The sequence below is a fragment of the Priestia sp. YIM B13491 genome (genome assembly GCF_042787605.1).
Taxonomy (GTDB): Bacteria; Bacillota; Bacilli; order Bacillales; family Bacillaceae_H; genus Priestia; species Priestia megaterium_E.
Window position 1 is genome coordinate 1 of record NZ_JBHZOR010000001.1, and the last position, 922,746, is coordinate 922,746.

A 922,746-nucleotide genomic window follows, 5' to 3' on the forward strand; every position below is an offset into this window, starting at 1 on the left:
GTGGCTGAAGAGGCGCCCCTGCTAAGGGTGTAGGTCGTGTAAGCGGCGCGAGGGTTCAAATCCCTCCTTCTCCGCCAGTCGTTTTAAATTTAAATATGGCCCGTTGGTCAAGCGGTTAAGACACCGCCCTTTCACGGCGGTAACACGGGTTCGAATCCCGTACGGGTCATCTCAAAAAGGTTTGCATATATGCAAACCTTTTTTATTTGCGCTTTTTTAAAGATTAAGTAAACAGAAATAATAGTTAGGAATAATTACCATGAATTTTCAGAATAAAAAGTAAGTTTTAAGCAGGATTTTCCCTATATCATATGGAATTATTCATAAAGTAATAAAGTATGAAGAGGATGGGATAAAGAGTAATTTTAAAGAACATTTATTCTATTATATTTGTAGAAAAGGTTTATGTTTTTACTGTAAAAGGGAATGAGTGGTAAGAAGCATATATTATGTGCGTATATTATGTTTGAAGTTAAAGGGGTGGCAAAAGTGAATCTAGCGGTTCAGCCTACTGAATTTGATGTTCATTTGTATCACGAAGGAAACTTATTTCGCAGTTACTCTATTTTCGGTGCGCATCAGGTAACGGTAGAAGGAATTGAAGGCGTACGATTTTGCGTGTGGGCACCTCATGCAAAGAGTGTAAGCGTTGTAGGTGATTTTAATAAATGGAACGGTTTTCAACATTCAATGGTTAAAGTTAATGAAGAAGGTATTTGGATGACATTTATCCCTGAGTTAGAACAAGGGACTATTTATAAATATGAAATCATCACACAAAGCAATCAAAAAAAATTAAAAGCAGATCCATACGCTTTCTTCAGTGAAGTGCGTCCGAACACTGCGTCTATTGTTTACTCATTGGATGGGTACAAATGGAACGATCAATATTGGCGTAGAAAGAAAAAACAGCAAAATATATATGAAAGACCACTGTGTATTTACGAGCTGCATGCAGGGTCTTGGAGGACTCATGAAGATGGCAGCCTTTATACATATAGTGAATTAGCACAGGAGCTTATTCCTTATATTGCTGAACAAGGTTTTACACATATTGAGTTATTACCAGTCATTGAGCATCCGCTCGACCGATCCTGGGGATATCAAGGAATTGGATACTATTCTGCTACCAGTCGATACGGTACACCTAAAGAGTTGATGAACTTTATAGATGAGTGCCATCAAAACAATATAGGGGTTCTTTTAGACTGGGTACCCGGGCATTTTTGTAAGGATGAACATGGTCTGTATATGTTCGATGGAGAACCTACTTATGAATACAAACAAGAACCCGATCGTGAAAACTACGTTTGGGGAACAGCTAATTTCGATTTAGGAAAGCCTGAAGTACAAAGTTTTCTGATTTCGAACGCTTTATTTTGGTTGGAGTACTTCCATATAGATGGATTTCGAGTAGATGCTGTAGCCAATATGCTTTATTGGCAAAATTCTTCTGGAAAAGCAGTGAATGATGGAGCTGTCAGCTTCTTAAAAAAGTTGAATGAAGCTGTTTTTGAATCTGATGAAACGATATTAATGATGGCAGAAGATTCAACGGACTGGCCGCTTGTTACAGCACCTACGTATGAGGGCGGTTTAGGCTTTAATTATAAGTGGAACATGGGATGGATGAATGACGTTTTAACATACATGGAAGCTGGCGTGGAAAGACGTCCTTATCTTCACGATAAAATGACCTTTTCCCTAATGTATGCGTTTAACGAAAATTTTATTTTACCGCTTTCTCATGATGAAGTCGTACATGGGAAAAAATCCTTACTTAATAAAATGCCAGGTGATTACTGGCGCAAGTTTGCGCAGCTTCGACTGCTATATGGATATTTCTTTGCACACCCTGGGAAAAAGCTTTTATTTATGGGCGGAGAGTTTGGCCAATTTGATGAGTGGAAAGATTTAGAGGAGTTGGATTGGATGCTTTATGACTTTGACATGCATCGCAATCTTAACGGATATATGAAGGATCTCATCAAGATTTATAAAAGAAGCAAGCCTTTATACGAATTAGACCATAATCCAGATGGATTTGAATGGATTGATGTTAACAACCATCATCAACAAATTTTCTCTTTTATTCGTAAGTCGAAAGAAAATCAGGAGATTTTTATAGTTGTTAGCAATTTTTCTGAGCATCCATATCATTCTTACAAAGTTGGAGTTCCAGTTGAGACAGAGTACATTGAAGTTATTAACAGTGATGACGAAGTGTACGGCGGTTCAGGCATTGTAAATAAAAAGGCATTAAAATCAGTGGATGAATCGTTTCACGGCCAACCTTTTTGCATTGAAATGAATATTCCGCCGTTTGGCATTAGTATACTACGAGCAAAGAGAAAACGAGGGGAGAGAAAACAACATGTTAAAAAAGAAATGCGTAGCGATGTTATTGGCAGGAGGAAAAGGTAGTCGGCTAAGCTCGCTTACAAAAAATCTAGCAAAGCCAGCTGTACCATTTGGTGGTAAGTATCGAATTATTGATTTTGCTTTAAGTAATTGTACAAATTCAGGTATTGAAACAGTAGGTGTATTAACCCAATATCAACCGCTAGTTCTCAATTCATACATTGGAATTGGAAGCGCTTGGGATTTGGACCGACGGAATGGTGGCGTCACGGTATTGCCTCCATACGCGGAGTCAGATGGAGTAAAGTGGTACAAAGGCACGGCTAGTGCTATTTATGAAAATTTAAACTATTTGACACAATATGATCCTGAGTATGTACTGATTCTATCAGGTGATCACATTTATAAAATGAACTATGAAAATATGCTTGATTATCATATAAACAAAGAAGCAGACGTAACGATTTCTGTTATTGAAGTACCTTGGGAAGAAGCGAGCCGTTTTGGTATTTTAAATACAAATAGTGACCTAGACGTAATGGAGTTCGATGAAAAGCCTCAGCGTCCTAAAAACAATCTAGCTTCCATGGGGATTTATATTTTTAAATGGAGTATTTTAAAAGAATATTTAGAAATGGATGCACGCAATCCATATTCAAGCCATGATTTTGGTAAAGATGTTATTCCGCTTTTACTAGATGAAAAGAAAAAGCTAATTGCATACCCATTCCAAGGTTATTGGAAAGATGTGGGGACTGTAAAAAGCTTGTGGGAAGCGAATATGGATTTGTTATGTGATAAAGACGAGCTTAATTTATTTGACTCTTCATGGAAAGTATATTCTGTTAACCCTAATCAGCCTCCTCAATATATCGCGCCAAACGCCTGCGTGGTGGAGTCATTAGTAAATGAAGGGTGCGTTGTCGAAGGAAACGTAGAGCAGTCCGTGTTATTTCCAGGTGTACAAATCGGCTCAGGTTCTGAGGTCAAGAAAACGGTTGTCATGCCTACTGCAAAGATAGGCTCTAACGTATATATTGAAAACGCAATTGTTCCATCGGATATTGAAGTTCCAGACGGTACTATTATTCGACCGACTAAAGGAAGCGAAGAAGTAATTCTTGTTACTCAAGAATTGATTGAATCAGTTGCTAAATGCATTTAACGAACAGAGAGGATGAACGACATTGAATAATCAAATGCTTGGTATTATTGATGCTTGTACAAACACAACAGCGCTGCAGCCTTTAACTTTTTATAGATCGATTGCTGCCATTCCTTTTGCAGGACGCTATCGATTAATCGATTTTACGCTTTCTAATATGGTGAACTCTGGAATTTCGAGCGTTGCCATTTTTCCTCGTGATCGCTATCGCGCATTGATGGATCATATAGGTTCAGGAAAAGAGTGGGATTTGGATCGGAAGCGAGATGGATTGTTTATCTTCCCTCCTATGACCAGTGATTTACACTTAGAAAGTCCATCACTATTCACGCAGTTCCGTTATCATATTGATTATTTCTTAAGAAGTAAGCAGGAATACGTATTAATTGCGAATAGTTATACGATATGTACAGTTGACTTTGAACACGTGCTGCAACGTCATATTGCTTCAAATGCAGATATTACTGAAATGAAGCAGGGTGATAAATCGCTTAATATGTATATTATTAATAAATCTATTCTAGTTAATATTTTGCAAAATGAATCCCATGATTTTTATACGATTAAAGAAATGGTTCGATATATGGCACAATCTCATCGTGTAGAAAAGTATGAGCACCATGGATATACGGCTGAGATTTCTAGCTTAGATACCTACTATAAAACAAGTATGGAAATTTTATCTCCAGATGTCTGGAAGCAGTTATTTATCAACGAACGTCCTGTTTTCACTAAAGTAAAAGATGAACCGCCTACTCGTTACGCAAAAAAAGCGATTGTGAAAAACTCAATGATCGCAAACGGGTGCGTGATTGAAGGGCATGTGGAAAATAGTATTATCTTCCGAGGCGTTAAAATTGGAAAAGGTACGGTCGTTAAGAATAGCATTGTGATGCAAAAAGGCATTATTTTAGAAAATAGTGTATTAGAAAATGTTGTTTTAGACAAAGATGTGAAAATAGGAAGTAATGAAACGTTGCTAGGTGAGTCAGGTCTACCTAGAGTCATTGCTAAAGGAACAACTCAAGGAGCGTTGATGAAGTCGTGAATGTATTATTTGCTGTATCGGAATGTGTACCTTTTATTAAAACAGGAGGATTAGCAGACGTAGCTGGTGCTCTGCCTAAAGAATTAAAAAAATTAGGAACGAACGTATGTGTAGTTATGCCAAAGTACGGAACGATTCCTCAACATTATCAAGATGAAATGGTGCTTGAAAAAGTTATTCATGTGCAGGTTGGGTGGAGAAGACAGTACTGCGGAATTGAATCGTTAACGATGGATGGCGTTAAATATATTTTCATTGATAATGAATATTATTTTAAAAGAGATAGCTTATATGGGCACTACGATGACGCTGAACGATTTGCTTTTTTCAGCAGAGCTGTGCTTGAAGCTATCCCATTTTTAGAAAATGAGCCTGATATTATTCACTGTCACGACTGGCATACGGCTATGATTCCATTTTTACTTCGTGCTAATTATGATATGTATGATCATATTCAGACGGTCTTTACGATTCATAATTTGCAATTCCAAGGAATTTTCCCTAAGAGCAATTTATATGAGTTATTAAATTTAAATGATTATTATTTTACTACAAGCCAGCTCGAGTTTTATGGGAATATTAATTTTATGAAAGCTGCGCTTGTATCAGCTGATAAAATTACCACGGTAAGTCCTACATATCGAGATGAAATTCAAATGCCATATTACGGAGAAAGTTTAGATGGATTATTGCGTCAGCGAAATCAAGATTTGATTGGGATTGTAAATGGAATCGATGAAGAAGCTTATAGCCCAGACGCAGATCAGCTTATATCTTATCCTTATTCGGTAGAAGAGATTGAAGGAAAATATAAAAATAAAAAAGAGCTCCAGCGCTATCTTGAATTAGAAGAAAATAAGGATGTTCCAATTATTTCGATGGTTACAAGGTTAACTCAGCAGAAGGGATTGGATTTAGTTAAGCACGTTTTCCATGAGACGGTTAACTTAGGGGCCCAAATTGTTATTTTAGGAACTGGAGAGTACGAGTTTGAGCAGTTTTTCCGTGAGATGGAAGATACGTACCCACAACAAGTAAAAGCCATTATTGGTTTTAATGAGGAACTTGCTCATAAAGTTTATGCCGGTACGGATTTATTTTTAATGCCTTCTCGTTTTGAGCCTTGCGGACTCGGACAATTAATAGCCTTAAAATACGGAACCATTCCAGTCGTGCGTGAAACGGGCGGCCTGAATGACACGGTCAAAGCTTATAATGAATATAGCGGAGAGGGAAATGGCTTCTCTTTTAAGAATTATAATGCTCATGACATGCTTCATACGTTAGAAAGAGCTGTTTCATTTTATCACCAGAAAGATGTATGGAAAAAATTAATGATGGATGCTATGAGTCAGGATTATAGCTGGGGGCAATCGGCATTTAAATATAATCAATTGTATTCAAATTTGACATCTACTCCATCGTGAAAGGGTGAGCAGATTGTTCTCTGATAAAAAAAGCTTTCAAGAGGCTTTTTTAAAAAAGCTGGAAATGACATATGGAAAGAGCTTTAAAGAATCTACTGTTCAAGATCACTATCATACATTAGGAAATATGGTGCGAGAGTATATTAGCAGCGATTGGATTTCAACCAATGAAATTCATAGGTCTTCACATACAAAGCAAGTGTATTATCTTTCTATCGAATTTTTATTAGGCAGACTATTGGGTCAAAATCTGTTGAACTTAGGAATTCGGGAAGTTGTAAAAGAAGGATTAAGTGATCTGAATATTTCACTTGAAAATATTGAAGAGATAGAAGTAGACGCGGGATTAGGAAACGGCGGACTAGGCAGGCTGGCTGCTTGTTTTTTAGATTCTCTTGCTTCACTTAATCTTCCTGGCCACGGTTATGGAATTCGCTATAAACACGGTTTGTTTGATCAAAAGATTGTAAACGGCTTTCAAATTGAGCTCCCAGAACAGTGGTTAAGGCATGGGAATTCATGGGAAGTACGCAAATTAGATCAAGCTATCGAAGTGAATTTTTGGGGCGAAGTTGAAATGGTACAGGAAGACGGAAAATTTTCTTTTCGTCATGTAAAAGGAGAACCGGTCTCTGCTGTTCCTTATGACATCCCGGTTATCGGATATAAAACAGATACAGTGAATACACTTCGCCTTTGGAATGCGGAGCCTTCATCATTTCCAGTACATAAAGATGTGATGGAGTATAAGCGTCAAACAGAGGCTGTATCAGAATTTTTATATCCGGATGATACACATGAAGATGGTAAAATATTAAGATTGAAACAGCAATATTTTCTTGTGTCAGCTAGCTTACAAAGTATTATCAGAGCACATCGAAATACCTATCAAACACTTACAAACTTTCACGAAAAAGTAGCCATTCATATTAACGATACGCATCCTGTACTTGCGATTCCTGAGCTAATGAGAATTTTACTGGATGAAGAAAAAATGGAATGGGAAGATGCATGGCATATTACGTCCAATACCATATCATACACAAATCATACGACTCTTTCTGAAGCTCTTGAGAAATGGCCGATTGACTTATTTCAACCCTTGCTTCCACGCGTGTATATGATTATTGAAGAAATTAATGAACGCTTTTGTAAAGAATTATGGGAAGCATATCCAGGAGACTGGCAGCGGATTGAAAATATGGCTATTTTAGCGCACGGGTTAGTAAAGATGGCTCATTTAGCAATTGTGGGAAGTTATAAAGTAAACGGCGTGGCAAAGATTCATACTGATATTTTAAAAGAACGAGAAATGAAAGATTTTTATCAGTTTTATCCTGCTAAATTTAACAATAAAACGAACGGAATTACCCACCGGCGCTGGTTGTTAAAAGCTAATCCGCAGCTTTCCTCCCTTATTACCGAGGTGATAGGAGATAAATGGATTAAACAGCCGCATTCTCTTATAAAGCTCCAAGAGTATGTGGAAGATCCAAGTTTTTTACAAGGACTAAAAACAGTAAAACAACAGCGTAAAAAGCTGCTCGCGGATATTATTCAAGAGCAAACGGGAATTAAAATAGATTCTAATTCTATTTTTGATGTACAGGTTAAAAGGCTTCATGCTTACAAAAGACAGCTTTTAAATGTGCTGCACATTATGTATTTGTACAATCGATTAAAAGAAGACCCTAATTTTCAAATCGTTCCTCGTACATTTATTTTTGGGGCGAAAGCTTCTCCCGGCTATTATTATGCAAAAAAAGTCATCAAGCTAATTAACTCTGTAGCTGATGTTGTCAATAATGATCCACAAACATCACCGTTTTTAAAGGTCGTTTTTTTAGAAAACTATCGGGTGTCACTTGCTGAGTATATCTTTCCTGCAACGGATGTCAGTGAACAGATTTCAACCGCCAGCAAAGAAGCTTCGGGAACGGGAAATATGAAATTTATGATGAACGGAGCTTTAACTCTTGGCACGCTGGACGGAGCGAACGTCGAAATTAGCGAGGCAGTAGGAAAAGATAATGTCTTTATTTTTGGATTAAAAGCCGAAGAAGTGTTGAGCTATCAGCAAAATGGGGGATACCGTGCCTATGATTATTACCATCATGATAAGCGGATTCGACAAGTGCTCGAGCAGCTTACAAACGGCTTCCTACCAGACACATATGACTTATTCGAGCCTATATATGATTCATTATTAATGCAAAATGATGAATACTATGTACTCCGTGACTTTGACTCATACGTTACGGCACAGCAAAAAGTAAACGAAGCTTATAGAAATGAAAATAAATGGCTTCAAATGAGTGCGACGAACATTGCACATTCCGGCTTTTTTTCTAGTGATCGAACGATTGAGGAATATGCATCTGATATTTGGGGAATTCACTCCACTAAAAATTTATTAAATCAATAAATAGAAAAGGTGTAGTCAAAGACTACACCTTTTTTATTTTATCTGTTGTCACCGTTTAAGAAATCACCTAAAGAACCAAGAATACTGCCTTCACCTTTCCCTCCCGTTGGCGAAACTGCACTTGATAAAACGCGATCGGCTAGTCGGCTAAAAGGAAGAGATTGAATCCAAACTGTTCCTGGTCCTGACAGAGTAGCAAAAAACATGCCTTCTCCTCCAAACAGAGCTGTTTTAATTTTCCCTACATATTCGATGTTGTAGTTTACATCACGGGTCATGGCCACTAAACACCCAGTATCCACACGAAGGCGTTCACCCGGCTGCAGCTGTCTTTTATGAATGGTCCCGCCTGCATGCAAAAATGCCAAGCCATTACCTTCTAATTTTTGCATAATAAAACCTTCACCGCCAAAGAAGCCCGTTCCTAGTTTTTTTTGAAAATCAATGCCAACGGATACGCCTTTGGCAGCGCATAAAAAGGAGCTCTTTTGACAAATGATTTTATGATCGAGCTGCTCTAAATCGACAGGAATAATCTTGCCTGGAAAAGGTGAAGCGAAAGATACTTTTCGTTTGTGATATCCGTTATTTGTATATACTGTCATAAATAAGCTTTCGCCAGTTAATACGCGTTTCCCAGCTCCTTTTAGTTTATTAAAAAGCCCGCTGCTGTTGGAGGAAGAACCGTCACCAAAAATGGTTTCCATCTCAATATCATCTTCCATCATCATCATTCCCCCAGCTTCTGCTATAACACTTTCTGAAGGATCTAATTCAATTTCAACAAACTGCATGTCATCTCCATACAGTTTATAATCAATTTCATGTGCATTCATCATTTTCACCTCATTATAATTCTAATCTCCTATTCATTCGATGTCATCTCCTATAGCTCCTACCAAAAATAGAAAAAAGAGTAGTATGAAGAACTACTCCTTTTCAGTGTATGGATCTTTCTCATAGGCCGGTAAATCTCCAAATATGGTCATTTTACCTTCTTCATCCAGTGCATTTTCATATCGCTCATGCTCTTTTGAAGGGTAAATAGGAAGAGGCTGTCCATATAAATCGGTAGCGGCAAAGTTTTCATAATCTTCAACGTACCCAATAGCTTCATCTGCCTCAATATAGGTTTCACTATAGTTAGACGTATCTTCTATAAAATCAGAAGGAGATTCAGACGTCCCGTAACGCGCAACGTCTTGCCAAGAATCTTCTGCGTCATATCCTGTCGTTTCGGTATCGTCATAGTCGTATTGACCAAATGGGTGATGGAGAACATTTTCTTCTACAGGTCTGTGCTTTGGAATATCCTGTGATGGGCTATGTTCTCTACAGTATAAAGTAGTTGGTACAGCCTGAAGTCTTTCAAACGAGATATCTGCTCCACATACTTTGCATGTTCCATACGTGCTGTGAGCGATTGCCTGAAGGGCTTCTTCTATTTCATGTAGCTCTTGTTTTGCATGTTCATTTAGTGCAAGGTCTTTTTCACGCTCGTATGTTTCCGTGGCTGTGTCACCAGGGTGGTTATCGTAGCTTGAAAGTTCTCCTACAGCGTCGTGAGCGTCGCTTCGAGTTAGACCAAAATGATCATTTTGGTCAAAGTGCGATTGAATATCAGCCTGCTGCTGTTGTAAATTTTGTTTTAACTGACTGATTTCTTGTTTTGAAAGTGTCATGAAGCTCCCCCTTAAAAATTTATTGTGCTTTTGTAGTATGTGTTAAAAATTCAAAAAAACACGATTCATATTAGGAGTATTTGGGGTATTCATGAAGCTAAGAGAGAAAAGGAGTGGGAAATTAAAGAAAGTTAAAGGTTATAGAAAAGGGTATGATAAAAATAACGTTTTCGAGGTCTAAGGAGTACTAAATAGATCATAAAGATTTTTGATTCATTTAATGAAAAGGCATAATTTAGACAAGCGAAATTAATTTTTTCTCGTGAATCACGATGCTAGATTTTTTTGAACTGAAAGTTTATAATAAGTTAGTTACAGGCTTAAGAAAAAAGATGAACGGGGGGACGTAGTGTGATTGCAACGACCGAACAGTTAGTACAAGAATACATTAAAGATGCGATTGAGTGTGCAAAAAATGAAAATCAGCCAAAATTGGTCAGTTTAGTGAAAAAAGTAAGACCTATTGACCCCCTTATTTTTTATGCGAACGGACATGACCAGTTTTATAAAGAACGCTTTTTTTGGAAAGATCCCAACAGTTATTATACATTTGTTGGATTAGGATATGCGCATACTATTTGCACCAATGCGGCAAAAGAACGTTATTTCCACATTGAAAACGAATGGAAGCGCTTTATAAAAGAAGACTTTTATAAAAATAACCAAATTTTCCCGGATGGGACAGGTCCTCTTTTATTTGGAGGATTTTCATTTGACCCAAATCAGTATCGAGAAAACTATTGGAGTGATTTCCCGAGTTCAAAATTTATGATTCCAACTGTGTTATATACCCAGGTAGACAAAGAAGGATATCTTACCGTTAATATGATGGTTAAAGGACAAGATTCTGTTAAAAAGCACATCAATTATTTCGAAGAGGTCCAAAAACTTGTTCTTTGTGAAGAGTACGACGGGGAATCTCATATTTCACCTTTGCTGTTGGAAAAAGAGGAAATTGGGGTAGAGAAATTTAAAGGAAATATTGAAAGAGCTACTACTTTAATTAAGCAACAGGCTATAGAGAAAGTGGTTCTTGCTCGTCAATTAAAAGTAAAATTTAATGAAGATATTTCTACTGAATACGTGCTTCAGCGTCTGTTAAAGGAACAGCCAACTAGCTACACATATATTTTAGAGGGAGAGCATCAGCATTTTATCGGCGCTTCCCCAGAAAGGCTAGTGCAAAAACAAGGAGATTATGTGTTTTCCACATGTTTAGCGGGTTCGATTCCAAGAGGAAAGACAAGGCAGGAAGATCACGAACTAGGTGAGGAATTGCTTCAAGATCCCAAGAACTTAATTGAACACGATGTTGTTGTTCATATGATTAAAGAAGCGATGAATTCTTACTGTTATGAAGTAGAAATTCCAAGTAAGCCAAGTTTATATAAAACAAAGCATATTCAACATTTGTATACACCTGTTAAAGGACGTATAAAGGAAGATGTGACGCTATTTTCATTTATTCAAAAGCTCCATCCAACACCAGCGCTAGGAGGATATCCTCAACAGGAGGCCCTGCCTATTATTCGAAAGCTAGAATCCTTTGACCGAGGGTGGTATGCAGCTCCTTTAGGATGGATGGATATCAACGGAAACGGTGAGTTTATAGTAGGAATCCGCTCCGCTGTTATTCAGCAGAAAGAAGCCGTTTTATTTGCGGGCTGTGGAATTGTAGCAGATTCTACGCCTGAAAGTGAATATGAAGAAACAAGAATTAAATTCAACCCGATGCTTTCAGCTTTAGGAGGGATTATGCGTGGAACACATTAAATCATTAACAACGTATATTGCGTCATTCGTGGATGAATTAGTAGAAGCAAATGTTGAAGAAGTAGTGGTCAGTCCAGGGTCACGTTCAACGCCTATTGCGATGCTTATGGCTGAGCACCCTAATATTCATGTGCACTTAAATATTGATGAACGTTCCGCCGGCTTTTTTGCTCTAGGAATAGCAAAAGCAAAGAAAAAACCAGTGGCGCTTGTATGTACATCTGGAACAGCTGCAGCGAATTATTATCCTGCAGTAATTGAAGCTCACTATTCACGCATTCCTTTAGTCGTGATCACAGCGGATCGGCCGCATGAGTTAAGGGATATAGGTGCCCCGCAGGCCATTAATCAGAATCATCTTTTCGGTCAATATGCGAAATGGTTTGTAGATACAGCTTTACCAGAAGAAAGTGGAGATATGAATCGTTATATTCGAACAGTAGCTTCAAGGGCTGTTCATACAGCTCAAGCTATACCGAGCGGTCCTGTACACATTAACGTACCTTTACGTGAACCGATTGTACCAGATTTATCTATTGAAGATTTATGGAGTCAAGGGAAACGCGGTAAATCATATGTGTCTGCTATTCATGGAGAAGCATCTCTATCTGAAAAAGGTTTCGAAGAAATTGCGAAGCGCTTAGAAGGAACAACAAAAGGACTTATTATATGCGGAGATCAAATGTCTTTAAAAGCAGTAGACAGCGTATGCCGTTTAGCTGAATCTTTAAGCTTTCCAGTGCTCGCAGATCCGTTATCACAATTAAGAAGCGGCAAGCATTCAAAAGAAAATGTAATAGAGACATATGATACATTTTTAAAAAGTGATAAGGTTGATGAGCGTTTTTACCCGGAAGTTGTCATTCGTTTTGGCGCGATGCCTGTATCAAAACCGCTATTGCAATTTTTGAAAGCACACGAGCCGACAGAAATGTTTGTAGTGGACCAAGGTAAAGGCTGGAGAGATCCTACTTTGCGTTCAACAGTGATGATTGAAGCCGATGAGACATTATTTTGTGAAGAACTGATCAAACGTCTTTCAGTGAATCAAGAGGAATCTACTTTATGGCTGAGTCTGTGGAAAAAGATTAATGCTCAAACTGTAAAGGCTTTAAGAACATTAACTTCTGGCCAGGAATGGTTCGAAGGACAAGTAGTTCAAGAAATTGTTGATGTAGTACCTGAAGGCACGGCTTTGTTTGCTGGAAATTCAATGCCTGTTCGAGATATTGATTCTTTCTTCTTAAATACGGAAAAAGAGATTCCACTCTTTGTAAATCGGGGTGCAAATGGAATTGATGGTGTAGTTTCGTCTGCTCTAGGCGTAAGCACGGCTTACGATCACACCGTTTTATTTATTGGTGACCTATCGTTTTATCACGATCTAAATGGTCTTTTGGCAGCTAAAATGCATAATTTAAATTTAACCGTTGTGCTAGTTAACAATGACGGCGGAGGAATTTTTTCATTTTTACCGCAGTCAAAACAAGAAAAGCACTTTGAATTTTTATTCGGTACGCCAACTGGATTAAACTTTGAGCATGCGACTCGTCTGTATGATGGCACATTTTCTTCAGCAAGCAGCTGGGAAGAATTTCGACATGCAATGAACCATGCTTTCGCAAAAGGCGGGTTGCATGTTGTAGAGATTCGTACAACTCGTACAGAAAATGTAGAGACTCATCGCAGTTTGTGGAAACTTGTTTCCGAGGAAATAAATTTGTCAAACGGTGAGGAATAAGCAATGATGTATCAATTAAGTGGTGTATCTTACTATGTGCACACCGAGGGGAAAGGAGAGCCGCTGCTTCTGCTTCACGGTTTTACCGGTTCTTCTCAAACCTGGCGTACCCTTATGAAGAAATTCGCTAAAGACTATCAGGTGATTGCTGTTGATATTATTGGTCATGGCCAATCAGCAGCTCCGAAAGAAATCAAACCATATTCAATGGAAGCAGTTGTTGAAGCACTGCATGAGCTGCTTCAACAGCTATCTCTATCACAGGTGAATGTAATCGGATATTCGATGGGAGGAAGACTTGCTCTTTCATTTGCTCAGCTATATCCACACCTTGTGAAAAAGTTGTTATTAGAAAGCGCATCGCCTGGTTTAAAAACACGAGAAGAACAAAAGCTAAGAAAAGAAAAAGATGAACAGCTGGCGAGCCGCATTATGAAAAATGGGATTGAAGAGTTTGTGAACTATTGGGAGGAAATCCCTCTTTTTCGTTCTCAAAAGCAATTGCCTCGTCATGTCCAAGAAGCGGTGCGTAAAGAAAGACTTTCTCATACAGAGATCGGCCTTTCCAACAGTTTGAAAGGAATGGGGACAGGAGTCCAGCCGTCCCTTTGGGAGAAGCTGGACGATCTGGTGATGCCGGTTTTGCTTATTACAGGAGAAGTAGATCAAAAGTTTTGTTTAATTTCCAAAGAAATGCAAACATTAATACCAAATGCTACTTCTAAAATTATTTTAGGGACAGGCCATGCAATTCACGTGGAACAACCCGAGATTTTTGGTAGAATAGTAAGTGAGTTCTTAGCTACTACATAATTAGGAGGAAATAAAGATGACAGTTGAATGGACATCAGTACGTCAGTATGAAGACATTTTATACGAAACATATAACGGAATCGCTAAAATTACGATTAACCGTCCGGAAGTGCACAATGCATTCCGTCCAAAAACAGTAATGGAATTGATCGATGCATTTGCTTATGCTCGTGACGATGCAAGCGTTGGAGTAATTGTATTAGCAGGTGCTGGGGATAAAGCATTTTGCTCAGGCGGAGACCAAAGAGTTCGCGGCCACGGCGGCTATGTAGGAGAAGATGAAATTCCACGTCTAAACGTTCTAGATTTACAGCGTTTAATTCGCGTAATTCCAAAGCCGGTTGTTGCGATGGTATCAGGCTATGCAATTGGCGGAGGCCACGTTCTTCACGTTGTATGTGACTTAACAATTGCAGCGGATAACGCAGTCTTTGGACAAACAGGTCCTAAAGTAGGAAGCTTCGATGCAGGATATGGCTCTGGTTACTTAGCTCGCATCGTAGGTCATAAGAAAGCGCGTGAGATCTGGTTCTTATGCCGTCAGTACAACGCTCAAGAAGCACTAGACATGGGATTAGTAAACACGGTCGTTCCATTAGAACAGCTTGAAGCTGAAACAATTCAATGGTGTGAAGAGATGTTAGAAAAAAGTCCAACCGCTCTTCGTTTCTTAAAAGCAGCATTTAATGCTGATACGGATGGCTTAGCTGGTATCCAGCAATTTGCGGGTGACGCAACGCTTCTTTATTACACAACCGATGAGGCAAAAGAAGGTCGCGATGCATTTAAGGAAAAACGCAATCCAGACTTCCAACAGTTCCCACGTTTCCCTTAAACAGCTGAAACAGCTTGGTGATTATCATCAGGCTGTTTTTTCAATTTAATTTAGTTAATCAGTATAAAAAGGAGAGAAATTCATGAGTAGCCAAACGATTCCTAATGGGCTTATGCAAAGAGCATATTTGACGCCAAATCGAGTGGCGGTAGAAACACCGCAAACGTCTCTTACGTTTCAAGAGCTTCATAAACGTGTTCAAAAAGTAGCACAGCAGCTTTCGTTTAACGGTGTAAAGCAAGGCGATACCATTGCTTTATACATGAAAAATAGAGTGGAGTTTATTGAGATTTTACATGCGGTTTCTTATATTGGCGCCCGGTTGCTGCTCGTCAACACGCGTTTGACAAATGAAGAAATTAATTATCAGCTAACAGATGCAAACGTGTCGTTGCTTATTGCGGATGAAACATTTTTAATGAGAGAATTCCAAAGTTCCATTACTCAGCTTACTTTACCTGCTTTAAAAAGTTCTCCAGAAGCAGAAACAGGTTTTCAAAAAACGTGGAATCTCGAGGACACATTCACCATTATGTATACGTCTGGAACAACAGGTCATCCAAAAGGAGTGCTGCAGACATATGGAAATCACTGGTGGAGTTCCGTTGGCTCAGCGCTTAATTTAGGGTTAAATGAAAAAGACTGCTGGCTTATAGCGGTTCCTTTGTTTCATATTAGCGGCTTATCTATTTTAATGCGGAGCGTCTTTTACGGAATGAAAATCATTTTAGAAGAACGGTTTGAAGCAAGAGCAGTAAATGAAGCGATTGAAAACAAAGGGGTAACGATTATTTCGGTTGTCGCTTCCATGCTGTCCAACATGCTCGATGAGTTAGGGGAACGGAAATATCCGCATACGTTTCGATGCATGCTTTTAGGAGGAGGACCTGCACCGCTTACTATTTTAGAGGCTTGTGTGAGTAAAGAAATTCCTGTTTATCAAACGTATGGAATGACAGAAACATCTTCACAGTTCGTTACGCTTTCACCTGAAGATAGTTTGCGAAAACTGGGATCAGCAGGTAAACCATTATTTCCATGTGCAATGAAAATTGTAGATGAAAAAGGAAATGAGACCAGCGAAGCAGGAGAAATTATTGTTAAAGGTCCAAATGTTACAAAAGGATATTTAAATAAACCTGAAGCTACTGAAAAAGCAATTCAACAAGGCTGGTTCTATACAGGAGACATCGGGAAAGTGGATGAAGAAGGCTTTCTATATGTGTTAGACAGACGTTCAGACCTTATTATTTCAGGTGGAGAAAATGTATATCCAGCTGAAATTGAAAATGTTTTGTTGAAGCATCCCGCTGTTAAAGAGGCCGGTGTAACGGGAGTAGCTGACGAAAAATGGGGACAAGTGCCAGCTGCATGTGTTGTTGTAAACGAAGACGTTTCAGATGAAGAATTATCTTTACACATTCAACAATTTTTAGCAAAGTACAAACTTCCAAAGTATTTCGTTCGAGTAGAGGAGCTGCCGCGAACGGCTTCTAATAAAATCATACGCCGGAAGCTATCATCGTTCATACAGAAAGGGAGCTAATCGATGATTATAAAAAAAGTACATCTTTATAAAATTGACATGAAGCTTCTTTCTCCTTTTTCAACAAGCTATGGTACAGTGCAGGATCGAGAATTGATTTTGCTTGAAGTAGAAGATGAACAAGGATTTACAGGGTGGGGAGAAGTAGTTGCTTTTTCATCTCCTTGGTATACGGAAGAAACGATTCAGACGTGTTTTCATATGTTAGACGATTTTTTAATTCCCTCGCTTCTTCATCAGCAGCTTCAAAAACCAGAGGATGTTCAAAAGTTATTCAAACCTCTAAAGCGAAATAACATGGCTAAAGCAGCTTTAGACTGTGCTGTATGGGATTTGTATGCAAAGCGGCAGAACAAACCGTTATCTGAAGTAATTGGAGGAGTAAGGTCTGCTGTAGAAGCTGGAGTGGTAGTTGGCTTAAATGATATTTCCATAATGAAAGAACAAATAAAGACTTACATGAAAGATGGCTATAAGCGCTTTAAAGTGAAAATTAAGCCGGGTGCTGACTATGAGCTACTGAAACAAATTCGAGATGAATTTCCAAGCATTCCTCTTATGGCTGATGCCAATTCAGCCTATACGTTAAGCGATAGTGATTCATTGAAGAAACTAGATGAATTGAATTTAATGATGATCGAACAGCCGTTAAGTTCTGATGATATCCTTGATCATCGATTGTTACAAAAGCAAATGCAGACGCCAATTTGCTTAGATGAAAGTATTGTGAGCTATGAAGATGCACGTCATGCAATTGAACAAAGAAGCTGTAAGATTATCAATGTGAAAATCGGTCGAGTTGGCGGAATGTCCGTAGCAAAGCAAATTCATGATTTGTGCGCCCAGTATGGTGTAAGACTTTGGGTTGGCGGAATGTTAGAAGCCGGGATTTCAAGAGCTCATAACATCGCCCTTGCGACATTGCCTTCTTTCACGATACCAGGTGATATTTCTGCGTCATCTCGCTATTGGGAAAAAGATATTATTAAGCCCGAAGTAGAGGTAGAAGCTGGAGTAATAAAGGTGAAGGGAAAACCGGGGATAGGATACGATATCGATAAAAACTTTATCAAAACAATCACAGCATTTGAAAAAGAATACCAATAATTAAAAACCGTTTTTTATGTAAAACGGTTTTTTTTATTGAGGTTGTCAATGTTTAGTAGAAAAATAGGACAAATTTTTTAAAAAGAGCACATTGTTCTATCAAGCGTGTCAAAACATGTTATGATGGAATAGTTTGATGAAAAAAGTCGAAGAGTTTTATCGTAAAAAACAAAATTATTTTTGAAAATAGGTTGATAGTTTTCTAAGTTGTCCTATATAATGTGTTTATAACATAACACAATATGTTGTTTTGAAATCGATAATAAAATACTATATTTTGTGTTTTCCAGTGAAAAAGGTGTCTGATAAAAAGACTTAAAAGGGAATTTGGTGAAAATCCAAAGCTGTCCCCGCAACTGTGAATGCTGATGAAATAAGGAGATCCACTGTGAGTAAACATCATGGGAAGGCCTTAAAGTAAAAAGAAGCATAAGTCAGGAGACCTGCCTTTTTTATGTCGTTTTATCTTCTTCGGGAGGTGAGAGGGTAGAGCGAGGATTGAGAAAAGACTTAGTGTCTTCTTCTATCTTCGTTCTATTCGCTCACCGAGGTACGGTGAGCGATTTTTTATTTTGAAGTGAAGAGAGGAGCCATATTTATGGTGAATACATTAAAGCCTACAATTCTACATGAATTAACTGCATATATTGAACGTTTAAAAAATGAATTTACGCAGCTTGATTTTTCTTTGTATGAGGAAAAGGTTATTCAAACTGTTACAGTAAAGGAAAATATGACGGACGAAAAGGTTGCAAACGTCCTAATTTTAGCAGCCTTAGAGCGTATTTCAATGGAAGAACCAGATTGGACGTACGTAGCGGCAGACGTCTACTTAAACGAACTATATCGAAAAGCAGCGGACAACCGAGGTTATGATAAAAAAGAGAAGTACGGTTCGTTTTATCAGCTTATTCAAGAACTAACAAAAATCGGCATTTATAATAAACAGCTATTAAAAACATATACAGAAGAAGAAATTAATGAAATTGCTTCAGTCATTATTCCTGAACGCGATCGTTTATTTACATACATTGGATTGTTGACATTAGCAGATCGCTATTTAGCGACATCACATGATAAGCGCGTATACGAATTACCGCAAGAACGTTTTCTTATCATTGCTATGACGCTGATGTCTCAAGAAAAGAAAGAAAATCGAACAGCATTAGTAAAAGAAGCGTACTGGGCGCTTTCTAGTCTATATATGACGGTTGCCACACCAACGCTTTCAAACGCAGGAAAGAGCTACGGACAGCTATCTAGCTGCTTTATTGATACGATTGATGACAGCTTACGCGGTATTTATGATAGCAATACAGATTTGGCCACGCTTAGTAAAAATGGAGGCGGAATTGGTGTCTACCTCGGTCATATTAGAAGCCGAGGAAGTGATATAAAAGGTTTTAAAGGCGTATCATCAGGAACAATTCCATGGATGAAACAGCTAAATAATACGGCTGTAAGTGTCGATCAGCTAGGTCAACGACAAGGGGCTATTGCCGTATATTTAGACGTATGGCATAAAGACATCTTTTCATTCTTAGACGCGCGGTTGAACAATGGTGACGAACGCCAGCGCACGCATGATTTATTCACTGGCGTATGTTTGCCAGATTTGTTTATGGAAAAAGTAGAAGCACGTGAAGACTGGCACTTATTCGATCCTCACGAAGTTCGTACGCTGATGGGCTACTCGTTAGAAGATTTTTATGATGAAGAAGAAGGCAGCGGTTCGTTCCGCACTCGTTACGCTGAGTGTGTAAATAATGAACAGCTTTCAAGAGAGACAGTACCTGCTATTGAAATCTTCAAGCGCATTATGCTTTCGCAGCTTGAAACGGGGACGCCTTATATGTTCTATCGTGATACGGTTAACCGAGCTAATCAAAACCGCCACGAGGGCATGATCTACTGCAGCAACTTATGTACAGAAATTACGCAAAACCAAAGCACAACGGTCGTAACAGAGGAAATTACGGAAGACGGAAAAATTATTATTACAAAGAATCCGGGCGATTTTGTTGTATGTAATCTTTCTTCTATCAACTTAGCGAGAGCCGTAACTGAAGATGTGCTTGAACGTTTAATTCCAATTCAAGTACGCATGCTTGATAACGTTATTGAGTTAAATGATTTGCCGGTACTTCAAGCAAAACTAACAAACCAAAAGTACCGCGCAGTAGGGCTTGGCACATTTGGTTGGAACCATTTGCTTGCCTTAAAGAAAATAGCATGGGAAACAGATGAAGCGGTAGCATATTGCGATGAATTGTATGAGCAAATCGCTTACTTAACCGTACAGGCAAGCATGAACTTAGCTAAAGAAAAAGGTGCATATCCATTATTTAAAGGCTCAGATTTTGAGTCAGGCGCTTATTTTGAAACACGTAAATACACAAGCGAAGCGTGGAGTGAACTGCGTAACGAAGTTCAAAACAATGGGATAAGAAATGGCTACTTAATGGCTGTAGCACCTAATTCATCAACATCTATTATCGCGGGTTCTACTGCAAGTATTGATCCGATTTTCCGTAAGTTTTATTCAGAGGAAAAGAAAAACTATAAAATCCCGGTGACGGCACCGGATTTATCACCAGCAACAAACTGGTATTATAAGTCCGTTTATTTAATTGATCAGCACTGGAGCATTAAGCAAAACGCCAAGCGCCAGCGCCATATTGATCAATCCATTTCATTCAACTTATATGTGCAAAATGATATCCGAGCAAAAGAGCTGCTGGATCTTCATATGACGGCATGGAAAGAAAAGTTAAAAACGACCTACTACGTACGTTCAACATCAAGTGAAGTCATTGAAGAATGTGAAAGCTGTCATAGTTAAAAGGAGTGAATAATTGATGACAAGCATGTTAAAACGAGAATTAATGAACGAAACAGCTCCGAACCGTTCGACAGGAATCATCAACGGCAAGAGCTCAAATATTCTAAACTGGGATGACGTCCGATTTTCATGGGCGTTCCCTAAATACAAGCGTATGCTAGCTAACTTCTGGACGCCGTTTGAAATTAATATGGGTCAAGATATTAAGCAGTTCCCTCAGTTAACGGCTGACGAACAAGAGAGTTTTTTTAAAATTATTGGCTTGCTGGCGCTACTGGACAGTATTCAATCAGATTATGCTAGCAAAGTAGCTGACTATGTAACCGATTCTTCGATTAATGCTCTAATGATTATTTTAGCGCAGCAAGAAGTGGTTCATAATCATTCGTATTCATATGTTTTATCAAGTCTTGTACCAAAAGGAAAACAAGATGAAGTATTTGAATACTGGCGCACAGACGAAAAGCTTCGCGCTCGAAATGACTTTATTACAAACGGATATAAAGCATTTAGCGAAGAAGCAACGGTTGAAAACTTTTTGAAGTCTATGGTATATGATGTTATTTTAGAAGGCCTTTTCTTCTATAGCGGATTTGCTTTCTTCTATAATCTTGCTAGAAATCAAAAGATGGTGGCGACATCTACGATGATTAACTATATCAATCGTGATGAACAGCTTCACGTTGGGTTATTTGAAAAGATTTTCAAGGAAGTACTAAATGAAAATCCAGCTTATCGTACGGAAGAGCTAGAAACGTTTGTAGTTGAAACGTTCCAAGAGGCAGCTCGTCTTGAAATTGAATGGGCGGAATCTGTTATCGGAGAAAAATTCGACGGCATCACGATGAAAGAACTGCAGCAGTATATTGAATACATGGCTAATAAACGCTGTAATCAATTAGGCTTCGGTCGAGCTGCTTTCCCAGAAGCACCGATTGAAAATCCTCTTCGTTGGATTATTGCTTATCAAGAGGTAGATTTAGGGAAAACGGATTTCTTTGAACAGAAATCAAGACAATATACAAAAGCATCAGATGCGAATGGATTTGATGATCTATAAACACAAAAGCTGACTAATTTCCTTATTGATTAGTCAGCTTTTTTTAAGTGAATAAGTCCAAGTTCTAACGCACGTGTGGTAATTAAGTCATCAATTTCTTCTGGAATGTTTTCAAGTGTTCCCCATTTATATGTCCATAAATGAGTAAACGATTGTACATAGATTGGAAAGGTTTGTTCATTTGCTTTTATGGCTTCTTCTTTAAAAAAATGAATCAGTTGTTCAGTTTTCATATTAGTCTCCTTTTTTATGATCTTGAAGAGAGAAAAAAGACAACCCAGAGGCTGTCCTTTTGCGGGTTACGCTTCAGTTGGCTTGAACGTTTTACAGTCTGTTTCATAGCTGCTTGCTGCATGTTTTCCGCTATGACTTACCACGTAAATTTCTTCTGCGCTGCAGTGATTTCCATTTTTCCAAAAGTGACAGTTATTTACTTCACAAAGAATGTTTTGTTCCAACGTTAACCCTCCTTTGTATGTGATAGCTATAGTATGGTCAAAATTCAACTAACTTATAAGAAAGGTGGTAGACTTTCATTTTAATTGAGAATTTTTATCAATTAAACATTGACAAAGAGAATCATTCTCAATTAAACTGTGTATATAGTAAAGGATACAAGTTGTTGGCAAATCATTAAATGAATAATTAATTGGGAGGGAACAAACATGTCATCAGTTATGGTTGTAGGAGGAGACAGGTTAAAGCATATTACAGATCGTTTAGCGGGAGAAGGGTTTAATGAAGTCATTCATTTAGATGGCCGTAAAAGCAATATGGTGAAGCGAGAAATACCCGAACATATTGGGTTTGTATTAGTTATTACGGATTTTATTAATCACAATATGGCAAAAGTCATTAAAGAGAAAGCAAAAAAACAAAAAAAACCAATTTATTTCGTCAAACATTCATGGAGTGCTATTCGTAAAGTGATTGAGCAGATTTCATGATTTAATTTTTACTTATTATTGAGAATGAATTTCAATTAGGGTGGTGAGACATAGGTGGAACCGATAAAAGTGCATATAAAGACACTCTCTAACGACCACATCGAACAATTTATTCGATGTCCGTACAAATTTTATCAGCAGCAGCTTCTTTTGAAAAAAACATCTATAGATTGGAAACAGCTCGTTCAAGTAACTGTCCATCAAATCATTAAAACGTACTATAGCAAGCCAGTTGAGTATCGCTCAAACCTCTATGTTTTACAGCTTATTGAAAAATATTGGCGCCTAAAGCCAAATATGTTTTCATCACCCGTTCACTATTACGATGTGTTAGCTAAAGTAAGCGATTATTTACTAAGGTTTTTAGGGGAAAAAGCACATGTGGAACTACCGCTTTTTGTGTTTGAGAAATACAGCGTTTATGTAGAAGAAATTCAAAGCAACCTTTCTCTAACCATTGATTTTGCTGCATGGACAGAGAAATCTTATACGCTAACAAAATTCATTCTAGATGACCATGAAGAAGTGAAAAACGCAATGAAAGACTTTATTATCGTTTTTTCGAAACAAGCTTTTAAAAAGGTTCCTGAACAAATTCGTTTTTATTCATTATTAACTGGAGAAACAACAACTTATCATATTGCCCCAGACGATTATCAAAAAGCCATACTTCAACTACATATTGTCAAAAGTGTGTTAATGGAACCAAAACATTTTCAAAAGAATTATGCATCCAGTGAGTGTGAAAACTGTCCTCTTCAACAAGAATGTGCTGAAGAAAGGGATGTGCGGCCAACACTGCTGGTGTAAAGGAGCGTTATTTACATGAAGGAAATCTTACTAGCTTATGCGAGTATGTCAGGTAACACAGAAGCGATAGCCGATTTGATCGAAGAAGAATTAGTCAAGCATGGATTGCATGTGAAACGAGCAGAAGTATATGACATTGATGCTTCTGACCTTGTATCCGCGGAATCTATTATCTTTGGAGCTTATACGTGGGGAGATGGAGAGCTGCCAGATGATTTTTTAGATCTTTATGAGGAAATGGATGATATAGATCTCAGTCAGAAACAGATGGCTGTATTTGGCTCAGGTGATTCATCATATGATGTTTTTTGCGGAGCAGTTGATTTAATTGAAGAAAAAATAAAGGAACGTAACGGAAATATAGCCGTTCCCGGTTTGAAAATCGAGCTCTCTCCCTTTGGAGAAGATGTAGAAAAATGTAAGGTATTTGCTAAAGGTTTTGCTGAAGTAGTAGCAAAATCTGCTGCTTCATAAGAAAACCCGGTCAAGTGCTGACCGGGTTTTTAATATGGCTTCTTTTTGCTGTATTCTTTATTATCTTTCATAAATAGACGCCAGAAATAAAAGAATCCAGGAAATAAAATAGCAAAACCAACAATATACACAATAAATAAAGAATGAAACGCATCGGGATGTGTAAATCCATTCTCAATCGTTACGTTTGGATAGACAACATAAGGTAAATGACTTCGTCCGTATACGTAACTTGCTAGGAAATATTGAAGGATAATGGATACCACGGCTAAACGAGGCATGCCTTTTCCTTTTTGAGAAGGGAGCAGCAGAGCAATACCAGCTACTACAAATAGACCTACAGATCCGTAAAGAAGAGGCTTAAACTGCATCATTTTATCATATAACCAGCTGGCTTCTGATTGCATTGTAATCATAATAAAGATAGCCATTAGCAGTGAAAGAGGTCCTGTAATGAGCGCATCGCGCCGATAGACCGCATAAGCTTCCATTTCGTCAGATGACTTCGAGTAATCTGCTAATAAAAGAGACGAAAGAAACAGGGAAGAGGTAATGGCAAAACCAATAAATGAATAGACGTGCGGACTTGAAAACACTTTTGCTAAATTTAATCGCTGCGTGCCGTCAATTATATCAATAAATCCACCTTGACTTACTGGCAGTACCGCGATTAAAAAAGCAGGAATTAATACGCCAGAGATACCGGATACATAAACCAACGCTCTCCGATATTTGAAGCTGCTAGCATAGTGTGAAAACACTAAAAATCCGCTTCGAATAGATAAGAGAAGTAAAATGATACTCCCCGGTATTAGTAGCACTGTTCCAAGCGTAAATGTAGCTCGAGGAAAAAAGCTAAACAGCGCAACCACAATCGCAACGATAAATACATTGGTTACTTCCCAAGTAGGCGATAGATATCTGTTTGCTACATCTGTAGCATTTGTTTTCGTACGGTTAATATATACCATCGACCAAAAACCAGCTCCAAAATCCATCGTTCCCATTACGGCATAGATAAAAATGAAGCCCCATATTACGGTAATTGCTAGTAATGAATCACCCATATTCTCACATCCTTTTTAATCTGCTTGCGCAGCAAGCTCTTTAGAAAGCGGATTTCTTCTGAAATAAAACACCAGTACAAGGGCGACTGCGGCCACGAGTACGATATAAACAAGCAAAAATAAAAAAAATAAAATATGCAAATTAGCAGAAGTGGTAACTGCTTCTGATGTACGCATGATGCGGTAAATGACCCAGGGCTGTCTTCCGGTACATGCAAAAATCCATCCGAATTCAATGCCCATGATCGCGAGAGGGCCCGTTGCGACAAATGCCCACATGAAAATTTTCGGGAAGCTTTTCTTCTTTAAAAACTTATACCAAACAACGCCCACTAGCGCCACGAAAATTAAAATCGATCCGATAATGACCATACCGTTAAACAAGGTATGCACAAAAAGCGGCGGCCAATAATCCCTAGGGAAGTCATTGAGTCCAGTAATCACTGTATTAAAGCTATTACCCGACAAGAAGCTGAGCATCCATGGAAACTCAATTCCATACTTGACTCGCTGTTCTTTTTCATCTGTAAATCCGCCTAAAGCTAATGGTGCATGATCTTGTGTTTCAAATAGACCTTCAGCTGCTGCAAGTTTTTCGGGTTGATATTCGTATACTTTTTGCATAGATTCATGTCCATTCAAAGCCGTTACAAAAGAGAAAATCCCGCCGATTACTAATCCCATCATCAGCGCTTTATGATGAAACTTATATTCTCTTGGATTATGTTTTCGCGCACGAAGCATTTTAAAGGCAGCGACTGAAGCAATGACGAAGCCTCCAGTTGTATAAGCAGAAACGGCTACGTGACCGGACGTTACAAAGAAGCTCGGATTAAAGAAAGCTGCCCAAGGATCTACGCTTACAATGTCTCCATTTAAAATTCGAAAGCCAGCAGGTGTTCCTTCAAATGCATGCACGTTGGTAATTAAAACGGCAGAGGCAAGTGCTCCTATTGCTACTAAAATCAGACTGATAATCCTCATTTTTCGAGAAATACGGTCCGCTGCGTATACGTAAATAGAGAGAAACAGAGCCTCAATAAAGAAAGCATAAATTTCAATTTGAAAGGGAAGAGCCATTACTTTTCCTACAATTTCCATAAAACCTGGCCAAAGCAACGCTAGTTGTACACCAGCAATTGTTCCCGTAGGAATAGCGACTCCAAGCAGGACGGCAGCTCCTTTTGTCCAGCGCTGTGCCATAAGTTCATAATCTTTATCTTTTGTTTTGTAGTAAAGAATTTCAGCCAATAAAATCATGAGAGGAATGCCGACACCAAGGGTGGCAAAAATGATATGTACTCCCATGTTCAGGCCAAACATTGAACGTGCAGTAACTAAATGATCCATTCATTTTTCAACCTTTCCAGTAAAGTATTGATAAACCTTATTGTCCACTTTTTACCACGCTTTATGCATCGGAATTGGTAAAACATATCACTTGAAAATAGTAATCATTACGATTATAATGAACATATATTGTTTTAAAGGAGAGATATTTTATGAAAACCAATATTCATCCAGACTATCGTAAAGTTGTATTTATGGACACAAATAGCGGAACATCATTTTTATCAGGATCTACAAAACAATCAAATGAGACCGTTCAATGGGAAGATGGCAACACATATCCGCTTTTAAAAGTTGAAATCAGTTCGGATACACATCCATTTTATACAGGAAAACAAAAATTTGCTGATAAAGGCGGCCGTGTAGAACGCTTTAAGCAAAAATATAAATTACAATAAAAAAACTAGCCGGGAGGCTAGTTTTTTTATTAATATAATGCTTTTTTCAAGGTATCAATGTTGTGTTGCATAATGGAGAAATAATCTTCTTTATTTTTAACATCGTTTTTTGTTAATGACTCTAAGTTATGAAGTGTTAAAGCTTGAGCTCCTACTTCATTTTTTACAAGCGTAGACACTTTAGGCTTTAAATTTTGGTCAAAGATAAAGTATTTGATATGGTCTTTTTTTGCTTGTTTTACGATGTTTTCTAATTGTTTTTGAGACGGCTCATTTGTAGGAGATAAACCCGCTACGCTAATTTGCTTTAAGCCGTATCGTTTTTCCCAGTAGCCATAGGCTGCATGTGATACTAAAATTTCTTTATGAGGTGCGTCGCCAATCGTTGTTTTTAACTCTTGGTCCACATCTTCAAGCTGAGTCTTTAACGCTTGGAAGTTCTTTTCAAACTCTGCTTTTTTATCTGGTTTTAATTCAATAAGTTCGTCTTTAATATTTTCTGCTAATTGAATAGCTAAAACAGGGTCAAGCCAAACGTGAGGGTCTGTATCTCCGTGGTTATGCTCTTCTTCATGGGCATGTTCGTCTTCGTGGGCATGCTCATCTTCAGAACTCTTTGCTAATTTAATTCCTTTTGCAGCTTCTACTAAAGCTACATCTTCATTTTTAAGTGTAGACTGTGCTTTATCTGCAAAACCTTCAAGTCCAATTCCTGAGTAAACAAATGCGTCCGCGTTGGCGATTTTGACCATTGTTTTTGTTGTAGGCTCAAATGAGTGCGCATCTACACCGGTTGGTAAAATGCTTTTAGCGTTTACATATTTTCCACCGATTTTTTCAGTAAAGTCCTGTAAAGGGTAGATTGTTGTATAAACTTCTAATTTTTTGTTTTTATTATCAGATGCGTTATTTGCACTGCTTGAACTGCACCCTGCAAGAGCTGTTCCAATTCCTAATGCAAGCACCATTAAAAGTGGTTTGAATTTCATTATGTTGCTCCTTCCGTTCGTATCGTAACCATTTATGACCTATGTTATTATATCGTAATTATTACGATTTGAAAACTAAAAATTTACGCACTTACTGTAAATTTAGGAAGGGGATCTTTGAGAGTAGCCCAATCTTGATTCATTTCCTCATTTGTCAGCAAACAGCGGTCTAAAGTTTCAATTATTTCAGCTGTGTTCATATCAATACCAATGAAAACGAGCTCGTTAATACGATCTCCAAATTGTTCATCCCATTTTGCTCGTAATTCAGGCTCTTCTTTTAAGGTTTGTTCTCTTTCTTCCGGGGCGTAAGTTGCTATCCATTCACCCGCTGCTTGAATCATAATGGACGTACCTGCTTGAGAAAGAAGTCCTGCCATATTATTACGCGAAGCAAGCCAGAAAAATCCTTTTGCACGTACAATATCAACCGGCCAGTTCTCTAACCATTTCATAAAGCGTTCAGGATGAAGGGGACGATTCCTTCTGTATACAAAAGAAGAAATACCGAACTCTTCCGTTTCAGGCGTATGGTGCTCCTCATTTAATTCTTTAATCCATCCGGCTCCTTGACTAGCTTTTTCAAAGTCGAATAACTCGGTATGAAGTATGGCTTCAAGGCTTACTTCACTATTAATTGTTTGGATAACAGTGGCTTCTGGGTTTAATTTGTGAAGAACAGCCTGCAGCTCATCTGCATCATCTTTTGTTAACAAATCAACTTTATTTAACAAAATGACGTTTGCAAATTCAATTTGATCGATTAACAAATCAATCACTTCTCTTGTATCGTTTTCATCTGTTCCTTCTTTGCGGTCCAATAAGCTTTCGCCGGATGAAAAGTCTTCCCAAAAGCGATTGGCATCTACTACAGTGACCATCGTATCTAACGAACATTTCTGAGTTAAATCAATGCCCAGCTCTTCATCAATATAAGTAAATGTTTGAGCAACAGGGATCGGTTCGCTGATTCCGGAAGATTCAATGACAATATAATCAATATCACCATTATCTGCTAGGCGTTCTACTTCTTTCATTAGATCGTCTCGAAGCGTACAGCAAATACAGCCATTTTGCATTTCAACAAGTTTTTCATCTGTTCGAGAGAATCCGCCTTGTTTAACTAAGTCTGCATCAATATTTACTTCGCTCATGTCATTGACAATGACCGCGACTTTTAAACCTTCTTTATTTTTTAAAATATGGTTCAAAAGCGTTGTTTTACCTGAACCAAGGTATCCGCTTAAAACGGTAACGGGAATTTTTTTCACTGGTATAACCTACTTTCTTGTTTGTAAATAATAATTATTACGATTTAACACTTTTCATCTTATAGGAAAAAGTATTATAATACAAGAAAGAATTTTTTTTATGAAGGAGAAGACAGCAGATGAGCTTATTACAAGATGTTTTAGAATTCAACCAAAAATTTGTAGAAGAAAAGAAGTATGAACTTTACGAAACAAGCAAATTCCCTGATAAAAAAATGGTTATTTTATCGTGTATGGACACAAGATTGGTAGAATTACTTCCACACGCTTTGAATTTGCGCAACGGAGACGTGAAAATTGTTAAAAACGCAGGAGCGCTTGTTTCACATCCATTTGGAAGTATTATGCGAAGCATTTTAGTAGCTGTGTACGAGCTTCAAGCAGATGAGGTATGTGTAATTGGTCACCACGACTGTGGAGCAGGTAAACTTCAGGCGGAACCTTTCTTAGAGAAAGTAAGAGCAAAAGGCATCTCAGATGAAGTGATTAATACCATTGAATATTCTATGGACTTGAAACAATGGTTAACGGGTTTTGATTCAGTAGAAGAGACTGTTCAGCATAGTGTAGAGACAATCCGTAATCATCCTTTATTTTCAAAAGATACTCCTGTACATGGACTAGTTATTGATCCGAATACAGGAAAGCTAGATGTTGTTGTAAATGGGTATGAAGCAATCGAAAACAACTAAAGCTTAGTGTGATTTTTTCTCAGGTACTTCATCGATGCCACCCGGATGGAACGGGTGGCATTTTAAAATGCGTTTTACAGTCAAATAAGATCCCTTTACGGCACCAAAGCGTTTAATGGATTCAACTCCGTACTGGGAGCAGGTAGGGTAAAACCGGCACCTTGCCGGAAGAAAAGGTGAAATTCCTTTTTGATATCCTTTTATAAGTAAAAGCAAAAGCTTTGCAATCATTTATTATCACGTTCTTTCTTTCGTGTTTGCTCATACTATAAGGGATAGAAGGAATAAAAAGCAACTAAAAGAAATAAAGGTTATTAAATGGATGAAATATATCGGAATTGCATGTTATGATAGGTGAAAGAAGATAAAAGGAGTGGTATTATGCCATCAGTAGAAAGTTTTGAGCTAGATCATAATGCGGTTAAAGCACCTTACGTAAGACACTGCGGTGTTCACAAAGTGGGAAGCGACGGCGTTGTAAATAAATTTGATATTCGTTTTTGCCAGCCAAACAAACAAGCAATGAAGCCGGACGTTATTCATACGCTAGAGCATTTATTAGCTTTTAATATTCGTACTCATGTAGAAAAATACGATCACTTTGATATTATTGATATTTCGCCTATGGGATGTCAAACAGGGTACTATTTAGTAGTGAGCGGTGAGCCGACTGTACGTGAAATTATTGATTTGTTAGACGATACGTTAAAAGATGCAATTAACATTACTGAAATTCCAGCAGCAAATGAAAAGCAGTGCGGCCAAGCGAAACTTCACGATTTAGAAGGAGCAAAACGCTTGATGAAGTTCTGGCTAGAACAGGACAAAGAAGATTTAGAAAAAGTATTTGGCTAAAAATAAGCAGTCCGCTGGGCTGCTTATTTTATTTGAAAAAAGATGAAGAAGTTTCTCTAAGTCTAAAGAAAGGGAAATGTCTCTTTTTATGAAAAAAATGTTTTAATCAACTAAAAAAGGGTACAACTATATTATACAAAGAGTTCACAAAGGAGCGAAAAACATGGCAGTAAATGTAAATGAAATCGTTAATAAACAAGTAGCGAATTTTAGTGTAATGTACATAAAACTTCATAACTTTCACTGGTACGTAAAAGGTGAACAATTCTTCACTCTTCATGAAAAGTTTGAAGAGCTGTATACGGAAACAGCTACAATTATTGATGACCTTGCAGAACGCCTTTTAGCATTAGAAGGGAAACCTGTGGCAACAATGAAAGAATCGTTAGAACTTTCTTCTATTAAAGAAGCGGATGGAAGCGAAACGGCTAAAGATATGGTTGCTTCTTTAGTAAGCGATTTTGATACGTTAACTGCTGAATTAAAAGAAGGAATGGACGCAGCCGGTGAAGCGGGGGACGAAACAACAGGAGACATGCTGTTAGCCATTCATCAAAGCTTAGAAAAGCATACGTGGATGTTAAAATCATTCCTAGGCAAGTGATTAAAACCTGCGAGTAATCGCAGGTTTTTTTATGATAAGATGGACGAACACTTTTTTTTCACCGGCATATACTGTAGGGATATGACTGCTGAAAGGGTGAAAAAAGTGGATATGCAGAAGCTTTCTGTCTTGATAATCTCAAGTTTAGGTTCACTGGCTTTTTTTTTATTTGGAGAGTGGGACTATTTACTAATGGCTTTAGTAGCATTAGTGACAATGGATTATTTGACAGGCACGATTGCAGCTTTTATAAATAAACGTTTATCTAGCAAAGTAGGTTTTAAAGGAATTGCCAAAAAGATTTTTATTTTTGCCATGATTGCTGTAGCAAACTTTATCGATTCTGTATTTTGGGAAAACGGTCATATTATTCGAGATGGAGCTATTTTATTCTATATTTTAAACGAAATGATTTCAATTACAGAAAACGCAAGAATTGTAGGGGTTCCGATTCCAGAGCCGTTAAAAAAAGCAATAGCGATTTTAAAAGACCGCTTTAAATCTTAGAGTGTATAAAAAAAGAATAAGATACAAATAAGAAAGATAAGTTGGCACTAGAAAGAAGGAGCTGAATATCTTTCATGACAAAAAAATATTATGTATCTCTGAGTTCAGGGGAAATCAATCAGTCAAATACTGCTTCAGACTGGAATTATGCCATTGAAGCAACAGATGAAGAAGTGGAGCAGCTGAGAACCTATTTAGATCAGCGCGCTTCAAGCGATTGGTCAAGCTTTTGGCGATCACATATTCCGTATCTGGAGTATCATCATGATTCTCAAAATGATATGTACGATAAAACAACAGTTGACATATATGCCATGCTTTATAAGCTGGGAGACGATGAAACAAAATCACATATCAAACAGATGAATATTTTATCTTCAGATAGAATGGAATAAAGGGTAAAAAGCAAATAAAAAAAGTACGAGCATACTTTTCTTATCAGGTATGGCCGTAATGTATGATAAAATAAGGGAAAAATCAAATGGAGTTTGAGTCGACCATGTACACATTTAAGGATGCATATCATAATCAAGTATTTTTATCATTTGAAAAAAATCCATTCTCGAAAACTCCACGTCATGTTTGGGTCGTATGCAGGTATGAAAATCAATGGTTGCTAACGAATCACTCAAAACGAGGTTTAGAATTTCCCGGAGGAAAACTAGAAGGCAATGAAGTACCAGAAGAAGCAGCGGTTCGAGAAGTATTTGAAGAAACAGGCGGAGAAGTCTCTTCTTTGACTTATATTGGTCAGTACAAAGTAGTAAGTAAAGGAAAGACCATTATTAAAAATATTTATTTTGCTACTATTGGAAATGTAATTAAAAAAGAAGACTACATGGAAACAGATGGTCCCGTAATGATTGATGAACTACCTTCGGGCATTCAACAAGATGATGCATACAGCTTCATCATGAAAGATAATGTTTTACAATATGTAATGAAATATGTAAAGCGAACATTTTTGTAAAAGCATCGTATTAATAAAAATCCCCCCGTTTGTACGGGGGGATTTTTTATGAGCGTCGGATCAATTTCTTTTCTAAATAAGCAACGCCTTGGTACATAATCGTAGCGAAAATGGCAATTAATAATAAGCTGAGAAGAACAAGAGTAAAGTTGAAGACTTGGAAACCATAAATAATCATATATCCAAGCCCTTTTGAAGAAACTAAAAATTCTCCTACGATGACGCCTACCCAAGATAAGCCGACATTTACTTTAAATGTGGAAATAATGGCAGGCATGGAAGCTGGAAGAATAGCTTCTTTAAAACAACGGGTTTTCGTTGCCCCGAAGCTTTTTAGTAATTTAATATAGTTTGGGTCAACTTCTTTAAAGGCTGTGTAAACGACGATGGATGTAATGATAACGGATATAATTGCTCCCATCGTTAAAATTGAGAAAAATCCTGGCCCGATTGCTACAATTAAAATAGGGCCCAGCGCTACTTTAGGCATGGCGTTTAAAATAACGAGGTAAGGATCTAATATATGTGCAAGCCTAGTTGAATACCAAAGGGCCGTTGCAAGTAAAATACCTAGTAATGTGCCTAGAATGAAGCCGAGAACCGTTTCAAATAATGTAAAACCAATATGTTCTGCCAGCGAGCCGTCGGCAAGTTTAATTAGAAATAAATTCCATACTTTAGTAGGGGAACTGAAAATTAAAGGGTCAATCCACTTTAAACGAGAAGCCAGTTCCCAGAAGCTAAAAAAGGCTAAGAACATGATCAGCTGCACGCTCAGTACTAATCGTTTTTCGCCTCGAACCTTGCGAAGGTAGCTTTCGTGAAGAGTATCTAGGGAGCTAGTGGGTTTCAAGTTGATCAAGCTCCTTCCATATGTCCATAAATAAATCGTTATAGACAGGATGCTGTCGTGCTTCAAACGGAGAAAGGGTTCGTAAAATAGAAGGAACCGTGAATGTTTTTGCAATTTTTCCCGGCTTGGCTGAGAATAAAAAGATTCGGCTGCTCATAGCAATGGCTTCGCCGATATCGTGCGTGACCAAAACAGCCGTTTTTTGATAAGTCATCAGCGTTTTGGAAACAAGTTCTTCAAGCTTGAGTTTTGTTTGAAAATCAAGTGCTGAAAAAGGTTCATCCAAGAGTAAAATAGCGGGGTCAATGGCAAGTGTTCGGACTAAAGCGACGCGTTGTCTCATGCCTCCGGATAACTGGTGTGGATATAGGTCATCTACGCCTTGTAGACCAATTTCTTTTAGGAGTAACAGTGCTTTACTCTCTGTTTTATCTGTTAGCTGTCCGCGAATTTCAAGCCCAAGTAAAATATTTTCTTTAATAGTTTTCCACGGAAACAAATAATCTTGTTGAAGCATATAACCGATGTTTGGGACTGATGTTCCGATATTTTCACCGTCTATTGTGACAGAGCCGGACGTTGGTTCAATCAAGCCTGCAATAATCGATAGAAGCGTCGTTTTTCCACATCCGCTTGGGCCGAGAAAGGAAACAAATTCTCCTTCTTCAATAGACAAATTAATATGTTCAAGTGCAGTGGTAGCAGACTTTGTCGTAAGATACATATGCTGAACATCTTGAATGTGAAGTTTTGTCATATTACTCACTCATTGCATCTTTTGCGAATTTTGTGTTGACTAGCTTGTTGTGGTCGATGTGTCTTGGAAGTTCTCCAGATTCATCCATGATTTTTTGTAAATGATCCCACTCTTTTTGATCTAATAAAGGGTTAGTTGCAAAAGATTTTTGGGATTTATAGCGGTCAATCACGGTTTTTAGCGTGTCTTTAGGTGTATCTTCAAAATACGGTGCAACCACTTCAGCAATTTCATCTGAGCTATGTGTATTCACCCATTTTTGTGCTTTGTAAATAGCTCGAGTAAATTTAGCTGCCGCTTCAGGGTTATTTTTTAAATAGCTTTCTTTGGCCATAAATGTTGTATAAGGAACTGTTCCTGATTCTTTTCCGAAGGAAGCAACGATATGTCCTTTTCCTTGTTGCTCTAAAATACTAGCCGTTGGCTCAAATAATTGAACGTAATCTCCAGTACCAGAAGCAAAAGCATTCGCAACGTTAGCAAAATCAATGTTTTGAACGAGTTTTACATCTTTTTTAGGGTCAATATTATGCTGTTTCAACACATATTCCCCTACCATTTGCGGCATACCGCCTTTACGTTGACCAAGAAACGTTTTGCCTTTAAGCTGACCCCATGAGAAGTGATCGACTTTTTTACGCGCTACTAGAAATGTTCCGTCGGTTTGGGTTAGTTGTGCAAAGTTGATGACGGGATCACTAGACCCCTGTGCATATACGTAGATTGAAGTTTCCGAGCCGACTAAGGCGACGTCGATGCCGTCAGATAAAAGTGACGTCATTGTCTTATCTCCGCCCCACGTTGTTTTTAAATCTACTTTTAGTCCTTCTTCTTCAAAAAAGCCTTTTGAAATAGCAACGTACTGGGGAGCATAAAAGATAGAGCGAGTTACTTCGCCGACACGAACCGTTTGTACAGATGTTGTTTTGCTGCAGCTAATTAGTGGAATGAGTAAAATCATAATAGCAAGCAAAGAAAAAAGCCATTTGATTGGTTTCATAAAGCAAACCTCCTTAAAAGAATAAAATATTTTATGATAATGTATGTAAAGAAGTGGAAGAAGGTGAGTGCCTATATAACTATGTGTAAAATCAAAGAAGTATTAGCCAACAATTGAAAGTACACCTTAGCGGGAGAAAGCAGGCTAGTTATATAAAGAATGGAGGAAAAAAATGAAAGATGGAACAATTCTTCATAAACAGCGTTTCCCATCATCAAACCCTCGTGTGGCGCTGTGGGTGATTACATATGCATGTCAAGGGCTTAAGATTAAAGGAATGCTCGCAGAGCCAAAAGAAAAAGGAATGTATGACGGCTTTTTATACTTAAGAGGAGGTATTAAGAACGTAGGAACGGTTCGTCCTGCTCGACTTATTCAATTTGCTTCTCAAGGTTTTATTGTGATGGCTCCGTTCTATAGGGGAAATCAAGGAGGCGAAGGAAACGAAGATTTTGCAGGAGATGATCGTTACGATGCTTTTGCTGCTTACGATTTACTGAAACAGCTCCCTAGCGTCTACCATGACCGCATTCATATTTTTGGGTTTTCAAGAGGGGGAGTGATGGCTTTACTCACAGCCATTGAAAAAAACGACAGCCGCTCTCTTGTGTTATGGGGAGGCGTCACGGATATGGTGCTGACATATGAAGAAAGAGAAGATTTAAGAAGAATGATGAAGCGGGTGATTGGAGGAACTCCTTCTAAATATCCTGAAAGATACGAATGGAGGACACCTTTGCACCGTGCTCATCTCGTCGAGCCGCCGGTCTTGCTTATTCATGGTTTAGAAGATAAAAACGTATCGATTGATCATTCCTATCAGCTCGAATCTAAACTAAAGAAGTCCAATAAAAAAGTTACCAGCTGGTATTTCGAAAACTTTCCACATGCTTTTCCACCAAAAGAAAACCGAGAAACGGTGAAGAAGTTAACGAAGTGGATGAAAGCGCAATAAAAGATATGCTACGATAGAGAAAACAAGTAGAATAACAGTGAGGAGTGAGAAAAAATGGGGATGCCGCTAGAATTAAATACAATGATTGTGACAAAAGGCAACGAAAAGCGTGTAACGGATAACATTTTTCAAATTGAGAAAAAAGGATATCGCTTGTATCCGTTAGATATTCCATTAAACATTCACAAAACGAAAACTGGAGAATGTATTGGAACTGCTATTGTGCGTAAGGTAGAAATGGAACAGGAAAAAACCATTGTCACATATGAACTGACAAAATTACATTCGACTAATTAAAAAACCGATCGTCTCTAAGACGATCGGTTTTTTATTAGACCCTAGGTCCGCCTAATGTTGAAATGTCAGATGCTACATCATTAAAACGCTTGAAATTAGCTTTGAATTTAGCAGCAAGCTCAGTTGCTTTTTGATTATAAGCTGTTGCATCGTTCCATGCTTTAGAAGGCTGAAGCACTTCATCAGGAACTCCCGGAACATGAGTTGGAATCGATAAACCAAAAATAGCGTCTGTTACTGTTTCGGTATTAGCTAGTTCTCCTTCAAGGGCTGCTTGAACCATAGCTCGAGTGTAACTTAACTTCATTCGTTCTCCCACGCCGTATTCACCGCCGGTCCATCCAGTATTTACAAGGTAGACATTTACATTATGTTCATCGATTTTCTTTCCTAGCATTTCTGCATAAGTTGTTGGAGCAAGAGGTAAGAAAGGCTCACCAAAGCATGTAGAGAAAGTAGCCTGTGGCGATGTTACGCCGCGCTCTGTTCCAGCTAACTTACTAGTGTATCCGCTCAGAAAATGGTACATCGCTTGTTCTTTTGTAAGCTTGCTGATTGGAGGCAAGACGCCGAAAGCATCGGCAGTTAAAAAGACAATAGCTGTAGGGTGCCCAGCAACGCTTGGTAATACTGTATTATCAATAGAGTCAATTGAATAAGCGGCACGAGTATTCTCTGTTAAACTATTATCATTGTAATCTGCTACTTTCGTATTTTGATTTAACACTACATTTTCCAGTACGGCGCCGAAGCGAATTGCATTGAAAATTTGCGGTTCTTTTTCTTCGGAAAGCTGAATGCACTTCGCGTAGCATCCTCCTTCAATATTAAATACACCAGAGCTTGACCAACCGTGCTCGTCATCTCCGATTAAACGACGGTTTGCATCAGCAGAAAGCGTTGTTTTACCCGTTCCAGATAAACCAAAGAATAATGCAACGTCACCTTCTTCTCCTACGTTAGCAGAACAGTGCATGGATAGAATATTGTTTTGAGGAAGCAAGAAGTTCATCACTGAGAAAATAGATTTTTTCATTTCACCAGCGTATTCAGTTCCTCCAATTAGCACAATACGTCGCTCTAACGAAAGAATAATGAAGGTTTCAGAGTTCGTCCCGTCTGTTTCAGGATCAGCTTTGAACGTTGGAGCTGCTACAATTGTAAACGGCTTCACATCATCATTTGTTTTTTGTTCGGCTGAAGGGCGAATGAATAACTGCTGAGCGAATAGGTTGTGCCATGCAAATTCATTAACTACTTGAATTGGTAACTGATACTTTTTATCAGCTCCAGCATATCCATTAAAAACAAAAAGTTCATCCTGCTTCTTTAAGTGAGTTAAGACTTTTTTGTATAGCGCATCGAATCGCTGAGCAGAAATTGGCTGATTGACAGGTCCCCATTCAACCGTTTTTGAAGACACAGCATCGCTTACAATAAATTTATCTAAAGGAGAGCGACCTGTATATTTTCCGGTTTCGACTGACACAGCACCTGTAGAAGTCAGCGTTCCTTCGCGTCGAGCTAGAATTTTTTCAACAAGTTGTGGAACAGATAATTGGTGTTTTGTTGTTTTTAATTGAAGCAAACCATTTAATTCGATAGACATATCAACAGTACTCATGTGCACTACCTTCCTTTTTTAGCTATTATTTATTCATTAATGTTTGAAATTTATAATTAGTATAACACATTTATTTAATTATTCTATACTATTTAACTAAAAATGTTTGCGTATTATAAAAAAATGTACGTTATACCTATTTCAGACACATGTATATGTGCTAGGAGCGAAAAAAGTGAAGCTGTTTTAAGTGAAAGCCTCATTTTGATCTGTCTTATTAACTAAACTTAGTGATGATTCTTAATAAGGTGTACTATTTCGTAATTTGAGTATGTTACATTAAAACAGATTCAAACATAAAGAGATGATTTCCATTTGAATGTTGTTGACAGTGAAGCGCTTTTTCATGTATTATATGTCCTTGAACGGATACTCTCTTATCCCGAGCTGGTGGAGGGACAGGCCCTATGAAACCCAGCAACCATCGTCATTTTTTTGTGTAGACGATAAGGTGCTAACCTGATGCAAGGGCACAACCTTGATCGATAAGAGTGAAAGGCTTATGTAGAATTTGATACCTTTCCTCGATACAAGGAAAGGTTTTTTTATATTTTTTAACGTGTAATGAAAATAAGGGAATGAGTACCGTATCACAATGTATCGTATTTATAAGGAGGAAAACTGATGTCAACACAACGTCGTCTGTTCACGTCAGAATCTGTTACAGAGGGACATCCCGATAAAATTTGTGACCAAATTTCTGACTCAATTCTTGATGCTATCCTAGCAAAGGATCCAAATGCTCGTGTTGCTTGTGAAACAAGCGTAACAACTGGTTTAGTTTTAGTAAGTGGTGAAATTACAACTTCTACTTACGTGGATATTCCTAAAACAGTTCGTGAAACAATTAAAGGAATTGGCTATACTCGTGCAAAATACGGTTTTGATGCTGAAACTTGTGCAGTATTAACATCTATCGACGAGCAGTCAGCTGATATCGCTGCTGGTGTAGACCAAGCGTTAGAAGCACGTGAAGGTCAAATGTCAGATGAAGAAATCGAAGCAATCGGAGCTGGAGACCAAGGGTTAATGTTTGGTTATGCATGTAACGAAACAAAAGAATTAATGCCTCTTCCAATTTCATTAGCTCATAAACTTGCTCGCCGTCTAACAGAAGTACGTAAAGAAGAAATTCTTCCTTACCTTCGCCCGGATGGTAAAACACAAGTAACAGTTGAATATGATGAAAACAACAAACCTGTTCGCATCGATACAATTGTTATTTCAACTCAGCATCACCCAGAAGTAACGTTAGAGCAAATTCAACGTAACTTAAAAGAATATGTTATTAATCCAGTTGTTCCAAACGAGTTAATTGATGAAAATACAAAGTATTTCATTAACCCAACAGGACGTTTCGTAATCGGCGGTCCTCAAGGAGATGCTGGTTTAACTGGTCGTAAAATTATCGTTGATACTTACGGCGGATATGCTCGTCACGGCGGCGGTGCATTCTCTGGTAAGGACGCAACAAAAGTAGACCGTTCAGCAGCTTATGCAGCTCGTTATGTTGCGAAAAACATTGTAGCAGCTGATCTTGCTGATAAATGTGAAGTACAACTAGCATATGCAATTGGTGTTGCACAACCAGTATCTATTTCAATTGATACATTCGGTACAGGAAAAGTTTCTGAAGAAGTACTAGTAGACGTAGTACGCAAAAACTTTGACCTACGTCCAGCAGGCATCATTAAAATGCTTGATTTACGTCGCCCAATTTATAAGCAAACAGCAGCTTACGGCCACTTTGGTCGTACGGATGTGGAGCTTCCTTGGGAGTTCACAGACAAAGCGGAAGCATTAAAAACTCAAGCTTTAGCTAAATAATAAAAAAATCTCCGTGAAAACGGAGATTTTTTTTATGCCCATTGAATACCTGCAGCAGATTTTTCTACGACACCTTCATATTCTGAAAGCAAATGCTGAAAAATGGCGTCCCATGATTGAGTAAGAGCGTATTGCCTCGCTGCATGGCCAAAGTGAAGCCGCTGATGCAAATCATCGAGTAAATCTGTAATAGCCGAACTGAATTCTTCTAAGGAGTGAGGTTTGCAAAGGTAGCCGTTTCGCCCGTGCTGAACCATCTGTTTAACTCCTCCTGCATTTGCTGCCACTACAGGAGTTCCAGAAGCAAGAGACTCCAGTACAACATTTCCGAAGGTTTCTGTTTCTGAAGGAAAAACAAACAAATCAGATGATGAATAGATATGAGCAAGTTGCTTACCTTCAAGGAAGCCTGTAAATGTCATATGCTCAGATGCTTGCTGCTGCATTTGTTCTTTTAAAGGGCCGTCTCCTACAATAACCCAGTGAATTTGATGCCGGATATGATCCGGTAGAGATCGTGCGATTTTTATTAAAAAATCAGCGTTCTTTTCTTTAGCTAATCTTCCTACATACGTTAAAATGTAGGGCTTTTTAATATTATATTTAATACGAATATCAAAGCGGTCATAGTGGGGATGAAATAATTTATGATTTACTCCTCGCGACCAAATAGCTACGTTGTGAAACCCTTGTTCTTCTAGCTGCTGTTTGGTCACTTCAGAGGGAGCGAATATTTTTTGTACAGGTTTATAAAACCATTTCATATATTTTTGCAGTGGTATACGCATTTTTTCAAGTTCATAGTGAGATAAATAATCATCAAAATTGGTATGATAAGAGCCGACAAGAGGAACACCTAATCTTTTCCCGTAATAGGAGCCGCAAAGCCCCATTGTAAAAGGAGTGGCCAAATGAATAATAGAAGGATTGAATTCCTGCAGCTGCTTTTTAATTTTTAGAACGTTTGGCAATGAAAAGCGGCTGTTTGGATAAAGAAAAAACGGCATGCTGGGCGAACGGTGAACATACGTTGAAAATGACTGATCATGAGCAAATTCAGGAGCAAATACCTGGATGGGAATTTGCTTTGATTTGACGTACTGAGTAAATTGATAAAGTGTTTTAGCAGCTCCGTTAACTTCTGGAGCAAATGTATCCGTAAATAAAGCAATTCTCATTAGTACTCCTCCTATCAATTAAGTTAAAAAGATGTTCAGTGAAACAGCACCTGAAAAGATGCCCAGTATCAGGCCTACCATGACATCCGTGGGATAGTGCAGACCGAGATAAATTCTTGAAATCCCTACCGTTACTGCAAGAGGCAAAAGAACAGCAGCGAAGGCTGGATAAACAATCATAAGAGGGGTAACCAACGAAAAAATAGCTGTTGTATGCCCAGATGGAAATGAATGATCTTTTAATGGATTTTCTAATACTTTTGTATGTTTTAATTGAATATAAGGTCGTTTTCTCGGATATAGTTTTTTAGCAATGGTCACAGGAATATGACTAACGGCTAGAGAAAACGCACAAGCGTAAGCGACGGATGAAGGATGCAGAAATAACAGCAAGCACGCTATCACAATGGTAAACGTGGCTCCGCCGGCGTGAGTGAGTAAACGTAAAAATCTATTTAAGTGCTTTCGATCAAAATGTTGGTTTACGCTTTTGAATAATCGGCATTCGGCATCGTATACATACTGAATTAACTTGGCTTTCATAGAGTCGCTCCCTTTTCAATAAATACGTCTTTATTATTCAGTTTAATCTTTAATTGTGGAGGCAGTACTAAAACGATGTAAATTAATATGGAAATTTCTTTACAATTGTGGAGAGAATAGAACATGATTGGAGAGTTTGTGGAGATACTAAAAAAATTCCCTCAGTATGACTTTCTGAGGGAACGTTTCCTTTATAATGAAGAATCAGATTTCTTAATAGACTTATAATACTGCCCTTTTTCTACATATTCTGTACGAATGCGCTGCATATCTTTTAAATCCTCTTCTGTAAGAGTGCGGATTACTTTAGCAGGTCGGCCGAGTGCGAGAGTATTAGGCGGTATTTTTTTACCGGGAGGCACTAAGCTTCCAGCACCTATAAAAGCACCTTCACCAATTTCCGCACCGTCTAAAATAATAGAACCCATGCCAATGAGCGCGCGTTTGCGGATGATGGAGCTATGTAAAATAACTTGATGTCCTACTGTTACATCATCCTCAATAAGCAAAGGAGCATTTGGGCTTTGATGGAGTGTTGATTGATCTTGTATATTTACTCGTTTACCAATAATCGTAGGTGAAACATCTCCCCTAATAACAGTGTTAAACCAAATGCTGCTTTCTTCACCAATGGTGACATCTCCAGTAATCGTGACATAGTCTGCGATGAAGCAGCTGGGTGCAATGGTAGGCATTTTTTCTTTATACGGATAAATCATCAAATCATCTCCCTTTATTAGTTGAAAAAAAGTAGTAAATCTTCTAATGTAAGTGTACAAAGGTTTTTTAAGCAGGTAAACAAAAAAAGGAAGAAGGAGTAACTCAAATGCATAAATGGGAAGCAGTAAATCCAAAAGGCGTTATTGTCATGGTCCATGGAGCAGCGGAGCATCACGGGCGCTATCGCTGGCTGATTGAGATGTGGCGTTCGGTTGGAATGCACGTAATTATGGGAGACCTTCCTGGCCAAGGCTTAACAACAAGAAGAAGAGGACATATCCTATCCTTTGATGAATATGTGTATGAAGTGGAAGAATGGGTACGTGAAGCGCAAAAATATGATTTGCCTATTTTCCTGTTAGGTCACAGTATGGGAGGACTAGCGGTTATTCGTACGCTCCAGACAAAAAACCTCCCTATATGGGGTGCGATTCTTTCCTCTCCTTGTTTAGGATTAAAAGAGCAAGTACCGGCTTATTTAGATATGCTATCTAAAGGGTTAAATAAAGTCATGCCGAACAAACTTTTCGATTTAGGTCTCACTGTTGAAAAAGCAACAAGAAACCAAGAAGTTCGAGATGAAGATGAAAATGACTCACTGTATGTTACAAAAGTTTCTGTAAGATGGTACCGGGAATTGATCCAAGCTGTCAACTTAGCTTTTAAAGATATCGATCGTTTGCCTGATGTCCCGCTTCTTGTGATGCAGGCAGGAGAAGATAAAATTATTGAAAAGCTGATTGTTAGGCAGTGGTTTGATGAAATAGAGCTAAGTGAAAAAATCTACAAAGAATGGTCTCAGCTGTATCACGAAATCTTTAATGAGCCTGAAAGAGAATACGTTTTTACATATGCGAAAAGTTTTGTCGATCTTCACATTTAATAAGTGCGGTAAGAAATTGAGGTGAAAATAAATGAAGATTCCGTCTCATCCTATTTCATTAATGAGGAAAATTTATCGAGAAGTGTTTCCTGTCGTTCATCATGAGCTTAATCATTGGCGTGAACGAGCAAAAGAGATTCCTAATAAAGAATTGCGTACTCAAGCATTGGCAAGTATCGATACAAAAACTTTTCATTGTGAAGGAGGCGGTATCCTATCGATTTTAGCGAAAGAAAACATGATTGAATGCGTGAAATTTATTGTTGCCTACCAAACAATCAGCGATTACTTAGATAACTTATGTGACCGCAGCAATTCGCTAGACCCTAAAGATTTTGCCGCCTTGCATGAATCGATGCCAGATGCGTTGACTCCTCATGCACCTCTTGGAGATTACTATCGTTTTCGAGAGGATAAAGACGACGGAGGATACTTAGCCGGACTTGTCCAGACTTGTCAGCAGTCCTTGCGAAAAGCTTGTAATTACCATATAGTCTCTTCACATTTATTAGAACTAGCTAATTATTATTGTGATTTGCAAATACATAAGCATGTTGAAATCAAGGAAAGAGTTCCACGATTAGAGAATTGGTTCGATGCTCACCGGCACAGTGTTCCTGAAATGGAGTGGTATGAATTTTCAGCGTGCTCTGGTTCAACGTTAGGAATTTTTTGTTTAGTTGCCTATAGCTTTCAAGAAGAGATGACCGAAGAAATGACGCAGAAAATAAAAGCAGGATATTTTCCTTATATTCAAGGCTTACATATTTTACTCGATTATTTAATTGACCAAGAAGAAGATAAAGCAGGAGGAGATTTGAACTTTTGTTTTTATTATCCTCATTATCAGCAAATGATGGATCGCTTTTTGCATTTTGTCGTAAAAGCGGACGAATATGCTAAAAAACTGCCCGATTATCACTTTCACTGCTTTATCTATAAAGGACTCTTGGGCGTTTATTTGTCGGATCAAAAAGTGCGGGCACAAAAACATGTTCATGTGAATGCACGTAGGTTAATAAAAGCGGGGGGAGCCCTCAGCTACTTTTTCTATATCAACGGACGCTTGTACCGAATGTTAAAAAGATAAGCCATATACGGCTTATCTTTTTTCAATAGCAATGATGAAGGGAGGGTTGTTTTGCTGATTCATGAAACGATATTGTAAAACGTGAACGTCTTTTTGATCAAGATTTTGGACATATGTTAGTAAATCGTCTCTTTCTTGTTTCCCTTGTTCGTGTCCATGATAAATAACGAGCACAATCACTCCTTCAGGTGCTAGCAAATCAAGTAACTGCTCAATTGCAGAGATTGTTGTTTCAGAAGTGGTGACAATGTCTTTATCTCCACCTGGTAAATAACCTAAATTAAAGACAGCGCCCGTGACTCGTCCTTTAATAGAACGAGGAAGCATGTTTATATTGCTGTGGCTTTCTTGGATAAGTGTTACTCTGTTTTCTACATGGTGTTCGGTCAATCGCTGCTGAGTTGCTTGAATAGCTTGAGGTTGAATATCAAATCCATATACATGACCTGTATCTCCGACTAAGTTAGCTAAGAACAATGTATCATGTCCATTTCCTGCTGTGGCATCAATCGCGACATCTCCTTCGGCCACAGCATTAGTGAGCAATGTGCGGGCAAAAGGCAGGATACGTTCTATTTTCATCTTTCCATCAACTCTTTTTCGTAATATTTTCCTTGATAGCTTTGGCGACGTTGGAGCTCTTGGTCAATGGCATTTAATACGCTCCACTTATTTACGCTCCACATCGGTCCAACCATGAGGTCTATCGGTCCATCGCCTGTAATACGATGAACAATCATCTCAGGAGGGATTACTTCGAGCTGATCGCATACAAGCTTTACGTATTCTTCAAATGAAAGAAATTCAACAAGGCCCTTTTCATACTGTTTGACCATAGGAGTTCCTTTTAGTAAATGAAGCAGATGAATCTTAATTCCTTGAACGTCTAATTTTGCTACTTCACGTACGGTTTTCATCATCATATCAGGTGTTTCTAAAGGCAAACCATTAATGATGTGAGAACAAACGCGAATACCGTGTTTTCGAAGCTTTGCTACCCCATCTACATAGCATTGATGATCGTGTGCCCGGTTAATAAGCAGTGAAGTTCGTTCATGAACAGTTTGCAGTCCAAGTTCTACCCATAGATAAGTTCGTTCATTTAATTCAGCCAAGTATTCCACCACATCGTCGGGGAGACAGTCAGGGCGCGTGGCGATAGAAAGCCCAACAACTCCGGGAAGCTTTAAGACGGCTTCATATTTTTCACGAAGCTCCTCGACAGGAGCATGAGTATTAGTAAATGCTTGAAAGTAAGCAACGTATTTTCCGTCTTTCCATTTATGATGCATTTTTTTACGGATTTCATTAAATTGTGTCACGAGGTCATCCGCTCTGTTTCCGGCAAAATCCCCTGAGCCGGCAGCACTGCAAAACGTACAGCCGCCGTGAGCTACCGTGCCGTCTCTGTTTGGACAATCAAATCCTCCATCTAAGGCTACTTTAAATACCTTATGGCCAAAGTGGTTACGTAAGTGGTAATTCCAGGTGTGATAACGTTTGTTTTCAGATTTATACGGAAATGGGTTTGTCTGACTCAAATCAGCAACCTCCTTTTTACATGCAATATACATCAACAAATTGTATCAAAAACGTGAAAAAGTGCCAAACAAATTTAAGGATGCTTATATTTAACAGGTTCTTCTTGTCGTAAAGGGAAGTAAAGTTGCGCAAAATAAGACAGAAATGAACGAATAGGAGGAATAGAGAATGACAACTCGTCAAGCAGTGGATCAACTTATGCAACAGTGTGAAGATGCTATTCGCTTTGGACAAGGTCAGTTGCAGGAAGGCATGAAGCAAGAACATTATAACGACACTGAATATACAAAAGCACAGGAAAAATTAGAAAATGCTTATAAAGAAATTGAAGAGTTTTCTCACAGTGCAAATGCACAGCAAAGAGAGCAGCTATATCGCATGCGCCTGCAAGTTCAGCAGCTGCAAAATAAATTGATCACAACTCAGCATTAAGGAGAGGATTTTATGGCAACGCGTTCAAATCAAAATAATCCGGAACAAAAAACAAAAAACGGGATCAACAGCAATGACATTGAGCTAGGAAAAGATTTTGATCCGGTAAAAGAATTAAAAGCACGAAACAGCAAGCGTGCACAGCCGGTTCGTTCGAAGCGAAAATAAGCGATAAAAAGGTGGTTTTGCATGATATTGTCATGTGGAATCACCTTTTTAAATAGTCAGCGAATTTCAAATAAATTGTCTATATGTAAAAGCATTGCGAACCCTTTAAGAAAAGACTAGAATGTACGTTGGCATTCGAATAGATAGGGGGGAGATCAATGCCCAAATCACTTTGGTTTTTGATTATTGGTATGCTTGTAAACGTAACGGGAGCTTCATTTTTATGGCCTCTCAATACAATTTATATAAATGAACATTTAGGAAAGTCGTTATCCGTCGCAGGAGTGGTTCTTATGCTGAATTCTGCGGCAAGCGTAGTAGGAAATTTGCTTGGAGGAACGCTTTTTGACAAAATCGGAGGATATAAATCCATTTTATCAGGAATTATTATTACTCTTATTGCATTAGTGGGACTCGTGTTTTTCCATGGTTGGCCTACATACGTTGTTCTCTTGGTTGTTGTAGGGTTTGGATCTGGTATTGTGTTTCCGTCTATGTATGCAATGGCAGGGTCCGTTTGGCCACAAGGCGGAAGAAAAGCATTTAATGCGATGTACGTTGCTCAAAATGCAGGAGTAGCTATTGGCGCCGCGGTAGGGGGCATTGTAGCGTCTTATTCATTTACGTATATTTTCTTAGCTAATACAATTTTATACGTTATTTTTCTGCTTATTGCTATTTTTTCATATCGTCATATTTCGGTTACCGTTGGACAAACGAATGTCCTTAATGAAGCAGGGAGCATTGGGCATAAAACGAAGCTGACTGCTCTTCTTATTTTATGTACGGGGTATGTCTTATGCTGGGTGGCGTATGTTCAGTGGCAAACAACGATTGCTACGCATACGCGTGAGCTGAATATACCTCTTTCTAGCTACAGTTTGCTTTGGACGATTAACGGGATTTTAATTGTAGTCGGTCAGCCTTTGATTGTACCCATCATTCAAAAAGTAGCAAAAACATTAAAAGTACAGGTCCTAATTGGAACGGTTATTTTTGTGGCTTCTTTTGTTATCGTGGTGAATGCTACAACATTTCCGCAGTTCTTAACAGCAATGATTGTGTTAACAATTGGAGAAATGTTCGTTTGGCCAGCCATTCCGGCTGTTGCAAGTCAGTTGGCTCCATCTGGAAAAGAAGGATTTTATCAAGGTGTAGTTAACAGCATGGCTACTGCAGGTAAAATGATTGGTCCTCTCTTTGGAGGCGTTATTTTCGATGCGTTTAATATGTCTACGCTGTGCTATTTATTAATTGCTCTATTGTTATTCAGCATGTGTACAACATGGATATACGATTATAAATTAAAAGAAAAACGTCAGCGTTCATTAACCATCTCTAAATAAATAGAGATGGTTTTATTTTTGATGGCTTAATAAACGTAGGAATGTCTTCAGTATTCCTTTAATAATATAGTAAGGGTCGTGACAAGCAAAGGAAGGAGTATATACCTGTAAAAATGTAAGCGTTTTCTGATTATATGACTTCATGGGGGGCTAAACATGCTTAGTATGATTGGATTAATTGGAGGATTATTGCTGCTCATTGTATTAACGATGAGAGGCATGAATTTATTTATAGCAGGTCCGCTCAGTGCTTTAGTTGTTGCGTTAACAAGCGGAATGCCTTTATTTCCACAGCTGGTGAAAGAAGGAGAAGCAAATTTTGTTGGAAATTACATGTCTGGTTTCACAGGATTTATTGCTTCTTGGTATTTAATGTTTCTATTGGGCGCCGTTTTTGGAAAAGTGATGGAAGACAGCGGGGCCGCTGATAGTGTTTCTCGCTGGATTGTCAGTAAACTAGGAATGAAAAGAGCAGTGTTGGCAATTGTACTTGCCTGTGCGGTCTTAACATACGGAGGAGTCAGTCTGTTTGTAGTAGCATTTTCTGTCTATCCAATGGCTTTAAGCTTATTCAAACAAGCCGATTTGCCGAGGCGGTTTATTCCTGCTGCTTTAGCATTCGGTTCCGTTACGTTTACGATGACCTCGGCTGGATCGCCTGAAATCCAAAACTGGATTCCAATTGAATATTTGAAGACTAGTCCGTATGCAGGATGGGAAGTTAGTTTAGTTGTAGCAGTAGTGATGGCTGTATTCGGCTACTGGTGGTTAAAGCGCTTGATTTCAAAAGCAGTTAAAAACGGAGAGCGTTTTATATCACGCGAGAAAGATCCAGCAGTAACGGAAAATCAGTCTCTTCCTAATCCGTTATTAAGTTTGCTTCCGCTTGTGGTCGTGCTCATTATTTCTTTTGCACTTCATAAGCCACTTCAGCAATCTGCGCTGATTGTTGCACTTTTAAGCGGGATCATTGTCACTTATATTGTGAACCGAAAGCATTTTAAAGGATTTTGGAATGCAGCTTCAGAAGGAACGCTGGGTGCGTTAATTGCTATTGGGAATACAGCTGCTGTCGTAGGTTTTGGAGGGGTTGCTAAGGCTGTTCCCGCATTTGGAGTGGCTGTAGATGCGATGACGCATATTCCAGGAAGTCCGCTGATTGGGGGAGCTATTGCCGTGAGTGTTATCGCGGGAATGACAGGTTCGGCTTCAGGAGGTCAGGCGATTGCTTTGCCAATTTTAGCCCCTCACTATCTAGATGCTGGTGTAAATCCAGAAGCTCTCCATCGCGTAGTAGCTATTTCTTCTGGAGTATTAGATTCCTTGCCTCATAATGGTTATGTCGTTACAACTATTAATTCTATTTGCGGAGAAACTCATAAAGATGCGTATGGATCAGTTGCAGCAATGACTGTGATTGTTCCGCTTGTTGGTCTTGTACTTGCGATCATCCTGTTTTCTTTTGGATTTGGCATTTAATAATAGCAGCTAAAGAAAGCAGGGACTGGGATAAAAGTATTTTAGTTGAAGGAAGATCCGAACGATGAATCGTTCGGATCTTTTCATGTTTATGGTGAACGTAGATTTCATTTGTTTAGGTGCTTCTAGCTGCGGAGTGGAGGGCAAGACAAAGACTCCTGAAATAGGTGAGACCCCGCACGAGTGTAAGCAACGAGGAGGCTCATCGGCTGCCAGCGGAAAGCGAAGTCTTGCACGGAAATCAACAGTGGTGTAACCAAGAGATTCATACTAGCGCATTTATCCTATTTGTTCGTCTTTAAATTGGCTTGATTTAATTATGTCTCAATCCCTTTTTTGTTTGGCCGTGGATGTATGTTTTTGGGAGAAGTTGTTCATATATAAGAATGAAAGAGAGGATTTAGCAACAAAGCAGTGCTGCATTGCAGAAACTTTTACAAAATCCCTTGAACAACTTGCAGTTTACGAACATATTATTTACAATACAAGGTAGTATGATGTAAAAACTATGATAAGGAATAGTAGTGAACGAAGCGAGCTAAGAGAGCTGACGGGTGGTGCGAGTCAGCAAACGAGCGTTCATGAACTCACCTTGGAGTTGTAAATGTGAAGTAAAGTAACATTTGCCGTCTATCCGCGTTAAGGAAAATGAGTGAGTACATAATTGTGCTAATTTGGGTGGTACCGCGGGAAGTTTATTCAACCTCTCGTCCCTTTGTTTGAGGGATGAGGGGTTTTTTAGTTTAATTAAATACAGCTGGAGCGTACAAGGAGGATTATGTATGGCTTTTAATCATGAAAAGATCGAACAAAAATGGCAAAAAGTTTGGGAAGAAAATAAAACATTTAAAACAACAGAAGATGAAGGAAAGCGTAAATTTTACGCATTAGATATGTTCCCTTATCCATCTGGCGCTGGTTTACACGTTGGGCATCCAGAAGGTTATACAGCAACGGATATTTTATCTCGTATGAAGCGTATGCAAGGATACAATGTACTTCATCCGATGGGATGGGATGCATTCGGATTACCTGCTGAACAGTATGCATTAGATACAGGAAACGACCCGGCTGAATTCACTGAACTTAACATTAATAATTTCCGTCGTCAAATCAAATCGTTAGGTTTCTCTTACGATTGGGAGCGAGAAATTAATACAACTGATCCAAACTACTACAAATGGACGCAGTGGATTTTCTTACAGCTATATAAAAACGGCTTAGCTTATGTGGATGAAGTAGCTGTTAACTGGTGTCCTGCTCTAGGAACAGTACTTGCAAACGAAGAAGTTATTGACGGCAAAAGTGAGCGTGGGGGACATCCGGTTGAGCGTCGTCCAATGAAGCAGTGGATGCTTAAAATCACAGCTTATGCAGATCGTTTACTAGAAGATTTAGATGAGCTTGATTGGCCAGAAAGTATTAAAGAAATGCAGCGCAACTGGATTGGCCGCTCTGAAGGAGCTCACGTGCACTTCACAATCGATGGATACGAGGACACATTTACTGTGTTTACAACGCGTCCTGACACGCTATTTGGGGCAACGTATGCCGTTTTAGCACCTGAACATCCGTTTGTAGAAAAAATTACAACAGCCGAACAAAAAGAAGCGGTAGAAGCGTATTTAGATCAAATTAAAAGCAAAAGCGATTTAGAACGTACAGACTTAGCTAAAGACAAAACTGGCGTATTCACTGGTGCTTATGCAATTAACCCTGTAAACGGCGAGAGAATGCCAATTTGGATTGCTGACTATGTTCTAATGAGCTATGGCACCGGTGCAATTATGGCTGTTCCGGCTCACGATGAGCGTGATTATGAATTTGCGGTTAAATTTGAACTGCCGATTAAAGAAGTGGTAGCCGGCGGAGACGTTTCAAAAGAAGCTTATACAGGCGACGGCGAGCACGTTAATTCAGACTTCTTAAATGGTTTAGATAAAGAAGAAGCAATTTCAAATATGATTCAGTGGCTTCAAGCAAATGAAAAAGGTGAAAAACAAGTAACATACCGTCTGCGTGACTGGTTATTCAGCCGTCAGCGCTACTGGGGTGAACCAATTCCTGTTATTCACTGGGAAGATGGCACAACAACGGCAGTTCCTGAAGATCAGCTTCCGCTTGTGTTACCAAAAACGACTGAAATCAAACCGTCAGGCACAGGTGAATCTCCGTTAGCAAACATTGATGACTGGGTGAACGTTGTAGATCCGGAAACAGGCAAAAAAGGGCGCCGAGAAACAAATACAATGCCTCAATGGGCAGGCAGCTGCTGGTATTACTTACGCTACATTGATCCAACAAACAGTGAAGCGTTAGCAGATGCAGATAAATTAAAAGAATGGTTGCCGGTTGATATTTATATCGGTGGAGCTGAACACGCTGTTCTTCACTTATTATATGCTCGTTTCTGGCATAAGTTTTTATATGATATCGGCGTAGTTCCAACAAAAGAGCCGTTCCAAAAACTGTTTAACCAAGGTATGATTCTTGGAGAAAACAACGAAAAAATGAGTAAGTCAAAAGGTAACGTTGTAAACCCAGACGAAATCGTAGAAAGCCACGGTGCAGATACGCTTCGCCTTTACGAAATGTTTATGGGACCTTTAGATGCATCAATCGCTTGGTCAACAAAAGGGCTTGATGGTGCACGCCGTTTCTTAGATCGTGTATGGCGCTTACTTGTTGACGATAACGGTGAATTAAGCAGCAAGGTTCAAGAAAGCAATGACACTACGCTTGAACGCGTGTATCACCAAACGGTGAAAAAAGTAACGGAAGATTACGAAGGCCTCCGTTTTAATACAGGTATCTCTCAGCTTATGGTATTCATCAATGATGCATACAAAGTTGACGTGCTGCCAAAGCAATACGTAGAAGGATTTGTGAAGCTATTAGCACCAATTTGTCCTCATACGACTGAGGAATTATGGAGCAAACTAGGTCACGAAGATACAATTTCGTATGAGGCTTGGCCTGCGTTTGACGAAGCGAAACTTGTAGATGATGAAGTGGAAATTGTCGTTCAAATTAACGGTAAAGTACGTGCAAAAGTTAATGTACCTGCTGAGGCATCTCGTGAAGAGCTTCAAGATATTGCAATGGCTAATGAAGATGTTCAAGAGTTCATTGAAGGTAAGACAGTGCGCAAAGTGATTGCTGTGCCTGGTAAATTAGTAAACATCGTAGCTAATTAAGTATTGATGTAGAAAAGAACCCCTGACTAAAGAGCAGTCAGGGGTTCTCTTCTAGACCGAAGCGCCTGATGTCCGCCTTTCGGGTTTGACATCAGACGCTTAGTCAAACCTTTAACTACGATTGGAAAAGCTCAGGCAGGCTGCTGCTTAAGCTTTTCTTATTTAGTGGCATAAAGGTATTTGAATTTGCTACAATAGCGATAGCAAGCTGAATGAAAGAATAGAGAGGAATGACGAAGATGGAAGAAGTAAAAGTAATTACGCCTGAGGAACTTCAAAAACGCGTTGAAAATGGAGAAGAACTTCATTTAGTTGATGTGCGTGAAGATGAAGAAGTAGCAGAAGGAATGATTCCAACGGCTAAACACATTCGTATGAATGATATTCCAGCTAGTGTGGATCATTTCGATAAAGACAAAGAATATATTTTCATTTGCCGTTCGGGCCGCCGCAGTGAAAACGTATGTTACTACCTTCAAGAACAAGGATATAAAGTAACAAATATGGTTGGCGGTATGTTAGAGTGGGAAGGAAAAACGGTTAATAAATAAAAAAGAGGCTGGGACAAAAGTATCTTAGCTGAAGTGAAAAATGAACCATTGATCAACATGTTTGATTAGTGGTTCATTTTTTTTGTTATGGTGAACATAGGTTTTATTTGTTTCGTTCCTTCTAGCAGTTGATTTCCTTGCAAGACTCCTACGGAAAGCGAAGTCTTGCAAGGAAATCGACTCCCGTGTTACAAGCGGTTCAGCTCATGTATCCCATTTGTTCGCCTTTAGATTGGATTCATTTCGTTCCTCTTTTTTGAATGAAACTTCTGCCATCCGACTAAAATGATAGCAAGAAAACAAATGATGACTAAATCTATAAAAGCCCTCATAAAAATAGAAGTAGTAAGAGATTGAAAATCCGTACAAAAACCATCATCAAGAGAAACAGTCCATTCTGATTGAAACAAATTTGATAGGACAAGGTGGTAGAAGCTGTGATACAAGTGAAAATGTTTGATAAAGAGCATGAAAAAGATTTAGAATTTGCGGTGAATCGATTTTTACGGAAATTAGAGGATGAAGACGTCGTTGATATTAAATACCAGGTGACAGTGGATGTTGATCGTGATGAGCAGGTGTACTGTTTTTCAGCCATGGTTATGTATAAAGCCTAGCATATTATGCTAGGCTTGTTGCAAATTCTCCTGCATTACTCCCCGCCAAACGGCCTGTTACAAGAGCGGAAGTGATATTGTATCCTCCAGTGTATCCATGGATATCAAGAATTTCCCCGCAGAAGTAAAGGCCTTGCATAAATTTCGAAGACATTTCTTTTGGGTGAATTTCTTTAACAGATACGCCGCCTCCTGTGACGAATGCTTTTTCTAAAGAAAGCGTGCCGTTTACAGCAAATTCAAATCGTTTGCACAGTTTTGCAAATTCTCTCAGTTTCTCATGCTGAAGCTGTCCTGCTAGCGCTTGGCTATCAATGCCTGCCTGCTCGAGTAAAAACAATAGATAGCGTTCAGATACAAAACCTTTTAAGACATTTTTAATTGCTTTTTTCGGCTCTTCTTTTGTTGTTTTGACTAATTGCTGAAAAATATCTTCTTCGTTTTGGCTAGGAAATAAATCAAGAGACATTTGAACAGTGTTGCTTTTTTGTTTCTTTAACTCTTTAACAACATATTGGCTGCAGCGAAGAGCGGCAGGGCCAGAGATGCCAAAGTGAGTGAAAATCATATCCATTTGATGAGTAATGACAGGCTTGCCTTTTTTATTTAGCACGCTTAGTCCTACATTGCGAAGCGATAGACCTTGAAGCGTTTTGGTTTTAACAAAGTGTTCGCTAGATGTAATAGGAACTTCTGTTGGGTAAAGCTCAGTAATTTTATGCCCCGCATCTTTTGCCCATTGATAACCGTCTCCTGTCGAACCTGTATGAGGTACTGATTTTCCACCTACTGCAATCACAACGCTTTTCGTTTGGATTGCTTCCCCGTTTTGAAGCACAACTTCTTTCACGGTGCTGTTCTCATAGTTTACGCGTTTAACGGCTGTGTTTGTGCGAATCGTCACACGAAGACGGTGAAGTTCGCTAATTAATGCGTCAACAACAGATTGCGCTTTATTGCTGACCGGAAACATACGTCCGTGATCTTCTTCTTTTAATTTAATTCCAAGGCCTTCAAAATAAGAGATGATATCTTCGTTATTAAAAACAGAAAACGCACTGTATAAAAAGCGGCCGTTTCCTGGAATGTGTTTAATAAGTTCATCAATGGGAAGACGGTTTGTCACATTACAGCGTCCGCCTCCAGAAATGGCAAGCTTTCGTCCAAGTTTATTGCCTTTATCAATTAATAATACGTTTGCACCTGACTCACCAGCTGCAATCGATGCCATCAAACCAGAAGGTCCTCCTCCGATTACGACTACATCATATATCATACTTTCACCAACCTGTCTATTCTTAAAAAATTTTAGTTTGTTCACTGACAAATCTCTCAACATTGGATAAAATGGGCTATAGTCTTTGTTTTTTAGTTTGTTGACGAGTGCGAGTGAGTATAAGACCTTTCTTAGTGTATACTGTCACTTGCTTCTTTTCAATTCTATCATTATTATCAGTATGTAACATTAAGTATCGGAGGCAAACGTATGTCTGATTCAAAATTGTTAAGAGGGACCTTTGTGCTGACGCTTGGCACCTATGTATCCCGAATCTTGGGAATGATTTATTTATTTCCATTTGCGATCCTTGTTGGAACCGTAGGGGGAGCACTGTTTGGTTACGGATATAACCAATATGCTATTTATTTAAGTATTGCTACAGCCGGTATGCCAATGGCCGTATCGAAATTTGTATCAAAATATAATGCACTCGGTGATTACTATACGAGTAGAAGAATGTACCGGGCCGGCATGAAATTAATGCTTGTCACAGGAATACTTGCATTTTTACTTTTATATTCGTTAGCTCCTGTTATGTCTAGAATTACACTGGGAGGTTCTGATTTAAATAACTCCTTAGAAGATGTAGTAATGGTTATGCGAATGGTTAGTGTTGCGTTAATTGTAGTACCGATGATGAGTTTAATGCGAGGATTTTTCCAAGGTCACCAGTCTATGGGACCAACAGCTGTTTCACAAGTAGTTGAACAGCTTGTGCGGGTTGTCTTTTTATTGGCCTCTACCTATATCGTCATCAAAGTTGTCCATGGAAGTCTTGCATTAGCCGTTGGATTTGCTACGATGGGGGCTTTTGTAGGGGCTCTTGCTGGACTGGCTGTATTAATTTGGTACTGGAAAAAACGAAAGCCTTATCTTGATAAAATGGTGAACGAGCAGACGGTAACGCCTACGCGTATTTCTACCGTATCCATTTTTAAAGAGCTGCTTACGTATTCATTGCCATATGTCTTTGTCAGCTTGGCTATTCCACTTTATCAGTATGTGGACCAATTCACATTTAATCGTGCAATGGTAGCGGCTGGACAAAAAGAAATAGCAGAGTCAATGAACGGAATTGTTCAGTCTTATGTTCCAAAGCTTGTCATGATTCCCGTTTCATTAGCTACGGCGTTCGGTTTGACTCTTGTACCAACGATTACACGTTCCTTTGTGAATAAAGATTATAACGTACTGCAAAAGCAAATTGATCAAACATATCAAACGATTATGTTTCTTGTACTGCCAGCATCTGTAGGATTAATGGCTTTAGCTGGCCCAGCCTATACGTTTTTCTTTGGAACAGATGCATCGGATGCGGGTGGAAATGTCTTACTTTACTATGCACCGGTAGCTTTATTGTTCTCATTTTTTACGGTTAATGGAGCTATTTTACAAGGAATCAACAAACAAAAATATGCTGTTTTAAGTCTATTATTTGGATTGATTGTGAAAATTGTCGTGAACGTTCCATTTATTCTTATGTTCCACGAGATTGGTTCAGTTTTAGCGACAGCACTAGGCTATATCGTATCTCTTGTTTATATGTTTGCGCTTATTCAAAAACACGCAAAATATAACTACAGTGAGTTTATAAAACGATCTGTGCTTATTCTCATTTTTGTTGCGATTATGGGAATCAGCGTAAAAATTGTTGCAGCAGTGATTGGTCTGTTTACAACGCCAGGACGATTCTCTGCCACTGTTATTACGATTATAGGAGCAGCAGTAGGCGGCCTTATTTACTTTATTATTACCTATCGTTCAAGCCTGCTTGAAAAAGTAATGGGAGCGAGGGTAACAGGTGCAATTGAAAGAAAGATACTGCGCCGAAATAAACAGCGCAGTGCCTAAGAAGATGACTCGTTAGAGTCATCTTCTTTTCAAAAAAGAGGAGGATATTACATGCGTTTGGATAAATTGCTTTCTACCATTGGGTACGGAAGCCGAAAAGAAGTTAAAGGTCTTTTAAAGACTGGAGCTGTTAAGGTAGACGGTACAGCAGTTAAAGATGCTAAGGTCCACGTTAATCCAGATGAACAAGAAATAACTGTGCATGGCGAAGCCGTTTCTTACCGAGAATTTGTTTACTTTATGCTTCATAAGCCGCAAGGCGTCATATCAGCAACAGAAGATTCTCTTCATGAAACAGTTTTGGACTTGCTTGAACTTGACGATGCTGTGTATGACCCATTTCCGGTAGGGCGTTTAGATAAAGATACAGAAGGGCTCTTGCTCCTGACGAATGACGGTCAGCTTGCACATCAGCTTCTATCTCCTAAAAAGCACGTTCCTAAAACGTATTTTGCAAAAATTAATGCACCGGTGACTGAAGAAGATGCTGAAGCATTTAGACAAGGTGTCACTCTTGATGATGGATATGTAACAAAATCAGCAGAGTTAAAGATACTAACAAGCGGTGTGGAATCAGAAATTGAATTAACGATCGTTGAAGGGAAATTTCATCAAGTGAAGCGTATGTTTGAAGCAAGAGGAAAAAAAGTAACGTATTTAAAACGTTTATCTATGGGAGCTTTGCTATTAGACGAGTCGTTAGATTTAGGAGAGTATAGGGAGTTAACGGCAGAGGAACTAGCTTTATTGCAAAAATCAAATGCCTAAGAAGAGGCGAAAGAAAAAGGAACCTAAGTCTAAAATGGTTCCTTTTTTTGTCCACTTTGTCAGACAAGTGAAACATTTCACGTTAAAGCACTTAAACGAGTACCAACTCTGCTTGACGTGCAAATGGAGCGGGGGACTATGCACTCGTCCAAGTCTTGACTTTCTACTGCGTAGAATTTTATCTCTATATATAAATCACTTACTACCCTTGAAATAAACTTACTAGGATGACATCTTGACCTTCTTTTGCGTAGTCGTCCATGTACCGCGACTTGGGCTGCGAACTAAATCATTATATGCTAACACATTCAAGTCACGCTGAATGGTTCTTGGTGTAATACCAAATTCGTCTACGAGCTCTTGCGTTGTAACTGTTCCATTTTTACAAATGAACATATAGACCGATTTGATACGAGTTAGCATTCGATTAGTTGAAGGTTTCAAAAAACCACTTCCTTATTCGTTTTTCGTAAGGCACAACTTCTTTATAACTCTGAGATGTCAAGCACTATTTCAGTCCTTATCCTTATTGTACACAAAATCGACAGAAAAATAAAAGAGAAAACGCAAATTAACACAATATTTACAAAAAATGATATAAATATGTAATCCTTTCGTAACATCTCCTTCCTCTATTTGCACATTTTTTATAGTATATGTAAACAATAAACAAATAGAATCCGTTTTTATCGATTGTGCCTACAATTTATTTCCCGGAATTTTGACTCTGTAAACCTTTGATATGAAAGGAAAGAGACAATTATTTCTTTCTATATAAAGGTATGATAAAGTTAAATTTACCAATAGTAATGATAGATACAATCTGTAAAAGCAGGAAAAGGAGACAAACAGATGACGGCAATTAATTGGAAAGAGGAAGTTCAAAAAAGAGAAGCTGAAATTCTAGCTGAGACGCAGCGTTTTCTACAAATTAAAAGTGTTTTGACAAGCACAGAAAAACAAGAAGAGCCATTTGGACCTGGAATTGCTCAAGCGCTTGACTTTCTTTTAAATAAAGGAAAAAATGACGGGTTTTCCGTTAAGAACGTAGACGGATATGCAGGTCATATTGAAGCAGGAGAAGGGAAAGACCTTCTTGGCATTCTTTGTCACGTAGACGTTGTTCCTGAAGGAGACGGGTGGTCGGTTGATCCATACGGCGGTGAAATAAAAGACGGGAAAATTTTTGCTAGAGGAGCAATCGATGACAAAGGCCCGACGATGGCTGCTTATTATGCGATGAAAATTGTGAAAGATTTAGGGCTTCCTCTATCTAAACGGGTTCGAATGATCATTGGAACGGATGAAGAAAGTGACTGGAGATGTGTGGATCACTACTTCAACCATGAAGAGATGCCAACGATGGGATTTGCGCCGGATGCGGATTTTCCTATCATTTTTGCTGAAAAAGGCATTACAGACGTAGAAATTCGCCAGCAGCCAATTGAAGGAACAAAGGGAAGTGTTCAGCTTACATCATTTGTCTCTGGGCGACGCTACAATATGGTTCCTGATCTTGCAACAGCTGTTCTTGAATTCCATAGTGAAACGGATATTAAAAATAAATATGATCAATTTTTAAAAGATCAGTCTGTAAAAGGTTCAATAACAGAAAAGAGCGGTGTATACACACTTACTTTAGAAGGCGTTTCAGCACATGGCAGTGTGCCTGATAAAGGGAAAAATGCTGGACTTACGCTTCTTCGCTTTTTACACACATTAGAACTTGATGAACAAGCTAATCAGTTTGTAGGTTATGCAAATGCGTATTTAGTCCAAGATGCACTAGGAGAAAAAATGGGCTTAAATCGCAAAGATGAGGTCACGGGTGATTTAACAATAAATGTTGGAATCATGTCTTACAATCAAGAAGAAGCGGGGCATTTTGGTTTAAACATTCGCTATCCTGTATCAGCTCATATTGACGACATTATTGATACGATTAAAGAAAAAAGTGAATCTTATCAAATGACCATCAAACATTTTACAGATTCTAAACCACATCACGTTGATCAAAAACATGAGCTTATTCAAACGCTTCAAAAGGTTTACCAAGAACAAACAAATGAAGAACCTACACTTATTTCAATTGGAGGAGGAACGTATGCCAGAGCATTAGAAGCGGGTGTGGCATTTGGACCTCTTTTCCCAGGCCGTGAAGAAGTAGCGCACGAAAAAGACGAGTACATGGTAATTGAAGATTTACTTCGTGCAACAGCTATTTATGCACAGGCTATTTACGAATTAGCTAAATAAAAAAAGCGAACGCCTTTGCGTTCGCTTTTTTATTATTCAAATGAGAATAGGTCGCTTGATAAATAACGTTCACCTGTATCGCAAGCGATACATACGACCACTTGGTCAGGAGATAATTTTTTGGCTACCTCGATAGCAGCATAGCACGCAGCGCCAGATGAAGGACCGACTAAAATTCCTTCTTCAGAGGCCAAGCGTCGCGTAATATCGTAGGCTTGTTCATCTTTAATTTTTAAAATTTCGTCGTAAACATCTACATTAAGCGTATCAGGAATAAATCCAGGGCTTGTTCCTACAAGCTTGTGCTTCCCAGGTCTTCCTCCAGATAAGACAGGAGACCCAGCTGGTTCCACGACATGAACGGTCATATTTGGGTAGTTTTCTCTTAGGACTTCACCAGTTCCTGTAATCGTTCCGCCTGTTCCTGCAGTAGCAACAAAAGCAGATAGGTCTTTGCCTAACTCGTTCATTGCCTCGATAATTTCCTTAGCAGTCGTTTTCCGATGAGCATCAGGGTTTGCGTTATTTTCAAACTGCATGGGCATAAATGCATTTGGAATTTCTTTTGTAAGTTCTTCTGCTTTACGGATTGCTCCAGGCATTTTCTCATCACCCGGTGTTAGAACAACTTCAGCACCATATGCTTTTAACAAGTTAATTCGTTCTTGAGTCATGGTATCTGGCATGACTAAAATAGAACGATAACCTCTTGCCGCTGCATTCATAGCTAAGCCAATACCTGTATTTCCGCTCGTTGGTTCAATAATAGTAGAATTTTCATTGAGCAAGCCTGCTTTTTCAGCTTCCACGATCATATTAAAAGCAGCACGGTCTTTTACACTACGGCTTGGATTAAAAAACTCCAGTTTTAAGTAAACGGATGCTCCATCTGCAGGTTGAAGACGATTCAACTTAACAAGAGGTGTCTCGCCAATCAAATCAGCCATATTGTTAACAACTTTCATTTTTCTCATCCTTTTCTTATAAAAATTCTCTGTATTGTTTCTATGATAACACAAATTCTTATTTTTTAAGCACATGGCAAATTTTCAGAAAAACCTCTCTATTTCATCCGGAAAAACCTTTAAAATAGATCTAGCTCTTTTTGAACATAACCAATTGGGGAAAGATAATGAAAAGAAAAGGAGAGATTTGATGAAAGTTGATAACCACTATTTTATTGGAATCAATGTGCCTGTATCCATTGCACATCAGGCAGAAAATTGGGCAAAGGAATTAATACCTTTTCCTTTCAAACAATGGACATATCCTGACGATTATCATATAACGCTACATTTTTTAGGGTTTTTAGATGACAAAAAGGAAAAGCTGATTACCTGCTTAAAAGAAGTAGCCTTCCGTCATTCAAGTTTTTCACTGCAGACAGGTCAGTACGACGTATTCGGTGCTTATAACAAACCTAGAGTGCTTTATGTAAGCCTTAGGCCAAGTGATAAGCTTATGAATCTGCAAAGGGATATACAGGCCGTATGGGGAGATCTAAGCGGCTTATACGAAAAACGTCCTTATCGTCCTCATATTACGATTGCAAAGAAGTGGGGAGGGGAAGCGGGACTATTGGAAGAACAGTTAAAGCAAACGTCGATTGAAGAAGAGTTTCAAGTAAGTTCTTTTGCCCTTTTTGAAGTTCATCCTGCTAGCAAACCTAAATATAAAAAAATACTATCTTTTTCCTTGCAGTCACAGTAGCATATGAACATACAAGCATGGAGAGAGGTTATTTAAAAATCACTCTTATCAAAGGAAAGAAAACGCCGATGATAATAGAGAAATCATCGGCGAACAAAGTTTTAGAGGAATTTTAATTAGGGGATTGATGTAAACGTGGCGCAGCTACTTAAGGTGCAAGATTATATTTCCCGTTATGAAAAAGACGTTTATCACTACACGTCTCAGTTTAATCACTTAAAAAAGCATAATTGGAAGAAAGCAAAGCAATTATTTGAAGAAGGGCTATTACATGAGCCGCCTGTACAAGAAGAAACGAAAGCTCAACGTTCATTTTTGCAAAAAGCAAAAGAGCGGTTTACAAGAAAAAAAGAAACGTGTGAAGTGGAAGAATCATTCCCTAGCGATAGCGTGGAAAATCAAGAGCTATTGAGGTTTACAACTCTTCCACAAACAGCGGAAGACTTGAAAATATTGTTTTTAGAAAATGTATTTGATCTTCAAATGAAATGGGCCACATCCACTTTATTTGAGTTCTCACAAGCAGATCGTAAATATTACCATGATGAAGCTCTCCGTTATTTTATTCAGCGCTTTCCTGATACGTGTCTCGTGATGTACAAGCCTGTTTTCCTGATTAATAAAGCTCCGGTAGAAGGAGATATCATTATTGTTACTCCAACAGAAACCCTCTGTATTTGTTTAATAGAAACATATAAAAGTGCTGTTTTTCAGTATTCAAAAGAAAATTTTTGGACAGAGTTAAGAGGAAGAGATCAAAAAAAGATATTAAATCCTTTAATTGGGTTAAATCGAACGGAGCAAATTGTCCGAAGCATCTATCGTACTCACGATATTGAACATAACGTAAAGAAAATATTACTGAGCAGAAATGGATACATTGATTACGCTGCGGAGCCTTATCAGGTTGAATTTGTAGATGCTAGAAAGTATGAAGAATGGTTTTATGAACTTAGGAAATCTAAAGCACCTTTAAAGTTTAAGCAGATGAAAGCAGCTCAAGTATTGCTCGAACACAGCCAGAGTATTTATTTTGACCGGGAATTCGAAGCAGGTGAATAATACGAACATTCACGCTATGAAAGTGCTTTCGTTTTTGCGTTTGCTACATATAATGCTACTAAAGAGGTAATTGGCATAAGGAGGAGAAAAGGATGACTGGTGATAATAAGTTTCAGGCTTATTTAGATCAAATAGATCGTATTACTCTTTTAGTTCCAACTTCTTATCATGAAGGTCAAATTGATTTTTTTGTGATTAAAAGTACACAAATACATGAGACCATCTCTATTGAAAACGTACATGAATTAGAAGGTTTTATCAAATATGAAGGCAAGGTTGAAGGTAGCATAGAAATTGGACAGTCGTACATTATCTGTGATAATTACGGGGAGAAAGTTCCGCTGCAGGTAGGGGCTGTTATACGAACCAAAGAGTTTGATGAGAGATTTTATTATAATCAAAATGATTTGGGTGCAGCATTTTATTCAGATCATATTATGATAAAAATTTGGGCCCCGACTGCATCAGCAGTGGTTTTAAAATTAATACATGCAAACAGCGGGAAAGAAGAACTGTACGTTATGGCTCGTCAAAGAAAAGGCGTATGGGAAAAGGAACTCCCCTTAGATAAAGAAGGGTATTATTATCGATTTTTAATAGATGTAAACGGCCGGACAAATGAAGCGGTGGATCCTTATGCCGTTGCAGCTACAGCAAATAGTGAATACGGAGTTCTGATAAATCTTCATACAGCCTATGTTCATCTCCATAAAAAGCCGCCTTTCCTTCAGCCAACGGATGCCGTTATTTACGAAATGCACGTTCGCGACTTTTCTATTCATCCTTCAAGCGGGATAGAAAAAAAAGGTACGTACCTAGCTGTTACTGAATCAAGCGGGCAGCCAGGCAAAACAACAGGTCTTCATTATTTAAAAGAGCTAGGAGTGACCCACCTTGAATTTCTTCCTATTAACGACTTTGGCGGAGTAGATGAATTAAATCCTCATGCTTCTTATAATTGGGGGTATAATCCATTGTTGTTTAATGTACCAGAAGGAAGCTACTCCGCTGACCCTGCAAATCCCGCCACTCGTATTGCTGAAGTGAAACAATTAATATCAACACTTCATCAACAGGGATTCCGTGTTATTATAGATGTAGTTTATAATCACGTATTTGTACGAGAGGAATCACCTTTTGAAAAAATTGTTCCGGGCTATTATTTTCGACATGATGAGTTTGGGATGCCTTCGAACGGGACGGGAGTAGGAAATGATTTTGCTTCTGAACGGAAAATGGCGCAAAAGTTTATTATCGATTCAGTATTATTTTGGATAAAAGAGTACGACGTTGATGGGTTTCGCTTTGACCTCATGGGGATTTTAGATATAGAAACGATGAACATCATTCGGAAAAAAATAAATGAAATCGATTCTACTATTTTGGTGTTTGGCGAAGGCTGGGATTTAAATACTCCTCTCTCCTACAATCAAAAAGCAATTATGGCGAATGCCCGCCAAACGCCTCAAATCGGCTATTTTAATGATCGCTTTCGAGATTCTGTAAAAGGAAGCACGTTTGATGTGTATGAAAAAGGTTTTATTAGCGGAAATATTCATCAAAAAGAGACCGTGCAATCCGTGATAGCGGGGAGCATTCTGGATAAAGAAGACAGCCGGGCTTTATTTATAAATCCAGCACAATCAGTTAATTACGTTGAATCACATGATAATCATACGCTGTGGGATAAGTTAATGAATTCAAACGGAGACGAAGACGAAGACACTCGTAGAAGTCGTCACCGCCTTGCTACTGCTATTGTACTTCTTTCACAAGGCATACCGTTTCTTCATAGTGGTCAAGAGTTTTACCGCACTAAACAAGGCGTAGAGAACAGCTATAATTCACCTGATGATATTAATGCACTTGATTGGAATCGACGGATCAAATTTTCTCCTGATGTGAATTGGGTTCAAGAACTGATTCGTATTCGCAAACAGCACGGTGCATTTCGCTTGGGAGATGCTTCAGCGATTAGGCAGCATGTCTCTTTCCTAAACACGCCGCAGTCCGTTATTGGCTATTGCTTATCAAACGTATTGGCTTACGGTCCGTGGAAGAATATTATCGTGTTTTTTAATCAAGGCCTAATGGAAGAAAAAGTAGTTTTGCCAGAAGGACCATGGAAAATAGCACTTGATCATTGTAAAGTATATAAAAATGGGTATCCTACTATAGAGAATAATGCTATAAACGTTTCAAAGCTTAGCGTTCTTATTTTATTTCAAACGTAATTATTGTCTTCAACCACTTGACGAAAAAAGTGTGATGGAGATAATATTTATAAAGGATGGCTATTGATACATATCCTCAATAGCCGTCTTTTTTATTTACTAAGAAAATAACGTCATGATGTCTTAATAGATTGCTTTATTGAGTGAAATTTTTAAACGAAATGTGTGTGTTGAAATTGAAGGTGAATTGGTTGGAAGATATATTAGGAAGCGAATGGGAAATTACTCCTGCTGGCGGAGCGACAGGAGAAGCTTATTTTGCAAAATTTCAAGACCGAAAGCTTTTTTTAAAGCGTAATTCATCACCTTTTTTAGCAGTATTGTCAGCTGAAGGAATTGTACCGAAGCTCGTGTGGACAAGACGAATGGAAAATGGAGATGTGATCACAGCTCAGCACTGGCTAGATGGTCGAGAATTAAAACCAAAAGATATGAATTCGAGTCGAGTGACAGAATTGCTTAGTAAAATTCATCATTCAAACGAGTTATTAGATATGTTGAAAAGGTTGGGGAAAACACCGCTTCTTCCCGAAGACGTGCTAGCCGATATTGTAGAGAATGTGGACGAGCGACTTCAAAAAGAAAGTATTGTAGAGCAGGGAATCAGTTATTTACAAGCAGAGCTTCCGTCCGTTCAGACAGATAAATATGTTGTGTGTCACTGTGATGTGAACCACAATAACTGGATGCTTGGAGAGAATACGCAGCTATATTTAATCGACTGGGACGGAGCGATGATTGCAGATCCTGCTATTGATTTAGGTTTACTGCTTTATTGGTACATCAATCCATCTCAGTGGGAAGAATGGCTTGAGCATTATGGGGTTGAACTAACCGAGAACTTGAAAAAGAGAATGAAGTGGTATGTGATAAGTCAAACCATTTTATTCATTGAATGGCATCGTTCGAAAAATGAACATTCTGAAATGAATTACTGGCTTGAATATCTTCGGATGTTGCTCGTCAACGACATTCAAGCACAGTAGCAAAGATTATGACAAGGTAGATAGTTCTTGGACCCATTGTGATAAATTTTGTTGATTGGTTTGAATATGTTCGTCTAAATGAGCAGCACTTTTTGCATCTTGCGTGTATTTATACACGTTTTGTAGTGTTGCTTGTACGTCTGTGCTAGCGTATCCTTTTGCTAACATTGATTGAATTAAACGTTCAACCTGTTCACATTCCGCAACCGTTCCGCAGCAATCACTTTGATGATTAGATAAAATATCTTTTAATATATTCATTTGGTGTTCGGCATTTAAAGGCATTAAGCATCATCCTTTCTCGTATGATGCTCTTATTTTTTTCTATCTAAACACAATTATGCATGAGAATGTCGGTTGTTTCGAATAACCGACATTTTCAATGCGTTAAAATACATTAAAGAGGTGCAACATGAGATTACGAAACAAACCTTGGGCAAAAGATAAAATTGCTGAAAATCCCCAATACGTGGTTCCAAACCCAGCAGAGTATAAAGGGAACTGGAAAGAGGTTTTTGGAAACGAAAATCCTCTTCATATTGAAGTAGGAACAGGAAAAGGCCAATTTTTAGTAGGGATGGCTAAACAAAATCCGCATATCAACTATATTGGAATTGAAATGTATGAAAGTGTCATCTTAAGTGCTCTAGAACGATTGATTGAAGAAGAGCTTCCAAATTTAAAGCTGTTGAATGTAGATGCTAACCATCTTAGTGAGTTTTTTGCAAAAAATGACGTGGATCGCGTTTATCTCAATTTCTCTGATCCATGGCCAAAAAAGAGACATGCCAAACGCCGTTTAACATACAAAACGTTCTTAAGCATGTATGAAAACCTGCTGGTTGACGGTGGGGAAATTCACTTTAAAACAGATAATCAAGGGCTATTTGAATATTCATTGACAAGCTTTTCAGAATATGGGCTTCTTCTCAAATACATTAGCTTAGATTTGCATAAAAGCGATTTTGAAGGCAATGTTATGACGGAATATGAAGAGAAATTTTCACAAAAAGGCAGCCGCATTTACCGCTGTGAAGTAAAATACCTGAACGAAAAAGACTGAGTTCCTCAGTCTTTTTTTGTTCAAAAAGAGAAAGAGATAGTGATAAAATAAAAAGGAATATAATGGAGGTGTAAAATGGAAACGTTAACAATAGGCGAATTAAAAGTGACATGGCTTCGTGGAGGGAATAATCATTTAGACGGAGGAGCAATGTTTGGTGTTGTTCCAAAAGAGCTTTGGACAAAAAAGTATCCTATCTCAGAAGGAAATCGAATTCCAATGAGGACTGATCCTTTGCTCGTTCAAACTGAAAAACACCTCATGTTAATCGATGCAGGCATAGGGAATGGTATGTTGGATGAGAAAAAAAAGCGTCATTTTGGTGTAACAGAAGAATCATTTATTGCTGAAGATTTACAAAAGTTAGGGTTCACGTGCGAAGATATTACTCATGTCATTATGACGCATCTTCACTTTGATCATGTGTCAGGCTTAACAAAATGCAGCAACGGACATTTTTCCTCTGCTTTTCCAAATGCAAGAATTTTTGTTAGTGAAATCGAGTGGAATGAAATGAGAAATCCTAATATACGTTCTAAAAATACGTATTGGAAACAAAATTGGGAATTTATTCAGCATCAAGTAATCACATTTAGCGACAAAGATGAAATTGTGCCTGGAGTAACGATTCATCATACCGGCGGTCACAGCGATGGTCATGCTGTAGTTGTATTAAAAGGAAACAATGACATCTTAGTGCATATGGGCGATCTTTTGCCAACACATGCACATCAAAATGTCTTATGGGTAATGGCCTATGATGATTATCCAATGACTTCGATTGAACAAAAGCAGCAGTGGCTAGCTTATGCCTATGAGAATCAAGCTTGGCTAAGTTTTTATCATGATGCTTTTTATCGAGCTGTAAAATGGGATAATAAAGGAGAAATAGTTGACGAAATTAAACGGATGGATTCAGCGTCAATTCAATAATAGAACCGCTTTTTTTATCAATGAAAAACTCGTAATGTTCCTGTTTTGCATCACGTGTTCTGATAATTCCACCCGTATAACCATAAAAAGAGAGACCATGTTTTTGAATGACTTTAGTCGTTGTTTCAATCCATGAGCCGTCAATTGCCCCATTTTGTTTAAAAGCGCTTTTAACAATCGTAAGGGCTTCCGATGAGGAAATTGACGACTTTCTTTTTTGAATAATATAAGCGCTTGCAAATCCGACTGCAGCTCCTGCTATTAGTTGAGTCCATTTCACGTTATTCACCTGCTTTTTAAGGATATGTTTTCATCATTATATCAAATTGTCGAATGCTTTGTTAAGTTGAGTCATAGAAGAGAAGGACTTAACTAGCAACTATTTCCGGTTTTCGATACAATAAAGAAAATGATACATAAAGGAGAGTATATATGAACAATGAAACGCTATCTCTATTTAAAACATTAACGGAGTTACCAGGTGCCGCTGGAAACGAACATCAAGTACGTTCATTTATGCGCTCGCAAATTGAACCCCTTGTAGATGAAGTCATTCAAGATGGGTTAGGAAGTTTATTTGGCGTTCGCTATAATGAAGAAAAAGGTCCTAAAGTAATGGTAGCAGGACATATGGACGAAGTAGGATTTATGGTTACGTCTGTAACAGATAAAGGAATGCTTCGTTTTCAAACTTTAGGAGGATGGTGGAGTCAAGTACTGCTAGCTCAACGCGTCCATGTTGTTACAAAAAAAGGTCCTATCACCGGCGTAATTGCTTCTATTCCTCCCCATTTATTAGACGAATCACAGCGCAACAAGCCAATGGCTATTAAAAATATGATGATTGATGTGGGCGCAGATAGCAAGCAGGAAGTAGCAGAAATGGGCATTCGTCCTGGCGATCAAATTGTACCGATTTGTCCGTTTACGCCAATGGCAAATGAAAAGAAAATACTGGCGAAAGCATGGGATAATCGCTATGGGTGCGGACTTGCGATTGAATTATTAAAAGAAGTAAAAAATGAAAAATTGCCAAATATTTTATATTCTGGAGCTACTGTTCAAGAAGAAGTAGGACTTCGCGGTGCTCAATCAGCTGCGAATATGATTAAACCGGATTTGTTTTATGCACTAGATGCTAGTCCTGCTAACGATACATCAGGCGATAAAAATGCATTTGGACAATTAGGAAAAGGCGTATTACTTCGTATCTTTGACCGTACGATGGTCACACATAGGGGAATGAGAGAATTTATTTTAGATACAGCTGAGACAAACAGCATCCCTTATCAATACTTTGTTTCTCCGGGAGGTACGGATGCAGGGCGCGTTCATACTTCTAATAATGGAGTTCCTTCTGCGGTCATCGGCGTATGTTCACGTTATATTCATACTCATGCGTCTATGATTCATGTAGATGACTATGCAGCCGCAAAAGAATTACTAGTCAAACTTGTACGTTCTACAGACCAAACAACGCTCGATACGATTAAGCAAAACGGATAAAAAAGAACAAAGCAGCTGCTTTTGCGGTTGCTTTGTTTCATAATGACAGGAGAAAAAAATGAAAATTGCGATCGGAACGAAAAATCCAACGAAAGTAAATGCAGTAAAAAAAGTATTTGGAGATACTTTTACATATGTAGAGGTAGCCGTGCAGTCCGGCGTGTCGCCACAGCCTTTTTCTGATGAAGAAACCATTCAAGGAGCGATTAACCGCGCGCGTGCTGCTGTCAAAGAGACAGGTGCTGATATTGGCATTGGGCTTGAAGGAGGGGTGCAGGAAACGCCTCATGGCTTATTCCTTTGCAATTGGGGAAGTCTTGTTACCTCTAAGGACCTTGAACCGATTTTAGGTGGAGGGGCTCGTATTCGGCTTCCTGAAGCGGTAGCCGGTATACTTCGTCATGATAAAAAAGAATTAGCCGAAGCTATGGAAGTGTATACAAACCAAAAGAATATTCGAAAAAAAGAAGGAGCAATCGGTATTTTCACCAACGGAAATTTAGATCGGACCGCTATGTTTTATCAGGTTGTTTTAATGCTAAAAGGACAGCTGGATTTTAGGACAAATCAAGCTGTTCAATAGGAATTTTCTTTGTAACCCTTTATAATAGAAAAGCATCAGTGTATGATAGTTGCAACAACTCATATACTATGTTTTGATGTAGAAGGATTAAATAATGTATAGGGCTTTAGCCGTTTAAATACGAAAGTAAAAGAAAAAGTGGAGGAAAGAAAAATGGAAAAAATGCAAACAATTGAACAATACAAAGAAATCATTAAAGAAGGAAAACATATCATGATGTTTTCAGCAGACTGGTGCCCGGATTGCCGAGTAATCGAGCCAGTGCTCCCAGAAATTGAGGCCAATCATAGCGAGTATACATTTCACTATGTCGACCGCGACGACTTTATCGACCTTTGTGCAGAATTAAGCATCTTTGGAATTCCAAGCTTTGTTGGTTACAGCAACGGAGAAGAAACAGGGCGTTTTGTCAGCAAAGACCGTAAAACAAAAGAAGAAATTGAAGAGTTTATTAACGGCTTAAATGCATAAATCAAGTGAAGACTGATAGCGATCTACAGCTATCAGTCTTCATACATAAAAATGAGAAAAGGAGGCGTAAATATGGCGAAAATGAATAGTCAAAAGATGAGAAAACTACTAGAAGAGCGATTAACGGGTGCGGATTGGTCATTTTTATTTGATCGTGAAAAAGATACGCTGCGCGTTGAACATCAGGAAACGAAAAAAGGTGTAACCATTTCTTTACCTGGGCTAATTGCAAAATGGGAAGAAAAAAAGGAAGCGGCTCTAGATGAAATGGTATATTATATAAAAGAAGCTCTTCGTGTTATGAACGATGAACAGCAGGTAACGGGAAAAGAAAAGCGCATTTATCCAGTTATTCGCTCAACGTCTTTTCCAGATAAATCGAATGAAGACGTGCCGTTGATTTATGATGAACATACAGCTGAAACACGCATTTATTATGCGCTTGATTTAGGCAATACATATCGTCTATTAGATGAGAAACTAATTCGCAAGGAAAATTTAGATCTATCCGCAGTGCGGGAAATGGCTAAATTTAATCTTCGCTCTTTGCCGATTTCACATAAAAAAGATACGGTAGCAGGCAATGACTTTTATTTTGTCAATCAGAACGATGGATACGATGCAAGCCGAATTCTTAACGAGGCATTTTTGCAAGATTTTGCTTCTAGTGTTTCGGGCACAATGGCTGTAGCAGTACCTCATCAAGATGTGCTGATTCTAGCTGATATCCAAAACGAAACGGGTTATGATATTCTTGCGCAAATGACCATGAGCTTTTTTGCAAGTGGACGTGTACCCATCACAGCTCTTTCATTTTTATACGAAAACGGTGAGCTAGAACCTATTTTTATTCTAGGAAAAAATCGCAGTAAAGGACGGGACTAATTATGAATCTTTTTTATAATAAAGAAGGTATCGGCGATACGTTAATCGTCAAGCTAGAAGATATCGCAATTGAAAATCGCACGTTTGAAACAAAAGGTGACGTTGTGCGTATCTTTGATCAAAAATCAAATACAACAGCTGGCTATAACATCTTTCATGCTTCTTCTAAGTTAAAAGTAGAGGGAAATGGTTCTCTTGAATTAACAGAAGAAATGGTAGAAGAAGTAAATCGTGTACTTAGCGAAAGCGGTTTTGAAGGTAAACTCGAAGTGGATTTATCTCCTAAATTTGTAGTGGGATATGTTCAAGAAAAAGAAAAGCATCCAAATGCAGATAAGCTGAACATCTGTAAAGTAGATGTTGGCACAGAAACACTTCAAATTGTGTGTGGAGCACCAAATGTAGACGCAGGCCAAAAAGTCGTGGTAGCAAAAGTAGGAGCGGTTATGCCAAGCGGTATGATCATTAAAGATGCAGAGCTGCGCGGTGTACCTTCTTCAGGTATGATTTGCTCTGCTAAAGAGCTGGCGCTTCCGAACGCTCCTCAAGAAAAAGGGATTTTAGTACTTGAAGACAAATATGAAGTAGGTCAACCTTTTCAAGCATAAAAGCAGAGTGCCATACTGATTTATAGGGCAAAAGCAGGATGTTTTTTTACACGTATATTTCAAAGCGTTACAGTTGCTGAAAAGCAATTGTCAATTCTTAAAAAGGTTTGATAAAATTAAAAGCCACTAGTATATACTAGTGGCTTTTTTCGTGTTTAATTATGAGTGCTAACTAGACGCGAAAAAATATTTTTGTAAAGAGGAATTTTACTGTATAAATAAGGGAAGCAAAATAGTAGATTTTATAGTAAGAGTTCAAGCATACGTGATAGAATGATAAATGAAAAGATAGTATATATATCCATCTCAGAGAATACTTTGAGGCCAAAGGTAAATAAAGGATACATGGATAGCTTTTTGTAGATATCGCAGCACTGCGGTATAAGAGGCTAAACGAAGTAAGATAGTCTGATAGAAAGAGTGATAAAAATGGGTTTTGTACGAAAAGTAATGGATTATTTACTAGGATACGAAGTTAAAGAAATCGTTGTAGACGAACATGGAAATACAACGGAAGAATACCCTTTAAATAGAGAAAAAACAATTCCTAAAAAGAAGGCTCCTAAGCCGAAACAAATACAGTCAGTTCATCAAAAGCCAGTGATGAAAGCAGCGCCAAAACCTTCTGTTCCACACTCAGCCAGAACGCAAAAGCGGAGTTACAGTGAAGAGCAGCAAGATGTTCATACAAAAGTAGCTTATCAATATCCAAAAGGGACATTTCGTTTTCCTTTAATTGATGATACGGGAGAAGCAAAAAAGGCAGCAGCTCCTAAAAATGAACCAAGGCCTGTAGCAAAAAAGGCACCGGCTCCGTTTTATCAAGAGCCTGTTCGCAAGTCGGCGCTAACGCAGCCTAAGTCAGTATCTCAGCCGTTAAAAACGGTATCTGAAAAGAAAGAAGCGGTTCCGCAAGTAAGAAAACGTCCGTTTCGTCCGACTGAAATTCCTTCACCTGTTTATGGGTTTAATAAGCGGCCTTCTAATGTTGTACAAAAAGGAAGTGAGGAAGTAGTAGAATATGAGCTTCCGAGTACACAGTTATCAAAAGCTGCGTTTGAAGATGAAATTTACCGACGAGCGATGAATACAGCTGTTGTAGAGCCGTTAAGAAAACCACTTTCTAAGCCTATAGCCGAAGAAGCACCGATTCAAGAAACAGAAGAAATGATGCAACTATCTTCTCAGCGTTTTGCTCAGTGGAAGCAATATGAGGAAAATCAAAAAGAAAAGCTATCATTTCCTGAAGAAAAGCCAAGTTCTTCAGCAGCTGTAAAAGAACAGGAAGAGGTGCCAGCTTTTGAAGAATCACACACGGTCGAACCGTTAGTGGGACAAGAGAGAACTCTTGACTGGGATTTAGCGAAAGGTATGACAGCGGCTGAAGAAGTTACAATTTCAGAGGAACCGCGCCCGTCTGAATCATCAGTTTCTCTCCAACAAGAGATAGGAAATGAGACTGAAGAAGTAGAAGCAGAAACGTTGATGGACGGAAGCGCAGTGTTTTTACAAGCAGCAGAAGAAGTAGAAGCACTAAAGCCTAGAAAGAAAGAAGAAACTCCAGCTGCTGAGAAAGAAAGTGACGTCATTCTAGAAGAGCCAGCAAACAATGTTCATATGGAAGCAGAACGTGAGCTGAATTCTGAAAGTTTAAATTCATCGCAGCCCGCAGCTGACGAATGGCAACCAGAAGCGGCATCAGCTGTTGTTCACCAAGATCTTGAAAATTCGGTGATAAAAGAGGAAGAGAGCAGTATGCAGGAAAGTCAAGAGTTACAAGAACAAGTACAGCAAGAGTCAGCTGTAGAACCTCTTGTACCTGCAGAACAGCCAGGAAATGCTGAACGAGCTCGCGGTAAGCGATTAGTGCCTTTTAACGTGATGATGCTGAAAAAAGACCGTACAAAGATGAATAACAGCGCTCGAGAAAAAAGTCAGCCGTCTCAAGGTTCATACCAAAGGCAGGAGGCAGAAGCTCTGCAAAAAAAAACGGAAGTAAGTAGGCAAGAAGAAGTTCACGGTGAAAAAACCAAAGAAGCGGTTCCCCAGGCTTCGTTAAAAGCTGAAGAACCTGTAAATGTAAAGGCTTCTTCTCCTTATGCATTTCCTGGAATGAACTTGCTTAACATTCCTCCAGCTGCTATTGAAGAAGATAATCAATGGGCGGATGAGCAGCGTGAGCTTTTGGATATGACATTAAAAAACTTTAACGTTCGAGCTAAGGTCGTAAACGTCACGCAAGGTCCTACCGTGACCAGATTTGAAGTACATCCTGAACCCGGTGTGAAAGTGAACAAAATTACGAATTTAACAGATGATATTAAACTGAGCCTAGCCGCGCGTGATATCCGAATTGAAGCACCAATTCCAGGGAAAAATACGATTGGAATTGAAGTGCCAAATCGTCAAAGTAAGCCGGTGTTAATTCGTGAAATTTTGAGGCATCCTTCTTTTAGAAAAGATAACTCTCCTTTAACGGTGGCGTTAGGGTTAGACATTTCAGGAACGCCGGTTGTGACTGACTTGAATAAAATGCCTCATGGTTTGATTGCCGGAGCGACAGGGTCTGGTAAAAGCGTGTGTATTAATACTATTATCGTCAGCTTGCTTTATAAAGCTGCGCCGCACGAAGTCAAGCTTATGTTAATTGACCCTAAAATGGTTGAGTTAGCTCCTTACAACGGGATTCCGCATTTAGTCAGCCCGGTTATCACGGATGCTAAAGCAGCTACTACAGCTTTAAAATGGGCAGTAGAGGAAATGGAGCGCCGTTATGAATTGTTTGCACATGCAGGCGTACGTGATATTACAAAATACAACGAACGTGTAAAAGAACATAATGAAAAAAGCGGGGAGCTCCCATATCTAGTTATTATTATTGATGAACTTGCCGACTTAATGATGGTATCTCCTGGGGAAGTAGAGGAAGCTATTTGCCGTATTGCACAAAAGGCAAGAGCATGTGGCATTCACTTATTGCTTGCAACGCAGCGTCCTTCCGTAGATGTGATTACAGGCTTAATTAAAGCGAATGTGCCAACGCGTATTGCATTTTCTGTTTCTTCGCAAGTTGATTCACGTACAATTATCGACACAGGGGGAGCAGAGAAGCTACTAGGTAAAGGTGATATGCTGCTTCTTGAAAACGGCTCTTCTAAAAGCGTTCGAATTCAAGGGAACTTTGTTTCAGATGAAGAAATTGACCGCGTTGTAGATCATGTCAAAAAACAAATGAAGCCAACATACCTATTTGATCAAGAAGATTTGTTGAAAAAGCAGCAAAGCTTTGCTTCAAATGAAGAAGATGAGCTTTTCTATGAAGCATGCGAGTTTGTGCTAGACCAAGGCGGCGCTTCTACTTCCAGTCTGCAAAGACGCTTCAGAATGGGGTACAATCGCGCTGCGCGCCTCATTGACATGATGGAGCAGCAAGGCATTATTTCAGAAGCAAGAGGAAGCAAGCCAAGAGATGTGCTCATTACTGAAAATGAGCTTCAGGAAATGGAAAGTCAAACAGCCACTTCTACATTTTAAGCTGTTTTTCTACATGTAGGTTAAAAAAGAGGCTATGCAAAATCAGCAGAATACAGAATGGTGTGAGCTAACGCTCTGTCACTGTATCCGTCGCCTCTTTTTTCCTGCTTTAAGTTCGTTTATACAGAATTTGAGTAGAGATTTTGGGAGAAATCCATCAAGAAAAAAAGGAAAAGGTTTGTCAGAACTAGTAAAATGATTTACTATATGTAAGGATAATGTGTATGTTGCTTTTTTAGCATGTGATAGTTTGCTATCATTTCTCACCGGCAGAAACATATGAGCTGAAGGCGTATAAAGAGGACAAACTAAAATAATTAGAGTACGAGTGAAGAGTAATGACAGAAGAAAATCATGAACTGATTAACTTTAATGAAATTCGTGAACAAAAGCAGCTTCAGTCTGATAATGCTATTTGCGACTTTTACAATCAATATTTCTTTTTTGTGAACCGCTATACGAATATACGAGAAAAAGTGCGGGCTTCACATTTATTTAAAGAGTTAGTAAACTTGCCTCATGAGGCGCCTCTGTCTGATTCCCATGAACAATTATTTTTTCAGTGGTTTGCATTTGAATATGTAACCATTCAGGGGAAAACCCTGCTGCAGCTTTTTTTAGCTGATCAGGCGAAGCAGAAAACAGAGTCGTTTTTGATTCAAGGAGCCTTTTTTTTGACGAGTGTACTAGAGCCAATTATTGTGTCTAAAGTACCTAATTCGTTTTTCTTAAAAGGATATACCCCATTGACAAATGAGCAGGTTATCATCAAAGATGTAAGAGGAAGATTTGCAAATTTAGAGGAACAACAAGTAATTTGGATTCGAAAAATAAAATCAATCGGATATGACGTGTTAATTGACTCTTTCTTTTTAGGACATAAACAACGCATTGAACAGTTAGTAACGCAATATAATGACAAAAAAAATGCAATGACATGGCGCTCGTTTTTAAAACAGCAGGCTATATACTATGTGATGAAGCCAAAATAAAAGGCCGTTTCGCAAGGGAAGAGAGTAGAAATGGAGTCATGGAGTTATGTTATAAGAAGTGATATAATGTACGGATGTTATCGTGAAATCAGCAATCAAACGACATTTATATACGTTTGTAAGAGCAATTCTAGATAACCGTCATATACTGTCTTACAGATAGACGAATGTTGGAGGTTCTTTATATGACAGTTTACCATTTTGTAGGTATTAAAGGAACAGGAATGAGTGCGCTTGCGCAAATCCTAAACGATATGGGCTTTCAAGTTCAAGGATCGGATATTGAAAAAGAAATTTTTACGCAAAAAGCACTAGAGCAGCAGGGAATTCCTGTTTTACCATTTGATAAAAATAATATTAAAGACGGCATGACTGTAATCGCAGGAAATGCTTTTCCTGATACGCATGAAGAAATTGCAGAAGCAGCTTCAAAAGAAGGAGTCAAGCTTGTACGCTATCACCGTTTCTTAGGTGACTTTATGAAACAGTATACGAGTGTAGCCGTAACAGGAGCACACGGGAAAACATCCACAACGGGTATGTTAGCGCATGTGATTCAAGGAGCTGAACCTACTTCATATTTAATTGGAGACGGTACGGGTAAAGGTGTAAAAGACAGCAAGTATTTTGCGTTTGAGGCATGTGAGTATCGCCGCCATTTCTTATCTTATACGCCAGACTATGCAATTATGACGAATATTGATTTTGATCACCCTGATTATTTTGCCAATATCGATGATGTATTCAGCGCGTTCCAAGAGATGGCACTTCAAGTCAAAAAAGGAATTATTGCCTGTGGTGACGATGAACATCTGCAGCAAATTCAAGCGAAGGTACCTGTTCTTTATTACGGATTAGGCGAAGAAAATGATTTCCAAGCACGTAATATCGTAAAAAGCACAACAGGCACAACATTTGATGTGTTCGTTCGTAATACATTCCACGCATCATTTGAAATTCCAGGGTATGGCGACCATAACATCTTAAATGCACTTTCTGTTATTGCACTTTGTCATTATGAAGAAATTGATGTTGCTGTGCTGCAAGAGCGTTTTAAAACATATCAAGGTGTAAAGCGTCGTTTCAGTGAAAAGAACGTTGGCAAACAAGTGCTAATCGATGATTATGCACACCATCCAACGGAAATTAATGCAACGATTTCAGCTGCTCGTCAAAAATATCCAAACCGTGAAGTTGTGGCTGTTTTCCAACCGCATACTTTTACGCGTACACAAACGTTCTTAGAGGACTTTGCAGCAAGCTTACAGCACGCTGATAAAGTATATCTATGTGACATTTTTGGATCAGCTCGTGAGCATCAAGGTAAATTATCAATTGAAGATTTACGAAGCAAAATCAGCGGAGCTGAATTAATTAATGAAGAAACAATTGAATCGTTAAAAGACCATAATGAAGCTGTATTAGTATTTATGGGTGCTGGAGACATTCAAAAGTTTGAAAAACTATATCAGCAAACTGTATCATAAAAAAAGGCACTCAGGAGAGTGCCTTTTTTATTTCAAAGCTCATTTTAAATTTTCAGGATTTAACGCTTTTAATTCCTCAATGACAAATAGCCCGTCTTTACGAATTAACACGTCATCGAAATAAATCTCACCGCCGCCGTATTCTGGACGCTGAATCATCACCATATCCCAGTGAATATTTGACTTGTTTCCATTATACGCATCTTCGTAGCACTCGCCAGGAGTGAAGTGGAAGCTTCCGTCAATTTTTTCATCAAATAAAATGTCTTGCATTGGATGTTGAATATATGGATTTACGCCAATCGCAAATTCGCCAACAAAACGTGCGCCTTCATCCGTATCAAAAATGCCGTTGATGCGTTCTGTATCATTAGCGGTTGCTTCAACAATCTTACCGTTTTTAAATGTTAAAGATACATTTTCAAACGTAAAGCCTTGATAGTTAGAAGGAGTGTTGTAAGAAATTGTTCCGTTTACAGAATCACGTACAGGAGCGGTGTATACTTCACCGTCCGGAATGTTCATTTCCCCCGCACACTTCACTGCAGGAATATCTTTAATAGAGAACGTTAAGTCTGTATTCTCACCTGTTAAACGCACTTTGTCCGTACGGTTCATGAGCTCAACTAAAGCATCCATCGCTTTGCTCATTTTGCCATAGTCTAAGTTACATACATCAAAATAAAAATCTTCAAATGCTTCTGTACTCATTTTAGCAAGCTGCGCCATTGAATCGTTTGGATAGCGAAGAACAACCCATTTTGTTTTTGGAACGCGAATTTCTCTATGTACTTTTTTACCGATCGTATTCCCTTGGATTTTCATTTTATCTGCGGGAACATCTGATTGTTCAAAAATGTTTGAACCGGAACGCAAGCCAATATAAGCATTCATTTCTTTCATCACATTTGCTTCAAAGTCTGCCATCATATTGAACTGCTCTTCTTGTGCACCGTTTAAAAGAGCTCGGTCTACCGAATGATCTTTTAGCAGTACAAATGGATAACCACCCGCCTTGTACGCTTCATCTACAAGTGCTGTCACAAGTTCGCGCTGAAGTCCAAAGTTTTCGATTAATACTTTTTCTCCTTTTTGAAGGCGAACAGAATAATTAATTAAATTTTTAGCTAATGTCGCAATTCTAGGGTCTTTCATAAATAGTGCCTCCTTAAAATAACAATGATTGGTGATTCACTTTCTATTGTACCCCACTGAGCTTATTTTGTTTGTTTTTATGCTTTAAAATCCTTTTTTTCTTTGGGAAGGGAAATAACTCATATATCGCGAAATAATGTAGCAATCTTCCCTTTTTCTGAATAAAAGCAGAGAGAATATGGTAAAGTTAAAGAGTCTATAGGGAATAGAAGGTTTAATTGTTTATAAAATTGGGAAAGTAGTTATAACAAGAGAGAAGAAAATAGGAGGTGCCTTGCACAGATGGTTATTATTCTTTATTTAAGCGCTGCTATTGTTGCCATTGCGATTTTTTACCTGGTGGTTTCCGTGTCCAAAACATTGAAATCCGTTCAGCACACATTAAATTCAGTGGCAGGTACTTTAGACGGTGTAGAAAAGCAAATGACAGGAATCACAGCCGAAACAACTGCACTTTTACATAAGACTAATCTGTTAGCTGAAGATATTCAGCGTAAATCCGAAGCGCTGAACACAGTGGTGGATTCTGTTAAAGGCGTAGGTGACTCAATCCAAGACCTAAATAAGTCTATTAAAAGCGTATCATCAAGCGTTTCAGAGAAAGTAGAAGAAAATAAAGAAACTGTTGCTCAAGTCGTTCAATGGAGCAATGTTGCATTAGACGTATGGGAGCGTATAAAATTAAGAAAACAGAAAAAAGTTGAATCAGAGCCTGTACCTGTTGAAGTAAAAGAAAAAGCGGTTCAACGCTCACGCTCATTTTCATAAGGATGAACTTTAAAGGAGGAGACGCATATGTCAAACAAACCAAATAAACCAAACAACACTTCAAATAAAGGCTTTTTAGTAGGAACAGTGATTGGAGGAGTTGTAGGAGCTGCAACGGCATTACTACTTGCTCCAAAATCAGGTAAAGAGTTCCGTTCTGATTTAAATGAGCAGGCAGCTTACGTTCGTTTAAAAACGGAGCAAGCGAAAAACAGCGCTGTTGAAAAAGGACAAGGGTTTGCTCAAACGGCTAAGGAAAAAACGGCTGGTTTATCACAAACACTGTCTGAGCAATCTTCACAAGTAGTGGACAAGGTGAAAAACTTCCGTAAAGTAGATCCTGAACACGAAGCATTACCGCCAACAAGCTTAGAAGTGCTTGCTGATGAAGTTGAGTCTCAAAGCAACGAAGACGTTCAGCAGAAGCTAACAGAAGCTCAAAAAGCACTAGATGAAGTGGAAAGCACAGTGCCACGACCATAATAAAGAATCAAAAGCGTTTACCCTATAGGGTGAACGCTTTTTTTGTATGTAATGTAGGTGGGATAACAGCAAGTAAATAATTTTTTCATTGCAGAAAAAAACTCCACCTTATAAATGAATTTATGAGTATCATACATAAAGCTGAGCACTCTTTTTGTATGGAAACGGTCAAACCATGTAAACTTAAGAGTAAGTACAGAAAGGGTGAAAAATATGAAAAAAATTTCAACAGTTGAAGAGTTCGAACAAGTTGTAAAGGAAAACAATCGCTTTTTATTTTTAAAACACAGCACAACGTGTCCAATTAGTGCAGCTGGTCATGAGGCATTTTCAGCGTTTGCTTCTAGTCATGAAGACATTCCTTCTTATTATCTTCATGTTCAAGATTCACGTGATGTATCTAACTATATCGCTGAGACGTATGAAGTGAAGCATGAATCACCTCAAGCGCTTCTGTTTGAAGATGGAAAAGTGAAGTGGCATGCTTCTCACTGGAACATTAACGAAGACGAATTAGCGAAAAACGTAGCTCACTAATCAAAAAAGTATTTTAGTGAAAGAAAAATCCGAACATTATCGTTCGGATTTTTTCATTGGCATGGTGAACGTAGGTTTACTGTATGACAAGCAATCCATAATAGATTGTTTATCCCATTTGTTCGCCTTTAGATTGGAGCGATTTAGCTATGACTCAACCTCTTTTTTTTATAAGCTGATTGCGGTTTCATCCGCTTTTTCGTACAATAGATGTAGTTTAGCACATAAAAGCAGAGAAGCCCCTTACATATATCCTCCATCATCTATCATCTTATGTAGTAACCCTGCTAAACGGATTTTTTAAAATCAGTGAAAGGGTGGACGTACATGACGAATTCAGATCTTCAGCGTTTGCGATCTCAAATTGACGAAGTAAATATGAAATTGTTAAAGCTTATTAATGAGCGAGGCGAGCTTGTTCAAGAAATAGGAAAGTTAAAAGGAATGCAGTCAACCAAACGGTTTGATCCCGTTCGTGAACGAGCAATGCTTGATGCGATTTTAAGCAAAAATGAAGGACCGTTTCAAACGTCTACGCTTCAACATATTTTCAAAGAGATTTTCAAAGCTCATTTAGAGCTTCAAGAAGATGATCATCGTAAAGCACTTCTTGTATCCCGTAAAAAGAAGGCGGAAAATACAATTGTTACGGTAAAAGGAGAAACAATTGGTGACGGACTTCAGCGTTTTGTAGCAGGACCTTGTTCCGTTGAAAGCTATGAGCAAGTAGCAGCCGTAGCAAAAGTGGTGAAGCAGCAGGGCGTGCGGATGCTTAGAGGCGGAGCTTACAAGCCAAGAACATCTCCTTATGATTTTCAAGGCCTTGGCTTAGAAGGACTGCAAATTTTAAAAAGAGTAGCTGACGAATACGATTTAGCTGTTATTAGTGAAATTGTCGACCCCGCTGATATTGAAACAGCTGTAGAATACGTAGATGTGATTCAAATTGGTGCTCGTAATATGCAAAATTTTGAGCTGTTAAAAGAAGCGGGTGCGGTGAAGAAGCCTGTCTTATTAAAGCGAGGCTTAGCCGCTACGATTGATGAGTTTATTAATGCTGCTGAATACATTGTTTCAAAAGGAAATGATCAGCTGATTTTGTGTGAACGAGGAATTCGTACGTATGAGCGAGCAACGCGAAATACGTTGGATATTTCAGCTGTTCCCATTTTAAAACAAGAAACTCATTTACCTGTTTTAGTCGACGTCACGCATTCAACGGGAAGACGAGATTTACTTGTTCCAACGGCTAAAGCGGCTCTTGCCATTGGAGCAGATGGAATTATGGCGGAGGTTCATCCAGATCCTGCGGTAGCACTTTCAGACTCAGCTCAGCAAATGGATATCCCGCAATTTACAGAATTTATGAAGCAGCTAAAACCTATATGTAACTTAAATTTATAAAAAAACGTAAAAATGAAAAATTCGTATACTTTTATGACAAGTTTGAAGCACTTAATGGTTTCAAGCTTGTTTGCCTTTCGTTATAATAAAGATAAGCGAAATTATCCCGTATTTTGAAAACAGTCGATAACTTTTGTCAAAATAGGAAAGAATAAGTGCAAATCCAAAAAACAAGAATTTATGAAATTCTCGTGAAACTTGTCGGAAAAAGGCGGTAAATACGTTGCGATGAAGCACATAGTATCGTATAGTAGTTACAGATATTCGCTATCATTCTGTGAGTGCATATGATATAAATTCGCGATTCACTTTTTTTATTTACTTAATATACACCGTCTTTTACATTGTTACATATAAACTGGTAAAATTGTCTTTGCCACGTAATAATAAGGGCATAACAGGAATGATTTAGATGCATACAGGGTATCTAGGCTGTATGTAAGAGTGAAGGAGCTAGAAATAGCCATTCTATAAAGGAAGATGGATTTATATACGTAAATACAAGAAATGAAATAAGGATAAAATAAACGAAATGTTTTTCGATAAGGAGTGTTTGTTGTGAACGTAACAATTTATGATGTAGCAAGGGAAGCAAGCGTGTCGATGGCAACGGTTTCTCGTGTGGTAAACGGAAATCCAAATGTAAAACCATCAACTAGAAAAAAAGTATTAGAAACAATTGAAAGACTAGGCTATCGTCCGAACGCAGTAGCGCGTGGATTAGCAAGTAAAAAAACAACGACAGTAGGAGTTATCATTCCTGATATCTCAAATATTTTCTATGCAGAATTAGCGCGTGGAATCGAAGATATTGCAACGATGTACAAATATAATATCATCTTAAGTAACTCCGACCAAAATCAAGATAAAGAACTTCACCTTTTAAATAACATGCTTGGCAAACAAGTAGACGGAATCATCTTCATGAGTGGGAACGTAACGGAAGAACACGTAGAAGAGCTAAAAAAATCACCGGTTCCAGTTGTACTTGCAGCATCAATCGAATCAACTAATCAAATCCCATCTGTAACTATTGACTATGAACAAGCAGCTTTTGATGCAGTGCAATCACTAATTGACAGCGGTCATAAAAATATTGCATTCGTTTCAGGTACGCTAGAAGAACCAATCAATCATGCGAAAAAAGTAAAAGGGTACAAGCGTGCTCTTACTGAAAGCGGATTGCCTGTACGTGATTCTTATATTGTAGAAGGAGACTACACGTACGATTCAGGTATTGAAGCGGTTGAAAAACTATTAGAAGAAGCTGAAAAGCCAACTGCTATTTTCGTTGGAACGGATGAAATGGCATTAGGCGTTATTCACGGGGCACAAGATCGCGGGTTGAATGTACCAAACGATCTAGAAGTTATCGGTTTTGATAACACAAGACTTTCAACAATGGTTCGTCCTCAGTTAACATCTGTTGTACAGCCAATGTATGATATTGGTGCAGTAGCGATGCGTCTCTTAACGAAATACATGAACAAAGAAACGGTAGACAGCAGCATTGTACAGCTTCCTCACCGCATCGAGTTCAGACAATCAACAAAATAATACCTGTGAATGAATAAGAACGAATCCAAAGTTCAGACACGGGGAGATAGAATATGAAAAAAGTTGATATGCTCACACCTATAGGGATACTAATTGGTATCTCTATGGTTGTGTTTGGGGTTATTTCAAGTGGAGGAATGAGCGGTTTTTTAGCTTTTATTGATGTACCATCGATTTTAATTGTACTGGGAGGCGTTTTTGGTACGCTTTGCGTGAGCTTTCCTTTAAAACAATTAAAAAATATGGGAAGAGTAGGGAAACAAGCGTTTCAATCTAAAGAAATAAACGTAGAAGAAATTGTAGGAACATTTGTACATTTATCGGAAAAAGCGCGTCGAGAAGGACTTCTATCGTTAGAAGCAGAGCTTGAACAAATCGATGATTCATTTGTGAAAAAAGGTATTTTGCTAGCCATTGATGGAGTAGAACCGGAAATGATTCGAGAGCTGCTTGAAGCTGAAGTAGCTGCAGTGGAAGAAAGACATGCGAGAGGTCGAAGTATGTTTGAAAAAGCAGGCGATTATGCCCCCGCTTGGGGAATGATTGGGACGCTCGTTGGGCTAGTGCTAATGCTTAAAAGCCTTAACACTCCTTCATCGCTTGGGCCTAACATGGCAATTGCTCTTTTAACGACTTTCTACGGGGCGCTGCTTTCAAACTTGTTTTTTCAGCCAATCGCAGCTAAATTAGCTGGTAAAACGGAACATGAGCTTTTTGTTAAAGAAGTAATTATTGAAGGTGTCATCGGCTTGCAGGCGGGTCAAAATTCTCGCTTTGTGCAAGCAAAGCTAAAAGTATTTGCCCCTGTTGAAAAACGAAAGCTGGAAGAAAAGAGAGAACACGTTCGTGAAGCGTAGAAGAAAAAGGTATTCGGCACAGTCGCCAAAATGGATGGTAACATTTGCTGATTTGGTGACGTTAATATTAGTTTTTTTTATTTTACTATTTTCAATGTCTAGCGTTGATAATCAAAAGTTTCAGACCGTTGTCAATTCGCTTACAAACGGTGGCTCATTAGCTTCTGTAGAAAAGAGCCAGCAGTCTCAAAAGCTGGATAACATTTTAGCAAAAGTGCAGGATTACCTGAAGGAAAATAAGCTTCAGAATGTCATTACCGCTAAGCGAGATGAACGCGGAGTTGTGCTTATTTTACAAGAACAGGTGCTGTTTGAGACAGGACAAGCGGACATTTTGAAAAAAGGCACCCCTTTTCTGGATGAATTAGGAAGGTTATTCAGTACTATTCCAAATGATATTAAAGTAGAAGGTCATACCGACAATCGACCCATTCACACCTATCGCTATCCATCTAATTGGGAACTATCGGCAGCGCGTGCTAGCGGCGTCATACGTTATTTAACGAACCATTTTTCTCTTTCTGCTAACCGCTTTGAAGCACTTGGATACGGAGATACGAAGCCGCTTGTTCCGAACACGTCTAATGGAAATCTACAAAAAAATAGACGCGTCGAAATTATTATTTCAGATCCCGAAGCACAGTGAAAAAGGCCATACGCTTGTATAGCCTTTTTTTAAGAATGAGATGTATGAGAACGAATAGGATAAAGAGCGCGCTCAAGAGTTTGAGCGTTTTTTTCTGTTATTTCGGGTTTTCTTGGAATTGGCTGATAGATATTAGGTTCATCATCCCACTGCGTGCAAACGGGGTGAGGCGATATTTTTGTCCATTTTTCAAGCCATGACAGAGGAAGCATGCCTTCTGCCTTTCGTTCAATCATTTCAAGCCAAATGAATGACCAAGCCCGAGGAACAACCCGCCAAATATCATAACCTCCTCCGCCAACCGCAATCCATCTTCCCTGACAGTATTCATGGGCAATTTCATGAGCAATTTTAGGAATCTCACGGTATATTTTCGTGGTGCCGCATAAATGAGTGAGCGGATCGTAATAATGAGAATCGGCTCCATTTTGTGTCAAGATAATATCTGGTTTAAAAAAAGCAGCTACTTCTTTTAAAGAGGTCTTATAAACGTCGAGCCAAGACTCATCTTCCGTATAAGCATCAACAGGCACATTAAATGAATAACCATAGCCTTCACTGTGCCCGCGTTCGTTAACGTTTCCCGTGCCTGGAAACAAGTAGCGTCCCGTTTCATGAATGGAAAGAGTACAAACGGAAGGGTCGTCATAAAATGTCCATTGCACACCGTCACCATGGTGAGCATCTGTATCGACATAGAGAACACGCGCGTTGTACTTTTGCTGCATATATTTGATGGCTACCGCGCTATCGTTATAAATACAGAAGCCGGAAGCTTTTCCTCGAAAGCCGTGGTGCAATCCTCCTCCTAAATTTAGAGCATGCTTAGCTTTTCCAGTCATCACATAATCTACAGCAGTAAGCGTACCCCCAACTAAAAAAGCACTGGCTTCATGCATGTTGGGAAACATAGGTGTATCTTCTGTTCCAAGACCAAAATCTGCTGCTTTTTCAATAGAAAGCTCGCCGCTTCCTGCTAATTTTACCGCTTGAATATAGCTAGTATCATGGACAAGCTGAAGTTCTTCATCAGATGCCATCCGCGGTAATACAATATCTTGATTGCCTAAAGCGCCAAATTCCCGTAACAGTTCATATGTTAGTTGAACACGAAGCTGGTTAAACGGATGATTATTGCTGAATTTGTACGAAAGAATATCATCTGAATAAATAAATACAGCATTACTAGTCATTACGTCATCTCCGGTAATTTAGGCCATAACACCTCATAGCCGTTTTCTTTTAATGTATTTATACTAATCAATGGATTAATAGCTTGAATGCGAAGCACAAGGATTTTATATCGTTCATCTACATCAGGGTAGACAAGTACGCTTAAGATGTTTGTTCTCGTTGAACCAAAGAGGGATGTAACTTCAGCGAGAACACCAGCCTTATTTTCTACTTTTATTTCAATTTGTGAACCTGGCTTATTAGTGCCGGTAAGCTGAATAAACGTATGTAATAGATCTCTTTCGGTAACAACGCCTACTAACCGCTTGTTTTTTGTGACGGGAATACAACCGATTTGATGTTCATAAAAAATACTTGCAATTTCTTCAACAAAATCAAGAGGGTGAGCTGTAATGACTTCTGTTTGCATAATCATCCGCACGGGTTCAGATAGAAGAGCAGATGTATAAGTATTATCTAAAATAGATGGACTTGCATCTCTTACGTCTCGATCAGAAATGATGCCAACTACGTGATGAAGGTCATTAACGATAGGAATATGTCTAATCTTATGTGTATCTAAAAGTTTCATAGCTTCAGCAATCGTATGGTCGGGGGTTAAGGTAACGAGATCAGTTTTCATCATCTCTTCAACAATCATCAGACACAGCTCCTTTTCTTAAAGCTCAGCTTAATACATAAAGCGATTTCGAAAGCGCAGGCTATCAAATTCTTGTATGCTTTTTTGAGGTACTCTGCTCCCGATTCTTACCATCAAACAATTAGCAGGGTGGGAGCTAATCTCCGGATCATCTGTGGCAAACCACGTCAGTCCACCTTTATTCATCATTTTTTCCATAATTTTGCGGTAATCCCACACATTTAGCCCTGTTCCTTTTAAATCCCAATGCCAATAGTATTCTGTCGTAATGACAATATAATCTTCCATTGCATCATCCATCATAGATACGATAAGCAGGTTTTTACCAACAGCGCAGCTGCGAAATGGAGCGGCTACCTCTATAGCTCCTAATTCGATTAAATTCTCCATATTTCCTTCCGACCATCGTTCTAGAGGATCGGGATATAAAAAGGTTACATAACCAATGATTGTATGATGATGGCGAGCAATAATGATTCTACCTTCAGGCAAGTTGGCAATCTCGATCAATGCTTCTTTTTGCTGTTCAGGTGGACGAAAGGCCGTTAGTTGCTCATGAAAATCAAGTTGTTGCAAGGTCTTGGAGGAGACAGGTCCTTCAATAACAATTGCTCCAACAGCTGTTTTTAGTTCTTTCATATTGTATGTTTGGGAATGTTTCACATGAATCACCACCTTCAAGCAGTCTTATCTGTATTATAATACAAAAAAAACTCTATATTAAAGCGTTTTCAAAAAATTAAATAAAAGAAAAGGAGTTTTTTAAAAAACATAGAATAGGAAATTAAAAGAGATTCTTGTTAATTCGACACTTCTATAACAAAGGTTGTCATATAACAAGGGAGACTATTATCCCAATTCCGACAAATAATTTTTATAAAATTGTGAAAAGTCTATTTTTGTTATATAATAGGTTTGTAAATTTTATACATAAGGGGGAGTTTGTGATGAAGGTGGAAGCGCTTCCTGTAATTGAAGGGGTATACAACTTACAGGACTATGATAAAACGTATCAAACCTTTGACTGGTCACAAGTGGAGAAGGAATTTTCATGGCATGAAACAGGTAAATTAAATGCAGCTTATGAAGCAATTGATAAGCACGCAAACTCTACGCGTAAAAATAAAGTTGCGCTTTACTATCGAGATGCGCAGCGCAATGAAAAATATACATTCAAAGAAATGAAAGAATGGTCAAACAAAGCCGCGAACGTGCTAAAACAAGCAGACGTAGAGAAGGGAGATCGCGTGTTTATCTTTATGCCTCGCTCTCCGGAACTTTATTTTGCATTGTTAGGCGCGGTGAAGCTTGGCGCTATTGTTGGGCCTTTATTTGAAGCGTTCATGGAAGGTGCAGTAAAAGATCGTTTGCAAGACAGTGATGCAAAAGTGTTAATTACGACGCCTGAATTGCTGAGCCGCGTTCCGGTGAAAGATTTGCCAGCTTTAAAACACATTCTCCTGGTAGGGGAAAATGTAGGAGAAGAAGGCATTCAACTAGATTTTCTGAAGCGATTAGAAGCGGCGAATAAAGAGGTGGAAATTGAGTGGGTAGATAGAACAGATGGTATGCTGCTTCATTATACATCAGGTTCAACTGGCAAACCAAAAGGGGTGCTTCACGTTCATAATGCAATGCTTCAGCATTATCAAACCGCTAAGTGGGTGCTCGACTTAAAAGATGACGATGTGTATTGGTGTACAGCAGATCCCGGTTGGGTAACGGGGACTTCCTATGGGATTTTTGGTCCTTGGCTTGCTGGAGCAACCAATGTGATTGTGGGAGGACGATTTAGTCCAGATGCATGGTATCAAGCACTTGAAGATTTTGGCGTAACGGTTTGGTACAGTGCACCTACAGCTTTTCGTATGCTAATGGGTGCTGGTGATGACTTAGTTAAACGCTATGATTTAAGTAATCTCAGACATATATTAAGTGTGGGAGAACCGTTAAATCCTGAAGTGGTACGCTGGGGAATGAAGGTGTTCCAAAAACGTATTCATGATACGTGGTGGATGACCGAAACTGGAGGTCAGACGATTTGTAATTATCCGTCTATGAAAATTAAGCCAGGGTCTATGGGGAAACCAATTCCAGGTGTACAAGCAGCAATCGTTGACGATCAAGGACAAGAGCTTCCACCTTATCGAATGGGTAACTTAGCAATTAAAAAAGGCTGGCCATCTATGATGCATACGATTTGGAACAACAAAGAAAAGTATGAGTCATATTTTATGCCAGGTGATTGGTACGTATCAGGTGATTCGGCGTATATGGATGAAGACGGTTATTTTTGGTTCCAAGGCCGAATCGATGATGTTATTATGACGGCAGGAGAACGCGTGGGGCCATTTGAAGTAGAAAGTAAGCTTGTTGAACACCCTGCTGTAGCAGAAGCGGGTGTTATTGGTAAGCCTGACCCTGTGCGTGGGGAAATTATTAAAGCATTTATCGCACTTAGAGATGGGTATGAATCTTCAGATGAACTGATTGAAGATATTCGTCAATTTGTGAAAAAAGGGTTAGCTGCTCATGCAGCCCCGCGTGAAATCGAGTTTAAAGATAAGCTACCTAAAACACGAAGCGGTAAAATTATGCGTCGCGTTTTAAAAGCTTGGGAATTAGATTTGCCAACGGGCGATTTGTCAACGATGGAAGACTAAGGAGTAAATGTTTCAATCTTTGTAGGGAAAATAAGTGATTTCTATAAAGTTCAAACAGCCAGCTGTTTGAACTTTTTTTTGGACTTGAATTTTAAAATGAAATCATTCATAATTGTGGGGTGTAAACTTTTAAATAAAATAAACTGCAGTGATAGGAAGAAGTAATACTTGTCTCCCTGTTTAAGAGAGCTGATGGTTGCTGAAAATCAGTACATAGACAAATATGAAATACGTCCTTGAGCATCTTTTGTGAACTTACAGTAGCAAAAGACGGGTAGACCGTTACATCATTTAAGTGGGAAATAATTTATTTCCAAATAGGGTGGTACCGCGATATTTTCGTCCCTTCTTTTTTAAGAAGGGGCGTTTTTTATGTTGTTCAACAACTTGTAACGAGCAATTAGATAAAGGAGAGAATATATAACATGGATATTTTACAAGATCTTGAGTTTCGAGGGCTCATTAACCAACAAACGGATGAAAAAGGTTTAAGTGAACTTTTGAGTAAAGAGTCTGTTCGTTTGTACTGTGGATTCGATCCGACAGCCGACAGCCTTCACATCGGCCACATGCTTCCTGTTTTAATTTTACGTCGCTTTCAACAAGCTGGACATCAACCAATTGCATTAGTTGGTGGAGGTACGGGTCTTATTGGAGATCCAAGCGGTAAAAAAGCAGAGCGTACGTTAAATGAAAAAGAAACGGTTGCCATGTTTAGTGAGCGTATTAAAGGTCAGCTTTCACGCTTCTTAGATTTCGAAGAAGGTGAAAATGCAGCAGTTATTGCAAATAACTATGACTGGATTGGCTCATTAGATGTTATTACATTCCTACGAGATATCGGTAAAAACTTTGGTATTAACTATATGATGGCAAAGGATTCTGTTCAATCTCGTATCGAATCAGGCATTTCATTTACGGAATTTAGCTACATGATTTTACAGTCATACGATTTCTTGAATTTATACCAAACATATAACTGTAAGCTTCAAATTGGCGGCAGCGACCAATGGGGAAATATTACGGCTGGCTTAGAATTAATTCGTAAATCAGAAGAAGATGCAAAAGCATTTGGATTAACAGTTCCGCTTGTAACAAAAGCTGACGGAACGAAGTTCGGTAAAACAGAAGGCGGAGCAATTTGGTTAGACGCTGAAAAAACAAGTCCGTATGAATTCTACCAATTCTGGATTAATACAGATGATCGTGATGTTATAAAATATTTAAAATACTTTACATTCTTATCACACGAAGAAATTAATGAATTAGCAGCTTCTGCAAAAGAAGCTCCTGAAAAACGCGAAGCACAAAAAGCACTAGGGGCAGCGATGACTACGCTTGTACACGGTGAAGAAGCTCTTGAGCAAGCAATTCGTATTTCGCAAGCTTTATTTAGCGGAAGTATTTCAGAGTTAACAGCAGAAGAAATTAAGCAAGGATTCAAGGATGTTCCTTCTTACACGCATACAGGTGAAGATATTGGTTTAATTGATTTACTTGTAGAAAGTAAAATTTCTCCTTCTAAACGTCAAGCACGTGAAGATATTTCAAACGGTGCGATTTACTTAAATGGTGAGCGCGAGCAAGATTTACAAAAAACAGTAGGTGCAGAAGACCGTATTGAAGGTCAATTCACAGTGATTCGTCGAGGCAAGAAAAAATATACGCTTATTCAATACGCATAAAAAAAGGCCGAAAGGCCTTTTTTTATATATATAGACAGTAAAAAAGCCGCTCCATAAGGAACGGCTTTTTACTATTAACGAGAGTAGAACTCTACGATTAGTGCTTCGTTGATTTCAGCAGATAATTCAGAACGCTCTGGTAAGCGAGTGAATGTACCTTCTAATTTCTCAGCGTCTACTGTTAAGTAGTCTGGTACGAAGTTGTTAACTTCAAGCGCTTCTTTCACGATTGAAAGGTTGCGAGATTTTTCGCGAACACCGATCACTTGACCAGGTTGTACACGGTAAGATGGGATGTCAACGCGTTTACCGTCAACTAAAACGTGACCGTGGTTAACTAATTGACGAGCTTGACGACGAGTGCGTGCAAGACCCATACGGTATACTAAGTTATCAAGACGAGCTTCTAAAAGAATCATGAAGTTCTCACCGTGCTTACCAGTTAATTTACCAGCAGCAACGAATAAGTTACGGAATTGACGCTCAGTTACACCATACATGTGGCGTAATTTTTGCTTTTCTTGTAATTGTAAACCGTACTCAGAAATTTTCTTACGTTGACCTGGGCCGTGTGGACCTGGAGCGTAAGGGCGTTTTTCTAATTCTTTACCTGTACCACTTAGAGAAAGACCTAAGCGACGAGAGATTTTCCAACTTGGACCTGTATAACGAGCCATGATGACTCCTCCTTGTTTGTGTTTTTATTTTATGCAAAACAAAAACAGACACATTCTAGCGATATGCTCATTTTGTTTTCATGTACCATCGCTCTAGCAGCAGAGAGTTACACGATACACCATCTTGTTAAAAGAATTGCTACTTCTGTAAAACAATCTTTTAATGAGGAACAAAATGAAAAAACATAAAGAAGATTGTATAAGCTGCAATATTTCACACAACGAGTATTATAGGTGTTTCCTCGTATAAAGTCAAGGAAGATTGAAGATTAAAAGAATGTAAAAGAAAGGATATATTCTTTTGAAGGATGCAAGGAGAAGAAAGAACATAAGAAAACGGTGGTGATGGGCTAATCAAACGTTTGTTTAATAAGCAAAAACCGCTGATATGCAGCGGTTTTTTTGCTTATTCATATTCAAAGAAAAGAAGTGAGTTCTTTGACGAATTCTTCAAGATACTGTTGATCGATTTCATCAAAGCGTTTCTTGATTGGACTGTCAATATCAAGAACACCTAAAAGTTTACCGTCTTTTACCATTGGCACAACGATTTCAGATTGAGAAGCAGCATCACATGCAATGTGGCCAGGGAATGCATGAACATCTTCGATTCGCTCTGTTCTTTGATTTTGAGCTGCTGTACCGCATACGCCTTTTCCAAGTGGAATGCGAACACAAGCCGGCAGCCCCTGGAAAGGACCGAGTACTAACTCGTCGTCTTCCATTAAATAAAAACCTACCCAGTTTACTTCATTTAAAAATTGATTTAGTAAAGCTGAAGCATTTGCTAGATTAGCAATTGTATTGCTTTCTCCTTCTAATAAGGCGCGTAATTGCTTAATTACTAATTCATAATCCTTTTGTTTTGAGCCGCTGTAGTTTTCGACATTAAACAATGTATTCTCCTCCATTCAACATAAGATTTAATGAATTTTTATCAGGAAACGTCAGTTTTAACGCTACTTTGTCGATAAAAGATTACAGGAACTAAAAAGCCTATCACGAATTATGTAGAGAGGCTACTAAAATCCTTTTTAAATACTGTAACGATTTCTACACAATTTTGCAATCATATGTGTTTTGTAAAAATAAATCGAAATGAGGTGTAGATAGATGGCTGTACAGTCAAAAACGAAAGAGAAAATTATTGATGCGGCTGTTTCTCTTTTTAACGTAAAAGGTTTTGATGGTACGTCGGTGCGCGAGATTGCAGGGAAAGCGAAAGTGAACGTAGCGAATATTTCATATTATTTTCATAGCAAAGAAGGATTGCTTGAAAGTTTAGTGATTTCTTATTTTGAAGGTTATATTGGGGTACTGGAGCAAGCATTCCAAGAAATGAAAAAGCTGTCTTCAACAGAAAGTATGATCGTGATGATTCGAGCTATCTTACATTACCAGCACGAAAACAGGCATATTGCCCGGCTTGTATATAGAGAAATCTCTCTTGACACGATTTTAATTCGAGAAGTTATGACTACGTATTTAACTAAGGAAAAATACTACTTAAAAACAATCCTTGAAAGAGGGATGAAAGAAAAGGAGTTTCGAAAGCTGCACGTTTCCTTTACAATCATTGAGCTTAAGGGAATGCTATCTATGCCTTATCTTCATCCTCAGTACCTAAGTGAAGTTCTTCATATATTGCCCCACGAACCGTATTTTGTTCAGCAATATGCGATTGAGCTTGAGCAATGGGTGCACACAACGGTATGTTTGCCATATGAACGGACAAACAAACTGCGCGTTCAATTATCCTAAATGGAGCTCTCCATAGCCTTGGCCTAAATCCTTCGCACAGTGGGCGTCTGACCCATATACGAGAGGGATTTTTTTCTGTTGGGCTGCTTTTACGACAAAGGGAGCTGGATACGCTTCCTTGCACAAAGGCTTAAACAACCCTGCACCATTATAGTCCAAAGCCAGATCTTTCATTTTTATTTCATCGAGTATTGATAAAATAATAGGGGAAAGCGTGTCTTCATATGGAAATTGAGTTTGAAATTTATGTACGAGTGTCATATGCCCAATGCGCTTAGGCTTATAAACGCCTAAATTGGCCTGTACAGAGCGTAATACCGTGTTGTAATACTTATCATATACTTTGCTTACGCTGCCAAATTTCTGTACAATATGTGCAAATACGTCAGAGCTAAAATCTAGGCAGTCATATCCTTCTTCATGTTTTAAGAAGTGGACAGAAAGGATGCTGTCATCGAGATAAGGACCATACTCGTTTAAGAAATCTGTTGTTTCGTGTTCAAATCCTTCAATAAAATCAACTTCCAATCCGATATTAATGCGAATATCGCGCTCAAATTCTTTTTTAACTTGCTGTACGTTTTGAATGTAGCGATCAAGTTTGTCAGGATCCATTCCGCTGTCGCGATCAGGTGTCGGATCACTGAAGCTTTTTGGTAATGGAGCATGCTCTGTAAACGAAATCTCGTCAAAGTTCAGGGAAATCGCCTGTTCAACATATTGGTGCAATGAATCAGGTGAACCGTGTGGGCAAAATGGAGTATGAATATGTTTGTCAACTTTCATAAAAAATGCCTCCTTTTTTCTTCTTTTTCCATTGTAACGACACAAAGTGACTCCATGCCAATATTTTGTATAAAAAAATTTAATTTTTTGCTCAAAAGTTGGACTTTACATGGTATCATAAAAACATTGACGCAAAAAAATTTAAAGGATTAAATTCACCCTTTTTATAAATAAGAAACTTGTCATGTAGAACGCACTGTAAGGGGGCTTAGTATGGAATTCATTATAGCACTAATCATACTTATTATCGGATTAGTTGTGTACGGAATGTTTTCACGTAAAAAGATTTATCAAGAAATTGATCGCCTGGAAACGATCAAAGTCGAATTAGCAAATACGCCAGTTGCAGAGGAAATTTCAAAAGTAAAAGAATTGAACATGACAGGTCAAACTGAAGAGCTATTTGAACGTTGGCGTGAGCAGTGGGATGAAATTATATCAACTAATCTCCCGAAAATTGATAAAGAACTGTTTGAAACGGAAGAAGCAGCAGATAAATACCGATTTAAAAAAGCGAAGCAGTTGTCTATACATATTGATCAAGCCTTAGAACAAACCAAGATAGATATTGAAAACATACTTACTGAACTTCAAAATTTAATTGGTAGCGAACAAGATAATCGATATGATATTGAGGAATTAAATCAGCTTCACCGCCATGTGAAGAAAAAATTGCTCGCACATCGGTATTCCTATGGAAATGCTGAAAAAACGTTAGAATACGCAATTAATACATCTAAAGAGCAGTTTAAAAAATACGAAGAAGAGACGATTAACGGAAACTATCTTCAAGCACGTGAGATTGTTCTTCAATTAAAAACTGATTTAACAGCTATTGATTCGTATTTAGAACAAATTCCTAAAGTGTTAGTTGAGTGTCAGACCACTCTTCCTGTTCAGTTCAATGAACTGCTTGACGGGTTTCGCGAAATGAGTGAGCAGGGATATGTGTTAGATCATCTGCAAGTAGAAGAAACGGTAGAGCTTTTAAAACAAGAAACTGCTGAAATTATTGCAGATATTGAAGAATTATATGTGGAAGAAGCGATTACAAAACTAGATGATGTGAATGAACGCTTAGAGCAATTATATGACTCACTTGAGCATGAGGTTTTCTCCTATCATAAAATGAACCGTGAATCTCATACGGTATCTAACTTCCTTCGTATGCTTCAAGAACGAAACCGTGAACTTCGTGAAGAAACGCTATTTGTACAGCAAAGCTATCATTTTAAAGAGCGCGATTTAGACGTATATTATAAAATGGACCGCGAACTAAAACGATTGACTAACTTGTACTATAATATTTCGGACAAGGTGGCGGAGCACAATTTAGCCTACAGTGTGATCCAAGAAGAACTCGAAGACGTTTCCAAACAGCTTAACCAATTAAAAGAATCTCAGGAATCCTATAGCGATATGCTACAAGCTCTTCGCAAAGATGAGCTCTCAGCTAAGGACAAAATAGAAGAACTGAAATCTCAGTTGATTGAAGCACGACGCCTTATTCAAAAAAGCAACCTTCCTGGTGTTCCTGAAGAATATAAAGTGCAGCTTGAAAAAACGGTTCATATCTTAAATGAAGTAACCGCTAAGCTGAAAGAAAAACCGCTTAATATTCAAGCTGTTCAATCTTTACTTGAAGATGCTGTTGGTTTTGTTCAGGATACATTTGATGAAACAGAGGCAATGTTAGAAGAAGCGCGACTCGTTGAAAGAGTGATTCAATATGGTAACCGTTATAGAAGTACTCATCATTCGATTGCACAGTCTTTAGAAGAAGCAGAAGAAGCATTTCGTCATTACGAATACAAAGAAGCATTAAAACAGGCATCTGCAGCTATTGAGCAAGTAGATCCTGGTGCGCTGGATCGTATACAGCGTATTGTATCTTCACAGAGTTAAAAAGCTCGTGTCCAAAGGACACGAGCTTTTTTATGACGCTTTTCTTTGTATACGATCTGTGTGATGTGTACCTCTTGCAATACTAATAATATAGCCTATGAAGGCGGCAATGACTGTTGGAATGAGCCATCCAAGGCCTTGGTTATAAAGCGGCAAATAGTTTTTGAAAAAGTCGTCTATGCCTGTTAGGATAATTCCTGCTGCTTTTAACCCATCAAAAATGCTAAGAATCGAGCTAATGATTACGGCTGTCACATATACTTCTCGACCAAACGAAATGGCTCTTTCAATTAACGATAAAGCAATTAGCGTAATGGCAATAGGGTATACAAAGGTCAAAATAGGTATGGAAATAGAAATTAATTGAGTAAGCCCTACATTTGAAATAACAGCACTAAACAGCATTAAAATGACAACAAATGTTTTATATGACATGCTCGGCACCAGCTGCGTGAAAAATCGTGCGCAAGCAGAAGTTAATCCGATGGCTGTGGTTAAACAAGCAAATGTAATAGCAAGTCCTAAAATAATGGTTCCAAACGAACCGAATAATGTTGTAGCTACAGCTGTTAAAATAGCTCCTCCATTTTCTTTCATACCAATTGCTTCTACGCTTGAAGCACCGATGTAAGCGAGAGAGAGATAAACGAGAGCTAACCCAGCAGCAGCAATCAATCCGGCTTTTATACATATCGAAGCAAGTGTTCGTTCGTCTGTGACGCCTTTTTCCTTAATACTGTTGATAACAACGATGCCAAATACGAGAGCTGCGATTGTATCCATTGTCAAATATCCATCAATAAAGCCACTCGTAAATGGAGAGGCTATATATTTGGCGTGAGGTTCTTGAAAAGAACCCATAGGGGTCATTAAACTTTTGATAGCTAAAAGAGCTAATACTGCCAGCAGCAAAGGAGTTAGGATTTTTCCTATGCGATCAACAATTTTAGTTGGATTCAATGATAAATAAAGTGTTAGGCCAAAGAAAATAACAGTATAGACAAGTAAAGGAATCTTGCTTGCAGCCGCATTTTCTGATAAAAATGGTGTTACGCCGATTTCAAACGCTACCGTATCTGTTCTTGGTATACCGAAAAAAGGACCGATTGCTAAGTAAAGCAATATAGTAAATGAAATTCCGAAAATAGGGTGAACTTTTTTAGCTACTTCGGTAAAGTTTCCGTTACTTTTAGAAACAGCAATTATACCCATAAGCGGAAGTCCTACACCTGTAATGAGAAAACCAATGATGGAGCTCCAAGTGTGTGTTCCTGCTTGCTGTCCGAGTAAAGGAGGAAAAATCATATTTCCTGCTCCAAAAAAGAGAGCGAACAGCATAAGGCCGATGGAAAATATTTCTTTATTAGTAAGTGCTTTGGTTTTCATAATGCCTCCTAGTGTATCTTATGATGATAATTAAATTTTCTGACTTTTTAAAAACTAAAAGTACGTGATACATACTATCATATTTATGAAATCATATATAGGTTTTTTTGAAAAAATCTAAATAGTTTATCAATAATATAAGTAACGTTCAATTTAAAAAAGTATCAAGGTATGTTATGATAATACGTTGTTCCGAAAAAATGAAGAAGGGAGCGCGCATCCTTGATTTATTTAGATAATAGCGCTACAACAAAACCCTATAATGAAGTCATACAATCTTTTACTAAAGTAGCTACAACTTATTATGGCAATCCATCCTCCCTCCATCAATTTGGCGTACAGGCGGAGAATTTGTTGAGCCGTTCGCGTGAGCAAGTAGCAGAATTGCTGCATGTAACGTCAAATGAAATTATTTTTACATCTGGAGGAACGGAAGGGAATAATTTGGCTATTAAAGGCGTAGCGATGCAATATAAAAGCCGAGGTCAGCATATCATTACGACAAATATTGAACATGATTCTGTTCATGAACCATTCAAGCAGTTAGAAGCCCTAGGATTTAACGTTACGTATGTTCCGGTAGATTCCAGTGGATTTGTATCACCTGCGGCTATTGAATCAGCTATTACGGATGAAACCATTTTAGTATCTGTTATGCATGTAAATAATGAAATTGGCACCATTCAGCCAATTGAAGAAATTGGACAGATGCTGACGAACTATTCGAAGGTGCTTTTTCATGTCGATGATGTGCAGGGGATTGGAAAAGTTCCGCTTTCTTTAGCGGATCATAAAATTGATTTATGCACATTATCAGGACACAAAATTCACGGCTTAAAAGGGACGGGAATTTTATATAAACGAAATGGAGTTCAGCTTCATCCGTTGCTTAGCGGAGGCTCTCAGGAAATGCAGCATCGATCAGGCACGGAAAATGTGCCGGGAATCGTAGCATTTGCTAAAGCACTTCGTTTAACACTTGAACATGCTGCTCAAAATCAGCAAAAAATGCGGAAAATAAAAGCAGAACTGATGGACAAACTTTCTGCTCACGAAAGAATCACGATGAATACGCCGAATGAGCATTCGGCACCTCATATTATAAATTTTACAGCACAAGGTATTAAAGGTGAGGTTTTTGTTCACGCTCTTGAAGAAAAAGGAGTGTTTGTATCCACTACATCTGCTTGCTCATCAAAGCGAAAAAAGCCAAGCAAAACGCTTTTAGCTATCGGTAAAAATTACGAAGAAGCCGATCAGTCCATTCGATTGAGCTTGTCAGGATTAAATGATTATAATGAAGTAACGCCCATTGTAAATGCTATTTTCACAGTAATTGAAGATCTAAAGAAAGTAATGAGGTAAAAGATTATGATATATAACCATATTTTAATTCGGTACGGAGAAATCTCAACCAAAGGACAAAATAGAAAAAAATTTGTTGCTCAGCTAAGAAAAAATATTGTAACGGCTCTTAGTGCATTCCAAAATATTCACGTAAAATACACAAGAGACCGCATGTATATTCACTTAAACGGTGAAAATCACGAGCCTATCATCGAACGTCTTCAGCAAATCTTTGGTATTCAAAGCTTTAGTTTAGCATTAAAAGTTGAAAATGAGCTTGAAGCGATTCAAGAAGCAGCGTTAGAAGCAATGAAAGAATTTGATATAGAAGGAAAAACATTCAAAGTATCTACTCGAAGAGCGTATAAACAATTTCCTCTTGATACAAACGAATTAAATTATGCAGTAGGAAGTCATATTCTACGAAATACAGAGCATCTACAGGTAAACGTAAAAGAACCAAGCGTAAATGTACGAGTAGAAGTGAGAAGTGAAGCAACGTATATTACATGTTTTGATTATCGCGGAGCAGGAGGTCTTCCAGTTGGTACGAGTGGAAAAGCGATGCTGATGCTTTCTGGAGGAATTGACAGCCCGGTTGCAGGATACTTAGCTATGAAGCGCGGTTTAGAAATAGAGGCGGTTCATTTTTACAGTCCGCCTTTTACAAGTGAACGTTCTAAGCAAAAAGTCATCGATTTAACGCAACAATTAACGGCTTATCACGAAAAAGTAAAGCTTCACATTGTACCGTTTACAGCTGTACAGCAAGCGATTCAAAAGCAAATTCCAGAGAATTATACCATGACCTCTACACGTCGTATGATGCTTCGAATTACGGACCTTATTCGTGAAAAAAATGAATCATTAGCTATCGTAACTGGCGACAGCTTAGGACAAGTAGCTAGTCAAACGGTTGAGAGCATGTATGCGATTAATGAAGTGACTAATACGCCAATTTTGCGTCCGCTTGTAACAATGGACAAAACAGAGATTGTTGAAATTGCCCGCAAAATTGATACACATGAAATTTCGAATCGACCGTATGAAGACTGCTGTACAATCTTTACGCCAAGCTCACCAAAAACGAAGCCAAAGCGTGAAAAAATAAATCGATACGAACAATTTTATGATTTTGAAACATTAATTCAAGAAGCGGTAAATAATGTAGAAACGCTTGAGATGACAGCTTCTTCGGCTACAAATACCGCAGACAGCGTAGAAGATTTGTTTTAAAAGTTAAATTTCATAAAATTACCAAAAAAATAATGTATGATGCCATGTGTTTTGACACAATCTATATTCAACAAGGAGGTGAAAACACATGGCAAACACAAACAAATTAGTAGCTCCTGGTTCAGCAGCTGCTATCGACCAAATGAAATACGAAATCGCTTCTGAATTCGGTGTAAATCTTGGACCAGAAGCAACAGCTCGCGCTAACGGATCTGTTGGTGGAGAAATCACTAAACGCTTAGTTCAAATGGCTGAGCAACAACTTGGTGGTAAATAAGTCATATTAATTAAATAATGATGGCTAAAAAGAGTGGGGGAAACCTCACTCTTTTGTCTTGTTTGTTTTGTCACGTATAATAGAGACAAGATCAAGCTTTATAAAGTAAAGGAGATGTTGGCGATGGGGACTTTATTTTACGGCGGCAAAATATATACGATGCTAAAAGAGGGTGAACATGTAGAAAGCGTATATGTAGAAAAAGGATTCATTAAAGATATAGGCGCAGAAAAAGATCTAAGAATCAAATGGGGTGCTGAGATTAACAAAGAAGTACACCTCAAAGGATATCCAATGTATCCGGGCTTTGTAGATAGCCATCTTCATTTAATTGGTCACGGTGAAAAGCTACTTAGGCTTGATTTGTCTCAAGCTACTTCTAGGGAAGACGTGCTGATGCGCGTTCGACAAAAAGTAGAGAGTACACCAAAAGGAGAATGGGTAATTGGAGAAGGGTGGGATGAAAATCAGTGGGAAGATTCCTCTTTGATTCAGTATCAAGATCTTGATCAACTTTCAACTGAACATCCGATTATGTTGAAGCGAGTCTGTCGTCACGGATTAGTAGTAAACGGGACTGCTCTTAAAATAGCCGGGATTACAGCTGAAACACGTGACCCGGAAGGAGGTATTATCCAGAGGGATGCAGCAGGAAATCCTACTGGTTTTTTGGCTGATCAAGCGCAAGAATTAGTAACGGGTCATATTCCTCAAGTATCAGAAGCATACATTCGACAAGCTCTTTCAGTAGCCATTAAAGATTGTGTTCAGCACGGATTGACGGGTGGACATACGGAAGATTTAAATTATTATGGAGGCTTTTTGCGTGCATATCAAGCATTTCAAGACGTTATTCATAAAGAAAAGCAGCTGTTTCGTGCTCATTTACTTGTTCATCATGAAGCGGTAGATGATATGTATACATACCTTGAAAAAAAGAAAGACACATCCGCTTTTATTGAAATAGGGCCAATGAAAATTTTTGCTGATGGTTCTCTCGGCAGTCAATCTGCTCTTTTAAGCTTTCCATACAAAAGCGACCCATCTACAAGAGGTATAGCTATTCAATCACTAGATGAATTAAAACAGCTAGTGAGAAAAGCAAGAGAATTGGGCATGACGGTTGCAATTCATGCGATTGGTGATTTAGCGTTTCAATATGTAGTAGAAAGCATCGAACAATATCCTCCTCAAACAGGGCAAAGAGATCGTATTATTCATGCGCAAATTCTACGAAAAGATTTAGTTGAGCGTGTAAAAAAGCTCCCGGTTGTATTGGATATTCAGCCTCGGTTTTTAGCCAGTGATTTTCCATGGGTCATTGAAAAAATTGGAGAAGAGCATTTGGACTATTGCTATGCGTGGAAAACGTTATTGGACGAGGGCGTTATGTGTGCAGGCGGATCGGATGCGCCTATTGAACCTATCAATCCCATGTTAACAATTCATGCAGCAGTTTCTAGAAAAACTTCTCCAAATAGCTCGGTCGTTTACATACCGTCTGAGCGACTTACAGTATTTGAAGCTGTTCAGCTGTTTACTTTAGGAAGCGCGCAGGCCATTCATCAAGAGGACAAAAAAGGATATGTTCAAAAAGGCTATGTAGCTGATTTTACCGTATTAGAAAGAGATCTGTTTAAGATACATGTAGATGATATCCCATCGGTACAGGTGCAGATGACTGCTATTAATGGAGAAATTGTATATCAAAAATAAAAAGCGCCCTTGGGCGCTTTTTATTATAGAAATGTACGCTTAACTCGTTGCCAGAAAGAGTTATCTTTCAGTTTAACCGTTTTAATTTGACGGTCGCTTAAACGAATTTGAACTTGATCAACTTGGCGTGCATTTAATGCTTCGTTATCTATTCCAATAATTGGACTGTGGTTGTTGTCATTGGATAGCTTTAAAGTGAGCGTATGCTCAGCGCTTAGGATGAATGAAGATCCTAATGTACGATAGTTATTATTATTTAACGATGCCAATTCGCTGACTTGCATACAAGGAATTAACGGATCAACTACGGCTCCACTTACCGATTTAGTATAAGCCGTACTGCCTGTTGGTGTTGAAATAATCATCCCATCCCCACGGAATGTTTCAAAGTGATTTTCATTAATAAAAACATCTAGACTGAGTGTTTTTATCACACCTGATCGAATCGAACATTCATTTAAGCAATAAAAAGAAGTTCCTTGATCAATTTGAGTTTGTAAAACGGGAAATCGACGTACTTCTATATTTTCTGTCGTAATAGCTTCAATCATTTTATCCGTTTCATCGATATGAAAATCGCAGTAAAAACTTAGTTGATCTGAAGTTGTGACACCAGCATATAAGCAGTCATCTCGAAAGCCAGATTGACGGACAGCCTGTAAGAAAGCGCCGTCACCGCCAATACTTACAATGATGTTAGCGCTGTCGAAATGATCTACTACTTGAAAGTCATATTGTTTTGCAAGTTCAATAAGTGGACTTACAAGCGCCTTTGTTTCCTGGTTTTTTGGATGAAAGAAATAAACGTTGCGACGATTTGGCATAGATAGTTCCCCCTTGTTTGTCTGATATGTAAAATATTAGCGATAAAGTAAACTTTTTAAAAAAAGTTTGTTACAATAATTATAGCATTATTGCTTTAAGAATTAAAAGAATAATCTTTTAATTCTGACACCTAAAAAGGAGGATTTTCATGAACAAAAAAAGGTGGATTGCTCTTTTAATTGCGGCCTGCTTATTCATTTTTTCTGCGATTGTTAATATTGGTTTTTCAGTCAAAGAAGAAAAAGATGACGGTCTGGCAGGCATCTTTGGAGGAGACGACAGTGAACTATCAGAAACAGTTATCGAAAAAGGGAATGCAGCTAAGAAAATTGCAGTGCTAGAGGTCAATGGAACGATTCAAGATACAGGAAGCGGTTCCTCTCCGCTTATGTCCCAAAATGGTTATAACCATCAAGCATTTTTAAAGCAGCTAGAGGCTGCAAAAAATGATAAGGCAGTTAAAGGAGTCATTATTAAGGTGAATTCACCGGGCGGCGGCGTCGTTGAAAGTGCTGAAATACATAAAAAAATTGAAGAGCTGAAGAAAGAAACGAAAAAGCCAGTGTATATTTCAATGGGATCAATGGCTGCTTCAGGAGGCTATTACATTTCAACAGCTGCTAATAAAATCTATGCAATCCCGGATACTTTAACAGGTTCACTAGGGGTAATTATGCAAAGCGTTAACTACGGCAAGCTGGCTGATAAACTAGGAGTAGAATCTGTCGTGATTAAAAGTGGGGCTCATAAAGATATTATGTCTCCAACAAGAGAAATGACCGGAGAAGAAAAAGAAATTATGCAAACACTTGTAGACAACTCGTACGATGGTTTCGTCAATGTTATCTCTGAGGGACGTCACTTGTCTAAAGAAAAAGTGCGTTCTATCGCAGATGGACGAGTGTACGATGGACGTCAGGCTAAAGAGCTGAAGCTGGTCGATCAACTAGGGTATTTTGAAGATGCGGTAACAGGAATGGAGAAAGATTATAAGTTAAAAGGTGCACAAGTAATTCAATACAATCAAGGATTCGGACTGCCTTCTTGGCTTTCAATGAGCATGCAAAAAGTAATAGGTGGAGATGAACAAGTCACTGCAATGTTAAAAACATTTGCGCAGCCAAGCTCTCCGCGCCTGATGTATTTATATGCAGAATAGAGGTGGGAACATGGAAAATCAGTCTCATTCAACCGAATCAAACGACAATATAAAACATGAGCCAGCGGTAAGTACTCCAATAGGTAGTGAATTCCATTATGCAGGATTTTGGATGCGCTTTTGGGCATACCTTTTAGATCTAGCCGTGGTAGCTAGCTTGAACTCTCTGCTGATCAAGCCCATTTTCCATTTAGCAGGTATTTCTCGAGGAGATGGATTTTTTTCTCCCTATACGATTGTAACGGTTATTATCTTTTATGGTTATTTTGTTTTAATGACCAAGTATTTTGGCCAAACGCTTGGAAAAATGGTGTTTGGGCTTAAAGTAGTATCGCTGAAAGACTCCACTTTAACTTGGCCTGTTGTGCTGTTTCGTGAAGGAGTTGGACGTTATATTTCTAAAACGGTTTTTTTGCTTGGCTATTTATTAGTTGCGTTTTTACCTAAGAAGCAAGGAGCTCATGATTACTACGCAGATACAACTGTTATACATGAAGGTACAATCAGCAGATAATAAAAAGAGGCTGGAACAAAAGGATTTTAGACGAAGTGAATAACGAACCACTGATCAAGACTTTTGATTAGTGGTTCTTTTTTTTTTGTTATGGTAAACGCAGGTTTCATTTGTTTAGATTCTTCTAGAAGTTGATTGGATTCATTTCGTTATGTCTCAACCTCTTTTTATTGTTTCCATAAGGTTTAATATTCTGTGTTTTGGAGATAATGTGAAGCTAAGAAGGAGTGAAGGATGTGCTATGGCTTTTATGGATATTGCTAGCACTTTTAATTGTTATTGTACTTATTGTATGGACAAAAATCACGCTATTTGTAGATCTTCACCATGTCCGAGATAACGATTATTACAGAGTGAGACTCAGGGCTTGGTTTGGTCTTATTCGCTATACATATGAAATTCCGGTAGTGAAAGTGAAAAAAGATTCTCCTCGTTTGCTTGTTGAAAAGAAGAAAGGAATGGGTGATCAAGGAAAAGAAGACGAGAATTCATGGAGTGATTATTCTGTAGAAGACGGGCTAAGCATGTTAGAAAATGCGAAGCAATTCCTTGAACAGGTAGTCGGTTTTCATAAAATTTTTCGTCGTTTCTTACAGAAAGTGACGGTAAGTGATATTAGATGGCACAGCCGTTTCGGTTTAGGTGATGCTGCGTTAACAGGCGTACTTACCGGCGCTGTATGGTCTGCAAAGGGGGGCATAGTTGGTATAATCAGCCGTTATATGAAATTAAAAGATATGCCTGTCATGAGCGTTACTCCTGTATTTCAACATCTTTGGTCAGAAACGGTATTTGAGTGCATAATTTCTTTTCGAGTTGGTCAAGCTATTCTAGTAGGTTTACGGACCTTGAGATATTGGCGGCATACGTCCAAAAAGCGTCGCAAAAGATGGAAGTCGTCAAATAAGAACAAGACACACTCTGTGAAAACATAAGGAGGTTATCTTAATGGCAGAACATCCAATTAAAAGTTTAATGTCGACAGCTATGGAAAATTTAAAGGAAATGATTGATGTCAATACAATCATTGGTGATCCTGTAGAAACACCTGATGGCAGTGTTATTTTAACTGTCTCAAAAGTCGGTTTTGGTTTTGCAGCGGGCGGAAGCGAGTTTGGAGTAGAAGGACATGCACCATCTTCTCCAGGACAGCACCAGCAAGAATCAGCTCATCCGTTTGGCGGAGGTAGCGGTGGCGGTGTATCGATTACGCCAATCGCCTTTTTAATTGTGAGTGGAAGCGGAATTAAAATGCTTCACCTTAACGAAAGTACACATTTATATGAAAAGATTCTAGATACAGCACCTCAAGCGATTGAACGCGTGCAGCAAATGTTCAAGCGCAACAATCATCAGCAGGATCAGCACAATCAACAAAGTCAGCATCATGACAGTTCAAATGATTTTAATTTGTAGAAATAATATAAAGCTTTGCTTGCTTCTTTAAACGGTAAAAGAAGCAGGCGAAGTCTTTTTTTTTTGCGCTTATTTTTTAGGATACAGCTCCATGTTTTGTATGTCATTTAATTGCAATATAGAGACAGACAAGCTAATATGAACAGTGTACATACTTATTTAAAGGAGGAATTATTCGTGACTAAATTTAAAGGTAACGATGTAACATTATTAGGAAATCAAGTAAAGGTTGGAGACAAGGCGCCAAACTTTACGGTTTTAGCAAATGATTTATCAGAAGTAACGCTTGACAGCACAAAGGGTTCTGTTCGCCTAATTAGTGTAGTTCCTTCTATTGATACTGGAGTTTGTGATGCGCAAACTCGTCGCTTCAACGAAGAAGCAGCTAAATTAGATAACGTAAAAGTATTAACAGTAAGCGTAGATTTACCGTTTGCTCAAAAGCGCTGGTGTGGTGCTAATGGCATTGATAATGTTCAAACTTTATCTGACCACCGCGACTTATCATTCGGAGAAGCATATGGTGTAGCTATTCAAGAATTACGCTTATTAGCTCGTTCAATCTTTGTAGTAGACTCAAATGACAACGTAACGTATGTTGAGTACTTACCAGAAGTAACTGAGCATCCGAACTACGAAGCAGCAATCGAAGCAGCTAAAACAGCTAAGTAAGATTGTCAGTGGCGTTCGGCAGAAGGCGGAAAACAATGTTTTTCGCCTTCTTTGTGTTTTAAGAAGTTTTTATGATAAAATATGATGTTCCAAATAGGACGTTTACTCATTTATATAGATATTATTTCATTACACAGGAGGCAGAATATGAGTCAGTTAGCTAGTATGGAAAAGCTATTTGGTGTAATTGATCAAACAGCTATTATTTTAAGAAAAGAACTAAACTGCGTATATTTAGAAGCAGTAGCTGAAACGGGAGAAAATTTGTTTCAAGGAACTATTTTACAAGAAGAGCTAGATGAGGTAACTAAAAAACGTTTAAAAAAAGAATACGATTCAATCACGCTTGATCATTTTGAAAAAGAAACGATTCGAAAAGCGTATCAGCTGGCTATTTTAAAAGGCATGAAAGAAGCAGTTCAGCCTAACCATCAAATGACGCCTGATGCTGTAGGACTATTTGTCAGCTATCTAGTTGGGAAGTTCATGTCAGGAAAAGATAAATATACGCTTTTAGATCCCGCAGTAGGAGCAGGGAATTTATTAACAACCATTTTAAACACACACGCTGCGTCAATTGAACACGTATACGGTGTAGACGTGGATGATTTATTACTTCAATTAACATATGTAAATGCAAATTTACAGAAGCACGGCGTTCAATTATTCAATCAAGACAGCTTACAGCCGCTTTTTATTGATCCTGTGGATTTAGTTGTCTGTGACCTGCCGGTTGGTTATTATCCAAACGACGAAGGGGCAAAAGAGTATAAGGTAAGAGCTGAAGAAGGTCACACTTATGCTCATCACTTATTTATTGAACAAAGCTTGCGCCATGTAAAAGACGGAGGATACGTAGTGGCTCTTATTCCAAATAACTTGTTTGAATCTGAACAGTCTCATTTATTACAGCCGCTCTTAAAAGAGGAAGCAATCGTGCAAGGGATTATTCAGCTGCCGCTTTCAATGTTCAAACAAGAGCAGGCTGCTAAAAGTATTATGGTTCTTCAAAAACAGGGAGAAGGAGTAACAGCAGCTGAAAACGCGCTGCTTGTGAATTTGCCGAAGTTCAGCAATCGAGAAGCAATGAGTGATATTATGGCTCAAATGGACCAATGGTTCCGAGTGAATAAAAAGTAAGTCTTTTTCGAAAATAATGAATATTTATCGGTAGCGTTTTCATGATGTATAGCTCTTGAAATCTATTGTCGTGAATGATTAAATGAATAAGGATAGAAATCGTGTCGAAATGCATAGAATATTGTAGAGATTACACTTTTATGTTCTGTTCGTTATGTTTATGATGCACGTATAATAAAGAAGGAGCTGTTTTTTTATGTCAAAAATCATGGCAATCAACGCCGGCAGTTCTTCACTTAAGTTTCAATTATTTGAAATGCCAAGTGAGACGGTATTAACAAAAGGTTTAGTAGAACGAATTGGTTTAGATAACGCTGTTTTCACGATCTCGGTAAATGGTGAAAAACAAACGGATATTACAGAAATCCCTGACCATGCTGTTGCAGTTAAAATTTTAGTTGAAAAGTTACTTTCTCAAAACATCATTCAATCATACGATGAAATCACTGGTGTAGGTCACCGTGTAGTACACGGCGGAGAGAAATTTGCTGATTCTGTTTTAATCACAGATGAAACACTAGCGGAAATTGAAGCTTTATCTGATTTAGCACCGCTTCACAACCCAGCAAACATTGTGGGAATTAAAGCGTTCCAAGATATTCTTCCAAATGTTCCAGCTGTAGCAGTCTTCGATACAGCATTCCATCAAACAATGCCAGAAAAATCATTCTTGTACAGCTTACCGTACGAGTACTATGAAAAGTATGGCGTTCGTAAATACGGTTTCCACGGCACATCTCATAAATATGTTTCTGAGCGTGCAGCTGAGCTTCTTGGCCGTCCAATCGAACAATTGCGCTTAATTTCTTGTCACTTAGGTAACGGTGCAAGTATCGCTGCAATTGAAGGCGGCAAGTCAATTGATACATCAATGGGCTTCACACCATTAGCTGGTGTAGCAATGGGAACTCGTTCAGGTAACATTGACCCTGCATTAATTCCATTTATTATGGAGAAAACAGGAAAAACTGCTGACGAAGTATTAAATGTATTAAATAAAGAAAGTGGTCTTTTAGGTGTATCTGGTATTTCTAGTGACCTACGCGATCTAATCAAAGCAAGCGCTGAAGGCAATGAACGCGCTGAAACAGCACTTGAAGTATTTGCTAGCCGTATTCATAAATATATCGGTTCTTATGCTGCTCGTATGTCTGGTGTAGATGCAATCATCTTCACAGCAGGTATTGGAGAAAACAGTGATGTTGTACGTGCTCGCGTTCTTCGCGGTTTAGAGTTCATGGGCGTTTATTGGGATCCAGCTTTAAATAGTGTACAAGGAGAAGAAGCATTTATTAGCTACCCTCATTCTCCAGTTAAAGTTATGGTTATTCCTACGGACGAAGAAGTTATGATTGCACGTGACGTTACTCGTTTAGCGAATATTTAAGTTCATAAAGTGCCTCTTCAATGCATGAATTCTCATAAATTGTCAGGCAAACTAACGAAAAGCTGATTTCCTTGTTAGGAAATCAGCTTTTTTATATAGCGTCAGTAGCTGACGGTTAAAAGAAGGTTTACAACGTATAGAAGAAAGAAATAATATAGGAAGCAAAATGTAACGGATGTATTATTTGTTATAATAAAAATAAAACTACTTATTTCTTGAAAGGGTGACATGATGATACTAACGAATCGCGAAGAACAGCTTTTAGAAGAAATCTATAAATGGGAAGAGAGCTTACAGAGTGTAGAAGCAACTGAGATGGAGTTATTATACGAAGAGTGGTTAGAAAAAGGGCTTAACTTAATTCCAACTTCTGTTCGCGAGACCTATTTACATAAAATTGATGAGGGACTCTTTCAGTTAACTGCATTAATTCAAGGTACGGAAATGCAAACTCAAGCGACAAAACGAATTATTGAAACTGCTCGTGTATTCAAAGAGGATATCACAGATCTGTCAGAAATGAATTCCCTTCAAGTAGATCAGCTTTCTTATATATGCGAACAGCAAATGGCCAAGCTTCGATTGTATGCGCTGAGTCAAGGAGCACTTTCAGGAACCGGACAATCGCTGCTGGTCGGTATTGATATACCTGCTGTTTTATGCATGAATATTCAAGCGGTGCAACAGGCAGCAATGAGCTATGGCTATCATATCCAGACTCCTTCAGAGCTGATGCTAACGCTAAAAGTTTTCCATGCAGCAACGCTACCTAGACACCTTCAGGCAGAGGGGTGGCATCAATTAAAGAGTGAGTTAAGCCAAGAATTTGACCCTTATTTTTATGAAGGTGTTGATCAAATTGTAGATAAAACGTGGCTGCAAAAAATTGTTGTGCAAATCGGGAAAACGCTAGCTATATTGGCTGCAAAAAGAAAAGTTTACAATCGTTTGCCAGTGGTGAGTATGATGGTTGGCGGAGGTATGAATTACCGAATGGCCAAGCAAGTGACAGATTATGCAAAGCGCTTTTATCAATACCGCTATTTGCTGGATAAGAAAAACGAGTCTCATTAATTTTTCATGAGACTCGTTTTTTTGTCTATCCGTGAACTTTTTTTGATATTTCCTCATTTGTTCGATACCAAATCCACAAATCATTAATAATAGAAGCAAGCTCTCCTATCTCGCTATTTAATTCACAGGAGCGGATAAAATTAGTCTCATCTTCTAACGCCGCTTGTTTTTGATTAATACTCGTTTCTAAAGATAGAATTTTGTCTGGAATCTGCCCCCGAATGGATTCCCATGTTAGGAGAATATCCTGCTGAACTTTTTCAGAATAGAATGTCCATTCTCTTTCAAGAGCAGGAATTTTTATACCGAGTCTGTTGTCATAAGTAAAAAAGCGCTCCATTTTTTCACCTCTTCCCTTCCATTTTATACAATGACAAAAGCCAGAGCTACTGTAAGTGAAAAATAAATCATTTATACTTGGTTTATGCATATAAATATACACAGTATGTAAGAAAGGAATATCCATTCATGTTTATTTTTACAGTATTTTAAGAGATTTTACCCTGTTAAATTAAAATAAATGTGAATTTATATACTTTTTTTTGAATAACTATTGAAAATAGATTAAAAAGTTGTTAAAGTAATAGTAGATTAAATGAATAAAAATTAAAACGTTTGTATTAATATATATATAATTTGTAGGAGGAATAGATAATGAGTAATCCAAAAGTTGTTTTAGCATATTCCGGAGGTTTAGATACGTCAGTTGCAATTAAATGGTTACAGGAAAAAGGGTACGATGTGGTAGCTTGCTGTTTAGATGTAGGCGAAGGAAAAGATTTAAAATTCGTTAAAGAAAAGGCCTTAACAGTTGGAGCGGTATCATCATATGTGATTGATGCAAAAGAAGAATATGCCAATACATTTGCGTTAGCAGCACTTCAAGCACACACATTATATGAAGGAAAATATCCATTAGTATCTGCACTATCTAGACCGCTAATCGCTAAAAAGCTTGTAGAAGTAGCGGAACAAGAAAATGCAGTAGCTGTCGCACATGGATGTACGGGAAAAGGAAATGACCAAGTGCGTTTCGAAGTATCAATTAAAGCATTAAATCCACACTTAGAAGTTTTAGCTCCTGTTCGTGACTGGAAATGGTCTCGTGAAGAAGAAATCGAGTATGCAAAAGAAAAGAATATTCCAATTCCAATTAACTTAGACAGCCCATTTTCAATTGACCAAAACTTATGGGGAAGAAGTAATGAGTGTGGCGTTCTTGAAGATCCTTGGGCAGCTCCACCTGAAGAAGCATATGACCTAACGGCTTCTCTTGAAAACACTCCGGACACAGCGGATGTAGTGGAAATTGAATTCGTTGAAGGTGTTCCCGTATCATTAAACGGTCAATCTTACACGCTAGCTCAGTTAATTCTAGAATTGAACGAAATTGCGGGTAAGCACGGAGTCGGACGTATTGACCATGTAGAAAACCGTCTTGTGGGAATTAAATCACGTGAAGTATATGAGTGTCCAGCTGCTATGACATTAATTAAAGCGCACAAAGAGCTTGAAGATTTAACATTAGTGAAAGAAGTAGCGCACTTCAAACCAGTAATTGAGAAAAAATTAACAGAAGTTATCTATGAAGGTTTATGGTTCTCTCCATTAACAAATTCACTGCTTGCATTCTTAAAAGATACGCAGCAATATGTGAACGGAACAGTGAGAGTAAAACTATTTAAAGGGCATGCTATCGTAGAGGGACGTAAATCTCCTAATTCTTTATACAATGAAAAACTTGCAACATATACAAAAGAAGATGAATTTGATCACAATGCAGCAGTTGGTTTCATCTCATTATGGGGACTTCCAACACAAGTGAGTAGCATGGTAAATCAAAAGAAGGTGACAACGGTATGACCAAACTTTGGGGAGGGCGTTTTACGAAACGCCCTGAACAATGGATTGACGAGTTCGGTGCGTCGATTTCATTTGATCAGCATCTTGTAGAAGAAGATATTGAAGGCAGTTTAGCACATGTAACAATGCTTGAGAAATGCAGTATTCTTTCTGGAGATGAAGCGTCACAAATTAAAAAAGGCCTTCAAACACTGCTTGAAAAAGCTAAGAAGAAAGAATTAACATTTTCTGCTCAATATGAAGATATTCATTTGAATTTAGAAAAGTTATTAATTGATGAAATTGGTCCGGTTGGAGGAAAGCTTCATACGGGTCGAAGCCGTAATGATCAAGTTGCTACAGATATGCACTTATATTTAAAAAAGCATGTTCAGCAAATTGTAGGGCTGATTGAAAATCTAGAAGATGTACTGCTTACAAAAGCAGATCAGCATGTTGAAACCATTTTTCCAGGTTACACACATTTACAGCGCGCGCAGCCGGTTTCTTTTGCTCATCATTTAATGGCTTATGTTTCAATGTTCAAGCGCGATGCTGAACGTTATGCGGAATCACTGAAGCGTATTGATTTATCTCCTTTAGGAGCAGGAGCTTTAGCTGGTACGACATTCCCAATTGATCGTCACTATAGCGCGGAGCTTCTAGGCTTTAATGGGATTTATCAGAACAGTATGGATGCTGTGAGCGATCGTGACTTTATTTTAGAGTTTTTAAGCAACAGTTCTATTTTAATGATGCATTTATCTCGTTTTTGTGAAGAGTTAATTTTATGGTCTAGTCAAGAATTTCAATTTATTGAAATGGATGATACGTACGCAACGGGCAGCAGTATTATGCCTCAAAAGAAAAATCCTGATATGGCGGAGTTAATTCGTGGTAAAACAGGACGAGTATATGGTCATTTATTTAGCTTATTGACTGTGTTAAAAGGCACGCCTTTAACATACAACAAAGACTTGCAAGAAGATAAAGAAGGCATGTTCGATACGGTTACAACGATTGAAGGATGTTTGACCATTTTTGCTGGCATGATCGAAACAATGACAGTAAAAACAAATGTTATGGAAAAAGCTACGAAACAAGATTTTTCAAATGCAACGGAATTAGCTGACTATCTTGCTTCAAAAGGTATGCCGTTTCGTGAAGCACATGAAGTGGTTGGGAAACTGGTTCTCGTTTGTATTCAGAAAAATATCTACCTAATGGATTTGCCTCTTGAGCAATATAAGGAAGCGTCAGATTTATTCGAGGAAGACATCTATCATGTATTAAGTCCAAAAACAGCTGTTAATCGCCGCAATAGCGCGGGAGGAACAGGATTTGAACAAGTAAAAAAAGCAATTCAGCTAGCTAAAGATGAATTGCATGAAAAAACATCGATATAAAAAAGTTATCAAAACGTCCGCAGAAAAATCTGCGGGCGTTTTTTGATGTGAGATAAATGGTATAACTAGAGCATTTAAGAAGAAAATAGAAAAGATCATGTAAGGGATTATGAAGTAAAGTTCACACTCGTAAAGAAAATAAAGTGAAAAAGGAGAAGTGACATATGAAAGACAAAAAACATCCGCAGCATGTATATGAATATGATTTCGAAGGAGAAAAAGAGACATCAAGACAGCTAATGGATTCTTATTCAAGCGGCGTCATTGGCGATGCTATGGCTTCTGTAGTCGAAAATCCAGAAGCACAGAGTGATAACGAACTATATGAATAACTAGATGCATATACTGTATATAGACTAAGAAAAGCAGGATTATGCTGAGCTCTATCGAAAGGTAACGTCATAGTAAATCCGGTTTTCTAAAGGATTTGGTGTGGCGTTCTTTTTTCAGTTAATCACTGATATAAGAAAAGAGGGATAAAGGTGAAAATTGGAGTGCCGAAAGAAGTAAAAAACAATGAAAATCGCGTGGCTATTACTCCAGCTGGTGTTACAGCTTTAGTTAACGGTGGGCATGATGTATATATTGAAACACAGGCAGGAGAAGGCTCTGGATTCCATGATGAAGATTACACAAATGCAGGAGCTTCTATTGTAAATACTGCAAAAGAAGCGTGGGATGCTGAAATGGTTATGAAAGTAAAAGAACCGATTTCAGAAGAATACGGATATTTTCGTGAAGGACTTATTTTGTTTACCTATTTACATTTGGCAGCTGAAGAAGCATTAACGAAAGCATTGATTGATAAAAAGGTGGTAGGCATCGCTTATGAAACTGTACAGCTTCCAAACAAAAGCTTACCTCTGTTAACTCCGATGAGTGAAGTTGCAGGAAGAATGTCTTCTCAGATTGGAGCTCAATTTTTGGAGAAAACCAAAGGTGGCAAAGGGATTTTATTAAGTGGAGTTCCAGGCGTGCAAAGAGGAAAAGTAACAATTATTGGAGGAGGAGTAGCAGGAACTAATGCTGCTAAAATTGCGGTCGGATTAGGGGCTGATGTTACAATAATTGATTTAAACGCTGATCGCCTTCGCCAGCTTGATGATTTATTTGGTAAAGAAGTGACGACATTAATGTCAAATCACTACAATATCGCACAATCTGTAAAAGAGTCAGATTTAGTGATAGGAGCGGTTCTCATACCGGGAGCTAAAGCGCCAAAGCTTGTCACAGAGGAAATGGTTCAAACGATGTCAAAAGGGTCCGTTGTAGTTGATATTGCTATTGATCAAGGGGGGATTTTTGAAACAACTGATCGCATTACCACTCACGATAACCCGACTTATTCGAAGCATGAGGTCTTGCATTATGCTGTTGCTAATATGCCAGGAGCTGTTCCACGCACGTCGACCTTGGCACTGACCAACGTAACGGTGCCTTATGCTCTGCAAATAGCAAGTCAGGGATATAAAAAAGCGTGCTTAAAAAACCCTTCCCTTCTTCAAGGCATCAACACCCTAAATGGGTTTGTCACTTACGCGGCTGTAGCAGATGCACACGGTCTCACTTACGCTGATGCAACAACTTTATTAGAGCAAGCATAATAAGGCATGTTTTTGCGCAGTTTGTGATATGATAGCCGCGTATTCACTTGTTTTGTAACTAAAACGGACGGGTAGAATATAGAAAAGGTTAGTGTAAAAGGAGAGAATAACTGATGCACGTTTCTTATCATGGACATTCTGTTGTTAAAATTGAAACAAAAGGAAAAACAATTTTAATTGACCCGTTTATCACTGGAAATGAATTAACAGATTTAAATGCTGAAGATGTAAAAGCAGATGTGATTTTACTGACTCATGGCCATAATGATCATGTAGGCGACACGGTGGAAATTGCTAAGCGCAGCGGTGCACTTGTTGTGGCAGTAGCAGAATTAGCTACATATCTTAGCTGGCAAGGCTTAAACGTACATCCAATGAGCATAGGCGGAGCCTATACATTTGATTTTGGCACGGTGAAATTGACCCAAGCTTTCCACGGTTCAAGTTATACAGAAAATAATGAGAAAATTATTTACACAGGAATGCCGGCTGGTTTGCTTTTAACGATTGAAGGAAAGACAATTTATCATGCTGGAGATACGGCTTTATTTTCTGATTTGAAGTTAATTGGTCGCCATGAGCCTGACGTAGCATTTCTTCCAATTGGAGATAACTTTACAATGGGACCTGAAGATGCAGCTATCGCAGCGGAATGGGTGCAGGCAAAACTTGTTGTGCCAATTCACTACAATACATTTCCTGTAATCAAGCAAGATCCTCATCAATTTGTTGAGTCTTTATCTGATATTGAAGGAAAAGTATTAAAAGTTGGAGAAGGATTGGATCTTTAATCATAAATAGAGGCTGAGACAAAACGATTTCAGTTAAAGTTAAAAAAGAACGAGTAATCGATATTATCGATCACTCGTTCTTTTTTTATTGTTAAGGTGAACGTAGGTTTCATATATGTAGCGGCTTCTAGCTGTTGATTGGAGGGCAAGACGAAGACTCCCGCGGAAAGCGAAGTCTTGCACGCAAATCAACTGCGGTGTCACAAGCGGTTCAGCTCATGTCTCACATTTGTTCGTCTTTAGATTGAATCGATGCAGTTATGTCTTAATCTCTTTTTATTTGCAAAGAAACGTTCTGCTTTTTTTACTTCCCTGCATACGATAGTAATAATAAGGAGGGAGAGCTATGGAAAAAAATCGAGTTATTTTATCGCTTTTACTATGCGGAGTGATGCTTTACTATGCAATGCCGCACTTAGTGTTAACAACTTCGAGTTTGCAAGGGATTTTTAGTATAAGCTGGCTTACCTTTGCTCTTTTTGTAGCCGGAGGCAATTTGTCATCACTGCTTTATGCACCGCGCCGCAAGAAGGCAAGTATTCAAAAAAATAGTGCGAGAAAGCCTTTGCGTCAAAGAGGTTAGATTGAATCCATTTCACTTCCCCCGTATAATAAAAGAAAAGACATATGAAACGTAAAAACGTTTTAGAAGGGTGAAGTACACGTGGCGACAAAACATGAGCAAATTTTACAGTATATCGATTCGCTTCCAATTGGTGAAAAAATTTCAGTGCGCCAAATTGCCAAAGAACTGAATGTCAGTGAAGGCACGGCGTACCGAGCAATAAAAGACGCGGAAAATAAAGGATATGTTTCAACGATTGAACGAGTTGGGACCATTCGAATTGAACGAAAGAAAAAAGAAAACATTGAAAAGCTCACGTTTGCTGAAGTAGTAAACATCGTGGATGGACAAGTGCTGGGCGGACGTGAAGGCTTGCATAAAACGTTAAACAAGTTTGTTATTGGAGCGATGAAGCTTGATGCTATGATGAGATATACCGAGGCCGGAAACCTTCTTATCGTAGGGAATCGAGTAAACGCTCATGAATTAGCTCTTGAAGCAGGAGCAGCCGTGTTAATTACGGGCGGCTTTGATACGGAAGAATGGGTTAAGAAGCTTGCGGATGATCTTAAGCTTCCTATTATTTCAACGAGCTATGACACGTTTACAGTTGCAACGATGATTAACCGTGCTATTTATGATCAGCTGATAAAAAAAGAAATTGTGCTTGTAGAGGATATTTTAACACCTATCTCTGAAGCGGTTAGCTTGCAGTTAACCGATACGATTGAAAAATGGCATGAATGTAACGATAAGACTCACCACAGTCGTTTTCCTGTAGTGGATCAGCATATGAAAGTTCACGGTATGGTCACCTCAAAAGATGTTATTGGATATGACCTTTCTACTTCAATTGAAAAAGTAATGACGAAAAATCCGATGACGGTTCACGGGAAAACATCGGTCGCTTCTTCTGCGCATATGATGGTATGGGAAGGGATTGAAGTGCTGCCTGTAGTGGATGATTACCACCGGCTAGAGGGCATTATCAGTCGTCAAGATGTTTTAAAGGCGCTGCAAATGATTCAGCGTCAACCGCAGGTAGGAGAAACCATTGACGACATTGTAACCAATCAATTTATGGATGTACAAGAGACAAAAGAAGCACCTGTGTATCGCTGTGAAGTAACGCCGCAAATGACGAATTATATGGGGACTATTTCATACGGAGTTTTCACTACTATTGTAACGGAAGCCGCCAATCGTGTTCTTCGCTTATATAAAAAAGGTGATTTGGTTATTGAAAACATCACCGTTTATTTTATTAAGCCAGTTCAAATTGAAAGCGTAATTGAAATTCGTCCTAAGCTATTAGAACTTGGTCGGAAGTTTGCTAAATTAGATGTAGAAGTCTACAATGCCGGGGTTGTAGTAGGGAAAGCGATGATGATGGCTCAGTTATTGGAAAGAGTATAAAAAAAGAAGCTGCTCTGCAGCTTCTTTTACATTTGATCAGCTTCTTTTATTACATAAGGCTGATAGTACTTGTAAGCTTTGATACCTGCTAATATGCTGCCTGAACCGAATAATACAAATAGTATGCCGATGATAAGCGAAAGGCTTGTTTCGTAAATAAACCATTGATTGATTCCAAAAAATAATACAAAAGAGCCAAGACAAATACTCGACTTAGCGGAAATCCACTTTCGTTCCATTGGGCGTTTCGAACGTACGTATTTTACTTTTAAATACATGTAGAAAACAAAGGACACAACGATTAAAATCATAAAAAATGGCACAGACGCCCCTCCAGTCCGGTGTATTTCTATCCGTAATGTTTCTAGATGCTAGTAATCAGTAGTGTTGAAAGTGTTTACAGTAGTATCTATTATTTTACAGGCCGATGACAGAAAATTCTACTATTGATTGATTCTTCTTTTAAAAAAGAGAAGAGATATGATTTAATAAATAATATGGATACAGCGCTGTGGAAATGTAAGTGCACGTGGTGCGTACATAAAACAAGAACAGTATTGACAGGAGAGAGAAAATGAAAGCACAAATATTAGAAGCTATTAAGCAGTTTGACACCATCATTATTCACCGGCATATTCGTCCAGATCCAGATGCATACGGATCTCAGTGCGGATTAGCGGAATTGTTAAAAACATCTTTTCCGGAGAAGAAGGTATACGTAACGGGAGAAGAAGCGGAGTCATTAAAATTTTTATACCGGATGGATGATATCACTGATGAGACCTATGAGGGTGCGCTTGTCATTGTTTGTGATACGGCTAATGAAGCACGAGTATCAGATCAGCGCTACGTAAATGGAAAAATGGTCATTAAAATTGATCACCATCCAAACCAAACTCCTTACGGTGATTTGCTTTGGGTTGAGACGTCTGCTTCTTCAACAAGCGAAATGATTTATGAATTTTACTTAGAAGGAAAAGAAAAGGGTTTATCTCTGAATGATGAAGGAGCAAAGCTGATCTTCAGCGGTATCGTCGGAGATACGGGTCGATTTTTATTTCCAAATACAAAGCCGAAAACGTTTTGCTATGCAAGTGAATTGATTCAATATGGTTTCAATTTTAAAGATGTATATGATCAGTTATACAAAACAAAAGAAAACGTCGCTCACTTACACGGATATGTGCTGCAAAACTTTACGATGTCTCCAGCAGGAGTTGCTCATATGAAAATTCCAAATGAAATTCTTCGAAAATATGATGTGACACCAGCTGATGCTTCTCAGCTAGTCGGTTCGTTAGGGCAAATTGATGGAGTAAAAACGTGGGTGTTTTTTGTGGAGGAAGAAAATCAAATTCGTGTTCGCCTTCGTTCAAAAGAGCTTGTCATTAATACAATTGCTAGAAAATACAACGGAGGAGGCCATCCTCTTGCGTCCGGCGCTTCCATTTATTCATGGGAAGAAGTAGAGCCTTTACTACTTGATTTAGAAGAGCTCTGCAGTCAGCAGTAATCTGTAAAATAAGCCGTTGATTTTAAATCAGCGGCTTTTTATAGTACTTTTTCCATCTTTTTAATTCGAACTTCAATCGAAAGCGTTGTATAAAAATAAATTTGATGAACTTCAACTTCATAAATCGTTTTATCGAATTCGTATTTTTTATTTTCAATTGCTTTTTTTAAGATATCCCTGCTTCGATACGCACTTTCAATATCTTGGGCAATTAAGTGCTGTGCTTCTTTGTCCACACTTTTTTGAATATTGTATTCAACCACAGAGTTTACTTTATAACGATTGCCGTTTACTAATTTTACTTTCACATTCTGAATAATTAAATGCTGCTTCATTTCCTTGTTTAATGCTTTTACATCTTCTTGCCATGCGCTAATTTGCAAATTTGCTTTTTCTAGCTTATCATTAGCAATTCGAACTTCTTCTAGCTCTCTATCTCTTGAAACGCCATAAATCGTTAAAAACACACCCCAGCTAACAATTGCTCCAATGACTATACCGGCAAAAAAACGCTGCCAGTCGGAGCGCTTGAACATTCGCTCGCTGGGTACCCTCATACAAAATGCTCCTGAGTTAACCACTTGATGATAAGAGCCCCGGTCTGAGCTCCTCCCATAGCGGATAGAATTAAAAGGATTTGTTTGAATACATCTTTTGTGGCTCCTTCAAAGAGTCCTCGCTCAAAGCTGTAAAACGTATCAAATGTTCCTCCAATTGCTCCGACAATTGCCCAGATTTTCAAACTATTGCTGAGGGTATGCATGACGTATAAAGGAGATTTTCCAATTAAAAACCCCGCAAATGCTCCAATTAATGAACCGCCTAAAATAATACCTAATGAAGTGAAGTAACTCCAAATGAAAAGAGACATAAAAGGCTCTTTTGTCATGACGTGTCCTCCTTTACTAGTTTATCAATGAATCACGCTTCCTACATATATATGGACAAACGCTCAGAGTTATGTAATTTGTCTACGCCGGCAACAAAATTTATAATAAGAATAAAGAATTAAAGAAAGGTGGGAAGTCCTGTGCCTTTTGTTCACTTGCAGCTTCAAAGTTCTTATAGCTTATTAAGCAGTTCCGTTCGTATTCATGAGCTTGTAGAAACAGCTAAGAAAATGAACTATGAAGCGATTGCTTTGACTGATGAAAACGTGATGTACGGAGTCATTCCTTTTTATAAAGCCTGCATGAAAGCGGGGATCAAGCCAATTATTGGGCTCACATTATCAATCCTAGAACATGAAGAAAGCGAGCGAGCGTACCCTTTAGTTTTGTTAGCGGAAAATGATAAGGGATATGAAAATCTATTAAAACTAAGCAGTTTAGTTCAAACCAAGGAAAAACACGGTGTAAATAAAAAATGGCTCCATCATTACAGCGGCGGGTTGATTGCTATTACACCCGGTGTAACTGGAGAAGTTGAAACTCTGCTAGCAGAAAACAAACTTCAAGATGCTAAGCGAGTGCTTCAATTCTTTAAAAAAGTATATTCGCAGTCTTTGTATATATCGATACAGCGCCACGGACAGGATGAAGCTTTTATAAATCAGCAGTTAACGGAACTTGCTGCTGAAGAAAATATCCCGCTTGTTGCGACGAATCAAGTGAAATATTTAAAAAAAGAAGATCGGGATGCGTATGAGTGTTTAGCAGCTATTCGAGACGGAGAGAAATTACATAGCGATGAAGAGGTAAAAAGTAAGAGCAGCGAGTACTATTTCAAATCACCTGATGAAATGGAAGATCTCTTTCATGACCAGCATTTTTTAATAGAAGAAAGTATAAAAATCGCAAGACGATGCGAGCTCGAAATTTCTCTAGGCGTAATGTCCATTCCAAAATATCCTGTTCCCCCGTCTGTTACATCATCAGCCTACTTGCGCACTCTCTGCGAAAAAGGATTGCAAGAAAGAGTTCAAGTGATCACGGAACAATATGAGGAACGCTTGGATTATGAGCTGAACATTATTGAAAATATGCGCTTTAGTGATTACTTTCTTATCGTATGGGATTTTATGAATTATGCTCATGAACACGGTATTTTAACGGGCCCAGGCCGTGGTTCAGCGGCAGGCTCACTGGTCTCATACGCCTTGCGAATTACAAATGTTGATCCAATTCAGCATCAGCTTTTATTTGAGCGCTTTTTAAACCCTGAACGTATTTCGATGCCTGATATTGATATTGATTTTCCTGATAACAAACGAGATCAAGTCATTCAGTATGTGGCTCAAAAATATGGAGCGCTGCATGTAGCTCAAATCATTACATTTGGAACATTAGCAGCTAAAGCAGCCGTACGTGATGTAGGGAGAGTGATGGGATTTGATCAAGAAGCGCTAAACAAAATGTCCAAAGCGATTCCAACCAAACCAGGTACAACGTTGAAAAGCGCTCTTCGTGATTCAAGAGTTCTTCAAGACTATTTATCTGAAAATGAAGCCAGAAAACAATGGTACAACATTGCCATGAAGATAGAAGGACTGCCAAGGCATACTTCTACGCATGCAGCAGGCGTTGTGATTAGTGAGAAGCCGCTGACGCAATCTGTAGCTGTACAAGAAGGACATGATGATGTATATCTGACGCAATATCCAATGGAAGCTCTGCAAGACGTTGGGCTTTTGAAAATGGACTTTTTAGGTTTGCGCAACTTAACCATTTTAGATCATATTTTAAAGAAAATTGAGCGGGACATGAATCGAAAGCTGGCACTGTCTCATATACCGTTTAACGACCAGAAAACTTTTGAACTGCTGAGTAAAGGGGATACGACCGGTATTTTTCAGTTAGAGTCAGATGGAATGAGAAGAGTGCTTCAGCAATTAAAACCTACAGAGCTAGAAGATATTGTGGCAGTTAACGCGCTGTATAGACCTGGTCCGATGGAAAATATTCCAACCTATATTAAGCGCAAGCATGGAGTGGAAAAGGTAATATATGATCATCCTACGCTTAAAGACATTTTACAATCCACGCACGGCGTTATCGTGTATCAAGAGCAAATTATGCAGATTGCTTCAAAAATGGCCGGTTTTTCTCTTGGAGAAGCAGATTTGTTGAGAAGAGCAGTTAGTAAAAAAGAACGGGCAGTGCTGGATCGTGAACGAGCTCATTTTATCCAAGGAAGCAAGAAGAAAGGATATGACCTATCCGTTGCTAATCGAGTGTATGACCTTATTGTGCGTTTTGCTGATTATGGCTTCAACCGAAGTCATGCCGTTGCTTACAGTATGGTAGCCTATCAGTTAGCTTATTTGAAAGCACATTACCCGCTGCAGTTCTTTTCAGCTTTACTAACGAGCGTTATTGGAAACGAAGGGAAAATTGCTCAATATATTAATGAACTAAAAAGAAAAAAAATACAAGTTCTCCCGCCCTCTATTAACAAGAGCATGTATTCGTTTAACGTAGAAGGTGAAAGTATAAGGTATAGCCTTGCAGCGATTAAACATATTGGTGCATCGGCTATGCAGGAGATAACAGAAGAGCGAAAGAAAAAAAGATTTGAAGACTTATTTGATTTTTGTGCCCGTGTTTCACAAAAAGCCGTGAATAAAAAGGCGCTTGAAGCTTTGATTCTGTCTGGAGGCTTTGATGAGTTCGGAGAAAATCGAGCTACTTTATTAGCAACGATTGATGTAGCATTTGAACATGCAAGCTTGGTACTCCCAGATGATGACTTTGGATTTGGAGCTGAATTTTCGTTAAAGCCTAAATATATGGAGAAAGAGGAACTGAAAATAGAAGATCGGCTTCAGTGTGAAAAAGATATGCTAGGTTTTTATTTATCAAGCCACCCTGCTTCTCAGTATGAAGCACTAAATTCCTTTTATTCTGTTGTTTCTCTTCACGATATGAAAGAATACGCTTCAGGAAAAGCGGTCTCTCTTTTAGTATTTGTGTTGGAAATTCGCGTCATTCGAACGAAAAAAGGAGAGCAAATGGCCTTTTTACGCATCACGGATGAAAGTGGAGAAGGAGAAGTTGTCGCGTTTCCCCGCGTATTCGAGCAGAATCGTTTGCTGTTTGAACAAGGTAAGGTTTTACTGATACAAGGAAAGATAGATGAAAGAAATGGGCAGCAGCAAATTGTTTGTCAACGTGCTGAAGCTGCTAGTGAGGCGGTTCAAAAACTACCTTCAGAAGAATTATACTTACGTATAGAAACAAAGCAAGGTACAGAAAAGCTGCTTCATACTATTTACCAGCATTTTCAGTCTCATAGAGGGGAAATCCCCGTGAAAATTTATTATGAGGCAGAACGTCAATTGGTCAAGCTTCCCGTTCACTATTCTATTGAACGAAGCGATGAGTTAATAAAAACTTTAAAAGCAATGCTAGGAGAGAAGCACGTTGTGTTCAAGAAGATATAGTCTTTACAGATTTCATGTGATGTTATATGGTAAAATAGTTAAAAAAGTGGTCTGACCACCGTTTTTTATGAAATATAAGAATTAGATGCGTTTTTCTTGAAATGAAATGTAATTGGATTTATAACATCATATGAGTAGTGTGGGAAAGAACATGGTTCAGGCGCAGTATTTGTTATCATTTTGTTTATTGGGAGTGAAATTCATTGTCTTTACGTGAAGAAGCATTGCATATGCACCGCATTAACAAAGGTAAACTAGAATCAAAGTCCAAAATTCCTGTTCGAAACGCAGAGGATTTAAGCCTTGCTTATTCCCCTGGTGTAGCAGAACCTTGCAAAGAAATATATGATGATGTAAACAATGTATATGAATATACGATGAAAGGAAATATGGTAGCTGTTGTATCTGATGGCACTGCCGTATTGGGCTTGGGCAATATAGGTCCTGAAGCTGCTCTGCCAGTAATGGAAGGGAAAGCTGTCCTTTTTAAAAGTTTTGCCGGCGTAGATGCATTCCCAATTTGTTTAAACACGACAGATGTGGACAAAATTATAGAAACTGTTAAATTGCTAGAACCTACTTTTGGAGGCGTTAATTTAGAAGATATTGCGGCTCCTAACTGTTTTGAAATTGAAGAGCGGTTGAAAAAGGAAACAAATATCCCGGTTTTTCATGATGATCAGCATGGGACGGCTATTGTTACGGTAGCGGGCCTTCTTAATGCCCTGAAGCTGACAGGAAGAAAAATGTCACAAATCAAAGTGGTAGCAAATGGAGCAGGAGCTGCTGGCATTGCTATTATTAAATTATTATACAGCTATGGAGTGCGCGATATCATTATGTGTGATTCCAAAGGAACGATTTATGACAAGCGTCCTCACGGCATGAACCGTATAAAAGATGAAGTTGCAGCCTATACAAATCGAAGCAAAGTAGAAGGTACGTTAGCTGATGCCTTAGAAGAAGCTGACGTATTTATTGGAGTTTCGGTTGAAGGAGCACTCACACCGGAGATGATTGGAAAGATGAATCCAGACCCAATCATTTTTGCAATGGCAAATCCGGTGCCTGAAATTATGCCAGAAGAAGCTAAAAAAGCTGGCGCGAAAGTAATCGGCACCGGACGTTCTGATTTTCCTAATCAAGTGAACAATGTCTTAGCGTTTCCGGGGATATTCCGAGGTGCACTAGATGTACGTGCTACTCATATTAATGAAAAAATGAAAATGGCTGCAGTTGAGGCTATTGCTAATTTAATTACGGAAGAGGACTTGAATACAGACTATGTGATTCCAGGTCCATTTGATGCACGAGTGGCTCCGGCAGTAGCCGCCGCTGTTGCAAAAGCAGCTATGGAAACAGGCGTTGCCCGAATAAAGGTAAAGCCAGAAGCCGTAGCTGAAAACACACGTCGCTTAGCGATTATTGAATAAGGTTACATCAACTGTTCTTTGACAGGCATGATGCTTCAAGCATGCCTGTTAAAGTAATGTAAAGTGAGTGGTAGTAAACTTGAAGAATGAACGTTCAAAAGTATATGTAGAAATTCTAAAACAAATTCGCCAGCTAATGGAAGACGATCGTTTAACTACGGGGGATAAAATCCCGTCAGAACGAGAGCTTTCTGAACGGTTAGGCGCAGGACGTTCTTCCGTTCGAGAAGCGCTCAGAGCGTTAGAGCTAATTGGGTTGATTGAAACTAGAAGAGGTGAAGGTACGTTTATTAAAGAAGTAGGGGATCATCAATTTATTGATTTATTAGCTACTTTTTTAGTACAAGACGGTAAAACAAAATCAGATTTAATTCAAACGAGATATATTCTTGAAAAGAGCTGTTTGTATTTTGTTTTAGCGGAACAGGACGAAATCAATGTTTCGAAAGCAATTCAAAAGCAGAATGACGATTGTTTGAAGAACTTGTTTGACTATTTGTTTTCTTTGCAGCCTAATCGGCTACTACACCGAATCTGGCTGATTATTTGCCGTTTTTCTCAAACTTTTCAACAAAACTCAGCGCCAAGCGACATTCTGATAAGTGAATTAGTAGAGGCGTTAGCTAAAAAAGATGAAGCAGCTGTATTAAATCTTCACCATCAGTGCTACAAACAAGTGTGAAAGAAGGAATTTGTCGAAAGAGACATGCCATCTTTCTACACAAAATCAAATAGTCATCTAGTAAAGTAAATAGCAACTAATAAAGTGAAGCGAACAATTCGTCCAATTTTTGTCTATCCGTCATTTGATTTGTATTTGAGGCGGATTTTCACAACTTGTAAATAGTAGAAGAAGAGGAAGAATAAAGGTTCTTATGATAAAGAAAAGAACCAAAAGGAGGTTACACCTTGTTACGAGATTTATTTACAAAAAACACAAAAACTCCAAAAAAACGAAAATATGCTACGATTCCTTCTGAGCATATGAGACAAGATGTACCTGAAGGAATTATGACCAAGTGTAAAAAGTGTAAAAAAATAATGTATACGAAAGAGTTAAATAAAAACTTAAAAGTATGCTTAAACTGTGGATATCATCATCAAATGACAGCACCAGAGCGTATCGAAAGCTTAATCGACAGCGGAACGTTTGTTGAATACGACAAAGATATGACGTCAGAAAATCCTCTTGGGTTCCCTGATTATCTTGAAAAGCTCGAAAAAGATCGTGAGAAAACTAATTTAAGTGAAGCGATTGTTACGGGTGAAGGAGATATTGAAGGCATTAAAGTAGTAGTTGCTGTTATGGATTCACACTTCCGTATGGGAAGCATGGGTTCTGTAGTCGGCGAGAAAATTACTCGCGCCATTGAAAAAGCGAAGGAAATGCATGTTCCATTCCTTATTTTTACAGCTTCAGGCGGTGCACGTATGCAAGAAGGTGTTCTGAGCTTGATGCAAATGGCTAAAACTAGCGCAGCTCTTAAAATGTTCAGTGATGAAGGCGGCTTAATCATTTCGATTATGACACATCCTACTACAGGGGGCGTGTCAGCAAGCTTTGCTTCGTTAGGTGATTATAATTTAGCCGAGCCGGGCGCGTTAATTGGCTTTGCTGGAAGACGTATTATTGAACAAACAATTAGAGAAGAGCTTCCAGAAGATTTTCAGACGTCGGAATTTCTGTTGAAGCATGGTCAGCTAGACGGAGTTATTGACCGTCATGATTTAAAAGAAACGTTAACAACTATTTTAGATATACACGTAGCAGGAGGTGACATCGAGTGGTAAGCGAATTAGAATTTGAACGCCCAATTGTCGAGTTGCGAAACAAGATTGCAGAGCTTAAAGAGTTTGCTAAAAACACAGAAGTGGATTTATCTAGCGAAATTGATAAGTTAGAAAATCGCTTAGAAAAAGTAGAAAACGATATTTACAATCATCTAAGCCCATGGAACCGTGTTCAAATTGCTCGTCATCCTGAGCGTCCTACAACACTCGATTATATTTCGCGCTTGTTTACAAACTTTTTAGAGTGTCATGGAGATCGCTTTTATGGAGATGATGAAGCAATCGTAGGAGGAATTGCCAAGTTTAATGGCGTGCCTGTTACCGTGATTGGACATCAGAGAGGTAAAGATACGAAAGAAAATATTCGCCGTAATTTTGGTATGCCTCACCCTGAAGGCTACCGTAAAGCACTGCGTCTAATGAAGCAAGCGGAGAAATTTAACCGCCCAATTATTTGCTTTATTGATACAAAAGGAGCTTATCCAGGAAAAGCGGCAGAAGAGCGCGGACAAAGCGAAGCTATTGCGAAAAACCTTTTCGAAATGGCTGGCTTAACTGTACCTGTTATTTGCATTGTAATTGGAGAAGGAGGAAGCGGGGGAGCCTTGGCATTAGGTTTAGGAAATCACCTTCATATGCTTGAGAACTCCACGTATTCAGTTATTTCTCCAGAAGGAGCGGCAGCCATTCTTTGGAAAGATTCTTCTCTTGCGAAAAAAGCTGCTGAAACGATGAAGATTACAGCACCAGATTTGAAAGAACTGGGTATTGTAGATGAAATGGTTTCAGAGGTAAAAGGTGGAGCTCACCGAGATATCGATGCACAAGCTGGATACATGGAGGGCATTATCAAGAAATCATTAAAAGAGCTGATGAATTTATCAAAAGAAGAGCTAGTGGAAGAGCGTTATTTAAAATACAAAAAAATCGGACAATTTGCAGCTGAAAACGATGCCATTACTATAAAATAAAGAAACGTGCACTCTTGAAAAATAAGGGTGCGCGTTTTTGTGCGGTTTGTATAGCCCTTCTCTATTGTGTTTACAAGTTCTTCGTGGTATTTTATAGACAGCAAAAACCTTTAAGTAAAAGTAGAAAAAGAGTGTTTTTAAAAAATTTCCTATGGTTATTAGCAGCTGTGCGAGCGTTTGTCTTTTCTCCAAAACGTGAGATATATAAGACATATCAGGCAGCAAGTATTGCTGTATGAATTGCAGGGAATAGTAAAACAAGAAGCAAACGATGAAGAAATTCATCGTTAAAGTGCTGTGTATTTGTTTGCTATTTGATTCAGCGCTACGTAGGTATTTCATAAGTTACACGTAAAGCAAGGTGAACAAGTCAGGGCAACAAAGTATTTGTTCACAGCCTGCTAGTACAAGGTTAGTAAAAGAAATAGCTATTTGCCCTATCTAAAGAGTAAATAGTAAATATATAGGAGGAAATTTGAATGCGTAAAACTAAAATTGTATGTACTATTGGACCAGCGAGTGAAAGTGTAGAAAAATTAGTTGAACTAATTAACTCAGGCTTAAACGTTTGTCGTCTAAACTTCTCTCACGGTGACTTTGAAGAGCACGGTGCACGTATTGTTAACATTCGTGAAGCTGCGAAACAAACAGGTAAAACAGTAGGTATCTTACTTGATACAAAAGGACCTGAAATTCGTACAAACACAATGGAAAATGGTGCAATTGAGTTACAAGAAGGCTCTGAAATCATTGTTTCTATGACAGAAGTAGTGGGAACAACTGAAAAATTCTCAATTACATATCCAGGTCTAATTGAAGACGTACACGTAGGATCAAAAATCCTTTTAGATGACGGTTTAATCGGTCTTGAAGTACTAGAAATCAATAAAACTGACGGTGAAATCAAAACAAAAGTACTTAACCCAGGTACATTAAAAAATAAAAAAGGTGTAAACGTGCCAAACGTAAGTGTAAACCTTCCTGGTATCACTGAAAAAGATGCTAACGATATTGTATTTGGTATCGAACAAGGCATTGATTTTATCGCTGCTTCTTTTGTGCGTCGCGCATCTGATGTATTAGAAATTCGTGAACTACTAGAAAAACACAATGCAGCTCACATTCAAATCATCTCAAAAATTGAAAACCAAGAAGGCGTAGATAACATCAAGGAAATTCTTGAAGTTTCAGACGGTTTAATGGTTGCTCGTGGTGACTTAGGAGTAGAAATTCCTGCTGAAGAAGTACCATTAGTACAAAAAGATTTAATCAAACAATGTAATGCGCTTGGCAAACCAGTTATTACAGCTACACAAATGCTTGATTCAATGCAACGCAACCCGCGTCCAACTCGTGCGGAAGCAAGTGACGTTGCCAATGCTATCTTTGATGGTACAGATGCAATTATGTTATCTGGTGAAACAGCTGCAGGTTCTTACCCAGTTGAAGCTGTACAAACAATGCATTCAATCGCTTCTCGTGCTGAGCAAGCTCTAAACTACTCTGAGATTTTACAACAGCGCAGCAAGCAAGTTGGCCCATCTATTACAGATGCAATTGGACAATCTGTTGTACACACAGCGCTTAACTTAAACGCTAGTGCAATCGTAGCGCCAACAGAAAGTGGTTATACAGCGAAAATTGTTTCTAAATATCGTCCGCAATCTCCAATCGTAGCTGTTGCAGCAAACGATTCTGTTGCACGTCGTCTGTCTCTAGTATGGGGTGTTACACCAGTTGTTGGTGAGCGCGTAAATACAATTGACGATATGTTAGATCACGCTGTAAATGACGCAGTAAAAACAGGCGTTGTAGCACATGGCGACTTAGTGGTTATTACAGCTGGTGTTCCAGTTGGAGAATCAGGTGCAACGAACTTAATGAAAGTTCAAGTTGTAGGTGACGTTCTTGCTAAAGGACAAGGAATTGGTCGTAAAGCAGCAGTTGGTAAAGTAGTTATTGCTAAAACTGCTGAAGAAGCAAATGCAAAAATGACTGAAGGTGCTATCCTTGTTACAAACAGCACAGATCGCGATATGATCAGTGCAATTGAAAAAGCAGGGGCTCTTATTACAGAAGAAGGCGGTCTAACAAGCCATGCAGCTGTAGTAGGGTTAAACTTAAGCATTCCTGTCATTGTAGGCGTAGAAAACGCAACAAGCGTATTCTCAGAAGATCAAGATATTACAGTTGATGCTTCACGTGGTGTTGTATACAACGGACACGCAAGCGTACTGTAAGAACACGTAGATGATAGAAAAAAGAGAAGGGGAATCCTTCTCTTTTTGTTTAGGCAATTCAATAAGCGAAGAGGTGATGATGGTGAGGAAGCTCCTTCCGCTCCTTCTTATTGTACCTGCTGTTGAGGTAATGATTTTGATTTATTCAAGTCATCTCATTGGTGTAATGTCAACATTTTTACTGATTATTGCTACCAGTTTTATTGGTGCGTTTCTAGCGAAAAAACAAGGAACATCTCTTTTTCAAAAAGCACAGCGTCAGATGAGCCAGGGACATGTTCCGAGCGGTGAAATCCTTGATGGTATGTGTGTACTATTTGGCGGACTGTTTCTGCTGTTTCCAGGCTTCTTGACAGATGTTGTAGGCTTTATCTTTTTACTGCCGTTTACACGCAGAATCGTTAAGCCTTTCCTTTTAACGTGGCTAAGAAGATTTTTTCAAGGACGTAATCGAATGACGATTATTCGTTAACTAGAAAGTGTGTGAAAGAAGCTTCTTTCACACACTTTTTCATTTTCCTATAATAAACTGCCACGTTTCTTTAAAAACCCCCGTTGTATGAAGAGTTTTTAGAATAACAAGAATAACAGGGCCAACTATTAATCCGAAAAATCCAATCAGTTGATATCCTACAAATAAAGCAATTAATGTAGCGAGAGGATCAAGACCAATGCTTGATGACAAAATTTTTGGTTCCATAATTTGTCGCTGCACAAGTACTACAGCATATAGTACCGAGAGCCCTACAGCAAATGACATGTTATCTGTTGCAAAGGCATAAATCATCCAAGGAACAAAAACCAGTCCTGTTCCGAGGTAAGGAAGAATATCTACTAAGCCAATTAATAAAGCGACTGTAATAGCATAATCAACCCTAAGAACAAGTAAACCAAAAAGAACGATGATTGTGGTAATCGAAATAAGCGTAAGCTGAGCTTTAATAAAACCAAACAGTGCATTTTTAAGCTCCACAACAACTGTCTGTCCATTTTCTCTTACTTTTTTAGGAATAAACACGCTGCTTTTAGCCATCAGCTTGTACCAATCTTTACTAATAAAAAAAGTAGCCAGCAATGAAAAAATAATCACAGTCGCTGCATTAGGCAATACGGATAAAAGTACTGGGATGCTTTGCAATACATTTTGCAAAAAATCGCCCACGGTTTGAGCGATATGGTTGCCTACCCCTTTAATGTTCGATAAAATAGTTGCTTGCTGACCGGTATTTAAGTTATTAAACATAGAAGTAATGCGTTCATAAAACGGAAGTATTTGTTCTGTAGCAATATTTTCAATAAATATGACCACTTCTTTGAAATTTGTGGGAACAACTTTCGCTAAATACGTACTTCCTGCAATGATTTCTGTGATAAGTAACGTAATAAGTCCGGCCAAAAGAGAGAAGATAAGAACCATTGACAGTAAAACAGCTAAGTAGCGGGGTAAGCGCAGCTTCAATTCAAATAGATTAACCATAGGGTTTATAAAAAAAGCGATGCAGCAGGCGATAATAAATGGATATATGAGAGAAGAGACATAATAACTAAGAAATATAGATGCTGCAATAATTGCCAACACACAAGCTAAGCGAAATAGTCGGTGTAAATGAAGCTTGTACACAATAAATAGAGGCCTCCTTGTAAACGATAGTTAACAAAAGAAAAAGCTACTCATAAAATATTTACGTAATACGCTTTAGATTTATCACAATAAAAAAAGAAAGGATGAGTAAAATGTTCTCACAACCCATGCTTTTTTTAGCTGTTTTACTCGTAATTGGATTAGTGGCTAAAAATCAATCATTAATCATTGCAGTTGCATTTTTACTTATTTTAAAATTAATCGGGTTAGACGGTAAGGTTTTTCCGTTTCTACAATCAAAAGGAATTAATATTGGAGTAACGGTTATTACAATTGCCGTTCTTGTGCCGATTGCAACAGGAGACATAGGATTCAAACAATTAGGAGAGGCTGTGAAATCTTCTTATGCCTGGATTGCTCTAGGAGCGGGAATTGCTGTAGCAATTATTGCCAAATATGGACTTACACTCTTGGAAGATGATCCGCATATTACGACCGCTTTAGTTTTTGGCACAATTCTTGCTGTGGCGCTGTTTCAAGGGGTGGCAGTAGGTCCGTTAATCGGTGCTGGAATTGCTTATTTATTTATGAAATTAACCGAACTTTTTTCGTAGAAATTTTTGTATAATAATAATTTTTTTAAAATTTCTTCTCTCTTTTGATTCACAAAAGTCAGATAATTGTTTATAATATATTTTGAGGCCGCATCTTTTTACATACAATTGTATGTTTTACCTATAGGGCTGTAACAAAGCAATGACACATGCAGATGTTTTGATTTTGTGTGTTATTGAAACAAATGGAAATGTAAGCATTTTCTTTACGTGGGGTAAAGGAATGTTCTTCCAAGATATATATTCAAAAGAGGCGCTTCGTATATCATTTAATGTCTAGTTGAGCAGAGGCTCAATTTTGTTTTTCACGTTTTACACAGAAAGGTATGGGGAATTTTTTCTGTAAAGGAGTGGAGATTTATGACAGCAACTCGAGGTCTAGAAGGGGTAGTCGCTACAACGTCAGCAGTAAGTTCAATTATTGATGACACTTTAACATATCAAGGCTACAATATTGATGATTTAGCGAATTATGCAACATTTGAAGAAGTGGTGTATTTACTATGGCACGGAAAATTACCTAACAAAGAAGAATTATCTGTGTTTTCTAGATTACTAGCAGAAAACGCTAAATTACCCCAAGAAGTCTTAGATCATTTCAAAACTTATCCAATTAAAGATGTTCATCCAATGGCAGCTTTAAGAACAGTCGTATCACTATTGGGGTTGTACGATCCTGAAGCTGATTTAATGGATGAAGAAGCAAATTATCGCAAAGCTGTTCGTTTGCAAGCACAATTACCAACGGTGGTAACGGCTTTTTCAAGAGTCCGTAACGGATTAGAGCCAATTGAACCAAACGAAAACTATAGCATTGCCGCTAACTTTTTATATATGTTAACCGGCGAAGAGCCAACTGATATCCAAGTAGAGGCATTTGATAAAGCACTTGTCTTACACGCTGACCATGAGCTAAATGCTTCAACTTTTACAGCTCGTGTCTGTGTGGCAACGTTATCCGATATTTATTCAGGAATTACAGCCGCTATTGGAGCGTTAAAGGGTCCTCTTCACGGGGGAGCGAATGAAGCTGTTATGAAAATGTTGTCTGACATTCAAACAGTTGAAAACGCAGAACCTTACATTCGCGAAAAGCTCGCGAAAAAAGAAAAGATTATGGGATTTGGACATCGTGTGTATCAACAGGGTGATCCTCGTGCCAAGCACTTGAAAGAAATGTCTGAAAAACTTACCAAACAAGCAGGAGATACAACGCTATACGATATGTCAGTAAAAATTGAAGAGATCGTAACAGGCGAGAAAAAGCTTCCGCCAAACGTTGACTTCTATTCAGCTTCTGTATACCACAGCTTAGGGATTGATCACGATCTATTTACTCCGATCTTTGCCGTAAGCCGCGTATCAGGATGGATTGCTCACATTTTAGAGCAGTATTCAAACAATCGTTTGATTCGTCCAAGAGCTGATTATATCGGTCCTGGAAAACAAACGTACATTCCGCTTGAAGAGCGCAGCTAAACAATGTGACGAAGGTGCTCACGTTCGTTGAGCACTTTTCCATAAGTGAAAGTAGACAAATTTTTTAAGGAGGTCATTCTCATGACAAAAGGTGAACAAATTTCTGTAGCAAACGGCGTATTAAACGTACCAAATAACCCAATTATTCCATTTATCGAAGGTGACGGAATTGGTCCGGATATCTGGGCAGCAGCTTCTCGCGTATTAGAAGCAGCGGTTGCAAAAGCATACAATGGTGAAAAAGAAATCGTTTGGAAAGAAGTATTAGCAGGTGAAAAAGCATTTAATCAAACTGGCGAATGGTTACCGGAAGAAACGTTAGATGCAATTCGCGAATACATAATTGCAATCAAAGGACCATTAACAACACCAGTAGGCGGTGGAATTCGTTCTCTAAACGTGGCATTGCGTCAAGAATTAGACTTATTCACATGCTTACGTCCTGTTCGCTACTTTGACGGCGTACCTTCTCCAATTAAGCGCCCTGAAGATACAGATATGGTTATCTTCCGTGAAAATACTGAAGATATTTATGCTGGTATTGAATATGCGAAGGGTTCTGAAGAAGTACAAAAGCTTGTTTCATTCCTACAAACGGAATTAGGCGTAAATAAAATTCGTTTCCCTGAAACTTCTGGATTAGGTATTAAGCCTATTTCTTCTGAAGGAACAGAGCGTCTTGTGCGTGCAGCAATCAACTATGCAATTGAACAAGGACGCAAGTCTGTTACGCTTGTACACAAAGGTAACATTATGAAATATACAGAAGGCGCATTTAAAAATTGGGGCTATGAGCTAGCTGAAAAAGAATTCGGCGATAAAGTATTTACTTGGGCTCAATATGACCGCATCGTTGAAAAAGAAGGTGCACAGGCTGCAAACAAAGCTCAAGCAGAAGCAGAAGCAGCAGGAAAAATTATTGTAAAAGATTCAATTGCTGATATCTTCTTACAACAAATTTTAACTCGTCCACGTGAATTCGATGTAGTAGCAACAATGAATTTAAATGGAGATTACATTTCAGATGCATTAGCAGCGCAAGTTGGTGGTATCGGAATTGCTCCAGGAGCAAACATCAACTATGAAACTGGACATGCTATCTTTGAAGCAACTCACGGTACAGCACCTAAATATGCTGGTTTAGATAAAGTAAATCCATCTTCTGTATTATTATCAGGTGTGTTAATGCTTGAACACCTTGGCTGGAACGAAGCAGCGGATTTAATCATGAAATCAATGGAAAAAACAATTGCTTCAAAAGTAGTAACATATGATTTCGCACGTTTAATGGACGGCGCAACAGAAGTGAAGTGTTCAGAGTTCGCTGATGAATTAATTAGCAATCTAGGAAAACAAGTAACAGTTTAATAGCTATTCATTTAGGGGAGGAATTATAATGGCAAATATGCGTAAAAAAGTATCTGTTATCGGAGCGGGCTTTACAGGAGCTACAACTGCTTTTTTAATTGGTCAAAAAGAGTTAGCTGATGTTGTATTAGTTGATATTCCGCAATTAGAAAATCCAGCTAAAGGTAAAGCGCTGGATATGTTAGAAGCAAGTCCTGTACAAGGATTTGACGCTAACATTACAGGAACAGCCAACTACGAAGACACAGCTGATTCTGACATTGTCATTATTACAGCTGGTATCGCGCGCAAGCCAGGTATGAGTCGCGATGATTTAGTAACAACGAACCAAAAGATCATGAAGTCTGTTACTCAAGAAGTTGTTAAATACTCACCAAACTGTCATATTATCGTGTTAACAAACCCGGTAGATGCTATGACGTACACAGTATTTAAAGAATCTGGTTTTCCTAAAAACCGCGTAATCGGTCAATCAGGCGTATTAGATTCTGCACGTTTCCGTACGTTCGTAGCGCAGGAGTTAAACATTTCGGTAAAAGATATCACAGGTTTTGTACTTGGTGGACATGGCGATGATATGGTACCTCTTGTACGCTACTCGTATGCTGGCGGTATTCCTCTTGAAACGCTTATTCCAAAAGCGCGCCTTGAAGCAATTGTTGAACGAACACGCAAAGGCGGCGGCGAGATCGTTAACTTATTAGGCAACGGAAGTGCGTACTATGCTCCTGCTGCTTCTTTAGTGGAAATGACAGAAGCGATCTTAAAAGATCAGCGTCGTATTTTACCAGCGATTGCTTACCTAGAGGGTGAATATGGTTATAACGGCATCTACTTAGGTGTTCCAACCGTATTAGGAGCTGCAGGAATTGAGCAAGTAATTGAATTAGAACTGACTGATTCTGAAAAAGCTTCTTTAGATCAATCAGCAAAATCAGTTAAAACTGTCATGGGTGTATTAGCTTAATACAATAAAATAGGTTTGAGTATAGATTTTTATCAATATTCAAACAATATTCACAAGGAAAATTCGAGGGAAACCTCGAATTTTTCTTGTATATAAAGAAAAGCTATTACTATATACAAAAGGTGGAATGATGATGGTATTAGGTAAAAAACAAAAAATAGGTCGAAGTATTGAAGATATAAAAGTTGGAGAAAAATTAACGCTAACTGAACGAATTGAAGATAAAGATATCTTATTGTACTTAGGGCTGACAAATGATTCTAACCCTTTATACATTCAGCATGATTACGCATCTCAGACACCTTTTAAGAAACCTATTGTGCCAAGTATTATGATTACTGGTATTATGACAGCAGCCATTTCGAAGTATTTGCCCGGACCTGGAAGCCACGTTGCAGAACATACGGTAGCCTTCCCCAAAAAGATTCATCATTATAGCACGATTGAATTTTTATTTGAAGTGACAGAGGTAGATGTTTCTTCTAGAACTGTTACGATTGAGGTGGAAGCGGTCAATGAGCAAAAAGAGAAAGTAGTAACGGCGCAGTTTCTTGTGTATCCGCCGTTTAGACTTCCATCAGTGGAGACACACGACTTTGAAAATTTTTAAAATGCCGTAAATATTTATAAGTATAGAAGAAACTCTTTGACCCTATTTTCTGAAAATGTTGAAATGTATTGGAGAACGAGGCTAAAACATTGTATGATAAGAGAAGATAAATAGAAAATAATATCATTTGGATGAAGCTGCGGTTTAATTTAACTAGATGGAGGCTTATATCGTTAATATGAGTAAGAAATTATTAGTCGTAGATGATGAACAATCAATTTCAACATTATTACAATATAATTTACAACAAGCTGGCTTTACAGTAGAAACAGCTGAAGACGGGGAAGAAGGATACAACAAGGCACTAGAAGGAAAACCGGATTTAATTGTGTTAGACTTGATGCTTCCTAAGATGGATGGAATTGAAGTTTGTAAAAAGCTTCGTCAGCAAAAAGTGATGACGCCTATTTTAATGTTAACTGCAAAAGACGATGAGTTCGACAAAGTATTAGGGTTAGAGCTTGGCGCAGATGACTACATGACGAAACCATTTAGTCCTCGAGAAGTAGTAGCGCGTGTAAAAGCTATTTTACGCAGAACACAAATTATTGCTCAGGAAAATGAACAAGAGGAAGATGGCGAACGCATCATGATCGGTGATTTAAAAATTCTTCCAGATCATTATGAGGCCTACTTTAATCAAGAGCAGCTTGAGCTTACTCCAAAAGAATTTGAGTTATTATTATATTTGGCAAAATACAAAGGACGGGTATTAACTCGTGATCAGCTGCTAAGTGCAGTGTGGAATTATGATTTTGCTGGAGATACGCGAATTGTAGATGTGCACATCAGCCATTTGCGTGAGAAAATTGAACATAATACGCGAAAACCTGTTTATATAAAAACGATTAGAGGATTAGGATATAAACTGGAGGAACCAAAGGTAGATGAATAAATTTCGTTCAAGGCTACTTTTGGCTCTATTAGTACTTATTATTATTGTATTAGTAGGTCTTGGCCTGCTGCTGGGACAGTTGTTTAAAAACTTTTATTTTCAGACGTTTCAAGAGCGAATGGAAAAAGAGGCAAAGCTTGTAGAAATGTACATTAGCGAAGAAGGTATCACAAGTCCTGCTTTAAAATCTAAAGTTGATCAAATCAGCCATTCGTTAAGTGTACGAACGACTATCGTTCAAAAAGACGGAAAAATATTAGTTGACTCAAATCCAGGTAGCAAGCAGCAAAGAATCGAAAAAAGTATCGTAATCCAACAAGTATTAAAAAAGCAGTTAAACAGTAAAAAAAGCTTTGATCAAATTAAAGAAGATTACGACTTATATTACTATGGTATCCCGCTTATTATAGAAGGTAAGCAAGAGGGATTTGTTGTGCTGAGTACATCGTTTGATTCATTAAAACAAGTAAATCAGCAAATTTGGGGCCTTCTTATTGGAAGCTTAGGTCTAGCTTTGATTGTGATTTTACTCTTAGGTGTAAAGATTATGGGACGCTATACCCGTCCTATTGAATCGGCAACCAAAGTGGCTATGGAACTTGCAAAAGGGAATTATAAAGCTCGTACATATGAAGATTATGTAGATGAAACAGGGATGCTGAGTCAGTCTATTAACGCACTTGCTCGTAATCTGCAAGAGTCTATCACTAATCAAGAAATGCAGCAGGACAGGCTGCGCACGCTAATTGAAAATATGGGAAGCGGTATGCTTCTTATCGATAGTAGAGGCTATATAAACTTAGTAAATCGAGCTTATAAAGAGCAGTTTCATATACATCCGGATGACTTCCTTTATCATTTGTATTACGAGGTATTTGAGCATAAAGAAATCATTAAGCTTGTGGAAAAAATATTTATGACGGAAGTAAAGGTTCGAAAACAAGTGGTTCTGCCTTTAAATATTGAACGAAGATATTTTGATGTTTACGGAGCGCCGATTATTGGCTTAAACGATGAATGGAAAGGGATTGTGCTTGTTTTCCATGATATTACTGAGCTGAAAAAGCTAGAACAAGTTCGCCGTGACTTTGTAGCGAATGTGTCTCATGAACTAAAAACTCCTATTACGTCTATAAAAGGGTTTAGTGAGACATTGTTAGACGGTGCCATGGAAGATCCACAGCTGCGCCAGCAGTTTCTATCTATCATTTTAACGGAAAGTCAGCGCATGGAGAGCTTGATTCAAGATCTTTTAGATTTGTCTAAAGTCGAACAGCAAGGGTTTAAACTAAGTATTCATTCAGTAGATCTGAATACGCTTCTTTACGAAGTGACGACAGTGCTATCAAACCGAGCGACTGAAAAAGAAATCACGCTAACGTTAGATACGCTTCCTGAAGAAGCGTGGATTGATGGTGACAGTCAGCGCCTTATGCAAGTGTTTGTTAACTTAATCGGCAATGCGCTCATGTATACAATGCCTGGAGGAACTGTTCACGTTTCGCTTGAAGAGGAAGAAGAAACGATTACAGTTCATGTTCAAGATACAGGTATCGGTATTGATTCTGATGAAATTTCACGTATTTTTGAGCGCTTTTACCGAGTAGATAAAGCAAGAAGCCGTAATTCTGGAGGAACAGGTCTTGGATTAGCAATTGTTAAACATCTTGTTGAAGCTCATAAAGGGGAAATTGAAGTGAAAAGTGAAGTCAATAAAGGGACAACTTTTTCGGTCAAGCTGCACAAGTATTTGCCGCAGATGTAAAATGTTTACGTTCCTTTTACAATTTATTTAATGTAGCTTAATAATTAATTGATACAATTTTTCATGGAAACCCCTTCATCCAAGGAGCCAATGTGTAAGGCGAAAATAGCTTTAACCGTGCTATTTTCGCCGATTCTTTTTGACAATTTCTATCCATTCACATGTTACACCGCCTAAAATAACTAGGCGGTGTTTTTATTTTATGATGTACAGATCTTATCACCACATGAAAATAAAACGTTGAATTCAAGAGTACTTTTTGTTCTTAAAGCTTATTGTTTGCTAAAATAAAGGTAAGATAAGAAGAGAGCGAAATGGAGGAACATGAATGACACAAAAACTAGTATTAATTGACGGGAATAGTATTGCCTACCGTGCATTTTTTGCTTTGCCGCTTTTAAACAATGATAAAGGAATACATACAAATGCCATATATGGCTTTACTACAATGCTGACACGTATCTTAGAGGAAGAGAAGCCGACGCATTTACTTGTGGCATTTGACGCAGGGAAAACAACGTTTCGTCACAAAACATTTACAGAATACAAAGGAGGCAGACAAAAGACGCCTCCTGAACTTTCAGAGCAGTTTCCCTTTATTCGTGAGTTATTAGATGCATATGGGATTAAGCGCTATGAACTGCCTGATTATGAAGCAGATGATATTATCGGTACACTTTCAAAACAAGCTGAACAAAAAGGAATGGCCGTAAAAGTCATTTCCGGAGATAAAGATTTACTTCAGCTTGTGTCAGAACATGTAACCGTAGATATTACGAGAAAAGGAATTACGGATGTCGATTCCTATACGCCTGCAGCCATTGATGAAAAGTATGGTATTACGGCTGCACAAATTATTGATATGAAAGGCCTTATGGGGGACAGCTCGGATAATATCCCAGGCGTGCCCGGAGTCGGCGAAAAAACAGCCTTAAAGCTATTAAAAGAGTTCGAAACGGTTGAAAATGTATTGAAATCTATCGATCAAGTCAGCGGTAAAAAATTAAAAGAAAAGCTAGAAGATAATCGTGAATCAGCCATCATGAGTAAAAAGCTTGCAACGATTTATTGCGAAGCGCCTCTTGAAGTATCTGTAGAAGATGCAAAGTATGACGGGTTTGAATCTTCAAAGGTCATCTCATTATTTAAAGAGCTTGGGTTTAATTCTCTGCTTGCTAAATTTGGTGAATCAGCAGAAGAGGAAGCAGATTTTGAAGAACTGACGTTTGAAATAGCGCAGGAAGTTCACGATGATATGTTAACAAGCGAAGCAGCTCTGATCGTAGAAGGGTATGAAGAAAACTATCATCACAATCAGCTGCTCGGTTTTGGAATCAGCAACAAAAATGGCCACTATTTTATTGATAAAGATACAGCTCTTTCATCTTCTAAATTTAAAGCGTGGTTAGAAGATGAACGTGTAAAAAAGACGGTGTTTAATGGAAAACGCACGATTGTATCGTTAAAATGGGCGGGGCATGAAATTAAAGGAATTGAACATGATGTAATGATTGCTTCTTACATCTTGAATCCTGCTGAGGCAAATGATGACCTAGCGACAATTGCAAAATTAAAAGGGTATCATCAAGTGCAATCAGATGAAGCTGTGTATGGAAAAGGAGCTAAGCGAAGCATTGCGGAAGCTGCTCAGCTAGCTGAGCATGTTATAAGAAAAGCAGCCGCCGTCGCTTATTTAAAAGAAGTGTTAGAAAAAGAATTGGTTGAAAATGAACAGTTTGAGCTGTTTGAGAAGCTTGAAATGCCTCTTGCCATTGTCCTTGCTGATATGGAATATCAAGGGGTGAAAATTGACCGGGCGCGTTTAGATGAAATGGGCGAAGATCTTCGAGAACAGCTTGAAAAAATTGAAGCGAAAATCTACGAATACGCTGGACAAGAATTTAATATTAATTCGCCAAAGCAGCTAGGAGTTGTTCTTTTTGAAAAAATGCAGCTTCCAGTCATAAAGAAAACAAAAACAGGCTATTCCACATCAGCTGATGTATTAGAGCAATTAGCTAGTACCCATGATATTATCCCAGAGATTTTACAATACCGTCAGCTAGGAAAATTACAGTCTACGTATATTGAAGGATTAAAAAAGGTTATTCATGAAAGCGATGGAAAAGTTCATACCCGCTTTAATCAAACATTAACTCAAACGGGAAGGTTAAGCTCAGTAGATCCTAACTTGCAAAACATCCCGATTCGTCTTGAAGAAGGTAAAAAAATAAGAGGTGCGTTTGTGCCTTCACAGCCCGATTGGTTAATATTTGCGGCGGATTATTCACAAATTGAGCTGCGCGTACTGGCTCATATTGCAGATGATGAAAAGCTAATCGATGCGTTTAAGCATGACTTAGATATCCATACGAAAACAGCGATGGATGTGTTCCACGTCGAAAGAGAAGAAGTAACGTCGAATATGCGCCGTCAGGCTAAAGCAGTTAACTTTGGAATCGTCTATGGCATTAGTGATTACGGTTTATCGCAAAGTTTAGGAATTACAAGAAAAGCAGCGGCTACTTTTATTGAACGCTATTTAAAAAGCTTCCCTGGTGTACAGGAGTATATGGATACGATTGTACGCGATGCAAAAGAAAAGGGATATGTAACAACGCTCTTGCACCGCCGACGTTACTTGCCTGAAATCACGAGCCGAAACTTTAACCTCCGCAGCTTCGCTGAGCGTACGGCGATGAATACGCCTATCCAAGGGACGGCAGCTGATATTATTAAAAAAGCAATGATTGAAATGGATAAGCGCTTAAAAGATGAAAATCTTCAGGCTAAGCTGCTGCTTCAAGTACACGATGAGCTGATTTTTGAAGCCCCAGAAGAAGAAATTAAAATTTTAGAGAAAATCGTACCAGAAGTAATGGAGAACGCTTTAGAGTTAGAAGTTCCGTTGAAAGTAGATTATTCTTACGGAAAGACTTGGTACGAAGCAAAGTAGTGGAAAAAGGATGTGACAAACGTGCCAGAATTACCAGAAGTTGAAACCGTCAGACGTACGTTAATTGAATTAGCCAGTGGAAAGACCATTGAGCGTGTAACAGTTAAATGGCCCAATATTATCAAACGTCCTGAACAAGTTGAACAGTTTTGTGACGCGCTTGTTGGACAAACCATTCGAGATGTTGAACGCAGAGGTAAGTTTTTGAAAATTGTGCTCGATGATTATACGATGGTTTCTCATTTACGTATGGAAGGCAAATATGCTCTCCATGAGAATGCAGAAGAACCAGATAAGCATGTACACGTCTTTTTTCACTTCACCGATGGAACAGAATTGCGATACCGGGATGTAAGGAAGTTTGGTACTATGCACTTATTTAAAAAGGGAGAGGAAAATCTGTTTCCTCCTCTTATTGGCCTTGGACCTGAACCGTTTGACGAAACATTTAATCCAAGTCAATTAAAAATGAGAATCGGCAAAACTTCTCGAAAAATCAAGCCGGTTTTACTCGATCAAAATGTCGTGGTTGGGCTTGGAAATATTTATGTAGATGAAGCACTGTTTCGCGCAGGGATTCATCCTGAACGAGTGGCCAGCCAATTAACAGACGAAGAGTATGAAAAATTGTACAAAGAAATTGTAGCGACTCTTCAAGAAGCTGTGAAACAAGGAGGCAGCACGATTCGCACGTATGTAAATACACAGGGACAAATAGGCATGTTTCAGCAGCAGCTTTATGTGTACGGAAGAAAAGGCGAATCTTGTAAAATGTGCGGTACGCCAATTGAAAAATTTGTTGTAGGCGGTAGAGGAACACATATCTGCCCAAATTGTCAGCCGGCTAAAAAATAACAATGGATGGGCTCCTTTCATATACTACGTATAGACAGAAAGGAAAGGAGTCCTCTCATCATGATAACATTTTCTTTACTTATTCTTGCTTTTGCCGTAAGTCTTGACAGCTTTAGCGTTGGCCTGACGTACGGACTTCGAAAGGTGAAAATCCCGCTGAAATCCATTTTTATTATTTCATGTTGCTCAGCATTTTCTTTAATGTTTTCTATGTTTTTAGGAAAAGTACTTACGCATCTATTTTCAGTGGATGTACTAAATAAAGTAGGCGGAGGTATTCTTGTTCTGCTTGGGATGTGGATTTTATACCAGTTTTTTTGTCCGGCAGATTCATCTCGAGTGAAAGAAGAAAAAACATTAGTGAAAATTGAAATTAAGTCAATTGGCCTAGTCATTAACGTATTGAAAAAGCCAATTGCAGCAGATTTAGATAATTCAGGTTCCATCAATGGAATTGAAGCATTTATACTTGGAATTGCATTATCTCTTGATGCATTTGGAGCAGGGTTTGGAGCGGCTTTATTAGGTTATTCGCCGTATGCTCTAGCAATTGCTGTAGCTCTTATGAGTTCTCTTTTTTTAAGTGCGGGCATACAGTTTGGCAAGGTTTTTTCACGTTTATCATGGATGAAAATGTTCTCGTTTGTACCAGGAGTTCTGCTCATTATTTTAGGTATTTTTAGATTTTAAATAAAGAGATAAAGGAGAGACCAATGTCTATTGTAATTGGATTAACGGGCGGAATTGCAAGCGGAAAAAGCACGGTAACCGGAATGCTACGAGATATCAATATTCCGGTAATTGATGCTGATCACATTGCAAAAGAAGTCGTAGAACCAGGAAAAGAAGCATACAAACAAATTGTCGAGACGTTCGGCCGCTCTATTCTTCACGAGAATGCGGAAATCAATCGAGCGGCTTTAGGGGAAATTGTGTTTTATCAAGAGGAAGAACGTAAAAAGTTGAATGCAATTGTACATCCTGCCGTAAGAAAAGAAATGCTTTCTCAAAAGGAAAGCTATATAGAGGAAGGTTACGAAGCCGTTGTATTAGATATTCCGCTGCTGTTTGAAAGTGATTTGACACACTTAGTCGATAAAGTAGTGGTTGTATATGTCGATGAGTCTGTGCAGCTAGAAAGATTAAAGTCACGTAATAATCTCTCAGCGGAAGATGCTTATGCGCGTATCCATGCACAGCTGCCTTTGATTCAAAAAGTAGCTTTAGCCGATGCGGTGATCAATAACAACGGTCCTGTAGAGGAAACAAAACAACAGCTTTTAAGTATATTAGCCCTATGGCTAGATTAAAGAGTGAATGATTGCATTCACTCTTTTTTTATTGGGAATATTTAAGGACTTCTAAAAAAGAATGTGTTAAATATCTGTTCTCGCTATATACATATAGTAAAACTTAATTAAAATAATTTATTAAAAAAAATTAATATTATTCACTTTTTAAATATTTATGTTATACTATTCAATATAAAAAGTTAAATAGTATAACACATATAGAGAGGGGTATAGCCATGAAAGCACGTATTGCCATTAATGGTTTTGGGAGAATAGGAAGAATGGTGTTTCGCACAGCGATTATAGAGGAAAATTTAGATATTATTGCAATAAATGCATCTTATCCAGCAGAAACGTTAGCACATTTAATCAAATATGACTCTATACACGGACCATTTAATGGAGATGTCAAATGTGATGATGATGCGCTAATTGTTAACGGTAAAAGAATTCAGCTATTAAATTCACGTGATCCGCTGAATTTGCCTTGGAAAGAGCTTGGGATTGATTTAGTTGTTGAAGCAACGGGGAAATTTAATTCAAGAGAAAAAGCGCAGTTACATATTGAAGCAGGTGCGAAAAAAGTTGTGTTAACGGCACCGGGTAAACAAGAAGATATTACCATTGTGATGGGCGTAAACGAACGAGAGTTTGATGTGAATCAGCATAACATTATTTCTAATGCCTCTTGTACGACAAATTGTCTAGCTCCAGTTGTCAAGGTACTAGACGAAGCGTTCACAATTGAAAACGGTTTAATGACGACCGTTCATGCATATACAAATGATCAAAAGAATATCGATAATCCGCATAAAGATTTGCGAAGAGCTCGTGCGTGTGCTCAATCAATTATTCCTACAACAACTGGAGCAGCCAAGGCACTTTCATTAGTTCTTCCACATTTAAAAGGAAAGCTTCATGGGATGGCGCTTCGTGTACCAACGCCGAACGTATCGCTTGTCGATTTAGTTGTGGATGTAAGGAAACCTGTGACGATGGAAGATGTTAATTTAGCGTTTATTAAAGCTGCTGAAGGGCCATTAAAGAATATTTTAAATTTAACAATGGAACCACTCGTATCAATTGACTTTAATACAAATCCTCATTCAGCTATTGTAGATGGACTATCCACGATCGTAATGGAAGATCATAAAATTAAAGTGTTAGCTTGGTACGATAACGAGTGGGGCTACTCTCAGCGCGTAGTCGATTTGGTAAGATATATTGCTGCAGAAATGCGTAATGGATCAAAAATAAGAGTAAGCTAAGAAAGCTATTGATTGCTTTAAAAAAACAGGGAGCTATCGCCCTGTTTTTTTTGTTTTTATTCAAAAGAATAGGGAAAAGCAATAAGATAAGCATGCAAAGGGGTGTTTATTTTCCTCAATTTTAATAAAAAATTAATAGTCGTTTAGAAGCTTTTACACACTGTTTCACGAGAATACAGGGGTAATTTGTATAGGTCTATCTGCAAGAACAATCTTTAATAAAATCAAAACACGTATTGCAAAATAAATGTAAACAAAGTATACTATGTTTCGTGAACTTCTTGTGTACCTTTCGGTGATGTGGCTACTTAAAGGGTTAGGACCTCTTTGGACTAACTTTCCCCCGTGGTAGTTAACATGCTATATGGCGAAAGAACTTCATGTTTAACGATTAAAAATTGTTAAAGGGGGAAATATCATTATGGAAACAATGGGTCGTCATGTCATCTCAGAATTATGGGGATGCGATTTCGATAAGTTAAATGATATTGATTATATTGAAAAAACGTTTGTTGATGCAGCTTTAAAATCTGGTGCGGAAGTTCGCGAAGTAGCGTTCCATAAATTTGCACCTCAAGGTGTAAGTGGCGTTGTTATTATTTCAGAATCACATTTAACGATTCACAGCTTCCCAGAGCATGGTTATGCAAGTATCGATGTTTATACTTGTGGTCATTTAGATCCTACAATCGCAGCAGATTATATTGCAGATGCTCTAAGTGCACAGACACGTGAAACAATTGAATTGCCACGTGGAATGGGTCCTGTTCAGGTAAAACAAACTAAAGCGAATGCACTTTAATAGTGTCGATTGATTACGTAAGTTAAGAGGTGTATTACACACCTCTTTTTAGTATATAAATTTTTAATACGCAAAAACAAAGGGGATAACAACATGGGGGTAGTACAAGCAGTTAAATCTTTATTTTCTAATCATGTAGAAACAAGCGATCACCATTCAGATCCGACTCTAAAAACGCATTATTATAAAACAACGGCTGGGAATGCATTTAAGCAAGTTCATGAAATGTTGAAGCACATGCAAGGGATAGAGATACTTGCTGCATATGAAGAGCGAGGAGAAATTAGCTTAAACGTTGTAAAAGGAAGAAAAGCTTTTGTTGTGATTACCATTATTAACGTACGTCCTCTTGAAACCGCTATCGATTTTTCTGCTACAACAGAATCAAAAGTGGTGCCGGTTGATTTTGGTTTTAGTAAAGAACTCGTACGTACGCTTTATAAGAGCTTTGATCAAAAACTTATTCCTCTTTCTTCGTAAGTTCCTTGTCATTTTTGAATTTCAGGAAATAAAATGGGGAAATTCCTTTTCCTTTACTTGTATTCAAGCCTTGTTTTCTATAAGATGGAATAAAGCAAATCCTTTAATACAGCATCGTGTTTGTTAAAGGAAATGATGATAAAAATCATAATGAATGGCGAATAGCCGGCTAACATAGATGGAAATTAACTTATATAAGAGAAAATAAAAAGAAAAACAAGGTTTATTATTGGAGCTGAGAATATGAAGTGCCCATCCTGTCATTACAATGGAACGAGAGTGCTGGACTCGCGCCCTGTAGAAGAAGGCCGCTCTATTCGTAGAAGACGTGAATGCGAAGAGTGTCACTATCGTTTTACAACTTTTGAGAAAGTAGAAGAACTTCCGTTAATTGTTGTAAAAAAAGATGGAGCGAGAGAAGAGTTCAGCAAAGACAAAATCCTTCGAGGGTTAATTAAGGCGTGTGAAAAACGCCAAGTAAGCTTAAAACAATTAGAAGATACCGTACACGATATTGAAACAGAGCTGCGCAGTCAGGGTACATCAGAGGTGCAGTCAGATGTGGTAGGAGAAATGGTGATGGAGCGATTAGCTGCTATCGATGAAGTCTCTTATGTTCGATTTGCTTCTGTATACCGACAATTTAAAGACATCAATGTATTTATTGATGAATTAAAAGATTTAATTAAGAAGGAACGACTGTAAAAGAGCTATTGAAGTATTCTTTAGGCTCTTTTTTTGTCATTTCTATTACTTTAAAAGTAGGTAGGGAACGACATGAAAGAACAACATTGGAAAGAAATGATACCGGTCGATCGTTATGTTGTTCGTTCGAACGGCATACTGCAGGAATACGACCGAAAGATTTTAACCATGCTCTATCAGCCGTTGGTGGGTACGACCTGCTTTGGTCTGTATATGACGCTATGGAGCGAGCTGGAACAAGACCGTTTATGGGGGAAAGAGTCTACACATCATCATCTAATGTCAATGATGCAAATTAATTTGAAAGCTATTTACCATGAGCGGTTAAAATTAGAAGGCATTGGTTTGTTAAAAACATATATTAAGGAAGAAGATGATGTTCGTGTGTTCATTTATGAGCTCATTCCTCCTCTTACGCCCCATCAGTTTTTTAACGACGGTGTGTTAAATGTATATTTATATAACCGACTTGGAAAATCCATCTTTCAAAAAGTGAAAAATTATTTTTCGGATTCACTCGTCGATGACCAATCGTTTAAAGATGTCACGCATTCATTTAACGATGTATTTAAATCAGTTAAAGCAACAGAGCTGGCTCCAAGTTTTCAGTCTGAAAGCAAGGATGTATTTTCTCCTGATGCTCAAACGGACTTTGTGGATTCCTCCAAACGCGCTTCTATTGAGATGAGCCCGGATTCCTTTGATTTTGATTTATTTTTAGCAGGTCTAACAGATTCAATGATTTCGAAAAGGTCCATTACATCTAAAGTAAAACAAGCGATTGAAAAACTAGCTTTTTTATACGGTATCGATCCTCTTCAAATGAAAAATGTGGTGCTCGATTCGCTAAATGAGAACGATCAAGTTGATATTGAATTGCTTAGAAAAGCAGCACAGTCCTTTTACCAATTTGAAAATGGAGAAGCACTTCCAAATCTAAGCGAACAAATTCAGCCGCCTATGCTTCGTACCATGCAGGAAAAGCAGCCGCAGACAAAGGAAGAGCAGCTTATTCAACAGCTTGAAGTGACTTCTCCTCGACAGCTTTTGATCGAGTTTTCCGGGGGAGCAGAGCCTTCAAAAGCAGATTTGCAAATGATTGAAGAAGTGATGTTTAACCAAAAACTTTCACCAGGGGTAGTAAATGTTCTGATTTACTATGTTATGCTAAGATCCGATATGAAATTGTCTAAGAGCTATGTAGAGAAAATTGCTGGACACTGGGCGCGCAAAAAGGTCCAAACTGTTCAAGATGCCATGAATTTAGCTAAAAATGAACAGAAAGAATATCAGAATTGGACTGAAGCAAAGCAAAATAAAAAAACGGCTGGACGAAAGATTGTGCGTAAAGAAATGGTGCCAGAGTGGCTGAGCGATGAAGAAAAAGAAGAGAAAAAGCAGCCTTCAAAAGAAGTGGACGGATTTGAAGAAGAAAAACGAAAGCTACAAGAAGAGCTCAAGCAGTTAGATCAAGAGCTAAAACAAAAGCATAAAGAATAAAAAGCAGGTATGATAGAGACGAGGTGAAAAAGATGAAGCCTATCAATGATTCACTAAATCAGTTAGTGAACAAAAAGGATTTTAAAGCACGCTTAGAAGCGTTAAGAAACAGTATCCTGTCTAATCCTGAAGTTAAAACATTTTTACAAGAGCATCGCCATGAGTTAGATGAGCAAATGGTCGACCGAGGTCTGATGAAGATGCATGAATTTATCGACCAAAGCAAATGCTGTGACAAGTGTCCTTCTCTGCAAAGCTGTGTCAACATGGTGAAAGGATACCACCCTCAGCTGGTTGTAAAAGGCCGTAATATTGATTTACAGTATGAACGCTGTCCTAGAAAAGTACAAGAAGATGAGCGAAAAGAACAAGAATCTTTTATTCAGTGTATGTACGTGCCGAAAGAAATTTTACAGGCAACAATGTCTGATATCGAAATTGAGCAGGGAAGATTTGAGGCCATTAAACTAGTAAGAGATTTTGTGCGAGAATATGAGCCAAATAAGAAAATGAAAGCTTTGTATTTACACGGTTCGTTTGGTGTGGGGAAAACGTATTTTCTTGGAGCAATTGCCAATGCGTTAGCCGAAAAGAAAGTGAAATCTACCATTCTGTATGTCCCGGAGTTTTTGCGTGAGTTAAAAGGTTCGTTTCAAGATCAAAGTTTCAATGAGAAAATAGAGTATGTCAAAAAAGTACCGGTTCTTATGCTTGATGATCTCGGAGCAGAATCCGTAACGAGCTGGATGCGAGACGATGTGCTCGGAACCATTTTACAATTTCGCATGCTCGAAAATTTGCCGACATTTTTCAGCTCGAATTTAAATTTTAAAGAGCTTCAACATCATTTGACTTATACCCAAAGAGGCGAGCAGGAAGAGCTCAAAGCCGCTCGTGTCATGGAACGAATTAAGTCTCTAGCCGTTCCTGTTGAAATGAATGGAGAGAATAAACGAAATAGATGAGCAGGTCGTTTTACATTTCTTGTAACGACTTGCTCATTTTTTTGCATGTTGCCCCATATACATTAATAAAGCGTGTCCAAAGGGGGGCTATGAGGAATGAAAATATTCTTTAAATATGTAGAAGACGCAGTCGTTGTATATGAGTCTTTATGCGCGAAGCGAAGCGCTTTATCATATGGTTCACAGTGCTTGAAGCTGGTGAATAATCAGCTTTTAGTCATTGATGAGACATACAATAGAGAGGCCATTTTACAAGACATGGTGATACCGGTATTAACACACGTAATTTTAAAAAAGAAAGAAAAAAAGATGATGGTAAACATATTAAAAGAACAATTTTTCTATTCAGAAGAGGAAGAGCAAGATTTGCTGCTTCAAATTATGGGGGGGATTATGGAAGGAGAGAGAGGCGAAATCCCTCAAAAAACATTTTCTTTTCCAAGAGAATTACTTATCCGCCAGGCTCTTCAAGACTTCTTCATTCATAATGTAACATTCACCTTTGAGTCTTTTCTCCAATTCCGTTTAAAAGAATATCAAGAGCGGCTGCGTTATTATGCCGAGCTGGCAATTGATGAATATAAGCTTGAACAAGACTATCAAATTCTTATTCATCAGCTGCGTCAAGCAGCTAATGAAAGAAAGTCATCTACAGGCGATGTGTATGTAATGCACTTGAATAAAAACAAGTTTGTACTGTACGACCACAACAATAGATATGTTCCTGAACGTGAATGTGCAGCTCTAGCAGAGGCCTTTTTATCTGAACAAGAATCATTATACATAGACTCAACTATTATCGCGCCTTTGCTAAGTTTATCTCCAGCTGCTATTCATCTGTATAGCGACCAGCATGATCATGATTTTGTTTATACCATTCAAAATATCTTCCAAGAAAAAGTCATGTTATACGAAAAAAATGAATTTCCGTTTGATCAAAAGCAAAATATAACGTGAAAGGTTGATTTCTATTTTGAAAATGAATATAATAAATGCATATTGAAAAACAGCTATATGTTACAAGTTATGATGAGGACATGAGTGTATATTTACGGTTTGTAGAGAGGGAGATCTAGGCTGAAAATCTCCTAACACGGAATATATTCTTACCACCTCTAAACTTCAGTAGTAAACGAGCAGAGCCTCTAGTAATTACTGACGGAATTTCCGTTATAAAACCTCGAGCCGCTTCGGGTTCTTTGGGTTATCCAAGATACGAAGAGGAAACAAGGGTGGTACCGCGTGTATACACAACTCGTCCCTTTTTATAGGGGACGAGTTTTTTGTTTTTACAAAAAGTTTATTAGTTATGTTAAAGGAGTGGAAAGTTGTGTCAGAAGTAATCAAAATGACATTCCCTGATGGAGCTGTTAAAGAGTATCCAAAAGGATCATCAACAGAAGATATTGCGGCTTCTATTAGCCCGGGATTAAAGAAAAAAGCATTAGCAGGCAAAGTAAACGGCGAGCTGCTGGATTTACGTACGCCAATTGAACAAGATGGCAGTCTTGAAATCATTACGCAAGATGCTCCTGAAGCGCTTGAAATTATGCGTCACAGTACAGCGCATTTAATGGCTCAAGCAATCAAACGTTTATACAAAGATGTAAAAGTACAGCTAGGTGTAGGGCCGGTTATCGAAAACGGTTTTTACTATGACATCGATATGGAAGAATCAATTACTCCTGAAGATTTAGGTAAAATTGAAAAAGAAATGAAAAAAATCGCTAATTCAAATATTGAAATTGAACGAAAAGAAGTTTCTCGTGAAGAAGCCATTCAACTTTTTAAAGAAGTTGGCGATGAACTGAAGCTTGAATTGATCGATGCGATTCCAGCAGGTGAAAAGGTTACGATTTACCAACAAGGCGAATTCTTTGACCTTTGCCGAGGCGTGCACGTGCCGTCAACAGGTAAAATTAAAGAATTTAAACTATTAAGCGTGGCGGGTGCTTATTGGCGCGGAGACAGCGATAACCAAATGCTGCAGCGTATTTATGGTACAGCATTCTTTACAAAAGCAGATTTAGACGAGCATCTTCGTCTTCTTGAAGAAGCAAAAGAACGTGACCACCGTAAACTTGGTAAAGAGCTAAACTTATTTACAAATTCTCAAAAAGTAGGACAAGGTCTGCCTTTATGGCTTCCAAAAGGTGCGACAATCCGCCGTATTATCGAGCGTTATATCGTAGATAAAGAAGTAAGCCTTGGTTATCAGCACGTTTACACTCCAGTGCTCGGAAGTGTAGAACTTTACAAAACGTCTGGTCACTGGGAGCACTACCAAGATGACATGTTCCCTGCAATGGAAATGGATAACGAAGACCTTGTGCTTCGTCCAATGAACTGTCCTCATCACATGATGGTTTACAAACAAGGTATTCACAGCTATCGTGAGCTTCCAATCCGTATTGCTGAGCTTGGAACGATGCACCGCTACGAAATGTCAGGAGCATTATCAGGACTTCAGCGTGTTCGAGGCATGACGCTAAATGATGCGCATATCTTTGTACGTCCGGATCAAATCAAAGAAGAATTTATTCGTGTGGTTCGCTTAGTTGAAGCGGTTTATAAAGATTTTGGGTTTGAAAATTATTCATTCCGTCTATCTTACCGTGACCCTGAAGATACAGAAAAATACTTTGACGATGATGCAATGTGGGAAAAAGCACAAAGCATGTTAAAAGACGCAATGGATGAGCTTGACCTTGATTATTATGAAGCTGAAGGCGAAGCGGCATTCTACGGTCCAAAATTAGACGTTCAAGTTAAAACGGCTCTTGGTAAAGAAGAGACGCTATCTACGGTTCAACTGGATTTCTTACTTCCTGAACGATTTGATTTAACGTATGTAGGGGAAGACGGAAAACAACATCGACCGGTTGTTATTCACCGCGGCGTGGTGTCAACAATGGAACGTTTTGTAGCTTTCTTAATCGAAGAATACAAAGGAGCTTTCCCAACGTGGTTAGCACCTGTACAAGTTCAAGTGATTCCGGTATCACCTACGGTTCACCTTGAGTATGCAAAAGAAGTACAAGAACAGCTTCAGCTTGCCGGTATTCGTGTGGAACTTGATTCTCGCGATGAGAAAATTGGCTATAAAATCCGTGAGGCTCAAATGCAAAAAATTCCTTATATGCTTGTTGTAGGGGATAAAGAAGTAGAGGATAAAGCAGTAAACGTACGTAAATATGGTGAGCAGAATTCAGAAACAGTGGATTTCCAAGCCTTTTTACAAAATGTAAAAGCAGAAGCATCTCGTTAATGAAGAAAGCAGAGAATTGAAATTCTCTGCTTTTTTATCTAACATTTATAAAAAACTGTTGCATAAATGTTTTTCCTTTGATACAATAACTTTTGTTGTGAAAAAAGAACGAAATCATTGACTTTTGTCTTTGTTGATACTATAATAGCTTAAGTAATTGAATACTTGTTTATACAGAAGAAGAAGCACCCGCTTCTCACCTGAGTGACGCATAGAGCAGTTAGCAGGTACATCGTATCTTAATTAAAACGATAGAAGTGTGGGTGCAGTATGTACTCACACTTTTTTGTGTGAGTTAATAATCGGTCTAAGCAAGCGTATTCGCTCATTAAACCTTGGAGGTGGCTACTTATTAGCAAGGACATGATGGTAAACGAGGGCATTCGAGCTCGCGAAGTTCGTCTAATTGATCAAAACGGTGAACAATTAGGAATTAAATCAAAAAATGAAGCATTAGAAATTGCTTCACGAGTAAATCTTGACTTAGTAATGGTTGCTGCAAATGCGAAACCGCCGGTATGTCGTATTATGGACTACGGTAAATTCCGCTATGAGCAACAACGTAAAGAAAGAGAAGCTCGTAAAAACCAAAAAGTTGTAAACTTAAAAGAAGTTCGTTTAAGTCCAACAATTGATGAACATGATTTTAACACTAAACTTCGTAACGCACGCAAGTTCCTTGAAAAAGGTGACAAAGTGAAAGCGTCTATTCGCTTTAAAGGTCGTGCCATTACTCATAAAGGGATTGGCCAAAAAGTACTTGAACGTTTTTCACAAGCTTGCGAAGATGTAAGTTCAGTTGAATCGGCTCCTAAAATGGAAGGCCGCAGCATGTTCTTAGTCTTGGCACCTAAAAACGAAAAGTAATAGAACGAGGAGGAACACCCCATGCCAAAAATGAAAACACATCGTGGCGCTGCAAAGCGTTTCAAAAAGACTGGAAGCGGTAAATTAAAACGTGCTCGTGCTTACACAAGCCATTTATTCGCTAACAAATCTACAAAACAAAAGCGTAAATTACGTAAAGGTTCTTTAGTAAGCAAAGGTGACTTCAAACGTATCCGTCACTTATTAGATAACATTAAGTAATTTGGGTTGAGATAGAAACAATACAGGAGGTAAACAATTATGCCACGCGTAAAAGGCGGTACAGTAACACGCAAACGTCGTAAAAAAGTTTTAAAATTAGCTAAAGGTTTCTTCGGTTCGAAGCATAGATTATATAAAGTTGCTAATCAGCAAGTTATGAAATCTCACATGTATGCTTATCGTGACCGTCGTCAGAAAAAACGTGACTTCCGTAAATTATGGATCACACGTATTAATGCAGCTGCTCGTATGAACGGTCTTTCTTACAGCCGTTTAATGCACGGTTTAAAATTAGCAGGTATTGAAGTTAACCGCAAAATGCTTGCTGACTTAGCTGTAGCTGATGAAAAAGCATTTGCTGAATTAGCAACTGCTGCTAAAAAAGGCTTAGATAAGTAATGAATATAAAGTCTCGTCATCTTTAGATGATGAGGCTTTTTTGCTATTGGAGGACATATCATGAATGAACTGCTGCTTACCTATTTTATTATTATTAATATCGTAGGGGTAGGAATGATGTATAGAGATAAACAAAAAGCGAAAAGACATGAGTGGCGAATTGCCGAAAGCACACTGTGGACGGTAGCTGCTATCGGAGGAGCTCTTGGAGGACTGATTGGTATGTATTGCTATCGTCATAAAACGAAGCACACATCGTTTACAGTAGGTTTTCCTATTCTTGCTGCTCTTGACTTACTTTTCTTTTTTGTTATCAGCTGAGCACAAATGATTTTGTGCTCAGTGTAAAAATTCTCGAACGGGGCTTTTCCAGCGAATAGGAGCATTTGGATACATGTCGTGTACGTGGCTTTCCAGCAGCTTGAAATCTTGTTTTTGCAGTTCGTGTAACCGAGATGGATCTGTTAACACCATTGTAATTGACAAAGATTCTGGTTCATTGGGATTGCTGTATTTTTCTCCTTCAAATAAAATACCTTTATACGTTAGTAGAAAATTTTTGCGGATATTCGTTTTTTCATCAACGACAAAAAATTGCTGATGTTCCTGAGCTGCTACAAGCTTCCGCTTTGGACTGCGAAAATGCTGAACCAGCTTTAATAGTGTGTAAGCAACAAGCGCGAAAATGAACACGCGAACGATAACAATAACAAACATAACGCTCCCTCCTTTACAAGGCACAGTTTTCTTACTTTACGTTCGAGTTTCTAAAAAGTTTCATGATTTTTGATATAATTTCTTTATTGGTTTAAAAAGAAGAAGATATACATAATTACAGGAGTGATTACATTGAATTTACAACAGCTATTTACCATGCAGCGCCAGCTGGATCAGCATATAGAGGATAAGCATGAGCTTCATAAGGAAGATTTGATTCCGAGAAAGCTTTTAGCACTGCTTGTCGAAATCGGAGAGCTGGCAAACGAAACGCGCTGCTTCAAATTTTGGAGCGTCAAACCTCCGGCTGAAGATGCTGTTATTTTAGAAGAATTTGTGGACGGCGTACATTTTATCCTTTCTTTAGGGATTGAAAAAGGATACGATGATTTAACTGAGTTACCAAATGCAAAAGCAAGTGATTCAAAAACAGCACAATTTTTACAGGTATTTGCACAAGTTGCAGCTTTCGAGCAGGATCAGTCGAAAGAAAACTATGTGGACATGTTTGTATCTTACATGACGCTTGGCGATATGTTTGGTTTTTCCGCTGAACATATTGAAGAAGCATACATCTCAAAAAATGAAGTGAATTTTAAACGCCAAGAACAAGGATACTAGAAATAAAGGGATGGGAAATTTTACTTCAACCTCTTTTTAGCTATAATAGAGGTATACATATGAAAGGGGTAATCCATATGACAAAGTTAGATGAAACATTGACAATGCTTAAGGCACTAACAGATGCAAAAGGAATTCCTGGAAATGAGCGTGAACCGCGTGAGGTTATGAAGAAATATATTGCACCTTATGCAGATGAAGTAACGACGGATGGGCTAGGCAGTTTGATTGCAAAAAAAGTAGGCAACGAACAAGGGCCTAAAATTATGGTAGCCGGTCACTTAGATGAAGTAGGCTTTATGGTAACTCAAATTGATGAACGCGGCTTTATTCGTTTTCAAACGGTCGGCGGATGGTGGTCTCAAGTGATGCTTGCTCAACGCGTAACCATCGTTACATCTAAAGGAGAAGTAACGGGGATTATTGGCTCAAAGCCTCCTCATATCCTGCCTCCAGAAGTTCGTAAAAAGCCAGTTGATATTAAAGATATGTTCATCGATATTGGTGCTTCTAGCAGAGAAGAAGTAGCGGAGTGGGGAGTGAAACCTGGTGATCAGGTTGTGCCTTATTTCGAATTTACGGTTATGAACAACGAAAAGATGCTGCTAGCGAAAGCTTGGGATAATCGTATTGGCTGTGCAATCGCTATTGATGTATTAAAAGCTTTAAAAAATGAAAAACATGAAAATGTTGTGTATGGTGTAGGAACGGTGCAAGAAGAAGTTGGACTTCGAGGTGCAAAAACATCCGCTAACTTTATTGAACCGGATATTGCATTTGCTGTTGATGTCGGAATCGCTGGAGATACACCTGGTGTTTCTGATAAAGAAGCATCTTCTAAAATGGGAGATGGTCCGCAAATCATTTTATATGATGCTTCCATGGTTTCGCATAAAGGACTTCGAGATACAGTGGTAGATGTGGCAGATGAATTAAATATTCCATATCAATTTGATGCAATCGCTGGAGGCGGTACGGACTCAGGTTCTATCCATATTTCAGCTAACGGGGTTCCAGCACTTTCAATTACGATCGCAACTCGTTATATCCATTCTCATGCAGCGATGCTTCATCGTGATGATTATGAAAATGCAGTCAAATTAATTGCCGAAGTAATTAAACGCTTAGACCGAAATACGGTTAACGCAATTACGTATAATTAAAAAAAAGCTCATTCTCCTAGGAGAATGAGCTTTTTGCTGTACAGAGGAAAAGGCTATTTATTTTAAACCGTTTTCAAGTGTTGTCAAAATTTCTTCTTTTTCTGATTCTGGAGACTTTTCCCAAAGCACCTCAAATAAAACACCAAGTCCAGGGAGCATTTTTTCTTCGCCGCTTTGAATAGCGTCAGAAATTGTAGCTTCAAGCTCTTCTTTTGAGTTTCCTGAAACGTTTGCAATAACAGCATTTCGTAAATTAAGATCCATCATTTTCACCTCAGCTATCGTAAAGTTACCAATAGTTTTTGTTTTCTTTGCGATTTCTATGTACAATAAAGTGAAACTTATCTAATGATTATTGAGCAAAATGTAATCGAACTATTTATTTTTATATAGATAAAGGAGTTATGTTTGTGAAACAAATTGATTCAGTTAAAAATCCGCAGGTAAAAGCGTGGAAAAAGCTGCATAATAAAAAAGACCGTGATAAACAGGGCCTTTTTATGGTAGAAGGCTTTCATTTAGTCGAAGAAGCTATCAAAAATGAGGGTTGCGTAAAGGAACTAATTATACGCCAATCGATCGAAGTGCCAGCACAGTGGAACATAGAGGGTATCGAAATAACCGTTGTTAACGAAGCAATAATCAAATTATTATCTGACACCGAAACACCTCAAGGAATTATCGCTGTGTGTTTTCAAACGAAGCATGCAGAAATCATTCATACAGCACAGAAAGTATTGCTTTTAGACGCGGTGCAAGATCCAGGTAACCTAGGTACGATTATTCGAACCGCTGATGCTGCCGGAGTGGACGCTATTATCGTTGGAGAGGGCAGCGTGGATGTGTACAACCCAAAAGTCGTTCGTTCAACGCAAGGAGCGATTTTTCATCTTCCAATTGTAAAAGGTGATTTACTCGGAATGATTTCACTGTTAAAAGAAAGAGGAATAGCAGTTTATGGCACGTCGCTACAAAATGGAAAGGTCTATACACACATAAAACCTTCAAACGAATTTGCGCTGATTGTAGGAAATGAAGGAAACGGCGTAAGCGAGAAAGTGCTGGAACAAACGGATCAGAATCTGTACATTCCCATCTATGGAAAGAGCGAGTCGCTAAATGTTGCCATCGCTTCTGGAATCTTACTTTATTATTTACGCGGAATGTAGTTGCATCGAGAACGTGTTTTCACTATAATAATACAATAGTTACATATGTAAAAAACGATGAAAGAGAGCAGTAGCTTATGTCCGTTTATGCAGGGAGAAAATGCCGTGACTGAAAGCATTTTTATAAATGTAATAAGTGAATTCACCTCTTGAGTTGACACTTAGACCATCTTACATAGATGTAAAGGTGTTCCGGAGATTCCGTTAACTTGAATGAAGTGAACTGTATACGTCTGCGTATATAGTTAACAAGGGTGGTAACGCGACTAATCCTCGTCCCTTTTTTGGGAGGAGGTTTTTTTATTTGTCATTTTTTACGTTAAAAGGAGGAATAAGTGATGAAAGAACGTTTACAAGAACTTCAACAAGAAGCAATTGCAAAAGTCGAAGCAGCAAGTGCTTTAAAAGAATTAAACGACGTACGCGTAGCTTATTTAGGAAAGAAAGGCCCTATCACAGAAGTACTTCGCGGTATGGGAAAACTTTCAGCTGAAGAGCGTCCTGTAATGGGAGCACTTGCAAATGAAGTGCGTGAAGCTATTGCATCTAAAATTGAAGAAAAACAAACGGCGTTAGAAGCAGCTGAGGTAGAGCGTAAACTTGCTTCAGAAACAATCGACGTAACGCTGCCAGGACGCCCTGTTAAAGCAGGTACGCATCACCCGCTAACAAGCGTGGTTGAAGAAGTAGAAGATTTATTCTTAGGAATGGGCTATGAAGTAGCAGAAGGACCGGAAGTAGAGCAGGACTACTATAATTTCGAAGCGCTGAACTTGCCAAAAGGTCACCCAGCACGTGATATGCAAGATACGTTCTATATTACGGAAGAAACGCTTCTTCGTACGCATACATCAACTGTTCAAGCTCGTGTTATGAACAAGAATGAAGGCAAAGGACCTGTTAAAATTATTTGCCCGGGTAAAGTGTACCGCCGCGATGACGATGATGCTACGCATTCTCATCAATTCATGCAAATTGAAGGTCTTGTAGTAGACGAAAACATTCGTATGAGCGATTTAAAAGGCACGCTTGAAGTATTTGTGAAAAAGATGTTCGGTGCAGACCGTGAAATTCGTCTTCGTCCAAGTTTCTTCCCGTTCACTGAGCCGTCTGTAGAAGTAGACGTATCGTGTGCAAAATGTGGAGGTAAAGGCTGTAATGTATGTAAACAAACAGGCTGGATTGAAATTTTAGGAGCTGGCATGGTTCATCCAAATGTCCTTGAAATGGCTGGATACGATTCAACTAAATATCGTGGTTTTGCTTTTGGAATCGGTGTAGAGCGTATTGCTATGTTAAAACACGGCGTGGATGATATTCGTCATTTCTATACAAATGATGTTCGTTTCTTAGATCAATTTAAACAAGTATAAAGGAGGGGCTACGATGTTTGTATCTTATCGTTGGTTACAAGAGTATGTTGACTTATCAGGCGTAACGGCAGAAGAGTTAGCAGATAAAATCACAAAAAGTGGAATTGAAGTTGAAGGTGTAGAAAACTTAAATAAAGGCATCAGCGGAGTGGTAATTGGTCACGTTGTAGAACGTGAACAGCATCCAAATGCTGATAAATTAAGCCGCTGTCAAGTAGATCTTGGCGGAGGAGAAATCGTTCAAATCGTGTGCGGAGCACCAAACGTGGCACAAGGTCAAAAAGTAGCGGTTGCAAAAGTGGGAGCTGTACTTCCAGGTAACTTTAAAATCAAGCGTGCTAAGCTTCGCGGTGAAGAATCGAACGGTATGATTTGTTCTCTTCAAGAGCTTGGCATTGAAAGCAAGCTTGTGGCAAAAGATTATCAAGAAGGCATCTTCGTGTTCCCAAGCGATGCTGAAGTAGGAGCGGATGCACTAGATGCATTAAACTTAAACGATGAAGTATTAGAACTAGGGCTAACACCAAACCGTTCAGACTGCTTAAGTATGTTAGGCGTAGCACATGAAGTGGCTGCTATTTTACGTCGTGAAGTGAAGTATCCGTCAGTAAACGTGCAAACGTCTGATGAGCAAGCAGCTGATTATCTTTCCGTTAAAGTAGAGGCAAAAGAAGACAATCCGCTTTACGTAGCGCGCGTTGTGAAAAACGTAAAAATTGCTCCGTCACCATTATGGATGCAAACGCGTTTAATGGCAGCTGGTATTCGACCTCATAACAACGTTGTTGATATTACCAACTATATTTTGCTTGAATACGGCCAGCCGCTGCATGCTTTTGACTATGATCGTCTTGGTTCAAAAGAAATTGTTGTACGTCACGCGTCAGAAGGCGAAAAGTTTGTAACACTTGATGATCAAGAGCGCGTATTAAAAGGCAATCAGCTTGTCATTACAAACGGCAGTGAGCCGGTAGCTCTTGCAGGTGTAATGGGCGGAGCGAACTCCGAAGTAAAAGACGATACGGTAAATGTTCTCATTGAATCAGCTTACTTCAAAGGCTTAACGGTTCGCCAAGCTTCAAAAGACCACGGTCTTCGCAGTGAGGCAAGCGCTCGTTTTGAAAAAGGAATTGATCCTAACCGTACGCGTGTAGCTGCTGACCGCGCAGCAGAATTAATGGCTGAATACGCTTCAGGTGAAGTGGTAAGCGGTACTGTAGAAGTAGATACACTAACTGTGGAACCTGCTGTTGTAGCTGTGTCACTTGGCCGTATTAACGATGTGCTTGGTACAGAGCTATCAATGGAAGAAGTACAAGACATTATGAACCGTCTTCAATTTGAAAACAAAGTGGAAGACGAAACCATTGTTGTAACAGTGCCAACTCGTAGAGGCGATATTACAATTGAAGAAGATATCGTCGAGGAAGTAGCGCGTATGTATGGCTATGACAACCTTCCTACAACGCTTCCTGTAACAGTGGCAACTCCAGGAAAACTAACAGAGTATCAGCTTGGACGCCGTAAAGTTCGCCGTTTCTTAGAAGGTGCGGGACTAGCACAAACAACAACATATTCGCTAACGAGCGCTGAAAAAGCTACTCAGTTTGCACTAAATGCAACAAGTACGATTGGTCTAGCAATGCCGATGAGTGAAGATCGCAGCATCCTTCGTCAAAGCTTAGTGCCTCATTTGCTAGAAGCAGTGAAGCATAATAATGCTCGCCAGTCGGATTCTATTGCACTATACGAAACAGGCTCAGTGTTCTTATCTAAAGGTGAAGGAGAATTACCGGATGAGCAGGAGCGCGTAGCTGGTGCAATCACGGGTCTATGGCATGCTCACGGCTGGCAAGGTGAAAAGAAAGTCGTTGATTTCTATGTGATTAAAGGTGTACTAGAAGGGTTATTTGCACAGCTTGGTTTAGAGAAACGAATCTCATATGCTCCTGTTAAAAAAGACGGTATGCACCCTGGACGTACAGCGGCTGTATGGTTAGATGAAAAAGAAATTGGATACGTAGGTCAAGTTCATCCTGTTGCTCAGAAACAGTATGGTCTTCGTGAAACATACGTATTTGAATTACACCTTCAAGAGCTATTAGCTGCAGATGTCGAAGAAGTTCGTTATTCAGCTATTCCAAGATTCCCATCTATTACACGTGATATTGCACTTGTGGTAGATAAAAACGTTCTTGCAGGAGAAGTTCAGCGCGTCATCTATACGACGGGCGGAGAACTTTTAAAAGACGTGACGGTATTTGATCTATATGAAGGCGAGCGTATGGAAGAAGGCAAGAAATCTGTAGCTTTCTCTTTACGATACTTAGATCCTGAACGTACATTAACTGATGAAGAAGTAGCAAAAGCACATGGTGCAGTGTTAGAGGCTGTAGAAAAAGAATTTGGTGCAACGCTTCGTTCATAAGAATAAGAAAAGAGATGTGGATTTCCACATCTCTTATTTTTTAGCTAATTTTAAAGCTTTTTCCGTATTAGCAAAATGAATTTTAGCTAAGGAGTTCAGCGCATTCACGCCATGTTTCTTAATGATTTTAGCAGCGGCGATATCAACTTGTGCGCCAGCTCCGCGAGGAATAACCATCCCGGTCTTTTCCGTCAGCAAATCCATTTGTTTTAAAAATGCGTATCTGGCAATAATGGAAGCAGCAGCTACAGATAAATGAACGCTTTCTCCTTTTGTGCTGAAAAAGACATTTTCTTTGATAATTTCTTTTTCCTTTACCACGTGTTTATAATAGGTGTTTTTTTCGACAAACTGGTCAATTAAAATGGCATCGGGTTTTTCAGGATCCAATTTTTTTAACAGGTTGGATAAAGCTTTGTTGTGCAACAGAGCTTTCATTTTACCTTGTGACATGCCTTTTTCTTGAAATGCATTATACTTTTCGTTATGTAAAACAAGCAAACTATAGGGAATAAACGAAACAAGCTGCTTGGCAATTTCAATAATTTTAGCATCCGTTAACTCTTTTGAATCTCGTACTCCTAATTCTTTTAATAAAGGAAGCTGCTCTTTTTGAACATAGGCAGCAACTACGGTCATAGGACCAAAATAATCTCCCGTCCCTACCTCGTCAGAACCGATGACAGATAGTGAGCTGAAGTTTGATGGGAGGTGTGAGACAGGAGCCTTTTTCGCAGCATCTAAAGGACCTCCCCACTTAGCCGCTTCTGTTTCAGCTTCTTTTCCTTGAAAAAGTACTTTTCCAGAGCGGTACGCAGTGATGGAACAGCCGGGAGTTTTAGCTGCAAAAATACTTCCCTGCGGAAGTTTGGGCTGTAGATAGGATGTGTAATGAATCTTCATTTTAGCTATTTGATCAGCTGATACCTTAATAACAGCATGTGACATAATGCTTCACTCCTTTCGGGGTATTTTAGTTTACTTTATAAGCACTATCCCTTATGATAGCTTAAATATAGATATGTTTCCATTGAAGTCTTCTTCGTGGTATGATAGGGATTAGGATTTTTCGTGGAACGGAGGATTTTCTCGTGTCAAGACAAGATAAAACACGTGCGACAGTTGACATCTTTGGTCAGCAGTACAGCATCGTCGGTAGCGAAAGTACAAGCCATATTCGACTTGTCGCCTCTATAGTGGATGAAAAAATGCGTGAAATCAGTACTAAAAACCCTTCTTTAGATATCAATAAATTAGCAGTATTAACAGCTGTGAATGCTGTACACGAATATATAAAACTGAAAGAAGACTATGAGAGACTTGAACAAAAACTTTATGGAAAAGAGGAATGACTGAGTCAATGCTTAATATCATTTTAATTATATTGCTTCTTTTAGGCTTTGTAACCGGTCTTAAAAGAGGATTTATTTTGCAGCTCATTCATATTGTCAGTTTTGCGGTTTCGTTTATCGTCGCTTATATGTTTAGTGGAGATCTGGCAAGCCGACTTCGCTTGTTGATTCCGTTTCCGGACAATATTCAGCAGCAAAGTGTCGCATCGTTTGTATTTGATTCTGGAACGATAGAAGACGCTTTTTATCGAATGATTGCATTTGCGATTTTATTTTTTGCTACTCACATTGTACTTCGCCTTGCAGGCTCTGTTTTAACGGCTTTAACCGAACTGCCAATTCTGCGCCAGTTAAATAAATGGGGCGGAGGTGCACTTGGATTCGTTGAAGTGTATATCATCGTTTTTATTTTGTTATATATTGGAGCCGTGATTCCTGTAAGTGAAATTCAAACGCCAATTCAACAGTCTTCAATTGCAATCAATATCGTACAAAATACTCCATACTTATCGTCTGCGATTCAAGATTTGTGGACTCAGTATGGTGTAATGTAATGAAATTACAATAGCTTGTTGAGAGGGTGTGTCGAAAGTGTCATAATACTTTTGAGATACCCTCTTTTTTTATCGCAGTCTGACCTGCGGTTTTCATGAGGATAAAAATATGTCTAGATGAAAATTTGGGAGAGTACATATGTCACTCATCATGTTTTTGAAAGTTTCGTTATTATGATAATAGGCTGGTGAAAAGAGATGAATAAAAAGGATATTATTAAATTGTTAGAAACAATTGCTACATATATGGAATTAAAGGGAGATAACCCTTTTAAAATTTCCGCTTTTCGAAAAGCAGCTGCAGCGCTAGAAACGGACGAAAGAACGCTGACAGAGATTGAGGATTTTACCAAGCTCCAAGGGATTGGAAAAGGAACGGCTGCAGTCATTACAGAGTATATGGAAACAAATGAGTCAAGCGTATTAGAAGAACTAAAGCAAGAAGTTCCTGAAGGACTTATTCCTTTGCTTAAGCTGCCGGGGCTTGGAGGTAAAAAAATCGCTAAATTATATAAAGAGTTAGATATTCGAGATATGGAATCACTGCATCAGGCCTGTATGGAAAATCGAGTGCAGGGACTAAGCGGTTTTGGTAAAAAGACGGAAGAAAAAATTATCGCTGCTATTGAAGAATTTGGGAAGCGTCCTGATCGTTTGCCTCTTGCTTTTATGCTTCCAATAGCGGAAGAAATTTTAGAAGCCCTTAAACAGATGCATAGCATTGATCGTTTTTCTCAAGCAGGGAGCATTCGCCGCATGAGGGAAACCGTAAAAGATCTTGATTTTATTATTTCAACAGCTGAGCCTCATGCTGTCCGTGAACAGCTAGTATCGCTGCCAAATGTGAAGGATATCATTGCAAATGGAGATACAAAAGTATCCGTAACGTTAGCCTATGAGTACGATGTGTCTGTGGATTTTCGTCTTGTAGAAGATAAAGCGTTTGCCACAACGCTTCACCATTTTACAGGATCAAAAGACCATAATGTGCGTATGCGTCAATTAGCAAAAGAACGCGGTGAAAAAATTAGCGAGTATGGCGTTGAAAATGCGGAGACAGGCGACGTCATGACTTTTGAGTCTGAACAAGCATTCTATGAACATTTTGGCCTGTCTTTTATTCCGCCTGAACTTCGTGAAGATGGAACGGAAGTAGATGCATTTATAAAGCCTCAAACGCTTGTGACCTACGGTGCCGTAAAAGGTGATTTGCATATGCACTCCACGTGGAGCGACGGGGCGTATTCGATTGAAGAAATGGCGGAAGCATGTCGCGCGCGAGGCTATGAGTACATGGCGATTACAGACCATTCTCAGTATTTAAAAGTAGCTAACGGTCTAACGCCTGAACGCATTCGTAAACAGCGTGAAGAAATTAATCGTTTAAACGCACAGTTCGATGATTTTACAATACTAGCAGGAATTGAAATGGATATTTTGCCTGATGCAACACTTGATTATGATGATGAAATGCTAGCTGAGCTAGATTTTGTTATTGCGTCCATTCACTCTAGTTTTTCGCAATCACGCGAAGAAATTATGAATCGCTTAAAGCAAGCGTTAAACAATGTTCATGTAGATTTAATCGCTCATCCGACGGGTCGTTTGATTGGTCGCCGCAACGGATATGATGTAGATATTGATATGCTAATTGAATTAGCTAAAGAAACAAAAACGGCTCTTGAACTAAACGCGAATCCAAACCGTTTAGATTTAGCCGCTGAACACATAAAAAAAGCCCAAGAGGCAGGAGTTAAAATTGCTATTAATACAGATGCTCACAATCTAGACATGCTAGAGCATATGGAAATTGGAATATCTACGGGAATTAAAGGCTGGCTTAAACCAGAAACGGTATTAAATACGTATAGTCTCAAAGAATTAACCGCCTTTTTAAATCGACATAAATAAGCAACAGGAGGAATCAGTTTTGCAATCACGTATTTTTCATGTACTAGAGTTTAATAAAGTTAAGGAACAGCTTCAGAAAAAAGTAGCTTCTTCTTTAGGCCGAGAAAAAGTAGCGAATTTGATTCCCTCGACTCAGTATGAAGAAGTAGTCAAATGGCAGGAAGCAACAGATGAAGCGACAACCGTGCTGCGATTGCGTGGCAACGTACCGCTAGGGGGCATTTTTGACGTTCGACCTAGCGTGAAGCGTGCTGAAATTGGGGGAACGCTAAGCTCTAATGAACTTCTTGATGTAGCAAGCACTATTTATGCTGCAAGACAAGTCAAGCAATTTATCGAGCAAGTAGTGGAAGACGAAGATTTACAGCTTCCAATTATAACTGAACATATCGAAAAACTAATGCCTCTTCCTGAGGTAGAACAAACAATTAAAATGAGTATTGATGAGAATGGCACAGTGCTGGACGGTGCAAGCGACCAGCTAAGAGGCATTCGTCAAAAACTTCGCTCAACGGAGTCTCGTATTCGCGAAAAGCTAGAGAGCCTTATTCGCTCCTCGTCTGCTCAAAAAATGTTGTCAGATGCAATTGTTACCATTCGAAACGAACGTTTCGTTATTCCTGTTAAGCAAGAATATCGCAGTGCGTATGGAGGCATTGTGCACGATCAGTCTTCATCCGGAGCAACTTTATTTATTGAGCCTCAGGCGATTGTGACGTTAAACAATGAGCTTCAAGAAGCAAAGGTAAAAGAAAAACAAGAAATTGAGCGTATTCTCATTGCTTTAACCGTTCAGGTAGCGGAAGTGGCAAATGAACTCCGTCAAAACGTGTATCTGTTAGGTGAGCTGGACTTCATGTTTGCTAAAGGACGCTATAGCCATGAGCTAAAAGCTTCAAAACCTAAAATGAACGACCGAGGCTATATTAAGTTAGTGAAGGCAAAACATCCTCTTATTGCACAGGAAGACGTCGTTGCGAATGATATTGAGCTAGGTGATCAATATACGTCTATCGTTATTACAGGACCAAATACCGGCGGTAAAACCGTAACGTTAAAAACACTTGGATTATTTACGTTAATGGCTCAAGCGGGTTTGCAGATTCCTGCGCTGGATGGATCGGAAATGGCTGTGTTTAAGCATGTATTTGCTGATATTGGAGATGAGCAGTCGATTGAACAAAGTTTGAGTACCTTTTCATCTCATATGGTCAACATTGTAGATATTTTACAAAAAGTAGATCACGAAAGTCTGGTCTTGTTCGATGAATTGGGAGCAGGAACGGATCCTCAAGAAGGTGCAGCGCTTGCGATTTCGATTTTAGATCAAGTATATGAAAAAGGAGCTCGCGTAGTTGCGACTACTCACTATCCTGAATTAAAGGCGTACGGCTATAACCGTGAAGGAGTGGTCAATGCTAGCGTAGAGTTTGATATTGAAACATTGAGCCCTACTTACAAGCTGCTGATTGGTGTACCGGGTCGAAGCAATGCTTTTGAGATTTCAAAACGTTTAGGTTTAAGTGCTGAAGTAATTGAACGTGCCAAAGGCTATATTGGCTCAGAAACAAATAAAGTAGAAAATATGATTGCCTCTCTTGAAGATAGCCGCCGTCAATCTGAACACGAGCTAGAAGAAGCTGAAGAGCTAAGAAAAGAGGCTCAGAAGCTTCATAAAGAATTACAGAGTCAGATTATTGAGTTTAATGAAAAACGAGATAAGCTGTACGAAAAAGCTGAAGAAAAAGCTCAAGCCACAGTTAAAGCAGCATCTGAAGAAGCAGAGAAAATCATTAGCGATTTGCGTAAAATGAGTCAAAAAAATCATGCGCTTGTAAAAGAGCATGAATTGATTGAAGCGCGTAAACGTCTAGAAGATGCAGTTCCAACTCTTGAAAAAAGTAAAAAGAAACCGGCTGCGCCGAAAAAACAAGAGCGCACTCTTCAAGCTGGAGATGAAGTGAAAGTCTTAAGCTGGGGACAAAAAGGAACGCTTGTAGAACGAGTAAGCAATAATGAATGGCAAGTACAAATGGGGATCATGAAAATGAAGGTGAAAGAAAAAGATCTCGAATATATCAGTTCTCCAAAACCTGTAGAAACCAAGCCGCTTGCTACGGTAAAGGGAAAAGATTATCATGTAAATCTAGAATTGGATTTAAGAGGAGAGCGCTATGAAAATGCGCTGATTCGAGTTGAAAAATATATTGATGATGCTTTGTTAGCCAACTATCCGCGCGTTTCGATTATCCACGGTAAAGGAACTGGAGCTCTTCGTAAAGGCGTACAGGAATATTTGAAAAATCATCGTTCTGTTAAAAATATTCGTTTCGGAGAGGCTTCTGAAGGAGGTTCTGGCGTTACGGTTGTGGAATTTAAATAAAAGAACGCTGAAATAAAGGTGTCAGTCGATGCGCTGAACAAGCATATATGAAGATAGAAAATCCGACATGGCTCATGGACTATGCTGGGTTTTTTATCTCTTTTAAGAACGATACAAGTAAAGGAAAGAGACCTGTCAGTTCATTACGTAGAGCGTAATATAAATTAGGAGTGATGCAAAAATGAGGGATTTTTGGAAAGACCCGTATATTGAATCCGCCGCTTATTACAGCGTGGTTGTCTTGAGCATTGTCGTCTTTCTTGTTGTGTTTGAGCTCGTTACTAAGTATAAGAATTGGGAAGAGATTCAAAAAGGAAATATGGCTGTTGCGATGGCAACAGGTGGGAAAATATTTGGATTAGCTAATATTTTTCGCTATTCGATTGAGCATAACGACAATTTGTTAAGAATGCTCGGATGGGGAATATATGGATTCGTTCTTTTACTAGTCAGCTATTTTATTTTCGAATTTTTGACGCCAAAATTTCGAATCGATGATGAAATTGAACAAGATAACAGAGCCGTTGGGTTTATTTCACTTGTTATTTCAATCGGTATGTCCTATGTAATAGGAGCAGGGATAGGATAGGAGAGAGTGATGGAGAAGTTAGCGAAAATTTTACTCGTTTTATGCGGAGTGTTTATGCTTATTGGTCTTATCTATTTATCTATATAGCTTTTCCTAACATTATGATGACAGCAAAAAAGCTGACCTTAAAGCAGGTCAGCTTTTTTAATGATTACTTCCATACGTCTTCAGCAATTGAAATCACGTGCTTTACTTTATCCCACTGCTGCTCTTCAGTAAGTAAATTTCCTTCTTCTGTAGAAGCAAATCCGCACTGGGGACTTAAACAAATTTGATCAAGAGAAACAAATTCTGCCGCTTCAGCAATTCGTTTTTTCACTGCTTCAGGATCTTCTAAATTTCCAAATTTTGATGTGATAAGACCAAGGACAATCTGAAGATCATCTCGCTTTACATGTCGAAGAGGTTCGAATCCTCCTGAGCGTTCATCATCAAATTCTAAAAATAGTCCATCTACGTTTAACTGACTGAAAATAGCTTTTGACGCATTTTCATATCCGCCGCTTGCTGTATAAGTAGACTGGAAATTCCCTCTGCAAATATGCATTGTAATGACCATATCATCTGGCTTATGCGCAATGGATTCATTGATCGCATCCGTAAAACGTTTCAGTAATTCTTGGGGCGTGAAACCTTTTGAAGCGATTTGTTCTTGTCCTTTTTCTGAGAAAAAGACTGCCCACGCAGTATCATCTAACTGTAAATAGCGGCATCCGGCATCATAAAATGCTTGAATGGCTTTTTGATATGTTTTAACTAAATCAGCAAAAAATACATCCGTATCCGAATAAGCAGACTCTTCAATATGACCTCTGAAAAACAGCATATTGGGACTTGGAATGGTGAACTTAGCTACGTGTTCTTTTCCAGCAGCTTGATGAAGAAATTTATAATCTTCAATCATAGGGTGGTGATTAAAATCTAGTTTTCCAGTCACTTTTATACCGTGAGCTTTTGTTTGGACCCCGTGAAACTGAATTCCTGAGTCTGCTTCGTAAAGTTCTACGCCAACAAGCTCTGACAGAAAATCAAAGTGCCACCACGCACGGCGAAACTCACCGTCTGTGACGGCTTTTAATCCAATTTGCTTTTGCTTTTCGACGAGCTTACGAATTTCTTCATCTTCAATTGCTCGAAGCTGTTTCTTTGTCATTTCCCCGTTTTCCACTTGTAATCGTGCTTGCTTGATACGCTCAGGACGCAAAAAGCTTCCAACGTGATCTGCTTTAAACGGTCCTTTAGTCAATGTTGTTGTCAATTCATACAGCTCCTTAAAAAAAATCTAATTTTTATTATATACAAAAAATTCGGATAATGTACAGGGGTAAATCCAATTTTTATTTATTACGCTGCAGGATGAAAGAGTGAATAGGGAGGAAAGAGAACATTCAATAACGATTGCATCTAAAAAAAGAATGAACTATAATTTTAATTAGAAAATTCTAATTTTTTATTTTTTTGAGGGAGAGGATACGTGTGGAATCCACCGAAAAGATATGGCTTTCTCAATATCCGGATGAAATACCTGCTAGGCTTCATTATGAACAAAAAAATTTAGCACAGCTTTTTGAAGAGGCAGTTCAAAAGGATCCTAAAAAAAGCGCAATCTATTTTCTAGGGAAAAAAATGACGTTTTCCCAGCTGCATCAAGATTCTCTAAAGCTGTCATCTTACCTTATTGAACTGGGATTAAAAAGAGGGGATAGAGTAGCCATTATGCTTCCAAATTGCCCTCAAGCAGTCATTTCCTTTTATGCTGTTCTTCTTGCCGGAGGAGTAGTCGTTCAAACAAATCCTTTGTATACGGAAAGAGAGTTAGAGTATCAGCTTAATGATTCAGAAGCGGCCATGATTATTGCACTCGATTTGCTATATCCGCGTGTAGTAAAAATGAAAGCGTTAACAAAAGTGAAGCACGTAGTCATCACCTCTATTCAAGATTATCTCCCATTTCCCAAAAACATAATGTATCCATTTATTCAGCGCAAGCAGCAGAAGATAAGCGTGGATGTGAGTCATACGGAGACTACTCATTTATTTAAACGTATTATAAATGAATCCTCTCCAGCAGTATGTAACGCTGAGGGAATTTCAGACGAAGATATCGCGATTTTACAATATACCGGGGGAACAACGGGTTTTCCAAAAGGAGTCATGCTTACTCATAAAAACTTGGTAGCCAATGCAACGATGTGTTCACATTGGTTATACCGCTGCAAGCATGGAGAAGAAAAAGTGCTTGGAATTATCCCATTTTTTCATGTGTATGGTTTAACAACAGTTCTTGTTCTATCGGTTTTGCAAAATTATGAGATGGTTCTTCTGCCTAAATTTGATGCAAAAACGACGCTCAAAACCATTCATAAGCAGCAGCCTACTTTATTTCCAGGTGCTCCGACAATTTACATCGCATTATTAAATCATCCTGATTTAGCAAAATACAACCTATCTTCCATTGATTCATGTATGAGCGGTTCGGCTCCCCTTCCTGTAGAAGTGCAGGAGCAGTTTGAAAAGATCACCGGAGGTAAACTGGTAGAAGGATATGGATTAACAGAAACCTCTCCTGTTACTCATGCTAATTTTCTTTGGGAAGAGAGAATACCAGGAAGCATTGGAGTACCTTGGCCAGACACGGATGCCAAAATTCTCTCGTTTGAAACAGGTAAAGAAGCTGCTGTAAGCGAAGTAGGAGAAATTGCGGTTAAAGGTCCTCAGGTCATGAAAGGATATTGGAAGCAGCCTGAAGAAACGGAGGCTGTTATGCGAGACGGATGGTTGCTAACAGGTGATGTTGGCTATATGGATGATAAAGGTTATTTTTATGTAGTAGACCGAAAGAAAGATATTATTATTGCCGGGGGATATAATATCTATCCTCGAGAAGTTGAAGAAGTATTATATGAGCATGAAAAAATTCAAGAAGCTGTAGTAGTAGGTGTTCCTGACCCATATAGAGGAGAAACGGTGAAGGCTTACATTGTATTAAAAAATGGTGTAAGATGTACTGAAGAAGAGCTAAATGAGTTTTCCAGAAAGTATTTAGCTGCTTATAAAGTTCCGCGCCTTTATGAATTTCGAAATGAGCTTCCCAAAACAGCGGTCGGTAAGATTCTGCGACGAGCGCTGATTGATGAAGAAAATGAAAAGCATAAAAAGGCGACGTAATCGATCGTCGCCTTTGATTTTTTTACTGAAACATAATTGACAGATACTTGCGGTTTCTTTATTATAAAGATATGAATGAATAATCATTCATATTTTAAAGGAGCGTATAAGATTGAGAAGAAATAAGCCAAAGTATAAACAGATTATCGATGCAGCTGTAGTAGTAATAGCAGAAAACGGATACCACAATGCTCAGGTGTCTAAAATTGCTAAGCAGGCTGGAGTTGCAGACGGTACGATATATTTATATTTTAAAAACAAAGAAGATGTCTTAATTTCCTTGTTTCAAGAGAAGATGGGACAATTTGTAGAAAAAATTTATGAAGAACTGGCGGGAATTGAAACCGCGGCAGAAAAACTTCATGTGTTAATTGACAAACATTTTTCGTTTCTAGCAGAGGATCATCATTTAGCTACAGTGACACAGCTCGAACTGCGTCAATCGAACAAAGATTTAAGATTGAAAATTAACGATGTATTAAAAGATTATCTGACTCTCATTGATTCTATTTTGCAGACAGGAATCGAAACGGGTGAGTTTTCTGAAAATATAGATATTCGTCTTGCGCGACAGATGATTTTTGGAACGATTGATGAAACTGTCACAACATGGGTAATGAACGATCATCGATATGGTCTAATAGAATCGGTAGATAAAGTCCATTCCCTGCTGTTAAACGGCTGCAGCGGCTCATAATCGTAAGTGAGCCTGCTGCTCCCCTGCGAGGGGAAAAAGCGCAAGGTAATGAAAATAGAAAGAAAGGGTGGCGTAAACAAATGGAGATTATCCAGGTTGAAACTGTTGATGCAATAAGCTTCATTACGTTAAATAGACAACCTGCTAACGCTTTGTCTCAAGATTTATTAAAAGATCTTTCAAGTGTTTTGAAACATTTGGAAGATAGTAAAGAGACAAGGGTTATCGTTATTAAAGGTGAAGGGAAATTCTTTTGTGCCGGAGCTGATATAAAAGAATTCACATCGCTTCAGCAGGAAAAAGAATACGAGAAGCTTGCTGTTAACGGTCAAGAGCTCTTTGAGTATATTGAAAATTACCCAAAACCAGTGATTGCAGCTATTCATGGAGCTGCTTTAGGCGGAGGGTTGGAGCTTGCTATGAGCTGCCATATCCGTTTGGTAACGGAAAACGCTAAGCTGGGCTTGCCTGAGCTGCAGTTAGGAATTATACCAGGGTTTGGAGGAACTCAGCGATTGCCTCGTTATGTAGGAGTTCATAAGGCTTGTGAGATGATGCTGACCAGTGATCCAATATCCGGAAGCGAGGCAGTGGAGTTAGGATTGGCAAATGCAGCTTTTGAAGAAAGTCAGCTTATCAATGAAACATTTTTACTTGCTAGAAAAATTGCCAAAAAAAGCCCGATTTCTGTTAAAGCTACCTTGCAGCTGCTTCAGCATGTAAAAACAGATGCTTACTACAGCGGCATTAAAAAAGAAGCGCAGTTTTTTGGAAGCGTATTCAAAAGCCAGGATGCTCAAGAAGGCGTAGCCGCTTTTATTGAAAAGCGCCAGCCTAAATTTTTAGGAAAATAAGCTTAGGAGGGGAATTGAATGAATATTTACGTGTTAGTGAAAAGAACATTCGATACAGAGGAGAAACTTTCATTAAAAAATGGTCAAATTGTTGAAGATGGGGCTGAATTTATTATTAATCCTTACGATGAGTATGCAGTTGAAGAAGCTATTCAGCTAAAGGAAAAGCATGGCGGGGAGATTACGGTCGTGAGTGTAGGAGGGGAAGAATCAGAAAAAGAACTCCGAACAGCTTTGGCTATGGGAGCAGATAAAGCGGTTTTAATCAATACGGAAGATGACATAGAAGATGGCGATCAGTACACGACTTCTAGGCTGCTGGCACATTACTTAAAAGAACAATCTCCTGACTTGATTTTGGCAGGAAACGTAGCGATTGACGGAGGTTCGGGCCAAGTGGGACCGCGCGTAGCAGAACAGTTAGAAATCCCTTATATTACGACGATTACAAAATTGGATATCGAAGGTGAAAAAGTGACTGTTGTACGCGATGTGGAAGGTGATTCTGAGGTTATCGAAACGTCGCTTCCTCTTTTAGTAACAGCTCAGCAGGGACTTAACGAACCTCGCTATCCATCTCTTCCAGGGATTATGAAAGCGAAGAAGAAACCGTTGGTTGAAGTGGAATTGGATGATTTAGATTTAGATGAAGATGATGTAGAAGCAAAAACAAAGACTATTGAAATTTATTTGCCTCCGAAAAAAGACGCAGGACGCGTATTACAAGGAGATATAAAAGATCAAGTGACAGAACTGGTCAATTTACTGCATAAGGAAGCAAAAGTCATTTAATAAGTCAAAAGTCAAAACAATGGGGGTATTGCAATGGGACGCAAAGTGTTAGTTCTAGGAGAAGCACGTGATGGGGGATTACGAAACGTATCGTTTGAAGCGATTTCCGCAGCATCTACTGTAGCTGACGGTGGAGAAATTGTTGCAGCGTTAGTAGGAAAGAACGTAAAAGCTTTAAGTGAAGAGCTTATTGCGTACGGAGCGAATAAAGTTGTTGTGACGGAGCATGAAGATTTAGCTGCTTATACATCGGATGGCTACGCTCAGGCGTTATTAGCCATCATTGAAAGTGAACAGCCTGAAGCTATCGTATTTGGCCATACGGCTCTTGGCAAAGACCTAGCGCCAAAACTGGCAGCTCGCTTAGACAAAGGACTTATTTCCGATGTGACGGATGTAGAAGTTGGAGGGGATCAAGTAGTCTTCACCCGACCAATTTATTCTGGTAAAGCATTTGAAAAGAAAATCATGACCGATGCTTTTACGTTTGTCACAATTCGTCCAAATAATATTTCACCGCTTGCAAAAGACGACGGACGTACAGGTGATGTAGAGGATTTAAATGTTGAAATCAAAAACCTGCGTACAGTTGTAAAAGAAGTTGTACGTAAAGCAACGCAAGGGGTTGATTTATCCGAAGCAAAAGTCGTGATTGCAGGTGGTCGAGGTGTAAAAAGCACGGAAGGTTTTGGACCTCTCCAAGAACTAGCGGACGTGTTAAATGGAGCTGTTGGGGCGTCTCGCGGAGCATGCGATGCAGATTACTGCGACTATTCTCTTCAGATCGGTCAGACGGGCAAAGTAGTCACACCAGATTTATACATTGCCTGCGGAATCTCAGGAGCCATTCAGCATTTGGCCGGCATGTCAAATTCAAAAATTATTGTTGCTATTAACAAAGATCCTGAGGCTAATATTTTTAAAGTAGCTGATTACGGAATCGTTGGAGATTTATTTGAAGTGGTGCCTCTGCTAACGGAAGAATTTAAAAAGCTGAAAGTACAGTCTGCGTAAGAGGCTGGGACAAAAGTATTTTAGACGAAGTGAAGAACGAACTATTGATCAAGATATTTGATTAGTGGTTCGTTTTTTTGTTGGGGTAAACTTTATGTGTGTGGGTCTTTCTAGCAGCAGTTGATTTCTGTGCAAGACTCCTGCAGAAAGCGAAGTCTTGCACAGAAATCAACTGCGGTGGCACAAGCGGTTCAGTCTTTGTATACTATTTGTTCACCTTTAGATGGAATTCATTTCGTTATGTCTCAACCTCACGGAAAACGAAATTTTCTACGTATGTTTTTATGTAAATTGTACAAACTAGAGCGAAGAATAAACAGTATAAATGTAAGCAAAAAGTTAGCAAACCTTATTTGAAGGTGATATACTGTGAGTAGAATTTGGATATTGCATATATTTAGGAGGAATTAAAATGGCTATTGCACATGCTACAGATAAAAACTTTACAGATGAAATTAAATCAGGCCTAGTGCTTGTTGACTTTTGGGCACCATGGTGTGGCCCTTGTAAAATGATTGCTCCAGTTCTTGAAGAAATTGATGGTGAACTTAACGATAAAGTTAAAATCGTGAAAGTAGATGTTGATGAAAACCAAGAAACAGCTGGAAAATTTGGTGTTATGAGTATCCCAACTTTAGTATTATTTAAAGATGGAGAGAAAGTTGATCAAGTAGTTGGTTTCCAACCAAAAGAAGCATTAACAGAATTAATTAATAAACACGCGTAAGTCAAAACCTAGCTCAGGCTAGGTTTTTTCTTTTTCTCCACTTTTTCTCTTTTGGGAATACTTTTATTTAGCGAATATGCGTTCGTTTGTTTTATACTAGATGTAAGGAACACCGTCACAAATCCGGCTTATGTGCATGTATTGTAAAGCAGAAAAGAATGTAGGTTACGCTTCATAAGCGAATGTATAGATGGACAGAGTAAGAGAAGAGGAAGGAGAAAAGTATGAATGATTATTTAAAAGAAAAGCTGGCTATTTTACCGGATCAGCCCGGCTGCTACTTGATGAAAGATAAATATGGAACGGTCATTTACGTAGGAAAAGCAAAAGTATTAAAAAATCGAGTGCGCTCCTACTTTACCGGATCTCATGACGGAAAGACGCTTCGACTTGTAAACGACATTGTCGATTTTGAATATATCGTCACATCTTCTAATTTAGAAGCGCTTATTTTAGAAATGAATTTAATTAAAAAGCATGATCCAAAATACAATATCATGCTTAAAGATGATAAGGGCTATCCCTTTATTAAGATTACAGCTGAAAAACAGCCCCGGCTTGTTATTACAAGAAAAATAAAAAAAGATAAAGGGAGATACTTCGGTCCTTATCCTAACGTTCAAGCTGCAAATGAAACCAAGCGGCTTCTTGATCGCATTTATCCACTAAGAAAGTGCTCTACCATGCCAGACAGACCTTGTTTGTATTACCATATCGGGCAATGTCTAGCTCCTTGCGTAAAAGAAGTAAAAGAAGAGCAAAACAAACAAATTATTGAAAATATCACTCGGTTTTTAAATGGTGGATATGAGCATGTCAAAACAGAGTTAACTGAAAAAATGTTAAAAGCTTCAGAAGAACTTGACTTTGAAAGGGCTAAAGAATATCGAGATCAAATTGCTCATATTGAAGCGACAATGGAAAAGCAAAAAGTAACGTTTAATGATTTTGTTAATCGAGATGTGTTTGGCTATTCTTATGATAAAGGCTGGATGTGTGTTCAAGTTTTCTTTATTCGCCAAGGGAAATTAATTGAGCGAGAAGTTTCTATGTTTCCTTTTTATAAAGAGCCAGAAGAAGATTTCTTAACTTTTATCGGTCAGTTTTATGCCAAAAATATTAAGCCAAAAGAAGTGCTGGTTCCAGCAACGATTGATGCAGAGTTAGCTGAGAAATTAGTAGAAGTAGAGGTTCAGCATCCAAAGCGAGGCAAAAAGAAAGAATTAGTAGAACTTGCGTGTAAAAATGCAAAAATTGCGCTCGGTGAAAAATTCTATTTAATTGAACGAGATGAAGAGCGCACGGTTGGCGCAGTTGAACGGTTAGGAGAAGAGCTTGGAATTGCAGCGCCTTACCGGATTGAAGCATTTGATAACTCAAATATTCAAGGGACAGATCCCGTTTCTGCGATGATTGTTTTTGTTGATGGGAAACCGGAAAAGAAAGAATATCGCAAATATAAAATTAAGACCGTAAAGGGACCAGATGATTACAGTTCCATGAGAGAAGTCGTTCGCAGACGGTATTCCAGAGCGTTAAAAGAAGGTCTTCCGCTTCCAGGTTTAATTGTTGTAGATGGAGGCAAAGGGCATTTAGCTGCAGTACAGGACGTTCTCGAAAATGAATTGGGACTTTTAGTGCCTACAGCAGGTCTTGTCAAAGATGATAAGCACAGAACCTCCAACCTGATGATTGGTGAGCCTCCTCAAATCATACCGCTTGAACGCAATAGTCAAGAATTTTATTTGCTTCAGCGAATTCAAGATGAAGTTCACCGATTTGCGATTACTTTCCACCGTCAAGTGCGCTCTAAGTCCGCTTTTCAGTCTGTTCTGGACGACATTCCGGGAGTGGGAGAAAAGCGTAAAAAAGCTTTGTTAAAGTATTTTGGTTCGGTGAAAAAATTGAAAGAAGCAACGGTTGATGATATTCGAAATTCAGGTGTTCCTCAAAACATTGCTGAAAAAATTTATGAAACATTACAAAAATAGTCTTGAAATAATAGAAAATATTTGATAAGCTATTAACTAATTTCATACGACACTTCATCAAATGAAGTGAAGATAGAGGTGCAAATTTAATCAGTACGTATCAGGAAGGGTATGAGCCCTTATGAATGAGACGGAAAGGGAAATTTGCCGAAGTGAACATTACCTCATAGTAATGATTGCTGGTTCTGCGTTGAATAAACGTAGGATTGTCAAGATGTAGATTCTTGGAGAGCTATCTCACGGCAGTGGACGGTTATGTTTTATAATTTTCGTTCGTTAAGCAATGAGAGCTCATCTCATTGCTTTTTTTATTGTCTGAGTAAAAAAATTTAGCTTCTCATCATCCTGCATATGCAAATTTATTGAAAAGGAATGAACAAAATTATGGCATTAATCGTTCAAAAATTTGGTGGAACATCTGTTGGTTCTGTTGAACGTATCCAACATGTAGCAAACCGTGTTATTCAAGAAGCAGAGCGCGGTAACCAAGTAGTTGTTGTTGTATCGGCAATGGGCAAAACGACAGATGCACTGGTGAAATTAGCAAGTGATATTACGGACAGTCCAAGCAAACGCGAAATGGATATGCTTCTTACAACTGGAGAACAAGTAACGATTTCCCTGTTAACAATGGCCCTTCAATATAAAGGGTATGAAGCAACTTCGCTAACAGGTTGGCAAGCTGGTATCCAGACGGAAGCAGTTCACAGCAATGCACGAATCCAGCACATTGACACGACTCGTATTCAAAGCCAATTAGATAGAGGCCGAATCGTAGTAGTAGCTGGATTCCAAGGCTGTTCAGAAGATGGAAGCATTACAACATTAGGTCGAGGCGGCTCTGACACTACGGCAGTAGCTCTTGCCGCAGCATTAAAAGCTGCAAAATGTGATATTTATACAGACGTAACAGGAGTGTTTACGACAGATCCGCGCTATGTAGAAGATGCTCGTAAGCTTCACTCTATTTCATATGACGAAATGTTAGAATTAGCTAATTTGGGAGCAGGGGTGCTGCATCCGCGCGCTGTTGAGTTTGCAAAAAATTATCAGATACCGCTAGAAGTGCGTTCAAGCTTAGAAAACGAGAATGGAACGATTGTTGAGGAGGAAGTTTCAATGGAACAAAACTTAGTCGTAAGAGGAATTGCGTTTGAAGATAATATTTCACGAGTGACAATTGAAGGGTTAAACAATGAGTTGCAAACTCTTTCTACTATTTTTACAGCATTAGCAAAAGAACAGTTAAATGTGGACATTATTATTCAAAACGTAACGGCTAATAATCGTCTCTCTATCTCATTTTCTATTAAAACCGTAGACGTAGATGCCGCTCTTGCCGTCTTAAAAGAGTATAAATCTACTTTAGGATATACGCGTATTGAACATGAAAGCGGTCTGGCTAAAGTATCAATTGTCGGCTCTGGCATGATTTCTAATCCAGGCGTTGCAGCCGAAATGTTTGAAGTGCTGGCAGGGGAGAAAATTGAAGTGAAGATGGTCAGCACGTCTGAAATTAAAGTATCTACAGTTGTACCGCACGCTGATATGGTAAAAGCTGTTGAGACGCTTCACGTAGCATTTGAATTAGAAGAGCAGCAAGCAGTGCACGTATAAAGAAGAGAAAAAAGACGTGGTATCTCCACGTCTTTTATATATACGTATTTCCTACTTTTTATAGCGCTCCGCGCGTGTTTCGGTAGGTAAGATATCTTTTCGGTCCCACTGCACGGAAATCAGCACTTTTCCGTTCTTTTCTTTATGTGTTAAGTAGGCTTCTGTTAGGCAGTTGTTTTGACGCTGAATCTGTTCAGCCACAAATCCTGACTCAAGATGAAACGAACAAGTTTCCTGCTGAAATCTTTTGCTGACCACATCACCTGATAACTCAAGCTCGAGTGAATATTTATCTTTTTTTGCAAGCGTCAGTGTTCCCCAGGAAGCTGCTTTAAAAAAAGCGACGATTTCATCCATTGTATTTAATGGGTATTTCCGCGCAAGGTGTTTTCCTGCCCAGTATGAAATGGTATTTGTTTCGTCTCCAAGAAGCTCTGGAATTAACACGTCACGCAAAAGGCTGTATCCGAAATATGAAACGTGATCAAGAGTTCTCTCTGTTTCAGCTGTGACGTTAGGTTCTGATGTTTCCATCGTCTCTTCAAGTTCTTGCTGTGATTCTGTTTGTAAATTGCTCATGCTTTCCCCTCTTTCTTTACTACTATTATATACAAATCTAAAAAACCTCTCACGCATTTTTTTAATAAAATGTAAGAGGATCTTTATTATGGTAAAAAGAGTTAGATGTAAAGATGAAAAATCCATAATATACCTTTTAAAAGGGTACTTTTACCTGTGTAAATGTTTTGTGAACTTGTTTACAATAAAAGCATAAAGTAAACGCTTACTTATTTGTGGCAAGCAATATTATAATAGAAAGAAAAAATCTGTAACATCAATACAGTAAGCGTTAACAAATATAAAATTTTATAAATTTATATTTTATAGAAGATTTAAACATCTTGCCTTGACGCTCTTAATCGATGGGAGTAAAATTAACCTGTCACATACTTTATTAGGAAATGCAAAGGTTTTCATTTCCTGTATTCACGATTAATCTATTTGTCTAGTGGGAGTAAGAAAGTTCTTCACAAACTATGTTCATTTAACTAAGGGGGGTCTACGCAGATGGCGGCAAACAGAGAGTTTCAATATCGGAGAATCCATTCATTACTTGGGGTAATACCAATCGGGATTTTCTTAACACAGCATTTAGTTGTGAATCATTTCGCGACAAAGGGAGAAGAATCATTTAATCAAGCAGCTCACTTCATGGAGAGCTTACCTTTCCGCTATGCTCTAGAAATTTTCATTATTTTCTTACCAATCGTTTTTCACGCAATATACGGTCTTTACATCGCATTCACTGCTAAAACAAACGTTAACAACTACGGTTTTTTCCGTAACTGGATGTTTATCCTTCAGCGTGTTTCAGGTGTAATCACACTTATCTTCATCACATGGCACGTATGGGAAACCAGAATACAAGCTGCGCTTGGAAAAGAAGTAGATTTTCAAATGATGGAACGAATTTTAAGCAACCCGGCAATGCTTGCATTCTACATAGTTGGTGTTGTATCTACGATCTTCCACTTTGCAAACGGTCTATGGTCATTTGGAGTTAGCTGGGGGTTAACTGTAACACCACGTTCTCAAAGAATTTCAACTTATGTGACATTAGCAATCTTCTTAGCACTTACATTTGTAGGTGTTCGTACATTATTCGCATTTGCATAAAATTAAGGTTTTGAAGGAGTGGGGTTCCGATGAGTAACGGAAAAATCATCGTAGTCGGTGGCGGTTTAGCTGGCTTGATGGCAACAATAAAAATTGCTGAGTCTGGCAAGCAAGTAGATTTATTTTCACTAGTTCCGGTAAAAAGATCTCACTCAGTTTGCGCGCAAGGTGGAATCAACGGAGCCGTAAACACGAAAGGTGAAGGGGATTCACCATGGGAACACTTTGATGACACAGTGTACGGCGGAGACTTTTTAGCCAACCAGCCACCTGTAAAAGCAATGTGTGAAGCAGCTCCTGGTATTATTCACTTACTTGACCGCATGGGTGTTATGTTTAACCGTACTCCTGAGGGTTTGTTAGACTTCAGACGATTTGGCGGGACGCAGCATCACCGTACGGCTTTTGCTGGAGCAACAACGGGTCAACAATTATTGTACGCATTAGATGAGCAGGTTCGTCGCTATGAAGTTGCCGGACTTGTGACAAAGTACGAAGGATGGGAATTCTTAGGTGCTGTTCTTGACGATGAGCGCAGCTGTCGCGGAATTTCTGCACAGAATTTAAAATCAATGGAAATTAAAACGTTCCCAGCTGACGCGGTTATTATGGCTACAGGTGGACCTGGGATTGTTTTTGGAAAATCGACGAACTCAGTTATTAATACCGGTTCAGCGGCATCTATCGTGTATCAGCAAGGTGCATACTATTCAAACGGAGAGTTTATTCAAATTCATCCAACTGCTATCCCAGGAGATGATAAGCTTCGTCTTATGAGTGAATCTGCTCGTGGAGAAGGCGGACGCGTTTGGACATATAAAGACGGTAAACCTTGGTATTTCTTAGAGGAAAAATATCCTGCGTACGGTAACTTAGTACCTCGTGATATTGCCACTCGTGAAATTTTTGACGTCTGCGTAGCCCAGAAGTTAGGAATTAACGGAGAGAACATGGTTTATCTGGACCTTTCACATAAAGATCCAAAAGAGCTAGACATTAAACTTGGAGGTATCATCGAAATCTATGAAAAATTCATGGGCGATGATCCGCGCAAAGTACCAATGAAGATTTTCCCAGCCGTACACTATTCAATGGGCGGTTTATGGGTGGATTACGATCAAATGACAAATATTCCTGGCTTGTTCGCAGCTGGTGAGTGTGATTATTCACAGCACGGAGCGAACCGTTTAGGAGCAAACTCCTTATTATCAGCTATTTATGGTGGTATGGTTGCTGGTCCTAAAGCCGTTGAATACATCAATGGTTTAGAAAAGAGCGCAGATGCTATTTCTTCAAGCGTATATGATCGTCATGTGAAAGAAGAAGAAGAGAAATGGAACAATATCATGAATCTTCAAGGTACAGAAAATGCATACGTTCTTCATAAAGAGCTAGGGGAATGGATGACTGACAACGTGACAGTCGTACGATACAATGACAAACTGTTAAAAACAGATGAAAAAATTCAAGAATTAATTGAACGCTATGATCGTATTAACATTAATGATACGGCTAAATGGAGTAATCAAGCGGCAACATTTACTCGTCAGCTGCAAAACATGCTTCAGCTTTCACGTGTTGTAACGCTAGGAGCTTACAACCGTAATGAAAGTCGCGGTGCTCATTATAAGCCAGATTTCCCAGATCGTAACGATGAAGAATTCTTAAAAACAACAATGGCATCTTTTGTGGATAAGAAAACGGCTCCTTCTTTCCATTATGAAGAGGTAGACGTATCGTTAATCAAACCGCGTAAGCGCGACTACACAAAGAAAAAAGATGAAAAACCAAAAAAACAACAAGAGGGGGTTCGTTAATCAATGAGTGAACAACAAACAGTCCAAAAGACAGTGCGCTTCATTATTACACGTCAAGATTCAGCTGAATCTGCTCCTTACAATCAGGAGTTTGAAATTCCGTATCGTCCGAATATGAACGTTATTTCAGCACTGATGGAAATCAGACGTAACCCTGTTGATGCTTCAGGTAAAGAGGTTGCTCCGATAAACTGGGAAATGAACTGTTTAGAGGAAGTATGCGGAGCCTGTTCAATGGTCATCAACGGTAAACCTCGTCAGTCATGTACGGCTCTTGTTGATAAACTAGAACAGCCAATTCGCTTACAGCCAATGAAAACATTTCCGGTGGTTCGTGACTTGCAAGTAGACCGCAGCCGTATGTTTGATTCACTAAAAAAAGTAAAAGCCTGGGTTCCAATCGATGGCACATACGATTTAGGGCCAGGACCGCGTATGCCTGAAAAGAAACGTCAGTGGGCGTACGAGTTATCCAAATGTATGACATGTGGCGTTTGCTTAGAAGCTTGTCCAAACGTAAACGACAAGTCAAACTTCATCGGTCCAGCACCGCTTTCTCAAGTTCGCTTGTTTAATGCCCATCCAACCGGTGCGTTAAATAAAGGAGAACGTTTAGAGACGATTATGGGTGATGGAGGACTAGCGAACTGCGGGAACTCTCAAAACTGCGTTCAATCATGTCCAAAAGGAATTCCATTGACTACTTCAATCGCAGCTTTGAATCGCGATACAACAATTCAAGCATTCAGAAGTTTCTTTGGTAGCGATCAAGTATAATCACTCAAAACCTCTCCACGCGGAGAGGTTTTATTTTGTCTATGACGAACGGAGGAAATACAGATGAATAATATTTCGTATATTGAAGACATGGATCATTGGAAAGAGTCATTTTCGTTTAAGCAGGAGATCAAGGTAAGATTTTCAGAAACAGATATGTTTGGGCATTTAAATAATACGGTTCCTTTTGTTTATTTTGAACAAATACGTACGGAATTCTTTCACCATATTGGCTTTATGCAAAAGTGGACGAGTGAGCATGAGGGAACGATACCGGTGGTGGCTGATTTGCAGTGCGATTATGTCAAACAAGTGTATTTTGGCAACGTGCTATCTGTTTTTGTAAAAGCTCATAGAATTGGACGTTCGTCGGTTGATTTACACTATATGATTCAAAATAAGCAAAAAGAGGTTGTGCTCACCGGGAGAGGAACAATGGTGCAAATTTCTAAAGAAACAGGAAAAAGCGTGCCTTGGGATGAAGAGATGAAAAGGTGTTTATTAACTATATGAAAATGGCTTGAAGGCTCTTTCTTCAGGCTTTTTTCTTTTTTAAAGGTAAAAAAGAGTTTTTTGCATATTTTTTCTAAAACTAGTAACCGCGTAGGCATACCGCACATAAGATATGTTGACTAAATTTACACCCATCCGATAGTTCAACTCAGGATCAGGCAAGGAGGGTTACATTGAAAGAAAAAGAGTTTCAACCTAAACCGCTACTTACAAAGCGTGAACGAGAAGTATTCGAGCTTTTAGTACAGGACAAAACAACAAAAGAAATCGCGAGTGAACTATTCATTAGCGAAAAAACAGTTCGAAATCATATTTCTAATGCGATGCAAAAGCTTGGAGTCAAGGGGCGTTCTCAAGCAGTCGTAGAACTCCTTCGAATGGGAGAACTTGAACTATAACATGAGCTGGCTTTCTTCTTAGAAAGCCAGCTTTTTGTATATTTTTTTAAGTGTCGCATACATATCTAAAAAGAATGGCGTTAAGAAAATATTATAAAAAAGGTAAATCTTTATAAAAAAAACTTATTGCTTGAAATTGAATTTCAGAGTACGTATACTTTTAAGTAAGGAGATACTAGTTCAGAAGAAAGAGAGGTGAGATGATGAAAAATGTATGGATGAGCTTATTGTTATGCATGATATTCTGTTTGCCTTTTGCGAGTTTGCCAGATAAATTCATTGATAACGACTTTGAAAAAGTGAAGGTCACAAAAAGTTCGGTTCAGCATTACACCGATATTGTGCACATGTCTCCAGGAGCTAAGCACAGCGTTAAACAAATAGGATCCCTCATACAAAGCGCGATAGTAACTTTTGCTTTAGTATGGACGAGTGCCAAACTCATCATTCCAACGCATCAAATTGCGTATTTTATCCTCAAGAAAACACTTTTTTATCCAAAAATCTTTCAATCAAGTTACCTCAATTAAATAAAAAAGGTTGAAATTTCAACAGCCTTTTCTTCAAACCTAAAATTACCAACTATTCTTAGGCTTATTTGCTATGCGGATTTTCTATGCAGATAACGCGACAAAATTAAAAAATTCTTTTTAAAAACTTTATAGGAGTGATCATTCGATGATGATTAAAGAAACGGAGTTACCAGGAATCGGCCGTAAATTTGAAATTGAGACAAGCGGAGGAAACCGCGTAGTCGTTATCATTCATGATGATGGACGACGTGAAATCTACCACTTCGATCAAAAAGATTTAGAAGAAAGCATTTTTGACATTACGTTAACAGATACGGAATCAAGACAGCTAGCGGCAATTTTAGGCGGCATGATTTACAAGCCAAAAGCAATGGAAACCATTGAAGTGGCATTCAATGACTTAGTTATTGAATGGTACAAAGTTGAAAAACAAGCGAAAGCTCACAGTAAAACAATTGGTGAAATTGACGTTCGCAGCAACTATGATGTCACTATCATCGCCGTCATTAAAAACACGCAAAAAAAATTATCCACACCAGGACCAGATACGTTAATTGAAGAAGGAGATACGCTTGTCATCTCTGGTGAAAGAGGAAATTTAAAAACGCTCATTAAAGAATTGCTTTCACAAGGAGGTAGTTCATAATTGGATCATTTAGTATTTGAAGTTGGGACAGCTTTGTTACTAGTTGCTTTAGCGGCTATACTAGCACATAAATTTAAATTTACGATTATTCCATTCCTCATTCTTTTGGGCATGGCGGTTGGTCCCCATGCTCCTGAGTTTGGCTCATTCAGTTTAAAGTTTATTGAAAGCCAAGAGATTATTGAATTTATGGGGAGAATTGGAGTTCTCTTTTTACTGTTTTATTTAGGATTAGAATTTTCAGTTGGAAAGCTAATTAAATCAGGTAGGTCCATCGCGGTGGGAGGATCTATTTATATTTTAATTAACTTTACTTTAGGATTATTGTATGGATACCTGACAGGAAATCCTCTTCTTGAAGTGCTGATTATCGCTGGAATTATTACGATTTCGTCCAGCGCAATTGTCGCAAAAGTATTGGTTGATTTAAAACGAACAGCGAATCCAGAAACGGAACTGATATTAGGGATCATCATGTTTGAAGATATTTTCTTAGCCGTTTATCTTTCTGTCGTTTCAGGGTTGGTGCTTGGAGACCACGGATCGCTTGCTGGATCTTTAACATCTATTTTAATTGCGTTTGGCTATATGATGCTGTTCTTTATCATTGCTCGAAAAGCCACGCCGCTACTAAATAAACTTTTAAATATTTCATCAAACGAAATCTTTATAATCGTCGTTTTTGCGGTATTGTTTTTTGTGGCAGGCTTCTCAGAAACAATTCACGTGGCAGAAGCAATTGGTGCGTTATTGCTTGGACTTGTCTTTTCTGAAACGGAACATCGCGATCGTATTGAACATCTTGTCGTACCGTTTCGTGATTTCTTTGGAGCTATCTTTTTCTTCAGCTTCGGGTTAAGTATTGATCCTCTCACACTGTGGGATGCAGGCTGGCTTGCGCTTGGCGCAGTTGCGCTTACGATAATTGGTAACTTTACAGCCGGTATGATTTCAGGAAGAAAAAGCGGGCTGTCACACAAGGCCTCTACCAACATTGGGTTAACGATTATGTCACGAGGCGAGTTTTCGATCATTATGGCTAACATTGGAATTGAAGGAGGATTATCTGCAATTCTTCAGCCATTCGCCGCGCTTTATGTACTGATTTTAGCTATTATTGGCCCTTTGTTAACGAAGGAGTCTAAGCATATATACGGATTTTTAAACTCCGTATTTAAATGGAAAAAACCAAATCCTCAAGAATCAAAGTGATAAAATATATAAAACACAGTTGACAAATCGGATTAATATGATAAAATTCAAAATAATCCAATAACAAATCAGTTAAATATAGCAACGGGCTGATCGGTCAACCGAAAGCTCCTACCTTTTTCAGGTAGGAGCTTTTGTGTTTTTAGATGAACGAGCTTTTGATTTAAAAATTCAAGGAGGAGGAACTGCTGTGAGTGTTGTCATTCAATCTGTTAACAGATCATTTCAAAAAGGAGAACAAGTAACTCAAGCATTGCGAAATGTAAATCTTACGATTAATAAAGGTGAATTTATAACCGTTATTGGTCCGAGCGGATGTGGAAAAAGTACGCTGCTTAAAATGATTGCAGGACTTGATATGGATTATGAAGGGCGTATTGAAATAAACGGGAAGCACATAGGCGGACCTAGCATTAAACAAGGAATGATCTTTCAAGAACACCGCTTGTTCCCATGGCTTAATGTGGAGCAAAATATAGCGGCTGACTTATCGCTGAAAGATTCGAACGTTCGGCGCCGCGTAGATGAGTTAATTGATATTGTCAGGCTGAAAGGATTTGAAAAAGCTTATCCTCGAGAATTATCTGGAGGGATGTCTCAACGAGTCGCTATTGCGCGTGCTCTTTTAAGAAATCCAGAAGTTTTATTGTTAGATGAACCCTTCGGTGCATTAGATGCTTTCACTCGCACTCATTTGCAAGATGTGCTGCTAGACATATGGAAAAAAGAAAAAACAACCATGATTTTTGTTACCCATGATTTAGACGAATCCATTTACTTGGGTACTAAAATTGTGATTATGAGTGCCAGACCAGGAGAAATTAGCCGGGTCGTTCCAGTAGAAATTAGTCATCCGCGAAAAAAGACAGAACCACCTTTTCAGCAGCTAAGGCAGCAAGTACTGAAAGAATTTGAAGAAGCAGGAGAACATTAAAGATTCAATAAGACAGAGAAGGAGACAGAGCAGATGAAAAAGCTACTTTTAACTGCAGCTATTGTACTTGTTCTCGCATTGGCTGGGTGCGGGACGAAAGAAAAAGCGAGCGGAGAAGATTCAAAAAACGTTACGATTAATATTGGTATCCAACAAAGCTTAGGTCCTTTAATGCTGGCACAAAACCAAAAATGGTTTGAAAAAGAATTTAAAAAAATAGGTGTAAATGTCAAATGGACAGAGTTTCAAAGCGGTCCTCCGCAATTTGAAGGTATAGCATCTGGACACTTGGATTTCGGCCAAGTTGGAAATTCACCGGTTATTTCTGGTCAAGGGACAGACATTCCGTTTTTAGAAATTGCTAATTCCAGCGACGGGTTGAAAGGAAACGCTATTTTAGTAGGGAAAAACAGCAAGATTAAAAGCGTAAAAGATTTAAAAGGTAAAAAGATCGCGGTTGCGAAAGGAAGCAGCGGTTTTAATTTATTGTACAGAGCTCTTGACCAAAATGGGTTGAAGCCAAGTGATGTAAAGATTATTCAGCTTCAGCCAGACGAAGCTCAGCCAGCATTTGAAAATGGGTCAGTGGATGCATGGTCAATCTGGGAACCGTTTATCTCACTGCAAAACTTAAAAAATGAAGCTCGTATTTTAGCAGACGGCGATTCATTAAAGGTTGCTTCACCAGGTTTTACTATTGTAAGAGAAGGCTTTGCAAAAGATCATCCAGAGTTAGTCGTTAAGTTTTTACAAGTTTATCAAAAAGCGCTTGAATGGCAAAACGAACATTTTGAAGAATCTGTGGATATTTTAGCAAAGCAAAAAAATCTAGATAAAGACGTAGTAAGACAAGTGTTAAAAAATAATCCTGCCTATAATCGCCCAACTTCTAAAGAAATTATTGCAGAACAACAGCGAACAGCTGATTTTCAACAATCTTTAGGCGTTATTAAAAAGAAAATTGATACTGGAGATGTTGTTGATAATTCATTTATTGAAAAAGCATTAAAAGAAAAATGAGGTGATGAAAATGAGTAAAACATCTGTGGTTTCAGGACACGTCCAGTCTTCAGCAGCTCACTTGCAAAAAGTGAAAAAAAGAAAGGAAGAAGTGAAAAATAAGCAGGGAATTTTCCTTCGTTCTCTTGTCGTGCCACTTCTGCTTATCGTGGTGTGGCAAATCATTGGTTCCGCGGGCTATGTATCTAAAACTGTTCTTCCTACACCTGTTGATATTGTACTTTCTTTTAAACAACTCATCGTATCGGGGGAACTTGGAGCTAATCTTCAAATCAGTATTTTGCGTGCCGCCATAGGTTTTGCCGTTGGAGCTGGACTAGGGTTACTATTTGGTGTAATTGTCGGTTTCTCAAAGAAAACGGAGCACTATATGGATCCATCTATTCAAATGCTTAGAACTGTTCCACACCTTGCATTGGCGCCTTTATTTATCTTATGGTTTGGCTTTGGTGAAATTTCAAAGATATTGCTAATCGCAAACGGTGCATTTTTCCCAATCTATGTTAATACGTATCTAGGCATTCGCGGCGTTGATTCGAAATTATTTGATGTTGCTCGTGTTCTTCAATTTAGTAAATGGAAACAAATTACAAAACTTATTTTACCAGCTGCTCTTCCTAATATTTTACTTGGTGTCCGGTTATCTTTAGGTATTGCATGGCTCGGACTGGTAGTTGCTGAATTAATGGGAGCAAGTGAAGGTGTAGGATATATGATTATGGATGCTAGACAGTTTTCTCAAACGGACGTAGTTTTTGTCGGAATTATCATTTTTGCTGTTGTAGGCAAATTAACCGATTCATTTGTCCGAGTATTAGAAAAGCGTCTTCTTAAATGGAGAGACAGCTACGCAGGTGAAAAATAAAAGAAGGATTTATACACGTATTAATCCTTGTAAATCTATCAGTTTTATAAGCGAAAAGGAGAGATGATAATGAGCCAGGTTACAATTATTACAGGAAGCCCTTCAAAGCAATCAAGGTCAGCTGCTTTAAGCGAGTATATTGCAGCATATCTACAAGATGAAAAATATGAAGTGAAAACCGTGCATGTCCGTGACTTGCCCGCTGAAGACTTAGTATATGCTAACTTTTCTAGCCCTGCGATTCAAGAAGCTCAAAAGAAAGTCGCAGATGCTGATGCCGTTATTATTGTCAGCCCAATCTATAAAGCTAGCTACACAGGAATTTTAAAAACATTTTTAGATTTAATACCTGAAAAAGGTTTTCACAATAAAACCGTGCTGCCGATAGCTACAGGGGGAACCATTGCTCACCTACTGGCTCTTGATTATGTATTTAAGCCGACTTTATCCGTTTTAGGGGCTACTGCTCTTATTCATGGAGTTTATATTGTTGATTCTGAGGCGGCTTATACGAAAGAAAATGAAATTGAGTTTATTGCGGAAGAAGCAGAAGCGAGAATTAAACGTTCATTAAAAGAGCTGGGATATCATCTAGAACAAACGAAAAGGAGTGTTGAATCATGAAAATACTATGGTTTATTCCTTCCCATGGAGATGGAAGATATTTAGGGACAAATCGAGGAGGTCGTTCAGCAGACTATTCATATTTTCGGCAAGTTGCTCAAGCAGCTGACCGTTTAGGGTTTGAAGGAGTTTTGATTCCAACGGGGAAATCATGCGAAGACCCTTGGCTATTGGCTGCTTCACTTATACCTGAAACAGAGCGTTTGAAATTTTTAGTAGCTGTACGTCCCGGCATTATGGCCCCTTCCGTGGCAGCGCGCATGACCTCGACTCTTGATCGAATTTCAAACGGTCGTTTACTAGTTAATGTAGTAGCAGGAGGAGATCCGGCAGAATTAGCGGGAGATGGCCTTTTCTTATCACATGATGAACGTTATGAAGCTGCGGATGAATTTTTAGATGTGTGGAAAGGGTTATTGGCTGGAGATACGGTTAATTATGAAGGAAAACATATTCATGTAGAGAACAGTGAGCTGTTGTATCCACCTGTTCAAAAACCTTCTCCACCTATTTATTTTGGCGGATCTTCACCCGCCGGACAAAAAGTTGCAGCAAAACATTCTGACGTGTATTTAACGTGGGGCGAACCTCCTGAACAAGTAAGAGAAAAAATAGCGGCTGTGAGAAAGCAAGCAGAAGCAGAAGGCAGAACCGTTAAGTTTGGGATTCGTTTGCATATTATTGTACGGGAAACCGAAGAAGAAGCTTGGCAAGCAGCCGATCGATTAATTCAGCATTTGGACGAAGACACGATTCAAGCAGCACAGCGTACTTTTGCTAGGTATGACTCAGTCGGGCAGCAGCGAATGGCGAGCCTTCATAGAGGAACCCGAGAAGAACTTACGATTAGCCCTAACTTATGGGCAGGTGTAGGGCTCGTCCGGGGAGGTGCAGGAACTGCACTAGTAGGCAGTGCTGAAAATGTAGCGAAACGAATAAAAGAATATGAAGCTTTAGGAATTGAATCTTTTATTTTATCAGGCTATCCGCATTTAGAGGAAGCTTATCACGTAGGAGAGTTATTGTTCCCGCTTTTAAATATTGATGACGGTGAAGGAAAGAGTAAAAGCATCGGTGAGATTATTGCAAACGATAGGTTTCCAAAAGCTTCAACATCGTAAAAGAAGAACCGGTGAAAAATTCACCGGTTCTTCTTTTACATTCATCTCAGCCGAGAGACGAGTTCGTTAAATTGTTGGTTTAGGTTTTTCAGGTGCAGCTTGTTTATCTTTTCGACTTTCTTGAATATATACTTTAAATAGAAAAATATTTAAACAGCCCAGTGTGAGGAATAACGGTGCAAAATAATATTCTTGAGACATAAGTAGGACGAAAACGCTTCCAAAACAGAACAGAGAACTAAACATAAAGTAAAACTGTAAGAATCTTCTCATTTTAGTCGCCTCCTATTCTTTTTCTTCTTACAATTATTATATCAAATACTTTCCAAAAAAGACACAAAATATTCACAAAATGTTCAATTTTTTTCTTGTTTACCTATTGATTTTTTTGTCGATATGTAAATTTAGTGGGTTGTAATACCAATTAATTCCTGATCATAACTTTCCGATGGAAAGTTTATGTAAAATTTTATATGATAGAGAAATGGTATTGAAAAAAGGGGGAAAATCATCATGAGACGAATTGGGTGGCTATTTTTTACTATGGCAATTCTCTTATTAATAACTGCCGGTTGCTCAAATGATCAACAGAAAGCACAGGATCGATTTGATAAATATGTAGCCATGTGGAATAAAGAAGATTTTAAAGGCATGTATGGATACTTGTCTAAAGATGCTAAAAAGACGATTTCAGAAAAAAATTTTATAAATCGATATAAAAATATCTATGATGCAATTGAAGCGGACAAGCTTAAAGTGAAGGCAAGTAAAATAGAAGACTTAGAAATAAAAGACCATAAAGCTGTTTTACCTTTTGAAGTAAACATGGACTCTGTAGCCGGTGAAATCTCATTTAAAGAAAATGCTGCTGTGGTTCAAGAAAAACAAGGGGATACAGAGAATTGGTATATTAATTGGAAGCCTAATATGATTTTTAAAGGACTTAAGCAAGGAGAGCAAGTGAGAGTAGCTGCTCAGTCAGCTGTGCGTGGAGAAATTATGGATCGTTCAGGGAAATATTTAGCTCAAAATGGAGAAGCGATTCAAGTTGGAGTTGTTCCCCAGCAGTTTTCTAAAGGCGGCGAGCAAGCTATACAACAATTAAGCAAGACTCTTGCTCTTTCAGAAAAAAGTATTAATCAAGCACTGAGCGCTTCTTGGGTGAAAAAGAATCAATTTGTTCCTATTAAAACAGTTAGTCAAAAAGACGCCTCTAATTTAGAGAATTCTTTGAAAAAAGTAGAAGGCATTCAACAAAAAAAGGTAAATGCGCGCGTATATCCTTGTGAAGAAGCGTGTGCCCATTTAGTTGGATACGTTGCGCCTGTCACAGCGGAATATTTAAAAGAGCATAAAGATGAAGGCTATAATGCTCAGTCTAAAGCTGGAATGATTGGCTTAGAGTCTTTATATGAAGATAAGCTTCGTGCTCGAGACGGCGTCACGATTTATACAGTAGATAAAGATGGCAATAAAAAGAATGAAATTGCAAAAGTGAATCCAAAAGACGGGGAAAGCATTCAAGTTACGATAGACACGAATGTTCAAAAATCCCTTTATGAACAGTTAAAAGATGAAAAAGGAGTAGCTACTGCTCTTCAACCTAAAACGGGAGAAATATTAGGTCTTGTAAGCACGCCAGCTTTTGATCCGAATTCTTTTTCTTTTGGAATCGATGCTAATACGTACCAATCCCTTTCAACGAATCCCGATAAGCCGTTAATGAATCGCTTTACCAAAACGTATTCTCCGGGATCTACATTTAAGTTAGTCACGGGAGCTTTAGCGGTTGATGAAGGCGTGGTAAATCCAAACGAAAGTATATCAATCAGCGGGAAGAAATGGCAAAAAGATAAAAGCTGGGGGAATTTCTACGTAACACGAGTGGGAAGCAAGCCGAATGTTAATTTACGTGATGCTTATGTTACATCTGATAATATTTATTTTGCGCAGACTGCTTTGAAGCTAGGTTTAGACAAATTTAACAGTGGTTTAAAACAGTTTGGGTTCAATCAAAAAATGCCTGTTAATTATCCTTTTGAAACGTCTAAAATTGCAGGTGATCAAGATATTAAAGATGAGGGAGTATTAGCAAACTCTGGCTATGGCCAGGGGAAACTGCAAGTGAATCCTCTCCACTTGGCATTGATGTATACATCGATTGTAAACGATGGAAACATAGTAAAGCCTATTCTTATGAACAGTGATGAGAGTGGGATATGGAAAAAACAAGTAATATCTAAAGAAACGGCGCAATTAATTCAAAATGATTTAGTTGATGTCATTGAAGATAAAAACGGTACGGGTCATGCTGCAAAGATAGATGGGTTAACCCTGGCTGGAAAAACTGGAACGGCAGAATTAAAGAAAACTCAAGGTGAAAAAGGGCAGGAAAACGGCTGGTTTGTAGCAGTGGATACAAACCAGAAAAACCTACTCGTTTCAATGATGATTGAAGGAGTAGAAGATAAAGGCGGAAGTCATTACGTCGTGCCGAAAGTAAAAAATGTATTTCAGCAATATAATAAGTAAATAATAAAAGCCAGTTCTAAAGGAGCTGGCTTTTATTATTTACACAAGAGGAGTAATGTTAAGTTTTTGTAAATCCCAGTTTTATACAAACTCTGAAAACCCTTATTTTAAAGGGAATGAACGTATTATTGTTAATGTATTGTAAAGAGACCTAAAAAAATGTGTTTGAAAAGTTATTGACAATTAACAATAATAGGAGTAATTTTTGACTTGGCGTAAAAAAATGAATCGCATAACCTATAAGTAAAAGAACCATCTTTTGGGACTTTTGCTCTGGTAAACGTTTGTTTTTTTCGAATTTTTTGATACACAAGAGAGGTGGTTTCTCTCGTTATAGTAATGAACAGCTAAGTTTTATCCATTACTTTAAATGAAAAAAGAAACTAGAACACATATAAAAAGATAGAGAGAAAAAACGAGTGGTAAAGTTTCGATAAATTGGATGGAGGATTGCAACGTGATCAAAAGAAAAAAAGACAAGTTTTCTGAAATGTTAATGGACATTGCCCAAAATATTAAGGACTCAGCAGATTTTTTAGGCAGCTTTGAACTTCAAAATGTATCTGACCTAAAGGAATTTGCCAATGTTTTAAAAGCGTATGAATCAAAAGGTGATAAATACGTGCATACAGTGATTACTGAGTTGAACAAAGCATTTATTACTCCAATTGAGCGTGAAGATATTTTACAGCTAGCAATGAGCATGGATGATGTACTTGATGGCATCGACAGCTTTGCTGCTTTAATGGAAATTCATTCAATTACGACATTTGATGAATATGTAGCTGAATTTGTTAAAAATATTCAAGGCTGTGCTGAAGAGATTTTAATTACTATTAATTTGTTGTCTGAGAAAAAGCTTCTTCAAATTAGTGAGCATGCAATTAAAATTAAAGAGTATGAGTCACATTGTGATACATTATATCGTCGTGCATTAAAACAATTATTCGCAACATGTAAAGATCCAATTAAAGTTATTCAATATAAAGAAATTTATGAAACGCTAGAAGAAATCGCGGATTATTGTCAAACGGTTGCAAACAACTTAGAATCAGTTATTATGAAGAATGCGTAACGGGGCTATATTATAATGGATTCGATGCTAATATTAACTATTCTAATTGTAGTTGGCGCACTTGGTTTTGACTTTATCAACGGATTTCACGATACAGCTAATGCCATTGCGACTTCTGTTTCAACCAAAGCTTTAAAACCGCGACATGCAATTCTTTTAGCCGCAACCATGAACTTTGTCGGTGCTATGACGTTTACGGGCGTAGCCAAAACGATTACAAAGGATATCGTTGATCCTTATACGCTTCAAAACGGTTCTGTCGTTATTTTAGCAGCATTAATTTCTGCTATCGCGTGGAACCTAATCACATGGTATTTCGGTATCCCGAGTAGTTCTTCTCATGCAATTATTGGATCGATTGCAGGAGCAGCTATTGCAGCTGCTGGATTTGGTGCTTTAAATTACAAAGGTTTCATCAAAATCATTGAAGCCCTTCTAATTTCACCAGTTCTAGCCTTTGTAGTAGGTTATATTGTCTATACGATTATCAAACTAACGTTTAAAAACCATAACTTGACGAAAACGAATAAGCGTTTTCGACGCGTTCAAATCCTGACTGCAGCCCTACAATCTTACACACACGGTACGAATGATGCGCAAAAAGCAATGGGTATCATTACGCTAGCGCTTATTGCTAACAATATGCAAAGCGGTACTGAGATTCAGTGGTGGGTACAGCTGGCTTGTGCGGTCGCAATGGGGCTTGGAACGTCAATTGGTGGATGGAAAATCATTAAAACCGTCGGCGGTAAAATTATGAAAATTCGTCCTGTTAATGGAGTAGCTGCGGACTTAACAGGGGCTGCCATTATCTTTGGAGCAACGTTTATTCATCTACCTGTCAGTACTACTCATGTTATTTCATCTTCTATCTTAGGTGTAGGTTCTGCTCACCGAGTGAAAGGTGTAAAATGGGGAACTGCACAGCGCATGGTGATTACATGGGTTATCACATTGCCAATTTCAGCTTCATTAGCTGCACTTATCTATATGATTTTAAATTTGTTATTTTAATAAATGTGGAGCTTCTTTTTAAGAAGCTCCTTTTTTTTATTTACATCCCCTCATTTGCACAGTACACTTAAAACATGAAAATAACACAATTGTTTTTAAAAGGGAGATGGGGAAATGTTTGGAAAAGTGGCTGCTGATGTATTGGGGCTAAGTGATATTGGTTCTGTTATTAAGCCGGTTGATTATGACAAGGTAGATGCAGACGATTACGTTATGCATGAAGAACAAGAAAAAATTTATTTTCTAATCAAATCAAAGTCAGATGAATATTGCTTTACCAATAAAGCGCTCATTCATCTTGATGGAACAAGTGCTACAAGCAAAAAGCGAATGCTTCGCCGCTATAACTACAGCACAAATCACATTTCAAACGTGATGCTAGAAACGGCTGGAACTGTCGATTTAGATGTGGAAATTAAATTTAAAATTGGCTCGGAGACTTTTTCTATCGATGTACACAAAAAGCATATAGAAGAGGTAAAAGATTTATATAAAGCGCTGTTTAAAATGTCTGAAATAACGCGTGAAAATGAAATTGCGCTCGATTTTGCTAAACAAAGCATTCAGCTAGCTTCTTCTACGCTAAGCAGTACACGAAATACAAGTGGAAGTGTTGCTGGTGAATTTAAAGAAATTAACGAAGCCGCGTTTTCTTGGTTATTAGATAAAAAAACAGCCTACACAACAAAAGATTTCAGCTCAGTTTTCGAGCTGTATATCAATAATTAATAGAAACAGCTGCTCCTTTTATGGAGCAGCTGTTTTTTAATACTGAATGAGAGCATGTAGACTTATGATGAACGTTGTAGAATCCTCATGTTAACCTTGAAAAATCACTGAAAAAAGAGCACAATATAAAATAGAAAAGAGAAACAATAGAGACGGGTTTAACTGAAAGAAATAATAGAAAATAAGACTTATAGGTGGAAAGGATTACGGTATGACAGCAAAAAATAATGAGGATACAGTGGCAGAATTAGAGAAGTCACTTCGACATATTGCAGCGATTGTGAAACAAAAAGGAAGAGAAATTTTAGAAGACTATACGATTACGCCACCTCAGTTTATTGCTTTGCAGTGGCTGTTTGAACGTGGAGATATGACGATTGGCGATTTATCAAATCGTATTTTTCTCGCTTGTAGTACAACGACAGATTTAGTAGATCGTATGGAAAAAAATAAGTTGGTGGTTCGGGTGAAAGATCCAAAAGACCGCCGCGTAGTGCGTATTCATTTGCTTCCTGAAGGAGCACGTGTTATCGAAGAAGTAATTGAAAAGCGACAAACGTATTTAAATGGCGTACTGGCAAACTTCTCTCCGAGTGAAACGGAAGTTTTACGAGTAACGTTACGAAAATTGCATGATGAAATGAAAGAAAAATGAGGCGATTGTTTTGAGTAGACCAATTGGTGTTATAGATTCAGGTGTGGGCGGATTAACGGTAGCAAAGGAAATTATGAGACAGCTTCCGAAAGAACAAATTATGTATATTGGAGATACAGCCCGCTGCCCATACGGTCCTCGTCCTAGTGAAGAAGTACGAGCTTTCACGTGGGAGATGACTAATTATTTAGTAGATAAAGATATTAAAATGCTTGTTATTGCGTGTAATACGGCTACGGCAGTTGTGCTGGATGAAATTCAAGAACAGCTCGATATTCCGGTTATAGGCGTCATTGAACCAGGATCACGCGCTGCGCTTAAAGTAACTAAAAATCATAAAATAGGCGTAATCGGCACAAATGGAACCGTGAAAAGTCAAGCCTATACACATGCACTCCGCGCTCTTCATACGAGAGTGGAAGTGGAAAATTTGGCATGCCCTTTGTTTGTACCTCTTGTAGAGAGCGGTAATTATGAAGGACCGGAAGCGCAGCGAATTGTAAAAGAAACATTAAAACCTTTTTATCATACAGATATGGATACCCTTATTTTAGGATGTACGCATTATCCGTTATTAAAGCCAGTTATTCAAGAAGCAATTGGGCCTCGAGTTCAGTTAATCAGTTCTGGCGAAGAAACGGCAATAGAGGTAAGTGCCATTCTTTCTTATAGCAATTTACTCGCTCCTAGAAACATGGAGCCTGAACACTACTTCTTTACAACAGGATCAACAGAACTGTTTCAATCTATTGCATCTAAATGGTTTGAGCACCCTGTATATAATGTTGAACATATCAAGCTTTAAAACCGTGCATATTATGCTCGGTTTTTTTTGTGGACAAAAACTTTTTTGAGCTGGTCTAAAATGCAAAAAAGCTCGTATACATAGTAGTACAAACAGTCTGAGGAGGGAAAGGAATGTCCAAAAAGACCCAACTTGTTCTCATATCCGCCGTGGTGACCACATCTGTATTGTTATCCGGCTGTGGACTTTTCGGAGGGGATAACGCAGCAAAGGAAATTGATCCGCCAAAGGATGTCACCTATGTGAAAGATGAAAAATCATTAGCGACTGAAGCGAAAGTAACGGAAGCTAATAAAAAACAAAGTAAAGCGGTAGAAACATCTGCGCCTACCAAAAGAGAACTCTACTTAATTGATAAAAACGGGTACGTTGTTCCCCAGACGCTTGAAATTCCTAAATCAAAAGGTGTCGCTAAACAGTCTCTTGAATATTTAGTAGAGGGTGGACCAGTCACAAACTTATTGCCAAATAATTTCCGAGCGGTTCTTCCTGCTGATACAAGAGTTTTAGGGACAAAGCTGGAAAGTGACGGGACGATGGTAGCAGATTTTTCACCTGAATTTGCTGAATATAAAAAAGAAGATGAACTCCGTATCCTGCAGGCCGTCACTTGGACGCTGACGCAGTTTGAAGGCGTAAATAAAGTTAAAATTCGCATTAACGGCTATGATAAAGATGAGATGCCTGTAAATCATACGCCAATCAGTAAAGGGTTGAGCAGAGCAGATGGCATTAACTTTGATAATACTGGAGTAGTTGACGTAACTCAAACAAAGCCAGTTACGATTTATTACTTAGCTCAAGAGGGCAAACAAACTTACTATGTTCCTGTCACAAAACGAATTGCTTCTGATGACAAGGATATGTACACTGCAATTGTGAACGAACTTGTAGAAGGACCTGCGCCTGCATCAGGTTTAGTGACAGATTTTAATCCCGATGCAAAGCTCGTAGCAGCTCCAAAGTATGCGGACGGTGAGTTAACGCTTAACTTTAATAAAAACATCTTTGGAAATTTAAAAGGCACGGAAATTTCTCAGCATGTTCTTGACTCCTTGGTGTTATCGCTGACAGAACAAAAAGCCGTAGACAGCGTTGCCATTAAGGTGAATGGCAAAAAAACGCTAAAAGATGAAAAAGGGAAAAAATTGACGGAACCAGTTTCAAGACCGAAAAATGTGAACACAGGTAGTTTTTAAAAACAAATTTTTGTTATACTAGTAAAGGACTAAGTAGAAAGAGGTCTGCTGAAATAGCGACCTCTTTCCGCTGTTTTATAGTTAAAATGGAAGAGACTATTACATATAAATGAATTTATAGGAGGACATGCTTAATGCGTTTGGACGGTAGGGAATTTAATGAATTGAGACCTGTATCTCTTCATACTTCATACTTAAAGCATCCAGAAGGATCTGTATTAATCTCGGTGGGAGACACAAAGGTTATTTGTACAGCAAGCATAGACGACAGAGTGCCTCCTTTTATGCGTGGACAAGGAAAAGGATGGATTACAGCTGAATATTCTATGCTGCCTCGAGCTACGGCACAAAGAAATATACGTGAATCATCAAAAGGTAAAGTCACAGGACGAACAATGGAAATTCAGCGTCTAATCGGACGAGCTCTTCGTTCTGTAGTCGATCTGGAAAAGGTCGGAGAAAAGACAATTTGGATTGATTGTGATGTTATTCAAGCTGATGGAGGCACAAGAACAGCATCGATTACAGGTGCTTTTGTGGCTATGGTTTTAGCGTTTGGAAAGCTGGTTGAAGAGAACAAGCTAACAGAAATCCCTATTCGTGACTACTTAGCTGCGACTTCAGTAGGTATTCATGGAGAAAATTCGATTTTAGATTTAAATTATGAAGAAGATTCGACAGCGGAAGTTGACATGAATATTGTGATGACAGGAAGCGGACAGTTTGTAGAATTACAGGGAACGGGAGAGGAATCGACGTTTTCGAGAGAACAGTTAAACCATCTTCTAGATTTGGGAGAAAAAGGTGTTTATCAATTGATTGAACAGCAAAAGGAAGTTCTTGATCACCTGGCTGCTTACATTCCGGTTAAAGAAAGGTAAGGGATTGACGTGCGTGAAATCATTATTGCAACTAAAAATGCAGGCAAAGTAAAAGACTTTGAAACACTTTTCTCGCCAAAGGGATTTAAAGTAAAATCGCTTCTTGATTTTCCTGAGATTGAAGACGTGGAAGAAACGGGCGTTACATTTGCAGAGAATGCGACACTAAAAGCAGAGGCCATTTCATCCGCATTAAATAAGCCGGTCATTGCCGATGACTCCGGGCTTGCTATTGACGCCTTAAACGGGGAGCCAGGCGTTTATTCCGCGCGTTATGCTGGTGAAAATAAAGATGATAATGCTAATATAGAGAAGGTACTTCAAAAGTTAAATGACGTGCCGTTTGAAAAGCGCACGGCACGCTTTCACTGTGCTCTTGCTATTGCAGTGCCTGGAAAGAGAACCGAAATTGTAGAAGGCACGTGTGAAGGGCACATCTTGGAGGAAAAAAGAGGGGAAAACGGTTTTGGGTACGATCCCATTTTCTTTGTGGAAAAATGGAGATGCTCCATGGCAGAATTGACCAAAGAGCAAAAAAATCAAATTAGTCACCGAGCAAATGCGTTAAAAAAACTAGCACCGCTAATTGATGCGCAATTTTAGAAGGAGTGATGACGTGTGAAACTATTAATTGTAAGCGATAGCCACGGGTTACAAGAAGAACTGCTCACTATCAGAGAGAGACATGCTGATGTAGATAAGATGATCCATTGTGGGGACTCTGAGTTGCCGCAAGACAGCAAAGAAATGTCTGCGTTTTTAGGCGTTCGAGGAAATTGTGACTACGATGCATCTTACGTTAATGATCGAGTAGAGTCGCTTGGAGAAGCTACGTGTCTGGTTACACACGGTCACTTATATAATGTTAAAATGTCTATGATGAATCTGCATTACAAAGCGAGAGAAGTCGGGGCAAACGTTGTTTGCTTTGGGCATTCTCACATAGCGGGAGCTGAGCTCATGGACGGAGTTTTATTTATCAATCCAGGAAGTATGTTACTTCCTCGTATGAGAAAAGAACGTACGTATGCTATACTAGTAATGGATGGTACAGAAGCTACCGTGCAGTTTTACGATATAAGCGGTAAACATATTCCTAGCATGCAGTTAACCTGTACACTTTCAGCATAATATAGCCAAATATAGGGAGAAGAGAAGGTTTTTTACCTCTCTTCTCATAAAATTTCAAAAAAACGTTGACTTTTAAATTATATTTGAATATAATAAGTATTGTCTTTGATACACTTTAACATTATGTCCCAGTAGCTCAGCAGGATAGAGCAACGGCCTTCTAAGCCGTCGGTCGGGAGTTCGAATCTCTCCTGGGACGTCCGGAAAAAACCGGCTTTTACTTTTTAGTAAAAGCCGGTTTTTTTATTTATCTTAAAAGTGAATGTTTGTTCATTCAGTGTGTACAAATGAACGTTTCACAAAAACTTTTTGAACTGCTGTAAACCCTTATTACATCAATAATGAAAACGCATTCAAATATTCTGTTTAGTCTAAATTGTCTAAAAAAATCTTGAAAAGTGGTTGACTATGCATAGAAATGGGCGTAAGATAGTCCTCAAATATAAGTTTTCTAAAAATTTTAATTAATTGTAATTAATTTAAAATATGATGTGTAAAGCATTTTTCAAAAAGCATATAGCGTTTTAAAACGTTGAAGAGGATAAGTAGTTTTGATGTTTAGGTATCAACAGAGAGTCGGGTTGCTGGAAGCCGACGTTACCAACTCAAAATGAACTCACCTCAGAGTGTCACCCTGAAATTCAGTAAGGGCGACCGAGTGTACTTCCAAAGCACTCGTTATCAAAAAGAATGTACAGTATACATTCATAAGGTAATCATTACGATTACAAACGAGGGTGGTACCGCGTAAAGTACAAAAGACTTTTCGCCCCTTGACCTATATCATTTGATAGGGTCTATTTAGGGGTGAGAAGTCTTTTTTCTTTTATCTAGAAAACGAAAGGATGAGAAAAGTGGGAGCCAATATGCAAACGAAAGAACCTGTAAGCACTGGGGCACAAATGAATGGAGCTGACATGTTGATTGAATCTCTAAGAAGAGAAAATGTTGACGTCATCTTCGGTTACCCAGGGGGAGCCGTTTTACCGATTTACGATAAGCTATATGGTTCAGGAATGTTTCACGTACTTGCTCGTCACGAACAAGGTGGAATTCACGCAGCAGAAGGGTACGCAAGAATTTCAGGCAAACCCGGTGTAGTTATCGCAACAAGTGGTCCTGGTGCAACAAATATCGTAACAGGTTTGGCAGATGCGATGATTGACTCACTTCCTTTAGTTGTTTTTACTGGTCAAGTAGCTTCAAGTGTAATTGGTTCTGACGCGTTCCAAGAAGCAGATGTATTAGGGATCACAATGCCAATTACAAAACATAGCTATCAAGTACGCAATATCAGCGATATGCCGAGAATCATCAAAGAGGCATTTCATATTGCGACAACAGGAAGACCTGGTCCAGTCTTAATCGACATTCCAAAAGATATGGCACAGGGTGATGGAACGTTTAATTACGAAGGAGAAATTGATTTACCTGGCTATCAGCCAACTTATTTTCCAAATCAGCTGCAGGTTAAAAAATTAACAGACGCAGTAGCAGCTGCAAAACAACCTGTTATTCTAGCAGGTGCGGGAGTGTTATTGAGTAAAGGTTCAGAAGAATTAAAAAATTATGCTGAACGTCAAAATATTCCGGTTATTAATACGCTTTTAGGGTTGGGTTGTTTTCCTGCAGATCATCCGCTTCATTTAGGAATGGCTGGCATGCACGGAACCTACACAGCAAACATGGCAATTTATGAGAGTGATCTTCTCATTAGTATCGGTGCACGCTTTGATGACCGAGTAACAGGTAACTTAAAGCATTTTGCACCAAATGCAAAAATTGCTCACATTGACATCGACCCAGCGGAAATTGGAAAGAATGTTCCAACCAAGATTCCAATTGTTGGAGATGCAAAAGAAGTATTGAAGCAATTGCTTCTGCAAGAAGGAGAAGTTGGAGATTATACGAAATGGCATGAGAAATTAGCGGCGTGGAAGCAAGAATATCCATTATGGTATCAGAACTCAGGGGATGTGTTAAAGCCACAAAAAGTAGTTGAGTTGCTTCACAAGTATACAAATGGAGATGCCGTTGTTACAACGGACGTTGGGCAACATCAAATGTGGGTAGCTCAATACTACACATTTAATAATCCAGATCGATGGGTAACTTCAGGTGGTCTTGGCACTATGGGCTTTGGATTACCTTCTGCAATCGGCGCTCAGCTGGCAAACAAAGATAAAACAGTTGTAGCAGTCGTTGGTGACGGTGGATTTCAAATGACGCTTCAAGAATTAGGAGTTATTAGAGAATTAAATTTACCTGTAAAAGTGGTTGTACTTAACAATCAGTCGCTTGGTATGGTTCGTCAGTGGCAGGAAATCTTCTATGAAGAACGCTACTCACACTCTTTAATTCCGAATCAGCCTAATTTAATGAAGCTTGCAGAAGCTTATGATATCAAAGGTTTACAAGCTTCTACTGAAGAAGAAGCGCATGCGGCTTTGAAAGAAGCAATGGAAACAGATGGACCTGTTCTACTAAATTTCTTTGTCGCACCTAAAGAAAACGTATATCCAATGGTTGCACCTGGAAAAGGATTACATGAAATGGTAGGGGTGAAACCATGAAGCGAATTATTACAGCAACTGTATTAAACCGTGCGGGCGTATTAAATCGCGTGACGGGGTTATTTACAAAAAGAAATTTCAATATTGAGAGTATTTCGGTAGGTCACACTGAATCTGAAGATGTATCACGCATGACGTTTGTTGTGAACGTAGAGCATGATAACGCTGCTGAACAAGTGATTAAGCAGTTAAATAAGCAGATTGACGTGTTGAAGGTTCAAGATATTACGGATCAAGCGGTGGTATCAAGAGAGCTTGCTTTAATGAAAGTAGCCTCTACGCCAGCGAGCCGTAACGAACTTTATGCAGTAATTGAGCCTTTCCGTGCAACCATCATTGATGTAAGCCGCGACAGCTTAATTATTCAAGTAACAGGTGAATCCAGCAAGATTGAAGCGATGATTGATCTGCTTCAGCCTTATGGATTAAAAGAAGTAACGCGCACGGGTACAGTAGCTGTTCCGCGCGGTACGCAAAAAGCAGCAGCTAAACTTTCATCAATCATTTAATTCTAGCTAGTTACTAACCAAGTAAACTATATAAAACTATATAAACTAAGAGGAGAGATTTATTATGACAAAGGTATATTATAACGGAGATGCAAAGGATCAATTATTACAAGGTAAAACAGTAGCAATCGTAGGCTATGGTTCACAAGGTCACGCCCATGCACAAAACTTACGCGACAGCGGAGTAAACGTGGTAGTAGGATTACGTAAAGGTAAATCATGGGACCAAGCAGAGCAAGACGGTTTCACTGTATTATCTGTAAAAGATGCAGTTCAACAAGCAGAAGTAGTAATGGTATTACTTCCAGATGAGTATCAGCCAAAAGTTTATAACGAAGAAATTCTTCCAGGACTAAAACCAGGAAAATCTTTAGTATTTGCTCACGGTTTCAACATTCACTTTAACCAAATCGTAGCACCTGAATTCGTTGACGTATTCTTAGTAGCTCCAAAAGGCCCTGGTCACCTTGTAAGAAGAACGTATGAAGAAGGAGCTGGCGTACCGGCGTTATTCGCAGTATTCCAAGATGTAACTGGAGAAGCAAAAGACGTAGCGTTAGCTTATGCTAAAGCAATCGGTTCAGCTCGTGCGGGTGTGTTAGAAACAACATTTAAAGAAGAAACAGAAACAGATCTTTTCGGTGAGCAAGCAGTACTTTGCGGTGGGTTAACTTCATTAGTTAAAGCTGGTTTTGAAACGCTTGTAGAAGCTGGCTACCAACCGGAAGTTGCATATTTTGAGTGTTTACACGAATTAAAATTAATTGTTGACCTTATGTATGAAGGCGGAATGGAAGGCATGCGTTATTCAATCTCTGATACAGCTCAATGGGGTGACTTCGTTTCAGGACCACGCGTTGTAGATGAGCGTTCAAAAGAGCAAATGAAAAAAGTGCTTGAAGATATCCAAACAGGTAAATTTGCAAAAGGCTGGATCCTAGAAAACCAAGCAAATCGTCCGGAATTTACAGCTATCAATAACCGTGAAAACGAACATTTAATTGAAAAAGTTGGCGCTCAATTACGTGAAATGATGCCATTTGTTAAAAAACAAAAGAAAGAAGCGGTGATCGCTAGTGCAAAAAATTAAACTATTTGACACGACGCTACGCGATGGTGAACAGTCACCTGGAGTCAATTTGAACCTACAAGAAAAGCTTGAAATTGCTAAGCAGTTAGAGCGATTAGGTATCGACATCATTGAAGCCGGATTTCCCGCTTCTTCAAAAGGTGATTTTCAATCCGTAAAAGAAATTGCGTCTATTGTCAAAAATTCTTCTGTAACAGGCCTTGCAAGGTCTGTTACAAAAGATATTGACATTGCATGGGAAGCGTTAAAAGAAAGTGCAGAACCAAGACTGCATGTTTTTATCGCTACTTCCGAAATTCATATGCAGCATAAATTGAAAAAGACACCTGATGAAGTACTTGAAACAGCAGTGGAAATGGTGAAGTACGCAAGTAAAAAATTCCCGGTTGTTCAATGGTCTGCTGAAGATGCATGTCGAACAGATTTACCGTTTTTAGCTAGAATTGTAGAAGCCGTTATTGATGCTGGTGCAAAAGTCGTTAATATTCCAGATACAGTAGGATTTATCACTCCTGGCGACTATCAATCAGTATTTAATTACTTAAAAGAACATGTGTCAAATATTCATAAAGTTGATTTGTCAGCTCACTGTCACGATGACTTAGGGCTAGCTGTGGCCAATTCAATGGCTGCGATTGAAGCAGGAGCTACTCAAATTGAAGGAACGATTAACGGAATCGGAGAACGTGCGGGTAACGCAGCTCTTGAAGAAGTAGCACTTGCGCTTCATGTCCGTCAAGATTTCTATCAAGCGAGCACAGGTCTTATCTTGCCTGAAATTAAGCGTACGAGTGACATTATCAGTAAGCTTACCGGAATGAATATTGCACCAAATAAAGCAATTGTAGGAAAGAATGCTTTTGCTCATGAATCAGGTATTCACCAAGATGGCGTCTTAAAAAATCCGTTAACATATGAGATTATTTCCCCAGAACTTGTGGGTGTTAAACAAAATCCAATTGTGCTTGGTAAACACTCAGGCCGTCATGCGTTCCGTACACGCTTAGTAGAGCTTGGATTCACATTGGAAGATACAGAAGCAAACGTACTTTTTGAGAAGTTTAAAGACTTAGCAGATAAGAAAAAAGACATTACCGATGATGATTTATTGGCATTAGTCATTCAAAAGCAAGTTAGCAAAGACAGTGAATATAAGCTTGAAAGTCTGCAAGTTCAGTATGGTACGAACAATATTCCAACAGCTACGATTACGCTTCGCAAAGAAAACGGCGAAGAGATTCAAGAAGCAGCTACGGGATCTGGAAGCGTGGAAGCTATCTATAATACGCTGCAGCGCTGTGTTGAACAAGATGTAAAACTATTAGACTATCGTATTCAGTCTATTAACGGTGGGCCGGACGCACTGGCTGAAGTATTTGTGAAGGTTGAAAGCGAAGGAACTGAAGCAAGCGGACGCGGAGTAGCATTTGATGTATTAGAATCGTCAGCGAAAGCATATCTGAACGCCATTAATCGTTTAATTGCTATTCAGCAGCATCGTACAAAGCAAGAAGTAATGTGAACTGAAGGGAGAGACCACCATGACAAAAAAAGTCGCTGTATTACCGGGTGACGGCGTAGGAACAGAAGTAACCAAGGGCGCTGTTGCCGTTTTAAAAGCAATTGGAGAGCGCTTTGATCATCAATTTGAGTTTACGTATGGACTAATTGGCGGAGCTGCAATTGATGAGGCGGGCACACCTCTTCCAGAAAGTACAATTGAGACTTGTAAGCAGGCAGATGCTGTATTACTTGGATCGGTTGGAGGGCCAAAATGGGATCGTAACCCTTCACATTTGCGACCGGAAAAAGGTTTGCTAGCTATTCGAAAAGAACTGGATTTATATGCTAATCTTCGTCCGGTGACGTTTTATGATAGCTTAGCGGATGCCTCTCCTCTGAAAAAAGAATACATTGAAGGTGTTGACTTCATTATCGTCCGCGAGCTAACAGGAGGCTTATATTTTGGTAAGCCTAGCGAGCGCCGAACAGAAGGAAATGAAGAAACAGTTGTCGACACATTATTTTATAAGCGTACAGAAATAGAAAGAATTATTCGTCAAGCATTTGACACGGCTGTAAATCGACGTAAAAAAGTAACGTCTGTTGATAAAGCGAATGTGCTTGAGTCTAGTAGAGTGTGGCGTGAAGTAGCTGAAGAAGTAGCAAAAGACTACCCGGATGTAGAGCTTGAGCATATGCTTGTAGATTCAGCTGCTATGCAGTTAATTCGTAATCCGAAGTATTTTGATGTAGTGGTAACTGAAAATATGTTTGGTGATATTTTGAGTGATGAGGCTTCTATGCTGACAGGATCGTTAGGAATGTTGCCATCTGCCAGCTTAACGGCTGATGGTCCATCTTTATACGAACCGGTTCACGGTTCTGCACCAGATATTGCTGGTCAAAACAAAGCTAATCCGATTGCTGCTATTTTATCTGCAGCAATGTTGCTTAGACATTCATTTGGATTAGAAAAAGAAGCAGCAGTGATTGAACAAGCGGTTGAAAGTGTATTACATGCAGGTCATCGAACAGCTGACTTAGCAGACGGTAATCATTATTTAGGTACCGATAAAATGGTGGAGGCGATAACTGCGGTAATTGCCAATGATTCTGCCATTTCAAGCATTATGACAGCTTACAGTTAATCATGCGTTTCTCACGTTTTGTGAGAAACGTTTTTCATAATCAGAAAGGAGGAGCAGTATGAAACCAAAAACAATTATTGATAAGCTTTGGGAACAACATGTTGTACGTCGAGAAGAGGGGAAGCCGGACTTATTATATATCGATCTTCATCTTATTCATGAAGTAACGTCTCCTCAAGCATTTGAAGGTCTTCGCGTGGCAAATCGCCAAGTGAAGCGTCCAGACTTAACGTTTGCTACAATGGATCATAACATTCCAACGGTTGACCGTTTTAATATTAAAGATCCGATTGCAAAGAAACAAGTAGACAAACTATCTGAAAACTGTCATGAGTTTGGTGTGAAGCTTTTAGATTTAACAAGTGAAGAGCAAGGAATTGTGCATATCATTGGACCGGAATTAGGATTAACTCAGCCTGGAAAAACCATTGTGTGCGGAGATAGTCATACATCTACTCACGGTGCATTTGGAGCGCTTGCTTTTGGGATAGGAACTAGTGAGGTAGAGCATGTTTTAGCAACACAAACGCTATGGCAAGCGAAACCAAAAACGCTACAAGTGAAAGTAAATGGCAAAAAGCAGCCTGGCGTTTATGCTAAGGACATTGTATTAGCAATAATTCAAAAATTCGGCGTGAATTTTGGAACGGGTTCAATCGTAGAATTTACGGGCGAATGTATTCGCGATCTTTCAATGGAAGAGCGCATGACCATTTGTAATATGTCTATTGAAGCCGGTGCAAAAGCTGGTCTAATCAGTCCAGACGATGTCACGTTCTCTTATATTAAAGGACGTCAGTATGCTCCTAAAGGAGAACAGTTTGAAAAAGCAGTGGAAGCTTGGGCAGCTTTAGCAACAGATGAAGGTGCAACGTACGATGAAACGCTGGAAATTGATGCAGATACAATTGAACCTGTTGTAACATGGGGAACAAACCCGGCGATGAGTTCTTATGTTAGCAAGCAAGTTCCTACATTAGAAGAGTGTAAAACAGAAGCTGAGAGAAAGTCTTTGTCACGAGCACTTGAGTATATGGGCTTACAGCCTGGCATGGCAATAGAAGAGATTCCAGTTCAGCATGTATTTATCGGTTCATGTACAAATGCTCGTTTGTCTGATCTTCGTGACGTGGCAGCCTTTATTAAAGGAAAGAAAGTGTCACCAGATGTGCGAGCGATCATTGTACCAGGTTCTCAAAAAGTAAAGCGAGTGGCTGAAGAAGAAGGTTTATCTGCTATTTTCATTGAAGCAGGTTTTGATTGGAGAGACTCAGGCTGCAGCATGTGTCTAGGCATGAACTCTGACTTAGTTCCACAAGGCGAACACTGTGCGTCCACTTCTAACCGCAATTTTGAAGGACGTCAAGGAAAAGGCGCCAGAACGCATTTAGTAAGCCCGGTAATGGCAGCAGCGGCAGCGGTATATGGACATTTTGTTGATGTACGCAAACTACAAGAACAAGCGGTGCGATAAGGAGGAGAACATAGATGAATGCTTTTACAATCCACACAGGGAAAGTAGCAGGTCTCGACCGAGCAAACGTAGATACTGATCAAATTATCCCAAAGCAATTTTTGAAAAGAATTGAGCGTACTGGGTTTGGAAAATTTCTATTTTTTGATTGGCGATATAATGAAGATGAAACGTTAAATGAAACGTTTGAATTAAATCAGCCTCAAAATCAAGGAGCAACAATTCTTGTAGCTGACGAGAACTTCGGATGTGGTTCGTCACGTGAACACGCGCCATGGGCGCTTTTAGACTATGGGTTTCGTGCCATTATCGCACCTTCATTTGCGGATATTTTCAAACAAAACTGTCTAAAAAATGGTATTTTACCTATTGTTTTATCAAAAGAAGATGTTTCCTATTTAATGAAAGAGTCTCAAAGTGCTTCTTACGCCTGTACAATCGATCTTCATCAGCAAAAAATTACCGATGAAGCAGGCTTTGAACGTACGTTTGATATCAATGGCCATTGGAAATATATGCTTGTTAACGGATATGATGAAATTGGCTATACGCTTTCTTTTGAAGACGACATTTCTGCTTATGAAGCAAAAACGGTAAGATACTAACCAAAAATCGAGCAAAATGATGATTTTGCTCGATTTTTTTGCGTTCCGTTAATCGAATTGCTAAACTGTAAAGCAAATGGACCGCGAAGTGGGGAGAAAACATGTCGAATGAACAACAAAACAAAATTGTAGCTTTTCCTCTATTAAAAGAACGGTTGGTTGAAAAAGCTACAGATCATATGCAGCACAAGCAGTTTCAAGAAGCACTTCCTTTATTTGAGCAGGCCTATGAACTTGATAATAAGCATCATGAAATTTTACTTGGTCTTGTTATTTGTCACGTGGAGCTCGGTGATGCAGGCATAGCTAAGGAATTGTGTGAGCAAATGCTGAAAGAAGATATTGGCGATTATTATCATAATTTGCAAATGTACCTCATGGTGTTAATTCAGCTTGGTCACTATCATGAAGGATATGTTACTCTACAAGCAGTTATTCAAGAACACAAACTCCCTTCTGAACATGCTGAACAGCTTTATCAGCTATTGGAGTTCTGCAAGAATAGAATGAATCAAGAACAAGTCATAGAAGAACAAACAGAAGAAGAACAGCTAGAGCAGTTTAAATCATTCACAGCTCTAGACAATATTCAAGATCAGCTTGAATGGGTTCATTCATTAAAAACAAAGAGAATTGAAAAGCAGCGCTTCTTTCTGGAACAGCTATTTTCATCTGAAGCTGTTCACCCTATCGTAAAAACAGTCGCTTTAAAAACAGTTATGGAAGAAGAAGTAGACATTGATTTTATGATTACTAAGTTTGGAGAGACGAAAAAAGTAAATGCGCTTCAGCTTCAACGAACAACACCGTATTTGTTTGCCGAGCAAGTAGAAGCGCAGTTGACGGAAAAGCTGGAGCATGAAAATCCTACATTGCTGCAGGTTGCCGTTGAAATATGGCAGCGTCATTTATTTATTACATTTCCGTTTTTACCGGGTGATAATGTAAAACTTTGGACAGCAGCGGTGTATGCTGTTAGTCTGATGATGCAAGGAGAAGAGTCAGATGCAGCTGTAGCAGAGGAAGACGGAAGTTTCTCCGCAGCTGAATTAAGAAAGGCAATTAAAGAGCTAAAAGAAATTGAAGAAATTTCTTTTATATAAAATGTGGTGTTTAGTTGAAACGTCATTGTTGTATGTTATAATATAATGGTTGTAAAATGCACTTAAATACGTATAGTAGAATTTCATCTTTACATTACATTCCTACTTACTTTAAAGTAATAGGGAGTTAAATAGATAATGATTGAGGGTTGAACTGATAGGCTATCTGCATTATCTAGTTTAGAAATCACTACTTAAAATGATTTTGGAGGGAAACATTCATGTCTGCAAAATGGGAAAAACAAGAAGGAAATCAAGGCGTTTTAACAGTAGAAGTTGAAGCTGCTGAGTTTGATAAAGCCTTAGATAAAGCATTCACAAAAGTTGTAAAACAAGTAAACGTACCAGGGTTCCGTAAAGGTAAAATGCCTCGTCCACTTTTCGAAAAACGTTTTGGCGTAGAATCTTTATACCAAGATGCACTAGACATCTTATTACCTGAAGCTTACAGCAATGCAATTGTTGAAGCTGGTATCGAACCGGTTGATCGTCCAGAAATCGATGTTGAAACAATCGAAAAAGGACAACCTCTAGTTTTCACTGCTAAAGTAACTGTTAAGCCTGAAGTTAAATTAGGCGAATACAAAAACTTAGAAGTAGAAAAAGTAGATACAACTGTAACAGATGAAGACGTTGAAGCTGAATTAAAAACACTTCAAGAGCGTCACGCTGAACTAGTTGTTAAAGAAGAAGGAACTGTAGCTGAAGGTGATACAGCTGTAATCGACTTTGAAGGTTTCGTTGATGGCGAAGCATTCGAAGGCGGAAAAGGCGAAAACTATTCTTTAGAAATCGGTTCTAACACATTCATCCCTGGCTTTGAAGAGCAACTAGTTGGTCTTGAAGTAGGCGCTGAAAAAGAAGTGGAAGTAACATTCCCTGAAGAGTATCACGCTGAAGAGCTAGCTGGTAAAGCTGCTAAATTCAAAGTGAAATTACACGAAATCAAATCTAAAGAACTTCCAGCTTTAGACGATGAGTTTGCAAAAGACGTAGATGAAGAAGTAGAAACTTTAGAAGCGTTAAAAGCAAAAACAAAAGAAAAATTACAAAGCGATAAAGAGAATCAAGCGGAATCAGCTCTTCGCGACACTTTAGTAGAAAAAGCTGCTGAAAACGCTGAAGTAGAAATTCCAGAAGCAATGTTCAATACTGAAATGGATCGTATGATGCAAGAATTTGAACAACGTTTACAAATGCAAGGTCTTAACCTTGAACTTTACTTCCAATTCTCAGGTCAAGATGAAAAAGCTCTTCGCGACCAAATGCGTCCGGATGCTGAAAAGCGTGTGAAAATCAACTTAACGCTAGAAGCTATTTCAAAAGCTGAAAATCTTGAAGTAAGCGAAGAAGAAGTAGAAAAAGAATTAGAAAACATGGCAGGAATGTACAACATGCCTGTCGAAGAAATTAAGAAAGTGCTTGGCAGTCTTGATAGCATTAAAGAAGACATGAAAGTACGTAAAGCAGTTGAATTTCTTGTAGAAAACAGCAAAGCTGTTGCATAATAGTAAGTAAGAAACAAGGCGCGACTTGATCGTGCCTTGTTTTATAAACTTCAATAGTTTTTTTATATCATAACCAACACCGTAGAAGCAGCTTTAACCCATTGTTTGAAATCCGTGGTTATGAAATAGGCCCAATAAGAGGACACTATATAATAGCAGATCTCCATTCTGTTATGCTCATCAACAACATATACATAAAACGTTTTAGTATCTATTCAAGAAAATGTATGGTAAAATGCAATACAAATCTTTTCATAGCGCTTTTACTATGTGATAAAGAGGGGCATTTACCTACAAATAGATGAGTTGTTCATGTTGTTGGGCTATAGCGCGGATAGAAATCAGCTTCGAGCACTTTAGTAAATACTACAAGGGGTGAAAATTATGTTTAAATTTAACGATGAAAAAGGGCAGTTAAAATGCTCATTTTGTGGTAAAACACAAGAACAAGTACGCAAGTTAGTTGCGGGTCCAGGTGTTTACATATGCGATGAATGTATTGAACTTTGCACGGAAATCGTAGAAGAAGAGTTAGGTACAGAAGAAGAAGTAGAATTTAAAGATGTACCAAAACCAAAAGAAATTCGTGACATTTTAGATGAGTATGTAATTGGTCAAGAGGATGCGAAAAAATCGTTATCCGTTGCGGTATACAACCATTACAAACGAATCAATTCAAACAGTAAAATTGATGACGTTGAGTTATCAAAAAGTAATATTGCATTAATTGGACCTACAGGAAGCGGTAAAACTTTACTAGCTCAAACATTGGCTCGTATTTTAAACGTACCGTTTGCGATTGCAGATGCAACATCTCTAACAGAAGCGGGTTATGTAGGAGAAGATGTTGAAAACATCTTATTAAAATTAATTCAATCAGCTGATTACGATGTGGAGAAAGCTGAAAAAGGTATCATCTACATCGATGAAATTGATAAAGTAGCGCGTAAGTCTGAAAACCCATCTATTACACGTGATGTATCAGGTGAAGGTGTGCAGCAGGCTCTTCTTAAAATCTTAGAAGGTACTGTAGCAAGCGTTCCTCCTCAAGGTGGACGTAAACACCCTCATCAAGAATTTATTCAAATTGATACAACAAATATCTTATTTATTTGCGGTGGTGCATTTGACGGAATCGAACCTATTATTAAGCGTCGTCTAGGTAAAAAAGTAATTGGTTTCGGTTCAGAAACAAAACAACAAGACTTTACAGAAAAAGAGTTACTAGCAAAAGTATTACCGGAAGATTTATTGAAATTTGGTTTAATTCCAGAGTTTATTGGTCGTTTACCGGTTACTGCTAGCTTAGTGCCTCTTGATGAAGAAGCGCTAGTTGAGATTTTAACAAAACCGAAAAATGCACTAGTGAAACAATATCAAAAAATGCTTGAACTTGATGACGTTGAACTTGAGTTCGAAGACGAGGCTTTAGTAGAAATTTCTAAAAAAGCTATCGAGCGTAAAACAGGTGCTCGTGGTCTACGTTCAATCATTGAAGGTATTATGTTAGATGTAATGTTTGATCTTCCTTCACGTGATGATATTACAAAATGTATTATCACAGGTGAAACTGTTCGTGATCAAGCGGCTCCTAAGTTCGTATTAGAAGACGGATCTACTATTCAAGAAGGCAGCAAAACATCAGCATAAAAAAAGCCGGGTACTCAATTTGAGTACCCGGCTTTTTTCTGGTGATGAAGCACAACTAAATTTTACTTTTTACTAGAATCTTGTTTATTCCTACTGCTGCAGGGAGATAATAATTGATAATTATCTTACTAAACTGCGCAGGAGGTTTATCTATGAACTGGACGAATATTGCCTTAATGGTCCAACTCTTTTTTGGTATCATCATTGGCTTATATTTTTGGAATTTATTACGCAATCAGCGTACGCAAAAAGTCTCAATTGACCGGGATTCAAAGAAAGAAATGGAGCAATTGCAGAAAATGAGAGCCATCTCTTTAACTGAGCCGCTTGCCGAACGTGTAAGGCCGTCTAGCTTCTCCGATATTGTCGGACAAGAGGATGGAATTCGGTCACTAAAGGCTGCCCTTTGCGGTCCTAATCCACAGCACGTGATTGTATACGGTCCGCCTGGAGTAGGAAAAACGGCAGCAGCACGTTTAGTGTTAGAAGAAGCAAAAAAAAATAAAAAATCACCTTTCAAACAATCGGCTGTATTTGTAGAGTTAGATGCAACTACGGCGCGTTTTGATGAGCGAGGCATTGCTGATCCTTTAATTGGGTCTGTTCATGATCCTATTTACCAAGGAGCAGGTGCCATGGGCCAAGCTGGAATTCCGCAGCCAAAACAAGGAGCGGTTACAGATGCACACGGGGGAATTTTATTTATTGATGAAATTGGAGAGCTCCATCCTATTCAGATGAATAAGCTGTTAAAGGTTCTAGAAGATCGAAAAGTATTTATGGAAAGCGCCTATTACAGCGAAGAAAACACACAAATCCCGACACATATTCACGATATTTTTCAAAATGGTTTGCCAGCAGACTTTCGTTTGATTGGTGCGACGACTAGAACACCTAATGAAATTCCGCCTGCCATTCGTTCTAGATGCGTAGAGGTATTTTTCCGTGAGCTTGATCGCGACGAAATTATTACAGTTGCAAAAAAAGCAGCAAATAAAGTAAGAATGGATATATCAGAAGAAGGTTTATCTCTGTTTTCTACATATGCACGCAATGGACGTGAAACGGTTAATATGATGCAAATTGCGGCTGGATTAGCGATATCAGAGGAACGAACGGATATTAAAAATGAAGATATTGAATGGATTGTTCATTCTAGTCAACTATCTCCAAGACACGATCCGAAAATTGCAGATGAGGAAAAAGTGGGACTTATTAATGGATTAGCTGTGTACGGGCCCAACTCTGGAGCACTTTTAGAAATTGAAGTCAAAGCGATTCCTGCAAAAGAGAAAGGGAACATTATTATTACGGGTATCGTTGAAGAGGAAAGTATAGGGACTCAAGGGAAGTCTATTCGCCGTAAAAGTATGGCTAAAAGCTCAATTGAAAATGTCATAACGGTTCTTCGCTCAATGGATGTTCCTGCCGATGAGTATGATATTCATGTAAACTTTCCGGGAGGCGTTCCGATTGATGGACCTTCTGCGGGTATTGCTATGGCAACAGGTATCTACTCAGCGATTTATGAAGTGCCAATTAAACATACGGTAGCAATGACAGGAGAAATTGGTCTGCACGGCAACGTAAAGCCAATTGGCGGCGTGATTCCAAAAATCAAGGCAGCAAAACAAGCAGGCGTTCAGACGGTGATTGTGCCAAAAGAAAATATGAATGCAATGGTAGAAAAGGTAAAAGGTATCGACATTATTCCTGTCCATCATTTAACAGAGGTGTTTGAACAAGCGCTATTGTCTGTACATGAGCATGTTGCACATTTGTCGGTAGATCCAGCTATTTCAACTAGAGAATCTAGCTAATTCTATCATGATAATTAAAAATTAATGGTCAGATGAATATTCATCGCCTTTTTCGCGTATAAAACCTTTATACACAGCCAACGAAAAAGGCGTTTTTTTATGAAAAGAGCTTAAAAAGATATATTTTGCCTTTTAATTCTTTCTCATGGTACAATTAGTAATTACTATTGTTAGACATGTGTATACAAATGAGATAAAATTGTTAAAAGAATTCACACTTTACATACTTTAATTGACGAGCATTGGAGGTGTTCATTGCATGGCAGAAAAAGAAAAATTGACAATGCCGCTATTGCCTTTACGAGGTTTGATCGTCTATCCGACAATGGTGCTTCATTTAGATGTTGGGCGAGATAAATCTGTGCAAGCATTAGAAAAAGCAATGATGGATGATCACTTAGTTTGTTTAGTATCACAAAAAGATATGGGTATTGATGAACCAACAAAAGAGGATTTATATAGAACTGGGACGTTAGCAAAAATTAAACAAATGCTAAAGCTGCCGAATGGAACGATGCGTGTCTTAGTAGAAGGACTAAATCGCGTAAACGTTACAGAATTTGAAGACAGCGAAGAATATTTTGTTGTGCACGTGGAAAAGCAAAACGAAGAACATCAGGTTGATGTAGAAGATAAAGCGCTGATGCGCACGCTTTTAGACTATTTCGAACAATACATAAAACTTTCCAAAAAGGTGTCCGTTGAAACTCTTTCAACGGTAAGCGACATTGAAGAACCAGGAAGACTAGCGGATATTGTAGCCTCTCATCTACCAATAAAAATTCAGCTCAAACAAGAAATTTTAGAAATAACTGATGTGAAGGAAAGATTAAATACGATCATTTCTCATATTCAAGACGAGCAAGAAGTTCTGCAGCTGGAGAAAAAAATTGGACAGCGTGTAAAGAAATCAATGGAACGCACTCAGAAAGAGTATTATCTTCGTGAGCAAATGAAGGCGATTCAAAAAGAGCTTGGAGACAAAGAAGGAAAGACAGGAGAAGTAGCAACACTTCGCGAAAAAATTGAAGCAAGTGGGATGACGGACCATGTCAAACAAGTGGCGTTTAAAGAATTGGATCGCTATGAAAAAATTCCTGCTACCTCCGCTGAAAGCTCAGTCATTCGAAATTATATCGAGTGGTTGATTGCGCTACCTTGGACAAATGAAACGGAAGATACGCTCAATATTCATAATGCTGAACAAGTGCTGAACGATGAGCACTATGGCCTTGAAAAAGTGAAGGAACGCGTATTAGAATATCTAGCTGTGCAGCAGTTGACAAAATCTCTTAAAGGCCCTATTTTATGTTTAGCAGGACCTCCTGGCGTAGGGAAAACCTCCCTAGCCCGTTCAATTGCCACGTCTCTAGATCGTCATTTTGTACGAGTGTCTCTAGGCGGCGTGAGAGATGAGTCAGAAATCCGCGGTCATCGTCGCACGTACGTGGGAGCTATGCCTGGACGCATTATTCAAGGAATGAAAAAAGCAGGAACGATTAATCCCGTATTTCTGCTTGATGAAATCGATAAAATGTCAAATGATTTCCGTGGAGACCCGTCTTCTGCTTTGTTAGAAGTATTGGATCCTGAACAAAACCATAATTTCAGCGATCACTATATAGAAGAAACGTATGATTTATCAAAAGTGATGTTCGTGGCTACAGCCAATAACTTAGCTACGATTCCGGGGCCGCTGCGCGATCGAATGGAAATTATTCAAATTGCTGGTTACACGGAGCTGGAAAAGCTTGAAATCGCGAAGCGTCACCTATTGCTGCGCCAGCTAGAAAATCACGGATTGCAAAAGGGCAATTTGCAGATTCGTGATGACGCGTTAACAGCAATCATCCGTTTATATACGAGAGAAGCTGGTGTTCGTAACCTTGAACGCGAAATTGCTTCCATTTGTCGAAAAGCAGCTCGCATCGTAGTCTCTGGCGAGAAAAAACGCGTGGTGGTGACGGCCAAAACGCTTGAAGAATTCCTTGGTAAGCCTAGGTTCCGTTACGGACAGGCTGAGACGGAAGATCAAGTCGGCGTTGCTACAGGTCTTGCTTACACAACTGTAGGAGGAGACACGCTAGCCATTGAAGTAAGCTTGTCCCCTGGTAAAGGAAGACTAGTGCTAACCGGAAAGCTTGGAGACGTGATGAAAGAATCAGCTCAGGCAGCATTTAGCTACGTGCGTTCAAATGCAGAGAAACTAGGAATTGATGAAAAGTTTTATGAAAAACATGATATTCATATCCATGTTCCAGAAGGAGCTGTACCAAAGGATGGACCTTCTGCAGGAATTACCATTGCCACTGCTCTAGTATCAGCACTAACGGGTAAACCAGTGCGTAGAGAAGTAGGAATGACAGGAGAAATTACACTAAGAGGTCGCGTATTACCAATCGGCGGTTTAAAAGAAAAGTCACTTAGTGCACATCGTGCCGGATTAACTAAAATATTAATCCCTCATGATAATGAACGTGATATTGAAGATATCCCTGACAGTGTACAAGAGGAATTAGACATCGTTCTTGTGTCACATGTGGACCAAGTATTGGAACATGCGCTAGTAGGAGAGGTAAAATGAAAGTAACTCAAGCCGATATTGTTATCAGTGCCGTACGCCCTGAACAATATCCTAAAGAAAACCTGCCAGAGTTTGCGTTAGCAGGCCGTTCAAATGTAGGAAAATCATCTTTTATTAATAAGATGCTCAATCGCAAAAGCTTAGCGCGTACGTCGTCTAAGCCCGGAAAAACTCAAACGCTTAACTTCTTTTTAATTAATGAAATCCTTCACTTTGTAGACGTACCTGGCTACGGATTTGCAAAAGTGTCTAAAAAAGAGCGTGAAGCATGGGGGAAAATGATTGAAACGTATTTAACAAATCGTGAGCAGCTTAAAGCTGTGTTAATGATTGTTGATCTACGCCATGCCCCTTCAAAGGATGACGTTATGATGTATGAGTTTTTGAAGCACCATGACCTTCCCGTTATGGTTATTGCAACGAAAGCTGATAAAATTCCTAAAGGAAAATGGCAAAAGCACTTAAAAGTAGTGAGAGAAACGCTGGACTTAGATCCAAATGATGAATTAATTCATTTCTCATCTGAAACAGGTGAAGGAAAAGATAAAGCGTGGAAATCTTTGCAGTATCGCATGACTCACTGAACAAAGGAATAGAATCTAAAAAAATGGAACGTTTATCATCACTCTAACAGGAAGTGAGTCAAACGTTCCATTTTTTTAACTTGTTTACATAGATTACTTTCGTTTGAAAAATAATAAATATAGCCCAACTAGTAACAATAAAATAGGCCAGAAGGTTGTTAAATAATTTACGCCGTCTTCAACTTTTGGCAAAAATAGTTTAAGACGGTCTGAAAACATCATTAAAATGGCAATAATTAAAAGGGTGCCGCCTTGGAAAAAGCCTGATTTGGCTTTTCTAGCACTAAGTAAAAAGCTAATGGCCACCATAAAAACGACCATGCTAATATTCGTAGGCCAAAAGGGAATTTGTTCACTTACATAGAAATGAATACCTAAAGTGATTAATATGTAGCTTGCAAGCAAGTTTGAATGATCTTGAGATAAAGCAGACTCAGTTAACAGGGCTGCTCCTATTAAAATTAACAGTACAGGCCACGTGTATACCTTTGCTGCAATGCTCATATGTAGTTCATTCAGTAAGAAAAAGATTCCAAATCCAACTAGTAAGACACCAAAAAACATTGATTGCTTTTTCATAGTAACCTCCAGGTGTTTCAAAACAGAAAACGTGATAAAACGCTGCTTTTTTGATACAATTTATTACGGAATAACAGTTAATATCTTAACACATGTTTTCAAAGACTGTTCACATTTTTTTTTCGAATGACTTATAGAACATGTTATAATAGTTAGAGATAAGGCGAAGCTTACACCTGTGTAATGTCCGCCGCTTTTTACGAATAGTAGAATGAAGAACGCCGGATTTTACGGGCAGTTATCTCACTGTAGCTCTTTGGAAATTTAGGGGTTACTGCCCGTCAAATTCGGACAAATAAGCACATTTCAATTATAGGGGGTATGTACAAATGCATATTATAGCAGTCGGCTTAAACTTTCGAACAGCCCCTGTTGAAATAAGAGAAAAGCTTAGTTTTAATGAGCAAGAACTAGCATCTGCCATGAAAACGTTAAGCGGCCAAAAAAGTATTTTGGAAAACATCATTGTTTCAACATGCAATCGTACGGAAATTTATGCTGTTGTTGATCAATTACACACGGGCCGTTATTATGTAAAAGCATTTTTAGCTGAATGGTTCGGAATAGATAAAGAAGAGTTTTCACCTTATTTAACCATCTATGAAAATGATGGAGCCATCGAACATTTATACCGAGTAGCATGTGGATTAGATTCAATGGTGATTGGTGAAACACAAATTCTTGGACAAGTGCGTTCAAGCTTTTTGCTTGCTCAAGAAGAAGAGACAATTGGAACGGTTTTTAATCAGCTGTTTAAACAAGCTGTGACATTAGCCAAAAAAGCTCATCATGAAACAGAAATTGGTGCGAATGCAGTTTCTGTCAGCTATGCAGCTGTAGAGCTTGCTAAAAAGATTTTTGGAGACTTATCATCCAAACATGTGTTGATTCTTGGTGCGGGAAAAATGGGTCAGCTTGCCGTACAGAATTTATATGGCAGCGGAGCTAAAAAAGTAACGGTAGTGAATCGAACATTTGAAAAGGCACAGGAGCTAGCAAACCGTTTTTCTGGAGAAGCGAAACCATTTGCTGATCTTCAACATGCTTTAAGCGAAGCAGATATCTTAATTAGTTCAACAGGAGCTAATGATTATGTAGTAACGAAACAAATGATGAGTGAAGCCGAGCGTACGCGTAAAGGTCGTCCATTGTTTATGGTAGACATCGCCGTTCCGCGTGACTTAGATCCAGAACTAGATGAGCTAGAGACGGTCTTTTTATATGATATCGACGATTTAAACGGGATTGTAGAATCCAATTTGCATGAGCGTCAAAAAGCTGCGGATGAAATTGAAATTATGCTTGAAGCTGAAATTGTTGCTTTCAAGTCTTGGCTTGGTACATTAGGCGTTGTGCCTGTTATTTCTGCACTTCGTCAAAAAGCACTTGCCATTCAAGCTGAAACGATGAAAAGCATTGATCGTAAGCTCCCAGATTTATCTGAGCGTGAGCGCAAAGTTTTAAATAAACATACAAAAAGTATAATTAATCAACTTCTTCGCGATCCAATTTTACACGCGAAAGAATTGGCTGGAGAGAAACATGCTGAAGAGTCTTTAGAGCTGTTCATGAAGATTTTTAATATTGAACAGGAAGTTGCTTTGCAAAAAGAAAAAGAAGAGCAGCTTCGTACATCGATTACGTCTCATTCAGTAGCTTATCAGTCTTAAGTGAGGATTGAATAATGGTTGATATGGAATTAACCAGAATCTACGAATTGATTGTGATTTTATACGCCGCGAGCGTTTTATTATATTTTATTGATTTTGTACAAAATAACCGGAAGGCAAACTCGATAGCCTTCTGGTTACTTTCTATTGTGTGGGTTTTGCAAACAGCCTTTTTAATTTTACGAATGTTTGAGACGGGAAGGTTTCCTATTCTTACCGTTTCTGAAGGGCTGTATTTTTACGCGTGGGTGTTAATTACTCTTTCACTTGTGATTAATCGCCTGTTCCGCGTTGATTTTATGGTGTTTTTTACAAATGTGATTGGTTTCTTAATTATGGCTATTCATACGTTTGCTCCACTTGAAACATACACTGCTGTCCAGTCGGAGCGCCTTGTGTCAGAATTATTAATCATTCATATTACCATGGCTATTTTATCTTACGGCGCTTTTTCAGTCTCTTTTGTTTTCTCCGCTTTGTATCTTGTTCAGTATAATTTATTGAAAAAGAAGAAATGGGGCAAGCGCTTGCTAAGAATTGAAGATTTAACAAAGCTAGATTACATGTCCTATGTATTAATTTTAATTGGTGTACCGCTGTTATTGCTTTCGTTAATCTTAGGAATCATATGGGCTTATATTAAATACGTAGATTTTCATTGGTACGATACAAAAGTGTTAGGTTCATTTTTAATGTTTGTGGCATACAGCGCTTACTTGTATGCTAGACTGCGTAGAGGTATTCAAGGAAAGGCAATCGCAATGTGGAATATTGGATTGTTCTTAGTCTTACTTATTAATTTCTTTTTATTTGGCAGTTTATCGAATTTTCACTTTTGGGGTTCGTAATTAGGAGGACAACATGCGAAAAATTATTGTCGGCTCTCGTCGAAGCAAACTTGCGTTAACACAGACCAAGTGGGTCATTGAACAGTTAAAAAAACAAGGTCTTCCTTTTGAGTTTGAAATTAAAGAAATGGTTACAAAAGGGGACCAAATTTTAAATGTAACGCTGTCCAAAGTAGGCGGTAAAGGTCTTTTTGTAAAAGAAATTGAACAAGCCATGTTAGATGAAGAAATTGATATGGCCGTTCATAGTATGAAAGATATGCCAGCTGTTTTGCCAGAAGGATTAACGATTGGATGTATTCCTTTACGAGAAGATCATCGTGATGCGCTTATTTCAAAAAATGGTGAACGATTTGAGGAGCTACCAAGCGGTGCTGTGATTGGGACAAGCAGCTTGCGTCGAGGGGCACAGCTTCTATCTATGCGTTCAGATATCGAAATTAAATGGATTCGAGGAAATATCGACACACGCCTAGAAAAGTTAAAAAATGAAGATTACGATGCAATTATCTTGGCAGCTGCAGGGTTATCTCGTATGGGCTGGTCGAGAGATACGGTCACTCAGTACCTAGAGCCGGAAATAAGCGTTCCCGCTGTAGGACAAGGAGCTTTAGCTATCGAATGCCGAGAAAATGACCATGAATTATTATCGCTTCTTCAAGCTCTAAATCATGATGAAACCGCTCGTGCTGTTAGAGCTGAACGCGTATTTTTAAAAGAGATGGAAGGCGGATGCCAAGTGCCGATTGCGGGTTATGGGCGTATATTGGACGGCGGAAACATTGAGCTAACGTCGCTAGTCGCGTCTCCTGATGGCAAAACAATTTACAAAGAGCAAATTACGGGAAAAGACCCGGTTGCTATCGGTTCAGAAGCTGCTGAGCGCTTAACATCTCAAGGAGCTAAGCTTTTAATTGACCGTGTAAAAGAGGAGCTGGACAAATAATGAGTCATGAGGCTCCTCTTTTTTTAAAAAAAGTTTTGATTACAAGAGAAGCGAAGCAGGCTCATTCATTTGCAGCACAGATTAAAAAGCTTGGAGGCATACCTTTGAGCTTACCAGTCCTCACGTTCGCACGTTCTAACAATGAAAAAGAAGTGGAAGATGTCCTGCTGTCGATTGACTGTTTTGATTGGATTGTTTTTACAAGTCAAAACGGCATTTCTTTTTTCTTTGAATGGCTAAAAGAGTTAAATATCAGTTGGAGTGCTTTAAAAAGATTAAAAGTGGCTGCGGTTGGAGAAAAAACCGCAAAATTGCTAGAAAAACACGATGTTAACGTGCAACTTGTTCCAAAAGAATACGTTGCGGAATCACTTCTTGAGTCGTTAAAAGCAAATGTGTCACATCACGAGCGAGTTCTCCTTGTACGAGGACAATTAGCCCGCTCTGTTTTAAAAGATGGGTTAAAAGAGTGTGAGGTAACGGATTTAGTTGTATATCAGACCATTCGAAATCAAGACTCTGAACGCTTAGTTAAGCAACATGTAGAAACAGGAATTGATGCCATTACTTTTACAAGTTCTTCTACAGTTAGATTTTTTGTCGAGTCAGTTAAAGATATTCCGAATTGGCTTGAGCTTATAAATAGAACCAAAGTTGTTTGCATCGGCCCTATTACGAGTCAGACAGCGAGCGAATATGGAATTAAGCATCTTGTTCCTAACACATACACAATAAATGGTATGATAGATATGTTGGTTAGTTGTTTTGAATAATAAAGGAGGATTTTAACATGAAAGATTTACAATTTACACGTCATCGTCGTCTTCGTAATTCTGTAAATATGCGTGCGCTTGTACGTGAAACACATTTACAGCCTGAAGACTTTATATATCCTATTTTTATTGTAGAAGGTGAACAAAAAAGAAATGCTGTAAAATCAATGCCAGGTGTGGATCAAATTTCTTTAGACTACTTGAACGATGAAATCCAAGAGCTAGTTGATTTAGGAATCAAGTCAGCTATGGTGTTTGGTGTTCCTGCTGAAAAAGATGCGGTCGGCTCACAGGCATACCATGACCACGGAATTGTTCAAAAAGGTATTCGTCAAATTAAAGAAAATTTTCCAGACTTTGTTGTTATCGCAGATACATGCTTATGTCAATACACAGATCATGGCCACTGTGGTGTAATTGAAGACGGAAAAATCTTAAACGATCCTAGCCTTGACTTATTAGCGCGTACAGCGGTTAGTCAAGCTAAAGCAGGAGCGGATATTATTGCGCCTTCAAACATGATGGACGGTTTCGTGGCAGCTATTCGCCACGGTCTAGACGAAGCTGGATTTGAAGATGTGCCTGTGATGTCTTATGCTGTTAAATATGCATCTGCTTTTTACGGACCATTCCGCGATGCAGCGCATTCTTCTCCTCAATTTGGAGACCGTAAAACATATCAAATGGACCCAGCTAATCGCTTAGAAGCACTTCGAGAAGCAGAATCTGATGTAGAAGAAGGAGCAGATTTCTTAATTGTGAAACCAGCTCTATCTTATTTAGATATTATGCGCGATGTGAAAAATACGTTTAATTTACCGGTAGTGGCTTATAATGTGAGCGGTGAATATTCGATGATTAAAGCGGCAGCTCAAAACGGCTGGGTAAATGAAAAAGAGATTGTTCTTGAAAAATTAATTAGCATGAAGCGTGCAGGAGCGGATTTAATTGTAACGTATCATGCTAAAGACGCAGCACGCTGGTTATCTGACAAGTAATTAAGGAGGCTTACACATGAGAAGTTATGAAAAGTCAAAAGCAGCTTTTTTAGAAGCGCAGCAATTAATGCCGGGTGGAGTAAACAGTCCTGTTCGTGCATTTAAATCAGTAGATATGGATCCTATTTTTATGGAACGAGGAAAAGGCGCTACGATTTACGATATTGACGGCAACAAATATATTGACTACGTCTTATCATGGGGACCTTTAATTCACGGACATTCCAACGATCAAGTAGTTGAAGCAGTAAAAAAAGTAACGGAATCTGGTACAAGCTTTGGTGCACCAACATTAATTGAAAATGAGCTTGCTAAGGTTGTTATTGAGCGCGTTCCTTCAATCGAAATCGTTCGTATGGTGAGTTCAGGTACGGAAGCAACGATGAGCGCACTGCGTTTAGCACGTGGCTATACGGGCCGCAACAAAATTTTAAAATTTGAAGGCTGTTACCATGGACACGGTGACTCTCTTCTAATTAAAGCTGGCTCAGGCGTTGCAACGTTAGGTCTACCAGATAGCCCGGGAGTGCCTGAAGGAATCGCTAAAAACACGATTACAGTGCCGTACAATGATCTAGAAAGCGTACAATATGCTTTTAAAGAATTCGGAGATGACATTGCCGGAGTAATCGTTGAACCGGTAGCAGGAAATATGGGTGTGGTACCGCCTCAGCCAGGTTTCTTACAAGGGCTTCGTGATATCACATCAGAATATGGCTCACTGCTCATCTTTGATGAAGTAATGACAGGGTTCCGCGTAGCGTACAACTGTGCACAGGGATACTACAACATTACGCCTGACTTAACTTGCTTAGGAAAAGTAATCGGTGGCGGTTTACCAGTAGGTGCTTACGGCGGTAAAGCTGAAATTATGGAGCGAGTTGCACCAAGCGGCCCGATTTATCAAGCAGGTACATTATCAGGTAATCCGCTTGCGATGACAGCTGGATACGAGACGTTAACGCAGCTGACACCTCAATCCTACGATGAGTTCATTCGTAAAGCAGATCGCTTAGAAGAAGGATTGATGGCAGCAGCTGAAAAATATGATGTGCCGTTTACCGTAAACCGAGCTGGTTCAATGATCGGTTTCTTCTTTACAAACGAACAGGTAATAAATTACGAAACAGCGAAAACATCGAATTTAGATTATTTTGCAGCTTACTATCGTGAAATGGCTAATGAAGGCGTGTTTTTACCTCCCTCTCAATTCGAAGGAATGTTTTTATCAACTTCTCATACAGATGCAGACATTGAACATACAATTGCAGCAGCTGAAAAAGCTTTTTCAAAGTTGCGTGGATAAACAGCTAAATAAGATTGTCTTTTATATCAAAGCTTACGGAGGATTCCGTAAGCTTTTTTAGTTTTAAAGACATATTTTAATTTATTTGTTCATACATCTTTAATGACCGCGCTATTACCTGGCGGGTGTTGGAAGGGGGAGAACAATTTGTCGCAGGATAATTTATCATGTCTGCGTTTTTCCGTAGAAGAATCAGTATGGTTTCAAAAAGGACAGGAAGTCTCACAACTTTTGTCTATCTCCTTAGAGCCTCAAGTATCTATTCAAGAATATGACCAATACGTGTCTATTCGAGGAGCATTACAATTAACAGGTGAATACGAAACGTACGAGGGAGAGCACTCGTTACGAGAATATACAAATGAGAATCAAGTGCAATCTATCTCTGTCCGTGAAGACGGAACGGCTGAATTATCACATCAATTTCCTGTTGATATTACCATTCCTAAAAATCGTATTCAAAGTATTGAAGACGTATATGTATCTATTGATTTATTTGATTATGAATTGCCAGGCACAAATCAGCTGCAGCTAATGGCAGACTTGTCCATCACAGGATTGTACGGAGAACAGCATGAAGAACGAGAAGAAGAGGAAGAGTTTTCGGAGGAACAGCATATCGTCTCCTATGAAGAAGTGGACGATGCTGAAGAGGTATATACTGAAAACGTTGCTCAAGAAGAAGAAGAACAAGAGGAACAAGAGTTTGACGTAAGCTATCGTGAAGCTCCCGCACTTTTAGAAGCAGAGGCTATTGAAGAAGAGCATTCAGAAGAGGCCCCTAGTTATTTTTCATCTGTATTTAAAAAAGAGTCTCGTGCTGAGCCGGTCGTGGAATATGAAGAGGAAGCATATGAACCATTTGAAGTCGAAGTGAAAAAAGAGGCCCCAATCGAGGAAGAAAGAGAAGACAATGTGATTGAACTGTTTCAGCTTCGTCAAGAGCAAGAAAGCTTCGAAGAATCGCAAGCTAGTGAATTGAATACGTATGCTGACGTTCAACGAGAGGCTGAGCAAGAAGAAGCTGAGCAAGAAGAGGAAAAGATTATTGTTGAATTTCGGAAAGAAGAAAATGAAAGCGGCCGAAATGAAAACGCCCTTTATTTAACAAAGCTCTTTTCGCGGGAAGAAGAAGCTTTTTCAACGTGGAAGCTTTGTATTGTTCAAGACGGAGATTCGCTTGATACGATAGCAAACCGCTATAATACGAATGTACAAAACATTTTACGAGTAAATAATTTAGAAGATGAATATGAGCTGGAAGAAGGAAGCATCTTAAATATTCCCGTTCGTTAAAGTCGGAAAGAAAACAGTTTTGACGCATATAATGTCTTAACTGTTTTCTTTATTTTTTACGAGGAAGGAGAATATAGATGCAGCGGACAGTAGCAGACTACAAAGTATTGTTAAAAGAATATGACTTAGATGTTGACTTTATTGAAGACTATGGAAAAGTAAAAAAAGTCTATACGAAAACCGGCGTGTTTGCGCTTAAAGAAATAGCGAATCATCAAGAACGAAATCAAAACTTCATTCAAAAGCTGCAGAACGTGTATCAAAAAGGATGGATGGGATTTGTCCCTATTTATCAAACGAAGCGTTCTCAGCCCATTGTTTCAGATGAAAGCGGCTCGTATTACTTAATGCCGTGGCTCCCAAATAATCCGACCGAAGAGCGTGATATTCGATATCATAAATTATTTCAAGAGCTTGCTAAGCTTCACGGCGCTTCGGCGCAGGAAGTAGAAGTGAAAAAAGAAGATATAGAAAATCATTACACATCGATGAAAGAAACGTGGGAAAAGCGTCAGGAAGAGTTGAAGCAGTATGTAGCAGAATGCGAGAAAAAAATCTATATGTCCCCGTTTGAATTGCATTACTGTACGTTTTATTATGAAATGACAAGAGCGCTTGAATTTGGTTTTGGAAAGCTCGATCAGTGGAACGATGAAATGGAAGAAAAGGAAAAGATCCGGCTGGTTACTTCTCATGGAAAGCTATCGGCTAAACATTTTATCTATGACGAGCGGGGAAATGGTTTTTTTATTAATTTTGAACATGCAAAAGATGCTTCACCTATTTATGATTTAGTCTCATTTTATTTTCGGACTCTTCGCACATACCCAGTAACGACCTATGACAGCTATGAGTGGTTTAGTACGTATGAAAAACATTTTGCTCTCAGAGAAGAGGAACGGCTGCTTTTACACAGTTATTTGGCGTTTCCAGAGCCCCTGTATCAGTGTATCGTTCAATATAGGCAGCATAAAGAAAGTAAAACAGAGCTTGAACATATGCAGTCATTTATTCGAGCATACTGGCTGACGAAAAACATTGAACAGCTCAATATTAAAATATTTGAAGTAGATCAGCAAAAAAAAATGGCAGCGGAAGCAGCTGCACAAGCCCAAGCGAACGAATAGCGCTTGGGTTTTTAAATCCAGTCGGAATATAAAGCAACCGCTAGTATGGCAAGCAGTGCCAACAACAGTACATCAAAGGTTGTAGGGAAAAATAGTGTACGTATACCTTGAAAAATTGTCAAAGGAACAATAAACTGTCCACAAGCCGCTCCTGCTGTTTTGAGCCACCGCTGCAGTTGATACGAATTTACATTTATTCGTTTCTTCATTTGTACATGCCCCTTTCAATCCACGTGCCCAGGTTAAAGTAAGTATATGAAAAAAGAAAGAAATGGTGCCATTTTTTTAAGTTGGCTCTTCATTTTATTTCCAAAATTAGCGAGCGAATGAAAAAATAAAGAGCAGAACAAAAAAATTATGAATATAATCATAAAAAAATGGAGAAGATTATTGACGATTCAACATTTTTTCATATAGTATAATTAAGAGAAATTCATACATAAATACAGTGAATAGGAAGAGTACGGGATGTTCGTCTTTCAGAGAGAGAAATCAGTTGCTGTGAGATTTCTTAAGAATGTGCACTCGGAATGTCGCCTATGAGTAGCTTTTTTGAACAGCTGCATAGTTCAGTAGAAAAAGCCGGTTAATCAACCGTTATGAAATGAAGTGTATAGGCTTATCAAACGGGATACGTCTATAAAAAAAGGTGGTACCGCGAAATCAACTCCTTTCGTCCTTTTATTAGGAAAGGAGTTTTTTTATGTTTATAAAAGCTTTACACAGTTTCTAAAGACTGAAACTTTATATTATGGAGGTATACATTATGTCTGAAAAAGAAGTGACTCTTCCAACGAAGTATGATCCAAAAGCCGTTGAAGAAAATCGTTATCAGTATTGGTTAGACGGGAAGTTTTTTGAAGCAACAAATGACCCTGAAAAAGAGCCATATACAATTGTAATTCCACCCCCAAACGTAACGGGTAAGCTGCATTTAGGCCACGCTTGGGATACAACGTTACAAGACATCTTAACGCGTATGAAGCGTATGCAAGGCTATGACGTTTTATGGCTTCCTGGCATGGACCATGCGGGGATTGCAACGCAGGCAAAAGTAGAAGAAAAGCTTCGCAGCGAAGGGAAAAGCCGCTACGATCTAGGCCGCGAAAATTTTGTGGCCGAAACGTGGAAATGGAAAGAAGAATATGCAAGCTTTATTCGCCAGCAGTGGTCGAAGCTAGGACTTGGCTTAGACTATTCACGCGAGCGCTTCACGCTTGATGAAGGCCTTTCTAAAGCAGTGCGCGAAGTATTCGTAACGCTTTACAAAAAAGGGTTAATCTATCGCGGAGAATATATTATTAACTGGGATCCAGCTACGAAAACAGCTCTTTCAGACATCGAGGTTATTTACAAAGATGTACAAGGTGCGTTTTATCATATGCGCTATCCGTTGGCAGATGGTTCTGGACATATCGAAATCGCAACAACTCGTCCTGAAACAATGCTAGGAGATACGGCTGTAGCTGTTCACCCTGAAGATGATCGCTATAAGCACTTAATTGGCAAAAAGGTTGTCCTTCCGATTGTAGGTCGTGAAATTCCAATCGTAGGCGATGATTATGTAGATATGGAATTCGGTTCTGGTGCGGTAAAAATTACGCCTGCTCATGACCCGAACGATTTTGAAATTGGAAACCGTCATAATTTAGAGCGTATTTTAGTGATGAATCAAGATGGTACGATGAATGACAAAGCAGGTAAATATGAAGGAATGGATCGTTTTGCTTGCCGTAAGCAAATTGTTAAAGACCTTCAAGAAGACGGTGTATTGTTCAACATTGAAGACCACATGCATTCAGTAGGTCACAGTGAACGAAGCGGCGCCGTTGTTGAACCTTATTTATCAACTCAGTGGTTTGTAAAAATGCAGCCTTTAGCAGATAAAGCAGTAGATCTTCAAAAACAAGAAGAAAAAGTAAACTTTGTGCCTGATCGTTTTGAAAAGACATACTTACACTGGATGGAAAATATTCGCGACTGGTGTATTTCGCGTCAGCTTTGGTGGGGACACCGCATTCCAGCTTGGTATCATAAAGAAACTGGAGAAGTATACGTAGATCATGAGGCTCCAGCAGATATCGAAAACTGGGAACAAGATTCAGATGTATTAGACACATGGTTCAGTTCAGCGCTATGGCCATTCTCAACAATGGGCTGGCCTGATGTGGATGCAGCTGATTTCAAACGTTACTACCCAACAAACGTGCTTGTAACGGGCTACGATATTATTTTCTTCTGGGTATCTCGCATGATTTTCCAAGGTCTTGAATTTACGGGTAAACGTCCGTTTGACGATGTACTCATTCACGGTCTTGTACGAGATGCTGAAGGTCGTAAAATGAGTAAATCACTTGGTAACGGTGTAGATCCAATGGAAGTAATCGAGAAATACGGTGCAGATTCTCTTCGCTACTTCTTATCTACAGGAAGCTCACCAGGACAAGATTTACGCTTCAGCTTTGAAAAAGTCGAAGCGACGTGGAACTTTGCAAATAAAATTTGGAATGCTTCTCGTTTTGCATTAATGAATATGGACGGCATCACATTTGAAGAGCTTGATTTATCAGGCGAAAAGTCTGTTGCTGATAAATGGATTTTAACGCGCTTAAATGAAACGATTGAGCACGTAACAAAATTAGCTGACAAATATGAATTCGGTGAAGTTGGACGTATTCTCTATAACTTTATTTGGGATGATTTCTGCGATTGGTACATTGAAATGGCTAAACTTCCTCTTTACGGAGAAGATGAAGCAGCTAAAAAGACAACTCGCTCAATTTTAGCTTATGTACTTGATAACACAATGCGACTTTTACATCCATTCATGCCGTTTATTACCGAAGAAATTTGGCAAAGCTTGCCGCATGAAGGCGAATCAATTACAGTAGCTAAATGGCCGGAAGTAAGCCCTGAGCTTTCTGATAAAGAAGCAGCTAACGATATGCGTTTACTTGTAGATATTATCCGTGCTGTTCGTAACATTCGTGCTGAAGTGAACACGCCGATGAGCAAACAAGTAAAATTATTTATCAAAGCTAAAGATGAAAATATTCAAAGCCAGCTCGAAAAGAACCGTGCGTATGTAGAACGTTTCTGTAATCCAAGTGAGCTTGTGATTTCAACAGAGGTTTCATTAGACGAAAAAGCGATGACTGCTGTTGTAACAGGCGCAGAATTAATTTTACCTCTTGAAGGTTTAATTAATATCGAAGAAGAAATCGCGCGTTTAGAAAAAGAATACGACAAGTTAAACAAAGAAGTAGAACGTGTACAAAAGAAATTAAACAACCAAGGCTTTATTGCAAAAGCGCCTGCTAAAGTAGTAGAAGAAGAGCGTGCAAAAGAGCAGGATTATGTTGAAAAACGCGAAGCTGTTCAGTCTCGTATTGCTGAATTACGCGGATAATCAATGGGTTAATGAACCAACAGAAAAAGCGTGGCTTGTATAGCGACGCTTTTTCTCTACATAATAATAGCGATGGAAAAGAAAGGTGAATAAAAGATGATAACGACATATGAAGAAGCGCTTGATTGGATTCATAACAGACTTCGCTTTGGAATCAAGCCGGGGTTAGAACGAATGGAATGGATGCTAGAGCAGCTTGATTTTCCGCAGCAAAATCTAAATGCTATTCATGTTGCTGGGACCAATGGTAAAGGTTCTACCGTTTCTTATTTGCGAAACATGTTGGAAGAAGCAGGGTATAAAGTTGGAACCTTTACTTCTCCTTATATCGAAACATTTAATGAGCGGATCAGCGTGAATGGACAGCCTATTTCAAATGAAGCAATGACCGCTCTTGTTCAGGAAATAAAGCCTGTTGTGGAGCGACTAGAACATACAAGTTTAGGATCAGCAACGGAATTTGAAGTGATTACAGTCATGGCTTTTCTTTATTTCGGCTATCATGAGTCAGTTGACTATGCTGTGTTTGAAACAGGGCTTGGAGGACGGTATGACTCAACAAACGTTGTGAATCCTATGGTGAGTATTATTACAAACATTGGATTTGATCACATGGCAATACTAGGTGATACGGTAGAAGAAATTGCATCAGAAAAAGCGGGGATTATTAAAAAAGAAGTCCCTATTATTACTGGGGCAGAGCAAGTAAAGGCGCTTGATGTCATTACTGAAGAAGCAAAGTCAAAGCAGGCTTCGTTATTTGTATTAGGAAAAGATTTTGACATTAAAAACTATGAGCCCTTAGCAAACGGGGAAGGCTTTGCGTTAAACACGCCGTATGGCATATTTGAAGACTTGAAATTAAATATGCTTGGCTATCATCAAGTGAAAAATGCAGCTTTGGCTCTCATGGCCGTTTGTTATTTAAAAGAAAAGAAAAAGCTTTCTATCTCCAATGAGCAAATGATAAAAGGGATTCAGCATACAAAGTGGAACGGCCGCTTTGAGATAGTAAATGAGCATCCTTTAACGATTATTGATGGGGCTCATAATGCAGAAGGCATTGATAGCTTGTTATCTACTTTACGCCTTCATTATGAAGATCGAAACATTCATTTAGTTTTCAGCTGCTTAAATGATAAAAGCGCTGATCGAATGGTCCAAGAACTTGAAACAATCGCTGCAAGTATTACATTTACGTCGTTTGACTTTCCTCGTGCTCGCGCAGCTGAGGAGCTTTATGAGATGAGTACTCATCATAATAAGCATATGGATGAGGAGTGGAAAGAAGCAATTGCTTACGTAAAGGAAAAGGCAACAGGGGAACAAGACATGGTCGTAATTACAGGGTCTCTGTATTTTATATCAGAAGTGCGGGCTTTTCTTCTAAAATGAGCAAAAGCAGCAAGTGACATCTTGCTGCTTTTAACATAATGTGAGGAAGGGATACGGATAATAAGGAAGCACTAAGTTCAAAGTATTGTCACTTTCACCCCCTAGGTAAGTGATATATAATAAACATGTACATCACTAAGTAAGGAGATTGTTAACATGAGTAAGAATAATGAAAAAATTGTACCGAAAAGTAATAAAAACTTTACCGGTATTATTCTTACCTTTTCAGTGATAGCGAATGTTATTATTTTACTGCTATTCTTTTCGAATATTGGCTATCAAGGAAAAGTAAGTTTTGATTTGACTATCTTTCCACGGTTAAATGCTATTTTGAATAGTTTTACATTTATTTTTTTAGTTGCAGCGTTGATTTCAATTTTCAGGAAAAATATCAATGCTCATAAAGGTTTTATTTTAGCAGCATTCACTTCCACACTGCTCTTTTTAGTTTCATATTTAACGTTCCACTACATTTCCACAGAAACAGCTACGTTCGGTGGAGAAGGAATCGTTCGTCCCATTTACTTCTTCATTTTGATCACACACAGTTTCCTAGCAGCGATTATTGTTCCGCTGGCACTGTTTGCACTTGTGTGGGGCTGGACAATGCAAGTTGAAAAACATAAAAAAATTGTGCGATGGACAATGCCAATCTGGCTTTATGTAAGTCTTACAGGTGTAATTGTCTACTTATTTATGGCTCCTTACTATTAAAAGACGTCTGCTTTTGCAGACGTTTTTTTATGCTGTTTTTGTTTTTTAGTGGTATAATCCTTATTACCTATAAAAAGTGTGTTTTAAGGAAGGAGGCATACAGAATATGACTTTTATGGGTATTATGATTCAGTTTATTAATAAAGGAGCTGTTTGATACTAATCAATAAAGGAGAGATATTGAAATGGATAAACTGTCAACGAGGAATAAAGGAATTTCTCTAATGAAAGTGATCATAATGGTTATCATAATAGGTCTTCTAGCAGCTTTTCTCATTCCGTTTATTGGCAGCTATTTAAAGGAAAAAGATACATTCCTTCACTCAAAAGAACATCTGCAATTAGTAAACAAGACGCCTGATATGGAAGAAATAGTATGAGTTTAATTTATCTCTATGCATTTGTTTCAGGCATCACGTTAGGTTCATTTTATAACGTAGCAGGCCTTAGAATTCCTCAGAAAAAATCTATTTTGTCTCCAAGATCTCATTGTCCACACTGTTTATACGTTCTTTCTCCACAACAATTAATTCCCATAGTCTCCTACATCAAAAATGCAGGAAAATGTAGTATGTGTCGCAAAAAAATCTCCTTCATCTACCCATTCATAGAATTTTCGACAGGAAGTTTATTTGTATATGCTGTTTTTAGATTGAATACGACGTTAGAACTGATTGTCATATTAACCTTTGTTTCTTTTTTAACAATTATAGTTGTCTCAGATATAGCCTATATGATTGTCCCAAATAAGGTGCTGCTATTCTTTTTGCCTATCTTTCTTCTTGAGCGTCTTTTCATTCCATTAACTTCGTGGAGTGATTCTTTAATGGGAGGAGGAACCGCATTTTTTCTCCTTTTTCTAATCGCATTTCTCAGCAGAGGAGGGCTTGGAGAAGGAGACATTAAATTGTATGGTCTGATTGGTATTGTGCTTGGAGTAAAGCTTGTTTTGCTATCGCTTTTTTTAGCTATATTAATAGGCGGAACCGTTAGTATAGGAGCGTTATTAATGAAAAAGGCAAAGGTAGGTGTACCAATTCCCTTCGTTCCTTTTATTTTTATAGGGACAATCGCTGCTTATTTTCATGGAAACGAATTGATAGATTGGTATGTTAGCAACTATTTTTATTGAGCTTCAAGTCTTCGACAAATTTAAAATTTCTGTAACTAAATAGCGAAAACCTTTTGTAACAAGACGACAAATGTCTTGTTATTTTTTTTTTCTTCTATGATAGCATGGAAAAAAGTGTATGTTTTATGTCGGTTTACCTCAGCTTGCAACCGGTACTAAGACTACGTTAACTAAAGGCGGTGGGGCAGTGGACAAGCAGGAACGAAAGATTTCAATTAAAATCAACGGTCAATCCAAGGAAGAACAAGCGCCAGAAAAAGACGAATTTACGTGGGTTCTTCCGGAACCGTCATCCAAAGATTCTCATGTGGAAGAAAATAAAGTGGTGTTTATTGAAGATGTAAGAAATGAAAAAAAGAAAAAGCCGCGATTACATCCTAAAAATGTTTCGATTAAAACGGTAAACGGCGGTGTGATCAAACGAACAGCTGTGATTGTACTGCTAGCAGTCGGAATAGGCAGCGGCATCGGTATGGTCGGTGTGAAAATGATGACAGGAAGTGAACAGCCTGTAAGCAAAGCACAAACAAGTGAGCAAACGAAAGAAGAAAAAGCTGCTCAAACAGCGTCTACCACTGAAAGTGTTGGTAAAGCTGAAAAGAAAAGCGAACAGGAATCGAAGGGGACGTCAGCTGCTGCTTCTACTTTAGAACCTTTTTCCTTTTACATTGTACAAGCAGGTGCCTTTTCATCAAAAACTGCTGCGAACAAAGCAATGGATAAATGGAAAGAAGAGAACCAAGCAGGCGAGATCTTTTCACCTAAAACCTATTCTCTTGTCGTTGGTGCTGCCACTGGAGAAGAAAAAGCGGAGGCGCTTAGTAAAACGTATAAACAACAAGGTAAAGATGTATATGTAAAGTCTTATGAAATTAAGCCCACTAGCGAATTAGGGAAAAAAGATCAAACGGTTATAACAACAGCGCAGCCGTTTATGGCTAATCTTTTAGATCAATCTGTTAAAGCGATTGAAGGAGAGCGGGTAGCGGATATCAAATCTCTGAAAAAAGAGCTGACAAAAGTTCAGAAAGAAGCGTCAAATGAAGACATTAAAACCATGGTGAGCACCCTTCAAAAAGCTGCGGCTTCTCTTTCTTCATATGAAGACAATAAAAGCAGTAAAGATGCTTGGCTTGCTCAGCGATACGTGTTAAAAGCTCTTCAGCAGTATGAAAGCCTTGTAACGTCTTAACGAGTGAGGTAGTGTAATGCTGCCTCACTTGTTTATTGTCATTTGGAGATGAAATTGCTAAAATAACGGTGTGTCCTTCTTTTTTAAATCAAAATGCAAAGGTGAGATGTATGAAACAAACATTAATTTTAGCCTCAGGCTCCCCTCGTCGAAAAGAATTACTTCAGCAGCTTCACATTCCCTTTACCGTTCACGTTAGTACAATTGAAGAAATCGTCAATCCATCATACACTCCGTCCGAGGTAGTAATGGATTTAGCTAGGCAAAAAGCAGTGGACGTCGCTTCGCATCATAAAGAGGACATTGTCCTAGGTGCCGATACAGTTGTGGTATATGGCAATCGTATTTTAGGAAAACCAAAAACGAAACAAGAAGCGATTGAAACACTTACGATGCTGTCAGGTCAAAAACACCAGGTATTAACTGGAGTAGCGTTCGTATCAAATGCAAAAGTTCATACGTTCTATGAACAAACAGATGTAGAGTTTTGGCCGATTGAACAAGATGAAATCGTACAGTACGTAGAGTCAGGAGAGCCTATGGATAAGGCTGGTTCTTATGGAATTCAAGGTCTCGGTGCTGCGCTAGTTAAAAAAATCGAAGGAGACTATTTCTCCGTGGTGGGCTTGCCGCTCTCCCGAACAATACGTGAGCTAAAACAATACGGTTTCGTCTACTAAAAAGGAGTGGCGAAATTGGATCAATCATTGTTAATTAAAGATTTCCCTCAAGATGAAAGACCTCGAGAGCGCCTTGTGTCAATGGGTGCTTCTAGTCTTTCTAACCACGAGCTTATTGCTATTTTACTGCGCACTGGAACCAAAGATGAATCTGTTCTTCAGCTGTCCAACCGCATATTAACGCATTTTGAAGGTCTTCAACTGTTGCAGCATGCATCGCTTGATGAAATGATGAATATTAAAGGTATCGGACCTGCAAAAGCGATTCAAATTATAGCGGCTATTGAAATAGGTAAGAGGATTGTACAGCGGAAATCTAGTCAGCGATATACCATTCATGGCCCTGAAGACGGAGCTAATTATGTGATGGAAGAAATGCGCGTGCTGTCTCAAGAGCATTTCGTCTGTTTATACCTCAACACGAAAAATCAAGTTCTCCACAAGCAAACCATTTTTATCGGAAGCCTCAATTCATCGATTGTCCATCCAAGGGAAGTATTTAAAGAAGCCTTTCGCCGTTCAGCTGCATCCCTTATTTGTATTCATAATCATCCCTCCGGCGACCCTACTCCCAGCAGAGAAGATATAGAGGTAACGAAGCGCTTAAAAGAGTGCGGATTTATCATAGGAATTGAATTGTTAGATCATTTAATTATCGGAGATCGAAAATATATTAGTTTAAAAGAAAAAGGATACATGTAAGGCTATGCTTTTTAAAATCCTTGGGTTATAATAGTAGTCATGATTTTAAATGACAAGTTCTTTACAATCATTCGTTATTAATAGACAAAGTATGACTTTTTATCATACAATATTTGGCGTTGACATCTATGAAAAAAGTATAGAAAATAAAAAATGTTACTTATGAAATGAAGAAATTGAATTATGGAATTTTTACCTTTGCATTTTGGTAAGAGAAAGGAAGAGACACATGTTTGGAATCGGTACTAGAGACCTTGGAATAGATTTGGGTACTGCAAATACGCTCGTTTATGTAAAAGGAAAAGGAATTGTTGTGCGTGAGCCGTCTGTTGTGGCTTTGCAAACTGATACAAAACAAATCGTTGCGGTAGGTAACGATGCAAAAAATATGATTGGTCGTACACCTGGGAACGTAGTAGCCCTTCGTCCGATGAAAGATGGAGTTATTGCAGATTACGAAACAACTGCGACGATGATGAAATATTACATCAATCAAGCTCAAAAAACAAAAAGTTTGTTTGCGGGTAAGCCGTATGTAATGGTTTGTGTACCTTCTGGCATTACAGCTGTTGAGAAACGTGCCGTTATTGATGCGACTCGTCAGGCTGGCGCGCGTGATGCGTATACAATTGAAGAACCGTTTGCTGCAGCAATCGGCGCCAATCTACCGGTTTGGGAGCCAACGGGAAGTATGGTAGTAGATATTGGTGGAGGAACAACAGAAGTTGCGATTATTTCTTTAGGAGGAATCGTAACATGTCAGTCAATCCGTATCGCTGGGGACGAGATGGATGAAGCGATTATTCAATATATTCGCAAGAATTACAATTTAATGATCGGTGAGCGTACGTCAGAAGCATTAAAAGTAGAAGTCGGTTCTGCCGGAATTCCAGAAGGTATTGAAAACATGGAAATTCGCGGACGTGACTTACTAACAGGTCTACCGAAAACAATCGAAATTTCAGCAGAAGAAATTGCAGAAGCGCTAAAAGACACAGTGGCTTCTATTGTAGATTCAGTAAAAAGTACATTAGAAAAAACACCACCTGAACTTGCGGCAGATATTATGGATCGCGGTATTGTATTAACAGGCGGTGGCGCATTGCTACGTAATTTAGATAAAGTTATTAGTGAAGAAACAAATATGCCGGTTGTCATCGCAGAAGATCCGCTTGACTGTGTTGCAATTGGAACTGGTAAAGCGTTAGAACACATTGATTTATTTAAAAATCGTACAAGCGATTCATATCGCTAAATATTAAGAGGTGTAGATCGTGCCACAATTTTTCTTAAATAAACGTTTAGTTATTTTATTAGTCAGTATTATTGTATTAGTGGCATTGATTGGTTTTTCGTTAAATGGTCGTAAAAATGTAACGTGGCCTGAACAGTTTGTCAAAGATACGGTTGGTCTTGTTCAGGCTACCTTTAATGAACCCGCACAATTTGTAGCGGGTTTCTTTCAGAATGTAGGTGACTTAAAGCGTACATACGAAGAAAACGAGGTATTAAAAGCTCGTTTAGACGAACGCATGCAATTAGAAACGAAAGCCAACGCTTTGCAGCAAGAAAATAAAAAATTAAGAGCACAGCTCGACAAAAAAACGGATTTAAGTCAATACAACCCAATCGAAGCAACAGTTATTGCTCGTAATCCAGACCGTTGGCATGAGGTAATTGCCATTGATAAAGGGACGGTTCATAATGTGCAGGAAAATATGGCTGTTATGACTCCTGAAGGGCTGATTGGTAAAGTGAAGCATGCATCTAAGTTCACATCTACTGTGCAGTTAATTAGTTCATCAGATCGTACAAACCGTGTATCTGCTAAAATTCAGGCTAAAAAAGAAGTGTTTGGTTTAATTGAAGGCTATGATGATAAAGAACAGGCGCTTGTTATGCGTCGTATTCCATTTGATGCTGATATTAAAGAAAAGCAAAAAGTAGTAACGTCTGGTCTAGGACAAGAAGACGGCATTTTCCCTAGCAATCTTCCAATTGGCGTTATCACAAAAATTGAGCCTGATGAATATGGATTAACGAAAAAAGCTTATATCAAACCTGCTGCTGACTTGTATGACCTAGATAACGTAGTTGTAGCTAAAAGAAGTGCGCCCGCTGCTGAAGACGATTTAGGGGCGGAGGAGGCTAACTGATGAAGCGGTTTGTCCTTCCTATTCTCGTGCTTGTCGTTTTTATGTTTGAAAGTATCTTTGTTAATTTTATCGCCATGGCATCACCATGGCGAGACTGGATTCTATCGCCTCACTTTGTTGTAGTGGTACTGGCTTTTATGTCAGTGTATTATCACCCAAAGCAAGCGATGCTATATGGGGTAATCCTTGGATTCATGTACGATATTGCCTTTACGGATGTCTTAGGAGTATACGCGCTTGGATTGCCGGCCGTATGCTATATCGTATCAAAACTAATGAAGATTTTTCAGCAAAATACGCTTATCGTAATCTGCATGTCGCTATTAGCTGTAGCCATTATTGAGTTTTATGTATATGGAATTAATAGCATTATTAATATATCTGATATGACCATTGGTCGCTTCTTGCAAGAGCGATTTTACGCAACCATCATTTTAAATGCCATATTTGCACTCATTTTTGCATTTCCGCTTCAAAGGTGTTTTCAATATTTCGCTAAATTTATCGATGAACGCTGATCGGAACATATATTACGCTTCTCGTTCATGATAGGATAAAAATGCTGATTGAAGAAACGAAAAAAAGGAATTGAGTAAGTCTCTGTCGAAATTATATATTCGTTGAGGTGAGCGTCTTGAATAAACAAAAGCAACAAAATGTGACAATTAAAGGAACAAAAGATGGATTAACGTTGCATCTCAATGATACATGTTCATTTGCAGAGCTTTTGACGGAACTTAAGACGAAGCTTTTGACAAATAAGCATGGCGATGCCGATCAGATCGTCACAGTGTATGTCAAAATCGGAAATCGTTATTTAACTACAGAGCAGGAAACCGAATTGAAGGCGCTCATAGAAGAAAATCAGTATTTAGTAGTTAAACAAATTGATAGTAACGTTATTTTAAAGCAAGATGCAGTCCGAGTAAGAGAAGAAAGTGAATTAGTATCTGTTACAAAGGTAGTTCGTTCAGGACAGGTTCTCCATGTAGAAGGCGATTTGCTTCTAGTCGGAGACGTAAATCCCGGAGGAACCGTTGTAGCTGGAGGAAATTTATTTGTACTAGGTGCTTTAAAAGGGATTGCTCATGCAGGATATCGTGGCAATAAAAACGCCGTTATTGCTGCATCGTTAATGAAACCTTCACAGCTGCGCATTGCTGATATCATTACCCGATCAGAAGAAGAGCGCAGTGAGAAGGAAGAGAATATAATGGAATGTGCATACTTAGATGATAATGATCAAATGGTGATAGATCGCGTGCAAACTTTACCGCATCTAAGACCGAATTTGACCAGGGTAGAAAGGAGAATTTGACAGTGGGAGAGGCTATTGTTGTTACGTCTGGTAAAGGTGGAGTTGGAAAAACAACGACATCAGCCAATTTAGGTACTGCTCTAGCATTAGCTGGAAAGCGCGTGTGTCTAGTAGACACTGATATCGGCTTACGCAACTTGGATGTTGTAATGGGGCTTGAAAATCGTATTATTTATGATCTTGTAGACGTGGTAGAAGGTCGATGCCAACCGCAAAAAGCCTTGATTAAGGACAAGCGTTTTGAATGTTTGTACTTACTTCCTGCTGCTCAAACGAGTGACAAAACAGCTGTTCAACCAGAACAAATGCGAGAGTTAGTTCTTCAGTTAAAGCAAGACTATGACTATGTAGTTATTGATTGCCCAGCTGGTATTGAACAAGGCTATAAGAATGCCGTAGCTGGCGCTGATAAGGCACTCGTTGTGACAACACCGGAAGTTTCAGCTGTTCGTGATGCTGACCGTATTATTGGATTATTGGAGCAAGAGGATATCGAGTCTCCAAAACTGGTTATTAACCGAATCCGTAGTCATATGATGAAAAATGGAGACATGCTGGACGTGGAAGAAATTTCTCAGCTTCTGGCTGTTGATTTAATTGGAATCGTTGCTGACGATGAAAATGTTATTCGTGCTTCTAACAACGGTGAACCAATTGTCATGGACCCATCAAGCAAAGCATCAATTGCATATCGTAATATTGCAAGACGTATTCTAGGTGAAACGGTTCCTCTTCAATCACTAGATGAAGAAGATAAGGGAATGTTTGCACGTATTAAACGATTCTTTGGTGTTCGTTCTTAAAAAGCTTCCGATAGAGGAAGCTTTTTTTATTTGTGTGATTTTGTAGAGTCAAGCTGTCATAAGCTCCACGGACAAGTCATATAGTTGATTATACGATAAGAACAAGGAGAATGATGAATCATGAATCGACGTGCTGATGAAATCCGTAAACGAATTGCTGAGCGTAAGCGAAAACAATTAAATACAACGAAGCGTCTTCCTCAAGAACCTCTTCATACGTCCTTAATGAGTGAAGAAGAAAAGTATGGATCGATGGATTATTCTACGGTTGAATACACACCATCAGCAAAGGAATATCACCCGTTATTTCGAAAAGAACGCTTTTTATTTAAAATTTTAGCTTCAGCCTGCTTAGTGTTAATTGTAGGGATTATGTTCAAGAACGCTTCTCCTACTTTTGAACAGGCCAGAGTGGTGGTTCAACAAACAATGGATAAAGAATTTCAGTTTGCAGCTGTTTCCTCCTGGTACGAAGATAAGTTTGGGAAGCCGTTAACGCTATTGCCGAATAAAGAGTCTAGCAAAACGGAGCAAAGTGTAAGCGGAGAATATGCTACTCCAGCTTCAGGGAAAGTAACGGAAACATTTGCTCAAAGTAAGCAAGGTGTGACGGTTCAAACAGGAGTGGATTCTGTTGTAGAAGCAATGAGTGAAGGTATTGTAAGGTATGTAGGAAAACGTGATGATACTGGGAATACGGTTATTATTCAACATGCGGATGGAACCGAAACTTGGTATGGACAGCTCAAAAAAATCAATGTTAGTATGTATGATTTTGTGAATAAAGGCAAAGAAGTAGGAATTGTGGAAAACAGTAAAAAAGGCGATGCTGGAACATTCTATTTTGCTATTAAAAAAGGCGATAAGTTTGTGGATCCTAGTCAGGTGATTCAATTTGAATAGTGCTTTTTCGTTATTGATGAAAATTCACATTCATCCATTGTTTTGGGGGATTTTCGTAATTGGTATCTTAACGGCTACGGTAAAGCAGCTTTTTTTGTTATTTATTATTGTAATTATTCATGAACTGGGCCACGCCGTAGCGGCTCAGTGTTTTTCTTGGCGGATTCGCAGAATTATGCTCTTACCTTTTGGGGGAGTAGCAGAAGTAGATGAACATGGGAATCGTCCATTTCGAGAAGAGTTTATTGTGACAATAAGTGGACCTCTTCAGCATCTCTGGATGTTTGGAGCTGCTTTCTTATTAATGAAAATAAATGTATTGTCTTTGGAAACGTATGAGCAATTTATGTTTCAATGCACGGTGATTTTACTGTTTAATCTTTTGCCCATTTGGCCATTGGACGGAGGGAAGCTGCTTTTTTTAATTTGCAGTCGGTCTTTACCATTTTTAGAAGCGCATAAGCTTGCGCTCCGGTTATCAACGTTTTTTTTAGCTGTCGGTATTATTTACGCCGTTATTATGCATCCTTTTCAGCTGCACTTATGGATTGTTATTTCATTTTTAATTATATCTGGATATTTAGAATGGAAGAGCAGGCAATTTGTCTACATGCGCTTTTTGTTGGAGAGATATCATGGCAAAGAGCATCCAATTGGAGCTTTAAAAACACTAAGTGTATCAACCAGTGAGACGCTCCATCAAGTTCTGCAAAAATTCCAAAGAGGTTGTAAGCATATGATTATTGCTACATCTCAAACAGGCGAGCATGTACAAATTGATGAAAATGAACTTTTACACGCTTACTTTGTAGAAAAAAGAACAAATAGCCAACTAGACGAACTTGTAACAGTTTACTGATTTCTAGTAACATAGAATAGAATGAAAAAAGTTCGGTTGCACTGACCGAACTTTTTCCTGTGAATTTAGATTAAAGTGAGGCAATGTATGTGAAGGCATGTATTATTAACGCGGCTACTTCTTCAAAACGTATAGCCGTGATAAACGATAAAGCACTAGAAAAAATCTATTTACAAGAACAAAGCGAGAATCAAATTATTGGTGATATATATTGGGGTAAAGTAGTAAAAGTACTGCCGAATATGCAAGCAGCCTTTATCGATATCGGTTTATCAATGAACGGATTTATTCATCGAAATGAACTTGTATCCTATCAGCAGTCAGAGAATCCTCACAAAGATCAGCAGCCGATGTCTGCTTTTATTCGTGAAGGAGAAAAAGTATTGGTTCAAGTTGTAAAAGAAGGCATTGGGACAAAAGGGCCGAAGCTGACGGGTATCATTGAATTTTCTTCTGATGAGCTTGTATATTTACCGCACGGAAACTATGTCGCTGTATCCAAAAAAATAGCGGAGCCACAACGACAACAGTGGAAACAGCTTGGTGAGCGGTTAAAACAAGGGATGGAAGGCTTTTTATTTCGAACAGCGATTGCAGAAAAATCAGAAGCCGCGGTCCAACATAAAATAAAAGAGCTACAGAAAAAATATGAGCGCCTTGAACGACAGACACAGGGAATGAAAGCTCCTGCCCTAGTCAGCAAAGGACAAGATTTTCTCGAAACAAGAGTGCAAGCTGCACTTCAACAAGGAATTGATGGGATAGTAGTAGATGACTTCGACCTATATCAGCATCTTCAAACTACCTACCCTAACTCATCAATAGAGTACTATAAAGGAAATGAAAATATTTTCTCTTTTTACGATGTGGAACGGCAAATAGAGAAGCTTTTAAAGCGAATCGTGTGGCTCAAAAGCGGAGGCTATATCGTTATTGACGAAACGGAAGCGATGACGGTCGTGGACGTGAACACGGGGAAGTTTTCAGGAAAAGATAATATTCGAAAGACAATGCTTCAAACAAATATGGAAGCTGCGTATGAACTGTCCAAACAGATGCAATTACGTCACTTAGGCGGCATGATCTTAATTGATTTTATAAATATGCCTCATAAAGAAGATCGGACAGAAGTAGAAAGGTACATGAAAAAGCTATGTGAACAAGATGAAGTGCGGACGAATGTAGTTGGCTTTACAGAGCTCGGCATATTGCAATTAACGCGGAAGAAAGTGCGTAATAGTATTGGATCAACACTAACTATGCCTTGTGAAGTATGTGAAGGAACCGGTAAAATGATTGATTCCAAAACGGCTGCTTTTCAAATTGAACGTGTAATTTGGGAACATCGCGGCGCGGAAGAAGAGGCTATTTGGATTGAGACGCGAAGTGATGTTATAAATGAAATGAAGGCTCAAGGATTTCTCAACGCTTTAGAAAAAATGGTAAAAAAAACCGTATATCTTACGCCAAGCGATGATTATACAAACGCATTTGTTTTGCGTCAATTGGGGTCGAATGAGCAGATCCAAAAAAGGGTCTCTGCTTCTATATAAAATTTTAGAAGAAAACATGAATTCCAATTGACACTAACCTTTGATTTGTAGTAAGATTTAATATGTTGGTTTGTAGCACCCGTGCTACAACCGCTCAGAACAGGTTTTAAGTTCACTTGAACACCTGTGATGGCGAGTCTTAGTTTTTAGAGGAGGTGCAGAGAATGTACGCAATTATTGAAACTGGTGGTAAGCAAATTAAAGTAGAGGCTGGTCAAGCAATCTACGTTGAAAAACTTGCTGGTGAACAAGGCGAAACAGTTACTTTTGACAAAGTATTATTTGTAGGTGGCGACAGCGTGAAAGTTGGTGTTCCTTTCGTAGAAGGTGCAACAGTTACGGCTAAAGTTGAAAAACAAGGTCGCGCTAAAAAGATCACTGTATTTAAATACAAAGCAAAGAAAAACTATCGTCGTAAGCAAGGTCACCGTCAACCTTACACAAAAGTTGTAATCGACGCTATCAACGCGTAATTATAACAAATGATTAAGGTGACGATTTCTCGTGATGCAAATAAGAAAGTTGACGGGTTCACGATGAGTGGACATGCTGACTTTTCCGAACACGGAAAAGATCTTGTTTGTGCGGGAGCATCTGCAGTTTCATTTGGAACAATTAATGCTATCTTTTCAATAAGTGGGGTTGAACCGCACTTAGAGCAAGGTGGAGATGGTGGGTATCTCCGTTGTGAGATTCCAAAAGATGTGGATTCGTTCACATTGGAACAGATTCAATTGCTATTAGAAGGTATGGTTGTTTCACTGAAAACGATCGAATTAGATTACAGTAATTATATAAAAATTAACGACAACTAAACAGGAGGTGGATGTCATGTTAGTAAGATTAGACCTTCAATTCTTCGCTTCTAAAAAAGGAGTAGGTAGTACTAAAAACGGTCGTGATTCAATCTCGAAACGTCTTGGTGCTAAACGTGCTGATGGCCAATTCGTATCTGGTGGTTCAATTTTATACCGTCAACGCGGTACTAAAATTTACCCAGGTGCAAACGTAGGTCGTGGTGGAGATGATACTTTATTCGCTCAAATCGACGGTATCGTTAAATTTGAACGTTTCGGTCGTGACCGTAAAAAAGTATCTGTATACCCTGTTGCTCAAGAAGCATAAGATACAAAAAGAAAACTCTAACCCAAGTAGGTTAGAGTTTTCTTTTTGTAGAATATTTCACCTATTACCCATTGGAATTTGTTATAATCGAACATATCTAAGAAGATTGATACGAGATGTTTGTCAGCGTTGTGAAATACTTATGCTCGAGTCAAAGTTAGGAGTGCTAAGATGGAAAAAGAATGGGATGTCGTAGAGGTATTAAGATACGCGCGGCATGATTGGTTAAATAAGCTGCAATTAATCAAAGGCAATCTAGCGTTGAATCGGCTTGATCGAGCGAATGAAATCATTGAAGAAATTGTAAATGAATCCAAACATGAATCCAAGTTAACAAACATCAATATGCGACTGTTTGCGGGCTTTGTTATGACCTATCATTGGAATAACCATGCTGTTCGCTTAGATGTGGAAGTGCTCGGAGAATTGAAGGATTTATCACAATACGATGAGTTCGTATACAACTGGTGTTGCTATTTGACAGAAGCACTCGAAAAATATGTTGATTATCATGCAGAAAACTATTTGAGTATTTCAGTATGCATTGAAGAACAGGGAATTCGTTTCTTTTTTGACTTTAGTGGAATACTAACAGATATACAGAAGCTACAAAACAAGCTACAATGTTATGAGTGCGCTCAAGGAGTTGCATTGGTTGAACAGCATATGTCTGAAGATGAATTTAGCCTTATGCTCACAATAAGTTAACAGCGCTTTTGCTATTGCAGGAGCTAAGATATAGAACGGAGTGAAAAAGAAATGTTTGTAGATCAGGTCAAGGTATATGTAAAAGGTGGCGACGGAGGAAATGGAATGGTTGCCTTTCGTCGCGAAAAGTACGTACCAAAAGGAGGTCCTGCAGGTGGTGACGGTGGTCACGGTGCAGATGTCATCTTTGAAGTAGAAGAAGGATTGCGTACGTTGATGGATTTCCGCTATAAGCGTCACTTTAAAGCAAGCCGCGGTGAACATGGAATGTCAAAAGGACAGCACGGACGTAACGCTGAGCCGATGGTTGTAAAAGTTCCACCAGGTACGGTTGTGTTAGATGAAGATACGAACGAAACGATTGCTGATTTAGTTGAGCACGGCCAGCGCGCAGTGATTGCTAAAGGTGGACGCGGAGGGCGTGGGAATACGCGTTTTGCTACACCTGCAAATCCAGCACCGGAGCTTTCAGAAAATGGAGAGCCAGGTAAAGAGAGAAATGTAATTCTTGAATTAAAAGTATTAGCCGATGTAGGATTAGTTGGTTTTCCAAGTGTTGGAAAGTCAACGTTATTATCCGTAACGTCTGCTGCAAAGCCAAAAATTGCTGAATATCATTTTACAACAATTAATCCGAATTTAGGAGTAGTTGAAACAGAAGACAATCGCAGTTTTGTGATGGCAGATTTACCAGGGCTAATCGAAGGTGCACATGAAGGTGTAGGATTAGGTCATCAGTTTTTACGTCACATTGAACGTACCCGCGTTATTGTCCATGTAATCGATATGTCAGGTTTAGAAGGCCGCGATCCATATGAAGATTACTTAACTATTAATGAAGAGCTGCGTCAATATAATATGCGTTTAACTGAACGTCCGCAAGTAGTGGTAGCAAATAAAATGGATATCCCGCAAGCTGAAGAGAATCTAGCTGCATTCAAAGAAAAAGTAGGAGACGAAGTGAAAGTCTTTCCAATTTCTGCAGCAACGCGTAATGGAATCCGCGAACTGTTATTTACAGTAGCTGATCTTGTAGAAACTACGCCGGAATTCCCAATGCAAGAAGAGGAAGATCTATCTATGCACCGCGTATTGTACAAGCATGAAAAGAAAGAAGTGGAATTTGTTATTACGCGTGATAGCGATGGCTCATACGTATTAAGCGGTGAAAAAATCGAAAAATTATTCAAGATGACCGACTTCTCACGTGAAGAATCCGTTCGTCGATTTGCGCGTCAGCTTCGAGGCATGGGCGTCGATGAAGCCCTTCGTGAACGAGGAGCAAAAGATGGCGATATTGTAAAGCTGTTTGAATATGAATTTGAATTTATTGACTAATTGTTGTTCATAGGATAAGGGGAGGGGCTTTACTTGCATAAGAGCGATAAGCAGTTTTATTTAGTTCGCGAAGATGTATTACCAGAAGCGATGAAAAAAACATTGGATGCGAAGCTGTTAATTGAACGGGGAAAAGCTGAATCGGTAGCAGATGCTGTACAAGCCGTAGACTTGAGTCGCAGTGCTTTTTATAAGTACCGCGACACGGTCTTTCCGTTTCAGACGGTTGTCAAACAGCGAATTATTTCACTATTTTTTCATATTGAAGATCGATCAGGAACTTTATCACATTTATTGAGCACCGTTGCATCATCGGGATGCAATGTGTTAACGATTCACCAAACCATCCCTTTACAAGGGCGTGCCAACGTAACTCTTTCATTAGATACAGCAAGCATGAATGTTGAATTAAATGAAATGCTGCGAAGACTGAAAAGCTTAGAGTTTGTAGATAAAGTGGACGTGCTTGGTTCAGGGGCATAATGGCAAACAGATATAGATAAGGAGAGGCATGATTGTGGGGAAAGTAGGATATTTAGGACCAAAGGCAACATTTACACATGTAGCCGTCCAAGGCGTATTTAAACAGCACGACCATATTCCATACAAAACAATTCCAGCATGCATTGATGCAGTGGATAACGGAGAAATTGAGTATGGAATTGTACCGTTAGAAAATGCACTTGAAGGATCTGTAAATTTAACACTTGATTATCTTATTCATGAACGTCGTCTGCCGATTGTTGGGGAAATTGTGCTTCCGATTCGTCAGCATTTAATGGTTCATCCATCTCGTGCAGAACAGTGGAAAAACATTGAAACGATTTATTCTCATCCTCATGCAATTGCGCAGTGTCATAAATTTTTACACGGAGAATGTACGTCAACTGCAGTAGAAGAGATGACATCAACGGCGTTTGCTGCGAAGTATGTAAGCGAACACCCTGAGCTTAATATTGGAGCTATTGCGAATGGGTTAGCAGCCCATGAATATGGATTACATATTGCCTGCCCGAACATTCATGATTATGATCATAATACAACAAGATTTGTTATTTTGCATAAAGATGGAGCGCAAGAGGTGCCATTTTTAGCTGGAAACGGGTGCAAGACAACGTTAATGATTACACTTCCATCTGATCAGGCAGGAGCGCTTCATCAAGTGCTTTCAGCCTTCTCCTGGCGTAAGCTAAATCTGTCTAAAATTGAATCCCGTCCTATGAAAACAGGGCTTGGAAACTATTTCTTTATCGTTGATATTGAACAAAAAATGGATGAAGTATTAATCCCTGGGGCTATGGCTGAACTTGAGGCACTAGGCTGTAGCGTAGAGCTTTTAGGAAGCTATCCCCATACACTACTTGAAACAGAAATCCCGCTTTAAAGCGGGATTTTTTTTGTTATAACACCTTTTTATTCATTCGAAACTAAATAGCCTTCCGCTTCAAGAGCTAAGCAGGCAGCATTCAGTTTTTCAATTGTATCTGCTTCAATCGTATGAAGGTGAATCCCATCTGTTAGCTGAGATAAATAAGTTGCGTTTGTTTCTTGAATTTTTTCTATAAACGTTTCTACTTCTTTTCGGGTTTGAATCATAACGGAAGCCGTTAATTCACCATACACAGGGTGTTCAACGGTTACATCTTTTACGAGAACGCCGTGGTCAACAAGCAGGAGAAGCTCCTTTTCAGCATCTTCTGGCGTATGCTGACAGGCAATAATTCGCTGATGCACGGTAGTTTGAGATGGATTTTGAATGTAAATATATCCTTGGCTTGTTGCGATAATGGGCTCATTTTTAGCTTTAAGCAGCGAAATATCTTGTACAATGACTTGGCGGCTAACGTTCGTTCGTTTCGAAAGCTCACTGCCTGTCATTGGTTTATTCTCTGTTTTTAACCATTGTAGAATAAGTTCTCTTCTTTCTTCTCCAAGAATTTTCTTTTGAGTTTCTGGCACCTTTAATCCCTCCTTTTACACTTTTATAAATTCTTGCTGTAATAAATGAAAAACGGATATGAGTCGATCAATATGCTTAAACGTTGAATGTTGACTGAATGAAATACGGACAAAATTCTTAGCATTCGCAGTTGATTTGCCAATCGCAAGTAGAGAAGCTAATGGTTCCTGCTGATTTACCTGACAGGCACTTCCCGTAGAGATAGCAATTCCGTGACGATTACATTGTAACATAACATATTGACCCTGTATGTTTGAAAACGTCAGTCCCATAATTCCAGGAAAATGAGAGTTCCCAAGGCCTTCTACTTCTATAAAAGGAGCAAGAGGCTCTAGGTTTTCTAGTAAGTACGATTTTAAGCGCTCATAATGGCTTTGAACGGTCTTCATTTCTGCATATGCGTATTCAGCTGCTGCAGTAAAGGCAGCAATGCCCGCTGTATTTACAGTCCCAGGGCGAAAGCCTTTTTCATGAGTTGCTTTATGGTAAATAGGCTTCCAAGAAGAACTTGAATTCATGTATACCATTCCTACACCTTTTGGTCCGTAAATTTTATGACTAGAGACTGAGATGCTATCAGCTTTGAGCTTTTTAACATCAATAGGAAGCTTACCAAAAGATTGAACACAATCACAGTGAAAGAGAATTTCTTTTTTAGATAAAAAATGGCCAATATCCTCAACTGGCTGAATTGTACCCAGCTCATGATTGATGTGTTGAATGGCTACTAGCACAGTATCAGGTCGAAGCGTCTTCTTTAAGTCGTCTACAGACACAACTCCGTTTTGATCTACAGGTACGTAAGATAGGGAAAATCCTTCTTTTTCAAGCTGCTGCAACGTATGAAGCACCGAAGAATGTTCAAGTTTCGTTGTCACTATATGTTTTCTTTCATCATTTTTTCCTTTTAAAAGAGAACGAATAGCTAAGTAATTAGCTTCTGTTCCCCCGCTTGTAAAAAAAGATCATCCTCTCGACAATTTACTAACAGGCTTAATTTTTTTCTGCATAGCGTAAGTAAATTTTCTGCTTGTGTTCCAAGTGTGTGAAGACTGCTGGAGTTTCCATAATAGCTTGTTGCCGCTTCAGTATATACTTCAATTGCTTCTTGTCTCATTGGCGTTGTTGCTGCATAGTCCAGATAAATCATTTTCTCCCTCCGATAAAAAAACTTCTTGTCTTTCATTTAATAATATGTAAATATAGGTGTCAAGACACATGTAAATAAAGAGGTGTAAAATGTTAGAGACGGATGTTTTAATTATTGGAAGCGGATTAGCAGCGTTTTCTGCAGCTTATGAACTGTGTCGTCATAACAGAGTTGTAATGGTAACGAAAGGGAAAATTGACCGCAATAACTCAGTTCTTGCTCAAGGCGGAGTAGCAGCTGCTATTGGAAGCAGCGATCACTGGAGTGAACATCTCTATGATACGTTGGTTGCGGGCAATAAGCATTGCAATGAACAAGCGGTACGCACTTTAGTGGAAGAAGGTGCGGCTGTAGTAAATGAATTGATTCATAAAGGAATGAAGTTTGATAAAAATCCAGATGGTACGCTGCATTTTGGAAAAGAAGGAGCCCATCGTACGAATCGTATTCTCCATGCAGGTGGGGATGCAACAGGACAAGCGCTGTTCGCTTTTTTGAAAAAAGAAGTACTGCCATATATTACAGTCATTGAAAACGAAATGATTCAGCATTTAATAACTGTAGATGGAACGTGCAGAGGTGCTATCGGACAAGGTGAAAACAACAAAATTACTATATATCATGCTCGTCAAACGGTTATTGCTACCGGAGGAATCGGCGCTTTGTACAAGCATACATCCAACCAGCCGCTTGCGACGGGAGATGGGCTAGCGCTTGCGTACAGGGCTGGAGCAAAATTAGCGGACTTAGAATTTGTTCAGTTTCATCCGACGCTTTTGTATCAAAATGAAGCGAAAGGTCTAGTATCCGAAGCGGTTCGAGGTGAAGGTGGCGTACTGGTAAATGAATGGAATGAACGCATAATGGAAGGCGTTCATCCCTTTAAGGATTTAGCACCGCGAGATGTTGTAGCAAGGACAATTTTTAATGAAATAAAAAAAGGAAGATCCATATTTTTAGACATTGAAAAAGTGGCTCATTTCCAACAAAAATTTCCTACGATTACGGCACTGTGTCGGAAGTATAAAATTCAACTGGACAAAAAACGAATACCTGTTACTCCAGGCGCACATTTTTTAATGGGTGGAATTGAAGTAGATGGTTACGGACAAACAAGCGTTGAAGGATTGTATGCCGTGGGGGAAGCTTCTTCTACAGGCGTTCATGGAGCAAATCGTCTAGCAAGCAATTCATTGTTAGAGTGTCTTGTATTTGGAAAACGGACAGGGCGTCATATTTTACATAAAGCGAGAACGATATCTCGTTATCCCCCCGTCCGTTACGTCTATAAAGACGTGCCTAAAACACTGCCTGCCACAAGACAAATTCAGCATAAAATGATGGATTGTGTAGGAATCATTCGTCATGAAAACGAATTGGCTACTATTGTGCATGAATTCACAAATTATCTGGATGGAATACCTCTTGACCAAGAAGTTATATATTCGAGGAAAGCTGCGACCATCTGCAATATGCTAACTGCAGGTCTGCTTATTGCCGAGTCCTCTCTTGCAAGAAAAGAAAGTAGAGGAGGTCATTACCGAAGTGACTTTCCGCATGAAAACCAAGAATGGGAGCATAAGCGAATTATTAAGCAGTCTGCTGCTTCAACAAAACAATCATTGATTTTATAAGCAAGAAAATCTAAAAAGAAAGGTGAAGGTAGCACAATGAACACGTTGAAATTACAAAAACTATTGCAGTCTTTTTTTATAGAAGACATTGGAGATGGAGATATAACCTGTGAAGCTATTTTTTCTCCGTCTGACCAAGGGGAAGCTGTGTTCACGGCAAAGCAATCAGGTATTATCGCAGGAATGGAATTGATTAAAGAAGGATTTCATTTAATAGACCCTAACGTGAAAGTGAATTTGGAGAAAAAAGATGGAGATGTTCTTAATCCTGGAGATAAAATAGCTACCGTTTCAGGACCCGTGCGATCTATTTTGACCGGTGAACGGGTAATCTTAAACTTACTTCAAAGAATGAGTGGCATTGCCACGATGACGGACAAAGCCGTAGCGCTGCTTGGCAGCTCACATACGCGTATATGTGACACGCGAAAAACAACGCCTGGTATGAGAATGTTAGAGAAGTATGCCGTTCGTGCTGGAGGAGGTTATAATCATCGTTTTGGATTGTACGATGGCGTCATGTTAAAAGATAACCATATTGCACATGCAGGATCTATTCTAGACGCTGTTGTGAAAGTAAGAGAGCAGGTTGGACATATGGTTAAGGTGGAAGTGGAAATTGAAAACAAAAGTCAGTTGCTAGAAGCAATAGAGGCAGGAGCAGATGTCATTATGTTCGATAACTGTTCTCCAGAAGTCATTAAAGATTGGATACCACTGGTTCCCGCTCATATTGTCACAGAAGCATCCGGTGGAATTACGCTTGGTACGCTTCATTCTTTTAGAGACAGCGGAGTGGACTATATTTCACTTGGAGCTTTAACGCATTCAGCAGGGGCTATCGATATCAGCTTGGACTTATTAACAGAAAGGGGAACAGGAAATCATGAGTTTATTACAAACGCTTCAGCAGCAAACACTGCCCGCTAAATATATAGAGCTCACAGAAAATGAAATGAAAAGAAGAGTACTAGAAATCAAGAAAAAGCTCGGAAGTAAATTGTTTCTGCTCGGCCATCATTATCAAAAAGATGAAGTGTACGAATTTGCAGATGCGGTAGGAGACTCCTTACAGCTGGCTCAAATAGCAGCTGAAAATAGAGAAGCTGAGCATATTGTGTTTTGCGGCGTTCACTTCATGGCAGAAACAGCTGATATTTTAACAGCTGAAAATCAAAAAGTCATTTTACCCGATATGCGAGCTGGCTGTTCAATGGCTGATATGGCTACTATTCAGCAAACAGAAAAGGCATGGCCTGTCTTACAGGATCTTTTCGGAGATACAATTATTCCACTTACGTATGTGAATTCTACAGCTGCAATTAAATCTTTTGTAGGCGAACATGATGGGGCAACTGTAACATCTTCAAATGCAAAAAATATGGTGGAGTGGGCATTTTCTGAAAAAGAGCGCATTCTCTTTTTGCCAGATCAGCATTTGGGCAGAAACACAGCTTATGATTTAGGTGTTGAACTAGATGAAATGGCCATTTGGAATCCTATTGAAGAAATGCTTGAATATGAAGGGGATATAAACAATATCAAGGTGATTCTGTGGAAAGGTCACTGTTCTGTGCATGAAAATTTCACGGTTAAAAATATTGATTATTTACGCGAGAAGCAGCCTGAGATGAATATTATTGTTCATCCGGAATGTTCTTATGAAGTGGTGCAAAAATCAGATTATGCAGGTTCTACAAAATATATTATTGATACAATTGAAAAAGCCCCTTCAGGCTCTAAATGGGCCATTGGCACGGAAATGAACTTAGTAAAACGGATTATCAACAGTCATCCGGATAAAGAAATTGTTTCGCTTAATCCCTATATGTGTCCTTGTTTGACGATGAACCGAATTGATTTGCCTCACTTGCTGTGGGCTTTAGAAAGCATCGAAGAAGGAACAGAAGTGAATCAAATCAAGGTGGATAAACATACAGCACAAGGGGCGATCAAAGCGCTAACGAATATGTTAGAACGAGCATAAAGATTTTTAAGACAATTAAAAAGAGAAGGTCTAAAAGAAGACTTATTGACATATTGTTTGTGTTGATAAGTCTTTTTTTCTTTATCATAAAAACTTGAACCAAACTGTGGGCAAAATGAATAAAAAAATGGTTCAAGGCATATCTTGTGATGAACAAACAGAACTTACTTTGATTTTGCACATATAGATGGCAGAGACTCTACTCGGGAGGGGAATGACGTTGAAAATCCATATCGTTCAAAAAGGGGATACCCTTTGGAAAATCGCTGAAAAGTATGGGGTTAATTTTGAAGAGTTAAAAAAAGCGAATTCTCAATTAAGCAATCCAGACATGATCATGCCTGGAATGAAAATTAAAGTGCCGACAAGCGGAGTGCCTGTTCAAAAAGAAGGAGCTCCTTCACCTGGTATAAAAGAAATGCCTAAAGTTCAACACCCTTATAGTGACCAATCCACAAAAGCTTATCCAGTAACGGAAATTGATGAAAGTCTGGATGAGAAAAAGTCAGCTAATCAGCCTGCTCAAACACCGTTTATGCAACCAATAAAAGAAGCACCAATCGCACAGCCAAAGAAAGAAGCACCGATTGCTCAACCGAAAAAGGAAGCGCCGATTGCGCAGCCAAAGAAAGAAGCGCCGGTCGCGCAGCCTAAAAAAGAAGCACCAATTGCGCAGCCTAAAAAAGAAATGCCAGTTGCGCCAAAGCTTCCTAAATTAAAGCCAATTGCACCTGAGATTGATATTAACAATTATTACACCGTTAATATGGCGATGCAGGCTCCAAAAAAAGAAGCACCAAAAGAACTACCTAAGCATGAATCGCCAGAAAGTCCTGAGATGGAGAGTATAGAAATGCCTCCTCAAATGCCATGTTACCCAATCATGCCGATATCGCCTGTAATGCCAGGCTGCGGGTTTAATTACATGCCGTGTCCTCCGCCAATGTATGCACCGCAGCCATATCCAATGCCAATGTATCAACAGGCTCCAATGTATCATCACGGTTATGAAAACGAGTCGTTTGAAGAACATGCGATGGGCGCTCACATGGCACCGATGCCAATGTATCCAATGATGCCACACAGCTGCTATGGACCGGTACAATGTTCTCCTTGTCCGCCTCCATGGGGATATCAGCAGCCCGTTTATCCGGCCTATCATCAAGCACCGATGTATCCACAAGTGCAAGGAGCTATGACGGGTGGCCATTATGAAAGTTCTTCCGATGGTTATGGAAACGCGCCTTACCATTATGGGCAGCACTATGCGCCACAGCAGCAAGGAGACTGCGGATGCGGTGAACCAAGACCTGAAGACTATGCACCACAGCAGCCTTATCCACAGTACCAACAGCAGGTACCTTATGGCTTTCAGGACCCAAGGGCACCCTATCCAGCCCCATATGGCATGATTGGTGTACCTCCGTATCCTGCGTTTGATCCAAATGCATTTAGTATTCCAGAATACGATGAGTACGACGAAGATGAAGATTGATTATTATACACGAGACGATTTTAATTTAAATCGTCTCTTTCTCTATTTGAAAAAAAGAGATATTCACGTTGAGACCTATCGTATGAAAAAGCCTCATGTTATCATAGCGGATACGAATAAAGGAAAAAAAGTAATAAAAGCATACAGAGACAAAGGTAAAATTGAACATGTTTATCATTTTTTATCTCAGATTCAACAAGGGTATGCTGTTAATTTCGAAGCTTACCCAGAAGGCGAACTTTATATAAAGGACCGTCATTTGTACTGGGCGATGATGCCTTTTGTTAAGCAAGTAAAAGAGGTAACGTATGAAAGTTTTCAAGATCGGGAAGAAGTATTACAAACATTGATTCGCTATCATGGAGAAGTTCATAAAAAGAAACTAGCCGCCTATACAAAGCTTTCTGAATATGACCTTATTTTAAAATGGAAAAAGCGGCTTTCCTCTTTTCGAGAAACCTCACATGTATTTAGGGAATTTAATCAATTTCATGTATATAAAGACATTGCGACTTGGGGAGAAAAAGCTTTAGTCTTAATGGAGCGCTTCAAAGATAGTGGGTTAAACTGTTCCATTATTCACGGTGACGTTGCTTCACATAATTTCTTGAAAACAAACCACTTGGGTATTGTTATGATTGATTTTGACTTATCGGCTAAAGCTCCTGCTCTTTATGACTATGTCCAGCTTGCCCAGCGCTTTTTGCCTTACGTCCAGTGGTCGATGAAAGAACTACTTCAACACTCGAAAATAAAAGAATTAAGCAAGCAGCGTTTTTTTCTTGCTTCTTTGCTATTTCCATCGATGCTGATGAGAAACTGGAATATAAATGCCTCTGCTTTATCATGGGCAAACCGTCAAAGATTAATGCAGCAATCGGTTGAAGAATGGTCCCAGCGTACCCGTTTTTATCGAGTGATTTACCAGCACTTACAAAACCTACATGACATGTAAAGAGTTTATAAACACTTCATCGAATAAGAAACGGCTCGTCTTTTAATCCTAATAGTAAGCTCAGAGTAAGTAGAGCTTAAATTAGGGGGCGATTATGTTGAATAGGTATGTAGCAACTTCTTTAGCTTTTGCATGTATGATGGGACTTGGCGCTTGCAATAACAAAGACCAAGGTATGGAACAGCGCTATACAGATACGACACAGCCTGTTGGCTATCATACAAATGAAAAAGCGAATGAACATCGCGTAGATAATCCGAAAGGTCCAATGACTGAAGTTTTAGATGGGAATGGAACACCTAATTATCCGTTAAACGTAAGTGATGGACGTTTTGACAATCCGACAAACCCTTATGGAAACATCAATAATACAAATGATCGTACAAATGGCGTTGCTAATATGTATTATGGTGAAGATTATCCAAAAGACTTTACGGAAAAAGTGGCTGATCGAGCTGCAAGCGTTAAAGGTGTAGAAAATAGCCGCGCCGTCGTCCGTGGAGATCAGCTATTAGTTGCTGTAGATCCGGCCAAAGACATAAATAACGGCCGTTTAAAACAAAACGTGCTCGATAAAGTAAAGCCTATTGCAAAGGACTACAATGTTCAAGTAAAAGTAGATCATGATGTATTTATGAACGCTCGTTCTCTTGATGACGATATTCGAAATGGAAAAGACCGAAATACGATTCAAACTAATTTCAATGGTCTATTTGAATCAGTTGATGAGAATGTCAATCATAAACATCGTTAAATGAAGAAGCAGCTGTCTGTGAAGGACGGCTGTTTTTTTGATGAGAAGACATATAAAAAAGCTGCCATTGAAGCCAGGCAGCTATTCCTCGAACATGTAACTATTAATTTTTCTTGTTAGAAGCAGATTTGTTTGTTGTTTTGGATTCCGCTTCTTCCTTTTGAGCGTTAGTTTCATTTTGTTTGAGGCGACCTTCTCTTTTTTTCGTATCTGCTGGTGCCGTAGCGACACTCTTTGTATTTTTTACATTTTTTGCAGAAGAGCTTGTCTCATTAGCTTGTGTGTTTGGCTTCTCGTTGTTAGTTGTCTGACTATTTTCGTATTCAGCTTCCACGTCGCTTGCTAGAGCTGCAGAAACTTGAGCGTAAGTATGGTCTGTATAGTTCATCATATTTTCGTATACTTCAGGGCTCGCGAGTCCATCAGGTTCTACGCTTGCTTCTTCTTTCTTAATCGTTTCAGTCCATTCTTTTGTTTCTTGAATAAGTTTTTTTCCTATAATTACTTCTTCAACAATAACTGGTCTTTTGGTTATTTCTACTCGTTCTTCCATGATTGGAACACGAATAATTTCATCTTCTGTAAGTGGCCCAGCGTTATAGTCTCCGTCAACTACAGGGCGACGTTCAATATAAAACTCTTCTCTCGTAACAGGAACGTGTACAGTTCTTTCTTCCTCTATTACTTTTTTGTGGAGTTTTACTTCACCGACTTGGACGCGTTCTTTTAAGACATCTAATTTTTCTTCACGTAATTGGACGGCTCTATGCTCGTTGTGTTCCGTATAGGTTCCGTACGCTGGAGTTTGTTCAGAGCTTACGGCATCTATCAAGATTAGAATTTTACCAGCAGCTACATCTGTCTCGCACTGCACGGCTGAGAAGTCTGGTATGCCCATGCGGATTAATTTTGATTTCAAGCCGTTTCCTTGTTTGAGCCCCATGCCGCCTGTCATCATGGTAAAAAAGTTATCCATCATGACGCCAGCTAATGAACTTACGGCAGGTGAACCAGCTTCAATAATTACATTTGTATCGTGACCTATTTGAAATGTATTGCTTTTACTGTTAGAAATAACCATAATATCTGTTTCTCGATAACCTTGACGCTTTAAATTATGGATAACATCTAAAGCTTCTTTCTCTGAAAAAAAAGTTCCGACTACACGTTTATTCATTCTCATTACTTCAGCTCCCTTTTTTATGAAAATAGATAATAGAAGTCCTTACAATTACTTCCACTATGTACATACCCTGCGAAAATTTAATTAAAACGTTTAAGAGAAAATTTTACAAATAGTGTGCAAATGTAACAAATACTCCATGTTTTCTTAACATAATATCGTAAAAGGGATTTGCTTCATAAAATAAGAGGATAAAAGAAAATAAGTAGGTCAAACTATTAGTGTAGATTTTCACAAAACCTTTTTAGATAATACTAAAAAGAGTATGATTAACGTGTGAGGTGAAGGTGAGTGAAGAAAGTCATTCATCAAGCAGCTTTTTTAATGCTAGTAAGTGTTGTGCTTTGTATAATGCCATACCGTGCAGATGCGAATGAAAAGGAGCCGATGACATTATTTCTTGAGCGCGTGTATGTGGATGGAGTCGTAAGTCAAGAAATGATCAAAAGCCCTTCTATGACGAAAAAACAATTAATGAAAAAATATAAAAATTGGCGACTGCTTAAAGAAACGGATCAAGAGCTAGTTTTTAGAACAAGCATAGACGATATTTCACCTATTTTAAAAGAAAACGGTTATGTAGGGCTTTCTGTTAACGGTATTCTCTCAGCATTTGAAGGCAAACCAGCTTCGTCGCAGCACATTATACAATCGTTTTTTCAAATTGACATCAAAAGGCTTGAGAGCTATCAGCATGAACAATTAAAGAAAGGTATTCGTGTTCAATCAAAAGATGAATATCTTTCCCTCATTAATTTCTATAAAATCTATCAGCTTCAGCAGCGGCCGCTTTCAATCAAGCAGCCGTTTTTTAGTATGGTAAAATAATTATTGAATTCAACATTCTAAATTGCTTCTATTTGCTTTTGGCGATATGTTAAAATGGTATTCAGCAGTCTAGTATTGTATATATTTTAAAAGGTCATTCATCAATAAAAGTGTGCGGTTCTATTTTTTACAGCTATTGTAAAAAAAGGTTGAGAAAGATGAAAAGAGGCAAACGTTCTCTTGGACGTCTTTTAAAAAAGCAGCTTTAAAGGAAAATAGAGAACGATGCGGGCAGGATTCTTCGTAGGCAAAGTTGAAGGTCACTGCCCGCGCGTACGTGATTAAGGAGAGAGCTTATTGTTTGATTATATCAAAGGCACTGTTACATATATAAATCCTGAGTATGTAGTAATCGAAAACAACGGGATAGGCTATCAAGTCTTTACGCCGAATCCATATGTATTTTCAATTGATGAACAACCAAAGACGGTTTACACCTATCAATATGTAAGAGAAGACGTAATTGCACTTTACGGGTTTGCTTCCCGAGAACAAAAGGATTTATTTATGAAGTTAATTAGCGTGTCAGGAATCGGCCCAAAAGGCGGTTTAGCTATTTTAGCGTCAGGTAATCCAGCGCAGGTTGTCCAAGCTGTGGAAGAGGAAGACGAGAAGTTTTTAGTTAAGTTTCCAGGAGTAGGTAAAAAAACAGCTCGACAGATGATTCTAGATTTAAAAGGAAAGCTGCATGATATTGTACCAGATGCGGTTCCTTCTTTATTTGCAGATTTGGACGCACAAGAAGTCAAATCTCAAAGTTCAGAAGCACTCGATGAAGCGATTGAAGCACTTAAAGTATTAGGTTATGCAGAAAGAGAAATCAAAAAAATTGTTCCGGCTTTAATGAAGGAAACGATGACAACGGATCAGTATATTAAAGAAGCGTTAAAACGATTATTGAAACAATAAGTAAGGGAGGAGTAAAATGGACGATCGTATTGTAACGGGAGATGTTCTTGGTGAAGAAGAAATCATCGAGCAAAGTTTGCGGCCGCAAACCTTACAGCAGTATATTGGTCAGCATAAAGTAAAATCCCATCTGGATATTTTTATTAAAGCTGCCAAAATGCGAAGCGAAACGTTAGATCACGTGCTTTTATATGGTCCTCCAGGATTGGGGAAAACAACTCTTGCTACTATTATCGCTAATGAAATGGGCGTGCAAATCCGAACGACCTCAGGGCCAGCCATTGAGCGTCCAGGCGACTTAGCCGCAGTTTTAACCAGCTTAGAGCCTGGAGATGTGCTTTTTATTGATGAAATTCATCGATTAAATCGTTCGGTTGAAGAAGTACTATACCCAGCAATGGAAGATTTCTGTTTGGATATTGTTATTGGAAAAGGACCGAGTGCACGTTCCGTCCGTCTGGATTTGCCTCCGTTTACGCTAGTAGGTGCAACGACAAGAGCAGGGCTTTTATCTTCTCCTTTGCGTGATCGCTTCGGCGTTTTAAGCCGTTTAGAATATTACCAAGAAGAAGATCTTGCTTCGATAGTAGAAAGAACAGCCGCTATTTTAGATGTAGAGATTGATGAGAAAGCTACGTTTGAGATGGCTAGGCGTGCTAGGGGAACTCCGCGTATTGCGAATCGCTTGCTTCGAAGAGTCAGAGATTTTGCTCAGGTCAAAGGAGACGGAGCCATAACCGAAAGGCTTGCCAACGAAGCATTAGAAATGTTGCAGGTGGACCGTTTAGGTCTTGATCATATTGACCATAAATTATTAAGAGGGATTATCGAAAAATTTAGGGGCGGCCCTGTAGGGTTAGACACCATATCGGCTACTATTGGTGAAGAGTCTCACACAATTGAAGACGTATACGAGCCGTATCTATTGCAAATCGGCTTTTTGCAGCGAACGCCTCGAGGACGAATTGTGACGCCTTTGGTCTATGATCATTTTCAGCTGGAGGTGCCTGATCAGTGAATGATATGCCTAAGATGCTTATCACATTAGGGGGCATTTTAGTCGTCATTGGGCTGTTATGGCAGTTCGTTGGCAAGCTTCCTGGCGATATTTTTATCAAAAAAGGAAATACAACCTTTTATTTCCCGATTGTGACATGTATTCTAGTAAGCGTTGTGTTATCACTTATTTTTTATGTAATTGGCAAATTTAAATAATTAAGTAGAAACAGGTGAACATTTTGAAAGTAGATTTATTTGATTTTCATTTACCAGAAGAATTGATTGCCCAAACGCCGCTTGAGCAGCGAGATGCGTCAAGACTCATGGTATTAAACAAAGAAACAGGAAATGTGAAGCATCATATGTTTCACGACCTTCTTGATTATGTGCAAGAAGGAGATTGTTTAGTGTTAAACGACACGCGTGTTCTTCCTGCACGATTATTTGGGACAAAAGAAGATACAGGTGCTAATATTGAAGTATTGCTTTTAAAACAAACGCAAGGCGATACGTGGGAGACGCTTGTAAAACCGGCTAAACGAGTAAAAGAAGGCACGGTTATTTCGTTTGGTGACGGACGTCTGACAGCTGTATGTAAAGAAACGAGCGACCAAGGCGGACGTTTGTTAGAATTCAACTATGAAGGCATCTTTTATGAGGTTCTGGAACAACTGGGAGAAATGCCGCTGCCGCCTTATATTAAAGAGCGCTTGGATGATCAAGAGCGCTACCAAACGGTTTTTGCTCGCGAACAAGGTTCTGCAGCAGCGCCAACAGCAGGTCTTCACTTTACAGAAGAGACGCTTGAACAGTTAAAAGAAAAAGGTGTGCATATTGCATTTTTAACGCTTCATGTTGGATTGGGTACATTCCGTCCAGTCAGTGTTGACGACTTAGAAGAGCACGATATGCACTCAGAGTTTTATCAAGTGAGTGAGGGAACCGCTGCTTTACTAAACAGCGTACGTGAAAAAGGCGGTCGTATTATTTCAGTAGGCACAACTTCTACCCGTACCCTTGAAACGATTGCAACTGAGCATAACGGCAAATTTGTTGCTTCTTCAGGCTGGACCAATATTTTTATCTTCCCAGGGTATGAATTTAAAGCAATTGATGGAATGATTACAAATTTCCATCTTCCAAAATCTACGCTCATTATGCTTGTAAGTGCCTTAGCAGGAAGAGAAAACGTTATTTCTGCCTATGAACAAGCTGTAGCAGAGAAGTATCGTTTTTTCAGCTTCGGCGACGCGATGCTAATTTTGTAATTTAACATGAAAGGAATACATCAATGACAGCAATTCGTTACGAACATATAAAAACTTGTAAACAAACAGGAGCGCGTTTAGGGATTGTCCATACGCCTCACGGCTCATTTGAAACGCCTATTTTCATGCCAGTAGGCACATTAGCTACAGTAAAAACAATGTCTCCGGAAGATTTAAAAGCAATGGGGGCAGGCATTATTTTAAGTAATACGTATCATTTATGGCTTCGTCCAGGTCATGAAATTGTTAAAAAAGCGGGTGGCCTTCATAAATTTATGAACTGGGATCGTCCCATCTTAACGGATTCAGGCGGCTTCCAAGTTTTTAGCTTAAGTGATTTGCGCCGTATTGAAGAAGAAGGCGTTCATTTCCGCAACCATTTGAATGGAGACAAGCTTTTCTTATCTCCAGAAAAAGCGATGGACATTCAAAATGCGCTTGGGTCTGATATTATGATGGCATTTGATGAATGCCCACCTTATCCAGCAGAATATGACTACTTAAAACGTTCAGTTGAACGCACAAGCCGCTGGGCAGAGCGATGCCTTGAGGCTCACAGCCGCCCTCAAGACCAAGGTCTTTTTGGGATTGTTCAAGGCGGAGAGTTTGAAGATTTACGCCGTCAAAGTGCAGCAGATTTAGTTTCAATGGACTTCCCAGGTTATGCTGTGGGAGGGCTGTCAGTTGGAGAACCAAAAGATGTAATGAATCGTGTGCTTGAGTTTACGACGCCATATTTACCAACCGACAAACCACGTTATTTAATGGGAGTGGGATCACCTGACTCGTTAATTGATGGAGCGATTCGCGGGATTGATATGTTTGATTGCGTATTACCAACGCGTATTGCACGTAACGGAACGCTTATGACAAGCGAAGGTCGTCTTGTTGTTAAAAATGCAAAATATGCAGAAGACTTCGGTCCGATTGATCCAAACTGTGACTGCTACACGTGTCAAAATTATTCAAGAGCGTATATTCGCCACTTAATTCGTTGTAATGAAACGTTTGGAATTCGTTTAACATCTTACCATAACTTATATTTTCTGCTAAACTTAATGGAGCAAGTCCGTGAAGCCATTCGCGAAGACCGACTTGGCGATTTCCGCGATGAGTTCTTTGAAAAATATGGGTTTAACGGCCCGGACGCAAAGAATTTCTAGGTCACTACAGGAATTTTCATCAAATTTATGAATGAGTACCTGTTGATAATATAAATAAAAGGAGGAGTTTTCATGGGAGTTTTACAAAATATTTGGCCATTACTTTTAATGTTTGTCATTTTCTATTTCTTGTTAATCCGTCCACAGCAAAAACGTCAAAAAAACGTACAGCAAATGCAATCAGCACTTAAAAAAGGTGATAAGGTTGTTACAATTGGCGGTATGCACGGTTTGGTAGACGCAATTGATGAGTCACAAGTTGTGGTTCGCAGCACTGACGGTTCAAAATTAACGTTTGACCGCAATGCTATTCGTGAAGTAAGAAGCGTAGATTAATAAAAAAACGTCACGTACATGTACGTGACGTTTTTTTATGCTTCTCGTGAACCGGCAATGTTTACGCCAACAATTCCCCCTAGAATAGCGACTCCAATAAATCCAGCGTGAAATAAGAGCTGCTGTGCAGAAAACAGGTGACTATAGCCGAGGAATTGTAGTAAAAACATTAAAAAAGAATAAGAAACACCAGTGGCTCCTCCAACGAGAAGTCCCTTTGAACCGTTTCGGCCTCCCGCGATAAATCCTCCGATAAACAGTGTAATAAATGAGAGAATAAGTAAAAATAAACGTACGGATTGCTCTTCAAGCGATGTGAATTTTAAAATAAGCGAAAAGATAATGCTAATCGCTAAAGCCATCACTAAGATTGTTGCTACTCCTGCAAATACAGCGTTGCTCATTCGTTTTGCACCCAACTTGTTTCCCCCTCATGAAATAAAAAGATAGGTGAACCCTTAGTACGAGCATATTCGGGATGACTTCAAAATAGACGCATAAAAGTAAGGCTATTTTAAAATAAATGGTACAAACTACAAGGGAATACATAAAGGAGGTCTTTGCAGTGGAACTATTGATCATGGTTGCGCGAACCGTGCTTTTATATGTAGTAGTTTTAATTATTTTTCGCGTTATGGGTAAAAGGGAAATAGGAGAACTGAGCATTTTGGATTTAGTTGTCTTTATTATGATTGCTGAAATGGCAGTAATGGCTATTGAAAACCCAAAAGATCCCTTGCTGTATTCAATTCTTCCGATGTTAACGCTTCTTATTATTCAAATCGGCTTAGCTATATGGTCTCTTAAAAGCAATCGAATGCGAAATTTTATTGATGGCAAACCTAGTATTATTATTGAGAATGGAAAAATAAACGAACATGAAATGAAAAGGCAGCGATATAACTTCAATGACTTGCTCGTGCAGCTGCGTGATAAAAATATAAAAAATGTAGCTGATGTTGAATTTGCTATTTTAGAATCTTCAGGAAGGCTATCCGTGTTTGAGAAAGATCAGCAATCAGGTGAAAAAGGCAATTTGAATTTGCCTTTTATCATTGACGGCATTATTCAAGAAGAGCATCTGCTGCATGAACATAAAACGACGGAATGGTTAAGGACAGAGCTGGAAAAGCGAGGGTATTCAAACTTAGATAAGATTTCATATTGCAGCTACGACAACGGAAAATTTTTTATAGATTTGGTAGATGTGAAACAATAAAACGCGGATTGCTCCGCGTTTTATTTTCGTTTAAAATAGCGTAAAACAGAAAAACGGTTTAATTCTTCCTTTGTTATCAGTCTAAAAAGCAGCAAAAACAGTACGTATACAATGCTTGTAAGTGCAATCGATAAAACGGTTCGTAAGCTCAAAGGGATGGAAGTGAAAAGGTTCATATAAGCGAAGTGTCCGGTAAAACCTGATATTCCCATTACAGAAAAACTGCGAAGATACTCAAACACATGAATCTTATATGTGATTTTTTTCATGACGGTAGACAGGTGTAAAAGAGTGACAAGCATCATTCCCACAACAATTGCAAGACCAGCTCCCATAATGCCTAGATTTGGCTGAGTTGCGAGTAAGAAGATAAGAGATGTTTTGACCGCTGCTCCTATAAAACTGTTAATCATGGCTGCTTTTGCAAGGTCTAGCGCCTGCAGAACAGCTTGAAGCGGCCCTTGAAAGTAATAAAAGATAAAAAAAGGCGCCATTACTTTGACAAAAATAGCAGCTTTGTCAGAACCATACATCAATTCCATTACCGGATTAGCAAATACATAAAGAACAACAACGGCCAGTCCGCCTGTTACAAACGACAAGCGGAGAGCTTGATGAAGCCGATATTCGATTTGCTTCATTTGATTCTGTGCAAGAGATTCACTGATTGCGGGAACCAAAGATGTGGATAGAGACACCGTTACAAAAGAAGGCAGCATCAGGAGAGGGAGTGCAAAGCCTGTTAATTCCCCGTACTGCTTCGTTGCTACAGCTGTCGCTACTCCTGCAATTGCTAAACTTTGAGCTACTACAATCGGTTCTAAAAACCAAGAAATTGACCCAATCATGCGGCTTCCTGTCGTGGGAAGAGCGATTCGCATTAAGTCAAAGAACGTATCTTTGCCCGCATGTAAAGAAGCAAAAAATTTTCGTCTTACCGTTATTTTCTTCTTTCGCTTGAACATAAACACCATATAAAACAGTGAAGCTAGTTCTCCAAATACAGAAGATAGCATAGCGCCAGCCGCAGCGTACTCAATTCCATAGGGCAAAAATGCTTTTGTACATACGGCAATTAACGTAATGCGCACCACTTGTTCGATAATTTGAGAATAAGCAGCAGGCTTCATTTGCTGCTTTCCTTGAAAATATCCGCGAATGACAGACGAGACGGCGATGATTGGAATAACTGGAATAATCGCAAGCAGCGGATAGATCGTACGTGAATCTGTAAAGAAGGTTTTTGCTACAACGGGAGCGAATAATATTAGTCCGAGCGTAAATAAAACGCTCAGCGTACACGTAATACTTAAAGAGACGACAAGTATTTTTTTTATTTTATGCCTGTCACCTAAAGCTTCTGCTTCTGCCACTAACTTGGATATGGCAACCGGTAGCCCAAGCTGTGTTAAGGTGATTACTAATACCAGCGTGGGGACCGCCATCATATAAAGTCCCACACCTTCGTCTCCAATCATTCGAGCCACCACAATTCGATTGACAAACCCGAGTACACGTGTAATTAAGCCAGCAATTATTAAAATAATAGTTCCCTGTAAAAATTTAGACATATACTCACTGCTTTCTTGAGGTTTATACAGTGAATATATGCGCCCCCGGTGTCCAAGCATGACAAGTATTCCTCATACGAGAAAGAAATTTTACGCGAAATGTCAAACAGAAAGGAGGATCGATATGACACATCCATTTATTTCAGCTTCGAAAGAACTTATACAGCCTGTCTTATCCAGCAAAATGGAAGAATTTCATATGCTTGGATATGAAGAAGTAACGGAGAACGATTTATTGAGTTATTTAGAAATGAAAAAATGGAAAAAAGAAAAGGAGCTATCTCTCCATCAAGTGGTAAATGATATTTTATCTGTTAAGATCACGCAGGTGATGAGCTATGTAACAATTGAATCTTATAAATCTGATATGTTCTCAAGTGTTAATAATGGAGAAGACTGGAAAGAATTATTAAAGTAGAGCTTGTAAAATACATGTAATAAAATTTGATAAGGTCTTTATTTGACAGACATTAGGTTATGAATGATAATTAGATTGGTCATTTATCTATTGTTATCATTTCATGTTTTTTACATAAGAAGGAGGATTTTCTGTCGATGGTTAAAAGAGGACGTATCGTTGCCTTTTTCCTCTTAGTACTGCTTGTGTTTAGTACAATCGGAACAACGATGACTGGAATTACAAAAGATATTAAACTTGGCCTCGACCTTCAAGGTGGATTTGAAATTTTATATAAAGTCAGTCCAGCTAAAAAAGGCGATGTCATTGACAAAAAGGCACTTAACAGCACGGTTGAAGCGCTGCGTCAACGTGTCGATGTACTGGGAGTTAGTGAGCCCAGCATTCAAATTGAAGGAAACGATCGTATCCGCGTTCAGTTAGCTGGTGTCACGAATCAAAAGCAAGCCAGGGATCTGTTATCCACTCAAGCAAACTTAACGTTCCGTGACGTGAACGATAAGGTGCTGATGGATGGTACAGACTTAGCGCAAGGCGGAGCAAAGCAATCGTTTGACCAAAGCAACCAGCCTAGCGTCTCACTAAAGTTAAAAAATGCGAAAAAATTTGAAAAGATCACGCGAGAGCTTTCTCAAAAACCAGCACCTAACAATTTAATTGTCATTTGGCTGGATTATGAAGAAGGAAAAGACTCATACCAAAAAGAAGCGACAAAACAAAATCCGAAGTATCTATCTGCAGCCTCTGTTAGCAGCGTGTTAACACAGCCAGATGTTGAGATTTCAGGTGGAAACTTCACAGTGAAAAGTGCAACGCAGCTGGCGGAATTGCTAAACGCCGGGTCGCTGCCGGTTAAATTGGATGAGCTATACTCTACATCCGTTGGAGCACAGTTCGGAGAAGAAGCTCTTCATACCACTATATTAGCGGGTATTATCGGCATCGGAATTATCTTCCTTTACATGCTGTTTTTCTATCGTTTACCGGGGCTTATTGCCGTTATTACACTCAGTTTCTATATCTACTTGAACTTAGTTGTATTTGACTTGATGCATGTGGTTATGACGCTTCCAGGTATCGCGGCTCTTATTCTCGGCGTAGGTATGGCAGTAGATGCAAATATTATTACCTACGAGCGGATTAAAGATGAACTCAAAACAGGAAGATCCGTTATATCGGCATACCGGGCAGGAAATCGTCGCTCTCTTGCCACCATTTTTGATGCCAATATTACAACGATGTTAGCGGCTCTTGTACTGTTCTTTTATGGTCAAAGTTCAGTAAAAGGATTTGCTACGACGTTAATGATCGGGATTGTGCTAAGCTTTGTAACTGCTGTTTATGGTACTCGTTTACTAATGAGTCTTTTAGTAAACAGCCGCTGGTTTGATAAAAAACCAGGCTACTTTGGCGTGAAGAAAGAGCAAATTCACGATTTAAGCAAAGATGACGGCACAACCGTTTTACCTACAGCGTGGGATAAAATTGACTTTGTTAAATACCGTAAAGCGTTCTTCACGTTTTCAAGTGTGCTCGTCATTATCGGTATTATCTCGGTTGCCGTGTTCAGGCTGAACCTCGGTATTGACTTTACAAGCGGAACTCGCATAGAGATTCCGGCAAATCATACCGTTACGCAGGCTGAGATACAGCGCGAAATGAAGTCCCTTGATATCGAAACGGATGACGTAGTTATTACAGGGAAAAGTAATGATACGGGTGTCGTACGTGTAGTCGGGGTCTTGAATAAAAAAGAAATTGCCAATTTAAAAGATCACTTTAAAGATAAATACGGTTCTGAACCAAATGTAAGCACCGTTTCGCCGACAGTTGGAAAAGAACTGGCAAAAAATGCAATGATGGCGATTGTAATTGCTTCAATCGGAATTATCATTTATGTAACGATTCGATTTGAATTTTACATGGCGCTTGCAGCCGTGCTTGCTCTGTTGCATGATGCGTTCTTTATCGTTACTGTTTTCAGCTTAACGAAGTTAGAGGTTGATTTAACGTTTATTGCTGCTGTCTTGACGATTGTTGGTTACTCAATTAACGATACGATCGTTACGTTTGACCGCATTCGTGAAAATATGCAGAAATTTAAATCCAAAACGTTTGACGACTTGGCGTTTATCGTAAATCTAAGTTTGCGTGAAACGTTTACTCGCTCAATGAACACCGTGTTAACAGTTGTGATTGCAGTTGTAGCACTTCTTCTATTCGGAAGTGAATCGATTCAAAACTTCTCAATTGCTCTGTTAGTAGGTTTAATCCTTGGTGCATATTCATCTGTGTTTATTGCTGCTCAGCTATGGCTTGTGTGGAAAGGAAAACAGTTGAAGCGTGAGGAACAAAAAGAAGTAGAAAGCAAGTAATTCAAAAACGTGCGAAGTATTCGCACGTTTTTTTGTGCGTCAAAATTCAAGACGTACTGTCAGAAAAATGTGCTTATTTTCTTTCGTTGCTCCATTTCATCCACTCTAGTATAATAATGTGGGTTAAGGGGTGAAGAGACATGTTACAGTCAAAAAAACGTTGGAATGTTCGAGAATGTGATGAACAACTTGTTAATGAATTTGTAGAAAACCTCAATATTACACCTCTAGTAGCTTCGTTATTACTTAATAGAGGCATGACAACAGTAGAAGCGGCGCGTGAGTTTTTACACGTTGATGCACAAACGTTCCACGATCCGTTTTTGTTGCACGATATGGACAAAGCAGTAGCTCGTATTCAGCAAGCAATTGATCATAATGAAAAAATTATGATCTATGGAGATTACGATGCTGACGGCGTCAGCAGCACTTCTGTTATGTTATCTGCTTTACAGCAGCTTGGCGCTGATGTTGATTTTTATATTCCTAATCGCTTTACAGAAGGTTATGGGCCGAATAAGGCGGCATTTGATAAAATAAGCGCAGGCGGCTATCAGCTGGTGATTACGGTAGACACAGGTATTTCGGCAGTCGAAGAAACTGCGTATGCACGTGAATTAAACTTTGATTTAATTATTACGGATCACCACGAGCCGGGGCCGGTTTTACCGGATGCTTATGCAATTATTCATCCAAAGCTGCCGGGAAGTACATATCCATTTAAAGAACTGGCAGGTGTAGGAGTGGCTTTTAAACTCGCTCATGCGCTGTTAGGGGAGCTTCCGGAACATCTGTTAGAACTAGCAGTAATTGGGACGATTGCTGACTTAGTTCCTTTAGTGGACGAAAACCGCTTAATTGCTCGCAAAGGTCTTGATTATCTCAAGCTCACGAAGCGCACGGGAATTGAAGCGCTGCTGAGCGTATGCGGAGTAAAACGTGAAGAAATTAATGAGGATACAATTGGATTTGCGATGGCTCCTCGCATTAATGCAGTAGGACGTCTTCAAGATGCTGATCCAGCTGTTCATTTACTTATGACGACAAATGCTGAAGAGGCAAAAGGTTTAGCTAAAGAAATTGATGCGTTAAACAAGGAAAGACAGCAAATCGTAAACGATATTACAGAAGAAGCCGTTGAATTTGTTGAGAGTATGTATCCTCCGGATGAAAACAGCGTTCTTATTGTAGAGGGAGAAGGATGGAATGCAGGCGTTGTTGGAATTGTCGCTTCTAGGCTCGTAGAAAAATTCTATAGACCAACAATTGTACTAAGTATTGACTCTGAAAACCGTATTGCCAAAGGTTCAGCAAGAAGTATCGAAGGTTTTGACTTATTCGCGAACTTATCTAAGTGCCGTGACATTTTGCCGCATTTTGGAGGGCATCCAATGGCAGCCGGCATGACATTAAACAGCGATGATGTAGAAGAGCTGCGCAGACGTCTTAATGAACAAGCAAGCAACGTGTTGACCGAACAGGATTTTATTCCAATTACATCAGTTGATACAGTATGCACAACAGAGGAAATTACGCTGGAAAACATTGAACAAATGAGTGCGCTTGCTCCATTCGGTATGCATAACCCGAAGCCAAAAGTTCTCATTAAAGATGTTCATACAACATCTATGCGGAAAATTGGTGCTAATAAAAATCATTTAAAACTCGTATTTGAAGACAGCGGTGTATCGGTTGATGCAGTAGGATTTGGGTTAGGCTATATATTAGATGAAGTATCTCCTATAGCTAAAGTATCATTAGTAGGTGAACTATCTATTAATGAGTGGAATAATATGCGCAAGCCGCAGCTGATGGTGGAAGATATTTCTGTAGATGAATGGCAGATGTTTGATTATCGCAGTGCAGTTGATGTCAAACGTTTCTTTCAGCAGGTATTTACGGATCAAATGAAAGTTGTTGCTTTTCACGCTTCAACAATTGATAAATACAAGTCGCTGCTGCCGATGGAGCATGTTGTTCTTATTCAAGATGAAGAACAGGCAAAAGCATGTATGTTTGCAGGGGAACAGATCGTTTTATTAGATTTGCCTCCTTCACAGAAATGGCTTGAATGTTTGTTTGTCCAAGGTATCCCTGCTAGAATATACGCTATTTTCTTAACGGAAGAAGACCATTATTTTGATACAATTCCAACTCGCGATCATTTTAAATGGTTTTATGGCTTTTTAGCGAAAAAGGGTCCATTTGATTTAAAACGCTACAAAGAAGATTTAGCGATTCATAAGGGCTGGTCACAAGAAACGATTGATTTTATGGCAAAGGTGTTTTTTGAGTTAGAATTTGTTACAATAAACAATGGCTTAATTTCGTTAGTGAAAAATTCTGCGAAACGTGATTTAATAGAATCTGCGACTTATCGCCAAAAGCAGCAGCAGATTGAAATAGAAAAAAACTTTATTTATACGTCATATGTACAGCTTAAAAATCAATTTCAAGATATTTTTAAGCGTTCGATTTAATGAGGAGGCAACATTAGAATGAATTTTAAAGATTATATTACAATTGTACCTGACTGGCCAAAACCAGGTATTACATTTAAAGATATCTCAACATTAATGGACAATGGTGATGCATACCGTGCCGCAACGGATGAGATTGTAAAATATGCCAATGATAAACAAGTTGATATTATCGTAGGGCCAGAAGCTCGCGGATTTATCGTTGGTTGTCCAGTAGCATATGCGTTAGGTATCGGTTTTGCACCTGTTCGTAAAGAAGGAAAATTACCGCGTGAAGTAATCAAAGTAGATTACGGTTTAGAATACGGTAAAGACGTATTAACGATTCACAAAGATGCAATTAAGCCAGGTCAGCGCGTGTTGATTACAGATGATTTATTAGCAACAGGCGGTACAATTGAAGCGACAATTAAGCTTGTCGAAGAATTAGGCGGAATTGTTGTTGGAGCTGCGTTCTTAATTGAACTTTCTTACCTTGACGGCCGTGACAAACTAGACGGTTATGATGTATTCACATTAATGACGTATTAAGAAGAACAATCACATAAAAAAGAGTACCTGATACAGGTGCTCTTTTTTCGTTAAAAAACGTTAATACGTAAAATGGAAATGATGTAAATTTGATAAATTAAACGCAAAGGCTTTACATCCTTGGATTTTTTCAAGATAATAGTTACAATATGAATTAAAAATGCTAGTTGATAAAAGGTGATTTCATGGCAAATGAGCAAGTCCTAACAGCGGAACAGGTCATTGACAATACGAAGCGATATTTAAATGAAGAAGACGTGGCTTTTGTACAAAAAGCATATGATTTTGCAAAAGAAGCTCACAAAGAACAATATCGCAAGTCGGGTGAACCATATATTATCCACCCGATTCAAGTCGCAGGAATTTTAGTTGATCTAGATATGGATCCAGCAACAATTGCAGCTGGATTTCTACATGATGTGGTTGAAGATACAGAGATAACACTAAAAGATTTAGAAAAAGCTTTCAATGAAGAAGTAGCAATGTTAGTAGACGGCGTAACGAAACTGGGAAAAATTAAATATAAGTCTAAAGAAGAGCAGCAGGCTGAAAATCACCGCAAGATGTTTGTAGCAATGGCTCAAGATATTCGAGTCATACTGATCAAACTTGCGGATCGTCTTCATAACATGCGTACGCTAAAGCATTTACCGCAGGAAAAACAGCGACGCATTTCAAATGAAACGCTTGAAATTTTTGCTCCTCTTGCTCATCGTCTTGGTATTTCAAAAATTAAGTGGGAGCTTGAAGATACAGCTTTACGTTACTTAAATCCTCAGCAATATTATCGCATTGTAAATTTGATGAAGAAAAAGCGTGCGGAACGCGAGCAGTATTTGGCTGAAGTTATCGATGAAGTTCGAGAGCAAGTAGATGAAGTGTCGATTAAAGTTGAAATTTCAGGACGTCCAAAACATATTTATTCCATCTATCGTAAAATGGCACTGCAAAACAAGCAGTTTAATGAAATTTACGATTTACTAGCTGTGCGCATTATTGTAAATAGCATTAAAGACTGCTATGCGGTGTTAGGAATTATTCACACGTGCTGGAAGCCAATGCCAGGACGGTTCAAAGATTATATTGCAATGCCAAAACAAAATATGTACCAGTCTCTTCATACGACGGTTATCGGACCAAAAGGTGATCCGTTAGAAGTTCAAATTCGAACGTTTGACATGCACCAAATTGCTGAGTATGGAATTGCTGCTCACTGGGCTTACAAAGAGGGAAAAACAGCTGAGCATGCTTCATTTGAAGAAAAGTTGACGTGGTTTAGAGAAATTTTAGAATTTCAAAATGACGCAAACGATGCAGAAGAGTTTATGGAATCTCTAAAAGTTGATTTGTTTTCTGACATGGTTTACATTTTTACGCCAAAAGGCGACGTCATTGAGCTTCCTTCGGGTTCTGTTCCAATTGATTTTTCCTATCGTATTCATTCTGAAATCGGAAATAAAACCATTGGAGCAAAAGTCAATGGCAAGATGGTTACGCTTGATTACCGTTTGAAAACGGGGGATATTATCGAAATTTTGACGTCTAAGCATTCGTATGGTCCAAGCAAGGACTGGTTAAAGCTTGCTCAAACGTCTCAAGCCAAAAATAAAATTCGCCAATTCTTTAAAAAGCAAAGCCGCGATGAAAATATTGAAAAAGGCAAAGAGCTGGTTGAAAAAGAAATTCGTCAAATGGAGTTTGACTTAAAAGAAGTATTAACAGCTGATAATATCAAACGAGTAGCGGAGAAGTTTAATTTCTCAAACGAAGATGATATGTATGCAGCTATTGGGTATAACGGATTAACTGCGGCTCAAGTAGCTAATCGTTTAACCGAGAAGTGGAGAAAGCAGCGCGATCAAGAACAAGAGATCCAAATTGATGATATTGCACGCGACACTGCGGCCAAGCGTGTTCGCCAGCATAAGCGAAAAGATTCCGGGGTTATCGTACCGGGTGTAGAGAACATGCTGATTCGCTTGTCTAAATGCTGTAATCCAGTTCCTGGAGATGAGATTGTTGGTTTTATTACAAAGGGACGGGGAGTATCTGTTCATAGAGCAGATTGTTTAAACGTTCACACAGATGATGCTGAAAGCCGTCTTATTCCTGTAGAGTGGGAAACACATATTAAAGAAGGCAAAGAGTTTAACGTGGAAATTGAAATTTCAGGATACGACCGCAGAGGCTTACTAAATGAAGTTCTGCAGGTTGTAAACGAGACTAAAACGAATATTTCAGCCGTTTCAGGAAAATCGGACCGAAACAAAATGGCTACGATTCATATGTCAATTTCTATTCATAACATCAGTCACCTTCATAAAGTGGTTGAGCGCATTAAGCAGCTTCGAGACATTTATTCAGTTCGCCGAATTATGCATTAAGAAAGGTCGTTATACATGAGAGTAGTCGTACAAAGAGCAAAGAATGCAAAAGTAACTGTTGCAGGTGAGACGGTCGGTGAGATTAAGCAAGGATATATGCTTTTAGTGGGCATTACCCATGACGATACTGAAGCTGATGCAGAGTATGTAGCAGATAAAATTGTGAATTTGCGAGTGTTTGATGATGAGTCTGGCAAAATGAATTTGTCGCTTCTAGATGTAGAAGGAGAAATTTTATCGGTATCTCAATTTACGCTTTACGGAGATTGCCGAAAAGGCAGAAGACCAAACTTTATGGGAGCTGCTAGGCCAGATCATGCTGTAACGCTTTACAACTATTTTAATAAAATATTATCAGAAAAAAATGTTCGAGTAGAGACCGGCGCATTTGGTGAAATGATGGACGTATCATTTACAAATGACGGACCGGTCACACTTATTGTAGAAAGCAAAGAAAAAACGCAGACTCACAGATGAGCCTGCGTTTTTTCTTTGCTTTGAAAGTAATGATTTAACCCTTCAGCGATAGCGGACGTCATCATTTGCTGATAACTGATGGAATTAATATACGTTTCTTCCCGTTGGTTGCTTAAAAAGCCCAGTTCAATTAATGTACTTGGACGTGTATTTTCGCGAAGAACATAATAGTTTCCAAAACGTTCTCCTTTGTCTTTCAATTTTGCATGATTAATAAGGGACTGATGAATAGAATGTGTGAGTGGACTGTCCTGATGCTGATGGTAATAATACGTCATAAGGCCAGTTAGCTGTGAGCTGTTCGTACTGTTGTAGTGAATGCTTATAAAAGCATCTGCTTTAGTCGATTGCAGCGTGCGCTGTGAAAGTAGAAGGTACTTATCATGGGTGCGGGTTAAAATGACGTGTACGCCTTCTTTTTGAAGTTTGTTTTGTAAAATAAGTGCTGTTCGGAGAGTGAGGTCTTTTTCATATGTGCCCTGTGTGCCGATGGCTCCTTTGTCTTTTCCTCCATGGCCTGCATCAATAATAATTGTTTTGCCCTTTAGGTGCCGCAAGCTTTTACTCAGCGTATAAACAGGCTGGCGCTGCGCTACCTGCATGCTAGGCTGAACGCTGCTGAGCGCTACGGTTTTCGTGAATTTTTTAAACACCCATCCTTGAATATCCGAGCTTTCTACATAATACCAATCTCCTTGACGGTCTGAAACGGATAGTCTTGTATTCTTCGTCAATTTATTTGTAATTGAAAATGAACGTCCTGGACCGCTGCGTACATGAAGAGAGTCAGCTGTTACAATAATGGGTTGATGCACCGGTACATTTGGGCGCTCAAATGAGGACGAGCACAGTAACAAAAGGATACTTGCAGTCAAAACAGATACAGACTTCATGTTAAGATGGCGAATAGATAGACCTCCTTTTTATAACAAAATAGAGTATTCGATGAAAATAAAAAAAATCCTTTCTCTTATGTAAAAACATCTTTTTTGGGCAATGCTAATAAAAGGATAAGTAAGTGTAGGCAGGGAGGAAGAAACAATGAAGTTTAGTGAAAAAGGTGAACAATCATTTCAGCAGGTAAATCCGGTATTTGGCATTCATTTTCATGATTTTATTGACAGAGAAAGTGAAGCTTCATCCCTTGAATTGGCTTCTGAATTTGGTTTAACGCTTCGAGATATTCAGAAACTAAGAAAACAATTAGACCGCTCTTAACATGAAAGGTGCTTGACAACTGCTCATTTCATTCGTAATATAGAAAGCAATTGCTAAATTAAAATGAATGTATAACATTTTTATATTGATAAGCCAAAGATCGAGAAAAGTAGTAAAGATGACACATGGCTAGAGAGGAAATGTCTTAGGCTGAAAGCATTTCTACATGATGACTTTATGAAAGAACACTCAGGAGGCTTCACTCTGAAAAGGGAAACTTAGTAGGAGATGAACGTGTTCGTGCGTTAACGAAATGAGTGGAAACATGTCATATGTTTCAATTAGGGTGGTACCACGTGAGATCAACTCTCGTCCCTACTATGGAAAAATAGTAGAGGCGAGAGTTTTTTTGTATTGTAAATTTTAAATATAGGAGGCATATCACGTTATGTCAGTTCAAATACCTAGAGGCACACAAGATATTTTACCGGGCAAAGTAGAATATTGGCAGTTTGTTGAACAGCGAGCAAGAGAAATCTGCCGTGCGTTCAACTACCAAGAAATTCGTACACCAATGTTTGAACACACTGAATTATTTTTGCGCGGAGTGGGAGAAACAACAGATATCGTGCAAAAAGAAATGTACACATTTAAAGATCGAGGTGACCGCAGCTTAACGCTTCGCCCAGAAGGAACAGCTGCAGTTGGACGATCATTTGTGTCAAATAAGATGTTTGGAAATCCAACGCAGCCAACCAAGCTGTTTTATATTGGCCCTATGTTTCGCTATGAACGACCTCAAGCGGGACGTTTCCGTCAATTCGTTCAGTTTGGTGTAGAAGCATTAGGGGTAAATGATCCAGCTATTGATGCTGAAGTTCTTGCCCTGTTAATGAGCTTTTACCAATCGCTTGGATTGAAAAAATTAAAGTTGGTTGTTAACAGTTTAGGAGATACAGAAAGTCGTCAAGCTCACCGTCAAGCGCTTATTGACCACTTTGCACCTCGCATTGGAGAGTTTTGCAGCGACTGCCAAAGCAGATTGGAGAAAAATCCTCTTCGTATTTTAGACTGTAAAAAAGATCGGGACCATGAACTGATGGCTACAGCGCCGTCTATTCTTGATTATTTAAATGACTATTCAAAAGAATATTTTGAAAAAGTACAGCAGTACTTAACCGATTTAGACATTGACTATGTTGTAGATCCGACGCTAGTACGCGGGTTAGATTATTATAATCACACAGCATTTGAACTAATGAGTGAAGCAGAAGGATTTGGCGCCATTACAACTCTTTGTGGCGGAGGCCGTTATAATGGGCTGATTCAAGAAATCGGCGGACCTGAAACACCGGGTATCGGATTCGCTTTAAGTATCGAACGCTTATTATCTGCATTGGAAGCAGAAGGAATTGAGCTTCCGGTAGAAACAGGCGTAGATTGCTATGTAGTAACTATGGGCGATGAAGCAAAAGAAAAATCCGTTTCAATTGTGAATACGCTTCGACGTGCAGGCTTTGTAGCCGATAAAGATTATCAAGATAAAAAAATGAAAGCTCAGTTTAAAGCAGCTGATCGTGTACAAGCAAAATTTGTTGTTGTTCTAGGTGAAGATGAGCTAGCAAAACAAGTTGTAAACGTAAAGAATATGGAATCTGGCGAACAGCAAGAAGTATCAATTGATCAATTGGTCAGCTATTTGCAAGAACAAGTATAAGGGGGAACCATGATGACAAAACGTTCATACTACTGTGGTGATGTAACAGAACAAGCAACTGGCGAAACAGTTCTATTAAAAGGATGGGTTCAAAAACGCCGTGATTTAGGGGGATTAATCTTTATTGATTTACGCGACCGCGGCGGAGTTGTACAGGTTGTATTTAATCCTGAAAAATCTGCTGAAGCGCTAAAAATTGCTGAAGATGTACGTAATGAATTCGTACTGGAAGTGCAAGGAACTGTTGTAGCTCGTGAAGAGGGAACCGTTAACCCGAACTTAAAAACAGGTAAAATTGAAGTTCACGCTGAGCAGATTACGGTATTAAACAAAGCCAAAACACCTCCTTTTGCTATTGCGGATCAAACGGAAGTATCAGAAGATGTTCGATTAAAATATCGTTATTTAGATCTTCGACGTTCTGAGATGTTTAACACGCTTAAAATGCGCAATGACATTACAAAAACAATTCGTGACTTCTTAGATCAAAATGACTTTTTAGATGTTGAAACACCTATTTTAACGAAAAGTACGCCAGAAGGCGCACGTGATTATCTTGTACCAAGCCGCGTGCACGAAGGGGAGTTTTATGCTCTTCCTCAATCACCGCAAATCTTCAAGCAGCTGCTAATGGTAAGCGGAGTTGAGCGTTATTATCAAATCGCTCGCTGCTTCCGTGATGAAGACTTGCGTGCAGATCGTCAGCCTGAATTTACTCAAATCGATATTGAAACATCATTTTTATCTCAAGAGGACATCATGACAATGACGGAAGAAATGATGTCTAAAGTAATGAAGCGCGTAAAAGATTTAGATATAACGACGCCTTTCCCGCGCATGTCATATGATGAAGCGATGAGTCGCTACGGTTCAGATAAGCCGGATACACGTTTTGAAATGGAGCTAGTCAACTTATCAGAGCTTGTGAAAGACTGCGGATTCAAAGTATTTAGCGCAGCAGTTGAAAACGGCGGAGAAGTAAAAGCCATTAACGTAAAAGGTGCCGCTTCTAGCTATTCACGTAAAGATATCGATGCTCTAACAGAGTTCGTGAAAATTTACGGTGCTAAAGGGTTAGCATGGCTGAAAGTTGAAGCTGACGGCTTAAAAGGACCGATTGCAAAATTCTTCAATGAAGATGAGCAAAAGCAATTTGCGGAAGCTCTTCAAACGGAAGAAGGAGATTTACTTTTATTTGTAGCTGATAAAAAGTCAGTTGTAGCAGATGCACTTGGCGCTCTTCGCCTAAAGCTTGCAAAAGAACAAGGAATTATTGATGAAACGAAATTTAACTTCCTATGGGTAACAGATTGGCCTCTTCTTGAGCATGACGAAGAAGACAACCGTTACTACGCGGCTCATCATCCATTCACAATGCCAGTTCGTGAAGATTTACCAATGTTAGAAAGCGATCCTGGACAAGTCCGTGCACAAGCATATGACTTAGTATTGAATGGCTACGAACTTGGCGGAGGATCTTTACGTATTTACGAGCGTGATATTCAAGAAAAAATGTTTAAAACGCTTGGATTTACATTAGAAGAAGCATATGAGCAGTTTGGTTTCTTACTTGAAGCATTTGAATACGGTACTCCTCCTCACGGCGGAATTGCGTTAGGTCTTGACCGTTTAGTTATGCTTCTAGCAGGACGCACAAACTTGCGTGATACAATTGCCTTCCCTAAAACAGCAAGTGCAAGCTGTCTATTAACAAATGCACCTGGTGAAGTAAGTGAAGCGCAATTAGACGAGCTGCATTTGCAGGTAAAAAAGCAAAAAACAGAAGCGTAATCGATTGAACCGTCTGTTAAATCGAGCCTGTCACGTTCCAGTGACAGGCTCGATTTTTTTGTTTTACTTATTAATTGCAAAGTGATTTTTTCTGTGATAAGATACTTTCAAGAACTAAATAGTCCTGATGTGTTCGTCCTTAATCCAGTTTTGACCGAACAATTTTTTGCTTGGGAGCTCGGAGTTTTTAACGAGCGTACATGCCTCATCTCGAGGACTTACAATGGTTAAAGCAGAGCACCCACCTGCCGAGAGCGGGTTCAAAACGAAGGCACTCGAGACGGCACGATCGGGACTAGCATACATATAAAAAATCCTCTATGTAATTATTTGCATAGAGTTTTTTTATGGATAAATAACGAATGCTCATGTTCGTTTTGCTAAAAATATGGTATAGTCAATTTCGTTGTTTATTTGAATTATTCATACACGTTAGTGTATTTAATAGAGGAGTGTTTTAACATGTTGCATCAGTTTTCGCGTAATGAACTGGCGATAGGAAAAGAAGGGCTAGCTACTTTAAAAGGCAGCACAGTTGCTATTTTAGGGATAGGAGGAGTAGGGTCGTTTTCTGCTGAGGCTTTGGCTAGGTCAGGAGTAGGGCGTTTAATTCTTGTAGATAAAGACGATGTTGATATTACAAACGTAAATCGTCAAATTCACGCGCTGCTTTCTACGGTAGGTCAGCCCAAGACAGAATTAATGAAACAGCGTATTTTAGATATTAACCCAGACTGTGACGTCGTTTCTCTTCAAATGTTTTATACGGAAGAAACGTATGAAGAGTTCTTTAGTTACGAACCGGACTTCGTAGTGGATGCATCCGATACGATTTCGTATAAAATTCATTTAATGAAAGAATGTTTAAAACGTGATATTCCGATTATTTCAAGTATGGGTGCTGCGAATAAAATGGATCCAACACGTTTCAAAATTGCAGACATTTCAAAGACACATACAGATCCGATTGCAAAAGTGGTTCGTACTCGTCTGCGTAAAGAAGGAATTCGCAAAGGAATTAACGTCGTTTTTTCTGATGAACGTCCAATCGTTATTCGCGAAGAAGTTCGCAAAGAAGTAGGAAACGATCAAGCGCAAATTCGAAAAGCGAAAATGCCCCCATCTTCTAATGCTTTTGTTCCATCTGTAGCAGGATTAATTATGGGCGGTCATGTTATCAATGAATTATTAACTGATATTAAGATTCGCCGCGTAGGTGATCAATAAAAAGAAGGCTATCGCAGCCTTCTTTTTTTTATGGAAATATCTGTTCTATTTATGCTTTGGATGGAATCTTCTGTTTGATATGTATAAAAAGTACTAATAAATTGAAAAATATGGCTTGATGGTGAATTTACACTGTATTAAAAAAAGAGATTTATGTAAATTTATTTAACGCTTTATTTACATAAAATTTACGTTTTGGCTTTCTTTCTTTTGTATCTTCTACAGTAATGTCCAGAAAGTCTTATATATCAAGGGTTTTAATAGAAATAAGAAAAAATAAACCCCAAATAAGTAAGTTTACAGTAACTTAAAATTCACTTCATATAAAGACAACAATCTACTCGTATAATGTGTCTTGTACCTGTTGTTCGAGTACAAAGGACTAGTACTAATTACACATATATTTATTGGAGGGTAATGTAATGAAAACAAAGGGTTTTAAAGTAACATTAGCAGCTTTTTTAATGGTAGGAGCACTAGCAGCATGTGGTAAAGACGGAGCAAGCAACGACAGTGGTTCGGGCAGCAAAGAAGAAGTGTCAGGTACGTTAACAGCAGCGGGATCTACAGCTTTACAACCACTTGCAGAAGAAGCAGCGAATGGAATTACTGAAAAATATCCAAACCTTTCAGTAACGGTACAAGGTGGAGGTAGTGGAACTGGTGTTAACCAAGTAGCATCAGGAGCAGTTGACATCGGAAACTCTGACGTTCCAGCAGCCGATAAAATCGAAGATAAATCAAAAGCAGATAAACTTGTCGATACGAAAGTAGCGGGCATTGGGTTCGCACTTGTTGTAAATAAAGATGTAAAAGTAGAATCGTTAACACAAGAGCAAATTCAAAAGATTTTCTCTGGTGAAATTAAAAACTGGAAAGAAGTTGGCGGAAACGACGAAAAAATTAACGTAATCAACCGTCCAGCATCATCTGGTACACGTGCTACATTCGAGAAAACATTAATGGGTGACGCAAAAGTAAATGACAGCGTTGGTACAGCTCAAGATTCAAACGGAGCGGTTGAGCAATCAGTAAACTCAACGCCAGGAGCAGTAAGTTACCTTGCTATGTCGTATTTAATTGGCGATAAAAAAGAAAGTCTAAAAATGCTTAATATTGATGGTGTGGAGCCAACAACAGAAAACATTGTTTCTAAAAAATATCCGTTTTGGTCTTATGAGTACATGATTACAAACGGTGAGCCAAAAGATGGTGCAAAAGAGTACATTGACTATGTAGCTGGTAAAGACTTTGCTAAGCAAGTAGAAGATATGGGATATATCCCAATGACTGAGTTCAAAAAATAAGAGTGTTTTTAAAAAGAATAGGGCTGACTAACACAGTCAGTCTTATTCTATTTGAATGTTAATAAAGTATATAGCGAATAAAAAGAAAAGCGAATATATACTGAATATGTAAGGAGACAGAGCGATGAAGGGGAAAAAATCCATTAATTATGTAAAAAGCGAATACATTGGCCGTACGCTTTCTACATTTTGCGGTATTTTAATTGTACTTGTTACGTTAGCTATTATCGTATTTATTTGTGAAAAAGGCATACAGTCATTTTTACAAAGTAATATATCAATCGGTGAAATGTTGACTTCAACAAAATGGAGCCCAAACAATAAAGAATACGGGGCACTTGTGTTTATCCTGGGTTCCATGCTTGTATCGATCGGAGCCGTTATTATAAGTGCTCCAATTGGAATTGCTATCGCCATTTTTAACAACTATATTTCGCCTAAATTTGGGTCAACGGTTTTACGACCGGTTTTAGAACTTTTAGTCGGAGTTCCTTCAGTGGTATACGGCCTTTTAGGGGTTACCATTTTAGTACCGCTTCTTCGCGATAACTTCGGCGGAGTGGGCTTTAGTTTGATTGCCGGAATTATTGTCTTAAGCGTCATGATTCTTCCGACAATTGCAAGTATTGCTGACGATGCAATTCGAAGCGTAGCACCTGAATATTTAGAAGCTTCTTATGGACTAGGTTCAACAAGATGGCAGGCAATTAGCCGAGTCATTATTCCATCTGCTAAAACAGGTATTTTAACAGGTATCGTGTTAGGGCTTGCCCGCGCATTCGGAGAAGCGCTAGCTGTTCAAATGGTTATCGGAAATACGGTTAAGCTTCCTGAAAGCTTATATAGCCCAACGGCAACATTAACAGGTATTTTAACAATGGATATGTCTAATACGCTAAACGGAACGGCATGGAATAACGCATTATGGACGTTAGCCATGATTTTACTGCTTATTTCTTTCGTGTTCATTTTAATTATCCGAGCAATTGGGAAACGAGGTGCTCATCAATGAGAAACAAAAATGCACGCACAGTAAATAATATATGGACAGGTATTTTTTATGGCATTGCCGCTCTAGTTGTGTTGCTATTAGTGTATTTAGTTGTTGAAATTATCGCTAAAGGCTGGGGATTTTGGGATCCGAACTTTTTATTTGGAAAGCCAAGCAATACGATGGCAGGAGGCGGTATCGGACCACAGCTGTTTAACTCGTTCTACATGCTTGTTTTAACGCTGATCATTTCTATTCCTCTTGGTTTAGGAGCCGGAATTTACTTAGCGGAGTACGCGAAGCAAGGTCGTTTTTTAAATTTCGTCCGCTTATGTATTGAAACAATGGCGTCATTACCGTCCATTGTAGTTGGTTTATTTGGATTATTAATTTTCGTCACATTTTCCGGCTGGGGCTATACGCTTATCGGCGGAGCACTTGTGATTACAATTTTGAATTTACCGGGTTTAACGCGCGTATGTGAAAGTGCGATTGCATCTGTTCCTGCGAGTGTAAAAGAAGCAAGTTTAGGTTTAGGTGCAACTAAATGGCAGACAATTGTCAAAGTCGTCATTCCATCAGCGATTCAACAAATTATCACAGGCGTTATTTTAACAGCGGGACGAATCTTTGGAGAGGCAGCTGCGTTGATTTATACGGCTGGCTTAACGACGCCGATGTTAAATTCAAATGCCGACTTAACAAGTCCTGTAAACCCGTTTAATATTTTTCGACCAGCAGAGACGCTTGCCGTTCACATTTGGAAATTAAACTCTGAAGGAATCGTACCTGATGCAAGATTGATTGCAACAAAGTCAGCTGCTATTCTAATCATTATGGTTCTGTTATTTAACATAGTCGCTCGTTTAGTCGCTAAACTTTTAGACAGCTACTTTAAAGGTTCAACAAAAACGAAAAAACGAAAAGACGTTAAAAGTGCAGCTTAATAGATAAAGACAAAAAAGAAAATGGCTTTGAAACTGAGCAACAGTTTCAGCCATTTTCTTTTTTTAATGTCTCTAAACGATTGAAAACTTTTGAAAAGTATTTTTCTTGTCCATTTTGTTTAGGATGAAAATATTGTTTGTTTTTGATGCGATCCGGTAAATACTGTTGAAGGACCCATCCGTTATCAAAATCATGCGGGTATTGATATTCAACGCCTCGGCCAAGGTTCTCTGCTCCTTTGTAATGAGCATCCTTCAAATGAGGGGGAACGTCGCCGGACAGCCCTTTTTTAATATCGCTTATCGCTTCATCTAATGCTTTGTAAGCAGCGTTGGATTTCGGTGATAGGCAAAGCTCAATAACGGCGTTTGCAAGCGGGATACGTGCTTCTGGGAGTCCTAATCGCTCAGTTGCTTGAATGGCTGCGAGAGTTCTCATGCCGGCATCCGGATCAGCTAGTCCAATGTCTTCATAGGCAATGACTAAAAGGCGACGATTGATGCTGATCAAGTCTCCTGCTTCAATTAGCCGTCCCAAATAATGAAGAGCGGCATTTACGTCGCTGCCGCGAATCGATTTTTGAAAAGCCGATAATACATCATAGTGAGCGTCACCATTTTTATCATGTGAAAAATATTTTTGCTGCAGACATTCTTCTGCCGTTTGTAAGGTAATAACGATTTTACCATCGCTTTCGCCTGTTGATAAAACAGCCAGTTCCAGAGCATTCAAAGCCGAGCGCACGTCACCGTTACAGCTGTTGGCAAAGTGGTTCATGGCGTCATCTTCTATGATAATTTTTCTATCCCCAAATCCGTTGGATGAGTCGTTGAGTGCCCTTGTTAGCGCCATTTTGATATCATCTGGCGTAAGAGATTTTAATTCGAAGATTTGGCATCTGCTTCGAATAGCAGGATTAATTGCGTGATAAGGGTTACTTGTTGTCGCTCCGATTAGAATGATCATGCCATTTTCTAAATAAGGAAGCAAAAAGTCTTGCTTGGCTTTGTCAAGGCGATGAACTTCATCTAACAGGAGAATTACTTTGCCTGACATTTTGGCTTCTTCGGCGACAATTTCCATATCTTTTTTATTGTTTACAACGGCATTCAACTGACGAAACGCCGTGTTGGTTGTTTTTGCAATAGCTGTGGCAATTGTTGTTTTTCCAACGCCTGGAGGTCCATATAAAATCATCGAGCTTAAGTGATTTGCTTTTACCATTCGATAAATCATTTTATCTTTGCCAACTAAATGCTGCTGTCCGATAACATCATCTAAATGAGTCGGACGCATTCGAAATGCGAGAGGTTTTGTAGCCATATTTTTCTCCTTTCTTTTCTTTCACTGTATCATAAGAGGTGAATAGGTGGTGGAAATTTATCTTATAGGCATAGTATGTTATAATATCAACAGTTACATTTGCAAGAAATGCGTATAGAGAAGTTCATATAGCTTAGTAAAAAACGACTCATCACAGTATTCAGTGACAACGTGAGGGTCTTATTTTTTTCATAAATAAAAAAAGTGTATTGAAGGAGTGTATCGTATGAAAATTTCAACAAAAGGACGCTACGGTTTAACGATTATGATTGAGCTTGCGAAGCGCTTTGGCGAAGGTCCTATCTCGCTTAAAACTATTGCTCAAACGCATGACTTATCTGAACATTATTTAGAGCAGCTTATTTCACCGCTGCGTAACGCTGGGCTTGTAAAAAGCGTGCGCGGAGCTTATGGAGGTTACATCTTAGCACATGAACCTGCTAACATTACTTCTGGAGATATTATTTCTGTTTTAGAAGGTCCTATTAGTCCTGTAGAAGGAATTGAAGATGAAGAGCCTGCAAAACGCGAGCTGTGGATTCGTATTCGAGATGCGGTTAAAGAAGTGCTAGATAGTACAACGCTTGAAGATTTAGCAAATCATTCTGATGATGATCAAGCGTCTTATATGTTTTATATTTAATAATGAGCTAGGAGGCGTTTATTTTGGAACGTATTTATGTTGATCATGCAGCAACGTCTCCAATACATCCAGCAGTCGTTGAGAAAATGACGACTTTTATGCATGAGTACTTTGGAAATCCGTCTAGTATTCATCACTACGGGCGGGAAAGTCGACGCTATTTAGACGAAGCTCGCCAAACGATTGCAGCAAGTATTGGAGCACACGAAAATGAACTGATTTTTACAAGTGGTGGGACAGAAGCAGATAATATGGCACTGATCGGAGTAGCTCTTGCAAACCGCCATAAAGGAAATCATATTATTACCACGCAAATTGAACACCACGCTGTGCTTCATACGTGTGAATATTTAGAAACACAGGGCTTTGAAGTGACTTACTTGCCAGTTAATGAGTACGGACAAGTATCTATGGATGAAATAAAATCAGCCCTGACCGATCAAACAATTCTTGTGTCGGTGATGTTTGGAAATAATGAAGTAGGTGCTATTCAGCCAATTGGAGAAATTGGAGTTCTATTAAAAGAGCATGGAGCATATTTCCATACGGATGCAGTGCAAGCTTATGGATTAATTCCGTTAAATGTGCAACAATTAGGTGTCGATCTTTTATCCGTTTCGGCTCATAAAATTAACGGACCAAAAGGGATGGGCTTTTTATATGCAGCTGCTCACGTTTCACTGTCTCCTTTGCTATTTGGAGGAGAACAAGAGCGCAAACGACGAGCTGGAACTGAGAACATGACAAGTATTGTCGGGTTTGAAGAAGCTGTGAAAATTTCGCAACAAACGCTGCAAACACGTGCAGATGAATATAGAAGATACAAAGAAATAATGGTAGCTGTGTTGAAAGAAGAAGGTATTTCGTTTGAAATTAACGGACATCTTGAAAATGCTCTGCCACATGTGTTAAATTTATCATTTCCAAAAACAAATGTTGAATCGATGCTCGTAAATTTAGACTTAGCAGGAATTGCGGCATCGAGCGGTTCAGCTTGCACAGCGGGAGCAATCGATCCTTCTCATGTGCTTGTAGCTATGTTTGGAAAAGGGTCTGAACGTTTAACAACTTCTATTCGATTTAGCTTTGGCTTAGGAAACTCAGCTGAGCAAATTGAAAAAACCGCACGTCAAACAGCAAACATCGTTAAGCGACTAACGATGTAAATAGCAGCCATCAGTAGGGTCTTCATCCCTCACTGATGGTTTGTGTCGTTTCTTTCGCTTTTTAGCGAACAATTTAATTAAAATGAAGAAAACGGAGGTGGCGAAGTTGACAAAATCACCTAAAGATACACGTGTAGTAGTCGGAATGAGCGGAGGCGTTGATTCATCTGTAGCAGCTCTTTTATTAAAACAACAAGGATACGATGTGATCGGAATCTTTATGAAAAACTGGGACGATACGGATGAAAACGGCGTTTGTACTGCGACTGAAGATTATAACGATGTTATTCGCGTATGTAATCAAATTGGTATTCCCTACTATGCAGTCAACTTTGAAAAACAATATTGGGATAAAGTATTTACCTACTTTTTAGATGAATATAAAGCAGGTCGTACACCGAATCCTGATGTAATGTGTAATAAAGAAATTAAATTCAAAGCCTTTTTAGAGCATGCAATGACGCTAGGAGCAGATTATCTAGCGACAGGACATTATGCACGCGTTGCGTACCGCGACGGGGAGTATAAAATGCTTCGAGGCGTAGATGGAAATAAAGATCAAACGTATTTCTTAAATCAATTAGGACAAGATCAGCTTTCCAAAGTAATGTTCCCGATTGGTGAAATTGAGAAATCAAAAGTGCGTGAAATTGCAAAAGAAGCAGGCCTTGCTACAGCAACGAAAAAAGACAGCACAGGTATTTGCTTTATTGGTGAACGCAACTTCAAAGAATTTTTAAGTCAGTATCTTCCTGCTCAGCCAGGTGTAATGCAAACGCTTGACGGCGAAGTGAAAGGCAAGCATGACGGTCTCATGTACTATACAATTGGCCAACGCCATGGTTTAGGTATTGGAGGCAGCGGTGAACCTTGGTTTGTAGTCGGAAAAGATTTAGAAAAAAATGTTTTGTACGTCGATCAAGGCTTTCACAATGAGCTGCTCTATTCTACATCTCTTACAGCAACCAATGTCAGCTGGGTAAGCGACCTTGACTGGTCGTCACCAATGACGTGTACAGCAAAATTCCGCTATCGTCAAACCGATTCAGCAGTAACTGTTGAAAAAGTCGATGATGATACAATTAAGGTTATTTTTGCTGAACCTGTTCGCGCAATTACGCCAGGTCAAGCAGTTGTGTTTTACAAAGACGATGAATGTCTTGGCGGAGCAACAATTGACAAAGTATTTCAAGAAGAAGAGCAAATCTGGTACGTATAATTCATATAAGCAAGAACGAAAAACCTCGGCCGTATATAGCTGAGGTTTTTCTATGATATACTTTACTTATTGGGTAAACTAATAACTTACATATTGTAGATTTTCATGATGTGAAAATCTTTTAAATCATAACTAAAACAGTGGAGTGAACGAAAAAATGACAGATAAAAATCAGCTAGGAATCCAGTATATGCAGGAAGGGAAATTTGAAGAGGCTGCTAAAACATTTTCAGAAGCAATTGAAGATAATCCAAAAGATCCAATTGTGTATGTGAATTTTGGCAATTTGTTAGCGGCTGTTAGTGAGATGGATCGTGCTTTGAAATTTTATGAACGTGCGATTGAATTAGATGAAGAAACGGCAACAGCGTATTACGGAGCAGGAAATATTTATTTTAATGCAGAGCAGCTTGAGCAGGCAAAGCACTACTTTGATTTAGCAATCAAAAAAGGCTTAGACTCATCCGATGCGTACTTTATGCTTGGTTTAACGCTGTTTCATATGGAAGAAATTCGTTTCGCGATGCCTTATCTTCAGCGGGCGGTAGAACTAAACGAACATGATGTAGAAGCAAAATTTCAGTACGGTCTTTGTTTAGCACAGCTCGAAATGGTAGATGAAGCAATTGCTGAATTTCTTAAGGTAGTCAATCAAGAGCCAGAACATGCCGATGCTTTTTATAATTTAGGCGTAGCTTATGCTATGAAAGATGACAAAGACAAGGCGATTGAGATGTTAGATGAAGCTTTAAACGTGCAGCCAGATCACGTAATGGCAGCAAATGCCAAACAAGTGCTGTCTACATTAGAACATTAAGAAAGCGGGTAAAGGAAGGATAACATGAACGAAGAACAAGTGAACCCTTCACAGCCAGAACGTCATTATATAAGCGGCACGTCGATTGTAACGGTCTTTCATAACGAAGAAAACTTATATAACGTTACGCGGATACGGATCAAAAAAACAAATTTAGAGATTGAAGATAAAGAAACGGTCGTTACAGGCTATTTTCCTAAGCTGAATGAAGATGAAGTATACACGTTTTACGGAGACTTCAAAGAGCATCCAAAGTTTGGTCTGCAGTTTCATGTTGAACAGTTTAAAAAAGAACTTCCGCAATCAAGGCAAGGGGTTGTTCAGTACCTGTCTAGCGATTTATTTCACGGCATCGGTAAAAAAACCGCTGAAAACATTGTGGACGCCCTAGGAGAACGCGCTATTTTTCGTATTTTGCAAAATGAGTCTGTGCTAAAAGAGGTTCCGAGGCTTTCAGCCGACAAGGCAGAAGCTTTAGTCACGCAGCTTCGTGAACATCAAGGGTTAGAAGAAGTAATGGTAAAGCTGACAGACCTCGGGTTTGGACCGCAGCTTTCGATGAAGATTTTCCAAGCGTATAAACAAGAAGCGCTTGAAATTGTTCAAAATAATCCTTATCAGCTCGTAGAAGATATTCAAGGTATTGGTTTTAGCAGGGCCGATGAACTTGGAAAGAGGCTTGGTATGGCAACCAATCATCCTGATCGTTTGCGCGCAGGTATTTTATACGTCATTGAGCAAGAATGCAATCAAATGGGGCATGTATACGTTACGGCAGACCAGCTGTATGGAAAAACAGCAGAGCTTCTTCGGAAAAGCAGGCATGAGAATCTGTCTGAAATGGATCTTACAAGAGAAGTGGACGCATTAAAAGCAGATAAAAAGCTTATCATCCAAGACGAAAAAATTTATTTTCCTCCCCTTTTCTATGCTGAAAAAGGGCTGGTTAAAGCTATTCAAAAAATTATGGCTCAAACGCAGTACGAAGAGCAGTTTCCGGAATCAGAATTCTTATTGGCTCTGGGTGAACTAGAAGAGCGGTTAGACGTCCAATATGCACCGTCTCAGCGCAAGGGTATACAAACCGCTTTAATGTCTCCAATGCTTCTCTTAACAGGTGGACCAGGTACAGGAAAAACAACGGTTATTAAAGGAATAGTCGAACTTTATGCAGAACTTCACGGATGTTCGTTAAATCCAGGGGACTATAAAAAAGATGAGGCTTTTCCTGTTTTACTTGTGGCACCTACGGGACGAGCTGCTAAACGAATGAGCGAAGCGACGGGACTTCCGGCAGTTACGATTCACCGATTATTAAAATGGAACGGACAAGAAGGATTTGATCATAATGAGGAAAATCCAATTGACGGAAAATTACTGATTGTAGATGAAGTATCAATGGTAGATTTGTGGCTCGCTCATCAGCTGTTTAAATCTCTTCCTGCTAATTTACAGGTTATTTTAGTTGGAGACGAAGACCAGCTTCCTTCAGTAGGTCCGGGACAGGTATTAAAAGATTTACTGAGTTCCGAAGTAGTTCCTACCGTCCGTCTGACAGATGTATACAGGCAAGCGGAAGGATCGTCAATTATTGATTTGGCTCATGAAATAAAAAAAGGAAAGCTTCCGGAAGACTTATCGAGGCAGCAAGGAGATCGTTCCTTTATTCGTTGTCAAGGACAGCACATTACGAACGTTGTGCAACAAGTTTGCGGGAATGCGTTAAAAAAAGGCTATACGGCTAAAGATATTCAAGTTTTAGCTCCTATGTATAAAGGTCCTGCAGGGATTGATAAACTGAATGAAGTTCTTCAGGAATTATTTAACCCGGCTTCTGAGCAAAGAAGAGAGCTTAAGCACGGAGATATTACGTACCGAGTCGGAGATAAAGTGCTGCAGCTTGTAAATCAGCCGGATAGCAACGTATTTAACGGAGATATGGGAGAAATCGTTTCGGTTTTCTTTGCCAAAGAAAATACGGAAAAACAGGATATGCTGGTTATTTCATATGAAGGAAATGAAGTAACTTACACAAAGCAAGACTTTAATCAAATAACTCATGCATACTGCTGTTCCATTCATAAATCACAGGGAAGTGAATTTCCCATTGTTGTGCTTCCAATTGTTAAAAGCTATTACCGGATGCTGCGACGCAATTTACTTTATACCGCCGTTACGCGAAGCAAACAGTTTTTAATTTTATGCGGAGAAGACGAAGCGTTTCAGCTTGGAGTTAGCCGAAATGAAGACAGCGTTCGCCAAACGAATTTACAGCCGCTGCTTCGAGAAAGCTTGGATAACGACATAGAAGATCCCGAAATTCCATTTATGAAAGATGCAAATATTGGGATGGAAAACGTTACGCCGTATGATTTCATGTAACCTTTCGCATGCTAACAAAGAGTTAAATAAACTCCTTTGTTGCCATCCTTCTTTGCTAATTGTCAGAAAATAAAGTATGGACATGGAAAGAAGTGGACATAATGCGTTTATATAAGTAGAACGTATAAAGAGGTGTCGACTTTGTTTAAATGTCCAAACTGTAAAAGTATTGACGTTGGCAAAATTGGTGTAAATCAGTATTACTGCTGGAATTGTTTTATTGAAATGACTATTTCAAAAGGACAAATTAATACTCACCAAGTAGAAGAAGATGGAACATTGAGCTCGCTTGATGATTTATTCTCAGACGACGAGCGCACAATCAATTTCTAATTCTTTTTTACCGGGAGGAAGAGCAATGGGCAGAATCATTCCGTCAGTAGTCGCTTTCGGTCTTGGAGCTTATGCATTTAAAATGGCAGATGATCGAGAGATGTTTACAAAAAGAAATATGAAAAAAATGCGTAAACGTATGATGAAAGCTATTCACTAATAAAAAAAGCACTATTGCACTGAGCTGCAATAGTGCTTTTTTGCAGGCAGAAGAGACAACTGCATGTATAAACTCCTTTCTTTATCAAAAAATAGAAGAGAGGAGGAGTTTACGTTGAAAGATAGTTCATTCAAATGGTTCTATAGATTCGGACTGCTGTTATTAGCGCTGCTGTGCATATTAGTCTTTTTTAAAGTCCAGTTTTTATGGCTTCCTGTTATTTACATGTTTTTAAAAGCACTGCTGCCTTTTTTTATTGCAGCATTCATTACATATTTACTTCATCCGCTTATTGAAAAAACGCATGATAAAGGCGTGCCTCGTCCTCTAGCTATTTTACTGATCTACATCATCTTTTTTGGAGGAATCGGGTTTGGAGCCTATAAGTCGTATCCTATTTTTGTGGAACAAGTAAAAGATTTAAACGAACAGCTGCCTCATTTTACGAATACATATAGACATTGGGTAGAATCGATTCATGATCGTACAACTTCACTTCCAAACGGTGTACATGAGAAAATTGAAGGCAGCATTGATGATGTAGAGGCTACGCTCAACGTGTGGCTTACAAAAGTGGCGGAAGGATTAAAGTCATTGATTACCTCTTTTTTGATTTTAATCATTATTCCATTTATTGTTTTTTATATGCTGAAGGATTTTTCCTCTATTAAGAAAGCAACAGCTTATGTCACGCCTAAAAAGTGGCACAAACCAGGCGAACGTTTTTTATCGGATGTGAATGAATCACTCGGCAATTACATTAGAGGGCAATTTTTTGTTTGTCTCATTATTGGTGTGATTGCCACAGCGGCACTGTGGTTCTTTCATGTGCCTTATGCACTTCTTTTAGGCTTCATTATTGGCGTAACGAATATCATCCCTTATTTTGGCCCGATTATTGGTGCGGTTCCAGCGGCTATTATTGCAGCCACAATCTCGATAAAGTTGGTTATTACCATTGTCATTATAATCTTTGTGCTGCAGTTTCTAGAGGGAAATGTGCTGTCTCCGCTTATCGTAGGAAAGAGCCTTCATATTCATCCTTTGTTTATCATGCTTGCGCTCCTTTTAGGAGGAGAATTTGGAGGAGTATTGGGTCTCATTTTGGCTGTGCCAATTTTAGCAGTCATTAAAATATCTATTTTGCATATCCGCTCTTATACGCTCAAACATTGACAAAGAGCGGTTAATTTGTCATAATATCGCCATAAGAAAACGCTACATATTTTAAACACAATGATGGATCGAGTACGTTGCACACTAGTTTTTAGAGAAGGGCTTCCTTGGCTGAAAGAAGCGCTAAACAAAGAGCAGCGGAACGCTAGTCCAGAGTGCAGGCTAAAACCTGCCGTGTCAGCAACGTTAACGCTATGAAGGTGATAAATGCTTTTGGCATTTATAATCAGGGTGGTACCGCGAGTTTAACTCTCGTCCCTGCTACAGGGATGAGAGTTTTTTTGTGTGCAAATAACTAGTAATTGCTTTTGTACACAGAGAAAATAGATGCTTTTATGTCATCATTTTTTTGTCTATAAATAAGAAGAGTATTAAAGGAGGACCAATCATGAAAAAACTGACATCAGCACAAGTTCGTCAAATGTATTTAGATTTCTTTAAAGAAAAAGGCCATGATGTAGAACCAAGCGCATCTTTAGTTCCGCATGAAGATCCGTCTTTATTATGGATTAACAGTGGAGTAGCTACATTAAAAAAATATTTTGATGGTCGTGTTATTCCTCAAAATCCGCGTATTTGTAACGCACAAAAATCCATTCGTACAAACGATATCGAAAACGTAGGTAAAACGGCTCGCCATCATACGTTTTTTGAAATGCTTGGTAATTTCTCTATCGGTGATTATTTCAAAGAAGAAGCCATCCAATGGGCATGGGAATTTTTAACGAGCGATAAATGGATTGGATTCGACGCAGATAAGCTATCTGTAACAGTTCACCCCGAAGATGAAGAAGCATTTAAGATTTGGAATGAAAAAATGGGCGTGCCTAAAGAGCGCATCATTCGTTTAGAAGGTAATTTCTGGGATATTGGAGAAGGTCCGAGTGGTCCAAATACAGAGATCTTTTATGATCGCGGAGAAGCATATGGAAATGACCTAACTGATCCGGAATTATATCCAGGTGGAGAAAATGAGCGTTATTTAGAAATTTGGAACCTTGTATTTTCTCAATTTAATCACAATCCTGATGGCACGTACACGCCGCTTCCAAAGAAAAACATCGATACGGGAATGGGCTTAGAGCGTATGGTTTCTGTTATTCAAGACGTGCAAACAAACTTTGATACAGATTTGTTTATGCCAATTATTGAAGCAACAGAAAACATTTCAGGCGCTAAATATCGTACAAATGATGAGCAAGATACGGCATTTAAAGTTATTGCTGACCATATTCGTACGGTAACATTTGCTGTAGGTGATGGTGCGCTTCCTTCAAATGAAGGTCGTGGGTATGTGCTGCGCCGTTTGTTACGCCGAGCAGTTCGCTATGCTAAAAAGCTAAACATTAATCGTCCGTTCATGTACGAGCTAGTGCCGGTAGTAGGTGAAATCATGGTTGATTTCTATCCGGAAGTAAAGGAAAAAACGGATTTTATCCAGCGCGTAGTAAAAAATGAAGAAGAGCGTTTTCACGAAACGTTAAATGACGGACTAGCTATTTTGGGAACCGTTATTAAAAAAGAAAAAGCGCAAAACAGTGATATGGTACAAGGCGAAGATGTTTTCCGTTTATATGACACGTATGGATTCCCTGTTGAATTAACGGAAGAATATGCAGAAGATGAGAACATGAAAATTGATCATGCAGGTTTTGAACGCGAAATGGAAGCACAGCGTGAGCGTGCACGTGCTGCTCGTCAAGATTCTAGCTCTATGCAAGTTCAAGGCGGCGTACTTGGTGAAGTAACTGTTGCAAGTGAGTTTGTTGGTTATGATAAAAATGAAGTAGAAACAGTTGTTGAAGCAATTATTGTAGACGGTGAGCTTGTTGACCGCGCTGAAGCTGGAACAGAAGCGCAAGTCATCTTAAGCCACACGCCATTCTACGCAGAAAGCGGCGGTCAAATTGCGGACCAAGGTACGATTCAAAGTGCCTCAGGAACAGCGGAAGTAAAAGACGTTCAAAAAGCGCCAAACGGCCAAAATGTCCAAACGGTAGCTGTAACAAACGGTGAGCTTGTAAAAGGTGAAACATATACGGCGGGGCTTGATGAAGAAAACCGCAGTGCGATTGTGAAAAACCATACGGCAACGCATTTATTGCATCAAGCATTAAAAGATACGTTAGGAACGCATGTTAATCAAGCGGGTTCTTTAGTAACAGCGGATCGCTTGCGCTTTGACTTCTCTCACTTTGGTCAAGTGACACAAGAAGAGCTTGAGAAAATTGAACAAATCGTTAATGAAAAGATTTGGGACAGCATCTCTGTACAAATTGAAAACAAAGCAATTGACGAAGCAAAAGCGATGGGTGCAATGGCGCTATTTGGTGAGAAATACGGAGATATCGTGCGCGTAGTACAAGTAGGCGACTACAGCTTAGAATTATGTGGTGGATGTCACGTGCCAAATACGTCTGTTATCGGTTTATTTAAAATTGTATCAGAATCGGGAATCGGTGCAGGTACTCGACGCATTGAAGCTGTAACTGGAAAAGCTGCCTATCAGTTAATGAACGATCAAGTAGGCTTACTAAAAGAAGCTGCGGCAAAAGTAAAATCCAATCCGCGTGATTTAGTAGGGCGCGTTGAAGGATTACTAGAAGAAATTCGTAATCTTCAGCGTGAAAATGATTCACTATCTACAAAGCTTGGCAATATTGAAGCTGGCAATCTCGTTGACCGCGTACAAAACATTAATGGTGTGAATGTCCTAGCAGCGAAAGTGAATGCAACGGATATGAATAACCTTCGTGCAATGGTTGACGATTTAAAACAAAAATTAGAATCCGCTGTGATCGTATTAGCTTCTCCACAAGGTGAAAAGGTAAATATTATTGCAGGTGTAACAAAAGATTTAATTGCTAAAGGCCATCACGCTGGCAAACTTGTTAAAGAAGTAGCGACGATTTGCGGCGGAGGCGGAGGCGGACGCCCTGACATGGCGCAAGCTGGAGGAAAAGACGCTAGCCAAATTGAAAAAGCACTTGGCACTGTAGAAGAATGGGTTAAATCCGTTTAATTCTCCTCTTTCTTGGTGTACAATATAAATAAGACTTAGCATAGTGCACAATGTGTTCACAAATTAAGAGAGTGAGGTGGGACCGTGAGTTCATTTGATAAAACCATGCAATTTAATTTTCAAGATGAGCCAGCTGAAACAAACGTACATGAAGTATTGTTTACGGTTTATGACGCACTGCAAGAAAAAGGCTACAACCCAATCAACCAAATCGTTGGGTATTTGTTATCAGGAGACCCTGCTTACATTCCTCGTCATAACGATGCGAGAAATACAATTCGCCAGTTAGAGCGAGACGAGCTCATTGAAGAACTTGTTAAATCTTATTTACAACAGCATCGAAAGGATTCATAAATGCGCGTATTAGGATTAGATGTAGGAACCAAAACAATTGGTGTGGCAGTTAGTGATGAAATGGGATGGACAGCGCAAGGAATTGAAACAATTAAAATTGCAGATGAGCAGATGGAGCAATCATATCCTCGTTTACAGCAGCTAATTGACGAATATTCCGTAGAGAAAATCGTAGTGGGTCTTCCTAAAAATATGAATGGTACGATTGGCCCTCGAGGCGAAGCATGCATTGAGTTTGCTGACAACGTCAAAGAAAAACTTAACATTGAAACGATGATGTGGGACGAGCGCTTGTCGACGATGGCAGCAGAGCGAGTACTGCTGTCTGCCGATGTAAGCCGTAAGAAACGCAAAAAAGTAATCGATAAAATGGCAGCTGTTATGATTCTTCAAGGATACTTAGACAGCAAGCAGTAAGAAAAGCAGCAGGCTTTGCCTCAGCTGAAAAGTTATGAATTTCCCTTTTGCATATTCTTTTGTACGTAAAAGGGAAGTGAAATAACTGAACGGCTTGCTTTTCGCTGAAGAAAAAGTTAAGCTAAGAGCTTACAATATAAAATGAGGTGCAAACATGAGCGTAGAAGAAAATAAAATTACAATCGTCGATGAGAATGGAAATGAGCAGCTATGCGAAATTTTATTCACATTTGATTCTGATCAATATAACAAATCATATGTAATTTACTATCCAATCGGAGCAGATCAAGATGATGAAGAGGAAATTGAAATTCATGCATCTGCTTTCACACCAAGTGAAGATGGTCAAGACGGTGAGCTTCAACCGATTGAAACAGAAGAAGAGTGGGACATGGTTGAGGAAATGGTTAATACATTCCTTGACGAAGAAGGCGAATAATTATAGTGAAAAAGCTGATGACAATCGTTATCAGCTTTTTTTTACATAGCGGCTGTTCTTTTTAGATATAAAAAGGTTTTTCCTTGCATTCTTAGGGCAGATTGTATGATAATGACGAAAAATAAGATAAATTGTAGTATAATAATTCCTGCGTGTGAGAGTGCATTTTAATAAAAGAATTCATTGTTTGAACGGATGAAACTAGACTTTGGGCAGACAATAACATAAATCATGGAAAAATTTTAGAAGAGGCGAGAGTTTAAGGAAGCGATACCATCTCACACCTATAGGCGATACGAATGAATCGCAATCTCATGTCTCCTCTCTGTTTATACTTATAAAAAATCAAGAAGAAAAGAGGTGAAACTGGTTGTATCTTCTTTTACAGAAGTAGATTTAACCAGGAAGCTGCTTGTCGCAACAAACATTTTTACCACCTAATCGTTCAAGAAAAAAACGAGTTATTTTTATTACAATTATCGTACTTCTTTTACTAGTTGGCGGTGCATTTTTCTATGCTCAATCCCGCTTAACGCCCGTGGATCGAAACAGCAATAAAAAAGTAAATGTGACCATTCCACAAGGTTCTTCCGTCCAATCGATTGGTACGGTATTGAAAAAAGAAGATTTAATTAAAAGCAAAAGTGCATTTCGCTATTACGTAAAATTAACCCATGTGTCTGGATTTCAAGCTGGAACGTATTTATTTTCTCCTTCCATGAGTTTAGGGGAAATGGTTGAAAAAATGGAAAAAGGCCAGGTTTCAAAACAACCTGATATTCGTGTCACCATTCCAGAAGGACGCCAGCTTGTGGAAATTGCTGATATCATTGCTAAAAATACAAAGTTTACAAAAGACGAAGTCATGAAAAAGCTAGACGATAAGGCATTCGTCAATAAAATGAAAGAAAAATATCCAGATTTAGTAACGGATGAAGTGATGCAAAAAGATATTAAACATCCGCTAGAAGGTTATTTATATCCCGTTACGTATGATTTTTATGATAAAAATGTGTCGTTAGATGAAATATTGGATAAAATGGTAGGGAAAACAAATAATGTATTAGGTCAGTACAGTGGGCAAATGGAGAAGAAAAAATTCAGTGCACATAAATTGTTAACAATGTCTTCTCTGATTGAAGAGGAAGCAACTGCAAAAGTCGACCGAGAAAAAATTGCCAGCGTCTTTTATAATCGCCTTGAAAAAAATATGCCTCTTCAAACGGATCCAACCGTCTTATATGCCTTAGGAGAGCATAAAGACCGCGTGTTCTATAAGCATTTAGAAGTGGACTCTCCTTACAATACGTATAAAGTAAAAGGGTTGCCTCCAGGACCAATTGCCAGCTCTGGTTTGATGTCAATCAAAGCTGCGTTACATCCAGCCAATACAGATTATTTATACTTCTTGGCCACACCTGAAGGAAAAGTTATTTTCACCAAAACCTTAGAAGAACATAACAAAGAAAAAGCCAAGCATATTACAGGTAAAGAAAAGCAAAATACCGAAAAATAAGTGGAAATTTAAAATTGGGGAATCGCGATACTTCGCATTCCCCATCTTTTATGTTAAAATATATCGGGTTTACGTAAAAACGAAAAAAACTTATAATAGACTAGTTGTCTTACTATTTTGCAGTAATAAAACGTTATGAAAACATAATGTAAAATGTACTTCTGAGAACGGAGGAAGTGTTTTGCTTTTACAAAACGTAGAGCAGTATGTGGAAAAGCTTATTCCTAAGCGCCAGGAGCTTATTGAAGAAATGGAAGCTTATGCAAAAGAACATCACGTTCCGATTATGGAATTGATTGGTGTTGAAACGCTATTGCAAATTCTTCGTCTTCATCAGCCAAAACATATATTAGAAATTGGAACAGCGATTGCATATTCGTCTATTCGAATGACCCATGCGCTTCCAGAGGCACGAGTGGTTACGGTAGAACGAAATGAAGAGCGTTACCAAAAAGCGCAAGAATTTATTGAACGGGCGGGAAAACAAGATAAAATTGTGTCGTTGTTTGGAGATGCACTAGAGCTTAGAGATGAGATTGAACGTCATGGTCCTTATGATGCAGTGTTTATTGATGCAGCTAAAGGTCAGTATCAGCGTTTTTTTGAACATTATGAGCCGATGCTATCTTCTAAAGGAATGATTATTTCGGATAACGTACTATTTAAAGGTCACGTAGCGACCGATTTAGCCGAAGTAGAAACACGTCGACGCCGCAGCTTAATTAAAAAAATTCAGGCATACAATACGTGGCTGATGAATCATCCCGATTATTATACAACTATTCTCCCTATTGGAGACGGAATCGCGATTAGTATTAAAAGAGGTGACCAAGAATGAAAAAACCAGAACTATTAGTGACACCAACTGCAGTTTCAGAAATCGAATCATTACTACAAGCTGGAGCAACAGCTATTATGGTTGGTGAACAGCGCTACGGTTTGCGTTTAGCAGGTGAATTCAAACGTGAAGATATCGTAGAAGCTGTAAATATTTCTCATCAGCATAATGCAAAAGTCTACGTAGCGATGAACGGATTATTTCACAATGATAAAATCGCCGAACTAAATGAATATATTTTATTCTTAAAAGAAGCAAGCGTGGATGCAATTGTTTTTGGAGATCCTGCTGTATTGATGGCAGTGCGTGAAACAGCTCCAGAAATGAAGATGCACTGGAGTACTGAGACAACGGGAACAAACTGGTATTCATGTAACTACTGGGGGCGTAAAGGAGCTAAGCGTGCAGTTCTTGCTCGTGAGCTAAGCATGGATAGCATCATTGATATCAAAGAAAAAGCCGAGGTAGAAATTGAAGTTCAGGTGCATGGCATGACGTGTATGTTCCAATCAAAACGTTCACTTCTTGGCAACTACTTTGAGTATCAAGGAAAAGTCATGGAAATTGAAAATCGTAAAGTAGAAAAAGATATGTTTTTACTTGATAATGAGCGAAACAATAAGTATCCAATTTTCGAAGATGAAAATGGAACGCACATTATGAGTCCAAATGATATGTGCATTATCGATGAGCTTTCCGAGATGATTGACGCTGAAGTAGATGTATTCAAAATTGACGGCGTGTTAAAGTCACCGCAATATATTTTAGAAGTAACAAAAAAATATCGTCAAGCGATTGATTTATGTGTAGATGACCGTGAAGAATACGAAAATGTTAAAGACGATTTGTTAGAAGAAATTGAAAGCTTGCAGCCAATTAACCGCCCGTTAGACACAGGGTTTTTCTTTAAAGAAACGGTATATTAAAAAGCTTGCAAAGAAAGATAAACAAAGGAGGTACAAACGATGGCTGTTCAAATCGATACTGTAGTAGAAGGTAAACGAGTTATTACTAAGAAGCCTGAGTTGTTAGCTCCAGCCGGTAACCTTGAAAAATTAAAAGTTGCCGTACACTATGGAGCAGATGCTGTGTTTATCGGAGGAAAAGAGTTTGGCCTTCGTTCAAATGCAGATAACTTTACATTTGAAGAAATGGCAGAAGGTGTTCAGTTTGCAAACAAATACGGCGCACGTATTTATGTTACAACAAACATTTTTGCTCATAATGAAAATATGGACGGACTTGAAGATTATTTAATGGGATTAGAGCGCGCTGGTGTTTCTGGAATCATCGTAGCTGATCCGTTAATTATCGAAACCTGTCGACGCGTTGCACCTAAGCTTGAAGTACATTTAAGTACGCAGCAATCACTTTCAAACTGGAAAGCCGTTCAGTTCTGGAAAGAAGAAGGATTAGAACGTGTTGTACTTGCTCGTGAAACGGGTGCTGAAGAAATGCGCGAAATGAAAGAAAAAGTGGATATTGAAATTGAAGCTTTTATTCACGGAGCGATGTGTATTGCTTATTCAGGCCGCTGTGTGCTAAGTAATCATATGACAGCGCGAGATTCAAATCGCGGAGGCTGCTGTCAATCATGCCGTTGGGACTATGATTTATTTAAAGTAGAAGACGGTAAAACGGAAACGGCTTTATTTGATGAGCAAGACGATCCGTTTGCAATGAGTCCAAAAGACTTAAATTTAATTCAATCTATCCCTCAAATGATTGAGCTGGGTATTGATAGCTTAAAAATTGAAGGACGTATGAAGTCGATTCACTATATCGCAACAGTGGTGAGCGTATATCGCAAGGTGATTGACGCATACTGTGCAGATCCTGAGAATTTTGTGATTCAAAAAGAATGGCTTGATGAGCTAGACAAATGTGCAAACCGCGATACGGCTCCTGCCTTTTTTGAAGGAGTTCCTGGAGTGGATGAGCAAATGTTTGGCGTACACGGCAAGAAAACAAAATTTGATTTTGCTGGTTTAGTATTGAACTATGATGAAGAAACAAGCATCGTGACATTGCAACAGCGTAACTATTTTAAACCGGGAGAAGAAGTGGAATTTTTCGGTCCGGAAATTAAAAACTTTACGCAAAAAATAGATAAAATTTGGGACGAAGATGGCAATGAACTAGATGCTGCGCGTCATCCGCTGCAAATTGTGAAATTTAAAGTGGATCAACCTCTATTTTCATATAACATGATGCGAAAGGGGATTTAAATATAAAATGGGGAAAAAGCCCGTTGTAATCGGTATCGCTGGTGGATCCGGTTCTGGTAAAACAACTGTAACCAAAGCTATTTATGAATATTTTAAAGGGCATTCTATTATGCTTCTTGAGCAAGACTATTATTATAAAGATCAAAGCGATGTACCGTTTGAACAGCGTTTGCAAACAAACTACGATCATCCTTTAGCATTTGATAATGATTTGCTGATTGAACACTTGCAAAACTTATTAAATTATGAGAGCATTGACAAACCGGTATATGATTATGCAATTCATACGCGTTCTGAGAAGGTAATTAGAGAAGAACCAAAAGATGTTATTATCTTAGAAGGTATTCTTGTACTAGAAGATCAGCGCTTGCGTAATTTAATGGATATCAAGCTATACGTAGATACAGATGCGGATCTTCGTATCATTCGTCGTATGCTTCGTGATATTAAAGAACGAGAGCGTACGCTTGAGTCAGTTGTTGATCAATACGTATCTGTCGTTCGCCCGATGCATAATCAGTTTGTTGAACCAACAAAACGCTATGCAGATATTATCATTCCTGAAGGCGGTCAAAACCACGTAGCGATTGACTTGATGGTCACTAAAATTCAAACAATTCTTGAACAAAATGCCATTTTATAATAACATAGCATAGATGCAGGAATTTTTTTGAAGACAATGCAGACATATTCTGCTAACTAAACACAAACATTATAAAGAATAGAGAAACGAGCAGCTTCTGTTTTGAAGCTGTCATTTCTCTATTAACTGATTTTTCCACAGAGTGGAAAATTTTTTGTACATACAGAAATGGACTGTATACACTAGAGATTTTGAGTTCAAGAAGGAGTGAAGGGATTATGGCACAAGAAAAAGTATTTCCAATGACAGAAGAAGGAAAGCTAAAGCTAGAGCAAGAGCTAGAATATTTAAAAACAGTAAAACGTAAAGAAGTTGTAGAGCGTATCAAAATTGCCCGCAGTTTTGGAGATTTATCGGAGAACTCTGAGTACGATTCTGCAAAAGACGAGCAGGCTTTCGTAGAAGGCCGTATTACAACGCTTGAAAATATGATTCGCAATGCGAAAATTATTGAAGAAGATGTAGAAAATTCTTCTATTGTATCATTAGGTAAATCTGTAACATTTGTAGAGTTGCCAGATGGTGACGAAGAAACGTATACAATTGTAGGTAGTGCAGAAGCAGATCCGTTTGAAGGGAAAATTTCAAATGATTCGCCAATTGCTAAAAGTCTAATGGGCAAACAAATTGGAGATCAAGTAACTGTTCAAACTCCTGGTGGAGATATGTCAGTGAAAATTGTATCTGTTAAGTAAAACATCTGGTTGGAAGCGTTCTACTGAATGCTCGTAAGTAAAAAAGCTGACACGCGTCAGCTTTTTTTATATGATTTTAAAAAACGGAGAGAATAGAAAAGATATGTAAGAAAGGAAAGATGAAGATGAAAGATATCGATTTTACTAAAACAGCGCTTGTTTTAATTGATTTACAAAAAGGGATTGTTCCAATTGGAGGAGACGAAATTGTGGAGAAATCTGTTCAGCTTGTGAATCGTTTCCGCGAACAAAATGGATTTATTAGTTTTGTACGAGTAGATTTTCAAGATGGAAAAGATGCGTTGACGCCAGAAACGGATCAAAAGCCATCTGCTCCTCAAGAAAGACCTGCAGACTGGGCGGAATTCGATCCAAGACTTAATGTTCAAGAGAATGATTACATTGTGACAAAACGTCAGTGGGGAGCCTTTTTTGGGACAGATTTAGACCTTCAGCTTCGCCGAAGAGGAATTGATACAATTGTCCTTTGCGGAATTGCAACAAATATTGGTGTGGAAAGCACAGCTCGTGAAGCATTTCAGTATGGGTATAACCAAATTTTTATCACGGATGCCATGGCGACATTTACAAAAGAAGAGCATGAAGCAACTCTTTCTTACATCTTTCCGAAAATAGGAAAGCTAAGAACAACTCAACAATTTTTAACAGAAAATTAATAATAAAAACTTGCTGAATCAGCAAGTTTTTTTGTGAAATGAAAAAAAGAATGAATATTTCTTAAGATAATGGTTTTAAAAGTAATGGCAACGTCGACACTTGTAAAGAGTGAGGTGTAGTCATGAAAATAATTCACAAGCGAATTTATATTACTCTTATTTTTATTTTATTATTAATTAGTGGACTGGGAGCACGGCTTGTTCAACTTCAGCTTGTCAGCACAGAATCTTTTACTGACAAAAAGATTAACTTAATTGAAGGAAGCGTAAAACAGCGTACGCAGGAAATGGTGGTAGATGACGGGCGAGGGAAATTTGAAGATAAAAATGGACAGTCTTTAACATCTATCACGCACAATCGCTTAGTCTTGTTTCCATTTTTAGAAAAAATGAAGTGGCCTGTTCAGCAAGTAAGTGAAATCGTGGGAATGCAACCAAAGGAACTAACGAATAGACTAGCGAATGCTAAAACACCGGTTGTTATTACAAAAGAGTTATCCCATGCACAAGTCGAAAAAATAAATGCATTAAAGGTGCCTGGCGTATTTGGAATTCCTCTAAAAGATGAGCGTCCAGTTCCTCTTGCTGAACATTTAATCGGACTAGAGGCACAAAGCAAACAAATAATTGAAGAGAAGTATAGTGACAAATTGAAAAATGGAGCAATTAAATCAACTACGCCTGTAGGTATCTCAGGGATGCAGAGGGCTTTTGACGAGTTTTTACTGCCTGAACAGGAGTCTAAGCTCCTTTATCATGTTGATCGCCTAGGTGGGCCTATGTTTGGCATCGATGTAAAGTACACGGGTACAGCTAACCCATATTATCCAGTCAGTGTGCGTACGACGCTTGATTTGTCTGCTCAGGAGCTAGTGGAGAATACATTAAATCATTATAAGTTAAAAGACGGAGGAGCCGTCTTAATTGATATAAAAAGCAATAAAGTAATTGCGATGGCCAGCAGGCCTTCGATTAATAAGAAAGATCCATTTAAAAAGCAAAACGGTTCAGACAGCGTAGAAAATCGTTTGCTGACGCCACAAACTCCTGGATCTATATTTAAAACCGTAACAGCAGCTGCAGCGCTTGAACAAAATAAAATTCAGCCTTCTTTGACCTATAACTGCGATAAAAGTATTTATGGCAATAATGTAGAAGAAGATCATCAAAAAGGGCAGCTGACGTTTGAAGAAAGCTTCGCGCAAAGTTGTAATGCAACGTTTGCCCAGCTAGCAAAAGAAATGATAATATCTAATCCGAATATCCTTGAACAATATGCTGATAAGTTAGGACTTATTCAGCCTGTAGGATGGACGGGTGATGTGTTTCACTTTGAACATTTTAAGCAGTTTTTAGGAGAAAAATCGGGAAGAATATGGACAAATGCAAGAGAAAAAAAAGTACCAAATGCTGTAGGGCAAACGGCAATTGGACAGCTTGATGTAAAAGTGACTCCGCTTGCAGTAGCAAATATGATGGCGTCAATTGCACGCGGAGGAGAAAAGAAACAGGTAAAAGCTGTAGATGCGCTAGAGTATAAAAACAATACGTCATTGTATACATTTAAAGAGCATGAGTTAAAAGGAGATACCATTAATAAAGCCACAGCTGCTTCTATGCAGCAGCTTTTAAAAGGTGTCGTACAGAGCGAAAAAGGAACAGGAAGAAGATTTCAAACGCTTCCTTATGAAGTGGCAGGAAAGTCAGGAACTGCTGAAATCAATGTGAAAGACGATATCGTCAATAAATGGTTTGCGGGTTACTTTCCTGCAGATAATCCAAAATATGCAATGGTAGTAGTGGATTTAAATACAAAAAGTGCGATATCTCCCACAAACAGCGTATTTTATGATATTGTTAAAGGGATGTATGACTTAAATACACGTTAAAATAAGAAGAATTTGTAAAAAATATTACAAATATACTTCAAATAAATTTTGATGCTTCATGTATAAGAAAACACATGTTAGAATAAAGCATTATAAAAGTTGGAGGAAATTGTAGCAATGAATAACAATCGTTCTTCAAGACACGAAAACAAAGAAAAAAAAGTAAACCGATTATATAATCTGTTAATTGCTGTCGTAGCAGTTTTAATTGTATTTGTCGGTGGTACGATGATTCTTGGAAACAAGGATAAATCGGATAACCAAGCGGAAACAACTCAAAACAATCCGCAAACAAATGACCAAAAAACGGACAAGACGGCTAAAAAAGACGATGATTCTTCGAAAGAGGATCAAGCGACAGATGATCAAGCAACGGACGATCAAAGTTCCGAAGATGACCAAAGCTCTGAAGATGATCAAGCAACAGATGAAGAATCAAACGACTCAGATTCCCAGGCTGAAGTAGAGAAAAATCCAGAGCCTGGCGTGGCAGAACGCAAGGTAGATCCTTCATGGGATTCAGTAGGTACATCACAAGATGCACCTGCAGCAACATATAAAAAAGGATCAACGGATTGGAACGAAATGCTAAAAGCTGTAGGCGAAGGGTCAGGCATTAGTCCAAGCAATATGACCGTATGGCGTTTAGGGAATAACGGTGGCGTAGGTAAAGCCGTAGCTACGGTTAGTCCTAAAGGCAACTCCTCAACAAAATACCGCGTTCAAATTGAATGGGTAGATGGAGAAGGCTGGAAGCCCGCGGTAGTGGATAAGCTTCAATAAAAAAGCAGCGCGCTAGCGCTGCTTTTTTATTTTGAAATGAACAACTGCAGAGTACAGTTTTTTACCTTGTTCATAGTCCACAGACATTTGATGAGATACGCTGTGCACCTCAAGCAATATCGCTTTATTTTGATCAATTTTTTCAGCAATTTGTTTTTCAAGCACTTTAACATCAGGCGCTTCAAAAAATTCTATTTTATCTTCAATCATTTCAAATTCAAAGTTCATCTTACGACCTCCTTACCTCATTACTATAGTATAGCAAATAGAAAGTTAAAAGCTTGAAATATTTGTAAATGAAGAACAAACGATAGCTAAAAACATACTATATCCATAAGAATTATTAGTTATGAGGAGGCGTTTTTTATGGGGCTAGAGTTTTTAGATATCTTTGAAAAGTGGGCGAATGAGTATGATGCATCGGTAAGCGGGAAAGATGAACAGTATAGAGAAGTGTTTCGCAATTATAATGAAATCTTAGAATATGTAGCAGACCGTTCAATAGGGCATGTGATAGAATTTGGAACAGGGACTGGAAATCTAACAAAAAAACTGTTAGAAAAAGAACTGACTGTAGTAGGAATTGAACCTTCAGTACCAATGAGACAATTGGCACACCAGAAATTAGGGGCAGATGTTTTAGTCACACCAGGAGACTTTTTACAATTTGATACATCATTGTTTCCAGCAGAGAGCTTAGTTAGTACGTATGCTTTTCATCATTTAACAGATAAAGAAAAAGAAGAAGCTGTGATAAACTATGGAAAGTTACTTCAAACCGGTGGTAAAATAGTGTTTGCTGATACAATGTTTGAAACAGCGGATTCATTTGCTGATACCATTGTTCAGGCAAAACAAAAAGGATATACGCAACTAGCAGAAGATCTAGAGAGGGAATACTATACAACGATTCCCGTCTTAAAGCAAATCTTTGAAAGCAATGGTTTTCACATAACCTTTACACAATTTAATCACTTTGTGTGGGTATTGGAGGCAACGAAACAATAGTAGAAAGAGGTTTTAAAATGAAAGTAGCAATCATTGGAGCAATGGAAGAAGAAGTGACGATTTTACGCGATAAAATTGAGAATCGTCAAGAAACAGTAATCGCAGGATGTGAATACTCAACAGGAACAATCAGCGGTGTGGAGGTTGTATTATTAAAATCAGGTATTGGAAAAGTAAATGCTGCGTTATCTACAGCCATCTTACTAGAGAAGTTCAAACCTGATTACGTTATTAACACAGGATCAGCAGGCGGCTTCCATCCAGAGTTAAACGTAGGGGATGCGGTTATTTCAACAGAAGTTCGTCATCATGATGTAGATGTAACGGTATTCAACTATGAATACGGTCAAGTGCCAAACTTGCCTGCAGCTTTTAAAGCAGATGATAAACTAGTTCATCTTGCTGAAGAAAGCGCTCTTGAAGTAACGGATATGAAAATTGTAAAAGGACTAATTGCTACAGGAGATTCGTTCATGAACGATCCTGTGCGCGTAGAGTTTGTTCGCTCTAAGTTTCCAGACCTGTATGCAGCCGAAATGGAAGCAGCGGCTGTCGCTCAAGTATGCTATCAATTTGGCGTACCGTTTGTTATTCTTCGTGCTCTTTCTGACATCGCCGGCAAAGAATCAAATGTTTCTTTTGAGCAATTTTTAGAAAAAGCGGCTGTTAACTCAACGAAATTAGTATTGAATTTTATTACAAAATTAAAATAAGCTGTTCGTAAAATATAGAGTTTGTTTTCGTCTACACTCTGCATCGTTTGTCATAACATGGGGTGTAGACTATATTTTTATTTAATTCCGACTTTATTTATAGGTTAAGTTATATTATTCGATAGCGAGGTGTTCAAGATTATGAAGGTAACCAAAAACGTTCATGAATTGATTGGAAACACACCTATGATTGAGATTACACAATTTGATTTACCCAGAGAAATCAGGATATTTGCTAAACTGGAATATGTTAATCCAGGAGGAAGTGTAAAAGATCGCTTAGGAAAAGAACTGCTGCAAGAAGCTCTTAGCTCTGGAAGACTGAAGCGAGGCGGAACGGTGGTTGAGCCTACTGCTGGGAATACGGGGATTGGGCTGGCTTTAGCTGCTCTTCAGCACGAAATAAACGTTATACTATGTGTTCCAGAAAAATTCAGTATTGAAAAACAGCAGCTTATGAAGGCTTTGGGGGCAACGGTGGTTCAAACGCCTACTGAAGCTGGTATGAAAGGTGCTATAAACAAGGCTCAAGAGCTGCTGCGTGAAATACCTGATTCTTATTGTCCTCAGCAATTTGCTAATCCGGCCAATCCTATGACTTATTACAAAACCTTAGGACCAGAAATATATGAACAGCTTGATGGAAAAATCGACGTGTTTGTAGCTGGAGCAGGTACGGGTGGAACATTTATGGGGACAGCAAAATTTTTGAAAGAAAAAAATCCTTTTCTAAAAACAGTCATTGTTGAGCCAGAAGGTTCGATTTTAAACGGAGGGAGATCCGGCCCTCACTTAACTGAAGGAATTGGAATGGAGTTCATCCCTGATTATATGGAGCGGTCTTATTTTAATGCTATTCATACTGTTGAAGATGTTTGTGCTTTTCAAAGAGTAAAAGAGCTGGCTTTAAAAGAAGGTTTACTAGTAGGAAGTTCTTCAGGAGCAGCCTTCGAAGCAGCCCTGCTCGAAGCAAAAAATGCCGAAAAAGGCGCTCATATTGTTACCATTTTTCCCGATAGCAGCGAACGGTACTTAAGTAAAAATATTTACGGTGGAGGAAGATAAGATGAAACGTAAAACACAGTTGATTCATGGCGGAATTGTTGGCGATGAACAGACGGGTGCTGTCTCTGTTCCTATTTATCAAGTGAGCACTTACAAACAAGAGGGAGCTGGAAAACATACGGGATACGAATATTCGAGAACCGGTAACCCTACACGACACGCCTTAGAAGAACTTATTAAAGAAATTGAAGGAGGGTATGCTGGGTTTGCGTTTGGATCTGGTATGGCAGCTACTACTGCTGTATTCATGCTGTTTAACAGCGGAGATCATGTGTTAATTACAGATGACGTATACGGAGGAACGTACAGAGTGATTACAAAAGTACTGAGCCGTATTGGCATTGAAGCTAGTTTTATTGATACAAGCGACATCGAAAATATTAAGAAAGAAATTCGCCCCAACACAAAAGCTATTTATATCGAGACTCCCACAAATCCTCTCCTAAAAATAACTGACTTGCAGCAGGCTTCTTCATTAGCTAAACAGCATCATTTACTTACCATCGTTGATAACACATTCAGTACCCCGTATTGGCAAAACCCTATCGAAAAAGGAGCGGATATTGTTCTGCACAGTGCAACTAAGTATCTAGGCGGTCACAGTGACGTTGTAGCAGGGCTAGCCGTTGTGAATTCGCCTAAATTGGCAGAAGACCTTCATTTTATTCAAAATGCGACTGGAGGCATTTTAGGACCCCAAGATTCTTGGCTTTTAATGAGAGGGGTTAAAACATTAGGAATACGAATGGAAGAACATGAATTCAACACTGGGAAAATAGTAGAATTTTTACTTGCTCATCCTGCTGTTACAAAAGTATATTATCCAGGATTAAAAACCCATCCAAACCACCTCATTGCTAAAAAGCAGGCAAGAGGTTTTGGGGGAATGGTTTCTTTTGATGTGGGAAGCGAAGAAAAAGCGGAACAAGTACTGAGCAAAGTGAAGTACTTTACATTAGCAGAAAGTTTAGGAGCCATTGAAAGCCTCATTTCCATTCCTGCCAAAATGACTCACGCTTCTATACCGAGCGACCGACGTAAAGAGCTAGGAATTACAGAGGGATTAATTCGTATTTCTGTAGGTCTTGAAGATGTAGAAGATTTAATTGAAGACTTAGAAGAGGCATTGAAATAAGGGTGGTAAAAATAGGATTTTCGTAGACCTATAGATCTATGATAAAGTAGAGTTATAACATTCTACTGAGAAGGTGATTGTATGAAAGCTCAACACATCAAAGCAAAAATTGAAGATTACAGCCGCTTTATTTACGTCCTTCTAGCCGTAAGTACATTCTTGTACATTGGTGTTATGATTGGCCAAGGTGAAAAAAGTGATATGCAGCTTGGAATAATGGAAGCGATCGTTATTCTTTTTGCCGCCCTTGCCTTTTATTTTAGTTATCAAACTAAAAAACTGAAAAAAGAACTAATGAAAGAAAAAGAATAATAGATATAAAAAGGCGATCATACATCGTCTTTTTTTTATGAGGGTTAAAAAAATAAAAAAATTCCCTATTTTTCAAAAAAACAGTTTACTTTTTGTGAGTCCGTGGATATAATTACCATTGTAAGGAAAATACTTTATTAAAAGGAGGTCGAGTCATATGTTAAGACGTTTATCAGTTATGGATCATCCAGCTTCAGCTATGTCCAAAAATCGTCTATATACGTATACTATTCGGCCGTGTTCCTGTATCAAGTAACTTTCTTACCTTGATCATTAAAACACGTTAATTCACCACAGGTGCGAATAGTATCCCTGTGGTTTTTATTATTTTTCAGCCACAGGATGCTTATGCATTACTGTGGCTTTTTTGTGTATAAGGAGGTGATTGTAATGACACTGAACATTTTCTTTTTAACTATTACCATAAAGTCCCGTCAATACTCAGAGGAAGAAATTAAGCATGAACAGTATGTAAGACAATTAGAAGAAGAAATAAAAGACCGCAAGTATGAGTTTTATCGTCATTTCTAATTTGAACAGTGGAAAGGAGTGGATGAATGATGATTAATCAAAAAGGATATATCGTTGTATGGCTGCTTGTGGAGAAAGATTCCACCTAAATGATTAGTAGGGGGAGTAATGATGTGTTTGCTACGGATTATTATTTGGAAACTATTTTAAAAAAGAGCAGAAAGAAGGATTAATTATCCTTCTTTCCGCTCTTTTTTTTCTCTTTTTCGGCTCTGTAAAATTCGTGAAACATTTTCATCAGCGCTCGCTTTTCAATTCGCGAAACGTAACTTCTTGAAATATTTAATTCCTTTGCAATTTCTCGCTGGGTTTTTTCATCCTGCAGATCCAAACCGAAGCGGCCAACAATTACTTCCTTTTCTCGATCATCGAGGATATCGATGTATTCTTTTATTTTTTCTAATTCCATATTTAGTTGAATCATATCAATTACATCGTCTGATTCTGATTTTAATACATCAATCAAACTGATTTCATTTCCTTCTTTATCCTGGCCAATTGGATCATGCAGCGACACATCTTTTTTTGTTTTTTTGAGCGCTCGCAAGTGCATCAATATTTCATTTTCAATACAGCGTGCGGCGTAAGTAGCTAATTTTGTTCCTTTTCCTTGCGAATAACTTTCGATTGCTTTAATTAAACCGATTGTCCCAATTGAAATTAAATCCTCCGCATCCTCTCCCGTATTTTCAAACTTTTTAACAATATGCGCAACGAGTCGGAGATTGTGTTCAATAAGAAGGTTTCGCGCTTCTTGGTCTCCTTGTTCCATTAAAGATAAATATCTCTTTTCTTCAGCAGCAGACAAGGGTTGAGGAAACGCATTGTTTTTTACGTAGGAAACAAGGAAAACCAATTCTTTAAAGAAATAGCCTAGTGCGGTAAATAATGCAGACATCTCTTCACCTCCATAAGGGGATATCAACCTGTGAGAGACTAACATTACACTATATGTAAAAAGAAGGATGTCTTTGCCTGTACGTTTAAAATTCCCCCCGGGGACAAGAGAGTTTGAAAAAGTCCACAGATTTTTCTTTAGAGATAGTTAACAGCCTATACAGAGAAAAAGTATGTACATACGCTAGTAGTAGTTCATAGTGTAAGGAGGGAGAGTATGTACGGTTACGGAGGCTGCTGTTATCCTAATTATCCAGCATACCCATGTGGAGGAGGCTTCGGCTGGGGACTTGGATTGTTGATTGTTCTGTTTGTCCTGTTATTAATTTTCGGAAGCTTCTATTGGTTTTTTAGCTGCTGGTATTAAAAAAACTCATGCATGCGCATGAGTTTTTTTAGATGACATATCCTACCGAATAGAACCATTCATTTTTAAGAATTCTTAAGGAATTTTCGCTTTGTTTCTTAAAGAAGATGATTTATTCTATAATTAAGAAAAGAAGCAAGATGATAATATTCCTCTGTAAAAGTAAATGGAGCTCTATACTTTTTTTAGCTTGAAAGTACTAATCATCAAGCAAGCGAGTACGATAATTAAAAACATATAAAAGTGTGAAGGCAAATAAGGGACGCCCAAGTAGCTAAGAGTTAATAAACAACCTGCTGCAGTAATAGGGAGCCCTGTAAAATACCCAGTATTTTCTGTGATGTTAAAGCGGGCAAGACGAAGTGCTCCGCAAGCAATGTAACAGATGGTAACAATTGAACCTGCAGCACCAAAGTGAGACAAAATACTTTGATAAAGTAGTAGAGCTGGAGCGATGCCAAATGATATAATATCGCACATGGAGTCCAGTTGTTTTCCAAGTTCAGATTCAATTTGCAGCTTTCTGGCTACCATGCCGTCGAATCGGTCTGCTAACGCTGCTAAAAAAATTAGTAATAAACTTAAGTTCAATTCATTTTTCATGACAAATAAAATAGCAAAGCTTCCTAAACTTAAATTAACAATCGTTAAGGAGTTTGCCGCTTGGGATCTCAGCTTTTTAATTGTATGATCTAGATAGTCTAATAAAAACAATTTCCTCACTCCTTTAAAGGATGGAATGAACTAAAGGTAAAAATAATGGTAATTTCATTGTAGACGCAAACCTTATTCTAGTAAAGAACTATTCAGTATGTGGAGGTAAAATTATTGTTGCAGCACCTGTATCGAACGTTTATTGAGCTTACGAATCACCAAGGATCATCGAAGCTCATTCGAAAATTCACTTTCTCTAAATGGAGTCGGTTTGTTATACCCTCCTATACAAAAGTTTTTAAAGTAAATAAAGAAGAAATGGACAAGCCTCTGCATCACTATCAAAACTTACACGAGCTATTTATTCGCCGTTTGAATCCTTCTGCCCGTCCGGTCGATCAGCAGAAAGACAGCGTTGTCAGTCCTGTAGATGCAAAGATAGAAGCATATGGAGTCATTACGCCTCAAAAAGAAATGATTGTAAAAAACAAACCCTATTCTATACAGGAAATGGTTTCAAATGATCTCATTCTTGAAAAATATATAGAGGGACAGTTTATTATTCTCTATCTTAGTCCGAAAGACTATCATCGCATTCACAGTCCTCTTAAAGCCCAAGTGGGGAATACGTGGACCGTTGGACAAAAGTCTTATCCAGTAAATTCATTAGGAATCAAGTACGGGAAAGAACCGCTGGTGAAAAATTTCCGGAAGCTCACGGAGTTAACGTTTGAAAATGGTCACATGCTGATGGTAAAAGTAGGAGCCATGTTTATCAACAGCATTGAAGCGGTTTCTAAAAAAGAAGTAGTCGAAAAAGGGGAAGAAATGGCTTACTTCACGTTTGGTTCGACCGTCATTTTATTATTTGAGAAGAACTCAATCACTTTTGATTCTAACGTTCACTCAGGTTCTTATGTAAAGTATGGAGAACCAATTGCTCATTTGAAAAAATAGAGCCTATATAATAAAAGAGTAGATAGATAAATGAAGATGCAGCTTTCTTTTATTAAGAAGGCTCTTTTATTCGTTAAGAAGGAATTTGTATGTTAATCTTTAATGATCTTCTTTCAATTTCCTCTTCAATTAATTTTATAAAATCAGGGCTTAATTGCAGTTCGGTTGCTTTGCTGTATGATTCAATAAGCAGCTCATCTGATAATTTTCTCATAAGATTGCCGCCACCTCCTACTAAAATAAATATCCTAAAAAGTTATATTTAAATGCTAATAAATTCCTTATTTATAATCTAACATGAATCAAATAAAGGAACAATCGTTCTGTTATCCACAGCTTTCGGTGGATAAAATGTGGGTATGTTGTTTATAATTACCATTAATTGCTGAACTATAACAGAGGATAATGTGTATAAACTTATCCACATAATTAGGCTTATCATTTTTTGTCGAAAACTTTTAACAGAATTTGTTTACCACTTACCCTATTTGATAAGTAATAAACGTTTTCTGCACTATTTTTTATTTTAAGTTTGCAGAGAGTGAATATATCGTAAGCCCACGAACAAATAGAGGTTTGCTACCTTTTGTCAATAACTTTCTGTATAAAGTTAAAGCATTCACAAGGCATATCCTTTATACTAAGAAAAGACCTGTTTTTGAAGAGAATAAAATTTTAGGTTGGAAAATAACAAGAAGTCGTTATAATGATAGACGGCGTTAATTTTAGTATGTAACTATATATTCGAGGTGCATGATACGTGTTGAAACTTTTTTTACCAAATGAACATGTGAAAAACGTGTTTCAAATTAAGCCAGACGATTTGAAAGAGCGCGGAATAAAAGGAATTATTACCGACTTAGATAACACGTTGGTGGAATGGGATCGCCCTGATGCCACTCCGGAATTAATTGAGTGGTTTCAGTTAATGAAAGATAGTGGAATTAAAATTACGATTGTATCGAATAATGTGGAGAAACGAGTCAAGCTGTTTTCAGATCCAGTTGGACTTCCATTTGTATATAAAGCACGCAAACCGATGCGTAAAGCATTTAGGAGAGCTCTTCGTGATATGGAGCTGCAAAAAGATGAGGTTGTAGTTATTGGCGACCAGCTTTTAACGGATGTATTAGGAGGAAATCGTCTCGGCGTATATACAGTTTTGGTTGTACCAGTTGCGCAAACAGATGGATTTGTAACGAAATTTAACCGTAAAATGGAACGAAGAATTCTAGGTTGGATGAAACGAAAAGGTATGATTAACTGGGAGGATTAAAACGTGAGTGAAGAAAAATTACAGTGCGTAGGATGCGGAGTGGAGATTCAAACAGAACGACCGGATGAACTTGGCTATGCTCCAAAATCAGCACTAGAAAAAGAAGCTATTATTTGCCAGCGATGCTTTCGCTTGAAGCATTATAATGAAGTACAAGATGTTTCCTTAACAGACGATGATTTTTTAAAAATCTTAAATGGAATTGGTCAAACGGACGGTTTGGTTGTAAAAGTTGTAGATATCTTTGACTTTAACGGCAGCTGGTTACCTGGTTTGCATCGATTTGTTGGAAATAACAAGGTTCTTTTAGTGGGAAATAAAGCAGATTTACTGCCAAAGTCTATAAAGAAAAATAAACTCATTCATTGGATGAAGCGAGAAGCGAAAGAGCTTGGGCTAAAATCAGTGGATGTGTTCCTTATGAGCGCGCAAAAAGGACAAGGAATTCGCGAAATTGCCGAAGCCATTGAACATTATCGCGAAGGTAAAGATGTATATGTTGTGGGATGTACAAACGTTGGTAAATCAACATTTATTAATGCCATTATTAAAGAAGTAACGGGAGAAAAAGATATTATTACTACATCTCAATATCCGGGTACAACGCTGGATATGATTGATATCCCGCTTGATAACGGCGCGTCTTTATATGATACGCCTGGTATTATTAATCACCATCAAATGGCTCACTATGTAGATAAACGAGACTTAAAGTTAATTTCTCCTAAAAAAGAAATAAAGCCGAAGGTTTATCAGCTAAATGAAGGGCAAACGTTATACTTTGGAGGACTGGCGCGCTTAGATTATGTACAGGGAGGCCGCAAGTCATTAACATGTTATGTATCGAACGATTTGCATATCCATCGTACGAAGCTTGAAAAAGCAGATGAGTTGTATGAAAAGCAAGCAGGTGAACTGCTTCAGCCGCCGCGCCCAGAGCAAATGGATGAGTTTCCTGAACTGGTTGCACATGAATTTACAATGAAAAATGAAAAAACGGATATTGTTTTTTCAGGGCTTGGCTGGGTGACGGTTAATGAGTCAGGTTCAAAAGTTGTGGCGCATGCACCAAAAGGAGTCGGCGTATTTGTGCGCGATTCTTTAATTTAAACAAAAAGGGGAAAAAATCTTGAGTACATTATATGGGCTAGTTGGTTATCCGCTTGGGCATTCACTATCGCCATTGATGCAAAATGATGCCTTTAAACGTCTGAATATGGATGCTCATTATGAAGCTTTTCCAATTGAACCTGTTCATTTTGAGTCAGCCATTGGAGAGCTAAAAGATAAAAACATTCAAGGATTTAATGTCACGATTCCTTATAAAGTTGATATTATGAAGCATTTGGATGAAGTCGATCCATTAGCAAAGGCAATTGGCGCTGTAAATACAGTTGTTAATCAAGATGGCCGTTATATTGGATACAATACCGACGGAGAGGGGTATGTGACGTCTTTACTCAAAGCAGTAGAAGGAAGCTTATCCCAAAAAAGAATTTTAATTATTGGAGCTGGAGGGGCTGCAAAAGCTATTTTTTATACAATTGCAGCTCAGCATGCTCCCGACGTAATTGCGATATGCAATCGTACCGTCGAAAAAGCAGCTGTATTAGCTAACGAGCTGCCTTTTTCGACGAAAACGGCGGCGATGTCTATTTCTGATGCAGAAAAACAATTAGATACATTTGATATTATTATTAATACCACTTCAGTGGGAATGTATCCTAATGTTGATGAGCTGCCTTTAGCACTTACTTTCTTGCAAAAAGAAGCCGTAGTCAGCGATATTATTTACAACCCTTTAAAAACAAAGCTTTTAAAAGAGGCTGAAGCAAAAGGGGCAGGCACTCATAACGGTGTCGGTATGTTTGTACTGCAAGGTGCACTTGCATTTGAAAAGTGGACGAACGTCCGTCCTGACGAAGAGGCAATGGAACACATTGTTCTTTCAACACTAACTAAGAGATAAGATACAACGGAGGTTTTTATGTTAACAGGTAAACAAAAACGTTTTTTACGTTCAAAAGCACATCATTTAAATCCAATTTTCCAAGTAGGAAAAGGTGGAGTCAACGAGAATATGATTGGTCAAATTGCTGATGCATTAGAAGCAAGAGAATTATTAAAAGTAAGCATTCTGCAAAACTGTGACGAAGATCGTGACACGGTTGCTGCTCGATTAACAAAAGGAACAAAAGCAGAGCTTGTACAAGTGATTGGAAATACAATTGTATTATATAAAGAATCACGCGAAAATAAGCAGTTAATGCTTCCAAAAGTGAAATGAAATAGAGCGGGGAAACCCGCTCTATTTAAAAATGAAGTAAATTAAAGGAGTCGGGGATTGTTGAAGAGTATTGGAATTTTAGGTGGAACATTCAATCCGCCTCATTTGGGGCATTTAATGATGGCAAATGAGGTTTTGCATGCCTTGAAATTAGATGAGATATGGTTCATGCCGTCGTATATTCCACCTCATAAAACAATCAAAGAGCCTATTGAGCCATATCATCGTTTACAAATGCTAAAGCTAGCTATTGAAGAACATGATCAATTTATCCTGCAGCCGATTGAATTTGAGCGCAAAGAGCCTTCATATACATATGATACGATGAGAATACTAACGGAGAAATATCCAACGTATCAGTTTCATTTCATCATTGGTGCTGATATGGTAGAATATTTGCCGAAGTGGTATGAAATTGATGAATTAGTCAATTTGGTTACATTTGTAGGTGTAAAACGCCCGGGGTATACCATTACGTCCCCTTACCCGATAAAAGAAGTAGAAGTTCCGCAGTTTGATGTCTCCTCTTCCTTTATTCGCGAACGAGTAGTAAAGAAAGAAACCATTCGTTATTTTATACCTGCTGGTGTTAAACAATATATCGAGGAGAATCAATTATATGAATCGAACTGAGGCATTAGAAATCGTAAAGAAACAGTTAACAGAACGTCGTTATATTCATACTGTCGGGGTAATGGAAACAGCAATTGAATTAGCTAAGCGTTTTGAAGCAGACGAAAAAAAAGCAGAACTGGCTGCTATTTTTCATGACTATGCCAAGTTTCGTCCAAAGGAAGAGATGAAGCAAATTATTATTGATCAAAACATGAACCCTTCTTTATTGGAATACAATACCGAATTATGGCATGCTCCAGTAGGCGCGTTTTTAGTGAGAAATGAAGTAGGGATTACGGATAAGGAAGTATTGGATGCAATTGCTTACCATACATCCGGAAGACGTGGCATGACGTTACTTGAAAAAATTGTGTACGTTGCTGATTACATTGAACCCGGAAGGAGATTTCCAGGTGTTGATGAAGTGCGGGAGTTAGCTAAAACGGACTTAAATGCAGCACTTATTCAATCACTGAAAAACACCATTTCTTTTTTAATGACTAAACATCAGGCCGTTTATCCCGATACGATGATGACATATAATGATTTAATCTTAGGAGGTCAAACACATGACTGAACGTGAATTGCTATCTCTTGTTGTAGAAGCAGCAGACGATAAAAAAGCAATCGATATCGTAGCGTTAAATATGGAAGGAATCTCACTTGTGGCAGATTATTTTGTTATTTGTCACGGTAACTCAGATAAACAAGTGCAGGCAATCGCTCGTGAAATTAAAGAAAAAGCACACGAACAAGGCATTTCTGTGAAGCGTTTAGAAGGATTTGAGCAGGCTAAGTGGGTTCTTGTTGATCTTGGAGATGTTGTGGTTCACATTTTCCATAAAGATGAGCGCGGATATTATAACTTAGAACGCTTATGGGGAGATGCACCATTTGTAAGTTCAGAAGAGCTACAGCTATGAGCAGGTACGGAGAATTTGCCTACGTATATGATCAGCTAATGGCAGACGTTCCGTATGACGATTGGGCTGAATTTTTTAATCAGCAGGTGGCAAAAGCGAAAACAAAGCCTGACAGTATATTAGACCTTGCCTGCGGCACGGGGGAACTCTCCGTTCGATTTGCACAAGAAGGTTTCTCCGTAGTAGGCGTTGATTTGTCTGATGATATGCTTATGGTAGCCCAGGAAAAGGCGGCAGAAGCAGGGGTAACGCTATCTCTTTTTCAGCAAAACATGGCGGAACTTGAGTTATTGAAAGAGTTCGACTGTGTAGTAATCTTTTGTGATTCTTTGAACTATTTGCAAAGTGATAAAGAAGTTCAAGAAACCATTCAACGTGTATATAAGCACTTAAAACCAGGTGGGCTCTTTGTATTTGATGTTCATTCAGTGCACAAGATGAAGGACGTATTTGGAAATCAATCTTTTTCTTACGTTGATGAAGACGTGTCATATATTTGGAATTGCACCTATGACGATACAGACATGCGCGTAGAGCATGATATTACGTTTTTTGCTTATGATGAAGAAATGGATGCATATCATCGCTTTGATGAGGTGCATGCTCAGCGCACTTGGTCGATTGACCATTATCAATCTTGGCTGGGCGAAGCTGGTTTTATAAATATAGAAGTAAGTGCAGATTTCAAAATGAGTGAGCCTACTTCAAACAGTGAGCGCATCTTTTTCTCTGCGCAAAAAAAAGAAGCCGAGTAGAGGCTTCTTTTTTTGTTTCAAAGCAGGATTTCTACAGAAATTATGGAATAAGACTATCAAACTGATTGTGAACAAGCTCAATGTCTTCGTCAAATTTTTCATGTGTTTTTTGAAATACGTGCACAAACATCTCTCCGAGTTCAGCTTCTAAAACTTTAATACCTTCTCCGGTTACACCGCCTTTTACGCATACTTTATCCTGCAAGGTAGGAAGCGTAAATATTTCTTTTTCCAACAGTTTTCCCATTCCAATAATCATATCACTGGCCATGACGGTAGCTTCTTCTTCAGAAATATTTGTTTCTTGAACTGCTGCATCAATAAAGCGTTGAAGCAAAAAGCTGAAGAATGCAGGACCGCAGCTTACGATATCGGATGATACGCGCGTAATCGTTTGATCAATAGCCACAGGCTTTGACATAGATGAAAATAATTCATGTAAATAATTTTGGTAAAAAGGCGTACATCTTTCTCCAAACGTGAAAAGAGAAACACCTGCTAATGCCCGATTCGTAATGCTAGGGATAATTCTAGCTGCTTGACTCGGAATGAGGCGTTCGATTTGTTCTACGCTAATTGGACTGGTAATGGATACAATGCAATGATCTTTCGTCAGCAGTGGTTCTAATTTTATTAAAAGGGGGTGAATATCCAATGGCTTAACACAAATAAAAATGACTTTGGATGCGTGAACAACTTCTTCAGCTGTATCAGCAACATGAATTTTTTTATGCTGCTGTTGAATCTCTTTGGCTCTTTTTTTTGTGCGATTCATAATAGTAATTTTAGAAGGACGTACGGCTTTTGATTCAATAAACGCATCAATTAATATTTTCCCCATGTTTCCTGTTCCGATAAACCCTATGTTCACTGATTCATTCCCTCCTTCAAAAGCCTTTTCTTCTAAACACTATGAAGACATAATGGAATTTATGACGTTACTTCAAAATTCAAAGGAGTGTACAATTTGACTTTTTCAAAAAAACACTGGCTAATCGGGTGTATTTGCTTAGCAGTTGGCTTGGCTTTTTATATCTATCGCACAGGTGGAGAGAAACCGGAAAGTTCTCTTCAAACCTCAGATATGATAAGGGCAGAATCTTCTGCTGCAAAAAAAGGAGAGTCGTCTGATCAAGTAATTTCGAGCCAAGATTCTCCGTTTGTTATGGTGGATATTAAAGGAGCTGTTCAGAAGCCTGGTGTATACCAGCTTCCGAAAGATGCAAGGGTAAAAGATGCTCTAGCACAAGCCGGAGGCGCTACGAAAGAAGCGGACTTAAGACAGCTCAATTTAGCTAGCAAGCTACAAGATGAAATGGCAGTTTACATTCCAGCTGCTGGAGAAGAAATCCCGCCTTCATCTCCTGTTTCTTCAATCTCTTCCTCAGGAACTTCAAACGATCAGCCCCTTGTTAATATCAATACAGCGAACACTGATGAACTGCAAACGTTAAATGGCATTGGACCTTCAAAAGCGAGTGCCATCATTTCATATCGAGAGGAAAATGGCTTATTTCAAACAGTAGAGGATTTGGGGCAAGTATCAGGTATTGGCGAGAAGTCGCTAGAAAAAATCAAAGCTCAAATTACGGTACAGTAGAGACTTATTGACGAAAAAGGAAAAGAAACGCTACACTATGAAAGAGACAAGTATAATGATAATTATTCAGTTTTAAATAAAAAGGTAGGGAATGAGATGAACCGGATTTCATGGGATCAATATTTTATGGCACAAAGCCATTTGCTAGCTTTAAGAAGCACTTGTGAACGTCTGGCTGTTGGGGCTACAGTGGTGCGTGATAAACGTATTATAGCTGGAGGATACAACGGCTCGATCAGCGGAGGCGTGCATTGTGCTGACGAAGGTTGTTATGTGATTGATGGACACTGTGTAAGAACTGTCCATGCAGAAGTGAATGCACTCTTGCAGTGTGCTAAGTTTGGTGTGAAAACAGAAGATGCGGAAGTATACGTCACGCATTTTCCGTGTTTAAACTGCTGTAAAGCCCTTATTCAAGCGGGAATTAAAACAGTATATTACGCTAATGATTACAAAAATCACCCGTATGCTGTTGAGTTATTTCAACAGGCGGGAGTGAAAACAGCAAAAGTTGAACTTGATGAAGCAGTCATTGACTTAAAAAGTAAAGAGAAGCTTCAATTTGTGACGGATGTTCTCGCTCGTTTAGAAAAAAGCGGAGCGGACGAAGCAGAAGTGATGAATTTACAGCGTGAAGCTCTCGCTTTATTTACGGCAAATTAAAGGTGAAAGAGGTTTTTTACTATGTAACAGTAAGAAGCCTCTTTCTTTTAAGAAGAAAGGAGCTAAAAGTGAAAGGATATTATATTTACTGTGCTTTTAGCATGATGATAGCTTTATATGTATATGATAATTATTCTGCTGTAAGCCTGTTTTTGCTAATCGTGCTTTTCATTTTTCAATGGCTACAATGTCCGAGGAAAGTGGTTATTGCTTCTGCACTGTTGAGTGTTTTGTGCGTCTACCTATTAGCTGAGACAAATAAGCATAACAAAACGGTTCTTTTAGCTGAATCTTCTTCTTTTACAGGCGAAATTTCATCTGTGCCGCATAGTGACGGCGACAAGCTTACTTTTAAGTTTACGGTTCAAAATGAAGAGGTCATGGCTTTTTATAAACTAAAAACGTTGGAAGAGAAACAGCAGCTCGAAAAGCTAACGATTCATCAAGTTTGTCAACTAGCGGGGCAATTAACTTCTCCTTCACCTGCCCGCAACCTTCATGCATTTGATTATCAGCAATATTTGTACCATCAGTCTATTCATTGGCAGCTTAACGTTAAGAGACTTGATTTGGTAAAATGCCAGCCCCCCACTCTAACTCCACTTACGTACCTTACCTTTATTCGTCAAAAAGGAATTAATTATATTCAACAAAATATGTCGGATCCAGGCGCTGGGTTTATGCAGGCACTAATTTACGGCGAGCGCACCGGCATCGAAGAAGAGAGTATCAAGCGCTATCAGCAATTTGGTTTAATACACTTGCTTGCCATATCAGGTCTTCATGTTGGACTGCTGACAGCAATGTGTTTTTATTTGCTCATTCGGATTGGAATAACGCGCGAGCGAGCCATTACGCTTTTACTTTTGCTTCTTCCTGTATACATGGTTTTGGCTGGTGGCAGCGCTTCAGTTGTCCGAGCTGTTTTTATGAGTATGCTGATGCTTATATCGATAAAAATACAAAGAAAAATTCTTTTAGTTGATAGCATCAGCCTTGCTTTTATGGCCATGCTGCTTTTTAAGCCGTACTATTTATTTGATGTAGGATTTCAGCTTTCTTTTGCCGTTAGTTTTGCATTGATTTTATCGAGTCAGACGATTTTACCCCGTTTTCATTCTTCTTTCAGCCAGCTCATGGCTGTTTCAGCGATTGCACAAATCAGTTCACTTCCTTTACTGCTGTACTATTTTTATGGAGTATCTCTCCTCAGTTTGCCATTAAATATGGTGTTTGTACCTCTGTTTTCTCTTGTTATATTACCTCTTTGTTTGCTCATTCTTTTTGTTCGTATCCTCTTGCCGGGAGTGAGTGAACTGCTGGAGCAAATTCTTCATGTTCTTTTACTTGTTTGTGAAAAATTGCTTGGCTTTTTTGAGTGGATTCCCGCTGATTTTGTAACAGGAAAGCCCCACATTGTGCTGTTTTTGGGCATGTACGTATGCATTTATGCTTTATTTGTGGCGGTCGAAGAAGGGGAATTTTTCGTTCGCTATATGTTTCTTCTCCTGGCATTGTTAGCCGCCCAATGTATGTATCCTTATTTGAATCCAAAAGGAACGGTCACAATGGTCGATGTAGGACAAGGAGACTGCTTTATCATTGAGCTTCCTTATCGAAAAGGTGTGTATATGATCGATACCGGAGGAACGGTTTCATTTCCAAAAGAACCATGGCAAAAACGCCGTTCTTCTTTTGACGTGGGAGAAGACGTACTTGTTCCGTTTTTGCATTCAAAAGGAATAACAAGGGTCGATAAAATGATTATCACACATGGTGATTATGATCACGCAGGGGCGGCACAGCATTTATTTTCACAAGTGGCTGTAGGAGAGCTGGTGCTTGGAGAAAAAGCTGAATTAAATGAGGTAGAGACTGGTTTGGTAATCGCTGCTCAAAAACAAAGCGTACCTGTTCACATTGTTCAGCAAGGAGATAGCTGGCAAGATGGAGGTGTGTTATTTCAGATTATTTCTCCGACAGGTTTCGAAGAAACGAGCAATAACGGCTCGATTGTAATAGACGCTAAGTTAGGAAATTTAAGATGGCTATTCACCGGAGATTTAGAAAAGGAAGGAGAACAAAGAATATTGAAAGACTTTCCAAATCTTAAAGCAGATGTATTAAAAGTTGGGCACCATGGCAGTAAAACCTCAACTTCAGAAGAGTTTGTTCAACATTTAAATCCTAAAGTAGCGCTTGTTTCAGCGGGACAAAAAAATCGTTATGGTCATCCTCATCAAGAAATATTAGAGCTTCTGAAAAGCTGCGGGGTGTATATTTATCGAACGGATGAAGATGGTGGAGTAATGTATGAATTTACAAAAAAGTCAGGAACGTTTTCAAAGCAACTTCCATAGTCTATAGTAAGAAAAACGAACTAAAAAAGACTGCTAAGAAGCAGCCTTGAAGCAATTTTACGAACCCAAGTAGTGAATCACAGTTGCGATAACAAATAAGGCAGTGAAAAAGCCAAATGAAACACCAAATCCTACGGCAGAATCGACAGCGTCGTTGCGTTTACTTTGGACACTTTCTTCAAATTGGTTCATTAACACCCCTCCTGTTTACAGTATAATCTAACTTTTTTTAAAAATCTAGACAATTTAAAAGCGTTTTCACAAACTGACAACAGTTAACAACTATACTTTACGAGCATGAGGAGAAAATAGAGATAAGGGTTTAATCATTAACAAATAAGTAACCTAGGGCTTATATTGTTAATGTTTATCATAAACTGAGGAATTGTCGTTTTAAGGCAATTCCTTTTGTATTGTTGCCAAAAACTCATAACACCTTTACGATAGAAATTGTATTTTGTTTATCAGTAACTATACATAATCAATATAGATGAATAAAAAAGAGGAGCGTATATACGTTGGCAGTTGATAGCTTAAAAAGTATTACCAAAAATAATATAGCCCCCGTTTACTTAATACACGGGGTCAATGCATTTATGAGTAAAAAGATTAGAGATAAAATCGTCGACTATACGTTGAATGAAGAAGATAAAGAATTTAACTTGTCACTATACGATTTAGAAGAAACATCGATTGATCAAGTTCTAGAAGATGCTGAAACGCTTCCTTTTTTAGGAGACAAGCGTGTAGTCGTTGCGAAAAATGCAGCATTTTTAACGGCTGAAAAATCGAAAGATAAAGTAGAGCATGATCTAGCAAAACTTCAGCAATATGTGGAGCAGCCCCCGTCTTTTTCAACGTTAATTCTGCTAGCTCCTTATGAAAAGCTGGATGAAAGAAAAAAAATAACAAAATTATTAAAAAAACAAGCAGCTTACATCGAAGCGAACGAATTTGGTGAAAAAGAAATGAAGCAGTGGATTCATAATTTACTTTCAAAAGATGGAGTGAATATGGATGAAGATGCTGTGACGCTCCTTATTCAGCTTGTGGGTCTTAATGTAACGCTTGTGACAAATGAAATTGAAAAAATGGTGTTATACGTTGGACAAGGCGGAGTTATTACAAAAGAAGTTGTGCTTAAGCTTGTGGCAAAAACGCTTGAACAAAATGTATTTACGCTTATTGACGCTGTTATTCAGCGAAAGGTTTCTACTGCTTTAAATATGTATCAGGATTTACTGCGTAATAACGAAGAGCCTATTAAAATTTTATCTTTGTTAGCGACGCAGTTTCGCTTGATTTATCATACGAAGCAGCTGTCTAGTCAAGGGTACGGTCAGCAGCAAATTGCTCAAACGATTAAGGTACATCCGTTTCGTGTGAAAATTGCTTTGCAGCAGAGCAGAAGTTTTGAGGAACAGCAGCTTAAAGAAATTTTAAAGGATTTAGCAGAGGCAGATTATGAAATGAAGACGGGGAAAATGGATAAAGCGCTTATTTTACAGCTGTTTTTATTAAAAAGAGCGCAATAAAAAAACGATCCTAATGGGATCGTTTTTGTCTCAATTATGCAGATAAACCGTTAAGTTTTACTGCTAAGCGAGATTTTTGACGAGCTGCAGCATTTTTGTGGATAATACCAGATTGTGCAGCTTTGTCTAATTTTTTAGAAGCAACAGCAAATGCTGCTTTTGCGTTATCTACATCGTTGTTTTCAACTAAAGCTTCAAAGTTTTTGATTGCAGTACGCATAGCTGATTTAGCTTGAATGTTATGAGCACGGCGAGCTTCAGTAGTTTTTACACGTTTGATAGCTGATTTAATGTTTGGCATCCGTTTCACCTCCCGAAATGATAACAATCGAGATTATATAGAACTCGACATTCTTCACAATAAGAACAAAAGATATTTTATCAAACACAAGGACAGAATGCAATAGCCTTGACAAGGAATTTTATATGACAGACCTCTCTTCAAAAGCTTGTAGCTGATATTGCGCCTTTCTTTCCACTTTTCATTTCTTAAATGCATGAATCTGCCAGTCCTCGGTGACAATAATTCCAACAAAGATTGTCTAGGAGGTTAAGAAGTGGAAAAAGAACTTGATTTAAGTCAATATAGCGTGCGCACGGATTTAGCTGTCGAAGCAAAAGACATAGCGTTAGAAAACCAGCCTAAACCGAATAACCAGTCAGAAATCAAAGGCGTAATTGTAAAAGAAAAAGAAGAACAAGGTGTCAAAATTTCAATGGTAGAAATTACGGAAGAAGGCGCAGAAGCAATCGGTAAGAAAAAAGGCCGATATGTAACCCTTGAATCGGTAGGTATTCGCGAGCAGGATACTGAAAAGCAAGAGGCCATGGAAGAAGTATTTGCTAAAGAGCTGAATTTTTTTATTAAAAGCCTCAACATTCCAGATGATGCTAGCTGTCTTGTAGTGGGTCTTGGAAACTTAAGTGTTACACCAGATGCGCTTGGACCAAAGGCAGTAGATAATTTGTTGATTACAAGACATTTGTTTGAGCTACAGCCTGAAAGCGTGCAAGATGGCTTTAGACCCGTTAGCGCCATTGTTCCGGGAGTAATGGGAATGACGGGTATTGAGACAAGTGATATTATCTTTGGCGTTGTAAAGAAAGTGAATCCAGATTTTATCATTGCAATCGATGCGCTGGCCGCTCGTTCGATTGAACGGGTAAATGCTACCATTCAAATTTCAGATTCAGGTATTCATCCGGGGTCTGGGGTTGGAAACAAGCGCAAAGAAATCAGTTATGAAACACTTGGCATTCCAGTTATTGCAATAGGTATTCCAACGGTAGTGGATGCTGTTTCCATTACAAGCGATACAATTGACTTTATCTTAAAACATTTCGGCCGAGAAATGAAAGAGCAGGGAAAGCCGTCTAAGTCGCTGCTTCCGTCCGGTATGACGTTTGGAGAAAAAAAGAAGCTCACGGAGGATGACTTACCCAATGAAGAGCAGCGTCAAACGTATCTCGGGATGATTGGCACCCTTCCTGATGAAGAAAAAAGACGTCTTATTCATGAAGTGCTTGCACCTTTAGGTCATAATTTGATGGTTACGCCAAAAGAAGTGGATATGTTTATTGAAGATATGGCTAATGTAGTTGCAGGAGGACTTAACGCTGCTTTGCATCATGAAGTGGATCAAGAGAACTTTGGAGCATATACTCATTAATACGCTTTTAGATGAATGAGTTCTTCACAATATAGTCATAATGGTTAGTACTACAGAAGATAAAGAAGTAAGGGGCCTAATAATATGATTAAATTCACTTTAAAATCAGTAGTGCTAACCATTTTTTTACTGTGCGTCGTATTTTTAGGGATGCAGACGGCTCAGCAAGGATTGATTAAAATGAAGGGATATAATGATCCTTCGATTGAACATGTTATTAATGTGTCTAAAACGTCAGATGGTCAGGTGGAAGCTGCAGTTTTAGGTTCAAAAAAAGTCGTGAATATTGATGAAAAACAGCAGTTTCTAGAAAAACGAAAGGCTTTTAACTTTTTCTCCTCGCTAGGTCAAAGTCTAGCGGAAGGCGTGAAAAGTACAATAGGAAAAGCTTTTAAGGCTATCCATCATCTTCTTAATTAAAAGCAGAATTTCTTTCTGCTTTTTTGTATGGAAAAATCCCCAATGGAATGCTTATTGAATGTTGACGAATGTGTTGTTATAATTTAGTTTAGTGTATTTTGCCGATTTTCAGTAGGAGTGAAAAAAATATGGATAGAGAAGCAAGATTGAAACGACAATCGAAAATTAGAAACTTTTCGATTATTGCTCATATAGACCACGGTAAGTCAACATTAGCAGACCGTATTTTAGAAAAAACAAATGCGTTAACACAGCGAGAAATGAAAGCTCAGCTTTTAGATTCGATGGATTTAGAACGTGAACGTGGAATTACCATAAAATTAAATGCTGTGCAGCTTCAATACAAAGCAAAAGATGGAGAAGAGTATACTTTTCATCTAATTGATACACCGGGACACGTCGATTTTACATATGAAGTGTCGCGAAGTTTAGCCGCGTGTGAAGGTGCTATTCTAGTAGTAGATGCAGCTCAAGGTATTGAAGCTCAAACATTAGCAAACGTGTATTTAGCACTTGATAACAACCTTGAAATTTTACCTGTCATTAATAAAATTGACCTGCCGAGTGCAGAGCCAGAGCGAGTGCGCCAAGAAGTTGAAGACGTAATTGGATTAGATGCGTCGGAAGCTGTATTAGCTTCAGCTAAAGCAGGAATTGGTATCGAAGAAATTTTAGAACAAATTGTTGAAAAAGTTCCTGCTCCTGAAGGGGATCCAGATGCACCGCTTCAAGCGCTGATCTTTGATTCATTTTATGATGCATACCGAGGTGTAGTTGCATCTATTCGTATCGTACAGGGACGAGTAAAAGTAGGCGACAAAATTAAAATGATGGCAACAGGAAAAGAGTTTGAGGTAACGGAGCTAGGTGTGTTAACGCCAAAAGCCGTTGCTAAAGATGAACTTTCTGTTGGCGACGTAGGTTTTTTAACAGCAGCTATTAAAAACGTTGGAGATACGCGAGTAGGGGACACGATTACTCTTGCTAAAAATGGAGCAAGTGAACCTCTTCCTGGTTATCGTCGTCTGAATCCAATGGTATACTGCGGACTGTATCCAATTGATACAGCGAAGTATAACGATCTTCGTGAAGCACTAGAAAAGTTAGAGCTAAATGACTCTGCACTTCAGTTTGAACCAGAGACGTCTCAGGCCTTAGGGTTTGGTTTCCGATGTGGATTCTTAGGGTTGCTTCACATGGAAATTATCCAAGAGCGTATTGAGCGCGAATTTAAAATTGATTTAATTACAACAGCTCCAAGCGTTATTTATGACGTGTATTTAACAGACGAGACTCACCTGTCTGTAGATAATCCGTCTAATATGCCGGACCCACAAAAGATTGAACGCGTGGAAGAACCGTATGTAAAGGCAACGATGATGGTACCAAACGATTATGTTGGTGCTGTGATGGAGCTTTGTCAGAAGAAGCGGGGCAACTTTATTGATATGCAGTACTTGGATGCTAATCGCGTGAGTATTGTATACGAAATTCCGCTAGCTGAAATTGTATATGATTTCTTTGATCAATTAAAATCAAATACAAAAGGCTACGCGTCGTTTGATTACGAGCTTATCGGATATCAGCCTTCGAAACTTGTGAAGATGGATATTCTCTTAAACGGCGAAACGGTCGATGCACTGTCCTTTATCGTGCACAGAGATTCGGCTTACGATCGTGGTAAAGTCATTGTAGAAAAGCTTAAAGAGCTTATTCCACGTCAACAGTTCGAAGTGCCGATTCAAGCGGCAATCGGTCAAAAAATTGTGGCGCGTTCAACAATTAAAGCCATTCGTAAAAACGTTTTAGCAAAATGTTACGGAGGAGATATCTCTCGTAAACGTAAACTTCTTGAAAAACAAAAAGAAGGTAAAAAACGTATGAAGCAGGTCGGTTCTGTTGAAGTACCGCAGGAAGCATTTATGGCTGTGCTTCGCATGGACGAAGATTAATAGCTGAAATTCTATTATTTAACATGTCAAATTAGTTTTGAAAATCAAGCTAATCTGATACGATAGTAAAGAGTTTTGAGCGCTGTAAATAAGTGTGAACGAACATAGATAAAAATACCGCAGAGAGACTCTGCGGTATTTTTATCATTTATAAATGTGATTGAGGTGAAAGTCCATGGTGAAGGCAGCATATCTGCATATCCCGTTTTGTCATCATATTTGTCACTATTGTGACTTTAATAAAGTGTTTTTTAAAAATCAGCCCGTTATGCCGTATTTGGAAAGCATGCGAGAAGAAATGAAACAAACAGTCGAACGTTATCCAACGACCAATTTAAACACGATATTCGTTGGGGGTGGAACGCCCACAGCGTTAGATGAACAGCAGCTAGAGTATTTTTTAGAATCCATTCGTATGTATCTTCCTTATGACGAAAAAGGTGAGTTTACATTTGAAGCGAATCCGAATGAATTGACGAAAGAAAAACTTCAGCTTCTTCATGATTATGGCGTGAATCGTTTAAGCATTGGTGTACAAACGTTTAATGAAAGATTATTGGAGAAAATTGGACGTGTGCATTCAAATAGACAGGTATTTGATTGTGTTGAGCAAGCGAGAAAGATTGGAATGTCGAATATAAGCTTAGACTTAATTTATAGCCTGCCGGAACAAACGGTAGCTGATTTCTCTTCTACGCTTCAAACCGCTTTTTCATTAGAGGTAGAGCACATGTCTGCCTATTCGTTGATTATTGAGCCTAAAACGGTATTTTATAATTTAATGAACAAAGGGAAACTGCCTCTGCCTGCTCAAGAAGAAGAAGCAGCTATGTATGAGCTGCTTATGAAAGAAATGGACAAACAAGGTTTTCATCAATATGAAATCAGTAATTTCGCAAAGCCAGGCTACGAGAGTATTCATAATCTAACCTATTGGAACAACGACGATTATTACGGAATTGGCGCAGGCGCACATAGCTATATAAACGGAATAAGACGAGCAAATATTGGACCATTAAAAAAGTACATTGATTCGGTCGAGCAAAAAGGAAATGCATATCTCAATGAAGTGAGCGTGACCGAGGCTGAAAAAATGGAAGAAGAAATGTTTTTGGGCCTTCGTAAAACGAAAGGAGTCTCAAAAGAGGAGTTTAAGAAAAAATTCAATCGAGAATTAAAAGATGTATTTGGAGAACCTATTCAAGAATACAAAGAGAAAGGACTTTTGGGTGAAGACAATAGCTCAGTCTTTTTAACACACAACGGTCGATTTTTGGGGAATGAAGTTTTTCAAGCCTTTATTGGGATAATCTAATATCAAATCGTTGACATCGCTATAGTGATTTGGTAATTTATTATTAGATTTAGCACTCAGAGTTTTAGAGTGCTAACAGAGGTGATGAAGCGTGCTTACTGATCGACAGTTATTAATTTTACAAGTCATTATTGATGATTTCATTCGATCTGCGCAGCCGGTAGGCTCTCGAACATTATCTAAGAAAGAAGAGTTTAATTTTAGTTCGGCTACGATTCGCAATGAGATGTCAGACCTAGAAGAACTTGGATTTATTGAAAAAACTCATACTTCTTCAGGGCGCGTTCCGTCTGAGAAAGGTTATCGTTATTATGTTGATCATCTAGTGTCCCCGCAGCACTTGAAAGCAAGCGACGTTTCCACGGTACGTTCGGTATTCGCTGAACGCATTGTAGAACTGGAGCAGCTCGTTCAAAAGTCAGCGCAAATTTTATCTGATTTAACGAGTTTAACGTCTATTGTGCTAGGACCAAAAGCGGTCAGCCATAAGTTAAAACAGCTGCAGATTTTACCTTTAACGGCTCAGTCAGCTGTTGCCATTATTGTGACCGATACAGGACACGTTGAAAGTCGGACGATTACGCTGCCGAGCAGTATTCAACCTTCCGATATTGAAAAAATGGTTAACATTTTAAACGAAAAGCTCATCGGCGTTCGCATTACTGATTTACATGATAAAATGTACAAAGAAGTAGCGACGCTCTTAAAAAGCCATATTCAAGGGTATGAGCAGACGATGGATATACTCAATGATGCATTAAAGCTCAACATGAATGGCAAATTAGTAGTTGGCGGCAAAACGAATATGTTTGCTCAGCCGGAATTTCATGATCTTAATAAAATTCGCGGGCTGTTTAACATTATTGAACATGAACAGCAGTTTTATAAGCTGTTAAGCCCAAATGAGGCTGGCATACATGTGAAAATTGGTCATGAAAATAAATTGAATGAAATGGTAGGGTGCAGCTTAATTACAGCTAGTTATTCCTTTGGTCACGAACAGCTTGGCACAATTGCTATACTGGGACCGACCCGCATGGAATATGCGCGTGTGATTAGTTTGCTTACACTGCTGTCATCAGATATGTCTCAAGTATTAACAAACTTGTATAAAGAATAAAGGAATCGGGTGGAATATATTACTTCCATCCTTTCCCTGTGATAAAATAAAAAACGTTGTTTAAAATGTGAAAATGTGTGTAAACATTTAAGGGAGGTGAATGAATTGTCAAACGAAAAGCAAGTAGAAGAACAAAACGAAGAAGTGGTTGAAGAAGTTCAAACAAACTCTGCTGAAGCAACTGAAGCTGAAGCGTCTGAGGAAGTAAACCCTCTTCAACAAGAAAATGATCAATTAAAGCAACAGCTTGAAGAAGAAGAGAATCGCTACTTACGTCTACAAGCTGATTTCGATAATTTCCGTCGTCGTTCACGTCTCGATGCAGAAGCTGCTCAAAAATACCGTGCTCAATCATTAGTTTCGGATATTTTACCAGCACTTGATAACTTTGAACGTGCATTACAAGTTAACACAGCGGACGAACAAGCTAAATCCGTGCTGCAAGGTGTAGAAATGGTATACCGTCAATTAGTAGAGGCACTTCAAAAAGAAGGTGTTGAAGCAATTGAATCAGTCGGGAAAACATTCGATCCATACGAGCATCAAGCAGTGATGCAAGTAGAAGACGATGAATACGAACCGAACACGGTAGTAGAAGAGCTTCAAAAAGGTTACAAATTAAAAGATAAAATCATCCGCCCTGCGATGGTTAAAGTGAATCAATAACACTACATATTATGAAGGAGGTCATTGTCAATGAGTAAGATCATTGGTATCGATTTAGGTACAACTAACTCTTGTGTCGCTGTATTAGAAGGCGGCGAACCAAAAGTAATTCCAAATCCAGAAGGAAACCGTACAACGCCATCAGTTGTGGCATTCAAAAACGGTGAGCGTCAAGTTGGGGAAGTGGCGAAACGTCAAGCTATTACAAACCCTAACACAATTATTTCAGTTAAACGTCATATGGGTACAGACCATAAGGTGGAAGCTGAAGGCAAGCAATACACGCCTCAAGAAATGTCAGCTATCATTCTTCAACATTTAAAAGGTTATGCTGAAGAGTATTTAGGTGAGCCTGTAACAAAAGCTGTTATCACAGTTCCGGCTTACTTTAATGATGCTGAGCGTCAAGCAACAAAAGATGCTGGTAAAATTGCTGGTTTAGAAGTAGAGCGTATTATTAACGAGCCTACTGCAGCAGCACTTGCGTACGGATTAGAAAAAACAGATGAAGATCAAACAGTTTTAGTTTATGACCTTGGTGGCGGTACGTTTGACGTATCTATTCTAGAACTTGGCGACGGCGTATTTGAAGTTCGCGCAACTGCAGGTGACAACCGCCTTGGTGGTGACGACTTTGACCAAGTAATCATCGACTATTTAGTCGCTGAATTCAAAAAAGAAAACGGCGTTGATTTAAGCAAAGATAAAATGGCGCTTCAACGTTTAAAAGATGCGGCTGAAAAAGCGAAAAAAGATTTATCAGGCGTAACATCTACACAAATTTCTTTACCATTTATCACTGCTGGAGAAGCTGGCCCTCTTCACTTAGAGGTATCTTTATCACGTGCTAAATTTGACGAGTTATCAGCAGGCCTTGTAGAACGTACAATGGCTCCTGTGCGTCAAGCTTTAAAAGATGCAGGCCTTTCTGCAAGCGAACTTGATAAAGTAATCTTAGTTGGTGGTTCAACTCGTATCCCAGCGGTACAAGATGCGATCAAAAAAGAAACTGGTCAAGATCCTCACAAAGGTGTAAACCCTGATGAAGTAGTTGCACTTGGTGCAGCAATTCAAGGTGGCGTATTAACGGGTGATGTAAAAGACGTTGTATTACTAGACGTAACGCCTTTATCACTAGGTATCGAAACAATGGGTGGCGTATTTACAAAGCTAATTGAGCGTAATACGACGATTCCAACAAGTAAATCACAAGTATTCTCAACGGCTGCAGATAGCCAAACGGCTGTAGATATTCATGTTCTTCAAGGTGAGCGTCCAATGTCTGCAGACAACAAAACGCTAGGTCGTTTCCAGTTAACTGATATTCCACCTGCACCACGCGGAGTACCTCAAATCGAAGTGTCATTCGATATTGACAAAAACGGTATCGTAAACGTTCGTGCAAAAGATTTAGGCACAAACAAAGAGCAAGCTATTACAATTAAATCTTCAACAGGTTTATCAGATGACGAAATCGACCGCATGGTAAAAGAAGCGGAAGAAAACGCAGATGCTGATAAGCAACGTAAAGAAGAAGTGGAACTACGCAATGAAGCAGATCAATTAGTGTTTACAACTGAAAAAACACTAAAAGATCTTGAAGGAAAAGTAGAAGAAGCTGAAGTAACAAAAGCTAACGAAGCAAAAGATGCTTTAAAAGCAGCGATTGAAAAGAATGACCTTGAAGAAATCAAAGCGAAAAAAGATGAACTTCAAGAAATCGTTCAAGCGTTAACTGTAAAATTGTATGAGCAAGCTCAACAAGCTCAGCAAGCAGGTGAACAAGGCGCTCAAAATGATGATGTTGTAGATGCAGAGTTTGAAGAAGTAAACGACGACAAAAAATAATGCATCTTGACGACTAACGTGAATGACGCCATGGTGCGATTCACATCTTTTTAAAAAGTCAAAGTCAAGCTTATTTCTTGGCTTTGACTTTTTTAACGTGGAAAAGCGAAAGGGAAAGTTTTTCACTTGGCTCTCTGCGTGCACGGGAGCAATAGAAAGTAACTTTTATGTTGCTATGGAATTATTAATAATGATACAATTACGTTTATGTGAAACGATTCGGGAGTGAGTATTGATGAGTAAGCGAGATTACTATGAAGTACTCGGTATCAGTAAGAGCGCTACAAAAGATGAAATAAAAAAAGCATACCGCAAGCTTTCTAAACAATATCATCCAGATATTAACAAAGCGGAAGATGCTGCTGACAAATTTAAAGAAGTAAAAGAAGCATATGAAGTATTGAGTGATGACCAAAAAAAAGCACAATACGATCAATTTGGTCATACTGATCCAAATCAAGGCTTTGGCGGCTTTGGTGGAGGCGGCTCAGACTTTGGTGGCTTCGGCTTTGAAGATATTTTCAGCTCGATCTTTGGTGGTGGTGGTCGCAGACGTGACCCTAATGCTCCGAGACAAGGTGCCGATTTACAATACACGATGACACTTTCTTTTGAAGAAGCTGTTTTCGGAAAAGAAACAACAATTGAAATTCCACGTGAAGAAACGTGTGAAACATGTCACGGTTCAGGTGCAAAACCTGGAACAAAAGTCGATACATGTTCGCACTGTAATGGTTCAGGTCAGTTAAACGTTGAACAAAACACGCCGTTTGGCCGCGTGGTAAATCGACGTGCGTGTCATCATTGTAATGGTACGGGAAAAATCATTAAAGACAAATGTGCAACGTGCCACGGTGACGGTAAAGTAACAAAACGACGTAAGATTAATGTTAAAATTCCAGCTGGTGTAGATGATGGTCAACAGCTGCGCGTAAGTGCTCAAGGAGAACCAGGGGTAAATGGTGGTCCTCCGGGAGATTTATACGTAGTGTTCCACGTGCGCACTCATGAATTCTTTGAACGTGATGGAGACGATATCTACTGCGAAATGCCTTTAACGTTTGCTCAGGCAGCGCTAGGTGATGAAGTAGAAGTACCAACTCTACACGGCAAGGTGAAGCTGAAGATTCCTGCTGGTACACAAACGGGAACGAAATTCCGTTTAAAAGGAAAAGGTGTGGCAAACGTACGAGGATATGGTCAAGGAGATCAGCATATTCACGTTCGAGTTGTAACTCCAACAAAAATATCAGAAAAACAAAAACAATTATTGCGTGAGTTCGCTGAACTGAGCGGTCAAGAAGCCGTTGATGAGCAGCATGATTCCTTTTTTGCAAAAGTAAAACGAGCAATTAAAGGAGAATAATTGTCTTTCATAGTAAACAGAGACAGGTTGGTAAAGGTACTTTGCCAACCTGTCATCTGTCATGTTCATATTTAAAATCCTATATTACTGAAGGCAGAAAGGATGAAGTTGGTAGCAATGAAATGGTCTGAAATTTGTATTCATACAGCGCAAGAAGCAATTGAACCCATCTCTCATATTTTACATGAATCAGGAGCTAGCGGGGTAGTCATTGAAGATCCTGCTGATTTAGTGAAGGACAGAGATACAACTTTTGGTGAAATCTACGATTTAAACGTAGAAGACTACCCAGAAGAAGGTGTAGTGATTAAAGCATATCTTCCAGTTAACAGCTTTTTAGCAGAAACTGTGGATGGTATCAAAAAAGAAATTAATGGACTGCTTGTTTACGACTTTGATTTAGGAGCTAACAAAGTTACGATCAGTGAAGTGAACGAGGAAGAGTGGGCCACTGCTTGGAAAAAATATTACCATCCGGTGAAAATTTCAGAGCGTTTTACGATTGTACCAACTTGGGAAAACTATGAAAAAGTAAGCACAGATGAATTGATTATCGAGCTTGATCCCGGAATGGCTTTTGGGACAGGTACGCATCCAACAACGGTTATGTCTCTTCAAGCATTGGAAAGAACAGTGAAAGCAGGAAATACTGTTATTGACGTGGGTACAGGTTCAGGAGTGCTAAGCATTGGCGCGGCTCTGTTAGGAGCAAGTAATGTACAAGCTCTAGACCTTGATGAAGTAGCCGTACGTTCTGCTCGCGAAAATATTGAATTGAATCAAGTTGGGAACGTCGTAACAGTAGGTCAAAACAACTTATTGCAAGGTATAGAAGGACCGGTTGACATTGTTGTGGCGAATATTCTAGCTGAAGTAATCGTTCGTTTTGTAGACGATGCTGCAAAAGTATTAAAGCCAGGAGGCATGTTCATTACATCAGGTATTATTAGTGCGAAAAAAGAAGATGTCAAAAAAGCGTTAACGGGAGCGGGCTTTGTTATTCAAGAAGTAACGCTTATGGAAGACTGGGTAGCAATTATTGCGCAAAAACAAGCTTAACAAGTGAGAAGGTGTCAAGATGCAACGTTATTTTCTGCCAAATGATCAATTTCAAGAGCAAAGTGTCATAGTGACACAAGATGATGCCCATCATATCTCACGCGTCATGAGAATGAATGAAGGATCACAGTTTATTGCCTGTAATGAACAGGGGCAAGCTGCTTTGTGTGAAATTGAAAATATTTCCGCTAACGAAGTGAAAGCATCTATTATAGAATGGATAAGCGAAGAAAAAGAGCTTCCAGTCCATGTTACAATTGTGAACGGTCTGCCTAAAGGGGATAAGCTCGAGCTTATTATCCAAAAAGGGACAGAACTTGGGGCGTATAAGTTTATCCCTTTTATTGCGGCTCGTTCAGTTGTTAAATGGGATGATAAAAAGAGTCAAAAAAAAGTAGATCGCTGGAACAAGATTGCTAAAGAGGCTGCAGAACAATCTCATCGTACGATTGTACCAGCAGTAGAAGCCCCAATTTCTTTTAAAAAACTAGTAGAAATTAGCGGTGACTATACTCATAAAGTTGTAGCCTATGAAGAAAGAGCAAAGCAAGGAGAAACATCTCATCTGCACGCTGTTCTTTCGGCTTTAAAACCCGGCCATTCCGTGCTTGTGGTTGTAGGCCCCGAGGGTGGTTTGACCGAGCAGGAAGTAGAAGTATTAGAAGAAAATGAATTTACAATAAGCGGATTTGGTCCGCGAATTTTACGAGCAGAAACAGCTCCTTTATATGCGCTGTCTGCTATATCTTATCAAACTGAGTTAATGAGGTGACGATTATGTCAACAGTTGCTTTTCACACGCTAGGGTGTAAAGTAAATCACTATGAAACAGAAGCAATTTGGCAATTGTTCAAAGGCCAAGGCTATGAGCGTGTTGAATATGAACAAACTGCCGATGTATATGTAATTAATACATGTACGGTAACAAATACAGGAGATAAAAAAAGCCGTCAAGTTATTCGCAGAGCTGTGCGGAAAAATCCAGATGCGGTTATTTGTGTAACTGGGTGTTATGCTCAAACTTCGCCAGCTGAAATTATGGCCATTCCTGGTGTTGATATCGTAGTAGGTACACAAGATCGCGTTAAGATGCTTGATTATATTGAACAATTTAAAAAAGAGCGTCAGCCGATTAACGGCGTAGGAAACATTATGAAAACACGCGTATATGAAGAGCTAGATGTACCGGCTTTTACAGACCGTACGCGTGCTTCGTTAAAGATTCAAGAAGGCTGTAACAACTTCTGTACATTCTGTATTATTCCATGGGCGCGCGGTTTAATGCGATCTCGTGATCCTAAAGAAGTAGTAGCACAAGCACAGCAGCTAGTGGATGCGGGCTATAAAGAAATCGTGTTAACAGGTATTCACACTGGCGGATACGGAGAAGACATGAAAGATTACAATCTTGCCCAGCTTCTTCGTGATTTAGAGTCTCAAGTAAAAGGATTAAAACGCATTCGTATTTCGTCAATTGAAGCAAGTCAAATTACGGACGAAGTGATTGAGGTACTAGATCAATCAGAAATGGTTGTACGTCATTTGCATATTCCTCTTCAATCAGGTTCAAATACGGTATTGAAGCGCATGCGTCGTAAGTATACAATGGAGTTCTTTGGTGAGCGCTTAAACCGTCTGAAAGAAGCTCTTCCTGGATTAGCGATTACATCAGATGTTATTGTTGGCTTCCCAGGTGAAACAGAAGAAGAGTTTATGGAGACGTATAACTTTATTAAAGAGCACGGTTTTTCAGAGCTTCATGTATTCCCGTATTCTAAACGTACAGGTACGCCAGCGGCTCGTATGACCGACCAAATTGATGAAGAAGTAAAAAATCAACGTGTGCATCGTTTAATCGAACTTTCAAATCAATTGGCAAAAGAATATGCTTCAACGTTTGAAGGAGAAGTACTAGAAGTAATTCCGGAAGAAAAATATAAAGAAGATCCTGAAAGTGGTTTATATGTAGGATATACTGATAACTACTTAAAGGTTGTGTTTAAAGCGTCTGAAGAAATGGTTGGAAAGCTTGTAAAAGTGAAAATTTCAAAAGCTGGATATCCTTATAATGAAGGTGAGTTTGTTCGCGTGCTAGATGAGGTTCATCTTCAAGATCAGGTGAAAATGAGCTCATAACACTTATTGGAAAGCTGCGTGTATATGCAGCTTTTTTCATACGTGTAAAAAAGCTGAACGAGTAATGTTTTATCAAGAAAGTTCATAAAATAAAGGGGGAATAACTGCATTACTTTATGTAAAGCGGTTGACCTTAAGGAATCATTATATTATAATTGCAAAAGACATGTCTAACATGTCATTTCATTATGATGTTAGTGGTTTTGTTCGGAGGGAGGGAATTAGAATGTCAAGAACAGTTGTTCGTAAAAACGAATCGCTTGAAGATGCTCTTCGTCGCTTCAAACGTTCAGTTTCAAAAACTGGTACGTTACAAGAAGCAAGAAAGCGCGAATTCTATGAAAAGCCTAGCGTAAAGCGTAAGAAGAAATCTGAAGCTGCTAGAAAACGCAAGTTCTAATAAGAGGGTGGATTTATGAGTCTTCTCGAGCGTTTAAATAGTGATATGAAACAAGCGATGAAAAACAAAGAGAAAGAGAAGCTTGGGGTCATTCGTATGGTCAAAGCATCTCTTCAAAACGAAGCCATTAAGTTAGGAACCGACCTAACTGAAGCAGACGAGTTGACGGTTATTTCTCGCGAATTCAAACAACGTAAAGACTCCCTCCATGAATTTGAGAAAGCAGGTCGTCAAGATCTTGTTGATAAAATTCATTCTGAATTAGCGGTTTTAGAAGTTTACGCTCCTAAACAGCTAACTGAAGAAGAGTTATCTGAAATTATTAAAACGACGATTGAAGAAACGCAGTCTTCCTCTAAAGCTGATATGGGGAAAGTTATGGGAGCGCTTATGCCGAAAGTAAAAGGCAAAGCGGATGGCTCTCTTGTTAATAAGCTTGTCCTTCAACACTTATCATAAAAAACACCTTACCTTGTGTAAGGTGTTTTTTATATGGATAACAATCGAACGTATGTTTTGTTTTTCTTGTGCAAAGAATAAAATAGATAAATTTTAAAAAATTTGAAACTATTGTTAAAGTTATTCGTATATACAGATACATGCTCATACTATCTATGGAAGGAGGGAAGTGTATTCGGTGAAAACCTTATTTTCTTTCGTGTGCTTTCTTATCTTAGCCACTGGGTTATTCCCCACTATTAGCACCGCTGACGTGAAGCGTGTACACGTTATTCCTGTAAATAAAACGGTAGAAAATGGACTGCTTTCTTTTCTAAACAGATCCATTGAAGATGCGGAAAATGACGGTGCAGATTTGATTATATTGGACATAGATACTCCTGGAGGAGCTGTAGATGCAGCTTCTGAAATAGCTAAAAGCTTAACCTCAACACCTATTCCTACCGCTGCTTTTGTCGATAAAAAAGCATTATCAGCCGGAGCGTATATTGCACTTAACGCCGATCAAATTTATATGACACCCGGTTCTACAATGGGATCGGCAGCTGTGATTGACCAACAGGGAAATGCCGCAGGAAAAAAAGCTCAGTCCTACTGGTTATCGGCTATGAAGAGTGCAGCAGAGCAAAATAACCGAAACCCTAAATATGCAGAAGCGATGGCAAATACCAAGATGGTAATACCTGAGCTCAACTTAAAAGGAAACGAATTGCTGACGCTCACTCCGAAGCAAGCCGAGCAAGTTGGTTATTCAGAAGGGACTGTGAAAAATTTAGACGATCTCCTAAGCGTACTTGGCTATGAAGATGCTAAACTGACGTATGCGAAAATGAGTGTAAGTGAACAAATTGCTCGTTTTCTTACCCATCCACTTGTTGTTCCCATTTTATTATCCATTGGTGCTTTAGGAATTGTAATTGAATTGTTTACGCCTTCATTTGGTATTGCGGGTTCTATTGGAATAGCTTCACTTCTTTTATTTTTCTATGGTCATATGGTAGCAGGATTAGCTGGCATGGAAGCGCTCGTTTTATTTATAGCAGGAATTATATTGCTTCTGTTAGAGATTGTAGTACCAGGCGGAGTTTTAGGACTACTAGGGCTTGGAGCTATCATTTTAAGTTTTTTTATGTCAACAGATAATAATGTCGAAATGGGAATTTCTCTTGTAATTGCAATAGTGGTGGCACTGGGAGGTGCGTTTGTGATGATGAAATTTTTTAAAAGAAAGCTTACACCTTTCAAAAAAATGGTGCTTAATGATTCACTTAATACCGAATCTGGCTACGTGTCGAATCAAAATCGTTATGAATTAATAGGAAAACAAGGTAAAACAACAACACCGCTTCGTCCTTCAGGTACCGTGCTCATCGATGAAGAGTATGTGGATGTAGTCACTGAAGGCGGATATTTAGACAAAGATGTGTTAGTAAATATTATAAAAGTAGAGGGATCAAGGGTTGTGGTGCGGAAGCTTACAGAGCCTTTGAAAAAGGAGGACCTTAATTAATGGAAGTAGGTAGCGTATTGTTTTTTGTAGTTATTGGTCTAGCAATTATTGCTTTAGCTGTTTTTTTCACTTTTGTACCGATTATGCTATGGATTTCAGCATTAGCAGCAGGCGTTCGTATTAGTATTTTCACACTGGTCGGAATGAGACTTCGTCGAGTGATACCATCTCGCGTTGTGAACCCGTTAATTAAAGCAAGTAAAGCAGGTTTAGGTATTACCATTAATCAATTAGAGAGCCACTATTTAGCAGGCGGTAACGTTGACCGCGTGGTAAACGCGCTGATTGCAGCGCACCGAGCAAATATTGAGTTAACATTTGAGCGCGGAGCAGCTATCGACTTAGCGGGCCGTGATGTGCTAGAAGCTGTACAAATGAGCGTTAATCCAAAAGTTATTGAAACACCTTTTATTGCAGGGGTGGCTATGGATGGAATCGAAGTCAAAGCAAAAGCTCGAATTACTGTTCGTGCAAACATTGATCGACTAGTAGGGGGAGCAGGAGAAGAAACGATTATTGCCCGTGTTGGCGAGGGGATTGTTTCTACAATCGGTTCGCAAAAAGATCACAAAAAAGTATTGGAAAATCCCGATATGATTTCTCAAACGGTGTTAGGAAAAGGGTTGGATTCAGGAACAGCGTTTGAAATCTTATCCATTGATATTGCTGACATCGATATTGGTAAAAATATTGGGGCAGTTCTTCAAACAGACCAAGCGGAAGCAGATAAAAATATTGCACAAGCAAAAGCCGAAGAACGTCGTGCTATGGCCGTTGCTCAAGAACAAGAAATGCGTGCAAAAGTAGAAGAAATGCGTGCAAAAGTAGTAGAAGCAGAAGCAGAAGTACCGTTAGCGATGGCAGAAGCACTGCGCTCTGGAAATATTGGCGTCATGGATTATATGAACATTCAAAACTTGACTGCTGATACGGATATGCGTGATTCAATTGGAAAAATGTCTAAAGAAGACGATGAGAAATAATGAATCAGCTTAACAAGGAGGTTTTCTCCTAATGAATATCGTTGAAACGCTTATTAAACTAATTATTAATAATGCTTTCATTTTTGTCATCATTGGAGGGATTATTTTTAACGTTGTGCAGCGTTTTATGGCTCAGTCAAAAGAGGAAGAACAGCAGCGTTCTAAAAGAGCTCCTATGCCTCCTGTAAACAATCCTTCAAGGCGGGAAAGACCTAGATATCGACCTGTCAAAGAAGAGCCAAAAACAGCTCGTATGGAGCCGGAAACTGTTCCATCAGCAGAAACAAATCCTTTGCAAGAAAAATTGGAAGAGCTAAAAAATCGTCCGTATCATGAACCGTCTATTCAAAAGAAAATCACGGTTGACAAACCAAAAATCACAGGTGAGAAAAACGTTTTCAAGCCCATTTCTCGTAAAGAAGCTGTTCAAGGAGTGGTATGGTCCGAAATTCTAGGGCCGCCAAAATCGAAACAACGTAAATATAAACGATAAATAGATGTGATACATTAACCCCCTTTCTCATAAACATGAGATGAAAGGGGGTTCTTTTTATGAGCAAAAAGTGGAGACACCAAATGAAAAGATGGATGACAAAAACAATGGAACTACCCGCTGATGTATTAATGGATCTTCCCCGTATTACGTTAGTTGGACAAATACACATTTATATTGAAAACCATAAAGGTTTATTAGCCTTTTCTGATACTGAAATACGCGTGTTACTAAAACAGGGACAAATGTTAATTCGAGGTGAAGGACTGGTCATTAAAGTAATACTGCCAGAAGAACTGGTTTTAGAAGGTAAAATCAATCAAGTTCTTTATTTAGAACAATAACACAAGGAGGAAAAAAATGAAGAATGGATGGACAAACTTTGTTATTGGTACCGTACGTATTCGAATTGTTGGAAAAGGAATTGAACGTTTCTTAAATAATTGTGTGAGACAACAGATTATGATTTCGAATGTCCATAAAGTTGACGGTCAGCTAGCGACAGCAACAATATTATTGAAAGATGTAAAGAAAATTCGTATACTAATTCGCAACGCAGATTGTAAAATTTACTTTATAAGAGGCAGGGGTTTTCCTTTTTTAACAAAACGAGTGATCAAAAATAGTGGATTTGCTTTAGGTTTTCTTTCTTTTTTTATTATTCTTGGTTTGCTTTCCAACATGGTGTGGAAAGTGGAAATTAGCGGTGCAGAACCACAAACAGAACATCAAATGACTAAGCAACTCGCCAAAATAGGTGTAAAAAGAGGAGAGTTTCAATTTCTGTTAGAGAGTCCTGAAAAAATCCAGCGCTATTTAACGGATAATATGAACAATATTACCTGGGTGGGAGTAGAAGTGCGCGGCACTTCTTATCACTTCCAAGTGGTTGAAAAAAATGAGCCCAAGCCTCAGCAAAAAACACCTTACCAACATTTAATTGCTAAAAAGAAAGCCATTATTACGAATTTGTTTGTCGAAAAAGGACAACCTTTAGTCAAGGTTAATGATTTTGTCAATGAAGGCGAGGTCTTAGTTTCCGGTATTATTGGAAACGAAAAAAATAAAAAAGTAGTAGCTGCTAAAGGGAAAGTCTACGGTGAAACATGGTATAAGTCTGAGGTGGAAGTGCCTTTAAAAACTGATTTTCAGGTATTAACGGGTAATGGATATACGAAGCACTATTTAGATTTTCAAGCTTTTAAAATGCCTCTTTGGGCTTTTAACAAAGAAAAATACGGTTCAAAGGTGACAGAAAAAGTGGAGCATCCACTCTATTTTTTAAAATGGAAGTTACCTCTGTCGTATGAGAAAGTTGCTGTACGAGAAGAACAGAACTCGCAGCGCGTCTATTCTAAACAAGAGGCGGTGGAAAAAGCTTTGGAAATCGGTCGAAAAAAATTACTATCAACTTTAGGTGAGGATGCTAAAATAAAAGGTGAAAAAGTTTTGCACCAAGAACAGGACAATGGTAAAGTTAGATTATCAATACATTACCAAGTTATAGAAAATATTGCGAACACTCAACCAATTATTCAAGGAGATTGATGAATGTCAGAACAGCTAGTAACAATTAACGTACAACTTGATGATTCAAACGAAGCCATTTCATTATTTGGCGTACAAGATGCGAATTTAAAGCGAATTGAAGAAGAAATGCAGGTCTCTATCATTTCAAGAGGTGAGACTGTTGTAGTCTCCGGAAGTACAGAAAATGTTCAGCTAGTGGAAGAAATGCTTAAAAAGTTACTGAACATTATCCGAAAAAATATTTCCATATCTGAACGAGATGTTGTGTATGCGATTCAATTAGCTAAGAAAAATTCTCTCGAGTTTTTTGAAGATGTATATGAAGAAGAGATTGGTAAAAATGTAAAAGGTAAGACTATTCGTGTTAAGACATTAGGACAAAGTCAATACATTTCGGCTATTAAGAAAAATGATTTGGTATTTGGAATTGGGCCTGCTGGTACTGGTAAAACGTATTTAGCCGTTGTCATGGCCGTTAATGCTCTTAAAAATGGTCACGTGCAGCGTATTATTTTAACACGTCCTGCTGTTGAAGCAGGTGAAAGTCTTGGCTTCTTGCCAGGAGATCTGAAAGAAAAAGTAGATCCGTACTTGCGGCCTCTGTACGATGCATTACATGATGTATTAGGAACAGAACATACGCAACGCCTAATCGAACGCGGAGTTATTGAAATAGCACCCCTTGCTTATATGCGAGGTCGTACACTAGATGATGCGTTTGTTATCTTAGACGAAGCGCAAAACACCACGATGGCGCAAATGAAGATGTTTTTAACACGACTAGGATTTGGGTCTAAAATGGTGATTACAGGAGATATTTCACAAATTGATTTACCAAAAGGAGCTCAGTCTGGTCTAGCGGCTGTCTCGAAAATCCTGACCAATGTTAAAGGTATTTCGTTTATTCATCTAGAACAGTCAGATGTTGTGCGCCATCCACTTGTGGGACGCATCGTTCAAGCGTACGAACAAGCTGACCAAAAGACCCTTTCTTAATAGGGTCTATTTTTTGTAAAAGGGGGTACGTTTGTGTCAACGTTTCGGATAATCAAGCAAACAATGGCACAGATCGAGCGATTACGGTTAATTCAAATTGGGTTATATGCCTTGTTAGGTGTAATGATGTTTGCGTCTATGTATAGCAATGTAAAGCCGCAGGAATTAGATCTCAGATTACTATCTATTTCCCCGCAAACCATTTACTCACCCGTTACCATTGAAGATAAAGAGAGCACAGAGAAAAAACGGGCAGAGGCAGAACAAGCCGTTGAAGATGTGTATACACAAAAAACAGAATACGCACAGAACCAAGTCGATCTTGTTGCATCTATTTTTGATGCGATGATGGAAGTTAATACAGAATATGAAAAAGAAGATCATGAAGATGACAGTATCGATGCTGTATTAAAAACCAAACAAAAAATGCTAGAGGACAAGCTTCCTGAAGACATTCAAAAAAACTTGCCAAAAGATACCATTAAGCAGCTGCTTCAGTCTTCTAACAGTGATTTATCGATTGCGAAAGATGCTGTAGTCACGGCCGTTCATCATGTGATGAAAGATCAAGTGAAGATTAGCGATGTAGAAGAGAAAAAAGATCAAGTAGAAAGTCAGCTTGTTTACACCAATGTCAGCAATTCTCTAAAGGATTCGATGAATGCAATTGCTAAATTCGCTATCATTCCAAATGTGATTTATGATCCACAAAAAACAGCTGAAAACCGTCAAGCAGCTGTGGAAAAAGTGGAGCCTGTCCGAATCAAACAAGGCCAGATTATTGTAGAAGAAAATCAGCTTATTAATCCTGATATATATCGTCAGCTCCAGCTCGCGGGATTGTTGAATAATAAAGGATCTATTCAGCCTTTTGCGGGGTTAGCTTTGCTGATTGTAATGATGATAGCGGGCCTCATTTACTATTTGCGTGAATTTCACACCAAGACATATCAGCCCTTGCTGTTGTATGTATTGGTAGCAACCATTACGATTGGCCTCATGAAAATTTTAAGCTTGTTTCAGCAAATTGATTTATCAGAAATTGGTTTCTTAGCTCCTGTTGCGGTGGGAGGTTTGCTGATTCGAATTTTAATGGATGAACGCATTGCTATTTTATCAAGCATTGTATTTGCTATTTGTGGAAGCATTATTTTTAATGGTGAATTGACAACCTCGTTTAATATGAACATTGGGATCTACTTTTTAATTAGCAATATTGCTGCTATTTTATTTTTAAGCAGGCAGCACAGACGTTCACGGATTTTGCAGGCAGGTCTATTTGTAGCTATGGTAAACGTAATTATCAGCTTTGCTATTATTTTTATTAAAAATGGCCAAATCGGCACTGTAGAGCTTGGCTATTACAGCATGATGTCAATTGCATCTGGTGTTATTGCTTCCGTTTTAACTATAGGTTTGCTTCCGTTTTTTGAAAGTGGATTTGGCATTTTATCTACGATGAAGCTGATTGAATTATCGAGTCCTACTCATCCGCTATTACGCAAAATCTTAACCGAAACACCTGGAACATATCATCACAGCGTAATGGTGGCAAACTTATCTGAAGCGGCGTGCGAAACAATAGGAGCTAACGGTTTATTAGCGAGAGTCGGGGCTTATTACCACGATATTGGTAAAACGAAGCGACCGCAGTATTTTATTGAAAATCAAATGAATATTACTAATCCGCATGATAAACTAAGTCCGAAGACTAGTAAAAATATTATAATCGCACATGCTACAGATGGAGCTACCATTTTGCGGAATCACAAGTTTCCAAAAGAGATTGTAGATATTGCAGAGCAGCATCACGGAACAACTCTTCTTAAGTTTTTCTATCATAAGGCACTTGAACAAACAGAAGAAAAAATTGATGAAAAAGAATATCGCTATCCTGGACCAAAGCCTCAGTCTAAAGAAGCAGCGGTTATTTGCATAGCTGATAGTGTAGAAGCAGCCGTAAGGTCAATGTCCAATCCCACTCCGGAAAAAATTGAGAACTTGGTGCGAAATATTATTAAAGATCGCTTGCAGGATGAGCAGCTTAGCGAGTGTAACGTAACGCTCAAAGAGCTAGAGTTAATTCGTCAAGCACTATGTGAAACTTTAAATGGGATTTTTCATTCCCGAATCGAATATCCAGAGATAAAAAAAGAGAAGGTGAAGGTATGAGTTTAGTTATTGATTTTATTGATGAAACAAACGAAGTAAGTGAAGAACAGCAAAAAGAGCTTGAAAAGCTGCTTGAAGCCGCTGCTATATATGAAAATCTGCAAGAGGATGCAGAAGTGTCCGTTACATTTGTGGATAATGATCGAATTCAAGAAATCAATCATCAATATCGCCATAAAAATCAGCCAACGGATGTAATATCGTTTGCGCTAGAAGAAATGGGCGAAGATGAAATGCAAATTATCGGAGATGAGATGCCAAGAGTCCTAGGGGACATTGTCATTTCGATTCCAAAAGCTCATGAGCAAGCAGAAGAATACAATCACTCGTTTATGAGGGAGCTAGGATTCTTAACGGTTCACGGTTTCTTGCACTTGCTTGGATATGACCATGAAACATCAGAAGATGAAAAAGAGATGTTTACACGTCAAAAAGATATTTTAGAACAATATGGACTCTCGCGATAAAAAGGGGATAGCTAAAGTTGTCAGTAGCTTTGGCTATGCAATAGAAGGGTTTATTTATGTTTGTAAAACACAGAGAAATATGCAAATTCACGTAGCAGCTTCTTTCATCGTCCTTTTCTTAGGCGCCGTGCTGTCAATTACAGCTGGTGAATGGACGGTTGTGCTGCTTCTGATTGCAGGCATGTTCAGCTTGGAGTTAATGAATACAGCAGTTGAAAAAGTTGTCGATTTAGTTTCTCCTGAATATCACATACTAGCAAAACACGCAAAAGATGCAGCCGCAGCCGCGGTGTTGGTCTATGCGTGTTTTGCTGTCCTTATAGGAGGAATTATTTTCTTAAAGTATTTGTTTTAAAAAGGATTCTTTTTGGTTCTTTACACCCCCGTGGTATAATAAAAAAGGACAAGTTAAAAGACATGTAGAAGCGCAAAAGGAGAGCGGATAAATGGATAAGACCGGACTGATTGATGAGGCGAAAAAAGCTCGTGAAATGGCTTATGTACCGTATTCAAAATTTAAAGTTGGTGCAGCTTTATTGACGAAGGATGGAAAGGTTTATCGCGGCTGCAATATTGAAAATGCAGCTTATAGCATGTGCAATTGCGCTGAGCGTACGGCTTTATTTAAAGCCTATTCAGAAGGAGATAAAGAGTATGCAGCACTTGCTGTAGTAGCTGATACTGATCGTCCTGTTTCTCCGTGTGGAGCATGCAGACAAGTAATCTCTGAGCTTTGTCCAAAAGAAATGAAAGTTATATTAACCAATTTAAAAAATGACATACAAGAATTAACTGTGGAAGAATTACTTCCAGGAGCATTTTCATCGGAGGATTTACATGAGTAATAATGAATTTAAGTCAGGTTTTGTTTCAATTATTGGAAGACCAAACGTAGGGAAATCAACTTTTTTGAACCGAGTAATTGGTCAAAAGATCGCGATTATGAGTGACAAACCGCAAACAACTAGAAATAAAATTCAGGGTGTGTACACGGAAGATCAGGCGCAGATTGTGTTTATTGATACACCAGGAATTCATAAACCAAAGCATAAATTAGGCGACTTTATGATGAAGGTAGCGCAAAATACGCTTAAAGAAGTAGATTTAATTTTATTTATGATTAACGCAACAGAAGGCTTAGGTCGAGGCGATGAATTTATTATCGAGCGTTTAAAGGACACAAAAACGCCTGTTTTCCTTGTGATTAATAAAATTGATGAAATTCATCCAGACGAATTGTTTTCAATTATCACGAATTATAAAGACTTATATCCTTTTGCTGAAATTGTGCCAATTTCAGCTTTACAAGGAAATAACGTGGAGCGTTTGCTTGATCAAATTAAGCAGCGATTGCCGGAAGGTCCGCAATATTATCCGGCAGATCAAGTAACTGATCACCCGGAGCGCTTTATTATTACGGAATTAATTCGTGAAAAAGTACTGCATGCAACGAGGGAAGAAATACCTCATTCTATTGCCGTTGTGATGGATTCTATGCAAAGACGAGATAATGGTGCGGTTTACGTAGGCGCTACAATTATCGTCGAAAGAGATTCACAAAAAGGCATCGTAATTGGAAAGCAAGGAAAGATGTTAAAAGAGGTAGGAAGAAAAGCAAGAGCAGACATTGAAGCCCTTTTAGGTTCAAAAGTATTTTTAGAACTATGGGTAAAAGTGCAAAAAGATTGGCGAAACCGAGCGTCGCATCTCCGTGACTTTGGATTTAGAGAAGACGAATATTAATCATTTGAGTTCTTGTTTGCGTCGATTTATATCCCTTCATAAAAGAAGGTAATTTGTAAAAAATTGTGTTACATGATTTTACGTCGGAAGGCTATTCTAAACATAAGGAATTGAAATATGTATCTGATCTTTATGGTTAGAAAGGTGGGAGTTCTATGTTGAATTTTACTTGGAACATTTTTTCACAAACAGGTAGCATTGATACTTATCTCATTTTTAAGGAACTTGAAAATGAAGTGAAAGAAAGACCCGAAACATATGAGGACAACAGCGAAAGTCTCAATTCTCCCTTGTCTTAGCCTTCTGTAAGATGGCGGTGATGATGATTGTTTAAAAAGTGTGAAGGAATTGTGATTCGAACGAATGATTACGGTGAATCAAATAAAATTGTCACCATTTATTCACGTGAACTCGGAAAAGTGGGTCTCATGGCAAGAGGGGCAAAAAAGCCCAGTAGTCGCTTAGCTTCCGTCACACAATTATTTACGTATGGATACTTTTTTATACAAGCAGGTTCAGGAATGGGTACTCTCTATCAAGGAGAAGTTATCTCATCTATGAGAAGCATACGCGAAGATATCTTCACAACAGCGTATGCTTCTTATATTCTTGAATTAACGGATAAAGCTACTGAGAACAATAAGCCAAATCCATTTCTATTTGAACTGCTGCACCAAACCATTCATTATATGAACGAAGAGTATGATGCAGAGATCTTAACATTTATTTATGAAATGAAAATGTTAAACGTTCTAGGTCTTCATCCTACATTAAATGAATGTGCAGTCTGCCACCAAGGTGAAGGAACTTTTCATTTTTCCATTCGAGAAGGTGGGTTTATTTGTCATCGATGCTTAGAAAAAGATCCTTATCATTTGAAAATTAGTCCGATGACGGTTAAACTATTAAGGCTATTTTATTACATTGATTTAAAGCGGTTAGGTTCTATTTCTGTTAAGCCCGAAACAAAAAAACAATTAAAGTTCGTAATTGATCAATATTACGAAGAATATTCAGGATTGTTTTTAAAAACAAAGCGGTTTTTGAATCAGATGGAGTCTTTAAAACAATCGCTCTCTGATGAGAAGTAGAAAAGATAATCAGTGATATGCAAGGAATTGCTGTCGCTAGGGTGCCTCGTAGTGTGTAGGGGACACCCTTTTTACTGTGGAGCGAAGGTGTAGTTTCGCTTATTGTAAGCGTAATGCCTGCTTTTTTTGAGAAGCCGTGGTAAAATAAACGGCATTCTAAAAAGATAAAATGCTAAAATTAATAAGTTATAGCTTTTACTTTTGCTTAAAAAGTATATAATGTTTTATAAATAGTATGTCACATTTAATGATTAGGTGGTGAGTACAATCGAACTGAACAAACGACAAGAACAAATTTTGCAAATTGTCAAAGACGAAGGCCCTATTACAGGTGAGCATATTGCAGATCAGCTTAGCCTTACGAGGGCAACGCTAAGACCGGACTTGGCTATTTTAACAATGGCCGGTTATTTAGAAGCGCGACCGCGCGTAGGTTACTTTTACACAGGTAAAACAGGAGCACAGCTTCTTACAGATAAAATAAAAAAAATACAGGTGCAAGAATATCAGTCTATCCCGGTAGTCGTGAACGAAAATGTGTCGGTATATGATGCTATTTGTACAATGTTTCTAGAAGACGTGGGGACCCTTTTTGTAGTGGATGAGAAATCCCAGCTAGTGGGAGTACTGTCGCGTAAAGATTTATTGCGCGCGAGTATCGGAAAGCAAGAGCTCACATCTATTCCTGTTCATATTATCATGACGAGAATGCCCAACATTACATATTGCTATCGCGAAGATTTGTTGATTGATATTGCTAAGATCTTAATTGAAAAACAGATTGATGCTATGCCCGTTATTAAAGAGGGAGACGGCAATTTTGAAGTGGTGGGACGCATTACCAAAACAAATATTACAAAATTACTAGTAGCATTAGCAAATGATGAAGTATTATAAGTGAAAAAGGATTAAAAAGGGGATGCACAAAATATGAACAACCCATGTCTTTATGTCATTTCGGATTCTGTAGGTGAGACAGCTGAACTAGTTGTAAAGGCTGCATCAAGTCAGTTCAATATGACGGACTTTGTAATTAAAAGAGTACCTTACGTAGAGGACATCGCAACACTTTCAGAAGTGGTTTCAGTAGCGAAGATGAACAACGCTATTATTGGTTTTACGCTAGTAAAGCCTGAAATGAGAGAATTTTTAATTCAAGAAGCGTCCAAGAATGGGGTAGAGGTATTTGATATTATTGGACCTCTAATTGATAAAATTCAATCTTCTTATCAACTTTCTCCTCGCTATGAGCCAGGAATGGCTAGAAAATTAGACGAAGATTATTTTAAGAAAGTAGAAGCGATTGAATTTGCAGTAAAATATGATGATGGGCGTGATCCGAGAGGCATTCTTAGAGCGGATATCGTATTAATCGGTGTATCAAGAACATCTAAAACACCTCTTTCTCAATTTTTAGCACACAAGCGTTTGAAAGTAGCCAATGTTCCGATTGTACCTGAGGTTGATCCACCAGAAGAGCTGTTTCACGTATCACCTGAGAAGTGTATAGGGCTTACTATTAGTCCTGAAAAACTAAACGATATTCGTAAAGAGCGTTTAAAGTCTCTTGGGCTAAATGATAAAGCAATTTATGCTAATATTGGCCGTATTAAAGAAGAACTTGAATTTTTCCAAGGGATTGTAGATAAGATTGGCTGTGAAGTGGTGGACGTATCCAACAGAGCCGTAGAAGAAACAGCAGGTATCATTCTCAATACCATCAAAAAGAAATAAACGATAGATCTCCTCTGTGCGTGACAGAAAGGAGATTGCTTTCTTATGTTTGTATGCTGTAAGCCTAAGAAAATATCCCAAAGATGAATATGACAGAACTTTTAAAAACAAGTGACTTTGGTATAGAAAATATAGGTTGTTTATATTATAATAAAAAATTGTGATAAAAAAGAATAGTTTTAGGTTTAGACTTTGTTAAGAACGAATAAACTATTTATATAAAAGTCAAGTCAGAATCGAAAAAAGTATTCGACAAATGCCATCTACAGGAAATAACAAATTGTTAGAAGGAATCTCTGGAGGGATGTAGAATACAGAGTTATAGCAAAAGAAAAAGTAAAGTTTTTGTCGATGCTGATGCATGCCCTGTTAAAGCAGAAATCGTTGAACTTACACATACATATGACATCGATCTTGTGTTTGTTGCTTCCTATGCTCACATGCAAACAAATCCTACACCAGGAAAATGGGTCTATGTGGATGCAGAAAAGGAAGCCGCAGATTTATATATTTTAAATCACGCAGTCAAGCAGGATATTGTCGTAACTCAAGATACTGGCTTAGCAAGCATGTTAGTAAGTCGAGGGGTTTACGCACTGTCTCCTCGTGGAAAGTACTATAATGACGACGAAATGAATACGGTGCTTTTCTTTCGCTATGTTTCTGCAAAAGAGCGACGGTCAGGCCATCATACTAAAGGCCCAAAGGCATTTAGTGAAGAAGATCGCCAGCATTTCATTCAAGCTTTTGAAAAAATGTTGTCGAAACTTGCAGGAATTTAGCACTTAGTGAAGAATATTATATGAAATACGGAGCTGTTACTATGGCAAATCGAATTCCTGATGAAGTAATCGACCGTATTCGGCATTCAGTAGATATTGTCGACGTCATAAGCGATTATGTACAACTAAAAAAACAAGGGCGCAATTATTTTGGACTCTGTCCGTTTCATGGGGAAAGCACACCGTCTTTTTCAGTATCGCCTGATAAACAAATTTATCATTGCTTTGGATGTGGTGCAGGAGGGAATTCATTTTCATTCATAATGGAATTAGAAGGACTGTCCTTCACGGAAGCAGCTCAGCAGCTTGCTGAAAAAGGAGATATTCCTTTCGAACATGAGATACATCCTCATGAAGAAGATAATCAAAAGCCTAGCAATAAAATGATTGAAGCACACGAGCTTTTAAAGAAATTTTACCATCATTTATTGGTAAATACAAAAGAAGGCCAAGATGCTTATGATTATTTAATAAATCGAGGGTTTTCACGAGAAATTATCGATGAATTTGAGATAGGTTTTGCTTTAGATTCGTGGGAATTTGTAAGTAAGTTCTTAACAAAACGTGGGTTTAATCCGCAAGAGATGGAACATGCAGGTTTAATCATTAAACGCAACCAAGATGAAACGTACTTTGATCGTTTTCGTGATCGAATTATGTTTCCTATTGCTGACTTGCAAGGCAAAACAATTGCATTTTCAGGGCGCCTGCTAAAAGAGATAAAAGGGCAGCCTAAATATTTAAACAGTCCCGAAACTTCTATTTTTAACAAAAGTCGCACACTCTACAACTTTCACCGCGCTAAAAAACATATACGCAAAAATCAGCAGGTTATTTTATTTGAAGGATTTGCAGATGTTATTTCGGCTGTTAAAGCGGGTTGCCCGAACGCAATTGCAACAATGGGAACTGCCTTAACAGAAGAACAGGCCAAGATTATTCGCCGAAATGTAGAGTCCGTTATCATTTGCTACGATGCAGATTCTGCCGGAATTGAAGCAGCGCACAAAGCAACTGCTATCTTAACAAATGTGGGTTGTACCGTTAAGATTGCTGTGATGCCGGATGGTTATGACCCGGATGATTATATTAAAGAATACGGGGCAGAGAAGTTTCAAAATGATGTTATTAATAGCAGCTTGACCTTTATGGCATTTCAAATGAGGTATCTCCGCCGAAAACGAAATCTACAAAATGAATCTGAACGTATGCAATACATTGAAGACGTTTTGAAAGAAATAAGCCTCCTTACGAAAGCCGTAGAGCGAGATCATTATTTACGCCAATTGGCACAAGAGTTTTCCATTTCATTAGATGCGCTTAAAGAACAGCAGTATCAAGTGTATCGAACTGAAAAAAAGAAAAAGGATAATGATTCTCCAAATCGAAATAATATAAATAGACAACCAGTCGTAAAGAGAAGCTTATTACCGGCTTATCAAAATGCAGAACGTTTTTTGATCGCTCATATGTTGAAAGATAAGGATGTAGCATTTAGAATTCAAGACCGACTTCAAGGTCAGTTCAATGTCGAGGAACATCGTGCGCTTGTTCTATATTTGTATGCTTATTACGAGGAAGGACACGAGCCTAATCCGAGCGGATTTATCGAGCGGTTGCCCGAGTCTTCGTTGTCTAGTCTAGCTTCAGAATTGGCGATGATGTCAATCAATGATGAATTGTCGGAGCAAGCTTTGAATGATTATATCCAAACGATATTGATTTACCCACAAAGGGTAGCGATAGAAAAAAAAGAAGCAGAAAAGCAAGAAGCAGAGCGTCAAAAAGATTATTTAAAAGCTGCGACAATAGCAATGGAAATTTTACAGTTGAAAAAAACGTTAAAATAAACGATATTGCGTATTAGTCCCACTTTTAGAAGGTTTTCCTTAAAATTTTGGAAGGAGGGGATCTGATGGCTGAAAAATCAGCTCAATCAAAACAACTTGATTCAGATTTAACAATTGAACAAGTAAAAGATCAATTGACCGAAATCGGAAAAAAACGTGGTGTGCTCACATACGAAGAAATTGCAGAGCGTATGGCGAACTTCGAAATTGAATCCGATCAAATGGATGAATATTATGAATACCTTGGAGAACAAGGTGTTGAAGTAATGAGTGAATCTGAAGCAAATGATGACGATGCCGATCCCGATATTCAAGAACTGTCAAAAGAAGAAGAGTTTGATTTAAATGATTTAAGTGTACCTCCTGGTGTAAAAATTAATGATCCAGTTCGTATGTACTTAAAAGAAATCGGACGCGTTGACTTATTGTCAGCAGAGGAAGAAATCAATTTAGCAAAACGTATTGAAGAAGGCGATGAAGAAGCGAAACGTCGTCTTGCTGAAGCAAACTTACGTCTTGTTGTAAGTATTGCAAAACGCTATGTTGGACGCGGAATGCTGTTTCTTGATTTAATTCAAGAAGGAAACATGGGTCTTATTAAAGCGGTAGAAAAATTTGATTATCGCAAAGGTTATAAATTCAGTACGTATGCGACATGGTGGATTCGTCAAGCTATTACTCGTGCAATTGCTGACCAAGCAAGAACGATTCGTATTCCCGTTCATATGGTTGAAACAATTAACAAGCTAATTCGTGTTCAACGTCAGCTTCTACAAGATTTAGGTCGCGAACCATCTCCTGAAGAAATTGCAGAAGATATGGACTTAACACCTGAAAAAGTTCGTGAAATCTTAAAAATTGCTCAAGAACCGGTTTCTCTTGAAACACCAATTGGTGAGGAAGATGATTCTCATTTAGGTGACTTCATTGAAGACCAGGATGCAACATCACCTTCTGAACATGCTGCATATGAATTATTAAAAGAGCAGTTAGAAGACGTCCTTGATACGTTAACAGATCGCGAAGAAAATGTTCTTAGACTCCGCTTTGGTCTGGACGATGGACGTACGCGTACGCTTGAAGAAGTAGGAAAAGTATTTGGCGTAACGCGTGAGCGTATTCGTCAAATTGAAGCTAAAGCGCTTCGTAAGCTTCGTCACCCTAGCCGAAGCAAACGTTTAAAAGATTTCTTAGAATAGATAAAAGCGTAAATAACGCTTATGAGATAGCTTCTTTCCTAGAGGAAAGGGGCTATCTATTTTTTATGGAATAAATTTCATAAAAACGCATTTTGAAGAAGTATATTGATTTTTTTACCAACTTTTCTTCTTTCATATATTTTACTGAATTGTCCTGCGTTTTGCAAATGCTCCTTTGTATTCTTTTGTCACAGAGCGTAAGCTGTTCAAATTCCTTTTAAACATCCGAAAAATGGAATCGCTATCATTTTATTCATGCTTTGATTAGTACTCTTATATTATAACACGAAAAAATTAAAACGTTTTAAAAGTTGAGAAAATTTACAAAAATGAATTATAATTAAATAATGTAAGCGTATACATTTTTTTAGGGGGAATAAAAATGAATTTTGAATTAACCAATGAACAAAAGATGATTCAACGGACGCTCAGAGAGTTTTCAGAAGCGGAAGTAGCACCGAATGCACTAGAGCGCGATCGAAGTAAGCAATTTCCGCTTGATGTTTTTAAAAAGTTAAGTGAGCTTGGTGTAATGGGGCTTCCTTTTCCTGAAGAGTATGGAGGCGGAGGAGCAGATACGGTTAGTTTTGCTATTGTCGTAGAGGAATTAAGTAAAGCTTGTGGCTCTACAGGAATTACATACTCAGCTCATGTTTCGCTCGGGGGCGCACCTATTTATTTATTCGGAACAAAGGAGCAAAAAGAACAGTACCTACCTGCTTTATGCTCCGGGGAATCTTTTGGAGCGTTTGGTTTAACCGAACCGAACGCAGGAAGTGACGCGGGGGGAACGGAGACCGAAGCAGTGTTGAAGGATGGAACATTTAGGATTAATGGAAGTAAATGCTATATTACGAATGCCAGCTATGCAAAGTTTTTAGCTTTAACGGCTGTTACAAATCGTACAGAAGGGAAAAAAGAAATTTCAGCTATTATCGTGCCTACAGAAGCTCGAGGTTTTACTGTAATAGACAATTACGAGAAAATGGGTCTACATGCTTCAAATACAACTGAACTCGTTTTAGAGGATGTTGAAGTGCCTGAAGAGAATTTACTCGGTGTAAGAGGAGAAGGCTTTAAACAATTTCTAATGACGCTTGACGGGGGAAGAATTGGAATTGGAGCAATGGCCGTTGGAATCGCTCAAGCGGCTTATGAAAAAGCACTGTCATATGCGCAGGAAAGAAAGCAATTTGGGAAAGCTATTTCATCATTTCAAGCGATTCAGTTTAAATTAGCTGATATGGCGATGAAAATTGAGTTAGCAAGAAATATGGTGTATAAAGCAGCGTGGTTAAAAGACCAAGGAAAGCCATTTACGAAAGAAGCTGCTATGTGTAAACTGTATGCTTCTGAAATTTGTATGGAAGTAGCCAGTCAAGCTGTTCAGATTCATGGAGGATACGGCTACATGAAGGAGTATCACGTGGAGCGGTATTTACGAGATGCCAAGCTTTTAGAAATTGGAGAAGGAACTTCAGAAATTCAGCGCTCGGTTATTGCAAGACAAATTGGCTGTTAAGATACGCAATAAGAAATTAGTTAATTATGTAAATAAAACCCTTTCACTTATGAGCATTTTCAAGTAAAATAAAAGTGCTTATACTATTTTGTTATTTCTAGGGATGGGAATACATAAAGGGGGTATAGTGAGTGAAGCGAAATCCGCTAATACCATTTTTATTAATTGCGGTAATTGGGATTGCTTTAATGTTAACGCTTTCGTTCAACGGATTGAATAACGCAAAAGAAATCGCGGCTGAAAAAGAAGGCGGTGGCGCGGAACAGCAGGCTTCAGCTAAACCAGAAGAAATTTATCAAAAAACTTGTATTGGTTGCCACGGTGATCAGTATCAAGGTGGAGTAGGTCCTTCGTTAAAAGGAATTGGGAAAAAAGTTTCTCAAGACGAAATTGCAGATATTGTTGTAAACGGTAAAGGAAACATGCCGCCTGGGCTGGTTCCTCCGGAAAAAGCGAAGGAAATGGCTAAATGGGTATCAGAAATTAAATAGAGTTCAGAAACATGATTTTCTGGAAAGCCGCTCATTTATAAAGCAGGCTTTTTTTTTGTGATTTTTTATAAGCATTCAGCTAAAAGGAAAACATGAAGAGAAATAGGAATCATGCAGCTATCTATGTTAAAATAATGAACAGTAATCACATAGAGAATAGGTGACAAAATGAATGAATTAAACTTATCAATAAGACTTGAAGAAGTAGTAAAGTCGATTCCTTTGGGAGCAAAGATAGCAGACATTGGCTCAGATCATGCATACTTGCCGTGTTTTGCTTATTTAAATGGATATATTAGCGGTGCCGTAGCAGGAGAAATTACAGAAGGGCCTCTTCAATCTGCTATTCAGCAGGTGAAAAAAACAAGCTTAACGGACGTTATTGACGTTCGAAAAGGAAACGGCCTAGAAGTAATATCACCGAATGAAGTAGACTGTATTACAATCTGCGGAATGGGCGGAACGCTTATTACAATGATTTTAGAAGAAGGAAAAGCAAAGTTAGAAGGAGTAAAAAGGCTTGTACTTCAGCCGAATATTGGTTCACATCATATTCGCAGCTGGCTGATTGAACACAGCTGGGAAATCATTGATGAAAAAATCATCGAAGAAGACGGTCGTATGTATGAAGTCATCGTCGCTGAACCTGGAAACGCCTTAGCTCCTTATAACGGTGAAGTGGAAGCCGGTGTGTTAATGGGCCCTATTTTAAAAGAAAAGCGCTCTTCTGCTTTTATGACAAAGTGGACGCATGAACTAAATCATCTTAAACAAATTGTCAGCCAAATGGAGCTGGCTCAGTCCGAGGAAAGCAAAGCAAAACTTCAAAAACTTACCCAAGACATCTCATTAATTGAGGAGGCGTTAAAATGAGTAAAATCCCTAACGGATTTCAAGTAATTGAAGCATTTGAATCATTTTCTCCCAAGCATTTAGCGGTTGAAGGAGATAAAATTGGTTTGCAGATTGGAACGTTAAACAAGCCTGTAAAAAAAGTAATGGTAACGTTAGATGTTCTTGAAACGGTCGTAGACGAAGCTATTGAAAAACAAGTGGATTTGATTATTGCTCATCATCCTCCTATTTTTAGACCTCTAAAACAAGTGGTTACAGATCGTCCTGAAGGGCGTATTTTAGAGAAATGCATCAAACATGATATTGCTGTATATGCTGCTCATACAAACTTAGATATAGCTAAAGGCGGAGTAAATGACCTGTTAGCCGAAGCATTGGGGCTACAAGAGACAAAAGTGCTGGTTCCAACAACGTCTATTCAGCTGAAAAAGCTTGCTGTATTTGTTCCTTCAAATCATGCTGAAGCAGTGCGCACAGCTATTTGTGATGCGGGAGCTGGACATGTGGGTCTTTACAGCGACTGTACGTTTTCAACTGAAGGGGAAGGCACGTTTAAACCTTCTTCAAAAGCCAATCCATACATTGGCTCAAAAGAAGAGTTAGAACGTGTAAATGAAGCAAAAGTTGAAACTATTTTTGAAGCGGGTCAACAAAATAAAATTATTCGTGCCATGCTCAGTGCTCATCCTTACGAAGAAGTAGCCTATGACATTTATCCAGTGGAACAAACGGGCGAGACGCTTGGACTTGGACGAATTGGTAAGTTAAAAGAAGAGATGACGTTAAAACAGTTTGCCGCTCATGTTAAACAAGTATTGGATGTGGATGGTGTTAGAGTATTAGGGTCTATGGATGCCACAGTGAAAAAAGTAGCTGTTCTGGGCGGAGATGGAAACAAATATATTACAAACGCAAAATTTAGCGGAGCAGATGCCTATGTAACAGGTGATTTGTATTTCCACGTTGCGCATGATGCAATGGCAATGGGATTAAACGTTGTAGATCCTGGTCATCATGTTGAAAAAGTTATGAGACAAGGTGTAACGCGTGTATTAACCAGTCTTTTTGATGCGAAAAACTTTGAGTGTGAAGTATTTGATTCAAAAGTAGACACAAACCCATTTACGTTTATGTAACAAAGAAAGAAGGTGTTGACGAATGTCAACACCTTCTTTTGCGTCTATTAAGACGATTTTTTTGTTCGAACTTTTGGTAAGATCTTTGAAAGAGGCACGCTTTTTTCACGTGTCCAAGTTGTTTCATCTTCCGGATCGAACTGATCTAGAAAATTGATGACCTCTTTTGTGATTGGAGTAGGGGTAGATGCTCCTGCCGTAACAGCTACGGTTTTCGCGTTCATCAACCATTCGATCTGCAGCTCTGAGATGTCACCGATACGATATGCCTCAGTGCCGGCAATCTCCATTGATACTTGAGCTAAACGGTTTGAGTTGTTACTTTTAGGATCTCCTACTACAATTGTAACATCTGCTTCACCTGCTTGCTCGGCTACAGCTTCTTGGCGAACTTGTGTAGCTAAACAAATTTCCTTGTGAACTTCAGCGTGCGGATATTTTTCTTTTACCTTTTCCATTACTTCTGCAACGTCCCACTGACTCATTGTTGTCTGATTTGTTACAATGATTTTTTTACGTTGAATATTTAAATGGGCTACGTCTTCTGCTTTTTCAATTAAATGAACGATATCTGGCGCGATACCAAGTGCACCTTCTGGCTCAGGATGATTTCGTTTTCCGATATAAATAACGTCATAACCTTCTTTTTCTTTTTGGCGAATAAGGTCATGGGTTTTTGTAACATCCGGACATGTAGCATCGATTGTTGTTAAGCCTTTTTCTTTTGCTCGTTCTTTTACTTCTGGAGATACTCCGTGCGCAGTAAAAATAACGGTTCCTTCATTTATTTGGTCTAAGATTTCTAGGCGATTAGCACCGTCCAGTGTGATAATGCCGTCCTCTTCAAACGCATCTGTAACGTGTTTATTATGAACAATCATTCCTAAGATATAGATTGGTCGAGGCAATGATTTATCTAAAGCGGCGTTTCGTGCAATGACCATTGCGTCTACTACACCATAACAATAGCCGCGCGGTGCAATTTTAATAACTTTCATTTCAATTTCCTCCTCATCATAATCCTGACGAGCAATTCAACTCGCTTCTATTATATAAAAGAGGAAGGAAGAATACAAAGATATTCTTTTTTTGCTCACTGTATTTCCTTAAGGAATCAGCAGATTTATCAAATATAAAGTTTTGGTTTAGACACCCGATCTCTGGATGAATGTTCAATTTCTTCTTCAAAGAAATCCAGCTCATCATCGGATGAATCCGTGCTTTCTGCGCCTACTGATAAAACCTTACTGTCTTTACTTTCATCAGTTTCAGAAACCTCTGTTCCTTCTGCTTCGAGTACTTCATCTGTGTCATCACTTGAGCGCAAGGCCTGATAGATTTTCCATAGAGAAGGAGCATTTTTGACAAGAGGTCCGTATTGTTGAATCATAGGTCCCATCGTTTCCGCTGCTTTTAGTACTCGCTGAACATTCCCCATCATGGAGCTCAAGTTAGCAGGGTTCGTTAATCCTTGCAAACCTCCAAGCAGGGAAGAAGAGTTAGTCGCTCCTGCAGCACCTTGGGCTCCTGAAAGTCCAGAAAACAAAGAACCTCGAGGAGCAGCCGCAGCCGCTTGTTGAAATGGTATGTTTCTATTTCCGCCTCTTCGGAATAGGCGAGTTAAGAAGTTACCTCCTCCACGGTTCAGGCCTTGCTGATTCGGGTAAAATGATTGTTGAGCATTTGTTTGCTGGGCAAAGTTACGAAACTGCTGTAATGGATTAAATTGGCCAAAGTTACCAGGTTGTTGCCCAAAGCCGTTTTGTGGTGGCATTCCTGGCATCATTCTTCTTTGCATACCGGGTGGAAATGGTGGTCTTCGCTGTAGCAAAGGACGCACCTCCTTTAGTAAAGTAGATTTTCTTTTACTATCGTATGCAACTCGCGATAAAATGTTTTTGAAACAGGTAATAAGTTTTAGTAATATGAATGAGAAGTAGTCACAGAAGGAAAAATCGATTATAATCATATATTGTGCCTTAAAAGATGAACGTGAATGTAAAAAAGGAGACTATTATGGAAAAAACAAACTTTGAACGTTTTGAGTTTCAACCATTTTTAATAGAAGCAATTAAACAATTAGGTTTTTATCAGCCTACAGAGATTCAGGAGCGCTTAATTCCTTCCGTTTTAAAAGGGGAAAGTGTAATTGGTCAGTCGCAAACAGGGACCGGCAAAACACACGCTTATTTATTGCCTTTACTTGAAAAGGTAGACCCTAAAAAAGAAGAAGTACAAGTTGTAATCACCGCTCCAACTCGTGAGCTTGCTTCTCAAATTTATCAAGAAGTATTAAAGCTAACAAAACACAGTGCTGAAGGAGAAGAAATTTCAGCAAAATGTTTTATCGGCGGTACAGATAAGCAGCGTACAATCGACAAATTAAAGAAGCAGCCTCAAGTTGTTGTAGGAACACCGGCTCGTTTGTTTGATTTAGTAAATGAAAAAGCGTTAGTTGTGTATACAACAAAGGCGTTAGTAGTAGACGAAGCTGATTTAATGCTTGATATGGGATTTTTAGAAGATGTGGACCGTTTGGCAAGCAATATGCCTGAAAAATTACAGATGCTTGTTTTTTCAGCAACTATTCCTGAAAAATTAAAGCCATTCTTAAAAAAATACATGGAAAATCCAAAATTCACGCATGTTTCGCCGAAGCAAGCAGCAGCAGCTAAATTAGAGCATGTATTAGTTCCACTGCGTCATCGCAACAAGTTTAAGCTCCTGCATGATATGCTTATTTCTTATAATCCTTATTTAGCTATCGTCTTTACAAATACAAAGAAAATGGCGGACGAAGTAGCAGATGACCTACTGTCTAAAGGATTAAAAGTAGGAAGAATTCACGGAGACTTATCTCCTCGTGACCGTAAGAAAATGATGAAGCAAATTAATAATTTAGAATTTCAATACGTAGTAGCGACAGATTTAGCAGCTCGCGGTATTGATATTGAAGGAATTTCACACGTCATTAACTTTGAGCTTCCTTCAGATCTAGATTTCTACATTCACCGAGTAGGACGTACAGCTCGTGCTGGTCATTCTGGAATTGCTGCTACAATCTTCGATGTGGAAGATGAAGATGCAGTAAATAAGCTGGAGAAAATGGGAATCGAGTTTGTAAACAAAGATCTTCAAAAGCAAGAATGGGTTTCCATCGATGACCGTAACCGCCGTAAAAAGCGTGTAAAGAAAGCGGATGAAGTGGGAGAAGAGGCACATCGCTTTATTCAAAAGCCGAAGAAAGTAAAGCCTGGCTACAAGAAAAAACGTGCTCGTGAAATTACAAAGTATGTGCAAAAGAAAAAGCGTAGTGAAAGACGCAACAATCGTTAATCGCAATAGGTTAGAGGTGTAAAAAGTAATGTTGAAAATTGGTTCTCACGTATCAATGAGCGGCAAAAAGATGCTTTTAGGAGCAAGTGAAGAGGCAGCTTCTTACGGAGCAAATACGTTTATGATCTATACAGGCGCTCCACAAAATACTCGTCGCAAAAAGATTGAAGAGCTTAATATTGAAGCTGGTCTTTTGCATATGAAAGAGCATGGAATGACAGATATTGTTGTACATGCTCCCTATATCATTAATCTAGGAAATACAACAAAGCCCGAAACATTTGAGCTTGGAGTAGATTTCTTAACGTCTGAAATTCAGCGCACCCATGCTCTTGGTGCAAAGCAAATTGTTCTTCACCCAGGAGCTCATGTGGGCGCTGGAGCAGATGCCGGTATTCAGCAAATTATCAAAGGTCTAAACGAAGTGTTGACAGCTGATCAAGAAGTTCAAATTGCGCTTGAGACAATGGCTGGAAAAGGAACAGAGTGTGGAAGAAGTTTTGAAGAAATTGCCCAAATTATTGATGGCGTGACGCACAATGAAAAGCTCTCTGTTTGTTTTGATACATGTCACGTACATGATGCTGGTTATGATATCGTTCAAGACTTTGACGGTGTATTAAATGAATTTGACAAAACCGTAGGCATACAGCGAATTAAAGTGCTTCACATCAATGATAGTAAAAATGTATGCGGTGCTCGAAAAGACCGCCATGAAAATATTGGATTTGGTGAAATCGGATTTGGTGCACTGAATTATATTGTTCATCACCCAGCGTTTACAGAAGTTCCTAAAATTCTAGAAACTCCTTATGTAGGAGAAGATAAGAAAAATAAAAAAGCGCCATATCAGTTGGAAATTGATATGATTCGTGCACAAAGCTTTGATTCAGAGCTAAAACAAAAGCTTATGTAATTTCATATGTAAAAGAAGAGGTCATGTCTATAGACATGACCTCTTCTTTTACATCAACTGCTGAAATAATTCGTTCACTCGTCTGGCAGTTTCACGATCTGTTACTTGAGCAATTTGTTTGATTAAATTTCGGCGCTCTTCAAGGTTATAAATATTTACGGGCTGCTGTCTAATGACAGATACAAGTGTGTGTGCCTGCTGATCTGTAATGGGGATGTTGTATTGTTTGCTATACTTTAAAAGCTCTTTCGGGGTAATGTTGTTTACTTTCTTATTGACAATCTGCTGTACAATTTTCATATGATTACCTCCTCGTCATATACAGTTTATGAATAAAAAAGAAAGATGTGACTATATTGTGTAATAAAACAACATTTCGAGTCGGATGAACTTACGGAGATAAGAAAGGAAAGGAGTGAAACGGCTTAGTTTACAAATAAAAGACAATCCTGTATACTACATTAATGACTAAATCGTAATGATTCTGAGAAAGTAAATGGGTAACGGAGTATACGATAGAAACCGTGCCCTCTTTTGTATGGAGAAATATAAAAAAAGAATGGTGAGGCGCATATGAATACACCTGATATCATTGAAATTGATCATTTATCATTTCAATATGATGGAGTGAATGTATTAGAAGATATAAGTTTTTCAATTCCAAAAGGAGCTTTTTTGGGTCTCGTTGGTCCAAATGGCTCTGGGAAATCAACGCTAATCAAATGTTTGCTTGGTTTGCAAAAACCATCTCAAGGTGCAATTCGTTTATTTGGAAAAGATCAGAGAAGGTTTAAAGAACGAAGTAAAATTGGATATGTATCGCAAAAAGCGAATAGTTTCAACAGCGGCTTTCCTGCTACCGTTTTTGAAGTGGTTTCCACGGGTCTTACTTCAAAATTAGGTTTGTTTCGCTTTATGAATGCTTCTCATAAACAAAAAGTGAAAGAAGCGGTAGAAGCAGTGGGGATGAGCGAATTTTTAAATCGAAACATAGGAGAACTATCCGGTGGCCAGCAGCAGCGAATTTTTATTGCGCGCGCGCTTGTAAGTGAACCCGAGCTGTTAATTTTAGATGAGCCAACAGTCGGAGTGGATGCACAAAATGTGTACACTTTTTATGAGCTTCTCGAAAAGTTAAATAAAGAAAAAGGAATTACGCTTGTGCTTGTTACTCACGATATTGGCACTGTCTCAGAAAAAGTAACCCACGTTGCTTGTTTAAATAAATTTCTACACTTTCATGGGAATGCTAAAGAATTCGAACAGCTTTGTGAACATGACGTATCTATGTTTTATGGTCATAATGTTCATGTGTTAACCCATGATCATCATCATGGAGGGCAGCACGTATGATAAGCAGTTTATTTCAATTTGAGTTTTTACGAAATGCATTTTTAACCGGTATGATTATTGGCGTCTTAGCTCCTTTATTGGGCACGTTCATCGTAGTAAGACGTCTTTCTTTAATTGCAGACGCGTTAAGTCACGTGACGCTAGCAGGGATTTCTGCGAGCTTGCTTCTTAGTCAGAAAATAGGGTTTATGCAAGGAGTGAACCCCGTCTATTTAGGGATGGTATCTTCCGTTACAGGCGCTCTTTTTATTGAAAAACTTCGAAGCGTCTACAAGCATTACCAAGAGCTGGCCATTCCGATTATTTTATCGGGCGGAATTGGGATTAGTGCAATTTGTATCTCGCTAGCGGACGGTTTTAATAATGATTTAATGAACTATTTGTTTGGAAGCGTAAGTGCGGTGAGTCGTTCGGATCTTTGGACAGTTGTTGTCATAGCCGTATTTGTTATAGCTATTGTCTTTTTCTTATATAAAGAATTGTTTATTTTATCTTTTGACGAGGAGCACGCTTCTGCTTCTGGGATTAAATCGAAGTGGATGCACTTTTTATTTATTGTGATGGTTGCTCTTGTCATTGCTGTATCGATGCGTATCGTCGGTATCTTATTAGTGTCATCTCTTATGACTCTTCCTGTAGCAGCAAGCATTCGCTTAGCTAGAGGCTTTAAACAAACGATTCTGCTTTCGGTGATTTTTGGCGAAATATCTGTTTTAGGCGGATTATTTTCAGCGTACTACTTGGATTTAGCACCAGGCGGTACAATTGTTGTCATTGCTGTTGTTATTTTAATCATATCTATTATGATTAATAAAGGACGGAAGGGGAAACAAAAATGAATTTAACTGAAGCCATTCATTTATTAAAAGATCAAGGATATAAACATACAGGAAAGCGTGAAGAAATGCTTGCCCTGTTTTCAAAATCAAATAAGTACTTAACGGCAAAAGATGTATTAGAGTACATGAAGCCTGATTATCCTGGTCTGAGTTTTGATACAATTTACCGTAATTTATCATTGTTTGTGGAGTTAGGCGTACTTGAAATGACGGAGCTTTCGAGCGAAAAGCACTTTCGATTTAAATGTGCGACCGCCCATCATCATCACCACTTCATTTGTTTAGATTGTGGAAAAACAAAAGAAATTGAAGCTTGTCCGATGGAGTATGTAGACGAGGATTTGCGTGGGTACAATATTACAGGCCATAAATTTGAAATTTACGGTCAATGTATAGAATGTAATCAATAAAAAAGAGAGGGCGTTATGCACCTCTCTTTTTTATTTTTGCTGTTCTTTTAACCAGCTGGCTACCCACTGATCTGCTTCTAGCCAATTGTATACGCGAACCACTCCTTTTGGAACAGGTAAGCGATTATAAGGAGTATCAAATAAGATAACAGGGATATTGCATTCTTCACTGATTTCACAAGCATTATCATGTTTGTCTTCAAAAAAGATATCAACATCATATCGTTTTGCTGTCTCAACTTTAAAATGAGAACCCACTAACTCAATGTGATGAAACGATAGTTCATTTTTTTGAAACCATTCTTCCGTGACGTCCAATAGCTTATCGTGCCTTGCACTAATAAAGAATAATTCGTGCTTTTGATGCCATTTTTGCAAAACCGCTTTTGCATCGTCTGCAAGTGGAGAGGTTTCGTAAATAGAGCGTTCATTTGCTTTAAACCATTTCCCGAGTTCAGCAGGTGATACATTTACAAAAGGGCTGAAATCATATTCTGTAATGTCTTCAAGTGTTAAATTTAAGTTAAAGGCTTTATTTAAATGAGGAACAAAAGTTTCAGGAGAAGTAACAGTTCCATCAATGTCAATTCCAAACTTTTTCGTCAACTACGTGCACTCCTTTAATACGTTTATTCTACTTAGGTGCTTGATTATTCTTGTCTAGTGTAACATAAAGCCTAAAGAGAAACAGTAATACTTTTTATACGCCTTTAGCAAAACGTAATGATCACTGCACGGCCTGGTGATTGCGTCTGTACCTATTTCTTATAAGGGAGCGAGCGGCTGTATAAGATTAACACTTATAATTTTTCCACGCATTCAGATACTATAAATGCTCCTTATTTACGAAAGCGAGGGATTAAGCATGGAGAATGAAGAACAAAGGCGTAGAAAAGATGTATATGAAGCTGATTTCATGGAAGAAACTGCAGCTGAAGTGGGCGTTCCTTACCGAGTAGGAGAGCCTCATGCAGAGCGTGAAGTTATAGATATTGATCGCAATCGCAATCATGAAGTCGCTAGACGAGGAGAAGGAACGGGATACGGTCGTTTCGCACTCGTGCTTTCGATTCTTTCACTATTCTTTTTACCAATTATTCTTGGTGCCGCTGGGATTATTCTAGGGTTTATCGCACGCAGAAAAGGAGCACTTACGCTAGGAGCATGGGCAATAGGGATCGGAGTTGTATCGATTATTGTCGGTACGTTTATATTACCGTTCTTTTCATAAAAAAAGCGAGGCGCATATGCGCCTCGCTTTTTTTAGTTATGATTTAGCTGCAGCTTTTTCAGCTTCTTGCTTTGCGTGATATTCAGCAGCAATTTTATCAATTTCTTTTTTTAGTTCCTCAACCATTGTTTCTTCAGGAACTTTGCGTACGATTTCGCCTTTGCGGAATAGTAGACCTTCACCGCGTGCTCCTGCAATCCCGATATCAGCTTCACGAGCTTCACCAGGACCGTTTACAGCGCAGCCAAGTACCGCTACTTTAATCGGTGCTTTTACAGTTGAAATATACTCTTCAACTTCATTAGCAATGCTAATTAAATCAATTTCAATACGTCCGCAAGTTGGGCAAGAAATAAGAGTTGCAGCATTGGAAGCTAAACCGAATGATTTTAGCAATTCGCGCGCAACCTTTACTTCTTCTACAGGATCCGCACTTAAAGAAATACGTAATGTATTTCCGATTCCTTTAGATAAAATAGCGCCAAGACCTGCTGCACTTTTTACAGTTCCTGCAAATAATGTACCCGATTCTGTAATTCCTAAGTGAAGAGGGTAGTCAAATGCTTGAGCAGCTTTTTCATAAGCTTCAATTGCCAAGTTAACATCCGATGCTTTCATTGAAACGATGATGTCATGGAAATCAAGGTCTTCTAAAATTTTAATGTGATGAAGTGCACTTTCTACCATGCCATCTGCTGTCGGATAGCCGTATTTATCTAAAATACGTTTTTCAAGTGAACCAGCGTTAACTCCAATACGAATTGGAATATTTTTAGCTTTTGCAGCATTTACAACAGCTTCCACTTTTTCACGGCGACCGATATTACCAGGGTTGATACGGATTTTATCCGCTCCGCCTTCAATAGCTTTTAATGCTAAGCGATAGTCAAAATGAATATCCACAACTAATGGAATGTTAATGCGTTTTTTAATTTCAGGGATTGCATCTGCTGCGCGCTCGTCTGGACAAGCAACACGAACAACTTGGCATCCTGCTTCTTCTAAACGTTTAATTTCTGCAACCGTTGCTTCAACATCATGTGTCTTAGTGGTTGTCATACTTTGAATAACTAACTCGTTGCTGCCTCCGATTGTTAAATCTCCAACTTTAACCGGGCGTGTTTTTGTACGATGTATAATTTCACTCACGTGATAATCTCTCCTTCAAAATGAAATCAAGAATTTGAATTCATTAATAGAATAACTCTTTATGAACAAAATAACTAGTAGAAAGTACTACCTTAGCTATTTTAACAATGACTATCCCATCTTGACAAGAAGAATGCTGTCATTACTTGTAAATAGGGAACTTATACGTTTTTCCAATTTGAATATCCTCAGGCGCTGTACCGTTATTTAACTTTTTGAAGTCTGTAATCATTTGGTTCATAGAAACCGGTATCGATTTTTTTGTAAGCTCCTCAATGACGGATAAAACTGTATCGCCTGGCTTAATTTTTATTTTTGTATAGGTGGAAGAAGAGCTGGCGGCTTTTGTTTCTGCAGGCTGCGCTTTGCTGACTTGAACTGCTTCAGTAGCAGTGGGAATGGTCCCGTATTTAATGTCGTAGTGACAAATATATCCGATAAAAGCGAAAGCGGCTAATGCACATAGCTTTTTCATTATGCTCCTCCTTCATTCTTTTGCTTATGTGTAAAGCCTATGCTTGTCTTACTTAAATATGATTGGAGAACGAAAATTGAAAGAAAAATTAATGATTGTTTCATTAGGCTTATTGCCTTTAATCATGGTGCTGGGAAATTCCATGCTCATTCCTCTGCTGCCAAGCATTCAAAAGTCACTTCACTTAAGCGGAGTTCAAACCAGTTTGATACTGAGTGCATTTTCGATTCCAGCCGCATTGTGTATTCCTGCTGTAGGAATTTTATCAGACCGGTATGGGCGTAAAAAGTTAATCATATATTCACTCGTCATGATGATAATAGGCAGTGTCATCGCTGCTGGTAGTGCTTCATTCTCTTTTGGAAGCTTTGCTGTGTTGATGGCAGGCAGAGTCATTCAAGGGATTGGAGCTGCAGGTACTACAACGTTGGCAATGGCATTAACTGGAGATGTATTTACAGGGGAAAAAAGAGCAAAAGTCCTCGGGATTTTAGAAGTGTATAATGGAGTTGGAAAAGTGGTTGCGCCGATAATTGGAGCATCGGCAGCACTCGTCGTATGGTATGCCGCATTTTTTGTCTATCCTTTAGCTGCAGGTGCTGCTTTAGTAGGTATAGTGATGTATGTGAGAGAAGGGAAAACAGGCTCGGATTTAGTATCTGTTCAAGAATATTTAAAGAGAGCCATTGGGATTGTCTATGATAAAAGAAAATCGCTTTTTCCTTTATTCTTTGTGGGGGGATTGGGGTTATTTTTATTATTTGGCATTTTATATTACTTATCTTTTCTAATAGAGGAAACGTATCATATAGACGGTTTTTTTAAAGGAACCGCTTTTTTATTTCCTCTTGGTGCGATGACGCTCGTTTCTTATTGGACGGGTCAACGCATCAAAACAGATGTAGAGCTCATGAAAAAATTAATGATAGTAGGGATAACTCTTTTATTCCTGATGTTTGGAGTATTAACGATTATTTATACGCTTCCTGTGCTGATGTTTTGTTTGACAGTCGCCTTTGGCGGCTTAGGATTTGTTCTTCCGTGTATTAATATGATGATTACTTCAGCGGCTTCAGACGAAGAAAGAGGGTTTATTGTATCCATTTATGGAACGGTGAGATTTTTAGGAGTAGCGTTGGGACCTGTTGTTTTTGAAGTGTGGATGCATACTGAAAGGCTGATGTTTGTTTATAGCTTTATTCTGCTCACAGCAGGAGGTTTGTGGGTTTTGTATCAGTTGAAAATTCTTCCTTGTGCAATGGGAAGAAGAAAAGTTGTACCGAAATAAAGAGGCTGAGACTTAACTACATCACTCCAATCACCAGCTAGAAGCAGCCGCATACATGAAATCTGCGTTCACCATATCAATAAAAAAATCCAAAAGAGGTGGATTCTCTATCAAGAATCTAGATTCCTCGTTTGGATTTTCCTTCAACTAAGATACGTTTGTCCCAGCATCTTTATTAGGTTTTACTTTTTTTCTTATAGGAACCCTTGTGACGAGCAACAAGTAAATGAAGAATGTTCCTATCCAGTAAAGAGAGCTATGTAGTGCTAGAGACAAAGAAAAAGCTTCAAAAAGCGTATACAGCAGCGTGAAGGCTACTGTACTATAAGCGCTCAGTGCCCATAGCTGCTTGAAAGGAAGCTGCTTTTTAGTAATGAGTCCAATCAGTTTTCCAAGATAAGCAAGGCAGGTAATAGAAAGGAAGTTTAGTCCAGATGTTAATACGTACAGTAAAAGCATAGCGATAGGGACAAGTATGTATAAAGAAAATTTTTGTTCGTGCAGCAAGTTTAGCAGTTCATTTTTATCTTTATGATGCCAGTTTAGCAACTCATATGAATACGTTTGTGTTTGTGAATTAGTCGTAATGTAAATTCCATCCTTTAAAAAACCAATGGCATGAGCAGGGGAATGAAACCGTTCAATAGACTGTGAGGGGTTTAAGATAAAAGCGGTACCATTTACTTTTTTTGTGAAAGGTTGACTTGACGTAAGCTGTGAGTTTGAAATAGAAAAAGAAGAGACAGATTTTGGAAGATCTGTAGTAGCGATATGATAGCCATTTACAATCGTCAAAGTCATAAAGAAAAATGTAGGCAGCAAAGAAATAAATGTTAAAAACAGCACAAAGCCAATTGTTTTATTCGTATGCTCAAAGCGAAGCGACCTTATTTTTTTGAAGGAAGTAAAACTCCATGCCATCTTTTTCAGCATGCTCATTGTAAAGCCTCCTCTTATTGAAGATTCTGGTTATATCTTATTTTATAGCGAAAATTTAAGGTTTACAATAGATTTTAGAAACCGTTACTAATTACAATGATGCGGTGGAGCGTTTTGTCACAAGCACATCTTATGCGTATATGTACAGGTTTCCCTGTCATTGTTTTTGGGGGATATTACGGGCAGCTTGAGGACCGTGCTGTTAATATTGCAGAGGTACACTCAAAAATCGTATTCGAAAGTAAAATAAAGGAAGGACTCGTCGTGCAAGGTCTTTCTTTATGGGAGTGGTTATTGTATGATAAATAGTAATAATAAAAAGGATAGGTGCGGGCATGGCTATTTTATGTTGGGCATTAATTATCATTAGCTTTGTTGTATCGTTTGTTGGGTTGGTTTATCCCATCATCCCAAGCGTGCTATTTGTAGCTCTGGGATTTGTTATATACGGTTTATTTTATGATTTTAGCTCCTATAGCTGGTTATTTTGGGTGATACAAGGATTGTTAGTTGTCGCACTTTTTTTAGCAGACTATATAGCTAATATTATTGGTGTGAAAAAATTCGGAGGCACTAAAGCAGGTGTTTGGGGAAGTACAGTTGGGCTGCTTGTGGGTCCGTTTGTCATTCCGGGATTTGGAATTATTTTAGGGCCGTTTATCGGAGCGATTGTAGGAGAACTGATTGTTCATCGGACCACAATTAGCAACGCAGTAAAAATTGGAGTAGGTTCGGTTATTGGCTTTTTTAGTGGCGCTATTTCAAAAGGATTTATTCAACTGCTGATGATTGCCTATTTTTTATACGCTGTTTTAAAATAATATATTGACTTTAGGCTAGAAACATGTTAAATTTTTAATGTCGCTAGTAAATGTTATATTGTTCCACAGTAGCTCAGTGGTAGAGCTATCGGCTGTTAACCGATCGGTCGTAGGTTCGAGTCCTACCTGTGGAGCCATGGCGGTGTAGCTCAGCTGGCTAGAGCGTACGGTTCATACCCGTGAGGTCGGGGGTTCGATCCCCTCCGCCGCTATTTTCCAATTTGCGTTTGTGACATACATAATTCATATTGTTCCACAGTAGCTCAGTGGTAGAGCTATCGGCTGTTAACCGATCGGTCGTAGGTTCGAGTCCTACCTGTGGAGCCATGTGGACCCTTAGCTCAGCTGGTTAGAGCAGACGGCTCATAACCGTCCGGTCGCAGGTTCGAGTCCTGCAGGGTCCACCATTTATAGGGTTGGAGGAATACCCAAGTCCGGCTGAAGGGATCGGTCTTGAAAACCGACAGGGGTGTTAAAGCCCGCGGGGGTTCGAATCCCTCTTCCTCCGCCATACTATTGTCTATTCAAAGCTTCTTTTGAGAAAAAGAAGCTTTTTTTATGTTTAAAAGAATAGCGAATGGGAATTAGGTAAATATAAATCATGGATTAGGAACTTTTTATTTGAAACAGTAGGGTAAATTTGCTAATCTAAACGTATATGGTGCTTTTGCGCCAAAATGCTTACATATTTTGAAGGAGGAATTATTCATGGCTTACAAATTACCAGAACTACCTTATGCATACGATGCACTGGAACCACATATCGACAAAGAAACAATGAATATTCACCACACAAAACATCACAACACATATGTTACAAATCTAAACGCTGCTGTTGAAGGCAAAGCGGATTTAGAAAGCAAAAGTATTGAAGAGTTAATTTCAAACTTAGATGCTGTTCCTGAAGATATCCGTACAGCAGTACGCAATAACGGTGGCGGTCATGCGAACCACTCATTATTTTGGACAATCCTTTGCCCTAACGGCGGCGGTGCTCCAACTGGTGAATTAGCAGACGCTATCGCTAGCAAATTCGGCAGCTTTGATCAATTCAAAGAAGAATTTGCAAATGCAGCTAAAACTCGCTTCGGTTCTGGCTGGGCTTGGTTAGTTGTAAACAACGGCGAATTAGAAGTAACAAGCACACCAAACCAAGATAGCCCATTAATGGAAGGCAAAACGCCAATTCTTGGTCTAGACGTTTGGGAGCACGCTTACTACCTAAATTACCAAAACCGCCGTCCAGATTACATTTCAGCATTCTTTAATGTTGTAAAATGGGACGAAGTTGCTAAACGTTACGACGCTGCAAAATAAGCTGAAGACGTATTTAAGAGCCAGTAAAGTAATTATTACCTTTACTGGCTTTTTTGTTTTCCAATTCTTTTACATATCTCCTTTTCTTTTTCACACACTAGGTGTAGAAGAGAAAAGGAGTTTTTTGATATGCCTTTATTAAAAAAAGTAGTTGGAGATGTAGAAGTTAGTAAAGATTTACTTTTGCTTTTAATTATAGGCGGTCTTTATGCCTTGGCTATTTCAATTTCCAATTCGTTTGTTAACATTTATCTGTGGAAACAATCAGGCGAATTTTCGGATCTCGCTATTTATAATTTAGCGGTAGTGGTGCTTCAGCCGCTTACGTTTATTTTAGCAGGTAAATGGGCCAAACGAATTGACCGGGTTGTGGTTTTAAGATTAGGTGTATCTTTTTTAGCTGTTTTTTATATCGCTGTATTAATCAGTGGAGCTAACGCAGCCCAGTATTTAGTATTGCTTGGTGGACTGCTGGGTATAGGATACGGCTTTTATTGGCTAGCTTTTAATGTGCTAACTTTTGAAATTACAGAACCTGATACAAGAGACTTTTTTAACGGATTTTTAGGGATCTTAAACTCTTTTGCAGGGATGATTGGTCCTTTAGGAGCGGGCTTTGTTATTTCCGCTTTGTATGAATCACTTGGGTATAAAATTGTGTTTGGTGTATCGCTGCTATTGTTTATCGGTGCCGTTGTGCTTAGTTTTTTTATTACAAGACGCGCAGCGGAAGGAGTATACAAATTTAAAGAAGTATGGGCTGAACGAAAAGTCAATAAAGACTGGAATCGAATATTGCAGGCTCATTTCTTTCAAGGGTTGCGTGAAGGTACGTTCATTTTTGTTGTATCCGTCATGGTATTTATTACGACGGGAAGTGAACTAGCTTTAGGAACATATGGACTGGTGAATTCAGCAGTTGCGTTTGTAGGATACTATGTTGCCTCAAGGTTTATTAAGCAAAAAAATCGCCTTCGATTTATCTTCACAGGGGGCCTCCTTCTCTATGGAGCAGTCTTTTTGCTTATCTTTAACTTATCGTATCCAAAGTTAATTATATATGCTGTTTGTATTGCCATTGCTTATCCTATTTTGTTGGTTCCATTCATTTCTCTAACGTACGATGTGATTGGGCGAGCAAAAGACGTTGTTTCAAAAAGAATTGAATACATTGTTGTCAGAGAAGTATTTCTGAATATTGGACGCGTCGCTTCCATATCTTTATTTTTAATAGCTGTACTATTTTTTGATGAAGCAAAAAGTATTCCCATTTTATTAGCTATTGTTGGAGCAGGGCATACGATCATTTATTTTTGTGTGAGACATATCTCACAGCCTCTGCACAAAAAAGAAACGACTGTTACTCCTCCGGTATTAAATGAAGGAGACGGAGAGTCTCCAGCTTAGAGTATTGTGAGCTCCTTCATTTGTACTATGGAAAATGCTTCGCTTTTCTTTTAGAATAAATACGTTGTGTAAATAGGCACCTGCCAGGTGTCTATTTATTTGCTAAATAGCTGATTTTATGGTGTTATGGTATATATGTTTTATAAAGTGTAGGTGTTGGTATGAAAAAGAAAAAAAGAAGAAAAAGTCACGTGCCTTTTCGTGTGAACTTACTTTTCTTGACCGTATTTGCCCTATTTTCCGTATTAATTTTGCGGTTGGGACTTGTTCAAATTGTATACGGTGAGAATTACGAACGAGAAGTCGAAAAAACACAGGACGTTACGGTCAGTACGCCTGTTCCTCGAGGGAAAATGTACGATCGTTATAACCGCGTAATTGTAGATAATACCTCTTTAAATACAATTACATATACTCGTTTTCAAGGAAATACAGCTGAAGAAAGGCTGCGCATCGCTAAAAAGTTAGCCACTATGATCGATGTTCCTTACACCACAAATGTGATTGATATTCCGGAAAATAAAAAGAATAAAGATGCTAAAAATGTGGTAAAAATTACAGAACGCGATATGAAGGATTATTGGATTATGCTTCACCCTAAAGAAGCGGAACAGAAAATTACGCAAGCTGATCGCAAAAAAGTTCAAGATGGTGAAATGACTGATGACGAACTGTATCAACGTCAGTTAGACCGCATCTCTAAAAAAGATTTAGAAAGTCTAAAGAGTGATTTAGAAGTTCTCGCTATTAAGCGCCAAATGGAGGCAGGTTACTCTAACACCCCGCAAATTGTTAAGAGCGGTGTGACAAATGAAGAGTATGCCGTTGTAAGTGAGCACTTAGATGAACTTCCAGGTGTTGATACAACAACGTATTGGGATCGCTCATACCCAGAAAACAGTACTCTTCGCACTTTGCTTGGAAATGTATCATCTGCCAACGAAGGACTGCCTAAAGATAAAGTACAGTATTACTTGTCAAGAGGCTATAGCCGAAATGACCAAGTTGGGACGAGCTATTTAGAGAAGCAATACGAAGCTCAGCTCAGCGGTCAAAAAGAAAAAGTCCAATATGTAACAGATAAAAAAGGAAATCTCCTTGATACAATTCAAGTGTCTAAAGGTGAACGCGGCAGTGATTTGGTTTTAACTATTGATATGGAGCTTCAAAAAGCGGTAGAAAAACAAATTACCGACCAGCTTTTAGCCAAAAAGCAAATGAAAGGAACGCAATTTTTAGACCGTGCTTTTGTTATTATGATGGATCCTCACACAGGAGAAATTTTAACAATGGCAGGTAAAAAATACACCATTGATAAGAAGACTGGAGCGCCTAAAATAGAAGATTTTGCATTAGGAAATATTTCAACATCTTATACAATGGGCTCTGTTGTAAAAGGAGCAACGGTTTTAGCCGGCTTAGATTCAGGAGCTATTAAGCCAAACACAGTGTTCGTTGATGAACCGTTAAAAATTAAAGGAACACCGGTTAAAAAATCAGCTGAGGCTGAAGGGCTAGGACCCTTAACGTATTCATCTGCGTTAAAATATTCATCCAACGTATTTATGTTTAAAACGGTAATGGCTATGGCTGGGTTACAGTATCATAAAAACATGACTTTACCGATTAAACCTGATACATTCAGCGAACTGCGTTCTTACTACAGTCAGTTCGGCTTAGGCGTATCAACAGGCATAGACCTTGATAACGAATCAACAGGTGTCCAAGGCGGAAGCGATGTTCCAGGTACGGCGCTTGATTTAGGAATTGGTCAGTATGATACGTACACGCCGCTGCAGCTTGTTCAATATACTTCTGCAATAGCTAATGGAGGGTATCGCATTAAGCCGCAGCTAGTAAAAGAAATCCGAAAACCAACGATTAAAACCGATGAAATTGGCGGTACGCAGCATTCATTTGAACCTGATGTGTTAAATCGTATCACGATGAAAGAAGAATACATTAAAGATGTTCAAAGTGGCTTTAAGCGCGTTACTCAAGAACAAGGCGGTACAGGGTATGCAGCTTTCCATACAGCGAACTATAATCCTGCTGGTAAATCAGGAACGGCACAAGCCTATGAGAAAAACCCAAGCGGAGGGGATCCGATTAAAGTTAATAATTCAAACTTTGTGGCCTTTGCTCCGGCGAATGATCCTGAAATTGCAGTAGCTGTAGTGGTACCATCGGCATTTGTGCCAAGTGCACCAAATACCATTACAAAAGAGCTTGCTCGTTCTGCGCTCGATACGTATTTTGATTTAAAGAAAAAAGGTGAACAAGAAGTAAAAGACCAAGAAGAGAATCAACAGGCTGTCATTGCAAATGACGCCAATTAAAGAGGCTGGAATAAAAGCATATTAGTTAAAGTAAGATCCGAACGAAGTTGATTAAGAATCAGCTTCGTTCGGATTTTTTTATTGGTAGAGTGAACGTAGATTTCGTGTAGGTAGGCCCTTTTAGCGATTGATTGGAGGGCAAGGTGAAGACTTCTGCAGGGAAAGCGAAGCGACGAGGAGGCTCACCGGCTGTCCGTGAAACGAAAATCAACAGCGGTATCGGAAGTAATTCATACTGGCTTATTAATCCAATCCACCCACCTTTAGATTGAATTAATTTAGTTATGTCTCTACCTCTTCTTTTTTTGTTAAAAATCTTTACATATATGGTTTTTTATTGAATTTAAGGGTCGTAAGAACTAGTTTTTTACCTAAAAAACACGCAGATAGACCTTCGTTTACAAAAGCTTTACATTGAGTTAAAACACAATTAATAGTCGGCTATTATTCTGTAAGTGTAAGGGTTAATAGAAATGATCAAAATAAGGGGAAGCGTTTCGGCTTCTCGTATTTATTTACACTGATAGTAAACAATAGATATTAAATAGACATAGAGAGACTTTTATTGTGCTCAAAACGGTTAAAGACGATGAAGGAGGATTATCCAATGGCAATAACAATGGAATTGACTAACAAAGAAAAAGTAGATACTCCGCAAACAAAAGAAATTGTATATAAAACAAAAGGTTTGAATTTATGGTATGGCAACACACATGCCTTAAAAAATATTGATTTAGACATTCATGCTAACGAAGTTACCGCGATCATCGGTCCATCAGGCTGCGGAAAATCAACATATATTAAAACGTTAAATCGTATGGTAGAAATGACTCCAATTGTCCGTACATCAGGTGAAATTGAGTATAGAGGGAAAAATATTTTTGATAAATCGTACCACGTGGAAGAGCTGCGCACGCAAGTAGGAATGGTTTTCCAAAAGCCAAATCCGTTCCCAAAATCTATTTATGATAATATTGCCTACGGCCCAAGAATTCATGGCGTTCGCAATAAGAAAAAACTAGATGAAATTGTTGAAAAAAGTTTACGAGGAGCAGCTATTTGGGACGAAGTTAAAGATCGTTTGAATCAAAATGCGAATGGGTTGTCAGGTGGACAACAGCAGCGTATCTGTATTGCGCGCTGCTTGGCTATTGAACCCGACGTTATTTTAATGGATGAGCCTACTTCTGCACTCGATCCAATTTCAACATTAAAAGTAGAAGAGTTAGTACAAGAATTAAAGAAAGACTTCAGCATTATTATTGTTACACATAATATGCAGCAAGCGGCACGTATTTCAGATAAAACAGCATTTTTCTTAAATGGAGAAGTGGTAGAGTACGCAGAAACAGATAAAATCTTCTCAATGCCATCTGATAAACGCACAGAAGATTATATTACAGGTCGTTTCGGTTAAGACATACAAGGAGATGGGATGAGTGGTTGTACGCGAAAAGTTTCATGGTGATTTAAAGATATTACGTGAAAAATTATTAGAAATAGGGCGTTTAACGCATGAGGCGCTATCAAAATCAATTGAAGCGTTGCAAACAAGCAATGTTGAGCTGGCGCTAGAAATTATCGACGGCGATTCATACGTAGATGACTTAGAAGAAGAAATTAATGACCTAGCTATCTTACTGATTGCAAAGCAGCAGCCCGTGGCTATCGATTTAAGACGTATCATTGTGGCAATTAAAATTGCTTCGGATGTTGAGCGTATGGCAGATTTTGCGGTTAACGTAGCAAAATCAGCTATACGAATTGGAAACGAAGAATTAATTAAGCCGTTAGAACATGTAAAGAAAATGCACGATATTTCGATTGAAATGTTGAGCCTTTCGTTAAAAGCTTATCACGAGGAAGATCTTGTGCTGGCTAAAAAAGTAGCGGAAATGGACGATCAAGTGGATGAGCTTTACGGAATAACAATCAAAGAACTTTTAAGTCTTGCTAAAGAAAAGCAGGAGGCTATGAACCAAATTACGCAGCTTTTATTTGTAGCCCGCTATTTAGAGCGTATGGCTGATCATACCACTAACGTAGCAGAAAGCGTATTTTACCTTGTAAAAGGCAAACGCTACGACTTAAACGAATAGTAGAAAAACCTCTTCTAATAAGCGAAGAGGTTTTTTTGTTAGTAAATTATAATTACTACGTTAACCTGAATTTTTAACACAAATCGACAAATTGCGTTTATTGTGGCAACTTTTTCTGAATGGTAAGATGTTAATAAGTTTATACGGCATTTATATGTAGAAAAAACATTCTAAGAAACGAAGTGATAAAACAGTGGCTGCTAATCTTATTCAAAACTTAAATGTGTGTATAGCTACTCAGCTTGACTCATCTCGTATTTATGTTCATTGGTCGTTTTCTGAGCATATTCGAGAGATGGTAGAAAGTATGTTTTCGACACGATGGGAAGAATTGAATCTAGCTATGTGTACGTATGATATAACAGGTCTTCATTTTAACGGGCATGAATCAAACCGCTATTATATGAAAGGCCTTACTCCTAAGCAAGACTTCATGTTTATGAACAGCTTGGAAAGTGAGCGCACGTATGTAATAGATATTGGCATTCAAGATAAAGAAGGAAGTTTTTTTTCCCTTCTTCGTTCGAATCCGGTTTATTTGATGAAAGAACAACATGAACAAGTGAATGTAACTTCGTTGAGCTGGATGTACGAACCTGTAAAAGTTCACCAGGGTGTTCAAAATGAATTTAGCACATATTCCTTATATTCAAATGACTTGGAGCAGGTGAAAAAGCAATATGAATAGTGATGACTGTATTCTTTTAACTTATATGCATTATCCCTTGCTACATGTATTTCAAGCAGAGAGCGAGTATCCGCTGTTTGAACAAGTAACGAACGAGTTCATCCCTTTTTTAGATCAAATTGAGTCTAAGAAATTGATAGGTGCAACAGCTGTGATGTCTTGTGTATTTTTGAACGCATTAAACGACGAGGCGTTTAACACTCGTTACGCGCGGTATTTACACCAGTTTTCAAGCCGGCAGCATCAGAGAGCACTCACTTTTTTAAAAAAGTGGAAAGGGAGCTTGTTCTCAGCCTGCAAATATTTCTTTCAACATGACATGATGGAATGTATTCCTACTACCGTAACGAACGCGTTCGTTTCCATCCTTAAAACCGAACAAACATTAAATCTCCAAATTACAGAAGCAATACGTGTTTTTCAACAGTTTTTTGAAAAAAAGCCCGTCGGTTTTTTTATACAGCAAGGAGAATATACTCATCAAGTAGATATGCTCCTAAAATCTCATGAAATACGCTATACCTTTGTGAAGTCATCAACAGATGAACTAAAAAAGTCGCCTGCTGGCATTATCTTGTTTCCATATCCTAAGCAAGGAAAACAAATTGAGGAAGGAACCATGAATAAAGCGAGCGCTGTTTTGGATTTGAAAGCTAAGGACACGCTTGGCTTTCAGCGAATGCAAGCAGCAAGGGGTACATTTCAATATCCTTTAGACTACGCGAGGGATATACAGTTTCACCAAAACGAAACTCTTGCACTCTACGGTGCAACAAAAAGCGCCGAATTTGTCAGTCAGAACAATCAATTGTTTATTTCAACTGTACAGAAGTCAGAGGCAATGCTAGATGTTATCGATTCTAAACATCCTAGCGTGGTGAATGCTATCTACCGACAGTGGCTTCTTTTAAGCAGCAGCGATTGGCTTTATAACTTTGAAAAAGTCAGAGATGAATACGAAAGGCAAGTAAAACTATTTGATTTTCTTTGTCACGAAAAGAATCCAAGGATGGATAGCGAAAACAGTTTTCTTTCAGGCAGTTCTTTTTTATACCCTACAAAAGAGATAGAGCCGGCAGCTTTATCAGTAAATCAATATAAAGGCGGTCTCTCCATTTTAATGCTTGCATGGGAATTCCCTCCTCTAGTTATCGGAGGACTTGCACGACATGTATTTGATTTATCCAGAGCGTTAGCAAAGGCGGGCCATCACGTTAGTGTATTAACAACATATGTAGAGGGGCTGCCGGAATATGAGCGGTTATACGGTGTTCATGTTTACCGAGTTAAAAGCCTGCAGCCTCATCATCCGGATTTTTTGACATGGGTAAACAGTTTGAACGTGGCTATGGCTCTTAGAGGACTGCAATTAGGCTACAAGCTGTCTTTTGACGTTATTCATGCTCATGACTGGCTTGTTGCCTCCGCTGCAAAATGTTTAGCGGATAAAACGGATAGACCGCTAATTACGACCATTCATGCGACAGAACATGGGCGCAATAATGGTATTCATAATGACATGCAGCAGAAAATTCACTTGCAAGAAGAGGAGCTGATTCGACAATCAAGCTCAATTATTGTCTGCAGTGACTATATGAAGAAAGAATTAATCACTTTATTTCACGTAGAACAAGATAAAATTGCTATATTTCCAAATGGAATTGACAAGCAGCTGGTAGTCGACGCAGTAAATGAGCGGTTAAAAGAAAGTTTACAAAAGAAATATAATTTTAGAAAGGCCCCTATTATTTTTTCAATTGGACGAATTGTATATGAAAAAGGATTTCAGCTATTTATTGAAGCAGCGGAACTATTTAAGAAAAAACAAATAGATGTTCAATTCGTTGTGGCGGGAAAAGGACCTTTACTTCATGAGTTTCGAACACAGGTAAGTGAAAAGCAATTGGACAAATACGTGTATTTTATTGGATACATTACCGATAACGAACGAAATCAGCTTCTTCAAGCTTGCAAAATGGTTGTTTTTCCAAGTCTATATGAACCTTTTGGAATTGTGGCTTTAGAGGGGATGGTAGCCAAGAAGCCAACTATCGTTGCCGATACAGGAGGTCTAAGCGATATTGTTTCACATTTCGACACGGGCCTGACGTTTGCCCGAGGAGATACGCTCGAATTAATTAACTGTATTGAATTTTTGTTAAAAAATGAAAAAACGGCTGCGAAAATCAGCGAAAATGGGTATAGAAAAGCAACAACTATGTTTAGCTGGGAAAAAATCGCTATTGATACAAGTAAGCTGTTTCAACATCACATTTGCCAGGATAAAAAAAGGAGGGAGGCAAAAAATTGAAAGCCATTATACTTGCTGGCGGTAAAGGAACAAGACTGCAGCCCTTGACCTATACGATTCCAAAGCCTATGCTGCCGCTTTACGATAAACCTGTGATGGAATATAGCATTGAGCTGCTTAAGAAACATGGAATTACAGAGATTGGGATTACGCTGCAGTATAGGCATGAACAAATTATTGAATACTTTGGGGATGGCTCTCAGTGGGGAGTGACGCTTACTTATTTTATCGAAAAAGAGCCTCTTGGAACGGCGGGCGGAATTAAGCGAGCAGAGGCCTTTATTGAGGAAGACTGTATTATTATTAGTGGAGATGCCTTAACAGAAATTAATCTTCAAGACGTTATTCATTTTCATTATGAACAAAAAAGCGAAATGACTATTGTTACAAAAGAAGTAAACGACGTGCGGGGTTATGGAGTGGTGACGATAGATGAAGGGCATCGAGTCACCGAGTTTGTAGAGAAACCGACCTACGAACAGGCCAATAGCCGATTGATTAATACGGGAGTGTATGTGATCAAAAAATCCGTTTTTGATTACGTGAATTCTTATGGTCCTACAGATTTTAGCTTTGACATTATCCCGCTTCTTTTGGAATATAATCATACTGTGTGCAGTTTTGTAACGGAAGATTATTGGATTGATATTGGGCAAATCCACCATTATCGTCAAGCACACTATGATTTGTGGAGCAAGTGGTTTGGCAATAGACAGGAAAGTATTGTCTCAGATGACGCGCTCATAGAAGAAGGGGTGACTGTTTACGATCCGGTTTACGTAGGAGAAAATGTGGTGATTAAAAAAGGTGCTTCAATTGGTCCTTACACGATTATTGGAACCAATAGCATCATAGAAGCACATGCTGCAATCGATAAAACGATTTTGCTTCAAAACGTAACGGTGGGGGCAGAATCGTTTTTATACAACGCTACGATAGGTCCCTATGTAAATGTTCAAGCAATGACTACGTATGTCCAAGATACAGTAGCTGAAAATCAAGTGCTACCCCAACTTTCTGTAAAGCCAGATGTTTCTATCTTCAAAAACGGTCGCTTGTATGTACATTCATCTGTTGATCGAGAAAGACTATACAATGCGTTATTACTTGTATGCAAACATCAAGGGTCGTTCTGTCTAGCAAGCAATGATGAAGGAGAAGCCACTCAGCTTCGCAAAGAATGCTTTTCTTTTTTACGAAGTAATCATTCAGCTGTGTATGATATTAAAAAAGAAGCTCTTCCGGTATTTCGATATTACATGATGACTTCACAAGCGAGCATTGGTATTTATATTGGTGTGGATAGCAAAAACAGCAGCCTGTTTTTAGAAATATATGATGATAAAGGGCAATTAGTTAATCAGCTTATTGAAAAAAAGATTGAGCGGATGTACCTTCAAGCTAAAAAAGCAAGCGTAACGACTTCTGTTTCATTTAAAGAAACAAGCATAGGAAATATCAGGAGAGAATATTGTGATGCTTTAGTAAAATCAATTAATCAGCATGCTTTATTAGAAGACAATATGCGGATTGGCGTGATCTGTTCGCCGTTTATACAGGAAGTTGTCGAATTATTATGTAAGCGTCTTCGTGTCCACGTTTTATTTTTAAACAAATGGGAGAAAACAGAAGAACCCAAACGAATAATTAAACGAAATAAGCTGTCTTTTTGTATTCAGATTAAAGAAGATGGAGAAACATTTGCTCTATATGATGAAAAAGGCTGCAGCGTAAATGACTCAGAAATTATGTCGCTTTATATTTATAGCGTATACATGACAAAAAAAGTAGCATTCGTTCCTATTCCTATACACTATTCATCCACACTAGAAACATTTGCTCAATCTCTCAATCAATCATTTATGAGGACAAAAGCAAAAAAACGTGATTTGCTTAGTCTTTTAGGGCCTGTTCAATTTCAGTTGGATGCCATGTACGCTTTATGCCAGCTGATCGAATTAATTATGGTGCAACAGCGGAAAATTTCTGAAATGATTCAATATGTCCCGCACGCTTATATGAACTGGCGGTATATTTCATGTCCGCTAGAAATTCAAGAACAAGTGATGAAGAAACTATTAGAAGAAGCAATCGGTAAACAAGTGTATGTCATTGATGGCTTGAAAATTTATCATGATCCTCATGAATGGACGCTTATTTTGCCCGATGGTCACTTGCCTGTATTAAATATTTATTCCGAGGCGTTAAACACTCAGACTGCCAAGAAGCTGTCGGCATATTTTGTAGAAAAAATACAAGAGTATCAAAGAGTGTAAATAATGGATTTTATTTAAAAGAAAGGAAGTGCGCCTCTCGTAAAAAGAGTTCCGTTTATTTCAAGAAACTTCATATATAAGGTGCAGCAGAGAAGGAACTCAGGGCTCTAAGAGGAAAGAAAAAGTGAAGAAATGAAATTAAATGACTTTCTTCAAAAAAACAGACTGGCATTTCCTTTCGAAAAATGATATTATATTAAAGTCTGATTTATGTTTATAATGTTTGGAGGGAAAATAGATGCGCGTAAACGTTACATTAGCTTGCACTGAAACTGGTGACCGTAATTACATTACAACTAAAAACAAGCGTAATAACCCAGATCGTCTTGAGTTAAAAAAATACAGCCCAAGACTTAAAAAAGTTACACTTCATCGTGAAACAAAGTAAGCAGTAGGAGTACAATCCTGCTGTTTTTTTTATAGGGGGAATTAAAATGAAATCTCATCTGCGCAAAGAGATGAAGGGCGTTCTTAATTTAATTTCTGAAGAGCAGCACGAGGCACATTCAACAAGCATAGCAAATGCACTGTATGAAACTTGTTTATGGAAAGAAGCTAGAGTCATTGCAGCTACAGTTTCAAGAAATAAAGAAGTTAATACGAAAGCCATCATTGAACGTGCTTGGAAAGATGGAAAGAAAGTAGCTGTTCCAAAATGCAACCCCACAACATCTCAAATGGTTTTCTACGAGATTACGAATTTTTCACAGCTTGAAACAGTGTACTACGGGTTAGCCGAACCAATTGTTGAAGAAACTGTTCCCGTTTCAAAATCTTCAATTGATTTACTCCTTGTGCCTGGCGTGGTATATAGCAAAAATGGATATCGTATCGGCTATGGAGGCGGCTATTACGATCGTTATCTAACAGATTATACCGGACAGAAGCTAAGCCTCGCGTTTGATTGTCAAGTCGTTTCTGAGGTCCCATATGAATCTCATGATATTCCCGTTGAATATATTTTGACAGAGAAGGAGCTTATTTGCTGTGAATCCGTTTGATGCTGTCATGATAATTGTAATATTACTCATGGCAGGAGCAGGCTACATAGCAAAAGCACTGACAGTATCGGGAGCCTGCATGTCTTTCATCGTAGGAGCGAGCGTTTATATTGGTTTTTCGCTTCAAGGTTTTTTACTCTTACTCTTATTTTTTAGCACTTCTACGTTGTGTAGTAAGTACAAAAAAGAAAAAAAACGCGCACTAGAAGAAAAGCTAGAGAAACACGACAGGCGAGATTATATTCAAGTCCTTGCTAATGGAGGTGTAGCTGCTGCTTGCGGTTTGTTATATGCTGCAACAGCTTTTCCTGTTTACATGTGGATGTTTATGATCAGTATCTCAGCTGCTAATGCGGACACATGGGCATCTGAAATAGGATCTCTTAGTAAGAAGCCGCCGTTTTACCTTTGGACATTAAAGAGAGTAGAAGCGGGTACCTCAGGAGCCGTTTCACTTTTAGGTACAGCAGCCGGAGCAGCCGGAGCTTTTCTTATCGCTGCCGCTTGTTATTTTGCTTTTCCATCCGCATCGCTGAGTAGTATATTGCTAGTCGGGTGCTTTGGTTTTATTGGAAACGCTATAGACACTCTTCTTGGAGCAAGTGTGCAAGTTCGCTTTCGCTGTCAAAGCTGCGGTATTGAAACGGAACGGAAAGATCATTGCCGTAAGCCAACGATAAAAGAGAAAGGAATAACTTTCTTTAACAATGATGTTGTAAATCTTGCCGCTATTTTGCTTGCTGCTTTTACAGGTGGAATCCTTATCCTGCTTTTACCTATATAAGAGCATAAAATGTTCGTCATAGGAGCAAAGTAAACGTAAGGAGGCTTGAAAATGAGACATATTGTATTAGTACTTACGCTTTTAGTTGTTGGAACGCTGGGCTATCAAATGAGATACCGTGTTTTAAATTCGCTGTTTGGAAATTCATTTATCCGCAGTCTAGCTGTTCGTTCATTTTTTAATTTGCCGTTTGTTCGGGATCGTTTAATGAAGCAGGTCTTCCGCTAAGAGCGAAAGATACATAAAAAACACCTTACCGACCTGTAAGGTGTTTTTTTGTAGAAAAAGAAAAAGGGAAAATCGTTGCTTTTTTCCTGGCTTTCTGCCATCTTTACATATAGAGAGTATGAGGAGGTGACTATTTGTCTAGGCAAGATTTTTATTATTTGCAGCTGGCACAGCAATTGCTTGGCCATTCTTCATATGAGCTGATTTCGATGAAAGCTGATGCTTCTGAGCTATGGTTTCAATCGTCGCATCGTAAAGATAAGTCAATTGTCCGCATAGCCCGCCGGAATTTTAAATCAGCCGTTGAGCAGCAAAAAGATGTATTGTATGCATTACAAAGAGCTGAGAATGTGCGAAAGCAGAGAGGTAAATCAACGCTTACTCTTAACACGATTTACTTTGCTGATTTTGATCCTTTTTATACAGAGCAGTCCTTAGAAAGTGCGCCGAGTCCCTCTAAAGTGAATAGTTACGTTGAACAACTAACGGCAGAGAAAGCAAGCGCTTATGAACCTTTATTCGAACGGCTAGGTCTTACATTAGAAAGCGCAGACAATTTCTCTTCCGAAGAAGAAGCACAGCGAATAGAGAAGTGGAAACATAAAATTGTGCTTTTTGTACAGAAAAAACAAAGCGAAGAACAGCAAATAGCTGGATACGGGAAGCCTATTTTTACATATATATTTTTAGCGCTGCAAATCTTAATGTTTCTATTTCTGGAGTGGAAGAGCAGTACACAAAATACGCTCACTCTGATTCAATACGGAGCTAAATACAACCCCTTAATTATGGAAGACGAATGGTGGCGTTTTTTTACACCTATAATTTTGCATATAGGACTTCTGCATTTGCTTATGAATAGTGTAGCCCTTTATTATTTAGGAACGCTTGTAGAGAGGATATATGGCAGCGGACGTTTTGTCTTTATTTATATATTTGCCGGGTTTGCAGGATCTCTAGGAAGTTTTATATGGAATACGTCCATTTCCGCAGGAGCCTCAGGGGCTATTTTCGGTTGCTTTGGAGCTTTACTGTTTATAGCAAGAACAAATCCACGCTTCTTTTTTCGAACAATGGGGTCGAGTTTTATTGTCATCATTGTGATTAACTTGATTTTTGGATTTGTTGCGCCGAACGTCGATAATGCAGGACATATTGGCGGTTTGGTTGGCGGATTTTTAGCTGCGAGCATCGTCAGTTTACCGAAACAAAAAAAGCTGTATATTCAGATTCCGGCTTTCATTTGCACGCTTTTATTAGTAGGAAGTCTGCTTTTTTATGGATATCATGAGCGTTCTGTTTATCAAGATGAGCCCTATGCACTCAGCGTAGCGGCTACGTATCTTCAACAGAAGCAGTATGAAGAAGCAAAAGATGCCATTAAGCTTTTTGTTGAAAAAGGAACAGCAAATAGTAACGTGTATTTCGTCAGTGCTAACGCAGAATTTTATCTTGAAAATTATAAAAAAGCTAAACAGCAATTAAATCAGGCTGTAAAGTATGATTCAACTTTTCATGAGGCGTATTACAATTTAGCTCTGGTGAATATGAAACTGAATGATATTCCAGCGGCCACACAAAATATCGATAAAGCAATTGCGCTGGAACCGCAAAATGAAAAATACGAAAAGCTGAAGCAAGAGATAGGAAATTAAAACTGTTGAATGACGAATTTAATATTTTATACTTTACTATTGTGAGAACGTTTACTAGAATATTAATATGTAGACCTAGCAGTGGGCGTTAAATACGGCCGCTGTTTATGACTGAATGACTGTTGAGTTATCTCAAAATAAATGAATCATATCACCTAGAAAATAGGATAAAGGTGACAGAATGAATACGTTATATGATGTACAACAATTATTAAAGTCCTTCGGCATTTTTATATACGTGGGCGATCGTATTGCTGATTTAGAGCTGATGGAAGCGGAAGTAAAAGAGTTATATCAGTCTAACTTGATTGATGTACGTGATTACCAAATGGCAATTCTTTTGCTTCGTCGAGAGTTAAAACAACAAAAAGAGAAAAAGGATGAATGAACATGGATGACAAATGGTTAGTTGGAGTTGATTTAGGCGGTACAACAATAAAAATGGCCTTTATTAATCATTATGGAGAAATCATTCACAAGTGGGAAATTAATACGGATGTGAGCGAGCAAGGCCGTAAAATTCCAACGGATATTGCAAAAGCAATTGATAAAAAGTTAAACGATCTTGGAGAAGTAAAATCAAGGTTAGTAGGAATTGGTATTGGTGCACCGGGGCCTGTCAACTTTGCAAACGGTTCGATTGAAGTAGCTGTCAATTTGGGTTGGGAAAAATTCCCTATTAAAGATATCTTGGAAGTAGAAACTTCTCTTCCTGTTGTAGTAGACAATGATGCAAACATTGCAGCGATTGGAGAAATGTGGAAGGGTGCTGGAGACGGAGCAAAAGATTTACTTTGCGTTACGCTTGGCACAGGCGTTGGCGGTGGCGTCATTGCAAACGGTGAAATTGTACAAGGCGTAAATGGAGCCGCTGGTGAGATCGGGCACATTACTTCTATTCCTGAAGGCGGGGCACCGTGTAACTGCGGCAAAACCGGCTGTTTAGAAACCATTGCTTCAGCAACTGGAATTGTACGTTTAACAATGGAAGAATTAACGGAAACGGACAAACCAAGTGAGCTTCGCACAGTGTTAGAACAAAATGGACAAGTTACATCTAAAGATGTATTTGATGCAGCTCGTTCAAAAGACGAGTTAGCTATGCATGTTGTAGATAAAGTTGCTTTTCATTTAGGTCTAGCACTAGCAAACTCTGCTAATGCATTAAACCCTGAGAAGATCGTTCTAGGCGGCGGTGTGTCTCGTGCAGGCGAGGTATTACTTGCACCGGTAAGAGATTATTTCAAACGTTTTGCATTTCCTCGCGTAGCGCAAGGTGCTGAACTAGCAATCGCTACTTTAGGAAACGATGCGGGAATTATTGGAGGAGCTTGGTTAGTTAAATCTTATTTTGAATAATAAGCAAGAATCTAACTGAGATAAAAAAGCGCTTTGACATTTAGTCAAAGCGCTTTTTTATCATGCATCTTTTCAATCTTTACATATACATAGTGTAAAGGAGTGAAGATTATGCAAATTGTAGATATCCAAAAGCCCTACGATTACACGCGAACAATACAAGATATCCAAACACTTTTAACGTACTATCCCTATGGTGCTCTTGAATGGATAGGGTGCAGCGTGCTTGGAAAGCCGATTCCTCATATTTTAATTGGAAACGGAGAAAGAAAAGTTCATATTAATGCGTCTTTTCATGCCAATGAATGGATTACGACAAATGTTCTTCTACAGTTTGTTGAAGATTATTTAGCTGCTCTTCATTATGATCAGGCGTTGAATGGTCAGGAAGCAAGAACTCTTTTTAATCAAATTACGCTTTCTGCGGTTCCAATTGTTAATCCAGACGGAGTAGATCTGGTCTTAAAAGGTCCTGCTGTAAGTGAACCTTATGCGTCTTTTCTTTCTAAAATAGGGAGAGATTTTCCTGATTTTCAAAGCTGGAAAGCAAATATCCGAGGGGTAGACTTAAACAATCAGTTTCCAGCTTATTGGGAAATTGAAAAAAAGCGCAAAGAACCTAAAGCTCCGCATTATCGGGACTTTCCAGGCTATGAATCTCTGTCTGAACCTGAAGCGCAGGCAATGGTAAAACTCGTTGAGCGTCATGATTTTGATTGTGTGATCGCTTTACATACCCAAGGAGAAGAATTTTACTGGGGGTATATGAATGAAGAGCCGAAGGAAGCGGAGGAAATAGCCAGTTATTTTGAAAGGGTAAGCGGTTATAAAGCAGTCAAAACGATTGATAGTCACGCTGGATTTAAGGATTGGTTTATTTTAGAAAAGAAAAAGCTAGGGTTCACTTTAGAACTGGGGAAAGGAATTAATCCGCTGCCTTTATCTCAAATATCGCGCGTATATAATCCGACCAAGGCTATTTTAGTTGCGGCAATGGAATATCTATCTATTTGAAAAGCCACGCAAAGCATATGCTTTGCGTGGCTTTTTTAATGATGTACCGCCGGATAACCGTGATGTATAATGGTCATCACGGTAAACCATCCGAACACACCGAATGTTAGTACCGAAAAACCAATGCCTAATATGTTTTTATTTCTAAAAGATGAAATAGCTGCAAATACGCCTAGCAATGTTGTTAGTGCAAAAATAATCATAAGACCCACTCGAAGAAACCTCCTTTAGGTAACTTAAAATTAAAGCGCTATCATTAGCTTATCCCTTTAATTGTAAAACTTTTCTAACCGTTTGTCGAGATGAAAACCAATCTTTCTTTCGCCTTATTAGCTTAGAAAGGTCCTTACTTTCATTTATAAGATGATGTGTGTATGATAATGCATATAACGAAAATAAATTTTACAAGGAGGATACATTATGAACTATCATCGTATACCGCTAGGACCGATTCAAACGAATTGTTATGTCGTGGCTAACGAAAAAAAAGAGTGTTTAGTTTTTGACCCGGGAGCTCAGGGAAAACAGCTTGTTGAATTTCTAGAAAAACAAACGTATAAACCGTTGGCTATTTTGCTGACACACGCTCATTTTGATCACATTGGAGGAGTAGATGAAGTGATGAATCACTACTCTATCCCGCTTTATGTACATAAAAATGAAAAAGAATGGCTTCATAATAGTGATTTAAACGGTTCGAAATTTTTTGATTTAGGAGAAATTACGGCTCCAGATGCAACCGATATTATTTCAGTCGAAGGCAATTTAACAATTGGCTCATTCCAATTTGAGGTGTATGAAACGCCTGGCCATTCTCCTGGCAGCGTTTCATATTATTTCAAACCGGGTAACTTCGTAGTATCTGGTGACGCGCTTTTTGCAGGCGGCATTGGACGCACAGATTTACCTGGAGGCAATCAAGCTCAGCTGTTAGAAAGCATCGAATCAAAATTGCTGTCCCTTCCAGAAGATACGCTTGTACTAAGCGGTCACGGACCTGAAACAACTGTGGGACACGAAATGGATCAAAATCCTTTTCTAAATGGTTTTTAAGAATACAAAAAGCGATGGAAGCCCATCGCTTTTCTCTTTACTGTCCTGGTGTCATCATAAAAGTTGACCAGTACGTGAACCCCACAAAAAAGACCGTCAAATATGCTCCGAAAACGTAAATGTACATTCTTTCAGACAGCTTTAAATAACTAAGAATTACAAAAAAGCCTGTTTGAGCTAAAAAGAGTAAAGAAGTCTTATGCATGTGACCGAGGTAAAACATTACAGTGAAAATTGCTGTCCAGAACCCCATTACACGGTACATTCGTTCCACGTCCATTTCCTCCTTTATCAAACTTAGTTAGTGTCATGATGAATGTCATCGCTGTGTAAGCACTAGAAAGCACTTATGAAACTATATCGATACTTTTCCATTATAATACATCCTTTCTTTCCTGAAAACGCTATCTTTTCCTTGAAATACGACAGAAGAAAAAAAGTTATACAAAACATGTGCAAAATACTATACAAAAGTTATACAAAACGTGTACAATGTATATAAACAACCTACAACTAAAAAACGGGAGGGTTTCATATGGAAGAAATTAAATTTTATACGTATCCGAGCTGTACATCTTGTCGTAAAACGAAAAAATGGCTAGTGAAGGAAGATGTAAATTTTAAAGAGCGTCATTTATTTAGAGAAACACCTACTCATAAAGAAATGCTTGAACTTCTTTCTATGACAACAGAAGGGATGGATGAACTTCTTGCTAAAAGAAGTCAAGAATATAAAAAGTTAAATGTTGATGTGGATAGCATGACGCTATCAGAAGTAGTCAATCTATTAATTGAACATCCTCGTTTGCTTCGCCGACCAATTTTAACAGATGGCAAAAAGCTTGTAGTAGGCTATAACGAATCTGCTCTTAAAAATTTAGTCAAGAAAAAAACAAGTCTTGCTTCTCTAGTTGTGTAAGCGTACATGATGAAGAAGTTCAATTCAGTAAATAACGAATAAAACGACAGCGTAGAGTTTTACATCACGTTGTCTTTTTTATGTAATCGTTTAGAGGTGTACAGAAGTTGTACATCTTGTACAAGGATTGAAGCGAAGAAAAGAAGCGTATACTAAAAAAATTATAAAAAATGAAAAAAAAAGGAGGGAAATCTCGAAAAAGGTCGAAATTACTGTTTCTAGATGTTTTACCAATCATCTTGATTACAAATAAAGGAGTGATGATCGTTTGACCGAAATTGAACAGTTTGCAACTTACATTATACGAGATGCATGTGAGTGCCGAAGTTCTGATGTGCATATTGTGCCCCGAAAGAAAGATGCTGTGATTCAGCTGCGAATTGACCAAGAGCTTATTTTAAAGAGGGTTATTTCAAAGGAAATGTCTGAACGGCTCATTTCGCATTTTAAATTTTTAGGGGGAATGGATATTGGCGAACGAAGAAAACCTCAAAATGGTGCATTGACCACTTCCATTGATCACTATCAAGTAAATTTACGTTTATCAACTCTTCCTACTTCTCATGATGAAAGTCTTGTTATTCGGCTTTTGCCTCATCAACAATCTACATCTCTCAAACATTTATCTCTTTTTCCTGAACATACTAAAAAGCTTATTTCTCTCTTGAAATTCTCTCATGGATTAATTATTTTTACCGGTCCTACAGGATCAGGTAAAACCACTACTCTATATACTCTTTTACACGAAGTAAAGCATCTTTTTAATCGAAATGTTATTACACTAGAAGACCCTATTGAAAAACCGAGTGAAACCGTGCTTCAAGTACAGGTAAATGAACGGGCGGGGATTACGTACACGACTGGTTTAAAAGCTATATTGCGCCATGACCCAGACATTATCATGGTGGGAGAAATAAGAGATAGTGAGACTGCCAAAATTGCTGTGAGAGCAGCGCTTACCGGACACTTGGTTTTGACAACGATGCATACTAAAGATACAAAAGGATCTTTGTACAGGCTGCTTGAATTTGGCGTTAGCTTTCAAGAAATGGAACAGACTCTTGTAGCAGTAGCTGCACAGCGCCTTGTAGAAATTCGCTGTCCGCTGTGTTCCGGAAAATGCCATCCTGCTTGTAAAAAAATGAGAAAGCATCGTCAGTCCAGCATATACGAATTGCTTTATGGCAAGGAGCTTAGCGCAGTGATGAGAGAAGTGAAAGGAGAAAATGCGGATTATGATTATAAGACGCTCCGAGATGTTATTCTAAAAGGAATCGCGCTAGGCTATTTATATCCGCATTCGCTAGACGGATGGGGGTAAAGACAAATAGACAAAAAAGGTGGTCTCTTGCTCAGCAAGCGAAAATTCTTAAGCAGGTCTCTAAGCTCTTAGAAAAAGGCTACACTCTTTCTCAAGCTCTTTCGTTTTTGACGTTTCAAGTATCTAACAAAGAAAAAACGGATATTGAAAAATGTCTTGAGCAGTTAAAACGAGGAGAATCTTTGCACGATGCTTTTGTTAAACTTCAGTTTCACCGTGATATTTTAAGCTATTTATATTTTGCGGAGCAGCATGGAAACCTTCAATTTGCTTTAAAAGAAAGCAGCTCAATGATTGAAGAAAAAGTCAGGCATCGTAAAAAATTTCAAAAGCTTGTTCAATATCCCGTATTGCTACTGCTGTTTATTCTGTCCATTTTATTTGTTTTAAGTACGGTTTTACTTCCACAGTTTGAAGCTCTGTACTTATCCTTTGGAAACAAGCAGTCTTCGTTTATCCTCTTATTTATGCAGGCGATGTCGTTCTTTCCTTTTGTGTTACCTGCAGTCATCAGTATGCCAATCATCCTGTATTTGTTTTATGTGATTTACATTAAAAAATTGCCTCCAGTAGTTCAAATGCAGCTCTTTATGAGAGTTCCCGTTATCCGAACGTTCACACGGCTATTTAACTCGTACTTTTTTTCTGTTCATATGAGCAATTTACTAAATGGTGGTTTATCTATTTATGAATGCTTTGCTCTTTTTCAAAAGCAAGAGCATCATCCGTTTTTTCAAGTGGAAGCTTTTGCTTTTACAGATCAACTTTCCTCAGGAATGCGATTAGATCATATCGTTTCAGGTAAATCTCATTATGAAAAAGACTTGGCTCATGTTATTGTTCATGGCCAGCAGAACGGTGAGCTTTCTCAAGAACTGTATGATTACAGTCTATTTATGATGGAAAGAATGGAACAGTTTATTTTTCGTATTTTAAAATATGTACAGCCGCTTACATTCTTATTCATCGGAATTGTCATTCTGCTTATGTATATGTCCGTTATGCTTCCGATGTTAGAAGTGATGTCGAGCTTGTAGAAAGGTGAAAGAATATGATTCTAAAAGGTAATAAAGGATTTACCCTTATTGAAATGCTCATTGTTATGCTCGTTATTACCGTGCTTTTGCTCATTATGATTCCAAATGTATTAAAGCATAATACGGTTATTAACAACAAAGGCTGCTCAGCTCTTGTCAAAACCGTAGAGGCTGAGGTACAAGTATACGAACTTGAAAATGGCGAAAAACCAAGTCTAGAAGAGCTTGAAGCAGGGGGCTACTTAAAAGAAGGCACCGTGTGTCCAAATGGCCAAGCTATTCAAATTGACGGTACCGGAAAGGTTACAGCTAGTGGTTCTTCTTAAGCAAAAAGGATTTACCCTCATTGAGATGCTGATGGTTTTATTTATTGTGCAAGTGATGATGTTTTCCGTTATCGTAGCCATTCGGCCGCTTGTGGAATATTACAAAATCACATTATTCTTGCGACAGCTGCAAAGCGACACGTTTTATGTGCAGCAGACAGCCATGAACCGAGAATCTCCAATTAAAATTAACTTCGCACCGAAGGGAACAGAATATATTATTTCTGATTCTCGTGCCGTTCTTTATAAGCGCGCCTATGACTCCACCATTCATATCACGTTTGGAAGCGGCAATTCCACGATACAATACAACAAAAACGGCAATATTTCTCAAGCGAAGACCATTTTTATCAGCAATCAAAAATTTAAATATAAAGTTACTTTTCAAATAGGCAGAGGGCGTTTTTATGTGGACAAGATGTAAGGGTCAGCAGGGCTACACCTTGTTAGAAATGCTTGTTTCATTTAGTATGCTTTTACTCCTAACCGGTACAATTATTCCTTTGTATGTTCAGATGAAGGAAGCAGAAAAGAAGCAATATGTTTCGTATCAAGCTGATGCTATCTTGCACGAAGAGCTATTGAAATATAAATATGAAGCAGGATATAAACGGCGAGAAAAAATCGTAAAAGAAAACGTTGCGTTTTATCTGAAGTGGGACGGAGAAAGTGCTCAAAAGCTTTGTGTAGAATGGACAGATTCCGCTGAGAAAATGAAAAAGAAGTGTGATGTGATGTTGAAGTGAAAAGGGAAAAAGGTTTTACGCTTGTAGAGATGCTAGTCAGTTTTACTCTTTTTTTGATCATTGTTTCCTTTTTCCCCATTATCATTCCGCTAGCTAAGCAAACATATAATCCGGACTTTAGTATGAATGAAATGGAGTGGGAAATCTTTGTAAACCAACTTGCTATGGAATATCGAGAAGCAAAAGAAGTGGGAATTCATGCGACTACGCTTACGTTGAAAATGGAAAATAATCAGATCATCACTTATGAACGCTACGAAGACAAGATAAGAAGACGAGTGGATGAAAGCGGTCATGAAGTTGTGCTGCAGCACATTAAGAATATTATGTACGAACAGCAAAAAGAAAGGCTGTTGATTCGTTCAACAGACGGTGTTAACAAAGTTAGAGAAGAAACCATTACGACGTTTTTGATGCTTGCTCATGAAACATAATGAGCAAGGATTTATTCTCCCGGTTGTTTTGGCATTTTGTGCGCTTTTTCTTCTGTTAGTAGCTCAGCAAACCACTTATTTTGTGACGAAAAGTTCATTTTATCAAGAAGTAGAGCAGAAAAATCGTCTGCAGCATCTTTTAGAAAACGCGGTTGTACATGTAAAAAAAGAAATAAAAGAACATAATAAATCTTCATTTGCACCTTTAGTATTAGAAACTGGTACGGTTTCATACGAAGTAGTAAGTGAAGATGAACAGATGATTATCCTAAAAATAAAGTGTCAAACATTGCAAGGAAGAGCATTGACGGAAACGGCATATATTCAAAAAAAGGATCAGCACATTGTGAAGTGGACGGATTAAGTCTCTTTCTCTCCGGATATAATAGTGCTGAGGAGATGATTATATGAAAACGAATGATTATGTAAAATATATGACTCAGCAATTTGTACAATATATGGATCAGCCAAAAGAAGAGAGGAAAACGAAAAAGATTCAAAAAAAAGAAGAGCGAGCACCTTTTGCAAACAGATGGTTTGGAATGATTCCGCTGTCGTTTATGCTGTGGTATCGAAAGAAAAAAGAAAGATGAGCATATCATATGCTCATCTTTTTTTAACCGGCTTGTGTTTTATTAAATTGACGAGACATCGTTTCAGGCGATATGTAAAATAAGCCACCGTTTATAAATTTAAATAAGATAGTCGGCTCGTACAATTCTTGAAGCGCTGTTTTTTCGGTCATATATATTTCTGGCAGCTCTTCTGCTGTTTCGTAAAAATGATCAAGAAGCGCTAAGTCTTCATACCATCTCTCCTGCGCTTTTTCAGCCCATTCAGTTGGCTGAGTTTTAACATAGTCAGTCACATATGATGTGAGTCGTGCGATGGCACTTTTCGGTTTAATAAAAGGTGAGAGAGTAAAGCAATAGTCTGAGATTTTAGATGATAAATTTTGATTAATGATTAATTCGTGAAATGATTCAATAATTTGTCCATTGATTAAATTAATGCCAAGCGACAAGAGCTCATCTTTTTTACGATCGCATTTGTACGAGACTTTAATATTTAATGCAAGCCAAGGGTGTAAAGGCTGATTTGTTGGCTGAGCTGATGCAACTTGTTCATACAAGTGAATAAACCCGCCAAGTTTTTGAGTAGAAGCGAAAATTTGGTGCAGCCTAGGTGAACCGAAATGAATTCGTTCTCCTTGAACGGAATCGTCTTCAAATGCTGGGTCTGTAATGAAAGTGAGCGAAGCAGGAGTTGCTTCTCCTCCCGTCTTTTCGATATAGTGCCAATAAAATGGACGATTCATCAATTCTTTATCGAGTTCAATCGTTAATTGAACCGTCAGGTAAGACGATGTTTCTGTGACAATAGAACAATTATTAGCTAGAAAATAACGCTTTAAAAATTGATGAATATCAGTTTGCTGCATGCTGATCCTCCTCGCTGTCTTCGTATTGAATAATAGACGTCAAGTTCTCCATTTTGATTTTTATTTCTCCTTCACTCCGTGAATGAAATAAAATATCTTGAATATGCTCTTCGATATTTTTTAAATCAAGCTTTGTTAAAATATCATCTAGCTCTCCAACAACCCGTTCAAAAAGGTTTATTTTTTCGTACAGTAATTTTAAAATATGTTCTTCGACCGTATGTTGAATGGCTAAATTGTAAATGTGAACATCATGTTTTTGACCTAAACGATGGACCCTTCCAATTCGCTGTTCTAGACGCATTGGATTCCACGGCAGATCATAGTTAATGATATGATGACAAAACTGAAGGTTGATTCCTTCTCCGCCTGCTTCAGTGGCAATAAATACTTGCGCGTGGCTTTCAAAAAGCTGCTTCATCCAGTCTTTTTTACCTCGCTTAAATCCGCCTCTAAAGGGTACAGAGGTAATTCCATGCTGTTTTAAATACCACTGTAAATACAGTTGAGTTGCCCTGTACTCAGTAAAAATAATGACTTTATCATTAATTTTCTGAACGAGCTCTAGCACTTTTTCTGCTTTTGCATTTTGCGGCACTTGCTGAAGTAGTTCCATTAATGGCGTAATCATATGTTCCGTTAATGCGCTGTTTTGATCTTCCTGACGTTCCAGCATGTTTTTTAATGTCATATACACCGCTTCACGGCTGCTGCAGGCCTCTCGCTGCAGAGTTAAAATTGAAAAAGCGCTTGAAGGGTGGAGTCCGTTTCCTTTAAAAGATGTAATTGCATCGTACAGCTCCCGTTCTTTTGGCGAGAATTCAACAGGAACGGTTTGAACAATTCGCTTCGTCCATTCGATACCCGTATCGTGGCGGCGATTTCGAATCATAACTTTGTTAACAAGCTCTTTTAAGTGTTCATCGTTTTGCAAAGAGCGTTTTTTAGCGGAAAATAATTCTTCGAAATAGTCTTTATTGCCGAGATGGCCAGGCTTTAAAAGAGAGACTAAGTTAAAAATTTCTTCAATTCGATTTTGAATCGGTGTTGCGGTTAGCAACAGACAAAATTTCTTTTTTAGACTTTGCACAAATTCATAGTTTTTTGTTTTGTTGTTTTTAAGTTTGTGAGCTTCATCAATGATGATGAGATCGTAGTCTTGTTCAAGCACAATTTCTCGATGAGGAGAACGTTTTGCTGTATCAATTGAAGATACAACGATGTCACACTGATCCCACACATATGATTTTCTTTGAGGAACTGCGGGAATATAAAATTTTTGATTCAATTCCATAGCCCACTGTGAAACAAGCGAAGCTGGAACTAAAATGAGAACTTTTTTAACAAGTCCGCGAATCATATATTCCTTCAAAATTAGCCCTGCTTCAATCGTTTTCCCCAGTCCTACTTCATCTGCTAAAATGGCTTTCCCATTCATTGTTTCAACTACTTGTTTGGCTACTTCGAGCTGATGAGGAAGCGGCGTTAAATCAGCTAGATGTTTTGGGCTTTGCAGTCCTTCAAATTCTGAGATAAGCGTTTGGTCTTCTATTTCATAGGCAAGTTTATACAAATCCCATGCAGACCAAGGGCCATCTTGCTCCAATTTAGTTGAGAAGGCTGCTTCCCATGTTTCATCGATGTTTAATTTCACTTTCATGATAAAAATGCTCCTTTGTAAAAAATTTTTATTGAACAAATGATAAGAATCAGGTAGGATAAAAATATATTTAGAAAATTTGAAAAAGAAAATAGATTAGCACTTTACAAATGATTGTGTGAATAAAGATAGATACATCTTTCAGTAGTATGCCCAACTTTACCAACTTTATAGAAGCGAATGACGACACGGGGAGAGACTACTTGAATGTAGCGCCGAAGGAGCAAGCAATAAAATTGTGAATCTCTCAGGCAAAAAGACTCTTGTTTGACGCAGCTCTGGAGAGTGTCTATGCGTTTATAGACCACCCACGAGGCAAACCTATTCGTTTATAGGTAAACTTTCAGGTGAAAAGGACAGAGACTTCCTACTAAATACAGTAGGGGGTTTTCTGTCCTTTTTTGTTTGGATACATAGTGATCCCCACACTATTTGAAAACTCCCCGTTATGAAAAGTTTCACGTGAAAAAGAGGAGGACATAAATATGACAACAGAATTACACAAAACGCCGCTTTATGATACCTATCAAAAATATGGTGCCAAAACAATTGATTTTGGCGGATGGGCTCTTCCCGTTCAATTTTCTTCTATTAAAGAAGAGCATGAAGCTGTACGTACAAAGGCAGGGCTTTTTGATGTCTCTCATATGGGAGAAATTCTTGTAACAGGAGCTGATAGCTTAGCTTTTCTTCAGCACACGATGACAAATGACGTTTCTACCCTCGTAGATGGAAAAGCGCAGTATACGGCTATGTGTTATGAAGACGGAGGCACGGTAGATGATTTGCTGATTTATAAAAAAGCAGATCAAGAGTATTTGCTAGTCGTAAACGCTGCTAATATTCAAAAAGACTATGAGTGGCTGGTGTCTCACAAACAAGGAGATGTAACGCTCGTTAATCAATCTGATGAAACTGCGCAGTTAGCTTTACAAGGTCCTGTAGCAGAAAAAGTTTTACAAACGTTAACGAACGAAAATTTAGCTCTATTAAAGCCATTTACATTTGCTGATGATGTAGAAGTAGCGAATATAAAAGCTCTCGTTTCACGTACTGGGTACACCGGGGAAGACGGCTTTGAAATTTATTGTTCTTCAACTGACGCCGCTCACTTGTGGACGGCTATTTTAGAAGCAGGCAGTGATGAAGGTGTGCTGCCTTGCGGATTAGGAGCTCGCGATACGCTTCGTTTTGAAGCCACTTTGGCTTTATATGGCCAAGAGCTTTCAAAAGATATTACGCCCATTGAAGCCCGAATTGGATTTGCAGTAAAAACGAACAAAGACAGCTTTATTGGAAAAGAAGTGTTAAAAGAACAGCGTGAAAGCGGGGCACCTCGTAAGCTGGTAGGAATTGAAATGATTGATAAAGGTATACCAAGACACGGTTACGAAGTATTTGCAGATGAAGAACAAATTGGATTTGTGACAACAGGTACACAGTCACCGACATTAAAGAAAAACATCGGTCTAGCACTATTGTCAGCAGAGTATACAGAGCTTGGTCAAGAAGTGGAAGTGCAGGTTCGGAAAAAACGCTTAAAAGCAAAAGTGGTTTCAACACCTTTTTATAAACGTTCAAAGTAAGCTTTGGGGAGGAATTTAACATGTTACATCGCTATTTACCAATGACAGAACAAGATCAGCAGCAAATGTTAGCAGCAATTGGTGTTTCATCTGTTGATGATTTATTTTCAGATATTCCGCAGCGCGTTCGTTTTCAAGGAGAATACGATATTAAAAAAGCGGCCTCAGAGCCTCAGTTGTTAAAAGAATTAAATAGTATGGCTGCTAAAAATGCTCATTTAAAAGACTATGCTTCTTTTTTAGGAGCAGGAGTTTACGATCATTACATGCCGGTTATTGTTGATCATGTTATTTCTCGTTCGGAATTTTATACGGCCTATACTCCGTATCAACCAGAAATTTCTCAAGGAGAACTTCAGGCCATCTTTGAATTTCAAACAATGATTTGTGAGTTAACGGGGATGGACGTGGCTAATTCTTCTATGTATGACGGAGGAACTGCTTTAGCAGAAGCCGCTATGCTCAGTGCGGGTCAAACAAAAAAGAAAAAAGTACTTGTCTCTGCGGCTGTTCACCCTGAGTCAAAAGATGTGTTAAAAACGTATGCGAAGGGTCAATACATTGAAGTGGTAGAAATCCCTGCAGCAGACGGAGTAACAGATATGATTGCATTAGAAAAAGAGATGGGGAGTGATGTGGCAGCTGTTATTGTCCAGTATCCAAATTTCTACGGACAAATCGAGCCGTTAAAAGAAATTGAAGAAATTACCCATCAAGAAAAATGCATGTTTGTGGTTTCAAGCAATCCGTTATCATTAGGTTTACTTACGCCTCCTGGAGAGTTCGGAGCTGATATTGTCATTGGAGATGCACAGCCATTTGGTATTCCAAGTCAATTTGGAGGCCCGCACTGCGGATACTTTGCAACTACGTCTAAGCTTATGCGAAAAATCCCAGGACGTTTAGTAGGGCAAACGGTAGATGAAAACGGTAAGCGAGGGTTTGTTTTAACCCTTCAAGCACGTGAACAGCATATACGCCGCGATAAAGCGACGTCTAACATTTGTTCAAATCAAGCGTTAAATGCTTTAGCGGCATCAGTTGCCATGACAGCTTTAGGCAAGCAAGGTGTAAAAGAAATGGCGCTGCAAAATTTATCAAAAGCACATTATGCATATGAAGCGTTAAAGGCAAAAGGGGTAAATGTAGCATTTGAAGGACCGTTTTTTAATGAATTAGTCGTGAAGCTTCCTGTTTCGGTAACAGAAGCAAACAGTCAGTTATTAGCTTCAAAAATAATTGGCGGTTATGATCTTAGCCGTGATAACCAAGCGCTTGAAAATCACATGCTGCTTGCTTTTACAGAGCTCCGTACAAAAGAGGAAATTGACCAACTTGTAAATGAATTGGGGGATCTTCATGCTTAATCAAAATCAATCACTTATTTTTGAAAGCAGTAAAGAAGGGCGAATCGGCTATTCATTGCCAGAGTTAGATGTGCCAAAAGTTAATGCTGAAGAACTGCTTGGAAAAGCGTATGTGCGTACCAAAGCTCCTGAGCTTCCTGAAGTATCAGAACTCGATATTATGCGTCATTACACCGCGCTTTCAAAACGAAATCACGGAGTAGATTCAGGGTTTTATCCGCTTGGTTCATGTACGATGAAATATAATCCAAAAGTGAACGAACAAGCAGCACGCATTGCTGGGTTTGCGCATATTCATCCGCTTCAGGATGAGCAAACGGTTCAAGGTGCTCTCGAACTTTTATATGATTTACAAGAGCATTTAACAGAAATCACAGGAATGGATGAAGTAACGCTTCAGCCAGCAGCAGGTGCTCACGGCGAGTGGACCGGGCTTATGATGCTTCGTGCCTATCACGAAGCAAATGGTGAGACGCAGCGAACAAAAGTCATTGTTCCAGACTCAGCCCACGGAACGAACCCGGCTTCGGCAACAGTTGCGGGATTTGAAACGGTAACGGTAAAATCAAACGAACATGGTTTAGTGGACTTAGAGGATTTACGCCGCGTAGTAGGAGAAGATACAGCCGCTTTAATGTTAACAAATCCAAATACGCTGGGGTTATTTGAAGAAGATATTTTAGAAATGGCTGAAATTGTTCACGCAGCAGGTGGAAAGCTTTATTATGACGGTGCAAATTTAAACGCAGTATTAAGTAAAGCCCGTCCTGGAGATATGGGGTTTGACGTGGTTCATTTAAACCTTCATAAAACGTTTACAGGTCCTCATGGAGGAGGCGGTCCTGGTTCTGGTCCGGTAGGGGTAAAAGCAGATTTAATTCCGTATTTGCCTAAACCAGTGCTTGTGAAAACAGAACAAGGCTATCACTTTGACTATAACCGTCCTCAGTCAATTGGACGCGTAAAGCCGTTTTACGGCAACTTCGGCATCAACGTTCGCGCTTATACGTATATTCGTTCAATGGGTCCAGACGGCTTAAAAGCCGTGACGGAAAACGCTGTGCTAAACGCCAACTATATGATGCGTCGTTTAGCAGAGCACTATGAGCTGCCGTTTGACCGTCACTGTAAGCACGAATTTGTTTTATCAGGAAAACGTCAGAAAAAGCTTGGGGTACGCACATTGGATATCGCGAAACGACTGCTTGATTTTGGCTATCATCCGCCGACTATCTACTTCCCGCTTATCGTAGAAGAGTGCATGATGATCGAACCAACGGAAACGGAGTCGAAAGAAACGCTAGATGCGTTTATCGATGCGATGATTCAAATTGCAAAAGAAGCAGAAGAAACGCCTGAAGTCGTACAGGAAGCTCCGCATACAACGGTTGTGAAGCGCCTTGACGAAACGCTCGCAGCGAGAAAGCCAGTTCTTCGCTATCAGAAAGAACAGGCTGTTCAAAACGTCTAACAAAAAACCTCGCCCAAAGGCGAGGTTTTTCTATATACATACCATTATTTTTTCTTTTTCACTTTACCGTTCCACATTTTGAAGCCGCCTTTTAAATCATAGATTTCTTGAACACCGTGGCGACGAAGCATTTGTGCTGCGCGTCCTGTGCGCATTCCGCTTTGACAATAGATGTAGACAGGCTGATCTGGACGGAATTCTTTAATGCGCATACGGAACTGTGAAAGAGGAATATTTCGTGCGCCTAAAATATGTCCGTTTTCGAATTCATTCGGCTCACGGATATCAACTAGCTGTGCCTTGCGGTAGCCGCTGCGGAATTCTTCTTCAGTTAACGTTTTCATAATGCGACGTTGGACAAAGAACATAACGACAGAGTATATGATGATTACTCCAAGTAAAATGAGTACTGCTGTAATTGGTGACATGCTGATTCTTCCTTTCTTCGACAAAATCCATACTCTTATTATATAAGTGAATGAAATTAGAAGTAAAGCGATTTTGCCTTGAATCTAGCGGATTTCTTCCCGAAAATGAAAAAACTACCACATTTGAATTCACAGTTTTATGTTGCTCTTTGCTTTTCCTTAGCTCAATCTTTTGGTAGACTAAAAAACGGATTTATTTTTATATTACATATAGCTGAGGATGAGGTAGATGAAAGCAAAGTGGAGATTTATTGATTCCAACAACCGTTCGCCTTATTACAATATGGCGTTAGATGAAGCGTTATTAGAATGGCATAGTAAAGGAGAAATTCCACCTACGATTCGTTTTTACGGATGGAACCCTCCAACGCTGTCAATCGGTTATTTTCAAAAAGCTGAAAAAGAAATTAACTTTGATAAAGTAAAAGAATTAGGACTGGGCTTTGTAAGACGTCCAACGGGCGGCAGGGGCGTGCTTCATGATGAAGAGCTTACTTACAGCGTAATTGTATCTGAAGAGTATCCTAACATGCCTAAGACAGTTACAGAGGCATATCGCGTAATCTCTGAAGGTTTACTGGAAGGATTTCGTTCGTTAGGGCTCGAGGCTTATTTTGCTATTCCTCGTTCAGAAGAAGAAAAAAATAGCTTAAAAAACCCTCGTTCGTCCGTGTGCTTTGATGCTCCTTCTTGGTATGAACTAGTTGTAGAGGGCCGCAAAATTGCTGGAAGTGCCCAAACTAGACAAAAAGGAGTTATTCTACAGCACGGCTCTATTCTGTTAGAGATTGATGAAGATAAATTATTCAGCGTGTTTAATTATCCAAATGATCGTGTGAAAGAAAGAATGCAGCGCGCATTTCGTTCCAAAGCGGTAGCCATCAATGCAATTGCGGGCCGCAAAATCCCTATTGAAGAAGCAAAAGAAGCGTTTTATAAAGGATTTGCTTCTGCTCTTGATATCGATTTAGAACCGTATACACTGTCTGAAGAAGAGGAAGCATATGTAGAAGAACTAGCGCGCACAAAGTACGGATCGGATGAATGGAACTTTAAGCGCTAAACGGATGCCCATGGGAAATAGATAAAAGTGCAACTTCTTATAAGTTGCACTTTTTATTGGGATTTTTAGAAACAATGCTTGGCTAATAGAATACATAGAGAAGAAAAGTCAAACACTTTTTTTACGAAAAAAAAAATATTTCACTTGACACCCTTCTATATGTAGATGTTTGGAGAAGTGTCAAATACTATATATTGAATTCGTCCAAGCCGTGTGGTAAGTTATTGATAGTTGATTGAAAAACTCTATTTCCTTTAAAAGGAAATAGAGTTAATAAATTTATAGATGTTCGATAGGTAAGGAGTTGTGAGAATGACTGTTTTGTTAAATCAAAAAGTGAATATGAATGTTGAAAAGCTCAATTCAGATATTGAACGCTTTCCGCAAGTACATCCGATTACACCGGATATGAAGTTGACTCATAAAGGTGTTTCAAGATTGGTAATGTTAGACCGCTATGCGTTTAAGGATACGGAAAAATTAACGTTATCAGAAGGAGATTTTGTTGTTCTAACCGTAAAGGAAGATCCAAAATTTCCAGCACGAGGACTTGGCTATGTGGAAAGCATTAATTTTGAGCAAAAAACCGCTGTTGTCAAGGTAGAAGATGAGTTTAGAGGAGCTTTATCGCCTGAAGAAGCAGAAAACGGATTAATTACTCGTTCTTTAGATGTCATTGAAAAACCTCTAGAAGTCTTTTATGAGCAAATTGCAAAACGTAATGCAACAGGCTTAGCTTCTGTGGAAAAAACAGAAGAAAAGCGCAAAGAGTGGTTTGAAAAGTTCTATCAAGAGCTTGTTCAGCTAAACTTTGTACCAGCTGGCCGCGTTCTTTACGGTGCAGGTGCTGATACGGACGTAACGTACTTCAACTGTTATGTAATGCCTTATGTAAAAGATTCACGTGAAGGTATTTCAGAACACCGCAAACAAGTAATGGAAATTATGAGCCGTGGAGGCGGTGTTGGAACGAATGGTTCAACTCTTCGCCCGCGCAACACGCTGGCTCGCGGTGTAAACGGCAAATCATCTGGTTCGGTTTCATGGTTAGATGATATTGCTAAACTGACGCATCTTGTTGAACAAGGTGGGTCGCGCAGGGGCGCCCAAATGATCATGCTTGCCGACTGGCATCCTGACATTGTAGAGTTTATTATTTCTAAAATGCAAAACCCTCGCATTTTACGTTTCTTAATTGAAAACACAAATGACGAAATGATTAAAAAACATGCGCAAGATAAATTGAAGTTCACGCCGCTAACAGAGTCTGAAGAAGCGATGTATCAAGGAATCATTAACTATAAACAAATTCCTGGTCTTGGTGGATTCAGTGAAAAAATCATCAAAGATGCAGAAGAAAAGCTGCAAACAGGCGGAACGTACAGCGTTCATAACTCAGAGTTTTTAACAGGAGCAAACATTTCTGTATGCTTAACAAAAGATTTCATGGATGCTGTTGAAAACGACGGAGAATACGAACTTCGCTTCCCAGACGTAGAAAGCTATTCAAAAGAAGAAATGGCTAACTACAATGAAAACTGGCACGAAGTAGGCGACGTGCGCGAATGGGCAAAACAAGGAAACAAAGTTCGTACGTACCGTACTATCCGTGCAAAAGAGCTATGGAACTTAATTAACATCTGTGCAACGTACTCAGCTGAACCAGGCATTTTCTTCTTCGACAATGCTAATGACATGACAAATGCTCAAGCATATGGTCAGCACGTTGTTGCAACAAATCCATGTGGTGAACAACCACTTGCACCATTCTCTGTCTGCAACTTAGCTGCTGTTAACTTAGCGCAAATGGCAGATAAAGAAACGAAAACTGTTAATTTTGAAAAGTTACGTCAAACGGTTGAAACAGGCGTTAGAATGCAAGATAACGTTATTGATGCAACTCCTTATTTCTTAGAAGAAAACCAAAAGCAAGCGCTTGGCGAACGCCGCGTTGGCCTTGGTGTAATGGGTCTTCATGATCTTCTTATTTATTGTGAGACAGAGTACGGCTCTGACAAAGGCAATGAGTTAGTAGATAAAGTGTTTGAAACAATTGCAACGACGGCTTACCGCGCGTCTGTAGAGCTTGGAAAAGAAAAAGGAAGCTTCCCGTTCTTAGTGGGTGAAACAGATGCTGACACGGCTTCTTTACGTGAAGCATTTACAAATACAGGCTTCATGAAAAAAATGCCTGAAGATATTCGTCAAAACATTAAAGAGAACGGTATCCGAAACTCTCATTTATTAACAGTAGCGCCAACAGGCAGTACTGGAACAATGGTTGGAGTATCAACGGGTCTTGAACCTTATTTCTCATTCTCATACTTCCGAAGCGGCCGTTTAGGTAAATTTATTGAAGTAAAAGCTGATATCGTTCAAGAGTATTTAGATCAGCATCCAGAAGCAGATCCAAACAATCTTCCTGAATGGTTCATTTCAGCTATGGAACTTGCACCACAAGCTCACGCGGACGTGCAATGTGTGATTCAGCGCTGGATTGACAGTTCAATTAGTAAAACAGTAAACGCTCCTCGCGGTTACACAGTAGAGCAAGTTCAAAAAGTGTACGAGCGTCTGTATAAAGGCGGAGCAAAAGGCGGTACGGTGTACGTAGACGGCAGCCGTGATGCACAAGTCTTAACGCTAAAAGCAGAAGAAAATACGTTTGATGAAGAAATTGAAGCGCCAAAAGAAGAAACGAAACCGCACGTTGTGTTAGTTGATACAATTAATGAAATTCGTTCAACTGATGTAACAATCGGTTCTGAAGTAGGTAATACTTGTCCGGTTTGCCGTCAAGGAACGGTAGAAGAAATGGGCGGATGCAACACATGTACAAACTGTGGTGCACAGCTGAAATGCGGCCTTTAATTTTGAACATGATTGACTAGTAAAAGCTGACTCAAACGAGTCAGCTTTTATTATGTATAAAAATGGGGCATAAATAAGAAGCGGGATCGAACGGTTCTTGTATTTGAATAAGCATTGTAGTATGATTTTAATTGAATGTCTTTTATCCAGTTTTATCTTATGACATCGCTTTATTTACACGTTTTTTTCACATAGATTATCAAACATGAACACGATATCACTATAAGAAACAGACATTTATGACTTATTATTAGCAATACATAATATTAATTGGGGGAGATTTCATGCCTACACCGAGTATGGAAGATTATATTGAACAAATATATATGCTAATTGAAGATAAAGGATACGCTCGAGTGTCTGATATTGCTGATGCATTGGCGGTTCACCCCTCATCTGTAACGAAGATGGTTCAAAAGCTAGACAAAGATGAGTACTTAATTTATGAAAAATATCGAGGCCTTGTTTTAACAGCTAAGGGGCAGAAGATTGGAAAACGTCTTGTTTATCGCCACGAGCTTTTAGAGCAGCTGCTGCGCATCATTGGCGTAGATGAGAAAAATATTTATGATGACGTAGAAGGAATTGAACATCATTTAAGCTGGAATTCCATTGATCGAATTGGAGATTTGGTTCAATACTTTGAAGAAAATCATAACCGTATTCAAGATCTTCGCAATGTACAAAAACGAAATGAAGAAGAGCAAAAATTATAAGAAAAAAGCAGCGGCCAATAGCGTCACTGCTTTTTTTCTTTTTATCATAACTTGTTGCTGAGTCGACTACAAATGTAGAGTGGGTAGTTTGGAGGAGAGGCTGTGTACGTCGACGGAGTGTTTTCAGGTGGCGGTATTAAAGGGCTTGCACTGATTGGCGCGTTACAAGCTCTAGAAGAAAAAGGCTTGATCTTTCGGCGGTTAGCCGGAACGAGTGCGGGTTCCATTATTTGTGCATTTGTAGCAGCCGGTTATACAAGTGAAGAAATTGTTGAAATGATGAATGAAATTGAGTTATCGTCTTTTTTAGATCAAAGAATGTCTTTTTTACCATCAAGCTTGACAAAGTGGCTGTTTTTATATTGGAAAATGGGATTGTATAAAGGAGAAAGGCTTGAAAAGTGGATTGCTGAGAAATTGCGGAGCAGAGGAATTCGTACATTTGCTGATTTGCCTGATCAGTCGCTGCGTATTATTGCGTCAGACTTGACCAACAGTACGATGCTTGTTCTTCCAGATGATTTGCCTAAATATCAAATCGACCCGAATCGCTTTTCTGTAGCAAGAGCCGTTCGAATGAGCTGCAGCATTCCATATTTTTTTGAGCCGGTTAAATTAAAATCTACCCCAAGCAGTTTAATAGTCGACGGGGGCGTGTTAAGCAACTTTCCAATTTTTCTGTTTGATGATGATAAAAGTCTTAAGAAGCGACCGGTAATTGGTGTGAAGCTGAGCCCGAAGGACGAAGAAAGGGAACGGAATAAAATTAAAAATGCCGTTGGTTTATTCAGCGCGCTTTTTGAGACGATGAAAGACGCGCACGATGCAAGGCATATTTCAAAACGTCACGAAAAAAATATTATCTTTTTACCTGTTAATCAAGTTTTTGCGACAGAATTTACCCTCACAGAAGAACGGAAGGAAGAGCTGATTGCGTTTGGAAAAAAGCGTACAAGGGCATTTTTGAAAAAATGGTGCTATTAAAAAAACAAGGAGGCTTTTCTCCTTGTTTTTTAAAAGAATGCTCTATTTTTCTTTTTTCCTTTTTTCCCTTCGATGACGGTCAAGTGTGAGTTGTTTTTCTTTTTCTTTAGCGGTTTCGTTGATTTGGATACCGGGCGCTTATTTGAGCTTCGGTACGTATGCATATCAACTTTGTTGCTTCCTCGCTCTTTTTCTTTTTGACGCAGTTTTGATTGTTTTACTGCGCGCACATAGCCTCTATCTTGACCTTTTGTCTGAGAAGGGCGGAGAATAAACCGATAAACTAAGTAAAACAAAATGATAAACAGAAAAATATAACCTGCTTGACGTAATAAAACAGCTGGATCTGTAATCAACGTAAATGCAAAGCCAATGACTCCTAACCCGATTAGACCATATACAAGTGGTTTCACGAATGGACGTCTCATTTTGTTCACCTCCTAAAATAGTAAAAAAAGAAAGCAAAACGGTGTGGATTAGACAACTTGTTCGTCAGTGGTAGAAGAAAGTTCATTTTCAACGCGTAAAAGTTCTTTAAATGAAGCAATCGCAACTTCAACTTGATCATCTTTTGGTTCTTTGGTTGTTAAAAGCTGAAGCCATAAACCGGGATAACCTAAAAAGCGAAGAAGAGGGACATGACGAACTTTATTGGTTAACTGTAACACTTCAAATGATAAACCAAGGACAACTGGAATTAATGCAAGGCGATCCACAATTCGTAACCAAAGAGGATCCGTTGGAACAAGTAGGTAGACAAACATTCCTACAACTACGGTAAAGAGGATAAAGCTACTTCCGCAGCGATAATGAAGTCGAGATTGTGCTTGCACGGCTTCTACCGTAAGTTCAGCATTGTTTTCATATGCATTAATGACCTTGTGTTCTGCTCCATGATATTGAAACACCCGTTTAATAAGTGGCGTTTGTGAAATCACATAAATATAGCCAAGAAGCAATAATAGTTTAAATACTCCTTCAATAAAAACCTGAGCTACACTTGAAGTGAAAACAGGACGTGTCAATTGTGCTAAAAACACAGGAATCAATGTAAATAGTACTTTCCCGAAAAGAAAGGATATTACACCAATAGTTGCAACGCCAAATATTAAAGATAGTTTTGATTCTTTTTTCTCTTTTTGTTGTTCTGCTGCTACTTGAGCATCATCTTCTGGATTCACGTCATAGCGTTCAGAGGAAAAGTTCAAGTGCTGCGTACCGTTTGCACTGGCTTCAACAATAGCAGCAATTCCTCGTAAAAAAGGAATTTTTTTTAAAGCAGTGAGTACGGAATTTGATTTTCTTTTTGAATGAAAATAATCAATAGATTGATCTTTGCGGCGAATAGCCGTCACCATCATACGTTTGCCACCGAACATGACGCCTTCTATAACGGCTTGACCACCATACGCAGGTTTTTGTAATTTAGACATTTCAGGCACCAACCTAACTTAACTAGACTAGACTTCTTAGTATTTTATATTCTACAGCAAAATCAAATAAACCTCTAGGCGGATGCATGTTATCTAGTTTAGCCAATATTTTTCATCTCCACACCCTTGTTATGAATTTTTTTCCTTTCATTTATAAAATTTGTTTATGAAACTCTGTGCGAAGTAATTTAAAAATGTCTCTTTGATATCAGGCTCCCTTCTTGCGTATAGGAAGAGTAATAAACGTAAAAACTTAGAAATGAGTCAGTAGGAAATGAGAAAAAAGTTCATACTACATCAAGAGGTGATTAATATGTCAGAACCTAAAGAACAGCATGAAAAAAAACAGGATAACCACCCTACGCATAAACAGGAAATGTCTTTTTTATTTAAAGCCGTCTTTATTTCCTTTTTTGGAGGGATTTTCTGGAGCTTTATTGGCTATTTAAATTATCTGTTCAGCTTTAGTGTTATCAATCCAAATATGCTTTTAGATCCATGGGCGTTAGGTGATTGGAAGGATAAAGGAATAGGTGTTATCGTCAGTATTTTTCTTATAGGGGTATTATCTATTGTTGTCGGGTTGTTATACTACGTCCTATTAAAGAAGTTTAAAACAATTTGGATAGGTTTTGCTTACGGCTTATTATGGTGGGCAATTGTATTCGTTGTTTTGAATCCGCTCTTTCCCAACTTAAAAACAATTGGAGAGCTTCCAGCTAACACGATTATTTCATCCCTCTGTATTTATATTTTATATGGTGTATTCATCGGATATTCCATTTCTTTTGAAGCTGCAGAGCTTCAAACAAAAGATGAATCTACAGATTTTCAAACGGCGAATAAGTAGTGTGAATGTTCCAACGTATGCTAATATATTCTATATAATGATTTAAAAAGAAAAATAAAGTGCAAATTCACATAAGTGAGCTGCATAAAGGGTTCGTAGTAGGGGAGAGTGTTGAATTAAGATGAATAAGATTTTAGTAATAAACGGTCCTAATTTAAATCGTTTAGGCGTACGCGAACCAGCGGTATATGGGACAGATAATCTTCAAAATCTTGAAGAGAAGCTTCAGCGAGCAGGCAGAGACCATGGGGTAGAAGTTGAGTGCGTACAGTCTAATCACGAAGGTGTAATTATCGACTGGATTCATGAAGCGGATGAGAAATTTGATGGAATTATGATCAATCCTGGTGCTTTTACTCACTACAGTTATGCCATTCGAGATGCGATTGCCAGTATATCTGTTCCTGTTATTGAAGTGCATATTTCGAACGTACATAAGCGTGAAGAGTTTCGCCACCATTCGGTGACGGCACCTGTTACACATGGTCAAATTGTCGGGTTAGGTTTATACGGATACGAGCTTGCCCTGCAGGCACTTTTACAATTAAGGGGGAAATAAAATGAAAATCGAAAAACTACGCGAACAGTTTTCAAAGTTGAATGTGGATGGTGTTGTAATTACAAGTGAATATAACAGACGCTATATGACCAATTTCACAGGATCTGCTGGTGTCGTTATCATTTCTGAAGACAAAGCGGCATTTGTAACAGATTTTCGTTATGTTGAACAAGCAACTAGTCAAACAGAAGGTTTTGATATCGTTCAGCACAAGGGTCCTATTGTAGAAGAAGTAGCGAATGTAGTGAAACAATTTGGAATTAAAAAGCTTGGTTTTGAACAGAATTATGTTACATATGGACAGCATCAATTATTTGATAAGCATATCGGCGCGGAACTTGTTCCAATCTCGCACGCAATCGAAAACTTACGCTTGATAAAGAGTGACTCAGAGATTAAGATATTAAAGGAAGCTGCAAAAATAGCAGATGCAGCATATGAACATATTTTAACCTTTGTTCGTCCTGGTTTAACAGAGCTTCAAGTATCTAATGAACTGGAGTTCTTTATGAGAAAACAAGGCGCAACATCTTCATCTTTTGATACAATTGTTGCTTCAGGGCATCGCGGGGCTTTACCGCATGGTGTTGCTTCTGAAAAAGTAATTGAAAAAGGGGAACTTGTAACGCTTGATTTTGGCGCATACTATAACGGTTACTGTTCAGATATCACACGGACATTTGCCGTCGGTGAAGTAAGTGATAAGCTAAAAGAAATTTATAATGTCGTACTGCAAGCGCAGCTTAATGGAATGAGCGGCATCAAAGCGGGTATGACGGGTAAAGAAGCAGATGCGTTAACGCGTGATTATATTACAGAACACGGATACGGCCAGTATTTTGGACATTCGACCGGTCACGGCGTAGGGTTAGAAGTACATGAAGGCCCATCACTTTCTGTGAAATCTACAGATGTACTGCAGCCAGGTATGATTGTAACCGTTGAACCAGGTATTTACATACCAGACTTAGGGGGCGTTCGTATTGAAGATGATACGATCGTCACAGCAGAAGGTAATGAGGCATTATCGCACTCATCAAAAGAGTTCATTATTTTATAAAATGTAGGAGGATTTCTTCATGATTTCAGTAAATGATTTTCGTACAGGTTTGACAGTAGAAGTAGACGGAGGTATTTGGCGTGTAATGGATTTCCAACACGTAAAGCCTGGTAAAGGCGCTGCATTCGTTCGCTCAAAACTACGTAACCTTCGTACAGGAGCTGTGCAAGAAAAAACGTTCCGTGCAGGTGAAAAAGTAGGAAAAGCACAAATTGATAACCGTAAAATGCAATATCTATATGCAAGCGGCGATCAGCACGTATTCATGGACAACCAGTCTTATGAGCAATTAGAGCTTCCAGCAAGTGCAATTGAATATGAGCTAAAATTCTTAAAAGAGAATATGGAAGTAGCAATTATGATGTACCAAGGTGAGACATTAGGTGTTGAACTTCCAAACACAGTTGAGCTTAAAGTAACAGAAACTGAACCTGGTATTAAAGGTGACACAGCTTCTGGCGGTACAAAACCGGCAACTGTGGAAACTGGCTTAACAGTAAACGTTCCGTTCTTCGTAAACGAAGGTGACGTATTAATTATCAACACAACAGACAGCAGCTACGTATCACGCGCGTAATTGGATCGTGTAAGTAAGCTGCAAACATACAAAAAAGGCAGAGAATCATTCTCTGCCTTTTTTGTATGTTTTTTTGTGCTAACTCTTCCTTATTTTGCATAGGTTGTACTAAACAACGCAGAGATATAGGAGGGGCTTATGAAGCAGTGGTTGGATCATTTAAACGGTACGGTATTAACGATGGCGTGCCTTCGATTTATTTCTTCATTTATTGAGTTTATTGCCGCTATTTTAATTGTCACAAACAATGATGTGAAAAAAGCGTTAATGATTAATGGAATGTTAGCACTTGTTGGTCCGATTGTAATGGTGAGTTCTTTTACCATAGGTTTAGTGTCCGTAGCCGATCAATTATCTTTTGGGAAATTAATCATGATTGTAGTAGGAGTGCTCTTCATTTTAATCGGTGTTTTTAAATAAAAGGTAGGCATAAAATGGTCAAGCCTATAATACATTGAAGTGAGTTCAAATATGAGGGGATGAATATGTTAAACGAAATACTTGCAATCTTTCCGCCTAATTTAAAAAAGACTGTTGAATTTTATGTTACAAACCATTCTCATGTACTAGAAGAAATTCGAGTGCGTATAGGAAGACCTGTCGAATTTACAATCAACAATCAGCCATATTTCGAATCGTATCTTCCAAGTGCAGAAGATGCTTTATTTATCTTAAATAAATTAAGCCAGTTTTCAATTTATATGATTGAAGAAGAATTGAAAAAAGGATATGTCACCATTGAAGGCGGGCACCGGGTTGGGCTAGCGGGAAAAGTTGTAACAGAAAATGGACAGGTTCGTGTGATTCGAGATGTATCATCCTTTAATATCCGGATTGCTAAACAAAAGATTGGTATTTCGAATCAGCTTATTCCTTTTTTATACAATCGCTATTGGCAAAGTACGGTCATTATAGGACCTCCTCAAACAGGAAAAACAACCATGATTCGCGATTTAGCCAGAGTAATAAGTACTGGCATAAAGCGCTCTAAGATTCCTCCGTTTAAAGTGGGAATTGTAGATGAACGATCAGAAATTGCTGGGGCTGTTAAAGGGGTTCCTCAGCATACATTCGGATCTAGAATGGATTTATTAGACAGCTGTCCGAAAGCTGAAGGCATGATGATGATGATTCGCTCCATGAGCCCCGATGTGCTGATCGTGGATGAAGTGGGAAGTGAAGAAGATTGTAAGGCCGTACTTGAAGCGGTTAATGCTGGCGTTCGTGTCATTATGACTGTTCATGGCTATGACATTGACGATTTAATGAAGCGTCCCACTTTGCAAGCTTTAATGAAACTTCACGTATTCAAAAGGTATGTTGTGCTATCGAACAGCCGAGGTCCTGGAACACTTCAGGCTATCTACGATGAGCACTATAATTCCATGAAAACGTCCGTTGAAAAGTCGCTTATTGAAAATAGTAAAGGGTGATGGTGTATGAAACTGTTTGGTGCCATCTTTATCTTATTTGCTTCCACTTACACAGGGTTTGAGTTTGCAAAGCAGCTTAGTGCAAGACCCAGGCAGCTCAGGCAATTAAAAACGGCTCTGAGGTCGTTAGAAGCAGAAATTATGTACAGCAATCGGCCTCTTCAAGAAGTTGCTCATTTGTTATCTCTACAGCTTCCTAATCCTTTGGCTTCTTTATTTAATGAGTTTTCAATGAAATTAAAAGAAGGTACTGAAAGTGTCAAGGAAGCTTGGGAAAAGACGTTGGACCAATTTTGGAAACAAACCGCACTTAAAACGGGAGAACTAGAAATCTTAAAACAGTTTGGTGAAACGCTTGGTCAGCATGATCGTTATTCGCAGCAAAAGCATATCTTACTGACGCTGAATCATCTTGAACGCGAAGAACAAGATGCAATTGATAAGCAGAATCGCTATGAAAAAATGGTTAAAAGTTTAGGCTTTCTATCTGGGTTGCTACTGGTCATTCTATTGATGTAGCGATAGAGGAGGATTGAATGTGGGAATTGATATGAACACCATTTTTCAGATTGCTGGGATTGGTATCGTCGTAGCTTTTTTAGTCACCGTACTCGAACAGATGGGAAAAAAAGATTACGCGAACTGGGTTACCCTCATCGGTTTTATTTATATTTTATTTATGGTTGCTTCGATTGTAGAGGACTTATTTCAAAAAATCAAATCGGTTTTTTTATTTCAAGGGTAGAGGGGTGAGTTGCCATTGAAATGCTTCAAATTGTGGGCTTAGGGTTAGTAGCTACGTTTTTGGCTCTTATTTTAAAAGAACATAAATCACCTATTGCTTTTTTACTTGTTGTATTCGTGGGATCCGTGATCTTTCTTTTTTTAATTGATCAAATCTACGAAATTATTAAGATGGTCGAGCGGCTGTCGATTAATGCCCACGTTAACATGATTTATGTGGAAACCATTTTGAAAATTATTGGTATCGCCTATATCGCCGAATTTGGTGCTCAAATTACGAAAGATGCAGGGCAGGGTGCCATTGCTTCTAAAATTGAATTAGGTGGAAAAGTGCTGATTCTCTCCATGGCAATTCCTATTTTAACGGTCATTATTGAAACGATTATTTCAATGCTGCCCAATTAATTTTACTTAATATGAGGTGACGAAATGAAGCGGTGGACGTTTAAAGTGAATATACTCGCTCTTCTTTTGTTCCTCTTTTTTTTCTTTCCAGAAAATGTACAAGCTTCCGAACCCCCGAAGCAGCAAGAACTTGTCAATGAACAAATTGATAAGCTCGGTATCGATGAAGTCAAACAATTTTGGGACGATATTATTACCCAATACGGCGGCTTTTTACCCGAGAGTCAGAAGGGAAGTTTAGTCGATTTTTTAAAAGGAGAAAAAGAGTTCTCTCTTAAAGAATGGCTAGGAGGTCTTGTAAAGTTTTTATTTCATGAAGTATTAGCGAATGGAAAGCTCCTCGGTACGCTCATTATGCTAACGGTTTTTAGCGTGTTTTTACAAACGCTCCAAAGTGCGTTTAATCAGCAAACCGTAAGTAAAGTAGCGTATGCGCTTGTATATATGGTTTTGATCATCATTGCTCTTAATAGTTTTCAAATTGCTATCTCTTATGCAACGGGAGCGATTGAGACCATGACCAAATTCATTTTAGCTCTGGTGCCGCTGCTGCTTGCCTTAATGGCATCATCAGGAGGAGTTGTATCGGCAGCCTTTTTTCATCCGATGATTTTGTTTTTAATGAACACAAGCGGTTTGCTTATTCAATACGTAGTGATGCCGCTGCTTTTTCTTTCAGCACTGCTTAGCATTGTGAGTACGATTTCAGATGAACATAAGGTTACACAGCTTGCTCAGCTGTTGAGAAATATAAGCATTGGCGTGCTTGGAATATTCCTAACTGTTTTTTTAGGGGTGCTGTCCGTTCAAGGGGCCACCTCAGCTGTTGCCGACGGTATTACAATTCGAACGGCAAAGTTTGTCACAGGGAACTTTATACCTGTTGTAGGACGTGTATTCACAGATGCGGCTGATACAGTCATCAGTGCCTCGCTTCTATTAAAGAATTCAGTAGGGATTGCTGGAGTAGCAGTCTTACTGTTAATCGTCGCGTTTCCGGCTATTAAAGTGTTAACGCTCGCTTTTATCTATAAGCTAGCAGCAGCTCTTCTTCAACCTATTGGAGGAGGACCGGTTATTTCCTGCTTGAGCATTATCAGCAAAAGCGTCATCTATATTTTCGCGGCGCTTGCGGTTGTCTCGCTTATGTTTTTCTTATGTTTAACGGTCATCATTACAGCGAGCAACGTCACAATGATGGTGAGGTGAAGAAATTGCAGGCCTTAACGACGTGGATTACTAATATCGTTCTTTTTATCTTATTAGCTACCATTATTAATTTACTATTGCCCAATTCTAGTTTTCAAAAATATACAAAGCTGGTGGTTGGACTTCTTTTAATGCTGATTATTATTACACCCGTTTTTCAAATTTTCAAAGTGGATGTTAATCAAATGCTGAAATCACTTAGCTTATCATCTATTCGATCCGATCAGCAGGTAGAAAATTCAATAGAAAATCAGAAAAAAGAAATACAAGCTTCACAACGTGCATATATTTTAGAACAAATGGCTGTCCAAATGGAGACAGATGTAAAAGAGGAGTTGATGGATCAGTATGGTGTAGCAATTGATCGAATTCACATTGAAACAAAAAAGCCGAACGACGAACCTACCGCTGATAATATTAAATCCATTTCAGTTGCCGTAAGTAAAAAAGCATCGGATGATTCCGAGGTTGTTTCAGCTGTGAAAGTTATTTCTATTGATACCTCCACACCGATCGAAACAAACAAACCAACAGAATCCAAGAAATTATCCAACTATTTAGCAGCAAAATGGGATGTAAAACAAGGCCAAGTTGTTGTGAATATGGAGGAGGGAGACACGAAATGAGTCAAAAGCCAGAAAAAGGTGACCCATCATTTTTTCAGCGGTTCTTTTCACTTAAACAGTCATCAACTACGAAGAAACCTTCAAAGTTAATGTATATAGGCATTTTACTAGCTGCAGGCGTTATCTTTATGGTATTTAGCAACTCACTCACAACATCTATGAATTCAGGCGGATTACTAAAGAGTGCAAGCAAAGAAACCAGCGCACCACCGGTATCACAGGATGTTCCCGCTTTTAGCTCTAAAAAGACAACAACGATGACAGGTTATGAAGAGCGGTATGAGGAAGAATTGAAAGATATTTTGGATCAAGTTAGAGGCGTAAGTAAGGTAAAAGTAATTGTGAACCTAGATGCAACAGAATCCAAAATATATGAAAAAAACAGCGTCACAAAATCGCAAACGACCAACGAAACGGACCGTGAAGGAGGGACTCGTAAAGTTGAAGATTCCTCAACAGACGAACAGCTGGTCATTGTAAGAAGCGGAGAACAAGAAAAGCCTGTTGTAGTTAAAACCGAAAAACCAAAAGTAAGAGGCGTGTTAGTTGTCGCTAAAGGAGCTGATAATATCGAGGTAAAGAAATCTATTATTGAAGCCGTGACAAGAGCGCTCGATATACCAAGTCATAGAGTAGCAGTATTAGCGAAAAAAGGATGAGGGGGAAATGAATATGTTATTAAAAAAGCAAACGGTTTGGTTATTAACAATGCTAAGTTTAGTGGTTGTGTTATCGGTGTATTATATGACAACGCCAGAAAATCCTCAGAGTAATGTTGCGTTAGTAGACAATGAAAAGCAAAGCGAAAAGCAAGCTGATGACAAGGCTCCTGCAGAAGATACAAAACAACAGACAGATGAGAAATCAGGAACAAAAGAAGATTCAAAAACTGAAGGCTCATCAGAAGATGTAAAGAAGGAAACGGCTAAAAATGCAAAAGAATCAGCGGTTGTATCAAGCACGGACAGCGATGAGCTATTTACGGCGCTTCGTTTGGAATTAAATGATGAAAGAAGTCAATTAAAAGAAGAGTATCAAGAAGTAGCGGCATCAAAAAATGTGACGCCTGCGGAAGTAAGCAAGGCGATGGATAAAATTGATGAATTATCAAAGCTAGGGGAAAAAGAAGCCACGCTGGAAACATTAATTAAAGCAAAAGGATACAGTGACGCGCTAGTAAGAGCAGACGGAAAGCAAGTACAAATTACGGTTAAGACAGAAAAACACTCAAAAACAAAAGCAAATCAAATCATTCAGCTAGTCAAAAAAGAAATGGGTCCAAAAGAAGTAGCGGTAGAGTTTCAGCCAACTAAATAAAGGGAATAAAAGAAGTGTGAAACAGCCGTAAATTGGGGTTGTTTACACTTCTTTTTTTATGAAATGACTAAAATCTAAGCGAGACGGTAAAAATTTTAACATGGCTTTCTTTTTTTACTTCGGTTATAATAGGTTTCATAATCTTATATTAGTACTAGGTGACAAATGTTTTCATACGTATTGTCATCTGTAAAGCTATGTTTCCATTTATAAAACGATAACGCTAAAAAGTTATTATAGAGTAAGTGGAACTTCTTTTTAATGTTTGCCAAACGAATTGAATGGCTGTAGCCATCTATCGTATTATTAACATTGTAGAGAATTCTATTTTCATGAGGTAGGAGTGTTCAATATGTTAAAAATTCAAGAGATCCGTGAGATCATTAAACTAGTTGATCAATCATCAATCGAGGAGTTCACCTATGAGCACGAAGGCTCCAAAATCAAGATGAAGAAAAAAGACGCAATTGTTTCCAAACAAGCGCAGCAAGTAGTGGTTTCGGCACCTGAACAAGTGGCAGCACCTGCACCGCAGGCAGCAGCGGCTCCAGCGCCAGCCCCAGCAGCACAGTCTGCTCAACCAAAAGAAGAACAAGCGGCCCCAGCGGTTGATGAGAGTTTACATAAAATTACATCTCCGATGGTAGGGACATTCTATGCGTCATCATCGCCAGAATCTGATGTATACGTAACTCCTGGAGATAAAGTACAAAAAGATTCGGTTGTATGTATTGTAGAAGCAATGAAATTATTCAATGAAATCGAAGCAGAAGTTAAAGGTGAAATCGTTGACGTATTAGTTGAAAATGGACAACTTGTAGAATACGGTCAACCTCTTTTCTTAGTAAAGCCTGAATAAGGAGCGGTAAATATGATTAAAAAGCTATTAATTGCGAATCGAGGAGAAATTGCGGTTCGAATTATTCGAGCGTGTAAAGAATTAGGTGTAGAATCAGTAGCTGTTCATTCTCAAGCTGATCGTGACTCTTTGCATGTACAATTAGCAGACGAAGCGTATTGTATTGGACCAACGTCATCTAAAGACAGCTATTTAAACTTTACAAACATTATGAGTGTTGCGATGCTAACGGGCTGTGACGCTATTCACCCTGGATACGGCTTTTTAGCTGAAAACGCTGATTTTGCAGAGCTATGCAGAGAGTGTAACGTTACATTTGTAGGACCAAGTCCTGAAGCCATTAACAAAATGGGAACAAAAGACGTAGCGAGAGAAACGATGCGTGAAGCGGGTGTTCCAATTGTTCCTGGTTCAACTGGAATTGTAGAGTCAGTGGAAGACGGTATGTCAATCGCTAATGATATTGGCTATCCTGTTATTATTAAAGCAACGGCAGGAGGCGGAGGAAAAGGAATCCGCGTTGCGAAAAATGAACAAGAGCTTATTAAAGGTATTACAATTACACAGCAAGAAGCTGCTACAGCTTTCGGTAACCCTGGTGTGTATATTGAAAAGTTCATTGAGGATTTCCGTCACGTTGAGATCCAAGTGTTGGCTGATTCTCATGGGAATACTGTACATTTAGGAGAGCGTGATTGCTCGATTCAACGCCGTCTTCAAAAATTAATTGAAGAAACGCCTTCTCCAGCGTTAGACGAAAAAACGCGTGAATTAATGGGCGACGCTGCTGTTAAAGCTGCTCAAGCCGTTAATTACACAGGAGCCGGAACAGTGGAATTCATTTATGATTACCGTGAAAATAAATTTTACTTCATGGAAATGAATACGCGTATCCAAGTAGAACACCCTGTTACAGAGATGGTGACAGGAGTTGATTTAATTAAAGAACAAATCAAAGTGGCAAATGGTGAAACTTTACCGTTTACGCAAGAAGAAGTGACATTTAACGGATGGGCAATTGAGTGCCGAATCAACGCAGAAAACCCAGAGAAAAACTTTATGCCATCACCAGGTACGATTCAAATGTACTTGCCGCCAGGTGGCTACGGAGTGCGCGTAGACTCTGCTGCATACCCGGGCTATGCAATCCCGCCTTACTATGATTCAATGGTGGCTAAATTGATCGTTCATGCGCCAACTCGTGAGGAAGCTATTGAACGAATGAAGCGCGCGTTAGATGAATTTGTTATCGACGGCGTGGCGACCACTATTCCTTTTCACCAAAAACTATTAAATCATGAAAAATTTGTTAGCGGTGAATTCAACACGAAGTTTCTTGAGCTATATGACGTAATGAATTCTTAGTATAATATAAACTATAGGAGGTGCTGTACATGAATGAAAATCATGTATTAGAAATGGAAGAACACCCAAATTCTCTTGGCAAAGTAGAAATTGCTCCTGAGGTTATTGAAGTCATTGCGGGTATTGCTGCTTCTGAAGTAGAAGGCGTTTCTGCAATGAGAGGAAATTTTGCAGCTGGCGTTGTGGAGAAACTAGGAAAGAAAAACCACGGTAAAGGTGTAAAAGTGGACTTAACAGAAAACGGGATAAAAGTAGACGTATTTTGTATGATGAAGTTTGGAGTGTCTATTCCAAACGTAGCGCAACAAGTACAAGATAACATTCGTCAAGCCCTTAAAAATATGACAGCTATTGATCTCGATGAAGTAAACATTCATATCGTAGGGATTCAGTTTGATACGCAAAAAACTGATATTGAAGAAGTTGAATAAAACAAACGTTGACCTAACGGCTGTTGCTAAAATGGAATAACGTATGATTACTTGTTCCTTTTCAACACAAGCTATGGTAAAGTGAAAAAGACTGTCTCGTCATAAAGACGGTCTTTTTCGTGTTCTACAAACTTCGTCTAAGAACAATGAAGTATCGTTTCATAAACTATGCTATTATCTAGGTATACTAGTTGAAGAAGATAAATAAAGGAGCAAAAATAATGAAAAGACATACAGCACGCCAAAAAGCATTACAAGCACTATTTCAGCATGATTTAGGGCAGACCGAGCCAATGGAGGCAATCGGAAATGTTGTACAAAATGAAAAGTCTGATCAATTTTTAGAAAGTCTCGTGCTAGGTGTGGTTGAACATCAGCAAGAAATTGATGAACTTTTACGCAATCATTTAGAAAAATGGACGTTAGATCGTGTAGCTACTGTAGACCGCGTTATCCTACGTATTGCCGTATACGAAATGAAGTATGAAGAAGAAATTCCTACGAGCGTTACGTTAAATGAAGCGATTGAATTAGCGAAAACGTTTGGCGATGATCAATCAAGCAAGTTTATCAATGGCGTATTGTCTAAAGTGTTAACAACTTTATCTAAATAAAGGTTCATCTTGCCAAATCAAGTGACCAAAATGCTTCTCTCCTTTATATAAAGGGGAGAGGGTGACTGCAAAGGAGGCAAAACGATGAGTGAAGTGCGTTATCTAACCGTTACGGCTCTTACACGATACATTAAGCGCAAGTTTGATGTAGACCCTCACATGCAAGATGTATGGATTAAAGGAGAAATTTCTAACTTTAAACGTCATAGTCGGGGACATATGTATTTCACCTTGAAAGATCAAAATGCTCGTATCGCAGCCGTTATGTTTGCTGGGCATAACCGGCAGCTTAATTTTCAGCCTGAAGAAGGAATGAATGTACTCATTCGAGCTGAAATTTCGGTTTATGAACCAAGCGGAAACTATCAAATGTACGTAAAAGAAATGCAGCCTGATGGCGTTGGAAACTTATACTTGGCCTACGAACAGCTGAAAAAAAAGCTGGAAAAAGAAGGCTTATTTGATCCTGCTAGGAAACGAAAACTGCCGAAGTATCCAACAACAATAGGTGTTATTACATCTCCAACTGGAGCAGCCGTACGTGATATTATTACGACATTAAAGCGCAGATATAACGCGAACATTATTGTGATGCCCGCTCTTGTTCAAGGAGTGAATGCGGCACCGTCTATCATTAAGGCAATTGAAGAAGCAAACCGTCGTAAAGAAGCAGACGTATTAATTGTTGGCCGCGGTGGTGGGTCAATTGAAGAGCTTTGGGCTTTTAACGAAGAAAGCGTTGCTCGTGCAATTTTCACTTCTACTATTCCTGTTATTTCAGCGGTTGGACATGAAACCGATTTTACAATTGCAGATTTTGTAGCAGATCTTCGCGCTCCTACTCCAACGGGTGCTGCGGAATTGGCTGTGCCTCATATCAGTGAAATTACAGAAAGATTGACTCAGCGAAATATCCGTCTTCTTCGTTCGATGAAAGAAATGCTTCAGTCTAGTAGCCGCAGGCTTGAACGATCCCAAAAATCATATGCTTTTCGTTATCCTCAAAAGTTGGTCGAGCAAAAAGAGCAGCAGTTAGATCAGTTGATGGAGCGTTTTTATCGTGAAGGTAGAAGGTACATTGAAGATAAACGGACGAACTCCGAGCAGCTAACAGCCGCTTTGTTGCGCAATCACCCCCAGCATCAGTTAACGAAAGCAGCGGAGCGTCAACAGCAGCTGACGAAAATGCTGACAAAAGAGATGCAGCAGCTGCTAAAGCAAAAACAGCTTTTATTTGCAACGGCAACGTCAAAATTACATACGCTTAGTCCATTAAAAACAATGGAAAGAGGCTACAGCTTAGTATACGATAAAGAAAAAGAGTTAATTAAATCAACCAAACAAGTATCCAAAGGCGATGTGGTAAACGTTCGTTTGACCGATGGACAGTTGCAGTGTGAAGTTTCGAAAATAGAGGAGCGATGAAAAATGGCGACAAATAAAGAGTATACGTTTGAAGAGGCGATGGAGCAGTTAGAAACCATCGTAAACAAGCTAGAAGAAGGCGACGTGCCTTTAGAAGAAGCAATTCAACAATTCCAAGAAGGAATGACTCTTTCAAAATTCTGTCACGATCGTCTTCAGCATATTGAAAAGCAAATGGAAACTATTTTACGTGAAGACGGAACGCTTGAGCCATTCTCGGTGCAGGAGGAAGAGTGATGGTGAATGAAATGAATTTAAAAGAGTATATTTCTTTTACAAAAGATCGAGTAGAAACACGCTTGCCTGAAGTGGTAAAAGCATTACATGCTCCGGTTAACTTAAAGGAATCCATGCTTTACTCTCTTACGGCAGGAGGAAAGCGACTTCGCCCAGTGTTGTTGTTTGCAACGCTACATGCGTTTGGAAAAGACGAGAGCATGGGATTAGAAACAGCATGTGCAGTGGAAATGATTCATACATATTCTCTCATTCACGATGATTTACCTAGCATGGATGATGACGACTTAAGAAGAGGTAAACCGACGAATCACAAGGTGTACGGCGAAGCAACGGCTATATTAGCTGGAGATGCTCTTTTAACAAATAGCTTTCAGCTCATTTCTGAAGCGGCACATCCTGAGATTACATCACATATGAAGCTTCAGCTCATTACAGAACTGGTAAAAGCAAGCGGAACAGAAGGTATGATCAGCGGACAGGTTGCGGATATGGAAGGCGAAAAAAAGCAGCTCACGCTAGATGAGCTTGAATATATTCACCTTCACAAAACGGGGAAGCTGCTAGGTTTTTGTGTAAAAGCAGGAGCTATTCTTGCAAAAGCTACGCCTCTACAGCAAGAATTATTAGAAGAATTCAGTAAGCATGTAGGGTTAGCGTTTCAAATTCAAGATGATATCTTGGATGTGGAAGGGTCTGAAGAAAAATTAGGAAAGCCAATTGGCAGTGATACAGAAAATGAAAAAACGACATATCCTTCTTTGTTAGGTATGGAAGCGGCCAAAGAAAAGTTACAGTATCATGTTGAACAAGCACTTCTCTCGTTACGTCAAGCTCAAATTAAGCACGGATTACTAGAAGAAATTTGTTTATATATAGCAAAACGTGATAGTTAATGACGAGTTCTGTCAGGTTTTTTGAGTGATACAGTAAAATAAGATTGAGTCCCAATAGGGGCTATGCTATAATGATTTTACTACTGTATAAAAGCGTAGTGCATAGGTTTGAAAGACATATACAATATCTTGGTGGCCGTTATCACATTTGTGTTAGCGGCTATTTTTTCACTGTTTTCCTTTGAATATCACTGGTTTACTGATAGAATATCAAAGGTATTGTAAGTAATAAGGAAATACTAAAAATTGACTATACGTATAAAACAATAGACAATGTATTAAGGTAACTTTATAACAAGTACGAAAGTGAGTGATCCACCTTGGATCTTACAACGATAAAAAATCCTGAGTTTTTAAAGAAAATGTCAGTAACACAATTAGAAGAACTAAGTGAAGAGATTCGTCGTTTTTTAATTACAAAGCTTTCTGCAACTGGTGGTCATATAGGGCCGAATTTGGGGGTTGTTGAGTTAACGCTTGCACTCCATAAAGTGTTCGACAGCCCAAAAGATAAATTTTTATGGGACGTGGGGCATCAGTCGTATGTCCATAAAATTTTAACAGGACGAGCGGGAGAGTTTGATACAATCCGTCAATATAAAGGATTATGCGGTTTTCCAAAGCGTGACGAAAGTGAGCATGATGTATGGGAAACGGGACATAGTTCTACATCTCTTTCAGCCGCAATGGGAATGGCTGCTGCAAGAGATTTACAAAAAACAAAAGCTCATATTGTTCCTATCATTGGGGATGGAGCTTTAACAGGTGGTATGGCTCTTGAAGCGCTTAACCACATCGGGCACGAGCAAACGGATATGACCGTTATTTTAAATGACAATGAAATGTCTATCGCTCCTAACGTGGGTGCTGTACACAGTATTCTAGGACGTTTGCGCACGGCGGGCAAATACAACTGGGTAAAAGATGAGCTTGAAGTCTTGCTGAAAAAAGTGCCTGCAGTAGGCGGGAAGCTTGCAGCAACGGCAGAACGTGTAAAAGATGGCCTAAAGTACATGGTCGTGTCAGGCATGTTCTTTGAAGATCTTGGCTTTACGTATTTAGGCCCGGTTGATGGCCATAGCTATGACGATTTATTGGAAACGTTACAATATGCAAAGAAAACAAAAGGACCGGTACTGATTCACGTTATTACGAAAAAAGGGAAAGGGTACTTGCCAGCGGAAAGCGATAAAAGCGGAGCATGGCATGGTACAGGCCCTTACAAAATTGAGTCTGGTGACTTTATTAAAGACAAAAATGTTCCGATTGCTTGGAGTAAATTAGTAAGTGATACGGTATTGAAGATGGCTAGAGAAGATGATCGCATTGTAGCCGTAACGCCAGCAATGCCTGTAGGTTCAAAACTCGAAGCATTTCAAAAAGAGTTTCCACATCGCATGTTTGATGTTGGGATTGCAGAGCAGCATGCAACAACAATGGCAGCGGGTCTTGCAACTCAAAATATGAAGCCCTTTTTAGCTATTTATTCTACGTTTTTACAGCGTGCATACGATCAGGTGGTTCATGATATTTGCCGTCAGAAGCTAAATGTATTTATTGGAATTGATCGCGCTGGACTAGTAGGTGCTGATGGTGAAACGCATCAAGGCGTGTTTGATATTGCATTCTTACGTCATTTGCCTAACCTTGTTATTATGATGCCAAAAGACGAGAATGAAGGCCAGCACATGGTTCACACTGCTTTGACTTATGAAGAAGGTCCGATTGCTATGCGCTACGCTAGAGGAAACGGATTAGGTGTTGAACTAGATTCAGAACTGAAAAACATTCCAATCGGTACATGGGACGTATTAAAAGAAGGTTCAGATACAACCATTTTAACGTTTGGTACAACAATTTCAATGGCGATGGATGCAGCAGCAGAACTTGAGAAGCAAGGAATCAGCGTCAAAGTGGTAAATGCTCGTTTTATTAAACCGCTGGATGAAAAAATGCTTCATGAGATTTTCCAAACGAATAAGCCTGTGATTACGGTAGAAGAAGCGGTACTTCAAGGCGGTTTTGGGAGCGCGGTGTTAGAGTTTGCATCAGAGCACGGCTATTATGATACGCGCGTTGAACGTATGGGGATTCCAGATCGCTTTATCGAGCACGGAAGCGTAACAAAACTTTTAGAAGAAATTGGCTTAACCAAAGAAGAGATTATAAATCGAGTTAAAAAACTCGTAACACCAACACAAAAGAGGCTTGAAGTTAAGTGACAAAAAAAGAACGAGTAGATGTATTATTAGTAGAACGAGGTTTGATTGAAACAAGAGAAAAAGCAAAGCGTACAGTAATGGCAGGACTTGTTTATGCGAATGAAGTCCGTTTGGATAAGCCGGGAGAGAAAATTGAACGCGATACGCCGCTGACAATTAAAGGTGCAGTAATGCCTTACGTCAGCAGAGGCGGCTTTAAGCTTGAAAAAGCGATTAAAGAATTTAATGTCCATGTAGCGGATAAAATCATGATTGATATTGGTTCTTCTACTGGAGGCTTTACTGATTGTGCCCTTCAAAATGGAGCGAAGATGTCCTATGCGCTAGACGTAGGCTATAATCAGCTAGCTTGGAAGCTTCGTCAAGATGAACGAGTAGAAGTAATGGAACGAACAAATTTCCGTTACGTGACCCCAGCTGATTTATCAAGAGGCTTGCCTGAATTCGCTTCTATTGATGTATCATTTATTTCCTTAAGACTCATTCTTCCTGTGTTAAAAACACTTCTTGTTCCACACAGCGACGTTGTTGCGCTCGTTAAGCCACAGTTTGAGGCTGGAAGAGAGCAAGTTGGGAAAAAAGGAATCGTGCGTGATTCAAAAGTGCATGAAGAAGTCCTTCAAGGCATGGTGGATTTCTCGCTTCGTCAAGGATACGATGTATATAACATGTCGTATTCACCGATAACGGGAGGAGATGGAAATATCGAATTTCTTCTCCACCTGCGCTGGAAAGGCGAGCGTGAACTTGGTGAAAATCAAGCTCCGCTTACTATGCATGAAGTAGTCGAAGAAGCACATAAGACGTTAAAAGAGAAAAAGTAATAATGGCCAATGTTAAGCAAAGACTTAGCATTGGCGATTTGATTATGACTCTTTATACAAAAGGTGCATAATCAAGTTGAACACATTATGATACTTAATTAGTGAAAGACTTATAAACAACAAATCAAAAAGAAGATTACATATTAATGTGAGGTGCCAACATGAATAAAGGGCAAAGACATATTAAAATTCGTGATATTATCACGAATAATGATATTGAAACACAGGATGAATTGGTAGATATTTTAAAAAACCAAGGTTTTAATGTAACACAGGCAACAATCTCTCGTGATATTAAAGAATTGCACTTAGTCAAAGTGCCTTTGATGGACGGTCGATACAAATACAGCTTGCCTGCAGATCAGCGTTTTAATCCCTTACAAAAGTTAAAGCGCTCTCTTATGGACGCATTTGTAAAAATTGATTCAGCTGGGCATATGTTGGTGATGAAAACATTACCGGGAAATGCAAATGCGATTGGCGCATTAATTGATCATTTGGACTGGGATGAAATATTAGGAACAATTTGTGGAGACGATACATGTTTGATTATTTGCCGTACTCCTGAAGATACGCAAATTATATCAGACCGATTCTTAGAAATGTTATAAAGGTGAGTGAAGCAGGTTGTTAGCTGAATTATCCATTAAAAACTTTGCGATTATTGATGAACTTTCTGTTTCATTTGAAAAAGGCTTAACGGTATTAACAGGCGAAACAGGAGCGGGGAAATCGATTATTATTGATGCCATTTCATTGTTAGTAGGTGGAAGAGGCTCTTCGGAGTTTGTCCGCCACGGAACAGACAGAGCCGAAATTGAAGGACTTTTCTTATTTGATGAAGAACAGCATCCAAGTCATGAAAAAGCTAAACAAGTCGGTTTAGAAGTGGAAGATGGAATGATTGTGCTTCGCCGAGACATTACCACAAATGGGAAAAGTATTTGCCGGATCAACGGTAAGCTCGTAACGTTAGCTATCCTGCGTGAAGTCGGACAGACGTTAATTGATATACATGGACAGCACGAGCACCAAGATTTAATGAATCAAGATCGTCACTTAACTCTTCTTGATCAATATGGAGGAGAAAAAGTAGAAGAGGCTTTGACGGAGTATCGAGAGGTATTTTCTAGGTATACATCGCTAAAAAAACAGCTCGATCAATTAACTGAAAATGAACAGCAGATGGCACATCGCCTCGATCTTATTCAATTTCAATTAGATGAAATCAAAGCGGCAAATTTGCAGCTGAACGAAGACGAGGAACTAAATGAAGAGCGTTTGAAGATTTCTAACTTTGAAAAGATCTATACGTCGCTAAACGATGCGTACAATGCGCTGCACGGTGAACACCAAGGTTTAGATTGGGTAGGTGTAGCCATGAATCATACGGAGGATATTTCGTCACTGGAAAAAAACTATGCCGAAATTTCTGAGATCATTTCATCGAGCTTCTACCAGCTAGAAGACGCATCTTATAAAATTCGTCAGCAGCTTGATTTATTAGAATTTGATCCCAAACGCTTAGATTTTATTGAAGCGCGTTTAAATGAAATTAATCACTTAAAGCGTAAATATGGTCAAAGTGTAGATGAAATTCTAGAATATGCAGCGCAAATTGAAGATGAAATTGATCGTATTGAAAATCGAGATACGCATGTGAGCAAGATCAAAGAAGAGTTAAACAGTGTAGCACAGGATTTATTAGTAGAAGCTAATAACGTTTCAGCTATTCGAAAAAAACTTGCTCAAGAGTTAACGGACAGCATCCATCATGAGCTTCAAGAACTGTATATGGCTAAGACCGTATTTCAAATTAAATTCTCTGTTGTAAATGCAGGTAAAAATGATGTTGAAGTAAATGGAGAAAGAATAAAATTCACCAAAGACGGCATTGACAACGTAGAATTTTATATTTCTACCAATCCTGGTGAACCGTTAAAGCCTCTTGCAAAAGTAGCATCAGGAGGAGAACTGTCAAGAATTATGCTGGCGTTAAAAAGCATCTTCTCTAAGCATCAAGGCGTGACGTCCATTATCTTTGATGAAGTTGATACAGGCGTAAGTGGAAGAGTAGCTCAATCGATCGGTGAAAAAATACATGCTATTTCTGTTGATTCACAAGTTCTCTGTATATCTCATCTGCCTCAGGTAGCAGCAATGGCAGATACTCATCTCTTTATTGCTAAAGAGATAAAAGGCGATCGTACAACGACGTCTGTTCTTCCATTAACTGTTGACGAAAAAGTAAAAGAAATTGGTCGAATGATTGCAGGAGCTGAAATTACAAGCTTAACAAAGGAACATGCCAAAGAGCTTTTAGATTTAGCGGATAAGATGAAGCACACCATTTAAAAAAACACCTTTTAACACGTAACAGTATGTGTTAAAGGTGTTTTTTTATACAAAATGGAGGAACTGAAAATGTTTCCTTGCACTTCTTTTCATTTTTCTCTGAACTTCTGTTATAAATGCGCTCTAAGAAGGCTAAATTAAATGTGTAGCCATTTAGGCGAGGAAGCGAGGAGAGTGAAAACATGCAAAATCGATACAGACATATAATTGGTGCGATTCTCCTTGTTTCGTTCATTTTTGTAGGATTTATTCCAGTTGTGCAACAATATATACACATTCCAAAACAAATCGTCTTATTTGAACAGCAAAAAGAAAAAATTAATACGACATTACCGCTTAGCGTAGAAGCTTCATCACCTGTTTACGATGTAACAAGTAACAAGGCGAAGCTGACCGTAGCAGGCAAACAGGTAGGCAAAGAAGAGTTGATGCTTCATTTGGCCGGTATTCCTGTAAAGCGTGTAGATGTGCAGGTATTATCTGATTTTAAAGTCATTCCAGGTGGACAATCAATCGGTGTGAAATTAAATTCAAAAGGTGTTCTTGTTGTAGGCTATCATCAGGTAGATACAGCAAAAGGTAAAAGATCTCCTGGCGAAATTGCGGGTATTCAAGTTGGAGATATGATTACGAAGATTAATGGTAAAACCATTGAAAAAATGAGTGATATTACACCGTTTATTCAGCAGGCAGGAAAAACGGGTGAACCATTAAATCTGCATATTTTAAGAGAAAAAAAGCAGTTTGATACTAAGCTGTATCCGTTAAAAGATAAGCAAGATTATGCGTACAGAATCGGTTTATACATCCGTGATTCAGCTGCAGGAATTGGCACAATGACTTTTTATGATCCAAAATCTAAAAAATATGGCGCTTTAGGCCACGTTATTTCGGATATGGATACAAAAAAGCCAATCGTAGTAGAAGATGGACAAATTGTCCGTTCGACCGTTACATCAATTGAGAAAGGTTCTAACGGCGTTCCGGGTGAAAAGCTAGCAAGGTTTTCTGAAGATAGACAAATCATTGGAAATATTACACGAAATAGTCCTTTTGGTATTTTTGGAAAATTGTCTTCAACGATGGAAAACGGAATAATGGATAAAGCAATGCCAATTGCCCTATCTCATCAAGTAAAAGAAGGACCGGCTAAAATTCTAACGGTAGTAGATGATGATCAAGTGGAAGAATTTGATATTGAAATTATGAGTACTATACCTCAAAAGTTTCCGGCTACTAAAGGAATGGTTATTAAAATTACAGATCCTAAATTGTTAAAGAAAACAGGTGGAATTGTTCAAGGAATGAGCGGGAGCCCGATTATTCAAAACGGTAAAGTCGTTGGAGCGGTTACCCACGTTTTTGTAAATGATCCTACCTCGGGTTATGGTGTCCATATTGAATGGATGCTTAACGAAGCAGGAATTGATATTTATAAAAATAATCGAAAAAAAGCGAGCTAATGTTGTCATTAGTTCGCTTTTTTTGATAAAAATTATTGTCGTAAATGTACGAGAAAAACGTCGAAAAACAAAGAAAATAAGAGAAAATCGAATAAATTCCATTTAAAAGACTTTTTTCTAAAAAAATAAAGGAAATAATGTTGCATTGTCGAATTTGTCCTTTAGAATAAAGAATAGAGACACGTAGGAAACGACGTATAACATAAAGGACTGAGGAGGAAGCTGCATTGAAAAAAATTAAAGTATGCTTGGTTGATGATAATCGGGAACTAATTGGTTTGCTTGAAGATTATATTTCAGAGCAAGAAGACATGGAAGTAATCGGAGTAGCTTACAATGGACAAGAGTGTTTATCCATTTTAAAAGATAAAGATCCGGATGTTCTTGTATTAGACATTATTATGCCGCATCTAGATGGATTAGCAGTTTTAGGTCAGTTAAAAGAAATGAAAAAAGAAAATTATCCAAATGTCATTATGCTAACAGCATTTGGGCAAGAAGACGTAACGAAAAAAGCGGTTGATTTAGGAGCTGCTTATTTTATTCTAAAGCCGTTTGATATGGAAAACTTAGTGAATCATATTCGTCAAGTTAGCGGACAAACATCTTCATTTATGCAACGTTCATCTTCTTCCATGCGTTCACATCGCGACAGCAAACCAGCAAATTTAGATGCAAGCATTACGAGCATCATTCACGAAATTGGTGTACCTGCTCATATCAAAGGCTATTTGTATTTGAGAGAAGCCATTTCAATGGTATATAAGGATATTGAGCTGCTTGGGTCGATTACAAAAGTACTGTATCCTGATATTGCAAAAAAATATAATACAACGGCAAGCCGCGTTGAGCGTGCCATTCGTCATGCCATTGAAGTAGCATGGAGCCGAGGAAACATTGATTCCATTTCGTCATTATTCGGGTATACTGTCAGCATGTCAAAAGCGAAGCCGACAAACAGTGAATTTATCGCTATGGTTGCGGATAAATTACGCCTTGAACATAAAGCGAGTTGAAAGGGATAGGACTGCTGGAATTACGGGGTTTTGAGTGAGCTGATACCTTTTGTAATACAGAGTACATGCCGATAAATCTTTGGAATTTACACTAGATAGTAAACTAAAAACCAATAAACTTTTTACTGCAGGGCCAATGAATTTTACTCATTCATTGGTCTTTTTATTTTGTTTTAAGAGGTGAAAATATTGAGGTTAATGGAACGTGCATCTTGTTTTTCTTCATATCCATTGTGGAGTATTTTATTGAAATAATTTATTTAATTGTTATGAGGGTTTTGTGTTTGAAAGAAGATTTAGAAGATGCATTGAAAAATTCATGTCCATATTTTAAATGGGATATAGATAAGTAAATTATAAAAAAGCAGCCTTCAGAAAAGGCTGCTTTTTTTAATCCATTAATTTAGCAATCGGTTTTGAAAGGAACAGAACAATAATTCCAAGTACAATTGTTACAGCTCCGATTAAGCTGAAGATATCGAAATAACCTAAAGACTGTGTATAAGATGCAAGAACACCCGCTAGCTTATTAGCAACAGCAGAGCTTGCCATCCATACGCCCATTAAAAGAGAAGCAAGCTTTAATGGAGCCAGTCTACTTACCATAGACAGCCCTACTGGCGAAATCATAAGCTCAGCTAGCGTGTGCAGGAAGTAAGTGAAAATCATGAACAGGATATTTACTTTTAAAGCTGGGTCATTACCAGTATACATAACGGCTGGAATTAAAATTAAGAATCCTAATCCCACTGTCACAAGTCCCATACCCATTTTTGTTGGCGTTTTGAAATCACCGCGTTTTGAATTTCCGAGCTTGTACCAAACTAGTGACATAATTGGTGCTAAAATCATGATAAACAGCGGATTCAATGATTGGAACCACTCTGTTGGAACCGTGAAACTACCTATTTGACGATTAATTTGATCTTGAGCATATAGCGTTAAAGAACTTCCGGCCTGTTCAAAAGCTGTCCAGAAAGCAATAACAACGAAGGCTAGAATAACGATAGCAACCGTTCTTTTCTTTTCTCGTGCTGACAGCGGAGCAGTTGATGTTTGAGATGCCGCTGCGTGAACTTTTCCTGTAGGCTCTTTCCCGATATCACCTAAGTAGCGATTAGCCAGTAGGTTAAATAAAATTTGTCCAACAACCATTCCGATAGCTGCTGTTAAAAATCCGTATTTGTAACTCATTAATCCAACAACTAATGGTGCGAAAAATGCACCAAAGTTAATACCCATATAAAAAATGGTAAAAGCACCGTCACGGCGAGGATCATTTTCTTCATAAAGATCTCCGACCAATGTGGAGATATTTGGTTTGAAAAATCCGTTTCCGATAATTAATAAAGCAAGTCCGATATACAAAGCGGCTACACTTTGATGAATGAAGATGGAAAAATTCCCGAGTGCCATAATCACACCACCGATAGTGATGGCTAGCCTTCTTCCGAGGAAGCGGTCTGTTAAATATCCGCCAATCATCGGCGTAATGTAAACAGCACTAGTGAATGTTCCATATAAGCTCAGTGCAGTTGCTTTATCTACCCCTAGTCCACCTTGAGCAGCGGTAGCAGTTAAATAAAGAACCAGAATGGCTCTCATTCCATAATAACTAAATCTTTCCCATGCCTCAGTAGCGAATAATAAGTACAGTCCAGGAGGGTGTTTTTTCCTAGACCCATTTGGCTGCTGATTTTCGTGTTGTACAGCTGCTTGCATAATGAAGTCCCCCTAAATTTTTCTCATACTATTTAATTCTTTTGTTTGAATTGATCAAAAAATCAGAATATAAGTACTGGAATAAATATAATGTCTTTTTATTTTAGTAGAAAAACAATAATTTCGTCAATGAAATTATATGGAAAAATCAAAAAATAATTAAATATACACAAAAAAGTATTAAATTACTTATTTAAAAGCATTTTTAAAAATACATTTATATTATTAAATATTCTAATATATGTTATAGGGAATGAAATGAGAAGGTAATACTATTTTTGGAAATGAAAATTCAAAAGAAAAAAGGATCTGTTATTCAGATCCTTTTTTATCTTCGCTCGCATTTAATTCAGCAAGTTTCTGCAGCAAAATATGCTGAGGCATATGCATTAATTGCTCTAGGGGGATATTTAATTGTTCCGCTAATTTTACGGCTGTATCCGGTGAAATTTGCAGTGGTCTCATACACAACAACCTCCTTTTGCATATAAAGTAATGAAAGTAAAAAAAGTATAAACAGTAAATTCGTGCTTTCACTATTAAGTAATGCTAAAGTTAATAATAAGTGATAATAGAGGAGTTGAGCAAGTATGTTTGTAATAGGTCATCGCGGCGCAGCTGGAACGTTTCCTGAAAATACGATGATTTCCTTCAAAGAAGCAGCGAGAGTCGGAGCACACGGAATTGAACTTGATGTGCATATGACAAAGGATGGAGAACTTGCTGTAATTCATGATGAAAAAGTAGATCGAACGACGAATGGAAAAGGGTATGTAAAAGATTTTACGTATCAAGATTTAAAAAAATTAGATGCGAGCTATAAGTTCAAAAAAAAGTATGGAGTATGTAAAATCCCCACGTTAAATGAAGTAATGGAGTGGGCTTCAAGTGAAGGAATTAGCGTAAACATTGAGTTGAAAAACAATATATTTGACTATCCATACTTAGAAATGAAAGTCTTGGATTTAATTTATTTATACAAGATGAAGGATCGAACGATGATTTCATCTTTTAATCATAACAGCTTAGCCCGAATTGGTTCTTTGGATTCTACGATTGAAACAGCTATTTTATATTCTTATCCGATGTATGAGCCTTGGGTATATGCGCAGCATCTTGGCGCAAAAGCTCTTCACCCTAATCAGCGTACCGTTAATGAAGTAAATGTAGCGGCTTCAAAAGATTGTCAAATTCCAGTGCGACCTTACACAGTAAATGATGTAAAAGTAGCTGAGCAGCTTCGAAAATATGGATGTGAATCCGTTATTACCGATTATCCAGAAAAAATGGTGAAGCAATTTGGAGGACGCTTTTCGTAAAAAAACATCGCATTAATGCGATGTTTTTTTATCTTTTTGAAATCTGTTTTGAACTTTGTTTCGCTTGCGGTCTCTGTGCAGAATAAAGCCGGCAACAAATCCAAGGCCGATTAAAAATAATAGAAGCCCGACTGAAAATTGCAAAAATAAAGAAGGGAACGGGGATTGCAGGATGCCAAAAATCATATCTCTCATAAGTTTAATGCCATAGCCAGCGAGTATACCGGGAATAAGTAAGATTAGCAGTGCGATAATTCGAACCATAAATGCTCCTTTCGCTTCTCTTTTTTAAAATGAATGCGTTTACATTTCGAAACCGTTATACTTGAATCATAAAAGAACTAAATAAATTGTCAAGAGCGTTTCTTTTTTTATATGATAGGTATATGCAATATTTTGCACGGGATATGTACATATTAAGTAGAAAAGGTGAAAAAATATGCAAAATGTGTTGATCGTTGGAGGAGGAAAAGGCGGATTAGCTCTTCTGAAAATCTTGTTGGAAACAGAATTTATGAAAGTGATTGGTGTAGTAGACGTACGAGCTAACGCGCCGGCTGTTTTGCATGCGCAAGAACAAGATATTTCAACCGGAATGAATTGGGAGCCTTATATGACAAAGCAGCTCGATGTCATTGTTGAAACAACAGGTAAACAAGGCGTCTTTCAACAATTGCAAAGAAGCAAACCCGCTGATGCACTGGTAGTGCCGGGATTGGTTGCTGAAATTATGGCAAATCTGATGGAGGAAAAAGAAGAGTTAATTCAGAGGTTAAAGCAAGAATCGTATAAATATGATCTTATTTTTAACGCAGCTCATGATGCGATGGTCGTGATTGATAGGAATGGATATATTACGCTATTTAATCAAAGTGCCGAGCGCTTGACGAACTTTTCACACAGAGATGTAATTGGCAAGCATCTTCATGAAGTCATTCCAAATAGTAAACTTGTTGATGTTCTTCATACAAAAACGATTGATCAAAATAGTGAATTTGTGTTAGATAGCGGACGCAAGGTAATTACGACTAGAATACCAATACTCGACGAGAATGGAGAGCTGTTTGGGGCCTTTTCCATTTTTAAAGATATTACGGACGTTGTCGGATTGGCAGAAGAAGTTACGAACTTAAAAGAAGTACAAACTATGCTTCAAGCTATTATTCAATCTTCTGAAGAAGCTATTTCGGTTGTCGATGAAGAAGGAAGAGGGATTTTAATTAATCCTGCTTATACGAGAATTACGGGTTTAAAAAAGACGGATATTATTGGTCAGCCCGCGACTGCTGATATCTCTGAAGGAGACAGTATGCACATGAAGGTGCTGCAAACAAGGCGTCCTGTTCGAGGTGTAAGAATGAGGCTAGGTCCGAGTAAAAGAGACGTGGTTGTCAATGTTGCACCCGTTATTGTCGACGGGAAATTAAAAGGCAGCGTTGGCGTTATTCATGATATGTCTGAAATTCAAGAGCTTACAAATGAACTCAAAAGAGCGCGTCAAATTATCCGAACGCTTGAAGCAAAATATTCATTTGCTGATATCATTGGGCAATCTGAAGAGTTTCAGTTAGCAATTGAGCAGGCTAGACTTGCTGCTAAAACACCAGCTACTGTTTTGCTTAGAGGTGAATCTGGGACGGGTAAAGAGTTGTTTGCACATGCGATTCATAATGCGAGCAGCCGAAAATTTAATAAATTTGTCCGGATTAACTGTGCTGCGCTTTCTGAGTCTTTGCTTGAAAGCGAACTTTTTGGGTACGAAGAAGGAGCTTTTTCCGGGGCAAAAAGAGGCGGGAAACGCGGCGTTTTTGAAGAAGCCAATAACGGTAGCATCTTTTTAGATGAAATCGGGGAGCTCTCAGCTCATATGCAGGCTAAGCTGCTTCGGGTGCTTCAAGAAAAAGAGCTTATTCGCGTTGGAGGAACGACTCCTATTCCGGTGAATGTTCGCGTTATTGCAGCTACGAATGTGAATTTAGAAAAAGGAATGGCTGATGGAAGCATCAGACAGGACTTGTATTATCGGCTAAACAAAATTCCGATTCACATACCTCCTCTTCGGAAGAGAAAAGAGGATATTGGTGCGCTTGTTACACACTTAATTACAAAAATTAATCAAGATTACGGCCGGCATGTTGAAGGAGTAACAGAGCGGGCTTTACAGTCATTAAGATCATACGACTGGCCAGGAAACGTCAGAGAGCTTGAAAACATATTAGGCAGAGCGATTATTTATATGCACTATACAGAAACAATGATTGATTCTGTTCATCTCCCTTCACTTGAAGGTAAGGGCAAAAAAGAAAAAAATCAGGTGAATGAAGAGGTAGTATTCGAAGGGAAGACTTTAGCGCACATGATGGAAAATTACGAAGCGGAACTTATTCAAAAAGTGCTGCTTGCAAACGAATATAACCGAACGAAAACAGCAAAACAGCTCAATATTTCGCTGCGTTCTTTGTATTATAAGTTGGAAAAATACAATCTTGCAAATAACAGCATGCAATAAAATGCATGGTGTGCAATTTATTGCATATAAATAGAGAGGTATTCTTTTTTTCTATTTGGTGTTAGAATCAATAAAAAATTTTTTTTGTGCGTAAGAACCGATATAAGCAGCTATATTATGTAATATATGCAGTGGATGGCACAAATCTTGCATGTATTTTAGGTGACTGCATAAACGCGCAGTATGCTCTTTAAAACGGAGCAAAAGAAAGAATGAAAAAGGAGAGGTCGAACATTCCATGACTCTTGCTACCATCTTATCTCGGGTTGCTAAGCAGTCTTCTTTGACTGTTGCTGTTGCTGCAGCTGAAGACTTAGAAACAATTGAGGCAGTGTATGAAGCTGTGTCAAGGGAAGTTTCTGAATTTATTTTGTTTGGCAATGAAACGACAATTAATGAATTATTCAGGCAGTACCGCCCATCCTTACTCACTCATAAGGCTGTGACGGTCGTACATACGGAGTCCGTTTTAGAAGCGGCTCAATTGGCTGTGCGTTCAGTTCAGCAAGGTCAAGCTCATATCGTAATGAAAGGGAATTTATCCACATCGCTTATTTTAAAAGCTGTGTTAAATAAAGAGCATGGTTTGCGTACGGGAAATGTTTTATCACATGTAGCTGTGTTTGACGTTCCTCACTATGACCGTCCGATTCTTGTAACAGATGCAGCTATGAATATTACGCCGTCTCTGGAAGAGAAAGTTCAAATCATTCAAAATGCGGTGAACGTTGCCCACTCGATTGGGATCGAGATGCCAAAGGTAGCTCCTATTGCAGCGGTTGAAGTTGTGAACCCTTTGATGCCTGCAACAGTAGAGGCTGCACTTCTTACACAGATGAACCGCAGAGGACAAATTAAAGGCTGCGTTATTGATGGACCTTTAGCACTCGACAATGCCATTAATATAGAAGCAGCCAAGCAAAAAGGCATTCAAAGTGAAGTTGCCGGTCAAGCAGATATATTACTCGTTCCAGCAATTGAAACAGGGAACGTCTTATATAAATCCCTCATTTATTTTGCTAAAGCAAAAGTTGGAGCTATTCTAGCGGGAGCAAAAGCTCCGGTCGTCTTAACATCCAGAGCAGATTCATCAGAAAGTAAATTATACTCACTGGCGCTTGCTATCAGCGTCGCTCAACAGAATTCTTAGGAGGCACTAACAATGAAAATTTTTGACTATATGGAAACATACGATTATGAGCAGTTATTATTTTGCCAAGATAAAGATTCAGGCTTAAAAGCCATTATTGCGATTCACGATACAACAATTGGACCAGCCCTAGGCGGTACGAGAATGTGGACATATGAATCAGAAGAGGCTGCAATTGAAGATGCGCTTCGTTTATCACGCGGAATGACTTATAAAAATGCAGCAGCAGGCTTGAATTTAGGCGGAGGGAAAACGGTTATTATCGGAGATCCTCGCAAAGACAAAAATGAAGCGATGTTCCGTGCATTTGGTCGCTTTATTCAAGGATTAAATGGTCGATATATTACAGCAGAAGATGTGGGCACAACGGTAGAGGATATGGATATTGTATATGAGGAAACGGATTATGTAACGGGTGTATCTCCTGCTTTTGGTTCATCAGGCAATCCATCACCAGTCACAGCCTACGGTGTATACCGAGGAATTAAAGCAGCAGCAAAAGAAGCATTTGGAACAGATATGCTTGAAGGAAAAGTAGTAGCTGTCCAAGGCGTAGGAAACGTAGCATATAATTTATGCCGCCACCTTCACGAAGAAGGAGCGAAACTTATTGTAACGGATATTAATAAAGAAGCTGTTCAGCGTGCGGTAGAAGAATTTGGTGCGCAAGCAGTAGACCCGAATGATATTTATGGTGTAGAATGTGATATCTATGCTCCTTGTGCACTCGGAGCAACGATTAACGATGAAACGATCCCTCAAATAAAAGCAAAAGTTATTGCAGGGGCAGCTAATAATCAATTAAAAGAAACGCGTCATGGTGATTTAATCCATGAATTAGGCATTGTATATGCACCGGACTATGTTATTAATGCAGGAGGCGTTATTAACGTAGCTGATGAGCTAGTTGGATATAACCGTGAGCGTGCGCTGAAAAAAGTTGAAGGTATTTATGATAATATTGAAAAGGTAGTTGAAATCTCAAAACGAGATGGCATTCCAACCTATCTAGCAGCAGATCGCTTAGCTGAAGAAAGAATTGAAAAGCTGCGTCGTTCACGCAGTCAATTTTTACAAAATGGACAGCATATTTTAAGTAGACGTCATACGCGCTAATGTTTGAGCTGAAGGCTAGGCAAAAGGAATAAATGAAATCCTTTCGACCTAGCCTTCGTTTATGAGAATGATAAGGTAGGAGGACATTTGTTGGATATGCACGAATATCGAATGCTGATAATAAATCCGGGTTCAACGTCCACGAAAATTGGCGTGTTTCACAACGATAAACCAATTTTTGATCGAACAATCCGCTACGATTCACAGCAAATGAATCAGTTTGAGACGATATATGCACAGTATGAGTTTCGTAAAAACTCGATTTTAGAGGCACTTGATGAAGAAGGGATTAATTTATCTAAATTAAGTGCAGTATGTGGAAGAGGAGGGCTTTTACGCCCGATTGAAGGCGGCACATACGAAGTAAATGAAGCCATGCTCAAAGATTTAAAAGATGGTTATGCCGGCCATCATGCTTCAAATTTAGGCGGGATTTTAGCGTTTGAGATTGCGTCTGGATTAAATATTCCAGCGTACATTGTTGATCCAGTGGTGGTAGATGAGCTAAGTGACATCGCTCGTATCTCAGGAACTCCTTTTATGGAAAGGAAAAGCATCTTTCACGCGCTGAATCAAAAATCGGTTGCTCGAAAAGTGGCTAAAGAAATGAATAGCACATACGAACAACTGAACGTTATTGTTACCCATATGGGTGGAGGCATTACAGTCGGAGTTCATCAACGCGGAAAAGTAATTGATGTGAACAATGGCCTGCACGGTGACGGTCCTTTTAGTCCAGAGCGCGCTGGCGGTGTACCGGTTGGTGAATTAGTTCGTCTTTGCTTTTCAGGTCAGTATTACCGCGATGAGATTATGAAAATGCTTGTAGGAAAAGGCGGGCTTGTCGGTTATTTGGGCACATCTGACGTGCAGAAAGTCGAAACGCTAGTGAAAAATGGAAACGAAAAAGCTAAGCTTATTTACGAAGCAATGGCTTATCAAATTTCGAAGGAAATTGGAGCTGCCAGTACGGTATTGCATGGAAAAGTAGATGCCATTATTTTAACGGGAGGCATTGCTTATTCAAAAGCGTTTGTTGAGCTGATTATTAATCATGTAAAGTGGATTGCAGATGTCATTGTTTATCCTGGAGAAAATGAGCTTCAAGCGCTAGCTGAAGGGGCTCTCCGAGTGCTTACAGGTGAAGAAGAAGTGAAGGAATATAAAGGCGCTTAATAGCGTTTGCAGAAAGGTGTGAAGCAGTGTGGCAAAAGAATATGATTTGGTCATTCTCGGCGGTGGAACCGGAGGGTACGTAGCAGCTATTCGTGCCTCTCAGTTAGGTCTATCAGTAGCGGTTGTGGAAAAAAATAAGTTAGGCGGCACATGCCTGCACGCAGGGTGTATCCCAAGCAAAGCTTTACTAAGAAGTGCAGAAGTCTATCAAACGGCTAAGAAAAGCAGTGAATTTGGCGTAGAAACGTCCAATGTACTATTGAACTATGCACGTGTACAAGAACGAAAGTCAGAAATTGTTTCACAGTTACATAACGGTGTTAAACAGCTAATGAAAAAAGGTAAAATTGACGTGTATGAAGGAATTGGACGTATTTTAGGACCTTCTATTTTTTCTCCTATGCCAGGAACCATCTCCGTCGAATTAAAAAGCGGTGAAGAAAACGAAATGCTTATTCCAAAGAATGTAATTGTCGCAACCGGGTCTCGTCCTAGAACATTACCTGGTTTAACGATTGACGGAGAGAAAGTAATCACTTCAGATGAAGCATTAAAGATGGAAACACTTCCTGCTTCTATTATTATTGTGGGAGGCGGCGTCATTGGAATTGAGTGGGCGTCAATGCTCACAGATTTTGATGTTGATGTAACGGTTGTGGAATACAGCGATCGAATTTTACCAACAGAAGATCAAGATATCTCCCGTGAAATGACGAAGCTTTTAAAAGCAAAAGGAGTTACCATTATTACTTCTGCTAAAGTAATGGCTGATACACTGTCTATTGATGGTCAGGTGAAAATTTCCGCTCAAGTAGGAGACGATATGCAAGAATATGAAGCAGAAAAGCTGCTTGTATCTGTAGGGCGTCAAGCGAATGTCGAAGGAATTGGTCTCGAGAATACTGATATTGTAGTAGAAAACGGTGTGATTGCCACGAATGATTTTTATCAAACGAAAGAATCTCATATCTACGCAATTGGAGATGTGATTGGCGGACTGCAGCTTGCACATGTAGCTTCTCACGAAGGAATTGTAGCTGTGGAGCATTTACATGGTGACAAGCCTTTGAAGATTGATTATACAACAATCTCTAAATGCGTATACAGCAGCCCGGAGGCAGCAAGTGTAGGATTAACAGAACAAGAAGCAAAACAGCAAGGATTTCAGCTGAAGGTTGGAAAGTTTCCGTTTAAGGCCGTTGGAAAAGCTCTTGTATATGGAGAGGCAGAGGGATTTGTTAAAATTATTGCCGATGCCGACACAAATGATGTTCTTGGTGTGCATATGATTGGACCTCATGTGACGGATATGATTTCTGAAGCGGGTCTTGCAAAGGTATTGGATGCTACACCATGGGAAATTGCTCATACCATTCATCCTCATCCTAGCCTTTCAGAAGCGATGGGAGAAGCTTCATTAGCTGTAGATGGAAAAGCGATTCATTTTTGATGATTAAAGGAGGTTTAAACATGACAAAAAACCGTCATGAATCATTAGGATTAACTGATGAACAAGTACTTGAAATGTACCGCACTATGCTGCTTGCAAGAAAAATTGATGAGCGTATGTGGCTATTAAACCGTGCAGGGAAGGTGCCTTTTGTTATTTCATGTCAAGGTCAAGAAGCCGCTCAAGTTGGCGCAGCTTTTGCCTTAAACAGAGAGAATGATTACATATTACCTTATTACCGCGATCTGGGTGTTGTACTAGCATTTGGAATGACCGCGCGCGATTTAATGCTTTCTGGGTTTGCTAAAGCAGAAGATCCAAACTCAGGAGGTCGTCAAATGCCAGGTCACTTTGGGCATAAGGAAAAGCGAATTGTAACAGGATCTTCTCCAGTTACAACACAGGTGCCTCATGCAGTAGGAATCGCTTTAGCAGGACGATTGGAGAAAAAAGACTTAGTAACGTTTGTCACGTTTGGAGAAGGATCTTCTAACCAAGGAGATTTCCACGAAGGCGCGAACTTTGCAGGTGTTCATAAGCTTCCTGTTATCTTTATGTGTGAAAATAACAAGTATGCGATTTCTGTTCCGGTTGAAAAGCAGCTAGGATGCGCAAAAGTATCTGATCGTGCGATTGGATATGGTATGCCAGGCTACACAATTGATGGAAACGATGTCCTTGAAGTATACCGAGTGGTAAAAGAAGCAAGAGATCGTGCATCCAGAGGAGAAGGGCCTACTCTTATTGAAACTGTTTCAGAGCGTTTGACTGCCCATTCAAGTGATGATGATGATCGTGCATATCGCGGAGCAGAAGAATTGTCTGAAGCTAAAAAGAGCGATCCGCTTGCGTACTTTGCGACTTATTTAAAAGAGGTTAACGTGTTAACCGATGAACGAGAAAAGCAAATGCTTGATGATATTATGAACATCGTTAATGATGCAACAGATTATGCTGAAAACGCTCCTTATGCAGAAGCGGAATCGGCTTTAAAATACGTGTACGGTGAGTAAGGAGGAGAACATATGCCGGTTATTTCATATATTGATGCAGTAACAATGGCCATTCGTGAAGAAATGGAAAGAGATTCCCGCGTGTTTGTATTAGGAGAAGACGTAGGGAAAAAAGGCGGCGTATTTAAAGCAACCAACGGACTGTACGAACAGTTTGGGGAAGAAAGAGTTATTGACACACCTCTTGCAGAGTCTGCTATTGCAGGCGTAGGAATCGGAGCGGCAATGTACGGCATGCGTCCGATTGCTGAAATGCAATTTGCTGATTTTATTATGCCTGCAGTCAATCAAATTGTGTCAGAAGCAGCAAAAATTCGCTATCGTTCTAATAATGATTGGAGTTGTCCAATTACAATTCGAGCTCCTTACGGCGGCGGAGTTCACGGCGCTCTTTATCATTCTCAGTCTGTTGAAGCACTGTTTGCCAATACGCCAGGGTTAAAGATTGTGATGCCTTCTACGCCTTATGACGTAAAAGGATTATTAAAAGCAGCTATTCGTGATGATGATCCAGTTCTTTTCTTTGAGCATAAGCGTGCGTACCGTTTGATTAAAGGAGAAGTCCCTGAAGATGATTATGTACTTCCGATCGGCAAAGCAGATGTAAAAAGAGAAGGAGACGACATCACGGTTATTACATATGGTCTTTGTGTACACTTTGCTCTTCAAGCTGCTGAAAAACTGGAAGCAGACGGTATTTCAGCACACATCTTAGATTTAAGAACGGTCTATCCGCTTGATAAAGAAGCTATTATAGAAGCAGCATCTAAAACAGGTAAGGTTCTGCTTTTAACGGAAGACAACAAAGAAGGCAGCATTATGAGCGAAGTAGCAGCTATTATTGCTGAACACTGCTTATTTGATTTAGATGCGCCAATTCAGCGCCTTGCTGGCCCTGATGTTCCAGCTATGCCGTATGCACCAACAATGGAAAAATATTTTATGGTGAATCCAGATAAAGTAGAAAAAGCAATGAGAGAATTAGCTCAATTTTAAAAGGAGTTGTATCAATTGGCTATTGAAAAAATTACGATGCCGCAGCTCGGTGAAAGTGTAACAGAGGGTACAATTAGCAAATGGCTCGTTTCTGTTGGAGATCACGTAAATAAGTACGACCCGTTAGCTGAAGTCATGACGGATAAAGTAAATGCTGAAGTGCCTTCTTCTTTTAGTGGAACAATTAAAGAGTTAATTGCAGGTGAAGATGATACTTTGCCTGTAGGAGAAGTGATTTGTTTAATTGAAGTAGAAGGAACTGTACCTCAAGAAGAACAGAAAACGTCTGATAAGACTGTAGAAGAATCAGCGCCAAAAACAGCGGACAGTCAATCCAATAAAAGCCGATACTCTCCAGCTGTTATGCGCCTGTCGCAAGAGCATAATATTAATTTAGATGCCGTGACAGGAACAGGAGCGGGCGGCCGCATTACGAGAAAAGATATTTTAGCTGTTATCGAAAAAGGCGGAGCTGCTGAAGTGAAAGAAACACCTGCATCAACAGTTCAGCCAGAAGCACCTGTAGCAGCAGCTGCTCCAAAAACGCAGCAGCCCGCGCCGGTTGTGTCCGCAGCAGGAGATCAAGAAATCCCTGTTACAGGCGTGCGCAAAGCTATTGCAGCAAATATGCTTCGCAGCAAGCATGAAATTCCACATGCATGGACAATGGTTGAAGTTGATGTAACGAACTTAGTTTCTTATCGTGATGCATTAAAGACGGAGTTTAAACAAAAAGAAGGTTTTAACTTAACGTATTTTGCGTTCTTCGTAAAAGCAGTGGCTCAGGCTTTAAAAGAATTCCCTCAAATGAATTCAATGTGGGCAGGGGATCGTATTGTTCAGAAAAAGGACATTAATGTATCGATTGCTGTTGCAACAGACGATGCTTTATTTGTGCCGGTTATTAAACAAGCCGATGAAAAGACAATCAAAGGCATTGCGCGTGAAATTACCGAACTCGCGCAAAAAGTTCGTACGGGTTCATTGAAGTCTGAAGACATGCAGGGCGGAACGTTTACTGTTAACAACACAGGCTCATTTGGTTCCGTGCAATCAATGGGGATTATTAATTACCCTCAAGCGGCTATTTTACAAGTAGAATCTATTGTAAAACGTCCGGTTATTATTGATAACATGATTGCTGTTCGAGATATGGTTAACTTATGTTTATCACTTGATCACCGCGTGTTAGACGGCTTGGTGTGCGGCAGATTCTTGGCAAGAGTTAAAGAGATTTTAGAATCTACGTCTAAAGAGAATACGTCCGTCTATTAAAAAAGAGGCTGGCGCAAAACTGTTTTAGCTGAAGGAAGATCCGAACGATGAATTGAGATTCTTGATAGAGAATCCCACTCGTTCGGATTTTTTTATCGTGATGGTAAATGTAGGGTAATTATGTCCCCGTCTCGTTTTATTTTGAAGCAATGATTGAACAATTTGTAAAAGATGTATTAAAATAAAAGAAGAATCATCAAACTTCAAAGTGTAATCATCTAGGTCTAGCAGGCAGCTATTAACTGTAAAGGGGCATGGAAATGAAAACAAATACATTATCATTTCATGAATTTACACGTACACCTAAAGAAGATTGGGCACAGGAAGTTAGCAAAAACACCGCGCTCCGCTCAAAAGAAACGTTAGAAAACATCTTTTTGAAACCGCTTTATTTTGAAAGTGATACGGCACATTTAGACTACTTGCAGCAGAGTCCGGCGGAAATAGATTGTTTAAGAGGAGCCGGTAAAGAATCATACATACTAGGGGAATGGGAAATCACCCAAAAAATCGACTTACCTTCTATTAAAGAAAGCAATAAACTTCTTTTACACAGTTTGAGAAATGGACAAAATACGGCCGCTTTTACGTGCAGTGAAGCAATGAGGCAAGGAAAAGACATTGATGAAGCAACTGAAGCTGAAGTAGCCTCAGGCGCTACAATTTCTACTTTAGAGGATGTTGTTCATTTGTTTCAGCATGTAGCTCTTGAAGCTGTGCCTTTATTTTTAAATACGGGATGTACATCCGTTCCACTTCTTTCGTTCTTAAAAGCATACTGTGCTGATCATAACTTTGATATGAGACAGCTGACAGGTACGGTTGGAATGGATCCGCTCGGCACCCTTGCTGAATATGGAAGAGTTCCACTTTCTACTCGAGATTTATACGATCATTTAGCTTACGCAACGCGTTTGGCTCACAGTAATGTTCCAGAGCTCAAAACGATCATTGTATCAAGTATTCCTTACCATAACAGCGGTGCAAACGCTGTTCAAGAACTAGCTTATATGCTTGCTACAGGAGTGCAGTATATTGATGAATGCATAAAACGCGGTTTGTCCTTACATCAAGTTTTACCTCATATGACCTTTTCGTTTTCAGTTAGCTCACATTTATTTATGGAAATATCAAAACTTCGTGCTTTTCGCATGCTTTGGGCAAATGTGGTTCGTGCTTTTGATGACACGGCCGTTTCAGTGCCGTTTATCCATACAGAAACGTCACATCTTACACAGTCTAAAGAAGACATGTATACAAATGCATTAAGGAGCACGGTTCAAGCATTTGCTTCTATTGTAGGAGGAGCCGATAGTCTGCATATTGAACCATATGATTCCGTCACATCTTCATCTTCTCAGTTCGCTCATCGCCTTGCCCGTAACACTCACTTAATTTTGCAGCACGAAACACATATATCAAAAGTAATGGATCCTGCCGGAGGCTCTTGGTACGTTGAAGCTTACACACATGAATTAATGACAAAAGCTTGGGAGTTATTTGGCAACATTGAAGACCACGGCGGAATGGAAGAAGCTTTAAAACAAGGGCGAATTCAAGATGAAGTTGAACAAATGAAAGTAAAAAGACAAGGGGATATAGAGTGCCGCATTGAGCGCTTGATCGGAGTCACACACTATGCTCCTAAGCAACAGGATGTATCTCAAGAGATAAAAAGCACGCCGTTTAAAAAAGAAGAAATAAAAATGCGTAAATACAGTGACCAGAACGCTTCGGAATTTTCATCAAACCTTTCGCTAGAGGACTATACAAAGCTAGCATCTAAAGGGGTAACAGCAGGGTGGATGCTAAAACAAATGGCGAAGCAGACACAGCCTGACAGTATTGTGCCGCTCACTAAGTGGAGAGCAGCAGAGAAGTTTGAAAAAATACGGGTTCATACAAAGGGGATGAGCATTGGCATTATGGAGCTCACAGATCCTAGCAGCCGTAAAAAAGCTGAGATTGCCCGGTCTTTATTTGAAAGCGCAGGCTTTGCGTGTGAAACAATTAAAAACATAGATTCCTATGTCGAGATAGCAGATTGGATGAATGAACAAGAGCACGCAGCATATGTGATCTGTGGAAGTGATGAACTCGTGGAAAAGCTCTTAACGAAAACGATGACTTATTTTGAGGAAGATTCCGTTTATGTGTACGTAGTAGGGGAAGAACATGTATCACGCAAAACACAGTGGCAGCAAAAAGGTGTAATGAGCGTCATACATCCTAAGACGAATGTTATTCAATGCGTTAAGAAGTTATTATGTGCTTTGGAGGTAGAAGTTCATGTATAAAAAGCCTTCTTTTTCTAATATTCCATTATCATTTTCAAAGCAGCAAAGGGAAGATGACGTGGCTCAAAGTTCATTCACTGCCTTTCAAACAAATGAACAAATTGAATTAAAATCAGTATATACAAAAAAAGACAGAGATAGCCTCGACTTTATTCACTTTGCACCTGGTGTCCCACCGTTTGTGAGAGGACCGTATGCAACGATGTATGTGAATCGGCCTTGGACGATTAGACAGTACGCAGGATACTCAACGGCGGAGGAAAGCAATGCCTTTTACCGCCGAAACCTAGCTGCTGGACAGAAAGGGCTGTCTGTTGCTTTTGACCTCGCTACCCACCGCGGCTATGACTCTGATCATCCAAGAGTTGTTGGAGATGTAGGGAAAGCAGGTGTGGCAATTGATTCAATGATGGATATGAAGCAGCTGTTTGAAGGGATTCCGCTTGATCAAATGTCTGTGTCGATGACAATGAACGGGGCGGTGCTTCCTATTTTAGCTTTCTACATCGTAACAGCTGAAGAACAAGGCGTAAAAAAAGAAAAGCTGGCTGGAACGATTCAAAATGATATTTTAAAAGAATATATGGTGCGCAATACGTATATTTATCCTCCTGAGATGTCAATGCGAATCATTGCGGATATTTTTAAATATACAGCGGAGTACATGCCGAAATTTAACAGTATTAGTATATCAGGCTATCATATGCAAGAAGCAGGTGCTCCAGCAGACTTAGAGCTTGCTTATACGCTTGCAGACGGACTTGAATATGTACGAACCGGCTTGAAAGCGGGGATTACAATTGACGCATTTGCTCCGAGGCTATCCTTTTTCTGGGCAATTGGAATGAACTATTTTATGGAAGTAGCGAAAATGAGAGCAGGAAGGCTGCTATGGGCAAAACTAATGAAGCAGTTTGAGCCGGATAATCCTAAATCTTTAGCTCTTAGAACGCATTCTCAAACGTCCGGCTGGAGCTTAACGGAGCAGGATCCATTTAATAATGTTATTAGAACATGCGTCGAAGCTCTGGCTGCAGTATCAGGACATACGCAGTCGCTTCATACAAACGCACTGGATGAGGCGATTGCTCTTCCAACTGATTTTTCAGCTAGAATTGCCCGAAATACGCAGCTTTATTTACAAAATGAAACGGAGATTTGTTCCGTTATTGATCCTTGGGGAGGCTCTTATTATGTGGAATCATTAACGAACGAATTAATGATAAAAGCGTGGAAGCACCTTGAAGAAATAGAGCAGCTCGGCGGAATGACAAAAGCAATAGAAGCAGGCGTACCTAAAATGAAGATAGAAGAAGCCGCTGCGCGCAGACAAGCAAGAATAGATTCGCAGGCAGAAATTATTGTAGGTGTGAATCAGTTTGAGCCGGAGCAAGAAGAACCGCTTGATATTCTTGATATTGATAACACAGCAGTTCGAATGAAGCAGCTGGAAAAGTTAAAGAAAATACGCAGTGAACGTAACGAACGAGCGGTAATCGAAGCGCTTAATCGACTTACCAATTGTGCCAAAACAGGTGAAGGGAATCTCCTTGCTTTTGCGGTTGAAGCTGCGAGAGCTAGAGCTACACTAGGTGAAATTTCAGAAGCTATTGAGAAAGTGGCTGGAAGACATCAGGCTACTTCTAAGTCAGTCAGCGGGGTATACAGTGCGGAGTTTGTGCATCGAGATCAAATCGAAGAAGTTCGAAAGCTCACGGCTGAATTTTTAGAGGAAGAAGGAAGGCGCCCAAGAATTTTAGTCGCAAAAATGGGGCAAGACGGTCACGACAGAGGATCGAAAGTGATTTCAACAGCCTTTGCTGACCTTGGATTTGACGTTGATATCGGTCCTTTATTTCAAACGCCTCAAGAAACAGCAAGGCAAGCTGTAGAAAACGACGTACATGTGATTGGCATAAGCTCTTTGGCAGCCGGGCATAAAACGTTACTGCCGCAGCTTGTTGAGGAATTAAAGAAATTAGAGCGCGACGATATCGTTGTTATTGTCGGAGGCGTTATTCCTAAACAAGACTACTCATTTCTTTTAGAACACGGCGCTTCTGCAATCTTTGGACCTGGAACAGTAATCCCAAAAGCGGCCGTTTCCGTTTTATATGAAATAAAGAAACGGTTAGAAGAATAGTTGGTGAAGACAATTGGTGAAATTAAAAACGGTACAAGATTATAAACAAGGGCTGCTTGAAGGAAAAAGAACAGCGTTAGCTCAAGCCATTACTTTAATTGAAAGTAAAGCGCCGAAGCATAAAGTACTAGCACAACAGCTGATTAAAGAAATCTATCCTCATACGGGGCATTCAGTGCGCATTGGTTTTACAGGCGTACCCGGAGCAGGAAAAAGTACGCTGATTGACAAATTTGGTTCGTACCTATGCAAAAATGGCCATTCCGTTGCAGTTTTGGCAGTCGATCCAAGCAGTACCTTGTCTGGAGGAAGTATTTTAGGAGATAAAACGAGAATGGAGCTTCTTACCAAACAAGAGAATGCTTTTGTCCGTCCTTCACCTTCTCAAGGAACGCTTGGAGGTGTTCATCTTAAAACGAGAGAAGCCATTTTTCTTTGTGAAGCGGCTGGGTATAACATCATATTTGTCGAAACGATGGGCGTTGGCCAAGGTGAAATGATTGTAAAAGAGATGGTAGACTTCTTTGTTCTTCTTGCTTTAACTGGAGCAGGAGATGATTTGCAAGGAATTAAAAAAGGGCTGCTTGAGTGGGTTAATTTGATTTGTGTAAATAAAGCAGACGGGGATAACCGCCTAAAAGCAGAAGTGACTGCAAAAGAATACGAAAGCATCATCGGTTTCCTTCACGGTCATTCTGGAGGATGGAACCCACAGGTCATCACAACTTCTGCTTATGAAGAAGTATCATTCCAAGACTTGTGGAAGATAATTTGTGACTATAAGGAATGGATGAATAAAAATGATCTGTTTTATACAGTAAGGCAAAAGCAAATGAAGGCATGGTTACAAGCAAGTGTTAATGAATATTTACAAGAATCATTTTATGAACATCCTTTAGTTAAGCAAACGTTAGGGGATGTTGAAAAACAAATGATGACGGGAGATGTCACGATGGCTGAAGCTCTCGAACACTTGATTAAAACCTACCGGCAGGCGATGAAGGAAATATAAAAAAGGATCCTGCATTTTATGCGGATCCTTCTACACTAGGGAGTTAAGAGTATGGTTTTCTAGCTGTAAAAATAGTATCACCATTTCTTTTCTTGTTTAATCTTGATTACCAAGAAAAAATGAGTCAAAGCAATCGCCTTTTTAGTTTTCGTTTGCTATGATAAAGAATAGATAGCAAAAGGGAGGTATGAAAATGAATATCGATTTTAACTTGTTTATGAACGACGTTGTTCGTCAAGCCCGCAAAGAAATTACAGCTGCTGGTTATACAGAATTAACGACGGCTGAAGCGGTAGATGAAACGTTTAAAAAGCCTGGTACAACGCTTGTAATGGTGAATTCAGTTTGCGGTTGTGCAGGAGGTATTGCAAGACCTGCTGCAGCGCACGCTGTACATTATGATAAACGTCCAACAAACTTGGTTACAGTATTTGCTGGGCAAGATAAAGAAGCAACTGCACGTGCACGCGAATACTTTGAAGGTTATCCGCCTTCGTCTCCATCTTTCGCTTTATTAAAAGACGGAAAAATTATCACAATGGTAGAGCGTCACGAAATTGAAGGCCACGAGCCAATGTCAGTTGTGATGAAGCTGCAAGAAGCATTCGAACAGCACTGTGAAGAAGTGTAAGAGAGAAGCCGTTTTGAACGGCTTCTTTTTTTATGCGTTTTTTTACCTATCTGTATGCAGGCTTTCTAGAGAGTGGAAAATGTTAAGAAAAGGTATTTTCAAATAGTGAAACTTATATTTAAAAAAGATATTGCATATTTATAATGTTGTGTTAAAATACATTTATATGAATATATATTTAAATTTCGACATTTACTTGCAATAGCAAAAAACTTATTTCATAATATTATTAATTTTTAAAAAATAATGTAAGGAATAAACTAGGGGGAACGAAGATGAAATTGAAGAAGTGGTTATCGGTAACGGCAATTGGTCTTTTAACAGCAGGCGTTTTAGCTGCATGCGGAGCAGGAGAAGGAACGTCTAATGGCGGAGCAAGCAGCGACGACAAAGATAAAAAAGTACTAGTAATGGGAACATCAGCAGATTACCCACCATTTGAATATATTGATACGGCAAAAGGTGATAGTGAAGCAATCGGATTTGACGTAGATTTAGCAAAAACAATCGGTAAAAAGTTAGGTTATGACGTACAGGTGAAGGATATGGAATTTGGCGGATTAATTCCAGCTTTACAATCTAATAAAGTCGATTTAGTTTTAGCGGGTATGACGCCAACTGAAAAGCGTAAAAAGAACGTGGACTTCTCAGACGTATATTATGAAGCAAAAAACATGATTGTATCGAAGAAAGATGCGCCAATTAAAAATGCAGAAGAACTAAAAGGAAAAACAGTCGGTGTACAAACTTCTTCTATCCAAGCAGACGAAGCAAAAGAAATTGCAAAAGAAGTTGACGGAGTAAATGTAACAACGCGTGACCGTATTCCAGAACTAATTCAAGAAATGAAATCAAATCGTATCGATGCAGCAATTATTGAAGATACAGTAGCTAAAGGGTATGTGAACAAAGACAAAAGCTTGCAAATGTCTGATACAGGACGTCCAGATTCAAGTAAAGGATCAGCAATCGCATTTCCTAAAGACAGCAAGCTAACGAATGACTTTAACCGTGAATTAAAGAAAATGAAAGAAAACGGTGAATTAGATAAATTAATCGTTAAGTGGTTTGACGACCAAAAATAAGAATGATAGTTAGAGAGGAATGGAACTAGGCATGAATTTGGATTTTTCGCAAATCGTGCCTTCTATGCCTTATATTTTAAAAGGGATAGGGGTAACGATACAGATAGTCCTAGCTTCAGCAATTTTAGGGTTTGTGCTGGGAGTTATTTTATCTTTATGTAAAATCAGCCGCAATAAACCTCTTCAATGGTTTGCGGATGCATATACGTCCGTGTTTCGCGGAACACCGCTTGTACTGCAATTATTATTAATATACTTTGGATTACCTCAGCTGCTCGGGTTTGATATTGCCCCGTTTCCAGCGGCCGTTGCTGCGTTCGGGCTAAACTCTGCAGCATATATATCTGAAATTATTCGCGCTGGTATTTTAGCTGTTGATAAAGGACAGCGTGAAGCGGCATTAGCGTTAGGAATTCCTTATCGCCGCATGATGGGACAAATTATTTTGCCACAGGCACTTAAAAATATTTTACCTGCTTTAATGAATGAGTTCATTACATTAACAAAGGAATCAGCTATCGTTACAGTTATTGGAGCACTCGACATTATGCGCCGTGCTTACATTGTAGGTGGAGAAAAATTCGCCTACCTTGAACCGTTAATTTTTGCAGGGTTGATTTATTATGTAATGGTAATGGGCTTAACGCTCCTTGGTAAAGCAGTCGAGAGGAGAATGAGAAAAGGTGATTAACGTTGAAAATTTACACAAATCATTTGGCAATAATGAAGTTTTAAAAGGTATTTCAACTACGATTAAGGAAAAAGAAGTCGTAGCTGTTATTGGCCCTTCTGGTTCTGGTAAATCTACTTTTTTACGCTGTATGAACCTGCTTGAAGAACCGACGAGCGGAGTAGTTTCAATTAACGGTCAAGTGATTACAGATAAAAAAACAAACATTATGCGTGTGCGTGAAAACGTAGGAATGGTATTTCAGCATTTTCACTTGTTTCCACATATGACAGTGCTTGAAAATTTGACTTATGCTCCGATGACGGTAAAAGGCGTGTCAAGAGAAACGGCTGTTGCTAAAGGCAAAGAATTACTTCAAAAAGTGGGACTTGCTCAAAAAGCCAACGAGTTTCCAAGTCGCTTATCGGGCGGTCAAAAGCAGCGTGTAGCTATTGCCAGAGCACTGGCAATGGAACCGAAAGTGATGCTGTTTGACGAACCAACATCAGCATTGGATCCAGAGATGGTAAAAGAAGTACTAGATGTAATGAAGTCGCTAACAGAAACAGGAATGACGATGGTCATTGTAACGCATGAAATGGGATTTGCACGAGAAGTAGCGGATCGTGTGCTGTTTTTAGACGGCGGTGTGCTTGTTGAAGATGCGCCTCCGGCGGAATTTTTCTCAGCGCCTAAAAGCAAGCGTGCTAAAGATTTCTTAGAAAAGATTTTATAATAAAAAAAGTGCAGGAAGAGTACGATCTTTTCTGCACTTTTTTTATTGAAATTTATATGGTACAGCAAGATTTAAGGTTGTGTTATTTTTCTATTCGTGTTAATAAAGAATAGAGTATTTTATCACACTAAAAAGAAACTAACATGTAGGAGTCTAGAAAATGAAATTTAAAATTGGGTACCGGACAATTAAAACAGCCGTCGGTACATCACTGGCTATTATTATAGCTCAGTTCTTTCACCTTGAGTTTTTTGTATCAGCTGGAATTATCACCATTTTGTGCATTCAAAATTCAAAGAAAAAATCGTTGCGAAGTGCAAGCGATCGTTTTATTGCTTGTTCTTTATCCATTCTATTTTCATTTATATTCTTTGAAGGGATTGCTTATCATCCACTTGTTATAGGACTGATGCTGCTTTTGTTTATCCCGGTTACGGTTATATTCAAAGTTAATGCAGGCATTGTTACAAGCTCCGTTATTTTGCTTCATATTTACTCCAAAGGCAATATGACATGGGGAATCGTTTTTAATGAACTTGGCTTAATTGTAATTGGGATAGGTGTTGCCCTGCTTGTGAATTTATACATGCCAAGTTTAGATCAAGAGCTTCGCACGTATCAGCAAGAAATTGAAGAGAATTTCCGGTCGATGTTAAAAGAAATTGCCCTATATCTCAGAACCAATGACAGCAGTTGGGACGGTAAGGAAATTGCAGATACGGTAAAAATTTTAGAAAAAGCAAAGAGCCTCGCGTTTCGTGATGTAGAAAATCATTTTGTGCGTGGGGAAAACTATTATTACCGCTATTTTAAAATTCGTGAAAAACAGCTTGAAATTATTGAGCGAACGCTTCCTCTCATTACCGCTATTGATTTAGTGGTAGAACAGCGCTACATGATTGCCGATTTCATTGAAGAATTAAGTCTATCCATCCACCCCGGTAATACAGCAAAATTATTTTTAGCCAAACTTCAGCATTTACGAGAAGCTTTTGCAGAGATGCCGCTTCCTAAAACGCGGGAAGAGTTTGAAGCGCGTGCCGATTTACTGCACGTAGTCAAAGAAATTGAACAATATTTGGTTATTAAACAAACCTTAAAAATAAGTTAAACAGCATGCATGTTGTTTATCTTGCTTACGAACACTAAATAAGACAAGAGAGATCTCTCTTGTCTTTTACTTAGGACTAACGTAAGGTGGTGGATTACGTGCATGTGTTTGCTTTTATCCTTTTACTACTATCTCCGGTTTGGCCATTAGGAGAAAATCCGTTGCCAAATGATCCTTATATTATTATTAATAAACAAAGCAATGAGCTTGCTTATATCCAAAATAAAGAAATTAAACAAATTATTAAAGTAGCAACGGGGAAAACAGTTAATCTGACGCCCGAAGGGGAGTTCACGGTAACAGTAAAAGCTGTTAATCCTTATTATCGGAGAAGTAACATTGAAGGAGGCGCTCCTCAAAATCCTCTAGGTGTAAGATGGATTGGGTTTGATGCAAGAGAGACTGACGGACGTATTTATGGCATTCATGGTACAAATCAGCCGGGTTCCATCGGTAAATATGTATCGAATGGCTGTATTCGCGTAGAAAATCGTGAAGTAAGCCATTTATATGATCAAGTCCCGTTAGGTACAAAAGTGTGGATTGTATCTACAGATCAATCTTTTGAAGAGTTAGCCGCTCAAAAAGGCATTGTGAATATACAGCAAAAGACTGGTGACTAGTCACCAGTCTTTTTTATATGTTTGCATTGCACACAGAAACGGCAGTGCAGCTATGTTTTTAGTCATCAGTCCCGATTAAAACCACATGGCAAGTCCCGCTAAAAGCGTAGATATTAACATGACAAGAAGCATTAAAAACACAATGGTTTTTTGGATTTTCTTATTAGACATACAACCAAAGTCCTCCTACACGTTTTTTTCTTATTTTACATGTCTTCCGCTGCTTAGACAAGCAACTTTCTGTAGATACGCGAGCAGGAGATTTCTTTTGTTTTCAAGAATATGTGTAAATGAAAACGCTTTTTTAAGAGGTGAGAAAGTGATAAAAGGAATTGATCACATAGGAATAGCTGTAAAATCAATTGAAGGCAGCCTCCCGTTTTATGAAAAGGTATTAGGACTGTCTCTATTAAAAGTAGAAGAAGTAGAAGAACAAGGAGTAAAAGTTGCTTTTATTCAGTGCGGCAACGTAAAAATTGAATTATTAGAGCCGCTCTTTGAAGACAGTGCGGTCGGCGCGTTTATCAAAAAGAGAGGTGAAGGTCTTCATCATGTTGCTTTAGGTGTGCGCACGATTGAAGAACGGATTAACGAGTTAAAGGAAAAGGGTGTACACATGATTGACGATGTTCCGCGAAAAGGCGCAGGGGAAGCATCCATTGCTTTTTTGCATCCAAAGTCAGCAAACGGTGTTCTTTATGAGCTCTGTGAAAAAACACTAGAGGAGGAGAAGAAACATGGTTGACATTTATGATAAGTTAAATGAATTGTACGATAAACGCCGAAAGATCGAGTTAGGCGGCGGAGACGAAAAGATTGAAAAACAGCACCATAAAGGAAAACTAACGGCACGCGAACGAATTGAAATTCTTTTGGATGAACATACATTTGTCGAATTAAATCCGTTTATTGAACATCGGTGTGCAGATTTCAGTATGAATAATCAAGTAGGACCAGGAGACGGGGTAGTAACAGGTTACGGCAAGGTAAACGGTCGCTCAGTCTACTTGTTTTCGCAAGATTTTACAGTATTCGGAGGCGCGTTAGGTGAAATGCATGCTAAAAAAATTGCGCACGTAATGGACTTAGCGGCTAAAACAGGCGTGCCGTTTATTGGCTTAAATGATTCAGGGGGAGCTCGTATTCAAGAGGGCGTCATGTCTCTTGATGGATACGGTCATATTTTTTATCGAAATGCCATTTATTCGGGTGTCATGCCTCAAATATCTGTTATTATGGGTCCCTGTGCAGGCGGAGCCGTGTACTCACCGGCGATTACTGACTTTGTTTTTATGGTAGAAGAAACAAGTCAAATGTTCATTACAGGACCAAAAGTAATTGAAACGGTAACGGGAGAAAGCATTTCCTCTGAAAATCTTGGAGGAGCAGCTGTTCATAACGAAATTAGCGGTAATGCCCATTTTAGAGGTGCAACAGAACAAGAGGTGCTAGAACAAGTACGAACGCTCTTAAGCTATCTTCCTCAGTCTAGCCAAGAGCAGCCTCCTTTAGCCTCAAAGGCAGAGTCTGATCATTATCGTCCGGATTTATTAGACGTTGTCCCGTTTGATGCCGTGCGCCCTTACGATGTGCGTCAAGTCATTCACCAAGTAGTGGACGAGCACTCATTTTTTGAAGTGCAAAAAGACTTTGCAAGAAATATTGTCATTGGTTTTGCCCGCATAGATGGAAAAGTTGTCGGACTTGTGTGTAACCAGCCTAAAGTAATGGCAGGCAGTTTAGATATTAACTCCTCAGATAAAGCAGCAAGGTTTATTCGATTTTGCGATTCATTTAATATCCCACTTATTACATTTGAAGATGTTACAGGTTTTTTCCCAGGTATCAAGCAGGAACATGGCGGAATTATACGTCATGGTGCTAAAATTTTATATGCATACTCCGAAGCTACCGTTCCGAAAATCACGGTGATTTTGCGAAAGGCGTACGGAGGTGCATACGTAGCTTTAAATAGTAAATCGATTGGAGCGGACCTTGTGTATTCGTGGCCGAATGCAGAAATCGCTGTTATGGGTCCTCAAGGTGCTGCGAATATTATCTTTGCAAACGACATTCGAGGTAGCGAAAACCCAGATAAAACAAGACACGAAAAAATTGAACAGTATCGCGAGAAATTTGCTAATCCTTACGTAGCGGCAAGCGCTGGAATGGTGGATGATGTTATTGATCCTAGGGAAACGCGAATAAAATTAATACAAGCGCTTGAAATGTTGCACAATAAAAAGGAAGAGCGTCCAGCAAAGAAACATGGTAACATACCATTGTAGGTTATTTTTGGAGGGATTACATATTATGATTAATGAACAACGAATCGTTGATTTATTTATTGAATTAGTACAAGTAGACTCAGAAACAAAGCATGAAGAAAAAATTGCTGTTGTACTAAAAGAAAAATTTACCGCATTAGGCGTCGAAGTAGTAGAAGATGATGCCAAAGAAAAAACGGGTCACGGAGCCAACAACTTAATCTGCACACTGCCAGCTACAAAAGAAGGCGTAGACACAATCTACTTTACGTCTCATATGGATACAGTCGTACCTGGAAACGGTATTAAACCATCTATTGAAGATGGCTATATTAAAAGTGACGGCACGACAATTCTTGGAGCGGATGATAAAGCAGGCTTAGCAGCAATGCTAGAAGCCATCACCGTATTAAAAGAAGAAAACATCGCGCACGGCAAAATTGAATTTATTATTACAGTAGGAGAAGAATCTGGCTTAGTGGGCGCTAAAGCTCTTGATTCTAGTCTCGTAACGGCAAAATTCGGCTATGCTTTAGATAGCGATGGCAAAGTGGGAGACATTATTGTTGCTGCGCCGACGCAGGCAAAAGTAAATGCAACAATTTATGGAAAAACAGCTCATGCAGGTGTAGCTCCTGAACGAGGCGTTTCTGCTATTACGATTGCTTCAAGAGCCATTTCTAAAATGCCCCTTGGACGTATTGATGAAGAGACTACAGCGAACATTGGACGTTTTGAAGGTGGAACGCAAACGAATATCGTATGCGACCGCGTCGATATTTTAGCAGAAGCTCGTTCATTAATTCCAGAAAAAATGGAAGCACAAGTAGCGAAAATGAAAGAAGCGTTTGAAACAGCTGCACAAGAAATGGGCGGACGTGCAGAAGTGGATATTAAAGTGATGTATCCAGGCTTTAAATTTGGCGATGGAGATCATGTTGTCGAAGTTGCTAAAAAAGCCGTGGCTAATATCGATCGTCCTTCACGCCTGCTTCAAAGCGGAGGCGGAAGCGATGCAAATGTAATCGCAGGCTTTGATATCCCAACAGTAAATCTAGCAGTTGGTTATGAAGACATTCATACAACAAATGAAAAAATTCCGGTAGAAGAACTGGTGAAGACATCTGAACTAGTAGTGTCGATTATTAAAGAAGTAGCAAAATAATAGTTGCAGCCTTGCTTTTATATAAAAGCAAGGCTTTTTACATAGTGAATAGTAAATAGTCTGAATTTTTTAACATAATGTATAATGAAGAAAAGACGGTCGTTTTGTACAATAAAGTTAGTAATACATTTTACCAAAGTAGAAGTTGAAAATAACGTATATAAAAAATATGTAAGCGCTTTCAATTCGAGTTTTATCAACAGATATCCTTGGGAGGTTGATGCAATGCGATCACAGGAAAGTTTGCAGTCCATCATTCAAAACTTTAATGAAGTAGAAAAAGGGTTGTCAAATAGAGAAGCAGTCGAAGAATCTAATCGATGTTTGTACTGTTATGATGCACCCTGTATTCAGGCATGCCCTACAGGAATTGACATCCCGACGTTTATTAAAAAAATTGCATCGGGCAATTTAAAGGGGTCTGCCGAAACGATTATGTCTTCTAATCCCGTAGGAGCAAGCTGTTCGAGAGTTTGTCCAACCGATGAACTATGTGAAGGAGCGTGTGTGCTTAACCACTCAACCAAACCAATTATGATTGGAGATTTGCAGCGCTACGCAACGGATTGGGCTATTCAAAATGAACAGGTGCTGTTTGAGAAAGGAAGAGCAAACGGTAAAAAGGTAGCAATTGTTGGTGGAGGTCCGGCTGGTCTCTCTGCAGCAAGAGAACTGGCCCGATTTGGGTATGACGTAACCATTTTTGAAGCGGAAAAACAAGCAGGAGGGTTAAATACATATGGAATCGTGTCGTTTCGTCTTCCTCAAGCGATTTCATTCTGGGAAGTTGAACAAGTAAAAAGCTTAGATGTAAAAATTAAAACAAACGTAAGAATTGGAGAAGATATTCTTCCAAGCGAATTGCTGCAGTCGTATGACGCGGTTGTATTAGCTATTGGTATGAGCAAGGTGCCTTCTCTACATGTTGAAGGTGAAGAGCTAGACGGTGTGTATGATGCGATTGATTTTGTGAAAAAAACGAAGTCGGAAGCATTATCAACAGAATTTGTGGGTAAGCGTGTTGCCGTCATTGGTGCGGGAAATACTGCGATTGATGGTGCTACGTGTTCCGTGCGCTTGGGGGCTGAAAATGTTAAAATTTTATACCGTCGTACACGAGAAGAAATGACGGCTTATGATTTTGAATTTGAATTTGCGAAACAAGATGGTGTTGAATTCCGCTGGTTAACGGCTCCTATACGAATTATTGGAGATGAAAATGGTAAGGTGAGCGGGATTGAATGTGTAAAAATGACTCTAACAGATCCAGATGCAGACGGCCGAAGAAAGCCTGTTCCTGTTGAGGGTTCAACGTTTACCATTCCAGTCGATGCTGTTGTTAAAGCAATTGGTCAAGAACGGTACCTGTCTTTGATTCAACAATTTCAGGTGCATCATGAAGACGGAGTTGTCTTAATTAATCAAGAGACGTTTCAAACATCCAATCCAAAAGTATTTGCTTGCGGAGACGTTATTTTTGGTAAAGGGCAAGGAGAAGCAATGGTTGTGACCGCTGCTCAGCAAGGAAAACAAACGGCGTTAAATATTCATATGCAGTTAACAAAAGAAACAATGGAAACAGCTTAAAATCAGGAGGAGGAGAAATCTATGGCAGATTTAACAACAAATTTAGCAGGTATTCAATCACCAAATCCGTTTTGGCTGGCATCCGCACCGCCAACCAATTCAGGTTATCAAGTGCAGCGTGCATTTGAAGCAGGATGGGGAGGCGCAGTTTGGAAAACGCTTGGTGATCCGATTTTAAATGTTTCCTCTCGATTTGCTGCCGTTGGCTTCAACGGTCAGCGCGTAGCCGGCTTTAATAATATTGAGTTAATCACCGATCGTCCGCTTGAAGTTAATTTGAAGGAAATCTATGAAACGAAAAAGAAGTTTCCTAACCACGCAATTATTGCCTCTCTTATGGTAGAGCCTCAGCAAGAAAAATGGCATGAAATTGTCAAAAAAGTAGAAGACGTAGGAGTGGATGGATTAGAGCTGAACTTTGGCTGTCCTCATGGAATGGCAGAACGAGGAATGGGTGCTGCCTCTGGGCAAGTCCCTGATTTAGTTGAAAAACAAACGTATTGGGCTAAAGAAGTTGCCCAAACGCCGGTCATTGTTAAATTAACCCCAAATATCACAGATATCACCGTTACAGCAGAAGCAGCGGTTCGAGGCGGTGCTGACGCTGTGAGCATGATTAACACTATTAATAGTTTAGCAGGAGTAGACATTCATTCATGGAATACGATTCCACACGTAGCAGGAAAAGGCGCTCACGGAGGTTATTGCGGCCCGGCTGTTAAGCCGATTGCATTAAACATGGTTGCTGAATGTGCAAGAAGTCCGTTTATTAACGTTCCAATATCAGGTATGGGAGGCGTTTCGAACTGGCAGGAAGCCGTCGAATTTATGCTCATGGGTGCTACAGGTGTGCAAGTATGTACAGCGGCTATGCATCACGGGTTCCGCATTGTAGAGGATATGATTCAAGGTCTCAATTATTATTTGGATGAAAGAGGAATCGAAAAAGTAAGTGATATTGTAGGGAAAGCCGTTTCGAAATATTCCGACTGGGGCAACTTAGATCTCAATTATAAAGTAGTGGCCCGCATCGATCCGGATACGTGTATTAACTGCAACAAGTGTCATATTTCTTGTGAAGATACTTCTCACCAATGTATTGATATGCTGAAAGATCCTTCAGGGAAATCTTATTTAAAAGTACGAGAAGAAGATTGTGTAGGATGTAATTTATGTTCGATTGTATGTCCGGTGGACGGGGCTATATCCATGGTTGAATTACCAAATGAACAGCCTCCAATGACGTGGAATGAACGCCAAGCTGCTTTACAAGCGACGGCTGCACAGCGATTAGACGTATAAAGACAAAGGGGATGAAGAAATGAAGAAAATCGTTAAAAATGGTGTGGTAGTCACAGCAACAGATACGTATAAAGCCGATATTTTAATTGAAAATGGAGTTATTTCGGCAATTGGCTCGGCATTTGAAGAGCAAGGCTGTGAAGTGATTGATGCAAAAGGCAATTATGTATTTCCAGGAGGGATCGATCCTCATACTCATTTAGATATGCCGTTTGGAGGCACCGTTACAAAAGATGACTTTGAAACAGGTACAAGAGCAGCAGCTTTTGGAGGTACGACAACTGTTATTGATTTTTGCTTAACCAATAAAGGCGAACCGCTGCAAAAAGCGATCGGCACATGGCATGGAAAATCAAAAGGGAAAGCGGCTATCGATTATAGCTTTCATCTAATGATTGGCGAAATCACGGAAGATGTATTAAATGAGCTTCCTACAATTATTGAAAAAGAAGGAATTACTTCTTTTAAAGTATTCATGGCCTATAAAAATGTTTTTCAAGCAGACGATGCTACCCTTTATCAAACGCTAGTGCAAGCTAAAAAACTAGGGGCGCTTGTGATGGTACATGCTGAAAATGGAGATGTGATTGAGTATTTAACGGCAAAAGCACTAGAACAAGGACAAACTGATCCTATCTATCATGCACTGACTCGCCCTCCAGAAATAGAAGGAGAAGCTACGGGAAGAGCCGCGGTGCTAACGGAACTGGCTGACTCACAGCTCTATGTTGTTCACGTGTCGTGCGCTGAAGCGGTTAAAAAGATTGCTGAAGCAAGGGAAAAAGGCGTAAATATCTGGGGTGAAACGTGTCCGCAGTATTTGACGCTTGACCAAACCTATTTAGAGAAACCGAATTTTGAAGGAGCAAAATACGTATGGTCACCGCCTTTACGTGAAAAATGGAACCAAGATGTTTTGTGGAATGCTTTGCGTAATGGCGACTTGCAAACGATTGGATCTGATCAGTGTTCATTTGATTTTAACGGTCAAAAAGATCTGGGGAAAGGAGATTTTACGAAAATTCCAAACGGAGGACCTATTATCGAGGATCGCATGAGTATTTTATTTTCAGAAGGAGTAGTGAAGAAACGAATTAATATCAATCAGTTTGTTGATATAACATCAACAAAAATTGCTAAGCTGTTCGGACTGTACCCGAAAAAAGGAACAATAGCGGTTGGCGCAGACGCGGATCTGCTTATATTTGATCCATCTGTTGAACGTACGATTTCAGCAAACACGCATCATATGGCAGTCGATTATAGCGCATTTGAGGGAATGAAAGTCACAGGTGAGCCGGTTTCAGTACTTTGCCGCGGGGAATTTGTCGTAAAAGATAAGCAGTTTGTCGGTCAAAAAGGCTACGGACAATTTACAAAACGAGCAAAGTTTAATGAGTTAAACACGGCTAACGAAGCTGAAAAATTAATGTTATAAAAACAGATGTAAAAATAGATCGGAGGCAGGGAAATGTCAAGTTACCATGAATATATGGCAGAGCGAGAAAAGATTGATTTTTTGCTGCAAAAAGGATTCAAAATAACGGCCGTAACAGAGAATCTAAGCGGGGCGTTTGTGACGTTTGAACGCAACGAAAATAACCAAACCGAACAAGAAACGCTTCATATATTGACGGCGGATGCTAGAAAATATTTTTCATCCGTACTGATTCAACAAGTATAAAAATGGAGGCTAGGACAAAATTATTTTAGCTGAAGGAAGATCCGAACGATGAATCGTTCGGATTTTTTTATTGGTAGAGTGAACGTAGATTTCATATATATAAGCGCTTTCAAATGTTGATTGGAGTAATTTAATTATGTTTCAATCTCTTTATTTGTTTACTAATACCTATAAGTTTTTTACTATATTGGCTGACAAAAGTGATCCGTTTGTGTGTTTTTTTCGTTTTGGATGTGAAACAAAATAACTAGATATTATCCATTCACTGTATTACAGTTGTTACATTTCGTTTACATCGAAAGAGAAAAGGTTTAGTTATCTAGTAAATTGTAGTAAATATTAGAGTAGAACGTTTTCAAACTAAATCTATTAAATACGAAAAGGGTGTGACACCGATGGATCAAGCTACGCAGTGTATGACACAAGAAGAAACAAAAATTATTGATAAATTAAAAATGGAAATGTTAAATGCAGTGTCACTACAAGATTTGCGTTTTTACAAAAAAGAAATTCACCGAATTAAAGAACAAGCGGTTAAACGCCACGGTTTTTTTAATAAATTACAGCAAACAGCTCAGAAGCTGTAACGATCCATTATCGTTACAGCTTTTTTCATTTCTTTCATTAAATATTTTATTTCTTCTAAATATTTAATATAATGTAAGAAGATATAGCTTTTGTTCTACACATATGCGAAATACGCGTTAATGATCCAGGAGACATGATGTGAAATTCGCTAGGGGCGGTGTTGACTTGAAATCATATTTAACAGTAACAGAGATTTTAACAAGGAAACATTTTGTAAACTGTGAAGTAATAGCTGGAGAGAAAGGGCTTACTAATTCTGTTAAGTGGGTGCACGTGATGGAAGTGACGCGCATTAATGAGCTGCTAAAAGGAAACGAGCTCATTTTATCGACAGGGGTAGGCTGGGGAGAAGATCCTCAATCTTGTTTATCATTTCTTCAGCAATTAATTTCTTGTAAGGCATCAGGACTGTGTATTGAACTTGGCACTTATACTTCTAAGATTCCGCAAATTGTCATTGATAAAGCGAACGAATGTGATTTTCCGATTATTTTATTTCACGAGGAAGTTCCGTTCGTTGAAATTACGCAAGATGTTCACTCGCTTTTAATTAATCAGCACTATCAAATGATTTCCGATTTAGAACAGTATTCTCATAGGCTAAATCAGCTGCTGTTAACAGTTAATGATCCGGCCCTCATCTTACAGTGTTTATATGAATCTACGGGGCTTCTTGTCGGCCTTAAAGTTTCAAATGAATTACTTACCTTTGCTCCGGAGATGGACTTGCTCAAACAGCAGCTTCTACTTCATTATATAAGCAGGGAAAATGAAAGTCCGCATTTTACTGAGCAGCCTATTCATTTATTAGGACAAGATTATGCTCAGCTGTATGTTGCTTCTATAAATGAAGCGTTAACAGAACTTGAAGTGCTCACTGTTGACCGAACGGCGACTGCACTTGCTCAGCATTTTTTGAAGGACCTGTATGTCGAAGAGAAAAAAAGAGTAGATGAAACCGAATGGATGACAAAATGGATGAACGGAGAGTTAACTCTTGAACAAATAAAAGACTCTATGCACGAAGTGTGTTCAGATTCGCCTATTCGCGGAGGTGTCGTTGTTTGCTGTAAGTGGCAAAGGCGGGAGAAGTTTGATCGAACGTATTTTAAGCTGATCTTGCGAAGCATTTTTGAACAAGAAGGCTTTCACTTATTAGTCTCCGAGCGAAATCGCGAAGTATTATTTATCCTTTTGAACAAACGAATGGTTAGCACATGGAGAGAGAGATTAGAAAACAGCCTTCATCGCTGGATGAATCAATATGAATCGGATGAAAATTCAAAGAGGAACGCCATTAGCTTTATCGGAATTGGCCAATACTGTGAACAGCTTGACTGCATGCATAAAAGCTATGAAACGGCTAAAGAAACAATTTCGATTCAAGAAATGCTGCAAAAACAAACCATTATTCATTTTTATGATGATTTGCATATGTACCGGATTATTTCGCTTTTACATCAGCATGAAGACTTACAGGAAGTGGTGTTTGAATATCTGCAGCCCGTTATTACATATGATGAAACGTATAATGCAAAACTCATGGAAACATTAAAAATTTATTTAGCATGCAACGGATCTAAACAAGAGACGGCTAAGCGTTTATACATTGTCCGGCAAACGCTGTATCACCGTATCGAAAAACTAGAAAAGCTGCTGGGTGAAGACTTTATGGAGCCGGAAAAACGACTGGCAATTGAGTTTATGATTATGGCATATGAATATTTGTTTATGATGAAAAAGTCGCGCGCGGAATTTATAAACGGATAAGTAAGCAGCTGGAAACAGCTGTTTTTTTATGTTGAGGCTGATTTTACTATATGTTCATTTTAGTTCATGCTTTCTCCTAGTTCACTGCGCAAAATGTGAAACGAGAATCTAGAGTTGTTTCACATTTTGTCTAATGCAACCACCATTTATTTATTCAATAATAAAGGTAGATTTGTCATTTCTTATTTTTTGAGGAGGCCAAGCGATATGTCAGTTGTGAATAATGATACGCAAGTTTTAAAAAATTACGTGGGCGGAAAATGGGTTGATACGGCAGGGGGAAAATTTGGAGAGGTAATTAACCCATCGACGGGCGAAGTCATTGCAAAAGTACCGCTTTCTACAAAAGAAGACGTAGCCAATGCGGTGGAAACAGCTCAAAAAACATTTGAAACATGGCGTAACGTTCCTGCTCCAAAACGAGCAAGATTAATGTTTGCGTTTCAGCATTTACTAGTTAAGCATCATGAAGAGTTAGCTAAATTAGTTGTACAAGAAAACGGCAAGGCTTTCAAAGAAGCTTACGGTGAAGTACAGCGAGGTATTGAATGCGTGGAGTTTGCCGCGGGTGCTCCTACTTTATTAATGGGGGAATCATTAAATAACATAGCGGAAGAAATTGATTCTGAGATGTTCCGTTTTCCACTGGGTGTCGTTGGGGGCATCACACCTTTTAACTTTCCGATGATGGTACCGCTTTGGATGTTCCCTCTTGCCATTGTATGTGGAAATGCGTTTGTATTAAAACCGTCTGAGCGAACGCCGCTTTTAGCAACGCGACTTGCTGAACTTTTTACAGAAGCAGGAGCACCGGATGGATTATTAAATATTGTGCACGGGGCACACGATGTTGTGAACGGATTAATAGAGCATGAAAAAGTTAAAGCGATTTCATTCGTCGGATCGCAGCCGGTAGCAAAATATGTTTATGAACAAGCTGCAGCTCAAGGGAAACGAGTTCAGGCTTTATCTGGAGCTAAAAATCATCATGTTGTGATGCCAGACTGCGATATGGATAAAGCGGTATCACATATTATCAGCTCGGCTTATGGAAGTGCCGGCCAGCGCTGCATGGCGTGCAGCGCCGTGGTCGTCGTGGGTGAAAAAGGCGATGAATTCGTCGCAAAATTAAAGCAAAAAGCAGATGAATTAATTATGGGAAGCGGATTTGATGATGAAGTGCTTCTAACGCCTGTGATTCGAAAAGAGCACCGTGATAAGGTGCTGGATTATATTGAACTTGGCATGAAAGAAGGAGCGGAACTCATTCGTGACGGACGTAAAGAAATGGATGAACATACAGAAGGCAATTTCTTAGGAGCAACAATTTTTGACCGCGTAACTCCTGATATGACCATTGCTAAAGAAGAGATTTTTGCACCTGTACTCAGCTTGCTTCGTGCTGATACATTAGATGAAGCACTTCGCTATATGGAAAAATCCCGTTTTGGAAATGGAGCAACGATTTATACAAAAGATGCAAAAGCGGTGCGTCAATTTAGAGAAGAAGCAGATGCGGGTATGCTCGGTATTAACGTAGGAGTACCTGCTACAATGGCCTTCTTCCCATTCTCCGGTTGGAAAGACTCTTTTTACGGAGATTTGCATGTCAACGGCAAAGACGGTTTGAACTTCTTTACACGTAAAAAGATGGTTACATCACGCTTTGACTTTTAACATATAGATGAATATAGCAAGTGGCTTCGGCATTTTGTCGAAGTCTTTTCATACAGAAAAAAATACCGCGCTAGCGATTTGGGAGTGGATAAGATGGTACAGGTCAGTCAAAATGAAAAAGATCTGCGTGCAAAAGATGAGCAGTATGTATGGCATGGAATGAAACCATACAGTCCGGATGCAACAATGGTTGCTACAAAAGCAAAAGGTGCTTGGATTACAGATGAACAAGGAAATCGCTATTTAGATGCAATGGCAGGGCTTTGGTGTGTAAATACCGGGTATGGACGGGATGAGTTAGCGCTCGCAGCCTATGAGCAGCTAAAAGAACTGGCTTATTTTCCACTCACTCAATCTCACGTACCTGCTATCAAACTGGCAGAGAAGCTAAATGAAATGCTAGGTGATGACTATGTTATCTTCTTTTCAAACAGCGGATCTGAAGCAAATGAAACGGCTTTTAAAATTGTGCGTCAGTATCATCAGCAAAAAGGAGAGCATTCTCGCTACAAATTTATTTCGCGTTACCGAGGGTATCACGGAAATTCAATGGGCGCACTAGCAGCAACGGGTCAAGCTCAGCGTAAATATAAATATGAACCGCTTGCCCCTGGCTTTATTCACGTTGCCCCGCCTGATTCGTACCGAGGGCAAGATGACTACGATGCACCGAAAGAAAATCTTCAATCTGTAAAAGATATTGACAACGTTATGACGTGGGAGCTAAGTGAAACGATTGCCGCTGTTATTATGGAGCCAATTATTACAGGAGGAGGAATTCTTTTACCGCCTCAAAATTATATGAAAGGCGTAAAAGAAACGTGTGAAAAACACGGTGCACTTTTAATTGCAGATGAGGTTATTTGCGGCTTTGGACGTACAGGAGAAGCCTTTGGTTTTATGAATTACGATGTAAAACCAGATATCATTACCATGGCAAAAGGAATTACAAGCGCATATCTTCCGCTCTCTGCAACTGCTGTTAAAAAAGAAATTTATGAAGCGTTCAAAGATAGCGATCAGTACGAGTATTTTCGCCATGTTAATACATTTGGAGGAAGCCCGGCTGCGTGTGCACTGGCATTAAAGAATTTAGAAATTATGGAAAGAGAAAATCTTTTTGACCGTTCTAAACGGCTCGGAGCTTACGTATTAAGTGAGCTAAAGCCGCTTATCGATAGCCACCCATACGTTGGAGACGTAAGGGGTAAAGGGCTTTTAATTGGAATTGAACTTGTAGCTGATAAACAAACGAAGGAACCGTTAGACGTTAATCTTGTAAATGAAGTGATTGCTAAATGCAAAAGCAAAGGAGTGATTATTGGGAAAAATGGAGCAACGGTGGCCGGCTATAATAATGTTCTCACGCTCTCACCACCGCTTAACATTGAGGAAAGTGATATTGAGCTGTTATTAGCTACTATTACGTATGCGCTTGACAGCATCAAATAGGTAAGTTTGCAAAAAGCCTGTATAATATACTTACAGGCTTTTTGTGCGTGTGAAGGAGGAAGTAGAAAATGGAATTGTTATTTTTAGGGACGGGTGCAGGAGTACCGGCGAAACAGCGGAATGTTTCATCTCTTGCGCTCGAACTTTTGCAAGAAAGAGGGGCGGTGTGGCTTTTTGATTGTGGAGAAGCAACACAGCATCAAATTTTACATACAACCGTTAAACCGAGGCGAATTGAGAAAATTTTTATTACGCACCTTCACGGTGATCATATTTACGGATTGCCTGGACTCCTTGGAAGCCGTTCGTTTCAAGGCGGAGAATCGCAGCTTACTGTATACGGGCCAAAAGGAATTAAAGAATTTATTGAAGTCACGCTGGCTGTAAGTCAAACTCATCTGCAATATCCTCTAGAGGTTGTTGAAATAGAAGAGGACAGTGAAAGTGGAACGATTTTTGAAGATGAAACTTTTTCAGTGGAGTTTGGCAAGCTTGAACATGGCATTTTATCTTATGGGTATCGAGTTGTCGAAAAAGATTTGCCAGGATCACTGGACGTTCAGCGTTTAAAAGAGATGAATATTCCCCCGGGGCCTCATTATCAGCAGTTAAAAGAAGGGAAAGAAGTAGTATTAAAAGATGGGCGTATAATCAATGGTCAAGAATTTGTAGGAGAGGCTAAAAAAGGGAAGGTCATCACGGTTTTAGGAGATACAAGAAAGTGTATGCAAAGTGTTCAGCTTGCTATGGATGCGAATGTATTAGTCCATGAAGCTACTTTTTCAGCGGGAGACGAGGAGCTTGCTTACAACTATTTTCATTCTACTGCAAAAGAAGCTGCTGAAATTGCTAAAACAGCATCTGCCGAGCGTCTTATTTTATCTCATATTAGTTCGCGTTACCAAGGAGACGCAGTCAGCCAGCTAGCAGAAGGAGCAAAAGAAATTTTTCCGAATACCGACATAGCAGAAGACTTGAAGCGGTTTACGATTTCATAAAAAAAGACGAGGATATCCTCGTCTTTTTTTACCATCCGCGTTCGTACTGAACGGGTGCTGAAATTGTTTCATTTAGCTCTTTTGCCGCCGTGCGCGGGAAGTACGGATCGCGCAGAAGTTCGCGCGCAACAAAAATTAAATCAGCGCGTTCGCTTTGTAAAATCTCTTCTGCTTGTCGTCCAGTTGTAATTAGCCCAACAGCGCCTGTATCAATATTAGCTTGCTGCTTGATTTTATCTGCAAACGGCACTTGATAGCCAGGGTATACGTTGATTGGAGCGTGTACTAGAGCACCGGAACTAACGTCAATTAAGTCGACGCCTTGTTCTTTCATCCATTTTGCAAATACAACGTGATCATCGACTGTTAATCCGCCTTCTGTATAGTCAGAAGCAGAAACACGGACAAATAAAGGGCCGTCCCACTCTGTTTTCACAGCTTCAATAATTTCCTTTAAGAAACGATAGCGGTTTTCAGCGCTGCCGCCATATTCGTCGCTGCGCTTATTGCTTAGCGGCGATAGGAATTGATGTACTAAATAACCGTGTGCCGCATGAAGCTCGATAATATCAAATCCAGCTTCTTTTGAACGTCGAGCGCTTTCTTTAAAGGCAGAAATCGTTTCATGAATTTGTTCTGTGGTCATTTCCACAGGTTTTTTACTTTTATCATCAAAAGCAATAGCGGAAGGAGCATAAATATCGCCTTCAACAGTTGCTTTACGTCCTGCGTGTGCAAGTTGAATAGCAGTTTTTGCACCGTTTTCTTTTAGCTGTGTCACAAGTTTCGTTAATCCATCTTTTTGTTCATCATTCCAAATTCCCAAGTCTTGAGCTGAAATACGACCTTGTGGCACGACAGCTGAGGCTTCAACCATAATGAGACCTACTTGTCCAACCGCACGAGTTGTGTAGTGAACCATATGAAAGTCAGTTATTACGCCGTCTTCCTTTTCGCATGAATACATGCACATTGGTGACATTACAATTCGGTTTTTTAATGTTACATCTTTCACTGTATAAGGTGAAAATAGTTTTGTTGTCATTTGGTTTAACCTCCAATTATTTCGATACTCTAAACAAAAGTTATTATATCACCGCATTGAATTTTCTTTCACATAATCTGCTTATCCATTTTTAATCATAAAAAACCTCTTTCTTTTTTTAGAAAGAGGTGAACCTTTACGAACGTTTACTCGAGATTTTTTCGTCAATCGTATCTCCTAAATATTTGGAGCGAATTGTAGCTTGTTCAATACACTGTATCATGGCTTCTTGGAAGTTATGAGAAATAAGCTGTTCGATTCCTGCTTCTGTTGTGCCGCCCGGACTCATCACTTCTTTTCGAAGTACGGCTGGCGTTTTAGGTGACTGTTTCAGCATTTCTGCAGCACCGATAAGAGTTTGAAGAATTAGTTCATTTGACACTGACGTATCCAAGCCTTGTTTTTCAGCTGCTTTTTCCATTGCTTCTACTAGATAGTAGACATACGCTGGGCCGCTTCCAGATAGTCCTGTTACAGCGTGAAGCTGCTCTTCCTCTACAGTTGTAACCGTACCAATCGTTTCAAATAAAGCAGTAGTAACGTTCATATGCTCTGCTGTAGCAAACTTGCCGGGTGCAATGGCTGTAGCCGATAATCCAATAGAGGCCGATGTATTTGGCATAGCTCTTACAACCGCTACTTCTTGGTCAAACAAGTTTACAATTGTGGCAGTCGATACACCTGCTAAAACAGAGAGAACGAGGTGGTGGGGACGAATATAAGACTTAATCGTATCGATGCTTTCCGCTACGTCTTTTGGTTTAATAGCAAGCACGACGATATCGCTTTTTTCGATTAACAAGGCATGATTACGCGTAATGTTAATTTCATAGGCGTTTCGAAGTTCGTGAAGTCTTTTATCGTTGCTATGATTTGTTACGGTGATTTGATTGGGGCGAAGCTTTTTATCTGACAGCAGCCCTGAGATCATGGCTTCAGCCATTGATCCAGCTCCAATAAAGGCGATGTTTAGATCCGTTTTCATTAAAAGTTCCTCCAGTCATTTGCTATCCAATGAAAACAGATACTGAGATTTCAGTATCTGTTAAAGGCTTGTGTTTGTGTATCTCTTCTTTATAAAATGCATAGTTATCTAAAGATATGAATAAAACTTCACTATATTTCTGTCATTATGCAATGAAAAAGAGAGGGATGTCAATGTAATTTTCAGAAAACGAATGCAATTGTATAAATAACAGGGAAAATCGTGTAAACTTAAAAGAAAATGCGATGGTAAAGGAGCAAAAATACAGATGAATGAGCAATTATATAAAATTGTGCTGCCTACTCCTTTTGCGGTAGGAGATGTGAATGTTTTTGTTATAAAAGGTCAGACCGTTACGCTAATCGATGCTGGTATTAAAACGGAGGCAGCGTGGTCTGTATTTAAAGAAAAGCTTAATGAAATAGGATTAAAACCAGATGATATTAAGCAAGTTGTCCTAACTCATCACCATCCTGATCACGTAGGAATGCTTGATTTTTTTGATAAAGATATCGCCATAGTCGGTCATGCAAAAAATCAGCCTTGGATCTCCCAAAATCCAGATTTTTTTGAGTGGTACGATGCGTTTTTTGAAGACCACTTTATGAAAGCCGGCGTAGATGAAAGGTTTCGCCCTTATTTAAAACGTTTAAAAGCATCAATGAAGTATTCATGTCATCGTTCTCTTACAACTTCTGTGCAGGAAGGAGATTACATTCCGGGCCTAGAGAGTTGGAAAGTACTTGAAGTACCAGGTCATGCTCAAAGCCATATTGCATTATACAATGAAAGAACAGCGGTTATGATTGGAGGAGATTTATTGTTAAAGCATATTTCATCTAATCCGCTTATTGAACCTCCTATGAAACCAAGCGGCGAGCGACCTAAAACGCTTCTTCAATATAATCATTCATTAAGACGTCTGCTTGATTTAGAGATAAACTGTATCTATACAGGTCATGGAGCTGAAGTGTTACGTGTTCGCGAACTTGTACAAGAGCGGTTACAAAAGCAGAGAGACCGAGCGGATAAAGTGCTTGGCATGATAAAAGAACGTCCTCAAACAGCGTTTGATGTTTGCAAACAGCTATTTCCTACTATTTATGAAAAAGAACTAGGGCTAACTCTTTCTGAAACAATTGGTCAGCTCGATTTTTTAGAAGACGCAAATAAAATCAGTACACATGAAAAAGAAAGTACGCTTATTTATTCTGTGTGCTCTTAACTTATAAAAAAGGTGTGTTATATTTGAAATCCTCGTTAAAGAACCAACATGTCGTGATTACAGGCGCTTCAGGAGGTCTTGGAGAACATTTAGCTTACGAAGTGGCTAAAAGAGGGGGCGTCCCCGTTTTACTTGCACGTACAGAAGAAAAGCTGCACCGAGTAGCTGAGCAAATTAGTCAACAGTATGGGATTACCTCTTACATATACAAAGCTGACGTAGCGAACGTAGAGGAAGTCAAAAGAGTCGTTCAGAAAATGATGAGTGAAATTAAGCGTGTTGATGTCCTGATTAATAATGCAGGCTTTGGTGTATTTGAAGAAGTGAAAGAAGCATCGATTAAGACCATTGCCTCAATGTTTCAAGTCAATGTTATTGGATTAATTGCATGTACACAAGAAATTTTAGCTTATATGCTAAAAGAAAACAAAGGACATATTATTAACATTGCTTCTCAAGCAGGCAAACTTGCGACGCCTAAATCCAGTGGCTATTCAGCTTCTAAACATGCCGTGCTAGGGTTTACCAACAGCCTGCGAATGGAATTAGCGAAAACAGATATCTATGTAACGGCAGTGAATCCAGGTCCTATTCAAACCAACTTCTTTTCAATAGCAGATCAATCAGGAAACTATGAAAAAAGCGTAGAAAAGTTTATGTTAACCCCTCAATACGTAGCTGAAAAAACGGTCAATATTATTGGAAAACCAAAACGAGAAGTCAACTTGCCTAAGTGGATGAATATAGGCTCGAAGATGTATCAGCTTGCCCCGGGGATCGTAGAAAAATTGGCTGGGGATGCGTTTAATAGAAAATAACCTGTGCTTTAACCACAGGTTATCAAAGTTTTTTGTTAATGGTTTCGTTCAGTAAGGCTGTAATTCTATAAATCTACTGCTCGTCCAAAACTTTTGCAGCGCGCACACAAGAGTCGAATTTTCCTTTATGATTTCCGTCGCAAAAGGGCATCTTTTGCGACTGGCCACATCGGCATAGTGAAAATGTCGGCTTTGTTTCAAATTTGTTGCCGTCTGCATCAATTAATTCAACGTTTCCAGTGACACGGAAAGAACCGTTATCCATTACTTTAATTTGTACTTTTGACATAAAAAAACCTCCTTTTTGTACACATCTATATGAATCGCCAGAGTTTAATGAAAGCGAGATGTGTATTATACTCATTATATAAGCAATTTTCGTTTGTTTATACAATTAGTTTAAAAGGAGTTAAAGGAAAATGAATATTACCTTTACTAATAAAGCGATAGCAAAAGTACAAGAAAAGTACGGGAAAGATTCTTCACTATATTTAAAATTAAAATACGATACGGATGGATGCGGCTGTGTTGTGAGCGGCGTAACGACGCTATGGATTGTTGATGAAAAAGAGAGCGATGATGTAACCATTGAGACGAATTTTGTTCCTGTTCTTGTCGAAAAAACAAAGCAAGTATTTTTAGATGATAATATGACGATTGACTACAATGAAAGTGCATATGCGTTTATGCTAAAATGTCCTTCTCAAATTTTAAATCCGCGCATGTCATTTATCGATAAAACAAAAGAAGCGCTTTAAAGCGCTTCTTTTTGTATTTTTTCTAAAAATGATTCAATAACTTGTTCATATTCCTCTGGATTATCAGCATACGAGCGGGCATGAGTGCCTACAGGTGCTAAATACATCCGTTTTTCTCCCATTTTTTTGGCATGCAGCTGCTCCGTCATTTTAGGAAGAATATAGTCATCTTCTCTACTGTGAATAAACAGAACAGGATGTTTGATTTGATCTACGACTGAAATAGGTGATACGTCTTTAAATGAGTAGCCTTCTCGCCATTTTAAAATAATATTAGCTGCTGGCATCACAAGCTGTTTTGGTAAGTGGAAATCTTGTTTTAAGCGATAGGCAAGAAGTTCTTCCAAGTCAGAAAAAGGGCAGTCGACAATATAAAAATCAGCTCCGTCTTCCATTCCAGCATACAAAAGAGTGGTCGCAGCTCCCATAGATTCCCCGTGAATCCCGAGGGAAATAGTTGAACCGAATTGTTCTTTTACCCAATGAACAACGGATTGAAGGTCTAGTTTTTCATAATAGCCGTAGCTCGTTGTTTTCCCTTCAGACTTGCCGTGGCGGCGGTGATCATAAAGAACGACGTTCCATCCAAGCTTTAGAAAAAGCCGAGCATATTTCATAGAGTTGAGTGAATGAACTGTAACTCCGTGCGAAAGAATCATAAATCGGTTGTTTTCGTGTTGTTTAATAACGGTCCCAGCTATGTTATAGCCTAGAGAAGAAGGAAGCACAAATGCTTCTTTAGGAAGAGTGCTATAGACTTTCTCATCATAAAAGCCATCTTCCGTATCGCGGTCAATAATAACTTTGTCGGTCTTTTTACGGATGTACATCATTTGATTTGTAAAAAAGATGCCAAGAGCGGCAAATGCTCCGAAAATACTTCCTATTAATAATAGCCATTTTTTCATGATTAGCGGCTCCTTTTGTTAATATAGCTATTATTTATTATAGCATCGCTCTCATAAAAACCTAATTTTTAACGCTGTGCAAACAAAGAGTATTGCTTGCTTTCAATCGGTCTTGAAATGTGAGGAGCGATAAAAGCGACCGCTTCGAGCAGCTTTTCTTCATTAATAGAAGTGGAAATACCCATTTCATGAAGCATAAAGACGAGATCTTCTGTAGCTACGTTTCCCGTTGCTCCCTTAGCGAATGGGCATCCACCTAACCCCCCAGCCGATGAATCGAACCTGTTAATACCGGCTTGCAAAGCTGCATAGATATTTGCAATGGCTAATCCTCTCGTATCGTGAAAGTGCGCAGCCAGTAGCGTGTGGGGAAAGTTTTGTTTTAATTTCGAGAAAAGTGAAAATACATCTTTAGGGTTTGCCATGCCAATTGTATCAGCAACGCTTAGCTCATTAACTCCAGCCTCCACAAAGCTTTCGCAAAGGGCCAGCACGTCGCGTTCATGTATTTTTCCTTCATACGGGCAATAAAAGGCGGTGGAAATGCAAGTTCGAATAAAACATTCTTGCTGCTTGAGCTGCTGAATGAGAGGAAGCAGCGTTTGTACAGCTTCTTTGGTGTTTTTGTTAATGTTTTTTTGATTAAAGGTATTGCTTACGCCAATAAACAGCGCAACGGAGCGGCAATTAGCTTGCAGTGCTTTTTCCAAGCCTTTTTGGTTTGGCACAAGTACAATGTTTCGGCACGTATCAGACTGAAATGTATTTGCAACAGTAGAAGCATCTTTCATTTGAGGAACCCATTTTGGAGAAACAAAGGATGTAATTTCGATTTCGGATAGTCCAGCTTCTTTTAATTTTTTGATAAAATTAATTTTTTTTTCAGTTGGAACAAAATTTTTTTCATTTTGAAGTCCATCTCGTGGACCAACTTCTATAATTGTTACTTTTTCAGGAAATCCCATAAACCGCTCTCCTCCTACATTGTAAACGCTTACTAATATTTATTTTAATTCTAAAAAATTAAAATTCAATAAAAATTATAAATTTTTACAAAAAAAGAGGAATTTCGCAAGCGATGTCGAAATTAATACAGGTGACAGTTAATCACAGTAATCAAACAGTAAGGAGAGGTTTTCGACATGGGTCAAACAGAAGTAGTCATTGTAAGCGCTGTACGTACAGCAATCGGCAGCTTTGGGGGAAGCTTACAAAATGTATCCGCAACAACTTTAGGTGGTACTGTAATTAAAGAAGCTTTAAACAAAGTAGGGGTATCAGCAAACGAAGTAGATGAAGTTATCATGGGAAATGTCCTACAAGCAGGTTTAGGACAAAATCCAGCACGACAAGCAACTTTAGCAGCAGGTTTACCTGAAACTGTTTCAGCATTAACCATCAATAAAGTATGCGGATCAGGACTAAAAGCAGTACATCTCGCTACACAAGCGATTCTTGCTGGGGATGCTGATGTGATTGTTGCTGGTGGAATGGAAAACATGAGCCAAGCACCATACTTATTAAAAAATGCACGCAACGGGTTTAAAATGGGCGACCAAAAAGTAGTTGACAGCATGATTCAAGATGGATTATGGTGTGCATTTAACGACTACCATATGGGCGTTACAGCTGAAAATCTGTGTGATAAATATGAAATTACTCGTGACGAACAAGATGCGTTTGCAGCTTCAAGTCAGCAAAAAGCAGAAGCAGCTATTCAATCTGGTCGTTTCAAAGATGAAATCGTACCAGTAGAAGTGCCTGGAAGAAAAGGTCAAGTAACTGTTTTTGAACAAGATGAGTTCCCACGTGCAGGCACAACGGCTGAAAGCTTAGGGAAACTACGTCCAGCCTTCAAAAAAGACGGTTCTGTAACAGCTGGTAATGCATCTGGTATCAATGACGGTGCAGCGGCAGTAGTGGTAATGAGCCGTAAAAAAGCAGACGAGTTAGGCCTAACACCATTAGTGTCAATTAAAGGTAATGCAACTGCGGGAGTAGACCCAAGCATTATGGGAATCGGTCCTGTAAGCGCAGTGAAAAAGGCGCTTGAAAAAGCTGCTGTTTCATTAGAAGATGTTCAATTAGTAGAAGCAAACGAAGCATTCGCTGCACAGTCAATCGCTGTGGATCGTGAACTTCAATTTAATCATGATATTTTAAATGTAAACGGTGGAGCAATTGCGCTTGGACATCCTATTGGTGCAAGTGGTGCACGTGTCCTAGTTTCACTTATTCATGAAATGCAAAAACGCGACGCAAAACTTGGGTTAGCAACGTTATGTATTGGCGGAGGCCAAGGCGTTGCAACAATCGTTGAACGTCCTTAATTTGATATAGTTTTAACAAACATTAAAGCTATATCACAACGCCACAGATTCCAAACATACAGCTTTGGAACTCGTGGCGTTTTTGTTTTTCCTTTAATTTGTCTAGTAATATAACTTTTTTGACAAAAAAATGATTAAATTATAATTTTTAGTTATATATATATTTAAAAAGAAATAAAAATCTTTTATAATAGATTAGAAAGCGTTTTCAAAAATAACGAAGGGGTGGTTATGTATGAAACAAGTACATACGTCGTTTAAAGAAGCGGTGAAAGATATTCACGACGGTGCTACGATTATGGTCGGTGGTTTTGGTTTATGTGGAATTCCGGAGAATTTGATTTTAGCGTTAGTTGAAACAGGGGTAAAAGATTTAACCGTAATTTCAAATAACTGCGGCGTAGACGACTGGGGACTTGGACTGCTTCTGAAAAACAAACAAATTAAAAAGATGATTGGTTCTTACGTGGGAGAAAATAAAGAGTTTGAAAGACAAGTATTGTCAGGAGAAATTGAAGTAGAATTGCTGCCTCAAGGCACGCTAGCTGAAAAGATTCGCGCCGGCGGAGCGGGCATACCTGCATTTTATACACCAGCGGGAGTGGGAACACCCATTGCTGAAGGAAAAGAAGTTCGCGTGTTTGAAGGAAAAGAATATTTACTAGAAGAGGCGTTAAAAGCTGATTTTAGTTTGGTTAGAGCTTGGAAAGCCGATCATATGGGGAACTTGGTGTATAACAAGACAGCGCGCAATTTTAGCCCAATGATTGCAGCAGCAGGAAAAGTGACGATAGCAGAAGTAGAGGAACTTCATCCAACAGGCTCACTTGATCCAAATATTGTCCACACACCTAGTGTATATGTTCAATCGTTAATTATTGGTGAACAAGAAAAACGTATTGAGCGTTTAACCGTTCAAAAATAACAAAAGGGGAGAGATTTTTCATGATTGAAAACGGCGTGAACGTGAGAGAGCGAATTGCAAAACGTGCTGAAAAAGAAATTTTGGACGGATTTTATGTAAACCTTGGAATTGGTATTCCAACGCTTGTGGCTAATCATATCTCAGATAATAAAACGGTGGTGCTTCAGTCCGAAAACGGTTTGTTAGGCATTGGACCCTATCCGAAAGAAGGAGAAGTAGATCCTGATTTAATTAATGCAGGTAAAGAAACCGTAACGGCGACAAAAGGCGCCTCTTACTTCGATAGTGCTGAATCGTTTGGAATGATTCGCGGAGGGCATATTAACATTGCGATTTTAGGAGGAATGGAAGTCTCAAAAACTGGTGACTTGGCAAACTGGATGATTCCTGGAAAAATGATTAAAGGAATGGGCGGTGCAATGGATTTAGTTCATGGAGCACAGCGCATCATTGTTATTATGGAACACGTGACGAGAAAAGATGAGCCTAAAATCTTAAATGAGTGCAGCCTCCCTCTGACAGGAAAAGAGGTAGTGGATCGTATTATTACAGATCGAGCGGTCATTGATATTACGGCAGAAGGTCTAAAGCTTGTTGAAGTAGCGAAAGGCTATACGGTAGAAGATATTCAACAATCTACAGAGCCAACTTTAATCATTGATGAACATGTAAAACTAGATGCATTTTGATTTTTGGTAACAAAAGCAAGAATATGATACAATATCTCTCAATTAAAGTAGCGGGGGAATTGTGATGGCTAAAAAAAAGCAAAAACAATCAGCACAAAAACAAAATGATCAGCTTAGTATTAAAGATCAGCTAAATGATAGCTTATTAAAACAGCTTCAAGCTAAAAAACAGGCGCTTTCTTTAAAAGAAGAAGAGCAGAAAGAAACAGAACGTAAAGAAGCTGCTCGAATTCGAAAAGAAAAAGAAAAAAATAAGTCGTTTGAAGAACTGTTAAATGAAAGTGATTTGAACTGGTCTGAATTTAAAAAATAAAAGCGCCTTTATCGGCGCTTTTATTTTTTAACGGTGAGCTTCGTATTGATTTGCTTTAAAGATCGATTGCAGTTTGCTGATTTCAGTAGGCTGAAGCGGGGAAGCCTCGACAGCTTTGATGTTTTCACGAAGCTGTGAAGAAGAGCTTGCTCCTGCTACAACCGAGGCTACCATAGGATTAGCTAAACAGTATTGAAGTGCCGTTGAGTTTAGAGAGTGAGTTGGTCGTACGTAACGAAATTCTTCTATCGTTTTTGCTAATTCCGTACCGCTATAATCTAAGTAGCCCTTGCCCTCGAATGCAGCAAGCTTTTGCTCTCCTTTTTCGGTTAGCAGCCCTTTGGCTACTGGACCTCTCGCTACAACGCTAATGCCGTTATCATGTAAAAGCGGAAGTGCACTTTCTTCAGGACGTCTGTCTAACAAGCTGTATTGCATCATGACGCTGACAATAGAAGAATTTTGCACATACTCTCGAATCACATTTGGGCGAATAGATGAAATACCATAGTAGCGAATGACGCCTTCTTGTTTTAATTCTTCAAATGCTTCAATCGTTTCCTCAATATTGTCTTCAACAGTTCCTCCGTGCAGTTGATATAAATCGATGTAATCTGTTTGAAGACGGCGCAGGCTTTCTTTTACTTCGTCTTTTATGTAAGCTTTAGACGGATCCCACGTCCAGCTGTCTTTTGCATCATTCCAGCGATTCCCCACTTTTGTGGCCAAAATAATATCATTTCTGCGTTTTTTTAGGGCTTGTCCCACAAACTCCTCGTTTAAGCCAAAATCATATAAATCTGCTGTATCGAAATAATTAATGCCATATTCGAGAGCTTCATCAATCATATTGACAGCGTGTTTTTGTTCCGTTCCAAGAGACATGCACCCTAAACCTAATGTACTGACAAGCAAGTCTGAAGTACCTAAGCGTCTTTTTTTCATCTATGTCACTCCTTATTTTTTACTTGTTTCTATCTATTGTAGCGCTATGATAGAGGGAAACTCAAATAAGAAGATTAGAAAACTGCAGCACAATTAGTGTCTGCAGTCTGCTTGTTTGTAAGAATTGAAATTTTGAGAGATAGCGTTCGTCCATTCATCAACATACTGAAATTGTTCACCGTATTCTTTTAACTTTTGTTTGATTTCCCATGCTTTACCAACCAAAATGATTTGCTTTTCGTGAACATAAACTTTCATTTTTTCTACCTCCCAAGATTCGTATGATAGAATATATGTAAGAGTCAAAAAAATAGAACGAGGTGTAGAAAATGGATCATTTAACAGAAAAAATGCTGTCTTCTGAAAAGCTGTTTGGAGGCAGAGTGATTGATTTGTACTTAGAAGAAGTAGAGCTTCCAAACGGAAAAACGAGTACAAGAGAAGTAGTTAAGCACCCTGGAGCCGTAGCTGTCATTGCATTAACAAGCGATCATAAAATGGTTATGGTCAAACAGTATCGCAGGCCGATGGATCGTATTTTAGTCGAAATTCCAGCCGGCAAGCTAGAAAAAGGAGAAGAGCCGATTGTGACAGCAAAACGTGAGTTAGAAGAAGAAACGGGCTATACGACAGATTCGCTTAGCCATATTATTTCTTTTTATACATCGCCAGGTTTTGCGGATGAGTTGGTGCACCTTTATTTAGCGGAAGATTTAAAAGTGATGACCACCAAAGCAGAATTAGACGAAGATGAATTTGTTGAAGTAATGGAAGTTACGGTAGATGAGGCCCTTACTCTTATTCAAAACAAGGAAATTTATGATGCAAAAACAGCCTATGCCGTGCAGTATTTACAGTTAAAAAGCGGATTAGGAGAGTAAGAGAGTTTTTTCTTTTACATACGAACGGCAATCTAGCAATTTAGAGGTTTACATTGAAACGTCATTTGATGTGAGAAAAAACAGGCATGCGTATATCTCTAACTTAAAAAAATGTGTGACAACCATATCTTAGTTTAAGGAACATCCGAACGATGAATAGAGATTCTTGATGGAGAATCAAATTCGTTCGGATTTTTTTTAAGGTGATGGTGAATGCAGATTTCAGTCTCATTCTCTTTTTTTATTTGATAGATTCAAAAGATTCTTGGCATAGTTTTTGTACTCTATCATACACTCTATTAAGCGATTAATAGGAGGAAGACGATGAGAAAAAAACAATTGCCATTATCGTATGCAAGACATTTTCAAGAAAACAGTTCTATTTATTTGTTTGTGACCGTGCTGTTTTTAATGGGAATCATTTTTGGGGCTATTGTTGTAAATAGTTTGACGCTTGATCAAAAAGAAGACCTGTATTTTTATTTAAACCGGTTTTTCGGACAGGTAAAGAGTGGAGAAGTAGCAAGCAGCGTTGAAATGTTTCAGCAAAGTTTTTTTCATAATGTTAAATACTTAGGGCTCATTTGGATATTAGGAATCGCCATTATTGGCTTGCCTGTAGTGTTAATTCTGCTGTTTTTAAAAGGAATGGTGATTGGTTTTACCGTAGGCTTTTTAGTCAATCAAATGGGACTCTCTGGTTTTGCGCTATCTTTTGTATCTGTTATGCCGCAAAATATCTTTCTCATCCCGGCGTTTCTAATCTTGTCTGCAGCTTCCGTTGCCTTTTCTTTGAAGCTTGTGCGGCAGCAATTCTTTAAAAAAGCAGCGGAGCCAATTTCCGCATCCTTTTTACGCTATAGCGGCACGATGATTGCAATGATATGTTTGGTTGCCTGTGCGGCTACAGTTGAAGCCTACGTATCACCTACTTTAATGAAAAGTGTAATGGCTCTATTAAATAAATAAGAATAAGTATTAAGTAAAAAGAATTCTTTTTTCTTATTAATAATAACTTTATTTTGACACCCTCGACACATCTGATATAATGGATTAGTGAATGGCGAGGGAGGGAATAATTATGGAAAGTCGAATTGAGCGAATTAAGCAGCAGTTGCACTCAGCTAGCTATAAATTGACACCTCAACGTGAGGCGACTGTAAGAGTACTTCTTGAACATGAAGAGGATCATTTAAGTGCCGAAGATGTATATCTCCTCGTCAAGGAAAAGTCTCCGGAAATTGGATTGGCAACTGTTTATCGTACGTTAGAATTGTTAACTGAACTTAAAATTGTTGATAAAATAAACTTTGGCGATGGCGTTTCTCGCTACGATTTAAGACAAGAAGGAGCCGCACACTTTCATCATCACCTTGTGTGTATGGAATGTGGATCTGTGGACGAAATTCAAGAAGATTTGCTTGAAGACGTTGAAGAAATTGTGGAAAAGCAATGGAATTTTAAAATTAAAGATCACCGCTTGACATTTCATGGCATTTGCCATCGCTGTCAGGATAAAGAAGACAAGCAGTAAAAGCCTTTTCCCTAATGGAGAAGGTTTTTTGTTGTACATAAATAGAAAAAAATAACGAGGTTACAAGCTACATGGTTTTATAGAAAGAAAGGAAATGACCAGGAGAGCACTCAGCGTGTAAAGGCAAGAAACATGTATAAAACCTGTCCCAATTGGCATATCTTCTAATAGAATCAAAAATTGGAGGAATTGTTTCATGAAATCATGGGCTGAAATGGTATATAATACATGTAAAGTATTTATCTTATTTACCGGGTTTACTCTTTTGTTTTATTTTGGAATGATATGGGTATCTCAAGAGTATCAAAATTATAAACGTTATGATGAGCCGTCGGGTTCAGCAGTTAAGGTCATGCAAGCAAGTGTGAACAAAGATCAGACGTGGCTAGAGCGTTTATTTATGTTTTATCAAAACGGGGAGTAGAGGCTATTGAATGATCAAATTCAAGATTTTATTCATTATTTAGTAGTAGAGCGGGGACTGGCGAAAAATACGATTGATTCATATGAACGAGACTTAAAAAAGTATGCTCAATATTTAGAGCATGTAGAGCAGCTGAAATCATTTAATGAAGTAACAAGACTTCACATCGTTAATTTTCTGAAATATTTAAGTGATCAGCAAAAGTCATCTAAAACGATTGCGAGACATGTGGCTTCAACTAGATCCTTTCATCAATTCTTACTAAGAGAAAAAGCAGCGGATACAGATCCATCCGTTCACATTGATACTCCGCAGCTTGAGCGCAAGCTGCCAAAAGTGCTAAATGCAGAGGAAGTAGAGGCGCTGTTAAATGTGTTTGATACTTCGACGCCTTTTGGCGTGCGAGACAAAGCGATGCTTGAGTTGCTTTATGCTACTGGAATTCGTGTGTCTGAACTCGTTAACTTAAATATTGATGATGCACATTTGACGATGGGATTTATTCGTTGTATCGGAAAAGGGAATAAAGAAAGAATTGTCCCTATCGGAAGGTTGGGAACGGAGGCAATTGAAGAGTATCTACAGCATAGCCGGAGTGTTTTAACAAAGCAAAAGGAACAGGACAAAGCACTTTTTGTTAATCATCACGGAAGGCGTTTAACAAGGCAGGGGTTTTGGAAAATATTAAAAAAATTAGCTTCTGAAGCAAAAATTGAAAAAGAATTAACTCCTCATACGTTACGGCATTCGTTTGCTACTCATTTGTTAGAGAACGGCGCGGACTTGAGAGCTGTTCAAGAAATGCTCGGGCATGCGGATATTTCGACCACTCAAATTTATACACATGTTACAAAAGCACGTTTAAAAGATGTATACAATCAGTTTCATCCGCGAGCGTAGGAAGATTCCAATGTCCAGTGAGTTCATAGACATTGGTTTTTTTGATTGAAAACACTTTCATTCATGTGTACAAAAAAATAAAAAGCGTCTATACTAATAGAGAGGTCAGACTTCTGACCAATAAGAGAAGATGGTTAAATTATTTCCAAACGGGAATTTTATAGAGAATAAATAAATTGATATTTGGAGGGAATAAAATGGCGCATACATATAAACGCGTATTTTTAATTGTCATGGATTCAGTAGGTATCGGTGAATCGCCGGATGCTGAAAAATACAATGATAAAGGTGCTGATACGTTTGGTCATATTGCAGAGCACTGCAGCGGTCTTCATATGCCCAATATGGCTAAGCTTGGCCTAAGCAATATCCGTGAAATTAAAGGAATCGATAAAGCCGAAAAACCGTTGGCTTACTATACAAAAATGCAGGAAGCTTCTGCAGGAAAAGATACAATGACAGGCCATTGGGAGATTATGGGTCTTAATATTGATACGCCTTTTAATGTATTTCCAGACGGATTTCCAGAAGAGCTGATTTCACAATTAGAAGAAAAAACAGGTCGGAAAATCATTGGGAACAAACCAGCGTCTGGTACAGAAATTTTGGATGAGCTAGGAAAACAACATATGGCAACAGGTGACTTAATCGTCTATACATCAGCAGATTCTGTTTTGCAGATTGCTGCTCATGAAGAAATTGTTCCAATTGATGAATTGTACAAAATTTGTGAGATTGCTCGTGAATTAACGCTTGATGATCCATATATGATTGGACGTGTTATTGCTCGCCCGTTTTTAGGTGAACCAGGTAACTTTACACGTACATCCAATCGTCATGACTATGCATTAAAGCCTTTTGGACGTACAGTAATGAATGAATTAAAAGACAATAACATCGATGTTATTGCTATCGGTAAAATTTCTGATATTTACGACGGAGAAGGGGTAACAAAATCTCTTCGTACCAAATCGAATATGGACGGCATGGATAAGCTAGTTGATACATTAAACATGGACTTCACAGGCTTAAGCTTCTTAAATTTAGTTGATTTTGATGCTCTCTATGGTCATCGCCGTGATCCACAAGGATACGGGCAAGCGCTTGAAGAATATGATGCACGCTTAGAAGAAGTATTTGATTTATTAAAAGAAGATGATTTATTGATTATTACAGCTGATCATGGAAATGACCCAGTTCATCATGGGACAGACCATACGCGTGAATACGTGCCGCTTCTTGTGTACAATAAAGGCATGCAAGAAGGAAAAGAACTTTCTATTCGTCAAACGTTTGCGGATATTGGCGCAACGGTAGCAGAAAATTTTGGCGTAGCAATGCCTAAGCATGGAAAAAGTTTTTTAAAAGAGCTGAATTAAGCAGGGGGAATGGAGTATGAAAAAAGAATATATCGAAAAAGCAGCAGCATATATTAAAAATCAATCAGCTGTTACACCAACAATTGGACTTATTTTAGGTTCTGGGCTAGGGGTATTAGCTGACGAAATTGAAGGCGCGGTAAAAATTCCGTATAACGACATTCCTGAGTTCCCGGTTTCAACAGTTGAAGGTCACGCAGGTCAATTAGTAATAGGTACTATTCATGACGTACCGGTTGTAGCTATGCAAGGACGTTTTCACTTTTATGAAGGGTATGCCCTTGATAAAGTAACATTTCCAGTGCGCGTAATGAAAGAAATCGGTGTAGAAACGTTGATTGTAACGAATGCAGCGGGCGGAGTGAACGAATCCTTTAATCCAGGAGACTTAATGATTATTTCTGATCATATTAATAACTTTGGAACCAACCCTTTGATTGGACCTAATGACTCTGATTTTGGAGTAAGGTTCCCGGATATGTCAACTGCTTACTGCAAGGATCTTCGTCAATTAGCGAAGAAAGTAGGAGCTGATTTAAATATCGCCTTACAAGAAGGTGTATATGTAGGAAATACAGGTCCAACATATGAAACGCCTGCTGAAGTACGCATGCTTCGCATTATCGGGGGAGACGCGGTCGGCATGTCTACAGTGCCGGAAGTTATTGTCGCACGCCATGCAGGTATGAAAGTACTAGGTATTTCTTGTATTTCTAATATGGCAGCTGGCATTTTAGATCAGCCGTTAAATCATGAAGAAGTGATTGAAACGACTGAAAAAGTAAAGCAGCAGTTTTTATCTCTTGTAAAAGAAGTAGTAAAGCAGCTTCCAGCTTATCAACAATAAGAAGAAAATATGACTTCAAGCATCGAGAATTTCTCGATGCTTTTTTTATTTGGTTTAGTATAAATCGATTATACCTTGGAAAAAATAGGTTGTATAAAGAATGGAGGTTTGTGGAGATGAAGCGAACTATTGTAAAGTTACTCGTTGTCATATTTTTATTTCCACTTATGACGCAACCTGTTTTAGCCGCAGAAAAAAAGAATTCTGAGCTTGCTGACAGTGCTAGGTCAGCTATTTTAATTGAACGGGATACAGGAAAAATTCTATACGAAAAAAATAGTAATCAAGAACTTCCCCCTGCCAGTATGACTAAAATTATGACAATGATTTTAATTATGGAGGCTTTGGATAAAGGGAAAATTACCTTAAAAGATAAAGTGCGGGCAAGTGAATATGCCGCTTCAATGGGGGGCTCACAAATCTTTTTAGAGCCCGGAGAAGAAATGACGGTAAATGATTTGCTAAAAGGGATTGCGATAGGTTCCGGTAACGATGCTTCTATGGCAATGGCTGAATATTTAGCTGGATCAGAAGAAAAATTTGTAGCAAAGATGAACCAAAAAGCGAAAGAGCTTGGTTTGACTCATACAAAATTTCAAAATCCGACAGGCCTGCCCGTAGAAAATCACTATAGTACAGCTCATGATATGGCCATGATGGGCAGAGAGCTGCTAAAGTATGAAAAAATTATTAACTATACAAGTAAATATGAAGCTTATTTACGCACGGATACAGATAAGAAGTTTTGGTTAGTAAATACAAATCGCTTAGTGAAGTTTTATCCCGGCGTTGATGGACTCAAAACCGGATTTACAGGTCAAGCTAAATATTGCCTAACAGCTACCGCTAAAAAGGGAAATATGCGTGTGTTAGCGGTTGTATTCGGTGCAAGCACGCCAAAAGATCGCAATAATCAAGTAACCAAAATGTTAGATTACGCGTTCAGTCAATATACAACGAAGCCTTTATACAAAAAAGGAGACGTCATTACCAAGATAGATGTAAACAAGGGTAGCGAAGATCAGGTAACAGCTGTTACGTCCGAGCCTATTTCTGTTTTATTGAAAAAAGGAAATGCAGCCAAAGATGTTAAAACAGAAGTGAAAATGAACGAGAAGTTAAATGCGCCTATTCAAAAAGGCGACAAAATTGGAACGTTGACCATTAAGAAGGATAACAAAGTAGTTAGTTCTTCACCACTTCTTGCAAAAGAAGATATCGATGCTGCTTCTTGGTGGAAGATATTCAAACGTACATTCTCTATTTTCTCTCAAACATCTTAAACAGCTAAATGTGACGAAATAGAACTAGTTTTGTCGGTGAGAAGGATTCTATTCTGTCGGCAGCGAAAGACTGACTATAAGATTTCCGAGGAGGTTTGTATAGTGAGTCTTTCGATTGAATTGGAATTCAAACAAGATGTCTTGTTGGTTCGATTAACTGGAGAATTAGATCATCATGCGGCAGAAGAGCTAAGAAGCAAAATCACCGAAGCGATAGAGAAGGAATCTATCAGCCATTTGATTTTAAATTTACAGCATTTAACCTTTATGGACAGCTCTGGCTTGGGGGTTATTTTAGGGAGATACAAACAGGTTCATAATAACGGCGGGGAAATGGTTGTATGTGCTATTTCTCCTGCCGTAGAACGTTTGTTTAATATGTCAGGCTTATTTAAAATTATTCGTTTTGAACCTAATGAAGAAAACGCGCTTCAAAAATTGGGGGTGGCATAATGAAAAATCAAATGAACCTCCAATTTTCCGCGCTTAGTCAAAATGAATCGTTTGCCCGCGTCACGGTAGCATCATTTATTACGCAGTTAGATCCAACAATGGATGAGCTAACAGAAATTAAAACAGTCGTATCTGAAGCAGTAACAAATGCTATTATTCACGGCTACGAAAGCAATCCGGATGGTGTGGTATACATTTCTGTGACGCTTCATGAAGATGGTGTAGTCGAGCTGATGATTCGTGATGAAGGAATTGGTATCGATAACGTGGATGAAGCCAAACAGCCTTTATACACAACGAAGCCAGATCTAGAACGTTCTGGAATGGGTTTCACCATAATGGAAAACTTTATGGACGAAATTCGAGTGGAATCAACTTTATTAGAAGGTACGACCTTATATTTAAAAAAGCACTTAACAAATAGTAAAGCGCTATGTAATTAAGGAGACTTGCCAATGGATGTGGAGGTCAAAAAAAATAAAAACGAACCGTATTTAAAGGATCATGAAGTTAAAGACCTCATCAAGCGCAGTCAGCAAGGTGATCAAATTGCACGAGATACAATCGTCCAAAAAAATATGCGGCTCGTTTGGTCGGTTGTTCAACGTTTTATTAACCGTGGTTATGAGCCCGATGATTTATTTCAAATTGGATGTATAGGGCTATTAAAGTCCGTTGATAAATTTGACTTATCGTATGATGTTAAATTTTCAACATATGCTGTTCCAATGATTATTGGTGAAATTCAGCGATTTATTCGTGATGATGGCACGGTAAAGGTTAGCCGTTCTCTGAAAGAAATGAGCAATAAAATACGTAAGGCAAAAGACGAGCTTTCCAAATTACTTGGACGCGTCCCTACAGTCGCTGAGGTTGCAGAACATTTGGATCTCACTCCTGAAGAAGTAGTGCTAGCTCAAGAAGCTAATCGTGCTCCTTCGTCTATTCACGAGACCGTCTATGAAAATGATGGGGATCCAATTACCCTTCTTGACCAAATTGCTGATCATACGGAAGCGAAGTGGTTTGATAAAATTGCCTTAAAAGAAGCAATTGAAGAACTTGATGAGCGTGAAAAGCTCATTGTCTATTTGAGGTATTACAAAGATCAAACTCAGTCTGAAGTGGCCGCAAGGCTGGGAATTTCTCAGGTTCAGGTATCGAGGCTTGAGAAGAAAATCTTAAAACAAATGAAGCTGCATATGAATGATACGTAATACTTAAGAAGCAATCCGTTTTGCTATTCAAAGAAGAATAGTGAAACGGATTGCTTTTTTTATTTGGTAATTAATGGTCTGTTCAGAAACGTGAATTAGAAAATTTAAGAAAATCCATACTACTCGTACAGGGAGATAATGAATCGTAAGGTGTGATATGAATGGAAAACGTTCTTTATCTTAAAATGAGGCATCGTATTCAAGTAAAACCTGATGAAGCTGTAAATATTGGACAATTAGCAATGGTTATAGCAGGAGATTCTGTTCAAAAGCAAATTGAAAAGCTAGTTGTATATCAAGTAAGTATGAGTGATCGAAATATTATCATTGTTGATTTAATGAAGGTAATTGAAAAAGTTACCTCTCAGTATCCGCATTTAGACATTCAGACGATTGGACCCGCTCAAACGATTGTAGAGGTCGTGTATAAAAAGAAACAATATTCCTTTTTGTTTTTTCTAGCTGTTTGGTTTCTTCTCTTCATCGGAGCTGCTTTGGCAATTATGAACTTTCACGAAGATGTGAGTATGAAACAAGTACATCAAAAATTGTTCTATATGCTGACCGGTCTGAGAGATAAGCAGCCTTTGCTGATTCAAGTGCCTTACTCTATCGGTTTAGGCTTGGGAATGATTCTGTTTTTTAACCATGTCTTTAGAAAACGAATTAATGAAGAGCCTAGTCCTCTCGAAGTCGAAATGTTTAATTACCAGCAAGACTTAGATCAATACGTCATTATGCACGAGAATAAAGAAAGTATGAAAAAAATTGATGATCATTAACATTGTGATGACCATTGTAATTGGGCTTGCGGGAGGACTGGCTGCAGGTGCTGGGTTTGTAGCATTTTTAACGGTGCTGGGCATTATTCCGCGTTTGATGCAGCTGACCAAAACCATGAAATATATTCAAGCATATGAATGGGGAGTAGTGGGGGGCGCTGTTACAGGCGGTTGGTGCAGTCTTCATCAATACACGTGGCAGTTTCCTGCGGTGTTCATTATGATCATAGGTCTAACGAGCGGTATTTTTATTGGAATGTTGGCAGCAGCGTTAACAGAAGTGCTTAATGTATTGCCGACGTTAACGAAACGAATAGGAATGGAAGGCAAGCTTATTTTATTGTTAATGGCCATTGTACTAGGCAAAGTATGCGGATCATTATTTCATTGGATTTATTTTGTTAATCAATAAGAAAAGGATGTATGTAACATGGCAAATAATCAAAAATTAAAAGATAACTATCAAGAAAGCATTAAACCATTTCAGCCTAAACCTTCATATGTGGCAAATTGCCTAAAAGCCTTTTTGGTAGGGGGAATCATTTGTACACTAGGACAGGCAATTCAAAATTTCTATATTGCATTTTTTGACTTTAATGAAAAAAATGCAGGTAATCCTACCGTTGCAACTCTTATTTTAATATCTGCGCTCTTAACCGGGTTTGGGATATACGATCGTATTGGTCAATTCGCAGGTGCAGGTTCAGCCGTTCCTGTTACAGGTTTTGCCAATTCCATGACGAGTGCAGCGCTTGAACATCGAAGTGAAGGGATTGTTCTTGGAATTGCGACGAACATGTTCAAACTGGCTGGAAACGTCATTGTATTTGGAACGGTTTCGGCTTACGTTGTAGGAATCATTCGCTACCTTTTTAAAACTTATTTGCTATGAAAAGAGGGGGATTATGAGAAAAACTGGGAAGCAAACGTGGGTTTATGAAAATCCTATTTATATTAACGCTACGGGAACAGCTGTAGGACCAAAAGAAGCAGATGGACCGTTAGGAGAAACATTTGATATTACACATAAAGATTTGCACTGTGAAGAAGACAACTGGGAGTTGGCTGAAAGAAGGCTAATGACGGAGTCCATTGATTCCTGCTTGCAAAAAATAAATTTATCCTATGAAGACGTTGATTTGTTTTTGGCTGGAGATTTATTAAATCAAAACGTAACGGCTAATTTTGTAGCCCGGCATAACCAAATTCCATTTCTATGCATGTTTGGCGCTTGCTCCACATCGATGGAAACACTTGCAACAGGAGCAGCTCTTGTAGATGCAGGGTTTGCTAATCGTGTTATTGCATCAGCGAGCAGTCATAACGCAACGGCTGAGCGCCAATTTCGAAATCCTACCGAGTACGGAGGACAAAAACCAGATACAGCAACGGCAACCATTACGGGAGCAGGGGCAGCGCTGGTCTCGAAAGAAAAAGGTATTGTGCGTCTGACGTCTGCAACGATTGGTCGGGTAATGGATTACGGGATTAAAAATGCAAACGACATGGGTTCTGCTATGGCACCAGCTGCTGCAGATACCATTCAAAGACATTTGGAAGACTTAAACGTTGCTCCAAGCGAGTATGATCTTATTTTAACAGGAGATTTATCTGGTGTAGGAAGTCCAATCTTAAAACAGCTGCTCAAGGATGAAGGCTACGATATATCAACCAATCATAATGATTGCGGATTAATGGTATACCGCCCTGATCAAAATGTATTTGCAGGAGGAAGCGGCTGCGGCTGCTCGGCCATTGTCACGTATGGGCATATTTTAAATGAATTAAAATCAGGAAACTTAAAAAAAGTGTTTATGGTAGCAACAGGAGCTCTTTTAAGTCCAACGATGATTCAGCAAAAAGAGTCAATTCCAACAATTGCTCATGGCGTCGTCTTAGAACATATTGGGGAGGGGGGATGATCAATGGAGTATGTAATAGCTTTTGCTGTAGGAGGAATCATTTGCGTTATTGGGCAGCTGCTGCTAGATCTTGCTAAGCTTACTCCAGCACATGTTATGAGTTCATTTGTAGTTGCAGGAGCGATTTTAGATGGATTTGGTCTTTATGATAAGTTAATTGAATTTGCTGGCGCCGGAGCGACGGTTCCAATTACAAGCTTTGGTCATTCTTTGCTGCACGGAGCGATGAAGCAAGCGGATGACCATGGACTTATTGGAATTGGGATTGGGATTTTTGAACTTACCTCCGCTGGAATTTCAGCAGCTATTTTATTTGCTTTTATTATCGCGTTAATCTTTAAACCGAAAGGATAAAAGATTATGAAAAAAAGAAGGGTCATTATTGTAACCGATGGGGACGAATATGCACGCAAAGCAATTGAGCATGTAGCTAAATCGGTTGGTGGCAGATGCATTTCGAGGTCATATGGAAACCCTACTACGTTAACAGGCAGTCAAACGGTAGAGTTAATTCTTCAAGCACCATATGATCCCGTCTTTGTGATGTTTGACGATAGCGGTTTCTTAGAGGAAGGGCCTGGGGAAGTTGCTTTGCTTCATGTAGCAAAGCATCCTCAAGTAGAAGTTCTTGGAGTGATTGCCGTTGCATCACGTACTCATCAAAGCGAATGGACAAGAGTGGATGTGACCATTGATCGTTTTGGGGAAATATCGCATTACGGAGTGGATAAAAGCGGAATTCAAGAGTTAGAAGTCGGACGAATTAATGGAGATACAGTTTACTGCTTGGATCAGCTTGATATTCCCTTAGTTGTAGGAATAGGGGATATCGGCAAAATGGCTAGGATGGATGATGTTAAACTGGGATGTCCTATTACAGAAAAAGCAGCAAGACTTATTTTAGAAAGGAGTGGTTCGTTTGGATAAGCTAGCAGAGCAGAAAACAGCTATTTTTTCGAAAGTACAAAAAAACGATCAGTGGTTCAAAGAAAATGCTAGTATGAACACAAGTTTTGATGTGGGCGTGCGTAAACTGCTTATTTTGGATCGAGAAGTTCACGTTTACTATGTAACAGGACTGTGCGATAGTTCATTTATTATTGAAATTACAAAAGTGCTCGTTCAAATTAATGATAATGAAGTTGAACGAGCAAAGCTGAAGGATATTGTTGAAAACCGTCTTATTCATCAGCAAGTCAAGCCTCTAAAGACGCTGGATGATGGAATGGTGTCGGTTTTATCAGGACTGCTATTCGTTTTAATTGACGGTGAAGAAGTTGGCTTTGAAGTCGATGTGCGTACATATCCTGGCAGATCCCCTGAAGAAGCCGATACAGAGAAAGTAATTCGCGGAGCAAGAGATGGATACACTGAAAACATCATTATCAATACAGCGTTAACAAGAAGACGAATTCGTGACGGAAGATTTCGTTTTGAAATTATGAAGGTAGGCGAACGATCAAAACTGGACGTAGCGATTGGGTACATAAATGGCGTAGCTGATCCAGGGCTGGTTAAACTGATAAAAGATGAACTTGAAGCAATTGATATAGATGGTTTGCCGATGGCTGACAAATCAATTGAAGAGTTTTTAGTCAAACAAGGAATTAATCCTTTTCCAATGGTACGCTATACAGAACGTCCGGACACAGCAGCAGCTCATGTACTAGAAGGGCATGTAATCATTATTACCGATACGTCTCCAAGCGTTATTATTACGCCAACTACGCTGTTTCATCACGTACAGCATGCAGAAGAATACAGGCAGTCTCCTTCTGTAGGAACGTTTATTCGCTGGATACGTTTTTTAGGAATTCTAGCTTCTCTTTTCTTATTACCGCTATGGCTATTATTTGTACTTGAGCCAGACTTGCTGCCGTCAAAACTGCAGTTTATTGGACCAAACGAAGCAACAAACATTCCAACTGTTGTTCAAATTTTCTTAGCTGATTTTGGGATTGAATTTCTGAGGATGGCGGCGATTCATACGCCGACGCCGCTTGCCACGGCGATGGGCTTGATTGCCGCCGCGCTTATTGGGCAAATTGCTATTGATGTAGGTCTCTTTGTTCCGGAGGTTATTTTGTATGTGGCTATTGCAGCAATTGGTTCGTTTGCAACGCCAAGCTATGAGTTAGCAGTAGCAAATAAAATGCTGCGATTGTTTCTGTTAATTTTTGTGGCGGCCTTTCATACTCCAGGGTTTCTTATTGCAACAACGTGTATCATTCTCTATATGGCGCGATTAAAATCGTTGAATACGCCTTATTTGTGGCCGTTTCTTCCATTCAACCCGCAGGCTTTATGGCAGATTATCATTCGCACACCGGTTCCTGGAGCAAATCCGCGTCCTAGTATTGTACATCCGCAGGACAAAGACCGCCAGCCTGCAAAACCTTAAACAAAATATGTGGTTGAAACCTGTATGAAGATGTGATAGATTTGTTTTAAATATGGAAAATAATAAATATTTAGACAGTTAGCAGCGAATTGCCGTTAACTGTCTTTTTTACACTATACACAGGAACGGGGTCTAAACATGTTTTTACACGGAACAAGTCGCATAAATAAGCAGGGTCATCTTGAAATTGGTGGAGTTGATACGGTTGAATTAGCATCAAATTTTGGGACACCCCTTTACGTATATGACGTGGCTTTAATTCGGCAGCGTGCTAGAGGATTTAAAGAAACATTTGAAAAGCATGGGGTAAAAGCACAGGTCGCTTATGCAAGCAAAGCTTTTTCTACAATTGCCATGGTCCAAGTCGTTCATGAAGAAGGTCTTTCGTTAGACGTTGTTTCGGGAGGAGAACTGTACACGGCTTTAGCAGCTGACTTTCCGAAAGAACGGATTCATTTTCATGGAAACAATAAAAGCCGAGCAGAACTAGAAATGGCTATCAAAGAAGATGTAGGATGTATTGTAGTTGACAATTTTTATGAGATTTCATTACTTCAGGAAATAACGGAACAGTATCAAAAAAAGATGCCTGTTCTTCTCAGATTAACACCCGGAATTGAAGCTCATACACATGATTATATCTTGACAGGGCAGGAAGACTCGAAGTTTGGGTTTGATCTCCAAAACGGTCAAGCAGACGAAGCTGTGCGTCTTGTACAAAATAGCAAGGGGCTAGAACTTTTAGGTATTCACTGTCATATAGGATCTCAAATTTTTGAAACAACCGGATTTATTATGGCGACTCAAAAGCTTTTTGCAAAAATGAAAGAGTGGAAACAACGTATAGAATTTGTTCCGCAAGTATTAAATTTAGGCGGGGGCTTTGGTATTCGTTATACGGAAGAAGATCAGCCTATTCCTGTTTCGCAGTATGTGGAAGTTATTATAGAAGAGGTCAAAAAGCAGTCTAAACAGTTAGAGGTAGAAATTCCTGAAATTTGGATTGAACCCGGCCGCTCTCTTGTAGGAGATGCTGGAACGACCCTGTATTCAATTGGTTCTCGTAAACATGTGCCTAATGTACGTGAATATGTAGCGATTGATGGAGGAATGAACGACAATATCCGTCCGGCGCTGTATCAAGCGAAATATGAAGCGGTCATTGCCAATCGAATGAATGATGAGAGTGATGAGCTTGTATCTATTGCGGGTAAGTGCTGCGAATCGGGGGATATGCTGATGTGGGATGTACATCTTCCAAAAGCAAACCCAGATGATTTATTAGCGATGTTTTGTACAGGCGCATACGGTTATTCTATGGCAAGTCACTATAACCGTTTGCCAAAGCCAGCTGTCGTGTTCGTAGAAGATGGAGAAGCACAGCTAGTCGTAAAACGCGAAACGTATGAAGACATTGTAAAAAATGACGTGAAATACAAAGTGACGGTAAAAAAGTAACGAGTGATTAACGTAAAAAAAAGAGCCTCTTGTTCAAGAGGCTCTTTTTTTTATGAGAATAACGATTTAATAGCATTAATAATATCAACAAAGAATTGCTTTAATTTATCAAGAAATGATTGGCCTTCTTCTGACTGAAGAAATGTTGTTACTTTTTCCTTTGTCGCGGAAAGTTGGTCTTTTACTTGATTCCAATCGATGTTCATATCTTTTAAACGATTGAAAAAATCAACAAGTGTATTAAGCTCTGAATCTGTTAATTTAATACCTAAATCATCAGCCACTCGCTGAATTAACGTGCGTAAATCATCCTTTGTTTGAGGATTTTCTTTGGCAATTTCTTCTTTAATCGTTGCCATAAACTGCGCTGCTTTTTCTTTACCGATTTTTTCACCAAGCTCAGATGTCTGGACCATCTCTTCATTGGCTGCTTTTTTTACTTCTTCTGGGATTTTTTGATCTGTTTGAACTTCATATGCTTTCATAATACCTGTTAAAGCAGCTGTACCAGATACTTCAAATGGAGCGGTAATCTGGATTTTTGCATCTTTAACGCCGGCGGTCATCAAAGCATTAATATACATGTCGTCTGTAATACCATTAATATTTTGAGTTGATACGCTTAAACCTGAATCTTTTGAACCAAGGGTAATACTAGAAGATGAAATAGCACGAGATCCAATAGTAGCCTTTGGAATAAAGTCACCTAAATATTCATGCTCTTCTTGGTTTGTCACGGTTACTGTTTGAGCATTGCTTGGTGCATCGAGGTCATTTAATACCTGTTGCTTCTGAGAGCTGGTTAAGTCCTGACCTAATGTAATAATAACATCGCCCGGCGCAGCATCTGCAAAACTTTTTAAGGGTGCGGTTAGGAATAGAAGAAGACCTAATGTCACCATCATTGCTTTTATCGTTAATTTCAAACCTTTTTCCTCCTTTAATCCCATACTTGCCCTATTATAATACGGGCAGGTCTGAAGTAACAGAGTCAATTCATCATTTTCCCATAAATCAGTCTAGAGGCGTAGATTTCTATATGAAATGAAATCTATGTATCTCTATCACTGTATTAGACGGATGATACTATAAAAAGTTTCATCTCACAACTACTATTTTTATTTAGAGCCCTACGAGAAGAAAGTGAAGAAGTGCATTCATTGAATTCATGAGCTTGTTTGTAGTAGAATAGAGTGAGTTTATAAATGTAAGTGTTCTACTCTAGGTGGCACTTACAACTTTTACGTTTTGCCGCTTTGATAGGGAAAACAGAGCCTATAGCGGTACTAATACATATATTGGAGGTCATTTATATGAAAAAAGCAAGTATTCTAATGGAAAATGGCGAAAAAATTCTAATCGATTTATTTCCGAACGAAGCACCAGGAACAGTAGAAAACTTTGAAAAGTTAGCTAATGAAGGATTCTACAACGGCGTAACGTTCCACCGCGTTATCCCTGGATTTGTTTCTCAAGGAGGAGACCCAACTGGTACAGGTGCTGGCGGCCCTGGCTACTCAATTAAATGTGAAACAGAAGGAAACCCTCACAAACATGAAGCGGGTTCTCTATCAATGGCACATGCTGGTAAAGACACAGGCGGCAGTCAGTTCTTTCTTGTTCATGAGCCACAGCCTCATTTGAACGGTGTTCACACTGTATTTGGGAAAGTAACAGAAGGACTTGATACAGTGTTAAAAATGAAAAATGGCGACGTAATGAAAGAAGTAAAAGTCTGGGAAGAATAAGAGCATATTGCTATAAATGGATATTAGCTGATAAAACGTCATAACAACCTTTTACAGGGGGTTACGGCGTTTTTTCTTCGCGCAACAGCTCAAAAAGCGTAATAGATTAGGTTTCTCATACACGCATGACATAGGACAAGCTTTTGTGTAATATTGCTATTTACTTATAAATTTTGTATGATAAAAGCAGTAAAAAACGCAGCGCATTAATTTGTAGGAAAGTTTGAGGACGAGGGAGAATCGTATGCTTATTCGCTATAAACGAAACTATGAAAAAATTGCCATGGGTCTTCTATCGTTTGTACCTACGGAAAAAGATTTAAAAAAACTTCAACAAACGATGAAAGAATATGAGCAAAACGAACATTGGCAGCTGTATCTTTGGAAGCAAGAAGAAGATATTATTGGGATTGTTGGCATTTCCATGCTCGATAAAAGTTTGATTGAGGTTCAACACGTCAGTGTAAACCCTTCACACCGCCAACAGGGTATTGGCAAAAAAATGATTAAAGCTCTTAAAGAAATGTATACGACTGCACAAATTAAGCCGAGTGAAATCATCGCTCCGTTTTATGAAAAGTGTCAGGCGGATGAATAAAAAAAGCATGATTAGGTGAGGTGTGAAAGCTTCTTTCACATCTTAGTCATCATAAAACAACAGGTAGCTTCTAGCTACCTGTTGTTTTGTTTTGCCAATAAGTTCGCTTGTCTTTCCGCAATCACATCTGACCGATCTCGCGTGCTGTGACGATGAACAATCGCATCATTTTGCAGATTAGAAGCTGATAACCAGACAAGCTGTTTATCAGTGCTTCTTTGTTTGCAAGCCCGTAATAATGCTGGATCTTCAATGGGCAAGTTAATACTTTTATATGGCTGATAGGTATCGGTTAAAGCTAATTGTTTGCGAAGAAGTTTAAGCAGTGAAGGATAATTAAGTCCAAGCTGTGCAATATTTTCTTCTTCCTTCGTTAAAATTGCCAGCGCCTTTTGCATCGTTCTTTTGGCTCCAGCGAAATTTTGGCGTCGATGATGATAGAGTGAAACAGCAATTTGAATAAGGCCAACCCAAATAATATTGCGGCGTCCTCTTTCGTCTTTTTTCCAGTGTTCTTCTAGCAGTTCATGACATTCAAAGTAATCCCGGTCGCCATGAAAATGAACTAAATAATCAATATAGGCTTGTGAATACAATCTTGTTCCCTCCTGGTAAGACTCTATATGTAGTGTATCACAAAAATTAGCTATTCATCAGCGCGGTGCCTTTAAAGAGACAAACGTGCTCAAGGTATGGCGAACACGTTTGTTTTTATTCAATATGTGTGGTTAGAAGCGTAAGCAAGAACAACCAACAATAATTAATAAAATAAACAGTACAACAATTAAAGCGAAACCGCTACCGTATCCACAAGATTTTTCACCCATGCGAGTTCCTCCTTCAGCCATTTCAAAATCTTATTACCTTGACATCATATGTATGTTTAAACTTTTTGTATGGGCAAATGACCTATTTTTACGTTAATTTGTATTGGACATGTGTCTATAATCCTCTATACTAATGATAGTAACGTTATATAAAGCAGCAGAAATGATAAGCAATTGAAAAGTGTTGGTGAGATAAAAGTGGAGTATAGTGTAAAAGTAGATGCGTTTGAAGGACCTTTAGATCTTCTTCTGCATTTGATTAACCGATTTGAAATTGATATTTACGATATCCCAGTAGCGACAATTACTGAGCAATATATGATGTTTATACATACAATGAATGAGCTTCAGCTAGACGTTGCCAGTGAATATCTAGTCATGGCAGCAACTTTGCTTCAAATTAAAAGTAAAATGCTTCTGCCTACGTATGAAGAAGATATGGATGAAATTGAAATGGTCGATGAAGAAGATCCGCGTGAAGAATTGATGCAGCGCTTAATTGAATATCGAAAGTTTAAAGAAGCGGCTGTAGAGCTTCAAAAGCTGGAAGAAGACCAAAGTCATGTGTATACAAAACCTCCAAGTAATGTGCAAATAAATGCAGAAGAACGTACGCAGCCTCAGGATGAAGGATTGGATATATCACTGTATGATATGCTAAGTGCTTTTCAAAAGTTGATGAAACGAAAGCAAAATAAAAAGCCTATGCAGACAAAAATAGCAAGGCAAGACATTCCAATTGATAAGCGCATGAGTGAAATTGTGAATGAATTAAAAGCCTTTAAAGGGAAAAAAAGTTTTTATCAGCTGTTTCCTTATCAAGAGCGTGATCATATTGTTGTAACGTTTTTAGCTGTGCTGGAATTAATGAAAGAAAATGAAATCGTTGTGGAACAGCAGCACAATCTAGACGAGCTTTATGTATCGTATCGAGAAAGGAATGAAGAGGAATGACAACGAATAATCTACAGGCTATTATTGAGAGCTTACTTTTTGTTTCTGGTGATGAAGGTCTATCCATTAGCCGGTTAGCTGAGATTATAGAAAAGCCTCATGAAGACATTCAAGGTGCTCTGGAGAGCTTAGAGCAAGAGTGTAAGTTCAGAGGAGTTACACTTGTTGAAATAGGAGGGGCCTATCAGCTTGTTACAAAAAAAGAGTATGCACCATATATTGAGAAGCTCGTAGAAGCTCCCGCTAATCAATCGTTATCACAAGCAGCGCTTGAAACGTTAGCAATTGTAGCGTATAAGCAGCCAATTACAAGAGCTGAAATCGAAGAGATTCGCGGAGTGAAAACGGAAAGACCTCTTCAAACTTTAATTGGAAAGGTTTTATTAAAAGAAGTGGGACGAGCGGAAGGCGCAGGTCGGGCCATCTTATACGGAACGACAAAAGAATTTTTAGGCTATTTTGGTCTTAAAAGTATCGAAGAGCTGCCGCCGCTTCCAGAAGATTTATTACAAGAAGGAACCGATCAAGAAGCAGATTTGTTTTTCCAATCGTTTCAAGAAATGAAGTGAAAATGTAAAAGAACATAGAGTTTTTTCTATGTTCTTTTTTGTATGGACAAATCTTTTCATTCATAACCAAAAAAGACGAGCATAAACTTGTACAAACAGGTAGAGGGACGGGGATGACATGAAAAGAAGCAAAAAAAGTATCATCTATCTATTTATTGTATTGCTATGTCTCAGCGGTTGGCCTTCCACATCATCTGCAGCGGGGAGCGTAAGTGCTCATAGTGCTATTTTGATGGAACAGAAATCAGGGAGAGTATTATATGCTAAAAATGCAGATCAAGTTAGCCGAATTGCTAGCATTACAAAAATTATGACAGCAATACTGGCGATTGAATCTGGCAAAATAAATAAAACAGTTACCGTTAGCCACAGCGCAGTTGGTGTTGAAGGTTCTTCTGTGTATTTAGTTGAAGGTGAAAAAATAAAATTAAAAGATTTAGTATATGGCCTGATGCTTCGTTCAGGTAATGATGCTGCTGTAGCTATCGCAGAAGCCGTTGGAGGAAGCGAAGATGGATTTGTTTATTTGATGAATAAAAAAGCAGAAGAAATTGGCATGACAAATACAACATTTCAAAATCCGCATGGGTTAGACGATCATGAAAATCATCGCTCAACCGCGCACGATATGGCTCTGCTCATGCGCTATGCAATGAATAATAAAATTTTCAAAGAGATTTCAGGAACAAAAGTCTATCGAATGAAGCATCCTGAAGAGAAATGGGATCGAGTGTGGAAAAACAAAAATAAACTGCTGACAACACTATATGCATACTGTACTGGCGGAAAAACAGGGTATACAAAATTAGCAAAACGAACGCTTGTGACAACTGCTACAAAAGATGGAATGGATTTAATCGCCGTAACGATCAATGCCCCAGATGATTGGAACGATCACATTTCCATGTATGAAAATGCATTTGATAAATATGATATGACCAGTTTAGCTGCAAAAGGCGAGTTGGCAGATATAAAGGATTCTTTTTATAAAGATCAGCTGTATGTTAAACGAAATGTCGTCTATCCGCTCACAAAGAAAGAGCAAAGCTCTGTAGAAGTAAAAACAACGTTAATTCAGCCTAAAAAGCAGTGGAAAGAAACAGGGGAAGTTCCAAATGTGGTAGGAAAGCTCGATATTTATAGAAGTGGAGAGACGATTGACAGTGTTCCAATTTATTTCGAAAAGCAGTCCGAGCAGCAAAAAGGTTTTTTTGATAAAGTGAAGCGATTAATGTTTATTCAGTCTGGAGCCAAAACAGATGGTTAATGTTATTTGGATGCTGCTGACCATTATCGGAATTGTTTTTGCGATTATAAATGGAAAAATTGGTGATGTAAACAAAGCAATTTTTCAAGGAGCAGGCGAAGCAGTGACCATCAGCATTGGGTTAATCAGCGTGCTGGTCTTTTGGTTAGGGATGATGAATATTGCTCAAAGTGCAGGGCTTCTCGACAAGTTAGCGAAACTGTTTCGACCCATCATTACAAGACTTTTCCCTGATGTTCCAAAAGATCATCCGGCCTTAGGGTACATATTGTCCAATATGATGGCCAATATGTTTGGGCTCGGGAATGCGGCAACTCCTCTTGGCATTAAAGCGATGGAGCAGCTTAAAAAGCTAAACGGCGATAGAGACGAAGCAAGCCGCTCTATGATCACACTTTTAGCACTTAACACAACCAGTTTAACACTTATACCAACCACGGTTATTGCCATTCGGATTACGTATAACTCGGCTAATCCTACTGAAATTGTCGGTACCACGCTTTTAGCAACTGTTGTAGCTACGATAGGAGCTATCATCATTGATCGCTTCTTTTATTATCGACGTACACGAAAAGGAGGAAAACGAAAATGACTATGCTTAATCAAGTATCATTGATGTTTATTCCTCTTATTGTAGGATGTATTTTACTTTATGGAACCTATAAAAAAATTCCTACGTATGAAAAGTTTGTAGAGGGAGGGAAAGACGGATTACAAATTGCTTTTTCCATCATTCCTTACTTAGTCGGCATGTTAGTGAGCATCTCTATTTTTCGAGCTTCAGGAGCGCTTGATTTTTTCTTATCTGTTTTAAAACCTATGCTGCAAGCAGTCGGCGTTCCGGCTGAAATTGTACCTTTAGCTCTTATCAAACCGATATCTGGAACGGCTGCTCTTGGTATCACGACGGATCTAATTTCTACATACGGACCTGATTCTTTTATCGGTCGTTTGGCATCGACCATGCAGGGAAGTACAGATACCACATTTTATATTTTAACGGTTTATTTCGGAGCGGTTGGCATTAAAAAAATGGGGGATGCGCTGAAGGTTGGTTTACTGGCAGATTTGGTAGGGATTATTGCCTCAGTTGTCATTGTAATCCTTGTGTTTGGTCGGTAAGAAATCGAAAATTCTACCTCTGAGTGGCAAATAGACTTGTGTATTACTTCGTAAACAAGTAAGATGTTACAAGAGGTGAAGTGTTAATGGAACGATTACAAAAAGTGATTGCTCACGCAGGTGTAGCATCAAGACGTAAAGCTGAAGAATTAATCGGCCAAGGCCGAGTGAAAGTAAATGGAAAAGTTGTAAGAGAATTGGGCACGAAAGTAGGTCCTAACGATAAAATTGAAGTAGACGAAGTGCCGGTAGAAAGCGAAGCGCCCGTTTATTTTATGTTATACAAACCAAGAGGCGTCATTTCAGCTGCTAACGACGACAAGGGAAGAAAAACAGTCGTTGACTTCTTTCCACATGTAGAAGAAAGAATTTATCCGATTGGACGTCTGGACTATGATACGTCGGGTTTACTTCTTTTAACAAACGACGGTGAATTTGCCAATCAGCTAATGCACCCTAAATTTGAAGTGGACAAAGTGTATGTGGCTAAAATTAAAGGAATTCCAAGTCGTGAAAAAATCAGACAGCTGCAGCGCGGTGTGATGCTTGAGGACGGAAAAACAGCACCAGCTCGTGCGAAAGTTCTTTCTATTGATAAAAGCAAGCAGACGGCAATTGTGGAATTGACGATTCACGAAGGGAAAAATCGTCAAGTACGTCGTATGTTCGATGCAATCGGACATTCTGTCTTAAAATTAAAACGTGAGCGCTACGGACCTTTAGATTTACGCGGATTAAATGCAGGAGAAGCTCGTGAGCTTACAGCGCATGAAGTCAAACAATTATATTCAATGTCTCAAACAGGTAAGTAATTTTCACTTACCTGTTTTTTTTTATGAAAAATGTCGTGAATTAGAAAAACAAGCAAGGTTTTTTGAAAAAATGTCGAACTTGTAGAATGAGAGGAAGACTTCACAGAAACGTCGAAATATTATCGGAAAGCCACTACCAAAAAAATGATATAATGGTAGAAAAAAAGCGTATTGAAAGCGGTTAAAAGGAGTTCGTGCCATGAAAAAAAAGCGCTTGATTATTCGAACAGTGATATTAGCAGTTTTACTGTGCGCGGTTGGATATACCCTTTATGCTCAATTTTTTGCTGATAAACAAAAGGTATCGGTAGGAGATGAGGCACCTGACTTTATATTAAGAGATGTTAATGGAGAAACTCATCAGCTATCAGATTACAAAGGCAAAGGAGTTTTTTTGAATTTTTGGGGAACGTGGTGCAAGCCCTGTAAACAAGAGATGCCGGCGATGGAAAAACAGTATGCAGCATATAAAAAGCAAGGCGTTGAAATTTTAGCTGTTAACGTTGCAGAAACGAATATAGCGGTAGAGCAGTTTGCTAAACACTACGGGCTATCGTTTCCAATTTTGATGGATAAAGATTCACAAGTTTTGGGTGCGTACGGGATAGATCCTCTTCCGACTACATTTTTAATTGATAAAAACGGAAAGATTGTAGACAGCTTTATTGGCGGGTTGAAAGAATCTAAAATAAAAGAATATATGGAAGAAATTAAACCATAGGGAGTGTTGACAATGAAACACGTGAAATGTGAGTGTGGACACGTTAACCCGCATGGTACGATTTTGTGTGAAGCCTGTGGTAAACCAATTGCAGAAGAAACAACTGAAAAATTAGTAGATATGCGTTATGAAGGAAGCGCAAGGCGATCGCAAACGTACAATAAAACAGTTATCGATAAAATATGGAATTTTTTCTCTTCTGTAAAAGTAGGTATTTGGATCATTATTGTGACGCTTGTTGCGTCTGCAGTCGGAACCATTTATCCTCAAGAAGCTTACATACCACCTAATGTGACAGCCGATGAGTATTATCAAAAGGAATATGGATGGACAGGAGAGCTTTATTATAAGTTAGGTTTTCATCATTTATATGAATCATGGTGGTACTTGCTTTTAATTGCTGCTTTAGGAATGTCGTTAGTCATTTGCAGTTTAGATCGAGTAGTGCCTTTGTACCGAGCTCTAAAAAAGCAGAGTGTAACAAAACATCCAAACTTCTTAAAAAGACAGCGTTTATACAGCATTTCATCATCGTGGACGGATCAAGATTATGAACATGTAAAAAGCATGCTCAAAAAAAGAAGATACTCTATTCGTGAAGAAAACGGCAATCTGCTGGCTGAAAAAGGACGCTTCTCAAGATGGGGTCCATACGTTAATCATATCGGTCTCATTATCTTTTTACTAGGTGCTATGCTTAGATTTGTACCAGGTATGTATATAGATGAAGTTCTTTGGATCCGTGAAGGTGAAACAAAAGTTATTCCTGGGACGAACGGAGAGTATTTTTTGAAAAACCATCGTTTTACTGTTGAAACGTATGATAAAGATAGCGAAAGCGCCGTGTTTCAAGAAGCAATCGATCGTGCAGGGAATAATAAAGTAGCCAAAAAATATGAAGCGGATGTTAGTTTGTATAAGCGCGAAGGAAAGCTTATACCGGGAGCAGATCCAAAGTTAAAGAAAATAAAAGATTCAGAGATTCGTGTGAATCAGCCGCTTAAGTTTGAAGGATATGCCATGTACCAAGTGGATTTTAAGTTAAATGAATTTAGCTCTATGTCTTTCCATTTAACAGATAAAAATGCAAATAGAAACGTTGGTTCACTTACAGTAGATTTACATAATCCAAAAGAAACATATGATTTAAAAAACGGATATAAAGTCAAGCTCATGAGCTACTTTCCAGACTTTTTCTTTGATGATGAAGGAAATCCAAATACAAAGACCAGAGTGCCTAACAATCCTGCTTTTGTATTTAAAATGATTACGCCTCAGCATAAAAAAGGGGAAGTTGCTTTTGTTGGAATTAGAGAGAACTTGGAGCCGCTAGGAAATAACGATTATAAAATGACCTTTGCTGGTGTGGAAACGAAAAATGTAACAGGGTTAACCGTTCGCAGAGACTATACGCTTTGGTTTTTAGGAATTGGCGGAGCCATCTTTATGATTGGTGTAATTCAAGGGATGTATTGGAATCATCGCCGCATGTGGATTCAAAAAGTCAATAATGAGATATGGTTGGCCGCACATACAAATAAAAACTGGTATGGGCTTAAAAAAGAACTAAATGGTTTATTAGAATCAACATCTCTTACACAGCTGAAGGACCAAAATGATAAAGAAACAAAATAGGAGGAAAAAGCATGGATTACGCGAGTATAAGTAGTAATTTACTGTATGTGGCGTTTATTGCTTATTTAGTTGCAACCTTTTTTTTCGGAGGAGCTATTCGAGATAAGCGAGCAGCTCAAAAGAAAACAAAGTGGGCAACGTTTGGAATTGCGGTTACCATCATCGGCTTTATTGCACAGATTGGCTACTTTATTACAAGGTGGATTGCATCAGGCCACGCTCCTGTTAGTAATTTATTTGAATTTACGACGTTTTTTGGCATGATGCTTGTTGGCGCATTTATTGTTATTTACTTTATTTATCGTCTTAGCATGCTTGGACTTTTTGCATTGCCGGTGGCTCTTTTAATCATTGCCTATGCAAGCATGTTTCCAACTGAAATTACGCCGCTGATACCGGCTCTCCAAACGAATTGGCTGCATATCCACGTTACAACCGCAGCTACCGGTGAAGCCGTGCTTTCCATTAGCTTTGTTGCAGGATTGATTTATTTAATCAAAACGATTGACCAATCCAAGCGAAATAAAAAAGCATTTTGGCTGGAATTCATCCTGTATACGCTTATTAGTACGCTTGGGTTTGTAGCGGTGACGCTGGCTTTTAATGCGGCTCACTACGAGTCATCATTTAATTGGGTTAATAAAAGTGGAGAACAAGAGCAAGTCGTATATCATATGGTTCCGCTAGTGGGACCGCATCAAAGTGAGTGGACAGATGGGAACGATATACAGCCACTTATTGATATGCCCGCTATTATCAATGCTAAAAAATTAAATACGGTTATTTGGTCGTTAGGCGGTGGCTTTGTATTATATTGGCTGATTCGTCTTATTTTACGGAAGCGAATTGGAGCCGCGCTGCAACCGCTTGTGAAGCAGGTAAACAGCGACTTGCTTGATGAAGTAAGCTACAGAGCAGTGGCGATTGGATTTCCTATTTTTACACTAGGAGCACTTATTTTTGCTATGATTTGGGCTCAGATGGCCTGGACGCGCTTTTGGGGGTGGGACCCTAAAGAGGTGTGGGCGCTGATCACCTTTTTATTTTACGCTGCTTTTCTTCATCTTCGGCTATCTAAAGGGTGGCACGGTGAAAAATCAGCTTGGCTGGCAGTTGGCGGGTTTGCCATCATTATGTTCAACTTAGTGGCTGTGAACCTAATTATTGCAGGTTTACATTCATATGCGTAACCTTTAATAATAGAATAGAGCCTGAAACGAAGATATTTTAGTTGAAGGAAGATCCGAACGAATGAGATTCTTGATGGAGAATCTCATTCGTTCGGATTTTTTCATTGAGATGGTGAACGCAAGGTTCGTGTATGTAGGTGCTTATAGCCTTGAAACAAGCGATCCCTACTAGCTTCTTTATTTTATTTATTCAGCTGTAGATTGCATGGATTTCGTTGCGTCTCAGCCTCTTTTTGGTAAAAAAAGCTGTTTTTCGTAAAGGTGTTCACGAATTGTCACATTGTTTGGGTATCATAAGTAGAACTCGCCGGTTTTTTTTTGTACACTAAGACTAGGAGGTTGAAAATACATGCAAAACGAACAAAGATTACTGCTAGTAGACGATGAAGATCGCATTAGACGATTGTTAAAAATGTACTTAGAAAAAGAAGGATACATCATTGAAGAAGCAGCCGATGGGCATGAAGCAATCGAAAAAGCGTTACACATAGATTATGATTTGATTGTATTAGATTTAATGATGCCCGGCATAGATGGTATTGAGGTTTGTAAACAAATTCGGGAGAAAAAAGCAACTCCTATTATCATGCTTACAGCTAAAGGGGAAGAAGTAAACAGAGTCCAAGGATTTGAAGTAGGTACAGATGATTATATCGTTAAGCCATTTAGCCCAAGAGAAGTGGTTCTTCGCGTAAAAGCACTGCTTCGACGTTCTTCTCAAGCAACGTTTATTCAGCCAGAAACGAGCGTGAAAAATCTTATTGTCTTTGATCACTTAACGATTGATAATGATGCACATCGCGTTACAGCAGACGGAAAAGAAGTTAACTTAACTCCAAAAGAATATGAATTATTATGCTACCTTGCAAAAACGCCAGATAAAGTATATGACAGAGAGCAGCTGCTGCGTGAAGTATGGCATTATGATTTCTTTGGAGATCTTCGTACGGTAGATACGCACGTCAAGCGTTTGCGTGAAAAGTTAAATCGTGTATCGTCACAAGCGGCGAAAATGATTGTAACCGTATGGGGAGTAGGGTATAAATTTGAGGTTGAAAATAACTGATGTTTTGGAGAAGTGTAGTTGGTAAACTATGGTTTACTATCCTATTGCTCGTCACGCTTGTTTTATTTATTTTGACTATTTTATTGCTTCAGTTTTTTGAAAATTATCATGTTGTAGATGCAGAAAACCGTTTAACTAAAACGGCTGCTAAAATCTCTACCATTGTGCAGGAAACGGACGATGAAAAACTAGGACTATCCATTGCTCGTGAACTTGCAGACCAAGCAAGTGTAGTTATTGTTCAAGACAAAGATTTTTATTGGCATTCCACACATCCTGATAAAGAAAATAAGAAAGCTATTTCGGCCATTGTTAAACAAAACGATCAGCTAAATCAAGTGGTTGAAAAAGGTAAAGTAATACGGGAAAAAATGTACATGACCACAAAGAAAGACACGAGTGATGAACCTTTAATGTTTGTTGTCGGTGTACCTTTAATGAAAGATAACAAACCGACAGGCGGCGTTTATTTGTATCAATCTCTTTCTGAAATTGAAGAACCCGCTCAATATACGACTAAGTTCATTTTATTGGCTGCAGGTATTGCTATTATTTTAACTACTATCTTTGCTTTTTTCTTATCCACTCGAATTACAGCGCCTCTTAGAAAAATGAGGCAGGCGGCATTTGAAGTAACAAAAGGCAACTTTGATACAAAAGTACCTATTTTAACTCACGATGAAATTGGAGAGTTAGCGATTGCTTTTAATCAAATGGGCAGGCAGTTAAAGTTTAACCTCAATGCGCTTAATCAGGAAAAAGAGCAGCTTTCAAGTATTTTAAGCAGTATGGCAGACGGTGTTATTACGTTTAGTAGAGACGGATCGATTTTAATTACCAATCCCCCAGCGGAGCATTTTCTTCAGACTTGGTATTACGAGCAGGATGTCAACAATCAGCAGGTGCCTGAGCTTCCAGCAAACGTTGTCCATTTGTTTCAAACGGTAGTAGAGACTGAAACGGAGCGAAGTGCAGAATTGAAAATTCAAGGGAAAACGTGGGTCATTTTAATGTCACCGCTCTATAATCAAACGAAAATTCGCGGTGCTGTAGCCGTACTACGGGATATGTCTGAAGAGCGTAAACTTGATAAATCGAGAAAAGATTTTATTGCAAACGTGTCTCATGAATTGCGTACACCTATTTCTATGCTTCAAGGTTATAGTGAAGCTATTATTGACGACATTGCAAGTACGGATGAAGAAAAGAAAGAAATTGCACAGGTGATTTATGATGAATCACTCCGTATGGGCCGGCTTGTAAATGAACTTTTAGATTTGGCGCGAATGGAAGCGGGACATGTGCAGCTTCACTTAGAATCTGTAGCAATGGTTGAATTTACAGAACGTGTTTTGCGTAAGTTTCAAGGGTTAGCTAAGGAAAAACATATTAAACTGTCTCTTAATGGAAAAATAGAAGATGAATTTGAAGCGATGATTGATTCAGACCGTATGGAACAAGTGCTGACAAACTTAATTGATAATGCTATTCGTCATACGGATGACTACGGAGAAGTAAAGCTGCATCTTGATAAAAGTCAATCCGAAATCCATCTTTCTGTTCAAGATACAGGAGCAGGCATTCCGAAAGAAGATCTTCCATTTGTATTTGAACGATTTTATAAAGCGGATAAAGCCAGAACGAGAGGGAAGTCAGGAACTGGTCTTGGGCTTGCAATCGCCAAAAATATCGTGGAGGCACATCAAGGGATCATTGCGGTTGAAAGTGAATTAAATGAAGGAACAACTTTCTTTATCAAATTGCCAAAGTAAAAACATGCTAAATAACAGTTTGTTCGGCTGAAATAATAAGAATAACAAAGAGATGTGATTCTCCACTGAATCACATCTCTTTATTTTTTCTATAAACAAGTCTAAAAGAGAAGGAATTGGCATATAGTATGTTTTGTGTGCAATGATCTACATAGGAGGTTCTTTCTTCATGATTGACGTGTTAAGAAGAATATTGGTTGTATTAGTAATGGGATTGTGTATAGGTCTTTTATTTTTGGGCGGGCAAATGGTAAAAGCAGAAGAGAAGCAGTGGGAGTGGCCGGTTGAAGGAGTCTTAACTGATATATTTGGTTCACGTCACGCCAAACACTTTGGAATTGATATAGCAGCACCTGTTGGTACACAGGTGTATGCTGTTGCAAAAGGAGTGGTGAGCCGCTCTTATTATTCAAATACATACGGACAGGTTGTTTTTATCAAACAAACAAATGGATACGAAACGGTCTATGCTCATCTAGAGGAACGTTTTGTTACAGAAGGAAATCGTGTAGCCGCAGGTCAAAACATTGGACGAGTTGGCAATACAGGGCGATCTTCAGGTGCACATTTGCATTTTGAAGTTCATCAAGGAAGTTGGAATCCGGATAAAACCAATGCAGTAAACCCACTTGCCAAATTGGACAATCAAAAACTATTGGCATACGTAAAAAGCGATTTAGCTGCCACGGTTTTTCAGCAGTTACATCAGACTTCTGATAACTGTATTCTTATCCATCAAGGAGATACATTATCTGAGCTCGCAGTCAAATATGAAGTAGATATGGATCAGCTAAAAAAGTGGAATCATTTAGAAAATACGATGTTAAATGCAGGACAAGTATTAAAAATAAGTCCATAAAAAAAGAGCCGCTCAGGCTCTTTTTTCTCAATGTCACAATTCAATACGCTGTATGGTCACAATTTCGCTTGTTTGTTTTAACGAAGCAATGACAGAATCATCTAAAAGTTTATCAAACGTAAGCATCATAATGGCTTCTCCGCCTTTTTGCTTACGGCCCACTTGCATGGTAGCAATGTTAATACGTAAATCTCCAAGTACTTTCCCTACATTTCCAATAACTCCGGGCTGATCACTGTGACGGATATAAAGAAGATGTCCTTCCGGATAAAAATCAATATCAAACGAATCAATATTAACAATTCGAGGTCCATAGCCGGCTATATAGGTGCCCGTAATGGTAAATGTACGCTGTTCGCCTGTTACGGTAACGTCAATCATATTGGAATATCCTTGCGTATCTTCCGATGTTTTTTCACCAAATGTAATTCCTCGTTCTTTGGCAATCATAGAAGCATTGACTTCGTTAACAGGTGAGTCGATACGATGAGTTAAAAAGCCTGATAATAAGCTCCGTGTAATATAAGTGGTTTCCAAATCCGTCACTGTACCTCCGTAGGAGATAGAGATATGCTGAACAGGTTCTCGCATGCATTGAGATAAAATAGCTCCCATTTGTTTAGTAAGGCTCGTAAACGGCTGAATTTTTTCAAAAACTTCTTTAGAAAGCGTCGGTAAATTAATGGATGAGCTTACAGGATTACCTTCTAGAAAACGCAAAACGTCATGTGCCACGTCTTCAGCAACGTTAAGCTGGGCTTCTTTTGTAGAAGCTCCTAAATGGGGAGTTGTAATAACTTGATCAAAATGTAACAAAGGGTTATCAATCGGCGGCTCAACTTCAAATACGTCAATAGCTGCACCTTGAACATGGCCAATTTCTAAATAATGAACTAAGGCTTTTTCATCAATGATCCCGCCGCGTGCGCAGTTTAATAAAAACACGCCCTTCTTTGTTTTGGCTAATGTGTCATGATTGAGCAATCCCTTTGTTTCTCTCGTAAGCGGAGTGTGCACGGTAATAACATCCGCTGCTGCTAGTAATTCATCCAGGGATAATAGTTCTACGCCTAGCTTTTCAGCTCGGGAAGATGTTAAAAAAGGATCGTAAACGTGAACGCTCATATTGAAGGCTTTTGCGCGTTTGGCAAGCTCTGAGCCAATTCGTCCAAATCCGATAATGCCCAGGTGTTTGCGATTAAGCTCTGTTCCAACAAATGCTGAGCGGTTCCATTCGCGCGCTTTAACTGAAGCATTACCTTGGGGAATATGCCGAAACAAGCTAGCCATCATAGCAAATGTATGTTCCGCCGTTGAAATGGTATTTCCGTTCGGCGCATTAATAACGACAACCCCTCGTTTGGTTGAGGCTTCAATATCAATATTATCGACACCTACTCCAGCCCGGGCAACAATTTTTAAATTCGGCATTTTTGCCAGCAAATCCTCTGTAACCGTCGTAGCACTCCGTACTAAAAGCGCATCGTACGTATGCAAATCATTCTCAACTTCTTCAACTTTTTTTCGCGTAAGATTCACATGAGGAGCTTCAAGCAGTGGAGCAAGACCTTCATTGCTAATTGAATCAGCTACTAATACATTATACATGACGTGAACATCTCCCTTGGATTTTACTATCATCAAATATTTGATAATTTACCATGTTAAAAAAATTCTGTCAATTATATTTTTCAAACTTTACGATTAGTTATCAAATACACTATTATAAACGTAAAATTGAAACTATAAATATGTCATAATGCTGTTGGTTATGCACTTATTTCCTTATTTTTCATATAAAAACAGTAATGAAGTTTATAAAATACATCAATTTAATAGGAATTAAAGAACTTCTTTATTTACTTTTAATTCGAGATAACATATAATAAATTCATAATTAAATATTGGTCTATCTTCGGGGCAGGGTGAAATTCCCGACCGGCGGTAAAAAACAAATTGTTTTGAGCCCGCGAGCTTATATGTAATACATACGAGCAGATTTGGTGAAATTCCAAAGCCGACAGTACAGTCTGGATGGGAGAAGGTGGAGGTTCAGCGTTCAAAACCTAATGTGATGAACGTTTATTAAATATGCCTGCCATGTCTCCTCTCAACGAATCATTTGTTGGGAGGTTTTTGCGTGGGGATATAAAGTTGAACCTTTCTTCTTTGAAGAGTGGATCACAAAGAAGGAGAGAGGCAAGATGCAACAAAGTAAGAAAACTCAAAAGCTGGTTGTACTAGGAATGTTAAGTAGTATTGCTTATATTTTAATGATGATTAATTTTCCAATTCCTGGATTACCTCCGTTTTTAACAATTGATTTTAGCGAAATTCCTGCACTCGTAGCAGCACTTGTATTTGGACCGATGGCTGCTGTTATAGTAGAAGGAATAAAAAATTTATTGAATTATTTAATTCAAGGAAGTGCTACAGGGGTTCCAGTTGGTCAAGCGGCGAACTTTGTGGCTGGTTTACTGTTCGTTCTTCCTGTATCATACATGTTCAACCGATTTAAAACGGCTAAAGGCGTAACGATAGGTTTGGTTACGGGTACGGTGGTAATGACGGTACTCATGGCTGTCTTAAATTATTATGTCTTCTTACCAGCGTATACAATCTTCTTACAATCGCCAGAAATGTCTAGTGAACAAGCACGTCAATATATCGTTGCAGGTATTTTGCCGTTTAACTTAATAAAAGGAGCAGCAACAGGGGTTATCTTTGTCTTATTGTTTTCAAAAATGAAGCAATGGATCACGCGTCGCATTGCTGTTTAATTCAATCGCTCTCCCGGGGAGAGCGATTTTTATATATAAAAAAACCTGCAGCATGTACACTACAGGTTTGCTCCACACTTATTCGAATTTATTAGCATCGCCTTCGAATTTTTCATCCGCTACGCGAATTGAATCCGTAGGGCAGCCTTCCATTGCATCCATCATATCATCTTCTAGATCTTCTGGAATTTCTACTACACCTTGGTTATCATCTAATGTTACGAATGCAATACCTTCATCATCATAATCATAAATGTCTGGTGCTGCTGCTCCGCAAGCGCCGCATGCGATGCAAGTATCTTTATCAACAATTGTATATTTTGGCATAACAAGACCTCCTGTAAAGTGTTCGAAAATTTCTCATTATATAATCTCTTCGCGAATCAAGAGTGAAATTTCTCCTTATTCATTGTAAAATGATTTATAAAACTTTTCAATAGAAAAGTCACTGAGAATGCTTATCAAATCAAGGTTTCTTCACTTACCCAAACGTTTTGATACATAAAGGAAAGAGCTGAAAAGCCTTTATCTCACATGCTATTGGTCACTTTTGGTACAATGAATGAGAAAGGAAGTTGACACCTTTGAATTATATTCAAGTTAGCATTTTATTTTGTATAAAACAGTTAAAAGGTGAGCGAACCGCCTATGGTATTTATCATTTATTAACAGGTAAAAAGTCAGCTCAAACGATTCAAGACGGAAAAATTTTTGGAATTTCGTTTCTTTTTCAGTCATTTGTTTACTTAGATAAACGGTCTTTTGAAACCTGCGTTGCATATTTAAAAGAACAGCAGTATATTGAAGAAACTGAAAATCAAAAGTATGTGATGACAGATAAGGGACAAGCACGCCTTGAAGATGAACTGAAGGCTCGGCCCTTTCATCCAGCTTTAGACGGATGGAAATTCGCAAGCAGTACTCAATTATTTTTAGCAAGAATCACTTTGTTCATTCAGACCTTATCAAACCTACAGTATTTTCAAAAAGGGTTTTTACCCATTTCCAAAAATCCTGAGGTCATTCAATGGGTCAAAACGTATATTATGTCTCAAAAGCAAACGCGTCAAGAGTTAGCCGCCGAGCTATTCGAAGAGCTCCGAACGTGCTTGAAAGGTTGTACGGAACGGGACGCGTCTCTTTTTGTTTTGCAGCTGACTGGATACCAAAGAGTAGGCTTTACAAAAAATCAGTTAGCATATCAATATGAACTCGATGAGCATTATGTTCATATTCAACTGTTAGGGGTTATTCACCATATCATTGAAAAAGTGAGTAAAAATAATGAACGCTTTCATGTACTTTCTTCTTTTTTACGTGATCTATATTTAGAATTGCCTTTGACAAGCTCGACGTTAAAAACGTATAGCTGGCTTCAAAAAGGCAAGACACTTGAAGAAATTGCTTATATAAGGCGTTTAAAAGAAAGTACCATTGAAGATCATATTGCAGAATTAGCTCTATTTGTTCCATCTTTTTCAATCGATGCATACGTATCTCCTAAGCAGCAGGAAAAAATTATCGCAGCCTTTGAAGGTTTGCGGACAAATAAATTAAAGGTGATAAAAGAAGAAGTAAAAGACGACGTTACCTATTTTCAGATTCGTCTCGTATTAGCAAAACATTTTACCTGATACTAAAAAAAGTGGTGTTTGATGTGAAGATAGAACAACTTCTACAGAAACAATTCGGCTATAGCCAATTTCGACTAGGACAAAAAGAGATTATTCAAGATATTTTAACAGGTCATAATGTGTTAGCGGTTCTTCCTACAGGAACAGGGAAATCATTGTGCTATCAGCTCCCAGCTTATCTGTTGAACCGACCGGTGCTGATTGTATCTCCTTTAATTTCACTGATGGAAGATCAAGTTCAACAACTAAAGGCAAGCGGAGAAAAGAGAGTTATTGCCTTAAATAGTTTCCTACAACAAGAAGAAAAACAACGAGCGCTAAAAAATTTAGCTTTTTATCGTTTTATTTATGCATCTCCTGAAATTTTGCAAAATGGTTTTGTAGTAGAAGCATTAAAGCAGGCAAAGGTAGGGCTTTTCGTTGTGGACGAGGCGCACTGTATTTCTCAGTGGGGACATGATTTTCGTTTAGATTATCTACAGCTAGGAGATATATGGAAGGAACTTGGCAGTCCGCTATGTCTGGCACTAACGGGAACTGCGACTAGGGAAGTAGTGGAAGATATTAAGCGCTACTTATCGCTTCCTGCTGTCAACGAGCACATCTATTCCATGAATCGAAGTAATATTGCGATGAAAGTTGATTTTGTTGCAAGTATTGAAGAAAAAAAAGAGAAGTTACTGATGTACGTTAGTGAACTGCAAGGTCCGGGAATTATCTATTGTTCCAGCCGATCTTGGACAGAAGCATTAACACAGCTTCTAAAGGAAAATGGGATACAGCGAGTGCAGTATTACCACGGAGGAATGGAACCGAATGAAAGAATGCTTGTTCAACAGCAATTTTTAGAAAATCAGCTTGATATCATTTGCTGCACAAGTGCATTTGGAATGGGGGTTAACAAATCGAATGTTCGGTTTGTTATTCATTTTCATACACCTACGCAGCTAGAAGCATATGTACAGGAAATTGGAAGAAGTGGACGCGATCAGCGAAACAGTATTGCGATCTTGCTTTATGCTGAAGGAGACGATGATTTTGCTCATTCTTTACTTGAAATTGAGCTTCCTTCTTCAGATAGCATCTTATACTGCTTGTCGTATTTACGAAACCATGATCAGGCCATTCCTTTAAAACAAGTAGAGTCTCACTTTCTTTATACAGTGGGTGTTCAAGAAACACATTGGCGATTTATTCGTTATTATTTGTACAGAGAAAATGTAGTGAAAAATGAACATGTTGAACCCTGGAAAATTCCTGAATCGCTGCATGAAACGATTGTTGCAGCTGTAAATAAACGTCTTCGAAACAAACATGACAAGTATCGTGCGATGAAGGGGTTTATTGAGACAAAAGAATGCCGTCGTCACGTGCTGCTTGGCTATTTCGATGAAACGGGAAAATCAGAGCTTGAGAACTGTTGCGATTGCTGCGGCCTGGATTTAGAAAACTATAAAGAAACAAATGGTGAGCAGGAGCAATGGACATTTCAAGGCTGGGAATTAGAATTAGCTCGTTTGCTTCGTCAAGGAGAGATATAATGGCAAAATCACAGCAAGAGCTTATTTCATCCATGACAGATGCAGAGCTAGTTAAAAATTTATATGTAACACAGCTGCTCATCTGCTTCATTGCTTTAGGCATCGGTTTTTTCACATTCGATTCATGGAATTCCTTTTTGCAGTTTTTTCAGCTGGATTGGTCTTCTATTTTATTGTACGGGGGAGGAACAGCTCTCTTGGTAGTAGGAGGAGATATACTTCTAATGAAATGCGTACCTGAGCATTTATACGATGACGGAGGGATCAATGAACGTTTATTTGCTAATCGTTCTGTTCCTCATCTGATCCTTATTTGCCTAATCGTTGCATGTTCAGAAGAAATATTATTTCGAGGGGTTATACAAGTTCAGTTTGGCCTCTTTTGGGCGAGTATTGTATTTGCACTCGTTCACATTCGATATTTAAAAAAGTGGTTTCTTTTTATTTCGGTTGTGTTTTTAAGCTTTTTAATAGGGTTGCTTTTTTGGTGGACTGAAAATTTGTATGTCACGATTTTTGCTCATTTTCTCATTGATTTTTTATTGGGCCTGCAGATACGAAAATCAAAAGGGGAATCTGCACAGCCAGAAGAACTAATTCAGTAAAGTTAAGGAAACAGGCATTATTTTCAGTGCTATCCACATAATCTTTTATGTTCCCTCATATGTTGTACTAGCATACGAGGGGGTGGAATGATGGAAAACAAAGTGATAGACTTTGAAAGCGATGAAACACTTCAATATATATTAGCGAGCGTTATTAAAAGAAAAGAGACAGTCAATAAGCTGAAAGCTAAAGAGAAAAAATGGAAGCTTTTGTTTTTAGCCAGTGTAACGGCTGTTATTAGCTACTTTTTTTTCCTATTTCAAGGCGATTTTTTTACGACGTTTAGCGAGTTTTTTTCATTTTTGTTAGGCAACATGGGACATTTGATGTTTCTATTGCTTACCGTCTCACTTTACTTTTATACTGTACAGCTGCAGAAAAAAAGCGAGAAAGCAGAAAAGACTTTCCAAGATTTGCGCTGTGAGATTATTAAAAGAAGCAAAGAGCTATGGGCGACGCCTGAAACATGGGAGCACCGAAAAGAAACGTTCCGCTGGATGCAGTCAACCTATGGAATTAATTTATATCATGAAAACAAATAGAATCGCATGAAAAAGCCTCTTTTTACATAGAAGTTTAGTGAAGGGGGTTTTTTTGTGAGGGATTGGTTTAACTTGCTGGCTGCGTGGTTATGCAGTTATTATATCAGCAGTTTAACGGCTGTAGGCTCAAAAGCTTCGTTAACCTATTTACTTATTCAAATGATTTTACATCCGTTAGATGTGTTTAGTGTTATAATCTTGTTTTTCACGGCTCTTTTTTGTCTGTCGACGGCAGTCCGTAAAGTGTTTCTGCAAAGTCGGTTGCTTCTAAAAGGCTATAAGGTAAAATGGCATGAATACCTTGTTTCATGTCTATGTGTGATAGGAATTTTATGGTTAAGTGCAATTGCGCTTTATCAAGTAGTAGGTTTGTTAACAATTGCGATAATTTATGCCCTTTCTTCTTTAAGAGAAACACATCGGGTATAAAATGAAAAGAAGGAGAATATATGGTTATTCTTTTAATGGTTTTAGCGTTAGGCATAGGCTTGCTGATTTTTATGTTTTCAGAAGCCCATCGTACACATGTGGAAGAAAGAACGATTCATTTATCAAGATTTCCTGAAAATCAGCAGCCTTTGCGCCTGTTTTTTATATCAGATATACATAAGCGAACAGTTTCGTCGAAGCTGTTGGAAAAAATACCGGGCGAAGTAGATTTTGTGATCATAGGCGGTGATTTACTAGAAGGAGGAGTCCCTTTATTGCGGGCTCGTCAAAATATTCAACATCTTAAAACGCTAGGACCCGTCTATTTTGTGTGGGGAAATAATGATTACGAAGTAAGTCAAATGCAATTGAAGCAGATGCTTAGAGATGAAGGAGTTATTGCCCTTAAAAATGAGCATGTCTTTGCCGTTTCTAAAGATGGTACTACATGCCACTTTGCGGGGGTAGATGATTTATCAGAAGGTCAGATGAATCTAAAGAGAGCTGTTTCTTCCATTGAACCTGAGCAGCTTACCATTCTTCTAAGCCATAATCCTGATGTTATCTATTATGTAGATGAGGAATCAAAAGTAGATTTAATTTTGAGCGGGCATACACACGGGGGACAGATACGCTTATTTAATTTGGGTATGTATGAATTAGGAGGACTGAAAGAAAAAAGAAAGATTCCTCTTTTTGTCAGTAACGGATATGGTACAACCTCTTTGCCTCTCCGTTTACAAGCTAGAGCTCAAACGCATTATATCACTTTAAAAAGGAAAGAATAGCCTTGAACAAACTCTTTACATAGCATATACAAATTTTACACAAAGGATAACTTATCCTATAATTCAATTAATAGATACAGTTCACGAAGAGTAGTTGGAGGTTACGTATGGCTCACGAAGGGAAGTATAATATTAAAGCCATCTCAAATATGGTCGGAATCCAGCCGGGAACTTTGCGTGCATGGGAACGACGCTATCAAATTTTAAATCCTGTCCGCAATGAATCCGGGCATCGGTTATATACAGAAGAAGACTTGCGGAAATTAAAATGGCTCACGGAAAAAGTGAGCGGAGGTTTTACCATCAGTCAAGCGGTTTCGCTATTAGAAACGGAAAGCAGTACAGTAGGAACGTTTGAAGAAGAAGGAGAAGTAGATTCCCCTCAAAAAATTAGGGATGAGCTGTTAACGATGCTTTTATCTTTTGAAGAAGGAAAAGCACAGGATTTAATTAATCATGCTTTTAGCCTGTATTCGGTAGAAAAAGTGGTTATTGATATTTTGGGTTCTCTACTCGTGACGGTTGGAGACATGTGGGAAAAAGGGCAAATCACAAGTGCTCATGAGCATTATACGACTCAAGTATTAAAAACGCGTATCAGCATGATTTTTTATTCGCTGCCTTCAAATGGCTTATTGCCTAAAGCGATTGCTGTATGCGGACCTAATGAGACACATGAAGTGGGACTCCTAGTTTTTACGCTATTTTTACGCCGTAAAGGGTTTGAGGTTATTTATTTAGGAAGCAGCATTGAAGATAAAGATGTTGAGTTAATTGTTAAAGAAGTAGACCCAACGTTTTTATTTATGTCATGTACAATGATGGAAAATGCCGAGAAAACACTAAATTTGACGAACCAAATGATAAAGAAATTCCCGCATCTCAAAGTAGGATTAGGCGGTTATGTGTTTGATGGTTTAGATAGCAAAAGAAAAGGCGAGGCTCAGCCGTTTATTTTAGGAAATACAAAAGAAGAGTGGAACAGCTGGCTAACAAAAAAATTAGCAGAAATTGATTGAGAATAGCTTGTCTTTCCTATCATAAACCTGTAAACTCGTAAGTAAACATCACGAACCGTTTTCCAAAAAATACATATACTGCATTATCGAACCATGTGGTTATGAGTGCAAGCGGGGAGGGACGCTAATGAGGCTTGAACGACTAAACTATAATAAGCTAAAAGTTTTTTTGACCTACGATGATTTAAAAGAAAGAGGGTTAACAAAAGAAGATCTATGGACAGATACATTCAAAGTAAAACAGCTTTTTCGTGAGATGATAGAGCAAGCTTCTCAAGAACTGAACTTTGAACCTACAAATTCTCTTTCTGTAGAAGTTTTTTCACTTCAAGCACAGGGAATGGTTGTATTTGTGACAAAGCAGTATGAAGAAGAAACCAGCTACGGTGAGTTCGATGAAGACGAGTTCGAAGACTTCATTGAAATGCAGGTCATGCTAGATGAAAGCGAAGACATGTTTTTTGAGTTTGATTCATTTGAAGATGTCATTCAGCTGACCAAACGCATGTCAAACTTTTACGATACGGATAGCGTGCTCTATTCATTTGAAAAACGTTTTTACGTGCTGTTGGATTATCACATGCTGTCACCGGCTGAAGTTGGGAATATGATTGCGGTTTTGGCGGAGTATGGAAATCCCTCTACAATTACAAAGCACCGCGTAAATGAATATGGAAAAATGTTAGTAGAAAAGAGAGCTTTGGAGTATATTAATTCTGTCTTTTCTTAACTGTTTAATTGAAATAATTACACCCGTGAAGGATAAAGCACTTTTATTAAAATAAGAGTGGCTGCACTTTCAGCTTGTACAAAGTTGTTGAAAGTGTTCTTTATCACCGGGTGTTTTTTATTTTTTTAAAACGATTAAAGCATACTAGAAAAGAGGCAGACTTAAAACATTGTAGCATACCTTGCAAAGTTATTGGAAGCGTTTTCTTAGAAGAACACAAAAAATACTAAAAGTTCGATATTTTCCTTTGCAATGTAAAACTAAGGGTGTATACTATGTCATGAAAGAAGCACCATTCAATTAAAAACGAATAATTTTCGATACATTTTAGGAGGTTTACAGATGGTAGCCGACAAGATGCAAGACAGTAAAAATAGTCAAGAAGAGAAGCATGATGTTTTAAAATCTACACAAACAGTGATACATAAAGCGTTAGAAAAACTAGGCTATCCTGATGAAGTGTATGAACTATTAAAAGAGCCATTACGAATGATGACAGTAAAAATTCCTGTTCGTATGGATGACGGATCAGTTAAGATTTTTACAGGTCACCGAGCGCAGCATAACGATGCAGTTGGTCCTACGAAAGGCGGAATTCGTTTTCACCCAAACGTAACTGAAAAAGAAGTAAAAGCTCTATCTATATGGATGAGTTTAAAATGTGGAATCGTTGACCTTCCTTACGGTGGAGGAAAAGGTGGAATTGTTTGTGATCCTCGAAATATGTCTTTTGGAGAATTAGAGCGTTTAAGCCGCGGATATGTTCGTGCGATTAGCCAAATTGTTGGACCAACAAAGGATATTCCAGCGCCGGATGTGTTTACAAATTCACAAATTATGGCTTGGATGATGGATGAATACAGCCGGATTGATGAATTTAACTCACCGGGCTTTATTACTGGAAAGCCCCTTGTCTTAGGTGGTTCACACGGCCGTGAAACAGCGACTGCAAAAGGAGTAACTATTTGTATTCGTGAAGCAGCGAAAAAACGAGGCATTGAATTACAAGGTGCACGGGTAGTAGTACAAGGGTTTGGAAATGCAGGAAGCTTTTTAGCTAAGTTTATGCACGACGCTGGCGCTAAAATTGTAGGGATATCCGATGCGTACGGAGCGCTGCATGATCCTAACGGTTTAGACATTGATTATTTATTAGATCGACGCGATAGCTTTGGTACAGTAACGAAATTATTCAATAATACAATCAGCAATAAAGAGCTGCTTGAACTTGACTGTGACATCCTAGTTCCAGCTGCGATTGAAAATCAAATTACAGAAGAAAATGCCCATAACATTCAAGCGAGTATTGTAGTAGAAGCAGCAAATGGACCAACAACTCTTGAAGCAACGCGCATCTTGTCAGAGAGAGGAATTTTATTAGTTCCAGACGTTTTGGCCAGTGCCGGCGGTGTAACAGTCTCTTATTTTGAATGGGTGCAAAATAACCAAGGTTATTATTGGACGGAAGAAGAAGTAGAAGAAAAGCTTGAAAAAGTAATGGTTAAATCATTTAATAACATCTACGAAACCTCTACAACTCGAAAAGTCGACATGCGTCTAGCTGCTTATATGATAGGCGTAAGAAAAATGGCAGAAGGCTCTCGTTTCAGAGGCTGGATTTAAAAACAGAACAGCAGAACAATTGCGTAAATAGAAAAAATCTCCTATCATTAATGAGGAGATTTTTTTGTTTTACACTGCGTTAAAATAAAAAAAGGTGCGTTTACAACTGAAGGAGTGACAGGCATGAAGAAAGAAAAAGTAATTATTGTTGGGGGAGGACCATGCGGCCTTTCAGCGGCTATTGAGCTTCAACATACAGGTATTGATGCCCTTGTAATTGAAAAAGGAAATATCGTGAATGCCATTTATAACTATCCGACCCACCAAACGTTTTTTAGTTCGAGTGAAAAACTAGAAATTGGGGATGTCCCTTTTATTACGGAAAATCGTAAGCCTGTGCGCAACCAAGCTCTTGCTTACTACCGAGAAGTGGTGAAGCGCAGGCAAATTCGAATTCAGCCGTTTGAACGTGTCTTGCAAGTAGACAAACAAGCGGAAAACCAATTTATTGTCACAACATCTAAAGAGACGTATGAAGCGGAGAATGTCATTATAGCTACGGGCTATTACGATCATCCTAATTATATGAATGTTCCTGGTGAAGAGTTATCAAAGGTATTTCATTATTTCAAAGAAGCGCATCCGTACTTTGATAAAGATGTAGTCGTTATAGGCGGAAAAAACTCTAGCGTCGATGCAGCTCTGGAATTGGTGAAGTGTGATGCAAGGGTGACGGTTATTTATCGTGGCTCAGATTACTCCCCTAGCGTAAAACCTTGGATATTGCCTGAATTTGAGGCACTGGTTCGAAATGGAACAATTGGGATGCATTTTAATGCTCATGTAACGAAAATAACGGATGAAACGGTAACATATGAGCAGGAAGGGAAAGAATCTACGATTCGTAACGACTTCGTTTTTGCGATGACTGGCTATCATCCTGATCATTCGTTCTTAACAAAAATGGGTGTGGAATTAGATGCTGAAACAGGCCGCCCTTCTTTCAACGAAGAGACGATGGAAACAAACGTGGAAGGAATCTATATCGCTGGTGTGATTGCTGCAGGAAACAATGCTAATGAGATTTTTATCGAAAATGGACGTTTTCATGGAAAATCCATTGCTTATCATATTATCAATAAAAACAACGCATAGGCTTCTATGCGTTGTTTTATTAATGATTAAATAGCTGCTGCAGCTCATCATGATTCGTTGTTACTTGGAGAGCAACTAACAGTTTAATGCGTGCTTTAGGACCATTTAAGCCATTTGAAAAAATAACGCCCATCTCTTTCAACTGCTTGCCACCGCCTTTATATCCATATACATCTTGAGCAATTCCATTAAAACAGCGAGAAACGAGCACGATGGGTATCTTTCGCTTCAAAAGCAATTGAATGCCTGGAATTGTGAGAGGAGGTAGATTTCCTTGACCGAGGGCTTCAATTACAAGTCCATCAACATTCATTGAAGCCACTGCTTGAAACAAGTGGTCGTCCATTCCTGCATAAGCTTTTAATAAAGTGATTTGTTTATCTATTTGATTAACAGGATAAAATTCATGTTCTGTAGGCATGTGGTGAAAAGATACGCCGCGTTTTGTAATTAATCCTATTGGCCCGTACTGAGGACTTTGAAATGTCGCCACGTTGCTTGTGTGGGTTTTGGTCACATTTTCAGCGGTATGAATTTCATCGTTCATCACAACTAAGACACCTTTTCCTTTTGCACCGTCACTAATAGCCACCCGAACCGCAGATATAAAATTATAAGGACCGTCTGAACCAATTTCATTGCTTGATCTCATGGCTCCAGTTAAGACAATTGGAATATCTGTATGCACTGTTAAATCTAAAAAATAAGCGGTTTCTTCCAGCGTGTCCGTACCGTGAGTTAACACGACTGCATCAATTTTGCCTTCATTAATTTTATTGCGTATTTTCTTTGAAAGTATAAGCATTTCCTTAGGAGTAATGTGAGGAGAAGGCAGATGAAATGCTTCTTCTACGATTACATTGGCCATACCTGAAACAGATGATGTGGAGCGGTGAAGCGGATTTTGAATATCTGGTGTTACCGATCCAGTTGCCATGTCTTCTTTCATAGAGATTGTGCCGCCGGTGTGAAGAATATAAACAGTTTTCATAGAGAGCTCCTTTCAATTTTTCATATAAGTATGATACATTTTTTGGTATACTTGTTTAAGGTCTTTGTTAGGCTTTGTAAATCGACAGCAAGTTATGTGAGCATTTACATATAAAGATAAGGACATTATAGATGGAGATTTTCATCCTAAAGATAACATGTTACTATTAAAAAAAATAGAGGAGATGAGGCGCTATTTATGTTGGCGATTGTATCTGCAGGCATTGCGCCAGGATTGGCATTGTTAAGTTTTTTTTATTTGAAAGATGAATATGAAACTGAGCCTATTTCAATGGTATTAAAAACATTTATTTTTGGAGCAATGCTTGTTTTGCCAATTATGTTTATTCAATATGTATTTGGTGAAGAACACGTTTTTCAATCACCTTTTCTTGAAGCATTTTTTACGACAAGCTTTTTAGAAGAATTTTTCAAATGGTTCATTTTATATTTCACGATTTATCAGCATGTGGAATTTGATGAGCATTATGATGGAATTGTTTACGGAGCAGCTGTTTCATTAGGTTTTGCTACCGTTGAAAATATTTTATATTTATTTGCAAATGGTTTAGAATCAGCGCTAGGAAGAGCCTTTTTACCTGTATCTAGTCATGCTTTATTCGGCGTCATTATGGGGTATTATTTAGGGAAAGCAAAGTTTTCTGAAGGAAAGGAAAAAACGAAGTGGACGCTGTACTCCGTATTTGTGCCGCTCATTTTACATGGAACATATGATTATATTTTAAAAACAATGGATCATTGGGTATTTATTATTATTCCATTTATGATTTATTTATGGTGGCTGGCATTAAGAAAAGTAAAAAAGGCCAAACAGCCATCGATTGTCTAGGCTCAGCTTGTAAATCTTTTTTGAGAGATTTATGAGCTGAGTTTTTTTCATTTCGGTAAATTTTGCGCATCTTGTATAAAAAAACAACCTTTACAAAAAATACTCCTATCATCTTATCAGTTACATACGATGTAGGAGGTTTTGTCATGTTATCATTTCGATGTTTTAAAAAGTATGCATGTCTCATATGCATATGTTCATTTATTGCAGCGTCCGTGGTGAGTCCAAAGGCCGCTCACGCGTTTTCAAATCAAGTCATTCAACACGGAGCAGTTGGAGATGATGTTATTGAGCTGCAGTCGAGACTTCAGTATTTAGGTTATTATAACGGGAAAATTGACGGTGTATTTGGATGGAGCACATACTGGGCACTGCGCAATTTTCAATATGAATTTGGCATTAAAAAGATTGACGGTTTAGCAGGCTGGCAAACAAAGATTAAATTAGCCAACGCAACAAAATATCACGAAAACTATGTGAAAAATCAAATTAGAAAAGGGAATAAGTTTACGCACTATGGCGGTCAGCCTCTTGATCAACAGTCTAAAGGAAGCGGTAGCAGTGGGAAAAGCAGGGGGAACAATGGTCAGCAAAAAGCACAAAGCGGATCTTCTCAAGCAAAAAAACCTGCCAGTCAGCCGCAGCGTAATACGTCTAAAGGAAATTCTGAACAACAGAAAGAAAAAGCACAAAAGCCAACAGCGGTGAATGTACCAAGCGGCTTTTCACAAAATGATATTCAGCTCATGGCAAATGCCGTGCATGGTGAAGCACGGGGTGAACCATATAATGGCCAAGTAGCCGTAGCGGCCGTTATTTTGAACCGAGTTAACAGTCCGTCATTTCCAAATACAGTCGCTGGAGTTATTTTTGAACCGCGTGCATTTACTGCCGTAGCAGATGGACAAATCTGGCTTGAACCCAATCCAACATCTAAAAAAGCGGTTATGGATGCGATTAACGGATGGGATCCTACTGGGAATGCGATTTATTACTTTAATCCGGATACAGCAACAAGCGCATGGATTTGGTCACGTCCTCAAATTAAGCAAATCGGGAAACACATTTTCTGTCGATAAAGAGAGGTGAAGGAAACATGATTCGCACAATTTTAATTGTATTATTAGCTATTGGTGTTGTAGGTGTAGGGTATTGGGGGTACAGCGAACATCAAGAAAAAGATGCTGTGCTGCTTCAAGCCGAGAATACGTATCAACGAGCATTTCATGATTTGTCATATCAGCTAGATTTATTAAATGATAAAATCGGTGGCACGCTCGCCATGAGTTCGAGAGATCAGCTTTCGCCCGCGCTTGCAGAAGTATGGCGTTTAACTTCTGAAGCTCATAACAATGTAGGACAGCTGCCTTTATCGCTTTTACCGTTCAATAAAACAGAAGAGTTTCTTTCAGATGTTGGTGACTTTACGTATAAAGTGGCGGTAAGGGATTTAAGCAAATCCCCCTTAACAGATAAAGAGTATAAAACGTTAAATTCGCTTTATGATCAGTCAGGCGAAATTCAAAATGAAATGCGCCAAGTACAGCATCTAGTCATTGATAATAACTTGCGCTGGATGGATGTTGAGCTAGCCTTAGCGACAAAAGAAAAGCAAGGGGACAATACGATTATTGACGGATTAAAAACCGTTGAAAAAAGTATGGATTCTTTTGCCGAAACAGATTTAGGCGTTATGAATGCAACGAATGAGCAGGAAAAAAACGCTTTTCACCAATTAAAAGGTAGAGAAGTTAGTGAAGATGTTGCAAAACAAGTGGCGCGTTCGTTTTTGAATTTAAAAGGAAATGAACAAATTCATATTGTAAAGAGCGGAAAAGACGCTGATTATGAGGCGTACAGCTTAACCATTACAGATCCAAAGACTAAACAAGAGACGTATATGGATATTACACAAAAAGGCGGATATCCGCTTTGGGTGCTCGAAGATCGAGATATTAAAAAACAAAATATTAGTTTAAACGATGCTATGAACAAAGCGAATAAGTTTTTAAAAGATCATCGTTTTGAAAGCCTAGTGATGGCTGAAAGTGCTCAATACGATAACATGGGAGTCTTTACATTCGTAGAGCAAACGGAAAGCGGAGTTCGGATTTATCCGGATTCAGTTAAAATGAAAATGTCTTTAGAAGATGGATCTGTGATTGGTTTCTCAGCTAAAGATTTCTTATTAAAACATCGTACGAGAGATATTCCAAAACCTAAAATTTCGAAAGAACAGGCAAAAACCAAGCTGAACTCGAACGTAAAAGTGATGGAAGACCGCTTGGCAATTATTACGAATGATTTAAACGAAGAAGTGCTATGCTATGAGTTTTTAGGGACAATAAAAAATGACACGTATCGAATCTTTATCAATGCCGATACGGGTTTTGAAGAAAAAGTCGAAAAACTGCAAAACTCAGAACCTTTATATAATGAAGTGTAAAGTTGATAAAAACCGGTGTCTATAGACACCGGTTTTTGTGTTTTTTAATATTTTATTGAGTCTAAATAACTAATTTTTATTTACAAAATAAACATATTTGACTATGTTTGAATAAAGGGAAAAAGTGTATATAGTGGAACTGAAGGAGAGAGAAGATGATAAAAGCGGGAATGAGGTTGACGTTAGAGAGCGGGCACAGAGAGTCTACATTACAAAAAACATATCGATGTAAGGTAGTTGAGTTTACGGAAGAAGTGATTTATATTAGCTATCCGTTAAATGAAGAAACGCAGCGAAGTGCTTTTTTACTAAAAGGTACAAAATTGTTTGCCACGTTTATTGGATACGATCAAAATGTATATACCTTTCCAACTGAAGTAACAGGGCGTGAAATAAAAGGCATGCCTGTTGTGAAGCTCTTTTACCCGGGCGATAAAAAGTTAAAATCGATCCAAAGAAGAAATTTTTTCCGTGTGCCGCTTACAGTGAAGGCGGTGGTAGAAAGTGAACAAGAACAGCAGAACGTAATGGAAATCATGACTAAAAACATCAGTGCAGGTGGAATAGCCGGCTCCTTCCATCACTCGCTGCTTTTTAATGAGAAAGATTCGGTTGTTGTACGATTAAGTCTTCCTAATCGTGAGGGAGCTTTACTGCATCTTGAATTAAAAGGGGAAGTTGTACGAATTACCGCCCCGACTTCTTGTAAAGTAGGTCAGCTATCTATTAAATTTATGGGTATGGAAAAACAAACGAAAGAAATGATGATTCGTTATACCTTAAAGCGTCAGCTCGACCTAAGAAGAAAAGGACTTCTTTAGCGTATAAAAAAAACTTCTCTTTCCTAAACTGTAAGCAAAGGTATTACTTCTTACAAAAGGAGAAAAAAGGTGAATCGAGTAGAACGAATTTTAATTAAATTAGTGGTTATTCAATTTGTATTTTTAATAATTGCTCAATGTATTTTACTATCTAGCAGTCACAGTACATATTTCTCAAAGGTTATTCAGTATGAGGGAGTGAGCAAAAATAATTTTAATAAAATTATTGAAACATTCGACCAGTAGTCGGACGTATGGTAGAATAACTAGGAAAGAAACATGCAGTGAACACCAGGCAGGAGAAGACCCCCTGCTCTTTTTTTCGTTTATAAACGTTTCATATAAAATGGCTCATTGTATAAAAGATGAAAGTGGTTTGTTCCTGTTTTGAAATTAAGGGAGGCACTTATGGAAAAACAAATTTCAATCGCAATTGACGGTCCTGCAGCTGCTGGGAAAAGTACAGTGGCAAAGATTATAGCAGAAACCTTATCATATATTTATGTTGATACAGGAGCGATGTATCGTGCTCTAACGTATCAAGCGCAGAAAAACCAGGTAGATTTACAAAATGAAGAAGAGCTATTGCATTTACTTAACGAAACAGTAATCGATTTAAAGCCGTCTGAATCTGGACAGGTAGTCATCTTAAATGGACAGAATGTTACAAGTGAAATTCGTTCCGCAGAAGTAACTAACTCTGTATCCATCGTAGCGAAACATCGTGCAGTTCGTGAAGAGATGGTAGCGAGACAGCAGGGCCTTGCTAAAGATGGAGGCGTTGTAATGGATGGACGTGATATCGGTACACACGTGCTTCCTCACGCAGAAGTTAAAATCTTTTTATTAGCGTCTGTGGATGAAAGAGCACAGCGACGCCATGACGAAAACATAAAAAAAGGTTTTGAATCAAATTTAGAACGTTTAAAAGAAGAAATTGCCCGCAGAGACAAGCTGGATTCTGAGCGCGAAGTAGCACCTCTTAAAAAAGCTGAAGATGCAATTGAAATCGATACAACTTCCCTATCGATTGAAGGAGTTGTAGAAAAAATACTTTCTATTACAAAAGAAAGGATTGGATGATTTTGAGCTTTTATATGTTTGCACGTGCCATTGTAAAAGGCATTTTAACACCAGTTTATCGTTATGAAGTAATCGGTGCAGAAAATATCCCTTCAGAAGGCGGAGTTTTGCTTTGTTCAAATCATATTGACAACTTAGATCCGCCTACTGTAGGTGTGACATGTCCAAGGCCTATCTCGTTTATGGCAAAAGCAGAGCTGTTTAAAGCACCTTTTCTGAAGACGGTTCTGCCAAAGTTAGAAACATTCCCCGTAAAGCGCGGGATGGCAGATCGTGAAGCTTTGCGCCAAGGGTTAAAGATTTTAAAAGAAGGAAAAGTGCTTGGATTATTTCCAGAAGGAACAAGAAGTAAAGATGGAAAATTAGGAAAAGGAATGGCTGGAGTAGGCTTTTTTGCTTTGCGTTCAAAAGCAGCTGTTGTTCCTTGTGCTGTTATTGGTCCATATAAGCGTTTTGCAAGGTTAAAAGTAGTGTATGGACCGCCAATTCAGATGGATGAACTTCGTGAACGAAAGGCATCAGCCGAGGAAGTAACCGAAGTTATTATGAAAAGCATTGGTGAATTAATTGAAAAATATCAATAGTTTGTAACCTTATGACTTGACAAAAGATTCTATTTATTAGAAGTTAGTAACAAAGAGAGTTTTTTCTATACAGAGCTATATACAATAATGATGAGCTAAAAGAGTGAAGAACTCTTACAAGGGAATACATATTGTAGATGGATATTGGAGGAGGAAAAGACGATGACAGAAGATATGAATCAAGTAGAGGTAACGTCATTAGAAGTAGGGGAAACAGTAAAAGGTACTATTACAAAAGTAGAAGAAAAGCAAGTGTATGTAGATGTACCTAACAGCAAACTAGACGGTATTATTCCAATTAGTGAATTAGCGAGCTTACATATTGAAAAAGCAGGCGATGTAATCCAAGAAGGTGCCGAAGTCGAAGCGAAAGTAATTAAAGTGGAAGACGATTTGCTTGTGCTATCTAAACGGGCTGTAGATGCTGAAAAAGCATGGGATGGTTTAGAAGCAAAACTTTCTTCAGGTGAAGTGTTTGAAGCGGTAGTCAAAGAAATTGTCAAAGGCGGATTAGTAGTAGATATTGGTGTAAGAGGGTTCATTCCAGCTTCTCTTGTTGAAACTCATTTCGTTGATGATTTTGCAGAGTATCAAGATCAAACTCTTACAGTCAAAGTAGTGGAATTAGATAAAGAAAAAAATCGCGTGATCCTTTCGCATCGTGCAGTTGTAGAAGAAGAGCTTGTACAACAAAAAGAAAATGTTCTTGAGTCATTAAAAGAAGGTCAGGTTTTAGAAGGAACCGTTCAGCGCTTAACAGACTTTGGAGCGTTTGTAGATGTAGGCGGAGTAGATGGGTTAGTGCACATTTCTCAGCTTTCACATACGCGTGTAGAAAAACCTTCAGACGTAGTAGCTGAGGGAGATACTGTGAAAGTCAAAGTATTATCTGTTGACAAATCAACGGGGCGTGTTTCATTATCTATTAAAGATACGTTAGAAGGTCCATGGTCCAACATTTCTACGAAGCTTCGCCAAGGTGATGTAGTAGATGGAACCGTTAGAAGACTTGTATCTTTTGGAGCTTTTGTGGAAGTTCTACCTGGAGTAGAAGGGCTTGTACACATTTCTCAAATTTCCCATAAGCATATCGGGACACCGCATGAAGTACTTTCTGAAGGTGAAAAAGTGACGGTAAAAGTACTTGATGTGAATGAACAAGAACGACGCGTTTCGTTAAGCATTCGTGATCTTGAGGAAGAAGAGCAAGAAGATTATGGTGACTATGAATTACAAGAAGAGTCCAAAGGTTTCCAATTAGGTGATATGATTGGGGATCAATTAAAAAAATTAAGATAAGTAATGGTGATGATTTGTGAGCAGAGCAAAACGTAAAATTGATCACATTCATCATGCGATTCAAACGGGACAGCATAGGCTGCACGGGCTAGATGATATTCGCTTCGTTCATAATAGCTTACCAAATACAGGCGTGCACGATGTTCATATTGATACAAAAATTGGCGAACTTTTGTTAAGTTCGCCAATTTTTATAAATGCTATGACGGGTGGAGGCGGACAAGAAACGGAACGGATTAACCGTTCGTTTGCTCAAATTGCTCATCATGGTGAATTAGCAATGGCCGTTGGATCGCAGATGGCTGCGATTAAAGATGAAAAGGAAGAACAATCATACAGAGTAGTGCGTCAAGAAAACCCTAACGGAATTATTTTTGCCAACCTAGGCAGTGAAGCTACAGTGGAACAAGCTAAAAAAGCGGTTGATATGCTTGAAGCAAATGGACTTCAAATTCATTTAAATGTTATACAAGAACTGGTTATGCCAGAGGGAGATCGTGATTTTACCAATGCATTACGTCGTATTGAACGCATTGTCGGGGAAGTAACCGTTCCTGTAATTGTCAAAGAAGTAGGTTTTGGGATGAGCGCTCAAGCAGTGCAAAAACTTAAAGATGTTGGTGTTGAAATCGTTGATATTGGTGGGTACGGCGGTACCAATTTTTCGAAAATCGAAAATGAAAGACGAGCAAAACATTTTCACTTCTTTAATGATTGGGGAATTTCCACAGCAGCTTCTTTAGCGGAAGTATCTCAGCACGTAGAAGGTATGTCCATTATTGGTTCAGGAGGTATTCAAACCTCTATGGATATTGCTAAGTCTATTGCGTTAGGAGCTTCTGCAACGGGAATGGCAGGATATTTTCTATCCATTTTAATGAAGTCTGGTTTAGAGGCAGTCGTAGAAGAGATAGCCGAGCTGCATGAGGAGTTAACGTTTATCATGGCTGCGCTAGGAGCAACTTCTATTGCTAAACTTCAGCAAATGCCTCTAGTTATTACAGGGGACACCCATAGCTGGCTGACTCAGCGAAATGTTTCCATAGATACATTTAATAACAGATGATAAAAAAGCATGCAGTTAACTGCATGCTTTTTTATTTCTTTAGAAGATGAATGATCGCGTTCTCATTAAAAAAACAAAAAATGTTGGCAGAAGAAGTGACAAAAAGCATGAAATCCCAAACGTTAGCCACTTATAATAAGTTAAATAAACAGAAAAATCAGAAAAAAAGAGGTGGCGTAATGAAAAAGGGACATCCTATATTTACAATTTTTCTTTTCTTTTTAGGCTGGGTTTTCATGTATGCAGATCGTAATATTTTATCTCCAGTTATGGGAGATATCGGTGCGCAGTGGGACCTTAATAAAGCTGAACTTGGGCTAATGTCTACGGTATTTTTTGCAGCGTATGCAGCTATGCAAATTCCAACGGGTTTTTTGGCAGATCGATTTGGTCGCGTTAAGATCTTAGTAGCTGGATACATCTTGTTTGGAGTTGCCACATTTTTTACAGGACTTACAACTACTTTCGGTATGTTCTTACTCATGCGGGCGCTGACAGGACTTGGAGAAGGAACGTATTATGGTTCACAATACGGAATTTCTTCAAGCATCACGTCTGAACGATACCGAGGTCTAGTGTCGGCGCTCATCAATAGTGGAATGGCTTTTGGTATATCGCTTGGTTTTATCGGTTCTACATACATTACATATACGTTAGAAAAAGACTGGCAGTTTACTTTTTACTTATTTGCTATTCCGACTATAGTAATAGCTGTTTTAATAGCTTTCTTTGTAAAAGATAAGCAAAGGGATCAAGAAAAAAATTCGCCAAATAAAGAAACAAAGCAGTCGCTAAAAGTATTATTTACAAAAAATCATATTTTCGTATACATTTTAATCTTCTGCTCTCTTTACGGATTTTTTGGGATGCTGACGTGGCTTCCTTATTATTTGCAGCACTCGCGCGGCTTAGAAGGGTCTCAAACAGGCATCATAGCATCTTTAGTACCGTGGGCGTCTATTCCAGGAGCAATCTTCTTTGGATATATATCTGATCGAATTGCAAATAAAAAAGCATTAATTGTGAGTTTGTCAGTAGCGGGCGCTTTATGTCAATTTTTTATTCCCTATACAGAGAGCTATTCTTGGCTATTAACCGGCTTAATTGTGTACGGTCTGATAGGGAAATTAGCATTAGATCCGATTTTGATTTCGTATATGGCAGATATTACTCCATCGTCCATGTACTCTAAAGTGTACGGTTTTTTCAACTTCAGCGGCATGCTGTCATCGATCTTTGCACCTTACATTACCGGATATTTTGCAGATAAACTTGGAAGTATGGAATTTGGATTTTATTTGTCAGGAGCACTATTGTTAGTGGGAGGAGTTCTCTTTTTGTTTACAGGAAAGAAAGAACGTTCCTATCCTGTTTCACATCCAGTTTTAAAATAAAAAATGCGCTGACTTAGTCAGCGCATTTTTTTATTTATGATCATTTAACTCGCGCGCTTCTTCAGGACTTTGCAAGCTGGTGGCTCCCGGATAGTGAAGTCCTTGATCACGGTCAGATTCAACTCGTTTTGATTCCTTTAATTTTTTCTCTTGACGATCTTTTCCCATTTTATATTCCCTCCTTTTTTCTGATAGGTTGTCCAAAATAAGGGGTTCTATTCTAAAACTCCGATTAAGTTTGCCAAAATTGATACATACTGATGACAGGTAGAGGAGGTGCCATATTCAGTGGACGGAATTTTCTTTTATTGGCTTTCGTGGATGGGATGGATTGTTGCGACTTTTCTTATGCCCAAAACACCTAGGCGTTGGAAGGTAGCAGCCATTATATTAATCAGTATACTCCTAAGCGGAATGAACATGCATACGGCTCAGTTTTCATGTAGCTACACCGCTTTGTTTTTAGTGGGGGTAGCGTGTATTTATGCTTCAGGCTACAGCAGGTTTCAGCAGTTATATTATGTTATTGTATGCGGCATTATAATAATTGCCTATGCTGGTTTTTGTTTACTTGAGCTCTATGATCCTGTGTGGATTTTTATTGATCGTAAGTGGATTTTGACTGGACTTATCTTATATATTTGCTTTATGGTGATTAAAGATGCTGAAAAAAGATTCGCAGCGATCATTTTAGGTGTAGTTGGAGGAGATTTTTTATACGCAGTTGTCATTCGAGATATTGCATCTTATGAAGTAGGGTCTCTTCGGACGCTCGACGTTTTAGCAACAGCAGTAGGAGCTATGTTTATTTGGGAGATGCTGGTTTATTTCTCTGCTTATTTAGATTTGTACGTGCTGAAGTCTCACAGGCAAAAGCAAAGTACTTACAAATAGAAGAAGAGATTTCGTAAAATTATATTGTTGTTACCGGTGATTTTTGATAAAATTGTTTGATTGAAAGAGTAATGCTTATTCAGCGGATAGGCAGTTAATCAGCTTGGTGTAAAATAGAGCTGATAAAAAGCCTGCTTTATCGCTTATGATCGATTAGTAGAGGTCATGCCACGCTGCATGGCCTCAATTTTTGAAAAACGAATGATCTTATTTATTTGTACATGTAGATAAATACCTTTAGTCGATTAAAGACTGGTTGCCTATACATAAAAAAGATCAAGGAAAGGGAAGAATCGTATGCCAAAACCAATTATTGCGATTGTTGGTCGTCCCAACGTAGGAAAATCAACAATTTTCAACCGAATTGTAGGAGAGCGAGTATCTATTGTAGAAGATATTCCGGGTGTAACTCGTGATCGTATCTATAGTTCAGGTGAGTGGCTGAATTTGGACTTTAATATTATTGATACTGGCGGTATTGATATTGGAGATGAGCCATTTTTAGAACAGATCAAACAGCAGGCAGAAATTGCAATTGATGAAGCGGACGTAATCATTTTTCTAGTGAATGGACGCGATGGAATTACTGCAGCTGATGAAGAAGTGGCGAAAATTTTATATAAATCCAAAAAGCCCGTTGTCCTAGCTGTTAATAAAGTAGATAATCCTGAAATGAGAGAATTAATCTATGATTTCTACGCACTAGGATATGGAGAACCGTTCCCAATCTCAGGAACGCATGGTTTAGGTTTAGGTGACCTGCTAGACGAGGCAGCTAAGCACTTTCCAAAAGAAAAAGACGAAGATTACGGAGAAGAAGTCATTAAATTTTCATTGATTGGTCGTCCTAACGTAGGAAAATCTTCATTAGTTAATGCTCTTCTAGGTGAAGACCGTGTTATTGTCAGTGATCTTGCCGGCACGACACGCGATGCCATTGATACAAAGTTTACAAAAGAAGATCAAGAATATGTTGTTATTGATACAGCTGGAATGAGAAAACGTGGAAAAGTGTACGAGAGTACTGAAAAATACAGCGTACTGCGCGCATTAAAGGCAATTGAACGCTCAGATGTTGTCTTAATTGTATTAAATGCTGAAGAAGGTATTATTGAACAAGATAAGAAAATTGCTGGTTATGCACAAGAAGCTGGAAAAGCTGTTGTCATCGTTGTGAACAAATGGGATACAGTAGAAAAAGATGAGAAAACAATGAAAAAATTTGAAGAAAATATACGTGAGCATTTTCAGTTCTTAACATATGCTCCAATTGTATTCCTTTCAGCTAAAACGAAAAAACGTACGCATACGCTATTGCCAATGATTGATCTTGCAAGCGAAAGCCATGCGGTGCGTGTAGAAACAAGCATCTTAAACGATGTGATTATGGATGCAGTAGCAATGAACCCTACGCCTACTCACAACGGCAACCGCTTAAAAATCTATTACACAACTCAAGTAGCGATCAAGCCGCCAACTTTTGTTGTGTTTGTAAATGATCCTGAGCTAATGCATTTTTCATATAAGCGTTTCTTAGAAAATAAGCTTCGTGAAGCTTTTGGATTCGAAGGAACTCCAATTAAAATTATTGCAAGACCAAGAAAATAACAGAGGATGTGATCGGCGTGGAAAGAATAGCTGTACTAGGAGCAGGAAGCTGGGGAACTGCATTAGCTTTCGTATTGGCGGAAAATGGACACGATGTTCGCATTTGGGGACATAGACAACAAGTCATTGATCAAATCAACGAGACGCATCAGAATGAAAAATATTTGCCTGGTGTAGAGCTTCCTCATCAGATTAAAGGTTTTACGTCATTAGAAAAGGCAATAGAAGGTGTTGAAACCCTTATTTTAGCTGTTCCAACGAAGGCCATTCGTGAAGTGTTGCAGCAGCTAAAATCCCTTACCGATGAACTATTTACAATTGTTCACGTAAGTAAAGGGATTGAACCGGATTCTCTTTTACGTATATCTCAAATGATTCAACAAGAAATTGATACAAAAGACATCGTTGTCTTATCAGGTCCGAGTCATGCTGAAGAAGTAAGTAGAAGGCAGCCGACAACCGTGACGTCAGCTTCAGCAAATATACAAGCAGCAGAAAAAGTGCAGGATTTATTTAATAATCAGCAGTACTTCCGTGTTTATACAAATCCTGATGTGATTGGTGTGGAAATTGGGGGAGCGTTAAAAAATATTATTGCTCTTGCTGCTGGTATCACGGATGGACTTGGATATGGTGACAATGCGAAGGCCGCTCTTATGACTCGTGGCTTAGCTGAAATCGCTCGTTTAGGTACTGTGCTTGGTGCCAATCCTCTGACGTTCTCAGGTTTAACCGGGATTGGAGACTTGATTGTAACGTGTACAAGCGTTCATTCTCGAAATTGGCGCGCTGGTAATCTTCTTGGAAAAGGCAAAAATTTAGACGAAGTATTAGAAAATATGGGAATGGTTGTAGAAGGTGTACGCACGACGAAAGCAGCTTACCAGCTATCTCAAAAATATGACGTAAAAATGCCGATTGCTGATGCTTTATATAATGTACTGTTTAATGATGTGAAAGCAAAAGATGCAGTAGACGCCCTTATGTCTCGTACTAAAACACATGAAATGGAAGATTTAGCGAATGTTTTAGGAGAAAAATTAAATTAAGTGCAAAGAAATATGAAAAAATAGGCAATTGGTGATACCCAAAATCATTTACTTGCATAAAATAACGTGTAAATAAAGATGAGTAGAACTGTTAGTATGGGAATATTTAGTTATGATCGAAGCGAAGAGCCCCCTTCGCTTCGATTTTTTTTATGTAAAAAAGCAGGAATTTGTTAATTTAATAGGAAAGTAATTACTATAGAGCTTGAATTACTGGAAGGTAAATAAATAGTGAATTTAGAAAGTTCTATCAATATCCATCTTAACTATAAGTCCTTATGTTATAATAACGGTGAAAAAAGGAGTGGATGCAATTTGTCACCAGGTTTGTTAAAGATGTGGATTTCATTGGGTTCCATTGTATTTATGTTTATTTCGGTATTTTCTATTTACTTTAGTCGTTATAAAATTACGAACCGCATTGGTAAAATTGTACTCGCTTTCATTGCCTATTCGCTTATGATTGTAGCGGGTCTTATTATGGTAATTGTTGTATTCAGCGGACCGACAGATGCTTAATGTACATATGGTAGGGTGAGGGAAATGAAAAAATTCATGCTAACGTCTATTGTTGGGTTAACCATTTTTGTATTATCCGGTTGTTTGTACCCGGCGGAAAGAATGTCTCAAAATCAAGTTCCTTATAAAGATCAAGTTGCTTCCGTGCAAACGGCGGTTGATCAATTTAAACAAGAAAGCGGAGGCTTATTGCCAATAAAAACGAAAGATATGGACACGCCAATTTACCAAAAATATCCAATTGACTTTACGAAAATTGTTCCTAGATACATGCAAGACGCACCTGGGAATTCGTATGAAAGCGGAGGGATATTTGCGTACGTACTTGTGGATGCAGAAACAAACCCCACGGTTAAATTATTAGACTTACGGATGGCGGATACGATTCAAGATGTTAACGTACATTTGAATATATACCGTCAAAATCATAAAGGGTACGTACCGTTTAAAGACGTCATCGCTCCCGGCGTATTCTCTATTAATTATAAAAAATTGAATATGAAAGACCCTCCTGTCGTTACTAGCCCATATACAGGGAATAGTCTTTCTTTAATTGTTAATGGACAGGGAGATGTATTTGTAGATTATCGTCCTGATTTGTATGATGCCATTCAAAAGCATAAAAGCTCATACAAACCTGGTGAAGATATACGAAAGCTCCTTGTGGAAAACAGTGATTTTGTACCTGCTTACTCTCTTCCTTATACAGTCAACGATAAGAATGAACCAATATTTTTTAAAAAATAAGTCATGAACCCCTTCTCCTTGAATAATATTCAGAGAGAAGGGGTTTTCTCTTTCTTGTACACCAATAATGATAATCAGAATGACTAAGTCAGCATGTGCATGAAAAAAATCATAAATTTTTCTATCAAAAGTCATATTTTAATAGGACAACGTCATAACTATATAGTGTCCTAATTTACTCTCGCAATGGATGTCATATTCCATGAACTCATAGATCGGAGGGGATCTTTTGGAAAAGGTGGATGTATTTAAAGATATCGCTGAACGTACAGGAGGCGATATATATTTAGGTGTGGTGGGAGCAGTTCGAACAGGAAAATCTACATTTATTAAAAAATTTATGGAACTGGTGGTCCTGCCTCACATCGAGAACGAGGCAGAAAGAGCTCGCACACAAGATGAACTACCACAAAGTGCAGCTGGAAAAACGATTATGACAACTGAGCCGAAATTCGTACCGAATCAAGCAGTTAATGTTTTGGTAGATGACGGGCTAGAAGTTAACATACGGTTAGTAGATTGTGTAGGATATACGGTGCCTGGGGCTAAAGGGTACGAAGATGAAAACGGACCTCGAATGATCAATACACCTTGGTATGAAGAACCAATTCCATTTCACGAAGCGGCTGAAATTGGAACGAGAAAGGTAATTCAAGAACACTCAACGATTGGTGTCGTCATTACAACTGATGGTTCAATTGGAGATATACCTCGTCAAGATTACGTCGAAGCAGAAGAGCGCGTCATTAATGAGCTAAAAGAAGTAGGCAAACCATTTATCATGGTTATTAATACCGTACAGCCATATCATCCTGATACAGAAAAGCTTCGTGCAAAACTTAATGAAAAATATGATATTCCAGTATTAGCGATGAGTGTGGAAAGCATGCGCGATACTGATGTGATGAACGTATTAAGAGAAGCACTCTATGAGTTCCCTGTATTAGAAGTTAACGTTAATCTACCAAGCTGGGTAATGGTTTTAAAAGATAAACATTGGCTGCGTGAAAGCTATCAAGAAGCCGTTAAAGAAACGGTAAAAGATATTAAGAGGCTGAGAGACGTTGAACGGGTAGTAGAGCAATTTAGTCAGTTTGAGTTCATCGATCAGGCTCGATTAGCCGGAATTGAGATGGGGCAGGGAATTGCCGAAATTGACTTATACGCTCCAGATGACTTATACGACCAGATTTTGAAAGAAATCGTGGGAGTAGAAATTCGCGGAAGAGATCATTTGCTGCAGTTAATGCAAGACTTTGTTCATGCAAAAACCGAGTATGATCAAGTCTCTGATGCCCTTCGTATGGTTAAACAAACGGGTTATGGTGTAGCTGCACCTTCGCTTTCGGATATGAGCCTTGATGAACCTGAAATTATTCGCCAAGGATCGCGTTTTGGAGTTCGTTTAAAAGCAGTGGCACCTTCTATACACATGATTAAAGTGGATGTAGAATCAGAATTTGCGCCGATTATCGGAACGGAGAAGCAAAGCGAAGAATTAGTTCGTTATTTGATGCAAGACTTTGAAGATGATCCGCTTTCAATTTGGAATTCAGATATATTTGGCCGCTCTCTAAGTTCAATCGTAAGAGAAGGGATTCAAGGAAAGCTGTCGCTGATGCCTGAAAATGCGCGATATAAGTTAAAAGAAACGCTAGAACGGATTATTAACGAAGGATCCGGAGGTTTAATCGCCATTATTCTATAAGCATGTAACGTTAGGCTCCTCATAAAGGAGCCTCTTCTTTTTGGATAGATCATACAAAACTTTACATATATTGTGATAGATCGCGTGGTTATCCTATTCCTGCGTTATTTTCTGCTTGCTATGCCTTGTTCAATATGTTAATCTTTTAACAGAAATCGATCATACTGTTTTCACTACATACATACGGCAGATGAATGAAAAACATTGAATTATTTAGTTCAATCGTTTATGATTAGGCTTGTCGATACATAGGTTATGTATAATATCCATTTGTTTTGTTAAAGAATGAGATATAACGAATTACTAGATTCCTTTTCTAACAAGGTTTTTAGTTATTATATGATCCGATTTTGGGAGGAGGTGAATGGCATGAACAAGACAGAATTAATTAATGCTGTTGCAGAAGCAAGTGAGCTTTCAAAAAAGGATGCTACAAAAGCAGTTGATGCTGTTTTCGATACAATCTTAGAAGCTTTAAAAGCTGAGGACAAAGTTCAACTTATCGGTTTTGGTAACTTCGAAGTACGTGAACGTGCTGCTCGTAAAGGACGCAATCCACAAACTGGCGAAGAAATCGAAATTCCTGCTAGCAAAGTTCCTGCATTCAAACCAGGTAAAGCTCTTAAAGATGCTGTAAAATAATATCTACATAAAATGGCTTTATTCATAGCCGTTGATGAAGAGCTTTGAAAGGTCGCACATTTGCGACCTTTCTTTTTTGCCTTTGGTATATACATATGCTAGAATTTTTTTCATAAAGTCGTAATGCAACGAATTGGAGGGCAACAACATGTCATCTGTAAATAAACCACAGATCGAACAAGCCGTGAGACTAATTTTAGAAGCAATTGGCGAAGATCCAAACCGTGAAGGATTATTAGATACACCAAAGCGAGTAGCTAAAATGTATGAGGAAGTCTTTTCCGGGTTGAATGAAGATCCAAAAGAGCATTTTAAAACAGTTTTTGGAGAAGACCATGAAGAGCTAGTGCTTGTAAAAGATATTCCTTTTTACTCTATGTGTGAACACCACTTAGTGCCTTTTTACGGAAAAGCTCATGTTGCGTATATTCCAAAAGGCGGACGAGTGACCGGTTTAAGTAAGCTGGCAAGAGCGGTAGAAGCTGTTGCGAAACGTCCTCAGCTTCAGGAGAGAATTACATCTACAGTGGCGGATTCTATTGTAGAAACATTAGAGCCGCACGGGGTAATGGTAGTAGTGGAAGCAGAGCACATGTGTATGACCATGCGAGGCATTAAAAAGCCTGGAGCTATGACAATCACTTCTGCTGTACGCGGAGTGTTAGAACACGATGCAAGTTCTAGAGCTGAAGTTTTATCACTGATTAAATCATAATGTGGATGATGAAGGAGAAGAGAATATGACACAAAAAGGAACGCCGGAGTATATTGTCATTAAAGCGGTCGAAGATGGAGTTAACGTAATTGGCTTAACGCGAGGAGCAGATACGCGATTTCATCATTCAGAAAAACTAGATAAAGGCGAAGTAATGATTGCGCAGTTTACTGAGCATACATCCGCAATTAAAATTCGTGGCAAAGCCGTCATTCAGACTGTTCACGGAGAAATTGAATCCGATACGAAAAAATAAGCAGGGATTTTCCTGCTTTTATTTATATTTAAAATAAATGAATAAGAACAGGAAAAACATGGTGAAACTAAAAGCAATATCTTAAATTACTGTCTAAGGAATCCAGATGGTATGTAGATGAACGGTGTTCAAGCGGATGAGCAGCTAAATGATTTAAACCGTGAAAAAGCTTCAAAAGAATTTAAAGGATATTTTATAATGTAATTATGTTATAATTGACACTATCGATTTGGAGTTAAAAGAACTTTAAACAAATAGTGATGGAAAGGGAGACAAGGATGATGAGCGTAAAAACCATCTATGATATTGTGGCCAACATGAAAGAACAGCTTCATGTTGAATTAAGTCATCCATATGTAAAAAAATATATTCATCATCCGCGTATTGATGAAAATAGATTACTGTACATGTGTTCGTTCTTAGATACTCTTTCAATGGAAGAAGAAAAAAAGAACAGCTCTGTGCTATCTGTGATGCTCGTTCAAACCGCACTTGATACCCACGATCTAGTCTCCACTCAAAATGTTAGCGGAAATGAAGGAAAGCTGCATGAGCGGCAGCTGGTAGTTTTGGCCGGAGATTATTACAGCGGCCTGTACTATTACTATTTAGCTCAAAGCAACCAGCTGAATTTAATGAAAGTTATAGCATCTGCTATTAAAGAAATTAATATCGCTAAGATACACATTTATAACAATCGCTCTACTAATCCACACGACGTTATGAATAGTTTTTTAGCAGCAGAATCATCGTTTGTAAGATGCTTATGTGACTATTTTGAACGTGAAGAGTGGAAAGAACTTTTAAAACATGCAGCGTATTTGAACGGGATATTAAAGCAATTAAAGTCATTACAGCATAAAGAGCCTACTCTCTTGCTAAACTATTGCAAACAAATTGGTATGAATCAAGAACAAATAAAAGAATACCTTTATTCGTATACTCAACAGTCTGTAAACATTGTTAGAGGATACTTACGAAGTGAATTTGTGATGAATGAGTTTTTAAGAGAGCACTTAGATGAACTTACATCTAGCTTAGAAGTGCTGAAAAATGTCGTAGGAGAAGGATAGAGATATGCAGCAATCAAAAGAACAGCGTGTCCATGGCGTATTTGAAAAAATATACAAAAATTATGATCAAATGAATTCTGTTATTAGTTTTCAGCGTCATAAGGCATGGCGCAAAGATACGATGAAGCGAATGAATGTTCAAAAAGGAACAAAAGCTTTAGATGTTTGTTGCGGAACTGCGGATTGGACGCTAGCTATGGCGGAAGCAGTTGGAGAAACAGGAGAGGCAGTTGGCCTGGATTTTAGTCAGAATATGCTAAAGATTGGTGAAGAGAAAGTAAAAAACTCACCTTTTTCAAATATTACCTTACTACATGGCAATGCAATGGAACTTCCTTTTGAAGATAATTCATTTGACTATGTAACGATTGGATTCGGACTGCGCAACGTGCCCGATTACCTTCAAGTGTTAAAGGAAATGCAGCGCGTCGTGAAACCTGGCGGAAAAGTGGTTTGCCTTGAAACGTCTCAGCCCACGATGATCGGCTACCGACAAATGTACTTGCTTTATTTTAAGTATATTATGCCTGCGCTTGGAAAGATGGTCGCTAAAAGCTATGATGAATATTCATGGCTTCAAGAGTCAGCTAGGGACTTTCCAGGTCAAAAGCAATTGGCTGATATGTTCCGTGAAGCCGGTTTGACAGATGTTGAAGTGAAATCTTACACAGGTGGAGTAGCAGCGATGCATCTAGGGTACAAACGATAAAAGAGAAAAAGCTTGTCCTACAGGTGCAACAGCCTGTAGGATAAGGAGTAAAGAATGAATATATAATGCAAGGTGAGTCCAATGAAACTAAAAATGATGTACGCTTTTTTGAATACGGATATTACCCTTATTGAGAAAGAACTTGAACAAACTGTTCATACCGATGAAACACTTATCACAGATGCTTCTCTTCACCTTTTACAAGCAGGGGGGAAACGAATTCGCCCTGTATTTGTTTTGTTGGCAGCTAAATTTGGGGATTACAACATCGACCAAATCAAACACGTGGCAGTAGCGCTTGAGCTGATTCATATGGCGTCTCTTGTTCATGATGATGTTATTGATGACGCTGATAAGAGACGCGGAAAACCAACAATTAAGGCAAAATGGGACAATCGTATTGCTATGTATACAGGGGATTACATCTTTGCTCGTGCGCTTGAAGTTATGAGTGAGGTTAAAGATGTGGAAGCACATAAAATTTTATCTAATACGATGGTGGAATTAACGCTCGGTGAAATTGAACAGATTAAGGACAAATACAACCTAAACCAAAACTTACGCGTGTATCTGCGTAGAATTAAACGTAAAACGGCACTGCTAATTGCTGCAAGCTGTCAGTTAGGTGCAATTGCAGCGGGAGCTCCTGAAGATATACATAAACGTTTATTTTGGTTTGGATATTACGTGGGAATGTCATTTCAAATTACCGATGACATTTTAGATTTTATCTCATCAGAAGAACAGCTTGGGAAACCAGTTGGCAGCGACTTACTGCAAGGAAATATTACGCTGCCAGTTTTGTATGCCATTGAAAATGCTGAGTTTCGAGATAAAGTAGAACAGCTTTTCGAGAGGGAATATGAGCAAGAGCTGATCAATGAAATTATTTCTGATATTAAATCTTCTAACGCCATTGAACGTTCATTTGAGATGAGCGATCGTTATCTGCAAAAAGCGATGAGCATTTTAGAAGAACTGCCGCCAAACAAGGCGAAAAAAACGCTGCATCAAATTGCGAAGTACATTGGAAAACGGAAATTTTGATTTATTTACTTTCATAAGTTGTAAACTGCTCGAAACAATGTTAATATCTTCATGAGGTGTGATTGCGCTTTCAAAACTTGTTTACATATCATGAACTTCAGGGGTGGAGAGTAAAATGATACAAAAAACGTTTTTAATGGTCAAACCAGATGGGGTACAAAGAAGCATTATTGGTGAGGTTATTTCTCGCTTTGAGAAAAAAGGTTTTCAATTAGTCGGAGCTAAGCTTATGCATATTTCGCAGGAATTAGCTGAAACACACTACGGTGAACATAAAGAGAAAGCTTTTTTCGGTGAGTTAGTGAAATTTATCACATCAGGTCCAGTTTTTGCTATGGTATGGGAAGGTGAAAACGTGATTTCAGTATCACGTCAAATGGTGGGGAAAACTAACCCTCAAGAAGCCCTTCCTGGAACTATTCGAGGTGATTATGGACTGATTGTCGATAAGAATATTATTCACGGCTCAGATTCACCAGAAAGTGCGGAGCGTGAAATCAGCTTATTCTTTGAAAGTGAAGAGCTGACTTTCTATAAAAAAGACGCAGACGCTTGGATTTACTAATTTAGATAGCGCAAGGAGACGAATGAATTTTCATTCGTCTTTTTTATTGTTTTTATAAATAGGTCCTAGGCTATAGATTGCGAATATCTCTCTACATAAACATTTTCACAATGTATTCCGATATATTAGTAAGAAGATAAGCATATATAAAGGTTTTATTTCTTTATATAGCATCAACGTATAGAAATAAGAAAGGAGAGTCAAAAATGATAGATGAATACGACGCGTTTGTGGAGAAAATAAAAATAAAAACAGGCATTGATTTATCACTATATAAGCAGTCTCAAATGCAACGCCGCCTTACCTCCCTATATGAAAAAAAAGGTTTTTCTAGTTTTTTTGAATATTATCGAGCAATGAGCAGTAATAACGAACTGCTTGAGGAGTTTTTAGATCGGATGACGATTAACGTGTCAGAGTTTTATCGCAACTATCAGCGGTGGGATATATTGGAGCAAAAAATTTTACCGGCTCTTGTAAAAGGAAAAACAGACCTGAAAGTGTGGAGCGCTGCCTGTTCAACAGGGGAAGAGCCATATACACTAGCGATGGTTTTATCAACATTTTTTCCTCTTTCGCGTATTTCTATATTGGCGACTGATTTGGATGAAAAAGTGATAGAAAAAGCAAAAATAGGCTTTTATGATGAACGTTCACTTCAGGAAATGCCTGTTTCGATGAAAAATAAGTACTTTCAACAAAGAGGAACCGGGTACTTATTAGATAAAAAAATCAAAAAAACAGTTGTTTTTCAGAAACATAACTTACTGTCAGACTCTTTTCCAAAAAACGTTGACTTGATTGTTTGTCGAAATGTGCTTATTTATTTTACAGATGAAGCAAAGCATGCTTTATATGAAAAATTTAGCAGATCTTTAGCACCTGGCGGCATCTTATTTGTAGGTAGCACAGAACAGGTTTTTACTCCGCAAAAGTATGGATTTGAAACGGCTGATACGTTTTTTTACAGAAAAGTAAAGACCATTTAATCGAGACAACCAGAAGCGGTTTCTTAAAAGCTGAGGTGAAACTTTTTGTACATTCTTATGTTATAGTATGGTATAGTCATATTTAAAAATGGAAAAATTCTGACGAATAATACATATTAAGCGGAGGTACGATTATGCGATATTTAACAGCAGGAGAATCACATGGTCCACAATTGACTACTATTTTAGAGGGTGTTCCGGCAGGGCTTCCTTTAACAGCCGAAGACATCAATACAGATTTAGCGCGAAGACAAAAAGGTCATGGTCGCGGAAGACGTATGCAAATTGAAAAAGATCAAGCGGAAATTTTAAGCGGTGTCCGCCACGGCTATACGCTAGGATCTCCTATTACGTTAGCGGTAGAAAATAACGACTGGAAACACTGGACAAAAATTATGGGCATCGAGCCAATTTCTGAAGAAGAGTCAGAAGAAGTAAAGCGTAAAATCTCAAGACCAAGACCAGGGCATGCCGATTTAAACGGCGCTATTAAATATGGTCATCGCGATATGAGAAATGTATTAGAACGTTCTTCAGCTCGCGAAACAACTGTAAGGGTAGCAGCAGGTGCTGTGGCTCGTCAAATTCTTGCTCAGTTCGGGATTTCTGTAGCTGGACATGTATTAGAAATTGGCGGCGTACAGGCAAATCCGCCTCAATACAAAAGCTTAGAGGACCTTCAAGAAGTCACTGAAGCTTCCCCAGTAAGATGTTTTGACTCAGCTGTTGAGAAAGACATGATGCAAGCAATCGATGATGCTAAGAAAAATGGCGATTCTATCGGAGGCGTAGTAGAAGTTATTATTGAAGGCGTGCCAGCAGGAGTAGGCAGCTATGTTCATTACGATCGTAAATTAGATGCGAAGATTGCTGCAGCTGTTATGAGCATTAATGCATTTAAAGGCGTTGAGTTTGGGATTGGCTTTGAAGCGGCTCGCAGACCAGGAAGCGAAGTTCATGACGAAATTCTATGGGATGAAAAGAACGGGTATACCCGTAAAACAAACAACTTAGGCGGCTTTGAAGGCGGCATGACAACAGGTATGCCAATTGTAGTACGCGGTGTAATGAAACCTATTCCAACGCTTTACAAGCCGTTAAAAAGTGTTGATATTGAAACAAAAGAAGCCTTCGAGGCAAGCATCGAACGTTCAGACAGCTGCGCTGTGCCGGCGGCAAGCGTTGTAGCAGAAGCCGTTGTAGCTTGGGAATTGGCTGATGCGCTAATCGAACAGTTTGGACAAGACCGAATTGATTTAATTGCTGAAAATATTGAGAAAATGCGTGCACATGCGAGGGAGTTTTAATGTTGCAAATTGATATTCAAACTTTATCCAAAACATATCCTCTTTATTTAGGAAATGGATTAATTGAAAAGCTGCCTTCTATTATCGAGAGTGTAAAACCTAATCTGTCGTCCGTGTTAATCATCACCGATTCAGCCGTAGACTCATATTATGGAGAAGCGGTTGTAAAAGCGATTAATACAAAGTTTAAAGTGGCTAAATACGTAGTGCCAAGCGGTGAACATGCAAAGTCATTTCAACATTACTACGATTGTCAGACATTTGCGCTCGAGCAGCAGCTTGATCGAAATGCGCTCGTTATTGCTTTTGGCGGAGGGGTAGTAGGCGATTTAGCTGGATTTGTAGCCGCTACTTATATGAGAGGAATTTCTTTTATTCAAGTGCCAACGACGCTTCTTGCTCACGATAGTGCTGTAGGCGGTAAAGTAGCCATTAATCATGAGCTTGGGAAAAATATGATTGGTGCTTTTTATCAGCCTGAAGCGGTTGTTTATGATATTGATCTTCTTAAAACGCTTCCCGAAAGAGAATGGCGTTCCGGTTTTGCAGAAGTGATTAAACACGCTTTTATTCACGATGAAGCATTTTATAAATGGCTTCAGCAAAATATACAATCGCTGACTGATTTACAAGATGAAAAATTAATTTATGCTATTCAAAGCGGTATTTTAGTCAAAGCATCTGTTGTAAAAGAAGATGAGACAGAAGCTGGCGTTCGCGCCCATCTGAACTTTGGACATACGCTAGGTCATGCGATCGAAGCAGAGTGCGGCTATGGACAAATCAGCCACGGAGAAGGCGTAGCGATTGGTATGCTGTTTGCTATGAAAGTCAGCAATGTTCTTGGAAAAAGTCAGTTCCCTGTGGACGACATTGCGAAATGGTTTGAAAAATTTGGCTACAAGACGTCTGTCCCAAACCATCTTTCAGCTGAAAAACTGCTCGTAAGAATGAAAGCGGACAAGAAGTCTAAATCAAGCAATGTTCACATGGTACTGCTTGAAGGCATAGGCAAGCCTTTTGTTCAGCAAGTAGAAGATGAAGTGATTCTTAAACTGCTGAATGAAGAGCTTAAAGCTTAGTTTCGTCTAAAGCCAAGTAGATAGTAGTTGACAAATGAATTTGAAACGTACTACAATTGGTAACAAGTTAGTTTAGAGATTTTAGTTATGAGAAAACAATAGACAGTTTAGTTGAGATTAGGGTAGACGAGAATGAGACAGTTGAGCAGAGTTTAGTTGAGTGAATTTTACCATTCGTATACCCAAAGGCCCATTTTTGATGTGTCTTTGGGTTTATTTATTATATCCTCTTTTATATAACCTCATCTATTCTCATTCTCCATGAAATGGAGGATTGAAAGATATGACGAACACGTATACTTCTTTTTTAGAAGACTCTACAGAGTATTTAACCATTCCAATTATAAAAAAAATATTTATCGATAGCATGACACCTGTTGATCTTTTTCAACAAGTAAAAGATGAAGCCGTATATTTGCTTGAAAGTAATGATGAATCATCACCATGGTCCAATTATTCTTTTATTGGCTTAAATCCATTTTTGTATGTCGAGGAAGAAAACGGAACCTATCTAGCAAAAAACAAGCAGCTTCAGCCTATGCTGCAAGGAGACAGCTTTAAAGAGGTATTTTGTAAAATTCAGCAAGAGCTGAAAGTGAAAGTACCAGACCTTGCACTTCCTTTTAAAGGAGGAGCAGTAGGGTTTATCAGCTACGACGCAGTATCGCAAATTGAAAAAGTAAACGTACATGCCCAAAATGATTTGAACATGCCTACTTTTCACTTTATCTATTGTCAAACGATGCTTGCGTACAATCATCAAACAAAAGAGCTTATGGTGATTCACTACATTAAGCTTAATGAGCAAGACAAAGAGCAGCAGAAAAAAGAAAAATACGGTGAAGCTTTAGCAGAGATCAATCGATATGTTGAAAGAATAGCGCAGACGGTGAAAGAAAAGCCAATGATGTTTGAAAGCGAGCAGCGCGAAGTTAGCTTTGAAGGCGTGACATCGTCATACCAAAAAGATAAATTTGTGCAAGATGTGGAAAAAATTAAGGAATACATTAAAAGCGGAGATGTTTTTCAAGCCGTATTGTCACAGAGATTTCAAATTGATACGACCGTAGCTGGATTTGATATTTACAGAGTATTGCGATTAGTTAATCCGTCTCCTTATTTATTTTACGTGAAAGTAAAAGGCGTGGAGCTAATTGGAAGTTCTCCTGAGCGGTTGATTCAAATTGAAAACGGCCATTTAGAAATTCATCCGATTGCAGGAACGAGAAGACGTGGCAGGGATGCAGAAGAAGATGCGCGCTTATACGAAGACTTAATTAACGATGAAAAAGAGCGGGCAGAACACTATATGCTCGTGGACTTAGCAAGAAATGACATCGGCCGAGTTGCACAGTATGGAAGTGTCCAAACACCAGTATTAATGCAGCAGGTTAACTTTTCGCACGTCATGCACTTGATTTCTAAAGTGACAGGGCGCCTTGACGAAAAAGTACATCCCATTGATGCGCTGCTTTCTGCATTTCCAGCGGGTACCGTATCTGGCGCTCCAAAAGTGCGAGCGATGCAAATCTTAAATGAAATTGAACCAGTTGCGCGAAATGTATATGCAGGAACCGTAGCATATCTCGGATTTGATGGAAACATTGATTCGTGCATTGCGATTCGGACCATTCTTTTGAAAGACCAGACCGCTTATATCCAGGCTGGAGCAGGAGTGGTTGCTGACTCAAAACCGGAGCTTGAGTGGAAAGAAACCCGCAATAAAGCCAGCGCTTTAATCAAAACAATTCAATTGGCCCAAGACATCTACGATAAAAAGGAGGATGTATATGTTTAAAGAATTGTTAAAAAAGTGTTTGCGCGGTGAGTCACTTTCAGCGGAAGAAGCAGAAAAAATTATGAATGATATTATGAACGGTAAAGTCCCGGCAGCTCAAATCGCTAGCGTGCTAACCATCTTAACGTACCGAGGAGAAACCGTCGATGAAATTGTCGGTTTTGTCCGAGGTATGAAAAATAATATGAATGCTATTTCTCTAGAAGAATTAAACGTAGTAGATACATGCGGTACCGGAGGAGATGGGGCCTCTACGTTTAATATCTCGACGGCTAGTGCGATTGTGGCATCTGCTGCCGGAGTAAAGGTTGCGAAACACGGGAACCGCGCCGTATCTTCTAAAAGCGGAAGTGCCGACGTGTTAGAACATCTGGATATATGGATTCAAGGAAATGAAAAAGAAGTGAAAAATGCGGTGGCTGACCTCAACATGTCCTTTTTGTTTGCGCCGCTTTATCATCCAGCTATGAAGCACGTTGCTGCTACTCGAAAGGAATTAGGATTTAGAACGGTTTTTAATGCATTAGGTCCATTAGCAAACCCTACTAACTGCACAAAGCAAGTAATTGGCGTTTATTCCATTGAGCTTGCACGAAAATTAGCAGAAGCGCTTGTTGTACTTGGAGCTAACCACGTCCTTCTGGTTGCAGGCAGAGACGGTTTGGATGAAATCAGTGCCACTGATGTAACGGACGTTGTAGAAGTACAGGGCAATGTCATTACAGAATATACGCTTGCACCAGAGGATGTACACTTACAGAGAGGGAAGCTTGAAGACTTAGTGGTAGAAGATGCAAAATCGAGTGCCGAGCTTATTGAATCGCTATTTTTAAATAAAAGCAATGTAACTGCTAAAAACGCAGTCGTGTTGAACTCTGCTGCAGCTATTTACGTTAGCGGAAACGTTTCTACTTTTGAAGAAGGAGTAGCTGTAGCTTTGGAAACAATTGAATCAGGTGCTGCATACACACAATTACAACGATTGAAATCGAAAAAGGTGGTTGAACATGCTCAATAAAATTATTGAAACAAAAAAAGAAGAAATTCAAAACTTACAGTTACCCGAACAGCAAAATGTTGCAAAACGATCATTTTTAGACGCTTTATCAAATCCGAATCGAGAGCTGGCTCTTATTGCAGAAGTGAAAAAAGCTTCTCCTTCCAAAGGATTAATAAAAGAGAATTTTCAGCCTGTGGAAATTGCTAAAGCCTACGAGAAAGGGAAAGCAGATGCTTTGTCTGTGTTAACAGATCAGCACTATTTTCAAGGAAATCGAACGTTTTTAAGTGACATTAAACAGCATGTCTCTATCCCTGTGCTTCGCAAGGATTTCATCATTGATTCCATTCAAGTGGAAGAAAGTGCAAGAATCGGTGCTGATGCTATTTTACTCATTGGAGAAGCACTTGAACCGTTAAAATTGCAAGAGCTTTATCTTCAAGCTGCTGAAAAAGAGTTAGATTGTTTAGTAGAAGTGCATTCTCTAGAAACGCTTGAAAAGCTGCTAGCTGTATTTACCCCGAAGATTATCGGCATTAATAATCGAAATCTTCACACGTTTGAAACCAGCGTGCAGCAGACCAAAGAAATCGCTAAGCACGTTCCGAAAAATCAGCTGTTAGTGAGTGAAAGCGGAATTTACTTATACGATGATGTTTCCTACGTAAAAGAAGCGGGAGCAAAAGCTATTTTAGTAGGGGAATCGCTTATGAGGCAGGATAATCAAACCAAAGCGATTGAAAAGCTGTTTGGGGAAAGTGAATATGCTCATTAAGTACTGTGGTATTCGATCAAAACAAGATATAGCTTTAATCGAAAGTTCGGCTGCTACTCACATTGGCTTTATTTTCTATCCAAGAAGTAAACGATATGTAAAGCCTGAACAAGTAAATGAGTTTGTAACGGATGAAATAAAAAAACAAGTCTCGCTAGTAGGGGTATTTGTTAATACACCGGTTGATCAAATACTTGAAATTGCCTCCCTAACAAATTTAGATGTAATTCAGTGCCACGGGCAAGAAACAGCTGCGGACGTACGTCAGTTAAAGCAGCGTGGATATGAAGTGTGGAAAGCACTCCCTCACAATAAAGAAACGCTGCAGCAAATGCATGTATATGAAGAAGCTGACGGGTATGTAATTGATAGCAAGGTTAAAGAACAATTTGGAGGAACGGGCGTTGCTTTTGATTGGAGCTTCGTTCCTCAGTATGAATCAGCTGCCCAAAGGTTAGGTAAAAAATGTTTTATTGCTGGAGGAATCAATGCTTGTAACATTGAGAACTTGTTACCCTACAAGCCTGGGGCGATTGATATTTCTGGCGGTATTGAAACAAATGGAACGAAGGACTATACAAAAATTATAGAAATTGAAAGGAAGATCATACTATGACATACAATCATCCTGATGAATTTGGCCGCTTTGGTGAATTTGGCGGAAAATACGTACCTGAAACATTAATGAAACCACTTGAAGAAGTAGAAGCAGCTTTGAATCAAGCAATGAAAGATCCGGCATTTAAAGATGAGTATCTGTCTTTACTCGTCAACTACTCTGGGCGACCAACGGCTTTAACATACGCTGATAATATTACCGAAACGCTCGGCGGGGCAAAAATTTATTTAAAACGTGAAGACTTAAATCATACGGGTGCTCACAAAATCAATAATGCCATTGGACAGATTTTACTTGCTAAACGGATGGGGAAAACAAAAATTATTGCTGAAACAGGAGCGGGTCAGCACGGGGTAGCTACAGCTACAGTAGCTGCAAAGTTCGGAATGGAATGTAAAGTATTCATGGGAGAAGAAGATATTGAACGTCAGGCGTTGAACGTCTTTCGCATGAAGCTTCTAGGAGCGGAAGTCATTCCTGCAACTTCTGGAACAAAAACGCTAAAAGATGCAACAAATGAAGCAATTCGCTACTGGGTTCAACATTGTGAAGATCATTTTTACTTAATTGGTTCGGCCATTGGACCGCATCCTTATCCTAAAATGGTTCGAGATTTCCAAAAAATTATTGGAGAAGAAGCAAAAGAACAGTTTACAGCGGTAGAAGGCAAACTTCCAAATGCTGTCGTGGCATGCGTTGGAGGCGGCAGTAATGCAATCGGAATGTTTTATGATTTTATTAAAGAAGAAAATGTACGCTTGATCGGCGTAGAAGCAGGAGGGAAAGGACTAAATACAGCCCTCCATGCTGCTAAAATGGCTAAAGGCACAAAAGGTGTTATTCACGGAACGCTCACGTATTTACTTCAAGATGAAAATGGTCAAATTACAGAGCCTTATTCTATTTCAGCAGGTTTGGATTATCCAGGTATCGGTCCAGAGCATTCTCACCTTTCATCTATTGGACGAGTAGAATATGAAAGTGTAACGGATGATGAGTCAATCGAAGCTCTTCAGCTGCTGGCGAAAACAGAGGGAATCATCCCGGCTATTGAGTCCGCCCATGCGCTGGCAAAAGCATTTGAACTGGCTAAAAGCATGACGAAAGAAGAAACCATTTTAATTTGCTTGTCAGGTCGAGGAGATAAGGACGTTCATACATTAGTAAACTTGCTAGAAGGGAAGGAAGAAGAACATGAATACGTTTGAAGCGAGACTACCTAAACATGAAACATTGTTTATTCCATTTATTACAGCAGGAGATCCTCATGAAGATGCAACGGTGGAAATTGCTTTGTCTTTGCAAAAGCAAGGTGCCTCTATTTTAGAGCTGGGCGTACCATATTCTGACCCTTTAGCAGATGGTCCAATTATTCAAGAGGCGTCTAAAAGAGCTTTATCTGGTGGTATGTCTATTTCAAAAGCCATTAAGCTTGTATCGGTGATGAGAAAAAAAGGTGTGAAAATACCGGTAATTCTCTTTACCTATTTTAATCCTGTGTTACAATTAGGTTTAGAATCCTTTTTCGCGTTAATGCGAGAAAATGAAATAGATGGAGTGCTAATTCCGGATTTACCGTACGAAGAGAGTGGCCGTATCCGGGAGCTTGCCGCTGAAAATGAAGTTGCGTACATTTCAATGGTTGCTCCTACATCTAAAGAGCGTATTCAAAAAATCGCTGCAGATGCAACGGGCTTCTTATACTGCGTGTCGTCTTTAGGCGTTACTGGGGTTCGCTCTACGTTGCCAGCTGATATTGGCACCTTTTTAGAAGATGTGAAAGCAGCAGCTTCTATACCGGTGGCCGTCGGTTTTGGGATTTCAACAAGTGAACAAGTAGAGGTGTTAAAAGAACATAGCGACGGCATTGTAATTGGAAGTGCAATTGTTAATAAAATTGGCCAGCTTGAACAAGTTCTTTTAAATAAGGATACACGCCGAGACGGATTAAATCAAATTGAGGAGTATGTTGCATCCATCGTTTCGCCTATACAAAAATGCGAGGTGTAACACGTTGAAGGTAAAAGAACAATTACTAACTTTATCTCCATATAAACCAGGTAAGCCAATTGAAGAAGTAAAGCGTGAATTTAATTTAGATCGCGTTGTAAAATTAGCTTCTAATGAAAATCCTTACGGCAGTTCTGCTTTAGTAAAAGAAGCGATTGCTGCAGAAATCGAAAATATGGCGCTTTATCCAGACGGCTATGCAGCTGAACTGCGTGCAGCAGTAGCAAAGCACGTAGGCGTAGAGCAAGATCAGCTGATTTTTGGAAATGGGTCTGATGAAGTCATTCAAATTATTTGCCGAGCTTTGCTATCGGCTGATACAAATACTGTCATGCCGACGCCGTCATTTCCTCAATATAAGCATAATGCCGTAATTGAAGGTGCAGAAATTCGTGAAGTACCGCTGCGGGGCGGAGATCATGATTTAGATGCTATGCTTCGTGTAATTGATGAAAATACGACAATTGTGTGGGTATGCAGTCCTAATAACCCAACGGGAACGTATGTGAAGGGCGATGAGTTAATTTCTTTTATGAAACAAGTTCCTAAGCATACATTAATCGTTATGGATGAAGCCTATTTTGAGTATGCAGCAGATCAAGCCGACTATCCGGATACGGTAGAGTTTTTGAATGAATACGAAAACTTAATTGTACTTCGCACATTTTCAAAAGCATACGGCTTAGCTTCTTTGCGCATTGGTTACGGTATTGCAAACGAATCATTACTACAAAAAATTGAGCCGGCTCGTGAACCTTTTAATACAAGCCGCATGGCTCAAAAAGCAGCAATCGTTGCTCTTGAAGACCAAGCGTTCATTGAAGAGTGTAAAAAGAAAAATGAAGAAGGCTTGCAGCAATATTATGCTTTCTGTGATAAGAACGGTTTAAACTATTATCCTTCTTTCACTAACTTTGTTCTAATTGATTTTGGCCGTCAAGGCGATGAAGTGTTTCAATTTTTATTGCAGCGCGGATTTATCGTTCGTTCAGGGAATGCATTAGGCTTCCCAACTTCCGTTCGTATTACGGTGGGAACGAAAGAACAAAATGAACAAATTATTGAATTGCTTCAGCAGTTTGTTAATCAAGCAGCAGCGAAAGCTTAATACCTAATATAGTAAAAGATGAGAGTGTGATTTCACACTCTCATCTTCATATGCACAATGAGGTGAAGGAAAGTGACAAAAAATGTTTTTGTTATAGGTTTGGGGTTAATTGGAGGATCGCTGGCGCTTAATATAAAAAAGACGCATCATCATCTTGATGTAATAGGTTTTGACATTAATCAAGAGCAGCTGGAGCTTGCCAAAACCCTAGGTGTAATTGACCAAGCGGCTTCTTCTTTGCAACAAGGCGCGGAGCAAGCCAATTATATTGTTATTGCCATTCCGGTTACTCAAGCAGCGGAAGTGCTAAAACAGTTAGAACATTTTACGCTCAAACAGTCTGTTATCGTCACAGACGTAGGAAGTACAAAAGAAGAGGTAGTGAAGACAGCGGAGGCTCTTATTGCTAAAGGCATTGAGTTTATCGGCGGCCACCCAATGGCTGGGTCTCATAAAAGCGGAGTAGCTGCTTCTAAAGCTCATTTGTTTGAAAATGCCATGTATGTATTAACACCTTCATCTTCTACTTCTTCGGAGGCTTTGGACAGTTTAAAGGAATTGCTAAGTGGTACAAAAGCTAAAATTATTGTGATGTCACCAAAAGAACATGATAAATTAGCGGGTGTCATCAGCCATTTTCCTCATATTATTGCTGCAAGCCTTGTTCATCAAGCAGAATATTACCAACAAGACAACCAGCTAGTTTCGCAGCTTGCAGCTGGAGGGTTTCGTGATATTACACGTATTGCTTCAAGCAGTCCAGCGATGTGGAGAGATATTTTGCTTCATAACCAGGATGCGCTTCTTTCAATGTTTGACCACTGGCTTGAAGAAATGAACGACGTGCGAAATATGATCGAACGAAAAGACGCGAACGATATCTATACATATTTTTCACAAGCAAAACAATTTAGAGATCAGCTTCCTGTACGAACAAAAGGAGCGATTCCATCCTTTTATGATCTCTATGTGGATGTTCCTGACTATCCGGGGATTATTTCAGAAGTGACGGGTTATTTAGCAGAAGATGAAATCAGTATTACAAACATTCGAATTTTAGAAACACGAGAAGACATATACGGAGTATTACGTTTGAGCTTTCAAACAGAGGAAGATAGAAAGCGGGCAAGAGCGTGTCTCCATCAGCATCAATATCAGACGTTTATTTCTTAATGTATGAAAGGCGTGAATGAAATGAGTGGAAAACAATTAAAAACGAATCTTTCATCTCTCCAAGGAGAAATTTCTATTCCTGGAGATAAATCGATTTCTCACAGAGCTGTGATGTTCGGAGCGATGGCAGAAGGGAAAACAACGATTAATCATTTTTTAGCAGGGGAAGATTGCTTAAGTACGATTTCGTGTTTTGAAAAGATGGGCGTATCGATTAAAAGAGAAGGCGAGTATGTCGAAGTCGAAGGTAAAGGTATCGAAGGGTTAAGTGAACCTGCTTCCATCCTAGATGTAGGAAATTCAGGAACGACTACTCGTTTAATGCTTGGGATTCTCGCAGGTGTGCCATTTCATACGTCTCTAATTGGAGATGAGTCGATTGCCAAGCGTCCTATGAGCCGCGTTACGGTGCCCCTGCGCTCTATGGGTGCAAAGATTGATGGGCGTGAGCACGGCCAATATACGCCTTTATCGACTCGAGGAGGAGCTTTAAAAGCAATTCATTACCATTCTCCTGTAGCAAGTGCACAAGTAAAATCAGCGATTTTACTAGCGGGACTTCATGCAGAAGGCACAACAAAAGTAACTGAGCCTTTTACATCACGTGACCATACAGAGCGTATGCTTCGCGCCTTTGGAGTAGACGTAGAGGTAGATGGAACGACTGTAAGCATTGAAGGAGGACAATCTCTGCGCGGAACGGATGTCTACGTACCTGGTGACATTTCTTCAGCGGCGTTCTTTCTTGTTGCAGGAGCTATTGTTCCAAACAGCCGAATCGTTTTGAAAAACGTCGGACTCAATCCTACAAGAACAGGTATTATTGATGTGCTTCAGCAAATGGGTGCACGTCTTACAATTTCTAATGAACGTATTCAAAATGGAGAGCCAATTGGCGATTTGACGATTGAAACGTCTCAGTTGAAAGGGATTGAAATTGGGGGGGATTTAATTCCTCGTTTAATTGATGAAATTCCAGTGATTGCTCTTTTGGCGACTCAGGCGAATGGGAAAACGGTTATTAAAGATGCCGAAGAATTAAAAGTAAAAGAAACGAACCGTATCGATACGGTTGCAACGGAGTTAAGCAAGCTCGGTGCCTCTGTTACTCCAACAGCTGATGGCCTCATCATTGAAGGCAAGACTGCTCTAAAAAGCGGTGAAGTAGACAGCTATGGAGATCATCGAATTGGAATGATGCTTGCGGTCGCAGCAGCCATTGCAACGGGAGAGGTAACACTAATGAGAAGTGAAGCTATTCACGTCTCCTATCCTACTTTCTTTGAAGATCTTGATAAACTAAGCGAATAAGAAAAAGACCGGGACAAACGTATTTTGGTTGAAGGGAAATCCGAACGATGAACTGATATTCTTGATAGAGAATCAAACTCGTTCGGATTTTTATCCGAAAAATGTAAGCGTATTCAAATTGATTTGTTGAACAAACGCTCAAACTATTTTATCATGGTGTATAGAAGCATGTGTTCTTGCTTCGGTTTGGAAAAAATAGAAAATTAATTCGTTTTATTTGTATATAAAAAGTGAATGTAATAATAAAGGAGAATTGTGTGTGAAAGAACTAGACCGCGCGATAGGTTACGTAGAATCCAATGAAATTGAAAAAGGTCTTGCCCTTATTCATGAATTGAAAGATAAAGCTACAGACGAAGAAAAATTTTTAATGGCTGAACAGCTTCAAGAGTGGGGACTAGTAAATGATGCGCTGCCTTTAATAGACGAGCTCATCGCTAAATACCCAGAAGAAGGCGAGCTGTATTTATTAAAAGCTGAAATGCTTATCGATTTAGAAGAAGAAGAAGAAGCGATTCATATTTTAAATCAAATTAGCAGCGAAGATGATAACTACGTGCCAGCTCTGCTTCTTGTAGCTGATTTATATCAAATGCAAGGCCTTAGTGAAGTAAGTGAGCAAAAGTTAATGGAAGCGAAAAAAATGCTTCCAAATGAGCCGGTTATAGATTTTGGGCTCGGTGAATTTTACAGCAGTCAAGGAATTTATCAAAAGGCGATTCCTTTTTATCAAACGCTGCTAAAAACAGAAAAAGAATTTAACGGCACGGATCTTCGTCAGCGATTAGCTGAAAGTTTAGCAGGTATCGGCCAGTTCGAAGAAGCGCTGCCTTACTTTGATCAAGCGCTAAAAGATAAGCTTGAGATTAACACACTATTTGAATATGCGATTTCAGCGTATCAAGCAGGTCATTATCAGACCGCTATTGAAAAGTTCACAGAACTAAAAGAGCTAGACCGTGAGTACCATTCTCTTTATTTATATTTAGCAAAATCATATGAACATGAAGAGATGCTAGAAGAGGCTGCGGTGGCTGTCAACGAAGGTATTGCGCAGGATGAATTTCAAAAAGAACTTTACTTTTTTAAAGGGAAGATAGCATTAAAGCGCGGTCTAGAAGAAGAGGCTGAATCGGCATTTCAACAAGCGATTGCACTAGATCCTGGGTATATTGAAGCCATTTTAACTCTCTCTAAACTTTATATGAGTCAAGAGAGATATGAAGATGTAGTAGAGAATATCGAGCACGCCAAAGAATATAATGAGCATGACCCTCATTTTGAATGGGATTTAGCAAAAGCTCACCAGGAATTAGAAAATTATGAAGAAGCGCTAAAATACTACGAATCTGCATACACCGTTTTTAAAGAAGAGTATGCGTTTTTAGAAGAGTATGGCTACTTCTTATTAGAAGAAGGACAGCGCTCGAAAGCGAAGGAGATTTTCCAAGCCTTATTAGCAATGGATCCAACAGTAGATGAAATTCAAGACATATTATTTCAATTAGAAGAATAAATAATAGTTCAGAGGATTTTATTGCTGCCGTGTGGAATAAATAACTGTAAAAGGTGTTTTAACTGAGAGTTTAAACACAGAGGAGGGAAGTGAGAATATGACGACCCCTGTTACTGTCAACGAGAAAAAAGAATTTGTTCGCTGGTTTTTAACGAATTATCAGCTGAAGCGAAGAGAATGTGTATGGATTTTAAATTATTTGATGAGCCATGATCAATTGATGAAACGAGTTCACTTCGTTGAGCAAGCACAGTTTTGTCCTCGCGGGATGGTGATGTCTACGCACTGTGTGGAAGACCCTCCATTTCGTTTTTATAAAGAAAATATCATGACAACCGATGCAGAAAAATCATTTCATGATATTCGTTTGAATCGAGAAGAAGACATTTATATTCAATTAAACTTCCGATCGTTGTATTCATCGCCTCAATATGTGGCTGTACTGGAAGACAATCCGTATATGCCAAAAGCTAATCAAACAAATGAAAAAGACAGAGTATTAGCTGAGCAAATATTGGAAGAATCTATTCAGAAGTTTCAGCGATCAAAAATCATGGAACTAATTGATAAAGCATTAGATGAAAACGATAAAGAAGAATTTCAGCGCTTAAGCGAATATTTAAATAACCATTATGTACAGTAGATAAACGAGGGATTGGCTAGCTTCTTAGAAAAAGGTCAATCTCTTTTTTTATCTCCTTATTCATTTTGGAAAATAAATAAGACAAGCTTTAGCGGGCTTGCTGAGAGGAGAAGAAAGTTGAAGCTTCAGGCCAAGGAAATGGATGTGTACCTACAATCCAAAAGTTATGTTGATACCGTATTGGTTCCGCTCATTCCGATTGATTTCGGAGAAGATTTAAAGCTTACTGCATCTATGAGTGAATATACGACTGCTCTTACTGAAGAGTTAGAAAGGCAATTTAAAGGAAGAGTGATTTTAACACCTAGTTTTACATACTTAAAAAAAGATGGAGTAGCTGCTGTTTATGAAACATTACTTCGTTGGAATGAGCATATAAATGACAATGAAGTCAAACATCTTTTTGTGCTTACTAGCGACCGAGACTGGCTGCAGTTTGAAAAAGAAATAGGGGCGCACTGCATTTGGATACCTGCTTTACCTCTTGAGCATATAGATGAGTCGCATAAGTATAAGCTCATCCATGAACAAGTTCAACAGCTCTTACCGATTTTTGTAGAGAAATGGAGTGTTTAAAAAGACTGTAGAATAAGTAATGGAAGCGCACACAAAATAATGACAAAAAATTTAGAAAAATAAAGATTATTTCCATGTTTTAGGTTTTTATTGTATTGACCTTCCAGAAATATTAATATATCATGATTATGTCCTAGTTTAATAGAATGGTCCATCATGTGTCCAAAATTCTCTGGACTGAACTTTTTTAAAGGGGGGAAAAGCATGGGTGATCGGGTATCAAGACGACAGTTTTTAAACTATACGCTCACTGGTGTAGGGGGATTCATGGCTGCTGGAATGTTAATGCCAATGGTGCGCTTTGCAGTAGATCCAATTTTAGAAAAAGAAGCGGGTCAGGATTTAGTAGCTGTAGCGCAGGTTAAAGACATTACAAAAGAGCCGAAACGTGTCGATTTTAAAATCAAGCAAGTGGATGCGTGGCATAAATCAGAAGAGCCAAGATCGGCTTGGGTGTACAAAACTGATAAAGGTGAAATCGTCGCGCTGTCACCAATTTGTAAGCATTTAGGCTGTACGGTTAACTGGGCTGGTGACAAAAACTATCCACACCGTTTCTACTGCCCTTGTCATGGGGGAATGTATGAAAAAAGCGGTAAAAATGTACCGGGGACACCACCGATGGGACCGTTAGATGTATACGTTCAAAAAGTAAAAGGCGGTACGTTATATCTAGGAAAAGCCAAACCACAAGGAGGGGCATAGAAAATGTTGAATAAAATCTATGACTGGGTGGATGAACGGCTAGATATTACTCCTTTATGGCGAGATGTGGCCGATCATGAAGTGCCAGAGCACGTAAATCCTGCACATCACTTTTCAGCATTTGTGTATTGTTTTGGTGGATTAACGTTTTTTGTTACCGTTATTCAAATTTTATCAGGCATGTTTTTAACCATGTATTATGTACCAGATATAAAAAATGCATGGGAATCCGTTTATTATCTGCAAAATGAAGTCGCTTTCGGACAAATTGTTCGAGGTATGCATCACTGGGGAGCAAGTTTGGTTATCGTCATGATGTTTTTACATACACTTCGTGTTTTCTTCCAAGGAGCATACAAAAAACCCCGCGAGTTAAACTGGATTGTGGGTGTGTTAATTTTCTTTGTTATGTTAGGTTTAGGTTTTACAGGTTATTTGTTGCCGTGGGATATGAAAGCGCTATTTGCAACGAAAGTAGGTTTGCAAATTGCCGAATCCACACCAATTATAGGCCAGCAAGTGAAGACATTACTCTCAGGACATCCAGACATCGTTGGTGCTCAAACACTAACTCGCTTTTTCGCCATTCACGTATTCTTTTTACCCGGAGCTCTACTTGGCTTAATGGGTGCCCACTTCTTAATGATTCGTAAACAAGGAATTTCAGGACCACTATAAAATTTTATACGCTTTATTCAATTAGTCAATCACACTAGTCATCATATGCATCAAGCACATACTCCGTTGTTAGTACTTTCACTAGAACAGTGAGAAAAAGGAGGGAGAACATGCATCGTGGTAAAGGGATGAAGTTTGTTGGAGATTCACGTGTTCCTGCAGAACGAAAACCCAATATTCCAAAAGATTACTCTGAATTTCCAGGGAAAACAGAAGCATTCTGGCCAAACTTTTTACTAAAAGAATGGATGGTAGGTGCAGTTTTTTTAATCGGTTATCTATGTTTAACCATCGCTCATCCATCTCCTCTTGAACGTATTGCCGATCCGACTGATACGGGGTACTTGCCTCTTCCTGACTGGTATTTTTTGTTCCTATATCAATTGCTTAAATATTCATTTGCTTCTGGTCCATATAATATTATAGGTGCATTTATTATTCCAGGGATTGCATTTGGCGCATTAATGCTTGCTCCGTTCATTGATCGAGGGCCAGAAAGAAGACCAGCTAAGAGGCCGTTTGCAACAGGATTCATGCTTTTGGCTATAGCAGCAGTCTTTTTCCTAACGTGGCAGTCAGCCACACAGGTGGATTGGAAAGCGCGTGAAGAGCAAGGGAAAATTAGAGAAGAAGTAGCGATTGACAAAAATTCAGAAGGCTACAAAATCATGCAAGAACAAACGTGCTTGACCTGTCATGGTGATAACTTACAGGGAGGCCCTGCAGCTCCGGCTTTAACAGGCATTGATTTATCTCCTGAAGAAATCGCCAATATCGCAAAAAATGGGAAAGGCAATATGCCAAAAGGTGTTTTCAAAGGTTCAGATAAAGAATTGAAAACGCTCTCGGAATTTGTCGGCAACTTAGGGAAAGAATAGTGAAAATCAGCCAAAGGGCTGGTTTTTTTTTGAATTTATTTAATGCTGTGGTTTACATCAATGAGATAGGTGCTTGCTATTGTTCAAAAACTGTACATAATAAAGAAGAGATTAAATGTAAAGGAGACTTTCTAAATGGCTTGGTTATGGTATACCTTAAAAGATAAGCGTTTTTTAACGCTTCTGCTGATCGTGAATATACTAGGAACAATCTACGGGTATATTTGGTATGGAAGCCAATTAGCGGAAACGCCTAAGAAGTTTTTATTATTTGTGCCTGATAGTCCAACGGCAAGCTTGTTTTTTGTTATTGTACTTATCGGTCTTTTACTTGGAAAGCATTTTTCATTGTTTGAAGCTTTAGCAATGATCACGCTGTTTAAATACGGGATTTGGGCCGTCGTAATGAATGTATTGGTCTATGTGTTAACAGGATACATTGATTGGATGATGCTTATGTTAATGGCTTCTCATGCAGCAATGGCTTTTCAAGGGCTTTTATACGTACCGTTTTACCGGATTAAATTATGGCATATAGCTGTTGCCGCTGTATGGGCCGTACATAATGATATCATTGATTACGTTTTTTCTATGATGCCAAGATACAGTATGCTCAATGCGTATATGTCTGAAATTGGTTATTTTACATTTTGGCTAAGCATTTTATCTATTTTCATTACATACTGGTTCACAGTTCGTGCTTCTTCAAAAAAACAGCTATAAAAAATTTTTGAAATAGGCGCACGAAACGAGCTCTCTTTTTCTAAGATATAGTAGGCTATATTTAAGTATGAGGTGAGTGACTGTGAAGGAAACCAAACGAGAGCTTCATCCGTCCGTTGTGGAATTTAAACAATTTGTAAAATCACATCCCAAATTAGTAGAACAGGTTCGAAAGCAGCAAAAAACGTGGAAAGAGCTTTATGAAGATTGGTATTTATTCGGTGCAGAAGATCCAATGTGGGAGGCATATCGTTCAGAAGAAAGTGCAAAGGCTGAACCAGCTGCTGCAACAGAGGAGAAAAAAGATATTATGGGTACAATTGTATCCTCGCTGAAAAACATGGACTTGAATCAAATGCAAAATCATATCACAAATGTAAATTCAGCTATTTCGAATATTCAACAAGTACTGCAGCAATTTCAGCCATCTAAGCCATCCGGTGGAGGAGCAGCTTCCGGGCCAGGGAATCCATTTGGCTTTAGGAAAGATTAAACGCAATGAGAAAAGATATATACGAGTATATGCAGTCTCGTCCTAAACTCAACGACTTCGTTCGTGAACAGCCAATGTGGTACCGGCGTTTATCTAGAAATCCTGAAGAACTCGAGAAATTTGAATTAGAATCCAAGCACTACTACAAACAAACGATTCCTCATAAAGTCGAAAAGTTTTCGAATTCCATTCAAATGGCAAACATGATGTTTCATATGTTTCAGTCCATGAAAAATCAATGATCTCTGCATACATAGCGATGCAGAGATTTTTGCATGTCATGAGTAAAAACAAAGAGTTTGTAAACACTATGGAGAAACGAATGATAAAGGAATGGTATTATGCGCTTACTATTAACGACGGCCTTATGTGTAGTTTCTCTGCTAGGATGCAACCATGATAAACCAAAACCTGAAACTAAAATTCCCTCTCAACCGCGTGCAGCTGAAACGTTTGGTGCAATGAATACAAAACCTTCACTGATGGTACACCAGCATGTGAAAGGACAAAACGTATACGTCGAATGTATTCTAAGCGGGTTTTCATTTTCAACAGAGAGTGGATTCCTTCAAATCACAGTAGATGGAAAACCATTTAAAGAAATGAAGCAAGCAGCCTTTGTTTTAAGTGATCTTCCAAAAGGATCTCATACTGTTACGATTGAACTGATGAAATCTAAAGAAGAAAGTTATCAAGTGAGGAATACCTTTACGGTTGAAATTATATAGTTAAAAAGTAGAACTTGTAGTAAATCAGTGTAAGCTGTTTTAGCAAGTTCTTTTTCTTTAGATCCAAAACGTGATAAGATAAAAACGGAGGTGCACAGCCATGCTGACAACAATGAGAACTGTTGAATTACTCGATGAGTCTGATCACGTAGCGAACATGGTGTTACAATCAGACGTAGCCGAGAACTATCGTCAATGTTTATATAGATTAAATAAAGATTCACATGCACAGGCATTAATTGCTGAATTTGTGAAAATAAAGGAACAGTATGAGGATGTTCAGCGATTTGGAAAATATCATCCTGATTATAAAACCATTACGAGACAAGTACGTGATGTAAAGCGTCAAGTTGATTTACACGCGACAATCGCTGCGTTCAAAAAAGCAGAAAATGAATTACAAAAGCTGCTTGATGAAATTAGCGTTATCCTTGGTCAAGCTGTTTCAGAGCACGTGAAAGTACCGACGGGAAATCCGTTTTTTGATACGGGAAGCAGCTGCGGCGGTGGCTGCGGATCTGGTGGAAGCTGTGGGTGCAGCGCATAAGCCGTTCACTGTATAAATCGAACGCAATCAGCACAGGAATTTCCGCAGCAGGCCATTTTACGCTGTGGAACGTAAAACCTGTGCTGATAAACATAAGTAAGATGCTGACTTCTGACAAAAGTTGAGCGCCACGTAGCATTTGTATTGGATGTAGCAAAAATAGATGAAGCTTCTAGAAGCTCATCTATTTTTCTACGCTCAATTGATGTGTTTATATACAAAAAGGGTATATTTGTGATTTTTTTGAAAATGACTTGTTCAATAGCTCTCTGCTCGTTAAAATGAGTAAGAAAGAGCATCCAGATATCATCTAAATTCATACATAAAGCACCTACTTCATATAAAAGAATTTATGATAAAGAAAACCAATATAACGTATGCAAAAGGGGAACTAAATATGTTTGTTGAACGTCAAGGAATTGTGGCGTATGTGCATTCTGTTAAGCAAGCAAAAGCATTGCGAAAGTACGGAAATGTACATTACGTATCTAAAGAATTAAAGTATGTTGTCTTATATTGCAACCAAGATGGCATTGAAAAAACAATCCATAAACTTCAGTCTCTACCTTTTGTGAAGAAAGTAGATCCTTCTTATCGGCCGTTTTTAAAAACAGAATTCGAAAATTCAAAGCCGGATAAGGCGAAGGAATATGACTATAAGATAGGAATTTAAACAAAAAAGGAATGTGATGTACATTCCTTTTTTTATTTTACTTGCCCTTGGCAAATGAATAGGCAGGGATGAGATTATTGCATTGGCGGAATAAAGCGGTTCATTCGCAAAATGCCAATAAGGTGCTGATAGTATAGTGCTGTTTCTGGAAATGTAGTAGATGGTTTGACATCGAGTACCACAATTTCTTTTCCCGCTTCCTCAGCAGCTTGTTTAAATAACTCAACGCGCTTGCTGTCGTTTTGTTTTAAAACAATTCCTTCTCGGCAAACGTAAAGCGGTTGGAAATTCCCTTCAGCTGTTGGATGCAAGACAGCGACAAAAGAAGCTACTTGTCGATCTTCTTTTACTGTTCGCAGCATAATAAGATGAGCAAGACGGTGTTTGTTGCTTTTGACAATCTCTAACAGCTCATAAATATCTGAATACCCTTCTCCGAGCTCAATAAAACGCTGAATCATATGTATTTCCCCCTTTATGTATTAAAAAAGCAAACTCACGTAGTTTAATGTATCATTGAATATTTTAAGAGTAAATAAAAAAATCCCTACAACTACTCATTGTAGGGCCCTTCAATAAAGGGGTGTAATCACCTCTGCGATTACAAGCACCTTGATGAAGGCAAAGGGAGAGGAGAAACCGGAGGAAGAACTTATGGGGAAACGTAAGTCTTCTCCGCGGTTGGCAACAACATCGGTTAGATGATGTTGTTACTAGTCAGTATGTCCGTTTTAAACGTTCATATACCTGTCTTGTGAAATTCACTTTTTCATACATAAAAGACTGATAACATGACAGAGAAAAAGGGTAAATTTACGTTTATTATGACATATTAAAGTAAAGGAAATCTTCTATGAACGAAATGCCGAATGATCTTCATAGGTGTATCTTCTAGAAAAGAATCAGTGTATCTAAGGACACGGTCATAAAAGTCCAGCATAAAAGCAAGCTGCTGGGTTATTGCACAGAATGTATACAGCATTGAATAAATTGAGGATTTTTGCTAGTCTTTGTAATTCAAAATATGTTAGGATAATGAAGAATAAGGAAGTAAAAGTAAGGTAGTGATAAGGATGAGAGTAGTAGCAGGTTTATATAAAGGCCATGCGTTAAAGGCGGTTCCAGGATACTCAACCCGCCCTACAACAGATAAGGTGAAAGAAGCTATTTTTAATATGATTGGACCGTTTTTTGAAGGTGGAACAGCTCTTGATTTGTTCGGTGGAAGCGGTGGCTTGGGAATTGAAGCTCTAAGCCGAGGAATAGATAAAGTCATTTTTGTGGATCGGGATGGCAAAGCGATTCAGACGATTAAAGCAAACTTAGCATCTTGCCGGTTAGAAGACCGCGCTGAAGTGTATCGAAATGATGCAGAACGTGCACTGAAAGCGATAAAGAAAAGGGAGCTGACGGTCGATTTACTTTTGCTTGATCCACCGTATAAAGCACAAAAGTTGAAAGCGCTTATCGAAACGGTAAGTGAAGAAAACCTTCTAGCAAAAACAGGAATTATTGTAGCGGAGCATTCTCATGATGTACATTTAGATAATGAGATTGGTTTATTTGAAAAAATAAAAAGCGAAACGTACGGTATCATTGGTGTTTCTATTTATACATACAAAAAAGAAGAATCAGTTGAATAAATCAATGAGCTGTTAGATGTAGAAAGGGGATACGTATGGGCAGTATAGCTGTTTGTCCAGGAAGCTTTGATCCAGTTACAAATGGACATTTTGATATTATTAAACGAGGCGCAAATGTATTTGATACGATTTATGTGGTTGTTTTAAATAACTCTTCAAAAAGTCCTCTATTTACAGGGGAAGAGCGAGTAGCTTTGCTGAAAGAAGTAACAAAATCACTTCCTAATGTGGTAGTCGAGTCGTACAGCGGATTATTAATGGAATATGCAAAAGAAAAGCAGGCAAAGACCATTTTAAGAGGTTTGCGTGCGGTATCGGATTTTGAGTACGAAATGCAAATCACATCTGTAAATCGCGTATTAGATAAAGAGATCGAAACGTTATTTATGATGACAAATAATCAATACTCGTTTTTAAGTTCTAGTATTGTAAAAGAAGTAGCTAAATATGGCGGGAATATTTCTGAATTAGTTCCTCCCCCTGTTAGAGAAGCGCTTGCGGAAAAATTTGAACAGCTGTCTCAAAAATAAGATAAAAAAGAACGTGACGTTTTCTTTGCCGATAAAAAAACGTCACGTTCTTTTTTTACTAGGAACGATGAAGAAACGTTCGTTTTGAATATATATAAATATAGCAGCATAGCGTAAAAATCGTTAAGAGCGGACCGTACACGTTTAGCCACTGCGATAGAATCGTAATGGACTCCAAGTGAGAAAAAACCGGCAGTGCTCCTTCTGATGCTTGAAAAGTAGTAATGGATTCTCGAAGAGGACCCCATAGAAAGATAGTGAATACTACCGCAAAAAAGCCGTGAAAAATGCGTGCAATAAAAAACGGAAAAAATCGAATATCTGTTTCTGCGAGTATACTAGCCACTTGTGCTTGAACGGAGAAACCGCTGAAGCCTAATACAAAGCTAACGATGATAATTTGATGAAACAGCAGCGTATCAGGCGCTTCACTTGCTAGACGGCTTCCTAGCGTGATTTCAAAAAGCCCTGAAATAAAGGGGAGGCTCAGTTCAGTCCCTATATGACAGAGGGAAAATAAATAAGCTAGACCGCTGCTTAAAACGGCCGTGATATGAGTAACATATAAAAGTTTGTTTAATACAGAAAATAAAATGATAAAACCGCCAATCATTAAGAGAGATTGAACAGCAGAAGTAACCGCATCTCCTAGAAGCTTCCCGATAGGACGCTTATCTTTTAAACGCGTTTTATGCATTTCATGAAAAGCTAACGATAAAGAAGGTTTTTGAGTTACTTGTCCTTTCGGTTTTGCTGATCCATAAAAACGCATCACCAATCCTACACAAATATTCCCTATGTAATGTGAGAGAGCTAATATGATACCGACAGCTGGATTGTGGAAAAAGCCAACTGCCACAGCTCCAAAAATAAAAATAGGGTTAGATGAGTTAGTAAATGATACGAGTCTTTCAGCTTCGATAGCTGTTAGCTGCTTTTCTTGACGCAGCCGGGAAGTGATTTTTGCACCTGAAGGAAACCCAGAAGCCATGCCCATTGCTAAAGCAAAACCCCCTACTCCAGGTACTCGAAATAAAGGCCTCATAAACGGCTCTAATAAGATCCCAATGAACTTCACTACGCCAAACCCAATAAGCATTTCTGAAACAATAAAAAAGGGCAGCAGAGAAGGAAAGACGACCTTCCACCATGTGTTGAGACCTCTTACTGAACCTTCTAGCGCTTCTTTTGGATATACAATAAGCGCAATAGCGAGAAGCGTTACGCTCGTCCCGAGCAGAAGTGTTTTCACCATCGATTTATTCAATGAACGATTCATCTCCTTTTCTAAGCTCACGTCATTTTGATATGAATGAAATGAGGAGTTTTAGGCAAATGTACAAGTTCTTCTATATATCAATATACGAAGCTATGCATCGACTTTATGCCTATGAGTAAGGAGAAAATAAATTCATACTGAATAAAAAGGCGTCTTGTCACATTTGGAAATACAATTCATATACATAAATCAATGCACTTCTAAGATAGTCAAGGAGTAAAAAAACGTATACGCAGCAAGCGAAGAGCAAGAATTTCTTAAAACAACCTTCAGTATAGTATAATGCTTAATAACCACCGTGCATTGAGCAAAACATATCTTTAGCTTCATACTAAATGAACAAATACAAAATGAAGAATAGTCCTACCGAAGACAGGGCAACAATGATAGAGAAGCTCATCAAATGTTTTTACATTTTTAGAAGTCTATAAGGTAAAACGAGGGGGCAGGTAAAGTGGAAAGCCCAAAAATAGGAGTTGCGTTAGGCTCAGGTGGAGCTAGAGGTTTTGCACATTTAGGAGTAATCAAAACGCTAACAGAAAATAACATTCCTATTGATTTTCTAGCTGGCAGCAGCATGGGAGCTTTAGTTGGTGCACTATATGCGTCAGGTATTGAACTGGCAACTCTTTATAAAATGGCGCTAACGTTCAAACGAAAGTATTATTTGGATTTTACCGTGCCTAAAATGGGATTTATTACGGGCAACAGAGTAAAATCGTTGGTTCGCACCTTTACGCAAAATAGAACCATTGAACAGCTATCTATACCGTTTGCCATTGTAGCGACAGATTTGAAAACAGGAGAGAAAGTGGTGTTTAAAAAAGGACCTATCGCTGAAGCGGTGAGAGCAAGCATTTCAATTCCAGGAATCTTTGCTCCCGAAGTAATTGATGGACGATTGCTTGTAGACGGCGGGGTAGTAGACCGTATTCCTGTGTCGGTTGTAAAAGAAATGGGATCTGATATTGTCATTGGAGTCGATGTATCAAAAGCGAAAGTGAATGCAGAAATTAGCTCTATTTTTGATGTCATTATGCAAAGTTTAGATATTTTGCAAGATGAGCTAGTAGCTCATCGGACCATTGCTTCAGACATTATGATTCGTCCTAATCTCGATACTTTTAGTTCCAGAGCGTTTACAAACATTCAAGAAATGATTTCAATTGGTGAACAAGCAGCACATGAGCAGTTGCCTTCTATCCTGCAAGCAATTGATCATTGGAAGGAGAACAAAAAAAGTGAAATCTAGAATTAGAATTTTGGTATATTTGGCTGTTATTGCAGTGGTGGCAATGCTTTGTTTTTATCCTTTGCCGTACTACATTACAAAGCCTGGAATGGCAGAAGAACTTGCGCCTATTATTAAAGTAGAAGATGGATACCATGAAAAAGGGACGTTTATGCTGACAACTGTAAGAATGGGCAGAGCAACTCCTCTTTCATATGGTCTTGCGAAAATACAGGACTTTCATGAAATTTTCCCTACAAAGCAAATTTTGCAGCAAGGTGAAAGCGATGAAGATTACTCGACAAGGCAATTACATATGATGGATACGTCAAAAAATGCTGCTATTTCAGTCGCATACGAAAAAGCTGGAAAGAGCGTTTCTTATCTCAATAAAGGCGTATATGTTACATATGTCGTAGAAAATATGCCTGCACATGGAAAACTTCATGTTGGAGATGTAGTGACGAAAGTAGAAGAGAAAAAAATTCAAACTGCTGAGGACTTAATCAACTACGTATCGACTAAAAAAGCAGGAGATTCAGTATCAATCTATGTAAAAAGAGATGGCAAAGAAAGCAAACATACTCTAAAAGTTAAAGCATTCCCTGACGAGCCGAAACGAGTAGGCTTAGGAATTGCCTTAGAAACGAACCAAGAACTAAAAGTTAAGCCCGATATACATATTGATACTGAAAAAATAGGAGGGCCTTCAGCGGGACTGATGTTCTCGCTTGAAATTTATAATCAGCTTGTTAAAGAGGACATGACAAAAGGCCATCGCGTTGCAGGTACAGGGACTATCAATGATAAAGGAGAGGTAGGACCAATCGGAGGTATTTCGCAAAAAATTGTAGCCGCAGATAAAGAAGGAGCAGAAATTTTCTTTGCACCAAATGAAAAAGGGGCTGCGGGCTCTAACTACCGAGAAGCAGTGAAGACAGCTAAAAAAATAGACAGTGATATGAAAATTGTACCCGTAGATTCATTTTCGGATGCCGTCACGTATTTAGAAAAGCTGAAACCATAAAAAAATCGTCTCTTGCAGACGATTTTTTTATGGCCAAATGATAGGAGGCTGCGTGTATTCTTGTTTCATAAATTGAGAGCGCAGAGGCTCTTGAAACGGCATACTATAAACATGTGTCGCTTTAATATCGATATCAATTTCTTTTAGTTTACATTGCGAGACAGTGGATACAATAGGAAGAGACAGCTTTTTCTTAATTGTTTTTAAATAGTCTTGTCCGGTCTTTGACATTCCCAATAAGCGAATGTAAGGATCAGCTTGTTGCATCTCACTTTTTGTTGTATTGGTTAAAAGGTGAACGCACATGCGCTGTAAACGGGTTCTCGTATATCGCTTCGTTTTAACCTTTGTTAAAAAATCTTCAAATGAAGTAGCTGAAGAAATATAAGATAGCAGCCGATGTTCAATACCTTCTTCTATTTCATAAATACGCTGTAAGTCATAAAGCGGAGTAGTTAATAATTTGTATTTCAAAAATGGGAAATAATGCTCCCAATGATGAAACTGTCCGTGTGCTTGCTTGTAAGCTGCTAATTCATTTGCTGTACTAACTGGCATGTGCTTGCTCAGATCCTCATGGCTGCTGCTGTCAAAAATAGCTTTACGTATGCTTGTAGCGCTTGAAATAAAAGAAGAAGATAGGGAATCATCGTGATAATGTGATTGAATTCGAGTGATTGTATATGGTTTAATAGATGCATGCTGTTTTTTAATGGCAGCTACATAGCTCATTCCAAGCACATTATTTGGCTGAGATAAATCAATAGGAGCCTCCGTGAAAAGCTGTAAGAAAGCGTTGGAAGCTGCTTTTGGATAACTGTTCCCTTTTTTCATCTCTTGTTGAATTAAAGCGGATAGTTCTGATTCATGAGCTTCGAGCAAATCAGCGGTGCGGGTAAATGAGTCAATATTGCCATTTTCGCTGCCAAAGCATACAAAGTCAGCGCGAAGGGATTCTAAAATAGAAATAGCGCCGCTTGCGAATGTTTCAGCTTTTTGAGTAGAAAAAGCATAGGGTAATTCAACGACTAAGTCTGCACCAGCGGCTAAAGCCATTCTTGTGCGGGACCATTTTGATACAAGAGCAGGCTCTCCGCGCTGCAAAAAGTGCCCGCTCATCACAGCAATCACACAATCTGCTCTGGTTTGTTGTTTCGCTTGCTGCAAATGATAAGCGTGTCCATTATGAAAAGGATTATATTCGACAATTATTCCAACTGCTTGCATAATGTCTCCTTTTAATTTATTATTTTTAGTCTAGCTCTTTGTTTTAAAAACATTTTTTTATGAAAGTAAGAAATATTTACAAAAAAGCATATTTAAGTACATTATAGTGTAAAGAAAAAATATTGACAAATAATCTTGTGAAAGCTATAATAACCTTTGTTGCCTTGAGGTGATTAACAATGAAATGGACAATACATCAATTGTATCAGTTGCAAAATAAAGGTCTAACATTTGACGAAGTGATTGACGGCAAAGAGTTTATGAATGCTGATCCTCAAATTCGTAGAATGTCAGATGTAAATGTGAAAGGAAGAGCCGACATTAGCTCTTCGAAAGTAACGTTTCACCTTAAAATCTCAGGAGAAATGACGTTGCCTTGTGCTCGTACATTAGTTGACGTTCCGTATCCGTTTGAAATTAACGCAACTGAAACGTTTTTATTGAATGTGAATGCTGATTATGAAGAAGATGCTGAAGTACGCATTGTAGAGGGAGAAACGGTTGATTTACAACCTTTGATTCAAGAGTTAATTATTGTTGAAATTCCTCTGCAGGTATTTAGTGAAAATCAGCAAGCGGCAGGAGCAGCTCCGCAGTCAGGAAAAGACTGGGAAGTTGTTACCGAAGAAGAACAGCAGGAAAAAGTAGATCCCCGCTTAGCCGTACTCGAAAATTTCTTTAAAGACAAAAAGAAATAAAAATGCGAAGATCCGGCTTTCGGGCCTTCATATGATTTTAAAATTCTTTTAAGGAGGTGGGAATAATGGCTGTACCTTTTAGAAGAACATCTAAAATGAAGAAAAGAACGCGTCGTACGCACTTTAAATTACAAGTTCCTGGTATGGTAGAGTGCCCAAATTGTGGTGAAATGAAACTATCACACCGCGTATGTAAAGCTTGTGGTACTTACAAAGGAAATGACGTAGTAAGCAAATAATTGCTTATTTAAATAAAAGACCCTCTTAAAGGGTCTTTTATTTTTTTTGCCTTTTTTCCTTCTCTGCCCTTTGGAAGAGAAGGATTTTTCTTATAGAACAAGAACTCTTTTTAAATAAACAATTACTGTTGTAAAAGGATTCATACCTTGTCTATAAGGAGGAAAAAGCATGAAAAAAAGCGAGTTGTTTACTACAAGCCAAGGCATTGCTACGTTTGTGATTAATCGTCCTGAAAAGCGTAATGCTATTGATTATGATGTTATGAATGAACTGCAGCAAGCTGTAGATTATGTGAAACATGATCAGTTAGTAAAAGCTTTCGTAATTACAGGTGCTGGTTCAGATGCATTTTGCAGTGGAGGAGATTTAAGCGTATTTCATGAGCTAAAGACTTCGAAAGAGGCATCTCAAATGTTAACGAAAATGGGGAAAATTCTTTATGAGATTTTAACACTCCCAAAACCCACAGTTGCCCTTTTGAATGGAACATCGGTTGGAGGAGGATGTGAGCTTGCGATTGCATGTGACTTCCGTATAAGTGCAACACATAGCGAAATGGGATTTATTCAAGGGAATTTAGGAATTACAACAGGCTGGGGAGGAGGAACCATTCTTCTTGAAAAGCTGCGTTATCAAGAAGCGATGGAAATGATCTACAGTGCTCAGCTGTATGGAGTAGAACGAGCAAAGCAAATTGGATTTCTTTCCTATGTCACGTCGTTTAAAGAGCTAACTATGAGGTGTGAGGAGTGGTTAGCGCCTATCACTCATAAACCGACCCATGTATTGCAAGCTTACAAAGAAATCGCTATTGAGAAATGGGAGCAAAGCCGGGTTTGGAATCGGATGGAACAAGAAATTCATCGCTGCTCGATATTGTGGGAGTCGCCTGAGCATGAAGAAGCGGTTCAAAAGGTCATCGTTAAAAAAGCATAGTTATGAACTGCATTTCCATAGCAATATAGTGAATAAGCGAAAGATGAAAGAATCACGGGTTTCCCATTTTGCTTCAAAGTATATGAAAGATTTTCTTGATTGAGAAGAGGAACAATAGTCTATCTTATCTAGTAGGTGCATATTCATTTAATAAGTACGGATAAGGAGGGATAGAAAAATGACTTCTTCTCGTCAAGATGCATGGACTCATGATGAAGATTTATTACTCGCAGAAATTGTACTGCGTCATATACGTGAAGGTGGCACTCAGCTAGCTGCATTTGAAGAAGTGGGGAAGAAACTTACACGAACATCAGCAGCTTGTGGCTTCCGCTGGAATTCTTTTGTGCGCAAACAATACAAGACTGGTATTGATCTTGCGAAAAAACAGAGAAAAGAATTAAAAGCAAGAACTGTTTCAAAAGATGACGAGCAGCCTGCACGCTTATCATATATGGAAGCAGAGAAACATATTTCGCTTAATGAGGTAATTAAATATTTAGAAAATGTAGATCAAGGGCAAAGGCACTCGTCAGAGCTTCTCGAAGCTAATGAAGAACTGCAGCAAAAGATTGAACGTTTACAAGAGAAAGTAACGATTTTGGAAAAAGAAAAAAAAGCTTTGCAAAACAACTTGTTAATTGTGGAAGATGACTATAAAGCTCTTATTGAAATTATGGAGAGGGCTCGTAAAATGGTTGTATTAAAAGAGGATGAAAAAAGTAGAAAAGTGAAATTTCAAGTGGATAAAAATTTAAATTTAGAAAAAGTTCAAAAGTAAAGGGACAGTTTGAAGGCTCCCTACTTCATGTTGATCACATATACCACATAGATATAAAATAAACAGCTGGAAATCAGCTGTTTATTTTTGTTCGCTTACACCGTTTGGTAGCCAAATAAGAGGGTTTTCTCCCAAATCACGATCGATATCATATGTTACAGGTACAAACCCCATTTTTGACCAAAAATCACTCGATTTTACTCGTGGGCTTGTTTTGATAGGTAATTGAAAGGATTTGGCGTATTCAACGAGGGTTTGACCCAATCCTTTGCGCTGAAAATCGCTGAGCACTTCGAGTTTCCACACTTCAATATACGTTTGAGGCGGCTCGAAATATTGATCGTACTGTTTGTTTCGCTTATAGAGACTCATCCGAGCCACTAAGCTATTTCCAAAATAAATACCGTAAAACGGAGAATTTATTTCATTATCGGAAATTTTGGCATGTAATTCTTCTAGCATTGAAAGTTCTTGAATGCCATATTCTTTGAATTTCTTGAACTCTTCTAGCGTTTTAAAATTAATTTTTAAATGCTTCACTTCGTAATTCATCCCATATCCCCCTTGTTATGTCTCCTTGCTAGACAAACGAACTGGCTTGGTTCGTTCATCTAATATTATATAACAAAAATACAAAATATTCTGTTTTCATGATTGGTGAACGAATATTCAATGCGCATAAGGAAAAATGAATTCTTTCAGTTACATACGAAGAATACATTACTATAAGCATCACTTTTTAGAAAGGAAGCAAAAGGAAAGTGAGATTCAAATAGAAAGCGTTTTCAAAAATTGTAGAGGAGTTTTAAAATTATTGTAGAATTATATGGGGGAAAGTAGAAATTTGAGGAAAGGGGAGAGAAAGGTGAAAAAAATACTGATTGCAAATCGAGGAGAAATTGCTCTTCGTATTATTCATACATGCAAACAAATGGGCATTGAAACGGTGGCTGTCTATTCCGATGCAGATGCAGAGCTTCCTTATGTTCAAGCAGCTACAAAAGCACGTCGAATTGGAGAGCCTCCTGTGCAAAAGTCATATTTGAATGTAGAAGAATTGCTGCGAATTAGTCATGAAGAAAAAGTAGATGCCATTCATCCTGGGTATGGATTTTTATCGGAAAATAGTGCATTTGCTAAAAGAGCGATTGATGAAGGTTTTTGTTTTATCGGCCCTTCTCCCGAAATCATTTCGATGATGGGCGACAAAATTGCTGCTCGTGCCGCGATGAAAGAAGCGGGTGTACCTGTTGTCCCCGGCAGCGAAGGCGATGTGACGTCAGTTGAAGAGGCTTGTAAAGTAGCGGGGGTAATTGGATATCCCGTTATGTTAAAAGCAAGCGGAGGCGGCGGAGGAATTGGGATGGTGCGCTGCGATAACGAAGAAGCAGTAAAACAAGTATATGCCTCAACAAAAGCAAGAGCAAAAGCATATTTTGGTCATGAAGGAATGTTTATTGAAAAGCTTATCACAAACGCAAAACATATCGAGGTACAGGTCTTTGGAGATCAGCATGGTAATGTCGTTCATCTTTTTGAACGCGATTGTTCTGTACAAAGAAGAAATCAAAAAGTGATTGAAGAAGCCCCTGCGCTTTCTTTAAAAGAAAGTACGCGACAAGCCATGCAAAACCAAGCCGTTCAAGCGGCTAAAGCAATCGGCTATTATAATGCGGGTACGGTGGAGTTTATCGTGGATGAAGACGAAAATTTTTATTTTCTTGAAATGAACACGCGGCTGCAAGTTGAGCATCCGATCACCGAGCAAATTGCAGGGGTCGATTTAGTTAAGTGGCAGATTTTAGCTGCGCGCGGTGAAAAGCTTCCTCGTATGCAAGAGGAAATAGCAGCAAATAACTACGCCATTGAATTTCGAATTTATGCAGAAGATCCGTTTACTTTTTTACCGGCTCCGGGGAAAATTACGGGTTATCACTTGCCGGAGCGAACCTACGCGCGCGTAGATAGCGGCTACAGTGATATGAATGCGGTTACACCTTTTTATGATCCAATGATTGCAAAGGTTATCATTACTGGTCGTACGCGTTCAAATGCAATTGAACTAGCTAAATCATATTTTACAGAAGCTGTTGTAGAGGGAATCAAAACAAATATTCCTCTATTTAAGCAGTTGTTAAATGAAGAGTTATATGAAAAGGGCACCTATAACACATCGTTATTATCAACAGTATTAAATAAAGGAGGAGCACCACAATGAGTGAAATCAAAGCGACAATGGCAGGCATGGTATTTAATGTGTTTGTTCAGCAAGGAGCAAGTGTAGCCAAAGGAGAAGTTGTTGTTGTATTAGAATCTATGAAAATGGAAATTCCTATTGAAAGCGATCAAGCCGGTATTGCAGAGACGGTCCATATAGCGGTGGGGGATTTTGTGAACGAAGGCGACGTTTTGGTGACTATTTCATAACTCATAAAGGGGAGATATCATGATACATACAGGTGAATCTCAGAAAAAATATGATGAAAACCGTCAAAAAGTAGAGCGGGGCAACGCTGAAAAGTACAAAGAGAAACTTGCAAAGCAACAGAAGCTTTTTGTAAGAGATCGTTTAGCCCTTTTATTCGATGACGGGAAATATGAAGAAGACGGCATGTTTGCAAATAATAAAGCCCAAGGGTTGCCGGCAGACGGTGTTGTAACCGCAATTGGAAAAGTAAACGGTGAAACGGTTTGTGTAATGGCTAATGACTCTACTGTAAAAGCAGGGTCTTGGGGGGCCAGAACAGTAGAAAAAATTATTCGGATTCAAGAAGTTGCAGAAAAACTGCATGTGCCTTTGCTGTACTTGGTGGATTCCGCGGGAGCACGTATTACGGATCAATTAGATATGTTTCCAAACCGCCGAGGAGCTGGACGGATCTTTCACAATCAAGTAAAACTTTCCGGCGTCATTCCTCAAATTTGTTTGCTTTTCGGTCCGTCAGCAGCTGGAGGGGCTTATATCCCTGCATTTTGTGATATTGTTGTGATGGTAGATGGGAACGCTTCTATGTACTTAGGGTCGCCGCGTATGGCCGAAGCCGTTATTGGAGAAAAGGTTACGCTAGAAGAAATGGGAGGAGCACATATGCACTGCAGCGTTAGCGGGTGCGGGGATGTGCTGGCTTATTCTGAAGAAGAAGCTATTTCGTATGCCAAATCTTATTTAACGTACTTTCCACAAAACTATCAAGAAAAGCCTAAAGTACAAAAAGCTAAAGAGCCTAAGCAGACAAAAGATTTAATAGAACTAATTCCGGAGAATCAAAATGTTCCATTTGATATCTATGAAGCAATTGATACCCTTATTGACGAGGGGAGCTTTTTTGAAATAAAAAAACTGTTTGCCGCCGAATTGGTAACAGGGCTTGCACGAATAGATGGAAAAGTAGTAGGGATTGTTGCTAATCAGCCAAAAGTTAAAGGGGGAGTGCTGTTTGTAGATTCAGCAGATAAAGGCGCAAAATTTATTCAATTGTGCGATGCATTCCATATTCCTTTGCTGTTTTTAGCTGACGTGCCTGGATTTATGATTGGAACCAAAGTAGAAAGAGCTGGCATCATTAGACATGGAGCCAAATTAATTGCAGCGATGAGTTCAGCTACAGTTCCTAAAATTTCCGTAGTCATGCGTAAAGCTTATGGCGCAGGGCTTTACGCTATGGCTGGTCCGGCTTTTGAACCAGATTGCTGCATTGCATTGCCTACTGCTCAAATTGCCGTAATGGGTCCTGAAGCTGCAGTAAATGCCGTCTATTCTAATAAAATTAATGAAATTGAAGATCCGAAAGAGCGGTTCATGTTTGTTAAACAGAAACAGCAGGAGTATAAAGAACACATCGATATCTATACGCTGGCATCTGAACTTATTATTGACGACATCGTTCCTGCTAACGAACTGCGTCGAACGTTAATTGACCGCTTTCGCTTATATGAAACAAAGAATGTGACCTTTAGCCGTCGTAAACATCCGGTGTATCCCGTATAATAGAAAAAAACGGGATCACTCTAAATAATTTACAATAAGCCCGGTGATTTTTAATCACACGGGCTATATGAATAGGTAAAATTTAAAGAATGCATTTAATTCAAAGCATTTTTTTGCTAAAATGAAACTCAATAATAGAAAGAGGAACAAAAAATACGATGAAAACTATAGGTATTATTGGAGGCGGATCATTAGGTCTGTTGTTTAGCGCGTATTTATCAGATTGTTATGATGTAACCTTGTACACGAAAACACCAACTCAAGCAAAGTGTATTAACGAAAATGGAATTACCTTAGATAGACAAGGGGAACATCACACGAAAAAAGTCAGTGCTATCCCTCTGGAAAAAAACATAAAAGAAGCAGATTTAATCATTATTACTGTAAAACAGTATCATTTAAAAGAGATTATTCCTTTTATTAAAACCCTTACTATACATACTCCCCTTTTGTTTATCCAAAACGGTATGAGCCATATTGAAATTCTCAAAAACCTCCCGCAGCGCACTCTCTATTTGGGTACAGTTGAACATGGGGCAATGCGTACAAATATGGATAGCGTCCATCATACAGGAATAGGAACAACCCGTATTGCTTCGTACAGAGGAGAAATGGAGTCTATCTTACCAATTGTGAATTTTCCTTGGGTAATTGAAAAAGATTGGTATGCGATGCTGGTGAAGAAATTAGTTGTAAATGCGCTCATTAATCCTCTTACGGCGCTGTATCGCGTGAAAAATGGGCAGCTGATTCACAACAGCTATTTTTATAAAACGATGCGTCTATTGTTTGAAGAGATTGCGGATGTATTAAAACTAGATTCAGCTTTTAATTATTGGGAAAATGCGCTGGGGGTTTGTTCGCGCACGAGTACAAATCAATCTTCTATGCTAAAAGATATACAGGAGGGGCGGCAAACCGAGATTGATGCTATCTTAGGTTATATCCAAACACAAGCTGCTGAAAAAAGAACGTCGACGCCTATTGTTGACTTTTTATATAGGTCAATAAAAGGAATCGAAGAAGAAAAGGGTGAGTAACATGGGAAGTTTTATTGCTGGCGTTTTTGCGACGTTTGTCACTCTGCCGCTCGTCGGTTTTTTTATTCTATACATGCTTTTACGCAAACTGACGAAAAATAAAAGGAAATCTGTCCACATAGCAACGTACATTACTACGGTTTTTCTTATTTTGTCCGTGCATTATGCAGCTGTGGAAATTTTCGGGCACTCTTTTTTGTGGTTGATTGCGTTAGTCCTTTTAGTTGTGGCAATGATTATGATGTTTGTACATTGGAAAGTCAAACATGACTTAGAAATGAAGCTTATTGCGAAAGGGTTCTTTCGGATGAATTTCGTTTTGTTTCTTATTGCACATATTGTGTTAAATATAGGTGGAATCGCTTTTCGTATTTCCTCTCTGTAAAGCATGTTACTAGACGTGAGCAGTTACATTATGGATAATGAAGCTATATGTAGAGAATATAAGTATTAGGAAAAGAAAGGAAGTTCTTTCATGGAGATTACAGACGTCTCTTTAAAGGCGGGAAACAAACTAACGAACGATTACATAAAAGGTGAAAAGCAAGCACTTTCCTTTTTTCATTATAATATACACGAAAAAGACGTATATGAAAAACGTTTAGCGGACGTTCAAAAGCAGTCTTATCCAAGAGAACAGCTTGCTGAGTATCTGCTTGATTTTAATAAGCGCTACGGAGCATCTTCTAAGACGATTGAAAATATTGAAAAGCTAAAAGATCCTAACAGCGTAGTGGTCGTTGGAGGTCAGCAAGCGGGGCTGCTTACAGGTCCTTTGTACACCATTCATAAAGTGATTTCAATTGTGCTGCTAGCTAAACAACAAGAGGCAGCTCTAAACGTGCCCGTGCTTCCGGTATTTTGGATTGCTGGAGAAGATCATGATTTTGCTGAGATCAACCATGTATACACAGAGCATAAAAACCAGCTTTTAAAGAAAACGTTAAAGCATTCTTTAAAGAAAAAGCAAATGGTTTCTCAAATTAAATTAGATCATGAAGCCTGTAGAAGCTGGGTTCGTGATGTTTTTCAAACGTTTAACGAAACGGCGCATACAAATCAGGTGTTACACTTTGTTTTAGAGGCGTTAGATAAATCACGTACCTATGTCGATTTCTTTGCTCATTTGGTTACCACATTGTTTGCAGAGTCAGGTCTTATTTTAATGGATGCAGCTTCTAAAGAAGTGCGCAGCATTGAATCTTCTTTCTTTGTGACGTTAATTGAACAAAATGACAAATTATCGTCAGCCGTTATGGAACAGCAAACAGAGATTCAAAAACAATACGGACGAATGATTGAAGTGGGAGAAGAAACGGCCCATCTCTTTTATTCACACAACGAAAACAGAGTACTTTTAGAAAGAGACGCAGAGCAAGAGCAGTTTGTTGGAAAGCAAAATGAACTCGCGCTGTCTAAAGAAGAGCTGGTTCAAATTGCTAAACAAACGCCAGAGCTTCTTAGTAATAACGTTGTGACTAGACCCCTTATGCAGGAGTACTTACTTCCTACCCTTGCGTTTATTGCAGGTCCAGGGGAAGTAGCGTATTGGGCAGAGCTTGAAAAAGCATTTTCTTTATTTAGCTTTAAAATGCCTCCAGTGGTTCCGAGGTTATCCTATGCAATCGTAGAAAGACATATCGAGAAGTATATGGATGAACTTCAGTTAGACCTTTCGAATGTCATTAACAAAGGCGTAGATGCAGAGAGGGAGCACTGGCTTAAGACAGAAGTTCACAACCCGTACGAAATGTATTTTGAAAAAGCGAAAGAAGATTTTGAAAAAATTCATAAAACTCTTCGTGAAAATATTCAAAAAGAAGACAAAACATTTGATGAAGTCATGCTTAAAAATCGAGCGATTATTCAAAAGCAGTTTGAAACCATTCAAAAGATTGTCGAATCCAAACAGCTCATTAAGCACGATGTGAAGCATTCAAAATATGCTCAAATTGAACTTGCTCTTCGTCCCTACAATGCTCCACAAGAACGCATGTGGAATATTATGTATTATTTAAACGGCTATGGTATGCAATTTGTGTCAGATTTACTAAGTGCTGAAGTCGAATTAAATCACCAGTTAAAAGTCTGCTATGTCTAATAAAATCCTGCTGAAAAGCAGGATTTTTATTTTGGAAAAGAGAACAAGTTTACAAGGTGAATGTCAGCCAATTGGATCCTTATAAGGTATTTATTTCTAATTACACAAAAAAACCTTATATTCCTTACATTTTATTCTACGAATATGTCCTACTTTTAACAAAATGACACTATTTGTGACAAAAAGACAAAATTCTACTTAATTCTTATATAAATAGCTGAAATAATGTTGAACTTTGATATATAATATAAACGTGTATATATATCAAAGAAAAACACCGTTTTTTGCTTTTTGTATACATAACTAAGTAGTTTAGAAAGAAGTAGGTGTCATAATGTTTAATCACACAACTGTTTTGCTTAAAGAAGCAGCGGAAGGCTTAAATATTAAGCCGGATGGAGTATATGTCGACTGCACGCTTGGCGGAGCAGGTCATAGTGAATATATCGTAAAACAGCTATCAGAAAAAGGGAAATTAATTGCGTTTGATCAAGACGATGTTGCTCTTGAAAATGCAAAAGAAAAATTAGCCCCGTATCTAGACAGAGTTATTCTAATCAAAAGTAATTTTCGCTATTTAAAAGAGCAGCTAATGAAACATGGAATTGAAGAAGTAGATGGAGTATTGTTTGACCTAGGCGTCTCGTCTCCTCAGTTGGATACACCAGAGCGAGGGTTCAGCTTTCATCATGAGGCCCCGCTTGATATGCGCATGGATCAAAACTCAAAGTTTTCTGCGTACAACGTAGTAAATGAATGGCCTTATGAAAAACTTGTAAAAATCTTTTTCCAATATGGAGAAGAAAAGTTTTCGAAACAAATTGCCCGCAAAATTGAGGCATATCGAGAGTCTAAACCAATTGAAACAACGCTAGAGCTGGTTGATCTTATTAAAGATGGTATTCCAGCGCCAGCTAGACGAACGGGTGGACATCCGGCAAAACGGATTTTCCAGGCTATTCGAATTGCTGTAAATGATGAGCTTCAAGTATTTGAAGATGCAATTGAACAGGCCATGGATGTAATCAAAAAAGGTGGACGTGTAAGTGTTATTACCTTCCATTCACTTGAAGACCGAATTTGTAAAGTAGCGTTTAAAAATGCAAGCACGGTTCCGCAGCTTCCTCATGGACTGCCGGTTATTCCAGAAGAATTTAAACCTAAAATGAAAGTCATTACAAGAAAACCTATTTTACCTTCAGAAAAAGAGGTAGAAGAAAATAAGCGCGCGCGCTCGGCAAAGCTTCGAATTGTTGAGAAATTAGTCTAATAAAAGGGTTTAATCAAAGAGGAGGGGACGAGAATGAACAATGCAGCATACAAAGTAAGAGAGCAAGACCAGCAGCAGAAGCAGCAAAAGACGGTACGTCAAGTTGTTCGAAAGACAAAAAGAAAAATCACGGTTGGTGAAAAAATTGTGTATTCTGGGTTTGTCGCACTCATGCTGTTTGGGTCTGTGCAAATCATTTCAAATCAATCTTCGCTTTATAGCATCAGTGAAGAAGTGCAATCACTCGATGGAAAGATTGACAAGCAAGAAGCAAAAAACAATGAGTTAAAATTACAGGTAACAGAGTTAAGTGCATACGATCGTATTTGGACAAAAGCAAAAGAACTTGGACTAAAATTGAATGAAAATAACGTAAAAGTCGTTAACGATTAATTGCGATGACTACGCCAAGAAAAAATAGCAATATTAGTACAGGAGCAGCAATATTAATTTTAATATTTGCATTGCTCTTTTTTGTATTAGCCATCAGGTTCTTTTACATCCAAGCGACGGGCAAAGCAGACGGAGAAGCTTTAGCCGAAATTGCACAAAAACAGCATACGCGAACGTCTAAAATTGAAGGACAGCGCGGTACGATTTACGATCGAAATGGAGAAGCAATCGCCCAAGACACGGGTGCTTATACGGTTGTGGCGATTTTAGATAAAAAACAAACAAAAGATAAAGATCACCCGCAACATGTGGTAGACCCAGAAAAGACGGCTCAAAAATTAGCCCCATTGTTGAAGATGGACGAATCGAAAATTGAAAGCATGTTAACGAGAGGAATTAAACGTGGTACCTTCCAAGTAGAACTTGGCCCAGGCGGACGTGATATTGATAACGTGCTAAAGCAAAAAATTGAGAAGCTAAATCTCCCGGGCATCACGTTTTTACGCGATTCGAAGCGCTTCTATCCAAACGGTGTATTTGCCTCAAGTATTTTAGGATATGCACAAAAAGATGATACGGGTAAAATCGTAGGGAAAATGGGAATTGAAAAAGTATTTGATAAGCAGCTTTCTGAAGAAGATGGATATGTGAAATACGAAGCTGCTAAAAACGGAATTAAGCTTCCGGATCCAAAAGAGTCAATTGTAGCTCCTAAAAACGGAGACAGCGTTACGCTTACGATTGATGAAAAAATTCAAACGTTTTTAGAGGATGCGATGACAGCTGCTGCTAAAGAATATAAACCAGAAGAGCTAATGGCAACGGTAGTGAATCCGAAAACCGGTGAAATTTTGGCGATGTCAAACCGACCTTCATTTGATCCAAATATTCGTGATATCACTTCTTATCGCAATCCGTTTGTTGAAAACAGCTATGAGCTTGGTTCAACGATGAAAATCTTTACGCTAGCAGCCGCGATTGATGCAGGCGTTTATAACGGCGAAGACCGCTATCAGTCGGGATCTTATAAAGTAACGAAAAACAGCGTTCCGATTAACGATCACAACGGCGGAGTCGGCTGGGGAGCTATTACATTTAATGAAGGAATTCAAAGGTCTTCAAATGTAGCGGTTGCCATTTTAGCCAACGAAAAATTAGGTACCGACCGTTTGTATAAATACTTGGACAAGTTTGGCTTTATGGACAAGACGGGAATTGACTTGCCAAATGAAGCTTCTAGCAAGTTAGTGACGAAGTACCCGAGAGACCGCGTAACCACTGCGTTTGGACAGGCGTCTGCTTTTACGCCTATTCAAGAAATCCAAGCGGCTACTGCGATTGCAAATGACGGGAAAATGATGAAGCCTTACGTGATTAAACAAGTAGTCGATGAAACAAATAAGAAAACAATTAAGAAAACAAAACCTACCGTAGTAGGCCAGCCTATTTCTAAAAAAGCAGCGAACGAAACGCTAGGTATTTTAGAAACCGTTGTTTCTTCTGATGATGGAACAGGCAAACCTTACGCGATTGAAGGATACGATGTCGCTGGAAAGACGGGAACAGCTCAAATTCCTGGGCCTACCGGAGGTTACCTGCATGGACACGGGAAAAATTTCATTTCCTTTATGGGCTTTGCACCTGCTAAGGATCCAAAGCTCCTTGTCTATGTAGCCGTTAAAAATCCAACTCTCACGCCTCAAGAAACGGGTACTGCGCCGCTTACAGCTGTATTTAATCCGGTGATGAAAAATAGTCTGCAGTATTTAGGAGTGGAGCCTCAAAAAACGGATGAAGACGGAAAAGAAACGAAAGAAAAGAAAGTGGATTCAGAAATCAAGCTTAAATCTTACGTTAATGAATCAGTTGATAGTACCGTGAAAGACTTAAAACAAAAAGGGCTTGTTCCTGTTGTAATAGGTAAAGGAGATACGGTAGAAAGCCAATCACCGACTTCTGATACCATTGTCACTGGTCAACGCGTGTTCATTAAGACAAACGGAAAAGCCACAATGCCTGATTTAACAGGTTTTTCACATCGTGACGTTATTCGCTTTAGTGAATTTGTCAACGTTCGACCTAGCGCACTTGAAAATGGTTATGTTGTAAGTCAAAGTATTAAAGCAGGAGATCCGCTAAAATCAGGAACGTACCTGAAAGTGGAACTTGAAACGCCTAAAGAATTTTCAAGCACGTTAAATAAGCTAAAAGAAACGGAAAAAAGTGAGTCTGACAGTAAAAAAGACGATAAGCAACTTGACTAGAAAATAAGTTCTAGTGAATCCTGTACAAGCATATATTGGAACGAGCCGATTCAGAGGAGGTTCTAATATATGCGGGTATCAGGAGTCACAGTTCGTAAAAGGCTAGCCATTGTTTTGTTTGTCGGTTTTATTGTGTTTTTGATTATTGATACAAGGCTTGGATATGTACAGTTGCTGACTGGGGATACGCTAACTGAAAAAGCCAAAGACTTATGGAGTCGGAATATTCCTTTTGAACCTGAAAGAGGAAAGATACTAGATCGCAATGATGTGGCACTTGCTACAAATAAAAGTGCACCGACCGTTTTAGTTATGCCAAGACAAGTTGAAAATCCAGCTGTTACGGCTGAAAAGTTAGCAAAAGTGCTGGGAGCATCAAAAGAAAAAGTATATGAACAAATAACAAAAGCTTCTTCTAGCGTATATTTGCGTCCTGAAGGAAGAAAAATTTCACATGCGAAAGCAAATGAAGTGCGAAATTTAAATTTAAAAGGCGTATATATAGCTGAGGATTCGAAGCGGTACTATCCGTTTGGAAGTTATTTGTCGCATGTATTAGGCTTTGCGGGAGTAGATAATCAAGGGTTAACGGGCCTTGAATTATATTATGATAAAGAGCTAAAAGGACAAAAAGGTTCAGTTAAATTGTATTCTGATGCTAAAGGTAAAAAGATGCCCAATATAGCCGATGACTACACAGCGCCTGTGGACGGGCTCGATTTGAGATTGACCATTGATTCACGTGTGCAAACAATCATGGAGCGTGAGTTGGATAATGCTCAGACAGCTTATAATCCAGATGGTATGATTGCCATTGCCATGAATCCTAAAAACGGTGAAATTTTAGGTATGTCAAGTCGTCCGGGCTTTGATCCGACGGATTTTAAAAATGTGAAGCCTGAGGTGTATAATCGCAATCTTCCAATCTGGAGCGTATATGAGCCCGGATCAACGTTTAAGATTATTACACTGGCAGCTGCTCTTGAAGAAAAGAAAGTGGATTTACTAAAAGATCAATTCTACGATGATGGAGCCGCGGAAGTTGGAGGAGCGAGACTTCGCTGCTGGAAAAAAGGCGGACACGGACAGCAGTCTTTTTTAGAAGTTGTACAGAACTCATGTAACCCTGGTTTTGTGGAGCTTGGGGAACGTTTAGGAAAAGAGAAATTGTTCAAATACATTAAAGAATTTGGCTTTGGTCAAAAAACAGGTATTGATTTACAAGGGGAAGCAAAAGGAATTTTGTTCCCGCTTGAGCGCGTGGGTCCGGTTGAACAAGCTACAACAGCTTTTGGGCAAGGGGTTGCTGTTACTCCTATTCAACAAGTAGCTGCTGTTTCAGCAGCCGTAAACGGTGGAACGCTTTATGAACCTTATATTGCAAAAGAGTGGGTGGATCCAACTACCGGAAAAGTTGTAAGCAGTCATAAACCGGTTGCTAAGCGAAAAGTTATTTCCGAGGAAACGTCTAAGCAAGTGCGTTTTGCTCTTGAAAGTGTAGTCGCACAAGGAAGCGGAAAAGGAGCTTTTGTGGAAGGATACCGCGTTGGAGGAAAGACGGGTACGGCGCAGAAAGCTCAAAATGGAAAGTATTTAAAAAATAATCACATCGTTTCTTTTATCGGTGTTGCACCAGCAGATAACCCTGAAATTGTCGTGTATGTTGCGGTTGATAATCCAAAGGGCACCATTCAGTTTGGTGGAGTGGTAGCAGCTCCGATTGTAGGTAAAATGATTGAAGACAGTTTGCGTGTGATGGACGTTAAACCGCGTAAAGGACAAATTGAAAAAGAGTTAACGTGGCTGGACACACCAATGATAAAAGTACCAAATGTCGTAGGAATGTCAAAAAAAGAGTTACAAGAACAGCTACTTAATTTAAAATTAGATGTGAGTGGCGAAGGAGATAAAGTGGTCAAGCAGTCTCCTGCAGCCGGAACGAAAGTTAAAGAAGGCGAAACGGTTAGAATTTATATGGGAAAATAAAAATCTCTATAAACTATTATTCTTCCTTGCATGATAATCAGCAGGTTACGCTGCGTGTGAACATGAAATCAACAAATAAGCCTTGGGGGTGTTCCCTCCGGGCTTCTTTTTCTGTAAAATGTAATAGGTTAGGTGCTAGAAAAAGAAGAATAGTTGCCATAGCGTCTTATAACAAACGTTTCACTTTACAAATAGAGAGGACATGGTAGGAATGGATTTACGAGAACTACTAACACATTTACATGATTTTGTTCAGCTTCCTGAACAGAATATTGATATTACGTCAATTGAAATGGATTCAAGAGAAGTTAAGCCCGGAGCATTGTTCATTTGTATAGACGGCTATACGGTTGATGGTCATAGCTTTGCACAGATGGCTGTGGAAAAAGGGGCAGTAGCAATCTTAGCAGAAAAGCCTGTGGATGTAGAAGTGCCCGTTGTACGCGTGAAGAGTACAAAGCGAGCAATGGCAGTGCTGGCGGATGCTTTCTACAATCAGCCCACACAAAAAATGCATTTAATTGGTGTAACAGGCACAAATGGAAAAACAACGATTACACATTTAATTGAGCATATCTTTAAATCACAGCATAAAAAGACGGGTCTAATTGGAACGATTGAAATTCGTATTGGTGATACGTCTTATGATGTGAAAAACACAACGCCTGAATCGCTGACTCTTCAAAAAACATTTAATCAAATGGTGGAAGAGAATGTAGAAGTAGCGATGATGGAAGTATCATCTCACGCGCTTGACTTAGGACGCGTACACGGGTGCGACTTTGACGTGGCGGTATTTAGTAACTTAACGCAAGATCATCTGGATTATCATCATACAATGGAAGATTATCGTCGTGCGAAAGGGTTGCTATTTGCACAGTTAGGAAATGCTTATAACCATACTCGTCCTAAATTTGCTGTTCTTAATGTCGATGATGCGGCAACCGAGGAATATATTAAAAACACGGCTGCTACAGTGATTACGTATGGTATTGACCGTGAAAGTGATATTCGTGCAACGAATATTCAAATTACAAACAGCGGCACAACGTTCGATTTGACAACACCGACAGAAACGGTTTCTGTAGAAATGAAGCTTATTGGGAAATTTAGCGTCTACAACGTATTAGCGGCTACGGCTGCATGTTTAGTATCTGGTCTCCCTCTGTCAGTTATTGTCGAGGAAATAAAAGTGTTAGAAGGTGTGTCTGGGCGTTTTGAAGTGGTTGATGCGCAGCAAGATTTTACGGTTATCGTGGATTATGCCCACACGCCGGACAGCTTAGAGAACGTGTTAAAAACTGTAAAAGAATTCGCAAAACGCAATATATATGTTATTGTTGGTTGTGGCGGAGATCGAGATCGTACAAAACGACCAATCATGGCTCGGATTGCAGCTGAATACAGTACACAAGCTATTTTGACATCTGATAATCCACGAAGTGAAGATCCATTGGCTATTTTAAAAGATATGGAAGAAGGTTTGGATACAGATAACTATGTGACGATTGCTGATCGTGCAGAAGCTATTCGCTATGCAGTGGAAACAGCGCATGCAGATGATGTTATTGTCATTGCTGGAAAAGGGCACGAGACCTATCAAATTATTGGTAAAAAAGTATTCGATTTTGACGATCGAGAAGTAGCACGCAAAATGATTGAGGAGCGAAAGTAGTAATGAAATGGGTAGAGAACAAAATGAGTCGGAATGAGTTAGAAGTTAAGGAGGGGGCATCGTGCTAGAACAATCAATTTTATTGACAATCGGCGTAGCCTTTTTGATTACGGTTGTATTGTCGCCGATTTTTATTCCCTTCTTAAGAAGATTAAAGTTTGGTCAAAGTATTCGTGATGAAGGCCCGAAATCTCACCAAAAAAAATCAGGTACACCTACAATGGGCGGTATCATGATTTTATTATCTATTATTGTGGCAACTCTTATTATGGTCAATCAATATGCAGAACTTACATATAAGACGTTTCTATTATTATTTGTCACAATCGGATTTGGTTTATTAGGATTTTTAGATGATTTTATAAAAGTAGTGTTAAAGCGTAACCTTGGATTAACATCTAAACAAAAGTTTTTAGGTCAGGTTGTCATTTCAATTATTTTTTACTTTATTGCAAGACAGTTTGAGTTTTCAACTGAAGTGACGATTCCAGGAATTAAAGACCCAATCGATTTAGGTTGGTTTTATGTTGTTTTCCTCATCATCTGGCTTGTTGGTTTTTCAAACGCGGTCAACTTAACGGATGGATTAGACGGACTTGTATCTGGTACAAGTGCGATTGCTTTTGGTGCATTTGCAGTTCTCGCCTGGAATGCAGAGCAGTTTGAACTATCTATTTTCTCAGTTGCTGTAGTAGGAGCTGTGTTAGGATTTTTAGTTTTTAATGCCCATCCTGCAAAAGTATTTATGGGAGATACGGGTTCTTTAGCGCTAGGAGGAGCTATCGCTACGGTGGCTGTCTTAATGAAAATGGAATTCTTGCTTGTTATTATCGGTGGTGTGTTTGTTATTGAAACATTATCTGTTATTATTCAAGTCGCATCTTTCAAAACAACAGGAAAACGTGTGTTTAAAATGAGCCCGCTTCATCACCATTACGAGCTAAGCGGCTGGTCGGAATGGCGCGTAGTTATGACTTTTTGGGCTGTAGGACTATTATTTGCAATGCTTGGAATTTATATCGAGGTGTGGATTTAAATGAAATCAGTCAATACGTATCAAGGTAAACAAGTACTTATTTTAGGATTAGCCAAGAGCGGTTTAGCAGCCGCTCAGTTAGTTAAACAGCTTGGTGCTAAAGTAGTCGTTAATGATCAAAAACCGTACGAAGAGAACGCAGCAGCACAGGAATTAGAAAAAACGGGCATTGAAGTTGTCTGTGGACATCATCCGCTTGAGCTTTTAGACAAAGCGGATGTTATTGTAAAAAACCCTGGGATTCCGTATTCAAATGTTCTATTGCAAGAAGCATTAAAGCGACATATTCCGATTTTAACAGAGGTAGAATTAGCTTATGAAATTAGCGAAGCTCCTTTTATCGGAATTACGGGAAGCAATGGGAAGACAACAACAACAACGCTCATTTATAAAATGTTAGAAGAAGATCAAAAGCAGCCGTTGATTGCTGGAAATATTGGAACAGTAGCTTGTGAAGTGGCGCAAAAAGCAACAAAGGACAATGTAATTGTAACGGAGCTTTCTTCTTTTCAGCTGATGGGAATTGAAAAATTCCGTCCGAAAATCTCTTTATTATTGAATTTGTTTGATGCTCACTTAGACTATCATGGTACAAAAGAGGAATATATCAAAGCGAAAGCAAATCTCTTTAACAATCAAACAAGTGAAGACTTTGCCGTTATTAATGCGGATGATGAGCTAGTGATGAAAGCTAGTGCAAATATTAAAGCGACAAAAGTACCTTTTTCTGTTACAGCTCAAACGACAGAAGGAGCGTATATTAAAAACGAAACGATTTTCTTTAAAGATGAAGAAGTGATGTCCTTAAAAGATGTGGTGCTGCCAGGCAAACATAATCAAGAAAATATTTTAGCAGCTGTATCCGTTGTGAAGCTGTACGGCTGTTCAAATGAAGCTATCTACTCCGTGCTCACAACGTTTGCTGGTGTTAAACACCGCGTTCAATATGTCACGACAATCAACAAACGTAAGTTTTATAATGACTCTAAAGCTACAAATATGCTTGCTACAAAAGTAGCTCTTTCCGCTTTTTCACAGCCGACGATTCTACTTGCAGGCGGACTCGATCGCGGCAATGAGTTTGATGATTTAAAAGAAGAGTTTAAAAATGTGAAAGCTGTTATTACGTTTGGTGAAACGGCTCCTAAAATTGAACGTGTAGCCAAAGAAGAGGGAATACAAATTGTAAAACGTGTCGATAATGTTAAACAAGCAGTTTCAGAAGCATATGCTTGTTCAGATGAAGAAGATGTTATTTTATTATCTCCTGCTTGTGCAAGCTGGGATCAATTTAAAACTTTTGAAGAACGTGGTGACATCTTTATTGAATCTGTGCATAAACTGAAATAAGGGCTTGTCTAAACACCTAGAAAATACACTAGCCCTAATCTATTTTTAGAGGTGTGTGACAGTGTCGACAAAAAGGTCTACCCCAGATTTTTTTCTCATAATCGTTACGCTTTCCTTGCTAACCATCGGCCTTATCATGGTATACAGTGCAAGTGCGGTATGGGCTACATACAAGTTTAATGATTCTTTTTTCTTTGCTAAACGCCAGCTCTTATTTGCAGGGCTTGGAGTATGCGCGATGTTTGTCATCATGAATATTGATTATTGGATGTGGCGTACGTGGGCAAAGCCAATTGTAATCATTTGCTTTGTTATGCTGGTACTTGTATTGATTCCGGGAGTAGGGCTAGTACGGAATGGGTCGCAAAGTTGGATAGGAGTTGGAGCGTTTTCGATTCAGCCTTCAGAATTTATGAAGTTTGCTATGATTATATTTTTAGCGAAATATTTATCAGAAAACCAGAAGAAAATTACATCCTTTAGAAAAGGAATGTTACCGGCGTTATTACTGGTTTTCTTACCGTTTGGCATTATTATGATGCAGCCGGATTTAGGAACTGGAACGGTGCTTGTTGGAACTTGTTTAGTCATGATTTTTGTTTCAGGAGCAAAGGTAAGTCACTTTGCAGGTCTTGGGTTGCTTGGCGTTGCCGGTTTTGTAGGGCTTGTTTTATCAGCTCCTTATCGGATTAAACGCATCACCTCATTTTTAAATCCTTGGGAAGATCCGCTTGGAAGCGGGTTTCAAATCATTCAATCTCTTTATGCAATTGGGCCGGGGGGATTGCTTGGATTAGGGTTAGGGCAAAGTAGACAAAAGTTCTTTTATCTGCCGGAGCCTCAAACTGATTTTATTTTTGCTATTCTGGCAGAAGAGCTCGGTTTTATCGGCGGAACACTTGTTCTACTTTTGTTTAGCTTATTGCTTTGGAGAGGAATTAAAGTAGCGCTGGGAGCACCTGATCTTTACGGAACGTTTTTAGCCTTAGGAATTATTTCAATGGTTGCGATTCAAGTCATGATCAATATAGGCGTGGTAACAGGTCTTATGCCTGTTACGGGAATTACGCTTCCATTTTTAAGTTACGGCGGATCGTCGCTGACGCTCATGCTGGCAGCAGTTGGAGTTTTGTTAAATGTTAGTAGATATTCTCGCTATTAATTGAAAAAAATTGTATAATGTCAAGTAGGCAATGGTCTACTGAAGTAAACCGTCATCTTAAATCCAAGTGCACGCCGGATTTTGTTGGCGGTTTATTTTCGATTTTTTACAGGTAGATGATATTTTTGTATGAAATGTTTTTAAAATGTAATGTTGTGATAACCAATTTTGAGTCCAACTATGGTATGATGTGTAAGGTTAAATGTTTTATCTTAGTGAGTAGGTGAACGTATGTGCACTTATGAGCGTAGCGTTTTTTTATGACTGTCAGCATGTGTTTAACTTCTAAATGAAAAACGATAAAAAAACAATCAAAATTACTTTATATAGCAGATGAACGTACATTCTATGGGTGAATGTCATACGATAAATAAAAATGATGAAATTGACAACAGAATAGAGTGCCTTCGTAGAAAAAAGGTATCTTACAAGGTGCTGCTGCTTAGTTATGAATCTGTTCTTATTATTCTTATGCATTAGAAGTAAGGGCGCATTGACATGAAAGTTTTATAACAGCAAAGAGGGTTTTAGGAGGTTCTTATGGAAGCGTTAGTAAAAGAGTTAGTCGAAGCGAATATTGGAAAGGTTCGTGAAAATGAACCGCTAGCAAAACATACAACAATGAAAATTGGTGGTCCAGCAGATGTGCTTGTAGAACCTGATTCTGTTGATCACTTAAAAGTTACAATGGATATTATTAAAAAACACGGCGTGAAATGGAGAGCGATTGGTCGAGGATCTAATCTTCTTGTTTCTGATAAGGGAATTGAAGGCGTGGTCATTAAGCTCGGAGCCGGATTAGATGATTTAACAGTAGATGGAGAGACGGTTACTGTAGGTGGGGGATACCCTAGCATCAAGCTTGCAACAGTTATTACAAAACAAGGCCTGTCTGGGCTGGAGTTTTCAAGTGGAATTCCTGGATCTGTGGGAGGCGCTGTTTATATGAATGCAGGTGCCCATGGTTCTGATATGTCTCATGTAGTCGAAAAAGCGCTGATTTTATTTGAAGATGGCACTCTTGAGTGGCTGACAAATGAAGAGCTTCAATTTTCGTATCGTCATTCAATTCTACAAAAAGACCGTCCCGGAGTATGTGTAGAAGCCGTGCTGCGTTTGAAAAAGGGAACGAAAGATGATATTGTGGCGGTCATGCAGAAAAATAAAGACTATCGCCGCGAAACACAGCCTTGGAATTTCCCTTGTGCAGGCAGTATTTTTAGAAATCCGCTTCCAAATTATGCAGGAGACTTAATTGAAAAGTCCAACTTAAAAGGTTTTTCAGTAGGCGGGGCGCAAATTAGTGAGCAGCATGCGAACTTCATTGTCAACACAGGAGATGCAACGGCTTCAGACGTGCTGAATTTAATTGCTCATGTTAAGAAAACAATTAAAGAGAAATTCGATATTGATATTCATACAGAAGTTGAGATTATCGGCCGCTAATTACCCAGCCCGTGGCTGTATGGTTATGCGTGAAAAGGTAGCTTTTATGTGTTTATTCTATGCTATAATGGGGATATTCTCATGAAGCAAAGATTGGAAATAAATAGATGGTAATTCCTCGTTTATTTTCTCAAATGGATAAGGGTGAAAAAAATGGAAAAAGGTAAGTTAATTGTTTTAGAAGATCGGGTACCGAAGCTGCAAGAACAGCGAAAGCAAAAAGCAAATAGACGGCTGATTTTGTATTTATCACTCTTTTTCATCCTTATTTTATTTATTGTATATTCTCAATCTTCTCTGAGTAATGTTTCTAACATTGAAGTACAAGGGAATAAACATGTAAGTGATAAGGATATTGTCAAAGCGAGTGGTCTGTCCAAAAAAACCAGCTACTGGAAAGCTGATGCTGATCAAATTCAAGAAAAAGTCGAAAAAAACCCTGAGGTAAAGGAAGCTGTCATTCACAAAACATTTCCTAATAAGGTCGTAATCGACGTAAAAGAGTACGCAAGAATTGCATATGTAACCTCGGGGAATAAATATTTCCCTGTGAATGAAAATGGAAAAGTTCTAAAAGAAGTAAGTGCTAAGAAAGTGTCATCCGACGCTCCGCTGCTAATTGACTGGAAAGACGGAGACGCTATACAAAGCATGGTTCAAGAATTAGCTAAAACGCCTAAGAGCATAAAAGGGGCTATTTCTGAGATTTACTACGCGCCGACAAAATCAGAACCTCTTCACATCGAGGTGTTTATGAATGATACGCGTGAAGTAAGCGGGAAAATTAGCAACTTCTCTGATAAAATTGTTCATTACCCAGCTATTGCAAGTAAATTAAGTGATGATCAAAAAGGTATTATTGATTTAGAAGAAGGATATGCATTTAAACCTTATAAAAAGAGCAAGCAGTAATTATTTTTTATAAGTGTTAATTAAAGGAAATAGATGAGTTGAGACTGGCAAACTAGCCCTCGTACATTGTATAATCACATGCAAGTATTCTGCATACATATGATTTTCTTCTCCGTTGCTGTGAAATGGAAATGTAATATTTGTTCTAGGTAAGTTTCGCTTTTCTCAGTGTACATCTTAGTGTAGACTTGTAGTTAAATAGCTTTTTTCAGTGAATTTTAGGCTTAAATCTAAAAAAAAGTCAAAACCAGAACGTTTTGTTCTTTGAAAGAGATAAAGTCTGTGAAAAACTTGAAAAAAATTGATTTTACAAAAGGGAAACAGATGTATTTGTTGAATATTTTCATATAATAAAAAATTAATATTGTTGTTCTTCTTAATTTATTAAGATGACATGTGCAGAAAGAAAAAGGAGGTGCCAAAGAATGAACAGCAATGAAATATACGTTAGTTTAGACATCGGTACATCCAGTGTGAAAGTAATCATCGGAGAGATGAGTAACGATTCATTGAATATCATTGGTGTAGGGAATGTTAAATCACACGGACTAAAAAAAGGTTCTATCGTTGATATAGATGCAACAGTTCAATCTATTAGAAAAGCAGTAGAACAAGCTGAACGAATGGTAGGCATTACAATTAAAAAGGTTGTAGTGGGCATAAGCGGAAATCATGTATTTTTACAAGATTGTCACGGAGTAGTAGCCGTGTCAAGCGAGAATCGTGAAATTACAAACGAAGATATTCATCGAGTAATTGATGCTGCTCAAGTCATGTCTATCCCGCCAGATCGTGAAATCATTGATGTTATTCCAAAGCAATTTATTGTAGATGGCTTAGAAGGTATTAATGATCCTAGAGGCATGATTGGGGTACGTTTAGAAATGGAAGGCACAATCATAACGGGATCTAGAACGGTTTTACATAACTTATTACGCTGTGTAGAAAGAGCTGGTTTAGAAATCAGTGATATTTGTTTACAGCCTCTAGCCGCTGGTTCAATTGCATTATCTCGTGATGAAAAAAACTTAGGTGTCGCACTGGTAGATATCGGTGGAGGTTCAACAACGGTTGCGATTTTTGACCAAGGACATTTGAAAGTAACAAATGTACTAGCTGTTGGCGGAGAGCACATTACCAAGGATTTATCGATTGGCCTTCGCACATCGACTGAAGATGCGGAAAATATTAAGATAAAGCATGGACATGCTTTCTACGATCATGCTTCTGAAGAAGAAGTATTTAGTGTACCGATTATTGGAAGCGATCAGCATCAGCAGTTTAATCAGCTCGAAATCTCTGATATTATTGAAGCTAGACTAGAAGAGATTTTAGATATGATTACGCAAGAGGTAAATCGCCTAGGATACAAAGATATTCCAGGAGGATTTGTTTTAACAGGCGGAGTAGTAGCGATGCCTGGTATTCTTGAGCTAGCTCAAGTGATTTTAAAGAATAACGTGCGCATAGCAGTGCCTGATTATATTGGAGTACGTGAGCCGCATTATACAACAGGCGTAGGATTAATAAAATTTGCATACAAAAATGCTAAAATACAAGGCCGGGAAATTGGAGCGCCAGTTGTGGAAGAAGAGCCGATTGAGCAAGAAATGATCAAACCTAGCCCGAAACCACAGCAGCCGCAACAATCAGCTGAGCAGCCGAAAAAGAAAAATGACCAAAATTTAATGAAGAAGTTTTTTGGATACTTCTTTGATTAACGTTACGGATTGGTAATTTCGAAGAATTAGGAGGAACTATCATGTTGGAGTTTGATACAAGTGTAGACCAATTAGCGACGATTAAAGTAATCGGTGTCGGAGGCGGCGGTAACAACGCGGTTAACCGAATGATTGAACATGGCGTCCAAGGTGTAGAATTTATTGCAGTTAATACAGATGCACAAGCATTAAATTTATCAAAAGCTGAAACAAAAATGCAAATCGGCGCTAAATTAACAAGAGGATTAGGTGCAGGTGCTAATCCAGAAGTTGGTAAAAAAGCAGCTGAAGAAAGTAAGGAACAAATCCAAGAAGCCCTAAAAGGTGCAGACATGGTTTTCGTAACGGCTGGTATGGGTGGAGGAACTGGAACTGGTGCAGCTCCAGTCATTGCCCAAATTGCTCGTGAGCTAGGAGCACTAACGGTAGGTGTTGTTACTCGTCCGTTTACGTTTGAAGGTCGTAAGCGTTCTACTCAAGCAGCAGGCGGCATTGCGTCAATGAAAGAAGCAGTGGATACGCTGATTGTTATCCCAAATGATCGCTTATTGGAAATCGTTGATAAAAACACGCCAATGCTAGAAGCATTCCGTGAAGCGGATAACGTATTGCGACAAGGTGTGCAAGGTATTTCAGATTTAATCGCAGTTCCTGGATTAATTAACTTAGACTTCGCTGACGTGAAAACAATTATGTCTAACAAAGGATCTGCCCTTATGGGTATCGGTATTGCTACTGGTGAAAACCGTGCTGCTGAAGCGGCTAAAAAAGCTATTTCAAGTCCACTTCTTGAAACATCTATCGATGGAGCTCAAGGTGTATTAATGAACATCACAGGCGGTACAAACCTAAGTCTTTACGAAGTACAAGAAGCTGCAGATATCGTTGCTTCGGCTTCTGACCAAGAAGTGAACATGATCTTTGGATCTGTTATTAACGAAAACCTAAAAGACGAGATTGTTGTTACAGTTATTGCAACTGGCTTTAGTGACCAAGATTTATCACAGCCAAAACCAGGTCGTCCTTCGTTATCGGCGAATCGCATGCAGCAATCGACACAGCAACCGGCTCCACAGCCGAAGCGTGAAGTAAAGCGTGAAGAACCTGTACAGCAAGAATATACGCGTCCATCTCAGCCACAGTCTGAAGATGCGCTAGATATTCCAACATTCTTACGAAACCGTAATCGTAGACGCTAAGAAAATAAAAAACCAAGACCTCTGTTTTATACAGAGGTCTTTTTTTATGCAATGAATCTAGAAAACTCAAAAAGAATATAAAAAACATTCGACATGGTCAATATGATGCCTTTAAAGGGTTTATGTTTTCTTTCTAAAAGTGGTGTGACAAATATCGAATGATTTCCTCAAAAATACTGCTTGTTTCTCGGCATGAACTGACAGACTTTCTAATAGGATGTACTATATACTAATTTTTAACAGAAAAATTCAGAAAGAATGGAGAGGTTATAAACATTGCCAATCTATTTAGATTTAATATGGATGCTGAATTTTGGGTTAGATACGATTTTACTAATGTTATGTGCAGTTGTACTTAAACGGAATTACAAGTGGTGGCGGCTTTTGCTTGGCGGCTTTATCGGTTCATTAATTGTCCTTCTTATGTTTACGCCTTTTTCTCATCTTATGGTTCACCCTGCCATTAAAATTTTATTCTCTTTTTTTATGGTATTGATGACGTTTGGTTATAAACGACTGCGCTTTTTCTTTGAGAATTTATTAACGTTTTATTTTGCAACCTTTGTTGTTGGTGGAGGATTAATGGGCGTTCACTTTTTATTTCAAGATCAGTTTCTTGTTCTTAATCAAATGGTTGATACAAAATCTCCACAGTTTGGTGATCCTATTAGCTGGATATTTGTTCTTATCGGTTTTCCGCTATTATCTTATTTTTCAAAAGCACGAGTTGATGATTTGCGAATGAAAAACATTACATTTGATCAGCTGGTAGATGTGGAAGTTATTTTAAACGAACAGAGGCTGTCGATGAAAGGACTTATTGATAGTGGAAACCAGCTTGTAGATCCGCTGACGAAAACCCCCGTTATGATTGTTACAGCAGATTCTTTAAAAGAAATATTGCCTGAAGGCTTAATGGAATTAAGCAAAAATGTCCAATCCTTTTCACACAGCGAAGATATTGATCAAGAGTGGTATTCAAAAGTCCGCTTTGTCCCTTATCGAAGCGTGGGCCAAGCCAATCAGCTGCTTCTTGCTCTAAAGCCAGATATGGTAAGGCTGGTGCATCAGTCCAATACGATTGAAGTCACTAAAGTATTAGTAGGTATTAGTCATACAACGCTTTCAGTGGAGAAGCAATATGAATGTATTGTTCATCCGAAGCTCATTGTTATTGGAGAAGTAAGTTCCGCATCGTAAAAGGTGTGAACAAATAAAGGAGGATACAGAATGGCTACATATCGAATTCGATTTCAATTATGGTGGTACAAATTATTAATTAAACTTAAGCTGAAAACAGATGAAGTGTATTATATAGGAGGAAGTGAAGCTCTTCCACCGCCTTTAACAAAAGATGAAGAAGAAGTACTCCTGAAAAAACTCCCATCAGGAGATGAAGCAGCACGTTCACTGTTGATTGAGCGTAATTTGCGACTGGTTGTTTATATTGCCCGCAAGTTTGAAAATACGGGAATCAATATTGAGGATTTAATTAGCATCGGCACCATCGGTTTAATTAAAGCAGTAAACACGTTTAATCCTGAAAAGAAAATTAAGCTAGCGACGTACGCCTCCCGCTGTATTGAAAATGAAATTTTAATGTATTTGCGCCGCAACAATAAAATTCGATCTGAAGTTTCATTTGATGAGCCGTTAAATATTGATTGGGATGGAAACGAACTGCTATTATCTGACGTGATGGGAACCGAAGAAGATATCATCACAAAAGACCTGGAAGCCAATGTAGATCGAAAACTTTTGTTGAAAGCACTGCACCAATTAAATGATCGTGAAAAGCAAATTATGGAGCTGCGCTTTGGGCTAGCCGGCGGAGAAGAAAAAACGCAAAAAGATGTAGCTGATATGCTAGGCATTTCTCAGTCTTATATTTCAAGGCTTGAAAAACGAATTATTAAACGGCTGCGAAAAGAATTTAATAAAATGGTTTAAGTAAAAAAGCTGATTGTATAAGGGCTGAGAAGCATCTTATACAATCAGCTTTTTTAGCGTGGAATTGTCAGAATTGTAAAAGTGCATATTTTTTCCTTCGGAGGAGATACTGAATTCAGAACATCATCTCCTGTTAGGAGGGAAAGAGTTGACAAGAAATAAAGTAGAAATTTGTGGAGTAGATACTTCGAAACTTCCCGTATTAAAAAATGAAGAAATGCGAAAGTTGTTTAAACAAATGCAGGCTGGAGATGGAACAGCAAGAGAAAAGCTAGTAAGCGGAAATTTACGTCTCGTACTCAGCGTGATTCAACGTTTTAACAATCGTGGAGAATTTGTTGATGACTTATTTCAGGTTGGATGTATTGGATTAATGAAATCCATTGACAATTTTGATTTAAGTCAAAACGTGAAGTTTTCTACATATGCTGTCCCAATGATTATAGGGGAAATTCGCCGCTATTTACGTGACAATAATCCAATCCGTGTTTCTCGTTCCCTTCGTGATATTGCTTATAAAGCTCTTCAAGTTCGTGAAAGGCTTATGAGTGAAACATCCAAGGAACCTACAGCTGAGGAAATTTCAAAAGTCCTAGAAGTGCCGCATGAAGAAATTGTGTTTGCTTTAGATGCTATCCAAGATCCGGTTTCTCTATTTGAACCTATTTACAATGATGGTGGAGACCCAATCTATGTCATGGATCAGCTAAGCGATGAACGCAACCGTGATTCAACTTGGATTGAAGAAATTGCTTTGCAAGAAGGTATGAGAAGATTGAACGAGCGAGAAAAACTAATTTTACGAAAGCGCTTCTTTCAAGGTAAAACACAGATGGAAGTGGCTGAAGAAATTGGTATTTCTCAAGCGCAGGTTTCTCGTTTAGAAAAAGCTGCTATTAAACAGATGAATAAAAATATTCAAAGTTAACAAAAGCTATCTAAACTGGCAGCTGCTCGCGTTCATATAATTAATACCATTCACTTTATTTGATGTTCAACTTAATAAGCATCGTGTCTATAAAAACAGACGCGGTGCTTATTTTGTATGTATCAATTCAATTTATAATACATGACCAAAAGATATTCATATCAGATTTCCTATTGCTGTGAGGACTTCTAGCTACTTGTTGAGAATGTCTCTTGATGAAAAGCTGTGTAATTAGTAAACAAAATCCCTATAGAAAGAGAATGACAGAGAAAAAATAAGCTTTTCCTTCATGAAATGAAAATTTGAAAATATATATAGGCTAAGGAATAAAGTTGGCTATAGGAGGAGAGAGAGCATGTTAAAGATTTCAGAATTTCAGCTGAAAGATGTAGTGAATGTAGCTGATGGCAAAAAACTTGGAAATGTAGGGGATATTGATATTGACTTAACAACGGGAAAAATACAGGCCGTCATTATCGGAGGCTCTCGTGTATTAGGCTTCTTTGGAAAAGATGATGAAATTGTGATTCCGTGGAAAAATATTGTGAAAATTGGTTCTGATGTCATTTTAGTACGTTATAAAGACGCATTTCAGCCTGAAGAGAATTAGTTTTTTGTCAACAGCACCTAGCAATCTGTGGTACAATATGTGAGAACAAATGAAACAAGGGATGTGTCACATACATGAATCCTGAGCCATTAAAAAAAAGTCATCACGACTCGTTTATGTGGCTGAGCCCTTGGGTAGAAAAGAATGATATGCTTGTTGCTGGTTTCACCACAAAAAATGGTGGTGTGAGTAAACCTCCATTTGCTTCTTTTAACCTAGGGCTTCACGTAAACGATAACGTAGAAGATGTTATTACAAATAGAAAAATTTTAGCAGCCGAACTAGACATGTCTTTTGAAAGCTTTGTATGTGCTGAACAAGTACATGAAGCAACTGTTCAAAAAGTAACAAAAGCCGACTGTACAAAAGGAATCTACAAGTACGAAGAGGGCATAAAAGCAACGGATGGCATTTATACAAATGAATCTGATATTTTGTTAGCTTTATGTTATGCAGATTGTGTTCCCCTGTACTTCTATGCGCCTGATCACCATTTAGTTGGTCTAGCTCATGCCGGTTGGAAGGGAACAGTGAAAGATATTGCAGGAAATATGATTCGACGTTGGGTAGAGCAAGAAAATGTCCCGATTGAAGATATTTACGTGGCGATTGGCCCTTCGATTGAAGATTGCTGTTATGTTGTCGATAACCGCGTCATTACACAAGTAAACGAAGCAGTTGGCCAAAATGGATATCAAGAAGTAAGCCCTGGACAATACGCGCTTAATTTAAAAAAAGTCAATAAGCTGCTGATTCAAAACGCAGGCGTATTGCCGGAACGAATTTTAACATCGTCGTATTGTACAAGCTGTGAAGATGACCTGTTCTTTTCACATCGCCGCGACCAAGGGAAAACAGGACGCATGTTTAACTTCATAGGCTTTAAGGAGGAGTAATTACATAGTGACAGCTAGCGTAAGTGAAAATCTAGAAGCAGTTCAACAAACAATTGCTGAAGCGTGTAAAAAAGTTAATCGAAATCAAAAAGATGTAGAGCTGATTGCTGTAACAAAATACGTTTCCACAAAACGAGCAGCAGAAGCAGTGGATGCAGGCATTTTACATCTCGGAGAAAACAGGGATGAAGGTCTTCTAGAAAAGTATGAATCAATCGGTGAGAAAGCGACCTGGCATTTTATCGGAAGCTTACAAACAAGAAAAGTAAAAAATGTGATTGATAAAGTTGACTATATTCATTCACTAGACCGATTATCTTTAGCAAAAGAAATTGATAAACGCGCAGGCCATCGTATAAAATGTTTTGTACAAGTTAATATTGCCGAAGAACAATCCAAGCATGGCCTTGCTGTAGAAGACGTAATTCCATTTATTCAATCTCTTGAAGAATTTGCAAATATCCAAGTGGTCGGATTGATGACAATGGCTCCTCACACAGATGACGAGTCTACGCTTCGCAGCTGTTTTCAAGGTCTAAAAAAATTGCAGAGTCGTATACAAGAACTAAACTTGCCATATGCACCGTGTACAGAGCTATCAATGGGAATGTCAAACGATTATGCAATTGCAATTGAAGAAGGAGCAACATTCATTCGACTAGGAACCACGTTAGTTGGGAATGAACGTTAAGGAGGTGTAATTCAAGATGAGTATGAAAAATCGCTTTAGAAGTTTTTTTGCTCTTGATGACGATACTGAATATGTAGAAGAACATTACGAACAAGAAGAGTCGGTAGAAGAGCCTGTACAGCAGTCGAGACCAGCAGCGAAAGCTAGTCAGCAGCCGAATCAGCAGCAAAACGTGATTAGCTTGCAAAGCGTTCAAAAATCATCAAAAATGATGCTTTGCGAACCGCGCGTCTATGCCGAAGCGCAAGAAATTACGGACCATTTAAAAAATCGTAAAGTCGTAGTTGTTAATTTACAGCGCATTCAACGAGATCAAGCAGTGAGAATTGTCGACTTTTTAAGTGGTACAGTTTATGCTTTAGGCGGGGACATTCAAAAAATTGGAACCGACATCTTTTTATGTACACCTGATAATGTAGACGTAAGCGGAAGCATTTCAGATATGATGGGAGAACATGATACAACAAACGTAAAGAGGTGGTAGTTTTTGGACATCGTTTTTGGGATTCTTGGAAAATTAATTGGGCTTTACTCATGGGCACTGATTATTTACATTTTGATGTCTTGGGTACCCGATGTAAGGGCGTCTAAGTTTGGTCAGCTGCTGGGCAGTATTTGTGAGCCTTACTTAGAGCCTTTTCGTAAAATCATTCCGCCTATTGGCATGATTGATATTTCACCTCTTGTCGCAATCTTTTTATTGCGATTTGCGGAAAGAGGCGTGTATTCACTTAATAATGTGGTGGGATTTATTTAAAAAAGGAATCGCTGGATTCCTTTTTTACATACCAATAGTAGGAGTAATAATATGTCTATTTATGAACATTTTAGGCAAGAAGAACATGGATTTATTGATCAGGTTCTTCAGTGGAAAGAAGATGTCCTACATCAATACAGCCCAAAATTAACGGACTTTTTAGATCCAAGAGAGCAGCAGATTGTGACGGCTATTGTCGGGACTGAAGGAGAGGTTCAAGTTTCATTTGATGGTGGACAACCGTTTGCTGAACGCAAGCGTGCGCTGCTATATCCGGATTACTATGTACCTCAAAGCGAAGATTTTCAGTTGCATATGTATGAGCTCAATTATCCTAAAAAGTTTGTGACGATTGAACATCCTCAAGTTCTTGGTTCGGCGATGTCCTTAGGACTGCGCCGTTCAAAATTTGGCGATATTTTGGTCGCGGGAGACGATATTCAGGTTGTAGCTGCAGAGGAAATTTCTTCTTATATTGAGATGAATTTAACATCAATTGGAAAAGCCAAAGTTTCACTTTCTTCTATTCAAAGAGAGCAGCTGCATGTCGTAAAAGAAGAGCTGATTGAACACGTTTATACAGTTTCTTCAATGAGGCTTGATGTTTTGCTGTCGACTATTCACAATTTATCAAGACAAAAAGTCCAGCCGTTTATTACAAATGGAGCGGTAAAAGTAAATTTTAAAGTCATTGAACAGCCTTCTTTTGAATGTCATGAAGGTGATATTTTGTCGCTTCGTGGTCACGGCAGAAGTCGTATTGTTTCACTTGAAGGCAAAACTAAAAAAGAAAAATGGCGGATTGTTGTAGGAAAGCAGAAATAAAGAAATCTACTAGCAGGAAATTTTAAAAATATGTCGAATAAACCATTACTAATGACGTAATGAGACAACACGGAGGTGGCCTAGATGCCTTTAACCCCTTTGGATATTCATAACAAAGAGTTTAATCGCGGGTTTCGCGGATATGATGAAGATGAAGTAAATGAGTTTCTTGACCAAGTAATTAAAGACTATGAGCTGGTCATGCGTGATAAAAAGGAGTTAGAAGGAAGAGTATCTGAATTAACAGATCGTCTTGGACATTTTACTAACATTGAAGAAACGTTAAATAAATCAATTTTAATTGCTCAAGAAGCAGCGGAAGATGTGAAGCGAAACGCTGAAAAAGAAGCGAAGCTCATTATAAAAGAAGCAGAAAAAAATGCGGACCGTATTATTAACGAAGCACTGTCTAAGTCTCGTAAAATTGCGATGGACATTGAGGAGACGAAAAAGCAGTCTAAAGTATTTAGAACTCGTTTCAAAATGTTAATCGAAGCACAGCTTGAAATGTTAAACAGCGACGACTGGGATCAGCTGATGGATTATGAGATGCCAGCGCTAGAAGAAAAAATTGACTAGTCAAGACATCATCTTGACTTCTCACGTTTTGTTGTCATATAATTTGGTAACAGATGAAATTTCATATCAAACAGTACGGAGACAGGGACAGTAGCTTTTTTAGTTTGTCAAAGCGAATCGAGGATGGTGCGAGCTCGATAACAAGCAAAAAAGTGAAAATCACCCTAGAGTACCATTGCTGAACCGATGATAGTAAGCAGTGGCGGTTTATTCACGTTACGAATGCAAAGAGGATTTGCGTGCAGCAAATCTACTAGGGTGGTACCGCGGGAGGCCTTCTCGTCCCTTTTTGGGATGAGGAGGTCTTTTTGTTATGGTACAAAAAGATATGAAATTTACGTTTTTTTTTGGAGGGTAAAACATGGAATATAAAGATACATTATTGATGCCAAAAACTGAATTTCCGATGCGTGGAAATTTACCGAACCGCGAGCCTAAAATGCAAGAACAGTGGGCTGAAATGAATATTTATGAAAAAGTACAAAAACGTACGGAAGGCCGTCCGCTATTTGTCCTGCATGACGGACCTCCATATGCGAATGGCGATATTCACATGGGACATGCACTAAATAAAATTTTAAAAGATTTTATCGTTCGCTATAAGTCGATGTCAGGCTTCTGCGCACCTTATGTACCAGGCTGGGATACACACGGTTTGCCAATTGAAACAGCTTTAACAAAAAATAAAAAAGTAAACCGCAAAGAAATGACGGTAGCTGAGTTCCGTAAGCTTTGCGAACAGTATGCTTGGGAACAAGTAAACGGCCAGCGTGAGCAGTTCAAGCGTTTAGGCGTACGCGGAGATTGGGATAATCCATATGTAACGCTTCAGCCGCAGTACGAAGCGCAGCAAATCAAAGTGTTTGGTGACATGGCGAAAAAAGGCTACATCTACAAAGGGTTAAAACCTGTGTACTGGTCCCCTTCAAGTGAATCTGCTTTAGCAGAAGCGGAGATTGAGTACTATGACAAACGTTCAGCTTCTATTTACGTAGCGTTTAACGTAAAAGATGGTAAAGGTGTGCTTGAACAAGATGAAAAATTCATCATTTGGACGACAACACCATGGACAATGCCAGCTAACCAAGGGATTGCTGTCAATCCTGAGCTTCAGTACAGCGTAGTTGAAGCAGATGGAGCAAAATATGTAGTGGCAACTGAACTGATTGAAACAGTTGCTAAAGAAATTGAATGGGCTGACTATAAGACGGTTCGTACGGTAAAAGGTTCAGAACTTGAGCGTGTAGTAGCTGAGCATCCAATCTACAAGCGTGATTCATTAGTTGTTCTTGGCGATCATGTAACAACGGATGCTGGTACTGGGTGTGTTCATACAGCACCGGGACACGGGGAAGACGACTTTATCGTTGGTCAAAAATACGGTTTGGAAGTTCTTTGTCCAGTCGACAGTAAGGGTCATATGACGAATGAAGCACCAGGATTTGAAGGATTATTCTATGATAAAGCGAATAAGCCAATTACAGACAAATTAGAAGAAGAAGGCGCGCTGTTAAAATTAAGTTTCATTACCCACTCATACCCACATGACTGGCGTACAAAGAAACCAACAATTTTCCGTGCAACGGCACAGTGGTTTGCGTCTATTAAAGATTTCCGTGAAGATTTATTAAAAGCAGTAGAAAAAACAAAATGGGTGCCTACTTGGGGTGAAACGCGACTTTATAACATGGTGCGTGACCGCGGCGACTGGTGTATTTCTCGCCAACGTGCATGGGGCGTTCCGATTCCGGTATTTTATGCTGAAAATGATGAGCCAATCATTACGGACGAAACAATCGAACACGTATCAAATCTATTTAGAGAACATGGATCAAACGTATGGTTTGAGCGTGAAGCAAAAGACTTGCTTCCGGAAGGCTTTACTCATGAAGGAAGCCCAAATGGCCGCTTCACAAAAGAAACAGACATCATGGACGTATGGTTTGACTCTGGTTCTTCACATCAAGCTGTTCTGGAAGAACGTGAAGACTTACAGCGTCCGGCTGATTTGTATTTAGAAGGTTCTGACCAATACCGCGGCTGGTTTAATTCAAGTCTTTCTACAAGCGTAGCTGTAACGGGTGAAGCACCTTATAAAGGGGTACTTAGCCACGGATTTGCTTTAGACGGTGAAGGTCGCAAAATGAGTAAGTCATTAGGAAACGTTGTAATACCAGAAAAAGTAATGAAACAACTAGGTGCAGATATTTTACGTTTATGGGTAGCTTCTGTAGATTACCAAGCTGATGTTCGTGTATCTGATAACATTTTAAAACAAGTAGCAGAAGTATATCGTAAAATCCGCAACACGTTCCGTTTCTTACTAGGAAACTTAGCGGACTTTAATCCAACAACTGATGCTGTAGCTGTTGAAGACCTTCGTGAAGTAGACCGCTACATGCTTGTGAAGCTGAACAAATTAATTGATAAAGTGAAAAAATCTTATGATTCATATGAATTCTCAAGCATTTATCACGCAGTGCATAATTTCTGTACAATTGATATGAGTTCATTCTACTTAGACTTTGCAAAAGATGTATTGTACATCGAAGCAGAAAATAATGTAGAGCGTCGCAGCATTCAAACGGTCCTTTATGAAACGTTATTATCGTTAACGAAATTAGTGTCGCCAATTCTTTCTCATACAGCAGACGAAGTATGGGTTCACATTCCAAATGTAACGGAAGAAAGCGTGCAGCTAGTTGATATGCCAGAGGTTCAAGAAATCGAGGGAGCAGATCAATTAGTAGAGAAATGGGATGCATTTATGGAGCTTCGTGATGAAGTATTAAAAGCGCTAGAACAGGCTCGTAATGAAAAAGTAATCGGTAAGTCTTTAGAAGCAAAATTAACGCTGTATCCAACAGCAGATACGAAAGAACTGTTAGCATCTATTTCTGAAAATGTAGGTCAACTCTTCATCGTTTCAGATCTTGAGGTAGCAGAAGGTGAAGCACCTGCTGAAGCACAAAAATTCAGCTATGCTTCAATTGTTGTAAGTAAAGCAGAAGGTGAGAAGTGTGAGCGCTGCTGGGTTGTATCACCAACAGTTGGCGAAGATCAAGATCACCCGACTTTATGTACACGCTGTGCGGATGTTGTAAAAAATCACTACGTTCAGCAGTAATTAACAAAAACACGTCCTTTTTGGGCGTGTTTTTTGCTGTACGAAATTCCCAAATACAATGGTATAAAGCATTTAAAGCCTTAGGAAAAACTTGTGTTGTAGATTCGATGGAAAACTCGGTAAACCTAACATCATTAATACTTCATCTTATCAGCACAGGAGGCGTTTGCATGTATGAAAATTATCTTTCCATTGGACAGGAATTAGCTCTTATTAAAGAAGAATTACAAGATCGCCTATTGAGATATGCTACAGAACAATCTGGTTATATAGATGAAAAGGAACGTTACGTAATAGAAATGATTAAAGCCGATTTAAAAGATGTAGAACACGCGTTAGCAAAGCTTGACGTTGGTGCGTTTGGAATTGATGAACTAACTGGCGAAGTGATGTCTATTCATAAATTAAAAGTAATGCCGACGGCCCGCACAAATGAAGATTTATTTGTTTTATGGTGAGAAGCGAGAAAAAAAATGAATTATGTGCTAAAATGCTTTAGTATGGATTCGTTTGATTTTATTGCGGGAGGAAAACGTTTGTGTTTTATTATCTTATCGCTTTAGCTGTTATACTTATTGATCAGGTAACAAAATGGATGATTGTAAAAGAAATGTATTATGGACAAAGCATCACCGTAATTGAAAACTTTCTTTACATTACCTCTCATCGTAACAGAGGAGCCGCGTGGGGGATTTTACAAGGACAGATGTGGTTCTTTTATCTCATTACGGTGGTTGTGGTAGTCGGTTTAATAATTTATATTCAAAAGCTCAAAAAACAAGATAAATGGTTCGGTATTGCGCTAGCATTAATGTTAGGCGGCGCCATTGGAAACTTTATTGATCGAGTGGTCCGTAAAGAAGTAGTTGATTTCGTAAATACATACATCTTTACGTATGATTTTCCGATTTTTAACGTAGCTGATTCGGCACTTGTCGTCGGAGTAATCATCATGTTTATTATGACGCTGTTTGAAGGGAAAATGAAGAAGGAGCACAAAGAATGAATGTAATTGAAACAGTTATAAATGAAGAACAAGCGGGAGAACGTATTGATAAAGTACTTTCGACTGTAAATGCAGAATGGTCACGTTCACAAGTGCAGCAATGGATTAAAGAAGGTCACGCAAAAGTGAACGATAAAACCGTTAAAGGAAACTATAAATGTAAAACAGGAGACGCTATTATTATCGAAGTGCCGGAACTAGAAGAGCTTGATGTGGTAGCGGAAGAAATGAATTTAGATATTTATTATGAAGATCAAGATGTGCTTGTTGTAAATAAACCTCGCGGTATGGTTGTACATCCAGCTCCTGGTCATCATAGCGGTACGCTTGTAAATGGCCTAATGGCTCACTGTAAAGATTTATCCGGTATTAACGGCGTTATGCGCCCTGGTATCGTTCATCGAATTGATAAAGATACATCTGGTTTACTTATGATCGCAAAAAATGATTTAGCTCATGAATCACTAGTTAGTCAGCTTGTAGCTAAAACAGTGACGCGTCGTTATAAAGCTATCGTTCACGGAGTAATTGCGCACGATCACGGTACAATTGATGCGCCAATCGGCCGAGATAAGCAAGATCGTCAAAGCATGACGGTGACTGATGAAAACAGTCGTGATGCAGTGACGCACTTTACTGTATTGCAGCGTTTTAAAGATTTTTCACTAGTCGAATGTAAGCTAGAAACAGGGCGAACACACCAAATTCGCGTTCATATGAAGTATATTGGCTTTCCGCTTGCCGGGGATCCGAAGTACGGACCGAAAAAAACGCTTCCGATTGACGGACAAGCGCTTCATGCAGGTGTATTAGGCTTTATTCACCCTCGTACAAATGAATATATGGAATTTGAAGCACCGGCTCCAAAAGAGTTTAATGAGATGCTAGAGCTTATTGAAAAAAGAAGTTGACAACTGCCATAAGTGATGGCATACTTGTATTAACTTAATAAGAACCTTTAAGAACAGTCCAGAGAGGCTGAGAAGGAAACGGTGCAGAAAAGGCATACTTATAGCCTTTTTGAAGAAATATGTCTAAAACCAAATCCTCTTGCCTCAAGGCAAGAGGATTTTTTTATGTCAACAACTTGAGGTGAAAAACAGTGAACGTAAAAGCTACCGTACTTGACGAACAGGCTATTCGCCGCGCTTTAACTCGAATTGCACATGAGATTATTGAAAAGAATAAAGGAATCGAAAATTGTGTGCTAGTGGGGATTAAAACGCGAGGTATTTATATCGCAAAACGTTTAGCAGAACGAATTGCACAAATTGAAGGAAATACATTGCCAGTCGGAGAACTAGACATCACGCTTTACCGAGATGATTTATCGAAAGTAACAAGCAATGATGAGCCTCTCGTAAAAGGATCAGATATTCCGACAGATATTGCAAATAAGAACGTCATCTTAGTAGACGATGTGTTATATACGGGCCGTACGGTTCGAGCAGCACTTGATGCACTGATTGATATCGGTCGACCTGAACTCATTCAGCTGGCTGTTTTAGTGGATAGAGGGCACCGCGAGCTGCCGATTCGAGCAGACTATGTTGGCAAAAATGTACCGACAGCTAAAAGTGAAAAAATTGCGGTGCATTTAATGGAAGTAGACGAAAAAGACCACGTGTCTATTTACGAAAAATAAATTATATACCCTTTTAAATGGTAGTCCCGTGAGGCTGCAAAAGGGGGGTCACTATACAAGGAAAACTATACTGGGGTATAGCGTCTTCCTTGTATGCTGAAAACCTCTTTGCCTCTGCGTAAAGAGGTTTTTTAATAGTGATAGGAGGAAAAACATATGAGTCAACAACGAGATTTTGTACTTGATATACATGATAAACCAAAAGCAGTAAATTGGTTAACATTGAGTCTACAGCATTTGTTTGCAATGTTTGGGTCGACGGTGTTAGTGCCGTTCCTAGTCGGGTTCAGCCCGGCAATTGCTTTGATTTCAAGCGGGGTAGGAACGCTTGCTTTCCTGCTCATTACAAGAGGTCAAATTCCTTCTTATCTTGGTTCATCGTTCGCGTTCATCACGCCAATCATTTTCGCAAAAGCTTCGTTTGGACCTGAAGAAACGATGGTTGGCTGTTTCTTAGCTGGACTTGTTTATGGAATCGTTGCTTTGATTATAAAAGGAACAGGAATCAATTGGATTATGAAGCTGCTTCCTCCGGTTGTAGTAGGGCCAGTTATTATGGTTATAGGCTTAGGACTGGCTAATACAGCAGTAGGCATGGCTATGAACGATGCAAAAGGAAATTACAGCTTAACTTACCTGATGGTTGCGCTTGTGACACTAGCGATAACAGTTGCTTGCTCAATCTTCTTTAAAAACATTATCAGCCTGATTCCGGTACTGATGGGAATTATCGGCGGATACATCTTTGCTTATACACAAGGATTGGTAGACTTTTCAAAGGTAGTGAAAGCAGAGTGGATTGAAGTACCTCACTTCTACGTGCCGTTCGTCACATACACGCCGTCCATTTCACTGGGGATTGTGCTTATCATGGTACCTGTAGCAGTCGTAACACTTTCAGAACATATCGGACACATTCTCGTCTTAAATAAGATTGTGGATCGAAACTATATTGAAAAGCCAGGGCTGCACAGATCGATTTTAGGAGACGGAGTAGCAACTATGCTTGCTGCACTGATCGGCGGACCGCCAAATACAACATACGGTGAGAACATCGGAGTGTTAGCCATCACAAAGGTGCTTAGCGTATTTGTGATAGCAGGAGCAGCAGTCTTCGCGATTTTGTTCGGGTTTGTCGGAAAAATCAACGCTCTTATTTCAAGTATACCAACCCCGGTCATGGGCGGGATTTCAATTCTCTTATTCGGAATCATTGCTTCATCAGGCTTGCGCATGATGGTGGATGCAAAGGTAGACCTTGGATCAAAACGAAACTTAATGATTGCTTCGATTATCTTAGTGTTAGGAATCGGAGGAGCACACTTAGATATCTCAGAACATGTAAAGATTGATAGCATGGCATTGTCTGCCATCATGGGAGTTCTGCTGAATCTAGTTCTGCCGAAAGAGAAGATAAAAGAAGCAGAAAATGTTCAACAAACGTCAGCACGAAAAATTTCATAGAACGCCTTTTAATTGAAATCCAGAGAGGTTTCTAAGGGTGTGTGAAAAGCGCGTTATAGACGAAGCTTGTTTTCTTACACCCTTTCTAAGTTAGAAAGGGTGTTTTTTATAAAGAAATGCGAGGAAAGCAAAAATGGAGGGAATCGATATGAAACATTTAGTGACAGTCTCAACACTAGAAACAAATGAAATTCTAGAGATTTTAGACAGCGCTGAAAACTATCGAACGAATAAACAAGGATGGAAACCGGAAGAGAAAATGTTTGTTGCCAACTTATTTTTCGAAGCGAGCACGCGTACTCGATGCAGCTTTGAAATGGCAGAACAGCAGCTAGGATTAACAACAATTCCGTTTGAAGTAACAACTTCAAGCGTCCAAAAAGGAGAAACGCTTTATGACACGATTGAAACATTAGCTTCAATCGGCGTTCAGTCAGTTGTTATTCGCCACCCGCAAGATCGTTATTATGAAGCACTGCAGGAAAAAGTATCGATTCCCATCATTAATGCAGGAGACGGATGCGGTCAGCATCCAACTCAGTGTCTGCTTGATCTACTGACGATTCGCCAAGAGTTCGGCTCGTTTAAAGGATTAAAAGTCGCAATAGTCGGAGATTTGCGACATAGCCGCGTAGCGAGATCGAATGCTGAAATGCTGACAAAACTAGGGGCGACCGTATATTTTGCGGGACCTGAAGAATGGAAAGATGAAGAGAACAGACACGGTACATATCTTGATATCGATGAAGCAATCGAAACGGTCGATGTTGTGATGCTGCTGCGTATTCAATTTGAAAGGCATGAAGAGAACACTTCAGAGCTTGCACAGAACTACCACAGCCGCTTCGGATTAACCGTTGAACGAGAGCGGAAAATGAAATCACATAGCATTATCCTTCATCCAGCTCCTGTAAACAGAGGAGTCGAAATTGCAGATGAGCTCGTTGAATGTGAACGCTCAAGAATTTTTAAACAAATGCAAAATGGCGTGTACATTCGCATGGCAGTATTAGCAAGAGCGCTACAACCAATTGAAAGGGGACTTAATAATGACAACAATTATCAAAAATGCTACATGGTTAAATAAAGGGAAAATTGAAAAAGTCGAACTGAAAATTGAAAATGGTGTAATTGCTGAAATAGCTTCACACATCGACGTACAGAATGAAGAAGTCATTGATGCAGGCGGGAACTTCTTATCACCGGGTTTAATCGATGTCCACGTTCACTTGCGCGAGCCAGGGGGAGAAAAGAAAGAAACGATTGAAACGGGTACTTTAGCAGCGGCAAAGGGCGGTTTTACAGCAATTGCTGCAATGCCAAACACGCGTCCAGTTCCGGATACGGTTGAACAAATGGAGTGGGTAAACAAGCGTATTGAAGAAACAGCACATGTTCGCGTATTGCCATACGCATCGATTACCACTCGCCAATTAGGAAAAGAACTAACGGACTTTGAAGGCTTAAAAGAAGCAGGCGCATTTGCTTTTACAGATGATGGAGTAGGCGTTCAGTCAACAGGAATGATGCTGGAAGCGATGAAGAAAGCCGCTTCATTAAATAAAGCAATCGTTGCACACTGTGAAGATAATGATTTAATCAACAAAGGCTGCGTCCACGACGGAAAATTTGCAAAAGAACATGGATTAAACGGTATTCCTTCTATCTGCGAAGCCGTTCAAATTGCACGAGATGTCCTGCTTGCTGAAGCAGCAAACTGTCACTACCATGTGTGTCACGTAAGTACAAAAGAATCCATTCGCGCCATTCGGGATGCGAAAAAAGCAGGCATTCGCGTAACCGCAGAAGTAACGCCTCATCATTTACTGCTAAATGAGGAAGACATCCCTGGGCTTGATTCAAACTTTAAAATGAATCCGCCGCTTCGAGGAAAAGATGATCAACAGGCATTAATTGAAGCTTTATTAGACGGAACGCTTGATTTTATCGCCACTGATCATGCACCGCATACAGCGGACGAAAAAGCAGAAGGCATGGAGCTTGCGCCGTTTGGAATTGTAGGACTTGAAACAGCTTTCCCGCTTCTTTATACAAACTTGGTATTAAAAGAAGTAATAACGCTAGAGCAGCTAGTATCATATTTAACAAACAAGCCTGCTGACACGTTCAACCTTCCTTATGGCACCATCGAAGTAGGGAAACCAGCAGATTTAACTATCATTGATCTTGAAACAGAAAAAACAATTAATCCAGAAGAATTTGTATCAAAAGGTAAAAATACGCCGTTTGCTAACTGGGTATGCAAAGGTTGGCCGGTAATGACATTAGTAGAAGGTAAACGAGTATGGGAGGATGTTAAAGCATGCAACGTCAACTAATTTTAGAAGATGGAACAGTATTTATCGGAAAAGGATTCGGCAGCGACAGAGAAATGACAGGAGAAGTTGTTTTCAACACGGGAATGACAGGATATCAAGAAATTCTATCTGATCCATCATACTGTGCACAAATTGTGACATTAACATATCCTTTAATCGGAAACTACGGTATTAACCGCGATGACTTTGAGTCGATTGAACCAGCTGTACACGGTTTGATTGTAAAAGAAGTTTGTGATGCTCCTTCAAACTTCAGAAGCGAACTATCAGTAGATGAATTTTTAAAACAAAAAGATATTCCAGGATTAGCTGGAATCGACACGAGGAAATTAACGCGAAAAATTCGTCAGCACGGTGCGCTTCGCGGACGCGTGTGCAACATGGAAGTCAATGTAGAAGAAGTGGTAGCACAGCTTCAAAATCATGAACTTCCGACTGATTCAGTTAAAAAAGTATCAACAGTGAAGCCTTACCCAAGCCCAGGCAGAGGTAAAAAAGTGGTACTCGTTGACTTTGGAATGAAACACGGAATTTTACGCGAATTAACAGCTCGTCAATGCGACGTGATTGTGGTTCCTTATAACGTAACTGCGCAAGAAATTCTTCAATTAAATCCAGATGGTATCATGTTGAGCAACGGACCTGGAGACCCAAAAGACGTACCTGAAGCAATCGAGATGATTCAAGGGGTTTTAGGAAAGGTTCCTCTTTTCGGAATTTGTTTAGGACATCAGCTGTTTGCGCTAGCATGCGGAGCAGATACAGAAAAAATGAAATTTGGTCATCGTGGATCCAACCATCCTGTAAAGGATCTAAAAACCAATAAAGTAGCTCTTACATCTCAAAACCACGGCTATACAGTATGTGAGCCATCTCTTGTCAACACGCCATTAGAAGTGACGCACGTTGCGCTTAACGATGGAACAGTTGAAGGAGTAAAGCATAAAGAATATCCGGCATTTACGGTTCAATATCACCCTGAAGCATCACCGGGACCTGAAGATGCAAACGGATTGTTCAACGAATTTATGGATCTTATGAAAAACAATCAGAAAGTAGGTAATTGCTAATGCCAAAACGTCAAGATATTAACACAATTCTCGTAATCGGATCAGGACCAATCGTCATCGGACAGGCGGCAGAGTTTGACTATGCAGGAGCGCAAGCGTGTATTGCGCTAAAAGAAGAAGGATACAAAGTTATTCTTGTGAACTCCAATCCTGCAACAATCATGACAGACTCAGAAATGGCAGATAAAGTATATATTGAACCTCTAACGGTTGAATTTGTAAGCTCAATTATTCGTAAAGAACGCCCGGATGCACTGCTTCCAACGCTTGGCGGTCAAACGGGACTGAACTTAGCGGTAGAATTACACGAAACGGGTATTTTAGAAGAATTGAATGTAGAAATTCTCGGGACAAAATTATCGGCGATTGAACAAGCTGAAGACCGTGAGCAGTTCCGTTCACTAATGAATGAACTAAATCAGCCTGTCCCAGCAAGTGAAATCATTCATTCGCTAGACGAAGCGTATGCGTTTGTTGAACAAGTAAACTATCCCGTAATCGTGCGTCCTGCTTATACGCTTGGCGGTACGGGAGGCGGAATTTGTAACAACGAGCAAGAGTTGATTGAAATTGTAACAAGTGGATTAAAACACAGTCCTGTAACACAGTGCTTACTTGAGAAAAGCATTGCAGGCTTTAAAGAAATTGAATATGAAGTAATGCGCGATGCAAACGATAATGCGATTGTAGTATGTAATATGGAAAACTTTGATCCGGTCGGTATTCATACGGGAGATTCAATTGTTGTAGCACCAAGCCAAACGCTAAGCGACCGTGAGTATCAGCTGCTTAGAAATGCGTCACTAACAATTATCCGAGCGCTTAAAATCGAAGGCGGATGTAACGTTCAGCTAGCACTAGATCCAGAAAGCTTCCAGTATTACGTAATTGAAGTAAACCCTCGCGTAAGCCGCTCATCGGCTTTAGCATCAAAAGCAACAGGGTATCCAATTGCAAAATTAGCAGCAAAAATTGCGGTAGGCTTAACATTAGATGAAATGATGAACCCGGTAACTGGGAAGACATACGCATGTTTCGAACCGGCACTAGATTACATCGTATCTAAAATTCCACGCTGGCCGTTTGATAAATTTGAATCAGCTAATCGTAAACTAGGTACACAGATGAAGGCAACAGGTGAAGTAATGGCAATTGGCCGCACGTTCGAAGAGTCAATTTTAAAAGCCGTACGCTCACTTGAGTCAAACGTTCATCACTTAGAACTGAAAGATGCGCATGAATTTGATGATGCCATTATTGAAAAACGTATTCGCAAAGCTGGTGATGAGCGATTATTCTACATCGCAGAAGCCATTCGCCGCGGCGTAACAATTCAACAAATTCATGACTGGAGCAAAATCGATCTCTTCTTCTTAGTAAAACTTGAAAAAGTGATTGCTTTTGAAAATGTGTTAAAAGAAGAGATTCATAACGTAGAAGTTTTACAGGAAGCAAAAGAAATGGGATTTGCAGACTGCACGATTGCTAAGCTATGGAATCAAACAGAGCGTGAAGTATATGACTTCCGCAAACAAAATGGCGTGATGCCAGTGTACAAAACAGTAGATACATGTGCAGCAGAATTTGAATCTACAACACCATATTTTTACGGTACGTTTGAAGATGAAAACGAATCGATTGTTACAGATCGTAAAAGCGTTGTGGTGTTAGGGTCAGGACCAATCCGCATCGGGCAAGGAATTGAGTTTGACTATGCAACAGTTCACTCCGTGTGGGCGATTAAAGAAGCTGGATACGAGGCGATTATTGTCAATAACAATCCAGAAACAGTATCAACTGACTTCAGTATTTCAGATAAATTATACTTCGAGCCGCTGACGATTGAAGATGTGATGCATATCATCGATTTAGAAAAACCAGAAGGTGTGGTTGTACAGTTCGGTGGTCAAACAGCAATCAACTTAGCAGACGAGCTAGAAGCAAGAGGGGTCAAGATTTTAGGAACGTCGCTTGAAAGCTTAGATGCAGCGGAAGACCGTAAAAAATTCGAAGCGACGCTAGCGCGTTTAGAAGTACCTCAGCCGCTTGGAAAGACGGTTACATCCGTAGAAGAAGCAGTGGTTGTGGCAAAAGAAATTGGTTATCCGGTGCTTGTACGACCTTCATATGTACTAGGCGGACGCGCAATGGAAATTGTGTATAAAGAAGAAGAACTGCTTCACTATATGAAATACGCGGTAAAAGTACACGCAGATCACCCTGTGTTAATCGACCGCTACTTAACTGGAAAAGAAATTGAAGTCGATGCCATTTCAGACGGTGAAACAGTGGTTATTCCAGGGATTATGGAACATGTAGAGCGCGCCGGTGTACACTCAGGTGACTCCATTGCTGTATATCCACCGCAAACTCTGTCACAGGATGTAAAAGATACAATCATTGATTACACAACACGTATTGCAAAAGGCTTAAACATTATTGGACTGCTCAACATTCAGTTCGTCTTATCAAAAGGAGAAGTGTTTGTTCTTGAAGTAAATCCTCGTTCAAGCCGTACGGTGCCGTTCTTAAGTAAAATTACGCGTATTCCGATGGCGAATGTCGCAACAAAAGTTATTTTAGGAACAAGTTTGCAAGAGCTTGGCTATGAATCAGGCATGCACCCTGAAGAAGAAGGCGTCTACGTAAAAGTGCCGGTCTTCTCATTTGCAAAGCTGCGTCGCGTAGATATTACGCTTGGACCTGAAATGAAATCTACTGGAGAAGTAATGGGGCAAGATTCAACGTACGAAAAAGCATTATATAAAGGACTAATTGCGTCAGGTATGTCCATTAAGCCGTACGGTTCAGTACTTATGACAGTAGCGGATAAAGACAAAGAAGAGGCAACAGCGCTGGCGAAGCGTTTTGCTAACATCGGCTACCAGGTGATTGCAACGGAAGGAACAGCTTCAACGTTTACAAAAGAAGACATTCGCGTAAAAGTAGTAAATAAAATTCATCATGAAGATCACAATCTTTTAGATGTGATACGAAAAGGTGAAGCGCAGCTTGTCATCAACACGCTAACAAAAGGAAAACAGCCTGCGCGTGACGGATTTAAAATTCGCCGTGAAGCAGTTGAAAATGGTGTACCTTGCTTAACATCACTTGATACAGCAGAAGCGATTTTACGAGTGCTTGAAACGATCAGCTTCCATACAACACCAATGAAAAAAGTTCGTCCAACTAAAGAGGTGACAACCGTATGATCAAACATGAAATGATGCAAGTCGTCAGTCAGCGACCGTTAACACACAATGTATATGAATTAACCCTTCAAGGCGAGCTTGTTCGTTTCATGAATGAGCCGGGGCAGTTTGTGCATATCCGCGTTAACAACGACTATTTGCCGCTGCTTCGCAGACCAATCAGTATTGCAGAAATTGACCAAACGCACGAACAGTTTACGATGATTTACCGTGCAGAAGGGGCGGGAACATCGCTGCTTGCCGAAAAACAAGCCGGACAGTCGATTGACGTGTTAGGTCCGCTTGGCCACGGTTTTCCATTGGAAGCGATAGAGTCAGGTCAAACGGCTTTATTAGTAGGGGGAGGCATTGGAGTGCCTCCGCTCTATGAGCTTTCAAAAAGACTTCGTGAAAAAGGCGTGCAGGTTATTCACGTCTTAGGCTTTCAATCAAAGGCAGACGTATTTTACGAGCGAGAGTTTTTAGCTTTAGGAGAAACATATATTGCAACGGTAGACGGCTCTTACGGAACAAAAGGTTTTGTCACAACGGTGATTGACGAGCAGCAGTTTTCATATGACGTTATGTTTTCATGCGGTCCAACTCCGATGTTAAAAGCACTAGAAAATAATTATACAAACAAGCCGCTTTATATTTCTTTAGAAGAAAGAATGGGTTGTGGAATCGGCGCTTGTTTTGCATGTGTATGCAGAGAAAGTGAAGATTCTACGGCGTATAAAAAAATCTGCAGCGACGGTCCCGTCTTTCAAGCAGGGGAGGTGCTTCTATGAGTATGCTAAAAACGACATTGCCAGGATTAGATTTGAAAAATCCAATTATGCCAGCATCCGGCTGTTTTGGATTTGGGCGTGAGTATGCTCAATTTTATTCACTTGATGCACTTGGAGCCATTATGATTAAAGCGACTACTGCGGACACTCGTTTTGGCAATCCAACTCCTCGCGTAGCGGAAACATCTGCAGGAATGTTAAATGCGATTGGATTACAAAATCCTGGGTTAGAAAAAGTAATGAACGAAGAGCTCGTTTGGCTTCAGCAATATGACGTGCCGATTATCGCGAACGTAGCCGGTGCTTCAATTGAAGAATATGTGCACGTGGCAAAAGAAATTTCAACGGTATCAAATGTAAAAGCACTTGAATTGAATATTTCATGTCCTAACGTAAAAGAAGGCGGAATTGCGTTTGGCGTAGATCCTGTCATTGCTGCTCGTTTAACGAAAGCGGTAAAAGATGTTTCAAATGTTCCAGTTTATGTTAAACTATCACCAAACGTATCCAATATTGTAGACATGGCGATGGCTGTTGAAGAAGCCGGCGCGGATGGCTTAACGATGATCAATACGCTTCTCGGGATGCGTCTGGATTTGAAAACAGCTCAGCCGGTTTTAGCGAACGGCACAGGCGGACTGTCAGGCCCATCCATTAAACCTGTAGCGATTCGAATGGTATATGAAGTGAGTCAAAAAGTGAACATTCCAATTATCGGTATGGGCGGAGTGACAACTGCTGAAGATGCACTCGAGTTCCTATATGCAGGTGCAAGTGCAGTGGCGGTTGGTACAGCAAACTTTGTTGACCCGTATGTATGTCCAACCATCATTGACGAACTGCCAAGGCTATTAACATCATTAGGATACGAGCATGTTTCAGAATGTATCGGAAGGAGCTGGAAAAAGCGTGAAGCAACCGTTAATCATTGCTCTTGATTTTTCATCAATTAACGATGTACAGCAGTTTTTAATGCCTTTTCAACAAGAGTCATTGTTTGTGAAAGTAGGCATGGAACTGTTTTATAAAGAAGGGTTATCCATTATTTCTGCATTAAAAGAGCAAAACCACCAAATCTTTTTAGACTTAAAGCTTCATGATATTCCCAATACGGTAAAGCAAGGGATGAAGTCTTTAGCTTCTCTTGAAGTGGATTTGGTTAACGTTCACGCAGCGGGCGGAATGAACATGATGCAAGCAGCCGTTGAAGGACTTGACTTAGGAACCGCTGCGGGCAAAAAACGCCCGGATTGTATTGCGGTTACTCAGCTAACGAGTACATCTGATGAAATGCTAAAAGAGCAGCAGCTCATTACACATTCGATGCAAGAAGTGGTTACGCATTATGCAGCGCTTGCTAAAAAAAGTGGACTTGACGGCGTTGTATGTTCTACTCATGAGGTGCCTTCGATTCGAAACGCAGCAGGAGAGGACTTTTTGACCGTAACGCCGGGTATTCGTATGGGCACAGATTCAGTAGATGACCAAGTCCGTGTGGCAACACCTCAGCTAGCGAGAGAATATGGCTCAAGTGCCATTGTCGTTGGACGTTCTATTACTAAAGCAAAAGACCCGCTTAAAGCATATTATGAGATGTTACAGCAGTGGAAAGGGGAGCGTATTACGCGATGACAAAACTACGAAAAGAAATTGCAAAACAATTAATTGATATTGAGGCAGTAAGCCTTCAACCAAACGCGCCGTTTACATGGGCCTCTGGAATTAAGTCACCTATTTATTGTGACAACCGTCTAACGCTTAGCTACCCGAAAGTGCGAAAAGAAATTGCAAAAGGTCTGCAGCATTTAATTAAAACGTATTTTTCCAATGCAGAAGTGATTGCTGGTACCGCTACAGCTGGTATCCCTCATGCAGCGTGGGTAAGTGAAGCGCTAGAGCTTCCAATGTGCTATGTGCGAAGCAAAGCAAAAGAACATGGCCAAGGAAATCAAATCGAAGGAAAAGTAACAAAAGGTCAAAAAGTAGTTGTGATTGAAGATTTGATTTCAACTGGCGGAAGTGTGTTTACAGCAGTGGATGCATTAAAAGCGCAGGGATGTGAAGTGCTGGGAGTTGTGTCTATCTTTACATATGAGCTGGAAAAAGCGCGTCAGCTGTTTAAAGAAAAAGAACTTCAAGTTTATTCGCTAACAGACTACTCTACGCTAGTAGAAGCGGCAAACGAAGCGGGATACATTGAAGAAGAAGCGATGGACAAGCTATTTAAATGGCGTGAAAACCCTTCAGACCCTTCATGGATGAACTAAACTCAATAAAAACCCCCTTTTCTATATAGAAAGGGGGTTTTTATTATGACTGACGCAGCTTCAGTACAAGTTCTTCGCTAGGCGTTACGTACACCGTTTGCTGGTTATCGTACGTCACAAAACCAGGCTTGGCACCGCTTGGTTTTTTTACGTGGCGAATTTTTGTATAGTCCACGGGTACCGAACTTGAATTTTTAGCTTTACTAAAGTAAGCAGCAAGGTGAGCCGCTTCTAAAATGGTTTCTTCTGAAGGCTCTTGGCTGCGGATAACAACGTGAGAACCCGGTATATCTTTTGTATGAAACCAAATGTCATCACGAGCAGCAAGGCGATTTGTTAAATACTCATTTTGCTTATTGTTTTTGCCAACTAAAATCGTCGTGCCGTCGCTTGAAACGTATTGTTCAAGTGTAGGCGTGGTGTTTTTTTGTTTTTTTGCTTGTTTTTGCTGACGGTTGCGCAAATATCCTTCTTCCACAAGCTCTTCACGAATCTCAGCAATGTCTTTGTGAGTAGCAGTATCCATTTGCTGAATAAGTGATTCAAAATACTGTACTTCTTCGTTTGCTTTTTCAATTTGTTCGATTACAATCGAAACGGAATTTTTCGCTTTTTGATACTTTGTGAAATAGCTTTGAGCATTTTGAGACGGTGATTTTTGCGGGTCTAATGAAATCGTAAGTGTACCGCTATTTTCATCATAATAATTAATAACGTCCACTTTCGCATCTCCTTTTTTGACAAGGTGTAAATTTGCGATAAGGAGTTCACCGGCTAGCTGGTAATCAGATGCTTTTTCTGCATTTTGCAGCGTTTGCTCAAGCTTTTTTATTTTTTTCTCATTTTTCTTTTTCTCGGTAGAGATAAACTGTACTAAATCATGCGCTTGCTGCTTTACACGATCTCGCTCTGCTTTCCCGTAGTAATAGCGGTCAAGAAGCTCACTGATGGTTGCATACGTTTTTTTCGTACCCTCTAAATGCGTTAATTCCAGTAAATAAAAGTAGTCTTTTTGATTAACGGTTGTCAGAGTCGGTGTAAACTGACCTTCTTTTATCAGCGTCATCGTTTCGACGAATGATTTTGGAAGGGTAGAACGATTCGCTAAGCCAGAGCGAAACACCACTTCATTTGCAATTAAAGGAGAAAGCCCCGAGAAGGTTTGCACTAGCTGGGTGGCTAACTTTCCGCTATTAAAATCAATTTTTTTAACCACGGTTTCCTCATCCGCTTCAAATGGGTGAAGCTTATCTTGGCTAGGAGGCAGTACGTAAGGTGCTCCGGGCAGAAGCGTACGGTGCCTGTTCAAGGCCATTGGAACGTGTTTAATGCTGTCGATAATCGTTTGTTTTTCTTTATCTACAAGCACAACATTACTATGTCTTCCCATGATTTCAATAATAAGCTGCTTGTACGTCACGTCGCCAATTTCATTTCGTCCTTTTGTTTCAATGACTAAAATGCGGTCTAATCCAAGCTGATACACTTGTTCAATAATGCTTCCTTCTAAATGTTTGCGAAGAAGCATACAAAACATAGGAGGCTCAGATGGATTTTCATAGGGCTCATTTGTAAAATGAACGCGTGAATAGTTAGGGTGAGCTGAGATTAAAAGTTTGCGGTTTTCACCTTTAGCGCGTACTTGTAAAATCAACTCGTTTGGAAACGGCTGATATATTTTTGAAATTCGTCCTGAAACCAAGGTCTCAGATAATTCTTGTAAAATGCCATATGTAAAAATACCATCAAATGACATAGTGCTCACATCCTTAAGTAATTGAAAATTGTCCTATAGAAAAGTATAGCATTTTTTAGGACGAGTCTGAATAAGCATACGATATAAGATTGTAACAATCTAATAGGTGCATTTACAAATAAAAGGGTGTGAAAAGATGCAATGAGATGGTATGAATTAGGTGAAAAAGCAATAGTAGAAGTAACAAAAACAGACAGACAGCATGGTCTTACACACAAAGAAGTAAAAGCACGTCAGCAGCAGCAAGGATTTAATGAATTGACTGAAGGAGAGAAAAAACCGGCCATTCTTGTGTTTCTAGAGCAGTTTAAAGATTTTATGGTGCTGGTTTTACTAGCTGCTACGCTTATTTCAGGTCTTTTAGGCGAATACATCGATGCGATTGCTATTATTGCCATTGTAGTAATTAATGGATTTCTAGGTTTTTTTCAAGAAAGAAAAGCAGAGAAATCTCTTCATGCATTAAAAGAGCTTTCTGCTCCTCAAGTAGCAGCTATGCGTGAAGGGAAATGGGTTAAGTTGCCATCTAAAGAGCTGGTAGTAGGAGACATTGTAAAGTTTTCGAGCGGAGACCGCATCGGGGCTGACCTTCGGATTATGGAAGCCAAAAGTCTAGAAATTGAAGAATCAGCGCTTACGGGAGAGTCTTTGCCAGTTGCCAAGCAAATAAAAGCTTTGCCCGGAGATGAAGTGCCGCTTGGAGATCAGGACAATATGGCGTTTATGGGTACGCTTGTGACGCGAGGAAGCGGAACAGGTATCGTTGTAGGGATTGGAATGAAAACAGCGATGGGACAAATTGCTGATTTGCTTCAAAATGCTGAAGCCATGATTACTCCTCTTCAACGGAAGTTAGAGCAATTAGGTAAAATTTTAATCGTTGTAGCCCTTGCACTTACTGTATTAGTTGTCGGGATTGGCGTGCTGCAAGGCCATGATTTATACAGTATGTTCTTAGCGGGAGTTTCGTTAGCTGTTGCTGCCATACCCGAAGGTCTTCCTGCCATCGTAACCGTGGCGCTATCTCTTGGTGTACAGCGCATGATTAAGCAAAGATCCATTGTTCGCAAACTTCCTGCTGTTGAGACACTAGGATGCGCATCAGTCATTTGCTCAGACAAAACGGGCACATTAACGCAAAATAAAATGACGGTTACTCACCTCTGGTCAGGAGGAATGACGTGGAGGGTATCAGGGACAGGGTATGAACCTACGGGTGTATTTTCGCGAGAGGAAAGAGAAGTTGATACACGGAATGAAAAACCGCTTCAGCAGCTTTTAGTGTTTGGTCTGCTTTGCAATCAAACGTCCATTTCGAGAAAAGATAAAGAATATGTCATCGACGGAGATCCTACTGAAGCGGCTTTGCTTGTTGCCGCAATGAAAGCGGGGCTGACAAAAGAAAACATTCAAAAGCAGTTTACGATTATTGAAGAGTTTCCATTTGATTCAACGCGTAAAATGATGAGTGTAGTCATTGAAGACGCATCTAATAAGCGCTATGTTATAACAAAAGGTGCTCCGGATGTGCTGCTTGTAAACAGCAAAAATATTTTGTGGGAAAGCAGACAACAAACGCTGTCGGTAACAGTTCATAATGAAGTAAAAGGAGCGATTGATCAGTTAGCTAGCCAAGCGCTTCGAACAATTGCGATTGCTTATCGGCCGTTAGAAGACCATGAGAGCGTCCATACAGAGAACGAAGCGGAAAAAGACCTGACTTTCCTCGGGCTTCAAGGAATGATTGATCCGCCAAGACCAGAAGTCAAGCAAGCGGTCAAAGAATGCCGAGACGCAGGGATCAAAACCGTTATGATTACAGGTGATCACGTCATTACAGCACAGGCGATTGCAAAACAGCTAGGCATTCTACCGAAAAACGGTCAAGTCTTGGAAGGAACGGATTTATCCAAAATGACGCAGGAAGAGCTAGAAGAAGTAGTGGATGATGTTTACGTATATGCCAGGGTATCACCTGAGCATAAGCTTAAAATTGTTAAGGCTCTTCAAGCAAAAGATCACATTGTAGCCATGACGGGCGACGGCGTAAATGATGCACCGGCTATTAAAGCAGCAGACATAGGCATCGCAATGGGCATCACCGGGACAGACGTAGCAAAAGAAGCGTCTTCACTCGTTTTGCTTGATGATAATTTTGCTACTATTAAATCAGCGATCAAAGAAGGACGAAACATCTATGAAAATATTCGAAAGTTTATCCGTTACTTGCTTGCATCAAATGTAGGAGAAATCTTAGTTATGCTCTTTGCGATGATTTTAGCACTTCCGCTTCCGCTAGTGCCCATTCAAATACTATGGGTAAACTTAGTAACAGACGGTTTGCCTGCGATGGCTCTTGGCTTAGACCAGCCAGAGGACAACGTGATGAAGCGCCATCCAAGGCATCCGCGTGAAGGTATCTTTGCAAGAGGATTAGGGTGGAAAGTAGTCAGCCGCGGATTTTTAATTGGAGCTGCTACACTTGCTGCATTCATGATTGTTTACGACAATGACCCAGATCGGCTGCAGTATGCACAGACGATTGCATTTGCCACACTTGTCATGGCACAGCTTATTCACGTATTTGACTGCCGGAGCGAAAAATCAATTTTTGATCGCAATCCATTTCAGAACTTATATCTTGTAGGAGCCGTTATTTCATCTATTATCCTTATGCTGGTGGCCATTTACTATCCGCCCCTGCAGCCTATTTTCCATACAATGGCTATTGCACCGCGGGAATGGCTCGTTATTCTAGGACTTGCAAGCCTTCCAACTTTTTTACTTGCCGGTTCACTTTTAACAAGAAAAGCTTCATAAATTGTGCTATACTTTAATACAGGCTGTCCTAAATGAGAAAACTCATGAAGGCAGCCTTTACAGGTTGAATAAAGAAGAGAGATTTCTTTTTTTTGCTAACACTTTCTTTTATGATACTTTTTATGTAAGATGTACATAGTGGATGTGATGATAATGATAAAAAGTATGACTGGTTTTGGCCGCGGAAAAGCGGAAGTGGAAAATCGATCAGTAACAGTGGAAATGAAGTCTGTTAATCATCGTTTTTGTGAAATTGTTATTCGTATGCCAAGACAATTAATTGAAATTGAAGATAAAATAAAAAAAATCGTTCAAACATACATAAAACGTGGTAGAGTAGAAGTATTTGTTACTATTTCAGGTGAAGAAATGGCAAAAAAGAAACTGCAGACGGATTGGCAGCTGCTTGAGGAATACATGAATGCGTTGCAGCAAGTACAAGAAAAGCATGGGCTGTCACAATCTGTTCAAATTCAAGACATTTTACACATGCCTGAAGTAATGACAACTTATGAAGAAGAAGCTGATCAGACGAGTATTCATGGTGCAATCTTTGAAGCCGTTGACGCTGCTGTGCATCAGTTAGTGGATATGCGGAAACGAGAGGGATCAGAGCTGTATCACGATTTGATGGGGTACTTACAGGATATTCAAGACATTCGCGAAAAAATTACACAGCTTGCTCCTGAAGTTGCTGAACAATATCGCGAGCGTATTAAAAGAAAGCTGAGCGATTATTTAGAAGGTGCTTTCGATGAGCAGCGAGTGCTGACTGAAGTAGCTATTTTTGCTGAAAAAGCAGATATTAGCGAAGAACTTACGCGAATTCAAAGTCATGTTTCACAATTTATTCAAGCATTAAATACACCTGATTCAGTAGGACGCAAGCTGGATTTTCTTGTTCAAGAGCTGAATCGTGAAATGAATACAATCGGTGCGAAGGCAAATAATGGTACTATTGCTCAGTATGTTATTAGTATGAAAGCACAATTAGAACGCATAAAAGAGCAGGTTCAAAATATTGAATAGCCTTCGTGTAAGATAAAGATTATATTGGTATAGCGGGAGGCTTCTTATGAGCGGTAAATTAGTGAACGTTGGATTTGGAAATTTTATTTCTTCTAATCGTATAATCTCTGTCGTTCATCCTGAATCAGCTCCAATCAAACGCATTATTCAAGATGCAAAAGATCGAGGCTCTTTAATAGATGCAACGCAAGGACGTAAAACACGATCTGTTATTGTTATGGATAGCGATCATGTTATTTTAGCTCCTGTACAGCCAGAAACTGTGTCACAGCGACTTATAAACAAAGAAGAATTATTAGAAGGGTAGGTCACTTGAACCGATGATTGAAAGAGGTTTATTAATTGTTCTTTCCGGACCATCAGGTGTTGGAAAAGGAACGGTACGAAAAGCATTGTTTGAGCAAGAAGACATTAAATTGCAGTATTCTATCTCTGCAACAACAAGAAAGCCCCGCGAAGGTGAAGTAGACGGTGTTGACTATTTCTTCAAACCACGCGAAGAGTTTGAGCGCATGATTGAAAATAAGAAATTATTAGAGTGGGCTGAATACGTAGGTAACTACTACGGTACCCCGGTTGATTATGTAGAACAAACGTTATCTGAAGGCAAAGACGTATTTCTAGAAATTGAAGTGCAAGGTGCTCTTCAAGTGAAAGAAGCGTTTCCAGAAGGTTTGTTCATCTTCTTGGCACCGCCGAGTTTGTCAGAGCTTAAAAGTCGTATCGTAAACCGCGGTACTGAAACAGAAGATTTAATCAATAACCGTATGCGCGTGGCAAAAGAAGAAATTGAACTTATGGACGCCTACGATTATGTTGTAGAAAATGACAAAGTAGAAAATGCTTGTGCTCGCATCCGTGCTATCGTAACGGCTGAACACTGCCGTCGTGATCGTATTTCTGCGCGCTATAAAAGAATGCTGGAGGTAGAATAAACATGCTTTATCCATCAATTGATTCCCTAATGGAAAAATTAGATTCTAAGTACACGCTTGTGACAGTAGCTGCAAAACGTGCACGTCAATTACAGCTTCACAATGATACGCCGATTGAAAAGCCGGTTTCTTATAAATTTGTAGGCTGTGCTTTAGAAGAAATTAATGCTGAACAATTAAGCTATAAGCAAGGTGTAGCAGAAGAAGATTCTAAACATCAGTAAGTGAAAAAATAACAACCTACTTTATAGGTTGTTATTTTTTTGATGCTTTTGTTTGTATTCAAGCAGGATAGTGAATGTCTCATTACAAAAATGGTATAATAATTAAATTGAAAAGCTTTAGATAGTTACCCGAGTAAACAAGCGGATGCTGGTTGAGCGGGATAAATAGATGGGGGCATAATGATGAAGGGAAAACGAATTTTATTATGTGTTAGCGGCGGGATCGCCGTATATAAAGCCGCAGCTTTAACAAGTAAATTAGTACAAGCGGGAGCGGAAGTTAAAGTAATGATGACTGCTTCGGCATGCGAGTTCGTAACGCCGCTTACGTTTCAAGCTCTGTCTCGAAACCCAGTTTATACAGATACGTTTGATGAAAAAGATCCATCTGTGATTGCACATATTGATTTAGCAGATTGGCCTGATTTAATTTTAGTAGCTCCTGCTACGGCAAATATGATAGGGAAAATAGCAAATGGTCTTGCAGATGATATGATTTCCACAACGCTGCTCGCTGCTACTGCACCTGTGTGGATTGCACCTGCAATGAATGTTCATATGTACGATCATCCAGCTGTTAAAAAAAATATGAGCACTCTTTCATCATTTGGTTACTCTTTTGTAGAGCCTGGAGAAGGGTATTTGGCATGCGGTTATGTAGGAAAAGGCCGTCTTGAAGAGCCGGAAACAATTGTTTCACTAATCGGATCTTATTTCTCACAAGCATCAGATACACAAAAGATCCTTGAAGGTGTGAATGTATTGGTTACAGCAGGACCTACGGTAGAACGCATTGATCCCGTCCGATTTTTCACCAATCGTTCTACCGGGAAAATGGGCTATGCTCTTGCAGAACAAGCTGCTAAGTTAGGTGCATCGGTAACACTTGTAACGGGACCGACGAATTTAGAGTATCCAAAAGGAGTGCAGGTTGTTCAAATTGAAAGTGCGCAGCAGATGCTTGAAGCTGTTATGCAGCGCTATCATGAAGCAGATGTTGTTATCAAATCAGCCGCAGTGGCAGATTACCGACCAAAGCATGTGTTTGATCAAAAGATGAAAAAGCAGCCTGGTGCAGCAGTATTAGAGCTAGAGAGAACAACAGATATTTTACGCACGCTTGGAGAGCAAAAAGAACACCAGCTTTTAGTCGGCTTTGCAGCAGAAACAGAACAAGTGGATGAATATGCACAAAAGAAACTTTTATCTAAAAACTTGGATATGATTGTAGCCAATAACGTAACGACAGAGGGAGCAGGTTTTGGGACGGACACAAATATTGTAACGCTCTATAAGCGAAGCGGAGAGTCTAGGAAACTTCCCATTCTTTCAAAACACGATGTAGCTACCGAGGTGTTAAAAGAAGTGAAGGAAATGTTAGAAGGGCTGAAAAAATGAGTGTAGCTAGTGTAATTGTGGACGTGGCTGCTAAGCAAACAGATCGAGCTTTTGACTACGCTGTTCCTGACAAATGGAAAGGAATTATTGTTCCGGGTATGCGAGTTGTCGTTCCGTTTGGTCCTAGAAAAGTTCAAGGGTTTGTGGTGGCTCTTAAAGAAGAGGCCGAAGTTAAGCGTGTTAAACCAATTGCTGACCTGCTTGATTTAACGCCGGTTCTGACTCCCGAACTGTTAGAGATTGGGCACTGGCTAACCGAAAAAACGCTTTGTTTTATGATATCGGCTTTTCAAGTCATGCTGCCTGCGGCGATGAAAGCAAAATATGATAAAGAACTGTCACTCCTTTCAAAAGAGGCATACGAACAGCTTCATGAGCAAGTAAAGCCGTTTTTTCAGTCAAGATCCTCACTGAAGTGGAGTGAAGTAGAAAAGACAGCCGCTGCTCCTGCTTTTCACCGTGATATTCAAAAAGGTCTAATCGAAGTTGTCTACGTTGTGAAAAACAAAGGAAACAAAAAAACGGCAAAAGGCGTAAAACTGAATCAAAGTCTTGAAGAAATTCAGCAGTTTATGAGCGAGTTAAATAAGCAGGCAGAAAAGCAAAAACAAGTGCTGTCTTTTATGCTCGAGCGAAATGAAGAAGTAGTCATAAAAGAAATAGCGGAAGATTTGCAGATTACCTCCGCTCCTATAAAAGCGCTGATTAACAAAGGACTCTTAGCGGAAACGGAAATTGAAATATACCGTGATCCTTATCAAGATCGATATTTTACACCATCAAAGCCATTTCAATTGACGGATGAACAAGCTGAGGCAATTGCACCGATTCTGCGGGACATCGAAGAAAATCTTCACGATGTGTTTTTAATGTACGGAGTAACCGGAAGCGGAAAAACAGAAGTGTATCTCCAATCAATTGATCAAGTGCTGAAAAAAGGAAAAGAAGCGATTATGCTTGTTCCGGAGATTTCACTTACCCCTCAGATGGTCAAGCGGTTTAAAGAGCGGTTCGGCTCAAAAGTTGCTGTGCTTCATAGCGGCTTGTCTACTGGTGAGAAATACGATGAATGGCGAAAAATTCAGCGAAAAGAAGTATCCGTTGTAGTAGGGGCCCGCTCTGCTGTATTTGCTCCATTTGAAAATTTGGGCCTTCTTATTATCGATGAAGAACATGAGACGAGTTATAAACAAGAAGAAAACCCCCGTTATCATGCCAGAGATGTAGCTATTTACCGAGGGCAGCATCATCAGTGTCCTGTCATTTTAGGAAGTGCAACACCAACGCTTGAGTCCTTTGCAAGAGCGCAAAAAGGTGTGTATAAGCTGCTGACGTTAAAGCAAAGAATGAATAAGTCATCAATGCCGTCGGTGGATATCGTTGATATGAGAGAAGAGCTTCGCAGCGGCAATCGCTCTATGTTTTCAACTCTGCTGTTTGAAAAGATGAAAGACCGTTTGGAAAAAGGGGAGCAAATCGTTTTATTTTTAAATAAAAGAGGTCATTCTTCTTTTGTCATGTGCAGGGACTGCGGTTACGTTCCGACATGTGAGCACTGTGAAATTTCACTAACGTATCACCGCTATCAAAATAAATTAAAATGCCATTACTGCGGACACGAAGAACATGTGCACACTGAGTGCCCAGAATGCCACAGCGAACATATCCGCTTTTTCGGATCTGGTACACAAAAAGTGGAAGAAGAATTAACAAAAGTGCTGCCTGAGGCTAGAGTCGTTCGAATGGATGTTGATACGACAAGCAGAAAAGGCGCGCATGAAAAGCTCCTGAACAAGTTTGCAAGTGGAGAAGCGCAAATTTTACTAGGGACGCAGATGATTGCGAAAGGGCTGGACTTTCCAAACGTCACGCTTGTAGGCGTTTTAACAGCAGATACGATGCTGAATTTACCTGACTTTCGTGCATCTGAAAAAACGTTTCAGCTTTTAACGCAAGTAAGCGGAAGAGCAGGACGCCACAAACTTCCAGGAGAAGTAGTGATTCAGACGTACACGCCTGAACACTACAGTATTCAACTTGCGAGTCAGCATGATTACGATGCGTTTTATAAGCAGGAGATGGAAATTCGTAAAATGCATAAATATCCGCCTTTCTTTTACTTGGCGCTTGTAACGGTATCTCATGAAAATATTGCAAAAGTGGTGTCTGTTACGGACAAAATTTCGCAGTATCTGCGTCAGAAACTTTCGCCGCAAACAACGATCTTGGGGCCAGTCGCATCTCCGATTGCTAAGATAAAAGATAGATATCGCTATCAATGCATGTTAAAATACAAGCTGGAACCAAGCCTGATTCCGCTGTTGAAATATATATTAGAACGTTATCAAGCGGAAATGCAGAAGGAGAATTTAACGATCACTATTGATTTGAATCCATACTCGATGATGTAACCAGTCGTCTTGATGGCGTTAAATAAGAAGGTTTTTGGATATAAATAGAAAGAATAAAGGAGGTGCCTATTTGGCTAAGCTTAAGCTTGTTTACCATCCTAATGAAGTACTTGAACAAGAGTGTGAAGTCGTTAAAAACTTTGATAATAAATTAGCGAAATTACTAAACGGCATGTATGATTTAATGCTTGAAGCAGACGGTGTGGGTTTAGCTGCTCCTCAAGTAGGAGTTCTGCAGCAAGTGGCAGTGGTAGACGTGGATGACCGACACGGTAAAATTGAGTTAATTAATCCGGTAATTATTGAGCAACGAGGCGAACAAATCGGTCCAGAAGGCTGCCTAAGTTTTCCGGGCCTTTTTGGTGACGTGGCTCGAGCTGATTATGTGAAAGTACGTGCGCAAAATCGTAAAGGAAAACCTTATTTTATAGAAGCAAAAGGTTTTTTAGCACGAGCAATTCAACATGAAATTGATCATTTACACGGTGTATTGTTCACGGAAAAAGTAACAAAGTATTACGAAGAGGATGAACTAGAAGGGTAGGTTTTACACGATGAAAGTCGTATTTATGGGAACGCCGGATTTTTCAGTGCCGGTTTTACAAACATTACTTAAAGATGGATATGAAGTGGTCGCAGTGGTTACACAGCCAGACCGACCAAAAGGGCGCAAGCGCGTATTAACACCTCCTCCAGTAAAAGTTGAGGCGTTAAAGCATGAAATACCTGTACTGCAGCCAGAAAAGATTCGTTTAGAAGAAGAATATCAGAAAGTATTAGCGTATGAGCCTGACCTAATTGTAACAGCGGCTTTTGGTCAAATTTTACCAACCCCTATTTTAGAAGCGCCTAAATACGGCTGTATTAACGTGCATGCTTCTCTGTTACCTGAACTGCGCGGAGGCGCGCCGATTCATTATTCAATTCTACAAGGTAAGCCGAAAACTGGTGTTACAATTATGTATATGGTAGAAAAATTAGATGCAGGTGATATCTTAACACAGGTAGAAGTTCCGATTGAAGAACGTGATCACGTTGGCACGCTTCATGATAAACTCAGCGCTGCTGGTGCAAAACTGCTTTCAGAAACCATTCCTTCTCTTGTAAAAGGTGAAATTACGCCGGTTAAACAAAACGATGACGAAGCGACATTTGCTTCTAACATTAAGCGGGAACAAGAGAAAATTGATTGGGCCCGTACAGGAGAAGAAATTTATAACCATATCCGCGGACTTCACCCTTGGCCCGTTGCTTATACAACAGCAGACGGTCAGGTCATGAAAATTTGGTGGGGAGAGAAAGTATCTGCATCAGGAAAACCGGGTACCGTTTTATCACTTGAAGAGGATGGATTTATAGTAGCAACTGGAAATGAAACAGCTATTAAAGTGACGGAACTTCAGCCGGCTGGAAAAAAACGTATGGATGCAGCGCAGTATTTACGAGGTACATCCGTTGAAGTCGGAACAGTATTAGGGGATGTCAATGAGTAAGTACAACGTTCGAGACATAGCTTTAGATATTTTACTAGCTATTGAAAAAAATCAGGCATTCAGCAATCTATTGTTAAATAACAGTATACAAAAACGCGGTATTCAAGGAAAAGATGCAGGGTTGTTAACGGAAATTGTGTATGGAACGATTCAAAGACGTGATACGTTAGATTACGGGTTAGCGCCTTTCTTGAAAAATCCAAAAAAACTGCAGCCTTGGGTGCGAGTTCTGCTTCGTTTGTCTCTTTACCAAATGGTATATTTAGACCGAGTGCCGGACCGGGCAATCCTTCATGAAGCAGTAGAAATTGCCAAAAAACGCGGCCACAAAGGAATTGCCTCAATGGTAAACGGCGTTTTACGAAATATTCAGCGCAGCGGCACGCCTTCTTTAGAAGAAATACAAAATCCTGTGGAGCGGTTGGCAATTGAAACGAGTCATCCATTGTGGCTTGTAAAACGCTGGGTGGAACAATATGGATTGGACAAAACACGCGGAATCTGTTTAGCTAATTTAATGGCCCCTAAACAAACAATCCGAGTAAACAGTGCACGCTTTACGCAAAATGAAGTAAAAGAAGCGCTTGAAAAAGAAGGTATTGTTGTAGAACCAGGCCATTTTGTAGAAGAAGCGCTAGAAGTTCAAAAAGGAAATGCAGCTCATACACAAGCATTTCGTGAAGGAATGTTTACCGTTCAAGATGAAAGCTCTATGTTAGTGGCTCATGCGCTCGGTGCGGAGGCAGAAGAGCTAATTTTAGATAGCTGTGCTGCACCGGGAGGAAAATCAACTCATATTGCAGAGCAGCTTAAAAATAGTGGTAAAGTTATTTCCTTGGACATTCATGACCATAAAGTAAAGCTGATTGCCCAGCAGGCAGAGCGTCTGCATCTTACCAATATTGAGCCGACGGTTCAAGACAGCCGCAAAGCGGGCGAACAGTTTGATAAAGAAATGTTTGACCGTATCTTAATAGATGCTCCGTGCTCAGGTTTTGGTGTAATGAGACGTAAACCTGATTTGAAATATACAAAAACTGAGCAAGATGTAAAGCAGCTGGCGCGTATTCAACAAGATATTTTAAATGCGGTTGCGCCTTTATTAAAAAAAGGTGGGACCCTTGTATATAGTACATGTACAATTGACCGGGATGAAAATGGGGATGTTGTAGCAGCATTTTTAGCAGATCATGCTGATTTTCAAAAAGATGAAACACTCGCTGCACGCATGCCGCAAAAGCTTAAACAAAACGTAAAACATGGTGAAATTCAATTGCTGCCAGATGCACAAAGCGATGGGTTTTATATTGCATGTTTACAGAAGAAGGTGTAAAAATGGAAGAAGTAGCTAAAAGAAAAGCAAAAGCAGAAGAAAAAGCGCAAAAACCATCTATTTATTCATTAGAAATGCACGACCTAGAAAATTGGTTAGTGGAACACGGAGATAAGAAGTTCCGTGCTAAACAAATTTTTGACTGGTTATATATTAAACGCGTAACGGACTTTGACGATATGTCAAACTTATCTAAAGGATTACGTGAACAATTAAAAGACAAATTTGCATTAACGACATTAAAAACAGTTGTTCAGCAAACGTCTGGGGACGGCACGATGAAGTTTTTATTCGAACTCCATGACGGTTATACGATTGAAACGGTGCTTATGCGTCATGAATACGGAAATTCTGTCTGTGTAACAACTCAAGTTGGCTGTCGCATCGGCTGTACATTCTGTGCGTCTACTCTTGGAGGTTTAAAGCGTAACTTAGAAGCTGGAGAAATCGTAGCGCAAGTAGTAAAAGTACAAAAAGCGCTAGATGAACAAGGAGAACGCGTGAGCTCTGTCGTAATTATGGGTATTGGGGAGCCATTTGATAACTACGATGAAATGATGCGCTTCTTAAAAACAATTAACAGTGATGATGGATTAAATATTGGTGCACGTCATATCACAGTATCGACAAGTGGAATCATTCCGAAAATCTATAAGTTTGCTGATGAAAAAATGCAAATCAATTTTGCGATTTCACTTCACGCTCCAAACAATGACATCCGCTCACGCTTAATGCCGATTAACCGTGCGTACAAACTTCCTGATTTGATGGAAGCCATTAAATATTATACGGATAAAACGGGAAGACGTATTAGCTTTGAGTATGGTCTATTCGGAGGAGTAAACGATCAAGTAGAGCATGCCGAGGAATTAGCGGATTTGATTAAAGACGTTAAATGTCACGTGAACTTGATTCCCGTAAACTATGTGCCTGAGCGTGATTATGTTCGTACACCGCGTGAACAGATTTTTGCATTTGAACGTACGCTTAAAAAGCGTGGCGTTAACGTGACTATTCGACGTGAGCAAGGTCATGACATCGATGCAGCTTGTGGCCAATTACGTGCGAAGGAGCGTAAAGAAGAGACGAGGTGATTGTATGGCAACTGTCTTCATGACAGACCGAGGGAGAGTTAGACAACACAATGAAGATAACGGAGGGGTATTTTTGAACCAATACAATCAGCTGCTTGCAATTGTGGCTGATGGTATGGGAGGTCATCGAGCTGGCGACGTCGCCAGTGAGATGGCGGTTCAAAAATTGCAAATAGCGTGGGAAGAAGCGGACAAAGTAACGTCTCCTGATGAGGCGACGCAGTGGATTCGTACGCATGTTTCGCAAATTAATCAAGATATTTATCAGTATGCTCAGGAGCATGAAGAGTGTAAAGGGATGGGTACAACAGTTGTACTTGCTTTATGCGCCGATACGTTTTGTGCGATTGGTAATATAGGAGACAGCAGATGCTATATTTCAAATGAATATGGATTTCAACAAGTAACAGAAGATCATTCTCTTGTGAATGAACTCGTAAAAAATGGTCAAATCACCAAAGAAGATGCCGAGCATCATCCACGAAAAAATATCTTATTGCGAGCACTAGGTACCGAAGAAAATGTTAGTTTAGATGTAAAAACAATTGAAGTGGAAAAAGAAGATCGATTATTATTATGTTCAGATGGACTGACAAATAAGGTAACGGAACAAAAGCTGAACGAAACGTTATCAACAAGTTCATCACTTCACGAAAAGGGTACGAGCCTGATTCAATTAGCAAATGAGCTTGGTGGAGAAGACAATATTACACTTGCAATTGTGGACTTTACATCTGAAAGTGGGTGAGAGTGTTGCTAATAGGTAGACGGCTAAACGACCGTTATAAGGTATTGCAAGTAATTGGTGGAGGCGGAATGGCAAACGTCTATTTAGGTCGCGACATGATTTTGGATCGTGATGTGGCAATTAAAGTGCTTCGTTTAGACTTTGCAAGTGACGATGCGTTTATAAAGCGTTTCCATCGAGAAGCACAATCTGCTACGAGTATTGCTCATCCTAATATTGTCAGCATTTATGATGTTGGAGAAGAAGAAGATATTTACTATATCATCATGGAATATGTACCGGGTATGACATTAAAGCAATACATTCTGCAAGAATCACCACTATCTCTTGATAAAGCCATACATATTATGACGCAGATTACATCAGCTATTGCCCATGCTCATCAGTACGGAATTATTCACCGGGATATTAAGCCTCAAAATATTTTAATTGATCATGATGATACCATTAAAGTTACTGACTTCGGCATTGCCGTAGCACTAAGTTCTACAACCATTACGCATACTAATTCTGTTTTGGGCTCTGTTCATTATTTATCTCCTGAACAGGCAAGGGGAGGGCTTGCGAATAAGCGTTCTGATATTTATTCGCTTGGCATCGTCCTATTTGAATTGCTAACGGGTCGAGTCCCTTTTTCTGGGGAATCGGCTGTGTCAATTGCATTAAAACATTTACAGACAGAAACACCTTCTCCTAAAAGATGGAATCCATCTATCCCTCAAAGCGTGGAGAATGTTGTATTAAAAGCAACAACTAAAGATCCATTTTACCGATACAGTTCCGTCGAAGAACTCGAAGCGGATTTACAGTCTGCTGTTCATCCAAATCGTTATAATGAACAAAGGTTTACGGTGCCTGATGATGAAGAAGTGACAAAAGCCATTCCAGTTATTAAGGAGGATTTTGTTGAATCCGAAGAAACGCACGTACCTGTGAGAAAACCGCCTCACTTAGAGCGCGAAGAACAAGAGGAAGAAGAGTTAAAGCCGAAGAAAAAAAAGAAGAAAAAGAAAAAAGGCAAAAGCAAGCTGATTGTAACGCTTGTTTTAATTTTTTTGCTGCTGGCAGCTGCTAGCGTAGCCGCCGTTACATTTATTCCGGCTTTATTACTGCCAAAAGACGTAAAGGTTCCTGATTTACATAATCAAGATTATGAATCAGCAGTAACCGATTTAGTTTCTTTAGGCTTTAAAGTGAAGAATCCTAAAGATATATCTGATAATGAGGTGGAAGAAGGCGACGTGGTTAAAACGATGCCAGAAGCGGGAGACGTTATCAAAGAAGGATCTAATGTCATTATTTATCGAAGTACAGGAAAGAAAAAAGAAGCATTTAACCGGTACATTGGAAGAAGCTTTACGGAAGTAAAAAGTCTGTTAGAAAAGCAGAATTATAAAGATATCCAATCCATCGAAGTTGAAAGCACAGAACCAAAAGGCAATATTACAGATCAGACGCCTAAAGAAACCGAACAAGTGGTGCCGGAAGATACAACGGTTACGCTATGGGTAAGTAAGGGTCCGCCGAAGATTACATTAAAGGATTTCTCGGGCTGGACGGAAAAAAGCGTAAAAGATTATGCGTCAGATGAAGATATTGAAGTGGACGTAAAAACAGCGTATTCCGACACTGTTGAAAAAGGTCTTGTGATGTCTCAAAAGCCTGCAGCGGAGCAGAGTATCGAGCAAGGTGATAAGCTCACCATTACGGTCTCAATGGGCAAGGAGCCAAAAGCTCCTCAAACGGTGTCAGTGGATGTGACTATCCCGTATAAAGAAGAGACTGATACCGAAGCAAGCACGGAACAAGGCGACGCAACGGAAACAGGCGATGCCACCGGAACAGAAGAGGAAAAGCCAAAGCCGCAAAAAGTACAAATTTATATCGAAGATGCAGATAACGATATGTCCGTTCCTGCTAAAGAACTAACGATTACTGAAACAACAAAAGAATCGTTCGATGTTTTAGTTGATGAAAATGAAAAAGCGTCTTATAAAATTGTCCGAGACGGGGAAGTTATTGAAGAAAAAGACGTTGAATATCCAGAGTGATAGGAGTGAGGTTATGCCAGAAGGAAGAATTATTAAATCCCTTAGCGGATTTTATTATGTTCTTCATGACGGACAAGTAACGCAATGTCGAGGACGAGGTGTTTTTCGTAAAAAGAAGGTAACACCTTTAGTCGGTGACAATGTAGTATTTCAGGCGGAAAATAAGCTTGAAGGATATATACTTGAAATTAAAGAACGTAAAAATGAATTAGTTCGTCCCCCTATTTCAAATGTTGATCAGGCGCTGCTTGTTTTTTCAGCGATTGAACCTGATTTTAGCACAATGCTTCTTGACCGATTTTTAGTGTTAGTGGAGTCTAATCATATTGAACCTATTATTTGTATTTCAAAAGTAGATCTTTTATCACAGCAGCAAAAGCAAGAAATCGAGCAATATGCCGAAGAATATCGTAAAATAGGATATGAGGTCATTTTAACGTCGACAGTCACAGAAAAAGGCATGGAACAAATTCAGCCGTTATTTGAAGATCGCGTAACGGTTATTGCCGGACAGTCAGGTGTAGGTAAATCTTCACTGTTAAATACACTTAAACCAGAGCTTGAGTTAAAGACAAATGATATTTCAATGTCTCTTGGAAGAGGAAAGCATACAACACGTCATGTAGAACTGATTTCGTTTGGTGAAGGTTTAGTAGCCGATACGCCAGGTTTTAGCTCACTGGAATTTTTAACGTTAGAAGTAGAAGAGTTAGCCGATTGTTTTCCTGAAATGTCGCGTTTGAGTGAACAGTGTAAATTTCGAGGTTGTTTGCATGTGAAAGAACCAAAATGTGCGGTGAAAGAAGCATACGAACAAAAAGAAATTCCGAGTTATCGCTACGAACATTACTTGCAATTTATTGAGGAAATTAAGCAAAGAAAGCCGAGGTATTAAAAATGACAAAAATCGCACCTTCCATTTTATCTGCCAATTTTTCAAAGCTTGCTGAAGAAATTCGTGAAGTTGAAGCAGGTGGAGCAGACTACATCCATATAGACGTTATGGATGGCCATTTTGTTCCTAATATTACAATTGGGCCGCTTATCGTTGAGGCTGTACGTCCTGTCACAACACTGCCATTAGATGTGCATTTAATGATTGAAAACCCAGATCAATACGTTCCAATGTTTGCAAAGGCAGGTGCTGATATTTTAACGGTGCATGCTGAAGCGTGTACTCATTTGCACCGCACCATTCAATTAATTAAAGAGCACGGCATGAAAGCAGGCGTTGCTTTAAATCCTGCAACGCCAATTGACGTGGTGAAGCATATCTTAGAAGATATCGATCTTATTTTATTAATGACGGTGAACCCAGGCTTTGGAGGGCAAAACTTCATTCCAAATGTACTGCCGAAAATTGAGCAAATCTCTCAGCTTATTGAAATTCGTCACCTTTCTATTGAAGTAGAGGTTGATGGAGGAATTAATGAAGAAACAGCAAGAAAATGTGTGGAAGCAGGAGCAAATGTCTTAGTGGCTGGCTCAGCTATTTATAATCAAGAAGACCGAGCTGGTGCAATTAGTCAAATTCGCACAACTGTTCAAGCGTAAGTAATAAAAGCTGCTGTGTACAACGAGTAGAACTTGTACACAGCAGCTTTTTCTTTTAGGATAAAGAAAACATAGTTATTTCGTTCATTTTTTAATAGAAAAGGAGCATATACATAATGAAAATTCATATTCTAGCAGGGGGACCGGATGAACATATGCCGCCCCTGCACCAATCAAATGATGTAAAGTGGGTAGGAGTAGACCGCGGCGTATTCCTTCTTCTTCAGCAAGACATTTTGCCCGTAAAAGCATTCGGAGATTTTGATTCCATTACAAATGCGCAGCTTAAGCTAGTGAGAGAAGCATTACAAGATGTTGAACTGTATCCTGCGGAAAAAGATGCAACGGATTTGGAGCTTGCTTTTGAGTGGGCAATAGAGCAAAAACCGGACAGTATTTGTATCTTTGGAGCAACAGGTGGAAGGCTTGACCACATGTTTGGAAGCATTCAGCTCCTGTACAAAGGGTTAAAAAAGAAAGCGAATGTACAAATGATTGACAATCAAAATATCATTCAATTGTTTGAACCAGGCACTTATCATGTAGATCGGTTAAAGGAGTTTCACTATATTTCATTCGTTCCATTTTCAGGCAGTGTAAAAGAACTTACGCTAGAAGGTTTCAAATATCCGCTCAATAAGCATGAAGTAGAACTCGGCTCAACTTTATGTATTAGCAATGAACTTATTCAACAAAGAGGTACTTTTTCATTTACAAAAGGCATATTAATGATGGTAAGAAGCAATGATAAACGTTGCTTGTGATGAAGTATGGAAAATGAGAGCAGGACATAGGGCTTTCTTTAAAAGGAGATAAAGTGTGGAGACGGTTAGGAGGGACAGTATGAAATTCTATACAATCAAACTTCCAAAGTTTTTAGGTGGGATCGTAAAGGTCATGCTTAATTCGTTCAAAAAAGATTAACAACGCCGGAATAATAAAAGAAGCACCATAAAATATGGTGCTTTTTCATTATAAAGATTAAACGCGTTGAACTTTACCAGACTTAAGGGCTCTAGCTGAAACGTACACACGTTTTGGTTTACCGTTCACTAAGATACGTACTTTTTGAACGTTAGCACCCCATTTACGCTTAGTAGCGTTCATTGCGTGAGAACGTGCGTTACCTGAACGAGCTTTTCTACCAGTTACTACACATTTGCGTGCCATGATTTTCCCTCCTAACACCAAAAAAACTACTCAATTCTGTTTTGAGAAATACTATATTAATTTATCACAGCCTTACAGAGAATGCAATAGTTCTGGAGAAAAGCTTTCAAGAAATTTTCCTTGACATATAAAATGAATCTATGTTCAATAATATAGAGAGTAGAAATAGGTATAACTTGGGCTATTACTTATTTTAAGACAAGTTGATACCTAATACTGTCATCTTTAAAAGGGACAAGCTGGACGCCTCTTTTAAAACGAGATTGATTATAGTAGAATATTTATAACCTATGAAAGTAGAAAGGGGAACGAGTATGTCCATCGAAATGAAAACGAAGTATGGTCAAATTGATATCTCTACAGATGTAATTGCAACAATTGCTGGAGGAGCAGCTGTTGATTGTTACGGGATTGTCGGAATGGCTTCAAAAAATCAGCTTAAAGATGGTCTTACAGAAATTCTTCGCAAAGAAAACTTTACACGAGGTATTGTGGTAAGACAAGAAGAGGATGACGTACATATCGATATGTACATTATCGTAAGCTATGGAACAAAAATTTCTGAAATTGCTCATAATGTGCAAACAAAAGTAAAATACACACTGGAACAAACGGTTGGTTTAACGGTTGATTCAGTAAATATTTATGTGCAGGGTGTTCGTGTAACGAACGTTTAATTAAGGAGGAAGATTCGTGTCAATGACAACGTTGGACGGAAAGCGGTTTAGAGAAATGGTGCTTCAAGGAGCCCAGCATCTATCTAACAATGCAGATTATGTAGATGCGCTGAACGTTTTTCCCGTACCAGATGGCGATACTGGAACAAATATGAACTTATCGATTACGTCTGGTGCTAAAGAAGTAAAAAATAAACTATCTGATCACATCGGCCAAGTGAGTCAAGCTTTGTCTAAAGGCTTATTGATGGGCGCGCGCGGTAATTCAGGAGTTATTTTATCTCAATTATTCCGCGGTTTTGCGAAATCGGTTGAGCAAAAGTCGGCGATTACAACAGTAGAGTTTGCTGAAGCTCTTGAGCTTGGTGTAGAAACTGCTTATAAAGCTGTTATGAAACCAATCGAAGGAACCATTTTAACAGTAGCTAAGGATACTGCTAAAAAAGCAGCGGCTGTTGCTAAAAAGCAATCTGATATGATTCTGTTCATGGAAGAAGTACTTAAGGAAGCTAATGCTTCATTAAATCGCACGCCAGATCTTTTACCCGTGTTAAAAGAAGTCGGCGTAGTGGATAGCGGAGGTCAAGGGCTTGTTTTAATTTATGAAGGCTTTTTAGCTGAATTAAAAGGTGAAAAACTTCCCGGTGTACCCATGTCAGCTCCTTCAATGAATGAACTCGTAAATGCTGAGCATCATAAGCATGCGCAAAGCCATATGAATACAGAAGATATTGAATTTGGCTATTGTACAGAATTTATGGTAAGGCTGGAAGAGGATAAGCCTGCAGCTAAAACATTTTCTGAAGAAACGTTTCGTCAAGACTTAAGTAAATGGGGCGACTCATTGCTTGTCGTATCTGATGATGAAATCGTGAAAGTTCATATTCACGCCGAGCATCCTGGAGAAGTGTTAAACTACGGGCAGCAGTACGGAAGTTTAATTAAAATGAAGATTGAAAACATGAGAGAACAGCATAGCAGCATCGTTTCGGATGAAGAAAAGCCTGCAGTAAAAAATGCTGAAAAACAGCCCTTTGGCATTGTTACTGTGTCAATGGGAAAAGGGATTGCTGAATTGTTCAAGAGCCTTGGGGCAACGGTTGTCATTGAAGGCGGACAAACAATGAATCCAAGTACGGAGGATATTGTCAAAGCGATTGAAGAAACCAATGCTGAACAGGTACTGATTTTACCTAATAACGGAAATATTGTGATGGCTGCTAACCAAGCGGCTGCTGTTGCCGGCAGTCACGTTTCGGTTGTCCCGTCTAAAACGGTTCCTCAAGGAATGACAGCGCTGCTATCATTTAATCCTCAGCAAAGCTTAAAAGAAAATGAGGAAGTAATGACAGAAGCTCTACAGCACGTGAAAACAGGACAAGTAACGTATGCAGTTCGCGATACAAATATTGATGGCCTTGAATTAGCTAAAGGCGATTTTATGGGTATTGCCGAAAAGAAAATCGTCGTAAAAGATTCAGAGAAATTAGAAGCAGCAAAAAAGCTTTTGACTTATATGATTGATGACGAAGCGGAAATCCTTACGATTCTTCAAGGCGAGGACGTCTCGGACGATGAAGCTGAAGCGCTAACATCGTTTGTAGAAGAAACGTTTGAAGAAGTTGAGGTAGAGCTTCATAAAGGAGATCAACCTTTATATTCTTACATTTTTGCAATTGAATAACCAAAAAAGAAGCATCCCTCCCGAGGGGCGCTTCTTTTTTGGTGTTTTTTAAGTTAAATACGAACTATTTTATTTTTAAGTGTTGTAATTGTTCGGTATATTAGGTATATTAGTTGAAAAGAACCCGTTTATATGGTAGTTTTGAAAACTGATTAAGTCAAATGTGAAAGAAAACAGCATGAGAGGAGAGACAACAGTGGATATTTTAAAAGGAACAGGTTTATTATTATTAGTTTTATTTTTATTTTGGTTGTTTAGCAACAAGGCACCTTATGGCATGAAAGCAATGGGGGCTCTCGCAAGCGGAGCGGTAGCTGCGTTTCTCGTAGAGGCCTTTCAGTCATATGTAGGAGGAGATTTACTAGGTATTTCATTCCTGGGTGAAGTTGGAAAGGCTGCAGGAGGAATGGGAGGAGTTGCGGCGGCAGCACTAGTTGCTTTGGCGTTAGGAGTATCTCCTGTATATGCTCTTATGATGGGAGTGGTGTGTTCAGGGCTAGGCTTGCTCCCTGGATTTTTTGCGGGATACCTCATGGCATTTGTAGTGAAATTTATTGAGAAAAAGGCACCTGCTGGTCTAGACTTATTAGGCAACATCTTAATTGCGGCACCTTTAACAAGATTAATTGGTAATGCATTCTCACCTATTGTAGATGCGACTCTTTTAAATATTGGAGGAATTATCAAAGATACAACAAGTGCTAGCCCTATTTTGATGGGAATTATTTTAGGGGGAGTTATTACAGTAGTAGCAACGGCTCCGCTTAGCTCAATGGCTTTAACGGCTATGCTAGGGTTAACGGGATTGCCTATGGCGATTGGAGCTCTTGCTGTGTTTGGTTCTTCTTTTATGAACTATGTGCTGTTTGATCGATTGAAAATTGGGGATCGTCGTACAACCATTTCAGTTGCAGTTGAACCTTTAACGCAAGCGAATATTATTTCAGCAAATCCAATTCCTATTTACATTACAAACTTTGTTGGAGGTGCAATGGCCGGTGTGGTTGTGGCTCTGTTCGGATTGGTAAATGATGCTGCAGGCACGGCAACGCCAATCGCAGGACTTGCAGTGATGTTTGGGTTTAATGACCCTATGAAGGTCACAATTTGTGCAGTGCTTTGCGCACTAGCGGGAGCATTAGCTGGATTTATAGGTTCGGTTGTTTTTAAAAACTTTAAAATTAAAACAGTAGACGATGTAGCTTCCGAGCAAGAAGCAGCTTAAGTAATTCATCTTTTCCTGCATAATATAGCAAAAAAAGCGGTGTGCTTATCTTATTTTCATGGATAAATACACTGCTTTTTTTGTGCGTGAACCCCTAATAAAAATGAGAATTTTTAAATTTTTTAAGAGCGTGAAACAAAGCTTCCAAAAAGTCAAAAGCTCAAGTAACATATAAGTAATAACAATGTCTAAATAGCAGGGGGAAAATCCTTATGAAATATAAATCTGTCTTTGATATTATTGGTCCGGTAATGATTGGACCATCTAGCTCACATACAGCTGGTGCAGCGCGTATTGGACGCGTTGCCCGAACGCTTTTTGGCAAGCAGCCCACAAAAGTTGTGGTTTCACTGTACGGTTCTTTTGCTCAAACTTATAAAGGGCACGGAACAGACGTAGCGCTGATTGGCGGTATTTTAGATTTTGATACGTTCGACCAGCGTATTCCGCAATCTTTGGACTTAGCTAAAAAGGAAGGGATGGACGTCACGTTTGTTGAGGAAGCAGCAATCACAGATCATCCGAATACTGCTCGCATTAAAATGAGCGACGGATTAAAGGAAATTGAAGTTGTTGGAATTTCAATTGGCGGAGGGAAAATTCAAATTACGGAGCTGAACGGATTTGAATTAAATTTATCAGGCATGAATCCAGCTATTCTCGTTGTGCATAATGACCGATTTGGTGCCATTGCGACCGTTACGAATATTTTGATGAAACACTCAATTAATATCGGACATATGGAAGTATCTCGCAAAGAGCGCGGAGAAGTAGCGCTCATGGCAATTGAAATGGATACGAATATTGAAGATGATGTAATTGAAGAGTTAAAAACATTGCCTCACATTATTCAAGTAACAAGAATGGTGGAGTAGGATAGAGCCAATAGGAACGGTTTGAGAGAATAACTGGAGCCGAGTGGTTATAGATGATTCTGAAGTGAAAATAAGACAGAATAATAGCGGAGGTTACTATGTTTCGAAACGTAGCAGAACTAGTAGAATTAGCAGAAAGTCAAAATTTAAAAATTGCAGAGATTATGATTCAACAGGAAATAGATATCACGGGAGTTACTCGTGAAGAAATCATGGAAAAAATGGACCGGAACTTAACGGTTATGGAAGAAGCGGTTGAACGCGGTTTAAAAGGGGTACAGTCTGTTACAGGTTTAACAGGCGGAGATGCAGTGCTGCTTCAAAACTATATTCAAAGTGGAAAATCTTTATCTGGAAATTTAATTTTAGATGCAGTCAGCAAAGCTGTAGCGACAAACGAAGTAAATGCGGCAATGGGGACAATCTGTGCAACCCCTACTGCTGGATCTGCGGGGGTAGTGCCAGGAACGCTGTTTGCAGTGCAACATAAGCTAAACCCAACTCGTAAAGAAATGATTGAATTTTTATTTACATCAGGTGCTTTTGGGTTTGTTGTAGCCAATAATGCGTCTATTTCAGGAGCAGCAGGCGGATGTCAAGCAGAAGTTGGTTCAGCTTCAGGTATGGCAGCTGCAGCGATTGTTGAAATGGCAGGAGGTACACCTAGTCAGGCAGCTGAAGCAATGGCAATTACTCTCAAAAATATGCTAGGATTAGTATGTGACCCAGTAGCGGGGCTAGTAGAAGTTCCATGTGTGAAACGAAACGCAATGGGAGCGGCGAATGCAATGATTGCAGCAGATATGGCCTTAGCAGGCATTACAAGTCGTATTCCATGTGATGAAGTCATTGATGCTATGTATAAAATTGGTCAAACAATGCCGGTTGCATTACGAGAAACTGCACAAGGAGGCTTAGCGGCAACACCAACAGGTCGCGAGCTTGAAGCGAAGATCTTTGGTATTGCATTAAATAAAAGTGAATGAACTAACAACTATTTCAATTAAAACCATTAAAGGTATTGGAGAGGAAACAGCACAAGCATTAGAGGATATGCATATTCACAGTGTGCATGACTTGTTAGAACATTTCCCATACCGCTATGAAGATTATGAGTTAAAAGATTTGGCTGAAGCAAAGCACGACGAAAAGGTCACCGTAGAAGGAAAGGTTCACAGCGTCCCCTCGCTTACGTATTACGGAAAAAAACGTTCGCGCCTGACGTTTCGGCTGCTAGTAAACCGCTATTTGATTACGGTTACTTGTTTTAATCGCCCTTACTATAAATCAAAGTTAGAAATCGATCAAACTGTTACGGTTACGGGGAAATGGGATCAGCATCGGCAAACGATTAACTTGCAGGAGCTTCAATTTTCTCCGTTTGTTAAAAATCAAACGATTGAGCCTGTTTACTCGGTTAAAGGCAGCTTAACGGTCAAAGGAATGCGGAAGTTCGTCTCTCTTGCGTTGAAGAATTATGGCAGCAGCATTCAGGATATGCTCCCGGCTTCTATTCGTTCTAGATACAAACTAGTAACGCGTGAAGAAGCGGTTAGAAGTATTCACTTACCTCGTGATCATGAAGATTTAAAACAAGCAAGACGTCGATTTGTCTATGAAGAATTTCTACTTTTTCAATTAAAAATGCAGGCGCTTAGAAAGCGCGAAAGAGAAGAAACGCCTGGAATGAAGCAAGCGTTTGATTCAACTGAGCTGGTAAACTTCACGAACTTGCTGCCGTTTCCGTTAACAAACGCTCAAAAACGTGTAGTAAACGAAATTACGCACGATATGAAATCGCCTTATCGCATGAATCGCTTGCTGCAAGGTGATGTAGGGTCAGGTAAAACAGTCGTAGCAGCGGTTGCTTTATACGCCACTGTTTTAGCAGGGCATCAAGGTGCTTTAATGGTACCGACTGAAATTTTAGCTGAACAGCATGCTGAGTCATTGACTACGATGCTTGAAAAGGTAGGAATCAGCGTAGGCTTGCTAACAGGGTCTGTTAAAGGAAAAGCAAGAAGAGAGCTGCTTCAGCGAGTGAAAGGCGGAGATGTTCATGTATTAGTAGGTACACATGCCTTAATTCAAGACGAAGTTATATATAATAGCTTAGGGCTCGTCATTACGGATGAACAGCACCGCTTTGGAGTTGGGCAGCGCCGGGTTTTACGTGAAAAAGGAGAGAGTCCGGATGTACTGTTTATGACGGCGACTCCTATTCCAAGAACTCTTGCTATTACGGTGTTTGGAGAAATGGATGTGTCCATTATTGATGAAATGCCAGCAGGACGTAAGGCAATTGAAACATACTGGGTAAAACATGATATGCTTGAACGTATTTTACATTTCGTTGAAAAAGAAATACATGACGGCAGACAAGCTTACGTTATTTGTCCGTTGATTGAAGAATCGGACAAGCTGGATGTTCAAAATGCAATTGATGTACATGCAACACTCACTCACTATTTTAATGGAAAAGCAAGCGTTGGTCTCATGCACGGAAGATTGTCACCTGATGAAAAAGAAGAAGTGATGAAACAGTTTAGCGTAAATGACGTGCAGATTTTAGTATCAACAACGGTTGTAGAAGTAGGAGTGAACGTTCCGAATGCAACCGTGATGGTCATTTATGATGCAGAGCGCTTTGGGTTATCTCAGCTTCATCAGCTAAGAGGACGCGTAGGACGAGGAGATGCACAGTCGTATTGTATTCTGCTCGCGGATCCGAAATCAGAAGTTGGAAAAGAACGAATGACCATTATGACGGAAACAAACGATGGATTTGTATTATCAGAAAGAGACTTAGAGCTTCGTGGACCTGGTGATTTCTTTGGCAGAAAACAAAGCGGGATGCCTGAGTTTAAAGTAGCTGATATGGTGCACGATTACCGTGCGCTTGAAGTAGCTCGAGAAGATGCTGCTAAGCTTGTAAATTCCGACAGCTTTTGGACAGAAGATCAGTTTGCACTGCTGAGAATACAACTAGAAGCAACGGGCGTATTGACTGGAGAAAAATTTGATTAGTAAAAGAGACTGAAACAAAGTAGTTTAGTTGAAGGAAAATCCGAACGATCAATCGTTCGGATTTTTTTCATTGTGGTGATGAACGTAGATTTCATGTATGTGATGGGTATGTAGGTGCTTCTAACTGTTAAGTAAAGGGCATGGCACTCCTGCGGGGAAAGCGAAGTCTTGCACGGAAATCAGCAGCGGTGTAACAAGCAATCTATACGAGCTCCTTTATCCCATTTGTTCATCTTTAGATTGAAGTGACAATCTCTTTTCGTCTATAAAGATAAAAAGCGGCTTAGAGTGAAAGAGTTAGCGGCTGGTGGCCATTACTACGACGTCAATGCACAGAATACAGCATGTGAAAAATGTTGCAATTAGAAGGCAATGATTATATACTGCTATTAGTACCTAGTATTAAAAGTTCGGATGGTGGACAATGAAGCGCAGTAAAAAAGAAAGACAGCAGCTATTAAAAACGACAATTGAAGAAAACCCATTTATTACGGATGAAGAACTAGCAGACCGTTTTTCAGTGAGCGTTCAAACAATTCGATTAGACCGCCTAGAGTTGTCGATTCCTGAACTGCGAGAACGTATTAAGCATGTAGCTTCAAAACAACTAGACGAGGAAGTGCGTTCGCTTCCGATTGAAGAAGTAATTGGAGAAGTTATCGACATTGAACTAGATCAATCAGCGATATCTATTTTTGATGTGAAAACAGAGCATGTGTTTCAGCGTAATCAAATTGCTCGTGGTCACCACCTTTTTGCGCAAGCTAATTCGTTAGCTGTCGCTGTTATTAACAATGAACTAGCGCTCACAGCAGATGCGTCGATCCGTTATCATCGCCCTGTTAAGCTTCATGAACGAGTGATAGCAAAAGCGAAAGTTCTGTCAACTAGTGAAGTGCGAACCACCGTTGAGGTAAACAGCTATGTAGGGCAAGAGCAAGTATTCTCTGGCACTTTTAAAATGTATCGTTCTACAAAGGATAAATAATAAAAAGGATGAGACGCAACATGAAACTAGCTATTGATGCAATGGGCGGAGATCATGCACCGAAAGCCATTATTGAAGGTGTAGAAAAAGCTACTGCTCAATTTAAAGAATTACATATTACGTTAATTGGAAACGAATCAGAAATAAAAAAGTATTTAACAAATTCAGATCGTATTTCAATTATTCATACAGAAGAAACCATTGATGCAACTGATGAGCCAGTGCGAGCTGTGCGCCGTAAAAAACAAGCATCTATGGTATTAATGGCAAATGAAGTGGCCGAAGGTCGTGCGGATGCCTGTATTTCAGCAGGAAACACAGGTGCGCTAATGACAGCGGGACTTTTTATTGTAGGTCGCATCAAAGGCATTGAACGTCCAGCACTTGCTCCGACGCTTCCGACACTAGATGGAAAAGGCTTTTTAATGCTAGACGTTGGTGCAAACGTTGATGCCAAGCCTGAACATTTGCTCCAGTACGCTGTGATGGGGTCTGTGTATGCCGAAAAAGTACGCGGCATTCAAGTTCCTAGAGTGGGGCTGCTGAACATTGGAACTGAGGATAAAAAAGGAAATGATTTAACAAAGCAAGCCTTTCAGCTGCTAAAAAATGCTGATCTCAATTTTGTAGGCAACGTGGAATCCCGTGATTTGCTAAACGGCGTAGCGGATGTGGTTGTAACAGATGGTTTTACAGGGAATATGACTCTTAAGAGCATTGAAGGAACGGCGCTTTCCTTGTTTTCTATGATTAAACAAGAATTAATGAGCACGTTAAAAAGCAAGTTAGCCGCAGCGGTGCTAAAGCCTCAGCTGCAGGGGTTAAAAGCGAAAATGGATTACAGTGAATATGGAGGCGCAGGGCTGTTTGGATTGCATGCGCCTGTTATCAAAGCGCACGGTTCGTCGGATGCGAATGCAGTATTTAGCGCGATTAAGCAAGCTGTGAATATGGTGGAAAACAATGTGTCTTCCACTATTCAAAAAGCAATCGAACAAACTGCTAATGAAGAAAAGGAGAGATAAGAAATGGGGAAAATTGCTTTTATCTTTCCAGGCCAAGGGTCACAAACTGTTGGTATGGGAAAAGATTTATATGATGGAACCGAGGAAGCGAAAAAGCTGATTCATACAGCTGACGAAGCTTTAGGGTTCAGTCTTTCAAACATTATTTTTGAAGGGCCTCAAGAAGAATTGACGTTAACTTATCACGCTCAACCTGCTCTTTTAACAACGAGTACAATGCTGCTTGAAGCATTTAAAACGAGCGGAATTACACCCGATTTTGTTGCGGGTCACAGTCTAGGAGAATACAGTGCGCTTGTGGCTGCTGAGGTTTTATCGTTTGAAGATGCCGTTGTTGCTGTTCACAAAAGAGGTCGCTATATGGACGAAGCTGTACCAGCAGGTCAAGGTACAATGTCAGCAGTGCTTGGCATGTCAGCAGAAGATTTAGAAGCTGTTACCGCTCAAATTACAAGCGAAGGCGACGCTGTCCAGCTTGCAAATATTAACTGTCCGGGTCAAATTGTTATTTCAGGTACGGTAAATGGCGTAGAAAAAGCTGGAGCTCTTGCCAAAGAAAAAGGTGCAAAACGCGTGATTCCTCTAGTGGTAAGCGGTCCGTTCCACTCTAGTTTAATGAAGCCAGCTGCTGAAAAACTACGTGATACGCTAGAAACAGTGGGCTTTAGCGATGCGAAAGTTCCAGTCATAGCAAACGTAACAGCAAAGCCGGTTACTGACAGTCAAGATATTCAAAACAAGCTAATGGAACAGCTGTATTCTCCGGTGAGATGGGAAGAAACAGTTGAGACACTTCTTGCAGAAGGTGTAGATACATTTGTTGAAATTGGACCAGGAAAAGTATTATCAGGTCTTGTGAAAAAAGTAAATCGCCGTGCGGCTGTTTATGCTGTTAATGATCTTACATCATTAAAATCAACGATTGAAGCACTAAAAGGGGGAGAATAACATGTTACAAGGGAAAGTTGCGGTTGTAACAGGCGCTTCTCGCGGAATTGGTCGTGCCGTTGCAATTGAGCTCGGAAAGCTTGGTGCTAAAGTAGTTGTAAACTATTCTGGCAGTGAAGCGAAAGCTCTTGAAGTAGTGGATGAAATTAAAGGATTAGGAACGGATGCAATTGCTGTACAAGCGAATGTGGCGGAAAGTGATTCTGTACAAGCAATGATAAAAGAAGCGATTTCTACATTTGGTTCAGTAGATATTTTAGTGAACAACGCGGGCATCACACGTGATAATCTTCTTATGCGTATGAAAGAAGACGAATGGGATGATGTTATTAATACAAACTTAAAAGGCGTATTTTTGTGTACAAAAGCGGTTACTCGTCAAATGATGAAGCAACGCGCAGGACGCATCATTAATATTTCATCAATTGTCGGCGTCAGCGGTAATGCTGGACAAGCAAATTATGTAGCAGCAAAATCAGGAGTGATTGGTTTAACAAAAACAACTGCCAAAGAATTAGCAAGCCGCAATATTACAGTGAATGCAGTTGCTCCTGGTTTCATTGCAACAGACATGACGGATAAATTGAATGAAGAAGTGCAGGCGGAAATGTTAAAGCAAATTCCTCTTGCAAGCTTTGGCCAGCCTGAGGATGTCGCGAACGCAGTTGCGTTTTTAGCATCAGATGCAAGCCGTTATATTACGGGTCAAACGATTCACGTTGACGGCGGAATGGTGATGTAAAAAAGGCACTTTACGAAAAGTGTAATTTGGTGATAAAGTACAAAGGGACGTTTACTAGGCGACCGATAAACTTTATTATTCAACCATAGTATTTTAGATGGAAATCATCTATAATGACTTGAGGGGAGGTGAAGAACAATGGCAGAGGTACTAGAACGCGTAACAACAATCATTGTTGATCGTCTTGGTGTAGACAAAAGTGAAGTGAAACTAGAATCTAGTTTCAAAGAAGACTTAGGTGCTGACTCTCTAGACGTAGTTGAATTTGTAATGGAGCTTGAAGAGGAATTCGATATCGAAATTTCTGACGAAGAAGCTGAAAAAATTTCAACTGTAGGAGATGCAGTTAATTACATACAGAGCCAAATTTAATCTGTAGTATATGTATGAAAAGCCCCGTTAAACAGCGGGGCTTTCTCTTCTTTTTAAGAATTTCAAAAAAAGACCTCTTTTTTTTGAAAAGGTAGTGTATCTTTTAGGATACCTCGTTTTATAATGAGAGATGTTAGGAAAAAACTACGAAACAATTGAAGCAGGTAAGCGGAGGTATTTTATGCCTAAACAATATTCAAATCGAGATCGAAAGATAAACGTGAAATTCAAGCAAAATTTTGCAGAGTTTCAAAAGGAAATTGGTATTCAGTTTACAAATGAAGCGCTTCTTTTTCAAGCATTTACACATTCATCCTATGTGAATGAGCATCGCAGAAGACCGTATGAAGACAACGAGCGTCTTGAGTTTTTAGGAGATGCCGTATTAGAGCTAACCGTATCGCAATTTCTATTTAAAAAATATCCAACGATGAGTGAAGGTGAGTTAACGAAGCTTCGTGCAGCAGTTGTGTGCGAACCGTCGCTTGTTACTTTTGCAAATGAAATGGATTTTGGTAAACTAGTGTTACTTGGAAAAGGTGAAGAGATGACAGGCGGCCGATCTAGACCGGCTTTACTGGCCGATGTGTTTGAAGCATTTATCGGAGCTCTTTATTTAGACCAAGGGCTTGATACGGTAGTAACGATTCTAAAAAAAGTTGTCTTTCCAAAAATTAATGAAGGTGCTTTTTCTCATGTGATGGATTTCAAAAGCCAGCTTCAAGAAGTGATTCAACGTGATGGAGTTGGACACTTAGAATACAAAGTTTTGCAAGAAAAAGGTCCAGCGCATAATCGCGAATTCTTATCTCGCGTATCGTTAAATGGTGAAGAGCTCGGCGTTGGTGTAGGGCGTTCGAAAAAAGAAGCAGAGCAAAAAGCAGCTCAAGTAGCTATTACGAAAATTAGAGCAAGTCAAACGAAATAAAATGATCCCCCTCTTAACGTATTCGTTATAAAGGGGGATTTGCTATGAAAAAATTACATGTGTGAGGGGGGATTTCTATGTTCCTCAAACGATTAGATATTGCAGGGTTCAAATCGTTTGCAGAAAAAGTATCGATAGATTTTGTGCCAGGTGTAACGGCGGTAGTAGGACCGAATGGAAGCGGAAAAAGCAACATTACGGATGCCATACGCTGGGTGCTTGGAGAACAGTCAGCCAAATCGCTTCGTGGAGGGAAAATGGAGGACATTATTTTTGCAGGAAGCGAATCGCGCCGTGCAGTAAATGTTGCTGACGTAACGCTTACGTTAGAAAATGATGACCAGTTTCTCCCGCTTGACTACCATGAAGTTAGTATTACAAGGCGCGTGTACCGCTCAGGAGACAGTGAATTTTTTATTAACAACCAGCCGTGCCGCTTGAAAGATATTGTCGATTTATTTATGGATTCAGGACTTGGAAGAGAAGCTTTTTCGATTATTAGTCAAGGAAAAGTAGAAGAAGTACTAAGCAGTAAATCTGACGAGCGCCGTAAAATTTTTGAAGAAGCAGCAGGTGTATTAAAATACAAAACGCGTAAACGAAAAGCGGAGCTTCGACTTCTCGAAACGCAAGAAAATTTAAATCGAGTGGTAGATATTCTTCATGAAATTGAAGGTCAGTTAGAGCCTTTACAGATTCAATCGTCTATTGCAAAAGATTATTTGCAGAAAAAAGAAGAATTAGAGCACATTGATGTGGCTGTTACGGTATTTGAAGTTGAAGATCTTCATCAGAAATGGGAAAAATTAAAAGCTGAAATGGCTCAGCACGAGCAGCTCGAAGAATCTCTCGCGACGAATATTCGTACGCGTGAAGGAGAAATCCAGACCCTTCGTTTGCACATTCAGCAAATAGATGAACAACTAGACTCTTTACATAAAAAACTACTATATGTAAGTGAAGAAGTAGAAAAGCTAGAAGGCAAAAAAGAAGTATTAAAAGAGCGTAAGAAAAACGCCTTTCAAAATAAAGAGCAGCTGGAACGTTTAGTAAAAGAGTATACTCATAAGCATCAAGAGCTAAGTAAAGCAAAAGACAGCGAAGGAAAAGATCTTGAGCAATCTCAAAAAGAAGTACAAGAGATACGTCTAAAGCTTACTGAGCAGGAACAGCTGTTCAGGCAGTACAGCGAGAATCTAGAAGAAAAACTTGAACAGATGAAAAGCGAGTATTTTGAATTAGCGAACGCTCAAACATCCGCTCGAAATGAAATTTCATTTTTAGAGCAGCAAAAAATGCAAACGTTTGAAAAAGAGCAGCGTTTAACAAAATCCAACGAGCAATACGTAGAACAGCGCCGTGAATTAACGCAGCGAAAAGAAGCGGCGATCAAAAGGCTTGCTCAGTTTCGTCAAGAGCTTCAGCAGGCTGTACACGTGTATAAGCAGCAAGGAGAGAAGCTTGAGTCATTAAGGCAAGCCTATCGTAAACAAGAGTCTACGCTTTATCAAGCTTATCAGTACGTGCAGCAGACAAAATCACGAAAAGAAATGCTTGAAGAGATGCAAGAAGACTATGAAGGTTATTTTCACGGTGTAAAAGAAGTGTTAAAAGCGCGTGATGAGAAGCTTGCAGGTATCAAAGGCGCCATTGCTGAGTTAATCAATGTTCCAAAAGAGTATGAAACAGCGCTTGAAATTGCGCTTGGAGGAGCAGCTCAGCATATTGTCGTTCAAGACGAACAAAGTGCACGTCAGGCAATTGGCTTTTTGAAACAAAATGGTTACGGGAGAGCTACATTTTTACCACTGACGTCTGTAAAAGACCGTTATGTTCCGGCTCAAACTATTTCTATGCTAGAGAGTCACGAAGCGTATGTAGGGATCGCTTCATCTCTTGTTAAATACGAAGCTACCTACGACCGAGTTATTAAAAATTTGCTTGGAACCGTTATTGTTGTCAATGATTTAAAAGGTGCAAATGAACTTGCCCGTCTTGTGCAGCATCGCTATCGTTTTGTGACCGTTAAAGGAGATGTCGTCAACCCCGGTGGTTCGATGACAGGGGGTTCCATGAAGCAAAAGTCCAACTCTTTATTAGGCCGTCAGCGTGAAGTGGAAGCCATTACGGCAAAAATAGAAGAGATGGAACAAAAGACGCTTGTGCTCGAGCAAGATGTAAAAGATAAAAAGTCACAGATTGAAGGGCTTCAACAGGAAATTAATAAACAGCAGGCATTTGTGGAACGCTTGAAAGACAAAGAGCAGGAATCTGACCGAGAAGTAAAGCAAATTGACATCGAAGAAAAAGCAGTGAATGACCGTTTAACCATGTACGATCATGATATTGCTAGCTTTAGGCAAGATCAAACAAGTTTGTCCGCTCGAATTGATGAGCTGCATACGAGTTTGCAAGGAAATCAGCAGCAGGCAAATGTGTTAGAGAAAAACATTGAAGAGTTAGCTGCACGCAAGCATACACAGCAAACGTCTAAAGAAACGGTTCAACATGAGCTTACAGAAGTAAAAGTGCTTCTTGCGAAAAAAGAACAGTTCCTCACAAATCAGCAAGAAAAATATGAAAGAGTGTGCTTTGAGCTTGATCAAACCATTCAGCGTTTGTCTGAAGCTACAGATGATCTTTCTCTTTTAACGAGTGAAATCACGAGCAATGACTCGGGTGAACTTAAGCTCGAAGAAGCGGCGCATGAGCGAATAAAAGAAAAGACAGAAACGTTACAATTAATGGATGACTGCAGATCAGAGCGGTTGAAAGCCCAGAATAAACTTGAAGACGAAGAGAGGGTTGTAAAAGAGCTGCAGCGTCAGTACAAACAAATTACGGATGCTTTAAAAGATGAAGAAGTCAAAATCAATCGAATTGACGTAGAGCTAGACAGCCGTCTGCAGCAGCTGACAGAAGAGTACGAAATTAGCTTTGAAGCAGCAAAAGAAAAATATCCTTTAACATTAGATATTCAAGAAGCGAGGAAAAAAATCAAGCTCATTAAGCTGGCAATTGATGAATTAGGAACCGTAAACTTAGGTTCTATTGAACAATACGAACGCGTTTCAGAGCGCTATGAATTTTTAAATACGCAGCGAGCGGACCTTGACGAAGCGAAAAATACGCTGTATCAAGTGATTGAAGAAATGGACGAGGAAATGAAGAAACGTTTTTCTGATACGTTCACTCGTATCCGCAATGAATTTGGTACAGTGTTCTCTTCCCTATTCGGAGGAGGAAAGGCGGATTTGAAATTAACAGATCCGAAAGATTTATTAAATACAGGTGTAGAAATTGTTGCCCAGCCTCCTGGGAAAAAACTGCAGAATCTAGGGTTGCTGTCAGGCGGCGAGCGTTCGTTAACAGCCATTGCCCTCCTGTTTTCTATTTTGAAAGTACGTCCGGTGCCGTTTTGTGTGCTAGATGAGGTGGAAGCGGCGCTTGATGAAGCAAACGTTCATCGCTTCGCTACGTATTTACGCAAATTTAGTAATCAAACACAGTTCATTGTTATTACTCACCGAAAAGGTACAATGGAAGAAGCTGATGTACTGTACGGTGTGACAATGCAAGAATCTGGCGTATCGAAATTAGTCTCTGTTCGTTTAGAAGAATCAAAGCAATATGTTTAACTCATAGAATGAAAGGGTGGTACGAATGAGCTTTTTTAAGAAACTAAAAGAAAAAATTACAATGCAAACCGATTCTGTTACACAAAAATTTAAAGATGGACTATCAAAAACGCGCAATTCTTTTTCAGAACGCGTGAATGATCTAGTGTCTCGCTATCGTCAAGTAGACGAAGAGTTTTTTGAGGAATTAGAAGAAATTTTAATTAGTGCTGATGTCGGTGTGGCTACCGTGTTGGATTTAATTGATGACTTAAAATCGGAAGTGAAACGCCGTAATATTAAGGATCCTCAAGATGTGCAGGCTGTTATCTCTGAGAAATTAATTGACATTTATGAGTCTGGTGAAGAGCAGATTGGTGAACTGAATATGCAGCAAAATGATTTAACAGTGATCTTGTTTGTAGGGGTAAACGGCGTTGGGAAAACAACAACAATTGGGAAAATTGCGCATAAATTCAAACAAGAAGGCAAAAAAGTTGTAATGGCAGCAGGTGATACGTTCCGTGCTGGTGCGATTGAGCAGTTAGAAGTATGGGGAGAACGCGTTGGTGTTGATGTTATTAAGCAATCTGCAGGTTCTGACCCTGCCGCTGTCATGTATGACGCTGTTCAGTCAGCCAAGGCTCGAAAAGCAGATGTTTTACTATGTGATACAGCAGGCCGCCTTCAAAATAAAGTGAATTTAATGAAAGAATTAGAGAAAGTAAAGCGTGTTATTGAGCGAGAAATTCCTGGTGCTCCTCATGAAGTACTGCTTGTACTTGATGCGACGACGGGTCAAAACGCTTTAAGTCAGGCTAAAACATTCTCAGAAGCAACGAACGTGACGGGAATTGTGTTGACAAAACTAGATGGTACGGCTAAAGGTGGAATTGTTCTTGCCATTCGAAACGAACTGAAGCTTCCTGTTAAATTCGTTGGACTTGGAGAAAAAGTGGACGATCTTCAGCCGTTTGACACGGAGCAATATATTTATGGATTATTTGCCAATGCTGTAGAAGAAGAAACAGAAAAAGAGGCGTAATCTAAAAAGAGGCTAGGATATAAGTATCTTAGTTGAAGGAAGATCCGAACGGTTAATCGTTCGGATTTTTTATTAGTAGGATGGACGCAGGTTTCATATTTATTCGTCTTTAAATTGAAGTAATTTAGTTATGTCTCCATCTCTTTTAAGTGGGAAAATGTGAGGTGTTAAGGAAAAAACTTGACATTCAAACCTCGCCTAGTTAAACTAATAACATGTAAAGGCTTTTCACTTAACAAGGGGGCGGTCAGATGGTTGAAAAGAGCGTGCATATGCTCGAAAAAACAACAAGAATGAATTACTTATTTGACTTCTATCAGGCGCTGTTGACGCCCAAACAAAGAAGTTATATGTCACTTTATTACTTGGATGATTATTCCCTCGGTGAAATAGCGGAAGAATTTGATGTGAGTCGTCAAGCAGTTTATGATAATATAAAACGTACAGAGCAAATGCTTGAACAATATGAGGAAAAGCTATTGTTATTTCAACGGTTTCAAGAGCGTCAATCAATTGTTCAACAACTGAAAGACGAACTTGCAGCCGACTTACACAAGAATAGTAAGCTTTCTTCTCTTCTTGATTCGCTCGAGAAATTAGATTAGGGGGCGGCGTATATGGCATTTGAAGGATTAGCCGACCGTTTGCAAAGCACACTGCAAAAGTTAAAAGGAAAAGGAAAAGTTAACGAAGCTGACGTTAAAGAAATGATGCGTGAAGTTAGACTTGCCCTTTTAGAAGCCGATGTAAACTTTAAAGTAGTAAAAGACTTTGTTAAGCGCGTAAGCGAACGTGCTGTAGGTCAAGACGTTCTTAAGAGCTTAACGCCTGGACAACAAGTTATTAAGGTTGTACAAGAAGAATTAACTGCACTTATGGGCGGAGAGCAAAGCAAGATTGCAGTAGCTCCGAAAGCTCCAACTGTAATTATGATGGTTGGACTTCAAGGTGCAGGTAAAACAACAACAACCGGTAAACTTGCCAATTTATTACGTAAAAAATATAACCGTAATCCATTGCTTGTAGCAGCAGATATTTATCGTCCGGCAGCTATTAAACAGCTTGAAACACTAGGAAAACAGCTTAGCATGTCTGTTTTTTCATTAGGTGATCAAGTAAGTCCTGTGGAGATTGCGAAACAAGCTATTGCTCATGCGAAAGAAGAGCATCACGATTATGTATTAATTGATACAGCGGGACGTTTGCATGTTGATGAAAATCTAATGGAGGAGTTAGAACAGATCAAAGAGCTTTCTAACCCAGACGAAATTTTCCTTGTTGTCGATGCGATGACGGGTCAAGATGCAGTAAACGTTGCGGATAGCTTTAATAAGCAATTAGGATTAACTGGAGTTGTATTAACGAAACTAGACGGCGATACGCGCGGTGGTGCAGCGCTTTCTATTCGTGCAGTAACCGATACACCAATTAAATTTGTCGGTCTTGGAGAAAAAATGGATGCTATTGAAGCATTCCATCCAGAGCGTATGGCTTCCCGTATCTTAGGTATGGGTGATGTGCTGACGCTTATCGAAAAGGCTCAGGCCAATGTAGATGCTGAAAAAGCAAAAGAGCTTGAAGCTAAGCTGCGCACGCAGTCATTTACATTTGATGACTTTTTAGATCAACTTGCTCAGGTGCGTCAAATGGGACCGCTTGATGAGCTGATTGGTATGCTTCCGGGCGCCAATAAAGTAAAGGGGCTCAAAAACCTGCAGGTTGATGAAAAGCAAATTAATCATGTAGAAGCAATTATTCGTTCTATGACGAAAGCGGAAAAAACAAACCCTGAAATCATTAATGCAAGTCGAAGAAAGCGTATTGCAAAAGGAAGCGGACGTTCTGTACAAGAAGTTAACCGTTTGCTTAAACAATTTGAAGATATGAAAAAAATGATGAAACAAATGACAAATATGTCAAAAGGCAAGAAAAAGGGTATGAAACTTCCATTCTTTTCATGATAAAACGCTTGATTTGGACTGAAAAACCAAAGAAAATAAAATATTTTTCTAGTGTTAAGAAAAAAACCTTTACAAACATTTTACCTATTTGATATTATATTATCTTGTTGAAACATATTCGGAGGTGCTTTATAAAATGGCAGTAAAAATTCGTTTAAAACGTATGGGAGCTAAAAAATCTCCTTTCTATCGTATCGTAGCAGCAGACTCTCGTTCACCACGTGATGGACGTTACATCGAAGTAGTTGGAACTTACAATCCTGTAGTTCAACCAGCTGAAGTTAAAATCGATGAAGAGCTAGCTCTTAAATGGTTACAAAATGGTGCTAAACCATCTGATACAGTTCGTAACCTTTTCTCTAACGAAGGCATCATGGAAAAATTCCATAATGCTAAATTAGGAAAATAATTTCACTCGAGATGACATCACTAATCGAAACAATTGTAAAGCCGCTTGTTGATTACCCAGCTGATGTTAAAGTGGAGGAACAAGAAGATGAACGTCAAGTGACGTACATCCTTACTGTTCACCAAGAAGATGTCGGCAAAGTAATTGGCAAACAAGGCCGCGTTGCAAAAGCGATTCGAACTGTTGTGAATGCAGCAGCATCACAGCAAGGTAAAAAAGTGTATGTGAAAATTCAAGAGTAATCAAAAAGGGAGAGGGATAACCTCGCCCTTTTTTTATGTTATGATAAGATGAACGTTTTGATCACAGTAAGTCTTTTGCGAGCAAGAAGCAGCTATTTCAATATGCATGTAAAAAGCACAAGGTCACTATCTTGAGAGCGGAGGGAACGTTTTGAACATTATTCAAAAAGTGGTTGTGAAACAAGTGTTAACTGAAGCAAGCAAACAAGATCTTGAAAATCGTTTTATAAACCGCAAGCAGGCGCTTGAAAAAGAGATGGAACAGCTGAAATTTCAGTTAAAGCACATGGAAAAAGCCAATAAAGGTTCTTCTTTATTACATAGTCAGTTTGAAAAAGAAAAATCCGCTCGCCTTGAAAAAATTGAAGTGTTGAACTTTCAGCTGACGCAATTAGAAAAGCTTCCTTTAGGGAGCGAACTCGTTGAAACGGAACTGGATGCCTTGGTAGAGGTAAAAATCGGCGATGATTGGGAAAAGATAAAAGAAAGTAAAACAATTATTATAAAAGATAGCAAAGTTGTTGAGATTAGATAGAGGTGAAGAAGCATGGAATGGTTTAAGGTTGGAAAAATTGTGAATACCCACGGTGTAAAAGGAGAAGTTCGTATTGTATCAACTACGGATTTTGCTGATGAGCGCTATGAAAAAGGAAATAAACTTTATATCTTCAAAGAAAAGCAAAGCGAGCCGGTAGAAGTAACGGTAGCAAGCCACCGCAGGCATAAAAATTTTGATCTGCTTACATTCGAAGGCTACCACAACGTAAATGATGTTGAGCAGTATAAAAACTGTGAAGTGAAAATCCCTGAGGAGCAGCTAACGGATTTAGAAGACGGTGAATTCTATTTCCACGAAATTATTGGGTGTACAGTAAAAACAGAAGACGGGGTAGAGGTAGGAACGGTCAAAGAAATTTTAACGCCGGGAGCTAATGATGTGTGGGTTGTTAAAAAAGGCGGAAAAGAAGTTCTTATTCCTTACATCGACGACGTTGTACAATCTATTGATATAGATGAAAAAGAGATTGTTATTACGGTAATGGAAGGGTTATTGGACTAATGAAAATTGATGTACTGTCGCTATTTCCTTCTATGTTTGACGGTGTTTTTGGTGAATCAATTTTGAAAAAAGCACAGGAAAAAAATGCGGTTGAACTGAATGTAGTTAATTTCCGAGAATACTCTACGAACAAACATCAAAATGTGGACGATTATCCTTACGGCGGAGGTGCTGGAATGGTATTGACACCTCAGCCTATTTTTGACGCTGTAGAAAAGCTGACTGAAACAGCTAAGAAGCCCCGGGTAGTTTTGCTTTGTCCCCAGGGCGAACGCTATACGCAGGCAAAAGCAGAAGAGCTAGCAGCGGAAGAGCACTTAATTTTTATTTGCGGTCATTACGAAGGGTATGATGAACGGATTCGTGAGCAGCTGGTAACTGATGAAATTTCAATTGGTGACTATGTATTAACTGGAGGAGAGCTTGGTGCAATGGTTGTGATCGATAGCGTTGTTCGCCTGCTTCCTGATGTGCTTGGCAATAATCATTCAGCTGTACAAGACTCACACAGTACAGGTTTACTAGAGCACCCGCACTATACGCGTCCTGCTGATTTTAGAGGCTTAACAGTTCCTGAAGTACTTATGTCAGGAAATCATAAAAAAATTGAACAGTGGCGCCAAAAAGAGTCTTTAAAGCGCACGTTGCTTCGAAGACCGGATATGCTTGAAAAAATGGAGCTAACGGAAGAGCAAAAGAAAGTAGTAGCTCAATTAAAAGAGGAAAACAACCTTTCATAAATCCATAAAATTTATGCATAAACTCTGTTGCATACGGTATAAGAGTGTGCTAAGATAGATTTTGTGGCTTGGGCAGATGTCTGGTCACCTATAACGATGTTCCGCTGCAATGATTGAAAAGCATTGGTATGAGCGTCTGTTGGAAGGAGTTGAAACACGCGATGCAAAAATTAATCGAAGAGATTACAAAAGAACAATTAAAAACAGATCTTCCTACGTTCCGTCCTGGTGATACTGTACGTGTACACGTAAATATCGTTGAGGGTACTCGTGAACGTGTTCAGGTATTTGAAGGTGTTGTTATTAAGCGTCGTGGCGGTGGTATCAGCGAAACATTTACAGTACGTAAGATTTCTTACGGTGTAGGTGTAGAGCGTACATTCCCACTTCATACGCCAAAAATTGCAAAAATCGAAGTAATGCGCCGCGGTAAAGTACGCCGTGCGAAACTTTATTACCTACGTGAATTACGTGGTAAAGCTGCGCGTATTAAAGAAATTCGATAATAGTAAAGGGGAGCTTGTTTATACAAGCTCCTTTTTTCAAATGTTTTTTTAGAACGATTCGTTCTCTGACAGTAAAAAATAGACGTACAAGTCATCATTTTTTTATTCTATTTATTTATTAGGCGTTTCAAACATTATCGTTTAAAATAAAGGTATGACATAAGAGTTGGAGGACTGAAGATGGCTCGAAAGAAAAATGAACTGTGGGAATGGATAAAAGCAATCGCCATTGCCGTACTGTTAGCTGTTGTAATTCGCTATTTTTTGTTTGCACCGATTGTAGTAGATGGCCTTTCTATGATGCCTACGCTGCATGACCAAAATCGAATGATTGTAAATAAGTTCTCCTATAAGATTGGTGATCCTGATCGCTTTGATATTATTGTTTTTCATGCTACAGCGGAAAAAGATTACATAAAACGTATTATCGGACTGCCGGGTGATCATATTGAGTATCGAAATGATACGCTATATGTAAATGGAAAAGCTTATAAAGAGCCCTATTTAGATCAGTATAAAAAAGAAGTGATTGACGGTAATTTAACCGAAGATTTTAAACTAGAAGACGTAACGGGTAAAAAGACCGTGCCAGAAGGCTATTTGTTCGTGATGGGAGACAATCGACGCTACAGTAAAGACAGCCGTCAGATTGGCTTTGTGAGCATGGACAAGGTGCTTGGTAAAACGAGTGCCGTATACTGGCCGATTAAAGAAGCGCGTTTTGCAAAGTAAAATATAAAAGGTGAGTAAAATATGACAATTCAATGGTTTCCTGGCCACATGGCCAAGGCCAGAAGACAAGTAACTGAAAAGCTAAAATTGATTGATATTGTATACGAACTGGTTGATGCACGCATTCCGCAATCATCGCGAAATCCAATGATTGATGAGATTATTGTGAACAAGCCGAGAATCGTATTGCTGAATAAAGTGGACAAAGCTGATCCGCGCGTTACTCAGCAGTGGCTAGATTATTACAAAGCACAAGGTATTTATGCCTTAGCTATTGACGCACAAGCAGGTAAAGGAATGAAACAAATTGTTTCGTCTTCCAAAGAACTTCTTCAAGAGAAGTTTGACCGTATGCGCGCAAAAGGAGTCAAAAAACCCCGCGCTATTCGAGCGATGATTGTAGGGATTCCTAACGTTGGTAAATCAACGCTGATTAATCGCCTTGCCAGTAAAAAAATCGCCAAGACCGGAGATCGTCCAGGTGTGACGCAAGCACAGCAGTGGATTAAGGTAGGAAATGAGCTGGAGCTACTTGATACGCCAGGTATTTTGTGGCCTAAGTTTGAAGATGAAACAGTTGGATATAAGCTTGCGACAACGGGTGCTATTAAAGATACCATTTTAAATATGCAAGATGTTGCTGTTTATGCGCTGCGCTTCTTAACTAGCCATTACCCAGAACAATTAAAGCAGCGTTATGATTTAAATGAAATCCCTGAAGACATTGTAGAGCTTTTTGATGCAATTGGGTCGCGCCGCGGCTGTTTAATGGGTGGCGGCATGGTGGATTACGATAAAACGGCTGAGCTTGTTCTTCGAGAAATTCGAACGGATAAAATTGGCACCTTTACATTTGATGATCCAAGTGAAGCTGAACAGCAGCTGTAAGCAATACATTGCAAACTGAAACAAAAAACGCCTCTGCCTTTTTAGCATGAGGCGTTTTTTATGTAAAAGTGCCGCATGAAAATGTTGATATAAAGAAGGTGGAGCTAATGAAAAAGAGTATTAAGGAAATAAAAGAAGAACTAAAGCAAGTTAGAAGCCCGGAAGATGCTTTATTTAAGGCATATGCGCAAGATGAGCGTAAAGGTGTGCAGCAGGTTATTATTCAAAAACAAAGGCAATTTGAAGCCGCTGAGGGCTTGAAGAAACAGTTTGATGAAATGATGGCATATGAAAACGAATTATACAATCAAGGAGCAACCTATATTGCCGGAGTAGATGAAGTAGGAAGAGGACCGTTAGCAGGACCGGTAGTAGCTGCTGCTGTTATTTTGCCGCCGGATTTTTTTCTCCCTGGTTTGACGGATTCAAAGAAGTTATCAGAAGCAAAGCGAGAAGCGTTTTATGAAGAAATTTGTAAAAGCGCTGTCGCTATCGGTATAGGTATTATAGACGCAGAGGTCATTGATTCTATTAATATTTATGAAGCAACAAAAAAGGCAATGACTGAAGCAATTGAACTTCTAGCTGTCCAGCCTGATGAACTGCTTATTGATGCGATGAAGCTGCCGGTGCCTATTTCACAGCAGTCAATCATCAAAGGCGATGCTACAAGCATTTCCATTGCTGCAAGTTCTGTTATTGCAAAAGTGACGCGAGATCGAATGATGAAAGAACTTGGTGAACGCTATCCTGCATACGAATTCGAAAAACATATGGGATATGGAACAAAACAACATTTAGAAGCAATCGACCAATATGGAATTTTGCCAGAACACCGCCGATCTTTTGCACCAATAAAAAACCAAGTAAACTAGAACATGATACCCAAGCATATCTCTGCTTTTTAGCGCATGTTTCACATGCGGGATTTTAGGCTTAAAAAGGATATAGCTTATTTAAGTGGAGATATTGCAGAGGGTGAAGTTCGTAAATTATTTTCCTCTCAGTTCGCTTCAGTTGTGAAGGTTGATTTACATGATCAACCGTACGTTTAACGTCCGCAGAGTCTCATTGACCTCATAAGGTATGGTTAAGTACTATCTCCATAAAAATATCAATTTTCTTATTATTTCAATATTTTTCACTAGAATAGTAGACAATTAGACAATTATTTTTATACAATGAAAGCGCAGTCTATTTTGTGCAGTATAGTTTTGTGGTTGATTATGTTAGGAGGATGGGAAATGAATATCCATGAGTATCAAGGAAAAGAACTACTCAGAAAATATGGGGTTGCAGTACCAAACGGTCGAGTAGCTTTTACTGTTGAAGAAGCAGTTGAAGCAGCAAAGGAATTAGGTTCACAAGTATCAGTGGTGAAAGCACAAATCCATGCTGGTGGACGCGGTAAAGCGGGCGGTGTCAAAGTAGCAAAAAACTTAGATGAAGTTCGTACATATGCACAAGATATTTTAGGAAAGACCCTCGTAACACACCAAACAGGCCCTGAAGGAAAAGAAGTTAAGCGCTTGTTAGTTGAAGAGGGATGCGATATTAAGAAAGAATACTACATCGGTTTAGTTCTTGATCGTGCAACATCTCAAGTTGTATTGATGGGTTCTGAAGAAGGTGGAACTGAAATTGAAGAAGTGGCGGAAAAAACGCCTGAAAAAATCTTTAAAGAATATGTGGATCCTGCGATTGGTTTACAAGCATTCCAAGCTCGCAGACTTGCATTTAATATTAATATTCCAAAAGAACTAGTTGGAAAAGCAGTTAAGTTCATGACAGGTTTATATACAGTATTTGTTGAAAAAGACTGCTCAATTGCAGAGATTAATCCTCTAGTTGTAACAGGTGACGGAGACGTTATGGCATTGGATGCGAAGTTAAACTTTGATTCAAATGCGCTGTATCGTCAAAAAGATATTCTTGAATATCGTGACCTTGAAGAGGAAGATGCTAAAGAAATTGAAGCATCTAAATACGACTTAAGCTACATTTCACTAGATGGTAATATCGGTTGTATGGTAAACGGTGCAGGTTTAGCAATGGCAACGATGGATATTATTAAACATTACGGAGGCGACCCTGCTAACTTCCTGGATGTTGGGGGCGGCGCAACTGCTGAAAAAGTAACAGAAGCATTCAAAATTATTTTATCTGACCAAAATGTAAAAGGTATTTTCGTTAATATTTTCGGCGGGATTATGAAATGTGATGTTATTGCAACAGGTGTTGTTGAAGCAACGAAACAAGTTGGATTAAGCCTTCCATTAGTTGTTCGCTTAGAAGGAACAAACGTTGAACTTGGAAAAGAAATTTTACAAAAATCAGGCTTAAATATCACAGCTGCTGAATCTATGGCAGACGGCGCACAAAAAATCGTTTCACTAGTGAAATAGAAAGGCTGGGGGATAGGAATGAGCGTATTTATTAATCAAGATACAAAAGTAATTGTACAAGGAATTACAGGCGGAGTTGGCCTTTTTCATACACAGCAAATGTTAGAATATGGAACGAAAATTGTTGGTGGCGTAACACCAGGTAAAGGCGGCTTAGAAGTAGAAGGTGTTCCGGTATTTAATACGGTTGCCGAGGCAAAAGAAAAAACAGGCGCAACGGCTTCTGTTGTATATGTTCCGCCAGCATTCGCAGCTGACTCCATTATTGAAGCAGTTGACGCAGATTTAGATTTAGTTATTTGTATTACGGAAGGTATTCCAGTATTAGATATGGTAAAAGTAAAGCGTTATATGGAAGGAAAACGTACGCGCCTTGTGGGACCTAACTGCCCAGGTGTTATTACACCGGAAGAATGTAAAATTGGAATTATGCCAGGGTACATTCACAAAAAAGGTCATGTAGGTGTAGTTTCACGTTCTGGTACATTAACATATGAAGCTGTTCATCAACTTTCTGAAGCTGGCATTGGCCAATCAACAGCTGTTGGTATCGGTGGTGACCCAGTGAACGGCACGAACTTTATCGATGTATTAAAAGCGTTTAATGAAGATGAAGATACGTATGCAGTAATTATGATTGGTGAAATCGGCGGTACGGCAGAAGAAGAAGCGGCAGAATGGGTAAAAGCAAACATGACAAAACCTGTGGTTGGCTTCATTGGCGGTCAAACAGCACCTCCAGGAAAACGTATGGGCCATGCTGGTGCTATTATTTCAGGTGGTAAAGGGACAGCATCTGAAAAAATTAAAACAATGAATGAGTGCGGTATCCAAGTAGCTGAAACACCATCTGTTATGGGAGAAACACTTATTAAAGTGTTAAAAGAACAAGGCATTTACGAGCAGTGTAAGACTCATTAATAGAAGACATATAGCCTCCTTTGACTGGGGGCTATTTTGTCCATTTAAAAAGGAGATTGTAGAATGTCTGATTTACGGGAAAAATTAATTCATTTAGCACATTGTCCATCTGTTAATTGGAAACAAATTTTTACGCTACTTCAACAGAATTCTTCATTACAAAATCTCTACGAGTACTCTCCATCACAGCTTCAAAAACTATTGACTCTCTCGATTGAACGTGCTAATCAAATAAAAAAAGATTTGCAAACTATTCCAATACGAGATATTCTAGATAAATATGACGCTGAGAATATTCAATGTGTCACCATCCTAGATGATGAATATCCTGAACTTTTGCGCCATATTTATGATCCGCCTTGGGTATTATTTGCAAGAGGAAAGATTTCTCTCCTACATGCTACGGCAAGCTTAAGCGTTGTAGGAACAAGGAATCCCACTTCATATGGAACTGCAGCTCTGACTCATATTGTTAAGCCGATGCTGCATGAAGAATTTGTCGTTGTAAGTGGACTGGCCTTAGGGATTGACCAGGCTGCTCATGAACTGGCTATCGCTGAAAAAGCTAAAACGATTGCAGTTTTAGGCGGAGGGTTTTATAATATTTACCCAAGAGGAAACCAAAATTTAGCAAGAGAAATTGCGCAGCATCATTTGCTGCTTTCTGAATATGCCCCGTTTATGAAGCCGACAAAATGGTTTTTCCCTCGCAGAAACAGAATCATTAGCGGATTAACAGGAGGCACGTTGGTGGTGCAAGCAAAAGAAAGAAGTGGATCTTTTATTACCGCCGACCAGGCGCTTCAGCAAGGAAGAGAAGTATTTGCCATACCGGGTTCTATTTTTGAAGAAACATCATGTGGAACGAATAAGTTAATCCAATTAGGGGCAAAACTTGTGCAAAGCGCTGCTGATATTACAGATGAAATGATGTATATAAGATGAATGTTTCAAAGTAGTCATATTCTTGCATGGTATGAAATACTAGTGAGATACGTAGTAAAATCGTATGACTTATCTTTTGGACATTTGACAAACAAGAACCAAATATTTAATAATAATGAAGATTTTATTCTACCTCTTGAGGAGGAACAAATAGATGTCTGACTACCTAGTAATTGTAGAATCGCCTGCAAAGGCTAAAACAATTGAACGTTATTTAGGAAAGAAATATAAAGTAAAAGCATCGATGGGACATGTTCGCGATTTACCTAAAAGTCAAATGGGAATTGATATTGAACAGGATTACAATCCGAAATATATTACAATTCGCGGGAAAGGCCCGGTTTTAAAAGAACTAAAAACAGCGGCTAAAAAAGCAAAGAAGATTTACCTAGCAGCCGATCCAGACCGTGAAGGAGAAGCGATTGCATGGCACTTGGCGCACAGTTTGGATGTAGACATTGCATCGGACTGCCGCGTAGTATTTAATGAGATTACAAAAGAAGCGATTAAAGAATCTTTTAAACATCCACGAGCAATTAATATGGATTTAGTAGATGCTCAACAAGCACGCCGTATTCTTGACAGGCTGGTTGGCTACAACATCAGTCCATTGCTGTGGAAAAAAGTGAAAAAAGGATTAAGTGCCGGAAGGGTTCAATCAATTGCAGTGCGGTTAATTATTGATCGTGAAAAAGAAATTGCAAAGTTTATCCCAGAAGAATACTGGACGGTAAAAGCAACTTTTCAAAAAGGGAACGACCAATTTGAAGGCCAGTTGATCGAATATCAAGGAAAAAAAGTAGAGCTATCGAATGAAAATGATGTAACCAACATTGTTAAACAATTAGATGGAAATGAATTTTCAATTTCTAAAGTAACAAAACGTGAGCGAAAGCGTAATGCGGCTCCTTCTTTTACCACGTCTTCATTACAGCAAGAGGCAGCGCGGAAACTGAACTTCCGAGCGAAAAAAACAATGATGATTGCGCAGCAATTATATGAAGGAATTGATTTAGGAAAAGAAGGCACAGTAGGTCTTATCACGTATATGCGTACCGATTCTACTCGTATTTCAGAAACAGCTCAAACGGAAGCTAGAGATTACATTACGAACGCATACGGAAATCAGTTTGTGGCAACGGAAAAGCGTAAAGAAAAGAAAAATTCGAACGCGCAAGATGCCCACGAAGCGATTCGTCCAACTTCAGCTCTTCGTAAACCAGGAGAGGTAAAAGAGTTCTTATCGCGTGATCAGTATCGACTGTATAAGCTAGTATGGGAGCGCTTCGTTGCTAGTCAAATGGCACCTGCAATTATGGATACAATGGCTGTAGATTTGAAAAATGGAGACGTAACATTTAGAGCAAACGGCTCCAAAGTTAAATTTCCAGGCTTTATGAAAGTGTATGTTGAAGGCAATGATGATCAAGTGGAGGAAAAAGAAAATCTTCTTCCAGATTTAGAAGAAGGAGAAGTAGCTTATTCTAAAGACATCGATGAAAAGCAGCACTTCACACAGCCGCCGCCAAGATATACTGAAGCTCGTTTAGTCAAGACATTAGAAGAGCTAGGCATTGGCCGACCGTCTACATATGCTCCAACACTTGACACGATTCAAAAGCGCGGGTACGTAGCGCTCGATAACAAGCGTTTTGTTCCAACAGAACTTGGAGAAATTGTACTAGAGCTTGTATTGGAGTTTTTCCCGGAAATTTTAGATGTAGAGTTTACAGCTAAAATGGAAAACGATTTGGATGAAGTGGAAGATGGTAATGTTCAATGGGTGCGTGTTATTGACGAATTTTACAGTGATTTTGAAAAACGCTTAGAACATGCTGAAAAAGAAATGCGCGAAGTGGAGATTAAAGATGAACCTGCCGGAGAAGATTGCGGAGAATGCGGTTCACCTATGGTATACAAAATGGGACGCTATGGAAAATTTATGGCATGCTCTAATTTCCCTGACTGCCGCAACACAAAGCCAATTGTAAAAGAGATTGGCGTAAAGTGTCCGAAATGTGAAGAAGGAAATATCGTTGAGCGAAAATCGAAGAAAAAGCGTACATTTTATGGCTGTGATCGATTCCCGGGCTGTGACTTCGTATCTTGGGATAAGCCGATTGCAAGAAAATGTCCGAAATGTGAAAACCTGCTTGTGGAGAAAAAACAGAAAAAAGGAACTCAAGTCGTCTGTACAAGTTGTGATTATAAAGAGGAAGCTCAGCAGTAAAAGAGAATGGGATGAATTCCCACACTTTAAATTTAAAAATAGCAGTTATATAAGATGCGGCGACATTGCTTCATGTGCTAAAATGGAAACGTTATTAGCGACATTGAGTAATGTCGCATTTTCTTTGTCCCGTTAAAAAAGGAACAGACAAGTGAATGAATAAGGAAAATGATAGAAAAGATAGAAATGAAGTTGGAGGATTTACAATGAATGAACAAGTAATTAATGTTATCGGAGCAGGTCTTGCTGGAAGTGAAGCAGCTTGGCAAATCGCAAAGCGCGGTTTGAAAGTCCGCCTTTATGAGATGAGACCAGTGAAGCAAACACCTGCTCATCATACGGACAAATTTGCTGAATTAGTATGTAGTAATTCACTGCGTGCGAATACATTAACAAATGCAGTGGGTGTTTTAAAAGAAGAAATGCGATTATTAGACTCTGTAATTATTCGTTCAGCAGACGAATGTGCGGTTCCAGCAGGTGGAGCACTGGCTGTTGATCGTCACGAATTTGCCGCTCGTGTGACGGAAAGCGTTAAAAACCATCCGAACGTAACGGTTGTTAACGAAGAGATTACGGAAATTCCACAAGGACCAACTGTTATTGCAACAGGTCCGTTAACGTCAAAAGATTTATCGGAACAGCTGCGCGCGTTAACAAGTGAAGATTATTTATATTTTTACGATGCGGCTGCACCTATTATTGAAAAAGACAGCATTGATATGGATAAAGTATATCTGAAATCTCGCTATGACAAAGGGGAAGCTGCCTATTTAAACTGTCCGATGACAAAAGAAGAATTCCAGCGTTTTCATGAAGCATTAATCAATGCAGAGACGGTTCCTTTAAAAGAATTTGAGAAAGAAATTTATTTTGAAGGATGTATGCCAATTGAAGTAATGGCTTCACGCGGAGAAAAAACAATGCTCTTTGGACCAATGAAACCAGTTGGGTTAGAAGATCCGAAAACAGGAAAGCGACCTTATGCAGTTGTTCAGCTTCGTCAAGATGATGCAGCAGGTACACTATATAATATCGTAGGTTTCCAAACACATTTAAAATGGGGAGCACAAAAAGAAGTATTGAGCTTAATCCCAGGTTTAGAAAATGCAGAAGTAGTACGCTATGGAGTTATGCATAGAAATACGTTTATTAATTCTCCTAAATTGTTAAAGCCTACGTATCAATATCGTGAGCGTGATGACTTATTCTTTGCTGGACAAATGACGGGAGTAGAAGGATATGTAGAATCAGCGGCGAGCGGACTAATGGCAGGAATGAACGCGGCTCGACTTGTACTTGGTGAAGAATTGGTTGTATTGCCGCAGGAAACAGCGATTGGCAGTATGGCTCACTATATCACACATACAAACGCAAAAAATTTCCAGCCGATGAATGCCAACTTTGGCTTATTCAAAGAATTGGAAGTGCGAATCAAAAACAAACAAGAACGAAATGAAACGCTTGCTAAACGAGCATTGGAAACTATTCAGAATTTTACAACAAAATAATCAAAATTGTTTGCAAGGGCTACTTAATTGTGATAATATTTAGTAGCCCTTGTGAGGTGATAACATTGGAATTTGTTAAAGATGTATTAAATTCCTTTCTAGAATATTTACAAATTGAGAAAAATTATTCAAAATATACAGTTGACTGCTATGAAAAAGACATAGTTATCTTTATGTCTTTTATGCAGGAAGAGCAAATACAAAACCTACAAAGTGTTACATATGCTGATGCAAGGCTGTTTTTAACACGCCTATATGAAAAGCAGTATTCAAAAAGATCGATGTCACGCAAAATTTCTTGTTTGAGAACGTTTTATCGTTACTTAAATAGAGAAGAATTAGTAGAAGATAATCCATTTGCGCTCGTTACCCTTCCTAAAAAGGAGGAGCGAAATCCTCGCTTCCTGTATGAAGAGGAGATTGTGAAATTATTTCAAATGAATGACTTAACAACTCCGTTAGGGCAGCGTAATCAGTCTCTATTAGAATTGCTGTATGCCACCGGAATACGAGTGAGTGAATGTGCATCTATTAAGCTTAGCGATATAGATTTTTCACTTCAAACTTTGCTCGTATATGGCAAAGGGAAAAAACAACGGTACGTGCCATTTGGCTGTTATGCCAAGGACGCTCTTAGAGTATATATAGATAATGGAAGAAAGCTTCTTTTAAAAAAGGCTCCTTCTGATACTCATTCGCTCTTTTTAAATTACAAGGGGACACCGTTGACAGACCGAGGCATACGCTTAGTCATTGATCAGTTAGTAAAGAAGACCGCTGAGAATATACATATTAGTCCACACGTTTTGCGGCATACTTTTGCGACTCATATGTTAAATGAAGGGGCAGATTTACGTACAGTTCAAGAAATGCTAGGTCATGAACATTTATCAACCACTCAAATATACACACATGTGACGAAGGATCGTTTAAAGGCAGTTTATATGAATCACCATCCTCGCGCATAAAAGGAGGAGTTAATTTGTCTACTTTCCATGCTACTACGATTTTTGCGGTTCAGCATAACGGTCAATGTGCCATGTCTGGGGACGGACAAGTAACGTTCGGTAATGCTGTTGTGATGAAACATACTGCTCGAAAAGTAAGACGTCTATTTCAAGGGCAAGTTCTTGCCGGCTTTGCAGGTTCAGTAGCTGATGCATTCACTCTTTTTGAATTATTTGAAACGAAGCTTGAAGAGTATAACGGAAATCTTCAGCGTGCAGCCGTTGAGCTTGCTAAACAATGGAGAAGTGACAAAGTATTGCGAAAGTTAGAAGCAATGCTTATTGTTATGAACAAAGATAACTTGCTGCTAGTATCAGGAACAGGTGAAGTTATTGAACCGGACGACGGCATTTTAGCAATTGGATCAGGCGGAAATTATGCTTTATCAGCGGGACGTGCATTAAAACAACATGCAGGCGAACATTTAACAGCTAAAGAAATTGCAAAAGCAGCTTTAGATGTAGCAAGTGAGATATGTGTTTATACAAATGATCATATTATTGTAGAAGAACTGTAGGAAAGGGGATTTTTTTATGAATTCTCATTTAACACCTCGACAAATTGTAGAAAAGCTCGATCAGTATATTATTGGTCAAACGAAGGCAAAGAAAGCGGTCGCTGTTGCGCTGCGAAATCGCTATCGACGCGGTCTGCTAGACGAATCTTTACGTGATGAAGTTGTGCCGAAAAACATTTTAATGATTGGTCCTACAGGTGTGGGTAAAACCGAGATTGCACGCCGCTTAGCTAAGCTTGTCGGTGCACCTTTTATTAAGGTTGAGGCAACAAAATTTACGGAAGTTGGATATGTAGGACGCGATGTAGAATCAATGGTTCGTGATTTAGTGGAAACGTCAGTTCGACTTGTGAAAGAAGAAAAAATGAACGGCGTGCGTGATCGCGCAGAAGAAAATGCAAACAAGCGGATAGTAGAGCTTCTTGTTCCAAGCAAAAAGAAGCAGCAATCGTTTAAAAATCCGTTTGAAATGATTTTTTCAAACGGTACACAGTCAAGCGATGCGGATCCTGATCAAGACGAGGAAACGAATATTGCAACGAAGCGCAAGCAGATTGCTCATCAACTTGCTTTAGGAGAGCTTGAAAATCATTATGTCACAATTGAAGTAGAAGAGCAACAGCCTTCTATGTTTGATATGTTACAAGGTTCGGGTATGGAACAAATGGGCATGAACATGCAGGATGCCTTAAGCAATTTTATGCCTAAAAAACAAAAAAAGCGCAAGCTTACTGTTAAAGATGCACGAAAAGTATTAACAAATGAAGAAGCGCAAAAATTGATTGATATGGATGAAGTTACGCAAGAAGCTGTGAATCGTGCAGAACAATACGGAATTATTTTTATTGACGAAATTGATAAAATTGCTCAGAAAAGTGGTAATTCATCTTCCGCTGATGTTTCACGTGAAGGCGTGCAGCGAGATATTTTACCAATTGTAGAAGGATCAACGATTGTTACAAAATATGGCGCAGTCAAAACTGATCATGTTTTATTTGTAGCAGCCGGTGCTTTCCATGTATCAAAACCGTCGGATTTAATTCCAGAATTGCAGGGGCGATTCCCAATTCGCGTTGAATTAACGAAGCTAACCGTTGAAGATTTTATAAACATTTTAGTAGAGCCAGATAATGCGTTATTAAAGCAATATGCGGCATTATTGGAAACTGAAGGTATACAAATTGAATTTTCTGACGATGCTATACGTAAGATTGCAGAAATTGCATATCAGGTAAATCAAGATACAGATAATATTGGTGCAAGAAGGCTTCATACAATTTTAGAACGTTTGCTAGAGGATTTATCGTTTGAAGCACCGGAAGTAACATTAGAGAAAATTGTGATTACTCCGCAGTACGTGGAAGAAAAATTAGAAAAAATCGCTAAAAACAAAGATTTGAGTCAATTTATTTTATAGAACTGAAATCGCAGGAGGAAGAGTACTAATGGATTTATTAGGGAAAACTAGAAAGATTAATGCAATGCTACAAAAAGCAGCTGGTAAACCAGTAAACTTTAAAGAAATGGCTGAAACACTTTGCGAAGTGATCGAATCAAACGTATTCGTAGTAAGCCGTCGCGGTAAATTATTAGGAATCGCTGTTAAGCAGCAAATTGAGAATGCGCGTATGAAAGATATGTTAGAAGCACGCCAGTTTCCAGAAGAATATACTCAAAGCCTATTTAACATTCAAGAAACATCTTCTAACTTAAACATTGAAAGTCAATATACAGCTTTTCCAGTTGAAAATAAAGACTTATTTGATGCAGGACTAACAACAATCGTTCCAATTATCGGAGGCGGAGAGCGTCTAGGTACGCTTGTACTATCTCGTTTAGACCGTCAGTTCGAAGACGATGATTTAATCCTTGCTGAATACGGTGCAACGGTAGTAGGTATGGAAATTCTTCGTGAAAAAGCAGAAGAGATTGAAGAAGAAGCGCGTAGCAAAGCTGTTGTACAAATGGCAATTAGCTCATTATCATACAGTGAGTTAGAAGCTATTGAGCATATCTTTGAAGAGTTAAATGGAAATGAAGGACTATTAGTCGCAAGTAAAATTGCTGACCGCGTTGGAATTACACGTTCAGTAATCGTAAATGCGCTACGTAAATTAGAAAGTGCTGGTGTTATCGAATCACGTTCTTTAGGAATGAAAGGAACTTACATTAAAGTTCTTAACAACAAATTCTTAGTAGAGCTTGAAAAATTAAAATCTAACTAAGTTTATGAACAAAAAAGCACACGGGCTTTGCCCGTGTGCTTTTTTGTATGCTCTCAGTACAAAAAGATTCGCTGTGGGTTAAGACGATTCGTTCACTATTTTTATAAATCTTTAACAAAGTTCATATAAAAATCTAAAAATTATATTATAGAATCTTTAAATAGTAAAAAGATACTAGTTGATTACAAATCGTTACTTTTATTACATATTGTTCAGGACTTATGGTATATATTTTGATTTTAAATTAAAAAAATAGAGCTAAAGTATAGCATTGATGTTAAAATATGCTTGGAAAACGAATGAAAATTTTGGTTTATAGTCCAAAAGTTCTTAAAAAAGGATAGACATTGCATGAAGTTTTTCTTACAATAAGTTCTATGGTACTAAAGTCGAAATTTGTCTCATTTTGAGAAAAATAGAATAGATAAGCAGGTGTAAGAAGTGAGTTTGTTTTCAACTACTTTTCAAACAATTGAAAATGGAATTAGCTACGCGTCCCAAAAGCAGCAGACGATTGCACAAAATATCGCCAACGTTGATACTCCAAATTATAAATTGAAAACAGTATCGCGTACGAGTGAATTTCGAGATTTATTACATAACGAGTTAGAAGCATATCAGACTGATTCAAAACATATCCCATTTTCCGGTTCATCCCAGCGAGTGATTACCCAGCAACGAAACACTTCCTATCAAGCAAACGGAAACAATGTGGATATGGATAAAGAGATGGCGGATATGGCTGAAAACCAAATTTACTATGAGGCGCTAGTAGATCGTTTAAATGGAAAATTTAATTCTCTTCAAACAGTCATTAGAGGAGGTAAATAAGTTTGACTATTTTTCAAAATATGAATATTACATCTTCAGCTTTAACTGCCAATCGTTTAAGGATGGACGTTGTTTCATCTAACATGGCGAATGCTGAAACGACAAGAGGGACGTACGTTAATGGTGAGTGGCAGCCTTACAAAAGAAAAATGGTTGTCATGCAGTCTGATCGTTCGCCTTCTTTTTCGTCCTTCTTACACTCCGAAATCAATAAAAGTCAAAACAATGGTGTAAAAGTCACAGATATCGCAGAAGATAATACTCCTTTTAATTTAGTGTATAACCCGACGCATCCAGATGCGAATGACCAAGGGTACGTGCAGATGCCGAACGTAGATCCTTTAAAGGAAATGACGGATTTAATTAGTGCTACTCGATCTTATGAAGCAAACGTGACGGTCTTTAATACAAACAAAAGTATATTAACAAAGACGTTAGAAATTGGGAAATAAAGGAGCGATAAAATGATTAATGGTATCAGCAATCAAATAGCAATGGCAAAAACAGCAGCTTCTACTAGCACTGGACAAACAACTCAACAGTTTTCAACGTTTTTAAAAGACTCAATCAATGAGTTAAACAATACTCAACGTGCTTCGGATATAGCGACTGAAAAGCTTGCTAAAGGAGAAAACGTCGAACTCCAAGATGTAATGATTACTGCTCAAAAAGCAAGTATTACGATGCAAACGGCTCTTGAAATACGCAATAAAGCTGTTGAAGCCTATCAGGAAATGATGAGAATGCAAATGTAATTGAGCGGTTATTAAACAAAATGAAAATAGTAATAACCGGAGGAATACCATGAATGAAAGAATAGCTCTTTATCGAGATAAGATGAAAGTCTTTTGGAATAACCGCAAAAAAGGACAGAAAATAGCCCTTATCGCTGCTCCTCTTGCCGCTATTCTAGTCATTAGTTTAGCATCTGTTTTTTTAAACAAGGATAAATTTGTCCCTCTTTATAGCAATCTATCGGCTCAGGAAACAGGACAAATCAAAGCAGAGCTTGATGCTAGAAGCGTTCCTTCAGAAATCTCTGATAACGGAACAACCATTTCGGTGCCTGAACAAAGCGTTGACTCGCTAAAAGTTGATTTAGCTGCACAAGGAATTCCTGATAGCGGAAGTATCGACTATTCATTTTTTGGGAAAAATGCGAGCTTTGGTATGACAGATAATGAATTTGATGTGTTAAAACTCGATGCGATGCAAACTGAATTGGCTAATTTAATGAAAAACATTCAAGGAGTCAACGATGCAAAAGTGATGATTACCCTTCCCAATGAAAGCGTATGGGCGAATGAAAAGCAGGGAGAAGCATCAGCATCGATTGTGCTTAATACAAAGGCTGGTTATAAATTTGATGATCAGCAAATTAAATCTCTTTATCATTTAGTATCCAAAAGTGTGCCAAACCTTCCTACAGATAATATCGTCATCATGAACCAATATTTTGAGTACTTTGATTTAAAAGGTAACGAAACGAATTCAGCTTCTAGCTCATTTGCTTCGCAGAACGAAGCGAAAAAAGAAGTTGAGCGAGATATTCAGCGTCAAGTACAGCAAATGCTAGGAAGACTGGTCGGTCAAGACAAAGTAATGGTCTCTGTTACAGCAGATCTTGATTTTACACAGGAAAATCGCGAAGAAAAGCTAGTAGAGCCTGTTGATAAAGATAATATGCAAGGAATTGCCGTTAGCGCTGAAAAAATTAATGAAACATTTTCTGGTAAAAATGCTCAAGATGGAGGCGTTGCTGGAACAGGAGAAGAAGATACAACAAATTACTCATCTAGTACAACAAGTGGAGACGGAGACTACGAAAAAAACGAAGAACGAATTAATTATGAAGTGAACCGAATTCATAAAGAAATCGTCGAAAGTCCATACAAAATTCAAGACCTTGGCATTCAAGTAATGATAGATCCGTCCAATGCAAAAGGGAAATCACAGGTTTCCGATACGCTTGAGTCAGATGTTCAAAAAATGTTAGGTACAATTGTCCGTACTTCTATTTCAAAAGATGCAAATACGAAAGCTCTCTCGGATAACGCGGTCAGCGATAAGATTACCGTTTCCGTTCAGCCGTTTAATGGACAAGAAACAGCTGACAACACAGCAAGTTCAATTCCATTGTGGATGTATATAATCGGAGGTGCACTGCTGCTTATTATTGTTGTTCTTATTGTGCTGTTGGTTAGGAAAAGACGTCAAGACTTAGATCAAGAGGAATATGATGAAGAGTATGATGAAACTTTTGAAGCATATGAAGCGGCACAAAAAGCCCCTGTTTTAAATGCTGAACAGCAAACAAAAAGCAATCTTGAAACGTTAGCGAAGCAAGACCCGGAAGAGTTCGCAAAACTGCTGCGAACATGGATTAGTGAGGATTAGGAGGAAAGCTAATGGTAAAAGCTATGCAAAAAAATGAGTTAACTGGAAAGCAAAAAGCAGCAATTTTGTTAATTTCTCTCGGTCCTGATGTATCAGCTTCTATCTATAAACATCTCAGTGAAGATGAAATTGAGCAACTAACGCTTGAAATTTCTTCAGTGAGAAAAATAGAGCCGTCTCTAAAAGAAGCTGTTCTTCATGAGTTTGAACAAATAACGCTTGCTCAAAACTACCTTGAAAAAGGAGGAGTAAGCTATGCGAAACAGGTGTTAGAAAAAGCACTTGGACCAGAGCAGGCTATGATGATTATCAATCGATTAACTTCTTCTTTGCAAGTTCGTCCGTTTGACTTTGCCAGAAAAGCTGATCCTATGCAGCTGTTAAATTTCATTCAGCATGAGCATCCTCAGACGATTGCCCTTATTTTATCTTACTTAGAGCCGCCGCAGGCAGGACAAATCTTATCATCACTGCCTCAGGAAAGGCAAGCGGATATTGCAAGACGGATTGCAACGATGGGAAGTACGTCTCCGGAAGTCATTAATGAAGTAGAGCAAATTTTAGAGAGAAAGCTTTCTGCTACTGTTACCCAAGACTATACCCAAACAGGTGGTTTAGAAGCAGTAGTTGAAGTATTAAATGGAGTAGACCGAGCAACTGAAAAAATTATTATTGATACGCTTGAAATTCAAGATCCGGCATTAGCAGAAGAAATCAAACAGCGAATGTTTGTATTTGAGGATATCGTAACGCTCGATAACCGTTCTATTCAGCGTGTGATACGAGATGTAGAAAATGATGATTTATTGTTGAGCTTAAAAGTAGCAAGTGAAGAAGTGAAATCTATTATTTTTAAAAATATGTCTAGCCGTATGGTGGAAACGTTTAAAGAAGAAATGGAATTTATGGGTCCTGTGCGTTTGAAAGATGTAGAGGAAGCTCAGTCACGTATCGTTGCTGGAATTAGACGTTTAGAAGATGCAGGTGAAATTGTACTAGCTCGAGGTGGAGGAGACGATATTATTGTCTAATATCATTAAATCAACTTATACAAATAAACTTTCAGACGAAAATGCAAAGCACATTCAAGTTATTCCATTTGGTTTTCCGATACAAGATGAGTCCACTGAAGAACATCTTCAGCAAGAAAACGCACAGCACGTTATTGAACAAGCGCACAGTGAAGCTGAAATAATAAAGGCCGAGGCAGACGCTTACCGAAAACAAGCTCAAAACGAAATTGAACGTTTGAAAAAGCAGTGGGAAGAAGAGAAGGTGCTGCTGTTTCAACAAGAACAAAAGCGGGGCTATGAAGAAGGATACGAAGAAGGGCTGCTTCAAGGAAAACAAGAGTATGAGCATGTATTAGCCATGTCGCGAAACATTGTTGACGAAACAAAGAATCAGTACTACGAATATATAAATCAATCTGAAGAAGTCATCTTTGAATTAGGTTTCACCCTAGCTGAAACGATTTTAAATGAGCAGCTTCAAAGAGATGAATCATTTTTACCACTTGTTGCAAGGTCTTTAAAAGAAGTTAGAGAACATAAAGAAATCCAGCTTTTTGTTTCCCCGAAAAAATATGCATATGTATGTGAACATAAACGAGAACTGTTCGATTTATTAAACGGAGAAACCGGGCTATTTATTTATGCGGATGAAAATCTTCAGGAAATGGATTGTGTCATCGATTCCTCTTATGGGCGTCTTGTTGCGTCTTTTGATAGCCAGTTAACGGAAATGAAGAAAAAATTAAAAGAACGTTTGTTAGAGGAGAGTAAAAATGAAAGTCGCACAACTCATTCATGAAATCCCGCGCACATCTTCTTTTAAACGGTACGGGAAAGTCAGCCGAGTAGTAGGAATGATGATTGAATCTAAAGGACCTAGAACGTCAATAGGAGATGTTTGCTTTATTCATCTTAGTGAACGAGGAGATAAAATTCGTGCAGAAGTTGTTGGTTTTAACGGCGAGCACGTCGTTTTAATGCCTTATACGTCTGTTCGATATATCGGACCTGGCTGCCTAGTGGAAACGACAGAAAAACCTCTGCAGGTAAGCGTGGGGAAAGAGTTAATAGGTCAAGTGCTTGATTCGTTAGGGAACCCTTTAGACGGGTCTGAACTTTCTCAATATTTGCCGTTTGTTTTAACCGATCAAGATCCCCCTAATCCCTTAGAGCGTCCGCCTATTGAACAGCCGATTGAAGTGGGGGTACGAACAATTGATAGTTTGCTAACAGTAGGTCAAGGGCAGCGCATAGGTATTTTTGCAGGAAGCGGTGTTGGTAAAAGTACGCTGCTCGGGATGATTGCACGCAATACAAAAGCAGATATCAATGTCATTGCCCTTGTAGGCGAGCGAGGAAGAGAAGTTAGAGAGTTTATTGAACGAGATCTTGGAGAGGAAGGGTTAAAGCGCTCCGTTGTAGTAGTTGCTACCTCGGATCAGCCTGCTCTGCTTCGAATGAAAGCAGCATATACAGCTACTTCTATTGCTGAATACTTTCGAGATGAGGGGATGAGCGTCATGATGATGATGGATTCTGTTACCCGTGTAGCAATGGCTCAAAGAGAAATTGGATTAGCCGTAGGTGAACCTCCGACTACCAAAGGTTATACACCATCTGTTTTTGCTAGCTTGCCAAGGCTGCTTGAACGTACAGGAACTAATCAGCATGGATCTATTACTGCTTTTTACACTGTATTAGTAGACGGTGATGATATGAACGAACCTATTTCGGATACGGTGCGAGGCATTATAGACGGACATATTGTACTAGACCGGGAGCTGGCCAATAAAGGTCAATATCCCGCCATCAATGTCTTAAAAAGCGTTAGTCGCGTGATGAACCATATCGTAAGTGAACGGCATAAAGAAGCAGCTGAAAAACTGCGTTCATTAATGGCTACCTATGCTAATTCTGAAGACTTAATTAACATAGGTGCCTACAAAAGAGGATCTTCTGCTTACATTGATGAGGCCATCCACTATCATCCCGTCATTGATGCATTTTTAAAGCAAAAAACGAACGAACATCCATCATTTGAAACAAGTGTAACAAAGCTCTGTGAACTGTTTGTGAAAGGTGAGTAAATATGGCATATGAATTTAGGTTATCTAAAATAATGGCAATCAAGTCAAATGAAAAGGATGAACTGCTATCTCAATATAATCAATCTCTGCAGCAGTTTGAAACAGCCGGTGAAAAGCTTTATAAAAAGCTAAAAGAAAAAGAAACGCTGATTGAACAGCATACGGGCAAAATGAAGCAAGGGCTTTCTATCTTAGAAATTACATCGTTTCAGCAGTTTTTAACAAGTGCCGAACGAGTGATTGAAAGGCTGCAACAAGAGGTCATGTTTGCAAGACAGCAAATGAACTTAAAGAAACTGAAGCTAGAAGAAAAGAACATAGAAGTAAAGAAGTATGAAAAGTTAAAAAAGAGAGACTACGATTCTTATATAACCGCGGAAAAACAGTTAGAAGCGAAGCAAATGGATGAGCTGTCGCTACAGCAGTATATGCTGCATAGGAATTAGGTGGAAAACATGGCTAATCAAAAAGAGTTAAGAGAAGAGTACGAAGAAGAAAACTATGAAGATGGGAAATCTTACAGTAAAAGCCAAGTGTTTTTATTTTTAATCTTTATTCCAGCGGTGTTCCTCATCTTGGCAGCTTACATTGTCCTGACACTTTTAGGCGTCAATGTAAATGATAAAGTTTCGGCTATTACACACGCCATTCCATTTGTATCAAGTGAACAGTCGCAAAAAAATGAAAATATTCAAGAAAGCAATGAAGAGATACAAAAGCAGGTTGAAAGCCTTCAAAAGAAGCTGAGCACAAAAGAAAAGCAAATCGCAGTTTACGAGAAAACGATCACTACAAAAGATCGTCAAATGGATGAACTAAAAATTGAAATGCGCGATATGGAAGAAAAAGCCGACGATGAAGCGAAAAAACAAAAGAACAGTCAGCTGGCAAAAAAAGATGTCATTGCTACCTATGAAAACATGTCTCCTAAAAATGCAGCGCTCATCTTTGCCGAATTAAAAGAAGACAAAGCGGTCGCGATGCTTAAGCAGTTCAAAGCGAGTACAAGAACGGCAATCTTAGAAAAAATGGATCCGAAAGTAGCTGCACGCTATACGACATTGTTAACAGATCAGATTGATGAATAAAAGCAGAGGTGAAAACAGTGGAAATTTCACTACGTCCAGCAGCTGCATCAAAGGTAAACTGCGATGAAAAAGCAGCTGCTAGTCAGACTCAGGGTTTTTTTGAAGAAATTGTTCAGCAGCTTAAGCAGCTAGATGTGCAGCCTTTAGCGCGCGGGGAGAAATCATCGGATGAACAAGCGATAGATCAAGACGTCTTCAAGGCGGTCGGGTTAATGGCGATTCAGTTAAGCGAAGCAGAAGATGAAGAAGATGAAGAAGATGAATCGTCTGTCTTGTACAAACATCTAGCCGAGATGATCGGTAGTATTCCAAGTAATCTAGATTTGGAACAGCCGCTTCTAAAGCTGCAGCACGTGTTAACAGAAATGCAGCGGGCACCTGTTTCATTTGAAACAGACAGTCAAGAACAATATTTGTCTTCTATTTCTACCTTGTTAACCATTTGTAAAAATACATCATCTGCGTTTCAAACAGAATTCGCTCAGCTGATGGAAGAACTACAAAAACCGCAGCTGAAGTCAGTGAAGCTTTCGGATTCGCAGCTTCAAGGCTTGCAGAAAGCTGCTGCTGAAAAAATAGAGAAAATTCATAAACAACCACGTGTATTAACCGATACCTTACATGAAAAGCGCTCTGCTGGTTTCTTCGCCGTTGTCCATGCGGCTCCAACAAGTTCTGTAAGAGATATGGACGCTGTTCATAAAGAGGAAAAAGTGCCACTTTTGAATCAGCTTTCTTGGAAAAAAGATGTGATTTTACGTAACGAAAGTATGAATAGGAATGGTTCAAAAAAGGATAGTGAAATTTCTTTCACTGCTAACACGGCCGGGGCGACGTTAGAAAATAATCCATCATCTTTTAAATCTAAAGAAGTATCTAAGGTCCAAGAATTTTCTATTGATCTAGGGCAAGTAAAATCTGATCATCAACAGTCTGACAATCTGTTAAATGAGCTGCAAAAAATATGGAGTAAAGCTTCGCTCAGTGCTGAAGAGGGAACATCCAAGCTTTCCATTAAATTGTTTCCAAAGCAGCTAGGGACGATTTCAATTGAAGTCCTTCAACAAGACAATGAAACAATTGCGCAGGTTGTGGTATCGTCAGCGAAAATAAAAGAGCTATTAGACACCAACCTTTTGACTTTACGGCGAGTTTTAAATTCTCAGCATGTATCCGTTGATGAAGTCGATGTGGCCGCTGTTGGAGCAGCTCCAGAAAGTTCTATAACAGATATGAACGCTTTTGGTAAAGAAGAAAAAGGGTCGCAGTTTTCTATTGATTTAAGGCAAGCAAAATCAGACTATCAGCAGTCTAGGGATTTGGTGAATAATCTGGAAAAAATATGGAGTGAAGCTTCCATCAGTATTGAAGAAGGAGCATCCAAGCTTTCCATTAAGTTGTTTCCAAAGCAGCTAGGGACGATTTCAATTGAAGTGTTTCAACAAGACAATGAAACGGTTGCACAAGTAGCTGTATCATCAGCGAAAACAAAAGAGCTGTTAAATGCCAACCTTTTTAGATTAAGACAAGCTCTCACGTCTCAGCATGTATCGGTTGAACAAGTGGGTTCGGTGGGCGTTCAAGCAGCTCCAAAAAGTTCAGTAACAGATATGACTGCTTTTGGTAAAGAAGAAAAAGAGCTGCAGTTTTCTATGGATTTAGGGAAAGCGAAATCAGATTATGAACAGTCTAGCGATCTGGTAAACAAGCTGGAAAAAATATGGAGTAAAGCTTCGATTGGTTCTAAAGAAGGAGTATCCAAGCTTTCCATTCAGCTATTTCCAAAGCAGCTAGAGAAAATATCAATTGAAGTGCTTCAACAAGACGATGAAACGATTGCGCAGATTGTAGTATCGTCAGCAAAAACAAAAGAGCTGTTAGATGCCAATCTTTTCAGATTACGGCAGGCTCTTGGGTTTCAGCATGTATCGGTTGTACAAGTGGATATGGACGCTGTTCATACAGCTTCAGAAAGTTCTGTGAAAAATATGAATGCTTTTCCTAAAGAAGAAAAAGTACCGTTTTTGAATCAGCTTTCATGGAAAAAAGATGTGGTTGTACCCAGCGGAAGTGTAGATACCAATAGCTTTTTAAAAAATAGCGAAAGTCCGGCAGGTACACACACAACCGGGGCGACAGTAGAGAATCAGCCATCATCCTTTGGAAGTGGAGAAATGCCTAAGCTTCAGCAGTTCTCTATTTATCTAGGGCAAGCAAAATCTGACTATCAGCAGTCTAGCAATTTGGTAAACGAGCTGCAAAAAATATGGAGTAAAGCTTCGTTTAGTACCGAAGAGGGAACATCTAAGCTTCTCATTAAGTTATTTCCAAAACAGCTAGGTGCGATTTCAATTGAAATGCTTCAGAAAGACAGCGAAACGGTTGCGCGAATTGTAGTATCGTCAGTAAAAACAAAAGAGTTATTGGACTCCAATCTTTCAACTTTGCGGCACGGTCTCGCGTCTCAGCATGTATCAATTGATAAAATCGATGTGCTACTGTCGGAACAAGCGGTGTCGTATAACAATGAAAATGATCAGCAAAAAGAAAGACAGGAAAAAGAAGCGTTTAAAAAAGAAGAAGAAGATCAAGATTCACAACAATTGGAAGAATCGGCTTCCTTTCTATCTTCTTTTGAATCAGCGCTCATTAACTACAACGTATAGGTGATAACAATGACAAATGAAATTACGTCTGACTTGTATTTAAGCAATAGGAACACACAAGTGAAGCAAACGGGAAACAGCTCGCTTGGCAAAGATGACTTTTTGAAGCTTTTGATTGCTCAGCTTCAAAATCAAGATCCAATGAATCCAATGGAAGACAAAGACTTTATTGCTCAAATGGCTCAGTTTTCATCTCTTGAACAAATGACAAATATGAGCACATCGCTCAATACGTTTGTAACGCAGTCTCAGGCTTCTCCTATTTTAAAAGGAAGCGAATTAATTGGTAAAACGGCTGCATGGTTAGATGAAGAAGGAAATAAAAAGCAAGGAGTCATTTCAACAGCATCCGTCAAAAACAATGAGGTATCGTTTACGATCAACGATGAAAATCATACGGTACTTTCGCTAAACGATATCTTAGAAATAAGCAGTTAACCAACCAAATTTAAGGAGTGATTTTATGTTACGTTCGATGTATTCAGGAATCAGCGGCATGAAAAATTTTCAAACCAAATTAGATGTCCTAGGAAATAACATTGCCAATGTTAATACGTACGGCTATAAAAAAGGACGTACAACGTTTCAAGATTTAGTAAGTCAGCAGGTAGCAGGAGCAACAGCACCGGGAGCTAACCGTGGAGGTGTTAATGCTAAACAAGTCGGGTTAGGTTCGCAAATTGGTACGGTTGATACAGTTCAAACGGCAGGGAGTATTCAGTCAACGGGACGGCCGCTCGATTTAGCTATTTCTGGGGATGGATATTTTATTGTCGGAAATAGTGGTACACAAAACAATGGAACGGTCACAAACCCCATGTATACGAGGGCGGGAAACTTTTATTTAGATAGAAATGGAGCCTTGGTAACAGGGAGTGGCCTTTATTTGCAAAGTTCGACCAATCAGAAAATCGTTATTCCTCCAAATAGTCAAAGCTATGGCATTGGCTCAGATGGCTCAGTGAATTATATAGACAATACTGGTGTATCGAGGGTTGCAGGTACTATTAAACTTGCAAAGTTTGCTAACAATGAAGGACTTCAAAAAGTGGGAGGAAACTTGTTTGCAGATACTCCAAATGCGGGGCTGGTTACAACTCCTGCAAACATTACTCCCGGAAACAGTGGTACAGGAACGCTCGTCTCAAGCGCCCTTGAAATGTCCAACGTTGATTTATCGGAAGAATTCACGGATATGATTGTTGCACAGCGCGGATTTCAAGCGAACACAAGAATTATTACAACATCCGATGAAATACTGCAAGAGCTAGTGAATCTAAAACGATAGGCGGGAGGAAGGAGTAGGTATTACTCCGGTTAATTATGATCACTTTAACAAGGCTAAACGGCAAAACATTTACGTTAAATGCGCTCTACATCGAGCAGGTTGAGGCATTTCCTGATACGACCATTACGCTAACGAATAACAAAAAGCTGGTGGTAAAGGATTCAGTTGAAGAAGTGAATGAGAAAGTGACGAGTTATTATCAGCGAATTAACGTATTAGGGCTGCAGCAAACGACGGAGGAATAAAGTGTGTTTAAAAATAAGCTAGTTAGTAAGATGATTATTATTCTGCTTTCTTTTACGTTAATAGGAAGCGTTGCTGTTATCGTGACGTTAAAGTATACAGAGCAGGCAAGTACTGAAAAAGGTCCATCTATTGACGATGTGATCAAAGCTTCTGTGGATGTAACGGATATTAAAACAAATTTAAAAAGCAATAACTACATCAGCATCTCTTTTAAAATTCAAATGGATAGTAAAAAAGCAGCGGCAGAGCTTCAAAAAAGAGATTTTCAAGTAAGGGACATTATTATCAAAAGGCTCTCAGATATGAGTGCTCAAGATTTTGAAGGAACGCAAGGACTCAGCACGTTAGAAACAGATATTGCAAAGCAAATTGATCAATTAATGGAAAACGGACATGTTGTTAAAATTTATACAACGTCTAAAGTGTTGCAGTAAAGAAAAAGGGAGGGAAGCTAGTGGCAGGGGATGTATTATCACAAAATGAAATTGACGCCCTATTATCCGCGTTATCAACCGGAGAGATGGATGCGGATGAGCTAAAAAAGGAAAATAAAAAACAGCGTATTCGTACATATGATTTTAAACGCGCCCTGCGTTTTTCAAAAGATCAGATTCGCAGTTTGACGCGAATTCATGAAAATTATGCGCGCATGTTAATCAACGTCTTTTCGGCGCAGCTTCGTAACGTTGTACAAGTGTCCGTTGTATCAGTGGATCAAATTCCGTATGAGGAGTTCATTCGCTCTGTTCCGAAAGTAACCATCTTAAACGTGATAGCCGTCCCTCCTTTAGAAGGGCATATCATTATGGAAGTCAATCCGAACATTGCCTATGCGATGCTTGACCGCTTGCTTGGGGGACAAGGCGAGAGCGGTGGGAAAATTAGTAACTTAACGGAGATTGAAACGAGCTTGGTTCGAAACTTGTTAGAGAAAACGTTAGACAGTATGAGAGAAGCTTGGAGTTCTATTGCGGAAATTGAACCTGAAACATCAGAGTTTGAAGTGAATCCTCAGTTTTTGCAGGTAATTTCACCAAATGAAATTGTCATCGTCATTTCATTAAACGTACAAATTGGAGATGAAACGGGCATGATCAATCTATGTATTCCGCACGTGACGCTTGAGCCGATTGTGTCCAAACTGTCCGTTCATTACTGGATGCAATCTTCGAAAAAAGAACCTAACGTACAAGAGGTTGAGCAGCTAAAGGAACAAATCAATGATGCGGAATTGCAGGTTGTAGCCGAGCTAGGAAAAGCGGATATTTCAATTGAAGATTTCCTAGCATTAGATGCGGGAGATGTCATTCGACTGCAAACAAGCGTTCATAATCCGTTAACTATTTACGTCGGAGAACAACCTAAATTTATTGCACAGCCTGGAAAAGTCAGTCGGAAAGTCGCTGTGCAAATTCTAGATGATGTTAAGAGGAGGAACGAAAGGAATGAACGATGACATGCTTTCGCAAGATGAAATTGATGCGTTGTTAAAAGGAACTTCTTCACTTGACGAGTTTTCAGAGCCGAATAAGTCAAGTCAAGTAGATGATTACTTTACGGAAATGGAAAAAGACGCGCTTGGCGAAATTGGAAATATTTCGTTTGGCAGTTCAGCAACAGCGCTATCGGCTTTATTGAATCAAAAAGTCGATATTACCACACCATTTGTATCGCTCGTATATAAAGAAGAGCTGACGGATGAATTTCCAAATCCTCATGTCGCTGTACAAGTTCAGTATACAGAAGGCTTTTCTGGTACGAATTTGTTAGTTATTAAACATGAAGATGCAGCTGTTATTTCAGATTTGATGCTTGGTGGAACGGGTGAGAATCCGACAGAAATCATGGATGAAATTAAGCTGAGTGCAGTGCAGGAAGCGATGAATCAAATGATGGGTTCTGCAGCGACGTCTATGTCTACGGTATTTCAAAAGAAAATTGATATCTCTCCGCCGAGCTTAGATATTTTAAATATTCAAAAAGGGGAAGGCACAGAGTTGATTCCCCAAGATGACGTCTTTGTAAAGGTCTCTTTTAATTTGAAGGTAGGCACATTAATCGATTCGAATATTATGCAGCTTTTATCGATATCTTTTGCCAAAAGCTTGGTGGAAGAGCTCTTAGTTCCAAGCGCAGAAGATACGGCAGCTTCTATTGAAAAAGAATCAGACCTTAACGAAAAGCAAACAGAACCGCCGGCAGCTGAATACATACAGCATGAAGAAACACAGCAGGCAAAATCTGTTCATGTACCAGTTGATATTCAGCCCGCATCGTTTTCAGAGTTCGAGCACGTGTCTTCTCCTCAAGGAGATTCACGAAATTTAGACATGCTGCTTGATATCCCGCTTCAAGTTACCGTGGAGCTTGGAAGAACTAAGCGAACGGTTCAAGAGATTTTAGCATTATCTTCTGGTGCAATCATTGAACTTGATAAACTAGCAGGCGAACCAGTAGATATCTTGATTAATAGCAAATTAATTGCAAAAGGTGAAGTGGTCGTCATTGACGAGAATTTTGGCGTTCGCGTAACCGATATTATTAGTCAAAGAGACCGTATTAACAAACTAAAGTAATGATTTTTAGGAGGAGTAGAGATGGGAAACCGAATTTTAATTGTAGATGATGCTGCATTCATGCGCATGATGATCAAAGATATTTTAACGAAAAATGGATATGAAGTAGTAGCGGAAGCGGCAGACGGCCAGCAGGCTGTGGAGTTATTTAAAGAGCATGCACCAGATCTTGTCACAATGGATATTACGATGCCTGAAATGGATGGAATTACGGCCTTAAAAGAAATTAAAAGCATAAAAAGTGATGCTAAGGTGATTATGTGTTCAGCCATGGGCCAGCAGGCAATGGTGATTGATGCGATTCAAGCAGGGGCAAAAGATTTTATCGTTAAGCCTTTTCAAGCAGATCGAGTATTAGAGGCAATTTCAAAAGCAATTGGATAAACAACAGATTGGCGGGGCTTTCCCGCTAATCTTACACTATGTTGAAGTAAGAGGTGGCAGGCATTGCTGCGAAAGTTCGTAATTGCTGCGCTGTTAATAAGCGTATTAGCAGGATCAAATCAAATCGTCTATGCAGAAAGTGGATCTGCATCGGTAAAAGAATGTTTGGAAAAAACGGAGAAGTGTTTAGAAAGTGAGAGTGCTGATTCAAAAGAAAAAACTGCACTCCAGGTGACGCCTACGCTCTCAGCTGGAGATATTATGAAGATGATATTCGCGTTTTTACTTGTAATTGGGCTGCTTTTTGCACTCTTAAAATTTGTCAATAAAAAAGGAAGGCTGCTGCAAAAAAATAAAATAGTACAAAACTTGGGGGGTACAAATGTTGGAAGCAGCAAATCTGTACAAGTAGTCAAAGTTGGAGATCAGCTTTTAATCATTGGAGTCGGTGAAAATGTGCAGCTTCTTTCAGAAATTACAGGGCAAGAGAAACAGCAGCTGCTCACGCAGTATGAGGAACAACAGAAAAACGAGAGCGAATATAAAGTCGTACTACCGTCTTTTTTAGAAAAATTGACTTCTAAAAAAGAAGAGAAATCCAGCCATTCTTTTCAACAGCTTTTTCAGCGAGAAATGAATGAAATGAAAATAAAAAGGCAAAACGTACTAAAAGAGTTAGAAAGGAACAAAAAGAACGATGAATGAAGTGATGAACCTCTTTAACTCGAGCAGTCCTACAAATATTTCCACGTCTGTCCAGCTTTTGTTGCTGCTGACGGTGTTTTCGGTAGCTCCTGGAATTTTAATTATGATGACCTGCTTTACACGCATTGTCATTGTGCTGTCATTTGTACGTACATCGCTCGGGACACAGCAAATGCCTCCTAATCAAATATTAGTTGGTTTATCGCTGTTTTTAACGTTTTTTATTATGGCGCCAACTTTTTCTCAGGTAAATGAACAGGCGCTTCAGCCGCTTTTAAAAGAAAAAATCACGCTGAATCAAGCCTATGAAAAAGCAGCTGAACCAATGAAAGAATTTATGAGTGCTCATACAAGACAAAAAGATTTAGCTCTTTTTTTAGAATATGCGGATATAGATAAGCCATCCTCTGTTCAAGATATTCCCTTAACTGCGCTCGTTCCGGCTTATGCAATCAGTGAGCTAAAGACAGCATTTCAAATTGGATTTATGATTTTTATTCCTTTTCTCATTATCGATATGATTATAGCAAGCGTGCTGATGTCTATGGGAATGATGATGCTTCCTCCCGTTATGATTTCGCTCCCGTTTAAAATTTTACTATTTGTACTGGTTGACGGCTGGAATTTAGTTGTTAAATCATTATTAATAAGTTTTCAATAGGTGATAGACAATGAATGGAGAATTTGTCATTTCGTTAGCAGAAAAAGGCGTGTATACAATCCTAATTGTATCTGGCCCTTTATTACTGCTGGCCCTTGTAGTTGGGCTCATTATTAGTATTTTTCAAGCAACTACCCAGATTCAAGAGCAAACTCTTGCTTTTGTTCCTAAGATTGTAGCGGTCTTAGTAGGTATTGTATTTTTTGGTCCGTGGATGTTATCAAAAATGATTTCATTTACATATGAAATTTTTTCAAATCTGTATCGGTACGTAGGATAGCTATGAGTCAGTTGATCTTATCCTATCCCGCGTTTTTACTAGTGCTAGTGCGGGTAACGTCTTTTTTTATTACGGTTCCGCTATTTTCATACAAAACGATTCCCGCAGTTCATAAGGTAGGTTTGTCTGCCTCGCTATCCGTTATTATTGCGACAACAATTGATTTACCCGTCGTTTCGTTAGATGCACAGTTTGTACTTTTAGTAGTAAAAGAATGTGCTGTTGGGTTGTTTATTGGTTTGACTGCGTATGTATTTATTATGGCTATTCAAATTGCCGGAGGTCTCATTGATTTTCAAGTTGGGTTTGCGATTGCCAACGTAATAGATCCGCAGACAGGGGCGCAAAGTCCGATACTAGGTCAATATTTATATGTATTTGCTCTCCTATTTTTATTATCGACCAATGGACATCATTTATTAATAGACGGCATCTATAATAGTTATTTAATTATTCCGTTAGACAAAGTAGCTTTCCCTGTGGGAAGCCAAGCATTTGCTACACACATCATAACTGTTTTTTCATCGATGTTTTTAGTAGCTGTTCAAATGTCTTTGCCTTTGGTAGGTTCATTATTTTTAGTCGATATCGCGCTTGGAATTGTCGCGAGAACCGTTCCGCAGTTAAATATTTTCGTAGTGGGGTTTCCGGTAAAAATTATTGTTGCCTTTATTTTGCTGATTGTCGTGATGGGGAGCATGTTTTATATGATGCAAATCATATTTGAACAAATGATAGAAGCGATGCGCGCGATGATTCGCATATTAGGAGGGGTGTAGCTTTGTTTTTAGTAAAAGTTGATTTGCAATTTTTCGCGGGAGAAAAAACGGAAAAAGCTACACCTAAAAAAAAGCAAGACTCTAGAAAAAAAGGACAGGTAGCTAAAAGTCAAGACGTTACAACTGCGCTCATCCTTTTAATGGTTTTTCTTTATTTTTTGTTTGGAGCCAAACAGTTTTTACAGCAAATGATGAAGTTGTTAAGAGAAGCTTTTCAAACGTATATGCTTGAGGAAGTGACGGCAGAGCGCGTATTTGCAATGTTTAAGCACCTTCTTCCTTCAATAGCTCTTGCAGCAGGTCCTGTTATGCTCGCAGCTTTTATTGCTGCGCTCGGAGCGAATTATATGCAGGTTGGTATTCTTTTTTCCACGGAGGCTCTTCAGCCTAAGTTAGAAAAGATTAACCCTATTAGCGGAGCCAAACGGATTTTTGCCATGAGAGCGCTGGTAGAACTAATCAAGTCAACGCTGAAAATTATGTGTATCGGAGCCGTCACGTTTTTTATCTTATGGATTCACATAGAAGATGTATTAAATTTATCTCAAAAAAGTATAGGGGACTCGCTGATTGTTCTGTCTAAGCTTGTTTTTCAAATGGGACTTGCAGCCTCGCTTATGCTTTTATTTTTATCGCTGCTTGATTATTTGTACCAAAAGTTTGATTTCGAGAAAAATATTCGAATGTCAAAGCAAGATATCAAAGATGAGCATAAAAACATTGAAGGGGATCCTCTAATCAAATCAAAAATAAAGCAAAAGCAGCGGGAAATGGCAATGTCTCGCATGATGCAAGAAGTTCCAAAAGCGGATGTCATCATTACAAACCCCACTCATTATGCCATTGCTTTAAAATATGATGAAGAAAAAATGGATGCTCCCTATGTTGTAGCCAGCGGCGTAGATTTTATTGCTCAAAAGATTAAAGGAATTGCCAAAAGCCATGAAATCATTATGGTAGAGAACCGTCCGCTGGCAAGAGCACTTTTTGACCAAACCAAAGTAGGAGATGCAGTACCCGAAGAGTTTTTTAAAGCGGTGGCTGAAATATTAGCTTACGTATACCGCATTCAAAATAAAATGTAACGTTACGCTATTGTAAGGAGAGAAAAATTAATGTCTGCAAGAGAACTGCCAGTTGTTATAGGTGTTGTACTCATTATCGTTATGCTTGTTATTCCGTTGCCTTCATGGTTATTAAGTATTTTAATCATGATTAACATTTCTCTTGCGCTGCTTGTACTGCTCGTTTCCATGAATATGAAAGAACCTTTAGAGCTGTCGGTATTTCCGTCTTTGCTGCTGGTTCTTACGCTGTTTCGATTAGGTTTGAATGTATCGACGACACGTTCAATCTTAGGAACAGGAGAAGCAGGCGGAGTGGTGGAAACATTTGGCCACTTCGTTATTGGAGGCAATCCTTTAGTGGGCTTTGTTGTCTTCATTATTTTAATTATCATTCAGTTTCTCGTTATTACAAAAGGAGCGGAGCGTGTTTCTGAAGTAGCCGCCCGCTTTACCTTGGATGCGATGCCGGGTAAACAAATGAGTATTGATGCAGATTTAAATGCGGGTATGATTTCAGAAAAGCAAGCAATTGACCGCCGTGAAAAAATTCAGCGCGAAGCAGATTTTTATGGAGCAATGGATGGAGCCAGTAAATTCGTCAAAGGTGACGCCATTGCAGGGATTGTCATCACCCTTATTAATATCTTATTTGGGATTATTATCGGCATGCTGCAAATGGGAATGTCCATCACGGAAGCATCTCAAACCTTTACTTTGTTAACAGTAGGCGATGGGTTAGTGAGTCAAATTCCAGCCCTTATGATTTCAACAGCGACAGGTATTATCGTCACTAGAGCTGCTTCAACAGGTAATTTGAGCGAAGATATTACACAGCAGCTGTTTGCTTTTCCAGTTATGCTTTATGTCACTGGAGGAACGATTGCGGCTCTTGGTTTAATTACGCCAATTAATGATGTTATTACAATGCCTATTGCTATTTTGTTAGGAGTGGGAGGTTATTATTTGTCTCGGGCTAAGCATCAGGCGGTTCGTGAAGAAATGGCGCCTACTGAAGAAGAGATGGAAGACAATGAAATGAAAAGTCCGGAGAGTGTTGTCAATCTATTAAGCGTTGATCCAATTGAATTTGAATTTGGGTATGCATTAATTCCGCTTGCTGATACGAATCAAGGAGGCGATCTGCTCGATCGAATTGTGATGATTAGGCGACAGCTGGCACTTGAGCTAGGATTAGTCATTCCGGTTGTTCGCATCAGAGATAACATTCAGCTTCAGCCCAACGAATACTGTCTTAAAATAAAGGGCAATGAAGTGGCAAAAGGGGAGCTGCTGCTCGATCACTATTTAGCAATCAGTCCGGGAATGGATGATGATTTGATTGAAGGAATTGATACGTTAGAGCCAGCTTTTAAGATGCCTGCAAAATGGATTAGTGAGTCGGTGAAGGAGCAGGCTGAGATGTTCGGGTATACCGTTGTTGACCCGCCCTCGGTTGTGTCTACGCACATAACAGAAGTTATAAAATCGTATGCGCATGAGCTGATTGGAAGGCAGGAGACAAAGCAACTAATCGATCACACAAAAGAAACGTATCCTATTTTAATTGAGGAAGTAACGCCTAATCCTCTTTCCGTTGGAGACATTCAAAGGGTACTGGCAAAGCTTTTAAAAGAAAGCGTCTCAATTCGAAATTTACCCATTATTTTTGAGGTGCTGGCCGACTACGGAAAAATGACGTCAGACACCGATTTGTTAACTGAATATGTCCGGCAAGGGCTCGCAAGACAAATTACCAGTCAATATACGGTCCAAGAAGGTCTGCTTCGAGTTCTTACCCTTTCAGGAAAAGTTGAAAAAACGATGGCGGAAGCTGTTCAACAAACGGAGCATGGGAATTATTTATCACTAGACCCTAACGTTTCACAAGCTATCGTAGAAAGTATAGCCAAGCAAACAGAAACACTTTCTTTTCAAGAACAGTCTCCAATTGTGTTATGTTCTCCTGCGGTGAGGATGTACGTGCGCCAAATCACTGAGCGGTATTTTCCCCATATGGCAGTTTTATCATATAACGAGCTAGAAGCAAATGTTGAAGTTCAAAGTGTTGGAGTGGTGGATATCTGATGAAAGTAAAAAAATACGTAGTAGCATCTATGCCGCAAGCTATGAAAGCCATTCGTTCAGATTTAGGTGAGGAAGCGGTTATTTTACATTCAAAACAAATTCGAACAGGAGGGTTTCTTGGCTTATTTACTAAGGCAAAAATAGAAGTATTGGCAGCTGTCGATTCCGTAGAAAAGCTGAGCGTAAAGAAGAATTCGTCGCCGCCAGAACCCAGTATGGAAGATAATCAATCTTTTATGAAGCAGCAGCTCAGTGAGTTAAATACTCTTGTTTCACAAATGAATCAAATGCCAAAGGTTTCTTCAGGTTCATATCCAGAAGCAGTGGAGGATGTGTTTGCCTATTTGCGTTTGCAAGAAATAGACGAAGCTATTTTAAAAAGCATAGAGGCTCCTATGCTAGAGTACTACTACTTACATCGCCCTAACTCAAACCAACTTATGGAGTGGACGAAGAGCTGGTTTGTCAATCAGTTTAAAGCAAGTGAATGGAGCGGTCCTTTCAAAAAATATGTAAGTGTAGTAGGACCAACAGGTGTCGGTAAAACAACAACTCTTGCTAAATTGGCCGCAAAATGTGTCCTGGAACACAATCAAAAAATAGCATTTATTACAACTGACACGTATAGAATTTCAGCGATTGAGCAGCTCAAGACGTACGCTTCGATCTTAAATGCTCCTTTAACGATTTGTTATAACGGAGCAGATTTTAAAAAAGCTTTGCTAGAAACAGAAGCATACGATGTGATTTTTATTGACACAGCAGGCCGTAACTTTTTGGAACAGCAATATGTAAATGATTTAAAGAAAATTATTACGTTTCAAGAAAATTTGCAAACGTTTCTTGTTTTAGCTCTAACGTCAAAAGTATCAGATATGAAAGCTGTATATGAACGTTTTGCTAGTTTGCCTGTTGATCACTTGATTTTTACGAAGCAAGATGAAACCATCCGCAAAGGCTCACTTTTAAATGTGTTATATCATTGCGGCAAGCGGGCTGCTTTTACAACAAACGGGCAGGATGTACCAGAAGATGTTTCGGCATTTAAAATAAAAGAGTTTATTGACGATGTGTTTGGAGATTGGAAAGATGAATGATCAAGCAGCAGTTTTAAGAGAAAAAGTGTTAAAGAAGCATCAAAACTCTTTAAGGAATTGTAAAACACTAGCCGTGTTAAGCGGAAAAGGGGGAGTTGGAAAGTCGAATCTATCATTAAACTTATCTCTTGCGCTAACGAAGCAAAAGCAAAGAGTTCTTCTTTTTGACATGGATATAGGGATGGGAAATATTGATATTTTGATTGGGCAAACTGCTTCATATACGATGGTTGATTTGCTAGAAAAAAAGCTTTCCATCCAGCAAATTATTAAAAAAGGTCCTCAGAATTTAGCTTATGTGGCTGGTGGAACAGGAATTTCCTCTGTATTTGAATGGTCTCCATCAGACCTTGTTCATTTAATACAAGAATTGAATTCGTTAACAAATCAATATGATTATATGATTTTTGATATGGGAGCGGGCATGTCAGAGAGTGTGCTTAAGTTTTTAAAAGCTGTAGATGAAATGATCGTGGTCACAACACCAGAACCTACATCTATAACAGATGCCTACGCTGCTATTAAGCTAGCAGCTTCCTATTCTGTATCAGCACCGGTTCGTCTTATTATTAACAAAACGCTTTCTGACAAAGAAGGAAATGAGACGTATGAACGATTTAACCGAGCTGTTCAGCAGTTTTTGAACATATCTATTTCTCTATTAGGTATTGTCCCAAACGATCAAGCTGTTCAGAAAGCGGTCAATCGCCAAATACCTTTTTTGCTTCAAAATCCAGCATCTAAAGCGAGTATATCACTAATAGAAATGGTGAATATTCTTATTCCTCAAGACAATAGGGTAACGGCTAAAAACGAGGGAATGTTTATTCGGCGCCTCAAACGATTTTTTCTTGAAAGGTAGGAAATTAGAGTGAATGAAATAAAGGTGCTTATTGTAGATGATTCTGCATTTATGCGAAAGCTAATCGGCGATTTTTTAGCATGTGACAGTCGTTTTCACGTTGTGGGTACCGCGCGTAACGGTGAAGAAGGGTTGAAAAAAGCGTTCGAGCTGTCGCCGGATATTGTGACACTGGATATCGAAATGCCCAAAATGAATGGCTTAGATATGTTAAAACAGCTCATGCATGTGAAGCCCCTTCCTGTTGTCATGTTATCGAGTACAACAATAAAAGGTGCTGAAAATACGTTGACCGCTATGCAGTACGGCGCAGTTGATTTTGTTGCTAAACCTTCGGGAGCTATTTCGCTGGACTTACATAAAGTGAAAGATGAGCTTATCTCTAAACTTTTGCTTGCTAGCAAAGCCAACATATCTTCAAGCAGTCATCAGCACGTGCAAAACAGCAGTGTATATAACCTCCCGATGGGGACGAAAGTGAACAAAATGATTTGTATTGGTACTTCTACTGGAGGACCGCGTGCGCTGCAAGAAGTATTATCAACTGTTTCAAAAGACATAAACGCACCTATTTTTATTGTGCAGCATATGCCTCCAAATTTCACAAAATCATTAGCGGTTAGACTAAATCAGCTAGCTGATATTGAAGTGAAAGAAGCAAAAGACAATGAAATCGTTCGCTCAGGATGTGCTTATATTGCGCCTGGAGGTTTTCACATGACGGTTGTAGAGAAAAAAGGACAGCTCAGCATTTGTTTAGACACTTCTTCACCTGTAAAGGGACATCGCCCCTCAGTGGATCGTTTGTTTCAGTCGATTAGTAAAATTTCAGGTTATCAAAAACTTGCTATTGTGTTGACAGGAATGGGAGCGGATGGAACGGAAGGTGTTATTGATTTAAAGAAAAATAAAGACGCGCTTATATTAGCTGAATCTGAAGAAACAGCTGTCATTTATGGGATGCCCAAATCAGCCGTTTCTACAAAACTTGTTGATTATATTGAACCGCTGCGAAACGTTGGAAGCTTTATTTCTCGCTACGCACAGAAATAGGAGGGAAAGTTACGATGGATATGAATCAATATCTAGAAGTGTTTATTGAAGAAAGCAGGGAACATCTTCAAAACGTTAATGACCAGCTAATGCGTTTTGAAAAAAATACCGATGATCTTGGCTATGTAAATGAAATTTTTCGGTCTGCTCATACGTTAAAAGGTATGTCTGCAACAATGGGATTTGATGATTTAGCACAATTAACTCACAAAATGGAAAACGTGTTAGATGCTGTTCGAAATCACCAACTCGACGTTCATACGGAAGTTCTTGATGCTTTGTTTGAATCAGTCGATGCGCTAGAAATAATGGTTCAATCTATTTCTGAAGGCGGCGATGGTCAGCTTGATGTCAAATTGCTTGTTCAAAAGCTGCAGCGTATTGTGGCAGAGGAACCCGTAGCACATCATGCAGCTTCTTCGATAGAGTACGATGAATTAGTACAAACGCTGCTCAGCCAAACGGCAGACCAAGGATTTAACGCGTTTGAAATAACCGTACAGCTTGAACGCACCTGCTTATTAAAAGCTGCACGCGCTTATATGGTGTTTGATGTGTTAGAGCAAGCAGGAGACGTTATTAAGTCAGCGCCAACTGTTCAAGATATCGAACAAGAAAAATTCGAATCATCTTTTATCGTTATATTAGTAACAAACGAATCGCAAGAAAAGCTGCAGGCGAGCATTATGGAAGTCTCTGAAGTAGAAAGTGTGAAAATTGCGGCGGTCCCCGTAAAAAAGGAGACAGAAATGGAGGAGCTTGTCTCACCAGAAGTAGCAGCAACCATACAGGAAGTTACTGTGTCAGCACCTTCTACATCGCCTGTTGAAGAGAAAAGACAGCCCTCAAATAACAAGACGATTCGAGTTAATATTGACCGTTTGGACAGTCTCATGAACTTGTTTGAAGAACTAGTTATTGATAGAGGCAGGTTAGAACAAATATCAAAAGAATTGAATAATAGCGAATTAGACGAAACGGTAGAGCGGATGTCTCGTATTTCTGGAGATTTGCAAACGATTATTTTAAATATGCGTATGGTGCCTGTAGAAACCGTTTTTAATCGTTTTCCCCGTATGGTGAGACAGCTTTCAAAAGATTTAGGGAAACAAATTGAACTTCAAATTGTCGGAGCTGATACAGAGCTGGACCGAACCGTCATTGATGAAATTGGAGATCCGCTTGTTCACTTATTAAGAAATGCCGTTGACCACGGAATTGAAATGCCTCAAGCACGCTTAGAGAACGGAAAGAATGAAAAGGGAACGATTCGCCTTAAAGCTTATCATAGCGGAAATCATGTCTTTATTGATTTAGAAGATGACGGGGTGGGCATCAATCGTGAAAAGGTACTGCAAAAAGCGTTAGATCGAGGAATTATTGATGGAAAAACAGCTGAAACGCTGACGGATAAACAAGTGTATGAGCTCATTTTCGCTTCGGGCTTTTCCACGGCTGAACAAATTTCAGATGTTTCCGGACGAGGAGTAGGTTTAGATGTTGTGAAAAACACGATTGAATCGCTAGGGGGTTCTGTAACGATCGATTCTAACGAAGGATACGGTTCGCGTTTTTCTATTCAACTGCCGCTCACTCTTTCTATCATTTCTGCTTTACTCGTGCAAATGAGTGAAGAGCGCTATGCCTTGCCGCTTTCTTCGATTATTGAAACAGCTATTGTTCAGCCCAAAGAGGTCATGCATGTACACGGTCAAAAGGTTATTGACTTTCGAGGAGCCATTATTCCTCTTATTGATTTAAAAGAACTATTCACTGTGCCTAACTCAGTACAAGGCGATCATTATTCAGTAGTCATCGTGAAAAAAGGAGAAAAGACTGCCGGGCTAATTGTTGATTCATTTATCGGTCAGCAGGAAATTGTTTTAAAATCTTTAGGGCATTATCTGCCGGGTGTGTTTGCTATTTCAGGAGCCACGATTTTAGGCGATGGACAAGTAGCACTTATCATTGATTGCAACGCTTTGATCAAATAACAAATGCTGTAAAAAGAAAGGGAGAAAGGCATGAAAATTATTGTGTTTCAATTGGGAGACGAGGAGTACGGAATCTCAGTAGAAGAAGTGCAGTCGATTGAAAAGATTCAGCACATAACACGCGTTCCTGGAGTGGAAGAATATGTAAAAGGTGTTATTAATCTTCGCGGTGTCATTACACCGATTATTGATTTGCGCACTCGTTTTAACTTGCAAGAACAGCTTAACCATGAGCTGACACGTATTATTATGGTTCGTCTTAATGATGTAGAAGCAGGTTTGATTGTCGATGCGGCAAATGATGTAGTGGATATTGATGAGAAAACGATTGCTTCAGTGCCTGAAACAGTTGAAGGAACAGCTGTAGAATATTTAAACGGAGTCGTTAAAGTAGATAGCCGTTTAATTGTTCTTCTAAATTTACCTAAAGTGCTCTCTTTAGAAGACCACCTCCAGTGAGCCAAACGAATAATGGATATCACGCTGAAGGTTCTAGGAGTTGAAGAATCGTGAGAAATGATAAACAAGTGATTAAGGTAGGAATTGCCGAGATGAATGTTACACATGCACCTGCAGTGCTTCGAACAGCGGGATTAGGGTCATGTGTAGGAGTTGTCGTTTATGACTCTGTTCACTCAGTAGCTGGGCTCGCTCATGTGATGCTTCCGGATTCAAGCGGGGCTAAATGTCCTTTTAATAGAGCTAAATATGCAGATACAGCCATTTTTGATTTGATAAATATGTTGATTAAACAAGGCGCACATAGAAAATTGTTAAAAGCAAAAATAGCAGGAGGCGCGCAGATGTTTCAATTTGAACCAAGAAATGATGTCATGCGAATTGGTCTTCGAAATGTTCAAGCAGTAGAGAGAGAGCTGCATAGAAACAGTGTAGACATTGCAGCAAAAGCTACAGGAGGACACAACGGACGCACAATTGAATTTGATCCTCAAACGGCTATTTTAAAGGTTCGTACGATTAACGAAGGGATAAAAACGATATAAAGCGCGCTCTGACCGTTTAATAGCGCTATAAAAAGGAGTTGAAAGACCCTTGAAAAGTATACAAGAAGTTGAAGAACATAAAATTTGGCAGGAATGGATAGAGACGAGAGACTCACATGCAGGAAACATGCTTGTTAAAAAGTACATGCCGCTCGTTAACTATCACGTTCAGCGGATTAGCGTGGGGCTGCCGAAGAATATTCATAAAGAAGAGCTTCGTAGTTTAGGGTTAATCGGCCTTTACGATGCTTTGGAAAAGTTTGATTACGGTAGAGACTTAAAGTTTGATACATATGCGTCTTTTCGAATTCGAGGGGCGATAATAGACGGGCTTCGCAAAGAAGATTGGTTATCAAGAAGCGCAAGGGAAAAGACGAAAAGGATTGAGCAAGCAACAGAAGCACTTGAACAAAGATACTTGCGCAGAGTTGCACCAAGTGAGGTTGCAAAAGAAGTAGGCATGACAGAAGCAGACGTTGTTCATACAATGAACGAAGGCTTTTTAGCCAACGTGTTATCAATGGAAGAACAGCCGAAAGAGTATGAAGATGGAGAGCAAAAATATACGATTAAAGATGAAAAAACGCTCTCTCCTGAAGAGGAGCTAATTAACGACGAACGATATCAAGAGCTTGCTGAAGTTATCGAGCAGCTAAATGAAAAAGAGCAGCTCGTGGTTTCATTATTCTATAAAGAAGAGCTGACTTTCACAGAAATCGCACAGCTGTTAGGGCTATCTACTTCACGTATTTCTCAAATTCATTCGAAAGCGCTGTTTAAAATGCGTACGAGTTTAAGCAAAATAATTTAGCAAAGAGGTAGAAGGATGGGGTTTTTACTCACAGTTAGTTTTTTAATTCATGGTCTATCACTGTTTTGCATTATTCTTTTATATATGCAAGTGACCAAAGTGAAAAGGATTGAACGCTTGCACCAGCAAAATATAAATAAAATGGAAGCTGCAATGAGTTCGTATCTTGCTGAATTTCAGGAACAAAACGAGCAGTTTTTAAGGCAGCTTCGAGAGCGTTCCACTTCGCTTTCTTCGGAAGTGGAAAAAAGTAGCGTAAAATCACCTTTGGTAGATGAAGAAGACGTGCCTGTTCAAAGGGTGGATCTAAAAAGTGAGCCTTCCCAGTCGCTGCATGAACTTCTTTCTATAGAAGAAAATCAGAAGCGTATACGCACACCTTTTGATGAATTAACTACAGACCAAATTCAAGATTTGTCAGGTGAAGAGATAAAAGAATTTTCCGTTTATTTAAAGGGAAAAGGTTTAACAATCGAAGAAATTGCAAAACATTTACACAGAGGGAAAACTGAAATTGAATTATTATTGAAATTTCATCAATAAACTTAATGAAACGCTTGCTTGTGAAAAAGGAGTGTGCTATATTTGTTTTTGGTGTTATTACACACGCTTGTTGATTCGGTTGATGGTGCTACTTTTTGTAGTTTCGGCTGAAGATGAAATGAGCGGAGGAGACTTAAAACCATTAGGAGGAAAAACACATGTCAGTAATTTCAATGAAACAATTACTAGAAGCTGGTGTACATTTCGGTCACCAAACTCGCCGTTGGAACCCAAAGATGAAGAAATACATCTTCACTGAGCGTAACGGCATCTACATTATCGATCTTCAAAAAACAGTTAAGAAAGTAGAAGAAGCGTACAAATTCGTTAAAGAATTAGCTGCAGACGGCGGTACTGTTTTATTCGTAGGTACGAAAAAACAAGCTCAAGATTCTGTTAAAGAAGAAGCAGCTCGCGCTGGTATGTACTTTGTTAACCAACGTTGGTTAGGTGGTACATTAACTAACTTCTCAACTATCCAAAAACGTATCAAACGTTTAAAAGATATCGAAAAAATGCAAGAAGACGGTACTTTCGAAGTACTACCTAAGAAAGAAGTAGTTCAACTTAAAAAAGAGTTAGAGCGTCTTGAAAAATTCTTAGGCGGCATTAAAGATATGAAACAACTTCCAGATGCATTATTCATCATTGACCCTCGTAAAGAGCGTATTGCAGTAGCGGAAGCTAAAAAATTACACATTCCAATCGTTGGTATCGTAGACACTAACTGTGATCCAGACGAAATTGATTATGTAATCCCTGCAAACGATGATGCAATTCGTGCTGTTAAACTTTTAACTTCTAAAGTTGCTGATGCTATTCTAGAAGCTAAACAAGGTGAAGAAACAGCAGTTGAAACTGAAACAACTACTGCTTAATTCCGTGAAAGGTGATAAGAGGGAATAGCCTTTTATCACCTTTTTTTGAAAAGATTTAACCCATTTATATACATTAATTACATACCCAAACAAGGAGGCTACACATTATGGCAATTACTGCTCAAATGGTAAAAGAACTACGTGAAAAAACTGGCGCTGGTATGATGGATTGTAAAAAAGCGTTAACTGAAACTAACGGTGATATGGAGCAAGCAATCGATTTCTTACGTGAAAAAGGTATTGCAAAAGCTGCTAAAAAATCAGACCGTATTGCTGCTGAAGGTCTAACTTACATCGAAACTCAAGGTAACGAAGCTGTTATCTTAGAAGTTAACTCTGAAACTGATTTCGTTGCGAAAAACGAAGGTTTCCAAAAATTAACAAAAGAATTAGCTGCTCACATCTTAGCTAACAAACCAGCTGACGCTGCTGAAGCTGCTACTCAAAAAATGGAAAACGGTGCAACTGTTGAAGAACACATCAACTCTGCAATCGCTACAATCGGAGAAAAATTATCTCTACGTCGTTTCGCTGTAGCAACAAAAACTGATGCTGATGCATTCGGTGCTTACCTACATGCTGGCGGACGTATCGGTGTGTTAACAGTATTATCTGGTACAACTGAAGAAGCTGTTGCAAAAGACGTTGCTATGCACATCGCTGCAATCAACCCTAAATACATCTCTCGTGACCAAGTTTCTGCTGAAGAAACTGAGCGTGAGCGCGAAGTATTAACTCAACAAGCATTAAACGAAGGCAAACCAGAAAAAATCGTTGCAAAAATGGTTGAAGGTCGCCTTGGCAAATTCTTTGAAGATATTTGCTTACTAGATCAAACATTTGTTAAAAATCCTGATCAAAAAGTACGTCAGTTCGTTGAGAGCAAAGGCGCTACTGTTGAAAGCTTCGTTCGTTTTGAAGTAGGAGAAGGTATTGAGAAACGTCAAGACAACTTCGCTGAAGAAGTAATGAACCAAGTTAAAAAGTAAGGGTTTGACCGTATAGGGAACACTGTGTGTTCCCTTTTTTACAAAAGAGATCTCACCGTTAACGATGGAGGTAAGCATGAGTCAAGCAAAATATAATCGTATCGTATTAAAGTTAAGTGGAGAAGCATTAGCTGGTGAAGAGGGTTTTGGTATTAACCCATCCATCATCAAATCTGTTGCTGAACAAGTAAAAGCCGTTTATGAATTAGGTGTGGAAATTGCTGTAGTCGTTGGTGGTGGAAACATTTGGCGTGGTAAAATTGGCAGTGAAATGGGTATGGATCGTGCCGCTGCTGATTATATGGGAATGCTAGCAACAGTAATGAACTCTTTGGCCCTTCAAGATAGCTTAGAGAACATCGGTGTGCAAACACGAGTTCAGACTTCTATCGAGATGAGACAAGTAGCAGAGCCTTATATTAGAAGAAAAGCTGTTCGTCATCTTGAGAAAAAACGCGTTGTTATTTTCGCCGCGGGTACAGGAAACCCTTATTTCTCTACAGATACAACAGCAGCTTTGCGTGCAGCTGAAATCGAAGCTGACGTGATCTTAATGGCTAAAAACAACGTAGATGGCGTTTATAATGCAGATCCTAAGCTTGTACCTGATGCTGTAAAATACGAAACATTAACGTATATTGATGTTTTAAAAGATGGACTAGCTGTTATGGATTCTACAGCTTCTTCATTATGTATGGACAATGATATTCCGCTAATTGTTTTTTCAATTACGGAAGAAGGCAATATTAAACGTGCCGTTACAGGCGAAAACATTGGAACAATTGTAAAGGGGAAATAAACATGCCAAAACAAGTGTTGCAAAACGCAAAAGAAAGAATGGAAAAAGCAATTCAATCATTTAGCCGCGAACTAGCATCAATTCGTGCTGGACGTGCAAGCGCGTCACTTCTTGACCGCGTAACGGTAGAATACTACGGTGCACCAACACCAATTAACCAATTGGCGCAAGTAAGCGTGCCTGAAGCTCGTATGCTTGTTATTCAGCCTTATGACAAATCACAAATTGGTGAAGTTGAAAAAGCTATTTTAAAATCTGACTTAGGGTTAACACCTACAAGCGATGGAACTATTATCCGTTTATCGATTCCTGCTTTAACGGAAGAGCGTCGTCGTGAGTTAGTGAAAATGGTGAAAAAATATGCTGAAGAAGCAAAAGTCGCGGTTCGTAACGTACGCCGTGATGCAAACGATGATTTCAAAAAGTTAGAGAAAAAAGGTGAAATTACTGAAGACGATTTACGCGGCTACAGTGATGACATTCAAAAACTAACAGATGATCATATCGTAAAAGTGGATAAAGTGGCGAAAGATAAAGAAGAAGAAATTATGGCAGTTTAAGTCATTTCAAGGTAAAATATATTGTAAAAGACCCTCTATTGTTTACAGGGGGTTTTTTTGTTAATAATGTGTAGTAAGAAAAAACTCACATAAGCCACACGTTTATGTGAGAGCGTACAACGGGGGACCTTTGCATGTTAAGAAAATTTCAAGCATGGAAGAAAAGTCAAGATTTAAATACACTGTCTTTGTCAGAACGAAAAGATCAAGTGAAACAGCACCCTGTTCCTGAACATATTGCAATTATTATGGATGGGAACGGTCGTTGGGCGCAAAAACGAGCTCTTCCTCGCATGATGGGCCATCATGAAGGAATGAAGGTAGTGCGTCATGTGACCAGATTGGCCAATGAATTAGGTGTTAAAGTATTAACTTTATATGCATTTTCCACTGAAAATTGGAAGCGCCCCAAAACTGAAGTCGAGTTTTTAATGAAACTGCCAGAGGAATTTTTAACAACCTTTCTGCCTGAGCTAATTGAAAAAAATGTGCAAGTTCGTATTATGGGGGATAAAAGTGAGCTCCCTGCCCATACGATTCGAGCCGTGGATAACGCAATTGAAAAAACAAAGCATAACACAGGGCTGATTTTAAACTTCGCGCTCAATTACGGTAGCCGTCACGAAATCATGGGCGCTATTCAGTCATTGGTAGAAGATGTAGAACAGGGAAAAGTAGCTTCCTCTTCTATTTCAGAAAATTTATTTTCTTCCTATTTAATGAGCAAAAGCCTTCCAGATCCGGATTTGCTTATTCGTACAAGCGGTGAGCTTCGCTTAAGTAATTTTATGCTTTGGCAGCTAGCTTACACAGAGTTTTGGTTTACAGAAGTATTATGGCCAGATTTTAAAGAAAATCATTTAATCGAAGCAGTCGAGGCGTTTCAAAAGCGCGGTCGCCGCTTTGGTGGTGTATAAGAAGGTGTGGAAAACAAGATGAAACAGCGCATTATCACCGCGATTGTAGCACTTGCGGTATTTGTGCCGATTGTTTTAATTGGAGGGTTACCTTTTACCCTTATTATGTATGTAATCGGAACAGTTGGTGTAATTGAGCTTTTAAAAATGAAACATTTGAAAGCAACGTCTTTTCCAAGTATCATTAGTTTATTGCTAACCTGGGTGTTTTTACTACCAAATGGAAGAGATGTTGCATTTCAATTCTTAAGTGAACATAAGATAGAAGTAGCGCTTGCTGCTGTCCTTCTTTTATTAATGTACACGGTTGTAGTTAAAAATAAATTTACCTTCGATGACGTTGGGTTTATTTTATTAACGACAGTATATGTTGGCTTTGGCTTTCATTATTTTATCGAGGTTCGTCAAGAGTTCGGGTTAGCTTATTTGTTCTTTGCTTTTCTTATTATTTGGGCGACGGATTCCGGAGCTTATTTTATTGGACGAGCAATGGGGAAACGAAAGCTATGGCCGGAAATCAGTCCCAATAAAACCATTGAAGGTTTTGTTGGTGGCGTCGTATGCGCTATTGTAGTAGCCATTGTATTTAAGCTGTTAGCAAATATTGATCAAACTATGATTGAACTACTCGTAATTGGTATTATCGTATCGTTATTTGGACAGATGGGTGATCTTGTACAATCAGCGTTCAAACGTCACTATGGCGTAAAAGATTCAGGAAAGATTTTACCGGGTCATGGTGGGATTTTAGACCGTTTTGACAGTTTGATGTTCATCATGCCAATTTTAGCTTTTTTATTATCTCTATAAAAAAGATGTCTTTGTTTTAATAGGAGTGAATATACTTGAAGAAAATTTCCTTGTTAGGAGCTACAGGTTCAATCGGTACTCAAACCGTGGATATTGTTCGAGCGCATCCGGAGCATTTTGAGCTCTCAGCAATCTCTGTAGGTCGAAATATTAATGAAGCAAGAAAGATTATTCAGCAGTGTAAGCCAGCCCTTGTTTCTGTGATGAAGCAAGAAGATTGTCTGTCACTGCAAGCAGAATTCCCTTCTATTCGATTTGTTTATGGAGAAGAAGGGCTTGTGGAAGTGGCAACTCATCCATCCACAGAAGTTTTAGTAAATGCGGTTCTTGGAAGTGTAGGGTTGACTCCTACGCTAGAAGCAATCAAAATGAGAAAAACGATTGCTATTGCAAATAAGGAGACACTTGTTACCGCTGGTCACCTTGTCATGGAAGCAGCCAAGGAATATGGCGCTGATATTTTACCGGTAGACAGTGAGCACTCAGCTATTTTTCAAAGTTTGCAAGGGCAAGATCAAAAAGCAATAGACCGTTTAATTTTAACGGCTTCTGGAGGGAGCTTTCGAGATAAAACGAGAGCAGAACTACAGGGAGTAACGGTTGAAGATGCGTTAAATCATCCAAACTGGTCGATGGGAGCTAAAATTACAATTGATTCGGCAACGATGATGAATAAGGGACTAGAAGTGATTGAAGCACATTGGCTTTTTGATCTTCCCTATGAGAAAATTGATGTATTGTTACATAAAGAAAGCATCATTCATTCTATGGTAGAGTATTCTGATACAAGCGTTATTGCTCAGCTTGGAACGCCTGATATGCGCGTGCCAATTCAATACGCGTTAACGTATCCAAAACGCATGTCTTTACCTAACACCAAGCGTTTAAGTTTGGCGGATATTGGTCAGCTTCACTTTGCTAAAATGGATGAAGAGCGTTTTCGCTGTTTAGCTTTTGCATTTGAGGCTGGCAAAGCGGGTGGAACACTTCCGACTGTTTTAAATGCAGCTAATGAAGAAGCTGTTCAAGCCTTTTTAGATGGTCACATTACATTTTTACAAATTGAAGATGTGATTGAAAAAGCAATGAATGAACATACTGTAATACAGAAACCTTGTTTATCTACTATTAAAGAAGTAGATTTAGAAGCAAGAGAGTTTGTTAGATCCGCCATCTCTCGATAATGTGCGTGCGAGAGAAGCCACTCACTTATTTCTGGTGGGTGGAGGTTTGACTCTATTACATGAAGGGGGTAATACCCATTGAACACAGTCATTGCGTTTGTCGTCATTTTTGGAGCTCTTGTATTCTTTCATGAGCTTGGTCATTTAGTTTTTGCAAAGCGTGCAGGCATCTTATGCCGTGAGTTTGCCATTGGGTTTGGTCCCAAAATCTTTTCATTTAAACGAGATGAAACAGTTTATACCATTCGTTTGCTGCCTCTAGGTGGATTTGTTCGAATGGCTGGAGAAGACCCAGAAATGATCGAAGTTAAGCCTGGTCAAATGGTGGGCCTCATGTTTGATAAGGAAGACAAAGTAAATAAAGTCATTATTAACAACAAGGAACAGCATCCAAATGCAAAAGTTATTGAGGTAGAGCAAGCAGACTTAGAGCATAATCTATTTATTTCAGGTTATGAAGAAGGTGAAGATGAACGTCTGCAAAAATTTGAGGTAGCAGAAGAATCTTACTTCGTTATGGACGGAGAAGAAATTCAAATTGCACCTTACAGCCGTCAGTTTGCTTCCAAAACTCTTGGTCAGCGTGCGCTAGCCATTTTCGCTGGTCCGCTAATGAACTTTATATTAGCCTTTGTTATTTTTATCGTTCTTGGGATTTCTCAAGGATATGTTGTTGACAAACCTGTGATGGGCAAATTAACATCAGATGGAGTAGCCGTTGATGCGGGACTTAAACAAGGAGATAAAGTTCAAGCAATTGATGGACAAAGTGTTTCAACGTGGGATGATGTCGTAAAAGTAATTCAAAAACATCCTGAACAGCAAATTACATTCACGGTTCAGCGCGGCAGCAAAACGCTAGATATTCCGATTACACCTGAAAGTCGCAAAGTTGGGGAACAGACAATTGGACTAATTGGCGTATATGCACCGGTTGAAAAGTCATTCATTGGTTCGATCACGCACGGAGCTACTGAAACATATACGTGGATGAAAGAAATCTTAACGGGTCTAGGGAAGCTTGTGACAGGACAATTCAAACTGGATATGCTTTCTGGTCCTGTAGGTATTTACGCAGCAACCGATCAAGTAGCACAGTCAGGCATTTATTATCTAATGAAATGGGCAGCCGTTTTAAGTATTAACTTAGGGATTGTCAATTTGCTTCCACTTCCTGCTTTAGATGGAGGACGACTATTGTTCTTCGCTGTAGAAGGAATTCGCGGTAAGCCAATTGATCATCAAAAAGAAGGCATTGTTCATTTTATCGGTTTTGCTTTATTAATGCTGCTGATGCTCGTTGTAACGTGGAACGATATTCAAAAGTTCTTTTTATAAGACATACGCTCAGCGAGGGATATTCCCTCGCTGATTATATGAAAATTGCGGCATGGTCCGCCTTAAAAAATAAGATAGAGAAGTAAGCAAAGAGGTGCGAGGTTATGAGACAAAGTTCTACATTGATTCCTACATTAAGAGAAGTGCCAGCTGATGCGGATATAAAAAGCCATCAGCTTCTATTGCGCGCAGGTTACATGCGCCAAAATGCAAGCGGTGTGTACAGCTTTTTACCGCTTGGTAAGCGCGTATTGCAAAAAGTTGAACAAATTGTTCGTGAAGAGATGGACCGTGCAGGTTCTGTCGAATTATTAATGCCTGCTTTACAACAAGCTGAATTGTGGCAAGAGTCTGGCCGCTGGTATTCATACGGACCTGAGTTAATGCGTATGAAAGATCGTCACGGCCGTGAATTTGCTTTGGGAGCAACACACGAAGAAGTTATCACAAGCTTGCTTCGTGACGAAGTGAAGTCATACAAACGTTTACCGCTAAATTTATATCAAATTCAAACGAAGTTCCGCGATGAAAAACGTCCACGCTTTGGCTTATTACGCGGTCGTGAATTTATTATGAAAGATGCATATTCGTTCCATGCTTCTCAAGAAAGTTTAGATGAAGTATATGACAAAATGTTTGCTGCCTACAGCCGCATCTTTGAGCGCTGCGGATTAAATTTCCGTGCGGTTATCGCTGATTCAGGTGCAATGGGCGGAAAAGATACGCATGAATTTATGGTTCTTTCTGAAATCGGGGAAGATACAATTGCTTATTCAGATACATCTTCTTATGCAGCAAATGTTGAAATGGCACCGGTTGTAAATACCTATGAAAAATCAACTGAAGCTGAAAAAGAATTAACAAAGGTAGAAACACCAAATCAGCATAGCATTGAAGACGTAGCTGCTTTCTTAAATGTTGAAGCGACTTCTTGTATCAAGTCACTTTTATTTAAAGTAGATGATCGTTTTGTGCTTGTACTTGTTCGCGGGGACCACGAAGTAAACGATATTAAAGTGAAAAATTATTTTGAAGCTTCCGTTGTTGAACTGGCAACTCCAGAAGAAACAAAAGAAGTATTAAAATGCGCAGTTGGTTCAGTAGGACCGATTGGAGTAAGTGATTCAGTAGAAGTGGTAGCTGACCATGCTGTAAAAGCAATTGCTAACGGTGTATGCGGAGCAAATGAAGAAGGTTATCACTACACAAATGTGAATGAACGTAACTTTAATGCAACTTACGAAGATTTCCGCTTCATCCAAGAAGGGGATCAGTCACCGGATGGACAAGGCGTTATCAAGTTCGCTAAAGGTATTGAAGTGGGCCACGTCTTTAAGCTAGGAACTCGTTACAGTGAAGCGATGGGAGCAACGTATCTAGATGAGAACGGACGCAGCCAGCCAATGATTATGGGCTGCTATGGTATCGGTGTTTCTCGTACAGTAGCTGCGATTGCAGAACAATTTAATGATGAAAACGGTCTTCTATGGCCAGAAGCTGTTACGCCTTATCAAGTGCACGTTATTCCAGTTAACGTGAAAAATGATGAACAGCGTGAACTAGGTGAGAAATTATATAATGAGTTATTAGATAATCGCTTTGAAGTGCTGTTAGATGACCGCCAAGAGCGTGCAGGAGTAAAATTTGCAGATTCAGATCTAATTGGTCTTCCTGTTCGAGTAACAGTTGGTAAACGTGCATCTGAAGGAATTGTAGAAGTAAAAGTACGCAAAACTGGGGAGTCATTAGAAGTGTCAGTTGACAATCTTGTTTCAACAGTGAAAGAACTGCTAGCGAAGTAATGAAGCAGCGGGGATTTGTATCCCTGCTGTTTTTATGTTTATAAACAGAACATATGACAGAATAGAAGTCATTTATGTTAAAATAGATTGCACTCATTTATAAAAGGAGGCAGAAAACTTGGAAGCACAAACGCTAGGAAAAAAAGAGCGTTTTAAGTTGCTGCTGCAGCAGTTAGAGCTGACGAGTGATCAAATTGTTCCTTACTTTGAAAACGCAGCGATTGAAAAGCTCGTCATTCAGAAAGAACAAAAAAAATGGCATTTCCATTTTTCTTTAGAAGGGTTATTACCTTTTGAGATTTATGAGTTATTCCATGCTCGCATGTCTTCAGCTTTTTCTCATATTGCGAGTGTTTCTTTTTCTATTCAAACCGTTAATAAACAATGTACGGAAGAGCATGTACAGTCATATTGGAAGCATTGTATTGGAGAAATGCAGGGCATATCTCCGCTTTTACAGTCGCTTTTACAAGATCAAATGCCGAGGTTGAACGGCGCCAAATTGATTGTGAACGCACGACATGATGCAGAAGGAACGGCTTTACGTAAAAAGTATAGTCAGTTAATTGCTGATCAGTATGCGTCCTATGGGTTTCCGAACCTTCAGCTAATGACGGAAGTTGTACATTCAGAAGAAGCATTTCAGCAGTTTGTAGAGCAACGAAAACAAGAAGATACAGAAAAAGTATTACAAGCCATCACAGAAATGCAAAATAAAGAAAATGAAAAAAGTGATGGACCAGACCTACCAAAAGGTCCGCTTACAATTGGATATACGATTAAAGACGAGACGGTTCGCCTGGATTCCATTGTGGATGAAGAAAAGCGAATTGCCGTTGAAGGCTACGTATTTGATGCAGAAACGAGAGAATTACGAAGCGGACGTACGCTTCTTATTTTTAAAGTGACAGATTATACAAACTCTATTATGGTTAAAATGTTTTCGCGTGATAAAGAAGATATTCCTTTACTTCAAGCGATTAAAAAAGGAATGTGGGTAAAGGTTCGGGGAAGTGTACAAAACGATACATTTGTTCGTGATCTAGTTATGATTGGAAATGATGTTAACGAGATTACCGGCCCTGCTAGACAGGATACAGCGCCTGAAGATGAAAAGCGTGTGGAACTTCACTTGCATACGCCAATGAGTCAAATGGATGCCGTTTCATCTGTTGGAGCTTTAGTCGGACAAGCCAAAAAATGGGGACATCCGGCTGTAGCGATAACTGATCACGCGGTTGCACAGTCGTTTCCTGAAGCGTATGGAGCCGGGAAAAAGAACGGCATTAAAATACTGTACGGAGTGGAAGTCAATTTAGTAGACGACGGCGTGCCGATTGCCTATAATCCACAGCATGTGGATTTGACAGAAGCAACTTACGTCGTATTTGACGTCGAAACAACCGGTTTGTCAGCCGTATACGATACCATTATTGAACTTGCTGCCGTGAAGATGAAAGAAGGCGAAATCATCGATCGATTTGAACGGTTTGCAAATCCTCATCATCCTCTGTCTGCAACAACAATTGAGCTGACGGGTATTACAGATGATATGGTCCAAAATGCGCCTGAAATCTCAGAAGTACTTCGGGATTTTCACGAGTGGATGGGAGACAGTATTTTAGTCGCTCATAATGCAAGCTTTGATATGGGATTTTTAAATATGGGACTGCAAAAAATCGGATTAGAAAAAGCAGCTAACGGCGTTATTGATACGCTTGAACTCGGAAGATTTTTGTATCCGCATATGAAAAACCATCGTTTAAATACTCTTGCTAAAAAGTTTGATATTGAACTTGTGCAGCATCACCGCGCGATTTACGATGCGGAAACAACCGGCTATTTGTTAAATAAAATGCTGAAAGATGCATTTGAACGCGAAATTACGATGCACGATCGCTTAAATGATTATATGGGAGAAGGGAATGCATATCAGCGGGCCCGTCCTTATCATGCGACGCTTTTAGCACAAAACGACGTAGGTTTAAAAAATCTATTTAAACTCGTTTCTATTTCTCATTTAAATTACTTTTATCGAGTTCCGCGAATTCCGAGATCTCAGCTCGACAAATATCGAGAAGGTATCTTGATTGGAACCGCATGTGACCGAGGCGAAGTATTCGAAGGCATGATGCAAAAAGGAATTGATGAAGTAGAAGGAGCAGCTGAATTTTATGATTACATCGAAGTGCAGCCCCCTGACAACTACAAGCACTTAATTGAACTGGATTTAGTGCGGGATGAGAAAGCCTTAAAAGATATTATCAGCAATATTGTGAAGCTCGGTGAAAAGATTGGAAAGCCGGTTGTAGCAACAGGAAATGTGCACTATCTCAATCCGGAAGACAAAATTTACCGAAAAATTTTAATTGGTTCACAAGGCGGGGCTAACCCGTTAAACCGTCATCAGCTGCCGGATGTTCATTTTAGATCAACGGATGAGATGCTGAATTGTTTTTCATTTTTAGACGGGGACAAAGCGAAAGAAATTGTTGTTCATAATACGCAAAAAATAGCGGATATGATTGACGATATTAAACCAATTAAAGATGATTTATATACGCCTAAAATTGAAGGTGCAGACGAAGAAATGCGTGAAATGAGCTATGCGATGGCACGCAGCATCTACGGTGAAGAGCTGCCTGAAGTAGTAGAAGCTCGCCTAGAGAAAGAGTTGAAAAGTATTATCGGGCACGGGTTTGCCGTTATTTACTTGATCTCGCATAAACTCGTTAAAAAATCCTTGAATGATGGTTACTTAGTTGGTTCACGTGGTTCCGTAGGGTCTTCATTCGTTGCGACGATGACAGAAATTACAGAAGTAAACCCACTGCCGCCGCATTATGTTTGTCCAAAATGTAAGAAATCTGAGTTTTTTAATGACGGTTCCGTTGGTTCTGGATTCGACTTGCCGGATAAAAGCTGCGACGATTGTGGCGTACCATTTATTAAAGACGGACACGATATTCCGTTTGAAACGTTCTTAGGATTCAAAGGAGATAAAGTTCCCGATATCGATTTGAACTTCTCCGGAGAGTATCAGCCGCGAGCTCATAACTATACAAAAGTACTGTTTGGACAAGATAATGTATACCGCGCGGGAACAATCGGTACAGTAGCCGAAAAAACAGCTTATGGCTATGTAAAAGGCTATGCCGGTGACCGTGATTTACATTTGCGAAACGCAGAAGTGGATCGTTTAGTAGCAGGATGTACGGGCGTAAAACGTACAACGGGTCAGCATCCAGGGGGGATTATCGTTGTACCGGACTATATGGATATTTTCGATTTTTCACCGATCCAGTTTCCAGCTGATGACCGTAATTCCGAATGGAGAACAACTCATTTTGACTTCCATTCGATTCATGATAATTTATTAAAACTTGATATACTTGGACACGATGATCCGACCGTGATTCGCATGCTTCAAGATTTAAGTGGAATTGATCCAAAAACAATTCCGACAGATGATCCTGAAGTGATGAAAATTTTTAGCGGAACGGAATCACTTGGCGTAACAGAAGAGCAAATTATGTGTAAAACAGGAACGCTTGGCATACCTGAGTTTGGAACGCGCTTTGTGCGTCAAATGTTAGAAGATACGAAGCCAACGACGTTTTCAGAGCTTGTTCAAATCTCAGGACTGTCGCACGGGACGGACGTATGGCTTGGTAATGCGCAGGAGCTAATTCGCAATGATATTTGCAACTTAAGTGAAGTAATCGGCTGTCGTGATGACATCATGGTGTATCTGATTTATCAAGGTCTTGAACCTTCACTTGCCTTTAAAATTATGGAGTCTGTACGTAAAGGGAAAGGGCTAACACCTGAATTTGAAGAGGAAATGATCAAAAATGGTGTTCCGGACTGGTATATTGATTCTTGTAAAAAGATTAAGTATATGTTCCCTAAAGCCCATGCGGCTGCTTATGTATTGATGGCCGTGCGTATTGCTTATTTCAAAGTGCACCACGCGCTTCTTTATTACGCAGCATACTTTACGGTTCGTGCAGATGACTTTGATATTGATACGATGATCAAAGGCTCAACTGCCATTCGAGCGAAGATGGAAGAAATCAATGCCAAAGGTTTAGATGCATCTCCTAAAGAGAAAAACTTATTAACGGTGCTTGAGCTTTCTTTAGAAATGTGCGAACGAGGCTATTCGTTTAAAAAAGTAGATTTATATGAATCTAGCGCAGACGAATTTTTAATTGACGGTACGTCTTTAGTTCCACCGTTTAATGCCATTCCCGGTCTTGGCACAAATGCAGCGCTGAACATTGTAAAAGCTCGTGAAACGGGAGAGTTTTTATCGAAAGAAGACTTGCAGCAGCGAGGCAAAGTATCGAAGACGATTTTAGAGTATCTAGACAACCATGGATGCCTTGAATCATTACCTGATCAGAACCAGCTTTCTCTTTTCTAACATTTGCATAAAATAAGCGGTTATGATATAGTAATTGTGGAAATGCTAAGGATACGGACGAGAAAGAGTGGGGAAACCCGCTCTTTCTTATTGATATGAACTTACTGACATAGTAAGTAGTATGGAGAACGAATCGGCTTCTAGCATGATTCGTTTTTTCTGTAGATTTTCAATCACCATGATTGATTTATTATGTGACGTTTAAAATCCTGCAACACAAATGACAACATTTCCACTCTAGTAGGTTAGACCTCTTATAGAGTGCAAAATAAAAATAGCAAATAAACCACTCTTTTTTGATATAAGAGACATAAAAAACGCGTAACCTAAACATACCATGCAATGTCTCGAAGGGAGGATTAGAATGAGTAAAAATGTAAAACAAACAGTGGAAGAAATGGTTTCCCCTATCTTAGAGGAAATGAATTTAGAGCTTGTTGAAATTGAATACGTAAAAGAAGGAAAAGATTGGTTTTTACGTGTGTTTATCGACTCTGATACCGGCGTGGATATCGAAGACTGCGGAGCAGTAAGTGAAAAATTGAGTGAGAAAATGGATGCAGTAGATCCAATCCCTCATAACTATTTTTTAGAAGTATCATCGCCTGGTGCGGAACGCCCATTAAAAAAAGATAAAGATTTTGAACGTGCAATTGGTAAGCATGTATACATAAAAACATATGAACCAATTGAAGGCGCAAAAGAATTTGAAGGCGAATTACAATCATTTGACGGAGAAACTGTCACATTATCTATTCGTATCAAAACACGCACAAAAACGGTGGTTTTACCATATGACAAAGTCGCTTTTGCTCGATTAGCGATTGTATTTTAATGTGTAGGGGCCAATATTAAAGGGGGATTATCCAACGATGAGCAGTGAGTTATTTGATGCCTTAGTCATTCTTGAAAAAGAGAAAGGCATTAGCAAAGATATAATTATTGAAGCAATTGAAGCAGCGCTAATTTCTGCTTACAAACGCAACTTTAACCAAGCGCAAAACGTACGCGTTGATTTAAATTTAGAAAGAGGTTCAATGCGCGTGTTTGCTCGCAAAGATGTGGTTGATGAAGTATATGATCCACGCCTGGAAATTTCGGTTGAAGAAGCACAAACAATCAACCCTAACTTTCAGCTAGACGATGTGGTTGAAATCGAAGTAACGCCAAAAGACTTTGGACGCATCGCGGCTCAAACGGCAAAACAAGTTGTTACACAGCGTGTTCGTGAGGCGGAACGAGGCGTTATCTATTCAGAGTTCAGCGATCGGGAAGAAGATATTATGACAGGTATTGTTCAGCGTCAAGATTCTCGCTTCATCTATGTGAGCCTTGGCAAAATTGAAGCATTGCTTCCTCAAAGCGAGCAAATGCCAAATGAGCAGTATAAACCTCATGATCGTATTAAAGTGTATATTACGAAAGTAGAAAAAACAACAAAAGGCCCACAAATCTATGTTTCACGTACGCACCCAGGTCTTTTAAAACGTCTTTTCGAAAAAGAAGTACCGGAAATCTATGACGGTACAGTTGAATTAAAATCAGTAGCTCGCGAAGCTGGAGACCGTTCAAAAATCTCTGTTCATTCTGAGTATGCTGAAGTAGATCCGGTCGGTTCTTGCGTTGGGCCAAAAGGTCAGCGCGTACAGGCTGTTGTAAATGAACTAAAAGGTGAAAAAATTGACATCGTTCGCTGGTCAAATGATCCAGTTGAATTTGTTGCCAATGCTTTAAGTCCATCTAAGGTAGTAGATGTGATTGTAGATGAAAATGAAAAAGCAACAACTGTTATCGTTCCTGACTATCAGCTGTCACTTGCAATTGGTAAACGTGGACAAAATGCACGTCTAGCTGCTAAGCTGACAGGCTGGAAAATTGATATTAAAAGTCAATCAGAAGCTGAACAAGAAGGTATGGTTGTAAAAAACAGCGATGATATGCTAGTAAGTCAACATGCATTTGATTCAGATGAAGATATGGAATAAGAGGTGAGCCAAGGTGAACAATCGTAAAAAAGTCCCGATGCGAAAATGTGTGGCCACTGGAGAAATGAAGCCTAAAAAAGAGCTAGTACGCGTTGTACGCTCAAAAGAAGGCGACGTTTCAGTTGATGTAACGGGTAAAAAGTCCGGGCGCGGAGCTTATGTAAGCAAGGATAAAGAAGCAATTTTATTGGCAAAAAAGAAAAATGTGCTTTCGACACATTTAGGCGCGTCAATAGATGAAGCGGTTTATGAAGAGTTGCTAGCGCTTGTAGAAAAGGAGAAACAGTCACGCTAATGAATGAACAATGGATCTCCTTTTTAGGGCTTGCAAACCGTGCACGCAAATTGATTTCTGGAGAAGAACTTGTGGTTAGAGAAGTTCGGAAACAAAAAGCAAAGTTAGTACTTTTAGCAAGCGATGCGTCTGAAAACACAAAGAAAAAAGTAACGGATAAATGTTCTTACTATAACGTTTCGGTTAAAATCGTTCCCGATCGCTATACGCTAGGTCAAGCGATTGGTAAAGATGCTCGAGTCGTGGTAGCCGTTATGGACGAGGGGTTTGCTAAAAAGCTAGCAACGATGCTCGGTTAATTTTATGGGGGTGAAAGTATTGAATAAAAATACAAAATCAACAGCTAACAAAGGAAACAATAAAGGTAACAAAAAGCCACAGGCACAAAAGTCACAGGCACCAAAAGGTAGACCGGCTCCAGCAGCTGCAAAAGAGTTACCGGAAAAAGTAACGTTTGTCGGAAGCTTAACGGTTTCTGAGTTAGCAAAAGAGTTAGGCAAAGAGCCTTCTGAAATTATTAAAAAATTATTTATGCTTGGTGTAATGGCAACAATTAACCAAGAGTTAGATAAAGATTCTATCGAACTAATTGCCGGAGAATACGGTGTAGAAGTTGAAGAAGAAGTAGTGGTAGATGACAATGCTTTTGAATCATTAGAAATCATTGATGACGAAAAAGACCTTCAAGTGCGTCCTCCAGTTGTTACAATCATGGGTCACGTTGACCACGGTAAAACGACGCTTCTTGACTCTATCCGTAACACAAAAGTAACGGCTGCAGAAGCAGGCGGTATCACGCAGCACATCGGTGCTTATCAAGTTGTGGTTGACGAAAAGAAAATTACATTCCTTGATACACCAGGGCATGCTGCATTTACAACGATGCGTGCTCGCGGTGCGCAAGTAACGGATATTACAATCCTTGTTGTGGCAGCAGACGATGGTGTAATGCCTCAAACAATTGAAGCGATTAACCATGCAAAAGCGGCAGAAGTGCCAATTATTGTTGCGGTTAACAAAATGGATAAAGAAGCAGCAAATCCAGATCGCGTTATGCAAGAACTAATGGAGCACGGCCTTGTAGCTGAAGAGTGGGGCGGAGAAACAATCTTCTGTAAGCTTTCAGCCATTTCGGGTGAAGGGATCGATCAATTGCTTGAAATGATTTTACTTGTAAGTGAAGTAGAAGAGTTAAAAGCAAATCCTAACCGTCGTGCAGCAGGTACAGTTGTAGAAGCACAGCTAGATAAAGGCCGTGGGTCTGTAGCAACGCTTCTTGTTCAAACTGGTACACTACGCGTAGGTGATCCAATCGTAGTCGGAAATACGTTTGGCCGCGTTCGCGCAATGGTAAATGATATCGGCCGCCGTGTGAAGGAAGTAGGACCATCTACTCCGGTTGAGATTACTGGCTTAAACGAAGTTCCGTTAGCTGGAGATCGTTTCTTAGTGTTTGAAGATGAGAAAACAGCTCGTCAAATCGGAGAAGCTCGTGCTCAAAAGCAGCTTGAACAACAGCGCGGTGAAAAATCTCGCGTAAGCTTAGATGATTTATTTGAAAAAATTAAACAAGGTGAAATGAAAGACTTAAACCTTATCGTAAAAGCAGACGTACAAGGTTCTGTAGAAGCATTGGCTGCTGCTCTTCAAAAGATTGATGTAGAGGGTGTAAATGTTCGTATTATCCATACGGGTGTAGGTGCGATTACAGAATCTGATATCATTCTTGCAACTGCTTCTAACGCAATCGTTATCGGCTTTAACGTGCGTCCGGATGCTGGAGCAAAACGTACAGCTGACGTAGAAAACGTAGATATTCGTCTTCACCGCATTATTTACAAAGTAATTGAAGAAATTGAATCTGCGATGAAAGGAATGCTTGATCCTGAGTTTGCTGAAAAAATCATCGGTCAAGTGGAAGTACGTCAAACATTCAAAGTATCAAAAGTTGGTACAATCGCAGGAAGTTACGTAACAGACGGTAAAATTACACGTAACAGTGGAATTCGTTTAATCCGTGACGGAATTGTTATCTTTGAAGGTGAAGTAGATGTGCTAAAACGCTTTAAAGACGATGCAAAAGAAGTCGCTCAAGGATATGAGTGTGGTATTACAATTAAAAACTTCAATGATATTAAAGAAGGAGATATTATTGAAGCGTATGTAATGGAGCAAATTGATCCTAAATGATTGGACTAGTGGAGTGTGAATGCTTAATTTACGATGCTGCTTCTCTTAAAGAAAAACGTGCCGTGCTTCAGCGCATCTTGATGCGCTTGAAGCAGCGGTTTAACGTATCAGTTTCTGAAACTGATTTTCAAGATATGTGGCAGCGAACAAAAATTAGCATTGTCGCAGTCTCATCTAGCCGTGTCACAACGGAACAAGAACTGCAAAAAGCGCTAAGCTTGATTGATTCTTTTCCAGAGATTGAACGTACCATTACAACTTTTGATTGGTTATAAAAGGGGTGACACAGATGAACATAAGAGCAACTAGAGTCGGAGAACAAATGAAAAAAGAGATGGGCGAGATTTTAAATCGTAAAATCAAGGATCCGCGCATTGGTTTTGTGACTGTAACAGATGTTCAAGTATCAGGCGATTTACAGCAAGCGAAAGTTTATATCTCTGTTTTAGGAGATGCTGAACAGCGTGAGAATACGTTAAAAGGCCTTGCGAAAGCAAAAGGATTTATCCGCTCAGAAATCGGTCAGCGCATTCGCTTACGTAAAACACCTGAAATTACGTTTGAATTTGATGAATCAATTGATTATGGTAATCGAATTGAATCATTGCTTCATGAAATTAAAAAAGAAAGCGATGACCATCAAGAGAACGAATAAGATCAGTGAATGTAGAAACAAAAAAGGGTGTCTCAAAAGTGGTTTTTGCTTCTGAGACGCCCTTTTTTAAATGAAAAGGAGATGAAGAATGAGTGGACGGTGTTTTAGTTTTACATAAACCAGCTGGCCTGACTTCGCACGACTGTGTGTTTAAAGTCCGAAAGCTGCTTCGCACTAAAAAAGTAGGGCATACAGGCACATTAGACCCAGACGTTACAGGGGTATTGCCTATTTGTATCGGTAGAGCTACCAAAATTGTAGAGTATCTAACAGGAGCTACTAAAACTTATGAGGGAGAAGTTACACTCGGATTTTCTACAACAACAGAAGATTCTTCCGGAGAGATTGTAGAAGAAAAGAAAGTAGCGGATTCTTTTTCGCGTGCTCAAATCGAAGAAGTGCTGTCTTCGATGACAGGAGAACTTCAGCAAGTGCCTCCAATGTACTCCGCGGTAAAAGTCAAAGGTAAAAAGCTATATGAATATGCAAGGCAAGGAATCGAAGTAGAGCGCCCTGTTAGAACCATTCATATTTATAGCTTTGAACTGCTGGACGATCGCGCTACATTTGAGGGAGAACAAATTTCCTTCAAATTCCGCGTAACGTGCAGCAAAGGTACATATGTGCGAACGCTTGCTGTGATGATTGGAGAAGCTCTTGGCTATCCGTCTCATATGTCTTATTTGCAGCGAACGGGTTCAGGGCAGTTTTCACTAGAAGATTGTGTGACATTTGAAGATATTGAACGGGCGGTAGAAGAAGAAACGATTAATGAGAAACTGCATTCGATCGAAGAAGCTCTTAATCATTTGCCGAAACTTCAAATTAGTGATACATTAGCAGAGAAAGTGAAAAATGGCGCGGTATTGCCGTGCACAGAAGATGAAGAGTTAAAAAAGGAACCATTCTTTTTAATGATAAATTCTGCAGGCAAGTGCTTAGCAATTTATGCTCAGCACCCAACGAAAAAACATTTAATGAAGCCGGTTAAAGTGTTGGCAATCGACTAGACCGGTTAGGGAAAAGGTGAACTGTGTTTTGGAAACGATTGAAATTCGACATCCACACCACTTTCAACGAGAAGCTGTTCAACAATCAGTGTTAGCGCTTGGTTATTTTGATGGTGTGCATTTAGGGCATCAGCAAGTGATAAATTCAGCAAAACGGTTAGCCGATGAAAAAGGCATAGCTAGTGCTGTGATGACGTTTACTCCTCACCCTTCTGTGGTGCTCGGGCGCAACGTGCAGCACATTGATATGATCACACCACTTCAAGAAAAAAAGAAACTCATTGAGGAAATGGGAATTGACTTTTTATATATCGTTCATTTTGATAAACAGTTTGCAGCACTATTGCCTCAAGAGTTTGTGGATCAGTATATTATTGGCCTGAATGTGCAGCATGTGGTAGCTGGATTTGACTATACGTATGGAAAGTTAGGTAAAGGAACAATGGAAATACTACCATTTCATTCTCGATCAAAATTCACTCAAACAACAATTGATAAGTTAACAAATGGCGAAGAAAAAATTAGTTCAACGCTTATTCGCGAAAATTTAGCAAATGGAGACATGCATCGAGTAAAAGAGCTGCTTGGGCGCTATTATGAAGTGTCAGGCACAGTAACTCACGGAGAAAAGCGAGGCAGGCAAATAGGTTTTCCAACTGCTAACATCGCCTTAGACGATGAGTATTTACTTCCGCGCATCGGCGTGTATGCTGTTGAGCTTCAGCTCCACGGCAAGTGGTATGCAGGAGTATGCAACGTGGGCTATAAGCCGACTTTTCACGAAAATTTAGAAAAGCCAACAATCGAAGTGCACTTATTATCATTTGACGAACAAATCTACGATCAGCACGTAACGGTGAAATGGCACCGAATGATTCGGTCAGAAAAAAAGTTCAGCGGCATCGAAGAGCTTGTCGGTCAGATCTCAAAGGACAAGGAAGAAGCCCTTGCTTATTTTGAAGGAATTCAAAAGCATAAGAAATAAAAAAATATATATAAATAGCTGCTACGACTTGCTTTTTGCTTCAATAAGTAGTAACATAACACTTGTATGTAAAACAACCATTGCTTGGCATTACGATTCACCAACGTTTTGCTCGGTAACTGGGGTTTAATAATAAGGAGGTGAATAGGATGGCTATCACACAAGAGCGTAAAAATGAAATCATTAGTGAGTACAAAACTCATGCGAACGACACTGGTTCTCCAGAAGTTCAAATCGCTGTCCTAACAGAGCAAATTAACAATCTAAACGGTCACTTACGTACTCATAAAAAGGATCACCATTCACGTCGTGGTCTTTTAAAAATGGTAGGTCGACGTCGTAACTTACTTAACTACCTACGTAACAAAGACGTTACTCGTTATCGTGAGTTAATCAACAAACTTGGTTTACGTCGATAATAAGAAGAAAGCGGGAGCATTCCCGCTTTTTTAGTATGTACATTTAAGAAACATTAAAGATGCTACATAATGTGAAAAAAGCTATTGTTTTTGGATATTTCGTTTATAATAAAACTATCACATTTGATTACATACATATTTTATATGTAGAGAGGGGTACTCGTCGATATGGAACAAGAAAAACGAGTGTTCTCCGTAGATCTAGCTGGACGAAAGCTAGAAGTTGAAGTTGGCCAGTTGGCAAAACAAGCAAATGGCGCAGCATTAATCCGCTATGGAGACACAGTTGTATTAAGTACAGCAACGGCTTCAAAAGAGCCTAAAAATGTAGATTTCTTCCCGTTAACAGTAAACTATGAAGAGCGTTTATATGCAGTCGGTAAAATCCCAGGTGGATTCATTAAGCGTGAAGGCAGACCAAGTGAAAAAGCAATCTTGGCTAGCCGTTTAATCGACCGTCCGATTCGTCCTTTATTCGCAGATGGTTTCCGAAACGAAGTTCAAGTTGTCAGCGTTGTAATGAGCGTAGATCAAAACTGTTCTTCAGAAATCGCGGCAATGTTCGGTTCTTCATTAGCATTATCAGTATCTGATATTCCATTTGAAGGTCCTATTGCAGGCGTAATCGTAGGCCGTGTAGACAATGAATTTGTTGTAAACCCAACGGTAGATGAGCTTGAAAAAAGCGATATTCATCTGACGGTTGCTGGTACAAAAGACGCGATCAACATGGTTGAAGCAGGCGCTGATGAAGTACCGGAAGAAGTAATGCTAGAAGCAATTATGTTTGGACACGAGCAAATTAAAAAATTAATTGCGTTCCAAGAAGAAATTGTAGCAGCAGTAGGCAAAGAAAAAGTAGAAGTTGCGCTTTATACTGTGGATGCTGACCTTGAGCGTCAAGTTCGCGAAATTGCAGAAGGTGACATGAACCGTGCGGTTCAAGTTCAAGAAAAGCATGCGCGCGAAAATGCGATTAAAGAAGTGAAAAGCGCCGTAGCTGCAAAATTTGAAGAGCAAGATGTAGAAGAAGAAGTACTAAATCAAGTGAATGAAATTTTATCAAAGCTTGTTAAAAGTGAAGTGCGTCGCTTGATCACAGAAGAAAAAGTGCGTCCTGATGGCCGTAGTATTGACGAAATTCGTCCACTTTCTTCTGAAACAAACTTGCTTCCTCGTACACACGGATCTGGATTATTTACGCGTGGACAAACTCAAGCGCTTAGCATCTGTACATTAGGTGCACTGGGCGATGTGCAAATTTTAGATGGTTTAAGTGTAGAAGAATCTAAACGCTTCATGCATCACTATAACTTCCCTTCATTTAGTGTTGGTGAAACTAGACCGATGCGCGGACCGGGTCGTCGTGAAATTGGACATGGTGCGCTAGGTGAACGTGCACTTGAGCCTGTTATTCCAAATGAAAAAGATTTCCCTTATACAATTCGTCTTGTATCTGAAGTATTAGAGTCAAACGGTTCTACTTCACAAGCGAGTATTTGTGCAAGTACGCTTGCAATGATGGATGCTGGGGTTCCAATTAAAGCACCTGTAGCAGGGATTGCCATGGGTCTGATCAAATCAGGTGAACACTATTCGATTCTAACGGACATTCAAGGAATGGAAGATCACCTAGGAGATATGGACTTTAAAGTAGCAGGTACGGAAAATGGCGTAACTGCGCTTCAAATGGATATTAAAATTGACGGGTTATCTCGTGAAATTTTAGACGAAGCCCTTCAACAAGCAAAAAAAGGCCGTATGCAGATCTTAAATCATATGATGTCAACGATTGCTACGCCTCGTCAAGAGCTTTCTCAATATGCGCCTAAGATCCTTACAATGGCGATTAACCCTGATAAAATTCGTGATGTTATTGGACCAAGCGGCAAGCAAATCAATAAAATCATCGAAGAAACAGGCGTTAAAATTGATATCGAACAAGATGGTACAATCTTCATTTCTTCTATTGATCAGCCAATGAATGAAAAAGCGAAGAAAATTATTGAAGATCTTGTACGCGAAGTTGAAGTCGGCCAAATGTACTTAGGAAAAGTAAAACGAATTGAAAAATTCGGTGCATTTGTAGAAATCTTCAGCGGAAAAGATGGGCTTGTTCATATTTCAGAGCTTGCAGAAGAGCGTATTGGAAAAGTGGAAGACGTTGTAGCGATTGGTGACGAGCTTTTAGTTAAGGTTATGGAAATTGATAAACAAGGCCGCGTTAACTTATCTCGTAAAGCAATTTTAAAAGAACAAAAAGAAAAAGAAGAAAAAGCAAAAGAAACAAAATAATCTTCTTTTACTACTATATAGATATTGTGAAATCGTCCATACATGAAGAAAATCCATGTGTAGGGCGATTTTATCGTTTGTAGATGTTTGTTCTACCTTGTCCTCTTTATACATATTTTAAATGGTAAAGGGGGAAGGATAAGTGAAGAGAACCATTGTGCAATTTACAGCATTTCTATTTTTACTGGCAATTACATATAAATCTATTTATAATCCTTTTGCTGAAGCATATATAGAAGCACTTAAATCCGATGTACAACTTGTATCAGCTCAGCATGATGCGTTATATCAAAAGATTGAAGAAAAAGCAAAAGATTATGAAAAGCCGGCAGCGAATGCACGAATCGATCCCGTATGGAAACGGGTTCCTGGCTATAACGGCATAAAAGTTGATCTTGCTGCTTCTTATAAAAATATGAAACCTGCGGGTAAATTTGATGAAAAAAAACTAGTGTACAAACAGGTTAGACCAAAGGTTCACTTGAAGGATTTACCACAGGAACCTATCTACCGTGGACACGATGAAAAGCCTATGGTATCGTTTACAGTGAACGTAGCATGGGGGAACGAGTATTTGCCTAAAATGTTAGAAGTGCTAAAAAAGCACCATGCTAAAGCAACTTTCTTTTTAGAAGGAAAATGGGTTAAAAATAATCCAGATATGGCAAAAATGATTGTAGACGCAGGGCATGAAGTAGGAAACCACTCTTATTCTCATCCTGATATGGCCACTTTATCGGCTAGTCAAATCAATCAGCAGCTTAAAAAAACGAATGATATTATTACGTCTACTACGGGACAAAAAGTAAAATGGTTTGCTCCGCCGAGCGGCAGTTTTCGCCCCGAAGTAGTAACGCTTGCTTCTCAGTTAAAAATGAGTACCATCATGTGGACAGTTGATACAATCGATTGGCAAAAGCCAAGTTCAGAAGTGTTAATTAATCGAGTAATGAAAAAGATTCACCCAGGGGCTATTGTACTGATGCACCCGACTGAATCAACGGCCGAATCGCTTGACCAATTGTTAACCGATATTGAACGCAAAGGCCTGAAAGTTAGCGATGTGTCAACAATGCTAGATGAAGAACGAATGATGAAAATACCTTCTTCTACTAAGAAGTAAGTGAGATAAGCAAAAGGGAGGCACTAGCTTGATAAAACGATATACGTGCAAAAATGGTGTAAGAATTGTATTGGAAAATATCCCAACTGTTCGATCTGTGGCCATTGGGGTTTGGATCGGAACGGGTTCTCGAAGTGAACACCCTGAAATTAATGGTGTATCACATTTTCTTGAACATATGTTTTTTAAAGGAACAAAAACAAGATCTGCTCGTGAAATTGCAGAAAGCTTCGACCGCATTGGGGGACAAGTAAATGCATTCACTTCTAAAGAATACACGTGCTACTATGCAAAAGTATTAGACGAACACGCAGATCAAGCACTCGATGTGCTAGCGGATATGTTCTTTAATTCTTCATTTGATGAAGAGGAATTAGCTCGTGAAAAAAATGTTGTATATGAAGAAATTAAAATGTATGAAGATACACCTGATGATATTGTACACGATTTATTAGGCAAAGCCGTATATGGCAATCATCCATTAGGCTATCCAATTTTAGGAACGGAAGATACGTTAAAAACATTTAACGGTGATTCGCTTCGTCAGTATATGGAGCAAATGTATATTCCCGAAAACATCGTTATTTCAGTAGCTGGAAACATTGATGAAAGTTTTATTCAGCAGGTGGAAAACTATTTTGGTACATATACGTCAAGTCATTCCGCTCATCAATATGTTCAGCCAGAGTTTCATACAAATCATATTGCGCGCAAAAAGGAAACAGAACAAGCTCATCTTTGCCTTGGCTTTAAAGGTTTGCCAATCGGCGGAGAAGATGTATATAGCTTAATTGTATTAAATAACGTGCTTGGCGGAAGTATGAGCAGTCGTTTGTTCCAAGAAGTCCGCGAACAGCGCGGCTTGGCTTATTCTGTTTTCTCTTATCATTCTTCTTATCGAGACAGCGGTCTTGTCACGATTTATGGGGGGACGGGAAGCCATCAGCTCGACGTATTATATGATACCGTTCAAGAAACGCTTTATGATCTGAAAGACAAAGGGATTACAGATAAAGAACTTTCTAACAGCAAAGAGCAGCTGAAAGGAAACTTAATGCTGAGCCTTGAAAGTACAAATAGCCGTATGAGCAGAAACGGAAAAAATGAGTTAATGCTAGGCTATCACCGTTCATTAGATGAGATTCTAGACCTTGTTAATGCCGTGACTAAAGATAGTGTAAATGGTCTTGCACGAGATATTTTCAAAGATGAATTTGCTCTTTCGCTAATAAGCCCGAGTGGAGATTTACCTAAAGGTTTTAAAGGAAAGTAAACAGTAAAAGTAAGGTTGGCTAAAATAATTGAGCCAGCCTTATTTTTTTGTCATTTTTTGTATGGTTGTTCAATAAATTAGATGAAAGGAGGGATTCTATGAGATTAAGCGAACTGAGTGGAAAAGAAATTGTAGATGTTAAGCGAGCAGAACGTTTGGGTATTTTAGGGCAAACGGATCTTGAAATTAATGAACATACGGGACAAATTAATGCGCTGATTATTCCATCTGTGAAGTGGTTTGGGTTTCGAAAGCAAGGAGATGAAGTGCGAGTGCCGTGGGGAAATATCGAAAAAATTGGTACAGATATGGTGATTGTAAATGTCCAGCAGCTAGAAGACATAAACAATGAGTCAACAAAATAAGAAACGAGATGCTTCCTGCATCTCGTTTCTTTTATTTTCAGGGATAAAGATTCACCGATTCCTGTGTGTTTACATAGTATGTTGAAGAAAAGCAATAGGCATTCTAGGGCGTAATGATAGCACTTTACATCTCGATGGTTTAAGCGAAAGATACATCTATTTAATGTTAAAGAAGGTGAAAATGAAACATGTTAACGGATTTGCACATAGCTGTAATTGGCGGTGATGCTAGGCAGCTTGAAGTCATTCGAAAATTAATTCAATTAGATGCAAAAACCTCTCTTATTGGTTTTGATCAGCTAGATCATGGTTTTACAGGTGCGACGAAATATCAGATAGAGGAGCTGGATTTTTCAGATGTTGACGCCATCATCCTTCCAGTGCCTGGAACAAATCACGAAGGGCAAGTAGATACTATTTTTTCAAATGAAAAAGTAGTGCTGACTGAAGAAATACTTAAAAAAACGCCTGAGCACTGCATTATTTATTCTGGTATTAGCAATGGGTATTTAAACGAATTAGTCAAAACGACAAACCGTAAACTCGTTCAGCTATTTGAGCGTGATGATGTAGCAATTTATAACTCTATTCCTACTGTTGAAGGTACCATCATGCTTGTTATTCAACATACGGATTTTACCATTCACGGTTCAAATATTTCTGTCCTAGGTTTAGGAAGAGTAGGAATGAGCGTGGCGAGGTCCTTTGCTGCACTCGGTGCCAATGTAAAAGTAGGAGCTAGAAAATCTGAACATTTAGCACGTATTGCTGAAATGGGTTTGCAACCTTTCTATCTTTCTGAACTCGATAAAGAAATTGCTGATAGTGATATATGTATTAACACCATTCCATACCCCATCTTAACGGCTAAGACATTATCTAATGTCCCGACCCATGCACTCATTATTGATTTAGCTTCAAAGCCTGGAGGAACCGATTTCCGCTATGCGGAAAAACGAGGAATTAAAGCTATTTTAGCACCAGGTCTTCCAGGAATTGTGGCTCCAAAAACAGCAGGTCAGATTGTCGCTAATGTATTAGTGAATTTATTAAAAGACGCTGCGGATGCGAGAGAGGAGAAAAAATAATGTCATTAAAAGGTAAAAGAATAGGATTCGGCTTGACCGGGTCTCACTGTACGTATGATGCGGTTATGCCGGAAATTGAAAAGCTTGTTAATTTGGGAGCAGAAGTGTTACCGGTCGTTTCTTACACTGTACAATCCACAAATACTCGTTTTGGAGATGGAGAAGACTGGGTGAAGAAAATTGAGGAATTAACGGGTCACGCCGTCATCAATACAATTGTAAAAGCAGAGCCTTTAGGACCAAAGATTCCGCTTGATTGTATGGTGGTTGCCCCAATCACTGGGAATACGATGAGTAAGTTTGCAAATGCAATGACTGAATCTCCGGTACTCATGGCAGCTAAAGCAACGCTTCGTAATAATAAGCCGGTGGTACTGGGAATTTCGACTAATGACGCACTAGGGCTAAATGGTGTAAACTTAATGAGGCTAATGGCGACTAAAAATATTTATTTTATTCCATTTGGTCAAGATGACCCGGTGCTTAAGCCGAATTCAATGGTAGCGCGTATGACGATGTTATCAGACACGGTGTACGCAGCGCTTGAAGATAAACAGATTCAGCCTGTTATTGTCGAAAGGTTCCGCGACGGTCAAGAGTCATAGGACATATATGCCTCTTGCTGTTGCATGAATCTATTCAATACTGCGGCTGTAAGAGAACTCTCAATCTCAAAGAAGAGAAGATTTTAAAAATCTTCTCTTCTTTGACGCAATGAAGCATAATAATATGTTAAAATAGTCAGTATATGCAGATAAATGTTGAGTAGTTGAAAATTGTTGGAGGCGGTATTAAAATGACAAGAGAATTACATGTAGCAGTAGTAGGAGCAACAGGTGCAGTAGGACAACAAATGATTAAAACCCTACAGGAGCGTAATTTTCCAGTTGGTAAATTAACGTTATTATCTTCAGCTCGTTCAGCTGGTAAAAAAGTGTTGTTTAACGGAGAAGAAGTTGTTGTGCAAGAAGCAACTCCTGATAGCTTTGAAGGCGTAGATATTGCTTTATTCAGTGCAGGCGGGAGTATTTCAAAAGCACTTGCACCAGAGGCAGTAAAACGCGGAGCAATCGTTGTAGACAACACAAGCGCTTATCGAATGGATGAAAATGTCCCGTTAGTTGTGCCGGAAGTGAATGAAGACGCATTACACGCACATAACGGAATCATTGCTAATCCAAACTGCTCCACAATTCAAATGGTTGCAGCATTACAGCCGTTGCGTGAAACATATGGCTTATCTAAAGTACTAGTATCAACGTATCAAGCCGTTTCTGGAGCAGGCGCTGCTGCAATTAATGAATTAAAAGAACAAGCTAAAGCTATTTTAGAAGAAAAAGAGTTTACACCGGAAATTTTACCGGTTGGTGGAGATAAAAAACATTATCAAATTGCTTTTAATGCCATTCCGCAAATTGATAAATTTCAAGATAACGGTTTTACATTTGAAGAAATGAAAATGATTAATGAAACGAAGAAAATTATGAGCATGCCTGAATTGCCAGTAGCTGCTACTTGTGTTCGTCTACCGGTTGTAACAGGTCATTCAGAGTCAGTGTACATTGAAATTGAAAAAGACGGTGTAACGGTAGCTGATGTGAAAAATTTATTGGCTGATGCACCTGGTATCGTATTGCAAGATGATCCAGAAAATCAAGTATATCCAATGCCAGCAGATTGTGTAGGTAAACGAGATGTGTTTGTCGGCCGTATTCGTAAAGATTTAGATCGCGATAACGGTTTCCATATGTGGATCGTTTCTGATAACTTGTTAAAAGGTGCAGCTTGGAATTCTGTACAAATTGCAGAATCACTTATTAAGCTTAGCTTAGTAAAATAAGCGCAACCAGAGTGTCTCGGAACATGATGAGGTGTAAGTATGAAAATAATCGTCCAAAAATTTGGAGGAACTTCCGTTCGTAACGAAGAAGGAAGAGCGAGAGCAATCTATCATTTAAATAATGCATTAAGTGAGGGTTACAAAGTAGTCGTTGTTGTATCGGCAATGGGACGAAAAGGTGAGCCGTATGCAACGGATACATTGCTTTCACTTGTTGATGGAAATAAAGCGTCTCTTAATAAACGTGAGCTTGATATGCTTATGGCATGCGGAGAATTAATTTCATCGGTTGTGTTTACGAATTTATTAAACGAAAATGGTATTAAAGCTACAGCGTTAAACGGTGCACAGGCCGGGTTTGTGACGAATGATGATTTTACCAATGCCAAGATACTAGAAATGAAATGCGATCGTTTGTTAAAAGAATTAGAAGAATATGATGTCGTTGTTGTAACAGGCTTTCAAGGTGCAACTACTGAAGGTGATACAACAACGCTTGGACGCGGAGGCAGCGATACATCTGCTTCAGCTTTAGGTGCAGCCCTTATGGCTGATTACATTGACATTTTCACAGATGTAGAAGGTGTGATGACAGCGGACCCGCGTATTGTAGAAGATGCAAGACCGCTATCCGTTGTCACATATAACGAAATATGCAACATGGCTTATCAAGGTGCAAAAGTAGTTCACCCACGTGCCGTAGAAATTGCCATGCAAGCAAAAGTACCGATGCGCGTCCGTTCCACGTATGCTGATTCAACAGGTACGCTCGTTACATCTCAAGGTGAAGCACAGCAGCGTGGAAGCGATGTACAAGAACGCCTTGTAACAGGCATCGCGCACGTATCCAACGTCACTCAAATTAAAGTTTTTAGTAAAGAAGGCCATTATGATACGCAAGCAGAAGTATTCAAAGCAATGGCACAAGAAAAAATCAGCGTAGATTTTATCAATATTTCACCGAAGGGTGTTGTATATACGGTAACAGATGAAGCAACTGACAAAGCGATTGATGTGCTTCATGCGCTGGGGTATGAGCCGGCTGTTATTCGCAACTGTGCCAAAGTGTCAACGGTTGGAGCAGGAATTGCAGGGGTGCCTGGTGTTACATCTAAAATTGTTACAGCCCTTTCTGGCGAAGGTATTCAGATTTTACAATCTGCTGACAGCCATACGACGATTTGGGTGCTTGTAAAAGAAGAGGATTTAAAGAAAGCCGTTAATGCTCTTCATGGTGCCTTTGACTTGTCAAAAGCACCGCAAAAGAGATAAACTACATGTTCCGTTAGCTATAAGCTAACGGTTCATTACATGAATAGGGATAATGCAATTTCAAGGAGTGAAAACATGATTGATTTTGGGAAAGTCGCCACAGCGATGGTAACGCCTTTTGATCATAAAGGAAATATTGATTTTGAAAAAACAACGCAGCTTATTAACTATTTAATCAGCAACGGTTCGGATGCGTTGGTTATTGCAGGAACAACGGGTGAATCTCCTACGCTTTCAACAGAAGAAAAGCTGGCGCTGTTCCGCCACTCAGTAAAGGTAGTAGATGGCCGTGTACCTGTTGTGGCTGGTACAGGAAGCAACAATACGTATGCATCAATTGAATTAACAAAAAAGGCAGAAGAAATCGGCGTAGATGCGATTATGATTGTAGCACCTTATTACAACAAGCCGAATCAGGAAGGCTTATATCAGCATTTTAAAACAATTGCTGAAAGTACAGAGCTGCCTGTCATGTTATACAATATTCCAGGGCGATCTGTGATCAATATGTCTGTTGATACAATTGTACGCCTAGCTGAACTGCCAAATGTTGTAGCGTTAAAAGATGCAAGCGGAGATCTTGACGCAATGACAGCTATTATCGCACAAACAAGCGATGATTTTGCTTTATACAGCGGTGATGATGGTTTAACACTACCGGTACTAGCAGTTGGAGGAACTGGTATTATTTCTGTTGCCTCTCACGTTATTGGGAATGAAATGCAAGAGATGGTTAAGCTGTATGAGTCGGGAAATCCGAAGGAAGCAGCAAAAATTCATCAGCGTATTGTACCTGTTATGAAATCTCTTTTTGCGGCTCCAAGTCCAACGCCTGTTAAAACAGCTTTACAGCTAAAAGGGTTAGACGTAGGATCGGTACGATTACCTTTAGTTCCGTTAACGGAAGAAGAACGCCAAACGTTAGTCAGCACATTAAATACGCTATAAGCTATAAGTATGTTTTTTAAACGTCTCTTCATTGACCGTATATACGAGTCGATGAAGAGACGTTTTTTTCTTATAAGATAATAGAAGAGCAGATGACGGAAATAGACGAATGAAATTTCTTGTATTCCAATTCTTACTTCAGTTATAATGTAAGCAAATGAAATTGAACGGGTGAAAGTAAGTAGGAGGAGCTTATGGTACTAGAAAAGACAGAAAATATTAAAATTTCAGCCTTGGGTGGAGTCGGAGAACTTGGAAAAAACATGTATGTGGTGGAAATCAATGAAAACATATATGTGTTAGATGCAGGATCAAAGTTTCCGGGAGGGGAAATGTTAGGAATTGATATTGTCATTCCGGACATTACATATTTAGTAGAAAATCAGCAGAACGTAAAAGGCATATTTGTTACTCATGGACACGAAGAACAAATTGGCGCTATTCCCTTTATACTTCAAAAATTGGATGTGCCTGTATATGGTACAGAATTAACGCTAGCACTTATCAAAGAAAAGTTAAAAGAATATGGAATTAAAAAATATGAAGCTTTACATCCTATCACTTCGTCAACGGTTTTATCGTTTGAAGGAGTAGATATTTCATTTTTCAGAACGCAGCACAGCATCCAAGATTCAGTCGGTATTTGTTTACAAACAAATCAAGGTGCGATTGTATATACAGGTGATTTTAAATTTGATCAAAATTCAGTCAGCATTCAAAGCGCTGATATTGGAAAAATGGCTGCCATTGGGGAACAAGGCGTGCTGTGTTTGCTTTCAGACAGTACAAATGCGGATAAGCCGGGCTATACAGTTTCCGAAGCCGTCATTGGACAAAATATTACCGACGCTTTTTATAAAAGCAAAGGTCGAATCATTGTTGCTGCATACAGTTCCAATCTGCACCGTATTCAGCAAATCATTCATGCCGCATATCAGCACGGCCGCAATCTGATCGTTATGGAAAAAAATATGCTGAAAATCATTGATATTGCAGCAAAACTTGGACATTTGCAGCTGCCTGAGGATTTAATTGTTCCTGTGCAAAAGCTAAAAGATCTTTCAGAACATGAAACGGTTATTTTAACAACAGGTCATCACGGAGAGCCGATTTTAGGTCTTACTCGAATGGCTAAACAGTCCCATAAATTTATTCAAATCAAACAAGATGATACGGTCCTGCTGGCTGCTACACCTGTGGCGGGGCACGAAACGACCTTTTCAAAAACAATTGACGTCATCTTTCGTTTAGGAGCAAGCGTAGTGTTTGCTCAGAAGAAAGTGCAGGCTTCCGGACACGGCAGTCAAGAAGAATTAAAATTTATGATTAACTTAACAAAGCCGAAATATGTCATGCCTGTGAATGGAGAGTATCGAAAACAAAAAGCTTATGCAAAGCTGGCCGGTCAATTAGGAATATCAGAAGATCATATTTGTTTGCTTGAAAAAGGCGAGCGAGTTGAGTTTAAAGATGCTCGCATGTACCCTAGCGGTTCTATTCAAGCAGGAAATACACTTATTGATGGACTAGGCGTCGGTGATATTGGAAATATCGTTCTGAGAGACCGCAGGCTGCTGTCACAGGACGGAATCTTAACGGTAGTAGTTACGATTAATAAACGCCAAAAAACGGTAGTAGCGGGGCCAGAAATCATCTCCCGCGGATTCGTCTATGTAAGAGAATCAGAAAAGCTTTTAGAAGAAGCAACGAAGATTGTTCAGCAAATTTTAGAAAAGTGTATGGAAGACAAAGTGATCGAGTGGTCTTCATTAAAATTAAAAATGAGAGAAAGTTTAAATCAATTTCTATATGAAAAAACCCGTCGTAAACCGATGATTTTACCGATTATTATGGAAATCTAATGTGAAGCCTTCCCGCTGGGAAGGCTTTTTATTTGCAGCTGATGCGGATGTAATAACTATGAGAAGTTCATACTACTACTATCAATAAGTGAAAGGAGCTAGAATATGTTTGAAAATAACGAAAGATTACATTCTGATGAAGCGCCTCAGCAGCCTAATAAAAATGAAGAAAGCAAGGGCGGGATATTAGATAAAATTCAACAATTAGGACAGACCAACGTGGCTCAGCTTCCTCAGGATTCTAATATTCACTGTTTAACGATTGTAGGACAAATAGAAGGGCACATGCAGCTGCCTCCTCAAAACAAAACGACAAAATATGAGCATGTCATCCCGCAAATTGTGGCGATCGAACAAAATCCAAAAATTGAAGGATTGCTTATTATTTTGAATACAGTAGGTGGAGATGTAGAAGCGGGTCTTGCAATTGCTGAAATGATTGCTTCGTTATCCAAGCCTTCTGTGTCCATTGTGTTAGGAGGCGGACATTCAATCGGTGTTCCAATTGCGGTTTCAACTGATTATTCGTATATTGCCGGTACAGCGACCATGACCATTCACCCTATTCGCTTAACAGGTCTTGTTATTGGTGTACCGCAAACATTTGAATACTTAGATAAAATGCAAGAGCGCGTGATTAACTTTGTGAGAGAACACTCTCATATTTCAGAAGAAAAGTTTAAAGAACTTATGTTTTCAAAAGGGAACTTAACGCGTGATATCGGGACAAATGTAGTTGGCGGAGATGCTGTTTCATACGGGTTAATTAACGAAGTAGGCGGAGTTGCTCAAGCGATCAAAAAGTTGAATGAACTGATTGAGCAAGGACGTCAGAATGAGGAGCAGCTGCTGCAATGATTTTGTATACAATGATGCCGCAAGAACTAATCTTTCAGCAGTCTTATCAACAAGAACAATCTCAGCCAAAGCTTATTAGCCATAATGGAATCCCGGTTATTGTTGAAGAAAATGAACAAAAGCAACAGCAAATTGTGAGGATTTTAAGCACGAATCCTCAAGATTATTTGAATGAAAATTATTATCCTGGTCAAATTTTGTCGTAAGGATTTCAGTATAATTATGGTGAATATGGTATAATGAATATGACGAAGAAGGCAGCCGCTGTATTGGCTGCTTTTTTATTCAACTGATAAAAGAAACAAAATCAACATAGAGCGTTGGACGTTGATTGGAGTGGAAAAATGGCAAAGAAAAAACGAAGAGGTCAAATAAAAAAGGATGAATGGAAACGCATATTGCGCTTTGAGCTTATTGGCTTATTTTTATTAGCATTAACGTTAATTGCCATGGCAGGACTTGGTGCTGTAGGACAGGCCCTTGTACTAGTGGTCCGCTTATTTATTGGCGAATGGTATATGCTGTGTTTAATCGGAATGGCTATTCTATCTGTTTATATTATTTGGAAAAGGGAAATGCCTCCTTTAGTGACGCGGCAGCTTATCGGTACATATCTCATTATTTTATCTATTTTACTGTTTAGTCATGTTACGTTATTTGAAAATTTATCAAAAAACGGAACGTTTACAGATCCGTCTGTCATTATGAACACGTGGGATTTGTATATGCTCGAAGCAACGGGCCAATCGAATCACAGTGATTTAGGCGGAGGGATGATAGGAGCTATTATGTTTGCCATGTTCTACTATCTATTTGATAGCTTAGGAACAGAACTTATCGCTGCCTTGCTTATTGTGATTGGAGTACTGCTTATTACCGGACGTTCGCTTCACGAAACGGTATTAAAACTTTTGTCACCTCTAGTGAATTTTTTAACAACGGAGTTAAAAGAAGGCTGGCAAGATATTCAGACGTGGAAACATAAAAAGAAAAAAGCTCCCAAAACAACAAAAAAGAGACGCCAAGAAAAAGCTGTTCAAGAGCCTGAAGAAAGCATGGACATAGAAGTAGAAGCACCTTCGCCTCCAATTATTGAACACTTTGACTACGGAGAGGAAGAGTCTAGTCAACCTCCTGCTGCTCCTATAGCTCCGGTGCCGCCGGTTGTGGAATCGAAGCCTGTAGCTGCTGCACCGCAACAGCCAAGGCCGCAAAAGGAACAGGAAGAAGAAAAAGCTCCTATGATTACATTTACTGAAACGGAAAATAAAGAGTATGAGCTTCCTCCTATCAAGCTATTAACGATGCCAAAGAAAAGCAACCAGGCAAAAGAGCATAAAAACATTTATAAAAATGCCGAAAAACTTGAAAAAACGTTTCAAAGCTTCGGCGTAAAAGCAAAAGTGGCAAAAGTTCACCTTGGACCAGCTGTTACAAAATATGAAGTATATCCTGATGTAGGAGTAAAAGTAAGTAAGATTGTTAATTTAAGTGATGATCTAGCACTTGCATTAGCTGCCAAAGATATTCGGATTGAAGCTCCAATTCCCGGGAAATCAGCGGTAGGAATTGAAGTGCCGAATGAAGAAGTAGCGATGGTTTCACTTAGAGAAGTACTTGAAGCAACTGAAAATAACCGACCGGATAAAAAGCTATTAGTTGGTTTAGGAAGAGATATTTCAGGTGAAGCTGTGCTAGCAGAGCTTAATAAAATGCCTCATATGCTTGTAGCAGGGGCAACCGGAAGCGGAAAAAGTGTATGTATCAACGGTATTATTATTAGTATTTTAATGAGGACAAAGCCTCATGAAGTAAAATTAATGATGATTGACCCTAAAATGGTTGAGCTCAATATGTACAATGGTATTCCGCATTTATTGGCTCCTGTTGTAACGGATCCGAAAAAAGCTTCTCAAGCCTTAAAGAAAGTTGTAAATGAAATGGAGCGACGTTATGAGCTGTTTTCACACAGCGGAACGAGAAACATTGAAGGATATAACGATTTAGTAAAACGTATGAATGACGATGGAGACGCCGATGCAAAACAGCCGACTCTTCCTTATATTGTGGTGATTGTCGATGAGTTGGCTGACTTGATGATGGTTGCTTCATCTGATGTAGAAGATTCGATCACACGTCTTGCTCAAATGGCTCGTGCTGCCGGCATTCATTTGATTATTGCTACACAGCGACCATCAGTAGATGTTATTACGGGAGTTATTAAAGCTAACATTCCTTCCCGAATCGCTTTTAGTGTATCTTCACAAACTGACTCTCGTACGATCTTAGATATGGGAGGAGCTGAAAAGCTTCTAGGAAGAGGAGATATGCTGTTCATGCCTGTTGGAGCTTCAAAACCTGTGCGTGTGCAAGGTGCCTTTTTATCAGATGAAGAAGTAGAAGAGATTGTTGATTTTGTAATTGCACAGCAAAAAGCGCAGTATCAAGAAGAAATGATTCCAACCGATGCTCCTGAACAAGTTGATGATTTTGCAGATGAGCTATATGACGAAGCGGTACAGCTTGTAGCAGAAATGCAAACAGCTTCTGTTTCTATGCTGCAGCGACGCTTTCGAATTGGCTATAACCGGGCTGCGCGCTTAATCGATGCAATGGAAGAGCGTGGAGTGGTGGGACCTTATGAAGGAAGTAAGCCGCGTTCCGTCCTGATTTCTCAGCAGAATGAGGATGTTGGATCTTAATAATGTTACTAGAAAAGATGACTTGCATATGTGCAAGTCATCTTTTTTATGAAACGACAGAGAGGAAGAATAGTATCATACAAAAATATGTCATGCTAAATAAATGAAATAAAAACGAATATTAAAAAATTTAATGACTAAAATGTTTGGTTTTTATCTAATATTAGAAGAAAAGCAGGTTGTTAGGTATGCTGACATTAAAAAATAACAAAAATTCATTTTTTTAAAAAAATATTAAAAATTTTAATAAAAAATTAATATAACCTATTTATTTATCTGTCGAAAAATGATATATTATTTTCGATTAAGTAGTCGAACATCAGAGGTCTGATGACTTTTTAATATGGAGGAAGAGTGATGTCTATACGTGCGGATAATCGGCACTTGTATTTACAAGTGATTGATAAAATTAAACAAAATATAGAAAAAGGAATTTTTAAAGAAAAGGAAAGACTCCCTTCAGAGTTTGATTTATCAAAGCAGCTAGGGGTTAGCCGCGCAACGCTACGTGAGGCACTTCGCATACTAGAAGAAGAGAATATTATTGTTCGCAGACACGGCGTGGGAACATTTGTCAACACGAAGCCTACTTTTTTGTCAGGGATTGAGCAACTAAATAGTATAACACATATGATTGAACAAGCCGGTATGAAGGCTGGAACAATCTTCTTATCTTCTCAAATACAAGAGTTGTCTGAAAATGATTTAACACGTTTTGCATGCGGGGAAGACGAACAGATTTTATTTGTTGAACGGGTGAGAACGGCAAACGGAGAGCCGGTTGTATATTGCATGGACAAGGTTCCTCAAAGAATATTGCCTGAAAATTTTGAATATAAACAAGAGTCTTTGCTAGAAATTCTTGAAAAACAAGCAGGAAAGCACATTGCATACGCCGTGGCAAACATTGAGCCTCTAGGCTATCATGAAAAAGTTTCTCCTATTTTACAATGCGAGCCAGAAACCGCGTTGCTTGTACTGAAACAAATGCATTATGACCAGCATGATGAACCCATTTTATATTCCATCAATTATTTTAAAGCAGATCAATTTAGTTTCCAAGTACTGCGTAAACGCGTCTAGTTTTTTTTGTGGTTAAATGTCAGAAAATTTCCAACTGTTTAACATTGTCCTTTTAAGGAGGTGTCAAATGTAGGTCACAAGGACGAAATAGAAAATTGGCTTTATACTTTTAAAACTATTCAGGGGGTTAAAACATGTTAAAACGTAAAACGGGACTTGCATTATCACTAGTATTAGCGGCAGGAACACTTTTAAGTGCGTGTGGCTCAGACGACGCAGGTAAGAGCGGCGGAGATAAAAAAGCGGCAGATTTTAAAGTGGGAATGGTAACAGATACGGGCGGGGTAGACGATAAATCGTTTAACCAATCTGCTTGGGAAGGTCTGACAAAGTTTGGGAAAGATAACGGACTTGATGAAGGGACTGGATATAAGTATTTGCAGTCTACAAAAGCGTCTGAATACGAGAGCAATCTTTCTAAATTTGCTGAGAGTGGCTACAACTTGACGTATGGAATTGGCTTTTTGTTAAAAGAAGATATTAAAAAAGCAGCAAAGCAGTATCCAGACGCTAACTTTGCATTAGTAGACGATACGCTAAAGTCAGAGAACTTAGATAACGTGGCAAGCATTCTATTTAAAGAAGAGCAAGGCTCTTTCTTAGTAGGTGTAGTAGCAGCTAAACAAACGAAAACGAACAAAATCGGCTTTATCGGAGGTGTTGAATCTCCATTAATCAAGAAGTTTGAAAACGGATTTAAAGCAGGTGTTAAATCTGTAAACCCAGATGCTGAAGTTATCTCTCAATACGCAGAAAGTTTTAACTCTCCAGAAAAAGGTTCAGCTATTGCTTCTACTATTTACAGCAAAGGAGCCGATATTATTTATCAAGCGGCTGGCGGTACTGGAAACGGCGTATTTACAGAAGCTAAAAACCGTTCAAAAGGCGGTAAGGATAAAAAGGTTTGGGTAATTGGAGTTGACCGCGATCAGCATGAAGAAGGTATGCCTGAAAACGTAACGTTAACGTCGATGGTTAAACGCGTTGACTTGGCTGTAGAAGATGTTGCAAAAAAAGCAATGGACGATAAATTCCCAGGTGGTAAAGAAGTTGTGTTTGGCTTAAAAGAAGACGGAGTAGGAATTGCCCCATCACAAGATAATGTAAGTAAAGATGCGTTAAAAGCAGTTGATGAGTATAAGCAAAAGATTCTAGACGGTGACATTACAGTGCCTCAAACGGATAAAGAATTTAAAGAGTTTGAAAAAACGCTAAAAAAATAAGCTGACGTCTGTTAAGCAATGATTATATGAGTATAAAAGGCTAGTGAAAACTAGCCTTTTTCATAGCCAAAAAACCGAAGACAGAATCCTGTAGCAGGCAGGAATAGGGAGTGAAAGCAGTGGAATATGTTATTGAAATGCTAGATATTCGCAAAGAGTTTCCCGGTATTGTCGCTAATGACAATATTACACTCCAAGTGAAAAAGGGAGAAATTCATGCTTTGTTAGGGGAAAATGGTGCAGGTAAGTCAACGCTGATGAACGTTTTATTTGGACTTTATCAGCCTGAAAAAGGGCAGATTCGTGTAAACGGCCAAGAAGTCAAAATCACGGACCCTAACGTAGCGAACGACTTAGGAATTGGAATGGTTCATCAGCACTTCATGCTTGTTCAAAACTTTACAGTAACAGAAAATATTATTCTTGGGAACGAACCGACGCGAACGGGGAAAATCAACATTAAAAAAGCAGCTCAAGATATTCAAGAGCTTTCAAATCAATATGGATTATCGGTAGATCCATATGCGAAGATTCAAGATATCTCAGTTGGCATGCAGCAGCGAGTGGAAATTTTAAAAACGCTTTACAGAGGAGCCGATATTCTTATTTTTGATGAACCTACTGCCGCCTTAACACCTCAAGAAATTACGGAATTAATTCAAATTATGAAAAAGTTAATTCAAGAAGGAAAGTCAATTATTTTAATTACGCATAAATTAAAAGAAATTATGTCAGTGTGCGACCGCTGTACAATTATTCGAAAAGGTGTGGGAGTTGGCACGGTAAATGTGCAAGAAACGAACCCTGATGAACTTGCCGCTTTAATGGTAGGAAGAGAAGTTCATTTTAAAACTGAAAAGAAAACAGCGACTCCAACAGAAGCTGTGTTAACAATAAAAGAATTAGTAGTAGAAGACAGCCGAGGAGTAGAGGCTGTAAGTTCACTTAATCTAAGCGTTCGAGCAGGCGAAATTGTAGGCATCGCGGGTGTAGATGGAAATGGTCAAACAGAGCTGATTGAGGCAATTACGGGTCTGAGAAAAATAAAGTCGGGTTCGATCACATTAAAAAATCAAGAGCTGTCTACGTTATCCACTCGTAAAATTACGGAGTCAGGAGTAGGACATATTCCGCAGGATCGCCATAAGCACGGACTGGTATTAGATTATACAATTGGTGAAAATATCGGTCTTCAAACGTATTATCAAAAGCCGATGTCTAAATCAGGTATTTTGAATTATAAAGAGCTGTATAAAAAAGCAAAAGAGTTAATTGCAGAATATGATGTGCGAACGCCTAGTGAATATACGCAAGCGCGGTCGCTATCGGGCGGAAATCAGCAAAAAGCCATTATTGCCCGTGAAGTAGACCGCAGTCCGGAACTATTAATTGCAGCTCAGCCAACGAGGGGGCTTGATGTAGGAGCCATTGAATTTATTCATAAAAAGCTGATTGAAGAACGAGATAAAGGACGGGCAGTGCTGCTCGTTTCGCTAGAACTAGATGAAGTAATGAATCTAAGCGATCGCATTGCGGTTATTTATGAAGGGGAAATAGTCGACATTGTAGATCCAAAAGAAACCAATGAACAAGAGTTAGGATTATTAATGGCAGGCGGTACGCGTGAGAAAGCGGGTGGAACAGCATGAATAAACTTGTGAAAAATGAACGTGTAATGATGATTTTGATTCCTGTTGTATCGGCCATATTAGGACTCATTGCCGGAGCGGTTATTATGTTACTAGGCGGCTATGATCCGATGCTTGGCTATCAATCTCTTTTTGACGGGATGTTTGGAACGCCAAAAGCCATTGGAGAAACGATTCGTGCCATGACTCCTCTTGCTCTGGCTGGTATTGCGGTTGCGTTTGCTTATAAAACCGGTCTCTTTAACATTGGAGTAGAAGGACAGCTTTTAGTTGGCTGGTTGGCTTCAGTATGGGTTGGGTATGCTTTTGATTTACCAGCAGTCATTCATATTCCTTTAGCTGTATTAGCAGCAGCTGCAGCTGGAGCAGTTTGGGCGTTTATTCCAGGGTTTTTAAAAGCAAAATTTCATGTTCATGAAGTAATTGTTTCCATCATGATGAACTATATTGCCCTTTATACAACGAGCAGCTTAATCCGTACGTATTTATACGCGGGTAATGAAAAATCGTATGATATTAAAGAATCGGCATCTTTAGCATCAAGCTTTTTAGCACAGTTAACCAATAACTCTCGCCTTCATTACGGCATTCTTATTACCATCGCTGCAGCCGTCGTAATGTGGTTTATTTTGAATAAAACAGCTAAGGGCTTCGAGCTAAGAGCTGTTGGTTTTAATCAACATGCTTCACAGTATGCAGGAATGAATGTAGGCCGAAACATTGTGTTATCCATGGCGATTTCAGGCGCTTTTGCCGGGCTTGCCGGGGCAATGGAAGGGCTTGGAACATTTCAGTATATGGGTACATTCACTGCGTTTACAGGTACGGGATTTGACGGTATCGCCGTAGCCCTTTTAGGAGCTAACAGTGCAATTGGAATTTTATTAGCTTCATTCTTTTTCGGAGGATTGCAAACTGCGGCTCCTCAAATGAACTTTATGACAGGCGTACCGTCTGAATTAATTCAAATTGTCATTGCGCTTATTATCTTTTTTGTTGCATCTAGTTATTTAATTCGCTGGGTGCTTGGCCGTGCAGGCAAGGGGGGAGCAAAATGAACTTCTTAGAGGTGTTAGCCATTATTATTCCAGCGGCGCTTTATTCAGCTGCACCGCTGATCTTTACCGCGCTCGGAGGGATATTTAGTGAACGTTCCGGGGTCGTGAACATTGGATTAGAAGGGCTGATGATGTTTGGCGCGTTCACAGGTATTGTTTCAACCCTTTTACTTCAGGATTCATTAGGTGCTTGGGCCCCGTGGGTAGCGATAGTAATTGCGGCTGTTGTTTGCGCTGTGTTCTCGCTGATTCATGCTGTTGCAAGTATTACATTAAAAGCAGATCAAACTGTAAGCGGGGTAGCGCTGAATTTTCTAGCTGCGGGTCTTTCAATCTTTTTAATCAAAAAGATTTTTGGGAAAGGACAAACAGATTTTATCCAATTCCGTATCGATAAAGTAAGTATTCCAGGTCTATCAGACATTCCAGTAATCGGTAAAATTCTGTTTTCGAATGTTCCTATTACGTCTTATATTGCAATTGTGCTAGCTTTTGCTGTATGGTACATCATTTATAAAACGCCGTTTGGTCTTCGTCTTCGTTCAGTTGGTGAACACCCAATGGCAGCAGACACAATGGGGATCAAAGTTGTGAGAATGCGTTACGTGGGGGTTATGATTTCTGGCATGTTCGCTGGAATCGGCGGAGCCGTGTATGCTACGTCTATCGCTACAAACTTTGCAGCAGGAACGATTGCTGGACAAGGGTTCCTTGCTATTGCAGCTATGATTTTTGGGAAATGGCATCCTATTGGTGCTTTAGGTGCAGCCATGTTTTTCGGATTAGCACAGTCTTTGAGTATCACGGGAGCTCAGATTCCGGTTATTCAAGATATCCCATCCGTCCTTTTAACTATTGCACCGTACGTATTAACAATCTTAGCACTTACTGGTTTTGTAGGACGTGCTGAGGCTCCTAAAGCGCTAGGCGTTCCTTACGAAAAAGGCCGCCGCTAATAAATCCACTATATAAGGTCTAACAATGACTAAATTTGGATAAATATAGAAGGTGGAGACAAAGAAATCATATTCTTTTCTCCGCCTTTTTTTCATTGAGAGAAAGAATATGAAAAGAAATGAGGAAGCGCGCGGCAAGTTACTTGAAAATGTTTCCTTGAATTCGATATAGTGGTTATAAGACTAAAATTAGCGTTAAAGATTCAAAATAGAAGTATTGTCTAGTTAATACATCAAAATTTAAAAGGAGGTTTATATATGAAATTATTGACTGAACAAAAACATGAACTAGAAGGATTGACTGTTCATACCATTCAAACAGCTAAGTATAAAACAAACACGTTCATTTTAAAACTAAATGCCCCTTTAGATAAGAAAACGGTGACAATGCGTGCCCTTTTACCTTATGTGCTTCAAAGCGCTACCGAGTCGCTGCCGTCTACGACAAAGCTTCGTACATATTTAGATGAGCTTTATGGTGCTACTTTACAAGTAGACTTAACAAAAAAAGGTGATAACCACGATATTACGATTCGCATTGATATAGCGAACGAAAAATATTTGAAAGATTCAACTCCGCTTTTGCAAAAAGCGTTAGCGCTTCTTGGCGATATTTTATTAAAGCCTGCAGTTGAAGGGGACTCTTTTTTAAAGGATATTATGACAAAAGAAAAGCGTTCGCTTCGTCAGAGAATTCAAGCCGTATTTGATGATAAAATGCGCTATGCTAATTTAAGACTAGTTGAAGAAATGTGTAAAGAAGAACCTTACTCTTTACATGTAAACGGTCAAATTGACGACGTGGAAGAAATTACAGGTGAAAGTTTGTACGCCTATTATCAGCAGGTGTTAAAAGAAGATGCCATTCACCTTTATGCTATTGGAGATTTGCAAGTCGAAGAGGTTTTACAAACAGTAAAAGAAACATTTACGTTACCAAAGCGCGAGCAAAAAGACATTGAAGATTCTATTACGTCTAAAGATATCTCAAAAGTAAATGAAGTAGTGGAAAAACAAGAAGTAAAACAAGGGAAATTAAATATTGGCTACCGCACAAATGTTGTATACGGAGATAGGCAGTATTTTGCTCTGCAAGTATTTAACGGTATATTCGGAGGTTTCTCACATTCTAAGCTATTTATCAATGTGCGTGAAAAAGCAAGCTTAGCCTATTATGCCGCTTCAAGGGTAGAAAGTCATAAGGGGTTACTGATGGTGATGTCGGGTATTGATGCTAAAAATTACGACCAAGCCGTGACCATTATTAAAGAACAAATGCAGGAGATGAAGCAAGGGTCGTTCACAGACGGCGAAATCGCTCAAACAAAAGCCGTCATTCACAATCAGCTGCTTGAAACGGTGGATACTCCACGAGGACTAGTAGAGGTTATGTATCATAATGAATTAACAGGCAAAGACATTTCAATTGACGAATACTTAAAGCATATTGATGCGGTATCTAAGCAGGAAATTATTAAAGTGGCTGAGAAAATTGAAATGGATACAATTTATTTCTTAACAGGAACGGGCGGTGAAGAAAATGGAGAAAATTGAATTTTCGCAGCTTCAGGAACAGCTGTATCATGAAAAAATGGATAACGGGCTACAGGTATATATTTTGCCAAAGCCGGAGTTTAACAAAACGTTTGCTACCTTTACAACGAACTACGGATCGATTGACAATCAATTCGTACCGCTAAATGAAAATGAAATGACAAAAGTTCCGGACGGAATCGCACACTTTTTAGAGCATAAATTATTTGAAAAAGAAGACGGGGATGTCTTTCAGCAGTTTAGTAAACAAGGCGCTTCGGCCAATGCATTTACTTCTTTTACCCGCACAGCTTACTTATTCAGCTGTACGTCAAATTTTGAAGAAAACCTTGAAACATTAGTGGACTTTGTACAAGAGCCGTACTTCTCAGAAAAAACGGTCGAAAAAGAAAAAGGCATTATCGGTCAAGAAATTACAATGTATGACGACAATCCGGACTGGCGCTTGTATTTTGGCACCATTCAAAATATGTACAAAAACCACCCTGTTAAAATTGATATTGCCGGCACGATTGAATCGATTTCACATATTAATAAAGATTTGCTGTATACATGCTATGAAACATTCTACCATCCAAGCAACATGCTGTTGTTCATTGTAGGTCCTGTTGATGCGGAAAAGGTAATGAAGCAAGTTCGAGACAATCAGCAGAAAAAAGATTATAAAGAAATCTCTGACATACAGCGTCATTTTGACGAAGAGCCTGAAACGGTGGATCAAGAAAAACAAGTACTAAAAATGCCGGTGCAGTCTTCTAAATGTATGGTGGGTCTAAAAGCGAAAAACCCGCAGCGTTCAGGTGGAGAAATGCTTAAATATGAGTTAGCAATGAATATTATTTTAGATTACGCATTTGGTAAAAGCTCTTCGTACTATGAGGAGTTATATGCAGACGGGCTCATTGATGAAACATTTGCTTATGATTATACGGAGGAAAGAGGATTTGGTTTTGCTCTTATCGGAGGAGATACGGACCAACCGGAGCAGCTGTATGATCGAGTTAAACAAATTTTACTTGAAATGAAAACAAAATCACTAACAGAAGAAGAACTTGAGCGTATCCGTAAAAAGAAAATCGGCGGGTTTTTACGTTCATTAAACTCACCTGAGTTTATAGCTAATCAGTTTACACGCTATGCATTTAATGATATGAATTTATTTGATATTGTTGAAACGCTGGAAAAACTGAAGGTGAACGAAATAAAAGATGTGCTAAACGAGATTATTGATGAAAAGAACTTTACGGTTTGTGAAGTAGTACCTAAATAAAGATGATTGTTGCCAAAAAAGCTGATGTTCATCAGCTTTTTTGCATGTAAAGGAGAGAAGGTTATGGAGAAATTTGCCCTTGTGACAGGTGCAAGCGGAGGAATTGGCACAGCGATTGCCAAGCAATTGGCTAAGGAAGGATATTCGCTTATTTTGCATTACCATCAACGAAGAGACAGAATAGAGGCGCTTGCACATGAGCTTGCGGAAAAGGTAAAAACCGTGTTTACGGTACAAGCGGATTTATCATGCAAAGAGGGAGTGGAGAAGTTTTTAGAGGAAATTATTGTTCCGGTAGAAGTTATTATTCATAACAGCGGACGAAGCGTTAGCGGGTTAATGACAGATACTCCGGCAAAAGAAACTGAAGAAATGATCTATCTTCACATCACGGCTCCCTTTGTTATTACCAAAGCTTTATTACCTAAAATGATTAGTGCTAAAAGCGGACAAATCATCATGATTTCTTCCATTTGGGGACTTACAGGAGCTTCATTTGAAGTCCTTTATTCCATGGTAAAAGGTGCACAAAATACGTTTGTAAAAGCTTTGGCAAAAGAGGTTGCACTAAGTGGGGTTCGAGTAAATGGAGTTGCCCCCGGAGCGATTGAAACGGATATGATGGCCAGCTATTCAAAAGAAGAGGTTAAAGAGCTGGCTGAAGAGATCCCTTTAGGAAGAATAGGATATCCAAAAGAAGTGGCAGATGCCGTTTCATATTTAATATCTTCACGAGCTTCCTACATAACGGGACAAATATTATCGGTTAATGGCGGTTGGTACATATAAAGTGTGCATAAAATCAAAAACACGGTACAAACTATGATATGAATAAACCTTAAGGAGGGCTACTCATGTCAGTATTAGAAAGCTGGGATAGCTGGAAAGATTTTTTAGGCGACCGTTTACATCATGCGCAAAACGAAGGAATGCAAGAAGAAGTTATTCATGATCTTGCTTATCAAATTGGTGGATATTTAGCAAACCAAGTTGATGCAAAAAATGATCAAGAGCGAATTTTAGCAGACCTTTGGAGTGTTGCTTCTAAAGAAGAGCAGCATGCGATTGCGAGCAGCATGGTGAAATTAGTTCAAAATAACGGATCAGTAAAATAAGTTATCGTTTCTAAAAAGGAGCTAATTCACCGCGTGTGAAAGCTCCTTTTTTCTTAGAATTAAATAGTACAAATAAATAAGCGCTTACATACATAACAAATGTAGAACTACTTGTCTTTAGGGTTTATAATATAATGGAAATCATTTATAGTTAAACTAGGTGAAAAAAAGGGGGCACCTCTCGAAGGCCAGCCAAGAAATGGGAGGGGTTTGATGGAGAAAATTGAGTGGTATTTAGAATATCAAATACAAAAAAATCGTCCAGGTCTTTTAGGTGATATTTCATCGCTTCTTGGAATGTTGTCAATTAATATTGTCACAATTAATGGAGTGGATGATATTCGCCGTGGATTATTGCTGCGCTGTGATTCACATGAGCAAATAGACAGGCTTGAATCTATTTTGAAAACAATGGATAATATCATTGTGACAAAAATGAGACCGCCTAAATTGCGTGACAAGTTAGCAGTGCGTCACGGTCGCTATATTCAGCGGGACGCAGATGATAAAAAGACGTTCCGTTTCGTAAGAGATGAATTAGGTTTGCTCGTAGATTTTATGGCGGAACTGTTTAAACAAGACGGTCATAAGCTTATCGGCATTCGAGGTATGCCGCGAGTAGGCAAAACCGAATCCATTGTAGCAGCTAGCGTATGTGCGAACAAAAGGTGGCTTTTTGTGTCTTCTACACTCTTAAAACAAACGATTCGCAGTCAGCTTATTGCTGACGAATACAACGCTGATAATATTTTTATTATTGACGGGATTGTATCGACAAAACGAGCGAATGAAAAGCACTGGCAGCTTGTTCGAGAAGTAATGAATGTACCCGCGACAAAAATTGTGGAGCATCCGGATGTATTTGTACAAAATACCGAGTATTCGTTAGATGATTTTGCCTACATTATTGAAATAAGAAACGACCCCAATGAGAAAATTACATATGAAATAATGGAAGGTCCTCAAATGTTTCAAGACGGTGGATTATCGATGTTTGATTTTTAGCATAATTGGTAGGTGTTAGCATTGACAGAGTTAGGACAAAGGTTAAGACAAGAACGAGAAAGCAAAGGATTGTCGTTAGAGGATTTACAAAAACTAACGAAAATTCAAAAACGCTATTTACTTGGCATTGAAGAAGGCAATTATGAGGTTATGCCTGGGAAATTTTACGTACGAGCGTTTATTAAGCAATACTGCGAAGCAATTGGGTTGGACACAGATGCTATCTTTGAAGAATACAAATCAGACATTCCTTCAACTCAAACAGAAGACATGCCGCAGCAGCTTTCGCGCGTTCGCAGCCGCAAAGAAATTCCTCAGCATACAAAAGGAGTTTCAAAAGCATATGACTACCTTCCAACTGTTCTAGTGGTGGCGGGAGTTGTAGTTGTTGGGATTATTATTTGGGTAATCGCTCAAAATATCGTCTCGGATAAAAACAAGGAGCAGGCTAACCAAGAAGCTCCAAACAGTGAAGTTCAGCAGTCTAACACGCAGGAAGAAACGAATGAAACTACTGCAAAAAATGACAATAGCAAGTCAGAAGATGAACAAAGTGCTGCTGATAAGAAAGAACAAGAAAAAGAAAAAGCTGAAAAAGAAAAAGCCGCAAAAGAAAAAGCTGAGAAAGAAAAAGCGGAAAAAGAAAAGAAAGACAGCGGTAAACAAGAATACAAGGAAGTTCAAAAAACAGGCAGAAGTGCTACGTATGCTCTTTCCGGTACAGATGCATTTAATCTAGAAGTAACATCCACTCAAGCAGATACTTGGTTAGATGTGAAAAATGGAAAAGGGAATGCCTTCTTTAGCTCCATTCTAAAAAAAGGTGAAACAAAAGAATTTGATTTGACGAAAGAAACTGAAGCTCGTGTCAACATCGGTTATTCACCTGGAGTAGAGTTAAAAGTAAATGGAAAAGCGGTTGACTTGCCGTTTGATTCATCCAAGCAAGTTCGACAAGTTGTAACGATTCAATATCAGCCGGCAGAAGCACAGTAAACAGCCTGTTTTAAAAAGTGATCAGGGTGTAAATAAAGATAATATGTGAATTAATTACTCATTCACGCTATAATAAAACCAAAGCCGTGCAAACAACTTCGTTTGCACGCTTTCAGTTTGTAACAGTAATTGGAGGCAGAAGAAGTGAATTTACCAAACAAGATTACCATTTCGCGAATTTTTCTAATTCCCGTATTCCTCATTTTTATGATGGTGCCGCTACCATTCGGTACAGTGGAGGCAGCAGGAAAAGAGATCCCGATCGCTCACCTATTAGGGGCAGCATTATTTATTATTGCATCTACAACAGACTGGATAGACGGATACTATGCTCGAAAGTACGATTTAGTCACGAACTTGGGCAAATTTTTAGATCCACTAGCAGACAAGCTATTGGTTTCAGCTGCGCTTGTAGCTATTGTTGACTTAGATTTAATTGCAGGTGCAGGATGGGCTGCTATCATCATTATTAGCCGTGAATTTGCTATCACAGGTTTAAGACTTGTACTAGCAGGGGAAGGGGAAGTTGTAGCAGCAAATATGTTAGGTAAAATTAAAACATGGACTCAAATTTTAGCTATTTCAGCTATTCTGTTGTATAACTTGCCTTTTGAATGGGTTTCCATTCCATTTGCTAGCGTAATGCTTTGGATCTCAGTGATTTTTACGGTTATTTCAGGCTGGGACTACTTTGCTAAAAACAAACAGGCTTTTGTTAACTCAAAATAAGTAAGATGGAGATGATATGATGAACGCTGAAATTATTGGAGTCGGCTCTGAGCTGCTGCTTGGACAAATTGCCAATACAAACGCTCAGTATTTATCGAAAAAATTAGCCGAACTTGGAATTAATGTTTACTATCATACGGTAGTAGGAGATAATGCACAGCGCTTAAAAGAAGTGATTGCTACAGCTCAAACGCGTGCGGAGTTAATTATTTTCACAGGCGGGCTTGGTCCTACAAAAGATGATTTAACAAAAGAAACAATTGCGAGTGTGCTAGGAGTAGAGCTGACAACAAATGCAGAAGCCCTTGAAAGTATTGAAGCCTATTTCAAACAGTCAAATCGTATCATGACACCTAACAATAAAAAACAGGCAATTGTGCTAGAAGGTTCGGCAGTGCTCCCTAACGATTACGGAATGGCTCCAGGTATGGGGCTTACAGTAGAGGGAAAACACTATATGCTATTTCCAGGGCCTCCAAAAGAGCTTTATCCAATGTATGAATCGTATGGTCAAGAATTTTTAGCTCAAAAGCTTGAATTAAAAGAAAGTATTGAATCACGCGTTCTTCGCTTTTTCGGAATAGGAGAATCACAGCTTGAGACGGAAATTGAAGATTTGCTTGATGCACAAACCAACCCGACGATTGCACCGCTAGCAGGAGATGGGGAAGTGACGCTTCGCTTAACTGCTAAGCACGCTGATGCTGCTGAAGCACAGCGCATGTTAGACGAAGTGGAAAAAACCATTTCAGAGCGCGTAGGCGAGTATTTATATGGATACGAAGCAACTTCTTTACATAATGAATTGGTAAAAGAATTAACGGCACAAGGATTAACGATTGCTTCAGCCGAAAGTTTAACCGGCGGTTTATTCAGCGAACGTTTAACAACTGTTTCAGGTGCTGGAGAAGTTGTAAAAGGTAGCCTGGTCGCCTATCATTATGAAATCAAGCAAAATATTCTCGGAGTGAGCGAACACACGTTGAATCAGTACGGAGCCGTTAGCGAGCAGTGCGCGGCTGAAATGGCTCAGCGTATTCAACAGTTATACAAAACGGATATTGGCATCGGGTTTACAGGTGTAGCTGGACCCTCCAAACAAGAAGGACATCCTGTAGGAACAGTATATATAGGGGTAGCCTATAAAGATCAAGCTCCTCAAGTTTACAGCCTGCAGCTATCCGGAAGCCGCCAGGGGATTCGTTCACGAACGGTTAATTATGGCTGTCATTACGTATTAAAGATGATAAAGAAATAAAGAAAAAAGGCTGTTTGGTTTTTCCAAAACAGCCTTTTTTTTATAAAATAATAAACGAACATTTATTCGCTTTTTGCTTGTCAAACGACTCAAAAACTAGTATAGTAAGTTATAGAAAGTTGTTAATTCGACATTGCTACTACATCGTAGTAAGTTTGCAGTTTATAGATGATTTCAAAGAGATAGAGGAGGAAATTGAGTGAACGATCGTCAAGCAGCCCTTGATATGGCTTTAAAACAAATTGAAAAGCAATTTGGTAAAGGTTCAATTATGAAATTAGGTGAACAAACGGAAAAAAGAATTTCTACGATTCCAAGTGGTTCATTAGCGTTAGATATAGCTTTAGGTGTAGGTGGATATCCACGTGGACGTGTAGTTGAAGTATACGGTCCAGAAAGCTCAGGTAAAACAACAGTTGCTCTTCATGCGATTGCAGAAGTTCAACAGCAGGGCGGACAGGCTGCATTTATCGATGCGGAGCACGCGTTAGATCCTGTATATGCTCAAAAATTAGGTGTGAATATTGATGAGCTATTATTATCTCAGCCTGATACGGGAGAACAAGCTTTAGAAATCGCTGAAGCTTTAGTTCGAAGCGGTGCAGTAGATATTATTGTTGTTGACTCAGTAGCAGCATTAGTGCCAAAAGCGGAAATTGAAGGAGAAATGGGAGACTCTCACGTGGGTCTACAAGCTCGTTTAATGTCTCAAGCATTGCGTAAACTATCTGGAGCTATCAACAAGTCTAAAACAATCGCTATCTTTATTAACCAAATTCGTGAAAAAGTCGGCGTTATGTTTGGCAATCCTGAAACAACTCCTGGTGGACGTGCGCTTAAATTCTATTCTTCAGTGCGTCTAGAAGTGCGTCGTGCAGAGCAGTTAAAGCAAGGAAACGATATTGTAGGTAACAAAACAAGAATTAAAGTTGTGAAAAACAAAGTAGCTCCGCCTTTCCGTGCTGCTGAAGTAGATATTATGTACGGAGAAGGTATTTCAAAAGAGGGAGAAATTTTGGATATCGCTTCTGAACTAGATATTGTTCAAAAAAGTGGATCTTGGTATTCATATAATGACGAGCGTCTAGGTCAAGGTCGTGAAAATGCAAAACAATTCTTAAAAGAAAATACTGATATTCGTCAGGAAATTGCGGGACAAGTGCGTGAACATCATGGTTTAGATCAAGATGGAGAGCCAGCTCCTGAGGATGACGATCAAAGCGATTTAAATATTTAATTTGCTGCGAGATAAAAAAAGACTCCTCTATTTCAAAGAAGGGGTCTTTTTTTTGTAAAAATTGTTAATGCTAGAAAAGTAACATACGAAATTTCAATATATACTGTAGAGGCAGGCTTGACAATAAAAATGCACAGATTTACAATTAAGATGTATATTTTCCCTTTTTAAAACATTTTAGCGTTTAAAAGCCTTTGTGTGTATATTGAAAGGTGAATACGATGTACATGCCGACATGAAATTTAAAACTTACAAGTTTATAGCAAGGGGAGGTGAAATGATGGATACTAATACAATCATCTTCGCTTTGCTTGGCCTAATCGTCGGTGCAGTTGTTGGCTTTTTTGTTTGTAAATCGATTGCTGAAGCTAAAATTGCGGGAGCAAAGTCTAGTGCAGAACAAATTATTGATGAAGGAACCCGCGAGGCGGAAGCTTTGAAAAAAGAAGCTTTACTAGAAGCGAAGGATGAAATCCATCAGCTTCGTACAGAGGCAGAACAAGATATTCGTGATCGTCGAGCAGAACTTCAAAAACAAGAAAATCGATTAATGCAAAAAGAGGAAAATCTTGATCGTAAAGACGAATCACTTGATAAACGTGAAGCGTTACTTGAAAAGAAAGATGATTCTCTTACTGTTAAACAACAGCATATTGAAGAGATGGAAAGCAAAGTTGAAGAAGTAGTACGTGCACAGCAAACAGAGCTAGAGCGCATTTCAAGCTTAACAAGAGAAGATGCAAGAGCGATTATTTTAGATCGTGTTGAAAATGAACTTTCCCACGACATTGCAATAATGGTAAAAGAAACAGAAAACCGTGCAAAAGAAGACGCCGATAAAAAGGCGAAAGAAATTCTTTCACTTGCTATTCAGCGTTGCGCAGCAGATCATGTTGCTGAAACGACTGTCTCAGTTGTTAACTTGCCGAATGACGAAATGAAAGGCCGAATTATCGGTCGAGAAGGTCGAAACATCCGTACGCTTGAAACTTTGACAGGAATTGATCTTATTATTGATGATACGCCAGAAGCAGTTATTTTATCAGGATTTGACCCGATTCGTCGTGAGACAGCAAGAATTGCACTTGATAAACTCGTTCAAGATGGTCGTATCCATCCCGCGCGTATTGAAGAAATGGTTGAAAAATCTCGCCGTGAAGTGGACGAATATATTCGTGAAGTTGGTGAACAAACGACGTTTGAAGTCGGTGTTCACGGGTTGCACCCAGACTTGATGAAAATTCTTGGTCGCTTAAAATTCAGAACAAGCTATGGTCAAAATGTGCTGAAACATTCAATGGAAGTAGCGCATTTATCAGGACTTATGGCTGCTGAATTAGGTGAAGATGAAACGTTAGCCAAACGAGCAGGATTGTTACATGATATTGGTAAAGCGATTGATCATGAGGTAGAAGGAAGTCACGTAGAAATCGGTGTTGAATTAGCTACAAAGTATAAAGAACATCCGGTTGTTATTAACGCGATTGCTTCTCACCATGGAGATACAGAGCCAACATCAATCATTGCTGTACTAGTTGCAGCAGCGGATGCATTATCTGCTGCAAGACCAGGTGCTCGTAGTGAGACGTTAGAAAACTACATTCGTCGTCTTGAAAAGTTAGAAGAAATTTCAGAGTCTTATGAAGGCGTTGAAAAATCATTTGCGATTCAAGCAGGGCGTGAAGTTCGTATTATGGTGAAACCAGATACGATTGGTGATCTAGAAGCGCATCGACTTGCTCGAGATATCCGAAAACGAATTGAAGATGAGCTGGATTATCCTGGCCACATCAAAGTAACCGTTATTCGTGAAACAAGAGCAGTAGAGTATGCAAAATAAAAATGAAGTGGCGTTTCGCCACTTTATTTTTTTTCGTAGAGATGAAGATGCAGATTAAGAATGAAGTATAGGAGCTTTTACATGAGAATTTTATTTATTGGAGACGTAGTTGGTTCTCCAGGCCGTGAAATGGTTGAAGAATATTTACCAAGATTAAAAAGAAAATACTCTCCGGGACTTACAATTGTGAATGGAGAAAATGCAGCTTCAGGAAAAGGCATTACTGAAAAGATTTATCGTCAGTTCTTGCAAGCAGGAGCTAACATTATTACCCTTGGTAACCACGCGTGGGACAAACGTGAAATTTTTGATTTTATTGACGATGCAAAAAATCTTGTTCGTCCTGCTAATTTTCCTGAAGGTACACCGGGCAAGGGAATTACGTATTTTACGTATAATCAGCTTGAGGTAGCCGTGATTAATTTACAAGGGCGCACGTTTATGGCCCCGCTTGATTGTCCATTTCAAAAAGCAGATGAACTGATTGAAGAAGCACGTCAGCGCACTTCGCTTATTTTTATTGATTTTCATGCTGAAACAACAAGTGAAAAGCAAGCGATTAGCTGGTATGTGGACGGTCGTGTCAGCGCTGTTGTCGGCACTCATACGCACGTTCAAACAGCTGACAATCGTATATTGCCAAAAGGAACAGCTTACATCTCTGACGTAGGAATGACGGGACCATATGACGGCATTTTAGGGATGGAGCGCGAAGCTGTTATTAAGCGTTTTTTAACGTCTCTTCCTGTTCGATTTGAAGTGCCAAAAGAAGGAAGAACACAGCTTAGTGGAATCGTTATTGATATTGATCAAAAGACGGGGAAAGCAACAAAAACAGAGCGGATTTTAATTAACGAAGACCATCCGTTTTTTGAGTAAAGGGAAAAAGTCAATGTGTCGAAAGACGATACGTTGGCTTTTTTATTTTGTCAAAAACGTAAAAAGAAAAAAGAAAGGTGTAGAAATATAAGTTTTTGAATATTTAGGAAAAACAAGCAGGAATACGTTTGACATATCGTGAATATAGTAACATTGAAATCAATTAAGTCATTGGTCTAATGATCTCTCATCATACATTGTAAAGAATAAGGAGGAGCTAGATATGGAAATATTAAAAGTTTCAGCAAAGTCTAATCCAAATTCAGTTGCTGGTGCCTTAGCAGGCGTACTGCGCGAACGCGGCGCAGCAGAAATTCAAGCCATTGGGGCCGGGGCGCTTAATCAAGCAGTAAAAGCTGTAGCAATCGCAAGAGGGTTCGTTGCACCAAGTGGGGTTGATTTAATCTGCATCCCAGCTTTTACAGATATTCAAATTGATGGAGAAGAGCGAACAGCCATTAAATTAATTGTAGAGCCGCGATAATTATAAAAACCACGGACCTGTAAAGCATAGAAGCCAAACAGGTCCTTTTTGTATAGAGTTAAAGGGGTGTGGGTTGTGATATTTGATGCTCATTGTGATGTATTGATGAAACTCTGGTTAAATAAACGTTTATCTTTTACATATGATTCAGCGCTGCATGTGACGTTAGAAGGAATAAAAAAAGCAAAAGGGAAAGTTCAGCTATTCGCTATTTATATTCCAGAAGCGGTTCCCGCAGCTCAGCGCTTTGACGTTGCGTTAGAAATGATCCAGCTGTTTCAGAGTCATATTTTATCGCTTCCCGGTGTGAAATGGGTTCGTTCAAAACGCGATATAGATAGCTTGAAAAAAGGTGAAATAGGAGCAATGCTGACGCTTGAAGGCTGCGATGCCATTGATACAAGTTTAGTTCGCTTAAAGACGCTTTTTTCACTGGGTGTACGCTCAGTAGGTTTGACATGGAATTACAGCAATGCCGTGTGTGACGGGATTTTAGAACCTCGAGGCGCGGGGTTATCTTCTTTTGGAAGAGAAGTTGTTGAATTGAATAATGAACATAAAGTGTGGACGGATGTCTCTCATTTATCGGTAAGAGGTTTTTGGGATGTGATTGAGCTGGCGCAATATGTAGTGGCTACTCATTCCAATTCGCACGTATTGTGTTCTCATCCCCGGAATTTAAGAGACGATCAAATTCATGCTTTAATAAAGCGAAACGGCGTGATTGGCATTACGTTTGTGCCTGAATTTTTAACGAGTTCTGCCAAAGCGCAAATAGCGGATGTGATTCGTCATCTTGATTACATGTGTGAAAGAGGAGGCGAATACGCCGTTGGTTTTGGCTCTGACTTTGACGGCATTGACAAAACGGTTCATCGTCTCGGAAGATATGAACAGTATACGAATTTAATCGAAGAGCTCCTTAAGCATTACACTGAAGAGCAGGTAAAACGTTTTCTGTTTCAAAACTTTGCTGATCGTGTATGCAACTAATAAAAAAAGAGCTTTTTCTTCTTGGAAAAGCTCTTTTTTATAGAAGTTATTTATATACTAATGCCTCATGTGAAGGCAGAAAAGATCATTAAAAAACTTCATCTTATTCATTAAATATAAATATAATTAAAACGATTGAGAATTCAATGGAAAGGGTTGCATTTTTCTGGCAATCGGAATAAAATTGAAAACGGATTATGGAGCTGCTCAAGCAGAAACGTATCCTGCACAGCGACAAGGTGCTGTGGGAGTTTTGCAGATGATTTTGGTTCGTGAAATGCAGAAGCAAATGAAATCGTTTGCTAATTTACTTTTTTCAGTTTTTATCAATAAAATAGATTTCTATATTATGAGCAATTAAAGGAGTGGCGTTGATTTATGGTACAGCAACTTTCATGGAAAGTTGGCGGACAGCAGGGTGAGGGAATCGAAAGTACGGGAGAAATCTTTTCAACCGCTTTAAATCGATTAGGTTATTACTTATACGGCTATCGTCATTTTTCTTCTCGTATCAAAGGTGGACATACAAATAATAAGATCCGAGTGAGTACAACTCAGGTTCGATCTGTGTCAGATGATTTGGATATTTTAGTTGCGTTCGATCAGGAAACAATTGATGTAAATGTCCATGAGCTGCGCGTAGGAGGCGTTGTAATTGCAGATGCGAAATTCAACCCAAGTCTGCCCGAAACATGTACAACTGCTACGCTATATGCTGTTCCGTTTACGGAAATTGCAACGGAATTAGGAACGTCGCTAATGAAGAACATGGTTGCTGTAGGCGCTTCGAGTGCTGTGCTTCATATTGACACAGAAGTATTTGAAGAAGTAGTGCTTGAAATCTTCGGTAAAAAGGGCCAAAAAGTTGTACAAAAAAACATGGAAGCTATTAAAAAAGGTGCAGATTACATTCGTGAACAGCTAGGCGAACAATTAGAAACCATGAAACTAGATCCAGCGGATGGTAAAAAACGTATGTTTATGATTGGAAACGATGCGATTGCGCTAGGCGCTTTAGCCGGTGGGGCTCGTTTTATGCCAGCATATCCAATTACCCCTGCTTCGGAAATCATGGAATACTTAATTAAAAAGCTTCCTCAATTCGGTGGAACCGTTATTCAAACAGAAGATGAAATCGCAGCATGTACGATGGCTATCGGAGCTAACTATGCAGGCGTACGTGCGCTGACAGCATCAGCTGGACCTGGCCTATCATTAATGATGGAGTCGATTGGATTAGCGGGCATCACTGAGCAGCCTGTTGTGATTATCGATACGCAGCGCGGCGGTCCAAGTACAGGGCTTCCAACTAAGCAAGAACAGTCTGATTTAATGGCCATGATTTACGGTACGCACGGTGAAATTCCGAAGATTGTCATGGCGCCAAGTACGGTTGAAGAAGCATTCTACGATACGATTGAAGCGTTTAACTTAGCAGAAGAATATCAGTGTCCAGTTATTATGCTAACGGATTTACAGCTTTCACTTGGGAAGCAATCAGTAGAACCGCTTGACTATAACCGCGTTGAAATCCGCCGCGGTAAGCTTCAGCAAGGAGAGCTAGAAGAGCTGGAAGAAAAACAGTACTACAAGCGCTACCGCGTAACAGAAGATGGCGTATCACCACGCGTCATTCCAGGAATGAAGCATGGAATTCATCACGTAACGGGAGTAGAACATGATGAGACAGGAAAGCCATCTGAATCTCCGGTGAACCGCGATGATCAAATGAATAAGCGTCTTCGTAAAACAAAAGGAATTCGTTTTAATATGCCAATTCATGTTCACTCTCATGAAAAAGAGTCTGATATTTTATTTGTTGGATTTAATTCGACGCGTGGAGTTATTGAAGAGGCAATGGAACGTTTGGAACAGGACGGTATAAAAGTAAATCACGCTCACATTCGTTTAATTCATCCTTTCCCAGCTGACGAACTGCTTCCTTACGTACAAGGAGCTAAAAAAGTAGTCGTCGTTGAAAACAATGCTACTGGACAGCTTGCTAATATTTTAAAAATGAATATCGCAAGTCATGATAAAATTCAAAGCGTATTGAAGTACGATGGAAATCCATTTCTTCCGCAAGAAGTATACGCAAAAAGTAAGGAGATGTTTGTGTTAAATGGCAACGTTTAAAGATTTTCGTAACAGTGTAAAACCTAACTGGTGTCCGGGGTGTGGAGATTTCTCCGTACAAGCAGCCATTCAACGCGCATCTGCTAACGTAGGTTTAGAACCTCATGAGCTTGCTGTTATTTCAGGTATTGGATGTTCTGGACGTATCTCTGGTTATATTAATTCATATGGTTTTCATGGTATTCACGGGCGTGCGCTTCCAATCGCTCAAGGTGTAAAAATGGCTAATCGTGACTTAACCGTTATCGCATCTGGCGGTGATGGAGATGGGTTCGCTATCGGTATGGGACACACGGTACATGCGATTCGCCGAAACATCGATGTAACGTATATCGTAATGGATAACCAAATCTATGGTTTAACAAAAGGACAAACATCTCCTCGCAGTGAAGTAGGATTCAAGACAAAAAGTACGCCTGAAGGATCAATCGAGTCGTCTTTATCTGTCATGGAGCTTGCGTTAACTTCTGGAGCAACGTTTGTGGCGCAAAGCTTTTCAACGAATTTAAAAGAGTTAACAAGCTTAATTGAACAAGGCATCCAGCATAAAGGTTTTTCTTTAATTAACGTATTTAGCCCGTGCGTAACGTATAACAAAGTGAACACGTATGATTGGTTTAAAGAAAACCTAACTAGTCTTAGCACAATTGAAGGTTATGATGCAAACAATCGTATGCAAGCTATGCAGACGTTAATGGAGCATAACGGCTTAGTAACAGGGCTTATTTATCAAAATGCGCATCAGCCGTCGTATCAGCAGCTTGTTCACGGTTATAGTGAAGAGCCGCTGTCAAAAGCAGACTTAGGTATGACTGAGGAAAAATTTGATGAGCTAGTAGCTGAATTTATGTAAAAGAGGCTGCAATAAAAGCAGTTTAGTAGAGGGAAAATCCGAACGGTGAACTGAGATTCTTGATGGAGAATCCAACTCGTTCGGATTTTTTCATAGTGATAGCGAACGTAGGTTTCATATAGGTGGTGCCTTCTGGCTGTTGAGTGGAGAGTAAGGTGAAGGCCCTTGCGGGAAAAGGGAAATAGGTGAGAACTCGCGGGAGCGGAAGCGACAAGGAAGCTCATCGGCTGCTCGCGGAAAGCGAAGTCTTGCACGGAAATCAACAGGGGTGGAATAAGCGATTTACATGAACTCTTTTATACCATTTGTTCGTCTCTAAAATAGATTAATTTAGTTATGTATCAATCTCTTTTTGTGATTTAATAAATGTTTCGAAAGTCGAATGAAATTTTAACGAAACAGGTATAGAAAATAGGTATATGATTGTGTTCGCTACTTGAAAGTTATATACTATGTTAATGTGATGAGTTTTATGCATAAGCATAAAGCTGTCACATTTTTTTGCGATTTACAGGTGCAACGTGACAATTGTCATGGCGAAAGGAGATTTTTTTATGAACGAAAAACAACGTTTAGAAAGCAACCAAGTTAATCCAGCGGACAAAAAATCCGAAAAGGATTACAGCAAATATTTTCAAACAGTATACATGCCACCTTCTTTAAAAGATGCGAAAAAACGAGGAAAAGAAGAAGTTTCCTATCACAATGATTTTGCAATCGATGAACAGTTTCACGGGATGGGACAAGGACGTAAGTTTTATATCCGTACGTACGGCTGTCAAATGAATGAGCACGATACAGAAGTAATGGCTGGTATTTTTCTAGGCCTTGGCTACGAGCCAACTGACTCTGTTGAAGATGCTCATGTTATTTTATTGAATACGTGTGCGATCCGTGAAAATGCGGAAAATAAAGTGTTTGGTGAATTAGGACACTTGAAGGCCTTAAAGCGCGAACGCCCTGAGCTATTGATCGGCGTCTGCGGATGTATGTCTCAAGAAGAGTCAGTTGTAAATAAAATTTTACAAAAACATCAGCACGTGGATATGATTTTTGGTACACACAACATTCACCGTTTGCCTCACATTTTAAACGAAGCATACTTAGCAAAAGAAATGGTGATTGAAGTATGGTCTAAAGAAGGGGACGTTATTGAAAACCTTCCAAGAGCACGTAAAGGCAGCGTCAAAGCATGGGTTAACATCATGTACGGCTGTGACAAGTTCTGTACGTACTGTATCGTTCCGTATACGCGAGGAAAAGAACGAAGCCGCCGTCCAGAAGACATTATCCAAGAAGTACGTCATTTAGCTGCTCAAGGCTACAAAGAAATTACGCTTTTAGGTCAAAATGTTAATGCATACGGAAAAGATTTTGAAGACATCACATACGGCTTAGGCGACTTAATGGACGAAATCCGTAAAATTGACGTTGCTCGTATCCGTTTTACAACAAGTCATCCTCGCGACTTTGATGACCGTTTAATTGAAGTTCTTGCTAAAGGCGGAAATCTTGTCGACCACATTCACTTGCCTGTTCAATCAGGAAGCAGCGATATCTTGAAAATTATGGCACGAAAATATTCTCGTGAACATTATTTAGAGCTTGTTCGTAAAATTAAAGAAGCCATTCCAACAGCATCATTAACAACTGATATTATTGTGGGTTTCCCAAATGAAACGGATGAGCAGTTTGAAGAAACAATGTCACTATATCGTGAGGTTGAATTCGATAGTGCTTATACATTTATCTATTCACCTCGTGAAGGTACGCCAGCTGCTAAGATGCAAGACAACGTACCAATGGAAGTGAAAAAAGAGCGCCTTCAGCGCTTAAATGCTCTTGTAAATGAAATTTCTGCAAAGAAATTGAAGGAATATGAAGGTAAAGTTGTCGAAGTATTAGTAGAAGGTGAAAGTAAAAATAATCCGGAAGTATTAGCAGGCTACACGGAAAAAAGTAAGCTTGTAAACTTCAAAGCACCTAAGTCAGTGATTGGGCAACTTGTAAAAGTAAAAGTTACAAAAGCCAAAACATGGACGCTAAACGGGGAAATGGTAGAAGAAACAGCAGAGGTGAAGTAATATGGCGCAGTATAACAAGAGTGACGTAATTAAACGTGCTCAAGAGCTGGCAAAAATGATTGCTGAAACGGAAGAAGTAGATTTCTTCAAGCGTGCCGAAGCTCAGCTTAACGAAAATCAAAAAGTGCGTGAAACCATTGCAAGCATTAAAAGTTTGCAAAAACAAGCTGTTAATTTCCAACATTATGGTAAAACAGAAGCGTTAAAACAAGTGGAGGCAAAAATCGATCGCTTACAGGAAGAGCTGGACGAACTGCCGATTATTCAGCAGTTTCAAGAGTCTCAAATAAACGTGAATGATTTGCTTCAACTTGTTGCTAACACTATTTCAAACACAGTAACGGATGAAATTATTGTGTCAACAGATGGTGATTTACTGCGCGGTGAAACAGGTTCACAGGTGCGAAACAGCCCTGGATCTAGCTGCTCATAAAGAAAAAATGCCTCAGCAATTTGCTGAGGCATTTTTTTGTGCATCTCATGGCATGAAAATTGGGCAGATTTTCTCTCTAATAATTGTCACGTTTTTCTATATCCTTGCATACAATGGAACATAGGTTTTTTATGCCTTAAACCTAGTTTCTTAAAAATAATGTGCAAACAAGTGAATGAGCCTGCATAGGATGAAATGAAGATAGTTTGAGGAGGGTATGCTCACATGTCACAACACTATAGAGAAATTATTACAAAAGCAGTCGTAGGTAAAGGTCGCAAGTTTACACAATCGTCTCATACGCTTGCACCGAAAAATCGACCAACAAGCATCTTAGGGTGCTGGGTGATTAACCATGAGTACAAAGCAAAGAAAAGCGGCAGCAATGTAGAAGTTGACGGCAGATATGATATTAACATCTGGTATTCGTACAATAATAATACAAAAACCGAAGTTTGGACGGAAACCGTATCATACAAAGATAATATTAAGCTGCGCTATAAAGACGAAGATTCGATTGGAGACGATTACGAAGTAATTGTTCGCGTGCTGCAGCAGCCAAATTGCCTAGAGTGCACAATTTCACCAAATGGCAATAAAACGATTGTTCAAGTAGAGAGAGAATTGTTGGCGGAAGTGATTGGCGAAACCAAGGTTTGTGTTGCAGTAAATCCGAAAGGCTGCGATGATGAAGACGAGTTTGATTTAGACGTAGATGACGATGAATTTGAAGATTTGGATCCTGATTTTATATTAGGGGACGATGAGTAACTAGGAAGAAGTTCTTCCTAGTTTTTTTATTTTTACTATTTTAAGAAAATTCTTATAAAAATAAAAAAATATATTGCTTTTTGTCGAATCCACAGTGTATAGTAAATCTAAAGAAAATAATGCATTAATTTTCAGAAAATTTAGTTATATCAGATAAGTATTTCTTGGGGGTTTACTATGAGCTTATTTCGTAAAAAATCAATTCAAACGTTAATTAGTGAAACCAACTCTAAAGGTGTTAAATTAAAAAAGGATTTAGGCGCTTTCGATTTAACAATGTTAGGAATTGGAGCTATTATCGGAACCGGAATTTTTGTATTAACGGGCGTAGCCGCCGCTGAACATGCCGGTCCAGCTTTAGTTATATCTTTCATTATGTCAGGACTTGCGTGTGTGTTTGCAGCTCTTTGTTATGCAGAGTTTGCCTCAACAGTTCCCGTTTCAGGAAGTGCATACACTTACAGTTATGCAACATTTGGTGAATTAATCGCTTGGATTTTAGGATGGGATCTTATCTTGGAATACGGTCTTGCTTCTTCTGCTGTAGCCAGCGGATGGTCCGGGTATTTCCAAGGATTACTAGCAGGGTTTGGCATACATTTTCCAAAAGCTTTAACGAGTGCATATAATCCTGCAAACGGCACGTATATTGATATTCCAGCAATTATGATCGTATTTTTAATCACATTACTTTTAACGCAAGGAGTAAAAAAATCTTCACGTTTTAATGCTATCATGGTTATTATTAAACTGGCTGTTGTACTCCTGTTTATCGGGGTAGGAGTTAGCTATGTTAAACCAGAAAACTGGACGCCGTTTATGCCGTTTGGTTTCTCGGGAGTAGCGACAGGAGCAGCAACTGTATTCTTCGCCTACATTGGGTTTGATGCTGTAGCAACAGCGGCCGAGGAAGTACGCAAGCCTCAGCGGGATATGCCAATTGGAATTATCGCATCTCTTGCGATTTGTACAGTCCTTTATATCGTCGTATCGCTTATCTTAACAGGAATCGTACCTTATACAGAATTAAATGTTAAAAACCCTGTAGCATTTGCTTTAAGCTACATTAACCAAGACTGGGTAGCAGGATTTATTTCATTAGGCGCAATTGTTGGTATTACAACGGTATTACTCGTTATGATGTATGGACAAACTCGTTTATTTTATGCGATCAGTCGAGATGGTCTATTGCCGAAGCCTTTTTCAAAAATCAGTGAGAAAAAACAAACGCCGGTAGTAAATACGTGGATTACATGTTTACTAGTATCCATCTTCTCTGGTTTAGTACCATTAGGAAGATTAGCAGAGTTAACAAACATCGGTACTCTTTTTGCTTTCATGACCGTATCAATTGGAATTTTATATTTACGTAAATCAAAACAAACTTCAGAATCGACTGGTTTCCGCGTACCGTTCGTGCCGGTGATTCCAATTTTAGCTTTTGTGTTCTGTTTATACTTAGCACTTCAGCTTCCAAAATTAACATGGATTAGTTTCGTAATTTGGCTTGTACTAGGGCTGGTGGTTTACTTCTTATACGGACGTAAGCATAGTCATTTGAACAGCAGTAAATAATGAAAAGCTTCGGACAAGCTTCTTCCTTCGTCCGAAGCTTTTTTATGTGTTTTATGAAAAGAAATTGAAGATTGTTCTATTTGAATAAATTAAGTTTAAGAAAGACTTATGTTATAATACGTGTAGCAAAAACGCACAACTAGATGTGGTATGGAGGAATAGTATGGCAGCGTATACGCCAATGATACAGCAATATTTGAGAATTAAGGCAGAGTATCAAGATGCCTTTTTGTTTTTTAGATTAGGTGATTTTTATGAAATGTTCTTTGAAGATGCTACGACAGCTTCTCAAGAACTTGAAATAACATTAACAAGCCGAGACGGAGGAGGACAAGAGAGAATTCCGATGTGCGGGGTTCCGTATCACTCTGCTCCTACGTATATCGAGCGTTTAATTGAAAAGGGATTTAAAGTAGCTATTTGTGAGCAAGTAGAAGACCCTAAGCATGCAAAAGGTGTTGTAAAGCGAGAAGTGGTACAGGTGATTTCACCCGGAACACTGATGAACGAACGCGGACTGCATGACAAGGAAAATAACTATATTTGTTCTGTTACTGCGTTCGAGGATCAAACGTTTGGTCTTGCTCTTTCTGATTTGTCTACAGGAGAAAACAGCGTAACGCTTGTTAGTTCGTTTCACGATATAGTCTCAGAGATTTATGCAAAAGAAGCAAAAGAAGTCGTTGTAAGCTCTGAATTTCCTGCTGACTTATTACAAACACTAAAAGAGCGCATGACGATTACCATTTCTTATGAGAATAGTACAGAGCAAGTAGAAGGACTAGATTATTTAGTAGAGTCGCTTCAGCAGCAAAAGCTTATCACAACGTTTGCGCGTATTCTTCAGTATTTAACTCGCACGCAGAAGCGTTCGCTTGAACACTTACAGCCCGTGCAGTTTTATCAAATCAATGAATATATGAAAATTGATTTGTTCTCTAAGCGAAACTTGGAGTTAACCGAAACGATTCGTTCAAAAGGAAAGAAAGGCTCGCTTCTATGGTTATTAGACCAGACCGTTACGGCAATGGGCGGCCGTTTATTAAAAAATTGGATTGACCGTCCGCTTTTAAAACAAGCGGATATTGATAATCGTTTGAATATGGTAGATGTCTTAATGAAACAGTTTTTTGAACGAGAAGAACTGCGTGAGTTGCTAAAAGACGTATATGATTTAGAACGCTTAGCTGGTCGAGTCGCTTTTGGTAATGTAAATGCTCGTGATTTAATTCAATTAAAAAAATCATTGCAAAATGTGCCTCATATCCAAGAGGTTGTGAATCGTTTGAATCATCCTTATGCGACAAAGCTTGTTGAAGACATTGATCCTTGTGAGCGATTAGCTAATCTTCTTGAAAGAGGATTAAAAGAGCACCCTCCTTTGTCAATTAAAGAAGGAGACATTATTAATGACGGCTATCATGAACAGCTTGATCAATACCGAGATGCAAGCCGAAACGGAAAAACGTGGATTGCGTCACTTGAACAGCAAGAGCGTGAGAAAACAGGGATTCGCTCACTGAAAATTGGTTATAATCGCGTGTTCGGCTATTATATAGAAGTAACGCGGGCAAATCTGCATCTTTTGCCTGAAGGAATGTATGAACGAAAACAGACGTTAACCAATGCAGAACGTTTTATTACTCCTGAGCTGAAAGAAAAAGAAGCGCTGATTTTAGAAGCGGAAGAGAAAATTGTAGAGCTGGAATATGAATTGTTTTTACAAATTCGTGAGGAAGTAAAAGCATATATCCCAAGGCTGCAAGAACTCGCTAAAAAAGTAAGTGAGCTTGACGTACTGCAGTGCTTTGCAAAAATCAGTGAAGAACGTCATTACACAAAGCCTATTTTTTCAAGTGAAGATATTTCGATTCAAAATGGACGCCATCCAGTAGTAGAAAAAGTAATGAATTCACAGGAATATGTGCCAAACGACTGTCAAATGACGGATGATAGTTCAATTTTACTGATTACAGGACCTAATATGTCTGGTAAAAGTACGTACATGCGTCAGGTCGCTTTAACGGCGATACTAGCTCAAATTGGCTGTTTTGTGCCAGCGGACGAAGCGGTTCTGCCGATTTTTGATCAAGTGTTTACACGTATCGGAGCAGCCGATGACTTAATTTCAGGGCAAAGTACGTTTATGGTCGAGATGCTAGAAACGAAAAATGCAGTGACAAATGCCACTCAGTCGAGTCTAATTCTGTTAGATGAAATTGGACGAGGTACGTCTACGTATGACGGAATGGCTCTTGCTCAAGCAATTATTGAATACGTTCATGAACATATTGGCTGTAAGACCCTATTTTCTACTCATTATCATGAATTAACCGTACTCGATGAGTCGCTTCCTGCGCTTAAAAATGTTCATGTAAGCGCGGTTGAAAAAAATGGAAAAGTCGTCTTTCTACACAAAATCAAAGATGGTGCCGCAGATAAAAGTTATGGTATTCACGTAGCGGAACTAGCAGAACTTCCAGATCCGCTTATAGAGCGAGCTCGCGTCATCTTACACGACTTAGAACAATCTTCTGAGCGTGAACCTGTACGTCAGGCTCCAAAAAGAGAAGAGATGACACAGCAAGTTCCACAAGAAGGTGCTTCTTTGGTTCAAGAAGAACGTGCAGATGGTAAAAAAGCAGATGAAGCCAATCAGCTTTCGTTCTTTGAAATAGAAAAGAAAAAAGAAAAGCCTGCGCTTTCGAAACGTGAAAAAGCAATTGTAGATCGTTTAAAAGAGCTGGATATTTTGGAAATGACGCCTTTAGACGCAATGAATGCGATGTATGAACTGCAAAAATCATTAAAGAAGAAATAGAGTGAGAGGAGTGAGTCTGTGGGTAAAATTGTGCAGCTTTCAGACGAACTTTCAAATAAAATTGCTGCCGGAGAGGTTGTTGAACGACCTGCTTCGGTGGTGAAAGAACTAGTCGAAAATGCTATTGATGCAAACAGTACAGTTATTGAAATTGAGCTAGAAGAAGCTGGGCTTTCAAAAATTCGTATATTGGATAATGGAGACGGCATTGCTTCTGAAGACTGCTTGACCGCTTTTAAAAGACATGCGACAAGTAAGATCAAAACAGAACAAGATTTATTTCGAATTCGAACGTTAGGATTTCGCGGTGAAGCTTTGCCAAGTATTGCTTCGGTTTCAATGCTTGAACTCAAAACGAGTACGGGAGAAGAAGCCGGCACTCATCTTAAACTTAGAGGCGGAGAAATCGTTCATCACGAATTAACGTCAAGCCGAAAAGGTACCGAACTTGTTATTGAAAACTTATTTTTCAATACACCTGCACGTTTAAAATATATGAAGACGGTAAACACGGAGCTTGGTAACGTAACGGATGTCGTCAATCGTCTTGCAATGTCTCATCCTGAAGTTTCAATTAGGCTGATGCATCAAGGAAGACAGCTTCTGTATACGAACGGAAGCGGAGATGTGCGCCAAGTGCTTGCCGCTATTTATGGAATGGCAGTAGCCAAAAAAATGATTCCGATTAACGTTCAGTCACTTGATTATGAAGTGAATGGTTACGTCGCTCTTCCTGAAATCACAAGAGCTTCTCGCAACTATATGTCCACCATTATTAACGGTCGGTTTGTTAAAAACTACGGGTTGTTAAAAGCGGTACAGCAGGGCTATCATACCCTTTTACCTATCGGTCGTTTTCCGATTGTGTTTTTAACCATTACAATGGACCCTTTATTAGTGGACGTGAATGTTCATCCAGCAAAATTAGAAGTACGGTTGAGTAAAGAAGCGGAGCTGTTTGAGCTTATTGAACAAGGAGTGAAAGCTGCTTTTAAAAAGCAGCAGTTAATTCCAGATGCTGTAGTGCCAACTAAGTCAAAAGCAGCTGTGCAGCCAACTGAGCAGCAGACCTTTACATTTGATCATCAGTCTAAACCGTCTGGCTATCAGCCGTCTAATACGGTTCGTGAGCCTAGCTTTAAGGAGGCCCCCCCTCGTGTAGACGAGATCATGCCGCCTGTTAAAACAGAGGTCATACGTCAAGATGAAGAACTCCAACCAACGTTTCGAGAAATAGAACAATATGAAGAATCGGTGGAAGAGAACGCTCCTATTCCAGAACCAAACCATTTAGCCAAAGAGCAGCCAGAACCGCGTGTTCCTGCGATGTACCCAATTGGCCAAATGCACGGAACGTATATTTTGGCACAGAATGAAAAAGGATTATTTATTATTGATCAGCACGCGGCGCAGGAGAGAATTAAGTACGAATATTTTAAGCGAAAGCTTGGAGAAGTAGATTCAGAAGTTCAAGAACTGCTTATGCCGCTTACGCTAGAGTTCTCGGGAAATGAAGCCTTGATTTTAGAAGAGTACAAAGACATGCTTGCTGAAGTAGGAGTCTTTTTAGAACCGTTTGGACAAAACTCCTATATAGTTCGTTCGCATCCGCAGTGGTTTCCAAAAGGAGAGGAACAGGAAACCATTGAAGAAATGATTCAGCAAATCTTTACGATGAAACGAGTCAATATCGAAAAGTTACGAGAAGAAGCGGCTATTATGATGAGCTGTAAAGGATCGATTAAAGCGAATCATCATTTGCGAAACGATGAGATTTTTGCTTTACTTGAGACGTTGAGAAAAACAACAGATCCATTTACGTGTCCGCACGGACGACCAATTATTATTCATCATTCGACGTATGAAATGGAAAAAATGTTTAAGCGAGTGATGTAGGCAATGCGGCTAGCTGCAGCTAGCCGTTTTGTTGAATAAATCATGGCCATTTGGATAAAATGGAATGATGTGAATGCCTATAGATGAAAGTAGTGTTGTTATGACGGGAGAGAAACCAAAACTTATTGTCATTATTGGACCAACTGCGGTTGGTAAAACAAAATTGAGCATTGAACTTGCCAAACAGTTAGACGGAGAAATTATTTCAGGTGATTCCATGCAAATTTATAAAGGGATGGATATCGGAACAGCAAAGGTATCAGAAGAAGAGATGCAGGGTATTCCCCATTACCTGATCGATATTAAGGAGCCGGATGAATCGTTTTCTGTGGCAGAATTTCAAGAGATTGTAAGAAAACAAATCGATGATATTCACGCTAGAGGAAAAATGCCGATGATTGTTGGAGGGACGGGTCTTTATATTCAATCCGTTATTTATGATTATCAGTTCACAGAAACTCCTAGTGATGAAAAAGTTCGTGAACGAATGGAAGTATTTATTAAAGCTCATGGCATTGATCCCCTGTATGAAAAGCTAAAAGAAATTGACCCGGACAGTGCAGCTGCTATCCATAAAAACAACCATCGCCGTGTAATCAGAGCGCTTGAAGTTTATGAAGTAACCGGCAAAAAATTCAGTGACTATACAAAAGAACAGTCGCAAGAGTTATTATATGACGTAAGCATTATTGGACTTACAATGGATAGAGACGTATTATATGAGAGAATTAATCACCGAGTCGATATGATGATGCAGGCTGGACTGCTTGATGAAGTCAAATCATTGTACGAAAGTGGTCTGCATGATGTACAATCGATTCAAGCTATCGGCTATAAAGAGCTGTATGCTTATTTTGAAGGACGCTGCACGCTCGAAGAAGCCGTTGAACAGTTGAAACAAAATTCACGCAGATATGCCAAGCGTCAGTTAACGTGGTTTCGAAATAAAATGCCTGTAAAATGGATAGAGATGGAAGTTGACAAATTTCCCGAAAAGTTTGCTGAAATTTTTACATATATTGCAGGAAAGCTGAAGAAAGAAGCGAATTAAGTAAACAGATAGAGAAACGAGGAGGCCGAATAATGAAACAATCAGTTAATATTCAAGACCAATTTTTAAATCAATTACGTAAAGAAAATATCTATGTGACGGTATTTCTTTTAAATGGTTTTCAATTAAGAGGACTAATTAAAGGATTTGATAACTTTACTGTGTTAATTGAATCTGAAGGAAAACAGCAGCTGATTTATAAACATGCGATTTCGACATTTGTACCAAATAAAAATATTACAGTAGAACTTGAATAGAGATTAAAGAGAAGCATCCGCATATTCGGATGCTTTTTTTATGCAAATAAAGGCTTAAAAAAGTTTCTTAACATTGTTTTTACTCATCGAACATAAACCTTATAATAGACGATTATTTCTTCGGTAATAAGAGATCATTGTCTTCGTATCGTTCATCGCATGCAGCTATGCGATACAGAGAAGTGGGATGAAACGAGAGGTGAACATGGTGGAGCAGCCGATAACTCTTAAAAATAATGGGCAAATTAATATCATTTTAAATAATGAAACAAAAAAGGAAAAATCGTATACGACATCAATTCCGCGTCCTGCCAAAAAAGCTGTCATAAATCATGAGCCGCTTCGGGAAATTGAACGAGAAATGAGCGGACTGGTTGGAATGGAAGAATTGAAAAAAATGATAAAAGAAATATATGCGTGGTTATATATTAACAAAAAAAGAGAGGAACAGGGCTTAAAAGCGGGAAAGCAGGCGCTGCATATGATGTTTAAAGGAAATCCAGGAACAGGGAAAACGACGGTAGCCCGCCTGCTAGGTAAATTATTTTTGAATATGAACATCTTGTCTAAAGGACATTTAATTGAAGCAGAGCGGGCTGATTTAGTTGGAGAATACATTGGCCATACCGCTCAGAAAACGAGAGATCTTGTAAAAAAAGCGCTTGGAGGTATTTTATTTATTGATGAGGCTTATTCTCTTGCAAGAGGGGGAGAAAAAGATTTTGGAAAAGAAGCGATTGATACATTGGTCAAACATATGGAAGATTCAAATGATAAGTTTGTATTGATTTTAGCTGGTTATCCAAGAGAAATGGAAAATTTTCTAAGTCTTAATCCAGGGCTGCGCTCTAGGTTTCCGTTTATTTTTGATTTTCCGGATTATGATGTAAATGAACTGATGGACATTGCCGGTCACATGATGAATGAAAGGCAGTATCAGTTTAGTACAGAGGCCTATAAAAAGCTAAAAGATCATTTCATGGACGTGAAGTACAATCAGACGCCTAGGGATTTTAGTAACGGTCGATATGTGCGAAACATTATCGAACGTTCCATACGTACTCAATCCATGAGGCTTTTAGAAGAAGAAAGCTTTGAGCGCAACGAACTTCTAACTTTAACGTCAAGCGATATTCAGCTGTAGAAAAAAAGCCTTTCGTCACGAAAGGCTTTTTTTCTACATATTTGGTTGTCGAATCGTTTTGATCGGCAGGCGCCATTTGTAAATATATGAACACATCCGAAGACCTACAAGTAAGATAAATAACGTATAAAGTTCTATAGGCGTATTTGTAATATGCAGCCCTACGCTAAATCCTGCGATAATCGCCCATACCGCATAAATTTCATCTTTAAGAACAGTAGGCTTTCGGCGTGCTAATAAATCTCGGATAATCCCGCCGCCGCTTCCTGTTAAGACCGCAGCTACAATAACCGCGCTAAGCGGATGGTTCATATGAGTGGCATAAAGCGCTCCTTGAATCGCGAATGCTGCAAGGCCGATGGCGTCCGAAAAGTTTCCCCATCGCTTCCAATGTTTTAAGATATTGTTTGGAAATAAAAAAGTGGCAGTGATAGATAATAAAGCAATCTGAAAAAAGAGTCCTTGTTCCCAAAGGGCAGACACGGGTACACCGATAAGCAGGTTTCGAATGGCTCCTCCGCCAAAAGCCGTTACGATTCCCAATATGTAAACGCCTAAAATATCATATTCCTCTTCCATGGCAATGAAAGCTCCGCTGATTGCAAAAGCAATCGTTCCAATAATGCTAAGTACGTCCCAAGTCATGATGCTATCCCCTTTATTCTGTTTTCACCAAGTAGCGACTATTATTTTAAAATCAGGCAGCCTGATTCAAATTTCGATAAGTAAACCAACTCAAATTGTATACAGAATTTCGTGATATTTCAATGTTTTTTTAATCATCATTTTATAGATTTTAAAAAGGGTGTTAAACTAGTAAAAGACAATGTATTCTGTCTCTTTTGCAAAGATGGAGAAATGGGCATTTTTTTGATATGATATGAATGATTTGTCAATTTAATAGTAAGGGAAGGAAAAATCTTTGACAGCAGAAATGAATACTGAACTTGAACGCGTAATTTTAGTCGGATGTCAGCTTCATGACGATGACGAACGTTTTGAATATTCAATGGATGAGCTAGCATCTTTAACTGAGACTGCAAAAGGCGAAGTGCTGGTAAGGTTAACGCAAAAGCGCGATCGCATTCATCCAGCTACTTATATTGGAAAAGGGAAAGTAGAAGAACTTGTGGCTCTTGAAGAAGAGTTAGAGCCTGATTTAATTGTATTTAATGATGAATTGTCACCGAGTCAAATCCGCAATTTGTCAGCAGGGTTATCTGCGCGTGTTATTGACCGTACGCAGCTGATTTTGGATATCTTCGCACAGCGTGCTCAAACGCGAGAAGGAAAAATGCAGGTGGAACTTGCTCAATTAAATTATCTGCTACCTAGGTTAGTAGGACAAGGTACCGCTTTGTCACGTCTTGGAGGCGGAATTGGAACAAGAGGTCCTGGTGAAACGAAACTTGAAAGTGACCGCAGACATATTCGCCGTAAAATTGATGAAATTAAGCGTCAGCTAAAGACAGTGGTAAGTCACCGCGAACGTTATCGAGAAAGACGTAAGCGTAATCATGTCTATCAAATTGCAATTGTGGGCTATACGAACGCTGGTAAATCGACGATCTTTAACCGCTTAACAGAGGCGGGTATTTTTGAAGAAAATCAGCTGTTTGCAACTCTTGATCCAACGACAAGACAGTATACGCTTCCGTCAGGACTAACGGCTCTGTTAACGGATACGGTTGGATTTATTCAAGATCTTCCAACAACGTTAGTAGCCGCGTTCCGTTCAACACTTGAAGAAGTAACCGAAGCTGACCTTGTTCTGCACGTGGTAGATTCATCTAATCCAGATTACAACAACCACGAAAAAACAGTGCATCGCTTACTAGAAGAGCTGAACGTAACGGACATTCCGATGCTGACAGTTTACAATAAAGAAGATATGCAGCATGAACTATTTGTCCCATCCGCTTCGACATCTTTATCAATGAGCGCTTTTAAAGCTGCTGATTTAGTGAAGCTTGGGGAAAGAATTCAAGAAGAAATGAAAAAAGAAATGGCATTTTTTCATGTGCTGCTGCCGGCTTATGAAGGGAAAATGCTCGCTGAACTCAAAACGGTCTCTATTCTTGAGTCGTTAAAATTCAATGAAGAAACTGAGAAGTATCAGTGCAAAGGGTATATCGCAAAAGAGCATCCCCTTTACAAAAAGCTACAAACGCTTGAAGAAAGTTGAGGAACAAAGAAATGATGTTTGATCAGTTAAAAAACGGGGCACGCATTCGGGAACTTGCTGCAAAAGTAGAAAAACAAATTAAGCCCGTACATGAGAAAATTGACGAGCGCATTGAAGCAAATCAATTTCGGGTGCTGCAAAGCTTTCAGCAAAATCGAGTGAGTGATTCACATTTTAATCCGACAACGGGGTATGGATATGACGATCTAGGCCGCGATACGTTGGAGAAAGTATACGCGGATGTTTTTGGAACAGAAGCTTGCCTGGTGCGTCCGCAAATTATTTCAGGTACGCACGCAATTGGCATTTCGCTGTTTGGTGTACTGCGTCCTGGAGATGAACTATTATATATAACTGGAAAGCCTTATGACACTCTTGAAGAAATTGTTGGTATACGAGGAAGCGGCGTAGGCTCTTTAAAAGAATATAATATTAGCTATAAATCAGTAGATTTAACAGCGCAAGGTCAAGTGGATTTTGAAGAAGTGAAAGCGTCTATTCATGAGCACACAAAGATGATAGGCATTCAGCGCTCAAAAGGTTACGGCATTCGTCCTTCTTTTACAGTCGCGCAAATAAAAGAAATGATTTCTTTTGTAAAGAGTATTAAGCCTGACGTTATAGTATTTGTCGATAACTGCTACGGTGAATTTGTAGAAACAATCGAGCCAACGCATGTAGGAGCAGATTTGATGGCAGGGTCGCTTATTAAGAACCCCGGTGGAGGCCTTGCTAAAATCGGCGGTTATATTGCAGGACGAAAAGACCTAGTCGAAGCTTGTTCATACCGAATGACAACTCCTGGAATCGGTGCAGAAGCTGGAGCTACGCTGTATAGCTTACAAGAAATGTATCAAGGGTTCTTCTTGGCGCCGCACGTAGTCGGTCAAGCATTAAAAGGAGCGGTTTTCTCATCCGCTATTTTCGAAGAGCTAGGGATGCAAAGTGAGCCGAAGTGGAACAGTGAACGAACGGATTTAATTCAATCCGTGCAGTTCGATGACCGTGATAAAATGGTTTCTTTTTGTCAGGCTATTCAATTCGCCTCGCCAATTAATTCACACGTAACGGCCTATCCTGCTTATATGCCAGGGTACGAAGATGATGTGATTATGGCAGCTGGAACGTTTATACAAGGAGCAAGCCTCGAGCTGACGGCAGATGGACCTATCAGGCCTCCTTATGTCGCTTACGTGCAGGGCGGGTTAACGTATGCTCACGTAAAAGTAGCAATATGTATGGCAGTAGATCAAATGCTGACGAAAGAACTTTTATAAAATATAAGATAGAAAGACTATTTTCTCCCCGCTAAGAAAGAAAAGATAGGCTTATAAAAATAAACGAAATGCTATTTATTTGTATAGAAGAAATGTTCAGAAAAATTTATGTTAGAATTACTAACATTCGGTTGACAGGTGAACTAACATAGCATACAATGTAAATAGTTAATCCAAAGGAGGAACTGAAATGAGTGACAACATTCGAAGAAATACGCCACTTTTCCCAATTGGAATTGTGATGCAGTTAACTGAGTTGTCGGCTCGCCAAATTCGCTACTATGAAGAACATGAATTAGTTGCACCAGTAAGAACAGAGGGAAATCGACGATTATTCTCATTTAACGATGTTGATAAGCTGCTTGAAATCCGTGATCTTATTGAACAAGGTGTAAACTTAGCAGGTGTAAAACAGCTGTTTCATCTTCAAAAGGAGCAAAAAGGGCATAAGCAAGAAGAAAAAGTTGTGGCAGCAACAGCAAAGCCAGAATTAACGGACGATGAATTGCGAAAAATGCTTCGTGCAGAACTTATGCAAGCAGGCCGTTTTAATCGAGCAACTTTAAATCAAGGAGATATGTCCAGGTTCTTTCATTAATAAAGTTATCAATATTTATGCCGTTCGTATATGAGGGGTATAGATTATAAATATTATATAGAGATTTAGGGGAGGATCACACGATGGCAAAGTACACAAAAGAAGATATTTTCCGCAAAGTTCAAGAAGAGAATGTAAAGTATATTCGTCTTCAGTTCACTGACATTTTAGGAACAATTAAAAACGTTGAAATTCCAGTAAGTCAATTAGAAAAAGCGTTAGACAACAAAATGATGTTTGACGGTTCTTCTATTGAAGGGTTTGTACGTATTGAAGAATCAGATATGTACCTATTCCCGGACATTGATACATTTGTTATTTTCCCTTGGACATCTGAAAAAGGTAAAGTAGCACGTTTTATTTGTGACATCTACAATGCAGATAGAACTCCGTTTGATGGCGATCCACGTAATAACTTAAAACGTGTGTTAAAAGAGATGGAAGAGTTAGGATTTACTGATTTTAACCTTGGACCTGAGCCAGAGTTCTTCTTATTCAAATTAGACGAAAAAGGCGAACCTACATTAGAATTAAATGATAAAGGTGGCTACTTCGACTTAGCGCCAACTGACCTTGGTGAAAACTGCCGTCGTGACATCGTATTAGAGCTTGAAGAAATGGGCTTTGAAATTGAAGCATCTCACCATGAGGTAGCTCCTGGACAACACGAGATTGACTTCAAATATGCTGCTGCATTAAAAGCTTGTGATGATATCCAAACGTTCAAACTTGTTGTAAAAACAATTGCACGTAAACATGGCTTACATGCTACATTTATGCCAAAACCATTATTTGGTGTGAATGGTTCAGGTATGCACTGTAACGTTTCATTATTTAAAGATGGTCAAAACGCATTTTATGATGAAAACGGTAATCTAGAGCTAAGTGATACTGCTCGTCAATTTATCGCAGGTATCATCAAGCACGCACACAGCTTTACAGCAGTAACAAATCCTACTGTAAACTCTTATAAGCGTCTAGTGCCTGGATATGAGGCTCCTTGTTATGTTGCATGGTCTGCTCGTAACCGTAGCCCATTAATCCGTATCCCAGCTTCTCGCGGCGTAGGAACTCGTGTTGAGGTACGTAGCGTAGACCCAGCTGCTAATCCATATTTAGCAATGGCTGTTCTATTAAAAGCTGGTTTAGATGGAATCAAGAACAACCTTGAAGCTCCAAAACCTATCGATCGTAATATCTATGTAATGACAAAAGAAGAGCGTGTTGAAGAAGGTATCGTAGATTTACCTGCAACATTAGCTCAAGCTTTAGATAGCTTCCAATCAAACGAAGTTATGGTTTCTGCATTAGGTGAACACTTAGCAGAGCACTTCGTTGAAGCGAAAGAAATCGAATGGGATATGTTCCGTACACAAGTTCATCCTTGGGAACGTGACCAATACATGAGCCAATATTAATTCTTAAAAGTCCGAGAGATCGTTTATACGTTCTCTCGGACTTTTTTGTTTTCAAAATGAATAACATTGCGCATATTAAATATTGAACTAAACTGTTCATAAAATAAGTATAGCTGCCTGTCGTACAATTTACGGGAGGCTTTTTATTGTTTTGTTAGATACAGGAAAGAATTTAGTTATATGAATTAAAAAGGATAAGCTTTTTGTCTCATTGAATCTATATGTAAAAGTAGTGTATAACAGATAGAGAGATTGTTTATGTATTCACTCTGCACTTCAGTATAACTTCAGAGAATTTTCAGCCAGTCGTAGTATCATTAGAAAATACTGTTGGAGAGGAATGGAATGAAAATGCAAGAAGGGAATTTTTTCAAAGGTTTAGTAATAGGCATATTAATAAGCATTCCAATTTGGATTATTCTCATTGTTATAGGCGTTCTGCTTTTTAAATAGGTCTTAACGTTATAAATAATAGACCCTCTTGATCTATACTTTAATCAACCAGAATAGAATCTGGACCAAAAATATGTTAGGGGGGAGAGAAGATCCGCACGATGAATTGTGCGGATTTTTTTATTGGTAGGGTGAACGTAGATTTCATCTATTTAGTTGCTTCTAGCAGTTGATTGGAGGGAAAGGCGAAGACTCCTGCGGGAAAAGCGGAATAGGTGAGACCCCGCAGGAGCGCACGCGACGAAGAGGCTCACCAGCCGCCCGCGAAAAGCGAAGCCTTGCACGGAAATCAACAGCGATGTAACAAGCCATCCATACTAGCGCATTTATCCCATTTGTTCGTTTTTAGGTTGAAGTGATGTCGTTATGTCTCAATCTCCTTTTTTAGTAATTTTTCACTAAGTAGGCTAGTATACGTAGCACTTTTTTCCCCCATGCATATGTTAAAAATAAGGAGGGACAAGTAATATGAAAAAAATCTATCTTGATGCAGGACATGGTGGGGCAGATGCAGGAGCGGTTGGAGCAAACGGACTGTATGAAAAAAACTTAGTTTTAAAAATCCAACAATATTTAATAAGCTATTTAAATAGCACGTACAGTGATTTTACAATTAAAACCACTCGTACCACAGATGTTTTTTTATCGTTATCTCAGCGCGCTTCTCAAGCTAATTCGTGGGGCGCAGATGCATTTATGTCTATTCACGTAAATGCCGGTGGAGGAACAGGGTACGAAGATTATGTTTATAGAAGCGCTAGCAATGCCAGTAAAACGTTTCAATCGATTGTCCACGGCCAAGTACAGCCAGCGCTGCTGTCGTATAATCATCCGAATCGCGGTCGAAAATCAGCCAATTACGCGGTGCTTCGCTTAACAAATATGCCTGCAGTACTAACTGAAATAGCTTTTATTGATAACAGTACAGATGCAGCACTTCTTCAAAATGAAGCTTTTTTAAAAAGCATGGGTGAATCGTATGCAAAAGGAATTGCCGTATATTTAAATTTACCTCGTCGTGCAGTTCCAAACCCAAATCCAACACCAACTCCGAATCCATCGCCTTCTGAACCGGGTACAAAAACGTATACGATCAAGCAAGGAGATACGCTTTACAGTATTGCACAGAAGTACAAAATAACAGTACAGGCGCTTCAAGAAGCGAATACAGGGCTTTCTGATCCGTTAACACTGCAGGTTGGAAAAACAATCGTTATTCCTTCAGGAACTTCACCAACACCATCTCCAACACCACCTTCTGAACAATATCCACTTCCTAATGGAATTTTAAAACAAGGCGATTCTGGAGAAGCTGTGAAACAGCTTCAAAGAGCATTAAACGCGGTTAATTTTAAAGTAGGGTCAGTAGACGGAATATATGGAGTTCAAACGAAAGATGCAGTCAGACGTTTTCAACTTGTGTATCTTCCTTATGATGTAGATGGCATTTATGGTCCTCAAACGAAAAACAAGCTAGCAGCCGTTTTAAAAGCAAAAAGTTAAAGCAAAAAGGTCTTCTGTAAGCGGGCAGAAGGCCTTTTGTTTTTCTGTTAAAAGCGCCTTAAGCACTATTTTATGGTTTACGTAAAATAATGCTTTACAAACCATTTGTACGGGAGTATATTATCTAAGAACAAAGGATAGCTATGAAAGAAACATGTTATCGATCATACTCTTTAACCGAAAATTATATTGACCTGTTATCGCTTAATTCGTCAGAAGTGGGGGACCCAAATTTGTGCATTGTCACTTGGGGTGAATCCTTTTAAAAGGTAGGGCTACTCTCATAGCCCGAATCCGACAGCTAACCCCATAAGCGTTTTGGAGAGGAGGTTTAAGCTGTGTAAAAACGCTGAGAACCCTTAGTGTTTTTTTTGTGCGCTTTTTTAACATAAAAAGGTATTTTTAAGGAATAATATCACTTATTCATGAACTTGTAACGGAGCTTAGCAACGGACGGTCGATAGTAGCTAAGCAATCATCGGAGGGAAATTACGTGAACTATTCAGTTCTCAAAAGATTATTGATTGGAAAGCCGCTTAAAACAAAAGAGTTAGGCGATCAAAAGCTTAGTAAGCTTAAAGCACTGGCTATTTTATCGTCAGATGCTTTATCTTCAGTAGCTTATGGAACAGAACAAATTTTGATTGTACTTGCAACAGTAGGCGTCCTTGCTTATTGGTATTCAATTCCAATTGCGATTGGGGTATTGGTGCTGCTGACGGCTTTAATTCTTTCATACCGTCAAATTATTTATGCGTATCCGCAAGGCGGAGGAGCTTATATTGTTTCCAAAACCAATTTAGGAGAAAATCCTGGGCTTATCGCTGGAGGATCACTGTTGGTGGATTATATTTTAACAGTTGCTGTGAGTGTTTCAGCAGGAACCGATGCTTTAACTTCGGCTTTTCCAACGCTGCATCATTACAATGTAGTAATTGCGTGTATGCTGGTGATTTTTATTACAGTCTTAAATTTACGCGGGGTAACAGAATCCGCTTCTGTATTAGCTTATCCGGTTTATTTATTTGTTATTGCTCTTATTTTGTTAATAGCGGTAGGCTTTTTTAAAATAGCGACAGGTCAAGTTTCACCTGATCTTCATCCATCTCTCGGTACAGTAGTGCCAGGTATTAGTTTATTTTTATTATTAAAAGCTTTTTCATCAGGCTGTTCGGCATTGACAGGTGTAGAAGCTATTTCAAATGCAGTGCCTAACTTTAAAGAGCCAGGTGCAAAAAATGCGGTTCATACATTAATGCTGATGGGCGGTATTTTAGCCGTTTTATTTTCTGGCATCACGTTTTTAGCTTATTGGCTTGGCATTTCTCCAAAAGCAGATGAAACGGTTGTATCACAAATTGCATCGAGTGTGTTTGGACGAAATGGATTTTATTATTTTATTCAAGGTACAACAGCTCTAATTCTAGTGCTAGCGGCGAATACGGGCTTTTCAGCGTTCCCTTTGCTGGCTGTGAACTTATCGTCTGATAAATACATGCCAAGAATGTTTCAAATTCGTGGCGATCGACTAGGCTATTCAAATGGAATTGTGACCCTTGGAATTGCTTCTATTGTCTTAATCGTAGCTTTTAAAGGAGCGACTGAACAATTAATTCCTCTTTATGCAGTCGGGGTGTTTATTCCATTTACGCTTTCTCAAACAGGAATGATTGTCAAATGGCTTAGAGAAAAGCCGGCCGGCTGGCAAGGGAAGCTAACCATTAACTTAATTGGTGCCCTCATTACTTTAACGGTGCTAATCATTTTGTTTACAACGAAGTTTTCACAAGTATGGTCCGTGCTCATTTTCTTGCCGGTTATTGTCTATATTTTTCATCGCATTCATACGCATTATGAAGCGGTAGGAGAACAGCTTCGCATTAAGCAAGGAGAAAAGATTGGAAAGCTTGAAGGAAGTGTGGTCATTGTTCCTGTAGCAGGAATGACAAAGGTAGTAGAAAATTCATTAAATTATGCAAGAACGATTGGTGATACCGTTATTGCAGTGCATGTGGCCTTTGATCGAGAAAGCGAAAAGAGAATGGAAGAGAAGTGGGAGAAGTGGCAGCCCGATATTCGTATTGTTACGTTTCATTCTCAATACCGCAGCTTAGTGCGGCCGCTGTTTCGATTCATCGATATGGCTGAGGAAAAAGCGCGGGAAAACAATATGGCTATTACGGTCGTTATTCCGCAATTCATTACGAAAAAAAGCTGGCAAAATATCCTTCATAATCAGTCCAGCCTACTGTTAAAAGCACATTTGCTTTACCGTAAAAACGTAATCGTTACAACTGTACCGTATCGTTTTAAAAAATAATGAAACATGACTAAAAACCTCCAACTTAGATGTTGGAGGTTTTTAATTTTTAAATTCACATACACTAACCGTAATCGAATCTCATCAAAGGCGCAAACGGAGGGATTGTATGAGTGAATTAATTAAATTGTTGCGAAAGGGAAATAAATCGGCCATCATGGCCGCTATAGTGAATACCATTATTTCCATTATTAAAGGGGTTGCATTCGCTTTAACAGGGAATGTAGCAATGTTTGCTGAAACGATGCACAGCTTAGGAGATGCAGCTAATCAGTTTTTTGTCTTTATAGGTTCGGCATTAAGTAAAAAAGCCCCGACCAAACGATTTCCAAATGGTTTCGGCCGATTGGTTAATCTTGTTCTATTAGGAGCGGTTCTTGTAGTAGGGATTATGGCGTTTGAAACGATTAAAGAAGGATATCACCATATTCTTCATCCAACGAAGTCTTCAGGCTTTATTTTAAATATTGCAGTACTTGGCATCTCGGTATTGCTTGAGATGTTTGTCTTATTTAAGGCAATGAAAGAAATTTTGCACGATGTCGGAATGAATACCGCAGAGGTCAATGTTTTTACGCACAGCTTTGTTCATTTAAAGAAAGCAAAGCCAGCAACCAAGCTGGTCTTTATGGAAGATCTGGTAGCTACTGGAGGAGGCGTATTGGCGTTAATAGCCGTTTTCATTTCACGGTTTACACCTTTTCACCAAGCTGAAGGAATTGCTTCTATTTTAATTGGGCTTATGATGTTTTTTGTAGTAGGACGAGTATTTTTAGATAATGCTGCTGGAGCCCTTGGTGAAGCAGATAAAGAAATGGAAATAAAAATTGGCGCGATTGTCATGCAAGATGTACAAGTGCGTGATATTCAAACGTTAATGGTGATGAAAGAAGGGGAAGAGCTTCACGTTGAATTAAAAGTAGAAATTGATCCTTCTTTAACAGTGGCAGAAGCTGATGATATTAAAGATCGTCTGGAAAATCGTATTTTACAGGAAAAAGGAGTAACGGATGTCATTATTGAATTTGATGAAGATAATGGAATTCCGGACTGGGCGCCAAGTGATTTACAGCTTCAAAAAGAATAAAAACAAGGAAGAAAACAACTGTTTTCTTCCTTGTTTTTTTAGCTATATACTTTTTCACGTACGTTTGGAGAATCTGTTGAAGCTTTCGAGAAGTTAATGGTTTCACGTACAACGTAAATAGGTCTATTTTTACTTTCATCGTAAATTCTTGCGATGTATTGTCCGACTAGACCTAAACCAAGTAGCTGAATACCGCTAAAGAAGGTGATAGCTACCATAATAGAAGTCCAGCCAGGCTGAATATTTTTACCTATCAGCCAAACAACAATCGAATAACTTAACACTAAAAGTGATACAAAAACCGATAATAAGCCAATAACCATTACTAGACGCAAAGGCTTCGTTGAAAACCCAATAATTCCATCTGAAGCAAACTTGATCATCTTTTTTAAAGGATATTTTGTTTCACCAGCAAAGCGTTCATCACGCTCATATTCTACATATGTTTGCCTGAAGCCAATCCAAGACATCATTCCTCGTACAAAACGATTGCGTTCAGTCATTTTTTTGAATACATCCGCTACTTTTCGGTCGATAATACGAAAATCTCCCGTGTCTTTAGGGATTTCGATATCGGACATATAATTTAAAAAGCGATAAAAATATTTAGCCGTGGCTAATTTAAAAAAGGTCTCTCCGCTTCGTTTCTTGCGCTTTGCATATACAATTTCATAGCCTTGCTGCCATTTAGCAATTAATTCGGGAATCATTTCCGGCGGATCTTGTAAGTCCGCATCAATAATAACGATAGCATCACCCTGAGCATAATCAATGCCTGCTGTTACGGCAGTTTGGTGCCCGAAATTACGAGCAAAATCAATAACTTTTACGTTAGAATCCATAGCCGCTACGTCTTTCAAGATTTCAATTGTTCGGTCGGTGCTGCCGTCATTGACGAAAATGAATTCATAGTTAATGTGGTTTTTATGCATGACCGAAAGCAAGCGATTGTAGCATTCATTAGCTACTTCTTCTTCAAAATACATAGGTACCACGATTGAAATTAGTTCTTTCATGCTTTACCTCCTATCGAGCGATGGTTTGTGTGCTTAAACGTCCATATTTTATTAAGGAAAAAATTGATAAACATTCCTATACAAGTAGACAACAGTTGTCCGATTATTGGATTAGCAGGTGTATAGTGTACAAGAAGGAATAAGCAGCTTGTATTAATTGCTAAAGTAATAAGGTTTACGATGAAAAATTGAGCTAACATCCATTTATGTACAGTTGCTTGAAACACCCACGATTTGTTCCAATAGTAGCTGTTTATAACGCCAATAAAATAAGATAGTACGTTAGCCAATATATAATTCATATCAAAATGAATGAGTGCTAAGTAACTGATAATAGTGAGCAGGGTATTCATTATACCTACAAAACCGAATTTCAGGAATTTTATCACGGTTGTATAATCCCTTCCATTTAATTTATCTCTTCACATTTTGTCTTGGGCTTATTTTTAGTAAATCGTACTATTAAATAGGATAGAATCACTGAAATACCAAATCCTTCGAGCAGCATAAAGCTTGGAAAAATAAAGAATCGATAGCGAGTTTGAATTTCAATAAGCAAGTGAATAAGAACGTATCCTATGATTAGTAATAAAAACAGTGTATATGGATATTTATCCTGCTTCCTCACGAATAAACATATAAGGCCAATAATGGAAAGAATAGTAGTTGAAACGTAAATGATTCTTTCATAACTTTGAGCAGCACTAATTAATTTCTCTTTATTAAAAGGTACATCTTCTTGAGGAGTTAATGAAATGCTCCAAAATGTAGATGCATCCGTTCCTCCCCACATATTTAGGAATTTAATGTGAAAGAGATCTAAAAGCTGCTCTTTATCTGCTACCCGTTCTTTAATTACCTCTTTTTCTGCTTCAGCTCGTTTTTCTCCAATTGGCATACCCATAAAACGACTAGCATCCTCTGAAGAATAGGAACCGCTTGTTTCGTAATTAAAGCCAATGACGAATTTCCATAAAGGATCTCTGTTACTTAAAGGATATTTAGAAATGCCGCTAGCTACAAAAGAATAGTTGATCAGCGCATTTGCAATAAAAAAAGTAGCCAGTATGCCTACGAGGTTTTTTCCTATTCTCTTTCGACGAGCTTTTAACTCAGCAGCATTCTTCGTTTTAATGTAAGGTTGAAGAATTTGCAAGATGAAATAAATGAAAACAGCGACGATAATAATGGGTCCTAGAGGACGCATTAAATTTCCTAACGACAATAGAAGGCCAATATAAAGCCAGCTAAACTTGTTATGAGCAAATCTTTTTATAACAAGGTAAAAAGCTGCATAAAATAAAAAAGTAGCTAAATGCTGATTAGTTAACACTGAGCTATAGAGAATGTTCGGAATGTAGAACGCATATAGAAAAGCTGTCATTCTCCCAGCAAGTTCGTTAAATACTTTCGCGCCAATTAAATAAATAAAAATAACGGTTCCAGTGGAATAAAAAATATTTAACAATTTTAATATGAAAATATTATCTCCAAAACAGCGAATAATAACAGATTCATAGAATGAAAAGCCTAGCTGATATACCCATGTAGTAAAATAAACGCTTTGGTTAAATTCATAATTTCCTTTTGCGATATTACGCGCGGCATCTAACATGACAAGAAAGTCAGATTTTACAGGCGTTTGAACAGAAAGCATCCATGCTAGTCGAATACCTAAGGTCAAAACGATCAGTGAAATAAAAAAAACAGTTTTGTTCATGTATCTACTTGCAATAGCTATTAGAAAAATGACAAGGAAAGTGATAAAGATTCCTTCAATAATAAATGAATTACTTAAAGCCAAGCCCTTTAATTCCAATGAATTTGTCATCGCATTATAACTGCCCCATAGAGACCATGTAAGAATAATGACACATAAAAAGATCAGGCTTTTGGATAAAAATGAGTTAAGCATATTACCTCCTGCAAATTATTTCAAAGATAAGGTACAAAATTCCTACCCTATGATACCATATTTTATTATTTTGTATATATTTTTCTTATAGAGTATAATGTTAGATTGTTCTGAAATTACGACAGCGGCATAACGTTTGATAAAAGGGTAAGCCGAGTAGGAAAACGATTTTGTAATAGAAAAAGCTGTTTGCATCCATACGTATGCGAACAGCTTTTATGTTTTAAACCGACCTTTTAATAAATTCCATAGGGAACTCACTCCGAGACTAATGCTGATCAGAATTCCTGACAGAGCTACTATTAAAGCGATATATTCAAAGATAGAAAACTGCTTCATGCTATCCCAATTGATGTTTCCCTTTAGTTTGCTAATAACTAAATTCATTCCGTAAATACCGGAAAGAACCGTATAAATCGTTAAAATTAATAATAAGTAATTGTGACGTTTGGCTGCGATTTTCTCTTGATTTTGGTACAAAGTACCAAGGGTTTCTTTGACTTCTTGATAAAGAGAATTGATATGAAAGATTTTTTTAAAGAGCTCAGAAAACTCTTGACCTTCTGTGCGAGAGCTAATTTCTAAAAATAAATATTTACCTGAAAACACGGTAATAGAGCGGATTAGTCGTTCAATGCCCTCTGAATTTTTATGAAACGTGAGCTGCGAATATTCATAAGATAATTTTAGCAACACGATTTTATAGAAAAAATGTAAAAATAAATTATAGTAATGCTGGCCAAATAGATGATTCATCAAAAGCTGATCCGTTTTAGAGTCTGTCGATTTAGAAATACACGAAAACACATGGTCTGTTATGACGTAATAGGTTTCAGGAGCCCACCTTTCATACACGTGTTTAGTATTATACGTTTTAATATACTCATGATTGTGTGCAGAAATAAACGCTTTCCCGTCAGGCGTATAGCTATTTAGCTGCCCAGTACGAAATAAAGTTGTGGAATTAATTTCTTGCTCTTGATTTACCGTTACATAACTTAACACAAACATCCGTTCATCGATAAAATAAGGAAGGCTCCCAACGTGCTGTTCACGCGTGGCTTCTTTCTTGATGTGTTCGTTCAAAAATGGCGCAAGCTGTGAAAAAATATAATCTTGCACTTTGCTATAGCGATGATGTTCATAGGTAATGGTGGATCCATGCTCTTCAGCAAGCTTCGGTTCTAGTACACGAAAATGATTCATGAATTCTAAAATATCATCATAGGTGTAATGATTATGGCTCATCTCAGTGCGAATGGTCATGACGCCAATTTCAAAAGGACATAAAAAAACATCCACAGACAGCACGTTGCTAGACACGGTGGTGGAGGAAGTGTGTAACGTAATAGTATGGTCTATTTTTTTGGAAAATCGAAGCAACCCTTCTTTTTCGCACGAGTCAGGGAATAGAATGCATTCAATGTAAGGAAGAAAATATTGATCCAGGCTATCATGAGATACGTAATACTGTTCTCCGTAGTATTCTTTTTCTAAATGTTTTTTTTGAATGGAAAAAAATTCGAACAAATTTTCTTTTAGTGCATGAACAAGCTGCTCTTTATTTTTTCGGTCAAAGGAAAAAGGAAAAAGAAACATGTTCATTGCTTTGGTAGGTACAATGGTTTGAAATGGTTCTGTTTTCCTTGGTGTATTGGTCATAAACTACATCCTTCTTATGGTCGGTTGTATTTCCTTGTAAGAGTCGAGGAAATGCAGATAGAAAGTAAAAGGTGAAACAAGCTTTACAAAAACCGTTCTACCTGCCTGCGGTGATTCAACGTATCATTTATAATATGCCAATTTTTTTAGAAAACAAACGTAAAAAAACCAACTAACATCATGATTAGTTGGTTTTACATACAGTGTCTGATTAGTGAATCGTGCGATATACACCAGTTACTTTTCCTAAAATCGTTACGTGGCGAAGAATAATAGGCGCCATCGTTGAATTTTCAGGCTGTAAACGAACGAAATTTTCTTCTTTAAAGAAACGTTTTACCGTTGCTTCGTTGTCCTCGGTCATAGCGACCACAATATCTCCATTATTAGCTGTTTGCTGCTGACGTACGATTACCATATCGCCATCTAGAATACCTGCTTCAATCATACTTTCTCCCATAATTTCAAGCATAAATACATGATCATCTGGAGAAACGAATTTATCTGGAAGAGGGAAATATTCTTCCACATTTTCAACGGCTGTTATAGGAAGACCCGCTGTTACTTTACCGATAACAGGAACATTAATGACATTGCTTTTAGGGATGTTTACTTCATCTAGTTGAAGAACTTCGATTGCTCTTGGTTTTGTTGGATCTCTGCGAATTAACCCTTTGCTTTCTAAACGAGCTAAATGCCCGTGTACAGTGGAGCTAGAGGCTAATCCTACCGCTTCCCCAATCTCGCGAACAGAAGGCGGATAACCTTTTAATTTTACTTCGTGCTTAATAAAATCTAGTATGTCTTGTTGACGTTTTGATAGCTTCATATTTTTCACCTCGATTTTAGCTATTCTTTAGGTGAATTATACCACGTGATGTGTCAATATACAAACATAAGTTCGAAGAATTCCATTGACAGAAACAAATGTTCTCAATAAAATAAGAACATATATTCTGATAGGGGGATCATAATATGCAACAATTCTTACATTCTATGAAACATTACGCTATTTTTTTTGCAGCAATCGCTGCACTTACATATGTATTGACGCTGGTTTTAGGAGCGGATAAAGTAGATTTAGACAAATATTCAACGGTTACTATTACAAAAGGAGATACGCTTTGGGACTTGTCCAACAAGTATCATAATCACCATCATTTGACCACCAATGAATTTGTCAAATGGGTTGAAGACGTCAATGATTTAAACTCAGACACTGCCCAGTCTTTATCTCCTGGAGATAAATTATATATTCCTGTTTTAAAACAAGAGTTACATAATCAAGTGGCAATTGAACAGTAGTGTGTAACGGCCGTTCCTGAATATTGTTAGAAGCCGAAAAGGTCGTGATAAAAGTGGACGCCATTATTTATTGCCGTGTCAGTACGGATAAAAAAACCCAAGAAACATCTTTACAGCGCCAGCAAGAAGAATTAAAAAAACTTGCTGGTCTTCACCATCTAGACGTAAAAAAAGTCGTGATGGAAAAAGCAAGCGGATATGACGTAGACAGAGAGGGTATTTTGGATGTTCTTCATACAATGAAAGAAGAGAAGATCTCTGTGCTGCTTATTCAAGACGAAACACGATTAGGCAGAGGAAATGCCCGAATTGCGCTGCTTCATGCTTTTCATAAAGAAAATGCTACCATCTATACGATTAGTCATCAAGGTCAGCTTCAGCTTTCAGAATCTGATTCAATGGTGTTAGATATTATTAGCTTAGTGGAAGAGCATCAGCGGAAATTACATAATGCTAAAATTAGAAGAGGAATGAAAAGAGCCGTAGAAAACGGTTATCGTCCGCAGAAAAATTTAAAAAATCAAGGAGTTAACTCGGGAAGGGAAAAAAAAGAAGCGCCTATTGAAGAAATTGTCCGCCTTCGTCATAACGGCTTAACCTTTGCTGAAATTTCAGTTACGCTAAAAGGTTTTGGCTATAATATTTCAAAAGCGACGGTACATCGCCGCTATCAAGAGTACCAAGAGAGTGCTCAATCTCTTGATAAAACGAAAGAGATTTAGTAAGATGACTACATGTTGCCGAAGCGGTTCGGTAATTTTAATTATTGATTATAAGGAGATAGGTTTTATATGCTATCAAAAGATAAACTTGCTCGTATTAATGCTCTTTCAAAAAAGGCAAAGGCTGAAGGTCTGACAGAATCTGAAGCGAAAGAACAGCAAGAGCTACGTCAGGAATATTTAAAAGTTTTCCGACAATCTATGACAAATCACCTTCATACGATTAAAGTTGTAGACGAAGAAGGTAAAGATGTTACGCCTAAGAAGTTAAAAGAGAGTAAAAAGAAGCGTCTTCACTAAGACGTTCTAGTAAAACTAGAGGGAGTGTTCCCTCTAGTTTTTTGTATATTTTTAATAAGGGGCACAAAAACTGTAAAAGTGGAAATTTTTTTGGTTCAAGTATTGTACAAATAAGCAAATCATTAGTATGATAACATATGTACATAGTTTTGAAAGGAATGAAGAGTATGACACAACGTATTGAAGATCTTTCGATTGCAACAATTCGTACTTTATCAATCGATGCGATTGAAAAAGCAAATTCAGGTCACCCAGGTATGCCAATGGGAGCTGCTCCAATGGCATATACATTGTGGACAAAATTTATGAACATCAATCCAAAGAATCCAAACTGGTTCAACCGTGACCGCTTTGTATTATCAGCAGGACACGGATCGGCACTATTATACAGCTTGCTTCATTTAGCTGGATATGACTTATCAATTGAAGACCTTAAAAACTTCCGTCAATGGGGAAGTAAAACACCAGGTCATCCAGAGTTCGGTCATACAGCAGGTGTTGATGCAACAACTGGTCCACTAGGACAAGGTATTGCAATGGCTGTTGGTAAAGCAATGGCAGAACGTCATTTAGCTGAAACATACAACAAAGAAGGTTTAGAAATTGTAGACCACTTTACGTATGGTATTTGTGGTGACGGAGACTTAATGGAAGGTGTATCTGCTGAAGCAGCTTCATTAGCGGCACACTTAAAATTAGGACGTTTAGTTGTTTTATACGATTCAAATGATATTTCTTTAGACGGAGATTTAGATCGCTCGTTCTCTGAGAACGTAGAAGATCGTTTCAAAGCTTACGGATGGCAAGTAATCCGCGTTGAAGACGGCAATGACTTGACAGCGATTGCAAACGCAATTGAAGAAGCAAAAGGCGATTTAACACGCCCAACGCTAATTGAAGTAAAAACAACAATCGGATTTGGTTCTCCAAACCACGCGGGTACTTCTGGCGTGCACGGTTCTCCATTAGGTTCCGATGAAACAAAATTAACAAAAGAAGCTTATGCATGGACATTTGAAGAAGATTTCTATGTGCCAGAAGAAGTGTATGCTCACTTCAAAGCTACAATTGCTGAAGATGGCCAAAAGAAAGAAAACGAATGGAACGATGTATTTGCACAGTATAAAGAAAAATATCCTGAACTAGGTCGTCAATTTGAACTAGCAGTAGAAGGAAAGTTACCGGAAGGCTGGGAAGAAACGCTTCCAGCATACGAAACGGGTTCAAGCTTAGCTAGCCGTGCTTCTTCTGGAGAAGTATTAAACGCAGTAGCACAAGCTGTACCTCAATTCTTCGGCGGTTCAGCTGACTTAGCTGGCTCAAATAAAACAATGATTAAAGGTTCAGAAGACTTCACTGCAGCTGATTACAGCGGACGTAATATCTGGTTCGGTGTACGTGAATTTGCAATGGGAGCTGCATTAAACGGTATGGCTCTACACGGCGGTGTAAAAGTATTTGGAGGAACATTCTTTGTATTCTCTGATTATCTTCGCCCAGCAATTCGCTTAGCAGCTTTAATGAAGCTTCCTGTAACATATGTATTCACACATGATAGTATCGCAGTTGGAGAAGACGGCCCAACACATGAGCCAATTGAACAATTGCCATCACTTCGTGCAATGCCAGGTCTTTCAGTGGTTCGTCCTGCAGATGCAAATGAAACAGCTGCTGCATGGCGCTTAGCATTAGAGTCAACTGACCGCCCAACGGCGCTTGTATTGACTCGTCAAAACTTGCCAACGCTTGAAGGTACAAAAGAAAATGCATACGAAGGCGTGTCTAAAGGTGCGTACGTTGTATCTAAAGCTGGTAAAGACCAAGCGGATGCATTAATACTTGCAACAGGCTCTGAAGTAAGCCTAGCAGTAGAAGCACAAAAAGCATTAGCTGCAGAAGGCATTGACGTATCTGTAGTAAGTATGCCTGCATGGGATCGTTTCGAAGAGCAATCTGCTGAGTACAAAGAAAGTGTTATCCCTAAATCAGTGAAAAAACGTTTAGGTATTGAAATGGCTTCTACACTTGGCTGGGAACGCTATGTTGGAGACGAGGGACAAGTTCTTGGTATTAATCACTTCGGTGCATCTGCTCCTGGTGAAACAATCATGAAAGAATTTGGTTTTACAGTTGAAAATGTAGTAGCAAAAGTGAAAAGCTTGCTTAATGCATAATTCTTTTTCATAAGAAAGAGCAGACTCCTGTGGTCTGCTCTTTTTTTTCGACAAAAAAACAAAGGAATTTTTTCATCGATAGACAAGCATTGCGTACACCATTCGGTATAATGGTACAAAAAAGAACGAGCCGAAAGGGAGGATGAATCGTGAGAACGTATGAAGTATATTTAATGGAGGAAGAAGTTGCATCATCCTATTTTCGAAGAGAAAAGCTCATTTATCAGCTGCTGATTGAATATAGAATGAAACGTCACTTGCAGGAAACGCACTTACAAAAACAAGTTCATTACATTACTCGCCAACTGCCCATTTCATTTATTCAACGAGAATTGCTTCAGGCGTTTTCTCATTATCCTCATTTTTTTACTCATCAAGAGACGTTTGTGCTGGAATATCCTCATAAAAAAAGTCGAGCATCTATAAAATTAACGAATCGCTGTATAACAATTGAAGGAGATGGCAATGTTGATGCTGAGACAGCTTTTTTTGAAGTATTACGCAAGCTAGATCCTTGTTTTTTAGCAGTGAATTATGGAACGGATGAATACGGCTGGCTGAGGCCTGTGAAAACAAGAAAATTTGTGTAATTATTTAAGGAAATTGGAACGGAAATATTGTATAATAGCGTATGGTCTAGTACACTGTAAGTTAGACAACACGAAGGAGGAAGTAATACCATGGGAATGTATATTCTAGTTGGTGTTCTAGCATTAATTGTTGGGATAGCGCTAGGATTTTTCATTGCTCGTAAATATATGATGAGCTATCTGAAGAAAAATCCACCAATTAATGAACAAATGTTAAAAATGATGATGATGCAAATGGGCATGAAACCATCGCAGAAAAAAATTAACCAAATGATGAAAGCAATGAACGGCCAAATTAAATAATGGTTAATTGGACAGACACTCTCTATTCAGAAGGGTGTCTTTTGTTTTAAGATAGAGATAAGAAAATGGTTGTGGGGCTAGGGGGATACGATGAAAATTTTTCGAGAGTTATGGTGGTTTTTCAAACAGGAAAAAAAGTCTTACATAACGGGGGTAGCGCTGCTCATTATTGTCGCAGCATTAGAACTTCTCCCGCCTAAAATTATTGGTTTAACGGTAGATGGCATTAAAGAAGGGACGCTGAATGGAAAGCGCTTAATGCAGATGGTTGGCATTTTGCTAGGAGCTGCTGTTGTGGCCTATTTCACAAGATACATATGGCGTATTATGATATTTGGTTCATCTGTTAAACTAGCCAAGCAGCTGAGAAATACCCTCTACACTCATTTTACCAAGATGAATCAGGCCTTTTATCAAAGGCGGCGAATTGGGGATTTGATGGCCCATGCAACAAACGATATTCAAGCTATTCAACAAACTGCAGGTTCGGGCGTTTTGACACTCGTGGATTCCATTGTCACAGGAGGGCTTGTTCTATGCACAATGGCCCTCACAATCAGCTGGAAATTAACGCTTATTTGCCTTATTCCTATGCCGCTTATGGCCATTTTAACAAGTTACTATGGTACATTGCTTCATGCGCGGTTTCATCACGCACAAGCAGCATTTTCTACTTTAAATGATAAGGTTCAAGAAAGTATTAGCGGGATTAAAGTCATTAAGACGTTTGGGGAAGAAGCAGCTGATGTCGAAGAATTTCGCATCAAGTCTGCAGATGTTGTCCAAAAGAACATGAAAGTAGCCCGAATAGATGCATTGTTTGATCCGACCATTTCGATTATTGTAGCACTTTCTTTTTTACTTGCTCTTATTTTTGGCAGCAAGATGGTTATTAGTGAAGAGTTAACACTGGGGCAGCTTGTTACCTTTACAACTTATTTAGGCCTTCTTATTTGGCCGATGCTCGCGTTTGGCTGGCTATTTAACATTATGGAACGTGGAAGAGCATCATATGACAGGGTATTTTCTTTATTAAAAGAAGAAAATTCGATTGAAGAAGCAGCATATCCTAGTGTTGAAATGCCAACAGGAAATATTGAAGCTGTTATTCATAGGTTTTCGTATGGTAAAGAAGACGAATATACGTTAAACGAAATTTATTTTACACTTTCTCGCGGTCAAACGTTAGGTATTGTCGGAAAGACGGGTGCTGGGAAAACCACGCTTTTAAAGCTGCTGCTTCGTGAATTTGATGTAAGAGACGGAGCTGTTTTATGGGGAGGAAAAGATATTAAAGACTATGCTTTTGATTCATTGTACAAAAGCCTTGGATATGTTCCTCAAGATCACTTTTTGTTTTCAACAACAGTTGCTGATAATATCGCTTTTGGAAAAAGAGAAGCAAGCAAGCAAGAGATTGAAGAAGCGGCTAAAGTTGCCAATGTACATAGAGACATCCTTGATTTTACAGATGGCTATCAAACAATAGTAGGCGAAAAAGGCGTTTCGTTATCGGGTGGACAAAAACAGCGTATCTCGATTGCAAGAGCTCTTCTATTAGATCCTGAGCTTTTAATTTTAGACGACTCGCTATCAGCGGTAGATGGAAAAACGGAAGCGGGTATTTTACAAGCGCTGAAGCAGAAACGTCAAAATCGAACAACGATTATTACAGCGCATCGGCTGAGCTCGGTTACTCATGCAGACCTGATTCTTGTACTTGATAAAGGGAAAATTATTCAGCGAGGAACTCATGAGGAACTGCTTAGCGTGAGCGGCTGGTACCAGGATATGTACGATAGACAGCAGCTTGAGCGTGCGGTAGAAGAAGGAGAGACGAAAAATGAAAATTGAGCATTCTTCGGTACATAAACGTCTGTTTCGCTATACAATTCCGCATAAAAAATCATTTTTTTTAGCGTTCACACTATTATTAATTGCTACGGCTGCGGATTTATTAGGGCCCATTTTGATTAAAATTTTCATTGACGATTATTTAACTCCTAAGTATTTGCCTCTTCAGCCTCTTGTGTGGCTTGCAAGCAGTTATTTGCTTTTACAGCTTTTAAAAATTGTCGTTCAATACTTTCAGCTTCTGCAGTTCCAAAAAATTGCGCTTCAAATTATTCAGCAGATTCGAATTGACGTTTTTTCTCATGTTCATCGCCTGGCTCTTCGCTTTTTTGACAACACTCCCACAGGAAGCCTGGTATCTCGAATTACAAATGACACGGAAGCCATGAAAGAAATGTTTGTGGAAGTCATCGCGGTTTTTATTCAAAATGGGGTGTTTTTGGTCGGTATTTTTATAGCCATGTTTATGCTAGATGTGAAACTGGCTTTTTATTGTTTAGTTCTTCTCCCGTTCATTTGGGGACTTATGAAGCTTTATCAGCATTTCAGCGCTATTTACTACGGACAGCTTCGAGAGAAACTAAGCCAGTTAAATGCCAAGCTTCATGAGTCTTTGCAAGGCATGTCTATTATTCAGTTATTTCGTCAAGAAAAGCGGCTGCGCTCGGAGTTTGAAGAAATCAATGATGAACATTACAAAGCGGGGATGCGCAATATTAAGTTGGATGGTTTGCTGCTAAGGCCGGCAGTCGAAATTCTTTACATTTTAGCCGTTATTCTTGTGCTCAGTTATTTTGGTATTTCCGTAGCTGACAGTCCTGTTAAAATTGGTGTTCTTTACGCGTTTATCAACTATTTGGATCGTTTTTTTGAGCCTGTTAATGAAATGATGCAGCGTCTTTCTATGTATCAGCAAGCGATGGTATCAGCGTCTCGGGTATTTGACTTGATGGATGAAAAAGAAAAAAATCCAGTCATGACAGGAGAACAAAAGCAGGGGGTACAAAAAGGAACGGTAGAATTCAGAAACGTAACGTTTTCCTATGATGGTGTTCGAGATGTACTTTCTGATATATCGTTTACGGTAAATGAAGGAGAAACAGTAGCTTTAGTAGGCCATACGGGAAGCGGGAAAAGCTCCATCATTAATTTATTAATGCGTTTTTATGAGCAGCAAAAAGGAGACATTTTGATCGATAATAAACCGCTATCGTCTTTTTCAAATAAACAGCTTCGAGATGAGGTAGGGCTGGTGCTTCAAGATGCCTTTTTATTTGCAGATACCGTAAAACGAAATATTACGCTGCACGAAGACCATTTTTCTGATGAACAAGTAAAAGCAGCGGCGGAATTTGTGCAAGCTCATGCATTTATCGAAGCTCTTCCTAATAAGTATAATGAAGTGCTAGTCGAAAGAGGTTCCACTTTATCAAGCGGCCAGCGTCAGCTCTTAGCATTTGCAAGAACGGTCATCCGGAATCCTAAAATCCTTATTCTTGATGAAGCAACAGCACACATTGATACAGAAACAGAGGAAGCGATTCAAGAAGTGTTAAGAGATATGGGAAAAGGCCGTACAACAATTGCGATTGCCCATCGTTTATCCACTATTCAACACGCCGACTGTATTTTAGTACTGCATAAAGGAAAAATCGTCGAAAAAGGCACACATACTGAACTGCTAAACAAAGACGGTTTGTACTATAATATGTATCAGCTTCAGCACAGTGAAAAAGAGGAGAATTTCAGCAAAGAAACAGGAGTAAAAGAGACTTATACAGAATTGATAGAGTGAAGGCAAAAAAAAGAAACAACCTTCATGGAGAGGTTGTTTCTGTCGTTTGAGCAGGGAATTCATTGTAAACGTTTAATAAATGATCTAATTCTTGACTATGTTTAATAGCAGGTGGAGAGTTTAATCCACTTACTCGGACTATGCGGATGAGTTCTTCTCGTTTCTTTTCAATCGCTAATAGAATATCTTTTTTGGCCAATGCTATGTATCCCTTCTAACAAGTCGTTTACCTAATTATACAAGATAATGGTACTATTTGAAAGAAGTGAGATAAGACAATTTGGTTACAAAATGGTAACGAAAAAGAACAAAAAGAACAAAAAAGGGAAGTGTGAAATGTGGGAGATTTAAATTTGTTTTTGGCATTTGGCGCAGGTTTTTTATCGTTTATTTCACCTTGCTGTTTGCCTTTGTACCCAGCTTTTTTATCGTACATAACGGGAGTATCAGTTAGCGAGCTAAAGGAAGGCGCTAAGTCACATCAGCGAAAAGCTTTTATTCACACAGCTTTCTTTTTGCTTGGGTTTTCTGTCATTTTTATTATGATTGGTTTTGCGACGTCTTTTATTGGTCAGTGGTTTTTTAACTATAAGGATTTAATCCGGCAGATTGGCGCTATTCTTATTATTTTCTTTGGTCTAGTTGTACTAGGGATTTTTAAGCCTCGCATTCTTATGCAAGAACATAAGCTTAGATTCGCAAATAAGCCGGCTGGTCTCTTAGGTTCTTCTTTCATAGGCATGGCGTTTGCTGCGGGCTGGACTCCGTGCACGGGCCCTATTTTAGTATCGGTTATGGCGCTTGCAGCGACAAACCCAGGCTCTGGCCTTTTGTATATGATAGCTTATTCACTTGGATTTTCTATTCCATTTTTTATCATGACGTTTTTTATTGGGAAAATGAACTGGTTAAAAAAACATATGAATTCCATGATGAAAGTTGGCGGATACGCAATGATTGGCATGGGATTTATTTTGTATTTTGACTGGATGACAAAAATTATTATTTATACAACGAGCGTATTTGGAGGGTTTACGGGCTTTTAAAAAGGGAAAATGATACAAAAAGAATCTGAGAATTGGCAGATTCTTTTTATTTTTCAAAAGACAAAATAGTTACTTTCGCTCTTAGGAAATATACAAGAATATGGGGTGAAAAAATATATAGAAAAAATTTATTTTTACTATATCTTCTATAAATACGGAGTGATACAATGAAATCGTCATATTTTTAATTGTTAAAAAGAGGTGTATAAATTGAAAGATATTTTGTTAATCTTGCTTTTGCAACTGATCTATGTACCGATCTTGACGCTGCGCACAATTTTTTTAGTCAAAGGTATGAGTATGTATGCCTCGGTTTTTGGATTTGTTGAAGCGTTAATTTATGTATTCGGCTTATCTCTTGTATTTTCAGGAGATCAAAGCACGCTTGCTATGGTTGTATATGCAGTTGGGTTTGGAGTGGGAATTATCCTTGGAAGTTATATCGAATCTAGGCTTGCTATCGGATATACAACATTCTTAGTTAACCTTATGACCAAAAATGAAGAGTTGATTAACCGCCTTCGACAGGAAGGTTTTGGTGTTACTGTTTACCAAGGAGAAGGAAGAGACAGTGCACGCTATAGATTAGACATTTTAACAAAAAGAAGTAGAGAAGAAGAGCTATTAGCATTCATTGAAGAATATGAGCCTCGTGCTTTCATTATTTCATACGAGCCGCGTAAATTTAAAGGCGGGTTCTTACTAAAAGCAATGAAAAAGCAAAAACAAAAACAAAAAGCAAAAGCAGATATCACCTCTACTAAATAAAAACAGAAGAGATCCTCTTCTGTTTTTTTGTTGCACTTTTACTTCTGATGTTTTTTGGATTATAATATAAGTAAACACTAAACTATAGTAAAGGAAGGATTTCATTGGTTATTGCTTCAACACTTGTCGCAATTTTTATGGCTTCTTTCATATTAGTTGTTCGAATGAAAGCTGCTGATAAACCAACGAATGCAAAAAAAATTATACTTCCGCCTTTTTTTATGAGTACGGGAGCGTTAATGTTTATTTTTCCAATGTTTCGAGTAACGGGTGCAGAACTGCTTGAGGCGTTAATAGCAGGCATGATTTTCTCAATCCTGTTAATTAAAACGTCTAAATTTGAAATTCGTGACGATCATATTTACTTGAAGCGTTCAAAAGCTTTTGCATTCATTATTATTGGTTTGCTTATTATTCGAATTGCAATGAAAATATATTTAAGTTCTTCAATAGATGTTGGCCAGCTTGGCGGTATGTTCTGGATTTTAGCATTTGGTATGATTGTACCTTGGCGCATTGCGATGTACACATCGTACAAAAAGCTCGAACGAAAGCTGCATAATGATCGTCTTGCTAATACAACAATATTAAACTAAAAAAGGTGGCTACGCAGCCACCTTTTTTGATTTAAAATAAATGCTGATAGGGGACGGCATCTATTTTTTGTTTTTTTAATGTTTTTAATAAAAATTTATGATCACGTTTAGGCGTAGCTAAAATGTATCCACGTACGATTAAGTCTTCCGTTATAGAGGCTGCTTGTTCCTCAATTGCGAGTTCCCCAATTTTCCCCGCGATTTTTTGTTTGGCTACATCGCGAAACAGTTCAGGTACTGGTTCAACAAGAACGTTTAATAGCTGCTTTTGATCAGCTGACCAAAGGTGGACGGTTTTGGAAAGATAGTGATCTTGCCAATCAAGCTCAGACATGCCGTCTTCTTTTGGTAAGCGCTTTAAAAACTTCCTGAACATAAAAAATCCGCCGATAGCAAACATGCTCATTAAAAAGACTACCCAAAATAAAATAACCCATAAAAACCAGCCCTCTAGCATATTTTTCACTCCTTTATAAAGAGGTCAATCCTGACATTACTATATTTATACATTTATTATAAAAGCCTTGTTCCTTTTATGGCAATATAAAATTCCTGTACTTTGTGCGAGAGGAAAGTCTTTTTTGACTCATCAATAAGTTTATATAGACTCATTAATGAGTGAATTATCGTTAGAATTGTCTAAAAATGCTTATTTTTCAGCTTTTTAAAAGTTGGCACGTTTTTTGCATATAAACTAATTGAAGAATTATTTAATATGAGAGGAAGATAAAAAATGAGTCAAACTTTTAGCAAAGTAGCAACAAATTTACCGGGAGAAAATGCAAAGCAATTATTAGATAGAAGACACCGTGCCATTCCGAAAGGTGTAAGTTATGGCATTCCGACATTTGCTGATACGGCTGAAGGGGCGATCGTTAAAGATGTCGATGGCAATACGTTTATTGATTTCGTAGGCGCAATTGGCACAATCAATGTAGGACACAGTCATCCAAAAGTAAAAGAAGCGCTTCACAAACAAGTAGACCGTTTTATTCACACAGGATTTAACGTAATGATGTATGAGTCATACGTAGAGCTTGCAGAAAGATTAGCAGCAATTGCGCCTGGTGAATTTGACAAGAAGGTCTTACTTTTAAATAGCGGAGCAGAAGCTGTAGAAAACGCAGTGAAAATTGCTCGTAAATATACAAAGCGTCAAGGAATTATTTCCTTTAACCGCGGTTTCCATGGCCGTACATTAATGACAATGACAATGACAAGTAAAGTAAAACCATATAAATATGAATTTGGACCGTTTGCTCCTGAAGTATACAAAGCTCCATATCCTTATGAGTATCGCCGTCCACAAGGATTATCAGTTGAAGCATACGAAGATTTCATGATTACAGAATTTAAAAACTTCTTAAATACAGAAGTAGCACCGGAAACGATTGCAGCTGTTGTAATGGAGCCGATTCAAGGTGAAGGTGGCTTCATCGTTCCAGGTAAACGTTTTGTGCAAGAAGTGTATCAATTATGTAAAGAGCACGGAATTTTATTTGTATCAGATGAAATTCAAGCAGGATTTGCACGTACGGGCCGCTACTTCGGTATTGAACATTTTGACGTTGAGCCTGATTTAATTACGGTATCAAAATCACTAGGAGCTGGCGTACCAATCAGCGGTGTCATTGGCCGTGCTGAAATCATGGATGAATCTAATCCTGGTGAGCTTGGCGGAACGTACTGCGGAAGTCCTCTTGGATGTGAAGCAGCCTTAGCTGTACTTGATATCATTGAAGAAGAAAAGCTAAACGAACGCGGTGAGTACCTTGGAAAAGTAGTAACATCACGATTTGAAAAACTAGCAGAAAAATATGACTGTATCGGTGATATTCGCGGATTAGGTGCTATGTCTGCTATCGAGCTTGTAAAAGATCGTGAGACAAAAGAAGCGGACAAGGAGCTTACACAGCGTATCGTAAAAGAAGCAAACAAGCGTGGATTATTACTGCTTAGCGCAGGAGTATTTGGAAACGTTCTTCGTATCTTAATGCCAATTGTTATTACGGATGAGCAGCTGGAAGAAGGCTTAGCTATTTTTGAAGCAGCACTAGAAGCAAGCGTGCAGCAAACGGTTGAAGTATAAGAGAAATTGAGGCATGAGTGAAGAGAGGGCTCTTCACTCATTCTTCATGAATCACAAAGAATGGGTATGTTTGGACACTCTATTTATAGATTTTTCATTTTCTGATAAAATAAAATAATAATTATTTTTTGACGAAAAGGTGATTCAAATGACCATTCATAAAAAGCATATTCAGCAAATTAACGACGAACTTTACGATATATTTGAGTCATCATTTGATGAAATCTTTGTAACTGATGCGAATGGATATGTGTTAGTTGTAAATTCAGAGTGTGAAAAAAACTATGCTTTGAAAGTGGAAGATTTTATTGGAAAGCACGTAAAAGAACTGCAGGAAATGGGTATTTTTTATCCTTCGGCCACGTTAAAAGTGATTGAATCCAATCAAGCGATTGAATTGGTTCAAAAAACAAACTCCGGCAGGTATCTTCATGTGCGGACAAGGCCGGTATTTACAAACGACGGTCATTTAAAAAGCGTTATTAGCTATTCACGAGATCTCACAGACTTGATGGAATTAAAACGAAAAGTAGAAGAGATGGAAGAACAGCTTGAAAACTATAAAAAAGAGTTAAACGAAGCCGTCGATTTAGAAGGCATCGTGACAAAAAGCGAAGCGATGAAAAAAGTTTTTTCAACCATTCAACGAGTTGCTTCTGTAAATACAACCGTTCTTTTACTTGGAGAAACAGGAGTAGGAAAAAGCAGAGTAGCAAAACTGCTTCACCAGCTTAGTACAAGAAAACAGCAGCCGTATCATGAACTTAACTGTGCAGCGCTACCTGAACAGCTTATTGAATCAGAGCTATTTGGCTATGAAGGCGGCACGTTCACTGGAGCATTTCGAGAAGGCAAAAAAGGGATCATTGAGCTTTCCAACGAAGGCACGCTTTTTCTAGATGAGATTGGTGAACTTTCTCTTTCAGCACAAAGTAAGTTGCTCCACGTGCTGCAAGACCGTACAATTCGTCCTGTGGGCTCAACAAGAGCAGTATCAATAGACGTACGAATCATTGCTGCTACGAATCAAAATCTAGAACAAATGGTGGAAGAAGGAAAGTTTAGACGTGATTTGTATTATCGGCTGAACGTAGTGCCGATTACCATTCCTCCTTTACGAGAGCGAAAAGAAGATATTCTGCCGCTTGTCTATCAGTTTCTTCACCATTTTAATACAGTATACGAACGTAATGTACGTTTATCACCAAAGGCGTTAGATGCGTTTTTAGGACAAGAATGGAAAGGAAACGTTCGTGAAGTGGAAAATATCATTGAGCGTCTGGTTGTTACAGGGGAAGAAATGATTACGCTTAAAGATTTGCCTTTTGCAAAAGAGTTTGCTATCGATCCACCTGTCCATACGCTTCCTGAAATGATTGAACATGTGGAAAAAGAGATGGTCATAAAGGCGTTTGAACAACATAGGTCGTCTTACAAAGTAGCGGAACAGCTTGGTATTAGCCAATCACAAGCGAGTCGTAAAATTCGAAAGTACGTTTCGGACAGCACAGAACAGTGAGTAGATAAATTTAAGCAGGGAGTGAAGAAATATGAAGCAAGCAAACTTATATATTAACGGAGAATTTGTTTCAGCAAATGATACATACGAAGTGGTAAATCCAGCAACAAATGAAGTAGTGGCTACTGTTGCAAAAGGTGGAGAAAAAGAAGCGAAGCTAGCAGCAGATGCTGCCTATGAAGCGTTTCAAACATGGTCTAAAAAAACAGCAGAAGAGCGCGGTAAATTATTATTTAAATGGCATCAGCTGATCGAAGAACACACCGATGAACTTGCTGAAATAATGACAGTCGAGCAAGGCAAGCCTCTTAAAGAAGCAAAAGGTGAAATTGGCTATGCCAACGGATTCGTTTCATGGTACGCAGAAGAAGGAAAACGCATTTACGGAGAAACAATCCCAGCTTCTTCTCCTAATAAACGATTATTTGCTCATAAGCAGCCTGTGGGAGTCATGGCAGCTATTACACCTTGGAACTTCCCAGCAGCTATGATTACGCGTAAAGTAGCGCCAGCTTTAGCAGCTGGATGTACAGCGGTTATTAAACCGGCAGAACAAACGCCACTAACGGCTCTTCGACTAGCAGAGCTGGCACAGGAAGCGGGTATTCCAAAAGGCGTAATTAATGTAGTTACGGGAGATGCAAAAGCGATTGGAGAAGCGTGGCTTCAAGATGGACGCGTACGTAAACTATCGTTTACGGGCTCTACAGAAGTAGGTAAACTGCTAATGCGCGGAGCAGCTGATACGGTAAAAAAAGTGTCTTTAGAATTAGGCGGACACGCTCCGTTTATCGTAACAGCAAATGCTGATTTAGATAAAGCAGTAACAAATGCAATTGCTTCTAAATTCCGTAACGCTGGTCAAACATGCGTATGTACAAACCGCATCTACGTGCACGAATCTGTTGCTAAACCGTTCGCAGAGCAGTTTGCAGCGGCTGTTAGTCAGCTGAAAGTCGGAAACGGCTTAGAAGAAGGTACGGATATCGGACCTCTAATCGATGAAAAAGCGTTAGAAAAAGTAAAGCGCCACTTAGATGATGTTGTAGCAAAAGGAGGAAACGTCTTAACTGGAGGGGCTGTACGCGAAGAAGGAAGCGGACTTTTTGTTGAGCCTACGGTTGTAGATGGTGCAACGGACGATATGCTTTGTATGTATGAAGAAACATTCGGGCCAATTGCTCCAATTGCGACGTATCAAACAGAAGAAGAAGTTATTCGCCGTGCAAATAACTCGCCTTATGGATTAGCAGCTTACGTGTTTACTGAAAATATTTCAGAAGCTATTCGTATTGCTGAAGCTTTAGAATATGGTATTGTAGGACTAAATGATGGACTACCTTCTACACCACAAGCGCCGTTTGGCGGCTTTAAAGAAAGTGGACTTGGACGTGAAGGCGGACATTACGGAATTGAAGAATATTTAGAAGTAAAATATATTTCTTTAGGCTTTTAACAAAAAGTGATTTCGCTTTCCTGCGAAATCACTTTTTTTAATAATAGTACACGTGGGGAATTTGTGCATGGATTGATTGAAAATTCATGAATAAAAAACAAAATTCTTCTAGAGTACAGCATTCAAGATCTTCGCAATCGTGAGAGTTAAAAAAATCTTCAAGTATAGTTGCCTCAACGTCTTTAAATAACCAGTGGTGTTCAACATCCTCAAAATTGCCGCGATAAACCTCACTTAACCCATAGAAGTCGAATATATCTTCCAACTGCTTCTGTTGCATACCATCCCTCCTCTTCCTAGTATAAGAAAAAGAAAGAGATATTAAACAAGCCGTCATACTACTTTGTTTTTTTTATAAAATCTCGTATAGTTAATAGTAATGACAAGCAAAGGAGTTTCGGTATGTTTACATATATCACGTTATTTGGTTTTCTTGGATTCGCTGTGTATTCGAGTACGTGGATTTATTCTATTGTCAAAAAAGATGGAAGAGCAAAGAAAAATGGAAAGGGTACTCTTATTAGTTTTCTTGTGATGCTTATTGGGTTAGTCGGTCTGCAGTTTACGTAATCATAGATTATTTTGACATTTTTACCACCTTCACTTATAGTTAACGTTGGGCGAACATATGTGTGATTTTGTTCACAGTGCTTGCCTTAAGTTGAAAAAGAAAGAAGGTGGCATATTTGAGATATCACACACATATTGCAACATCGATTGCTGCCGGTGCCGGCGTGGCTATAACAGGAGACGCTTCGTTTACATTTCCTTATGTTGTAGGCATCGCGATTGGAGCACTGCTTCCTGATATTGATGAACCAAATTCATATATTGGTAGAAGATCTCTTGGTCTCGCAAAAATAATTAAATCTATTTTTGGACACCGAGGTATTACGCATTCTATTCTTGCAAGCGGACTTATTTTTTATTTACATACGATGTATGACAACGACTTTACATTAGGAATAGCCTATGGATACGCTTTTCATATTCTTGGAGATTTCTTTTCTAAACGAGGGGTACCTTTTTTCTCACCTCTTAGCAAGAAGAAGTTTAAGCCTCCTTTAACATATGAAACAGGTAGCGGAGCAGAGACGCTCATCTTTTACCTGGCAGTAATAGGAAGTTTCTATATGCTTTATAAGTATCAGCTGTACACTCAGCTGTTTTAAAGGAAGAAGAGGCTGAGACAACAGTATGTTAGCTGAGGTGAATGACGAACCATTGATCAAAATATTTGATCGGTGGTTCGTTTTTTATTGGAATGGTGAACGTAGGTCTTATCTGTTTAGTTGCTTCTAGCGGTTGATTGGAGGGCAAGGCGAAGACTCCTGCGGGAAAAGCAGACTAGATGAGACCCCGCAGGAGCCTAGCGGCGAGAAGGCTCATGGCAGCCCGCTGAAAGCGAAGCCTTGTACGGGTATCAACAGTGGTGTAAAAAGCCATTTATACTAGAGCATTTATCTAATTTGTTTTAGACTTCCACTACGTAAAGTTCAGTCGTTTTTATAGGAAGGGTAATGGTAATACTTGTGCCGTCATTTTTTTCACTGGCTACATGAAAAAAACCATTATGTTCGTTAATAATTTTGTTGCAAATTGTTAGTCCTAGGCCTATTCCTCGTTCTTTTGTTGTATAAAAAGGCTCTCCTATATGAGGGATACGCTTTGAATCAATTCCACATCCATTGTCTTTTATCACAATACACAGCGTTTCTCTCGCTGATTTTTCAATCGATACCGCCAGCTTGCCGCCGCTTTCCATCGAATCAATGGCATTTTGTATAACATGAATAAATACTTGGGTTAGCTGTGTTTTTTGTCCACTAACGAGCAGGGGATGTTCTTTTGGATAATGACGAATGATGTGGATGTTTTTGACTCCAGTAGCCGGTTCAAATTGTTTTAATACCTCATCTAACAAGTCGGTAATAACAAGGTTGTCTGTATATACGTACTCTTGTTTAGCTAAACTCATAAACTCTGAGATGATATGTTCAATTTGTGAAAGTTCATGCTGAATGAGATCTCGATAAATCATTGTTTTTTTCGGCTGCTGTGTCTCACTGAACAGTTGTATAAACCCTTTAATGGTTGTTAAAGGATTTCTAACCTCGTGTGCGATACTTGCAGCAAGGTGACCAATGACAGAAAGTTTTTCTGAATTTCGGATCTTTTTCTCTGCTTGTCTTTTTTCTGTTACGTCTCGTGAGACAAATACAAATCCTTCGATTTCTCCGGTGGATGTAATAATTGGAGCGCCTTTACATTCTAATAAAACGATGGTGCCGTTCACGTGAAACTTTCGATATTCAAATGTGGAAGCATCTTTTGTTTTGCTCATGTTAGCTAAAATAGTCGAGATTATGTGTTTATCTTCGGGATACGCATTGATAAGCACATGTTGTCCAATAAGCTCATCAGGATAAACGCCTAACGTTTTAGCGTAAGAAGGAGAAGCGTATTCATAAATGCCATCTTCAGTAATAGCACATACTAAATCATGGGTATGAGATAAAATAGCTTGATGCTTTGGTTCATTATCATCCGTAATGATTCGATCTTTTAATGGATAAAAAAGCTGATCTTCTTGGTTCGTGAAGGTGTGCCGAACTTTAGTGCCGCACATTCTGCAAAAATTATAATCTTCCTTATAGTTACAAGAAGGACAAACGGGCATCGAATCACTCCAATCAGATCTATGCAATGAGAGAGTTCTCAAGCATATATAATCATTATTATATATTCAAATTATAGGAAAAAATATGAAAAATCAAATGTGCTATATGGAGGGGAATAGGGCTTGAAAACCCTATAAAAAGATTTCAAATACATGTTTTTAGTTGTAAATAGATGAGAAAGGGAATTTTTTACACGTTTAAAAAATTCAGCACATCAAATAAGAGGCGTGATTTACCTCTTATTTGATATGCTGATAATGCTCTAGCGCTCGCTCTCTAGCTGCTTTATGATCGACAATTGGAGTCGGGTATGTTTTATTAAGTGTAACGTTTGCTTTTTCTAATACGTCTGCTGGGGCCTCCCAAGGTTTATGAATATAAGAAGAAGGAATATCCTTAAGCTCTGGAAGCCACTTTTTAATATATTCTCCTTCTTTATCAAATTTTTCTGATTGAGTAATTGGATTAAAAATACGAAAATATGGCGCGGCGTCTGCTCCTGAGCCTGCAACCCACTGCCAGCCCATTGTGTTATTAGCTAAATCTGCGTCTACTAAGGTATCAAAAAACCAATTGGCTCCGTGTTTCCAATGAATTAAAAGGTGCTTTACTAAAAAGGAAGCAGCTACCATTCGAACTCGATTGTGCATAAACCCTGTTTCCCACAGTTCCCGCATTCCGGCATCGACAAGGGGATAGCCGGTTTTTCCATTTTTCCAAGCTTGAAGCTCTTCATTGCCCTCAGCCCACTGAAATTGCTTGAATTTTTCATTAAGCGGTTCACTTATAGTGTGCGGGAAATGATAAAGCAGCTGATAAGCAAAATCTCTCCATATAAGTTGACGAATAAACATTTCAGCTTGCTGTTCAAAAGCATCGGAACCCACTTTTTCAGCTTTAGTTCTCAAATAATGATAAAGGACTCGAGCTGAGAGCTGTCCTGTAGCAAAATAAGGAGATAGAAACGAATTTAATGCTTCAGCAGGAAAATCTCGTCCTTTTTCATAATGAAGCATCTTATTCTTTAAAAACGTTTTGAAGACATCAATAGCGCCTTTTTCCGTAGCTTCCCACGTCGACTTAATCGTTTCATCCCACGGTATGCTTGGAAGCAAATCGAGATCTGAGACTGAAAGGGATTCAACCGGTTTAGAGGAGGCCTGTATGGAAGTAACTTTTTTTACAGAAGAAGATACGGAATGTTTTTGAGAAGCTTTATAATAAGCTGTAAATACTTTATAAGGATCTCCATTTTCTTTTGTGATTTTGCAAGGTTCATGAAGGAGAAATCCCTCAAATGTGCGAATATTTATTTGTTGCTTTGAAAAAAAAGCTTGAAGCTCTTTATCTCTTTTTAGCGCATGTGGTTCATAGCGTCTATTCCAATAAATATCTTGTGCATTTGTTTCATGGAGTAATTTTTGCAACACATCTTTAGGGTTTCCTTTTTGTACAATCAGCGTTCCTTTTATTTTTTCGATCGAGGTTTTAAAGTCATTCAGCGCATGGTGAAGCCACCATTTACTTGCACTTCCCATTGAGCTTTCTTCATAGTCGTCATGGATATAAACAGGTACAACCATTCCTTCTTTAGCTGCTTGAAATAGAGCTGGGTTATCAACCAGCCGAAAATCTTTTCGAATCCATACGATAATGGTTTTATTCATCATGTGCCACCTTTCTATCTGCAATTTGCCTCGATTATAGCTTTTTTCTTATACGTTCTACAATTTTGAATGTGTAGAAGGCCTATTTTCTTATGGACGAATTTCAGATTGATGGTAAAAAGAATAACGTAAACAGAGTAAGAGAATGGGAAGGAGCCCTTAAAAATGAGAAATTCGTATGGAATGAAACAAACCGGACAACCGATATCCAATCCATATATGCAAGCAGCACCTAAACCTGCTAAAATGCCGCCTATGCCTTCTGCAAAAGAAATGCAGGCAATGCCGGTGCAAGAAGGCGCAAATCAAATGCCAATGCACGGAGAAATGCCGCCGATGAAAGATGCAATGCCTTCGATGCATGGAGGAATGAATCAAATGCCAATGCAAGGCGGAATGTCGTCGATGCAAAAAGAAATGAATCAAATGCCAATGTACGGAGAGCTACCGCCAATGCATGAAGGAATGGGTCAAATGCCGATGCACGGAGGAATGCCGCCAATGCATGGAGGAATGGGTCAAATGCCGATGCAAGATGGAATGCCGATGCATGGAGGAATGGGTCAAATGCCGATGCACGGAGGGATGCCGCCAATGCACGGAGGAATGTGCCAAATGCCGATGCAAGGTGGAATGGCGCCAATGCACGGGGGAATGGGTCAAATGCCGATGCAAGGTGGAATGGCGCCAATGCACGGAGGAATGGGTCAAATGCCGATGCAAGGTGGAATGGCGCCAATGTACGGAGGAATGGGTCAAATGCCGATGCAAGGTGGAATGGCGCCAATGCACGGGGGAATGGGTCAGATGCCGATGCATGATTGCGGATGCCGCGATTTCTCAGCACCGGTTGGTCACCAGCCGCCTCATTCTTTAAATGATTGGATGTTCATGCAACAACCAAATCCACGTTCTTTTTAATAAACCCTTTACCCTAGATAAAAGGGATGTATTTTTGAATCTTTAGTATAAATATAGAATTTTATTAATTGAAACGTCATGAGAAAAAGAATAGTTCTTACTCTTTTTCCATGACATTCAATTTTTTGAAAATATTAATCACATCTTTTGGGTGTTTTCTTACATAAGAGAGTTTGGTAGAGTTTTTTAAGTATAAATACAGGGAAAAGAAGGCAAAAGCTCTATATTAAAGGGGAAAGGGTGTTTTTAGAATGATATTAGAAGTCACAGCTGCAACCTTACATGATGCTAAAGTTGCCCAGGAACATGGTGCCGATCGTATAAGCCTTGTAACTGGAATCGGTGAAGGCGGCTTAACCCCAAGCTACGGTTTGATGAAAAAAGTGAAAGAAACGATACATATTCCAATATTTGTGATGATTCGTCCACATAATCAATCTTTTCAATATGATGAAGACGATTTGCAAACAATGATTGAAGATATTCACTATGCAAGAGAAATTGGCATTGATGGAATTGAAATTGGCTGTTTAACGGAAGACAAAATTATTGATGAGCAAGCTTTAAGGCGACTGCTGGATGCGGCAGGAGAAATGAATGTAACGTTCCACTTGGCATTTGATGAAATCAGTGATCAAGAAAAGGCGCTTGAAACGCTTTTAAGCTATAAGCAAATTCAGCGTGTCATGACTTCAGGAGCGGATAAAAGTGCACTAAACGGTATTCCTCATATTAAAAAACTGTTACGAAGAATGAAAGATAAAGATATCATTTTAATCGGGACAAAAGGGCTGAAACCTGAAAATCTTCAAGCGTTCTTATCCGTTACTCCCGTGAAAGAAATTCGTATTGGTTCAGGGGTTCGAGTGAATTGTCAATATACGAAACCGCTTGACCCAAGGAGTGTAAAAGCTGCAAAAGAAACGATGAATAAGCAAAAGTAACAGAAGTGCTACAAGAAATTGTAGCACTTTTTTATTTGGAAATAGAAAGGGACTTATTACATAGTTTTCCCTAATTGGAAAACATCATAAAAACCTTTGAATCCTTGATACATAAGAGAAATGCTGTGTTTTCCCAACTTTAGAGTGAAGTAGGAATAATTTCATATTTTCAGAATAATCATTGACAGTGATAATCATTATCATTTATTGTTGTAATTGTTAATGAAAATCATTATCAATTGAAAAAACAGGAGGATATGATATGTCAACGTCAACGAAACAACTTACATCAAACGAAATGCTGCTTGCTATGCAAAATGAACGTGAATCCAATGCAAGGTCTTATCCTAGACGCCTTCCTATTGCAATTAAACAAGCAAAAGGCGCTGTGATTACGGATATGGATGGAAAAGAGTATATTGATTGTTTAGCCGGAGCCGGTACACTTGCTCTAGGTCATAACCATCCCGTAGTTCATGAAGCAATTCAAGACGTTTTAGCAAAATCTATTCCTTTACATACATTAGATTTAACAACGCCTGTGAAAGAAGCTTTTATCGATGAAGTATTCGCTAGTTTACCAGAAAACTTTGCAAATAAAGCGAAAATCCAATTTTGCGGTCCAACTGGAGGAGACGCGATTGAAGCGGCTTTGAAGCTTGTAAAAACAGCAACAGGCAACCGAACGATTTTATCTTTTCAAGGGGGATATCACGGCTCCACGCACGGAACGTTAAGCATCAGCGGTACAACGAGTCCCAAAAAACACATTCATGCGCTAGTACCCGATACACATTTTCTACCTTATCCATATGAATACCGCTGCCCGTTTGGGGTAGGTGCTGAAGGTCACACGTACATTAGTACATACATTGAAAATATGCTGGATGATCCTGAAAGCGGAATTGTTACTCCGGCGGGTGTTGTAGTAGAAATTGTACAAGGAGAAGGAGGCTCTGTTCCGGCGCCGATTCCATGGTTAAAAGAGCTTCGCAGAATCACAAAAGAACGAAACATTCCGCTTATTGTAGATGAAGTTCAAACTGGAATTGGACGAACAGGAAAGCTGTATGCATTTGAGCACGCTGATATTGAACCGGATGTATTAGTACTATCTAAAGCAATTGGAGGCAGCCTTCCTTTATCAGTCGTTCTGTACGATAAAAGGCTGGATCAATGGGAAGCGGGTGCACATATCGGCACCTTTAGAGGAAATCAGCTTGCGATGGCTACAGGACAAGCCACTCTGCAATTTATAAAACAAGGAAACTTACCTGCACATGCTCATGAATTAGGAGCTTATATTCAGAGTCAGCTAAAACATATTCAAAAGCAAGTATTCTCAATTGGCGATGTACGCGGAAGAGGTTTAATGCTGGGCGTTGAAATCATAGACGCAACAAAGCCGGTTAATAAAATCGGCAGTCATCCTGCAAACGGTGAGTTAGCTAAGCTGATTCAAAAAGAATGTTTCGACAGAGGCGTCATTTTAGAAGTGGGCGGAAGACATGGTGCTGTTATTCGTCTGCTTCCTCCATTAATTTTAACGAAACAACAAACCGATGAAGTGTTAACGAGATTTGAAGAAGCGATAAAAGCAGCAGAAGAGAAGTGGGTGAATAAATAAAATGGCGCCGTTTGAAAAGTGGTTTTTATCATCATCCAAAGAAAGCCTCGAGAATTATGAAGCGATGATAGGCGGAATGACAGAGATGATTAAACGTCACTACCATACACTAAAAGCCCCTTATACTCACATAGACATTCACGAACTATCGAACTTAGTCAATCGCTCGGTCTATTTTAGCGAACACGAACAGCCGCTAGAAGATCTGTTTGATGACGTACAAGCCGTAGTGATGGATCATTCGCTTCATATTTCGCATCCCGGGGCAATGGCACACTTGCATTGTCCTCCGATTATACCGGCCCTTGCTGCGGAAGTGATGATTTCTGCTTTGAATCAATCTATGGACTCGTGGGATCAAAGTCCGGCAGCTACGTATATAGAAGATCAAGTGATTGATGAATTAACACAACAAATTGGTTATCCAAGCTCTGCTTCCGGCGCTTTTACAAGCGGAGGGACTCAGTCGAATTATATGGGACTTCTGCTTGCTCGTAATGAGTATTGTCATGCTGCATTTTCAATTGATGTTAGTGAAGAAGGTTTACCGCTCCAAGCTAAAAAACTGCGGATTTTCTGCTCGGAAAAAGCCCACTTTACGGTGCAGCAATCTGCAGCTCAGCTTGGGCTGGGCATGAATGCAGTGGTGAGTGTAAAGTGCAATGAAAGGCACGAGATGGATATAGAAAATTTAGAAGAAGCAATACGGGAAGTCAAAGCACAGGGAAACCTTCCTTTTGCTGTTGTAGCAACGGCAGGTACGACGGATTTTGGAAGCGTAGACCCTCTTTTTGAAATAAGTGAATTAGCTAAAAAAGAAGGGCTTTGGCTTCATGCTGACGCCGCTTATGGAGGAGCGCTGCTGTTTTCACATAAATATCGTAAACGCTTAAAAGCTCTTGAACGAGCAGATTCTATTACGATGGATTTTCATAAGTGGTTTTATCAGCCGGTAAGCTGCGGGGCATTTTTGCTGAAGAATTCAGCTATGTTCAAACACATTCAGCTTCATGCCGATTATCTAAATCCTGAAGAAGATGAGCATGTACATTTGGTAGATCGCAGTATTCAAACGACCAAACGATTTGACGCCTTGAAGCTATGGCTGACTTTCCGTGCAGTAGGTACAAATGAGTATGGAAAAATGGTTGATCATACGATTGAAACGGCTAAGCAAACAGCTGAACATTTACGAAAGCAAGGGAATATTGCGGTGTTAAATGATCCTTATCTGAACGCGGTTGTATTTCGCTATGTACCAGATACTTTATATGATGATTGTCAAAAACAGCAGCATTATGAAAATAAGTTGAATCAGCGTATTCAGCAGCACTTATATGAAAAAGGCACTTTTATCATGGCAAAAACAAAGCATAAAGAGCAGGCATATTTAAAGCTAACGATGTTAAATCCTATGATTACAGTTGATTCTGTTGCCACTCAGTTAGAGGAAGTCGTGGCTTTAGGAAAAGAGTTGGAGAAAAAGGAGGAACGATTACGTGAACGCTCAGTTATCGGCTAATTTTATTACGATGCAAAATATTATTAATTGCTATATTCGAGAAACAGGTAAGGGAGTATGGCAGTCCGTTTCAGAAATAAAAAGTGAGGAAACGCTCGTTCTTAGACTAGAAAAACAGCCGGTAACTCTTTACTTTCCGGTAAAGTACCGCTCAGCTACCGGACGTCACTTGTTCTTTCCGGTCTTTTATTATCGCATTCAGAAAGAGGAGCTTAAGGAGTTAGATGTGGTCACTCTTTTGGCCTTTCTTTTAAAAGAAGTAACAGATCATTTACTACAGGTAAATGAGCTAATTGTACGTGTGCTACTAAGCTATGAAAATATGAAATTGTTCATTGAAAAAAGACAGAAAGAGTTAGAAACGTGCTATAAATGGGACAAAACGTTCTTAGAATCTGAGCAGTCATTGCTTATTGGCCACCAGCTGCATCCGACACCTAAAAGCCGTCAAGGGATATTACCTGAAGAAGAAGAGGTGTTTGGGCCTGAAGTGAACGGCAAATTTCAGCTTCATTATTTTAAAGCACATAAATCGCTTGTTGCAGAACAGTCCGCCGGGAGTCAAACCACATCACAGCTTATTAAAGAGCAGTTGAAAAAAGATAAGAAGGTTTCTGAAGAATTCATACAGTCGCATTGCCAAGCGGACGACTATTCACTTATACCTATGCATCCGCTGCAAGCTCGTTATCTTTTAGGAAAAGAAGAAGTGTGTGAATGGATTCAAAAAGGCAGGCTTGCTTATCTAGGGCCACATGGTCAGCCGTTTTATCCGACTTCGTCTGTTCGAACCGTATACAGTGAAGATGCAGATGTAATGTACAAATTTTCTATTCCGGTGAAGATTACGAATTCACTGAGAGTGAATAAACGTAAAGAATTAAGTAGAGGTGTAGAAGTGAGTCGTTTATTGCAAAAGGGATTACAGGCTGAGCTTCAAGAAAATCATCCGGCTTTTCAAGTGATTGAAGACCCTGCTTACATCACGCTTGGAACAAAGGAGCTTGGGTTTGAAGTCATGGTTCGAAGCAACCCTTTTCAAGGTGAGCATGGGAACCGTACAACGCTCTTAGCAAGTTTGTGTCAAGACCATGTGTTTGGGAAAGCTTCTCAAATTGAAAATATTATTAATCATATTGTTTCAAATGAAAATAGCACGAATGAAGACATAAGCAAGCGCTGGTTTAAACGCTATTTAGATGTTTCTTTTCATCCTATGATGTGGCTTTACACTCAAAAAGGAATTGCGCTGGAAGCTCATCAGCAAAATTCCGTTATTAAACTTGATGAACACGGATATCCATCGATGTTTTACTACCGTGACAACCAAGGCTATTACTTTATGAAATCAAAGGAACAAGAGCTCCGCAAGCTGCTTCCTTCCTTAAACGGAGAAAGCGATACGGTATGTGATGACGCTGTAGCAGAAGAAAGATTTCGTTATTACGTATTATTTAATCATATTTTAGGATTAGTTAATGCTTTTGGTGCAGCTGGCCTCGTTCAAGAGTCAGATCTACTATTGATTCTGCGACAAGAAATCGAGATGTACACAGAAAAAGATCATACGGGGCTTGTTTCATCGATGTTAGAAGAGAAAGTGCTTCCTTGCAAAGCCAATTTCTTAACGCGCGTTCATGATATGGATGAGCTGGTAGGCTCTCTTGAAACGCAGTCTGTTTATGTAAATGTTGAAAATCCTCTGTACGAATCTGCAGGTGTACGGGTATGAAATCGGCATTACAAACGCAGTATCCTTTTATGATTCAGCAAAAGGAGCAGAGCATCACCTTTCGCTCTGTTTCTTTTGCAAAAGATTTCGAACGGCTGTACAAGTGGATGCATGAACCCCCTGTTATTCCGTATTGGAATTTAAATATTTCAAAACAGGCGTATGAGCAGCATTTAAAAACATTTCTCGCTGATTCCCATCAAAAACTGCTAATTGGAGAAATTGACGGTGTACCTATGAGCTATTGGGAATCTTATACGGTTGAAGGCGATATTATCAGTAACTATTACCCTTATGAAAAAGGAGATCAAGGGATTCATTTATTAATTGGAGAACCTGATTTTTTAGGAAAAGGCTATATTTATCCGCTCCTTCTTAGTTTACTAAAGCACAAGTTCGAGGTAGCAGATACTGCTAAAGTAATAGCGGAACCAGATATACGTAATGAAAAGATGATTGCAGTATTTAAAAAATGCGGGTTTCAATTTATGAAAGAAGTGTCGCTTCCTGATAAAACAGGCGTACTGCTGAAATGTGAAAGAAAAGTATTTGAAAGAAGGTGGAGCGAATGGAACAACGGGACATTTTAGACGTAATTGGAGTAGGAGTTGGTCCATTTAATTTAGGATTAGCAGCTTTAATTGATAAAACAGATTGTACATATAAATGTTTTGAACAAAAAAATGAGTTTAATTGGCATCCAGGAATGCTTTTAGAAGGGACAACTCTTCAAGTTCCGTTTATGGCAGACGTGGTCACGATGGTGGATCCGAAAAGTCCATACACGTTCTTAAATTATTTGCATGAGCATGAGCGCTTATATCAGTTTTATTTCTTTGAGAAGTTTCATATCCCAAGAAACGAATACAATCACTATTGCCGCTGGGTAGCAAGCCAGCTGAGCGGGCTTGAATTTAACAGCACAGTAAAAGAAGTCAAAATTTATGAAGATGCTAAACCATACTACGAAGTAATAGTTGAAAAAGAAGGGAAGCTTCATACCTATTACAGCTATCATCTTGTAACCGGAGTAGGTACACAGCCCGTAGTGCCAAGAGACTTTCAATCAGTAGCCAGCGATACGTTCTATCACTCCGCTCATTATAAAATGAATCGTGAACAAACGCTGAAGGCTAAAAGTATAACCGTAATTGGCTCGGGTCAAAGCGCAGCTGAAATTGTCTATGACTTACTTCAACAGCAGCCTGAATTTGATTACAAGCTAAATTGGTATACGCGCTCAAAAGGGTTTTATCCGATGGAGTATTCAAAGCTTGGCCTTGAACATTTTTCACCGGATTATACCCGCTATTTTTATAGATTGCCTCAAGAGAAAAAAGAGAGCGTTTTACAAAATCAAGCTCTTCTGTATAAAGGAATAAGCTTTGAAACGATCGGTGATATTTATGAGTTGATTTACGAACGAACGATTGGCGGGAAAGAAGTGCCGCTAACAATGCGCGCGCTTACGGAACTTGCAGGCGTTGAAAAGACAAACGACACACATCTTCTTACTCTTCACCAATACGAGCAGGACTCGTTTGAAAAAGAAGAAAGTAAAATTGTCATTATGGCTACTGGCTATCATGCAAAAGAGCCTGCTTTTATGGAAGGTTTAAAAGAACATTTGCTATTCGATGAAAAAGGACAGCTGAAAATTAGCGAATCCTATCAAGTTGAGATGAAGAAAAAAGGCGCTCCGCTATTTGTTCAAAACGGAGAGCTTCATACACACGGGGTTGGAGCACCAGACTTAGGTTTAGGCGCTTATCGAAATGCTGTCTTGATTAATCAAATTGCAGGTGAAAACGTGTACAAAATATATAAAAATACTGTCTTCCAAAAGTTTGGATTTTAAGAGATGATTTCTCCGCGCTTTGTTTTTATCTGTTTGTTTATGACCATGACGTCGGAAGTGTTATTATCACCATTTTATCCACAATATTTTACAAATGCTTTCCATGTAGATGGAGTTGCAATGACGTCTTTTTTTATTATTTGCTGCCGGATTGTGGTCATTGTTATGACTCCTTTATGGGGAATGTTGCTTAAGAAGTGGAAAGTAAAACATATAACCGTAGCGTCACTTCTAATGACAGCCTTAATTAAAGTCATTCTGAGCGAAGTTTCTACTTTTTATGGATTTTTAGCCGCTTCGTTAGTATTACTTGTGTTTCAAAGCAGTTTATATCTTTTGTACCCATATTTAGTAGGCGGCATGAAAAATGGACAGAAAAAGGCAAGTGCTGCAACAACCTATGTATTTATTGTTCATACGGCTATTATTGTCGCTAGCTTGTTTGGAAGTACAATTATTGCTTGGGAAATGCCGCTTAAAGTATATCAGTACTTTGCTTTAGCTGATATGGTACTGGCCTTATGGCTTATAACAAGAAAAGCTTCATCTTTAAAAAAAGAAAAAACACCAGCATACATTCAAAGTATAAACGAGCCTATTTTTTTCTATTTGCTGGCTATTTTCTTTTTTCACCTTGGACACAATGTCATTCGCCCTTATTTTACATTGTTTACAAGTGACACATATGGCATGAGCAGTCAAGGCAGCGCTTTGTTATATGTGATGCCGAGCATTATGGCGATCATCTTAAAGCTTACGGTACCTACAAAGCTATTTAATGGCAAAGTTATACCGCTTTTTTATGGCGTAACGGGTGCTAGTGCTTTACTGCTATGTTTGCAAGCATATGCCGATCATCTCAGCATGTTTATTATAAGTCGAATTTTATATGGAGCCGGATTTTATCTCAGCATGGTTATACTTGATATCTATTTATTTCAAAAAAGCAAAGAAGGAGCTGCTTACTATTACAGCTGGCTTATTGCTGTTCAAAATATTGCCCTGCTGATTGCACCGCTTTTAGCACTAGAAATCAGCAAAGTGAATTTGGCGCTTCCTTTGGCAGCTGGTGCCGCTGCTTTGCTAGCTGCTAGCGCTGTAATGCCGCTGCGTAATAAAACAATCCCTATTCTAAGACAAGTAAAGGAGAATGAAGGATGAAAATCAAACAAACGAATCTTTCCGTATTTAATAAGCAATCATGGGAAAAAGCAAATCGACAGCTTTTAGCTAAAATGCTGCAGGAATTTATGTATGAACATATTATCGCACCGAAGGAACTGCAAAAGCAGGGGGAGATTTCCACCTACCAGTGGGAAGACCACCGGGGTGTTACGTATACATATCAAGCGAAACAGCGATTGTTTGACAGTTTTTCCGTACTGCCAGAAAGTATTAAGCTGACATCTAAAACGTCAACCCCTACATTTTCTGAGGCCTTGCAGCTGTTAATTAGCCTATCTGAAGACAAAGGAATGTCTAGCTCAACCGCAGGCCACTTAGCAAAAGAATATTTTCATACATTAATAGCAGACGTGCATTTGCAAAAACGAAAATCAGCTGATGAATTAGCAGATATGGATTATGCAGAGCTAGAAGGTGAAATGATGGGACATCCTTGGATTACATATAACAAAGGCCGCATCGGATTTGGCTATGATGATTATCTGCGGTTTGCACCTGAGCAAAAACAAAAAATTCAGCTTTCATGGATTGCTGTAGCGAAGCAAATTGCTTCGTTTCATTCATTAGATACCCTCGGCTTTGATGATGTTATGAAGCAGGAGCTAAGCGGTGAGAAGCTAGCTGAATTCGAAAAAGAATTAACAAGCCAAGACCTTTTAGCAGCCGACTATTACTATATTCCCGTCCATGAATGGCAGTGGATGAACGTGATTGTTCCTTTATTCGCTGAATACATTGCAAATAACTTAATTGTTCCGTTAGGAGAAGGTGAAGATCAATACTTGCCTCAGCAGTCGATTCGTACATTTTTGAATACAACAAATCGAGATAAATATCATGTAAAGCTTCCCATGAGTATATTAAATACGCTTGTGTACAGAGGCCTTCCAAGTGAGCGGACGGTAATTGCTCCTCAAGTAACTAAGCACATAAAAGGCATACGAGATCGCGATGCGTTTTTAAAAGATACGTGCAAAGTAGGACTTTTAGGTGAAGTGGCTACGTTAAACGTAACTCAGCCAACGTTTGCTTCTATTAAAAACGCGCCTTATCAGTATTTAGAAATGCTGGGAGTCGTTTGGCGTGAAAGCATCTATCAAGAGTTAGAAGAAGGAGAGCATGCGATTACGCTAGCTGCGCTTTTACATGTTGACAGTAAAGGGAAAGCTTTAGTTTCGTCGTATATAGGAAAGTCGGGCTTAACTCCTGCCGAGTGGATCGATGCGTTAACCAGCGCTGTGTTGCCGCCGCTTCTTCATTACTTGTATCAATACGGTACTGTATTTTCCCCGCACGGTCAAAATACGGTATTAGTGCTCAAACATAACAAGCCCGTTCGAATTATTATGAAAGATTTTGTAGATGACGTGAATATTAGCGATCAGCCGTTTGAAGAACTGCAGCAGCTATCTTTTGAATTAAAAGAAGTGCTGCGCAGCGAAGAACCGGAAGGACTGACGCAGTTTATTTTAACAGGGTTATTTGTTTGTCACTTCCGCTATTTAGCAACTATTTTAGAAGAGCATGAAGGCGTAGAAGAAGCGGACTTTTGGAAAAGTGTACGAGCAGAAATTTTACATTATCAAGCATCATTTCCACATTTGAAAAAACGATTTGAACTGTTTGATTTATTACGTCCGACCATTACGAAATTAACGTTAAATCGAAATCGAATGTTTGATTACGGATACGAAGATGACGGAGATCGTCCTCACGCAAGCGAATATGGCAAGGTACGAAATGCCTTGCATGAAGTGAGTGAAAAAGCTGTGCAATAATAAGGAAAAGCCGCTGGTATTGTGCTAGCGGCTTTTTTATGGTTAATTCAAAAGCAGGAAACGAAGGGGATGAGCTGCAGCACTTTAGGAAACACTCATTTTATGTATGTGTAGAATATAAAAGTGAGTGAATGAACGATTTGATGTAGTAGATGTTAGAACAACAAATACACAAGCCGAGGCCAACGTTTCGGCTTTCTTTTGTCAAAGCACTATTTCAATGTCGCATCGCTACAAGGATAATGGTACAATTGTCTGTATATTTAAAAAAAGAGAGGGAATTACATGAAATCGCATATTCAAAAACATTTAACTTCATATAAAGAGAAATATAAAAATCGAGGTCGGCTGCTAATTAGCTGTCCGGACAAACCGGGTATTGTAGCCGCTGTGTCTACGTTTTTACATGAGCACAGTGCAAATATTGTAGAATCAAGTCAACATTCAACGAACCACGAAGGGGGTATGTTTTTTATCCGTTTCGAATTTGAATGTGAGGATTTATTAGCTAAAGAAACAAAACTAGAAGAAAGCTTCAAAAAAATTGCCGATACATTTTCAATGAACTGGCAGTTTACATATGCTCATAATTTGAAAAAAACAGCTATTTTTGTGTCAAAAGAGCCTCATTGTCTACTAGAGCTGCTGTGGGCATGGGAAAGCGGAGATTTGATGACAGACATCGCGGTCGTTGTGAGCAATCACGAAGATGCGCGCGAAGTGGTTGAATCATTTGGTATACCGTTTAAGCATATACCGGCGACAAAAGACATTCGCCAAGAAGCAGAAGCCAAACAGCTGCAGATATTAAAAGATTATAATATTGACGTGATTATTTTGGCGCGTTATATGCAAATTTTAACGCCGACTTTTGTGGCTGAAAATCCGTATCGTATCATTAATATTCACCATTCATTCTTACCGGCATTCATTGGAGCACGTCCATATGAACGCGCATATCAACGAGGTGTAAAGTTAATTGGTGCTACGTCTCACTATGTAACGGACGACTTGGATGAAGGACCAATTATTGAACAAGATATTGAACGCGTGAACCACCGTGATGATGCGGATGACTTAAAGAAAAAAGGCCGCTTAATTGAACGTACGGTGCTCGCACGTGCTGTGAAATGGCATTTAGAAGACCGCATTTTAGTGCATGAAAACCGCACAATTGTATTTAATTAACAAAGACTAGGCTATTAAAAAGTAGTTTAGCCGAAGGAAGATCCGAACGATGAATCGAGATTCTTGAAAGAGAATGAAATTCGTTCGGATTTTTTTATGGTCATGGTAAACGTAGATTTCATCTGTTTAGTTGCTTCTAGCGGTTGATTGGAGGGACTCCTGCGAGAAAAGCGGAACAGATGAGACCCCTCAAGTGTAAGCGACGAGGAGGCTCATCGGCCGCCAGCCTTGCACGGAGATCAACCGCCGTGTCATAAGCGATTTATACGCGATTATTTAATTGATTTTGTTAGGTCTCATTCTCGTTTTTTTCGGGGAAATCGCGTATCTAAATGATAAAAAACTTTTCTGCATGAGCTGAGATTTAGTTGTTTACTTAGCTCGTGAACACTTATACAATAGAAAAGGACTTTTTAATAAAGGAAGTGTCGGAAGTGAAACAATATCTTGAACTTTGCGAGCATGTGTTAGCAAATGGAACAAAAAAAGAAGATCGGACAGGAACAGGTACAATTAGCACATTTGGCTATCAAATGCGTTTTAATTTACAAGAAGGTTTCCCGGTATTAACGACAAAAAAACTTCATTTGAAATCAATTATTCATGAACTGCTTTGGTTTTTACAAGGAGATACAAACGTTAAGTATTTACAAGATAACGGCGTGCGCATTTGGAATGAATGGGCGGATGAAAACGGGGAACTTGGCCCTGTGTATGGTCATCAGTGGCGTTCATGGCCAACTCCGGACGGAGAAAAAATTGATCAAATTACAAATGTTATCAATCAAATTAAAAACAACCCTGATTCTCGCCGCTTAATGGTAAGCGCCTGGAATGTGTCTGATGTAGACAATATGGCTTTACCGCCGTGTCACTGCTTATTTCAGTTTTACGTAGCGGACGGCAAATTGTCTTGTCAATTGTATCAGCGCTCAGCTGATATTTTCCTAGGCGTACCGTTTAATATTGCTTCATATGCGCTGCTTACAATGATGGTGGCACAAGTGTGTGATTTAGAGCCAGGTGATTTTGTTCATACGTTTGGCGATGCGCATATTTACAGCAATCACATTGAACAAGTAAACCTGCAGTTAACGCGTGAGCCTCATGCTTTGCCAAAAATGAAAATCAATCCAGACGTAAAGTCAATTTTTGACTTTAAATTTGAAGACTTTGAGTTAGTAGACTATAATGCGCATCCTCACATCAAAGGAGCTGTGAGCGTATGATTTCCCTCATTGTCGCAATGGATCAAAACAGGCTGATCGGTAAAGAAAATGATTTGCCATGGCGTCTTCCGGAAGATTTAAAGTATTTCAAGCGCATCACAACGAGTCATACGATTGTAATGGGAAGAAAAACATTTGAATCAATTGGACGCCCACTTCCTAATCGCGAAAATGTGGTTCTTACGCGTCAAAAAGATTATCAACAAGAAGGAACAACCGTTATTCATTCAGTTGAGGAACTAGAAGCATTAGATGCTGAAAAAGAAGACGAGCTCTTCGTGATTGGCGGAGCTACTCTGTATGAGCAAACATTAGACGTTGCAAACCGACTTTATATTACGCATATTGAAGAATCCTTTGAAGGAGATACACATTTTCCTGCGATTGATTTGAGCGAATGGAAAGTTATTTCGAAGCAGCAAGGAATTAAAGATGAAAAAAATCCCTACACGTATTATTTTACCGTATACGAGCGAAGCTGATGGCTTTTGTTTATAAAAAACGCGAGTCTGGTACAAAAGTATGTTAGTTGAAGAAAGATCCGAACGTTGAATCGTTCGGATCTTTTCATTATGAGGGTGAAGGTAGATTTCATGTATGTAGGTGCTTTTAGCAGGTGATTGGAGGCTCACCGCCCGCCCGCGGAAAGCAAAGCCTTGCATGGAAATCAACTGCGATGTAACAAGCGACCCCTACCAGCTAGCACCTATATTCCATTTATTCGTCTTGAGATTGATTTCGTTATGTTTCAATCTCTTTTTATATTGATTTTAATTGCTTCATCATTTCGTGGAAAGCCGCTGGGCTCACAAACTGTTCAGCGCTCCAGTTTGCTTCAATCCATTGAATCAGCTCGCTTGGTGTGTTAAAAACTTCTCCGCTCGTATCTGCTTTGCGAAGCATGTATCTACCGTTTTCTTCATCTGCAACTATTTCGCACGGAACGGCACTTTCATGACTTTGAAGCGAAAACTCCATTTATTCCACAACCTTTCTTGATTTATACCTGTTATCGCATCAGCTGCATGTAGAAAGTATGGGCAATTTTGTAAGTCTATTTAGCGTTTGCTAAACATATGTAAAGTATGTGGACAGTAAAATAGTTTGAAAAGTTTTTTTAGTTATTATTAATGAAAAATAATGATTTTTCTAAATTTTTTGTGATATAATGTACAAATTAATAATGGTAGAAGAGGAAGGAAGTTGGTTATGAAACAACAAGTAGATAATCGAACAAAACACGTACATTTAGAGGACATCATGATTGCAAATCAATTGATTAAAGATGTTGTTGTGCATACACCACTACAGCGTAATGACGTTTTGTCTGAACGATATGAATGTAATATCTATTTAAAACGTGAGGATTTACAGGTGGTGCGCTCATTTAAAATTCGTGGTGCGTACAATCGAATCAAAAAGTTATCCCCAGAAGAATTAGAAAATGGAATTGCCTGTGCAAGTGCAGGAAACCACGCACAAGGTGTAGCATATGCGTGCCGTCATTTAAATATCGATGGTAAAATCTTTATGCCGAGCACAACGCCGCGCCAAAAAATTAATCAAGTGAAATTTTTAGGCAAAGATAACGTAAAGGTCGTACTAATCGGAGATACGTTTGATGATTCTTATGAACAAGCTATTGCGTGCAGTGAAGAGGAACATCGAACATTTATTCACCCATTTAATGATGTAGACGTTATTGCAGGACAGGGTACAGTAGCCGTTGAAATGTTCAATGACTGTGAAGATGAAATTGACTACGTATTTGCGGGTATCGGCGGGGGCGGATTAATTTCCGGTGTCGGCACATACGTAAAAAGCATCTCGCCTCAAACAGCTGTGATTGGGGTAGAACCAGCAGGCGCGCCTGGCATGCAGACATCTTTAGCAAATGGAAATGTAGTGACGCTACCGGCAATCGATCCATTTGTAGACGGAGCAGCTGTTAAAACAGTTGGAACGCTTCCGTATGACATCAGTAAAGAACTTGTGGACGATATTGTAGTTGTTCCTGAAGGCAAGGTTTGTACAACCATTTTATCTCTATACAATGAAAATGCGATTGTAGCAGAACCAGCAGGAGCTCTTTCGATTGCTGCTCTTGACTCATACCGTGAGCAAATTAAAGGGAAAACGGTTGTTTGCGTCATCAGCGGAGGAAACAATGACATTGGACGCATGCAAGAAATCAAAGAACGTTCGATGATTTATGAAGGATTACAGCATTATTTTATCGTTAATTTTCCTCAGCGCGCAGGAGCTCTTCGTGAATTTCTAGACGAAGTGCTTGGACCGACAGACGATATTTCGCGCTTTGAGTATACGAAAAAGAATAACAAAGACAGCGGACCAGCACTCGTAGGAATCGAGCTTAAGCATAAAGAAGATTATTATCCACTGATTAATCGTATGGATAAAAAAGGATTCCCTTATACAGAAATTAATAAAGAAAGCAACTTGTTTCACTTATTTATTTAAATAGAAGGTCATTTTAAAAAGGAATGCTTCATCAACTGTCGAATAAGTTGATGAAGCATTTTTATTTTAAAAATATTTGTATTTTCTTTTTATTTTATCAAGACAGAAAGTGCCTCAAGCATTATAATAAAATAAACGGGTAAAAAGAGGGTTGATCGCCTTGCTATTAAAAAGCCTTGAATTTAAACATGTCAGTGGTCAAAAAGTAAAAATTACTGAAATTCCAGTTTTAGAGGAAAATAGCACGTTTCGGTTCATGTTATCTGCAAAACTTGATTTATTTATTAGACAAATCACGAACGAATCAGTTCCGAAGCAAACCTACTCGTTTCAAGAATATTTAAAACGCGTGTTGAAATGGAAAGATTACGAACAGCTCTTTAAGTCTCATGTATTAAAACATAATGCATAAACGTAAAAGTTGACTTTTCTGAATATTTCAGCAGAGTCAACTTTTTTTTTGTTGATATAAAAGGTTGAAGATGCGTTTTATGAATTAGCAAAACTTGCATTCTATTATAACTATATTGTTGTAAGCGTTCATGTTATACTAGTCTGCAATGCATCTTATAGGGGTGAACACATGGCGAAAATTAAAGTGGTAACGGATTCAACAATTGATTTAACGTTGGAAGAAGCTGAAAAGTACGGTATTGAGATGATACCTTTATGTATTAACATTGATAATGAAACGTATTTAGATCGCGTGGAATTAACGCCGACAGATTTTATTGAAAAAATGAAAAATTCAAAAGAATTACCGAAAAGCTCTCAGCCAGCTATTGGTTCTTTTGTTGAAGTATATGAACGATTAGTTAGTGAAGGGTATGACGTCATTTCGATTCATATGACTGGGGGAATGAGTGGAACTGTTCGAGCAGCTGAAAGCGCGGCTCAAATGGTAGAAGGAAACATCACCGTTGTTGATTCTATGTACATTACAAAAGCTCTTTCGTTTCAAGTCTTTGAAGCGGTGAAAATGATTGAAGATGGGCATACAGTAGAAGAAATTGTCACGCGCTTGGAAGAGGTGCGTCAAAATACGAATCTTTTTGTCGTAGTTGATACGCTTGAAAATTTGGTTAAAGGTGGACGTATTGGACGAGGAAAAGGATTGATCGGTTCTCTTTTAAATATTAAGCCGATTGCTTCTCTAGCTGACGGAGTATATACTCCTGTTGCTAAAGTGCGCAGCCATTCTCAAGTTGTTAAGTTTTTAACAAAACAGTTCGAAGAGCATACAGAAGGAAAAAGTATTAAAGGAGTAGGGCTAGTACATGCAGATGGATTTGGACTCGCCTCTAAATTAAAAGAATCAATTGTGAAGGCAAGGGGCTATACGCAATTTTCAATTGAAGATACGACGCCTATTATCTCGACGCATACAGGTATTGGTGCAATTGGTTTTATGTATTTTGCTGAATAAAGTGGGTTGCTTTTTGCAAGTCACTTTTTTGGTTTTCTCTTTTTTGGAAAAAGGGGAAAGAGAAGTGGACGAACGTATGATATAATAGAATCAACTTTCTACCAGCGAATGCTGTGCTGGTTACTATTCTTTTGAATCCGGAGTATACCGATGAAAAAATATATTCGAAATTTGAGTGTGTTTAACAAAACGGTTTTATTTTCTACTTTAATTGTAGTTGCCCTTGGAGTCATTTCTTTAGCCATTAGCTATCAAGTTCAAAAAAAGATGGCAAAAGAGACACTAACGCAGCACGCGTTAATTATGGCTGATTTATGGAGGGAGTCTTTATCTAAACAAGACGTAATAGCAGCAGTGGATTCAAGGAACGGGACGATTCCTGAAAAAGACGAGCTAGAAAAGCAGTTTAGAAAGATTTATGAATTGCATCCGTCGTACTTGCAGGGATATATTATGACGACCGAAAAATTCAAGTCGCATGGAAATAAGATTATCGTAACAGCGAATAAGAAAATTAAGCAATCACTAGAGCCGTCCATGATTTATTATGGAGGAGAAGAATTTTACAAATCATTTAAGCAAGCAGAACAAGAAAAGAAGAATATCGTAACATCTACATACAAAGACGAATTCGGGACGTGGATAACCGTTTTATCACCTATTACAAACAGCTCTGGAAAAGTCGTGGCTATTCTTGGTGTAGATATAGATGCAAGCGCTATCTATATCTACCAAAAACGTTTAATTGTGGCTTTGATCGTTGCGTTTACGATTTTGTTTACCTTCATTATTGTTATTCAAGACTGGGGACTAAGGCGATTAATGTCGCCCCTAGGGGAATTAATAGAAGGAATTCAAGCAGTAAGTCAAGGGAAGTTTGATGTGAAGCTGACACATGAAAATGATTCTGAGTTAGGGAATGTACACACAAGATTTAATGAAATGACCGAGCGGCTTCAGCAGCTTTTTCAACAAGTGTCAGCAACAAAAGAACAGCTGAACGTAGAAACGAATTTCAGTCATTCAAAAGATGGAATTGCTAAAGCGATTGATGAATTAGAAGTTATTATGGAAAAAACGAGGATGCAAAAGGAATTGCAGCGAGCAGAGAAAATGAATGCAATTGGTCAATTAGCTGCTTCTGTAGCGCATGAAATTCGAAATCCTATGACGGTGGTAAAAGGGTTTTTGCAGCTGTTTCAAGATAACACAAAGCTTTCAAACACTGAATTAAGTTACATTCATCTTATGATTAACGAAATGGACAGAGCGGAAGCGATTATTCATGACTATTTATCTTTAGCCAAGCCGGATGTTCATCAGCATCGTTTTATTAACTGCTTAGAGTGTGTTACAAGCTTAGTAGACTTATTATCTTCTTATGCTTTGTTAACAAACAATATACTCATAGAATTAGACGCAAAAGAAGAGATGTATGTTCGCGGCAGCCGAAACGAATTGAATCAAGTTCTGCTTAATATTATGAAAAATGGAATTGAAGCTATGAGAGCTGGAGGAACGCTTCGAGTAGGACTTTACAAGCGAGAAGGGCATGTACATATTCAAATTGAAGATACTGGTATAGGCATGACCAGTGAACAAGTGAACCGGCTGGGAACAGCGTTTTATTCTTTAAAAGAAAAAGGAACAGGGATTGGTCTAATGGTTTCTTATCAGCTGGTCGAACAAATGAATGGAAGAATTGAAGTGGAAAGCATACCAGGAAAAGGTTCAACGTTTACCTTGATTTTCCCTAGCTATGACTAAACTTTAACCGTGCAGGAGGAACATATGAAAAGCTGGTCTTATAAATTGTTTTTTTTACTGTTCATTAGTTGTATGATGTTAGCAGCCTGTGGTTCCAAAATAGAAAATCCGCTTAATTGGAAGATGGACTCTTTTTCTTACGTTAACCAAGATCAAAAGAAAGTAGGGCTAAGTCAGCTGAAAGGGAGCGTTTGGATAGCTAACTTTATCTTCACAAGCTGCGAAACCGTATGTCCCCCAATGACGGCTCATATGGCTAAATTACAAAAAATGGCCAAGGATGAAGGGCTGAATGTTCGCTTTGTTTCATTTAGCGTAGACTCTGAAGTCGATACTCCACCAAAAATGAAGGACTATGCGACTAAATTTGGCGCTGATTTTTCGAATTGGGATTTCTTAACGGGGTATAAACAAGCAGAAATTGAGAAGTTTGCGCTGGACCAATTTAAAACGATTGTGAAAAAGCCGCAAGAAAATCAGCAGGTTATTCACGGTACAGATTTTTTTCTAATTGACAAAGATGGAGTCGTTCAAAAATCTTATCAGGGAGTGACTGACCCTCCTTATGAAGATATGTTAAAAGATATCAAAACCCTTCAGTAAGAGCTATAAATCCGTCAAAACTATCCGTCAAACACAGCTATCTTTATAGTGATGTGTTAGCGGATATTTTTATGAAAGAAACATGCTTATCCTTTTTTTTACATATACTATATATAAGAAACGTAGTAAAATATCAACTTGACATAGTATGATAAGATATAAAGATATAGTTATTCAGAGCGGTAAGCAGTATTGCTTGTGACAGCGAGAATACAGCATAGTTAGTAGGTGTTATGATGAGAAAATGGAAAAGTATAGTGATAAGCAGTATAAGTGCGGTGGTGTTAGCAAGCTGTTCGACGACGACTTTTTTGCCAACGGACAATAAAGAAGAAGCCGTTCAGAAAGAAGTGGATTTAACACCTAAAAAGCATATTCCGAAAGGATTTTTTCCTGTAGATTTAGATATTGTAGCCATTGGTGACTCATTAACAGAAGGAGTAGGAGATGAGTCTAAAAAAGGCGGTTATGTACCATACTTAACTAAATACCTTTCTAAACAAAATGAAGTGCAAAATGTACGAACAGAGAATCTAGGTAAAAGAGGAAATCGGACGGATCAGCTATTAGCGAGGTTAAATCAGCCGGGAGTAGCAGCTGAAGTATCAAGAGCAGACATCGTTTTCTTGACGATTGGCGGCAATGACGTGATGAAAGTGGTAAGAGATTACTTTTACAATATCTCAATTAAGACGTTTGAATCACAGCAGTCAAAATATGAAAAACGTCTAAATGACGTGTTTTCACGTATACGTAAGCTGAACCCTAATGCTCATATTTATTTAATCGGTTTTTATAATCCATTCTTTAAATCGTTAAGTGATGTGAAAGAAATTAATGTTGTTATTAATGAATGGAATGCGGCAAGCGAGAAAATTGCTTCTCAATATGATAATGTAAGTTATGTAAAAATTGATGATATTTTTTATGATTCTGACGTAAATTTATTAGGGAAAGACGAGTTTCACCCTAATAAAAAAGGGTACAAACTAATGGCTGAACGCATTAGTAAATCAATGGAGGAAGAAGATCCTCTCGTTGGAGACCAGAAAAAGGAAACAGCAGAAGAAGTTACATCTGATGAAAAAGAGAAAAACACGAAAGAGAGTGGGAACGAGTAAGGAGATTGTTATATGAAGAAGTGGAAAACCCTATTTATCGCGTTATTAGGGATTAATGTTCTAGGGGCTATCCTTATTATTGCGTTTATTTTTCAACCGGTTGACAAGGCCAATCCAACTCCCTCTGAAAAAGTAGAAGGAGACGCAGAACTAACAATTTTGGCTAAAAAAGCCGACTTAAATGTACTGATTGATAAATATTTAAAAAAAGAATTTAAGAATCAGCCGCTTAACTACAAAATTACTCTTACTGATGTAGTAAGAGTAGACGGTACGATTCAAGTATTCGGCGATGATATTAATATTCGAATGACATTTGATCCAATCGTACAAAAAAATGGAGATATTGTGCTTGAACAGCAGTCGCTTTCTGTTGGAAAGCTGCAGCTTCCTGTCCGCACAGTGCTTCGATACGTAAATAATAACTTTGCGCTACCAGAATGGGTAACGATCGATCCAAAGAATGAATCAGTATACGTAGCGTTACAGCAGATGAAGTTAGAGAGTGATTTTGCTGTAAAAGTACAAAAGTTTGATTTAAAAAATGATGATATTCGCGTACGTTTAATTTCGCGCAGTGAATAAAAAAACCTTCCAATTTGGAAGGTTTTTTTCGTTAACGATCTTGGGAAATCAGTGCTTCTAATGCAGGACGGTTCTTAGCAAATCCGACGGCATATACCGTATATGTTCGATTCGGACGAAGGTTCAGTGCCGGGATTTCGAGTACTACATTTTTGGTTCCTGCTATGCGCACACTAAGTTGAACATGCATGGGGGACAAAGGCAAATATTTTGTGACTTCTTTAAACTGCACTCCAGAAAAAATGACGTCTCCGCCTCTAGCCGCAATATCCACAGCAGGAGCATCAGGAGAAAGATGAACAAATCGAAGCTTTGTTTCTCCACTTGGCACATCCGTATTGTCATAGATAAATAATAAATCAAGCTTGTTTAGCTCATCTACCGCCGCTACCGTGTAATTTTGGTTTCCTTCAAATGTAAATGATTCCGTTAAAACAGGTCTTCCCGTTTCTCCAGCGGGATAAATAGAAATTGTATATCTTCCAGGTTCTTGTAATTCAATATAATCTGTTTCTTGTTTATAAGTTAAATTGCGAATCACTCGTTTGTTGTTAATATAAATATCTACAGATGGAGAATCTGGAGAAGCGTGAAGTATACGAATTTGCGGCGGATTTACGCGCAGATTCGTATTTTCAGAAGAAGTTAAGATGGCCTGCTGGATATAGTACAAATGCTTTTGATAATAATGAATATGCTTAGATGGATCACTATACTTATAGTAGTTAGCTAGAAAATCGTATTTCATTGCTTTTTTAATATATTGATCAAAGGAATAATTAGCCATATGTTCAGCTCCCTTATTGTCGGAGTATAAAAACATTTCCATACGTAACCAAACATATGCTCAAACTCATAATTTATGCCGATCACTGATCACTCCCGAGACCTCCAAGAAGAAACAATGAGCCAAATGCCCTCTATGTGCATATACTGAATCAAATTATTGACTGAAGGCTTATTGTACGACCGAATTTAGTATAGGAAAAAGGAGTGAGAGCATGCGCGATTTTTATGCTCGGATGCTACGGTTAATTATGTTAAGTTTTTTACTGCTGCTACTTTTAATTCAATTTACAGAGCGCTCTACTTCATTTAATCACATTACCCCCGTGCTAAATAAAGTAACCGAGCGAATTGAGCTGATTACCTATGATCAATAAATGTATGTTTTCCGCGTTTCGATATGTACTTGTTCTTTATGCAATTTGCTTTACATTTGTATTTGTTAGTACAGTTCCAAGCCTATTTGGTTTCACCGTGACCGTTCAAGAAACGGATTATCACCACCTGCATCGCGGAGATATAGTTGTCTTTAGAGACGAATCATCTTCTTCAAAAAATGAACTTGTACTGGCCCATAATCAAGAGCTTGATGTACTGGTTACAGCTCAAAGAGATTCTTTGCCTGCTTCTTTTAAAGTGATTGGAAGCTACGCATACCATCTCCCGTATATAGGGGTCATTATTGAGTTTATGAAAAATTTTACTACGTTACTGGTGATGGGAAGTATTTTACTTTTGTTGTTTTCGTATACGCTGCAGCCTAAAAGGCGAATATGGCGTAAGAGAAAGTGAAAAATGGGCGAATGCACATACAGGACAATCAACTAACGCATATAAAGTACAGTGTACGAAATGAAAAAAACAAGAGGAGAGATTGCTATGTATAACTACGATTGTTACGACCCATGCCATCACGGAGGCTATCACCACCTGTATGATACTTGCCATTATCCAATTAGCTATCCAATTGGCGGTTATCATCATTGTGGAACGGGCCAGTCATTTGCATTAATTGTTGTGCTATTTATTTTATTAATCATCATTGGCTGTACTTGTTTTTGCTGATTAGGCCTCATTTGCTCGCATGTGCGAGCTTTTTATAACAGATGGAAAAGGACAAACTTACATATAAATTGTTTAAATAATAAAAAAATTTTGCCAAATCAACATTTACCATATTATACTATAGCTAGTAACTCAATAAGCGAAGGTGAATATATGGAAAAGGAAAAAGTATTTCAACAGCTATTTTCAATGTCATTTACACCAATGCTCGTAATGAATATGGATGGAGATATCCAAATTTTAAATGAAGCGTGCTGCCACCTTTTTAAAACGACGGAGGAACGACTTCTTTCCTGTAATGTATTTGAAGAGCCAAATCGCTTTTTTATTGAAAAGCATGAAGTGGAACCGTTAAGAAAGCAAGAGGAAGAAGTTGTTTTACTTAAGAAAAAAGTAGATCAGCAGTTTCCGATGCACATCCATATTCAGCGCACGGAAGGGGATATTCCGCTCTTAGTTGTTCAGTGGAAAGAGTTTTCCTCAAGTATTGAAAAGCAAGAGGAAGTCATTCGGAAAATGAAGCAATATAAGCAGTTTGTCCAGCAAAGCCAAGATGCATTTATTGTAACAAGAGAAGGCAGAATTCAATATTTGAATCCCGCTGGTGTTAAACTTCTTGGCGGCGAGAAAAAAGAAGAGTATATCGGGCGTCCTTGGCTTCATTTTATTCATCCCGAACATTTAGAAATCGTAAAAGAACGAATGGTTCAGCTAATGAACGGAATGTCGGTGAGGCCGCGTGTTGATGTGAAACTATTGACTAAAAAAGGAGTCGTCATTATTGAATCTTCGGCAACCAAAATTAAGTTTGAAGGACAGGATGCCATTCAGTATATTATTCGCGACGTAACGGATCGAAAAAAATATGATGAAATGGCAAGCAAATCTGAAAAGCTTACAATGGTGAGCAAGTTAGCGGCAGGAGTAGCACATGAAATTCGTAATCCAATGACGGCGATTAAAGGGTTTATTCAGCTGTTAAAAGCATCAAAACAGTATAATGAAGAATACAATGATATTATGCTTGAAGAATTGAATCGCGTCGAATCCATTATTCAAGAATTTTTAACGCTGGCCAAGCCTAAAATTGAAAATTCATACCACCCAAAAAGTCTCAATCAAATCATCCGTCACGTGACATTACTATTAGATACACACGCCAATTATAAAAACTGTCGTATTATTAATGAAATTAGTGATGAGATTACAATCTTTTGTGAAGAAAATGCGCTTAAACAAGTTTTTATTAATTTAATTCAAAATGCGCTTGAGTCAATGAGCAAAGGTACAGTTAAAGTCACCGTTGAGAAAAGAAATGAATACGGCATGGTCATTATCGAGGATGAAGGCTGTGGAATTGATGAGCAATCTTTAGCCCGGCTAGGTGAACCGTTTTATTCTACGAAACAAACAGGAACGGGGCTAGGGTTAATGATTAGCTACCGAATAATCGAACAGCATCAAGGGCATATTTCATTTGCGAGTAAAGTAGGAGTAGGAACAAAAGTAGAAATTGCTCTTCCGTATATTAAAGAACCAGTGAACATTTCATAGCGCTTGCTATTCGTTCACTGGTTTTTATTTGATCGAAATAAAAGCGAATGTTTTTTTATTTTTTTATTTTAATGTTCGTGTATATTGTTGACTAAAGGGTTTGTTTTTGATATATTATCAAATGGCTAGAAAATAACCGAATGATAATAAAAAAAAGAAAATTCGGTCAATAACTTTTATCTTTTACCCGAAGAAAAAAGATGATGGGAGAATGTACAATGAACTCAAATTATGATGTTATTGTGGTAGGGGCAGGACCCGCTGGGATTTTTACTTGCTATGAGTTAACGTTAAAATTACCGGAAGCAACTATTTTATTAATCGATAAAGGACACGATATCTATCAACGTAATTGTCCGATTCTTCAGAAAAAAATTGAAAAATGTCCGCCTGCGGTTGGCAAAAAAGAGTTTGCTGGCTGTTTGCCTGCTTGTTCTATCACAAATGGTTTCGGTGGAGCCGGCGCATATTCAGATGGAAAATTTAATATCACAAGTGAATTTGGAGGCTGGATGACGGATTATCTGTCTGAATCACAGGTGGTAGATTTAATTAAATACGTGGATGAAATTAATTTAAAACACGGAGCAACCGATACGATTACGGATCCGTTAACTGATAAAGTTCGTGAAATTGAAAAACGCGGATACGCAGCAGGATTAAAGCTATTGCGTGCCCAAGTGCGTCATTTAGGAACAGAGCAAAATTTAGAAATTTTAAAAAGCATTTATGAATACTTAAAAGAAAAAATTGATATGCAGTATAAAACGGAAGTAGCCGATTTAATAACAGAAAAAGAAGATGGTCAGCATATCGTGCGCGGTATTGAATTGAAAAATGGTGAAAGAATTACGGCTGATAAAGTGGTGGTTTCACCAGGTCGAGACGGCTCGAAGTGGATGAGCGACTTACTAAAAAAACGTCGTTTAAAAATGATTAACAATCAAGTGGACATCGGCGTTCGAGTAGAAACATCCAACGTTGTTATGGAAGAAATCAACAAGCACTTGTACGAAGGGAAATTCATTTACAATACGTCCGTAGGTACAAGAGTTAGAACGTTTTGCAGCAATCCTTCAGGACATGTGGTAGTAGAGAATCATTCAGGTATTATGTTAGCAAATGGACACGCATACAAAGATCCGAAGCTTGGAAGTCAAAATACGAACTTTGCGCTGCTTGTTTCTCATAAATTTTCGGATCCATTTGATCAGCCGAACGAATATGCGCACGAAGTATCAAGATTAGCTAATATGCTGTCAAACGGGGGCTTAGTTGTTCAAAAGTATGGAGATATTTTAAAGGGCCGTCGTTCAACAGCGACTCGAATTAAAGAGGGCTTTTTAGAACCAACGTTAAAAGAAGCTGTACCGGGTGACTTAGGCTTAGTGCTTCCTTACAATACGATGAAAAGCTTAATTGAAATGACAGAAGCACTGGATCATGTAACGCCTGGGTTAGCATCTGAACATACGCTGTTTTACGGTGTGGAAGCGAAATTTTACTCAGCCCGTCCGAAGTTAAATGATAAGTTTGAAACTGAAATTTCCGGTTTATACGTGGGAGGAGACGGAGCTGGTATTACGCGAGGACTTGCGCAGGCAAGTGCGTGCGGTGTGTGGGTAGCGCGTGACATTGTTGAAAAATTAAAGAATCGCAAAGCAAGTTCTGAACCTGTTACTGTATAAAAAAAGAGGCCGTCACGGCCTCTTTTTTTATATGTGTTAAATAACGAAAGCGAATAAGTAAAAAGTAAAGAACTTATACCCCTCCAACTCCGATAGTTTTATATGATAATTACTCGCTCCTTTTTTAAAAGGTATTAGGGGATCCATATTTCTATCGTGAGCAGAATTAAATAGAATAAGGCGAATTGACAATGTCCATTTATTTCTATCAACAAATTCAGTAAAATTTTAGAGAATTTATATCAAGCAATACAAGGATAAAATCAACAGTTGGAAAGAGTTATTTTTTTGTTGAGTAAAATATTTATGAAAGCAGTAAAGTACGCGGATGTTAGAATAATTATGCAAATTTATGAATGTAATTTAATGAAAAGAAAGTTCACTTTACAAACTATTTTTTGAATTAATTTTTTATCTATTAGATTTTAAGTCTTGTTAAATAACTGTTTGTGGTTTATTGAAATATGATGTAAATATTTTAAAATATAACAATGCTCAACTTTTTATGATAAAACCCTGCATTATTTTTGAATAAAAACTTGACAGAAACATATAAAATGAATTTTAATTAAAGTAAGAATTATTATCATGCAAAAATATTAAAGAAAATTATTTGCTTAATCTCTTTTGTTTTATAAGAGAACGGGGGACCCATATTTGTGCGTAGTGTACTTGGGGTGAATCTTGAATAAATCAAGTAGGGTAACTCACGTACCCGAATCCGACAGCTAACTCCGTAAGCATTCAGTGAGGGAATAACAGGTCTATGAAACCATGATATTCTCATGGTTTTTTGTATAGATAAAAATATTCCTAAACTATTAATCTGAAAATTTTTAATATATTGTATATTTTGAGTGTTATCGCTCTCAATGCATGGTAAAATAAGTATGGTAGTTAGAATCATTCTAATATAATTTATTTACGGGAGGTAAATCTATGAAGCTATCGACAAAGATTATTATCGCGCTAATTGCTGGTGCTGTTGTGGGAGTGTTGATCAATGCTTTTGCTCCAAGTGCTTTTGCTCCGCTGGACAAGTACTTGTTTACACCGCTTGGCCAAATTTTCTTAAGCTTAATTAAAATGCTTGTTGTACCAATTGTGTTTTTCTCTATCACGTTAGGTGTAGCAGGTTTAGGAGATCCTAAAAAACTAGGAAGAATCGGGGCTAAAACAGTTTCCTACTTCCTAGTTACAACAACCGTTGCTATTATTATTGGTTTAATTTTAGCGTATGCAATTAAACCGGGTACGTTTGGATCTTTTGATACAAAAAACGCTTCTTTTGAAGCCGAAAAAGCACCGCCGGTTGGAGAGACATTCTTAAATATGATTCCAGTCAACCCAATCCAAGCGATGGCTGAAGGGAATATGCTTCAACTTATCGTTTTCTCTATCTTTATCGGTTTTGGTATTACGATGCTTGGAAATAAAACAAAAGGGCTTTACAATTTACTTGAGCAAGGCAATGAATTGATGATGTATCTTGTAAATCTAGTGATGAAGTTTGCTCCTTACGGAACATTTGGACTTCTTGCAACCGCGGTTGGAAGTCAAGGCTGGGAGGCAATTAAAGCGATGGGGCTGTACATGATTGTAGTCGTGCTCGCACTGTTTATCCATTCGATTGTAACATATGGAGGATCAGTCGCTCTTATGGCGAGACGTAACCCTATTGAATTTTTTAAAGGTTTTGCTCCTGCGATGACAGTTGGATTCAGTACATCAAGCAGTAATGCAACGCTTCCGATTTCAATGAATGTGGCTCAAAAAAACCTTCGTGTCCCGGAGTCCATCAGCAGTTTTGTTCAGCCGTTAGGTGCTACCATTAACATGGACGGGACGGCAATTATGCAAGGTGTAGCGACTATTTTTATTGCACAAGTATACGGCGTTGACCTGTCGCTGGGTGCTCTTGTGACGGTTGTATTGACAGCGGTGCTTGCTAGTATTGGTACAGCAGGTGTGCCGGGAGTTGGTCTCATTATGCTAGCAATGGTATTGAGTTCGGTTGGCTTGCCTGTAGCAGGTATCGGATTGATTATTGGAATTGATCGCTTGCTTGACATGCTTCGTACATCTGTAAATATTACGGGAGACGCTGCGTGTGCCGTTATTGTGGCTGAGTCAGAAGCAAAGCGTATCGATAAATCTGTAACGCAATCAGCTTAATAAGCGTAAAAGCTCTAGCTATATGCTAGGGCTTTTTTTATTGGCAAGAAACTCTTCGTTTCAGCATACAGTTTAATAAGAGTGTATGTTTGAAAGGAGAGTGCGGAAATGAATAAAACTCATGTAATAAAGCCGCTGCTCGACGACGACTACCCAGTTATTTCATATGGAAAAGGAATTTATTTGTACGACCAAGATGGAAAAAGGTACATAGATGCTTCGTCGGGGGCAGTTACAGCAAGTATCGGACACGGCGTAAAAGAAATTATTGATGCGATGACCGATCAGGCACAGAAAGTTGCGTTTGTATATCGGTCGCAGTTTACAAGTGATCCAACAGAAGCCTTAGCTAAGAAACTATGTGAATTAAGCAGCAATCATTTCCAGTGGAGCTTTTTTGTTAACAGCGGGACAGAAGCGACTGAAACGGCTATGAAAACGGCAATTCAGCATTTTCAAGAGCAAGGAAAGCCAACCAAAACAAAGGTTTTGTCACGCTGGATGAGCTATCACGGTATTACAATAGGAGCTCTGTCTATGTCAGGGCACGTTGGAAGACGAAAACGCTTTTCGTCTTTGCTTGAAGATTATCCTTCGGTTTCGCCTCCTTATTGCTATCGATGTCCGTTTCATCAAACCTATCCATCCTGTAATCTTGCTTGTGCACACGAATTGGAAACAGTTATCAAACGAACCGGCCCTGAACATATTGCTGCTTTTATTACCGAGCCCATTGTAGGAGCAGCCGGAGCAGCCCTTACACCTCCTCCTGGCTATTATGAAGTGATAAGAGAAATTTGTGATAAATATGATGTGTTATGGATTGCGGATGAAGTCATGACGGGAGTTGGGCGTACAGGCGTGATGTTTGCATATGAGCACTGGGGAGTTAAACCAGACATTATGACGCTTGGAAAAGGAGTGGGAGCAGGATATACACCAATAGCCGTTACGTTAGCTAGCAGCAAAACGATTGAACCTATTATGAACGGATCCAAATTAATTATGAGCGGACATACGCTAAGCGCTAATCCGCTGTCATCCGCTGTAGGGATAGCTGTTTTAAGCTATATTGAAAAGCATGATCTTGTTCAAGAAGCAGCGCTGAAAGGAGACTATTTAGTAGGGAAATTGAAGAAACTTCAGCTTCTTTACCCTATCATTGGGGACATACGTGGTAAAGGCTTATTAGTTGGTCTTGAGCTTGTGCAAAATCCAAAAACGAAGGAGCCTTTTTCATCCTCTGAAAATATGACGGCGCGCGTAATAAGTAAAGCCCAAAAAAATGGTCTTCTCCTTTATCCTTCGCAAGCAGGAACAGACGGAGTCGAGGGAGACGGTATTATTATTGCGCCACCATTTACGATTACTCATCGTCAACTTGATGAAGCGGTCGATCTGCTTTCGAAAACATTGCATGAAGTGCAAAATGAAAAACAGGGAAATGAGGTGGAATGAGTGACAAAGGTCGAAAACTCATTTCAAAAGATTACAACTGTGGAACAAGCGATCGAATACGTGGATCATGCTGCTACGCTGATGATAGGAGGGTTTGGAGGAGTAGGCAGCCCGCCTTCTCTCATTGACGGTCTTATTGAAAGCGGAAAATCAAATTTTACATTGATATGTAATGATTCAGGCTTTCCTCATATTGGTGCGGGAAAATTGGTAAGCCAAGGAAGAATTCAAAAGCTGATCGCTTCTCATATTGGATCGAACCCAGTGGCTGGAACGCTGATGACAGAAGAAAAGCTGAAAGTTGAGTTTTCTCCTCAAGGAACGCTTGCTGAACGGATTCGAGCGGGAGGAGTTGGACTCGGAGGAGTACTGATTGATGTAGGAATTGAAAATGACATTATTCAATTTGGAAAAGAAAAAGTGGAAGTAGACGGCAAGACATTTTTAGTTGAAAAACCACTCACAGCCGATGTAGCTTTTGTATATGCAAAAAAAGCAGATCCATTCGGCAACTTGCTTTATGATAAAAGCGCTCGAAACACTAATCCATTAATGGCTATGGCAGGTCGTATCACTATTGCTGAAGTGGATGAAATCGTTCCTCTTGGGGACATTGACCCAGAGAACGTGATGACGTCAGGTGTATTTGTGGATTATATTGTCCCTTCAAAAGGAGTGAATTGGAAATGGGTTTGGGAATAGATATTCGTCATCGTATTGCAAAACGTGCTGCGGCTGAAATCAAAAACGGCATGATTGTTAATTTAGGGATTGGCATTCCTTCTCTTATTCCTAATTATGTACCAAGCGCTGTTCATGTGATGTTTCATGCTGAAAACGGAATTTTAGGGTTAGGATCTTCGCCTCCTTTGGGTGAAGAAGATGAGAATGTCTGCAATGCAGCAGGCTATCCAACAACTACCGTTCAAGGGGCTTCATACTGTGATAGTGCTACAGCCTTCGCGATGATTCGAAAAGGATACGTCGATATGACCATTCTTGGCGCGTTAGAAGTGAGTGAAAAAGGGGATTTAGCTAATTGGATTGTGCCAGGTAGGCGAGTTCCTGGGATGGGAGGAGCGATGGAATTAGCTCAAAAAGCGAAAAAAGTCATTGTGCTAATGAATCATACGAGCAAGACAGGAGAACCGAAGCTGGTTAAGACGTGCTCTTTACCTCTGACTGCTTCGGGCTGCGTGGGATTAGTTATTACAGATCGGGCGGTTTTTAAAGTAGAAAAAGATGCGCTTCTTCTAACAGAGTTAATGTCTCCTTATACCGTAGAGGATATTTTGAGTTCAACAGAAGCGACAGTTCGCCTGAGTGATCAATTGATTACGATACCATAAGGAGGACCATTACATGAACATACAGCAATCTATTCATAACTGGATGACAGAGCATCGTCAAAGTGCAGTGCGTTTACTCAAGCGTTTCGTAGAAGAAGCAAGCGTACAAGGTTCTGAAAAGCATGCGCAGGCAATTGTCATTGAACGCCTTCGACAGCTGCAGTTAGATATTGATATATGGGAACCGGATGAAAAAATACTTCGCAGCCATGAAGCTTTTGCCTCCAACCGTTCTACTTTTCGAGATAGTCCGAATGTGGTAGGCGTGTTAAAAGGGAAAGGTGGAGGGAAATCCATTATTTTGAATGGGCACATTGATGTAGTACCACCCGGAGATCTTTCACAGTGGACGGAAGACCCTTATACGGCTGTTGTAAAAGATGGAAACTTATATGGACGCGGAGCAACGGATATGAAAGGAGGAAATGTGTCATTACTTTTAGCTATTCAAGCGTTGAAAGAGCTAGATATTTCACTAAAAGGAGATGTTATTTTTCAAAGCGTAGTAGAAGAGGAAAGCGGAGGTGCAGGAACACTTTCCTGTGTACTTAGAGGGTACAAAGCAGATGGTGCCATTATTCCAGAACCAACCAACATGAAGATCTTCCCTAAACAGCAAGGCTCCATGTGGTTTCGAGTCACCGTGCATGGAGTAGCAGCACATGGAGGTACTCGGTATGAAGGCGTGAGTGCGATTGAAAAAGCAGCTGTGGTGCTTAAACATATTGAGGGGCTTGAAAAAGAGAGAAACAGTCGAATTACCGATCCGCTCTATAATAAAATTCCCATTCCCGTGCCGATCAATATCGGAAATATACAAGGAGGAACGTGGCCTTCTTCAGTCGCTGATCAAGTAATATTAGAAGGCAGGATAGGAGTTGCTCCGCATGAGAAAATGAAAAATGTCAGAGCAGAAATGAAATCCTGGCTTGAACTTCTGCCTCAGTGTGATGAGTGGTTTGCTGAGCATCCTGTCGACTTGGAATGGTTTGGGGCCCACTGGCTTCCCGGTGAAATTGAATTAGAGCATCCGCTTATGACCTCTCTTTCGTCCTCTTTTTATCAAGTGAAACAGAATCAGCCGATCATTGAAGCATCTCCTTGGGGAACCGACGGAGGGATACTGTCACAAGTAGGGGATATTCCAACAGTTGTGTTTGGACCGGGAGTAACAGAAGTGGCCCACTTTCCGAATGAGTATATTTGTATTCAAACGATGCTTGACGCAGCAGAAATTATTGCTCTCACGGTAGCAGACTGGTGCAGTATTGCGGACTAAGCTAAAAAGGGAGAGGATACAAACAAATGGCGAAACAAGAAAATATTTGTCAACCAACCTTTGCTATGAATCTTTTTTTAGATGAATATAACGAACGTCTGAGAATAGATGATTACCGGGGAAATGTGAACGATATTTACAGCTATATATATAAAGAAATTGATAAGGCAACGTACGAAAAGTGGATTATAAAAGCACGTGCTGAACATCTGTTGGACTGGATGAGATTGGGACTTTCTTTAGAAGCAACTGTTCCCTACTATTTTAACGGAAGCGACGCGTATCTTTTATGCTACTATACGTCTCAATCCCGCCGAGACAGCGGGGAGACGTTAAAAGAAACAGAGCTGCTTCAAGATGTTTTGAATTTGCCGACATCTGATTATTCTCCTTTATCAAATCAACTGATCATGCGCCGAGCCATTTCATCTGACGCTAAACAACTTTCTCAGCTCTATCGTCAAATCTTCACAGTGTATCCTACTCCCCTCTACGAAGAAGAGTATCTCTCTAATTTGCTTCAAGAAGATAGTTTGTTTTATATCATAGTTGACAAGAACGATATCGTTAGCGCTGCTTCTGCTGAAATTGACTATGTCTATCACAATGCTGAACTAACGGATTGTGCGACTCTCCCTGCTTACCGAAAGTATGGATTCATGAAGCATTTATTAAGCGCACTAGAGGAGGAGCTAAAACAGCGGCATATTTTTTGTGCATACACAATAGCGAGAGCGCTTTCATTTGGAATGAATGCTGCTTTTCATCAGCTTGGGTATATCTATACGGGACGATTAACGAATAATTGTTACATTTATAAATCGTTAGAAGATATGAACGTATGGGTGAAGGATCTGTCAAAAAGTAAAGGGTGAGAAATAATTAACCAATTTATGGGCTGTAACATATAACAATAGTAAATCTTCATAAAGGAGCGATTGTATGTTATATGATTTATATAAGCCGTCCCGACATTGGAAAGATATTGAGTTATGGAAAGATGTTCCTGAAGAAAAATGGAATGACTGGATTTGGCAATTAACAAACACAATTCGAACGTTAGATGATTTAAAAAAGGTCATTAACTTAACTCCTGAAGAAGAAGAAGGAGTACGCATTTCAACCAAAACCATTCCGCTCAATATTACGCCTTACTATGCATCTTTGATGAATCCAGATGATCCTCGCTGCCCCGTCCGTATGCAGTCTGTTCCGGTTGGCAAAGAACTTCATAAAACAAAATATGATCTAGAAGATCCCCTAGATGAAGACGAAGATTCTCCAGTGCCAGGGTTGACTCATCGCTATCCTGATCGCGTTTTGTTCTTAGTCACCAATCAATGTTCCATGTACTGCAGGTACTGTACTCGAAGAAGGTTTTCAGGACAAATCGGAATGGGCGTTCCAAAAAAGCAGTTAGATGCTGCGATTGCTTATATCGCCAAAACACCTGAAGTACGAGATGTACTCATTTCAGGCGGTGATGGCTTGCTGATTAATGACAACATTTTAGAATATATTTTGAAGAATTTACGAGCTATTCCCCATGTGGAAATTATTCGGATTGGCACAAGAGCCCCCGTTGTGTTTCCGCAGCGAATAACAGAAAATTTATGTACCATTTTAAGGAAATATCATCCAGTATGGTTAAATACTCACTTTAATACATCCATTGAAATTACGGAAGAGACAAAAAAAGCATGTGAAATGCTTGTCGATGCAGGCGTTCCAGTTGGCAATCAAGCGGTTATTTTAGCTGGGATTAATGACAGCGTAGCTATCATGAAAAAGCTTATGCACGATTTAGTGAAAATACGCGTTCGTCCTTACTATATTTATCAATGTGATTTGTCAGAAGGAATTGGACATTTCCGCGCACCTGTTTCCAAAGGGCTTGAAATTATGGAAGGGCTGCGAGGTCATACGTCTGGCTATGCTGTTCCAACGTTTGTTATTGATGCGCCGGGAGGAGGAGGAAAGATTGCAGTTCAGCCAAACTATATTATTAGTCAAAGCGCAAGTAAAGTTGTTCTGCGAAACTTTGAAGGAGTGATTACGACGTATCCGGAGCCAGAAAGCTATGTGCCTGGGCGTGCAGATGATTATTTTCGCGCTGTTTATCCAGCATCGGATGCTAAAGATTCTTCCATCGGCATCTCGGGTCTTATGAATGATGCTCAATTCAACCTTGTACCGGAAGGGTTAGGGAGAGTAAAAAGACGTAAAACATATGAAAGTGACAGTGCTCACGAAAGTCTAAAAGATAAACGTGAAAAAAGAGATGAATTAAAAGATAAAAAGTTTAAAGCTCAATTGAAAAAAGACGTTAAAAGCGACGATGCTCCATCATCTTAAGGAGGTCCTGTAATATGACTGTTCAATGCGCATGGTGCGAAGAAGAAAAAGCGGTTGAAACAACCAATACCGCATACTGGGAATTGCCAGACGGAACGAGAAGTATTGAAATTACTCATATGCCATGTATCAGCTGTTCAGGTTGCGGGATGTCATATCAAGAAGAAGAGATCATAGAAGAAGTGGAAACACAGCTGCTTCTTGTCGATACAAAAAAACTTGATGAATCCATTCGGTATGATGAGCTATTAAAAGTGCCAAGATTATTAAAGCGCAACTACTTTAAATTCTAAAAAGCCGCCCCTTATTTTGTAGGGGGCGGCTTTGCTTATTGATAAGCCTTTGTTCCAGCAGTGCGCAGGCTGTAGGCGTGTTTTAAAGCTACTGTAACAGGACGGAAAGTTGGAAGTTCGACTTCGTCTATTTTCGAAACGGGCAAGAGACCAACAGATGTGCTCGTAATAAAAACTTCATCAGCGTCTTTTAAAAAGGAAGGAGTCATATTTTGTTCTCGGATTTGAATGGCTTGTTCCTGCGCACATTCCAGCACGTTAGCGCGCGTAATACCCGATAGAATTTTTCTTGTGGCAGGAGTCGTGAACAAGACGTTGTCTTTTATCGCAAATACATTGCTGCTCGACCCTTCGGTTATGTATCCGTCTTTTACTAAAATAGCTTCTTTACATCCTTTAGAAGCCGCAGCTTGTTTGGCCAGAAGGTTAGGAAGTAGGTTCAATGATTTGATATAGCAATTAGCCCATCGTTCGTCTTCCAAAAGAAGCGTGGAAATGCCTTTTTCATAGGCTTCTTCAGGTGTTTGGCGAGGGTGGCGTATTGTGAGTGCTAATTGTGCAGGTACATCGGGAAATAAATGATTTCGAGGAGCAATCCCGCGCGTAACTTGAATATAAATATCAGCGTCTTTTAACGTTGATTTTTCCATTGCTTGATGAATGATGTCCTTTAGCTCTTGTCTTGAAACCGGCAGCTCGATAAAGATTGCCTTTGCACTTCTTTCTAAGCGGTCTAAGTGACGTTCAATTGAAAACGGAACTCCTTTGTATACGCGAATAAATTCATAAACACCGTCTCCAAATTGGTGACCGCGTTCATCAATTGGAATAACAGCCTCATTAATATCTCTAAACTCTCCAGCATAATATGCTAATTCCATCTTGAAAAACTCCCTTCCTTTAGATATTAAAACGTTAACATAAAATTCAGCAAAATGAAATTATTTACTTGGTTTCTCCAAAGAAAATGAAAAAAGTCATACTCCTTTAGGAGTATGACTTTTATGAAAACGTACGTTTGAAAGCTAATGAAAATTTCTGAATGGCTTTTTTAGGTGTAACAAACTGAACGATGAGCTTAGTACCGGTGATGAACCAATCGACGATACGGCTGCCGAGAAGCATCGTTACTAAAATGGACAGGGCGATTAAGACGATAATTCCCCATGACGTTGGCTCCAGACTTTTTGAGAAGTCAGTTGTAAAGAACCATTTTAAAATGAAGCCGTGCAATAAATACACGTATAGGGATCGCTGTCCAATGCTTGTTAAAGCAAAACCGCGCGTTGGAATTAAAGCCATAAAGGCAAAAGATACAAGAAAAGCAATTCCATAGTGAGAAACGCGCATTAAAAATTCGGCCACATTGTCGTATGTGTTCGTTCCATACAGCATATCTGTGTAAGCCGTGTCGTCTAAGAAAGAATAGCTTCCAATTAATGTAACTAGTAATACGATGGATGCAATGATTCGATTTCGCGCTGTCAAAAGATTTGTAAAAGGCTCTTGTCGCTGTGACAAATAGTAGCCTAAAAGGAAAAACGGGAAGAAGACAAACATTCGGCTAATGCTTAGAATTTTATCAAATCCGTCAATATCAATGAAGCCCATTGCAAGTCCAAGCGAAATAGAGACAGTTAAGCTAATCCACATCGGGAATTTCGCAAAGAAAGGAAGCATTAATTTCCAAAAAATTAAACTCAGTAGAAACCACATTGCCCATCTAGGAACCAAATATTGAAGCGTGTACGTTTCATCTGTATAAAGCACACTATAATAAAGGGTATAGATAGTTTGGAAAGCTAAATAAGGAAGAGCCACCTTTGTAAATATTTTTTTGTAATAGCCTTTTTTATGAAAGTTTTTTGAGAAATAACCTGCTAGTAAAATAAAGACAGGCATATGGAAAATAAAGATAAAGTGATAAATGGACAGCATTCCGCTGCTATCTGTTCGGTACGGAGAAATCATGTGTCCAAATACAACCAAAAAAATTAATACAAATTTAGCATTATCAAAGTAAGCATTTCGAGTATTCATAGTATTATTTTTCCTCAACATATGCTGATGTAAACCTCCCACCAACAAGATTTATTTAAATGGCGATTATTGTTAGAATAACCTTTCACTACGGAATTAAAACATGAATTCTTCTTTTTTGCAATTACATAAAGGCTTGAGAAACCTGTCGAATCAATGTTTTTGTTATAAAAACGATGTGTTTTTGTTACAAATGTCTTTTGGGAAAAAGAAAAATATTGATATAACAATATTTATTCGTTACGCTAATAGTGAAATTTGTTTTGCAACTGTAACATGAATTTAATATTTTTTGTCCGGTAAACCACTTATATTGCAGTGTTCGACATCTACATATCGCAGAAGAAAGTTGTAGATTTCTTGAAAAAATGATAGAAAAGATACACATACCGCTGGAGGGGGAGTCCGATGAAATCCTTTTATCACTATATAATGAAATTCCGATCAAATAAAAAACATGATCGAATGGGAGAGTTTGCGCGAAGTGCTTATGATGATCACAGCTTCCCGAAATCTTCAACAGATTATGACGAACTGAGTTCTTATTTAGAACTCAACGGACATTATTTATCAAGTATGACCGTATTTGATGAAGCATGGGAGCTTTATCAAAATAATGCGTGAGAAATAAAAAAAGCAGGCTGATGGATATCCATCAGCCTGCTTTTTTATTTCTTTAGCTCATGCACTAAGCAGGAGGAAAAATGATAGAAGGCAATAGATAATAAAGGCTTGGTTCTAAAGATGTTATACTTCCCCTTTTTCAGTTACTGCATATAATATTGTAACTTTTCAGTAGGTGTATGTTTACTAAGGAGGTGCGACGATGGCAGGGAAGAAAAAACCTAAATACGGAATTGGTGAAACAGTCGTTGTAACAATATACGGGACCGTTGGCACTATTACCGATATAAAAGTGATGGATGGGATTTTTGTATACGAAATCAACCATAGTGAAGGTCTTTTTTTAGAAGATACAATTGAGCTTCTAGAAGAATATGAAGGTCAAATATTAGTACAGGAAAGAGTAGAGCTTGAATATAAGTTTTTCTTCGGCGATATCGTCCAGGTTTTTAATTATGGAAAAGAGTTATTTAAAATCATTGGTATTCGAACAGAAATATGGCGTTATAAAGAGGATTCATGGGAAGACATTGTCTATGAATTGTCACGTGTAACAGATGGAGAATGGCTTGAGGCTAGTGAAGAAGAACTCATTCTCGTAACTCCTCATGAGGAAACAGAAAATTACGCTCAAAGTGTTGATATGTTGTATTTAGGTAAAGAAATTAAAAAGACGGAGTTGCTACCAAAGATGAAAAAACAAAACGGTTCTGAAAAAGAAGAAGTGAGGTTAACTAAAGAAAAGCATGAGATTATAAACGGTCTTTTAGATGTGTACAATGATTATAAATTTTTGTATGAGCTTTTTGAAGATGAAGAATACGCTGAAGTCATGAACTTAGTGCTGAAACATTTAAAAAAGATAGCAAAATCCGAACAAGGAAAATAGCAGGTAGATGCCTAATAAATAAAAGATAGCCGAGATAGATCATTACATCTCTCTTAGCTATCTTTTATTGTGTATACGGCGATGGTAATGAAAAAAGAATGGGTATAATTACCTTTCTATTTAAACTGCTGAAATTTTAGACATACTATTGCCGAATTGTTCATAAATGTGTATAAGGTAAAACTTCAAGCAGAAGATGGAGTGAACCTATTTTTAAGAAAAATAAGGTACGCTAATCCGTTCAAACGGGATAAGGAGTGATATTGTGAAAGAAATCGAAGTGGTCATTGATACGGAAGAAATTGCGGAGTTCTTTTACAATGAACTAGTCAAGCGAGGCTATGTTCCCGCTGAAGAAGAGCTAGGCGAATTAGCGGATATAACTTTTGATTATCTCATTGATAAATGCATTATTGATGAGCAAGATGAAGAATAAAAAGATAGATACATCTGTAACGACGGGGAAACTCGTCGTTTTGTTTATGAGACAGCGGCTATGAAAAAGGGTTAGCAGCTTTAATAGCAGATTGCACTTTTATATGATGCTGAAGAGGAATTTTTTTAACGGAAGAAGCGGGAATAGACTCAAGGAGAGAAAATATGCTTTCTTCTTCAAACCACTCATCTTTTCTTAAAAAAAGGTGTACGCGGTCTCCCCAGCTCATATTTAACGTTGGGCTATACAGCTTTTTGGAATGAGTTCGATTTTTTGTAAATATATCCGGATTATAATCGCTTCGAGACCCTGTGTGGGGGTGTTTAAGGCTAAATGTATAGATAGAATCATGCAAGTTTGAATAAAAAAGAAGAACGTATAAAGTTTTTCCCACTTCAATCCGTTTTAAGACAGACTCGAAATGATACACTTTTGTGCCACTTAAATCAATGTTATTACCTGAATAATAGGGAAAGACGATTTGAGTCATACCGAGAAAGTTTTGAGTGTGAAACTGCCAAGAGTGAAGAACATCCCGCTGAAACTCTTTTTTAAAGAGAACATTTTTTTCGATATGATACTGTTCGTTCACAATCAGAGCTATTGATAAGAGCGTTTTGTTTCTATGTTGCCAAAAGTCATTCCAAACAGTTTTCATAAAAGAAGATATGTGAAAAGCGGAGAGTAAATGAAACAGATTGCTGTTTTGTTCTTTGCTTTTTTCATAGAGTAACAGCTGAGCGTAAGCATCATGAAAAATGGCGGAATTGGAATGTTCTAAAAACAAGAAGTACGCGTGCTGTTTTTCTGGAGAAAGCAGGGATTTTATTAAGGTAGTGGAGAGATCTGTCATGTAATAGCCGCCGTTTCGTGAAACCAAGTGTGCTAAAAAAGCCCAGTGAATTTCGGGATGTTTTTGATAATAGTCTAAATAAGCTTGGGTACGTGTAACATTGTTTTGATTAGCTTTTTTTACTTTTTTTCGAATCTCTTTAATCAATTTTACGTCTTCTCCGATAAAAGACAGCGGGAGGGTAGCAGGAGGTTTGAGCTGCATCATCTGCTGCAGGCGAAGAACATCCTCCAATCTAATGAGGGGATTTGTGTTAGTAGAAGTCATGTTAAGCCTCCTTTGAAACGTTTAACTATATAAAAAAAGGGTAAGGGACTTTTTGAAACCTTTATAACATTTCGTACGTATAAAGGGTAACAAATGTTAAGAAAAGAGGTTTTCTTTATGTTCAGAAAAATTTTTGAATCATTAACTGGATCTAAACATCGACGCTACAGCAGCAGCGATCGACACTATCGACGTCCTCGTCACTACAGCAGCAGTGATCATCATTACAGACGTCCTCGTCATCATAGCAGCAGTAGCGATTATAAGCGAAGCAAATATTATGACAGCCACAGTCATTCAAAATATGGACACCACCACTATAAGCGCAAACGTAAAAGTGGAAGCTTCTTCTCAAGCTTTTTCTCAAGTTGATTTATGGTGAAAAATCGAATGTTCAAACACCTTCATCGCTGGCTAGTTGACCGTCCTTTTAAAAAAGGAAAAGTCATTTGCGGGCACTATGAAATCATAGATGTACTGGGAATGGGAAGCTATGGTATAACATATGTTACTAACGATATTGTGCAACAAAAAAAGGTAGTCGTAAAGCAGCTCCGTAAAACGAAGCAGCGCACGTCCCAGGGGCTGAAGTCTTATCATTATGAAGCAAAATTGCTGTCTCAATTAAATCACCCTCAAATTCCTTCACTGTATGAAGCTATCGAAACAGATGAAGGCTGTTTCTTAGTAATGGAGTTGATTCAAGGGAAAACGTTTGAAGATTTAATTTTTGAAGAGAAGTGCGTGTATACGGAAGAACAAGCGCTTGACATTTTACTTAATATTCTAGACGTAGTTTCTGCTATTCATGAGCAAGGAATCGTTCACCGTGATCTTCGTATTCCAAATATCATTGATGTTAACGGAACCATCTATGTTATTGACTTTGGTCTTGCTAGATTTTTAGGAGACCATGAAGAAACAAGCACCCTTATAGAAGAACAGCAGTTTATGAGACAAACATCTGCTGCAAGCGATATCTATGCGCTTGGTCATTTTCTTTTATTTTTATTATACTCTGGTTATGAGCCGACGGAAAAACAAGAAAAAAGCTGGGAACAAGAGCTAAGTTTGTCGACACCAATTAAGACCATTATTCAAAAAATGCTGAGAGCAGATGAAGCGTATGAAAGCATTAAAAGTTTACAAAAAGATATTTATGACTATATAAACAGTAAGAACTCGGGGAGGGAAAAGCATGGCGCTATTTAATAAAGCGTTAGCCCGCATTGGAATTGGTGCAGCGCGTGTAGATGCTAAGCTCGTCAATGATGAATTTCGTGCTGGTGAAACGATTGAAGGGATTGTTGAAGTGTACGGAGGCAATGTTGAGCAGAAAATTGACAGCATCTATCTGCGTCTATTCACAACCTATGTAAAAGAAAGAGACGATAAAAAATACAAGCAGGATATTGAACTTAATACGTTTAAGATTAACGACCCGTTCACGATTCAACCATCTGAAACGAAGTCTATTCCTTTTACCTTTCAGCTGCCTGATGATACGCCTGTTACATTAGGGAGAACCCGGGTGTGGGTGGCGACGAGCCTCGATATTAAAGATGCAGTTGATCCCTCGGATATTGATCATGTAAAAGTGCTTCCTAATCAGATGGTAACAAGCACAATTGAAGCTATGGAACAGCTTGGCTTTCGCTTGCGCCAAGTCGAGTGCGAAGAAGCTCCTCGCAGGATGAGAAAAAGACTTCCTTTTGTTCAAGAATTTGAATTTGTTCCAAGCGGTGGAGTATACGCTGGGAAAGTAGATGAAATTGAAATTATCGTGCAGCCGAGCGGCTTACATGACTACGATTTATTTATAGAAGTGGATCGACGAGCCAGAGGATTTGGCGGGTTTTTATCTGAAATGCTGGATGCAGATGAGTCGCTCGTTCATGTTCATGTTTCTGAAAAAGAAATTCCTCAGTTAAAAAATATATTAACCAATATTATTTCACGCTATAGCTAACGTGCATAGCTCTCCTTTATTTTTCGTATATTAAAGACAGTAAAAAGAAAGGAGAGAGGTATATGCCGCAATCAAAGCAAACGAAAAAAATAAACATAAAAGAGGAATTTTCGGCTGAATTTGTCGTTCATCAAGCTCCTAAGCCAGAAGACTATATTCAGCCAAAACGTGTGAATAAGTAAAGCATGTAGAACGCTACATGCTTTTTCTTTTAATAGGTTGGAGGAAATAAAAAATGGTAAACCGCACTACAAAATATTCTCTATTTATTGTATCGCTTTTAGCTTTCTTTTTACTCATTTTATTTACGTTTAATACACCTTGGGTGAAACAGCTTGACTTTAATGTACTTCATACCATTGAAGGATGGAGGACGGACACGTTAACACCCATCATCATATTTATAACAACCGTAGGGTCTTGGTATGTTACTGCGCCAATATGGTTTGCGATTATAGTATTTCTTCTTTATAAACGAAAAGGGTTGCTCGCTTTATATATCACGCTTGTTTTTTGGGGAGTGCGCGCTTTAAATTGGGGATTGAAGGAGATTTTTGCAAGACCAAGACCTGATTGGAGTCAAGTCGTTCCCGCCTCTCACTATAGTTTTCCAAGCGGACATGCCATGAACTCAATGGCGTTTTACAGTGGAGTACTTTTGTTAATATGGATGTATACAAGAAGCAGAGCCGTTAAAACGGCAGCTGCATGCGTAATAGCTATTGTTATTTTATTAATTGGATTTAGCCGTTTGTATTTAGGCGTACACTTTTTAACGGATATACTAGCAGGATATTGTTTAGGACTTGCTTGGTCCTTAGGAGTCTATCTCTTTTCTAAACGCCTATATAACCAAAAATAGGAGCAATGGTTACATTTTTTTCGTTAATATTTCATTTTGTTTAAGTAGGCCTATTGATTCATCCATTCAAAAACAACTAATGATAAAATGGGAAACAAATATTTTATGTACATGTTTAATAAGAAAAAACTAGTAATTTCGACAAAAAACGTTTTGATTCGATAAAGGATTTTCGGATTTTATCACTAATTATATAAGAATACATGACGTAAAAGAGTAAATACTTGCTTTTGGGTGGAGGGAAGAATGTTGAGTGTGTGGACCACAATAAAAAAACAATTTAATATTAGCACAGAATATGATGTAACCATTATGCAAACAGAAGAAAAAGGCGAAAAGCGCGGATATAAGCCTGTCCATCGTCTAACGATTACAGCATTCGATCATCAAGACGCAGCAACACAAGTATTTCAGATGTTTAATATTGCTGATAATTTGCCAAAAGATTGTGATGCGAGGTTTATCAGCACAGGCGATATTTTATTAATTGATGAAGGTACTCGAGGAAAGTATTACTACAAGCTATGGACAGACGGCTGGCAAAAAGTGAACCGCCTGCACGTACGTTAAACATAAGGTAAAAGCGACCTATCTGGCCGCTTTTTATTTATATGTTGACCCTTAGTAATCACGAGTATGATGGCCAGGGCCATTTTTTCGGTTTGTTGCTGAATATTCATCTCCATGGGCTTCATGTTCTGCTATAATTGCTTCTTTAGGAATATGATTATTCTTTTTAGGCGAATTAATTCGATTGCGATGCTTTTTCCCCATACATATCACCTCAGCTAACGTTAGTAAATCCCTTGCGCTATTAGCGTACCCTTATATAAAAAGACATACTACGCCATTTTTTGGGCCGTATGTCTTTTTATTTTTGACGCATAATGTTAGAAGTAAATAGACAAGCAAGGGATACAATATGGTATAGTGAAAGCGTAAGATTTTTTACATATAGGAGGTACGAAATGAGCGTACATATTGGGGCAAAACAAGGTGATGTTGCAGAAACGATTTTACTTCCAGGTGATCCACTTCGTGCAAAATACATTGCAGAAACGTTTTTAGAAGATGTAACTTGCTATAACGAAGTGCGCGGTATGCTTGGATTTACAGGAACATATAAAGGAAAGCGCGTTTCTGTTCAAGGAACAGGAATGGGTGTACCATCAATTGCTATTTATGTAAATGAACTAATGAATGAATATGGTGTTCAAAACCTAATTCGCGTTGGTACATGCGGAGCAATTCAAAAAGATGTAAAAGTGCGTGACGTTATTTTAGCCATGTCTTCGTCAAGTGATTCACAAATGAACCGCGTTAAATTTGGTCCTATTGACTATGCACCGACAGCTAACTTTGATTTATTAAAGCGCGCTTACGATGCAGGTGTTGAAAAAGGCCTTCAGTTAAAAGTAGGAAGTGTATTTACATCTGATCAATTTTACAATGAAGACGGCCAGCTAGAAAAATTGGCAGCTCACGGCGTATTGGCAGTTGAAATGGAAACAACGGCTTTGTATACGCTAGCCGCTAAATACGGCCGTAATGCTTTATCGGTTTTAACAGTAAGTGATCACATTTTCACTGGTGAAGAAACAACGTCAGAAGAGCGTCAAACGACGTTTAACGATATGATTGTTGTTGCGCTTGAAGCAGCAATTAATGAATGAACATAATTTCATTTCGTTTATTTGCTGAATGGCAGCGAAAAGCTGCGGCATAACAAATGAAAAGACGAGAAGCAATCAAGCTTCTCGTCTTTTTATTTGTGAAAATTAATTGTTTCCAAACGGGAAATTGTATGGTACGATTTGATACGTTAAAAACGGCTTTGATTTTCGTGAAAGTCGAAAATCGTATAAAAAATTCATAAGAGGTGATAAACCATCATGATGGCAAGTATTAAACAGCAGTGGTTTTCAAACGTTCGAGCAGATATTTTGTCTGGGATGACAGTTGCTCTTGCGCTTATTCCAGAAGCCCTTGCTTTTTCCATTATCGCCGGTGTCGATCCCATGGTTGGCCTGTATGCATCTTTTTGTATGGCAATTGTGATTGCTTTTACAGGCGGAAGACCAGCTATGATTTCAGCTGCAACAGGAGCAATGTCTTTATTAATGATTAACTTAGTCAAAGATCACGGCATTGAGTATTTATTTGCAGCTACTGTTTTAACCGGAATTATTCAAATTTTACTTGGTGTTTTGAAAGTAGGAAGGTTTTTATCATTTCTTCCTCAAACAGTTATGATTGGCTTTGTAAATGCGCTAGGTATTTTAATTTTTACAGCACAGCTTCCGCATTTTCAAGGAGCAAATTGGATGATGTACGCAATGGTAGCAGGAACGCTGCTCATCGTCTATTTGTTTCCGCTCATGACCAAAGCAATACCATCTCCGCTTGTTGCCATTGTCTTGATGACGATTGTAGCGATTGTCTTTCATTTAGATTTAAAAACGGTAGGAGATATGGGGAATATTACGCGTTCGCTGCCGGTTCTTCACTTTCCAAAGGTTGATTTATCAGTGGAGACACTGCTTATCATTTTACCTTATTCGCTTCCTTTGGCGATTGTAGGCCTACTTGAATCTATGCTAACGGCAACGGTACTGGACGAAATTACAGATACGCCTTCGAATAAAAATAAGGAAGCGCGCGGTCAAGGCATCGCTAATATTGTAACAGGATTCTTTGGAGGAATGGCTGGCTGTGCCATGATTGGACAATCTATGATTAATGTAAAATCAGGGGGACGTGGAAGGTTATCTACCTTAGTCGCCGGAGTCTTTTTATTGTTCTTAATTATGGTGCTTGGCGATGTTGTTAAACAAATTCCAATGGCTGCTCTTGTAGGCGTTATGTTTATGGTAGCTACCGGTACATTTGATTGGCAGTCCCTTAAAGACTTAACGAAATATCCGCTATCGGATGCTATTGTAATGGTTGTTACGGTGGTTATCGTATTGTTTACACATAACTTAGCATTAGGAGTAATGGTAGGTATTGTTTTAAGCACCATTGTATTTGGCTGGAAGATGGCTAAAATCAAAACAACTTCACAAACAGAAGGCAATATGAAGCAATACAGGGTTTCAGGGCAATTATTTTTTGCCACGATCAGCTTCTTCATGGATGAATTTCAGTATGAAACAGACCCGGATACCATCATTATTGATTTTAGTTCTTCTCATATATGGGATCAATCGGCCGTGATCGGCATCTCAAAAATTATCGATAAGTACGAGCGATTGAATAAAAAGGTTATTGTAAAAGGACTAAATGAAGACAGTAAAAAAATCGTAAGGCAAATTGGCATAACGTCGCTGTCGAACAAATAAAAGGTGTGCAGTAGCACACCTTTTTTACTTGTTTCGTTTTAGTAGCTGTACGAGCCAGGTGGAAAAAGAAGTTGTAGATGAAGGTACGGATGTCTGTTTTAACAAAATAGCATAGGCTTTGCGCCGATATTGGTAATCAAGCATGCATATCTACTCCTTTTAAAACAGGATTTGGAAGCGTTTTCTTTATTGTAGCATGCTTAATAGGGAGATAAAAGAAAAAAGAGAGACCATCGTCTCTCTTTAATCATTTCCAAACATATAGCGTTTGTGATGCCATGAGATTCCAAACATCAGACCCATTGCAAACATGTTCCCCATCAGTGAACTACCTCCATATGAAATAAAAGGAAGTGGAATTCCGGTAATAGGCAAGACTTGAATGGTCATACCGATATTTTGAAATACGTGGAACGTAAGCATTGAAATAACGCCTACACATAAGTAAGAATTGAATTCATTTTTTGTTTCAAGGCCTAGCTTGATCAAGTAATAAACGAGTACGAAGAAAAGACTAATAACAATGCTGGCGCCGATAAAGCCAAACTCTTCTCCAATAACCGCAAAAATAAAGTCGGTCTGTCCCTCTGGCAAATAGACAACTCCATTTCCGATTCCTTTACCGTTTACCATTCCTGATCCAATTGCATCTAACGATTTCTTTAAATGATAGCCCTCTCCCGAACTATATGACTCAGGATCAAGCCAAGAATAAATACGGCCAAATTGGTATTGCTTAACCCCTAGATACTTTTCTAATAGGCTAGGTGCATAAACAACAAGTCCCAAAATGACAGAACCAACCGCTGTAATACCTAAAAATGCAGGGGCGATGATTTTCCAGCTTACGCCTGAAACAAATACAAGTCCAACCGTGATTGCTAAGAACACAAGAGCGGTACCTAAGTCAGGCTGCTGCATGATTAATAATAAAGGTAAAGCAAGTACAGCACCCAGTTTACCAAGCAGTAAAAAGTCTTCTCTTACTGTCCGGATACGATATTTTTCATTGTGTTTAACAATGACCGTACTCAGTGTGATAATCAAAAACACTTTCATAAACTCTGATGGCTGTAACGAAAAGCCGGGAAGTGTGAACCAACTTTTTGCCCCGTTAATTTCTCTGGCAATGCTTGACGGAGCCACTAGTAAAAGAAGCAATAAAAAGTTCCCAAATCCATAAAAAACCCACGTTAGCTTTTGAAGCTGATCGGAGTCAAAACGCATGACAAACCCTATAATCACCATTCCGATTATATAAAAAACAACTTGTTGCGCTACGAAGTTCTTATCATACTGCCCAATTTTTTCAGCACTATGGATTGCCACAACGCTTACGCAAAACAATAGGAAGATTAGGAAAGCCAAGTTCCAGTCAAATCTACTAACATTTCTTTGATTTTCACCCATATTATTCACCTGTCACTATTAAATCTCATTCTTTCTTTATGATAAAAGAAAAATGCTGGTTTTTAATGCAAAGTCGATCAATGAAGAGTCGCACTAACCCCACTTTGCAGTTTTTGCTTTGAATATAGACTTGCTAAAAGTAAGAAAAGATATGTCGCAAGCTGCGTTACCATACAGCCTTTTATTATACATGAATTATTCTATAACATAAATAGGAGAAATGATAACAATTTCTTTTTTCTAAAAACTCTATTTGCAGGGATTTATTCAATTCATCTTCTTTATCTCCTTAAAGGTTAATATGAAAACATACTATAGGAATTTATCTTTTTTTGCACGTGAAAAGATAAAGAAACGTGTATATATATAACGAAAGAAAGGGCAAATAGTTTCATATGAACGACTGAAAAATTCTAAACTGCGAGGACTAAATCTAGCAAGCTATACATATGAATAATAGTAAAGATAAGAGAAAGTGTTCTACACTATCTTTTTCTACATGCAGACATTCAACTTCTTAGCACTCCCAAAAGTAAACAGTTGAGACAAGAATATAATTATATTCGACTTTCTTGCTGATGAACGAACGTATGGAAGGTATATGGATAGATTACCGAATCAGAGACATAGGATATTAGGAAAATAATAGATAGAGATTAATAGAATCATAACGTAGAGAGGTGTGTTTATGATTATAGGGGCAAGTGTGACAGCATTTTTATTATTATGGTGGACAATTTTTTATAGCGGGCGCTACTATCATTATGTTTCAGAGCCTGTTGGCAAAAGAATTTCCCTTCACGTAGGAATACATGTCACCTTAGTGGTTGGAGTGAATGCATGTCTCTGGCTTGAGCAGCCGCTGCTTTTTTCTAGCATTTTAGCAGGGTGTGCAGGACTAGGAGCCGGATGGTTTGTAGGGATTCCTTTTTCGGTAAAAAGTATGTTAAGTGGAATAATGGGAGGCATAGGAACGGGTGTTAGTTTTTATATCTCTATGAGCATGTGGATGGAACAATTTAACTGGCTATCTTTTTTATTGATAGGAACGAGCGTTATTTTTAGCGGAAGCTCGTTATTTCAAGTGTTAAAATCGATTCCGTCATTTGAAAAGGTACTGGTGAAAATGTGGATTCAACATCCTTTTCTGATAGCTCCTATTTTGATTACCGTATTTTGGCTGTATAATTTTATTGAAAAATATTTTCCTCAAGCAGATCCAACACGCAAGTAGTTTCCGTGTTGGATTTATTATTTCCTCCGATAAGACTCCCCTTTAAGTTTACCAAGTTTAACATCGTTCAACTAGTCTATAGAAGGTAAAAGTAGACATTCACCTATCTTCATTATGATGCATATTGTAACGTACCAAGCATTATAAAGGGGGAGTGCGTATGTATCCATATCAATACGATCCACGTTTTCAAAATTTGTTTCCACCTGGAGGAGGCCAAGGGTTTCCATCGTTTCCACCTGGAGGAGGAGGCCAAGGGTTTCCATCGTTTCCACCTGGAGGAGGAGGTCAAGGATTTCCACCGCCGCCACCTGGAGGAGGGGGCCAAGGGTTTCCGCCACAGGGAGGGGCTCAGCCGCCTTCAAGTCCACCGCCAGCTTTTACACCTGCACCAAAGCTAGGTTCAGGAGGTCCATCACTTTATGCTGTTGACCCAGGCGCTATTTCAGGATGCTTATACCGATATACCTATATATGGCCGAGAAATGGTCGACCTTACTGGTTTTACCCAACCTTTGTAGGCAGACGCTCAGTTGCAGGATATCGCTGGACAGGATCTTTCTGGGTGTATGCTGGGGTAGATGTAAATCAAATTCGAGAATTTCAATGTGTATAAAACTCCGCTTGCGGAGTTTTTTTGTGCGAAAAGGTTGACGCATAAAAAATGACGTTATATAATAAATCTCGAATTAAAGATAATTTGTTTAGTAATATCTCGAATTAATAATAATATACACTTTTTAGGAGATGACATTTATGGCAAATGTATTATATGTAAAAGTAAATCCGCAGGTTGATGAAGCATCATTTTCAACTCGTTTAGCACAGGTTTTCTTAGATGAGTATAAAACAGCAAACCCTACTGATACAGTGACAACGCTTGATCTGTATAAAGAAACAGTTCCGTTCATTGATGGAGATGTTTTAGCAGCATGGGGAAAAGCTGGAGCTGGTGAAGAATTATCAGCTGTTGAATTAGAAAAAGTAACGCGTATGGGTGAATTAGTAGAGCAATTTTTACAAGCTGACAAAGTTATTTTCTCAGCTCCAATGTGGAACTTAAGCTTTCCTCCACTAATGAAAGCATATATTGATAACATTTTAATTGCAGGAAAAACGTTTAAATATACTGAAAATGGTCCAGTAGGATTAGCTTCAGATAAAAAAGTAGTGTTACTAGAAGCTCGTGGAGGGGTTTATTCAGAAGGCCCTGCAGCAGAGCTAGAATTTACTCAAAGCTATTTACGTACAGTGATGGGCTTCATTGGGGTTCAAGATTTCCAACTGGTTGTTGCAGAAGGCATGGCTTACACACCAGCAGAAGCAGACAATATTCTAGCAAAAGCATCTGAAAAAGCAAAAGAAGTTGCGTCAACGTTCTAATCTCAAAAGGCTGGGACAAAAGGATTTTAGACGAAGTGAAAAACGAACCACTAATCAAGATATTTGATTAGTGGTTCGTTTTTTTTTGTTACGGTGAACGTAGGTTTCATGTTTGTAAGTCTTTCTAGCAGTTGATTGGAGGGCAAGCCGAAGACTCCTGCGGGAAAAGCGGAATAGGCGAGACCCCACAGGAGCGTATGCGACGAGGAGGCTCAGCATCCCCCCGCGGAAAGCGAAGTCTTGCACGGAAATCAACTGCGGTGTCAAAAGCGGTTCGGCCCATGTATACGAGTTGTTCGTCTTTAGATTGGATTCATTTGTTTATGTCTCAACCTCTTTTTTAGGTTTAAAATTCAATATCCACTCTTCAGAAGATGTATAAAGGGTTACATGAAGTGCGGCATAGAGAACGCACTTTTTATGAAAACGCTCATACATTTTTATTTACAAGACAAAAAAAGCATGGTTAAATAATGACCATGTTAACGTAACATCGGGATAGGGGAAGTTTTTCCGCAGAATCATTGGGGTATGCTACAAGTACAATCTAAAAAAGGGTGATTGAGATGTTTAAAAAATTATTTGGTAATAAGACAAAATCAAAAGAAACAACCGTTCTAGCTCCGCTTTCAGGTAATATCCTGCCAATCAGCGAAGTACCAGATCCAGTGTTCGCACAGAAGATGATGGGAGACGGTTTTGCAATCGAACCTTCAGAAGGACAAGTTGTTTCACCTGTTGCTGGGGAAGTTGTTCAGCTTTTCCATACAAAACACGCGGTAGGCTTAAAAACAGAAGCCGGTACGGAAGTATTAATACATATCGGCCTTGAAACAGTGGCAATGGAAGGCGAAGGATTCGAAGCTCACGTGGCACAAGGTGACAAAGTAAGCGTAGGAACACCTCTTATCACATTTGATTTAGCGCTTATTCAAGAAAAAGCGAAAAGCATTATCACACCAATCGTTATTACAAACAGTGATGCAAGTGAAAGTTTCGAAATTTTGGCTCAAGGGACGGTTCAAAAAGGCGAAACGGCTTGTGCAAAAGTAACGATGAAGTAATAAGCAAGGCCTTTTCCTTTAAGAAAGGAGAGCGCATTTGAAGATTTTAAAAGTATTAAATAACAATGCCGTTGTCTTTAAAGAAGGCGGAGTTGAAAAGATTGCGATGGGTCCCGGTATCGCTTTTCAAAAAGGCAAAAATGATCTTATTAATGCTGCGAAAGTGGAGAAAGTCTTTGTCATGAAAGAAGAACAGGAAAAGTTTCAAGAACTATTAAAAAACCTTCCTGAGGAGCATATTCAAGTGGCGGAAGAAATCATTTCGTATGCGGAGCAGCAGCTTTCTGCGACGCTAAGTCATCATGTGCATATTGCTTTGAGCGATCATTTGTCCTTTGCTGTCGAAAGGATAGCCCGCGGAATTTCCATACAAAATAAATTACTTAATGAAATTAAATCTCTCTATCAGCCTGAGTATGCAATAGGAGTATGGGCGCTTCAGCATATCAAAAAGAGACTAGATATCACGATGCCGATTGACGAAGCAGGGTATATTGCGCTTCATATTCATACGGCGAAACTGAATTCACCGGGCATGCAGCAGCTCATGATGAATACAACGATTATTAATGAAATGGTTACGATTATAAAAAAAGAGCTGAATATGGAGATTGATGAAAACAGCATGTCCTATCAGCGGCTGCTGACTCACTTGCGCTTTGCGTTAAACCGTTTAGCGCAAAATGAACCTTTTCATGAGATGGATGAAGAGATGCTTGACGTATTAAAAGTCAAATATAAAAAATCGTATCAGTGTGCTGAAACGATCAAGCAATTTGTCAAAGATGAGTACGAAATTAATTTTCCAGAAGCGGAGCTAGGATATATCACGCTTCACATTTGCCGAATAGAGCAAAGAATATAGAAAAAAACATTGACGAATATTGTTGCTTTGAGTACAATGAAAGCGTATTAATTGAATAATCGGGATTGTGACTGGTAAAGCAGGCAAGACCTAGAATGCGCATGAAGGACAAGTATGTCTTTTATAAGCGTGTTTTAGGTCTTGCTTTTTTTATGACATACAACAAGGAGGAAGTAAGATGGACGTAAAAGAAATTGCTAAAAAGCTTGTTCCGCTTTTAGGAGGAAAAGAAAATATTGCTAGTGCTCAGCACTGTGCTACGCGTTTGCGCCTTGTTATTCGAGATGAAAGCAAAATCGATCAAAAAGGTTTAGATGAAATAGAAGATGTAAAAGGGGCTTTTTCAAATTCAGGACAGTTTCAAATCATTTTTGGAACCGGTCTCGTTAATAAAATTCACGCTGCTTTTATGAAAGAACTAGGCGCTGAAGAAGCTGCTGTCCCAGCGGATCATCAAGACGAAATGAAAAAGAAAATGAACCCATTTGCCCGTTTTGCCCGCATGCTTTCCAACATTTTTGTTCCGATTATTCCAGCCATTGTAGCCAGTGGTTTACTAATGGGGCTGCTCGGGATGATGAAAGCGTTCCACTGGGTCTCAGAAGATAGCGCGTTGTTTGTGTTGTTGGATATGTTCTCAGGCGCAGCATTTATCATTTTACCGATTTTAATCGGGTTTTCAGCTGCAAAAGAATTTGGTTCAAATCCTTATCTGGGAGCGGTTATCGGAGGGATCTTAACACATCCGATGTTATTAAATCCGTGGACATTAGCAGATGCTAAGCCAGAATATATGGATTTGTTTGGTTTAAGTATTCCGCTGATTGGCTATCAAGGTACGGTCGTTCCGATTTTATTGGCTATCTACGTTATGAGCAAAATTGAAAAGGGACTCCGGAAAATTGTGCCGAATTCGGTTGATTTACTTGTTACGCCTTTTTTAACTGTTATTATCACAGGCTTTGTGTCACTTGTGTTTATTGGTCCTTTCGGTCGCTATATTGGAGATTTAATTTCGATCAGCCTTCAGTCTCTATACGATGTAGCCGGAGTGTTTGCAGGAATTTTGTTTGGTGGCTTATATTCGACCATTGTATTAACAGGCTTGCAGCATAGTTTTCATGCTATTGAAGCAGGACTGCTTGCTAATCCGAAGATCGGCGTTAACTTCTTACTTCCTATTTGGGCCTGCGCGAATGTGGCGCAAGGAGGAGCAGGGCTGGCTGTTTACTTTAAGACGAAAAATGCCAAAACGAAAAAAATTGCGATTCCAGCGGCTATTTCTTCCTTCTTAGGAATTACAGAACCGATTATTTTCGGCGTCAATTTAAGACTTCGCAAGCCATTTATTGCTGCGGCTATAGGCGGAGCAGCCGGGGGAGGCTACGTTGTACTTATGCACGTAGTAGCCAACGCATACGGCCTCACAGGCATTCCAATGATGGCCATTGCTGCACCGCTTGGTATGAGTAATTTAATTCACTATATCATTGGTATGATTATTTCTGTAGGTGTAGCATTCGGCGTTACGTGGTTCATGAAGCTAAAAGAAGACTGAGAACCATCGGTAAGCATAAGAGAATAGAGAACGGTATTAGATTTGCTCATCATATTTTATGGTGAGCAAATTTTGTGTCGTAAATATGAAACTTTTTAAAAAGTAATACGTAGAACAGTCAAAGAGATAAGTTGATGTTGTGTAACAGGAACGTAAATGCTACACTACATATATTGGATTGTACTATTATAGTCAGAAAGAGAGCTGGCACATGGAATTTTATCACGATCTTTTTCTATATGCGCCGTATTTATCTGCTTTCGTTTTATACATCCTTTGTTATTATATGCTTCGTGAAGCTAGGTTTACGGCTTTTCATGCGGAACCTGTCACCGACCATGTGAATGCAGGGATTGACCCTTCAGTATTAACAATATGGAAAAGACGAAATGTATTTATACATGTGTATAGAAAAACACCAGTTAAAGAGAAGAATAATGATGAAGAAGATCCTTTCCTTCTGAAAAACACTTCATACATTTAGTCATTATTAGGAGGAAAGAATATGAAAAGAAATAAAAAATTATTATTGCTTGGTTTAATGGGAGCGCTTCTTTTAGCTCTAGCCGGCTGTAGCAGCACGAAAACACCAGTAACCGCAACAAGCGGCGGGTTCTGGGATCATTATTTTGTTTACCCTTTATCTATGGCATTAACGAAAATTGCTGAATGGGCAGGCGGAAGCTATGGTCTTTCTATTATCATTGCGACGGTTATCATTCGTTTAGTTCTATTGCCGCTTATTTTAAAGCAGCAAAAGAGCACGATGGCTATGCAAGCACTTCGTCCAGAGATGGAAAAGATTCAAAAGAAATATGCTGGTAAAAAAGATCCTGAAACACAGCAAAAGCAGCAAAAAGAAATGATGCAGCTTTACCAAACGCATAAAATTAATCCGGTTGGCGGATGTTTGCCAATCTTTATTCAAATGCCTATTATTATCGCGTTTTATAATGCCATTGCAAGAACGCATGAAATTGCGCAGCATTCATTCTTATGGGTAAGTTTAGGAAAACCCGATCCTTACTTCATTTTACCGGTAGTTGCAGCGATTACGACATTCTTACAAATTCGTGTAAGTATGACGGATGAAATTCAACCTCCAATGAAAATGATGATGAACATTATGCCAATCTTCATCTTAGTAGCAGGGATTTCACTTCCATCTGCTCTTGCATTATACTGGGTAATCGGTAACTTATTCGGAATTGGACAAGGTTACTATTTGAAAAAACGTATGAGTTTATTAAAAGAAAAAGATGCGGCTAATAATACAGCACAAGCTAAAACAAAGCCATCACCAAAATCTAAGTCAAAATCATAATATACAAAAAGCGCAGCTATTCGCTGTGCTTTTTTATTTTTTTAAAAGAGGATGGGACAAAAGTAGTTTAGCCGAAGTGAAAAACAAACCAGTAATCAAAATATTTGATTACTGGTTTGTTTTTTTTATTATGGTGAACGGAGATTTCATCTATTTCGTTGCTTCGAGCAGTTGGTTGGAGGGCTAGACGAAGTCTTGCACGGAAATCAACTGTGGTGTCACAAGAGGTTCAGCTCATGTATCCCATTTGTTCGTCTTTCGATTAAATTCATTTCGTTATGTCTCAACCTCTTTTATTTTTTCAAAAATGTGATGAGATGAGCAGATTTGTGTAACGCTATAAAAAAAGACAGGAGTGAACATGGTGAAAAAAATAGCGTTATGTCTGCTTTTTCTTATGTTGTTCCCTATGCAAATAAATGCTGCCACTACAGTGAAGGTCAGTTTTATACGGCAAGGAAACCTATGGATATATGATAACGGTACCGAAAGGCAGTTATCCTATGCCCGTCATGCCTCTATGCCTCAATGGTCATCACATGGAGATATAGTTGCTTATTCAGAAAATGATTCTTTAATGATTGCACCGTTAAAAGGAAAACCGCTACTAGTTGAACATGATGTGACTCATTATCAATGGTCACCGGTTGCTGAGGAACTTGCGTATATTTCGAATGGAATCTTAGTATATTACAACGTTAAAACGCATGAAAAGAAGCGTGTAGCTGTAGGAGTTGATCAGTTTTCATGGTTTCCAGAAGGAGATCGATTTTTAATTACGTCAGCCGCTGCGCTGGCGCCCACGGGATGGGGACCGGTAAAACTATATACAGTGAGCAAATATGCAGGGTTAGACGTAAAAAAAGTGGAGGCTTTTACGACGCTGCCAGCAGAAAATGATTCGTTTTTTGCGTATACAACAAGCAGCTTCAAATGGTCTCCTAACGGTCAATGGATTAGTTTTATCGCTATTCCAACGGCTTCGATGTCTGCAGATGCAAATAAGCTGTGCATCATTACAAAAGAAGGAAAAGCTTTTCAAGTAGTGGGAGATATGCTTAATGTATCTAATTGGTTTAAGTGGAGTAATGAAGAGCAAATACTGGCATTTATTAATGGGGAAGGAAGATTTGCCACTGAAAATAAAAAGTTCACTTTAAAAGAGATGCCGGTTTTTAAAGAACATGTGTTTACTCCAAAAGGCTTCGCAGATTGGGATTTTACTTGGACAGAAAAAGATAACATCATCATTTCACGTGTGCCCGAAGCAGGGTGGTCGAATGATGAAAAAAAGAGGCCACTGCCTTTTTTGTATAGCATGAACGTAAAGACTAATAAGCAAAGTCAGTTCACATTTCCGCAAAAAGGCTTAGGAGATTATGCACCTGTTTATCATAAAGCAAAGAATCAAACGATGTGGATTCGTACAAATCGAAAACAAGCAAATCTTTTAACACGCGTAAAAGATACGAAAAATGATAAGGTACTTATTTCAGGCTTAGACCTGCCGGGAAATTATTATGAGCTGTATCGGTGGAATGAAGTATTTAGCGTGTACAGCCCTTAATAGCTAATTAAAACATAAGAAACTAAGGTGAAAAAATGAATATACGTTTGTTGGTAAAAGAAGACGCTGACGTGTACTTTGAACTCCGTCTTCGTGCTTTAAAAGATCATCCCGAAAGTTTTATTTTAAGTTATGAAGAAGAATATGAAAAAGAAATTGCTGATATCCGAAATTATTTTCCAAGCAGCCAATCAGAATTTGTAGTAGGAGCTTTTATGGAAAAACAGCTTGTGGGGATCGTGGGGTTTCAGCAGCAAAAGCCTTTAAAAGTTCAGCATAAAGGAGATATTTGGGGGATGTACGTAGCCCCTGAAGCAAGGGGGAAAGGTCTTGGAAAGAAGCTGTTAAAAACCGCTGTTGAACAAGCTTTTTCCAAAACGAATGTTTTGCAAATCTACCTGGCCGTCGCTGCTAAAAATGAAGGAGCAAAAGCCCTATACAAAAGCCTCGGTTTTACTTCTTATGCGTATGAAAAAAGAGCTCTTCAAGTAGATGGTGAATTTATCGATGAAGAGCATATGGTATTGTCTATAAAAAGCCTTTGATCATATCAAAGGCTTTTTTGTACGGGAAAAATTTAGCTGAAACGTATAGAGATGGAAGCACATTCCCCATAAATATGCTATGATTTAACATATAGGATTATGGAGAGGCGAGGCAGCAGATGGAAAAACTGATTGAATTAAAAAATGTTGCAAAAGTATACAAAAAACATACCGTATTAGAAAACATTCACACGACCCTTTATAAAGGAGAGACTGTCGCGATTGTTGGAAAAAACGGTGCCGGAAAAAGTACGTTTTTAAAGTTAATTGGCGGATTATCGAAACCGACTAAAGGGACAATTCACCTTCATAAAGAAACCGGTACGCCTGGATTTGTGGTGGAACAATTTCCTCAGGAACTCCGTTTTACGCTAGCAGGTTATTTGCAGCACATGGGACGAATTCAAGGATTGTCTAAGAAAAAGCGCACCTCTAGAATTGAAGAGCTGCTCGAAACTTTCGAAATGGTAGAGTTTAGGCATGAAGAAATCATTTCTTTTTCAAAAGGAATGAAGCAAAAAGTCAACATGATGCAAGCGCTGCTGAGTTCTTCTAAGCTGCTATTGCTTGATGAACCTCTATCAGGATTAGATGCTCGTGCTCAGCTAGAAGTAGAACGAATTTTTACAAAGCTCAAAGAACGAGGGATGACCATTGTATTTACGTGTCATGAAGAAAGGCTCATTCATGCTGTAGCGGATCGTGTTATCACCATTGGCTCACAGCGCATTTTAAAAAATGAGCGCGTTCAACTCATTGAGCATTTAACGGTCATTGAGGCAAATGTCATTCTCAATAAGCCGCTTCGTTTATTAAAAGAAAAGTGCACGAAAATTGAACAGCACGGAAACTACTGGATTTTTTATATAGATAAAAAATATGTAAATGAGTTTCTTGCAGAATTGCTTGCTGTTCAAGCTGAAGTTGTAAAGCTATATCATATGGAAAGGGAAGAAATTTAAGATGGGTGCATTGATTCGCTATCATTTTATTACATACATTAAATCGTATCGATATATTCCGCCGCTTGCACTTTATATTATTTCGCTGTGTATGAACTATACATATAGACCGAACCCGGTGCTTGATAGCTTTTTTAATACGGCACTTTTCCTCTTTTTTCTAACCACTTGGTTTACGATGTCTCTGTTTCACGCGGAAGATTCCAGTCAAGAAGTTATTACAAAACTTCATGTAGGGAAAAAGAACAAGTACTTTATAAGCAAGCTTATTAGCTGTATGCTGCTGTTTACATTTTTATCAGCGGTTTCCATTGCTTATCCCGTGCTGCTTGATATGTTTGAAGTGGATATATCCACTAAGCAAATGGTGTTCGGGTTTATTATTCACTGGACGTTTAGTTTGCTTGGTATGAGCATAGGCCTTGTTTTCACAAGAGATGTTGTAAGAGAAGGCAGCTTATCGTGGTTTGGACCTCTCTTTATTTTAATCGTTACGCTTGCAGCGGCAGGCGTTTCATTTCCGTATCAAGGAGGGGGACTGCTGCTGTATGTATTGCCGCCCGTATCTGCAATCATTCAATTTATTAACGAAGGATTAAACAAATTTTTGGTGTTTGGCTGGGCTTTGCTTTATGCCATAGCATTAATTAGCCTGTACTTGTGGAGAGCGAATAGAAGAGATGTATAAAGAATAAACACTTGCCGCGGCAAGTGTTTATTTATTATGAAGCACGTTATAAAGACGATCCGGGTAATTAGTAAACATGCCGGTTACGCCCCACTCGATAAGCATTCTCATTTGCTTTTCATCATTTACTGTATAAGGATGAACGTCTAAATCATATGAGCGAGCTTTTTGTACATATGACTTTGTCAGCGTGTTTGCATTAGGACCGATGCCGTTCGCGTACGTTTTGATTTGTCTGAACTGCTGATCTGTTAACATATTGGTTTGCTTAGAACGAATCAGTTGAATTAGTTTCATAGTAGGTCGGTATCGATGGACGGTTTTTAAGCTTTCAGGACTAAATGATTGTACAATGACGTGATTGGTATGAATGTTGTACTTAGCCATCAGCGTCAGCAATTCCTTTTCCATACCTGGATATTCATGAGGAGATTTTGTTTCAATATAATAGTTTGTTCGATTGCCAAACGTACGGAATATTTCTTCTAAAGTTGGAATGACGGCTTTTTTATTACCTTTTCCTGCGTTCAAACGCTGAAGCTGCTTCACTGTATACTGTTTTACATATCCTGTTCCATTTGTCGTTCGGTCAACTTTGTAGTCATGAATTGCTACCAGCTGCTGATCTTTAGACATATGAAGATCAAGTTCAATGTAATCCGCTTTTTGTTGAACGGCTGCGAGATAAGATTGCATCGTATGCTCTGGCTCATACCCTGATGCACCTCGATGAGCAATAATGGCTACGTTTTCTGCTTGAGTAGAAGCTGCCTGCGTATGTATAAACATAAAAATGCCGCATAAACAAAGAGTGAGTGAGCTTACAAACCACCATTTTCGTCTCATATCAAAACTCCTTTTTATTGAGGGGTCGTGCATTAGTTTACTAGTGAGATGTTGTGTTCATATTAAGGCTGTGTAAATATTTAAATAAAACGAACCAGTATGTAATTAAAAGTAATAAACGCCGATGTTTAGCGAGAAACATCGGCTGTTTTTTCTGGGCGAAGGCTTGTATAAATAACGAGCCTCCGCTCATGAGTTTTCTGTTTATGATCAAACGTTCCCGTACAGGTGATTAAATTAAGCTGGTGTTGAAAAGTTGGACCGAAAATCTCTCTGATAGGAGCAGAATCTCGGGGATAAGAAGCTTTATTGGTAACAACAAAGACCAGCTGCTGACCTTGCTGATCGGTTACAAAAATTTCATCTCCTTTTGTGAGCTTGTCGAGATGATAGAAGATAGCGGGTCCTTTTTGATCATCAACATGTCCTGCAATGACCGCATTTCCTTCCTCTCCGGGTCTTGCTCCAAGCTTAAACCAAGCTACATCATGACCATTATCAGGAACGCTCATTTCACCTTGGTTAGTAAGGCCCATTCCTTTTATAAAAGCCTTAATATGAAGCTTCGGAATAATAAGCTGAGATGGAAGAGGCATAGAAGCAGTTCCTGAAGCTTTCAAGGATTGAGCCGATTTTGTTTCAGCCATCTTCACAACAAAATCCGTCGAGCCGTTTGCAATTGCTGATTGGGCAAACCAGCTGCTCATGAATAGTATAAAAGAAAAGGTGAAAACCCCTCCTATCCATTTCATTCGCTTTCGTATCCTCTGTGACGACGAACAACAAATATAGCGACTGCTCCAATTCCTAATAAAGTAAGAACTGGCACAATTGAATTATAATTATCCTGTGAAGCACCGCCCATACCTGTTTTTGGCATTTCGGAAGGCATAGCCGTATTATCTTTTAATAAAAGCGTTTCAAGACTGTCGGCTTTGTTAATAGCGAGCACCGTGTAGACCGTGTTAGCTTCTAAATTAAGGTTTGGAATGTCCAGTACTTTTTTGTTGTCTTGACTAGTTGCAATGGTTAAATCATAGGTTCCGGCATCTACTTCAGAATAATTTGTCATTTGTTTAAAAGCAGTGTCTTTAAACAAAGTAGGGCCGTGATTAATACCTACATTAACAGCGGGAGCATCTGGAGAAAAGTGAGCAATTCGAATTTTACTCTTTCCTTTAGCTACGTTCATATCATCTTGAGCTACTTTTAATTCCAAGTGTGCAACTTGGTTAATAGCAGCAAGAGTATAGGCCTTGTTTGCTTCGACGGTTACATTAGTGGAAATGACAGGTTTTTCTTTTCCTTTTGTACCTATGGCATATACCTCTATTTTATGAGACCCCGCAGGTACTTTAAGGTAATCTGTCACATCTTTAAACGATGCGCCGACTACGATGCTTTGATTGTCCACATATATATCTACTTCAGGTGCATCAGGTGACGCATGCACAACTCGTATCATCGCCTCCTGCACAGCTGCAGAAGTGAAACTATCTGAAAAAGCTAGCAATAAAACTGCGAGTAAAGAAGCAGCAATAATCTTTACACGGTTCATAACGTTTTACTCTCCTTTTAATCTAAGTTTGTCCTGTTAGTCCCGTATGAAAAGTGGTGAGCATTCATTCACTTTTGAACGTACTCGGGCATTTATTCACTTGTTATCATCTACAATTTTATCCAATATATGCATAATTTATTTCATTAGATGAAATTTTTGTAAAAGGCCAGGTAAATAGTTTGAATTTTGTGATAATATTAAAAGAAGGGTTTGATTAGTAGTTGATGTCTCTATTACAAAAGGAGGGGAAGTTATGTGCTACAAACGAATCATGAAATAAAAAAGGTTGTTCATCGTTCGCTATCAGCTAAAATGATTGTAAAGCGCATGCTGTTTATTTTTGTGGGAGCCCTTTTAATGGCCGTCGGGCTAGAATTTTTTCTTGTCCCTAATGAGGTTATTGACGGTGGAATTGTAGGTATATCTATTATTTTATCCCACTTAACGGATGTTCAAATAGGTTTTTATATCTTCGTATTAAATCTTCCATTCTTTTTTATTGGATACAAGCAAATTGGAAAAACATTTGCGCTATCTACGCTTTTAGGTGTTATCATTCTATCCATTGCTACCTCTATTTTTCACGACTTGCCGGTCTTAACAGGTGATCCTCTTTTAGCCACTGTGTTTGGCGGAATTGTTCTAGGTGTGGGAGTAGGAATTGTTATTCGGTACGGAGGTTCGCTAGACGGCACCGAGATATTAGCTATTTTATTTAATAAACGTACGCCTTTCTCCGTAGGTGAGACGATTATGTTTTTTAATTTATTTATTTTGGGAAGTGCCGGTTTTGTATTTGGCTGGGATCGCGCTATGTATTCTTTAATGGCTTATTTCATTGCTTTTAAAACAATTGATATTGTGATTCAAGGGTTAGATGAGTCTAAGTCAGCTTGGATTATCAGCGAACAATATGAACAAATTGGCGAAGCGATTCTTGCTCGTTTAGGGAGAGGCGTCACGTATTTAAATGGGGAAGGGGCGTATACGGGAGATGATAAAAAAGTCATTTTTTGTGTAATTACCAGGCTTGAAGAAGCAAAGCTAAAAGCGATTATCGATGAGATAGATCCATCTGCTTTTTTTGCCGTAGCAGCTATTGCTGAAGTTAGAGGAGGGAGATTTAAGAAACGAGATATTCATTAGTGAAGGTTGTCTGCTAATAAGGCTGTCCCGTTATTACATGCAGCAGCCTTTTTAATTTTCTCTTTTTGTTTCGAGTATATGGAGTGGTTTATGTCACTTCTGCTGCGTCCTGCTTTGGGCATATCGAACCTCTCTTTTTTCTTGTATATCTTTAAAACAAACATGTAAAATGTCTAAAAGATATAAAAAGAGTACATAGTAAAAAAACAGAAAGAGGGAGTGACATGAAAAAAACGTTAAAAATAGTAGGAGTCGGTCTTGCCGTTCTTGTTGCGGTAACCGTGGCTTTTTTTGTCATATGGTCAGGTTTTGATTATGAACCTTCAAAGCAGCTTCACTCACTAGTAGATGAGAAAAAAGTAGTGAAGAAAGACAATTATTACGTATTCAAGCCTCAAACGAACAAAGAGATAAAAGCCGGCTATATTATTTATCAAGGTGCTAAAGTAGAACCGTTAGCATATGGCTATTATGCTCAGCAAATTGCAAATGAAGGATATCTTGTTGCTGTTGTAGATTCTCCGTTTAATATGAGTTTTTTTAGTCAAAACAAAGCGACGGATATTGTGAAGAGCTATCCGAAGATTTCCGCATGGTTTATCGGAGGGCATTCCCTTGGAGGAGTGAGTGCAGCCTCTTATGCGTATGATCATCAAAACTCAATAAAAGGCTTAGTTCTTTTAGCATCGTATCCGATGAATAAAAATAATTTTTCAACTTCCACTTATCCTATTTTGTCTTTAACCGGTGAAAAAGATGGTTTGTCGACGCCTGAAAAAATTAAAGAAACCAAGCATTTACTTTCAAAAAATACGGAGCTGGTTCAAGTAAAAGGAGCTAATCACGCACAGTTTGGAATGTACGGGAAACAAAAAGGCGACAACAAAGCCAGTATTTCCCCTAAAGAGCAGCAGGATGAGCTAGTAAAAAGAACGGTCAAGTGGTTAAACAGTCAAATAAAAAAGTCCGCCAGTAACTAACTGACGGACTTTTTTATTTTTTTTTGGAAATAAAACTTGAAAAAATAACCAGTTAGTTATATAGTTAGTTACATGAGTAATGAACCACTTAAGCGAGGTAGTCAAAATGAAACAATCATTAGATCATCAGCGACCAATTTTTCAACAAATCAAAGAAACCATCGAAGAGAATATTTTGAATGATGCTTTTCCAGAAGAAGAAAGAGTACCGTCTACGAATGAATTTGCCAAAATGTATCGCATTAACCCTGCAACAGCAGCTAAAGGGATTAATCAGCTAGTTGACCACGGAATATTGTATAAAAAGAGAGGGATAGGGATGTTTGTATGTGCGGGCGCCAAAGAAGTATTGCTTACACAAAGAAAAGAAGAATTTTATAACCGTTTTATCGTTCCCCTGAAAAAAGAAGCACAGCATTTGGGGATTACGGTAAACGAGTTAAAAGAGCTGTTAGACAAGGGGGAAATAAAATGAATATAGAAGCGCAGCTGTTAAATAAATGCTATGGATCTAAACAAGTGTTAAAAGACATTTCACTTACGCTAGCACAAAATAAAATATACGGGTTGCTAGGTAGAAACGGAGCGGGCAAAACGACTCTGATGCAAATTGTAGCCGGGCATATTCCAGTTACGACAGGAGAAGTAAAAGTAGGAAATCAATCTCCATTTGAAAACCGCTCTGTTTTGCAAAACATCTGCTTAATTAACGAAAGCGGAAATTTCAAAAAAACATTAAAAGTCAAAGACGTGCTAAAAATTGCGTCACTTTTTTATCCTTATTGGAGCCAAGAAGCTGCTGAGAGGCTGATGGAAGAGTTCGATTTAGATTGTAATATGAAAGTGAAAGCATTATCTAAAGGTATGGAATCAGCATTAGGAATTATTGTTGGGCTATCTTCTCGAACGAGCATCACAATCTTTGATGAACCTTATATTGGGCTTGATGCTGCGATGCGAGCGCGTTTTTATGAGCTTTTATTGGATGAATATGAAGAATATCCACGCACGTTCATTATCTCAACGCATTTAATTGATGAGGTAAGTAATTTATTTGAAGAAGTACTTATTATGCAAAAAGGAAAGCTGATTCTTCAAGATACGGCAGAAAATTTGCAGCAGCGCTGTGTAAGTGTGAAAGGACCTAAAAGTCAAATTGAAGAATATGAAAAAGGAAAGCAAGTAATCCATGAACAAGTATTCGGAGGAGAGAAAAAAATAGTGCTTTTTAACGAAGATATTTATGCTGAGGAGCTTATCGACAGTTCATTTCATGTAGAAGCTGTTCACATACAGGATATTATGATTTATCTTACAGCAAATCGTGGAGGTGTAGCGTAATGAAAGGACAGTTTGCCGCCATTAGTTATTCGCTCTACGTTGAACTAAAGTATTTAATGATTCGCTTTTGGACGATTCTGTTAGCTTTTGTTGTAGTAGATATTTTAGTTTTCAGTCAGGTGAATGAGCATCTCCTATTAGTAACAAGCATGCCGCAGTACATCTTTTCAGGTATTGTAAGTTTTATTATCATTCGAAAAAGTTTCTCCTTTTGCTTAAAGTTAGGAGCTACTCGTAAAGCATATCTTTTAACGATGACCTGTGTTTTTGCTTTATTTGCAATTGTAATGTCACTTATCAATGTTGTCATCATGAGCATTTCAATAAAGGTGATTAATAGTTTGAATTTAATGAATGTTCAGCTTTATTATGCGAGTGACTTTATCTTTCATGACCCTACTGTCGCTATTCATTTTTTAACGGACGCTGTATTTATCTTTTTTATTACAGCAGCAGCATGTTTGCTCGGCAGCATCGTTTACAAATTCGGGCAAACAGGAGGGATGATCACCGGTGCTGTTTTAATTTTACTATTTACCATTCCAGTGACAAAAGAACCGGTTATTCATTTTATAAAAAGCTTTTCGAACGGATCGTTGTTACTTACTTTCGGAACAATGGTTATCACAAGCTTCCTATTCTTTCTTATCAACTGGCTGTTTTTAAAAAAAGCTTCTCCTGTCCATCAAGCCTAATAAAAAAAGCAATCATTCCTTTACTGAATGATTGCTTTTTTTATTGTACTTTTTTTGAACAAGCTGCATCAATATCTAGAATCCAGTCGTGAAACTTTTGCTGAAGAAGTTGAAGAGAAGACTGATTGTTCGATACAATGTCCAGTCCGCGCTCGTCGTATAGGTGGAAGATGGTTTCTTTATTCAAATTCACAATGTAACACTCTTCTTCAATAGCCGGATGAATATGAAGATCACGGTTAGCAATTGATTGCAAAAGAAGCTTTTCTTTCACATCATTTGTTTTGCAGGCAATAATATACTCAGCGTTATTTAATAATGCTACGGATTGAACTTCTTGTTTCTTCAGGCGAGAGCGAATGAATTTTTTAATAGCTGTTTCTTTTTTCTTTTTTAAAAGTAAATCATCCTGTGCAGCATTCGCTTTGAAAACAAGTAACAGCTCATCATTTTTTTCATGGAGTGTCTCAAAAATTTCATAAGCGCGTGCGTACACATTTTTCATGTATTCTCGTTCCCATACGCCTTTTTGATTGGTAAGCGTAAAGCGGATGCCTGCCGGCGCGTTATAAAAAAGAGGTCTTTTCATTTGAACATTTGGAAACATTGTTGTTAAGTATGATTGAAGCCGCATTGTAGTCATACGCAACACCTCATTTAGTTTAGTCCTGACTTAATATGTTGAGTTTAGTCTATCACGTGATTAGCTAAATTTGTAAAGAAGTAATGTTATTTAATCAAAAGGTAACCAAACTGTTATATTTTGTTGATTTTGCATTATTTCTTTACACAACCTTTGCGGATGAACAGGTTTTTTCATACGCCTGTCGTATTACTTAACGTAGTAACGACGTGAAGAAAGGATGATAATACGGTGAAAAAACAGCTTGTTCTTATTTCAATTATTACAGCTGCTTTCTTTGTGCTCATTTTTCACAAAACGATCTTTCAAGAAGGTAATCCTCTTCCTATTGCATGGAGTATTGTAAAATTAAAATCTTCGGGTGAAGATGTTGTTCAAATATCCGATAAACCTAAAAGGTATCTCATTCATTCAAATGACTACTTAACGTTTATTAAGCAAATGAAAAAGAAGAAAGTGAATTTTCAATATCAAGATGATAAAAAATTTTATTTTAATAACGACAATGAACGCCAGCTGTTCGTCAGCAAAAACTATACCGATAAGTTCACGATTATGGAACTAAAGAAAAAAGAGCTGACTGAAGCTGGCGTTGAGTAATAAGAGCTAATCTCTGCCCTGTGTTCCAAAATCTTTAATTTGAACATGAACATGATAGTCGATTGTCGACTGGCTAAATATTTCATCCCATTCATGCTGATGTTTTTTCCAAAAATGAGGGTGATGAATTCGTACGTAATCATGCAGGTCAATCACATCAGCTTTGTAGTTGTTTTGCAATAAGCGGAGTGTTTTTTCTGCGTCTTTTCGAATAATTTTTTCTATTTTTTTTTCGGTGTTCTTTACATTAGAGGCGGCAAGAGCCTGTTTTGAAGTCTCCCAATCTTCTGATAGCCTGCCGCTTGTTTGAACGTTGATGTCAAAATGAACGGAGTGATTTGAATCAATGCGGGCCTTCACATCTTGCTGAACATCTCCAATTTCATAGGAAAAGGGGTATGGACCGTGTTTGCCGTAAATAATTCCGCCTTTAATATTCCCCGTTAACCACGTTAAAGCCTCCACTTGGTGCTGAGTTAAGGTGAATTTTGCTTTTTTATCTTTTATGATTGCCGCGCCGTCTATTTCAACGCTGTTTTTAATTTTAGAAAGCCGCTGTATTAAAAAGCTTTGATCTGTTTTTAACTTAGCCGATAGCTCTCCCATCGTTAGGGGATTTAGAATTTTATTCGTTTTGAATTTATTGTAAACAAGCTCGTAAATTAAGTTTACAGGCGGTACAGACATTCCTTGAATCGTTAAAACGTTTTTAGCATCGCCTTTTGTAACAAAGGCAAGGCTGCTGCGCCGTATTTCATTATCACGTACAAACTGATTGATAAGCGCATCAAGAGGGATGGTCTTGCTCGCTTTTTCTCCTATTAAAAGTGCTCGCTGATGCTGGCTGTATATAGGATCAGATTTCAGCGAAATATTTCGCGTGATTTCATGAATTGTAGGGCCAGCGGTTGTAATGTTTTTGTATGGAATGGAAGAGGACATATTTCCGGATTCCGTCTCGGTTAACGTTTGATGAGTCAGCACAAGCTGATTTTTTCCTGTTTTTGGTTCGATTTTCGATGTAATATCCATTGCCACTCCTATAACAAGAGCAAGTTGTTCAATGTTTCGATGATTTGTACAGCCGCACAATAAAAAAATGGTCATTATGACAGGAAGACATTTTTTCGTCATTTGAACACAACCTTTTTTACTTTCATTAACATGCTGAAAAAAAGAGGGATAACCAAAAATGTCACTAAAAATGCCCAGCCTAGAACAGTTGAATAATTCGACACGTCGCTTGCTGTTTTGGGCGCTAAAGAGCTCATAAATAAAACAGGCACAAGAAAGATAATATTAGTAGTTGATCGGTTTTTGAAAATCTTTTTAAATCCTGAAACAGCTAAAAAGAAATACATTACAAAGGTTAAAAAAAACTGAAGAAGCCAGACAATAAGTAAAAATAATTCAAGCCTCTCAAAGAAAATTCCTTTTACTTCATGCGTCTGAACAAATTCAATCGTAGGCCAGACGGTCGTTTTTACCTCCGGAACGGATAACGCGCCGACAACTAATACGTAAGTGATAATATATAAAAGTAAAGGAATAGAAAATCCGATGATAGAAACTTTTCGTAAATGATTTTTGTTTTTCATATGCTTTGGAAGAAATACAATCGTTTCAATCCCTAAAAAGGAAACAGAGACGGTTGTAAAAGCAGCAAGAAGCGGGCTGAATCCATCGGCTAACACGGGCTGTAAGTTTTTTAAATCGACCATTCCGATACTAAGAAGATATAAGATAAGAAGAATGATGACCGTGACAGGAAAACATAGGGCCATTACTTTTCCAATAGAATTAATACCGCCAGTGATTAAATAGACGCCTGTCAAAATAAACGAAAGGATAATTAACTCAATGGGCATCGTTTCCAGTAAATAGAAATGGATCATTTCTGCCATAGCTCTTACTTCAAAACTTGCTACAGATGTGAAATAAACGACTATAGCGAAGTTGAAGATATTTCCAATCAGCTTGCCGGTTACTTCTTGCGTGAAGTCAAACATACAGCTGATCGTAAAATATTTAACCATCCAGACTAAAAAAAGAACAATTCCAATAAACAAAAGGCCGTCCATAATAAGTACAATCCATCCGTCTGCATTATTTGTCTGGTTTGTAATGCTGCTTGGCAGTGTTAATAAACCGACGCCCAGCATGGTTGAAGAGATAATTGAAATGGCATAAAAGTCTGAAAGAAGCTTGCTTGATTGTGACTGTGATTGTGATTGTTCCATATGGTCCTCCTTTTGTCAGTTTTATTTGGCTTTATTTTTAGACTGTTTTAGACTTTTGTTTGGGAGACGAATATAAGAATCTTTCCACGCTTTTTTATTTAACGCAAAAAACGGTTTGAAGTAAGCCATACCAAAACTTTCGAGCTTGGTTAGATGAATAACGAGAACAAGAAAAAACATGGTAACTCCGTATAATCCAAAGATTGCTGCAATCATCATAGATACGAAACGCAAAATTCGAAACGAAAGGCCAATTCCGTACTGAGGAACGGTAAAGGACGCAATTGCCGATACAGATACAACAATAATCATAACGGAGCTAACGATATGAGCTTCCACCGCTGCTTGACCAATCACAACCCCGCCTACAAGTCCAACTGTTTGTCCGACAGGAGTAGGGAGACGCAGCCCGGCTTCGCGTAATAATTCAAGCGTCACTTCCATGACCACTGCTTCGATAAAAGGAGAAAAAGGAACGTTTTCTCGTGTGGCAGCAATAGTAATAGCTAGCTCAGTCGGAAGCAGCCCTTGGTTAAACGAAACCAGTGAAATATAAATAGCTGAAAAGAATAGGGTAATAAAAATAGACAAGTACCTTAGTAGTCTTAGCAATGAACCAGCTATCCATCTTTCGTAATAATCATCGGGTGATTTCATAATCATATCGAAAGTTGTAGGCACTAAAAGAGCAAAAGGAGAGCCATCTACTAAAATGGCTACTCGCCCTTCATTCACCGCAGCGAGAACACGATCCGGTCTTTCTGTATTTTGTACTTGAGGGAACGGTGAGTAAGGTGCTTCTTCTAAAAATTCTTCAATCATTCCTGAATCTTGAATGTTATCTAAAGGAATGTCTAATAATTTCTCTCGGACTTGATTCACGATGTGAGTTTGACAGTGTTTATTATGAAAAACGATACTTGTTCGATGTTCCTTTGTATTTCCAATATAAATGTCTTCAATAACCATTTCTTCTTCGGTAGAACGCTGCCTTAAAAGACCAAGGTTTTCATCTAAGTTTTCGATAAGAGCAATTTTAGGGCCGCGCACTACTTTTTCTGTTGTAGGTTCACTTAAAGAGCGCTGTTTGGTCATAGACATATTCAGCGAGTATGCCGTGGTGCTTTCGCTAATGAACAGCAAGGGCTGACCTTTAAAAAAACACGAGATCGCTTGCTTGTATGTATAAACTTCTTTGTCTTTAATGACAGAAATAAACGAATCGATGTCATCGAGTGTTTGCGTTTCACTTTTTGCTTTTGTCTCAACAACATGCTGAGTAAGATTATCAAGTTTTTCTCCGTCTACTAATCCTTGGAGATAAATAATACATATATATTTTGTGGGAGACAGCCATAATTTTTTGGAACCAACATCTGTATTTTGACCCACCAAATCTAGAAACGTTTGAACGGTGTAGTCTGCATTGGGCTGAAATTTTGAATCGAGCATAAATAAACTCACCGCCTGTTGTGTTAATGAGCTTAGTGTTTACGATGTGAAAACGAGTTATGCGAAAAATGTGGAAGAATAGAAAAGATATGTTATGGTAAAGAAAAGAGGTGATGGTATGCTACATTCATTTACGTTAAAAACGAATAAGCGTGACGAAATGATTGACGTGACGAGTCAGGTACAAGCATTAATAAGAACAGAAGGATTAAAAGAAGGGGCTGTAGTTGTTTACTGTCCTCATACAACCGCTGGTATAACAATTAATGAAAATGCGGATCCGGATGTAAAAACCGATATGATCCGACGTTTCGATGAAGTATATCCTTGGGAACATAAGTTAGATCTTCATATGGAAGGAAATACGGCTGCGCATCTCAAAGCGAGCACCGTCGGCTCCTCTCAGCATATAATCATTCACGATGGGCAGCTGCTGCTAGGAACGTGGCAAGGAATTTATTTTTGCGAGTTTGATGGACCAAGGACTCGTACGTATTATGTGAAAATTTTATCCCTACAATAACTTTTTTTCATACTCATTGTCCAACTTTCTTTTTAAAGTTGTTATAAAACAAAGTTTAGTTAATATAAATGTTATATAACAGTTAAAGGGAGAGATTGAACAATGGAAAAGATCGGTGCAGAACAAGAAACAGTGAAAAAAGAAAACGAAAAAACAAATTTTACATGGGTGGAAGAATACCCAACTATTTTAGACATTGTCAATGAGTATTACAGTACGTGTCGATAAATAAAGTGAAGAGACAAAATTATTTTAATTGAAAGAAGATCCGAATGAGTTTGATTCTTGCTTGAGAATTTAACGCGTTCGGATTTTTTCATTGGTAGGGTGGACGTAGGTTTCGTGTAGGTAGACGAGCAGGCTCATCGGCCGCTGACGGAAAACGAAGTCTTACACTGAGATCAACAGCGATGCAACAAGCAGTCGAGATCATTTATCTCACTTGTTCGTCTTTAGGTTGAATTGATTTAGTTATGTCTTACTATCTTTTTTTATAAAAAAAGATATAATAGTAGCAATTTTCCTAAAAGGTTTAATATAATAAAAATTAGGGTACTAAATTGTATGAAATAAAGATAAAACGCATCGTTTCATACTATTTCCTTTTTTACCGCTAGTATAGCCTTGAAGAAAAAGTTTCATTTGATATACTAACTATACGCTTAGTCTTTAAAAGAAAGATGAAGATTCATTGTCATTGTTACACGCAGTGAATGAGCTGCCTTTGCTTGGCGAAAACGTCGTACAAACAAAGACAGATAGCGAATTGTTTTGGGTGCGTTCATTTAGTTCAAAACAGGGAGGCGATTAGTCTATGTTACTTGTACGTATGGCCATGATTGGTTTCTTTTCATTAACAGCCATATCATTGTTTTCTTTTCAGTCCGTTGAAATTATCCATGCCATTATGGACTTTTTCTCATCAGCTGATAAGTACTAAAAAACTATATTTTTTTAAATAAAAAGCGGATAACCCTTAGGGGCTATCCGTCAAAAACCGCCCAAAAGGCGGTTTTTTTATGCTTATAGCTGTGCTAACAAACGCACTGCATTCATTCTCTGATGACAAAGTCCACGTGTTTTTTAGCTTAACATTCGTTAAAATAAGTATTTACGTACTGTTCAAACTGAAGCCAATCGTCCACGCGTGGGACATTTACTTCTTGGTTATACGGGTAGCTCATGGCAACAGCATGGCGACCTGTAGCTTGAAAAGCCTTCAAATTATGCGGTGCATCATCAAATAGCAAGTCTCCGTATATTTTATCTTTTTGGTGTGTAAACACGATATTATATTTTCCGATAAACGGAAGGTGTTTCTCAACCCACTGCTCTTTTTCTGTATAAGCATAGGTACGGCTGCTTGTGACAATTAAAATGGAAAACCTCTCATAAAGTCGTTTAAGAACCTCAACAGCATGAGGGAGAGGTTGTAAATGTAAAAAAAGCCCCGGCTGATCGAGGTAGTCATAAATTTTCGTGCCGCATTCCGGCTTTACATACTTTTCTGATTCCCAGCATTTTAACTTTTCAACCGATAAGCTGTCGCAATAATCTTGGTTATATTGGTTATGCCAATCCGTCATAAGATCACAAATGACAGAATCCATGTCAATTAAAAGGGTGTGCATTTATTCAACTTCCTTTACAGTATTCATCTACACGCTTGGTTTTGCAATGTAATGTGCTGTTTCTACTATACCAAATCTTTTACATGCATAAAAAGAGCAAGCCGCATCAAAATCGCACAGCTTGCCCTTTTTATAGAAACTACATTCTTTTAGCACCTAAATAGCGTTTGCTCCAATAGCTCTCTTTTAGAGAAGAGATGCTCACACCTTTAGATGAAGAGCAGTGAAGAAATTGGTTATTTCCTAAATAAATTCCTGCATGAGAAGGCCCTTTTGTATAAGTTTGGAAGAACACAATATCTCCAGCTTTTGGACTTGAGACGCGCGTTCCTTTTTGATAAATTTGAGCTACTGTTCGAGGAAGCTGAACCCCGCCGCCATGTTTGAACGCATAGCCAATAAAACCGCTGCAGTCAAAGCCGCTTGGCGTTGTTCCACCCCAGCGATATCGAACGCCCATATACTGTTTTCCTTTGTTAATCACTGCGTTAGGGTTATAGCGCGCTGAGCTAGAAGGCGATTTGCCCTTTGCTGAAACGCCTAGTTTAGCATACGTTCCTTTTCCGACAATACCATCTGCTGCTAGTCCATTTTTGCGCTGAAATGATTTTACAGCAGAAGTTGTAACAGTCCCAAAGTATGTAGTCGTATTCCCTTTAAAATAACCTTTATTTTTCAACGTTTGTTGTAGTTGTTTAACATCTTGGTGATTCATGCCTTGGCGAAGCGTTTGGTCGCCTAGAGCCGCTTGGCTGACAATCGGGCTAGTAGAAACAATAACGCCAGCAAGCGTAAGAGCTGCTATTACTTTTTTCATAAAACTAGTACCCCCTGAAAATTTTTCCTGATTTAAGTAAATTCATCATATCATCTTTCGACAGTGTTCTACGTTACAATTTCATTACATATATGAAAAAAATGAAATATAAAGGTGAATATAGTCTTATAAAAGCTGTAACTAAAAGGGTTCTTTAGATGTACAATATTGCTAGAAAAACTTTGAATATTTGACGGTAAATAACTAAAAGATATGAAAAAGTATGTACATTTAAAATTTAACAAAGAAATATGTTGTGAATTACTACACAAAAAGTTCGAACTCGGGTAAAATGTAGAACTATAATATAGTAGTCATGTATGTGACTTTGATGAGGTGAAAGTAATGAAAAGAATAGGTGTATTAACAAGCGGCGGAGATTCTCCAGGTATGAATCCTGCGGTTCGTGCTGTTGTGCGTAAAGCAATTCATGAAGGTATGGAAGTTTACGGTATCTATCAAGGATATCAAGGGTTAATAGAAGGAAATATTAAAAAGCTAGAAGTTGGAGATGTTGGTGACATCATTCAACGCGGTGGAACTATGCTTTATTCTGCAAGATGTCCAGAATTCAAAACAGAAGAAGGGCGTTTAAAAGGTATTGAAAACCTTAAGAAGCACGGTATTGAAGGCTTAGTAGTTATTGGTGGAGACGGATCATACATGGGAGCTGTAAAACTAACAGAGCTTGGTTTCCCTTGTATTGGTATTCCAGGAACAATTGATAACGACATTCCAGGAACAGATTTTACATTAGGATTTGATACGGCTCTTCATACGGTTATCGATGCAATTGATAAAATCCGTGACACGGCGACTTCTCATGAACGTACGTTTATTATTGAAGTTATGGGTCGTAATGCAGGAGACATTGCTCTTTGGTCAGGTCTTGCTGGCGGTGCGGAAACAATCCTTATCCCAGAAGCAAAAGACGAGTTCCAAGAAATGGTTGATCGTTTGAGAAAAGGACAAGAGCGCGGTAAAAAGCACAGCATTATCGTAGTAGCTGAAGGTGTAGCCAATGGTAATGAAGTAGCGAAGCAGCTTCATGAAGCTGCAGGTATTGAAACGCGTGTAACAGTATTAGGACACATTCAGCGCGGTGGTTCCCCAACTGCTCAAGATCGTGTGCTAGGAAGCCGTTTCGGCGGTCGTGCAGTCGAGCTTTTGCTAGAAGGTAAAGGCGGCCGTGCAATCGGTATCCGTAAAAATGAAATTGTAGATTATGATATTATGGAAATTTTAGGTGAACCTCACCATATCAATGCTGATATGTACCGTTTATCTAAAGAGCTTTCAATCTAATCACAGTATGGCTGAGGCGAAACTTCTTATATCGAAGGAGTTTCGTCTTTTTTTGATTGCATCCCTGTTCCTTCGCAGTGTTTGCATGTTTTCATGTAACCGATACCAGGAATAACGGCTAGCTTTCCGAGTCCTTTGCAAAAGGTGCAAATTAATTCAAAACCAAACATCGTTCCATCCCCTCTGTACAAGTTTTCTTTCAGTTTATCATAAAAGTAGACAAATAATTTTAAAAATTATAGAAATAATCAAAAAAATGATTACATTTGAACAGCGAGTGATATAGTAAAGAAAGAAGACCATTTTACAAAAGAGGAGAGGAAGCGTGATGTTTAAACGAATTTTACTTGCCTCAGATGGCTCAGAGCATGCAGCTAAAGCAACAGAAAAAGCTGTTCAGCTGGCTCAGCTGACGGAAAACAGTTTTATTCAGGTCATTTATGCAGTAGAGGGTGATTCAAGATTAAAATCACTTAGCCGCGATGAGGAACGTGAAAGCCGGATACATACAACAGATGAAATTTTAAAGCAAGGAAACGTGGAGTATGAGATTACGTTTATGCACGGAGACGCGGCTAAAACAGTGATTCAATTTGCTAATCAAAATTCATTTGACCTTGTAGTAATAGGAAGCAGAGGGTTAAATCCTGTAAAAGGCATGCTGCTTGGAAGCGTGAGTTCTAAGATTGCACAGCAAGTAACGATTCCTGTGCTAATTGTTAAATAGGAGAGAAATGCAATGGTAAAACAGTACAAAGAGTTAAAACAGCTCATTGATGATGCTAAACACATTTGTTTTTTTACGGGAGCAGGAATGAGCACAGAGTCGGGTATACCTGACTTTCGTTCTCAAAACGGCTTATATCGCCAAAACAAAAGCTTTGTGGACGTAGTAGCTGCTGACTTCTATGAACAGTATCCTCATGAATTTTGGCCGCTGTTTAAAGAAATTTTTCATGTTAAAATGCTGCATCAGTATAAAGCAAATACGGGCCATCGCTTTATTGCTGAACTAGAAGAAGCCAAAACCGTGCATGTAATTACGCAAAATATTGATGGCTTGCACCAAGATGCAGGAAGCACGAACGTTTTTGAAATTCATGGGTCCATTAAGAGAGCTCATTGTCCGAGCTGTAAAAAAGAGTATGACTTAGCGTATTTAAATCAGTCAGCTCTCCCGCAATGTACAGCGTGTGAGCGCCTTTTAAAGCCAAATGTTGTTCTCTTTGGAGATGCCATTCATCAGTTCGATGAAGCAGTTACAGCAGCGCTGTCATCTGATTTATTCATCGTGCTTGGTTCATCGCTTGAAGTAGCACCGATTAATCAGATTCCGCTGCTTGTGAGCCGGTACAATCGTACAAACATGGTGATGATTAATAAAGAACCTACGCATTATGATTATTTGTTTGATTTGGTTATCTATGGTTCCATTGGACAAGTGGTCGCAAATTTATAAGCGTCTATGCATGGACATAGCGCTTTTTTAGCATTTAGTGATAAAGTGAAGGGATGTATCATATGGTGTAGTACATCATCCATTCGCTAATGGATAGAAGGGATGTTTGCGCATATGAGTGGAGGCTTGAGAGTTTGTCTCTTCATTGTTGGTATTGCACTCAAAGTGACAGCTGTTTTGACTTTGATTTTTGAAATGAATCTTGTCCCTATTCACGGAAGGAGTCTCACTTATTATGCTGAAGCGATAGGTATGAAACTCCCCATTATCTGTTTTGTCCTTGGTTTTTTTTGTGTAGCAGCAAGCTTTTATTTACCTGCTAAAAATCGCCGCACCAGTAAATAGCAAGGGCAGGAGACTAACTAAAACGTTTGACTGCAAAGTTTTTAACATTTAAAATAAAGTCAATAAGTTTAAAAAGAAATAGGATAATTATTCCTTAATCTTTTTAGATATACGGAAATAGAGGTGATTGGATGGGGCAGTGTACCACGTTGGCGAAGTAGCATTATATGCACCAGTGTCAAAGCGTACAATACAGTATTATACAAACCAACATTTGCTTCACGCATATCGCTCTTTATCACATAATCGCTCTTTTAAGACGTTAGCAGACTTTAACTTTATAAAGATTGGAAACTACTAAATTTTTTATAAATGAATGGAAGAGAGAATCAGCGCTGAAGCAACATCATGAAATGAAGCGATGTGAGCCATTGCTTCACATCTAGAACAGCTGAATAAAGAATGACCTGCTACATTAACGAGTGAAACGTGAGATAAGGAAGAAAGACTGGCAGTTTTGCTCCATATAAAAATGTTTATACATTTATCATGTGATTCCTCCTTATATACACTTTTCCAAGTGATCAGTACAGGGATAGAGTTCTTTATCCAAATTTTTTATTTTTTAGGAGGTGAGTCCTTACTCGTTTTTAAACGAGCTAAGGAACTTGATTGGACATATTTAACTTGATTTTACTAGCGGTACTGATTGCATTAACTGCTTTTTTCGTTGCTACCGAGTTTGCGATTATTCGCGTGAGGAGTTCCAAAGTGGATCAGCTTATAGCAGAAGGGAGCAGCAATGCAAAAGCTGCGAAGCAAGTTATTTCAAATTTAGATGAATACTTATCTGCGTGTCAGCTTGGTATTACGATTACTGCGCTGGGAATTGGTTGGTTAGGAGAGCCTACACTTTCGCATCTCCTCTCCCCATTACTTGATCAACTAGGGATAAGCGGAGCTTTAACAAAAGTACTATCTGTTGCGATTTCTTTTGCGGTTGTTACATTTATAAATGTTGTGGTCGGAGAGCTTGCTCCGAAAACATTTGCAATTCAAAAAGCAGAGAAAGTCACTTTATTATTTGTTCGTCCGCTTATACTCTTTTATAAAGTAACCTATCCTTTCATTTGGCTATTAAACAGTTCTTCTCGTTTAATAACAGGGTTATTTGGTCTAAAGCCTGCTTCAGAAAATGAGCTTGCACACAGTGAAGAAGAGCTTCGCATCTTGTTATCAGAAAGCTATAAAAGCGGTGAAATCAATCAATCGGAGTTTAAATATGTAAGTAAAATTTTTGACTTTGATGATCGCGTTGCCAAGGAGATTATGGTGCCGCGTACGGAAGTCGTTTCGATTGACCAGGAAGATACGGTCGAATACATCCTTGAGATGGTCCAAGAAGAACGGTTTACCCGCTATCCGGTCATCGATGGAGATAAAGACCATATTATTGGAATGGTCAATATGAAAGAGATTTTAACCGAGATTGTCATGAACAACAGCAAGGAAAAAATAGATTTAAAACAGTATATCCGTCCTGTTATTGAAGTAATTGAATCGATTCCTATTCATGATTTATTGCTTAAGATGCAGCGTGAACGCATCCATATGGCTATTTTAATTGATGAATACGGTGGAACAGCAGGGATTGTAACAGTAGAGGATATTTTAGAGGAAATTGTCGGTGAAATTCGTGATGAATTTGATGCGGATGAACTTCCATTAATTCAGAAAGTCAAACCGGATCATTATATTGTAGATGGAAAATTACTGGTAAGTGAGCTTAACGAGCTGCTTGGCACAACAATTGATGATACGGATGTTGATACAATTGGAGGCTGGGTCTTGACGGAAAAATATGACGTCAAGCAAGGAGAAAGCCTTAGCTTTGATCAGTATGACTTTACCGTTACAAAAATGGAAGGCCATCACATTCAATATATTGATGTGATCAAAAAACGTCAGGTGCATCAAAGCACAGATGAAGCGGTTAATGTGGCGGACATGAACCAGTCACAGGCTTTATCTTCATAATAAGAAGGCGCATTGCGAAAGAGCAGTGCGTCTTTTTGTTATAGAAAAGTGTGCGGAGAAGATGACAAAGTCATATGATGGAACTATGGGATAATATTACCGCTATGAATCTTGAAATCAATTTGCTTTAATAAAAGTATGAAAACTCTATCAAAACTTTTATTAGTAACATTGTTGTCTGTCACTCTAGCTTTTGGTCTTAATAACACTGCGCAAGCAGCAACCGTACATACCGTTCAATCGGGAGATACGATGTGGAAAATAGCAGTAAAATATCAGGTTGGCGTTTCCGAGCTGATTGAAGCGAATTCTGCTATTAAAAATCCTAATTCAATCTACCCGGGACAAAAAATTACCATACCAACAGATAAAGCAGGAAGTTCATACGAAGAGCAAGTGGTTCAGCTAGTGAATCAAGAACGCGCTAAAGTAGGGCTTAAGCCTTTAAAATCTAATTGGGAAGTAGCTCGCGTTGCTCGCTATAAATCGCAGGATATGATTGATAAAAACTATTTCAGTCATACATCGCCTACATATGGAAGTCCGTTCGACATGATGAAGAAATTTGGTATTACATACAGTACAGCAGGTGAAAATATCGCTGCTGGACAAGCAACTCCAAAAGAAGTGGTTAACGCATGGATGAATAGCGAAGGTCACCGTAAAAACATACTATCGAGTCAATTTACCGAAATCGGAGTAGGTTACGCTAAAGGCGGAAGCTACGGCCATTACTGGACTCAAATGTTCATTTCAAACTAAAAAAGAAAGGAAAAAAAGCTGACTACTAAGTCAGCTTTTTTTTAGCTTCGAGCACTTTCTAGAAATTCTTTTGGATTGCCAGAAAGCTTTCCGTCCTGCTCAACGATGAGTGTGCGCGTAGGGAAAGCAAATTCTACGCCTTCTTCTTCAAGAATGTCCATAATTTCGAAGTTTATATTTTCTTTTACATCTAAATAATCAGCAAAAACGGTTGTATTTGTAAAGAAATACAGATAGATATTTAGACTAGATTCATAGAAGCCGTCAAAATTTACAAGAATCGTTTCATTGTGAATTTCTTCGTGTTCAGTCAGCATCTTTTTAATTCTTGCCACTACGGTTTCTAACTTTTCTTTTGGTGTATTATAATTCAAATTTAAATGAAAGGCAATTTGACGTTTCCCCATTTTAGCCCAGTTAATAATAGGTTCATTAGAAAGAGTAGCATTTGGAACCGTTACGACTGCTTGAGCGAACGTTCGAACTTTGGTGCTTCGAAACGTAATATCTTCTACAACGCCTTCAACACTAGGTGTTTTAATCCAATCTCCAATGGTAAAAGGCTTTTCGGTAATAATTACAATTCCGCCGAATAAATTACTAACGGTGTCTTTTGCGGCTAGGGCAAAAGCAAGACCACCTAATCCAAGACCCGCTACAAAGCCGTTTACGTTAAAACCCCATTCTTCTGCGATGATGGAGATAGAAAGCATAACCACAACGATGCGGATGAACTTTTCAATAAAAGGAATAATGATTCGATCCACTTGGATATCAAAATTTTTGGCAAACGTTGCAAAAAATAAATTGGTAGAAGCAGCTAAATTATACAAGCCCCATCCTGCAAGGCCAACAGAAGCTGAACGAACTAAATGTCTTTCCGTGTCGGCTGTTAAAACATCAAAGGGAAGATAGGGAAGAGCAAGCTTGAAACCAATAATCACAAAAATCCAGCGCAGCGGCTTTTCAAAAGCTTCTAAAACGCTCGTAATTAAATTGATTTTTTTATTTTTGACAAAACCAATAATAAACTTAAACAAATAAGTCGTGAAAAGCTTGCGAAGAATTAAAAAGATCAAAAAGATCCCAATCGCAATCACGATTTTTTTCCAATCATCTAACGATGACAGAGACTTCAAAAAATCCATACAATCCTCCTAGTTACCAAAACTGTGCTACAGTCCATTTATATCCGTCAATTGAAAGCATTTCTATGTAGAGTGTTCTTTACCCTAAATTCATGCTTTTTAAAAGCTTCTTCCCTATTAAAATAGCACAAAAATACCTGTAAATCTATTTAAGTGATAATTATGAATATATCTCTTTTTAGTAAAAGAGACAGGCAATAGTCTGAAAATAAGTTGTATAATAAATAGGTGATATTATAAACGTTAATTTATCTTATTATTTATTTAAAACGTGCGTTGGAGGGAGAAGCTTTGTTAAGTCAATTAAATAGAATGCTAGAAAAATTGATGCCGTTTATTACGCCTGTCAGCTTGCTCATAGGAGTTCTTATCGGTTCGTCCTTAAGTCAGTATACCTTATTAATTCCATGGCTTTTCGCATTAATGACGTTTGCCGGAAGTTTGAATTCAAACTTTCACCAGTTAAATGCCACGATACACCGTCCATTTCCAATCATTATGGCCCTGTTTGTTTTACATATTTTTATGCCAGCGTGGGCTTGGAGCGTTGGCCAAGTGATTTTTCCACATGATGTATTTACAAGCACGGGTCTTTTGCTAGCAGCGATTATTCCAACAGGAGTGACTAGTTTTATATGGGTCTCGATTTACAAAGGAAGCATTCCTCTTGCGCTATCCATTATTTTAATTGATACTCTTTTAGCCCCGCTTATCGTTCCTTATACGCTTTTATTGGTGGTTGGAGACACCGTGCATTTGGAAGCGCTAAAGTTAGTCAAAGATTTATGTTTTATGATTGTCCTTCCATCTTTGTTAGGCATGTGCTTAAATCAATATACAAAAGGAACAATTAAGCAGACATTAGGACCAAAGCTGGCGCCTGTTTCGAAAATAGGGTTAAGTGTGATGGTTATGATAAATGGGGGAGTGATTGCACCTTATTTAAAACATATTGATAAAAAACTGCTGTTTATTATCGTGATTGTCTTTTTAATGAGTTCAGCTGGTTATTTCTTCAGCTGGATGATTGGCAAATGGCTAAGGTGGGACCGAGCAAAAGTTGTGACGCTTACGTTTTGCGGAGGCATGAGAAATATTAGCGCTGGAGCCGTGTTAGCCGTATCTTATTTTCCAGCTCCCGTTGCTGTACCGGTTGTGCTGGGGATGTTATTTCAGCAGGTATTAGCTGCTTTATCGGGGCGTTTAGTTCAAAACTATTACGAGAAAAAAGATGCTGAATTTGTTTCATTAAAATGAAGAAGCAAGAGACGAACCTAAAGTAAGCACTCTGTTTTAATGATAGGAGATAAGGGGCTTGTACGCTTGCTGCGTTCAAGGTAACGAGATGATTAGAAAAAGGAACGGTGTGGCATACTAGAAACAAAAAGGTCGGATATTTTTGCTTATCAATATAGCGCTGGCGTTTGTTTTACCTTGGATTTTTGGAACACTCTATTTACATCCTAAAAATCGTCGTTTACTGCCTTTAGTAGGAACTGCTTTTTGCGTTTTAGCAATCGTTATTAATGAATTAGGGAGCTATTATGGTTTTTGGAAACTCGGCACTTCTTTAGAAAATGAAGCATTAGAAGCGCTGCCTTTTAATTTAGGCGTCTATCCTGTATTGGCCAGCTATATGATTTTTTTAATCCAGCGAATTGGAAAGCCTCATTTTTTTGTTTTTCTTATTGCGCTGTTTACAACATTTTTGGAAGGAACGTATGTGCATATGGAAAGAGTTACATACGGAAACGGATGGAATCTCGGCTGGACATTTTTTTCCTACTGGATTCCGTACGGCGTGATTTATTTATACTATAGGTATTTGGTTAGTCTTAGACTGCTTCACTAGAAGAAAGAGAAAGAAGTAAATTTGCACAATAAAAAAAGCCGTGAATATTCACGGCTTTTTTTATTAGATCGCTTCTTTCGAGCTAGATTTATCTTTTGAATGATCCCATGCATCAATATTATCAAGTCCAGAAATGCTGTCTTGGTAGAAGACAGGGTCTTTTCCAGCTTTCTTTTGGGCAAGATAATCTTTCAGTGCTGCAAAAGAAATTTTCGAGAGCAAGAGAATCGCGATTAAGTTAACCACTACCATCAAGCCCATAAACAGGTCTGCTAAATCCCATACAAGCTGAATTTGAGAAATAGAACCGAACACAATCATTGCAAGTACAGCAACACGATAAGTCATCAGCCAAGCTTTATTTGTGTTCAAGAACTCAATATTTGTTTCTCCGTAGTAGTAGTTACCAATTAATGTACTAAAAGCAAATAGGAAAATCATAATTGCAAGAGCACCTGTTGCCCAAGAACCAATGTGAGTGCTTAAAGCAGCTTGTGTTAACTCAATACCGCTTAAATTTTTATTTGTATAAGTACCTGAAAGCAAAATGATAAAGGCAGTACTACTACAAATAATAAGCGTATCTGTTAATACACCAAATGCTTGAATCAACCCTTGTTTTACCGGGTGGCTTGTTGTTGCAGCTGCGGCTGCATTCGGCGCACTACCCATACCCGCTTCGTTTGAGAATAATCCGCGTTTAATTCCTTGCATAAGAGCTGCTCCAAGAGAACCGCCGGCAATTTGATCGAAACCAAATGCATTTTTAACGATTAACGCAATAAGAGAAGGCATTTCTTGAATGTTCATGATAATAATGAAAAGTGCTACTGCAATATAGGCAACAGCTAGTACCACAACAATGTATTCTGACATTTTTGCAATACGCTTAACTCCGCCAAAAATAATGGCAGCGAAAGCCACTGTCATAATAATTCCTAACACTAAACGATTTGTTCCGAACGCATTTTCAAACGCAAGAGTAATCGTGTTTGATTGTACAGCATTAAAAATTAAGCCGAATGATAAAGTGATTAAGACAGCAAACAGTCCGCCCATCCAGCGCTTCTTTAACCCTTTTTCCATATAGTAAGCCGGTCCGCCTCGGAAGCCGCCGTCTTTGTCTTTTACTTTGTATATTTGTGCTAATGTACTTTCGATAAATGCTGAAGCTGAACCGATAACGGCAAGCACCCACATCCAAAATACAGCACCAGGTCCCCCTAAAGCGATCGCAATCGCAATACCTGTAATGTTCCCCGTACCAACGCGGGCTGCCATACTGATACAAAACGCTTGGAATGGCGAAATTCCGTCTTTAGAAGAGCTATCCGCACCTTCTTTTAATACACGAACCATTTCTTTTAATAACCGAATTTGTAAAAACTTTGACCTGAATGTAAAAAACAAACCAAATGCAATCAGCATCGCAATCAGTAAGTAGGACCAAAGAAATTCGTTGATTGAACTAACAAAACCTTGAACTACTTCTTGCATAGTTTCACCTCTTCATGAATTATAGTAGAATAATAATAAAAAAACGTGAATTTATAGAATTTTCCCTCTATTTAGATAGATCTCCCTATTTCCCCGCTGTTTTTCTTCATTATCCTTGTCGAATCTTGTTGCTAAATCTGAACCTTATATATATATAAAATAATAATTTTGGTCTTTTGTCAACTAACCTCACATGGAAAAATAGGGTGATATGACAAATGAAGCGGGTATGAAAAGGCGATAACAGCAGGATGAAAGAAATTTCAGTTTGTTTTACTTAATTGTTGCTAGAAAATAAAAGTTTTAGGCCAAGTACGCCAAAAACCGTTCCTTTTACATATTTTAATGTGTGCTGAAAGATACGGCTTTTTTTGACTTTTTTCCCAAGGCCAGAAGCAAATAGCGCAATAAGTGAAAAGATGATGAGCGTTTCGGCGATAAAGATGATACCAAACAAAATCATTTGCAAACTTACATGTCCAAGAGACGAATTAACAAACTGCGGTAAGAACGTAATGAAGAAAATAGCTACTTTTGGATTGGTCAAGTTGCTAACAAATCCTTTTCTAAAGTGATGGTGCTGCTGAACGTTTTCTGTTAATTCCAACGGACCGCTTTTCTCGCGAAACGATTGGTAGGCTAAAAACAGCAGGTACAGAACACCTACAACCTTTAGAATCGTAAAGGCAATAATTGATTTTTGAAAGATAATTGATAGCCCCACTGCGGCTAAAAGAGTATGTACAAATGTTCCCGTAATAGATCCTAATACGGTTTTGATGCCTGCTTTGACGCCTGAAGCAATACTTTGTGTCATTACGAAAATCATGTCTTGTCCTGGTATTAAGACAATGATAAGTGACACGGCTATGTAAGGTATAAGCCAAGAAAATGTCATGATGATTCCCTCCCAACAGAATTTTAACCATTTCGACAAAAAGTTCTCAAGAGTGTGTGCTAATGAATTAATAGATTAATGGAGTAAAGTTAAGAAGGTGTAAAAGCGTAAAAAGAGGTTATTCTCCTTAATAAAAATCAATAAAAGGTGTAGGAAAAAAATAGGTGGTGTTGTATAATAATTCGATATACTTAATTTTTATAGAAAGAGGGTAAAAATTTATGAAGTACTGTTTAGCACAGCCGGAGGACGCTGCTACAGTTCACGATCTTATGCTGCAAGCCTTCTCCGTCTATCGCGATTCTGTCCCACCATCTAGTGCTCTTGATGAAACAATCGAATCTATTATGCAATCGTTAAAGCACGAAAAAGAAGCTGTCATTTTATACGTCGAAAATAAGCCGGTAGCGATGGCGCGTTTTACGCTAGAAGAAACGAGCTTATATTTTTACCGGTTGTCTGTTATTCCTGCTTTTCAAGGAAAAGGAATGGCTAAACAGCTTATTCAATGGTTAGAGATATATGCCAAAGAGTGTGGCAAGGAAAGTTTATCATGCAAGGTGAGAATGAGCGTTTCTCGTAATATAGCTTTGTATGAATCAATCGGCTTTTACATAGAGGAAAAAGAAATCGTACATAGAGACGGAGTGAATATTCCCGTAGTAAATATGAAAAAAGAGATTTTAAAAGGAGTCATGGCATGAATAAATCAACTCTTCCTTTACCGCCTCCTGTCTTTCTTTTAATCGGTGTATTAGCCGTTTCTTTTTCTTCTATTTTAATTAAATGGTCGGACGCGCCTGCTTCTATTTTAGGAATGTATAGACTGCTGTTTACGGTCCTTTTATTTTTACCGTTTTTACCATGGAGGAAAATGAAAATTCTTTTTAAAAACAGCACGGTAAAAGAATGGCTAATGCTAGCTGTATCAGGCGTGTTTTTAGGGCTTCACTTTCTGTTTTGGATGGAGTCTTTTTCACATACAACAGTTGCTAGTGCTATGATTTTGACTGCGCTTGAGCCGGTCTTCGTAGTGATAGGAGCTTATTTTTTATTTAAAGAAAAAACAAGCAAAGTAGGAATCATCAGCATTTTAATTGCTGTTAGCGGCTCGGTAATTATTGCATCGGGAGATATCGGAGTATCTAAAACGGCTCTTTACGGAGACTTACTTTCTATTTTAGGTACAGTAGCTGTTTCTGTTCATATGCTTGCGGGGCAAGAATTATGCAGGAAAATGCCTTCAATCATCTATAGCTTCGCCGTTTTTTTAATCGGTGGCCTGGTTCTATTTGTCTACAATATTTGTACAAACGTATCGCTGACTCATTATGACCCAAAAGATTGGTGGATTTTTTTGCTTTTAGCGCTTATTCCTAATATTTTTGGTCATGCCTTATTTAACTGGCTGTTAAAGTACGTAGGTGCTACGACAATTTCAATGGCTATTTTAGGAGAGCCAATTGGTGCCATCATTCTCGCTTATTTCTTGCTTGGAGAAATGACAACTGTTTCTCAGCTAGTGGGAGGGATGATTGTGATGATTAGTGTGATGATCTTCTTAAAGTACAAAGCAGAAGAGCCAGAAAAAGTCATGGCTCTTCAAGAAAAGTCCAATATCAGCTAATTGGATAGGCAAGCAGCACCGAGTATGATACAGTTTATTTATCATTATTTACCATTTGATAAAGAGGCTTTTATTAAACTACATAAAGCGGGTGTAAATATGCTGAAAAAACTAACGGACCATGTTTATTACTTTCCTCATTCTCAAGAAACGGATCGGCCGGTGCTCGGGCTTATATGCGGGGAGAAGTATAGTTTCATCGTAGATGCCGGGAATTCTCCTGGTCATGCATCATTATTTTTAGAAGAAGTTGGAAAAATGGGCGTCCCTCCAATCAAAGGAGTAGCTATTACGCATTGGCACTGGGATCATACATTTGGCATTCATGCCATGAACAAGTATACAATCAGCCATCATCTAACGAAGAAAAAGCTGGCTTATTTAAAGACACTGCGCTGGGACGATGATGCCTTGGATAAACGTGTTCGGGAAGGTGAAGAAATCGAATTTTGCCGGGACATGATCAAGAAAGAAATGCCTAGTCGAGAGACGTTAATTTTACAGGAGCCGGACGTAACGTTTCATCATCATATGGAAGTTGACCTAGGTGGAATCACTTGTTGCATTCAGCATATTGGCGGAGTACACGCGCAGGACTCGTCCATTGTCTACATACCCCAAGAAAAAGTCCTGTTTTTAGGTGATTGTCTATGTCCAGATTTTTATAGCGGTGACTGGAGTTATGATAAAGAAGACTTTGAGCGGATTCAAAGAGAGCTTAAAAAATATGATGCGCAGTATTATCTCTCATCTCATTTTGACCCTGAAACTCCTGAGGAACTTTGGCGAGATTTAAACCAATTGAGTGCGATTGGAGAAATTGTAGGAAATGAAGTCGATTTAGAAAAAGCATGTTTTCAGTTTGAATGTGAAACGTATAAGAAGCCAACAAATGAGCAAAAAGAGAGAATACAGTATTTTGTTAATGGAAATGTCAAACGCAAAAGCAGAGAACTGTTTTGATAGTTTATGCCTAATGATAAATAAGCCCGCCTGTTCATACTATGTTATGAGCAGGCGGGCTTATTCAATTGGTTGTGCAGTGATATAAGTTTTAAGTTATGATAGTAAAATAAATAACTTGACGAAATAAAGTTATAAAAATATAATAAGTTACATAAAGTAAGTTGATTAAAAAATGATACATTCAAAAGGAGAAATAATCATGAACTTTCACCGTGCCCCTCATGTATTTGTTGGGAAAGTAAATTTAAAAGTAGAAAATTTAGAGCGTTCACTTGCTTTTTATCAGCAAATAATCGGGTTTAAACTTTTAGGGAGAAAAGAGAACAAAGCCTTGTTAACAGCTGATGGACGCACGGCGCTGTTATCGATTGAACAGCCGGAAAACGTTACAGCAAAACAGCCTCGTACAACAGGCTTATATCATTTTGCTCTATTGTTGCCGACTCGTTCTGATTTAGGAAGTATACTGCAGCATTTGTTAAATAGCGGTTATCCGCTTCAAGGGGCGTCTGATCATCTAGTGAGCGAAGCGCTGTACTTGGCAGATCCAGATGGAAACGGCATAGAGATTTATCGAGATCGTCCGTCAAGTACATGGGAATGGAATGACAGTGAAGTAGTAATGGCTACAAAACCTTTAGATGCAGAAGCGATATTAGCTGAAGGAAACGGTAAACCATGGACAGGATTACCTTCAGCTACCTTAATGGGGCATATTCATCTTCACGTTTCTGAATTAGAGCAAACGGAAAACTTTTATCGAAATGGATTAGGTTTTGAGGTTGTGAGCAATTACCATAATCAAGCATTGTTTATTTCAACTGGGCGCTATCACCATCACATCGGACTAAACGTTTGGAATGGAATTGGAGCGCCTAGCCCTCTTGAAAGCAGCGTTGGTTTAGCGTCATTTACACTTGTTTTTCCAGCTGAAGAAGCAAGGGAGCAGGCAATAAATAAGCTTCGTGAAATCGGATCAGCTGTGTCTAAAGAAAACCAAGATTTCATCACAAAAGATCCATCAGGCAATATAATTAGATTAGTCCTTTAACATAAAAGCTGCCGCAATTGGCAGCTTTTATTTATCGCAATGTTCGTCAAAATAGGAAAGAAATGTACACTTTTTTCTCAAATAGTAAGATGATAATGGCGAAAATGGTGTTATTTTCAGGGAAATAAACGAAGAGTCTTACGTTTAAAAAAGTTTGTAAACAAGCGGGCGTGGGAATAAAATACATATCAAGCATCATTTCTTATCGTTTATTGAATCTTTATATAAAGTCTTTTCATATAAAACCTTGAAGGAAGGGAGCGGAAACCTGTGAGATATAAAGTGAAACATTGGCTTAGATTAACTTCAGATGAGCGCTATCTTGTATTGTTTGCTACTGCTGCTTTGCAAAAAGAAAAGCGATAAAAGAGTTGTTAATAGTAAGGAAAGTAGCTTTATATGCTAACGAAAAGGTAATAAAAGGCCTGAAAATAATATATTTATTTTCAGGCCTTTTATTGTTTTCAAACCTTTTTTAAGTCAACTGTTGAGAGATAGCTTCAGCCGTTTGTTTGCCGTTTGTTATACACGCTGCAATGCCTACTCCATAGTAAGAACAGCCGGCTAATGTAATAGCGGGGTGCTTGTCATGCAATTTTTGAGTCAAGCTGCGTACAAGTTCACCGTGTTTAAGGTGATAGGTAGGCATCAATTTATCCCAATTGGTTACGTCGCTTTCAATAGGCTCCTCTTTGATTCCTAAGCTGTTTTCAATGTCCTTTTGTGCCACTGCTAGCAGCTCTTCTTTTGACATCGTCCGCAGGCTGTCAAAGTGGTGACTCGTACTTTTATAAAACAGGCGAACTAACAAATTCCCTCGCTTAGAAGTGTGAGCCCATTTTTTGCTCGTCCACGTGCAGGCATTGGCGATTAAGTTGCTTGATTGAGAGGCAATAAACCCGGTGCCTTCAGCGGGAAGGTATTCGTCTGGAACGTCATAGCCGATGTATACGCTAATGAGAGAAGAATCTTTTAACTGCTCAAAGTCTTCGTTTAATTCGGGATCGTTCAACAGGTGCTGAGCAGCCGTGTGCGGTGTAGCTAACACCACATAATCTGCTGAATAGGCTTGCCCCGGCGTACTGATTTGGTAACGTTCACCGTTCCGTTTTATGCTGGTGGTTGGCGTATCTTTTAAAATTGTTACATCAGAAAGCTCTTCTTCTAAGCGGTGAATAATCGTTGATAAACCTTGTTTAAACGAAATGAATTTTTTATTTCCTGCCGTTTTAAATTTTTTTTCATTGGCTCCCATTCCCTTGATGATGCTGCCGTACGTGTTTTTATAGTCGAGCAGATACGGGAGAGTCGAAGAAATCGTGAGTTTGTCTAAATCGCCAGAGTAGACGCCCGATAAAATAGGTGCAATTTGCTTTTCTACTAGCTCTTCTCCTAAAAAATGTTTTAAAAAGAGTCCGATTGAGCTGTCTTTCGTAAACGTTGTATTTTTAGTAATTAAGTCTTTTAAAGCTGTAATTTTAGCTTTTGAAGAAATCAGCTCGCTTTTAAAAAGAGATTCCACGCTTGTTGGAATACCGAACATGGTATCTTCAGGAATTGGAAGCAGCTCATTAGCAGAGTAAATAAACGATTTGCCCGTTTCGTTATAGACTAAATCGTTTGTTAAGTACAGCTCTTCTAGCAGGGGCATAACGTTTTCTTTTCGAGCTACAATAGAATCCGCCCCTGTTTCCATAATAAATTCCCCAGCTTCACGCGTATTGATTTTCCCTCCTAGATGGGCATGTTTCTCTAGTAATAATAATTTAAGCGGGAGATTACGTTCTCGTTTTAGTTTCTGCAAATAGTACAGAGTGGTTAAGCCCGTAATTCCTCCTCCAATAACAGCGACCGTTTTCAAAATATTCACTCCTACATGTTCAACAATTAGTCTGTAATATACGAAAATCATACCACTATGACTAGGAAAAGTGTAATGAATTGATTGTGAACATAGTGTGTGCAAACACGAAAAGAAATATTGAAACTATACGATTAGATATTTTGAAATTACATAAAATAAAAGCTCATACACGTAGAGAAAATGACTGAGACGCAGCAGTGAAGAAAGGAGGAAGCATCATGCTCGGCGGTTTTATGGAAACGCTGAAAAAAGACTGGCTCGCTTTAGTATTAATAAGTGTTCTTATATGCGGTATTACCTTAAACGTACGAGCTGAAGAGAAGAGCGGACGAAGCGGATACATCGAACCAAAGCTAGTTTTTCCTGTGATCAGTGATGTTCATATTAAAGAAGCAGGAACGCTTGATTTGCGTACTTTTCAACATGCATTAACGCAGTTAAATGAACAGGCACCGAAACAAGATGCATTTGTAGTAGTAGGAGATTTGGCTGATACCGGCGCGTTAAAAGAATACGACCGCTTTTTTTCTATTTATAATCAAAATAAACAGCCGCAGGCCGTATCTCTTTTTACGATTGGTAATCATGAATACCGGGACAGCGTAACTAATCAGCAAGCGCAGCAGCGTTTTTTATCTAAAACTAAAATGAAAGCTCTTTATTTTCACCAAGTGATAAAAGGATATCATTTTATCATGCTTGGAACAGAAAGCCGTCTGACCGCCGGTGATTATTCAATCAAACAAATTAACTGGCTTGCTGAACAGCTGAAGATAGCAAAGCGAGATGATCCTAAAAAACCGATTTTTGTCTTTATTCATCAGCCTATTAACAATACACTGTACGGGAAAAACAGATGGGGGATAGAAGTGAATGAACAGCTTCTTTACAATACGTTAAAATCTTATCCGCAAGTCATTACATTTTCTGGCCATACCCACCATCCGTTGGACGATCCTCGTACTATTTTTCAAAGAGATTTTACATCTCTTGCAACGTCTTCTGTTCGGTATATATGGCCTGGTGCCGGATATTTACAAGGTGAACTTCCTCCTGGCTACCGAGATGTGAGTCAAGGTCTTCTTGTAGAGGTTTATAATCGAAAAGTAGTCGTTAAAAGGCGAGATTTTCACGCAAATAAGTGGACGGGAGAAGCGTGGGAAATTAACATACCTGCAGATGCAAAAAAGTTTCACTACACGAATGAACGAGATTTAGTAAAACCGATTTTTCTCCCAAGCTCTACTATTTCTGTTATACAAGAAAAAGCTTCATCGAATCAGCTGTATATCCAGTTTACGCAAGCGGTGGATAATCTGATGGTTCATTCTTATCGCATTACCGTCAAAAATAAACAAACTGGAGAAGTGGTCAAAACATATAATGCATTTTCTCAATATTACAGCGATCCCGTTCCGGATGTTCTAAGTCTTCCGTTATCAGGTTTACAGCCTCATACTGCGTATCAAATAGAAGTAGCGGCAGTGGATGCGTTTGACAATCAAAGCGACCAAAAATTAATCATTGAAGGCTCTACTAAATAGCTAAAAGAATCCTGGTTTTTATTGATTCTTTTAGCTTTTTTTCATCTGTTTTTAATGTTATTTTCATTAGATTTTTAAGTGGAGTTGCTACACTGAAACTGTATTTAAAGTCATAATATGTAATTTTCATGAAAGTATTAAAATCAAAAGGAGTTTGTATGAAAGGATCTTTTGTACGTTTTTTAGTAGTAGGGCTGGTCAATACAGCAGTAGGTCTTTCCATTATGTATGTGCTGCTTCATATTTTTCATCACTACTGGGCAGCAACGTTTATCGGAAACGCAGCAGGAGCAGTCGTCAGCTACGTGTTAAATCGAATATTTACGTTTAAAAGCGGAGTTCATTTATCTACAAGCATACTGCGTTTTATTTTGGTTATTGGCGTTTGCTACGGCTTGTCTTACTATATTGGACTGCAGTTCTCCAGCTGGTTGTTGCATCAACTTCCTGCTGCTGTGCATCCGTTCAAAAAAGATGTCGGTATATTAATCGGAACAGGTCTGTATACGCTTTTAAATTATACGGGTCAAAAATACTTTGTATTTAATGCAAAAAAAGAAGCAGTCGTTGTACACGATTAGCTTTTAGTAATTATGAAATGGAAATAGGTGTTAACAGATGAAGAAAGAAACAGCTATGAATAAAGAAAAAACATTGCTTATTATCGCTTTCCTTTTACTGCTTGCGTATGTATCCCCTATGTTTTTGCTCGGGGAAAACTCACATATACGCGTGCATGATAATTTAGACTCAAATATTACGTGGTATAAAGTTCTGCATCGAAGCGGAGAGCTGTTTGGCTCCAGTCATGCCGTATTGCCTCAAATCATTAACGGATTGCCGAGGAATACGTTTGGAACAGAATTCAGCGGTATTCAGTGGCTGTATGGTTTGTTTCCTACCATGCTGGCGTACAGCCTCAGCCAAACGATTACGCGTGTATTTGCTTTAATTGGAATGTATTTATTATTAAAAAAGCACTTTATTAAAAGCGAGGATGCTTATGCGATTCGAGTGCTTGTATCACTTGCTTTTGCACTTACGCCTTTTTGGCCTTCGGGCATGCTGAGTACATTAGGACAGCCGCTGGCGCTGTGGGCATTTTTAACCATTCGAAACCGCGAAGGAACGTGGAAGGAATGGCTTACACTTTTACTGCTTCCGTTTTACGCGAGCTTTGTGCTAGGATTTTTCTTCTTTTTAACGGCGATGGGGCTGCTATGGCTAAGAGATGCGGTGAAAAAACGAACGTGGAATATTCCTTTTTTAAACAGTATTGCAGCGATGACCGCTGTATTTCTGCTCATTGAATACCGGCTTGTTGATTCTCTTTTATTTCCCGAGGCCCCGACGAGTCGAAATGAATTTTTAAGCTCTACTCTAAGTTTCGGACATTCCGTTCGCCTTGCTTTTAAGAACTATACGCTTGGGCATACGCATGTAATGACGCTTCATACCTTTGTGATTTTACCGCTTTCTTTTATCGTACTTTGGATCGTTGCTCGGAATCAGAAGGGGAAGCTTGAAAAAACGTTTTTGCAGTTATTTATTCTTAATCTACTACTGTCGATTTGGTATGCGTTTTGGTTTTATAAAGGATGGGAGCCGCTAAAAGAAAAATATCAGCTTTTTAATACATTTAACTTTGCTAGATTTCATTTTTTACGCCCGCTCATTATTTATTTGATGTTTGCCGTTGGCGGCTATGTTTTATGGAAAAGGGGCAAGGCGTGGAAAAAGTTTGTGTGGGTGTGTTTGGTTTTACAGCTGCTTGTGTTGTTTATAGCGAATCCTGAACTTTATTATCGCTACAATCACGAGCCGTCAGTCAAAGAATTTTATGCTGTCCATCAATTCGATGAAATCAGCAGATATATAGGGAAACCTCAATCATCTTATCGGGTAGCAAGCATTGGGCTTCATCCATCAATTGCTCAGTATAACGGCTTTTATACGCTCGATACGTATAACAACTTCTATCCGTTAACGTATAAACATGAGTTTCGCAAAATCATTGCCAAAGAGCTTGATAAAAATAAAAAGTTAGAAAGTTACTATGATCACTGGGGCAACCGCTGCTATGTGTTTGTTAGCGAGCTAGGGAAAAAATATGATTACCGAAAAGACTCAACGAAAAAAATCCGTCATTTGCAGCTTAATATCAGCCAATTTAAAAAAATGGGCGGTCGCTATATCTTTTCAGCTGTGCCAATTGAAAATGCTGAAAGTGACGGTTTGCACTTTTTAAAAGCGTTTAACGATAAACAGTCCGCTTGGAAAGTGTATGTATATGAAGCAAAGTAAGGGGGCAATAACATGAACAGACCTATTTTAACAATTGTTGTTCCATGTTACAACGAAGAAGAAGTATTCACAGAAACATCTTTTCAATTAACTACTGTAATAAAAGAACTGATAAATGAACGTCTTGTATCAAGTGAAAGTACCATTTTATTTGTAGACGATGGAAGCAAAGACAGCACGTGGTCGCTTATTGAAAAAGAAAGCTGCAGCAATTTGTTTGTAAAAGGGTTGAAGCTAGCGCGGAATGTAGGACATCAAAATGCTTTGCTGGCAGGACTAGAAGCAGCCCATAAGCAATCTGACTGCGTCATTTCCATTGACGCAGATTTGCAAGATGATATCAGCGTTATTCGTACTTTTGTAGAGAAATATTGGCTCGGGTATGAAGTCGTATATGGTGTTCGAGACAGCAGAGAAACCGATACATTTTTTAAACGAACCACGGCAGTAGGGTTTTACCGTTTTATGAATAGGCTAGGAATTCAGCTCGTTCAAAATCACGCCGATTTTCGTCTCATGAGCAAACGTGCTCTTGGTGAACTTATGAAATATAAAGAAGGCAACGTCTTTTTACGAGGCCTTGTACCATTAGTAGGATTTCGCTCCACGGAAGTCACATATGACCGCAAAGAACGGACAGCGGGCGAATCAAAATATCCCCTAAAGAAAATGCTTGCTTTTGCATTCGACGGGATTACATCTTTTAGCGTAGCGCCGATACGCTTATTGACGCTGCTTGGAGGAGCTTCTTTTCTCTTTAGTATTGCGTTTGGTATTTATGCGCTGATTCAAAAATATTTAGATCATACGCAAATCGGCTGGACGTCTCTTATTTTATCGATTTGGCTTGTAGGCGGCCTGCAGCTAATGGGAATGGGTCTTGTCGGAGAATATATTGGCAAGATTTTTAACGAAGTGAAACAGCGTCCTAAATATGCGATTGAAAGAGATTTATATACAAAACACTCATTAGCCAAACAAAAAGATTTGCTTATGCATTAATTTAAGAAGCTTCTCCTAAATGGAGAGGCTTTTTTGTTAAAGCGTTTATCATAATTTTTAAGTGAACAGGAAATGCTACTACTAAAATTTCTAAGGAGATCAGAATCTATGAAAAGACTATTTTATACAGTCAGCACTTTTTGTTTTGTTTGGCTTGCTTTTGCAGCCATTCATGTCAGCGCTCTTTCGATTGAGAAGCTTCCAATGAAGAAATCATCTGAACAATGGTCAGTTGAACTCACAAAAGCGAGCATGACGGGAGATAATCAGCTAAAGTGGAAAAATAACGTCTATCATACATATGGATTAACCGTTGAAAACATTGGAAAAGACGTAGAGCGCGTGCAGGTCCAAGCTTTTCGGCACGAAGGAAAAAATAAGGCGAAATACAGCTTGTTTTCTCCTATTGAACGGTCTAACTTAAGCAAAAGCGGTCAGCGTTTTCGCTATGCGAATTTTGCTGTTCCTGGAAAAGCGGCAGGTTTAGACATTATGATTAACTGGACGGACGAACGAGGCAATCATCAAGAACATTTTGAATTTAAATAAAAGTCTTCGCTTAGGCGAAGACTTTTTTTGCAGGAATTTATCCTCGTATGTGGAAAACGAACACGAAAGGAGAGATCGTAATGATTGCAAAAGCTACTGAAGAAGAAATACAAGAAATTCGGAAAAAATCTGCTGATGCGCTGTTTGAAGGAACAATGAAGCAGTTTCATCCGTCAGCAGAACGCGTAAATGAACTAGTTGGTAGTGCCCTTGAAAAAGGCTGTTATTATTTAGTTTCAAGACAAGAAAATAAACTCGCAGGCTGGGTTCTTATCGGCCCATCTGCCGACTTCTTTTCAAAAGAAGAAATTGGCTTTATCTACGAATTATATGTTGTACCGGAATACCGCGGGCAAGGTCTAGCCAAGCCGTTAATGCAAAAAGCAATTGATGAATTGTCTATCAAAGGATACCCTGAAATCAGACTCAGCGTTCATGCTGGGAATTTTGCACAGCATGTGTATCGTGAACTTGGCTTTGTAGATAAACAAATATCAATGAGCTTCCAAGTGGCAAAACGTCCGTAACGTTGATGAATGTCAGCGAGTCCATAAAACATAAGATGTTATACATGCGATGAGGTTCGGTAATGAAAGTAAAAGTAAATAAGTAGCCCAAACGGAACCTTTATCTAGTACTTCAACGGCTCCTCCACCTGTATTGTCTGAAGAGGGGGGATCTTCAAGCGCGTTCATAATCAAAGCCGCCGCTGCTAAAATAATCCCTCCAATGCTTCCGGTTGTTTTGACAATTGCAATATGGAAAGTAGATGAAAAAGCAATAGTAAGAAGCAGCAGCAGGCTTCCCAAAAAAGCAGATAACAGATATCGTTTCATGTGCTCACCATCCTTTATGAAAGCATACCATATTTTACTTCTTTTTTCTTTTTATTGAAAAGCTATTGACGTAACCTACAAAACATATTAGAATAGTCAGAAATAATTTAAAAACGAAATATTCTTATCTAGAGAGGTGGAGGGACTGGCCCTTTGAAGCCTCAGCAACCACAATTATTGAATGGTGCTAATTCCAGCATAGCCTAGCTCTGATAGATAAGGAGAGGAATCTTTTTCTATGATGAAACCCTCTTCTTAGGAAGAAAAATTTCGTGTGGAAAAGGTGATGACATTGAACAATAGACAAACAACGTTAAGCACTGATGATTATTTAGATCTATACTTATTAGCCAAAGAAATAAAAGACGAAACGTGGCAGCAGGAAATTTTAGCTGCGCTAAAAACGCAGCAAAATCGTTCATTTGAAGACAAACAATCCGCCCTCGTTCAAGAGATATGGGAAGATTTTAAACAGTTAAATGAAGATATTTCTTTTACGTATCGCTTGATTCAAGAAGAGCCAACTAACGAACAATTTCAGGCTAAATTAAGCCGCTTGAGAGAACGGCGGATCACGCTGAGCCGTGAGTTATATTTAGCTAAAAAACAGTATGTTGAACACACGCAATAAAAAGATCCGCTTGATAAACAAGCGGTTTTTTTACGTGTAAATGTTAGAAGCGTTATATTTCGGGTAGTAAATAGATAAGACAAAAAAAGGAGGGATAACAGTGGCCCAAGGTGTATTATGTGAAGTGAATGAGTGCATGTATTGGAAATCCGGAAATAAATGCAGTGCAGAGTCCATTTACGTTGTGAGTCCTGAAAGTAGTCACCATGTTTCTGAAACGGAAGAACCTGGCTGTAAAACTTTTGAACCCGCGAGATAAATGCTAGTTTTTATAAAAAAGCATAAAATGAACGATGCGCTGACGGAATTGAGTCGGCGTTTTTCTATTTTTAAAAAAATACTATTACTTAGGTGCAATAATAAATACATAGTAAAAAAGCAGTGTCTACGTCTAATTGTGTGTTTAAACAAAATGATACGATAATTTTTTTGTTTTTCGACAAAAGAAAAGTGAGAGAAAGGTGATAGAATACAAATATACAGCCTAGCTGTCTTTTAGCACAAACTTATATGAAAGCGCTAACAAAAAGGCTGTGTTCATCTCGTTTTGACAGATTGGAAAAAGGGGAGACGTTTATGCAGGGGAAAACTCAGGGGAAAGAATTGAAACGCGGGTTAGAAGAAAGGCATGTGACGCTGATGTCCTTAGGAGCAGCCATAGGGGTAGGGCTGTTTCTTGGATCTGCATCTGCTATTAAATTAGCAGGGCCGGGAATATTATTGGCGTACGGATTTAGCGGAATGATTATGTTTTTTATTATGAGAGCACTTGGGGAAATGGCGATTCAAAAACCTGTTGCAGGTTCATTCAGCAAGTACGCGCGCGACTATTTAGGGCCGCTTGCTGGTTATTTAACAGGTTGGAACTACTGGTTTTTATGGGTTGTAACATGTATGGCTGAAATTACAGCCGTTGGTATTTATATGGGATATTGGTATCCGGATGTACCAAACTGGATTTG

Annotated in this window: 933 protein-coding genes, 7 tRNA genes, 1 other RNA gene, 2 pseudogenes, 8 riboswitches and 11 other annotated features (1 of these 962 only partly in view); of the genes and pseudogenes, 812 read left to right on the forward strand and 131 right to left on the reverse strand. The window is 38.9% G+C overall.

The window, feature by feature from the left end; genetic code table 11:
* Positions 1–97 precede the first annotated feature (97 nt).
* From ACFX4E_RS00005 to ACFX4E_RS00030, 6 genes are all read left to right on the forward strand, one after another.
* Positions 98–169: transfer RNA gene (locus ACFX4E_RS00005), tRNA-Glu, on the forward strand.
* Between the two features lie 293 nt (positions 170–462).
* Complete coding sequence (glgB, locus tag ACFX4E_RS00010) at positions 463–2,424, forward strand: 1,4-alpha-glucan branching protein GlgB (RefSeq protein WP_060747076.1); 1,962 nt, start codon at positions 463–465, stop codon at positions 2,422–2,424.
* A complete protein-coding gene (locus ACFX4E_RS00015) occupies positions 2,375–3,526 on the forward strand; it encodes a glucose-1-phosphate adenylyltransferase (protein ID WP_016765788.1) in 1,152 nt (383 codons plus the stop codon). The genes glgB and ACFX4E_RS00015 overlap by 50 nt, the downstream gene beginning before the upstream one ends.
* 22 nt (positions 3,527–3,548) lie before the next feature.
* Positions 3,549–4,574 carry a glucose-1-phosphate adenylyltransferase family protein gene (locus tag ACFX4E_RS00020; protein WP_098524602.1) on the forward strand — a complete coding sequence of 342 codons (1,026 nt, stop codon included), beginning with the start codon at positions 3,549–3,551 and terminating at the stop codon, positions 4,572–4,574.
* Complete coding sequence (gene glgA, locus ACFX4E_RS00025; protein WP_098333434.1) at positions 4,571–6,001, forward strand: glycogen synthase GlgA; 1,431 nt, start codon at positions 4,571–4,573, stop codon at positions 5,999–6,001. Before ACFX4E_RS00020 ends, glgA begins: the two co-directional genes overlap by 4 nt.
* 13 nt (positions 6,002–6,014) lie before the next feature.
* Positions 6,015–8,426 (forward strand): glycogen/starch/alpha-glucan phosphorylase, encoded by a 2,412-nt coding sequence (locus tag ACFX4E_RS00030; RefSeq protein ID WP_028410452.1) that lies wholly within the window; start codon positions 6,015–6,017, stop codon positions 8,424–8,426.
* A 38-nt stretch (positions 8,427–8,464) separates the two neighbouring features.
* Here ACFX4E_RS00030 and ACFX4E_RS00035 read toward each other — a convergent pair whose 3' ends face one another.
* The gene (locus ACFX4E_RS00035; RefSeq protein ID WP_013059569.1) at positions 8,465–9,262 is read right to left on the reverse strand and encodes a TIGR00266 family protein; all 798 of its coding nucleotides are present in this window, start codon (positions 9,260–9,262) and stop codon (positions 8,465–8,467) included.
* A gap of 93 nt (positions 9,263–9,355) precedes the next feature.
* Entirely contained in the window at positions 9,356–10,108 is a 753-nt protein-coding gene (locus ACFX4E_RS00040; RefSeq protein WP_377238709.1) for a TraR/DksA C4-type zinc finger protein, read from the reverse strand.
* A 351-nt stretch (positions 10,109–10,459) separates the two neighbouring features.
* On the opposite strand from ACFX4E_RS00040, the gene ACFX4E_RS00045 reads away from it, so the two are divergent.
* From ACFX4E_RS00045 to ACFX4E_RS00080, 8 genes are all read left to right on the forward strand, one after another.
* Positions 10,460–11,881 (forward strand): isochorismate synthase, encoded by a 1,422-nt coding sequence (locus ACFX4E_RS00045; protein WP_098333432.1) that lies wholly within the window; start codon positions 10,460–10,462, stop codon positions 11,879–11,881.
* Positions 11,868–13,622 (forward strand): 2-succinyl-5-enolpyruvyl-6-hydroxy-3-cyclohexene-1-carboxylic-acid synthase, encoded by a 1,755-nt coding sequence (gene menD, locus ACFX4E_RS00050; protein WP_377238710.1) that lies wholly within the window; start codon positions 11,868–11,870, stop codon positions 13,620–13,622. The genes ACFX4E_RS00045 and menD overlap by 14 nt, the downstream gene beginning before the upstream one ends.
* Before the next feature lie 3 nt (positions 13,623–13,625).
* Positions 13,626–14,435 carry a 2-succinyl-6-hydroxy-2,4-cyclohexadiene-1-carboxylate synthase gene (gene menH / locus ACFX4E_RS00055; RefSeq protein WP_377238712.1) on the forward strand — a complete coding sequence of 270 codons (810 nt, stop codon included), beginning with the start codon at positions 13,626–13,628 and terminating at the stop codon, positions 14,433–14,435.
* Positions 14,436–14,451: 16 nt separating this feature from the next.
* Positions 14,452–15,270, forward strand: a complete 819-nt coding sequence (gene menB, locus ACFX4E_RS00060; protein WP_013085280.1) for a 1,4-dihydroxy-2-naphthoyl-CoA synthase — start codon at positions 14,452–14,454, stop codon at positions 15,268–15,270.
* Positions 15,271–15,352: 82 nt separating this feature from the next.
* Positions 15,353–16,816: an o-succinylbenzoate--CoA ligase gene (locus tag ACFX4E_RS00065; protein ID WP_377238715.1), complete on the forward strand. Its 1,464-nt coding sequence runs from the start codon at positions 15,353–15,355 to the stop codon at positions 16,814–16,816.
* 3 nt (positions 16,817–16,819) lie between these two features.
* On the forward strand, positions 16,820–17,923 hold the full coding sequence (gene menC / locus ACFX4E_RS00070; RefSeq protein ID WP_028410457.1) for an o-succinylbenzoate synthase: 1,104 nt from the start codon (positions 16,820–16,822) through the stop codon (positions 17,921–17,923).
* A gap of 279 nt (positions 17,924–18,202) precedes the next feature.
* A riboswitch (cobalamin riboswitch) is annotated at positions 18,203–18,388 on the forward strand.
* Between the two features lie 133 nt (positions 18,389–18,521).
* Positions 18,522–20,765 (forward strand): ribonucleoside-diphosphate reductase subunit alpha, encoded by a 2,244-nt coding sequence (locus ACFX4E_RS00075; protein WP_028410458.1) that lies wholly within the window; start codon positions 18,522–18,524, stop codon positions 20,763–20,765.
* 16 nt (positions 20,766–20,781) lie between these two features.
* The gene (locus ACFX4E_RS00080; RefSeq protein ID WP_377259146.1) at positions 20,782–21,825 is read left to right on the forward strand and encodes a ribonucleotide-diphosphate reductase subunit beta; all 1,044 of its coding nucleotides are present in this window, start codon (positions 20,782–20,784) and stop codon (positions 21,823–21,825) included.
* Between the two features lie 29 nt (positions 21,826–21,854).
* Here ACFX4E_RS00080 and ACFX4E_RS00085 read toward each other — a convergent pair whose 3' ends face one another.
* Both ACFX4E_RS00085 and ACFX4E_RS00090 read right to left on the reverse strand, forming a co-directional pair.
* Positions 21,855–22,058 (reverse strand): hypothetical protein, encoded by a 204-nt coding sequence (locus tag ACFX4E_RS00085; RefSeq protein ID WP_013059559.1) that lies wholly within the window; start codon positions 22,056–22,058, stop codon positions 21,855–21,857.
* A gap of 66 nt (positions 22,059–22,124) precedes the next feature.
* Positions 22,125–22,283 carry a DUF1540 domain-containing protein gene (locus tag ACFX4E_RS00090; protein WP_013059558.1) on the reverse strand — a complete coding sequence of 53 codons (159 nt, stop codon included), beginning with the start codon at positions 22,281–22,283 and terminating at the stop codon, positions 22,125–22,127.
* Positions 22,284–22,490: 207 nt separating this feature from the next.
* On the opposite strand from ACFX4E_RS00090, the gene ACFX4E_RS00095 reads away from it, so the two are divergent.
* From ACFX4E_RS00095 to ACFX4E_RS00105, 3 genes are read left to right on the forward strand one after another with little or no spacing between them, the layout of a single operon-like run.
* Positions 22,491–22,772, forward strand: a complete 282-nt coding sequence (locus ACFX4E_RS00095; protein ID WP_013059557.1) for a DUF2325 domain-containing protein — start codon at positions 22,491–22,493, stop codon at positions 22,770–22,772.
* A gap of 54 nt (positions 22,773–22,826) precedes the next feature.
* Positions 22,827–23,582 carry a hypothetical protein gene (locus ACFX4E_RS00100; protein ID WP_225049519.1) on the forward strand — a complete coding sequence of 252 codons (756 nt, stop codon included), beginning with the start codon at positions 22,827–22,829 and terminating at the stop codon, positions 23,580–23,582.
* Between the two features lie 15 nt (positions 23,583–23,597).
* On the forward strand, positions 23,598–24,056 hold the full coding sequence (locus ACFX4E_RS00105; protein WP_028410460.1) for a flavodoxin: 459 nt from the start codon (positions 23,598–23,600) through the stop codon (positions 24,054–24,056).
* 29 nt (positions 24,057–24,085) lie between these two features.
* Here the strand turns inward: ACFX4E_RS00105 and ACFX4E_RS00110 are convergent, their stop codons facing one another.
* Together ACFX4E_RS00110 and ACFX4E_RS00115 are read right to left on the reverse strand one after the other, a co-directional pair.
* Entirely contained in the window at positions 24,086–25,123 is a 1,038-nt protein-coding gene (locus ACFX4E_RS00110; RefSeq protein WP_060747083.1) for a cytochrome d ubiquinol oxidase subunit II, read from the reverse strand.
* 15 nt (positions 25,124–25,138) lie between these two features.
* On the reverse strand, positions 25,139–26,473 hold the full coding sequence (locus tag ACFX4E_RS00115; RefSeq protein WP_028410462.1) for a cytochrome ubiquinol oxidase subunit I: 1,335 nt from the start codon (positions 26,471–26,473) through the stop codon (positions 25,139–25,141).
* 152 nt (positions 26,474–26,625) lie between these two features.
* Between ACFX4E_RS00115 and ACFX4E_RS00120 the strand changes: the two genes are divergently transcribed.
* Positions 26,626–26,871 (forward strand): type B 50S ribosomal protein L31, encoded by a 246-nt coding sequence (locus ACFX4E_RS00120; RefSeq protein ID WP_013059552.1) that lies wholly within the window; start codon positions 26,626–26,628, stop codon positions 26,869–26,871.
* A 29-nt stretch (positions 26,872–26,900) separates the two neighbouring features.
* Here ACFX4E_RS00120 and ACFX4E_RS00125 read toward each other — a convergent pair whose 3' ends face one another.
* The gene (locus tag ACFX4E_RS00125) at positions 26,901–27,860 is read right to left on the reverse strand and encodes a metal ABC transporter substrate-binding protein (protein ID WP_060747085.1); all 960 of its coding nucleotides are present in this window, start codon (positions 27,858–27,860) and stop codon (positions 26,901–26,903) included.
* An 83-nt stretch (positions 27,861–27,943) separates the two neighbouring features.
* Positions 27,944–29,131: a GTP-binding protein gene (locus tag ACFX4E_RS00130; protein WP_098658837.1), complete on the reverse strand. Its 1,188-nt coding sequence runs from the start codon at positions 29,129–29,131 to the stop codon at positions 27,944–27,946.
* Positions 29,132–29,250: 119 nt separating this feature from the next.
* Here ACFX4E_RS00130 and ACFX4E_RS00135 point away from each other — a divergent pair, with 119 nt between their 5' ends.
* Positions 29,251–29,823 (forward strand): beta-class carbonic anhydrase, encoded by a 573-nt coding sequence (locus tag ACFX4E_RS00135; protein WP_013085269.1) that lies wholly within the window; start codon positions 29,251–29,253, stop codon positions 29,821–29,823.
* Positions 29,824–29,826: 3 nt separating this feature from the next.
* Here ACFX4E_RS00135 and yidD read toward each other — a convergent pair whose 3' ends face one another.
* Positions 29,827–30,054 (reverse strand): membrane protein insertion efficiency factor YidD, encoded by a 228-nt coding sequence (gene yidD / locus ACFX4E_RS00140; RefSeq protein ID WP_013059548.1) that lies wholly within the window; start codon positions 30,052–30,054, stop codon positions 29,827–29,829.
* Between the two features lie 150 nt (positions 30,055–30,204).
* Here yidD and ACFX4E_RS00145 point away from each other — a divergent pair, with 150 nt between their 5' ends.
* The 5 genes from ACFX4E_RS00145 (at position 30,205) to ytkD (ending at position 32,759) form a co-directional block, all read left to right on the forward strand.
* Positions 30,205–30,678: an S-ribosylhomocysteine lyase gene (locus tag ACFX4E_RS00145; RefSeq protein ID WP_013059547.1), complete on the forward strand. Its 474-nt coding sequence runs from the start codon at positions 30,205–30,207 to the stop codon at positions 30,676–30,678.
* Between the two features lie 163 nt (positions 30,679–30,841).
* Positions 30,842–31,282, forward strand: coding sequence for a Dps family protein (locus tag ACFX4E_RS00150; protein ID WP_013085268.1), 441 nt, complete (start codon positions 30,842–30,844; stop codon positions 31,280–31,282).
* Positions 31,283–31,363: 81 nt separating this feature from the next.
* Positions 31,364–31,789 (forward strand): phage holin family protein, encoded by a 426-nt coding sequence (locus ACFX4E_RS00155; RefSeq protein ID WP_028410466.1) that lies wholly within the window; start codon positions 31,364–31,366, stop codon positions 31,787–31,789.
* 74 nt (positions 31,790–31,863) lie between these two features.
* Positions 31,864–32,184: a hypothetical protein gene (locus ACFX4E_RS00160; RefSeq protein ID WP_028410467.1), complete on the forward strand. Its 321-nt coding sequence runs from the start codon at positions 31,864–31,866 to the stop codon at positions 32,182–32,184.
* Between the two features lie 104 nt (positions 32,185–32,288).
* Positions 32,289–32,759 (forward strand): RNA deprotection pyrophosphohydrolase, encoded by a 471-nt coding sequence (ytkD, locus tag ACFX4E_RS00165; RefSeq protein WP_013059543.1) that lies wholly within the window; start codon positions 32,289–32,291, stop codon positions 32,757–32,759.
* A gap of 46 nt (positions 32,760–32,805) precedes the next feature.
* On the opposite strand, the gene ACFX4E_RS00170 is transcribed toward ytkD, so the two are convergent.
* Genes ACFX4E_RS00170 through ACFX4E_RS00180 form a run of 3 tightly spaced genes read right to left on the reverse strand, consistent with a single transcriptional unit; the run spans position 32,806 to position 35,369 of the window.
* Complete coding sequence (locus tag ACFX4E_RS00170) at positions 32,806–33,612, reverse strand: ABC transporter permease (RefSeq protein ID WP_060747087.1); 807 nt, start codon at positions 33,610–33,612, stop codon at positions 32,806–32,808.
* Positions 33,599–34,369 carry an ABC transporter ATP-binding protein gene (locus ACFX4E_RS00175; protein ID WP_025750714.1) on the reverse strand — a complete coding sequence of 257 codons (771 nt, stop codon included), beginning with the start codon at positions 34,367–34,369 and terminating at the stop codon, positions 33,599–33,601. The genes ACFX4E_RS00170 and ACFX4E_RS00175 overlap by 14 nt, the downstream gene beginning before the upstream one ends.
* A 1-nt stretch (position 34,370) precedes the next feature.
* Positions 34,371–35,369, reverse strand: a complete 999-nt coding sequence (locus ACFX4E_RS00180; protein WP_377238717.1) for an ABC transporter substrate-binding protein — start codon at positions 35,367–35,369, stop codon at positions 34,371–34,373.
* A gap of 172 nt (positions 35,370–35,541) precedes the next feature.
* Between ACFX4E_RS00180 and ACFX4E_RS00185 the strand changes: the two genes are divergently transcribed.
* Both ACFX4E_RS00185 and ACFX4E_RS00190 read left to right on the forward strand, forming a co-directional pair.
* Entirely contained in the window at positions 35,542–36,324 is a 783-nt protein-coding gene (locus ACFX4E_RS00185) for an alpha/beta hydrolase family protein (protein WP_252123921.1), read from the forward strand.
* 54 nt (positions 36,325–36,378) lie between these two features.
* Positions 36,379–36,621 carry a DUF2584 domain-containing protein gene (locus ACFX4E_RS00190; RefSeq protein WP_028410471.1) on the forward strand — a complete coding sequence of 81 codons (243 nt, stop codon included), beginning with the start codon at positions 36,379–36,381 and terminating at the stop codon, positions 36,619–36,621.
* A 34-nt stretch (positions 36,622–36,655) separates the two neighbouring features.
* Here the strand turns inward: ACFX4E_RS00190 and pckA are convergent, their stop codons facing one another.
* Positions 36,656–38,245 carry a phosphoenolpyruvate carboxykinase (ATP) gene (pckA, locus tag ACFX4E_RS00195; RefSeq protein WP_028411848.1) on the reverse strand — a complete coding sequence of 530 codons (1,590 nt, stop codon included), beginning with the start codon at positions 38,243–38,245 and terminating at the stop codon, positions 36,656–36,658.
* 374 nt (positions 38,246–38,619) lie between these two features.
* Positions 38,620–38,737, forward strand: a riboswitch (SAM riboswitch).
* A 132-nt stretch (positions 38,738–38,869) separates the two neighbouring features.
* Between pckA and metK the strand changes: the two genes are divergently transcribed.
* Positions 38,870–40,072, forward strand: a complete 1,203-nt coding sequence (gene metK / locus ACFX4E_RS00200) for a methionine adenosyltransferase (RefSeq protein WP_013059536.1) — start codon at positions 38,870–38,872, stop codon at positions 40,070–40,072.
* Positions 40,073–40,104: 32 nt separating this feature from the next.
* Here metK and ACFX4E_RS00205 read toward each other — a convergent pair whose 3' ends face one another.
* The 3 genes from ACFX4E_RS00205 to ACFX4E_RS00215 form a co-directional block, all read right to left on the reverse strand.
* On the reverse strand, positions 40,105–41,250 hold the full coding sequence (locus ACFX4E_RS00205) for a glycosyltransferase family 4 protein (protein ID WP_377238718.1): 1,146 nt from the start codon (positions 41,248–41,250) through the stop codon (positions 40,105–40,107).
* Positions 41,251–41,268: 18 nt separating this feature from the next.
* Positions 41,269–41,793, reverse strand: a complete 525-nt coding sequence (locus tag ACFX4E_RS00210) for a phosphatase PAP2 family protein (RefSeq protein ID WP_251568904.1) — start codon at positions 41,791–41,793, stop codon at positions 41,269–41,271.
* 191 nt (positions 41,794–41,984) lie between these two features.
* Positions 41,985–42,512: a gamma carbonic anhydrase gene (locus ACFX4E_RS00215; RefSeq protein ID WP_014457969.1), complete on the reverse strand. Its 528-nt coding sequence runs from the start codon at positions 42,510–42,512 to the stop codon at positions 41,985–41,987.
* Positions 42,513–42,619: 107 nt separating this feature from the next.
* Between ACFX4E_RS00215 and ACFX4E_RS00220 the strand changes: the two genes are divergently transcribed.
* On the forward strand, positions 42,620–43,396 hold the full coding sequence (locus tag ACFX4E_RS00220; RefSeq protein WP_013059532.1) for an alpha/beta fold hydrolase: 777 nt from the start codon (positions 42,620–42,622) through the stop codon (positions 43,394–43,396).
* 31 nt (positions 43,397–43,427) lie between these two features.
* Positions 43,428–44,486, forward strand: coding sequence for a tetraprenyl-beta-curcumene synthase family protein (locus ACFX4E_RS00225; RefSeq protein WP_098331534.1), 1,059 nt, complete (start codon positions 43,428–43,430; stop codon positions 44,484–44,486).
* Positions 44,487–44,498: 12 nt separating this feature from the next.
* Here the strand turns inward: ACFX4E_RS00225 and mnmM are convergent, their stop codons facing one another.
* Positions 44,499–45,068, reverse strand: coding sequence for a tRNA 5-(aminomethyl)-2-thiouridylate-methyltransferase MnmM (gene mnmM, locus ACFX4E_RS00230; RefSeq protein ID WP_028410475.1), 570 nt, complete (start codon positions 45,066–45,068; stop codon positions 44,499–44,501).
* The gene (mnmL, locus tag ACFX4E_RS00235) at positions 45,065–46,027 is read right to left on the reverse strand and encodes a tRNA modification radical SAM protein MnmL/YtqA (RefSeq protein WP_028410476.1); all 963 of its coding nucleotides are present in this window, start codon (positions 46,025–46,027) and stop codon (positions 45,065–45,067) included. The genes mnmM and mnmL overlap by 4 nt, the downstream gene beginning before the upstream one ends.
* A gap of 169 nt (positions 46,028–46,196) precedes the next feature.
* On the opposite strand from mnmL, the gene ACFX4E_RS00240 reads away from it, so the two are divergent.
* The 8 genes from ACFX4E_RS00240 to ACFX4E_RS00275 all read left to right on the forward strand — a co-directional run bounded on the left by ACFX4E_RS00240 (position 46,197) and on the right by ACFX4E_RS00275 (position 53,818).
* Entirely contained in the window at positions 46,197–46,460 is a 264-nt protein-coding gene (locus ACFX4E_RS00240; RefSeq protein WP_013059528.1) for a YtzC family protein, read from the forward strand.
* A 12-nt stretch (positions 46,461–46,472) separates the two neighbouring features.
* Positions 46,473–46,628, forward strand: coding sequence for a hypothetical protein (locus ACFX4E_RS00245; RefSeq protein WP_028410477.1), 156 nt, complete (start codon positions 46,473–46,475; stop codon positions 46,626–46,628).
* Between the two features lie 158 nt (positions 46,629–46,786).
* Positions 46,787–47,974 carry an MDR family MFS transporter gene (locus ACFX4E_RS00250; RefSeq protein ID WP_060747093.1) on the forward strand — a complete coding sequence of 396 codons (1,188 nt, stop codon included), beginning with the start codon at positions 46,787–46,789 and terminating at the stop codon, positions 47,972–47,974.
* A 156-nt stretch (positions 47,975–48,130) separates the two neighbouring features.
* Complete coding sequence (locus ACFX4E_RS00255) at positions 48,131–49,453, forward strand: GntP family permease (RefSeq protein ID WP_028411840.1); 1,323 nt, start codon at positions 48,131–48,133, stop codon at positions 49,451–49,453.
* A 64-nt stretch (positions 49,454–49,517) separates the two neighbouring features.
* Positions 49,518–49,709, forward strand: coding sequence for a hypothetical protein (locus ACFX4E_RS00260; protein ID WP_377238739.1), 192 nt, complete (start codon positions 49,518–49,520; stop codon positions 49,707–49,709).
* Between the two features lie 243 nt (positions 49,710–49,952).
* Positions 49,953–50,171: a binding site (T-box leader), on the forward strand.
* A 64-nt stretch (positions 50,172–50,235) separates the two neighbouring features.
* Entirely contained in the window at positions 50,236–52,650 is a 2,415-nt protein-coding gene (gene leuS, locus ACFX4E_RS00265; RefSeq protein WP_028410481.1) for a leucine--tRNA ligase, read from the forward strand.
* A 239-nt stretch (positions 52,651–52,889) separates the two neighbouring features.
* On the forward strand, positions 52,890–53,201 hold the full coding sequence (locus ACFX4E_RS00270) for a rhodanese-like domain-containing protein (protein ID WP_028410482.1): 312 nt from the start codon (positions 52,890–52,892) through the stop codon (positions 53,199–53,201).
* Between the two features lie 437 nt (positions 53,202–53,638).
* Complete coding sequence (locus ACFX4E_RS00275; RefSeq protein ID WP_013059521.1) at positions 53,639–53,818, forward strand: sporulation protein Cse60; 180 nt, start codon at positions 53,639–53,641, stop codon at positions 53,816–53,818.
* A gap of 4 nt (positions 53,819–53,822) precedes the next feature.
* Here the strand turns inward: ACFX4E_RS00275 and ACFX4E_RS00280 are convergent, their stop codons facing one another.
* Positions 53,823–55,094: a BaiN/RdsA family NAD(P)/FAD-dependent oxidoreductase gene (locus ACFX4E_RS00280; RefSeq protein WP_377238721.1), complete on the reverse strand. Its 1,272-nt coding sequence runs from the start codon at positions 55,092–55,094 to the stop codon at positions 53,823–53,825.
* A 210-nt stretch (positions 55,095–55,304) separates the two neighbouring features.
* Between ACFX4E_RS00280 and ACFX4E_RS00285 the strand changes: the two genes are divergently transcribed.
* Both ACFX4E_RS00285 and ACFX4E_RS00290 read left to right on the forward strand, forming a co-directional pair.
* Positions 55,305–56,948 carry a putative polysaccharide biosynthesis protein gene (locus tag ACFX4E_RS00285; protein ID WP_013085248.1) on the forward strand — a complete coding sequence of 548 codons (1,644 nt, stop codon included), beginning with the start codon at positions 55,305–55,307 and terminating at the stop codon, positions 56,946–56,948.
* 51 nt (positions 56,949–56,999) lie between these two features.
* Complete coding sequence (locus ACFX4E_RS00290; RefSeq protein ID WP_098790492.1) at positions 57,000–57,716, forward strand: pseudouridine synthase; 717 nt, start codon at positions 57,000–57,002, stop codon at positions 57,714–57,716.
* 222 nt (positions 57,717–57,938) lie between these two features.
* Here ACFX4E_RS00290 and ACFX4E_RS00295 read toward each other — a convergent pair whose 3' ends face one another.
* Positions 57,939–58,160, reverse strand: coding sequence for a DeoR family transcriptional regulator (locus ACFX4E_RS00295; protein WP_013059517.1), 222 nt, complete (start codon positions 58,158–58,160; stop codon positions 57,939–57,941).
* A gap of 408 nt (positions 58,161–58,568) precedes the next feature.
* On the opposite strand from ACFX4E_RS00295, the gene pepV reads away from it, so the two are divergent.
* A complete protein-coding gene (pepV, locus tag ACFX4E_RS00300) occupies positions 58,569–59,972 on the forward strand; it encodes a dipeptidase PepV (RefSeq protein WP_060747098.1) in 1,404 nt (467 codons plus the stop codon).
* A gap of 32 nt (positions 59,973–60,004) precedes the next feature.
* Here the strand turns inward: pepV and cysK are convergent, their stop codons facing one another.
* On the reverse strand, positions 60,005–60,937 hold the full coding sequence (cysK, locus tag ACFX4E_RS00305) for a cysteine synthase A (RefSeq protein ID WP_013085245.1): 933 nt from the start codon (positions 60,935–60,937) through the stop codon (positions 60,005–60,007).
* 190 nt (positions 60,938–61,127) lie between these two features.
* Here cysK and thpR point away from each other — a divergent pair, with 190 nt between their 5' ends.
* The 4 genes from thpR to ACFX4E_RS00325 all read left to right on the forward strand — a co-directional run bounded on the left by thpR (position 61,128) and on the right by ACFX4E_RS00325 (position 65,964).
* Entirely contained in the window at positions 61,128–61,682 is a 555-nt protein-coding gene (gene thpR, locus ACFX4E_RS00310) for an RNA 2',3'-cyclic phosphodiesterase (protein ID WP_377238726.1), read from the forward strand.
* A 135-nt stretch (positions 61,683–61,817) separates the two neighbouring features.
* On the forward strand, positions 61,818–62,744 hold the full coding sequence (locus tag ACFX4E_RS00315) for a hypothetical protein (protein WP_098249349.1): 927 nt from the start codon (positions 61,818–61,820) through the stop codon (positions 62,742–62,744).
* Between the two features lie 92 nt (positions 62,745–62,836).
* Positions 62,837–64,978, forward strand: a complete 2,142-nt coding sequence (gene pulA, locus ACFX4E_RS00320; RefSeq protein WP_377238728.1) for a type I pullulanase — start codon at positions 62,837–62,839, stop codon at positions 64,976–64,978.
* A gap of 191 nt (positions 64,979–65,169) precedes the next feature.
* On the forward strand, positions 65,170–65,964 hold the full coding sequence (locus tag ACFX4E_RS00325) for a phosphotransferase family protein (protein ID WP_028410490.1): 795 nt from the start codon (positions 65,170–65,172) through the stop codon (positions 65,962–65,964).
* A 6-nt stretch (positions 65,965–65,970) separates the two neighbouring features.
* Here the strand turns inward: ACFX4E_RS00325 and ACFX4E_RS00330 are convergent, their stop codons facing one another.
* Positions 65,971–66,249, reverse strand: a complete 279-nt coding sequence (locus tag ACFX4E_RS00330; protein WP_013059510.1) for a YtzH-like family protein — start codon at positions 66,247–66,249, stop codon at positions 65,971–65,973.
* 127 nt (positions 66,250–66,376) lie between these two features.
* Between ACFX4E_RS00330 and trmB the strand changes: the two genes are divergently transcribed.
* Both trmB and ACFX4E_RS00340 read left to right on the forward strand, forming a co-directional pair.
* The gene (trmB, locus tag ACFX4E_RS00335; protein ID WP_013059509.1) at positions 66,377–67,027 is read left to right on the forward strand and encodes a tRNA (guanosine(46)-N7)-methyltransferase TrmB; all 651 of its coding nucleotides are present in this window, start codon (positions 66,377–66,379) and stop codon (positions 67,025–67,027) included.
* A gap of 75 nt (positions 67,028–67,102) precedes the next feature.
* Positions 67,103–67,960 carry a YtnP family quorum-quenching lactonase gene (locus tag ACFX4E_RS00340; RefSeq protein ID WP_028410491.1) on the forward strand — a complete coding sequence of 286 codons (858 nt, stop codon included), beginning with the start codon at positions 67,103–67,105 and terminating at the stop codon, positions 67,958–67,960.
* Here the strand turns inward: ACFX4E_RS00340 and ACFX4E_RS00345 are convergent.
* Entirely contained in the window at positions 67,929–68,240 is a 312-nt protein-coding gene (locus tag ACFX4E_RS00345; protein WP_028410492.1) for a PepSY domain-containing protein, read from the reverse strand. The genes ACFX4E_RS00340 and ACFX4E_RS00345 overlap by 32 nt on opposite strands.
* 152 nt (positions 68,241–68,392) lie before the next feature.
* Between ACFX4E_RS00345 and ACFX4E_RS00350 the strand changes: the two genes are divergently transcribed.
* The 8 genes from ACFX4E_RS00350 (at position 68,393) to murC (ending at position 78,026) form a co-directional block, all read left to right on the forward strand.
* Positions 68,393–69,466, forward strand: a complete 1,074-nt coding sequence (locus tag ACFX4E_RS00350; RefSeq protein ID WP_013059506.1) for a M42 family metallopeptidase — start codon at positions 68,393–68,395, stop codon at positions 69,464–69,466.
* A 58-nt stretch (positions 69,467–69,524) separates the two neighbouring features.
* Positions 69,525–70,049, forward strand: a complete 525-nt coding sequence (locus tag ACFX4E_RS00355; RefSeq protein ID WP_060747105.1) for a DUF84 family protein — start codon at positions 69,525–69,527, stop codon at positions 70,047–70,049.
* A gap of 153 nt (positions 70,050–70,202) precedes the next feature.
* On the forward strand, positions 70,203–70,520 hold the full coding sequence (locus ACFX4E_RS00360) for a thioredoxin family protein (protein WP_013059504.1): 318 nt from the start codon (positions 70,203–70,205) through the stop codon (positions 70,518–70,520).
* A gap of 72 nt (positions 70,521–70,592) precedes the next feature.
* On the forward strand, positions 70,593–71,405 hold the full coding sequence (locus ACFX4E_RS00365; RefSeq protein WP_014457994.1) for a DUF1444 domain-containing protein: 813 nt from the start codon (positions 70,593–70,595) through the stop codon (positions 71,403–71,405).
* A 2-nt stretch (positions 71,406–71,407) separates the two neighbouring features.
* A complete protein-coding gene (gene ytpR, locus ACFX4E_RS00370) occupies positions 71,408–72,013 on the forward strand; it encodes a YtpR family tRNA-binding protein (RefSeq protein ID WP_013085234.1) in 606 nt (201 codons plus the stop codon).
* A gap of 429 nt (positions 72,014–72,442) precedes the next feature.
* Positions 72,443–75,547, forward strand: a complete 3,105-nt coding sequence (locus ACFX4E_RS00375) for a DNA translocase FtsK (RefSeq protein WP_377259143.1) — start codon at positions 72,443–72,445, stop codon at positions 75,545–75,547.
* A gap of 338 nt (positions 75,548–75,885) precedes the next feature.
* On the forward strand, positions 75,886–76,539 hold the full coding sequence (locus ACFX4E_RS00380; protein WP_013059500.1) for a hypothetical protein: 654 nt from the start codon (positions 75,886–75,888) through the stop codon (positions 76,537–76,539).
* A gap of 185 nt (positions 76,540–76,724) precedes the next feature.
* Positions 76,725–78,026: a UDP-N-acetylmuramate--L-alanine ligase gene (gene murC, locus ACFX4E_RS00385; RefSeq protein ID WP_013059499.1), complete on the forward strand. Its 1,302-nt coding sequence runs from the start codon at positions 76,725–76,727 to the stop codon at positions 78,024–78,026.
* A 39-nt stretch (positions 78,027–78,065) separates the two neighbouring features.
* On the opposite strand, the gene ACFX4E_RS00390 is transcribed toward murC, so the two are convergent.
* A complete protein-coding gene (locus ACFX4E_RS00390) occupies positions 78,066–79,181 on the reverse strand; it encodes an aminopeptidase (RefSeq protein WP_013085232.1) in 1,116 nt (371 codons plus the stop codon).
* A 282-nt stretch (positions 79,182–79,463) separates the two neighbouring features.
* Between ACFX4E_RS00390 and ACFX4E_RS00395 the strand changes: the two genes are divergently transcribed.
* The 7 genes from ACFX4E_RS00395 (at position 79,464) to motS (ending at position 85,433) form a co-directional block, all read left to right on the forward strand.
* Positions 79,464–79,949, forward strand: coding sequence for a DUF948 domain-containing protein (locus ACFX4E_RS00395; protein ID WP_252123913.1), 486 nt, complete (start codon positions 79,464–79,466; stop codon positions 79,947–79,949).
* A 27-nt stretch (positions 79,950–79,976) separates the two neighbouring features.
* Positions 79,977–80,432 carry a YtxH domain-containing protein gene (locus ACFX4E_RS00400; protein WP_013059496.1) on the forward strand — a complete coding sequence of 152 codons (456 nt, stop codon included), beginning with the start codon at positions 79,977–79,979 and terminating at the stop codon, positions 80,430–80,432.
* A gap of 213 nt (positions 80,433–80,645) precedes the next feature.
* Positions 80,646–80,969, forward strand: coding sequence for a bacillithiol system redox-active protein YtxJ (gene ytxJ, locus ACFX4E_RS00405; protein ID WP_013059495.1), 324 nt, complete (start codon positions 80,646–80,648; stop codon positions 80,967–80,969).
* A gap of 327 nt (positions 80,970–81,296) precedes the next feature.
* Complete coding sequence (locus ACFX4E_RS00410; protein WP_028410497.1) at positions 81,297–82,373, forward strand: bifunctional 3-deoxy-7-phosphoheptulonate synthase/chorismate mutase; 1,077 nt, start codon at positions 81,297–81,299, stop codon at positions 82,371–82,373.
* A gap of 558 nt (positions 82,374–82,931) precedes the next feature.
* Positions 82,932–83,930 carry a catabolite control protein A gene (gene ccpA / locus ACFX4E_RS00415; RefSeq protein WP_025750682.1) on the forward strand — a complete coding sequence of 333 codons (999 nt, stop codon included), beginning with the start codon at positions 82,932–82,934 and terminating at the stop codon, positions 83,928–83,930.
* A 53-nt stretch (positions 83,931–83,983) separates the two neighbouring features.
* Positions 83,984–84,787 (forward strand): flagellar motor protein MotP, encoded by an 804-nt coding sequence (gene motP / locus ACFX4E_RS00420; protein WP_028410498.1) that lies wholly within the window; start codon positions 83,984–83,986, stop codon positions 84,785–84,787.
* Positions 84,777–85,433: a flagellar motor protein MotS gene (motS, locus tag ACFX4E_RS00425; protein WP_098249344.1), complete on the forward strand. Its 657-nt coding sequence runs from the start codon at positions 84,777–84,779 to the stop codon at positions 85,431–85,433. The genes motP and motS overlap by 11 nt, the downstream gene beginning before the upstream one ends.
* A 29-nt stretch (positions 85,434–85,462) precedes the next feature.
* On the opposite strand, the gene ACFX4E_RS00430 is transcribed toward motS, so the two are convergent.
* The 3 genes from ACFX4E_RS00430 to ACFX4E_RS00440 are packed head-to-tail and all read right to left on the reverse strand — an operon-like array spanning position 85,463 to position 87,930.
* Entirely contained in the window at positions 85,463–86,626 is a 1,164-nt protein-coding gene (locus tag ACFX4E_RS00430) for an acetoin utilization protein AcuC (RefSeq protein ID WP_377238735.1), read from the reverse strand.
* Entirely contained in the window at positions 86,626–87,267 is a 642-nt protein-coding gene (locus ACFX4E_RS00435; RefSeq protein WP_016765739.1) for an acetoin utilization AcuB family protein, read from the reverse strand. The genes ACFX4E_RS00430 and ACFX4E_RS00435 overlap by 1 nt, the downstream gene beginning before the upstream one ends.
* A gap of 30 nt (positions 87,268–87,297) precedes the next feature.
* A complete protein-coding gene (locus ACFX4E_RS00440) occupies positions 87,298–87,930 on the reverse strand; it encodes a GNAT family N-acetyltransferase (RefSeq protein WP_098333415.1) in 633 nt (210 codons plus the stop codon).
* A gap of 284 nt (positions 87,931–88,214) precedes the next feature.
* On the opposite strand from ACFX4E_RS00440, the gene acsA reads away from it, so the two are divergent.
* Both acsA and tyrS read left to right on the forward strand, forming a co-directional pair.
* Positions 88,215–89,930, forward strand: a complete 1,716-nt coding sequence (acsA, locus tag ACFX4E_RS00445; RefSeq protein ID WP_377238736.1) for an acetate--CoA ligase — start codon at positions 88,215–88,217, stop codon at positions 89,928–89,930.
* Positions 89,931–90,069: 139 nt separating this feature from the next.
* Positions 90,070–90,280, forward strand: a binding site (T-box leader).
* Positions 90,281–90,355: 75 nt separating this feature from the next.
* Positions 90,356–91,615 carry a tyrosine--tRNA ligase gene (tyrS, locus tag ACFX4E_RS00450; RefSeq protein WP_028410504.1) on the forward strand — a complete coding sequence of 420 codons (1,260 nt, stop codon included), beginning with the start codon at positions 90,356–90,358 and terminating at the stop codon, positions 91,613–91,615.
* 74 nt (positions 91,616–91,689) lie between these two features.
* Here the strand turns inward: tyrS and rpsD are convergent, their stop codons facing one another.
* Entirely contained in the window at positions 91,690–92,292 is a 603-nt protein-coding gene (gene rpsD / locus ACFX4E_RS00455) for a 30S ribosomal protein S4 (protein ID WP_013059485.1), read from the reverse strand.
* Positions 92,293–92,708: 416 nt separating this feature from the next.
* Positions 92,709–93,188 (reverse strand): GAF domain-containing protein, encoded by a 480-nt coding sequence (locus tag ACFX4E_RS00460; protein ID WP_028410505.1) that lies wholly within the window; start codon positions 93,186–93,188, stop codon positions 92,709–92,711.
* 217 nt (positions 93,189–93,405) lie between these two features.
* On the opposite strand from ACFX4E_RS00460, the gene refZ reads away from it, so the two are divergent.
* Positions 93,406–94,053, forward strand: coding sequence for a forespore capture DNA-binding protein RefZ (gene refZ, locus ACFX4E_RS00465; RefSeq protein WP_013059482.1), 648 nt, complete (start codon positions 93,406–93,408; stop codon positions 94,051–94,053).
* Here the strand turns inward: refZ and hisJ are convergent.
* On the reverse strand, positions 94,045–94,839 hold the full coding sequence (gene hisJ, locus ACFX4E_RS00470) for a histidinol-phosphatase HisJ (RefSeq protein WP_028410507.1): 795 nt from the start codon (positions 94,837–94,839) through the stop codon (positions 94,045–94,047). The two genes, refZ and hisJ, sit on opposite strands and share 9 nt — an antisense overlap.
* A gap of 213 nt (positions 94,840–95,052) precedes the next feature.
* On the opposite strand from hisJ, the gene ezrA reads away from it, so the two are divergent.
* A complete protein-coding gene (gene ezrA, locus ACFX4E_RS00475) occupies positions 95,053–96,744 on the forward strand; it encodes a septation ring formation regulator EzrA (protein ID WP_013059480.1) in 1,692 nt (563 codons plus the stop codon).
* 30 nt (positions 96,745–96,774) lie between these two features.
* Here the strand turns inward: ezrA and brnQ are convergent, their stop codons facing one another.
* Positions 96,775–98,130, reverse strand: coding sequence for a branched-chain amino acid transport system II carrier protein (gene brnQ / locus ACFX4E_RS00480; protein WP_377238311.1), 1,356 nt, complete (start codon positions 98,128–98,130; stop codon positions 96,775–96,777).
* Between the two features lie 222 nt (positions 98,131–98,352).
* Between brnQ and ACFX4E_RS00485 the strand changes: the two genes are divergently transcribed.
* The 4 genes from ACFX4E_RS00485 to ACFX4E_RS00500 all read left to right on the forward strand — a co-directional run bounded on the left by ACFX4E_RS00485 (position 98,353) and on the right by ACFX4E_RS00500 (position 102,706).
* On the forward strand, positions 98,353–99,495 hold the full coding sequence (locus ACFX4E_RS00485; protein WP_028410509.1) for a cysteine desulfurase family protein: 1,143 nt from the start codon (positions 98,353–98,355) through the stop codon (positions 99,493–99,495).
* A gap of 6 nt (positions 99,496–99,501) precedes the next feature.
* A complete protein-coding gene (gene thiI, locus ACFX4E_RS00490) occupies positions 99,502–100,713 on the forward strand; it encodes a tRNA uracil 4-sulfurtransferase ThiI (protein WP_377238312.1) in 1,212 nt (403 codons plus the stop codon).
* An 88-nt stretch (positions 100,714–100,801) separates the two neighbouring features.
* Positions 100,802–100,990, forward strand: coding sequence for an alpha/beta-type small acid-soluble spore protein (locus tag ACFX4E_RS00495; protein WP_013059477.1), 189 nt, complete (start codon positions 100,802–100,804; stop codon positions 100,988–100,990).
* 123 nt (positions 100,991–101,113) lie between these two features.
* Positions 101,114–102,706 (forward strand): amidohydrolase, encoded by a 1,593-nt coding sequence (locus ACFX4E_RS00500; protein ID WP_377259141.1) that lies wholly within the window; start codon positions 101,114–101,116, stop codon positions 102,704–102,706.
* A 23-nt stretch (positions 102,707–102,729) separates the two neighbouring features.
* Here ACFX4E_RS00500 and ACFX4E_RS00505 read toward each other — a convergent pair whose 3' ends face one another.
* Positions 102,730–103,530, reverse strand: coding sequence for an NAD kinase (locus tag ACFX4E_RS00505; RefSeq protein WP_028410511.1), 801 nt, complete (start codon positions 103,528–103,530; stop codon positions 102,730–102,732).
* A gap of 149 nt (positions 103,531–103,679) precedes the next feature.
* Between ACFX4E_RS00505 and sppA the strand changes: the two genes are divergently transcribed.
* The 8 genes from sppA to ACFX4E_RS00545 all read left to right on the forward strand — a co-directional run bounded on the left by sppA (position 103,680) and on the right by ACFX4E_RS00545 (position 110,893).
* Positions 103,680–104,690 carry a signal peptide peptidase SppA gene (gene sppA / locus ACFX4E_RS00510; protein WP_013059474.1) on the forward strand — a complete coding sequence of 337 codons (1,011 nt, stop codon included), beginning with the start codon at positions 103,680–103,682 and terminating at the stop codon, positions 104,688–104,690.
* A 10-nt stretch (positions 104,691–104,700) separates the two neighbouring features.
* A complete protein-coding gene (locus ACFX4E_RS00515) occupies positions 104,701–105,204 on the forward strand; it encodes an RDD family protein (protein ID WP_013059473.1) in 504 nt (167 codons plus the stop codon).
* A 236-nt stretch (positions 105,205–105,440) separates the two neighbouring features.
* Positions 105,441–106,139: a DUF2953 domain-containing protein gene (locus ACFX4E_RS00520; RefSeq protein WP_013059472.1), complete on the forward strand. Its 699-nt coding sequence runs from the start codon at positions 105,441–105,443 to the stop codon at positions 106,137–106,139.
* 13 nt (positions 106,140–106,152) lie between these two features.
* Complete coding sequence (ytfJ, locus tag ACFX4E_RS00525; RefSeq protein ID WP_028410512.1) at positions 106,153–106,620, forward strand: GerW family sporulation protein; 468 nt, start codon at positions 106,153–106,155, stop codon at positions 106,618–106,620.
* Between the two features lie 138 nt (positions 106,621–106,758).
* Positions 106,759–107,292: a thiol peroxidase gene (tpx, locus tag ACFX4E_RS00530; protein WP_042452765.1), complete on the forward strand. Its 534-nt coding sequence runs from the start codon at positions 106,759–106,761 to the stop codon at positions 107,290–107,292.
* Positions 107,293–107,439: 147 nt separating this feature from the next.
* A complete protein-coding gene (locus ACFX4E_RS00535) occupies positions 107,440–108,432 on the forward strand; it encodes a class I SAM-dependent methyltransferase (RefSeq protein WP_377259138.1) in 993 nt (330 codons plus the stop codon).
* A 196-nt stretch (positions 108,433–108,628) separates the two neighbouring features.
* Positions 108,629–109,819 carry an acetate kinase gene (locus ACFX4E_RS00540; RefSeq protein WP_013059468.1) on the forward strand — a complete coding sequence of 397 codons (1,191 nt, stop codon included), beginning with the start codon at positions 108,629–108,631 and terminating at the stop codon, positions 109,817–109,819.
* A 231-nt stretch (positions 109,820–110,050) separates the two neighbouring features.
* Positions 110,051–110,893: an EcsC family protein gene (locus tag ACFX4E_RS00545; RefSeq protein ID WP_028410514.1), complete on the forward strand. Its 843-nt coding sequence runs from the start codon at positions 110,051–110,053 to the stop codon at positions 110,891–110,893.
* A 25-nt stretch (positions 110,894–110,918) separates the two neighbouring features.
* On the opposite strand, the gene ACFX4E_RS00550 is transcribed toward ACFX4E_RS00545, so the two are convergent.
* Entirely contained in the window at positions 110,919–111,233 is a 315-nt protein-coding gene (locus ACFX4E_RS00550; RefSeq protein WP_098579189.1) for a hypothetical protein, read from the reverse strand.
* Positions 111,234–111,547: 314 nt separating this feature from the next.
* Between ACFX4E_RS00550 and ACFX4E_RS00555 the strand changes: the two genes are divergently transcribed.
* The 7 genes from ACFX4E_RS00555 (at position 111,548) to ACFX4E_RS00585 (ending at position 118,517) form a co-directional block, all read left to right on the forward strand.
* Entirely contained in the window at positions 111,548–112,756 is a 1,209-nt protein-coding gene (locus tag ACFX4E_RS00555; protein ID WP_013059465.1) for an argininosuccinate synthase, read from the forward strand.
* Complete coding sequence (gene argH, locus ACFX4E_RS00560; protein ID WP_013059464.1) at positions 112,753–114,141, forward strand: argininosuccinate lyase; 1,389 nt, start codon at positions 112,753–112,755, stop codon at positions 114,139–114,141. Before ACFX4E_RS00555 ends, argH begins: the two co-directional genes overlap by 4 nt.
* Before the next feature lie 164 nt (positions 114,142–114,305).
* Positions 114,306–114,473, forward strand: coding sequence for a hypothetical protein (locus ACFX4E_RS00565; RefSeq protein WP_013059463.1), 168 nt, complete (start codon positions 114,306–114,308; stop codon positions 114,471–114,473).
* A 150-nt stretch (positions 114,474–114,623) separates the two neighbouring features.
* Positions 114,624–115,745 (forward strand): alanine dehydrogenase, encoded by a 1,122-nt coding sequence (gene ald, locus ACFX4E_RS00570; protein WP_013059462.1) that lies wholly within the window; start codon positions 114,624–114,626, stop codon positions 115,743–115,745.
* Positions 115,746–115,858: 113 nt separating this feature from the next.
* Positions 115,859–116,536 carry a metal-dependent hydrolase gene (locus tag ACFX4E_RS00575; protein WP_028410515.1) on the forward strand — a complete coding sequence of 226 codons (678 nt, stop codon included), beginning with the start codon at positions 115,859–115,861 and terminating at the stop codon, positions 116,534–116,536.
* Positions 116,537–116,882: 346 nt separating this feature from the next.
* Positions 116,883–117,119, forward strand: coding sequence for a hypothetical protein (locus tag ACFX4E_RS00580; RefSeq protein ID WP_050688614.1), 237 nt, complete (start codon positions 116,883–116,885; stop codon positions 117,117–117,119).
* A gap of 81 nt (positions 117,120–117,200) precedes the next feature.
* On the forward strand, positions 117,201–118,517 hold the full coding sequence (locus ACFX4E_RS00585; protein WP_013059459.1) for a CBS domain-containing protein: 1,317 nt from the start codon (positions 117,201–117,203) through the stop codon (positions 118,515–118,517).
* 26 nt (positions 118,518–118,543) lie between these two features.
* Here the strand turns inward: ACFX4E_RS00585 and ACFX4E_RS00590 are convergent, their stop codons facing one another.
* The gene (locus ACFX4E_RS00590; protein WP_060745481.1) at positions 118,544–118,840 is read right to left on the reverse strand and encodes a YtpI family protein; all 297 of its coding nucleotides are present in this window, start codon (positions 118,838–118,840) and stop codon (positions 118,544–118,546) included.
* A gap of 251 nt (positions 118,841–119,091) precedes the next feature.
* Here ACFX4E_RS00590 and ACFX4E_RS00595 point away from each other — a divergent pair, with 251 nt between their 5' ends.
* Positions 119,092–120,030, forward strand: a complete 939-nt coding sequence (locus ACFX4E_RS00595) for a DHH family phosphoesterase (RefSeq protein ID WP_098249338.1) — start codon at positions 119,092–119,094, stop codon at positions 120,028–120,030.
* Positions 120,031–120,068: 38 nt separating this feature from the next.
* Here the strand turns inward: ACFX4E_RS00595 and ytrI are convergent, their stop codons facing one another.
* Positions 120,069–120,587: a sporulation membrane protein YtrI gene (gene ytrI / locus ACFX4E_RS00600; protein WP_028410519.1), complete on the reverse strand. Its 519-nt coding sequence runs from the start codon at positions 120,585–120,587 to the stop codon at positions 120,069–120,071.
* Positions 120,584–120,919: a sporulation membrane protein YtrH gene (gene ytrH, locus ACFX4E_RS00605; protein ID WP_013059455.1), complete on the reverse strand. Its 336-nt coding sequence runs from the start codon at positions 120,917–120,919 to the stop codon at positions 120,584–120,586. Before ytrH ends, ytrI begins: the two co-directional genes overlap by 4 nt.
* A 141-nt stretch (positions 120,920–121,060) precedes the next feature.
* Between ytrH and dnaE the strand changes: the two genes are divergently transcribed.
* The 7 genes from dnaE to ACFX4E_RS00640 all read left to right on the forward strand — a co-directional run bounded on the left by dnaE (position 121,061) and on the right by ACFX4E_RS00640 (position 131,318).
* Positions 121,061–124,411, forward strand: a complete 3,351-nt coding sequence (gene dnaE / locus ACFX4E_RS00610; RefSeq protein WP_323600030.1) for a DNA polymerase III subunit alpha — start codon at positions 121,061–121,063, stop codon at positions 124,409–124,411.
* 203 nt (positions 124,412–124,614) lie between these two features.
* On the forward strand, positions 124,615–125,844 hold the full coding sequence (ystJ, locus tag ACFX4E_RS00615; protein ID WP_013059453.1) for an NADP-dependent malic enzyme: 1,230 nt from the start codon (positions 124,615–124,617) through the stop codon (positions 125,842–125,844).
* Positions 125,845–125,923: 79 nt separating this feature from the next.
* A complete protein-coding gene (locus tag ACFX4E_RS00620) occupies positions 125,924–126,526 on the forward strand; it encodes a FadR/GntR family transcriptional regulator (RefSeq protein WP_016765715.1) in 603 nt (200 codons plus the stop codon).
* Between the two features lie 227 nt (positions 126,527–126,753).
* Positions 126,754–127,635 carry an acetyl-CoA carboxylase, carboxyltransferase subunit beta gene (gene accD / locus ACFX4E_RS00625; RefSeq protein ID WP_013059451.1) on the forward strand — a complete coding sequence of 294 codons (882 nt, stop codon included), beginning with the start codon at positions 126,754–126,756 and terminating at the stop codon, positions 127,633–127,635.
* Positions 127,629–128,606, forward strand: coding sequence for an acetyl-CoA carboxylase carboxyl transferase subunit alpha (gene accA / locus ACFX4E_RS00630; protein ID WP_013059450.1), 978 nt, complete (start codon positions 127,629–127,631; stop codon positions 128,604–128,606). Before accD ends, accA begins: the two co-directional genes overlap by 7 nt.
* A gap of 479 nt (positions 128,607–129,085) precedes the next feature.
* Complete coding sequence (gene pyk / locus ACFX4E_RS00635) at positions 129,086–130,846, forward strand: pyruvate kinase (RefSeq protein ID WP_028410522.1); 1,761 nt, start codon at positions 129,086–129,088, stop codon at positions 130,844–130,846.
* Between the two features lie 79 nt (positions 130,847–130,925).
* Positions 130,926–131,318 carry an FxsA family protein gene (locus tag ACFX4E_RS00640; RefSeq protein WP_025750656.1) on the forward strand — a complete coding sequence of 131 codons (393 nt, stop codon included), beginning with the start codon at positions 130,926–130,928 and terminating at the stop codon, positions 131,316–131,318.
* A 39-nt stretch (positions 131,319–131,357) separates the two neighbouring features.
* Here ACFX4E_RS00640 and ytvI read toward each other — a convergent pair whose 3' ends face one another.
* Entirely contained in the window at positions 131,358–132,467 is a 1,110-nt protein-coding gene (gene ytvI / locus ACFX4E_RS00645) for a sporulation integral membrane protein YtvI (RefSeq protein ID WP_060745479.1), read from the reverse strand.
* 113 nt (positions 132,468–132,580) lie between these two features.
* Here ytvI and ACFX4E_RS00650 point away from each other — a divergent pair, with 113 nt between their 5' ends.
* The 23 genes from ACFX4E_RS00650 (at position 132,581) to ACFX4E_RS00760 (ending at position 156,026) form a co-directional block, all read left to right on the forward strand.
* Positions 132,581–133,042 carry a DUF441 domain-containing protein gene (locus ACFX4E_RS00650; RefSeq protein ID WP_013059446.1) on the forward strand — a complete coding sequence of 154 codons (462 nt, stop codon included), beginning with the start codon at positions 132,581–132,583 and terminating at the stop codon, positions 133,040–133,042.
* A gap of 360 nt (positions 133,043–133,402) precedes the next feature.
* A complete protein-coding gene (citZ, locus tag ACFX4E_RS00655; protein WP_016765709.1) occupies positions 133,403–134,521 on the forward strand; it encodes a citrate synthase in 1,119 nt (372 codons plus the stop codon).
* A gap of 75 nt (positions 134,522–134,596) precedes the next feature.
* Positions 134,597–135,889 (forward strand): NADP-dependent isocitrate dehydrogenase, encoded by a 1,293-nt coding sequence (gene icd / locus ACFX4E_RS00660; protein ID WP_255255780.1) that lies wholly within the window; start codon positions 134,597–134,599, stop codon positions 135,887–135,889.
* A gap of 28 nt (positions 135,890–135,917) precedes the next feature.
* Complete coding sequence (mdh, locus tag ACFX4E_RS00665) at positions 135,918–136,856, forward strand: malate dehydrogenase (protein ID WP_013085194.1); 939 nt, start codon at positions 135,918–135,920, stop codon at positions 136,854–136,856.
* A 133-nt stretch (positions 136,857–136,989) separates the two neighbouring features.
* Entirely contained in the window at positions 136,990–137,466 is a 477-nt protein-coding gene (locus ACFX4E_RS00670) for a MaoC family dehydratase (RefSeq protein ID WP_028410524.1), read from the forward strand.
* A gap of 178 nt (positions 137,467–137,644) precedes the next feature.
* A complete protein-coding gene (locus tag ACFX4E_RS00675) occupies positions 137,645–138,361 on the forward strand; it encodes a response regulator transcription factor (protein WP_013085192.1) in 717 nt (238 codons plus the stop codon).
* Positions 138,354–140,126, forward strand: coding sequence for a two-component system histidine kinase PnpS (gene pnpS, locus ACFX4E_RS00680; protein ID WP_014458047.1), 1,773 nt, complete (start codon positions 138,354–138,356; stop codon positions 140,124–140,126). Before ACFX4E_RS00675 ends, pnpS begins: the two co-directional genes overlap by 8 nt.
* A 328-nt stretch (positions 140,127–140,454) precedes the next feature.
* Positions 140,455–143,082 carry a DNA polymerase I gene (gene polA / locus ACFX4E_RS00685; RefSeq protein ID WP_028410525.1) on the forward strand — a complete coding sequence of 876 codons (2,628 nt, stop codon included), beginning with the start codon at positions 140,455–140,457 and terminating at the stop codon, positions 143,080–143,082.
* A 21-nt stretch (positions 143,083–143,103) separates the two neighbouring features.
* On the forward strand, positions 143,104–143,937 hold the full coding sequence (gene mutM, locus ACFX4E_RS00690) for a DNA-formamidopyrimidine glycosylase (protein WP_377238316.1): 834 nt from the start codon (positions 143,104–143,106) through the stop codon (positions 143,935–143,937).
* A 60-nt stretch (positions 143,938–143,997) separates the two neighbouring features.
* A complete protein-coding gene (gene ytaF / locus ACFX4E_RS00695) occupies positions 143,998–144,627 on the forward strand; it encodes a sporulation membrane protein YtaF (RefSeq protein ID WP_028410526.1) in 630 nt (209 codons plus the stop codon).
* Positions 144,628–144,650: 23 nt separating this feature from the next.
* A complete protein-coding gene (coaE, locus tag ACFX4E_RS00700; protein WP_016765703.1) occupies positions 144,651–145,247 on the forward strand; it encodes a dephospho-CoA kinase in 597 nt (198 codons plus the stop codon).
* 218 nt (positions 145,248–145,465) lie between these two features.
* Complete coding sequence (locus ACFX4E_RS00705; RefSeq protein ID WP_013059435.1) at positions 145,466–146,497, forward strand: glyceraldehyde-3-phosphate dehydrogenase; 1,032 nt, start codon at positions 145,466–145,468, stop codon at positions 146,495–146,497.
* Positions 146,498–146,918: 421 nt separating this feature from the next.
* Complete coding sequence (gene speD / locus ACFX4E_RS00710) at positions 146,919–147,299, forward strand: adenosylmethionine decarboxylase (RefSeq protein WP_013059434.1); 381 nt, start codon at positions 146,919–146,921, stop codon at positions 147,297–147,299.
* A 93-nt stretch (positions 147,300–147,392) separates the two neighbouring features.
* Positions 147,393–147,779, forward strand: a complete 387-nt coding sequence (locus tag ACFX4E_RS00715) for a hypothetical protein (protein WP_013085185.1) — start codon at positions 147,393–147,395, stop codon at positions 147,777–147,779.
* 243 nt (positions 147,780–148,022) lie between these two features.
* Positions 148,023–148,484, forward strand: a complete 462-nt coding sequence (gene nrdR, locus ACFX4E_RS00720; RefSeq protein WP_013059432.1) for a transcriptional regulator NrdR — start codon at positions 148,023–148,025, stop codon at positions 148,482–148,484.
* A gap of 72 nt (positions 148,485–148,556) precedes the next feature.
* On the forward strand, positions 148,557–149,984 hold the full coding sequence (locus ACFX4E_RS00725) for a replication initiation and membrane attachment family protein (RefSeq protein WP_028410528.1): 1,428 nt from the start codon (positions 148,557–148,559) through the stop codon (positions 149,982–149,984).
* A gap of 32 nt (positions 149,985–150,016) precedes the next feature.
* Positions 150,017–150,949, forward strand: a complete 933-nt coding sequence (gene dnaI / locus ACFX4E_RS00730; protein ID WP_016765700.1) for a primosomal protein DnaI — start codon at positions 150,017–150,019, stop codon at positions 150,947–150,949.
* A gap of 96 nt (positions 150,950–151,045) precedes the next feature.
* Complete coding sequence (gene ytxC, locus ACFX4E_RS00735; RefSeq protein WP_028410529.1) at positions 151,046–151,906, forward strand: sporulation protein YtxC; 861 nt, start codon at positions 151,046–151,048, stop codon at positions 151,904–151,906.
* A gap of 60 nt (positions 151,907–151,966) precedes the next feature.
* Positions 151,967–152,215, forward strand: a binding site (T-box leader).
* 43 nt (positions 152,216–152,258) lie between these two features.
* Positions 152,259–154,217 carry a threonine--tRNA ligase gene (thrS, locus tag ACFX4E_RS00740; RefSeq protein WP_377238319.1) on the forward strand — a complete coding sequence of 653 codons (1,959 nt, stop codon included), beginning with the start codon at positions 152,259–152,261 and terminating at the stop codon, positions 154,215–154,217.
* A 171-nt stretch (positions 154,218–154,388) separates the two neighbouring features.
* Positions 154,389–154,511 (forward strand) — a sequence feature (ribosomal protein L20 leader region).
* A gap of 69 nt (positions 154,512–154,580) precedes the next feature.
* Complete coding sequence (infC, locus tag ACFX4E_RS00745; RefSeq protein WP_013059427.1) at positions 154,581–155,084, forward strand: translation initiation factor IF-3; 504 nt, start codon at positions 154,581–154,583, stop codon at positions 155,082–155,084.
* Positions 155,085–155,105: 21 nt separating this feature from the next.
* The gene (gene rpmI, locus ACFX4E_RS00750) at positions 155,106–155,306 is read left to right on the forward strand and encodes a 50S ribosomal protein L35 (protein WP_013059426.1); all 201 of its coding nucleotides are present in this window, start codon (positions 155,106–155,108) and stop codon (positions 155,304–155,306) included.
* Positions 155,307–155,345: 39 nt separating this feature from the next.
* Entirely contained in the window at positions 155,346–155,705 is a 360-nt protein-coding gene (rplT, locus tag ACFX4E_RS00755; RefSeq protein WP_013059425.1) for a 50S ribosomal protein L20, read from the forward strand.
* Positions 155,706–155,765: 60 nt separating this feature from the next.
* Entirely contained in the window at positions 155,766–156,026 is a 261-nt protein-coding gene (locus tag ACFX4E_RS00760; protein WP_028410530.1) for a DUF1294 domain-containing protein, read from the forward strand.
* A gap of 18 nt (positions 156,027–156,044) precedes the next feature.
* Here the strand turns inward: ACFX4E_RS00760 and ACFX4E_RS00765 are convergent, their stop codons facing one another.
* Positions 156,045–156,422 (reverse strand): hypothetical protein, encoded by a 378-nt coding sequence (locus ACFX4E_RS00765; protein WP_016765696.1) that lies wholly within the window; start codon positions 156,420–156,422, stop codon positions 156,045–156,047.
* 132 nt (positions 156,423–156,554) lie between these two features.
* Here ACFX4E_RS00765 and ACFX4E_RS00770 point away from each other — a divergent pair, with 132 nt between their 5' ends.
* Both ACFX4E_RS00770 and ACFX4E_RS00775 read left to right on the forward strand, forming a co-directional pair.
* Entirely contained in the window at positions 156,555–157,043 is a 489-nt protein-coding gene (locus ACFX4E_RS00770; protein ID WP_028410531.1) for a dUTP diphosphatase, read from the forward strand.
* A 77-nt stretch (positions 157,044–157,120) separates the two neighbouring features.
* Positions 157,121–158,206 carry a M42 family metallopeptidase gene (locus ACFX4E_RS00775; protein ID WP_028410532.1) on the forward strand — a complete coding sequence of 362 codons (1,086 nt, stop codon included), beginning with the start codon at positions 157,121–157,123 and terminating at the stop codon, positions 158,204–158,206.
* A gap of 57 nt (positions 158,207–158,263) precedes the next feature.
* Here the strand turns inward: ACFX4E_RS00775 and sspI are convergent, their stop codons facing one another.
* The gene (gene sspI, locus ACFX4E_RS00780) at positions 158,264–158,470 is read right to left on the reverse strand and encodes a small acid-soluble spore protein SspI (protein WP_013059420.1); all 207 of its coding nucleotides are present in this window, start codon (positions 158,468–158,470) and stop codon (positions 158,264–158,266) included.
* Between the two features lie 140 nt (positions 158,471–158,610).
* Between sspI and ACFX4E_RS00785 the strand changes: the two genes are divergently transcribed.
* From ACFX4E_RS00785 to pheT, 3 genes are all read left to right on the forward strand, one after another.
* Entirely contained in the window at positions 158,611–159,375 is a 765-nt protein-coding gene (locus ACFX4E_RS00785; RefSeq protein ID WP_377259135.1) for a TrmH family RNA methyltransferase, read from the forward strand.
* Positions 159,376–159,423: 48 nt separating this feature from the next.
* Positions 159,424–159,659: a binding site (T-box leader), on the forward strand.
* 54 nt (positions 159,660–159,713) lie between these two features.
* Positions 159,714–160,748, forward strand: a complete 1,035-nt coding sequence (pheS, locus tag ACFX4E_RS00790; protein ID WP_014458064.1) for a phenylalanine--tRNA ligase subunit alpha — start codon at positions 159,714–159,716, stop codon at positions 160,746–160,748.
* A 13-nt stretch (positions 160,749–160,761) separates the two neighbouring features.
* Positions 160,762–163,176 carry a phenylalanine--tRNA ligase subunit beta gene (gene pheT / locus ACFX4E_RS00795; protein ID WP_060745471.1) on the forward strand — a complete coding sequence of 805 codons (2,415 nt, stop codon included), beginning with the start codon at positions 160,762–160,764 and terminating at the stop codon, positions 163,174–163,176.
* A gap of 33 nt (positions 163,177–163,209) precedes the next feature.
* Here pheT and rnhC read toward each other — a convergent pair whose 3' ends face one another.
* Positions 163,210–164,124, reverse strand: a complete 915-nt coding sequence (rnhC, locus tag ACFX4E_RS00800; protein ID WP_377238321.1) for a ribonuclease HIII — start codon at positions 164,122–164,124, stop codon at positions 163,210–163,212.
* A 143-nt stretch (positions 164,125–164,267) separates the two neighbouring features.
* On the opposite strand from rnhC, the gene zapA reads away from it, so the two are divergent.
* The 5 genes from zapA to ACFX4E_RS00825 all read left to right on the forward strand — a co-directional run bounded on the left by zapA (position 164,268) and on the right by ACFX4E_RS00825 (position 169,965).
* A complete protein-coding gene (gene zapA, locus ACFX4E_RS00805; RefSeq protein WP_013059415.1) occupies positions 164,268–164,528 on the forward strand; it encodes a cell division protein ZapA in 261 nt (86 codons plus the stop codon).
* A complete protein-coding gene (locus ACFX4E_RS00810) occupies positions 164,525–165,082 on the forward strand; it encodes a CvpA family protein (RefSeq protein WP_014458067.1) in 558 nt (185 codons plus the stop codon). The genes zapA and ACFX4E_RS00810 overlap by 4 nt, the downstream gene beginning before the upstream one ends.
* Positions 165,083–165,280: 198 nt before the next feature.
* A complete protein-coding gene (gene polX / locus ACFX4E_RS00815; RefSeq protein ID WP_377238322.1) occupies positions 165,281–166,993 on the forward strand; it encodes a DNA polymerase/3'-5' exonuclease PolX in 1,713 nt (570 codons plus the stop codon).
* A 19-nt stretch (positions 166,994–167,012) separates the two neighbouring features.
* Positions 167,013–169,376, forward strand: a complete 2,364-nt coding sequence (locus ACFX4E_RS00820) for an endonuclease MutS2 (RefSeq protein WP_060745468.1) — start codon at positions 167,013–167,015, stop codon at positions 169,374–169,376.
* Between the two features lie 181 nt (positions 169,377–169,557).
* Complete coding sequence (locus ACFX4E_RS00825; RefSeq protein WP_013059411.1) at positions 169,558–169,965, forward strand: DUF350 domain-containing protein; 408 nt, start codon at positions 169,558–169,560, stop codon at positions 169,963–169,965.
* A gap of 151 nt (positions 169,966–170,116) precedes the next feature.
* On the opposite strand, the gene ACFX4E_RS00830 is transcribed toward ACFX4E_RS00825, so the two are convergent.
* Complete coding sequence (locus ACFX4E_RS00830) at positions 170,117–171,223, reverse strand: 5-methyltetrahydropteroyltriglutamate--homocysteine S-methyltransferase (RefSeq protein ID WP_377238323.1); 1,107 nt, start codon at positions 171,221–171,223, stop codon at positions 170,117–170,119.
* A gap of 218 nt (positions 171,224–171,441) precedes the next feature.
* On the opposite strand from ACFX4E_RS00830, the gene ACFX4E_RS00835 reads away from it, so the two are divergent.
* The 8 genes from ACFX4E_RS00835 (at position 171,442) to ACFX4E_RS00870 (ending at position 180,825) form a co-directional block, all read left to right on the forward strand.
* Positions 171,442–173,133: an AMP-binding protein gene (locus ACFX4E_RS00835; RefSeq protein ID WP_028410539.1), complete on the forward strand. Its 1,692-nt coding sequence runs from the start codon at positions 171,442–171,444 to the stop codon at positions 173,131–173,133.
* Positions 173,134–173,245: 112 nt separating this feature from the next.
* Positions 173,246–173,830, forward strand: a complete 585-nt coding sequence (locus tag ACFX4E_RS00840) for a fatty acid metabolism transcriptional regulator FadR (RefSeq protein WP_013059408.1) — start codon at positions 173,246–173,248, stop codon at positions 173,828–173,830.
* Between the two features lie 80 nt (positions 173,831–173,910).
* A complete protein-coding gene (locus ACFX4E_RS00845; RefSeq protein ID WP_028410540.1) occupies positions 173,911–174,684 on the forward strand; it encodes an enoyl-CoA hydratase in 774 nt (257 codons plus the stop codon).
* 18 nt (positions 174,685–174,702) lie between these two features.
* Positions 174,703–175,476 carry an electron transfer flavoprotein subunit beta/FixA family protein gene (locus tag ACFX4E_RS00850; protein ID WP_098331521.1) on the forward strand — a complete coding sequence of 258 codons (774 nt, stop codon included), beginning with the start codon at positions 174,703–174,705 and terminating at the stop codon, positions 175,474–175,476.
* A gap of 33 nt (positions 175,477–175,509) precedes the next feature.
* Entirely contained in the window at positions 175,510–176,490 is a 981-nt protein-coding gene (locus ACFX4E_RS00855) for an electron transfer flavoprotein subunit alpha/FixB family protein (protein ID WP_028410542.1), read from the forward strand.
* A 412-nt stretch (positions 176,491–176,902) separates the two neighbouring features.
* Entirely contained in the window at positions 176,903–177,217 is a 315-nt protein-coding gene (gene trxA, locus ACFX4E_RS00860) for a thioredoxin (RefSeq protein ID WP_013059404.1), read from the forward strand.
* Positions 177,218–177,441: 224 nt separating this feature from the next.
* The gene (gene uvrC / locus ACFX4E_RS00865) at positions 177,442–179,208 is read left to right on the forward strand and encodes an excinuclease ABC subunit UvrC (RefSeq protein WP_377238324.1); all 1,767 of its coding nucleotides are present in this window, start codon (positions 177,442–177,444) and stop codon (positions 179,206–179,208) included.
* A 65-nt stretch (positions 179,209–179,273) separates the two neighbouring features.
* A riboswitch (Lysine riboswitch) is annotated at positions 179,274–179,451 on the forward strand.
* Positions 179,452–179,592: 141 nt separating this feature from the next.
* Complete coding sequence (locus tag ACFX4E_RS00870) at positions 179,593–180,825, forward strand: aspartate kinase (protein WP_028410544.1); 1,233 nt, start codon at positions 179,593–179,595, stop codon at positions 180,823–180,825.
* Positions 180,826–180,876: 51 nt separating this feature from the next.
* On the opposite strand, the gene ACFX4E_RS00875 is transcribed toward ACFX4E_RS00870, so the two are convergent.
* On the reverse strand, positions 180,877–181,404 hold the full coding sequence (locus tag ACFX4E_RS00875; RefSeq protein ID WP_013059401.1) for a YslB family protein: 528 nt from the start codon (positions 181,402–181,404) through the stop codon (positions 180,877–180,879).
* A 489-nt stretch (positions 181,405–181,893) separates the two neighbouring features.
* Between ACFX4E_RS00875 and ACFX4E_RS00880 the strand changes: the two genes are divergently transcribed.
* The 13 genes from ACFX4E_RS00880 to ssuD all read left to right on the forward strand — a co-directional run bounded on the left by ACFX4E_RS00880 (position 181,894) and on the right by ssuD (position 192,962).
* A complete protein-coding gene (locus ACFX4E_RS00880; protein WP_013059400.1) occupies positions 181,894–182,502 on the forward strand; it encodes a succinate dehydrogenase cytochrome b558 subunit in 609 nt (202 codons plus the stop codon).
* Between the two features lie 29 nt (positions 182,503–182,531).
* Positions 182,532–184,319 (forward strand): succinate dehydrogenase flavoprotein subunit, encoded by a 1,788-nt coding sequence (gene sdhA, locus ACFX4E_RS00885; RefSeq protein ID WP_013059399.1) that lies wholly within the window; start codon positions 182,532–182,534, stop codon positions 184,317–184,319.
* Positions 184,320–184,322: 3 nt separating this feature from the next.
* The gene (sdhB, locus tag ACFX4E_RS00890) at positions 184,323–185,096 is read left to right on the forward strand and encodes a succinate dehydrogenase iron-sulfur subunit (RefSeq protein ID WP_013059398.1); all 774 of its coding nucleotides are present in this window, start codon (positions 184,323–184,325) and stop codon (positions 185,094–185,096) included.
* 63 nt (positions 185,097–185,159) lie between these two features.
* A complete protein-coding gene (locus ACFX4E_RS00895) occupies positions 185,160–185,609 on the forward strand; it encodes an acyl-CoA thioesterase (RefSeq protein ID WP_098331520.1) in 450 nt (149 codons plus the stop codon).
* Positions 185,610–185,782: 173 nt separating this feature from the next.
* A complete protein-coding gene (gerE, locus tag ACFX4E_RS00900) occupies positions 185,783–186,007 on the forward strand; it encodes a spore germination transcription factor GerE (RefSeq protein ID WP_013059396.1) in 225 nt (74 codons plus the stop codon).
* Positions 186,008–186,210: 203 nt separating this feature from the next.
* Complete coding sequence (locus ACFX4E_RS00905) at positions 186,211–186,537, forward strand: hypothetical protein (RefSeq protein WP_060745490.1); 327 nt, start codon at positions 186,211–186,213, stop codon at positions 186,535–186,537.
* A 148-nt stretch (positions 186,538–186,685) separates the two neighbouring features.
* Positions 186,686–187,186 carry a cation:proton antiporter regulatory subunit gene (locus tag ACFX4E_RS00910; protein WP_013085158.1) on the forward strand — a complete coding sequence of 167 codons (501 nt, stop codon included), beginning with the start codon at positions 186,686–186,688 and terminating at the stop codon, positions 187,184–187,186.
* Entirely contained in the window at positions 187,187–188,398 is a 1,212-nt protein-coding gene (locus ACFX4E_RS00915; protein WP_025750630.1) for a cation:proton antiporter, read from the forward strand.
* Positions 188,399–188,588: 190 nt separating this feature from the next.
* Positions 188,589–189,332, forward strand: a complete 744-nt coding sequence (locus tag ACFX4E_RS00920; RefSeq protein ID WP_025750629.1) for an ABC transporter ATP-binding protein — start codon at positions 188,589–188,591, stop codon at positions 189,330–189,332.
* Between the two features lie 33 nt (positions 189,333–189,365).
* On the forward strand, positions 189,366–190,352 hold the full coding sequence (locus ACFX4E_RS00925; RefSeq protein ID WP_377238325.1) for an aliphatic sulfonate ABC transporter substrate-binding protein: 987 nt from the start codon (positions 189,366–189,368) through the stop codon (positions 190,350–190,352).
* A 10-nt stretch (positions 190,353–190,362) separates the two neighbouring features.
* Positions 190,363–191,217 (forward strand): ABC transporter permease, encoded by an 855-nt coding sequence (locus ACFX4E_RS00930; RefSeq protein WP_050688585.1) that lies wholly within the window; start codon positions 190,363–190,365, stop codon positions 191,215–191,217.
* 69 nt (positions 191,218–191,286) lie between these two features.
* Positions 191,287–191,841 carry an NADPH-dependent FMN reductase gene (gene ssuE, locus ACFX4E_RS00935; RefSeq protein ID WP_098333395.1) on the forward strand — a complete coding sequence of 185 codons (555 nt, stop codon included), beginning with the start codon at positions 191,287–191,289 and terminating at the stop codon, positions 191,839–191,841.
* Entirely contained in the window at positions 191,838–192,962 is a 1,125-nt protein-coding gene (gene ssuD, locus ACFX4E_RS00940; RefSeq protein ID WP_060745463.1) for an FMNH2-dependent alkanesulfonate monooxygenase, read from the forward strand. Before ssuE ends, ssuD begins: the two co-directional genes overlap by 4 nt.
* Positions 192,963–193,028: 66 nt before the next feature.
* On the opposite strand, the gene ACFX4E_RS00945 is transcribed toward ssuD, so the two are convergent.
* Positions 193,029–193,235, reverse strand: a complete 207-nt coding sequence (locus ACFX4E_RS00945; protein ID WP_013059387.1) for a hypothetical protein — start codon at positions 193,233–193,235, stop codon at positions 193,029–193,031.
* A 240-nt stretch (positions 193,236–193,475) separates the two neighbouring features.
* Here ACFX4E_RS00945 and ACFX4E_RS00950 point away from each other — a divergent pair, with 240 nt between their 5' ends.
* From ACFX4E_RS00950 to yihA, 24 genes are all read left to right on the forward strand, one after another.
* On the forward strand, positions 193,476–195,494 hold the full coding sequence (locus ACFX4E_RS00950) for a penicillin-binding transpeptidase domain-containing protein (RefSeq protein WP_377259132.1): 2,019 nt from the start codon (positions 193,476–193,478) through the stop codon (positions 195,492–195,494).
* Between the two features lie 442 nt (positions 195,495–195,936).
* Positions 195,937–196,569 (forward strand): DUF47 domain-containing protein, encoded by a 633-nt coding sequence (locus tag ACFX4E_RS00955; protein ID WP_218039679.1) that lies wholly within the window; start codon positions 195,937–195,939, stop codon positions 196,567–196,569.
* Between the two features lie 15 nt (positions 196,570–196,584).
* On the forward strand, positions 196,585–197,583 hold the full coding sequence (locus tag ACFX4E_RS00960; protein WP_013059384.1) for an inorganic phosphate transporter: 999 nt from the start codon (positions 196,585–196,587) through the stop codon (positions 197,581–197,583).
* 114 nt (positions 197,584–197,697) lie between these two features.
* Entirely contained in the window at positions 197,698–198,312 is a 615-nt protein-coding gene (locus tag ACFX4E_RS00965) for a PH domain-containing protein (RefSeq protein WP_013059383.1), read from the forward strand.
* 211 nt (positions 198,313–198,523) lie between these two features.
* Positions 198,524–198,967 carry a MarR family winged helix-turn-helix transcriptional regulator gene (locus ACFX4E_RS00970; protein ID WP_013059382.1) on the forward strand — a complete coding sequence of 148 codons (444 nt, stop codon included), beginning with the start codon at positions 198,524–198,526 and terminating at the stop codon, positions 198,965–198,967.
* Between the two features lie 10 nt (positions 198,968–198,977).
* Complete coding sequence (racE, locus tag ACFX4E_RS00975) at positions 198,978–199,772, forward strand: glutamate racemase (protein WP_025601441.1); 795 nt, start codon at positions 198,978–198,980, stop codon at positions 199,770–199,772.
* 113 nt (positions 199,773–199,885) lie between these two features.
* Entirely contained in the window at positions 199,886–200,971 is a 1,086-nt protein-coding gene (locus ACFX4E_RS00980; RefSeq protein ID WP_377238328.1) for a GerMN domain-containing protein, read from the forward strand.
* Between the two features lie 134 nt (positions 200,972–201,105).
* Positions 201,106–201,852 carry a ribonuclease PH gene (rph, locus tag ACFX4E_RS00985; protein ID WP_013059379.1) on the forward strand — a complete coding sequence of 249 codons (747 nt, stop codon included), beginning with the start codon at positions 201,106–201,108 and terminating at the stop codon, positions 201,850–201,852.
* 9 nt (positions 201,853–201,861) lie between these two features.
* Complete coding sequence (locus ACFX4E_RS00990) at positions 201,862–202,455, forward strand: XTP/dITP diphosphatase (RefSeq protein WP_025601437.1); 594 nt, start codon at positions 201,862–201,864, stop codon at positions 202,453–202,455.
* 15 nt (positions 202,456–202,470) lie between these two features.
* Positions 202,471–202,983 (forward strand): metallophosphoesterase, encoded by a 513-nt coding sequence (locus ACFX4E_RS00995; RefSeq protein WP_013059377.1) that lies wholly within the window; start codon positions 202,471–202,473, stop codon positions 202,981–202,983.
* A gap of 125 nt (positions 202,984–203,108) precedes the next feature.
* A tRNA-Arg gene (locus tag ACFX4E_RS01000) sits at positions 203,109–203,182 on the forward strand.
* A 324-nt stretch (positions 203,183–203,506) separates the two neighbouring features.
* Positions 203,507–203,760, forward strand: a binding site (T-box leader).
* A gap of 68 nt (positions 203,761–203,828) precedes the next feature.
* A complete protein-coding gene (gene ilvB / locus ACFX4E_RS01005) occupies positions 203,829–205,556 on the forward strand; it encodes an acetolactate synthase large subunit (protein WP_153254654.1) in 1,728 nt (575 codons plus the stop codon).
* Positions 205,553–206,065 carry an acetolactate synthase small subunit gene (ilvN, locus tag ACFX4E_RS01010; RefSeq protein ID WP_013059375.1) on the forward strand — a complete coding sequence of 171 codons (513 nt, stop codon included), beginning with the start codon at positions 205,553–205,555 and terminating at the stop codon, positions 206,063–206,065. Before ilvB ends, ilvN begins: the two co-directional genes overlap by 4 nt.
* Before the next feature lie 64 nt (positions 206,066–206,129).
* Entirely contained in the window at positions 206,130–207,155 is a 1,026-nt protein-coding gene (gene ilvC / locus ACFX4E_RS01015; RefSeq protein ID WP_013085141.1) for a ketol-acid reductoisomerase, read from the forward strand.
* On the forward strand, positions 207,142–208,677 hold the full coding sequence (locus ACFX4E_RS01020) for a 2-isopropylmalate synthase (RefSeq protein WP_025750618.1): 1,536 nt from the start codon (positions 207,142–207,144) through the stop codon (positions 208,675–208,677). Before ilvC ends, ACFX4E_RS01020 begins: the two co-directional genes overlap by 14 nt.
* 19 nt (positions 208,678–208,696) lie before the next feature.
* On the forward strand, positions 208,697–209,806 hold the full coding sequence (gene leuB, locus ACFX4E_RS01025) for a 3-isopropylmalate dehydrogenase (RefSeq protein WP_013059372.1): 1,110 nt from the start codon (positions 208,697–208,699) through the stop codon (positions 209,804–209,806).
* A gap of 58 nt (positions 209,807–209,864) precedes the next feature.
* Entirely contained in the window at positions 209,865–211,280 is a 1,416-nt protein-coding gene (gene leuC, locus ACFX4E_RS01030) for a 3-isopropylmalate dehydratase large subunit (protein ID WP_013059371.1), read from the forward strand.
* A 14-nt stretch (positions 211,281–211,294) separates the two neighbouring features.
* The gene (gene leuD, locus ACFX4E_RS01035) at positions 211,295–211,885 is read left to right on the forward strand and encodes a 3-isopropylmalate dehydratase small subunit (protein ID WP_028410552.1); all 591 of its coding nucleotides are present in this window, start codon (positions 211,295–211,297) and stop codon (positions 211,883–211,885) included.
* 101 nt (positions 211,886–211,986) lie between these two features.
* Positions 211,987–212,988, forward strand: a complete 1,002-nt coding sequence (locus tag ACFX4E_RS01040) for a tetratricopeptide repeat protein (protein WP_028410553.1) — start codon at positions 211,987–211,989, stop codon at positions 212,986–212,988.
* A 221-nt stretch (positions 212,989–213,209) separates the two neighbouring features.
* Positions 213,210–214,496: a trigger factor gene (gene tig / locus ACFX4E_RS01045; protein WP_016765666.1), complete on the forward strand. Its 1,287-nt coding sequence runs from the start codon at positions 213,210–213,212 to the stop codon at positions 214,494–214,496.
* Positions 214,497–214,880: 384 nt separating this feature from the next.
* Positions 214,881–216,146, forward strand: coding sequence for an ATP-dependent protease ATP-binding subunit ClpX (gene clpX, locus ACFX4E_RS01050; RefSeq protein ID WP_013059367.1), 1,266 nt, complete (start codon positions 214,881–214,883; stop codon positions 216,144–216,146).
* A 152-nt stretch (positions 216,147–216,298) separates the two neighbouring features.
* A complete protein-coding gene (gene lonB, locus ACFX4E_RS01055; protein WP_013085136.1) occupies positions 216,299–217,966 on the forward strand; it encodes an ATP-dependent protease LonB in 1,668 nt (555 codons plus the stop codon).
* 259 nt (positions 217,967–218,225) lie between these two features.
* A complete protein-coding gene (gene lon / locus ACFX4E_RS01060; protein WP_028410554.1) occupies positions 218,226–220,550 on the forward strand; it encodes an endopeptidase La in 2,325 nt (774 codons plus the stop codon).
* Positions 220,547–221,134, forward strand: coding sequence for a ribosome biogenesis GTP-binding protein YihA/YsxC (yihA, locus tag ACFX4E_RS01065; RefSeq protein WP_013059364.1), 588 nt, complete (start codon positions 220,547–220,549; stop codon positions 221,132–221,134). Before lon ends, yihA begins: the two co-directional genes overlap by 4 nt.
* 93 nt (positions 221,135–221,227) lie before the next feature.
* On the opposite strand, the gene ACFX4E_RS01070 is transcribed toward yihA, so the two are convergent.
* Positions 221,228–221,713 carry a LiaF transmembrane domain-containing protein gene (locus ACFX4E_RS01070; protein WP_013059363.1) on the reverse strand — a complete coding sequence of 162 codons (486 nt, stop codon included), beginning with the start codon at positions 221,711–221,713 and terminating at the stop codon, positions 221,228–221,230.
* 329 nt (positions 221,714–222,042) lie between these two features.
* Here ACFX4E_RS01070 and hemA point away from each other — a divergent pair, with 329 nt between their 5' ends.
* The 8 genes from hemA (at position 222,043) to ysxE (ending at position 230,677) form a co-directional block, all read left to right on the forward strand.
* Positions 222,043–223,383, forward strand: coding sequence for a glutamyl-tRNA reductase (gene hemA, locus ACFX4E_RS01075; protein ID WP_377238329.1), 1,341 nt, complete (start codon positions 222,043–222,045; stop codon positions 223,381–223,383).
* Between the two features lie 14 nt (positions 223,384–223,397).
* Entirely contained in the window at positions 223,398–224,231 is an 834-nt protein-coding gene (locus tag ACFX4E_RS01080; RefSeq protein ID WP_025750612.1) for a cytochrome C assembly family protein, read from the forward strand.
* A gap of 13 nt (positions 224,232–224,244) precedes the next feature.
* On the forward strand, positions 224,245–225,177 hold the full coding sequence (hemC, locus tag ACFX4E_RS01085) for a hydroxymethylbilane synthase (protein WP_016765662.1): 933 nt from the start codon (positions 224,245–224,247) through the stop codon (positions 225,175–225,177).
* Complete coding sequence (locus ACFX4E_RS01090; RefSeq protein ID WP_098524636.1) at positions 225,177–225,950, forward strand: uroporphyrinogen-III synthase; 774 nt, start codon at positions 225,177–225,179, stop codon at positions 225,948–225,950. Before hemC ends, ACFX4E_RS01090 begins: the two co-directional genes overlap by 1 nt.
* 17 nt (positions 225,951–225,967) lie before the next feature.
* Positions 225,968–226,948, forward strand: a complete 981-nt coding sequence (hemB, locus tag ACFX4E_RS01095; RefSeq protein ID WP_155007629.1) for a porphobilinogen synthase — start codon at positions 225,968–225,970, stop codon at positions 226,946–226,948.
* 16 nt (positions 226,949–226,964) lie between these two features.
* The gene (gene hemL, locus ACFX4E_RS01100) at positions 226,965–228,254 is read left to right on the forward strand and encodes a glutamate-1-semialdehyde 2,1-aminomutase (RefSeq protein WP_013059357.1); all 1,290 of its coding nucleotides are present in this window, start codon (positions 226,965–226,967) and stop codon (positions 228,252–228,254) included.
* 147 nt (positions 228,255–228,401) lie between these two features.
* Complete coding sequence (spoVID, locus tag ACFX4E_RS01105) at positions 228,402–229,550, forward strand: stage VI sporulation protein D (protein WP_098333390.1); 1,149 nt, start codon at positions 228,402–228,404, stop codon at positions 229,548–229,550.
* Between the two features lie 77 nt (positions 229,551–229,627).
* Entirely contained in the window at positions 229,628–230,677 is a 1,050-nt protein-coding gene (gene ysxE / locus ACFX4E_RS01110; RefSeq protein WP_028410558.1) for a spore coat protein YsxE, read from the forward strand.
* Between the two features lie 11 nt (positions 230,678–230,688).
* Here the strand turns inward: ysxE and ACFX4E_RS01115 are convergent, their stop codons facing one another.
* Positions 230,689–230,886, reverse strand: coding sequence for a hypothetical protein (locus ACFX4E_RS01115; protein WP_013059354.1), 198 nt, complete (start codon positions 230,884–230,886; stop codon positions 230,689–230,691).
* A 230-nt stretch (positions 230,887–231,116) separates the two neighbouring features.
* Positions 231,117–231,361 (forward strand) — a binding site (T-box leader).
* Between the two features lie 82 nt (positions 231,362–231,443).
* Between ACFX4E_RS01115 and ACFX4E_RS01120 the strand changes: the two genes are divergently transcribed.
* From ACFX4E_RS01120 to pheA, 23 genes are all read left to right on the forward strand, one after another.
* Entirely contained in the window at positions 231,444–234,086 is a 2,643-nt protein-coding gene (locus ACFX4E_RS01120; RefSeq protein ID WP_098331509.1) for a valine--tRNA ligase, read from the forward strand.
* 96 nt (positions 234,087–234,182) lie between these two features.
* Positions 234,183–235,481, forward strand: a complete 1,299-nt coding sequence (locus ACFX4E_RS01125; protein WP_377238330.1) for a bifunctional folylpolyglutamate synthase/dihydrofolate synthase — start codon at positions 234,183–234,185, stop codon at positions 235,479–235,481.
* A 156-nt stretch (positions 235,482–235,637) separates the two neighbouring features.
* Positions 235,638–236,195 (forward strand): DUF420 domain-containing protein, encoded by a 558-nt coding sequence (locus ACFX4E_RS01130; protein ID WP_013059351.1) that lies wholly within the window; start codon positions 235,638–235,640, stop codon positions 236,193–236,195.
* Between the two features lie 185 nt (positions 236,196–236,380).
* Positions 236,381–236,575 carry a hypothetical protein gene (locus ACFX4E_RS01135; RefSeq protein ID WP_060745455.1) on the forward strand — a complete coding sequence of 65 codons (195 nt, stop codon included), beginning with the start codon at positions 236,381–236,383 and terminating at the stop codon, positions 236,573–236,575.
* Complete coding sequence (locus ACFX4E_RS01140; RefSeq protein WP_028410562.1) at positions 236,572–237,327, forward strand: prepilin peptidase; 756 nt, start codon at positions 236,572–236,574, stop codon at positions 237,325–237,327. Before ACFX4E_RS01135 ends, ACFX4E_RS01140 begins: the two co-directional genes overlap by 4 nt.
* A gap of 118 nt (positions 237,328–237,445) precedes the next feature.
* Positions 237,446–238,519 (forward strand): SPOR domain-containing protein, encoded by a 1,074-nt coding sequence (locus ACFX4E_RS01145; RefSeq protein ID WP_098333388.1) that lies wholly within the window; start codon positions 237,446–237,448, stop codon positions 238,517–238,519.
* Between the two features lie 110 nt (positions 238,520–238,629).
* Positions 238,630–239,199: a Maf family protein gene (locus tag ACFX4E_RS01150; protein WP_013059347.1), complete on the forward strand. Its 570-nt coding sequence runs from the start codon at positions 238,630–238,632 to the stop codon at positions 239,197–239,199.
* Between the two features lie 15 nt (positions 239,200–239,214).
* The gene (radC, locus tag ACFX4E_RS01155) at positions 239,215–239,901 is read left to right on the forward strand and encodes a RadC family protein (protein WP_013059346.1); all 687 of its coding nucleotides are present in this window, start codon (positions 239,215–239,217) and stop codon (positions 239,899–239,901) included.
* A gap of 229 nt (positions 239,902–240,130) precedes the next feature.
* Positions 240,131–241,156 (forward strand): rod shape-determining protein, encoded by a 1,026-nt coding sequence (locus ACFX4E_RS01160; protein WP_013059345.1) that lies wholly within the window; start codon positions 240,131–240,133, stop codon positions 241,154–241,156.
* 19 nt (positions 241,157–241,175) lie between these two features.
* On the forward strand, positions 241,176–242,057 hold the full coding sequence (gene mreC, locus ACFX4E_RS01165; protein WP_013059344.1) for a rod shape-determining protein MreC: 882 nt from the start codon (positions 241,176–241,178) through the stop codon (positions 242,055–242,057).
* The gene (gene mreD, locus ACFX4E_RS01170; protein WP_028410564.1) at positions 242,057–242,575 is read left to right on the forward strand and encodes a rod shape-determining protein MreD; all 519 of its coding nucleotides are present in this window, start codon (positions 242,057–242,059) and stop codon (positions 242,573–242,575) included. The genes mreC and mreD overlap by 1 nt, the downstream gene beginning before the upstream one ends.
* 116 nt (positions 242,576–242,691) lie before the next feature.
* Positions 242,692–243,375, forward strand: coding sequence for a septum site-determining protein MinC (gene minC / locus ACFX4E_RS01175; protein ID WP_013059342.1), 684 nt, complete (start codon positions 242,692–242,694; stop codon positions 243,373–243,375).
* Positions 243,376–243,377: 2 nt separating this feature from the next.
* Positions 243,378–244,178 carry a septum site-determining protein MinD gene (minD, locus tag ACFX4E_RS01180; protein ID WP_013059341.1) on the forward strand — a complete coding sequence of 267 codons (801 nt, stop codon included), beginning with the start codon at positions 243,378–243,380 and terminating at the stop codon, positions 244,176–244,178.
* 120 nt (positions 244,179–244,298) lie between these two features.
* On the forward strand, positions 244,299–245,081 hold the full coding sequence (locus ACFX4E_RS01185; RefSeq protein WP_028410565.1) for a M23 family metallopeptidase: 783 nt from the start codon (positions 244,299–244,301) through the stop codon (positions 245,079–245,081).
* Positions 245,074–245,940: a M50 family metallopeptidase gene (locus tag ACFX4E_RS01190; protein ID WP_050688563.1), complete on the forward strand. Its 867-nt coding sequence runs from the start codon at positions 245,074–245,076 to the stop codon at positions 245,938–245,940. Before ACFX4E_RS01185 ends, ACFX4E_RS01190 begins: the two co-directional genes overlap by 8 nt.
* 83 nt (positions 245,941–246,023) lie before the next feature.
* Entirely contained in the window at positions 246,024–247,493 is a 1,470-nt protein-coding gene (locus tag ACFX4E_RS01195; RefSeq protein WP_028410567.1) for an Rne/Rng family ribonuclease, read from the forward strand.
* A gap of 78 nt (positions 247,494–247,571) precedes the next feature.
* Positions 247,572–247,643 (forward strand) — a sequence feature (ribosomal protein L21 leader region).
* Positions 247,644–247,657: 14 nt separating this feature from the next.
* Positions 247,658–247,966 carry a 50S ribosomal protein L21 gene (rplU, locus tag ACFX4E_RS01200; RefSeq protein ID WP_013059337.1) on the forward strand — a complete coding sequence of 103 codons (309 nt, stop codon included), beginning with the start codon at positions 247,658–247,660 and terminating at the stop codon, positions 247,964–247,966.
* A gap of 9 nt (positions 247,967–247,975) precedes the next feature.
* On the forward strand, positions 247,976–248,308 hold the full coding sequence (locus tag ACFX4E_RS01205) for a ribosomal-processing cysteine protease Prp (RefSeq protein WP_013059336.1): 333 nt from the start codon (positions 247,976–247,978) through the stop codon (positions 248,306–248,308).
* A gap of 16 nt (positions 248,309–248,324) precedes the next feature.
* Positions 248,325–248,618 carry a 50S ribosomal protein L27 gene (rpmA, locus tag ACFX4E_RS01210; RefSeq protein WP_013059335.1) on the forward strand — a complete coding sequence of 98 codons (294 nt, stop codon included), beginning with the start codon at positions 248,325–248,327 and terminating at the stop codon, positions 248,616–248,618.
* Positions 248,619–248,789: 171 nt separating this feature from the next.
* The gene (locus tag ACFX4E_RS01215; RefSeq protein WP_013085118.1) at positions 248,790–249,326 is read left to right on the forward strand and encodes a Spo0B C-terminal domain-containing protein; all 537 of its coding nucleotides are present in this window, start codon (positions 248,790–248,792) and stop codon (positions 249,324–249,326) included.
* Between the two features lie 51 nt (positions 249,327–249,377).
* Entirely contained in the window at positions 249,378–250,664 is a 1,287-nt protein-coding gene (gene obgE, locus ACFX4E_RS01220) for a GTPase ObgE (protein ID WP_013085117.1), read from the forward strand.
* A gap of 33 nt (positions 250,665–250,697) precedes the next feature.
* Entirely contained in the window at positions 250,698–251,147 is a 450-nt protein-coding gene (locus ACFX4E_RS01225) for an ACT domain-containing protein (protein ID WP_013059332.1), read from the forward strand.
* A 28-nt stretch (positions 251,148–251,175) separates the two neighbouring features.
* Positions 251,176–252,048: a prephenate dehydratase gene (gene pheA, locus ACFX4E_RS01230; RefSeq protein WP_028410569.1), complete on the forward strand. Its 873-nt coding sequence runs from the start codon at positions 251,176–251,178 to the stop codon at positions 252,046–252,048.
* Positions 252,049–252,077: 29 nt separating this feature from the next.
* Here pheA and ACFX4E_RS01235 read toward each other — a convergent pair whose 3' ends face one another.
* Both ACFX4E_RS01235 and ACFX4E_RS01240 read right to left on the reverse strand, forming a co-directional pair.
* Positions 252,078–252,623 (reverse strand): transcription repressor NadR, encoded by a 546-nt coding sequence (locus ACFX4E_RS01235; RefSeq protein WP_028410570.1) that lies wholly within the window; start codon positions 252,621–252,623, stop codon positions 252,078–252,080.
* Between the two features lie 15 nt (positions 252,624–252,638).
* Positions 252,639–253,774: pseudogene (locus ACFX4E_RS01240) on the reverse strand (IscS subfamily cysteine desulfurase).
* An 89-nt stretch (positions 253,775–253,863) separates the two neighbouring features.
* Here ACFX4E_RS01240 and nadB point away from each other — a divergent pair.
* From nadB to ACFX4E_RS01270, 6 genes are all read left to right on the forward strand, one after another.
* Positions 253,864–255,408 (forward strand): L-aspartate oxidase, encoded by a 1,545-nt coding sequence (nadB, locus tag ACFX4E_RS01245; protein WP_102812667.1) that lies wholly within the window; start codon positions 253,864–253,866, stop codon positions 255,406–255,408.
* Between the two features lie 36 nt (positions 255,409–255,444).
* Positions 255,445–256,338, forward strand: coding sequence for a carboxylating nicotinate-nucleotide diphosphorylase (nadC, locus tag ACFX4E_RS01250; RefSeq protein ID WP_377238332.1), 894 nt, complete (start codon positions 255,445–255,447; stop codon positions 256,336–256,338).
* Positions 256,295–257,395 carry a quinolinate synthase NadA gene (gene nadA, locus ACFX4E_RS01255; protein WP_263035519.1) on the forward strand — a complete coding sequence of 367 codons (1,101 nt, stop codon included), beginning with the start codon at positions 256,295–256,297 and terminating at the stop codon, positions 257,393–257,395. Before nadC ends, nadA begins: the two co-directional genes overlap by 44 nt.
* Positions 257,396–257,609: 214 nt before the next feature.
* Positions 257,610–258,890, forward strand: a complete 1,281-nt coding sequence (gene safA / locus ACFX4E_RS01260; RefSeq protein WP_377238333.1) for a SafA/ExsA family spore coat assembly protein — start codon at positions 257,610–257,612, stop codon at positions 258,888–258,890.
* Entirely contained in the window at positions 258,880–259,845 is a 966-nt protein-coding gene (locus ACFX4E_RS01265) for a phosphotransferase (RefSeq protein WP_225049510.1), read from the forward strand. The genes safA (ACFX4E_RS01260) and ACFX4E_RS01265 overlap by 11 nt, the downstream gene beginning before the upstream one ends.
* Before the next feature lie 94 nt (positions 259,846–259,939).
* Complete coding sequence (locus ACFX4E_RS01270) at positions 259,940–260,599, forward strand: YhcN/YlaJ family sporulation lipoprotein (protein ID WP_028410577.1); 660 nt, start codon at positions 259,940–259,942, stop codon at positions 260,597–260,599.
* Between the two features lie 103 nt (positions 260,600–260,702).
* Here ACFX4E_RS01270 and ACFX4E_RS01275 read toward each other — a convergent pair whose 3' ends face one another.
* Positions 260,703–261,782 carry a YsnF/AvaK domain-containing protein gene (locus tag ACFX4E_RS01275; protein WP_013085108.1) on the reverse strand — a complete coding sequence of 360 codons (1,080 nt, stop codon included), beginning with the start codon at positions 261,780–261,782 and terminating at the stop codon, positions 260,703–260,705.
* A gap of 291 nt (positions 261,783–262,073) precedes the next feature.
* Between ACFX4E_RS01275 and ACFX4E_RS01280 the strand changes: the two genes are divergently transcribed.
* The 7 genes from ACFX4E_RS01280 to yajC all read left to right on the forward strand — a co-directional run bounded on the left by ACFX4E_RS01280 (position 262,074) and on the right by yajC (position 267,285).
* Positions 262,074–262,610: a BofC C-terminal domain-containing protein gene (locus ACFX4E_RS01280; protein ID WP_050688554.1), complete on the forward strand. Its 537-nt coding sequence runs from the start codon at positions 262,074–262,076 to the stop codon at positions 262,608–262,610.
* Positions 262,611–262,907: 297 nt separating this feature from the next.
* Complete coding sequence (gene ruvA / locus ACFX4E_RS01285; RefSeq protein ID WP_013059321.1) at positions 262,908–263,519, forward strand: Holliday junction branch migration protein RuvA; 612 nt, start codon at positions 262,908–262,910, stop codon at positions 263,517–263,519.
* A 16-nt stretch (positions 263,520–263,535) separates the two neighbouring features.
* Positions 263,536–264,537 (forward strand): Holliday junction branch migration DNA helicase RuvB, encoded by a 1,002-nt coding sequence (ruvB, locus tag ACFX4E_RS01290; protein ID WP_013059320.1) that lies wholly within the window; start codon positions 263,536–263,538, stop codon positions 264,535–264,537.
* Positions 264,534–264,734 (forward strand): DUF2905 domain-containing protein, encoded by a 201-nt coding sequence (locus tag ACFX4E_RS01295; RefSeq protein WP_013059319.1) that lies wholly within the window; start codon positions 264,534–264,536, stop codon positions 264,732–264,734. The genes ruvB and ACFX4E_RS01295 overlap by 4 nt, the downstream gene beginning before the upstream one ends.
* 23 nt (positions 264,735–264,757) lie before the next feature.
* Complete coding sequence (gene queA / locus ACFX4E_RS01300) at positions 264,758–265,786, forward strand: tRNA preQ1(34) S-adenosylmethionine ribosyltransferase-isomerase QueA (protein ID WP_377259129.1); 1,029 nt, start codon at positions 264,758–264,760, stop codon at positions 265,784–265,786.
* 23 nt (positions 265,787–265,809) lie between these two features.
* Positions 265,810–266,949 (forward strand): tRNA guanosine(34) transglycosylase Tgt, encoded by a 1,140-nt coding sequence (gene tgt / locus ACFX4E_RS01305; RefSeq protein ID WP_013059317.1) that lies wholly within the window; start codon positions 265,810–265,812, stop codon positions 266,947–266,949.
* A gap of 72 nt (positions 266,950–267,021) precedes the next feature.
* Entirely contained in the window at positions 267,022–267,285 is a 264-nt protein-coding gene (gene yajC, locus ACFX4E_RS01310; protein ID WP_013059316.1) for a preprotein translocase subunit YajC, read from the forward strand.
* A gap of 35 nt (positions 267,286–267,320) precedes the next feature.
* Here yajC and ACFX4E_RS01315 read toward each other — a convergent pair whose 3' ends face one another.
* Positions 267,321–267,704 (reverse strand): TIGR04086 family membrane protein, encoded by a 384-nt coding sequence (locus ACFX4E_RS01315; RefSeq protein ID WP_013085105.1) that lies wholly within the window; start codon positions 267,702–267,704, stop codon positions 267,321–267,323.
* 146 nt (positions 267,705–267,850) lie between these two features.
* Between ACFX4E_RS01315 and ACFX4E_RS01320 the strand changes: the two genes are divergently transcribed.
* A complete protein-coding gene (locus ACFX4E_RS01320) occupies positions 267,851–268,504 on the forward strand; it encodes a DUF421 domain-containing protein (RefSeq protein WP_405105263.1) in 654 nt (217 codons plus the stop codon).
* Positions 268,505–268,524: 20 nt separating this feature from the next.
* On the opposite strand, the gene spoVB is transcribed toward ACFX4E_RS01320, so the two are convergent.
* Entirely contained in the window at positions 268,525–270,135 is a 1,611-nt protein-coding gene (spoVB, locus tag ACFX4E_RS01325) for a stage V sporulation protein B (protein ID WP_082595471.1), read from the reverse strand.
* Between the two features lie 64 nt (positions 270,136–270,199).
* Here spoVB and ACFX4E_RS01330 point away from each other — a divergent pair, with 64 nt between their 5' ends.
* The 6 genes from ACFX4E_RS01330 to dtd all read left to right on the forward strand — a co-directional run bounded on the left by ACFX4E_RS01330 (position 270,200) and on the right by dtd (position 278,740).
* Positions 270,200–270,493 (forward strand): post-transcriptional regulator, encoded by a 294-nt coding sequence (locus tag ACFX4E_RS01330; protein ID WP_025750585.1) that lies wholly within the window; start codon positions 270,200–270,202, stop codon positions 270,491–270,493.
* A 137-nt stretch (positions 270,494–270,630) separates the two neighbouring features.
* Positions 270,631–272,868, forward strand: coding sequence for a protein translocase subunit SecDF (secDF, locus tag ACFX4E_RS01335; protein WP_098331500.1), 2,238 nt, complete (start codon positions 270,631–270,633; stop codon positions 272,866–272,868).
* Positions 272,869–273,008: 140 nt separating this feature from the next.
* Complete coding sequence (gene recJ, locus ACFX4E_RS01340; protein ID WP_377238335.1) at positions 273,009–275,348, forward strand: single-stranded-DNA-specific exonuclease RecJ; 2,340 nt, start codon at positions 273,009–273,011, stop codon at positions 275,346–275,348.
* Positions 275,349–275,366: 18 nt separating this feature from the next.
* The gene (locus tag ACFX4E_RS01345) at positions 275,367–275,879 is read left to right on the forward strand and encodes an adenine phosphoribosyltransferase (protein ID WP_013059309.1); all 513 of its coding nucleotides are present in this window, start codon (positions 275,367–275,369) and stop codon (positions 275,877–275,879) included.
* 185 nt (positions 275,880–276,064) lie between these two features.
* Complete coding sequence (locus ACFX4E_RS01350) at positions 276,065–278,263, forward strand: RelA/SpoT family protein (RefSeq protein WP_013059308.1); 2,199 nt, start codon at positions 276,065–276,067, stop codon at positions 278,261–278,263.
* 15 nt (positions 278,264–278,278) lie between these two features.
* Complete coding sequence (dtd, locus tag ACFX4E_RS01355) at positions 278,279–278,740, forward strand: D-aminoacyl-tRNA deacylase (protein WP_028410584.1); 462 nt, start codon at positions 278,279–278,281, stop codon at positions 278,738–278,740.
* Here the strand turns inward: dtd and ACFX4E_RS01360 are convergent.
* A complete protein-coding gene (locus tag ACFX4E_RS01360; RefSeq protein WP_377238336.1) occupies positions 278,731–279,615 on the reverse strand; it encodes an N-acetylmuramoyl-L-alanine amidase family protein in 885 nt (294 codons plus the stop codon). The two genes, dtd and ACFX4E_RS01360, sit on opposite strands and share 10 nt — an antisense overlap.
* Positions 279,616–279,781: 166 nt before the next feature.
* On the opposite strand from ACFX4E_RS01360, the gene ACFX4E_RS01365 reads away from it, so the two are divergent.
* The 8 genes from ACFX4E_RS01365 (at position 279,782) to pstA (ending at position 287,878) form a co-directional block, all read left to right on the forward strand.
* Positions 279,782–279,958, forward strand: coding sequence for a hypothetical protein (locus ACFX4E_RS01365; protein ID WP_013059305.1), 177 nt, complete (start codon positions 279,782–279,784; stop codon positions 279,956–279,958).
* An 87-nt stretch (positions 279,959–280,045) separates the two neighbouring features.
* Positions 280,046–280,278: a binding site (T-box leader), on the forward strand.
* Positions 280,279–280,346: 68 nt separating this feature from the next.
* Entirely contained in the window at positions 280,347–281,615 is a 1,269-nt protein-coding gene (hisS, locus tag ACFX4E_RS01370) for a histidine--tRNA ligase (protein WP_028410586.1), read from the forward strand.
* Between the two features lie 12 nt (positions 281,616–281,627).
* Complete coding sequence (gene aspS, locus ACFX4E_RS01375) at positions 281,628–283,406, forward strand: aspartate--tRNA ligase (RefSeq protein WP_028410587.1); 1,779 nt, start codon at positions 281,628–281,630, stop codon at positions 283,404–283,406.
* 118 nt (positions 283,407–283,524) lie between these two features.
* Positions 283,525–283,706, forward strand: a non-coding RNA gene (gene ssrS / locus ACFX4E_RS01380) — 6S RNA.
* Between the two features lie 162 nt (positions 283,707–283,868).
* The gene (locus ACFX4E_RS01385; protein WP_028410588.1) at positions 283,869–284,633 is read left to right on the forward strand and encodes a tRNA threonylcarbamoyladenosine dehydratase; all 765 of its coding nucleotides are present in this window, start codon (positions 283,869–283,871) and stop codon (positions 284,631–284,633) included.
* A 422-nt stretch (positions 284,634–285,055) separates the two neighbouring features.
* The gene (locus ACFX4E_RS01390) at positions 285,056–285,940 is read left to right on the forward strand and encodes a phosphate ABC transporter substrate-binding protein PstS family protein (protein ID WP_028410589.1); all 885 of its coding nucleotides are present in this window, start codon (positions 285,056–285,058) and stop codon (positions 285,938–285,940) included.
* A 124-nt stretch (positions 285,941–286,064) separates the two neighbouring features.
* On the forward strand, positions 286,065–286,952 hold the full coding sequence (gene pstC, locus ACFX4E_RS01395; RefSeq protein WP_013059300.1) for a phosphate ABC transporter permease subunit PstC: 888 nt from the start codon (positions 286,065–286,067) through the stop codon (positions 286,950–286,952).
* Positions 286,949–287,878: a phosphate ABC transporter permease PstA gene (gene pstA / locus ACFX4E_RS01400; RefSeq protein WP_028410590.1), complete on the forward strand. Its 930-nt coding sequence runs from the start codon at positions 286,949–286,951 to the stop codon at positions 287,876–287,878. The genes pstC and pstA overlap by 4 nt, the downstream gene beginning before the upstream one ends.
* Before the next feature lie 46 nt (positions 287,879–287,924).
* Here the strand turns inward: pstA and ACFX4E_RS01405 are convergent, their stop codons facing one another.
* Positions 287,925–289,202: a replication-associated recombination protein A gene (locus ACFX4E_RS01405; RefSeq protein ID WP_028410591.1), complete on the reverse strand. Its 1,278-nt coding sequence runs from the start codon at positions 289,200–289,202 to the stop codon at positions 287,925–287,927.
* A gap of 226 nt (positions 289,203–289,428) precedes the next feature.
* Between ACFX4E_RS01405 and cymR the strand changes: the two genes are divergently transcribed.
* The 21 genes from cymR to ACFX4E_RS01510 all read left to right on the forward strand — a co-directional run bounded on the left by cymR (position 289,429) and on the right by ACFX4E_RS01510 (position 310,599).
* Positions 289,429–289,845: a cysteine metabolism transcriptional regulator CymR gene (gene cymR / locus ACFX4E_RS01410; protein ID WP_013059297.1), complete on the forward strand. Its 417-nt coding sequence runs from the start codon at positions 289,429–289,431 to the stop codon at positions 289,843–289,845.
* 23 nt (positions 289,846–289,868) lie between these two features.
* A complete protein-coding gene (locus ACFX4E_RS01415; RefSeq protein ID WP_028410592.1) occupies positions 289,869–291,011 on the forward strand; it encodes a cysteine desulfurase family protein in 1,143 nt (380 codons plus the stop codon).
* Between the two features lie 106 nt (positions 291,012–291,117).
* On the forward strand, positions 291,118–292,230 hold the full coding sequence (mnmA, locus tag ACFX4E_RS01420) for a tRNA 2-thiouridine(34) synthase MnmA (protein ID WP_028410593.1): 1,113 nt from the start codon (positions 291,118–291,120) through the stop codon (positions 292,228–292,230).
* 157 nt (positions 292,231–292,387) lie between these two features.
* Positions 292,388–293,047: a tetratricopeptide repeat protein gene (locus tag ACFX4E_RS01425; protein WP_013085089.1), complete on the forward strand. Its 660-nt coding sequence runs from the start codon at positions 292,388–292,390 to the stop codon at positions 293,045–293,047.
* Positions 293,048–293,071: 24 nt separating this feature from the next.
* Complete coding sequence (recD2, locus tag ACFX4E_RS01430) at positions 293,072–295,429, forward strand: SF1B family DNA helicase RecD2 (protein WP_013059293.1); 2,358 nt, start codon at positions 293,072–293,074, stop codon at positions 295,427–295,429.
* 141 nt (positions 295,430–295,570) lie between these two features.
* The gene (locus ACFX4E_RS01435) at positions 295,571–295,762 is read left to right on the forward strand and encodes a hypothetical protein (RefSeq protein ID WP_013059292.1); all 192 of its coding nucleotides are present in this window, start codon (positions 295,571–295,573) and stop codon (positions 295,760–295,762) included.
* A gap of 25 nt (positions 295,763–295,787) precedes the next feature.
* Positions 295,788–295,922, forward strand: a complete 135-nt coding sequence (locus ACFX4E_RS01440) for a YrzQ family protein (protein ID WP_013059291.1) — start codon at positions 295,788–295,790, stop codon at positions 295,920–295,922.
* Positions 295,923–296,036: 114 nt separating this feature from the next.
* Positions 296,037–297,098 carry an AI-2E family transporter gene (locus ACFX4E_RS01445; protein WP_013059290.1) on the forward strand — a complete coding sequence of 354 codons (1,062 nt, stop codon included), beginning with the start codon at positions 296,037–296,039 and terminating at the stop codon, positions 297,096–297,098.
* A 51-nt stretch (positions 297,099–297,149) separates the two neighbouring features.
* Positions 297,150–297,361, forward strand: a binding site (T-box leader).
* A 125-nt stretch (positions 297,362–297,486) separates the two neighbouring features.
* Complete coding sequence (gene alaS / locus ACFX4E_RS01450) at positions 297,487–300,120, forward strand: alanine--tRNA ligase (RefSeq protein WP_028410594.1); 2,634 nt, start codon at positions 297,487–297,489, stop codon at positions 300,118–300,120.
* Between the two features lie 84 nt (positions 300,121–300,204).
* Positions 300,205–300,474, forward strand: a complete 270-nt coding sequence (locus tag ACFX4E_RS01455) for an IreB family regulatory phosphoprotein (RefSeq protein ID WP_013059287.1) — start codon at positions 300,205–300,207, stop codon at positions 300,472–300,474.
* Complete coding sequence (ruvX, locus tag ACFX4E_RS01460) at positions 300,475–300,891, forward strand: Holliday junction resolvase RuvX (RefSeq protein ID WP_013059286.1); 417 nt, start codon at positions 300,475–300,477, stop codon at positions 300,889–300,891.
* Between the two features lie 154 nt (positions 300,892–301,045).
* On the forward strand, positions 301,046–301,330 hold the full coding sequence (locus ACFX4E_RS01465; RefSeq protein ID WP_013059285.1) for a DUF1292 domain-containing protein: 285 nt from the start codon (positions 301,046–301,048) through the stop codon (positions 301,328–301,330).
* A gap of 412 nt (positions 301,331–301,742) precedes the next feature.
* Entirely contained in the window at positions 301,743–302,846 is a 1,104-nt protein-coding gene (gene mltG, locus ACFX4E_RS01470; protein WP_028410595.1) for an endolytic transglycosylase MltG, read from the forward strand.
* 181 nt (positions 302,847–303,027) lie between these two features.
* Positions 303,028–303,684, forward strand: a complete 657-nt coding sequence (locus tag ACFX4E_RS01475) for an O-methyltransferase (protein ID WP_013059283.1) — start codon at positions 303,028–303,030, stop codon at positions 303,682–303,684.
* Complete coding sequence (locus ACFX4E_RS01480) at positions 303,681–304,610, forward strand: peptidase U32 family protein (protein ID WP_028410597.1); 930 nt, start codon at positions 303,681–303,683, stop codon at positions 304,608–304,610. Before ACFX4E_RS01475 ends, ACFX4E_RS01480 begins: the two co-directional genes overlap by 4 nt.
* 39 nt (positions 304,611–304,649) lie before the next feature.
* A complete protein-coding gene (locus ACFX4E_RS01485) occupies positions 304,650–305,912 on the forward strand; it encodes a peptidase U32 family protein (protein ID WP_013059281.1) in 1,263 nt (420 codons plus the stop codon).
* Positions 305,913–305,919: 7 nt separating this feature from the next.
* Positions 305,920–306,555 (forward strand): uridine kinase, encoded by a 636-nt coding sequence (gene udk, locus ACFX4E_RS01490; protein WP_013059280.1) that lies wholly within the window; start codon positions 305,920–305,922, stop codon positions 306,553–306,555.
* A gap of 218 nt (positions 306,556–306,773) precedes the next feature.
* On the forward strand, positions 306,774–307,250 hold the full coding sequence (gene greA, locus ACFX4E_RS01495) for a transcription elongation factor GreA (RefSeq protein WP_013059279.1): 477 nt from the start codon (positions 306,774–306,776) through the stop codon (positions 307,248–307,250).
* A 119-nt stretch (positions 307,251–307,369) separates the two neighbouring features.
* Positions 307,370–307,927: an isochorismatase family protein gene (locus tag ACFX4E_RS01500; RefSeq protein ID WP_028410598.1), complete on the forward strand. Its 558-nt coding sequence runs from the start codon at positions 307,370–307,372 to the stop codon at positions 307,925–307,927.
* 122 nt (positions 307,928–308,049) lie between these two features.
* Positions 308,050–309,816, forward strand: coding sequence for a peptidoglycan D,D-transpeptidase FtsI family protein (locus ACFX4E_RS01505; protein ID WP_060745435.1), 1,767 nt, complete (start codon positions 308,050–308,052; stop codon positions 309,814–309,816).
* A 117-nt stretch (positions 309,817–309,933) separates the two neighbouring features.
* Positions 309,934–310,599: a YrrS family protein gene (locus ACFX4E_RS01510; protein ID WP_028410600.1), complete on the forward strand. Its 666-nt coding sequence runs from the start codon at positions 309,934–309,936 to the stop codon at positions 310,597–310,599.
* A gap of 12 nt (positions 310,600–310,611) precedes the next feature.
* On the opposite strand, the gene ACFX4E_RS01515 is transcribed toward ACFX4E_RS01510, so the two are convergent.
* Positions 310,612–310,827 (reverse strand): YrzA family protein, encoded by a 216-nt coding sequence (locus tag ACFX4E_RS01515; RefSeq protein WP_014458162.1) that lies wholly within the window; start codon positions 310,825–310,827, stop codon positions 310,612–310,614.
* Between the two features lie 138 nt (positions 310,828–310,965).
* Between ACFX4E_RS01515 and ACFX4E_RS01520 the strand changes: the two genes are divergently transcribed.
* The 6 genes from ACFX4E_RS01520 to ACFX4E_RS01545 all read left to right on the forward strand — a co-directional run bounded on the left by ACFX4E_RS01520 (position 310,966) and on the right by ACFX4E_RS01545 (position 315,363).
* Positions 310,966–311,607 carry a class I SAM-dependent methyltransferase gene (locus ACFX4E_RS01520; protein WP_013059274.1) on the forward strand — a complete coding sequence of 214 codons (642 nt, stop codon included), beginning with the start codon at positions 310,966–310,968 and terminating at the stop codon, positions 311,605–311,607.
* Positions 311,608–311,624: 17 nt separating this feature from the next.
* On the forward strand, positions 311,625–312,320 hold the full coding sequence (gene mtnN, locus ACFX4E_RS01525) for a 5'-methylthioadenosine/S-adenosylhomocysteine nucleosidase (protein ID WP_028410602.1): 696 nt from the start codon (positions 311,625–311,627) through the stop codon (positions 312,318–312,320).
* A gap of 141 nt (positions 312,321–312,461) precedes the next feature.
* Positions 312,462–313,385 (forward strand): PLP-dependent cysteine synthase family protein, encoded by a 924-nt coding sequence (locus ACFX4E_RS01530; RefSeq protein WP_028410603.1) that lies wholly within the window; start codon positions 312,462–312,464, stop codon positions 313,383–313,385.
* Position 313,386: 1 nt separating this feature from the next.
* Entirely contained in the window at positions 313,387–314,520 is a 1,134-nt protein-coding gene (locus tag ACFX4E_RS01535; RefSeq protein WP_098333378.1) for a bifunctional cystathionine gamma-lyase/homocysteine desulfhydrase, read from the forward strand.
* A gap of 81 nt (positions 314,521–314,601) precedes the next feature.
* Positions 314,602–314,832, forward strand: coding sequence for a YrhC family protein (locus ACFX4E_RS01540; RefSeq protein ID WP_013059270.1), 231 nt, complete (start codon positions 314,602–314,604; stop codon positions 314,830–314,832).
* A 390-nt stretch (positions 314,833–315,222) separates the two neighbouring features.
* Positions 315,223–315,363 (forward strand): YrzI family small protein, encoded by a 141-nt coding sequence (locus ACFX4E_RS01545; protein WP_014458165.1) that lies wholly within the window; start codon positions 315,223–315,225, stop codon positions 315,361–315,363.
* Positions 315,364–315,532: 169 nt separating this feature from the next.
* On the opposite strand, the gene sigK is transcribed toward ACFX4E_RS01545, so the two are convergent.
* Positions 315,533–316,261: an RNA polymerase sporulation sigma factor SigK gene (sigK, locus tag ACFX4E_RS01550; RefSeq protein ID WP_028410605.1), complete on the reverse strand. Its 729-nt coding sequence runs from the start codon at positions 316,259–316,261 to the stop codon at positions 315,533–315,535.
* Positions 316,262–316,477: 216 nt separating this feature from the next.
* Here sigK and ACFX4E_RS01555 point away from each other — a divergent pair, with 216 nt between their 5' ends.
* On the forward strand, positions 316,478–316,627 hold the full coding sequence (locus ACFX4E_RS01555) for a hypothetical protein (RefSeq protein ID WP_013085077.1): 150 nt from the start codon (positions 316,478–316,480) through the stop codon (positions 316,625–316,627).
* Positions 316,628–316,801: 174 nt separating this feature from the next.
* Here the strand turns inward: ACFX4E_RS01555 and pssA are convergent, their stop codons facing one another.
* The gene (gene pssA / locus ACFX4E_RS01560; RefSeq protein WP_013059266.1) at positions 316,802–317,341 is read right to left on the reverse strand and encodes a CDP-diacylglycerol--serine O-phosphatidyltransferase; all 540 of its coding nucleotides are present in this window, start codon (positions 317,339–317,341) and stop codon (positions 316,802–316,804) included.
* A 114-nt stretch (positions 317,342–317,455) separates the two neighbouring features.
* Between pssA and ACFX4E_RS01565 the strand changes: the two genes are divergently transcribed.
* Positions 317,456–318,238: a phosphatidylserine decarboxylase gene (locus ACFX4E_RS01565; protein WP_028410606.1), complete on the forward strand. Its 783-nt coding sequence runs from the start codon at positions 317,456–317,458 to the stop codon at positions 318,236–318,238.
* A 73-nt stretch (positions 318,239–318,311) separates the two neighbouring features.
* Here ACFX4E_RS01565 and ACFX4E_RS01570 read toward each other — a convergent pair whose 3' ends face one another.
* A complete protein-coding gene (locus ACFX4E_RS01570) occupies positions 318,312–318,452 on the reverse strand; it encodes a sporulation histidine kinase inhibitor Sda (protein WP_028410607.1) in 141 nt (46 codons plus the stop codon).
* Between the two features lie 549 nt (positions 318,453–319,001).
* Between ACFX4E_RS01570 and ACFX4E_RS01575 the strand changes: the two genes are divergently transcribed.
* The 8 genes from ACFX4E_RS01575 to ACFX4E_RS01610 are packed head-to-tail and all read left to right on the forward strand — an operon-like array spanning position 319,002 to position 324,094.
* Positions 319,002–319,514 carry a YqeG family HAD IIIA-type phosphatase gene (locus ACFX4E_RS01575; protein ID WP_013059263.1) on the forward strand — a complete coding sequence of 171 codons (513 nt, stop codon included), beginning with the start codon at positions 319,002–319,004 and terminating at the stop codon, positions 319,512–319,514.
* Positions 319,515–319,517: 3 nt separating this feature from the next.
* Positions 319,518–320,624, forward strand: coding sequence for a ribosome biogenesis GTPase YqeH (gene yqeH / locus ACFX4E_RS01580; RefSeq protein ID WP_377238337.1), 1,107 nt, complete (start codon positions 319,518–319,520; stop codon positions 320,622–320,624).
* A gap of 19 nt (positions 320,625–320,643) precedes the next feature.
* A complete protein-coding gene (gene aroE, locus ACFX4E_RS01585) occupies positions 320,644–321,483 on the forward strand; it encodes a shikimate dehydrogenase (RefSeq protein WP_028410608.1) in 840 nt (279 codons plus the stop codon).
* Positions 321,484–321,501: 18 nt separating this feature from the next.
* On the forward strand, positions 321,502–321,801 hold the full coding sequence (gene yhbY / locus ACFX4E_RS01590) for a ribosome assembly RNA-binding protein YhbY (protein WP_013059260.1): 300 nt from the start codon (positions 321,502–321,504) through the stop codon (positions 321,799–321,801).
* Positions 321,802–321,861: 60 nt separating this feature from the next.
* On the forward strand, positions 321,862–322,434 hold the full coding sequence (locus ACFX4E_RS01595) for a nicotinate-nucleotide adenylyltransferase (protein WP_028410609.1): 573 nt from the start codon (positions 321,862–321,864) through the stop codon (positions 322,432–322,434).
* On the forward strand, positions 322,421–322,993 hold the full coding sequence (gene yqeK / locus ACFX4E_RS01600) for a bis(5'-nucleosyl)-tetraphosphatase (symmetrical) YqeK (protein WP_377238338.1): 573 nt from the start codon (positions 322,421–322,423) through the stop codon (positions 322,991–322,993). Before ACFX4E_RS01595 ends, yqeK begins: the two co-directional genes overlap by 14 nt.
* Positions 322,986–323,339, forward strand: a complete 354-nt coding sequence (gene rsfS / locus ACFX4E_RS01605) for a ribosome silencing factor (RefSeq protein WP_013085071.1) — start codon at positions 322,986–322,988, stop codon at positions 323,337–323,339. The genes yqeK and rsfS overlap by 8 nt, the downstream gene beginning before the upstream one ends.
* Positions 323,336–324,094 carry a class I SAM-dependent DNA methyltransferase gene (locus ACFX4E_RS01610; protein ID WP_028410611.1) on the forward strand — a complete coding sequence of 253 codons (759 nt, stop codon included), beginning with the start codon at positions 323,336–323,338 and terminating at the stop codon, positions 324,092–324,094. The genes rsfS and ACFX4E_RS01610 overlap by 4 nt, the downstream gene beginning before the upstream one ends.
* Before the next feature lie 40 nt (positions 324,095–324,134).
* Here ACFX4E_RS01610 and comER read toward each other — a convergent pair whose 3' ends face one another.
* Entirely contained in the window at positions 324,135–324,965 is an 831-nt protein-coding gene (gene comER, locus ACFX4E_RS01615; protein WP_025750559.1) for a late competence protein ComER, read from the reverse strand.
* Positions 324,966–325,061: 96 nt separating this feature from the next.
* Between comER and ACFX4E_RS01620 the strand changes: the two genes are divergently transcribed.
* The 3 genes from ACFX4E_RS01620 to ACFX4E_RS01630 all read left to right on the forward strand — a co-directional run bounded on the left by ACFX4E_RS01620 (position 325,062) and on the right by ACFX4E_RS01630 (position 328,717).
* Positions 325,062–325,694 (forward strand): helix-hairpin-helix domain-containing protein, encoded by a 633-nt coding sequence (locus tag ACFX4E_RS01620; RefSeq protein WP_028410612.1) that lies wholly within the window; start codon positions 325,062–325,064, stop codon positions 325,692–325,694.
* A 96-nt stretch (positions 325,695–325,790) separates the two neighbouring features.
* Positions 325,791–326,357, forward strand: a complete 567-nt coding sequence (locus tag ACFX4E_RS01625) for a ComE operon protein 2 (protein ID WP_014458174.1) — start codon at positions 325,791–325,793, stop codon at positions 326,355–326,357.
* 68 nt (positions 326,358–326,425) lie between these two features.
* A complete protein-coding gene (locus tag ACFX4E_RS01630) occupies positions 326,426–328,717 on the forward strand; it encodes a DNA internalization-related competence protein ComEC/Rec2 (RefSeq protein WP_377238339.1) in 2,292 nt (763 codons plus the stop codon).
* A gap of 57 nt (positions 328,718–328,774) precedes the next feature.
* Here ACFX4E_RS01630 and ACFX4E_RS01635 read toward each other — a convergent pair whose 3' ends face one another.
* Entirely contained in the window at positions 328,775–328,909 is a 135-nt protein-coding gene (locus tag ACFX4E_RS01635) for a YqzM family protein (RefSeq protein ID WP_013059251.1), read from the reverse strand.
* 326 nt (positions 328,910–329,235) lie between these two features.
* Here ACFX4E_RS01635 and holA point away from each other — a divergent pair, with 326 nt between their 5' ends.
* Positions 329,236–330,252, forward strand: coding sequence for a DNA polymerase III subunit delta (gene holA / locus ACFX4E_RS01640; protein ID WP_028410615.1), 1,017 nt, complete (start codon positions 329,236–329,238; stop codon positions 330,250–330,252).
* A 34-nt stretch (positions 330,253–330,286) separates the two neighbouring features.
* Here the strand turns inward: holA and rpsT are convergent, their stop codons facing one another.
* Entirely contained in the window at positions 330,287–330,553 is a 267-nt protein-coding gene (gene rpsT / locus ACFX4E_RS01645) for a 30S ribosomal protein S20 (RefSeq protein ID WP_013059249.1), read from the reverse strand.
* A 256-nt stretch (positions 330,554–330,809) separates the two neighbouring features.
* Here rpsT and gpr point away from each other — a divergent pair, with 256 nt between their 5' ends.
* The 35 genes from gpr to ACFX4E_RS01820 all read left to right on the forward strand — a co-directional run bounded on the left by gpr (position 330,810) and on the right by ACFX4E_RS01820 (position 365,217).
* Entirely contained in the window at positions 330,810–331,922 is a 1,113-nt protein-coding gene (gene gpr / locus ACFX4E_RS01650; protein ID WP_013059248.1) for a GPR endopeptidase, read from the forward strand.
* Positions 331,923–332,006: 84 nt separating this feature from the next.
* The gene (locus ACFX4E_RS01655) at positions 332,007–332,342 is read left to right on the forward strand and encodes a DUF3679 domain-containing protein (RefSeq protein WP_014458177.1); all 336 of its coding nucleotides are present in this window, start codon (positions 332,007–332,009) and stop codon (positions 332,340–332,342) included.
* A 128-nt stretch (positions 332,343–332,470) separates the two neighbouring features.
* Positions 332,471–334,294: a translation elongation factor 4 gene (gene lepA, locus ACFX4E_RS01660; protein ID WP_013059246.1), complete on the forward strand. Its 1,824-nt coding sequence runs from the start codon at positions 332,471–332,473 to the stop codon at positions 334,292–334,294.
* A 175-nt stretch (positions 334,295–334,469) separates the two neighbouring features.
* On the forward strand, positions 334,470–335,609 hold the full coding sequence (gene hemW / locus ACFX4E_RS01665; RefSeq protein WP_028410616.1) for a radical SAM family heme chaperone HemW: 1,140 nt from the start codon (positions 334,470–334,472) through the stop codon (positions 335,607–335,609).
* 91 nt (positions 335,610–335,700) lie between these two features.
* The gene (gene hrcA / locus ACFX4E_RS01670; RefSeq protein ID WP_013059244.1) at positions 335,701–336,729 is read left to right on the forward strand and encodes a heat-inducible transcriptional repressor HrcA; all 1,029 of its coding nucleotides are present in this window, start codon (positions 335,701–335,703) and stop codon (positions 336,727–336,729) included.
* 105 nt (positions 336,730–336,834) lie between these two features.
* A complete protein-coding gene (grpE, locus tag ACFX4E_RS01675) occupies positions 336,835–337,395 on the forward strand; it encodes a nucleotide exchange factor GrpE (RefSeq protein ID WP_377259126.1) in 561 nt (186 codons plus the stop codon).
* A 30-nt stretch (positions 337,396–337,425) separates the two neighbouring features.
* On the forward strand, positions 337,426–339,243 hold the full coding sequence (gene dnaK, locus ACFX4E_RS01680; protein ID WP_013059242.1) for a molecular chaperone DnaK: 1,818 nt from the start codon (positions 337,426–337,428) through the stop codon (positions 339,241–339,243).
* 235 nt (positions 339,244–339,478) lie between these two features.
* Complete coding sequence (gene dnaJ / locus ACFX4E_RS01685) at positions 339,479–340,609, forward strand: molecular chaperone DnaJ (RefSeq protein WP_013059241.1); 1,131 nt, start codon at positions 339,479–339,481, stop codon at positions 340,607–340,609.
* A 117-nt stretch (positions 340,610–340,726) separates the two neighbouring features.
* A complete protein-coding gene (prmA, locus tag ACFX4E_RS01690) occupies positions 340,727–341,668 on the forward strand; it encodes a 50S ribosomal protein L11 methyltransferase (protein WP_028410618.1) in 942 nt (313 codons plus the stop codon).
* 19 nt (positions 341,669–341,687) lie between these two features.
* Positions 341,688–342,440: a 16S rRNA (uracil(1498)-N(3))-methyltransferase gene (locus ACFX4E_RS01695; protein ID WP_043976188.1), complete on the forward strand. Its 753-nt coding sequence runs from the start codon at positions 341,688–341,690 to the stop codon at positions 342,438–342,440.
* Positions 342,441–342,445: 5 nt separating this feature from the next.
* The gene (mtaB, locus tag ACFX4E_RS01700; protein ID WP_025750549.1) at positions 342,446–343,804 is read left to right on the forward strand and encodes a tRNA (N(6)-L-threonylcarbamoyladenosine(37)-C(2))-methylthiotransferase MtaB; all 1,359 of its coding nucleotides are present in this window, start codon (positions 342,446–342,448) and stop codon (positions 343,802–343,804) included.
* A 226-nt stretch (positions 343,805–344,030) separates the two neighbouring features.
* Positions 344,031–344,204: a 30S ribosomal protein S21 gene (rpsU, locus tag ACFX4E_RS01705; RefSeq protein ID WP_013059237.1), complete on the forward strand. Its 174-nt coding sequence runs from the start codon at positions 344,031–344,033 to the stop codon at positions 344,202–344,204.
* A 15-nt stretch (positions 344,205–344,219) separates the two neighbouring features.
* Positions 344,220–344,663, forward strand: coding sequence for a GatB/YqeY domain-containing protein (locus ACFX4E_RS01710; RefSeq protein ID WP_013059236.1), 444 nt, complete (start codon positions 344,220–344,222; stop codon positions 344,661–344,663).
* Between the two features lie 178 nt (positions 344,664–344,841).
* A complete protein-coding gene (locus ACFX4E_RS01715; RefSeq protein WP_060746218.1) occupies positions 344,842–346,173 on the forward strand; it encodes an NfeD family protein in 1,332 nt (443 codons plus the stop codon).
* Positions 346,173–347,156: a flotillin-like protein FloA gene (floA, locus tag ACFX4E_RS01720; RefSeq protein ID WP_013059234.1), complete on the forward strand. Its 984-nt coding sequence runs from the start codon at positions 346,173–346,175 to the stop codon at positions 347,154–347,156. The genes ACFX4E_RS01715 and floA overlap by 1 nt, the downstream gene beginning before the upstream one ends.
* A gap of 31 nt (positions 347,157–347,187) precedes the next feature.
* Complete coding sequence (locus ACFX4E_RS01725; protein ID WP_028410622.1) at positions 347,188–347,649, forward strand: hypothetical protein; 462 nt, start codon at positions 347,188–347,190, stop codon at positions 347,647–347,649.
* Between the two features lie 59 nt (positions 347,650–347,708).
* Positions 347,709–347,993, forward strand: a complete 285-nt coding sequence (gene yqfC, locus ACFX4E_RS01730) for a sporulation protein YqfC (RefSeq protein WP_013059232.1) — start codon at positions 347,709–347,711, stop codon at positions 347,991–347,993.
* A 16-nt stretch (positions 347,994–348,009) separates the two neighbouring features.
* Positions 348,010–349,197 carry a sporulation protein YqfD gene (yqfD, locus tag ACFX4E_RS01735; protein ID WP_013059231.1) on the forward strand — a complete coding sequence of 396 codons (1,188 nt, stop codon included), beginning with the start codon at positions 348,010–348,012 and terminating at the stop codon, positions 349,195–349,197.
* Positions 349,198–349,200: 3 nt separating this feature from the next.
* The gene (locus tag ACFX4E_RS01740; RefSeq protein WP_028410624.1) at positions 349,201–350,175 is read left to right on the forward strand and encodes a PhoH family protein; all 975 of its coding nucleotides are present in this window, start codon (positions 349,201–349,203) and stop codon (positions 350,173–350,175) included.
* 63 nt (positions 350,176–350,238) lie between these two features.
* On the forward strand, positions 350,239–352,347 hold the full coding sequence (locus ACFX4E_RS01745) for an HD family phosphohydrolase (RefSeq protein ID WP_028410625.1): 2,109 nt from the start codon (positions 350,239–350,241) through the stop codon (positions 352,345–352,347).
* Positions 352,344–352,814 carry an rRNA maturation RNase YbeY gene (gene ybeY, locus ACFX4E_RS01750; protein WP_025750544.1) on the forward strand — a complete coding sequence of 157 codons (471 nt, stop codon included), beginning with the start codon at positions 352,344–352,346 and terminating at the stop codon, positions 352,812–352,814. Before ACFX4E_RS01745 ends, ybeY begins: the two co-directional genes overlap by 4 nt.
* Complete coding sequence (locus tag ACFX4E_RS01755) at positions 352,798–353,169, forward strand: diacylglycerol kinase family protein (RefSeq protein WP_025750543.1); 372 nt, start codon at positions 352,798–352,800, stop codon at positions 353,167–353,169. Before ybeY ends, ACFX4E_RS01755 begins: the two co-directional genes overlap by 17 nt.
* Before the next feature lie 91 nt (positions 353,170–353,260).
* A complete protein-coding gene (locus ACFX4E_RS01760) occupies positions 353,261–353,659 on the forward strand; it encodes a cytidine deaminase (RefSeq protein WP_013059226.1) in 399 nt (132 codons plus the stop codon).
* Entirely contained in the window at positions 353,652–354,557 is a 906-nt protein-coding gene (gene era / locus ACFX4E_RS01765; protein WP_013059225.1) for a GTPase Era, read from the forward strand. Before ACFX4E_RS01760 ends, era begins: the two co-directional genes overlap by 8 nt.
* Before the next feature lie 155 nt (positions 354,558–354,712).
* Entirely contained in the window at positions 354,713–354,856 is a 144-nt protein-coding gene (locus ACFX4E_RS01770) for a YqzL family protein (RefSeq protein ID WP_014458193.1), read from the forward strand.
* Between the two features lie 27 nt (positions 354,857–354,883).
* On the forward strand, positions 354,884–355,648 hold the full coding sequence (recO, locus tag ACFX4E_RS01775) for a DNA repair protein RecO (protein ID WP_377238340.1): 765 nt from the start codon (positions 354,884–354,886) through the stop codon (positions 355,646–355,648).
* Between the two features lie 258 nt (positions 355,649–355,906).
* Positions 355,907–356,545 carry a transcriptional regulator CcpN gene (gene ccpN / locus ACFX4E_RS01780; RefSeq protein WP_025750542.1) on the forward strand — a complete coding sequence of 213 codons (639 nt, stop codon included), beginning with the start codon at positions 355,907–355,909 and terminating at the stop codon, positions 356,543–356,545.
* A gap of 33 nt (positions 356,546–356,578) precedes the next feature.
* Entirely contained in the window at positions 356,579–357,382 is an 804-nt protein-coding gene (locus ACFX4E_RS01785; protein ID WP_013059222.1) for a pyruvate, water dikinase regulatory protein, read from the forward strand.
* 311 nt (positions 357,383–357,693) lie between these two features.
* Positions 357,694–358,164, forward strand: coding sequence for a YaiI/YqxD family protein (locus ACFX4E_RS01790; RefSeq protein ID WP_078082176.1), 471 nt, complete (start codon positions 357,694–357,696; stop codon positions 358,162–358,164).
* A 41-nt stretch (positions 358,165–358,205) separates the two neighbouring features.
* Positions 358,206–360,014: a DNA primase gene (dnaG, locus tag ACFX4E_RS01795; RefSeq protein WP_016765586.1), complete on the forward strand. Its 1,809-nt coding sequence runs from the start codon at positions 358,206–358,208 to the stop codon at positions 360,012–360,014.
* A 65-nt stretch (positions 360,015–360,079) separates the two neighbouring features.
* Positions 360,080–361,213, forward strand: a complete 1,134-nt coding sequence (gene rpoD / locus ACFX4E_RS01800) for an RNA polymerase sigma factor RpoD (protein ID WP_013059219.1) — start codon at positions 360,080–360,082, stop codon at positions 361,211–361,213.
* A 382-nt stretch (positions 361,214–361,595) separates the two neighbouring features.
* Entirely contained in the window at positions 361,596–362,735 is a 1,140-nt protein-coding gene (locus ACFX4E_RS01805; protein ID WP_013059218.1) for an acyl-CoA dehydrogenase family protein, read from the forward strand.
* Positions 362,736–362,866: 131 nt separating this feature from the next.
* Positions 362,867–363,226 (forward strand): cytochrome c550, encoded by a 360-nt coding sequence (gene cccA, locus ACFX4E_RS01810; protein ID WP_013059217.1) that lies wholly within the window; start codon positions 362,867–362,869, stop codon positions 363,224–363,226.
* Positions 363,227–363,394: 168 nt separating this feature from the next.
* Complete coding sequence (locus ACFX4E_RS01815; protein ID WP_028410626.1) at positions 363,395–364,099, forward strand: tRNA (adenine(22)-N(1))-methyltransferase; 705 nt, start codon at positions 363,395–363,397, stop codon at positions 364,097–364,099.
* Entirely contained in the window at positions 364,096–365,217 is a 1,122-nt protein-coding gene (locus tag ACFX4E_RS01820; RefSeq protein ID WP_377238342.1) for a Nif3-like dinuclear metal center hexameric protein, read from the forward strand. Before ACFX4E_RS01815 ends, ACFX4E_RS01820 begins: the two co-directional genes overlap by 4 nt.
* Positions 365,218–365,264: 47 nt before the next feature.
* Here ACFX4E_RS01820 and ACFX4E_RS01825 read toward each other — a convergent pair whose 3' ends face one another.
* Together ACFX4E_RS01825 and ACFX4E_RS01830 are read right to left on the reverse strand one after the other, a co-directional pair.
* Entirely contained in the window at positions 365,265–366,215 is a 951-nt protein-coding gene (locus tag ACFX4E_RS01825) for a 4-hydroxy-3-methylbut-2-enyl diphosphate reductase (protein WP_263033723.1), read from the reverse strand.
* 128 nt (positions 366,216–366,343) lie between these two features.
* Positions 366,344–367,048 carry a YqfQ family protein gene (locus ACFX4E_RS01830; RefSeq protein ID WP_098803704.1) on the reverse strand — a complete coding sequence of 235 codons (705 nt, stop codon included), beginning with the start codon at positions 367,046–367,048 and terminating at the stop codon, positions 366,344–366,346.
* A 185-nt stretch (positions 367,049–367,233) separates the two neighbouring features.
* On the opposite strand from ACFX4E_RS01830, the gene ACFX4E_RS01835 reads away from it, so the two are divergent.
* Together ACFX4E_RS01835 and ACFX4E_RS01840 are read left to right on the forward strand one after the other, a co-directional pair.
* The gene (locus tag ACFX4E_RS01835) at positions 367,234–368,553 is read left to right on the forward strand and encodes a DEAD/DEAH box helicase (protein ID WP_013059212.1); all 1,320 of its coding nucleotides are present in this window, start codon (positions 367,234–367,236) and stop codon (positions 368,551–368,553) included.
* A 28-nt stretch (positions 368,554–368,581) separates the two neighbouring features.
* Entirely contained in the window at positions 368,582–369,469 is an 888-nt protein-coding gene (locus tag ACFX4E_RS01840; RefSeq protein ID WP_098599864.1) for a deoxyribonuclease IV, read from the forward strand.
* A gap of 48 nt (positions 369,470–369,517) precedes the next feature.
* On the opposite strand, the gene ACFX4E_RS01845 is transcribed toward ACFX4E_RS01840, so the two are convergent.
* Positions 369,518–369,769 (reverse strand): DUF2624 domain-containing protein, encoded by a 252-nt coding sequence (locus tag ACFX4E_RS01845; RefSeq protein ID WP_013059210.1) that lies wholly within the window; start codon positions 369,767–369,769, stop codon positions 369,518–369,520.
* A 273-nt stretch (positions 369,770–370,042) separates the two neighbouring features.
* Between ACFX4E_RS01845 and ACFX4E_RS01850 the strand changes: the two genes are divergently transcribed.
* Genes ACFX4E_RS01850 through ACFX4E_RS01860 form a run of 3 tightly spaced genes read left to right on the forward strand, consistent with a single transcriptional unit; the run spans position 370,043 to position 372,071 of the window.
* The gene (locus ACFX4E_RS01850) at positions 370,043–370,822 is read left to right on the forward strand and encodes a metal ABC transporter ATP-binding protein (RefSeq protein WP_013059209.1); all 780 of its coding nucleotides are present in this window, start codon (positions 370,043–370,045) and stop codon (positions 370,820–370,822) included.
* Positions 370,819–371,661, forward strand: a complete 843-nt coding sequence (locus ACFX4E_RS01855; RefSeq protein ID WP_013059208.1) for a metal ABC transporter permease — start codon at positions 370,819–370,821, stop codon at positions 371,659–371,661. Before ACFX4E_RS01850 ends, ACFX4E_RS01855 begins: the two co-directional genes overlap by 4 nt.
* A complete protein-coding gene (locus ACFX4E_RS01860; protein ID WP_013059207.1) occupies positions 371,658–372,071 on the forward strand; it encodes a Fur family transcriptional regulator in 414 nt (137 codons plus the stop codon). Before ACFX4E_RS01855 ends, ACFX4E_RS01860 begins: the two co-directional genes overlap by 4 nt.
* A 30-nt stretch (positions 372,072–372,101) precedes the next feature.
* Here ACFX4E_RS01860 and ACFX4E_RS01865 read toward each other — a convergent pair whose 3' ends face one another.
* A complete protein-coding gene (locus tag ACFX4E_RS01865; RefSeq protein ID WP_013085038.1) occupies positions 372,102–372,677 on the reverse strand; it encodes a 5' nucleotidase, NT5C type in 576 nt (191 codons plus the stop codon).
* A 259-nt stretch (positions 372,678–372,936) separates the two neighbouring features.
* Between ACFX4E_RS01865 and ACFX4E_RS01870 the strand changes: the two genes are divergently transcribed.
* Positions 372,937–373,302 (forward strand): DUF4190 domain-containing protein, encoded by a 366-nt coding sequence (locus ACFX4E_RS01870; RefSeq protein WP_377238343.1) that lies wholly within the window; start codon positions 372,937–372,939, stop codon positions 373,300–373,302.
* Positions 373,303–373,338: 36 nt separating this feature from the next.
* Here ACFX4E_RS01870 and ispG read toward each other — a convergent pair whose 3' ends face one another.
* The gene (gene ispG / locus ACFX4E_RS01875; RefSeq protein WP_201763664.1) at positions 373,339–374,442 is read right to left on the reverse strand and encodes a flavodoxin-dependent (E)-4-hydroxy-3-methylbut-2-enyl-diphosphate synthase; all 1,104 of its coding nucleotides are present in this window, start codon (positions 374,440–374,442) and stop codon (positions 373,339–373,341) included.
* A gap of 151 nt (positions 374,443–374,593) precedes the next feature.
* Positions 374,594–374,926 carry a hypothetical protein gene (locus ACFX4E_RS01880; protein WP_013059203.1) on the reverse strand — a complete coding sequence of 111 codons (333 nt, stop codon included), beginning with the start codon at positions 374,924–374,926 and terminating at the stop codon, positions 374,594–374,596.
* Between the two features lie 76 nt (positions 374,927–375,002).
* Here ACFX4E_RS01880 and ACFX4E_RS01885 point away from each other — a divergent pair, with 76 nt between their 5' ends.
* Positions 375,003–376,214, forward strand: a complete 1,212-nt coding sequence (locus ACFX4E_RS01885; protein ID WP_377238344.1) for an MFS transporter — start codon at positions 375,003–375,005, stop codon at positions 376,212–376,214.
* 147 nt (positions 376,215–376,361) lie between these two features.
* Here ACFX4E_RS01885 and ACFX4E_RS01890 read toward each other — a convergent pair whose 3' ends face one another.
* A complete protein-coding gene (locus ACFX4E_RS01890; RefSeq protein ID WP_028410631.1) occupies positions 376,362–377,153 on the reverse strand; it encodes a DUF1189 domain-containing protein in 792 nt (263 codons plus the stop codon).
* A 114-nt stretch (positions 377,154–377,267) separates the two neighbouring features.
* Between ACFX4E_RS01890 and ACFX4E_RS01895 the strand changes: the two genes are divergently transcribed.
* The 24 genes from ACFX4E_RS01895 (at position 377,268) to ACFX4E_RS02010 (ending at position 396,452) form a co-directional block, all read left to right on the forward strand.
* The gene (locus ACFX4E_RS01895; RefSeq protein ID WP_034276871.1) at positions 377,268–377,462 is read left to right on the forward strand and encodes a hypothetical protein; all 195 of its coding nucleotides are present in this window, start codon (positions 377,268–377,270) and stop codon (positions 377,460–377,462) included.
* 26 nt (positions 377,463–377,488) lie between these two features.
* On the forward strand, positions 377,489–377,974 hold the full coding sequence (locus ACFX4E_RS01900; protein ID WP_013059199.1) for a DUF456 domain-containing protein: 486 nt from the start codon (positions 377,489–377,491) through the stop codon (positions 377,972–377,974).
* A gap of 62 nt (positions 377,975–378,036) precedes the next feature.
* Positions 378,037–378,111 (forward strand) — tRNA-Asn (locus tag ACFX4E_RS01905).
* Between the two features lies 1 nt (position 378,112).
* A tRNA-Met gene (locus ACFX4E_RS01910) sits at positions 378,113–378,186 on the forward strand.
* Between the two features lie 40 nt (positions 378,187–378,226).
* Positions 378,227–378,301, forward strand: a tRNA-Asn gene (locus tag ACFX4E_RS01915).
* Between the two features lie 3 nt (positions 378,302–378,304).
* Positions 378,305–378,381 (forward strand) — tRNA-Ile (locus ACFX4E_RS01920).
* An 11-nt stretch (positions 378,382–378,392) separates the two neighbouring features.
* Positions 378,393–378,485 (forward strand) — tRNA-Ser (locus tag ACFX4E_RS01925).
* Between the two features lie 197 nt (positions 378,486–378,682).
* Positions 378,683–379,291 (forward strand): superoxide dismutase SodA, encoded by a 609-nt coding sequence (gene sodA / locus ACFX4E_RS01930; RefSeq protein WP_013059198.1) that lies wholly within the window; start codon positions 378,683–378,685, stop codon positions 379,289–379,291.
* Positions 379,292–379,420: 129 nt separating this feature from the next.
* On the forward strand, positions 379,421–380,698 hold the full coding sequence (locus ACFX4E_RS01935) for an MFS transporter (RefSeq protein WP_263033727.1): 1,278 nt from the start codon (positions 379,421–379,423) through the stop codon (positions 380,696–380,698).
* A 161-nt stretch (positions 380,699–380,859) separates the two neighbouring features.
* The gene (locus ACFX4E_RS01940; RefSeq protein WP_028410633.1) at positions 380,860–383,037 is read left to right on the forward strand and encodes a peptidoglycan D,D-transpeptidase FtsI family protein; all 2,178 of its coding nucleotides are present in this window, start codon (positions 380,860–380,862) and stop codon (positions 383,035–383,037) included.
* Positions 383,038–383,180: 143 nt separating this feature from the next.
* Entirely contained in the window at positions 383,181–383,309 is a 129-nt protein-coding gene (locus ACFX4E_RS01945; protein WP_255256606.1) for a hypothetical protein, read from the forward strand.
* A 347-nt stretch (positions 383,310–383,656) separates the two neighbouring features.
* Positions 383,657–384,454 carry a phosphate ABC transporter ATP-binding protein PstB gene (gene pstB, locus ACFX4E_RS01950; RefSeq protein WP_371264484.1) on the forward strand — a complete coding sequence of 266 codons (798 nt, stop codon included), beginning with the start codon at positions 383,657–383,659 and terminating at the stop codon, positions 384,452–384,454.
* Between the two features lie 22 nt (positions 384,455–384,476).
* Positions 384,477–385,136: a phosphate signaling complex protein PhoU gene (phoU, locus tag ACFX4E_RS01955; protein ID WP_013059193.1), complete on the forward strand. Its 660-nt coding sequence runs from the start codon at positions 384,477–384,479 to the stop codon at positions 385,134–385,136.
* A 193-nt stretch (positions 385,137–385,329) separates the two neighbouring features.
* Positions 385,330–385,824 (forward strand): DUF4912 domain-containing protein, encoded by a 495-nt coding sequence (locus ACFX4E_RS01960; protein ID WP_028410635.1) that lies wholly within the window; start codon positions 385,330–385,332, stop codon positions 385,822–385,824.
* Positions 385,817–388,135 carry a glycosyltransferase gene (locus ACFX4E_RS01965; protein ID WP_098965664.1) on the forward strand — a complete coding sequence of 773 codons (2,319 nt, stop codon included), beginning with the start codon at positions 385,817–385,819 and terminating at the stop codon, positions 388,133–388,135. The genes ACFX4E_RS01960 and ACFX4E_RS01965 overlap by 8 nt, the downstream gene beginning before the upstream one ends.
* The gene (locus ACFX4E_RS01970) at positions 388,132–390,411 is read left to right on the forward strand and encodes a sugar phosphate nucleotidyltransferase (protein WP_377237924.1); all 2,280 of its coding nucleotides are present in this window, start codon (positions 388,132–388,134) and stop codon (positions 390,409–390,411) included. Before ACFX4E_RS01965 ends, ACFX4E_RS01970 begins: the two co-directional genes overlap by 4 nt.
* Positions 390,412–390,649: 238 nt before the next feature.
* Entirely contained in the window at positions 390,650–390,799 is a 150-nt protein-coding gene (gene rpmG / locus ACFX4E_RS01975) for a 50S ribosomal protein L33 (RefSeq protein WP_013059189.1), read from the forward strand.
* A gap of 46 nt (positions 390,800–390,845) precedes the next feature.
* Positions 390,846–391,412, forward strand: coding sequence for a 5-formyltetrahydrofolate cyclo-ligase (locus ACFX4E_RS01980; protein ID WP_028410638.1), 567 nt, complete (start codon positions 390,846–390,848; stop codon positions 391,410–391,412).
* Entirely contained in the window at positions 391,399–392,196 is a 798-nt protein-coding gene (locus ACFX4E_RS01985) for a DUF92 domain-containing protein (protein WP_028410639.1), read from the forward strand. The genes ACFX4E_RS01980 and ACFX4E_RS01985 overlap by 14 nt, the downstream gene beginning before the upstream one ends.
* 51 nt (positions 392,197–392,247) lie before the next feature.
* Positions 392,248–392,424, forward strand: coding sequence for a hypothetical protein (locus ACFX4E_RS01990; RefSeq protein WP_013059186.1), 177 nt, complete (start codon positions 392,248–392,250; stop codon positions 392,422–392,424).
* Positions 392,425–392,558: 134 nt separating this feature from the next.
* The gene (locus tag ACFX4E_RS01995) at positions 392,559–394,079 is read left to right on the forward strand and encodes a rhomboid family intramembrane serine protease (protein ID WP_377258746.1); all 1,521 of its coding nucleotides are present in this window, start codon (positions 392,559–392,561) and stop codon (positions 394,077–394,079) included.
* A gap of 181 nt (positions 394,080–394,260) precedes the next feature.
* Entirely contained in the window at positions 394,261–394,467 is a 207-nt protein-coding gene (locus ACFX4E_RS02000; RefSeq protein WP_013059184.1) for a YqgQ family protein, read from the forward strand.
* 2 nt (positions 394,468–394,469) lie between these two features.
* Positions 394,470–395,438 carry an ROK family glucokinase gene (locus tag ACFX4E_RS02005; RefSeq protein WP_013059183.1) on the forward strand — a complete coding sequence of 323 codons (969 nt, stop codon included), beginning with the start codon at positions 394,470–394,472 and terminating at the stop codon, positions 395,436–395,438.
* Between the two features lie 111 nt (positions 395,439–395,549).
* On the forward strand, positions 395,550–396,452 hold the full coding sequence (locus tag ACFX4E_RS02010; protein ID WP_028410641.1) for a M14 family metallopeptidase: 903 nt from the start codon (positions 395,550–395,552) through the stop codon (positions 396,450–396,452).
* Positions 396,453–396,487: 35 nt separating this feature from the next.
* On the opposite strand, the gene ACFX4E_RS02015 is transcribed toward ACFX4E_RS02010, so the two are convergent.
* Positions 396,488–396,664 (reverse strand): DUF2759 domain-containing protein, encoded by a 177-nt coding sequence (locus tag ACFX4E_RS02015; RefSeq protein WP_013059181.1) that lies wholly within the window; start codon positions 396,662–396,664, stop codon positions 396,488–396,490.
* 208 nt (positions 396,665–396,872) lie between these two features.
* Here ACFX4E_RS02015 and ACFX4E_RS02020 point away from each other — a divergent pair, with 208 nt between their 5' ends.
* The gene (locus tag ACFX4E_RS02020; RefSeq protein WP_028410642.1) at positions 396,873–397,505 is read left to right on the forward strand and encodes an MBL fold metallo-hydrolase; all 633 of its coding nucleotides are present in this window, start codon (positions 396,873–396,875) and stop codon (positions 397,503–397,505) included.
* 37 nt (positions 397,506–397,542) lie between these two features.
* Here ACFX4E_RS02020 and ACFX4E_RS02025 read toward each other — a convergent pair whose 3' ends face one another.
* A complete protein-coding gene (locus ACFX4E_RS02025; protein ID WP_013059179.1) occupies positions 397,543–397,779 on the reverse strand; it encodes a DUF2626 domain-containing protein in 237 nt (78 codons plus the stop codon).
* A 261-nt stretch (positions 397,780–398,040) separates the two neighbouring features.
* Here ACFX4E_RS02025 and ACFX4E_RS02030 point away from each other — a divergent pair, with 261 nt between their 5' ends.
* The 9 genes from ACFX4E_RS02030 (at position 398,041) to ACFX4E_RS02070 (ending at position 402,881) form a co-directional block, all read left to right on the forward strand.
* Complete coding sequence (locus tag ACFX4E_RS02030) at positions 398,041–398,424, forward strand: Spx/MgsR family RNA polymerase-binding regulatory protein (RefSeq protein WP_013059178.1); 384 nt, start codon at positions 398,041–398,043, stop codon at positions 398,422–398,424.
* Between the two features lie 268 nt (positions 398,425–398,692).
* Positions 398,693–399,745 (forward strand): competence type IV pilus ATPase ComGA, encoded by a 1,053-nt coding sequence (comGA, locus tag ACFX4E_RS02035; RefSeq protein WP_013059177.1) that lies wholly within the window; start codon positions 398,693–398,695, stop codon positions 399,743–399,745.
* Positions 399,736–400,782 (forward strand): competence type IV pilus assembly protein ComGB, encoded by a 1,047-nt coding sequence (gene comGB, locus ACFX4E_RS02040; RefSeq protein WP_028410643.1) that lies wholly within the window; start codon positions 399,736–399,738, stop codon positions 400,780–400,782. The genes comGA and comGB overlap by 10 nt, the downstream gene beginning before the upstream one ends.
* A gap of 14 nt (positions 400,783–400,796) precedes the next feature.
* Positions 400,797–401,108 carry a competence type IV pilus major pilin ComGC gene (gene comGC, locus ACFX4E_RS02045; RefSeq protein ID WP_016765560.1) on the forward strand — a complete coding sequence of 104 codons (312 nt, stop codon included), beginning with the start codon at positions 400,797–400,799 and terminating at the stop codon, positions 401,106–401,108.
* Positions 401,050–401,532 carry a competence type IV pilus minor pilin ComGD gene (gene comGD, locus ACFX4E_RS02050; protein ID WP_225049506.1) on the forward strand — a complete coding sequence of 161 codons (483 nt, stop codon included), beginning with the start codon at positions 401,050–401,052 and terminating at the stop codon, positions 401,530–401,532. Before comGC ends, comGD begins: the two co-directional genes overlap by 59 nt.
* Positions 401,516–401,854 carry a type II secretion system protein gene (locus ACFX4E_RS02055; RefSeq protein ID WP_028410645.1) on the forward strand — a complete coding sequence of 113 codons (339 nt, stop codon included), beginning with the start codon at positions 401,516–401,518 and terminating at the stop codon, positions 401,852–401,854. The genes comGD and ACFX4E_RS02055 overlap by 17 nt, the downstream gene beginning before the upstream one ends.
* Complete coding sequence (gene comGF, locus ACFX4E_RS02060; RefSeq protein WP_013059172.1) at positions 401,851–402,288, forward strand: competence type IV pilus minor pilin ComGF; 438 nt, start codon at positions 401,851–401,853, stop codon at positions 402,286–402,288. Before ACFX4E_RS02055 ends, comGF begins: the two co-directional genes overlap by 4 nt.
* Positions 402,278–402,652 carry a competence type IV pilus minor pilin ComGG gene (gene comGG, locus ACFX4E_RS02065; RefSeq protein ID WP_377258749.1) on the forward strand — a complete coding sequence of 125 codons (375 nt, stop codon included), beginning with the start codon at positions 402,278–402,280 and terminating at the stop codon, positions 402,650–402,652. Before comGF ends, comGG begins: the two co-directional genes overlap by 11 nt.
* Before the next feature lie 43 nt (positions 402,653–402,695).
* Positions 402,696–402,881 (forward strand): YqzE family protein, encoded by a 186-nt coding sequence (locus ACFX4E_RS02070; protein WP_013059170.1) that lies wholly within the window; start codon positions 402,696–402,698, stop codon positions 402,879–402,881.
* A gap of 23 nt (positions 402,882–402,904) precedes the next feature.
* Here ACFX4E_RS02070 and ACFX4E_RS02075 read toward each other — a convergent pair whose 3' ends face one another.
* Both ACFX4E_RS02075 and ACFX4E_RS02080 read right to left on the reverse strand, forming a co-directional pair.
* Positions 402,905–403,729, reverse strand: coding sequence for a YqhG family protein (locus tag ACFX4E_RS02075; protein WP_028410647.1), 825 nt, complete (start codon positions 403,727–403,729; stop codon positions 402,905–402,907).
* Positions 403,716–405,389 (reverse strand): DEAD/DEAH box helicase, encoded by a 1,674-nt coding sequence (locus tag ACFX4E_RS02080; protein WP_377237922.1) that lies wholly within the window; start codon positions 405,387–405,389, stop codon positions 403,716–403,718. The genes ACFX4E_RS02075 and ACFX4E_RS02080 overlap by 14 nt, the downstream gene beginning before the upstream one ends.
* Positions 405,390–405,569: 180 nt before the next feature.
* Positions 405,570–405,662, forward strand: a riboswitch (glycine riboswitch).
* Positions 405,663–405,874: 212 nt separating this feature from the next.
* Between ACFX4E_RS02080 and gcvT the strand changes: the two genes are divergently transcribed.
* The 3 genes from gcvT to gcvPB are packed head-to-tail and all read left to right on the forward strand — an operon-like array spanning position 405,875 to position 409,813.
* A complete protein-coding gene (gene gcvT, locus ACFX4E_RS02085; protein WP_060746977.1) occupies positions 405,875–406,975 on the forward strand; it encodes a glycine cleavage system aminomethyltransferase GcvT in 1,101 nt (366 codons plus the stop codon).
* 20 nt (positions 406,976–406,995) lie between these two features.
* The gene (gene gcvPA / locus ACFX4E_RS02090; RefSeq protein ID WP_377237921.1) at positions 406,996–408,342 is read left to right on the forward strand and encodes an aminomethyl-transferring glycine dehydrogenase subunit GcvPA; all 1,347 of its coding nucleotides are present in this window, start codon (positions 406,996–406,998) and stop codon (positions 408,340–408,342) included.
* Positions 408,335–409,813, forward strand: coding sequence for an aminomethyl-transferring glycine dehydrogenase subunit GcvPB (gene gcvPB, locus ACFX4E_RS02095; protein ID WP_098658781.1), 1,479 nt, complete (start codon positions 408,335–408,337; stop codon positions 409,811–409,813). The genes gcvPA and gcvPB overlap by 8 nt, the downstream gene beginning before the upstream one ends.
* Positions 409,814–409,857: 44 nt before the next feature.
* Here the strand turns inward: gcvPB and ACFX4E_RS02100 are convergent, their stop codons facing one another.
* Complete coding sequence (locus ACFX4E_RS02100; protein ID WP_034276876.1) at positions 409,858–410,241, reverse strand: rhodanese-like domain-containing protein; 384 nt, start codon at positions 410,239–410,241, stop codon at positions 409,858–409,860.
* 229 nt (positions 410,242–410,470) lie between these two features.
* Here ACFX4E_RS02100 and ACFX4E_RS02105 point away from each other — a divergent pair, with 229 nt between their 5' ends.
* The 4 genes from ACFX4E_RS02105 (at position 410,471) to ACFX4E_RS02120 (ending at position 415,875) form a co-directional block, all read left to right on the forward strand.
* A complete protein-coding gene (locus ACFX4E_RS02105) occupies positions 410,471–411,304 on the forward strand; it encodes a lipoate--protein ligase family protein (protein ID WP_057243226.1) in 834 nt (277 codons plus the stop codon).
* Positions 411,305–411,616: 312 nt separating this feature from the next.
* Positions 411,617–414,175: a vitamin B12-dependent ribonucleotide reductase gene (locus ACFX4E_RS02110; protein ID WP_098249288.1), complete on the forward strand. Its 2,559-nt coding sequence runs from the start codon at positions 411,617–411,619 to the stop codon at positions 414,173–414,175.
* A 284-nt stretch (positions 414,176–414,459) separates the two neighbouring features.
* Positions 414,460–414,891 (forward strand): transcriptional regulator MntR, encoded by a 432-nt coding sequence (mntR, locus tag ACFX4E_RS02115; RefSeq protein ID WP_013085004.1) that lies wholly within the window; start codon positions 414,460–414,462, stop codon positions 414,889–414,891.
* 102 nt (positions 414,892–414,993) lie between these two features.
* Positions 414,994–415,875, forward strand: coding sequence for a patatin-like phospholipase family protein (locus ACFX4E_RS02120; protein WP_016765549.1), 882 nt, complete (start codon positions 414,994–414,996; stop codon positions 415,873–415,875).
* Between the two features lie 29 nt (positions 415,876–415,904).
* On the opposite strand, the gene ACFX4E_RS02125 is transcribed toward ACFX4E_RS02120, so the two are convergent.
* The gene (locus ACFX4E_RS02125) at positions 415,905–416,303 is read right to left on the reverse strand and encodes an SA1362 family protein (protein WP_013059160.1); all 399 of its coding nucleotides are present in this window, start codon (positions 416,301–416,303) and stop codon (positions 415,905–415,907) included.
* Positions 416,304–416,351: 48 nt separating this feature from the next.
* On the reverse strand, positions 416,352–417,308 hold the full coding sequence (locus ACFX4E_RS02130) for a DUF1385 domain-containing protein (protein ID WP_014458240.1): 957 nt from the start codon (positions 417,306–417,308) through the stop codon (positions 416,352–416,354).
* Between the two features lie 313 nt (positions 417,309–417,621).
* Here ACFX4E_RS02130 and ACFX4E_RS02135 point away from each other — a divergent pair, with 313 nt between their 5' ends.
* From ACFX4E_RS02135 to spo0A, 26 genes are all read left to right on the forward strand, one after another.
* Positions 417,622–418,158 carry a YqhR family membrane protein gene (locus tag ACFX4E_RS02135; RefSeq protein ID WP_050689215.1) on the forward strand — a complete coding sequence of 179 codons (537 nt, stop codon included), beginning with the start codon at positions 417,622–417,624 and terminating at the stop codon, positions 418,156–418,158.
* Positions 418,159–418,279: 121 nt separating this feature from the next.
* The gene (gene aroQ, locus ACFX4E_RS02140) at positions 418,280–418,717 is read left to right on the forward strand and encodes a type II 3-dehydroquinate dehydratase (RefSeq protein ID WP_013059157.1); all 438 of its coding nucleotides are present in this window, start codon (positions 418,280–418,282) and stop codon (positions 418,715–418,717) included.
* 1 nt (position 418,718) lies between these two features.
* Positions 418,719–419,777, forward strand: coding sequence for a M24 family metallopeptidase (locus ACFX4E_RS02145; RefSeq protein WP_028410654.1), 1,059 nt, complete (start codon positions 418,719–418,721; stop codon positions 419,775–419,777).
* Positions 419,778–419,796: 19 nt separating this feature from the next.
* Positions 419,797–420,354, forward strand: coding sequence for an elongation factor P (gene efp, locus ACFX4E_RS02150; protein WP_013059155.1), 558 nt, complete (start codon positions 419,797–419,799; stop codon positions 420,352–420,354).
* A 138-nt stretch (positions 420,355–420,492) separates the two neighbouring features.
* Positions 420,493–420,774 (forward strand): YqhV family protein, encoded by a 282-nt coding sequence (locus tag ACFX4E_RS02155; protein WP_013059154.1) that lies wholly within the window; start codon positions 420,493–420,495, stop codon positions 420,772–420,774.
* A 65-nt stretch (positions 420,775–420,839) separates the two neighbouring features.
* A complete protein-coding gene (spoIIIAA, locus tag ACFX4E_RS02160; protein ID WP_377237919.1) occupies positions 420,840–421,787 on the forward strand; it encodes a stage III sporulation protein AA in 948 nt (315 codons plus the stop codon).
* 6 nt (positions 421,788–421,793) lie between these two features.
* Complete coding sequence (spoIIIAB, locus tag ACFX4E_RS02165) at positions 421,794–422,306, forward strand: stage III sporulation protein SpoIIIAB (protein WP_028410656.1); 513 nt, start codon at positions 421,794–421,796, stop codon at positions 422,304–422,306.
* A 19-nt stretch (positions 422,307–422,325) separates the two neighbouring features.
* Complete coding sequence (gene spoIIIAC / locus ACFX4E_RS02170; RefSeq protein WP_013059151.1) at positions 422,326–422,532, forward strand: stage III sporulation protein AC; 207 nt, start codon at positions 422,326–422,328, stop codon at positions 422,530–422,532.
* 20 nt (positions 422,533–422,552) lie between these two features.
* Positions 422,553–422,936, forward strand: coding sequence for a stage III sporulation protein AD (spoIIIAD, locus tag ACFX4E_RS02175; protein ID WP_013059150.1), 384 nt, complete (start codon positions 422,553–422,555; stop codon positions 422,934–422,936).
* A 24-nt stretch (positions 422,937–422,960) separates the two neighbouring features.
* Positions 422,961–424,145: a stage III sporulation protein AE gene (gene spoIIIAE, locus ACFX4E_RS02180; protein ID WP_013059149.1), complete on the forward strand. Its 1,185-nt coding sequence runs from the start codon at positions 422,961–422,963 to the stop codon at positions 424,143–424,145.
* Positions 424,142–424,771: a stage III sporulation protein AF gene (spoIIIAF, locus tag ACFX4E_RS02185; protein WP_231504554.1), complete on the forward strand. Its 630-nt coding sequence runs from the start codon at positions 424,142–424,144 to the stop codon at positions 424,769–424,771. The genes spoIIIAE and spoIIIAF overlap by 4 nt, the downstream gene beginning before the upstream one ends.
* A complete protein-coding gene (spoIIIAG, locus tag ACFX4E_RS02190; RefSeq protein ID WP_013084996.1) occupies positions 424,768–425,430 on the forward strand; it encodes a stage III sporulation protein AG in 663 nt (220 codons plus the stop codon). The genes spoIIIAF and spoIIIAG overlap by 4 nt, the downstream gene beginning before the upstream one ends.
* Positions 425,431–425,437: 7 nt before the next feature.
* Positions 425,438–426,088 carry a SpoIIIAH-like family protein gene (locus tag ACFX4E_RS02195; protein ID WP_272766929.1) on the forward strand — a complete coding sequence of 217 codons (651 nt, stop codon included), beginning with the start codon at positions 425,438–425,440 and terminating at the stop codon, positions 426,086–426,088.
* Between the two features lie 352 nt (positions 426,089–426,440).
* Positions 426,441–426,947, forward strand: coding sequence for an acetyl-CoA carboxylase biotin carboxyl carrier protein (gene accB / locus ACFX4E_RS02200; protein WP_028410660.1), 507 nt, complete (start codon positions 426,441–426,443; stop codon positions 426,945–426,947).
* Between the two features lie 12 nt (positions 426,948–426,959).
* Complete coding sequence (accC, locus tag ACFX4E_RS02205) at positions 426,960–428,312, forward strand: acetyl-CoA carboxylase biotin carboxylase subunit (RefSeq protein WP_013084993.1); 1,353 nt, start codon at positions 426,960–426,962, stop codon at positions 428,310–428,312.
* 29 nt (positions 428,313–428,341) lie between these two features.
* Positions 428,342–428,743 (forward strand): Asp23/Gls24 family envelope stress response protein, encoded by a 402-nt coding sequence (locus ACFX4E_RS02210; protein WP_013059143.1) that lies wholly within the window; start codon positions 428,342–428,344, stop codon positions 428,741–428,743.
* Between the two features lie 221 nt (positions 428,744–428,964).
* Positions 428,965–429,357, forward strand: coding sequence for a transcription antitermination factor NusB (nusB, locus tag ACFX4E_RS02215; protein WP_013059142.1), 393 nt, complete (start codon positions 428,965–428,967; stop codon positions 429,355–429,357).
* 84 nt (positions 429,358–429,441) lie between these two features.
* A complete protein-coding gene (gene xseA / locus ACFX4E_RS02220; protein ID WP_060746986.1) occupies positions 429,442–430,782 on the forward strand; it encodes an exodeoxyribonuclease VII large subunit in 1,341 nt (446 codons plus the stop codon).
* A 3-nt stretch (positions 430,783–430,785) separates the two neighbouring features.
* A complete protein-coding gene (locus tag ACFX4E_RS02225; RefSeq protein WP_013059140.1) occupies positions 430,786–431,019 on the forward strand; it encodes an exodeoxyribonuclease VII small subunit in 234 nt (77 codons plus the stop codon).
* On the forward strand, positions 431,019–431,915 hold the full coding sequence (locus ACFX4E_RS02230) for a polyprenyl synthetase family protein (protein WP_013059139.1): 897 nt from the start codon (positions 431,019–431,021) through the stop codon (positions 431,913–431,915). Before ACFX4E_RS02225 ends, ACFX4E_RS02230 begins: the two co-directional genes overlap by 1 nt.
* Before the next feature lie 320 nt (positions 431,916–432,235).
* On the forward strand, positions 432,236–434,137 hold the full coding sequence (gene dxs / locus ACFX4E_RS02235) for a 1-deoxy-D-xylulose-5-phosphate synthase (protein WP_028410662.1): 1,902 nt from the start codon (positions 432,236–432,238) through the stop codon (positions 434,135–434,137).
* Positions 434,134–434,961, forward strand: a complete 828-nt coding sequence (locus ACFX4E_RS02240; protein ID WP_377237918.1) for a TlyA family RNA methyltransferase — start codon at positions 434,134–434,136, stop codon at positions 434,959–434,961. Before dxs ends, ACFX4E_RS02240 begins: the two co-directional genes overlap by 4 nt.
* A 161-nt stretch (positions 434,962–435,122) precedes the next feature.
* On the forward strand, positions 435,123–435,572 hold the full coding sequence (ahrC, locus tag ACFX4E_RS02245) for a transcriptional regulator AhrC/ArgR (RefSeq protein WP_013059136.1): 450 nt from the start codon (positions 435,123–435,125) through the stop codon (positions 435,570–435,572).
* A 16-nt stretch (positions 435,573–435,588) separates the two neighbouring features.
* Positions 435,589–437,316 carry a DNA repair protein RecN gene (gene recN / locus ACFX4E_RS02250; RefSeq protein ID WP_028410663.1) on the forward strand — a complete coding sequence of 576 codons (1,728 nt, stop codon included), beginning with the start codon at positions 435,589–435,591 and terminating at the stop codon, positions 437,314–437,316.
* Positions 437,317–437,498: 182 nt separating this feature from the next.
* The gene (gene spoIVB, locus ACFX4E_RS02255; protein ID WP_016765539.1) at positions 437,499–438,779 is read left to right on the forward strand and encodes a SpoIVB peptidase; all 1,281 of its coding nucleotides are present in this window, start codon (positions 437,499–437,501) and stop codon (positions 438,777–438,779) included.
* A gap of 227 nt (positions 438,780–439,006) precedes the next feature.
* A complete protein-coding gene (gene spo0A, locus ACFX4E_RS02260) occupies positions 439,007–439,795 on the forward strand; it encodes a sporulation transcription factor Spo0A (RefSeq protein ID WP_013084985.1) in 789 nt (262 codons plus the stop codon).
* A 390-nt stretch (positions 439,796–440,185) separates the two neighbouring features.
* Here spo0A and ACFX4E_RS02265 read toward each other — a convergent pair whose 3' ends face one another.
* Positions 440,186–441,517, reverse strand: a complete 1,332-nt coding sequence (locus tag ACFX4E_RS02265) for a peptide MFS transporter (RefSeq protein WP_013084983.1) — start codon at positions 441,515–441,517, stop codon at positions 440,186–440,188.
* Positions 441,518–441,829: 312 nt separating this feature from the next.
* Positions 441,830–441,982: a YycC family protein gene (locus ACFX4E_RS02270; RefSeq protein ID WP_013059130.1), complete on the reverse strand. Its 153-nt coding sequence runs from the start codon at positions 441,980–441,982 to the stop codon at positions 441,830–441,832.
* A gap of 125 nt (positions 441,983–442,107) precedes the next feature.
* Between ACFX4E_RS02270 and ACFX4E_RS02275 the strand changes: the two genes are divergently transcribed.
* Entirely contained in the window at positions 442,108–442,836 is a 729-nt protein-coding gene (locus ACFX4E_RS02275) for a glycerophosphodiester phosphodiesterase (protein WP_028410665.1), read from the forward strand.
* A 12-nt stretch (positions 442,837–442,848) separates the two neighbouring features.
* Here ACFX4E_RS02275 and ACFX4E_RS02280 read toward each other — a convergent pair whose 3' ends face one another.
* Entirely contained in the window at positions 442,849–443,100 is a 252-nt protein-coding gene (locus ACFX4E_RS02280; protein WP_013059128.1) for a DUF2627 domain-containing protein, read from the reverse strand.
* 175 nt (positions 443,101–443,275) lie between these two features.
* Here ACFX4E_RS02280 and ACFX4E_RS02285 point away from each other — a divergent pair, with 175 nt between their 5' ends.
* From ACFX4E_RS02285 to ACFX4E_RS02365, 17 genes are all read left to right on the forward strand, one after another.
* Positions 443,276–445,345, forward strand: coding sequence for a sigma-54 interaction domain-containing protein (locus ACFX4E_RS02285; RefSeq protein WP_028410666.1), 2,070 nt, complete (start codon positions 443,276–443,278; stop codon positions 445,343–445,345).
* Between the two features lie 238 nt (positions 445,346–445,583).
* The gene (gene yqiS / locus ACFX4E_RS02290; RefSeq protein WP_028410667.1) at positions 445,584–446,495 is read left to right on the forward strand and encodes a phosphate butyryltransferase; all 912 of its coding nucleotides are present in this window, start codon (positions 445,584–445,586) and stop codon (positions 446,493–446,495) included.
* A gap of 12 nt (positions 446,496–446,507) precedes the next feature.
* Positions 446,508–447,611 carry a branched-chain amino acid dehydrogenase gene (gene bcd, locus ACFX4E_RS02295; protein ID WP_013059125.1) on the forward strand — a complete coding sequence of 368 codons (1,104 nt, stop codon included), beginning with the start codon at positions 446,508–446,510 and terminating at the stop codon, positions 447,609–447,611.
* Positions 447,612–447,707: 96 nt separating this feature from the next.
* Positions 447,708–448,787 (forward strand): butyrate kinase, encoded by a 1,080-nt coding sequence (buk, locus tag ACFX4E_RS02300; RefSeq protein ID WP_377237931.1) that lies wholly within the window; start codon positions 447,708–447,710, stop codon positions 448,785–448,787.
* 28 nt (positions 448,788–448,815) lie between these two features.
* Complete coding sequence (gene lpdA / locus ACFX4E_RS02305; RefSeq protein ID WP_028410669.1) at positions 448,816–450,237, forward strand: dihydrolipoyl dehydrogenase; 1,422 nt, start codon at positions 448,816–448,818, stop codon at positions 450,235–450,237.
* A gap of 20 nt (positions 450,238–450,257) precedes the next feature.
* Positions 450,258–451,250 (forward strand): thiamine pyrophosphate-dependent dehydrogenase E1 component subunit alpha, encoded by a 993-nt coding sequence (locus ACFX4E_RS02310; protein WP_013084976.1) that lies wholly within the window; start codon positions 450,258–450,260, stop codon positions 451,248–451,250.
* Positions 451,251–451,262: 12 nt separating this feature from the next.
* A complete protein-coding gene (locus ACFX4E_RS02315; RefSeq protein ID WP_013084975.1) occupies positions 451,263–452,246 on the forward strand; it encodes an alpha-ketoacid dehydrogenase subunit beta in 984 nt (327 codons plus the stop codon).
* Positions 452,247–452,261: 15 nt separating this feature from the next.
* Entirely contained in the window at positions 452,262–453,521 is a 1,260-nt protein-coding gene (locus tag ACFX4E_RS02320) for a dihydrolipoamide acetyltransferase family protein (protein WP_028410670.1), read from the forward strand.
* Positions 453,522–453,781: 260 nt separating this feature from the next.
* Positions 453,782–455,818, forward strand: a complete 2,037-nt coding sequence (locus ACFX4E_RS02325; RefSeq protein WP_377258753.1) for an acyl-CoA mutase large subunit family protein — start codon at positions 453,782–453,784, stop codon at positions 455,816–455,818.
* On the forward strand, positions 455,811–457,961 hold the full coding sequence (gene scpA, locus ACFX4E_RS02330) for a methylmalonyl-CoA mutase (RefSeq protein WP_028410672.1): 2,151 nt from the start codon (positions 455,811–455,813) through the stop codon (positions 457,959–457,961). The genes ACFX4E_RS02325 and scpA overlap by 8 nt, the downstream gene beginning before the upstream one ends.
* Positions 457,962–457,977: 16 nt before the next feature.
* The gene (meaB, locus tag ACFX4E_RS02335) at positions 457,978–458,973 is read left to right on the forward strand and encodes a methylmalonyl Co-A mutase-associated GTPase MeaB (protein WP_098331867.1); all 996 of its coding nucleotides are present in this window, start codon (positions 457,978–457,980) and stop codon (positions 458,971–458,973) included.
* 193 nt (positions 458,974–459,166) lie between these two features.
* A complete protein-coding gene (locus tag ACFX4E_RS02340; protein ID WP_013059116.1) occupies positions 459,167–459,604 on the forward strand; it encodes a BrxA/BrxB family bacilliredoxin in 438 nt (145 codons plus the stop codon).
* A gap of 281 nt (positions 459,605–459,885) precedes the next feature.
* Positions 459,886–460,689, forward strand: coding sequence for a transporter substrate-binding domain-containing protein (locus ACFX4E_RS02345; RefSeq protein ID WP_026106695.1), 804 nt, complete (start codon positions 459,886–459,888; stop codon positions 460,687–460,689).
* A 31-nt stretch (positions 460,690–460,720) separates the two neighbouring features.
* Positions 460,721–461,380 (forward strand): amino acid ABC transporter permease, encoded by a 660-nt coding sequence (locus ACFX4E_RS02350; RefSeq protein WP_013059114.1) that lies wholly within the window; start codon positions 460,721–460,723, stop codon positions 461,378–461,380.
* Entirely contained in the window at positions 461,373–462,095 is a 723-nt protein-coding gene (locus ACFX4E_RS02355) for an amino acid ABC transporter ATP-binding protein (protein WP_028410675.1), read from the forward strand. Before ACFX4E_RS02350 ends, ACFX4E_RS02355 begins: the two co-directional genes overlap by 8 nt.
* Positions 462,096–462,255: 160 nt before the next feature.
* Positions 462,256–463,206 carry an aromatic acid exporter family protein gene (locus ACFX4E_RS02360; RefSeq protein WP_013059112.1) on the forward strand — a complete coding sequence of 317 codons (951 nt, stop codon included), beginning with the start codon at positions 462,256–462,258 and terminating at the stop codon, positions 463,204–463,206.
* Between the two features lie 98 nt (positions 463,207–463,304).
* Complete coding sequence (locus ACFX4E_RS02365) at positions 463,305–463,829, forward strand: L,D-transpeptidase (RefSeq protein WP_028410676.1); 525 nt, start codon at positions 463,305–463,307, stop codon at positions 463,827–463,829.
* A gap of 75 nt (positions 463,830–463,904) precedes the next feature.
* Here the strand turns inward: ACFX4E_RS02365 and prli42 are convergent, their stop codons facing one another.
* Complete coding sequence (prli42, locus tag ACFX4E_RS02370; protein WP_149917156.1) at positions 463,905–464,000, reverse strand: stressosome-associated protein Prli42; 96 nt, start codon at positions 463,998–464,000, stop codon at positions 463,905–463,907.
* 148 nt (positions 464,001–464,148) lie between these two features.
* Here prli42 and mce point away from each other — a divergent pair, with 148 nt between their 5' ends.
* The 12 genes from mce to rnz all read left to right on the forward strand — a co-directional run bounded on the left by mce (position 464,149) and on the right by rnz (position 478,319).
* Entirely contained in the window at positions 464,149–464,574 is a 426-nt protein-coding gene (gene mce, locus ACFX4E_RS02375; RefSeq protein ID WP_028410677.1) for a methylmalonyl-CoA epimerase, read from the forward strand.
* Positions 464,567–466,117: an acyl-CoA carboxylase subunit beta gene (locus ACFX4E_RS02380; RefSeq protein WP_028410678.1), complete on the forward strand. Its 1,551-nt coding sequence runs from the start codon at positions 464,567–464,569 to the stop codon at positions 466,115–466,117. Before mce ends, ACFX4E_RS02380 begins: the two co-directional genes overlap by 8 nt.
* Positions 466,118–466,142: 25 nt before the next feature.
* Positions 466,143–467,261 carry a tripeptidase T gene (locus ACFX4E_RS02385; RefSeq protein ID WP_013084962.1) on the forward strand — a complete coding sequence of 373 codons (1,119 nt, stop codon included), beginning with the start codon at positions 466,143–466,145 and terminating at the stop codon, positions 467,259–467,261.
* Positions 467,262–467,486: 225 nt separating this feature from the next.
* Entirely contained in the window at positions 467,487–468,848 is a 1,362-nt protein-coding gene (locus tag ACFX4E_RS02390; protein WP_377258756.1) for an NAD(P)-dependent oxidoreductase, read from the forward strand.
* A gap of 21 nt (positions 468,849–468,869) precedes the next feature.
* On the forward strand, positions 468,870–470,150 hold the full coding sequence (gene preA / locus ACFX4E_RS02395) for an NAD-dependent dihydropyrimidine dehydrogenase subunit PreA (RefSeq protein ID WP_013084960.1): 1,281 nt from the start codon (positions 468,870–468,872) through the stop codon (positions 470,148–470,150).
* A 19-nt stretch (positions 470,151–470,169) separates the two neighbouring features.
* Positions 470,170–471,588: a dihydropyrimidinase gene (gene hydA, locus ACFX4E_RS02400; protein ID WP_028410681.1), complete on the forward strand. Its 1,419-nt coding sequence runs from the start codon at positions 470,170–470,172 to the stop codon at positions 471,586–471,588.
* Positions 471,589–471,621: 33 nt separating this feature from the next.
* A complete protein-coding gene (locus ACFX4E_RS02405; protein ID WP_028410682.1) occupies positions 471,622–471,834 on the forward strand; it encodes a hypothetical protein in 213 nt (70 codons plus the stop codon).
* A gap of 395 nt (positions 471,835–472,229) precedes the next feature.
* Positions 472,230–472,421, forward strand: coding sequence for a hypothetical protein (locus ACFX4E_RS02410; protein WP_013059103.1), 192 nt, complete (start codon positions 472,230–472,232; stop codon positions 472,419–472,421).
* Between the two features lie 139 nt (positions 472,422–472,560).
* Positions 472,561–474,192 (forward strand): PucR family transcriptional regulator, encoded by a 1,632-nt coding sequence (locus ACFX4E_RS02415; protein ID WP_034276881.1) that lies wholly within the window; start codon positions 472,561–472,563, stop codon positions 474,190–474,192.
* Positions 474,193–474,399: 207 nt separating this feature from the next.
* Complete coding sequence (locus ACFX4E_RS02420) at positions 474,400–475,869, forward strand: CoA-acylating methylmalonate-semialdehyde dehydrogenase (RefSeq protein ID WP_028410684.1); 1,470 nt, start codon at positions 474,400–474,402, stop codon at positions 475,867–475,869.
* Positions 475,870–475,962: 93 nt separating this feature from the next.
* Complete coding sequence (locus ACFX4E_RS02425; RefSeq protein WP_028410685.1) at positions 475,963–477,321, forward strand: aspartate aminotransferase family protein; 1,359 nt, start codon at positions 475,963–475,965, stop codon at positions 477,319–477,321.
* 68 nt (positions 477,322–477,389) lie between these two features.
* Positions 477,390–478,319, forward strand: a complete 930-nt coding sequence (gene rnz, locus ACFX4E_RS02430) for a ribonuclease Z (protein ID WP_060746996.1) — start codon at positions 477,390–477,392, stop codon at positions 478,317–478,319.
* A gap of 28 nt (positions 478,320–478,347) precedes the next feature.
* Here the strand turns inward: rnz and namA are convergent, their stop codons facing one another.
* Both namA and proI read right to left on the reverse strand, forming a co-directional pair.
* A complete protein-coding gene (gene namA / locus ACFX4E_RS02435) occupies positions 478,348–479,364 on the reverse strand; it encodes an NADPH dehydrogenase NamA (protein ID WP_028410687.1) in 1,017 nt (338 codons plus the stop codon).
* Between the two features lie 136 nt (positions 479,365–479,500).
* Positions 479,501–480,349 (reverse strand): pyrroline-5-carboxylate reductase ProI, encoded by an 849-nt coding sequence (gene proI, locus ACFX4E_RS02440; protein ID WP_028410688.1) that lies wholly within the window; start codon positions 480,347–480,349, stop codon positions 479,501–479,503.
* A 268-nt stretch (positions 480,350–480,617) separates the two neighbouring features.
* Here proI and ACFX4E_RS02445 point away from each other — a divergent pair, with 268 nt between their 5' ends.
* Positions 480,618–481,574: an MBL fold metallo-hydrolase gene (locus ACFX4E_RS02445; protein ID WP_377258759.1), complete on the forward strand. Its 957-nt coding sequence runs from the start codon at positions 480,618–480,620 to the stop codon at positions 481,572–481,574.
* Positions 481,575–481,597: 23 nt separating this feature from the next.
* The gene (locus ACFX4E_RS02450; RefSeq protein ID WP_060746998.1) at positions 481,598–482,392 is read left to right on the forward strand and encodes an SDR family NAD(P)-dependent oxidoreductase; all 795 of its coding nucleotides are present in this window, start codon (positions 481,598–481,600) and stop codon (positions 482,390–482,392) included.
* A 73-nt stretch (positions 482,393–482,465) separates the two neighbouring features.
* Here ACFX4E_RS02450 and ACFX4E_RS02455 read toward each other — a convergent pair whose 3' ends face one another.
* Positions 482,466–482,681, reverse strand: a complete 216-nt coding sequence (locus tag ACFX4E_RS02455) for a CDGSH iron-sulfur domain-containing protein (RefSeq protein WP_098790549.1) — start codon at positions 482,679–482,681, stop codon at positions 482,466–482,468.
* Between the two features lie 130 nt (positions 482,682–482,811).
* Between ACFX4E_RS02455 and ACFX4E_RS02460 the strand changes: the two genes are divergently transcribed.
* A complete protein-coding gene (locus ACFX4E_RS02460) occupies positions 482,812–483,150 on the forward strand; it encodes an iron-sulfur cluster biosynthesis family protein (RefSeq protein ID WP_098790550.1) in 339 nt (112 codons plus the stop codon).
* Here ACFX4E_RS02460 and ACFX4E_RS02465 read toward each other — a convergent pair.
* Complete coding sequence (locus tag ACFX4E_RS02465) at positions 483,147–484,058, reverse strand: alpha/beta hydrolase (RefSeq protein ID WP_060746999.1); 912 nt, start codon at positions 484,056–484,058, stop codon at positions 483,147–483,149. The two genes, ACFX4E_RS02460 and ACFX4E_RS02465, sit on opposite strands and share 4 nt — an antisense overlap.
* A 68-nt stretch (positions 484,059–484,126) precedes the next feature.
* Entirely contained in the window at positions 484,127–485,023 is an 897-nt protein-coding gene (locus ACFX4E_RS02470; RefSeq protein WP_028410694.1) for a hydroxymethylglutaryl-CoA lyase, read from the reverse strand.
* A 177-nt stretch (positions 485,024–485,200) separates the two neighbouring features.
* On the opposite strand from ACFX4E_RS02470, the gene ACFX4E_RS02475 reads away from it, so the two are divergent.
* The 4 genes from ACFX4E_RS02475 (at position 485,201) to ACFX4E_RS02490 (ending at position 488,315) form a co-directional block, all read left to right on the forward strand.
* Positions 485,201–486,388 (forward strand): acetyl-CoA C-acetyltransferase, encoded by a 1,188-nt coding sequence (locus tag ACFX4E_RS02475; protein ID WP_028410695.1) that lies wholly within the window; start codon positions 485,201–485,203, stop codon positions 486,386–486,388.
* A 235-nt stretch (positions 486,389–486,623) separates the two neighbouring features.
* On the forward strand, positions 486,624–487,313 hold the full coding sequence (locus ACFX4E_RS02480) for a CoA transferase subunit A (RefSeq protein ID WP_098331872.1): 690 nt from the start codon (positions 486,624–486,626) through the stop codon (positions 487,311–487,313).
* A gap of 20 nt (positions 487,314–487,333) precedes the next feature.
* Positions 487,334–488,002 carry a 3-oxoacid CoA-transferase subunit B gene (locus tag ACFX4E_RS02485; protein ID WP_016765510.1) on the forward strand — a complete coding sequence of 223 codons (669 nt, stop codon included), beginning with the start codon at positions 487,334–487,336 and terminating at the stop codon, positions 488,000–488,002.
* A 64-nt stretch (positions 488,003–488,066) separates the two neighbouring features.
* The gene (locus tag ACFX4E_RS02490; protein WP_016765509.1) at positions 488,067–488,315 is read left to right on the forward strand and encodes a YqkE family protein; all 249 of its coding nucleotides are present in this window, start codon (positions 488,067–488,069) and stop codon (positions 488,313–488,315) included.
* Between the two features lie 27 nt (positions 488,316–488,342).
* Here the strand turns inward: ACFX4E_RS02490 and ACFX4E_RS02495 are convergent, their stop codons facing one another.
* On the reverse strand, positions 488,343–489,260 hold the full coding sequence (locus ACFX4E_RS02495) for an aldo/keto reductase (RefSeq protein WP_377237914.1): 918 nt from the start codon (positions 489,258–489,260) through the stop codon (positions 488,343–488,345).
* Positions 489,261–489,353: 93 nt separating this feature from the next.
* Complete coding sequence (gene mciZ / locus ACFX4E_RS02500) at positions 489,354–489,518, reverse strand: Z-ring formation inhibitor MciZ (protein WP_013059085.1); 165 nt, start codon at positions 489,516–489,518, stop codon at positions 489,354–489,356.
* 71 nt (positions 489,519–489,589) lie between these two features.
* On the opposite strand from mciZ, the gene ACFX4E_RS02505 reads away from it, so the two are divergent.
* The 19 genes from ACFX4E_RS02505 to lysA all read left to right on the forward strand — a co-directional run bounded on the left by ACFX4E_RS02505 (position 489,590) and on the right by lysA (position 504,741).
* Positions 489,590–490,141: an NUDIX hydrolase gene (locus ACFX4E_RS02505; RefSeq protein ID WP_013059084.1), complete on the forward strand. Its 552-nt coding sequence runs from the start codon at positions 489,590–489,592 to the stop codon at positions 490,139–490,141.
* 324 nt (positions 490,142–490,465) lie between these two features.
* The gene (gene spoIIM / locus ACFX4E_RS02510) at positions 490,466–491,110 is read left to right on the forward strand and encodes a stage II sporulation protein M (RefSeq protein ID WP_025750451.1); all 645 of its coding nucleotides are present in this window, start codon (positions 490,466–490,468) and stop codon (positions 491,108–491,110) included.
* Between the two features lie 112 nt (positions 491,111–491,222).
* Positions 491,223–491,675: a ferric iron uptake transcriptional regulator gene (fur, locus tag ACFX4E_RS02515; RefSeq protein ID WP_013059082.1), complete on the forward strand. Its 453-nt coding sequence runs from the start codon at positions 491,223–491,225 to the stop codon at positions 491,673–491,675.
* Positions 491,676–491,871: 196 nt separating this feature from the next.
* Positions 491,872–492,099: a YqzK family protein gene (locus ACFX4E_RS02520; RefSeq protein ID WP_013059081.1), complete on the forward strand. Its 228-nt coding sequence runs from the start codon at positions 491,872–491,874 to the stop codon at positions 492,097–492,099.
* A gap of 6 nt (positions 492,100–492,105) precedes the next feature.
* Positions 492,106–492,999: a site-specific tyrosine recombinase XerD gene (gene xerD / locus ACFX4E_RS02525; RefSeq protein WP_377237913.1), complete on the forward strand. Its 894-nt coding sequence runs from the start codon at positions 492,106–492,108 to the stop codon at positions 492,997–492,999.
* Between the two features lie 197 nt (positions 493,000–493,196).
* Positions 493,197–494,378 carry a phosphopentomutase gene (gene deoB, locus ACFX4E_RS02530; RefSeq protein ID WP_377237912.1) on the forward strand — a complete coding sequence of 394 codons (1,182 nt, stop codon included), beginning with the start codon at positions 493,197–493,199 and terminating at the stop codon, positions 494,376–494,378.
* A 16-nt stretch (positions 494,379–494,394) separates the two neighbouring features.
* Entirely contained in the window at positions 494,395–495,225 is an 831-nt protein-coding gene (locus tag ACFX4E_RS02535) for a purine-nucleoside phosphorylase (RefSeq protein WP_098249277.1), read from the forward strand.
* 116 nt (positions 495,226–495,341) lie between these two features.
* Positions 495,342–496,508, forward strand: coding sequence for a D-alanyl-D-alanine carboxypeptidase family protein (locus ACFX4E_RS02540; protein ID WP_028410701.1), 1,167 nt, complete (start codon positions 495,342–495,344; stop codon positions 496,506–496,508).
* A gap of 102 nt (positions 496,509–496,610) precedes the next feature.
* Positions 496,611–496,961 carry an anti-sigma F factor antagonist gene (spoIIAA, locus tag ACFX4E_RS02545; RefSeq protein ID WP_028410702.1) on the forward strand — a complete coding sequence of 117 codons (351 nt, stop codon included), beginning with the start codon at positions 496,611–496,613 and terminating at the stop codon, positions 496,959–496,961.
* A complete protein-coding gene (spoIIAB, locus tag ACFX4E_RS02550; protein ID WP_377258762.1) occupies positions 496,961–497,404 on the forward strand; it encodes an anti-sigma F factor in 444 nt (147 codons plus the stop codon). The genes spoIIAA and spoIIAB overlap by 1 nt, the downstream gene beginning before the upstream one ends.
* A gap of 12 nt (positions 497,405–497,416) precedes the next feature.
* Complete coding sequence (sigF, locus tag ACFX4E_RS02555) at positions 497,417–498,178, forward strand: RNA polymerase sporulation sigma factor SigF (protein ID WP_013059074.1); 762 nt, start codon at positions 497,417–497,419, stop codon at positions 498,176–498,178.
* A gap of 161 nt (positions 498,179–498,339) precedes the next feature.
* Positions 498,340–498,960 (forward strand): stage V sporulation protein AA, encoded by a 621-nt coding sequence (locus ACFX4E_RS02560; protein WP_098249274.1) that lies wholly within the window; start codon positions 498,340–498,342, stop codon positions 498,958–498,960.
* Positions 498,950–499,372 carry a stage V sporulation protein AB gene (locus tag ACFX4E_RS02565; RefSeq protein WP_028410704.1) on the forward strand — a complete coding sequence of 141 codons (423 nt, stop codon included), beginning with the start codon at positions 498,950–498,952 and terminating at the stop codon, positions 499,370–499,372. The genes ACFX4E_RS02560 and ACFX4E_RS02565 overlap by 11 nt, the downstream gene beginning before the upstream one ends.
* An 18-nt stretch (positions 499,373–499,390) precedes the next feature.
* A complete protein-coding gene (gene spoVAC, locus ACFX4E_RS02570) occupies positions 499,391–499,852 on the forward strand; it encodes a stage V sporulation protein AC (protein WP_025750442.1) in 462 nt (153 codons plus the stop codon).
* A gap of 13 nt (positions 499,853–499,865) precedes the next feature.
* Complete coding sequence (spoVAD, locus tag ACFX4E_RS02575) at positions 499,866–500,882, forward strand: stage V sporulation protein AD (protein ID WP_098249273.1); 1,017 nt, start codon at positions 499,866–499,868, stop codon at positions 500,880–500,882.
* Positions 500,883–500,885: 3 nt separating this feature from the next.
* Positions 500,886–501,236, forward strand: a complete 351-nt coding sequence (gene spoVAE, locus ACFX4E_RS02580) for a stage V sporulation protein AE (protein WP_028410706.1) — start codon at positions 500,886–500,888, stop codon at positions 501,234–501,236.
* A 6-nt stretch (positions 501,237–501,242) separates the two neighbouring features.
* Positions 501,243–501,809: a stage V sporulation protein SpoVABEA gene (gene spoVAEA / locus ACFX4E_RS02585; protein WP_028410707.1), complete on the forward strand. Its 567-nt coding sequence runs from the start codon at positions 501,243–501,245 to the stop codon at positions 501,807–501,809.
* Entirely contained in the window at positions 501,802–503,283 is a 1,482-nt protein-coding gene (locus ACFX4E_RS02590) for a spore germination protein (RefSeq protein ID WP_028410708.1), read from the forward strand. Before spoVAEA ends, ACFX4E_RS02590 begins: the two co-directional genes overlap by 8 nt.
* Before the next feature lie 138 nt (positions 503,284–503,421).
* Positions 503,422–504,741 carry a diaminopimelate decarboxylase gene (gene lysA / locus ACFX4E_RS02595; RefSeq protein ID WP_028410709.1) on the forward strand — a complete coding sequence of 440 codons (1,320 nt, stop codon included), beginning with the start codon at positions 503,422–503,424 and terminating at the stop codon, positions 504,739–504,741.
* A gap of 50 nt (positions 504,742–504,791) precedes the next feature.
* On the opposite strand, the gene ACFX4E_RS02600 is transcribed toward lysA, so the two are convergent.
* A complete protein-coding gene (locus ACFX4E_RS02600; protein ID WP_013059065.1) occupies positions 504,792–505,667 on the reverse strand; it encodes a DUF1002 domain-containing protein in 876 nt (291 codons plus the stop codon).
* Positions 505,668–506,054: 387 nt separating this feature from the next.
* Between ACFX4E_RS02600 and ACFX4E_RS02605 the strand changes: the two genes are divergently transcribed.
* Together ACFX4E_RS02605 and ACFX4E_RS02610 are read left to right on the forward strand one after the other, a co-directional pair.
* Positions 506,055–506,489 (forward strand): peptidylprolyl isomerase, encoded by a 435-nt coding sequence (locus ACFX4E_RS02605; RefSeq protein ID WP_013059064.1) that lies wholly within the window; start codon positions 506,055–506,057, stop codon positions 506,487–506,489.
* Between the two features lie 244 nt (positions 506,490–506,733).
* The gene (locus tag ACFX4E_RS02610; RefSeq protein WP_013059063.1) at positions 506,734–507,087 is read left to right on the forward strand and encodes a GNAT family N-acetyltransferase; all 354 of its coding nucleotides are present in this window, start codon (positions 506,734–506,736) and stop codon (positions 507,085–507,087) included.
* A 74-nt stretch (positions 507,088–507,161) separates the two neighbouring features.
* On the opposite strand, the gene ACFX4E_RS02615 is transcribed toward ACFX4E_RS02610, so the two are convergent.
* Positions 507,162–507,683, reverse strand: coding sequence for a DUF309 domain-containing protein (locus ACFX4E_RS02615; RefSeq protein WP_028410710.1), 522 nt, complete (start codon positions 507,681–507,683; stop codon positions 507,162–507,164).
* A gap of 132 nt (positions 507,684–507,815) precedes the next feature.
* On the reverse strand, positions 507,816–507,914 hold the full coding sequence (locus ACFX4E_RS02620) for a YjcZ family sporulation protein (RefSeq protein ID WP_170836726.1): 99 nt from the start codon (positions 507,912–507,914) through the stop codon (positions 507,816–507,818).
* Between the two features lie 198 nt (positions 507,915–508,112).
* Between ACFX4E_RS02620 and ACFX4E_RS02625 the strand changes: the two genes are divergently transcribed.
* From ACFX4E_RS02625 to ACFX4E_RS02680, 12 genes are all read left to right on the forward strand, one after another.
* Positions 508,113–508,868 (forward strand): segregation/condensation protein A, encoded by a 756-nt coding sequence (locus ACFX4E_RS02625; protein ID WP_013059060.1) that lies wholly within the window; start codon positions 508,113–508,115, stop codon positions 508,866–508,868.
* Positions 508,865–509,437: an SMC-Scp complex subunit ScpB gene (gene scpB / locus ACFX4E_RS02630; protein WP_013059059.1), complete on the forward strand. Its 573-nt coding sequence runs from the start codon at positions 508,865–508,867 to the stop codon at positions 509,435–509,437. Before ACFX4E_RS02625 ends, scpB begins: the two co-directional genes overlap by 4 nt.
* Before the next feature lie 118 nt (positions 509,438–509,555).
* Positions 509,556–510,704 (forward strand): D-alanyl-D-alanine carboxypeptidase family protein, encoded by a 1,149-nt coding sequence (locus ACFX4E_RS02635; RefSeq protein ID WP_377237911.1) that lies wholly within the window; start codon positions 509,556–509,558, stop codon positions 510,702–510,704.
* Positions 510,697–511,296 carry a nucleoside recognition domain-containing protein gene (locus ACFX4E_RS02640; RefSeq protein WP_043976337.1) on the forward strand — a complete coding sequence of 200 codons (600 nt, stop codon included), beginning with the start codon at positions 510,697–510,699 and terminating at the stop codon, positions 511,294–511,296. Before ACFX4E_RS02635 ends, ACFX4E_RS02640 begins: the two co-directional genes overlap by 8 nt.
* On the forward strand, positions 511,293–511,826 hold the full coding sequence (locus ACFX4E_RS02645) for a spore maturation protein (protein WP_013084923.1): 534 nt from the start codon (positions 511,293–511,295) through the stop codon (positions 511,824–511,826). The genes ACFX4E_RS02640 and ACFX4E_RS02645 overlap by 4 nt, the downstream gene beginning before the upstream one ends.
* An 86-nt stretch (positions 511,827–511,912) precedes the next feature.
* Complete coding sequence (locus ACFX4E_RS02650) at positions 511,913–512,638, forward strand: pseudouridine synthase (protein ID WP_013059055.1); 726 nt, start codon at positions 511,913–511,915, stop codon at positions 512,636–512,638.
* 199 nt (positions 512,639–512,837) lie between these two features.
* Positions 512,838–513,359 (forward strand): thiol-disulfide oxidoreductase ResA, encoded by a 522-nt coding sequence (resA, locus tag ACFX4E_RS02655; RefSeq protein WP_377258765.1) that lies wholly within the window; start codon positions 512,838–512,840, stop codon positions 513,357–513,359.
* 12 nt (positions 513,360–513,371) lie between these two features.
* Positions 513,372–514,994, forward strand: a complete 1,623-nt coding sequence (resB, locus tag ACFX4E_RS02660) for a cytochrome c biogenesis protein ResB (RefSeq protein ID WP_272766940.1) — start codon at positions 513,372–513,374, stop codon at positions 514,992–514,994.
* Between the two features lie 11 nt (positions 514,995–515,005).
* A complete protein-coding gene (gene ccsB / locus ACFX4E_RS02665; protein ID WP_028410714.1) occupies positions 515,006–516,184 on the forward strand; it encodes a c-type cytochrome biogenesis protein CcsB in 1,179 nt (392 codons plus the stop codon).
* A 349-nt stretch (positions 516,185–516,533) separates the two neighbouring features.
* Positions 516,534–517,250: a response regulator transcription factor gene (locus ACFX4E_RS02670; RefSeq protein WP_013059051.1), complete on the forward strand. Its 717-nt coding sequence runs from the start codon at positions 516,534–516,536 to the stop codon at positions 517,248–517,250.
* On the forward strand, positions 517,250–519,022 hold the full coding sequence (locus ACFX4E_RS02675; RefSeq protein ID WP_028410715.1) for an ATP-binding protein: 1,773 nt from the start codon (positions 517,250–517,252) through the stop codon (positions 519,020–519,022). The genes ACFX4E_RS02670 and ACFX4E_RS02675 overlap by 1 nt, the downstream gene beginning before the upstream one ends.
* 169 nt (positions 519,023–519,191) lie before the next feature.
* Positions 519,192–519,881 (forward strand): peptidoglycan DD-metalloendopeptidase family protein, encoded by a 690-nt coding sequence (locus ACFX4E_RS02680; protein WP_060747009.1) that lies wholly within the window; start codon positions 519,192–519,194, stop codon positions 519,879–519,881.
* Between the two features lie 33 nt (positions 519,882–519,914).
* Here the strand turns inward: ACFX4E_RS02680 and serA are convergent, their stop codons facing one another.
* Entirely contained in the window at positions 519,915–521,489 is a 1,575-nt protein-coding gene (gene serA, locus ACFX4E_RS02685) for a phosphoglycerate dehydrogenase (protein ID WP_060747010.1), read from the reverse strand.
* Between the two features lie 299 nt (positions 521,490–521,788).
* A riboswitch (FMN riboswitch) is annotated at positions 521,789–521,931 on the forward strand.
* 154 nt (positions 521,932–522,085) lie between these two features.
* On the opposite strand from serA, the gene ACFX4E_RS02690 reads away from it, so the two are divergent.
* On the forward strand, positions 522,086–522,661 hold the full coding sequence (locus ACFX4E_RS02690; RefSeq protein WP_098331879.1) for an ECF transporter S component: 576 nt from the start codon (positions 522,086–522,088) through the stop codon (positions 522,659–522,661).
* A gap of 78 nt (positions 522,662–522,739) precedes the next feature.
* On the opposite strand, the gene ACFX4E_RS02695 is transcribed toward ACFX4E_RS02690, so the two are convergent.
* The gene (locus ACFX4E_RS02695; protein ID WP_013059046.1) at positions 522,740–522,988 is read right to left on the reverse strand and encodes a ferredoxin; all 249 of its coding nucleotides are present in this window, start codon (positions 522,986–522,988) and stop codon (positions 522,740–522,742) included.
* A gap of 257 nt (positions 522,989–523,245) precedes the next feature.
* Between ACFX4E_RS02695 and ACFX4E_RS02700 the strand changes: the two genes are divergently transcribed.
* From ACFX4E_RS02700 to ACFX4E_RS02745, 10 genes are all read left to right on the forward strand, one after another.
* Positions 523,246–524,295, forward strand: a complete 1,050-nt coding sequence (locus tag ACFX4E_RS02700; RefSeq protein WP_377237910.1) for a YpbB family protein — start codon at positions 523,246–523,248, stop codon at positions 524,293–524,295.
* Positions 524,296–524,318: 23 nt separating this feature from the next.
* Positions 524,319–525,836, forward strand: coding sequence for a RecQ family ATP-dependent DNA helicase (locus ACFX4E_RS02705; protein ID WP_028410720.1), 1,518 nt, complete (start codon positions 524,319–524,321; stop codon positions 525,834–525,836).
* Complete coding sequence (locus ACFX4E_RS02710) at positions 525,836–526,441, forward strand: CPBP family intramembrane glutamic endopeptidase (RefSeq protein ID WP_060747012.1); 606 nt, start codon at positions 525,836–525,838, stop codon at positions 526,439–526,441. The genes ACFX4E_RS02705 and ACFX4E_RS02710 overlap by 1 nt, the downstream gene beginning before the upstream one ends.
* Positions 526,442–526,531: 90 nt before the next feature.
* The gene (locus ACFX4E_RS02715; RefSeq protein WP_255293575.1) at positions 526,532–526,984 is read left to right on the forward strand and encodes a DUF2663 family protein; all 453 of its coding nucleotides are present in this window, start codon (positions 526,532–526,534) and stop codon (positions 526,982–526,984) included.
* Positions 526,985–527,038: 54 nt separating this feature from the next.
* Positions 527,039–527,413 carry a hypothetical protein gene (locus ACFX4E_RS02720; RefSeq protein WP_060747014.1) on the forward strand — a complete coding sequence of 125 codons (375 nt, stop codon included), beginning with the start codon at positions 527,039–527,041 and terminating at the stop codon, positions 527,411–527,413.
* Positions 527,414–527,433: 20 nt separating this feature from the next.
* Positions 527,434–528,201, forward strand: a complete 768-nt coding sequence (locus ACFX4E_RS02725; protein ID WP_060747015.1) for a metallophosphoesterase — start codon at positions 527,434–527,436, stop codon at positions 528,199–528,201.
* Between the two features lie 107 nt (positions 528,202–528,308).
* Positions 528,309–529,220: a MerR family transcriptional regulator gene (locus ACFX4E_RS02730; protein WP_060747016.1), complete on the forward strand. Its 912-nt coding sequence runs from the start codon at positions 528,309–528,311 to the stop codon at positions 529,218–529,220.
* Between the two features lie 127 nt (positions 529,221–529,347).
* Positions 529,348–529,950, forward strand: a complete 603-nt coding sequence (locus tag ACFX4E_RS02735; RefSeq protein ID WP_013084906.1) for a genetic competence negative regulator — start codon at positions 529,348–529,350, stop codon at positions 529,948–529,950.
* Positions 529,951–530,307: 357 nt separating this feature from the next.
* Positions 530,308–531,573 (forward strand): Glu/Leu/Phe/Val family dehydrogenase, encoded by a 1,266-nt coding sequence (locus ACFX4E_RS02740; protein WP_370506064.1) that lies wholly within the window; start codon positions 530,308–530,310, stop codon positions 531,571–531,573.
* A gap of 123 nt (positions 531,574–531,696) precedes the next feature.
* On the forward strand, positions 531,697–532,668 hold the full coding sequence (locus ACFX4E_RS02745) for a YpdA family putative bacillithiol disulfide reductase (RefSeq protein WP_377237909.1): 972 nt from the start codon (positions 531,697–531,699) through the stop codon (positions 532,666–532,668).
* Between the two features lie 19 nt (positions 532,669–532,687).
* On the opposite strand, the gene ACFX4E_RS02750 is transcribed toward ACFX4E_RS02745, so the two are convergent.
* Positions 532,688–533,659: an asparaginase gene (locus tag ACFX4E_RS02750; RefSeq protein ID WP_377237908.1), complete on the reverse strand. Its 972-nt coding sequence runs from the start codon at positions 533,657–533,659 to the stop codon at positions 532,688–532,690.
* A 198-nt stretch (positions 533,660–533,857) separates the two neighbouring features.
* On the opposite strand from ACFX4E_RS02750, the gene prsW reads away from it, so the two are divergent.
* The 10 genes from prsW to ACFX4E_RS02800 all read left to right on the forward strand — a co-directional run bounded on the left by prsW (position 533,858) and on the right by ACFX4E_RS02800 (position 543,201).
* A complete protein-coding gene (gene prsW, locus ACFX4E_RS02755; protein ID WP_034649053.1) occupies positions 533,858–534,508 on the forward strand; it encodes a glutamic-type intramembrane protease PrsW in 651 nt (216 codons plus the stop codon).
* A gap of 146 nt (positions 534,509–534,654) precedes the next feature.
* Positions 534,655–535,587: a spore cortex-lytic enzyme gene (gene sleB, locus ACFX4E_RS02760; RefSeq protein ID WP_043976367.1), complete on the forward strand. Its 933-nt coding sequence runs from the start codon at positions 534,655–534,657 to the stop codon at positions 535,585–535,587.
* A 17-nt stretch (positions 535,588–535,604) separates the two neighbouring features.
* Positions 535,605–536,954, forward strand: coding sequence for a germination protein YpeB (gene ypeB, locus ACFX4E_RS02765; protein WP_028410729.1), 1,350 nt, complete (start codon positions 535,605–535,607; stop codon positions 536,952–536,954).
* Between the two features lie 155 nt (positions 536,955–537,109).
* Positions 537,110–537,775: a flagellar brake protein gene (locus ACFX4E_RS02770; protein ID WP_060747017.1), complete on the forward strand. Its 666-nt coding sequence runs from the start codon at positions 537,110–537,112 to the stop codon at positions 537,773–537,775.
* Between the two features lie 69 nt (positions 537,776–537,844).
* Positions 537,845–538,021, forward strand: a complete 177-nt coding sequence (locus tag ACFX4E_RS02775; protein ID WP_161968321.1) for a YpfB family protein — start codon at positions 537,845–537,847, stop codon at positions 538,019–538,021.
* 162 nt (positions 538,022–538,183) lie between these two features.
* Positions 538,184–538,858 (forward strand): (d)CMP kinase, encoded by a 675-nt coding sequence (gene cmk / locus ACFX4E_RS02780; protein WP_013059029.1) that lies wholly within the window; start codon positions 538,184–538,186, stop codon positions 538,856–538,858.
* Positions 538,855–539,442, forward strand: a complete 588-nt coding sequence (locus ACFX4E_RS02785) for a lysophospholipid acyltransferase family protein (RefSeq protein ID WP_034276893.1) — start codon at positions 538,855–538,857, stop codon at positions 539,440–539,442. The genes cmk and ACFX4E_RS02785 overlap by 4 nt, the downstream gene beginning before the upstream one ends.
* Positions 539,443–539,604: 162 nt before the next feature.
* Entirely contained in the window at positions 539,605–540,741 is a 1,137-nt protein-coding gene (gene rpsA, locus ACFX4E_RS02790; protein ID WP_153255014.1) for a 30S ribosomal protein S1, read from the forward strand.
* Between the two features lie 16 nt (positions 540,742–540,757).
* Complete coding sequence (gene fni, locus ACFX4E_RS02795) at positions 540,758–541,807, forward strand: type 2 isopentenyl-diphosphate Delta-isomerase (RefSeq protein WP_377237907.1); 1,050 nt, start codon at positions 540,758–540,760, stop codon at positions 541,805–541,807.
* Positions 541,808–541,986: 179 nt separating this feature from the next.
* Positions 541,987–543,201 carry an MFS transporter gene (locus tag ACFX4E_RS02800; protein ID WP_098249260.1) on the forward strand — a complete coding sequence of 405 codons (1,215 nt, stop codon included), beginning with the start codon at positions 541,987–541,989 and terminating at the stop codon, positions 543,199–543,201.
* A gap of 30 nt (positions 543,202–543,231) precedes the next feature.
* On the opposite strand, the gene ACFX4E_RS02805 is transcribed toward ACFX4E_RS02800, so the two are convergent.
* Positions 543,232–543,369 carry a YpzI family protein gene (locus ACFX4E_RS02805; RefSeq protein ID WP_016765475.1) on the reverse strand — a complete coding sequence of 46 codons (138 nt, stop codon included), beginning with the start codon at positions 543,367–543,369 and terminating at the stop codon, positions 543,232–543,234.
* A gap of 120 nt (positions 543,370–543,489) precedes the next feature.
* Here ACFX4E_RS02805 and ACFX4E_RS02810 point away from each other — a divergent pair, with 120 nt between their 5' ends.
* The 36 genes from ACFX4E_RS02810 (at position 543,490) to ACFX4E_RS02985 (ending at position 575,392) form a co-directional block, all read left to right on the forward strand.
* The gene (locus ACFX4E_RS02810; protein WP_028410735.1) at positions 543,490–544,095 is read left to right on the forward strand and encodes a YphA family membrane protein; all 606 of its coding nucleotides are present in this window, start codon (positions 543,490–543,492) and stop codon (positions 544,093–544,095) included.
* A gap of 297 nt (positions 544,096–544,392) precedes the next feature.
* Positions 544,393–545,703, forward strand: a complete 1,311-nt coding sequence (gene der / locus ACFX4E_RS02815) for a ribosome biogenesis GTPase Der (protein ID WP_014458340.1) — start codon at positions 544,393–544,395, stop codon at positions 545,701–545,703.
* A 17-nt stretch (positions 545,704–545,720) separates the two neighbouring features.
* Complete coding sequence (locus ACFX4E_RS02820; RefSeq protein ID WP_028410736.1) at positions 545,721–546,752, forward strand: NAD(P)H-dependent glycerol-3-phosphate dehydrogenase; 1,032 nt, start codon at positions 545,721–545,723, stop codon at positions 546,750–546,752.
* Positions 546,753–547,067: 315 nt separating this feature from the next.
* The gene (locus ACFX4E_RS02825) at positions 547,068–547,271 is read left to right on the forward strand and encodes a DUF2768 domain-containing protein (protein WP_013059020.1); all 204 of its coding nucleotides are present in this window, start codon (positions 547,068–547,070) and stop codon (positions 547,269–547,271) included.
* Between the two features lie 24 nt (positions 547,272–547,295).
* A complete protein-coding gene (locus tag ACFX4E_RS02830) occupies positions 547,296–548,018 on the forward strand; it encodes a hypothetical protein (protein WP_377237906.1) in 723 nt (240 codons plus the stop codon).
* Between the two features lie 229 nt (positions 548,019–548,247).
* Complete coding sequence (spoIVA, locus tag ACFX4E_RS02835) at positions 548,248–549,726, forward strand: stage IV sporulation protein A (protein ID WP_013059017.1); 1,479 nt, start codon at positions 548,248–548,250, stop codon at positions 549,724–549,726.
* A 369-nt stretch (positions 549,727–550,095) separates the two neighbouring features.
* A complete protein-coding gene (locus ACFX4E_RS02840) occupies positions 550,096–550,368 on the forward strand; it encodes an HU family DNA-binding protein (RefSeq protein ID WP_013059016.1) in 273 nt (90 codons plus the stop codon).
* Between the two features lie 148 nt (positions 550,369–550,516).
* Positions 550,517–551,083, forward strand: coding sequence for a GTP cyclohydrolase I FolE (gene folE, locus ACFX4E_RS02845; protein WP_013059015.1), 567 nt, complete (start codon positions 550,517–550,519; stop codon positions 551,081–551,083).
* A 25-nt stretch (positions 551,084–551,108) separates the two neighbouring features.
* Positions 551,109–551,339 (forward strand): trp RNA-binding attenuation protein MtrB, encoded by a 231-nt coding sequence (mtrB, locus tag ACFX4E_RS02850; protein WP_013059014.1) that lies wholly within the window; start codon positions 551,109–551,111, stop codon positions 551,337–551,339.
* A gap of 278 nt (positions 551,340–551,617) precedes the next feature.
* Positions 551,618–552,412 (forward strand): heptaprenyl diphosphate synthase component 1, encoded by a 795-nt coding sequence (locus ACFX4E_RS02855; protein WP_014458346.1) that lies wholly within the window; start codon positions 551,618–551,620, stop codon positions 552,410–552,412.
* A gap of 4 nt (positions 552,413–552,416) precedes the next feature.
* The gene (locus ACFX4E_RS02860) at positions 552,417–553,121 is read left to right on the forward strand and encodes a demethylmenaquinone methyltransferase (RefSeq protein ID WP_013059012.1); all 705 of its coding nucleotides are present in this window, start codon (positions 552,417–552,419) and stop codon (positions 553,119–553,121) included.
* A gap of 81 nt (positions 553,122–553,202) precedes the next feature.
* Positions 553,203–554,168: a heptaprenyl diphosphate synthase component II gene (gene hepT, locus ACFX4E_RS02865; RefSeq protein WP_028410738.1), complete on the forward strand. Its 966-nt coding sequence runs from the start codon at positions 553,203–553,205 to the stop codon at positions 554,166–554,168.
* A gap of 115 nt (positions 554,169–554,283) precedes the next feature.
* On the forward strand, positions 554,284–554,733 hold the full coding sequence (gene ndk, locus ACFX4E_RS02870) for a nucleoside-diphosphate kinase (RefSeq protein WP_028410739.1): 450 nt from the start codon (positions 554,284–554,286) through the stop codon (positions 554,731–554,733).
* Between the two features lie 206 nt (positions 554,734–554,939).
* Positions 554,940–555,722, forward strand: a complete 783-nt coding sequence (locus tag ACFX4E_RS02875) for a CheR family methyltransferase (protein ID WP_377237905.1) — start codon at positions 554,940–554,942, stop codon at positions 555,720–555,722.
* A 134-nt stretch (positions 555,723–555,856) separates the two neighbouring features.
* A complete protein-coding gene (gene aroC, locus ACFX4E_RS02880) occupies positions 555,857–557,029 on the forward strand; it encodes a chorismate synthase (protein ID WP_028410741.1) in 1,173 nt (390 codons plus the stop codon).
* Complete coding sequence (gene aroB, locus ACFX4E_RS02885; RefSeq protein ID WP_098249257.1) at positions 557,029–558,111, forward strand: 3-dehydroquinate synthase; 1,083 nt, start codon at positions 557,029–557,031, stop codon at positions 558,109–558,111. Before aroC ends, aroB begins: the two co-directional genes overlap by 1 nt.
* Before the next feature lie 283 nt (positions 558,112–558,394).
* Positions 558,395–559,909 carry an anthranilate synthase component I gene (trpE, locus tag ACFX4E_RS02890; RefSeq protein WP_028410743.1) on the forward strand — a complete coding sequence of 505 codons (1,515 nt, stop codon included), beginning with the start codon at positions 558,395–558,397 and terminating at the stop codon, positions 559,907–559,909.
* Entirely contained in the window at positions 559,902–560,927 is a 1,026-nt protein-coding gene (gene trpD, locus ACFX4E_RS02895; RefSeq protein ID WP_013059005.1) for an anthranilate phosphoribosyltransferase, read from the forward strand. The genes trpE and trpD overlap by 8 nt, the downstream gene beginning before the upstream one ends.
* On the forward strand, positions 560,917–561,684 hold the full coding sequence (trpC, locus tag ACFX4E_RS02900; protein ID WP_013084885.1) for an indole-3-glycerol phosphate synthase TrpC: 768 nt from the start codon (positions 560,917–560,919) through the stop codon (positions 561,682–561,684). Before trpD ends, trpC begins: the two co-directional genes overlap by 11 nt.
* Positions 561,674–562,300 carry a phosphoribosylanthranilate isomerase gene (locus ACFX4E_RS02905; protein WP_028410745.1) on the forward strand — a complete coding sequence of 209 codons (627 nt, stop codon included), beginning with the start codon at positions 561,674–561,676 and terminating at the stop codon, positions 562,298–562,300. The genes trpC and ACFX4E_RS02905 overlap by 11 nt, the downstream gene beginning before the upstream one ends.
* Positions 562,297–563,511 (forward strand): tryptophan synthase subunit beta, encoded by a 1,215-nt coding sequence (gene trpB, locus ACFX4E_RS02910; protein WP_013059002.1) that lies wholly within the window; start codon positions 562,297–562,299, stop codon positions 563,509–563,511. Before ACFX4E_RS02905 ends, trpB begins: the two co-directional genes overlap by 4 nt.
* Positions 563,498–564,313 (forward strand): tryptophan synthase subunit alpha, encoded by an 816-nt coding sequence (trpA, locus tag ACFX4E_RS02915; RefSeq protein WP_013084883.1) that lies wholly within the window; start codon positions 563,498–563,500, stop codon positions 564,311–564,313. The genes trpB and trpA overlap by 14 nt, the downstream gene beginning before the upstream one ends.
* Positions 564,314–564,317: 4 nt before the next feature.
* Entirely contained in the window at positions 564,318–565,421 is a 1,104-nt protein-coding gene (gene hisC / locus ACFX4E_RS02920) for a histidinol-phosphate transaminase (protein WP_377237904.1), read from the forward strand.
* A 72-nt stretch (positions 565,422–565,493) separates the two neighbouring features.
* Positions 565,494–566,594 carry a prephenate dehydrogenase gene (locus tag ACFX4E_RS02925; RefSeq protein ID WP_377237903.1) on the forward strand — a complete coding sequence of 367 codons (1,101 nt, stop codon included), beginning with the start codon at positions 565,494–565,496 and terminating at the stop codon, positions 566,592–566,594.
* Between the two features lie 21 nt (positions 566,595–566,615).
* On the forward strand, positions 566,616–567,905 hold the full coding sequence (gene aroA, locus ACFX4E_RS02930; protein WP_028410747.1) for a 3-phosphoshikimate 1-carboxyvinyltransferase: 1,290 nt from the start codon (positions 566,616–566,618) through the stop codon (positions 567,903–567,905).
* Positions 567,906–568,158: 253 nt separating this feature from the next.
* Positions 568,159–569,421, forward strand: a complete 1,263-nt coding sequence (locus ACFX4E_RS02935) for a tetratricopeptide repeat protein (RefSeq protein WP_285850282.1) — start codon at positions 568,159–568,161, stop codon at positions 569,419–569,421.
* Between the two features lie 97 nt (positions 569,422–569,518).
* The gene (locus ACFX4E_RS02940) at positions 569,519–570,064 is read left to right on the forward strand and encodes a ReoY family proteolytic degradation factor (protein ID WP_013058996.1); all 546 of its coding nucleotides are present in this window, start codon (positions 569,519–569,521) and stop codon (positions 570,062–570,064) included.
* A 117-nt stretch (positions 570,065–570,181) separates the two neighbouring features.
* Positions 570,182–570,640, forward strand: a complete 459-nt coding sequence (locus ACFX4E_RS02945; RefSeq protein WP_255257689.1) for a YpiF family protein — start codon at positions 570,182–570,184, stop codon at positions 570,638–570,640.
* Between the two features lie 204 nt (positions 570,641–570,844).
* Positions 570,845–571,345 carry a QcrA and Rieske domain-containing protein gene (locus ACFX4E_RS02950; protein ID WP_013058993.1) on the forward strand — a complete coding sequence of 167 codons (501 nt, stop codon included), beginning with the start codon at positions 570,845–570,847 and terminating at the stop codon, positions 571,343–571,345.
* Positions 571,346–571,348: 3 nt separating this feature from the next.
* Complete coding sequence (qcrB, locus tag ACFX4E_RS02955) at positions 571,349–572,023, forward strand: menaquinol-cytochrome c reductase cytochrome b subunit (RefSeq protein WP_013058992.1); 675 nt, start codon at positions 571,349–571,351, stop codon at positions 572,021–572,023.
* 110 nt (positions 572,024–572,133) lie between these two features.
* Positions 572,134–572,901 (forward strand): menaquinol-cytochrome c reductase cytochrome b/c subunit, encoded by a 768-nt coding sequence (locus ACFX4E_RS02960; RefSeq protein WP_013058991.1) that lies wholly within the window; start codon positions 572,134–572,136, stop codon positions 572,899–572,901.
* A gap of 135 nt (positions 572,902–573,036) precedes the next feature.
* Positions 573,037–573,624, forward strand: a complete 588-nt coding sequence (gene lhaT, locus ACFX4E_RS02965) for a lipoprotein heptaprenylglyceryl N-acetyltransferase LhaT (protein WP_050689693.1) — start codon at positions 573,037–573,039, stop codon at positions 573,622–573,624.
* A gap of 82 nt (positions 573,625–573,706) precedes the next feature.
* Complete coding sequence (ylbD, locus tag ACFX4E_RS02970) at positions 573,707–574,117, forward strand: YlbD family protein (protein ID WP_013058989.1); 411 nt, start codon at positions 573,707–573,709, stop codon at positions 574,115–574,117.
* A gap of 5 nt (positions 574,118–574,122) precedes the next feature.
* Entirely contained in the window at positions 574,123–574,359 is a 237-nt protein-coding gene (locus tag ACFX4E_RS02975) for a YlbE-like family protein (RefSeq protein ID WP_013058988.1), read from the forward strand.
* A gap of 99 nt (positions 574,360–574,458) precedes the next feature.
* Complete coding sequence (locus tag ACFX4E_RS02980; RefSeq protein ID WP_028410751.1) at positions 574,459–574,845, forward strand: carbohydrate-binding protein; 387 nt, start codon at positions 574,459–574,461, stop codon at positions 574,843–574,845.
* A 100-nt stretch (positions 574,846–574,945) separates the two neighbouring features.
* Positions 574,946–575,392: a YlbF/YmcA family competence regulator gene (locus ACFX4E_RS02985; protein WP_028410752.1), complete on the forward strand. Its 447-nt coding sequence runs from the start codon at positions 574,946–574,948 to the stop codon at positions 575,390–575,392.
* A 5-nt stretch (positions 575,393–575,397) separates the two neighbouring features.
* On the opposite strand, the gene ACFX4E_RS02990 is transcribed toward ACFX4E_RS02985, so the two are convergent.
* Positions 575,398–575,712, reverse strand: coding sequence for a hypothetical protein (locus ACFX4E_RS02990; protein WP_028410753.1), 315 nt, complete (start codon positions 575,710–575,712; stop codon positions 575,398–575,400).
* Positions 575,713–575,789: 77 nt separating this feature from the next.
* Here ACFX4E_RS02990 and ACFX4E_RS02995 point away from each other — a divergent pair, with 77 nt between their 5' ends.
* Positions 575,790–576,065: a YlbG family protein gene (locus tag ACFX4E_RS02995; RefSeq protein ID WP_013058985.1), complete on the forward strand. Its 276-nt coding sequence runs from the start codon at positions 575,790–575,792 to the stop codon at positions 576,063–576,065.
* A 74-nt stretch (positions 576,066–576,139) separates the two neighbouring features.
* On the opposite strand, the gene ACFX4E_RS03000 is transcribed toward ACFX4E_RS02995, so the two are convergent.
* Positions 576,140–576,526, reverse strand: a complete 387-nt coding sequence (locus ACFX4E_RS03000; RefSeq protein WP_014458362.1) for a DUF7147 family protein — start codon at positions 576,524–576,526, stop codon at positions 576,140–576,142.
* Between the two features lie 612 nt (positions 576,527–577,138).
* On the opposite strand from ACFX4E_RS03000, the gene rsmD reads away from it, so the two are divergent.
* Positions 577,139–577,708 carry a 16S rRNA (guanine(966)-N(2))-methyltransferase RsmD gene (gene rsmD, locus ACFX4E_RS03005; protein ID WP_013084870.1) on the forward strand — a complete coding sequence of 190 codons (570 nt, stop codon included), beginning with the start codon at positions 577,139–577,141 and terminating at the stop codon, positions 577,706–577,708.
* A 35-nt stretch (positions 577,709–577,743) separates the two neighbouring features.
* Complete coding sequence (gene coaD, locus ACFX4E_RS03010; protein WP_013058982.1) at positions 577,744–578,238, forward strand: pantetheine-phosphate adenylyltransferase; 495 nt, start codon at positions 577,744–577,746, stop codon at positions 578,236–578,238.
* Positions 578,239–578,296: 58 nt separating this feature from the next.
* On the opposite strand, the gene ylbJ is transcribed toward coaD, so the two are convergent.
* The gene (gene ylbJ, locus ACFX4E_RS03015; protein WP_028410755.1) at positions 578,297–579,505 is read right to left on the reverse strand and encodes a sporulation integral membrane protein YlbJ; all 1,209 of its coding nucleotides are present in this window, start codon (positions 579,503–579,505) and stop codon (positions 578,297–578,299) included.
* Between the two features lie 466 nt (positions 579,506–579,971).
* Between ylbJ and ACFX4E_RS03020 the strand changes: the two genes are divergently transcribed.
* On the forward strand, positions 579,972–580,769 hold the full coding sequence (locus ACFX4E_RS03020) for a patatin-like phospholipase family protein (protein ID WP_013058980.1): 798 nt from the start codon (positions 579,972–579,974) through the stop codon (positions 580,767–580,769).
* Positions 580,759–581,775 (forward strand): SepM family pheromone-processing serine protease, encoded by a 1,017-nt coding sequence (locus ACFX4E_RS03025; RefSeq protein WP_377237902.1) that lies wholly within the window; start codon positions 580,759–580,761, stop codon positions 581,773–581,775. The genes ACFX4E_RS03020 and ACFX4E_RS03025 overlap by 11 nt, the downstream gene beginning before the upstream one ends.
* 27 nt (positions 581,776–581,802) lie before the next feature.
* Here ACFX4E_RS03025 and ACFX4E_RS03030 read toward each other — a convergent pair whose 3' ends face one another.
* A complete protein-coding gene (locus tag ACFX4E_RS03030) occupies positions 581,803–583,002 on the reverse strand; it encodes a nucleotidyltransferase (RefSeq protein ID WP_377237901.1) in 1,200 nt (399 codons plus the stop codon).
* A gap of 179 nt (positions 583,003–583,181) precedes the next feature.
* Between ACFX4E_RS03030 and ACFX4E_RS03035 the strand changes: the two genes are divergently transcribed.
* From ACFX4E_RS03035 to ACFX4E_RS03050, 4 genes are all read left to right on the forward strand, one after another.
* On the forward strand, positions 583,182–583,700 hold the full coding sequence (locus ACFX4E_RS03035) for a YceD family protein (protein WP_014458367.1): 519 nt from the start codon (positions 583,182–583,184) through the stop codon (positions 583,698–583,700).
* A 65-nt stretch (positions 583,701–583,765) separates the two neighbouring features.
* Complete coding sequence (gene rpmF, locus ACFX4E_RS03040; RefSeq protein WP_013058976.1) at positions 583,766–583,939, forward strand: 50S ribosomal protein L32; 174 nt, start codon at positions 583,766–583,768, stop codon at positions 583,937–583,939.
* Between the two features lie 169 nt (positions 583,940–584,108).
* Complete coding sequence (locus ACFX4E_RS03045; protein ID WP_028410758.1) at positions 584,109–584,876, forward strand: enoyl-CoA hydratase/isomerase family protein; 768 nt, start codon at positions 584,109–584,111, stop codon at positions 584,874–584,876.
* A gap of 178 nt (positions 584,877–585,054) precedes the next feature.
* Positions 585,055–585,657, forward strand: a complete 603-nt coding sequence (locus tag ACFX4E_RS03050; RefSeq protein WP_013058974.1) for an RsfA family transcriptional regulator — start codon at positions 585,055–585,057, stop codon at positions 585,655–585,657.
* 81 nt (positions 585,658–585,738) lie between these two features.
* Here ACFX4E_RS03050 and ACFX4E_RS03055 read toward each other — a convergent pair whose 3' ends face one another.
* Positions 585,739–586,209, reverse strand: coding sequence for an N-acetyltransferase (locus tag ACFX4E_RS03055; RefSeq protein ID WP_013058973.1), 471 nt, complete (start codon positions 586,207–586,209; stop codon positions 585,739–585,741).
* A 313-nt stretch (positions 586,210–586,522) separates the two neighbouring features.
* Between ACFX4E_RS03055 and ACFX4E_RS03060 the strand changes: the two genes are divergently transcribed.
* The 42 genes from ACFX4E_RS03060 to pyrE all read left to right on the forward strand — a co-directional run bounded on the left by ACFX4E_RS03060 (position 586,523) and on the right by pyrE (position 633,336).
* The gene (locus tag ACFX4E_RS03060) at positions 586,523–587,875 is read left to right on the forward strand and encodes an acetyl-CoA carboxylase biotin carboxylase subunit (RefSeq protein WP_033579760.1); all 1,353 of its coding nucleotides are present in this window, start codon (positions 586,523–586,525) and stop codon (positions 587,873–587,875) included.
* Positions 587,872–588,084, forward strand: a complete 213-nt coding sequence (locus ACFX4E_RS03065) for a biotin/lipoyl-containing protein (protein ID WP_013058971.1) — start codon at positions 587,872–587,874, stop codon at positions 588,082–588,084. The genes ACFX4E_RS03060 and ACFX4E_RS03065 overlap by 4 nt, the downstream gene beginning before the upstream one ends.
* Before the next feature lie 19 nt (positions 588,085–588,103).
* The gene (locus tag ACFX4E_RS03070) at positions 588,104–589,645 is read left to right on the forward strand and encodes an acyl-CoA carboxylase subunit beta (RefSeq protein WP_063248565.1); all 1,542 of its coding nucleotides are present in this window, start codon (positions 588,104–588,106) and stop codon (positions 589,643–589,645) included.
* 158 nt (positions 589,646–589,803) lie between these two features.
* Positions 589,804–590,685, forward strand: a complete 882-nt coding sequence (locus tag ACFX4E_RS03075; RefSeq protein ID WP_377237900.1) for a 2-dehydropantoate 2-reductase — start codon at positions 589,804–589,806, stop codon at positions 590,683–590,685.
* A gap of 1 nt (position 590,686) precedes the next feature.
* Positions 590,687–591,070: a DUF3397 domain-containing protein gene (locus tag ACFX4E_RS03080; RefSeq protein ID WP_013058968.1), complete on the forward strand. Its 384-nt coding sequence runs from the start codon at positions 590,687–590,689 to the stop codon at positions 591,068–591,070.
* 90 nt (positions 591,071–591,160) lie between these two features.
* Positions 591,161–592,786, forward strand: coding sequence for a bacillithiol biosynthesis cysteine-adding enzyme BshC (gene bshC, locus ACFX4E_RS03085; RefSeq protein ID WP_377237899.1), 1,626 nt, complete (start codon positions 591,161–591,163; stop codon positions 592,784–592,786).
* 334 nt (positions 592,787–593,120) lie between these two features.
* Positions 593,121–594,056 (forward strand): 16S rRNA (cytosine(1402)-N(4))-methyltransferase RsmH, encoded by a 936-nt coding sequence (gene rsmH / locus ACFX4E_RS03090; protein WP_377237898.1) that lies wholly within the window; start codon positions 593,121–593,123, stop codon positions 594,054–594,056.
* Positions 594,057–594,089: 33 nt separating this feature from the next.
* Positions 594,090–594,449, forward strand: coding sequence for a cell division protein FtsL (ftsL, locus tag ACFX4E_RS03095; RefSeq protein WP_028410764.1), 360 nt, complete (start codon positions 594,090–594,092; stop codon positions 594,447–594,449).
* Positions 594,450–594,454: 5 nt separating this feature from the next.
* On the forward strand, positions 594,455–596,713 hold the full coding sequence (locus ACFX4E_RS03100; protein ID WP_377237897.1) for a penicillin-binding protein: 2,259 nt from the start codon (positions 594,455–594,457) through the stop codon (positions 596,711–596,713).
* A 69-nt stretch (positions 596,714–596,782) separates the two neighbouring features.
* A complete protein-coding gene (locus ACFX4E_RS03105; protein ID WP_013084856.1) occupies positions 596,783–598,699 on the forward strand; it encodes a stage V sporulation protein D in 1,917 nt (638 codons plus the stop codon).
* Between the two features lie 211 nt (positions 598,700–598,910).
* Positions 598,911–600,374, forward strand: a complete 1,464-nt coding sequence (locus ACFX4E_RS03110) for a UDP-N-acetylmuramoyl-L-alanyl-D-glutamate--2,6-diaminopimelate ligase (protein WP_028411475.1) — start codon at positions 598,911–598,913, stop codon at positions 600,372–600,374.
* Between the two features lie 61 nt (positions 600,375–600,435).
* Positions 600,436–601,410: a phospho-N-acetylmuramoyl-pentapeptide-transferase gene (mraY, locus tag ACFX4E_RS03115; RefSeq protein ID WP_013058961.1), complete on the forward strand. Its 975-nt coding sequence runs from the start codon at positions 600,436–600,438 to the stop codon at positions 601,408–601,410.
* Positions 601,411–602,760, forward strand: coding sequence for a UDP-N-acetylmuramoyl-L-alanine--D-glutamate ligase (gene murD / locus ACFX4E_RS03120; RefSeq protein ID WP_028411474.1), 1,350 nt, complete (start codon positions 601,411–601,413; stop codon positions 602,758–602,760).
* A 61-nt stretch (positions 602,761–602,821) separates the two neighbouring features.
* Positions 602,822–603,922 (forward strand): stage V sporulation protein E, encoded by a 1,101-nt coding sequence (gene spoVE / locus ACFX4E_RS03125; protein ID WP_013058959.1) that lies wholly within the window; start codon positions 602,822–602,824, stop codon positions 603,920–603,922.
* A gap of 540 nt (positions 603,923–604,462) precedes the next feature.
* Entirely contained in the window at positions 604,463–605,368 is a 906-nt protein-coding gene (gene murB, locus ACFX4E_RS03130) for a UDP-N-acetylmuramate dehydrogenase (protein WP_013058958.1), read from the forward strand.
* A 153-nt stretch (positions 605,369–605,521) separates the two neighbouring features.
* Entirely contained in the window at positions 605,522–606,280 is a 759-nt protein-coding gene (locus ACFX4E_RS03135) for a cell division protein FtsQ/DivIB (RefSeq protein WP_016765445.1), read from the forward strand.
* Between the two features lie 425 nt (positions 606,281–606,705).
* Complete coding sequence (gene ftsA / locus ACFX4E_RS03140) at positions 606,706–608,001, forward strand: cell division protein FtsA (RefSeq protein WP_013058956.1); 1,296 nt, start codon at positions 606,706–606,708, stop codon at positions 607,999–608,001.
* A 41-nt stretch (positions 608,002–608,042) separates the two neighbouring features.
* Positions 608,043–609,200 carry a cell division protein FtsZ gene (gene ftsZ / locus ACFX4E_RS03145; RefSeq protein WP_013058955.1) on the forward strand — a complete coding sequence of 386 codons (1,158 nt, stop codon included), beginning with the start codon at positions 608,043–608,045 and terminating at the stop codon, positions 609,198–609,200.
* A gap of 276 nt (positions 609,201–609,476) precedes the next feature.
* Positions 609,477–610,400 (forward strand): sigma-E processing peptidase SpoIIGA, encoded by a 924-nt coding sequence (spoIIGA, locus tag ACFX4E_RS03150; RefSeq protein WP_377237896.1) that lies wholly within the window; start codon positions 609,477–609,479, stop codon positions 610,398–610,400.
* 30 nt (positions 610,401–610,430) lie between these two features.
* On the forward strand, positions 610,431–611,150 hold the full coding sequence (gene sigE, locus ACFX4E_RS03155; RefSeq protein ID WP_013058953.1) for an RNA polymerase sporulation sigma factor SigE: 720 nt from the start codon (positions 610,431–610,433) through the stop codon (positions 611,148–611,150).
* Positions 611,151–611,298: 148 nt separating this feature from the next.
* Positions 611,299–612,078, forward strand: coding sequence for an RNA polymerase sporulation sigma factor SigG (gene sigG, locus ACFX4E_RS03160; RefSeq protein WP_013058952.1), 780 nt, complete (start codon positions 611,299–611,301; stop codon positions 612,076–612,078).
* Positions 612,079–612,433: 355 nt separating this feature from the next.
* A complete protein-coding gene (locus tag ACFX4E_RS03165; protein ID WP_013058951.1) occupies positions 612,434–612,688 on the forward strand; it encodes a YlmC/YmxH family sporulation protein in 255 nt (84 codons plus the stop codon).
* A gap of 74 nt (positions 612,689–612,762) precedes the next feature.
* Positions 612,763–613,584: a peptidoglycan editing factor PgeF gene (gene pgeF / locus ACFX4E_RS03170; RefSeq protein WP_028410768.1), complete on the forward strand. Its 822-nt coding sequence runs from the start codon at positions 612,763–612,765 to the stop codon at positions 613,582–613,584.
* 7 nt (positions 613,585–613,591) lie between these two features.
* Positions 613,592–614,275, forward strand: a complete 684-nt coding sequence (locus tag ACFX4E_RS03175; protein ID WP_060745955.1) for a YggS family pyridoxal phosphate-dependent enzyme — start codon at positions 613,592–613,594, stop codon at positions 614,273–614,275.
* 16 nt (positions 614,276–614,291) lie between these two features.
* The gene (locus ACFX4E_RS03180) at positions 614,292–614,759 is read left to right on the forward strand and encodes a cell division protein SepF (protein ID WP_028410770.1); all 468 of its coding nucleotides are present in this window, start codon (positions 614,292–614,294) and stop codon (positions 614,757–614,759) included.
* 3 nt (positions 614,760–614,762) lie between these two features.
* Positions 614,763–615,032, forward strand: coding sequence for a YggT family protein (locus ACFX4E_RS03185; RefSeq protein ID WP_013058947.1), 270 nt, complete (start codon positions 614,763–614,765; stop codon positions 615,030–615,032).
* Between the two features lie 51 nt (positions 615,033–615,083).
* A complete protein-coding gene (locus ACFX4E_RS03190) occupies positions 615,084–615,857 on the forward strand; it encodes a YlmH family RNA-binding protein (RefSeq protein WP_377237895.1) in 774 nt (257 codons plus the stop codon).
* Positions 615,858–615,941: 84 nt separating this feature from the next.
* Positions 615,942–616,436, forward strand: a complete 495-nt coding sequence (locus tag ACFX4E_RS03195) for a DivIVA domain-containing protein (RefSeq protein WP_013058945.1) — start codon at positions 615,942–615,944, stop codon at positions 616,434–616,436.
* A gap of 69 nt (positions 616,437–616,505) precedes the next feature.
* Positions 616,506–616,726: a binding site (T-box leader), on the forward strand.
* A gap of 71 nt (positions 616,727–616,797) precedes the next feature.
* Complete coding sequence (gene ileS / locus ACFX4E_RS03200) at positions 616,798–619,563, forward strand: isoleucine--tRNA ligase (protein ID WP_028410772.1); 2,766 nt, start codon at positions 616,798–616,800, stop codon at positions 619,561–619,563.
* 170 nt (positions 619,564–619,733) lie between these two features.
* Positions 619,734–620,021: a conjugal transfer protein TraR gene (locus ACFX4E_RS03205; protein WP_013084845.1), complete on the forward strand. Its 288-nt coding sequence runs from the start codon at positions 619,734–619,736 to the stop codon at positions 620,019–620,021.
* 80 nt (positions 620,022–620,101) lie between these two features.
* Positions 620,102–620,569 carry a signal peptidase II gene (gene lspA, locus ACFX4E_RS03210; RefSeq protein WP_013084844.1) on the forward strand — a complete coding sequence of 156 codons (468 nt, stop codon included), beginning with the start codon at positions 620,102–620,104 and terminating at the stop codon, positions 620,567–620,569.
* Positions 620,566–621,480, forward strand: a complete 915-nt coding sequence (locus ACFX4E_RS03215; RefSeq protein WP_028410773.1) for an RluA family pseudouridine synthase — start codon at positions 620,566–620,568, stop codon at positions 621,478–621,480. Before lspA ends, ACFX4E_RS03215 begins: the two co-directional genes overlap by 4 nt.
* A gap of 191 nt (positions 621,481–621,671) precedes the next feature.
* On the forward strand, positions 621,672–622,214 hold the full coding sequence (pyrR, locus tag ACFX4E_RS03220; RefSeq protein ID WP_013058940.1) for a bifunctional pyr operon transcriptional regulator/uracil phosphoribosyltransferase PyrR: 543 nt from the start codon (positions 621,672–621,674) through the stop codon (positions 622,212–622,214).
* A gap of 156 nt (positions 622,215–622,370) precedes the next feature.
* Positions 622,371–623,678, forward strand: coding sequence for a uracil-xanthine permease family protein (locus ACFX4E_RS03225; RefSeq protein WP_025750364.1), 1,308 nt, complete (start codon positions 622,371–622,373; stop codon positions 623,676–623,678).
* Positions 623,679–623,826: 148 nt separating this feature from the next.
* Complete coding sequence (locus tag ACFX4E_RS03230) at positions 623,827–624,765, forward strand: aspartate carbamoyltransferase catalytic subunit (RefSeq protein WP_013058938.1); 939 nt, start codon at positions 623,827–623,829, stop codon at positions 624,763–624,765.
* Positions 624,728–626,017 carry a dihydroorotase gene (locus ACFX4E_RS03235; protein WP_028410774.1) on the forward strand — a complete coding sequence of 430 codons (1,290 nt, stop codon included), beginning with the start codon at positions 624,728–624,730 and terminating at the stop codon, positions 626,015–626,017. Before ACFX4E_RS03230 ends, ACFX4E_RS03235 begins: the two co-directional genes overlap by 38 nt.
* Entirely contained in the window at positions 626,002–627,087 is a 1,086-nt protein-coding gene (locus tag ACFX4E_RS03240) for a carbamoyl phosphate synthase small subunit (protein WP_028410775.1), read from the forward strand. The genes ACFX4E_RS03235 and ACFX4E_RS03240 overlap by 16 nt, the downstream gene beginning before the upstream one ends.
* A complete protein-coding gene (gene carB, locus ACFX4E_RS03245; RefSeq protein WP_377237894.1) occupies positions 627,087–630,299 on the forward strand; it encodes a carbamoyl-phosphate synthase large subunit in 3,213 nt (1,070 codons plus the stop codon). Before ACFX4E_RS03240 ends, carB begins: the two co-directional genes overlap by 1 nt.
* Positions 630,296–631,069 carry a dihydroorotate dehydrogenase electron transfer subunit gene (locus ACFX4E_RS03250; protein WP_013084838.1) on the forward strand — a complete coding sequence of 258 codons (774 nt, stop codon included), beginning with the start codon at positions 630,296–630,298 and terminating at the stop codon, positions 631,067–631,069. The genes carB and ACFX4E_RS03250 overlap by 4 nt, the downstream gene beginning before the upstream one ends.
* Positions 631,066–632,007 carry a dihydroorotate dehydrogenase gene (locus ACFX4E_RS03255; protein ID WP_016765435.1) on the forward strand — a complete coding sequence of 314 codons (942 nt, stop codon included), beginning with the start codon at positions 631,066–631,068 and terminating at the stop codon, positions 632,005–632,007. Before ACFX4E_RS03250 ends, ACFX4E_RS03255 begins: the two co-directional genes overlap by 4 nt.
* Positions 631,979–632,701, forward strand: a complete 723-nt coding sequence (gene pyrF / locus ACFX4E_RS03260) for an orotidine-5'-phosphate decarboxylase (protein ID WP_028410778.1) — start codon at positions 631,979–631,981, stop codon at positions 632,699–632,701. The genes ACFX4E_RS03255 and pyrF overlap by 29 nt, the downstream gene beginning before the upstream one ends.
* The gene (pyrE, locus tag ACFX4E_RS03265) at positions 632,698–633,336 is read left to right on the forward strand and encodes an orotate phosphoribosyltransferase (RefSeq protein WP_028410779.1); all 639 of its coding nucleotides are present in this window, start codon (positions 632,698–632,700) and stop codon (positions 633,334–633,336) included. Before pyrF ends, pyrE begins: the two co-directional genes overlap by 4 nt.
* A 43-nt stretch (positions 633,337–633,379) precedes the next feature.
* Here pyrE and ACFX4E_RS03270 read toward each other — a convergent pair whose 3' ends face one another.
* Positions 633,380–635,092 carry an Rqc2 family fibronectin-binding protein gene (locus tag ACFX4E_RS03270; RefSeq protein ID WP_377237893.1) on the reverse strand — a complete coding sequence of 571 codons (1,713 nt, stop codon included), beginning with the start codon at positions 635,090–635,092 and terminating at the stop codon, positions 633,380–633,382.
* Between the two features lie 141 nt (positions 635,093–635,233).
* Here ACFX4E_RS03270 and ACFX4E_RS03275 point away from each other — a divergent pair, with 141 nt between their 5' ends.
* The 17 genes from ACFX4E_RS03275 to spoVM all read left to right on the forward strand — a co-directional run bounded on the left by ACFX4E_RS03275 (position 635,234) and on the right by spoVM (position 653,106).
* Positions 635,234–637,912 (forward strand): calcium-translocating P-type ATPase, SERCA-type, encoded by a 2,679-nt coding sequence (locus tag ACFX4E_RS03275; RefSeq protein WP_028410781.1) that lies wholly within the window; start codon positions 635,234–635,236, stop codon positions 637,910–637,912.
* Positions 637,913–638,065: 153 nt separating this feature from the next.
* Positions 638,066–638,941 carry a YicC/YloC family endoribonuclease gene (locus ACFX4E_RS03280; RefSeq protein ID WP_028410782.1) on the forward strand — a complete coding sequence of 292 codons (876 nt, stop codon included), beginning with the start codon at positions 638,066–638,068 and terminating at the stop codon, positions 638,939–638,941.
* Between the two features lie 46 nt (positions 638,942–638,987).
* Positions 638,988–639,248, forward strand: a complete 261-nt coding sequence (locus ACFX4E_RS03285) for a DUF370 domain-containing protein (protein WP_013084831.1) — start codon at positions 638,988–638,990, stop codon at positions 639,246–639,248.
* A gap of 13 nt (positions 639,249–639,261) precedes the next feature.
* Complete coding sequence (gene gmk, locus ACFX4E_RS03290) at positions 639,262–639,876, forward strand: guanylate kinase (RefSeq protein WP_013058927.1); 615 nt, start codon at positions 639,262–639,264, stop codon at positions 639,874–639,876.
* Positions 639,877–639,878: 2 nt separating this feature from the next.
* Entirely contained in the window at positions 639,879–640,100 is a 222-nt protein-coding gene (gene rpoZ / locus ACFX4E_RS03295; RefSeq protein ID WP_013058926.1) for a DNA-directed RNA polymerase subunit omega, read from the forward strand.
* A 180-nt stretch (positions 640,101–640,280) separates the two neighbouring features.
* Positions 640,281–641,498: a bifunctional phosphopantothenoylcysteine decarboxylase/phosphopantothenate--cysteine ligase CoaBC gene (gene coaBC / locus ACFX4E_RS03300; RefSeq protein WP_028410783.1), complete on the forward strand. Its 1,218-nt coding sequence runs from the start codon at positions 640,281–640,283 to the stop codon at positions 641,496–641,498.
* A complete protein-coding gene (priA, locus tag ACFX4E_RS03305) occupies positions 641,495–643,909 on the forward strand; it encodes a primosomal protein N' (RefSeq protein WP_328249605.1) in 2,415 nt (804 codons plus the stop codon). The genes coaBC and priA overlap by 4 nt, the downstream gene beginning before the upstream one ends.
* Before the next feature lie 70 nt (positions 643,910–643,979).
* Positions 643,980–644,453 (forward strand): peptide deformylase, encoded by a 474-nt coding sequence (def, locus tag ACFX4E_RS03310; protein ID WP_013084828.1) that lies wholly within the window; start codon positions 643,980–643,982, stop codon positions 644,451–644,453.
* Between the two features lie 10 nt (positions 644,454–644,463).
* On the forward strand, positions 644,464–645,402 hold the full coding sequence (fmt, locus tag ACFX4E_RS03315; protein ID WP_050689665.1) for a methionyl-tRNA formyltransferase: 939 nt from the start codon (positions 644,464–644,466) through the stop codon (positions 645,400–645,402).
* Complete coding sequence (gene rsmB / locus ACFX4E_RS03320) at positions 645,395–646,735, forward strand: 16S rRNA (cytosine(967)-C(5))-methyltransferase RsmB (RefSeq protein WP_028410786.1); 1,341 nt, start codon at positions 645,395–645,397, stop codon at positions 646,733–646,735. Before fmt ends, rsmB begins: the two co-directional genes overlap by 8 nt.
* A gap of 2 nt (positions 646,736–646,737) precedes the next feature.
* Positions 646,738–647,829 carry a dual-specificity RNA methyltransferase RlmN gene (gene rlmN, locus ACFX4E_RS03325; RefSeq protein WP_028410787.1) on the forward strand — a complete coding sequence of 364 codons (1,092 nt, stop codon included), beginning with the start codon at positions 646,738–646,740 and terminating at the stop codon, positions 647,827–647,829.
* Between the two features lie 4 nt (positions 647,830–647,833).
* Positions 647,834–648,577: a Stp1/IreP family PP2C-type Ser/Thr phosphatase gene (locus tag ACFX4E_RS03330; RefSeq protein ID WP_028410788.1), complete on the forward strand. Its 744-nt coding sequence runs from the start codon at positions 647,834–647,836 to the stop codon at positions 648,575–648,577.
* A gap of 5 nt (positions 648,578–648,582) precedes the next feature.
* Positions 648,583–650,628 carry a Stk1 family PASTA domain-containing Ser/Thr kinase gene (pknB, locus tag ACFX4E_RS03335; RefSeq protein ID WP_028410789.1) on the forward strand — a complete coding sequence of 682 codons (2,046 nt, stop codon included), beginning with the start codon at positions 648,583–648,585 and terminating at the stop codon, positions 650,626–650,628.
* A gap of 13 nt (positions 650,629–650,641) precedes the next feature.
* On the forward strand, positions 650,642–651,523 hold the full coding sequence (gene rsgA, locus ACFX4E_RS03340) for a ribosome small subunit-dependent GTPase A (RefSeq protein WP_028410790.1): 882 nt from the start codon (positions 650,642–650,644) through the stop codon (positions 651,521–651,523).
* Positions 651,524–651,525: 2 nt separating this feature from the next.
* Positions 651,526–652,182 (forward strand): ribulose-phosphate 3-epimerase, encoded by a 657-nt coding sequence (rpe, locus tag ACFX4E_RS03345; RefSeq protein ID WP_013084822.1) that lies wholly within the window; start codon positions 651,526–651,528, stop codon positions 652,180–652,182.
* Positions 652,183–652,298: 116 nt separating this feature from the next.
* Entirely contained in the window at positions 652,299–652,946 is a 648-nt protein-coding gene (locus ACFX4E_RS03350) for a thiamine diphosphokinase (RefSeq protein ID WP_028410791.1), read from the forward strand.
* Positions 652,947–653,025: 79 nt separating this feature from the next.
* Complete coding sequence (gene spoVM, locus ACFX4E_RS03355; RefSeq protein ID WP_016765421.1) at positions 653,026–653,106, forward strand: stage V sporulation protein SpoVM; 81 nt, start codon at positions 653,026–653,028, stop codon at positions 653,104–653,106.
* Between the two features lie 57 nt (positions 653,107–653,163).
* Here spoVM and rpmB read toward each other — a convergent pair whose 3' ends face one another.
* Positions 653,164–653,352, reverse strand: coding sequence for a 50S ribosomal protein L28 (gene rpmB / locus ACFX4E_RS03360; RefSeq protein ID WP_013058914.1), 189 nt, complete (start codon positions 653,350–653,352; stop codon positions 653,164–653,166).
* 314 nt (positions 653,353–653,666) lie between these two features.
* On the opposite strand from rpmB, the gene ACFX4E_RS03365 reads away from it, so the two are divergent.
* From ACFX4E_RS03365 to spoVK, 128 genes and pseudogenes are all read left to right on the forward strand, one after another.
* Positions 653,667–654,029, forward strand: coding sequence for an Asp23/Gls24 family envelope stress response protein (locus ACFX4E_RS03365; RefSeq protein WP_013058913.1), 363 nt, complete (start codon positions 653,667–653,669; stop codon positions 654,027–654,029).
* Between the two features lie 16 nt (positions 654,030–654,045).
* The gene (locus tag ACFX4E_RS03370; protein WP_377258768.1) at positions 654,046–655,713 is read left to right on the forward strand and encodes a DAK2 domain-containing protein; all 1,668 of its coding nucleotides are present in this window, start codon (positions 654,046–654,048) and stop codon (positions 655,711–655,713) included.
* Between the two features lie 196 nt (positions 655,714–655,909).
* Positions 655,910–656,938 (forward strand): PTS sugar transporter subunit IIC, encoded by a 1,029-nt coding sequence (locus ACFX4E_RS03375; RefSeq protein ID WP_028410793.1) that lies wholly within the window; start codon positions 655,910–655,912, stop codon positions 656,936–656,938.
* Between the two features lie 212 nt (positions 656,939–657,150).
* Positions 657,151–657,813, forward strand: coding sequence for an L-serine ammonia-lyase, iron-sulfur-dependent subunit beta (gene sdaAB, locus ACFX4E_RS03380; RefSeq protein WP_013058911.1), 663 nt, complete (start codon positions 657,151–657,153; stop codon positions 657,811–657,813).
* A gap of 98 nt (positions 657,814–657,911) precedes the next feature.
* Entirely contained in the window at positions 657,912–658,799 is an 888-nt protein-coding gene (sdaAA, locus tag ACFX4E_RS03385) for an L-serine ammonia-lyase, iron-sulfur-dependent, subunit alpha (protein WP_377258771.1), read from the forward strand.
* Positions 658,792–660,840: an ATP-dependent DNA helicase RecG gene (gene recG, locus ACFX4E_RS03390; protein ID WP_377258774.1), complete on the forward strand. Its 2,049-nt coding sequence runs from the start codon at positions 658,792–658,794 to the stop codon at positions 660,838–660,840. The genes sdaAA and recG overlap by 8 nt, the downstream gene beginning before the upstream one ends.
* 424 nt (positions 660,841–661,264) lie before the next feature.
* Positions 661,265–661,828 (forward strand): transcription factor FapR, encoded by a 564-nt coding sequence (gene fapR, locus ACFX4E_RS03395; protein ID WP_013058909.1) that lies wholly within the window; start codon positions 661,265–661,267, stop codon positions 661,826–661,828.
* A gap of 20 nt (positions 661,829–661,848) precedes the next feature.
* Positions 661,849–662,853 (forward strand): phosphate acyltransferase PlsX, encoded by a 1,005-nt coding sequence (gene plsX, locus ACFX4E_RS03400; RefSeq protein WP_098626929.1) that lies wholly within the window; start codon positions 661,849–661,851, stop codon positions 662,851–662,853.
* A 3-nt stretch (positions 662,854–662,856) separates the two neighbouring features.
* Positions 662,857–663,801: an ACP S-malonyltransferase gene (gene fabD, locus ACFX4E_RS03405; RefSeq protein ID WP_377258777.1), complete on the forward strand. Its 945-nt coding sequence runs from the start codon at positions 662,857–662,859 to the stop codon at positions 663,799–663,801.
* 1 nt (position 663,802) lies between these two features.
* Positions 663,803–664,543 (forward strand): 3-oxoacyl-[acyl-carrier-protein] reductase, encoded by a 741-nt coding sequence (gene fabG / locus ACFX4E_RS03410; protein ID WP_013058906.1) that lies wholly within the window; start codon positions 663,803–663,805, stop codon positions 664,541–664,543.
* Between the two features lie 138 nt (positions 664,544–664,681).
* A complete protein-coding gene (gene acpP, locus ACFX4E_RS03415) occupies positions 664,682–664,915 on the forward strand; it encodes an acyl carrier protein (protein ID WP_013058905.1) in 234 nt (77 codons plus the stop codon).
* A gap of 181 nt (positions 664,916–665,096) precedes the next feature.
* The gene (gene rnc, locus ACFX4E_RS03420; RefSeq protein ID WP_028410797.1) at positions 665,097–665,843 is read left to right on the forward strand and encodes a ribonuclease III; all 747 of its coding nucleotides are present in this window, start codon (positions 665,097–665,099) and stop codon (positions 665,841–665,843) included.
* Positions 665,844–665,920: 77 nt separating this feature from the next.
* Entirely contained in the window at positions 665,921–669,481 is a 3,561-nt protein-coding gene (smc, locus tag ACFX4E_RS03425) for a chromosome segregation protein SMC (protein ID WP_377258780.1), read from the forward strand.
* Positions 669,482–669,506: 25 nt separating this feature from the next.
* Positions 669,507–670,505: a signal recognition particle-docking protein FtsY gene (ftsY, locus tag ACFX4E_RS03430; protein WP_013058902.1), complete on the forward strand. Its 999-nt coding sequence runs from the start codon at positions 669,507–669,509 to the stop codon at positions 670,503–670,505.
* Positions 670,506–670,777: 272 nt separating this feature from the next.
* On the forward strand, positions 670,778–671,110 hold the full coding sequence (locus tag ACFX4E_RS03435) for a putative DNA-binding protein (protein ID WP_025750337.1): 333 nt from the start codon (positions 670,778–670,780) through the stop codon (positions 671,108–671,110).
* Positions 671,111–671,122: 12 nt separating this feature from the next.
* Positions 671,123–672,466 carry a signal recognition particle protein gene (ffh, locus tag ACFX4E_RS03440; protein ID WP_013058900.1) on the forward strand — a complete coding sequence of 448 codons (1,344 nt, stop codon included), beginning with the start codon at positions 671,123–671,125 and terminating at the stop codon, positions 672,464–672,466.
* Positions 672,467–672,602: 136 nt separating this feature from the next.
* Positions 672,603–672,875, forward strand: coding sequence for a 30S ribosomal protein S16 (gene rpsP / locus ACFX4E_RS03445; protein ID WP_013058899.1), 273 nt, complete (start codon positions 672,603–672,605; stop codon positions 672,873–672,875).
* Between the two features lie 11 nt (positions 672,876–672,886).
* Entirely contained in the window at positions 672,887–673,117 is a 231-nt protein-coding gene (locus ACFX4E_RS03450) for a KH domain-containing protein (protein WP_013058898.1), read from the forward strand.
* 151 nt (positions 673,118–673,268) lie between these two features.
* A complete protein-coding gene (locus ACFX4E_RS03455; protein WP_013058897.1) occupies positions 673,269–673,652 on the forward strand; it encodes a YlqD family protein in 384 nt (127 codons plus the stop codon).
* A gap of 12 nt (positions 673,653–673,664) precedes the next feature.
* Entirely contained in the window at positions 673,665–674,177 is a 513-nt protein-coding gene (gene rimM / locus ACFX4E_RS03460; protein ID WP_028410799.1) for a ribosome maturation factor RimM, read from the forward strand.
* A complete protein-coding gene (gene trmD / locus ACFX4E_RS03465) occupies positions 674,177–674,917 on the forward strand; it encodes a tRNA (guanosine(37)-N1)-methyltransferase TrmD (RefSeq protein ID WP_028410800.1) in 741 nt (246 codons plus the stop codon). The genes rimM and trmD overlap by 1 nt, the downstream gene beginning before the upstream one ends.
* 161 nt (positions 674,918–675,078) lie before the next feature.
* Positions 675,079–675,423, forward strand: a complete 345-nt coding sequence (gene rplS, locus ACFX4E_RS03470; RefSeq protein WP_013084808.1) for a 50S ribosomal protein L19 — start codon at positions 675,079–675,081, stop codon at positions 675,421–675,423.
* A 180-nt stretch (positions 675,424–675,603) separates the two neighbouring features.
* The gene (gene lepB, locus ACFX4E_RS03475) at positions 675,604–676,155 is read left to right on the forward strand and encodes a signal peptidase I (protein WP_013058893.1); all 552 of its coding nucleotides are present in this window, start codon (positions 675,604–675,606) and stop codon (positions 676,153–676,155) included.
* 21 nt (positions 676,156–676,176) lie between these two features.
* Positions 676,177–677,043, forward strand: coding sequence for a ribosome biogenesis GTPase YlqF (gene ylqF / locus ACFX4E_RS03480; RefSeq protein WP_028410801.1), 867 nt, complete (start codon positions 676,177–676,179; stop codon positions 677,041–677,043).
* A 107-nt stretch (positions 677,044–677,150) separates the two neighbouring features.
* Positions 677,151–677,918 (forward strand): ribonuclease HII, encoded by a 768-nt coding sequence (locus ACFX4E_RS03485; RefSeq protein WP_377258783.1) that lies wholly within the window; start codon positions 677,151–677,153, stop codon positions 677,916–677,918.
* A gap of 369 nt (positions 677,919–678,287) precedes the next feature.
* A complete protein-coding gene (gene sucC, locus ACFX4E_RS03490; protein WP_013058890.1) occupies positions 678,288–679,448 on the forward strand; it encodes an ADP-forming succinate--CoA ligase subunit beta in 1,161 nt (386 codons plus the stop codon).
* 18 nt (positions 679,449–679,466) lie between these two features.
* A complete protein-coding gene (gene sucD, locus ACFX4E_RS03495; RefSeq protein WP_013058889.1) occupies positions 679,467–680,369 on the forward strand; it encodes a succinate--CoA ligase subunit alpha in 903 nt (300 codons plus the stop codon).
* Between the two features lie 63 nt (positions 680,370–680,432).
* Positions 680,433–681,314: a DNA-processing protein DprA gene (dprA, locus tag ACFX4E_RS03500; RefSeq protein WP_043976470.1), complete on the forward strand. Its 882-nt coding sequence runs from the start codon at positions 680,433–680,435 to the stop codon at positions 681,312–681,314.
* Between the two features lie 154 nt (positions 681,315–681,468).
* The gene (gene topA, locus ACFX4E_RS03505; RefSeq protein WP_028410804.1) at positions 681,469–683,544 is read left to right on the forward strand and encodes a type I DNA topoisomerase; all 2,076 of its coding nucleotides are present in this window, start codon (positions 681,469–681,471) and stop codon (positions 683,542–683,544) included.
* Between the two features lie 206 nt (positions 683,545–683,750).
* On the forward strand, positions 683,751–685,055 hold the full coding sequence (gene trmFO / locus ACFX4E_RS03510) for an FADH(2)-oxidizing methylenetetrahydrofolate--tRNA-(uracil(54)-C(5))-methyltransferase TrmFO (RefSeq protein WP_028410805.1): 1,305 nt from the start codon (positions 683,751–683,753) through the stop codon (positions 685,053–685,055).
* A 65-nt stretch (positions 685,056–685,120) separates the two neighbouring features.
* The gene (gene xerC / locus ACFX4E_RS03515; protein ID WP_028410806.1) at positions 685,121–686,023 is read left to right on the forward strand and encodes a tyrosine recombinase XerC; all 903 of its coding nucleotides are present in this window, start codon (positions 685,121–685,123) and stop codon (positions 686,021–686,023) included.
* A 14-nt stretch (positions 686,024–686,037) separates the two neighbouring features.
* Positions 686,038–686,580: an ATP-dependent protease subunit HslV gene (gene hslV / locus ACFX4E_RS03520; RefSeq protein ID WP_013058884.1), complete on the forward strand. Its 543-nt coding sequence runs from the start codon at positions 686,038–686,040 to the stop codon at positions 686,578–686,580.
* Positions 686,581–686,596: 16 nt separating this feature from the next.
* Positions 686,597–687,997, forward strand: coding sequence for an ATP-dependent protease ATPase subunit HslU (gene hslU / locus ACFX4E_RS03525; protein WP_013084801.1), 1,401 nt, complete (start codon positions 686,597–686,599; stop codon positions 687,995–687,997).
* 28 nt (positions 687,998–688,025) lie between these two features.
* Entirely contained in the window at positions 688,026–688,805 is a 780-nt protein-coding gene (codY, locus tag ACFX4E_RS03530) for a GTP-sensing pleiotropic transcriptional regulator CodY (protein WP_013058882.1), read from the forward strand.
* A gap of 441 nt (positions 688,806–689,246) precedes the next feature.
* The gene (gene flgB, locus ACFX4E_RS03535; protein WP_377237886.1) at positions 689,247–689,636 is read left to right on the forward strand and encodes a flagellar basal body rod protein FlgB; all 390 of its coding nucleotides are present in this window, start codon (positions 689,247–689,249) and stop codon (positions 689,634–689,636) included.
* Positions 689,637–689,638: 2 nt separating this feature from the next.
* Complete coding sequence (flgC, locus tag ACFX4E_RS03540; protein WP_060745972.1) at positions 689,639–690,088, forward strand: flagellar basal body rod protein FlgC; 450 nt, start codon at positions 689,639–689,641, stop codon at positions 690,086–690,088.
* 12 nt (positions 690,089–690,100) lie between these two features.
* A complete protein-coding gene (fliE, locus tag ACFX4E_RS03545) occupies positions 690,101–690,391 on the forward strand; it encodes a flagellar hook-basal body complex protein FliE (protein WP_050689647.1) in 291 nt (96 codons plus the stop codon).
* Positions 690,392–690,440: 49 nt separating this feature from the next.
* Complete coding sequence (gene fliF, locus ACFX4E_RS03550; RefSeq protein WP_377237885.1) at positions 690,441–692,033, forward strand: flagellar basal-body MS-ring/collar protein FliF; 1,593 nt, start codon at positions 690,441–690,443, stop codon at positions 692,031–692,033.
* An 11-nt stretch (positions 692,034–692,044) separates the two neighbouring features.
* Positions 692,045–693,064 (forward strand): flagellar motor switch protein FliG, encoded by a 1,020-nt coding sequence (gene fliG / locus ACFX4E_RS03555; RefSeq protein ID WP_028410811.1) that lies wholly within the window; start codon positions 692,045–692,047, stop codon positions 693,062–693,064.
* The gene (gene fliH, locus ACFX4E_RS03560) at positions 693,057–693,845 is read left to right on the forward strand and encodes a flagellar assembly protein FliH (protein ID WP_377237884.1); all 789 of its coding nucleotides are present in this window, start codon (positions 693,057–693,059) and stop codon (positions 693,843–693,845) included. Before fliG ends, fliH begins: the two co-directional genes overlap by 8 nt.
* On the forward strand, positions 693,820–695,133 hold the full coding sequence (gene fliI / locus ACFX4E_RS03565) for a flagellar protein export ATPase FliI (protein WP_028410813.1): 1,314 nt from the start codon (positions 693,820–693,822) through the stop codon (positions 695,131–695,133). Before fliH ends, fliI begins: the two co-directional genes overlap by 26 nt.
* 2 nt (positions 695,134–695,135) lie before the next feature.
* A complete protein-coding gene (gene fliJ / locus ACFX4E_RS03570) occupies positions 695,136–695,579 on the forward strand; it encodes a flagellar export protein FliJ (RefSeq protein ID WP_013058874.1) in 444 nt (147 codons plus the stop codon).
* 9 nt (positions 695,580–695,588) lie between these two features.
* The gene (locus ACFX4E_RS03575) at positions 695,589–696,221 is read left to right on the forward strand and encodes a MotE family protein (protein WP_060745975.1); all 633 of its coding nucleotides are present in this window, start codon (positions 695,589–695,591) and stop codon (positions 696,219–696,221) included.
* Positions 696,222–696,238: 17 nt separating this feature from the next.
* A complete protein-coding gene (locus ACFX4E_RS03580) occupies positions 696,239–698,887 on the forward strand; it encodes a flagellar hook-length control protein FliK (RefSeq protein ID WP_377258786.1) in 2,649 nt (882 codons plus the stop codon).
* A gap of 9 nt (positions 698,888–698,896) precedes the next feature.
* Positions 698,897–699,325: a flagellar hook assembly protein FlgD gene (gene flgD / locus ACFX4E_RS03585; RefSeq protein WP_098333992.1), complete on the forward strand. Its 429-nt coding sequence runs from the start codon at positions 698,897–698,899 to the stop codon at positions 699,323–699,325.
* 25 nt (positions 699,326–699,350) lie between these two features.
* On the forward strand, positions 699,351–700,175 hold the full coding sequence (flgG, locus tag ACFX4E_RS03590; protein ID WP_014458441.1) for a flagellar basal body rod protein FlgG: 825 nt from the start codon (positions 699,351–699,353) through the stop codon (positions 700,173–700,175).
* Positions 700,176–700,210: 35 nt separating this feature from the next.
* Positions 700,211–700,420 carry a flagellar FlbD family protein gene (locus ACFX4E_RS03595; RefSeq protein WP_025750317.1) on the forward strand — a complete coding sequence of 70 codons (210 nt, stop codon included), beginning with the start codon at positions 700,211–700,213 and terminating at the stop codon, positions 700,418–700,420.
* Between the two features lie 3 nt (positions 700,421–700,423).
* Entirely contained in the window at positions 700,424–700,855 is a 432-nt protein-coding gene (gene fliL, locus ACFX4E_RS03600) for a flagellar basal body-associated protein FliL (protein WP_028410818.1), read from the forward strand.
* A 20-nt stretch (positions 700,856–700,875) separates the two neighbouring features.
* A complete protein-coding gene (fliM, locus tag ACFX4E_RS03605; RefSeq protein ID WP_028410819.1) occupies positions 700,876–701,877 on the forward strand; it encodes a flagellar motor switch protein FliM in 1,002 nt (333 codons plus the stop codon).
* A complete protein-coding gene (gene fliY, locus ACFX4E_RS03610; protein WP_377237882.1) occupies positions 701,867–702,997 on the forward strand; it encodes a flagellar motor switch phosphatase FliY in 1,131 nt (376 codons plus the stop codon). The genes fliM and fliY overlap by 11 nt, the downstream gene beginning before the upstream one ends.
* Positions 702,998–703,018: 21 nt before the next feature.
* Entirely contained in the window at positions 703,019–703,381 is a 363-nt protein-coding gene (locus tag ACFX4E_RS03615; RefSeq protein WP_028410821.1) for a response regulator, read from the forward strand.
* A gap of 63 nt (positions 703,382–703,444) precedes the next feature.
* A complete protein-coding gene (locus tag ACFX4E_RS03620) occupies positions 703,445–704,086 on the forward strand; it encodes a flagellar biosynthetic protein FliO (protein ID WP_060745980.1) in 642 nt (213 codons plus the stop codon).
* Positions 704,079–704,747: a flagellar type III secretion system pore protein FliP gene (gene fliP / locus ACFX4E_RS03625; protein WP_013084783.1), complete on the forward strand. Its 669-nt coding sequence runs from the start codon at positions 704,079–704,081 to the stop codon at positions 704,745–704,747. The genes ACFX4E_RS03620 and fliP overlap by 8 nt, the downstream gene beginning before the upstream one ends.
* Positions 704,748–704,757: 10 nt before the next feature.
* Positions 704,758–705,027, forward strand: coding sequence for a flagellar biosynthesis protein FliQ (fliQ, locus tag ACFX4E_RS03630; RefSeq protein WP_016765390.1), 270 nt, complete (start codon positions 704,758–704,760; stop codon positions 705,025–705,027).
* A 2-nt stretch (positions 705,028–705,029) separates the two neighbouring features.
* The gene (fliR, locus tag ACFX4E_RS03635) at positions 705,030–705,806 is read left to right on the forward strand and encodes a flagellar biosynthetic protein FliR (protein ID WP_025750309.1); all 777 of its coding nucleotides are present in this window, start codon (positions 705,030–705,032) and stop codon (positions 705,804–705,806) included.
* Between the two features lie 2 nt (positions 705,807–705,808).
* The gene (gene flhB, locus ACFX4E_RS03640) at positions 705,809–706,891 is read left to right on the forward strand and encodes a flagellar biosynthesis protein FlhB (protein WP_050689634.1); all 1,083 of its coding nucleotides are present in this window, start codon (positions 705,809–705,811) and stop codon (positions 706,889–706,891) included.
* A 30-nt stretch (positions 706,892–706,921) separates the two neighbouring features.
* Entirely contained in the window at positions 706,922–708,958 is a 2,037-nt protein-coding gene (gene flhA, locus ACFX4E_RS03645) for a flagellar biosynthesis protein FlhA (RefSeq protein WP_060745982.1), read from the forward strand.
* Positions 708,958–710,055, forward strand: a complete 1,098-nt coding sequence (gene flhF, locus ACFX4E_RS03650; protein ID WP_377258789.1) for a flagellar biosynthesis GTPase FlhF — start codon at positions 708,958–708,960, stop codon at positions 710,053–710,055. The genes flhA and flhF overlap by 1 nt, the downstream gene beginning before the upstream one ends.
* The gene (locus ACFX4E_RS03655) at positions 710,048–710,917 is read left to right on the forward strand and encodes a MinD/ParA family protein (protein WP_136789605.1); all 870 of its coding nucleotides are present in this window, start codon (positions 710,048–710,050) and stop codon (positions 710,915–710,917) included. Before flhF ends, ACFX4E_RS03655 begins: the two co-directional genes overlap by 8 nt.
* A gap of 9 nt (positions 710,918–710,926) precedes the next feature.
* Positions 710,927–711,970 carry a protein-glutamate methylesterase/protein-glutamine glutaminase gene (locus tag ACFX4E_RS03660; protein ID WP_028410828.1) on the forward strand — a complete coding sequence of 348 codons (1,044 nt, stop codon included), beginning with the start codon at positions 710,927–710,929 and terminating at the stop codon, positions 711,968–711,970.
* A gap of 14 nt (positions 711,971–711,984) precedes the next feature.
* A complete protein-coding gene (locus ACFX4E_RS03665) occupies positions 711,985–713,964 on the forward strand; it encodes a chemotaxis protein CheW (RefSeq protein WP_377258792.1) in 1,980 nt (659 codons plus the stop codon).
* A gap of 30 nt (positions 713,965–713,994) precedes the next feature.
* Positions 713,995–714,423: a chemotaxis protein CheW gene (locus tag ACFX4E_RS03670; RefSeq protein ID WP_060745986.1), complete on the forward strand. Its 429-nt coding sequence runs from the start codon at positions 713,995–713,997 to the stop codon at positions 714,421–714,423.
* Positions 714,424–714,473: 50 nt separating this feature from the next.
* Positions 714,474–714,968 (forward strand): chemotaxis protein CheD, encoded by a 495-nt coding sequence (locus ACFX4E_RS03675; RefSeq protein WP_028410831.1) that lies wholly within the window; start codon positions 714,474–714,476, stop codon positions 714,966–714,968.
* A gap of 49 nt (positions 714,969–715,017) precedes the next feature.
* Entirely contained in the window at positions 715,018–715,779 is a 762-nt protein-coding gene (locus tag ACFX4E_RS03680; RefSeq protein WP_025750299.1) for a FliA/WhiG family RNA polymerase sigma factor, read from the forward strand.
* A gap of 15 nt (positions 715,780–715,794) precedes the next feature.
* Entirely contained in the window at positions 715,795–716,322 is a 528-nt protein-coding gene (locus ACFX4E_RS03685) for a hypothetical protein (RefSeq protein WP_028410832.1), read from the forward strand.
* A 158-nt stretch (positions 716,323–716,480) separates the two neighbouring features.
* Positions 716,481–717,200 (forward strand): 30S ribosomal protein S2, encoded by a 720-nt coding sequence (rpsB, locus tag ACFX4E_RS03690; protein ID WP_013058850.1) that lies wholly within the window; start codon positions 716,481–716,483, stop codon positions 717,198–717,200.
* Positions 717,201–717,307: 107 nt separating this feature from the next.
* Positions 717,308–718,189: a translation elongation factor Ts gene (gene tsf, locus ACFX4E_RS03695; protein WP_013058849.1), complete on the forward strand. Its 882-nt coding sequence runs from the start codon at positions 717,308–717,310 to the stop codon at positions 718,187–718,189.
* Between the two features lie 76 nt (positions 718,190–718,265).
* Positions 718,266–718,988, forward strand: a complete 723-nt coding sequence (gene pyrH, locus ACFX4E_RS03700; protein ID WP_013058848.1) for a UMP kinase — start codon at positions 718,266–718,268, stop codon at positions 718,986–718,988.
* Positions 718,989–718,990: 2 nt separating this feature from the next.
* The gene (gene frr, locus ACFX4E_RS03705; protein ID WP_013058847.1) at positions 718,991–719,548 is read left to right on the forward strand and encodes a ribosome recycling factor; all 558 of its coding nucleotides are present in this window, start codon (positions 718,991–718,993) and stop codon (positions 719,546–719,548) included.
* A 134-nt stretch (positions 719,549–719,682) separates the two neighbouring features.
* A complete protein-coding gene (locus ACFX4E_RS03710) occupies positions 719,683–720,465 on the forward strand; it encodes an undecaprenyl pyrophosphate synthase (protein WP_028410833.1) in 783 nt (260 codons plus the stop codon).
* A gap of 18 nt (positions 720,466–720,483) precedes the next feature.
* The gene (locus tag ACFX4E_RS03715) at positions 720,484–721,275 is read left to right on the forward strand and encodes a phosphatidate cytidylyltransferase (protein WP_263033781.1); all 792 of its coding nucleotides are present in this window, start codon (positions 720,484–720,486) and stop codon (positions 721,273–721,275) included.
* Between the two features lie 35 nt (positions 721,276–721,310).
* Positions 721,311–722,459, forward strand: a complete 1,149-nt coding sequence (dxr, locus tag ACFX4E_RS03720; protein ID WP_028410835.1) for a 1-deoxy-D-xylulose-5-phosphate reductoisomerase — start codon at positions 721,311–721,313, stop codon at positions 722,457–722,459.
* A 78-nt stretch (positions 722,460–722,537) separates the two neighbouring features.
* The gene (gene rseP / locus ACFX4E_RS03725; RefSeq protein ID WP_377258795.1) at positions 722,538–723,797 is read left to right on the forward strand and encodes an RIP metalloprotease RseP; all 1,260 of its coding nucleotides are present in this window, start codon (positions 722,538–722,540) and stop codon (positions 723,795–723,797) included.
* Between the two features lie 104 nt (positions 723,798–723,901).
* Positions 723,902–725,599, forward strand: coding sequence for a proline--tRNA ligase (locus tag ACFX4E_RS03730; protein WP_025750291.1), 1,698 nt, complete (start codon positions 723,902–723,904; stop codon positions 725,597–725,599).
* Between the two features lie 118 nt (positions 725,600–725,717).
* Positions 725,718–730,028 carry a PolC-type DNA polymerase III gene (locus ACFX4E_RS03735; protein WP_028410838.1) on the forward strand — a complete coding sequence of 1,437 codons (4,311 nt, stop codon included), beginning with the start codon at positions 725,718–725,720 and terminating at the stop codon, positions 730,026–730,028.
* Between the two features lie 364 nt (positions 730,029–730,392).
* Entirely contained in the window at positions 730,393–730,863 is a 471-nt protein-coding gene (gene rimP, locus ACFX4E_RS03740; protein WP_013084764.1) for a ribosome maturation factor RimP, read from the forward strand.
* Between the two features lie 37 nt (positions 730,864–730,900).
* Complete coding sequence (nusA, locus tag ACFX4E_RS03745; RefSeq protein WP_028410839.1) at positions 730,901–732,013, forward strand: transcription termination factor NusA; 1,113 nt, start codon at positions 730,901–730,903, stop codon at positions 732,011–732,013.
* 13 nt (positions 732,014–732,026) lie between these two features.
* A complete protein-coding gene (rnpM, locus tag ACFX4E_RS03750) occupies positions 732,027–732,308 on the forward strand; it encodes an RNase P modulator RnpM (RefSeq protein WP_013058838.1) in 282 nt (93 codons plus the stop codon).
* Entirely contained in the window at positions 732,308–732,607 is a 300-nt protein-coding gene (locus tag ACFX4E_RS03755; protein ID WP_013058837.1) for a YlxQ family RNA-binding protein, read from the forward strand. Before rnpM ends, ACFX4E_RS03755 begins: the two co-directional genes overlap by 1 nt.
* Before the next feature lie 22 nt (positions 732,608–732,629).
* Positions 732,630–734,498: pseudogene (gene infB, locus ACFX4E_RS03760) on the forward strand (translation initiation factor IF-2); the annotation flags it as partial.
* Entirely contained in the window at positions 734,495–734,773 is a 279-nt protein-coding gene (locus tag ACFX4E_RS03765; RefSeq protein WP_028410841.1) for a DUF503 domain-containing protein, read from the forward strand. The pseudogene infB and the gene ACFX4E_RS03765, both read left to right, overlap by 4 nt.
* Before the next feature lie 14 nt (positions 734,774–734,787).
* Positions 734,788–735,153: a 30S ribosome-binding factor RbfA gene (gene rbfA / locus ACFX4E_RS03770; RefSeq protein ID WP_013058834.1), complete on the forward strand. Its 366-nt coding sequence runs from the start codon at positions 734,788–734,790 to the stop codon at positions 735,151–735,153.
* Between the two features lie 92 nt (positions 735,154–735,245).
* Entirely contained in the window at positions 735,246–736,163 is a 918-nt protein-coding gene (gene truB, locus ACFX4E_RS03775) for a tRNA pseudouridine(55) synthase TruB (protein ID WP_098331911.1), read from the forward strand.
* A gap of 28 nt (positions 736,164–736,191) precedes the next feature.
* On the forward strand, positions 736,192–737,148 hold the full coding sequence (gene ribF / locus ACFX4E_RS03780; protein WP_060745988.1) for a bifunctional riboflavin kinase/FAD synthetase: 957 nt from the start codon (positions 736,192–736,194) through the stop codon (positions 737,146–737,148).
* A gap of 149 nt (positions 737,149–737,297) precedes the next feature.
* The gene (gene rpsO / locus ACFX4E_RS03785; RefSeq protein ID WP_013058831.1) at positions 737,298–737,567 is read left to right on the forward strand and encodes a 30S ribosomal protein S15; all 270 of its coding nucleotides are present in this window, start codon (positions 737,298–737,300) and stop codon (positions 737,565–737,567) included.
* 168 nt (positions 737,568–737,735) lie between these two features.
* Positions 737,736–739,862, forward strand: coding sequence for a polyribonucleotide nucleotidyltransferase (gene pnp / locus ACFX4E_RS03790; protein ID WP_028410844.1), 2,127 nt, complete (start codon positions 737,736–737,738; stop codon positions 739,860–739,862).
* A 142-nt stretch (positions 739,863–740,004) separates the two neighbouring features.
* Entirely contained in the window at positions 740,005–740,985 is a 981-nt protein-coding gene (locus ACFX4E_RS03795) for a polysaccharide deacetylase family protein (protein WP_016765374.1), read from the forward strand.
* Between the two features lie 28 nt (positions 740,986–741,013).
* Positions 741,014–742,258, forward strand: a complete 1,245-nt coding sequence (locus tag ACFX4E_RS03800) for a M16 family metallopeptidase (RefSeq protein ID WP_028410845.1) — start codon at positions 741,014–741,016, stop codon at positions 742,256–742,258.
* 98 nt (positions 742,259–742,356) lie between these two features.
* On the forward strand, positions 742,357–742,623 hold the full coding sequence (locus ACFX4E_RS03805) for a YlmC/YmxH family sporulation protein (RefSeq protein WP_028410846.1): 267 nt from the start codon (positions 742,357–742,359) through the stop codon (positions 742,621–742,623).
* Between the two features lie 188 nt (positions 742,624–742,811).
* The gene (gene dpaA / locus ACFX4E_RS03810; protein ID WP_013058826.1) at positions 742,812–743,711 is read left to right on the forward strand and encodes a dipicolinic acid synthetase subunit A; all 900 of its coding nucleotides are present in this window, start codon (positions 742,812–742,814) and stop codon (positions 743,709–743,711) included.
* Positions 743,711–744,316 (forward strand): dipicolinate synthase subunit B, encoded by a 606-nt coding sequence (locus ACFX4E_RS03815; protein ID WP_013058825.1) that lies wholly within the window; start codon positions 743,711–743,713, stop codon positions 744,314–744,316. The genes dpaA and ACFX4E_RS03815 overlap by 1 nt, the downstream gene beginning before the upstream one ends.
* Positions 744,317–744,507: 191 nt before the next feature.
* On the forward strand, positions 744,508–745,551 hold the full coding sequence (gene asd, locus ACFX4E_RS03820) for an aspartate-semialdehyde dehydrogenase (protein ID WP_013058824.1): 1,044 nt from the start codon (positions 744,508–744,510) through the stop codon (positions 745,549–745,551).
* 39 nt (positions 745,552–745,590) lie between these two features.
* Positions 745,591–746,823: an aspartate kinase gene (gene dapG / locus ACFX4E_RS03825; RefSeq protein ID WP_013084757.1), complete on the forward strand. Its 1,233-nt coding sequence runs from the start codon at positions 745,591–745,593 to the stop codon at positions 746,821–746,823.
* Between the two features lie 75 nt (positions 746,824–746,898).
* Positions 746,899–747,771: a 4-hydroxy-tetrahydrodipicolinate synthase gene (gene dapA, locus ACFX4E_RS03830; protein WP_028410848.1), complete on the forward strand. Its 873-nt coding sequence runs from the start codon at positions 746,899–746,901 to the stop codon at positions 747,769–747,771.
* Positions 747,772–747,965: 194 nt separating this feature from the next.
* A complete protein-coding gene (locus ACFX4E_RS03835) occupies positions 747,966–749,633 on the forward strand; it encodes a ribonuclease J (RefSeq protein WP_098331914.1) in 1,668 nt (555 codons plus the stop codon).
* Between the two features lie 105 nt (positions 749,634–749,738).
* Positions 749,739–750,491: a ClpP family protease gene (locus ACFX4E_RS03840; RefSeq protein WP_013058820.1), complete on the forward strand. Its 753-nt coding sequence runs from the start codon at positions 749,739–749,741 to the stop codon at positions 750,489–750,491.
* Positions 750,488–750,697, forward strand: a complete 210-nt coding sequence (locus ACFX4E_RS03845; protein WP_025750284.1) for a YlzJ-like family protein — start codon at positions 750,488–750,490, stop codon at positions 750,695–750,697. Before ACFX4E_RS03840 ends, ACFX4E_RS03845 begins: the two co-directional genes overlap by 4 nt.
* 138 nt (positions 750,698–750,835) lie before the next feature.
* A complete protein-coding gene (locus ACFX4E_RS03850; protein ID WP_098249191.1) occupies positions 750,836–753,193 on the forward strand; it encodes an FtsK/SpoIIIE family DNA translocase in 2,358 nt (785 codons plus the stop codon).
* Positions 753,194–753,550: 357 nt separating this feature from the next.
* Positions 753,551–754,276 (forward strand): GntR family transcriptional regulator, encoded by a 726-nt coding sequence (locus ACFX4E_RS03855; RefSeq protein ID WP_028410851.1) that lies wholly within the window; start codon positions 753,551–753,553, stop codon positions 754,274–754,276.
* Positions 754,277–754,410: 134 nt separating this feature from the next.
* Complete coding sequence (locus ACFX4E_RS03860) at positions 754,411–755,499, forward strand: BMP family lipoprotein (protein WP_013058816.1); 1,089 nt, start codon at positions 754,411–754,413, stop codon at positions 755,497–755,499.
* A 119-nt stretch (positions 755,500–755,618) separates the two neighbouring features.
* Positions 755,619–757,148 carry an ABC transporter ATP-binding protein gene (locus ACFX4E_RS03865; RefSeq protein WP_098965777.1) on the forward strand — a complete coding sequence of 510 codons (1,530 nt, stop codon included), beginning with the start codon at positions 755,619–755,621 and terminating at the stop codon, positions 757,146–757,148.
* The gene (locus ACFX4E_RS03870) at positions 757,145–758,206 is read left to right on the forward strand and encodes an ABC transporter permease (protein ID WP_014458483.1); all 1,062 of its coding nucleotides are present in this window, start codon (positions 757,145–757,147) and stop codon (positions 758,204–758,206) included. The genes ACFX4E_RS03865 and ACFX4E_RS03870 overlap by 4 nt, the downstream gene beginning before the upstream one ends.
* Complete coding sequence (locus tag ACFX4E_RS03875; RefSeq protein ID WP_028410853.1) at positions 758,203–759,162, forward strand: ABC transporter permease; 960 nt, start codon at positions 758,203–758,205, stop codon at positions 759,160–759,162. Before ACFX4E_RS03870 ends, ACFX4E_RS03875 begins: the two co-directional genes overlap by 4 nt.
* A gap of 258 nt (positions 759,163–759,420) precedes the next feature.
* A complete protein-coding gene (gene yfmF / locus ACFX4E_RS03880; RefSeq protein WP_013058812.1) occupies positions 759,421–760,716 on the forward strand; it encodes an EF-P 5-aminopentanol modification-associated protein YfmF in 1,296 nt (431 codons plus the stop codon).
* On the forward strand, positions 760,703–761,986 hold the full coding sequence (gene yfmH, locus ACFX4E_RS03885; protein WP_025750276.1) for an EF-P 5-aminopentanol modification-associated protein YfmH: 1,284 nt from the start codon (positions 760,703–760,705) through the stop codon (positions 761,984–761,986). The genes yfmF and yfmH overlap by 14 nt, the downstream gene beginning before the upstream one ends.
* 63 nt (positions 761,987–762,049) lie before the next feature.
* Positions 762,050–762,775 (forward strand): elongation factor P 5-aminopentanone reductase, encoded by a 726-nt coding sequence (gene ymfI / locus ACFX4E_RS03890; protein WP_334037595.1) that lies wholly within the window; start codon positions 762,050–762,052, stop codon positions 762,773–762,775.
* 65 nt (positions 762,776–762,840) lie between these two features.
* Complete coding sequence (locus ACFX4E_RS03895; RefSeq protein ID WP_028410855.1) at positions 762,841–763,101, forward strand: DUF3243 domain-containing protein; 261 nt, start codon at positions 762,841–762,843, stop codon at positions 763,099–763,101.
* Positions 763,102–763,314: 213 nt separating this feature from the next.
* Positions 763,315–764,106 (forward strand): DUF3388 domain-containing protein, encoded by a 792-nt coding sequence (locus ACFX4E_RS03900; RefSeq protein ID WP_013058808.1) that lies wholly within the window; start codon positions 763,315–763,317, stop codon positions 764,104–764,106.
* 12 nt (positions 764,107–764,118) lie between these two features.
* Positions 764,119–765,102 (forward strand): helix-turn-helix domain-containing protein, encoded by a 984-nt coding sequence (locus tag ACFX4E_RS03905; RefSeq protein WP_223546233.1) that lies wholly within the window; start codon positions 764,119–764,121, stop codon positions 765,100–765,102.
* Between the two features lie 144 nt (positions 765,103–765,246).
* Positions 765,247–765,831, forward strand: coding sequence for a CDP-diacylglycerol--glycerol-3-phosphate 3-phosphatidyltransferase (gene pgsA / locus ACFX4E_RS03910; RefSeq protein ID WP_013058806.1), 585 nt, complete (start codon positions 765,247–765,249; stop codon positions 765,829–765,831).
* Positions 765,832–765,847: 16 nt separating this feature from the next.
* A complete protein-coding gene (locus ACFX4E_RS03915) occupies positions 765,848–767,089 on the forward strand; it encodes a competence/damage-inducible protein A (protein WP_028410856.1) in 1,242 nt (413 codons plus the stop codon).
* A gap of 199 nt (positions 767,090–767,288) precedes the next feature.
* Positions 767,289–768,326 carry a recombinase RecA gene (gene recA / locus ACFX4E_RS03920; RefSeq protein WP_028410857.1) on the forward strand — a complete coding sequence of 346 codons (1,038 nt, stop codon included), beginning with the start codon at positions 767,289–767,291 and terminating at the stop codon, positions 768,324–768,326.
* Positions 768,327–768,606: 280 nt separating this feature from the next.
* Positions 768,607–770,166, forward strand: coding sequence for a ribonuclease Y (gene rny, locus ACFX4E_RS03925; RefSeq protein ID WP_013058803.1), 1,560 nt, complete (start codon positions 768,607–768,609; stop codon positions 770,164–770,166).
* 81 nt (positions 770,167–770,247) lie between these two features.
* Complete coding sequence (locus ACFX4E_RS03930) at positions 770,248–771,045, forward strand: TIGR00282 family metallophosphoesterase (protein ID WP_025750269.1); 798 nt, start codon at positions 770,248–770,250, stop codon at positions 771,043–771,045.
* Positions 771,046–771,268: 223 nt separating this feature from the next.
* Positions 771,269–771,529, forward strand: coding sequence for a stage V sporulation protein SpoVS (spoVS, locus tag ACFX4E_RS03935; protein WP_003181955.1), 261 nt, complete (start codon positions 771,269–771,271; stop codon positions 771,527–771,529).
* A gap of 75 nt (positions 771,530–771,604) precedes the next feature.
* Complete coding sequence (locus ACFX4E_RS03940; protein WP_098526095.1) at positions 771,605–772,522, forward strand: dipeptidase; 918 nt, start codon at positions 771,605–771,607, stop codon at positions 772,520–772,522.
* Positions 772,523–772,706: 184 nt separating this feature from the next.
* Positions 772,707–772,883 carry a hypothetical protein gene (locus tag ACFX4E_RS03945; RefSeq protein ID WP_162871443.1) on the forward strand — a complete coding sequence of 59 codons (177 nt, stop codon included), beginning with the start codon at positions 772,707–772,709 and terminating at the stop codon, positions 772,881–772,883.
* Positions 772,884–772,900: 17 nt separating this feature from the next.
* Positions 772,901–774,658, forward strand: coding sequence for a 2-oxoacid:acceptor oxidoreductase subunit alpha (locus ACFX4E_RS03950; RefSeq protein ID WP_098331917.1), 1,758 nt, complete (start codon positions 772,901–772,903; stop codon positions 774,656–774,658).
* Positions 774,645–775,511: a 2-oxoacid:ferredoxin oxidoreductase subunit beta gene (locus ACFX4E_RS03955; RefSeq protein WP_013058799.1), complete on the forward strand. Its 867-nt coding sequence runs from the start codon at positions 774,645–774,647 to the stop codon at positions 775,509–775,511. Before ACFX4E_RS03950 ends, ACFX4E_RS03955 begins: the two co-directional genes overlap by 14 nt.
* 554 nt (positions 775,512–776,065) lie before the next feature.
* Positions 776,066–777,595 (forward strand): tRNA (N6-isopentenyl adenosine(37)-C2)-methylthiotransferase MiaB, encoded by a 1,530-nt coding sequence (miaB, locus tag ACFX4E_RS03960; RefSeq protein ID WP_013084741.1) that lies wholly within the window; start codon positions 776,066–776,068, stop codon positions 777,593–777,595.
* Between the two features lies 1 nt (position 777,596).
* The gene (locus ACFX4E_RS03965; RefSeq protein ID WP_013058797.1) at positions 777,597–778,028 is read left to right on the forward strand and encodes a YlbF/YmcA family competence regulator; all 432 of its coding nucleotides are present in this window, start codon (positions 777,597–777,599) and stop codon (positions 778,026–778,028) included.
* A 225-nt stretch (positions 778,029–778,253) separates the two neighbouring features.
* The gene (locus ACFX4E_RS03970) at positions 778,254–778,799 is read left to right on the forward strand and encodes an outer spore coat protein CotE (RefSeq protein ID WP_013058796.1); all 546 of its coding nucleotides are present in this window, start codon (positions 778,254–778,256) and stop codon (positions 778,797–778,799) included.
* Between the two features lie 177 nt (positions 778,800–778,976).
* A complete protein-coding gene (gene bcaP / locus ACFX4E_RS03975; RefSeq protein ID WP_013084740.1) occupies positions 778,977–780,374 on the forward strand; it encodes a branched-chain amino acid transporter BcaP in 1,398 nt (465 codons plus the stop codon).
* A 163-nt stretch (positions 780,375–780,537) separates the two neighbouring features.
* Positions 780,538–783,195, forward strand: coding sequence for a DNA mismatch repair protein MutS (gene mutS, locus ACFX4E_RS03980; RefSeq protein ID WP_377258797.1), 2,658 nt, complete (start codon positions 780,538–780,540; stop codon positions 783,193–783,195).
* Positions 783,196–783,213: 18 nt separating this feature from the next.
* Positions 783,214–785,091 (forward strand): DNA mismatch repair endonuclease MutL, encoded by a 1,878-nt coding sequence (mutL, locus tag ACFX4E_RS03985; protein WP_098331919.1) that lies wholly within the window; start codon positions 783,214–783,216, stop codon positions 785,089–785,091.
* A gap of 100 nt (positions 785,092–785,191) precedes the next feature.
* Entirely contained in the window at positions 785,192–786,142 is a 951-nt protein-coding gene (gene miaA, locus ACFX4E_RS03990; protein ID WP_050689712.1) for a tRNA (adenosine(37)-N6)-dimethylallyltransferase MiaA, read from the forward strand.
* Positions 786,143–786,174: 32 nt separating this feature from the next.
* Positions 786,175–786,399, forward strand: coding sequence for an RNA chaperone Hfq (gene hfq, locus ACFX4E_RS03995; RefSeq protein ID WP_013058791.1), 225 nt, complete (start codon positions 786,175–786,177; stop codon positions 786,397–786,399).
* Between the two features lie 187 nt (positions 786,400–786,586).
* Complete coding sequence (gene spoVK / locus ACFX4E_RS04000; RefSeq protein WP_377258799.1) at positions 786,587–787,543, forward strand: stage V sporulation protein K; 957 nt, start codon at positions 786,587–786,589, stop codon at positions 787,541–787,543.
* 33 nt (positions 787,544–787,576) lie between these two features.
* On the opposite strand, the gene ACFX4E_RS04005 is transcribed toward spoVK, so the two are convergent.
* Positions 787,577–788,188: a trimeric intracellular cation channel family protein gene (locus tag ACFX4E_RS04005; protein ID WP_013084735.1), complete on the reverse strand. Its 612-nt coding sequence runs from the start codon at positions 788,186–788,188 to the stop codon at positions 787,577–787,579.
* 277 nt (positions 788,189–788,465) lie between these two features.
* Between ACFX4E_RS04005 and hflX the strand changes: the two genes are divergently transcribed.
* The 8 genes from hflX (at position 788,466) to ACFX4E_RS04045 (ending at position 798,384) form a co-directional block, all read left to right on the forward strand.
* Positions 788,466–789,728, forward strand: a complete 1,263-nt coding sequence (gene hflX / locus ACFX4E_RS04010; RefSeq protein ID WP_081085247.1) for a GTPase HflX — start codon at positions 788,466–788,468, stop codon at positions 789,726–789,728.
* Between the two features lie 14 nt (positions 789,729–789,742).
* Complete coding sequence (locus ACFX4E_RS04015; protein ID WP_377258930.1) at positions 789,743–791,005, forward strand: methionine gamma-lyase family protein; 1,263 nt, start codon at positions 789,743–789,745, stop codon at positions 791,003–791,005.
* Between the two features lie 190 nt (positions 791,006–791,195).
* The gene (locus ACFX4E_RS04020; RefSeq protein ID WP_013058786.1) at positions 791,196–791,603 is read left to right on the forward strand and encodes a MerR family transcriptional regulator; all 408 of its coding nucleotides are present in this window, start codon (positions 791,196–791,198) and stop codon (positions 791,601–791,603) included.
* Between the two features lie 83 nt (positions 791,604–791,686).
* Positions 791,687–793,021: a type I glutamate--ammonia ligase gene (gene glnA / locus ACFX4E_RS04025; RefSeq protein WP_013084732.1), complete on the forward strand. Its 1,335-nt coding sequence runs from the start codon at positions 791,687–791,689 to the stop codon at positions 793,019–793,021.
* Between the two features lie 622 nt (positions 793,022–793,643).
* Positions 793,644–793,778, forward strand: a complete 135-nt coding sequence (locus ACFX4E_RS04030) for a hypothetical protein (protein ID WP_377258801.1) — start codon at positions 793,644–793,646, stop codon at positions 793,776–793,778.
* A gap of 164 nt (positions 793,779–793,942) precedes the next feature.
* Positions 793,943–794,977, forward strand: coding sequence for an N-acetylmuramoyl-L-alanine amidase (locus ACFX4E_RS04035; protein WP_098249181.1), 1,035 nt, complete (start codon positions 793,943–793,945; stop codon positions 794,975–794,977).
* A gap of 191 nt (positions 794,978–795,168) precedes the next feature.
* A riboswitch (cyclic di-AMP (ydaO/yuaA leader) is annotated at positions 795,169–795,308 on the forward strand.
* A gap of 162 nt (positions 795,309–795,470) precedes the next feature.
* Positions 795,471–797,297: an APC family permease gene (locus tag ACFX4E_RS04040; protein ID WP_377258804.1), complete on the forward strand. Its 1,827-nt coding sequence runs from the start codon at positions 795,471–795,473 to the stop codon at positions 797,295–797,297.
* A 109-nt stretch (positions 797,298–797,406) separates the two neighbouring features.
* Positions 797,407–798,384: a cation diffusion facilitator family transporter gene (locus ACFX4E_RS04045; RefSeq protein ID WP_098249179.1), complete on the forward strand. Its 978-nt coding sequence runs from the start codon at positions 797,407–797,409 to the stop codon at positions 798,382–798,384.
* A 38-nt stretch (positions 798,385–798,422) separates the two neighbouring features.
* Here ACFX4E_RS04045 and ACFX4E_RS04050 read toward each other — a convergent pair whose 3' ends face one another.
* The 5 genes from ACFX4E_RS04050 to lexA form a co-directional block, all read right to left on the reverse strand.
* Positions 798,423–799,400, reverse strand: a complete 978-nt coding sequence (locus ACFX4E_RS04050) for a glycosyltransferase family 2 protein (RefSeq protein ID WP_013084727.1) — start codon at positions 799,398–799,400, stop codon at positions 798,423–798,425.
* Positions 799,397–799,789 carry a GtrA family protein gene (locus ACFX4E_RS04055; protein WP_060746004.1) on the reverse strand — a complete coding sequence of 131 codons (393 nt, stop codon included), beginning with the start codon at positions 799,787–799,789 and terminating at the stop codon, positions 799,397–799,399. Before ACFX4E_RS04055 ends, ACFX4E_RS04050 begins: the two co-directional genes overlap by 4 nt.
* Before the next feature lie 20 nt (positions 799,790–799,809).
* The gene (locus ACFX4E_RS04060) at positions 799,810–801,315 is read right to left on the reverse strand and encodes an ArnT family glycosyltransferase (RefSeq protein WP_377258807.1); all 1,506 of its coding nucleotides are present in this window, start codon (positions 801,313–801,315) and stop codon (positions 799,810–799,812) included.
* Between the two features lie 216 nt (positions 801,316–801,531).
* The gene (locus ACFX4E_RS04065; RefSeq protein WP_377258810.1) at positions 801,532–802,977 is read right to left on the reverse strand and encodes a magnesium transporter CorA family protein; all 1,446 of its coding nucleotides are present in this window, start codon (positions 802,975–802,977) and stop codon (positions 801,532–801,534) included.
* A gap of 211 nt (positions 802,978–803,188) precedes the next feature.
* Positions 803,189–803,806 carry a transcriptional repressor LexA gene (gene lexA, locus ACFX4E_RS04070; protein ID WP_013058778.1) on the reverse strand — a complete coding sequence of 206 codons (618 nt, stop codon included), beginning with the start codon at positions 803,804–803,806 and terminating at the stop codon, positions 803,189–803,191.
* Positions 803,807–803,952: 146 nt separating this feature from the next.
* Between lexA and yneA the strand changes: the two genes are divergently transcribed.
* The 8 genes from yneA (at position 803,953) to ACFX4E_RS04110 (ending at position 812,020) form a co-directional block, all read left to right on the forward strand.
* Positions 803,953–804,282: a cell division suppressor protein YneA gene (gene yneA / locus ACFX4E_RS04075; RefSeq protein WP_028410871.1), complete on the forward strand. Its 330-nt coding sequence runs from the start codon at positions 803,953–803,955 to the stop codon at positions 804,280–804,282.
* A gap of 53 nt (positions 804,283–804,335) precedes the next feature.
* On the forward strand, positions 804,336–805,004 hold the full coding sequence (locus ACFX4E_RS04080; protein WP_028410872.1) for a YneB family resolvase-like protein: 669 nt from the start codon (positions 804,336–804,338) through the stop codon (positions 805,002–805,004).
* 69 nt (positions 805,005–805,073) lie between these two features.
* Complete coding sequence (locus ACFX4E_RS04085) at positions 805,074–805,304, forward strand: DUF896 domain-containing protein (RefSeq protein ID WP_013058775.1); 231 nt, start codon at positions 805,074–805,076, stop codon at positions 805,302–805,304.
* Between the two features lie 167 nt (positions 805,305–805,471).
* Positions 805,472–807,478 carry a transketolase gene (gene tkt, locus ACFX4E_RS04090; RefSeq protein WP_013058774.1) on the forward strand — a complete coding sequence of 669 codons (2,007 nt, stop codon included), beginning with the start codon at positions 805,472–805,474 and terminating at the stop codon, positions 807,476–807,478.
* Positions 807,479–807,627: 149 nt separating this feature from the next.
* Positions 807,628–808,068 carry a sporulation inhibitor of replication protein SirA gene (gene sirA / locus ACFX4E_RS04095; protein WP_013084721.1) on the forward strand — a complete coding sequence of 147 codons (441 nt, stop codon included), beginning with the start codon at positions 807,628–807,630 and terminating at the stop codon, positions 808,066–808,068.
* A gap of 90 nt (positions 808,069–808,158) precedes the next feature.
* Positions 808,159–808,371: a YneF family protein gene (locus ACFX4E_RS04100; RefSeq protein ID WP_013058772.1), complete on the forward strand. Its 213-nt coding sequence runs from the start codon at positions 808,159–808,161 to the stop codon at positions 808,369–808,371.
* Positions 808,372–808,461: 90 nt separating this feature from the next.
* Positions 808,462–810,225, forward strand: a complete 1,764-nt coding sequence (locus ACFX4E_RS04105) for an ABC transporter transmembrane domain-containing protein (RefSeq protein ID WP_377258813.1) — start codon at positions 808,462–808,464, stop codon at positions 810,223–810,225.
* A complete protein-coding gene (locus ACFX4E_RS04110) occupies positions 810,215–812,020 on the forward strand; it encodes an ABC transporter ATP-binding protein (protein ID WP_377579577.1) in 1,806 nt (601 codons plus the stop codon). The genes ACFX4E_RS04105 and ACFX4E_RS04110 overlap by 11 nt, the downstream gene beginning before the upstream one ends.
* Before the next feature lie 22 nt (positions 812,021–812,042).
* On the opposite strand, the gene ACFX4E_RS04115 is transcribed toward ACFX4E_RS04110, so the two are convergent.
* Positions 812,043–812,219: an aspartyl-phosphate phosphatase Spo0E family protein gene (locus tag ACFX4E_RS04115; RefSeq protein WP_014458520.1), complete on the reverse strand. Its 177-nt coding sequence runs from the start codon at positions 812,217–812,219 to the stop codon at positions 812,043–812,045.
* 139 nt (positions 812,220–812,358) lie between these two features.
* Here ACFX4E_RS04115 and ACFX4E_RS04120 point away from each other — a divergent pair, with 139 nt between their 5' ends.
* From ACFX4E_RS04120 to ACFX4E_RS04130, 3 genes are all read left to right on the forward strand, one after another.
* Positions 812,359–813,066: a cytochrome c biogenesis CcdA family protein gene (locus ACFX4E_RS04120; protein ID WP_028410875.1), complete on the forward strand. Its 708-nt coding sequence runs from the start codon at positions 812,359–812,361 to the stop codon at positions 813,064–813,066.
* A 210-nt stretch (positions 813,067–813,276) separates the two neighbouring features.
* Positions 813,277–813,834 carry a DUF2179 domain-containing protein gene (locus tag ACFX4E_RS04125; RefSeq protein ID WP_013058767.1) on the forward strand — a complete coding sequence of 186 codons (558 nt, stop codon included), beginning with the start codon at positions 813,277–813,279 and terminating at the stop codon, positions 813,832–813,834.
* 104 nt (positions 813,835–813,938) lie between these two features.
* Positions 813,939–814,430, forward strand: coding sequence for a CcdC family protein (locus ACFX4E_RS04130; RefSeq protein WP_013058766.1), 492 nt, complete (start codon positions 813,939–813,941; stop codon positions 814,428–814,430).
* Positions 814,431–814,461: 31 nt separating this feature from the next.
* Here the strand turns inward: ACFX4E_RS04130 and ACFX4E_RS04135 are convergent, their stop codons facing one another.
* Complete coding sequence (locus ACFX4E_RS04135; RefSeq protein ID WP_013058765.1) at positions 814,462–814,887, reverse strand: DUF2621 domain-containing protein; 426 nt, start codon at positions 814,885–814,887, stop codon at positions 814,462–814,464.
* Between the two features lie 276 nt (positions 814,888–815,163).
* Here ACFX4E_RS04135 and gabT point away from each other — a divergent pair, with 276 nt between their 5' ends.
* From gabT to ACFX4E_RS04150, 3 genes are all read left to right on the forward strand, one after another.
* On the forward strand, positions 815,164–816,519 hold the full coding sequence (gene gabT / locus ACFX4E_RS04140) for a 4-aminobutyrate--2-oxoglutarate transaminase (RefSeq protein ID WP_014458523.1): 1,356 nt from the start codon (positions 815,164–815,166) through the stop codon (positions 816,517–816,519).
* Between the two features lie 148 nt (positions 816,520–816,667).
* Complete coding sequence (locus ACFX4E_RS04145; RefSeq protein ID WP_028410876.1) at positions 816,668–818,038, forward strand: sigma-54 interaction domain-containing protein; 1,371 nt, start codon at positions 816,668–816,670, stop codon at positions 818,036–818,038.
* Positions 818,039–818,069: 31 nt separating this feature from the next.
* Positions 818,070–819,494, forward strand: coding sequence for an NAD-dependent succinate-semialdehyde dehydrogenase (locus tag ACFX4E_RS04150; RefSeq protein WP_028410877.1), 1,425 nt, complete (start codon positions 818,070–818,072; stop codon positions 819,492–819,494).
* A 37-nt stretch (positions 819,495–819,531) separates the two neighbouring features.
* On the opposite strand, the gene ACFX4E_RS04155 is transcribed toward ACFX4E_RS04150, so the two are convergent.
* Positions 819,532–819,774, reverse strand: a complete 243-nt coding sequence (locus ACFX4E_RS04155; RefSeq protein WP_028410878.1) for a hypothetical protein — start codon at positions 819,772–819,774, stop codon at positions 819,532–819,534.
* 122 nt (positions 819,775–819,896) lie between these two features.
* Between ACFX4E_RS04155 and ACFX4E_RS04160 the strand changes: the two genes are divergently transcribed.
* The 3 genes from ACFX4E_RS04160 to ACFX4E_RS04170 all read left to right on the forward strand — a co-directional run bounded on the left by ACFX4E_RS04160 (position 819,897) and on the right by ACFX4E_RS04170 (position 820,949).
* A complete protein-coding gene (locus ACFX4E_RS04160) occupies positions 819,897–820,064 on the forward strand; it encodes a hypothetical protein (protein ID WP_013058761.1) in 168 nt (55 codons plus the stop codon).
* A 107-nt stretch (positions 820,065–820,171) separates the two neighbouring features.
* Positions 820,172–820,666, forward strand: coding sequence for a metal-dependent hydrolase (locus ACFX4E_RS04165; RefSeq protein ID WP_229754531.1), 495 nt, complete (start codon positions 820,172–820,174; stop codon positions 820,664–820,666).
* A 133-nt stretch (positions 820,667–820,799) separates the two neighbouring features.
* Complete coding sequence (locus ACFX4E_RS04170; protein ID WP_377258817.1) at positions 820,800–820,949, forward strand: hypothetical protein; 150 nt, start codon at positions 820,800–820,802, stop codon at positions 820,947–820,949.
* 19 nt (positions 820,950–820,968) lie between these two features.
* Here the strand turns inward: ACFX4E_RS04170 and ACFX4E_RS04175 are convergent, their stop codons facing one another.
* Both ACFX4E_RS04175 and ACFX4E_RS04180 read right to left on the reverse strand, forming a co-directional pair.
* Positions 820,969–822,174 (reverse strand): ATP-binding protein, encoded by a 1,206-nt coding sequence (locus tag ACFX4E_RS04175; RefSeq protein WP_377258820.1) that lies wholly within the window; start codon positions 822,172–822,174, stop codon positions 820,969–820,971.
* A gap of 240 nt (positions 822,175–822,414) precedes the next feature.
* Positions 822,415–823,842, reverse strand: a complete 1,428-nt coding sequence (locus tag ACFX4E_RS04180) for a cryptochrome/photolyase family protein (RefSeq protein ID WP_377258823.1) — start codon at positions 823,840–823,842, stop codon at positions 822,415–822,417.
* A 165-nt stretch (positions 823,843–824,007) separates the two neighbouring features.
* Here ACFX4E_RS04180 and ACFX4E_RS04185 point away from each other — a divergent pair, with 165 nt between their 5' ends.
* The 12 genes from ACFX4E_RS04185 to ACFX4E_RS04240 all read left to right on the forward strand — a co-directional run bounded on the left by ACFX4E_RS04185 (position 824,008) and on the right by ACFX4E_RS04240 (position 838,308).
* Positions 824,008–824,763 carry a polyadenylate binding domain-containing protein gene (locus ACFX4E_RS04185; protein ID WP_377258826.1) on the forward strand — a complete coding sequence of 252 codons (756 nt, stop codon included), beginning with the start codon at positions 824,008–824,010 and terminating at the stop codon, positions 824,761–824,763.
* A 251-nt stretch (positions 824,764–825,014) separates the two neighbouring features.
* Positions 825,015–825,707 carry a copper homeostasis protein CutC gene (locus ACFX4E_RS04190; protein ID WP_272766975.1) on the forward strand — a complete coding sequence of 231 codons (693 nt, stop codon included), beginning with the start codon at positions 825,015–825,017 and terminating at the stop codon, positions 825,705–825,707.
* Positions 825,708–825,969: 262 nt separating this feature from the next.
* The gene (locus ACFX4E_RS04195) at positions 825,970–827,334 is read left to right on the forward strand and encodes an aspartate aminotransferase family protein (protein ID WP_377258829.1); all 1,365 of its coding nucleotides are present in this window, start codon (positions 825,970–825,972) and stop codon (positions 827,332–827,334) included.
* Position 827,335: 1 nt separating this feature from the next.
* Positions 827,336–828,856, forward strand: a complete 1,521-nt coding sequence (locus ACFX4E_RS04200; RefSeq protein ID WP_377258832.1) for a pyridoxal phosphate-dependent decarboxylase family protein — start codon at positions 827,336–827,338, stop codon at positions 828,854–828,856.
* A complete protein-coding gene (locus tag ACFX4E_RS04205; RefSeq protein WP_377258835.1) occupies positions 828,834–830,588 on the forward strand; it encodes an IucA/IucC family protein in 1,755 nt (584 codons plus the stop codon). The genes ACFX4E_RS04200 and ACFX4E_RS04205 overlap by 23 nt, the downstream gene beginning before the upstream one ends.
* Positions 830,585–831,178, forward strand: coding sequence for a GNAT family N-acetyltransferase (locus tag ACFX4E_RS04210; RefSeq protein WP_377258838.1), 594 nt, complete (start codon positions 830,585–830,587; stop codon positions 831,176–831,178). The genes ACFX4E_RS04205 and ACFX4E_RS04210 overlap by 4 nt, the downstream gene beginning before the upstream one ends.
* On the forward strand, positions 831,157–832,446 hold the full coding sequence (locus ACFX4E_RS04215; RefSeq protein WP_377258841.1) for a lysine N(6)-hydroxylase/L-ornithine N(5)-oxygenase family protein: 1,290 nt from the start codon (positions 831,157–831,159) through the stop codon (positions 832,444–832,446). Before ACFX4E_RS04210 ends, ACFX4E_RS04215 begins: the two co-directional genes overlap by 22 nt.
* A 3-nt stretch (positions 832,447–832,449) precedes the next feature.
* A complete protein-coding gene (locus ACFX4E_RS04220) occupies positions 832,450–833,607 on the forward strand; it encodes an MFS transporter (protein WP_098249166.1) in 1,158 nt (385 codons plus the stop codon).
* Complete coding sequence (locus tag ACFX4E_RS04225; RefSeq protein WP_377258845.1) at positions 833,604–835,409, forward strand: IucA/IucC family protein; 1,806 nt, start codon at positions 833,604–833,606, stop codon at positions 835,407–835,409. The genes ACFX4E_RS04220 and ACFX4E_RS04225 overlap by 4 nt, the downstream gene beginning before the upstream one ends.
* 285 nt (positions 835,410–835,694) lie before the next feature.
* Positions 835,695–836,597: a formyltetrahydrofolate deformylase gene (purU, locus tag ACFX4E_RS04230; RefSeq protein WP_028410890.1), complete on the forward strand. Its 903-nt coding sequence runs from the start codon at positions 835,695–835,697 to the stop codon at positions 836,595–836,597.
* Positions 836,598–837,031: 434 nt separating this feature from the next.
* Positions 837,032–837,826, forward strand: a complete 795-nt coding sequence (locus ACFX4E_RS04235; protein WP_013058746.1) for a thymidylate synthase — start codon at positions 837,032–837,034, stop codon at positions 837,824–837,826.
* Positions 837,823–838,308 carry a dihydrofolate reductase gene (locus ACFX4E_RS04240; RefSeq protein ID WP_050691566.1) on the forward strand — a complete coding sequence of 162 codons (486 nt, stop codon included), beginning with the start codon at positions 837,823–837,825 and terminating at the stop codon, positions 838,306–838,308. The genes ACFX4E_RS04235 and ACFX4E_RS04240 overlap by 4 nt, the downstream gene beginning before the upstream one ends.
* A 277-nt stretch (positions 838,309–838,585) precedes the next feature.
* Here the strand turns inward: ACFX4E_RS04240 and ACFX4E_RS04245 are convergent, their stop codons facing one another.
* Positions 838,586–838,804: a hypothetical protein gene (locus ACFX4E_RS04245; RefSeq protein ID WP_208757309.1), complete on the reverse strand. Its 219-nt coding sequence runs from the start codon at positions 838,802–838,804 to the stop codon at positions 838,586–838,588.
* Between the two features lie 231 nt (positions 838,805–839,035).
* Here ACFX4E_RS04245 and ilvA point away from each other — a divergent pair, with 231 nt between their 5' ends.
* The 7 genes from ilvA to ACFX4E_RS04280 all read left to right on the forward strand — a co-directional run bounded on the left by ilvA (position 839,036) and on the right by ACFX4E_RS04280 (position 845,809).
* A complete protein-coding gene (gene ilvA / locus ACFX4E_RS04250; protein ID WP_013084697.1) occupies positions 839,036–840,307 on the forward strand; it encodes a threonine ammonia-lyase IlvA in 1,272 nt (423 codons plus the stop codon).
* 160 nt (positions 840,308–840,467) lie between these two features.
* Positions 840,468–840,719, forward strand: a complete 252-nt coding sequence (locus ACFX4E_RS04255; RefSeq protein ID WP_013058743.1) for a YpmP family protein — start codon at positions 840,468–840,470, stop codon at positions 840,717–840,719.
* 171 nt (positions 840,720–840,890) lie between these two features.
* Positions 840,891–841,733 carry a DegV family protein gene (locus tag ACFX4E_RS04260; RefSeq protein ID WP_098249163.1) on the forward strand — a complete coding sequence of 281 codons (843 nt, stop codon included), beginning with the start codon at positions 840,891–840,893 and terminating at the stop codon, positions 841,731–841,733.
* 150 nt (positions 841,734–841,883) lie between these two features.
* Positions 841,884–843,500 carry an ATP-binding protein gene (locus ACFX4E_RS04265; RefSeq protein WP_028410893.1) on the forward strand — a complete coding sequence of 539 codons (1,617 nt, stop codon included), beginning with the start codon at positions 841,884–841,886 and terminating at the stop codon, positions 843,498–843,500.
* A 24-nt stretch (positions 843,501–843,524) separates the two neighbouring features.
* Positions 843,525–844,103: an SCO family protein gene (locus ACFX4E_RS04270; RefSeq protein WP_377258848.1), complete on the forward strand. Its 579-nt coding sequence runs from the start codon at positions 843,525–843,527 to the stop codon at positions 844,101–844,103.
* Between the two features lie 236 nt (positions 844,104–844,339).
* A complete protein-coding gene (locus tag ACFX4E_RS04275) occupies positions 844,340–845,224 on the forward strand; it encodes an SGNH/GDSL hydrolase family protein (RefSeq protein ID WP_028410895.1) in 885 nt (294 codons plus the stop codon).
* Positions 845,225–845,236: 12 nt separating this feature from the next.
* On the forward strand, positions 845,237–845,809 hold the full coding sequence (locus ACFX4E_RS04280; RefSeq protein ID WP_013058738.1) for a YpmS family protein: 573 nt from the start codon (positions 845,237–845,239) through the stop codon (positions 845,807–845,809).
* A gap of 31 nt (positions 845,810–845,840) precedes the next feature.
* Here ACFX4E_RS04280 and ACFX4E_RS04285 read toward each other — a convergent pair whose 3' ends face one another.
* Positions 845,841–846,596: a DUF4397 domain-containing protein gene (locus ACFX4E_RS04285; protein ID WP_014458542.1), complete on the reverse strand. Its 756-nt coding sequence runs from the start codon at positions 846,594–846,596 to the stop codon at positions 845,841–845,843.
* A 214-nt stretch (positions 846,597–846,810) separates the two neighbouring features.
* Between ACFX4E_RS04285 and ACFX4E_RS04290 the strand changes: the two genes are divergently transcribed.
* The 13 genes from ACFX4E_RS04290 to ACFX4E_RS04350 all read left to right on the forward strand — a co-directional run bounded on the left by ACFX4E_RS04290 (position 846,811) and on the right by ACFX4E_RS04350 (position 859,811).
* Complete coding sequence (locus ACFX4E_RS04290) at positions 846,811–846,972, forward strand: hypothetical protein (RefSeq protein WP_169305181.1); 162 nt, start codon at positions 846,811–846,813, stop codon at positions 846,970–846,972.
* Positions 846,962–847,387, forward strand: coding sequence for a hypothetical protein (locus ACFX4E_RS04295; protein WP_251626428.1), 426 nt, complete (start codon positions 846,962–846,964; stop codon positions 847,385–847,387). The genes ACFX4E_RS04290 and ACFX4E_RS04295 overlap by 11 nt, the downstream gene beginning before the upstream one ends.
* 87 nt (positions 847,388–847,474) lie before the next feature.
* Entirely contained in the window at positions 847,475–847,660 is a 186-nt protein-coding gene (locus tag ACFX4E_RS04300) for a YjcZ family sporulation protein (RefSeq protein ID WP_075419415.1), read from the forward strand.
* A 153-nt stretch (positions 847,661–847,813) separates the two neighbouring features.
* A complete protein-coding gene (locus ACFX4E_RS04305; protein WP_013058734.1) occupies positions 847,814–849,214 on the forward strand; it encodes an ATP-binding protein in 1,401 nt (466 codons plus the stop codon).
* A 218-nt stretch (positions 849,215–849,432) separates the two neighbouring features.
* Complete coding sequence (locus ACFX4E_RS04310) at positions 849,433–850,902, forward strand: NAD(P)/FAD-dependent oxidoreductase (protein WP_377258851.1); 1,470 nt, start codon at positions 849,433–849,435, stop codon at positions 850,900–850,902.
* Between the two features lie 604 nt (positions 850,903–851,506).
* Positions 851,507–851,661, forward strand: a riboswitch (cyclic di-AMP (ydaO/yuaA leader).
* A gap of 180 nt (positions 851,662–851,841) precedes the next feature.
* The gene (locus ACFX4E_RS04315) at positions 851,842–853,077 is read left to right on the forward strand and encodes a dicarboxylate/amino acid:cation symporter (RefSeq protein ID WP_028410897.1); all 1,236 of its coding nucleotides are present in this window, start codon (positions 851,842–851,844) and stop codon (positions 853,075–853,077) included.
* Between the two features lie 108 nt (positions 853,078–853,185).
* Positions 853,186–854,535, forward strand: coding sequence for an aspartate aminotransferase family protein (locus tag ACFX4E_RS04320; RefSeq protein ID WP_028410898.1), 1,350 nt, complete (start codon positions 853,186–853,188; stop codon positions 854,533–854,535).
* The gene (locus ACFX4E_RS04325) at positions 854,536–855,237 is read left to right on the forward strand and encodes a CoA transferase subunit A (RefSeq protein ID WP_014458548.1); all 702 of its coding nucleotides are present in this window, start codon (positions 854,536–854,538) and stop codon (positions 855,235–855,237) included.
* Positions 855,222–855,884, forward strand: a complete 663-nt coding sequence (locus ACFX4E_RS04330; protein WP_377237872.1) for a 3-oxoacid CoA-transferase subunit B — start codon at positions 855,222–855,224, stop codon at positions 855,882–855,884. Before ACFX4E_RS04325 ends, ACFX4E_RS04330 begins: the two co-directional genes overlap by 16 nt.
* A gap of 13 nt (positions 855,885–855,897) precedes the next feature.
* The gene (locus ACFX4E_RS04335) at positions 855,898–857,163 is read left to right on the forward strand and encodes a peptidase (RefSeq protein ID WP_028410900.1); all 1,266 of its coding nucleotides are present in this window, start codon (positions 855,898–855,900) and stop codon (positions 857,161–857,163) included.
* Between the two features lie 26 nt (positions 857,164–857,189).
* Positions 857,190–858,038, forward strand: coding sequence for a putative beta-lysine N-acetyltransferase (gene ablB / locus ACFX4E_RS04340; protein WP_377237871.1), 849 nt, complete (start codon positions 857,190–857,192; stop codon positions 858,036–858,038).
* Between the two features lie 67 nt (positions 858,039–858,105).
* Positions 858,106–859,518: a lysine 2,3-aminomutase gene (kamA, locus tag ACFX4E_RS04345; RefSeq protein ID WP_028410902.1), complete on the forward strand. Its 1,413-nt coding sequence runs from the start codon at positions 858,106–858,108 to the stop codon at positions 859,516–859,518.
* A gap of 14 nt (positions 859,519–859,532) precedes the next feature.
* Positions 859,533–859,811 (forward strand): YokU family protein, encoded by a 279-nt coding sequence (locus ACFX4E_RS04350; protein ID WP_013058725.1) that lies wholly within the window; start codon positions 859,533–859,535, stop codon positions 859,809–859,811.
* 35 nt (positions 859,812–859,846) lie between these two features.
* Here the strand turns inward: ACFX4E_RS04350 and dat are convergent, their stop codons facing one another.
* Positions 859,847–860,692 (reverse strand): D-amino-acid transaminase, encoded by an 846-nt coding sequence (gene dat / locus ACFX4E_RS04355; RefSeq protein ID WP_013084681.1) that lies wholly within the window; start codon positions 860,690–860,692, stop codon positions 859,847–859,849.
* Positions 860,693–860,813: 121 nt separating this feature from the next.
* Positions 860,814–861,851 carry an acyltransferase family protein gene (locus ACFX4E_RS04360; RefSeq protein ID WP_013058723.1) on the reverse strand — a complete coding sequence of 346 codons (1,038 nt, stop codon included), beginning with the start codon at positions 861,849–861,851 and terminating at the stop codon, positions 860,814–860,816.
* Between the two features lie 408 nt (positions 861,852–862,259).
* Here ACFX4E_RS04360 and ACFX4E_RS04365 point away from each other — a divergent pair, with 408 nt between their 5' ends.
* The 3 genes from ACFX4E_RS04365 (at position 862,260) to ACFX4E_RS04375 (ending at position 863,800) form a co-directional block, all read left to right on the forward strand.
* Positions 862,260–862,475: a YozE family protein gene (locus ACFX4E_RS04365; protein WP_013058722.1), complete on the forward strand. Its 216-nt coding sequence runs from the start codon at positions 862,260–862,262 to the stop codon at positions 862,473–862,475.
* Positions 862,476–862,677: 202 nt separating this feature from the next.
* Positions 862,678–863,364, forward strand: a complete 687-nt coding sequence (locus ACFX4E_RS04370; protein WP_013058721.1) for a hypothetical protein — start codon at positions 862,678–862,680, stop codon at positions 863,362–863,364.
* A 265-nt stretch (positions 863,365–863,629) separates the two neighbouring features.
* Positions 863,630–863,800: a YozD family protein gene (locus ACFX4E_RS04375; protein WP_013058720.1), complete on the forward strand. Its 171-nt coding sequence runs from the start codon at positions 863,630–863,632 to the stop codon at positions 863,798–863,800.
* Positions 863,801–863,858: 58 nt separating this feature from the next.
* Here ACFX4E_RS04375 and ACFX4E_RS04380 read toward each other — a convergent pair whose 3' ends face one another.
* Positions 863,859–864,920: a DUF2515 family protein gene (locus ACFX4E_RS04380; protein WP_377237870.1), complete on the reverse strand. Its 1,062-nt coding sequence runs from the start codon at positions 864,918–864,920 to the stop codon at positions 863,859–863,861.
* A gap of 117 nt (positions 864,921–865,037) precedes the next feature.
* On the opposite strand from ACFX4E_RS04380, the gene ACFX4E_RS04385 reads away from it, so the two are divergent.
* The 5 genes from ACFX4E_RS04385 to ACFX4E_RS04405 all read left to right on the forward strand — a co-directional run bounded on the left by ACFX4E_RS04385 (position 865,038) and on the right by ACFX4E_RS04405 (position 868,321).
* Positions 865,038–865,292, forward strand: a complete 255-nt coding sequence (locus ACFX4E_RS04385; protein ID WP_114324454.1) for a hypothetical protein — start codon at positions 865,038–865,040, stop codon at positions 865,290–865,292.
* 3 nt (positions 865,293–865,295) lie between these two features.
* Complete coding sequence (locus ACFX4E_RS04390; protein WP_377237869.1) at positions 865,296–866,132, forward strand: serine/threonine protein kinase; 837 nt, start codon at positions 865,296–865,298, stop codon at positions 866,130–866,132.
* Positions 866,119–866,889, forward strand: coding sequence for a sporulation protein (locus tag ACFX4E_RS04395; RefSeq protein WP_377237868.1), 771 nt, complete (start codon positions 866,119–866,121; stop codon positions 866,887–866,889). The genes ACFX4E_RS04390 and ACFX4E_RS04395 overlap by 14 nt, the downstream gene beginning before the upstream one ends.
* Positions 866,890–867,124: 235 nt before the next feature.
* The gene (locus tag ACFX4E_RS04400) at positions 867,125–867,751 is read left to right on the forward strand and encodes a phosphatase PAP2 family protein (RefSeq protein ID WP_028410907.1); all 627 of its coding nucleotides are present in this window, start codon (positions 867,125–867,127) and stop codon (positions 867,749–867,751) included.
* A gap of 246 nt (positions 867,752–867,997) precedes the next feature.
* The gene (locus tag ACFX4E_RS04405; RefSeq protein ID WP_013058713.1) at positions 867,998–868,321 is read left to right on the forward strand and encodes a hypothetical protein; all 324 of its coding nucleotides are present in this window, start codon (positions 867,998–868,000) and stop codon (positions 868,319–868,321) included.
* Positions 868,322–868,372: 51 nt separating this feature from the next.
* Here ACFX4E_RS04405 and ACFX4E_RS04410 read toward each other — a convergent pair whose 3' ends face one another.
* Positions 868,373–868,525, reverse strand: coding sequence for a hypothetical protein (locus ACFX4E_RS04410; protein WP_013058712.1), 153 nt, complete (start codon positions 868,523–868,525; stop codon positions 868,373–868,375).
* Positions 868,526–868,719: 194 nt separating this feature from the next.
* On the opposite strand from ACFX4E_RS04410, the gene deoD reads away from it, so the two are divergent.
* Positions 868,720–869,424, forward strand: a complete 705-nt coding sequence (deoD, locus tag ACFX4E_RS04415) for a purine-nucleoside phosphorylase (protein ID WP_377237867.1) — start codon at positions 868,720–868,722, stop codon at positions 869,422–869,424.
* Positions 869,425–869,643: 219 nt separating this feature from the next.
* On the forward strand, positions 869,644–871,092 hold the full coding sequence (locus ACFX4E_RS04420; protein WP_377237866.1) for a SulP family inorganic anion transporter: 1,449 nt from the start codon (positions 869,644–869,646) through the stop codon (positions 871,090–871,092).
* A gap of 243 nt (positions 871,093–871,335) precedes the next feature.
* On the opposite strand, the gene ACFX4E_RS04425 is transcribed toward ACFX4E_RS04420, so the two are convergent.
* On the reverse strand, positions 871,336–872,502 hold the full coding sequence (locus tag ACFX4E_RS04425; protein WP_013084672.1) for an FtsW/RodA/SpoVE family cell cycle protein: 1,167 nt from the start codon (positions 872,500–872,502) through the stop codon (positions 871,336–871,338).
* 688 nt (positions 872,503–873,190) lie between these two features.
* Between ACFX4E_RS04425 and ACFX4E_RS04430 the strand changes: the two genes are divergently transcribed.
* The 13 genes from ACFX4E_RS04430 (at position 873,191) to ACFX4E_RS04490 (ending at position 883,692) form a co-directional block, all read left to right on the forward strand.
* A complete protein-coding gene (locus tag ACFX4E_RS04430; protein WP_028410909.1) occupies positions 873,191–873,736 on the forward strand; it encodes a hypothetical protein in 546 nt (181 codons plus the stop codon).
* Between the two features lie 160 nt (positions 873,737–873,896).
* Positions 873,897–874,352, forward strand: coding sequence for a hypothetical protein (locus ACFX4E_RS04435; RefSeq protein ID WP_028410910.1), 456 nt, complete (start codon positions 873,897–873,899; stop codon positions 874,350–874,352).
* Positions 874,353–874,492: 140 nt separating this feature from the next.
* Entirely contained in the window at positions 874,493–875,119 is a 627-nt protein-coding gene (locus tag ACFX4E_RS04440) for an FMN-dependent NADH-azoreductase (RefSeq protein WP_014458563.1), read from the forward strand.
* Between the two features lie 131 nt (positions 875,120–875,250).
* A complete protein-coding gene (locus ACFX4E_RS04445) occupies positions 875,251–875,463 on the forward strand; it encodes a hypothetical protein (protein ID WP_377237865.1) in 213 nt (70 codons plus the stop codon).
* A gap of 222 nt (positions 875,464–875,685) precedes the next feature.
* Positions 875,686–876,183, forward strand: coding sequence for a PTS sugar transporter subunit IIA (locus ACFX4E_RS04450; protein ID WP_013084668.1), 498 nt, complete (start codon positions 875,686–875,688; stop codon positions 876,181–876,183).
* A 37-nt stretch (positions 876,184–876,220) separates the two neighbouring features.
* Positions 876,221–877,048 carry a PRD domain-containing protein gene (locus ACFX4E_RS04455; protein WP_028410911.1) on the forward strand — a complete coding sequence of 276 codons (828 nt, stop codon included), beginning with the start codon at positions 876,221–876,223 and terminating at the stop codon, positions 877,046–877,048.
* Positions 877,049–877,226: 178 nt separating this feature from the next.
* Complete coding sequence (locus ACFX4E_RS04460; protein WP_060746804.1) at positions 877,227–878,606, forward strand: sucrose-specific PTS transporter subunit IIBC; 1,380 nt, start codon at positions 877,227–877,229, stop codon at positions 878,604–878,606.
* A 211-nt stretch (positions 878,607–878,817) separates the two neighbouring features.
* Positions 878,818–879,090, forward strand: a complete 273-nt coding sequence (locus ACFX4E_RS04465; protein WP_013058702.1) for a hypothetical protein — start codon at positions 878,818–878,820, stop codon at positions 879,088–879,090.
* Positions 879,091–879,111: 21 nt separating this feature from the next.
* On the forward strand, positions 879,112–879,930 hold the full coding sequence (yidC, locus tag ACFX4E_RS04470; protein WP_013058701.1) for a membrane protein insertase YidC: 819 nt from the start codon (positions 879,112–879,114) through the stop codon (positions 879,928–879,930).
* A gap of 361 nt (positions 879,931–880,291) precedes the next feature.
* On the forward strand, positions 880,292–881,497 hold the full coding sequence (locus ACFX4E_RS04475) for a TolB family protein (protein WP_377237864.1): 1,206 nt from the start codon (positions 880,292–880,294) through the stop codon (positions 881,495–881,497).
* 35 nt (positions 881,498–881,532) lie between these two features.
* On the forward strand, positions 881,533–882,042 hold the full coding sequence (locus tag ACFX4E_RS04480; protein WP_028410914.1) for a GNAT family N-acetyltransferase: 510 nt from the start codon (positions 881,533–881,535) through the stop codon (positions 882,040–882,042).
* 119 nt (positions 882,043–882,161) lie between these two features.
* Complete coding sequence (locus ACFX4E_RS04485) at positions 882,162–883,004, forward strand: ATP-binding cassette domain-containing protein (RefSeq protein WP_028410915.1); 843 nt, start codon at positions 882,162–882,164, stop codon at positions 883,002–883,004.
* Between the two features lies 1 nt (position 883,005).
* Complete coding sequence (locus ACFX4E_RS04490; protein WP_014458572.1) at positions 883,006–883,692, forward strand: hypothetical protein; 687 nt, start codon at positions 883,006–883,008, stop codon at positions 883,690–883,692.
* 27 nt (positions 883,693–883,719) lie between these two features.
* On the opposite strand, the gene ACFX4E_RS04495 is transcribed toward ACFX4E_RS04490, so the two are convergent.
* From ACFX4E_RS04495 to ACFX4E_RS04505, 3 genes are all read right to left on the reverse strand, one after another.
* Positions 883,720–884,538 carry a glycerophosphodiester phosphodiesterase family protein gene (locus ACFX4E_RS04495; protein WP_098579852.1) on the reverse strand — a complete coding sequence of 273 codons (819 nt, stop codon included), beginning with the start codon at positions 884,536–884,538 and terminating at the stop codon, positions 883,720–883,722.
* 128 nt (positions 884,539–884,666) lie between these two features.
* On the reverse strand, positions 884,667–885,290 hold the full coding sequence (locus ACFX4E_RS04500; RefSeq protein ID WP_377237863.1) for a class F sortase: 624 nt from the start codon (positions 885,288–885,290) through the stop codon (positions 884,667–884,669).
* Positions 885,287–886,096, reverse strand: a complete 810-nt coding sequence (locus ACFX4E_RS04505) for a DUF4397 domain-containing protein (protein WP_028410919.1) — start codon at positions 886,094–886,096, stop codon at positions 885,287–885,289. Before ACFX4E_RS04505 ends, ACFX4E_RS04500 begins: the two co-directional genes overlap by 4 nt.
* A 258-nt stretch (positions 886,097–886,354) precedes the next feature.
* Here ACFX4E_RS04505 and ACFX4E_RS04510 point away from each other — a divergent pair, with 258 nt between their 5' ends.
* The 5 genes from ACFX4E_RS04510 (at position 886,355) to ACFX4E_RS04530 (ending at position 890,261) form a co-directional block, all read left to right on the forward strand.
* On the forward strand, positions 886,355–887,245 hold the full coding sequence (locus ACFX4E_RS04510; protein WP_028410920.1) for a YitT family protein: 891 nt from the start codon (positions 886,355–886,357) through the stop codon (positions 887,243–887,245).
* A gap of 224 nt (positions 887,246–887,469) precedes the next feature.
* Positions 887,470–888,225: an alpha/beta family hydrolase gene (locus ACFX4E_RS04515; RefSeq protein ID WP_098331947.1), complete on the forward strand. Its 756-nt coding sequence runs from the start codon at positions 887,470–887,472 to the stop codon at positions 888,223–888,225.
* A gap of 106 nt (positions 888,226–888,331) precedes the next feature.
* Positions 888,332–888,700, forward strand: a complete 369-nt coding sequence (locus ACFX4E_RS04520; protein WP_013058691.1) for a GntR family transcriptional regulator — start codon at positions 888,332–888,334, stop codon at positions 888,698–888,700.
* The gene (locus ACFX4E_RS04525; RefSeq protein ID WP_028410923.1) at positions 888,697–889,566 is read left to right on the forward strand and encodes an ABC transporter ATP-binding protein; all 870 of its coding nucleotides are present in this window, start codon (positions 888,697–888,699) and stop codon (positions 889,564–889,566) included. The genes ACFX4E_RS04520 and ACFX4E_RS04525 overlap by 4 nt, the downstream gene beginning before the upstream one ends.
* On the forward strand, positions 889,566–890,261 hold the full coding sequence (locus ACFX4E_RS04530) for a hypothetical protein (protein ID WP_028410924.1): 696 nt from the start codon (positions 889,566–889,568) through the stop codon (positions 890,259–890,261). Before ACFX4E_RS04525 ends, ACFX4E_RS04530 begins: the two co-directional genes overlap by 1 nt.
* Before the next feature lie 40 nt (positions 890,262–890,301).
* Here ACFX4E_RS04530 and ACFX4E_RS04535 read toward each other — a convergent pair whose 3' ends face one another.
* Entirely contained in the window at positions 890,302–890,904 is a 603-nt protein-coding gene (locus ACFX4E_RS04535; RefSeq protein WP_013058688.1) for a DUF3885 domain-containing protein, read from the reverse strand.
* 231 nt (positions 890,905–891,135) lie between these two features.
* Here ACFX4E_RS04535 and ACFX4E_RS04540 point away from each other — a divergent pair, with 231 nt between their 5' ends.
* Positions 891,136–891,504 carry a hypothetical protein gene (locus ACFX4E_RS04540; protein WP_028410925.1) on the forward strand — a complete coding sequence of 123 codons (369 nt, stop codon included), beginning with the start codon at positions 891,136–891,138 and terminating at the stop codon, positions 891,502–891,504.
* A 6-nt stretch (positions 891,505–891,510) separates the two neighbouring features.
* Here ACFX4E_RS04540 and ACFX4E_RS04545 read toward each other — a convergent pair whose 3' ends face one another.
* Genes ACFX4E_RS04545 through ACFX4E_RS04555 form a run of 3 tightly spaced genes read right to left on the reverse strand, consistent with a single transcriptional unit; the run spans position 891,511 to position 895,196 of the window.
* A complete protein-coding gene (locus ACFX4E_RS04545) occupies positions 891,511–892,638 on the reverse strand; it encodes a Ger(x)C family spore germination protein (RefSeq protein WP_028410926.1) in 1,128 nt (375 codons plus the stop codon).
* A complete protein-coding gene (locus ACFX4E_RS04550; protein ID WP_377237862.1) occupies positions 892,635–893,744 on the reverse strand; it encodes a GerAB/ArcD/ProY family transporter in 1,110 nt (369 codons plus the stop codon). Before ACFX4E_RS04550 ends, ACFX4E_RS04545 begins: the two co-directional genes overlap by 4 nt.
* 21 nt (positions 893,745–893,765) lie before the next feature.
* Entirely contained in the window at positions 893,766–895,196 is a 1,431-nt protein-coding gene (locus ACFX4E_RS04555) for a spore germination protein (protein ID WP_016765285.1), read from the reverse strand.
* Between the two features lie 118 nt (positions 895,197–895,314).
* Between ACFX4E_RS04555 and ACFX4E_RS04560 the strand changes: the two genes are divergently transcribed.
* The 3 genes from ACFX4E_RS04560 (at position 895,315) to ACFX4E_RS04570 (ending at position 896,659) form a co-directional block, all read left to right on the forward strand.
* Positions 895,315–895,719: a secondary thiamine-phosphate synthase enzyme YjbQ gene (locus ACFX4E_RS04560; RefSeq protein WP_028410928.1), complete on the forward strand. Its 405-nt coding sequence runs from the start codon at positions 895,315–895,317 to the stop codon at positions 895,717–895,719.
* Between the two features lie 102 nt (positions 895,720–895,821).
* The gene (locus tag ACFX4E_RS04565; RefSeq protein ID WP_016765283.1) at positions 895,822–895,947 is read left to right on the forward strand and encodes a hypothetical protein; all 126 of its coding nucleotides are present in this window, start codon (positions 895,822–895,824) and stop codon (positions 895,945–895,947) included.
* 586 nt (positions 895,948–896,533) lie between these two features.
* Positions 896,534–896,659, forward strand: a complete 126-nt coding sequence (locus ACFX4E_RS04570) for a hypothetical protein (RefSeq protein WP_013058681.1) — start codon at positions 896,534–896,536, stop codon at positions 896,657–896,659.
* A gap of 148 nt (positions 896,660–896,807) precedes the next feature.
* Here the strand turns inward: ACFX4E_RS04570 and ACFX4E_RS04575 are convergent, their stop codons facing one another.
* Complete coding sequence (locus tag ACFX4E_RS04575) at positions 896,808–897,350, reverse strand: 5' nucleotidase, NT5C type (RefSeq protein WP_028410929.1); 543 nt, start codon at positions 897,348–897,350, stop codon at positions 896,808–896,810.
* Between the two features lie 139 nt (positions 897,351–897,489).
* The gene (locus tag ACFX4E_RS04580) at positions 897,490–898,167 is read right to left on the reverse strand and encodes a C40 family peptidase (RefSeq protein WP_016765281.1); all 678 of its coding nucleotides are present in this window, start codon (positions 898,165–898,167) and stop codon (positions 897,490–897,492) included.
* Positions 898,168–898,512: 345 nt separating this feature from the next.
* On the opposite strand from ACFX4E_RS04580, the gene pfkA reads away from it, so the two are divergent.
* Complete coding sequence (gene pfkA / locus ACFX4E_RS04585; RefSeq protein WP_013058678.1) at positions 898,513–899,472, forward strand: 6-phosphofructokinase; 960 nt, start codon at positions 898,513–898,515, stop codon at positions 899,470–899,472.
* A 26-nt stretch (positions 899,473–899,498) separates the two neighbouring features.
* On the opposite strand, the gene ACFX4E_RS04590 is transcribed toward pfkA, so the two are convergent.
* On the reverse strand, positions 899,499–899,642 hold the full coding sequence (locus ACFX4E_RS04590) for a hypothetical protein (RefSeq protein ID WP_013058677.1): 144 nt from the start codon (positions 899,640–899,642) through the stop codon (positions 899,499–899,501).
* 158 nt (positions 899,643–899,800) lie between these two features.
* On the opposite strand from ACFX4E_RS04590, the gene ACFX4E_RS04595 reads away from it, so the two are divergent.
* The 5 genes from ACFX4E_RS04595 to safA (ACFX4E_RS04615) all read left to right on the forward strand — a co-directional run bounded on the left by ACFX4E_RS04595 (position 899,801) and on the right by safA (ACFX4E_RS04615) (position 904,015).
* The gene (locus ACFX4E_RS04595; protein ID WP_013058676.1) at positions 899,801–900,199 is read left to right on the forward strand and encodes a universal stress protein; all 399 of its coding nucleotides are present in this window, start codon (positions 899,801–899,803) and stop codon (positions 900,197–900,199) included.
* A gap of 12 nt (positions 900,200–900,211) precedes the next feature.
* On the forward strand, positions 900,212–900,931 hold the full coding sequence (locus ACFX4E_RS04600; RefSeq protein ID WP_028410930.1) for an NAD-dependent protein deacylase: 720 nt from the start codon (positions 900,212–900,214) through the stop codon (positions 900,929–900,931).
* A gap of 114 nt (positions 900,932–901,045) precedes the next feature.
* Complete coding sequence (locus ACFX4E_RS04605; protein ID WP_016765278.1) at positions 901,046–901,276, forward strand: YuzI family membrane protein; 231 nt, start codon at positions 901,046–901,048, stop codon at positions 901,274–901,276.
* 612 nt (positions 901,277–901,888) lie between these two features.
* The gene (locus tag ACFX4E_RS04610; RefSeq protein ID WP_028410931.1) at positions 901,889–903,253 is read left to right on the forward strand and encodes a hemolysin family protein; all 1,365 of its coding nucleotides are present in this window, start codon (positions 901,889–901,891) and stop codon (positions 903,251–903,253) included.
* Between the two features lie 138 nt (positions 903,254–903,391).
* A complete protein-coding gene (gene safA / locus ACFX4E_RS04615; RefSeq protein WP_074677042.1) occupies positions 903,392–904,015 on the forward strand; it encodes a SafA/ExsA family spore coat assembly protein in 624 nt (207 codons plus the stop codon).
* 41 nt (positions 904,016–904,056) lie between these two features.
* Here the strand turns inward: safA (ACFX4E_RS04615) and ACFX4E_RS04620 are convergent, their stop codons facing one another.
* Positions 904,057–905,163, reverse strand: coding sequence for a mechanosensitive ion channel family protein (locus tag ACFX4E_RS04620; RefSeq protein WP_025750169.1), 1,107 nt, complete (start codon positions 905,161–905,163; stop codon positions 904,057–904,059).
* A 291-nt stretch (positions 905,164–905,454) separates the two neighbouring features.
* Here ACFX4E_RS04620 and ACFX4E_RS04625 point away from each other — a divergent pair, with 291 nt between their 5' ends.
* Together ACFX4E_RS04625 and ACFX4E_RS04630 are read left to right on the forward strand one after the other, a co-directional pair.
* Positions 905,455–906,420, forward strand: coding sequence for a bile acid:sodium symporter family protein (locus ACFX4E_RS04625; RefSeq protein ID WP_377237861.1), 966 nt, complete (start codon positions 905,455–905,457; stop codon positions 906,418–906,420).
* Positions 906,421–906,562: 142 nt separating this feature from the next.
* Positions 906,563–907,015 carry a CBO0543 family protein gene (locus tag ACFX4E_RS04630; protein ID WP_098334028.1) on the forward strand — a complete coding sequence of 151 codons (453 nt, stop codon included), beginning with the start codon at positions 906,563–906,565 and terminating at the stop codon, positions 907,013–907,015.
* 63 nt (positions 907,016–907,078) lie between these two features.
* On the opposite strand, the gene ACFX4E_RS04635 is transcribed toward ACFX4E_RS04630, so the two are convergent.
* Together ACFX4E_RS04635 and ACFX4E_RS04640 are read right to left on the reverse strand one after the other, a co-directional pair.
* On the reverse strand, positions 907,079–908,512 hold the full coding sequence (locus ACFX4E_RS04635) for an alanine/glycine:cation symporter family protein (protein WP_060747121.1): 1,434 nt from the start codon (positions 908,510–908,512) through the stop codon (positions 907,079–907,081).
* Positions 908,513–908,789: 277 nt separating this feature from the next.
* Positions 908,790–909,410, reverse strand: coding sequence for a LysE family translocator (locus ACFX4E_RS04640; protein ID WP_013058667.1), 621 nt, complete (start codon positions 909,408–909,410; stop codon positions 908,790–908,792).
* 221 nt (positions 909,411–909,631) lie between these two features.
* Between ACFX4E_RS04640 and ACFX4E_RS04645 the strand changes: the two genes are divergently transcribed.
* The 4 genes from ACFX4E_RS04645 (at position 909,632) to ACFX4E_RS04660 (ending at position 913,054) form a co-directional block, all read left to right on the forward strand.
* Positions 909,632–910,114 carry a GNAT family N-acetyltransferase gene (locus ACFX4E_RS04645; protein ID WP_028410936.1) on the forward strand — a complete coding sequence of 161 codons (483 nt, stop codon included), beginning with the start codon at positions 909,632–909,634 and terminating at the stop codon, positions 910,112–910,114.
* Positions 910,111–911,037, forward strand: coding sequence for a DMT family transporter (locus tag ACFX4E_RS04650; RefSeq protein WP_098433268.1), 927 nt, complete (start codon positions 910,111–910,113; stop codon positions 911,035–911,037). The genes ACFX4E_RS04645 and ACFX4E_RS04650 overlap by 4 nt, the downstream gene beginning before the upstream one ends.
* Before the next feature lie 24 nt (positions 911,038–911,061).
* A complete protein-coding gene (locus ACFX4E_RS04655) occupies positions 911,062–912,000 on the forward strand; it encodes an MBL fold metallo-hydrolase (protein WP_098792043.1) in 939 nt (312 codons plus the stop codon).
* A gap of 202 nt (positions 912,001–912,202) precedes the next feature.
* Entirely contained in the window at positions 912,203–913,054 is an 852-nt protein-coding gene (locus ACFX4E_RS04660; RefSeq protein WP_377237860.1) for a VOC family protein, read from the forward strand.
* 475 nt (positions 913,055–913,529) lie between these two features.
* Here ACFX4E_RS04660 and ACFX4E_RS04665 read toward each other — a convergent pair whose 3' ends face one another.
* Positions 913,530–914,915: a protoporphyrinogen oxidase gene (locus ACFX4E_RS04665; RefSeq protein ID WP_102812941.1), complete on the reverse strand. Its 1,386-nt coding sequence runs from the start codon at positions 914,913–914,915 to the stop codon at positions 913,530–913,532.
* A gap of 221 nt (positions 914,916–915,136) precedes the next feature.
* On the opposite strand from ACFX4E_RS04665, the gene ACFX4E_RS04670 reads away from it, so the two are divergent.
* The 6 genes from ACFX4E_RS04670 (at position 915,137) to ACFX4E_RS04695 (ending at position 920,844) form a co-directional block, all read left to right on the forward strand.
* Complete coding sequence (locus ACFX4E_RS04670) at positions 915,137–916,462, forward strand: metallophosphoesterase (RefSeq protein WP_377237859.1); 1,326 nt, start codon at positions 915,137–915,139, stop codon at positions 916,460–916,462.
* A 158-nt stretch (positions 916,463–916,620) separates the two neighbouring features.
* A complete protein-coding gene (locus tag ACFX4E_RS04675; RefSeq protein WP_028410941.1) occupies positions 916,621–917,043 on the forward strand; it encodes a GtrA family protein in 423 nt (140 codons plus the stop codon).
* A gap of 37 nt (positions 917,044–917,080) precedes the next feature.
* Positions 917,081–918,766 carry a DUF6044 family protein gene (locus ACFX4E_RS04680; RefSeq protein ID WP_028410942.1) on the forward strand — a complete coding sequence of 562 codons (1,686 nt, stop codon included), beginning with the start codon at positions 917,081–917,083 and terminating at the stop codon, positions 918,764–918,766.
* A 12-nt stretch (positions 918,767–918,778) separates the two neighbouring features.
* Positions 918,779–919,768, forward strand: a complete 990-nt coding sequence (locus tag ACFX4E_RS04685; RefSeq protein ID WP_377258856.1) for a glycosyltransferase family 2 protein — start codon at positions 918,779–918,781, stop codon at positions 919,766–919,768.
* Positions 919,769–919,876: 108 nt separating this feature from the next.
* A complete protein-coding gene (locus ACFX4E_RS04690) occupies positions 919,877–920,317 on the forward strand; it encodes a hypothetical protein (RefSeq protein ID WP_060747130.1) in 441 nt (146 codons plus the stop codon).
* An 80-nt stretch (positions 920,318–920,397) separates the two neighbouring features.
* Positions 920,398–920,844, forward strand: a complete 447-nt coding sequence (locus ACFX4E_RS04695) for a GNAT family N-acetyltransferase (protein WP_098334035.1) — start codon at positions 920,398–920,400, stop codon at positions 920,842–920,844.
* Between the two features lie 12 nt (positions 920,845–920,856).
* On the opposite strand, the gene ACFX4E_RS04700 is transcribed toward ACFX4E_RS04695, so the two are convergent.
* Entirely contained in the window at positions 920,857–921,153 is a 297-nt protein-coding gene (locus ACFX4E_RS04700; RefSeq protein WP_028410946.1) for a hypothetical protein, read from the reverse strand.
* 121 nt (positions 921,154–921,274) lie between these two features.
* Positions 921,275–921,376, forward strand: a riboswitch (SAM riboswitch).
* A gap of 63 nt (positions 921,377–921,439) precedes the next feature.
* Here ACFX4E_RS04700 and ACFX4E_RS04705 point away from each other — a divergent pair.
* The 3 genes from ACFX4E_RS04705 to alaP form a co-directional block, all read left to right on the forward strand.
* Positions 921,440–921,784, forward strand: coding sequence for a hypothetical protein (locus ACFX4E_RS04705; RefSeq protein ID WP_377258933.1), 345 nt, complete (start codon positions 921,440–921,442; stop codon positions 921,782–921,784).
* A gap of 100 nt (positions 921,785–921,884) precedes the next feature.
* Positions 921,885–922,043, forward strand: a complete 159-nt coding sequence (locus tag ACFX4E_RS04710) for a DUF1540 domain-containing protein (RefSeq protein ID WP_016765258.1) — start codon at positions 921,885–921,887, stop codon at positions 922,041–922,043.
* Between the two features lie 317 nt (positions 922,044–922,360).
* Positions 922,361–922,746, forward strand: partial view of an alanine permease AlaP gene (gene alaP / locus ACFX4E_RS04715; RefSeq protein WP_377237856.1) — the beginning only. 1,018 nt of this gene lie beyond the right edge of the window; the window shows 386 of its 1,404 coding nt (coding positions 1–386); it begins with the start codon at positions 922,361–922,363; its stop codon lies off the right edge, out of view.

Excerpts from the sequence above, each read along its gene's own strand:
- ACFX4E_RS01755 (WP_025750543.1), top strand. The coding sequence starts at position 352,798 with ATGGACTCTCGCGATAAAAAGGGGATAGCTAAAGTTGTCAGTAGCTTT.
- ACFX4E_RS04525 (WP_028410923.1), top strand. The coding sequence starts at position 888,697 with ATGAATATAGAAGCGCAGCTGTTAAATAAATGCTATGGATCTAAACAA.
- ACFX4E_RS02420 (WP_028410684.1), top strand. The coding sequence starts at position 474,400 with ATGTCAGTTGTGAATAATGATACGCAAGTTTTAAAAAATTACGTGGGC.
- hemA (WP_377238329.1), top strand. The coding sequence starts at position 222,043 with ATGCATATTATAGCAGTCGGCTTAAACTTTCGAACAGCCCCTGTTGAA.
- ACFX4E_RS03275 (WP_028410781.1), top strand. The coding sequence starts at position 635,234 with ATGAGATGGTATGAATTAGGTGAAAAAGCAATAGTAGAAGTAACAAAA.
- ACFX4E_RS04360 (WP_013058723.1), bottom strand. The coding sequence starts at position 861,851 with ATGAATACTCGAAATGCTTACTTTGATAATGCTAAATTTGTATTAATT.
- ysxE (WP_028410558.1), top strand. The coding sequence starts at position 229,628 with ATGCAGCGGACAGTAGCAGACTACAAAGTATTGTTAAAAGAATATGAC.
- rimP (WP_013084764.1), top strand. The coding sequence starts at position 730,393 with ATGAGTAAAAATGTAAAACAAACAGTGGAAGAAATGGTTTCCCCTATC.
- ACFX4E_RS04475 (WP_377237864.1), top strand. The coding sequence starts at position 880,292 with ATGGTGAAAAAAATAGCGTTATGTCTGCTTTTTCTTATGTTGTTCCCT.
- ACFX4E_RS02735 (WP_013084906.1), top strand. The coding sequence starts at position 529,348 with ATGAGGCTTGAACGACTAAACTATAATAAGCTAAAAGTTTTTTTGACC.
- ACFX4E_RS04335 (WP_028410900.1), top strand. The coding sequence starts at position 855,898 with ATGAACATACAGCAATCTATTCATAACTGGATGACAGAGCATCGTCAA.
- ACFX4E_RS01855 (WP_013059208.1), top strand. The coding sequence starts at position 370,819 with ATGATAAGCAGTTTATTTCAATTTGAGTTTTTACGAAATGCATTTTTA.
- ACFX4E_RS03615 (WP_028410821.1), top strand. The coding sequence starts at position 703,019 with ATGGGAAACCGAATTTTAATTGTAGATGATGCTGCATTCATGCGCATG.
- ffh (WP_013058900.1), top strand. The coding sequence starts at position 671,123 with ATGGCATTTGAAGGATTAGCCGACCGTTTGCAAAGCACACTGCAAAAG.
- sdaAB (WP_013058911.1), top strand. The coding sequence starts at position 657,151 with ATGAAATATAAATCTGTCTTTGATATTATTGGTCCGGTAATGATTGGA.
- ACFX4E_RS04145 (WP_028410876.1), top strand. The coding sequence starts at position 816,668 with ATGACCATTCATAAAAAGCATATTCAGCAAATTAACGACGAACTTTAC.
- yfmF (WP_013058812.1), top strand. The coding sequence starts at position 759,421 with ATGAAATTATTGACTGAACAAAAACATGAACTAGAAGGATTGACTGTT.
- ACFX4E_RS03195 (WP_013058945.1), top strand. The coding sequence starts at position 615,942 with ATGCCTTTAACCCCTTTGGATATTCATAACAAAGAGTTTAATCGCGGG.
- ACFX4E_RS03685 (WP_028410832.1), top strand. The coding sequence starts at position 715,795 with ATGGGGTTTTTACTCACAGTTAGTTTTTTAATTCATGGTCTATCACTG.
- ACFX4E_RS02125 (WP_013059160.1), bottom strand. The coding sequence starts at position 416,303 with ATGAGACGTCCATTCGTGAAACCACTTGTATATGGTCTAATCGGGTTA.
- ACFX4E_RS01610 (WP_028410611.1), top strand. The coding sequence starts at position 323,336 with ATGAGCAGGTACGGAGAATTTGCCTACGTATATGATCAGCTAATGGCA.
- ACFX4E_RS02055 (WP_028410645.1), top strand. The coding sequence starts at position 401,516 with ATGTGGACAAGATGTAAGGGTCAGCAGGGCTACACCTTGTTAGAAATG.
- murC (WP_013059499.1), top strand. The coding sequence starts at position 76,725 with ATGACAGTTTACCATTTTGTAGGTATTAAAGGAACAGGAATGAGTGCG.
- bcd (WP_013059125.1), top strand. The coding sequence starts at position 446,508 with ATGAAAATTTTTGACTATATGGAAACATACGATTATGAGCAGTTATTA.
- ACFX4E_RS03110 (WP_028411475.1), top strand. The coding sequence starts at position 598,911 with ATGGATTTACGAGAACTACTAACACATTTACATGATTTTGTTCAGCTT.
- ACFX4E_RS01815 (WP_028410626.1), top strand. The coding sequence starts at position 363,395 with ATGAATGAATTAAACTTATCAATAAGACTTGAAGAAGTAGTAAAGTCG.
- ACFX4E_RS00245 (WP_028410477.1), top strand. The coding sequence starts at position 46,473 with ATGGCAACGCGTTCAAATCAAAATAATCCGGAACAAAAAACAAAAAAC.
- ACFX4E_RS03030 (WP_377237901.1), bottom strand. The coding sequence starts at position 583,002 with ATGCAAGCAGTTGGAATAATTGTCGAATATAATCCTTTTCATAATGGA.
- ACFX4E_RS02105 (WP_057243226.1), top strand. The coding sequence starts at position 410,471 with ATGAAAGCAAAGTGGAGATTTATTGATTCCAACAACCGTTCGCCTTAT.
- ACFX4E_RS03435 (WP_025750337.1), top strand. The coding sequence starts at position 670,778 with ATGCTCGAAAAAACAACAAGAATGAATTACTTATTTGACTTCTATCAG.
- ilvC (WP_013085141.1), top strand. The coding sequence starts at position 206,130 with ATGACAAAGGTATATTATAACGGAGATGCAAAGGATCAATTATTACAA.
- ACFX4E_RS00270 (WP_028410482.1), top strand. The coding sequence starts at position 52,890 with ATGGAAGAAGTAAAAGTAATTACGCCTGAGGAACTTCAAAAACGCGTT.
- ACFX4E_RS04180 (WP_377258823.1), bottom strand. The coding sequence starts at position 823,842 with ATGAATAAAACCATTATCGTATGGATTCGAAAAGATTTTCGGCTGGTT.
- flhF (WP_377258789.1), top strand. The coding sequence starts at position 708,958 with ATGAAAGTAAAAAAATACGTAGTAGCATCTATGCCGCAAGCTATGAAA.
- ACFX4E_RS01135 (WP_060745455.1), top strand. The coding sequence starts at position 236,381 with ATGGATAAACTGTCAACGAGGAATAAAGGAATTTCTCTAATGAAAGTG.
- glnA (WP_013084732.1), top strand. The coding sequence starts at position 791,687 with ATGGCAAAGTACACAAAAGAAGATATTTTCCGCAAAGTTCAAGAAGAG.
- ACFX4E_RS02225 (WP_013059140.1), top strand. The coding sequence starts at position 430,786 with ATGGCGACAAATAAAGAGTATACGTTTGAAGAGGCGATGGAGCAGTTA.
- sucC (WP_013058890.1), top strand. The coding sequence starts at position 678,288 with ATGAATATCCATGAGTATCAAGGAAAAGAACTACTCAGAAAATATGGG.
- refZ (WP_013059482.1), top strand. The coding sequence starts at position 93,406 with ATGGCTGTACAGTCAAAAACGAAAGAGAAAATTATTGATGCGGCTGTT.
- ACFX4E_RS01570 (WP_028410607.1), bottom strand. The coding sequence starts at position 318,452 with ATGAGAAAATTATCAGATGAGCTGCTTATTGAATCATACAGCAAAGCA.
- yqeK (WP_377238338.1), top strand. The coding sequence starts at position 322,421 with ATGAATCGAACTGAGGCATTAGAAATCGTAAAGAAACAGTTAACAGAA.
- spoIVB (WP_016765539.1), top strand. The coding sequence starts at position 437,499 with ATGCAAAATCGATACAGACATATAATTGGTGCGATTCTCCTTGTTTCG.
- dtd (WP_028410584.1), top strand. The coding sequence starts at position 278,279 with ATGAGAGTAGTCGTACAAAGAGCAAAGAATGCAAAAGTAACTGTTGCA.
- glgB (WP_060747076.1), top strand. The coding sequence starts at position 463 with ATGTTTGAAGTTAAAGGGGTGGCAAAAGTGAATCTAGCGGTTCAGCCT.
- ACFX4E_RS02670 (WP_013059051.1), top strand. The coding sequence starts at position 516,534 with ATGCAAAACGAACAAAGATTACTGCTAGTAGACGATGAAGATCGCATT.
- lepB (WP_013058893.1), top strand. The coding sequence starts at position 675,604 with ATGGCTCGAAAGAAAAATGAACTGTGGGAATGGATAAAAGCAATCGCC.
- ilvB (WP_153254654.1), top strand. The coding sequence starts at position 203,829 with ATGAGAAAAGTGGGAGCCAATATGCAAACGAAAGAACCTGTAAGCACT.
- ACFX4E_RS04645 (WP_028410936.1), top strand. The coding sequence starts at position 909,632 with ATGAAGTACTGTTTAGCACAGCCGGAGGACGCTGCTACAGTTCACGAT.
- ACFX4E_RS00380 (WP_013059500.1), top strand. The coding sequence starts at position 75,886 with ATGACAGAAGAAAATCATGAACTGATTAACTTTAATGAAATTCGTGAA.
- ACFX4E_RS04085 (WP_013058775.1), top strand. The coding sequence starts at position 805,074 with ATGCTATCAAAAGATAAACTTGCTCGTATTAATGCTCTTTCAAAAAAG.
- mntR (WP_013085004.1), top strand. The coding sequence starts at position 414,460 with ATGCCTACACCGAGTATGGAAGATTATATTGAACAAATATATATGCTA.
- ACFX4E_RS00190 (WP_028410471.1), top strand. The coding sequence starts at position 36,379 with ATGGGGATGCCGCTAGAATTAAATACAATGATTGTGACAAAAGGCAAC.
- leuD (WP_028410552.1), top strand. The coding sequence starts at position 211,295 with ATGAATGCTTTTACAATCCACACAGGGAAAGTAGCAGGTCTCGACCGA.
- deoB (WP_377237912.1), top strand. The coding sequence starts at position 493,197 with ATGGCGCATACATATAAACGCGTATTTTTAATTGTCATGGATTCAGTA.
- scpA (WP_028410672.1), top strand. The coding sequence starts at position 455,811 with ATGTATAAAAAGCCTTCTTTTTCTAATATTCCATTATCATTTTCAAAG.
- ssuE (WP_098333395.1), top strand. The coding sequence starts at position 191,287 with ATGAGCCAGGTTACAATTATTACAGGAAGCCCTTCAAAGCAATCAAGG.
- spoVM (WP_016765421.1), top strand. The coding sequence starts at position 653,026 with ATGAAATTCTATACAATCAAACTTCCAAAGTTTTTAGGTGGGATCGTA.
- ndk (WP_028410739.1), top strand. The coding sequence starts at position 554,284 with ATGATACAAAAAACGTTTTTAATGGTCAAACCAGATGGGGTACAAAGA.
- ACFX4E_RS00930 (WP_050688585.1), top strand. The coding sequence starts at position 190,363 with ATGAGTAAAACATCTGTGGTTTCAGGACACGTCCAGTCTTCAGCAGCT.
- resA (WP_377258765.1), top strand. The coding sequence starts at position 512,838 with ATGAAAAAAAAGCGCTTGATTATTCGAACAGTGATATTAGCAGTTTTA.
- ACFX4E_RS04065 (WP_377258810.1), bottom strand. The coding sequence starts at position 802,977 with ATGACCAATACACCAAGGAAAACAGAACCATTTCAAACCATTGTACCT.
- ACFX4E_RS03225 (WP_025750364.1), top strand. The coding sequence starts at position 622,371 with ATGAGTCAACAACGAGATTTTGTACTTGATATACATGATAAACCAAAA.
- buk (WP_377237931.1), top strand. The coding sequence starts at position 447,708 with ATGCACGAATATCGAATGCTGATAATAAATCCGGGTTCAACGTCCACG.
- ACFX4E_RS00350 (WP_013059506.1), top strand. The coding sequence starts at position 68,393 with ATGAACAATGAAACGCTATCTCTATTTAAAACATTAACGGAGTTACCA.
- motP (WP_028410498.1), top strand. The coding sequence starts at position 83,984 with ATGAAAAAAGTTGATATGCTCACACCTATAGGGATACTAATTGGTATC.
- ACFX4E_RS02310 (WP_013084976.1), top strand. The coding sequence starts at position 450,258 with ATGACAAAAAACCGTCATGAATCATTAGGATTAACTGATGAACAAGTA.
- folE (WP_013059015.1), top strand. The coding sequence starts at position 550,517 with ATGTCATCTGTAAATAAACCACAGATCGAACAAGCCGTGAGACTAATT.
- resB (WP_272766940.1), top strand. The coding sequence starts at position 513,372 with ATGAAACACGTGAAATGTGAGTGTGGACACGTTAACCCGCATGGTACG.
- gcvPB (WP_098658781.1), top strand. The coding sequence starts at position 408,335 with ATGCTTAATCAAAATCAATCACTTATTTTTGAAAGCAGTAAAGAAGGG.
- pyrH (WP_013058848.1), top strand. The coding sequence starts at position 718,266 with ATGAGTCAAGCAAAATATAATCGTATCGTATTAAAGTTAAGTGGAGAA.
- ACFX4E_RS01465 (WP_013059285.1), top strand. The coding sequence starts at position 301,046 with ATGAGCGTAGAAGAAAATAAAATTACAATCGTCGATGAGAATGGAAAT.
- ACFX4E_RS04045 (WP_098249179.1), top strand. The coding sequence starts at position 797,407 with ATGAGTGAATTAATTAAATTGTTGCGAAAGGGAAATAAATCGGCCATC.
- ACFX4E_RS02875 (WP_377237905.1), top strand. The coding sequence starts at position 554,940 with ATGATAGATGAATACGACGCGTTTGTGGAGAAAATAAAAATAAAAACA.
- ACFX4E_RS02680 (WP_060747009.1), top strand. The coding sequence starts at position 519,192 with ATGATTGACGTGTTAAGAAGAATATTGGTTGTATTAGTAATGGGATTG.
- ACFX4E_RS00225 (WP_098331534.1), top strand. The coding sequence starts at position 43,428 with ATGAAGATTCCGTCTCATCCTATTTCATTAATGAGGAAAATTTATCGA.
- ACFX4E_RS04225 (WP_377258845.1), top strand. The coding sequence starts at position 833,604 with ATGAAAATCAAACAAACGAATCTTTCCGTATTTAATAAGCAATCATGG.
- ileS (WP_028410772.1), top strand. The coding sequence starts at position 616,798 with ATGGAATATAAAGATACATTATTGATGCCAAAAACTGAATTTCCGATG.
- ACFX4E_RS04380 (WP_377237870.1), bottom strand. The coding sequence starts at position 864,920 with ATGACTTCTACTAACACAAATCCCCTCATTAGATTGGAGGATGTTCTT.
- ACFX4E_RS00670 (WP_028410524.1), top strand. The coding sequence starts at position 136,990 with ATGGTATTAGGTAAAAAACAAAAAATAGGTCGAAGTATTGAAGATATA.
- sigF (WP_013059074.1), top strand. The coding sequence starts at position 497,417 with ATGGATGTGGAGGTCAAAAAAAATAAAAACGAACCGTATTTAAAGGAT.
- era (WP_013059225.1), top strand. The coding sequence starts at position 353,652 with ATGAGTAATAATGAATTTAAGTCAGGTTTTGTTTCAATTATTGGAAGA.
- ACFX4E_RS00255 (WP_028411840.1), top strand. The coding sequence starts at position 48,131 with ATGCTTAGTATGATTGGATTAATTGGAGGATTATTGCTGCTCATTGTA.
- ACFX4E_RS04655 (WP_098792043.1), top strand. The coding sequence starts at position 911,062 with ATGATACAGTTTATTTATCATTATTTACCATTTGATAAAGAGGCTTTT.
- flhA (WP_060745982.1), top strand. The coding sequence starts at position 706,922 with ATGTCTGCAAGAGAACTGCCAGTTGTTATAGGTGTTGTACTCATTATC.
- nadB (WP_102812667.1), top strand. The coding sequence starts at position 253,864 with ATGTTAGAGACGGATGTTTTAATTATTGGAAGCGGATTAGCAGCGTTT.
- ylqF (WP_028410801.1), top strand. The coding sequence starts at position 676,177 with ATGACAATTCAATGGTTTCCTGGCCACATGGCCAAGGCCAGAAGACAA.
- ACFX4E_RS02640 (WP_043976337.1), top strand. The coding sequence starts at position 510,697 with ATGGTTAATGTTATTTGGATGCTGCTGACCATTATCGGAATTGTTTTT.
- ACFX4E_RS04365 (WP_013058722.1), top strand. The coding sequence starts at position 862,260 with ATGAAATCCTTTTATCACTATATAATGAAATTCCGATCAAATAAAAAA.
- ACFX4E_RS01555 (WP_013085077.1), top strand. The coding sequence starts at position 316,478 with ATGTACGGTTACGGAGGCTGCTGTTATCCTAATTATCCAGCATACCCA.
- acpP (WP_013058905.1), top strand. The coding sequence starts at position 664,682 with ATGGCAGAGGTACTAGAACGCGTAACAACAATCATTGTTGATCGTCTT.
- acsA (WP_377238736.1), top strand. The coding sequence starts at position 88,215 with ATGAAGGTGGAAGCGCTTCCTGTAATTGAAGGGGTATACAACTTACAG.
- ACFX4E_RS03900 (WP_013058808.1), top strand. The coding sequence starts at position 763,315 with ATGGAGAAAATTGAGTGGTATTTAGAATATCAAATACAAAAAAATCGT.
- ACFX4E_RS01185 (WP_028410565.1), top strand. The coding sequence starts at position 244,299 with ATGAATCGACGTGCTGATGAAATCCGTAAACGAATTGCTGAGCGTAAG.
- citZ (WP_016765709.1), top strand. The coding sequence starts at position 133,403 with ATGACAGCAACTCGAGGTCTAGAAGGGGTAGTCGCTACAACGTCAGCA.
- ACFX4E_RS02635 (WP_377237911.1), top strand. The coding sequence starts at position 509,556 with ATGAAAAGAAGCAAAAAAAGTATCATCTATCTATTTATTGTATTGCTA.
- dpaA (WP_013058826.1), top strand. The coding sequence starts at position 742,812 with ATGTTAACGGATTTGCACATAGCTGTAATTGGCGGTGATGCTAGGCAG.
- ACFX4E_RS03955 (WP_013058799.1), top strand. The coding sequence starts at position 774,645 with ATGGCAACGTTTAAAGATTTTCGTAACAGTGTAAAACCTAACTGGTGT.
- ACFX4E_RS02075 (WP_028410647.1), bottom strand. The coding sequence starts at position 403,729 with ATGCAGCAAACTGATATTCATCAATTTTTAAAGCGTTATTTTCTAGCT.
- ACFX4E_RS04560 (WP_028410928.1), top strand. The coding sequence starts at position 895,315 with ATGCTACATTCATTTACGTTAAAAACGAATAAGCGTGACGAAATGATT.
- ACFX4E_RS03860 (WP_013058816.1), top strand. The coding sequence starts at position 754,411 with ATGTTAAAACGTAAAACGGGACTTGCATTATCACTAGTATTAGCGGCA.
- ACFX4E_RS04515 (WP_098331947.1), top strand. The coding sequence starts at position 887,470 with ATGAAAAAAACGTTAAAAATAGTAGGAGTCGGTCTTGCCGTTCTTGTT.
- tkt (WP_013058774.1), top strand. The coding sequence starts at position 805,472 with ATGACACAACGTATTGAAGATCTTTCGATTGCAACAATTCGTACTTTA.
- spoVS (WP_003181955.1), top strand. The coding sequence starts at position 771,269 with ATGGAAATATTAAAAGTTTCAGCAAAGTCTAATCCAAATTCAGTTGCT.
- ACFX4E_RS03240 (WP_028410775.1), top strand. The coding sequence starts at position 626,002 with ATGCAACGTCAACTAATTTTAGAAGATGGAACAGTATTTATCGGAAAA.
- ACFX4E_RS03280 (WP_028410782.1), top strand. The coding sequence starts at position 638,066 with ATGATAAAAAGTATGACTGGTTTTGGCCGCGGAAAAGCGGAAGTGGAA.
- ACFX4E_RS04480 (WP_028410914.1), top strand. The coding sequence starts at position 881,533 with ATGAATATACGTTTGTTGGTAAAAGAAGACGCTGACGTGTACTTTGAA.
- ACFX4E_RS00595 (WP_098249338.1), top strand. The coding sequence starts at position 119,092 with ATGAAAGCACAAATATTAGAAGCTATTAAGCAGTTTGACACCATCATT.
- ACFX4E_RS04290 (WP_169305181.1), top strand. The coding sequence starts at position 846,811 with ATGCGCGATTTTTATGCTCGGATGCTACGGTTAATTATGTTAAGTTTT.
- rnhC (WP_377238321.1), bottom strand. The coding sequence starts at position 164,124 with ATGTCACATGCTGTTATTAAGGTATCAGCTGATCAAATAGCTAAAATG.
- ACFX4E_RS04280 (WP_013058738.1), top strand. The coding sequence starts at position 845,237 with ATGAAGAAGTGGAAAACCCTATTTATCGCGTTATTAGGGATTAATGTT.
- ACFX4E_RS04005 (WP_013084735.1), bottom strand. The coding sequence starts at position 788,188 with ATGACTTGGGACGTACTTAGCATTATTGGAACGATTGCTTTTGCAATC.
- ACFX4E_RS02980 (WP_028410751.1), top strand. The coding sequence starts at position 574,459 with ATGCGCTTACTATTAACGACGGCCTTATGTGTAGTTTCTCTGCTAGGA.
- ACFX4E_RS02000 (WP_013059184.1), top strand. The coding sequence starts at position 394,261 with ATGAATACGTTATATGATGTACAACAATTATTAAAGTCCTTCGGCATT.
- ACFX4E_RS02110 (WP_098249288.1), top strand. The coding sequence starts at position 411,617 with ATGACTGTTTTGTTAAATCAAAAAGTGAATATGAATGTTGAAAAGCTC.
- sigK (WP_028410605.1), bottom strand. The coding sequence starts at position 316,261 with ATGTCTGCATTATTTACCGCACTAGGCTATTTCTTTAAAGAATTGGTT.
- rplS (WP_013084808.1), top strand. The coding sequence starts at position 675,079 with ATGCAAAAATTAATCGAAGAGATTACAAAAGAACAATTAAAAACAGAT.
- ACFX4E_RS00970 (WP_013059382.1), top strand. The coding sequence starts at position 198,524 with ATGACAGCAAAAAATAATGAGGATACAGTGGCAGAATTAGAGAAGTCA.
- kamA (WP_028410902.1), top strand. The coding sequence starts at position 858,106 with ATGTTATATGATTTATATAAGCCGTCCCGACATTGGAAAGATATTGAG.
- rpmB (WP_013058914.1), bottom strand. The coding sequence starts at position 653,352 with ATGGCACGCAAATGTGTAGTAACTGGTAGAAAAGCTCGTTCAGGTAAC.
- hemC (WP_016765662.1), top strand. The coding sequence starts at position 224,245 with ATGCGAAAAATTATTGTCGGCTCTCGTCGAAGCAAACTTGCGTTAACA.
- ACFX4E_RS04675 (WP_028410941.1), top strand. The coding sequence starts at position 916,621 with ATGAAAGGATCTTTTGTACGTTTTTTAGTAGTAGGGCTGGTCAATACA.
- ACFX4E_RS02770 (WP_060747017.1), top strand. The coding sequence starts at position 537,110 with ATGATAAAAGCGGGAATGAGGTTGACGTTAGAGAGCGGGCACAGAGAG.
- spoIIIAD (WP_013059150.1), top strand. The coding sequence starts at position 422,553 with ATGCTTCAAATTGTGGGCTTAGGGTTAGTAGCTACGTTTTTGGCTCTT.
- ACFX4E_RS02565 (WP_028410704.1), top strand. The coding sequence starts at position 498,950 with ATGATCATTAACATTGTGATGACCATTGTAATTGGGCTTGCGGGAGGA.
- ACFX4E_RS00950 (WP_377259132.1), top strand. The coding sequence starts at position 193,476 with ATGAGACGAATTGGGTGGCTATTTTTTACTATGGCAATTCTCTTATTA.
- cmk (WP_013059029.1), top strand. The coding sequence starts at position 538,184 with ATGGAAAAACAAATTTCAATCGCAATTGACGGTCCTGCAGCTGCTGGG.
- ACFX4E_RS01390 (WP_028410589.1), top strand. The coding sequence starts at position 285,056 with ATGAAAACAAAGGGTTTTAAAGTAACATTAGCAGCTTTTTTAATGGTA.
- lhaT (WP_050689693.1), top strand. The coding sequence starts at position 573,037 with ATGGCTTGGTTATGGTATACCTTAAAAGATAAGCGTTTTTTAACGCTT.
- ACFX4E_RS00430 (WP_377238735.1), bottom strand. The coding sequence starts at position 86,626 with ATGACTAGTAATGCTGTATTTATTTATTCAGATGATATTCTTTCGTAC.
- ACFX4E_RS01425 (WP_013085089.1), top strand. The coding sequence starts at position 292,388 with ATGACAGATAAAAATCAGCTAGGAATCCAGTATATGCAGGAAGGGAAA.
- fabD (WP_377258777.1), top strand. The coding sequence starts at position 662,857 with ATGGGGAAAATTGCTTTTATCTTTCCAGGCCAAGGGTCACAAACTGTT.
- ACFX4E_RS00575 (WP_028410515.1), top strand. The coding sequence starts at position 115,859 with ATGCACGTTTCTTATCATGGACATTCTGTTGTTAAAATTGAAACAAAA.
- menC (WP_028410457.1), top strand. The coding sequence starts at position 16,820 with ATGATTATAAAAAAAGTACATCTTTATAAAATTGACATGAAGCTTCTT.
- rpsU (WP_013059237.1), top strand. The coding sequence starts at position 344,031 with ATGTCAAGAACAGTTGTTCGTAAAAACGAATCGCTTGAAGATGCTCTT.
- ACFX4E_RS04270 (WP_377258848.1), top strand. The coding sequence starts at position 843,525 with ATGAAAAGCTGGTCTTATAAATTGTTTTTTTTACTGTTCATTAGTTGT.
- trxA (WP_013059404.1), top strand. The coding sequence starts at position 176,903 with ATGGCTATTGCACATGCTACAGATAAAAACTTTACAGATGAAATTAAA.
- gcvT (WP_060746977.1), top strand. The coding sequence starts at position 405,875 with ATGACAACAGAATTACACAAAACGCCGCTTTATGATACCTATCAAAAA.
- ACFX4E_RS04265 (WP_028410893.1), top strand. The coding sequence starts at position 841,884 with ATGAAAAAATATATTCGAAATTTGAGTGTGTTTAACAAAACGGTTTTA.
- ACFX4E_RS04565 (WP_016765283.1), top strand. The coding sequence starts at position 895,822 with ATGGAAAAGATCGGTGCAGAACAAGAAACAGTGAAAAAAGAAAACGAA.
- fliJ (WP_013058874.1), top strand. The coding sequence starts at position 695,136 with ATGGCATATGAATTTAGGTTATCTAAAATAATGGCAATCAAGTCAAAT.
- rsmH (WP_377237898.1), top strand. The coding sequence starts at position 593,121 with ATGTTTAATCACACAACTGTTTTGCTTAAAGAAGCAGCGGAAGGCTTA.
- comGG (WP_377258749.1), top strand. The coding sequence starts at position 402,278 with ATGAAACATAATGAGCAAGGATTTATTCTCCCGGTTGTTTTGGCATTT.
- ACFX4E_RS04460 (WP_060746804.1), top strand. The coding sequence starts at position 877,227 with ATGGACGTAAAAGAAATTGCTAAAAAGCTTGTTCCGCTTTTAGGAGGA.
- ACFX4E_RS04100 (WP_013058772.1), top strand. The coding sequence starts at position 808,159 with ATGGGAATGTATATTCTAGTTGGTGTTCTAGCATTAATTGTTGGGATA.
- ACFX4E_RS03730 (WP_025750291.1), top strand. The coding sequence starts at position 723,902 with ATGAGACAAAGTTCTACATTGATTCCTACATTAAGAGAAGTGCCAGCT.
- ACFX4E_RS03180 (WP_028410770.1), top strand. The coding sequence starts at position 614,292 with ATGAGTATGAAAAATCGCTTTAGAAGTTTTTTTGCTCTTGATGACGAT.
- greA (WP_013059279.1), top strand. The coding sequence starts at position 306,774 with ATGGCACAAGAAAAAGTATTTCCAATGACAGAAGAAGGAAAGCTAAAG.
- pgeF (WP_028410768.1), top strand. The coding sequence starts at position 612,763 with ATGAATCCTGAGCCATTAAAAAAAAGTCATCACGACTCGTTTATGTGG.
- rpe (WP_013084822.1), top strand. The coding sequence starts at position 651,526 with ATGACAAAAATCGCACCTTCCATTTTATCTGCCAATTTTTCAAAGCTT.
- polX (WP_377238322.1), top strand. The coding sequence starts at position 165,281 with ATGAATAAAAAGGATATTATTAAATTGTTAGAAACAATTGCTACATAT.
- ACFX4E_RS02950 (WP_013058993.1), top strand. The coding sequence starts at position 570,845 with ATGGGTGATCGGGTATCAAGACGACAGTTTTTAAACTATACGCTCACT.
- ACFX4E_RS00505 (WP_028410511.1), bottom strand. The coding sequence starts at position 103,530 with ATGCCAAATCGTCGCAACGTTTATTTCTTTCATCCAAAAAACCAGGAA.
- spoIIM (WP_025750451.1), top strand. The coding sequence starts at position 490,466 with ATGAGAAAAAAACAATTGCCATTATCGTATGCAAGACATTTTCAAGAA.
- ACFX4E_RS04495 (WP_098579852.1), bottom strand. The coding sequence starts at position 884,538 with ATGAGACGAAAATGGTGGTTTGTAAGCTCACTCACTCTTTGTTTATGC.
- ACFX4E_RS04210 (WP_377258838.1), top strand. The coding sequence starts at position 830,585 with ATGAAATCGGCATTACAAACGCAGTATCCTTTTATGATTCAGCAAAAG.
- ACFX4E_RS04575 (WP_028410929.1), bottom strand. The coding sequence starts at position 897,350 with ATGCACACCCTTTTAATTGACATGGATTCTGTCATTTGTGATCTTATG.
- ACFX4E_RS00725 (WP_028410528.1), top strand. The coding sequence starts at position 148,557 with ATGAAAGAACAACATTGGAAAGAAATGATACCGGTCGATCGTTATGTT.
- ftsZ (WP_013058955.1), top strand. The coding sequence starts at position 608,043 with ATGTTGGAGTTTGATACAAGTGTAGACCAATTAGCGACGATTAAAGTA.
- ACFX4E_RS01270 (WP_028410577.1), top strand. The coding sequence starts at position 259,940 with ATGTTGAATAGGTATGTAGCAACTTCTTTAGCTTTTGCATGTATGATG.
- ACFX4E_RS04275 (WP_028410895.1), top strand. The coding sequence starts at position 844,340 with ATGAGAAAATGGAAAAGTATAGTGATAAGCAGTATAAGTGCGGTGGTG.
- ACFX4E_RS02495 (WP_377237914.1), bottom strand. The coding sequence starts at position 489,260 with ATGAAAAAAAGACGCTTAGGTACTTCAGACTTGCTTGTCAGTACATTA.
- ACFX4E_RS02535 (WP_098249277.1), top strand. The coding sequence starts at position 494,395 with ATGAAAAAAGAATATATCGAAAAAGCAGCAGCATATATTAAAAATCAA.
- safA (WP_377238333.1), top strand. The coding sequence starts at position 257,610 with ATGACGTTGAAAATCCATATCGTTCAAAAAGGGGATACCCTTTGGAAA.
- ACFX4E_RS04505 (WP_028410919.1), bottom strand. The coding sequence starts at position 886,096 with ATGAACCGTGTAAAGATTATTGCTGCTTCTTTACTCGCAGTTTTATTG.
- sucD (WP_013058889.1), top strand. The coding sequence starts at position 679,467 with ATGAGCGTATTTATTAATCAAGATACAAAAGTAATTGTACAAGGAATT.
- ACFX4E_RS00205 (WP_377238718.1), bottom strand. The coding sequence starts at position 41,250 with ATGAGAATTGCTTTATTTACGGATACATTTGCTCCAGAAGTTAACGGA.
- ACFX4E_RS00250 (WP_060747093.1), top strand. The coding sequence starts at position 46,787 with ATGCCCAAATCACTTTGGTTTTTGATTATTGGTATGCTTGTAAACGTA.
- ACFX4E_RS01870 (WP_377238343.1), top strand. The coding sequence starts at position 372,937 with ATGGAGAATGAAGAACAAAGGCGTAGAAAAGATGTATATGAAGCTGAT.
- rsmD (WP_013084870.1), top strand. The coding sequence starts at position 577,139 with ATGAGAGTAGTAGCAGGTTTATATAAAGGCCATGCGTTAAAGGCGGTT.
- ACFX4E_RS03715 (WP_263033781.1), top strand. The coding sequence starts at position 720,484 with ATGAAACAGCGCATTATCACCGCGATTGTAGCACTTGCGGTATTTGTG.
- nusB (WP_013059142.1), top strand. The coding sequence starts at position 428,965 with ATGAAAAGACATACAGCACGCCAAAAAGCATTACAAGCACTATTTCAG.
- ACFX4E_RS04410 (WP_013058712.1), bottom strand. The coding sequence starts at position 868,525 with ATGGGGAAAAAGCATCGCAATCGAATTAATTCGCCTAAAAAGAATAAT.
- ACFX4E_RS04465 (WP_013058702.1), top strand. The coding sequence starts at position 878,818 with ATGGAATTTTATCACGATCTTTTTCTATATGCGCCGTATTTATCTGCT.
- pstB (WP_371264484.1), top strand. The coding sequence starts at position 383,657 with ATGGAATTGACTAACAAAGAAAAAGTAGATACTCCGCAAACAAAAGAA.
- prmA (WP_028410618.1), top strand. The coding sequence starts at position 340,727 with ATGAAATGGTCTGAAATTTGTATTCATACAGCGCAAGAAGCAATTGAA.
- ahrC (WP_013059136.1), top strand. The coding sequence starts at position 435,123 with ATGAATAAAGGGCAAAGACATATTAAAATTCGTGATATTATCACGAAT.
- ACFX4E_RS00825 (WP_013059411.1), top strand. The coding sequence starts at position 169,558 with ATGAGGGATTTTTGGAAAGACCCGTATATTGAATCCGCCGCTTATTAC.
- aroB (WP_098249257.1), top strand. The coding sequence starts at position 557,029 with ATGTTGCAAATTGATATTCAAACTTTATCCAAAACATATCCTCTTTAT.
- ACFX4E_RS02860 (WP_013059012.1), top strand. The coding sequence starts at position 552,417 with ATGCAGCAATCAAAAGAACAGCGTGTCCATGGCGTATTTGAAAAAATA.
- nrdR (WP_013059432.1), top strand. The coding sequence starts at position 148,023 with ATGAAGTGCCCATCCTGTCATTACAATGGAACGAGAGTGCTGGACTCG.
- ACFX4E_RS03045 (WP_028410758.1), top strand. The coding sequence starts at position 584,109 with ATGAAAAAAAGCGAGTTGTTTACTACAAGCCAAGGCATTGCTACGTTT.
- ACFX4E_RS00145 (WP_013059547.1), top strand. The coding sequence starts at position 30,205 with ATGCCATCAGTAGAAAGTTTTGAGCTAGATCATAATGCGGTTAAAGCA.
- ACFX4E_RS03805 (WP_028410846.1), top strand. The coding sequence starts at position 742,357 with ATGAGATTAAGCGAACTGAGTGGAAAAGAAATTGTAGATGTTAAGCGA.
- trpE (WP_028410743.1), top strand. The coding sequence starts at position 558,395 with ATGACGAACACGTATACTTCTTTTTTAGAAGACTCTACAGAGTATTTA.
- ACFX4E_RS04405 (WP_013058713.1), top strand. The coding sequence starts at position 867,998 with ATGTTGAGTGTGTGGACCACAATAAAAAAACAATTTAATATTAGCACA.
- ACFX4E_RS02455 (WP_098790549.1), bottom strand. The coding sequence starts at position 482,681 with ATGTCAAAAGTACAAATTAAAGTAATGGATAACGGTTCTTTCCGTGTC.
- uvrC (WP_377238324.1), top strand. The coding sequence starts at position 177,442 with ATGAATGATTATTTAAAAGAAAAGCTGGCTATTTTACCGGATCAGCCC.
- prsW (WP_034649053.1), top strand. The coding sequence starts at position 533,858 with ATGTTGGCGATTGTATCTGCAGGCATTGCGCCAGGATTGGCATTGTTA.
- ybeY (WP_025750544.1), top strand. The coding sequence starts at position 352,344 with ATGAGTTTAGTTATTGATTTTATTGATGAAACAAACGAAGTAAGTGAA.
- asd (WP_013058824.1), top strand. The coding sequence starts at position 744,508 with ATGACAAGAGAATTACATGTAGCAGTAGTAGGAGCAACAGGTGCAGTA.
- pstA (WP_028410590.1), top strand. The coding sequence starts at position 286,949 with ATGAGAAACAAAAATGCACGCACAGTAAATAATATATGGACAGGTATT.
- ACFX4E_RS04520 (WP_013058691.1), top strand. The coding sequence starts at position 888,332 with ATGAAACAATCATTAGATCATCAGCGACCAATTTTTCAACAAATCAAA.
- ACFX4E_RS04635 (WP_060747121.1), bottom strand. The coding sequence starts at position 908,512 with ATGCAAGAAGTAGTTCAAGGTTTTGTTAGTTCAATCAACGAATTTCTT.
- fliI (WP_028410813.1), top strand. The coding sequence starts at position 693,820 with ATGAAAGTCGCACAACTCATTCATGAAATCCCGCGCACATCTTCTTTT.
- ACFX4E_RS01535 (WP_098333378.1), top strand. The coding sequence starts at position 313,387 with ATGAAACGTAAAACACAGTTGATTCATGGCGGAATTGTTGGCGATGAA.
- fliG (WP_028410811.1), top strand. The coding sequence starts at position 692,045 with ATGGTAAAAGCTATGCAAAAAAATGAGTTAACTGGAAAGCAAAAAGCA.
- ACFX4E_RS01635 (WP_013059251.1), bottom strand. The coding sequence starts at position 328,909 with ATGAACCAATTTGAAGAAAGTGTCCAAAGTAAACGCAACGACGCTGTC.
- ACFX4E_RS01540 (WP_013059270.1), top strand. The coding sequence starts at position 314,602 with ATGAAAGCTCAACACATCAAAGCAAAAATTGAAGATTACAGCCGCTTT.
- ACFX4E_RS03190 (WP_377237895.1), top strand. The coding sequence starts at position 615,084 with ATGTCTATTTATGAACATTTTAGGCAAGAAGAACATGGATTTATTGAT.
- ACFX4E_RS02350 (WP_013059114.1), top strand. The coding sequence starts at position 460,721 with ATGAATTTGGATTTTTCGCAAATCGTGCCTTCTATGCCTTATATTTTA.
- yfmH (WP_025750276.1), top strand. The coding sequence starts at position 760,703 with ATGGAGAAAATTGAATTTTCGCAGCTTCAGGAACAGCTGTATCATGAA.
- ytrI (WP_028410519.1), bottom strand. The coding sequence starts at position 120,587 with ATGAGGGTACCCAGCGAGCGAATGTTCAAGCGCTCCGACTGGCAGCGT.
- ACFX4E_RS01940 (WP_028410633.1), top strand. The coding sequence starts at position 380,860 with ATGAAAAAGAAAAAAAGAAGAAAAAGTCACGTGCCTTTTCGTGTGAAC.
- ACFX4E_RS04680 (WP_028410942.1), top strand. The coding sequence starts at position 917,081 with ATGAAGAAAGAAACAGCTATGAATAAAGAAAAAACATTGCTTATTATC.
- ACFX4E_RS02100 (WP_034276876.1), bottom strand. The coding sequence starts at position 410,241 with ATGTCACCAATTACAGCAGTACTCATTTTACTTGGAGTAATCATCATA.
- ACFX4E_RS01120 (WP_098331509.1), top strand. The coding sequence starts at position 231,444 with ATGTCTGAAAAAGAAGTGACTCTTCCAACGAAGTATGATCCAAAAGCC.
- ACFX4E_RS04190 (WP_272766975.1), top strand. The coding sequence starts at position 825,015 with ATGATATTAGAAGTCACAGCTGCAACCTTACATGATGCTAAAGTTGCC.
- ACFX4E_RS03105 (WP_013084856.1), top strand. The coding sequence starts at position 596,783 with ATGCGGGTATCAGGAGTCACAGTTCGTAAAAGGCTAGCCATTGTTTTG.
- ACFX4E_RS04555 (WP_016765285.1), bottom strand. The coding sequence starts at position 895,196 with ATGCTCGATTCAAAATTTCAGCCCAATGCAGACTACACCGTTCAAACG.
- priA (WP_328249605.1), top strand. The coding sequence starts at position 641,495 with ATGAGTGTAGCTAGTGTAATTGTGGACGTGGCTGCTAAGCAAACAGAT.
- spoIIIAB (WP_028410656.1), top strand. The coding sequence starts at position 421,794 with ATGAAACTGTTTGGTGCCATCTTTATCTTATTTGCTTCCACTTACACA.
- ACFX4E_RS02990 (WP_028410753.1), bottom strand. The coding sequence starts at position 575,712 with ATGAATTTAGATGATATCTGGATGCTCTTTCTTACTCATTTTAACGAG.
- ACFX4E_RS00035 (WP_013059569.1), bottom strand. The coding sequence starts at position 9,262 with ATGAATGCACATGAAATTGATTATAAACTGTATGGAGATGACATGCAG.
- deoD (WP_377237867.1), top strand. The coding sequence starts at position 868,720 with ATGAGCGTACATATTGGGGCAAAACAAGGTGATGTTGCAGAAACGATT.
- ACFX4E_RS04310 (WP_377258851.1), top strand. The coding sequence starts at position 849,433 with ATGAACTCAAATTATGATGTTATTGTGGTAGGGGCAGGACCCGCTGGG.
- ACFX4E_RS00545 (WP_028410514.1), top strand. The coding sequence starts at position 110,051 with ATGATACTAACGAATCGCGAAGAACAGCTTTTAGAAGAAATCTATAAA.
- ytaF (WP_028410526.1), top strand. The coding sequence starts at position 143,998 with ATGATAACATTTTCTTTACTTATTCTTGCTTTTGCCGTAAGTCTTGAC.
- lysA (WP_028410709.1), top strand. The coding sequence starts at position 503,422 with ATGTTTTTACACGGAACAAGTCGCATAAATAAGCAGGGTCATCTTGAA.
- ACFX4E_RS03815 (WP_013058825.1), top strand. The coding sequence starts at position 743,711 with ATGTCATTAAAAGGTAAAAGAATAGGATTCGGCTTGACCGGGTCTCAC.
- secDF (WP_098331500.1), top strand. The coding sequence starts at position 270,631 with ATGGTTAAAAGAGGACGTATCGTTGCCTTTTTCCTCTTAGTACTGCTT.
- ACFX4E_RS00760 (WP_028410530.1), top strand. The coding sequence starts at position 155,766 with ATGAATGAACTGCTGCTTACCTATTTTATTATTATTAATATCGTAGGG.
- ACFX4E_RS01350 (WP_013059308.1), top strand. The coding sequence starts at position 276,065 with ATGGCAAATGAGCAAGTCCTAACAGCGGAACAGGTCATTGACAATACG.
- ACFX4E_RS04315 (WP_028410897.1), top strand. The coding sequence starts at position 851,842 with ATGAAGCTATCGACAAAGATTATTATCGCGCTAATTGCTGGTGCTGTT.
- ACFX4E_RS03230 (WP_013058938.1), top strand. The coding sequence starts at position 623,827 with ATGAAACATTTAGTGACAGTCTCAACACTAGAAACAAATGAAATTCTA.
- ACFX4E_RS03840 (WP_013058820.1), top strand. The coding sequence starts at position 749,739 with ATGTTTGAAAATAACGAAAGATTACATTCTGATGAAGCGCCTCAGCAG.
- ACFX4E_RS01770 (WP_014458193.1), top strand. The coding sequence starts at position 354,713 with ATGTTGAATTTTACTTGGAACATTTTTTCACAAACAGGTAGCATTGAT.
- dat (WP_013084681.1), bottom strand. The coding sequence starts at position 860,692 with ATGGAATTAGCATATTATGCTGGAGAGTTTAGAGATATTAATGAGGCT.
- leuB (WP_013059372.1), top strand. The coding sequence starts at position 208,697 with ATGACAAAAAAAGTCGCTGTATTACCGGGTGACGGCGTAGGAACAGAA.
- ACFX4E_RS04705 (WP_377258933.1), top strand. The coding sequence starts at position 921,440 with ATGACATTGAACAATAGACAAACAACGTTAAGCACTGATGATTATTTA.
- ACFX4E_RS01215 (WP_013085118.1), top strand. The coding sequence starts at position 248,790 with ATGGAAAAAGAATGGGATGTCGTAGAGGTATTAAGATACGCGCGGCAT.
- ACFX4E_RS02490 (WP_016765509.1), top strand. The coding sequence starts at position 488,067 with ATGGCTAAAAAAAAGCAAAAACAATCAGCACAAAAACAAAATGATCAG.
- rpsT (WP_013059249.1), bottom strand. The coding sequence starts at position 330,553 with ATGCCAAACATTAAATCAGCTATCAAACGTGTAAAAACTACTGAAGCT.
- ACFX4E_RS02520 (WP_013059081.1), top strand. The coding sequence starts at position 491,872 with ATGAAATCATGGGCTGAAATGGTATATAATACATGTAAAGTATTTATC.
- ACFX4E_RS04330 (WP_377237872.1), top strand. The coding sequence starts at position 855,222 with ATGGGTTTGGGAATAGATATTCGTCATCGTATTGCAAAACGTGCTGCG.
- ACFX4E_RS01265 (WP_225049510.1), top strand. The coding sequence starts at position 258,880 with ATGAAGATTGATTATTATACACGAGACGATTTTAATTTAAATCGTCTC.
- nusA (WP_028410839.1), top strand. The coding sequence starts at position 730,901 with ATGAGCAGTGAGTTATTTGATGCCTTAGTCATTCTTGAAAAAGAGAAA.
- ACFX4E_RS00180 (WP_377238717.1), bottom strand. The coding sequence starts at position 35,369 with ATGAAACCAATCAAATGGCTTTTTTCTTTGCTTGCTATTATGATTTTA.
- ACFX4E_RS00375 (WP_377259143.1), top strand. The coding sequence starts at position 72,443 with ATGGGTTTTGTACGAAAAGTAATGGATTATTTACTAGGATACGAAGTT.
- ACFX4E_RS02325 (WP_377258753.1), top strand. The coding sequence starts at position 453,782 with ATGAAAACAAATACATTATCATTTCATGAATTTACACGTACACCTAAA.
- spoVAD (WP_098249273.1), top strand. The coding sequence starts at position 499,866 with ATGAGAAAAACTGGGAAGCAAACGTGGGTTTATGAAAATCCTATTTAT.
- menB (WP_013085280.1), top strand. The coding sequence starts at position 14,452 with ATGACAGTTGAATGGACATCAGTACGTCAGTATGAAGACATTTTATAC.
- pheS (WP_014458064.1), top strand. The coding sequence starts at position 159,714 with ATGAAAGAACGTTTACAAGAACTTCAACAAGAAGCAATTGCAAAAGTC.
- ACFX4E_RS01965 (WP_098965664.1), top strand. The coding sequence starts at position 385,817 with ATGAATAGTGATGACTGTATTCTTTTAACTTATATGCATTATCCCTTG.
- ACFX4E_RS00410 (WP_028410497.1), top strand. The coding sequence starts at position 81,297 with ATGACGAATTCAGATCTTCAGCGTTTGCGATCTCAAATTGACGAAGTA.
- ACFX4E_RS00260 (WP_377238739.1), top strand. The coding sequence starts at position 49,518 with ATGAATCGTTCGGATCTTTTCATGTTTATGGTGAACGTAGATTTCATT.
- ACFX4E_RS02080 (WP_377237922.1), bottom strand. The coding sequence starts at position 405,389 with ATGAAAGTGAAATTAAACATCGATGAAACATGGGAAGCAGCCTTCTCA.
- spoVAC (WP_025750442.1), top strand. The coding sequence starts at position 499,391 with ATGGCAAATAATCAAAAATTAAAAGATAACTATCAAGAAAGCATTAAA.
- ACFX4E_RS04220 (WP_098249166.1), top strand. The coding sequence starts at position 832,450 with ATGATTTCTCCGCGCTTTGTTTTTATCTGTTTGTTTATGACCATGACG.
- ACFX4E_RS04590 (WP_013058677.1), bottom strand. The coding sequence starts at position 899,642 with ATGTTTGGTTTTGAATTAATTTGCACCTTTTGCAAAGGACTCGGAAAG.
- ACFX4E_RS03165 (WP_013058951.1), top strand. The coding sequence starts at position 612,434 with ATGTTAAAGATTTCAGAATTTCAGCTGAAAGATGTAGTGAATGTAGCT.
- ACFX4E_RS00075 (WP_028410458.1), top strand. The coding sequence starts at position 18,522 with ATGGTGAATACATTAAAGCCTACAATTCTACATGAATTAACTGCATAT.
- trpC (WP_013084885.1), top strand. The coding sequence starts at position 560,917 with ATGCTCAATAAAATTATTGAAACAAAAAAAGAAGAAATTCAAAACTTA.
- proI (WP_028410688.1), bottom strand. The coding sequence starts at position 480,349 with ATGAAAACGGATCTAAACATCGCCTTTATTGGAGCTGGATCAATGGCT.
- ACFX4E_RS00105 (WP_028410460.1), top strand. The coding sequence starts at position 23,598 with ATGAAGGAAATCTTACTAGCTTATGCGAGTATGTCAGGTAACACAGAA.
- sppA (WP_013059474.1), top strand. The coding sequence starts at position 103,680 with ATGAACAAAAAAAGGTGGATTGCTCTTTTAATTGCGGCCTGCTTATTC.
- ACFX4E_RS04620 (WP_025750169.1), bottom strand. The coding sequence starts at position 905,163 with ATGGATTTTTTGAAGTCTCTGTCATCGTTAGATGATTGGAAAAAAATC.
- ACFX4E_RS00125 (WP_060747085.1), bottom strand. The coding sequence starts at position 27,860 with ATGAAATTCAAACCACTTTTAATGGTGCTTGCATTAGGAATTGGAACA.
- ACFX4E_RS01195 (WP_028410567.1), top strand. The coding sequence starts at position 246,024 with ATGTATGTGAAGGCATGTATTATTAACGCGGCTACTTCTTCAAAACGT.
- ACFX4E_RS00715 (WP_013085185.1), top strand. The coding sequence starts at position 147,393 with ATGGGGGTAGTACAAGCAGTTAAATCTTTATTTTCTAATCATGTAGAA.
- tpx (WP_042452765.1), top strand. The coding sequence starts at position 106,759 with ATGAACAGTGTACATACTTATTTAAAGGAGGAATTATTCGTGACTAAA.
- ACFX4E_RS03350 (WP_028410791.1), top strand. The coding sequence starts at position 652,299 with ATGAAAATTCATATTCTAGCAGGGGGACCGGATGAACATATGCCGCCC.
- ACFX4E_RS00765 (WP_016765696.1), bottom strand. The coding sequence starts at position 156,422 with ATGTTTGTTATTGTTATCGTTCGCGTGTTCATTTTCGCGCTTGTTGCT.
- rpoZ (WP_013058926.1), top strand. The coding sequence starts at position 639,879 with ATGCTTTATCCATCAATTGATTCCCTAATGGAAAAATTAGATTCTAAG.
- fabG (WP_013058906.1), top strand. The coding sequence starts at position 663,803 with ATGTTACAAGGGAAAGTTGCGGTTGTAACAGGCGCTTCTCGCGGAATT.
- ssuD (WP_060745463.1), top strand. The coding sequence starts at position 191,838 with ATGAAAATACTATGGTTTATTCCTTCCCATGGAGATGGAAGATATTTA.
- ACFX4E_RS04660 (WP_377237860.1), top strand. The coding sequence starts at position 912,203 with ATGAACTTTCACCGTGCCCCTCATGTATTTGTTGGGAAAGTAAATTTA.
- ACFX4E_RS02730 (WP_060747016.1), top strand. The coding sequence starts at position 528,309 with ATGGCTCACGAAGGGAAGTATAATATTAAAGCCATCTCAAATATGGTC.
- ACFX4E_RS01520 (WP_013059274.1), top strand. The coding sequence starts at position 310,966 with ATGGGGCTAGAGTTTTTAGATATCTTTGAAAAGTGGGCGAATGAGTAT.
- ACFX4E_RS02985 (WP_028410752.1), top strand. The coding sequence starts at position 574,946 with ATGCTGACAACAATGAGAACTGTTGAATTACTCGATGAGTCTGATCAC.
- ACFX4E_RS02505 (WP_013059084.1), top strand. The coding sequence starts at position 489,590 with ATGGATCATTTAACAGAAAAAATGCTGTCTTCTGAAAAGCTGTTTGGA.
- ACFX4E_RS01275 (WP_013085108.1), bottom strand. The coding sequence starts at position 261,782 with ATGAGAATGAATAAACGTGTAGTCGGAACTTTTTTTTCAGAGAAAGAA.
- ACFX4E_RS02135 (WP_050689215.1), top strand. The coding sequence starts at position 417,622 with ATGTCAGAACCTAAAGAACAGCATGAAAAAAAACAGGATAACCACCCT.
- dnaI (WP_016765700.1), top strand. The coding sequence starts at position 150,017 with ATGAAGCCTATCAATGATTCACTAAATCAGTTAGTGAACAAAAAGGAT.
- ACFX4E_RS01935 (WP_263033727.1), top strand. The coding sequence starts at position 379,421 with ATGCCTTTATTAAAAAAAGTAGTTGGAGATGTAGAAGTTAGTAAAGAT.
- sspI (WP_013059420.1), bottom strand. The coding sequence starts at position 158,470 with ATGGATCTTAATTTACGAAATGCTGTTATTGCAAACGTTTCAGGAAAC.
- ACFX4E_RS02030 (WP_013059178.1), top strand. The coding sequence starts at position 398,041 with ATGGAAGAAATTAAATTTTATACGTATCCGAGCTGTACATCTTGTCGT.
- ruvX (WP_013059286.1), top strand. The coding sequence starts at position 300,475 with ATGCGCGTATTAGGATTAGATGTAGGAACCAAAACAATTGGTGTGGCA.
- namA (WP_028410687.1), bottom strand. The coding sequence starts at position 479,364 with ATGACAACAAAACTATTTTCACCTTATACAGTGAAAGATGTAACATTA.
- hfq (WP_013058791.1), top strand. The coding sequence starts at position 786,175 with ATGAAACAATCAGTTAATATTCAAGACCAATTTTTAAATCAATTACGT.
- ACFX4E_RS00980 (WP_377238328.1), top strand. The coding sequence starts at position 199,886 with ATGTCCAAAAAGACCCAACTTGTTCTCATATCCGCCGTGGTGACCACA.
- ACFX4E_RS00960 (WP_013059384.1), top strand. The coding sequence starts at position 196,585 with ATGGATTCGATGCTAATATTAACTATTCTAATTGTAGTTGGCGCACTT.
- ACFX4E_RS00365 (WP_014457994.1), top strand. The coding sequence starts at position 70,593 with ATGGCGAAAATGAATAGTCAAAAGATGAGAAAACTACTAGAAGAGCGA.
- ACFX4E_RS01485 (WP_013059281.1), top strand. The coding sequence starts at position 304,650 with ATGGCTGTTCAAATCGATACTGTAGTAGAAGGTAAACGAGTTATTACT.
- xseA (WP_060746986.1), top strand. The coding sequence starts at position 429,442 with ATGAGTGAAGTGCGTTATCTAACCGTTACGGCTCTTACACGATACATT.
- ACFX4E_RS00220 (WP_013059532.1), top strand. The coding sequence starts at position 42,620 with ATGCATAAATGGGAAGCAGTAAATCCAAAAGGCGTTATTGTCATGGTC.
- ACFX4E_RS01900 (WP_013059199.1), top strand. The coding sequence starts at position 377,489 with ATGGCTATTTTATGTTGGGCATTAATTATCATTAGCTTTGTTGTATCG.
- rny (WP_013058803.1), top strand. The coding sequence starts at position 768,607 with ATGGATACTAATACAATCATCTTCGCTTTGCTTGGCCTAATCGTCGGT.
- ACFX4E_RS04435 (WP_028410910.1), top strand. The coding sequence starts at position 873,897 with ATGTATCCATATCAATACGATCCACGTTTTCAAAATTTGTTTCCACCT.
- spoVB (WP_082595471.1), bottom strand. The coding sequence starts at position 270,135 with ATGCTTGGACACCGGGGGCGCATATATTCACTGTATAAACCTCAAGAA.
- ACFX4E_RS02485 (WP_016765510.1), top strand. The coding sequence starts at position 487,334 with ATGATTGAAAACGGCGTGAACGTGAGAGAGCGAATTGCAAAACGTGCT.
- ACFX4E_RS04110 (WP_377579577.1), top strand. The coding sequence starts at position 810,215 with ATGAAAATTGAGCATTCTTCGGTACATAAACGTCTGTTTCGCTATACA.
- ACFX4E_RS00925 (WP_377238325.1), top strand. The coding sequence starts at position 189,366 with ATGAAAAAGCTACTTTTAACTGCAGCTATTGTACTTGTTCTCGCATTG.
- scpB (WP_013059059.1), top strand. The coding sequence starts at position 508,865 with ATGACAACGAATAATCTACAGGCTATTATTGAGAGCTTACTTTTTGTT.
- rnc (WP_028410797.1), top strand. The coding sequence starts at position 665,097 with ATGCCTAAACAATATTCAAATCGAGATCGAAAGATAAACGTGAAATTC.
- ACFX4E_RS03850 (WP_098249191.1), top strand. The coding sequence starts at position 750,836 with ATGGCAAAGAAAAAACGAAGAGGTCAAATAAAAAAGGATGAATGGAAA.
- spoVK (WP_377258799.1), top strand. The coding sequence starts at position 786,587 with ATGAAACGAGAGGTGAACATGGTGGAGCAGCCGATAACTCTTAAAAAT.
- ACFX4E_RS01070 (WP_013059363.1), bottom strand. The coding sequence starts at position 221,713 with ATGAAAAAGCAATCAATGTTTTTTGGTGTCTTACTAGTTGGATTTGGA.
- hepT (WP_028410738.1), top strand. The coding sequence starts at position 553,203 with ATGAAACTAAAAATGATGTACGCTTTTTTGAATACGGATATTACCCTT.
- ACFX4E_RS03835 (WP_098331914.1), top strand. The coding sequence starts at position 747,966 with ATGGTACTAGAAAAGACAGAAAATATTAAAATTTCAGCCTTGGGTGGA.
- aroC (WP_028410741.1), top strand. The coding sequence starts at position 555,857 with ATGCGATATTTAACAGCAGGAGAATCACATGGTCCACAATTGACTACT.
- pheA (WP_028410569.1), top strand. The coding sequence starts at position 251,176 with ATGATTGTGGGGAAAGTAGGATATTTAGGACCAAAGGCAACATTTACA.
- yqfD (WP_013059231.1), top strand. The coding sequence starts at position 348,010 with ATGAAGAATGGATGGACAAACTTTGTTATTGGTACCGTACGTATTCGA.
- ACFX4E_RS01845 (WP_013059210.1), bottom strand. The coding sequence starts at position 369,769 with ATGAAAATTGTACAGCAGATTGTCAATAAGAAAGTAAACAACATTACC.
- dnaG (WP_016765586.1), top strand. The coding sequence starts at position 358,206 with ATGGCAAATCGAATTCCTGATGAAGTAATCGACCGTATTCGGCATTCA.
- coaD (WP_013058982.1), top strand. The coding sequence starts at position 577,744 with ATGGGCAGTATAGCTGTTTGTCCAGGAAGCTTTGATCCAGTTACAAAT.
- ACFX4E_RS03235 (WP_028410774.1), top strand. The coding sequence starts at position 624,728 with ATGACAACAATTATCAAAAATGCTACATGGTTAAATAAAGGGAAAATT.
- ACFX4E_RS00775 (WP_028410532.1), top strand. The coding sequence starts at position 157,121 with ATGACAAAGTTAGATGAAACATTGACAATGCTTAAGGCACTAACAGAT.
- rlmN (WP_028410787.1), top strand. The coding sequence starts at position 646,738 with ATGGAAGAAGTAGCTAAAAGAAAAGCAAAAGCAGAAGAAAAAGCGCAA.
- ACFX4E_RS01805 (WP_013059218.1), top strand. The coding sequence starts at position 361,596 with ATGAATTTTGAATTAACCAATGAACAAAAGATGATTCAACGGACGCTC.
- dapG (WP_013084757.1), top strand. The coding sequence starts at position 745,591 with ATGAAAATAATCGTCCAAAAATTTGGAGGAACTTCCGTTCGTAACGAA.
- ACFX4E_RS01990 (WP_013059186.1), top strand. The coding sequence starts at position 392,248 with ATGAGACATATTGTATTAGTACTTACGCTTTTAGTTGTTGGAACGCTG.
- ACFX4E_RS04580 (WP_016765281.1), bottom strand. The coding sequence starts at position 898,167 with ATGAAAAAAGTAATAGCAGCTCTTACGCTTGCTGGCGTTATTGTTTCT.
- ACFX4E_RS01365 (WP_013059305.1), top strand. The coding sequence starts at position 279,782 with ATGAAGTTTAGTGAAAAAGGTGAACAATCATTTCAGCAGGTAAATCCG.
- rsmB (WP_028410786.1), top strand. The coding sequence starts at position 645,395 with ATGAGTAAGTACAACGTTCGAGACATAGCTTTAGATATTTTACTAGCT.
- ACFX4E_RS02280 (WP_013059128.1), bottom strand. The coding sequence starts at position 443,100 with ATGGTTCGAATTATCGCACTGCTAATCTTACTTATTCCCGGTATACTC.
- ACFX4E_RS04370 (WP_013058721.1), top strand. The coding sequence starts at position 862,678 with ATGGCAGGGAAGAAAAAACCTAAATACGGAATTGGTGAAACAGTCGTT.
- obgE (WP_013085117.1), top strand. The coding sequence starts at position 249,378 with ATGTTTGTAGATCAGGTCAAGGTATATGTAAAAGGTGGCGACGGAGGA.
- brnQ (WP_377238311.1), bottom strand. The coding sequence starts at position 98,130 with ATGAAAACCAAAGCACTTACTAATAAAGAAATATTTTCCATCGGCCTT.
- aroQ (WP_013059157.1), top strand. The coding sequence starts at position 418,280 with ATGAATAAGATTTTAGTAATAAACGGTCCTAATTTAAATCGTTTAGGC.
- ACFX4E_RS02800 (WP_098249260.1), top strand. The coding sequence starts at position 541,987 with ATGAAAAAGGGACATCCTATATTTACAATTTTTCTTTTCTTTTTAGGC.
- efp (WP_013059155.1), top strand. The coding sequence starts at position 419,797 with ATGATTTCAGTAAATGATTTTCGTACAGGTTTGACAGTAGAAGTAGAC.
- thrS (WP_377238319.1), top strand. The coding sequence starts at position 152,259 with ATGTTAAAGGAGTGGAAAGTTGTGTCAGAAGTAATCAAAATGACATTC.
- ACFX4E_RS03755 (WP_013058837.1), top strand. The coding sequence starts at position 732,308 with ATGAATGAACAATGGATCTCCTTTTTAGGGCTTGCAAACCGTGCACGC.
- ACFX4E_RS04530 (WP_028410924.1), top strand. The coding sequence starts at position 889,566 with ATGAAAGGACAGTTTGCCGCCATTAGTTATTCGCTCTACGTTGAACTA.
- mreD (WP_028410564.1), top strand. The coding sequence starts at position 242,057 with ATGAAGCGGTTTGTCCTTCCTATTCTCGTGCTTGTCGTTTTTATGTTT.
- yajC (WP_013059316.1), top strand. The coding sequence starts at position 267,022 with ATGGGAGTTTTACAAAATATTTGGCCATTACTTTTAATGTTTGTCATT.
- ACFX4E_RS00210 (WP_251568904.1), bottom strand. The coding sequence starts at position 41,793 with ATGAAAGCCAAGTTAATTCAGTATGTATACGATGCCGAATGCCGATTA.
- ACFX4E_RS04440 (WP_014458563.1), top strand. The coding sequence starts at position 874,493 with ATGGCAAATGTATTATATGTAAAAGTAAATCCGCAGGTTGATGAAGCA.
- ACFX4E_RS00110 (WP_060747083.1), bottom strand. The coding sequence starts at position 25,123 with ATGGGTGATTCATTACTAGCAATTACCGTAATATGGGGCTTCATTTTT.
- ACFX4E_RS02195 (WP_272766929.1), top strand. The coding sequence starts at position 425,438 with ATGAATATGTTATTAAAAAAGCAAACGGTTTGGTTATTAACAATGCTA.
- ACFX4E_RS02470 (WP_028410694.1), bottom strand. The coding sequence starts at position 485,023 with ATGGGATTTCCTGAAAAAGTAACAATTATAGAAGTTGGTCCACGAGAT.
- rpmF (WP_013058976.1), top strand. The coding sequence starts at position 583,766 with ATGGCTGTACCTTTTAGAAGAACATCTAAAATGAAGAAAAGAACGCGT.
- mciZ (WP_013059085.1), bottom strand. The coding sequence starts at position 489,518 with ATGAAAGTTTATGTTCACGAAAAGCAAATCATTTTGGTTGGTAAAGCA.
- ACFX4E_RS01405 (WP_028410591.1), bottom strand. The coding sequence starts at position 289,202 with ATGGCTACAAAACCTCTCGCATTTCGAATGCGTCCGACTCATTTAGAT.
- ACFX4E_RS03875 (WP_028410853.1), top strand. The coding sequence starts at position 758,203 with ATGAACTTCTTAGAGGTGTTAGCCATTATTATTCCAGCGGCGCTTTAT.
- ACFX4E_RS00540 (WP_013059468.1), top strand. The coding sequence starts at position 108,629 with ATGTCAAAAATCATGGCAATCAACGCCGGCAGTTCTTCACTTAAGTTT.
- pckA (WP_028411848.1), bottom strand. The coding sequence starts at position 38,245 with ATGAGTACTGTTGATATGTCTATCGAATTAAATGGTTTGCTTCAATTA.
- prli42 (WP_149917156.1), bottom strand. The coding sequence starts at position 464,000 with ATGTCTAATAAGAAAATCCAAAAAACCATTGTGTTTTTAATGCTTCTT.
- aroA (WP_028410747.1), top strand. The coding sequence starts at position 566,616 with ATGAGTGGAAAACAATTAAAAACGAATCTTTCATCTCTCCAAGGAGAA.
- ACFX4E_RS04135 (WP_013058765.1), bottom strand. The coding sequence starts at position 814,887 with ATGCTAGAGGGCTGGTTTTTATGGGTTATTTTATTTTGGGTAGTCTTT.
- ACFX4E_RS00495 (WP_013059477.1), top strand. The coding sequence starts at position 100,802 with ATGGCAAACACAAACAAATTAGTAGCTCCTGGTTCAGCAGCTGCTATC.
- tsf (WP_013058849.1), top strand. The coding sequence starts at position 717,308 with ATGGCAATTACTGCTCAAATGGTAAAAGAACTACGTGAAAAAACTGGC.
- ACFX4E_RS04605 (WP_016765278.1), top strand. The coding sequence starts at position 901,046 with ATGAGTGGAGGCTTGAGAGTTTGTCTCTTCATTGTTGGTATTGCACTC.
- ACFX4E_RS04670 (WP_377237859.1), top strand. The coding sequence starts at position 915,137 with ATGCTCGGCGGTTTTATGGAAACGCTGAAAAAAGACTGGCTCGCTTTA.
- lexA (WP_013058778.1), bottom strand. The coding sequence starts at position 803,806 with ATGAAGCTATCAAAACGTCAACAAGACATACTAGATTTTATTAAGCAC.
- bcaP (WP_013084740.1), top strand. The coding sequence starts at position 778,977 with ATGAGCTTATTTCGTAAAAAATCAATTCAAACGTTAATTAGTGAAACC.
- mtrB (WP_013059014.1), top strand. The coding sequence starts at position 551,109 with ATGACACAAAAAGGAACGCCGGAGTATATTGTCATTAAAGCGGTCGAA.
- ACFX4E_RS04690 (WP_060747130.1), top strand. The coding sequence starts at position 919,877 with ATGAAAAGACTATTTTATACAGTCAGCACTTTTTGTTTTGTTTGGCTT.
- ACFX4E_RS02360 (WP_013059112.1), top strand. The coding sequence starts at position 462,256 with ATGAAATTTAAAATTGGGTACCGGACAATTAAAACAGCCGTCGGTACA.
- ACFX4E_RS01740 (WP_028410624.1), top strand. The coding sequence starts at position 349,201 with ATGTCAGAACAGCTAGTAACAATTAACGTACAACTTGATGATTCAAAC.
- mdh (WP_013085194.1), top strand. The coding sequence starts at position 135,918 with ATGGCAAATATGCGTAAAAAAGTATCTGTTATCGGAGCGGGCTTTACA.
- ACFX4E_RS02975 (WP_013058988.1), top strand. The coding sequence starts at position 574,123 with ATGAGAAAAGATATATACGAGTATATGCAGTCTCGTCCTAAACTCAAC.
- ACFX4E_RS02020 (WP_028410642.1), top strand. The coding sequence starts at position 396,873 with ATGAACTATCATCGTATACCGCTAGGACCGATTCAAACGAATTGTTAT.
- ACFX4E_RS04395 (WP_377237868.1), top strand. The coding sequence starts at position 866,119 with ATGGCGCTATTTAATAAAGCGTTAGCCCGCATTGGAATTGGTGCAGCG.
- trmD (WP_028410800.1), top strand. The coding sequence starts at position 674,177 with ATGAAAATTGATGTACTGTCGCTATTTCCTTCTATGTTTGACGGTGTT.
- tgt (WP_013059317.1), top strand. The coding sequence starts at position 265,810 with ATGACAGCAATTCGTTACGAACATATAAAAACTTGTAAACAAACAGGA.
- recD2 (WP_013059293.1), top strand. The coding sequence starts at position 293,072 with ATGAACGAAGAACAAGTGAACCCTTCACAGCCAGAACGTCATTATATA.
- ACFX4E_RS00965 (WP_013059383.1), top strand. The coding sequence starts at position 197,698 with ATGTTTGGAAAAGTGGCTGCTGATGTATTGGGGCTAAGTGATATTGGT.
- ACFX4E_RS02610 (WP_013059063.1), top strand. The coding sequence starts at position 506,734 with ATGCTTATTCGCTATAAACGAAACTATGAAAAAATTGCCATGGGTCTT.
- ACFX4E_RS01145 (WP_098333388.1), top strand. The coding sequence starts at position 237,446 with ATGTTTTATGTCGGTTTACCTCAGCTTGCAACCGGTACTAAGACTACG.
- purU (WP_028410890.1), top strand. The coding sequence starts at position 835,695 with ATGAAATCGCATATTCAAAAACATTTAACTTCATATAAAGAGAAATAT.
- ACFX4E_RS02130 (WP_014458240.1), bottom strand. The coding sequence starts at position 417,308 with ATGTCTAAATTACAAAAACCTGCGTATGGTGGTCAAGCCGTTATAGAA.
- ACFX4E_RS04700 (WP_028410946.1), bottom strand. The coding sequence starts at position 921,153 with ATGAAACGATATCTGTTATCTGCTTTTTTGGGAAGCCTGCTGCTGCTT.
- ACFX4E_RS04035 (WP_098249181.1), top strand. The coding sequence starts at position 793,943 with ATGAAAAAAATCTATCTTGATGCAGGACATGGTGGGGCAGATGCAGGA.
- ACFX4E_RS00290 (WP_098790492.1), top strand. The coding sequence starts at position 57,000 with ATGCGTTTGGATAAATTGCTTTCTACCATTGGGTACGGAAGCCGAAAA.
- sdhA (WP_013059399.1), top strand. The coding sequence starts at position 182,532 with ATGAGTAACGGAAAAATCATCGTAGTCGGTGGCGGTTTAGCTGGCTTG.
- clpX (WP_013059367.1), top strand. The coding sequence starts at position 214,881 with ATGTTTAAATTTAACGATGAAAAAGGGCAGTTAAAATGCTCATTTTGT.
- ACFX4E_RS03915 (WP_028410856.1), top strand. The coding sequence starts at position 765,848 with ATGATGAACGCTGAAATTATTGGAGTCGGCTCTGAGCTGCTGCTTGGA.
- ACFX4E_RS04685 (WP_377258856.1), top strand. The coding sequence starts at position 918,779 with ATGAACAGACCTATTTTAACAATTGTTGTTCCATGTTACAACGAAGAA.
- flgD (WP_098333992.1), top strand. The coding sequence starts at position 698,897 with ATGACAAATGAAATTACGTCTGACTTGTATTTAAGCAATAGGAACACA.
- ACFX4E_RS02465 (WP_060746999.1), bottom strand. The coding sequence starts at position 484,058 with ATGAAAAAATGGCTATTATTAATAGGAAGTATTTTCGGAGCATTTGCC.
- ACFX4E_RS04060 (WP_377258807.1), bottom strand. The coding sequence starts at position 801,315 with ATGCTTAACTCATTTTTATCCAAAAGCCTGATCTTTTTATGTGTCATT.
- ACFX4E_RS03000 (WP_014458362.1), bottom strand. The coding sequence starts at position 576,526 with ATGATTCAGCGTTTTATTGAGCTCGGAGAAGGGTATTCAGATATTTAT.
- flgG (WP_014458441.1), top strand. The coding sequence starts at position 699,351 with ATGTTACGTTCGATGTATTCAGGAATCAGCGGCATGAAAAATTTTCAA.
- yqiS (WP_028410667.1), top strand. The coding sequence starts at position 445,584 with ATGACTCTTGCTACCATCTTATCTCGGGTTGCTAAGCAGTCTTCTTTG.
- ACFX4E_RS02560 (WP_098249274.1), top strand. The coding sequence starts at position 498,340 with ATGGAAAACGTTCTTTATCTTAAAATGAGGCATCGTATTCAAGTAAAA.
- ACFX4E_RS01205 (WP_013059336.1), top strand. The coding sequence starts at position 247,976 with ATGATTAAGGTGACGATTTCTCGTGATGCAAATAAGAAAGTTGACGGG.
- ACFX4E_RS02460 (WP_098790550.1), top strand. The coding sequence starts at position 482,812 with ATGAATATTACCTTTACTAATAAAGCGATAGCAAAAGTACAAGAAAAG.
- ACFX4E_RS04600 (WP_028410930.1), top strand. The coding sequence starts at position 900,212 with ATGGTAAAACAGTACAAAGAGTTAAAACAGCTCATTGATGATGCTAAA.
- ACFX4E_RS03215 (WP_028410773.1), top strand. The coding sequence starts at position 620,566 with ATGAATGTAATTGAAACAGTTATAAATGAAGAACAAGCGGGAGAACGT.
- ACFX4E_RS01820 (WP_377238342.1), top strand. The coding sequence starts at position 364,096 with ATGAGTAAAATCCCTAACGGATTTCAAGTAATTGAAGCATTTGAATCA.
- fliP (WP_013084783.1), top strand. The coding sequence starts at position 704,079 with ATGAATGAAGTGATGAACCTCTTTAACTCGAGCAGTCCTACAAATATT.
- ACFX4E_RS00400 (WP_013059496.1), top strand. The coding sequence starts at position 79,977 with ATGTCAAACAAACCAAATAAACCAAACAACACTTCAAATAAAGGCTTT.
- ilvA (WP_013084697.1), top strand. The coding sequence starts at position 839,036 with ATGAAACAACAAGTAGATAATCGAACAAAACACGTACATTTAGAGGAC.
- ACFX4E_RS00640 (WP_025750656.1), top strand. The coding sequence starts at position 130,926 with ATGGTGAGGAAGCTCCTTCCGCTCCTTCTTATTGTACCTGCTGTTGAG.
- ACFX4E_RS00150 (WP_013085268.1), top strand. The coding sequence starts at position 30,842 with ATGGCAGTAAATGTAAATGAAATCGTTAATAAACAAGTAGCGAATTTT.
- ACFX4E_RS02695 (WP_013059046.1), bottom strand. The coding sequence starts at position 522,988 with ATGCCAAAATATACAATTGTTGATAAAGATACTTGCATCGCATGCGGC.
- ACFX4E_RS04320 (WP_028410898.1), top strand. The coding sequence starts at position 853,186 with ATGAATAAAACTCATGTAATAAAGCCGCTGCTCGACGACGACTACCCA.
- ACFX4E_RS02005 (WP_013059183.1), top strand. The coding sequence starts at position 394,470 with ATGGATGACAAATGGTTAGTTGGAGTTGATTTAGGCGGTACAACAATA.
- fliF (WP_377237885.1), top strand. The coding sequence starts at position 690,441 with ATGAATGAAAGAATAGCTCTTTATCGAGATAAGATGAAAGTCTTTTGG.
- gabT (WP_014458523.1), top strand. The coding sequence starts at position 815,164 with ATGAGTCAAACTTTTAGCAAAGTAGCAACAAATTTACCGGGAGAAAAT.
- ytpR (WP_013085234.1), top strand. The coding sequence starts at position 71,408 with ATGAATCTTTTTTATAATAAAGAAGGTATCGGCGATACGTTAATCGTC.
- ACFX4E_RS02315 (WP_013084975.1), top strand. The coding sequence starts at position 451,263 with ATGCCGGTTATTTCATATATTGATGCAGTAACAATGGCCATTCGTGAA.
- ACFX4E_RS02445 (WP_377258759.1), top strand. The coding sequence starts at position 480,618 with ATGAATGAGCAATTATATAAAATTGTGCTGCCTACTCCTTTTGCGGTA.
- ACFX4E_RS02830 (WP_377237906.1), top strand. The coding sequence starts at position 547,296 with ATGAAAAAATTCATGCTAACGTCTATTGTTGGGTTAACCATTTTTGTA.
- ACFX4E_RS03330 (WP_028410788.1), top strand. The coding sequence starts at position 647,834 with ATGGCAACTGTCTTCATGACAGACCGAGGGAGAGTTAGACAACACAAT.
- ACFX4E_RS00215 (WP_014457969.1), bottom strand. The coding sequence starts at position 42,512 with ATGATTTATCCGTATAAAGAAAAAATGCCTACCATTGCACCCAGCTGC.
- gmk (WP_013058927.1), top strand. The coding sequence starts at position 639,262 with ATGATTGAAAGAGGTTTATTAATTGTTCTTTCCGGACCATCAGGTGTT.
- ACFX4E_RS01980 (WP_028410638.1), top strand. The coding sequence starts at position 390,846 with ATGAAATCTCATCTGCGCAAAGAGATGAAGGGCGTTCTTAATTTAATT.
- ACFX4E_RS02675 (WP_028410715.1), top strand. The coding sequence starts at position 517,250 with ATGTTTTGGAGAAGTGTAGTTGGTAAACTATGGTTTACTATCCTATTG.
- spoIIIAA (WP_377237919.1), top strand. The coding sequence starts at position 420,840 with ATGTTAAACGAAATACTTGCAATCTTTCCGCCTAATTTAAAAAAGACT.
- mnmM (WP_028410475.1), bottom strand. The coding sequence starts at position 45,068 with ATGAAAATAGAACGTATCCTGCCTTTTGCCCGCACATTGCTCACTAAT.
- ACFX4E_RS00500 (WP_377259141.1), top strand. The coding sequence starts at position 101,114 with ATGGGGACTTTATTTTACGGCGGCAAAATATATACGATGCTAAAAGAG.
- ACFX4E_RS04650 (WP_098433268.1), top strand. The coding sequence starts at position 910,111 with ATGAATAAATCAACTCTTCCTTTACCGCCTCCTGTCTTTCTTTTAATC.
- ACFX4E_RS02425 (WP_028410685.1), top strand. The coding sequence starts at position 475,963 with ATGGTACAGGTCAGTCAAAATGAAAAAGATCTGCGTGCAAAAGATGAG.
- sodA (WP_013059198.1), top strand. The coding sequence starts at position 378,683 with ATGGCTTACAAATTACCAGAACTACCTTATGCATACGATGCACTGGAA.
- ACFX4E_RS04160 (WP_013058761.1), top strand. The coding sequence starts at position 819,897 with ATGTTTACATATATCACGTTATTTGGTTTTCTTGGATTCGCTGTGTAT.
- ACFX4E_RS03135 (WP_016765445.1), top strand. The coding sequence starts at position 605,522 with ATGGAAAAAGGTAAGTTAATTGTTTTAGAAGATCGGGTACCGAAGCTG.
- ACFX4E_RS00120 (WP_013059552.1), top strand. The coding sequence starts at position 26,626 with ATGAAAACCAATATTCATCCAGACTATCGTAAAGTTGTATTTATGGAC.
- coaBC (WP_028410783.1), top strand. The coding sequence starts at position 640,281 with ATGATGAAGGGAAAACGAATTTTATTATGTGTTAGCGGCGGGATCGCC.
- ACFX4E_RS03895 (WP_028410855.1), top strand. The coding sequence starts at position 762,841 with ATGTCAGTATTAGAAAGCTGGGATAGCTGGAAAGATTTTTTAGGCGAC.
- ACFX4E_RS04490 (WP_014458572.1), top strand. The coding sequence starts at position 883,006 with ATGGGTGCATTGATTCGCTATCATTTTATTACATACATTAAATCGTAT.
- ACFX4E_RS01840 (WP_098599864.1), top strand. The coding sequence starts at position 368,582 with ATGTTGAAAATTGGTTCTCACGTATCAATGAGCGGCAAAAAGATGCTT.
- ACFX4E_RS04015 (WP_377258930.1), top strand. The coding sequence starts at position 789,743 with ATGTTTGATCAGTTAAAAAACGGGGCACGCATTCGGGAACTTGCTGCA.
- ACFX4E_RS02745 (WP_377237909.1), top strand. The coding sequence starts at position 531,697 with ATGAAGAAAGAAAAAGTAATTATTGTTGGGGGAGGACCATGCGGCCTT.
- nadA (WP_263035519.1), top strand. The coding sequence starts at position 256,295 with ATGAGTTTATTACAAACGCTTCAGCAGCAAACACTGCCCGCTAAATAT.
- ACFX4E_RS01825 (WP_263033723.1), bottom strand. The coding sequence starts at position 366,215 with ATGAAAGTTATTAAAATTGCACCGCGCGGCTATTGTTATGGTGTAGTA.
- ACFX4E_RS03930 (WP_025750269.1), top strand. The coding sequence starts at position 770,248 with ATGAGAATTTTATTTATTGGAGACGTAGTTGGTTCTCCAGGCCGTGAA.
- rpmG (WP_013059189.1), top strand. The coding sequence starts at position 390,650 with ATGCGCGTAAACGTTACATTAGCTTGCACTGAAACTGGTGACCGTAAT.
- ACFX4E_RS04020 (WP_013058786.1), top strand. The coding sequence starts at position 791,196 with ATGAGTGACAACATTCGAAGAAATACGCCACTTTTCCCAATTGGAATT.
- trmB (WP_013059509.1), top strand. The coding sequence starts at position 66,377 with ATGAGATTACGAAACAAACCTTGGGCAAAAGATAAAATTGCTGAAAAT.
- fliR (WP_025750309.1), top strand. The coding sequence starts at position 705,030 with ATGAGTCAGTTGATCTTATCCTATCCCGCGTTTTTACTAGTGCTAGTG.
- ACFX4E_RS02840 (WP_013059016.1), top strand. The coding sequence starts at position 550,096 with ATGAACAAGACAGAATTAATTAATGCTGTTGCAGAAGCAAGTGAGCTT.
- ACFX4E_RS01710 (WP_013059236.1), top strand. The coding sequence starts at position 344,220 with ATGAGTCTTCTCGAGCGTTTAAATAGTGATATGAAACAAGCGATGAAA.
- ACFX4E_RS00160 (WP_028410467.1), top strand. The coding sequence starts at position 31,864 with ATGACAAAAAAATATTATGTATCTCTGAGTTCAGGGGAAATCAATCAG.
- ACFX4E_RS02275 (WP_028410665.1), top strand. The coding sequence starts at position 442,108 with ATGTTTGTAATAGGTCATCGCGGCGCAGCTGGAACGTTTCCTGAAAAT.
- ACFX4E_RS00705 (WP_013059435.1), top strand. The coding sequence starts at position 145,466 with ATGAAAGCACGTATTGCCATTAATGGTTTTGGGAGAATAGGAAGAATG.
- metK (WP_013059536.1), top strand. The coding sequence starts at position 38,870 with ATGTCAACACAACGTCGTCTGTTCACGTCAGAATCTGTTACAGAGGGA.
- rph (WP_013059379.1), top strand. The coding sequence starts at position 201,106 with ATGCGTTTGGACGGTAGGGAATTTAATGAATTGAGACCTGTATCTCTT.
- ACFX4E_RS00850 (WP_098331521.1), top strand. The coding sequence starts at position 174,703 with ATGAATATTTACGTGTTAGTGAAAAGAACATTCGATACAGAGGAGAAA.
- accC (WP_013084993.1), top strand. The coding sequence starts at position 426,960 with ATGATTAAAAAGCTATTAATTGCGAATCGAGGAGAAATTGCGGTTCGA.
- ACFX4E_RS04105 (WP_377258813.1), top strand. The coding sequence starts at position 808,462 with ATGAAAATTTTTCGAGAGTTATGGTGGTTTTTCAAACAGGAAAAAAAG.
- ACFX4E_RS01505 (WP_060745435.1), top strand. The coding sequence starts at position 308,050 with ATGAAAATAATTCACAAGCGAATTTATATTACTCTTATTTTTATTTTA.
- ACFX4E_RS04450 (WP_013084668.1), top strand. The coding sequence starts at position 875,686 with ATGTTTAAAAAATTATTTGGTAATAAGACAAAATCAAAAGAAACAACC.
- ACFX4E_RS03050 (WP_013058974.1), top strand. The coding sequence starts at position 585,055 with ATGACTTCTTCTCGTCAAGATGCATGGACTCATGATGAAGATTTATTA.
- spoIIIAE (WP_013059149.1), top strand. The coding sequence starts at position 422,961 with ATGAAGCGGTGGACGTTTAAAGTGAATATACTCGCTCTTCTTTTGTTC.
- ACFX4E_RS00895 (WP_098331520.1), top strand. The coding sequence starts at position 185,160 with ATGAATAATATTTCGTATATTGAAGACATGGATCATTGGAAAGAGTCA.
- hisS (WP_028410586.1), top strand. The coding sequence starts at position 280,347 with ATGTCAGTTCAAATACCTAGAGGCACACAAGATATTTTACCGGGCAAA.
- udk (WP_013059280.1), top strand. The coding sequence starts at position 305,920 with ATGGGGAAAAAGCCCGTTGTAATCGGTATCGCTGGTGGATCCGGTTCT.
- ACFX4E_RS00330 (WP_013059510.1), bottom strand. The coding sequence starts at position 66,249 with ATGCCTTTAAATGCCGAACACCAAATGAATATATTAAAAGATATTTTA.
- rpmA (WP_013059335.1), top strand. The coding sequence starts at position 248,325 with ATGTTAGTAAGATTAGACCTTCAATTCTTCGCTTCTAAAAAAGGAGTA.
- ACFX4E_RS04185 (WP_377258826.1), top strand. The coding sequence starts at position 824,008 with ATGAGAAATTCGTATGGAATGAAACAAACCGGACAACCGATATCCAAT.
- ACFX4E_RS04285 (WP_014458542.1), bottom strand. The coding sequence starts at position 846,596 with ATGGCTAATTATTCCTTTGATCAATATATTAAAAAAGCAATGAAATAC.
- spoIIIAG (WP_013084996.1), top strand. The coding sequence starts at position 424,768 with ATGAGTCAAAAGCCAGAAAAAGGTGACCCATCATTTTTTCAGCGGTTC.
- ACFX4E_RS03080 (WP_013058968.1), top strand. The coding sequence starts at position 590,687 with ATGGGAAGTTTTATTGCTGGCGTTTTTGCGACGTTTGTCACTCTGCCG.
- ACFX4E_RS04430 (WP_028410909.1), top strand. The coding sequence starts at position 873,191 with ATGATTATAGGGGCAAGTGTGACAGCATTTTTATTATTATGGTGGACA.
- pyrE (WP_028410779.1), top strand. The coding sequence starts at position 632,698 with ATGACAAAACTACGAAAAGAAATTGCAAAACAATTAATTGATATTGAG.
- ACFX4E_RS01125 (WP_377238330.1), top strand. The coding sequence starts at position 234,183 with ATGATAACGACATATGAAGAAGCGCTTGATTGGATTCATAACAGACTT.
- ACFX4E_RS03100 (WP_377237897.1), top strand. The coding sequence starts at position 594,455 with ATGACTACGCCAAGAAAAAATAGCAATATTAGTACAGGAGCAGCAATA.
- sleB (WP_043976367.1), top strand. The coding sequence starts at position 534,655 with ATGTTATCATTTCGATGTTTTAAAAAGTATGCATGTCTCATATGCATA.
- ACFX4E_RS04240 (WP_050691566.1), top strand. The coding sequence starts at position 837,823 with ATGATTTCCCTCATTGTCGCAATGGATCAAAACAGGCTGATCGGTAAA.
- yqfC (WP_013059232.1), top strand. The coding sequence starts at position 347,709 with ATGAGCAAAAAGTGGAGACACCAAATGAAAAGATGGATGACAAAAACA.
- cysK (WP_013085245.1), bottom strand. The coding sequence starts at position 60,937 with ATGAAAGTTGTTAACAATATGGCTGATTTGATTGGCGAGACACCTCTT.
- ACFX4E_RS00185 (WP_252123921.1), top strand. The coding sequence starts at position 35,542 with ATGAAAGATGGAACAATTCTTCATAAACAGCGTTTCCCATCATCAAAC.
- ACFX4E_RS03285 (WP_013084831.1), top strand. The coding sequence starts at position 638,988 with ATGAGCGGTAAATTAGTGAACGTTGGATTTGGAAATTTTATTTCTTCT.
- coaE (WP_016765703.1), top strand. The coding sequence starts at position 144,651 with ATGTCTATTGTAATTGGATTAACGGGCGGAATTGCAAGCGGAAAAAGC.
- ACFX4E_RS04245 (WP_208757309.1), bottom strand. The coding sequence starts at position 838,804 with ATGGAGTTTTCGCTTCAAAGTCATGAAAGTGCCGTTCCGTGCGAAATA.
- ACFX4E_RS03855 (WP_028410851.1), top strand. The coding sequence starts at position 753,551 with ATGTCTATACGTGCGGATAATCGGCACTTGTATTTACAAGTGATTGAT.
- ACFX4E_RS02480 (WP_098331872.1), top strand. The coding sequence starts at position 486,624 with ATGAAACAAGTACATACGTCGTTTAAAGAAGCGGTGAAAGATATTCAC.
- rplT (WP_013059425.1), top strand. The coding sequence starts at position 155,346 with ATGCCACGCGTAAAAGGCGGTACAGTAACACGCAAACGTCGTAAAAAA.
- murB (WP_013058958.1), top strand. The coding sequence starts at position 604,463 with ATGGAAGCGTTAGTAAAAGAGTTAGTCGAAGCGAATATTGGAAAGGTT.
- ACFX4E_RS03765 (WP_028410841.1), top strand. The coding sequence starts at position 734,495 with ATGATTGGACTAGTGGAGTGTGAATGCTTAATTTACGATGCTGCTTCT.
- ytxJ (WP_013059495.1), top strand. The coding sequence starts at position 80,646 with ATGAAAAAAATTTCAACAGTTGAAGAGTTCGAACAAGTTGTAAAGGAA.
- ACFX4E_RS02650 (WP_013059055.1), top strand. The coding sequence starts at position 511,913 with ATGGAACGATTACAAAAAGTGATTGCTCACGCAGGTGTAGCATCAAGA.
- rnz (WP_060746996.1), top strand. The coding sequence starts at position 477,390 with ATGGAATTGTTATTTTTAGGGACGGGTGCAGGAGTACCGGCGAAACAG.
- comGB (WP_028410643.1), top strand. The coding sequence starts at position 399,736 with ATGGGGGTAAAGACAAATAGACAAAAAAGGTGGTCTCTTGCTCAGCAA.
- pnp (WP_028410844.1), top strand. The coding sequence starts at position 737,736 with ATGGAACAAGAAAAACGAGTGTTCTCCGTAGATCTAGCTGGACGAAAG.
- ACFX4E_RS04200 (WP_377258832.1), top strand. The coding sequence starts at position 827,336 with ATGGCGCCGTTTGAAAAGTGGTTTTTATCATCATCCAAAGAAAGCCTC.
- sigE (WP_013058953.1), top strand. The coding sequence starts at position 610,431 with ATGGCTACATATCGAATTCGATTTCAATTATGGTGGTACAAATTATTA.
- hemB (WP_155007629.1), top strand. The coding sequence starts at position 225,968 with ATGAAAGATTTACAATTTACACGTCATCGTCGTCTTCGTAATTCTGTA.
- ACFX4E_RS02265 (WP_013084983.1), bottom strand. The coding sequence starts at position 441,517 with ATGCAAGCAGCTGTACAACACGAAAATCAGCAGCCAAATGGGTCTAGG.
- ACFX4E_RS03950 (WP_098331917.1), top strand. The coding sequence starts at position 772,901 with ATGGTACAGCAACTTTCATGGAAAGTTGGCGGACAGCAGGGTGAGGGA.
- speD (WP_013059434.1), top strand. The coding sequence starts at position 146,919 with ATGGAAACAATGGGTCGTCATGTCATCTCAGAATTATGGGGATGCGAT.
- ACFX4E_RS04695 (WP_098334035.1), top strand. The coding sequence starts at position 920,398 with ATGATTGCAAAAGCTACTGAAGAAGAAATACAAGAAATTCGGAAAAAA.
- argH (WP_013059464.1), top strand. The coding sequence starts at position 112,753 with ATGACCAAACTTTGGGGAGGGCGTTTTACGAAACGCCCTGAACAATGG.
- ACFX4E_RS04535 (WP_013058688.1), bottom strand. The coding sequence starts at position 890,904 with ATGACTACAATGCGGCTTCAATCATACTTAACAACAATGTTTCCAAAT.
- pepV (WP_060747098.1), top strand. The coding sequence starts at position 58,569 with ATGACGGCAATTAATTGGAAAGAGGAAGTTCAAAAAAGAGAAGCTGAA.
- ACFX4E_RS00550 (WP_098579189.1), bottom strand. The coding sequence starts at position 111,233 with ATGGAGCGCTTTTTTACTTATGACAACAGACTCGGTATAAAAATTCCT.
- ACFX4E_RS00855 (WP_028410542.1), top strand. The coding sequence starts at position 175,510 with ATGGGACGCAAAGTGTTAGTTCTAGGAGAAGCACGTGATGGGGGATTA.
- ACFX4E_RS04260 (WP_098249163.1), top strand. The coding sequence starts at position 840,891 with ATGGCGAAAATTAAAGTGGTAACGGATTCAACAATTGATTTAACGTTG.
- fmt (WP_050689665.1), top strand. The coding sequence starts at position 644,464 with ATGAAAGTCGTATTTATGGGAACGCCGGATTTTTCAGTGCCGGTTTTA.
- ACFX4E_RS03670 (WP_060745986.1), top strand. The coding sequence starts at position 713,995 with ATGAAAATTATTGTGTTTCAATTGGGAGACGAGGAGTACGGAATCTCA.
- ACFX4E_RS02210 (WP_013059143.1), top strand. The coding sequence starts at position 428,342 with ATGAATGAAAATCATGTATTAGAAATGGAAGAACACCCAAATTCTCTT.
- ACFX4E_RS01090 (WP_098524636.1), top strand. The coding sequence starts at position 225,177 with ATGAGTCATGAGGCTCCTCTTTTTTTAAAAAAAGTTTTGATTACAAGA.
- ACFX4E_RS00015 (WP_016765788.1), top strand. The coding sequence starts at position 2,375 with ATGTTAAAAAAGAAATGCGTAGCGATGTTATTGGCAGGAGGAAAAGGT.
- ytfJ (WP_028410512.1), top strand. The coding sequence starts at position 106,153 with ATGGCAGAACATCCAATTAAAAGTTTAATGTCGACAGCTATGGAAAAT.
- rpoD (WP_013059219.1), top strand. The coding sequence starts at position 360,080 with ATGGCTGAAAAATCAGCTCAATCAAAACAACTTGATTCAGATTTAACA.
- ACFX4E_RS04570 (WP_013058681.1), top strand. The coding sequence starts at position 896,534 with ATGTTACTTGTACGTATGGCCATGATTGGTTTCTTTTCATTAACAGCC.
- ACFX4E_RS04485 (WP_028410915.1), top strand. The coding sequence starts at position 882,162 with ATGGAAAAACTGATTGAATTAAAAAATGTTGCAAAAGTATACAAAAAA.
- spoVAEA (WP_028410707.1), top strand. The coding sequence starts at position 501,243 with ATGAAAAAAAGAAGGGTCATTATTGTAACCGATGGGGACGAATATGCA.
- ACFX4E_RS01760 (WP_013059226.1), top strand. The coding sequence starts at position 353,261 with ATGGATAAGACCGGACTGATTGATGAGGCGAAAAAAGCTCGTGAAATG.
- ACFX4E_RS00390 (WP_013085232.1), bottom strand. The coding sequence starts at position 79,181 with ATGAAAGACCCTAGAATTGCGACATTAGCTAAAAATTTAATTAATTAT.
- ymfI (WP_334037595.1), top strand. The coding sequence starts at position 762,050 with ATGGAGAAATTTGCCCTTGTGACAGGTGCAAGCGGAGGAATTGGCACA.
- ACFX4E_RS00095 (WP_013059557.1), top strand. The coding sequence starts at position 22,491 with ATGTCATCAGTTATGGTTGTAGGAGGAGACAGGTTAAAGCATATTACA.
- ypeB (WP_028410729.1), top strand. The coding sequence starts at position 535,605 with ATGATTCGCACAATTTTAATTGTATTATTAGCTATTGGTGTTGTAGGT.
- rpsB (WP_013058850.1), top strand. The coding sequence starts at position 716,481 with ATGTCAGTAATTTCAATGAAACAATTACTAGAAGCTGGTGTACATTTC.
- ACFX4E_RS00115 (WP_028410462.1), bottom strand. The coding sequence starts at position 26,473 with ATGGATCATTTAGTTACTGCACGTTCAATGTTTGGCCTGAACATGGGA.
- rsfS (WP_013085071.1), top strand. The coding sequence starts at position 322,986 with ATGACTGAACGTGAATTGCTATCTCTTGTTGTAGAAGCAGCAGACGAT.
- spoVAE (WP_028410706.1), top strand. The coding sequence starts at position 500,886 with ATGGAGTATGTAATAGCTTTTGCTGTAGGAGGAATCATTTGCGTTATT.
- trpA (WP_013084883.1), top strand. The coding sequence starts at position 563,498 with ATGAATACGTTTGAAGCGAGACTACCTAAACATGAAACATTGTTTATT.
- ACFX4E_RS00910 (WP_013085158.1), top strand. The coding sequence starts at position 186,686 with ATGATGATTAAAGAAACGGAGTTACCAGGAATCGGCCGTAAATTTGAA.
- ACFX4E_RS01150 (WP_013059347.1), top strand. The coding sequence starts at position 238,630 with ATGAAACAAACATTAATTTTAGCCTCAGGCTCCCCTCGTCGAAAAGAA.
- dapA (WP_028410848.1), top strand. The coding sequence starts at position 746,899 with ATGATTGATTTTGGGAAAGTCGCCACAGCGATGGTAACGCCTTTTGAT.
- ACFX4E_RS03965 (WP_013058797.1), top strand. The coding sequence starts at position 777,597 with ATGGCGCAGTATAACAAGAGTGACGTAATTAAACGTGCTCAAGAGCTG.
- ACFX4E_RS02940 (WP_013058996.1), top strand. The coding sequence starts at position 569,519 with ATGACGACCCCTGTTACTGTCAACGAGAAAAAAGAATTTGTTCGCTGG.
- ACFX4E_RS01345 (WP_013059309.1), top strand. The coding sequence starts at position 275,367 with ATGAATTTTAAAGATTATATTACAATTGTACCTGACTGGCCAAAACCA.
- trpD (WP_013059005.1), top strand. The coding sequence starts at position 559,902 with ATGTTTAAAGAATTGTTAAAAAAGTGTTTGCGCGGTGAGTCACTTTCA.
- ACFX4E_RS03575 (WP_060745975.1), top strand. The coding sequence starts at position 695,589 with ATGGCTAATCAAAAAGAGTTAAGAGAAGAGTACGAAGAAGAAAACTAT.
- mutS (WP_377258797.1), top strand. The coding sequence starts at position 780,538 with ATGGCAGCGTATACGCCAATGATACAGCAATATTTGAGAATTAAGGCA.
- ACFX4E_RS03870 (WP_014458483.1), top strand. The coding sequence starts at position 757,145 with ATGAATAAACTTGTGAAAAATGAACGTGTAATGATGATTTTGATTCCT.
- ACFX4E_RS00080 (WP_377259146.1), top strand. The coding sequence starts at position 20,782 with ATGACAAGCATGTTAAAACGAGAATTAATGAACGAAACAGCTCCGAAC.
- ACFX4E_RS00155 (WP_028410466.1), top strand. The coding sequence starts at position 31,364 with ATGACTGCTGAAAGGGTGAAAAAAGTGGATATGCAGAAGCTTTCTGTC.
- ACFX4E_RS02475 (WP_028410695.1), top strand. The coding sequence starts at position 485,201 with ATGGGTCAAACAGAAGTAGTCATTGTAAGCGCTGTACGTACAGCAATC.
- ACFX4E_RS03845 (WP_025750284.1), top strand. The coding sequence starts at position 750,488 with ATGATTTTGTATACAATGATGCCGCAAGAACTAATCTTTCAGCAGTCT.
- rpmI (WP_013059426.1), top strand. The coding sequence starts at position 155,106 with ATGCCAAAAATGAAAACACATCGTGGCGCTGCAAAGCGTTTCAAAAAG.
- ACFX4E_RS04390 (WP_377237869.1), top strand. The coding sequence starts at position 865,296 with ATGGTGAAAAATCGAATGTTCAAACACCTTCATCGCTGGCTAGTTGAC.
- ccsB (WP_028410714.1), top strand. The coding sequence starts at position 515,006 with ATGGATTACGCGAGTATAAGTAGTAATTTACTGTATGTGGCGTTTATT.
- ACFX4E_RS02410 (WP_013059103.1), top strand. The coding sequence starts at position 472,230 with ATGGATCAAGCTACGCAGTGTATGACACAAGAAGAAACAAAAATTATT.
- ACFX4E_RS00355 (WP_060747105.1), top strand. The coding sequence starts at position 69,525 with ATGAAAATTGCGATCGGAACGAAAAATCCAACGAAAGTAAATGCAGTA.
- ACFX4E_RS02155 (WP_013059154.1), top strand. The coding sequence starts at position 420,493 with ATGAAGCAGTGGTTGGATCATTTAAACGGTACGGTATTAACGATGGCG.
- ACFX4E_RS03255 (WP_016765435.1), top strand. The coding sequence starts at position 631,066 with ATGAGTATGCTAAAAACGACATTGCCAGGATTAGATTTGAAAAATCCA.
- ACFX4E_RS00945 (WP_013059387.1), bottom strand. The coding sequence starts at position 193,235 with ATGAGAAGATTCTTACAGTTTTACTTTATGTTTAGTTCTCTGTTCTGT.
- hisJ (WP_028410507.1), bottom strand. The coding sequence starts at position 94,839 with ATGAAAGTTGACAAACATATTCATACTCCATTTTGCCCACACGGTTCA.
- ACFX4E_RS01330 (WP_025750585.1), top strand. The coding sequence starts at position 270,200 with ATGACACATCCATTTATTTCAGCTTCGAAAGAACTTATACAGCCTGTC.
- ACFX4E_RS04155 (WP_028410878.1), bottom strand. The coding sequence starts at position 819,774 with ATGCAACAGAAGCAGTTGGAAGATATATTCGACTTCTATGGGTTAAGT.
- ACFX4E_RS01510 (WP_028410600.1), top strand. The coding sequence starts at position 309,934 with ATGAATAACAATCGTTCTTCAAGACACGAAAACAAAGAAAAAAAAGTA.
- yidC (WP_013058701.1), top strand. The coding sequence starts at position 879,112 with ATGAAAAGAAATAAAAAATTATTATTGCTTGGTTTAATGGGAGCGCTT.
- ytrH (WP_013059455.1), bottom strand. The coding sequence starts at position 120,919 with ATGACAAAAGAGCCTTTTATGTCTCTTTTCATTTGGAGTTACTTCACT.
- ACFX4E_RS02805 (WP_016765475.1), bottom strand. The coding sequence starts at position 543,369 with ATGGGAAAAGATCGTCAAGAGAAAAAATTAAAGGAATCAAAACGAGTT.
- ACFX4E_RS01850 (WP_013059209.1), top strand. The coding sequence starts at position 370,043 with ATGAATACACCTGATATCATTGAAATTGATCATTTATCATTTCAATAT.
- ACFX4E_RS03710 (WP_028410833.1), top strand. The coding sequence starts at position 719,683 with ATGTTAAGAAAATTTCAAGCATGGAAGAAAAGTCAAGATTTAAATACA.
- ytkD (WP_013059543.1), top strand. The coding sequence starts at position 32,289 with ATGTACACATTTAAGGATGCATATCATAATCAAGTATTTTTATCATTT.
- ACFX4E_RS04400 (WP_028410907.1), top strand. The coding sequence starts at position 867,125 with ATGGTAAACCGCACTACAAAATATTCTCTATTTATTGTATCGCTTTTA.
- ACFX4E_RS00870 (WP_028410544.1), top strand. The coding sequence starts at position 179,593 with ATGGCATTAATCGTTCAAAAATTTGGTGGAACATCTGTTGGTTCTGTT.
- preA (WP_013084960.1), top strand. The coding sequence starts at position 468,870 with ATGGCAGATTTAACAACAAATTTAGCAGGTATTCAATCACCAAATCCG.
- ACFX4E_RS00650 (WP_013059446.1), top strand. The coding sequence starts at position 132,581 with ATGTTCTCACAACCCATGCTTTTTTTAGCTGTTTTACTCGTAATTGGA.
- plsX (WP_098626929.1), top strand. The coding sequence starts at position 661,849 with ATGAAACTAGCTATTGATGCAATGGGCGGAGATCATGCACCGAAAGCC.
- comGC (WP_016765560.1), top strand. The coding sequence starts at position 400,797 with ATGATTCTAAAAGGTAATAAAGGATTTACCCTTATTGAAATGCTCATT.
- ftsA (WP_013058956.1), top strand. The coding sequence starts at position 606,706 with ATGAACAGCAATGAAATATACGTTAGTTTAGACATCGGTACATCCAGT.
- pheT (WP_060745471.1), top strand. The coding sequence starts at position 160,762 with ATGTTTGTATCTTATCGTTGGTTACAAGAGTATGTTGACTTATCAGGC.
- ACFX4E_RS01890 (WP_028410631.1), bottom strand. The coding sequence starts at position 377,153 with ATGAGCATGCTGAAAAAGATGGCATGGAGTTTTACTTCCTTCAAAAAA.
- ACFX4E_RS04425 (WP_013084672.1), bottom strand. The coding sequence starts at position 872,502 with ATGGGTGAAAATCAAAGAAATGTTAGTAGATTTGACTGGAACTTGGCT.
- ACFX4E_RS02605 (WP_013059064.1), top strand. The coding sequence starts at position 506,055 with ATGAAAAAAGCAAGTATTCTAATGGAAAATGGCGAAAAAATTCTAATC.
- nadC (WP_377238332.1), top strand. The coding sequence starts at position 255,445 with ATGAACACGTTGAAATTACAAAAACTATTGCAGTCTTTTTTTATAGAA.
- ACFX4E_RS02070 (WP_013059170.1), top strand. The coding sequence starts at position 402,696 with ATGAAAACGAATGATTATGTAAAATATATGACTCAGCAATTTGTACAA.
- ACFX4E_RS02715 (WP_255293575.1), top strand. The coding sequence starts at position 526,532 with ATGGAAAACAAAGTGATAGACTTTGAAAGCGATGAAACACTTCAATAT.
- leuS (WP_028410481.1), top strand. The coding sequence starts at position 50,236 with ATGGCTTTTAATCATGAAAAGATCGAACAAAAATGGCAAAAAGTTTGG.
- ACFX4E_RS01835 (WP_013059212.1), top strand. The coding sequence starts at position 367,234 with ATGGAAAAAACAAACTTTGAACGTTTTGAGTTTCAACCATTTTTAATA.
- ACFX4E_RS01880 (WP_013059203.1), bottom strand. The coding sequence starts at position 374,926 with ATGAAAAAGCTATGTGCATTAGCCGCTTTCGCTTTTATCGGATATATT.
- ACFX4E_RS04150 (WP_028410877.1), top strand. The coding sequence starts at position 818,070 with ATGAAGCAAGCAAACTTATATATTAACGGAGAATTTGTTTCAGCAAAT.
- ACFX4E_RS00085 (WP_013059559.1), bottom strand. The coding sequence starts at position 22,058 with ATGAAAACTGAACAACTGATTCATTTTTTTAAAGAAGAAGCCATAAAA.
- aspS (WP_028410587.1), top strand. The coding sequence starts at position 281,628 with ATGACAAAACGTTCATACTACTGTGGTGATGTAACAGAACAAGCAACT.
- ACFX4E_RS00175 (WP_025750714.1), bottom strand. The coding sequence starts at position 34,369 with ATGACAAAACTTCACATTCAAGATGTTCAGCATATGTATCTTACGACA.
- ftsL (WP_028410764.1), top strand. The coding sequence starts at position 594,090 with ATGAACAATGCAGCATACAAAGTAAGAGAGCAAGACCAGCAGCAGAAG.
- ACFX4E_RS01860 (WP_013059207.1), top strand. The coding sequence starts at position 371,658 with ATGAATTTAACTGAAGCCATTCATTTATTAAAAGATCAAGGATATAAA.
- ACFX4E_RS02405 (WP_028410682.1), top strand. The coding sequence starts at position 471,622 with ATGTCAAGTTACCATGAATATATGGCAGAGCGAGAAAAGATTGATTTT.
- trmFO (WP_028410805.1), top strand. The coding sequence starts at position 683,751 with ATGAATGAACAAGTAATTAATGTTATCGGAGCAGGTCTTGCTGGAAGT.
- miaA (WP_050689712.1), top strand. The coding sequence starts at position 785,192 with ATGACGGGAGAGAAACCAAAACTTATTGTCATTATTGGACCAACTGCG.
- bshC (WP_377237899.1), top strand. The coding sequence starts at position 591,161 with ATGGAGATTACAGACGTCTCTTTAAAGGCGGGAAACAAACTAACGAAC.
- miaB (WP_013084741.1), top strand. The coding sequence starts at position 776,066 with ATGAACGAAAAACAACGTTTAGAAAGCAACCAAGTTAATCCAGCGGAC.
- tig (WP_016765666.1), top strand. The coding sequence starts at position 213,210 with ATGTCTGCAAAATGGGAAAAACAAGAAGGAAATCAAGGCGTTTTAACA.
- spoIIAB (WP_377258762.1), top strand. The coding sequence starts at position 496,961 with ATGAAAAATCAAATGAACCTCCAATTTTCCGCGCTTAGTCAAAATGAA.
- leuC (WP_013059371.1), top strand. The coding sequence starts at position 209,865 with ATGAAACCAAAAACAATTATTGATAAGCTTTGGGAACAACATGTTGTA.
- recJ (WP_377238335.1), top strand. The coding sequence starts at position 273,009 with ATGTTACAGTCAAAAAAACGTTGGAATGTTCGAGAATGTGATGAACAA.
- rimM (WP_028410799.1), top strand. The coding sequence starts at position 673,665 with ATGGAATGGTTTAAGGTTGGAAAAATTGTGAATACCCACGGTGTAAAA.
- pfkA (WP_013058678.1), top strand. The coding sequence starts at position 898,513 with ATGAAAAGAATAGGTGTATTAACAAGCGGCGGAGATTCTCCAGGTATG.
- ACFX4E_RS00135 (WP_013085269.1), top strand. The coding sequence starts at position 29,251 with ATGAGCTTATTACAAGATGTTTTAGAATTCAACCAAAAATTTGTAGAA.
- ytxC (WP_028410529.1), top strand. The coding sequence starts at position 151,046 with ATGAAAATATTCTTTAAATATGTAGAAGACGCAGTCGTTGTATATGAG.
- lepA (WP_013059246.1), top strand. The coding sequence starts at position 332,471 with ATGGATAGAGAAGCAAGATTGAAACGACAATCGAAAATTAGAAACTTT.
- thpR (WP_377238726.1), top strand. The coding sequence starts at position 61,128 with ATGAAAGTTGATAACCACTATTTTATTGGAATCAATGTGCCTGTATCC.
- ACFX4E_RS00065 (WP_377238715.1), top strand. The coding sequence starts at position 15,353 with ATGAGTAGCCAAACGATTCCTAATGGGCTTATGCAAAGAGCATATTTG.
- cymR (WP_013059297.1), top strand. The coding sequence starts at position 289,429 with ATGAAAATTTCAACAAAAGGACGCTACGGTTTAACGATTATGATTGAG.
- ACFX4E_RS02230 (WP_013059139.1), top strand. The coding sequence starts at position 431,019 with ATGGTGAATGAAATGAATTTAAAAGAGTATATTTCTTTTACAAAAGAT.
- safA (WP_074677042.1), top strand. The coding sequence starts at position 903,392 with ATGAAAACTCTATCAAAACTTTTATTAGTAACATTGTTGTCTGTCACT.
- ACFX4E_RS02145 (WP_028410654.1), top strand. The coding sequence starts at position 418,719 with ATGAAAATCGAAAAACTACGCGAACAGTTTTCAAAGTTGAATGTGGAT.
- ACFX4E_RS04350 (WP_013058725.1), top strand. The coding sequence starts at position 859,533 with ATGACTGTTCAATGCGCATGGTGCGAAGAAGAAAAAGCGGTTGAAACA.
- ACFX4E_RS00810 (WP_014458067.1), top strand. The coding sequence starts at position 164,525 with ATGACTGAGTCAATGCTTAATATCATTTTAATTATATTGCTTCTTTTA.
- ACFX4E_RS01655 (WP_014458177.1), top strand. The coding sequence starts at position 332,007 with ATGATTAAATTCACTTTAAAATCAGTAGTGCTAACCATTTTTTTACTG.
- ACFX4E_RS03365 (WP_013058913.1), top strand. The coding sequence starts at position 653,667 with ATGTCCATCGAAATGAAAACGAAGTATGGTCAAATTGATATCTCTACA.
- ACFX4E_RS02010 (WP_028410641.1), top strand. The coding sequence starts at position 395,550 with ATGCAAATTGTAGATATCCAAAAGCCCTACGATTACACGCGAACAATA.
- ACFX4E_RS02340 (WP_013059116.1), top strand. The coding sequence starts at position 459,167 with ATGAATATCGATTTTAACTTGTTTATGAACGACGTTGTTCGTCAAGCC.
- pstC (WP_013059300.1), top strand. The coding sequence starts at position 286,065 with ATGAAGGGGAAAAAATCCATTAATTATGTAAAAAGCGAATACATTGGC.
- yhbY (WP_013059260.1), top strand. The coding sequence starts at position 321,502 with ATGTTAACAGGTAAACAAAAACGTTTTTTACGTTCAAAAGCACATCAT.
- ACFX4E_RS01440 (WP_013059291.1), top strand. The coding sequence starts at position 295,788 with ATGGGCAGAATCATTCCGTCAGTAGTCGCTTTCGGTCTTGGAGCTTAT.
- ACFX4E_RS03250 (WP_013084838.1), top strand. The coding sequence starts at position 630,296 with ATGATCAAACATGAAATGATGCAAGTCGTCAGTCAGCGACCGTTAACA.
- rbfA (WP_013058834.1), top strand. The coding sequence starts at position 734,788 with ATGAACATAAGAGCAACTAGAGTCGGAGAACAAATGAAAAAAGAGATG.
- ACFX4E_RS03205 (WP_013084845.1), top strand. The coding sequence starts at position 619,734 with ATGTATGAAAATTATCTTTCCATTGGACAGGAATTAGCTCTTATTAAA.
- ACFX4E_RS04550 (WP_377237862.1), bottom strand. The coding sequence starts at position 893,744 with ATGGAACAATCACAATCACAGTCACAATCAAGCAAGCTTCTTTCAGAC.
- ACFX4E_RS01530 (WP_028410603.1), top strand. The coding sequence starts at position 312,462 with ATGAAGGTAACCAAAAACGTTCATGAATTGATTGGAAACACACCTATG.
- ACFX4E_RS00955 (WP_218039679.1), top strand. The coding sequence starts at position 195,937 with ATGGAGGATTGCAACGTGATCAAAAGAAAAAAAGACAAGTTTTCTGAA.
- mtaB (WP_025750549.1), top strand. The coding sequence starts at position 342,446 with ATGTCAACAGTTGCTTTTCACACGCTAGGGTGTAAAGTAAATCACTAT.
- ACFX4E_RS04295 (WP_251626428.1), top strand. The coding sequence starts at position 846,962 with ATGATCAATAAATGTATGTTTTCCGCGTTTCGATATGTACTTGTTCTT.
- alaS (WP_028410594.1), top strand. The coding sequence starts at position 297,487 with ATGAAAAAACTGACATCAGCACAAGTTCGTCAAATGTATTTAGATTTC.
- ruvB (WP_013059320.1), top strand. The coding sequence starts at position 263,536 with ATGGACGATCGTATTGTAACGGGAGATGTTCTTGGTGAAGAAGAAATC.
- der (WP_014458340.1), top strand. The coding sequence starts at position 544,393 with ATGCCAAAACCAATTATTGCGATTGTTGGTCGTCCCAACGTAGGAAAA.
- ACFX4E_RS02390 (WP_377258756.1), top strand. The coding sequence starts at position 467,487 with ATGCGATCACAGGAAAGTTTGCAGTCCATCATTCAAAACTTTAATGAA.
- codY (WP_013058882.1), top strand. The coding sequence starts at position 688,026 with ATGGATTTATTAGGGAAAACTAGAAAGATTAATGCAATGCTACAAAAA.
- ACFX4E_RS03665 (WP_377258792.1), top strand. The coding sequence starts at position 711,985 with ATGGATATGAATCAATATCTAGAAGTGTTTATTGAAGAAAGCAGGGAA.
- dprA (WP_043976470.1), top strand. The coding sequence starts at position 680,433 with ATGTCTGATTTACGGGAAAAATTAATTCATTTAGCACATTGTCCATCT.
- rpsO (WP_013058831.1), top strand. The coding sequence starts at position 737,298 with ATGGCTATCACACAAGAGCGTAAAAATGAAATCATTAGTGAGTACAAA.
- sdhB (WP_013059398.1), top strand. The coding sequence starts at position 184,323 with ATGAGTGAACAACAAACAGTCCAAAAGACAGTGCGCTTCATTATTACA.
- serA (WP_060747010.1), bottom strand. The coding sequence starts at position 521,489 with ATGTATAATGTATTAGTAGCTGATTCAATTAGCAATGAAGGTCTTGCT.
- ACFX4E_RS01545 (WP_014458165.1), top strand. The coding sequence starts at position 315,223 with ATGACACTGAACATTTTCTTTTTAACTATTACCATAAAGTCCCGTCAA.
- hemW (WP_028410616.1), top strand. The coding sequence starts at position 334,470 with ATGGTGAAGGCAGCATATCTGCATATCCCGTTTTGTCATCATATTTGT.
- floA (WP_013059234.1), top strand. The coding sequence starts at position 346,173 with ATGGAAGTAGGTAGCGTATTGTTTTTTGTAGTTATTGGTCTAGCAATT.
- rpsA (WP_153255014.1), top strand. The coding sequence starts at position 539,605 with ATGACAGAAGATATGAATCAAGTAGAGGTAACGTCATTAGAAGTAGGG.
- qcrB (WP_013058992.1), top strand. The coding sequence starts at position 571,349 with ATGTTGAATAAAATCTATGACTGGGTGGATGAACGGCTAGATATTACT.
- ACFX4E_RS04420 (WP_377237866.1), top strand. The coding sequence starts at position 869,644 with ATGATGGCAAGTATTAAACAGCAGTGGTTTTCAAACGTTCGAGCAGAT.
- ACFX4E_RS03595 (WP_025750317.1), top strand. The coding sequence starts at position 700,211 with ATGATCACTTTAACAAGGCTAAACGGCAAAACATTTACGTTAAATGCG.
- ACFX4E_RS00785 (WP_377259135.1), top strand. The coding sequence starts at position 158,611 with ATGTTTGTGAAACAAATTGATTCAGTTAAAAATCCGCAGGTAAAAGCG.
- ACFX4E_RS04050 (WP_013084727.1), bottom strand. The coding sequence starts at position 799,400 with ATGAAAGAACTAATTTCAATCGTGGTACCTATGTATTTTGAAGAAGAA.
- smc (WP_377258780.1), top strand. The coding sequence starts at position 665,921 with ATGTTCCTCAAACGATTAGATATTGCAGGGTTCAAATCGTTTGCAGAA.
- hydA (WP_028410681.1), top strand. The coding sequence starts at position 470,170 with ATGAAGAAAATCGTTAAAAATGGTGTGGTAGTCACAGCAACAGATACG.
- ACFX4E_RS01115 (WP_013059354.1), bottom strand. The coding sequence starts at position 230,886 with ATGAAGAAACGAATAAATGTAAATTCGTATCAACTGCAGCGGTGGCTC.
- ACFX4E_RS02750 (WP_377237908.1), bottom strand. The coding sequence starts at position 533,659 with ATGAAAACTGTTTATATTCTTCACACCGGCGGCACAATCTCTATGAAA.
- ACFX4E_RS00280 (WP_377238721.1), bottom strand. The coding sequence starts at position 55,094 with ATGATATATGATGTAGTCGTAATCGGAGGAGGACCTTCTGGTTTGATG.
- ACFX4E_RS01515 (WP_014458162.1), bottom strand. The coding sequence starts at position 310,827 with ATGAACTTTGAATTTGAAATGATTGAAGATAAAATAGAATTTTTTGAA.
- ACFX4E_RS03035 (WP_014458367.1), top strand. The coding sequence starts at position 583,182 with ATGAAATGGACAATACATCAATTGTATCAGTTGCAAAATAAAGGTCTA.
- fliY (WP_377237882.1), top strand. The coding sequence starts at position 701,867 with ATGAACGATGACATGCTTTCGCAAGATGAAATTGATGCGTTGTTAAAA.
- hslU (WP_013084801.1), top strand. The coding sequence starts at position 686,597 with ATGAATTCTCATTTAACACCTCGACAAATTGTAGAAAAGCTCGATCAG.
- polA (WP_028410525.1), top strand. The coding sequence starts at position 140,455 with ATGACACAAAAACTAGTATTAATTGACGGGAATAGTATTGCCTACCGT.
- ACFX4E_RS02285 (WP_028410666.1), top strand. The coding sequence starts at position 443,276 with ATGCAAAATGTGTTGATCGTTGGAGGAGGAAAAGGCGGATTAGCTCTT.
- ACFX4E_RS01160 (WP_013059345.1), top strand. The coding sequence starts at position 240,131 with ATGTTTGGAATCGGTACTAGAGACCTTGGAATAGATTTGGGTACTGCA.
- fliQ (WP_016765390.1), top strand. The coding sequence starts at position 704,758 with ATGAATGGAGAATTTGTCATTTCGTTAGCAGAAAAAGGCGTGTATACA.
- ACFX4E_RS00435 (WP_016765739.1), bottom strand. The coding sequence starts at position 87,267 with ATGATTGTTGAAGAGATGATGAAAACTGATCTCGTTACCTTAACCCCC.
- ACFX4E_RS02645 (WP_013084923.1), top strand. The coding sequence starts at position 511,293 with ATGACTATGCTTAATCAAGTATCATTGATGTTTATTCCTCTTATTGTA.
- rpsD (WP_013059485.1), bottom strand. The coding sequence starts at position 92,292 with ATGGCTCGTTATACAGGTCCAAGTTGGAAAATCTCTCGTCGCTTAGGT.
- tyrS (WP_028410504.1), top strand. The coding sequence starts at position 90,356 with ATGGATATTTTACAAGATCTTGAGTTTCGAGGGCTCATTAACCAACAA.
- ACFX4E_RS03270 (WP_377237893.1), bottom strand. The coding sequence starts at position 635,092 with ATGTCATTTGATGGTATTTTTACATATGGCATTTTACAAGAATTATCT.
- ACFX4E_RS01695 (WP_043976188.1), top strand. The coding sequence starts at position 341,688 with ATGCAACGTTATTTTCTGCCAAATGATCAATTTCAAGAGCAAAGTGTC.
- frr (WP_013058847.1), top strand. The coding sequence starts at position 718,991 with ATGCCAAAACAAGTGTTGCAAAACGCAAAAGAAAGAATGGAAAAAGCA.
- sdaAA (WP_377258771.1), top strand. The coding sequence starts at position 657,912 with ATGTTTCGAAACGTAGCAGAACTAGTAGAATTAGCAGAAAGTCAAAAT.
- ACFX4E_RS03065 (WP_013058971.1), top strand. The coding sequence starts at position 587,872 with ATGAGTGAAATCAAAGCGACAATGGCAGGCATGGTATTTAATGTGTTT.
- carB (WP_377237894.1), top strand. The coding sequence starts at position 627,087 with ATGCCAAAACGTCAAGATATTAACACAATTCTCGTAATCGGATCAGGA.
- ACFX4E_RS01480 (WP_028410597.1), top strand. The coding sequence starts at position 303,681 with ATGAAAAAACCAGAACTATTAGTGACACCAACTGCAGTTTCAGAAATC.
- ACFX4E_RS01725 (WP_028410622.1), top strand. The coding sequence starts at position 347,188 with ATGAATATCGTTGAAACGCTTATTAAACTAATTATTAATAATGCTTTC.
- ACFX4E_RS01140 (WP_028410562.1), top strand. The coding sequence starts at position 236,572 with ATGAGTTTAATTTATCTCTATGCATTTGTTTCAGGCATCACGTTAGGT.
- ACFX4E_RS02725 (WP_060747015.1), top strand. The coding sequence starts at position 527,434 with ATGGTTATTCTTTTAATGGTTTTAGCGTTAGGCATAGGCTTGCTGATT.
- ACFX4E_RS04500 (WP_377237863.1), bottom strand. The coding sequence starts at position 885,290 with ATGAAATGGATAGGAGGGGTTTTCACCTTTTCTTTTATACTATTCATG.
- ACFX4E_RS04305 (WP_013058734.1), top strand. The coding sequence starts at position 847,814 with ATGGAAAAGGAAAAAGTATTTCAACAGCTATTTTCAATGTCATTTACA.
- ACFX4E_RS04385 (WP_114324454.1), top strand. The coding sequence starts at position 865,038 with ATGTTCAGAAAAATTTTTGAATCATTAACTGGATCTAAACATCGACGC.
- trpB (WP_013059002.1), top strand. The coding sequence starts at position 562,297 with ATGACATACAATCATCCTGATGAATTTGGCCGCTTTGGTGAATTTGGC.
- ACFX4E_RS02995 (WP_013058985.1), top strand. The coding sequence starts at position 575,790 with ATGTTTGTTGAACGTCAAGGAATTGTGGCGTATGTGCATTCTGTTAAG.
- ACFX4E_RS03055 (WP_013058973.1), bottom strand. The coding sequence starts at position 586,209 with ATGAATTACGAAGTGAAGCATTTAAAAATTAATTTTAAAACGCTAGAA.
- ezrA (WP_013059480.1), top strand. The coding sequence starts at position 95,053 with ATGGAATTCATTATAGCACTAATCATACTTATTATCGGATTAGTTGTG.
- rsgA (WP_028410790.1), top strand. The coding sequence starts at position 650,642 with ATGCCAGAAGGAAGAATTATTAAATCCCTTAGCGGATTTTATTATGTT.
- ACFX4E_RS03970 (WP_013058796.1), top strand. The coding sequence starts at position 778,254 with ATGTCACAACACTATAGAGAAATTATTACAAAAGCAGTCGTAGGTAAA.
- ACFX4E_RS00285 (WP_013085248.1), top strand. The coding sequence starts at position 55,305 with ATGTCTGATTCAAAATTGTTAAGAGGGACCTTTGTGCTGACGCTTGGC.
- accB (WP_028410660.1), top strand. The coding sequence starts at position 426,441 with ATGTTAAAAATTCAAGAGATCCGTGAGATCATTAAACTAGTTGATCAA.
- ACFX4E_RS00535 (WP_377259138.1), top strand. The coding sequence starts at position 107,440 with ATGAGTCAGTTAGCTAGTATGGAAAAGCTATTTGGTGTAATTGATCAA.
- yidD (WP_013059548.1), bottom strand. The coding sequence starts at position 30,054 with ATGATTGCAAAGCTTTTGCTTTTACTTATAAAAGGATATCAAAAAGGA.
- ACFX4E_RS00360 (WP_013059504.1), top strand. The coding sequence starts at position 70,203 with ATGGAAAAAATGCAAACAATTGAACAATACAAAGAAATCATTAAAGAA.
- pulA (WP_377238728.1), top strand. The coding sequence starts at position 62,837 with ATGACTGGTGATAATAAGTTTCAGGCTTATTTAGATCAAATAGATCGT.
- yihA (WP_013059364.1), top strand. The coding sequence starts at position 220,547 with ATGAAAGTAACTCAAGCCGATATTGTTATCAGTGCCGTACGCCCTGAA.
- ACFX4E_RS02690 (WP_098331879.1), top strand. The coding sequence starts at position 522,086 with ATGCAACAAAGTAAGAAAACTCAAAAGCTGGTTGTACTAGGAATGTTA.
- ACFX4E_RS01130 (WP_013059351.1), top strand. The coding sequence starts at position 235,638 with ATGAGTAAGAATAATGAAAAAATTGTACCGAAAAGTAATAAAAACTTT.
- ACFX4E_RS02620 (WP_170836726.1), bottom strand. The coding sequence starts at position 507,914 with ATGGGTGAAAAATCTTGTGGATACGGTAGCGGTTTCGCTTTAATTGTT.
- ACFX4E_RS00905 (WP_060745490.1), top strand. The coding sequence starts at position 186,211 with ATGAAAAATGTATGGATGAGCTTATTGTTATGCATGATATTCTGTTTG.
- ACFX4E_RS01040 (WP_028410553.1), top strand. The coding sequence starts at position 211,987 with ATGTCGAATGAACAACAAAACAAAATTGTAGCTTTTCCTCTATTAAAA.
- mtnN (WP_028410602.1), top strand. The coding sequence starts at position 311,625 with ATGAAAGTAGCAATCATTGGAGCAATGGAAGAAGAAGTGACGATTTTA.
- lonB (WP_013085136.1), top strand. The coding sequence starts at position 216,299 with ATGAACTGGACGAATATTGCCTTAATGGTCCAACTCTTTTTTGGTATC.
- pnpS (WP_014458047.1), top strand. The coding sequence starts at position 138,354 with ATGAATAAATTTCGTTCAAGGCTACTTTTGGCTCTATTAGTACTTATT.
- dnaJ (WP_013059241.1), top strand. The coding sequence starts at position 339,479 with ATGAGTAAGCGAGATTACTATGAAGTACTCGGTATCAGTAAGAGCGCT.
- ACFX4E_RS00040 (WP_377238709.1), bottom strand. The coding sequence starts at position 10,108 with ATGACACTTTCAAAACAAGAAATCAGTCAGTTAAAACAAAATTTACAA.
- comGD (WP_225049506.1), top strand. The coding sequence starts at position 401,050 with ATGGCCAAGCTATTCAAATTGACGGTACCGGAAAGGTTACAGCTAGTG.
- thiI (WP_377238312.1), top strand. The coding sequence starts at position 99,502 with ATGATATATAACCATATTTTAATTCGGTACGGAGAAATCTCAACCAAA.
- ACFX4E_RS00240 (WP_013059528.1), top strand. The coding sequence starts at position 46,197 with ATGACAACTCGTCAAGCAGTGGATCAACTTATGCAACAGTGTGAAGAT.
- hemL (WP_013059357.1), top strand. The coding sequence starts at position 226,965 with ATGAGAAGTTATGAAAAGTCAAAAGCAGCTTTTTTAGAAGCGCAGCAA.
- ACFX4E_RS02380 (WP_028410678.1), top strand. The coding sequence starts at position 464,567 with ATGGTTGACATTTATGATAAGTTAAATGAATTGTACGATAAACGCCGA.
- ACFX4E_RS02540 (WP_028410701.1), top strand. The coding sequence starts at position 495,342 with ATGAAGCGAACTATTGTAAAGTTACTCGTTGTCATATTTTTATTTCCA.
- ACFX4E_RS04300 (WP_075419415.1), top strand. The coding sequence starts at position 847,475 with ATGTATAACTACGATTGTTACGACCCATGCCATCACGGAGGCTATCAC.
- ACFX4E_RS02785 (WP_034276893.1), top strand. The coding sequence starts at position 538,855 with ATGATTTTGAGCTTTTATATGTTTGCACGTGCCATTGTAAAAGGCATT.
- ACFX4E_RS02905 (WP_028410745.1), top strand. The coding sequence starts at position 561,674 with ATGCTCATTAAGTACTGTGGTATTCGATCAAAACAAGATATAGCTTTA.
- gcvPA (WP_377237921.1), top strand. The coding sequence starts at position 406,996 with ATGTTACATCGCTATTTACCAATGACAGAACAAGATCAGCAGCAAATG.
- ACFX4E_RS03070 (WP_063248565.1), top strand. The coding sequence starts at position 588,104 with ATGATACATACAGGTGAATCTCAGAAAAAATATGATGAAAACCGTCAA.
- ablB (WP_377237871.1), top strand. The coding sequence starts at position 857,190 with ATGGCGAAACAAGAAAATATTTGTCAACCAACCTTTGCTATGAATCTT.
- topA (WP_028410804.1), top strand. The coding sequence starts at position 681,469 with ATGTCTGACTACCTAGTAATTGTAGAATCGCCTGCAAAGGCTAAAACA.
- ACFX4E_RS02270 (WP_013059130.1), bottom strand. The coding sequence starts at position 441,982 with ATGAGACCACTGCAAATTTCACCGGATACAGCCGTAAAATTAGCGGAA.
- fliE (WP_050689647.1), top strand. The coding sequence starts at position 690,101 with ATGATTAATGGTATCAGCAATCAAATAGCAATGGCAAAAACAGCAGCT.
- ACFX4E_RS03485 (WP_377258783.1), top strand. The coding sequence starts at position 677,151 with ATGAAAAAGAGTATTAAGGAAATAAAAGAAGAACTAAAGCAAGTTAGA.
- ACFX4E_RS01080 (WP_025750612.1), top strand. The coding sequence starts at position 223,398 with ATGGTTGATATGGAATTAACCAGAATCTACGAATTGATTGTGATTTTA.
- ACFX4E_RS00555 (WP_013059465.1), top strand. The coding sequence starts at position 111,548 with ATGAGTAATCCAAAAGTTGTTTTAGCATATTCCGGAGGTTTAGATACG.
- yneA (WP_028410871.1), top strand. The coding sequence starts at position 803,953 with ATGCAACAATTCTTACATTCTATGAAACATTACGCTATTTTTTTTGCA.
- ilvN (WP_013059375.1), top strand. The coding sequence starts at position 205,553 with ATGAAGCGAATTATTACAGCAACTGTATTAAACCGTGCGGGCGTATTA.
- ACFX4E_RS00580 (WP_050688614.1), top strand. The coding sequence starts at position 116,883 with ATGGAAAAAAATCGAGTTATTTTATCGCTTTTACTATGCGGAGTGATG.
- ACFX4E_RS04545 (WP_028410926.1), bottom strand. The coding sequence starts at position 892,638 with ATGACGAAAAAATGTCTTCCTGTCATAATGACCATTTTTTTATTGTGC.
- murD (WP_028411474.1), top strand. The coding sequence starts at position 601,411 with ATGAAATCAGTCAATACGTATCAAGGTAAACAAGTACTTATTTTAGGA.
- fur (WP_013059082.1), top strand. The coding sequence starts at position 491,223 with ATGGAAAGTCGAATTGAGCGAATTAAGCAGCAGTTGCACTCAGCTAGC.
- ACFX4E_RS03075 (WP_377237900.1), top strand. The coding sequence starts at position 589,804 with ATGAAAACTATAGGTATTATTGGAGGCGGATCATTAGGTCTGTTGTTT.
- ACFX4E_RS00880 (WP_013059400.1), top strand. The coding sequence starts at position 181,894 with ATGGCGGCAAACAGAGAGTTTCAATATCGGAGAATCCATTCATTACTT.
- ACFX4E_RS00395 (WP_252123913.1), top strand. The coding sequence starts at position 79,464 with ATGGTTATTATTCTTTATTTAAGCGCTGCTATTGTTGCCATTGCGATT.
- ACFX4E_RS01500 (WP_028410598.1), top strand. The coding sequence starts at position 307,370 with ATGAAGATGAAAGATATCGATTTTACTAAAACAGCGCTTGTTTTAATT.
- ACFX4E_RS02710 (WP_060747012.1), top strand. The coding sequence starts at position 525,836 with ATGGCAAAATCACAGCAAGAGCTTATTTCATCCATGACAGATGCAGAG.
- ACFX4E_RS02385 (WP_013084962.1), top strand. The coding sequence starts at position 466,143 with ATGATTAATGAACAACGAATCGTTGATTTATTTATTGAATTAGTACAA.
- pyk (WP_028410522.1), top strand. The coding sequence starts at position 129,086 with ATGCGTAAAACTAAAATTGTATGTACTATTGGACCAGCGAGTGAAAGT.
- ftsY (WP_013058902.1), top strand. The coding sequence starts at position 669,507 with ATGAGCTTTTTTAAGAAACTAAAAGAAAAAATTACAATGCAAACCGAT.
- ACFX4E_RS04195 (WP_377258829.1), top strand. The coding sequence starts at position 825,970 with ATGTCAACGTCAACGAAACAACTTACATCAAACGAAATGCTGCTTGCT.
- infC (WP_013059427.1), top strand. The coding sequence starts at position 154,581 with ATGATGGTAAACGAGGGCATTCGAGCTCGCGAAGTTCGTCTAATTGAT.
- ACFX4E_RS01385 (WP_028410588.1), top strand. The coding sequence starts at position 283,869 with ATGTTGCATCAGTTTTCGCGTAATGAACTGGCGATAGGAAAAGAAGGG.
- ACFX4E_RS00675 (WP_013085192.1), top strand. The coding sequence starts at position 137,645 with ATGAGTAAGAAATTATTAGTCGTAGATGATGAACAATCAATTTCAACA.
- lon (WP_028410554.1), top strand. The coding sequence starts at position 218,226 with ATGGCAGAAAAAGAAAAATTGACAATGCCGCTATTGCCTTTACGAGGT.
- ACFX4E_RS03655 (WP_136789605.1), top strand. The coding sequence starts at position 710,048 with ATGAATGATCAAGCAGCAGTTTTAAGAGAAAAAGTGTTAAAGAAGCAT.
- ACFX4E_RS04640 (WP_013058667.1), bottom strand. The coding sequence starts at position 909,410 with ATGACATTTTCTTGGCTTATACCTTACATAGCCGTGTCACTTATCATT.
- ACFX4E_RS02855 (WP_014458346.1), top strand. The coding sequence starts at position 551,618 with ATGATGAGCGTAAAAACCATCTATGATATTGTGGCCAACATGAAAGAA.
- ACFX4E_RS01625 (WP_014458174.1), top strand. The coding sequence starts at position 325,791 with ATGAACCGGATTTCATGGGATCAATATTTTATGGCACAAAGCCATTTG.
- ACFX4E_RS00875 (WP_013059401.1), bottom strand. The coding sequence starts at position 181,404 with ATGAGCAATTTACAAACAGAATCACAGCAAGAACTTGAAGAGACGATG.
- rplU (WP_013059337.1), top strand. The coding sequence starts at position 247,658 with ATGTACGCAATTATTGAAACTGGTGGTAAGCAAATTAAAGTAGAGGCT.
- ACFX4E_RS01785 (WP_013059222.1), top strand. The coding sequence starts at position 356,579 with ATGAACAACCCATGTCTTTATGTCATTTCGGATTCTGTAGGTGAGACA.
- dnaK (WP_013059242.1), top strand. The coding sequence starts at position 337,426 with ATGAGTAAGATCATTGGTATCGATTTAGGTACAACTAACTCTTGTGTC.
- ACFX4E_RS02960 (WP_013058991.1), top strand. The coding sequence starts at position 572,134 with ATGCATCGTGGTAAAGGGATGAAGTTTGTTGGAGATTCACGTGTTCCT.
- ACFX4E_RS00565 (WP_013059463.1), top strand. The coding sequence starts at position 114,306 with ATGAAAGACAAAAAACATCCGCAGCATGTATATGAATATGATTTCGAA.
- fapR (WP_013058909.1), top strand. The coding sequence starts at position 661,265 with ATGAAGCGCAGTAAAAAAGAAAGACAGCAGCTATTAAAAACGACAATT.
- ACFX4E_RS00515 (WP_013059473.1), top strand. The coding sequence starts at position 104,701 with ATGGAAAATCAGTCTCATTCAACCGAATCAAACGACAATATAAAACAT.
- ACFX4E_RS04595 (WP_013058676.1), top strand. The coding sequence starts at position 899,801 with ATGTTTAAACGAATTTTACTTGCCTCAGATGGCTCAGAGCATGCAGCT.
- ACFX4E_RS01745 (WP_028410625.1), top strand. The coding sequence starts at position 350,239 with ATGGCACAGATCGAGCGATTACGGTTAATTCAAATTGGGTTATATGCC.
- ACFX4E_RS04215 (WP_377258841.1), top strand. The coding sequence starts at position 831,157 with ATGGAACAACGGGACATTTTAGACGTAATTGGAGTAGGAGTTGGTCCA.
- ACFX4E_RS00845 (WP_028410540.1), top strand. The coding sequence starts at position 173,911 with ATGGAGATTATCCAGGTTGAAACTGTTGATGCAATAAGCTTCATTACG.
- ACFX4E_RS04175 (WP_377258820.1), bottom strand. The coding sequence starts at position 822,174 with ATGCCCGTTTGTCCTTCTTGTAACTATAAGGAAGATTATAATTTTTGC.
- ACFX4E_RS00340 (WP_028410491.1), top strand. The coding sequence starts at position 67,103 with ATGGAAACGTTAACAATAGGCGAATTAAAAGTGACATGGCTTCGTGGA.
- menH (WP_377238712.1), top strand. The coding sequence starts at position 13,626 with ATGATGTATCAATTAAGTGGTGTATCTTACTATGTGCACACCGAGGGG.
- ACFX4E_RS02740 (WP_370506064.1), top strand. The coding sequence starts at position 530,308 with ATGCAAGACAGTAAAAATAGTCAAGAAGAGAAGCATGATGTTTTAAAA.
- ACFX4E_RS03450 (WP_013058898.1), top strand. The coding sequence starts at position 672,887 with ATGACATCACTAATCGAAACAATTGTAAAGCCGCTTGTTGATTACCCA.
- rpsP (WP_013058899.1), top strand. The coding sequence starts at position 672,603 with ATGGCAGTAAAAATTCGTTTAAAACGTATGGGAGCTAAAAAATCTCCT.